This window comes from Thiofractor thiocamini (assembly GCF_055384375.1).
Genome location: NZ_AP042389.1, coordinates 865,072 through 1,787,817 on the forward strand (window position 1 = coordinate 865,072; position 922,746 = coordinate 1,787,817).

Consider the following 922,746-nt stretch of genomic DNA (forward strand, 5'->3'; position numbering starts at 1 on the left):
ATAAAAAAGAGCATCAGCACTGCTCCTCCAGCCATCGTGACACCCTCAAATATCTGCTCCTTGACTCCCGTAAAACCTCCAAGAACTTTATGAAACATTATCGCACCAAGTATACTTCCTATCACACCAAAAAGTATACCTCTGTTGACGTACTTGATATAGTGTGTATTGTTACTCTTTTTAAGGTATCCGTATATAATACCGACTACAAGTGACGCTTCTAAAAAGTCCCTAAAAGTTATGATAAACTCTTGCATACTAAACTCCCGTAAATTTTGTTAAATTATCATTATATGATAATGATAATGAGTATCATAACTAAAACAAGCTTTAAGTTATATTATCCATCCGGTTAAAAGATAAAGCAAATGATAGTGTTAAGAAGTATGCATTATAAATATACTTTGTGAGTCTTTATACTCGTAAGTTAGCTTCATATTGTGATTTAAAAGAATACTGTGAACTATATACAAACCAAGACCAAAGCTTTGTTTGTTTGTGTCGCCGGTTTTAAAAAACGGCTCAAAGTATTTCTCCAAAGGGTATTTTAACTTTTGGGAGTTGTTGATAAAAGATATCTTATCTTTTTCTATGATGACAGTCGCTTTTTTATCTTTTGAATATTTCAAGGCGTTATCCAAAAGATTTTTTACGGCAATGCTAAAAAGTTTGAAATTGACAAAAAGTTTTGTATTTTCATCTTTTTCTATGATAGTTATATGTTCTTCATCTTCAAAAAGTATATCAAGTGCATTATCTATGATGTCTATGGCAAAGTATTCACTCTTTTGTACCTTGCCTTGCCTTGAGATCAATTCTTCTATAGTTGCAAATTCACTTATAAGAGTTTCGAGCCTCAAAAAAAGCTTTTCCATTTTTTTACGATTTTCTTCGGTTTGAGGAAGTTTTGTCAAAAACCTTCCTTTGGTTATAGGAGTTTTAAGTTCATGCATGATATTTCGCAAAAATATATCCCTTGACTCTCGTAAAACTTTTAAGTTGTCTATGGATTTGTCAAACTCTTTTGCCAAATTGGCTATCTCATCATTTCCCTTGATATTTATATCTATATCTTCAAGTTTACCTTTGCCAAGGCTTTGTATCTTTTTTTGAAGTATTTTAAGAGGATAAAGTTTTTTAATGATGGATATATAAGATATGAACAGTACCAAAGTGATGATAACAAGAGCTATAAGTATATATCTGGTATTTAACATATTTGGGTTGTTATCTCTTAGAACCATTTCAAACATAGGATTTTTAAAAAATATATAGTACTTCTTATCTTTTTTAAAAATCCTCATCTTGTACATAGGAGTATAAATGTTACAAACATGATCCATGTCATCATGGATATTCTCTTTTATCTCTTTGGCACTTAGTATCTCTATATTTAAATTTGCCAGTTTTTCTGATAGCCTTTTGGATATCGTTCCGTGATTGTTATGAAGTTGGAACAAGACAGTGTTTACTATGGTAGAGTATTTTCTTTTTAAAAAATTATTGTGTCTTTTTTCACTGTTTTTTATGACTATAAAAAATGTGATACCGATAAAAAATATGGATATCAAAAAAACGGTAGTAATGTTGAAAAATATAGAATTTTTATTGATCTTCACTTACGGACTTCTCCTAACACCTATGAAAAGTCCAATTTATACCCCATCCCTCTTATCGTTTGAAGATATTTGGGATTTTTCGGATCTTCTTCTATTTTTTTTCTTATGCGATTTATGATAACCGCTAAGGAGCTGTCGAAATTGTACTCTTCATTTTCAAAACTTCCTTGAGAAAGAAGCTCTTCTCTTGGGATGATGTATCCTCGCTTTTTGATGAAAAAAGCGAGGATCATATACTCAGCGGCAGTTAGCTTGAGTACTTCACCGTTTTTCTTGATCTCTTTTTTTTCAGGATCAAGTTCAAACATATGTTTTTTATCATACTCTTTGTTTGTGTGTGTATGTTTTTCATATCTTCTAAGTATGGCTTTTATCCTTACTTCAAGCTCTCTTGGATCATAAGGCTTAGGCAGATAGTCATCAGCTCCTAGTTTAAGAGCCGTAACTTTATCTACTATGCTACTTCTTGCGGATGAAATGATGATGGGTATATTTGCATTTTCCACCACTTCCTTACAGACATCAAGTCCATCCATTCCGGGAAGCGTAAGATCAAGTATAAGCAAATCGTACTCTTTTAAAGAGAGTGCTCCAAGGCCGATATATGGATCTTCAAAATTTTCAACCTCTATACCGAAATCCTTTAAGTACTCTATCAGCACTCCGGCTAATTCCGCATCATCTTCTATCATCGCAATTTTTATCAACTTCTTTACCTCATTGTTATATGTTTAGCTCTTATGAGTGCAACAAAATCCTCTCTTTGTTTTTTATCAAGGATTTTAAATATACCATCAAGCATATTTGCTCTTGATTTTATCATATTCTCTCTTTTGGATTTCATAATCTGTATAAATTTATCTTTATCAAAACTGTCTTTGCCAAATGCATCAAGGATTTTATCCATATTTGCCATATTTTTCTTTTGAAGTGCTTGTATCTCTTTTTTTTGGGTATCGCTGAGATTTAGTTTATTTAGCATATTCATCATCATTTTGGTATGCATTTTTCTCATATTTCTCATCATTTGCATGGGATTTTGCATCATGCCACCTCTCATACCCATAGCTCCTCTTTGATGTTTGTTCATCATGTACTTTGGCCCCATCTGCCCTCCTCTTTGCATCATCATTTGAGAGCCCATCATACCTTGTTGCATTCCCTGCCCCATCATAGTGTCATTGTCTCCGTCACCACCGTGCGCCATCAGCACTGTCGCCAAACCCAAAGAAGCTACCGCTGTAACCAAAATCCTCTTTTTCATTTCATCTCCTTTAATTTTTATCACTTCCGTGATTTATTTGTGATGAAATTGTAACACCCTCCCTTAAACTAGGTTTGAACGACATATTAACACTATATTAACCGATATAATTGAGCATATCCAAAATATGCTGCGATATATGATACTTCTTGCCTGCAACATCTTTTATATCAAGTTCGACGAATTTTCCCTCTTTATACCCTATCACTATATTTGACTTGTCACTTCTAAGAAGTACGTCTACAGCTTTGACTACAAACTCAAATGCCATCAACCTTTCAAATACCGTCGGATTCCCACCTCTTTGTATATAGCCAAGCACACTCTTTCTCGTTTCAAGTCCCAGATTTTTCTCTATCCATTCAACCATACAGTCTGTCTTTCCAACTCCTTCGGCTATAAAGCATAGAACATAGTTTCTTCCATTTTCTATCTCTTTTAAAAGTAGCTCTTTAGCAAGGTTAAGGTCAAGATCTACTTCAGGTATCAAACACAATTCAGCCCCACAGGCTATAGCGGATGTAGCACAAAGATATCCACACTCCCTGCCCATGGTCTCTATGACAAAACCTCTTTTAAAAGTTGAAGCGGTATCTCGTATCTTGTCACTTGCATCCCTTATGACATTTAAAGCCGTATCGACCCCTATGCAATACTCAGTCCCTGCTATATCATTATCTATGGTAGCGGGAATCCCTACAAATCTTATATCAAACTCTTTACAAAACAGATCCATCGCCCTAAAGCTTCCGTCACCTCCAAGCACTATCAAAGAATCTATACCTTTTTTTTCAAGATTTTCAAATGCGATTTGTCTGTACTTTTTTTCGTACCATCTTTTTGATCTTGAAGTTCCTATGATAGATCCGCCTCTATGCAGTATTCCACTTACATCATGGTGAGTGGCTTTTTTGATATTATCATCTATGAGCCCCTCAAGTCCGTTATATATAAAATATGGGGTTTTGCCATTGAATCCGGCATAATCCACAAATCTTTTAAGAGCCGGATTCATCCCGGGTGCATCACCACCTGAACACATTATAGCTATAGACATTTCATTCTCCTGTTTAAAATTATCATAATTATACCACCATTAAGCAAACAAACGGTTAATTTGTTTCATTTTTACACATATATAAAATTTTTAGTGACATCTTTATAACATTTAGAGTAATGCTACGATTTTGCTATGATAACTTTTTATAATATAACGTTCAAAAAATTAAAAAGGAGAAGCTTATGACTGAAGAGAATGCAAAAGCTTACTGGAAAGAGAATATCTCTACCATACTGAAGCTTTTATTTATTTGGTTTATAGTCTCATACGGTGCTGGGATACTTTTCATCAACCAGCTTAACGCCATCGAAATAAGCGGGGTAAAACTCGGTTTTTGGTTTGCGCAACAAGGCTCTATTTATGTCTTTGTTATTTTGATTTTTGTATATGCAAAATGGATGAATAGCATAGATGAAAAATACGATGTACACGAGTAAGGAGAAATCATGGATTTACAAACTTTAATTTATCTTTTTGTCGGACTCTCTTTCGCTCTATATATCGGTATAGCCATTTGGAGTAAAGCAGGAAGTACAAAAGAGTTTTATGTTGCGGGAGGCGGGGTTCACCCTATAGCAAACGGTATGGCTACAGCTGCGGATTGGATGAGTGCGGCATCATTTATATCACTAGCCGGTATTATCGCTTTCAAAGGAAGTGACGGCGGAGCGTATCTTATGGGCTGGACAGGAGGCTATGTTCTTTTGGCACTGCTTTTAGCTCCTTATCTTAGAAAATTCGGAAAATTCACAGTTCCTGATTTTATCGGGGATAGATACTACTCGGACTTGGCCAGGACCGTTGCCGTTATAGCGGTTATCTTCATCTCCTTTACATATGTCGCCGGACAAATGAGAGGTGTCGGTATAGTTTTTTCAAGATTTTTACAGGTTGATGTCAATACCGGTGTTATCATAGGTATGGCCATAGTCTTTATATATGCCGTACTTGGTGGAATGAAAGGTATAACCTATACTCAAGTTGCCCAATACACAGTTATGATATTTGCCTATACCATTCCTGCCATATTCCTTTCTATTCAGGTAACAGGCAATGCAATACCTCAATTAGGTATTTTTGGTCAAACCACATTTGCATTTCATGATGGAGTTAAAACCATACCGTCTGGTACATTTTTGATGCATGCACTTGACCAATCCATACAGGATTTAGGCTTTAGTGCATACACACAGCCTGGAAGTCTTTGGAATATGTTCATGCTAACAGTTGCTTTGATGGTCGGAACTGCCGGTCTTCCTCACGTTATCGTAAGATTTTTTACCGTACCTAGAGTAAGAGATGCCAGGATAAGTGCAGGGTGGGCATTGCTTTTTATAGCCATTTTATATACCACTGTTTCTTCCGTAGCGGCTTTTTCAAGAGTGAATCTTATCAAAAATGTACAAAATGTACCATACAAAGAGTTTGTTGAAGGAAAAGTCAAACATCTCAATGGCACTCCAAATGACGGTCACTGGTTTAAAACATGGGAAGACGGAGGTCTTTTGGCATGGAATGACAGAAACAAAGACGGTAAGATACAGTATGCTCACGGTAAAGCTTTTATCGGTAAAAAAGGCAAACCTCATTTTGACGGCAAAACAGCGCCCGATGGTCACAGGCTTACCTCAAATCCAGCCGGACCACCAACAGAAGCAGAATTGAAAAAAAATCATGGTATAGCCAATGAGATATATGTTGACAGGGATATCATGGTTTTAGCCAACCCTGAAATAGCGAACTTACCTAACTGGGTCATAGCATTTATCGCAGCGGGTGGTTTGGCGGCTGCTTTGTCAACTGCCGCAGGACTTTTGCTGGTCATTTCCTCTTCTATTTCACACGATTTGATGGGACAGGTACTTTTCAAAGACCCGACTACCGGTCTTTCAAAACTTAGTGAAAAAGCTGAGCTTATGTGGGCAAGGATCGCAGCAGTCGTAGCGATACTGGTGGCAGGGTATCTGGGCATCAATCCTCCGGGGTTCGTTGCGCAGGTCGTTGCATTTGCATTTGGTTTGGCTGCAGCTAGTTTCTTCCCTGCGATTATCATGGGAATATTCTATAAAAGAATGAACAAGCAAGGTGCGATAGCCGGTATACTAACCGGTCTTATCTTTACCTTTGGATATATAGTTTACTTTGTATTTATGGGTGGCGATCCAAAAGATTATCTTTTTGGAGTAGCACCTACAGGCATTGGAACGATAGGTATGGTACTTCACTTCATTGTAGCTATCATCGTATCGAACATGACTCCGCCGCCTCCAAAAGAGATACAGGAAATTGTTGAAAACATAAGAGTTCCTAGAGGAGCCGGTGCGGCAGTAGCACACTAAAACACAGAGGGGGAAACCCCTCTGTATATCTAAAGAGGTGATATGAGTTTACATGACCAAAAAGAGTTTTTAAAAAGTATTCATCCGTTTGATATGCTTAGCGATAAGGAGCTTGATATAGCCATCAAAGAGACAACCATAGCGTATTATCCAAAAGAGAGCATACTTATATCTGAAACGATGATACCCCAAAAACTATTTTTTATCATCAAAGGAGTCGTTAACGAATACAGCAAGAAAGAACTCATAAGAGAATACAGAGAGAAAGATTTTTTTGATGAAGATACCCTGCTGTACGATAAAAGTGAGCATATATTTATAACGGCGGAGGATTTGATATGTTACGAATTGAGCAAAAAAGGTTTTTTAACTCTTTTTAATTCCAACAAAGAGTTTAAAAACTTTTTTCTACTGGATATAACCGGCAAATTACAAGCCCTTAGCAAAAGATCGAACAAAAGCGAAGATATAAGTGATTTTATGACTTCAAAAGTCAGTGAGGCATATCTTCATAAACCTTGTATAGTGGATGAAAATTCTACTTTGGAAGATGCCGTTAAATTTTCCATAAAAGAAAACAGCTCATCCATCATCATACAAACAAAAAACGGATATGGCATCATAACCGACAGTGATCTTAAAAAGTACCTGCTTTTCGGTCTGAAATACCTCAAAACCAAAGTCAAAAATGCGGCAAATTATCCTCTTGTCTGTATAGAATGGGATGATTTTTTATATAACGCTCTTTTTGTTTTTACCAAATACTCCATAAAAAGAGTAGGCGTTTTGAAAGATGGTATTTTAGTAGGTGTTTTAGAACAGATAGACCTACTTAGTTTCTTTGCCAATCAAACACATTTGGCCATAGTAAAAACCCAAAAAGCAACCAATATAGAAGAGCTGAAAGAGGCAAGCAAAGACTACATCAACATAGTAAAAGCTCTGCATGCAAAAAATGTACAATTTAGATATATTTCAAAACTCATCTCAGAGATAAACAGTAAAATCTTTCAAAAGCTTTTCGAATTTACAATCCCTGTTGAACTAAGAGACAAATGCTCTTTTATAGTCATGGGAAGTGAAGGAAGAGAGGAGCAGGTCATAAGAACCGATCAAGATAATGCACTTATCATAAAAGACGGCATAGACAAAGAGAAATTTTACCCTTATGCCAAAAAGATAAATGAAGCACTTTTAAGTTTCGGTTATCCCAAGTGTGACGGTGACATCATGCTTTCTAACAACTACTGGTGCAAAAACGAAAACGAATATAAAAAAGAGTTGGATAAATGGATATTTTCTCCTGATGAGGAGAGTTTTATGTACTTTTCCATATTTTTTGATGCAAGAAGCGTAGCGGGAGATGAGAAAATACTTGAAAGTCTTAAGGATTATATGTTTGAACAATTTGATGGTAAAAATGATATTTACATGGCACATTTTGCAAAATTATCACTTCTTTTTGAAACACCTGTAGGATTTTTGTCGGCAATTTTAGGAAAAAACAGACAGATAGATATCAAAAAAGCAGGTATTTTTCCTATCGTTCAGGGAGTAAGAGCATTTTCTTTAAAATACAAGATAAAAGAGTTTTCCTCATTCCAAAGAATAGAATCACTAAACAAAAAACATATCATAAGTGACTCGCTTAAAGATGAACTTTTAGAAGCATTTGAAATCCTCTCGTCACTAAGAGTGGAAACCGGACTTAAAAAAATAGAAGAGGCAAAAAAGCCTGACAATATCATCGATCCGCATGATTTGACCAAGATCAAACAGGATTTGCTCAAAGATAGTTTACAAATTGTAAACAATTTCAAGAAATTCATATCACATCACTTCTCTTTAGAGAAAGTTTTATGATAAATAGAATAAAATATAACTTAAACAAAAGAAGACTCAAAGATCAAAAATATGAGTACCTTTTCAACAACAAGGAGTATAATGAGTTAGTTTCGATAGATCTTGAGACGACGGGACTAAATCCCAAAAAAGACGAGATACTATCCATAGGTGCGGTAAAGATAAGAAACAATGAAATTCTTACCAATGAAAGTTTGGAGCTTTTTGTAAAACCAAAATATAAGATAAGCGAAAAAAGCATACAAATTCATCACATAAGACCATGTGATTTAAAAAATGCAATCGAAGCTGATGATGCTATAAAAAAAGTACTGGAGTTCATAGAAGGTAGAACCCTTGTGGGATATTATATAAAATTTGACTATGAAATGCTAAGTAAATATACCACAAAGTTGATAGGCTGTAAACTACCCAACAAAACCATAGAACTCTCATCGATGTATTACAAAAGAAGGAAGAGATCCTCGGCTTATGAGTTTGTTGATTTGAAATTCGATACTATTTTAAAGGAGCTTGATTTGCCAAGACTTTATAAGCACGATGCTTTGAACGATGCCATCATGTCGGCCATGATGTATTTGAAGTTAAAAAACATACCTGAGTACAAGGGTGCTTACAGTTGATTGTTTTTTTGTGTATTTGAGGCAAATATACAAACAAACAATTTAAAGGAGGCTAAATGAGCGAAATATTTTATCCCAACAGGGAATTTAGCAAACAAGCTAGAGTGAAAAATATGTGTGAGTACAAAGAGATTTGTGCTGAAGTCGATGATGATTATGAAGCATACTGGGACAAGATGGCAAAAGAGAAGATCGAGTGGTATAAGCCTTATGATAAAGTCTTAGATGAGAGCGATGCACCGTTTTACAAATGGTTCACAGGCGGAAAACTAAATGTCACTCACCAATGTATAGGAAGACACTTAGATACCAGGAAAAACAAAGCTGCCATTATATGGGAGGGGGAAGATGGATCAAGAAGAATCATCACTTATCTTTTGCTTTACTACAGGGTAAATAGATTTGCAAACCTCATGAAAAATAGATTTGGTATAAAAAAAGGTGATAGAGTAGTTATCTATATGCCTATGATCCCTGAAGCTGCATTTGCAATGTTGGCATGCGCAAAGATAGGCGCTATTCACTCTGTTGTTTTTGGAGGATTTAGCGCTGAAGCTTTAAGAGACAGGATCATAGATGCCGGAGCGAAACTTGTCATCACTGCTGATGGAGCTTACAGAAGAGGAAATCCGTACCTTTTAAAACCAATAGTGGATAAAGCTTTGGAAGAGGGATGCGAATGCGTTGAAAATGTACTTATAGTGCAAAGAAACTTTGAAGAAGTTGATATGGTAGAAGGAAGAGACCATATCTACAATGATCTTATAGGTCAGGAGAGTGAATTTTGTGAAGCGGAAGTGATGGACAGTGAAGATCCTCTCTTTTTGCTTTACACTTCTGGAAGTACCGGAAAACCAAAAGGTGTTCAGCACTCTCAAGCTGGCTACATACTTTGGGCTCAATACACTATGGAAAATGTCTTTGACGTAAAAGAAAACGATACTTTTTGGTGTACAGCTGATGTAGGCTGGATCACAGGGCACACATATATAGTGTATGGGCCTCTTGCCATAGGCGCGACTACAGTAATGTACGAGGGTGTTCCACTTTATCCAAATGCCGGCAGATGGTGGAAAATGATAGAAGAGTTGAGAGTCAACCAGTTTTATACTGCACCTACAGCTATAAGACTTTTGCATAAAGTAGGAGCCGATGAACCGGCTAAGTATGACTTAAGCAGCTTAAAAGTTCTTGGAACAGTCGGCGAGCCTATCAACCCTGATGCATGGATGTGGTACTATGATGTTATAGGCGGAGGAAGGTGTCCTATAGTCGATACTTGGTGGCAAACCGAAACAGGCGGTCATATGATAAGCCCACTTCCAGGAGCTACTCCTATAAAACCGGGTTCTGCTACATTCCCGCTTCCTGGCATCAAAGCTGAGATCATAGATGAAGAGGGTAATAAAATGCCAACAGGAGAAAAAGGACTTCTTTGCATCACAAAACCATGGCCTAGTATGATAAGAACTATCTGGGGAGATCCTGAAAGGTTTAAAAAATCATATTTTGGGGATTGTAAAAAAGATGGAAAACCTGTTTACTTTTCAGGCGATGCAGCTATATATGACGAAGACGGATACATTTTTATAACCGGAAGAACAGATGATGTTATCAATGTCTCAGGTCATAGACTAGGAACTGCAGAGATAGAAGGCGTTATAGGTCATGAAGAACATGTAGCGGAAGTTGCGGTTGTAGGAAAACCTGATGAGATAAAAGGTGAGGATGTATTTGCTTATATCGTTACCAAAAAAGATGTAGATGAAGCGACTCTTTTAAAAAGTATCAATGCACTTATAACCAAAGAGATAGGACCTATCGCAAAAGTCGGATCCATTTTGATAGTTCCAGGCTTACCTAAGACAAGAAGTGGTAAAATTATGCGAAGGATTTTAAGATCCATCGCCAAAGGTGAAGAGATAACCCAGGATATCTCTACCATAGAGGATCCTTCCATAGTCGGAACCATAGAAAAACTTTTCAAAGAAAAAAATTAGGAGCAAAGTATGAAAAACCATAAAGTCATAGATATAAAGATCACTTATGATCCTGAATTGATAGATGATGAGGAGAGACTAGATCAAAAGATCAAAGATTTTCTTGAAGATTTGAAAGCAAAGAAAGGCGTGACAATAAGAGCCAAAAGACATAAAGTAGAGCTTGATTATATGCCTGATGAGTATGGTCTGGTTTGATTCAAAGGGGAAAATTCCCCTTTGAATTTAAATCCTTACCTCTTTTATAGCTTGAACCAACAACTCAAAAGATTCCTCACTGTAGTGTTCAACCTGTTCTATATCCGCAAGAACCTTATCCATATCATTTTTCTCAAAGTACTCATCCAAAGCCTTCTTGAGAAGTTGATGTACATTTCTATGTTCTTGGTCTATTTTTTGCAAAACTTGCTGGTTTTTACTTAAAAGTTTTCTAACTTCACTTCCGAACCATTTGCCAAACCTGCAACTGTTTTCATCGACAAGATTGACTTTTTTCTTATCTATCATAGCTTTATATGCTTGAAGTTTCAATTTTATATGGTCAATCTTGCCGTTACTTACATGCATCTCTCTTGTGATATTTGTAGTTAGATTTTGTATCTCTTTAGAATTGTCTCTGGCTTTATCGGCGGCTTCTTTAAATTCTCCAAGTATCGAAGTTCCTTTATCTGCCTCTTCCCTGAAAGTCTCAGTTGCTGCAAGTATGGTAGAAGTGCTTTGTTTTAGAGTGCTTATGTTTATCTCTACTTCTTGCGTAGCTTTTTGGGTTCTCTCAGCCAGTTTCCTGACTTCATCGGCAACCACTGCAAAGCCTCTGCCGTGCTCACCGGCACGTGCTGCTTCTATAGCGGCATTTAGTGCCAAAAGGTTTGTCTGATCACTTATATCTTTTATCAGATTTATGATATCGGCAATGGAATTTACATGATCATTTAATGCATTCGAGTCATCTTGGAGTCCGACTGTCATCTCTTCTATCTTTTGCATAGACTCCACCACACTGTCTGTATTGGTTTCTATCTTATCCATCTCTGATGCATTTTCGCCGTTTAGCTTATCTGCAGCTTCTAGCATAGTTAGATTTTCTTCTATAGTATCTTGCAAAAATCTGACTCCGCTGTCATAACTTTTCAAGATAACATCAAGAAGTTTTATCTTGGCTTCATCATCACTCGTACAACTCTTTTTATCTTCATTGAAACTGTAGGATGATTTTTCTTTTTGACACTCATCCAACTCATTTTTAAGTCTTTCATTCTCAGCTTTTAGATTTTTTATCTCTTCCTCAAGCTCTCTTATCCTTCCTCCTGAAAACATTGCTCCTCCTTCTATAAAACAATTTTGTGATTTATTTTATCTTATTAAAAATTATGTTAATATTAATCAGCTATAATATACCTATGAAAATCAAAACCACCCCCTCAGTCGTCATCAGAATACTTCTTTGGATATTCATACTCATTGGTGGCATATACTTTGGCTTTTACTTTGATGGTATCTACTTTAAAGAGTGGGTAAAAAATCCTATCTTTCACATCTTTTCATTTATCATAGGATTTTTTTTGATGAAACTCTCTTTTCACGCGGCGAAAGTAGGAGGAAGAGAACTTAAAAAACATGGCAGAGAAGGAGATATCCCAAGACTCGAGACAAACAAGCTGGTTACTAGCGGGATATTTTCATGTTTTAGGCATCCTATGCTCTTTGGACTCTCTTTCATACCACTTGCTTTGGCTCTCATGGTAGGCTCAGTTACTTTCATACTTTTTATAGCTCCACTTGAGATGGTATTTATCCTCATAATGGTACTGATTTTTGAAGAGATGGAGTGTTATAAAAAATTTGGCAAAGATTATGAAGTTTACAAGAGAAAAACTCCAATCTTTTCAAAAGATTGGAGTTGCTATAAAAAACTTTTTTGGGATTAGAGATATATCTCGCTTCCTTTTTCCCTAAAGTGTTCAGCCTGCTCTTTCAAACCCTCTTTTAAAGCCTCTTCTTCATCTTTTATCTCTTTTTCTTTTGCATACTCTCTAACATCTTCAGTTATCTTCATAGAGCAAAATTTCGGTCCGCACATTGAGCAAAAATGAGCTACTTTCGCACTCTCTCTTGGAAGGGTGCTATCGTGAAACTCTCTAGCTCGATCAGGGTCAAAGCCGATATTGAACTGATCATACCATCTAAATTCGAACCTTGCTTTACTCATGGCATTATCTCTTATCTGAGCTCCCGGGTAACCTTTGGCCAAATCTGCCGCATGAGCTGCTATCTTGTAAGTTACTATACCCTCTCTTACATCCTCTTTTGTCGGAAGTCCAAGATGCTCTTTTGGAGTAACATAACATAGCATCGCCGTTCCATACCATCCTATCTGCGCTGCACCTATGGCTGAAGTTATATGATCATATCCCGGAGCCACATCAGTTACCAATGGTCCCAAAGTGTAAAACGGTGCTTCATAGCACTCTTTTAACTCTTTTGTCATATTCTCTTTTATCATATGCATCGGCACATGCCCTGGCCCCTCTATCATGACCTGTACATCATGCTTCCATGCTATCTTGGTAAGCTCTCCCAAAGTCTCAAGTTCGGCAAACTGGGCTTCATCGTTCGCATCATAAATCGAGCCCGGTCTTAAACCGTCCCCCAATGAAAAAGCCACATCATAAGCTTTCATGATTTCACAAATATCCTCAAAATGCTCATATAAAAAGCTCTCTTTATGGTGAAAAAGACACCATTTTGCCATGATGGAGCCTCCTCTTGAGACGATACCGGTCAGTCTTTTGGCAGTCATAGGAACATACTTCAGTCTAACTCCGGCGTGTATGGTAAAGTAGTCCACTCCCTGTTCGGCTTGTTCTATAAGGGTATCTCTAAAGATTTCCCATGTTAGATTTTCCGCAATTCCATTTACCTTTTCAAGTGCTTGGTATATAGGAACGGTACCTATAGGAACAGGTGAATTTCTTACTATCCACTCTCTTGTTTCATGTATATTGGCTCCGGTTGAGAGATCCATAACGGTATCGCCACCCCATCTAATAGACCATATCATTTTTTCTACTTCTTCGGCTATCGAAGAAGTGGTAGCTGAGTTTCCTATGTTTGCATTGATCTTTACCATAAAGTTTCTACCTATGATCATAGGCTCACACTCAGGATGGTTTATATTGGCAGGAAGTACAGCTCTACCGGCTGCTATCTCATCTCTTACAAATTCCGGAGTATAAACTTCGGGCAAATTCGCTCCAAAACTTTCGCCTTTGTGTTGGGCGGCTAAAAGCCCGTTTTCTTTTGCATATTCGAGTTTTTGGTTTTCTCTTATAGCTACAAACTCCATCTCAGGGGTTATGATACCTTGTTTGGCTAAGTGCATCTGGGTAACATTTTTACCTTTTTTGGCTCTTTTAGGTTTTCTTACATTTGGAAATCTAACTCCGCTTAAACTATCATCTTCATTTCTTTTATGAAAATACTTTGAAGTAAAGTCACCAAGATCTTCTATCTCAACTCTTTCTTTTATCCAAGGCTCTCTTATGGGGTTTATGCCCTTTGTCAAGTCTATCTTAACTTCAGGATCGGTATATGCCCCCATGGTATCGTAAACATACAAAGGTGGATTTTTTTCGATCGTTCCATCACTTTTTCTCGTGTCTTCAAGTATGATCTTTCTAAAAGGAACTCTTATATCTTCTCTTGAACCCGTTTCATAAACTTTTTGAGAACTTGGAAAATTCTCTAAAAGTGTTGGATCAACTTCTCTAAGTGTCTGTAGTAAATCTGATTTCATATTTTCTCCTTCCTACGCCGGCATTATCCGGATCAGGTTCAAACCCAAATTTGGGTTAGGGGTATATTCTCAGCCTTGCTTTTGCAAAGCACCCCCGGTAACAATGGCAGTAGTTTAAATTTTACAAAATTATACACAATCATTCAAAAATATAACTTAAGATATATATTTTAGAGGTATAATTAAGTGATATTTTGGTAAAATGCACAAAATTTTTTATAAAGAGTTACGGTTATGAGCGATAAAAAAAGTACAGTTTACAATCCAAAAGTAATAGAAGACAAATTTTATAAAATTTGGGAAGAGAGAGGCTACTTCGAGATAGAGGGCAACAAAGAGATACAAGAAAAAGATAAAACATTTTGTATCATGATGCCTCCGCCCAACGTCACAGGCAGCCTGCACATAGGCCATGCACTTACTTTTACACTCCAGGATATACTTACAAGATACAAAAGAATGGACGGTTTTAAAACTCTTTGGCAGCCGGGAACCGATCATGCCGGAATCGCAACACAAAATGTCGTAGAAAAACAGATCCTAGCTGAAGGCAAAACCAAAGAAGAACTTGGAAGAGAAGAGTTTTTAAAAAGAGTTTGGGAGTGGAAAAAGTTTAGCGGTGGAACGATAGTACATCAAATGAGAAAACTTGGTATCTCCCCTGCTTGGAGTAGAGAGAGATTTACTATGGATGAGGGGCTTAAAAAGGCAGTAAAAAAAGCTTTTGTTCAGCTTTACAATGAAGGTTTGATAGTTAGAGGAAATTATATGGTTAACTGGTGTACGCATGATGGTGCACTAAGTGACATAGAGGTCGAATACGAAGAAAATCATCAAAAACTATACTATATCAAATACCCTATAAAAGATAGTGATAATTATATAGTAGTTGCCACAACAAGACCTGAAACATACTTCGGTGATACTGCCGTGATGGTAAATCCAAATGATGAAAGATATAAAGAGTTGGTAGGAAAAACGGTTGTGCTTCCATTGGTAGATAGAGAGATACCTATCATCGCCGATGAGCATGTCGATATGGAGTTTGGAACGGGTGCTGTTAAAGTAACTCCGGCTCATGACGTAAACGACTATGAAGTTGGGAAAAGACATAACCTTGAGTTTATCACCGTATTTGATGAAAAAGGTATCTTAAATGAGTATGCAGGTGAATTTGAAGGCTTGGAAAGACTTGAATCAAGGGATAAAATCGTAGAGAAACTTGAAGAGGAAGGATTTGTAGAGAAACTTGAAGATTATACCAATCAGGTGGGACACTGCTACAGGTGTAAAAATGTAGTTGAGCCTTATATATCAAAACAGTGGTTCGTTAAAAAAGAGATAGCTAAGGGTGCAATCAAAAAGACAAACGAAGGTGAAGCTACTTTTTATCCCTCACACTGGATAAACTCATATAATGCATGGATGAAAGACCTAAGGGATTGGTGTATATCAAGACAACTTTGGTGGGGACACAGGATACCTGTATTTTACTGCGATGACTGCGGTAATGAGTGGGCAAGTGAAGAGGATGAGCCGAAAGCTTGTCCGAAGTGCGGTTCTAAAAACTTCCATCAAGACCCAGATGTACTTGATACTTGGTTTAGTAGTGGACTTTGGCCTTTTTCAACTCTTGGATGGGGAAACGGTGAAGAGCTAAAGGGTATTAAATGGTTTGAGAATGACTTGAAAGAGTTTTATCCAAACTCCATACTTATAACCGGATTTGACATACTCTTTTTCTGGGTAGCCAGGATGATGTTCAGCGGAGAGCATTTCCTTGGAGAACTTCCGTTTAAAGATATATATCTTCATGCACTTGTAAAAGATGAACATGGTCAAAAGATGAGTAAATCCAAAGGAAATGTGGTAGATCCACTTGATATGATAAATGAGTACAGTGCCGATACTTTGAGATTTACCCTGGCAGTTTTGGCTGTTCAAGGAAGAGATATAAAGCTTTCAAAAGAAAAAACCGAGCAAATTAGAAACTTTACCAATAAACTATACAATGCTTCAAGATACTTTTTAATGTATCAAGATAGTTTTAAAGATATGAATGAAGTGGATTTTAAAACCGACCTTGGAAAGTATATGAAAAGCAGGTTTGCACTTGCGGTTAAAGAGACAAGAGAGTTTTTGGATGTTTACAGGTTTAATGACGCAGCTACTACGCTTTACAGATTTTTATGGGGAGAGTTTTGTGACTGGGGTATAGAGTTTTCAAAAGCTTCAAAAGAGAGTATAGGCGAGCTTGGATCGATTTACAAAGAAGCTATGAAACTGCTTCATCCATTTATGCCTTTCATCAGCGAATATATCTATCAAAGTATGTCCGATACTACCTTGGAAGATAATACCTCCATAATGGTTTTAAGATATCCAAAAGAGAGCAAAAGAGATGAAGATACCGAAGAGTTGTTCTCTTTGGCCAGGGAAGCGGTCATATCCATAAGAAGAGCAAAAGCAAACATCGAACTTGCCAATAAAAAGATAGAAAATGCTATCATAAAAACTGAAGATATAGATAAGCTAAAAAGAGTCAAAAATTTTATCGAACTTCTTGCAAAAGTAAACGAAGTGGAATTTAGTGATAAAACCGTTGAAAATGCCATAAGTGACGTAAGTGAAAATCTTGAAGTTTTTATACCTCTTGAGGGTGTTGATCTTGAGCCTATCATATCAAGACTTCAAAATCAAAAAACAAAACTTGAAAAAGAGATAGCCAAATTAAACGGTATGTTAAAAAATGAAAAATTTATTAAAAATGCGCCAAAAGAGGTGGTAGAACAAAATAAAACGGCTCTTGAAAAAGCGGAAGAAAATTTACAAAAAGTTGATGAGAGATTAAAAAGTTTTTAGAAAGTTTTTAAAAAGTTTACTTTTTTGGTATAATAAACCTTTTAAATTTTACTAAAGGTATCTGTGTGAAGTTTTTTTTATCTATTTTGGTTTTCGTTTCGGTGATATTTGCTGCTTCAAATGTACAAGATGATATAGCTGATAGTTTTGACAGCGAATATACCCAGGAAGTAAAACAGGACTTTGATCCATTAAGTGGATACAACAACTTTATGACAAATGTAAATGATAAATTTTATACTCATATTCTTTTTCCGGTAGCAAAGGGATATAAAAAAATCGTTCCAAAAGGTGCAAGAACATCAGTATCGAACTTTTTTCACAATCTTTTTTTTCCGGTTAGATTTGTAAACAATCTTTTGCAGTTGAAGTTTAAAAACTCTTTTGAAGAGCTTGAGAGATTTGTTATCAATTCAACAGTCGGGGTTGCCGGTCTTTTTGATGTAGCAGGCAGCAAAATGAAGATATACCCACACAATGAAGACCTTGGACAAACACTCGGTTTTTACGGACTTGGAGGAGGATTTCACATAGTGCTGCCCATACTTGGACCATCAAATCTAAGAGATACGGTAGGCTTGGTCGGCGATTGGTACCTTGATCCTAAAATATATGTGGAAGATAGAGGATACAACTTGACAGACAATGATACTGAGTCTTTTGGAGTCAGTAGTTTCAATGTCATAAACAGAGCTTCGTTCGATTATAAAAAATATGAAGCGATAAAAAAAGGAAATGTCGTACTTTATCCTGTCTTAAAAGACCTTTATGAAAAACACAGAGATAAACTTATAAAAGAATAGAGGAAAATAAAATGAAAAAGATCATAATTGTTTTGTTGTTGATTTTCAGCACTTCTCTTTTTGCCATGCAAAGTGATGATGTCAAGAGTTCCATGGATACAAAAATCCATAAAGCTTTACAAATCTTAAAAAACAAACAAGAAACTACCGAAGAAAAAGCGCAAAAGATTTTTAAAATATTTGATGAAATGTTTGACTACAACCTTATGGCAAGACTCTCTTTGGGTAAAAGAGAGTGGATGAATATCGACAATGACCAAAGAAAAAAATATGTAGATAATTTTATAAAACTCTTAAAAGAGTCATTCATAGAAAAACTAAAACTTTACAATGACCAAAAGATAAAGATAGAAGACTTTTTGAAAACAAGGTCCTCTAGAGCCATCTTGAAAACCTCCATCGTAGATAAAAAAGATAAAACCGAGGTTGATTACAAATTTTACCGCTCCAAAAAAAGAGGCTGGATCATATATGATGTGATAGTTGCGGGAGTTAGCATCATACAGAGTTACAGAAAACAGTTTGCGGATCTTTTGCAAAACAATGATTTTGAAGAGTTTTTAAAGAGGATGAAATACTCATCTGCTGACAATAATGCTTGAATCTTTTTTTAAAAATTTCATACTAAAGTATCCAAAAACCATACTGATACTTTTGGTACCGGTCTTTGTCTATTTTGGCTTTGTTTCAACTCATCTTAGAATAGATACAAGTTCAAAAAGCCTCCTGATGGATAATGACCCGGATCTTGCTTTTTTACACAAAATCGATAAAGACTTTTATAACCCTGACATACTTGTCGTAACTTTTACCCCGAACAGTTCACTTTTTTCAAAAGAGAGCCTAAACACCATAAAAGAGTTAAGCAAAAAGTTAAAAAATATCCCAAATATCAACTCCATAACTTCCATACTAAATGTTCCGTTACTTCAAAACAAAGATTTGCCGATATCCGACCTGCTTGACAAAGTCCCGACCCTACAGGATAAAAATGTAAGTTTTCCGCTTGCAAAAAAAGAATTTCTAACAAGTCCCTTATATAAAAACAACCTTGTAAGTAGCGATCTTAAAACGACAGCTATCGTGCTCAATCTAAAAACAGATAAAGATGCCACTTTACTTCCTAGACATATCTTCTTACAAAAGATAAGAGATGTACTCTCGCTTTACTCCAAAAAAGGGAAACTTTTCCTAGGCGGGGTTGATATGATAAGTGATGATATGATAGGTTTTGTAAAAAATGATATATTCGTTTATGGAACGACCTTGACTCTTATACTTATCGTGATACTTTGGATAATATTTAAAGAATTCATATGGGTTTTTATGCCACTTTTGATATCCATACTCTCTATCATAACGACTTCGGCGCTTATCGTACTTTTTAACTGGAATGTAACCATAGTTTCATCGAACTTCGTCTCCTTGCAACTTATCATCACGCTTTCAATTATCTTGCACCTCATAGTAAGATACAGGGAGATTGCCTTGCTTGAGCCTAAATTTACAAAAGAGCAAGTTATATTGACAACCATTACATCGAAAGCCACACCATCTTTCTTCGCTATAGCCACTACAGTCGTAGGGTTTGCCTCTTTGATCTTTTCCGGTATCAAGCCGGTACTTTATCTAGGACTTATGATGAGTCTTGGCATATCTGTATCACTTGTTATATCCTTTGTGTTATTTGGCGCTATGATGATGTTGACTTCAAAAAAAATCCCTAAAATAAAAGAGCATGAAGATAAAAATTTCTCTTTTATGCACCATGTCATAGTTAGTGTAGAAAGAAGAAAGAAAATTATCACAGGCGTGACTTTTATCATTATAATCTTTTCTCTAAGTGGTGCTCCTAAACTTTTAGTTGAAAACAGTTTTATAAACTATTTTAAATCCACTACGGAGATATATAAAAGTTTAAAAACCATCGATCAAAAACTAGGAGGCACGACACCTCTTGATGTTGTTATAACATTTAAACAAGAAAAAGGACCCGCAAAAAGTGTCTCAAAACCTGATACTTTGGATACAGGAGATAGTTTTGACAGCTTCGAAGAGGAGTATGAAGGTGATGCAAACGATCCTAAGTACTGGTTTACACCTTCTAAAATGCAAACTGTTCAAAAAGTCCATGATTATCTTGAAGCAAATCCCTATATAGGAAGCGTTCAATCACTTGCAACACTTCTTAAGATAGGAAAGATCCTTAAAAAAGGTAAAGATTTTGACAGTTTCGATATGGCTCTTGTTTATAAAAAACTTCCTCAAAAATTCAAAAAGATACTTTTATCACCATATGTCAATATCTCAAAAAATGAACTAAGAGTTACTACAAGGATAATCGATTCTGATAAAAGCCTTAGAAGAAATGCTTTGATACATAAGATAAACAAAGACCTCTCAAAGATGATCAATCCCAAAATCGCTACTTTCAGACTAGGCAATCTCATGATACTATACAACAATGTACTACAATCACTGTACCATTCACAGATACTAACCATGGGTATAACTCTTATAGCACTTTTTATCATGTTTGTCATACTGTTCAATTCAGTTAAAATTGCACTCATAGCGATATTTAGCAATGTCATCCCCATAGGTGTTGTTTTTGGCATAATGGGATGGGGAGAGATACCTCTTGATATGATGACCATAACCATAGCATCTATAAGTATGGGTATAGGAGTAGATGATACCATTCACTATATACATCGCTTCAAAGAGGAATTCAAAAAAGATAAAAATTATATAAAATCTATGAGAAGATCACACGAAAGTATAGGATATGCCATGTTCTATACCACTTTAGCTATAGTTCTAGGATTTAGTATCCTTGTAACATCAAATTTCATTCCCACTATATACTTTGGTCTTTTAACCGTCATTGTTATGTTCATAGCCCTTCTTTGCGCTCTTCTTTTACTACCGATGCTTATCATAAAGTTTAAACCTTTGGCCAAATAACGGATATTTTACAATTATTTTTAAAAAAGCATTGATATTTGGTTTTTTTATGATATAATACTCTCAAGTATTACTTAATGGTTGATATATTCACTTTTGCTTCTTATTTAGAAATCAAATGTTTATGTTTTATTGTTAAGTGGTATAAATTTTCAAAGGAACAAGAACACATGCAGATTTATGTAGGTAACATGTCTTACGGGACAACAGAAGAAGGACTTAAGGATCTATTCGGCAGCTATGGCGAAGTAGAAGCAGTTAAAATTATAACTGACAGAGAAACAGGAAGAGCCAAAGGCTTTGGTTTTATCACTATGAATGACGAAAGTGCTGCAAAAAGTGCTATCGAAGATCTTGATGGTAAAGAATATGATGGCAGAACTTTAAGAGTTAACGAAGCTAAGCCTAGAGAAGAAAGACCTAGAAACTTCAACAGATACTAAAATATTTTCCATGTTGCCGCAAGGCAGCATGGATAAAAACTACACTCCCTATACTACAAATCCTTTAAGTTAAAAATTGTATAATTTCATATGAACAATATCATATATGAAAACAATATACTTTACATTGAAAAAGAACCCTCAACCATACCGTGGGTAAAAATTTTCCCAAAAACTACATGCAAAGAATTAAGCGATTGCGATAAGACTACAAGAGCAATTCTTTTAGACACTATGCTCAAAATCGAAAAACTAATGCTTGAATTTTACAAACCTAAAAAGATAAATATTGCTATGTTTGGAAATTATCTACCAAAACTACACATACACATCATGGCAAGATTTAAAAACGATACCCACTTTCCCGAGCCTATGTGGGGTAAAAAACAACGAGAAAACGAACTTGTTTTACCTGATTTCGATAAATTTAAAGATAAGCTGACGGAGGCTTTGCAATGATGAAAGAAAGAATACTCCTTGTCGAAGACAATAAAGCACTCTCAAAACTCATAAAGAGAAAAATGGAAGATAATCTGGATTTTGAAATCATCCAATCCTACAGCCTTGAAGAAACCGCCGCACTACTAGAAGATAATGATGATTACTTTATCGCACTTTTAGATCTAAATCTCCCTGATGCGCCTGATGGTGAAGTGGTAGATCTGGTTTTGTCATACAATATACCCTCTATCATACTTACAGGAACCATAGATGAGGATGTCAGAGACGAAATGCTCAAAAAAGAGAAAGTTATCGATTATGTTTTTAAAGGCAATATCGAAGATGTAAATTATATATTTTCTCTTATTGAAAGACTCTCTAAAAACAGAGATGTAAAACTTATGGTAGTAGATGACTCTCAAACAGTTAGAAAACATATAAAAAATATACTTCAAAAACATATGTTCAAAGTTTTGATAGCGGCACACGGTGAAGAAGCATTGAATTATCTTGAAACAAACAATGATGTAAAACTGATACTCACTGATTACAATATGCCGGTGATCAACGGCATAGAACTCACTAAACAAGTCAGAGAACGATTCTCAAAACAAGAAATGGCCATCATATCTTTGACAGGAAGTAGCGAGCATTTGATCTCTGCTAAATTTCTAAAGCTTGGGGCAAATGATTTTATAACAAAACCTTTTTCAAATGAAGAACTTATCTGCAGGATAAACAATACCTTGGAAGCTCAAGAAGCCATAGAAAAACTCTCACAAGTAGCAAATCTTGACTTTTTAACCAATCTTTACAACAGGAGATACTTCTTTGAACATATAAATGACTTTATAAATAAATATAAAAATTATGCCATAGCTATGCTCGATATTGATTATTTTAAAAAGATAAACGATAACTATGGTCATGATATAGGTGATATGGTATTGAAACATTTGGCAATAACCCTTAAAAACAATACTAAAGGCTCTGATATAGTTGCAAGATTTGGCGGAGAAGAGTTTTGTATAGCACTAGCCAATGTTGATGAAAAAAATGCCGTAAGCTTTTTTGTAAAACTGCAAAACCTCATCTCGAAAGAAAAGATAACTATAAAAAACCATGCCATAAAATACACAGTATCCATCGGGGTAACTATAAAAAATAAAAAAGAAGATATCCAAAAACTTCTCAAAGAGGCCGATGAAGCCCTATATGAAGCAAAAGAAAACGGAAGGAACAGAGTGGAGATATACTAGAGGAAAAATTCCTCCAGTATATTTAGTTTTGCTGCTCTTTTAAAGCGATTTTGGCATATTTTTCACCAAGTTCAAAAGCTGTTTTGTTAAGCTCTACGAATTTTGGAGGAACTTTTTCTATCATTGTGTTGTAAACAAAGTCCCTGTCCATTACCGGATCCATAGTGATGGTAATGCCCAAAGCGACAACTGACTGCGTTACAACATTTCCGACTTCTTCTTTGGCTATAGTGATAAGCGGTATTTCATATATCTTCCACTTTTTTCTATCTTCATCTGTAGGATGTACAAGATTTGGCTCAACAACTATGATACCGCCCTCTTTTACTCCGCCTTTGAAAGCATCATAACTAACTTGAGCGACTGAAAGCATAAACTCTATCTCTCCCTCATTGGCATATGGATAGAGTATCTCTTTATCATCAAGCAGGATATCAACTTTAGTCGGACCGCCTCTGACTTGAGAAGTATAAGTTGCGGCTTTTACGCCATATCCCCCCTCTCTTATCTTCGCAGCAGCCAAAATCTCTCCCGCAAGAAGAACACCTTGACCACCAACACCTGTAAATCTCAATTGATGTCTCATCTGTTCTCCTTATAATTGTACTTTTGTATTATGTTGGGCTGCTTCTATAACTTTGTCATACAAGTCACAATACTCTGCAGCTTCCTCATCTTTTTTCAAAACACCTACCGGGTATTTGCCTTTTCTCTCTTCTTCATCCATTGCATCAAATTTTCTCTTCGATACGGTTATGCTGTCTATCCAGTTTAGATTTTGTGCAGCTTCTCCCATCTTATTTTTTCTACCAAGATTTATATGGCAGTTTGAGAAGATATCAAAAAATGAGTAGCCTCTGTGAGAAAAACCATCTGCAAAGATCTTTTCAAGTTTTTTAGGATCCAAAACACTCTCTCTTGCTATGAAACTGGCTCCTGCTCCTTCTGCTAGTTTACAAGCATCAAAGTGAGGGTCCACATTGCCATACTGGGCTGTAACAGTCCACATACCCTGAGGTGTAGTAGGACTTGTTTGAGAGTTTGTCAAACCATATATAAAGTTATTGATAACTATATGGTTCAGGTCAACATTTCTTCTACAACCGTGAATCGTATGGTTTCCACCTATTGCCAAACCGTCACCGTCACCTGTTACGACTATGACATGCTTATCTGGATGAGCAAGTTTAATACCTGTTGCATAAGCTATAGTTCTTCCGTGTGTAGTATGAACGGTGTTACAGTTCACATAAGAGCTTAGTCTTCCACTACATCCGATACCTGAAACTATACAAACATCATCCATGTTCCATCCAAGCTTATCTATGGCTCTTATAAGAGCTTTTAGGATGACACCATCGCCACATCCCCAACACCAAAGTGTTGGCATTTTATCTGTTCTTAAATATTCGTCATAATTAAAAGCCATTAGAACATCTCCTTAACTTTTGCTACCATTTCACTTGGTGCGATAGGTCTACCGTTTGCTTTATGAAGAGTAGTAAAGTCATCTCTTTTCATCACTCTTTGTATCTCTTCAAGATATTGACCCATATTTAATTCAGTTACAAAAATTTTATCAAATTTTTCACCTATTTCTTTTAATTTTTTAGCAGGGCTTGGCCATATTGTAATTGGTCTAAAAAGTCCGGCTTTTATACCTTCGCTTCTAAGTTTTTCTACTGCCTCTTTTGCGCCTCTACTAATACTTCCGTAAGCTATCATGCAAACTTCGGCGTCATCAAGCTTATACTCTTCATAAGCTACAATATCTTCGGCATTGTTATTTATCTTACCCATAAGTCTCTCTATGTTATATTCGCTCTGCTTTGCATCTTCGGTTGGAAAACCTGTAGGTCCGTGATGAAGTCCTGTGATATGATATCTGTATCCTTTAAAGAAAGGATTTAGAACTGCGGGCTTATCCATCTCAGCCTCATAAGGAAGATAATCTTTAGGATCACCTGTGAATTCTTCTCTTTTTACTATCTCAAGCTCTTCAATATCTGGAATCACTGCTTTACCTTGCATGTGACCAAGTGTTTCATCAAGAAGTAAAAATACCGGGGTCATATACTTTTCAGCCAAATTAAACGCTCTAACTGTTTCAGTATAAGCTTCTTCCAAACTACCCGGACAAAGTGCTATACTTGCATAATCCCCATGAGTAGGATACTTAGCCTGTCCTATATCAGCTTGAGAAACTCTTGTTGGAAGCCCTGTGCTTGGTCCTCCTCTCATAACATTTACTATCACCAAAGGAATTTCAGCTATAAAACCATAGCCGATTTGTTCTGATTTTAAACTGATTCCGGGACCACTTGTAGCTGTCATAGATTTTACACCACTCATACTTGCGCCAAGCGCAACCGATATACCACCTATCTCATCTTCCATCTGTATGAATTTACCACCTACTTTAGGTAGAAGTACGCTACAATCATGGGCTACTTCACTTGAAGGAGTGATAGGATAGCCACCAAAAAATCTACATCCGCACTCAACAGCCGCTTTGGCTGCTAGTTTATTACCTGTTGAAATAACTTCTCTTGCCATCAATACTCCTTAAGCACTCAATTTCATATAATGATTTTTCTTTATAGCTTCTGCTCTTTGTTTAGCTTCAGAAGTAAGTTTTGCAAACTTATACTCTCCTCTTTCAGCTACATAAATAGCAAAATCCGGACAATGAAGTTCACAATCTCTACACCCTATACAACTCTCAGGATTTTCTACAGATATAGTAGCTCCCAAGATAGTTGTATCAGCCGGTACCATTGCCAAAACCCCTGCCGGACACATTTCTACACATATATCACAAGCTTTACACCTGCTTACATCTACCCATACCGGAGTATTTTCCGGTGCTTTCATAGTACTCATATTTTCTCCTAGTTATTATTTTTTCATAACTTCAGTTACTGCTTTGCCGATTTCTGCCGGACTTACTACGACCTTAACTCCAGCAGCCTCAAGTGCTTCCATCTTCTCTTTTGCTGTTCCACTTCCACCGCTGACAATCGCACCGGCGTGACCCATTCTCTTTCCTTTAGGTGCGGTTTGACCTGCTATAAACGCTACAACAGGCTTGGAGACATTATCTTTTATATATTTGGCTGCCTGGATCTCCAAATCACCGCCTATCTCACCTATCATAACGATCGCTTTGGTATCAGGATCATTTTCAAACATAGGTAAAAGTTGAAGATAGCTAAGTCCTATGATAGGATCACCGCCGATACCGACAGCGGTTGTTATGCCATGACCTTCCTGGCACACTTGATTGGCTGCTTCATAAGTAAGCGTTCCGCTTTTGGATATAAGTCCGACATCTCCTTTTTTAAATACCATGCCTGGCATAATTCCTATCTTGCACTCTTCAGCCGTAATGATACCGGGACAGTTAGGTCCTATGGTTTTCATACCGTTTTTAACGGCATACGCTTTTGCTTTCATCATATCCTGTACAGGAGCACCTTCGGTAATGATTACTGCAAGTTCCACTCCGGCATCAGCTGCTTCCATAACCGCATCAGCTACAAATGCAGGCGGAACAAATATCATACTAACTGTTGCACCTGTATTTTTTACAGCCTCTTTTACCGTATTGAAAACAGGTTTTCCAAGATGTTCCTGACCGCCTTTACCAGGGGTTACACCCCCAACGATCTTGGTACCATAGTCCAAGCACTGCTCAGCATGAAAAGTACCCTCTTTACCTGTAAACCCCTGAACTATTACTTTTGTATCTTTATCTACCAAAATACTCATTTTAACTCTCCTTTAGCTGCTGCAACCGCTTTTTTCGCTCCGTCAAGCAAATCAGTTGCTGAAATTATATTGCTGATATTTGAATTTTTCAAAATCTCTGCAGCTTCTGGTGCGTTTGTGCCGTCAAGTCTAACTATAACAGGTACATGAACATCCACTTTTTTAGTCGCTTCTATGATACCGTTTGCTATCCTGTCACATCTTACGATACCGCCAAAGATATTGACAAATATAGACTTGACATTTGGGTCACTTAAAATGATCTCAAATCCTTTTGCAACCGTTTCAGGATTTGCTCCACCACCCACATCAAGGAAGTTTGCGGGAGTTCCGCCGACATAGTTTATCGTATCCATAGTACCCATAGCAAGTCCGGCTCCATTTACCATACATCCTACATCACCGTCTAATTTTATATAACTCAAACCATACTTTTTAGCTTCTGTTTCAGTAGGGACTTCTTCACTCAAGTCTCTCATCTCTTCGATATCAGGATGTCTGTAAAGCGCATTATCATCAAATCCTATCTTCGCATCAAGAGCCAAAAAATCGCCGCTTCCGGTTCTTACCAAAGGATTTATCTCTATAAGTTCAACATCTTTATCCATATATACTTTATATAAAGTTGAAGCAAACTTGATAAATTTACCTATTTGTTCTTTTGGAAGTCCAAGACCGAACGCAAGCTCTCTTCCGTGAAATCCCTGAAAACCGATACTTGGATCAATTGCTACTTTTATAATCTTTTCAGGTGTTTCAGCCGCAACTTTTTCTATCTCCATACCCCCTTCGGTACTTGCCATCATAACAGGCATTTCCTTAGCGCGGTCCAAAACCATACCAAGATAAAATTCACTCTCTATATCCGCGCCCTCTTCTATGTAAACTTTTTGTACGAGTTTACCCTCAGACCCTGTCTGATGAGTTACTAAAGTCATTCCGAGTATCTCGTCCGCCAATTCCCTGACTTCATCTAGGCTTTTAGCGAGCTTTACTCCTCCGCCAAGCCCTCTACCGCCGGCATGTATCTGAGCTTTTACGACCCAAATATTGCCTCCGAGTTCTCTAGCATTTTTTACAGCTTCATCTACCGTGAAGGCAACCTTACCCCTTGGCGTCGGAACACCGTACTGTCTAAATATCTCTTTAGCTTGATATTCATGTATATTCAACCTACTCTCCTTTTTCGTATTTTAGTCACTTCCCCCTCCTTAAATCCATTTTATCAATCTTTTACTTCGAACTGGGCTCTACCCATATCGTACAAATCATTTCCGTAAGTATCATTTATAACAGTTACAGGAAAATCCTCGACTTCAAGCTTTCTTATGGCTTCAGGTCCAAGTTCGGGATAAGCAATGATTTCGGCACTTTTTATCGTTTTTCCTATCAATGCACCGGCACCTCCGGTCGCACCAAAGTAAACAGCTTTATACTTTTTGCAAGCGTCTTTTACCTCTTGGTTTCTTTTTCCCTTTCCTATCATACCTTTTTGCCCGTGAGCTATAAGTATAGGCGAATACGCATCCATCCTGTAGCTTGTTGTAGGTCCTGCACTTCCTATGGGATCACCCGGTTTTGGAGGAGTAGGTCCTACAAAATATATAACTGAACCTTTCAAGTCAAAAGGTAACTCTTTTCCTTCTTCTATCAAATCAACGATTCTTTTGTGCGCCGCATCTCTTGCGGTGTACATTGTTCCTGTTAGATATACGATATCTCCCGCTTTTAACTGTGTTACATCTTCGTCACTAAGTGGCATTGTTAAATAATATGTTTGGCTCATGATATATCCTTATATAGTGATATGTGAGTGTCTTGAACTGTGGCACTGTACATTTACGCTAACCGGTAAAGAAGCTATATGGCATGGGTTTCTTTCTATGTGAACGGCAAGTACTGTTTTTGTTCCGCCCATTCCCATCGCACCGATACCAAGCTTGTTCAATTCTTCAAGTATCTCTTGCTCAAAAGCATCAAGCTCAGGATTGTCATTTCTTGTTCCGGCTTCCCTGAAAAGTGCATGCTTGCTTGAAATTGCAGCTTTTTCAAAAGTTCCGCCGATTCCTACTCCGACTATGATAGGAGGACAAGGATTTGGTCCGGCATTGGAAACTACTTCTTTTACAAAATTTAAAATTCCGGGTTTTCCCTGAGCGGGAGCAAGCACTGTTGCACGGCTTACATTTTCACTTCCACCGCCTTTTGCCGCATATTCAATCTCGAGTTTATCGCCTTCAACTATATCAAAATGTATGATTGCCGGCAAATTGTATCCTACGGTATCTCTTAAATTTGCCCTAGTAAAGCAATCGCAAGTAGAAGCCCTAAGATATCCCTCTTTGTATCCAAGTTCCGTTCCTTTGTTTATGGCATCTTTTAGTGTACCGTCTTTTACCTTGAAACCTTCTCCCACTTTTACGAAAAATACTGCCAAACCGGTATCTTGACACAAAGGTCTATCCTCATTTTTAGCGATTTGTGCATTTTCTAAGATCTGCCTTAAAACTTCTCTACAAACCGGGCTTTTTTCTTCATCCATGGCTTTTTTAAGAGCGTTTAACGCATCTTCGGGCAAATTATATGCCGTATGGATTATCAAGTTTTTTATACTATTGACGATATCGTCAAATTCAACCTCTCTCATTTGAAAATCTCCTTTTCAATGAATATTGTTCAACAACCTGAAAGATTTATAAAAAATCTTTCTCCTTTAGTGTATCGATCAGCACCTGAACAGAATCAATGCTCTTTCTAAATTGCTCCCTTTCACAATGATTCAAACTGATCTCTATCACATCTTCAGCCCCATTTTTCCCTAAAGTTACAGGAACTCCATTTACTATATCACTATACCCGTACTCTCCTTCAAGATACACCGCGCAAGGATAAATCTGTTTAGAGTCGTTCAATATGGCATTTATCATAAGTGCGGTTGATTTTGCGGGAGCATAATAAGCAGAACCGGTTTTTAAGTATCCTACTATCTCCGCTCCACCGTGTTTTGTTCTCTCAACTATCTCTTTTATCTCATCAGCTTTTAGTAAATCCGTCAAAGGAATACCGGCAACCGTTGAGTACCTCTGAAGTGGCACCATATAATCACCATGTCCACCCATAGTGGTAGCTCTTATCTGACCCGCACCAAATCCAAGCTTTTCATAGATAAAATGTGCCATTCTTGCGCTGTCAAGAATTCCCGCCATTCCTATAACTTGGTTTCTTGGATAATTTCCTACCTTCAAAGCGACATAGGTCATCGTATCAAGGGGATTGGAGACCATGATAACTATGGCATTTGGTGCATACTCTTTTACTTTTAAGATAACCTCTTTTGTGATCTGAGCATTTATCATCAAAAGATCATCTCTTGTCATACCAGGCAGTCTGGGGCTTCCGGCAGTAATAACAACCACTTCGCTATTTTCTATATCTTTATAGCTCTGGGCAGCTTTTACAATGGTATGACTTCTTGCCGCAGCCGCAGCCTGGCTCATATCGAGTGCTTTTCCTTTTGCTCTGTCCTCATCTCTATCGACCAAGACAAGTCTGTGACAAGTTCCATGCATCGCCAAAGAATACCCTACTGTCGCGCCGACATTTCCAGCGCCTATAATAGTTACCTTGCTTTGTCTCTCCACTGTTTTCCTTTACTTGATTTAGTGTCTGTTTTAGAGATTTGCGGAATTGTACCACAAATCTCATATAATGCAAATTATTTTAATGAATCAACAATCTCATTTAGCGTTTCACTAGGTCTCATATCGTGTTCAGCCTTGTCATCATCGGGATGATAATAACCTCCAATATCTTGAGGTTTACCCTCAACACTTAAAAGTTCCTTCATTATCTTCTCTTCATTTTCTTTCAAATCTTTTGCAACAGGAGCGAAAACATCAGCCAACTCTTTATCTTCATTTTGATTTGCCAAATATTCACTTAGATACATTGCGAAGTAGTAATGACTGGCTTTATTATCAGGTTGCCCTGCTTTCCTGCCTGGAGACTTGTCGTTTTCAAGGTACGCTTCATTGGCGCTATCAAATGCTTTTACCATAACGCCTACTTTTTTATCTCCTGTTTTTTGCGATATCATTCTAAGAGATTCGCCAAGAGCCAAAAATTCTCCAAGACTATCCCATCTTAAATGCCCCTCTTTTAAAAATTGCTCTACATGTTTTGGAGCACTTCCGCCGGCACCTGTTTCAAAAAGACCTCCACCTGCAAGTAATGGAACTATACTCATCATTTTTGCACTGGTACCTAGTTCAAGTATAGGAAACAGATCGGTTAGATAATCTCTTAGGATATTTCCGGTAACTGATATAGTATCAAGCCCAGCTCTTGTTCTTTTTAGAGTATATTTCATAGCCAGGCTTGGAGCCATTATGTGATACTCCATATCTTTTTCTTCCAAGTATGCAGGCAGATACTCTACTACTTTTTGTATCATATTGCTGTCATGTGCTCTGTTGCTATCAAGCCAAAACACTATAGGAAGTCCAGTTAAGCTACCTCTTTCATGGGCTAATCTTATCCAATCTTTTATAGCGATATCTTTTGCTTTATAAAGTCTCCAAATATCACCTTTTTCAACATTGTGACTCATCAAAGTATTTCCGTCACTGTCTTTTACTTCCATCACTCCATCTTCGGCACATGTAAATGTATATGGATGAGAGCCATACTCTTCTGCTTTCATAGCCATCAAGCCCACATTGCTGACATGTCCCATAGTAGTTACATCAAATTGACCGTTAACTCTACAATCCTCCATGATAGTGCTGTAAGTCGTAGCATAGCTTCTGTCCGGGATAACCGCTACACACTCTTGAAGTTCCCCATCTTTGTTCCACATTTTACCACCCTCTCTGATGACCGGAGGCATGGAAGCATCTATGATGATATCATTTGAAGCATGAAGATTTGTGACAAGATTGTCACTGTCAACCATAGCGATATTTGGATGTCCATCAAGTATGACAGCTTTGATATCCGCTTCGATTTGATCTTTTTTATCACTCTTTTCTATCTTTTTTAACAGATCTCCGATACCAAGATCCGGATTTACTCCAAGTTTTTCAAATTCATCTTTGTATTTATCAAATACATCCTTGAAAAATACACTAACAGCATGTCCAAATATAACTGGATCACTCACTTTCATCATGGTAGCTTTTAAATGTATTGACCACAAAAGACCTTTTGCATCGGCATCTTTTATAGTCCCGGCTAAAAACTCTCTTAGTTTTTCAGCTGACATAAAACTTGAGGATACCACCTCTTTTGCATCAACATCCAAAGTAGTAAGAGTTTTACCGTTTAGCTCGATTGAAAGTGTAGTGGCTTTTTCGGTTATGACAGATTTTTCATTGCCATAAAAATCACCCTCTTTCATATGAGCTACATAAGCTTTACAATCTTTTGAGTAAGATTTTAGTCTGTGAGGATGTTTTTGTGCGTATCTCTTTACCGCAGGAGCTGCTCTTCTATCGCTGTTTCCTTGTCTAAGTACCGGATTTACTGCGCTTCCAAGACATGTGGCATATCTTGCTCTTATGGCTTTTTCTTCTTCGCTTTGAGGGTTCTCCGGAAAATCCGGCACCTTGTACCCTTGGTTCTGTAGCTCGACTATACAAGCTTTAAGTTGAGGTATCGAAGCAGAAATATTTGGTAGTTTTATGATATTTGCTTCTGGCTTGTTAACCAACTCACCAAGGTAAGCCAATTCATCAGGATGTCTTTGATCTTCAGGCAGCATATCACTGAAAGTCGCCAACACCCTGCCTGAGAGTGATATATCTCTCTCTTCTATATCCACTCCGGCTTCAGGAAGTACTTTTTGAAGTATCGGGAACAATGAATAAGTCGCTAATGCAGGAGCCTCGTCTATCTTTGTATATACTATATTTTTTGCCATGTATATCCTTTACAGTTTAAAATTATTATATAAGTATATAATAGTAAACATAAAATAATTTTAATATACATACTATCGAAGGAAAAAATAAATAAATGTTACATTTTTACACAATATATATTTTATAGGTATCATATATGTTACATTTAGTTACATAATTATCTGTTGCTTCTTTTTATATTTTGAAGATGCCTTTTGTAATTGTTGCTGAATATATGGGTTTTATTTTTTCCTTTCACAAAGTACAAATACTCTTTTTTTGCAGGGAATATCGCGGCTTTCAGGGCATCTAGGCTGATCGAACATACCGGATTTGAGGGTACTCCTTTTATCTTGTAGGTATTGTATGGGCTGTTATCGTTTCGTATCCTCGAGGGTGTGATTTTTTTATGCGAATATATACCGTACTTTAAACTGCCGTCCATTTGAAGCTTCATACCTTTTTTTATACGATTGTGAATGACGGCTGAGACAAGAGGCATCTCTTTTTTATTTGCCGCCTCTTTTTGTATGATAGAGGCTATACTTACATACCAGAACCATTTTTTCTTGTCATATACACCAAAAATCTTTTGTGAGAGTTTTCTGTGTTTGTAAAGCGAGTTATATACCAGATAACTTACCAAATGCCTCTCGCTCATATCCATAGGAATTTCATATGTATCCGCAAAGATCACACCATCTTTTATGGGAGTTATTTTGCTATACTCTTTCAATAATTTTTTATAATCCAAATGCATATTTTTTGCCAACTCTGAAAAAAATATCTCTTTTGTTTCCCCCGGTATCAGAGTTATCTTCATAAGAGCAGCTTTTGAGTGAGTCAACTTATATAAAAAATCCCCTCTGCTGAGTCTTATTTTTCCTATATCTATCCAGCCAGATTGAGGAGTACCGAAAAATCTTATCAAATATGCATCTATTTTTGAAACTTCAAAATTTCTATCCTCAAGATATGATATAATTCGATTTATAGAACCGGATGGAATATATACGACTTTGGATGATTTTATATCTTGGGCTAGATAGAACAACAGGGATAATATAATGATAAGAATTATGTCAAATACTATAGCTAAAATATCATATTTGGTTATTTTCATTATCTCTCTTGCTCTTATTGTATATTTTCTTCTTTTACACGGCATCAAGATAGATAGCCTCATCCTTCCTTATGCCAATATCAAAAAATTATACATTAAATTAGATAAAAAACTCATTGTAAAAGCAGACTACTTAAAAATAAAAAAGAGTTACAAAAAAACTGATACCAAAAGTCAGCTTTTATCCATAAAGGATTATCTAAAATATTTTCATCAATTCTTTAAAGAATTAGATATAAAAAAGCTCGAATACAAAAATCAAACCATAAGATTGAAGTATATATACAATAAATTCTTTTTAGATACGAATGAGTTGTATTTTTTAGCTTCCATTTCAATATCAAACAAATCAAGTGTGCATGCAAATATACAAAATCTCTATCTTAAAAATTATTTTACATACTTAAAAGGGAATCTGAACATAAACCTGGATGAAAACAGGATAGATTTTGACGGTTCATTCAAAACTCATGGATTAAATGGCTTTGCCAAACTCACTTTAAAAGATGATATGTTGGATTATTATCTTTATGATGTTTCCGCCAAAGAGATCGCTACTTTTATGGATTATTTGAATTCCAAAATAAATATAAATGAAGAGATTTCAAACTGGATATACAGATACATCATAGCAAAACAGTATGACTTACACTATATAACCGGCAAGTTTAACATAAGAACGGGTGTTTTTTTCCCAAAACTTATAAAAGCAGAAGCTACGGCGAAAAACGTAAAGATAAAATTTCACAAAAAATTAAAAAGTGCATTTGCTAAGAAGATAGATATAACACTTAAAAACGATACGCTCTATTTTAAACTTTTCAAACCTTCTTATCAAGAGATTGACTTAAACGGATCCAAAGTAACGATAACGCATTTACTAAGCAAAGGCGCAGCCATAGAAGTGATACTCAAAGCAAAACATCCACTCGATAAAAAAGTTAAGCGTATACTAAAAGTTTACGATGTCGATATACCGCTTTATCAAAAAACATCTTCTACAGATACAATCCTTAGGCTTTATATACCGTTTGTTCCATACAGTTTTCATATAAAAGGATATTTTTACACACAAAATTCCGATATCTACTTCAAGAAAATAAAGTTTCATACAAAACAGGCAACAATATCTCTTAAAGATAACATTGTAGATCTAAACAATACAAACATATCTTATAAAAAACTTTTCGATATCAATACCACAGGAGCTTTCAAAACAGATAAAAACCGCTATACAGGGAGGATAAATGTCAACAAGCTCTTCTTGCAATACAAAGATGAAGTATTGCTCGATACGAACAAGACTAAAAGTGCTATAGATATTGATTTCGACCGAAGCAAAATATCATTGAAAGATTTAAACACCTCTTTATCGTTTGACAAAACAAAAAAATTCACTTTTGACGACCTTGGAAAATTATATGGAATTTCTCCGTTTTTACGAAAATATGACATAAAATATGGTAAAACAAACCTCTATACTGCGGATTTTAAACTTTTTAAAATAAAAAGTCATATACATTATGATAACAATAAAATTTTGTTGTATAATGATAAACTTTTAAAAAATTTTGATATAAACGGTTCGATAGATATGAACAATATCAAACTGAATATCAACAAAAGCTTGATAACAGCCGACATATCAGACCAAATAATGATAAATACCAACAATATCTCATACGACTTAAGAAATTCTCTAAGTGAAGATAAAAATAAAAAGAGTTACTTCAAAAAGCCTATCACTCTAAATGCACTTGATGCGACTATTTATATCAGCAAGGCATTAACTCTTCCAACAACTACTTTTACGCTATTTCTAAACAGGGACAAAAAGATATTTTCAAGTGTTTATGGTAAAAATCATATCTTTTATTCCAAAGATGCTGGCATGGTTGACATACATACAAATTTTTTAAGTGCCGATTATATCGATATGATCATCCATCATGATTTGTTTAAAAACGGCTCTTTTCAATTGTTGATAAAAGAATCGAACGATCTTTTCTGGGGTAACTGTAAGATAGCGGATTCGACTATAAAAAGTCCTAAAAAAGGAGGAAGTGACTTCAAGATAGATACGGGAGAATTTAATTTTTACCTGAAAAATTCCATACTTACACTTAAAGATATAGTTTTAAGAAACAACTTTTCCACCCTGAAAGGAAGCGGCTATATTGACTTGAAAAACAAAAAGTTAAATCTTGATTTTAATGTCGATATATTGAAAGATTTGGGAAAAACCATAAAATCCATACCTTTGATAGGCTATATTCTTCTTGGAAAAGATGGTAAATTTAGCTCAAAAGTAACCATAACGGGAAGTTTTGACAACCCTCAGATTCAAACAGACTTTTCAAAAGATGTCATCAAATCACCTCTAAATATAATTTTTAGAGTTATAAAGCTGCCTTTTAAATTGTTACTACCAAAAAATGAAACTAATCTCTCAAAGTAGCCAAAACATCTATCTTGCTGATTTGTCTTGATGGGTAGTATGAAGAAAAAGCGACTATGAAAAAAGCTCCTGTAACTATGAAGATAAAATCCCTTAAAGATAAATCTATAGGCAATTTGCTCATGCCGTAAACATCGGCCGGAAGATTTATGATATCAAACGAACCGAGTATATACATCCCAAGTAGCCCTAAAATAACCCCTATAACTATCCCGCTACCACCTATGGCAAGTCCTAGATAAAAGAAAGTATCTTTTATCTCTTTTTTGCTTGCCCCCAAAGAGAGTAAAAGCGCTATCTCTTTTCTTCTGTTCATCACTATCATCAAAAGTGAACTTATGATATTTAGTGATGCTATGAGTATGATAAGCATCAAAACTATAAACAAAGATCTTTTTTCAAGTGCGAGTGCAGCGAAAAAGTTACCGTTTTGCTGCCACCATCCAACCACTCCCGCATTTGGCGGTAAAAACTTTTTTATCTTTTTTATATCAACCTGTGGAGTTTTGGAATAAACATGTATACCGCTAAACTCATTTTTTTTAAAATGTAAAACTTTCTGTAAGGATTCCAAAGTCGTATACATATACACTTTATCATATGCTATAAGACCGGAGTTGAAACTTCCCGCGACTTTAAACCTCTTCATGGTAGGTATCAAAGAAAAACCCGCAGGTGAGTTTTGGGTGAAGATCAGTGTCAACTTATCACCGACTTCTAAAAAAAACATATCCTTTATACCTTTACCCACAATCACTTCAAATCTTTTTATATGTTTATTTTTGACAGCTTTTTTCACTATAGGATTTATAAGCGACTCATCTTTAAAATTTACTCCAAAAAGCATACCGCCTTCAAGTTGATCGCCTTTTTTTATAATGGTTTGAGAATTGATATATGGACTGAATTTCATATCGGGAAAGCGGGATTTTAATTTTTGCAAAAGAGTGTTGTCTATATTTTGTAAAGTTTTTGGATAGATGCTAAGAGGATAATTCATCGTAAAAAGCTTATCCTCAAAATTTTTATCAAATCCGTTCATGATAGCCATAGCTATCAAAAGTACCATAACGCCTACACAAACTCCCACAAAAGCAAACAAAGCGCTTATAGTGATGAAAGGTTGGGATTTGTCAAACCTTAGATACTTTTTTATGAGATATTTAGATAGTGTTATGACAAATCTCCTATAAACTACTCTTCATTTTGCGCTAAAGCACCTTTTTTGGGACCGCTTTTTCCACAGCAATTTTTGTATTTTTTACCGCTTCCGCAAGGACAAGGAGCGTTTCTAGGTATCTTCTTGGCAGCAACAAAAGGCTTCTTCTCTTCAGGTGTAAGTGTACTTTCGTGCAAAAGTTCCATATCATCGTTTGAGAGCTGCATTTCATTTAGGATTTGCTGCATTCTCTCTCGTTCTCTCTCTTCTTCTTCATCTCTAAGTTGAACCAAATGAAGAGTTTTTAAGCTTTCAAATTTTATCCTGTCAACAAGCTCCAAAAACATATTGTAACTCTCTTTTTTATACTCTACAAGCGGGTCTTTTTGGTTGTATCCTCTAAGGCCGATACCTGTTTTTAAGATATCCATTTGATACAGATGCTCTCTCCATGCGTTATCAAGGATTTGAAGATATAGTATCCTCTCTATCTCTTTCTTTTGCTCACTATCTACCACACTCATTTTTTCTTCATACTTATCTTTTAAAAACTTGATGACTTTATCTTTGAGTGCTTGATAATCCAGCCCTTCAAGCTCTTTTATGTCTATCTCTTCATTTATCTCTTCTTTCAAAATAGCAGCCAATTTCTTAAGATCAAAATCCTCCTTGATTCCCGTTTCAAAAATTTCTGCTCTATACAAAAGTGACTCTACGAACTCTTCTCTTATCTCATCAAGTTTATGAGTTAAGTCATACTCAGGGTCTAAAAGGTTGTTTCTAAAGTTATAGATAGTCTTTCTCTGTTCATTTGCAACATCATCATATTCAAGTAAGTTCTTCCTTGATTCAAAGTGTAGGCTTTCTACTTTCTTTTGAGCATTTTCTACCGCTCTTGTTACCATTTTAGACTCTATATGTTCACCCTCTTCTATACCAAGTCTCTCCATGATGGTTTTTATCTTATCACTTCCAAAGATTCTTAAAAGATTATCTTCAAGACTTAGATAAAATTGACTAGCTCCAGGATCGCCTTGTCTTCCACTTCTTCCTCTAAGCTGGTTGTCTATCCTTCTACTTTCATGTCTTTCTGTACCTAAGATAAAAAGACCGCCAAGTTTTTTAACTTCATCATCAAGTTTTATATCCACACCACGACCTGCCATATTGGTAGCTATGGTTACCATACCTTTTTTGCCTGCATCTTTGATGATCTGAGCTTCTTTTTCATGCTGTTTTGCATTTAGTACGGAGTGGGGGATTTTTGCCTCTTTTAGATAGTGGTGGAGTATCTCACTCTTTTCTATAGATGCCGTTCCTACAAGGACGGGCTGCCCTTTTTTATGAAGTTTTTTGATGGTATCAACTGCTGCTTTAAATTTTTCCTGTTCAGTTTTATATATAAGATCATTCATATCTTTTCTGGTAACAGGAACATTTGTAGGGATTGATATAACATCGAGATTGTAAATTTGTGCAAATTCACTGGCTTCAGTTTGCGCTGTTCCTGTCATACCCGCTAACTTCTCATACATCCTAAAATAATTTTGAAAAGTTATATCAGCCAGTGTTTGAGACTCTTCTTGTATAGTAACGCCCTCTTTTGCTTCAAGTGCTTGGTGTAAACCTTCGCTAAATCTTCTTCCCTCACTTAGCCTTCCCGTAAATTCATCAACTATAACTATCTCACCCTCTTTCACCACATAATCCACATCTTTTTCAAAAAGATGATGAGCTTTTAAAGCTTGATCTAAGTGGTGTGAGAGTATGGCATTTTCAAGACTGTAAAGATTGTCAACTCCAAAAAGCTCTTCAGCTTTCTTGATACCGTTTTCAGTTAAAGTTATGGTTCTGTTTTTTTCATCTACTATAAAGTCTCCACTTTCAGGTTTTACTTCACCGTTTTCATCTTTTTCGGTAGCTCGGAGCAATTTCTTGGAAACTTCATTTGCTATCTTGTAATTATCAAGAGTTTTATTGGTAGGGCCGCTGATGATAAGAGGAGTTCTTGCTTCATCTATAAGTATTGAGTCAACCTCGTCCACTATGGCGAAGTAGTGGTCTCTTTGGACTTTCTCTTCCAAAGAGTACTTCATATTGTCTCTTAGATAATCAAACCCGTACTCGTTGTTCGTACCATAAGTGACATCGGCATCATACTGCTCTTTTCTTTTGGCATCATCTTCTATCTCCGAAGTCAAAGAGCCTACTTTTAACCCTAAAAAGTTATATATCGGACCCATATCATTTGCATCTCTTTTTGCAAGATAGTCATTGACTGTAACTATATGTATACCTTTACCGGTCATTGCATTTAGAACAACCGGCAGAGTTGCGACAAGTGTTTTACCCTCACCTGTTTTCATCTCGGCTATCTTTCCGTCGTTTAAAACAAAACCGCCTATCATCTGTACATCAAAATGTCTTAACCCTGTGGTTCTTTTTGAAACTTCTCTGGTTATGGCAAAAGAGTCATATATCACATCTTCAAGAGTTTTTTTACCCTCTTGTACATCTTTTTTCATAGCATTATAAGCATCTTTCAACTCATCGTCACTCAGTTTTTCATACTTCTCTTCCAAAGCATTTACTTTTTTTACTCTTTGGGCATATCTCTTTACTTCTCTGTCATTTTTTGTACCAAATACTTTTTTGAATAGTCCGGAAACCATAGCTTTTAAACCTTTATCTTAAAATTAGAGGAGATTTTATCATAATTTTAATATTTATTTGATAAATTGGATAGGTTATTTTTATTTTTTCTTATTAAGGGAAACAAATTGAAACTTTTTTTTATATTTTTTACAAGCGGTTTTCTCTTTTTGTATGCCTCTTTTGATATATCTTCCATCAAAGCTGACTTTATACAAACCATAACAAATGAACAAAACAGCACCATAAAATACAGCGGTAAATTTTATGCAAGAAGTGATGACAAAGCTCTTTGGATATATCAAAAACCTATCCTTAAAAAACTATACTTTTTAAATGGAAAAGTTATCATAATCGAGCCGGAACTTGAACAAGCCATATTTTCAAGAGCAAAAAAACTTCCCAAAATCCTAGATATACTAAAAACGGCTAAAAAAAACGGGGATCAACTTCTAGCAAAATGCTGTGATACAACTTACCATATAACTATAAAAAATGATAAAATCATCTCAGTTTCCTATAAAGACAAAGTTGGAAACAATGTAAGGATATTCTTTAAAAACGAAGATACCAATCTTATCATTGATGATGAAATCTTCAAGTATAATATACCTGAAGATTATGATATATTACAAAACTGATGTAAACAATATCAGTTAACTAAGGAAAGATAATGGCTACAAATAAAACCATAATTATTGGTGGTGGGATAGTTGGACTAAGTTGTGCGTATATGCTTATGAAAAGAGGGCATGAGGTTACCGTGATAGATAAAGGTGATATCAGTGACAATACCTCTTTTGGAAACGCCGGACTTGTTTCACCCTTTGAAGAGCCGCCTCTTTCAAGACCGGGCATCATAGCCAGCACAATCAAACTGATGCTAAAGAACCAAAGCCCCTTACTTATAAACGGAATCTCTCCTAAGATCATCAAATGGTTGTGGCTCTTTGCCAAAAATGCGAACGAACAGAGACTCAAAAGAACATTGATACTCTTTGAAAAATATGGCGAAATATCAATGTCTCACTACAAGGAAATGGCCGAAGAGTTTGAGTTTGATTTTCATCACACAGGTGTAGCTATGGTATATACTGATATGAAATCTTTCGAAAAAGATGCCAAAGAGTGTGAAAACAATCCCTACAAAGAAGCCTGGGACAATGAAAAAACAAAACAGATGGCACCATGTGTTAACGAAAAAGTGGTAGGTTCCATCTTTCTCAACAGAAATGCCCACTTAAATCCTGCCATGCTCATGAAAAATTTAACCGCATACCTAAAAGAAAAAGGTGTGAAATTTGTCTTGAATACCGAGATTATAAATTTTGAATTTCAAAATGACAAAGCCATAAAGGCTTTGAGTAAAGATGATGCCTTTGAAGCTGACAATTTCATAGTTTCAACCGGCAGCGATGTCTCACTCTCCAGGAAAACAGGGGTTGATTTGATGCTAACTCCCGCAAAAGGCTACAGTATGACTTTTAAAATGGATGAAGAGCTGAAACCAAAAACAGCGCTTTTGTTTAAAGACCAATTCATAGGTTTCATACCAAGAAGTGACAGCGTGAGGATAACAAGTAAACTTGAACTTGGCAACCATGACTACAGTTACAAAATGAGCAGATTTGAAAGCATACTAAATACATTAAAACCTTTTGTCGAAGATTTTGAGATGAAAGATCCAGAGTACTGGACAGGTTTTAGACCTTTAACACCAAATGATATCCCCCTTTTCGGGAGAGATGAGAGATATGACAATGTCATACATGCAAACGGCTTAGGATGGCTTGGCATCACTTTCGGTCCTGCCATAGGTGATTTGGTCAGTGAACTTATAGACAAAGAGATAGAAAACAAAAAAAGTGACGATGTACTTCTTTTTTCAGGGTTTTATCAGGGATGTTAATTTTAACTTATAAATCATAAAAGAATTTAGATATTTTCCTAAATTCTTTTATGTGAATCGGTAGAAAAAAGATAAAACTTTTTTGGATCAATATATATCGTTAATGTTTTTTTCGCTTTATCTATATGCTCATTCGTTTTAACAATAATCTTATGAGTATCTATTTGTGCGTAAATTAGACTATCGCTTCCCAATCTCTCTATCATTTGGATATCTATAACCACCTTAATGCTTCCGATAAAATATTTTAGCAAGATATCTTCGGCCCTAATACCTATAAATACATCTTTATCATATATTGTTTTTGAAAGCTCTATTTTTTCATCACAAAAAAATATATAATTATCCTCTACTCTGGTTTTAAAGATATTCATGGGAGGAATCCCCATAAATTTTGCAACAAAAAGTGTGCATGGGTTGTCATATATCTCATCCGGTGTTCCAACCTGCTCAATTTTTCCACTGTTAAGCACCACAATTCTATCAGCTAATGTCATAGCTTCAACTTGATCATGGGTAACGTATATGGAAGTAATTTTTAATTTATCATGTAGTTTTTTTATCTCGATACGCATTATATTTCTTAATTTTGCATCAAGATTGGAAAGAGGTTCATCAAATAAAAATACTTTTGGCTCCCTGATAATTGCTCTTCCCATGGCAACCCTCTGTTTTTGCCCACCGCTAAGCTGATTTGGTTTTCTTTTGAGCAATCCTTCTATTTGCAATAAAGTGGCTATATCTCTTACTTTAACAGATATTTTTTGTTTAGGTATTTTTCTATTTTTTAAACCATAAGAAAGATTTTGTTCTACATTCATATGAGGATATAGTGCATAATTTTGAAACACCATGGCAATATCTCTTTCGGCAGGAGGTATATTGTTTATAATTTTACCTTCAATTTTTATAAATCCGTCAGTGACATCTTCTAATCCGGCTATCATTCTAAGAAGTGTTGATTTTCCACATCCACTGGGCCCTACGACTACTAAAAATTCTCCTTTTTTTACATTAAGATTGATTTTTTTAATTATCGTCTCTTTTTTATCATAACTTTTTACAACATTTTCTATATCTAAATATCTCAATATTTTTTTCCTTATTTCTCAGAATCTACCAAGCCTTTAATAAACCATCTTTGAAAAAATACAACTATCAATACAGGTATTATTAAAGCTACTATAATCATTGCAAATGCTCTATTGAATTCCGGCAGATAACTCCCTTCAAAATTACTTTGATATATCTCTTTGATACCTAAAAGTATTGTGTTATATTCAGGTTTTGTTGTCATCATAACAGGCCATAGATATTGATTCCATCCAACTATAAACATAACTATAAATAGTGCGGCAATCATTGTTTTGGATATCGGCACTAAAATATCTATAAAAAATTGCCAGCTATTTGCACCATCAATCTTGGCTGCTTCTAGAAGCTCTTCCGGTACAGATTTATAAAATTGTCTAAAAAAGAATGTTCCTGTTGCAGATGCAATCAAGGGGATGATCAATCCTGTATAACTATTTAGCATATTTAATTTTGCCAAAACTTCAAATGACGGAACGATTCTTACCTCAACAGGTAACAGAAGTGTGAAAAAGATAATCCAAAAGAAGAAATTTGCCAATTTAAATCTAAAATACACTATCGCATAAGCAGCCATAGAGGAGATGATAACTTTACCTACCGCAAAACCAATCGCAAGTATCAAAGAGTTTAGCATCATTCTTGCAGTTGTTACATTTTTAGTATATCCAGTATGTTCAAAAAATATACTATGATAAGTTTTTAAAAAATTATTTCCGGGTAAAAACTGCAATCCATTGGACAAGATTGCTTCAGGTAAGTGGGTAGAGGATGCAAATATAACCCAAATAGGCACTAAAAAAATCAAAACTCCTGCAATCAAGATAATATGTGAAAAAATATTAACAAATGATATAGGTTTAATAATGAATCCTTTTTTCTATATACTTAAATTGAAATATTGTTATCAAAAGCACAAAAAGAAAAAGTACAACCGATTGTGCCGACGAACCACCGATGTCAGCACCCAAAAACCCATCTTGATAAATTTTGTAAGCAAGAGTTTTTGTCTGCCCCATAGGTGTACCTCTAGTGGTAGTATCTATAAGACCGAATGTATCAAAAAATGAGTATGTTATATTCGTAATTAATAAGAAAAATGTCGTTGGTGCCAATAATGGAAAAATTATAGTCCAAAATCTTTTTGCAGAACTTTTACAATCTATCAATGAGGCCTCTATGATTGATTTTGGTATTCCTTGCAGACCTGAAAGAAAAAAGATAAAATTAACACTTATCTGTTTCCATGTTGCCACAAATACCAACATAATTTGCGCATCAAAAGGATCACTTTTTGGATTAAATTTCCAACCTAAAGAGTTTAAAAAATTATACATATCACCATGGCTTTCATTAAAAAAGAAAGTTGCAATCAATCCCACAACTGCTGGAGCTATGGCATAAGGCCACATCAAAAGTGTTCTGTACAAACCTTTTGCTTTAATTACATTGTTTGCTTTATAAGCAAGCATAAGACCTATACTTAAAGAAAAAAGTGTTACAAGCAAAGCAAATATCAGTGTAAAAACAATACTCGAATAGTAGTCACTGTTAAAAATTGCATCTTTATAATTTTGAAACCAAACAAAATGTGAACTGATACCAAAAGCATCTTCCATTATAAAGGAGTAATAAAAAGCCATAATAGAAGGCCATATAAAAAAAATTAATATTATAATCATTTGAGGAAATACAAACAAATACTGTATATATTTACTTTTAAATTGAACTTTTTTCACAGTTTCTTTTTTCCTAATTTATCATCTGTTAGCAGCAATAATGCTGCTAACAGATAAATTTATCTATAAGTTTGGGCAAATCTTTTTAAAAGCTTGTCACCTTTGATATCTACATCTCTCAAAGCTTGTTCAGCATTTTTTTTACCGTTTAAAATATTTTCAAATTCTACTACCATTACTTCTCTAATTTGCACATAATTACCGAGTCTGTACCCTTTTGTCCACTTTTGAGTAGGAAGGCTTAACTGCTTAATTCCAATTTCAGCATCAGGAACTCTCTTGTAGTATCCATCTTTTTTTGCCAATTCGTATGCTGCATTTGTAATAGGCACATAACCTGTTGATTTATGCCAAAAATATTGATTTTGAGGGCTGGTTAAAAATTGTAAAAACTTGGCAACACCTTTGTATTTTTTATCGCTTTTTCCACTAAATACAAACAGTGCCGCACCTCCTATAAAAGTTTGTGCACCTTTTTTGATAAATTTTTTCCAAAATGGAAGATATGTAGTTCCAAAATTAAATTTTGCCCCTTTTTTCAAACCACCGAAAGATCCGCTTGAACCAATCCACATTGCAACCTTTTGGTCATAAAATGCTTGTTGATTATCAGCCCATCCTTTTCCATAGTAACCATAATAACCGGACTTCAACCAGCTTCTTAGCTTATCCCAATGATAAACCATAGCAGGATTATCATAATATAACTTTGTCGCAAAACCTGAAAAACCGTTATCTTTATCTGCTATCTGCAAGTTATGTCTCGAATGGAAATTCTCTGCAAATATCCATGGACTATGGCTTTGTGAAAAACCTATATATCCTGCTTTTTTAAGCTTTGGAGCAATTTTTTCAAAATCTTCCCAAGTTTTTGGAGGATTTTTGATACCTGCTTTTTGAAAAGCGTCTTTATTATAATACAAAACTGGAGTTGAACTGTTAAACGGACATCCAATCATTCTACCTTTTGAATCCGCGTAAAAATTTCTTACTCCACTTATATAGTCTTTTGCATTAAACTTTACACCATAATTGTCAAAAAGTTTAGCCACCGGATATACAACACCTTTTGCTCCTATAATAGTCGCCGCGCCTGCATCAAAAATTTGTATAATATCAGGTGATTTATGTGCCCTATAAGCAGCTATACCGGCTGTCATGGTATCCTCATAGCCACCTTTATATACAGGAATTACTTTATACTCATTTTGGGAAGCATTAAAGTTATTTGCCATTTCATTTACTACTTCACCCAATCTTCCGCCCATAGCATGCCACCAAGTTATATTGGTTCCAGCATTTAAACTTACCGTTACCATAAAAATAGCTATAAATAACACTATTTTACTCTTCATCTTACGCTCCTATAATTTTTACTAAAATTATCTAAAATTTTAGCTACAAAGCGTATTGTAACAACAAATGATAACAAAATGATTACACTATAATTGTAAAAAAGTAAGATTTTTAAAAAATAAGTTTATAAAAAAGATACTGTTAAGAAATATTATAAAAATACTTACTTACAGCATCCTTCTTTTTTTAAAGCTTTTACTATGTCATCAACAGATAGTGAAGAAGATTTGTCAACAGATTCGAAATTTGTGATATAAACATCATCTATGTCAACATCATGTTTTTTGGCACTGTACTCTTTTAATAGTTTTTTAAAACTCTCTTTACCTTGTGAAGTTGCAAGATTTTCCACATAAAAGCTTCCTATGACGACATTGAGTGCATCGATGACCTTATAACTTTCATCTTCGACATATCTTCCTTCTATGATCAAGCTCATCTCTATCTTTTTTAAACTTTTTGAGCTTGACGAAAATATATCGGTGGTAAAATGATCTATATGTAAAGTCTGGGCCTGCAACATCAGTACTGATAAAAACAAGATTATTAATTTTTTCATATGTTTCTCCTCTTTGAAATATCAAGCAAATATAGTGCCATTGTAACACTATGTAACATCTTAGAACTATTTTTCAACACAAATAATCTATTTACAAGATATATTAATATTTCTTTTTGTAATATTGTTGTAAATATTTTTAGGATAAACAGTATGAATCTTCCAAAAGCAGTTACTATAGTTGAAGTAGGACCAAGAGATGGTTTTCAAAGCATAAAAGAGTGGATACCAACCGATTTGAAGCTTCAAATCATAGAAAAACTTATAGAAGCAAATTTTAAAAAGATAGAGATCACCTCTTTTGTCAGTCCAAAAGCCATACCGCAAATGAAAGATGCAAAAGAGATAGTCTCATATCTTTTAAACAAGTATGAAGATAAAAAAGATATCTTCCATGCACTTGTACCAAATCTCTACGGAGCAAAAGCGGCTTACGAGTCAGGTTTGAGGGAGATAACTTATGTCATATCGACCAGTATTTCCCACAACAAAGCAAATGTCAGACGTACACGAGAAGAATCTTTTGATGAGTTAAGGGAAATAAAGACAATCTTTCCAGATATGAAAGTCAAGTTTGCCGTTGCCACGGTATTTGGCTGTCCTTATGAAGGTGATATAAAGATAGAAGAAGTCAAATGGATGGTGCAAAACGGACTTGACATAGGAGTGGATGAGTTTTGTCTTGCTGATACCATAGGAGTTGCCAACCCTTTGCAAGTTGAAGAGGTTTTGAGTGAACTTACTTCAACTTTTAAAAATATAGACTTTTCACTTCACTTGCATGACACCAGAGGAATGGGCTTGGCAAATGTCATAGCCGCACTAAATAATGGAGTGACAAAGTTTGAATCAGCCATAGGAGGTCTTGGAGGATGTCCATTTGCTCCCGGAGCCGCAGGCAATATAGCAAGTGAAGATTTGGTAAATATGCTTGAAAAAATGGGAGTAAAAACAGATGTAAAACTGGATGTTTTACTATCAATCATACCGACTATAAAAGAGAAAATCAAGCCTGTACTAACAAGTCATTTGGCTTATGCAGATATAGAGTGTAGGATTTAGAATGTAGTCGAAATATTGACTCATCTGCCTCCCAATCAAAGATTGGTGGCAAACAAGCTATGACACATATTTTAGGAGAAAAACAATGGAAAAAAATGAAATGCCGCTTGAAGGGGTAAAAGTACTTGAGCTCGGTAGCCTTATAGCAGGTCCGTTTGCAGGGAGAATCTTTGCCGAATTTGGTGCTGAAGTTATCAAGGTAGAGCCTCCAAAACTCGGTGATCCTTTAAGAAAATGGAGGCTTATGAAAGATGATACCTCTTTATGGTGGTATGTCCAATCAAGAAATAAAAAGTGCATAACCCTGAACCTAAGAGAAAAAGAGGGGCAGGAAATCATCAAAAAATTAGCCAAAGAAGTTGATATCATCATAGAAAACTTCAAGCCAGGTACTCTTGAAAAGTGGGGCATAGGTTATGAGGATTTAAAAGCTATCAATCCCAAGATCATCATGATAAGGATATCAGGATACGGACAAGATGGACCATACAGTCAAAAGCCGGGATTTGGCAGTATCGGCGAAGCCATAGGAGGCATCAGATACCTTACAGGCTATCCTGATCTTCCTCCTGTTAGAACCGGTATCAGTATAGGAGACTCCATAGCTGCCATATATGCGGTGATGAGTGGTATGATGGCACTTTATCATAGAGATATAAAAGGCGGCGAAGGTCAGTATATAGATGTAGCTCTATATGAGGCTATATTTAGTCTTATGGAGAGCATGGTGCCTGAGTATGATCAATTTAAATATATAAGGGAAAGAAGCGGAAACACACTTCCAGGTATCGCACCATCTAATATATATCTTTGTAAAGATGGCAAATACATAGCTATCGGGGCAAACGGGGATAGCATATTTAAAAGATTGACAAAAGCTATGGGTAGAAGTGATCTTGACAATGAAGAGTTTGCGCACAATGACGGTAGAGCAAAAAAGATGAAGTATCTTGATGAACAGATAGAAGCCTGGACGAAGAGTATGCCTATGAAAGAAGTTTTAAAGATACTTGATGAGTATCAGATACCGTCAGGTCCGATTTACAACATAGAAGATATATTTAATGACATCCACTACAAAGCAAGAGATATGATAAAAGATGTAGATGTTAAAAACCTTGGAAAGCTTAAAATGCCCGGCATCATACCAAAATTCAGTAAAACCCCCGGTCAGATAAAATGGGCGGGAGCAAAACTTGGTGAACACAATGAAGAGATTTATATAAAAGAGTTAGGGTTGAGCAAAAAAGAGTTGGAAGATCTAAGCAAGAAGGGTATCATTTAGAACTATTTTGTTACATTTCTCTACATATTTTTAATTTTACAGCAGTAAAACTAAAAATGTAGTGTTAATTTAATATTTTATCTGATATTATGCACCATATATAGTTTTAGATGTTTTTTGCAACATTTCATTACAAGGCAGAAAGTTGAAAAGCTACTTCCTGTAACTTGAAACTTTCTAACGCCGTAAGGGAGTGTTGCAAAAAGCACCCAAAGGGCAAGACAATAAGGCATTATCTGCTGTGTTAGATTTTCTCACCTTAACTACGGTTAGGCTTTCAAAAATCTGCCTTGCATATAACGCCTTCTTGTCTTGTCTAAAATTATATATGGTGCGTAACATCAGATTTCATATAGTAGTATGATAAAAATTTAAAAAAAGGACAAAAAAGATGAAGTTAAAAAATATTGCTCTTAGCATACTTTTGGCGTCAGGTTTAAGTATGGCTGCACAGGCCGCAACCACTATCAGAGTGACACTGCAGTTGCCTATAACCCACTCTTTGGGACAGAACTGGCTGGAGTTTAAGAAAATCGTTGAGGAAAAGTCAAACGGTGATTTGAAAGTCGTTATCTTTCCTTCTGCTCAATTGTATAAAGATAAGCAAGTCCCGGGAGCCGTAGGAAGCGGTGCTATAGAGGCAGGTTCAGCATTTCTTGGCAGATTTACCGGTTCAGTTCCGGCTGTTGACATAGTAAGTCTTCCATTTTTCTTTAAAAATGACAAACTTTTAAGTGCGGTTGTATCAAACGGTTCAAAAACAAGAGCGATTTTAGATAAAGCTATACTAAAAGAGACTGGAGATAAAATCCTTTGGTGGCAGGCATTTGGTCACAATGTTTACTTGACAAACGGTAAGCCTATAAGATTGCCAAGTGATTTAAAAGGCAAAAAAGTAAGGACTTACGGAAAGATACTAAGCTGGACGGTTGAAGCACTTGGCGGCAATCCGGTCATCATGTCAGGCTCAAAGCAGTTTTTAGCTTATCAACAAGGTGCGGTTGACGTAGGTATGACAGGACTTTCAGCGGTAAAAAGTAGAAAACTTTATGAAGTTATGCACGATATGACGCTATCATTTGATAACGTTATAGAGTTCGTTGCTATAATGAACAATAAATTCTTCAACTCCCTAAGTAAGAAAAATCAAAAGATTATCATGGATGCAGCCGGCATAGTGGAGAAACATTTAAGAGAGCAAGTTTACTCAAGTGAAGACAAGATAGCAAAATATCTCGAATCAAAAATGAATGTCGTAAGACTGACTCCGGCAGAAAGAGCGAAATGGGTAGAAGCTACAAAACCGGTTATAGAAAGATACAAAAAATCAGTCGGACCTATGGCTGATGAGGTACTTGAAGCAGCCAAAGAAGATATGGCCAAAGTACAGTAACAAAGTCAAACAAGGGGATGGATATCCCCTTGAACTCATACAAAAAGATAATAATGATAAAACTCATAGATAATATTTCAGAATTTTTCGGCAAATTTTCAGCTTGGCTCTTTTTCTTTATAGGATTGATCGTAACTTATGAAGTGATAGCAAGATATGTTTTCAATGCTCCAACCATATGGGTTGATGAAGTTTCAACCGTTTCGCAGATATGGGCCGCTTATATAGGTATAGCATATGCACTAAAACATAAAGATATGATAGTTATAGATATAGCCTTTAAAAATCATGACAGCTTATCTAGAAAAATTGTCGAAACATTCTCTTTGGTCGTTATCATTGCATTTAGCGCTATAACTGTCAAATACGGTTTTGATATATGGCTTGATTCCACCCTAAAAGGGCATCATACCGACACATTACTTGGACTTCCAAAGTGGTTTACTCAAGCCTCCATCTGGATAGGTTTTCTTATACTTTTTTTACAAGGTATCGTTGAGATATTTAAAATCTGGACTAAAGGGATAGATCCAAATGAAGAACTTGAAATGATCAAAGAGAGTGTTTAAATGAGTGCTTTTATCATACTTTTCATACTTATAATTTTACTTGTCATAAGAGTTCCGGTTGGATTTGCACTCGGTGGACTAGGAGCTGCACTTTTAGCTTACTTTCCGCTTCCTTTAAATGCAATCCCCCAAAGACTTTACGGCACTATGGATAGTTTTGAGCTTTTGGCTGTTCCTATGTTTTTACTTATGTCAAATGTTTTACTCAAAGGAAAAGTAGGAAAAGACCTCTTTGCCGCGGTTCAAAGCTGGATAGGACACTGGCCGGGAGGCTTGGGAGTAGCCACTATACTATCTTGCGGTATATTTTCAGCGGTTTCGGGCTCATCTGTGGCAACTGCGGCTACCATAGGAACAGTAGCGATACCTGAAATGACAAAAAGAGGTTATCCAAAACATTTTGTTTATGGACTTTTAGCAGCAGGCGGAACACTTGGCATCATGATACCTCCATCCATCCCTCTTATCATATATGGTGTAGTTTCAGAAAGTTCCATACCGAAACTCTTTTTAGCAGGTATCGGACCAGGACTGTTTTTGATAGTTTTATTTATCTCATATGGTATGCTATATTCTAGGATAAGCAAGCAGTATCATGCCATACCCAAAGCCACTTGGAAAGAAAGAATGGAAGCTACTAAAATGGCACTTCCTACCATCTTTATCGCTGCATCGGTCATAGGGTCTATCTATCTAGGTGTAGCAACTCCTTCAGAGAGTGCGGGTGTGGGATTTGTTTTGTCAATGGTAGTTACTTTTTTGATGGGCAGATTAAATTGGCAAAACTTAAAAGAAGCAGTTTATGACTCGGCAAAAACCACCATCATGATATTTATCATCATAGCAGGAGCCAAAGTCTTCTCCTATGCTATAACTTTATATATGATCCCACAAAATATATCCGAACTTTTAGTGCAAAATATATCAAATCCAACGATTTTCATATTTGCTATAGGCTTGGTACTTTTGTTTGTAGGATTTTTTTTAGAGTCATTATCTATGCTTCTTATCATGGTACCGGTACTATTTCCGGCCATAATGGATAAGATGATAGATCCCATATGGTTTGGTTTATTTTTTGTGATACTCATAGAAACTGCTCTCATCACACCACCGGTAGGGATGAATCTCTTTATCATCCAAGCTATATCAAATGCAAAATTAACCGAGATAGTAAAAGGTGTTTGGCCTTTTGTTCTTATCATGCTCTTTACTGCAACTCTCATGTGGTTTTGGCAAGGTTTGGCTCTTTATATACCATATCATTTTTAGTATTTATTCTTAGTATATATTTTTAAATACTTTTGGTATAGAGATATTGGTATTTAAAAAACATACCAAATTATATACCTAAGAAACTATAGGTGAAAAAGCTTTTGAACTGATGCGAACTTTTTGACCTATTTTCAAATCCTTCGCTTCGCCCTTACTTAAGACAACTTCAGCTATTTGTTGTCCTATGGAAACGATAGCTATATAGACGACATCTACTTTTACTAAATCAAGCAATTCTCCCTCAAAAGAGAGTTTTTGAGAGCCACTTGTTTTTAAAAATATCTCTTTAGGGGTTCCGTCTTTTATGACTTTGCCGTTTTCAAGCATGATAACTCTACTTGCCATCTTGTATATCTCACTTGGATCGTGGCTTACAAAAAGAGTTGTAGTTTCAAATCTTTTATGAAATGCCATGATCTCTTCTTGCAGTTTTGCTCTCATATTGGGATCCAACGCACTTAAAGGCTCATCCATCAGTAAAAGTTTAGGTCTGTTCATCATAGCCCTGCAAAGTGCTACTCTTTGTTTTTGTCCACCACTTAAAGTAGAAGGATATCTGTTTTGAAGTTCACTTATCTCACATATCTCAAGCAACTCTCTTACCAACTTTTTATCATCATTGATATATAAAAGATTTTCTTTTACGTTCATATTTGAAAAAAGTGCATAATCTTGAAAAACAAACCCAATCCCTCTTTTTTGAGGCGGAAGAGAAATTTTCTTATCAAGCCAAGCAATATTGTCAACTTTTATATAACCTTCCGCATCTTCCAACCCTGCTAAAACTCTAAGAAATGTTGTTTTGCCGCTTCCACTTTTACCACTTACGGCTAAAAATTGATTGTTATCTATCTTGAGATTTATTTGTAGAACCATTTTGCTTTCAAAACCACTCAGAGTTTTTTTTATATCTATCTCTATCATAAAAACCTGCTTTTTGCTTTTTTGTTAAATATGTAAACTACAAATAACACCGTAAAACTGATAAGTACCATGATAGCACTATATATGTGAGCGGTAGTATAATCCATCTCTTCAACCATCTCATATATGGCAACGCTTGCCACTTTTGTTTTTCCGGGTATACTTCCACCCACCATCAAAACCACTCCAAATTCACCGACCGTATGGGCAAATGTTATCACGCAGGCACTTAAAAGTGATGGTTTTATATTTGGCATAGCAACTTTAATGATAGTTTGAAGTTTGCTTTTTCCGCCTAGATATGATGCTTCAAGCATATTTTTTGATAACCCTTCAAAACCGTTCTGTATGGGCTGGAGCATAAAAGGGAAAGAGTAAAGACAACTTGCCACCACAAGTCCCGGGAAATTAAAAACCAATTTCACTCCAAGATACTCATCTAAAAATCTTCCCAGAGGAGAATTGTATGAGAGTGCATAAAGTATATAAAATCCCAAAACTGAAGGTGGCAATACTATCGGCAAAGCCGTCAAGGCTTCTAAAAAAGGCTTCAATCTTGACTTTGTTTGAGATAGATACCAAGCATAAGGCAAAGAGATAAAAAAGAGTATCAAAGTGGTTATGGCTGCAAGTTTAAAAGAAATAACAAAGGGAGTAAAATTTATCTCACTCATTTGATCACTTTTTTAATAAATAAATCACTTGATTTGATAAGCATAAAAACTTCATCATTCTCTTTTAAATTTAATTTTTTTGATGCTTCGGTTGTTATGATGCTCTCAAAAAAACTATCCTCAAATTTTAATGTAATAGAGCTTAAAACTTCTCCGTTTTTTACCTCTTTTATGGTTGATTTTAGGATATTGCTTATGCTTGTTTGCTCTGGATACTTTTTCGCCAAGGATATATGAGTCGGTTTAACTGACAGCACTACTTCATCACCTGTTGTGATATCAGGCAATTCAAGCCCCATCATATAAAGTGTTTCGCTGACGATTTGAAACTCTACTACATGCAAAAAACCCCTCTCTTGTATGGCTTTTACCTTGGCTTTTATCTCATTCATTTTATATTATATCCGAAGTTTTTTAGTATTTTTTTTGATGTTTTGCTAAAGACAAAGTTATAAAATTCTTTTGCTTCTTTTTTATCGTTTAATAAAACAATACCTTGTTTTATAGGAGTATAAAGGGTCGGTTTTACCTCTATCCAATTTACATCTTTTTTATATCTTTTCATATGCTTACTAAAAAGAGTGGATTTTGCGACAAATCCTATATCGGCAGCTATAATGGAGTAAGTGGTAGCCTGGGCTACACTCTGGGCAAATACAAACTTATCTTTTACATTATCGTAAATACCGGAGCTTTTCATGGCTTCTGACGCAGCTTTACCATATGGAGCGGTTTTTGGATTGGCAAGGGCTATTTTTTTGATATTTTTATCTTCTAAAAGCTTTATGCCTTTTGAAAAATCTTTTTTTTGACTACTAAGAAGTGCCAAACTTCCGGTAGCATACACTTTTGGTTTGGTTATGCAGAGTTTTTCTTTATATAAAGCATCAGGGTATTTCATATTTGCCGATAAAAAAAGATCAAAAGGTGCTCCGTTTTTGATCTGAGCAAAAAGCTTACCGCTACTACCAAGAAGCATCTCTACTTTTGTACCAGGATATTTTTCATGAAAAACATTGATGATTTCAGGCATAGCATAACTCATATTTGCCGCGACCGCCACCTTTATAGTCCCACCAAAAAGTGAAAAACAAAACAAAACCAAAAAAAGTATACTTCTAATCATATAATTCCCTTCAACTTTTCATTTCTAATTTTTAATTTATAATTCATTTTCCTATGATGATATTTTTTGGTCTAATAAAAATAAAAACCTTCTTACCTTTTTTTAACCTCAACTCTTTTGTCAAATCATTTTTACAAGTTACCCAAAATTTATCAAGATTGTCTATATGCAGTTTTATATTAGTAGTGATTTTTCCGATTTCCAACTCTTCAATAATTCCCTCAAAAAGGTTGGCAGCTTTTTTGAACTCATTTTTATCGGATATCATCACAGAAGTTGCCTTTATGATACCTACTATCTCATCTCCTATATCAAGCTCAAGTTCATCGGCAGCTTCTTTTGTTATAGATGATTTTAAAATTACTCCACTTTTAAGCTCAAAACTAACCTCTGCGCTTGCTTTGTCTTTTTTTATCTCTGTAACTTTTCCAAAAAGTTGATTTCTTGCACTCAACCTTAGGGTTAATTTTTTTATGGTTTTTATATCGGATACATTTGAAATGGAAGAGATAAATTTGTCATACTCTTTTTTTATAAGATGATAATCTTTTACAAGTTTCTCACCATAGGAAGTAAGTTTTGTCCCCCCTCCTCCGCTTCCACCTATAGCTTTTATAACAACCGGCTCTTTTGCAAGGTTATTGATACTATCTATGATTTCCCAGGCAGACTTATAACTAACAGGTAAAGCTTTTGCCGCTTTTGAGATAGAACCATACTCATTTATAGCTTCAAGAAGCGCTATCTCTTTTTCAAGTAAATTTGGAGTAGAAAAGTCAAATAATACCGTTTTTTCCAATATAAAGCCTTATATACTAAAATACATAACGGTATTATAATAACTTTTTTTTAAACTATGCTTATATCTTTATTATCATTAGGAGATGATTCAAAAATCTCTTAATGATTCCTGTATACCTTTGTGCATTTCATACCAAAAACTCATAGCTGCTTCATATTTGTCCTTATTGAAATAATTTAGCCATTTTATAAGTTCAGTATCATTATTGTTGTCTATACTATGTTTTCTTTGTAAAAATGTGTACACGATATCCACATTTCTTTCCGACTCCCAAAATACTGATGAATTACGCCCGTTAATCCGACTGGCAGTTATAGCTCCATTTTCCAAATACTGTTTTTTCAGCCCGTATAAGGATTCCATAACATCGGGCATCATTTCTTCAGCCCATTGTCTGTGAAAACGGCAAAATCCCATATTATCCAGTATCAATTCACCTTTGAGTCTCGCAGCCCCTGACCTTCCAAGCTCCCTAGGAGGAACAAAATCAGGACCATAATACATATAATATTTTCCCATTATCGACATTGGCGAAAGAACTCCGGGTGTCCAGTATTGATTTGGAACCATCCACCCTTTTCTCGCATAAGCGGTATAAACAAAAGCATCAAGTATCTTTTTATTGTTTTTACTTTTTGCCAATTTACGCGCATATGTTCTAGCACCATCACTTAAATCGATTTTTCCGTTTTTATCAATGATATTATCAAGAATATCAATTCCAATATCCGCGTTATGCATAGATGAAGAAACTACATCAAAGCCTTCCAAGGAAAATTTCGGCACATCTTTCACCCCTAACTCTTCAGGTGACAAATATCCTTCAGACAAACACTCCATAAGCCAGGAGATAGTTCCTCCTATGGATATAGCATCAAAGCCATACATGTCAGCATGATGATTTAGTTTTTCAGCTGCTCTTTGATCAAAAATACCGGATAACGGCCCCATAGTTTGATATGGCTCATAATCCTTCTTATACTCATCTTTCATCTTTTTACAAAGTGCCGCACACGGTTCTCCACAATTTTTTTCATTTTTTACAGATATTGTTTCTTCGTTAAATTGCTTTAGATAGTGTTCTAAAACAAATTTTTTGTGAATTTCGATTCTTTCTTCCTCTTTCATATAAATACTTTTATAGTTAAAAGAGAACATGCTTCCACCCAAGCTTGCATAATTTACACCTAGTGTTCCTCCTGTCTCAAAATGAGGATCAAAACGATATTTAGTAGTAGACTCCAAATCTTTTGTAGATAATTTCATGTTATACTTATCTTTAAACCACTGATCAGCAACTTTACGATCTCTGAAATCATCTTCTATAAATGTACCGCCGTATATAATAGCTGCTATACCATGACTTTGGAGCATTTTCGAACCAAAACCCCCTCTTCCAGCCCATGTGTCCACAAAAGTTAATTTGCCTTTTTTAACTGGGGCCGAACAAATAGACCCAAAATCAGTAGATGCGGATGCAGGACCGGTTGCTAAAACTCTCGGATCTGCACCATATTCATTTCCAAAAACATCAAGTGCATATTGCATCAAAGAGTAGACCCCACCACGCCCTTCTCTCCATATCTCTTTTATATCAACAGGGTGTAATCTAGATTGGATCTCTCCTCCTTGTTTTCGATTTAGATATAAGATTGAAGGCGTTGGTGCTTTTCCGACTATAGATAGCATATTTATCCCAAGATTATCAAAAACCAATCCTGCACCACCCATAGATGATATATAAAATCCTCCCCATGCAGGAGAAAAACCATTGAATATCAATCGATTTGATCCAGGAAAGATAGACCCTGCCAAAACCCCTGTTCCTATATTTAAACTGTTATGTTTTCCGGCAAGTTGTAAACCCAAATCGATCGGGCCAAAAAATTCTCCTAGTTTATAACGATTTACACGGTAAAATGATGTTGACGCATCAACAAACAGTACTTTTTGACTTGTTTTCATTATTTTTCCTTACTATATACTTTTGATACTCATTGTGTCAAATAATATTTAATTGAAACATTATACTATAAATTGTTATATAATTATATACTATATAGTATATAATTTAAGCATAATTTTACATTATAAATAATCAAATACATTGTTCGACATATTAGCAGAAAGTACATTTTTGATAAAGCCTATAATACTGCTTGACTTCATCATTTACTTTGATGATATTTCTTAGATATCTTTTTATATCACCTCTTGAGTATTGTATATATAGCTTTTTAGGATTTACGGCTCTTCCGATGGCTACATAAAATTGACTTGGGGTAAAGATATTGTCTATGTTGCATACAAGATTTTCTATGCTCATTCCTTGGGATTTGTGTATGGTTATAGCATAGGCAAGTTTTATGGGATATTGACTCATAGTAGCTAAAACTTCTTCTTTAAGTTCATCATTTTTATCTTTTTTATACTCTATAAGATCAAACTCCTGCTTTTGCACTTTTATAAGCCTGCCGTTTTTCTCTATCATGAGTGAGTCTTCAAGTATCTCTTTTATCACTCCTCTTTCGCCGTTATAGAACTTACCCCATTTGTTCGATGTAAAAAGTAGGGGAACTCCCTCTTTAAGTATCAATTCTTCATTTACCGGCAAAGAGTTCATCCAGCTTTCAAGCCTCTTGTTTGAGACTCTTTTGTCATGCAATGTTATATCTGCTTGTAAAATCACCTCTTTTTTAGGATGTTCTTGAAGTTTTTTAGCATTTACCAAAGTTACTTCTTTATTTCTGCCATATAAAAATGTAGGCTCATTTTTTAAAACTTCTATATTGTTCGATAAATTTACAAGATAGTCATCCACCTCTTCATCTATGATTCCAACTCTTATCTTGCCAAGTATTTGAAAAAATTTTTTATCTTTTGTCCTTTTCATCTCTTCAAGCTCTATCACAACAGGATCGAAAAAATCCCATGAACTACTTTCAAAAGCATAAACTCCGCCAAAAAGGTTACTGCCAAGTCCACTCTTTATGATAGGAGGCAGCTGAAAAAAGTCCCCGACAAATAAAAATGTACCCTCATATCCGGCATTTTCAACCCTGTATCTTATCATATCCAGCATCGCACTGCTTACCATGCTTATCTCATCTACGATGATAAGATCACAACTTTTTAAAAGTTCATTTATCTCTTTTACTCTTTTTCTATTTTTTTTATCTTGTAGCACAAGTTCTTCAAGATTTGAGCAAATGCCAAAAGCAAAAAAGCTATGTATCGTTTGACCACCGATATTGACAGCACTTATACCGGTACTTCCAAGCACGACCGCATGTTTTAAACTCTTTTTATACTCAAGGATTATCTCTTTGGTTAGGTAACTTTTTCCGACTCCGGCACCACCGGTTAAAAAAACATTTTTGGTTTTTAAAAGTTTTACTATCTTATCTTTCATAATTATATTATACCAAGTTAAGTATAATACTTGTTCCAAAAAGGAGCTTATTTGAAGAAATATATCCCATATCTTGTCATGTTGCTTCCTCCTCTTTTTTGGGCGGGCAATTTCATAGTAGGTAAGGCTGTTAGTTATCAGCATATCCCCATAGGTTTATCTTTTTGGAGATGGTTTTTGGCAACCTTGATATTTACTCCGTTTGTTATCAAGTCAATTTTTAGACAAAAAGAGATTATCAAAAAAAATTTACCAAATATCATCATACTCTCTTTCCTTAGCATCAGTTCTTTCAATACTTTGGCTTACATTTCACTACTTTATACAACAGCTACAAATGCGACTATACTGAATTCATTGATACCTATTTTTATACTCATCATAGCTTCACTGTTTTTCAAAGAAAGAATTTCAAAGTTTCAAATCACAGGTATATTTATATCACTTATAGGCGTCATGATCATATTGACCAAGCTAAATATAAATATACTTATACATATCTCTTTCAACAAAGGTGATATTTGGATGCTCTTTGCCGCACTTGATTGGGCTATGTACTCTTTACTTTTAAAATACTTAAGACCAAAAGAGTTGGAAGCTATGACATTTCTTGGAGTAATGATGATCATAGGTACCATACTGCTCTTTCCACTGTATCTTTACAATCCTTTCAACGAGCATTTGATCACACTGAACAAAGATGTCATATATGCACTTTTATATATAGCTATCTTTCCCTCTATCATCTCATATCTGGCCTGGAATTATGGTCTTCACAAAATTGGAGCCGCAACTGGAGGACAATACATACACTTGATGCCGATTTTCGGTGCTTTGATGGCTGTGGTATTTCTTGGAGAAAAAATACATCTATATCATATACTTGGTGGTTTTTGTATAGGATTGGGATTGTGGCTTAGTATAAAAAAGGCTAAAAGATAACTTCCAGCCTTTTTTATTTTTAAGAGAACATTTCCTTTGCTTCCTCTTTGGAAAGTTTGCTAAAGTCAAGATATTTATATATCTTATCCCTCATATCAGGAGTAATTTTTTTAGGAACTATACTTAGGTACTCCTCTTTTGTGGGGAGTCTTCCAAGAAGCGCAGTAACTGCGGCAAGTTCAGATGATCCAAGGTAAACTTTAGCTCCTTTTCCCATCCTGTTGTCAAAGTTTCTTGTACTTGTGGAGTAAACTATAGCATTATCGGCAACTCTTGCTTGGTTACCCATACAAAGTGAACATCCGGGTATCTCTGTCCTAGCTCCTGCTGCACCAAAGATAGAATAGTAACCCTCTTCAGTAAGAGTTTTTTGATCCATTTTAGTCGGCGGTGCTATCCAAAGCCTTACAGGTACGGGACCTTCTCCTTTTAAAACTTCTCCCAAAGCTCTAAAAAGGCCTATATTTGTCATACAACTTCCAACAAATACTTCATCTATCTTTCCGTTTGGTCTGTTTGGATCAGCTAAAATCTCACTAAGAGTCGCTACATCGTCAGGATCGTTTGGACAAGCCAATATCGGCTCAGTGATTTCATTCATATCTATCTCTATAACATTTGAGTACTTGGCATCCTTATCTGCTTCGAGAAGTTCGGGATTTGCTATCCATTCTCTCATCTTATTGGCTCTTCTTTCAAGCGTTCTTTTGCTCTCATATCCGTTTTCTATCATCGCTTCTATCATCGCTATATTTGACTTGAGATACTCGATAATCGGCTCTTTATTTAGTTTTACCGTACAAGCAGCGGCACTTCTTTCAGCTGAAGCATCACTTAGCTCAAATGCTTGTTCTACTTTTAGATCTTCAAGTCCCTCTATCTCAAGTATTTTTCCAGCAAATGCGTTAATCTTACCCTCTTTTGGAACAGTTAAAAGCCCTTGTTTGATAGCATAGTAAGGTATAGCATTTACCATATCTCTTAGAGTGATTCCAGGCTGCATTTCACCTTTAAATCTTACCAAGATTGACTCAGGTACATTTAGAGGCATACTTCCTGCAACTGCGGCGAATGCTACAAGTCCGCTACCTGCCGGAAAACTAATCCCTATAGGAAATCTAGTGTGCGAATCCCCACCGGTTCCCAAAGTGTCAGGCAAACAAAAACGGTTAAGCCAAGAGTGTATAACGCCATCTCCGGGTCGTAAAGATACTCCGCCTCTGTTGATAAAAAACTCAGGCAATGTATGCTGAAGTTTTATATCGGCCGGCTTTGGATAAGCTGCAGTATGACAAAAACTTTGCAATACAAAATCAGCTCCAAAACTTAGAGCTGCCAACTCTTTTATCTCGTCTCTTGTCATAGCTCCTGTAGTATCTTGACTTCCGACGGTTGTTGCTACAGGCTCACAATACATCCCCGGCTTTACACCATCCATACCGCAAGCTTTACCTATCATCTTTTGGGCTAGAGTATATCCGCTTCCATCATCTTTGGGTTGTTCAGGTCTTTCAAATATCTCATCCGTTCCAAGTTTTAATGCTTCTCTTGCTTTTGTAGTTAAGTTTCTTCCTATGATAAGCGGTATCCTTCCGCCTGCTTGTATCTCATCCGGAAGTGTATTTGGCTTGATCTCAAACTCACTTACCACTTCACCGTTTTTATAGATTTTTCCCTCATAAGGTTTTATAACTACCTCATCACCCATTTCAAGCTTATCAACATTAGCTTCTATAGGGAATGCACCACTATCTTCGGCGGTATTGAAAAAGATAGGAGCTATTATGCTGCCTATGATGACTCCGCCTGTTTTTTTGTTTGGAACTCCGGGTATCTCTTCTCCTATATGCCACTGAACAGAGTTGATAGCTGACTTTCTTGAGCTTCCTGTTCCTACAACATCTCCTACAAATGCTACGGGATTGCCTTTTTTCTTAAGTTCATTTATAGTTTCTATAGGATTATCCATCTTTGCTGCAAGCATAGAGTTGGCATGCAAAGGTATATCACTTCTTGTAAAAGCTTCACTAGCGGGACTAAGATCGTCTGTATTGGTTTCGCCCGGAACTCTAAAAACGGTAACTTTCAACTCTTCTGGAAGTTTTTTTCTTTTTGTAAACCACTCGGCATTTGCCCAAGATTCTATAAGCTCTTTTGCATATGCATTTCCTTCATCCATCAAATCTTTGACATCATTGAATGAGTCATATACCAAGAGAGTTTTTTTGAGTTGATCACAAGCTTCTTGTGCGACAGCTACATCGTCATGTTTTAAAGCTTCTATCAAAGGAGAGACATTATAGCCTCCTAACATCATTCCAAGCAGCTTTACAGCATCCACTTTGTCTATAGCTTTTGAGTGCGCATCTCCTGTGATAATGGCATTTAAAAATCCGGCTTTTACATATGCCGCTTCATCAACTCCCGGACTTACATGGTTTTTCAACAATTCTAGAAGATACTTCTCTTCTGGAATTTCATCAAGTTTTAGCAATTCAACTAACTCTGCAGTTTGTTTGGCAGTCAACGGAAGCGGCGGTACGCCTAAAGCTTCCCTCTCTTTAGTGTGAGCTTTATACTCTTCTATAATACTCATAAAAACTCCTTATGTAATAATTGACAAAATTGTACCAAAATATTTTTAATAAAGAGGTTTTAAAAAGAGGAATTTTGATATTTTATAAGAAGTGTTACTTTTTTAAACAAATGGCAAATTTTATAACTAAAAAGTGTTACAGAATTTCACGTTGACCTTTGGAATTTGGTGAAGAAAGCACTCCCATATTTTCAAGTTGCTCCACTATCCTTGCGGCTCTGTTGTAACCTATCTGAAGTCTTCTTTGTATATAGCTTATAGAGCTTTTTCTTTCATTTAAGACTATATTTTTGGCATCTTCATACAATTCATCCAGTTCATCACTATTGTCACTTTTTTCACTTGAAGTACCACTTCCAGTCGACTCTTTTAAAAATTTCTCATCATATTCCACTTCTCTTTGAGCCTTTAGAAATTCTACGATTTTTTCTATATTTTCCTCTTTTGTAAAAGGTGCATGAAGTCTGATAAGTCCCGAAGTTCCCGGAGGCGTAAAAAGCATATCACCTCTTCCCAAAAGCGACTCCGCTCCCATGGCATCAAGTATGATCTTGCTATCTATCTTTTGACCGACTTTAAAGCTTATCCTTGAGGGAAGATTGGCTTTGATAAGTCCTGTTACTACATCAACCGAAGGTCTTTGTGTGGCAACTATGAGATGGATACCGCTTGCCCTTGCCATTTGAGCTAGCCTTGCTATGTAAAACTCCACCTCTTTTCCGCTTGTCATCATAAGATCAGCCAACTCATCTATAATAACTACGAGATATGGAAAAGTCTCAAGACCCTCTTTTTTTGCTTTTTCATTATATCCTTCGATATTTTTTGTTTTAGTTTGGCTCATTATCTTATACCGTCTTTCCATTTCGGCCACAGTGTTAGCCAAAGCGATGATGGCTTTTTTCGGTTCGGTTATAACCGGTGTTATCAAATGAGGTATATCATTGTACATAGAAAATTCAAGCATTTTAGGATCTATCATGACAAGTTTCAAGGTATCAGGAGAATTTTTGTATAAAAGTGAAAGTATCATGGCGTTTATCCCCACACTCTTTCCACTTCCCGTAGTTCCCGCTATCAAAAGATGAGGAAGTTTTTTAAGATCAGTCAAGAAAGGATTGCCAACTATATCTTTGCCCAGGGCTATAGTCAATGGTGAAGTTGACTTTTGAAAAATCTTATCCTCGAGTATATCTTTTAGATAAATTATCTCTATGTGTTTGTTCGGTATCTCTATGCCGACTACATCTTTTCCAGGTATCGGGGCTTGTATCCTTATGGTTTTGGCTTTTAGTGCCATAGCCAGATCATCTTGAAGTGTCAAAATCTTTGAAACTTTTATATGAGGAGCCGGCTTGAACTCAAATGTAGTTACAACAGGACCTGTATAAGTCCTTACTACATCACCCTCTATCTTAAACTTTGCGAGCTTACTTAGAAGATCTTTTATCTTTTTATCTATCTCATTTTCATTTATATGGATAGATTTTTTAGGGGCGGATTCCAAGAAAGATGTTGGAGGCAGTTTGAAGCCTTTTGGTTTTTGGCTGTCTCCCATATCTATCATTTGTAAAAGTTTTTTATTTTCTTCTACTTCGCTTAGAATTTCAACTGATTTGTCAGAAGATGATTTTTTATCCTCTATTGTCTCTTTAACTTCTTCTTTGTTTTTTTCTGTTTTTGTCGGCTTCTCATCTTTTATAGATATGCTTTTTGACTTGATTTTTTGTTTTGCCGGTTTTGTTTTGTTTTTGCTTTTTAAATTTGAAAGAGAAAACCACCCCATAATCTCTTCAAAAGATATATTAAAGAGTATAACGATACTCAAGGTAAAACACATACCTATAAATATCCAAAGTCCTCCTATGCCTATAAATTTTGATATGACACTGTTTATGGCATTACCGATATAACCGCTGTACTTTCCATCCACTACGGCACTTTGGAGCATCACTGCAACAAAAAAAAGTAAAACTACAGAGAGTATTATCTCTGTTTTTCTATTGTCAAGTTTTGGATATTTGTATAGTAAAAATGAAGGAATGATAAATAAAAAAGGATATACAAAAGATATATAACCAAAGTATTCTCTGTTGTAAATACCGAACATATGACCTATCTTGCCTACCACCGAAGCATCTACTAAGATGGTGGAAAGCCCGCAAAAAAGCAATATGCCTAAAACAAATATAAATAAAATCTCTCTTAATATAATATATCCTTTGGTTGATATATCCAATTATATCATAAATAATTTAACAAAGAGATTGAATTGACTTTCGATATGGTTGATAAAAGGGCTTGAAAACTGACGCTTATCTGGTTATATTTAGCCAAGGTTTCTCCTATATCCGCATCAGCAATATCTGACTGGAGAGTAGTTACTTGAACATGGAGCATATCACTCCTTTGATATGCACCGTCAAGCGCATTTGAAAGAGAGCCTATCTTTGTATGCATTTTTGCCACATGGTCTCTTATGTGATCGATTCGCCTGATAGCATTTTCTATGCCGGGATTTCTTTTGTCCGTCAAAGAAGATGCATCCATGGAGAATTTTCCTTCTCTAACTGCATGGATCATTTTATCTATATCCTTAAACATATCGACACTTGGTTCATCTATAGATACAGAATTATTTGACATAAATGATATCGCATTACCGGAAGCAGAGCTAAAATCATCACTACTGCTGTCATACATAGAAAATTTCATGGAAGTCGAACTGTTAAGCTTGTCTTCGATATTAAGCCTACCTCTATAATCAAGCGAAACATCCACGCTGCCTTTTGCATTTGAAACGGCAGTATCATATCCGGTTTTATCATTGGTAGCCGGTAAGTTATTTGAGACTATCATCGATATGACATCATTTAACTGTTGATATGTCATCTTGTCGGCATCTGCTACATTTCCGTCGGCATCATATATATTGTAATTAGTGACTCCACCGTCAAGCGAAAAAGTCGAGCCGGCATTGTGAAAATCTATCTGAACATTGTTTTGAGTTGTCCCGTCGATCTGAGAAAGTCTTAGATAGAGTCTTTTGCCATCAAGCGAAGATACTCCGGATGTATCAACAAGCTTTGTCTTGGCGGTTGCAAATTCATTTGTAGTTTTATCAATTTGTGATACATTACCGCTAAGCTTATTGCCCTCTACCGTAAAATAGTTTCTATCAAACGATACTTCTTCACTGCTTGCATCCACTGAGTGTGTAAAGCCACTTTTTATGAAAGAGACGATGTTTACATTGCTTCCGCTTGTCAAATTATCTATATCGTTTACATTTGCATCGTTACCACCATCTTTGTCAACTGCTCCAACTATGCTAAAATCCAAAGATTTTTGCCCATTAGTTTTATCTGTTATCTCTATCTGACCGTAATCGTTCAAAACTACATTTATACCGTCACTTGGAGTGAAGCTGTTTTTTATACTACCCAAAAGAGTATCTACTGTATCATTTACATTGACTGTGAGCTTATTTTTAAATGATGAGCCATCACTGTTTTTTGCCTGCATATAAAAGTAGGCATTGGTTTGTGTTCCGATACTACCTGTATTGTCTCCATTGTTTTCTATCATATCCTTTATGGTATCACTGCCTTTGAGGATTGTTTTGTCATTTGCATTGCTGTACATTTTGACATTTGTTGAGAGCATTTTGTTATAGTCACTGTCACTTCCTAAAAAAAGTGAGCTTCCGTCTATATTGTATGCCAATGCCGCGTCAGTACCGGTTGTCGCTTTTACTTCGTTCGCATTACCTTTATAATTTCCCTCACTGTCTATCGGTTTTACCGCAAAAGCCGTACCTGAAAAAAGAAACTTTCCATCGATCGATGTATTAGCCAAATCCACAAGATTTTCTTTTATCGCTTGCAGGTCGTCAGCTATGGCATTTAAGCTAGTTTCATCATGAGAAGCATTTGCCGCCTGGATAAGCTTCGTTTTAAACTGAACAAGTCTGTCATTGAACTCATTTAAAACCGTATCACTGTTGTTGGCAAAAGTTTGAGCACTTTTTGAACTCTCTTTTATCTGAGAAAGTGATGTTTTTTCATACTCAAGTCTTGAAGAGTCTATATAAATGGAACTGTCATCAAAACTGTTTTGTATCTTGTGTCCTGATGATATTTGTGAAGTTAGTTTGTTTAGCAGTAAAGTATCTCTTTTATAATCTCTGCTAAAATTACTGTATAAAAGTTGATTGGTAATCCTCATATTTATCCTTTTTTATATAGACATATATCAAATAAGCAATTTTAATTCCGTAATTGTGCGATATTTTTTACGATCATATATCCCGGAAAATGCCTATTTTGGTTACATTTATACGAAAATATCGGTTTTTTTCAATTTTTTTTTAATTTTTTTGAAAATATTATTGTCTTTTTTGAAAAAAAACTGTACAATTTAGGCAAACATAATTTCTTAAAGGATTGCTAATGAAAAAAGCTGATTTTATTCAAGTAGTTGCCGAGAAGGCAGGATTGTCAAAAAAAGATACAAATGCTGCACTAGATGCTATGCTAGAAACTGTAACAGAAGCACTAGCAGGTGGTAAAAGTGTAAGTTTTATAGGTTTTGGTACTTTTTCAACTGCTCCAAGAGCCGCTAGAAAAGCAAGAGTACCCGGAACTGATAAAGTTGTAGATGTTCCTGCAACAACTGCTGTTAAGTTTAAAGTAGGTAAAAAATTAAAAGAGGCAGTAGCCAAGTAATTTCTCTCATTTTTGCTTAAAAGCTTGTTTTTTAACAAGTTTTTAAGCAATAAAATCCTAATATTTCATTCTAATTTTACGTGCCTGGGTGGTGAAACTGGTAGACACGCTAGACTCAAAATCTGGTGGTAGCGATACCGTGCCGGTTCGAGTCCGGCCCCAGGTACCATTAACCTCTTTTTTGAATTAATCCTGATTATTTATCTTGTTAAATACAAGTATTATATTTTGATGTGTATTTGTAGTAATAAAGAAAAAAGATATTTTCTATAAGTTTGTACCTTTTATACTTTCTTTAAAAATTTTGAAAGAAGCACTATCTTTGTACCGTTTACCCTTCCTTCTATCTGTTCAGGGTTGTCAGTTAGAGTTATATTTTTTACGACCGTGCCTCTTTTAGCCGTAAAACCTGCACCTTTTACTTCCAAATCTTTTATAATGGTTACACTGTCTCCACTGTTTAGTACCGTGCCATTGCTATCTTTTGTAGGAATTGTATCGTCTGACTCTTCAAAAACAGACTCTGCCCACTCTTTTGTTTCATCATCAAGATACAACATATCCAAAAGATCCTGTGGCCATCCCTCGCCTGCCATCTGTTTTAACAGCCTGTATGCCGTAACCTGAACTGCGGGTATCTCGCTCCACATGGATTCATTTAGACATCTAAAATGATTTGTATCTATGGTATCGGGATTTTCCATCTGATTTTTGCAAGTTTCGCAAACTATGATATATTCGTCTTTTGGTTCAACTTTGTAAGTATCTAGATCTTCTTTTGCTCCACACAGTTCACAACTATGAGAACTTCTTTGTAGTAATTCTTCTTTGGTATTCATTATAATTTGTCCTTAATGTAGTGGTGCGACCGGCGAGACTTGAACTCGCACGAGCTAGGCTCACTACCCCCTCAAGATAGCGTGTCTACCAATTCCACCACGGTCGCAAAAGAGAAGCTCAAAGCTAAAAGCGAAAGCTCATAGCTTTGAGTAATTTTTGTCAATTATCCTAAGAAAGGGTTTGCATAAAGTGCTATCAATGCGATAACAAGCGCATAGATAACCTGTGCTTCGATCATCGCAAGGGCGATGAACATAGTTGTCATCAATTTTCCGCCAAGGCCTGGATTTCTTGCTGTTCCGGCGATTGTAGCGGCTGCTGTATTACCCATACCTATAGCACCGCCAAGTGCTGCAAGTCCAAGACCTATACCGGCTGCAACTACTGAAAAAGATGCCAAACCTGAAGCATTCTCGGCAACCTTTAAAACTTTAACTCCATCCTCACCGGCAAATGCAACACCGGCTATAGCCAATAAAAGTAAAAATACTTTTTTCATAAAAACTCCTTAGATTTTACAAAGTCCGTTCGGCTTGCGTATCCCTACTTATCACTTTGTTCGGCGTATTTTACCCTTTTTTTTGTTAAAAAAGACTTATTTTTTAAGATCCAATTCTACCTTGTGGCCTTTTTGTGATAAAACTACCACATCTATCATATCACCTTCATGCAAGATATCCTGCATTTTTGTATGTTTGTCTTTTGCAACCTTTGATATATGAAGAAGACCATCGACTCCATCTTTCAGTTCAACAAATGCGCCAAATTCGACTATCTTTTTCACTTTTCCGTGAAACTCTTCACCTTTTTTAAACTCGATAGTCTTTCTTTCTCGCCTGTGATCCCTGCCACCGCTTCTGCTTGTTATCTCTTTTATATGATCACATGCTGCTTTAACTTTGGCTTTATCGGTTCCGCCGACTTTTACTTCACCTTTTTCCCTGTCAAGGTCTATGGAAACATTGAATTTTTCAATGATCTCTCTAATGGTAGAACCTGCTTTTCCTATGATATCGACTATCTTTGAAGGATGTACGCCAAATACTTCGGTAGTAGGTAAAAGATCTTCATTTACCACTATCTTTTTATCCGCTTCTTCCATAATGCCAAGTATATGATCTCTTCCCTCTTTTGCCTGCTCCAATGCTTCTTTTAGTATATGAGGCTCTATGCCTCCTAGTTTTATATCCATTTGAAGAGCTGTTATACCGTCTCTAGTACCCGCAACTTTAAAATCCATATCCCCGTCGTGATCTTCCAAGCCCATTATATCAGTTAGTATGGCATATTTATCATCTTCAAAAACCAATCCCATAGCAATTCCCGCAACCAATTTTTTAGTAGGAACTCCTGCTGCCCTTAAAGCCAAAGAGCCACCGCAAACAGTTGCCATGGAAGATGAACCGTTGGACTCCAATATCTCAGAAACCACTCTTATAACTTGAGGATAATTCATATCATTTAAAGGTGCCAAAGCTCTTTTTGCCAAGTTGCCATGTCCCAACTCTCTTCTTCCCGGAGCTCTCATAGGGCTTGCTTCTCCTACAGAAAATCCAGGGAAGTTATAATTGACCATAAATTTGTCGTAGTTAGGTCCGTCACTTGTCAAAAGATCGAACATTTGTGCATCACTGTCACTTCCTATAGTAACAGTAACCAAAGCCTGGGTTTGCCCCCTTGTAAAAAGACAGCTTCCGTGAACTCTTGGGAGGATATTTGTCTCTATTGTGATAGGTCTAACTTCAGTCAAACTTCTACCGTCAGCTCTTTTTTTGTCATTGACTATCATTTTTCTAACGACTTCTCTTTTAAAAGCTGATAAAACCTTAGATACCACATCCCTGTCCCACTCCTCTTTTTGAGCTGTTTCATCATTCATTATATTTTCTACTATTTTTTCAAGTTCACCCGCTCTCTCACTTTTTGCCATATTGGAAAGGGCGTTGTAAACATCATCTTTATAGAACTCTTCAATATATGTATAAATAGACTCATCGATTTTCTCATCTTTAAGCTCAAGTACGGCGTCCTCTTTTTTAAGCTCGACAAATACTTTTTCATATGCTTCAGTAGCCTCTTTTATCGCTTTTGAAGCAACCTCTATAACTTCCATCGTCTCATCATTGCTAAGCTCGTTTGGCAACTGTTCTGTTATCATCTCTTCGGCAAGTGTGGGATCTACCATAGGATCTATAGCAGCTATAGGAGCTACATCCGTTTTTAGTGTTGGTATAGCTCTCATCTCTATCATCAAAAGCTCATCTTTTGAACCACTCACATAAAGATCCAAAGAGCTGTTTTCCATTTGCGAAGTTTTTGGGTTTAGTACTATTTCTCCGTCAACCTTGCCGACTCTTACTCCGTAGACTAGTTTGTTTACAGGTATATCAGAAAGATAAAGCGCAACTGAAGCGGCATTTAAAGCCATAGTCTGTAAGTCGGTTTCTCCGTCACTGCTTACAACAAGTATGGTTATCTGTGTAGGATAAGCATAACCTTTTGGAAAAAGAGGTCTTAAACTTCTATCAACCACTCTTGAAGTCAATGTCTCAAAATCCCCGGGTTTTGTCTCTCTTTTTATATAACCGCCCGGAATCTTTCCTATGGCATATGATTTTTCTATATATTGGACTGTCAGGGGTGTAAAATCACCATCAACCGGTTTTTCATCTCTTGCAACAGCGGCTATCATAACAGTACCGCCTATCTTCATCATCACTGAACCTGCTGCTTGTTTTGCTACATATCCTATCTCAAACTCTTCTTTTTTATTGTTTACCTCTACTTCAACATGACATCTCACTGTTTTTCTCCTTTAATATTTTCTTTGTTCACTACAAAATTTTCACTGTTTTTTAAAATTTCCACAACCTCATCATCGTTTAATTCTCTTAACTTTTCTATATAGTAATGCTGATTATCTATATAATTACCGGCACTATACAGATAAAAGATATGATCAATATTTTTTTCAAGCAATATCTCCATCTCTTTTGGTATAACCGCACACATATAAGAAATATTTTTCGCCTGCCTTTTCAAAGCTGACTTAATGCCTACCAATGCTCTTAAAGAATTGGCTTCATCATCTATAAAAAGCAGGTTTTTATCTTTGAATGATATCAATTTTCTACCGTTTCTAAATCTATCTATCTTCTTTAACGTTTCCTCCTCATATAATCTTTGAGACTGAGCATATACATAATCCAAGCTTATATCAAAACTCTTTATCAACTCTTCGTGTATTACAAGTTCACTGTTTTCGTCTATTATAGCTATTTCACACTCCTTGTTTTGTGGAGCATACAAAATATCACTAAACAATATATCATAACTTATATCAAATCTTTTTGAAAGTATGTTCGTCAAAGGTACGGCATTTGAAGAAAGCGCGCAAAAAATCCAGTTTTCTTTGTTTTTGGTAAATTTATCCGAAAGGGATTCTATGAACTTTATAGCACTATCAGCTCTGTTTTGCAGTTTAAAATCTAAATCTATCTGCATGGTAATTTTCCGGGTATTGTTTGTGTATCTCATTTTCATCAAAAGAGTATCTAAAATTCTCAATGTACTCTTTTAATAATTCATATGCACTGTTTATCTCTGTCATTTTATCTTTATCTTCGCAGATATCGGGATGATATTTTTTGGATAATTCGATATACTTTGCTTTTATCTCTTTATATGATACAAATTGTGGTAATTCCAAAACTTTCAAAGCATTATGCAATAATTCTACTTTATCTTTTTTATTCACTGTTGTCCTGACTTGTATCTTTTTCAAATTTATAATTTATACCGCCGATAGGGGTAAAGTTTATAGTTAAGTATATACCTCTTCTTATATAAGAGTTCGAGCCGCTGCTTGTAAGTATCGGGGTGGTGTGTTCTTTGTAGCTTATCCTGTAGTCCCAGCACTTTTTCTTCATAATCACTCCGACTTCCCAGTTTTGTGTATAGCCATTTTTTATATCATAGTCTATGTTGGCGAAGTAATTGTACTTGCTGAAGTATGTTGTTGAGATATTTGCAGTTATGAGATTGGAGTCACCTACTTGTTTCCCATGTTTATAAGTGTGAAGCAAAGACAAGGTGTATAGAGGATCATTGTATGTGATCCCGGTTTGAAGTTCTGATACTTCTTTGTTTTTATGTGAATATGTCAAATCGTTTGTCAAACTAAGTCTGTCGGAAAATTTATAAATCAACTCATTTAGCAAATTACCGTACTTATAATCATACTCATCAAAAAAGTAAGACTGGCTCATTCTGTGTGTTAAAAAAAGTTCTCCGTTTGTATAATAAAAAAACTCTTCAAGTTGAAAGTTTATACTTTTTCTCTCTTTGTTCAATGTGATAAAATCGGCAAAATAACCTTTTTTATCATCATAGCTAGGAACTATATAATCCACACTCAAACCTATAGTATGTATAAAACTGTCATACTTCTTTGTCAAATCACTGCTGAGTGAAAATTTATGATAATTACTTATGAACTGACCGCTGTTACGTTCAACGGTATCGTTCTTATAGCTGATATATGTCATATACACATTTTCAGATACCGAAAAATCAAGATAATCATTAAGCAAAGGGAATGTAAGAGTTACCGGAAGTAAAACTTCATTTTGTTTTGCGTTGATACCGATCTTTCTATAATAATTATTGAATTTATAATCTACAGAATACAAAAGATTGTCAAGCAGCACAGGTTCGGTAAATCTATGATATTGAAGTTTTGGCAATGTTTGCAAAGTATCGTCATTGGAAACTTTGCTCGTATCGGTAAAGTACTTGAAATAAAGTCCTGCATAATCCTGGTCTCTTCTTAGGAAATAGTTAAGTTTGGAAGTTATAAGGCTTGAGCTGATATAACTTTTTTCTTTTTGAAGATTTAGATAGTCAACATCGTTCAAATACTTATAATCTATCAAAAGGCCATCTTGCGTCTCACCGCCAAAATAATCACTAAAAAGCTTGCTTCTGTTGTAATTTATCTCATATCCATAGTGTTTGTCATTTTTAAGCTGATATTTCGTTACATAATCACCATTTTCTTTAAATTCACCGGCGGTAATACTTCCTGTAGAGTATGGCGAATCGGCAAATCTTAAAGTGCTATAAACCCCTTCACCTCTTTTGGTTCTAACTTGAGGATCAAGCTCAAAATCCCAGCTTTTAAAAGGTGCGAAGTAAACCGGCTGCCTATAGTATATACCATCATCACTGCTATATCCGAAACTTGGTCTTAAAAGTCCGCTTCTTCTTGTCTTGTCGGTTGAAAATCTAAAATATGGAGTATATAAAACAGGTATATTTTTTATATAAAAAAGAGCATTGTACAAAGTTACATATTTTGTATTGTTACTATAATCACCACTGGTGTAAGTTATCTTCCAGTCAGGGTCGTACACATTGCAACTGGAAACTATAGCATGCTTGGTATAGTAAACATTGCCTTCGACATTAGCTTTATCACATCTTATCCATATACCGCTATCAGAATCATCCAAAAAAAGCGGATCAAAAACCGAAGAGTCATCATCTAAGTTTATAACGGCATACTTGCTTTTTGCAAAAAGCTTTGAATCTCTTATGACATTTATATTGCCGTACAGTTTTACTACTTTTGTTTTTTTATTGTACCTTGCTTTATCCGAAGTAATGACATATCTATCGGAGTATATGACAACATCACCGGTAGCAACGAGAGTGTTGCCCTCTCCTTTTATATTTTTTGCCAATATTTTAACATTATCTGTCTGACCAAATAAAAAAATAGAAAAAGAGATGATAAAAAATAGTATTTTAAACATTAACTACCACGGTCTTTGCGGCTTTATCATGCCAGGCTTGTCTTGCTTTATCAAAAAATGCCCACAAAAAGCCCAAATAGAGTAAAAATTCACTTATGATTCTTACAACAGCCCTGATAAACGAATTCATAAGATTTGGGTTGTCAAGCTCATCTATAGAGACAACTTTTATCTTCAAAAGTATCTTGCCTACAGTCGCCCCATACATCCATACAAAAAAAGTATGATATATGATCTTTAGTAAAATCACTTGAAAAAACAGCATATTGGTAAGTTCTATAACACTCTCCAAAGAGGTGGCTTTTGCAAAACTGCCTGCGTATATGATATAAAAAAGTACCGATATGATCATTTCATCTATAAAAAAAGCTATACCTCTTCTATTTATCGTAGCAAGAGTCAATCTTTCATATTGTAGTTTTTTTAAAATCTCTTCAACCAAGCTCAAACCTTTAAAGCTTGATAAGCTATATCTTTTCTAAACTGTTTACCCGCAAAATGCACCTGACCGCAAAGCCCGTAAGCTCTATCTCTTGCTTCTTTGATACTATCTCCCAATCCTATACAAAGAAGTACTCTGCCCCCGGTTGCAAACAGCTTTCCGTCTATCTTTGAAACACCGGCATAAGATATATGGGTATTGTTTTTTATCTCATCATCTACTATGTCATCCACTATGATTTCAGCAGGGGTTGAACTCTTGTAAGGATAATTTTCACTTGCCATTACTACGCCTACACAGTATTTGTCATAAAACTCTATATTGAGTTTATCAAGCTCTTTTGTAGCGGCTTTGTAAAAAAGTTCACTTGCCGGAGTTTTTAAAAGAGGCATCAAAACTTCACATTCAGGATCACCAAATCTTACATTGTACTCAAGTACTATCGGTTCACCGTCCACCACCATAAGACCTATGAACAAAACTCCCTTGTAAGGAGTTCCAAGATCATTCATGCCTTTTAAAGTAGGTTTTACGACTCTCTCTTCTATCTTTTTATAAAGCTCGTCATTTATAAGGGGCGTGGGCGCATAAGCCCCCATTCCTCCGGTATTTGGTCCTTTATCACCATCAAGCAGCCTTTTATGATCCTGGGCTGCCGGTAAAATTTTATAATTCTCTCCGTCGCATACAACAAAAACTGAAAGCTCGTAACCGTCAAGATACTCTTCAACGACTATCTTCTTTCCCGCATCCGCAAAACTCTCTCCGCTTAGCATTCTTTTTGCTTCAAACTTCGCTTCTTCTTTATCTTTTGATATGATCACGCCTTTTCCGGCACACAGTCCGTCGGCTTTTACCACAGGAGCACTTTTTAAACTATCTATGAATTTACATGCTTTACCATAATCGGAAGTTTCTATATACTTTGCGGTAGGGATGGAATTTTTAAAAAGAAAGTTTTTCATAAAGGCTTTTGAACCCTCTAATTTTGCAGCTTCTTTTGATGGTCCAAAGATAGCAAGTCCCTCTTTTTCAAATATATCGACTATACCTTCGGTCAATGGTGCTTCAGGACCGACTATAGTAAGATCGATCTCATTTTTTTTTGCAAATCCGGCTAATTTATCCAAATCTTTTATATTGATATTTTCGCCAAGACCACTGCTCTTGCCGTTTCCGGGAGCAAAATATAGTTTACTTACATTTTTATCTTTTTGAAGAGCCAAGCCGATGGAGTATTCTCTTCCGCCACTTCCAACAATGAGAATCGTCATTTATTTTCCTTAGATTGAAGAGTAATTACCCGAATGACCGGTCTGCTCGTAAGTGGCCCGAAAAAGCCAAAAAACTTGGAAGCGATGCAAACTTTAGGCTGCAGCTTCTCGTCTTCAAAAAGAAGACTCAAACGAAGTCACAGTCACACCGCCTGCATACAGCTTCCAAACAGTGAAATCTGTTGGACCCTCATTGGTGAGCAGGTATCGAATCATTCAGAATAATTACTAAGAGTATTTTACAAAAAAATTACTTAAATGTGCAATAAATCTAAAGGCTCTTGGCAATTTCGATACAAGCAGGTATCGTTTGTTTGGCTGAAAGTACGTATTTTATATCTTTGGGCATAAAAGATGCCGTCTTTTCTCCTATCACAACAGCTTTGTAGCTTATATCCCAGGAAAATATCTTGAAAAAGCACTCTATGGTCGAAGGTGAAGAAAAGATGATGGCGCTATCCTTTTCCGGCTTGTTGAGATTTGACTCATTGCAGATAGTTTCATAAACAATCACCTCATCAAGATCAACCCCCAAATCTTTTAGAATCTCGTTCAATTTTGATGTTACGGTTTTTGCCCTTGGGAAAAGTACTTTTTTATCTTTGAGTAAACCGCCTATCTCTTTGGCAAAATCATCTCCATAAGAACTTTTTGCGGTATAAGCTACCTGTACACCTTTTTCTTTTATAGCTTTTGTAGTACCGCTTCCTATAGAGTATATCTCTTTATCCATCCAGTCAGATCCTACTCTATCAAGAGCTTCTACACCGTTTTTAGAGGTAAATATTAAAGCATCATAGTTTGACAAGTCAATCTTCTTGTCTAAAAATTTTATCTTGATAACCGGTAAGTTTTTAGCACCCTCAAATTTTTTTTCACTTAGGATGTAGATACTACTCATTTAAAACCTTTTTGACAATTATAACAAAAGGCTCTTCCTTTAAATCTTTCTTTATTATTCCAACAAAATTTTGCTTCTTTAAAAGATATGTTTGCTTTGCATTTTGCACAAAAATATCTTTTTGTTTTTTTGTCTGCGATTTGACTTTCTGTTATACCAAATTTCTTTTTCCAATCAATATGTGGCTGTTTATGAAACCTAACTAATCTTTTACCAAATTCTTTAATACTCTCAAATGAAGAAACTTTACTTATACTTGCAAAAGCCTCTAAAGCATTTATGTTATCTGCACTCTTTTCTATAACCGTTGTCAAATTATCAGCTTTTATTATATCAGAGAAAACGGTTTTTTTACTTTTTGGTCTTTTGATGATAGAGCTTGGTGAAAGCAAAATAAAATTATGAAATGTAGGAATGATCTGCATAGACAGTCTGCTGGGTGTTAATTCATATTTTTTTATAAGACTTTTTAAAACTTCAATATGCCGTTTGTTTTGTTCTGTGGGGGATGGTATACCAAAATAACGGTTCTTATAATAAACTTCAAATTCTTCGTTTTCTGAAACTCGTATACCATATTTATAATTTTTTGTTTCTAATATATATACATCAAATAATCTATTTATCAAAATATGATCTATTTGGGCAACTCTACCTTCAAGTTCGATTCTTAGATCATGTATAACTATCCAGCGCTTAGAATTTCCATAATAAAAATCTATATAATATGCAGAATCATCCTCTCCAAATTTACCTATCTTGATAGCATTTATCTCCCGTTCAATAAGAAATCTTTGTTTTTCCGATAGCTCATATGTCAACAATGCTTGCAATTCTTTCAAATCTTTATCTCTTGAATCACGCTTTTTTAAAATCATAAAAAACTCACTTTTACCTATAATATTTGGCAAGTTTTATTTTATCTAAAATTTTTAGTATATCTTTTCTTGTGACAGGATACAAAGGTTTTTCTATAAAAGTTTCATTGCTACTGTTTACAAAAAAGAGCGTAGGAAAATTATTTGCATAGTACATTTCCATAGGATAACTGTATTTGTTGTCTATGTTTACTATAACAGGCACGATGAGTCTGTTTATCTTATCCACATAAGTTCTGTCGGTAAATATATCTCTCACCGCATCTTTACATTTTAAACAATTATTTTTTATCAATAAAACCATCAAAACTTTATGCTCTTTAATAGCCTGTTTTAGTGCTTTGTCATAATCGCCATACCATTTTACATGATTTGCATATAAAAAAGATATACTTATAAAAATTGCCAAAAGTATCTTCATTTTTTCCATAATTCTTTCATAAGTTTTATCGTAAGTATATCTTTTTTATCACCTCTTGATTCTAGCTGCTCTATTATCATATCAAACCTCTCCTTGGTTAAATGCTGTCCAAATTTAAACTTTGCTCTTGTTTCATTTGGTATCAGCTTATAAACCGTTGTTGCATCTATCGCTTTTTTATATATCTCTTCATCAAGAGGCCGATATCCGCCTTCTTTTTGCAGTTTTTTCATAAAAGTGGACAATGCCTGCACTTTTTCATCATAATTTTCGACAAATTTGACTTGACCATCTATGATAACCGACTTGAAAAATTGCGTAGCCGGGCAGGCAAGCCCCTCTTTTGAGCTAAAATATGAAGGAATGAGTGAGTATGATTCTACAACCGAGAATGAAGCGAGTTGGTTTCTCTTTAAGATATCTATCTTTCTGCCTTTTTTTGATCCGTGAAAATATATCTCACCATCTAACTCGACAAAATTGACAGGCAAGCTATAAGGCTTATTTTCATCGCAAATGGCTAATGTTCCAAATTCTGCATTTTCTAAAACTTCTTTTATGATTTTTTTATCTTTTATTTCAAATATCTGTTTCAAATTGTGTTTCCTTGGCAAAAATATCTCTAATCATATACAACATAAAGCAATATCTATTATCTTTTTATCATCGTAGTGGCTTCTACTAAGTACTACTTCCATCATATCGTAATATTTTTTAGGCTTTTGTTAAGATTAAGAAAATATTTATGATTTAGCACTGAAAGATTAAAGGCAAAATTATGACTTTCTACTCCTTTAAGAGTAGAAAATTAGATGATAACAATAGCATAACCTTGTTACCATTATATCCCAAAACCATATAAAAAATACATATTTATATAAAGAATAATAAAGAATAATAAAGAATAATATAGTCTATGTACTATAAAATGGAAAAATTACAACCACAAGCCCAGTTAAAGCTATTAGTATTCTTAATATAATTTTCTTAGAATCATTAACCAAGCCATAAGATAAAAATATCAAGCCAATAGAAATTTTTATAAAAGAAACTATAGATAAAATAAAATTTTTGTCAGGAAATATTAAATATTTATTTGCTATGAAAGCTATAGGAATAATATATAAGCCAATACCTAAGCGCATAGCTTTGGAAGCAACTTTAAGCCAATTTGTTTGAGCTATTCCTGAAGCTATAAAAACTGTTCCGCAAACAGGTGGGGTAATTGTCGATAACAGAGCAAACCAAAAGATAAACAAATGAGTTTGCAAAGGAGAGAGACCAAAATCCTCTAAAATTGGCCCTGCTACAGCAACACAGATTATATATGCAGCGGTAGTAGGAACTTCCATACCTAGTATTAGACAGGCACCTGCTGTCAATATAAGAGCTAACCATAGTTGTCCCCCTGATAAAAATAGTATTTGAGATGTTATTTTTACACCGACTCCAGTAATATTTAATACACCTATTATAATACCTGCGCAAATAATAACAGATGCTATTACAGAAATTTGCCTTGAAGCTTCTATACAAGATTTTAAAAACTTTAAAAACCACTCTTTGGCAGAAAAATTCCAATTCCTGTCTATAGCTAAAAGAAAAAAACTTATAAATATTGCAATTGCAGCTGAATATTGTGGAGTTTTTCCTAGTATTAATAGTTCAATCAACAAAACAGAGAAAGGCAAAAGAAAAAATGGTGATAGTTTAAATACAGTTTTTAAAGAAGGTATCTCTTCATCACTCATAGCTTCAAGTTTATATTTTTTTGCAAAAATATCTACACCAATCCATACTGTAAAGAAAAACAGTATAGCAGGAAATATTGCCGCTCCCATAATAATTGAATATTTAACTCCTAAAAGTTCAGCCATAATAAATGCACCGGCACCCATCAGCGGAGGCATAATTTGTCCACCGGTGCTTGCAACTGCTTCCACTGCGGCAGCCAAACTTACAGGATATCCGAGTCTTTTCATAGTTGGTATAGTAAAAGCACCTGTTGATGCAACATTTGCAGAAGCTGAACCTGAAATTGAACCAAAAAAAGCGGAAGCCAATATGGATACTTTTGCCGCTCCTCCTCTTAGTTTTCCAGCTATTTTTGTTGAAATAGCCATAAAACCATTGCCACCTTCTCCGATACCGACAAATGCTCCCAATATAACAAAAACTGCTATTACAGAAACAGATATTCCTGTTAAACTTCCATATATCCCACCTTCTGCTATTACAAGTGTTCCTAGAAAACTATCTAGTGGAATCTTCTGGTGCCCAAAAGTACCCGGTATGTAATGTCCAAAAAGACCATACAATAAAGCTATCAAAGCAGTTAGAGGGAGAGCTAATTTTACAGCTCTTCTAGCTGACTCTAGAACTGTAAGCAAAAGTGTAATCGCAACAAAATATTGAATTCCACCTTCAAGTGAACCATACTGATCTTCGAGTGCAAAATGATTGAAAACAATATAAAAAGAAGAAAATAGACCAAAAACCAACAGTATATAGCCAATATATCTTGTTGTTTTCGAAATATTATTGTTGTTTGAAAATAAAAAGATCCAAGGTAAAATCAAAGCCAGATGTAAAGGTCTACTAACTAAGTTAGACACCAATCCTGTAAAAACAAGGTATATATGAAAGCCTACTGTAATAAAGGCTAAAAAGGCTACAAGTAAATTTTTGCTTAAATGCAGCCTTGTTTTGGGAATATTCATAAACTATTATTTTATTTTAGAAGGAATATTTGCATTTATCTCTTTATAATATTTAAGTGCACCTTTGTGTAATTTGACATTAAATATGTTAAGATTTTTGATTGTTATTGCTTTCCACCATACGCTCTGTCTTTCAAGATTCTTCTTTGATTTCCAAAATGCTTTAGTAAACTCATAAGCGGTCTCTTCACTCATATTAGTAGTAGTATAAACACCCACAGGAAGTGTAGTTGTGACAACATCCTTATCTATACCCGGATATGTTCCTGCCGGGATAATTAATTTATTTCTTTTGGTTTTTTTGATTTGCTCATCACTCATGCTTAAAATTTTTATTTTAGTGCTAGCTGCAGCTTCAATGACATTTGGCGCAGGATATGAACCTGCAGTTGCAAATCCATCTATTTGTCCATTTTTAAGTGCTGCTACGGCACCTGAAAGCTCTGCATTTATCAGCTTCACCTTTCCCTGTAAACCAAAAAGTTTCATATATTTTTTTGCTTCTTTTGCTCCAAAACTTCCTTTTCCAATCAAAATAGTTTTACCTGCCAAATCTGAAAAATTGTTTATACCGGCATCAGCTCTAACAACTATATGCATGGTTAAAAAAGGAATAGGAAATAGACTTCTTATCTTTTTATAAGCATTTGTATTGTCATTTTTAAACATAGCCTTTTTTGCAAGTGCAAGCTTAACAAGTACAGGAGGTGTTGTAAAAACATAATTTCCTGTTCTTTTTTTTACCTCTTTAACATTTTGAACAGACCCTTGGCTCTCTTCAATAGTTATACTTAGTTTTCCATTTGTTTCTTTGTTTATATTTTCACCAATTTGTACCGCCATTTGATAATATGATGATGTGGACTTGGCAGCCTTAAGTGTAACTCTCGTGCTTGATGCATACAAATTTAGTCCTAGTGTAACTACTACAAAAAGTATTATAACCTTAAATATTTTCATCTACATTCCTTTAGCAAAAATTTTTAAATTATAGCAATTCAAAATTAATGGTTTCTTAAGTGTAGGATCGGTAAATATAAAGATAGGCAAATCTAATACTGTTTTTTAAGTTTTACTCTCAGATTTATAGCTGATATTATTTTAATTCAAATTGCTAATGAAAAAATATACAAAAAAACCGAAAATATAAACATAATAAACGATTGTCATTTTTTAACGGGTATATTTTACTTTGTTTAACTTCGTTAAACTAACCGTAAATCTACCTCGTTTCACTCGCCACGATTTACTTCAAGGTACTCAGTAGCTTTTAGGTTTCACCACGAAAACTCTTAGTTTTCGGGCTCAACACAAAAAGCTACAGTAAAACCTAAAAAACGACAAGCAGTTGTCATTTTTCCTTACGGTTTTACTCCCATTCTATAGTCGCAGGGGGCTTAGAGCTTATGTCGTAGACTACTCTGTTTATGCCGTCTACTTCGTTTATGATTCTTGTGCTCATTCGTTCTAAGAGGTCGTGGGGGAGGTGGGCGAAGGTGGCTGTCATGCCGTCTACGCTTTCTACTACTCTTACGCATACTGTATTGTCATAGGTTCTGTTATCTCCCATGACTCCTACGCTGCTTACATTTAGAAGTACTGTGAAGGCTTGCCAAGTTTTTGTGTAGTAGCCGCTGGCTTTTAACTCTTCGAGCATTATGACATCGGCACGCCTAAGAAGGTCTAAGCTCTCTTGTTTTACTTCTCCCATAATTCTTATGGCAAGTCCGGGTCCGGGAAAAGGGTGTCGCTGAACCATCTCTTTTGGTATGCCAAGCTCCACTCCAAGCTCTCTTACTTCATCTTTGAAAAGTTCTCTTAGTGGCTCAACCAACTCAAACTTCATCCAATCAGGCAAGCCTCCTACATTGTGGTGAGATTTGATGGTTTTACTTGGTCCTTTTACTGAAACAGACTCTATAACATCGGGATATAGTGTGCCTTGAGCTAAGTACTTTATATCATCATGTTTTTTTGCTTCTTTTTCAAACAGTTCTATAAAAGTGTGTCCTATGATCTTTCTTTTCTCTTCAGGGTCGATTATGCCTTTTAATCTCTCAAGATATATATCAGTTGCATCTATGGTGATAAGTGGGATTTTTAGCTTTGCTTTAAACATATTTTCGACTGATTCTCTCTCGTTTGCTCTTAGAAGTCCCGTATCTATGAAAACCGCTACTAGTTTATCTCCTATAGCTTCATTTAAAAGTGCGGCAACTACAGAGCTATCCACTCCTCCGCTTACTGCGCATAGTACTTTGCCGTCACCTATCTCTTTTTTTAATTTTTCGATTTGCTCTTTTGCGAAACTTCCCATATTCCAAGTGCTTTCACATCCACAGATATATTTGGCAAAGTTTTTGAGCATTTTTGAGCCATATTCGCTGTGATGAACTTCCGGGTGAAACTGAAAAGCATACACTTTTCTTCTCTCATCCGCTATCGCTGCGTAAGGCGAGTTATCACTATGAGCTATCTTTTTAAAACCTTCTGGCAACTTTTCAACTCTATCACCATGACTCATCCATACTATCTGCTCTTTTGGAGTATCTGTAAACAAAGGGTGTTCTTCGCAAACAAGGGTGGCTTTTCCATACTCATGTGAATTTGCCGGTACCACTTCTCCTCCAAAATGCTGGACGATAAGCTGCATTCCGTAACAAATCCCAAGTATCGGTAATCCAAGATCGTAAATCTTACTATCTGGATGATAAGCATCTTTTGCATATACTGAAGCAGGACCGCCTGAGAGTATGATGCCTTTTGGATTTTTTTTCTTAATGTTTTTTATATCTTCATTATAGGGTACTATTTCAGAGTAAACTCCGTTTTCTCTAAGTTTTCTTGCGATTAGCTGGGTATATTGCGAACCAAAATCCAAAACTATTATCGGCACATTTTTCATCTATGTATTTCCTTATTTTTTTAGTAAATTCCAAGTATCTCAAATTGTACATACCATATAGCGATACTTACTATATATCCCGCTAAGACTGTCCAGCCGTATTTCATGTGGGCTCCAAAAGTATATATGCCTCTTATCTTACCCATGACTCCGACACCTGCGGCACTTCCAAAGCTTATAAGACTTCCTCCGATACCGGCTGTCATGGTTACAAGCATCCATTGGGCATCATCCATAGGCGGATTTGCTTTTAGGATCGCACTCATAACAGGAACATTGTCTATGATAGCTGAAACAAAACCAACCCCCACGTTTCCTGCTATATCCCCTATGATATCATAAAGCTTCACAACATACTCAAGGTAACCTAAAAAGTGTAATGCTCCAACAGCGGATAAAATACCGAAGAAAAAGAAGAGAGTGTCATGCTCAACTTTTTCCATATTGATATAAACATTATATGGATCATCGCACTTCTTTTTGATCCTATAAGAGTGGAGTTTCAAAAGAGACAGGCCAAACATCATACCCCATGCAGGTGTAAAATGAAAGAAAGTATGAGTAAAAACAGCTGTAAGTATAGTGGCTACACCAAGGTATATGACAGTTTTTGCTCCGGGTTTAAGCTCAAGTTTTTCAGTAGTATGTATATCAAAATGAGGCTGACCTTCAGGAACAACTCTGCTTAGTAAAAATGCGGTAAGCCACCATCCGACAATTGCCGCCGGGAAAAGTGCCAAAAAGTCTATAACGGTTCCTTTTTCGGCAGTCCAAGCCATAAGTGTAGTTATATCACCAAACGGTGACCAAGCACCACCGGCATTGGCAGCTACAACTATGTTTATAGCACCGGGTACCAAAAACTCTTTATGAGTTCTATCTATGGTAACCAAAACAGTTGATAGTATCAAAGCAGTAGTTAAGTTATCTGCAACAGGAGAGATGAAAAATGCCAAAAGTCCTGTTATCCAATAAATTTTCTTGTATGTATATCCTCTTGAGATGAGCTTATACTTTAAAACTTCAAATACATTTCGCTCTATCATCGTCTCAATATAAGTCATAGCAACAAACAAGAAGAAGAAAATCTCTGAAATCTCAAGTATTAACCTGCCAAGTTCTTCGTGAAGATAGTCTTTGTTCATTCCGTTTATAGCATAGTAAAAACCTATAAGCATAAACATAAAAGTACCGATAAACAGAGCTGCTTTTGCCTTGTTTATATGATACTTCTCTTCCATAGCTATAGTATAGTATCCAAGTACGAATATAGCCAAACAGACTATACCTACCCAGCTGCCGGTCAGATCAACCGCACCTGATGCCGCTTTGGCACCTTCACTTGCAAAAAGAGTACCGACCAATCCCAACAATACCCATAACGCTTTCATACTACTCCTTTATATAGTGTGCTCCAAGAGACTTCTCTCTTTTTAAAGCACTTTTTATGATCTCTTTTGAAGTTATAAGTCTAAGTTTTAAAAGTTTACCGATATTTTGACAAAGCATATCTTCAACCCTACTTAAAGCTTTATTTAACTCTTTTTTTTCTCTGATTATGCCGACTTTCTCCCACATCAGCTCTCTTAGTTCATTTTTTAAGGCTTTATCACCATCACCAAATAAAATTTCATCTTTTTCCTCAAATTTAATCGGCATAAAATCATCTTTGTTATCAACTATATTTTTTACTGCTCTTATAGAAAAAACAAGACCCTCCAACAGTGAATTGCTTGCTAGTCTGTTAGCGCCGTGCACCCTAGTATTGGCTGCTTCCCCTGCAACATAAAGGTTTTTAAAATTTTCCACTTTTGCATCTATATCACACTTTATACCACCCATAGAGTAGTGAAATGCGGGAGAGATAGGTACCCTGTCTTCAGGTAGATGAAATCCCAAGCCTTTTAGATTGTAGTAAATAGTAGGAAATCTCTGTTTGAAAAACTCTTTTTCAAAATTTTCAAAAGAGAGATAGACTATATCACCTTTGTGCTTTTGCTTGTAGTCATATATGGCTCTGCTTACTATATCTCTGGGGCTTAGCTCTCCTCTTTTATCATAATCAAACAAAAACCTTTCACCTTTTTCATTGACCACATACGCACCCTCTCCTCTTAGCGATTCGCTTAGAAGTTGTTTTCTCGCTTTTTCCATGCTAACAAAAACAGTCGGATGAAACTGGGTCATTTCCATATCCCTAAGCTCACAGCCACACTCCAGCGCCAAGCCCTGCAAATCTGCACTTATCGTTCTTGCATTTGTATGATACTCGTAAAGAGAGCCTATGCCGCCGCTTGCTATGATAAGGTTTTTAGTGTATATATTTTTAAATTTTCCCTGATGATAAACTCTTACCCCATGAACTTGGTCATCTTTTTTCAATATATCAACTACGGTGGTTTTATACATCAAAGGATGTGGATTGTTTTGCATGAGAAACAGATGCACTTCTCTACCTGTGGCGTCTCCACCTGCATGAACTATCCTGTTGCGAGAATGTGCGGCTTCTTTAGTGTAGAGAAGATTTCCTTTTTCGTCAGTATCAAACCTAAATCCTCTTTTTATCAAAGATTCTACGGCACTTCTTCCTTCGCTGCACATCACTTCCACAGCTTTTTTATCACAAAGTCCGGCACCGGCATTTAAAGTATCTTGTATATGGGCTTGGACATCATCTTCATCTACTGCCACACTTATACCGCCTTGAGCGTAAAAAGTGTTGCAATCCCATGAATTTTCTTTGCAAAGTATCAATACTTTTTTATCTTGAGGTAAATTAACGGCTGCATTCAAGCCGGCGATACCGGCACCTACAATTAAAACATCATATATTTGCAATATTTCTTACCTTGATCGTAGTATGATTTTTTGAGAGATACTGCTTACTTTTATCACCATTTTGATAAACAGGTGCACTTTTGTATCCGCATCCACTAAAAAACAGCAGTAAATTTGCTATAATAATCACATGAAAAAATCTTCTAATATAATAAATCATTTAAAAAACCAACCTTTATATGCCAAATTAAAAACCGTCAAATGCTTTGAAAAGATCAAGTCTCTTCTGCCTCCTAGACTTCAAAATGCCGTTTTGTTTATGTATATAAAAAACAACATTTTGTTTTTTGTTCTAAATCATCCAGGTTATAAAATGGAATTTAATTATAATGTTAATTTAATAAAGGGAGCATTAAAAGAGTTAAAAAAGAGAGAGTTGGCGTGTAAAGATTTGGAATTTAAGGATATAAGAAGCTTTGTCAGCAATAAAATGGAAGATGAAAATGTCAATCTCAAAGAAGAAAAACTCATCTACAAAGAGAGAGCGAAGGGCAAATTTGAAATCCAAACTGATAATGAAAAATTAAAAAAGATATTTGAAGATATAAAAAAAATTATTCAAACTGCTTAGCATCAGTTTCGTAAAACTCACTATCTTGTCTATCGGTTACAAACATATGCCCAGGAGTATGAGTGATGGCAAACTCTATCTTCATATCTCTTAAAACATTTTGCGGAGTAACCCCACAAGGCCAAAAAACAGGCTCTTCGCCATCTTTTATCTCAACTTTGTCTCCATAATCGGGCAAATCTATATCTTTTATGCCTATCTCTCCTGGATCGCCGTGATGCAAAGGACTTCCATGCATCTTTGGATAGTGTGAAGTCACTTCATAACAAAGCGGTATCAACTCTTTTTTTATCGGCCTCATGCTAACGACCATCTTCCCTTTAAAATCACCTACGCTTTTTAAGGTTATATCAGTATTGTACATAGATACATTTTGACAATTTTCCACATGTCTTAAAGGTATACCGGCATCTATCAAAGAGTTTTCAAAAGTAAAACTACAACCAATAAGAAAAAATACCATATCACTATCGTAAAACTCTTTTATATCCTTAACGATTTTTATAACTTCTCCGTTTTTTATGATATTGTACTTTGGAAGTTCGTCCAAAAGATTGGCGTTATCGGCTAAAAATGAAGTATGAAAGCCATCTTCAACCACTTCCAAAAGCGGTATGGCTTTGCTGTTTAATTTACAAAATTTTTCAAAATCTTCCTTATATCTTTTATGGAGTACGACCATATTTGTCTGAACGTAACCGGGGCATACTCCGGCGGTCGCTCTTGCAAATTTACCGCTGCTTATAGCTTTTCTTAACTCTTTTGGATTCATTTTCAACCTTTTTGGATATAATATTATACCATTCCCAACTAAAGAGTATATATTTTAAACAAACATATTGTATTATAGTGCGAGGCACATTTTCGAAGTACTAGCCATAGCTAATTCAAGGAAATGTAACGAAGCAATATGATACAATATGTTTGCCTTTGGTAAAAGATAAGCCATCATCTGACTGCGTTAAAAGTTTTTGAATTACCTACAAGTAGTCCTGCAAACTTTTGCCTTGCATCTGACAGCTTATCTTTTATTTAAAATATATACTCTTTAGTTGGGAATGGTATTATTATGAAAAACATATATGACATTATACTACAATATTCTACCAGAGGTATAGAAAAAATAAAAGAAAAATATCCGCAAAACGAGTATGAAAAAGCTTCTGCCCTTGTAAAAAAAAGTAAAAGAGGGGTAGTTTTTTTGTATACCGGTTTTTATGTTGACGGGAGTGCTGAAACTGACGGTCCTATAGGTACATACTTTTTGGCAAAAGCTTTTGCGAAGCTTGATTTTTTCCCTATAATTATAACTGACATTTACTGTAAAGATTTTTTTGTAGATATTGAAACTTTATACATACCCATAAACAAGAACAATAAAAATCTATATACGGATCTACTGCAATCATACAATCCTGTACTTCATATATCATGTGAAAGATGCGGACAAAACAGAGAAAAAGAGTATATAAACCATAAGTTAGATCCTATTACAGCTTACACAGCCGATATTGATGAGCTTTTTATGCTTGGGTCTTCAACTGCTCCTACTGTCGCCATAGGTGATGGAGGCAATGAGATAGGTATGGGAAACTTTAAAGAGCATTTTAAAGATACAAAATTTCACTCCATAGTAACATGCGATATACCTTTGATAGCTTCTGTATCAAACTGGGGAGCTTATGCACTTATATCTTTGTTGGATAAAAAACTTTTACCGACCTTTGAAGAGGTCGATAACTATATGGAGCATATTTTAAAAAAAGGTGCGATAGACGGCATAACAAAAAAGTCCGAAAAATCAGTCGATGCAAAAGATTGGGAAATAGAAAAAGAGATATTAAACAGTTTAAAGGGCATCTCTAAGCAAGGAGTCTAAAAAGTGAAAAAGATAACTATGAGCACAACAGTCGCCGAACTGTTAAACGACTATGAAAATATGAAAGATATACTTATAAAGATAAATCCAAAATTTAAAAAACTAAACAATCCTGTCCTAAAAAGAACTTTAGCAAAAGTAGCTACCGTTAAACAAGCTGCCATAGTCGGGGGCATGAAACCTGAAAATTTACTAAATCAACTAAGGATTGCGGTGGGACAAGAGCCTATAGATACCGATAATAATACAACCAATAATACTCCACTAGATACACAGAATTGGATAAAAGAAATAGCACCAAAAGAGAGTATAAATGCAAATGAACTTTTAAATGAAGATAAAAACCCTTTGGCTATCTCATCCAAAATACTCAAAAAGTTTGAAAAAGGGGAGGTTTTAAAGATAGTATCAGACTTTAAACCTGAACCTTTGATAGAAGAGTATGAGAAAAAGGGTTATGAAGTTTTTTGCAGGCAAAAGAGCAATAAAGAGTTTGAAACTTTTGTAAAAAAATGTTAAAAAAGATACAAAACCTTCCAAATGAGCCCGGAGTTTATCAATTTTTTGATAAAAATGGTAAATTACTATATGTTGGAAAAGCAAAAAGCTTGAAAAACAGGGTTAAAAGCTACTTCAGTTTTACCCCAGAACTCTTACCATCTCCAAGACTGTCCGCTCGCATACACAATATGATAACTCAAGCCACATCTCTTGAGTATATCGTGGTTAAAAGCGAACATGACGCTCTCATCCTAGAAAACTCTCTCATAAAACAGTTGAAACCGAAGTACAATATACTCCTAAGAGATGATAAGACTTATCCGTATATCTACATAGATTTAAATGAGGATTTTCCAAGATTTGAGATAACAAGACATGTTCAAAAAGGATCGCACATCAAATATTTCGGTCCTTTCACTACCGCAGCAAGAGATATACTAAGTGCAATTTACGAGTTAAATCCGCTTGTTCAAAAAAAAGGATGTTTAAAAGGAAAAAAAGCTTGTCTTTTTTATCAGATAGAACGATGTCTAGCACCTTGTGAAGGTAAAATCAGCAAAGATGAGTATAAAAAGATAGTGCAAAATTCTCTTATACTTTTGAAAAATAAAAACCTTATAGTAGAAAAATTAAAAAAGAAGATGGATTTTTATGCCGAAAGTGAACTTTTTGAAGAAGCGGCAAAAGCTAGAGATGCACTCCAAAGGATAAAAAACAGTACTATTTTTTCTCAGATAGATATGAAAAATTCTGATCATTTGGATCTTTTTTATGTTTTTACAAAAGAGACGAAGGCTGTCCTTGTTAAAATTTTTGTAAGAGACGGCAAAATCGTATCCATCGTTTCAAATAGACTAAAAAACGATAACGGTTTTAGTAAAGATGAGATATACAAAAGTGCAATTTTAGAGTTTTACAAAGATGATAAGCCTATCATCGCAAACAGTATCATAGTCGGAGAAGATTTTAACGAATTAAAACTTTTGGAAGATTTTATCAACAAAAAAAGTTCAAAAAAGATACATATCATCACACCAAAAAGAGGAGCAAAAAAGGAACTTTTAAACATAGCACACCAAAACGCTATAGAATCACTCAAAGAGAAAAAAGAGGATATATCGTTTAAAAAATTTTTAAAAGAAAAACTAAAATTATCCAAAACTCCTTACACCATAGAAGCTTATGACAACTCTCACTTACAAGGTTCATCACCGGTAGGTTCTATGATCTTTTATGAAAACAGCTTTATAAAGTCAAAATACAGACACTACAACTTATCAAGCAAAGATGAATACGCACAGATGAGAGAGCTTTTAAGTAAAAGATGTGAAAGTTTTGAGAAAAATCCTCCTCCTGATCTTTGGGTGATAGATGGTGGTATGACTTTACTAAACCTTGCAAAAGATATATGTGAAAGTTTTGGGGTAGATATAGATCTTATAGCCATATCGAAAGAGAAAAGCGGCAAGAGAACTGTAAGAAGCAAAGGTAAAGCAAAAGACAAGATATATGGAGTTGGCGGAGAAATCACTTTAAAAGATGAGGATGAGTGTAAACTTTTCATCCAAAAACTAAGGGATGAAGCCCACAGGTTTGCTATAAAATTTCATAGAAGCCAAAAACTTAAAAATGATAAAAAAATCTCCCTCTTGGAGAAAAAAGGTATAGGCAAAGCTAAAGTAGCAAAACTTTTAAACTACTTCGGAACCTTTGAAGCCATAGAAAAAGCATCAAAAGAGGAGATAGAAAAAGTTATAGGGAAAATAACTTCGAAGTTAAATAAACTTTGAGATTTTATCATACAAGCTTAATATTTCACTCTTTTTGGATATAAAACTGTTTTTATTGGCTATCAAGTGAGCTGATGAGTCCATGATGGTTTCTACTACTTTCAAACCATTTTGTTTCATGGTTGTTCCTGTTTCAACTATATCGACTATGGCATCACACATCCCCACAAGCGGAGCAAGTTCGATAGATCCGTAAAGTTTTATGATCTCTGCCGCCATAGCTTTTGAAGAGAAGTGTTTTCTTGCTATATTTTCCATCTTTGTCGCAACTTTTATGCTTGGCTTGTTGATATCCAAACTATCCTCATTTTTCATACCCACGCAAACTTTGCATTTTCCTATCTTCAAATCCAACAAATCAACCAAATCAAGCTCTTTTTCAGTAAGTACATCAAGTCCTACTACACCTACATCTGCCGCTTGATGCAAAACATATGTCGGAACATCTTGGTTTCTTACAAGCAAAAATGTAAAATCTTGTTCTTCTAAGATAAGTTTTCTATCTTCAAAGATAAACTTTTTATCAAATATTTTTTCAAATATATCTAAAGTCTCTTCAGCAATTCTTCCTTTTGGTAAAGCTACGGTTATCATACTATTCCTTTTTCCTTTATAGTCTTTAACATGCCTTTAAAAACAAGGCTGCTGTCATATATGGCATTGTCAAAAAATTTTGCAAAAAATTTCCCGTCACCGCCGGTAAAATATAATCTTTTGTCTTTTTGACTCTCCTTGAGCATAAGTATGATCGGTTTTATCGCTCCGTAACTTATAGCTTCGAGAGAATTTTGCGGAAGCAGATCAAGTGGTGTGTTTGGATTGATAGTCATATCCAATCTCGGTGAAATAGATGCAAAGCTTTTTTGCAAAGCAAAAAGCCCCGGCATAATATATCCACCAAGGTGTAATCCTCCCGCCATGATATCAACAGTAATAGCGCTTCCCGCATCAACTATAACTCCATCATCAATCGCCTTGCAAGCTGCTGCTCTATCTATGCCAAGACCTTTATATGCCGTATCGATTTTTATATACGGCTTCAAATCCATACCGTTTTCCAAACCTTCAAGTTTTGGTTTCAAGCTTTCATTGACATTTATATAGTAAAACTTCTCTTTTATTTGTAAAATATTTTTAACATTTGCTTTTTCACTCCAACTGGCACCTTTTTTGTAAAAGTGTATGTTTGTATTGCCTATTTCACACAATAACATCTTATATCAATTCTCCATTCTCAATTTTCAATTCTCAATTTTATAAATCTTCCATTTTAAATCTTCAAGATAAGCCTTTGCTTTCGAGCACAAAGGTGAACTTATGATAAGTATCTTTTTTTTGTAATTATGATTTTGTAATTTTATCAGTTTTTGGAGCAAAGATGATATATCTTCACCATTTTTTACCAAAAATCTGCTCTTTGCATCCACCTTAAATACAGCGGTATAATTTGACTTTGTGTCAACTCCTTCATAAATATCGATCTTTTTTCTACTTCCAAGAAGTTTTATATCAATTTTATGAAGTTTTTTAAAAATCAAATTTTTTTTAGATAAAAATTCTACTATCTCTTTCAAATATGATCCTTTGACAAGGGATGGAAATCTCTCACGGTCTGCTCAAGATTTTTTTGTTGGATATGGGTATATATCTGGGTTGTAAGTATGCTTGAATGACCAAGAAGTTCCTGCACGACTCTCAAATCCGCTCCACCTAAGACCAAAGACGTGGCAAATGAGTGTCTAAGAACATGGGGAGAGACTCCGAGATATTTTTTGGTTATATTAAAGGCGGTAATCCTACTCATCTTCTTTCCCTGATAATTTATCCAGATATATTCACTCTTTTTTTCTCTTTTGTTTAGATACTCATCCAGCGCCTTTAAAGCGATTTTTGCTATAGGGACGATTCTTTGTTTGTCCCCTTTTGCATTTCTTATCTTTAACCATCCGTCATTAATGTCATCTTTTTTTATATCGATCGATTCACTTACCCTGGCTCCCGTAGCATATAGAAAAATGATATAGGCATAATCCCTGTAATTTATCCAACTATCTTTTTTTATAAGTTTCAAACCTTTCAATATATCATCGTACTCAAGCAATGAAGGCAGTTTTTTACTGCTTTTTAATTGCTTTAAAACCGGTCTGTTCTCTATGTAGTCTTCTTTTTCACAAAATTTGAAAAAAGCGTTTATGGATGAAAGTTTTCTATTTATAGTGTTACGATTTGTATAAGTTCCCAAAAAATCAAGTATATCATCCATATCGGCATAAATGATATCCTTTTTTAAAAATGTTTCAAATTCATTCAAGTCACTGCCGTAAGCTTCTATACTTTTTTTTGAAAGCCCTTTTACTACCGTTATGTACTCCATAAAAGCTTCAAGGGTGTCTGACATAAAAGCCTTACTTTATTTTATTGAGCTTAAAGTACTTGTCATCGTAATAAAGGGTGTCACTTGTAGTAAACATAAGATTGTCTATGGCATTTGGAAGCTTGTATACATTTGTCGTTATCAAATCTTTATCTGTCGCTATCAAATATCCGTTTTTTTCTATGACATATATGAATTGTCCGTAAATAGCGGTTGAAAAGTTTGCAAATTTGAATTTTCTCTCTTTTAGTCTTTTCAAGTTAGAATTTGCCAGTATGATTTTCCCGTCTTTTGTAAATATAAATACTCTCTCTCCAAGAAAAATAATATCTTTTACACCTACATTCATAAATGAGACCGACTTGGGATCTATGGATATGACCCTGTTTGCAGTAGCTGCAACGAGTCTGTTATCTAGCACATCCATGAAAATCACATTGTTAAAATATGGTTTCGAGCTTACCACTATGTCTCTTATAACCCTAAAGTGTGACGAATCGACTATAACCAATCTTCCATCAAGCGTCGGATACACTATCAGTTTTCCCAAAAAATAAGGAGCTACTATCCTTGCATCAAGAGCATATACATCATCAAGTTTTTTAGAAAACTTCATCTCATTTTTATCTATATCATAAGCTCCCAAACTATTGTCTGCAAACACCAAGGCCAATATATTTTTTTTCAAAGAGGCACTTGCTATCATTTTTGAAAAATCATGGCTGAAAATCACACGGTTGTTTTTATCTTTTATAGTCAGTTTTCCCATGGGAGTCGTATATATGACTAGCTCGTTTTGAACGTTTAAAAACCTGTCTTTTTTAGGTATGAAAATATCCGTAAGACCTGTTTTTTTCGATATTATCTGCCCATTTGCCAAGGTAGCCCCACTTCTTGTTACATCTACTATGGGGGCTGGCAGACTTCCATCATAACTGACACTTCCTGCAGTTTTTTGCGGTTCGTACAAAGACTTTGATGAGCAACCTGCAATCAATAAAACAAATATTGATACGCTTATAAGACTAAATATTTTTTTCATATTTTTAAAACCTTAATATTTTATAAAATGTTCTAAGTTTTTGGCTATATTCTTAAGAGGTGAGTCCAGCTCTATAGATGAGAGCTTGATCTTGGCTTGATCATTCTTTTTCTCTTTTAACAAAAGATATGCATCTTCCAATAAAGCGAAGTTTTTAAGAAGTCCGGCTTTTGAACTGTCTACATATCCGCTTAGAGCAGTCGGCTTTTTACTGAGTGATGCTAACTGATAATCAGCCAAATCGGATATGTATATATCTTTTGCACCGTTTTTCACTTCCTGTAAAGCTTTTACATCACCGTTTTTAGAAGAAACTTGCAATTTATAAGCATAGTATAAGTTGATATTTTTATCTTTTAGAGTTTTTGCGGCTTCACTGTCATTTGGATTTTTGATAAGTTTAAGGTAAGCTATATTGGCAGCTTTCAAGTTGGCTTCATCCATATATGACTTGATTGAAAACCCTATAAATGCGATCACACAAACAGCAGCCAATGCGATGATGGGTTTTTTATATTTTTTATAAAATCTCTCAGCCCTAATAAGCCCTTCTAAAAACTGTTCTTCAGTATTTAACTCTTCTTTAACTGCTTTCAAATCTTCTTTTAAACTCAAAATAAATTCCTTAAAAAAATTTTTAGCATACTAACATAACTAAAATTAAACTCGCATTATATCACATCTTTCAGCGGCGAAGGATATAAGACTTGGTATATTTTTTGCTTTTAACTTGTATATAAGTATTGCCTATATTTGCAATATTACAAAGCATAGTTTCAAATTTGTTTTGATATAATAGCGAAATTTTATATAAATGGATATGTATATGCAAGGAGATAGTTCAGGTGAAAGTAGATCAAAAAATATTGAAAAAACTAGAAATTTTATCAAATATTGAAATCAAGCCGGAAAAAAAAGAAGAAACCATAGATAACCTAAGTGAGATTGTCAATTTTGTGGAAAATTTGAATGAACTTGACCTGGACGACAAAGATGCATCATTTGCGACCCTAGAGGGCGGGACACCTTTTAGAGAAGATGAACCTTCGCAAAACAAAGAAGTTATAGAAATCATACTGCAAAATGCACCCGAACAGGAAGATGGCTTTTTTGTGGTACCAAAAATCATAGAGTAAGGATACAAATGGCAGGCATAGATATAAGAGCTCTTTTAAAAACCATATCCGAGTATAAAGCTTCGGATCTGCACTTGGTGAGCAGAAGCGAACCTCAGATAAGAATCGACGGTAAACTAACACCTTTGGATCTGCCTAAACTTACCGGACAAACCACAGAAGCCATGTGCTATTCACTCATAACAGACAAGCAAAAAAAGGAACTTGAAGAAAACAAAGAGCTAGATTTTGCCATAGAACTACCAGGCATAGGAAGGTTCAGGGCAAATTACTACTATACTATGAACGGTGATATTGCGGCAGCTTTTAGAACTATTCCTATGCATATACCTTCTATCGATGAATTAAAACTACCGGAAATCTTTAAAGATATAGTAAAAAAAGAAAAAGGTCTCATACTTGTAACAGGACCTACCGGTAGCGGTAAGTCGACAACACTTGCAGCGATGCTCAATGAAATCAACTTAACGGAAGAAAAACATATCATAACCATCGAAGATCCGGTGGAATTTATACATCAAAATAAAAAATCTCTTTTTTCACACAGAAATGTAGGGGTGGATACATACAGTTTTGCAAACGGTTTGAAATTTTCTTTGAGAGAGGATCCTGATATCATACTTGTCGGTGAGATGAGAGACAGGGAAACCATCTCTACAGCTATAACGGCAGCTGAAACCGGTCACCTCGTTTTTGCCACTTTGCACACAAACTCGGCAGTCCAAACGGTAAACAGGATAGTTGATAGTTTTGAAGGAGGAGAACAGATACAAGTAAGAAATATGCTCTCAACTTCACTAACCGCTATCATTTCGCAGAGTCTTCTTCCAAAAATGGGAGGAGGCAGGGTTGCAATACTTGAAATACTGCTGACAAATTCAGCTATTTCAAACTTGATAAGAGAAAACAAAATCCATCAGATATATTCACAAATGCAGTTAAACCAAATGAAATCCGGAATGAGAACGCAAACACAGTCTATGGTAGAAGCCATAAAACAAAATTTGATAGACAAAAATACGGCGATAAGATTTTCAACACAGCCTCAAGAGTTGGCAAACCTCATAGGTATAACTTATCAGTAAAATGTTCTGTCAAAACAAGGAAAAAAAGTGAAAAACGAAGAACTTAACGACTATATCAATCATATAGGTGATGATGCTTTCAAACGATTAAAAGATTTGAACATACCTCCGTATCCAAAATATTATCAAGACTCTTTCAAAGAGTTCTTGAAGGATAGAAAAAACAAAGAGATAGATGCCTTGATGAAGAAAAACTCTTATCTCATCGAGCCCATCATAGATAACCAAGATTCAAAAATGGTCGATAGCTGTTATCATATAGCAAAAGAGTCGATAAAAGAGTTCAGCAAAACCAATGAGCATATCAAAAAAAGTTCGATTGATTTAAGTAAAATCACAAAAGACCTTGAAGACCTTGACAATACCAAACTTTTAGAGAGCTTTAACGATTTTCATAAAAATTTACTCAAAACCCTGAAAGAAGCCGACAGCACGATCGTAAAACTTCAAGAAGAGATCCTTCAGCTTGAAAAAGAGTCAAACATAGATCCACTTACCAAACTATACAACAAGAGAGCCTTGCTGAAAGATTTGGAAACGATTCTTGATTTTGGAAAGGATAAAGACCTTGATCTCTCTTTGATCATATTTGACCTTGATGATTTTAAAAAGATCAATGACACATTCGGTCACATTGCCGGAGACAAAACACTTATATATGTAGCCAAAGTCTTAAAAAACAGCCTTAGAAGTGAAGTTAAAACCTACAGATTCGGAGGGGAAGAGTTTGTGGTAGTCTTGAACAGGATAGATGTAAAAGAGGCTGAAAAAATAGCTAACAGAATTTTAAAAACCATAGGCGACAGTAAACTGATATATAAAAACAGTACCATAAAGATCACTATGAGTGGCGGCATAACAAAGCACAAAGCGAAAGACAGCATTGACAGCATCATCGAAAGAGCGGATGAGGCTTTATACAAAGCAAAAGATAACGGTAAAAACAGAGTGGAGATCATATGATGGAAAATATCTCATTTTTTGATCTATCTGTTGGCATACTTCTTTTGATATTCGGTATCAAAGGATTGTTTAGCGGATTGATAAAAGAGGTATTTGGCTTAGTGGGTATAGTGGGAGGTATTTTTGTAGCTTCCAGATATGCACAAAGCGTGGGAGATATGATAGATAACTCCATTTATCATATCAACAACAAATCTTCAGTATATTTTATAGGTTTTTTGGTTACTCTTCTTCTTTTCTGGCTTGCATCGGTCCTGGTAGGCTTTTTGTTTACAAAGCTTGTAAGCTTGAGTGGTCTTGGACTGCTAAACAGGGTTTTGGGTTTTTTGGTAGGTTCGTTGAAAATCTTCCTGCTCTTTTCCATACTTATTTTCGCTTTAAGAAGCATGGATATCTTCAAAGACAATATAGACAATAAGCTAAAAAATTCATACATATATCCGTATCTTATCAAAAGTGGAAACTATATAGTCAAGTTTAAATTTGATGATACCAAAAAAGCCATGCAGAGTATCGGACAGACTTTGACAACCGAACAAAACAGTTCGCAAAGCAACAAATAGAAAAAACAGGGATATAGCTATATGCTTAACTATACGTATGAAGAATTGATAACTCACTTTAAAGATATTTTGAAAAACAACAATCTCAAATATACGACCCAAAGAGAAGTTATCCTTGAAATTCTATACAAATACAATAAACATTTCACTCCTGAGGATTTGTATATGCATATAAAAAAAGAGTATCCAAAGCTCAATATAGGCATAGCTACCATCTACAGGACTTTGAATCTTTTAGAAGTTAATAAAATGATAACTTCCATATCTTTTGGACAATCAGGCAAAAAGTACGAGATAGCCATAAAGCCTCATCATGATCATTTGATATGTGATATATGCGGAACTATCATAGAGTTTGAGGATGAGCAGATAGAAAAACGACAAATCGAAATAGCGGACAAATATCATTTTTTGATAAAAAGTCACTCTTTGCAGCTTCATGGTATATGCAAAGAGTGTAGAAAAAAACTAAAATATAAGGATATATAGTTGGATTTAAACGAGTATGAACTACAAAGAGTTCAAAAAGCAAATGAATTAAAACAAAAAGGGATAAACCCATATCCCCACTACATAACAAAAGAGTTATCAACTAAAGAATTTTTGGATAAATTCTCTTATGTATTAAACAGCGAAGAGAAAAGAGATGAAAATTCTCTTGGATGTGTCAGTGGTAGGATAAAATTTTTAAGACTTATGGGAAAAGCCGCTTTTTTAAAGATAGAAGATGGCGAAGGTTTGCTTCAAGTTTATATCAGCAGAGATGCTCTTGGAGTCGAATGGTTTAAAGATATAAAAAAGTATATTGAAGTCGGTGATATCATAAAAGTTTGCGGATTTGCATTCGTTACGAAAACAGGTGAATTGACTTTGCATGCCAAAAGTTTGGAGCTTGTTACAAAGTCCATCACACCGCTTCCTGAAAAATTTCACGGACTTAGCGATAAAGAGCTTAGATACAGGCAAAGATATCTTGATATGATCATGAACAGTGATGTCAAAAAAGTCTTTAAAACAAGAAGTATAGTAGTAAGCACTATAAGATCTTTTTTTGAGAGTAAAAACTTTTTGGAAGTAGAAACTCCTATGATGCACCCGATCGCAGGCGGGGCAAATGCAAAACCTTTTGTAACATACCACAATGCTCTTGGAGTTGAGAGATATCTTAGAATCGCACCTGAACTATATCTAAAAAGACTTGTTGTTGGTGGATTTGAAGCGGTTTTCGAGATAAATAGAAACTTTAGAAACGAAGGGATGGATTTAACCCACAATCCTGAGTTTACCATGATAGAGTTTTATTGGGCATATCATACATACAAAGACTTGATGGCACTGACTGAAGAGCTTTTTGCAACAATTTTGGAAAAACTTAACTTACCCAAAACTTTAAAATACGGTGATTTAGAGATAGACTTCTCTGCTCCGTTTAAAAAAGTAACTTACGATGACTCTTTGGTCCAAATAGGCAATATACCAAGCGATATCATAAACGATAAAGAAAAGATTATCAATTTTCTAAAAGAAAATGATATAAAAGTAAATGAAAAAAGTGATTTGGGACATTTAAAAGCGGAGTTGTTTGATAATTTCGTAGAGGAAAAACTTATAAATCCTACTTTTGTCATCGACTTCCCTATCGAGATAAGTCCGCTTTCAAGAAGAAGTGATGAAAATCCTAATATCGCAGAGAGGTTTGAACTTTTTTGCGCGGGAAAAGAGATAGCGAACGGATTTAACGAATTGAACGATCCATTGGATCAGTATGAGAGATTCAAGGGGCAGATTGATGCAAAAAATGCGGGAGATGATGAAGCTCATGAGATGGATGAAGACTATGTAAAAGCTTTATGTTATGCAATGCCTCCGACCGCCGGTGAAGGATTGGGGATAGACAGACTTGTAATGCTTTTGACAAATCAGCACTCCATAAGAGACGTTATACTGTTTCCAGCTATGAAACCATTGGAAAATAAACAAAAAGAAGAAAAGGAAGATAAATGAGTTTTTTAAAAGAAAACGACCCCGATATCTATGCACTTTGCGAAGAAGAGTTAAAAAGACAAAGTGATCATCTTGAGATGATAGCAAGTGAAAATTTCACTTATCCGGCTGTTATGGAAGCTATGGGAAGTGTATTTACCAACAAGTACGCTGAAGGATATCCAAACAAAAGATACTATGGCGGATGTGAATATGCCGATAAAGTTGAACAATTGGCGATAGATAGAGCTTGTAAACTTTTTAACTGCAAATTTGCAAATGTTCAACCAAACTCAGGCTCTCAGGCAAATCAAGGAGTTTATCAGGCACTTTTAAAACCGTATGATAAGATACTCGGTATGGACCTAAGCCAGGGCGGACACTTGACTCACGGCTCAAAAGTAAGCAGCTCTGGTAAAACTTACTCAAGCTTTTTTTATGGAGTAAACGATGAGGGTAGGATCGATTATGACGAAGTTAGAAAAATCGCAAAAATCGTTCAACCGAAAGTGATAGTTTGTGGAGCTAGCGCATATCCAAGAGAGATAGACTTTGCAAAATTTCGTGAAATAGCCGATGAAGTAGGAGCTTATCTTTTTGCCGATGTTGCCCATATAGCTGGGCTTGTAGTAGCAGGTGAGCATCCTCATCCGTTTCCTCACTGTCATGTTGTAACCACAACTACCCATAAAACTCTAAGAGGACCAAGAGGCGGACTGATACTTACAAATGACGAAGATATAGCCAAAAAGATCAACAGTGCGATTTTTCCGGGTATCCAGGGAGGTCCTTTGGTACATGTTATCGCTGCAAAAGCGGTAGGTTTTGGGTACAATTTAAAGCCAAGTTGGAAAGAATATGCAAAACAGGTAAAAGCAAATGCAAAAGTTTTAGCCGAAGTTTTACTAAAAAGAGGGTATAATATAGTAAGCGGCGGAACAGACAATCACTTGATACTCGTTTCATTCCTTGACAAGGATTTTAGTGGTAAAGATGCTGATATAGCTCTTGGAAACGCAGGTATCACTGTCAATAAAAATACAGTCCCGGGCGAAACAAGAAGCCCTTTTGTAACAAGCGGTATCAGAGTAGGCTCACCTGCTCTTACAAGTAGAGGCATGAAAGAAAAAGAGTTTGAGTTAATCGCAAATAAGATAGCTGATGTTTTGGATGATATAAATAACCACGAACTTCAGGCAAAGATAAAAGAGGAACTGACAAAAATGGCAGGGAACTTTATCATATATGATAGACCGACTTACTAAGGATATAATGTGTACAATGTAGATATAACCCTTATCAAAATGATAACGAAATTTTACTACATAAAAAGAGATAAAATTGTCAACAAGATAAACTATAAAGGCAAACTTTTTTTCGATAAATTTGAACGGGTTGATTCTACATTGACAAGACAAGTCATGAACGAGCATGGTGATAGAAAGATAACGGTTGCTCACTCTTTGATCTCAGATAGAGATATAGTGGAAAATATTGTATTTGATTATAACGGAAGAGATCCTGAGAGATTTTGGCACAGAGCCCAGCTTATGCTTAGAGAAGAAGGATACATCAATTTCACCGCATACAAAAGCAAAACCGAAGGGCATCTTCATCTATATGTTCACAAAGGTCACACAACGTTGCATGAAGGCTACCAGCTTGCCAAACTGCTTTCGGCCAAACTACAACAAAAAATGCCAAGACAGTGGAAAGTTTTCCCTGATCCAAATATTCCAAGAGAATTCAATATACTGGTACTTCCTTATGAAGTTTATAAAAAAGAGAGGGGTTCATCTTGGTCAAAACATATGTAACAGGAGTATAGCATGGAAGAAAAAAACGAATTGAGCGATATCATACTGGATAATAAAAAAAATAGTTCCGGCAAAACCAAAAAGATTCTTTTTTTGGCAATTATCCTTGTTTTGATATTTATATTTGCTATTGTCGGGATGAAACTTTTCAATAAACCGGAAGTCAAAAAAAACCACTTCAATATAGTATTGCCTCCGGAGCCTTCAGCAAAAGTCGAACCTAAAAAAGAGGAACTTTTCAAGCAGGTCCCGATAGTCGAGGAAAAAAATACAACCCAAAAAGACAACTTCAATGCTATGGTTGAAAAACTCAAAAACAAAGAGCAGCAAAAAGAAAAAACAGTTAAAACCACAGTCAAAAAAGCTGAAAAAACTCCAGCAAAAGATGTAAAAACTGTTTTAAACAATGTTAAAAAACAGACCAAATCCGTAAAAAAACCTGCAGTTGCCGGCAATACATATATACAAGTCGGGGTCACCTTCAAAACAAAGCCGGATAAAAAATATCTTCAAAAGATTTCAAAAGCAGGATACTCATATAAACTTTACAGTATAAAAATATCAGGTAAAAATGCCACAAAGATTTTGGTCGGACCTTACAAAGATAGAAAAACCGCCAAATCAAATTTATCAAAAGTCAAAAAAGATATCAATAAAGCCGCATTCATATATGTTATAAAGTGACCGCATGGTAGAGTTTAAAACCATACTTTTTGACCAATTGGCGCCCATAGCGATATATAAGAAGATAAAAGAGATCTATCCTGATGAGATTACACTACTGTTTGAAAGTGCCATCAACACAAGTGAGGGAAACTTCTCTTTTATCATTATAGGTGCTAGAGAAAAAGTCATAAGAGAAAACGGACAAAGTTTTCACATAGACGAAAGCGGCAACAAAATAGAGATAGACGAAAACCCGCTTGACTTTTTAAAAAAATATTATCAAAATATAGATACTAAAAAATATAAAAAATTGGCAAAAGAGGCAAACGTCGGTTTCGTTGACGGTTTCATAGGATATATCGGATACGATATGGGCAAAGTTTTCGAGCCAAAACTCAAAAAAAGTATGTCACATTTAAAAGATGATCTACATATGCCAGATCTTGAACTCATAAGACCGAAGATCACCATAGCTTTTTCACACAAAACCAACAAATTGACTATCATCAGTGAAGTGCAAGATAGATCTAAACATTTTGACAAGATCATAAAAACACTTTTTAAGCCGTATAAACCGTTTGATATAAAGAAAACAAAGATAGAGAAAGATAGAGGCAAATTCGAATTTTCCAAAGATAAGTTTTTCAATATGGTTGAAAATTCCAAAGAGATGATAAGAAGTGGCGATATCTTTCAGATAGTTTTATCAAACAGATACACCCAATATGCAAATATAGACAAACTCAGCTTTTATAGAATCTTAAGAAGTAAAAACCCTTCACCATATATGTATCTGCTTGATTACAAGGCATTTTCCATAGTAGGAAGCTCACCGGAAGTGATGGTGGCTTTAAAAGATGGTCACATACTCTTAAGACCGATAGCAGGAACCAGGAAAAGAGGCGGCAGTATCGATAAAGACTTGAAACTTGAACTTGATATGCTAAGTGATGAAAAAGAGAAAGCCGAACATCTTATGCTCATAGACCTTGGAAGAAATGATGTCGGAAAAGTCGCAAAACCGGGAAGCGTAAAAGTAAAAGATATGATGAGGGTGGAAAAATACTCACATGTTATGCATATGGTAAGTGATGTCGAGGGTATACTAGATGATGAATATGATATGTTCGATCTTTTTCGTGCCACTTTTACCGCCGGAACGATGACCGGAACTCCAAAGATAAGGGCTATGGAGCTTATAGCGGAATTTGAGAAACTAAAAAGAGGCTTTTACAGCGGTGTTATAGGATACTTTGGATTTGACGGCAATATGGACAGTTGCATAGTCATAAGAACTTCGTATCTTGATGATGAAAAGATAGTGTTTCAAGCTGGAGCCGGTATAGTAGCGGATAGCAAAAAAGAGCTCGAATACCTTGAAGTCCAAAACAAACTTCAAGCTTTGATGAGTTCACTGGATGATTTGAGTGAGTAAACTTTTTACGATTTTTGGCAATCCCGTTTCCCACTCCATATCTCCTCTCATACATAATTACGCTATCAAATCACTCGGTATCGATGCCTGCTACACAAGAACTATCCTTCAAAATCCAAAAGAGTTTAGAGATACTTTCATAAGATCCAAATTTGATGCAGCAAATATAACTGTACCTTTTAAAGAAGTAGCATATAAAAGTTGTGATGAAGTAAAAGGCATAGCGAACGATATAAAAGCTGTCAATACGATAGTACAAAAAAACGGTAAACTAACAGGATACAATACTGATGCTCCTGGATTTTACGAGAGCATAAAAGAGTTTAAAGATATAGAAAATGCCCTTATTCTCGGGGCAGGAGGTACCGCAAAAGCGATAGCAAATATCTTAAAAGCAAAAGACATAAAACCTACTATCTTAAACAGAAGTAAAAAAAGAGTTGAGTACTTTTTAAGCAATGGTTTTGAAGCTTATAGCTGGGATAATTTTGAAGAAAAAAAGTATGACATCATCATCAATACAACCTCGGCAGGTTTAAAAGATGAATCCTTTCCACTTGATGAGATACTGCTTACAACTCTCATAAAGCAAAGCAATTACTGTGTAGATGTCATATACGGTAAACTTACCCCGTTTTTAAAACTATCAATCAAACAAAACAAACCTTACAAAGACGGCTCAGATATGCTTCTTTATCAAGCTGTTTTAGCTTTTGAGATATTTTTTGACTATCGATACAAAAAAGATGAGATTAAAAAACATATGAGATATGTTTTTGATAATCTTTTATAAAACTCTATCACACCTTAACTCTAAGCTCTAAAGCCTTTGATAGTGAGAGAGTATCCACATTTTCCAGATTTATACCTGTGGGTACTCCTTGAGCTATCTTTGTGAAATTCAAATCATACTCTTTTAATTTATCCTCCAAAAATATAATGATTGCATCATTTGATATGGATGGAGTCAGTGCAAAGATGATCTCTTTGACATCTTCTTTTACGATATCTTCTAACTTTTCTATATCCAAATCCTCCAAAGATTTCAGCACAAAGTACTTACCGTCAAAGTCCGTACTCTCTTCTATGATAAATATATCTTTTGCATTTTCGACTATGCAAAGTTTTGTTTCATCTCTTGTCTCATCCAGACAGATACCACATACTTCATCTTCACTAAGTGCACCACACCTTTGGCACTCTTTTATGGATGAAACGGCTTCTTGTATCGCATTTGCTATCTTTAAAGCCGAAAACGAATCTTTTAAAACCATATGATATGCATATCTCATAGCAGACTTTTTACCGACAGTAGGCAGCATTCCAAGAGCATCTACCAAATTGTCAAATTTTTCCAAACCGTATCTTTTCAATAAAATGCCTTATAAAAAATTTTGCATATTGTATCTAAAATTTATAAACAATTTCATAAGTATTGTATGATTTTAATAGACTTTAAAAGAACTTTAAAGTATAATTCGGCTTTTAATATACTATTTAACTGATATTATATAAAATTTGTGAGCATTGCTAATTTAAACGGAAAATTAGCGTTAAAAAAACTGCACTCAACCCGAAGGGCACTCCTGTGTTTGCAGTTTTTAGCTAATTTGTAGTGTCCCGCAGGGTAAATTAGCACCGTGAACAAATTTTATGTAATATCAGTTATTAAAATGGAGTAAAAAGTTGGAAATAGATTATTATGAAGTCTTGGAAGTCTCAAGAGACGCTGACGCAAGTGAGATAAAAAAGGCTTACAGAAAACTTGCTCTAAAATACCATCCTGACAGAAACCAGGGAGACAAAGAGGCTGAAGAAAAGTTTAAACTAGTCAATGAAGCATATCAAGCCCTAAGTGACCCTAAAAAAAGATCTATTTATGACAGATACGGCAAATCAGGACTTGATTCACAGGGATTTAGCAGCTACTCAAATATGAACAGTGAAGATATCATGGATGATCTAAGCTCTATATTTGAGTCAGTTTTTGGCCAGGGTTTTGGTGGTTTTGGAGGATTTGGTAGAAGCTCTTCAAGATCACAATCAAAATATCCTCTTGATATCGAAACAAAGATATCACTCGATTTTCATGAAGCGGTATTTGGCGTCAAAAAAGATATCAAATTCAAATATAAAAAACCGTGTGATGTCTGCGAAGGAACCGGCTCGGAAGATAAAGCTACCGAAACTTGCAGTAACTGTGGCGGTAGAGGTCAAGTTTACTATAGACAAGGTTTTATGACATTTTCACAAACTTGCGAAGTGTGTCACGGAAGTGGGCAAATCGTAAAAAACAAGTGTAAAAACTGCAATGGTCACGGATACGAAGAAGTTGAAGAAAATGTAACAGTTGAAATCCCCGAAGGTATAGATGACGGTAATCAGATAAGAGTTACCGGCAAAGGAAATATAAATGAATATGGCGACAGGGGTGATTTGTATGTCAGAGTAAGCGTTAAAGAAGATGAGCATTTTATAAGACATAATGATGATGTATACCTTGAAGTCCCGGTATTTTTCACTCAGGCGGCACTTGGAGAAACTATCAAGATACCGACCATTAGAGGAGAAACGGAGCTCAAACTACCTATCGGTGCAAAAGATAAGCAACAGTTTATCTTCAGAGGCGAAGGTATCAAAAATGTTCACACAAAAAGGATGGGCAACCTTATAGCACAGATCAGTATAACCTATCCCAAGAAGCTGAACAATGAACAAAAAGAGCTCTTAAAACAGTTACAAGATTCATTTGGATATGAAAGCAGTCCGCATGAAGATAAGTTTGAAGGTGTTTTTGATAAGATAAAAAAATGGTTTAAAAAATAGGAGAAAAATAGATGAAAAAATTAATCGTTAGTATCATTGTAGCTTTATCAGTTGCAGTAAGTTCATTAACCGCGACGAATCACAAAGAAGATTTTACCTTTAAATTCAAAGATTTAAACGGAAATCCCATAGTACTCAATACTTTTTTAGAGGGCATACACTTCAGTAATGCAAAAGGGAAAGTGGTACTTCTTGCATTTTGGGGTAACCAATGTCCACCGTGCCTTATGGAGATGCCCGAACTTATTGATTTGCAAGAAAAATACAAAGATAATTTTCTTATAGAAGGCTTTCAAGTTCAAACCAGGATAAGTGATGATGATTTGAGAGCTTTTGTCAAAGAAAAAGGCATAAACTACCCCGTTATCAACGACAGTGACCCTGAAGTTTTTAAGTTTGCCGATTATATAACTGCCAAAACTTCATGGAAAGGACTCATACCTTTTTCCATACTGTTTGATAGAAAGGGAAATGCCAGCAAAATTTATCTCGGTCTTAAAAGTGAAAAAGAGTTCAAGCAAGATATTGAGGAATTGATCAATAAAAAATAAGAGGGGAGCTACTTTCGCCCTCTTCAATTCTCTCTTAGTTTAAAAGCCTCTTAAAAGGAATTTATCACATTTTATATTAGTTTCTTTTTCATTTAAGGATATGTTTTTTTGTTTCATCTTTTTCAAGTGCTTTATCTATATACTGACTAAGACTGCCTCTTTGTTCGATTTTATAATAAACATAAGTAAAACCACTAACAACCAAAATAACTATGCCGCTACTTACAAGAGAAAAATTATCAATAGCATCTATCGCTACTGCAAGTATGACAACATAACTAATTAGCATAAGATTGTTGACAGTGCAGAAAAAATTCCTCCTCTAACCATACCGCCTACGCCTATACTAAATCCTGACTTCCGCACTTGGACACACAAATCCATTATTCAAATATTTTTAGGATTTGCTGCTGAACTTCAGAAGGTCTGATAGGAATTGTTTTATCTCCTATTTTTATCACAAAGAAGTGTTCAATTATCTTGCGTAAAAGCTTCTGCGAGAATTTAAACTTGATATTTTTAAGCTTGAGCCTTCTCTCGAACTCCATATAGATAGCATAAGCTACAAAGGATATAAGGATATGTGCTTTTATCCTATTTTGTAGTCTATGATAAATTGGTCTAATCCTTAAATCAGTTTTTGAAATTCTAAAAGCTCTCTCAACTGCATATTGGTTTTGATAATGAGCTATAACATCATTAGCTTCTAGTGTAAAATCATTTGTTGCAAATCCTTTAATACCATCAAGTTTTGCATCCATTTCCACTTTATTTGGATTGAGCTTGTGCTTAACAGTACACTTATCATCTATATCAAGATATTTTGCATAGTAGGATAGTTTTAAATCTGATTTGGTAATGCTTTTCTCATTAAGAGCAGTATTTATCTTTTGGAGTGCTTTCTCTCTTGTTCTTTTATCCTTTTTTGCTCTTTTTTTAGAGTATGACAGAATGAGTTTTTGTTTAATTGGAAGCTTTTGATTATCTCCTTTATCATCTTTATAGTGTATCTCTTTTTCAACTTCAAGTGCATGAATAACACCATCATCTAAAAAGGTAAGGTTAGCGATTTTTTCTTTAAGCTCTCTATCTATATTTTTGATTTTATAGGCTAAGATATATTTGTAGCCATTTTTCTCCAAATAAGCAATATTAGCACTATTAAACATCCCTTTATCAGCTACTACTATCGGCTTGTTTTTTATTTGAAATCTTGTTTGAAACTTTTGAAGCACATCAGTAAGTGTATGACCTTCAAATCTGTTTCCCTCATATACTTCGTAAGAGAGCGGATAACCTTGAAGTGTAGTAAATAATCCTAATTGAATCTGAGGACGATTTAGTTTTCCCTCTTTGGAAAAACCGATACGCCTAAGATCATCCTCACTTTCACTTTCGAAGTGAAGAGTTGTTACATCATAGAAAGTAACGGTGATAGTATCATCCATTATACTTTTTGTATGGTTGAAGATACACGCTTCTATCTCACTCTTTATCTCTTCTTGGTAGAGGGTGTCTAAAAATCTATATATTGTATCTACTTGAATACTCCTTTTTTTAAAATGTTCCAAATAATCAACAAGATATAATTTACTACCTGGATAGAGTACCCTCGATATCACCAGCGCTCTAAACAGAGACTGTTTTTCTTCTCTTTTTTTAAGAGTAGAAGTTTGAAACATAGTACTGCAGCCAAGTTCATCAAAAAGTCTTCCATAGATCAATTCATCACCTATTGGAATGATATCGTCATTTGTTATTGAAGAGAAAAACTTTTGGAAATACTCTTCACTTCTGTTTTTTCTAGCAAGATGTAGCAGATTATTTTCCAGTTCATCAATTCTTTGTAGAGCTTTCTTGTAAAAAGCTTCAATCTCTTCTTTGTCTTTAGTGCATCCAATTGTTTCAATGACTTTATAACCTCTATTTTTTCTATCAATGATTTGAATACTTATACTTCCGCTACTATTTTTCTTTTTTCTAATGCGATAACCCATATGAAATTATAGCTATTTTTAGCACCGGACACACAAAATGTGCTTTTTTATCCTATAAAATGCCCTATTTTAGGGAAGTTATGATTTGTTGCTTTGAAAATGCGGAAGTCGGGAGAAAAATTATCAATAGCATCTATCGCTACTGCAAGTATGACAACATAACTAATTAGCATAAGATTGTTGACAGTGCAGAAAAAATTCCTCCTCTAACCATACCGCCTACGCCTATACTAAATGTCTCTTTAAACCTATCTTTTTTTCGGCCATTTTTTTATCCTTTTAGATTTGAATTCCAAGATAATGGTGCACACCATAACCTATAGCAAATGAGACAAGTGCCACACCAAATGTTATCAAAAGCATTTGTACTGTTCTGTGCGAAAAAGATTGATCTTTGGCTACAGATATATAAAAATTATATAGAACTATAGCTATAAACGCTGCTATAAACATGCTTACAAGAGATATGTTAATCGAAGTGAAAATAAAAAAAGGTAAAACAAGAAAAAAAGTTGTAGCGATATAGGAGATTCCTGTATAAGAAGCATACACAACAGGAGCTATCTCTTCATCAGGATTTTCTTTTGCCTCAAGGTAAGAAGAGCCCGCCATAGACATTGAAGCGGCTATTCCCATAATAGCTCCGGTTATTCCAACAACAATACTTTTATCAAATGCCAGTGCAATACCGCTAAGTGTTCCGGTAAGTTCCACCAATGCATCATTCATTCCAAGTACAATCGCTCCTGCATAAAGTAACTTTTTGTCATGCAACATATCTATAAGTTTATTTTCGTGCTCCATCTCTTGAGTGTATATTTTTTTAGCATCAGGATATGTTTCAAAAAGTGATTTATAAAAATTTTCTGCATCGCTTTCTCGTTTTTCTGCAAGTTTTAGCACAAAAGATGTGCCAAAGAGTATAATAAGCAAAATATACCACTTTATAAGAAGATGATTCGGCTTAACTGTTTTTCCAGTAATTTTTTCCCAAAACAGATAGTGCCCTTTTTCTTCCAACGCTATCGATTCGTAAACACTTTTATTGTGTGGGTCATTTTCTCTGTGTGATAGTACACTGTAAAGTGCGAAATCATTGATCTCATTTTGCTGTTGTATAAGTGCTTTTTTCATATCCATATAAAATCCTTAAAGTATAACCATGCTAACAAGCAATAACCCACCGATTGTTGCAACAAAAATAGAAAGTGCAAGATAAATTTTTTTATCTGTATCAATAACGCCTTCTTCTAAATGTTTAATCCATCGAGTATAATAACGATATGTATAAAGGGCAAGAACAATTCCAGCCAAGACAATAAATATACCAAGATAGTTATAATACACTGCATTAGAGAGCTCCGGTACAGATGAAGTATCTTTACCTTTAAGCTCAATGCTGATAAGATGCAAAAACAGTTCAAACTTTTCTACTACAAACCCCAAAATTATCAAAGAGATCGCCGTACCTATGAGTGCAGTTGTTGCGCGCTCTACTGCCATTAAGTTTCTGGGGTCTATGCCTTTTTTAGAATCATCATTCATATCATTTTAGTCAATACATCCGTCATTTTCGTAGCCCACTCCGGAGGCATATTGCCACGATTAAAATAAAGATAATTATCAAAACTCCACTTCATTGCTCTTGCAATAGGTGAATAAAAACCTACATCAACTTTTCCGCCATATAAAACATTTGATTCTATAAGTGTTGCTTCGTGTCCACCCATATTCATAATACAAAATACTTCAAGGTTGTGAGGTGGAATCTCTACATCTTCACCTAGTTCTTTTATCAAACTTGCAGCTGCAATTCCAGCTTGAATGATAGAAATATGACCCAATTTTGGTTGAGCTAAAGCTGCTATATCACCTGCTGAAAAAATATTTTCAAAATCAAGATGACGCATTGTCTTATCTGTCGGTATAAAACCTTTTTCATCACCTATGTTTGAATCTTTTAAAACTTTAGGAGCTGAGTATGGCGGTATAATAATCGCTAAATTGCACTCCATTTTTGTACCGTCTTCAAAAGCTATAAAATCTTTTCCTATCTCGGTAAGCACTTTATTGTTATGAAGTGCGATTTGACGCTCTTGCATATGTTTGCCCACAGCATTACGAGGCACATCTCCAACATCTTCAAAGAAAATCTCACCTGGTGTAAAAACATCAATTTTATAATCTTCTCCTCTTTTTTTATGCTTATCTTCATGCAAATAATAATCCATCATAAACATAATCTCACCGATAGGTCCTTCGCAAGGAGCACTAAGTGGCGGAGCATCTACACGCGTTCCCCAATTACTTTTTGCAGCACCGGTTACAACTTTGCCCCCTTCAAAAGTTTTCACTCTTTCAAAAAGTTTTTGAACTTGCTCATCATCGCAAACAGAGTAACCATGTTCCCTAAATCCTTTTATAGAATCATAATCTTTAACTGCGCCAAGTGTTATCATCAAATAATCATATTCAATATTTTCACCACCTTTAAGCGATAAAGAACTGTTTTTTGCATCGATATTTACAGCCTCATCCTGAATAAATTCAGCTCCACGACTCTCAATAGTATGTTTTAATTCTACAAGAGAGTGTGACATTGATTTACCTTCAAAGGCAACTTCAGGCAATGATGGCTTTAAAAGCGAATGAGAACGCGAATCAATAACTGTTACATCTATTTTTTCACCTATAAGATGGCGAATTTTATAAAAGATATGCAATCCTGCAAATCCAGCACCTAAAATAACAACTTTTTTCATACAAACTCCTTTATATCTATATTGGAAACAATATTAACCTAATCAATCATGTACTGAAAAATTACTTCAACTCTCCCCAGTTATCTCCTGTGTTTACACTGCATTTCAGAGGTACATTAAGTGGATATACTTGCTCCATTGTATCTTTTGCGATTTTACTAAATTTTTCAACTTCATCATTTTTAACTTCAAATATCAACTCATCATGGATTTGTAAAAGCATGGCATTTTGACTGTTTTGTAGTATTTTATACATTTCATTCATAGCAAGCTTGATAAGATCTGCCGCGCTTCCTTGAAAAACCGTATTGACCGATTCTCTCTCATATGACGCTTTTAAAAATGCATTGGCATTCTCATAATCAAAATACCTTTTCCTCCCAAGCAGTGTTTTTACATACCCATGCTCTTTGGAATACTCGACTATGCTTTCAAGGTAAGTCTTAACTGTGGGAAAACTCTCGAAATAACTCTTTATATACTCTTTTGCCTGAGCTTGAGTGCTGCCTATCTCATTGGCGAGTTTTCTACTTCCCATCCCGTACAGTAGTCCGAAATTGATACTTTTTGCTATATTTCTCTTTTCATGGGCTTCAACTTTACCAAAAAGTTTTATAGCGGTTTCAAGATGTATATCTTTATCTTCTTTGAAAGCTTCGACCAATGCGGCATCTTTGCTAAAATGTGCCAAAAGTCTCAACTCTATCTGCGAATAATCAAGACTTATGAGTTTATATCCATTTTTAGCTACAAATGCTTCTCTTATCTCTCTTCCAAGTTCACTTCTAACCGGTATATTTTGAAGGTTTGGATTTTTACTGCTGAGTCTTCCCGTTGCGGTTCCGGTTTGCAAAAAAGAGGTGTAAATCCTACTATTCTTATCCATTTTGGAAAGTTTTAAAAGAGGCTCTATGTAAGTACTTCTTAACTTGAAACTCTCTCTGTATTCTAAAATTTTACCTATGATAGGATGTTCATCTTTCAAAGATAGCAAAACTTTCTCATCGGTACTGTAGCCCGTTTTGGTCTTTTTTCCTTTTTTTAGCTTCAATTTTTCAAAAAGTATTTCACCTAACTGTTTTGTAGAGTTTATATTAAATTCGCTTCCTGCCAATTCATATATCTCTTTTGTTAAAAATTCGATCGTACTGTTCGCTTTTTGCAACAGTTTTTGCAAAAATTCCTGATCTACACCTATACCTTCGTTTTCCATGGACAAGAGAGTAAGTATGAAAGGATACTCTACATCCTTAGCTTCTTTTTGCAGATCGCTTTCAAGTTCATTTTGAAAAAAACGGTAAAGTTTCAGCGTCATCCATGCATCTTCACTTGCATACACGGTAGCTTCGTTTAAATCGACCGAGCTAAAATCATCTCCCTTTTTAACCACATCTTTAAACTTAACCATATCATATGCAAAATACCTTTTTGCCAAATTGTCCATACCTACACTACTTGAGGGGTCTTTAAGCCATGCTTCTATCATCGTATCGGCCTCCGGTACATCAGCTTGGAAACCAAAATTTTGCAAAAGGATATTGTAGTCATATTTTAAATTTTGTCCAACGATTTTAAATGCAAAAAGCTTTCTTATCGCTTCTTTGGCGATATCTTGTTCCACTTGATCACCGACTCCTAGATAATAGTGATTGATGGGTACATAATAAGCCTCTTTTTCATCATAACAAAATGAAAACCCTACTATCTTTGCTGTCCTGGAGGAGGTTGAGGTAGTTTCAGTGTCAAATGCCACTATGGAATCTTTTGGGATATTGTCAATAACCTTGAAAAGCTTCTCTTTTGTATCAAGCAAAACAGGATCAAAGCTTTTTTTCACCTCTTTTATCTTCTCTTCTTCCTTGTCATATGCTTCACTTGCTCTTTTTAGGATCGTTTTCATATCGTAACGTTTTAATTCGTCTTCGATTTTAAGTATCGGGTTAGAATTTGGAAAAACAAACTCGTTATAGTCTACATCTTTTACAATTCCATAATGCAAAGATGCCAATTTGTAACTCAAAAATGCACTATCTTTTGACTCAATAAGCAGTTTTTTTGTTCTTGGGTTTGCGATTTTGTCTAAATTCTTATATATATTTTCAAGTGAGCCGAACTCTTTTAGAAGCGTTCTTGCCCCTTTTGGACCTACCCCTTTGACTCCGGGTATATTATCACTGCTATCACCTACAAGTGCAAGATAGTCAACTATCTGCGATGGCTTTACACCAAATTTTTTGACGCACACTTCTTCGTTGATTTTTACTTTTTTCATAGGATCATAAACCAAAACCTTATCATCATCGATAAGTTGATACAAATCTTTATCTGATGAAACTATCTGGACTTTAATCCCTCTCTTTTTTGCATCTTCGGCGATATCAGCTATGATATCATCAGCCTCATATCCCGGAACTTCCAGTGACTTGAAACCCATCTTTTTTATCCACTCTATAGCAACAGGAAGTTGTTTTTGAAGATCCTCAGGAGGTGTGGGTCTGTTTGCCTTGTACTCAGGGTACATTTCGCTTCTAATCGTTTTTTCTTTGGAATCGAGTGCAAAAAGAAGATAATCAGTCCCATGCTCTTTGTTTATGGAAGCTATAAAGTTTATAAACCCAGTCAAAAGACCTGTTGGAAACCCATCTTTACTTTTTAGATACGGCAATGCATAGTAATTTCTAAAAAAAAATCCAAATGTATCGATGATGGTCAATGTCTTCACAATTCACCCTTATAATCTTCTTTTAAAGTCTCTATGGCTTCAAGTAGTCTGACATCGTCTAAGCCTGCTTTTTTGGCATGATTCAAACCTATGTTGATATTTCTCTCACTAAGTGGAGCATTGATAGCAAGTATGGTTTTTACTATATTTAGATACCATGCATATTCTTGATATTCATCATCGGCATTTTGCGGTGCATCACTGTATCTTATGATGTCGACAAGAAATTCATCGAATCCCCAGTGCTCAAATATCCTTGCCGTTACTTCACTTGAAGTCGTATCAACATACATCTTTTCTATCTGAGCTATATTTATAGCGGTCTGTACGTCTGATTTGAATTGAAAAACTTCATCATTTCTTACGATTTCATCTGCTATGATGATCTTGCCTGTTTCTTGCAAAAGTGCCGGCATAAAAAGTGTCTCGGCTTTTCCTCTATCGATCCTACCTACCCATTTTTTGACAAGTGCGCCTTGCATATTTGAAATGAGAGCAAACTTTTCAGGAGCTATTCCGTATGGTTCCATATCTACTTTTAAAAGTTTTTTAACCGATATTGTGGCACTTAGTGAACTTATCTCTTTCATACCAAGTAAGCTTACCGCTTGTGCCACGCTTTTTACTTCCGATCTTAGCCCATATAAAGGAGAGTTTACAATTTTAAGTATATTTGCCACAAGCATAGGATCTTTCTCTACAACCTTGGAAAGCTCAGCTATAGTACCATCAGGACTATCGCAAATAGCATCGATCTGTATGAAAGTTTCCGGTAACGGTGGAATGGATCTTATCCTGTCTATCAATCCTTCAGTCATTATCAATCTCCTTTTTAAGATACTTTGCAGTATAACTTTTTGTTTTTTTCATATTTTTTATCATCTCTTCGACACTTCCTACGGCTATGACTTCTCCGCCTTTATCGCCGCCTTCATAACCCATATCAATGATATAGTCACTGTTTTTTATGATATCCATATTGTGCTCGATCACTATAACGCTGTTACCAAGATCAACCAAATGATGCAAAACTCTGTTAAGCCTGTCGATATCCGCAAAATGAAGTCCCGTTGTAGGCTCATCAAGGATATACAAAGTATTGCCGGTCGCATTTTTGCCAAGTTCTTTTGAAAGCTTTATCCTTTGAGCTTCCCCGCCACTTAAAGTCGTGGCATTTTGACCAAGTTTTATATACCCAAGACCGACATCCTGCAAAGTTCTCAATTTTTGGTAAATCTTCGGAATGGCTTTGAAAAACTCCGTTGCTTCATCTACGCTCATATTTAAAACATCACTGATATTTTTCCCTTTGTATTTGATCTCCAGGGTTTGAGCGTTATATCTTGTACCGTTACAACTATCACATTTTACCATAATATCAGGTAAAAAATGCATCTCTATCTTTATCTCTCCCTCACCTTTACATTTTTCACATCTTCCGCCTTTTACATTGAAAGAGAATCTGCCTACTTTATAACCTCTTATCTTTGCTTCTTTGGTCTGAGAAAAAAGTACTCTTATCTCATCCATCACTCCGGTGTAAGTTGCGGGATTGCTTCTTGGGGTTCTTCCTATGGGGCTTTGATCAAGATATATGACTTTATCCAACTGTTCAAGTCCTTCACAGTATGCTCCACTTACTTTTTTTATCTTTTTGGCTCTGTTTAAATCCTCTTTGGCTATAGGCAAAAGTGTCTGCAATACGAGTGAACTCTTTCCACTCCCACTGACTCCTGTCACACAAACCATATTTTTAAGAGGAATTTTGACCGAGAGATTTTTTATGTTGTTTATGTTGACATTTTTTAACTCTATAAAAATCTCTTGTTTTCTCTTTTTATTATGTTCGATTTTTTTCTTGCCTGTTAAATACTTCGCTGTTAAAGTATCACTTTTCAAAAGCTCTTTATATGTTCCGCTAAATACTACCTCCCCTCCTCTTTCACCTGCTCCGGGACCGATATCCACTATAAAATCGGCTGCTTTTATAGTCTCTTTGTCATGTTCAACCACTATGACCGAGTTACCTTTTTTTTGAAGATTTCTCAGAGTTTTTATGAGTTTTAAAGTATCTCTTTCATGCAGTCCGATACTAGGCTCATCAAGCACATACATTACACCACTTAGTCCGCTTCCTATCTGAGAAGCTATCCTTATCCTTTGAGCTTCTCCACCGCTTATACTTCTAGCGTCTCTGCCAAGAGTTATATAACCTAGTCCTACATCTTGTAGGAAAAAAAGTCTCTCTCTTATCTCTTTTAGTATCGGGGTACTTATCTCTTTTTGTAGAGGTGTCAAATACTCGAAATTTTTCTCATCATTGAAAAAAGCATAAGCATCTTGTATGGGCATATCAAGGATATCAGCTATATTGCATCCGGCTACTTTCACCGCCATACTCTCTTTTTTCAGCCTGTAGCCTTTACAGTTCGAACACACTTTTTCGCTCATAAATTCATTGATATCTTTTTCACCTTTTAGCATATCATAGGCAAGTTTTATCGCACCTTCCCATTTTCTTTTAAGCTTATGCCTTTTCCAGGTAAACTCCGCTATCTCCACTCCACCATGTAAAATAGCCTTTTTTTGATGCTCTTCAAGTTTGTCAAAAGGTATACCTGTATCAATTCCGGCAGCTTCACAGTAAGCTTTTAAAAATTTGAAATAATACCCCTTGTTATACCCGTAAAGCACCTTAATTGCGCCCTCTTCAATACTAAGATTTCCATCTATGATCTTGCTCATATCAAGTGAATACTTTATACCAAGACCATCACAAACCCTACATGCTCCTTTTGGAGAATTGAAAGAAAAAGACAAAGGTTCTAAAGGCTCATAACTTATCTTGCACTCAAAACAGGCATTGTGTTCACTATAGTGTATATGGCTATCAAGCCTATCAAATTCGTCAGCATTTAAGACATCTACTTCAACTTCACCGTAACTCTCTCCCAGGGCTTTTTCGACATCCTGTGCAATCCTCTCATATGATCCCTCTTTTTTGATGACCCTGTCGATGACGACTTTTATGGTATGTTTTTTTGTCTTGCTTAACTCTATCTCCTCATCAAGTCTAACCATCACTCCGTCAACTACGGCTCTTATATATCCCGAATGCCTTAAACTCTCAAGCATATCGGCAAATGTTCCCTTTTTCTCTTTTACCAATGGTGCAAGTATCACAAGTTTTGCGCCATCGGGTAGAGAAAGTACTTGTTCAATTATATCACTAGCGGACATTTTAGATATCTTGTTACCGCAACTGTAACAGTATTGCTCTCCTACTCTTGCATATAAAAGCCTTAGATAGTCATATATCTCCGTGATCGTACCTACTGTTGATCGTGGGTTTTTACTGGTGGTTTTTTGATCTATGGCAATCGCCGGAGTCAATCCCTCTATCCGTTCAACATCAGGCTTTCCGATACGATCCAAAAACTGTCTGGCATAAGACGAGAGTGACTCGATATATCTTCTTTGTCCTTCGGCATAGAGTGTATCAAAAGCCAAAGTACTCTTACCGCTTCCGCTTATACCGGTAACCACTACAAGTGAATTTTTAGGAATTTGGAGTTTTGTTATATTTAAATTGTTCTCTTTTGCATTATAAATTTTTATCATTTGTATCCTCATTAAAAGGATATATTTTATCGAATTTTATCTATAATATAGCTTTTTTAGTATCAAAAGCATTATGACCACATAAAAGATCAGGAGTAGTTTTTTGTGCCTTTTATGCTCTGTTTTGTGAGAAAGTTTGATGCCAAAATATACTCCTATCAAAGAAAAGATACCTACTAAAAAGCCCTCTTTATAGTGAACAAATCCATGATAAGCAAGACTTGCAAACCCTGAAACCGAAGAAAATATAACAAAAAAGAGAGCTGAAGAGAGTGCTTTTTTAAGTGGAAAATGCAAAAAACCTACAAGTATGGGAGTTATCAGCAAAGCTCCTCCTATACCTACACTTATAGACATAGTTCCTACTAGATACCCTATAAAAAAAAGAAGTGTGTTGTTGTTTATCTCCTCTTTATCGCTTTGGTGAGGGGATTTGAAAAATTTGTAAATCGCTAAAATAACGAAGGATAAAAATATCAGTGTCAAAGTATGGGATGAAAGATGACTTACTATATACCCACTGTTTGCCGCTCCGAAAAATCCTCCAATGCCTACTGAGATGGAGTTTTGAAGGTTGAGTGTTCCTTTTTTATAATTTAAATATGAACCATAAAGTGAACTAAAAACCATCTGGGTAACTGAAATACCTATGGCATACTTGATGTCATATCCCAACATCAAAAGAGCAGGCACTAGCATAGTACCACCGCCTATAGCAAAAAAACCGGATAAAAACCCTATAAAAACACCAAGAACAGATAAAATTATCATGAAATTCTCCTCGCTGAATGATACTATTTTTTCTTTAAACAATTATTTAATTTTTATAGTGTATACTATGATAAATAATTAATAATCAATAAAAGGGTTGGCTTTGGTCTTTAAGTTTTTAAAAAATGCCAGTGATAACTTTTTTTGCAATATATTGGGACTTGAAACAGACAAATGTAAAACGAAAAAATTTCATGATTTTTACTGTTCAAAGATTGCCATATATCAAAATGACATAGAATACGATGCCGTGTTTTTATTTAAAAAAGATACGATAAAAGCTATAGGGCAAAATCTTCTTTTTGAAGATAACTTGGATGAAGAAGCAACGATAGACCTTTTAAAAGAAACGGCAAACCTCATAGGAGGAACGGCAAAAACAATGATAGAAGAATTTGATCCAGACTCCTCATATGAACTCTCAACACCTGAATATCTAGGATATATAAAGGACTTGAAAGAAGTGAATTTATCATATTACAGTGCAAGTAAGATAAACAACAGATGTTTTGTAATGGGGATAGAGGAAGTTTGATTTGGATAATTTAGTACAAAAATTCGATAAATCACAATATGAAAAACTAGATGACATAAGTGTTGTTTTTACTGCGGAACTCGGCTCGACTACATTGGCCATAGATGAGATACTCAAACTATCAAAAGGCTCTGTAATAGATCTTCAAAAACCGGCAGGCGAAAGTGTAGAACTTTTCATAAACGGCAAAATCATCGGAAAAGGTGAAGTGATGGTTTATGAAAAAAACCTAGCAGTTAGGATCAATGAAATCCTTGACTCAAAATCCGTTATACAGTATTTTAGCAAGGAACTCTCATGACATATCCTAAGATTCTCAAATACTTTTTTATCATATTCCTGCTACATTTAAATATTTTCGCAACAACACTGCTTACTTACAACACATACGATAGAGACGATAGAGTGGATCTCATGCTCTCTTTTGATACACCATATAATGGAAAAGTATTTTTAAAAAAAGATGGGCATAATTTCACAATAACACTCAAAAATATCCTTTTCAATAAAAAAATCACTAAAAATATCAATTCGCCCATTATATCAAGTATAGAGATAATCCCTCAAAAAACAGATATCAACATCATACTAAAGAGTAAAAAAGAGATAAACATAATAGCATCTAAAACAACTGACGGTTTTGGCTTGAGACTAAGAGCTATGATATCCGGTGCCACACTTAAAAAAACTTCTTTTCAAAAAAAGAGTATGAAAAATGACAACACAAAAGCTTTTGGTTCACTTCCTCTTGATAAAACCGGTTATGCGGACAGTAAATATTATATGGTTATTCTTGTTCTGTTTTTGTTGCTTATCGTCTTATGGATTGTTAAAAAGAGGATTACAAAACCCACAAATGAGAAAAACTGGCTGTTTAAAAACAGTGTCAATGAAAATGAAGTAAAGATACTTTATAGAAAAACCATAGATGCGAAAAACAGTGTTTTGGTCTTATCATATATGGATAAAAGATATCTGGTACTTACAGGCTCATCCAACCAGCTGTTGGATAAATTCTCAAGTAATAATGCTCCTATAAATGATGATGACAAAGAGTTTGAGGAAATGTTTGCCAAAAACAGGCAAAAACTTGATGAATTTTTAAAAGTAGGAAATGACAAACTTTCAAGCTATGCTGATAAGGCAAGTCTTGATTTGACAACAGCGGATTAACTAAAAAATTCCTCTATATACTCTTTTATAATTATTGGATTCTCCACTCTGTTGACTTTATCTCTAAAGTTCGTTGAATTTGGGAAATTTTTAGAGTATGAGTGTATATGCTTTCTAAATATTCCGACCGCTCTTATGCCATAAAAGTCCAACATACTTTCAAAATGCTCTAAAACTATCTCTTTGATTTTCTCTTTTTTGACAAATTCCAAGTCATTTTTTATCTGATAAAATATCCATGGATTTCCTACGGCTGCTCGTCCTATCATCACAGCATCCGCGCCGGTTATATCTTTAACTTCCCTGTACTTTGTAAGCGTTGTTATATCACCGTTTGCTACCAAGGGGATATTTATGGCGCTCTTCGCTTTTGCGATAGAGTCATAATCTATCCTCTCTTTTTTGTAAGCATCACTCCTGGTTCTTGCATGAAAAGTCACAAAATCAGCTCCACTGTTTTCACATACTTTAGCTATTGTTTCAGGTTTTTTATCACTAAAGCCGAGCCTGCTTTTTACCGAAGTATATCTTTTGTTTGAATATTTTTTGATAGTCTCTATGATTTTTCCCATTTTTGGCAAATCATTCAAAAGCGCACTGCCGCTTCCTTGTTTTACAACTTTAGGTACAGGACATCCACAATTCAAGTCTATACCGTCGATATCTTCCATATCATTCAAGATAAAAACAGCTTCTTTTATGACATTTATATCACTACCTGCAATTTGTACGATGTAAGGTGTTTCATTATCAGCTTTTTCAAGCATTTTGTATGTTTTTTTCGAGTTGTAAACAAGTGCGTTGGAGCTTATCATTTCACTGACGGTTACATCAACACCGAATTTTTTTACAACTTGTCTAAAAGGAAGATCTGTAAAACCGGCAAGAGGTGCTAAAAAAAGAAGATCTTTTTTAGAAAAATCAATCATAACACCTCTCGCTTAATGAAGATTATATATCAAAAAATATATCTATATCGAAATTTTTGCCGCAATCTTTCAACTCAAGTATATATCTGAACTTTTCACACTCATTTTCACGAAGGCTCAAAAGTACTTCTCTGGCTTTATCTATCATTTGAAATTCAAACAGAAGATACAAGTAAGCCTGCAAAGCCTCCTCTTTCTCATTTGAAATTGTTTCAAAAATCGATAAAACCGCTTCAGGATTTAAAAGCTTTTTCAATCTTTTTGCATAAGATAAATACTCTTTTTTATCCAAATCATAGCCGTTTAACTGCTCTTTGATATCTTCTACATTTAGCTTGAATTCATCATTACTGTCTTCAAATCTTTTTAGAAGTTTATCGAAAAGTTCCCTTTCTATCTTAAAACCCTGCTTTTTGATATCACCAAAACTTGCATACTCACAATATTTCTCAAAAGCCTTTTTACATATCTCGTCACTCTTGTCTTCACAGTTTTTCAAGATATTCTCAGATTCTTTTTTATCGCTTGAGAGTTTATTCAGAAGATTTTTTTTCACAAAATAGTTGTCTTTTGGCAATTTAAACTTTTTCAAGCTTACAAACTCACCTGATTCTATCTTTCTTAGACTTTCTATGACTTCTTTCAACTCTTCATTGTTGATATCACTTGCATCTTTAGAAGCATCGAATTTAAAATGCTTTAAAACTCTTGAGGGCAAATCATACCATTTTGTGGTAAAGTTCATATCTATATCATTACCAAGCATATGTTGTTTTGCATACTGTAGATAAGTTTTATAATCTTTTTGTAAATTTCTTTGGGTCAGATAATTTTTAAAACTGTAAAACAGCATATGTAGTGCCGAAGCAATCACTAAAACAGCTGCCGGCAATACTACCCATATAGCGATCTTCAAAGATACGGGAACTCCAAAAAATGTCAATGTATAAGTATCGCCGTTAAAACTGTAAACATAAGCCCCAACTGCTACGATAAAAATTATCGCAAACAAAATATATTTTTTCAATCCCATAATAAACCCTTTAATTTTGTTTTTCTACAATCTCCCTGCACACTATACAATACCTTGCGTGTGGTTTTACTTTAAGTCTTTGAACCGAAATCTTCTCTTCGCACATTTCACAAATCCCGTACCTGCCCTCTTTTATCTTGCTTTTTGCATATTCTATTTCTCTTAGTTCCTCGGCTTGTTGTTTGTTGATTGCATGTTTAGTTAGCCTATCAGAACTTATAGAAGCATGATCAGCTTCATCTGATACATCTGTTTTTTGTAATTCTTGCATATCTTTCAATGCATGATTTATATTATTTTGGATTTGCTCCTTTCTAAGATCTAGCAAATTCTCAAAAAACCTCAAATCACTCTCTTTCACATATTCTCCTTTTAGTATAGTCAGTAACTTTGCATAATGGCTATTGGCCGCTATAAAAAACTACTTGTGATAAGGATGATTATTTATTATAGATAAAGCTCTATATATTTGCTCAAACAAAACTATCTTTGCGATTTTGTGCGAAAATGTCAACTTGGACAGTGATATCACTTCATCGCACTGTTTTAAAAAATCATCTTCAAAACCGTATGCACCGCCTATAAAAAAAATTATCTCATCCTCTTTTTTAAAAATTTCGCTAAATTTCATGCTATCACAAACTTTTCCACTCTCATCCAAGCATATACTATATCTTTTTATCTTATCTTTATATGTTTGAGTATAGCTTTTTTTAGCTAACTCTTTGCCTGCTTTTTGAGCTTGGATTATTTTTTTATTAAAACATACCATATGCTCAAATTTTGCATATCTTGAAATCATTTTTTCATAATTTTTAGATATTTGCTCAAATTCGTCTTTTATCTCCTTTTCTATACTAAAAACTTTTATCTTATGCAACTTCTTTGCTTTCTTCTTGCTCTTTCTCAAAAAATGTTAAAAAATCACTTATGGTCTTTTTCATTTCACCTCTTTGAACTATCATGTCTATAAGCCCGTGTTCAAGTAAAAATTCCGATCTTTGAAAACCTTCAGGCAAATCAGTACCGATCGTCTGTTTGATGACTCTTTGACCCGCAAATCCTATCAATGCTTTTGGTTCAGCCATTATAATATCACCAAGCCAGGCAAACGAAGCACTTACTCCACCCATCGTAGGATCTGTTAAAACAGAGATATACGGTAGCTTTTCATCGTCCAACTTTGCCAAAGCCGCAGCTGTTTTTGACATTTGCAAAAGTGAAAATGTACTCTCTTGCATCCTAGCGCCTCCACTTGCACTGACTATGATAACAGGTGTTCTTTTTTCTATGGCTCTATCTATGGCTCTTACAATCTTTTTTCCCTCTACTGAACCTAAACTTCCTCCCATAAAAGCAAAATCAAACACGATCAATTGTACCGGTTTTGTATCTATTTTACACTCTCCGCTTATGGCTGATGATTTTCTACCGGTTTTTTCATATCCTTCGGTTATTCTTTTCTTGTAAGACTTTTTATCAACGAAATGCAACGGATCATTTGGCTCCAAGTCAGTATCGAACTCAACAAACGTACCCTCGTCAGATAGCATATCTATACGCCTTTTTGCGGATATTCTCATGTGAAAGTTGCACTTTGGGCAAACATTTAAAAGATTTTCTACCTCTTTATAATACATCAAAGAGTTACATGACGGGCACTTCACCCAATGGCTCGGGGCCTCCTCTTTTGTAGGTTGTTGCCTTCTCATTTTGCTAAATATATTACCGAAATTCATTTTATACCTCGTGCTATAATTATCAATTTGTCAAATATTGCCTTATCCTTTGAAACAATCAATATATCATTTTCAAAAGATATGTTCATGTCACTGCACATATGCAAACCTGCCGCTACATCATACTCTCTCATATTACCTTCAAAAATCACAAAAGCAAAACTGTGTGCATTTGCCAAAGAGAGTGCCAATGCTCCGGGACTTCTATATTTTAAACCTGCTTTATTCACTTCATAAACAAGTTTTGAAGAAGCATAAACCCTTTCATAGATGCCAATTGTAGCATAATTATTGCTTGTAACTTCTGAAAAATTCTCTTTATATATATTTGCTTTTTTAAAATCTTCATTTTGTTTTACAAACAAATCCCCTGTTGCAAAATTAACTACAACTGACTCAAAAACTTTTCCATCTCTTTTTCTCGCAACCGAACTTCCAAAATATGGCAGACCGGATATAAAATTTTCACTTCCGTCGACAGGATCGATGATGATCTTGTCTTTTCCGTCACCTATGATTCCTGATTCTTCGGATATGATTTGTCCAAATTTTGCAAGATGCTCTATAAAAATTTTTTCAGCTTCCATATCGACTACTCTGCTGATATCTCCGCCTGCACCTTTTTGTAATTCCTCTTTTAAATCCAGCTTGCTGCTATCTAAAAATTCCAATACTTTTTTATTGGCTTGTATAGCACTGTCTATAAAATCCATATTTACTTTAACTTTTTAATTATCTGGTGTGCTGCTTCTTTACCGTCATTTGCAGCTCTAACCACCAAATCAGCTCCTCTAAAACAATCTCCTCCGGCAAATATGCCTTTCTTACTGGTTTCATAATTTTTATCTATAACGATACCACCCCATTTGTTTACTTCTATCCCATTTTCAGCCAAAAATGATGGTACTTCAGGTGTAAAACCAAGTGAAAATATAATAACATCCGCATCCACCCTAAAGTCACTGCCTTTTACCACTTCTACTCTTTGTCTGCCTGAGCTATCCTTTTCTCCAAGCATTGTCTTTTGCATCTCTATGGCTATGACTTTTCCTTCACTATTGACAACAACTTCTTTAGGACTTGCGTTAAAAATGAACTCAACCCCCTCATCATAAGCATTTTTTATCTCTTTTTTACTTCCGGGCATATTCGCTCTATCGCGCCTGTAAAGGCACTTGACACTCTTTGCACCCTCTCTTATGGAAGTTCTAACACAATCCATCGCAGTATCACCGCCACCTATAACTACTACATTTTTATCTTTTACTTTATATTTTTCATCTATATTTTCGCCAAAAAGCTCTTTTTGGATATTGACCAAAAAATCAAGTGCTTTTAAAGTGCCGTCAGCATTTTCATTTTTTATATTTGCAACTCTTGGTTTTTGTGCTCCCATACCTATGAAAATACCGTCACATTTTTGATAAATCTCAGAAAATGAGATATCTTTTCCAACTTCACAATTTAAATGCAAATTCAACCCCGCCTCTTCAAGCCACTCAAATCTTCTTTGAACTATCTTTTTATCAAGCTTGAAGTTTGGTATCCCAAAAGTCAAAAGTCCACCCGGACGGGAACTTTTCTCATACATATCTACCCCGATGCCCGCTCTTAAAAGATATGTTGTCACTGCCATACCGGCTGGTCCTGATCCTATAACGGCTATCCTTTTATCACTTGTTACACCGGGAAATGCCGGTTTTAAGCCATGTTTAAACCCGTTTTCTGATATAAAAGTCTCGATAGCTCCTATGGTAATAGCTCCAAATCCATCCTGGTTTAGTGTACAATCCCCCTCACAAAGCCTATCATGGGGACATATTCTTCCTGTTATCTCAGGATATGGATTGGTCTCATTTGATAACTTAAAAGCCAACTCTTTATCTATGTTTGCAGTAGCCTTTAGCCAAAAAGGTATATAGTTGTGCAAAGGGCATTTGTTATGGCAGTAGGGATCACCACATTGGATGCACCTTTCTGCTTGAGATGCCGCATCTGGTGTTTTAAAAACTTCATATATCTCTTTAAAATCTTTTATTCTCTCGTTCGATCCTCTTCTAAAAGGATCTATTCTCTCAACTTCAGTAAAATTTTGCATCTTAGTCCCCCTCGTCCGGATTTAAAGGAATTTTAGTCAAATCTTTCGGTCTTACCATCCAAAACTCTCTTACTTCATGTCTGTAATTGTCTAAAATGTATTTGGCTCTGTCACTACCTGTTTGATTTATATAATCCCTGAGTAATTTTTTCAAGAAATGTTTAGCTTCGTCCGTTTCATCACTATCAATCCTTCTTGCAACTACAAGTTCCTGGTTAAGCCTGTCTATAAAGCCTCTGTCTTTATCATATACAAAAGCTACACCCCCTGTCATACCTGCTGCAAAATTAGCTCCGGTTTGGCCAAGTATGATAGCAACTCCGCCTGTCATATACTCACAAGCATGATCTCCGGTACCCTCGACTATAGCCGTAGCACCACTATTTCTAACGCAAAACCTCTCACCTACACTACCGACTGCATAAAACTTTCCACCTGTTGCACCGTATAGACAAGCATTTCCAGCACTCGAGAAATTGTCTCCTTGGTATTTTGGCATGATGATGATCTTTCCGCCATTCATACCTTTTCCAACATAATCATTACCAAGTCCATCAAGCTTTAAAGTCATACCATTTACCAAAAATGCTCCAAAACTTTGTCCTGGAGTCCCTTTTAGTTTAAATATCAAACTATCTTCAGGCAACCCTATGTTTCCATAATATTTGGCAATTTCCCCACTTATCAAAACACCAAAGCTTCTGTTTATATTTTTGATCTCTTTTTTGATAACCATCTTTTGTTCAGGATTTTGAATGACAGGATATATCTCTTTTAATATCTCTTTTTCAAACAGATTTTTATCTATGGGTTCATTTCTCTCTTTTTGACAAGTATCTATGCCCTCAACTCTTTCAAGTATCCTACTAAAGTTAAATTTTTTGGCAAATTCATCATCAGCCACTTTTAAAAGGTCACTTCTACCTACTATCTCATCAATTGATGTGTAACCTAAAGAGGCAAGAATCTCTCTTATATCCTCAGCCAAAAGAGTGAAGTAGTTTATCAGTTTTTCTACAGTTCCTGTAAAATGCTCTCTTAAAACTTCATTTTGTGTAGCGATTCCGGTGCTGCATTTATTTAGATGGCAAATCCTAAGAACCTTACAACCAAGTATCGCTAAAGCTCCTGTTCCAAACGCATAACTTTCCGCACCTAGCATTGCCGCTTTTACTATATCCAAACCGGTTCTTAGTCCACCATCCGTCTCAAGTCTTACAAGTTCTCTTAAATTGTTGGCTTTTAAAGTGTTATGAGTTTCACTAAGACCTATCTCCCAAGGATCTCCTGCAAATTTGATAGATGTCAAAGGTGCCGCTCCTGTTCCTCCGTCGCCTCCTGAGATGATAATCTTATCTGCATAACACTTTGCAACTCCCGCTGCAATCGTTCCGACATGCGAAGATGAAACAAGTTTGACTGATATCATAGCATCCGGATTTATCTGTTTGAGATCAAATATCAACTGAGCCAAATCCTCAATGGAGTAAATATCATGATGAGGAGGAGGAGATATCAAGGTAACTCCCGGCATAGTATATCTCAGACTTGCTATGAGCGGACTTACCTTGTGTCCTGGAAGCTGTCCGCCTTCACCGGGTTTTGCACCTTGGGCTAATTTTATCTGTATCTCTTCTGCACTTCTTAGATACTCTGGTGTTACACCAAATCTACCTGAAGCTATCTGTTTTATCTTGGATCTTTGAGGACTTTTCAATCTTTCTGGCTTTTCTCCACCCTCACCTGAATTTGATTTACCGCCTATTGTATTCATCGCTTCCGCTAAAGCTTCATGAGCTTCAGGTGAGATAGAGCCAAGACTCATTGCCGCAGTTGAAAATCTTTTAAAGATATTTTCTTTTGGCTCAACTTCATCTAATGATACAGGTTCTTTATCGCTTTTTAACTCAAAAAAATCTCTTATTCGTTTGAATTTTGCTCCATCAGAAAGTTTCTTCAAATTTTTAAAGTCTTCTCTTTTACCGGTTTTTGCGGCTTGATGTATGGCGAAGATAACATTAGGAGAAAATCCATGAAATTCTTCACCTTGAAGATATTTGTAAAAACCTCCTATCTTGATAGGAAATACTCTATTTCTCTCGTTTTGTGCATATACTTCATCGTAAACCCTGTTTAGTCTCTCTTCTATATCTTCATAACTTAAACCTGGTATGATACAAGCTGATCCTCTAAAACAGTCTTCTACGATTTCATTTGAAAGACCTACAACATCCATTAAAGCAGAATTTCTATACGATGCGATCGTTGAGATACCCATCTTTGATAAAATTTTTAAAAGACCCAGATTTAGGGCATTTAAAACATTTTTAAATCTTATCTTTCTCTCATATGATGAAAGTTTTTGTTTTTCGCACTCCTCAAAAACTGTCGCAAAAAGAAGATATGGATATATCGCACTTGCTCCGTAAGTTATCAAGGCTGCCATCGAATGAGAATCATACGGCTCGGCACTTTCAACTACTATAGATACCAAGTGTCTAACTCCCTCTTCAAGAAGTACTTGATTGACCCTTCCAACTGCCATAGCCATAGGTATGGGTTTTTTGTTTTTTCCTATGCATCTGTCACTTAGTATGACAACTCTAATCTTCTCCTGTTTGACCGCATCTACGACATCATATGCCAAATCATTCAAACTTCCTCTAAGATTTTCTTCAAAAAGAGTTGAGAAAGTTTTATTTTTATAGTATTTATCGTATCTTGGCTTGCTTGGGTCGCCAAAAGATCTTAAAACTTCCATTTTTTCATGCATCAATACCGGGGTTATGACTTTCAATCTTTTTGCATGATACACATCTTCTTCAAGAATATTTCTAATCTCTCCAAAGCCGGTATTGAGGCTCATTACTATTCGCTCTCTTATAGGATCTATAGGAGGATTTGTAACTTGGGCAAATTTTTGCTTGAAAAAGTCCGTAAAACATCTTTGTTTATTGCTAAATGCAGCCAAAGGTGTATCATCACCCATGGAACCGGTATTTTCTTTTCCCTCTTTCATCATAGGTATGATAACCATATCTTTGGCTTCATATGTTATATTGGCAACTCTTTGCTTCTCTTCTATCTTATCTAATTTATAATCGCTTATATCTGAAAACGGCATATCTATGAACTCTTGAAGATAAACCATGTTTTTGTTGAGCCATTTGCCATAAGGGTTTAAATCTTTTAGATAATTATCTATATCGCAGTTTTTAAGAACTTTTCCATACTTTAAATCCACCCCTATCATTTCACCGCTTTTTAGCTTACCTCGCTCTATCACATTACTCTCTTCCATATCGAGTATGCCGTATTCACTTGAAATGATAATTCTTTTATCTTTGGTAATGATGTATTTGGCAGGTCTCAAACCGTTTCTATCCAAGATACATCCTATATGTCTTCCATCAGTCAAACTAACAGCCGCCGGACCGTCCCATGCTTCAAAACAGGTACTCATATACTCATAAAAGGCTCTCATATCAGAGTCCATGTGAGGAGCGTTTTGCCAGGCTGCAGGTATCAAAACCCTTGCAGCTTTGAAAAAATCCATCCCGTTTTGGAGTAAAAATTCAAACATATGATCCAAACTGGCACTGTCACTTACTTCATTGCTTGTTATAGGTAAAAGTTTTTTAAGTTCTTTATCAGTAAAAACAGAGCTTTTCATATACTCGCTTTTTGCCAAAAGATTAAATCTGTTGGCAGATATGGAATTTATCTCACCATTATGTGCTATACTTCTAAAAGGCTGGGCAAGTTTCCATTGCGGTAGAGTGTTGGTTGAAAATCTCTGATGAAAAAGAGCAAAAGATGTTTTAAAGTCATTATCACTCAAATCAGGGTAAAATTCTCTGATATGAGTAGGCATAACCAAACCTTTGTATGATATGGTTTTATCAGAAAAAGAACATATGTAAAATTCATCATAATTTTTTAGTTTTCTCTCTATCTCTCTTCTTGCAAGATACAAAGCCGTACCAAATCTCTTGGTTGCCGAAAGAGAGTTGGGGGCGACAAATATCTGGACGATTTGTGGAAGACTTTTAAGGGCAAATTCTCCAAGGGCATTTGTATCTATCGGAACATCCCTGTAAAAAAGAACTTTCAAATCATTTTTTTGCAAAACTTCTTCAATGATATCTTTTTGTTTATTTTCTTGCATAAAAACCATAGCAACAGCAAACTGTTTTGGCAGATCCAAGTCATGCTCGTTGGCCACTTTTTTCATAAAGCCTTTTGGCATTCCAAAAAGAAGTCCGCTTCCATCACCACTTTTTCCGTCAGCAGCTACCGCACCTCTGTGCATCATCCTCTCCAATGCATTTACTGCATCTTCAACATTTTTATGGGTAGCTTTGTTGTCGATATTTGCCAACAGCCCAAAGCCGCAATTATCTTTAAAGTTTGTATATTTTCTCATAGCAACCTTTCTAACTCTATCATTATGTAAATTCAGAGATTATATCCAAAGTATGGTAAAAATTTGATAAAACTGTCTTTTTATGATAATATACGCCTTATGCAGGGATATATCATAAATGTTTCAAAGGTAAAGGACGAAGACCTTTTGGTCACTATCTTGAACCCAAAAAAAGTAAAAACTCTATATAGATTTTATGGGGCAAGACACTCCCATATTCATCTAGGATATAAGATAGACTATGAAGCCCATCCAACAAAAAGGGAAAATCTTTTTCAACTTAGGAATGTTTCTTCCTTGCCAAAAAAATGGATGCTTCAAAGAGAAAAGTTTTATGTCTGGCAGCAGTTTTTACAACTTTTATATAAACATTTAAGAGATATAAATGAGATAGATGATGACTACTTCAATCTCTTGGAAGAGATGTCTTTATATCTTGAAAAAGAAAATCCTTACAGAGTAGCCATAGAATCATATGTAAAAATTTTGGAATTTGAAGGAAGGATTCATAAAGATTTTAACTGTTTTATCTGCAACAGAACCATAAAAAACAGTATCGTTTTAGCAAGAGGTTTTTTGCCGGCTTGTAAAGAGTGTATACCGAAAAATGGATTTGATACTTCAAAAATAGATCACTTTTTTACAGAAAAAAACTCAATTCTTTTAAACGACAGTGAAGTTTTGCAATTGTTCAATATCGTATTAGAGGGATTTTAACTCAACATAAGATATTTAACCGGTGTTACACACAACACCGGTTATCTAACATTTGTTTTTATAAAACCTTTACCGTCGCTTGCCCAGTTTCTAAGCAAATCTACCTCATTTTTGGTCAATTTTGCATTTTTATGTACCCATGTATATTGTGGCAAAGGCATGGGACCTGCAACAGTCCTATAGATATCAGATTTTAGTTTCTTTATCTTTTTTATCGGATATTTTTTCCATATGCTGAAGTTCAAAGCTTTTCTTCCACCGGTTACATCATCACTTATACTCCATGAAGCCGGTGCTATATAACTCCACCATGGCCATTTTGTCTTGTTTGAGTGACAATCATAACATGACTTTTCAAGTATGGACTTTACATTTTTGGGAGCCGTTATCTCAAGGGCTTTATCGGTTTTTGGGTTGGTTTTTTCTTTCCCGTACGGAATGAATTGGAAAATGATAAAAACTAAAACTATAATACCCAAAACTCTTGCAAAAACACCCATTTTACTCTCCTAATTTTATTATCTTATCACTGCACCACTTCGCAAGATCACTATCGTGAGTTATCAAAACTATACCGACATCATTTAGAAATTTTAAAAGAAGTTTCATGGTGTCAAGCTGGACTATATTATCCAGTGCCGAAGTTGGTTCGTCTGCCAGAATTATATCACTTTTCATTAAAAGTACTCTTAAAATGCTACATCTTTGTAACTGTCCGCCACTTAACTCGTGTGGAAATTTTTGCAAAAGTTCTTTTTTTAAATCTAGCTCCAAAAGATAATCATCCATCATAGATATATCAGCTACATCTTTGATTTGATTGATAATACTATAAGAGGGATGAAATGAGGAGTATGGATCTTGAAATATTTGAGAAACTTTTTTTGCTTTTATATATCCTTTTTGAGGTTTTACCTCTCCTGTTATCAAGGAAAAAAGGGTACTTTTTCCAACCCCGCTTTTTCCGACTATGGAAACAACCTCACCTCTTTTTAATGTAAGATTGAAGTCTTTAAAGAGAGGTCTTTTGGGATCATATCCGAAAGTAACCTCTTTGATCTCCAGTAAAATTTCATTATCTTTAATTCTCAATTCTCAATTCTCAATTCTCAATTTCTCACCTGCCCGTTTCCATAAATCTTATACTTATAAGTAGTCAAGTCATTTATCCCCATAGGGCCCCTGGAGTGAAGCTTGCTTGTGCTGATACCAACTTCAGCCCCAAATCCAAACTCAGCCCCATCAGTAAATCTTGTACTTGCATTGACATACACACAAGATGAATCAACTCTGTTCATAAACTCTTCTGCGACACTGTAATCTTCCGTTATGATAGCTTCAGAATGAAACGAACTGTGTCTTTGGATATGTTCTATCGCTTCTTCTAAATCGTTTACAACTTTTATACTCAATATATTTTCCAGATACTCCATATCCCAGTCTTCATCGGTAGCTTTATCAACTTTTACAATCTTTAGTGTATCTTCACACCCTTTTAAAAGTGTACCATGCTTATCAAACTCATCTTTTAGAAGCGGAAGAACTTTTCCTGCTATCTCTTTATCGACCAAAAGTGTTTCAAGAGCATTACAAACCCCAGGTCTTTGAACTTTTGCATTTATCGCTATCTCTACAGCCTTTTTTATATCAGCTTTAGAGTGGATGTAAGTATGACATAGACCTTTATCGTGTTTTATAACCGGAACTATGGAATTTTGAGAAATATATCTTATAAGTTTCTCTCCACCTCTTGGAATGATAAGATCAACATATCTATCCATTTTTATAAGCTTGCTTACTCCTTCTCTTGAGTAGTCTGGAAGCAGTGTTATAGCCTCTTTTGGTATATCGTTTTCTTCTAAAACCTGAGATAAAAGGTTAGCTATGGCAACATTACTCTCCTTTGCTTCTTTTCCACCTTTTAAAATGCAGCCGTTACCGCTTTTAAAACAAAGTGCCGCTGTATCGCTTGTCACATTTGGACGGCTTTCGTAAATGATACCTATAACACCTATGGGAACACTTACTTTTTCTATGCGAAGATCATCTTTATTTACCCATCCTTCAAGCACTCTTCCGACCGGCTCTTTTAAAACAGCTATCTCTCTTAGGCTTTTTGCCATGGAAAAAACTCTCTCTTTGTCCAAAAATAGTCTGTCTAAAAGTGCCGAAGAGAGATCGAGTTTTCTTCCAAGCACCATATCATTTTTATTTGCCAAAAGTATATCTTTATAATGTTTTTCAAGTTTGTCTGCCATCTGCTCTAATATATCTGTTTTTTTCTTCGGTGAAAGTGTCGCTACGACTCTGCTTGCTTCTTTTGTTTTTTGTAAAAATTTTTCCACTATGACTCCTTTTGTATCTCTTCTATGCTGCCATACAATTCTCTTTTATGATAAAGACTTGATTCATCGTTTATCATCTCTTTGTGATTTGGATCGAACAGTATCAACCCTCTATCATATCCCTTTTTTATAGTTTGTATCTTACTTTCAAAAAGCAATTTTGCTGGATTTATACAAAGCATCCTAACTAACTCTTCAAAAGATATGATCCCCTCTTTAACCAGATATGTATAGCCTAGTTTCAGTGTCAAATCCAAAGCATCAACTCCATCTTTTGCATCTTCAAAAGCTACATCTTTGTATATGTATGACTTTGGGGAATGACTGGAGCTGATGATGTCTATAACGCCCTCTTGCAAAAACTTTATCAATTTTTCTCTTTCACTCTCTTCTTGCAAAGGTGATATAAGCTTTGCTTTTGTATTAAATCCGTCGCACTCTTTATCGTTTAGCATCAAGTTGTGTATAGGAACTTCGATATGAACTTTTTTATTGGTTTTTTTAACCGCTTTTAAAATTTGCAGTGATTTTGAAGTAAACAATCCTTGAAAAAGTATCTTTATATCAAAATACGTTGCAAATTCGACTATTTTGGAAACTTCACTTATCTGAGTTATTTTGGAAATTCCCGGAAGTCCAAGCTTAAATGAAACTTCTCCCTCATTTATGACACCACAATTTTTTATATCCTTATCTTCCGCAAAACAAAAAACAGGTACATTTTTCATACCGGCATATTGCATGACTCTTGTCAGTGTATTGCCGTTTATATCCGATCTTGTATATATGACTTTTGCGCCGTTTTTTAGGAATGTGGCGATATTATTAAGTCTCTCTTCTTTGTTTTGTGAATTTACACTCAAGACAACATTAACGCTTTGGTTTGTATCCACTTTTGTTTTTAAAAGCTCAAAATGTGTGGCATTTTCAACTTTTGGGGCAAAATCATCTATCAAAACAAAGCTTCCTACCCCACCATCTTTTGCTTTTTGGTATAAAGTATCAAGATTTTTTTTACTGAGAGTATCATCCAAAACCCTTACATTGGTATCTATGAGTTTTGGGAGAAGGTATTTACCGTTGGCATTTATGATGTCTTCATCTTTTTTTGGTTGAAGAGTTGTTGATATATCTTTTATGATATGATTTTCAACTCTTACATCACCTCTATATATACCGCCATCTTTAACAATATTAGCATTTTTTATCAGCATAAAAATTCCTGTTTAATTTATGCCATTATATCTAATTTATTGCAAAATTTTATTTAAATGTTTTATGAAATCATCAGCATTTATATATCCGACTAGTTTTTTATCATTCAAAAGTTTGTGATTTTTGTCAAAAAAGACCATTACCGGAGGCCCGAAAACCCTGTATTTCTTCATCATTCTTTTTTGTTCATCACTATTTTCGGTAACGTCCGCTCTTATGAGTGTAAAATGCTGAAAAAGAGCCATTACCCTTGGATCTTTAAAAGTTTTTTCTTCAAGCTCCTTACAACTAACGCACCATTTTGCGGAAAAATCCACCATCACAGGTTTAGTAGAGCTATCGATGGCGTTATCTAACTCTTTTTGATTTTTTACCACTATGAAATTATTTTTAAAAGGTATAGCTTGAGTGTTTTGGGTCACAGTTGCAAAAGCCGGTTTTCTGGTATTTTCAAGAGGATCCAATGGGTTGGTATTGCCCATGAAAGCTCCTACAAAAAGCATGATACCGTATATCAAAAATAGTATCCCTATGACTTTTGACATTTTAACTATGCCGCTTACTCCCTCTTTTATAGGCTCTAGTGCTCCAAGATATATAGCTGAGCCTATAAATAAAAATGCCCATAGTATCATGGTATACATATCAGGGATAATTCTTGATATAAGATATATGGCAACCGCAAGCATAACAACACCGAATATCTTAGAAACATTTTGCATCCAACCACCCGGTTTTGGCATAAATTTACCCGCCCCTATACCTACAAGAAGCAAAGGAACACCCATACCTATGCTCATAACAAACAGTGCTGCTCCGCCTAAAAACGCATCTCCGGTTTGACCTATATATATCAATGCCCCGGCAAGCGGAGGAGCGACGCAAGGTCCCACTATCAAAGCGGATAAAAATCCCATTATGATTACACTTGCAAATCCTCTACCCTGGGCTTTATCAGTAGTCCTGTTTATCCTGCTTTGCAAAGATGCTGGCAGTTGCAACTCATAGTAGCCAAACATGGAAAAAGCAAGAGCTACAAAGATAGCGGCAAATACAAATATAACCCAAGGGTTTTGAAGCATTACTTGTATATTTGCTCCAAAGAGTCCGGCTAAAACTCCCGCTATCGTATATGCTATAGACATTGAGAGTACATAAACCAAAGAGAGTATAAAACCTCTTTTAGCATTCATATTTTCTTTGGATTGAGAAACTATGATAGAAGAGAGTATCGGTATCATTGGAAATACACAAGGAGTCAATGAAAGCAAAAGTCCAAAACCAAAAAATGTCAAAAGAACTACCAAAAAACTGCTGTGAGCCAAAGTATCGGCGATAGAGCCCTCCTGGGAAAGGTGCGTCTTGGCTTTGGTTTTACTTTTTGAGACTGTTTGAGTTTTAGGAGCGGTTTTTTCTACTTTAGGTTCTTTTTTAATCGAGTTTGAAGCGATACTCCACTTTGATATTTTTTTATTGCTGTTACTTGATACTGAAGCGGTAGCTGGAGAGAGGGTTTTTTTGATATTTTTCAAATCAAATGTAAACTCTTTTTTCATTGGAGAGTAGCAAAGCCCAAGCTTTGAACATCCTTGAAAATTTACCCTCAGGGTTATCTTGTCTGTATTTTTCCCAAGCTTTTTTTCTATGAGTGAGAGAGGGATACTTTGTTTGACTTCATCAAAATATACTATAAACTCATGATATTTTACAGGTTTTGGAAGTTTCAAATCTTTATCGAGAGAGATATTTTTTGGTGAAATTATAGAAAAATGGAGCTTATCTTTATAAGCATATATCTTATCACCGAGTTTTATATCAACATTTATCTTACCGTCTTTCAAAACCGCACTTGGTTTAAAAGCCTGATCAGGCATCAAAACTTCATCTTCAATTCCTACACCAAAAAGTGTTGTAAACGTCAAACCGAAAAACAAAACAGCCAAAAGAATTTTTCTCACAATTATAACCTTTTAGAGATGCCCTCTATTATTTTTGGTAATTTTTGCATATTTTGACTATATTTTTGGTTAAATTGGATATTTGTAAGATTTTTTAAGGATAAGAAAGTGTGCCAATCCGAAGATTACTTCGGATTGGCATATTTTGTGTGTTGATTTAAAAACCGGATTATTCTACTTCCGCATCTATGACATCGTCATCTTCAGGTTTTTTACCTCCTGCTTGAGCGCCTGCTTGCCCTCCGCCGGCATTTGCACCGGCTTCATCTTTTTTATACATAGCTTCAGCAAGCTTATGGCTTACTTCAGTCAATGCTTTAACTTTTTCATCTATCTGCTCTTTGGTTACATTTTCATTTTTCAATGTCTCTTTCAATGCATCAAGAGCGGCTTGAACTTTATCTTTTTCAGCTTGATCTATCTTGTCACCCGCTTCACTTAGAGTTTTTTCTGTTTGATGGGCTAAAGCATCAGCTTGATTTTTAGCATCGATCAACTCTTTTCTTTTTTTATCTTCCTCTTTGTGAAGTTCGGCATCTTTTACCATTTTTTCTATCTCAGCCTCATCAAGTCCGCTTGAACCGGTGATCTTGATCTCTTGAGCTTTTCCTGTGGCTTTGTCTTTAGCGCTAACAGTTAAGATACCGTTTGCATCTATATCAAATGTAACTTCTATCTGAGGCACACCTCTAGGAGCAGGTGGGATTCCCTCAAGATTAAACTGTCCCAAAGATTTGTTATCTTTTGCAAACTCTCTTTCACCTTGTAATACATGTATAGTAACCGCACTTTGGTTATCCTCAGCAGTTGAGAATATCTGAGACTTTTTAACAGGTATGGTTGTACCTTTTTCTATGATCTTTGTTGTAACCCCACCAAGAGTTTCGATACCAAGACTTAAAGGTGTGATATCAAGAAGCAATACATCTTTTACATCACCTTTTATAACGGCACCTTGTATCGCAGCACCTATAGCTACGACCTCATCAGGATTCATAGACTTGTTAAGCTCTTTGCCGAAGTACGCTTTTACTTTTTCTTGAACAAGTGGAACTCTTGTACTTCCACCTACCATTACAATCTCTTTAACCTCATCTTTGCTTAAATCAGCCTCTTTTACAACTTGATCTATTTTTGTGATAGTCTCTTCAACCAAATCTTCAATCAAACTTTCGAACTTCGCTCTTGTAATTTTTTTTACAAAGTGCTTTGGACCGGTTGCGTCAGCTGTGATAAACGGTAAGTTTATCTCAGTCTCAGTTGCTGTTGAAAGCTCTTTTTTAGCATTTTCTGCCGCTTCTTTAAGTCTTTGAAGGGCCATCACATCTTGTTTAAGATCAATGCCGCTTTCATTTTTAAACTCATTGCAAGCCCAGTCGATAATCCTGTTGTCAAAGTCATCACCGCCTAAAAACGCATTACCGCCGGTGGCTAAAACTTCTACAACATTATCACCGGTTTCAAGTACGGTAACGTCAAATGTACCGCCGCCAAGGTCATAAACTACAATCTTCTCGGCATTTTTCTTGTCAAGTCCGTAAGCTAAAGCCGCTGAAGTTGGTTCATTTATGATCCTTAGTACATTTAGCCCGGCAATTGTTCCTGCCTCTTTTGTAGCTTTTCTTTGAGAGTCATTAAAGTATGCTGGCACTGTTATAACGGCATCTGTTACTTTATCTCCCAAGAAAGCTTCGGCATCTTCTTTTAGTTTCATAAGTATTTTGGCACTTATCTCCTGAGGAGTATAAACTTTCCCATCCACATCTATAGCGCAGGCTCCGTTTCTATCGATAACTTCATAAGGAAGTCTTTTTTTAGCTTCTTTAGCTTTATCTTCATTGCACATTAACCCCATGATTCTTTTTATAGAATATATAGTTTTTTTAGGGTTTGTAACTGCTTGTCTTTTAGCAGGATCTCCCACTAAAACTTCACCTTTATCTGTAAAAGCTACAACTGATGGAGTTGTATTTTTACCTTCTTTGTTTGCTATAACTTTACTTTCTCCTCTTTCATAAACCGCAACACAAGAGTTTGTTGTTCCAAGGTCTATTCCTATTACTTTACTCATTTTTCATCCTTTTTATTTAATTTTTTTTATTTGGCTATGGAAACCATAGCGGGTCTTAAAACCCTGTCTTTTATCTTGTAACCTTTTTGAAGAAGTTGAACTATCTCTCCTTCTTTATGATCTTCACTTTCAACCTGCATAACCGCATCATGAAAGTGAGGGTTGAAACCACTGTCTATATCTATAAGTTCGATACCATGCTTTTGCATGACCTTTTTAAACTGCTCAATTGTTAGAGCAATTCCATCTTCTATCTTTTTGACATATTCGTCATTTTCACTGTTTTGTTCTATCTTTTCAGCCGATTCGGCCGCAAAATCCATCGAATCGATAACAGGCAGCAAATCTCGTGCAAACTCTTCGTTTGCATAACTTACCGCTTGCATCTTTTCTCGCTCAAGCCTTTTTTTGATATTTTCGAAATCAGCCACTGCTCTTAGATATTTCTCTTCGAGTTCTTTGTTTTTCTCTTCAAGCTCTTCTATCTTCTCTTCCAAAGATTCCGGGCTCTCCTCTTTTACCTCTTCTAACTCTTCGTTTTGTTTGTTTTCTTTCTTTTTACTCATATGCACCTCCTTAAGCTATAGCCCTTATAAACTCTTTATAATCCTTGTTTACTCTACCTAGACAAAAAAGATTTGCCTCTTTTTCATCAATTTGGGTATCATACTTTATAGCCATATACCCTTGCGGGACCAACTCTTCAAAGTAAACACCGTTTTCAAGAGCATCAAACAAAGATGAATCCATAAAGCTTTTAATATTTTTATAATATCCTGAACTTTTCATCATATCATACAAAACTTCTTCTTTCTCTTTTAGGATTATATTATCTGCTAACAACTGTTCTATCTTTTTTTTAAGATCATATAAACCTACATTTAAAGAGATTTCTTTTACTTTTGCTATATCATATCCGATCAAACCGTTTAAAAATTTTTCAACTTTTTCATTATATTTCAAAACTACGCTTTTATCTTCAAATACTATAAGCAAAAATCTATCGTCTATATTGATGATTTCACTGAGCTTTATATCATCTTTCAGTCTTAACATACAGTATAGACCAAACTCTCTAACCCAGTTTTTTAACTCTTCTACACTACTTATCTTAATCTCTTCAACTTCATCAAACTGCTCTTTCCAGTAATTTTTCAAAGCTATCCAAGTCGGAACTCTTCCGCTACTTGTATGAAGCTGCATCAAAATCCCCTCATAGGAGAGCTTTTTAAAATATACTCTTATAGTTGAGGGAGATATATCAAGTTCTATCTTCTCTTTTAGCTGAGATGAGCCTACGGGAGCATTGCATCTTAGATACTCTTCTATAACGCTGTTTAAGATGATATCTTTTTTGCTCATCTTCTGCTCTCCTTTATGCTTTAGCACTCACTTCTTTTAATTGCTGATGAAATTATACAACATTGAGTGTATGTTTGTCAAGTATTTTACATAAAAAATTTATATAAATTTACTTTAGTCTATATAACTCAAGGTTAATACTGACCGAATAAAACTTTTACACTCATTCTCAAAATTGCATCCTGCAATTTCTCCGAGGCTAAAATTTGGATTTTCATCCTTGCAAATCCTTTTAAATTTTAGAACCGTTAGAAAGTTTTATTCGGTCAGTATCTCAAGGTTTAAATGTTAAGCTTTTTTTAGTTATAATTCGCTTTTTTTAAAAGGATGGATGTGGACAATAAAAACACTCTTATCGATAAAACTTCAAACCATATAAAAAATATTTGCCACGGTTTTTTTCTAGGAATCGGAACTGCTATAGCCGAACCTTCCACTATACTTCCGCTTATCGTTCATCATTTTAGCTCAAGCTCTGTAATTGTTGGACTTTTTGTTTCGCTTCTTAGAGGTGGAGCGATACTGGTACAAATGTTTGCGGCGTTTTATGCGCAAAGCTTTTTTTATGTACTTCCTTTTTTAAAAAGAGTTTTTTTAGTCAGGTTTATCTCATGGTTTAGTATAGGTTTTGCCATCATTTCCATAGGTGACAAACATAAAAGTCTCACACTTTTTTTTATAGGCCTCGGGCTTTTCTTCTTTAGTTTTTCAGCCGGTTTTGGAGCTATATACTTTAGAGAACTCATGGGTAAAATGTTTTCTCACAAATATCGCGGTTATACTATGGCTTACAGACAGTTTTTTACCGGACTTGGCTCTATCTTAAGCGGAGCAGCCGCCGGATGGGTGTTAAACCATTTTCAGGCACCTAAAAGTTACGGCTACCTTTTTATCATAAGTGCGGCTTTTATGGGTATAGGCTTTTTTATATTTAGTAAAGTGGAAGAACCTAAAAAGGAAAAGATTTCAAAAAAAGAGTCAAATTTTAAAGAATTTTTAAAAAATTCTTTAAAATTATTGAAAAGCAATCAACACTTACAAACTCAGATAAAATCCTATCTTTTTTCATATTCGTATATGTTGGCACTTCCATTTATCATACTTCAGGCAAAAAAATATATCTCTTTAAACGGTACTGATATAGGAGTATTCATATCTGTTCAAATGATAGGAGCGATGTTAAGCAATTTCATATGGGGCAAACTATCTTCAAGTGGAAAAAACAGGATCATAGTCAATATCTCGACTTTTTTCCTGATATTCATCATAACACTTGCGGCTTTTAGCACAAATTACATATATGCCTATTATGTGATATTTTTCTTTTTCGGAGTTGCAACTGACGGATTGAGGTTGGCTTTTGGCAATCTCATACTTATCCTGGCACCTGAAGACAAAAGACCCGTATATGTTGCAATTCAAACCAATATAGTTTCGCTAGGACTCTTTTTTTCAATTCCGGGAGGATTTATAGTGGAGTATCTGGGATATCATTTGTTATATGCATTCACTCTTGTGCTACTTTGCTACTCATTTTTACTCTCATTCAAACTGAAAGATATAAATTAGTTATTTCTTAGATACTAAAACTCCACCTGCTATAACCAACACTATCCCGAAAAATCCTACTGTATCAGGAAACGGATCGCCAAGCACAACCCCTATAAAAATGGAAAATATGATAACTGCATAACTACTGGCACCGACTATACCTGCTTTTGTTGTTCCGTATGCTTTTGTCATAAAGATTTGAGCCAGTGCCGCAAAACCTCCAAGCCCTACTATATACAACCATAAAATCCCCTCAGGTAAAACAAATCTCGCACTTATAAAATCAAGAGTTTGAAATTGATAATATTTTGAAATCCACATAAAAACTGCAGGGAAAAACGACCCCATCCCCATAAACACCAAAACAATGACTCTCGTATCATAATACTTTCTCAATTCTCTAACACTTGTATAAGCCAAACCTGCCAAAACCCCGCTTAATACTCCCATGATATCAGTTTTTAACGAAGTATAACCGTCTGGCTTCATGATCAATACAACTCCGAAAAAACCTATAAAAATAGCTATCCATCCTTTTTTGTTTATCTTTTCATTTAGAAATATATATGCAAAAATAGCTGTCCATATAGGAGAAGTCCTCGAAAATGTCATAGCATCGGCTAAAGTGATATGTGCAATATTATAATAAAATGCCAATACCCCCAAAAGCCCCATAGTTCCTCGAAATATCAGTAGCCATAACTTACCGCCATTTTGCTTTATGGGATATTTATATATGGTTGATATCACAAAAATAAAACTTATGATATTTCTAAAAAATACTACCTCAACTGATGGTATTTGGCGAGATAATATCTTGGCAAATGCACCGACTATGGCAAAAAACAAAGATGCCACAAGCATATACATAACGCCTTTGTCTATATTTTCAATAACTCTTTTCATCAATTCTCCAAAAAATGGATTTATATCACTATGACGAACCTCGCTCCTTTTGACTTAAAATTTTCTGCATATATCTTGCCTTCCATCTTGTTTTCTATGATGATTTTAGACATATACAGCCCTATGCCCGTTCCATAATCATATTTTGTCGTAAAATATGGCTCAAATATTTTTTCCGCATTCTCCTCTTCTATCCCGCCACAGTTATCCTCTATAAAAAGCATGGTCTTGTTTTTTTGTCTCTTTACATATATTTTTATATTTGGTTTTTTTACTTCTCTTATAAGCGCTATCTCTTTTGCATTTGAGAGGATATTTAGCAATACTTGGGAAAATTCATTGGAATATCCGTATAAGACTATATCCTTATCTACATCCACATGAACTTTTATATTGTGATATTTAAAAGAGGAGTGGATGATAGAAAGAGCTTTTTTGATACTCTTTAATAGATAAAAATTTTCTCTTTTGGAATTTGGGTTGTAAAATTCTTTAAAATCATCTATAGTTTTTGATAGATACTCCAGTAAGTCGTTTGCTTCATCTGTTCGCTTTGATAGATACTTTTTATCCAATTCCCCATAATCATAAGCTGATTCTATATCGAAAAACAGGCCTGAAAGTTCAGAGATAGGTTGTCTCCACTGATGAGCGATATTGCCTATCATTTCACCCATCGAAGCCATTTTTGACTTTTGAATCAAAAGTTTTTCCTGTCTGTTTTTTTCTATTTTGAGGTTAATTCTTTCACTTATATCCCTAAGTGACGCAAAAAGAAGTATCTCCTCATCATGCCTGTAAACGACACAACTTAATTCTATGGTTTTTTTACTACCGTCTTTTGCTATCAAGATAGCTTTCCCCAATGATTCTGTATGTTTGAGCAGGGATTTTGTATCAAACTCTTCCAGAAGATCAAAGAAATTTTTACCCAATATATTCATCCCGTAACCACTGATCTTTTTCGCTATCATATTCGTACTGATGATGATAGCTTTTTTGCTATCAGTTATCTTTGATATGATAAAACCGTCATTACTATGGTTAAACAGTAGTTGATATTTTCTTTCATTGTTTATAACTTTTTGACGATAATCTTTGAAGATTGTCTCGATTTTTGTTGAAATAAAATATGAAAATATGAAAAATATAAGCGTTATGGCTGATATGCTCAAAACCAAAGATATGATTTTTTCCTGTAAGTTTTCATTTGACAGTTTGGTTTCGGCATTTATGATTTCATTTAAGCGTTTTAAATCCATGCCGTAGGCTAAAAATATCCTAAGTGAGCGAAAAAAAACTCCATACATAAGTTTATCTTTTGTTTCAAAAAATATATCTCCACCATAGTTGCTTGAGAGTAGAATTTTTTGAACTAAATTTAGTGTATTTTTGGATACTTTTATATTACGTGCCAATATCAACTTGGAGTATCTTTTTATATCGCTTAAACTTCCGATTTTATACATCAGTATAAAATCATCATCACTTAACTTTCTTTTTTTCAACTTGTTTGTTATGTATCTTTCGCTAAATTCATTTGTTCCTATATATCTTCCTGAACTTATAACTATATCCAAATCTTTTATATATTTCGCATATACTATTTTTCTCTCCGCTTTACTACTGTCTGGCTTGTACCACAAAAAATCGACAAATGAATTTTTTGTTTTTGATTTTTCTATGATTTCTTTAACAAACTCTTTATCATTTAAATCTTTAAAGTCTAGAAAATTTTCTCCTTCATATTTTTTGTATTTTGTATTCAACAAAAAAGTACCGCTGCCGTCAAATATAAAATAATTCACACCCTCTTTTTTTATGGAAATATTTTGTATGGCTTTTTTAATTTTTTGAATTATCTCTTTTTTTGGTAATTTTTTATTTTCAAGATAAATCAGTCTTGCCAATTTGACAGCTATCTTCGTTTGGTTTTCAATGCTTTGTTTTATCCTTGCTTTGTTGGCTTTTTTTTCATAAGCTATATCTTCTTTCAAATTTTCTATATTTGACTTTATGGTGAATTTTTCTCTTTGGATAAGAGTATTTTTAAAAGTATCAAGATGGGTTTTAAACTCTTTTAACTGAAGTTTTATAAGCATGTAAGCTATAGTAAATGAAACGAGTGTAATGATAACTGTGGAGCTTAAGAGGATTATTTTCCTTATATTTTTTTCTTCATTGGTTTTGTTTTGGATGTCCAATTTACTGTACCAGCTTATATCCAAGATTTGATATATTTTTTATGATATTTTTAGGTAGTTTTTTTCTCAAAAATCCTATAGTTGTTCTAAGTGAGTTTTTGCTCATATACTCATCTTCCCAGACTTCCTGTTCTATCATATTGTATGAAACGATACTATTGATATTTTTTACCAACAATCTTAAAAAACACAACTCTTTTTTTGTCATTTCTATCTCTTTATCATTGTGATAAAAGAGTCGATTTTCATAATCGTAGTAAAAATTTTTATCAAAATAGAGTCTTTTTTGTTTTTTTATGCCTGATACGGCTTTTTTCAGTGCCGGTATAAGGTTTCGTTTTGTTATGGGCTTGACTATATAGCGTTCAAGTCCAAGTTCGACTGCATCGATAAGGTATTTTTCATCACTGAATGCCGTTGTGATGATGATTTTTGTTTTGTCATCGGTTTTTCTTATCTTTTTTACAAGCTCTATACCGTTCATATTTGGCATTTTGATATCACTTATAATGATATCAGGCTTTTTTTCAAGATATGACCTATATCCTGCCTCCCCGTCATCAGCTTCAAAAACTTCTTTGAACATTCTTTTTAAAATTCTGATATTTACCTCTCTTACTCCTTTATTGTCTTCTATATAAAGTATAGTAAAATCACTGAAATCTTCCATCCTTTTGCCTCATCTGTTTTCACCTTCCTCCATCTTACCCTTTATAAACGGAGTTATCAATGGCCAGGCAAGTAGTATAACTGTGATGACCAGTATAGTAGCCGTTATAGGTCTTTCCCACAGAAAACTTAGCGAACCGTCGCTTATGGTTAAAGCTCTGCGAAGATTGTTTTCCATCATACCTCCAAGTATAAAACCCAGTATCATAGGAGCCATAGGATAGTCCATAATCCTTAAAAAAACCGCAACTATGGCAAATATTACCATTAAATATATATCAAAAGTATTAAACGAAACAAGATAGACCCCTATAAGTGAAAAAAACATTACCAAAGGTAAAAGTATCTGTTTTGGCGTTGCCAAAAGCTTGGCGATATAGGGAATAAGAGGCAGATTTAAAATCAAAAGTATAACATTTCCTATATACATGGATATGATAACCGACCAAAAAAGAGCCGGATGCTCAGTATACAAAGTTGGTCCTGGCTGTATACCATAGGATATCAAAGCACCAAGTATCACTGCCGTTGTTCCACTTCCAGGTATTCCAAGAGTTAAAAGCGGTACAAAAGAGCCTGAACTTGCGGCATTGTTTGCACTCTCCGGCGCTGCCAAGCCTCTAAGACTGCCTTTACCAAATTTTAATTTTTCCTTGGCACTTGCTATACTTCTTTCCATACCATAAGCCAAAAATGAAGCTATAGTAGCTCCGGCTCCCGGTAAAACCCCTATAAAAAAACCAAGTATCGAAGACCTGCCTATAACAGGGGCAATGGTTTTAAACTCTTTTTTGGTTAGCTTTAAACTTCCTATCTCCTTTTTTAAAGCTTCTTTCTCCTCTTTTGTCAATTTGTTATTTTCTATAACATTCATCAAAGCTTCCGAAAGGGCAAAAGATGCCATGGCTAAAAGTAAAAAACTTATGCCGTCTATTAGATTCATATTACCAAATGTATATCTTGACACGCCACTATCCGCATCTGTACCTACAGTTGCCAGTATCAAGCCAAATATCGTCATCATAGCAGCTTTTAAAAATTTGCCTTTCCCTGCAAATGCCGCCACTGCCGTAAGTCCTAAAACCATCAATGCAAAATAATCAGATGATTGAAAACTAAGCGATACTTTTGCAAGTGCCGGAGCTGCAAAAAGTAAAAATATAGCAGCTATCGTTCCTCCGGAAAAAGAAGCGTAAGCAGCTATAGCCAAAGCCTTTCCTGCATGACCCTGCTTTGCCATCGGATATCCGTCAAATGAGGTTGCCACAGTTCCTGCAACACCCGGAGCATTGATAAGTATGGAAGATGTTGAACCTCCAAATATAGCGCCGTAATATACTCCCGCAATCAATATCAAAGCCGAAGACGGATCCATGCCGTAAGTGACAGGGATCATCAAAGCTATAGCCGAAATGGGTCCAAGACCGGGCAACATACCGATAAATGTTCCTGCAAATGCACCTATGGCGACCATGAAAATATTGTACCCGGAAAAAGCCGTCGTAACGCCAAGCCAAATACCGTGCATCATGACTGTGCTCCTAAAAAATATCTAAAAATCATACCGTTTTCAACATATATACCCAAAAGCTGCGTTAAAAGAAGCCAAAAGATGATACTTACACCAAAAGATGTCAAGATTATGACTTTCCAGTTTTTTTCTTCAAGCACCTTAAAACCGATGATCAAAAAGATGATAGTGGATATGACAAATCCGAGACTTCTTATCGTATATCCGTAAAACAGCATCGCTAAAACCAGATAAATACCCTTTTTAAAATCATATGTTCTTAATTTTTCCAAATCAAGCAGATCGTTTTTATCTATTTTGATAAATGAAAAAATTAAAATTAATGCGGAAATTACCATCCCCATAATACCAAGATAATATGGAAATGTCCTGGCTGTCATAACATCTGAGAGTGTACTTCTTAACAAATGTATTTCAAAGGATTTATAAAAATAAAACGCTGAAAATATGAAAAAAAACAGCGCCCCTATACGACTTTTTACCATTGTATCCTCCTTCGTTTGTAAACAGGTAGGAGGGCTGTTTCACCCTCCTTTTAAGCTATTATAAAAATCCCATCTCTTTCATCAAAGAACCGATAGTTTTTTCTTGATTTTCCAAAAAAACTCTAAACTTTTCTCCGGGTTGATAAAGATTTGTCCAACCGTTTCTTTTTCTCACCACTTCCCACTCAGGAGTAGAGTACATCTCTTTCAAAACTTCTTGTAAAGCGGCTACTCTTTTTTTACTTAAATTCGGTGCCCCAAAGAATCCTCTCCAATTTGCAAAATAAGCATTTGTACCCATACTGATAAAGGAAGGTATCCCTTCAAAAGGTTTTTTTGATGTTACACCTATTATCCTGACTTGTCCTTTTTTATGTTTATCCAAAACTTCACCAAGACCTGTTGAAAGCACATCAACTTCACCGGTTAAAAGCCCTGCCAATGCTTTACCACCTGCGTCATAAGGAACATACCTGACAGCCTTGGGGTCTCCTCCTGCAGCTTTAAATATCTCAGCTGCTACAAGATGGTCCATGCTTCCTCTTGAACTTCCACCGGCGATTTTTAATTTTTTCGGATTTGCTTTAAAGGCTTTTAAGACATCTACCCAAGACTTGTACTTAGAATCTGGCCTGACAACCAAGACTTGATAATCCGCTATAACTGAAGCGATAAGGGTCAAATCACGAAAAGATTGAGGAAAAACTCCCTGAAGTGATCTTATAACGATAGGAGTAGAGTTTACCATCATGGTATCTTTTTGTCTTGGTGCGGTTTTTATAAGATAAGCTATGGCTTTTCCGCCTCCGCCTCCTGACATGTTTTCGTATGAAACCTTTTTGACAAGACCTGATTTTGTCAAAGCTTCACCGACACCCCTGGCTGTTCCGTCCCAGCCTCCTCCGGCTCCACCTGGAATCAAAAAATGTATATAATTTACACTACTTGCGACAGAACTTACTGCCATTCCCGATACAAACAAAAATGTTAAAATAACATTTCTATAAACTTTACCGATTTGGTTTCTCATTTTTTCTCCTTTACAATAAAATTACCGTAATGATATTAAAAAAAAATGTAAGAAAAATCAAATGATAGAAAAATTTTTATATTTGTAGTGTTTTATGGTTGCAAGATAGGAAGGATAGGATAAAATTTATATCTTTTTTATTCTATTCTTTTTAGCTTTTAACATATAAGCTAGTAAAATTCCTATGTAGTTAGTGATTTTATAAAATAAACTCTTTTTTTGTCCTATGGAGATAAAGACATCATTTAAAGCCTGTTTTTCCTGTTCGCTTAGTGTTACTGCCATAAAATCATCCTATCTCTTTTTTTACTCTTTTTACCACTCTTAAAACTTCATCATCATCAAGTTCGCTAAGTAGTTTGAAAACCGCCATCACCGCTTGGGGTTTGGAGTTGCCAAGCCTCCAATCCTGATATGTTCTCATGGAAACTCCAAGTTTTTTTGCCATCTCTTTTTGGGAAATTTTTTTACCAAAATTTTGAGCTTCTATAGCGTTATGCAAAAGATTGAATATATCATTTATTTCCATTAAGCACCATATTTTTTAAAATAAGGGCATCTCTAAAAACCCTATGCGGTCATAGCATTAAGAGGTGGGTTATAGACAAGGCAAATGTTTGCAGGACTAGCCGTAGCTAATTCAAAAACATTTAACGCCGTATATAATCCACCTCTTAATGCCCGAAGGGAAGCTTAATTTGGGGCGATCTTCAAATAATAAAATTTTCGAATTAGCTATGGCTAGTACTTCAAATTTTATTATTCAAATCTCACCCCAACTTAAGCTTCTATGATCCGTATAGGGTTTTTAGAGATGCCCATAAAAGTATATAACGGTAGATATTTGTTTAAATATATCTATGATATAAGAAAAACAGCATCCTTTTTCTGTTGTTATATACGATATAGCGTATATTATAGAAAAAATAATATATATTTAAACTTAAATATTAGATTTTTTGGTTAATTTTCTGTTTTATTGTGTAAATTTGGGTATTTTAGATACGATAATGGGTGTATAGTATGAAGAAATATCGGGAGAGTTTATCTCTCCCTTGTATTATTTGTCTCTTATTGAAAGAGCGGTGATAACTTTTGTGTAAGTATCAAAATCTTTTTTCTTAAGATATCTTAAGAGTCTTTTTCTTTGTCCGACAAGTTTTAAAAGACCGAGTCTTGAACTGTGATCTTTCTTGTTGACTTTTAAATGCTCTGTTAAATACTTGATTCTCTCGCTTAAAAGTGCGATTTGAACTTCAGTAGAACCTGTATCTCCATCTTTTCTGGCAAATTCTTTGATGATTTCCATCTTTTTCGCCGAATCCAAAGCCATAATGACCTCCTGATTGGTATATTTTAAACCTGAAACTATCAGTTTCAAATTTAATTGGAATGGAATTATACAAAAAAAAACATAAATCCGTCCTTTTATGTTGAAAATTTACAAATAAGATAGAAATTAGATATAAAAGGATGGATAAATTAATATAAAGATTAGATAATATTTAGTACAATATTAGTCCTATTTACATCAAAGGAACATTATGCTACTCACAAAAGCCAGTGAATATGCCCTGCTTTCACTTATAGTAATATCCAAAGAAGATGATGCCGTTGATGTTGAAACATTATCAAAAAAGCTGGATATCTCAAAAAGTTTTTTAGCCAAGATACTGCAAAGCTTGGCAAAAAATGGCATACTTGTCTCTTACAAGGGTGCAAAAGGCGGCTTCAAACTTTCAAAAAAACCTGAAGATATATCTGTTTTGGAAGTGATAGAGTTTGCAGAGAAAAAATCTCCTACGGTTTTTGAATGCTCTTCTTCCCAAAGCGAATGCAAAAGCAATAAAGCCGATATTTGTTTGATATGGCCTTTTTTAAACAGACTTCAGATGAAGATAGATCTTTTTTTATCGGAAATTTCACTTAAAGATATCATGTAAAATGTCCTCAAGAAAGAGAAAATTTTTAGGATTTTTATCACCATATGTTGATTTTATAGTCAGATCGAAAGATTTGACCATAGTCGCTCTTATCATAGCGATACTTGCCATCATCATAGTACCGTTGCCAAGCTATATGCTTGACTTTTTTCTTACCATTTCCATTTCGGTATCGGTTTTGATCCTTCTTATATCACTTTATGTTCCAAAACCGACAGACCTTACAACTTTTCCGACACTGATACTCATAGTAACCCTCTATAGACTTTCGCTGAATATCGCTACTACAAGGATGATTTTAAGCAAAGGTTATGAGGGTCCCTCAGCAGTAAGTAGCATTATAGATAGTTTCGGGCAGTTTGTAGTGGGAGGTAATTATGTCATTGGCATCATCGTTTTTACCATACTTGTACTGATAAACTTTATAGTCATCACAAAAGGTTCGACCAGGGTTGCCGAAGTAGCGGCAAGATTTACCCTTGATGCAATGCCCGGAAAACAGATGGCGATAGATGCAGATCTCAATGCCGGACTGATTGATGAAAAAACAGCAAGACAAAGAAGAGAAGCCATCATAAGTGAAGCGAATTTTTACGGAGCGATGGATGGTTCGAGTAAGTTTGTAAAAGGTGATGCGATTGCGGGGATCATCATAACCATTATCAACATCATAGGCGGTTTTTTGATAGGTATGTTTCAGTACGACATGGACTTGGCAAACAGTGCCAAAACTTTTACCATTTTAACCATAGGTGACGGATTGGTTTCACAAATTCCGGCACTTATAGTTTCAACCGCAACCGGTATCATCATAACCCGTTCAAGCGGATCGACTGAAAACTTCGCAGAAGGTATCATAAATCAACTCGTAAATGAACAAAAAACACTTTTTATAGTCGGGTTTATACTTGTTATGTTTGCATTGGTTCCTGGGCTTCCAACTATATCTCTACTTTTTGTAGGAGCTTTGTTTTTAGCGCTTGGATATCTTATAAAAATGAGCAAAGAGGGGCATTTAGGCAAAGAGTTCGCCCAAACAGAGGGTGAGGAAGAAGCTGCGAGTGAACCTGTTTTGACACCTGAAGAAGAGAAGAAACTTGAAGAACAAAATCTTGAGGATATCTTAAAACAGGAAATTTTGGAGTTGGATTTGGGATATCAGCTAGTCAAGCTTGCCGATCCCGCTCAAGGCGGTGATATACTAAGCCGTATAAAAAGCATGAGAAAGAAGATAGCTACAGATTATGGATTTTTGATACCTCAAGTTAGGATAAGAGACAACCTACACTTGCAGCCTAACGAATATGAAATCCTCTTAAAAGGTGTATCGATCGGCAAAGCTGAGATATATGCCGATAAATTTTTGGCTATGGACAGTGGGCTTGCAACAGATGATATAAAAGGTATACCGACAAAAGAGCCCGCTTTCGGACTCGAAGCCATATGGATAGATGCCGATATAAAAGATGAAGCCATTATGAAAGGCTACACCGTCATTGATCCGGCTACGGTGATCTCGACTCATATGAGTGAACTTATCAAGAAGTATGCTGAAGAGTTACTATCTCGCCAGGAAGTAAACAAGCTCATAGAAAATGTCAAGAAAGATTATCCTATAGTCGTAGAGGACTGTTTGAAAGTAGCCAACATAGGACTCATCCAAAAAGTCTTGAAAGCACTACTTCATGAAAAGATACCTATAAAAGATATGATAACCATACTTGAAAGCATAAGTGATGTCGCCGAGATAACGAAGAATGTAGATATCATAGTAGAGCAAGTAAGAGCCAAACTCTCAAGAGTTATCACAAATCTCTACAAAGATGACAAAGGTGTTTTGAAACTTCTTACACTAAATACCCAAACCGAACAAAAACTTCTTGATAAACTAAGCGAAAAAAACGGTGTTAGAGACTTGCTTTTAAACATAGGGCAGATTAACGCCCTAGTCGATACTATGAGCAATGAAGCCGCGGAGGTCTTACAAAAAGGAGTAGCACCTGTGATACTCATAGTAGACCCGCTTCTTAGAAAATCAATCAAGGATATATTTGAAAAATTTGGACTTGATATAGTGGTGCTAAGTCATGCCGAGATAGATCCAAATGTAACTTTTGAAGTGCTAAAAAGCGTGGATATACCAAATTTATAACTGAAAAAAGGAAAAAAATGAAACTTTACCATCTCTCACATATAGACTTGGACGGTTACGGCTGCCAACTGATAACTAAAGAGTACTATAAAGATATAAACTTTTACAATTCAAACTATGGCAATGAAATAACACAAAAAATAGAGCAAATATTTAATGATATTGAAAAAGATAACAAGGATAAATCTTTTATACTCATAACCGATCTCAACTTAACAATGCAGCAGGCAAATGACTTGGATAAAAAAGTAAAAAAGAGCGAAAAAGATATAGAGCTTTTGCTTTTGGACCATCACAAAACAGGACTTGAGTGTGCGCAAAAATTTGACTGGTACAACTTAGATGAAAAAAGATGTGCTACGAAGATAACATATGATCATTTCTCAAAAGAGTTTCATCCAAACGACAAACTTAAAAAATTTGCCGATGTCACAAATGCCATAGATATTTGGCTTACAAACGACAAATACTTTGAACTGGGAAAAGTTTGCCTGAAACTTGTCAGCGATGCCAAAGAGGTAAACAGAGTAATATTCCCAAGAGAAAACAATCAATACATTTTCAGTATGCTTGAAAATTCCTATGAATACTACGACAAATCAGCATCCAATATAGCACTTGACAATGCACTGCACAAGCTCAAAAAGAAGTTTTTTAAAGGATTTAGCAAAGATGACACGCTTGACAATCTCGTATCAAAATATGTCGTTGAACTTTTAACAAAGAAAAAAGATGAAATGAGTATAAATTATAAGGGAGCAAAAGGTATACTTACATATGCCATTACAAATGTTTCGGTCATCGGCAATGACTTTTTGGTAAAAAATCCTGATTTTGACTTCTTTTTAAATATAAATGCCAGAAGAAACATTTCACTAAGAGGGAATGGCAAAGTTGATGTCAGCGTTATGGCAAAAGAGTTGTTCGAAGGTGGAGGGCATGCAAATGCAAGCGGCGGGATACTTAAAAGCTATAAAGACAGTTTTTTATATGAAAATATAAAAAAACAGGTAGAAGATGCGATATATAAAGCAGAAAATCAATAATACAAAAGGAACGATATGCAGGATAAACTAAACGAAGCGGAAAAAGAGATAGAAGAGCTTTCAACACAACTTGTTGATATGCTTGAGGTTGCATTTTATTTTGCCGGGCTTAAAAAAGAGCATTTCAAAAATGCCATAGAGATATACCTAAACGGTATAGATGAATTTTACGCAAACAATGATGATGGTGAAATGGGAGTGGAGGAGATCATAGAAGTTATAAAGCATATAAGAAAAACAAAGCCGGAACTTTTTACTTCTTAGCAAGGAAGCAGGCAAAATTAGCCCACTTGAAGATAGTATCAACTTTTTTAAAACCGACTGATTTTGCCAAAGATATATTTTCCTCCTCAGTGTATGGGATAAGAACGTTTTCCAAAGCTTCTCTTTTTTTAGCTATCTCGTACTCGCTGTAGCCCTTCTCTTTTTTAAAGTCATAATATATATCTATCATCTGTTTATTGAGCTTTTTATCTTCATATATAATCTTTTCATTGAAGATAAATATACCCTCATCCTCAAGTGAGTCATATATCTTTTTTACAACATCCTCTCTTTTGGCAGGTCTTACAAACTGCAAAGTATAATTTGCAAGAATGATTTTAGAAGGTGGTATACTATCAGAGATAAAATTACCCTCTTTTATCTCTATATCAGCTCCAAAAGCCGCAACTTTTCTTTTGGCTCTTTTTATCATGGCACTTGAATTGTCTATGCCTGTAAGATTGAGTCTCTTATTGCTTTTAGCATATATCTCAAGAAGCGTAGAAGCTGTAGAACAGCCAAGATCACAAACAGTGTCATTCTCTTTTGTATTTTTATCCACCAAAGTAGAGATCAAGGATAAAACTTCTTTGTAAAAAGGTACTGATCTTACGAGCATATCATCAAATACAGTAGCAACCTCTTCATCAAACTCAAACTGCTTATCTATCTCTTTGGCAAAAACTTTATCTATCTCTTTCATTTTTTATTTTTCACTTTTGATTTTTTATTTTGTAAAAGCATGATATCACCTATTTCCCTTTTTAAGCTATCTGCTACGACATTACACTTTATCTTAAATAAAAAGTAGATATTTTTATCCGTAACGCCGTATAGTGTTTCGTAATTTCCCATACCTTTGGCTATAATCATATCACTTGTTTCAAAAAGCTTTTTAAATTTTTCATTGGCTCTATCAAGAACAAGACCGGGTGTATCAACTCCACTGCTTACAACTTTACAAATCTTATCTATCTTCGCCCTTTTTGCCTCTTTTATCGTTACATCATTGATGATGGGCTTTCCTCTTGTAACATATACAAACTTTTTTTTGGGATATTGTTCAGTTAGAACTTGAAGCAATATCTTATCATATATATGCTCTCCTGTATTGTCAGCGATATAAAGTATAAGTTTTGCTTTTTTCAAATCTTTCTTAAACTTTTCATAGTCACATACCCCAAACTCTTTTTCAAATATTTCCTCTACCGCCTCTTTAAGGTCAAACTCTTTTTGAGCGCCAAAGTCTATGACATTACCGGCTATTGCAGCTCTTATGGCAGCAAGTAGTTTATCACTACTACTTTGTATCTTATTTTCTATAAAAGACTCTAACTTTTTAGCCTCTTTTGTACTTTTTTCTTTTATCTTTTCAAGTGGGTCTTTTTTACCTACTCTTTTTGATATTTTTTTATAGACATCTTTAGCTATAAAAGGAGGTGTTACATCAAGATCATATTTTAAAAGTATCTTTGCGGTATCATCCATAATCTTTTTTGTCAATTTATCATCACAATGCAAATTTTTAGCGGTTTTTAAAGCTTGATTGTATATACAAACAAGACAATCATTTTTTATATTCACCCAATAGCCCCTTTGCTGTTTTTATATCTTTTTGTATCTGCTGTTTTAACTTATCCAAAGAGTCAAATTTTTTATTGTCTCGTATCTTTTCATAAAAAAATAGTTCCACATCATTTGAGATATGCTTGATATCCTCATTGATTACATAAGTTTCAACACTGAAGCATCCATCTGTTGTTTCCCTGATGCCTATAAACGTCACTGAATTTTTCAACTTGTCGTTTATCAAGATCTTTGAAGCATATACTCCGTTTTTGGGGAGCAGAAAATCACATACCGATAGATTGATAGTGGGTACTAACTCTTTTTTGCCTATACCCTGCCCTTTTATGAGTGTTCCTTTTATACTGTAAGCTCTTCCAAGAAGTGTATTTGCTTTTTTTATCTCACCCTTTTTTAAAAATTCTCTTATGACTCCTGAATGAACCGATATACCATCAACCTTTATCTCACCCACGACCTCTACGGCAAAAAACTCTCTTAAGTCATCAATCCCGCATAATCTTTTATATCCGAACCTAAAGTCATACCCCACTATGATTTTTTCCAAGTTTTTAAATTCATTTTTTAAAAACTCTGCAAATCCAACACAACTTAGTTTTTTTATCTTATTAAGATCATAAAAAAAACAGGGCTTTTTTACAAATTTACACCTATATTCACCCGGGGTCAAATTTGAATCATACTTGGATACTATCATCAAAGCCTGGGCTTTTTTTATAAGTTCCTGATGGGCTAAATGAATCCCGTCAAATCCCCCTATAGCTATGCTTTTTATCTTATCTTTGGATATAGTAGAAGTACTCGACATTGCCCTCTTTACCTTTTATCTTGGATATCTCTTTGGTGATTAGCTTCAAGTTTTGCGACACAAGAGATGATTCAAACTTTTGCATGACTCTTTTGATAGCTGCTTGATCTTTTACAACTCCTCTTTTATCTCTTTTTACATCTTTTCCTACTTCAAACTGAGGCTTAAAAAGGATAATGATCTTATCTCTTGCAAACTCTTTTATCTTTGGAAATATATGGCTAATCCCAACAAAAGATACATCACAAGTTACCATATCAAACTTTTTATCACTTTCAAACTCTCTTATATCACACTCTTCATATGACTTGATCCTTAGGTCATTTTTCAAGCGTGAATGCAGCTGATCTTTTCCTACATCAACCGCATATACTTCTTTTGCACCATATTCGAGCAACACTTCACAAAAACCTCCGGTACTGCTTCCTATATCAAGACAAGCGCTATCTTTTAGATTTAGGGAATGTTGTTTTAAAAACTCTTTTAGCTTATATCCGGCTCTACTGACATAACTTTTTTCCTCAAGGATTTCTAAAGTACTCTCATCATCCACTAAAAACGAAGGCTTAGAGATGATCTTGCCATCTACCTTAACATTTGATTTTTTTATGGCTTCACTTGCCTTGTTTCTACTATCAAAAAAACCTTTTTCTACTAAAAATAGATCTAATCTTTTCATATCTACTTTATCTTAATACTTTTTAAGATCGTTGTCAAAACTTAGTTTTTTATACCCTTGAAGCTTACTTTTTGCACATATAAGAGCATCTACAAAATCGATATTTTTATTTTCTATAAGTGAAAGAGTTTCAAACAGGATAGTTTTATCGGTATTGACTACACCATTTAAAGATAGGATAGTTTTAAGATCGTTTATCACGCTCTTTTTAGGAAGTTTATAAAACTTTGTCAATACAAAAAATACTTCCATCAAAACCCCGTCAAGTATCTCTACTTGCATTTTTACCTGTTCGATATCTTTAAAGATTTTGATACTTTTTTCCAAATACCCTTGATGGTCTCCAACTAAAAATCTTATAATGATATTGGCATCAATTAGATAAACCATACTTCTCTTCCATAGCTTTTTGCATAGCTAATTTTTTAATTTTATTTAAATCCATATTACTATCTTTTATACTATTTTTATATTTACCGGCTAACTTATCTATGACACTATTTGTCTTAACCGGATAAACCATAGCAAGAACTCTTTTTTTTCGCTTATCTACTATCTGTATAGTTTCGGAAATATTAGAAAATATACCACTGTTTTTTTGGATTTCACCCACACCCATACTAAGCATTTTGTATCCTTTTTATATATACTAAATATATTATATATAAATATGGTAACATTGTCAATATTTTAAATTCACGACTCACCTGCCTCCCAATCAAAGATTGGTAGCAGGCAAGCTACTCACGATTTCTCTCATCTCTTCTTCACTCATTATGCCAACTCCAAGCTTTTTTGCTTTTTCAAGCTTACTGCCGGGGTCTTCACCATATATGACAAAGTCTGTTTTTTTACTGACAGAACTTGTCACTTTTGCTCCAAGCTCTTCAAGCTCTTCTTTTATACTATCTCTTGGTTCACTCATAGCTCCTGTTAATACTACGGTCTTTCCTGTAAAAAATGACTCTTTTACCTCTTCTTTTACGGGCTCTTTAGGCTCTATGATGTGAAGAAGTTTTTCAACCAAATCTTTGTTAACTCTTAAAAATTCCAAAAATGACTCCGCCATTTCTTCACCAAAACCGTCTATAGCAAGTAGTTGCTCTTTTGTAACATTTAAAAATCCAAGTCCAAAAGTTTGGCATATTTTTTTGCTTGCCACTTCCCCTATATGCTCAATCCCCAAAGCATTGACAAATCTCCAGCACTCGCTTCCTTTTACGTCAGCTATAGAGTTTAAAAGATTATTTACCTTTTTCTCTTTAAATCCTTCGAGCTTCAAAAGTTCCTCTTTTTTGATCTCAAAAAGATCCAAAACACTTTTTACAACTCCTTTTTCATATAAAAGTTTGACGATTTTATCGCCAAGTCCATCGATATTTAGACACTGTTTACTTGCAAAATATATGATGGAATTTACCACTCTTGCTTCACACAAAAGGTTTTGACATTTGAGCAAAATCCCCTCATCCAAAAGTTCACTTCCACAAACCGGACAATGAGTAGGTCTTATGACAACTTTTTCACTTCCGTTTCTAAACTCTTTTTGTACCTTTATGATCTTTGGTATAACATCACCGCTTCTTATGATGATAACGGTATCGCCTATCCTGATATCTTTTCTTTTAATCTCATCGAAGTTATGAAGAGTAGCTCTTTCAACTACAACTCCTTCTATATTGACCGGCTCTACAACTGCCACAGGAGTTACCACACCGGTTCTTCCCACTTGAAAGATCACATCTTTTATCTTTGTCATTTTTTCAATCGCCGGAAACTTGTATGCACACATCCATCTTGGATATTTGACCGTATATCCTAGTTTTTCCTGTAAAGATATATCGTTTACTTTTACCACAACTCCATCAAGCATCACATCCAAACTATCTCTGATATGGACGAATTCTTTATATATCTCTTCGATCTCTTTTGAATTTTCACAAACTTTTCTTTTTGGAGGTGCTCTAAAACCAAGAGAGTAAACAAAACTCATCATATCGGAAAGTTTTTTATAAGGTAGAGAGTTTACCCCTACTCCCCATGTTTGAAAAACCAGTTTTCTTTTTGCAGTTATGGAACTATCAAGTTGCCTCATGCTTCCTGCTGCGGCATTTCTTGGATTGGCAAAGAGGGGTTCACCTTTTTTTGACCTCTCTTCATTTAACCTCTCAAACTCATCTTTTGGCATCAAAACTTCCCCTCTTATCTCTATAAGAGGATCGTATTTGATCATTTTTGGGATAGAGTTTATAACTTTTGCATTATGCGTGACATCTTCTCCGACTACTCCATCGCCTCTTGTGATGGCTTGTTTAAGATTACCGTTTTCATATATGAGATTTAAACTTGCACCATCAAACTTGGGCTCGCAGTAAAATTCGCAAATACCTACATTTTTATAAACCCTGTCTATCCACTCTTCAAGCTCTTTATCATCAAAAACATCCTCCATAGACCACATTCTGCTCAAGTGCTTCGCTTTTTCAAACTCTTCCAAAATTTCTCCCCCCACTTTTTGCGTAGGAGAAGTCGGATCTATAAGTTCTGGGTGCTTTTGCTCAAACTTTTCAACTTCTTTATAAAGCTTGTCATACACTTCATCGGTTACTATGGGGTTGTCTTCAGTGTAGTAAGCTTCAGCCCATTTCTTCAAAAGTTCTACGTTTTTTTTGTACTCTTCTTTGGTCATGATGTCTCTTTATGATAAAATTATCTCAAATTTTAGCACAAAAAGGCTGTATTATGTTTTATACCATATACAAGAATAGTTTGGTAGGTGATATTTTACTTTATGGGGACAATGGCTATCTTGAAGGTTTGGAGTTTTACAAAGATCAAAATATCGATAAAAATTGGAAAAACAACAAAGAGGCATTTGCAAATGTTATAAGTCAGCTTGAAAGATACTTTAAAAAAGAGTTGAAAGTCTTTGATATCCCATTAAAGATAAAAGCTACCCCTTTTCAAGAAAGAGTTTACAACGAACTCATAAAGATTCCTTATGGCTCAACCATATCCTATCAGCAACTAGCCAAAAGAGCCGGCAATATCAAAGCTTCAAGAGCTGCAGGCAACGCAAACGGTAAAAACCCCATAGCTATCATAGTGCCTTGCCATAGAGTCATAGCAAAAGACGGGACCATAGGGGGATATAGCGGAGGCTTGGATACAAAAAGAAAACTTTTAAAACTCGAGGGTTTAAATTTTTAGCATATACCCCGAACCAAATCTTGTCTTTATAGGCAAGTGGGGTATCTTTTTTCTCAAGTTGCTTATAGTATCTCTTATGGTTGTATCGGCGATATCTCTTTTGATCCAAACAAACTCTCTTAGCATTTGACAAGTTATATTTATGTTTAAATTTTGCATGAAAAAATCCACTACTTTTGTTTCCGTGTTACTAAGTAAAATTTCATCATTTTCATAAAAAAGTTTTTTTTGATTTTTATCATAATGCAATTTATCGCTCAGGTATACAATTTGACTGTTTTTATCACATTGTGTTTCGATTTTTCTGCACAGCCTGTTACAAGCGACTCCTAGTGAAATCTTTATATCGTTTTCACTTATGGGTTTTACAAGATAGTTGTAAGGATGACTTTCTAGTGCTTCATTTATGATGTATGGGTCATTGTATGCACTTATATAAAAAACTACCGTATTGTCACTGTTTATATGGTTTTTTATGATAGTTATGCCATCTTGGGGACCACTTATGTTGATATCCATGAAGATGATATCCGGTTTTTTATCTTTTATGATTTTTACCGCACTTTGTGAGTCATGCGATATGGTTATATCTGTATACCCCTCCTGCATTACTATATCTTGTATAAAAAGGGTGATCATCGGTTCATCATCAACTATCAAGACTTTTATATCTTCTTTCGTCATTTCAATCCTTTAAATCTTATGACACATGTAAGCCCATCACTGTTTTTTAACTCTATGGAGCTATCTTTTAACTTATAGGCGAATGCCTTTATGATTTTATACCCTGATCTCTCTTTTTTTTGTATGTCATTTTCAGATATACCACAACCGTTATCTTTGTAGTATAGGACATTATAATCCTCTTCCTGGTAAAATTTTATAATTATAAAAGGTTTTTCAGTATCTAAGAAAGCATGCTTGTAACTGTTGGTTATAAGTTCGTTCAAGATCATACCAAGTGTCATAATATCATCTGTAGAAACTTCAATACTTGATATCTTGATATCCTTTTTTATCTCTTTTTTATCCCTGAAAAGTAGCTCTATAAAATTTTCTATATACATCTTGAAAGAAAATGATTTTTTTGGCTCGTTGTGCAATAGTTCATGTATATAAGATATAGCCATAACTCTTTTTGAAGCTACATCAAATGCTCTTGTAACATTTTGATCATTAAATGATCTTTTCTGGATATGCAAAAAGGATAAAATCGATTGAAAATTATTTTTCACTCTATGATTCAATTCTGACAAAAGGAGTTTTATATCTTTTGTCTGACTTTCGACTTTTAGTGCAAGGAGTCTGTTTTGGTTTGTTTTGATATTTAAAAGTTTTTCATTTGCTTTTATCATATCGTTTTTCAAATTATAAATCTTACTGGCTAAAACCAAAGATAAAAATATCATTTCAAGCATCGAACCTACCAATGGAATGTTTCTTGTGATTATATTGTAAGGCATAAACCCGAACATCAGTATAACAACATTGAAAACCAACATACCGATTATAAAAAAACCTATAGCCATCATATAAAGTTTGGCAGTGATAGTGTTGTATTTTACCGATATTATACCTATGATAAAGAGTACAAAAAGCTGAGTGGTGGCAATAAGGTTTGAAACGAAAAAACCCGTATCTATATCTAAAAATACCCATACCATCGATATGATCAAACATATATTTATCACATCGACGATCCTGTCATATAGAGGCAAATGTCTTTTTACTTTCAAAACCCTCTTTGTAAATATAGCGAGGATAAAAAATGTCGCGGGATATGCCACTTGGATCTTATTGTAATATATCGGATCGATAAAATAAAATATAAAACCGCTGTAGAGCAGAACAAGTATGAAGAAAGTATTGATATATGTGACATATATAAGGTAGTTTGCGTCTTTCAAGTATAAATATAGAAAAAAATTGTATATAAATACCGTCAAAAATACTCCAAAATATACAAAGTAAAAATAGTTTTGATGATTTCTTTCAACCATAAAAGTTTCAGGATTCAAGATCTTCAAACTACCGACTATACTGTAGACGGAATTTAGCTTTGCAAAAATGATCTTTTTTTCATAGGGTTTAAAAGATACCCTAAATGCGATAGGTATATCTTTTGTCTTTCCTCTTTCAAGCAAACCAAATCTTTTTATATTTATCAATTTACCTGAAGCATTTAGTACATAAAAGTCAAATACATTGTAAAAAATTTCACTAAAATATATCACTTTTGAGATTTCTTTAGAAAGAGTGTTTATAGCAGAAAATTTAAGCCAGATATTACCTTTTTCATACCCAAAAGAGAAACTGTTGTTTATCTTTTTTAAATTTCTTATTTTTTTCACATCTTTTATATCGAGTTTACCTGTCCTGTCATGAAAGTATCCCAACTCAAAGTTTACAATATCTTTTTTATCATCAAGTTTGAGGGTACTTGCAAATATGATATTTGCCATACATAAAAATATAAAAATCCATACTACATTTTTTGGTTTCATAACAAAATTATATCATATAGTTTTCCGACACTTTTCCGACAACTTTATGATAAAGTTTTAAAAAGTAACAAAAAAGTTACTTGAAAGGATAGTTATGCCAAATAAATCATTTAAAACGATCATAAAAATCTTCGTGATAACTTTAATGATCTTAGCATTATCTTTGGAAGCGGCCGTTTCAACTGTTTTCATAAAAAAGATACTTATTGACGGAAATTTGACAAAAGATGAAAAAACTTCCTTGCAAAAGATAGTAAAGCCATACTTCAACAAAAATATAACTCTTCAGGACATCCAAAAGATAAAAAGTCGTATAACATCCTTTTATCATGACAAAGGCCATCTTTTTGTAAAAGTCATACTTCCGGCTCAAGATCTAGGCGGAGGGATACTAAGATACAAAGTCATAAAAGCAAAAACCGGGGACGTAAAAGTAACGGGCAATAAATATTTTACAAAAAAATTCATACTAAAACATACGGGTTTGAAAAAGGACTCTTTCTTCAACTATAACAAACTCATAAAATCACTTATGCTGTTAAACGAATACAATGACCTTCAAGTAAAATCATATCTAAAAAAAGGCAAAAACTTCGCTCAAACAAATGTAAATCTGCTTATAAAAGATACAAAACCTTTCCACGGATACTTGTCATTTGACAATCTTGGTTCAAAAGATACTTCAAGATACAGAGCTTCGGCAGATGTATCATACGGCAATTTTCTGTCTCAAGGAGATGAGAGTGATATACTTGCTACCATAGGGTTAAACAGTGCAAACACCAAGTTGTTTAGAGTAAATTACAAAACGACTCCGTTAAATAGTTACTTTACAAGATTGACTCTGGGGTATATGTATGCAAATTATATAGCTTCGGGTGATTTTGCCGTGCTCGAGCTAAAAGGTGATACCAACATTTACTCTTTTGGTGTTTTACAGCCTCTAGTTCGCACACCATCAAACAAACTTGACTTATCACTGACTTACAATAAAAAAGATACAAAAAGCTATCTTTTAGGATCGCTCTCTTCTAAAAACAATATAAATACAGTTGAATTGTCAGCCAATTGGCAGCATACAAGGGTTTTTGATGCTACAAGTTTGAATTTTTTGATCACAAAAGGTTTTAGCGGAGATGTATCTTTTGGAAGCAGGCTCAATGAAGTCGCTACTTTTACAAGATACAACTTAAATATAGAATACAACAGATACATAAATACAAAAAACAATATAAAATTGAACCTCAACTCTCAATATAGTTCTGACAGACTTCCTCTTTCGGAAATGTTCACTATCGGCGGACTAAGCAGTGTAAGAGGATATGACAGTGCGGTAAAACTGGGAGATTACGGATATGGAGCATCTTTGGAGTGGTTTTATAAACCCTATTTCAAAAATGCCTATCTAAAAGACGGGGTCACTCTCGGTCTTTTTACGGACTATGCAAAAGCATACGCAAATGACCCGGTACCGGGAGAAGAAAAATCTGTCTCACTTTTAGGCTCAGGCGTTGAAATGATGCTAAACATAAAGAAAAAATATTTTGCAAGACTAAGCGTAGGTTTTCCTTTGCATTCATCAAGCTCAAATATTGATAACAATGCAAAAGTATACCTGTGGCTCAGTGCAAAACTGTGGTAAATCAAGGAGAATCAAAATGAAATACTATATAAACAACTTTATAAATCTAAGTTTCAAAAAGCATATATCTTTAGTGATAAGTATTGCCATAGTGATGCTTCCTATAGATGTACAGGCACTTCCGTCTGGGCAAAAAGTAGTAGCAGGAACCGCAAAATTTACCAAAATACTACAAAAGTTAAATATAACCACATCCAATAAAGCTATCATTAATTACAATAGCTTCAATATAGGCAAAAATGAAGCAGTCAGATTTATCCAGCCTTCAAGCTCATCAGTTGTACTAAACAGAGTAACAAATGTAAACAATCCATCTTCCATACTTGGCTCCTTAAACGCAAACGGAAGACTTTTCTTGGTAAATCCGGCGGGTATATATTTTGGAGCTAATTCACAGGTAAATGCCAACAGTTTTCTTGCTACTACTCTAGATATAAGCAATGAAAACTTTTTAAAAGGCAATTATCAATTTAACCAGGTAAAAAATTTACCAAGCAGTTATATCATACAAAAAGGCTCTATCACTGTATCTCCGGAGGGTTTTGTCATACTTGCATCTCCTTTTGTATCAAGTGAAGGGACCATCCTTGCAAAAGCGGGACGAGTGAGCATAGGTGCAACGGATAACTTTTATATACAGTTTGATTCAAACGGTTTGGTCAAGTATGACTACAAAAATACCGGTGATAACGCAGATGCTCCCATAGCCATACCAAAAGAGTACGCAGGAGAGATCATAGACAATGTCATCAATACCGACTCGCTAAATGATGCCGTAAAACTTGAAAACGTAAATGGGAAGATTATGCTAACCGGAGCAAAAGGAAATGCTTTGGTATCCTCAAAGATAGACACATCAGCCGTAGATGGTAAAAAAGCCGGAAAGATAGAAGTAAAGGCACAATACAACGCTTTTATATTAAATAAAGCAAATCTCGTTTCAAATGCAAACAAACAAGGAAACGGCGGATATATAAGCGTATTTTCTAATAACTTGACTTACTCTGATAAAGGAGCATCATATACCGCAAAAGGCGGCAGTATATCAGGCGATGGAGGTTTTGCGGAAGTCAGTGCAAAAGATAAAGTCATATTTGACGGGAGTAAGGTAGATTTATTTGGAAATGGTAAAAAAGGTACTTTTTTAATAGATCCAAATATATTAGATATTACAAGTGATGTAACACTCTCAAATACAAATTATACTGCTTTAGCTGATAGCTCTATCACTTTAAAAAATGGTGTGAGTATCACTACAAATGGAGGAGATATTGATTTTAGCGCACCTTCCATATTTCTTTTGGATAACTCAAGACTTGATGCAGGCAGTGGAGATATAACACTTAATGCTACAACGATAAAAAATGATATATTTACATCCGCAATCTCAAATATTGTTATACATAAAGCTATTTTAACAGGTAACAAGATAGATATAACTTCTACTGCTACTTCAACAAATCATTTTGATAATTTAAATGGAACTTCAACTGCAACTGATCAAGCTTTAACATTTTTGGCAAACAGTCCAATATCTCCTGCGGGAGTTAGTATAACCAACGCTGATGCTTCAGTAGATATACAAAACGGGGCTTCCATTACAGGAAACAGTGTAAATATTAACTCAGTAGCAACTACAGACGGTAATGTATTAACTGTGTTTGCAGGAGCTGCGGTAGGATACGGTAAATCAACAGCAAGTGCTGTAACAACGATAGAAAACGGAGCTTCCATTATGGCAAATACTGGAAATATTGATATCAAGTCTCATGCAACAACTGACAATAAGGTTAAAGCTTATACGATAAATCTAGGCGGTTCAAGAGGAACAAAAGTAAATGTTACGCTATCTTATGCCAAAAATACAACCACATCCAAAAGTGAAGTTCAAAACGGGGCTTCCGTTACAGCAAACAGTGGGGGCGTCAACATAGAAGCAACTTCAGATAAAACCATCCAATCAAGTGCACTTGCCGGTGCCTATGCGGATGGAACATTGGGGGCAGCTGTTTCAATATCAGAATCAACCACTTCAACTTATGCAATAGCGGGAGGAGTGATAAGTGCAAATAATTTAAATGTAAAAGCAACCACAAACAATAACCTGGTCAAATCATCTGCTTCTGCCGCAGTAGGAAATGGCTTGATTACGAAAGCTGCAGTAAAAGTAGCAAATCATGTTTTAGATAAACTTAGCAAATATACAAATTTGATTCCATCAGCTCAATCAGGAAGCAGTACAGCCCCTTATGCTATATCTGCAGCTTTTGCATACGGAGATCATAGCACAAATACTAATGCTTATATAGCAGATGGTGCAAAAGTGACTACTTCAAATCAGCTAAACATAGAAGCCGTAACCGCTTATCCTATAGATTTAGAGCATGGTTCAAAAGGCATAAAATCCAGCGCTATTGCAACAGTTGATAGTTCTAACACAGATACAAAAAACAACTCAGCTGCTGGCGCACTTCTTTATACAAACATAAACAATAATACAAATGCATATATAGGCAAAAATACTATTGTTAATAGTGATGGCGATATATATCTGCATTCAAAAACATATCTTCCTTATGAAATACTATGGCATCAAATTACCGGTGTATCTGACATAACAGATAAATTTAATTCAAACTTAGGAATTCAAAGTGGCTTTTTTACAACTTGGACACAAAGTAATTCATCTGGAGAAAAAGTAGCTATTGCCGGTTCAGTCAATATATTCCACATGAAAAACAATACAAATTCATATATAGATAGCAATGCAAAAATCAATCAAACTACACAAAACTTTGCAAATCTTACACTTCTATCTGAGACAGATCTGCAGAGTTTAAATCTCTCCGGAGTATTTGGATTGAAAGGCATAGGTGCAGGAGGAGGAAAAGGTAGCATAGGAGGCTCGTATCTTGATGTTTTGTATGATGATACTACAACATCGTCCATAAAATCAGGAGCAAAAACAAAATCCAAGACGCTATCTTTAAAAGCTGATAGCGTGACAAAAAATATCTCCATAGCAGAAGCAGGAGGGAGTGCCGGAAAATTTGGAGTATCAGGCTCGGCATCATATCTAAGAATCAACAATGAAACACATACGAGCATAGACGGCTCTACTATAGTCCTTGATGATCCGACAAATAGCAGTTATCATGACATATTAAAACTTAAATCTACAGATGATGCTACTATTTACAATATCACAGGTGGTGTAACAAAAGCATCAAATGTAGGAGTTGGAGTTTCAGTGTCAATAAATAATATAAGCAGAGATACTTATGCAAGGATTACAGGCTCAACTATAAATTCTTATGTAACATCAGGTGATAATTATCTAAAAGCTTATAACACAGGTCTTATAGGCGCTTATTCATTGGCTGGAGCAATTAATGCACCTCCGGTAGAAGAAGCACCAACAGGAAGTAGTGGCAGTGCGCCTGATGGTGGCGGTGGTTTTGGTGTGGGGATATCCGGTGATGTATCTTTAAATAATATCTCGGACAATGCAGAAGCTTCCATAAAAGACTCTGTATTTAATGCAAATACAAATGCAAATGATCTTACTTTAAGAGCAAACAACAACAATAAAATAGACAGTTTTACAGGCTCAGTTACCATAGGTACTTCATCTGTTGGATTATCAGGTTCATACAGTCAAAATAATTTGGCTAGCAGTGCAAAATCTTTTATAGACAATTCAACACTAAATATAAATAAACTAACAATGGATGCAACAAATACAGGAAGTATCAATTCCATAAGTGCCAGTGGAAGCTTTGCGTGGAGTTCAAAATTGGCACTTGCAGGTTCAGTTTCCATAAATGATATCCAAAACGATACACTCTCATATATAACAAACAGTTCAGATGTGACTACAAACTCAGATATTTCGTTAAGTTCAGATGACACACCGTCTATAAAATCAATAGCAGGTGCGGCAGTACTTGGAGGCTCAGCCGGAGTTGGGGCGTCATTTGCCAAAAACAGTATCAAAGATGATACAGAGTCTTACTTTTTAAACAGCGATGTCACATCAAGTGGAAGTATATCGTTGTTATCAAGCATGACAAGTGATATAAAAATTTATGCCGCAGCCGCCGCTGGAGCTTTGGATGGTATGGCAGGAGCTATAAGTGTTGTTTTAAATGATATAGAAAGTTCTATTGATGCATATATATCTGGCAAAAAAAGTAACGGGATACAAAGTGGCGGTGATTTGAATGTAAAAGCACTTGATAATTCAGATATTGAAGCAAACAGCGGAAGCGGTGCTTTTGCAAGTTCTACCGGACTTGGAGCTTCGGTTCTTATAAATACCATTAAAAACACTCTTTTGGCATATTTAGAAAATACTGTTGCCTCAAGTAATGCAAACAGTAAAATAATTGCAAATAGCGACAAAAGTATAAAGACGCTCTCAGTTGGAGGAAGTGGCGCTGGAACAGCGGCACTTGCCGGAAGTGTTGTTGTTAACACCGTAGGCGATACTCTTAACTCTTATATTTTAAACAGTGTATTTAATGTAGAAAAAACACTATCCATGAAAGCACTTGAAGCCAATGACTTGACTACTTGGGGTGGAGCCGGTGCGATAGCAGGTACTTTTGGACTTGGAGGCACTGCAGTAGCAAATAATTTGGCAAACAATATAAAAACTTATATTTCAAACTCTACCGTAAACGCAAAAGGCAACGGCAATACTTTATCTGTCTTAAAAAGTGATTCAAGTGGAAATAATGAAGTGGTAAATGGCTTGGATATGCTCTCTTTGGCAAAAGAAAATATCCAGATAAGAACCGCAACACTTGGTGGGGGAGGAAGTACGGCTATAGTAGGCAGTGCAGCGGTAAATTTGATAAAAGACGATCTTTCTTCTTATATCGAAAACAGCTCAACCATAAATGGCTCCAACAATGGTGCCTCAAGTTTACAAGATGTCAGAGTGCGTTCTTTGCTGCTTGATGATATAGATAGCGCTATAGGAGGGCTTGCTATAGGTGGGGATGCTTCTTTTGGCGGCTCTGTTGTGGTAACAACTCTAAAAAATCAAAACAGATCTTACATAGATAGCTCAACTTTATATGCAAATAGCAAAATTCAAACAAGAAGTGATGATTATAAATGGATCAACAATGTAGTCGTAGGCGGTTCTTTTAGTGGAGTAGCCTCTCTTCAAGGCTCAGTTTCAGTTGTAAATGTTGATGATATGGTTGAATCTTATTTTAACAATGCACAAACATACAGTAATGGTATCATAGATATATTGGCTAATGATACTACAAATTTGGGTACTAAAAAAGACGGTACAAGAATCGGGATTATTACAGGCGGTCTTTCAGGGGGAGCAGTAGCCGGCATAGGCGGTTCGGTAACAGTAAACAAAATCAACCAAAGTGTAAAAGCTCATGCGGATAACAGCATACTAAATGCTAAAAAATCAACTAATATCCTAACAAATGCAAATGCGGATATACTCAACTATTCAGGAACGGTTTCTCTTGGAGGAGCTGCAGGTATCGCGGGGTCGGTGGTTATTAACAATATTGATGCAACTTCACAAGCCTATACTTTAAAAAGTGGAAGTAATACTATGTCTATTAATCAAGATGATAGTTACAAAACAGCCGAACAAGATGTAAATATCATTGCTAACAGTGATTCCAAAACAGACAGCACACTTGGGAGTTTGGGAGCAGGCTTTGCCGGAGTCAGCGGTTCGATAGAAGTAACAACTATAAAAAATACACTTCTTGCACAAGTTGGAAGCGGCACCTCTTTAAATGCAGGAAGAGACTTAAGCGTCAAAGCCCAATCTTTAAAAACAGGAAACAGTGAAGTGGCAGCTTTTGGAGGCGGAGGCATAGCGGTATCCGGAGCGGTTTCAGTAATGAATATAAATAATGCGATTGACAGTAAATCGCTCTCAGCTTCAGAAAATACAAATTCTTATACAGATGGAAAAACAAATAGCAATATCGTAGAGGGAAGGTTGGGAGATACAGATGGGTCGGCATTTGATGAGACAAAAACAAATGTGGATGACTCATTTGCCACAACTCAGCCTACAAGTACGATATATGCTGATATACAAGGAGATTCGGAGATAAAAGTAGGCGGGACATCAAATATAAACTCAATCGATCATATATCCTTAGATACCGCAGCGGGAGCAGCTTCTTTAGGAACAATTGCTATAGGCGGGGGCGTGGCTATCGCCAATATAAATTCCGGTACAAGAGCTTTTGTAGGGCCTTCAAATACTATAAATACACAAAACCTCAATATATCCAGTGAATTTAAAACAACAACAGCAAAAGTTAGAAGTTATGCCAGTAGTGCCGGGGCTGTAGGCTTGGGTGCAGCTGTATCGATACTGAATCTAAAAGGTTACGAGAATTATTCTTTTATAGACAATAACACTCATGTTAGTGCAACAGGAGATATAAATCTACAAGCAACAACAGACCTTCCCTCTTCATCCAAAGCCTATGGTGCATCCATAGCAGAAGCAGCTGCCGGTACTGTAGAATCAACAACACTACAGTACGGACAAACAAAAGCATACGGTAGAAACAATTTGGATTTACAGGCAGACAATATTAATGTCGGTGCAATTTACAATACCGATATAGATACATATTCGCAAGCTTCCTCAGGCGGAATAGCTTCCGGCAGTGGCTCTGAAAGTACAGCAAAAGCAAGCCCAACCGTGGTAACAGCTTTTGGAGACAGTTCATTGATAAATGCTACAAACAATATCAATATCAAATCTTTCACAAACGGCAATGTTAAGAGTCAGGCTGACGGAAACAGTTATGGTGGTATAAGTGTAGGAGTGTCTGATGCAAAAAGTTATTGGACCCCATATATAAGTGCCGATATAGGAAACTTCACACAATTATATAGTAACAATGCTAATATCAATGCTTACGAAAACCATGACTTTTACGGCAATGCTATAACATCAAATAGTGTAAAAGCGGCGGCCTTTACGGCAACCGGTTCACTCATAGGAGGCTCAGGCTCAACCTCTTTAGCTGATTCAAATGTCAAAGTAAAAGTAAATTTTGGAAGCTCAAGTATATTAAATACTCAAAATGATATATATATCAAATCAAAAGCATACTCCAAAACAGTCTCCTCAAGCAACGGGCATAACTATGGTGCAGCCGCAGGTGGTTCGACACATGCTACTTCCAACAGTAATGCCGATGTATCGGTTGATCTTGGTAACAATAACGCAATCGAATCACAAAATGCAAATATCGATATATTGGCTTACTCAAGGATAGATTCAAGCTCAACAACCGTAGGAGGAGCCGGAGGATTGATATCGGGTGCAGGAACACTCTCTGAAAGCGATATAGACAACAATGTTAAAATTACCGTTGGAGACGGAACTAAAGTATATGCCAAAAAGGGTGACATTTATGCAAATGCCATAGGATATATAGATGCTTCAAGTGATACTGGCATATCAACAGGTGGGATTGAAACCATAAATGAAAATGAAGCAAATATAAACGTCAATCAAAATATCGATATCATACTGAACTCTTCAAGCGAACTAGAAGCTAACAACATATATCTAAATGCAAAAGTTGATCATCTTCATGCTACTATAAATTCAAACTCAAAAACTATAGCTGCCGATTCAACTTCAAAGGCTTATGCAAATTTGGATGTGACTTCAAATGTAAATGTAGATATAAAACCTGGAGCAAAACTGACCGGTTACAACAGTGTCAATATAAATGCATTACAAAATTATGTCTACCTTGATGCTTATGCAAAAGCCGAGATCAAAGCAGGACTTACAGGCACGACTTATGCAAAAGTAACAAACAATGCCCATATAAACTCAAATGTAAATGTACAAAGCGGATCAACGATATATACAAGAAATTTAAACATCAAGTCAAGTTCTCCCGATAAGAGTGAAAGTATATACAAACTAAATGCGGAAGCAAAATCAAATACGATAGTGCAATGGGTGCTTACGACTGTTGACAAACTTATCAAAAAAGTCTCAAAGATCCCTATCATAGGATGGTTTGTAAAATGGGTTTGGAAAAAAGTAAAAGAGTGGGTTAAACACATACTCCATTCCGATGCTTCAAGTGATATAGTAGGAGAATACACTTCAAAAGGCGATATAACACTAAATGGTGATGTTTACCAACTATCATCATCTCCTCAAAAACTTACCGTTGCACCGGATGGAACTATAAGTACACTTGGCTCAATTACAGCAAATTTAGGAGCAAACGATATAACGGTAAATGATCTCATCAATCAAGATATAGGGAAGATAACTCTCGATGCAAGCGGTAAGCTAAGCGGTAATGCAAATATATATCTTAGCAACTCCTATCCTTCGGTTGATATTACTAACCATAGTGATAAAAATCTTCTTGTCAATAAGATCAACACTATAAGCGACAATGCAGGCGAACCCAATATAGAGATATTTACAAACGACGGAGAAGATTTCTCAAATTTCAATGTCGTTGCCAAAACACTCTCTCATACCATTGATATAAAAAACCTTACCAATTCGAACATAGTTTTCAAAGGAGATATCAACAATTACGGCGGACAAATGAGCGTTTTCAATCAAGGCGGCAATATACTATCAACTGGTAATCCTGTCATAAAAACCGAAACTTTAAGCTTACAAGCCCCAAGAGGATATATAGGCACATCGGCTAACAGGATAAATGTCGAATTACAACAAAGCTCAAACACGAACTTCCCGTCAATGACTTCCGCTTCACTTGGTAAAACATATCTTGGTATCAGAATGTCAACTCTATCAAATACAGAGCCCTCACCGAGTGATGTACTATATAGCTCTTTGCTAAACAATATAATCGCAAATGATGATATAGATCTGACACTGTATCAGGGATATGCTTACTGGAACAGTACAAATACCGTAACTGATGCCAACGGCAACACTCATGATGAAGTCATAGCACATACCTCAAATATTGGTAGCAATTATGACCTACATAACATCATATCAAAAGGAAACATTTACATAACCGGAGAAAACGGAGTCTCTTTGGTAAATTATGAAGCTATAAACAGCGGCAACAAAGATATAGCCTTAAACATAAACGATACAACAGATCCTACTTTAAACGAACATATCCAAAATATAGGTACGAATGATATATATCTAAACCCTATAGCTCCGACAGGAGGATTGGTAAGTATAGCTTTGGCAAACGGTACTTTCAATGAGGCATCATCCGGCTATGTTACTATACTTGACGGATATATGCACCTAAATATACAAAACAATACCCCTAAAAATTTACACACAGACTCTTTGCAAATGGGCGTAAAAACCATTGGCAGTTTTACTCTAAACGGTGTAGAACAATCCTTTACTCCAACAGGCTATGATAGCGGTAAAATCGATATAGCAAGCTTACAAGGCGGCAATATCAATGCATCTGATACTACAACACCTATAGAATTGACAGGTGAATTATCTCTTCACTCAAACGGCAATGTATTTGTAAATGCGCTAAATGATTTGACTTTGAGCCAAATAGCAGCAAATGATGTCTGGCTTCAAACAGGAGGAAGCATCATAGACTTAGCACAGAACAATCCTACCGTAACAGCCGATGATCTACAGCTAAATGCCGCTAATGATATAGGTGATGCTCTGCATCCTCTAACCGTTAATGCAAATCTTTTAAATGCAAACAGTCAAAGCGGAGATATTTATATAAGTTCAAATAACAATATCTTTATAGACCTGATCCAAACTCCAAAAAGATTGACACTTTTTAGCAACGGAGGGATTTATCAAAACGGTGATGACAGCTTGGATATCATAGCGAATGAAATGCTACTCAAATCAAGAAACGGTGTGGGAGATAACGCTATAGTAAAAAATGCTTTGGACACTTCAGTCAATGTCATTGATATATACAATTCTACGGCAAATGATATAGCGATAGTCAACGATAAAACTCTTCATGCAAACGACCTTGACGGCGATGGATATGCACTATATAACGGAGGTGGAAGTATAGATATAAAAACGAAAGGAGACTTTGTACAATCTCCTGCATCTTCGATATTTGCAAACAAGGATGTTTTGGTTGACGCACAAAATGATATCTATATATCGAAAATCCAATCAGGCAGAGATACAATGCTTCGCTCAAGGGAGAGCAACATCTACGGCAACAAATCAACAAAACCAAATATCACCGCAGGTAGAAATATCATCCTTCTTGCGTTAAACGGTTTTGTTGGAACTCCTCAAAAGCCTATATATGTTGCATCTTCCACTACTGACTTGTCGGTAAAAGCGAAAAAATCAGACAATTTTATCTCAGCTTATATATACGGTATCGCATCGAAGCAAAACAAACACTCCGATAATGATCTTTCCATTTTTGACAACAGACCGGTAAGCGGAACTCTCATAGATATTTACAACAGCATGTTAAGAAATATATTCGATACCGAATCACTCCATAGAAATAATGTACTTTTCATAGGTTCAAACGCTTTCAGCCCTCAAAGAAACAATACCTATATCATCAATCAATAAGAGGCTCTATCAAGAGCCTCCCACACTTTTAGTACTTGATAATGCTCTTTTACATCATGGCATCTGATGATGTCAGCTCCATTTTCTACCGCTTGTAAATGCAAAGCCAAAGTTCCGGGCAGTCTGTCTTTTACTTCGCAGGGAGTTATCATATCTATCATCGACTTTCTGCTTGCTCCTATAAGCAGTGGATACCCCAAAGATAAAAAATACTCCAAATTCTTTAAAAGCAAAAGATTGTGTTCAAGTTTTTTTCCAAATCCTATGCCGACATCCAAAACTATATCTTGTATGCCAAAGCTAAGAGCTTTTTCTATCCTTTGTTCAAAAAAATCATAAACTTCCAAAAGAATATCATCATAAGTTGGATTTTTTTGCATATCTTTTGGCGTTCCTTTCATGTGCATCAAAACTACTTTTGCCTTATACTTCGAAGCTACTTTTGCTGCCTCATCGTTTGAAAGTGCCGTTATGTCATTTACTATCTTAAAACCTTTATCAAGTGCGTATCCAAGGCACTTTGGGGAGTAGCTATCAAGCGAAAACATAGCTTTCTCATACAGTTTTGAGTTATAAATCTCATCTATAATGGGCTTTACTCTTTTTAGCTCCTCTTCTTCGCTCACGGCTTCACTGCCCGGTCTTGAAGATACTCCGCCTATATCTATGATATCGGCACCATCACCAATCATTACTTCTATCTGTTTTACAGCACTGCTTCCTTCAAATCTACTGCCTTCAAAAAAACTGTCATCGTTTGCATTGATAACACCCATGATTTGAGTATCACTGTTTTTGGATTTGCCGATATATTTTGTTATCTCTTTGGCAAACTCTTTAAGCCCGAAAGGTTGGCTTAACTCTTTTTTCGATAACTTTTTTAGCTGCGCATTCGTAGCTATAAGCAAAGCATCTGATTTGTCATTTTTACAAAGTATGGTATCGCGATGCACTACCAAATCAGCTCCGATAGAGAGTGCATCCTGTTTTAGTATCAAAGCTGCCGGATTTTTTATATCTTTTAGATAGATATAGTTTAACACCATTTTATCTTTCAAGATAGCATTTCCCTCTTTTGTAGAGCCTATTTTAGCAAATATCTTCTCTTTATCCGTCTTATTTGATAGTTTAATGATTTTCACAAAAACTCCAATTTTTCATTTTTAATTTTTAATTCTTCCCTATCTATTATGGTTGTAAGTACCAAATTCAAAAGAAAAGCTGCCCTCGTATTGAGATCTGCAAGTTTTATGGCGTTTTCAAAGACTTCCAACTCCTTTTCGTTGAATTTCATGGAGTATTTGTGGACAGCTTCATAAAAAATATCCTGCAGTAACTCTTTTAACTCATTTTTTGAAACCCTTTGGTTTTCTTTTACAAAATCAAATATATCTTTTAAGCTCATTTTTGAAAGATTTATCTCTATCTCTCTCTCTTTTTTTGATTGTTTCAAGTTTACAACCGGAAGCCTTGATCTAATTGTCGGTAAAAAGTTTGACTTGGAGTTTGAAATGATAACAAATATCGTATTTGCAGGAGATTCTTCAAGTATTTTTAAAAGTGAGTTTTGGGCATAAGTATTGAAACTTTTTGCTATGATTAAGATGTATTTGTCTTTTTCTTCTTTTATATATGCCTCTTTTGTAACATCTTTGGCATCTTCAAGCAAAAAATCATCTTTTTCAAAAATTTTTATGAGTTTCGAGTTTATACCATTTAGCATCTTCTCCTTAGCACTTGACAAATCATCACTAATAACTATAATATTTGACGATATATCCAACCCGCTACTCACCCATTCACCCATTCACCATCAACTACTTATCCCAGATCTTCCATAGTTATCTCACCAAACAAAACAGCATTTATACTCTTGTCAAACAGTCTTGCAAGCTGTATAAGCTTGATATCCAAAAGCTCATCGACGGAATTTAGATAAAAACTGTTTTGTAACTGCTCATCCATGACCCATAAAAAACTTCTTTCGCTGTGTTTTACTATCTTGGCTCTAGGTGAATTGCTCTCACCTATATAAAAAAATGTATAACCGTTTGGAAAAGAAACACTAAGCATATCCTCTATCATAGATAACTTCTCTTTTGAATTTGCCTCATCTATGTTTATACAAAGCTCTTCAAGTGTGACCATCGGGAGCAGAGGCCTGTTCTTCTCAAAACCGTTAAGGCTTTGGGATAAGTACTTGCCAAACCACTCCCTCTTTTTATCGGTCAAAATGATAAATGTATGACCCACAAGGATACTCTTAAGAGCTGAAGAGACCAAAGGCACCCATTCGAACCTCTTCTCCTCCATCCAGCTCATCAAAGAGTCATCTTCTCTTATGGTCTCAAGTGTCCACTGAAGAAATCTTTGCATTATTTATCCAGATTGTATGCTTGGTGCAAAGCTCTTACGGCTAATTCGCCGTACTTTTCATCAACCACCATGGAAACTTTTATCTCACTGGTACTAATCATTTGTATATTGATATTTTCCTTTGCCAAAGTATCAAAAGCTTTGCTTGCTACACCGCTGTGAGACTGCATACCTACACCAACTACGGAAACTTTTACGATATTTGGATCGAACTCCAAAAGTTCTGAAGCATTAAGCTCGTTCATGACTCTTTTGGCTTCACTTAGTTCATTTTCCGGAACCGTAAAACCAAGATTGGTCACTCCGTCAAGTCCTACATTTTGTATGATCATATCGACATTTATATTTTCACTAGCCAGTCTGTTAAATATCCTAGCAGCTATGCCCGGTTCATCTTTTACACCTCTTAATGTCACCCTAGCTTGATTTCTATCAAGTGCGACTCCGCTTACAAGTGGTTTTTCCATAATATTCTCTTCCTTTGTTATGAGTGTTCCTTCATTGTCGTTAAAACTACTTCTTGTTACCAATGTCACATCAAGTTTCTTTGCAAGTTCAACTGATCTGTTTTGCAAAACTTTAGCTCCAAGACTGGCAAGTTCAAGCATTTCATCATAACTTATGATATCAAGTTTTTTAGCCTTTGGCTCGATCCTGGGATCAGTGGTATAAACACCGTCAACATCTGTATATATTTCACAAAGATCAGCCCTTAAAGCTCCCGCTATCGCTACGGCACTAAGATCACTTCCTCCGCGACCAAGAGTTGAAACTTCGCCACTGCTTGTAATACCTTGAAAACCTGCGACGACAACTATCTCATTATTGTCCAAATGCTCTCTTATCTTTGATGAATCTATAGAGTCTATCCTGGCGGTTGTGTGCAAATCATCCGTGTAAATACCGGCTTGCCTTCCTGTAAGCGCTATGGAGTTATACCCCATCGCATCAAGCGCGATACTTAAAAGCGAACTTGTAACCCTTTCACCGGAACTTAAAAGCAGATCCATCTCACGCCTAGGCGGATTGTCACTAAAATACTTGGCATACTCTATAAGCTTGTTGGTTTCACCGCTCATTGCCGATACAACAACAACTACATCATTTCCCTCATCTTTCGCTCTTGCTACTCTTTTGGCGACGTTTTCTATCCTCTCGAGATTTCCGACACTCGTCCCGCCATACTTTTGAACTATCAACATTATTTACCTTAATTTCTCATTTTTAATTTTTCATTATTCATTTTTATAAGTATCCCTCTTTTTTAAAATATTTAAGAACCTCTTTATATATTGGTCTTTTAAAATATGTGACAAATTTGAATATATCTTGATATTTGACAAATTTATAGTCATCGAACTCGGGATGTTTCGTTTTTAAATCTATCTTTGCTTTAGTTTTCAATCTTACCAAAAAATACTTTTGTATTTGACCATCATACGGATACATTTTTTTTGCGATAATATTTGGAAAATCATAACTTACCCATTTTGGATACTCGGCAACTATCTCGAATTTGTCAGTTCCAATCTCTTCTTTTAATTCCCTAAAAAGTGCTTCTTTTGGGGTTTCTCCCTCATCTATGCCACCTTGCGGGAATTGCCAACTGTCCTTGACATCATTTCTTTTAGCGACAAATATCTCACTTTTAAAAGGATATTTCGGCGATAGTATAACCGCAGCGACATTGGGCCTGTATCTTTTTTCTTTTTTTTCCATAACTATTTTACTTATTTTTTGATAGAATTCTATCAAAATTACTATTAAGGTTTTATTTGTTACTCTATCTTCATATACCTTTTTGTGACAGCAAATGTTTTTACTGCTCTTTCAACTCTTATGTGGACAAGTTTAACTTACGCAGTTCATACATGAAAGCCATCATAAAACAAGTAGATTTTGAGATAAAAAGATTTGGCTTGAAAAAAAAAGAGATATCATCAGTTTTTATAGGAGGCGGAACTCCTTCAACCGTTTCGCCAAAGCTTTATGAAGATTTTTTCAAAAAGATATCCCCATACTTGAGTGATAATGTTGAAATCACTACTGAAGCCAACCCAAACAGTGCATCTTTGGAGTGGATAAAAGGCATGAAAAGTCTTGGTGTGAACAGGATGAGTTTTGGAGTGCAAAGTTTTGATGATGAAAAACTGATATATCTTGGAAGAAACCATACATCAAATAGTGCCTTGCAAGCCATAGAAAACGCTTTTCTAGCAGATATAAAAAATATATCTTTAGATTTGATACATGATACTCTTTTGGATGATGAAAAACTTCTTCAAAACGATATAGATACCGCATCGAAGCTTCCTATCAATCACATAAGCTCATACTCGCTGACTATTGAAAAGGATACAAAGTTTTTTAAGATACAAGAGCGTTCAAAAGAGGATATAGATACTCAAAAGTGGTTTTACGAAATGATAGAAAATGCAGGTTTCCCTAGATATGAAGTATCAAATTTTGGACGATATATCTGCAGACACAATGTTGGCTACTGGAAGCATTATGACTATATCGGCATTGGTGCGGGAGCAGTAGGATACAACCAAGATGCAAGATATTATCCCCAAAAAGATATACAAAAATATATCCAAGATCCATTGTTACACAAAAAAGAGATTCTTAATATTTCTCAAATCAAAGAGGAAAAAGTTTTTTTGGGACTTAGATCATGTGTGGGATTTTATAAAGATATACTAACAGATAGTGAAAAAAATAGAGTTGACATACTTGAAAAAGAGCATAAAGTGATGCAAAAAGAGGGTAAGATTTTCAATGCGGATTATTTGTTAAGTGATGAGATTGCACTATTTATCTTAGACTAATTATACTTTGGATAAAATAACTTTTCAAAATTCTTTATAAAGCAGGTAATCGATATATGTTTGGAATGGGTTTTTCCGAGATAATGATCATCTTGGTGATCGGTATCATTTTTTTAGGTCCTGAAAAGCTTCCAGAAGCCATGGTTAAAATCGCAAAATTTTTCAATACCTTCAAAAAGACTATTAACGAAGCAAAAGAGAGTATCGATCAAGAACTCAAAATCGAGGAGCTCAAAAAAGAAGCTCTTGAATATAAGAAAAAACTGCACGAAACGACAAATAGTGTCAAGCACTCGGTTTACATGGATGAGTTTGAAGAGATAAAAAATTCCGCAACAGATATAAATAAAACTTTCAAAGAGAGTGTTGAAGAAGCCGCTACTGCTACAAAAGATGATATAGGCACTGAAAAAATAGAAAAAAAAGTAAAGAAAAAGAAAAAAAGCACCCCTAAAAAGATAGAAGATACAGCCAAAAAAGAGGATACGTCTCAAGCTGAGGATATAGATAATGTTTGAAGAGTTAAAACCGCATATTGCCGAGCTTAGACTGAGACTTGGCATCTCCCTGGCTACAATTATAGTTATGTTCTTTGTATGCTTCAACTTTTGGGAACCGCTTCTATCGTGGATGATACATCCACTTAAAGAAGTACTTCCTTCAACTAGTAGCATTATATTCACCAAAGTTCAAGAACCTCTTTTTACGGCACTTAAAGTTTCATTTTTTGCAGGTTTCATACTCTCTTTGCCTGTCGTATTTTGGCAATTATGGCTTTTTATATCCCCGGGGCTTTATGAAAATGAAAAAAAGATGATACTACCGTTTGTCTTTTTTGCAACCATTATGTTTTTAATGGGTGCGGCATTTTGTTACTTTGTGGTCATACCTTTTGGATTTGCTTTTTTGGTGAATTTTGGAGGCAAACTATTTACTGCTCTTCCAAGTATAGGTGAGTATGTAGGATTTTTCACGAAGCTTCTGTTTGGATTTGGTATAGCTTTTGAATTGCCTGTTATAACATTTTTCTTAGCCAAGATAGGCATGGTAACTGATAAAACTTTGATAGGTTTTTTTAGATATGCTATAGTTATCATATTTGCTGTTTCTGCACTTTTGACCCCTCCTGATGTTTTAACCCAGTTTCTTATGGCCGGTCCTCTTATACTGCTTTACGGTTTTTCGGTTCTCATAGCTAGATATGTCAATCCTGAAAAAAATGAAGAAGAGAGCGAAGAAGAGGATATAGGCGAAGATGACACAGAAGAAAACAAAGAAGATATAAACAAAGACAAATAAACTTGAATCCGCTAAACATAGAGAGTTACAGCTATGAGTTGCCTTCGCATCTCATAGCATCATCTCCCGCAAACCCAAAAGATCACTGCAAACTTTTGGTGTATGATAGAAAAAAAGATAAAATAATACATGACAAATTTTACAATATCCTAAAATATTTACCAAAAGATTGTGCCGTACTTCTAAACGATACAAAAGTGATAAAAGCCAGGATATACGGTCAAAAAGAGAGCGGAGGCAAAGTTGAGCTGCTACTTAATTCTCCTTTGGAAAATGATAGTTTCCTGGTATATATAAGAGGAAAAGTAAAAGTTGATACCAAACTCGTTTTTGATATGGGCTTAACGGCACTTTTAAAAAAGTTAAATGATGACGGAACAAGAGTAGTAAAATTTTTCATAGATGAAAAAACAGTAAATTTTGAAAAATTAAATAACATCCTTGAAAAGATAGGTCATGTTCCTTTACCTCCTTATATAAAAAGAGAAGATACAAAAGATGATGAAAAAAATTATCAAACTCTTTTTGCCAAAAATATAGGAGCAGTTGCAGCCCCTACAGCTTCACTTCATTTCAGTGATAAACTTTTAAAGGATTTGAAACAAAAGCATGAAGTCGGATTTTTGACTTTACATGTGGGTGCCGGGACATTTAAACCTGTTGAAGTTCAAAATATACTCGAGCATAAAATGCACTCCGAATTTTACTCCATACCAAAAAAAACCTGTGAAATTATAAATTCGAAAAAAGATATACTTGCCGTAGGCACAACTGTAGCTAGAACGATAGAGTACTACATAAGAGAAAAAAACAGCATCTCAAATGCCGATATTTTTATCCATCCAAAAAACCCGCCACTTAGAGTAAATCATCTTTTAACCAATTTTCATTTACCAAGATCAACCCTTTTGATGTTGGTTGCAAGTTTTATAGGCATAGAAAAAACATTGGAGATTTACAATATCGCCATAAAAAATGAGTATCGTTTCTTCTCTTACGGAGATGCGATGCTTATATTGTAAAATCTAACAACAAGGAGCAAAAGCATGAGCAATGTAAAAGTTTACGGCATAAAAACATGTGGTAGTGTTAAAAAAGCTATCAAATTTTTAAACGACAATCACATAGAGTTTGATTTTATAGATTTTAAAAAAGAACATATCCATAGAGACAAGATAGAAGAGTGGCTTAAAAAAACTTCCATAGATAAACTTTTCAACAACCGCGGTACCAAATACAGAGTGTTGAAACTAAAAGAACTTGAGTTGGATGATGAAGGTAAGATAGAATGGCTTGCAAAAGAAAATATGCTTATAAAAAGACCTGTTGTAGAGTATAACGATCAAGTCATAGTAGGATTTGACGAAGAATTATACAGACAAATTTTTGGCTTATAACCGGGAATCATTCCCGGTTATGATTTTATTTATCTTGGTGTATGTCGAGCTGTGGATATGGAATGGATATACCTTTCTCATCAAAAACAAGTTTTACTTTTTCCAAAGTATCGAAGTAAACTCCCCAGTAATCGCCACTTTTGACCCATGCTCTTACCACAAAATTAACACTACTGTCAGCCAACTCACTCACTGCGACAAAAGGTGTCGGATCATCTAAGACCCTTTCATCTGATTTTACGATCTCTTCCAAAGTACTTTTTGCCAACTTTAAGTCATCATCATACCCTATGCCAAATGTAAAATCCACTCTTCTGGTATCTTTAGCAGAAAAGTTTGTAATGTTTCCGCCGATGATAGCTGAGTTTGGTATGATGATCTGTTTATTGTCACCTGTTTTTAAAAGTACGCTAAAAAGGTTGATCTCTTCAACCATTCCGCTTTCACCTGCTGCTTGTATAAAATCGCCCACGCTAAAGGGTCTGAAAAATATCAAAAGTACCCCGGCTCCGACATTGGAAAGTGTACCTTGGAAAGCCAGACCAACTGCCAAACCTGCTGCACCCAAAACTGCTATAAATGATGTGGTGTTAACTCCAAGGTTACTTAAAGCTGCCAGTATAATAAAGAGTAACAAACCTCCGTATATAACATTACCTAAAAATTTTACAATGGTTTCATCCATTTTAGCTTTTTGCATGGCTTTTTTTGTAAAATTAGTTAGCCATGAAGCTACTTTTTTCCCGATATAAAATATAAGTATAGAGCCTATGACTTTTAAGCCGTAAACACTTATATATCCCATAACGGCATCAAGATTGATATCCATCTTCTACTCCTTTTTTATTTTATGGCATACCTGGAAAAAATTATACCACAGATATTGTGAACATTGTGAATTATATGGGCAAGTTCAGCCATCTTTTGAGTATCAAGGATGCAGATAAACTGTCTATTCTCCCGTCTCTTTTTATCTTCACTTCACCTTTTAAAAGTTCTTTTGCCTCGCTGCTTGTGCCGTATTCATCTTGAAACTCTATATCGCCTTCAAAATCAACTAAATTTACAAAATGCTCTATGCGTCTTTGCATCTCGTCTTCACTGCTGCCTCCTCTTGGAAGACCTACTACCAATGTATCGGCTTCTTTTTGTTTTAAAAGATTTGCAAGCTCTTCCGCTGCTTGGTTGCGATTTTTTCTTAAGATCGCTTTTTGGGGTAAAACAGTTTTTTTATCATAAGTAACGGCTATACCTATCCTTTTAAGTCCTATATCTACCGCTACTATGCTCATGTCAGCCTCACTCTACCGTTTTCTATCAGTATCTTTCCGTCAAGTTCAGCCTCGAACACCCTATCTCCATATATCTTCAAGGCATCTTCATATCTTGGAAAATTTTTGCAAAACTCATAAAATTCATCCTTTTTAAGTTCCGTCTCTTCAGTAGCACCAAAAGTTTTGACAAATTCGTCTATATCATATATGGGAGTGGCCAGTGCGTCTTTTAAGAGCTGATTTGTTCCTTTGCTTTCATCTATTCTGTGAGGAAGAACATATATGGGTTTATTGTGTTTCATTGCAAACTCGGCACTTCTAAGCGAACCGCTTTTCAAATCAGCCTGAGTTATGATGACAGCTTCACTTAAAGCTACGATTATCTCGTTTCTTATGACAAAACTCCATGGAGTTGCTTTAAAATCAGGCTCAAACCGGCTTATAACCAATCCATTTTTTTCTATCTCTTCTATGATATTTTTATTGACCTTGGGATATCTGTGGTTTAAGCCGCTTCCTGTTACCGCTATGGTATTGCTGCTGCCCGCTCCTTGATGAGCCAAAGCATCAACTCCCATAGCAGCACCGCTTAGTATGCACACTCTAACATTTGCCAATTTTTTTGCCAACTCATAAGTAAATACCTTGGTGTAGTTTATGGGTCTTCTACTTCCTACTATGGCGATTTTTCTTTTTTTTAAAAGTTCGATATTTCCTTTATAATACAGCTTTTCTACCGGAACTTTTAAATCTTGCAGCTCACTTGGGATTTGTTTTAAGATTTGCATAAATTGTACCTACATAAACAAGCTTTACATCTTTTAGTAAAGCTGCTGACATTTTAAGAGCCTGAAGAGTTTTTGGATGTGGATGTCCTATAGCTATGGCAAAACCTTTTTGTTTTGCTTTTGCAACCGCTTTTTTTAATTGATTTTGTATATAGGATATATCGGCGACATTATCTATAAACACATCTCTGCTCAAAAGTTTTTTGTGAAAATTTTTAGCAACTTTTGATGCAACGGTATCGGCGCTCGTTCTACTGTCTATAAAAATCAAATTATACCTACCTAAAACAGTGTAAAGTTTCATCATCGAGTCATAATCGGATGTAAACTTGCTGCCTGTATGGTTGTTTAAAAACTTATCTCTTGGAAACCACTTTTTTATATTTTTTATGCGGTTGTTTATCGTATCCAAACTATCAGTGGTCAAAAGTGTTTTTGGCTCAGGATGAGGGTAATGAAGTGCTTCAAGAGGTAAATGTACCATATAAAAATCAAACTCACTCGCAAGCTTTGGAGTATCGGGATGTCTTTTAGTAGGAGGGAAAAATGAAGGCGTGACTTTAAAAGGAAGAGCTTTTATCTTGCTGACTTCCGAAGCAAAAGCAACATCATCTATGATGATAGCAAGAAGTGGTTTTTTGGACTGTACAAAAAGTGTCGTTTTTGTTTGCTTGGGTTTGATATTGTCATACTTTTCCAAGCTTTTTTTATAATCAACAGCTTCGGATGAAAGTACTTTTTTTGGCTTTTTTGGAGTTTTTAAAGATTGCTTTTGACTTTTTTTGGCCTTAATCAACTCTTTTTTTAAAATATCGACTTTCTCTTTTTCCTCTTTTAGCATTTTATTCATTTTTTCCAAAAGCTCTTTGCTTGGATACGCTTTTTTTTCGGTATTTTTTTTGGACACAAAAAGTGTTTTAACAGTGTCAAAACTTCCGTATATCAAAAAGGATGCTAAAATTATGAACAGTATGATAGAAAATGATTTTTTATATTTTTGCCAAAAACCTACTTTTTTTTTCGATCTTTTTTTTATTTTTCTTTTTTTTATCATAAATTTATCGATTATGGATCTACAGGGCAAAATGCCCTGTAGGTTTGATTAGTTTTTGTCTTCGTCAACTAGTTTGTTTGATTTGATCCAAGGCATCATGGCTCTTAGTTTGACACCTGTTTTTTCTATAGGATGAGCTTTAAGCATATTTCTCTCAGCTGTCATTCTTGGATATCCACTTTCACCCTCAAGTATAAAATCTTTAGCAAACTTACCATTTTGGATCTCAGCAAGTATAGCTTTCATAGCCTTTTTGGATTCTTCGTTTATAACCCTTGGACCACTTACCATATCACCATATTCAGCAGTATTGCTTATAGAGTATCTCATTTCAGCCAAACCACCCTCAAAAACCAAGTCAACTATAAGTTTCATTTCATGCAAACATTCAAAGTATGCCATCTCAGGAGGATAACCGGCTTCTGTTAGTGTCTCAAAACCAGCTTTTATAAGCGAAGTCAAACCTCCACAAAGTACTGCTTGCTCACCAAAAAGATCAGTCTCGGTCTCATCTTTGAAAGTTGTCTCTATGATAGCTGTTCTACCTCCACCTATGCCTGAAGCATAAGAGAGTGCCAACTCTTTTGTATTACCGCTTGGATCTTGGAAAACCGCTATAAGATCAGGAACCCCACCGCCTCTTACAAACTCGCTTCTTACAGTGTGTCCGGGAGCTTTAGGTGCAACCATCATGACATTGATATCGCTTGCCGGTCTTATCCTTCCGTAGTGGATATTGAACCCGTGAGCAAATGCTATGGTTGCTCCACTTTTTAAGTTTGGTGCTATTTCGTTGTCATAAACAGACTTTTGAGTCTCATCAGGTAAAAGTATCATAACCACATCAGCACCTTTGACTGCTTCACTTACTTCAAAAACATCAAAGCCTTTTGCTTCTGCTTTTTTCCATGAATTTCCACCCTTTTTCAAGCCGACTACAACATCAACCCCATTATCTCTCAAGTTTTCAGCATGCGCATGGCCTTGGCTTCCAAAACCTATCATAGCAACTTTTTTACTCTTTATCAAAGAGATATCACAATCTTTGTCATAATAAACATTCAATGACATTTTTCATCCTTCTAAATAATTTTCGATATTTTACAAAAACTTTACTTAAAAGCAAAATATAAACTATTAAAAGATAAAATAATGCCAGAAATTGCAAAAAAGTTTAAATTTGGGGAAAAACATGGATGAATCACTTATAAAAAGGGTAAAAAACTTTCCGCCGCTTGATGAAACGGTGATGAAAGTACAAGAGATAACGTCAAGGAAAAACAGTTCTTTAAGAGAATTGACAAGTGTGGTTGAAAAAGACCCTATGCTAACAGCCAATATACTAAAAGCGACAAACTCTCCTTTGTACGGATTTAGCAGAGAGATAAAAAGTATCAATCAAGCCATATCGCTTTTTGGTATGGCAACCATAAGAGGTTTTGCTTTGGCTTCGATGATGCAAACAAGCATCAAGATAGATATGTCACCATATGGCTTATCCAAAGAGCAGTTTTTAAATACAAGTCTATCGCAAAACGCTCTTATGTTTTCATGGTACTCGAAAATAAATAGAGAAATGATGGATGTACTTATGCCGGCATCTTTTTTACTTGAAACAGGCAGGATCATTCTAGCTGACGAACTAAAAGAAGACAATAAAGCAGATGAATTCAAAGCGGAACTTCAAAACAGAAAAACGGCATCTGAAGTATCGACTCTCGAAGAAGACTATCTAAATATAAGTGGAGAAGAGATAACAGCTGCCATACTGGAACACTGGAATCTTGAGCCAAAGATAGTGAATGCCATCAGATATGCTCTCAATATAGAAAAAGCGGACGAAGAGAGTAAGGATTACGCCATAGCTTTGAATGTCGTATTAAACAGTATCAATACTGCAGGAAAGTTTAAGCCCGAAGGCTTGAAAGAAGCTTATGAAACCATTGACGAGTATGATTTGGATAGAGAGAAATTTGTAAGAGCTCTGGAGAGTGTCAACGGGTGAGAGAATTTTTATACAAACTTACAAAAGGTATCCAAAAGAAAGATATACCTAAAAACCTAAGTTATCTTATAAACGATCTTTCAAAATACAAGGCTATAAAACAGCACAAAAATGTATATAAACTGCATCCGGATTATAGATTTGGTACGCTGGATATCAGCAGGTCAAATACAGGATTTTTGGAAGTAATTTCTCCAAAAAAAGTCAAAGATCTGCTTATCGAGTCGAAAGATTTACTAAACTCTTCAAAGGGCGATCTTGTCCTTGCAAAAAGAGTTTACTCAAATTACGGAAGACCCAAAGCCAAAGTAGTTTACATAGTAAAGAAAAAAGATAATTATCAAGTAGTTTACACAAAAGATATCAACGGTAAGATTCTAGGCATCAATATAAAAACCGGGCTTCAAAACTTTATAACCGCTTCACAAAAATCACTTAAAAAACTACCTACTAAAACTGTTTTGAAGATAGATAGCAAAACCGGATCTATTGAAGAAGTTTTAGGTGTTTTGGATGATCCTAAAGTTGATGAGAAGATTTCTCTGGCACTATATGAAAAAAAAGAGGAGTTTGATAAAAAAAGTGAACTAGAAGCAAAAAGTTTCGGCAATTTCGTAGATAAAAGCATGTACCCAAACAGGGTAGATTTAACTCATCTGCCGTTTTGTACCATAGATCCTGTTACCGCGAAAGACTTCGACGATGCTATATATTTTGATACGAAAAATTATACTCTTTATGTTGCTATAGCTGATGTCAGTGAGTATGTGTTTTTCAAAGGAAGTATTGACAAAGAAGCTAAAGAACGGGGTTTTTCCATATACTTCCCCCACAAATCCATCCCCATGCTTCCAAGAACTCTTAGTGAAAACATTTGTTCACTCAAACCTTATGAAGACAGGCTTACTTTTACTTATAAGATGACAATAGATCCAAAAACCCTTGAAGTAAAAAAAGAGGAGCTTTTAGAAACCATTATAAACTCCAAAAGAAGATTCAACTATGAAGAAGTGGATAAAATCCTTCAAACAAAAAAATGTGAAAACGAAGAAGATGAAGAGATGGTCTCTTTTTTACTGCCACTTAACGAATTAGCCAAAAAGATAAGAAAAAAAAGATTGCAAAAAGGTTTTGATTTTCATACAAGCGATATAAGAATGGAGCTTGATGATGAACAAAACTTGATAAAAACTTATAAAGAAGTTGAAACGCCCTCCCACTCTTTGGTGGAAGAGTGTATGCTTTTAGCCAACAAAGCTGCTGCTAAAATGATAGATTATGGGATTTTCAGGGTACATGAGCCTCCCTCTTATGATGACATAGCAAAACTTCTCGAACAAGTTGCACAGTTAGGTATTTTTGTAAAATTCAAAACCGATATCCACTCTCTTATAACAGAGATCCAAAAAAAAGCAAAAGAGATGGGTTTGCAGGAGATGGTGGATATGCTTATCATAAGAGCTCAAAAACAAGCTCGTTACAGTGCAACAAATAGCGGACACTTCGGTCTTGGATTTGACAGGTATACACATTTTACTTCACCTATTAGACGATACAGTGACTTGACTCTTCATAGACTCTTAAAAAGTATCATAAGAAAAGATAAAAAATTAAAAGAGTTTTTACTAAAAGATATCGAGCCTCTCTGCGAAAGACTAAGTGAACTTGAAAGAGAGAGCGATAAAGTGGCATATGACTTTATGGATAGAAAATATGCCAGATGGGCAAAAGAAAATCTTGATGAAATTTTTGAAGCAGTCATCACAAGTACTCACTCTATGCCTATAGCCGTCATAGAAGGTGATATAGAAGGAGCCAGGGTTCATCTTATGGAAAATGATGTGGAATTTTTGGAAAAAGTCAATATCAGGCTTTTGGGTTCTGATATAGCTACCACCAAAATCATAGGGGATATAACCGAAGTGGAAAGAGAAGGGGTCGAGTAGTGTACAAACAAGTTTTAGATACTCTCATCCAAAAAAACTCTCTGCCAAAATCACTCATGCTCTACGGGCAATGCCCATACTACCGAAGCAGTTATCTTAAAAAAATCGCTTCCATATATGGTACAAAGAACGAGCAGTTAAGATACTATTTTGACGAGTATGATTTTAAAAGTGCAAAAACCTTTGTATCACAATCATCACTTTTCGGTGATAAAAACATACTCATCATAAAAACGGAAAAAACCATACCAAAAAAAGAGCTTGAAGTGATTTTACAAAATTGTAAAACAAATGAAAACAGTTTTTTTCTTTTCGAGTATTTTGGAGATGACAAAAAGGCCAAAGATATAGCAAAAGTTTTCAATAAAAAACTAAATGCAGATTTTGTAAGATTCTTTAAACCAAACAGTTACGAAGCTATAAATATTCTTGTAAATTTTGCAAAAGAGATAAAACTAGATATAAACAGATACGCCATAGAGCATCTTTACAAGATAGAAAACGAAGATATATCTTTATGCTTTGAAGAGTTGAAAAAATTAAAAAATCTCGACAAAAACATATCTGTAAACGATATAGACAGATATTCGTTTGCTCTTGGTGTTTCGGATATGGATGACTTGATGGAAAGATTTTTTACTAAACAGGATATAAAAGAATTGATGAGTGAATTTCTTGAAGTATCCGGTGCAAATGAGATATTTATCATAAATTCACTGCAAAATTACCTGACCACTCTTTTTATGTTTTACAGTTACATTCTTGCATACGGCACTTTTGATGCAAAAGCTATACTGGGATACCCGCTTCCTCCACAGATAGCAAAAAAAAAGGCAGACTTGTCCATCAAGATAAAATTACCCGTTTACAAAACTCTTTTTATGGAGCTTTCCGAGATAGAACTCAAACTAAAAACAGATACACATATGGATAAAACATCATATTTCATATCTTCTTTAATAAAACTTCAAACTTTTTTATAGTATAATCCTCGTTCCTTTGCAAAAAGCAAAGAGATAAAAAAGGTCCTTACTTTTGAAAAGCCAAATTCAAAAGTTAGAAAGCCATAAGGAGAAAAAATGAGGCACTACGAACTGTTGGTTATATTAAAACCGACTCTTACGGATGAAGAGAAGTCTTCACAAGTTGATTTCTTGAAAGATTTGTTTGCAAAAAACGAAGCTGTTATCGAAGTTATCGAGGACAAGGGCACAAGAAATCTTGCATATGAGATCCAAAAGCATAAGCGCGGTCACTACTACGTGATCTACTTCAAAGCACCTTCAAGCTCTATAACTGAGATAGAGAGAATGATAAGATTCAATGAAGAGATCATAAAGTTCATGACAGTCAAATACGAAAATAAAAAAGAGATAGCTTTTTGGGAAACTCTTAGCAATAATGTTAAAAAGACCCTTAAAAAAGCAGAAGAAAAAACCGAAACTTCAGAAGCTCCGACTCCAAAAAAAGAGGAAGAAAAGAGCGAAGAAGCTTAAAAGATAAAAAGGTAACACCATGTACAACAGAGTCATACTTGTAGGCAGACTAACAAGAGATCCCGAACTTAGATACTTACCAAACGGTACTGCGGTAGCGACATTTGGTTTGGCAACCAGCAGAAGCTGGACAGATAGAAACACCAATGAAAAAAAAGAGGAAGTAATGTTCATAGATGTTACTTCATTTGCAAGAAGTGCCGAGATAGTGAACCAGTATCTAAAAAAAGGTAACAAAGTCTTGGTTGAAGGTAGACTCGTACTTGACAGGTGGACTGACCAAAATGGTCAAAACAGAAGCAAGCATACAGTAAGAGCTGATAGTGTACAATTTATGGAGACAAGAGCGGAGGCACAAAATAGCCAAAATTCCTACAATGCTCCAAGTCAGGGAGAATATGCTCCAAAAAACGAGTACAATCAGCCAAACAAACCGACACCTTCTTCATCACAGGAAAACAACATTCCAGAAATTGACATAGATGACGAAGAGATACCGTTTTAAGACATAAAAAATATAAAAGGAAATAAAGTGGCAGAAAGAAGAAAATATTCAAAAAAATATTGTAAATATTGTGAAGCAAAAGTTGAAATGATAGATTATAAAGACTTGGGTCTTTTAAAACAAACTCTATCCGAAAGATATAAAATCATGCCTAAAAGACTTACAGGCAACTGCAAAAGACATCAGGAGATGGCTGAAAAAGCTATCAAAAGAGCAAGACAAGCTGCATTTATCCCATACATTGTAGATAGAAAAAATGTAGCCGTTACTCCGTTTGAACTTTTAAAATAACCATTTAGGGTGTTTTTAAAACACCCTAAATCTTCTAAACCAAGGCTTCTTTTAAAACTTCTTCTATATTTGTAACCGATACGATTTTTATATTTGCTTTTACCTCATCCGGAATATCATCGAGATCTTTTTCATAATTTTTCTTACAGATTATCACTTTTTTTATCTTTGCTTTATATGCAGCTATCATCTTCTCTTTAAGTCCGCCTATCGGTAAAACCTTACCTGTTAGAGTAAGCTCTCCGGTCATCGCCACATCGGCTCTTACTTTTTTCTCTGAAAGTATGGAAGCTATGGCAGTAGCCATGGTTATACCGGCACTTGGACCATCCTTTGGAGTCGCACCTTCTGGAACATGAAGATGAAGATCATATCTTCTGTACACTTCACTACTTGGAAGTTTTTTCTTCTCATCTTTCTCTTTTTCACTTTTTGGTATGATATTTTGTGATATTTTTATCTTGTCATTATCTATGAGGACTTTTACGACACTAAAGGCTATCTTGGCTGATTCTTTCATAACATCGCCCAAAGATCCTGTAAGCTGCAATGCACCTTTGCCTTTTATCTTAATAGCTTCGATCTTGAGCACATCACCGCCGACTGCCGTCCATGCAAGTCCGTTTACTACTCCTACCACATCTTTTTTATCTGTTTCTTCTATCTCGAAAACCTCTTTTTCAAGATACTCTTTTAAGTTTTTAACAGTTATGGAAATTTTTTTGATACTTGGATCCAAAAGCAGTTTTTTAGCTACTTTTCTAAGTATCTGGGCTATCTTTCTTCTTAGATTTCTAACCCCCGCTTCTCTTGTAAAATTCTCTATAACCTTTTCAAGTGCCGCTTTGGTAAAACTTACTTCATAAGCATTCAATCCGTGTTTTTTTAGTTCTTGTGGGATTAGATACTTTTTAGCTATCTGAAACTTTTCCTGTGGAGTATATGAGCTAAGTCTTATAAACTCCATCCTGTCTCTAAGCGGTGCGGGAATGTAGCCTACATCATTTGCAGTCGCTATGAAAACGACTTTGCTCAAATCTATGTTGAAGTTGGTATAATAATCTCTAAATTTATTGTTTTGTTCGGGATCGAGTACTTCGAGCAGAACACTTGTAGGATCGCCTCTGTGACTTCTTGCAACTTTATCTATCTCATCAAGCACCACAACCGGATCCATCTGCTTCGCTTCTATGAGACCTTGCACGATTCGCCCGGGCATTGCGCCTATGTAAGTTCTTCTATGTCCTCTTAATTCATTTACATCTTCCAAACCCCCGAGAGCGATACGCACAAGATGTCTTTTTAGCGCCGTTGCTATAGAGTTTGCCAAAGATGTTTTACCGACTCCGGGAGGTCCGACAAAACAGATGATAGCACCTTTGTTTTCCTGGTTTTTAGCTCCTCTAAGCTCCAAAAGTTCTTTTACGGCAAAGTACTCCTCTATCCTGTCTTTTGGCTTTTCAAGTGAAAAGTGATCTTTATCAAGTTGTTCTCTTACTTTTACGATATCAAGCTTCTCTTTTGAGTAAACTCCATACGGAATTTCCAAAACCCAGTCAAGATATCCCTGCAAAACATTGGCATCAGCTGAGTCTGGATGCATTCTTGAGAGCCTGTCTATCTGCTTTTTTATCTCTTTGTAAGCATCTTCACCCATATAAGCTTTTTTAAGTTCGAGTTTCTTTCTATACTCTTCGATCTCTTCATCTCTTTGAGTATCGGCTCCGAGTTCTTTTTGTATCTGTTTTAATTGCTCTTTTAAAAAATACTCTTTATTTACTTTATCTATACGCGAGTGGGCTTTGCTTTTTATCTCTCTTTGAAGTTTGCTAGCTTCTATCTCTTCGACCAAAAAGTCTATAAGCTGCATGAGCCTTTTTTCCACATCCTGCTCTACAAAAAGTTTGTAAGCCTGCTCTTTCTTTAGCCGTATAGTGCTAGAGACAAGATCTGCGACCCTGTCTATGTCACTGTTTTCCTCTATAGTCCTCAAAAAATCAGGAGGAAGGTAAGGATTGACAGACGAGAGGACTTTGAGTTTTTCCATAAGTACGGAAAGCAAAGCCTCTTTTTTTATATCTTCTATATTTGTAGGCTCCATAACGGCAACTGTCGCTACCAAAGGATTTTTAGATACCTCTTTTATGATCTTGCCTTTTGCCATGCCCTGAAAGAGTATCTTCACTCTACCGTCCGGCAGCATGACTTTTCTCATAATAGAGCCGATAACCCCCACATCATAAACACTTTCAAAACTTCTCTCACCCTCATGAGCGAGCTTGGTCGATGCCACAAGTATCAACGAGTTATCTTCTAAAGCTTTGTTTACGGCATTGATATTTTCCTGATCACTTAAAAAGATAGGAGATATCATAAAAGGGTATAAAAACTGTTCATCCTCTATAACAACAGGTAAATCAGTCGGAAAGTTATTGTAATCGCTTAATTGCATTTTGACCCCCTATATATAAAATTATTCAAATATTTCTCTATACCATGCGGTATCAGGTTTTATCATCTTCACATCTTTGTACCATGCTTTTTTAAGTCTTGCCTCATATATCTTGGCAGCTTTTGGCTTGCCTATCCTCTTGTATAAGGATATGATCTGCAGATCCATACTTTTTTGTGCCAAAGATAGCTTTGTAAGCATCGTTTGAACCAAAGGCACATACCTTGAGTTCGGGTACTTCTTGATATAGTCATACGATTTTTTTATGGTATCGTTTAGTAGAACCTGATCTCTTTTAGGGTAGGCAAAAGCGTAAAAATTTGTCTTGATCTTCAAAAATTTCGCATATTTTATCGAGCTGCTATCGCCAAATCTTTTTATAAACTCATCGAGATAAAAATTTGCAAGTATATACTCCTCCTCTTTTGAATGGGCCTGAGCCAAGATAAGCATACTTTCCTTCAAAAGCGGTGATTCGATATGCTCTGATGAAAGTGACGTATAGTAGTCGTCAGCCTTGTCAAGGTCACCTGTTTTTATATATTTCATAATACCCTGATACCAAAATATCGCAGGTTTGTTGTAAACTTCCTCTTTTTTTGTCGAACACCCGCTCAACAGTAGTAAAAAAACGGCAATGAAAAATGTCATGATATATCTCATATTTTCTCCAGCATATAAAATTAATATTATTTTACCCTTTTATTTGTTATCAAAAGATTAAAACGGTCGATATAGTAAAAAAATATATAAAGGTTTTTTATAATGACATATGAAGTTAAAAGTCCTCTTTTGGGATTTGACGATATAAAAAAGATGAAACTCACAAAGATTGATGATATTTTTATGAAACTTGAAGATTGCGAAGAAAGCGGCATTTCATTTACCCTTATAGATCCCTATGCCTTAAGATCATACTCTTTTGACATACCTGTGGACTTTCAAAAAGCACTTGATATAAAAACAGACTCCAAACTCCTTGTTTACAACACCATGATCATCCAAGAACCCATAGAGAAATCCGCTATCAATTTTTTAGCACCGATCATATTTAACAATGAAAACAAAACCATGGGACAACTCATACTTGACAATATCAAATATCCAAATTTCCATATAGTAGAAACATTATCAAACTATTTAAGTAAAGATTAATACTAATAATTATAAAATGTAAAGTTAGCTACAAAAAGGTGGGTGGTTGGGTAGCAAATATTTTTTATCTCCACTACTCTTTTCCTTTGTACCGTTGGCAAGGAGATAGCGATGCAGCATCATAAAAAACAAAAACCTAAGAAGTTATATAATATTCTAAATATTTTTCAAATGATTATCATACTCCCTTTGTTTATGATAACTATACTTAAAGCCGATACCGTTCTCATAGACTTAAGTTCCAACTTAAGCATAGTACCGGCTACGGTTGAAGTTTCGCAAGACTTTAACAGTACCATCACCATAACAAATGAAACTACCGGCAGTACCACTCTCGACGGTAACGGTGCTACCATAAAATACCATATCCCCAGCGGTTCGTCATACTCAGGAAATTACAGCGGAGCCGGATGGAATTGTAACGGAAGTGCAGATGCCGATAACAATATCTCATGTCAATACAATCAGACATTAAACAACGGGGATACATCAAATCCATTAAACATAATACTCACAGCTCCTAGCACAACAGGAAGCTCCAATCCCACTTTAACGGTCATAGCGACCACGACCGATGCCAATACAACAAACAACGACTCCACGGCTCCTGTGGAATTTGGCAAATCAAACTTAAATGCAGACAAAACAGTTTCATCTCCTAATATAGGACTAAATCAGAATTTTACTTATACCATTTCCGTATCAAACCCGTACAACGGGAGTAACCCGACAGTAAAGGCAAGAAACGTTACTATAACCGACAATTTACCAGGCGGCGTTAGTTTTGTTTCGGTAAGCGATACTTCATGGTGTAGTGAAAGTGGTGGGGTTGTCAGCTGTAGCGGGGCAGATTTGGACCCGGGCAGTAGTAGGTCGGTTACCATAACCGTACAGGCTGTAAGCGGAGGTATAAAAACCAATACAGCCTCTATAGATACCGATTCGTCCGATTACAACACTTTACCATTAACTCCAAGCGTAAATGTTACGGTACAACCTGCCGACATAGCTTTGAGCAAAACTCTTTTGGGCGGAATCGATGCCAACAATGCCGAAGTAAACTCTACGGTGACATACAACATATCTGTCACGAACAATGGACAAACTTCTGCCGAAGATGTAAATTTTACAGATACTCTGCCCGCGGGTGTATCATATGTAGGTATATCTCAGGGCAGTTGGAACTGTTCAGGCTCTTCAACTATAACTTGTTCTTTACCGTCACCTTTAGCCTACAATCAAACTAAGGATGTGAATATAACAGTCAAAATGCCCCCATCCCATCAGCAAGTTGACAATACCGCAACAGCGGTAACTTCAACAGATGAGGGTGGACAAACATCCGATGACAGTGACACACTGACTACCTACGTAAGAGGAGTTGATCTCAGGATCACAAAAACAGGCAATAATGCTACAGCCAAAGTGGGTTCAAACTATACCTACACTATCACTGTCGCAAACAATGGTCCTGTCGATGCCCAAAATGTGGTGGTCACAGATATTTTAGACTCCAGAATGACTTATGTAAGTGATACAGGAGGATGTACGGGTGTCGCCACAGGTGATACAGGTACCATGACTTGTGCTCATGGAGCATTGAACAGCGGTGCTTCATACAGTTTTGATGTAACCGTAAAAATGCCTACTGACAGCTTAAATGATGTAACGAACAGTGCATCTGTCACAAATGACATAGATGAGGAAAACTCCTTAGACAATAATGTTTCTTCTACGACACATCTTATGGGACCAGATTTAGACATCACAAAAGATGCCAATGTAAGTGCGGTAGGACTGGGCAAATCATTTACATATACATTAAATATAACAAGCAATAACGATATAAATGCCACAGATGTAAATATAACCGATACTCTACCTGCAGGTGTTGAGATAACCGGTATAAACAGCGGCACTTTTAACTGCCCCTCAACACCGATAACAGGTACTTTTTCTTGTACCAAATCAAACTTTCAAGGAAACGCAACCGATACCATAGTCCTTACTGCAAAAGCTCCTGCAAATGTTACAGGGGATATAACAAACAACGTCGTCATATCCCAATCGTTAAATCAAAACGACGGAAGTGCCAGCAAAACAGTAACTGTCACAGGTGTAACTCTAGGCATCTCTAAAAGTGCAAGTGCCACGGCAACCGTAGGCGGTTTGATAGACTACAATGTAACCGTAACCAATGCATCCCACTCCGATGCACAAAATGTAACGATCACTGATAATCTGGCTACTTATTTGGGTGCGGGATATACGGTAAATTCCATCATAGATGCCACGGACTGGAGTTGTAGCGGAGTCGATACATCACAGCTTTCTTGTACAAAAGACAGTGATCTTTTAGCCGAAGGCGACTCTTCAACCATACATTTTGATGTAAATGTACCTCTAAATGCGGCTCTTGGCACGGTTACAAATACAGCCGAAGCAAACACTTCAACTCTTCCAAAACCGACTGTCAGTGCGACCGCTTCGACAGTTATAAAAGGTTCTCATCTTATCGTGACTAAAACCGGAGATATTATAGGAACCGCTAATGAACCTATATATTTTGCGATTGAAGTTCAAAACGACGGTAGTGCAGATGCTAATGATGTTAATCTAACTATCAATCTAAACACCAATAACGCTGCTGATTTTACCAATATTGAAACTGATTGTGGAAGTGGAACTTACAGTTCGGTTACAGAACCGTTTACTTGTTCTTTAGGAAATATACCAGGTAACAATGGCAATAAGACTATACACATAAGAGCTGTATCACCAAACTTTGACAGCACTTATGCATCTAAAAATATATCAAACAGCGCTATAGCTACGACTTCTACACCAGAAGAAAATACAAATAACGACCATACATCCTGGTCTGTACCTATAAATGGTGCAGATTTGATAGTTAATAAAGCACCAAGTAGCCAGGATGTAGCAGTCGGACAAACAGTAACCTACACCATAACACTGAAAAATCAAGGTGATGCGAATGCAACCAATATATCTTTGGATGACATAGTACATACCAGCACTACTCCACTTGTATTGTCAAATCTAAACGCTGGGGCAGGATGGAATTGTACTACTTCATTCCCATCTAGCTTTCACTGTACATATAACTCTTCTTTGGCAAAAAATGAATCTGCATCAAATATCACAATAGATGCAACTGTACCGACAAATGCACCAATCAATACACAATTAAATAACGATGTCAATGTATCAAATAATACAGCTGAGGTAGATTATATCAATACAAATCAAAGAACTTCACCTGTTACCGTTAGAGGAGCAGATGTTAATATTACGAAAACAGTTAACAAGAGTACAGTTTCACTTGGTGAACAAGTTGTGTTTACCATAACGGTTACCAATAATGACTTGGCTGATGCACAGGATGTAAATGTTACAGATAGTTTACCTGCCGGATTTAGCTCGATTTCAACCGATTGTGCCAACCAAAGTATTTCTGGTCAAAATGTTACTTGTCAACTTGGTACCTTAGCACATAATGGAGGAACATCATCTTTTACCATCACGGCAAACGCTCCTACAACCAATGGTATCTTTAATAATATTGCAACAGTGTCAACTTCTACACCTGAATCTGATTATACAAACAATGATGACAATGCAACAGTAAATGTACAGGGAGCTGATTTAGCGATAAACAAAATTGACTCAGCTGATCCGGTAGCGGTCAATTCATTATATAACTATACAATCAATGTTACAAATATAGGTAGATCGTCGGCTTTTGGGGCTGATATCAATGATACTCTGCCTTCAAGCCTAACATTTGATCATGTCATATCTACAGATGCAAATTGGACTTGCGACACTTCTGCAATACCAAAGATACATTGCTATACAAATGATCCTAATATGGAATTACCGGGTACAGCCTCAGGCAATGCGTATAATCACAATATTATCACATTTCAGGTACGGGCACCTTCATCTGAGGGTACAGTTTCAAACACAGCTTATGTTGATACAAATACCTCGGAATCCAACAAAAACAACAATCATGATACGGAAACTACCAGAGTTATAAATATCAATCTCCAGGCCAGAAAAGATGTCAATGGTATAAATCCATGGAATACCAATCCCACATATATAGGTATAGGTGGTGATCTCACTTATAAATTATATGTAAGAAACCAAGTAATCAGCAATGTCGATGGCACTACGACTGTCAATATACCCATAACTGACATCAATATATCTGACAAATTACCAACAAATATCACCAATATATCTGTTACGCCAAGCAGTTCAAGGTTTACATGTGATTCGAATGCACCATCACCTGGAGATACATTGAACTGTCAATTGTCCGGCTCAGCTCTTCAAACATCTGAGCAGTGGATTCTTGTTGCCACGATAACAGCCAAAGCAACTACAAATTTTTATGATATTGATGCAAATACTATAGATGCTGCACACAATTGGATAATCAACCAATACCATGCTGTAACATCTTTGGGCGATAGTATACCGGCTGATAATGCACCTGGTGGAAATGGATATCTTGAGACTGACACCCTTATAAGAGGTGCAAACATGTCTATAACAAAAACGGTATCTACAGACCCTATAGGTGCAAATCAACCGTTTAGCTATACTATTTCAACCAAAAACTATCCAAGAACAGGAAATGCTGCACATGATATACCAAGTACAACAGCTACAAATATAGTGGTAAAAGATGTATTGCCTAATGATGTAAACTATACAAGTGCAAGTGGTACGAACTGGAGTTGTAGTGAAGCAAGCCATATCATAACATGTAATTACTCAGGAACTCTTGCTCCAAATGCTTCAGCTCCAAATATCACAGTAGATGTTTCGGCTCCCAATGCCATTGAAACCGTAATAAATGAAGCAAATGTTACGACTGATACACCAGAACTTACATCTTTACTGAATGACAACAATGATAGTGTGTCAACAAATATCATAGGTACTAAATTAAGTGTCATAAAAAGCGGTACAGCAGTAGCCGGTATGGGTGATGAACTTACATATGATATAAATGTTACAAATGTTTCAAATGTACCCGCAAAGTCCATATTGGTATATGACCAACTTCATAGCGGTGTATCTTTGAGCAGTGGATGGAATCGTGATATAAATACAGCTGATTGGAATTGTATCGACAATTCGGCATCATCTGCTCATAATGTTGTTTGTAGCTATAAAGGTGGAGATTTAGCTTCTGGAGCCACAATAGGATTTAGGATTTATACTAAAGCACCTAATTATACAGGTACTATAGTCAACAGAGCCATAGCAACCTCGAGCACAGTTGGAGACAACAATGTAACTGCTGATTTTCCTACACTTATAAAAGGAGCTGATATCGATTTTGCAAACAATCCATTTGTTCAGTCTCCTTCACCTGTCGGTGCTTATCATGCTATAGACTATAATGTAACTATCGAAAACAAAGGATATTCACAAGCACAAGATATTAATTTTACCATGAAGTTCCCAACCGGATTTTCACAAGAGTTCAATGTCACATCCACAAACAGTTCAGATCCATGGAGTTGTAATTTCGACGATACAAATATAAAACTTACATGTACATTGCCAACACTTGCACCATCAAATACAACTTCTATGATACATATCCATGCACTTGCACCAAATGCCAATCAGATAGTATCATACAACCTGTCTGTAACAGCCAAAGACAGCGAGGGCAATACAACCTCTTCTACATTAACGCCAAATCCTACTACAAATGTCAAAGGCTCAGACTTGAAGATAACCAAGTATGCAAGAGACCCTGACCCTCACAGTGACGGACTTTATCATGATAACAACATAACCGTTGGCGTAGGAAAAGAGATAGATTTTAAACTAAGCGTAACAAATCAAAACTTAGGTTTGGCAAAAGATATAAATATCACGGACACTCTGCCTGCCGGCTTTAGCGATATAAATATAACAAATCCGGGAGATTGGAACTGTTCGATAGCTTCAAGCACTATTGTCTGCTCTAGAACTTCGCTCGATGCAGATACGAATGCATCCGATATCTTATACTCGGCTACAACGCCCGGTTACATAGGCAATGCGACAAATACCGCTCATATAAATACTTCAACTGCTGAAGTAGATACGACTAACAATAGTAGCAGTATTGACATAAAATTGGAAGGTGCGACACTTAATGCCTCATTTAACGCTTCCAAAACAGAAGTGGCTATGGGTGAAATCTTCTCATATATACTTGACATAAACAACTCTGGAAGAAATCCGGCTGTTGATGTCAACACTTCCGATATATTTCCATCAGACTTTACATATATGGACAGTAACGGTAGTGACAGTGGATGGACATGCTCTAACGCAGGAAATCATGCTACGTGCAATCAGCCGAATATCCCGGCATACGGTGGCACTACAAAACTTATACTAAATGTTCAGGCACCTGCCAACACCATTGGCACATATCCAAATGATATAAATATAAGTTCAAACTCCATAGAGAACTCCATACTCTCCGTCGCGCCAAATGTCAGAGTCATAGGAGCGGATATAGCAGCAGATATAAACGCTACTCCAAATGATGTACTCGAAGATAGAAATGTCACTTACAACATAAATGTAAAAGATATCAATATCTCTACCGCAAAAAATGTAACGTTGAAGCAAACATTTGACAAATCGGTAAATGCTCTGTACATTATAAACGGTTCAAGCGATTGCAACCTTACTGATGCCAACCAGTCGGTTACTTGCTCCTTTGGGGATCTTGCATACAATGCAGATAAAAATATAACTATCATAGCTACTATGCCTTTTGCAGGAAACAACGATACCGTATCTTTAACAAGTACGGTTGAAACAAACACAACCTCTACTCAGGAGAATACTGCAAACGATACCAAACAAGCAACAGTCACTGTGCACAAGATAAAACCTGTAGCTGATTATAGGTTTGATGAGTGTAAATGGAACGGTACAAACGGAGTAGTTATAGACAGTATAAATGGATTGAACGGCACTGCCAAAAATGGAGCCAAAACACTAAATTATATATTGACACAAGATGACAATAACTTTTCAACCATTTGGAGAGTAGGAAAATTTGATGGAAACAATGACTATATAAGTATAACAAACAACGCACAACTTCAAATTGTAAAAGATCAAACATACTGCGCATGGGTAAAACCGACAAGTTTTCATAATAGAAGAAACATAATCGAAAAAGCATATGGTGGTGAAGGAACCATAACACAAGAAGCAGATGGTACTTTAAGTTACTATTATGGTACCAATGGTGGAAATGGTTCACCATATCAAGGTTTTGAATCAAACCGCTCATTAAGAAAAAATTATTGGAATCATATTTGTGTTGTGAGAGATTTAAATAATATGAAATTATATTGGTATATTGACGGCAATCTAACCAATAGTACAAATGCAAATTTTTCTCAAGCAGTAGCTAGTACAAAAAATATTCATATCGGAAAAGGATATGCAGGATATTTCAAGGGAAACATCGATGAAGTAGAGATATACAACATCGCTCTTGATGACAGAGCCGTAAAAGATATCTACAACAATGAAAAAGCACATAAAAACTATGATGGCACTTCGAGAAATGAACCTCTTTGTGGAGTAGATCTAAGGGTCACAAAAGTACCAAGTATGTCTCCTGTGGGGGCTGAAACTGCTTTTACTTACACCATAACAGTTAAAAACAGATCATCAGAACCTCTTACTACAGGTTTTACTTTGTATGATACAATGCCTGCAGGACTGACTCTGGATACAAACGGTACTACATACTCAGATCCAGGATTTACCTGTGTGGGAACTCATGACTTTAATTGTACAATTTTAACAGATGATATCTTATACCATAATGATACAAGATCAGTTACGATCACTGCTATAGCTCCAAACAGTACAGGTGAACATTTAACAAACTCAGCAACCGTTCAAACTGGAGTAGCCGGAACTACAGGACAACCGGATACTAACAACGGCAACAACAGTGACTCTGCCACAGTAATGACACTCGGAACCGATCTAGGTGTAACAAAAACAGCCACTTTGGATACAAATGGCTCAAACCTCATACACTACACGATGACAGTCACCAATCATAGTAGCTTAACTCCTGCTACAGGGATTACGATAATAGATACTTATGATAGCAGATTGTCACTTATAACCCCTCCTGATAGCATAAGCTGTACCATACCTGCAAGTGAACACTATTTTACTTGTACATTACCTAATATCGCTCCAGGGGATTCGTTAAGTTTTACTTCCACCATGCAAGCTCAAAGCGGAACGGACATCGTAAATGATATAAATGTAACAAGTCACACCGTAGATACGGATCTTAGCAATAATCACACTCAAGTATCATTGGATATAAATGTATCAGGTTCAAATGCTCCCGTAAAACTAAAAGACGGTTTTAGAAAACATGTCAGCACCAACAACTACGGCAATATGGTAGTTATAGGAAATACCATACTACAAGCAAATAATCAAGATGGAAACACATCTCTGACTGATGTCAACACTTCCTATGTAAACGTTGCCTCACAGCCATTGAATTCTTCAAGTGCTACACTCAACATACCTGAAAACAATGTGACCATTGAGTATGCAGGGCTTTACTGGGGAGGTCACATAAAAGGTCAGGACAACAATGATACTTTAACCGGCACTTTCAATACCATAAAACTTACCACGCCATCGGGTGACACTTTTACTATCGTCGGCGGCGATCAGGAAAACGGCAGTATCATAAGTGATGACAATGCAACAGGATTTTACAGATTTAAAAGGTTTGCCAGCTCAACCGGAAGACTATACTACTCTTCCGAAGCGAATGTTACTTCTATCATAAGAAACGAATACGCTACAAACGGAAATATAAACGGTATATTTATAGTATCTGATCTAAATGTATCTTATGGGCTTGATAACAGTGCAAGCTTCATCCCTGATGATACTTCACCAAGCCATTGGTCATTTTTCAACTCCGGATTTTTTGGAGGCTGGGAGCTTGTCGTGATATACTCAGTAGATCACAGACAGTACAGAAGTGTAAGATATAAAAACAGCACTATATTTGACGGATTTAAAGTTCTTATGCCAAGATCTCCGGGGCAATCTGTTTCACTAGATCTAAATGTAAGCGGCTTTATCACTCCTCATGAAGGCGATATCGAATCAACTCTCTTTTCCATGGTTTTTGCAGGTGATATGACACTTCCATATGAAAGCATGTCGGTTACTGATATCTCCAATACACCTCATCTCGTGAAAGAGGGCGCGAGCAATACAGACAATATCTTCAATGATACCATTTCATTGCAAAATATCGATACGACACCGATAGTAAAAAATCTCAATCTCAATTACAATCCTGGTATTGATTTGGATGAATTTGATTTGACAAGCCAGTATGACAGCAGTGGAAACTGCATAAGTTCACCTTGCTACCTAAGTAATGCCCAAACATCTACCAAGATCAATCTTCAAGTAAGCGAAAGTGATACCCCTATACCGGGTACTACACAGTACCCTGCGCAGTACGCATTTGTCAATATGCTGGGATTTAATACTCAGATATTTACCCCTGACTTCATAGACTCGTACAAAGAGTGCTTCAAGAAAAAAGAGCCTGGAAGCTTGAGTAATGATGACTGGGTACCGTGTAGCGATCCGATGCCTCCTATACACAGAGGAAGCATGCTCAAGTACAGGATAACCATCATAAACAGCGGAACCGATGATGCCATTGATGTACATGTAACGGATCCTCTGCCAAGAGAGGTTGATTTTAATGGAAGCTGTGCATCTCCAAACAGTGATATAACAGCTACGAACATATATGATCTCCCTGATGGTATTATTGGCGGTGCCTCAGATCTTGATTTCGACTATAACAGTACGCTAAGATCCATAAGCGGCGAATGTAAAAGTACTCTTTATGATTACAATCAAAGTGTAAGAGATGAATGTGTAGCAGACATAAAAGCCGTACTCATAGATGGCAATGAAACTACACCTCTTGGCACCATGCCTGATGGTAATGGGGAAACTATGAATCTTATAGATCCATCATACAACGGTACAACTTGCTCATCAGATGCAAACGGCACTACTTTAGTGTTCAACTATCCTGCTTTCCCTAAAAAAAGTGTAACATGGATAGAATTTTATACCAAGATAAATGGATATGCCACCCTTGGGCAAAGCTTCCAAAATGCCGTTTCTATAAACTTTACCAACCAAACCCTCTCTGATGCCGGTATAAACAATCTCCAAACTCAGCAAAGTGAACCTGTGGATTCCGGTACTGTAACATTTAACTGGGAACATATAGTGACTCTGTTCAAAGACCCCGGCAGAAACTCAGTAGGAACCAAGATAGTAAACAAACCGTTTGACTTAAATATCTCATTGAGCGGTATAAGTTCACTCGATGTAGATACAGGCGGCAATACCACCATGAGCATATCGAACCTACAGCTTGTAGACGCATACAACGGGCTGACAAGTGATATAACGACCTCTTTGGTTTCGCCTTCTGTACCGGTAGACAGTACAGACTTGGGATGGAGTACTCACAATACAAATTATGATAAAGCTTCAAAAGAGATAGGATTTCAATTTGATTTGACATTGAGCTACAACAATGACTACAACGAAACAAAGCATTACCCAAGTGATTTTAACTCAAGTGCACCTTATGCCGGAGATGTATTTACAACAAGACCTAAAGGTTACAGCCTGTCTGTCGTAGGCGCGACCAATGCAGGCGGGTATACGGTAGCCAAAGCCGCACAGGGTGAAACTTTGGATGTAAATGCGACTGACGAGACAGGAACCAATGCCCTTAAATACAATGCGGTATTGTCCAAAACCAACGGTATAAATATCTCACTTGACAGTAACTTTTCGACAAATCCAGCCTGTATAGACATAAATGCTTTAAATATCAATAACCTTACCTTTGCAAACGGCAATGCCCAGGCGGCAAATACCAAATATACCGAGGTAGGTGTCATCAAATTTGATCTTACCGATTCAAACTGGACCGCAAAAGACCAGACAAACGGTGACTGTGTCGCAGGATCAGGAACAAATACCGCAGTTGGCGGAATTATAGGATGTAATGTAGAAGGAAACTCATCCTCCATAGTCTTTACACCGGATCATTTTGACTTTAACGCTACAACCGTAAGTGATTTTGGAAACGGATTTACCTACATGGTAACAGACCCTTTGACAGACCAAGTATACGGAAAACTGACCACCAATGTCATATCTAAAAACGTGGATAATAATACTACGAGATTTTTCTCCGCTACATGTTTTGCCGATAATGTACAGGTCAACCTTGGATACAATGTAGATAGTGTAAGCCTTAATGATCTAAATCTCAGCGTAGCGAACGAGTCAAACTTGACCAATATAGAAAGCAACGCTTCACTTGCGGCCAACAACAATATCATAGACACATCCGAACAAAACAACTCATTTGCAAGCGGTATGGCAACACTCAACTTGAGAGCTTATGTGGATAAAAATAAAACAACTCCTCTAGAACCGGCTATAGTTGATTTCCAGGATATTAACGGCTCACTCAATGACTATCTTGGAATCACTGGAGTAAATGTCGCACCGACCGATGTGGATATATCTCCTACTAATGATATCCACTTCATATATGGAAGGATTCATGCTCCAAACTACAGCAGTGACAATGATGTGATAAATGCCAAGATATATTATGAAGGATATTGCAAAGATTGTAACAAGAGCAAATTTCCGTCACTTGGAGGAGAAGATGCAGACTCCATATACTGGTATGTCAATACCGGACAAAACAGCTTGGCTGACGGTAACATATCCGGTTTTATCCAACCGGCTACCACCAAGATAACAATCACTCCGGCCAACTCGACAGCCATAAACGGGGGTGATGAAACCCATACCATCACATATAACGGTGCTACATATCCGTATAGGGAGAGAGTGGATATGAATGCTTCATCATGGCTTATCTTCGATCCCTATGACGCCAATGCCACAACCAGTAGCTTCTTTGTTGATTTTTCAAAATACAATGACTGGGCAGGGGTCGGACAAACCGGAAAAACGGTTGATCTTAACATAAGCTCCAAAGGCTCCAAAAGGATAGAATGGTGAGAAAAGGTTTTACTTTCATAGAGCTTGTCGTTGCTATAGTGGTTATAGGGATCGCTCTGATGAGCGTTCCTCTGTTACTATCCCAGGCAAGTAAATCCGATGAGTTCAGTTTGAACCAGGAAGCTATCTTAGCCGGTGCGACAAAGATAGGCAATATCCTTACATTTCCATGGGATGACAAGCTTGTAAGCTCTTTAAGCGTCAAACACATACTTGATGTTACAAACGGCGACAGCGAGCTAGATAGATACCCGGACAATAACTCATCAAGAAGAATAGGAAACTTCAAAGCGAATTTTAGAAGGAAATTCGATGCAAATATCACTTACGCTTCAGCAACGCTTGGAAATTCAACCGACACCAACACTACGGCATATAACGATATAGATGACTTCAACAATGTAACCCAGAGTATTTCAAGCGGAGGAGTGGGGGATTACATAAAAGATTTCAACCTCACCACCATAGTCAAATATATAGATGACAATGCAACCTATTCATCCTCTCCTACTTTGAACCTAGGAGACATCAGCACAGCAAGTGCGACACCAAGCACCAACTTGAAAATGGTGGAGGTAACGGTAAAAGACACTACAAACAATGAAGTCATAACAACTCTTAGAGCATTTTCCGCAAATATAGGAAGCTATGAACTTCTTTACAGGACTTTCCCTTGAATAACTTAAAAAAACGATATGCTTTCACGATGATAGAGATGATTTTTGTCATAGTAGTACTTGGCGTAGTTGCAGCCATAGGTAGTGGAATAATAGCCAAAATATATGAGTCATACATCTACTCAAAAAGTATCAACACCCTACAGACAAAAACTGAGCTTGCCTTGACTCAGATAGCCAGGTTTTTAACATACAGAGTAAAAGACAGCGTAATCGCCAGAAAACTTCCTCCAAACGATACAAATATCGTTTCTTTACCTATGGGTGACGGAACTTACAAAATACTTGAATGGGTAGGATATGACAATGAAGGCTTTGAGGGAAATGCTTCAGGTCCGGGATGGAGCGGGTTTGTTGATCTATCCAGCATAAATACCGACAAAACTCAGATAGATACACCGGGTAGTCATCTTGATTATGAAAAAGATATACTATCTACTTTGTCAAACGGCGATGTGAACCTAACGGATGTAAACAGCTCAGCTGCCATCGTCTTTACCGGTCTTCCAAATCAATTCGACATAGTAAAGTATGGCTGGAACGACTATAATGGAACCATTGACCATGATTATGTATTGAGAGTCAGAGAATTGCCCGGAACGAATATCTTGAAATTCGTTGAAAACAACAGTTCTACAGTATATGAACATTATCAGCTCGTATGGAGTGCATATGCCGTAGTCCCAGAAGGTGCATCGGGTGATCAAAATCTCTCTTTTTACTACAATTACAGACCTTGGATGGGTGATAAATACTCCGATGGTAACAAATCAACTTTGATGGAGCATGTCTCGACTTTTAAATTTAGACAGATAGGAACGGCAATAAGGCTTAAACTTTGTGTCTTCAACCCTATAGGAATGGATTTCAATATGACATTTTGTAAAGAAAAGGTGGTATTTTAATGTCAAATCATAGAAAAGGTTTTTCACTTTTGCTCGCTATCATAGTGATGATAACCATCGCTACTTTGATGGCTTTAATGATATCTCTTACTTCGACCACCTCGAAGCAAACAGGTGATATCTATGTAAGCGAACAGACAAAACTGTTGGCGAAGAGTGCCACCGAACTTGCACTGCTGGCTATATCAGGTCACAACAACAATGCAAACTGTATAGAAAATATAAATTTCACTTATCAAACAAATTATGATGTCAATATGAGTTTATACTATATAGGCAATTCACTTCCATGCAACCCCTCACATCTGCTTGCGAACAATATAGCAACTCCCGAATCAAATGGAACTGTCATCATAGACACCTATGTAACCTTCAAAGGCTCAAGCGAACCGATAAGATATCACAGAAGAACTATACAAAAGCCATAATTTATCCGTCCTTTTGTTTTTTAAAAGATATTTTTTCTGATAAAAAACAGAGTGCAAAAGGACGGATTTATACTTTTTTAGATAAAATTTCACAGGGGAAAATACACACTCTTAGTGTGAGTGTTATAAGGTTCTCTAAATATTTGATTTAAAGGAGATAACATGAATGTCAGCATAGTTGGAAAGCAGTTTGATTTGACTGATGCCATAAAAGATCATATCACATCAGCTTTTGCATCACTTGAAAAGTACAACCTTGACATCATTTCAGCAAGAGCTGTCGTAACTGCAGATGAAAGAAACGGTAAAAAGGGTTTTAGTGTCGAGTTTATCATAACTCTGCCTAACAAAAACAGTGTTGTTATAAAACAAAAAGATAAAGATGTATATGCTGCCGTTGATCTTGCGATCGACAGAGCGAAAAAAGTCTTAAGAAGACACAGTGACAAAACAAAAACAAGAAAAGCCGAATCTCTTGAAGAGATACAAGCTCAAAAAATCATAGAAGAAGAGAAAAAAGCCTATGAAGAACTCGCCGATGAGATCATTCCGGTGGAATTGGATCTTTACAAGCCGACCGAACTTGAAGAAGCTCTTGAAAAATTAAAAGAGAGTGACAAACAGTTTTTGGTGTTTAACGACATGGACAACCACATGAGAGTCCTTTTCAAAAAAGGCGACGGTAAATTTGGTCTTTACTAAGATTAAGCTCTCTTAGGAGAGCTTAATCACTTTCACATACTGCCAACTTGACAACTTGTCATATTATCCGATATAATGTTTATCCATCTTACAAAAAAGGCTTAATTATGCAATCCATTCAAGTAGGTCAATTTAAAGCTGAATTATCTTCCATACTGGAAAAAGTCCAAAATTCCAAAGAAACTTTTGTCATAGAGTTTGGTAAAAAACATAAAAAGATAGCTATGTTGGTGCCTTATGAAGAAGATAAGAAAGTCCGTAAATTTGGGCAACTTGAGGGGAAGATAACCATCCCTGATGATTTTGACGATGAAAATGCAGATATAAATGAAATGTTTTATGGAAAACAGAAGTGAATATCATCATAGATACTCATATATTTTTATGGTTGGCTACCGATACCAAAAAGATAAGTATCGATCATATGAACTACTTAAAAGATTTGAACAACAACATTTATCTAAGCTCTATAAGCATAGCTGAGATAGCGATAAAAAAATCTATCGGTCATTTAAAGTTTGATGCGGATATCATGAAACTTTTAGAAGAAATGGATATAAATGTTTTAAACTTCGATACAAAAAGTGCTTTGATGCTTGAAGATTTACCTTTTTATCACAAAGATCCGTTTGACAGAATGATCATATCTCAAGCCATCATCCACAAGTACAAGATCATAACCGTAGATAACAAATTTAAATCATATGCTTGCAGTTTGCTGTGAGATTAATCTATCCTTGGCTTTTTTTATGATGTATTCATCACTAGACAAGTCAATCCACTCAAACATTTTTCCGCTTTGAAGTTTTCCATCTACCACATCACCGCTTTTTCTAAACTTAAGATCCAACTCCGCTATATCAAAGCCGCTTTTTGTTTTTGCAAACTCTTTTAATCTTTTTGAGTTTTTATCGTTTGTATATAAAAAACAGTATCCATCCAACCCTACTCTACTTACCCTACCTCGTATCTGATGAAGTGTGGCAAGTCCAAGTCTTTCAGCTCCTACTATGACTACAGTAGTAAGTCTTGGAAGTGAAATGCCGACTTCTATGACAGTCGTGGATATGAGTATGCTTCCATTTTTTTGAAAATTTTCAAGTACTTCGTCTTTTTCTTTATCTTTTCCATAAGTTACGAAAACATTCTCATATCTCTTTTGCCAATACTCCTTGGCTTCATCTATGGATTGGTAATCTATACTCTCACTCTCTTCTACAAGCGGGTATATGATGGCGATTTGATGATCTTTTTTTATCTCGTTTTCAATATGTCTTATAAGGGATTTAAATTCGCTCCTGCCGATTATCTTTGTTGTTATATGTTTTTCAAAAGGGATCTCCTTGATAAATGAGTAATCCACCAGCGAAGAGTTTATCATAGCAAGAGTTCTTGGTATAGGTGTCGCACTAAATTGCAAAAAATGAGCTCTTGAAGTCTTATCTCTTGAAACAAGATTTTTTATCATTTCTCTTTGATTGACACCAAACCTGTGCTGCTCATCTACCATCACAAGATCACATTTTGGCAAATCTTTATACAAAAGTGCATGAGTTCCCACTAAAAAGTCATATTTGTCCAAATCAGATATCTTCTCTTTGGATGTCACAAGAGCGATTTTTAGATATGAGGGTAAAAACTTTTTAGCTTCAGCATATATCTGATTTGCAAGGATAGAAGTCGGTGCCATCAAAACCGCTTTTTTAGGATAGGCAAGCATAACAGCAGATAGTATCACCATAGTTTTACCGCACCCCACATCCCCAACCACAACTCTTTTGGAAGCAAGCCCACTATGAAAATCTTTTTTTATGTCATTTATGGCTCTTAACTGATCGCTTGTGAGTTTAAAAGGAAGTTTCGATGTAAGATCGCTTATGTCACCTTCGAGAATGGTACTTGCTTTGTAAGCGGTTTTTTTGGAGCTTAATTTTTTTAAATGATTGTAAATCTCTACAAATTTCAGTATATCTACTATCTCTTTGCTTTCTTTTTTTCGTAAAAATTCATGTGTCGGAAAATGAAAAGTAAGAAGAGTTTTTGCCTCTTTTTCGCTCAATCCCTCTTTTATAAGAGAATCTTTGTTAAGATAAGTCAATACGAGTCTTTTTAGAGTTTGATTTTTAAGAGGTGTTTTATACTTTACATCTATCTTGTTAACCTCAGATATCACTTTAGGTTGGATGATGGATAGTTTTCCAAAATTATCATCAACTTTTCCTTTGATAAATACCCTACACCCGACACAAAAAAGCTTTTCATGAAAAGGTTTTGGATGAAAAACGATACCCTCCAACTCTTTTTCAAACTTCAAGGAGAAAAATCTGACTTTTAAAAATTTTGGAACCCTTTGACGACTTAGAACTTCTACTTCTAAAACATTCTCTTCTTTTAAGACAAGAGAATCGCAAAGAAAATTGTCTTCATACTTTGAAGGGAGTATCAAAGCCAAGTCAAGCAGTGGCCTGACCCTTAGTCTCTTGAGATACTCTTTGTCACTGCTTGCGAACACTGTTTTACTTTGTAACTATACAAAAAGATAACTTTTCTATCTCCTTATGAGCTTTTATAAAGTCATTTAACTCTTTCAGGGTTAATTTTTCTATCTTTTTTAACTCTTCCAAAGAGTAGCCGAGTTTCAAGCCCCTATAATACTCAAAAAATGCTCTGTTCAATCTTTGGGAAAGTGTCTCAACCCTCAAAGGCTCACTTCCGCTTAAAAATTCTTTAGCAGCTTTCAACTCCTCTTGGGTAGCACCTTTTGCGATAAAATCATCTATAACTTCTTTGACCGATTTGACCGCTTCATCCTTGCTCTGCACTTTTGTCTGCAAGTATCCACTAAAATCACTGTATGATTTGTTGAGATTGACTCTTGCATATGCCGAATAAGCCAACCCTTTTTTAACCCTTATCTCCTCCATCATTCTGCTACCAAATCCACTCGACCCCAAGATAAAAGCAGCAACTTTGGCTTTATATGCATCTTCGTCGTTTACTTTTAGATAAAACGGTGCTCCAAAGTATACATAAGCCTGTTTTGTATCTTTTTTTATGATTTTATGCTGCTCTTTATCGCTTGCATTGTAAAACCCTACTTTTTCATAACTTCCGATATTTAAAACTTCAAGTATCTCTTTAGCCTTTTTAAGAGCCTCATCTTCACTTATATCACCACCTATAACCACGATAGCTCTGCTGGATACTATATGTTTTTTTACAAAACTCTTTACATCATCGAGTTTTAACTTTTCTATACTCTCTTTGGTTCCAAGCGAACTGTGTCCCAAAGGAGTTCCCTCAAAAAGCAGCTTTTTTAGTCCCACAGAAGCCGTATAGTCAAAATCATTCTCTTTGGATGAAATGGCTCCCAATGTCATGGTTTTTACTTTTTGAAAACTACTCTCACTTAAGTTTGGATCCCTTAAAAGCTTTGAGAGCATCTTACAAAGCATACCAAACTTCTCTTTTAACGAGCTTGCTTCAAAAACAAATGTCTCATTACCATTGTTTACATTTAGATGCAAAGCATTCTCATCGAGGATTTCCGCAAATTTTGTACTTCCTATCTCTTTTGTTCCTTCACCGTACATTTTGGAAGTAAAACTCGCCAAACCTTCATGTTTGCCATCTTCCAAAGAGCCTGAATTTCTAAATATAACCTCCAAAGAAACCAAAGGCAAGGAGCTATCTTTTTCATATATGACAGGTACTTTTACACCTGAAATCTCGACCTCTTTTACAACTGCACTCATCAACCATCCTTGTATCAAAAATATCATTATCAAAATCTGTTTCACTTCATTTCTCCATTTGCCGTTATCTGTAAACTTCCAAAATATTATAAGCTGTATCCCTTTTGGCGGGGATTGCGCCAATGTCCCTTATGAGTTTTATCATCTCTTTTTGATTCATTTTATTTGCCACGCCTGCAGCTGATACGACATTTTCTTCCATCATAGTACTGCCTAAGTCATTTGCCCCGAACATTAGTGCTAACTGCCCTATATAACTTCCCTGTGTCACCCATGAACTTTGGATATTTTTAAAATTATCTAGGTAGAGTCTACTTACAGCCAAAAGTCTTAGGTAGCGATTGGATGATGCACGATAGTTTACAATGCCTTCTTTTTGAAGTTTTGTATGATTTGGCTGAAAACTCCACATGATAAATGCCCTAAATCCGCCCGTTTCATCTTGAAGTTCTCTTATCCTTCTAAAATGCTCTACTATATCCTCTTCATTATCCACCGAGCCAAACATCATGGTAGCTGTTGTTTTCATACCCACTTCATGAGCAGCTCTGTGTATAGCTATCCATTCATCCGAAGAGAGCTTCTTAGGAGCTATGACATCTCTTACTCTATCACTCAAGACTTCAGCTCCGGCTCCAGGCATAGAAAAAAGCCCTTTATCATGTAATCTTTGCAAAACTTCTTTATAACTTATCTTTGAAATCTTCGCTATATAATCTATCTCAACCGCTGAAAACCCGTGTATGGTAATAGTTGGATAATGCGTACTTATCCACTCGACCAAATCTTCATACCACTCTATCTTTAGTTTTGGATGAACTCCGCCTTGAAAAAGTATCTGGGTTCCGCCGATATCCAAAAGTTCTTCTATCTTTTTACCTATCTCTTCAAAACTAAGCACATATGCATCGTCATCTTTTGCATGCCTGTAAAATGCACAAAATCCACAATCCACCCAACATACATTGGTATAGTTTATGTTTCTATCCACGATAAAAGAGACGATATTGTCCGGATGCAACTCCTCTTTTTTTATCGTAGCCAATCTTCCAAGCTCTTTCAAATCGGCATTTTTTATCAGTTCTATCGCTTCTTTGTCGGTTAATCTGTCATTTAGCATATTGATTGTATCATTCCCTCTCATAATTAACAATCGATGTTATGCACGATTTATGAGCATTGCAAATTTAAACGGAAAATTAGCGTTAAAAAAATCACACCAAACCCGAAGGGCGCTCCGCGTTTGTGATTTTTAGTTAATTTGGAGTGTCCGTAAGGTAAATTAGCACCGTGAATAAATCTTGCATAACATCAATTTATAATATATTATACTTGATATTTAGTTAAGGGACACTAAATGAAGCAAACTGTTTTGGTAGTTTTATTTTTAATGGTAGGGGTAGTGCTTTTTGAAGTAGTCTTGGAAAAGTTATTTGGATGAAATCACAAAAAAACCTGGGTTATCTTTATGCGATAGGTGCTTTTACATTTTGGGGATTGGTACCTATCTACTTTAAAGCAGTCTCTTTTGTTCCCGCTCTTGAAGTTTTGGCAAACAGAGTGGTTTGGTCGGTTCTATTTTTAGCTTTTTTACTCATCGTTACCAAGCAGTACAAATACTTGAAAAATATCTTAAAAAATCCAAAACAACTCAAGATGCTTCTTCTCTCATCCGCACTTGTTACTACAAATTGGCTGGTTTTCATCATAGCCATCAACACAAACCAACTAGTAGAAGCAAGTTTTGGATACTTCATAAATCCACTTGTTAGTATCTTGCTTGCTTTTATATTTTTAAAAGAGAGATTGGATAAAGTTCAAAGTTTTGCGGTCTTTTTAGCTTTTTTAGCGGTTTTGTATCAAATTTTTACTCTCAAATCATTCCCTTTTATAGCTTTGGCATTGGCATTTTCTTTCGCATTTTACGGACTTGTTAGAAAAAAAGTAGATCTTGTAGCAATGCCGGGGCTTTTCATAGAAACACTTTTGATGTCACCTGTAGCGATCTTATATATGATATATCTTAACTACACAGGCTATTCGCATTTGCACTTAAGCTTAGATCATTCTACTTTGTTGTTGATACTTGCAGGTTTTGTTACAGTCGTTCCCCTTGCATGGTTTAACGCCGCAGCCACGAAGATACCCTACTCTACTTTAGGTTTTATACAGTACATAGGTCCCACTTTGTCATTTTTACTTGCTTTGTTTTTGTATCATGAGCCTTTTGATACAGATAAGTTTATATCATTTTTCTTCATCTGGGTGGCACTTTTGATATTTAGCATCAACTCTTTTTACAAAACAAAGCAACAAAAACATAATCTTTAGATTTTTTATGTTATAATTATTTTAGAGACGCCCTTAAGTAGTTTATGTTTTAAAGAAGGTATCAAATGGAAAAAAACTTTGTCACAGATAATGTTTATATAGGAAGACAGCCTGTTCTTGACAAAGATAGCAATATAGTTGCATACGAGATACTTTACAGACAAAACAAAGTCTTCAATTTCTGTGACAGCGAACTTGACAACTTCGAATTAACAGCAAAAGTTTTATCCGTTGCTCTTAACAACATAGGTGTAAACAAGCTTATAAATAATAAAAGAGGACTTATAAACGTAAACGAAGAACTCCTAAACCATAGCATCATAGAAAATATACCCAAAGAAAAATTTTATCTTGAACTGTTAGAGTCAACGAAGATAACCGATACGCTCATAACCAAAATGGATGAACTGGTCAAGGAGGGGTATATATTTGTATTAGATGATTTTACATTCAGCAAAGATAATTTTGAAAAATACAAAGTACTATTTCCCAGGATCAGATACATAAAAGCTGACTTGCAAACAAACTCCATGTCAAACATGGAACAAATCGTCAAACATTTAAGCAAGTTTGATATAAGATTTTTGGCTGAAAAGGTTGAAACAAAAGAGGAGTTTGAGCAGTTAAAAGATATGGGCTATGAGCTTTTTCAGGGGTATTATTTTTCCAAGCCGGATATACTTGCAACCAAAAAGCTCGACCCTTCAAAAGTGGAGATCATAAATATACTCGGCATGATATATAACGGCAGTGATCTACCTATGATCATAAAGCGATTTGAAAAGCACCCTATCATAAGCATCAATCTACTCAAATTTTTAAATTCGGCATATTTTAGTTTCAAAAATGGCATTCACTCCATCAGACAAGCCATCACTCTTCTTGGCGTAAACAAACTGAAAAACTGGCTTATACTACTGCTGTATATCAATGATGGCAACAATCCGTATGAAAATCCTCTATTTGTAATGATAAAAAACAGATCGGATTTTATGCTCGAGATCTTAAGATATACAAAATTCGACACCGAACAAAACAGAGAAGAGATATATCTTACAGGTCTACTTTCAAAGATAGACTTGATCCTAAACAGTGACATTGAAAGTGCATTAAATGAGATGCATATAGATAAAAAGATACAAAAAGCTATCATGGATAAAAAAGGATTGGCGGGAGACATACTCTCTCTTGCCGAGGCAAATGAAAACAATGATATAGAACAGCTAGATAAACTTCTGGAAAAATTATCACTCTCACTGAAAGATTTAACAAACGCAAATTTAAAAAGTTATGAGATAAATTCGATCAAATAAGTGGTAGCAGAGGGGGAACTCGAATCCCCGACCTCCGGCTTATGAGACCAGCGCTCTAACCAGCTGAGCTACCCTGCCACAAAAAAGAGATAGAATTATATTTAATATTTGCTTAATTTGTGCTTACCTACCGAAAAGATTCAATATCTGCTTCAATGGCTCTTGGAACTTTTTGGGAACTTTTTTATCTATCACTTTTTCCAGCTTGTTTTTGATATATGATGATGTATTTATCTTTACTTTTGGGTGATGAATATCTCCTTTTATCTCTCCTTGGATATCTTTATCTTTTATCTTGAGTATGAAGGGTGCGTTTATAATCTGCTGCTTTGTATCGACCGTGGCAGAATAAATCTTAAAAAGAGTATTTGTAGAGTTCATATCATAAACGAATTTTATCATATCACCGTTTATAGTACCTTGCAGTAAACTGTTTTTGTACAACTCTTTGGTCATATCAAAGCCTGATAGCATAAAAACGGTATCGCTCAATTCATTTTTTATGATCCTGCCATCATCCAATACCACTTTAAAATTTCCCCTTTTATACTTTGGATTGTAAAACAGATCCGCTTTGCCGTCCGCATCGAAAAACCGTGGATACCCAAAGGTATCGGAGAGTTTGACTACACTGATACCCAAAGCATTTACCTTTATATCTCCGTTTTTATACTCATAAGTTGTATTGGTATCAAATACGTCCGTTTTTCCATCTGTTACAAATATACCGTCATACAGGTTAAAATCACCGTTAAATGTCGCATTTCCTTCCAATTGTCGTTTCGTTAAAAAGTAAAGCTTAGAAAGTTCCGGGATATTGGCGGTATATTTACCTTTTGTATTCAAACTTTTTATATCCGTATGTGCATCGGTTACATGCAAGGTTGCTGCCGAACTGTTTATATCGGTTTGAAAATCCATACCGTTATCTTTTATGTTGGCTTTATATGAAACTTTATATGAAAAATCTTTAGGTAACGAAATATTGAAATCTTTTTGAAAGAGGGTTTTATTTAAAATACCCTTGGTAACTGTTGCATTTATATCTCCGTTCATATCTTTTGAGCCTAAATGATCAAAATATGAATGAAGTTCTATATCGGCATAAGAGTATTTTGGAAGAGTTAGTATATAAAGTATCTTATCAAGTCTCAAATCCTGCGCGTTTACTTCTATCTTATCATTATATCCGACAGCTTTTAAGTTTCCTCCTAGTGAAAAAGTTGAAACCAGGTAACTTATGTCATCGCCCTCTTTTTTTACTCTTCCCTCAGCTTTGAAGCTTCCTAGAAGATCTTGTTTTATCACACTTTTTAAAAGTTTCAAGCTTGGAATGATCAATGAGTAATCACTGTCAAATGTTTGATTTTTTATATTGTATACGGTTTTTGTACTACTTAATTTAAAAATATTGCTTTTAAAATCTATAGTTGAAAGTGTTTCTTTCCCTCTAAGTGTAGTTTTATCTTTTGCATTAAATATAAAACCTCTTGGTAAAGTTATATTGAAATCTTTTTTAACCAGTATCGTATTGACACTTCCATATGGGATATTTATGTTCGCATTTCCTTGTAAATTATCAGGATTTAAATCGTCAAAATTTATATCTATATCTGCAATTCCTGAGATATAGGGAGGTTTGTTTAAAAGTGTAAGAAGTTGTGCTATCCTTGCTTTTTTCATATACAAGTGAAGGTTTTTCGCTTTGTAATCATCTATGGCGGTATCAAACTTCACTGATGAATTGAGCACCTTTCCCTCTCCTTTAACTTTGATATGCTTTATATCACCTGTTAACTTGCCTTTTATATCTGCATTTGTGCCTGTTTTTATGTATTTGGTTTTTACATTTTTAGCATTGATGATAAAGTCAAGATTGAAATTTTCTTTCCATATATCTATATCGCCGTTCAAGACAACTCTTATGTTTTTATACAGATATGCTTCCACATCCAAAAAATTAGGTCTCAAAGTAAAAGAGGCAAGTTTCAAGTCCACATCATAGTTTTTGGCTATATAACTGTTTATATATGGCCTTAAAAAACTGTTACCGGTATTGGTAAAAAGAAGTAGAAAGACTGATCCTATGAGCAACACAACAAATAGTAAAAATGCACTCAATGCTTTGTACATAAACTTTCCTTTTTATTTATCTTGAGTGTATATGACTAAAGATAAATGAATTTTATCATTAAAATCCTTGACTTTTTTCCAATATTTTAGTAAAATTTCAGCACTCAAATAAAACGAGTGCTAAAAATCACTAAAAAACATAGGAGGCTGATATGAATTTTCAACCATTAGGTCAAAGAGTCTTAGTTGAGAGGCTTGAAGAGCCTACCACAACTGCAACAGGTATAATTATACCCGATAATGCAAAAGAAAAACCTTTAACTGCGATAGTAAAAGCTATAAGCAAAGAAGTAGAAGAGGAAGGAAATATTGCAGTAGAAGATAAGATAGTATTTGCAAAATACTCAGGAACCGATATAACACTCGAAGGCAAAGAGTATTTGGTATTAAATACCGATGATATTCTTGGCGTATTAAAATAACAGGGAGGAATGAAAATGGCAAAAGAGATAAGATACAGCGATGAAGCAAGAAATGAACTTTATGCAGGCGTAAAAAAACTAAATGATGCAGTAAAAGTTACAATGGGACCAAGAGGAAGAAATGTCCTTATCCAAAAAAGTTTCGGAGCGCCGGCTATCACAAAAGACGGTGTTTCAGTGGCAAAAGAGATAGAGTTAGTTAATACCATAGAAAATATGGGCGCCCAACTTGTAAAAGAGGTGGCAAGTAAGACTGCTGATGAAGCAGGTGATGGAACTACAACAGCTACAGTTTTAGCTCATGCAATCTTTAGAGAAGGCTTGAAAAATATCACTGCAGGTGCAAATCCGGTAGAAGTAAAAAGAGGAATGGATAAAGAGGTTGAAGCTATCATAGCTGAGCTTAAAGCCATAGCAAAAGAGGTAAAAGATAAAAAAGAGATAGCCCAAGTTGCAACTATCTCAGCAAACTCTGATGAAAAGATAGGAAATCTTATAGCTGAGGCTATGGAAAAAGTCGGAAAAGATGGCGTTATCACAGTTGAGGAAGCAAAAGGTATCCAAGATGAACTTGAAGTTGTTGAGGGTATGCAGTTTGATAGAGGTTATCTAAGCCCTTACTTTGTAACAAATTCTGAGAAAATGATATGCGAGATAGACAATCCTTATATACTTTTGTTTGATAAAAAAATCACAAGTTTGAAAGACTTATTACCTGTTTTAGAGCAAATCCAAAAGACAGGAAAACCTCTTCTTATCATAGCTGAAGACATAGAGGGTGAAGCTTTGGCGACATTGGTTGTAAATAAACTAAGAGGCGTTTTAAATATATCTGCAGTTAAAGCTCCAGGATTTGGCGATAGAAGAAAAGCTATGCTTGAAGATATAGCTATCCTAACAGGCGGTCAAGTAATCAGCGAAGAGCTTGGAAGAACTCTTGAGAGTGCTACACTTGATGATCTTGGAAGTGCCGGAAGTGTTATCATAGATAAAGACAATACAACCATCGTAAACGGTGCCGGTGATAAAAGTGCCATAGAAGATAGAGTAAAAGTTATAAAAGCTCAAATCGAAGAGACTACAAGTGATTATGATAGAGAAAAACTTCAAGAGAGACTTGCAAAACTAAGTGGCGGTGTTGCTGTCATCAAAGTCGGAGCGGCAACCGAGACTGAAATGAAAGAGAAAAAAGATAGAGTTGATGATGCCTTAAGTGCTACTAAAGCCGCCGTTGAAGAAGGTGTTGTCATAGGCGGTGGTGCTGCTATCATCAAAGCCGGAAACAAAGTGGATCTTGGACTTGAAGGTGATGAAGCTATAGGTGCAGCCATAGTTCAAAGAGCATTGAAAGCTCCACTAAAACAGATAGCAGATAATGCCGGATTTGATGCCGGAGTTGTTGCAAATGAAGTAGAGAAAAACAGTGATGCAAACTATGGCTTTAACGCTGCAAGCGGAGAGTATGTAGATATGTTTGAAGCAGGTATCATCGATCCTGTTAAAGTTGAAAGAGTAGCTTTGCAAAATGCGGTATCCGTTGCTAGCTTACTTCTTACAACAGAAGCTACAGTAAGTGATATCAAAGAAGACAAACCAGCAGCCCCTGCAATGCCTGATATGGGCGGAATGGGAGGCATGGGCGGAATGATGTAATCATTCCTATTATCCTTTTTTTTCACACAAAGCCCCTTGTAAAAGGGGCTTTTATTCTTCATAACTGATGTGGTTTTCATTTTCATTTCATATTTCTTATATATAATTTCATCAAATTTTTAAGGAATGCAAGGTGAAAACCATCAATCAAGATATTTTCTTATCTTTAAACTCTTATGCCGGTAAAAATCATATACTCGATACTGTGATGATTTTAGCAGCACAAATGATGCCTTATCTTTTTATAGCTTTACTTTTTTATCTATGGTTTAGCAAAAGGAAAAAGGAAGCTTTATATGCAGGTTATGCTACAACTCTTGGAGTTGGGATAAACCTACTCATAGGCTTATTTTACTTTCATCCTCGCCCTTTTATGGATCATTTGGGAGTTACTCTTTTATCTCATAAAGCAGAGACATCTTTTCCATCAGACCATACAACTTTTACTCTATCCATCGCTCTTATGCTTTTAACATTCAAATCAACAAGACTTATCGGGGTTGTAGCAACTATGCTTGCTTTATGGTGTGGTATCGCCAGGGTTTATGCGGGTGTTCACTATCCGTTTGATATAGCCGGCTCTATCGTAGTTGCATTTGTAGCTGTTTTGGTTATAAGTGTATTTAAAAGCAGACTGGTAACTTTAAACAAGCTTATCATATCTATCTGGGATAAAATTTTTAAAGGAAAAAAATGAAAAAAATATTTAATAAACACAATATCATAGCACTATCTATGATAGCTATCGGACTTGGTGTCTTTTTGTATCCATGGCTTTTTAAAATGCCAAAGGTAATGGATCTTAACTATAAGAGTTTGCAAAAGATTAGAAAAACAGACTCAAACAGTAGTAAGTTTTCTTTTGTGGTTTTTGGAGACAATAAAAACTCTGTTTTTGCTTTTCCTAAGCTTATAAAAATGGTAAATAAAGAAAAGATTGCCTTTAGTGCAGAAACCGGTGATTTGATAGACAATATGATAGATGGAAACTCTGAATATAAAATATACTTAAAACAAATCAGCAAATTAAAACAACCTCTTTTTGTAGTTCCCGGCAATCACGAAACAGAAGGTATGAGTTCGGCTTATTATTATATTTTTGGCAGGGCTTATTATGATTTTAGTTACAGAGGTTCATATTTTTTGATGCTTGACGGGAGTCATGAAACAGGTATGGGAGATGCGGAGTTTGCATGGTTAAAGCAAAAACTTCAAAATGCAAAAAACTATAAACATATTTTTGTATTTATGCATATACCTCTTCATGATCCGGTAAAAGACTCTATCGTGAAAAGTCAATTTGATGAACCGTTTGCTTCAAAACTACAAAATTTATTTGACAGATATAAGATAGATATGATTTTTACAGCCCATCAGCATGGATACTTTACAGGCAAATGGGGAAAAACTCCATATACTGTTACAGGCGGAGCTGGAGCTGAGCTTGGCGGAGAAGATAAAAAACACTTTTTTCATCACTATGTTTTAGTAAAAGTAGATAATGACAAAGTAACATATCAAGTTAAACAAGTTACCAAACCTACAGGCTCTTTGATAGATGAATTTATACATAACTTAAAAGAGTTTGTCAGTATGTATGCACTTGCACATTGGGATTTGTTCCTTGCTATACTTGGTTTGTTGTATCTATTTGTGTATAATTGTTTTATAGCAAAAAGGAAGTTATAGTTAATGCTGCACGAAATAGTAAATTTTTTAGTGGAAACTATAGGGAGCTGGGGATATATAGGGATATTTCTTTTAATGTTTTTAGAGAGTTCATTTTTTCCTTTTCCAAGTGAAGTTGTGATGATACCTGCCGGTTATCTTAGCTTTAAAGGAGATATGAGTCTTAGTTTGGTTTTAATTATAGGAGTGCTTGGTAGTTTGGCTGGAGCCTGGTTTAACTATCTTTTAGCTTCAAAATTTGGACGAAAGTTTTTAAGCAGGATTTTAAGTCATGATAAAGTAGTAAAACTTGAAGATTTTTTTGAAAACCATGGCCATATATCTACTTTTACCGGTAGATTAATCCCAGGCATCAGACAATACATCTCTTTTCCTGCCGGCCTTGCAAAGATGAATGCTTTAAAGTTTAGCGTTTATACAGTTTTAGGTGCTGGGATATGGGTAAGTATTTTGACTTTGCTTGGATATTTTCTTGGGGCAAATCAAGAGTTGATACATAAGTACTTAAAAGAGATAACTGCTGTTACTTTAGTTTTAGTTGTGATTATGATAGCTGTATATATAAAAGTAAAAAAGAGAAAAATAAAATGAAACTACTCATTATAGAAGATGACAAAGATATCCTCTCATTTTTAAAAAATGGTTTTAGTGATCTTGGTTATAGTGTAGAGGGTGCAACAGATGGAGAAGAAGGAGAGTATCTTGCAACTCTCAATCTTTATGATGTTATAGTGCTTGATTGGATGCTACCTCTTAAAAATGGTTTGGAAGTTCTTAAGGCACTAAGAAAAAAAGGGATAAAAACCCCGGTTATCATGCTAACAGCAAAAGGTGATATAGACGATAAAGTAAAAGGGCTTGAAAAAGGAGCTGATGATTATCTTCCCAAACCTTTTAGTTTTAAAGAGTTAAATGCAAGGATACAGGCACTTTATAGAAGAAGTGTATCTTCAGGTGTAAATAGCATAAAGCTTAAAGATTTTGGTGTGCTTGATATCGAGGCAAAAGTTTTCATAAAAGGTGATAAAGAGATAGCACTATCAAAAAAAGAGTATGAACTTTTAGCTTTTCTTATCAAACACAAAAACAGTATCGTCTCAAATGCAATGATAGAAGATGGGCTTTGGAGTGGAGAAAGTTATATAAATAGCAATGTCATACAAGTTACAATCTATAATCTTAGAAAAAAGATAGATAAAGATTTGATAAAAAGTTTTAGAGGGCTTGGATATAAAATTGAGATTTAACAGTTTAAAAGTAAGGGTTTTGGCCTGGTTTTCCCTATCTGTTGTTGGGATACTTTTTGTATTTACTATTTTTTTATATCACTCCATTAACAGCAGTATAAACCTGAAGATAAAACACAACCTCTCTATCATAGCACTTTTGATAGAAGATGAAATAACAAAGACAAAAGATATATCTTCTATACTAAAACAAAATAGATTTTCTCCTTATGATATAGCAATCTATAAAGATAAAAAACTTATGGCTAAAAAAGGTACAACAAACTTTCAAAAACTTTTACAAAAAACAGGAGATGTAGAGTTTACAACCATAGAAAACGGTGAATTTATAAATGCACTTTATACCTTAAAATTTGCAAACAACAGTGAAAAAATCATCATATATAAAAAAGACATAGATGATAAAATCGAAGATATCATATCTACCATGTTTATTTCAGAGTCTATACTTCTTTTATTTCTTATACTTTTGGGCAACAGTCTCATAGATAAGATACTTTTTACACTAAAAAGCATCACAAAAACAGCAAACAATATCTCCATATCCAACTTTTCTTCTACTATACCTCTGCCAAAATATGATGATGAAACAAAAGATTTGGTTATCTCTTTTAATGAAATGATACAAAGGATAAAAGAGGGAGCACAAAAGATAGAGAGATTTAACTCTGATGTATCACATGAATTAAAAACTCCTTTAACTGTTATAAGAGGAGAGATAGAAGTAGCAACTCTTAAAAAAAGAGATACTAAGTATTATGAAAATATTTTAAAAACCATTGATACTCAAGCCTATCAAATAGAACAAATCATTGCAAATCTTTTACTTTTAACAAAATATACAAAAGAAAATATAAAACAAACTTATAAACTTTGCTACTTAGACTCTTTAATTTTGCAAATCATAGAAAAACATGATACAGCTTTAAAAGAAAAAAGTATCAACTTAGACATAATCAAATTGGAAAATATCAAACTAAGTACAAATGAAATACTTATAAACAGCATCTTTTCAAACCTCATAGACAATGCCATCAAATACACTCCAAATGGCAAAAATATCTATATCTCACTTTTTACAAAAGATGATAAAATCCACTTCATAATTCAAGATGAAGGCATAGGAATCCCGCAAGATAAAATTGACAAAATAACAGATAGATTCTATAGAGTTGATGAAAGCAGAAACAAAAGTATAAAAGGCTTTGGTCTTGGTTTGTCTATCGTCAAAAACTCTATAGAACTTTTAGAAGGAACCTTGCAAGTAGAATCGAAAGTTGGAGTTGGTACTACTATAGAGGTTTCTATTTAATCTTTTAACCTTTTTTACTCTATAAGAAAAAATCTTTATTTTCTGAGCAAGATAAAATACAAAGGTTTTTCTGCTTAAACCCCATACACAAATCTGCTAAAGGGCATCTCTAAAGATGATTACAACAATGAAAGAGTTGTAAGTTATAAGTTACAAATAGCTATCTTAAATCATATTACTTATTGATTTTCAAAAAAGAAGATAGTTTTTCATTTTTATTTTATCTATGCTTGTCATAATTCGTCAAAATTAAAACAAGGAGTCAAATTATGACAAAAGAGAATCAAACTCTACTCAATAGAGTTGCTGGTTTAACGATATTTTTCTGGATAGTTAAAATACTATCTACAACAGTTGGAGAGACTGCTGCTGATTTTGTTAATGTGGATTTAGGTATTGGATTGGTAGGAACTACTATTTTAATGGGTGTTATTACAATAGGTGCTGTTATTTGGGATTTGAAATTAAAAAAATATTATGCACCCGCATACTGGTTTTTGATAGTTATGATGAGTATTGAAGGTACTTTGATAACAGATTTACTTGTTGATAAATTAGGTGTTAGTTTAATTACACTGGATGTGGTATTTACTATTGCTATGTTGGCAGGATTTTATTTGTGGTACAAAGAAGAAGGTACTCTTTCTATCCATAAAATTACAAATGACAGAAGAGAAATCTTTTACTGGCTTATAGTTCTTATAACTTTTGCACTTGGAACCGGTGTGGGAGATACTGTATCTGAACATTTAAACTTTGGTTACTTAAATTCGTTGATGTTATTTGGTGGTATTTTTGCAGTAGCCGGTGGATTGTTTTATGCAAAAAAATTAGATGGTGTTACAGCATTTTGGATAGCATTTATTGTTACAAGACCGATAGGAGCTTCATTGGGTGATTTATTCATACAAGCACCGGCAGATGGTGGTATGGGTATTGGTGCAGGTACAATAAATATTGCATTTTTTACAATTATCATAGCCATAGTAGCTTATTTAACTGTTAGTAAAGTTGATGTTATACCGGCCAAGGATTAAAATATAAAAGGAAATATTATGGATGCAATCAATATTAGAAACTTATATAAATCTTACGGAAGCAGCGAAGTGATAAAAGATTTAAATATGAGTCTCAAGCAGGGCGAAATTTATGGCCTTCTTGGACCAAATGGAGCAGGTAAAAGTACACTCATTCGAGTAATTCTTGGCTTGCTTCCATATGAAAAAGGAGAGGTGTCTCTTTATGGAGAAACATTAGAAAAAAATATACATAAATTAAGTAAAGAGATTAATGCATTGCCTGAGTTTTTTGAAGCATATGGTTGGATGAAAAATGTAGAATATCTTCAGTTTTTTGCAGAGTTATATGGTGTTGATACAACCACTCAAAAAATAAAGAGCTTACTCGAAAGTGTCGGTCTTGATCCTGAAGATAATAAAATTGTTGGTGAATATTCTCAAGGAATGCGTAAAAGACTGGGACTTGCCAGGGCTTTAGTAAACAATCCTAAACTTCTTATTCTTGATGAACCAACCAATGGACTTGACCCAAAAGGCCGCAGAGAAATTCATAATCTACTTTTAAAGATTAATCGTAACAACAAGACTACTATTATACTTTCAACACATATATTGGATGATGTTGAGCGTTTATGTAATCGTATAGGAATTTTGGCTAATGGTGTTTTACAATATGAGGGTGCTTTACATGAGCGCACACAGCAGCAACACTATAGATTTCGTTATGAAATATCAGATACAGATTTTAACCCCAAAGAGTGTGAAAGTGAAAATATTCATTTTATAAATAAAAAAGAGTCATGGATAGAATGTGAAATTAACAATATTACTCCTGATATTGCTTTAAAAAATTTATTAAGTAAAGGTATAAAAATCAATCAAGCAATTGCTTTGGAAGGTTCTTTGGAGTATCTTTATTTTAAAGTAACAGGAGGTGTAAAATGATGTCTTTTTCAAAAACTTTAATTAAAAAAGAGTTTGGGGAACTAGTTTTTTCAGTAAAGGGTCTTTTTTATTTCTTAGCAGTATCTGTTATATTGTCACTTTTTTCTATACTTTTGGTTACCAATACGGAATTGAGTCTTTTAGACAATGCACAGGCATTATATATGATAAGCGGAATTGTACTGGCTTTAATGATGCTTATATCTTCCGTTTACGGCAGTGATGCTATTGCAGGTGAAAGAGAGCGAAGAACACTTGAAACGTTACTAATAACCCCTACTGGTGCTAAACAGATTATTCTTTCTAAGCTTGCTTTTTCATCATTTCTTTATTTTTTACTGTTTTTTATAGGATTACCATATTTTGTAGCTGTTGGAAGTAGCGGGCAAAATGTTGTGATTGGACTTGTATATCTTTTTTTTATTGGTTGGATGCTTAGTATTATTTATACATCTGTTGCTATTTTAATATCTCAATATGTAAACAGTATGAAAAACAGTTTGATGATTATGCTTGCTATAGTTCTTATTTCATCTACTCCGTTACTTATTTCCCCGGTAATGAGAAAAACAGGGCTTGGTAAAATTATGGATTATGTAAATCCGTTTGGTGATGCGATAAATACATTAGATTCTGTAATTATTGATAGTGAACCATTTTCTGTTCAGGCAATCCGAATGGGAATTATTCTAATATATGCAATTGTATCTATTGTTATTGTCGTTAAAACTACTAAAAAGGAGAGATTATTATGAAAAAAATTATTTTATTTCTTTTAATTATGTCATTTTCCCTGTATGCTCAAAGTGTTTCTATTGATTTTAAAGCAGAAAATTTGTCTAAAACATTACAAATGGGGGATAAACCAATATTTTATTCCACTATTACAAATAACTCAAAAAGTGAGCTAAAAGGTGTAGTTCTTTATTTGTCGTTGGTAAATTTAGATAAAGGGAAAGAACATCCTGTAGATTTGGAAGATTGGGCTGCACAAAAGGCTGTTCATATCTCCAGTTTATCTATTAAAGGGGTATATCAAACTAACTGGACTATTCGTTTGATTAATTCAGGTCATTACGGACTTTTTGTTACAGCTGTATTGCCTGGTAGCAACAAACCATTAACCAGTAGTATTGTGCATTTTTATGTAGCACCTAAAAAAACAGTTGTTCCATCAAGAATATTGCCTGTAGCTATAGGTGTTCCTTTTATTATTATTTTTGTTATGATAATATTGTGGTGGCGCAGACGCAAAATCAAATAACTGCATTAAGAACATTTTCAAAAATTGTTTCTCTTTGATGAATAAATCATTCTCAAAGAGAAACGAAATAAATATTATTTAAATTTTTTAATCAGCTTAATATTATCTTTTACTTTCAATGAAGAATCTATCACAATTACATATTTACCTTTTTTACCATCAATAATACCGCTTTTATTTAATATTTTGTCCAAATCAGAACTAATTCTAATACATCCCCTTGAAGCTTTGTGACCCAATAATTTAGTATCTATAGGATTTGTAGAATGTATTGCCAAATGCACTTCTCTAAAAATATTTGAATTATCATCTATAGATATATTGTGTTTTCCCAAATAAAAAATTCTATTATTTTTTGCTCCATATTCTTGAAAATTTGTTTTATCTGCCCTCCAATCACCTCTGACATATTTTTGTCTATTGATAATCATAAGGGGTGTTTGAAAATATCTATCATTTCTACTGTTTAATCTCGGGTTTCCTGTTGATACTTTTGAAGAACCTATATAGCTAATATTATTATATTTTTTGTTATAATTAAAAATAAAGGCTTTTTGAGTTCCTCTATCTACCAAAAATATAAACTCTTTGTTTTTTAGATATATTAATCTATTATTGATTAATTTTATAATTATTTTTCTATAAAAAAGGAAATTTTTATAAAATATAGAATGATGTAAAAATTTAGAATGAAGCAAATAATTTTTTAATTTTTTGGTTGTAAAATATCTTAAATCAGGAACATTGTCATTTTTTTTTATAGAATTAATTTTTGATATCAAGTATATTATTCTGGGTTTTAGAATTAATGGTTTATTATCTGATGTATTTATATAAGAATGAAATCTATTATTCCAATTATATAGTCCTAAATTATGAAAGTTTTCTTTTACAAAAATAGTGTGAATATGTAAATAAGGAGCTTTTTTTGTATAATATGTTCTTATTTTTAGAATACTTTTATCCATTAAAACAGGCGATAAAAATTTTCTATTACATAATCTTTGACTTTATAATGTTTTGACATTGTTTGTGAGTAATTAAATGCATGCAAGTTATTAAACATAAAAGCCGGTATAAAGAGCGTTTTGACTATATTGCGAATGATTAAATTATTTTTATAGATAGCTTTCAAACAAATCTCCTTGTTACTTGAATTTCAACATTATGGTATGTTTTGATGAAACAAAAATGAATGAAAATATATGATTTTTCACAGTAGATTTATGATTTTCATTTATGTTTCATCTATAATTTTTATAATTTCACCATCAATCAAGCAAATGGTTGAAATTTATTTTACAAGGAGTTACATTATGAAAAAAAGTTCATATTTTGTAAAAGGTTTAGTAGTTTTAAGTTTAGTTGGCACTATGGCGATGGCTGATGGAGATAGAGAATCTAATGACAACAATCAAAAAGAGATTCAAGTTAAAAGCTCTATCCAGCTTAAAGACAATGTTAGCGAGTTAAATGAAAAAAAAGCTGCAAAATTAGGAGTTAGCGAAGTAATAAATACCGTAAAGACTCAATTTAGCGGCAAAGTGTTAGATGTGCAACTTGAGAATCTAAATGGAAATTTGGTTTATCAAGCAGATATTTTAGATAAAAATCAAGTAACAAATGTATTTATTGATGCGGGAAATGGTAAAATACTATCTTCGAGGATCGATCAAAAAGATAAAGGATCAGAAAACGATGAAAATGACGGTGAAGAAAATAACGATGGTTAATCTCTTTGATACCAATTATGGAAAAAAGAAATGAAGATTTTAATTGTAGAGGATGATTTAAACATCCTCTCTCTTTTAAAAGAAAATTTTCTTGAAGAAAAATTTATCGTCGATACAGCAGAAAACGGAGAAGATGGAGAGTATTTAGCACTATTGAACAGTTATGATATTATAGTACTTGATTGGATGCTGCCTAAAAAGAGTGGAATACAGGTTTTACAATCTTTAAGAAAAAAAAATATAACAACACCGGCTATCATGCTCACGGCAAAAGGTGATATTGAAAACAGAGTATTAGGTTTAAAAACAGGAGCAGATGACTATCTGCCTAAACCTTTTAGCCTTGAAGAATTACAGGCAAGAATTGAGGCATTGTACAGAAGAGTGGCAACAGATGGTAAAAATCTAATTACCGTAAAAGATGTTGTTATAGATATCAATAAAAAAATTGTTATGAAAAACTCAAATATTATTGATATTACGGCAAAAGAGTATGAATTGTTAATGTTTCTTATCAAAAGAAAAAATTCCTATGTAACAAAATACATGGTAGAGGAACAACTGTGGACAAATGAGGAGTATAAGCAAAGCAATGTTGTACAGGTTGTTGTATATCATTTAAGACAAAAACTTGGTAAGGATTTTATTAAAAGTTTTAAAGGATTAGGGTATAAAATTGAAACATAATAAAAGCATAAAAACAAAAATACTAGTATATTTTGGATTTATTTCTATACTAATATTCACTGTATTTACTGTCTCTTTTTATTATCTTTTTAAGCAAAATCATATATCAAACACTAAGGATAAATTACGAACACAGGCGCTTAAGATACAAAAAAGTAAAAAGTTTAAAAAAATCAAATCTAATTTTCCTTTTACCATTATAAAAAATGGTAAAATCATTTATCAATCAGGAAAGTTTGAAGTAAAAAAACTCTCATCATACATAAACAATAAAAAATCTTTTTTTCTGATCAATTTAAAAGAACATACAGACGCACTTTATGTATTAGGTGCAGGTAAAACTTCTATTTTGGTTTTAAAAAAAGAGTTTGATGACAAAATGGAAGATATTGTCAATATATTGATTTTACTTGAGATATTGCTATTTGTACTCTTTATCTTTTTGGCAAATAGTATTTTAAATAAAATTCTAAATCCCATCAAACATATAAATAAAATTGCCAAAGAGATATCTGTAGATGATTTTAAATCCTATATTGAGATATCAAACAAAGATGATGAGATATCTGAACTTACAAATACTTTCAATGAAATGATAGATAGATTGAAAAACGGTGTTGAGAAACTGGATAGATTTAACAGTGATATATCTCATGAGCTTAAAACTCCATTGACAGTCATCGATATGCAAATTGAATTGGCACTTAAAAAACAAAGGGAAGAAAAGTATTATAAAAATAGCTTACAGACCATACGGTATGAAATTGGCAAAATTCAAAAGATAGTCGAAGAATTGTTACTCATAACTAAATACTCAAAACAAAATATACAAGAAACTTTTACAATATGTGATTTCAGTACTACATTAATCAATGTGATAGACAAATACACTCCGCAGGCACAAGATAAAAATATAAATATTGAAATATTGAAATTTGGAAAAGCTATAAAAAAGTCAAATTGCTCCTTAATAACTATAATCTTTTCAAACCTCATAGACAATGCCATCAAATACACTCCAAATGGCAAAAATATCCATATCTCACTTTTTACAAAAGATGATAAAATCCACTTCATAGTTCAAGATGAAGGCATAGGAATCCCGCAGGATAAGATTGATAAAATAACCGATAGATTCTATAGAGTTGATGAAAGCAGAAACAAAAGCATAAAAGGCTTTGGTCTTGGTTTGTCTATCGTCAAAAACTCTATAGAACTTTTAGAAGGAACCTTACAAGTAGAATCGAAAGTTGGAGTTGGTACTACTGTAGAGATTAGTTTATAGCCTCTTTTTCATTTCATTTATTTTTCATTTTCATCTCATATAATTACACAAATTATATGAGGATGTTGTAAATGAAATTCATATTTACTAAATTTAAAACTCTCATCAAATATATTTTATTTATCATATATTTTATTTTTGAAGAATTTGTCATAAAAATGGCAAAACGACTACTCATATTTATCAGAAAATTTAATATATATGATAAGTTTATAGACATAATAAATCACAGTAATGACTTCGTACTGCTTGGTTCGTTTTTGATTATAGCCGGTATCGCTGAAGCTAGTGCAACATTTGCAGTTTTTTTAAGTGTAAGAGGCTTTGTGAAACTCGGTATATTTTTTTATATCCTGAAAATTATCATATATATTCCAACTGTTGATATATTTAAACACAACAAAAAACGACTATTAAGATATAGTATTATCAGAACTATTTATTACTGGTATCTGATTATAATAGGCAGTCAAATTTATAGAAACCTAAAAAAATTATTCAAAAAATTTAAAGAGCGCATCAAAGCGTTTTTCTTACCGGTTAAAAAGAGATTTCTAAATTTTATAGCCTCTAGGAATTAACAGTGCATGAAGTTTTAGAGAGTATATTTAACTATCTTGCACAATTTCCTCATGAGACCCTTACTGCTGTAGCTATTTCAATACTATTTTTTGGTTCGATATTAGAAGCACTTCCTGTTGGTGTTTTTATACCTATGGAGACAAGTGCAGTGTTATTGGGAGTCTTCTCATACAGAGGACTTTTAGATATTAAAATTCTAATTATTTCTGTTTTTGTTGGAATGGTTACAGGTGATACTTTAGAGTATTTGTTTGGTAAAAGAGTCGGAGAGGAGTATATAAAAAAACACTTCAAAAAGATTAAAGTAGATGAGAGAAGATTTAGAAAAATTAAAATTATGATCAAAAAAAATATATTTAAAGCACTCTTTTTAGGAAGAAGCAGTAGTTGGACTCGGTGGATGGTGCCTTTTATAAGCGGTGCTCACAAGATAAATGTAAAAAAATTTTTTGTCTATGATATTATAAGTGCATCTATATGGGCACCTGTTTATCTGCTTGGTGGCTACTACATTGGACTTGCATTTGAACAATTTGAAGAGTATTTAGGGGTTGTGATAGTTCTGCTTTTATTGATACTCTTTACAAGATATGCAATAGCCAAAAGGAGAGCCGATGTTAAATATTGAAAATTTAATAAATGAAAAATATAAAAGCGTAGCAAAATTACCTAATTTTATAAAAAAACTTATATATTCACTCTTGAAAAAACTTTTATATGAAAAAGAGATAAATGAGTTTCTTATTGAGCACCCAGACTCAGAAGCTTTTGATTTTATAGAGGATATATTGGATTATTTTAACTTTTCCTATAATGTCGCATTGAACAAACTTGATAATATTCCATCTACCGGAAGGGTGATTATTATTGCAAATCATCCATTGGGTATGCTAGATGCACTCTCTCTTATACATGCCATCAAACAGGTAAGGGAAGATGTTAAAATAGTAGCTAATGATGTTTTATCTTATATAGAACCTCTAAAGTCTCTATTTTTAACGGTAGATGTATTTGGAGGAAAAATTTCAAAAGATTCCATTAATAAAATTTATAAAAGTTTAGATAACGAAGAGGCAATTATCATATTTCCTTCGGGTGAAGTATCAAGATTTACACCATTTGGAATACAAGATACAAAATGGCAAAAAGGTTTTCTAAATTTTGCACTTAAAAAAAATACACCGATACTGCCGGTTTATATCAAAGCAAAAAATTCATTGCTATTTTACGCCGTATCTTCTATCAATAAGCCATTATCAACTTTTTTACTGCCACATGAGTTATTTAATAAAAAGGGAAAGTCAATAGATATAAAAATAGGAAAGCTTATCCCATATGAGAGCTTTCAAGACAAAGATATAAACAGTAAAGAGAAGATTATGCTTTTTAGAAGACATCTATATAATATTGCTAAAAATAGAGAAGAGATTTTTACAACTGTTAATGGTATTTCTCTGCCGGAAAAAAGAGCATATTTAAAAAAAGAGTTTGAAAATGCAGAAATTTTGGGCAAAACCAACGATGGTAAGGTGATATATCTTTTTAATTATATTCCAAATTCCCATATCATAAAAGAGATTGGAAGGCTAAGAGAGCTATCTTTTAGAAAAGTAGGAGAAGGCACCGGGGATAAAAGAGATATTGATATATATGACAAATATTATAAACATCTGGTATTGTGGGATGAGGAGAGTTTAGAGATTATTGGTTCATACAGAATTGGCGAGAGTGATTTTATCTATAATAAGTTTGGTATTAAAGGTTTTTATTCCAACTCTTTGTTTTGTTTCCAAAATGGATTTGATAAATATTTAAACAACTCTATAGAGCTTGGTAGAAGTTTTGTGCAACCGAAATATTGGGGGAGCAGAGCACTTGATTATTTATGGCAAGGAATTGGCGCATATCTTAAAAAAAATCCACAAATCAGATATATGTTTGGACCGGTCAGCTTAAGCGCCTCTCTCTCAAAAGATGCGCAAAATCTTATTATATACTACTACGATAAATATTATGGCGGTAAAAAAGAGTTACTAAAACCTATGAAAGCATTTGTTTTTACAGATAAAGAGAGAGTAGAAATGCAAAATATATTTGACGGAAGAGATAAAAAAGAGGATTTTTTAACGCTAAAGAGAGGCTTAGAGGCTATCTCCGCATCAATACCAACACTTTACAAACAATATACTGAGTTATGCGAGGATGGTGGAGTCTGTTTTATGGGATTTAATGTAGATGAAAAATTCAATAACTGTGTTGATAGTTTTATTCTTGTTGACATAGATAAGATAAAAGATAAAAAGCGAACAAGGTATATTGTTTGACTGGTTCTGTAAAACTAACTCAGTATAAATACTTTTTTGAAGTACTTTACATATAAGCTCATATGTAGGTATCGGCAGTATTGTAGAAGTTGTTTTATAATTTCTATATATTTTCATTTTTATTTCATTTAAACTTCTTATGATTTTAAAAAAATATTGGAGATGAAATGAAAGCAATTGAGATAAAGAATAAGAACAAAAGCAAAGTTGAAGAAATTTTAAAGTATGCATATTTGATCATGTTGAAATCATATAAAATATTTGACAAATATCAAACTAAACAGTACTTAAAAAACAATCTTGAAAGTTCATGGAAGTTTTTTAACCAATTTAGAAAGGATGCATTTAATACCGGAGCTATAGTACCTTCTTCAAAAAGTTTGGCAAACTATATAACAAATATTATCAATTTATCTGAAAAAAAATCCGTAGTTGAGCTGGGCTCAGGAACAGGAGTTTTTACAAAAGAGATAGCAAGAAAACTGTCAAAAACATCAACTTTTTTCGCCTTAGAACTTAGTGAATACTTTGCAAATCAAACAAGGCAAAACTGTCCTGATGCTACTGTTTATCAAGATGATGCAATAAATATTCAAAAATATTTAAACAAAAACAACAAGGAGAATTGTGATTGTATCATATCTGGATTACCTTGGTCTTGCTTTAGTGAAATCAAACAACAAGAGTTGATAAACAGTATCTATAACTCGCTTGAAGAGGGTGGGGAATTTCTTACCTTTGCCTATATTCAAAGCTCGTTTTTACCCCAAGGTATAAAATTTAAGAAAATTTTAGAGAAAAAATTTAAAATAACAATTCAAACAAAAATAGTATGGACAAATCTTCCCCCTGCTTTTGTCTACAAATGTATAAAATAAAAAATTGCTTATTTTTATTTTCATTTTCATTTCATTTTGACTCAATACAATACACACAAATAAATTTTGCAGGTTTGGATATGTTTAAATTCATCATTAGCGGTGGAAGTGCTACTGTAGCCCACTTGTCTGTTATGGCATTTTTAGTGTGGATAGGAGTAAATCCTTTGATATCAACATCTACCGGGGTGATAGTCGGTGCTATAGTCAATTATATATTGCAGTATTATTATACTTTTGATGCAAATATAAAACATAAAAAATCTGTTCGTAACTACATCATAACAGTATCTTTATCTTTTATAAGCAACTTTATCATTTTTTGGATATTCCATAACTTGATAGGTGTAGAAGTGCTTATAGCACAGTTGCTTACTTCGGGTATAGTAGCTATACAAAATTATGTAGTATATAAAAATTTTGTATTTTTAAGAGAAGGAGGGATATATGAAGCATAAAAAATCGGTGAGTATCGTTATCTCCCTTTACAATGAGGAAGAAAATATAGTAAAACTTTTTGAAGAGTTGCATAAGGTTGAATTGGAATTATCAAAAAAAGTTGACATTGAGTATATTTGTGTCAATGACGGTAGCAGTGATCATACACTCTCTCTTTTGATGCAGCAAATGAACAAATATAAAAATATAAAAATCTTTAGTTTTTACAGGAACTTTGGTCATGAGATAGCTATGACAGCAGGCATGGAGCACTCTACGGGAGATGCGGTTATATTTATGGACGGGGATTTGCAACATCCTCCAAAATATATAAAGCAAATGGTTGAGTATTGGCTTGAGGGTTACAGTGTGGTTTTAACAAAAAAGATAACAAAAGACAATGACAAATCATTTTTATACAAAATGTTATCTGCAAGTTATTATTGGATCATTAACCAATTGTCTGATTTTGAGATACCGAAAGATTTTCCTGATTTTAGACTTCTTGATAGAAGTGAAATGGAAGTACTTAAAAAGATAGATGAACATGACAGAATGTTTAGAGGAATGCTAAACTTCATAGGGTATAAAAATTTTAAAGTCATTGAGTTTGAGGTACCGAAAAGATATGCAGGAAAAACAAAATATAATTTTAAAAAATCTCTTGGGCTTGCAGTTGACAGTATATTGCAATTTTCGACAAAGCCTTTAAAGTTTGCAACTTATTTGGGAGTTATATCTATCATTATAGCAGCTGCTTTAGGAGTAGATACGCTTATAGAGTATCTCTTTTATAATGATCACAGAACAGGTTATGCAACAACTTTGATAGTTATACTTTTTATGAGTTCTATGCAATTTATCATCTTGGGAATTATAGGAGAATATATAGGTAAAATCCACATAGAAGTAAAAAAAAGACCGCTATATTTTGGAGAATTGATTGAAAATCATAATTAATGCAGATGATTTTGCCAACTCACTAAATATGAGTGATATTATCATAAAATGTATAAAAGATGGTGCACTAAATTCAACAAGCATTATGATAAATTCACCTTTTGCGGATGAGGCTATACCAAAACTAAAAGATATACAAGTTAGAACTTCATTGCATTTAAATATAGTTGAGGGCAAGCCTATAACTCATGCCAATCAATTGAGTTATCTTGTAAAAAACGGTGAATTTTGTAAAAGTTTTGAAAAAGTGGTATTTGAGTATTATTTTGGAAATAAAAAAAAGAAAGAGATGATAAAAAACGATATAAAAACGGAGTTTAAAAACCAAATCCTCTTATATGCCAAAAAACTACATACTCAGGATATCAATCTTGATTCTCACCAGCATTTTCACACTATCCCTTTTATAGTTGATATTTTAGTAGATTTAAACAATGAATTAGACTTAAATATATCCTATATCAGAGTTCCCCAAGAGCCTTTTTTTATAGATTTAAGTTCATTTAAAAATATCAAAAATTATCTTGGTTTAAATATTATCAAACATTTACTTCTTAACTTTTTTTCTAAAAGTTTGATGAAAAAATTAACAAGAAACGACATACATCATAATGATGCTTTTATAGGTGTTTTATTTACAGGAAATGTAACTTTTAATTCAGTAAAAAAAGCTTTGAAAAAGATACACAACAAAGAGACCATAGAGATACTTTTTCATCCCGGATTTCTCTCTCAAAAAGAAGCTTTAGAAAAAAAAGATGATAAATTTAAAGAGTTTTATACAAATGTGGGCAGAAAAAATGAAATGAGGGTTTTACTCTCAAAAGCATTTAAGGATTATATTTTAAAGGAAGAAAATGCAAAAAGTGATTAAGCAGTTTACTGCTTTATTTTGGATAATTGTTTTAGTAAGAGTTATCTCTATCTTTTTAATGCCTCTTACAGATACTACAGAGGCAAGATATGCAAATACCGCACTGATGATGTCAAATCTAAACGATTGGATAACACCGTTTTTTAAATATCATGTTCCCTTTTTAGGAAAACCTCCTTTTGCATTTTGGTTTGAAGCGCTCTCTTTTAAAATATTTGGAATTGCCGATTTTGTGCCGAGACTGCCTTCTCTTTTTTTTACACTTGCAACTGTTTGGCTGATATACAAACTTGTTATAACTCTACACGATAAACTTAGTGCCGTTTTAGCCTCACTTATCTATATAAGCAGTGCGGTCGTTTTTGTGCTTAGCGGTGTTGTGATGACTGATCCGTTTTTAGTTTTTGGTACTACTTTGTCTTTAGTGTCATTTTTATTGGTTATAAATGGATATAAAGAGTACTGGAGATATCTCTTTTTTGTCGGTATCGGCATAGGTGTATTGACAAAAGGTCCATTGGCGGGAGTAGTAGTGGGTGGAGTTATAACCTTATGGATACTACTATCTTATAAAGAAAGGATTGTTTATCTAAAATTTTTTCCTTGGGTTAAAGGTATCTTGCTGATGTGTGTTATCTTTGTGCCTTGGTATATAGCACAAGAGATAAAAAATCCCGGATTTTTATACTACTTTATAGTGGGTGAAAACTTAGGCAGATTTATAGATACAGGATGGCACGGAGACAGATACGGCTATGTACATAAAGAACCTCATGGGATGATATGGCTGTTTTGGATCGTAGCGAGTTTACCATGGAGTATTGTAGCTATATCATTTATAATAAAATATATAAAAACTCTCAAACAATCCAAGATACTCAATGTTGTAAAAGATGACAATATCTCCTTTTATCTTGTATGGTCGCTTTTTATCATGCTATTTTTTACTTTTGGCGGCAATACCCTGTGGTATTATACCCTGCCTTCCATAGGTGGATTTTCTATACTTTTAGCTCTATTTTTTGCCAAAAGCAGTAAAAACTATATAAAGCTTATAACTTACACTTCACTGTTTATACCTTTTGTAAGTTTGTTGGCACTCGGGCTTATAATGATAAAACCAACCATCATAAAAACTGACAAATATCTTATCCAAGCATACAAGAGCAAAGCTCATAGAAAAGAGCCTATATATTTTGTAGGTAAAACCTCTTTTTCGATGCGATACTATATGAATACAAAACACAATCTAAAATCCATAACTCCAAAAGAGTATAAAACAGTAGCAAATAACAGTAAAAAAAGTTTTTTTGTTGTTATCAGTAAAGGTAATGCTAAACAGATAGATAAAACTAATTTAAATAAAATTTATGCTTCAAAAACATATATATTGTTTGAAAAAATGGAAAAATAGTGCTAACAAAAGATAGATATATAAGAAATCTTTTCATTTTATTTTGGGGGATTGCTCTTTCTCGGATTTTACTTATGATTTACTTTCCTCTTATGGATACAACAGAGGCTAGGTATGCCAATATAGCTCTCATCATGTCTAAAACAAAAGATTGGATAACTCCATATTTTGATTATGGAGTTCCATACTGGGGAAAACCGCCTCTTGCCTTTTGGTTTCAGGCACTTTCGTATGATATCTTTGGCATACATGACTTTACTCCAAGAATACCCTCTTTTTTGATCACTCTTTTAACGGCATGGATAGTATATAGAGCAATGATCACATTAAAAGATCAAAAAACCGCATTGTGGGCTATCATCATATATTTTAGTTCTCTTTTGGTTTATACGCTTAGCGGGGTTGTACTTTTAGATCAGTATCTTACCTTTGCGGTAACTCTCTCTTATGTATCTTTTATCATGCTTATAAATGGTTATAGAGGTTACTGGGGTTATCTCTTTTTTATCGGTTTAGGCATAGGTTTACTAGCAAAAGGTCCTTTAGCTTTGGTACTTGTCGGTGGTGTTATATTTTTATGGATTATATTTTCTTTTAAACAAAGGATTAAAACTCTATCACTTTTACCATGGATCAAAGGAACTATTTTAATGCTTCTTATAGCACTTCCATGGTATGTATTGGCTGAACATAAAACTCCGGGTTTTTTACACTATTTTATCATAGGAGAACATTTTGATAGATTTTTAGATCCGGGTTGGAAAGGAGACCTCTACGGACATGCTCATCTCAAACCAAGAGGTACTGTTTGGCTTATGTGGTTGTACTGCTCTTTACCATGGGGATTGATAGGCATAGTGCTTGTTATAAAAAACCTTCTTAGCAAAATAAAAAGAAAAGTTATACTTAAACAATTAAAAACTGATGAAATCTCTTTTTATCTGTTGTGGATGCTTTTTCCTATGATATTTTTTACATTTTCTGCCAATATAACACAGACTTATATATTATATGGCTTTCCCGCACTTGGCATACTCTTATCACTTTACTATAACTCTTTGGATAAAGATAGTACAAAAAAACAGTTGAAGTTATTTGTTATAAGCTCTTTATTGTCGCCTACTATAGGAGTATTTGGAACATTTTATGTTATACATTCTGGAGAAAAAACATTAAAAACAGAAAAATTTCTTATCCAAAGGTACCATAATCTTGCCAAACACAACGAGCCTATATACTTTTTAAATCACAAAGAATTTTCTGAAACTTACTATATGGATAGAAAAATAAACCCTATAGCTATCAAACAATTAATACAAATTATAAAACAAAATCCAAAAGAGAAGTTTTTTGTAGTAGGCAAACGAAATGATAATTTCATAAAAAACAGTTACTATTTTTACAATTTTAAAATTGTTTATAAAAGCAGCAGGCATATTTTGTATGAAAATTAACTTCCAAGGAATATAGGAGTGAATGAAGTAAAGCATGTAGCTATTATCATGGACGGAAACGGAAGATGGGCTACAAAACAAAATAAAAAAAGAGTAAAAGGTCATGAAGAGGGAGCCAAAGTTGTAAGAAAACTAACTATACATGCTTCCAATATCAATCTTTCTTATCTGACTTTATATGCTTTTAGTACAGAAAATTGGAAAAGACCCAAACATGAAGTTGAGTTTCTTATGAATCTTTTGGATAATTATCTAAAAAAAGAGTTACCTACTTATCTTGGACATAATGTAAAATTTAATGTGATTGGAGATATAAGCAAATTTTCAAAAAAACTTCAAGAGAGGATAGAAAAAACAAAAGAAGCCACGCAACACTGCACAGGTTTAACTCAAACCTTAGCTATCAACTACGGCTCTCAAGATGAGATAGCAAGAGCTGTCAATAAACTATGCCAAGAGAAAAAGAGTAATGTAACCATAGAAGATATACAGTCCCACCTTGATACAAAAGATATGCCCGAAGTGGATATCATGATACGAACAGGGGGGCAAAAAAGACTCTCAAACTTCTTGCTTTGGCAAAATGCTTATAGTGAACTTTTTTTTACAGATACTCTATGGCCTGATTTTACGATAGATGAGTATGATATAATTATAAATGATTTTAAAAAGATTCATAGAAGATTTGGAGCCTTATAAAAAGCAGGACAAATGAAGATTGTTAACAAATATATTTTAAGAAAATTTATCGAGACATTCAATCCTATATTTTTTACACTTTTTTTTATGATTTCTATCGTTTATATGATAAAATTTGCAGAGTTAACTGCCATCATACAGGTAACTTTTTTAGAACTTGGAAAATTATATATTTATATGATGCCAAGGATCATCATATACATTTTGCCTATTATATTTTTTATAGCCATAGCCATAACTATGACTAAAATGTCAAAAGATAATGAAATGAGTGTCATATTTTCTTTTGGAGTATCACCAAAAAAAGTAACGAAACTCTTTTTTGTATTATCTTTGAGTGTAAGTGTTTTTCTTGTATTTAATACTATATTTTTAGTTCCTATTTCTGTTCAACTATTTAAAAATTTTGTTGACATAAAAAAAACAAAAGCCCAATTCAATATCAAGCCATCTGAGTTTGGACAAAAGTTTTCAAACTGGTTTGTATTTATAAACAAATCTGACAATAAGAAAAATTTTCAAAATATTGTTATGTACTCCAATAAAAACGGAAAAGAGCAATTTGTCATAGCAAAAAATGCAAATATAAATAATGATAAAGGTTTATTGAATTTAAACTTGCACAATGGAAAAGCTTACACAATCAAAAAAGAGAATATTATGCAAACTGACTATAAAGCTTTAAAGATATACAATAAACAAAATATAAACATTATTGGCAACAACGGTATCTTCTCATATTGGCTTCAAGGATTAAAGGATAAAGGAAGAGCCAAAGATTTTGCACTTTTTATGCTTTTATCTTTATTTCCTTTATTTGCATATCTGTTGTCCTTTAGCATTGGAATTTTCAATCCAAGATATGAAAAAAGTAATGTTTATCTTTATATATTTCTAACTATTTTATCATATTATATCATTATGAAATATACCCTTGCCATAAATCCCATTTTAAGTTTAATAGCAGATCCGCTTGCCATACTGATAGCTTCTATGATATTTTTCAAAAGAAGAATTTTAAGAAGATATTAATCCTTCTCCTAAAGCTTTTATTTCATCTATTTTATTGAAACTAAAAGTTTTAAACCGATAAGTTTTAGGCTCCAATAGATAAAGTTCTTTTTTGCATTGAGATATGGCTAACTTTGTTTGATTGTATATTAGGAGTCTTATAGATCGTTCAAGCATTTCCATAATATTGCCTGTTTTAAAAAAATTATTTGGCAACTTGTGACTAAAAGAGTTTTTGCCCATAACATCTACTGCTAAGATCACATCTTTAGTTGCTTCCAATACCCCAAGGTTTTCACACAAAAAACCATCTCCAAGCATAAGCTTTTCAATATATTGCTCTTTAAAAATACCGGGAATTGCCATAGTAGCCAAGAGGGCATCAACTATGCGTATATTTTTATCAGTACTAAAAAGATATTTTTCTCCAAAAAGCAGATCAGTAGCTATAAGCTTAAGAGGTATCTTGGTTTCATGCATATATCTATCACCAAATATATATTCAAATATTGCTTTAATTTTATTATCATTTATGATGGATTTTCCACTTAACGAAAAATCCATCCAATGACTAATGCCTGCAAATTTTTTCAATTCAGTCATAATCTCTTTTTCTTTCATACCAATAGCTACACAAGCACCGATAATCCCGCCCATGCTCGTTCCTATAATTTCACTTGGCATAAGTCCAAATCTCTCCAAGTCTCCAATAACCCCTACATGTGCCATTCCAAGTGCCCCGCCACCGGATAAGACAAGGGAAAAAGGAGTATTTCTAAGTACTTCTACAATATCCACAATAAAATTCCTTATTTTTTATTCTGCTCTGTAATCAATACTATTTTTCCATCATCAAAATACTCTTCACCGCTAAGATATCTTCGTATTGCTGATGGAGAAAGGGAAACAATACTTGTTTTGCTATGGGAAAGTGTTTGAGCAACACTCTTAGCAATATTACTGCGAACCTCTGAAAGATTGGATAAATACATGGGTATTATACCCCACTTCCTGCCAATTAAAGCATTTGTTGTAGCAAGATAAATATCTTTTTTATGATAAAGCAAATTTGGCTTCCAGATATCAAGCAGATAAAAACGATTGCCACTTTCTTGAGCAAGTTTACAAAATGGTTCTTGGGCATGCCAAAAAAGTGGTGATTCAACCATTTTTGTTTTAGATATCTTATCCCATCCTTTCTCAATCAATTCTGTACAGGGATTTTTATTTCCAATAATCAATATACTGATCGGCAGGCTTTTAATCCCCAATAAATTACGACAAAAACGATTATTTTGTTGCATAAAATAGTGTTTTAATACTTTAATCTCAATCGGCGATACTTGCTTGTGGATAGCAAGACGATAAGGGTGGGTATAAAGATATAATGACATTACTACTGACATCATAACAATCAAAAGAGAAGAAAAGATTAGACTGTGTGAATGTGGTGTTTTATCATGAAAAACAGATCGATACTTCATCCATTTAAATACTGCCACCCCTAATATAGCCCAAAGTGTTCCAAGTAAAAATCCTGCATAAACATCACTAAGGTAATGCTCTCCTAAATAAATCCTACTAAACCCAATCCCGATAATTAATACAGTAGTTAGAAAAAAAATATTTAGTTTTGCGCGTATTGTAGAAGCATTACGCATCAAGAGATAGCCTATAAATCCATATAACGAAACTGCAATAGTTGCATGACCGCTAGGAAAAGAAAATGTCGGTTCAAAATAAAGTGCCATCTCCGGTCTGGGTCGATGAAAAGCCAATTTTCCTAGCCAAAGAAAAAAAATAGAACCTGCCAATGAGGTGTAAAAAGAGATCAGGCTATCATATAGCCGGTAAAGTACAAAAATTACTGAAATCGTTAAAACAACCGCTACAACTACCGGTTCTCTCCCCAAATATGTGACCCATGTAAAGAAATGTATCAATCCCGGCGTGCGCCACTGTGCCATCAAATTGGCAACTATATGATCAAGATAAATGATAGGATCTTTAGTAAGAAAATCTTCAACAATTCCCCCGAATAAGATCAAAACATACACAAAAGCAAACACCAATACCGTCAATGGAAAGCCGGTAAAATGGTTGTGATCAAATCTTTTTTTGATAAAGGAGACAGTTTCAGGATATCTGTTTATCAAATTTCGTACCGGGCGGCTTTGCATCAAACCATCACGCATACCGGCAAATATTAAAAGTATCATAGGGATATTAGCCTGCAAAAAACGCTTAAGTATCCATAGAATTAAAATAAACCCTACCAATATGGAGATAACTACTACACTTCGTTCCATTAAAGCTTGTGCTAAAGAGATAGATGAAGAAAAAAGATACCCTATCCCTATAAATTCAATACTCCATCCGATAGCTCCAAGAAAATTCCATACTACAAATTTCTTGCGATCCATTTGTGCCGAGCCGGCTAAAAAAGGTATTGTTTCTTTAAGCCCCGGAATAAAACGAGAAAAAAACACTGATTTGGCTCCATAGGAGTTAAGAAAATCATGCGCTTTCTTGATATTTGATTCTGGTATGTGAAGTTGTGGCTTATGAAGCAAAACTGTTCCATATCGTTTACCAAGATAGTAGTTAGTGCTATCCCCAAGCCAAGCTCCAAGAATCCCAAAACTCATAACAACAGTTATATCCATATATCCTTGACCGGCTAAAACTCCCATCACCAACAAGATTGTCGAACCGGGCAACAGCCATCCAAGACCGATTAATGTTTCCCCAAAAGCTGACATGAATGCGATCAAAGCATCATAACTACTAAACTTTTCTATAAAAGGTAGGATAACATGTTGGATATCATGCATGATCAAACTCCTTGATTGTTAAGTCACTACTGAGCAAAATTTGCATCTCTTTTTTTCTATTTTTACTGATATACCATCTTTTAAATTGATTATTTTCAAACTGCTCTTCCTCCTCTTTGGATATATATCCCGGGTGTAACAGAACCTCGATGATCTTTGCATCCTTTGATTTATCCAATCCTTTTTTTATCGCTTTTAATGTCATATTTCCACAAAAAAGAGTGCTGATAAATGCATCATTGTATGCAATATTATTTGCATTGAATTTTGCTATCATTTTATCAGACAGGCGGTTTAAAAAAAGAAATATAAAAAACTTGATCCCAAAATAGTTAAACAAATCTCCAAATGATTCTATAGCCCAAAAAAATCTTCCTTTTGGTACTCTAACTTGCATGATATTTATATCCATTTGATTATTTAATTCTATCAAAATATCAGTTATAAACGGCATGACATGAAAATGTTGATGCGAATCTATACAAATATCTTTGGTATGTAATTTTTCACAATACAGTTTGATTTGGCTTGCAAACTCTTCTTTTATCTCTTTTTTGATAATTTCTTGTTTCTTTGGACTTGAAAAAAGGTAATACTCAAGAAAAAGTCTTTGCCAACTTTTAAAAAAACAACCGTTTTTATCTGTTAAATATATAAATTTTTCTCTAGAGAGTGCTTTTCCTTCTGTGATGTTTAAATGCAAAACTTTTCTAATATTGCTATTTTTTATCAATTTTAAAGAATCATTTAATGCCTGGGTATTGACTATAATACTTATGGAATTAACTGAGCCCTTATCGATACATTTAAAAATTGTCTTACTTATATGAAGTGTATCCCCAAAGTCATCTGCATGTATAAAAATTTTTTGCAATTTCATCTCCTTTGGACTTTACACTCTAAAATCTTTCCATCACTGAAGTATCGTTGTTCTTCACTTGGTTCGTTATCACCTTTTACCTCTTTTATCTTGCATTTTGTTTGGTTATAATGGCATTTGACTTTTAAATCTTTTCTGCTTAAAAGATAATTGTAGAAAAAATCTCTGCTTTTATCTATATCTTTATCGATTTTATGGATAGGCGTTATAAAATAGTTATAAAAACTAAACTCATAACCGTCATCATAAGATATAGAGGCATAATACACTTTTGTTTTTTTATCCTTTTCTTTAAACTCCCAAAACCTTATATGCTCTCTTTTTGAGATAGAATCTGTTTTATACTGATATGCAAAATTTTGAGGCAGATTCATAAAATAGAGCGAACTTACAGGTGGGATTTTTTCTTTTAAAAAATGGATATATTCTAAAAATGATATATGATTTTGTTTAAATATATCATTTTTTACCCATTTGCCGTCAACTATATCTTTTACATCAAGAGGAGTTTTTATGATGATATTGATAGGTTGAATTGTAATTTTTTTATCATCCTTATAGTACAAACCAAGTTTTTTACAATCTTTTATATTGGATATAATATACATATCATACGGTTTTAAATAGTCTGTTTTTTCTTTAGGATTATCGATAAAAAACAGCACAAATAAAAACAATAGATAAAGGACTAAAGCACCAAAAAGATAAACAAAAGAGTGTTTAAATATATGCGTAATAGCTTTTTTCCTATCCTCTTTTATCATCGCTCTGAAGTTTTTTAATATATTTTTTTTCTTTAGATAATAGTATAAGCCATAAAGTAAAATTATAAAAAACAGTAAGACAAACATATAAGTTTCCAAAATGTTTAAGACAGCATCAAAGTGTTTACCAAAGAAGTATCCTACGATGATAAATTCACTGATCCCTACAAGAGCACCTGCAACTTCATATGGTAAAAATTTTTTATACTCAAGCTTATATACACCCGCTACAAAAGGAGTTACCCAGGAAATCGGACCAAGCAATCTTCCAAAAAATACACACAAAGCACCATATTTGCGAAAAAACTTTATGCCTTTTGTAAAGTTGTGTTTATTGATAAACTTTTTCAATAATTTGATTTTTTTTAATTTCGAATAAAATGCAAAACCATACTTTCTGCCTAAAAGATAACTGATATTATCCCCTGTAACCCCACCTCCATAAAGTATAGCCATAACTATCCAAATATCAAGGATACCCATGCCCGCAAGAATACTCCCGCTTAAAAAAAATATCTCACCATATACAAAAAAGGAAAAACCTATGATAGTTTCAAACATAGACCCTGCAAAAAGTATGACATAAGCCAACTCTTTATGATGCAGTAAAAAAATGATAAATTGGTCTATGGCATGATAAAGCATTTATCTAACCGACTTATAAGGTTTGTACTTTTTATATTTTTCAGGAGTAAATGCCTGGATATTCCAGTAAAACAGTGTTTTAAAGTAGCCATCTTTGGCAAATCTTCTTGTTGAAGTTGCAACTTCGTCTGTATTTAAAAAGAAAAAATTACCAAAGACAAGCATTGTTTTTATAAACTTCAAATCCTCTGAGAAGTTTAAAGCTTCATCAAACTTCACTTCTTTTGCAATGCTTGTTTTTGCTATTTGAATCGAATATGAAGTTTTAGTGAGCTTATGAGCTATATCAAAAAACTTGAACCAACATTTATCATACAAAGAGTAACTATCGGAAGGTTTTATAGCTGTGGTTCCTATAACAAAATTGCTATTGCTGTTTTTATTGAGATAATTATTTAATTCATTTAAAAAATCTTTCTCCAAAATAGTATCTGCATCTAAAAAGATAGTAAAATCAGACCTTTTATCTGTATATTTCAATCCGGTATTTTTAGCTTTTGAAACACCCTTTTCACTTTTATATACTTTAAGATTTTTTATACTCTCTTCGTAAGTTTTCAATATTTCATAACTTTTATCACTTGAGCCGTTTTCAACTACGATAATTTCAAAAAAGTCTTGATTATAATCGATCTTTGAGAGTTTATCAAGGGTTCTTTTTATATATTTTTCCTCATTATGAACCGGAATGACAATAGAAAAGAAATTTTTACGATATGAGTGTGTTATCTCATCTCTTATCATAGATAGTGCTTCTTTTGTTTTGCCTTGAGGTTTCATTGGTGCGGTTTGTTTTGTTTTTTGTATCAATTGATTAAGATCAAAGTTATCTTCATCCTCACATATTACAAAATAATCTTTATACTTATGATAAGAAGCAAGATACTCCTGTTCGGTAGAGTTTGGAGTTGGAAACAGTATAGCTTTTTTATCAAGCTCAACAAGATCCATGATGGTTGTGTAACCTGTTCTTGAGATGATCATCTTAGCTCTGCAAAAAAGTTCATTTCTAAGTTCTTTAGTAGCTGAGGGATAGATGGTGATATTGCTTTCTTCTATAGTTGCCACCTCATGTTCTCCGGCATTTCCAAGTATAAAAACTTTTTTACCTTCTATCTTTTTGGCTTGATGTAAAAGTTTTGATATAAAGCTCTCTTTTTTATCTTCAAGGTATCCGCTTATGATAAAAAGATAGTCTATATCTTCTTCTATCTCAAGTTTTTCGTATGAAGAGATGATGCCTACATATTTATGAGGAAAAAAATGTGTTAGAGAATTATGCGAAAGATTGCCCGCTAAACTTTTGGAGTACTCTTTATAGTCAGGGATAAAAACTTTACTGAAATTTTTAAAATAAAAAAAGTTGGAAAAATCAGTAACAAATTTAAAAAAACCAAGCCATTTGGGCGGGATAAATGAAATCTGATGAGAAAGCAGAAAAGATGGTACTTTTTTTGAGTAAATTCCATACCTACCATCAGAAAAGATAAAATCATACTCTTTTTCAATATTTAAAATCCTCTTATGTTCATCTTTTATAACAAAATTTGTTTTAATTAGATCAATTAAAAGATAATAGTAAAACCAAAGCCCTTCTCCTCTTTCAAGTTTGGGATAATCTTCAAACTCTAAAAAAGTAACATTTTCATTTGATAACTCTTCTTTTAAAAATGTCAAAGCATTTCCATATGATATAACAGTTATATCATACTCTTTTAGAAAATATTTGATAACAGCCAAGCTTCTTGTAGCATGACCCAAACCAAGCGAACTAACTGCAAAAAGTGCTTTTTTCATCTTGTATCCTTGTATTGTTTTGTGAAATTATATGATACTAAAATGAAATGAAAATGAAGTTGGGAATGGTGTAAATTTCATTATGAGTTTACTTGTTCGCTATGGATCAGTCGCTTTTTCGACTTATTTACTGATAAAAGAAAGACTACAATATCACAATTGATAAAATAATAAATAATGGTGTTAAGTACTTTTTATAGTAATGATTAGATAGCTTTGATAATTTATTTATCGTAGTGATACTTGCAACTGGCGATTATAATGATTAGTATAAAGGGGACTGTCCCCTTTATTTATACTTTATTTATATTCAAAGCCCTCTTCATATTCTAAATAGTAATTTTCAAATGCTTCTATTTTTTGCCATTAAAAAGTTAATACTTTATCAGATTCAACTACCCAACTAGCCAAATCATCCATAGTTCCTTTTATCTCATCATTGAAATATGGTTGATTCTTATTTAATCCGCATCTTGCTTGACAAGTTCCACATACTTTTAATTTTACACCATTTTCATACAATTCTTTTAATATTTGAACTAAATTAAATTCATAAAATTCAGGTTTAGCAGTTGCATCTCTTGCTAAATCAACTGCATCATTCATTAAAAAGATTTTTACCTCTTCACCTTTTTTGTATAAAGTTTTTGCTAATCTTAAACCATTCCAGGTTACATCACCACCATCATAAGGTTGATGATTAAATATTATTAGTGTACTCATCTTAGTTTACTCCTTTTTATTTGTTGCCACAAAAACTATTTTCCATTTTCAGTTCTTGAAAATGGATATAAGTCTTGTAACTCTTCTTTTGTAAATCAAAATTTAAAGTTATCAATATAAGCCTTTAAAATTTCATATGCTTTGTTTATTTCTTAAAATTTTTATTAATATTTACATTTTTCTTTTTTAATCCATTGGTTCACCAGTTTCCATTGGCATATTAGTTCTTGAATATTCTACCATACTACCGTCAAATACTTTTACATCTTTCATTCCAACTAAAAATTTTGATACAAACCATAGCCCTCTTGCTTTGTGCCCTGTATTGCAGTATATGATTAAAGGTTTATCAAGCTCAACAACATAGCCACTATTATATAATGTTTTTTTTGCTTCTTGAGGAGAAACCAATTTAAAATATTTACCAGTATCTTTGGTATATCTAATCATTGGTGTTAATTTAGCAGTAGGAATTCTACCATGTCTTGCTAAATCTTTTCTATTATCTTCCCCTTTATAGAACTTATTTACTCTTGCATCTGTAATTTGTATATCATCATTATATATGGCTTCCGTAATATCATAAATAGAAGCAACGATAGATTTATCAAAACTTTCTAACTCAATATCGCTTTTTGTTATTTTTGGCAGTTCGGTTGTAGTTGGTTTTTTCTCACTTTTCCATTTTGCAAAGCCATCATCTAAAAGTGCTGTATTTTTAACATTATAAAGCCATAAGTTCCAAATACCGCTTGCCGCATCTGCAAAATCCTTGTTTTTCTTTCCTACACTATAAAATACTATTGCACTATCTTCTATTACTCCAGCATTTTGAAGCATCTTTTGCACTTGTTCAATTGTATTTGGTAGTTTTGGGATATTTCCAAGTTTACCACCAAACCAAGTTTTTTTTGGATAATTTACAGCACCTTTTATATGTCCTTTTTTATAAGCCTCTGCTTTTATTGTATCAATTATAACTAAATTTTTATCATTAATATTTTTTTGTAGCCATTGTGTTGAAACTATATGATTGTTTGGAACCTCTAAAGCAAACATCACTGATGTTGTTGCTATAACTAAACTTGCTTTTTTGATTATTTTTTTCATTTTTTATCTTTTTTATAATTTAGCTAATTTGCTAAATTAATTTTAAAATTATATAAAATTAAACTTAAAATTATATTAATTAGCTAAATTGCTAAATACCAGTTTTTTATACTATAATTTTAAAACCCAATTTAGGATGTTATAGATTATGTTAGATATAGAATAAAAAATAAAGATTTTTAAAGCACTTGGAAATGAAACAAGGTTTTTAATATTTAAAAATGTATTTACAGGTGGTTATACTTGTAGTATTGATGATAAAAAACCAAAAGATGATATTATCGCTCAAGCAACTTTTGTAACAACAATAGCTGAACATTTCAATTTTTCACTTCCTACGATTTCAAAGCATTTAAAAGAATTAAAAGATGCAAATATTATAAAAATGACAAAAAAATCAAATAAACGGCATTGGGGGAGGTTATAGTAATAGTTATAGTAATAGTTGTATCCTTGTCTTGTTTTGTGAAATTATATGATAGTAAAATGAAATGAAAATGAAGTAGTAAATTTCATTTTATTTTCATTTTCACCCGATACAATACTATAAAAATCTGAGGAAATGGATATGAAAAAATTAGTGCTTCTTCTTTGTTTCACTCTTTTTGCTTTTGCATCTTCGTACAATCAAAAGATGCTAAATCTTATAAAAAAGAGTGATTATAAGCAACAAAGTTTCTCTTTTGCTGTTATGGGGGATAACCGTGACGGAGATAATGTTTTACAAAAGATTATCAAAAAGATAAATCAGGATAAAGATATCTCTTTTGCTCTCAATAATGGTGACTTGGTGCCTGATGGTTATAAAAAAGAGTTTAAAAATTATCTTGATATCATAAAAACTTCAAACAAGCCTCTACTTTCCATCATAGGAAATCATGAAATACCTTGGTATGACGGTGAAACAAATTATGAAAAAGTTTTTGGTAAAACTCATTTTGCTTTTAGCTATGCAAATAGTTACTTTATCATCCTTGATACATCAAATAAAACCATAAAGAAAAAACAGTTTAAATGGTTAAAAAAAGAGCTTAAAAAGTCTCAAAATTTTACAAATAGATTTGTCTTTACCCATGTGCCTTTATATGATCCAAGATATGGAGAGTATGGAAAAGGTCATAGTTTTAAAAGCTTAAAAAAAGCAAAAAAGTTAAATGATCTGTTTGATAAATACAAAGTTACTATGCTTTTTTGCTCTCATATACACTTTTATCACAAAGGAGTATGGCAAAAAACTCCCTATATCATCACAGGAGGCGCGGGAGCTCCTTTGAAAAAGTATAAAAATGATGGATTTTACAATTATATAAAAGTGACAGTAAATGGATCAAAAGTAAAGTATAAGGTGATAAAGATAAACGCTAAAGCACCAGGTTTTATCAAGCAGACTATCCAGTCAGCTAAAGATGTGCTTGATTTGAATTAGGAGGAGAATATGGTAGATATAATTTTAAAAGCATTTAAAGATTTATTTGATAAAAAAATACTTTTTACTTCCTTGATACCTATCATCATAGCGGCACTTTTTTGGGGAATTGTCTTTTTTATCTTTCATACTGATTTAAGCCGTTTTGTTTCATGGCTTGTTTCTCATATTCCTTTTATAGGAGATAAAAGTTGGGTACACTCTTTGGTAGAAAGCATCGGTGGTGTAGTGATATATTATGAACTGCTTATAACAACTTCTATAATGATAGTAGGAGTGATAGCTGATAGCATAGTAGATAAAATCAATGACAAATATTATCATCTTCAAAAAAGAGGTTTTGGAAGTTTGGTTGAGAGTATATATATCTCTTTAAAACAAAATATCATCTTCTTTATACTTTTTATCATATTGATACCGGCTATGTTTGTACCTGTTTTAAATATCTTTGTACATCTTCTTTTATGGTCAATTTTGATAAAAAAGCCTACTTTTTATGATTCGATTTCCATGTATGCTACAAAAGATGAATTTAATACTTTAAAAAACACAAACAAAGCTACACTTTTGATCATCACTCTCTTATCAGCCTCTTTATTTTTGATACCGGTTTTTGGTATCTTTGTTTATATAGTACAACTTTTGATGTTCACTCACTTCAATCTCACAAGGTTAAAACAGTTACGATGAGTGTAGATTATCTATTAAAGCATTTTTATGGGTGGATTTTATCCTATCCACACAGTTTAGTTTTATGGGTTATAATTTCTATCATATTTGTAGCTTCTGTTTTAGAATCCCTTCCTCTTCTTGGTATGATGTTTCCGAGTGAAAGTTTGACTATATTTTTTGGGATTTTAGCTTATAAGGGCATAGTTGATATTTGGATATTGATAATTGCTACATATATCGGTATATTGGCTGGAGATATAGCTGGGTATCTTTTGGGTAAAAGAGTAGGAGAGGATTTTTTAAGAAAGCATGCTAAAAGACTTAAGATAAACAGTAAAAAGTATGAAAAAGTAAAGTCAATGCTCGATCAAAATCTCATAAAAGCACTTTTTATAGGAAGAACAAACGGTTTTACAAGATGGATAGCTCCTTTTTTATCCGGAGCAAACGGCATAAGCTTAAAAAAGTTTATCTTTGCCAATATGCTAACAGCAGCTTTTTGGGCACCTGCATTTTTACTTGGTGGTTATTTTCTTGGCAATGCTTTTGAAGTTTATGGCAAATACTTTGGTCTTGGCATCATAGTAGCAACTATCATAGCTATAGCTGGATACAAGATGTATAATCACTTCAAAGAAAAAGGTTGGCTTGAAAGAGAAGATTTTAAACTTTTTATTATCAATATCTTTGGACTTTATCTCGTATCAAAAATGATAGAAGATATACTTGACCTTGAGCTTGTAACAAAACTTGATATGTGGATAAGCTCTCATATATCTGAGATTTATACACCTCTTTTTACAACTATTATGAAAATCACAACAGCCATAGACAATCCTTTTGAGATAAGTATCATTATATCTATCTTTGCAATATATCTGATATATAAAAAATGGTATATGGATTTACTGCTCTTTCTCTCATCTTTGTTTGGCTCATCAGCAGTCATGTTTATACTAAAAGATATCATCCAAAGACCAAGACCCACGCCGCGACTTATAGAGGTAACCGGTTACTCTTTTCCCTCTGGGCACGCTACAGTTAGTACAACTCTTGGTTTATCTCTCTATCTGATACTAAAAGATAAAGTCAAACATAAAAAGATTTTGCTTACTTTGTGTATAATATACCCCGTAGTTATCTCTTTTAGCAGAGTTTATCTAAATGTTCACTACTTCAGCGATGTAGTTGGTGGCATAGGAGTTGGACTCTTTGTAACAAGTTTGATGGCTATGGTGGTGGAGATGCAAAGAAACAAGAGGGAAACAGGTGAAACCAAATTATAGTCTCAAAAAGAACTTTTTATATGCTTGTGATGGAGCAAAAGAGCTTTTTAAAGAGAGTGCTTTTAAGATAGAGTTGGTTGCTTTTATTTTAGCAACTGCTGTACTTTTTTTCTTATCTTATCCACTGTGGGCAAGGCTTTTTATGTTTTCATCTTTGTTTATACCTCTCATAACTGAAGCTTTCAATACCGCTATAGAAAAAGTAGTGGATATGACTATGGATGATTATAATATTTTGGCAAAACATGCAAAAGATATAGCCGCTTTTGGTGTATTTTTGAGTATATTTGTCCCTATTTTTGTGTGGGGCGGTTTTATTATGTATTTTTGGAGATAATATGAGTATAAATAAAAACATTATAGCTCTTGGATGGGTGAGCTTTTTTACTGATATGGCATCATCTATGGTTACTTCAGTGTTACCTCTTTTTGTAGTTTATGTGTTGCATGAAGGAGTTGATAAGCTTGGATTTATCGTAGGTATTGCTACTTTTATATCTTATGGATTTAGATTTGTTTTTGGATATCTTAGCGATAGATACAAGATAGTCAAACCTTTTGTGGTTGCCGGATATGCCATATCGGCTGTTACCAAGCCGCTTTTATATTTTAGTAGCGGATGGATAAGTGTAGCTGCTTTAAGAGGGGTTGAGAGAGTTGGAAAAGCGATAAGAAGTGCTTCAAAAGATACTCTCATATCAGCTTATTCTAAAAAAGGTAAAAGTGGCAAGAGTTTCGGTTTTCACAAAACTATGGATATAGCCGGAGAGCTTAGTGGAAGTGTCATAGCTTTTTTAACTCTTTACTACCTTGGGAAAAATGAAGTGATATTTCGTGAACTTTTTGCCTGGACTTTGGTGCCCGGTATCTTTGCGGTGATTGTAGTTTTATTTTTTGTTAAAGATATGCCATACAAGTCCAAAGCAAAAGCATCCAAACTGGTTTTAAAAGATGATATATCTTTACTTCCTGTTTTACTTTTATATTTCGCATTTGTATTTTTTATGTTCAATGACTCTTTTTATCTTATCAAAGCCAAAGAAGCCGGATACTCTTTGGCATATATCCCTCTTTTAGTCATCGTTTTAAACTTGACTCAAACTTTTTTTAGTTACTTTTTTGGGCTAAAGGTAGATAAATTTGGAGCAAAGAGAGTACTTTTTGCCTCTTTTGTCTTTGGGATCATATCTATGCTGTCACTCTATCTTGATTTTATCATTGTTGGCTTTATATTTCTCGGACTTTTTACCGTTTCAAGCTTAAATGCTATCAGAGCTTATATATCAAGTGAAGCAAAAAACAAAGGAAGTGTATATGGTTTCTTCTATGGCGGAGTTGCCGTAAGTGGAGCTTTGGGAGCTTCTTTTGTAGGACTTATATGGAAATATTTGGGAGAAAACAGAGCCATAGAGATATCTCTTTTGGCTCTTGTTTTAATAGGTACTCTTTTTTTATTTACTCAGTTTAGCAAATTACAACGGACTTAATCTCTGTAAACTCTTCAAGAGCATATTTTGGACCTTCTCTTCCGACACCGCTTAGTTTTACTCCGCCATAAGGCTGTATGTCAAATCTCAGTGTCGGAATGTCATTTATCACAACTCCGCCACACTCAAACTCATCTATAGCTCTTTTGGTTAGATTTAAATCATTTGTAAAGATAGAGTACTGAAGTCCGTAAGGAGAGTTGTTTATCTTTGACAATGCTTCATCAAAATCTTTAACTTTTACAAGTGAAACGATAGGAGCAAAAACTTCTTCACAGATGATTTTCATATCATCTCTTACATCACCTAAAATAGTAGGATAAAATATCCTATCTTCATTTTTGTTACCACAAAGTAGTTTTGCGCCTTCTTTTACGGCACTCTCTACCCAGCTTTTAGCTCTTATAACGGCATCTTGAGAGATAAGTGGACCTATGAAAGTATCTTTGTCATACGGATCTCCTATGGTTAGTTTCTTGGTTTCACTAACAAGCTCTTTTGCAAACTCATCATATGCTTTATCTTGCACATAAATCCTTTGAAGAGATATACAAACTTGACCCGAGTTATAAAATGATGCAACCGCACACTTTTTAGCTGCACTTTTTATATCCGCACTCTTTTCTATAAAAGTAGCCGCATTTCCGCCAAGCTCCAAACACACTTTTTTAATCCCTGCAGTCTTAGTGATGATTTTTCCGACAGGCACGCTCCCTGTGAAACTTATAATCCTTGGTATATCGCTTCCTACCAATGCGCTTCCCACTTCCGCATCTCCGTAAACTACGCTTAAAGCATCTTTTATGGCGTATTTACTTTTATAAAAAAGTTTAGCAAATTTATAAGCACTAAGTGGAGCTTCCGGAGTTGGTTTTAAAACTACACTGTTTCCCGCGGCAAGTGCGGGGACTATCTTGTGAGCTACGAGATTTAGAGGGAAATTAAATGGGGTTATAGCTACCACCACACCTGCCGGAACTCTTTTGAAAAAACTTACACTCTCTTTTCCGCTTGGCATGGCATCGGAACTGAAAGTCTCACCATGAAGTTCTATAGCGGCAGAAATAGTCAGCTTTATCGTCTCTATACATCTATCGACTTCTATAAGGGAAAATTTAAACGGTTTTCCAACTTCATTGGTTATGGTTTTGGCGAATTCCTCTCTTCTTTCTTGTAATTTATCCGCCACATCTTCAAGCCATTTGATCCTCTCAGATAGTTTTGATCTTTTCGTATCTTTGAAAGCCTCTTTTGCTATGAGTAAAGCTTTTTTTGCATCATTTTCATCGCACTGCGGATATATCGAAACGATACTGTTCGTATAAGGATTTTTAACTTCCACCCAATCACTCTTTATAGCTTCATCACTTCCAAAAAGTATCTTTGCCTGCATCTTTTTATCCTTTGTTTTTATCTGTATATTTTATCACATTTTAGCTATAATGCTATATGCACACTAAAATTCTAAAAGAAAAATTCGGTTTTGATAATTTCAAGCCCATACAAGAAAAAGCGATTAAAAAAATCCTTAAAAATGAGGATTTACTCGTAGTCTTACCTACCGGTAGCGGCAAATCTCTCATATACCAACTTCCTTCACTTATCATGAGCGGTGTTACCATAGTTATCTCGCCTCTTATAGCCCTAATGCAAGACCAGGTTGCCTCACTCAATTTAAACGGTATAAGCGCCAAGATGCTAAGTTCATCCAATACTTCAGAGGAAAATTCTCAAACCATAAAAGAGTTGATTGAAGGCAAACTAAAGCTTCTTTATGTAGCGCCTGAGAGATTTGTCAATGAAAGCTTTTTGCAAATTTTAAAAAAAGTTGATATAAACTTTTTTGTTATAGACGAAGCTCACTGTGTCAGCGAATGGGGACATGAGTTCAGGGATGATTATAGAAAATTAAGCTTGATAAAAGAGAGATTTAAAGATACACCTATCACCGCTTTTACTGCAACCGCCACTAAAGAAGCTGAAGCAGATATACTCAAAACTCTACAAATTCAAAATGTTTTAAGAGCAAACACAAAAAGAGACAATCTCATCATAAGATGTCAAAAAAGGATGGGCAACGGTCACTCTCAAATCATATCTTTTTTAAATACCCACAAAGATGAGTGCGGTATCATCTACTGTTTTACAAGAAAAGAGACTGAAAAGCTTTCAAGTTTTTTAAACCAAAAAGGTTTTTCAACTCTTGCTTATCATGCAGGTTTGCCAAGTGAAAAAAGAGATGAAATCTTTAAAAAATTCAAAAACGAAGAGGTTAAGATCATAGTAGCAACCATAGCTTTTGGAATGGGTATAGACAAAGACAATATCAGATTTGTCCTGCATACTTCCATGCCAAAAACTTTGGAAAACTACTTTCAAGAAATCGGCAGAGCCGGAAGAGACTCCCTAAAAAGTGATACACTTTTACTCTTTTCAAAAGCCGATGAGATAAGCAAAAGAGTTTTTCTTGAAGAGCTACCGGAATCAAACTACAAAAGAAACATATATGAAAAACTAAACACAATGTATCGCTACTGTGTAACTTCCAAATGTCGTCACCGCTTTATAGCGGAGTATTTCGGAGATGAAGTGGATAAATGTGAAACTAACTGTGATAATTGCCTTGAAAAGGATATAGAGTTTGTAGATGTCAGCATTGGTGCACAAAAGTTTTTATCAGCCATGATAAGAAGCGGTGAAAAGTTTGGTGCAAATTATATCATCGATATACTAAAAGGCTCCAAGTCCAAAAGAGTACTTGAAAACGGGCATGACAAACTCTCCGTTTATGGTATAGGTGATGAGTTTAAAAAAGAGCAGTGGGGAAGCCTGCAAGATAAACTTCTTGATATGGAAGCGATTTTCCAAGAGAGTGAGTATAAAACTCTAAAAGTTACAAATATAGGGAAAAAGATACTTAAAGGTGAGCTGAAAGTAGAGATAAAAAAGAGGGATTTGGAAGTCAAGAAAGATTTTAAAGAGTATAAAAAAGAGATAGAAAAAGATGAAATTTTTGAAAAACTAAGAGAACTTAGAAGCGAGTTTGCCAAAAAAGAGAAAGTGCCGGCTTATATCGTATTTAGCGATAAAACACTTTATGAAATGTCCAAAAAACTACCCCAAAACGAGGATGAATTTTTAGAGATTTCGGGGGTTGGCAAAACAAAGCTTGAAAGATATGGTAAGAAGTTTATAGAACTTTGCAATACTTTAAAAAGCAAATCACCAAAACAGCTACATAAAACTTATCAAGAAACATTAAAACTCATAAATGAAGGTAAAAACTTCGAAGAGATTTGTAAAGCAAGAGAATTGAAGCCCGTTACTATCCTTACCCACATAAACACTCTTTTTGAAAATGGATATATCGATGAAGATTTGTATCAAATCTATATAAAACCGCTAAAGAAGAGTTTCCCCAAAGAAGTAAAAGAGTGGATAAAAAAGGGACTTGAACTTGAAAACTTTGATAAACTAAGAGAGCTTTTTAGCCTTTACGGCGCGCTTTACACTCCCAAATAAGCCTCTTTTACTTTTTTATCGTTTATGAGTTCGTTTGATTTGCCGCTCATGACTATCTGCCCGTTTTCAAGAACGTAGGCTCTATCACTGAAACTAAGAGCCAAGTGTGCATTTTGCTCTACTAAAAATATGGTAGTTCCTTTTTCTTTTAGATTTTGAAGCACTTCAAATATATCATCTACTATGATGGGAGCTAATCCCATACTAGGCTCATCCAAAAGCAAAAGTTTTGGTCTGCTCATGAGAGCTCTTCCAAGTGAGAGCATTTGTTGTTGACCGCCTGAGAGAGTTCCCGCGTAATGCTCTTTTTTTTCTCTTAAAACCGGAAAAAGTTCATATATCCACTCTATATCCTCTTTTATCTCATTATCATCTCTTGTATATGCGCCCATCAAAAGATTGTCCTCTACGCTTAGGATATTGAAAAGCCCTCTGCCTTCTGGTACTTGTGCGATGCCAAGCTTTACTCTCTCTTTTGACTCAGTAGCGCTTATGTCTTTACCGTTAAAAAATATTTTACCGTTTTGTTCTTTTTCCAAGGCACTTATAACTCTTAAAAGTGTAGTTTTACCGGCTCCGTTTGCCCCTATAAGTGAAACCATTTCATTCTTTTTTACCTCAATATTTATATCGTTCAAGGCTCTTATCTTGCCATAACTAAAGTCAAGATTTTCAATTTTTAACATAATTCGATCCCAAATATGCTTTTATAACATCTTCATTGTCCGCTATCTCTTCAGGTTTTCCATAGGCCAATTTTTTACCGAAATTCATAACCGTTATCTCATCTGAAATATTCATGACCATTTTCATATCATGTTCGACTAGAAGTACACTAAGACCCTCTTTTGCAACCTCTTTTATAATACTGGATATCTCATCCGTTTCTTTGGGATTGAGTCCCGCGACAGGCTCGTCAAAAAGTATAAGTTTTGGATTTGTCGCCAAGGCTCTTATGATCTCAAGTTTTTTCAAAACTCCATAAGGAAGTGAATCGGCCTGCTTGTATGCGATATTTTCAAGTTCGAACATTTTCAAGTACTTGATGGCTTCGTTTTCAAACTTTTCCTCATCCTCTTTTATCCTTTTGGATCTTAAACAGGTATGGATGATATTTTTACTCATAAATTTATCAAATCCCAGCATGATATTTTCAAGTGCACTCATACTGCCACAAATCTCAAGATGCTGAAAAGTTCTGCATATCCCTTTATGTACGAGCTTATGCATGGGTAGATTTGTGATATTTTCTCTATGGCCGTGTATCATCTCTTTGATGTCATCAACTTCGCCGATGCATTTGATACCATCATCTTTTCTTAGGTATATCTCTCCTGAAGTCACTTTATAGATACCTGTTATCATGTTGATAAGAGTCGTTTTACCGGCACCGTTTGGTCCTATGATGGAGTGAATCGTGCCTTTTTTTACATTGAAGTTAAGATCATCAACTGCTTTCAATCCACCAAAACTTTTGCTAAGTTCCCTAACTATGAGCATCTTTTTTCCCTATCTTGTCAAACAAAGATATGATACCCTTTGGCATGAACATCATAACAAAAATGATGATTACACCGTATATCAAAGTTTGATAATCTTCAAAAGATGTCAATATTTGAGGCAGTATAGTTAAAAAAACAGCTCCCAAAAGTGCGCCGTAAACCCTGCCGATTCCACCAAAAACCACTATGACCACAAGTTCTATGGATCTACTGAAACTTGCTTCTGCCGGACTTATGAAGCCTGAGAAAAAAGCATACATACTTCCTGCAAGCGCAGCTATGACAACAGATATGACAAACACATAACTTTTATATCTTGCCACATCCACCCCTACACTACCGACTGCCGGGGTTGAGTCATGTATCCCTCTTAAAATCCTACCATATGGTGAATTGATGATATTTTTAAAAGCCAGGATAACCAAAACAAGCAAAACGGAGCTTAAAACATACCACTTGATATTGGTATCAAATGCAAATCCAAACAGTTTAAAAACATCCACGCCCATACCATCAGGTCCGCCTGTAATATCTGACTGGGCATTTAAAGCTATATAGATGATGATACCAACTCCTAATGTCGCCATAGCTAGATAGTGTCCCTCAAGTTTTAATATCGGCTTTGATATGATAAAAGCAAAAAGAGCCATAAAGATCAAACTTACTGTCAAGCTTAACATCGGCGAAACACCGTAAGTAGTGCTTAGGATAACGGCCATATAAGCACCAAGCGCAGCAAATCCCCCATGCCCCAAACTTATCTGTCCGGCATATCCTATAAGAAGATTTAGTCCTATACATATAATCGCATTTAACAAAGAGAGTATAGCTATCTCATAGTAAAAGTCATTTTTAAAGAAAAACGGTATGACTATAAGAAGAAGGGTTAAAAAGAGGATATCTTTGGATAGTGAGTGATGTTTCATACTTTAAACTCTCTTTGCTTTTAAGTTACTAAAGATGCCGCCAGGCATAAAAAACAGTATCCCAAGTAGTGCTATAAAGGCTACTGCATCTTTGTATTCACTAGATATATAGCCTGCAACCAAAGACTCTAAAACTCCAAGCAACAATCCACCCACTACCGCTCCAAACGGCTTGGAAAGACCCCCGATAACTGCTGCACTAAAACCTTTAAGACCCAGCATGATACCTATCTCATAATTCGTTGAAGTTATAGGAGCCAAAAGAAGCCCTCCCACTCCTGCGATTACTGCTGAAATGATAAAGTTTAGCATTAGTATCTTTTTTATATCTATGCCCATCAGTTTTGCACTCTCTTTGTTATCCGATAGTGCTACCATCGCTTTTCCGGTTTTTGTTTTGTTGAAAAACAGATATAAAGAGATAACTATAATGATTGATACAATCATAACAAGCAAAGCTTGATAAGTTAAAGTTGCCCCATAAATGTTTAATGCTCCATCACCTACAAAAGACGGTAAAGTGTGGAGTTCTTTATCAAAAACCACCTCAGCCAAGCCTCTTAAGGCTATACTGTATCCAAGAGTTAAAATGATCATGGATATAACGGTGTGCTCTTTTGAGAGATCTATAAGTTTATACAAAAGTACCCCAAGAAGCGCGGTTATAATGATAGCAAGTAAAAATGCCGCCCAAAAAGGAACTCCCCATTTGAGTAAAAATACGGCACTCATTCCGCCTGCCATCACAAATTCACCTTGAGAAAAGTTTATGATACCGCTTGAATTGTAGATAACAGTAAAGCCCATACCCACCAAAGCATAGATAAAGCCTACCGTAACCCCTGAAAGTAAAAGTTGAAAAAATTCATTCACTTTTTAAAGCCTACTCTTCAATGACACTCCAATCACCGTTTTTAACTTTTAAAAGAACAAGACCTGTTTTTGTATCAAGTCCTAAGTGATCTTTTGGACTCATATTTACTACACCGTCAATACCTACAAAGTTTTTAAGGCTCTCCAATCCATCTCTTATCTTACTTGGATCGGTTGAGTGTTCTCTTTTTATGGCATCAACTATAGCATAAAGTGAGTCATAGGCATGTCCGCCAAAACTTGCTATATCGGTATGATATGCATCTTTATACGCTTTTGTATAAGCCATACATACTTTTTTTATGGGATTACTGTCACTTAATTTATCCGCAACTACAACCGGAGGTGCCACTACTATGACTCCTTCAGCCGCTTTTCCGGCTATCTCTATATATTTTTTAGAAGCAACTCCATGAGATTCATACAAAGGATAAGGGATATTTAACTGTCTGTAATTTTTTGTAACTATCGCGGGGCCCTGCCCGAAACCAGGATTTAGTACGGCTTGGATACCTTTTGTATTTTTTATCTTGATAAGCTGGCTTGTCATATCGGCATCTTTTTTACCGTATGTTTCATCTGCAAGGATTTTGATACCATAACTTGGCGCAACATCTTTACACTGTTTTCTCATGGATTTTCCAAATCCGCCGCTTCCTGAAATCATACCGATCTTACTTATGCCCTCTTTTTTCATATGAGCCATGATCTTTTTACAAGCCATTCTATCAGTTGCTACTATCTTAAATACCCATTTTTTCACAGGTTTTATGATAGGTATGCCTCCCCCCATGGATATAAGTGGGATTTTTGCTCTTTGAACAAAAGGGATGATAGCCATGGTTTCACCGGTAGTTGAAGGTCCAATGATAGCTACGACATTATCTTGAGAGATAAGTCTTTTTACAAAAGATACCGCTTTTCTTGGATTTGCTCCGGTATCGTAAGCTATAAGTTTTATCTTATCTCCATTTACTCCACCGTTTTCATTTATCTTTTTTACATATAGTTTTAAAGTCTTAAGCTCTGGATCCCCGATAAAAGAAGCAGGGCCCGTTGAAGCTACGATAGCACCTATCTTTATAACTCCGGCACTTAAGGTCAAACCTAAAAATGTCAATATACTTAGTCCTAAAATCGTAATTTTTCTCATCATATTTGCTCTCCTTTGATTTTAACTGGTGTTGCAATTTAATTATTATATCTATCATAACTTAAAAAAAATCATTTTATAAATTTTTTTATATATATTTTAAAAGATTGTGAAATTTTTACACACTTTTTTATTCCAATCCTACTTCATAAAAAATTTTGTAACGGTTTTACATATATTTAAATCTTTTACAAGTATAATCGATGATTATGAGTTCTTATATGGACATAAGGAGAAAATTATATGAAACAAACACTTATGGGCAATGAAGCTATCGCCTGGGGAATAGTTCATGCAAACATACAAATGGTATCGGGGTATCCTGGAACTCCTTCAAGTGAGATACTAAAAACGGTACAAAAAATTCAGCAGGATTTGGAATTTGATATGTATGTTCAGTGGGCTACAAATGAAAAAGTCGGATTTGAAGTAGCTTATGGCGGAGCTATTAGCGGACAAAGAGCATGTGCGACTATGAAACAGGTCGGTTTGAATGTGGCAAGTGATGCTTTGATGAGTGCGAGTTATATAGGCAATACAGGAGCTATGCTTTTGGTGTGCGCTGATGATCCTGGATTTCATTCGTCTCAAACAGAGCAGGACAGTAGAGTGTTTGCCAAATTTGCAAGGATTCCAGTCCTTGATCCTTCAACTCCACAAGATGCTTATGACTTTGTAAAACTAGGTGTTGAGATAAGTGAACTCTTTGAAACGACTGTTATGTTAAGACCTGTTATGAGAGTTTCACACGCAAGAGAAATCATAGAGATGGATGATGAAACAAACTTTACAAAAACCAATAATCGCTTCAAAAGAGATATAGGAAGGTGGGCGGCTGTTCCAAGAGCGGGAAGGCTGGCTCAAGGATACGAGCAACTTGAAAGAGTTGAAAAAATAGCAGAATACAACTGGGGGAAATTTTTAAAACCACAGTTTGACAAGTTAAAAGGCGGAAAACTTCTGGTACTAACAAGCGGAACGGGTGACGGTTTCGTCAGAGAAACATTGAGTGATTTGAGTCTTGAAGCAGATATTGTTAAAGTTATCATGCCTTATCCTTTGCCGGCAGATAAGATAAAAAAAGCTTTTGAAAATTATGACAAAGTTGTAGTGTTTGAAGAGCCTTATCCCTGTATAGAAGAGCAAATCGCCTGTGAAAAGGTTTATGGAAAAAATACCGGCACCGTTCACAAGATAGATGAAATGAGTAAAGAAAATGTTTTAAAAGCACTGCAAAAAGTAGGTTTTTACGATGGAGAAAATATATATGAAGCTCCCGAAATCGACTTTGGTTTTGAAGTACCTGCCAGGCCACCGGCACTTTGTCCGGGATGTCCTCACAGGGATATCTACTATGCCATAACAAAAGTTTTCAAAAAGAACAAATCAATTTATCCATCCGATATAGGATGTTACACCCTTGCTTTAGCTCAAGGTGCCATAGATACGGTACTTTGCATGGGCGGAAGTGTATCTATGGCAAGTGGGCTTAGCATAGCAAATCCGGATAAAACAGTAGTTGCTACCATAGGAGACGGTACATTTTTTCACTCAGGCATTCCGCCACTTTTAAATGCCGTTTATCAAGGTCATAAATTTATCCTGGTCGTTTTGGATAACTCCACTATAGCCATGACAGGACGCCAGGCAACACCTGAGAGATTTAACCAGGGGATCAATATAAAAAAGATAGTTGACGGGATGGGCATAGAGTGCTTAGAGTATAAGTATTCGCATGAAATGCATGAAAATATAGACTTTTTTAAAAGTGTAAAAGAGAAATTTAAAGATTCTTCCTCACCTTTGGTTGTCGTTGTCAAACAGTTTTGCATACTTGACAATCCAAGAGCAAAAGATTGGGTTCCTGGAATCTTTGCCGAGGTCGATGAAGATAAATGTGTAGCCTGCGATCAGTGTACCACAGTTTATAAATGTCCTCCTATGCACTATAATGAAAAAGGAAAGATCGAAATCGATCCTTTTCTTTGTGCCGGATGCGGAGGCTGTTTAGAAGTAATATGTCCTACTGATGCATTTGAAGAAAGGAAGGATTGATCATGAAGTATCAAATCGTAATAGCAGGTTTTGGAGGTCAAGGGGTTGTATTTTTGGTAAAAGTTTTAGCCATTTGCGCCGGAGAGAAAAACATACCATTTTTAGGAACTGAAAATCACGGCATGAGCCAAAGAGGGGGTGCTGTAAGCTGTGATATCAAGATAGGGGACTTTCAAAATCCCGTAATCGATAAAAATCAAGCCGATATGATCATAGGATTGGATAAAAACGAGAGTTTAAGAAACATATCTTATCTGAAAAAAGACGGTATCATGGTCGTCAATGCCGATGAGAATTATCCGGATATTCCATTTAGAGTCGTCAGAGTCGATGCGAACAAGTTGGCACTTGAAAAAAAGATACCGATACAGGGGCTAAATGTCTTTATGCTTGGAGTGGCACTAAAAAGTGAACCAAACTTTCCTTTTAGTGTAGATGATGTGAAAGAAGCGATCAAAAAGATAAATTCAAAAATGGCTGAACAAAATTTTAAAATACTTGAAATGGGTTTAAAAGGAGGAAAATAAATGGTTTGGAACAAGATAGAGTGTGCCAAAAGAGAAGATATACAAGCGCTGCAATACAAAAGACTCAAAGAGACACTAGATAGAGTCTATGCACTTACACCTTTTTACAAGAAAAAGTTTGACGAACTTGGCTTATCACCAAACGATATCAAATCACTTGACGATATAAAAAATCTGCCTTTTACCAGAAAGCAGGACTTAAGAGATCATTATCCGTTCGGTCTTTTCACTGTTCCTTTGAGTCAAGTAGTTAGAGTTCACAGCTCAAGCGGAACTACCGGTAAGCCAACAGTCGTTGGATACACTCAAGCTGATATGGATGTATGGAATGAAGTAATGGCCAGGGTTTACACGATGGCAGGTGTTACCGCCGGGGATATAGTTCATAACGGTTACGGATACGGTCTTTTTACCGGAGGTTTGGGATTTCATGAAGCTGCTCAAAAGATAGGGGCTACCGTGATACCTGCTAGTGGAGGATTTACCGACAGACAGCTTATGCTTATGAGAGACTTTGGAGCTACAGTTTTGGCTGCTACCCCATCTTTTGCTTTGCACTTGGCTGAAGTTGCCAAAAAAAGCGGGCCTGACTACAGGGATGAGTACAAACTAAGATGCGGTCTTTTTGGAGCGGAACCGGTCAGTGAAGGACTTAAAGATGAGGTATCGAAGGCCTGGGGTATAGACTATCATGAAACTTACGGGCTTAGTGAGATAATAGGTCCTGGTGTTTCATCAAGCTGTAAACACTCAAAACTTCTTCATATAAACGAAGATCATTTTTATCCTGAGATAATCGATCCAAAAACAGGTGAAGTACTGCCTGAGGGAGAAAGAGGAGAACTTGTTATAACAACTCTTACGAAACAAGCCCTTCCTATCATAAGATATAGAACAGGAGATATAACATCACTGACTTATAAGCCTTGCAAATGTGGCAGGACTACTGTAAGAATGGAAAGTATCGTAGGAAGAGCGGATGATATGCTTATAGTAAACGGGGTAAATGTCTATCCGTCTCAAGTAGAACATGTCATAGCAAATACCGAAGGAGTTACACTCAATTATCAAATTGTAGCTGATAAAAAAGGATTTTTGGATAAACTTGAGATACTTGTTGAGATAAGTGATGAAGTGATGAGTGACAATATAAAAGAGCTTGAAAATATCAAAAAAGAGTTACAACACTCACTTTTAAACAACCTTTATATAAACGCCAATGTAAAACTGGTTGAGCCAAGAACCATAGAAAGAAGTATGGGCAAAGCTGTAAGAGTAGTTGACAAAAGGAGAGAAGGATGAAATACTCATTATTTTTAGTAAAATCTCAAATAAAAATCTTGAGGGTTTCATCTCTTGCTCGAATGAGCAAAGCTTCAGTGAGGGGAATTTTCATTGAAGCTTGCTTTAATGAAAAGGAGAATTTAAAATGAATAACCACATAAAACAGTTAAGTGTATTTGTAGAAGATAAAATGGGAGAATTGACAGATATAACCACCATACTTTCCGATAACGGTATATCACTAAAATCTATAAATCTTGTCGATTCTAGTGATTTTGGACTTTTGAGGATCATAGTGGATGATACCAAAAAAGCAGCTTTTGTGCTGGAGAAGGATGGCTTTAGTTTGACTATCACAAATGTACTAGCCGTCAAGATAAAAAACAGGATCGGAAGTTTTAACAAAGTAGTGACTGCTCTAAGCAAAAATGATATCAATATTGAGTATATCTACACAGTCGATAGCGACACCCAGGGTGTGTTTATATTTAAAGTGAGCCCCAAAGATTTTGAAAAAGCGGTGAAAGTCTTGAAAGATAATGATATAGAAACTTTAGAAGCCATATAAGATGAATCTTGAAGAGTTGCAAAAAAGCGAGATAGGTTTTCTTTCTCATATCGGGGGTGAACTCATCGACTTTAGCGAAGGATACGCTGAACTTGCTTTTGAGATAGATGATTATCACAAGCAGCATCTTGGAGTGGTTCACGGCGGAGCCATAGCGACTTTAGCTGATCATGCCGGATGGTATGCAGCTGTTTCGCAAATAGAGCCTGGACAGACTTGTGTAACGATCGAGCTAAAGATAAATTATCTAAAACCTGCCTTCAATGAACTCTTAAAAGCTCAGGCAAGAGTTATAAACAGAACCAGAAAAACAGTTTTTGTGGTGATTGAACTTTTTGACAAAGACAAGATCGTAGCCTACTCCACAGCAACTTATTCGGTCATAACGGACAAAAGGAATACCAAATGCTAAATGCCTTTTTAGAAGGATTTATGTTAGGCTTGGGTGCGGCAGTACCGGTAGGTCCCATAAACATACTTATCATGACAAATGCCATAAAAAACTACAAAAATGCTGTCAGCATAGGTTTTGGTGCGATGAGTGCGGATATAACATACTTGGCACTTATACTTCTTGGACTTTTTGCTTTTGTCAAGAATGAAACTTTTCAAACTATTTTAGGGGTTTTTGGATCACTTTTTTTAACTTACATAGCTTATCTCATCTTTAAAAACAGAAATGAAAAAATAGAACTTGACCCGACAAAGATAAAAGACGGACACACAAAGATAGTGGCAAATTATATAAAAGGGTATTCGCTTACACTGCTAAACCCTTACACCATAGGATTTTGGATAAGTGTCTCAGCTTATATTTCAACCAAAAACCTATCTTTTGGCTTTACGCTGCTTGGACTTTTCAGCGGTATATTTTTATGGATAACCCTTATGCCTTATGCAGTACATAAAACAAAACATTTGCTATCAAACAATATGACAAAAAATATTTCCATTATCGCAAGTGGCATCATACTCTTTTTTGCGATAGGAATGATAATCAATATAATAAAAGGATAAAATATGCAGAAATCTTATCTTTCGTCAAACCCTGATGAGAAAGGATATTTTGGAAAATTCGGTGGAGCTTTTATACCTCCTCAGCTTGAAAAACCTTTTGCCGAGATAAATGAAGCTTATGACAAACTCTCAAAAAGTTACGACTTTTTAAATGAGTTAAGAGATATAAGAAAGCACTATCAAGGTCGCCCTACTCCCATATCATATGCAAAAAGACTGAGTGAATTGGTAGGTGGCGGTAGAATCTATCTAAAAAGAGAAGATTTAAACCACACAGGAGCTCACAAACTAAACCACTGCATGGCTGAAGCTTTGGTAGCAAAATACCTTGGTAAAAAAAAGATCATGGCTGAAACAGGTGCCGGTCAGCATGGCGTAGCACTTGCAACTGCGGCAGCTTACTTTGGGCTTGAGTGTGAGATACATATGGGTGAAGTCGATATAGAAAAAGAGAAGCCAAATGTCATAAGGATGAAAATCCTTGGAGCAAAAGTAGTTCCCGTTACTCACGGCTTAAAAACCCTAAAAGAAGCGGTTGATAGCTGCTTTGAAGCTTATGTGGCACAAGCCGATACTGCTTTTTATGCCATAGGGTCAGTTGTAGGACCTCATCCTTTCCCAAAAATGGTAAGAGACTTTCAGATGGTAGTGGGGCTTGAAGCAAAAGAGCAGTTTTATGAAATGACAAACCAGCTGCCTGATAGCGTAGTGGCGTGTGTTGGCGGCGGAAGTAATGCCATGGGTATCTTTAGTGGCTTTATAGATGATCCTGTTAAGTTATATGGGGTTGAGCCTTTGGGAGTCAGCACAAGACTCGGTGAACATGCGGCCAGCTTAACTTATGGCAGTGAAGGCATAATGCATGGGTTTAACTCCATAATGCTAAAAGATGAAAACGGGGAGCCGGCTCCGGTTTATTCGGTTGCCAGCGGACTTGATTATCCTTCGGTTGGACCTGAACAAGCTCATCTTAAAACCATAGGCAGGACCATAGTCGCAACCGCTACAGATAAAGAAACGATAGATGCATTTTATAAATTATCGAGATATGAGGGTATCATACCTGCACTTGAAAGCTCTCATGCTGTTGCATTTGCCATGAAACTTGCAAAAGAGAGACCAAAAGAGTCCATACTTGTCAACCTAAGTGGCAGGGGTGATAAGGATATAGATTTTGTCGTGGAAAATTATCCTATACCGGAATAAAAAATTAAAAAACAGGGGAGATCAATCCCCCCTGTTTACATATCTCTCTACTTTGTAGCCTACACCTTTTACACTTTTTATAAAATCCTCTTTCAGTACTTTTCTAAGGCGGCTTATCTCTGCTCTTATGGTTGCATTGTCCACTGGCTCATCATCCCAAACATAACTTCTTAACTTCTCGAAAGAAACGATATTGTCGATATTTAAAGTCAATACCTGAATGATCCTAAACTGTTTTTTTGTCAATTCCTGAACAGTATCGTTATATAAAAGCACCTCTCTCTTTTGAAAAAGAGTAATTTTCACTTAAAAGTATATGTCTTCTTTTTTTATCTTCTATGATATTTGCGACTTTGTTTATCCTCAAAGCCAGTTCTTTTAAATGAAAAGGTTTTTTTATATAATCAGCTGCACCGAGTTCATATGCTTTGGTGATATCTTCTATATCAACCAAAGCACTTATGTATATGATAGGTGTATTGATACCCTCTTCCTGTAAAATCTCCAAAATTTCAAAGCCGTTTATCTTGGGCAAATTTATATCAAATATAAAAAGATCGAACTGCTCTTTTAAGAGTATATCTTTTGCTTTTATACTGTTTGAAAAAGAGACGATATAGTGATTTAAAGATGATAGGTATTCTTCGATGGAACTTCTTAGCATCATTTCATCTTCAAGCAGTGCTATCTTCATCCAACTTCCTTTCAAATACATATACAAATCTATTTATGTGATTTTTTGAATATATCTTTATATCAACACCCGTTTTTTCGCAAATCTCTTTAACTATGTTTAAACCCAATCCAAAACCGCCTCTTGCATCATCTTCTCTGTAAAATCTATCAAAAAGCTTTTTATAATCTTTTATATTTTCACCGTTGTTTTCAATACTAAAAAATACTTTTTCATTTTTTTGGTATAACTTTATCGTAATTTTACTGTTTTCAAAAGAGTATTTAATGGCATTTGATATGTTGTTATCACATATCCTTTGAAGTTGTGTTTCATTGAAAGATATATAAATATCCTCATCTATATCCGTTTCGAAAAAAAGTGAATTTCCAACTGCGACATCAGTAAAAAAATCCACTCTCTCTTTTAAAAAGTTTGTAAAGTTGATCTGCACAGGTGTGTATGTTACCCTGTCTTTTTTAACCAAATAGCTCAAATCATTGTAAATATTGTGTATGATTTTGATACCTGCTTCTATCTTTGTAAGATACCTGTTTTTTTTATATTTTAAATTGTACAGCTCTATATTTGCCAATATTATGCTAAGTGGTGTATTTATCTCATGGATTGCATTTTTTATAAATTTATCCTGGGCTTTCAGAAGAGTTTCAGCTCTGTTTTTTGCGAACTCCAGCATTACCGTTTTTTGTTCTACCCTTTTTTCTAAAGTTTCGTTCAACTCTTTTAAAGCTTTACTTTTTTCTTTTGTTTCTATGATCATTTTATTGGCATAAAGAGAGATCTCTTTGAATTCCTTAAAAATTATCTTATCCATGTCTATAGTATCATAGTCATAAAATACCGATTCAAACTTTTTTTGCATATAGCCTATATCTTTGGTTATGAGATAAGTTACATACCTGTAAACCAGCATACTACCCATAAAAAGTATCACGGCAAAAAGTAAAATCTGCAAAAAATAGTGCAACATTTTCTCATTATATGCTTTTTGTTTCTTAAGCAAGACTTTTTGTATCTCATCAAGATAAACCCCACTGCCGACCATCCACCTCCATGGCTTATAAGCTTTTGCATAAGATATCTTTGGAGCGAGAGTATTTACGATGGGTTTATTCCAGACATATTTTACATAACCTCCATCTTTTTGCTTTGAAACTTTTATAAGTTCGTATATAACTCTTTTACCGTTTGGATCTCTAAAGTTCAAGAGATTTTTCCCTGCATTTTGCTTTAAGATGGGATCTGCTATATTGACCCCGTCAAAAGTATAGATAAATATATACCCGGTTCCGTCTCTTTCGTTTCGCATATTTTCTATAGCATCAACTATCTCTTTTTGCAACTCTTTTTTACTTTTTCCGTTTGAGTGCATCTGCTTGTATCTGATATATCTTAACGCTCTGTTAGTTTCTTGCTTTATGATCTCTTTTTGTTTTAAAAGATAATCTTTTTTTATCTTTGCAACTTCTTGCTTGTACTCTTTATAATTATTGTATGCCATCAAAAAGATAAGTATCACGGCAAAAGTTGCAGAAAAAACTATACTTACGATATTTGCCTGATTGATACTTCTGTTTTTAAAAAATCTTTCCATATTTTCTCTCTTTAAAGAAAATTATTATACCATAACAAAAAAAAGAGAGGTGTTTTTTTGAAACGATTACCTGCAGAGTGGGAAGAACAACAGTGCATAATGGTGACTTTTCCACACAAAAATAGTGACTGGAAATGCTGTTTGGATGAGATAGAGAAAACTTATATCGGTATGATCGAAAGCATATCAAAATATGAAAAAGTTTTGGTTATCTGCGATGATAAAAAACGTGTAAAAAGCAAACTTCCAAAACATCCAAATATAAAACTTGTAGAACTTCAAACAAATGATACATGGATAAGGGACTATGGGGCTATAGATATATATGTTGAAGATGAAATCATATCTTACGATTTCACTTTCAACGGATGGGGAGGAAAATATGACTCTAAACTCGACAATGAGATAAATGACAAGCTATATTTGCAAGGAGTGTTTGACAATACACTTAAAAAAGAGGAATTTGTTTTAGAAGGTGGCAGCATAGAGACAAACGGCAAAAGAGTTTTGATAACTACCAAAAAATGCCTTTTAAACAACAATAGAAATCGAAACTTTTCCCAATATGAAATAGAAAATAAATTATCTGGATATTTTGGGCTCAAAAAAATCGTATGGCTTGAAAACGGTGGACTTATCGGTGATGATACAGACTCACACATAGATACCCTGGTAAGATTTCTAAATCAAGACACGATTTGTTATGTCAAATGTTATGATAAAAACGATGAACATTTCGATGAGTTGAACAAAATGGAAAAAGAGTTAAAACAAACCGGATTTAAACTTATCCCTCTACCTCTTCCTGATCTGATATTTTATAAAAATGAAAGGCTTCCCGCAACATATGCTAATTTTTTATTTATAAACGGTGCAGTGATCTTACCTGTTTACAATCAAAAAAAAGATGAAAAAGTTATAGAGATTTTTAGAAACTTTTATCCAAATAAAGATATAATTCCACTTGATGCAACCATTCTCATACGAGAACACGGAAGCATTCATTGTGCTACGATGCAAAGATATGTAAAACCAAAGGATACAAATGACTCTTGAAAAAAAGGCTACCATTGTTTCAAGTTCCGTTGCTACCATACTTATATTTATCAAGTTAGCGATAGGTATCTTAAGTGGTTCGGTTTCTGTTCTTGCAAGCGCTATTGACTCAGTGTTGGATCTTATAGTATCAGCTTTCAACCTTTTTGCCATAACAAAGTCTGAAAAACCCGCTGATGAAGAGTTTAACTACGGAAGAGGCAAGATAGAGGCTTTAGCAGCTGTGATAGAAGGTACAGTTATAACCATGAGTGGTCTTTTCATACTTTATGAAGCCATCAAAAAAGCTATAAATAAAGAAACAACCGAACTTCTTGGTACTTCTATACTAGTGATGGGGATTTCTATAGTTTTGACTATAGGTTTGGTTCTATTTTTAAACTACGTTGCCAAAAAAACGAACAACCTTGTTATCCGATCTGATGCACTCCACTATAAAACTGATATCTACAGTAACGGAGCCATTCTTTTGGCACTTGTGCTTATCAAATTTACAGGCATTCAGATCATAGACTCCATCTTCGGTGGAGCAATCGCCATATATATCATATACTCTGCTTATGCGATTATAAAAGAGGGTGTTTTGATGCTACTTGACGTGGCACTTGATAAAGAGATAGTAGAAGGTATCAAAGATATCATCATTAGCACAAACGGTGTAACAGATTATCACTTTTTAAAGACAAGAAGATCCGGAAAAACAAACTTTGTAGATGTTCATGTCGTTATGACACCGGACATATCACTTTTGGAAGCTCATAGGATTGCTGACACCATTGAAGATAAGATAAAACAACTTGATAAAGAGAGTAAGTGGAGCATCACCATACATCTTGATCCTTATGATGACTCTGAGATAAATGAAAAAGAGAGTTCTCTTTAACTCTCTTCTTGACAACAAGTTTCGCAATTATCTAAAAACTTTCTTTTTTTACCCCATCTGTGTTGATGTCCTTTCTTTAGCAACTCAACTTCAATGTGCTCAGCTTCATTTCTACTTATAATTATACAAGAGTCACATCCTGTCTTTATATAAAAACTACCTTTTAAAAATCCTACTCTGCATACATAAATTATTTCATCTTTGTTTATACCCATCGATTGAAGACGTTGTTTTAAATCATTTGATAAGTTTATATCTTTTATAATTGCTCTTTGACCCTTATCGAGTTCGCTTAATTTCACCTAACTATCTCCATCTAATATCCTGCAAATTTTAAGATATTATACACCATATATGCTAAAAGCCAGGCTAAAACATTTGGATAGATAGTATAAAATGTCCTCCACATCCACTGAGGCACTTCAGCATAAAAAGTACTCATAGCCGCAAGGCAGGGAGAGTATATCATGATGATGATAACGAGTGCGACAGCTGCTTTAAAGTCAACATTCTCTTTCATTTTTTGAATAAGTCCGTTATTTTCCAAACCACCGCCTACTGCGTAAAGTGTTCCCATAGTAGAAACAACTACCTCTTTTGCTGAAAGTCCGGCTATTACTGATACAGTCATCCTCCAGTCAAATCCAAGAGGCTTAAAGATAGGATTTATCGTTTTACCGATAGTTCCAAGATAACTACTTTCCAAAAGTTTTGCATTCATTTCATTTTGCAATTTTACTTTGGTTTTAGCATCAGTAGATAGTTCTATCTTTTTCTCAAAACTCTGCTCAATTTGCGGATGATGAGGATATGTGCTTAAAAACCATATCACCATCGCTGCAACTGCTATGAAAGTTCCAGCTTTTTTCAAAAACATTTTTGTTTTTATCCAAAGATCCATAAATAAAGATTTCATCGAGGGAAATCTGTATGGGGGTATCTCCATCACAAAAGGTTCAGGCTCTCCCTTAAAAAGTACAATTCTTAAAATTTTTGCTACTATTAATCCCAAAATTGCTCCACCTATATATATGGCAAATAGTACATTTCCAGGATTGTGTTTGGCAAAAAAAGCTGCAATTATCAAAACATATATAGGAAGCCTTGCCCCACAACTCATAAATCCGAGCACAAGCATGGTAATAATCCTGTCTTTTGGATTTTTAAGGGTTCTAGCAGCCATATAGGCCGGAACCGTACATCCAAAACCACTCACCAATGGCACAAAAGCTTTTCCCTGAAGACCAAACTTCTTTAAAAATCCATCCATAAGATATGCCGCTCTTGCCATATATCCTGTCTGTTCAAGCAGGTTGATACCCAAAAAAAGTATCAAGATATTTGGTAAAAACATAACAACCGCACCAACTGCCGGAATGATGCCGTCAGTTAACAAAGAATTAAATTCCCCTTTTGGCAAGATTTCAGATATATAGTTTGCACTATTGCTGAAAAACCAGTCTATCCAATTCATAGGTATATTGCCAAGCTCGAATGTCAGTTGAAACAAGCCCCACATAAAAAAGAGAAATATAGGTAGTCCTAATACCGGATGAATTAAAAGATTATCTATCTTTTCACTGAGACTCTCCTTTATCTCGGGTATTTTTAAAGCTTCCATTTGAAGATTGTGAGCAAGTGCCGTTCTTTCGTTTGAAAGTATATCACTTGTACTGTCTTCATCAAATTCTGCTTCAAGTTTTTTATACATTTTTTCCAAAAGCTCGTGGATTTCTATCCATATAGGAAGATCATGGATGATTTTATATATATTTTCATCCCTGTCTAGCAGCCTTATAGCCACAAATCTAGCAAAATCAGGATCTTTGAAATGAGGTGATTTTTTTAGTATCGAGATAAGTTTTTCTATCCTGAGTTCAACTCTTTCACTGTAGTAAATCTTATTTTTGTGCTTTGGTTTACTGTAAACTTCTATAATCTTTTGTGTAATTTCATCTATACCTTTATGCTCTTTTGCCGAAGCTAAAACGACAGGGATACCAAGAAGAGTTTCAAGCTTTTGCTTATCGATGCTTCCGCCTTTTGCCTCGATCTCATCTACCATATTCAAAACGAGTATCATCTTCTTGTGCATATCAAGAAGTTGTAGAGTAAATATGAGATTTCTAGATAGTGTATTGGCATCCACTATATTGACTATGATGTCATAATCTTCCCTGATAAGATAGTTTTTACTTACCTGTTCTTCGGGAGTATAGGCATTGAGTGAGTAAATGCCGGGCAAATCAACCATGCTTATATCATAGCCATCCTTTTTTATCTCTACCACTTTCGTATCAACTGTAACTCCGGAAAAATTCCCTGTATGAAGCCTGGCATCTCCTATAGCATTTAAGATAGAGGATTTGCCTACATTTGGCTGCCCTGCTACTACTACTTTGATCTTGCCGTTTTTTGCGGGTATTTTGTCACTTTTTTTTACTGCACCATTATCACAGCAACTACTCATTTTGCATCCCCGACAAGGATATTTTCTGCCTCTTCTTCTCTAAGTCCCACTTTTGTACTATCTGCCATAATGTCCCATGTCTGTTTGGCAAGAGTATGTTTTAGTACCTTTATCTTAGCTCCTTTAACTATCCCCATAGCTGTAAGTCGTCCTTTTATAGGCTCTTTTGCCGTAATTTTTTTAACGATCGCACTATCGCCTATATGCAGTTCAGATACTTTTTTCATTGATAATTTAACCTTTAATACTTATAATAAATATTTTATTTGCGAAATAGTACCAAAAAAGAGTTTAATAAATACTTAAAGTGATAATCATTATCAATATAAACAGCAAATAATGATATCATTATTTGAAATTATATATGGGACGTCTCTAAAAATCATGGATTGATTTTATGGTCTGGTCTGCTTATCAAAAAAGCAAAAAAAAGAATCTGCAGTAAATATCTGATTTTATACCACTCCCAACTAAAGAGTATATATTTTAGCTGGGAGTGGTATTTATTACTGACCAGCTTTTGTAGTTATAGCATCAAGAGCTTTTTTCATTTTAGGTATCACTACGCAGTCATGTAGTTTAAATCTTTTTTCTAAAACATCGGGGTTTAGATACTCGATCTTTACTTTATCGTTATAATCTTTATAAACAAGGATCCTAATAGGCAAGTCGATGGCAGCGTGCATATCTCTTAGCATTATCCTGGTTCCTAGTTTTGGATTGCCGAAGATAATAACTTTGGCTTCGAGCATATCATATCCCACTTTTTCAGCATTGGCCTTATGATCAATGATACCAAATACATTCATGCCTTTTGATTTGACTATCTTTTCTATATTTTTGACAGTCTTGTCAACTGAGTTCTTACTGTTTTTTATGATATATTCGCCGGCATTTAGCACCGCTACACTCAATATCCCGATTAAAAACAACTTCAATTTCATAATTTTCTCCTTTTTGATAATTGATGTAGCATACAAACCATCATTTTAACATATAAAAGTGCCTTATCTGTGCTAAAGGCACTTTGTTTTATCACCCGTTATAGCACCCTGCTCTTTTACATGTTTACAATCTCTCTTCTTTAAAATCGACCCTTTGAAACTACTTTTCCAAAGTATCGTATCAGTTAGATTCGAATTTCTCAGATCCAACCCGTCCAAAATACAAATAGCGATCGCAGCATGCTTAAAATTTGTATTCTTTATAACTGTTCTTCCAAGATCCAAATTCCAAAGCCTGGCATCACTAAAGTCAGCATTTACTATCTTGGCATGAGACAAAATAGACCCTTTAAAAACCAGACCCGAACTGTTTGTATCACTTAGATCAGCTCTTTTAAAGTTGGAAAACCTTGCATTTGTATTGACAAGTTTTGCTCCTTTAAGATTTGCTTCGTACAGATTGGCTCTTACTAGATTTGCACCACTTAAGTCAGCTCCACTGAAGTCTGACTCGCTTAAGTCCGCACCATGCAAGTCAATCCCCACAAGATTTGCCCCACTTAGATCACATGCAACACAATCTTTCTCTTTTTTTAAAGTCTGCAAGTCATCTTTATCAAACGAAAAGAGCAAACCGGCAAATAGAAATAAAATCAACAGATATCTCATTTGCCTAACTTCTCCTTTAATTTTTTTATAAATCTATCGGCACTGGCACCGCCTAACATCATGCCAAGTTTTTTACCTTTCTCGCTTATGATATAAAAAGTAGGCACACCTATATATCCAAAGCCTTTAGGTAGCGCATCATCCTCGATATCCAAAACAACCGGCACGAAATGACTTGACAAAAAAGTAGCAACTTTTTTTTGTGGGAAAACAACCTGTTTCATATAGTTACACTCTGGTCAAGTTTTAGCTGAATACATCAGCAGTATCGGTTTATGTATCTGTTTTGCTTTTGCCATTGCTTTGTCATAGTCATGCATCCACACCGAACCTGACGCATAAGCATAAAAGGCAAAGAAAAGCAAAAGAAAAGCAAACCTTTTCACCTTTTCTCCTTTTTGTAGTTTTGAATATTATATTATAACTATTATTAATAATAAGAAATTTTAAATTATAATATTTTTATATAATAAAATTTTAAACAACATAATAGTTTCCTTTTTTATAGTATAATTTGATATGAACTTTTTTAGCATACTTTTTCATAAAAAGGTAAACTTAAAACCGCTAAAGGCAAACCTAGACTTTTATAGTGATTTAAACCTCGATACTGTCATAGATAGCATCATATCCTATAAAAAAGAGTATGATATAAAACGATTTTTTTATATGCCGCTTGATGATATAGATACCGTTATATACAGACAAGAGATACTAAAAGATTTACAAAACGGTGAGTTTTACAAGGAAGTCGATGAGTTTTGTAAAAATATACAAAAGATAAAAAGAGACAAAGATTTTATAGAAAAAAATGATACAGAAGTTTACAAAAAAAGTCTTTTTTATCAAATGATGCTTGACTTTCATAAATTTATCACAGAATTTTCTAACAAGTTAAATGATTTTGAGATACACTCAAGAGGATTGATACTTTTTAGAAAATATATAGAAAATTATCTTCAAAGCGATACTTTTATAACTATGCAAAAAAAGCTTTTTGACTTAAAAAAAGAGTTGGAAGAAATTACTTATGATATAACGCTTGACGGTTTAACAATCAGGGTTAAAAGATATGAAGATGAGGAGGATTATACCTCTATTATAAAAGAGATATTTAAAAAGTTTGAGCAAAATGAAGTTGACAAGGCAGAGTGTCATTATGAAAAAAACAGAGGCTTAAACCATATAAATGCCAAAATACTTGAATTTGTAAGCAAACTTTACCCTGAAACTTTCAAAAAACTTGATGATTTTTTTTACAATTATCAAGATATCATTAATGAAACTTTTTTTACATTCGCCAATGAAGCGGAATTTTATATCTCTTATATAGAGTATGCAAATGATATAAAAAACTCATATCTCTCTTTTTGTTACCCCGTTTTTAGCACTGATCAAAAAAGTATAACCATAAAAGATGGATATGATATGGCATTAGCATATACTTTATCCAAAAAAGAAGCACAAGTGGTATCAAATGATTATATCTTTGAAGAAGATAAGAGGATTTTAGTGGTATCAGGAGCAAATCAAGGGGGAAAATCAACTTATGCCAGAGCTTTCGGGCAGATAAATTATTTGGCAAAACTTGGACTTTTTGTTTGTGCAAAAGAGGCAAAAATTTACTTTTATGATAAGATATTTACCCATTTTGAAAAAGAGGAGCAGTTGGATAACCTCCACAGTAAACTCCAGGAAGACTTGCTTAGAGCTCACTCTATCACTTCAAATGCAACTTCAAAAAGTATAGTCATACTAAATGAGATATTTTCTTCAACTTCTTTAAAAGATGCTCTTTTTTTAAGTAGTGAAATCATGAAGACGATAGATAAAAAAGATCTCTTTTGCATATGGGTAACATTCATAGAAGAGTTAAATGATATGAGTAAAAAAACAAAAAGTATGGTAACTTTGATAGATGAAAATAATATAGATAAAAGATCATACAAGATAGTTCACAAAAAACCGGATGGTAAAGCGTATGCAATGTCACTATCAAAAAAATATCACTTGAGTTATGAGCAGATACTTCAAAGGATAGGATAATGCAAGTTTTATTGATGTATCAAGATAAAGACTTCGATGAAACCAAAGATTTTCCTTTTGAGAGCGATGCTCTTATAAGTGATTTGGAACTCGAGCCGATTTTTCAAGCTATGTCAAATGAGGATGAATTTATCTATAATATATCTAAAAAAGCTCTTTTGGATAGTTTAAAAACAAAAGATGAGATCATATACCGTCAGGATATTTTAAAAGATTGTCTTAAAAACAGACAAACCGTTCATGATATATATAATCTAACCATAAAATCCATAGAAAAAAAGCATGAAAATTTACTTGGGATTTTTGGAAGATTCCCGGGATCTCTTTTAAGCAGTAGCGTATCTTTGCTTGAAATGTATTTTGAATTGTTAAAAAAGTTAAGAGAGATAGCGAACTTGCATCTTAAAGATTTCACCTCAAGCGGATTTCAAAGATTTTTCAAAATGATACAAGATGAGCTTGATGATGAGTATCTAAAGATAGTCAAAAAGCATTTAAAAGAGTTGCGATTTAAAAAAGGTGTTTTGATAAGTGCACAGCTTGGCAGGGCAAATGAGGGTATTAACTATACTTTAAGAAGAGATAAAAGAGCTTTAAAGGGATGGATAGGTAAAGTTTTTACCAAAAAAAGCAAAGAGTACGCTTACACTCTACATCCAAGAGATGATGCGGGTGCTACAATACTAAGAAATATAAGAGATGAAGGGCTCAATGATGTTGCCTTGTCTTTAAGCGCATCGGCAAAACATGTAGATAATTTTTTTAAAAACTTAAGAAAAGAGTTGGCATTTTATATAGGGTGTATGAGCTTGGAGAGAAAATTAAAAAATCTAAGATGTGCAATAACTTTTCCCAAAATCGATACTTCAGATAATTTTTCTCTTTTAGAAAAAGATTTATACGATGTTTCTTTATCTCTTTTGTTTGAAGACAAACCGATCGGAAATGATATAAATGCAAATGGTAAAAAACTCATCATGATAACCGGAGCTAACCAAGGAGGCAAATCGACCTTTTTAAGAAGTATAGGTCTTGCTTTTTTGATGATGCAATGCGGTATGTTTGTAGGAGCATTATCTTTTTCATCTTCACTTTGTAGTGGAATTTTTACGCATTTTAAAAAAGAGGAGGACAAAAGCTTAAAAAGTGGAAAATTTGATGAAGAGCTTTTAAGAATGAGCCAAATCATAGAACACATATCAAAAAATGCCCTTGTACTCTTCAATGAATCCTTCGCTTCCACGAACGAAGCCGAAGGCTCACAAATAGCAAAGCAAATCATAAAAGCACTACTTGAAAAAGATATAAGAGTATTTTTCGTAACCCATATGTTTGAATTATCAAATCATTTTTACAATGAAGATAAAAAAGAGTATCTCTTTTTAAGAGCAAACAGAGATGAAACCGGAAAAAGAGACTTCAAAATCATAAAAGCCCCACCTTTAAAAACAAGTTATGCAAAAGACATATATGAAAAGATTTTTAGTTAAAGATATAACTCAATTTTTAAAAATATGATAAAATACTTATAAAATTTTCTAAGGCTTGCAAATTGAAGATACCCGTTGCTCTAATACAACAAAAATTCCACAAAACAAAAGAAAAAACCATACAAAAAACTCTTGAACTTATAAAAGAAGCAAAAGATAAAGATGCCAAGCTTGTCATCTTGCAAGAACTTCATCAAGACAGATACTTTTGCATAAGTGAAGATACTAAAAATTTTAAAAAAGCTGAGAGTTTTAAAGATGATGTACTTTTTTGGTCAAATGTCGCTAAAGAACACGGTATCGTTTTGGTTACATCTTTGTTCGAGCAGAGAACTTACGGTCTATATCATAATACTGCCGTAGTTTTTGACAGTGACGGAAGAGTTGCAGGAAAGTATAGAAAGATGCATATTCCTGATGATCCGGGATTTTATGAAAAGTTTTATTTTACTCCCGGGGATTTGGGATTTGAGCCAATTGACACAAGTTTGGGGCGATTTGGGGTATTGGTTTGCTGGGATCAGTGGTATCCTGAAGCAGCAAGGATCATGGGTTTAAAAGGAGCTGAGATACTTATATATCCAACCGCCATAGGTTGGTTTGATACAGATGACGATATAGAAAAAAAGAGACAGCTTGATAGCTGGATAACCATACAAAGATCACATGCCATAGCAAACGGCTTGCCGGTGATAGCAGTAAATCGAGTGAGCTTTGAAAAAGATGAGAGCGGTTGTTTGGAGGGTATAAGATTTTGGGGTAACTCTTTTGCTTGTGGGGCAGGTGGAGAGATGCTTTGTAGGCTCGATGAAAAAAGCGAGCAATGCAAAATCATAGAGATAGATAAAAAACTATCTAAAAAGAGACGGGATATCTGGCCTTTTTTAAGAGACAGGAGGATAGATTCTTACGATACACTACTTAAAAGGTATGATGATTAATTTTTTATGATAGATTGCTTGATTTATAGTTATGTGCATAAGTATCCAATAAATTTCTTATTATTTTTTGATACCCAGTATTATGCTTCTTTGCTTGTGTTTTAAAAAACTCAATACTCTCTTTTGTCAAAGAAATTGTAACTTTTATATTTTCCTCTTTCGGTACCAATTGTTGCGGTGGTGGCAAAAAATCTTCCATGATTTTTATTTCACCGATGGGTCCATCTTTATATTCAATTGTTTTTTTCATAAATCTTTTTTCCTTTTCTCCAATAACCTGCACCAAATATTCTAATTTTTCCGCTTCTATAGATAAATCTTACAGTTACAACCTTGTCATCTATCTTTCCAAAACAAAAATATCTTTTTTCATCTTGACTATGATCTAAATCTTGAGCTATGATTCTCTTTTCATCAAAAAAGGCATATTGTGCTTCTTCAAAAGACATATGATGTTTTTCTTTATTTAACCTATTTTTATTTTCATCCCATTCAAAACTTGGTTGTTTCATTAAAAAAGTCTATCATAAATTTTATAAAATAGCAATATTTTTATACATATAAATATCAGTTATCAATTTTTACCCTCATCTCTTTTAACATTCATATAAAAAGCAAATCTCTCCTCTCTTTTTGGTACTATTTGCTTTTCAAGGGCTATTTTTATCTGCTTATTGTATTTTTTTACATAGGTTAAAAACTCTCTCTTCCTCCTTCCTCTTAATATATTTTTAGCAACTGTTATGGTATTTGCAGGATTTATCGCACGGTTGTTGTGATAAAGTCCAAAGTGTAGATGCGGACCTGTGCTAAGACCGGTTGAGCCGACATATCCTATCGTCTTTCCTTTTTTTACATACCTTCCTCGTCTAATACCTCTTGCAAATTTTCTTAAATGTCCATATAAAGTTTTATATCCGTTTGTATGTCTTACAACTATACAATTTCCATATCCGCCTTTTCTACCGGCAAAGATCACTCTTCCATCACCTGCGGCATGTACCGGTGTGCCTACAGGAGCGGCAAAATCGATACCAAGATGGGCTCTATATCTATGAAGTATAGGATGCCATCTTCTGTATGTAAATCTATCTGAAATTCTTGTATATCTGCAGGGTTGAGAAAGAAAAAATCCTTCCAACTCTTTACCTTTTTCATTGTAGTATCTTCCCTTATACCTGTAGATATAATGTTTTTTTCCTCTTGTTTCTATCATAGAAGCTTCTATGATCGGATTGCCAAATTGTCTTCCAAGCCTTACTTTTTGAGTATATATGATAACAAGTTTATCACCTTTTCTCAAATCTCTTTTAAAATTTATACTTTTTTTGTATGATTGGATAAATTCATTTGCCAAAAGATAGTTGTTGGTAAGCTTGATTATATCATTATACGGAGAAGTTTCTATGGAAGTTTCAAGAACTTTTTGCTTGGTTTCATAAATGATAGGCAGCAAATCTACAAAATATTTGCCATTATCTTTTCCAATATGTATCTGAAGTTCTTCACCGACCGGTATCAAAACTTGCTCTACACTACCGTTGTCATCTTGAAGTAGTTGATATCTAGTCCCGGCTATGATCTCCGAGGTCAACTCTTTATCGCCTGTATCAAGGTTATAGTAAAGTTTCAAAGGCATTTTGTGGTCTTCAAGGAAATTTAAAAATGTTTTTCCTTTTTCCCATTTTTGTTCAACCAGTTTAGTTGCTCCAAACAGATATCCATACACAACCATCAATAAAATAAAAACAAATCTCAACACATAACCTCATTAATTTTTTGGAATTATATCCTTTGCAAGCTTTAAAAGCAATTTTTAATCCACTTTTAGTACAATCCCAAACTTTACATTATAACTTACCAAATCTACACCAATCATTGCAGCACAGTAGCTTTCTTAAAATTCTTGAATTACATTACAAGTAGTACTGCAAATTTTAAGAAAACTCCTCCACTACAAGCATTGGTATATCTTCAGCAACTCCTAATGCAAAATTTGGGATAATATCATCTACTAATTATGAAGGATTTTTATGAAGAGATGGTTATTTGCGATTTTTATTTTATCCGCAACTATACTTAATGCAAAATTTGTAGAATATAAAAGCAAGATTTTATCGATTGACGGACATACCGCAACCGTAAAAAGTTCTCCGGAAGTTACGATAGGCTCAAGTGGAGTGGTCATACATCGCTACTCCAAAAATCACTCAACCATAGTAGCCAAAGTCATAGTTATAGATAAAAACAATGACTATATAAAACTAAGATTTAGAAAGTTCGATGATTTGAAGCAGGATGTTTTACCAGTTCCCATGATACTGCCAAGTACGGAAGATACAGTCATATTGAACTATCTTTACAATCATTCGTTCGCAGTGACTCCAAACTATAAAACCTACAAAGAAATCACCGCAAAGCATAAAGAAATATCTTGGCTTCATCCTGATCTTTTTGCAGGTGAGCTCTTTGCTGACGGTAACCCTTCTCCAAATAGAAAAGATTTTCAAAAATTTTGCAAAGAGTACTCTTTCGCACTTTTATATTTTGCCATAAAAAACAAAGGATACTTTGTGGATTGCAACAGTTTTAAAGTCCTCAAACAAGAAAAGATAACCTCAAAAGAAAACCCTGTAACGGTTCCTTTCTACTCGAGAGTAAAAGATATAGATGCTTCATGGCTAAGTTTTGGAAAGTCTAAGATCACAAATTATGACAATTACTACAATATGCTCTTGAGGCGGTAAAATGAAAGCAAAAGATATAGAATTTTTTAAAAACCTCGTAGGTAGTGAAAATGTATATGATGACAAAGCCCATCTATTGGCTTACTCCTATGATGCAACAAAAAACAGATATGAACCTGATGCTGTCGTATTTCCAAGAAATGAAGAAGATGTAAGCGATATACTAAAATACTGCAATGAACACAAGATCGTCATAACCCCAAGAGGAGCAGGAAGCGGTTTTACCGGTGGTGCATTACCGGCGAACGGTGGTATAATGCTTGGATTTGAAAAGCATATGAACAAAATAGTTGAAATTGATATGCAAAATATGGTAGCTCGTGTTCAACCCGGAGTCATAAACAGAGACTTGCAAAATGCGGTTGAAGAAGTGGGGCTTTTTTATCCGCCTGATCCAGCAAGTCAGGATTACTCTACTCTTGGAGGAAATGTCAGTGAAAATGCAGGGGGCATGAGAGCTGCAAAATACGGTATAACAAAAGACTTCGTCATGGCTCTAAGGGCAGTCCTTCCAAACGGTGAAATCATAAGAGCCGGAAAGAAAACCATCAAAGATGTAGCCGGATACAATATAGCGGGCATACTTATAGCAAGCGAAGGCACTTTGGCTGTTATCACAGAAATTACACTAAAACTTCTTGCAAAACCGGCTAAAACAAAAACAGCTATGGGGGTTTTTGGAAGTGTCGAAGATGCCATGAATGCTGTATTTAAAACGATGGCAAGTGGCATAACACCTGTAGCTATGGAATTTTTGGACAATCTGAGCATAAGAGCGGTAGAAGAGAAGTTTCACAAAGGCTTACCTGTTGATGCCGGAGCCATACTAATATGCGATGTGGATGGTGATCTTGATATTGAACTGGATATGCAACTTCAAAAAGTACAAAAGGGTTTTAAAGAAAACGGTTGTGTGGATTTTGTTGTCGCCAAAGATAAAAATGAAGCAAATGACTTATGGTTTGCAAGAAGAAATGCAAGCCAAAGCATCACCATATACGGAAGTAAAAAACTAAACGAGGATATCACAGTCCCTAGATCAAAACTGCCTGAACTTTTAGAAGGCATAGGTGACATAGCAAAAAAATATGGTGTAAAGATACCATGTTTTGGGCACACGGGCGATGGCAATGTACATGTCAATGTCATGGTTGACGGCTCTAAAGAGGATGAACTTAAAAAAGGACATGAAGCCATAGTAGAAGTTTTCAAACTTGCAGTTAAACTTGAGGGAACTCTAAGCGGGGAACATGGCATAGGTCTTAGTAAAGCTCCTTTTATGAATATAGCTTTTAGTGAAGCAGAAATGGAACTTTTCAGAAGCATAAAAAAAGCTTTTGATCCAAACAATATACTAAATCCCGGGAAAATGGGACTTTAAAAGCCATGAGTCGTGAGTCGAATCATCGTTTCACAACTCACTGCATAAAGGGAGATTTCAAGTGAAGACAAAACTTGAAAAGATAAAATTTTATATCAAAGAGTTTAGAGATAAAGATCTTCTACACTATGCCTCAAGTCTTAGTTTTCATACCATTTTAGCTCTTATTCCCATACTTCTTATATCACTTTCAATTTTTACAAAATTACCGAGTTTTAAAAAGTATTATGAAATGATAAAAAACTTTATCTTTTCATCTTTGATGCCCAGCCAACAAGAAACTATATCCAGATATATAGATAAATTTTTGGACAATACGTTAAATATGGGAATTATTGGTTTTATATTTGTTATATATGTTTCAGTTATGTTTTTTATGGATTATGAGTATATAGTAAGTAAAATTTTCAAAACAAAACCAAAAACTTTTTGGCAAAGTATCTCTACATACTGGACACTTGTTACCCTTCTTCCCATGGGCATAGGAGTATCTTTTTTCGTTTCAAGCAAAATCCAGTATATACTAAACTCTTATCAATATACCAGTTGGATAAACATACTTGTCATACTTCCGTTTCTAATCTTTTGGATGCTTTTTTTTATCATGTATATGATATCCATAAATGTCAAAGTCGATACCAAGATAGTTCTTTTTTCATCTTTTTTAGCTTCTACTATCTGGTATATCTCAAAGACAATTTTCATTTACTATGTAAGTTACAATAAAACATACACCAGCATATACGGATCATTCAGCACTATCATGTTCTTCTTTATATGGATATATTTTTCCTGGGTCATTTACATTTACGGCTTAAAGATTTGCTACCTTTTAAACAGAGCGAAACAGCTAGAAACCGAGTAGTTTTTTTCTTATTTTTGGATTTGTAAGATTTTCTCCTCTTAACATTTTAAGCTTCATCTCATTAAAAGATATCAATCTCTTTGTAGTCGTATTTTTTTCATATGCTCCAAAGCCGTAGTGCATAGGAGTACTGTCTGTCATGGTATAATTGGCTTTTTTGGCATTTATCCATTTGTGGGTATCATCGCTGTATGTCCAAAGTTTGACATCTTTTGGATCATACTTATTTTTATGTAGCCAAAGTATCATGCACCCCGGATCATCGAACACAAAAGCTCTCCCGTCTTTTAGTATCACTTCACTTGCATGATCCATTTTTTCCACTTCCATGCCGCACTGAGGATCCATGGTGACTCCAAGTTTTACAGGTACGGGTTTTCCATCCTTGCTCATTGCAGTTGCTACTTCACGTTTTTCACAGCCTGAGAACAATATCAAGGCAACAGTTGCAAATATAATGACATTTTTCACAGCCATACTCCATTTTTTAGATAAAATATTATAGGATAAGATGATACTATGATAACATAAACAGTATCAAATATCAAAGAAATTTTTCCAAAATTTGTTTTTTTGCTACCTGTTAGAAGTATGATATATCTCGCAATTGCACTAAATGTCCCTATAAAAAGAGCCGTATATAAAACATAGCCTATATAGTGATAATCACTTTGCAACATACAAAACGGACAGTGATGAGTAGGAAGTTCATATATATATGTTCCAAAAAACGATATAAGAGATATGATAGAAGTTATAACAAATAAAATATTCATCAAAGCATAATAAATAGAGTTTTTAAGTTGATAAGTTATAAGCACCAATATAAAATTTGCGTAAAAGAGTGAAACCAAAAGAGTATTTGGCAAAGAAAGTATGGATGATATAGCTGATTTACCCGCAGCTGAAAATACAGTTCCACAGCAACTTACGATCTTTGCGGGATTGAGGGAAAAAAATTCCATGACTTCCAGTGCTATCTCGCTCATTAAAAATAGATAAATAATGATAAAAAATATAAATTTTATCCTAGTATAAGGCATCTTTTCATTTTCAAGATCCACTTTGTTTAAAACAAGCCAGGAGCTAAAAAGATATAGATTTGCAATCTTGACTATCATAGCGTAAAAGCCATATGTTGTAGAGTTCACAACTCCCACCGCACACATGGCGCCCGGTATATAAACCGAGAGTTTATCCTGCACATAGATGAAATATAAAAAAAGAGGTAATTTTAAAAAAAGGATATACTTTATAATCGTTGCAACAAGGTAGCTTTGTTTTTCAAGCTTATACTGCTTTGTAGTCGTTTTTGTAATATCCCAGTTAAAAACTATCTTTATACTTAAAAAAAATGCAATTGTACCGAAAAAGGCAAAAATCCCGTCAAGTATCAATATAACAAGAACATCGGGAGTCAAGAGATTCATTTCATTATACCTTTTACGATCTCTATCTCTTTATCGGTTATGTCAAGATCAAAAAATATGGGATCATGAGTTGCTATCACTATAGTTTTCTCATCATTTTTCAACTCTTTCAAAAATGTTAAAAAATCTTGCGAAAGCTTGGCATCCAGGTTGGCGGTGGGCTCATCAGCAAGTATGATCTTCGGATTGTTTACCAAAGCTCTAGCGATTGCCACTCTTTGCTGCTCACCACCTGAGAGATTTTTAGCCAAATCATCTTTTTTGTGGTGTATTGAAAACTTTTGCATACTAAGCTTTGCTTTTTTATCTATTTCCTCTTTTGAAAATCTTGAGGGTATAAGAGGAAGTATAACATTTTCATAAACACTAAGAGTCGGTATAAGATTGAACTTTTGAAAAATAAAGCCTATATTTTCTCTTCTATATATAGAGGCAAAATTATCAGGAAGTTTTGCGATTTTTTTACCGTCAACCTCCACATCACCGCTTGTAGGTTTCAAAAGTGCTGCCAAGATAGATAAAAGCGTACTTTTACCGCTTCCACTCGGACCTTTTAAAAGAGCCAGCTCTTTATCTTTTATATGAAACGTTATATCTTTTAAAGCCACGGTCTCATTTGGCTTACCCTGATTGAAAATCTTACAGACTTTATCTACCTTTATCATTCAAACTTTCCTTTTCGTCTCATCTGCCCATCCACTCATACACCCATCTACCTAATAACCTCATCTGCTTCCAAAGTAGCGGCAAACCATGACGGTATGATAGTAGCTGCTATATAAAGAGGAACAGTCGCAAAAAATATAAGGGTAACCGTTCCAAAATCAAAACTAAAAGGTAACTCAAAAGGAGGTTTAAGCACAGAATACCCTGTAAATATATCTCTTAAAAGAGGAGCATTTAAAAAGTACACATAAAACATACTGAAAGTCACCGCACTAAAAAATGCGACAAAAGAGATGATAAAAGCTTCATAGAATTTTTGCAAAAGTATATCTCCTATCTTCCATCCGACAGCTTTTTGGACTCCTATCTCTCTTTTTTCATCACTGCTGAGTCCACTTGTTTTATCATATATGATGATAAAAAATGTAAACAGTGCAACTATAAAAAGAGCTAAAAAAATCCCACTTTTATAATCAAATATATTATTATATGAAATTCTCAAATCATTTTTAGTAATCACTCTAAAGTTTGGAAACATCAGTCTTATCTTTGATGCTATCTCATTTATCTCTTTTGGATTTGGCACTCTTAGTGTTATATCGGTTGCCTTATCATCACTCATCCCAAAAATCTCTCTTGCGTTATCATTGCTCAATAAAATGATATCGTTTGATTCCAAAAGGGTACCGCCTTTAAAAATCCCTGCCAAATAAATCTTTTTAAAGTCACCGTTTGGCTTGATAAAATTGAAGTATTTATCATAATAATTCTCTTCAAGTATCTTTTTCACGCCCTCTCCAACTATCATAGTATTTGGCTTGTCAAAGATAGTTTTATCATATTTGTCAACAACTTTTTGAATACTTTTTTTATAATTTGCATCAAACCTACTTACTCCAACCACCGCAAAATTTGCACCCGCATTTTTAAAGTAGTAATATCCCCAAACTCTAGGACTTACTTGCGATACACCTTCTATATTGGATAACTTATCCACAACATCCAAATTTATATCTTGCTGTCGTCCGGCTTGAAGCCTTTGTATGGTTATATCCGGAAGAGAATCAACCGTATAAGATAACTCTTTTTTCAAGGAATTTGCTATAAAAAATACCGAGGAGAGCAAAAATATAAGTATAAAAAATATGATAAGTATAAAGATATTTTTGCTACCTCTTCTTTTTATAGCACTTAAAGCATACTCGAAAAGCAATAAATTAAACAGTTTCATTTTCCGTAAACCTTTGAGGGAGTATTGTATAAAACGGTTGAAGGTGCGTAAGTGAAAGTCGTTACAAAGTAGCTAACCCCTTCGGGATCTTCACTAAATATGGAAAATATATCGCTCAAGCTTCTGTGTCTTATATACTTTGCTTCGGTTGAGATACTAAGATCAGGAAGCCCTATCTTTTTTACAAAAAGCTCTTTTTGTGATAAATTATTCTCTTTCAAAACAAGATAAGTAGTTTCAAATATAAAAAAAACGGCAACCAAACCCATAAAAAAAGAAAATATCTTTAAAGTTTTACTCATTTTTCATGCTCATCAAGCGACCACACAAGATCATCATTTAATTCGTCAAATCTTTTTATAAATTTGCCGAAATGATCTTTTTTAAAGTTCTGAGCTTCTTTAAGAGTTCTAAAAGGTATCAGTTCATTACCCATAGGTCCTAAAACATTACTCCAAAAGACATAGTAAGCTTTAGTAGCATCTATACCTTTTTGAGTATAATAGTCGGTTACTATCATTTTGGTGATACTTTTTCTAAACTTTTTTATATCATATTTTCCATAGTCATCGGGATTGAAGTAAAATTTCATCATATCCTTTACTCCGTCATAACTAAAATGATGAATTTTCCCATTCTTTTTAAAATATATCTGAGCTGCCCATCTTGGATATTTGTAGACAAGCATCCCGCAAACCGGACACTTTTCGCCCTTATGAACTATAACTTCACCAAACTCTTTTGGCTTACCAACTCTTTTTATATCCCAAAGATACAAAGATACCGCGAGAAGAGCTTTTTTAGAGAGTCTCTTGCAAAGTTTTTTCTCTTTTATATCTTTTTGGAGTGATTTTATATCTTTATAGTTTTGTAGATCGATCTTTTTACAAACTTTTTGATATATCTTTTTGCCCATAGGATAGTATATGATTTTTTTTTGGGCATCTGTTATAGCAAAAAGCGAACTAACAACAATCAACAATATAAGAATTTTTTTCATACTTTTCCCCTCAATTAGCAATACTGAAAGTATATCAATCAAGTGTTAAACATTTGTTAATTTTAAATCAAAACTTGAGTTTACGGCATATCAAGCCATTTTATCAAACCTTTTGTGATCTTATCAAAAGGCAAGACTTTTGTTCCGCCATACCTTTTTTCAAAAAGTTTTACAGTAGTTCTATCAACAAAAGGTATCAAGTCATCCCCTTTTGGTCCTATAAGCCTGCTACCAAAAATATAAAGCGCTTTTTTTGCATCTATGGCTTTGCCTGTTATATAGTCTTGAACAATCATTTTTTTGATATCTTTAGCAGTTTTTGCACCATACTCAGTATAAAACCAAGGTCTATAGTAAAAGTCCATCATACTTTTTACAGAACTAAAATAAACCTTTTTACCATTTTTAAGCTCTATCATACATGCCAAATTTCCGTACTTGTTGACATTCCAATGAAAAAGCGGATCCATGGCATCTTTAGGAACTTTCAAATCCCCCGCATTTAAAAATGAAGCAGACAAAACCAAACCAAATACAAACAATATAACTTTTTTCATAAAACCCTCCAATTATTCATTTTTAATTTTTAATTATTCATTACTAAAGTATATCTTTTCTCTTAAATGAAACAAATCCGAAAATCGCAAACAATATACCGATAATAACCGGATATATCACGGCATAACTTACAAAAAGCGTATGTCCGAAATTATCAAGAAGATAATATGCTACAGGACCTATGACGGTAAGCTCGGGATCAAAAAGACTAATTGCACCCACTCTAAAAACTTCCATAGGGTTTAAAAGTGAGATGGATATGATAAGATTGTCCGAGACTCTATCTTGAAGCATAAGTCCTATGAGTGCTACATCTATAAAAGCCAGCATCACTATCCACACTACAAATGAAGCTCCTATGGCTACGTCATGAGACTTAACAATCGAAGAGATAAAAAATGCAATTCCAAGGAATGAAAACGAAAGTCCAAAAAGAAGCGCTGAGTAAAGTATCAACATATTATAAGGCAGCGCACCACCCTTGGCAACTCCCCATGCAACTCCCAAAAATAAAGCGATAATTACAGGTAAAAATACCGTCAAAAATCTTCCAAGCATTTTACCCCAGTAGTAATCTTTTAAAGATATGGGAAATGAAAGCATATACTCCAAAATATTGCTCTCCTTATCTCCGGCTATGGACTTTACGGTAGTTGTCAGTATAAAGATAGGAAGTATTATGATAGTTACTTGCATATATATAAGAAGTATCCTACTAAGGCCGCTAAATCCCATAACAACAGCATTTGTGATACCTGTTATAAAAAACAGAGCCATCAAACCGCCAAAAACTATACTGTATATAAAAAACCATTTTGACTTTATAGACTCTTTTATGTCAAGTTTTGCCACTAAAAATAAATTTTTCACTATTTGTTTTCCTTTTTCAATTTTTCCTGATTGAATTTTTCAATTTTGTATATTAACTTTATAGCCTGTTGTAAAGTTATAGGCTTTTCTCCCTTAGGTAGAGTTTTTTTTGTAAAAGCTGCTATGCCATAAGCCATGGGAGTTATCATATCATCAGTATATAAAGCCTTTCTTGCATCTATCCATTTGCCGGTTTTTGCATCGGTTATCCAAATGATAGCTTTATCTTTCCATGGGATTTTGTTTTCATCCATCCAAAGTATGGCACACCCTATATCATCAAACAGATGATGCTTTCCTGTTTTTGGATCGATGACTTGTACAGCATATTTTCTCTCGCTGATAGCCATATCACATCTCTCACACATATCCCTGTCCCAATGTATTTTGATAGGTTTTGTATTGTCTTTTTTTTCACATCCCATAAAATTTAAAACAAACAAAATTGACAATAAAGAAAACAGTATCTTTTTCAACAACAATTCTCCATTCTCAATTCTCAATTATTTTATCTTCAGTAACTTTTCCGATATCAAGATAGATAAGTCTGTTTGTAAGTCCCTTCAAATCTTCCAAGCGATGAGTTACATATATAACTGAACTTTTTTTATCTAATTTTTCTAAAAGTTTTGCAAAATTCTCCCTACCTTTTGGATCAAGATTTGCTGTCGGCTCATCAAATATATAAAGTTCACTTTGTCTTGCCAATGCTATGGCTATAAGAAGTTTTTGTTTCATACCGCCTGAAAGCTTGAAAAAAGGTTTTTTCAAATTTGCCATTATATCAAGCTCCATATCGATGGCTTCTTGCACAATTTTCTCTTTTGCAACCCCTGAAGTTGTACATATATAGCCTATGAGATCTTCTACACTTATCTTTATAGGAGGCGGGAGTTGAGGAATGAAACTTATCTTTTTGAGTATCTCCACTCTATCTTTTATAGGATCTTTTCCATCAACTCTGATACTTCCACTGTTTAACTTATAGTATCCAAGAATTGCCCTTATGAGAGTGGTTTTACCCGCACCGTTTGGTCCGAGCATCGCTATCTTGTCACCTTCTTTTATAGTAAGCGTTATATTGTCAAGGACATTTACTTCTCCGAAATTTTTGATAACATTTTTTATATCTATAATCATACAAGATTCTTTAGTCTAAATTGAAAATTATAAGCATCTGTATGACATACATCAAAACACCTACCGCACATTATACAATCACCATTAACAACCATCTGTTTTGTTATGCCTTTTTCTCTTCTTTCTCTATCATGTTTTGGCTTTGTAAACTCAAGCACATGCTCTTCGGGACACACTTGCAGACATGCCCCACAGTGATCACATTTGTCATTGTCCCACTGAACTCTTGTGGCACTAACCCATCCTACAAGATTGTAGGTTGTTCCTACAGGGCATATATACTTACACCAGGCTCTTCTTGAAACAAATATCTCAAAAAGAAGAATCACTACCACCCATACGATTGCAAGACTCCAGCCATATACGATAAATCTACTTAGTATGCCTATGGGATTTATAACCTCAAATACAAGATATCCGTCAACTGCAGCAGCTATAAGAAAAACAGCCCAAAAGAAAAATCTAACTCTTGAATCAAATTTTCTTTCTTTGATTATTTTTTTCCTTACCAATATCAAATGAATATGTTCACCAATTTCACTTAAAAATCCATAAGGACATACCCATCCACAATATGCTTTTCCACCCACAAGTAGATAAAAAACTAAAAGTGTACTTGTTCCTATAATAACATTTGTATGTATATGATGCTCAGCAGCAAATATCTCAAGTCCGGTAAAAAGATCTATAAGATGAAAACCAAGTAGTCTTGAACCGTTTAGAGTTCCTTCAAGAACCTGTACATCAGCATTAAACGATAGAAAAAAGAAAAGATTTATAACAATGATACTTATCCATCTCCAAGCTCTCCAAGTAAGTCTTGTTTTACCATTTTTATTTTTTTCTACCAATGTCGAAAGCAAGGAAGCTCTTACAAGCTCCCTTCCACTATCATGATATCTATCCATAGATTTTGCCTTTATTGATTGTTATATTTATCCCATTTTTCTTTGAAAGTTGATATTTCAGTAGCCAACTTATCCAATGTTGCTTCATCCATTTTTTGCAAAAGTCCGTACATTACATAATTTTTTCTTTTTCCGGATTTAAAATCATGTAACTGTTTTAGGATAAACTCTTTAGACTTTCCTACAAGGTTTGGTCCTATGATACCTCTACCGTTCACTCCATGACAAGATGAACAGTTTTGCTTATAAAGTGGGCTTACCTTAAATGCTGCTATATTGCCTGCTTTATTTTTTAGAGCTTCAAGTTTTTTATCCAACTCTTTATTTTTATTATCAAGTTGTTTTTTGGCTGCTGCTGTATTATCTGTACTACTTTGCATATCCTCTTTAACAATTGTAGGTTTTTTAAGTTGTACTTTTATCTCTGAAGACTTGATAATCTCATGAATTGTTTGAAGCTTATGCACTTGCTTATCCAATGAATACATATAGTACATACTCCATAAAGCCAATATTGTTGCAATCGCCGCTATGATATGTTTTATCATTTTTCATTCCTTAATTTTAATAATTTTTTATTGAAATCAGCTATCTCATTAGCTATAGCTTTTAATTTTGCATCATCCATTTGTGATACAAGGCCTTTCATAAGTACATTTTTTCTTTTACCGGATTTAAAATCCATCAATCTACCATATATAAAATCCCCATCTTTACCAAGCAAAGAAGGACCTATAATGCCATTACCATAGTCATCATGACAGGCTGAACAGTGAACCATAAAATCATGACTTAGTTTATTGATCATAAGGTTTATCTTTATCCTTTCGTAAGGTGATTTTATATGAAGATATGCATCCATGGTAGTTCTTTGATTTTTGGTGTCTTCTTCATACTTGTCAATAGATTTTGCTTCTTTTGACTTATCCTCCTTATTGTAAGAATAATAAAACTGCCCATTATTTTCTTTAGATGCAACTTTTTTTTCTTTTTTAACTGCATTTTGCGTAACTTTGATGCTACTTGCAGTGGCTACAGGTTCATTTTTAACACTTTGTTCTTCTTTCTTTTTTTCCCCGCAACCGCTCAAAGCAATGATACCTATCAATGATAAGCTGATAATTCCAATTTTACGCATTTTTATTCTCCCCATATATTTGTTTATATGTAGCTCTAGGTATTACCTCAAGTACATTTGCCGGGCAAAGCTCCACACAAGCTCCACATCCTACACAAGCTTCTCTTATCTCCGGTAATTTACCGGTTTTATGATCAACCATACCGATAGCTAAAGTTGGATCCGGTATAAAGGGGCACATGTCAGCACATATCGTACACTCTTTGCCCTCAAATTTATCTAACTTCTCAAGTAATTTCTTTTGGAGTACATACTTTTCCGGATCATCAGGGCTTATGATAAGCTCTTTTTTCTCTCTTTCGGTTTTTGATAGAATTTTTGTATGATCATATATCCTATCTATAGCACTTTTAGGAACTTTTTCATTTTTCTGCGCCAAGCAGGCATTTGGCCTTTTGACTATGGCAACACCCATGTGAACTTTATCTATACTATCACTCTCATGATCCAATGCTCCTGTAGGACATGCTAATATACAAGGAAAAGCTTTACAAAGATAGCAACCTCTCTCTCTTGGCACTATATAAGCTGTACCAAAACCTGCCATGCCTTCAACGCCTTCAAGCTTTATACAGTCGTATGGACAAACCTGCAAGCACTGACCACATTTTATACAAAGTGACAGATAGTTTTTTTCAGGGACTGCCCCTGGAGGCCTAAGTCTATTTTCCTTTGGTTTGAAGTCCGGTGCTATTGCGATTCCACCGGCTGCAACAACTCCTAGTATGCCAAGACCTGTAGCCCTCTTGATAAAATCTCTTCTTTTCTTTTCTTCTGGTGTCATAATATCTCACTCTCTTCCATAATGGGGTGTTTATCTTCTAACAATTTAACCGGCTCGGATATAGGAGCCAACTTTGCTATGAAGTTTAGTATGGATATAACAGGTGATCCATAAAAAAACCTTATATTTGGGTTTAAAAGCCAAACTTTGTCTGCATATTGATAGTATATATAAGGATTATCCCCTATACCATCACCATTTTTATCAAAACCTTCATAATCATCCCAATAGTTTCCACTCCATATATTTTGGGTAACCTTTCTATTGAACGAATCATTGACGACATTATCCATGTTGCCTTTAAATATATTTTTTTTAAATATATTGGCAATGCTTAGTGAATGAAATTTTATACCTATACTGTTATATAGTATTTTATTGTTCTCCACATAATCATGAGTTCCCGGTTCAAAAGGTGACCTATCAAAGAAAAATCCTCTTGAGCAATATATGATAGTATTACCTTTTATGGTAAAGTTCGAACTATCTTTCAAGCCTATACCTACTCCTGTTGTGCCCATAGAATTTTCTATTAAGTTACCATAAGCTTCACTGTCTTTGGAATACATAAAATATATACCAACCGAGTTATGCTTATAAATATTGTCTTTTACAATATTTTTTCCCGCATACATAAAATGCAGAGAATATCTTCCATATTCACCTATGTTTTTCTCTATCAAATTACCATGGCTGTACCAAACGACAAAATCTCTTGACTTGTACAGATGATTGCCTTTTAAAACATTGTCATTGCTATACCAGAGTCTAACACCGTCGCCTCTTAGTCCTAGAGGAAACTTTTTTGAAGTTATATAATTGTTTATAACTTTCGAATTGCTAACCATCTGCAAATCAATCCCAAAAAGACAGTCAACTATACGATTATTTTTTATCATAACATTTCTTATGAGACTGTCGTTTGAACCGTGAGCATTTTTGATTGAAATTCCGGCATCCACTCTTTCATGCTCTTTTCCACTATGCCTAATGGTTAGATTCTTTACTGTTACATTTGAACTTTTTATAGATATAACAGTACCTTTTCCATTGCCTTCTACCACTGCTTTTTGGTTTTGACCATCGATGATAAGAGGCTTGTTTATGACTATATTACCCTTATAGACTCCAGCAGGCAAAGTTAGCTTAGAGCCTGGTTTTGCACTATCTATAGCTTCTTGCAATACATTTTTTGCCCATAAATTAAGTGACAATAATATAATTGCAAAAACTATATTTTTCAAATTACGCCTCTTGCTTTTCAGCTTTGATTCTTGAAACTATAGCTAGCAATGAGAACAAACTTATAGCTATAAGCACCCAAAATCCCCATGTAGGATAAGAGTGAGTAGTAAACTGTGCAACTTTACCATCACCAAATACCGTTGGAGTAAACGGTTTTATCTTAAATGCTCCCCAAGCATGCATATGATGTCCAAACCAATAGAGCCAGTAAGCATAAAATCCTAAAAATATAGCCGGAAGTGCAACAGGTATAAACATCAAAAGATTGAGTATCTTGCTATCATATAGTATAAAATAGACCAAAAGAAGTGCTAAAAATACCAAAGCGTAAGGTGCTAGCATCCTAAGATAAGGCGCTCCTCTTTTCATAGGATCCATACCTATAAAGTGGTTTATAGTATTCATCTCATGAACATCTCCGCTAAATCCATCAAAATGATAATAAACAGGAATACCCTCAGGGAATGCCTCTTTTGGATAATTTGGAGCTTCAAGCGCAACATACCATATAGGGGCTGTTACCACATTTAGTTCCGCATCATTTTTGATCATGTTCATCAGATGAACTTCTCCAGTTTTTTTAAGATCCTCTTTAACCGCATCAGGGGCATTGGGACTTACATATCTTCCTTTTTGGTAAAAATTCCAAGTCTTTTCCATCAAAGGAGTTATCTTGTTAACTTGGTCAGTTTCAACCAAATCCTGGATATTGTGGGTAAGAACTGCCGGTATTACAAACCAGTACAGCAACATACCAAGAGCAATAAGCGCAAAAATCCTTGATTTAAGAAGGGATTTATTCATCTTAGTTTCCTTTTTAAAATTTAGAAAGTATTATATCGTAATAATATTGATTTTGTATTGATTTTCATCAAGTCACAAAAGTGTATTTTTAAGTTAATTATAAGATTACACCCTGCTTTAACAGCAGGGTGTAATTTATCTTAGAATAGATTTGCGTTTTTATCTATCCACTTGAAGTATTCGATCATATCTTTAACTTGTTTCTCAGTCATACCTTGGTTAGGCATTCTAAGGTTAAAGTAATGGATCATTGATTTTACATAAGGATTGTCATACATTTTTTCAGGATGTAGTATCCACTCAGTTACCCATTTCTCACCATTTGGATGTCTTTGAAGAACACCTGTCAAGTCTGGGCCTGAGCTAACTTTTCCTATAACGTGACAACCGCCGCATCCGCCTTCGTCAAATGCTATCTTACCTCTTTTAGCAGCAGGACTCATAGGAGTAGCAAGTTTGCTTACAAGAAGGTCTCTAGCTCTGATACCGACATCTGCAGTTTTAACCATATATTGCCAAATCATATTTTCAAAAAGTATCGCTTTTTCAATATCGCCGGCTTTCAAAGCTTTATTGGAAAGTTCTTTTTGTTTTTTGATTTTGCCGTATTGATCAAGTGCATCAGCAACTAAATTTTTAACTACAGGGTATTTCTCATAGTGATTTTCTTTTAAGAATTTAACAACACTTTGGATAACTTTATCTGTAGCTTCATTTACCGCAACTGTTTTTTTGTACTCTTTCATTAGCTGAGCTTTACTCATATGAACTCTAGCTATTTTTTTAGCACTTACATATTTTTTGTTAGGATCTTTAACTAGCAAGTATCCCATCATCTCCAAGTGAAGTGCAGAACAGAACTCTGTACAATAGTAAGGGAATACACCCTCTCTATCAGCTTTGAAAGTAAGTGCAACTGTTTTACCAGGCTCAAGTGAAGCATGTACATTGTACTGATCAACAGTGAAACCGTGTGTCTCATCTTCGGCTCTTTCAAGGTTGGTTAGGTAGAATGTTACAGTATCTCCAAGATTTACATTTACATGCTCAGGGTTGATATGGCTTCTTACCAATGTTCCATAAACATATACATGCTTTCCTTTTCTAACTATTTTTTCTTGACCTGCAAGAGTTTTACCTCTATGAGGTTTGTCTGTAAAAGGATTGTATCCCATTTTATATCTAACATAAGGTTTAATCTTACTTGTTCTTATAGCAACTGCCTGGTGAGGCTCACCCAAACCTATAGGTAAATCATAAAGCATTTGCATCTTTTTGCCTCTTATGTCGATAAGCTGATGGTTTTGTGGGTGCAAAGGTCCAATTCTGTCAAATCTATCTATAGATAGTTTGTTTAGAGCGATGATATAATCACCTTGTGGATCCTCTGATTTTCCTTCCATACCGCAAAGGTGACCGATGTTGTAGTTAACATTGATCCTGTCAGATACTTTACAAGTTAAATAACTCCACCTTACAACCTGGCTGTCAACATATAGTGAAGTATATATTTCACCTGTTTTCTTCCAATGTTTACCCATTTGGTTGTGCAATGGTCCAAGTCCCAACTCTGCTTGACAATGTAAAGCTTTTTTCATATCCAAAATCGGGATACCAAAAGGATCATGTCCTGCAAACTCTTTGTTTTTAAAGAGTTTCATCATCTTTTTAAAGTCATATACAGAAGCGTGGGTATCTAGTTTACCGCAAACTACTACATACTTTCCATCAGGAGTTACATCAACACCGTGTGGTGATTTTGGCTCTGGAACCAAAAATAGACAATTGTTTTTAACTGCAACATCTATAGGTATAACTTTATGTCCATTTATAACTTTTACATTTTTTGGATCTTTAGCAAGTTCAGCCAATTTTTTCCAGTTATATACTTGTAAAAAGTCAGTATCATTTCTTGAACATCCTGCCTCAAAAGGAGGAAGACCTTTTTCAATACCACCTGTGTACATCTCTGAGTTAAAGCTGTTTGTAAAGCCCCAACCATAACTTACCTCTTTACCTGCATCGCTCAAATCTTGCATATATGGAGGCAACTCTATAGTAAATGATTTTTTAGGATTGATTTTTCCTGTTTTGTGGTTAAATTTCCATACTGTAACGCCGCCTCTGTAACTATCAACATACTCACTCATAGGGTGCCAATTGTTATCAAGTGGAGCCGCATACTGACAAGCTTCCAAGATATACTCACTGTTTGGAGTAAAGAAAGCTCCACCGTGGTCACTTTTGAAAACAGGGTTTACAACTATCTGCTTTGTAACAAAGTCTTTCAAGTCTATAACGGCAAGTCTCGGGTTTGCTTTATCGTTGATAACAAGCCACTTACCGTCATATCTTCCGTTTGTCTCGGAAAGTCCCGGGTGGTGAGTATCACCCCATGTGATTTTCTTACCTCTTATATTTCCTTCTGCTAGGACTTTTTTGGTGTCATCATCATAACCCCATCCTTGCCAAGGCTCCGGAGTAAATACGCCGATATACTTTAGTATCTTCATAGAAGGTACACCATATACCAATATTTGTCCCGCCTGTCCTGTTGAACTGAAAACGAGATACTTGTCTCTTCCACCACTTGGCAGATATGTCTTAGCTGCGGCTAAAAGATCTTGTTGAGATAAGTGTCTTTCTTTCATCACTTTCTCAAGTTCACTTTGAGCCGAAAGCAAGGTCATACCAACCATTGTACCTAGTGCAACGGTAGCTACTTTTCTAACCATTTGCTTCATAGATCCTCCTTAAAAAATTTTGAATTTCTGTTTTTACACACCAAACATAATTCTATGGTGGAATTATAGTTAAATTTATGTTAAATATCATTGATATTCATCAAGTCATAAATGTGTCATTTTAAGTTTTAACTTTATATTATTTTAAGTTTATATCCTAAGATGCCTGCATTATGGGCTTATCTAAGTATATTATCATTTTTGATGATATTTAAAATAACTATAAAAAAATTGTAAATTTTTTATGATTATGTTAAAATACGCCACGATTTTGACAAACTATCAAGGAAGTGACCATGCGAACAGATGACAAAGAGTTAAAAGAGGCTGCAAAAAAAGAGTTGGACAAGCTCACAGAAGCAAGAACCGAGTTTTACGAATATCTTGACACTCACATACCAAAAGCGGGTGAGCAGTTTGATTTTAGCGGCGATCCGTGCCTTAATGCAAAAGATATCTATACTCTTTTTTACAAGCTTGACTACCAATCAAGAAAACTAAGACCATATCTTGTAAAAGCTTACAATCTTAAATCAGAATAAGGCTTAAGTTGTCTTACATAATTATAAACAAGTCAAATTTTTTTCATAATTTAACTCTAATTTCCAAGCAAATCGGTGGCATAGAAAAGCTTTTTGTCGTACTAAAAGACAATGCATACGGTCACGGTTTGGAAGAAATGGCAAAACTATCTTGTGAGTATGGAGCCAAAAGATGTGCGGTAAAAACCTGCAAAGAGGCTCTAAGAATTCGAGATTATTTTGAGTATACTTTAGTCTTAAGTGATATCCCTGACACAAAGATGGAGAATGTCGGAGTTACCATAAACTATATAGATAGTATAAAAAAGATACCAAGGGGCTCTTTGGTTGAATTGAAAGTAGATACAGGGATGCATAGAAACGGTATAAAATCGGAAGAACTCGAGAGTGCTTTAAAGCTCATAAAGCAAAATCATCTCATTTTACAAGGAGTTTTTACCCATTTTAGAAGTGCCGATGTGCTAAGTAGCGAATATTTTTGGCAAAGGGAAAATTTCAAAGAGGTTAAAAAAAGAGTTAGAGAACTTTGCAGTCAGTTTGAAATTCCTCAACCATACTTTCACTCCCATAATTCAGCCGCAATTTTTAGAAACTCAGACTTTGATGAAGATTATGCAAGAAGCGGCATAAGCATATATGGCTACCACTACTTAAATCCTCCTTTGCAAAATCCTCCTTTGCAACCTGTTTTATCTCTATGGGCAAACAAAATGAGTCAAAGGGTGCTTAAAAAAGGAGAAAGAGTAGGATATGGCGGGGTTTTTGAAGCCAAAAGAGATATGATTATCTCTACTTATGATACGGGGTATGGAGATGGACTTTTTAGATATGACGGACTTGGCGATTTAAAAATCGCAAACGGTAAACCGATCCTTGGAAGAGTATCTATGGATAGCTTTTCCTTAGAAGGAGATGATGAAAAAGTATGTGTATTTAACGATGCTACGGATTTTGCCAACTATTTTAACACCATAACTTATGAAATCATCACCAATCTATCACCAAATATAAAGAGGATTATTGTCTAACTACTTATAAATATCCTTACGATGACTTATTTTGATAATTTCAACTGTTACTATATCCTCAAAAATCTCATATATGATACGATAATCTCCAACTCTAAATCTAAAAAAGTTTGATAAATCTCCAACTAATTTTTTACCACTATATGGATTTTCTACCAAAGCCGTTTTTATCTTTGCAAGTATCCTTTGTTGCCAAACTTTATCTATCTTTTTAAATCTTTGATAACTTTATCATCTATGCGCATCTTGTAATGCACTCTCTAACTCTTCCAATGATATTAAATGTCTATCTTTACTATTTTTTCTACTCAATACCTCATAATAATCTTCCAAATCTTGAAGATAATTTTTAAGTGCTTCTTTGATAAAGAAACTTTTTGGTCTTTGTGTACTCTTAGAAAGTTTATTTATACAATTTTCCATCTCTTTAGGAAGTCTTACACTTAGCATATTTTCTCCTTGTATCACATGTATGACAATTATAGCATAATAACTTATAGTTGTATAGTATTAATTTTTGAAAAAATCCTCTATCGTTTTTGCATGCTCCTCTTTTTGGGAAATATTTCCGTATATTTCATGTTTTAACTCTTCAAGTCTTTTTACTCTATCTTCAGTACTCGGATGGGTAGAAAAAAGTGAAGCGAAAGATAAATTTTTTCCCGCAAAAGGATTGACGATGAACATATGGGATGTCTCTTCCGTAGCACCGTGTATGATGCCTTGCTTGTTATAATTTTCAAGTTTGATGAGTGCACTTTGAAGCCACTCAGGATGACCTGTCAGCTTTGCCGCTCCCGCATCCGCTTCATATTCCCTACTTCTACTGATAGCCATCTGTATGATGGATGCCGCTATAGGTAGAAGTATGGCGAGCATGATCATGACAAATGGATTTGAACCCCTGTCATCATCTCTTCCGCCACCAAATATCGCGCCCCACTGCATGATATTGGCTATCCATGCAATTGCTCCTGCAATTGTTGCGGCAATCGTACCTGTCAATATATCATAATGCCTTACATGGCTTAACTCATGAGCCAAAACTCCTTCTATCTCCTCTTCGTTTAGAAGATCAAGTATCCCCTCTGTTACCGCCACTGCAGCATGAGAAGGATTTCTTCCCGTTGCAAAAGCATTTGGGATGCGATCCGGGATGATATAAACTTTTGGCATAGGAAGCCCTGCTTTTTTAGCAAGTCTTTCAACTATAGCATAAAGCCCTGGTGCACTTTGCTTGTCAACTTCTACAGCATTATAGTGGGCCAATACCATCTTGTCAGAGTAAAAATAACTCACAAAGTTCATAAGTCCTACAACAACAAGCGCAAAAAGCATACCGCTTTGCCCACCAAACATAGCCCCTAACCACATAAAAAGCAAAGTCAAACAAAACATAAGCAAAAAAGTCTTAAACTTTTCCATTTAACCCCCACTCTCAATTCTCAATTAACCACCACACTCCATCTATCCCGTTCATTGCCGCCCATTCAAGCTCTTCAACGTTTGTTACGGGCAATATTATCTTCATATCGAACATATATTCATTTGCTATATCTTGAGCGGTTTTAGAAAACTCTTTATCAACCAAAGCAAAAGCACACTCCAAAGCATTTGCATAAACAAGCTCTTTTATGGTTTCTACTCTCATAGCGTAAGATATGGAGTTGTCTTTGCAATACTTTGCCAACTTTTCATCATAATCAAATAAAACGGTTGAATTTGATGGGGTATTTTTTAAATCTTCAGCGGAAATTATCTCATAAAAAGGTAAACCATCATTAAATATATCACCAAAAATTAACATCAATCCTCCCTTCACCATTCACCATTTACCATTCACCCTTCACCATTCATACACTCTTTTGAGCAGTAGAATTTTCCATTTTTTATAAAAGCTTCTTTTGATGATATAAAGGTACCGCATTCGCAACACTCCACCATCTCTTCACTGTCACCGTCATCTTTTTTGGAGGTTTTTTCATCTTTTGATGTTACGCTTTTATTTTTAAAAAATAGCACATAAACCGCATATATGATCGCTCCTAAAATCAGCCACTTAAGTATCATTGTACACCTTTTATATAGATATATCTTCTATTATTGTTTTGAATCATATCATATTTTATATTATCCAACTCTTTTGAGGCATTACTGCCTTTGTATAGAAGAAATTTTGTTTTATCATTTATAAATTTTTTCGATAGTTCAAGTAAAAGTTTTGTATCGGTTACCGCTCTTGAAACTATCAAATCCACAAAAAACGGTTCACACTCTTCTACTCTTTTACTTAATATATCCATATTTTTCAACTCCAACTTACTTTTTGCCAAATGCAAAAAAGCACTCTTTTTCTTTATAGGCTCTAGCAAAGTTACCTTTTTTTCAGGATAAAAAAGAGCTATGACAAGCCCGGGGAACCCTGCCCCACTTCCAATATCTAGAATATTTTTATGACTTTCTAAAAATTTCTTAGGATAAATACTATCTTCAACATATCGTAAAATATCCTCTTTGGTTTTTACACCGCTTACATTATGGATCTTATTGTAAGAAAGTAACAAATTACAAAATATATCTATCTTCCTGTCAAATTCATTCTCAATTATCAATTTTCCATTTTCCATTTTATATCAAGTGTCCCATTTTTTCCTTTTTGGTCTTTAAGTAATTTTCATTATATTTGTTGGATTCCATGATGATAGGCACTCTTTGGGCTATGGTGATATCTTTTAAACTCTCTATCTTTTTTGGATTATTGGTAAGCAGTTTTATCTTGTCTATACCAAAATATTTCAGTATAAATTCTACCATTTCGTAACTTCTCTCATCATCGCTAAAACCCAACTGATGGTTAGCTTCAACAGTATCATACCCCTTATCCTGTAAAGCATATGCGTTTACTTTGTTTAGCAAGCCTATGTTTCTTCCTTCCTGCCTTAGGTATATGACAAGCCCACCCTCTTTGGCTATCTCTTTCAAAGAGTACTCAAGCTGATCTCTGCAGTCACACTTCAAACTCCCTATGGCATCACCTGTTAGGCATTCACTGTGCACTCTAACAAGAGGAGTATCACCCAAAGGCTCTTTTATGATAGCAAGATGCTCTTTTTCACCTTGCTTGAAGGCTATGATCTCAAACTCACCAAATCTTGTAGGCAGGTTCGCTTTTTGCGAAATTTTTATATCATCCATTTAACTTTTGTCTCTTTTTATCTAAATTTTGGTAAAATTCTTAAGTTTTAGTTTCACTTCGGTTTTTACCGGTTCTGAAGGCGTCCATTTGTGCACGATGCACAAATAGCCTGAAGCCTTAGGAATTATTGCAGGATGCAATTTCGAGAATAAGGTAAAAGCTGAAGTGAAACTTAAACTTAATTGGCTAATGTTGCGCTAAAACAAATATTGCTTATAATTTTATCTAAAATAAGGAAAAAAGATGTTTAAGAGATTTAGAAGATTAAGAATTAATGAAAATTTAAGAAATTTGGTAGTTGAAACCAAACTTAGCAGTGATGATTTTATATATCCACTTTTTATAAAACCGGGTAATGATATAAAAAAAGAGATAGACTCAATGCCCGGAGTTTATCAAATGAGTATAGATAACATTTTAAAAGAGTGTGAAGAGTTGAAAACTTTGGGACTAAAATCCATCATACTCTTTGGAATCCCTGAAGTAAAAGACTCCATAGGAAGTGATGCCTTGTGTGATCATGGCATCATAGCAACTGCTATAAAAGAGATAAAAAAAGCCCATCCTGATATATTTGTCATAACTGATCTTTGCTTTTGTGAGTACACCGATCACGGACACTGCGGCATACTCGATATAGAGCATGAAACAGTTGATAATGATAAAACTCTAAAAATACTTGGCGAACAAGCGATCATACACGCAAAAGCCGGAGCGGATATGATAGCACCAAGCGGTATGATGGATGGCATGATAACCGCTATAAGAGAGGCACTTGATAATGCAGGTTTTATCAATCTTCCGATTATGAGTTACTCTACCAAATTTGCAAGCTCATACTATGGACCATTTCGTGATGTAGCAGAATCTGCTCCAAGTTTTGGAGATAGAAGAAGTTACCAAATGAATCCCGCAAACAGAAGAGAAGCTATAAATGAATCACTTGAAGATGAAAAAGAGGGAGCCGATATACTGATGGTAAAACCGGCTCTTGCTTATATGGATATCATAAGGGATATAAGAGAGAGAACACTTTTACCTTTAGCAGTTTACAATGTCAGTGGCGAATACTCTATGCTTAAAATGGCAGGGAAAATGGGACTAATTGACTATGAAAAAGTAATGATGGAAACTTTGACAGGCCTTAAAAGAGCTGGAGCTGATATCATCATAACTTACCATGCAAAAGAGGCTGCAAAACTTTTAAAATAACTACGCATACATTTCAAACTTGTCAAAATCGTTAAAAATCTTATCAAAAAGTTTTTTTGTATTTTGGACAAGTTTGTCATTTTGTTTAAAAAGAGAAAGAATATTATCCATATTTTTAACTGTTTCATCTTTTAGCATATTTTTCATATCATCATTTTTTGGTTTTGGCATGAGTGATTTGAACTTATTTGAAAGATGAAGTATATCTTTATCGTTGATGATTTTATCACTTTTTTTGATATTTTCTAAAAATTTATGAAACATAGGTCTTATAAGTTTCATAGCCTTTTCTATCTCTTTTTTATCATTTTCATCTATACCGTTTCCACTGTATGAAAAGTCGTATCCATATTCATGTCTTAAACTCATAGATAACTTTTTTGAAGAGTCATCTTTTATAAAATCACTCTCAAGCTCTTTATTGTCATACATAGATAGGGATATTTTATCACCGCTGCTTGTTTGAAGGTTGAAGGAAAAACTGTTTTGTGAAATATCGAGTTGATTAAGACGCATCATAACAATTCCTTTTTGGTGTATTGTTATGATGTAGATCGTCTAAATTTTAGTAAAGTTTATAAAATTCATCAAGAAGTGTATCTATGGTCAAATCATGCTCATTTAAAAGATTTAGCAGATATTTTTCAGATGCTTCCATACCATCTTTTTTCTCTATCTCTACAAGCTCTTTATAGATAGGCAAAAGTGTATCGGTCAATTTTTTTGAAATCGTTTTTCTATAAGCGGTGTAACCTGTGATCTCTCCCGTATTTATATCTTTTTTAAAGTCAAAGTGTGTAAAAACCCAGTAGTATCTTCCGTCTTTTGCAAGATTTTTAACCGCAAGATTTATGTTCTGTCCGGCTTTTAGTCTATCCCACAGGATTTTAAAAGCTACTTTTGGCATATCAGGATGCCTTACTATGCTGTGCGGCTGACCTATCAACTCATCTTTGGAATACCTTGAAATCTCGGCAAAATAGTCATTACAGTCTGTTATGATACCTTTTAAATCGGTACTGCTTTCTATATATTTGGTATTGTCAAGTATAATCTCTTCATCTATCGGTTCAGGTCTTTTCATACATCTTCCTAAAAATTTTTTTGCATTATATCAAAAAAGACTTATAAAAATGATTATTTTTATCTTTAACTTTTATTATCAACTTTTTTTTATATAATTTTAGGTAGTATATTATCTTTTTTAAAAGGATATGACAATGAGACACTTTTTGACACTTGACGATTTTACAAAAGAAGAACTAGATGAGATAATCGACATTGCCTTAGAGATAAAAAATGAGTTAAAAAACGGTAAAGTTATCCACAGAATGAAAGATAAAAGCTTGGCTATGATATTTGAAAAGTCAAGCACCAGAACAAGAGTCAGTTTTGAAGTAGGCATGACTCAATTAGGCGGTCATGCACTTTTTTTAAGTTCTCGTGATACTCAGCTTGGAAGAGGTGAGCCTATCAAAGATACCGCAAGGGTTATAAGTCGTATGGTCGATATGGTTATGATAAGAACTTTCAAACAAAGCGATATAGAGGAGTTTGCCAGATATTCAAAAGTTCCTGTCATAAATGGTTTAACCGATGAGTTTCACCCTGTTCAGCTGATGGCGGACTGGATGAGTATGGTTGAGCTTGGCAAAGACAAAGATCCAAAAGTTGCTTATATAGGCGACGGGAACAACATGGCTCACTCATGGCTTATGCTTGCTTCAAAGATGGGATTTGAGCTTAGAATCGCTACTCCGAAAGGTTATGAAGTAGATGAAGATATCCTAAACAGAGCTTTAGAAAATGCAAAAAAAAGCGGAGCAAAGATAACTATAGGAAATGATCCGGTTGAAGCGGTGTCTGGGGTCGATGTAGTTACAACCGATACTTGGGCATCCATGGGTCAAGAAGATGAAAAGAAACAGAGAGAAGTTGCTTTTCAAGGATACAAAGTAGATACAAACTTGATGAAAAAAGCGAAAAATGATGCTATATTTTTACATTGTCTTCCTGCATACAGAGAGCAGGAAGTGAGCGAAGAAGTTCTTGAAGGAAAACAGAGTGTCATTTTTCAAGAAGCTGAAAACAGGCTTCATGCACAAAAAGGTATAATGGTTTGGTTGGATAACCATAGAGGGGGAGAGTAAAATGAATGAAAATGAAAAAGTGCAAAATGCACTTGATAAGATAAAGATACTCTCAAAAAAGATAGGTATCGATGAAAATCATGAAAAAACCATACTAAACCTTGAAGATACCGATAATCCTGAGAAAAAACTGCTTACTCTTCAAAGCGGAAACTGGGAAAATGAGGAGCCGTGGTTTGTCATAGACAAAAATGGCAAGATTCACACCATGCTCTCTTTGGATACACTTTTACATATAGTAAAATCCCTTAAAGTCGCTCAAGAGGAAAATTTCAATTTAAAACTCGAAAAAAGTATTTGGCAAAATGTACCCATAGATTTTCAAGATGTATGGGTAGTGGCAATGGATGAGATAAAAAAAGAGTTGGCAAAATCAAAAGATAAAAAATCATTTGGTATAGATATAGACAAAGTAGTCAAAGATATAAAAAAGAAATATCCAAATCTGTTTCTAAATCTTGACAAGTATTTGTCCGGGACAAATCAAGAGGATATGATATGAACAAAGAAAGCAAAAGCGAGATAAATTTCGATAAATTTTCCAAGTATTCAAAACCGGGACCTAGATATACCAGTTATCCTACCGCTCCGGAGTTCCATGAAAACTTTGATGAAAAGGCATATATAAATGAACTGAAAAATCAGGATAAAAACAGGTCGTTATCTCTTTACTTCCATCTTCCTTTTTGCAGATCGGCTTGTTACTTTTGTGGATGCAATGTGGTTTATACTTCCAAAGAAGATAAAAAAGAGAGATATATATCATATCTTAAAAAAGAGTTGGAGATACTTAGTAGGTATCTTGATATGGACAGAAATGTCATACAACTTCATTTTGGCGGTGGAACACCTACATTTTTCAACGATAAGCAGTTGGATGAAATCATAAAACTCATAAGAAAATATTTTAAAAACTTCAGTGAAGATGCTGAAATAAGCTGTGAAATAGATCCTAGATACCTAACTCAAAAACAGCTTGATGTTCTCATAGAAGGTGGTTTTAACCGTATAAGCTTTGGTGTTCAAGACTTTGATGCAAAAGTTCAAGAAGCCATACATAGAATACAACCTTATGAAGTAACTGAAAAAACAGTACAAATGGCAAGAAAAGCTGATATAACATCTGTAAATATGGACTTGATATACGGTTTACCGTATCAAACTCTTGAAACCTTTAAGGCGACACTCGAAAAAGCTATCAGTTTAAATCCAGACAGATTTGCCATTTTCAACTATGCTCATGTGCCCTGGATGAAAAAAACTATGAGAAAGATAGATGAAACCACGCTACCAACCCCATCAACAAAACTTGAGATACTAAAATATACCATTGATTATCTAACATCAAACGGTTACAAGATGATTGGCATGGATCACTTTGCAAAACCAAGCGATGAACTTTTTAAAGCTATAGAAAAAGGTGAACTTCATAGAAATTTCCAAGGGTATACCACAAAGGGCGGAGCTGATCTTGTTGGTATTGGACTTACAAGCATCGGCGAGGGAGTATCACACTATGTACAAAATTACAAAGATATGAAAAGCTATGAAAATGCTCTTGATGATGGCAAACTTCCAGTTCACAGAGGCATCAAACTAACTCAGGATGATATCTTGCGAAAAGCGGTCATTATGGAGCTTATGGCAAACTTCAAACTGGACATCAAAAGAGTGGAGAGTGAGTTTGATATAGATTTCAAAGAGTATTTTAGTGATGCTCTGGATGATTTAAAAGAGTTTGAGAGGGAGGAACTTGTGGACATAGACGACGATCATATAAAAGTAAGTCCAACCGGAACGATGCTTATAAGAAATATATCCATGCCTTTTGACGCATATCTAAAAAAGATACCGGAAAGCAAAAGAAGATTTAGCAAAACGGTTTAGTACTAAAGGATTTGATTGAAAACCACAAAAGATATATTTAGCAAAGTAGGCGATCAGTGCATAAAATGCGGTAAATGTATCCCCACTTGCACCATTCACAATGTAAATGCAGATGAGGTAACATCACCAAGGGGGTTTTTGGACCTTTTGAGTGCTTATCAAAAAGATGATCTTGAACTTGATAAAAATGCAAAAGATATATTTGAGAGTTGTTTTTTATGTACAGCTTGTACTGAAATCTGTCCAAATGACTTGCCTGTGGATATGGTTATCGAACAAGTCAGAGATGATATAAGACAAAAGTATGGACTTGCATGGTATAAAAAACTATTTTTTTATCTCTTAAGGCACAGAAAAGTGATGGATCTACTGGCAAAATTCGGTTATGTATTTCAAACATGCGGGTTTAAAATACATGAAAAACAAAGTGCCATGGAGCCTAGATTTTCATTGCCTATCATAAAAAAGGATAGATTTTTACCAAGTGCCAAGTCAAAAACTTTTCTTAACTCATATCCCGAAGTGATAAAAAACGGCGGGAAACAAAAAGTTGCCATTTTTATAGGGTGTCTTGCAAATTATACTTATACGGATATTGGAAAAGCTCTTTTAAAAATTTTAAAAACTCTGGAAGTTGATACCTATCTTATCAAAAACCAGTTATGCTGTGGAGCACCTGCATACTTTACCGGTGATTTCGATACTGTTGATTACTTGGCAAAACACAATATAGAATACTTTGAAAGCTTTATAGATGATGTAGATGCCATCATAGTTCCTGAGGCTACCTGTTCAGCTATGCTTAAACAAGACTACTTACACTTTTTTCACGATAAACCTGAGTGGAAAGAAAGAGTGGAAAAATTAAACAAAAAAATCTATATGGCAACCCAATGGCTTGAACAAAAAACGAATCTTTCTGAAATTTTGGAAAAAAACGGTAAAAAAATGAGTGAAATCATCACTTACCATGATCCATGCCATGCCAAAAAAATGCAAGGGATCTTTAAAGAGCCAAGAGAGCTTATAGGTAAGAACTATACCATAAAAGAGATGAGTGATCCAAACAGATGCTGTGGATTTGGCGGAGTTACCATGCAGAGTGAGAAATTTCATCTTGCAAAAGCAGCAGGCCTTCCAAAAGCCGCCATGATAGATAACAGTGGTGCTGATATAGTCAGTGCGGAGTGTAGTGCATGCAGAATGCAGATAACAAACTCACTTCACTACAATGATTCAAAGGTGATTTTTAAAAATCCGATAGAATTAATCGCTGAAGCGATTGATGGGTAAAGAAAATGCAATACTGGAATCATATATATCAAAATTTCTCACCTATAGCATTTAACATAGGAGGTATAGCAGTACATTGGTACGGTATAATGTATGTTTTAGCCCTTTTATCTGCTCTTTATGTCGCAAAACTTATCGTAAGATACGACAAATTACCTATCAAACAGTCCGAACTTGACAATTATTTCATATGGGTTGAGATAGGGGTTATACTTGGCGCAAGGCTTGGATATATACTGTTTTATGACCCTCATACTATGTATTATATGACTCATCCTTGGCAGATATTCAATCCTTTTATGGATGGCAAGTTCGTAGGTATCAGTGGTATGAGTTACCATGGTGCAGTCATAGGCTTCTTGCTTGGAAGCTATCTTTATGTTAAAAAATACAAAACGAATTTTTGGCTTTTGATGGATATCGTAGCCATTGCCGTACCTTTTGGATATATATTTGGAAGGATTGGCAACTTTTTAAACCAAAGACTTATAGGAAGAGTAACCGATGAGCCTTGGGGGATATATGTCGATGGTGTTTTAAGACATCCTTCACAACTTTATGAAGCATTCCTTGAGGGATTTTTGGTATTTATACTTCTCTTTTTATACAGAAAACATAAGAAATTTGATGGAGAACTTATCATATTATACGGTATATTGTATGGGATAGCCAGATTTATTGCAGAATTCTACAGGCAACCGGATATCCAGCTTGGTTTTATATGCTGTGGATGGATGACAATGGGACAACTTCTTTCTCTTCTAATGATAGCGGTCTCCGTGCTATTTTATGCTTACAAAAAACAAAAAACATCTTCAAATGTTTAAACAATGTAAAAAAAATCTAATAACTAATCACCTGACCCCTAAAATATTAATTTTATCAAAAAAAGCCTTGAACTTAAAACAAAATTTATATTTTAAAGAGTAAAATACTCTTAAGTTATGTCCTTTGGCTCCCTATATTTCAACAATGTATAGGTTGTGTAAGGACAAAATCAATATAAAGGATCTGCTTTGGAAAAGGCTGACATTATAGAAAGCTTAACAGGTGTAAGCGAAGAGAGGAAAAAGAGTAGAATTCCTGCTAAACTTGATTTTTATCAAAGTGCGACAGGATTGTTCTTAGGACTTTTTATGTGGGCACATATGATCTTTGTATCGTCTATACTTTTAGGCAACAATGCCATGTATGACATCACAAAGATGTTTGAAGGTAAGTTTATATTTGGTGAAGGCAAACCTATCTTAGTTAGCATTTCCGTATTTGTGGTTTTTATGATCTTTATCATTCACGCAGGACTTGCTATGAGAAAGTTTCCTATAAACTATAGACAATATAAAACTTTTAAGACTAGCATGAATCTAATGGGTCATGATGATACCAAGATGTGGTTTATCCAGGCTTATACAGGATTTGCGATGTTTTTCTTGGGCTCGGTCCATTTATATACCATTATGACAAAAGCCGATAAAATCGGGCCTTATGCATCAAGTGACAGAGTTGTCAGTGACTGGTTTTGGCCACTTTACATACTCCTTCTTTTGGCGGTTGAATTTCACGGTGCCATAGGACTTTACAGACTTTGTGTAAAATGGGGCTGGTTTGACGGTGACAATCCAAAACAAACAAGAGCAAATCTAAAAAAAGCTAAAAAAGTGGTTACGGTCATATTTTTAACCTTAGGTGTGCTTTCACTGGCTGCTTACATCAAGATAGGTATCGCACACAAACATCAATATGGACAAAGATATGTCCCTACTTCATCAATATCCATACAATACAATAAAAACGGAAAGGTAGCATAATGAAAGTTGTTTATCATGATGCTTTGATCATCGGAGGAGGACTGGCAGGTCTTAGAGCTGCGGTCGTTGCCCAAAAAAGAGGTTTGAATGCGGTGGTACTATCACTTGTTCCTGTAAAGAGATCTCACTCTGCAGCAGCCCAGGGGGGTATGCAAGCAAGCTTGGCAAACTCCAAAATGGGACAGGGTGACAATGAAGATGTCCACTTTGCAGATACTGTAAAAGGAAGCGACTGGGGATGCGATCAGGAAGTTGCAAGAATGTTCGTTACTACCGCTCCTAAAGCCATAAGAGAGTTGGCAGCTTGGGGAGTTCCATGGACAAGGATAAAAAAAGGCCCCAGGAATGTTGTCATAAATGCTCAAAGAACGACTATAGTAGAAGATGAAAAAGCTCACGGACTTATCCAATCACGTGACTTTGGCGGTACCAAAAAATGGAGAACATGTTTTACATCAGATGCTACCGGTCATACCATGCTTTACGGTGTTGCCAACGAAGCTATAAAAGATGGTGTAAATATAGAAGATAGAAAAGAAGCCATATCTATCATCAACAAAGACGGCAAATGTTACGGAGCGGTCGTAAGAGACTTGGTAACCGGTGAACTTTCAGCCTATGTGGCAAGAGCGACTTTGATAGCGACCGGCGGATACGGAAGAATTTATCAAAATACCACAAATGCGGTCATATGCGAAGGTATAGGTCAAGCTATAGCACTTGAAGCAGGCGGATATCTTGGCAATATGGAAGCAGTCCAATTTCACCCTACCCCGATAGTTCCTTCAGGCATTCTTTTAACAGAAGGATGTAGAGGTGACGGAGGTATCCTAAGAGATGTTGACGGACACAGGTTTATGCCTGATTATGAGCCTGAGAAAAAAGAGCTTGCAAGTAGAGATGTCGTAAGTAGAAGAATGATGGAGCATATAAGAAAAGGTAAAGGTGTACCTTCTCCATATGGTCCTCACTTGTGGCTTGACATATCAATACTAGGAAGAGAACACATAGAGAAAAACTTGCGTGACGTTCAAGATATAGCCAAAACTTTCAATGGTATCGATCCGGCTGATGAAGGCAAAAAAGGATGGTTACCTGTACGCCCTATGCAACACTACTCAATGGGTGGCATAAGAGTCAAACCAACAGGAGCTGCTTACAACATGGAAGGTTTGTTTGCCTGCGGTGAAGCGGCATGCTGGGATCTTCACGGTTTCAACAGACTTGGTGGCAACTCAGTATCTGAAACTGTTGTATCAGGCATGATAGTTGGAAATTACATGGCTGACCACTGTGAAAAAGTCGATATAGATTTTGATACGGACTTCATCAAACAACAGATCAAAGTACAACAGGATTATATCGACGGCATCATCCACAATGACGGTGGTGAAAACCTTTATGATATAAGAAGAAGAATGAGAGAGATAATGGATGAAAAAGTCGGTATCTTTAGAACTGGAAGTGAGCTTGAGGAAGCCGTTGAAGAGTTGAGAGAACTCTATATCAAAAGTAAAAAAATATCCATTAAAAATAAAAATACAGACTTCAACCCTGAACTTGTAAATGCTTATAGATTGCCTAAAATGTTAAAGATAGCACTTTGCGTGGCAAAAGGAGCAAGAGACAGAACTGAAAGCAGAGGTGCTCACTACAGGGAAGATTTCCTAAAAAGAGACGATGCGAACTGGCTAAAAAGAACTCTGGCCTCCTGGGGATTTGAAGATGACAATGAGCCTATACTTACTTATGAACCTCTTGATATAATGAAGATGGAAATGCCTCCTGCCTTTAGAGGCTATGGTAGAAAAGGTATGATCATAGAAAATCCTTTGAGTGCAAAAAGACAGGAAGAAGTTGATGCCATCAGAGAAAAAATGGAAACAGAGGGAAAAGATAGATGGGAGATACAGGATGCTTTGATGCATTTTGAATTACAACCTGAATATAAAAGAAAAAATGAAAGATTAAATGAGCCTTTAGGAGATGACGATGAGTAATGAAGGAAGAGAATTAACCATAACCGCGTTAAAGTACGATCCCCAGGTAAAGGCTTCAAAGCCGCATTTTGTAGAGTATAAACTAAAAGAGACTCCAGGTATGACTCTTTTTGTCGCATTAAATTATATAAGAGAGCATCTTGACTCGGATTTGTCATTTGACTTTGTGTGTAGAGCCGGTATCTGCGGTAGTTGCGGCATGATGATAAACGGTAAGCCTAGACTTGCATGTAAAACTTTGACAAGTGATTTTGAAGATGGCAAGATACAGCTACTTCCGATGCCTGCTTTCAGGCTCTTAAAAGACTTGTCGGTCAATACAGGAGAATGGATGCACGGAATGTGTGAAAGGGTTGAAAGCTGGATACACTCTTCTAAAAAAGTTGATATCGCAAGACTTGAAGAGAGGGTCGAGCCAGAAAGTGCGCAAGAAACTTTTGAACTTGACAGATGCATAGAGTGCGGTATATGTGTAGCAGCTTGCGGCACAAAGATAATGAGACCCGATTTTGTAGGCGCAGTAGGTCTAAACAGAGTTGCTAGGTTTGAAGTCGATGTTCACGATGAAAGAACTACGGAGGATTTTTACGAGTTGGTCGGTGATGACAATGGAATCTTTGGATGTATGACACTTCTAGGATGTGAAGATAACTGTCCTAAAAATCTGCCTCTACAGACTAAAATTGCCTACATGAGAAGAAAACTAGTAGAACTTAGATAGCATAAATGCCGCACTGCAAAGTGCGGCAACTTAGGGGAGAATTATTGGACTTCTCCTAATACCTATAACCCTAAACAGCTTTTTATATCTGTTTATAGGCAAGGCAGAACTGCGAAGCAATAGTCATTCTATTTCAAGTAGTTCTAACGCGGCATATAGACAGATATAAAAAGCCCGAAGGGAAGCCAAATAGAGCGCACCTTGGCACAAAACCTACTTTCAACTTAGAATAACTAAGCTCTCAAGTATGTTTTGCACCAATGTACACTCTCTTTGGCTTCTGTTTATGGTTATAGGTATTAGGAGAAGTCCATTGAATCTAGTTGAAGATTATTTTCTACTTTACCATGGCATAAGATATCATCAAAAACACTGCTTTTTAAATCTAAAACTTAAGATTGAAAATGATTTTTTAGAAATTGCGGCTATATTTTTAGCGGTAAATAGGAAAAATTATAACAATTTTCTATCTACTCCTATTTTTCAAAAGTTTATCGATGATTATTTTAAAAGCCATACTACCAACTTGGATGACATATACGAATACCAATACAATATCTTTGAATTTTTTATATCAAAACTTTCCAAAAAAGAGCTCGGGCTCCTTTTGGAATATTTTATTTTTTTGAAAAACAGTGGCATCATAACCACAGAAGAATATAACAAGCTTGCCAATATAGTTCAAATCATCATAAAGAAAAAAAGTTCTCATTCGATACATTTGGTACCAAAAGATGATCAACCGAGAGAAAAAAAACAGGATTTTTTGCATACTCAAAAAAATATGATCCTAAAACTCGTAAAAGAGTATGAAGAGATATCAAATGAACACTTGGATGATCTTAGAGATATATTTGACAGACAGAGATTTTCTATCGGAGTTACCGGTATCATAAACGCCGGCAAATCGACACTTTTAAATGCACTTATGAAAGAAAGTCTACTTGGCACTTCCGTAGTGCCTGAAACAGCAAGTCTGACTATCATCAAATATGCAAAAAATAAAGAAGCTATCGTTAGGTTTTGGAATGAAAAAGAGTGGGATAAAATTGAACAGCAAGCAAAGCATCTGAAATCCATCTTGGATTTCGTCAAAGAAACCAAAAATTTTTTCGGCAATGATTTAAAAAAATATATACAACCCAAAAACAGAACTATCAAGATAAACACCGGTGAACTTTCACGTTATACTTCAGCAAATGATGCCTCAAAATTTTGTAACTTGGTAAGAGACATAGAGCTTTATAGTGATGTGGAATTTTTAAAAGAGGGTATAGAGATAGTCGATACTCCGGGACTTGATGATCCGGTTATCCAAAGAGAAGAGATCACAAGATCATATCTTGGCAAATGCGATACTCTTATGCACCTGATGAATGTCAACCAGGCAGCCACCATGAGTGACATAAATTTTATAATCGATACTGTGCTTTATCACAATATTTCCAAGCTTATCATAATTCTAACCAAAGCCGATACCGTAAACAAAGAAGAGCTGGATGAAGTTTTAGAATATACAAAAAAGAGTATCAAAAAAGTTTTGCGAAATATCAACAAGGGTGAAAAATATGATTTTTTAATCTCGAAACTGGAATTTATTCCAGTTAGTGCAAAGATGGCACTCTTGGATCAAGCAGATAAGCAAAGATATGAAAGAAGTGGTATTTTGAAAGTCGAAAATCTTCTTAAAACCCTGATCTTTGGAAAAGAGAACCAAAAAAATCAAATCCTCATAAACTCGGTAAAACTTAAACTATTGGATATCATATCAAGCAAGATTGAAGCGATCACTCTTGAACTGGAGCTCTTAACAAAATCGGATGAAGAAATCAAAGAGTTAGTTAAAATCTTAAAAGCCCAAAAAGAGAAAAATAAAAAACTGTTTGAAGATATTGAAAATGAAATAAAAATAGAAAATTTCTACATAAAAGAACAGTTACAAATATCAAAAAAGATAGTTTTTGACAAAATATCTTCTCTTGGAGAGCTGTTAACGCAAAGAATTGTCGATGACATCAGATATGAGCTAAAAAACAACAAATCACTCCCCAAACTTGAAAGGATAACCTATATATTTGAAAGCGGGAAAAAAGACGGACTTTTTGATATAATTAGAGATTATAACTATGCTCTTTTCAAACAGATATCATCCTCCAAAGAAAAGCTCTCAAGCAGGTTTGAAGATATCTCTTTGGATATCGATACCGAATATGACTGGAAACTTGATAATGAATTTGTAGATAAAATCATACTGAGCAACAATACCCTTGTAACCCAAAAGATTTCTACCTTGCTTAAAAGTGCAAAACTAAAAAATATGGATAAATTCCAGCAGGAATTATCAAGTCTTATAAGAAAACACTTGGATGATTTAAAAGATTCTTTGGATGAAATGCTGAAATCTCTGGATAAAAAAAGAGTTAACGAGTATACTAAAGAGGTGGACAAACCTTTAAAAAAATTGCAAAAATCAATAACTCAAAAAGAGTCAATACTTAAACAAAGAGTAAAAGAGACAACTCTTTCGCAAAAAGAAAAAAATGAAAAAACCGGTAAGCTTTATGAAAAATTAACAGGTCTTAGAAAACTAAACGAGAAATTGACAAAGGTTACATCTTGAAAATACTGAAAATTTTTGTCAAAGAGTTCAATGACATAAACCGCAAAGAGATAGAATGCGGTGACAATATAATAGATAAAATAAAATATGTAAAAAATGAGCTTACAAAAAATGAATTTTATCCTTCACTTACTTTGATAAACGTCCTCAACAAGCTCTCCATTAGAGCAAACGAGCCCATGAAAGTAGCTATAACAGGACAATTTTCAAGTGGCAAATCCACTTTTTTAAACGCTTTGATATCCAAAGAGATACTACCCACAGGCATAACTCCGGTAACTTCAAAAGTAAATTTCATAAAATACGGCAATGAGTACAAGCTTGAGATACATTACAATGACGGTCGCATAGAGTTTCATCCCGTAGGGGCGTTAAAAAATTTTACGGACCAGAGAGAAAACACCAAAGATATCAAATACTTGACACTTTACGTTCCATATGATACTTTAAAAGATATAACTTTCGTAGATACTCCTGGGTTAAATTCCCAATCCGTCGATGATACAAAAACGACGATGAATGTTTTAAAAGATGTTGACGGAATTATTTGGCTCACTCTCATAGACAACGCGGGAAAACTAAGCGAGCAAAAAGCCTTGAATGTACTCTTGAAAAATTCAAATATCAAGTCACTTTGCGTCTTAAACCAAAAAGATAGGTTTTCCAACCTAGAGTTAGAAAAAACGATAGCCTATATAAAAGAAAAATTCTCAGATTTTTTTGATGAAGTTATCCCTATCTCGGCAAAATTGGCTTTGAAAGCCAGAAAAAATGACAAACATCAAATCATACAGGAAAACATAGATAAACTCTCAAAAGTTTTCAAAAAAGAGTTGGAAGAGAGGATACAAAACGATATATCATTTTTCGCAAAGGAGTATGAGGATTTTAAACAGAATATTGATGAGATACTGGATGCTGATTTTAGCCAAAATTTGAAACTTTTGGAAGATTCAAATATAAATAGCGTCATAGATTTTATAGAAAACGAGATAAGACCTTATGCCAACAAGGCTAAAGAGACATCTATAAAAAATGATATACTTGGAATTTGTGATATACTTATAGAGCAGTACAAGATCATTGTAACCGTTTTTGACAAACTATCGCGTATTTTACAAAAATATCATAAAAATTTGGATGAATTTTTCAAAACTCCAAAAATTAGATATACCAAAGAGCTAAATATGGCTTATAGTGAACTTGAAAAGATCATGCTACTCATAAGCAACGAAATATACTCAAACTTAAACAGTTCTACCAAATACAGATATCATGAAACAAAAGGCTCTCTTTTATCTAAACATCACATAGAAAAAATCCCTTACGAGATGCCGTGGTTCGATAGTGAAAATATATATAAAAATCTTTTTTATGATGATGAAAAAATCGAAAAACTTTTGAAAAAAGTTATAAGAGATTTGAAAAAGAGTGAACAAAATGCAAAGAATGATATCGTTTCTTTATATGAAAAGTTGGAAAATGATATAAAATCTTGGCAAAATCTTTACGAGCATACTTCCAAAAATAGAGAAATATCAAGTGACAAAGAGTTTGCAAATTTAAGAAGATTTGTCGGGGGAGTTTACGAAAAGATTTTAAAAGATTTTAGCGATACAAATATGCAAAGTATAGCCAAACTAGAGTATGACTTTGGCTATATACAAGGTGCTTTGGAATTTAACTATCAAAATGCGACAAAAACAACTGTAGCATTTTTTAAAAGAAGGATTTACGAATCGATCGCTTTTTTTGAAGAAGATCCGCTAAATTTCAAGATATATAAACCCTCTGACAAAGAGATAACAGAACAGATAAAGATACATTTTTCATTCAACAAGCTTGAGAGCTTCATAAAATCAAAAAGGAATTTTCTGTATAAAAACATAGAGGAATTACAGAAAAATTTTACAGCTCTCCTGGTAGAAAAGGAAAAATTCATCCAAAGCAAAAAAGATATGTACTCTAAAAAAATAGACAAAATCGAAAATATCCTCAGAAAAATAAAATAATATTTGCTATATAATCACACAGCAAGGAGATGTGATGAATACGTTTGTAAAATCTTTTAAAAATTTTCTATCCATTTCACCTATGATATTGGGCATTATAGGATTGGTCGGGATTTTTAAGGCATTTATCACTCCTTCAATGCTCTCATCACTTTTTGCTAAAAACTCTTTTTATGATACTTTTATAGGGTTGATAGCGGGTGCGGTTGCCGTAGGTCAAGCTATCATAAGCTATATACTTGGAGGCGAACTCTTAAAAGACGGAGTATCTCTTTACGGTGTCAGTGCATTCATACTTGCATGGGTAACTCTTGGTATCGTACAATTGCCGCTTGAAGCATCCGTACTTGGCATGAGATTTACGGTGCTTAGAAATATTTTGGCATTTGTGTTTACTTTTATCATATCCGTTTTAACCGTATGGACTTTGAGGATTATAGGATGAAAGGAACAAGGTTTTTAAAGATAATCATTTTTATATATGGAGTTTTACTGATCTTTTTTCCTTTTAAAGCCGAACTTGCATTTAAAAGTTCCATGCTGCTACTTTTAAAAATTTCACCTATCTTGCTTTTGGTCATTTTGCTTACCGCGCTTATCAATTACTTTGTCAACCCTAAAGAGTTATCAAGACATTTATCACGTGAAAGCGGTATAAAAGCATGGATCGTCGCACTAAGTGCCGGGGTATTGAGCCATGGACCTATGTATGCGTGGTATCCACTTATAGAGGATTTGAAGAAAAAGGGACTAAGAGACTCACTTATAGGCATGTTCTTTTATGCAAGGGCTGTAAAGTTGCCCCTTTTGCCCATCATGATAGGATACTTTGGGTTGGGATATACTATAATTTTAAATACGTACATCATTTTAGGTTCTATATTACAGGGTATTATTATCGAAAAAGTAGAAAAATTACGAGTTTAATCTTCTATCTTTTTATAGACACTAAGCACTGATATAAAAAGAGTGGTTATCGCCGGTCCCAAAACCATACCCCAAAAACCAAAAGTAGAAAGCCCCGCAAGAATGGATAAAAATACCAAAAGCTCGTTTATCATGGTTTTTGTTTTAAAAAATCTCTCATTGATGTATTTTATGATCATAGGTTTTAAAAAAGTATCTGCTATGATAGATATGACTATGATGGAATATGCCGCAAAAAAGATAGCCTCTTTCGTGTGACCTACGGCTAACTCATACAAAGATATCGGAAGCCACATTATAATCCCTCCTACAACAGGGATCAAAGAAGAAAATCCGTACAATATACCAAGCAACAATCCGTCATACCCGTAGACTTTACCTATGATACCAAACAAAAATCCTTCAAGTATCGCCGTTGTCAATATGGAGTAGAAAACGACATTCATAACGTCTGTAATTTGTGAAAATATTTCATCAACTTCTTCTTTTTGCATTGGAAGAACCGTTTTAAAATATCTTACAAGCTCTTTAGCATAAAGGTTTATAAAAAAGAAAAATATGACTATCAAGAACATATCTTTTAAAAAGCCGGCACTCATCTTACCGAATTGAGTGGCATAGGGAAGTATAAAGCCACTTATGTTTTCAACATTTATTTTGGAGATAAAATCATCAAAGTATCCTTGAAAACTACTCAGTGTCGCAGGAAGCTTGTAATGAAGATTGGTCAGGTATGATGATATTTTCTCTATATAGCTCACATCGAAGTGATTTATGTATTGCACAAGTGTATTGACCGAGTAGATAATGGGCAGGAAAAATAGTATAGACATTATAAAAGTTGATATCAGTGTTCCGGCTACTTTGCTTCTTGTGATCATGACAAATTTTTTTGTAGCACTGTAAGTTGCAATGCTAAGCAAGACTGCGATAATGATAGTCATCAAAAACGGCTTGTATAAGTACACGACCAGTACTGCCATCAACAGTGTCATAAGGGTTAGAAAATTTTTATCTTTTTGATGCAATTACATTCCTTTAAAAAAGCGTATTTTTGCTGTTTAATTTAAACAGGTCATAAGTCTTGGGTGTTGCAACCCTGCCTCTTGCCGTTCTTTCGATATACCCGTTTGCAAGCAAATAAGGCTCTATGACATCTTCTATGGTTACCTCATCTTCGCTTAGGGCTGCGGCTATGGTATTTAACCCCAAAGGCTTTCCTCTTGATTCAAGCAAGATTTTTAAAAACCCTACATCAAGCTCATCAAACCCCATGTCATTTACACCCAGTTCATCAAGTGCATATCTTGCCGTATCCAGTGTGATGCTCTCATCTCCCGCAACTTCCGCAAAGTCTCTTACTCTTTTTAAAAGTCTAAGAGCGATCCTGGGTGTACCCCTACTTCTTTTTGCGATTTCCAAAGCCGCATCATCTTTGCATCCTATATGTAACTTTTTCGAAGCCAATCTCACGATAGTTGCAAGTTCTGCATCATTATAAAACTGAAGCCTAAAATGCATCCCGAATCTGTCTCTTAAAGGTGAGCTTATCATGCCCGCCCTGGTTGTCGCTCCTATAAGAGTGAATTTCGGGATATCTATCTTTATCGTTTGAGCTGCCGGTCCGCTTCCTATGATGATATCGAGCCTAAAATCCTCCATCGCCGAATAGAGTATCTCCTCGACCGCAGGTGAGAGTCTGTGTATCTCATCTATAAAAAGGATATCCTGCTCCTCGAGATTTGTCAAAATTGCTGCCAAATCACCGGCTTTTTCTATCATGGGAGCGGTAGTTACTTTGATATTTGCTTCCATTTTGTTTGATATGATATATGCCAAAGTCGTTTTTCCAAGTCCGGGAGGTCCGAAAAAAAGAGTATGATCAAGTGCTTCTTCTCTTTTTTTGGCGGCCTCTATGAAAACTTTAAGATTTTTCTTTATCCTCTCTTGCCCTACATACTCTTCCCAGCTTGATGGTCTTAAAGTAACTTCATACTGGCTCTCATTTTCAAACTTTTCTATCTCAACAACTCTATCCATTATCAGTACCAATACTCCCGGGAAGGAAAATCACCGTTTTGAATATCCTTTACATACTCTTTTACGGCATTTTTAACCAAATCGGCTCCATTTAGATATCTTTTTACGAACTTGGGTTTAAATTCATCAAAAAATCCCAGCATATCACTCCAAACGAGTACTTGACCATCTGTATCTTTGCCTGAGCCGATGCCTATGGTTGGGATATTTACCGACTCGGTTATCATTTTTGCCGCTTTGGCTTTTACCCCCTCGAGTACGATACAAAACACTCCTGCTTCTTCTAAGGCTTTTGCATCTTCTATGAGTTTTTCTATCTCTTTATCGTTTTTTCCTTTGACTTTGTAACCGCCCTCGGCCCTTACAAATTGTGGCATAAGCCCTATATGCCCCATTACTGCTATAGAATTTTTCGTCAACTCTTTTATGATATCAGCCCTCTCTTTTCCGCCTTCAAGTTTGATGGCATCCGCCTTGGTGTGCTTATAGACTTTAACGGCATTTTTCAATGCTTCTTTTTTATCTGTATATGAGCCAAATGGCATATCACATACCACTAATGCTCTCTTTACTCCTCTACAGACTGATCTGGTATGATATATCATCTCATCCATACCTATCTCAAGGGTATCATCAGCTCCCCCAAAACTCATACTCAAACTGTCACCTACCAAAATTATATCCACTATATCATCGAACAGTTTCGCCATCAAAGCATCATATGCAGTTATCATCGCCATCTTTTTTTTTGACTTAAAAGACTTGATGCTGTTTATATTTATCTCTTTCACTATTTCCCTTTTTCATTTTTGGGTTTTTTAGATTATTGATTTTATCTAAAAAATGATATAATATCAATCAATATTGAAATGAAGGTGTTATTGTGGGCATAAGAGAAGAACTGTTTGACAACTATGACTATGATATAGTTGATGACTTTATACTGCACTACAGCGTCATGACTTATCAGATGGAAAATCTCATCATCTACTCGGCAAAAAAAGAGCAGTATAGAGAAAACATAGAGGAACTTTTCAGAATTGCTCACAATATAAAATCTGCCGCGGCATTTTTAAAAGTGGAACCGGTCTTGAAACTCGCTACTCTTTTTGAAGAAGTCCTGGAGGAAGCGAGAGAACTCGAGGGTCCTGCAAATGATAATTTTATAGATTGGATGCTATCGGTTAAAGATCAGTTTGAAAGATACAAAGAAGATTTTGAAAATGATGCCGAAGAATTCAGTGAACTCGATCCAAATATCATAAAAATACCTACAGAATTAGAAAAAAAGTAAACAAAGAGAGAGATATGAAAAAATTAGTTGCCTATATAACCTGTGCATATCCCGATAAGAACTTCACTGAAGATTTGATACTCTCCCTAAAAGAGAGTGGAGTTGATTTCGTTGAACTTGGAGTTCCATTTTCAGACCCGGTTGCAGATGGTCCGGTCATAGAAGAAGCAAATCTAAAAGCGCTTCAAAGCGGCTTTAAGATGAAAGATCTTTTTGAAGTTTCCAAAAAAATCGCAAAAAAGATAGACACATTGTGGATGGGATATTTTAATCCCTTTTATAAAAATGGAGTGGATTTTCACATAAAAAAAGCGAAAGAGTATGGCATAAAAGGATTTATCATACCTGACCTGCCTTACGAAGAAGCAAAAGATTATAAAAAAGATTTTAATGATAACGATATTTCACTTATAGACTTTGTAGCACCGACCGACTCAAAAACAAGGATAAAAGAGATAGCACAAGATGCTAAAACTTTCATATATCTCGTAGCATATGCGGGTATTACGGGTGCTGGAAAAAGTGAAGATTTAACCTCCGTGATAAACCACATAAGAGAAGTAAGTGATACGGATATATTTTTGGGTTTTGGCGTAAATGAAAAAACTGCAAAAGAAAAGTCAAAAAATGTTGACGGGGTTATAGTGGGAAGTGCCTTTGTAAAGGTACTTTTGGATGAAAACTTGACAAATATCCAGAAAATTGATAGTATATCTAAACTTGCATCTTGCATAAAAAATGAGATCAATTAATCGACGCTGAGCAAATGGGACTTTCTAACGGTTCTAAAATCAAAGAGTATATACAAGGATGTATATATTGATTTTAGCCTCGGAAAAATTGCAGGATGCAATTTTGAGAATGAGTGTAAAAGTTCTATTTGCTCAGCGCCTAAGGGAGTGACTTGGCTTCGACAGGAGCAGACAAGCTTGAGGTTCATGCCGGTTTGAACAATACCGTAAAAATGTTCCGTTAAAAATAAACGCAAACAATACAAATTACAGACCTGCGCTCGCTGTAGCGTAGTAGCCTAACGGCTCGGTCAGTCATTTAGGTTTCTTGCTATCGGAAGCCTATCTGGCTTAACACTTTAGATAGCTCGAGATAAAAGCCGTCTTTCTTTTATCTGACATTTTGGACTTAGAGTTTCTGCTTAGCAAATGGGCAGGAAACTTGAAGCTTTTTCATTTGCACCAAGCATGTAAAAAAACCTCTTGTGAGTCTGCTTTTGGACAGGGGTTCGACCCCCCTCACTTCCACCAAAACGGAGTATATTTTGCATCTTAAAATTTTATTTTTTATATCATTTATGATCATTTTAAGCGGATGTCAAACTTCTGAGCCTACTTTACCCATGCCAAAAAATTACCAAAAACAAAGTATCAAACCACAACCTAAAAACAATAGTGAGAAATATACCGTAAACGCCTCAAATGTTTTTTACGCACCAAAAACAAAACCTGCTATGACAAAAACCACAGGTAGAGATTTGAAATTTAAAGGAAACGGGTACATAAAAGGTGTGGTAAAGAGTGTTTACTATGACAAAAAAAGGCACTATTGGATGTACCATATAAAGGGGATGGACTTGTCAAACGGCAAACTAAACAGTGCCGAAGTTTATGGCACAAAAAGATTGGCTCATGCAAATGATTTTGTATATGCTATCATAAAAGATGGTTTTATAAAATCCGTATACATTTACAAATCTTCCAAAAATTACACGATAAAGAAAAAAAAGATAATTGTCAAGAAAAGTAAACATAAGAAAATTATCCGAAAAATCAGCAATAAAGTACCTAAAACAAGGCAACGAAAGCAAGTTATCAGTGCTCCGGAAGCTCAAACCGTTACCTTTTGATTTACTTTTTGTTAACTTTTAAAAGCTACAATTACTCATTAGCTTAGAGAAAGAAAGTATCTAAACAAACTATCGGCTCTCTTGTGTGTTGTTTTCATGAAATCGGGTGACTTTTGTCACCCTTTTTTATTTCTATCCAATTTTATACAAAAAACTGCCCCATCTTCATCGTTAAAAGCCCTTAGATTTCCTTTCATATTTTTTTCTATGATAAGTTTTGACATATACAAACCTATTCCTGTTCCGGATGATGTATCTTTGGTAGTAAAATATGGCTCAAATATCTTCTCTATAGGTTTTGTTTTTATACCTCTCCCATTATCTTTTATATATAGTTTTATCACTCCGTCATTCTCCGCTTCGAGTGATATGGTGATTTCAGGATTTTTAATATCGTTTTTCATAAGAGCGTATTTTGCGTTGGAGAGGATATTTAGTATCACTTGTTCAAATTCACTTCTATATCCATATATCTTGACATCTTTGTCTATTTTGAGATTTATTTTGATATTTTTATCTTTCAATGATGACTCCATGATGGAAAGCACCCTCATCACTGCCTCTTTTATACTAAAAAGTTTCATTTTTTTATCAGGAATGAAAAAGTTTCTAAAATCATCTATCGTTTGAGACATAAACTCCAAAAGCCTGTCTATATCTTCTCCTTTTTTTTGCATATACTCACTATCAAGCAAACCTTTTCTGTATCTCATTTTTATATTCATCATAACTGATGAGAGTTCATTTAAAGGTTGTCTCCACTGATGAGCTATATTGCTTATCATTTCACCTAGAGCGATAAACTTGGATTTTTGCACAAGAAACTGATCTTTTTCCCTGTTTTTTTCAACCTCTTCTCTTACTCTTACTTCCAGGTTTTTATTGAGATTTTCGAGCTCAAGTGTTTTATGGCTTACTTCATCTCTGTAGTTTTGGAAAAACCTGTCTATCCTGTTACCTAGAAACATAGCGAACAAAAAAGCTATCACATAAAATATAAGATAAACTATTACTGTCAAAACTATCTCTTTTTTTACACTTTTTAAAAGCTCACTCCTCTTTTTTTCTATAGACTTTTCTATATCGTCAAGATATACTCCTGCCGCTATAACCCAGTTGTATTTTTTATACAGTTTAAAGTATGAAAGTTTCAGTGTTTTCTTATCCGTTCGTGGCTTTTTATATCTATATATAACAAAAGATTCGCCACTTTTTTTTATATCTTGCAAAAATTGCTCTCTAAACATTTTTCCATCTGCGTCTTGGTATCTTGAAGATATATATCTTCCTACAAGGTCGGGTCTGTTTGGATTGATGAACATTTTCGCAAACTTTTCCCCTCCTTTAAAGTCATTTATCTTATATACAAATATATAATTTAGCCTGTTTTCTCCAAATCTTATCGAATTTATATAATCTTTTATCAATTGCAAGGAAGTTTTATTGTCAATATTTTCATTTTTATCCATAAAATCTATAAAATGAACCACAGAGTCAACCTCTCTTTTCAAAAACATTTTCTGATTGTCTATCCTCTCTTTTTTAAGATTGTTCAACTCTTTTTCAAACTCCACATACTGCCTGTCGGTAGAGAAATATATGGTAAATGCCATAAGTGCAAAAAGTATGATGGTAAAAGAGATGATTATGACTTTTGCTATATTGTTTTCTTTTATAATTTTCATTTTCTCCCTTTTATATGAAAATTTTATTGATTTTATTGGAAAATTATTATATCATACATTGCTATAACATTTTATGTAAAAGGATATAGAAAATGGAGAATAATTTGGAACATTTAAAAAACTATACTGTTTTATACGCGGAAGATGAACCTGGTACTAGAGAAAATATATCGGAACTTTTGAAAATGATGTTTAAAAAGGTATATGTAGCCGACAACGGTGACGATGCGTATGAACTCTATCTTAGACATATGCCCGATCTTGTCGTAACAGACATCAAAATGCCAGGACTCGACGGTATAGAGCTTGCAAAAGAGATAAGAAAGATAAGCTCTTCTACACAGATCATCATCATTTCAGCTTATACCGACGTTGACTATATGCTAAGTGCGGTTGAACTTTCTCTTGTAAGATATATAGTAAAACCTTTAACAGAGACTAAACTGAACAAAGCACTGGAACTTTTTCTAAAAAATAAAGAAAAAAGAAAAATCCATGAGCTTGAGGACGGGTGGAGATATGACGAAGACAAACATATCACTATCGATCCGGAAGGAAATGAGTACAAACTCACCAAAAAAGAAGACAGACTCTTAAAGCTGCTCTCTGAAAAAGACAGAACCGTAACCTACAAAGAGATAGAAACATACGTTTGGGGATATGACAATGCCATGAGCCAAAATGCCCTTAGGCTGTTGGCTAAAAACCTAAGAAAAAAACTTCCCGAAGGACTTGTAAAAAATATCCACGCCACAGGATACAGACTATAAAAGAGCGACGCGGCTCTTTTATAGTTTTTTCAAAACTTTTTATCTAATACTTAAAACCTTAACTCTGTTTTTTCTTGCTTTTGTTTCAAAATTAAATACTTTATTAAAAAATTTTTCAATTTTTTTACAATTTACATACAATTTACACACAATAATATTACAATGGATACAAAATTTTACAAGGAGTTATTATGAGAAGAACACTTAAGGCTATAATGATAGCAAGTTTATTGGCTTCAAGCACATTTGCGGCTGATTATGTACTAAAGTTTTCACATGTTGTGAGTCCAAATACACCAAAAGGTAAAGCGGCAGACTTTTTTGCCAAAAGATTGGAAGAGTTAAGCGGCGGGAAGATAGACGTCCAAGTTTATCCAAACTCTCAACTATATAAAGATAAAGCGGTTTTAAAAGCCCTTAAACTAAACTCTGTACAAATGGCATGTCCAAGTTTTTCAAAATTTGGAAGATTTGTTCCTCAGCTTGCCCTCTTCGACCTTCCTTTCTTATTTAAAGATATGGATCATGTTCACAGAGTTCAAGATAGTGATGTAGGAGCCAAACTTAAAAATATGGTAACTAAAAAAGGTTATGTGGCACTTGATTTTTGGGATAACGGTTTTAAAGAGTTGACTTCTTCAAAAAGACCGATTTTATGGCCAAAAGATGCAGCAGGTCAAAAGTTTAGGATCATGAGTTCAAAAGTTCTTGAAGCTCAGTTTAAAGCTGTTGGAGCAAATCCTCAAATGATGCCGTTTAGTGAAGTTTACTCAGCACTTCAGCAGGGTGTTATAGACGGTCAGGAAAATACTATATCAAATATATATACAAAAAAATTCTATGAAGTTCAAAAGTATATGACTATGAGTAACCACGGATATCTTGGATATCTTGTAGTTATGAGTAAGAAATTTTGGAACTCATTGCCGGCTGATCTTAAAAAAGATGTAAAACAAGCCATGAAAGAAGCTACAGCAAAAGAGAGACAGTATGCTATAGAGCTTAACAATTCTCAATTTGCCAAGATAAAAGCATATGCTGATAAAACAGGAAAGTTAAAGATCTACAACCTAACTCCTGAGCAAAGAGCCGCATGGGAAAAAGCTGAGAGTAAGATTTATCCTCAGTTCTACAGCCCTAAAAAGATAGGTAAAGACCTTATCCAAGCAGCACTAAAATTGAAATAGTGCAACATCATGTTTAGCCTGATCGATAAGATTCTTGGCAGCATAAACAGATCCATTGCAGCCTTCGGCATCGCCGCCGGGGTTGCACTGGCATTTATCAATGTTGTTGCAAGATACGGTTTTAACGGTTCTATTACATGGGCTAGTGAATTGACAAACTACTTTTTCATATGGAGTGCCTTTTTTGGAGCAGCATACTGCTTTAAAAAAGACTCTCATATCTCTGTTACCATACTTATGGAAAGACTTCCGGCACCCCTTATGAAAGCTCTCATGATACTCTCACATATGCTCGTGATAGCATATCTATCAGCTGTTGCCTACTATGGATACAAGTATGTCCTTTTGGAAATCGACATGGAAGAAGTATCAGTTGATCTTGTAGTGCCACAGATATCCTGGCTTGGTATGAGTGATGAGTGGGCTGTTCCTATGTGGATGCCATACTCCGTCATACCTTTGGCTTTTGCATCGGCTGCCATCAGGGTACTAGAAAAATTGATCGAGATCATAAAAACTCCTGCCGAACTAGCTAGACGTGAAAGTGAAGCTGAGATGATACTCGCCAAAATGCAAGAGAGTGAAGATGAAGAGAAACTCGAAAAGATCGAAAAGATTGTTGAGACAAATGAAGAGATAGACAAGATCGAGAGAATAGAGGAAAAACTGGAGGCACTTGAAAGCGAGATGGAAAAGATCATAGAAAATGAGGTCGACTCTCTGGATGTGGATGAAAAAAGAGAAAGACTTAAAAAAATCGAGAGAAAACTAGAGACTTGCCAACAAAAACTCTCTCAAAAATTATCAAATCTAAGAAAGGAGAGTTAAAATGCACGTATATATACTCTTTGGACTCTTCTTTTTCTTGATGATCATAGGTACTCCTATAGCGGTAGCTCTTGGAGGAAGTACCTTTTTAACTCTTATTATGTTTACAGGCCTCTCACCTGAAGAGATCTCGTCGATGCTTTTTGAAAAGATAGACTCTTACTCACTTATGGCCATACCTATGTTTATCCTTGCAGGAAACCTGCTGAGCAAAGGTAGTGCATCAAAAAGGATCATAGATTTTGCCAAAAGTGCAGTCGGGCACTTACCGGGCGGCCTTCCTATAAGTGCTATATTTGCAAGTATCATATTTGCTGCAGTCAGTGGAAGTTCACCTGCAACCGTCGTTGCCATAGGCTCTATCATGTTTGCAGCCATCCAGGAAGCCGGATATCCAAAAAGATATGCCATAGGAACCATAGCGACTTCCGGAAGTTTGGGCATACTCATACCGCCTTCCATCGTTATGATCGTTTACGGTGTAACTGCCGAACAATCCATAGGTAAACTTTTTATGGCTGGTGTGATTCCCGGATTTTTACTTGGCGGTATGCTTATAGGTGTAACCTACATAGGAGCTAAAAAACTGGGTTTTAAAAAAACTGAACCCGCACCATTTAAAGAAAGAATGGAAAAATTAAAAGATGCTTCATGGGCACTTATGACCATAGTCATCGTCATCGGAGGTATCTACGGAGGTATCTTTACCCCGACTGAAGCTGCTGCGGTTGCTGCAGTGTGGGCATTTTTTGTATCCTGGATAATATATAAGGATGTCAGTTTAAAAGATTTCTATCCTATCATCCTCGAGTCAGCAAAAACTGCCGCTATGATTATGTTTGTTATAGCGAATGCTATGCTTTTTGCACACTTTTTGACCTTGGAAAATGTTCCACAACAGATAACCGAAGCCTTGGTAAACGCTCATGTAGGTAAGATAGTCTTCTTGTTACTTATCAATATCCTGCTTATCATCGCCGGTAGTTTCATGGAACCAAGTGCGATCATCATGATACTTGTACCTTTACTTTTACCGGTCGCTACGGCTCTTGGAGTAAACCCCATACATCTTGGTATCATTATCACGGTCAATATGGAGATAGGTATGGTATCACCTCCGGTGGGACTGAACCTCTTTGTTACAAGCGGTATCACCGGATTTAACATCAAGGATGTCATCATTTATACCCTACCTTGGACACTGACCCTGCTTGTCGGCTTGGCACTGATAACATATGTACCTATCATATCCCTATGGCTGCCAAATATGATGTTTGGATGATATAGATTTTATTTATTTTAAGCAAAGCTGGAATGAATTTTCCAGCTTTGCCTCCTTTCTGCATAAGTTCAGAAACATATGGCACTCTTTAAAAAGAAGTAGACCTTATCATTCTTAACGAGATAAAAAATTACTATCTTTTAGAAGATATTTTAAATGGTATTATCCTAAAAGACTCTAAAGACAACAGTAGGGCCCTGTTTGAACTAAAAGCCGAGCATGACATAAAAGACTACAAGGTTTTTCAAAGAATGTCAAATGTTGCATAGCATAGAAAAAAAGATAGACAATATTTATCAAACCATAGACACACTTGAAGAGTTAAAAGAAGACTACAAAGAGATATGTAAAAAAACTCTTGAAAAACTAGATGATATAAAACTATATCTAATATATTCGACATTTCGTAAATAGTGAGACGACATTTATATTCTCCCATCCACCCATCCACCCATCAACCCATCATCTCATCAACCCATTCTCCATTCTAAATTCTAAATTTTTTAACCATCTTTTAAACTATCTCCAAGTATAATACATATAAAACTATACATACAAATAGGAGGTGTATTATGAAAACACTTACTGTCAGAAAAAATTTCAATTTTAAAAAAGAATTGATCGATAAAACAAGCAAAATAGTAAACCAAAAAAATAAAAACTTTACACAAATCATAACAAGCTATTTTCAAGCTATTGCAAAAAACCCCGATATCATAGACTTCGTTGAACAGCAAGCAAAAAAAAGAACAGGCAATTTTATAGGCATGCTTGATGGAAAGATAGGTAATGATGACTATCACAAGTTAAGAGGCAAATACCATGAAGATATTTCTTGATGCTAACATATGTCTTGATTTGCTTGATAGCAAAAGAACCACTTCACAACATGCAATAGCATGGTATAACCGCTACAAAGATGATCAAAGCAAAGAGTTTTACTTTTCAGGAGACTTTATCACAACTATCTACTATATACTTACACAAAAAAGAAAGATAAACTCAAAACTTGTTCTAAATGCCATAGATAAACTATGTGATGATATTACGCCGCTTTTTATACAATATGATGATTTTATAGGTGCAAAAAATGATTTTTTGAATTCTACCTTTGAAGACTTTGAAGATTTAATCATCCTAAATAGCGCTGAAAGAATAATGTGTAAGCAATTCATAACAAACGATAAAAAACTTCTAAAACTAAAAAATTATCAAAACATAAAAATAACATCCATATTAAGTGACATTTCGTGAGTCGTGAGACGACATCCTCCCATCCTCCCATCCTCAATTCTCCATTCTCAATTATAATGGTTTACTTTTCATTTACTATTTTTATTTATAATGAAATAAAGGGCATCTCTAAAAACCCTATGCGGTCATAGCATTAAGAGGTGGGTTATAGACAAGGCAAATGTTTGCAGGACTAGCCGTAGCTAATTCAAAAACATTTAACGCAGTATATAATCCACCTCTTAATGCCCGAAGGGAAGCTTAATTTGGGGCGATCTTCAAATAATAAAATTTTCGAATTAGCTACGGCTAGTACTTCAAATTTTATTATTCAAATCTCACCCCAACTTAAGCTTCTATGATCCGTATAGGGTTTTTAGAGATGCCCTAAAGAGAAAATTTACACATAAAATTGCAATTTTTCACAAAAACCTCCAAAATTCCATATTTTTAAGCTAAATTTAATTGTAAATTACAAAACTTTTTTGTATAATACTCAGGAAAACAATTTTACAAGGAGATATATATGAAATTAGCTAAGCTAAGTTTAGCTGCGATTGCAGCTGTAAGTTTAAGCACAGGCGTTTTTGCTGCAGACTCACTAACAGCAGCATTAACAGGTGGAAAAGTAAGTGGACAATTGCAGGCTATTTATTTTAATAAAGATAACGGAACAACTAGTAATGATATATTAGACTTGGGTCTAGATTTATCATATAAGACAGGTTCATTCAATGGCTTCAGTGCTGGAATGACATTTCAATCAACTCATTCACCATGGGCTAACGATCAAGATAAAGCAGCTTTTTCTGGTGATATGTATGGTACAGGAAGTGTTCTTTCTGAAGCATATCTTCAGTATGCAAACAGTGGTTTCTTCTTAAAAGCAGGTAGACAGTACATAAGTACTCCTTTGGTTGCAGGAAGTGGTTCTAGAACAACAAAAGAATCTTTTGAAGGCTATGTAGCGGGCTATACTGGTTTGGCAAATACAGTTATTGCTGGTGGATATGTAACAAAATTTCAAGGAAGAACTGACGGCAATGGTCATATTGGACAGTTTGAAGATGTAGCTGACGGTGCATGGACTATATTTGCAACAAACAAGTCAATAAAAGGTTTAAAATTAACTGGAGCTTATGCAAAAGGTAAAAATCCTGGTGTAAATCCAAGAGTATGGTTTGCTGAAGCAGTATATCATACAATGGTTAGTGACGTAGATCTTGGTTTGGCAGCACAATACTATGATAGTTCATCTGATTTAGCTGATGGTGTCGGACCAAATGGAGACACACTAAGCTTAAAAGTGTCTGCTGCATACAATGGTCTATATGGACATGTAGCTTATAGTACAAACGATAATAAATCTGCTACACTTCCTGGTTTGGGAAATGGTGCTGATAATGCATATGCAGGTGGTCTAATCTATGGAAATAACTATGGTGCAGATGTAGATACTGTAGGTGTAAAAGTAGCTTATGATTTTTCAAAAGTTGGTGTAGCTGGCCTAAAAGCAGGTGCATTGTACTCAAACTATGATACAGGTGCAGCAAATAATGACTACAACACACTTGGTGGTTATGTTTCTTACGCATTTGCAGGTGGCCTAAAAGGATTGAGTGCTACATTCAAATATGATACTAAAAATGTAGATCATGGAAACGATCAAGACTATACAAGAGTTTATGTAACATATAAATTCTAAAAAATTATATAACAGAGGGGGTCTTTCTCCTCTGTTTATGTAATATTTTCTCATATAATCCTATACAAATAAGCTTTTTTCTTCTATATAATATAAACAGTTATATTTCCAGTTACTTTTATAGATATCTGAAACCGACTCTATTTTGCATACATCAATGTGTCAGGCAGGCACTAAAAGTTGAGCTACACTCTACAACAGCTTAAGGGGTCACTTAAGTCACTTAGAGGGTCAGTCGCTACCTTAAAATCCAATAAACCTATTCATAAACTACTTAAGGGGTCAGTCGCTACCTTAAAATCCAATAAACCTATTCATAAAACTCCTTTTGTACACCCACCTGATACAAACAACACTAAAAAATGACTATAAATCCCTATAGAACTCTTCACTCTTATAAAGAGAGAGTGCGATAATAAGCAGCTTAGAACTTAAGGGGTCAGTCGATAGTAATAAGGTGATAGTAATAGTATTTCTTTTTATAATTCCATTAATTGTTGGCTGAGAAAGATTTAAAACCTTTGCTATTTGATGTTGGGAATATCCTTACTTATAGTCTTTGATTATATGTTTGTTTCTCTCTTTTTTATTAGTGTACTTTAAAAGCATTTTTTTTAATTTTTGTTCATTTAGTTCATTTGTTTTTATGTTTGATGCTTCTATCAGCATTGATGCCTTATTGAGCTCTATCAACACATCACTATCAGGTTTCATAATATTCTTAAGGGGTCAGTCGCTACCTTAAAATCCAATAAACCTATTCATAAAACTCCTTTTGTACACCCACCTGATACAAACAACACTAAAAAATGACTATAAATCCCTATAGAACTCTTCACTCTTATAAAGAGAGAGTGCGATAATAAGCAGCTTACGGACACACTTAAGGGGTCAGGTGATAGTAATAGTATTTCTTTTTATAATTCCATTAATCGTTGGCTGAGAAAGTTTTAAAACCTTTGCTATTTGATGTTGGGAATATCCTTGCTTATAGGCTTTGATTATATGTTTGTTTCTCTCTTTTTTATTAGTGTACTTTAAAAGCATTTTTTTTAATTTTTGTTCATTTAGTTCATTTGTTTTTATGTTTGATGCTTCTATCAGCATTGATGCCTTATTGAGCTCTATCAACACATCACTATCAGGTTTCATATATAAAAAATCTTTTATTTCATCCTTGTTATTGAAATTCTTATTTAGCTTCACCAATTTTATGGTATAATACTTTATGGCAAAGATAGATGAGATAAAAGAGATATTAAATACATTGAGAATATGGTTAAGCTTAACTATTGGATTGGTAGTTGTTATTGTAAGTGGACTTATAAAGCGTTATGATTCAAATAAAATAGATTGGATCTTTTATTCGGGTTCATTCCTATTTTTTGTATTGTTGTTTGTACTTTTGTTGATTATTATTAAAATATCTAATAAAACCAAAGAGATAAAGGATTTATAATGGATGCAAGTATTGTTTTTATTGTTGGAGCGATTTTAACTTCTTTTATATTTGTTTTTGGTACATATAAATTATCTTCTGAATAATAAATTAGGAGGCTTAAAGTGTTATCAAGCGCAACCCGAAAATGTACCAATACGCGAAGGGCTTAAGCAGGCTTAAGGGGTCAGTCGCTACCTTAAAATCCAATAAACCTATTCATAAAACTCCTTTTGTACACCCACCTGATACAAACAACACTAAAAAATGACTATAAATCCCTATAGAACTCTTCACTCTTATAAAGAGAGAGTGCGATAATAAGCAGCTTACGCATTACAGCCACTTGCGCAGCTGTTGTATGCTTTCCATTTGCCTTAAGTCTTTCATAATACTTCTTGAAGTGTCCATTGTATCGAACGGCAACCATTGCAGGCATAAAGAGTGCCGATCTGTATATTTTGTCTCCCGCTTTGGATATCTTGACTCTACCTCTTATCGAAGTGCCAGATTCCCTAATAACAGGATCGAGCCCTGCTAAAGAGACGATCTGTCGTTGATTGGCATTTGGATAGCGCAATGTAGAACTTAAGGGGTCAGTCGCTACCTTAAAATCCAATAAACCTATTCATAAAACTCCTTTTGTACACCCACCTGATACAAACAACACTAAAAAATGACTATAAATCCCTATAGAACTCTTCACTCTTATAAAGAGAGAGTGCGATAATAAGCAGCTTACGCATTACAGCCACTTGCGCAGCTGTTGTATGCTTTCCATTTGCCTTAAGTCTTTCATAATACTTCTTGAAGTGTCCATTGTATCGAACGGCAACCATTGCAGGCATAAAGAGTGCCGATCTGTATATTTTGTCTCCCGCTTTGGATATCTTGACTCTACCTCTTATCGAAGTGCCAGATTCCCTAATAACAGGATCGAGCCCTGCTAAAGAGACGATCTGTCGTTGATTGGCATTTGGATAGCGCAATGTAGAACTTAAGGGGTCAGGTGATAGTAATAAGGTGATAGTAATAGTATTTCTTTTTATAATTCCATTAATTGTTGGCTGAGAAAGATTTAAAACCTTTGCTATTTGATGTTGGGAATATCCTTACTTATAGTCTTTGATTATATGTTTGTTTCTCTCTTTTTTATTAGTGTACTTTAAAAGCATTTTTTTTAATTTTTGTTCATTTAGTTCATTTGTTTTTATGTTTGATGCTTCTATCAGCATTGATGCCTTATTGAGCTCTATCAACACATCACTATCAGGTTTCATATATAAAAAATCTTTTATTTCATCTTTACTATTGAAATTCTTATTTAGTTAACTAATTTTATGATATAATACCTCATGGCAAAGATAGATGAAGTGAAAGAATGGCTGAACTTTTTAAATAGATTATTTTCGATAGGATTAATTACATTGCTTGGTATTGTTGGTTGGTTATTTTTAAATTATAAGACAGCATCTATTGTTTTAATTATATCCTCATTGATAGGCATATCTACACTATTAGTTCTATTGATATTACTTTCAAGGAAAATTATTGCCAATATAAAAATGTTAAAGGACTTAAAAAATGATTGAATATATTGTAGCAATTAGTTTTTTAGCTGTTATAGGAGTATTTACATATATAGCAGTTAAAGCATTAAATATTTCACTATAAAATCGGCACCGTAAACCAAACTGTGTAAACCACCTTCACCCCCATATCCTTACTTCTCATATTTTACCATAATATCTTGGGCTTAAGGGGTCAGTCGCTACCTTAAAATCCAATAAACCTATTCATAAAACTCCTTTTGTACACCCACCTGATACAAACAACACTAAAAAATGACTATAAATCCCTATAGAACTCTTCACTCTTATAAAGAGAGAGTGCGATAATAAGCAGCTTACGCATTACAGCCACTTGCGCAGCTGTTGTATGCTTTCCATTTGCCTTAAGTCTTTCATAATACTTCTTGAAGTGTCCATTGTATCGAACGGCAACCATTGCAGGCATAAAGAGTGCCGATCTGTATATTTTGTCTCCCGCTTTGGATATCTTGACTCTACCTCTTATCGAAGTGCCAGATTCCCTAATAACAGGATCGAGCCCTGCTAAAGAGACGATCTGTCGTTGATTGGCATTTGGATAGCGCAAAAAAAGATGCAATAATACAAGAGCGGTCAATTCACCCACTCCTTTGATAGAGAGGATCACTTCGAATTTTTTGGAGAGTATTGCATCTTGTTTAATTGTCTTAAGCATCGATTGCAGTAGAGATGCCTGCTGTGTTTTTATAGAGTGAAGCTGCTTTTGGAGAGCTTTAATCAAAATCTTTGCGCTATCTTTGGCTCGTAGAGACTCCAGATGGTTTTTGAGCTGACTCTGCTGTTTGGCAAGCAGTCTGTAATAGCCTATCATCTCTTTGAACTCTTCGACGAGCGGATCGACAGAGGGAACTTTGATCTCACTCTCTTTGGCGATGAGAATGCTTTGTGCAAGTACTCTTGCATCGATTCTGTCGCTCTTGTTGCGCTGTGCTATCGCTTTGGCAAACCCTCTTGCCTGTTTGGGATTTGGCATAAAGACTTTGATCCCTTTTTGGGCACAGAAGCGATAGATACGTGCAGAGTAGCTTCCTGTCGACTCGAACACCCATACGACTCTCTCTACCTCTTTTTTGTAGAGTTTCTTGAGTTTGGAAAAGAGTGCTTTGAGTGCTTGTGTTGTATTCTCTATTTCGAGATCCAAATTACTCTTTGGAATATGTACCGCTATACTTGACTTTCCTATATCCAATCCGATAGAATACATTTATAGAGCCTTTATAATGATTTAAAGAGCTCGTTAGCATCATCTCTTGTGACGGTGTGACAACACGCAACGGGTTGCACAGAGCCTTACCTCGTAAATACGATATGATACTTCGTATCGATCTTGTCGCTACCAAGGCTTTGGTGCAACCATCTCACTGACCCTCAAGCTATCCATACTCATTTATGAACACTTCGGTGACATTCTGATCTGTTGCACGCCAACAAAGCTCTCTTTTGATTGTAGCATTTTTGCTTCAATCTTTCAAAGATTGTGAATATCTTTGTTGGTGTTTGTATTATACGAGGTGATAGTAATAAGGTGATAGTAATAGTATTTCTTTTTATAATTCCATTAATTGTTGGCTGAGAAAGATTTAAAACCTTTGCTATTTGATGTTGGGAATATCCTTACTTATAGTCTTTGATTATATGTTTGTTTCTCTCTTTTTTATTAGTGTACTTTAAAAGCATTTTTTTTAATTTTTGTTCATTTAGTTCATTTGTTTTTATGTTTGATGCTTCTATCAGCATTGATGCCTTATTGAGCTCTATCAACACATCACTATCAGGTTTCATAATATTCTTAAGGGGTCAGTCGCTACCTTAAAATCCAATAAACCTATTCATAAAACTCCTTTTGTACACCCACCTGATACAAACAACACTAAAAAATGACTATAAATCCCTATAGAACTCTTCACTCTTATAAAGAGAGAGTGCGATAATAAGCAGCTTACGGACACACTTAAGGGGTCAGGTGATAGTAATAGTATTTCTTTTTATAATTCCATTAATCGTTGGCTGAGAAAGTTTTAAAACCTTTGCTATTTGATGTTGGGAATATCCTTGCTTATAGGCTTTGATTATATGTTTGTTTCTCTCTTTTTTATTAGTGTACTTTAAAAGCATTTTTTTTAATTTTTGTTCATTTAGTTCATTTGTTTTTATGTTTGATGCTTCTATCAGCATTGATGCCTTATTGAGCTCTATCAACACATCACTATCAGGTTTCATATATAAAAAATCTTTTATTTCATCCTTGTTATTGAAATTCTTATTTAGCTTCACCAATTTTATGGTATAATACTTTATGGCAAAGATAGATGAGATAAAAGAGATATTAAATACATTGAGAATATGGTTAAGCTTAACTATTGGATTGGTAGTTGTTATTGTAAGTGGACTTATAAAGCGTTATGATTCAAATAAAATAGATTGGATCTTTTATTCGGGTTCATTCCTATTTTTTGTATTGTTGTTTGTACTTTTGTTGATTATTATTAAAATATCTAATAAAACCAAAGAGATAAAGGATTTATAATGGATGCAAGTATTGTTTTTATTGTTGGAGCGATTTTAACTTCTTTTATATTTGTTTTTGGTACATATAAATTATCTTCTGAATAATAAATTAGGAGGCTTAAAGTGTTATCAAGCGCAACCCGAAAATGTACCAATACGCGAAGGGCTTAAGCAGGCTTAAGGGGTCAGTCGCTACCTTAAAATCCAATAAACCTATTCATAAAACTCCTTTTGTACACCCACCTGATACAAACAACACTAAAAAATGACTATAAATCCCTATAGAACTCTTCACTCTTATAAAGAGAGAGTGCGATAATAAGCAGCTTACGCATTACAGCCACTTGCGCAGCTGTTGTATGCTTTCCATTTGCCTTAAGTCTTTCATAATACTTCTTGAAGTGTCCATTGTATCGAACGGCAACCATTGCAGGCATAAAGAGTGCCGATCTGTATATTTTGTCTCCCGCTTTGGATATCTTGACTCTACCTCTTATCGAAGTGCCAGATTCCCTAATAACAGGATCGAGCCCTGCTAAAGAGACGATCTGTCGTTGATTGGCATTTGGATAGCGCAAAAAAAGATGCAATAATACAAGAGCGGTCAATTCACCCACTCCTTTGATAGAGAGGATCACTTCGAATTTTTTGGAGAGTATTGCATCTTGTTTAATTGTCTTAAGCATCGATTGCAGTAGAGATGCCTGCTGTGTTTTTATAGAGTGAAGCTGCTTTTGGAGAGCTTTAATCAAAATCTTTGCGCTATCTTTGGCTCGTAGAGACTCCAGATGGTTTTTGAGCTGACTCTGCTGTTTGGCAAGCAGTCTGTAATAGCCTATCATCTCTTTGAACTCTTCGACGAGCGGATCGACAGAGGGAACTTTGATCTCACTCTCTTTGGCGATGAGAATGCTTTGTGCAAGTACTCTTGCATCGATTCTGTCGCTCTTGTTGCGCTGTGCTATCGCTTTGGCAAACCCTCTTGCCTGTTTGGGATTTGGCATAAAGACTTTGATCCCTTTTTGGGCACAGAAGCGATAGATACGTGCAGAGTAGCTTCCTGTCGACTCGAACACCCATACGACTCTCTCTACCTCTTTTTTGTAGAGTTTCTTGAGTTTGGAAAAGAGTGCTTTGAGTGCTTGTGTTGTATTCTCTATTTCGAGATCCAAATTACTCTTTGGAATATGTACCGCTATACTTGACTTTCCTATATCCAATCCGATAGAATACATTTATAGAGCCTTTATAATGATTTAAAGAGCTCGTTAGCATCATCTCTTGTGACGGTGTGACAACACGCAACGGGTTGCACAGAGCCTTACCTCGTAAATACGATATGATACTTCGTATCGATCTTGTCGCTACCAAGGCTTTGGTGCAACCATCTCACTGACCCTCAAGCTATCCATACTCATTTATGAACACTTCGGTGACATTCTGATCTGTTGCACGCCAACAAAGCTCTCTTTTGATTGTAGCATTTTTGCTTCAATCTTTCAAAGATTGTGAATATCTTTGTTGGTGTTTGTATTATACGAGGTGATAGTAATAGTATTTCTTTTTATTATTCCATTAATCGTTGGCTGAGAAAGATTTAAAACCTTTGCTATTTGATGTTGGGAATATCCTTGCTTATAGGCTTTGATTATATGTTTGTTTCTCTCTTTTTTATTAGTGTACTTTAAAAGCATTTTTTTTAATTTTTGTTCATTTAGTTCATTTGTTTTTATGTTTGATGCTTCTATCAGCATTGATGCCTTATTGAGCTCTATCAACACATCACTATCAGGTTTCATATATAAAAAATCTTTTATTTCATCCTTGTTATTGAAATTCTTATTTAGCCAGGAATCTTTTAAATATAATGGTATTTTGTTATTCAATATATAATAAGCACTTTGATAAGGATACTCTTCTATCTTATCGGTTATCTTTGCCTTTATGGGATTTTGCTCTATGTATTGTATAAGTGTATATAGATATGCCTCATTAGCAACATACCATGACTTAAATCTCCCTTGCCAAAGGTGACCTACTCTTTTATATTTTTTATTAAAATATATAGCATAATTCATATTGATCTGTCTCATAAATTTTGAAAGATTATTATCTTGTGCTTCCAGCAGAAGATGATAATGATTATCCATCAAGCAAAAACTATGTAAAATTATATTGAAACTTTTTAAATTGTCGCATAATAATTGTTCAAATTCTTTAAAGTCCTCATCATCAAAAAATACAACTCTTTGTTCTACCCCACGATTTATGACATGATAATAACCTGCTATATTAATCCTTGGTTTTCTTGGCATGAACTTTTTCCTTTACAGATATATGCAATATTATATATATTTTTTTCTTAAAAAATTATTACTATCACCTGACCCCTTTATTTACAAATATTTTTGATATAATATTATATGCAAAAAAATATAGGAAAGTGTCCATTTTGTGAAAATGGTAATATAATTCATAAAAAAATGAATGTAAAAGGTAGGCAGACCAATGTATTTACCTGTTCAAACGCCTCTTGGTACAGTGAAGATGGGGAATTGTTCGAGTTAAGCAAAGATTCTACCTGTTCATTTCGCATATGGGGCAACTCTTTACGAAGATGGGGAAAGAAACAAATAACTCCTAAAGAAGTCAAAATGCTACTTCAAGGAAAAGATGTAATAGTAAAGCTGTACAGTTTCTCAGCAAAAAAAGAGTACTTCAAATATATCACTTTGGATAAAGAATATGGCATATCGGTAATATGGGATATAAATATTGAAAGATAAAAATAGATACAATCTTATCATATATGGTAGCCTACTACATCCTGACGAACTGAGAAAACATCACATAGATATAAAAAAAGTAAAAACCGTCAAGGTAAAAGGATATAAAAGAGTCTTCAACCAACTCCCCTCCTGGAGAAAATCAAAAGGTATAAAAAAAGCGGTTATGAATATCATGGAAGATGAAAATAGTTGGTTCAATGCTTTAGTTATTATGGGTTTAAGCGAGGATTACATACAAGATTTGGATAAAAGAGAGATAGGCTACAACAGAGTAAATATAATCGACGGCAATGTCAGGGGATACAATGGAAAAGTTATAAAAAACTGTATAGTATACAAAGGTAAAACAGACAAACAAAGTGATGAGATATTGCCAAATCCGGATTATTATGACATTTGTAAAGACGGGGCTTTGTATCATGGAGATAAGTTTTTCAATGATTATCTAAAAACAACATATAAAAATGATTTAAAGGGAAATATAGTATTGATTTAAGAAGCATTCTAACTCAAACCGGCAGCGACCTACATTCCCAACCCCAGTAAGGGGCAGTATTATCGGCGATGAGAGTCTTAGCTTCCTGGTTCGAAATGGAACAGGGCGTTTCCCTCTCTCTATAGCCACCGGAATTGAGTTAAAGAAATGTTTGTTTAAAGCACTTCTTTAACTCAATTGGAGTTATATTTTTGAGTTATTTATATTGTCAATAGTCTTTTTCTTACTAATCATTTTATCTTTCTTTTCCTTGAAGCAAGCTACAATGAAAATTCATCTCACTAAAGCTTTGCCACTTGGCAAGAAATCATTTAAAGCTATACAGTTGCTTGTTAATTTACTTAACAAGAGAGTTGCGTCTTATTATTAGATAAGTCGAACGATCTATTAGTACTAGTCAGCTAAACGCATTACTGCGCTTACACACCTAGCCTATCAACCATGTAGTCTTCATGGGATCTTCAGGGAAGAGTAATCTTGGAGTTGGCTTCCCGCTTAGATGCTTTCAGCGGTTATCACATCCGAACATAGCTACCCAGCGGTGCCCTTGGCAGGACAACTGGTACACCAGTGGTTCGTTCACCCCGGTCCTCTCGTACTAGGGGTAACTCTCCTCACTCTTCCTGCGCCCACGGCAGATAGGGACCGAACTGTCTCACGACGTTCTGAACCCAGCTCGCGTACCGCTTTAAATGGCGAACAGCCATACCCTTGGGACCTGCTCCAGCCCCAGGATGCGATGAGCCGACATCGAGGTGCCAAACCTCCCCGTCGATGTGAGCTCTTGGGGGAGATCAGCCTGTTATCCCCGGGGTACCTTTTATCCTTTGAGCGATGGCCCTTCCACACAGAACCACCGGATCACTAAGACCGACTTTCGTCTCTGCTCGACGTGTATGTCTCACAGTCAGGCTGGCTTATGCCTTTATACTCTACTACCGATTTCCAACCGGTATGAGCCAACCTTTGCAAGCCTCCGTTACTTTTTAGGAGGCGACCGCCCCAGTCAAACTACCCACCAGACATTGTCCTCGTATAGGATAACTATACGGAGTTAGCTATCAGAATAAAGAAGAGTGGTATCTCAAGGACGGCTCACACGCAACTGGCGTCACGTGATCAAAGCCTCCCACCTATCCTGCACATCTTTATCCCGACAGCAGTGTCAAGCTGTAGTAAAGGTCCACGGGGTCTTTCCGTCTTGCCGCGGGTAGGAGGAATTTTCACCTCCACTACAATTTCACTGGATCTCTGGTCGAGACAGCTCCCATCTCGTTACGCCATTCATGCAGGTCGGTATTTAACCGACAAGGAATTTCGCTACCTTAGGACCGTTATAGTTACGGCCGCCGTTTACCGGGGCTTCAATCAAGAGCTTCGCCTTGCGGCTAACCCCATCATTTAACCTTCCGGCACCGGGCAGGCGTCACACCCTATACATCCTCTTACGAGTTAGCAGAGTGCTGTGTTTTTGGTAAACAGTCGGGAGGGACTCTTTGTTGTAACCTCATAAGGCTCGGGAGGCAAGCTCCTTCACCCGTAAGGCACACCTTATACCGAAGATACGGTGCTATTTTGCAGAGTTCCTTAACCAGAGTTCTTCCACGCGCCTTAGAATACTCATCTCACCCACCTGTGTTGGTTTACGGTACGGGCGACATATGATAAACTTAGAAGTTTTTCTTGGCTCGACGGCATCAACGATTCACCTTCAACTCCGAAGAGCGTCGGGTGCCTGTCGGGTCTCGGACTTGTGATACACGGATTTGCCTGTGTATCATCCTACACCCTTCGACCAACTATTCCATCAGTTGGCTCGTTTAGCCCTAAGCGTCACTCCATCGCGCTCATATGTCGGTATCGGAATATTAACCGATTTTCCATCGCCTACCCCTTTCGGACTCGGCTTAGGACCCGACTAACCCTACGATGACGAGCATAGCGTAGGAAACCTTGGGTTTTCGGCGAAGGGGATTCTCACCCCTTTTATCGCTACTCATGCCTGCATGCTCACTTCTATCCGCTCCAGCGCTCCTTACGGTACACCTTCAACGCTGAATAGAACGCTCTCCTACCGCTTGATATAAATATCAAACCTATAGCTTCGGTGCTTACTTTAGCCCCGTTATATTTTCCGTGCAAGATCGCTAGACCAGTGAGCTATTACGCTTTCTTTAAAGGATGGCTGCTTCTAAGCCAACCTCCTGGTTGTCTAAGCAATCTCACCTCGTTTTCCACTTAAGTAAGACTTTGGGACCTTAGCTGATAGTCTGGGCTGTTTCCCTTTCGACGACGCATTTTATCACCCGCCGCCTGACTGCCAAGATTACACATAGGGTATTCGGAGTTTGACAGGGTTTGGTACATTGGTGTATGCCCTAGCCCAATCAGTGCTCTACCCCCCTATGCTACGACTTGACGCTATACCTAAATATATTTCGGAGAGAACCAGCTATCACGAAGTTTGATTGGCCTTTCACCCCTATCCACAGCTCATCCGGTGAGTTTTCAACCTCAATCGGTTCGGTCCTCCACCGGTTCTTACACCGGCTTCAACCTGGCCATGGATAGATCACTTCGCTTCGGGTCTGCAGCATCTGACTTAACGCCCTATTAAGGCTCGCTTTCACTACGGCTTCGGGTTTCCTTAACCTCGCCAGATACCACAACTCGCAGGCTCATTATGCAAAAGGCAGTCCGTCACCCTGATAAATCATAGGGCTCCGAATGATTGTAAGCAAATGGTTTCAGGTTCTATTTCACTCCGCTCACTGCGGTTCTTTTCACCTTTCCCTCACGGTACTTGTTCGCTATCGATCTGTAAGTAGTATTTAGGGTTGGAAGGTGGTCCTCCCATGTTCAGTCAGAATATCACGTGTTCCGACCTACTCGTTCGTTAGCTTAGTTCCACACAAAAGTTTTCGTATACGGGACTATCACCCTCTATGGCCAACCTTTCCAGATTGTTCTACTAACCAATGTGCTAAAACTAACTGCCCTAATCCCATTTCGCTCGCCGCTACTTTGGGAATCTCAATTGATTTCTTTTCCTCCGGCTACTGAGATGTTTCACTTCACCGGGTTCGCTCCCTAAAAGGGTGACATGACTCGCGCCATGCCGGGTTGCCCCATTCGGAAATCTCCGTATCAAAGCCTCTTGGCGGCTCCACGAAGCTTATCGCAGCCTAGTACGTCCTTCATCGCCTCTTACAGTCAAGGCATCCACCATTTGCTCTTAGTAACTTACCTTCTAAGACGCAACTCTCTTGCTAAATAAATAACAAGAAAATTATTGGTTGTTTTTGCTTTAATTGTAGTATTTATTAAAAACGGAATTGTTTCAATAAAATACCTTTTGATAATTAGTTCTTTATAATAAAATAAAAAACTAAATTAGCAAGTTTTTAGACTATTAACAATATTAAATTAAATAACTTTAGACTAAAAAGTCTAATTTAAATACTTAGATAAAAGTACTTAAATCAGACTTCAGTGATGCACTGGTGGAGAATAGCGGGATCGAACCGCTGACCTCCTGCGTGCAAGGCAGGCGCTCTCCCAGCTGAGCTAATTCCCCAGATAATAAAGCTAAAAGCTCAAAGTAAAAAGTTTTTATTTGACTTTATGCTTTCAGCTGTTAGCTTGGTGCTATTTTCGGTTAGATTGTGCAAAGGTTTAAAATTTAGTGATTGAGCTTACATATTAGTAAGTGATTGAACTAAATTTTCAAGCTTTGTGCAATATCACCGAAAAGTGGTGGGCGTACCAGGACTTGAACCTGGGACCTCACCCTTATCAGGGGTGCACTCTAACCAGCTGAGCTATACGCCCCTCTTTATAAATGTCGACCTTTGAGAACCAATCAAGCGAACTTAGACTTCTTAGGTTTTCCGCCGAGTCAAGTGAATGACTCGGCCTATACTCTAGAAAGGAGGTGATCCAACCGCAGGTTCTCCTACGGTTACCTTGTTACGACTTCACCCCAGTTGCTAAACCCACCGTGGAGGGTAGCCGGTTTGGCTTCCCCGCTTCGGGTGAATTCAACTCCCATGGTGTGACGGGCGGTGAGTACAAGACCCGGGAACGTATTCACCGTGACATGGCTGATTCACGATTACTAGCGATTCCAGCTTCATGGAGTCGGGTTGCAGACTCCAATCCGAACTGAGAGAAGGTTTAAAGATTTGCTCCACCTCGCGGTATTGCGTCTTTTTGTCCTCCCCATTGTAGCACGTGTGTCGCCCTGGGCATAAGGGCCATGATGACTTGACGTCGTCCTCACCTTCCTCCCCCTTGCGAGGGCAGTCTCCTTAGAGTCCTCGGCCGAACCGTTAGTAACTAAGGACGAGGGTTGCGCTCGTTGCGGGACTTAACCCAACATCTCACGACACGAGCTGACGACAGCCGTGCAGCACCTGTCACCGAGTTCTAGTAAACTAGCACTCTCTTGTTTCCAAGAGATTCTCGGGATGTCAAGCCCAGGTAAGGTTCTTCGCGTATCTTCGAATTAAACCACATGCTCCACCGCTTGTGCGGGTCCCCGTCTATTCCTTTGAGTTTTAATCTTGCGACCGTACTCCCCAGGCGGTACACTTAATGCGTTAGCTGCATTACTGCCATGACTAGCATGGCAACAACTAGTGTACATCGTTTAGGGCGTGGACTACCAGGGTATCTAATCCTGTTTGCTCCCCACGCTTTCACGCCTCAGCGTCAGTAATGTCCCAGCAGATCGCCTTCGCAATCGGTATTCCTAGTGATCTCTACGGATTTTACCCCTACACCACTAATTCCATCTGCCTCTTCCATACTCTAGGTAAGCAGTTTCAAGAGCAGTTCTACAGTTAAGCTGTAGGCTTTCACCCCTGACTTGCAAACCAGCCTACGCGTCCTTTACGCCCAGTAATTCCGAGTAACGCTTGCACCCTCCGTATTACCGCGGCTGCTGGCACGGAGTTAGCCGGTGCTTATTCATCAGGTACCGTCAAAATTCTTCCCTGATAAAAGGAGTTTACACACCGAAATGCGTCATCCTCCACGCGGCGTTGCTGCATCAGGGTTTCCCCCATTGTGCAATATTCCCCACTGCTGCCTCCCGTAGGAGTCTGGACCGTGTCTCAGTTCCAGTGTGGCTGATCATCCTCTTAGACCAGCTACCCGTCATAGCCTTGGTGAGCCGTTACCTCACCAACAAGCTGATAGGATACAGCCCCATCCCGAAGCGAAAAACTTTCCCTCGCATACTTATGTATTAGAGGCATATGGGGTATTAGCAGTCGTTTCCAACTGTTGTCCCCCACTTCGGGGCAGGTTAGCTATACATTACTCACCCGTGCGCCACTCGTCAGCAGGAGCAAGCTCCTCTGTTACCGTTCGACTTGCATGTGTTAAGCACGCCGCCAGCGTTCACTCTGAGCCAGGATCAAACTCTCCATAAAAATGTTGAGTTTTAAATGATAGATAAATCTATCATTAAATATTTAAAATTAATTAAATGTTTTTTGGCTCAAGAATAAAAACTTACGTTTTTTGTCTTGACTTTATATATAAATATAATGAAGCCTAAGACGCTTGATTGATTCTCAAAGATCGACAATAATATGTTTTTAAATAACATGAAAAGATGACAAAAAAGCCTCTTTTTCAACACTCGTTCTCTCAAACAAGGACGAAATTATATAGCAAAGATGCTTAAAATACGCTTAATGTATGATAGAAAAATGATTGAATTTATAAAATATGAATATAGCCTGTCTGAGGCTCTATAGCTATAGTGATATTGTTGTCATCACAAGGGTTGTTTTTACACAATGCAATCTTGCATTGTGTTTTTAGGATTCTATCACTTTGGTATGGTTTTGTGCTGGTAGATAGATCTCCTACTATCGGCCTTCCAAGATAGTCAAATGCTATCCTTTTTGCCGTACTGCCACAATTGGAAAACTTTACATCTTCTATGCCATATGTTTCCCCAAGAGCCATAGTCTTATCTCTCCTTGCATCGTTTAAATGTAAAATACTGCCAAAGCCTCCGGAGAGATACATGTTTGGATTGGTTGGATTTATAGCAATATCATCGGCTATATTTGGGTGACCGTCATGGTTGAGAGTATCTGCAAAAATTGTATATGACCAAATTCCTGAAACTCCATCTACGGTATTTGCGAACAATAACTGCCATCTTTCCTTATACCAAAGTGCATTGTTATTGTCAAATTTATCATCGACCATGGCAAGATGTTTTGTGTATCTTAGTTGGGAAATTAATTTATCAGAAGCTTCCTGGAGTGAATCCCTACTAAACCTTGGAGCCATAGTAGCAGCCAAAATACCGACTACCACTATGACAAATACCAATTCCAGCATTGTAAAGGCATACTTGGCGGATTTGCAGCTATTATTCTTTTTGTAAAAAAATAAAAATCCGCCTTTTTGCACTTTTTTTCCTTATAGCAATATAGTAGTGAAGAAAACTTCACTACTATATTATATCATAAATTTTTCATATCTCTTCAGCGGTCTGCACATCATACAGTATATCATCCATAGGATGTCTATACATAGGCATAGCAAGTCTTTTTTCATCAAGGATATGACCGATGAAACCTATACTTCTACCCACAATGAAAAAGGCATTTAGCGTACCGCTTTCTATAAACTCATCTATCTCTTCTTCACTGTATCCCAAAGCTCTCCACATATCTACCATCAATATACCTATAGTTCCATCGACATTCAAGATAAGATTATCTTTCTTACTGGTTGTAAGCTGTTCAACCTCAAGGGCATAATTTAGGAGTGAAGTTGCGGGAAAATACTCTTTTGCAAACTTTTTAAGTCCCTCTACCCTTTTATCTGGATTTCTTAAAGATTTGATCCTGTGACCTATACCTGGGATTGGAATACCCTCTTTTTTCATATAATTCAAAAACTCTGCAGGAGTCATATTGTTATCGTTTGCGTATTTAAAGTATTTGGCAGCTCCGTCTATCGCTCCGCCAAATCTTGGACCGATTGTCAAAAGACCGGTAACCAATGCTTCAACTACAGACTTGCCTGCTCTGGCCGTTACTTTGGCATTGTGAGCACCACTGACAGCAGGACCGTGGTCTGCAACGGTTTTAAGAACTGTTTCTATAAAGTCACTGGCCCATCTTGGATACTGTTTTTTAAACCATAGAAGTGCTATGACATCTCCGACTGTCTTACCGGTATCAGGAGTGGCAACTGAACTGATGGGAAATCCCGCGTAAGTAGCTTCTTCGCCTCTGTCGTCACTGATAGTACAGATAAAATTCTTAGGTCTTCTATTGCTTGAGAAAGTTTTAACAACCGGCTCATCAATCTCGGATATAACTCCCTCATCTTTTAGTTTGTTATATACTGCATTGATGGTTTTTGGCAAATCATTGAAACTTTCAGGCACATAAAAACCGGCTTCTCTCATAGCGGCATTTTTTGCAACTGCTGTTTCTCTGTCAGCATTTGCACTCGCACCTGCATGGCCGAATTGAACTCCACTGCTGAAATGCTGTGCTATAGTTCCTATACACCAAGCTATGATAGGCTTTGTAATCTTTCCTGATTTGACTGCCTCTATGACTTTGTACTCTTCAGTACCACCAACTTCACCAAGAAGTATCATATACTTAACTTGGGGATTGCTTTCCATCCTTAAAAGATTGTCTATGAAGGTCGAACCGACAAATCTGTCGCCACCTATGGCAACGCCTTCCGCGATACCGTCTGCGTTGATAGATATGATATTGGACATTTCATTGAAAAGACCGCCGCTTCTTGTTACCAAACCGCAGCTTCCCGCTCTGTGAAGTTTGGAATTGATGATATTTTCTATGGTTCCACCGATATTTGCTATCTTGAAAGCTCCCGGTGCTATAGCCCCGACTGTTGCTGGTCCTATAACTGTTATACCGGCTTTTCTAGCGGCATTGTTCATAAATCTTGCCATTCTCTCAGGAATTCCCTCAGCCGTAACCATGATGGTTTTGAACTGACCTTCCAAACCTATGGCTTCCATAGTCACGTTGTAAGCTGTTCTAAAAGAACCGAAGTTTAGCAAAACATCAGCATTTGGAAAAGCTTTTGCGGCCTCCGGAGTTGATTTGAAAACCGGGACCATTATCTCATCATTACCGTAGAAGAATTTTTCAAACTTGTTATTGCTTGTAGGAGCTACTATGGCTGCAACCGATGGCTTTTCTCTATCTATTGTATAGTCATAATCAAGCATTCTTTGGATAGCGGTTTTATTGTTATTCCAAAATATCGCCTGTGTATCTTTTGTAAATAATGCACCCATTTTATTTCTCCTCCAATGCTATACGAACTATCTCTGTTACATGCGTTTCCGGACCGTAAACTTCTATATAAAGCCCCAGTCTGTCTGCTGCTTCTTTTATATCTTTTAAACCTTTTTTATAGTTTGGACCACCTCTTCTTACATATATCCTTGTTCCAACCTCTTTTAGCTTGTCTGCATATTTCTCGAGTGCCTGGATGATACCTGTAAAAGTTTTTGCAACATCTGTAAAGTTTGCTATGGCGCCGCCTATAATGAGTATCTTGTCTCTACCTTTTGGGTCTTTGTGTCTTGTCATGAGATCAAAAACCGTCTCGGCATAAAATCTTGTTTCATCAGTAGTAGGACCTCCGCTGTACTCTCCATAATTTGCCAAATCGCTTACATCGGTAAGATCGGCTATAGTATCGGCATATACCACACTGGCTCCGCCACCTGCTACCATAGTCCATACTCTACCCATAGGATTTAATATGGTAAGTTTCAAGCTAGCCCCACTTTTTGCATCAGCTTCAGCTATGGCTTCCTCTTCAGGGGATTTTTTATCCATACCAAAGGGTGTAGGAAATTCTATATTACCCCATTTTTCTTTCATCATGAATCCCGCGGTATCATCAAGTCTTGCAACAAGATCTAGGATATGCATATTGTTCTCTATCATAACAAGTGGATTGATCTCTAAGTATGCAAAATTCAAATCCCTGTAAAATTTATAAAACTGCTTTGCAAAAGTTATAAATACCTCTTTTTTATCTGCCGGGATATCCTGAGGAACATTTGCCCTTATAAGATGTTTTATATCCGTATCACTCAAATCTATGGGTATAACAGCTTCGGTTACTTTCTCTCCCCATCCTTCTTCAACTTCCATGCCCCCTTCGGCAGACATGTAAAGCACATCATTTTCACCTACGGTTGTAGCAGCTATATAATACTCTTGATCCTGAGAGTGAGGGGTAAAAGGCTCAACTATGAAGTGGGTTAAAAATCCCTCCTGTCCTGAAATCAAAAGAGTTTCATGGCTTCTTTTTTCATCTATCCATTTGGCTGCATCTTCAAGTGTAACATCACCCGGTTTATCGACTTTAAACAAAACCAGTCCGTTTTTACCTCTTTTGCCAAACAGCATATCAGGTTTTGCTACCAAAGGCTTTTGGTTTAGCCATTCAAATCCATGTTCTTTTGCCTTTTGGCGCAACTCATCACCACTACTTACAAGTACTGACTGAAAGCCGTATTCAAAACCGCTGAAGTAATCATTCCAGTGTTTTGAAAACAGTGCTTTGCCGTCATATTCGCGTATTGCTCTTTGAGCCATAACTGCTCCTTAATTTTAGTATATATTATATTGTGCGATTATACAATAATTAATAATAATTATTCAAATTTTCAATGAATTTTTGTAAAATTTTGACTTAATTGTGTAATTTTGAAACAAATACTTTAAATACAGGTTTTTTATAGTAACTTATCGTAACACTTTTGCTATTTTTTTCTTTTTTGTGGCTCAAGATATAATTGCCGCCACTCTTGATACCGTAAAACTTCAATCTAAGTGCTAAGTCATCATCGTAAGAGTTGATTTTATATATCCCTATGCTTTTCAACTTGAAAGAGAGCTCTTTTGCAAAATCATATCTATAGGTAAAATGTTTTTTTGGATTTGAAATCAACAAATAAAGAGGCTTGTTAAAATATATAAGTACAAAGTTAATTATCAGTGATATAAAAACTATACTAAAAATCAATTTGTGCCAATATCTAAGCTCCGGTATCCTCACTCTGTAACTTGATAAAAACGTTCTTACCATCAAAGGGGTTGCTATGATGGCAAATGGTGCAAAATCCTCCAGCCTTATCTTTTGCCTAAAAGAGAGAAGCAGTGAAAAGATAAATGCGACAAACGATATGAACCAAAGAATGTTTTTATCCTCTTTTATCAAAATCCTGTACTCAGTATAAAAAAAGTATAAAAAAACCAGCGGAGAGAAAATAGCACTGTAAACCGCCAAAGTCTCTACAAAATAATTTTTTGGCTTTCCACCGGTATCGAAACCCCATACATACATACTGATTCCAAAAAGTATAAGAGAAAAATACAGGAGAGTATTATCTTTTTTATAAAGCGAATAAAATATCAATGATAGATAAAATATAGAAAAAGAGTTATCCACCAAAAAAGAGAGTGATAAAACAAGATATGCGATAATATATTTTTCAATTTCATACAAATATATAAAAAGCAATGATAAAAATATCACTATCTCGGCACTGTTGACCAGGAGTGCCGCACTGTTGGTACCAGGAAGCAAGAGATAAACTATAACGCTAAAAACTCTGTCACTTTTTCTTTTTAGGTATTTTTTACTGACTTTATATAAAAGCGTGGTACTTAGTATATGAAACGCAACAAAAGGGATCCTCAAACCAAAGTCATTCTGCCCGAAAAGCGAAGTGGAAAATCTTACAAGATAGTGGGTAAATGAGGTGGATTTAAAGTATATAAGAGCCTCACCGTAACTTATACTTAAGGTTTTGATCCCATAAAGCAAAAACAATAAATGGATAAATAAAACAAAGCCTACTAAAAAAGCTTCGTTTTTGTAAATCCCATTTATCGACTCACGATTCACGACTTACAACTCACGATTTAATTTTCAAAAAATTGTCCAGTATCTTGTATCCGTGTTCACTCATGATGGATTCTGGATGGAACTGAACTCCGTAGATTTCCCTCCCTTCAACTTCCAAAGACATTATCTCATCATCATCTTTACTAAATGAGGTTACTTTTATGATATCTGGAACACTATTTTTTTCAACAACCAAAGAGTGATATCTTGTTGCCGTAAACTCTTTTGGCATGTCATTGTAAAGTTTTGTGCCATTTTCATTCATTATGATCGTAGAAGTTTTTCCATGCATCATATATTTTGCCCTTACTATCTTTGCACCAAAACTTTGAGCTATAGCTTGATGTCCAAGGCAGATACCCAGAATGGGAAGTTTATCTTTGAAGTAGGATACACACTCAAGTGAAACTCCAGCTTCATTTGGCGTTGCAGGTCCCGGAGATATAATAATCTTTTCAGGGTTTAATTTTTCTATCTCATTGACGCTCATTTCATCATTTCGTATAACTTTAAGATCCGCTCCAAGCTCCAGGCAATATTGTACTATATTGTAAGTGAAACTGTCATAATTATCTATCATCAAAATCATCAATAAACCTTTAATTCATTATACAAACTATCCCTTTCAACCGGTATAAATCCACTGTCTTTTATAAGATGTATAAATTCTCCCATTTGCATACCGTTAGCACTTTTTGCTCCTGCGGCTGAGTTTATGGACTCTTTCTCTATGGTTCCGTCAAGATCGTCTGCTCCAAATTCCTGAGCTATCAAAGCCAGATTTACCGTGGAAGTTACCCAGTAAGCTTTGATATGGGGTACATTGTCCAAAACAAGTCTTGAAATGGCATATGTTTTTAAAATCTCCTGGGAAGTCGGGAAATTTTCAACTTTAAGATAATTGTTTTCTCGTTGATACACCAAAGGTATAAAGGCATTGAACCCGCCTGTGACATCTTGGAGTTCTCTTATCCTCATCATATGATCTATCCTGTGGACTCTCTCTTCGATATGTCCAAAAAGCATAGTCACATTACTTTTTCTACCTCTTTCATGCCAAAGCCTGTGTATCTCAAACCAGTTATCTGAGCTTACTTTGCCTTTGCATATCTTTTCTCTTATCTCTTCGTCAAATATCTCCGCTCCGCCTCCTGGCATCGAGTCAACTCCGTTTTCTATCATAAGTTCTATCATCTCTTCATAACTAAGCCCATTTGATTCGCTTAAAAAATTTACCTCAGCTGCAGTCAAGGCTTTTATGTGAAGATCGGGATACAAATCTTTTATCTTTTTAAAAATACCTAGATACCACTCCATCCCAACCTTGTCGTTATGAGCTGATACGATATGCACCTCTTTTGCATTGTGACTTACGGCTTTATTTACAATATCAAGTATCTCTTCATGGCTCATGGTGTATGGGTTTGGGTTTTTCCTGTTGGCGGAAAATGCACAAAATTTGCATATATCTTTACACTCGTTTGTAGGATTTATATGCCTGTTCACATTGAAAAAACTTTTTTTACCATATAATGCTTCTCTTTTTTGACTTGCCAATTTTCCAAGCGCAAAAAGGTCCATATCATACAAAGCCAAAGCTTCATCAAAATCCAATCTTTCACCGTTTTTTATCTTGTCAGTAATTTTGTCCATCAATTCTCTTTAGATTTTTTCTTGGATTATACCAAAATTTAAAATATATATAGATATAATTCCTAATTATCTTACAAAAAGGACAAAAAATGCTTAGTAGATTTCATCTGCAAGAAAGAGGTACAGATGTCAAAACGGAGGCAAGAGCCGGTTTTACAACATTTTTAACAATGATGTATATAGTTCCGGTCAATGCTATTATCATGGGAAAAACCGGGATGGATATGGGTGCTATCATGACCGCAACTGCGCTTATAACTATCATAGCTACCGTACTAAATGGAATTTGGGCAAATACACCGATTGCCATGAGTGTCGGCATGGGGCTTAACGCATACTTTACTTTTGGACTTGTGCTTGGCATGAAGCTTCCATGGCAGACAGCTCTTGGTATAGTGTTTATCTCAGGAGCTTTGTTTATCATACTCTCTTTTACGAAGTTCAGGGTCTGGGTCATGCAAAGCGTTCCGACTGATCTAAGGAGAGCTATCAGTGCCGGTATCGGGGCTTTCATAGCTTTTATAGGCCTTAAACAGATGGGGATCATAGTTGCAAACAAGGCAACTCTCGTATCTCTTGGCAATCTTTCAGATCCAAATGTATTGCTTGGGATATTTGGACTTTTTGTAGCATTTGCATTTTTCAGTTGGAGGATAAAAGGAGCTTTTATACTTGCTATTTTAGCAACCTCCATTGTCGGATGGGCTTTTGGGATGGGAGAACTTCCAAAATCAGTTTTTTCAATGCCGGCTTCCATCTCTCCGATATTTTTAAAACTTGATATCATGGGCGCTCTTTCGCTTTCACTTTTGCCTGTGATCATTACATTTTTGATAACAGATATGTTCGATTCACTTGGAACATTGGCAGGTGTCGGATACAGAGCAGGACTTTTTAAAGATGACTCGAAAGAGCTTCAAAAAACTCTTGAAGTTGATGCGGTTGCCACAAGTGTGGGTGCGCTTCTTGGAGTTTCAACCACTACAAGTTTTATAGAGAGTGCAAGTGGTGTTGAAGAAGGCGGACGAACAGGACTGACTGCTGTTTTTACAGGTCTGTTTTTCATACTGACTCTTTTCATACTTCCTGTATTTCAGGCAATACCAGAAAATGCCATCTATCCTATACTTGTTATGGTAGGAGCCTTGATGTTTACTGAGTTGGAGCATATTAACTTCAAAGATATACCGACTTCCATAGCCGCTTTTATAACAACACTGATGATGCCTTTGACTTACTCCATAACAAACGGTTTGTCTCTTGGTTTTATAGCTTATCTTTTCTTACTTGTTATAAGAGGAGAGTTTGAGAGGATAAATATAGGAGTTATCTCTTTGGCGGTTATCGGCTCACTTGTCTTTATATTTCATTAGGAAATTTTATGATATTTTACGGTTATGACGAGTTTAGCAAAGATGTAGAGGTTATGGCAAAAGAGTTAAAAGAGTATGGCTGCGATGCGATCGTGGCCATAGCCAGAGGGGGAATGACTCTGGGTCATTTTTTGGCTGAGCATATGAGCATAAGAAACCTCTACTCGCTAAACTCCATCCACTATGACAATCAACAAAAACTTGAATACATAAAAGTTTACAATATACCAGATCTCTCAAAAGCAAAAAAAGTCGTCATAGTGGATGATATCATAGACAGTGGTGAAACCATGCACGAGATAACAAAACTTTTACAGGAGAGGTTTCCTTCGGTTGAATTTAAGAATGCAGCTATATTTTACAAACCTACTTCTATCATAAAGCCTGATTTTGCCGTCAAAGAGGCTAAAGGATGGATAGAATTCTTTTGGTCAAAAGCGGAGAATTGATAATTTGCAGGACAAATTAAGATATAAAATCGAGGATTTGATCTCAAAAAATGCCGATGACTTTGAGATTTCAAAAGAGATAAAAAACAGTATCAAAGAGTACCTTGAGAGTGTAGGAGAGATTTTTAAAGAGTCTCAAGGCAAGGATTTTCTTGTTAAACATACTAAAAAAATCGATGAATTCATAGAAATTGCCTACAAATATATCTTAAGAAAATATTTTGGTGATTATCTTCCTTTTCAAAGTCAAATCCCCATAGCCATAACCGCTCTTGGAAGTTACGGAAGAGAACAGCTTTGTATCTACTCCGATATCGATATCATGATCATATATGATGAAACAAAAGGATACAATCTTGATGAAATCATATCCTCTTTACTTCATATATTTTGGGATGCGGGCTTGAAACTGGGTCATAGAACGCACAAAGTAGAAGATATATTTGAAGCTTCCAAACAAGATATAACCATAAAAACAGCCATGATAGAAGCCAGGTTTTTATGTGGTTCAAAAATAACATGGATGAAAGCTTCAAGTGAGCTTGATAAAATACGAAAATATAAACAAAAAGAGTTTATACTCGAACTTAGAGAATTCAACAGACAAAGATACAAAAAATATCAACTCAATATGGAGCCCAATATAAAAGACGGAGTGGGAGGACTAAGGGACGCCAACTCTCTTTTTTGGATAGCAAATGTCCTTCACAATGTAAAAAATACAAAAGAGTTGATACCAAGATATATAAGCGATAGTGAGCATAAAGAGTTTCGAATGGCACTGGAGTTTTTATACAGAGTGCGTTCAGCCTTGCATATAAGCTCAAAAAGAAAAAATGATACGCTTAACCTGCAAAATATCCCTGAAGTTGCAAAACTTTTGGGTTTTAAAGACAACAGGTTCAAATCGGCACAAAATCAACTTATTTTTCATACATTACACTCCTTGTGGACTATAAAAACGACTTCCAAACTCCTTATCAAAAAGTTGACAAAATCCATACTGTTTGATAAAAACAATATAAAAAAATTGAAAAACTCATACTTCGCCGACCATATATACATGTGTGATAAAACGGTATATACGACACTAAAAAGAAAAGGTGATACTTATATCGATATCCTGAAACTCAGCCTGAGTCTCATGGATGATAATCTTGATTTTGATATCAGTTATATAAACTATCTTAAAAAAACGAAGCTTGTCGATAAAACTTCAAAAAAGGCATACAGACTGAAAAAAGAGATTTTCTACAAAAAGTATCTGTATGCTACTTTTTATGCACTTTATCAGGCAAATATGCTTCAAGAGATATTTACCCCTTTTAAAAAGGTCATCAACCTTCCACAGTTTGACGGGTATCATAAATATCCCGTTGACATCCACTCTATCTATGCGCTCTATCACTTGGAAAACATAGAAGATAAATTAATAAAAGAGTTGTTCGTGAGCCTGGGTACAGATGAACAGGCACTTTTGAGACTTGTGATATTTTTCCATGATGTGGGCAAAGGAAGGAAAAAAGATCACAGGATCATCGGTGTTACCATACTAAAGCATCAGGCAAAAAAACTTAACTTTCCGGATAAACTTATAGAGATGGGTGCAACTCTTGTAAGGTATCATACAGATATGAGCAATACCGCAAGCAGAGAAGATATATACAGTGAAAAAGTCATACTCTCTTTTGTATCAAAGCTAAAAGATAAAAAAATCCTCAAAATGCTGTACATACTTACATACTGCGATATGAAAGCGGTAAATCCAAAGATTTACTCACCTTTTTTTGCCTCACTTTTAAAAGAGTTGTACTTCATATCTCTCGATGCTTTCGAAAAAGAGGAACTGATAGATGAAACATCAAGAAGACTAAGAAAAGAAAATAGCCTTAAAAAAAGAGACGACTTTACAAGCCTGCCAAAAACTTTACAAAAAGAGATACTCTCGATTAATTCAAATATATTTTTTATAAAACACAACTCTTCACAAATCATACAGATATCCAAGTGGGCCAAAGAGCTACATGATAAAGAGTATGACTACAAGATAGATACAACTTCTCATCTAAGCATCTCAATCATCCGAAAAAATGAGTTGAATCTGGGCTATATGCTCGGTAAATTAAGCTCACTCAATGTTGCAAGCATGGATATATTTAAACTTTTTGACGAGATAAAGTATTTTAAGATAGATTTCCTGGAAAATATCGATAAAGATGAGATATTTTACATAAAAGAAATCATTAAAAACTCTTTTGATATGAATAAGCATATCTCATACAAAATGCCTGTTATCTTTGAAAAGGAACTGCTCTTTGATTGCAATCACTCAAAAACTTATGCTAAAATGGCACTTCACACAAAAGATCAAAAAGCTATCATAGCTCATATAGTTTCCATATTTGACAGTTTTGGAGTCGATATAGCAACAGCAAAGATACAAACCATCAAACATAGAACACACAATCTTTTTTTGATAGAGAAAAACGGAAAATTTTGTGATAATTTAGATAAAATAAGAGATAAAATCATAGGAATAGACAAATGTGCGGAATAGTCGGATACATAGGAGAAAAAGAAAAAAAGCAAATCATACTCGAAGGTCTTAAAGAGCTTGAGTACAGAGGATATGACAGTGCGGGCTTAGCTGTGCTAAGCGGTGATGATATAGTTCATTTTAAAGCTGTAGGCAAACTGAAAAACCTGGAAGTTAAGACAAAAGATTTTAAAAGTGAAGGCTTTGGGCTTGCCATAGGTCATACAAGATGGGCAACACATGGCAAACCAAATGAGATAAACGCCCATCCCCACTATGGCAAATACTCTTATGTCATACATAACGGCATCATAGAAAATCATCAGGAGTTAAAAAAAGAGCTTCAAGAAAAAGGATATGATTTTTTATCCCAAACGGATAGTGAAGTCATAGTTCATCTTTTTGAAATGTATATAGATGAAGGAAACGAGCCCTTTATAGCGTTTGAAAAAACCATACAAAAACTAAAAGGTGCTTACGCTACACTCCTTATAAGCAAGGCAGATAAAGAGAAGATATTTTTTGCCAAAAACTTGGTACCTCTCATAGTAGGCAAAAATGATAAAGATGAGATATTTTTCAGCTCAAGCGACGCTCCTTTGATAGGAAATGCAACTGAAGTCATCTATCTACATGATAAATCCTACGGGGAAGCCAAAAAAGGTATGATAACTTTATATAAAGATGGCATAAAGCAAAAATTGGAATTTAAAAAACTCTCCATTTCAAAACTTTCCGCCCAAAAAGAGGGATACAGGTTTTTTATGGAAAAGGAGATATACGAACAAAGTGCGGTTGCAAGCGAAACTTTGATGAGCAGAGTCCAAAAAGATGAAATAATACTTGATGAGATAGAAGATAATTTTTTTGATGACATAAATGAGATAAAGATATGCGCATGTGGTACAAGTTACCATGCCGCACTTGCATCTTCATATCTTTTCGAGAGAGTTTCAAAGATAAAGTGCAGTGTCGAGATAGCAAGTGAGTTTAGATACAAAGAGCCACTTTTGCAAAAAGATACACTTTTTATAGTCATTTCTCAAAGTGGAGAGACAGCGGATACTCTTCAGGCTCTAAAAATGGCAAAAAACGCGGGGCTCAAAACTTTAGCGGTTTGCAATGTAGATAACTCTTCGATAGTAAGGATAAGTGATAAAACTCTTCTTACAAGAGCCGGTATAGAAAAAGGGGTGGCAAGCACCAAAGCATTTACCACTCAACTTATAGTCCTTTGGATGCTCTCCTTGAAACTAGTACTTTTAAAGGGCAACTTAATAGAAGAGATGGTACAAAGTGAGATAGAAACTCTACTAAAAGTTCCATCAGTCTTAAAAGTTGATGATAAAATCCATGAAAAGATAAGACGGCTTTCAAAAAGATACCTTCATGGACACGGCTTTTTCTTTATAGGAAGAGATCTTTTCTTTCCTCTTGCACTTGAGGGGGCTTTAAAACTAAAAGAGATAAGTTATCTGCATGCTGAGGGATATCCGGCTGGCGAGATGAAACATGGTCCTATCGCTTTGGCTGACAGTGAACTTTTTACGGTTGCACTGATGCCTAAGACTTTGCTTTACGATAAAGTAAAAAGCAATGTTGAAGAGTTAAGTGCCAGAGATGCCACGATACTTGCCTTAAGCCCGCTTGAGTTCGATATAGCCGATGACTTTATAAAAACCAAAGGATATGACCATCCTATGCTGGAATTTTTCGAAATGAGTGTTATAGTTCAACTTTTGGCACTTGAGATATCTGTAAGGCTTGGAAACGATGTAGATATGCCAAGGAATTTGGCTAAGAGCGTAACTGTTGAATGAAAAATTAAAAATTAAAAATTAAAAGTATTGTGAAAAATAGCGCTGCTTGTACAAGAAGTAGATATAAAAATAATTTTTTATATATAGACAACAAACTTGTTGTGATATACATACTTAAAAACCACAAAGGAGTTTTGAGTATAATTATATGGGCTTTAAACTCAAGTAATTTTAACACCATTCCATCCAACAAACTTCCAAGTCCAAACAAGTGCAAGATAAGCTCCAACGGATAAAACAGAACAAATATCATAGACAAAAAAGGTGAAAGAAGTTGAGATAAAGCAAATGTGGGAAATACATAGTGTACAACCGGCTGCATCAGCAAATAGACCCAAAAGTTGAGTGCTACAAATATCTGCCATGCTTTAAGATACTCAAAATATCGCAAAAATAAAAATATATAAAACACTCCGCTTACCGAAAACCAAAAGGCTATGCTAAAAAGGAGTTCAGGAAAGAATGCCAAAAGTATCAAAATCGTCAAAAAAAGAGTTTGAAAAGATAAAACATTGATATATCTTATATAAAAAATGTATCCTACAACCATCATCACATAAGCTCTTAGAAGTGAGGGGACAAAACCAAGAAGATAGAGATAGAAAAATAGTAGTATCGATGAAATTATAATAAGATCCAACATTCTGTTTCTGTATGGGAAAAATCTGTCCTGGAAAAATTTATATATCGGAGTCAGGATCAAAAATATCAAAAAAGACAATATGCCAAGATGAAATCCGCTGATAGCTATAAGATGGGATATGCCAAGCAGTGCTACTTGTTTACGCAAATCCTTATCTATCTTTTTTCCCAAAAACAAAGCCGTAAAAATTTCTTTTGTAACTTTGTTGTCGTGCTGTGATGAGATAAAATTTTCTAACTTCTTTTTTACATCGTTACTTTTATTTGATAAAACCTTTATATGATAAACGGGTAGAAAAGCTCCTTTTAAATATTTGTAAAAAGTAAGTTTTTTGGTATAAATTTTACAAGTTATCAATTTATCCCGTAGATTTGGAAGATTTTTTTGCCAGGTAACTCCAAAAAAGTCAATGCCGTTTTTCATTTTTAAATGTAGTAACTTATAAACTTTTCCTGATTTGCTCCTTTTTTGGTAAATTGCCGTAACTTTCAGGGTTGTTTGATAATATTTGGATGAAGTCAGTTTTTTAAAACTTTGATAGTATGAAAAAAGATTGATAAAAAATAAAAAAACTAAAAGCAGAGCAATGATAAAAAAATGTTTTTTATCAAGCTCAAGTTTCTCCAAGTCATATTCCCGAAGGTATCTCTATCTTTGCCTCTTTTACATCCTCATAAACTACCTCAAGAGGCATTGTACTCTTATCAACAAACCTCGTACAACTCTTTTGAAAAACAAGATCCGCTACCCCAACAGGACCGTTTCTGTTTTTTCCTATGATGATCTCGGCATCTTCTTCGGGTTTGGCAAAAAAGTTACTTTTATACTCTTTTCCTTCATTTCTCGCTTTCATCTCTTTTTCTTTTTCTTCTCTTACCCTATACACATCGTCACGGTAAACAAAAAGTATAAGATCGGCATCCTGCTCTATCGCTCCACTCTCTCTTAAGTCGCTTAACATCGGTCTTTTATCGCTTCTGCTCTCAAGACTTCTGTTAAGCTGAGAAAGCGCGATAATAGGCATATTCAGCTCTCTTGCAAGCAGTTTCAAACCTCTACTTATCTCTGAAACTTCCAAGTGTCTATCTTTGCTGCCACTTGAACTCATAAGTTGAAGGTAGTCTATTATGGCCAAAGATATCTCTGGGTGATTGGTTTTTAATTTTCTAAGTTTACTTCTTACATGGTGTATATCGACTAGGCCGTTATCATCGACAAAGAGTTTGGATTTGCTCATCTCATCCATAGCACTTGAAAGTCTTGAAAATTCATCATCGCTCAAATCCCCTATCTTTAACTTTTGTAGCGATATGGAAGTGATGGAGCTTAACATCCTGAGCATCAACTGCTCTGAAGGCATCTCGAGTGAAAATATAGCTACTCCAAGCTTGTCTTTGAGAGCTTTTTCTGCCAAATTCAGAGCAAAACTGGTCTTTCCCATGGCAGGTCTTGCAGCTATGATGATAAGATCGCCCTCTCCAAAACCTGCGGTTAATTCATTTAACTTTCTAAAACCGGTATCGACTCCAACCACTCCCTGGTTTCCTCTTTTTTTCATCTCTTCTATATGCTTAAGAGTTGATTCGACAATTTCAGGTGAATCTCTAAAGTCGCTACTGTTTGCTTCTTCTGTTATCTTGTAGAGTTTTTGCTGTATCAAATCCACCACATCGTTTGAGGGCATATCTTTTTCTACGGCAACCTCTTTTATATCACTTGTTAAAGATAAAAGTTCTCTTTTTATGGCTTTGTCTTTTATCTCTTCGATGTAGGCTGAAGTATTGGAAAGCGGGTTTGATGAAAGGATTTCAAGAAACGCTTCTTCATCGAAACTGTTTTTTTGATGAAGTTTTTTCTTTAAAAACTCTTCATCTATGGGTTTTTCCTCTCTTTCACACTCAAGCATAGCTTCAAAAAGATATCTGTGAAAAGGAAGATAAAAATCTTTTGGACTTAGTCTTTCAGCGACACTCTCAAAAGTATTGGGATCAAATATAATGGAACTTAAAACCGCTTTTTCAAGGTTTACACTGTTTAGCGTATCAACCATCATCCATCTCCTTTGCGGCAAGTTCAACCTCTTTTACAAATCTTTCAACCAAATCTTTTTCACTTAGTTTTGCTACTATTTCGCCTTTTTTTATGATAAGACCGCTTCCTTTTCCGTAAGCTATGGCGACATCGGCACTTTTTGCCTCACCTAGTGCATTGACCGCACATCCCATAACAGAAACATTCAATGGAGTTTTGATATGTCCTAGCCTCTCTTCAACTTCTGCTACGGCCTTTACGAGATTTGCTTCAATCCTACCGCAAGTAGGGCATGAGATGATATTTAGTCCCTCTTTGGCTACGCCGCTGTCTTTTAAAATGGCTCTTGCAACTTCAACTTCTTTTTCAAGCTCGCCCGTGATAGATACTCTCATGGTATCACCTATACCCTCAAGCAAAAGAGTACCAAGAGCTATGGAAGACTTTATGGTAGAGTGAAAAAGAGTACCGGCTTCAGTAACTCCTAAATGAAACGGACAGTCAGTCAAGGGTCTTAACGCCCTGTATGCTTCAACTGTCCTTTCGACATCGCTGGCTTTTAGTGAAACTTTAAAGTTGGTAAATCCCAAATCCTCGAGATATTTTATATTGTAAAGAGCGGATTCGACCATGCCTTTTGCACTTTGACCATACCTGTTTTCAAACTGCTCCTCAAGACTTCCGGAGTTCACCCCTATCCTTATGGGGATATTTCTATCTTTACAAGCTTTTACAACTTCACTGACTCTTTTTTTATCCCCTATATTTCCCGGGTTTATCCTGATGGCATCTACCCATTTGGCTGCAATCAAAGCAAATCTGTAGTTAAAGTGTATATCAGCTACTACCGGGAGTGAACTTCTTTTTGTTATCTCCTCCAAAGCATAAGCATCCTCATAGTCAGGAACCGCAACTCTTACTATATCGCACCCCGCAAAATGAAGCCTTTTTATCTGCTCCAAAGTAGCCTCTACATCAGCAGTCTTGGAAAATGTCATAGACTGAACTGACACGGGAGCATCCCCACCTATGGCAACATCACCTATAAAAATCTGACTTGTTTTATATCTTTTTATCATTTATAACTTTTCTTTCTATGTAAAATTCTACCTATAAAGATAGTATCATCTTTGACATCAAAAAGCACTCTATAGTCCCCTACTCTCAATCTATAAGCAGGCTCAAAATTTGTCAATTTTTTTATATTACTTACATTTGGAAAATCTTTTAAAGATAGAATTTTATTTTCTATACTTGTCCTCAATTTCTTATCCATTGATCTTAAGTCTTTAATAGCACTTTTTCTAATACTAATTTTCATTTTTTAAATAATCTTCAAAAGATATACATTCATCATTCCTGGTTTTTTTTAATAATTTCAAATCTTCCAAATCCTCTTTAGAAACTATCTCTACACCATCATGCTTAAAATGCTCTATCAACCACTTAATTTTTTCAAATATAGTGTCATTTTTGACATTTATGACGATTGATTTCATATCTTACCTCACTTTTATATTTCTATAATACTCTCAACTATAGCTAAAACTTCCTCAAGAGTTTCTTTTTTGACTTTTTCTACAAATTTTATATTTCTCGAGTTGTAATCTATAGATTTTAATTGCTCTACCATGATATAGCCGGTTAATTTTTTACTATCCAATTTCACATGAAAAGGAAAGTCTCTTTTTGTATTTGTGATAGGACAGGCATAAGATAAACCCAAATGACGGTTAAATACTTTATTACTGACTATAAGAGCAGGTCTTCGACCTTTTTGTTCATGACCACTTTGAGGATCAAAACTCAAGATGACAATATCGCCGATTTGCGGAATGTATCTTTCTACCACTCTTCATTCCCGCTTTTAGAGCCAAATTCCTCATAAGGACGGTAATCATTTGGTATATTTTTTACCAATTCATTTATATCATACTTTTTTCTTTTTCGAGTTAAGGGTTTAATGATAACTCTATCCTTTTGTGTTGTTATCTCAACTTTATCTCCTATGGATAACTCTAACTCTTCTATGATATTTTTTGGAAATCTAAGTCCTTGCGAATTTCCCCATTTAGAGATAGTAGCTATCATAAAAACTCCTTTATATGTATATCCAAAGTATATCAAATTTTATAATTAGTGTCAAGAAAAAGACAGAGGGTCCATATCCACTTCACAATGGTTTTGTTTGCATCGTAAAATGGTTTGCAAAAGTGCTTTTGAAGATGTGGATCTTAGAAGTATGTGGTATCTGTATTTTGAAGCGATTTTTTGTATATTCGCTTCGCCACTTCCTACTATCTCTACATCTTTTTGAAGATTTATCTTGAGACAATCAAGTACAACCTCCAAGGTCTCTTTTGCCTTTTTTTTATCTTTGTGGGAGATCAGTATCCTCGATAACTTTTTAAAAGGCGGATACAACCCTTTTCTGTATCTTAACTCGTCTTTTAAAAATGATTCGTAATCATCCATATATCTTTTAAAAAATTCTTCATTTGAAGTTTGCAAGATAACTTTTCCCACACCTGCTCTTCCGCTTCTTCCTGCTATTTGTACAGCAAGTGAGAGGGCATTTTCTCTGGCTTTAAAGTCATTTTGCGCTAGCAGTGTATCGATACCAAGTATCACGGAAAGTCCTATGCCTTCATAATCATGACCTTTGCTTAGCATCTGCGTTCCTACAAGTATATCGAGTTTTTTATCGTTGAACTCTTTTAACACTCTATTTAATTCTCTTGTACTTTTTATGGCATCTCTGTCAAATTTGGCTATATTTGCTTCTGGAAAGATAGTGCTTAACTTTTCTCTAACTTCCTCGGTTCCCATTCTAAATGATCCTAGATGAGTACTTTTACAACTTGGGCACTCTTTTACAATCCTTTGGACATAACCGCAGTAATGACAAACAAGAGCGTTTTTATCTTTATGTAGACTAAGTCCGACTGAACAAAAGGGACAAGATACAAACTCACCACAATCAAAACAGCTTATATACTTAAAATTCGCTCTTGTAGGCAAAAACACAACGGCTTGTTTTTTCTCTTTTATCGCTCTATTTAACTCATCAATGATCTTTGGTGATATTTCATCACTGTTTTTTTCGTAAATATACTCTTTTTTTTCTCCGGCATAGCTTCCTTTTAGTCTGAAGTGGGGATACTTGTTGTAGCTTGTAAGCGATGGGGTAGCCGAGCCTAAAACAACTTTACATTTTAAAACTTTTCCAAAGTAAACAGCCAAGTCTCTTGCGTTGTATCTTGGGCGGGAGTTTGACTTGTAACTGTTATCATGTTCTTCGTCAACTACTATAAGTCCAAGGCTCTCAACAGGCAAAAAAAGAGCCGATCTTGCACCGGCTATGATGCGGATACTGCCCTCTTTCAAGCCTTTTATGATCTCTTCTTTTCTTTTTTTTGTTACTTTTGAGTGCCATAGAGCGACTCTTTTATCAAATACATTCTCAAGTCTTTTTTGCATTTGAGTAGTCAAGGAAATCTCCGGCATCAAAAAGATGATATTTTTCCCTTTTTTTAGCGTCTTTGCCATAAGATGGGTATAAACTTCGGTTTTTCCGCTTCCTGTATCTCCAAAGAGCAGAGATATGTCATTGTTCTCCACAAATTTCAAAGCTTCTTTTTGTTTGGCGGATAACTCTTTTAAAACAAATTTATCCTCATTCACTTTAAAAGAGTTTTTTTCACTTCTTTTTTCAAAAGGAGTAAAAAGAGAAAAAGCTTCACCAAGTGAACACACATAATACTCACTGATGAATTTTACGATATTTTGATAATTTGGAGGGAAAAAATGCTCGGTAGCTTTACTTATCTCTTTGGTGGCAAAAGCCGGTTTTTTTACTTCTTTTAATATGACGGCTTTTTTAAGAGTATTTCGAAACGGAACTTCTACTAACATTCCCGGCAAAAGGGGGTGATTACTTTTGTAAGTTAAAGGCTCAAGAGGAGAATTTAAAAGGGCTGCTTCGTAGTAAGATATCACTTGTCCTATTGGGTAAGTTGTTTGCAGTTGTTGTTTGTATGGTCGCAGTCAAAGCTTCCTGTGGTACTGTTGTAGTCAAAACTTACATTTGTATCTCTTGTAACATAGTAAGCGTAAGTACTAGCTGCAGTTTTGACCCAGTGTCCGTCGGCATTTTTCTTTGAGTAGATGGGATACTCCAAAATGTTGGAACTGTTTCCGTCGTTAAAATAAAAAAGTTTTTGGTCATTTACATTGTATGTATTTACATTATCCAATTTATCGGGATATGGGGTGGAGTCACCTTTTAGCATATTTCTTGACTTTTGAAGAGATATACCGTTTCTTATAGCTGAAACCTGACTTTTGCCTTTGACGATAACCGCATCGTTTCTCGTAACCATCAGCTTAGGCACTGCGATAGCCGCAAGTATACCTATGACCACAATAACAAAAACAAGCTCAAGAAGAGTAAATGCGGATTTTTGACTTTTCAAAACGGATAACCTTTTATGAGAGAAAGAAGCAAGAGATATCTTGCTTCTTTATGATTTTTAGAATGTTACGCTGCTTCCACCTATGGTATAGCTAGCATCTTTTATCCTTGCTTTTACACCGGCACATATATCACCGGTAGATCCATTGTTATCAAAAACTTTTAATGTAGTTGAATTTACTTCCATACCAATACAGTCTTCCATATCACCGGCATTATCTTGCGCACCTACGATAGCATAACTTGTCATGTTTGCATCAAATAGACCTTGCATAGCATTACCAAAACCACTCGCAGTAGCATTAGAGGTAGTAATTACTGCCTTTCCTTGATCTTTCATTGTTTTAAGCACCTGAGACATTGTATCTAATTGATCAACTTTGCCTTGTGAAGTAACATATGCGGGAACTTCACCTATCGCACTTTGCACCTGTTGTGTAACTGCTGCGATTTTCGCGTCTGTTCTTGTGGCCATTAGTTTTGGTATGGCAACTGCTGCTAATATACCGAGGATTACGATCACGAAGATCAACTCAATCATTGTAAAACCACTTCTTCTCATCTGAGACTCCTTAAAAAATATCTAAAGATGATACACTTATCATCTCCGAACCATAATCTTACCTTAAATCAAATTAAAAAAATCTTAAATTTTTTAATTTTTAATTTTTAATTTTTCATTTATCATGTCTATCTCTTTTTCAAGCAAAAACTTTTCATAACTTTTTTTTACATAAGCGCTAAGGAGAGTTTTTATATCGTTGTTACCTTTGGTAAAAGTCTCTTCTATCTCTTTTTCAAAAGTCGAAGCAAACTCTTCACTGACAGATATATCATATCTTTTAGCCGCTATAGAGATAGTTAACTTTTTCACTTATAATATTCCTTTGGAATTTTTGGGTAAATGGGTAAATGGGAGGATGGGAGGATGGGAGGATGGGTATATAGTAGATGTGGGGAAATATCTTTTATATTTATCATTCACCCATTCACCCATTCACCCATTCACTCATTCACTCATCTACCTACTAAGCACTTCCTCAATTTTACTTAGTATATCCTCGCTCTCTACATCACTTACGCTTACTCTCTCTTCGAGTCTTTTTATATGTATATCTTTTGCTTCATTGCTGGCTTTCAAAGTCGCTACTTCGTTTTTAAGTCTTTCGTTTTCATCTTTTAACTCTTTATAATTTCTTAAAAGCTCATCTATCTTTTGACTTAGTATCTTTGTTTTACTTGTATCTTCAAATAACATACGTACCCTCTTTAATATATAAAATTTATGCCTAATGATACCAAAACTTTACTGAAAGTTAAAAGACCAGCACAGTGCCACTTATAGTGTAGTTTGCATCCTCTATGATATTTTTCACACCTTGGCAAATCGTACCTGTAGAGTTTGGATTGTGTTTTACGGAAAAGTTCGTACTGTTCACTTCAAGCAAAAAACAATCCTCCATATCCGCTGAGTTATCTTTTGAACCTATGGTTATGCTTGCTATCCTGTTTGAGTTGATGATATGCGCATTGAAAGCATGATGCCATCCGCTAAAAGAAGCGTTTGTATCTTTTGCTTTATGCTGGTGCACCATCTCATCCAATGTTTGTGACATTTCCCTCAAGCTTTTGGCTCCCCCCTGGGTAATGGGATAAGCTGTAACTTCACCCATAGCAGTTTGTATCTGCTGAGCCAAAGATGCTATCTTTGCATCCGTTCTTGTAGCCATAAGCTTTGGTATGGCAACTGCGGCCAATATACCAAGTATCACTATAACAAAGATAAGCTCTATCATAGTAAAACCTTCTCTTCTCATAAAAACTCCTAAAACAATTCATGCTTAAAAACCGATACATTTATCAATTTTGAGTATAATATCAAAAAAATATAAAAATGGAAACAATGATGAAAAAAAGATTTGAATTATCCAGCGGTTTTGCTCCAAAAGGAGATCAGCCTCAAGCCATAGAAAAGCTCTCCATGAGCATAAAAAGAGGTAACAAGTATCAAACACTTGTGGGGGTTACAGGAAGCGGTAAGACTTTTACTATGGCTAAGATCATAGAAGAGACAAACCTGCCCACACTCATCATGACTCACAACAAAACTCTTGCAGCCCAGCTATACAGTGAATTCAAAGGTTTTTTCCCAAAAAATCATGTAGAGTACTTCATAAGTTATTATGACTACTATCAACCTGAAGCCTACATACCAAGAAGTGATCTTTTCATAGAAAAAGACAGCTCCATCAACGCTGAACTTGAAAGACTAAGGCTAAGTGCCACAGCTTCACTTTTGAGTTATGATGATGTCATATGCGTAGCTTCCGTTTCAGCAAACTATGGTCTTGGAAATCCAAATGAATATAAAAAGATGGTTCAAAGCATAGAGGTTTCGCAAGAACTTAACCAAAAAGAGCTGCTTTTAAGGCTCGTTGATATGGGATACAAAAGAAATGACAACTTTTTTGACAGGGGGGATTTTAGAGTAAACGGGGATGTTCTTGATATATTTCCTGCATACAAAGAGGATGAAGCGGTAAGAGTGGAATTTTTTGGAGATGAAGTTGAAAGCATATACTACTTTGATGTACTAACCGGCAAAAAGATAGGAAAAGAGTTAAAAAAGATAGTCATCTATGCAGCAAATCAGTTCATAGTCGGACAAGATAGGCTTAAAGAGGCTATCAAAGAGATAGAAAAAGAGCTTGAAGAGAGGCTGAACTTTTTTAAGAGTGAAGGAAAACTCGTAGAGTATCAAAGGCTAAAACAAAGAGTGGAGTTCGATCTTGAGATGATGGAGAGTACGGGAGCTTGCAAGGGGATAGAGAACTATGCAAGGTATTTAACAGGTAAAAAAGCAGGTGAAACTCCATACTCTTTGTTCGACTACTATGAGGCTATGGGAGAGGATTATCTTTTGATAGTTGATGAGTCACATGTGAGTCTTCCTCAATTTCGAGGGATGTACGCGGGTGACAGGAGTAGAAAAGAGGTACTTGTAGAGTATGGTTTCAGGCTTCCTTCAGCACTTGATAACAGACCTTTGAAATTTGATGAATTTATCTCGAAGGCTCATCAGTTTTTATTTGTAAGTGCCACACCGAACGAGTATGAGTTGAAACTATCCGAAAAAAATGTAGCCGAACAGATCATAAGACCGACGGGTCTTTTGGATCCCGAGGTTGAAGTGGTTGACAGTGAGTATCAAGTAGAAAAACTATATGATGAGATCAAAAAAAGAGTTGAAAAAGATGAGAAAGTTTTAGTCACAACCCTTACAAAAAAGATGGCTGAAGAGTTGACGAAGTACTACATAGAACTTGGACTTAAAGTAAAATATATGCACAGCGATATAGACGCGATCGAGAGAAATCAGATCATAAGAGGCTTGAGGCTTGGCGAATTTGATGTGTTAGTCGGTATCAATCTTTTAAGAGAAGGATTGGATCTTCCTGAAGTTTCACTTATAGGTATACTTGATGCTGATAAAGAGGGGTTTTTAAGAAGTGAAACCGCACTCATACAAACCATGGGAAGAGCCGCAAGAAATGTAAACGGTAAAGTTATAATGTTTGCGAAAAAGATAACCAAGTCCATGCAAAAAGCGATAGATATAACCAAAAAAAGAAGAGCTTTACAAGAGAAGTATAATAAAACTCACGGTATCACTCCAAAAAGTACAGTTAGAAAACTCGATGAAAACTTAAAACTTGAAGACTATACCAAAACCAAACCGGATCTGGAAAAAATCCCGACAGTTGAAAAAAGAAAAATCGTAAACGAGCTTAAAAAGTTGATGCATGAAGCCGCTAAAAATCTGGAGTTTGAAGAAGCGGCAAGACTTAGAGATGAGATAAGAAGGATGAATGGGTGAATTGAGAATTGAGAATGGAGAATGGAGAATTGAGAATTGAGAGTGGAGAATGGAGAGTGGATGGGTGGTTTTTTGGGTGTAATTAATATGTAAATAACTATATGATATAATGATAACAAATGCAGAGAGTCAAAAAAGGGAGAATATGGTCAATCTTAACAATCCGGAATACTACATCAACAGAGAATTATCCTGGCTGAAATTTAACAGTAGAGTCTTAGCGCAATCAACTTTGAAAAATTTGCCTTTACTTGAAAGGTTGAAGTTCTTAGCCATTTATGCAACAAATCTTGATGAATTTTACATGATAAGAGTTGCGGGTCTAAAGCAGCTTTTTTCAGCAAGGGTTGTAGATACTGGTCCTGACAAACTGACTCCCTTACAGCAACTAAGAGAGATAAGAGCATACCTCAATAAAGAAAAAGATGAGTTGGTTTCAAGCTATAAAGAGATAACCTCATCTCTTCAAAAAGAGGGGCTTTTCATAACAGAGTATGACAAACTCGATGCAAATCTTCAAAAAATTGCCGATGAATACTTCTTCGAGCATCTTTTTCCTATCGTCATCCCTATAGCCGTTGACTCCACACATCCTTTCCCACATCTTAACAATCTAAGTTTCGCTCTTGCGGTAAAGCTGACAGACAAAGATAATCAAACAGAAACAAAGTTTGGTATGGTTAGAATCTCAAGAATGCTTCCAAGGTTTATCCAAGTCGATGACTCTCACTATATACCTATAGAATCACTTGTGGAAAAACATATAGAAAATCTCTTTCCCGGATTCATAGCAAGGAGCGTATCAGCTTTTAGGGTAACGAGAAATGCCGACATAGTCATAGAGGAAGAGGAAGCTGATGACTTCATGGAGATACTCGAACAAGGACTTAAGCTTAGAAAAAAAGGTGCTTTTGTAAGACTTGAGATACAAAGCGGAACTGATGAGGATATACTCGAATTTTTAAATGCACATTTGAAAATATTTCCAAGAGATATATATGAGTATGATATACCGCTAAATCTTGGAACTCTTTGGCAAATAGTCGGGAATCAACACTTTGCGCACTTGACACTCGAGTCTAACAAACCCAAAATCCTGCCGCCTTTTGATGAAAACAGATCTATCTTCGATACCATAGAAAACGGCGAAGCTTTGCTTGTTCATCCTTATGAGAGTTTTGAGCCTGTTACAAGACTTATCCAAAGCGCGGCAAAAGATCCAAAGACTTTATCAATCCGCATGACACTCTACAGGGTTGAGAAAAATTCACCCATAGTCGCGGCTTTGATAGATGCGGCAAACAATGGCGTACAGGTAACTGTTATGGTTGAGCTAAAAGCCAGGTTTGATGAAGAAAACAACCTTGTATGGGCAAAATCGCTTGAAAAAGCGGGTGCTCATGTAGTATATGGCATAAGTGGATTTAAAGTACATGCAAAAATCACTCAAATCATACGAAAAGTTGACAATAAACTAAAATTTTACATCCATTTGGCAACCGGAAACTACAATGGAGCAACCGCGAAGATATACAGTGATATAAGTTTCTTTACTTCAAGAGAAAAAATCGTAACAGACAGCACCACTTTTTTCCATATCCTGACCGGTTTTGCAAAAAAACAGAGGCTAAAATATCTAAGTATGTCTCCGACTCAGATAAAACCAAAACTGCTTGGTATGATAAACAATGAAATCCAACACAAAGAAGACGGCCATATCATACTAAAAGCAAACTCTTTGGTTGATCAAGACATCATAAAAGCTCTTTATAAAGCATCTATAGCTAGAGTTAAGATCGATCTTATCATCAGAGGCATATGCTGCTTGAAACCCGGTATCAAAGGAGTAAGTGAAAATATCAATGTCATTTCGATAGTTGGAAAATATCTTGAGCATGCAAGGATATACTACTTTAAGCACTCTTTCCCATATATTTATATCTCAAGTGCAGACTTGATGCCAAGAAATCTTGAGAGAAGATTGGAGCTTATGTCGCCTATCGAGGATGAGAGGCTTTCTCATACGCTAAAAGAGATACTTGACCTTCAATTGGCTGACAACGAGCTTAGCTGGAAACTCCAGCAAAATGGAACATATATCAAAAAAATAAGAAAACAAGATGAAAAGCCGATAAACTGCCATGAAATACTTGAAAGTTTTATAAACAAACTTTACAAATCACTCTATAAAGACAGAACAAAAAAAGGCAGGAATTTGGCAAGAAAATTTAGTAAGGATAACTAATGATATATACTCACGATAAGATAACTCCAAAAATAGGGAAAAACGTTTTTATAGCAAACAGCGCCGACATCATAGGTGAAGTTTCCATAGGAGATGACAGCTCGGTTTGGTTTGGATGCGTTATAAGAGGTGATGTGAACTATATAAGTATAGGAGATAGGGTTAACATACAAGATATGAGCATGATACATGTAACTCATGCATCACTTGAAAATCCTGAAGGAAATCCTACCATTATAGAAGATGATGTTACCATAGGACACAAAGTAATGCTTCATGGCTGTACCGTAAAAAAAGGATCTCTTATAGGAATGAGTGCTACTATACTTGATGGTGCCGTCATAGGTGAAGAGTCCATAGTGGGAGCAAATTCGCTTGTAACAAAGGAGAAAAAATTCCCTCCCAGAAGCCTTATAGTCGGCTCTCCGGCAAAAGTCATAAGAGAATTAAGCGATGAAGAAGTAAAGGAGCTTTATAGCTCGGCAAAAAGGTATGTTGACTACAAAAATAGTTACTTATAACTTTTTTTTATAATAAATATCAAAAATCATATAACATCAAATAATAATATTTTAATAATTAAATGTTATAATACACATACACAAAACAATAATAAACTAGGGTTTAATTTTAAAGTAACCTTTTGAAGTTTAAAATAAGGAGATCATATGGCGAGAGTAGTTGTACTTGGCGGTGGTGTTTCAGGACATACGGCCGCAACATTTTTAGCAAAATGGCTGGGCAGGAAACATGAAGTAGTAGTTGTAACACCAAATGCAAAATGGAATTGGATACCGTCTAATATATGGGTAGGCGTAGGTCAAATGAGTGTTGAAGAAGTTGTTTTTGAGCTTGCACCGGTTTATAAAAAAGCAGGTATTGACTACAGGCAGGCAAAAGCACTCTCAATTCACCCTGAAGGTGGTGAAGAAGAGGCAAAGCCTTACGTTACCGTAGAATATACCGATCCAAATAAAGCAGGTGAGCTAGAAAAAGTTACATATGATTATCTCATCAATGCAACAGGTCCTAAACTGAACTTCGATGCGACTCCAGGGCTTGGAAACGGCGAGGGTCATCCTGGAGAATATACAGTATCAGTTTGTAGTGCTTCACACGCAGCGCATGCGGCAAATGAACTCGAGCTTGTTATCGAGCAGATGAAAAAAGGTGAACATAAAAAATTTCTTATAGGTACGGGTCACGGAATGTGTACCTGTCAAGGTGCCGCATTTGAATACACTTTCAATGTAGATCACAAACTAAGAGACGAAGGCGTTAGAGATAAAGCAACCATAACATACATATCAAACGAATATGAACTTGGCGACTTCGGTGTCGGCGGTATGCATATAAAAAGAGGCGGATATATAACAAGCGGTAAAGTATTTGCCGAATCCCTCTATACCGAAAGAGCAGTAAAATGGATAACTAGAGCACATGTCAACAAGGTAGAAAAAGGTGTTGTCCACTATGAACAGTTAGATGGAACTATGCATGAAGAGACATTTGATTTTGCTATGCTTATACCTCCGTTTGCCGGAGCAGGTATGAAAGCTTATGATAAAGCAGGAGAAGATATAACTTCAAAAGTATTTAATCCGGCAGGTTTCATGAAAGTTGATGCAGACTATACAAGCGGACCTAAGGGTTTTGAGAATTGGTCACCTAATGACTGGCCAAAAACTCTTCAAAATCCAGACTATGCCAATATGTTTGCAGTAGGTATCGCTTTTGCTCCTCCTCATTTTATAAGTAAGCCGATGAGTTCACCAAACGGAACACCTATCAATCCAACTCCTCCAAGAACAGGTATGCCAAGCGCTATGATGGGTAAAGCAGTGGCCCAGAGCATAAGAGACATGGTAGAAGGAAAAGCGGACAAACCAACTCACACTGCTTGTATGGCGGAAATGGGTGCGGCTTGTGTAGCAAGTGCGGGCAAGGGCCTGTTTAACGGAACCGCTGCAGCGATGACAATGTATCCTATCATTCCGGATTATGAAAAGTATGAATACGGGAGAGACTTGAATGGAACATTCGGCACTATAGGATTGGCTGGTCACTGGGTAAAACACTTGCTTCATTATGCATTTATCTGGAAGGCAAAACTTAAGCCATTTTGGACAATAATACCTGAATAAATAAAAGGAGAAATATATGAGAAAAATTGAACAATATACACAAAACGACTATACACCGGTTCCGTCAAAATTTACTATTTTCATGAGAACTTGTGTCATCTGGCAACTTATCCAGTTTTTATGGATAAATTTAAAAATGACAGTTTTGATCTTGAAATCACACCACTAAAAACATAATCAAGCCAAAAGCTTATGCGCTCTTGGCTTGTTTTTTTCTTTTCCTTTTAGGAGGATTGGAAAACTCTATCAAATCTTCAGTAGTATTTATCTCATTTGGAATGTTTTTTAATGATATCTCAAATATCCTGAGTGCACTAAGTGCATCGGCGTAGGCTCTGTGATGATTGTCTATGTCTATATGAAGATGCTCTTTTAAAAAAGATAAGCCATATCTCTCTGATTCGATGGTTTTTTTTGCCAGATTTATAGTGCAAAGTCTTCTGTTTAACAACTCTTCAAACCCAAATTTTTGAAAAGATTGTGATATGAAATTGTAATCAAATCTTACATTGTGAGCGATAAATACTGAATTTCCTAAAAAATTTTTAAATTCTTTCAATATATCTTTTAGCTTTGGAGCACCGATAAGATCATTTTGTGAAATATTTGTTATCCTCTTGATATAATCAGGTACAAAATCACTATACACAAAACTCTCAAATCTGTCTATTATCCTGCCATTTTGATACTTGATGGCTCCAAGTTCTATAATTTGGTCATTTTGCGGAGAATTTCCATTGGTTTCTATGTCTACTATGCAAAAAATTTCATCTTTATATGGTCTAAATCTGGTTTTTGAAAATATTTTATCATCTTTTTCTATGGTATCTATACCGGCATTATTGATATAATCTATCGCCAAATCTATCTCATCTTCATTTACTATCAATGAATTTTCTTTACACTCTTTTACAAATTCATTTTTTGTTATGCCTTTAGGGGAAGACATTTTTTCTACTATATTACTTAGGCTAGTTATCATATTTTACGGCTTTTATAAAATTTTTTATCTTTTTATGGTCTTTTATGCCTTTTGATCTCTCTACTCCACTGCTGACATCAAATCCGTAAAAACCATAATCCATCATCTCTTTTACATTTTTTTCATTTAGTCCGCCGGCAAGTATGAACTTGGAACAATCAACACCGTCAAACCAATCTTTGTGTATCCTCTTGCCTTCTCCGCCATAACTCTCAACATATGCGTCAACCAAAACATATCCATCGCTTTTTCTACTCAAAATATCCTCTTTTGATTTGACTCTTTTGACCTCTATGTACTCACACTCAAGATTTTTTAAAAAATCCTTCGATACTTCAAAATGAAGTTGCGCCATATCCATACAAGTTTTATTCATTGTTTCATTTATAAATTCAGGTGTTTCATTGACAAAAAGCGCTATTTTTTTTACAAATGGCGGTAGTTTCAAGGATATCTCTTTTGCAATCTCCGGCTTTATATACCTGGGAGATTTTTCATAAAAAACAAATCCAAGTGCATCAGCTCCCGCCTCGCAGGCAAAAAGAGCGTCTTCAAGGTTTGTAATGCCACATATTTTCACTTTTTTCATTTTTAATTTTTAATTTTTAATTTTTAATTTTTCAATCGCTTTTTTATAATCATTCCTGAACACATAGCTTCCCGCAACCACTACATCCACGCCCGCATTTTTAAGGTCATGTATATTTTTGTCATTTACTCCGCCGTCAACCTCTATAAGAGCATTCGAGCCTTTTCTAAGAAGCAAGTCTTTCAATCTTTTGGCTTTTTCCAATACCGAAGGTATGAATCTCTGTCCTCCAAAACCGGGATTGACACTCATAAGAAGTATCATGTCCAAATTGTCAAGTAAAAATTCGACACTCTCAGGTGGCGTAGAAGGGTTTAGAACGATTCCCGGTTTTACACCAAGATCTCTAATGTGTTGCAAAAGCCTATGGGGATGTTTCTCTTCTTCTATATGAAAAGAGATATATTTTGGCTTCAAAGGAGCGAACATATTGACAAAAAAAGTATTGTTCTTTACCATCAGGTGGATATCTAAGGGTTTTGTTGAAGTTTTTGCTATATGCTCCACCACCACCGGTCCAAAAGTCATATTGGGCACAAAGTGACCATCCATCACATCTATATGAAGCTTGTCGGCCCCTGCATCACAGATCGCTTTTACTTCATCCTCAAGTTTTCCAAAGTTACATGATAACATACTTGGTGCTACTAACATTTTCTTCCTTTCCTATCTACTTAAAAACAGTTCTAAAATTTCACCTTCAAAATCAAGCTCTATGCAAACACCTTTTCTACTATCATAAAATTCCATAGCTTGATCAATATCTTGAAAAACCCTAGGAAGCGTTATCTCTACATCGATTTTATGAAGTTTGAAGTCTGACTTGATCTTGGAAGAGACTATATTGGCATATTCGCTTAGTGCATCATACAGCTCCTCTTTTTTTGAAGCATCATCTATAAATATTTTACAGGTTCTAACAAGCAACTCTTTTGAAAATATCATGGAAAATGTAGCATTTATCTCTTTATAGACCCCAAATAAAACGATAAAATGATCCCTCTCTTTGTCGGGGTCTAAAGTATCTATCTTCACACTTTTTTTCTTTCCTTTTTTTTGTGAAAGCATTTGGGTAATGTGTATGGTTGTATCGACAAATGTATTTAAATGTGCTATGATATTTTTTGTCAGTTTTTTGCTCTTTGCAGGAACTTTTCCGCCACTGATGGACTCTTTTTTTATCTCTTCATCACTCAAAAACTCTTCCATATCTTTATAAAGAATGATGCCTGAATCCTCAAGATCGTTTTTTAACTGTTGGCTCAGTTTTTTACCATTTACTCCCACCATACAAAATGTCGTACCGTATTCCGCTCCGGCAGTGGAGAGTTTTGCCAAAAAGTTGACTCCGTGTATATTCATCGATGAAACATTGGTGATATCAAACACAAATACTTTAAACCCTACTCTTAGAAGATTGTTATGATAAACTGTATCGAATTTTTTTACTATATCAGAATCAATGAAATCATTTAAAACATAAAAGATCATATTGTTTTTTATATGAACATTTATCCTGTGTTCGGCATTTGCAATATATGAGTAGTGAACGACTATGCCGTACTTGATGTACTCATCCTCTTTTTCTTTAAAATCGCTGAAATCTTTGGCGACATAGGGTTTATACCCCATCTCATACAATTCTATAGCCAACTGATTTTTTTGATCCGCATCATCATTGTAGATAAGTATCTTTTTTTCGCCGTCGCTGTTTTCATCAAAAAACAAAGACATTACTTTTAAATTTTCAAAAAGAGAAAATTCCAAATCCCCGTCAAACATAGAAAGTATAGTTTTGTATTTTTTATCATCATATTCACAAAAACCTATGGCACAATGCAGCTTGTCCTGTATCAGCTTCAATGAATCAACAAGTATGGAAAGTCCTTTTTTATTAAAAAAAACTATCTTCTTCAAAGAAACAAATACCGCTTTTGGTCTTTTGGAGATAACAAAACCGTTATCTGAAGGCTCGATGATAACTGAAGCGTTCAATCCATCCAAAAATCCCTGAGGATAGAATATGGCACTATTTTTCTTTATAACAGGTCTCATTCGCTCTCAACTATCTGCATAAAATCTTCATAAATATCACTGACAAACTCTACATCGAACTCTATAAAGTCATTTAGTCCGGCTTCTATGTATTTTGGTCGTGAGAGTTCATAAAACATTAAAAGATGTATATATTTTGCAAGTTTTGAAAAGCTGGAATTGTCTTCAATTTTTTTGGAAATATACTCTACAAAATTTATGGATGTTTCACTTAGTTCCCATTTTCTGCAAATTATCATAAAGATATCGAAAATCTTATAACCGCTCATCTTATAGAGTATCTCATCATAACTCATATATTTTTGTAATTTTAAAAGCTTGACTTCTTCTATATTTTCTTCAAAAATCTCTTCACATATGATCAAAGAAGCAGGCAGCAATGATATGATGGAAGCCAATGGCATACTGTTTTGATTTTCATGATTTAGTATCTTGTTCCAGTTACGGATCAAAGAAGCCTGCAGCATTTGAAAGTCACTGTTTGTGATGCCGAAAACTTTCCAGGACTTAGGCAGTATCAGCTTGGCATAGTATGCATTTACCACTTGGGATGCTTTTTCGATACCCAATATCCCAAAAATCTGTTCTATATCTTTCACTTCATGTCTTAGCCCAAATATAGGCTTATTTACCAAAATGATGAGATAATGAGAAAATGCCGGATCCCTAAGAGCACTTTTTGCAGCTTTGTTCAAGTCACCCTCTTCCAAAAATTTGGCACATACCTGTACATTTTTGGGAATAGCCGGGATATTTTCAATGAATTTTTCAATTTTGCTTTTTAACATAGGTGATATTTTATCTTTTATTTTATAAAACAGAGGTAAATTAAGCAAAAATTTTGTTATTTTTCTATATAATTATCCACCAATTTTACTACAAGAGGAAATATTATGGCAAGAAGATGTGCAGTTAGCGGAAAAGGACCTGCTGTTGGAAACAATGTAAGTCACGCTCACAATAAAACAAAAAGAAGATTTTTACCAAATCTAAGAACTATAAGAGTTACCCTGGAAGACGGTACTAGAAAGAAGATCAAAGTAGCAGCTTCAACTCTTAGGACAATGAAGAAAAATTCATAAACTAACTAAAAAAATCAAAGGAGGTCTTATTGAGTCTTATCTCAAAAATCAAGCACCTCCTAAACTGGAAAGAATCCCAAAAACCATATATCGATTTAAACACAGAACTATACCTTCAACTTAAACCCTTAAGACTGCCGCTAATCCTTACCGTGCTTCTTATCATGCTTGGAAGCCTAGGATACATGGCAATAGACAATTTTTCACTTATGGATGCCATATATCAAACAGGTATCACTTTTACAACGGTCGGGTACGGTGAAATTGCTCCTATTTCCTATATGGGCAGGATTTTTACGATAACACTGATCATTGTAGGATTTGGAGTATTTTCATTTTCTATAGGAATACTCATAGAAGTTATCAACAAAGGGGATCTTTTAAGGATACTAAAGGAGAGAAATATGCTATATAAAGTAGCGAGGCTTACAAATCATTTTGTAATTTTTTACCAAAACAGTTATACTATAGAACTTTCAAAACAATTTCGAGAAAATCATATACCTTTTGTAGTGGTCGATGATCTGGAGAATTTGGAACAAATTGCCCATACACACTCTTATCCTTACTATCTTCAAACAAATCCCCAAACAAGTGAAGCTCTGCTCAAGTCACATCTTTCAAGTGCCAAAGGGGCTATCTCACTCTCATCAAATATCGCAGAAAATATAGCTCTTATATCCACCATAAGGCTCTATGAAAAAGAGATAAAACGAAAAAAACCGTTTCAAATCATGACATATGCTAGTAGTAGCAATGATATAGAAAAGTTAAAAAAACTAGGAGCTAACAGTGTCGTATCTCCTGCAAAATTGCTGGCTCAAAGAGTAAGTGCGGTAAGTGTCAGACCTGATATGCAAAACATACTTGAAGAGTTTTTATACAAAAAAGATACTCCCTTGGATTTCGAAGAGATAAAAGTACCGGAATACTCCTGGATAAGACTTAAAAAGATAAAAGAAGCAAAATTTAGAAATAGATTAAATGTCAGCATAGTAGGCATAAGGGATAGACACGGAAAATTTACCGCCATACCAAACGGTGATACACTTATAACAAGCGGAGCGACTCTTTTGGTGGTAGGCTCTAGCAAAAATATATCACTCACCAAACAGTATATAAACAGAAAACAAAAACCTGCACAATTAAAGGAAACAAATGTTTGAAATCATATCTTTGAAAAACGGGCTTGATAATGTGGAAGGATTTTACAGTGACGGTATCAATGCGGGGCTTAAGAACAAAGAAAAAGATTTGGCTTTCATAAGAAGTGATGAACTTTGTGATATTTCGGCCGTTTTTACTACCAACAGATTTCAAGCGGCTCCCATAAAGCATTTTAAAAAATATCCCAAAGATTTTAAAACGAACTTTATACTGATAAATTCCAAAAACGCAAATGCCATGACTTCAAAAAAAGGCATAGAAGATATAAATGACATACTTAATTCACTTAAAGAAATATATCCAAATATTACAAATCCCATTATGAGTTCAACCGGCGTCATAGGATATAGACTTCCAAAAGATAAAATCACAAATGGATTTAAAAAGTTTGATTTCAATGCAAGAAACTCCAACGCTGCCGCACAGGCTATCATGACGACAGATACTTTTCAAAAGGATATATGTTTAAAAGTCACTCTGCAAAATGGTTCACATTTTCATATAGCAGCCATTTGCAAAGGTGCCGGCATGATAAATCCCGCCATGGCGACTATGCTCTGTTTCATAGCCACAGATGCCGATATACCGAAAAACGATATGGATGAATTGCTCAAAAGTGCGGTTGATAGCTCCTTTAACAAGATAAGTGTGGATGGAGATACTTCGACAAACGATACGGTAATGCTTCTATCCAATAAAAAAAGTGGTGCTTATGATAAAAAGGCTTTTAAAATCGCACTTGAAACCATAACCAAAGAATTGGCACTTATGATCTTAAAAGACGGGGAAGGCTCAAATAAAGTCGTAGCCTTTGAAGTTAAAAATGCCGCCTCAAAAGAGGATGCAAAAAAATCTGCTACGATGCTTAGCAATTCATTGCTGGTAAAAACCGCACTTTTCGGAGAAGATCCAAACTGGGGAAGAGTGGGCTCTACTATAGGAGCAAGCGGTATAGAGTGTGACGAAGATAAGCTAACCATCAGCTATGATGATGTGGTAGTGTATGAAAAAGGTACCAATAAAATGAATGAAGAGGTTGAAAAAAAAGCGGCAAAAATACTATCTCAAGAAAGCTTCAAAATCACTTGTGATATCGGTATGGGAGAGTTTTCATATACTACATACGGGTGTGATTTAAGCTATGAATATGTAAAGATAAACGCTGATTATAGAACATGATACATAATATGATATTAATCATAAAAAAGATATAATTACAAAAATCATAAATAGGAGAAACAATGCTACACGAATATAGAGATATAGTTAGCAAGTTAAAGTCAGAAAATGCACATTTTGCAAAAATCTTTGAAAGACACAATGAGCTTGATAAGCAAATAACAGAGGTGGAAGAAGGCAGAGAACATATGAGTGAATTTGATCTTGATAAATTAAAAAAAGAAAAATTGGCTCTTAAAGATGAAGCCTATGCCATGATATTGGCGTACAAAAAAGAACACAATCTATAAAAAAACACTTTAGAGGGTTAAAGCCCTCTAAAAGATAGCACACCCTACTGAACCCTTTAATACCGATTTAATTTTTATCAATTATTTACACCCATATTATAGCTTAACGATGAGTTAATATTATATTGATATACTACCTTATAAAAAAATCCCAAAGGAGAAATAAATGAGAAAGTTCGAAAGTTATAAATGCAAAGTATGTGGCAATGTAGTTGAAGTGCAAGAAGTAGGCGGTGGTGAACTTCACTGCTGTGGAAAACCTATGGAGTGTATAACGGTTGATTTGACGCTAGTCAATTTATTAAAAGCTTTTGCAGGTGAATCACAAGCAAGAAATCGCTATGAATATTATGCAAAAGTGGCACAAAAAGAGGGGTATAGAGATATTGCCGCGCACTTTCAAAGAGCTGCTAACAATGAGAAGGAGCACGCCAAACTTGAACTTGCTCTACATAATCGAATGCAAAATGCCAGTGACAACTCATGGGGTGACACTATAGCAAACCTCAAAGATGCCATAGCCGGAGAAAGCTATGAAAATCTTACAATGTATCCGGAGTTTGCCGCAATAGCCAAGGAAGAGGGGTACAATGAAGCAGCCAGGCTTTTTAAAAATATCGGCAAAGTAGAAGTTGAACATGAAAAAATGTACAAAGAACTTCTTGATAGACTAAGCGAAGGACATGAGTTTGAAAGTGAAGATGAAGAAGTTTGGATATGTGAAGTATGCGGACATGTTCATTATGGTAAAAAAGCGCCTGAAAAATGCCCTGTTTGCGGTCATCCAAAAGAGTATTTCTCAAGAAAAGTTGAAACCAAATAGCATAATCATATCAAATATCACAAAGCAGTGCGGTTAATATATAATACCGCCTGCTGTACAGATATAATCAAAAAGGCTCTACGCTGTAAACCCTGCCACCTTTCTTTACTATCCTTACTCTTTGCCCGACATGAAACCTTTCTCCTTTTGCTATGACCACTACGCTTCTTCCGTCATCTAAAACCACACTTAGCTCCTGAGCGTTTGCTTTTGCCACTTCTTTCCCGACATAAGCTCCTCCAAGCCCCCCGCCAAGAGCAGCTAGAGTGCTTCCTCTTCCATGTCCTATCATAGAGCCAAGTATCGCCCCCGTGATAGCTCCTACGAAACTTCCTGTACCGTTATCTTTTATGGCTACGAGCCTTATATGTTCAACCGTTCCTGTTTGGTAATTTAACTCATAGTTAACCGAATTTGCATCGATCTCCTGAGTTCCCTCGGTAGCGCAACCAACAAAAAGAAAACTACCTAACAAACCCACCAACCCCATGTATATATATCTTTTCATTATTTTTTCCTTATTTCTTTTGCGTATTCTACAATTTTTCCGTGAAATCTTGCAAATATCTCATTTACCGGTTTTTCTTCACCGTAAATTTGATATATTTTATCCAAATTTTCAAAGACTCCGCTTTCGCACCACTCTCTTAACTCATCATACTCTTCAAAATTATATCCAAAACTGTTTAAAACTTTCGCAGTATAATTATCTACAGGCATGATATCTTTTGAACATGCGTAACAAAGGATACTGTCACTACTCTCTTTGCCGAGTCCTTTTTGCAAAAGAAGCCATTCTCTGTCAACTTTATCTTGAAAAGCATCAAAGCTCCCAAAATCCCTTAAAATATTGTTAGCCAAAAGCTTGAGCCGTTTTGCCTTGGTGTTGTAAAATCCGCTTGGTTTTATAAGAGTCGATAAAAGTTTGGTATCACACTCCGCCAAAGAGTTCAAATCCAAAAGATCATTCTTTTTCAAATTCTCTAGTGCTTTCTCCACCTTTTCCCATTTTGTCTGTTGAGTTAAAATCGCTCCCGCAACTACTTCAAAATTACCACTCTTTGGCCACCAAAGAGGATCTCTCAGCTCCTTTAAATATCCCAAATCCTTCAAATACTTAAACAATCCAAAACTATCACTTATCTCGATTTCCAATTCTCAACTCTCCATTATCAATTATCAATTCTCTAAGAACGCTTCTGATATATCCATCTTTTCTCTATCATCATATATCTTTATCTTCTTTGCACTTATACATTTTCCCTCATCTATTTCTAAAACGATCATTTGAAAAATCTTTTTACAATTTTTCGGTATGTCAAAAGATGATGAAAGACCGGTTGTAAATCTTTTTATAGGTGTTTTTTCATCCATACCTATGACACCATCCCTGCATCCGCTAAGCCCAACATCACTGACATAAAAAGTTCCCTCATCTATCACCATATCATCTGTACCTATGTGAGTATGAGTTCCTAATATCGCACTTACTTTGCTTCTTAACATACACATCAAAGCTCTTTTTTCACTTGTCGCTTCCGCATGAAAATCTATAAGGATATTTTTGATATTTTTTGTCTCAAGATCATTTATCAATCTTTCTATGAGTATAAATGGATTGTTAGTCATCGGCATGGTAAAATATCCCATCAGGTTTATCACCGCCAATTTATCATCTTTTATATCAAATACTTTCACTCCACTTCCTGCAACCTCATCTGGATAATTTACTGGTCTTACGATAGGCAAATCATCCAAAAAAGGTATGATATCCTTTTTATCCCATATATGATTACCCCCGGTTATGATATCTACACCATACCCAAAAAGCTCATCGGCATTTTTTTTGCTTATGCCAAAACCGTGACTTGCATTTTCACCGTTTGCTATAACCACATCAAGAGAAAAATCATCTTTCAAGTTTTTTAAATTGTCTCTGATCATCAAGCGACCGGGCTTACCCACTATATCACCAATAAATCCTATCTTCATCACAAATCCTCAATTCAAACTTTTTAGTGTCGCTTCAATGATATCGTCATCATCTTTACTGTTTGCTTTTATATCTTTTTTACTGCCGTTTTCATAAACAAGAGTGATGTTTTGCTGATAGTTTGATATCTGAACGACTCCCGATTTAACAGCTTTTATCTTGATGGCGATGATATCCAAAAATTGCTTTGTTATATTATCTATCTCTCCAAATCTGTCATACAATTCCTCTTCTATATCATAAACTTCGCTCAACTCTTCACAAAGCCCAAGCCTTCTGTATATATCAAGCCTTAGCCTGTCTTCGGGGATATACTCTTCGTTTATATATGCACTTACATTTAGTTTTAAATTCACCTCTTTTTTCTTGATCGTTTTTTTGTTTAAAAGTTCATTGATACTCTCTTCTAAGAGTTTTAGATACTGGGTGTAGCCTATATTTTTTATATGACCGCTTTGGGCTTTTCCTATCAAGTTTCCGCCTCCTCGTATCTGCAAGTCATGATAAGCCAAAACCGAACCACTTCCCAAAAATGAGTTGCTTTCAAGTGCGATAAGCCTTTTTTTGGATATTTCACTTAGCGTCTCTTTGTTTTGCACTAAAAGATAGCAGTATCCTTCATGTCTTCCTCGCCCTACTCTTCCTCTTAGCTGATGCAAGTCAGCTATACCGAACCTGTCGGCGTTTTCTATGATCATAGTATTTACTCTTGGCATATGAAGACCTGATTCGACTATAGAGGTGCTTAAAAGCAGATCATACTCACCATTTTCAAAGTTAAGCATCTCTTTTTCCGTCTGAGATGAATTGATCTCAGAGTGAAGAGTCAATATCTTTAGATTTGGTAAAATTTCTTTTAAATACTTCTTTCTTTCACTTATGGTTGCGATTCTGTTATGAACGAAAAAGATTTGACCGCCACGTCTGAGCTCTCTTAGGATCACCTCTTTTATGATTGGTTTGCCAAACTCTTTTACAAAAGTTCTAACACCCTTTTTTTCAAGTGGAGGAGTTAGTATCTGAGAGTATTGTTTTATAGAACTTAGTGCCATATTTAAACTTCTTGGTATCGGGGTGGCACTCATAGATAGGATATGTACATCTTTTTTTAAGTTTTTTAGTTTTTCTTTCTGTTTGACACCAAATTTATGCTCTTCATCGATCACTAAAAGTGCCAAATTTTTAAACTTTGCGTTAAAAAGTGCATGCGTTCCCACACAAACCGATACCCTGCCATCTTCAAGACCTTTTAAAGTATCTTTTTTATCTTTTTGGCTAACAAATCTATCGAGCCTGTAAACATTTATACCAAATTTTTCAAATCTCTCTTTTAGTGTATTGTAGTGCTGGTTTGCAAGAAGTGTGGTAGGAGCTACAAAAGCAGCCTGAAAACCGTTTTTGACTACAGAAAATATCGCATTCATGGCTATTTCTGTTTTACCAAAGCCGACATCTCCACTTAAGAGTCTGTCCATGATCCTACCTGAACTTAAATCATTGAAAATCTCACTGATCGATTTTTCCTGATCTTCTGTGTAGACAAATCCGGCACTCTTTTGAAATATCTTTATCTCTGGTAAAGTCGTATCTACCTTTACACCCTTTTCAAGTTCTCTTAGTGCGGCTAATTCAACCAACTCTTTTGCTATCTCAAAAAGTTTCTCTTTTACTTTTGATTTTAATTTTGCAAAGCTCCCTTTGCCAAGTTTATCAAGCAGTGCCAAAGTACCGCTGTCACTTATATATCTGTCAATTTTATCGATATTTTCTACAGGAAGAAGCAGCTTGTCATCATTTTGATACATGATGGATATAAAATCTCTTTTAGCTCCTAGCACCGTAATATTTTCAAGCCCTACAAACCTGCCTATACCGTACTCGTCATGCACTACATAATCACCGCTTTTCAACTCGTCTAGAACTATCTTGCTTACTTTTCTTCGCTTAGTTGCCACTCTTTTATTGAGAGATATCATTATCTCATCGTTACTTAGAATATTTAATATATATTCATTTTTTACGATAAAATTTTTATATCTTTCTTCAAGTAAAGAGTTTTTTACTATGGCGTCGTTTTTAGCAAGTATTTTGATTTTTTTATTTTTATGAAATTCAAGAAGAGAATTTACATCTATGACTTCTATATCTTTATATCTTTTTGGCTCATCTATAAAAGTGCAATCTTTTTTTATATCATAAATATCTAGATTGAAACTTTTAAACTCCTCAAACTCTTCATCTATATCTTCACAAAGATAACTCTTTACTTTTTTGGTGAAATGTTCAGCCAAGTCACCCAAAACCCAAAACCCCAGGGATTTCATATCTCTTTCAAAACTGTCGCTCTTTAGATTTTGGATTTTATCCTCTATTTTTTCATACTGCTCTTTTGTAAGAGCAAAATTCGCTGCGGGAATGCGGATGGATTCGAGTTCTTCTTTTATGCTTTTTTGTGTTTCACTTTCAAAATATCTTATACTTTCTACTTCATCGTCAAAAAGACTGATCCTTGCAGGCTTTTTTGAAGTTACGGGAAATATATCCACTATATCCCCTCTAAAGGAGACTTCACCTTTTTCCTGAACTATATCTGCAAAATCATAACCCCAATAGTAAAGTTTTTCTTTGAGTGACTTTATCTCAAGCGTAGATGCAAACTCTATAATTACCTCATCAAATAACTCTTTTTTTGGCAATGGGTGTAAAATTGTCGCAAAAGGAGAGATTATGATCTTTTTTGATTTTTTGCTTTTATAATATCTGTTCAATTCCGAAAAAAGTTCATCAAACTCATTTTTATACGCTCTTAAATCTTCCCCAAAACCTACTCTGATATTTGGAAACAAAAAAGTCTCGTAGCCAAGATATTTACAAACATCGGATATATCTGCTCTGCTTTTGGTATCTCTTGTTATAAAAAGTCTGTTTTTTACTTCATCTTTTGAAGAAGTTAAAAATTCATATATTTTAGCTTGCACTGTCTTTTTTGGTAAGCTCCATTTTTATATTTTCTTTTTTCAATTGGCTTTCACCTTCAAAGACGGAGTTTGACTCTATCATCAAATCTTTTGAGACGATTTTTCCGAGGATCTTCCCTCCTTTTAAAAGCTCTATGCTTTCACACTCCGCACTGCCTTCAAATACTCCACTGACTATAAGCTTGCTTGCTTTAAGCTCACCCGTGAATATCCCGCCGCCTCCGATGGAGACGATGTTGGCAGAGTTTATCTTGCCACCCACTTCGCCATCTATATGCAACTTGCAATCAAGATGGAATTCTCCGTCTATTTTTGTGCCTGCTGCGATAAGAGTTGTATTTGATTCTGTATTGCCTTTATCAAAGATTGCCATTTTACTCTCCTCTCTTTTTTGAAGATATATTCAAAGTTTTTATTGTTCCATTTAACAAAATAGTATGGATTTAAGAACTTTTGTAAATACATAATACCATAATGCAGATGATGACCGGTGGACAATCCGGTATTACCCACAAGCCCTATAACCTGCCCTTTTTTTACAAACTGATTGTTTTTAACCAAAACTTTTTTCAAGTGACCATACAGTGTTTTAAAACCAAAATTATGATCAAGTATGATAAGATTACCGTAGCCGCTTCTTTTGTGAAAGCCTGCAAATTCTACAAGTCCGTCTGCAGGTGCTCTGACCTTTTCTCCCATCTTGGCTCTCATATCAAGTCCCGGATGATACTCTTTTCTTTTTAATATCGGATGTATTCTCCATCCAAATTTTGCAGTAATACCTAGATAAGGTACCGGTGAGCCGTTTGGAATATCGCTGAAAAAAAGTTTTCTTTGCATTGAAGTTACTTTCAAAGAGTCTATTCTGTTATCCAAAGTCTCATTTTCATCACTTCTTATGCCCATGGTGTCTTCTAGATCAGCTATCTTGTCATTGATATTTTCCAACTCTTCTTTTTTTTGTTTTATATCTTTGCTTAAATTTTGTACTTTCAAAAAAAGTTTTTTGTTTTGTTTTAAAAGTTCCTTGCTTTGCTGTTCATATACAACTTTTCTTTTGTTGATATCTTCAACTTCATTTAGTAAAAATTTTATGTATAGACCGCCTGCTACAAACAGTAAAACTATGACAAGAACTACATATAAGATTATCTTTTTTATGATTTGGCTTACGGTATAGTGTTTTGATCCGTTAACATCAGAGATGATGACTGTAAGCTTGTCTCTCAAACATATCCTTTATATTTCATAAACTCTTCAACCACACTGAACGATCCAAATACAAGATACTCGCTATCTTTGGAAATTTTATCAAAAGATGATACTTCGATACCAAGATCTGATATGTTCTTTTTTAGCATATCTTCCTCTTCAATCCTTTCATTGTTCACTTTTAGGATTTCAACTCTTTTTATGATCGGCTTTAATTTTTGTAAAATGACCCTATAGTCTTTATCTTTATAGCTATTATATATCAATATAACTTTTTTACCCATAAAACACTCTTTTATCGCTTCTGCGGCTAAAACATTGTGCCCGACATCAATGGTAATGTTTTTTGCTATTTTTTGGCATCGCCCGAAAATTTTCATATCTTTTAACGTATCATTTTCGATATCATACCCAAGATATCTATAAGCGCTTACAGCCAAAGAAAGATTTTCTTTTAAAAATTTCGGCAAAGACTCTTTTTTTGCATATTCTTCTATCAGTTTCCTTGTTTTTTCATCCACAAAATCTGTATACCTATAAAACTTGAAATCTCTTTTTTTAGAGAGTTCTTTGGCAATTTCATAAACTATGTCATATTTTTGCCTACCGATGATAGCATATTTTTGTATACTTTTAAGTTTGGTAGAAGCGATTTTTTCTATGGTGTCACCCAAAAACTCTTGATGATCAAAATCGATAGGAGTGATTATACTCATATCATTTCCAAAAACACTGGTGGCATCATACTCCCCACCCATTCCGGCTTCAAGCAAAGCATAGTCACATTCCTGAAAAAGAAAGAGTGCTATCAGTGTCGTATACTCGAAATATGAAAGGGATTTTATATCTTCATCATCTAAAATATTTTGTAAAAACAGATGGGCATCTTCAATATGTTTGTCATCCACATTATGTTCGTTTTTCCATATTCTTTCGTTAAATTCCAGTATGTGTGGAGATGTGTAGTGTCCAACACCAAGTCCTCTTTGGTGTAACATATAGGCCAAAAATCTTCCGGTAGTTCCTTTGCCGTTTGTACCTATGATATGTATGATTTTAGGGAGTTTGAAATGCTGTTTTATCTTCTCCCAAATGCGAGGCATCCTTGAGTAGTCGATCTTTTCATAAAAAAGAGGTTTTTTTTTCAAAAATTCTTTATAATTCATGCTTTGTCGGGGCAAACCCTGTTTCTTCCCTCTTTTTTAGCTTTATAGAGCATTTCATCTGCAGCTTTTAGTGTATCTTGCAAAGATTTGTTGATCTTTCTCTCACTTACTCCTACACTGACCTTTACATCTATCCTCTCATTTTTGTACATAAATTTAAAGTTTGCTATGATATCCTTGATTTTTTTGGCAAACTCTATGGCGCTCACAAGGGTTGTACTCGGTAAAATGATAAGAAACTCTTCTCCACCGTATCTTCCAACAAAGTCAACATCCCTCGTAAATCTTTTTAGTATTTTTCCAAGTGCCGAGAGTACGATGTCTCCGGCATCGTGACCGTAAGTGTCATTTATCGTTTTGAAATGATCTATGTCAACAAAACAGATCGAATAATCTATCTTGTATCTCTTGTATGCCTCTTCTACCTTTTTAAGCTCATCATCAAGCGCTCTTCTTGAAGCCAACTTCGTTAAAAAGTCCTCTTTGCTCTCTTGTTTGGCAACTTGCAGGGCATGTTCGAGTTTTTCGTTTCTAAGTTTAAGCTTTTTGATCATTTCTTGATTTTCGATCATTTTATCATTAAGCGTTCTTGTTTCATATTCCAACGAATCTGCAATTTTTATCAATTTTGTTTGAATGACTTCAAAAGTATCGGCTTTAAAATCTATATCTCTTAACTCATCTCTCACTTTTATGACATTTTTGTTGCTTGTACTACTCGTATCTATCAAAGACAAAAGTCTTTTTTCGATCTCCACAAGGATTTTATCAACTTCGCTGAATTTCTTTTTAAGTTCACTTTTATCAAGTTCTATTCTTTTTCTGATCATCTTTTTTATATCATCCTGAATAGAATCGGTCGCTAGTATCTCTGGGGAATTCCTAAGTTCATAACTTATTGCGGCAAGCTCGTCATCTACATTTGAAGCGATTGAAGGAGCAAGTGTGGCTATGACCAGGGGAGCCAATTTTTTATATATCTCTTTATCGTTATTGCTGCTAAGACATTTGATGATACTATTGACAAATTTTTCAAGGTCACTTTTATCGGCTGTGCAAAAACCATCCACTTTATTTAAAAAAGAGTCATCATAACTAGTTAAAAAATCAAACCATTTATCCTTTAGGACATTTATCTCTTTTATGTCATTTTTGGTTTTTAATTTTTCTATGGAGTAATCAGCTAAATCTTTGGCTTTTTTATTGTGCAGTATAGAGACAGCCTGCAAAACTCTTTTTGTAAGCAGGTACAAAGCGTCCAGAACTTCACTGCTGTCGGATTTTAGACTTCTTTGAAGTCTTGAGGATAAAAAGACAAAAAGTTCATCGATATTTTTTACTTTGAAATTCTTGATCTCCTGTTTTAGTTTTTTATCAAGCTTTTCTATATACTTTTCAAGTTGCATACAATCTTCAAGTATCAAACCTTTCTCTTTGGCGACTTTACAAAATATTTCCTGATAATTAGAGGGAGTAAATGCAACCTTTTGCTCTTGCATTCTTTTTATACTATCTTTTATGATATCATTGATTTTTGTTGCCATTTTGCATCCTTGTTATTCTAAGTAGCTGCCTGTAAAAGTCTCATTGTCATTGCTTGAACCGCTTGAATTTACACCTTTTACGGAAAGTTTTGATATAAATTCAGAAATTGCCTTATAAGAAGCAAATTTTATCGCTTCAAATCTTTTTGAATCTGAAATTACACTGTTTGCCTCTATAGGGAAGTCATATGTTCCGCTTACATCGAAACTATCTTTTTTACCGGCTTTATCCACATATGTTATCTCCAATGAAACCTTTGCTTTATAAGCTACAACGTAACCGTCATTGTCGTATGCGATAGGCGTAAAACTTTTGCTCTTGAACTTCACATAAAACAGAGTATTCGCTTCATCTATCTTATCGACGATTTTACTCCTAAATCTTGAAACCACGGCTTCATTTATGGCATCTTTAATCAGTACCGAGTTTTCAGGGTCATTGATATCTATGTAAACTTCAGTATATATTTTATCGCCGAGTATTTTTTTGGTGTAATATGAAGATGGTCTATATCCGCAACCCGTGAACATAAGCGTAACTGCAAGGACGATAAATAAACCCTCTATCTTTTTTAACACTCTTTAACCCTTAACCACTATATTTACAAGTCTGTTTGGGACATATATCTCTTTAATGATCTCTTTGCCTTCTATCCATTTTTCTATATTTTTCTTTGCCAAAGATATTATCTCATCTTTACCCAACTCTTTAGGAACTTCCAAGTCCCCTCTTTTTTTACCGTTTACCGTTATGGCCAGTGTTATCATGTCCTCTTCGAAAACTTCATCTATCAGGTCTATCTTTCTAAAATTTTTAAGACCAAAGAATTTTTCACTAAGTTCCCAGCTTACGTGCGGGATGATAGGCTCTAAGATATTTAAAAGTATATAGTAGGCTTCACTCCATACTTCTTGATTTTCTTGTGCATTTAAAGCATTCATGGCTTCCATGCAAGATGCTATCAATGTATTGAAACTGTACTCGCCTTTATATGTCTGATATGATTTTTTAAGAGCTTCATATACTTTTTTTCTTGCAAACTTCTCTTCTTTGTTCAAAGAACTGTGATCGATATTTGGTAACTCTTTTAAAGCTTTTACATTCTCACTTCTATCATACAATCTTTTTATAAACCTAAAAGCACCCTCGACCGCACTGTCATTCCACTCTAACTCTTTATGAGGAGGCGCGGCAAAAAGTATGAAAAGTCTGGCTGTATCTGCTCCATATTTTTTGATGATTTCATCAGGATCAACTGTATTGCCTTTTGATTTACTCATTTTAGCACCGTCTTTTAGCACCATACCTTGAGTCAAAAGTCTTTCAAAAGGCTCATCAACTTCGATATATCCCATATCTCTCAAAGCTTTCGTAAAAAATCTTGCATACAAAAGATGCAATATGGCATGCTCGATTCCGCCGATATATTGATCTACATTCATCCAGTATGCTACATCATCTTTATCGATCCCTACTTCATTCCATTTTTTTGGATTTGTCGCATATCTTAAAAAGTACCAGCTTGATTGCACAAAAGTATCCAAAGTATCGGTTTCTCTTGTGGCATCGCCACCGCATTTTGGACATTTGCAATACTTCCAGGTCAGATGACTTTCAAGCGGATTTCCTTCTCCTGTTATCTCAACATCCTCAGGGAGAGTTACAGGAAGGTTTTCTATCTTTTCAGGCACAAGCCCACACTTTGGGCAATGCACGAAAGGTATGGGAGCACCCCAATATCTTTGTCTGCTAACTCCCCAATCTCTAAGCTTATAATTTATCTCTTTTTTGCCCAAATGGTTATCTTCAAAAAATCGGATGATTTTTTCTCTGGCACTCTTACTCTCAAGTGAAGTGAATTCTCCGCTATCAACCAAGATACCGTCATCAGTAAAGGCTCCCTCAAACTCCACTTCTTGCTTTGGTTTTACAACCTGTTTTATAGGCAAATTATATTTAGTTGCAAACTCGTAGTCTCTTTCATCATGAGCAGGAACCGCCATAACCGCACCGCCTCCGTAACTGATGAGCACGAAGTTAGCTGCCCAAACGGGAACTTTCTCTTTTGTTAGAGGGTGTATCACATCAATTCCTAGCGCAACACCCTCTTTTTCCTGCATCGATCTCTCTTTTTCGCTTAGATTTTGCATTTTTTTGATGGCTTCTATGCTGTTTTGATCAAGCAACGCATGATCAACTAAGTATTTGACTATCGGATGCTCCGGAGCCAAAGCAGAGTAACTTACTCCATAGATGGTATCCGGTCTTGTTGTGAAAACTTCATATCCCTCAAAACAATTCCCAAGTTTCTCTTTTGATTCTTGACTCAATTCAAATCTAAAGCTTAAACCTTCGCTTCTTCCTATCCAGTTTTCTTGCATTTTAAGGACTTGGTTTGGCCAATTACCCTCAAGAGTTTTCAAATCATCCAAAAGTTCCTGCGCATACTTGGTGATAGCTATGTAGTATCCTGGCATCTCTTTTTGTACTACTTCATTGCCGCATCTCCAGCAACACCCCTCTTCTACCTGTTCGTTTGCCAAAACAGTATGACAACTCTCACACCAGTTTACACTGTTTTCTTTCCTGTACATCAAACCTGAATTGTACATGTTGATGATATACTCTTGTTCAAACTTGGTATATATCTCATCGCTTGTTGCAAACTCTCTTTTTTTACTAAATGAAAGCCCTAGAGAGTTAAGCTCGTTCCTCATGTAGGCTATATTTTCATAAGTCCACTTTTTTGGATGAAGTTTATGCTTTATAGCGGCATTTTCAGCAGGCATTCCAAAACTGTCCCAACCTATAGGATGAAGTACGTTATGCCCCTCTTTTCTCGCGTTTCTTGCTATCGCATCACCTATACTGTAGTTTCTAACATGCCCCATATGAATCCTGCCACTGGGATAAGGAAACATGCTTAAGATATATCGTTTCTCTTTAACTTTGCTCTCCTCAGGCTCGAAGGAGTCATTTTCACTCCAATACTTTTGCCATTTTTTTTCAATCTCACTTGGATTGTAACCCATCAAATAATCTCCTAAAATTCTTCTCTTGTTTTCGCGGCTTCCACTATGACAAGTGCCATTGAAAAGATATTTGCGACGACCGCACCGATTGCAAGGCTCATAGCAGCGGTTCTGTCATGATAAATTTCAAAAAATATAAAAGCCGGTACCAAATGCAAATCAGCTACAAGTGAACTTGCAAACATTTCAGCTGAGAGGATATTTTTCACTCCGATTTTAAGCAGAGTCGAAACGATATTGATGCTAGCTGCCACAAATAAAGAAGTTGCATTGTCTTCATACAAAAATCCGGCAGTCGTGGTAAGGGACATCAATGCAAAAAATATATAACTAACTTTACCCCAATTCAATGAAAATCTCCTTTCAGTCGACTCGATAAACAGCAAAAGAAGCCAAAAGCTTATTTTGCCACGTTATCAGATCGTACCTCTTTCGTACATCGCTCTCATCTTCTCTTTTTCAGCCTTCGCTTTCTCTTTTTCAGCCAATCTTCTTTTAAACTCTTCTATGTTAAATCCGAGCCACTTCAAAAGTGGAGATGCCACAAATATAGAACTGTAAGTTCCTACTATGATACCGACAAGCAGGGTAAAACTAAATCCCACTATGATCTCTCCGCCAAAAAGATAAAGAGTCAATACAACAAAAAATGTTGTAAGAGAAGTCAGTGTCGTTCTTGAAAGAGTTTTTGATATAGAATCGTTTATAACATCAAAAAGATTGTACTTTTTAGTCTCATGTATACCTTCTCTAATCCTGTCAAAAACTATGATCGTATCATTCAGCGAATAACCCATGATGGTCAAAATGGCCGCCAATGTATCGAGATTGACATCTATCTGAAAAAGTGCAACCGCACCAAGGGAGATCGATACATCGTGTACCAAAGCCAAAACCGAAGCAACGGCAAATCTCCACTCAAACCTAAAGGCAACATATATCAAAATCGCAAGTATCGAAAGTACTGCTGCCATCACACCTTTTTCTCTTAGCTCTCCTCCTACTTTTGGTCCTACTATATCAACCCTTCTTATCTCATAATTTCCGGTACCTTTTAAAAGTTTTCTTACCTTATCACCCATATCTTCTTTTACAGAAGATGAACTTGTTGTAAATCTTATAACAACTTCATTTGGTGACCCAAAGTATGTGATAGTCGCATTTTTAAAAAGTTTGTCCGAAGTTATGACTTCCCTTATCTTTTTAAGCGGAGCTTTTTTATCATACTTGACTTGAACAAGTGTTCCACCCTTGAAATCTAGTCCGTAATTCAACCCTTTGGTTGCCAAAAGTGCATAAGAGATCAATATAAAAACAATGGATATAGAGATAAAAATCTTACTCTTTCCCATAAAATCAAAAGTTTTATTACCACCGAATATTTCCATTATTTAACCTTTATTCCAAACCAGATTTTTAGTTTATTGGCTCTTTCTATATTTGGCATCAAGGATTGATAAATACCGTGAGTACCAAGGATCGCTGTTAGCATCGAAGCTAAGATACCTATGCTCATCGTGACCGCAAAACCTTTTATAGGTCCGGTACCGTAGGCATACAGCACAACTGCCGCTATAAGAGTGGTTATATTGGCATCTAGTATCGCACTCATCGCATTTGCATATCCTTTTTCTATGGAAATTGCCACACTTTTACCTTCTCTTAAAAGTTCTCTAATACGCTCATTGATGATAACATTGGCATCAACCGCCATACCGACCGTAAGCACGATACCGGCCATTCCCGGAAGCGTTAAAGTCGCACCAAAAAGTGCCATTACAGCAACTATGATAAAAAGGTTGACTATAAGGGCGATATCAGCTATGACACCGGCATATCCGTAGTAAATTATCATAAATAAAACGACAAGTACAAATCCGCTTACAAGAGCTATCATACTCTCTCTTATACTATCTGCACCAAGAGATGGTCCTATGCTTCTTTTCTCAAGTAGTTTAACAGGTGCCAATAAAGCCCCGCTTCTAAGAGCTATGGCTACATCGTGAGCTTCTTGTACTGTAAAACCACCGCTTATCTGTCCGCTTCCTCCACCGATTCTCTCTCTTATGACCGGAGCCGAGTAAACTTTGTTATCAAGAACGATTGCAAGATGTTTTCCAACCGATTTAGCCGTAAAATCACCAAATATCTTTGCACCTTCACTGTTTAAAGAAAAATTGATAACCGGTTGATTCATCTGATCGAATCCAACCTTAGCATCAGTTAGCATGCTACCGTCTAGTATAGGCACCTCTTTGACAAGATATTTTTGTTTTTCATCTCGTGCACTTTTGAGTATGACATCCCCATAGCTGGCAGCTTCATCTTTGCTTAAATTATAAACCTGATCGGCTCTTTTTTCATCTACCGCCATTAGCTGAAGATGTGCGGCCTTTGCTATAAGCTCTCTTGCTCTTTGCTCTTCAGCCTGGGTTTTGATACCGGGAAGTTCAACCAGGATTTTTTCTTTACCCTGTCTGGCAACCGTCGGCTCGGAAAGACCAAACTGATCAAGCCTGTTTCTTATCGTATCGACCGCTTGTTTTATAGCATACTCTTTTGTGGCTTCTATCTCTTTTTTGGTCAATGTCACTTTATACACCACACTGTCTTTGTCTCTTTTTTTGTTGATGATGACACCAGGTATTTTTTTGATCATTTCATCAAGTTTTTTCTCTTCTGTGTTATCGAGCAAAACAAAAGTCACTCCGTTGGCTTTTGCCCTTAAAGAGTCTATGACGATATCATTGTCATCACTAAAATACTTTATGCTTGAAGCAATTGACTTGTACTTGGACTTTATGGCCTCTTTCGTATCAACTCCAAGAAGCATATGGAGACCGCCTTGCAAATCCAAACCGAGTTGGATCTTCGGACCCTTCATAGATGGTATGAAGCTGGGAAGTGAAAGCACTATCCCAACTATCATAGTAAATATGAAGATGATTACCCTGTAATTCCATCTACTTTTATGCATCTACTTTCTTTTCTACTTTCTTTGCTATGAATTCTCTGCTAACCTTAACGACTGTTTCATCATTAAGCTTAACTTTGATAAAATCTTCTTCAGGTTTTACAACCTCACAGATAAGTCCGCCGTTAGTGACGATCTTGTCACCCTTTTTGAGTGAAGCTAGCATCTCTTTATGAGCTTTTGCCTGCTTTTGTTGAGGTCTGATTACCAAAAAGTAAAAAATACCAAACAAAACAATAAGTGGCAACAATGAAGTTAAAACATTACCTCCGCCTTGCATGTACATCCTTTATAAAATTTTTAAAGGCTTATTTTACCACTTTTAACATAATAAATGGCTTGAAGGTATCATTTTTTTTATCTTTTTTTATATATGAAGCATATTTTCATATATCGTATCCTTTGATAGATACTCTTTTTGGACTTTTCGGATTGTATCTTTTTTTAAAAGAAAAAAAAGAGGTAAATTTTTGGAGCGGTTTTTTTGTAGGGATTTTTTGGTTTTACTGGATAGTTCTTAGCTTTAGATATTATGATTTGACATACTTGATTCCTTTGATCATTTTCTTGGTAGCGTTGGTTTATGGCATACTTTTTCTTTTTATGAGTTATGCTTCAAGCCCGTTTATAAGATCCGTGCTTCTACTGTTGGCTTCATATGTTCATCCCTTTGGTTTTAGTTGGTTCAAACCCGAACTTATCTTTATAGAGAGTTATCTTGGAGTCCAAAAATGGCAATTTGGTATAGTCTTGTTTTCTTTATCTGCTTACCTGTTTCTATCCCGAAGAAAAAACAACAAGTTTGCGATACCTGTTTTATTGCTTATTTTATTTGCCATCGTTATCTACCCGCAAAAATATAAAAAATTCGATATGAGTTTTACGCTCTATGATCAAAGACTGCCTCAGCAGATCAAGTGGGATCCTAGATACAAAGAACAGATCATACAAAATGATCTCAAAACCATAAAAAAAGCCATAAAAGATAAAAAAGAGATGATTGTACTGCCTGAAAGCGCATTTCCCATATATCTCAACGAAGATAAACCTTTGATGCAAAAGCTAAAAAAATTATCTCGCAGCATCATTATAGTTACCGGTGCTTTAAAATACACCGATAAAGGCTTTTACAATTCCACCTACTACTTCATAAACCAAAAAGTAAGTATTGCCGACAAAGTCGTTTTGGTTCCCTTTGGCGAAGAGATACCTCTTCCTAAATTCTTAAAAGATATCATCAACCGCATATTTTTTGATGGTGCTGAAGACTTCAAGACTGCCAAAAAACCGACAACCATAACCATAAAAGGGAAAAAGTTCACCAATGCCATATGTTATGAAGCGACAGAGGATATCATTTATAAAAATCATCCTAATTACATCATAGCCATCAGCAACAATGCCTGGTTTACTCCTTCAATAGAGCCTACTTTGCAAAATCTACTATTGCGGTATTATGCAAAAATATATGATACAACTATCTTACATGCCGCGAATATGGGTATAAGCGGGGTCATTTCTCCATCATATCATACACAGACTCAGAAACTTCCAAAGGATAACTAAGCGAATTCCACCTCCTTATGCCCTCGTCATGTAGCCTTAGATTTTGATATCCGTTGGCATAAAACATAAAATAGTCTATTGCGGCTCCCGTTCCTCCAAAACATGTTATAAGAAGCGGCTGCTCTTTTGTAAATATTTTTGCTTTTAAAATAGGTACTTTTTTGGATATGTCTATATAAAGCAATCCATCCTTATCCGTTATGAGATAATCACCCCACGGCTGGCTTATGCTGCCTCTTATGTGACCATATCTTGTATTGCTTGGGAATTTTCCCAAACCCAAAAAGTATTCATGTGGCCTTGCATCTATGACATTGTAGGAATTGTGTACGGCATACAATTCGCTGGTCGAGATTTCCAGTGATTTTAAAGGTCTTGCTTTAAAGTTTCCTTTTATGATTTTTGTTTCATTTTCGGAAACCTTCCCATTTGATTTTAACCATCCATGCCAACCCTGATCTAGCATACCTACATTAGTATGCCCTAGATAGTGAAAGAGCCAAAAAAGATAATGTGAACCGAGAATTTCATTTAAATTACTACCTTTATAGTAAATGACCACCGCATCATTGTCATTGATACCCAGTTCTTGTATCTTTTTTTCCAGTATCTTACTTTCAAAATGTACAAGAGTGCCGTCATAAGCCTGATATCTCCAGTTTGATTTGTTTGTATAAACAGATCTTGGGATATGGCCGTTAAATGCATACGAAGAGCTATCGGACATTTCTATGATCTTAAGCCCGGGATCATTCAAATACTTTTTAAGCCATTTGACGGATACGCTGGCGTTTACGCTTAGAGCAAAAAGAGAAGAAGTTATGAAAAAACAGCAAAACAGCAATAGAAACTTTTTCATTACATACCTTTTTTATCGGTATTGTAACAAGTTTTCAAAAGATTTTTAATTATAATTATAAATTATAATTGATACATAAGCTTTTACTCTCTTACCTTAAGCACACAAGCTCCTCTTCTTGGATCCGCTCCTCCTTGCATATCGCCACTTACTGCCTGCACTCCGCCAAAAAAGAGATTTAACTCTTTGAACTCTTTTAAATCATAAGTTTCAGACATATTCTTAAGATCCAGTTTCAAAGGAGGTTCTGTAAAAATAGTATCGTTTTCATAGTGGATTCTTGGCTCATTGATAGAGTCTTGAACTGTGAGGTTAAAATGCACATAATTCAGTATGGTCTGCAAAAGCGCACTTCTTATACGGTTGCTTCCGGCACTTCCAAGTATGAGTTTAAGCTTTTCATCTTTTAAAACGGCAGTAGGAGCCATCATGGAAGGAAGTCTTATACCGCTTTGCCATCCAAAAAAACCGTGAGGATTGAGATCTTCTTCACCGAGCATATTGTTTAGCATTATACCGGTACCCGGCAGTATATGTCCGCAACCTTCTCCATTTGTTGTAGTGGTTGACGTCGCGTTGCCTTCCCCATCAATGATGCTTATATGAGTTGTATTTCCCCACATGTTAACTCTTCGTTTGAATTTTTCTCTAAAATTGTCCAAAAGATTGTCATCTTTTAAAACATCTCTTAAATTATTCGTATGTAAAAACTCATCTATATACTCTTTCCTAAATTCTCTTGTTACTTTTTGTACCTCAACCAACTCCTGCAGGTATTCCTGACTTCTTAAGGGCGACAACTCTTCATTTTCGAGCAGCAAAAGAGAAAAAGCTGTCAAAATACCGCCGCTTGATGGAGGAGGATTGGTATATATATCATACTCTTTGTATTTAAATTTCAATGGAGCTTTTTTGATAACTTTATACTCTTTTAAAATATCCTTATTCAATAGACCCTCATGCTCTTTGCAAAGATTTTCCAAATTTTGCGCTACTTCCCCTTCATAAAAAAGATCAGCACCTTTTTTGGCAAACTCTTTTAAGAAAGCTGCATACTCTTTGTTTTTAAAAAGATGTTTCTCATCTATAAGATGACCGTCTTTTATATACAACGCTCTTGAACTTTTTGTAGAAGTGAATATAGGAGTTAAAAGCTTTATAAAATCAGCTTGGATTTTTGATAAATATAACCCTTCGCTTGCATACTTAAAAGCCGGTTTTATCAACTCTTCCATAGGGAGAGAACACAAATCCTCATAAATTTGCCAAATACCTTTGACAACACCAGGAACCGCGATAGCGCCACACCCTATATGAAACTCTTGAACGGTAGTTCCAAAATCAACGTCTATGGGGAAAAATTCCGGTTTTTCTATATCTTTTGGAGGAACATCTACAAAAAAATCATACAACAAAGGCTCGCTTCCCGCTCTTGAAGCAAGCATAAAACCGCCTCCGCCTAGACTAGTCAGTATCGGTTCACAAAGAGGAGCAGCAAGCAAACACGCAACCATCGCATCATAAGCGTTACCACCGATTTTGAGCATCTCTTCACCGGCTTTAGCCGTATTTATATCCCCCGCACCAATAACACCCAACAAATCTTTTTTACTCAATCAATCTCCCTCATTCCAACAATTTTTAATTTTTAATTTTTAATTTTTTTATAGTATCCCCAATTTTTCAACTTCTTTAAAATCATGTGTTTTTTCATATATTTTTATCTGCTTTTTTGCCAACTCTTCGCTGCAGGCCAGATTTTTAAGATTTTCTATATCATCCTCGCTTTTCAACTGCGTAAATATACCGTTTTTTTCCATACGGTTTACTAAATCCAAAAAATGTTCTCTAACAGTAGTTACCGTTTCATTGTTTTGAAAAACCCCCTCAAGTCCATGGCGCAAAGCGTTCCATCTGTTTTGAAGAAGGATTTGATGCGGTATTCTTTTTAGTTCCTGGTTTTGTGCAAAAAGACAGAGTGCTTGAAAAAGCACTACCAAAAGTCTAAGTCTCTCAAAGTCATTGCTCGCGTCACATATCCTTATCTCCAATGTTCCAAACTTGGGACTTATCCTCAAATCCCACCATATATCTTTTGCGGTTTTTATGGTACCGGCTTTATGCATTTTTTCATACAAATCCTGCATCTTGGTAAAATTTTCAAAGTAACTTGACTGTCCGGCTCTTGGTAATTGTTCAAATATCTTTGCTCTGTAAGAAAGTAGTCTCGCATCCTCACCGTTGAAAAACGGAGAGTTCGAGCTTAAAGCCAAAAACAGAGGCAGAAATTCTAAAGAAAAATTATATGCCCTCATAGCTTCTACACTTGTTGGAAGCGCAACATGTATATGAAATCCGCATATGTGAAATCTTGACAGAAGTATGCCGTACTCTTTTGCAAAATCGTCATATCTTTTTTCATTCACATGCTCTAGAGTATCGATTTTATAAGAGTGTGAGCCGGAAGTAGCGACAGTCAAATTGTCATCTTTTATAACGGTTTTTAGATACTCTATCTGCTCTTTTAATTCATTGACCACACCAAATGATGTCTGACATACCGGAGTTACGAACTCGACCATGCATTCAAGGAACTCTTGATGTATTTTTTCTTTGTATTCAGGTTTAAATCTTTTCCTTATTACTGAAGAGTAATTTTTCAGTTCAAGCGTCTCTTTGTCTTGCAACCTTGCTTCCAACTCCGCTCCTACAGTATAACCCTTATGGTCTCTCCACTGCTTAAAATACATCAACAACTCCTTCCATTTTTTTACTGTTACATAATTATAGCATAAGCTCTAAAAATGACTATTTATGCTATAATCCACAAAAAATTTGGACTGAAGAACGATATGATAAAAATCGGTATAAATGGCTTTGGAAGGATCGGACGAATCCTCGCTAGAGAAATATTGCAAAATCCGCACTTGGAGCTTGTCAAAGTAAACGATATATATGACAGACAAATGATGGAGTACCTTTTTGAACACGACAGTGTATACGGTGATACAAAGAGTGAAAATAACTTCATTAAAACATCTCAAAAAGATATACGAAAACTTAACTGGAACGGCATAGACATAGTATATGAATGCAGCGGTATGTTTCATACAAAAGAAGAGTTGTCATGGCATATAAAAAACGGTTCTAAAAAAGTGATTCTTTCATCATATTCCAAGGGTTTGCCTACTTATATATATGGACTTAACGAAAATGATTATAACAACGAAGATATCATTTCGGCTTCGAGTTGTACCGGAAACTGTGTAGTGCCGATATTTAGCATTATAGATAAATATATAGGCATCAAAAGTGCCGCTATAACGACTATACACAGCTATACAACCGATCAAAACCTGCTAGACAACAAAAACAAAGATTTAAGAAGAGCAAGATCGGCAACACAAAACATCATTCCACTATCAAGCAACGTTGCAAACGCAACCGTTCAGTTTCTACCGCACTTGAAAAACAGGGTTGTCGCAAGTAGTGTTAGAGTACCTGTTGTAAATGGGGTACTGATAGACACCAACATATCTCTAAAGCAAAATATTTCTACTGATGAGATAAAAGATACTCTACATCGACATAGTAATAAAAATATAACATATATATCCAAAGATTCTTTCGTTTCAAGTGATATAAAAGGCATGAAGTTTTCAAGCATTATAAATGAGGATATGATATACATTGCTCAAGATAACTTTTTGAAGCTTATGTTGTGGCAGGATAATGAGTACGGATATGTCAGAAGACTGGTTGATTTGGGTGAATGGGTAATGGGTAGATGGGTGAATGGGTAATGGGTGAAGGGGATTGTTTGGTATTTTTTGTAACGGCTACAGGTACAAATGTCGGGAAAACTTTCATTACTTTGATGCTGATGGAGCATTTTGCAAAAAAAGGTTATAAAGTAGGGGCTTTCAAGCCCATAGAAACCGGTGTAAAGAGTATTCCGCTCGACGGAGAAAAGCTTTTGGAAAAATCGAAAGAGTTGAATGCCGACTTTTACGATATCAACATGGATGATACAGTACCCGTAACTTTCAAACTTCCCGCCGCTCCTTTTGTAGCAAAAAAAGACAAAACTATAGATTTTAAAAAGATAGATGCTTCGTTTAAAAAAATAAAAAGTAAATGTGATATACTTTTCATAGAGGGTGCCGGGGGACTCTTGGTGCCTGTTGAAAAAAACTTTTTTATGATGGATTTTATCAAGTATTTTGATGCCAAAGCACTCTTGGTGACCCACGGAAGGCTTGGTTGTATAAATGAAACTCTACTATCTTTAAAATTACTAAATGATAAAAAGCTTCCTCATAAATGGTGCATAAATCTAAAAGAGAGTGAAAAAAACGACTTTTTGGAAACTACTTTACCCTATTATAAATCTGCTTTTAAAAACCTTGTCATTTTGCCTGGAGATTTGGAAACACTAGAAGCTCAAATGATTCATTTTATCTGAGGCACTGACCAAATAAAACTTTCTAACGGTTCTAAAATTTAAAAGGATTTGCAAGGATGCAAATCCAAATTTTAGCCCGGGAGTTATTGGAGGATGCAATTTTGAGAATGAGTGTAAAAGTTTTATTTGGTCAGTGCCTTATCTGATATTAATCATATTTTTAGCAAAAATTTCCTATAATCTTGTAACCGTCTTTTTTGTAAAAACTATATTTTTTACAGAAGATAAACTTTAAAGGAAGGAAGAAAATGGCTATAGAAAAAAGCAGAAGAGATTTTCTCGGACTTGCATTTGGTAGTGTAGCAGCTGTCGGCGGCGTATTGGCACTTGGTGCTATGAAAGCCACTTGGGATCCATTGCCAAGTGTTTTAGCAGCCGGTTTTACCACAGTAGACCTATCTACTATAAAACCGGGTGAGTTTAAAACATTCGTATGGAGAGGTAAGCCTATATTTGTATTTAGGAAAGATGGAACTGATTTTAAAAAGTGTGACAACAGAGACACAAAACTTGGAAGCAAAGACTTTTTGGTTGTCATAGGTCTTTGTACACACTTGGGATGTATACCTGACTGGTTTCCTGATAAGAAAAAATTCATCTGTGCCTGTCATGGTGGCGAATATAATGCGTGTGGGGTAAATACTTTCGGACCACCTCCAAGACCATTTGATATACCTCCTTATAAGATAACCGGTACAAAAATGGTCTTAGGCGAGCAAGGACCTCAAAATAAGGCTCTTATAGCCAAAAACCCAACTAACAAAGCATAAGGGGGCAAGTGATGGCAGAGATTAGAAAAGCCGAGAGTCTATATGATTGGTTTGATCAAAGACTGGCAATTGGTAAATTAAATAAAGTATTGGCTACCGAGTATTGGGTGCCAAAAAATATAAACTTTTTATGGGCAATGGGTGTCATTTTAATGACAATGTTCGGAATCCTTTTTATATCAGGTCTTTTTTTACTTATGTATTATAAGCCTGATACACATATGGCATTTGACAGCGTAAACTATACCATTATGCAAGAAGTTGCTTACGGATGGCTTTGGAGACATATGCATGCAGTTGCGGCATCAGTAGTTTTTTTGGTTATTTATATACATATGTTTGTTGCGATTTATTACGGCTCTTACAAAAGAGGTAGAGAAATGATATGGATAAGCGGGATGCTTCTTTTCATGCTCTTTTCTGCAGCCGGATTTAGCGGATATATGCTTCCTTGGGGACAGATGAGCTACTGGGCGGCACAAGTTATCACCAATATATTCGGTGCTATTCCTTTTATAGGTCCTGATTTGGTTGTGTGGATAAGAGGTAACTTCTTTGTTTCCGATCCTACACTAACTAGATTTTTCATGCTTCATGTCCTACTTTTGCCATTAGTGATCATGGCAACCATAGGATTGCACTTCTATTCACTTAGAATTCCTCATGTCAACAATGAAGAGGGTGAACATTTCGATTTTGAAGAGGAAGCTAAAAAATATAAAGAAGGAAAGAAAAAAGAGTCAAAAGTCATTCCTTTCTGGCCTGTATTTATAAGTAAAGACTTGTTCGTTGTAGGAATTTTTCTAATTTTCTATTTTTATCTAGTAGGCTTCAAATATGAATTTGCGATGGATCCTATAAACTTCAATCCGGCAAACTATATGAAAACTCCTACGCATATATACCCTGAGTGGTATTTCTTGTGGAGTTATGAGATATTAAGAGGATTTTTCTTCCCGATTGCCGGTATCAAACCTTTTACATTAGGACTTATCGGCTTTGCCATAGCAAATGGTGTATTTTTGATACTTCCTTGGCTCGATAGAAGCCCGGTTGTTGCTCCTGCACATAAAAGAGGTGCCTACAAGATATGGTTTTGGTTGATGCTCATAGATATGGTTTGGTTGACAATATCCGGTAAAGTTCCACCTAACGGTGTTTACTTCATAGGCGATAAAGATATCACACCTTGGTTTGGTTTCATACCTACCATAGGCTTTTTCATACTGCTGTTTGTAGTATTGCCTTGGATTACAATGAAAGAGAGAAAAAGAGCAGGAGGTGCTAAATGAGAGAGTTAAAGATACTGGGAGTATTGGTATTTTTTACACTGATACTTTACTGGGGTGTTGAACCATATGCTCACTCCAAAATGGAACATGAAGTCGCACCTGCTGATTTTAAATTTAGTGATTTAAAAGCCATAGACAAAAAAGGTGATGCAGTTAAAGGAAAACAACTTATAGTAAATGCGGGATGTACGGGATGCCACGGTATAAAATCAGCCAAGATGCCGGCTCCTATGCCAAAAGATGCGGCAGCCGCCTCTTTTGGAGTTGCACCACCGGATCTTAGTGATGCCGGTTTGATTTATGATGAAAAGTATCTTAAAAACTTCATCCTAAATCCTGCTCACACCATGCTTACCGCTATGAAATACAATGCAAAAAAACCTTTTCCTATGCCACAGTTTTTTGGTACAGGAGGAGATAAAAATCAGGAAGTTTCAGATATAGTTGCATTTTTAAAGTCAATTGCACCTAAAGAGCTTAGCAACAAAGAGACATTTGAAGCAGCTTGTGGCAGATGCCACAGTGTCAAGTATGACAAATGGAGTCAGCTTGGAGATGAGCCTAAGTTTAAAAGCGAAACCGATAAATTGGCTTACAAGTTGAAAGTTTCACAATATCTTGATCACGTTAAAAAATATATGGGTGCTACTCCACCTGATCTCTCCATCATCATAAGAGCAAAAAGCAAAGAGTATCTTGAGACTTTCATAGACAACCCTCAAAAAGAACTCAAAAATACTTCTATGCCAAGAGTAGGTCTTACTAAAGAGAGTACCGAAAAAGTTATCAGTTATCTTGAAAGTGTAGGAGACAGTAAAAAAGCTGAAAGAGAATCACTTATACCTAAGATCATAGGTTACTTTATAATCTTTACACTTTTTGCTTACCTTTGGAAATCAAAACTCTGGAGAGAAGTACACTAAACATTAAAGAGCCGAATCATTCGGCTCTTTTTCTTACTCTTTTATCCGGAAACTCGGAAATAATCACCCCCGTAAGTATAATCCCGGAAGCAAGCAACTGCATAAAACTCATCTTTTCATCTAATATCAAAAAAGCCAAAAGTATAGTAAATACAGGTATAAGATTGATATAGACCGATGCCTTGTAAGCTTGCATCCTCGAAAGTGCAAAATTAAAAAGCCCGTATCCTCCCAAAGTTACCGCAACTCCAAGATATATAACCCAAAGTATCGCTTTTGTATCCCATATGGTTGTATAATGCCCAAATTCCCACAAAAAGAAAGGAAGAAAGAAAACAGCTCCGGCGAAAGACTGGAAAGCTGTCAAAAAAAGAGGTGTGAATTTTTTGGTTAAGTGCCTTATGGATACCGAGTATCCTGCTCCACATACCATAGCTAAAAATTCAAGAAAATTACCCAAAAGCGGATCTGTGGAAGTTTGCGAAACTTGCGAACTCATACTAAGCCAAATAGCTCCAAATATTGCCAAAAATGCCCCAAGCATCACTCTTTTAGTAATCACTTCACCTAAAAATATACCGGCTATCAAAGCAACCATTAAAGGCATAAGCGATGTTATCATGCCTGCGTTTGATGCTGATGTAAACTGCAACGCTTTAGCTTCAAAAAGAAAATACAAACATGGCTCTAAAAAAACCATGATAAGCAGATATTTCACATCATCTTTGCAAATTTTTTGTTTTATAAATTTATTTATAAAAAATACAAAGCATAAACTTGCTATTGCCATTCTGCCAAATATCACACTCATCGGACCAAGTGGTCCTATGGCTGATTTGAGTGCGATAAATGAACTAGCCCATACCATCATGGCTGCACAAAGTGCCAGTATCGAAAGCCAATCTATCGACATATCTTTAGAGTTCACAAAACTCCTTTAATCCTGGGGTTTAAAGAGAGGAATTATATCATAATATCTATAGAGTTCTTTTTGCTGTTGTTGTCATCAGAAGTTTGATCTTTGTAGGAATTTTTTAACTCGTTTAATTTTTCCTGATTTATCTCTTGTATAGCTTTTGCTTCCATCATGCTTGCACTTGCGGCGACTTTTAAGTCTTGAGGACTTGGGTCAGCCGGAGCTAAAGCTGCTGCTCTTAATTGCCTGGCAATTGCCAAAGTCTCTTTTGGATTACTTCCTTTTGCAACATGTATAGGAACTTCACCGCCTATGGCATACATTTTGCCATCAGGTCCTTTTTGGTATGTATAACTTGCTCCTCCGCTTACAACAGATCCGCCTGCAGCTAAGTGAGCTGCTTCGTGGGCTCTTACATGGGTATCTCTTTGTTTAAGTTTGATGACTTGTTCTTTTTGAGCAGTAGTTAAATGGTTTGGATCTTTTTTGTTGTCTTTAGAATCATTGTCACTTTTTTGGACACTACTGTCTTTGTTGGAATTATCTGATTGAAAAATCTTAGTATAGTTTGAAATCGTATTGATACTATCAATTTTCATAGAAAAATTATACCATATTTTATAAAAAAATGATAAAATAGTTCCAATTAGAACAAATAGAAGGAATTTGTATGGCCAAGTACACAAAAGAAGAAGTTATAAAGCTGATTAACCACAGAGATATAAAAGAGATAAAAGTTGCTGCTACGGATATAGATGGAGTACTTAGAGGCAAGTACATAAGTAAAACAAAGTTTTTGTCCGCACTTGAAAACGGTATCGGTTTTTGTGATGTTATCTTTGGATGGGACAGTAGTGATGAACTTTACGATGATTCCAAAGTAACAGGGTGGCATACCGCATACCCGGATGCTTTGGCAACTATAGATATAGATACACTAAGAGAATTGCCTCTTGAAAAAAATACTCTGCTTTTTTTGATGGATTTTGAAAAAAATCCTCCACATAAAGATGTCTGTCCAAGATCGCTTTTGAAAAGAGTCATAGAGTATGGAAGAACTTTGGACATATCATTTAATGCCGCCGCGGAGTTTGAATTTTTTCTTTTCGATGAAGATACCAACTCTTTACGAGAAAAAAAATATCAAGACTTAAAACCTTTTACTCCCGATATGTTCGGGTATTCACTACTTAGAAACAGTGTACACAGTGAATTTTACCAGGAGCTTCTTCAGCTTTGTAGAGATATGGATATGGAACTTGAGGGCATACACACTGAAACCGGACCGGGAGTTATAGAAAGTGCGATAACTTACGATGAACTGCTAAGTGCTGCGGACAAAGCCGTACTTTTTAAAACTTTTACAAAGATATTTGCCCAAAAAAAAGGTCTTATGGCGACTTTTATGGCAAAATGGTCAAACAATTATCCGGGACAATCAGGACACTTGCATATATCTGCATACGATAAAAACGGTAATGCACTTTTTTACGATACCAATAAAGAGTACAACATGAGTGATAAGATGAGATGGTTTATAGGTGGACAGCAACTTCTAATGGGCGAGCTTTTAAGCATGATAGCTCCCACTTGCAACTCATACACCAGACTAATACCGGGTTTTTGGGCTCCAACTCAAGCTACATGGGGTATCGACAATAGAACCTGCGCCATCAGAGCTATCCCGGGTAGTAAAAAATCACAAAGAGTCGAATACAGAGTAACCGCAGCCGATATTAACCCATATATAGCTCTTAGTGCGGCGGTTGGAAGCGGACTTTGGGGAATAGAGCATAAGATAGAACCCACAAAACCCATAAACGGCAATGCTTATGAGATAAATCTACCTAAAAAATTCCATTTTCCAAGAACACTTTTTGATGCAGCCCAAAATCTTAAAAGATCCAAAGCTGCAAAGGAGATATTTGGAGATACTTTTGTAGAGCATTATGCCATGAGCAGGGAATGGGAAGAAAATGAACAAAAAAAAGCCATAACAGACTGGCAACTTAAAAGATATTTTGAAATTATATAGGAGAGTATATGTCAACATTTAAAACTATAACACCAGTAGATAACAGCGTGTATCTTGAGATGAATTACCATAATTTGGATGATGTGGATAAAACCTTGCTGGAGGCAAAAAAAGCCCAAAAGGTATGGAAAGATGTTCCTTTGGATAAAAAAGAGAAGATCATGTTTGATTTTATCGAAGCTTTGAGCGGTAAAAGCGAAGAAATAGCCAAAGAATTGGCTTTTCAAATGGGGCGACCTGTAGCTTATGGAGCTTTGGAGATGAGAGGGTTCAAAGAAAGAGCAAGTTACATGATCAATATCGCAAAAGAGGCGTTAAAATCTTATCACCCCGAACCCAAAAAAGGCTTTGAAAGATCGATCGTAAAAGAACCTCTTGGTGTCGTTGCGGTTTTAAGTCCCTGGAATTATCCTTTTTTAACTTCGGTCAATGTGATAGTACCGGCACTGATGGCTGGAAATGCCGTTATATTGAGACACTCTACCCAGACTCCTTTGGTGGCAAAAAGATACCGGGAGGCCTTTGATGAAGTAGGACTTCCAAAAGGACTTTTTTCTCACCTGTACCTGACCCACAGTGACGCTTCCAAGTTTTTAGCCGATAAAAGAGTTGATGGAGTTTACTTTACGGGTTCGGTAAAAGGTGGGCTTGAAGTTCAAAAGGCTATCACAGACAAATTTATCCCCTGCGGACTCGAACTTGGAGGCAAGGATCCGGCTTATGTCACCGAAAGTGCAGATATAAAGTACAGCGCTGAAAACCTGGTTGACGGCTCATTTTTCAATTCAGGTCAGTCATGTTGTGGAATCGAGAGGATATATGTGCATGAGAAAGTTTATGATGATTTTATAAAAGAGTTTGTAAATATCACAAAAGAGTACAAGCTTGGCAATCCGCTTGATAAAAGTACAACCATAGGACCTATGGTAAAAACTTCAGCGGCTTCATATGTTAGAGATCAGATAAAAGAGGCTATCTCAAAAGGAGCTACGGCTTTGGTTGAAGAGAGTATGTTTGAAAATTCAAGAGAAAATTCCCCATATCTAGGACCTACTGTTTTAGTTGATGTGAACCACTCCATGAGCGTAATGAAAGAGGAGAGTTTTGGCCCGGTTGTGGGTATCATGAAAGTAAAAGATGATGATGAAGCGATACGACTTATGAATGATAGTGACTATGGGCTTACTGCATCTATCTGGAGTAAAGATAAAGAAAAAGCATATAAACTAGCACCTCTTTTGCAAACCGGGACGGTGTATCTAAACAGATGTGATTATCTAGACCCTGCACTTGCATGGACAGGGGTCAAGGATACAGGCAGAGGAGTTACACTCTCAAGATACGGATATGACCATGTAACAAGAGTCAAATCACTTCATTTTAAGGAGATATAAAATGTTGCCAAATACAAATTGGAATTATCCTACAACCGTTTGGTTCGGACATAATAGAGTAAATGATATAGTTCAAGCTTGTAAACAACTAGATATCACAACTCCTCTCATAGTTACGGATGAATCTTTAGTAAAACTTCCTATCATGCAAGATCTTCTTTCACCTCTTGAAAAAGAGAATGTCAAATATACCGTTTTTAGCGATGTGCAGCCAAATCCTACAAAAGAAAATGTAGATATGGGAGTAGAAGTCTTTAAAAAATATGGCTGTGACGGAGTGATAGCATTTGGTGGCGGCTCGGCTTTGGATGCCGGAAAAACCATAGCTTTTATGTCAAATCAAATTCTTGATATTTGGGAATTTGAAGATATAGGGGACAATTACACCAAAGCCGACACTTCAAATATAGCAAAATCCATAGCCATTCCTACAACAGCCGGTACAGGCTCTGAAGTAGGAAGAGCTACAGTTATAACCGATAGCAAAACACATGCAAAAAAGATCATATTCCATCCTCAGATGCTGCCTTCCATAGTTATATTAGATCCTAATTTGACATATAATTTACCAAAACATATAACAGCATGGACAGGCATAGATGCATTGGTACACTCGCTTGAAGCTTACTTTTCACCTCTTTTTCATCCTATGGCTGAAGGCATAGCTATAGAGAGCATACGTTTGATAAAGAAATATTTAAAAACCGCTTTCAATGAACCGCACAACGAAGATGCAAGAGCTTATATGCTAGTTGCTGCCATGATGGGAGCTACCGCTTTTCAAAAAGGATTGGGATCCGTTCACTCACTAGCTCATACCCTTGGAGGACTTTACAATATGCCTCACGGATTGGCAAATTCCATCATACTTCCTTATGCGATGTATCAAAATAGAACCGCCATAGAAGATAAAGCTAAAAAAATATGTAGATACTGCGATATACAAAATCCTTCCATTGACAGTCTCATAGAGTATATAATGCTCTTAAGAAAAGATTTGGAAATTCCAAACACTCTAAAAGAAGCAAAAATCCCTTTTGAAAATGAAGATATGATAGGTGAATTAGCCTATAAAGATCCTTCAACAGGAACAAACGCTAAAAAATTGGATAAAAATGACTTTGTAAAACTTTTTAAAGCTGCATATTTTGGAGATTTTAATATATTGGATTAAGTCTGAGTAAAAAACAGTAGTTTTTTCTACTGTTTTTTTTCATTATATGAACCGACTTTGGTCAGTTTTTCATACCTTTGTTTCATTCTTTCATCATCACTTAGAGATTTTAACTCTTTTATTTTATCCAGGAAGTAGTTTCCCAAAGCTTCGGCTGCAGATGATTTGTCTCTATGGGCTCCCATGATAGGTTCATCTATGATATCATCTATAAGTCCGAGTTTTTTTAAATCCTCGGCAGTTATTTTCATAGCTTTGGTAGCTTGTTCCTGCTTTGAAGGATCATTCCACAATATCGCCGCACACCCCTCCGGGGATATGACTGAAAATACAGAGTATCTCATCATGGCAAGTTTGTCACCAACTCCAACGGCCAAAGCTCCTCCGCTTCCGCCTTCTCCTATGACAACTGATATGGTTGGAGTATTTAGCCTGCTAAGCTCTAAAAGATTTCTTGCTATTGCCTCACTCTGTCCTCTCTCTTCGGCTCCGATACCGGGAAATGCACCGGGGGTATCAACCAAAAAAAGTATGGGGAGTTTAAACTTTTCAGCCATTTTGGCTACTCTTAACGCTTTTCTATACCCTTCAGGGTTTGGCATACCAAAATTTCTTTTTAATTTATACCTAGTGCCTCTACCTTTTTGTTCGCCTATAACAACTACTTTTTCATTTCCTATAAACCCGACAAAACATACTATGGCCGGATCATCTCTAAAAGCTCTATCCCCATGGATCTCATAGTAGTCTTTTAAAAGTGCTCTAACATAGTCAAGCGCATAAGGGCGATCAGGATGTCTGGCAAGTTGAAGTTTTTGATAGTCACTTAGATTTTTGTATGTTTTTGCAACTTCTTTATCTAACTCTTTTTGCAAAATTTTTACAGCTTCAGTATCATTTTTTATCTTTGCACTTGTTATATCATCATCAAGTTGCTTTATCTTATTTTCAAAATCTAAGTATGTCGCCACTTCTTACTCTTCGTAATTTTTAAATATCAAAACACCGTTCGTTCCACCAAACCCGAATGAATTGCTCATCACGACATCAAGATCTACTTTTCTCGCCTCGTTTGGTACATAGTCAAGATCACAGTCAGGATCAGGAGTGTCGTAGTTTATGGTAGGAGGTACGATACCGTCTCTTAATGCCATAACCGATATAACGGCTTCGGTTGATCCCGCAGCTCCAAGGCAGTGACCTATTTGGCCTTTGGTTGAGCTGACAAGTGGAATATTTTCTTTAAAAACACTCTTTATCGCCATTGTTTCGTACCAGTCATTATATTTAGTGCTTGTTCCGTGAGCATTTATATAGTCGACTTTTGGATCACCTGCCATTTTCAAAGCCGCCTTCATAGCTCTTGCAGCTCCTTCACCTTCAGGTGCAGGAGTAGTGATGTGATTTGCATCCCCACTCTCTCCAAAGCCTATAAGCTCTGCATATATCTTAGCCCCTCTTTGTTTGGCCGCTTCAAGTGATTCGAGTACAAGCGCGCCGGAACCTTCACCTATAACAAAACCGTCTCTATCTTTGTCAAAAGGACGTGAAGCTTTTTTAGGTTCATCATTTCTAGTTGAAAGTGCCTTCATAGCGGCAAATCCGCCGACACCTATCTCACATATCGCAGCTTCGGCTCCGACAACTAGCATCCTGTCCGCTCCGCCAAGCATGATAGTTTTGGCTGCTTCACTTACCGCATGGGTCCCCGCAGCACAAGCTGTAACAGAAGAAAGGTTCGGTCCTTTTAATTTATGTTCGATAGAAACAAAACCGCCTAGCATATTTACTAAAGCCGAAGGGATGAAAAACGGTGAAATTCTCCTTGGACCTCTTTCATGCTCGACAACCGCATTTTTTTGTATATTTGTAAGGCCGCCGATACCAGAAGCTGCGCTGATACCAAATCTATCACTATCATACTCGCTAAATCCGGCATCTTCCATAGCTTCTCTTGCGGCTTTAAGCCCAAGCTGGATAAATCTGTCGGCTTTTTTCACATCTTTGGGGTTTAAAACGGTAGTAGGATCAAAATCGCTTATCTCTCCTGCAATTTTTACAGAGTGTTTTTCAGTGTCAAACAAACTAATTCTTTTAATGCCACATTCACCCTCTACTATAGCCTTAAAAGAACTCTCTTTATCCATTCCTACCGAATTGATCATCCCAAGTCCGGTTACTACAATCCTTTTCAAAATTACCCCTTGATTTGATTTGAAGCATATCGGCAAAGTCATGCCGATATACCAAAATAATTTTTAATTATTTATTGTTTTCTATATATTTTATAGCATCGCCGACTGTCACTATAGACTCGGCATCACTATCAGGTATCTCTATATCAAACTTCTCTTCAAGTGCCATAACAAGCTCAACAACGTCCAATGAATCTGCGCCCAAATCTTCTACAAACTTAGAATCTTCTTTTACTTCATCAGGGTTTACATTTAGCTGTTCTACAACAACTTCCTTAACCTCATCAATTAACGCCATTATATTCTCCTTCAAAAAATTTGTAACATTCTATCAAAAAAAAGATTAAATTACAATTTTTAAAAATTGACATTACATCAACATACCACCGTTTACTCTGAGTGTTTCCCCGGTAATATACGAAGAGCTGTCACTAAGTAAAAATGCGACTGCTTCGGCAACATCTTTAGGATCACCGAATTTTCTAAGAGGAATTTTATCTATATAATTCTGCTTTATCTCATCACTTAACTTATCAGTCATATCTGTTGCTATGAAACCGGGTGTAACGGCGTTAAACCTGATACCCCTGCTAGCTCCCTCAAGTGCAAAACTTTTAGTCATAGCTATCATGCCGCCTTTACTTGCGCTGTAGTTTACCTGTCCGGCATTACCACTCTCTCCCACAATGGAAGATATGTTGACAACCGCACCAAATCTCTTTTTGCTCATAAGTTTTAATGACTCTCTACAGGCTATGAAAGCAGATGTAAGGTTGGCTTCAATGACTTTGGCAAACTCTTCGGTTTTCATTCTGATTGATAACTTGTCAAGCGTAATACCGGCATTGTTTACAAGATAAGAAAGTTCACCATCACTCTCAATGATAACCTTCAACCCCTCTTTCAAAGCCTCTTCGTCAGTTACATCAAACTTTACAACAGCGGCTTTTCCTCCGTTTGAAACTATATCATTCATCAACTCGTCGGCCAAATTAGGATTGCTTCTATAATTTATCCAAACCTTAAGTCCATAACCTGCTAAAACTTTAGCTATATCTCTACCTATACCTCTGCTTGCACCTGTTACAAGTACATTTTTCCCGCTAAATTTCATAATTCTCCTTTTTATTCGTGAATCGTGAATCGTGAGACGACATTTCGAATCTCACTCACCATTCTCAATTCTCAATTCTCAATTTTAAAATAGTGCTTCGTCCATCTCTTTTGGTTTTGGAAGTCCCATCAGTTTTAAAACCGTCGGGGCTATATTGCTCAAACCTCCGTTTTTTATCTTTTTTACATCTTTGTCGACTACAAAACAAAAAACATCCAAAGTCGTATGATTTGTCAGTGTATTACCATTTTCATCTTTCATCATTTCCACATTTCCATGATCACTTGTCAAAACTATGGAGTAATCTTTCTCTTGTGATTTTTTTAAAATCCTTCCTATCTCATTATCTACCGCTTCTACTGCTTTTATACCGGCTTCATAAACTCCGGTGTGTCCTACCATGTCACCATTTGCAAAATTTACCACGACAAAATCATACTCTTCATCCATAGCTTTTAGTACCGCATTCCCCACTTTGTGTGCACTCATCCTGGGCTCCATATCATAAGTAGGGACTTTCGGACTTGGTATCAGCACTCTTGTTTCATTTATCATAGGCTCTTCTACACCACCGTTAAAAAAGAATGTCACATGTGCATACTTTTCAGTTTCGGCAGTATGAAATTGGCTCAAACCCTCTTTTGAAATGATTTCTGCGAGTATGTTTTTAGGTTTTTCACTTTTAAAAAGTATCGGAAAAGGGTACTCTTTGTCATATTCGGTCATAGTAGCCACATTTACCTTTATATATTTTTCTCTATCAAATTCATCAAAGTTTTCAAACCCTATCGCCTTGGATATTTCTCTTGCTCTGTCATTTCTAAAATTGGTAAATATCACACCGTCATTCTCTTGAAAACCGTTGTACCCCTTAAATGCCACAGGCTCTATAAACTCATCGGTTATATCTTTTTGATATGACTCTTTTATATACTCTTCAGGCGATAGGTCAGTTTTCGGTTTTGCCAAAACTATGGCATCGTACCCTTTTTTAACTCTATCCCATCTGTTATCTCTATCCATAGTGTAGTATCTTCCGGACATAGTAGCGATTTTTATATCCTCATCACAAATTTGCTCCAACTCTTTTAGGTAGTTTACACCTGATCTTGGATCCACATCCCTGCCGTCTGTTATCATATGGATATATACTTTTTTGCCTCTTTCTTTGGCGATTTTAGCCAGTGCCAAAGTATGTTTTATATGGGAGTGAACCCCGCCGTCACTTATGAGTCCTACAAGATGGATATCCCCGCTTTTTTGCAATATCTCATTTAAAACAGGATTTTTTTCTATACTTTTATCCTCTATGGATTTGCTGATTTTTACAAGATTTTGATACAAAATCCTGCCGCTTCCTATGGTCATATGGCCTACTTCACTGTTGCCCATTTGACCTTCCGGGAGTCCTACCGCAAGCCCTGAAGTTTTAACCAAAGAGTATGGTACATTTTCAAAAAGATAATTGTATGTCGGCTTTATGGCTTCACAAAAAGCATTATGTTTGCAGGAATTGTTAAAACCTATGCCGTCAGTTATGATAAGTACTACTTTTTTACTCATAATATTTCCCTAAGTAATTTTATAGGGATATTTTACTATAATGTCCCTTTTATTTTAGTTAGGATACATTAATGCTTTATTTTATTTATGAAACATTTCATATCAATCTTTTCCAATACATTACATTAAGAGCCGGTGTGGCATTTTTCATTGGATTTGTTTTAACTTTATATCTTATGCCAAAATTCATCAAATGGGCTACAAAACAACATTTAAATCAGCCTATTTTTGACCTAGCACCCGGCACTCATCAAAAAAAGGGCGGAACGCCTACCATGGGAGGTATAGTCTTTACCGCTTCAACACTAATAGCAACTCTTTTAACTGTAAAATTGACCAATACATATGCCCTCACAGGCATACTTACCATACTCTTCTTTTCATTGATAGGTGCAAAAGATGATATATCCAAAATAACAGGCAAAAAGAATGATTCGGGCTTGAAACCAAGAACGAAGATGCTGCTACAGATAGTTTTTGCATTTATCGTATCTGCCGTTCTGTATTATTTCAGCGGGATCGATCACAACTTGTATATACCTTTTTACAAACATCCGCTTATAAATCTTGCATGGTTTGTCATACCATTTTGGATATTGGTTATGGTCTCTACCAGTAATGCGGTTAACCTGACCGATGGACTTGACGGTCTTGCTACGGTGCCTTCTGTTTTTAGTTTTTTAAGTTTGGGAGTATTCGTATATATAAGCGGCAATGCGATCTTAAGTGCTCACTTTTTGCTTCCAAAAGTAAGTGGTGTGGGTGAAGTATCTATCATAGCGGCGGCATTTGTAGGATCGTTAATAGGATTTTTATGGTACAACTGCCATCCTGCCGAAGTCTTCATGGGTGATAGCGGGAGTCTTAGCATCGGTGCTTTTATGGGATATATGGCTATCGTTTCTAAAAATGAGATACTTCTTATCATCATAGGATTTATATTTGTTCTTGAAACGCTTTCAGTGATACTTCAAGTCGGCAGCTTTAAAGCAAGAAAAAAGAGGATATTTCACATGGCACCTCTACATCATCACTTCGAGATACACGGTTGGGCAGAGAGCAAGATCATAGTCAGGTTTTGGATCATAGCTTTGATAGCCAATATCATAGCTCTTATAACTATAAAGATAAGATGAGCATATGAGTAGATGAGTAGATGGGAGTATGAGTAGATGAGTAGATGGGAGTATGAGATGATGGGTATAATCCACTCGTTCACCCATTCACCCATCCACCCATCCTCAATCGACCGAAGGGAGATTTTAATGAGTATATCACTTTTTGGATATGGAAAGACTACAAAAGCTATAGCCGACAGAGTAAATGGATGTAAGTTCTTTGATGATAACGTAAAAGAGATAACCGAAAAAGATAATCATACCGTTTACCCCTCTTTTATGTTCAATCCCGATGAAAGCTTACTCGAGATACCAAGCCCGGGTATTCCTCCCTGCAATGACATGATAAAAAGAGCAAAAAATCTTGTAAGTGATTATGACTTTTTCTATCAAAAGAACAAACAAAGACCGTTTAACATATGGGTAAGCGGAACGAATGGCAAAACAACAGTAACAAAAATGTTAGGACATTTACTAAAAGACAAAGGAGGAGTGATCGGTGGCAATGTAGGAACGCCTTTGGCAAAGCTTCCAAATACAGCTATACATATACTTGAAACAAGCTCTTTTACACTTCACTATACCAATATAGCAAAACCGGACATTTACATACTTTTACCGGTAAGCGAGGATCACATAAGTTGGCATGGAAGCTTTGAAGAGTACAAAAAAGCAAAAGCAAAACCACTGGAATTTTTAAAAGAAGGTGAAGCGATCATCCTGCCAAAAGAGTTTGAAGACACTGCTACAAACGGTTTTAAAATAACATACGAGAGCACGGATAAACTAGCAGAGTATTTTGACATAGACATAAAAAAGATAAACTTTCTTGAGCCTTTTTTGTTTGATGCCGTTATAGCACTTGGGGTTACGAAGATACTTTTTGACGACATCGACTATGATCTGATAAATTCCTTTCATATCGACCCGCACAGACTCGAAGAGTTTAAAGACAAAAAAGGCAGACTTTGGGTAAATGATTCAAAAGGAACAAATCTGCATGCGACCCTCAATGCCATAAAAAGATACCAAAATTTCACTATACATCTGATACTGGGAGGTGATGACAAGGGGGCTGATTTAACTCCTTTGTTTGATATCCTAAAAGATATGAATGTTTACATATACGCAGTCGGCAGTAACAAAGATAAAATTGTCAATTTATCACAAGATATAGACAAAAAAGCAACTAAATGCAATACATTGGAAGATGCGGTACAAAAGATAGATAAAATTCATGATAAAACCTCAGTCGCTCTCCTCTCTCCTGCTGCTTCAAGCCTGGATGAATACCCATCATATAAAGACAGAGGCAATCTATTTAAAGAACTTGTAACGGGTTTAAGTTAGTTTTTAAAAGTTTTAGTTATAATTTCATTCTAAATTTTTTGGCCAGATAGCTCAGTCGGTAGAGCAGGTGACTGAAAATCACCGTGTCGGCGGTTCGATTCCGTCTCTGGCCACCACCTTTCTTCTGATATTTTTCTTAATCTCTGCCAAAATATCCCCGATAAAACTTTGTTTAAACCAAAAGAGAGTAAAATTTTACAAAATTTTGTAACATAAGAAGTATTTATGGTTAGAAACAGAATCACAGAAGAAACCGCTCTTTTTGCCAGTGTCGCCAAGTGGCTGTTTTTGTCAACTATCATAGGATTGGTTGTAGGAGCGGGTGTCTCACTCTTTTTAAAAATAATAGAATATTTTATACACAAACAAGGGGTTTTACCCTTTCATTACTATTTTTTACTTCCATTGGCGCTTATAACTTCAGTATATCTTGTCAAAAAATTCGCTCCCGATGCGGAAGGACATGGAACAGAAAAAGTCATACAGGCGATCCATGAAAAAAACGGACTTATCGATGTTGCGGTAATCCCGGTAAAAGTTTTAGCTACTATCATCACTATAGCTGCGGGCGGTTCAGTGGGTAAAGAGGGGCCAAGTGCACAGATAGGCGCTGGAGTAGCCTCAGTATTTGCTACATTTTTAAAATTTAGTGACGAGGATAGAAAAGCTATCGTTATATGTGGTATCAGTGCCGGTTTTGCGGCGGTTTTTGGCACACCTATCGCCGGTGCGGTTTTTGGGGTGGAAGTTTTGATAGTGGGCTCCATACTCTATAGTGTACTTTTACCCTCTTTTATAGCCGGATTTGCCGCATACTTGGTATCTCAAACCATGGGAACACCCTATATATCGTTTGATTTTGACTTTTACCCCAAATACGGACTGAATGAAATACTTTTTTTAAAAGTAGTTGTTGCGGGCATACTGTTTGGTTTGATTTCAGATCTTACCATAACCATAGTTCATGCCATAGGCAATTGGGCAAAAAAAGAACTAGTCATGGGGTATGTTAAAAAAGCCTTTATAGGCGGTATGTTCCTGATAGGTTTGGCTCTGCTTTTTGGTGATCAATATCTTGGTCTTGGAATGCAGCAGATAGGAAACAGTATAAACAACCCTACAGGCGGCGGTGTACACTGGTATGACTTTTTTTTAAAGATCATATTTACAGGTCTTAGTCTTGGCTTTGGAGGAAGCGGTGGAGTTATAACACCTCTTTTTTTCATAGGCTCTACAAGCGGAAATGCCATAGGCCATCTCTTAAACGGCAATATACAGTTTTTTGCCGCCATAGGTCTTGTAAGCGTTATAGCCGGTGCTGCAAACACCCCTATAGCAGCTGCCATAATGGCACTGGAGCTTTTTGGTATCCAATCAGCTCACTATGCGGCGATTTCAGGCATCATAGCATATCTTATAACAGGTCATAGAAGTATTTACCCTTCCCAAATACTTGCTTTTAAAAAGTCTCAGTATCTTGAAGTACCTACCGGACACGATATGGAGCATACTAGAGTCGAAGGTACCAAGTCTGTTACACTAAACAGGCTAAGAGAGAGATGGCAGCAAAAAAAGGGATTGAAAAAGCCGGATAACGACATTAAAGAGTGATACTTTTTCTTATCTCTTTATAATCTGGAAAGATTTTTGACACTTCATTCCAAAAATCTTTGGAGTGATTTTTATGTTTGATATGAGATAATTCATGGACGATAACATAATCTATCTGCTCATATGGTAATTTTGCTAAAAGAGTATTAAAGGTCAGCACATCATCACCCGAGCAACTACCAAGTCTTCTTTTCATTTTTCTATACTTTATATCTTTTGGATAAAGTGAGAGTTTTCGTGAAAAATAGCTTATACGAAGAGATATGAATTTACTGATTTCAGTTTTATAAAATTTCTCTACCCAGTTTTTGGGGTCTTTTAAAATTTTATAGCGATAATATATATTGTCCCCGTCAAAACTTATATCTTCTTGACTACTTTTTTGATAAACAAACGGATAGCTTCGTCCAAAAAGGTATATCCTTCCGTTATCTTTATAAATATTATCTTTTTTTTGACGGGCAAGACTTTTGTCAATGGCGCGTTTTATCCACTCTCTTTTTTTCTCCATTAGAGCAAGGGCTTCTTTTTTTCTGTAAGCCGAGCTAGTCAAAGTAACTTCACCGTTTTTATCTACTTTGATATATATATTTTTGATTTTAGGTTTTATAATGTGTTTAAATTTCATGTTTTCTCTAATTTTTTGTATAATTATCCCGAATTTTGCATTAGAAGTTGTTAAAGATATGCCAATGCTTATAGTAGAGGAGGTTTCTTAAAATTTGCAGGACTACCTGGATGGTAATTTAAGAATTTTAAGAAAACTCCTATGCTATAATGATTGGTATATATTTGATGATTTCTGATGCAAAATTCGGGATCTCACCAAAGGAGTTGCCATGGGAAATGAAAAAAATAAAAATAAAGTTCAAATTTGGGTGAAAAAGGAGACTTTGGAGTATGAGGAAGAGCTTCGAAAACTGCAAATCGAACTTTTAAAATGGCAAAATCATGTAAAAGAAAAGGGGTTGAAATACCTTATCATTTTCGAAGGAAGGGATGCCGCGGGAAAAGGCGGGACTATCAAAAGGATAACCGAACATTTGAACCCCAGGGGTGCCAGAGTCGTAGCACTTGAAAAACCAAGCGATGTGGAGAAAACCCAGTGGTATTTTCAAAGATATGCCAAACACTTGCCAAGTGCGGGTGAGATAGTACTGTTTGATAGAAGTTGGTACAATAGAGCCATGGTGGAACCTGTTATGGGGTTTTGTACCGAAAGAGAACATCACAAATTTTTAAAAGATGCACCGGATTTTGAAAGAATGATAGTAGAAAGCGGTACCAAACTTTTCAAGTTTTACTTTTCCGTCTCTAAAGAGGAGCAAGCAAGAAGATTTAAAGCGAGAGAAACCGATCCTTTAAAGCAGTATAAGCTGTCCCCAGTTGATAAGTTGTCTCAAAAGTATTGGGATGAGTATACTTTGGCTAAATTTATGATGTTAAGTTCCACCCATACCGAACATGCACCATGGACCATCATAAAAAGTAACAACAAAAAGAAAGCAAGATTAAATACCATAAAGCACTTACTAAACTTTGTTGATTATCCTGATAAAATCGATCCTAAAGAGATAGAGGTGGATAGAGATATAGTAGTTTACGGAAGAGATGAGGCCATAAGAATGGAGAAAAATTTTAAATTTAAAATCGTCGATAAAAATATAGGAGGATAAGATGAGCAATAAGATAAAAATCGTATGTCCAAACTGTCACAAGACCAATGCCATTCCTGCAGATAAAGAGGTGCATAAGGCAAACTGCGGTGCTTGTGGACATTCACTTTTGGATACTCATCCGGTATCTTTGGATGAAAGCAGTTTTGAAAAACATATACTAAACAGTGATATTCCAGTTATTGTTGACTTTTGGGCTGAGTGGTGCGGGCCTTGTAAAATGATGGCTCCAAACTTTGAAGCTGCGGCGGCTCATTTTCCGCTTAAAGCACAATTTGCCAAGGTAAATACAGAACACTACCCTGCTCTCTCCCAGAGATTTGGCATAAGAGGGATACCGACTATCATCATCTTCAAAAACGGTACTGAAGTTCACAGGGTTTCAGGTGCATTAGATCAAAATTCCATCATAAACCTAGTAAATCAATTTGTATAAAGTTCTGTTTTCATTTATCATCTTACTCTTTTATTCGGGGTGTACCACAAAAAATACTCCCCTAATAAATCAAGCTCAAATAGACATAAAAACACTTATAAAAGAAAACAATATACCATCAATTTCCATTGACATTAAAAGCTTTTGGCAAAAGTATCTGCATCCATGGTCACTAAAAAAATTTGATATCTCATCACTGCAGGCTTCATGGGCAAACAGAGCGTTTGGAAAAGAAAAATTCTTTGCCGAAAACAAACTTCCTTGGAGTATAAAAAACATAGGTAATATCATAAAACAGACAAATTTTGATAATTTCAACCAAGCTCCATCCTATGCAATCACTACCAAAAATACACAAGTCAGAAATCTACCCACCAACAAACCTTTTATGCTAAATCCAAAACTTGACGGAGAGGGATTTGCTTTTGATTATCTGCAAAATACAAGACTTCATGTAAATACACCTCTTCTCATATCTCATACCAATCTTGACGGCTCTTGGGTATTTGCAAAGAACCCTTCATCTTATGGATGGATAAAAGTAAGTGACATATACAAAATATCCAAAGAGGAGATAAACAAGTGGAAAAATTACCCCAAATTGGTCATCACAAAAGATAATACTCCCATATATGATATCAAGCAAAACTTTCTATTTTACTCGAAAATGGGAGATATATACCCCTTGATAAATGATGAAAAAGATAATGATCTTTACAAAAGCTTTATCTACAACAGATATAAAGGTAAATTATATATAAAAATCCCAAAAGAGTATGCTTCAAAATTCCCTCTGCATTTTGATAAACAAAATATCTCAAAAACCACCGGGGAACTCTTAAGAGAAAATTACGGCTGGGGCAGTTTTATGGGCAATCGTGACTGTTCAGCTCTAACTCAAGACTATTTTAGGGTTTTTGGAATATGGCTACCAAGAAACTCATCTTTTCAAAGCAAATATGGCACAACTATAACATTAAAAGGCAAAAGCGATAAGGAAAAAGAGCAACTGATTCAAAAAAATGCACTTGCTTTTTTATCTCTTTTGCATTTAAAAGGGCATATCATGCTTTATGTGGGAACTTACAAAGATAAGTCTTATGTTTTGCATAACCTGTGGGGCATACATACAAAGGATAATACCAGATATATCATAGGAAAAGCTCTCATATCAGATCTTTATCTTGGAAAAAACTTGCCAAATCTAACCAAAGAATCTCTTTTGATCGAGAGGATCGATACACTCACAGTTTATCCAAAAGATATCATACTGCAAAAATGATTATCTGCTTTTTGCATATCTCAAGATAAGATAGCCGACAATACCTGATAAAAAAGAGCTTAATAATATGGCCAATTTATCGGCATAATGAAAAATCTCCGTATCATTATATGCCAGCGAATCGACAAAAAGACTCATAGTAAAACCAATACCTGTCAGTACTGCCAGTCCGTACAGTTGCATCCAACTGCTATCTTTGGGAAGGCTTGCTAAACCTAGCTTTATAGCTATAAAACTAAATCCGAAAACTCCCACTTGCTTTCCTATGAAAAGTCCCAGCATTATGCCAGCTGGAACCGTACTGAACATATCGCCTACCGAGATGCCGTTCAAACTTACTCCGGCATTTACAAATGCAAAAAGAGGTAGTATCAAAAATGCCACCCAGTAGTGTAAATCATGCTCCAACTCTTTCGCCATTGAAAATCTTTCTCCATCTTTTGTGGTTGAATTAAGAGGTATGAAAAATGCCAAAGCCACACCTGCTAAAGTCGCATGTACGCCGGACTTTAAAACACTGACCCAAAGTACGATACCCACCAGGATGTATGCAGCTTTTTTTACAACCCCCATTTTGTTCATTATAAAAAGCACTACCAGACTCAAAGAAGATACAATCATGGAGACAACGGATAAATCCGAAGTATAAAAAAGAGCTATGATGATGATAGCACCCAAGTCATCTATGATGGCAAGCGCCATCAAAAAAAGCTTCAAAGATACCGGGACTCTTTTCCCAAGTAGTGATAAAATCCCCAACGCAAACGCTATATCGGTAGCGGTAGGTATGGCCCATCCTTTAAGAGCAAAAGCGTCTGCTCTGTTTATAAAAGCAAATATCAAAGCAGGAATTATCATACCTCCCAAAGCGGCGATACCAGGTAGTGCTACTTGTTTTAGAGATGAAAGCTGTCCTTCTAAAACTTCCCTTTTTACTTCCAAGCCTATCAAAAAGAAAAAGATAGCCATCAATCCGTCGTTAACCCAAAGAAGTAACGGTTTTGCTATCTGCAGACTTCCAAAACGAATCTCGACATGAGTATGCAAAAAACTGTTGTACAACCCATGCAAAGAACTGTTTTCAAGTATCAAAGCCACTATGGTTACAAATATAAGCAGTATACCCGCGCTTGACTCTTTTTTTATAAAATTTTCTATCATATTCATCGGTAATTTTTTCCTTGTTTTTAAAAATAGCTATAATTTTATCATAAAGCAGATATATGTCAAGACAAAAATCTCTTTAGATATTTAGCGACATCTAAAGCAATCTTTGTAATAATGTTTAAAAACATTCGGGATATTTATGGCAAATCAAAAATTATCTTATATATATGCCTTAAGTGCCGTGCTTCTTTGGTCTACGGTTGCTACTGCTTTCAAAGTGGCTCTTAGGTCTTTAAGTCCAGTAGAACTGCTTTTGTACTCTTCTTTGAGTGCTCTTCTTTTTTTAACGCTGTTGATAATCCTGCAAAAAAAGGTAGCTAAAACCATCGATTATATCAAAAAGTATTTTTTCATCACCATCTTACTTGGGGTGATCAACCCTTTTGTATACTATCTTGTACTTTTTAAAGCCTATGATATGCTACCGGCACAGGAAGCTCAGGCTATAAACTATACCTGGGCATTGATGCTATCGTATCTGAGTGTTGTTTTTTTAAGGCACAGACTTTCGATCTATGATATCATTGCCGGTTTTATGGCATATTTTGGAGTACTTGTTATAGCTACAAAGGGTGATGTAACATCTTTACACTTCTCAAACGATATAGGTGTTTTATTGGCACTGCTTAGTACCGTCTTATGGTCATTTTACTGGATATTCAATACGAAGATAAAAGCCGATCCGATTATATCTCTTTTTTGCAATTTTCTAGTAGGCTTTACTTTGATCCTTATATATTTTGTAACTTATGAAAAATTTAGAAGCATCGGTTTTGAAAGTGTTGTCTCGAGTGTATATGTAGGGCTTTTTGAAATGGGGATCACTTTCATACTGTGGCTAAAAGCGTTAAAACAGAGTGAAAACACGAGTAAAACAGCAAATTTGATATTTTTGTCCCCGGTATTGTCTTTAGTTTTTATACATTATATCGCGGGAGAAAAGATAGAAAATTCTACGATAGTAGCGCTTATTTTTATACTCATAGGATTATCAATCCAAAATAAAACAAAGGAAAAATATGCAAAAAATATTTGATTGTATCGACGGATACTTAAAGGATTTGGAAGATGAGATACTGCGAATCGTTTCGGACCAATCCATCCCCCTAACCAAAAAAAACCAACTTATGGAACCCATAGCGGATCAAAAAAAAATTTTGACATATACCAAAGAAGCGCTTTTGAAGATAAAAGATAAAAAATATGAAGCCAAATGCGGTATGAGCAGCCTCTAATTAAAATTATGCTATAATCATTTCTTATTTTGGATCAAGGAAGTGCAGTATGAAATTAACTGAAAAACAAATGCTTGTAACAATGTTTGAAATGCAGCAGAGATTGAATGATGAAACAAATGGAGAAGGCTGGGAAAGCGGATACAACAAATACGGCAAGATCATAAATTGGAAAAGATGTATATACATGGAGTGTGCCGAACTCATAGACAGTTTTCCATGGAAACACTGGAAAAACATCAAAGCGGATCCAAACTGGCAAAATATCCATATAGAAGTCATAGATATTTGGCACTTTGTAATGAGCTTGGCGCTTGAACAATACTACAATCAAAAACTAGGAAAAATCGAAGATATAGTTTCATTTATCTTGGATAATAAAAGTTTCAAAATGTTTTGCAAGGAACCTGAGGATATCAAAAACGCAGAACCGATGGAGATCATCAATCAGATAGAAAGGATCATTCACATAACTTCAGGCTCTTACAGCAATACTTTTGAAAAGATCATAAGTGAATACTTCACGGTAGCACATAACTGTGGGTTGAATATAGACTCTCTTTATAAAGTTTATGTCGGTAAAAATGTTTTAAACGGCTTTAGGCAGGATAACGGATACAAAGAGGGCACATACAAAAAACTTTGGGGTGAAGTTGAAGATAATGTAGTGATGAATAAAATCATGCAGGAAAACAGTACCATAACACCTGAAGAACTTTACATTTCACTTGAGGCAGAGTATAAAAAAATATCATGAAATTATTGTTTAGAAGTGTAAAAGATTTTTTAACCTTAAGGTTTTTACTTCTTTCGACGCTTCCGTTTTTAGTCTCTTTTTTGATATTTGGGGCACTGTTTTTATACAGCGGCAGTGAGTTTATAGATTTTTTAAACAATACTGCAAACGGTACCAATTTTACCGACATCGACCCTCAAGCACATCCAGTGATAAATTATATATTGACTTTGGCTTTCGTCAAATGGGCACTTGTGACATTTTTCTATCTTTTTGGTACATTTTTAATGCTACTTGTCTCTGTTATCATAGCCGTTATAGTGGTAGGTTTTTTTACTCCATATATCGTTAAAAATATCCAACAAAAGTATTATCCGAACTTTCAAAGAGATGAGATAAGTTTTTTGAAAGTTTTAGTGATGTATGTCAAAGTGTTTTTTATATTTGTATTTTTAAGTTTTGTGGCTATACCTCTTCTTATAGTACCGGGGGTAAACCTTTTTATCTTCAACATTCCGTTTTACTATCTGTTTCACAACCTCCTGGTCATAGATGTGGGCTCAAATATAGAAAATTTGCCAAGATTTAACGACATAACCCAAAAGTACAAAAAAGAGTTTCTAAGTGCGACATTTATCTCATATGCACTCTCCCTCATCCCCATAATAGGCCTCTTTTTGCAGCCTCTTTTTGTGATATACCTAACTCATCTATTTTTTGAAAAAAGTATGCCTGCACATTAATTGTACAATTTTCCTATTCTGCCAAATCGTTTGCAAAGTAAACTTTTGTGTTTGGGGATTGGTTGTAGTAGCCCATGTTATTTGTTTAACCTTTCACTAAAGACACTCTGTTTTATCATGTTTTGTAGTTTTGGTTTTTTTAGGTAGGTTTTGAAGGGGTGATTTAATATAATTCCGGTTGCACCGACACCTGCACCGACACCTGCGCTACCGACACCTATCAGGAATTGACCGAGTGCCGTTTTTGTCAATATTTTAGCAGTAGGTATGACTACCGGCATATATCTTGCTCCAAAGCATGCTCCCACTAGTCCAAGTCCTATCACTCCTGCTCCTACCGTCTTTGAGTGGGTTACGGGGTCTTTCCAGTCATTTACCTGTCCTATAAGGGTTGCTTTTACGCTTGAGAGAGTGTTATGTAGTTTTGATTTGGATAGGGGTGAGCCTACTGATATGATATTTAGGTTTGGATATGTGTATCCTTGTTTGTATCCTAAGGATAAAGCTTTGTTTATATCTTCGTTTCCGGCACTATGTGTTATGATAAGTACTTTTCCTTTTGCTTGGTTGTTTATCTTTCTGTATGTGTATTCATTTAGTATATCTTTTTTTGTGTAACGGTTATTTAAGTATTCTGGTATATCTCCTACTCCTTTGTTATCTCCAAATAGTCCGTGTGTATCATTTAGTATGATACCTACCGGTTGTTTTACAATCTCTTCAAGATTTGCCGCACTCTTTTTGGCATCTTTTAGTGTATTGTCCATACCGTTTGCAAAGTAAACTTTTGTGTTTGGGGATTGGTTGTAGTAGCCCATGTTATTTGTTGTTTTCCTTATTGGTGTTTTCTTTTGATTTTATTTTTCTTATGGATTTGTCTAAGTGGTTTATGAAGGGCTTTACTATTGTAAAAAGTATTATATTTGACAATAAGAAGAATAAACCTGCAAATAAAATTTTTGCTTCTATAGAGCTTTTATCTATTGATAAAAATTTAAGAAGACTTGTTGTGCTAAACAAACTACCTCCAAAACTATAGCCGATTGATAAATCTAGAACGACAAATATAAACATTGAAAAAGATAGTAAAAAAATATCAAATATTAGTAATTTTATAAATATTGAAAAATATAGTATTTTCTCTTTTATTATTATAATTATTATCAATACAAATAAAGATAATGGGTGAAATATTATTGCTATAAATATATTTGATAAACCAAATATATTTATACATACATTAAAAATAGTAAAAAAATATAAGACCATCAGTATTTTTTTTAATTTATTGTCCATTATTTTTTTAACCTCTTCGATGTTTTAATAGTATTTTGTAATATTATCTCTTTTTTAACTTTGGGGTAGTAGCTTTCAAAAGGATGATTTTTTTTAAGATTATTGTAAATCGGTATTTTAAATTTCTCTAAATCTTTAAGCCCATATTTCACCTCATAATCCCCATCCCCGTTAACCCATCCGTTTGCTATGGGGTCATGTGGATTGTTTATCTGTACTATGTTCTTTACTCCCACTTTTGCTCCTTCTTTTTTTAAGTCTGTTAATGACCTTGGGCTTCCTACTGAGATTTGACTTATGTCTTTTAGTTTAACATTTTCAAGCTGTAAAACTTTGTATCCTTTATAACTATCTTCATTTCCGGCACTGTGAGTTATAAGAATTGTTCCTTTTGGAAGTTGTCTTAGCATATATCCGTTTAGTACATCTTGTATGGTTAGATAGTTTGGTTTCCATTCTAAAAAGTCTCCTAAGAGATTATGTGTTTTATTGCTAAAAAGTCCTATATTGGAAAAATCTTTGCTTATTAGAGCTTGACTCTGTTTTGCATCCTCTCTTGTGTTGTTCATACCGTTCCAAAAGACTATCTTTGTGTTTTTGTTTATATCGTAATATTTCATATCTGTTTTAGCTCTAAGAGTTTCAAACTCTTTCTTGTTATCCAAATTAAATACACTTTTAAACTTTGTTGTATCTTGTTTTGGTATATCTTCTATTTTACCGTTTAGATATGCTTCTACAAGAGGTGTATTTATTACTCTTTTTTTATGAGTAGCATCAAGCTTTTGACTTAGTTTTGCTAACTCTTTAGATGATAATTTAACTATCTTTTTATTGTCTATCTTATCCGTTGCCACGACTCTGTTTTTATACAGATACAAAGTATTGTTATCAACCGCACTCTTTGAGCTATCATATGCACTTTGCATATCATGTCCGCTTAGTCCTGATATGATTGTAGCTGCTAAGTTTGCATACAATCTTGTATATATCTTATCGCTTGGTGAAAAGTATCCGTCTTTGCTTAGAGTATCTTTTATATCTTCTCCTATAACTTCTCCGCTTAGGGCTCCTATGACTCCTGCTGTTATATCTCTTTTGGCTATGGCTGAAGATGTGGCTCCCAAAAGTGCATGAGAGAGTTTATGTTCAAAGTAATTTATATCTCCGCTTTGATAGTTTTTAGCTATGGTATGAGAGAAATCAGCTTGAAACTCACCTGCTGCCGCTTCTCTTAGGTTGTTTATATATTTACCTCCATATACGGCTTCTTTTAATCCGCTCTTTAAAGTAGTATTAGCCAATCCTTTTGTAATCTTTTGATTTAGGGTTAGGTTTTTGTATTTTATACCTTTTATGCCAAGCTTTGCGTTTAGGGTTGGGGTTAGGTTTGCCAAAGAAATTGTTACAAGCAAGGATATATTTAATATTATTATTGATAATCTTTTTGGCAAAGATTGCTCCTTTTATGATTGTTTGACGGTTTTATTCATATTAAACACAATCTGTTTTATTGTGTTTTTTAGTTTTGCTTTTCACAACTTTTTACTGTATCAGTACTGTTTCTTCTCTTTCTTTACAATATTTTTTTCCTGAGATAATTTTCCAACTAACTATTTTCATTTCTGGATCATTTTTTTTGACTATATAACCAAATATACAGTTTTTAGGATACTCTAAAATATAAATATAATGGTTTTTATCATATGTTTTTTTATCTTTATTTCTTAATCCTGGATATAATTTATCTCCTATACTCATATCTAAGTTTTTTTGAAATATTTCATAAGTAGCGGGACCAGTAGCACACCCACTTAAGCCAAACAATATAACTATTACAGTTAAAATATTATTGATTCTCATTTTTCATTTCCTTTTGTTGTTGATTGTATAAATCCATAAATGTCTTTATTTTTTTGTCTTTTGCTTTATCGATATTGTAGTGTTTGTTTATGACAATGTTGTCTATCAGTTCTATGTTATTCTCTATAGCCGTAGAAGCCGCAAGAGGAGCTGCGGGGAAAAGAAGAAGCCCACTGCTTGCATTTATCATAAAGTTATCATATTTTAGATATGTTTTTCCATCTATATTTTCATAATTCCAACTTGATAAAAAGTCATGAGGTCCGGCAAAGTGTTCTAATGCGCTGTCTATTATGCCGCCTTTGGAGTATTCATGTTTAAATAAAAGTCTTTTGCCTGTTTGGGAGCCTCCGAAAGGGGCAATAACTGTTGTCTTGCCAACTAATTCTCTATTTTTAATTACTTTCCTAAAATGACTCCCTGCAATCTTAGCCCCATCACCGTTTATCCCGGCACTTTGATATTTGGGCTTTACTTTTTTACCATCCTTTCCACTATAGTCAAAGTTTTCTTTTACATATTTTCTCATTTGAAGAGAAGTATCGTTTAGTATCGAGAGTGTTGCTCCTGCTTTAAAGCCGTTTTGAAAGCTTCCTCCTGTTAACTTTGATACTACACCTTGTTCTGTTCCTCTTAATGCCGCATTTTTTACATATTTTGTTATGTTCATATTTTTTCTTAAAGCATCTGTAAAGTTTGGTTTTATAATTGAACTGTTTACATAGCTTAACACTCCCGCGGTTACTGCTGATTGCATAAGAGATTTGGTATCAAGTTTAAAACTCTCTTTTGTTATGGCTGAAGTGGCTAATTGGGTTGTTATACCCGTTACCACAGCTTGGGTGGCTGCTGCTGTTACGGATTGGGTTAGGGTAAATGATGCTGCTTTTGTTGCGGTTAAAGATGATATGAGTGATGATCCTGCTCCTGAAGTGATAGCTGAAGATATCGCACTTACTATGATAGCTCCTAAGGTTGAGAGAGTTGTATGCTTTTCATTCCATTCTTTATTGTTTAGTGTTGCTTTTATCTGGTTTATCTCTTTTTGGTTTAAGCTGTATTCACTTGATAGTATCTTTATGATGTTCTCTTTGGAGAGGTTTTGTTTTATGATTTTTGTTAGGGTTTTATCTGCTTTTATATTTTTTAGTTTATCTATTATATCTTTATTGTTTAGTATAAGACTGTTTGTTTGGATGGAAGCCTCTTTTACTTTTTCTTTATTGTATCCTTTGGATTGAACGGTATTTGTTAAAAATCCGCTTTTACTTTTAAAGTGGTTTTCATAGGAGGTATCTTTTTTACTTATTAGGTTTAGTATCTTTGTGGTTACTTTTGTGCTTAGAGCTTTTATATCACTTGCTATGAGGTTTGTTTGGTTTGAGTTTATATTTATGCCTTTTGCTTTTAGGAGGGATTTTATCTGAGTGGTTGTACTTATGGTATCTCTTTGTTTGCTTCCTCCACCAAAGAGTCCTCCTTTAACTTCGTGTTTAAAGTCACTGTAGTATGAATTTGTAGCATTTTTTATAGCAAGGGAGTCTTTTGCATTTATGTTTATGTTGTTGTTTGCATTTAGGGATGAAGCTTTTATGTTTAGGGTATTTGAGTTTGTTGATATATCTTTTGCCCTTAGAGATGAAGTTAACTGCTTTGTAGAGCTTCCTTTGTTGTAACCTCCGTTAAGGTTGAAGTTATAGTCATGCTTTTTCTCTTGTGAGCTTATAGTTATATCTTTTGCTTTTAGAGTTAAAGCATTGTTTGCTTTTATATCTGTATTGTATATGTTTATACTCTTTTTTGCATTTAGGTTTATGTTTTTGTTTGATGATATCTTGGATGTATCTGATTTGGATGTGGTGTGTTCGTCTCCTTGGTTATAAGAGTATGAATTTGTTTTTAAAAGAGTGAGGGAGTTTATGTTTGAAGCGTTTAGGTTTATATCTTTTAAGCTTTGTACGGTTGAGCTTAGGTTGTTTATGTTTTCTTTGGCGTTTAGGTTTATAGTCCCTTTTGCACTTAGGAGGGCATTAGAGTTTGTGAGGTTGTTTGATTTTATATTTATATCACTGTTTGCCGTTATGCTTCCACTATTTATGAGGTTGTTTTTTAAGTTTAGGTTTATGTTGTTTGCTTCTATTTTAGAGCCGTATAAGTTGATGTCATCTGAGCTTAGATATAGATGAGGAATTAGTACCTCTTCTCCTTTTACTACTCCTTTTTCCATCCATACTATATCTTCATCAAGTCTTTTTATCTGCTCTTTGGTTAGTGTTACTCCAAATCTAAGATGAAGATCATCTTTTACCCTCAGGGCATTGTCCATGAGGTATTTGTACTGGGCTTTATCCGAGGTGAAGCCTTTTAGGTATCTCTCTCCTTTTAGGCGTATGATAGAGTCTCTTATGAAGTTTGTCTCATACATACCGTCACCGAGTCTTTTTATGATACTATTTGGATCTAATTTTAGTTTTTTTAGCATATAGTCACTGCTTATAAAAGTAGAGTAATCCGTATAAAGAGGGTTTGCCTCTATGAGATAGGGTGAAGCAGGAGAGTAGTTTGTTAAAAAGAGGGAGTATTTGCCTTTTGGGAGGGTTATGGAGTTTATGTTTACGGTGTTGTCTATGTTTGTATTTACAGGTTGTGAAGCTTGGAGTGAGTGGATAGTATTTATGCGATACAATCCTTCGTCTTTAGATATGAGTTTGTATGTTATATCCTTTTTTATATCTATGGCTTTATCTATCTCTTCTCTCAAGCTTGAATCTTCGCTTTGTAAAGAGGAGATGATATTTGTTATCTTGGCATCTGTAGAAGTATCGTTTAGCATTTGTGCTTTTAAGTCAAATTTGTCTTTTATACTTTTTGATAAGTTTTTTAGTTTCTCTTTGTTTTTGTTAAAATCATTTAGTGTGGTTATGGAGTTATTTAGGGTATCTAAGCTTTGTATATCGACTTGAGTGTTTAAAAGTGTATTTTTAAGCTCAGTTAGTTTTTGAGTAAGAGCGGTTATATCCGTAGGATTGGATATAGAACTTTGAGACTCTATGGAGGATTTTAGAGCATCTACCGATATCTTATCTTCTTGAAGATGTTTTATAAGGGTATCTTTTAGGGTATTGAGGTTGTTTTTAAAGTTATTTAAATCATCCTTGCTAACTACTTGGTCTATAGAGTTCTTTGTATTTGATAAAAGATTTAACTCATCTTCGCTGCTTGCTTTTAAAAGAGAGTGATTTGTCTGGATATTTGAAGAGTCTGTTTCTATGGCTTTTATGAGTTGGAGTTTTTGCAGGATTTGGGTATCGTTTAAAGAGCCTGCTTGTTGGCTTAGGTTGTTTAGGGTAACTACATCTCCTTTCAAAGAGCCTCCGGCTTGTATGCCGTAGTTTACAAGAGGAAGTCTTGTGGTCTCTACGGTCGTAAATGTTCCTCTGTATGCGGCTCTGTGTTTATGGTTGAAGCATACTCCGGACGGTCCGCTTGAAGAGCAGTATCTTTCGTCTCTGTATTGCTTGGTTACGGTTTTTGTTACCTTCAGTATGATTTTACCCAGATTATTTGCATGGTTTGCATTTAGGGTTATATCACCGTTGGCGGCTATAAGGGAGTAGTTGTTATTTAGAGTGTTTACATCTATGTTTATATTTTTATCGCTTAGTATCAAAGCCGGATTTGAAGAGAGGTTTACTACCTGGGTTTTTATATTTGTAGTAACTATATCATAATCGTTTGAACCCCCTCTTGAGACGACTTTGGTGGAAGTAGTTGCGGAGTCTTTTATCAAAGGAGAGGATGCTTGGTTGTTTAGAGTGTTTGCATATATATTTATATCTCCTCCTGCTTGCATAACTCCTTCGTTTGTTATAGTGTTTATCTTATCTCTGTTCTCATTTGCCTGGATGTTCAAAGAACCATCAGAGTATATCATACCCTCTTTGGAGTTATGAAGAGTGTTTTTTATCAGTAGATTTATATCTTTGTTACTTCTTATCATCACATCGTTGGATAGATCGTTTGCGTTAATGAAAAGATTGTTTTTTGAGTAGAAGGCTCCTTGGTTTGTTATATCGTTTGCTTGCATGCGAAGATCATATCCTGCTATCAAGCCTTGGTTGTTTAGAGTGTTTGATGTTTGCACGCTACTTGTATCATATCCTTCAAGTGCGCTTATCTCTCCTTGGTTATTTAAGTTTAAAGAGGATAATTGATAATTTTTAAAAGCATTTAGGATACCGTTTGTTTTTATGTTTATATCTTTGTCCGCTTTTAGGTTTATAGTGTTTGCGTATATCTTATCTAAAGAGGCTATGTTTGAAGAGGATGATATATCTATATGTTTGGATGCTACTATCTTTTTTAAGCTTATATCTCCGTTTGCGTTTAAGCTTAAACTATCCTGAGTCAAGACTTCATCGGGAAGATTTACTCCTACTCCTTTGTCACTGCTTGTTAAAGTTATAGTATTTGCATATACTCCTCCAAGAAGTGAAGAGTCTATGCTTACTCCGCTTCCGCTATTAGGTGTTGAAGTTATCTTTGCTTGATTGTTTATGAGGTTTGAGCCTGTTTTTATATCCAAGTTGTTTGCATAGAGTTTTGCGTTGATATGAAGAGCTTTTGAAAAAAGAGCTACAGAGTCTATGTTGTTTGCGTTAAAGCCTTCTCCTTCTATGCTTATATCTCCTCTTTTTACATCAAAGCCTTTAAAGGTATCGTTTTTAAACAGAGGAGTTCCGGTAGTAAGAGTGACTTTAGGGGTGTTTATAAATCCTCCGCCGTTTATCATTATACCGTTTGGATTTGCTATGATAAGATTTGCTTGTTTACCGGCTATTTCGCTAAAACCTTTCAAAAGAGATTTGGAAGTTCCCGTTACTTCGTTTAGTATGGTTGTAGCACTGTTTGATTTTAAGTTGGGATTGTATGATATATAACCCGCTAACTTGGTTTTTACCACTTTGTTTGAATTATTTAGTATAACTCCTTGTTTTTCTACGCTGTAAGAGGTAAATTTATTGTGCGATAGACCACTTGAGTTTGGTTTTACTATGTTTATGACGGGGATACCGTTTGGAGCTTTTGTGAGGGTTGCTCTGTTTGAAGCGGGAGCTTTGGTATCTACTTTTATACCTGAGGCCTGGATGGTTTGAGAGAGGAGTAGGAGGGTGATGTAAAGGATGGTTGGGATGGGGGTTGATTTCATAGTTTCTCCTTTAAAGCTTTTTTAGTGCAGGTTTTTATGATATCACTTACTTCGTCATGACAATTATGCTTAAACGCATCAAAATATTCCCCTCCTCTTGGAATAATTCTTTTGTAAACACATTTAGCAAATCTTTTTTTATCTATATTTTTGGGCAATTTTATCTTTTTGCAGTATTTGTTATTGAAATATATAGAATTGTCAAGCATATACCCTTTTGCGTTAAAATAGCTCATATACTCTGCGGCATACAATCCTCCGCATCTATTTTCGGAGCATATAAAAGAGTGATAAAATGTATCCAAAGTCGCTTTGCATATGTAAACATCATCTTTTTTCAAACTATTTAACTTTTTTAGATTTTTGATGATATCTCTTTTTTTGACCTTGGATATCCATTTGGATATAAGCGGATCATAAACTCCGTCATCGAAAAAGAGAAGTTTTGCGTCTTTATCCCAAATACCGCCGGCATAAGAAAAGTCAACCTTTATATAAGGATTTGTATCTTTTACAATATCTCCTTTTTTATCGTAGTACAATACTTTTACGATATCGCCGTATGTATCTCTTAGAACTCTAAGTGATCTCATTGTGTTATATAAAAAAATGTACCTTTTGCCGTTTTCAATCATACCGTAGGGCAGTTTGTCAAACTCTCCTTTATACAAATACTCTCTTAAAATATCCCCTTTTTTATCCGTAACGCTCTTTAACCTCCCTTCCCCGATCCAGTAGTATTTTTCAGTAAGTTTGCCGTTTATGTATTTTTTTGCCCTATAGCCGTTTTTATCTATAGCATAAGATATGACAATTCCTTTTTTGACTACTTTGCAAAGTCTGTTTTCTTTGCAAAAGTAATATCGAGATTTTGACTTTTTGTCATACTTTTGCATCACATAAAACTTGTTTCTATCTTGGCTAAGATGTATGGCGATATATCCCGCAAATACCAAGACAAGAAATAAAACCGCTTTTTTTATCAAAATTTATACTCCAAAGTAAAACCTACAAAACTTTTAACTGAACTTACAACATCTTTATATATGGGTTTTGCATAGTACATCATGCAGTCAAATCCGCCGTATGAAAACCTCCCTCCTATGGTATAACTTAGTAAATTTCCTCCGTTTGAATCACTCTCTTTTTTTATATGCCCGCCGTCAAGTGCTGCAAAGTAACTTTGATGAAGAAAGCCAAAAAGTTTGCTATGAAGAGGTTTTTCAAATTCGTTTCTAAAGTAGTAGCCGTTATCACCGCTAAGTCCCTCATCTTCATATCCTCTTACACTGTAGGCTCCGCCTATGCTGATGCGAAAATTGCTAAAAAGCTTATCTTTTGTATGCTGATAGTGGGTTTGCAAAGAGTAGTTTAACAATGAAAAGTTTTTTCTAAATACAAGATCAACGGTATAAAGAGAAAATCTCGGATTTAATTCGGTAGGATTGTATGTACCGAACCATTTGGTGCCTTTTTCATAATCAAATAAAATATAAGCATAAATATCACGACCGTTATGTAAAAAGTTTACATTGAAACCGGTATTTGAAAGGGAGTATGAGGAGGTTTGGATAAGAGTATTTTCTATATAGTTTTTATTTTTCGAGTGAGAGACACTGATTCCCGCTTTGATACTGTTTGTTTGATCATGGTAGAGTTTATATGAGAGATCATATCTAAATGTTTGCGTATCGCCGTTTATCTTGTAGTTTGTTATATTTGCTTTCTCATACTGTTTGTAGCTTGTTTTAGAGTAGCTAAAATCACTTGATACCCTGCCTACAGGAAAAGAGAAAGAAAATGAGTTGCCTTTGGAGTTTTCATCTTCAAACTCTTTTTGTGTACCGTTTAACACTATGCTTACTCTGTCATTTATACCCAACATATCATCTATGTTTAGAGTCAAACTTCCCTGCACTCTTCCTGTTTTTTCACTTCCGTAGTTATCCGCTTCAAATAAACCGCCGACTCTTTTGGAAGTTTTGTTTTTTATAATGATATCACTGTAGCCTGTTTTTTTAGACGGTGTTATATCCAAAGTAGCATGGTTTGAAGAGAGGCGATTTATAAGCTCTATCGCATCTTCAACTTTTCTAAGATCAAGCACATCACCTCTTTGTCCTAAAAAAACATCTTTTATATACAACTTATCGGGTTTTATCTTATCAATCCTACCCTCGATGCAAAAGAGTCGTAAAACTCCTTTGGAGAGATTTTGTGGCTTTATGAAAACTCTTGAAGTAATATATCCTTTATCCATATAAAGAGTATTTAGCTTGTTTATGATATCCTTGATATCTTGCAATGTATCACAGCGGTTTATGTAGGGCTTAAGTACTTTGTTTTGCTCTTGTTCGCTTAAAAGAGTTACACCTTTTATCTTTATCTTTTTTATATAAAAGCATTTTTTATCTTTGTTCATAAAAGAAGTTTGGGGTTTATTTGTATTGTAGAAAGGTATCTTTTGATTTTTTAAATGTTGTAGTTTTTTATATACTTTTTTTTTGATTTTCAAAGTTGATTCTATCATTTACGGCTTTGACGGCATTTGCATATATAAAGCCGTTTAACAAAATTAAAAACAGAAAAATATACCTCATCAAAAAACCTTAAAGTAAACAATTGATACATAATACTATATTTTTTATTTAAAAGTTATTAAAAGTTTACATATTTATTTTTGTGTATGAGGTATTTTTACATCTATATCTTGCCCTCGGTTATGCCTTCAAAAATCTTTCTGTTTAACTCTATCCTCTCTTTGAAGCTCTTTTTTAGGGCTCTCTCTTTCTTGGTGTGATCTCCGTCGCCAAAAGGACCAAAACCGTCAAGCACTGTCGTTCCGGCTGAAGCTACTACATTTGCATCACTTACTCCGCCTCTTTTTTCCGTTTTGAGTTGTATATCACAATATTTTTCTATATTGTTTAAAAATTCTGTCTGCTTCTTACTTGGTTCCATAACATCTCTTTGGATACCGCCACTTAAAACTGACTTGCTTCCTTTTACATAGGATATTTGCACGATGTTATCTATCTCTTTTAAAACCCTGTCTCTCTCTTTTGTTGAAGTGTATCTTGCTTCAAAAGTCAGTTTTGCAAAAGGAGAGATGGTGTTTGCCCCTACTCCGCCTTCGATTTTTCCAACATTTACCGTTGTTCCTTTTTCAAGGTCAGTCAATCCTTTGAGTTTTTGGAGTTTATAACTTGCTTCCAAGTTGGCATCGATCCCAAGAGCGTAATTGTTGCCTGCATGGGCAGGTTTCCCCTCTATTTCAAGAAAAAAAGTTCCCGCACCTTTTCTTGCTATTACCACTTCCATCTCTTTTCCTGCTGCTTCATATACAAGAGCATAATCATAATCTTTTGCCAATTTTTCAGTAACGAATTTAGAGTCATCACTTCCCCCTTCTTCATCACTGACAAGCAAAAAGTCTATATTTTCAATCTTGCCATATTTGAAAAAATGCTCCCTTAATGCTTCTATAGCTACTATGTTGCCGCCTTTCATATCACAAACACCAGGGCCGTACACCCACTCTTCATCTTCACTAAAACCCTCGAAACTACCTTCTGGAAATACAGTATCCATATGACCTAAAAGTAGAAGTTTCTTGCCCTCTTTTTTGGGTGATTTGAAAAGTATATGATCTCCGATATGGTCTCTTTTAAATATCTCATACTCAAAACCAAGCGGTATCATCTTCGTTATATAAATTTCTCCGTTTTTATCCACTCCGGCTTTATTTCCGGTATATGAGTTTATCTCTACAAGTTGTTTTAACTCTTTTAAAAATTTCATTTTTGCCGCCTTTATCTGCTTTCTAAGCCGATATTATAGTATTTTTTAGTAAAATATATCATTAATTCTCAAGGAAAAGCCATGAAAAAAACCGTTGGTATCTGGATGTATCAAAACGGCGGTGGTGACAAGATAGAAGAAAAGCTTGTATCCAAACTTAAAGAGAGAGGTATTGACGCAAAAACGGGACTAAACCTGAGAAATGCTGTAGTAAAAGACACGAATGTCATCATAGATGATCTTATTTTAAATGATTTGGATCTTTTTTTCACATACAATGCAGGTGAACAGACCCAGTATCAAGTCTATCTGTACAAGACTTTAAACAGGGTCATGCCTTTTATAAACTCTTATGAAGCATTTGAGCTTACCGAAGATAAGTTTCAGACGACTTTCACCCTGAAACTAAACGGTATCCCTACGACTGATTTCAGGCTTTGTCACAGAGATGACGAAAAGTATCTTAGAGAATTTATCAAAGAGTGGAAAAAGATGGTTTACAAACCGGTTGATGGCTGGGGCGGAGTCGGACTTACAAGGATAGAAAACGAAGCTACACTTGATGTGTTGATGCCATTTTTGAACCAGGCTGATTTGAGGTTTTTATATCTTGAAAAATTCGTCGATTATGACGGGACTGACTTTAGAGTGGATATAGTTGACGGTGAATTTATCTCATGTTACGGTAGAAGAGCAAGAAAAGGTGACTGGAGAACAAATGTTACTAGCGGTGGGTCTGTATTTTTAAGAGAAGCGGATGATAAGCTTATCGAACTCGCAAAAAAAGCGGCAAAGGTAACAGGGCTTGATATAGCGGGAGTAGATATCATATATGACAGAGAAAAAGAAGAGTATATAGTTCTTGAAGTAAATGGCATACCCGCATTTGCAACACCTGAACAGGAGAAAATGGGACTAAATTTCAATGATAGAAAGATAGATAAGATTGCGGATTTGATAGAAAAAAAATTAAAGGGAAAATGATGGCAAAGAAAAAGTTACCGAAAATCGGACTGTTGTATTTGGATTATGTTTTGAGGTTTTTTGACCGCTCAAACTTCAAAGGGTGGCCTGACAGGATAGAAACTGTAACATATCATTGGAAAAACGATAAAGATAGATTTATCAAAGAGGTTAAAAAGAAAAAGATAGATGTTCTTATAGGCAATATCCCTGCAACCGCTTATGAGACTTTTAGAGAAATCGCAAGAGAACTTCCTCATGTGAGATTTATCCCCTCTTTGGATACTCAGTTTTCAAACAAGTCAAAAGAGAATGTTACAAGATTTGCATGGAAATATAATCTACCCGTGCCAAAGACATATATCTTTTATGATAGAAAAAAGGGTTATGAATTTTTAAAAAGAACAAAATATCCAAAAATTGTAAAAAGAAGTTATGGACCATCAAACTATGGCGGATACTTTGTGCATAAGGTTGATAGTAAAAAAGAGGCTATAAAGCTTTTTGATGAAAAAAAGTATCATCCTATGTATCTACAGGATTTCGTACCGATGGAAGCTGATATAAGAGTTATGCTTATAGGTCATAAGCCTGTGTGTGCTTTTTGGAGAAGACCGCCAAAGGGTGAGTGGCTAACCAATACAAGCCAGGGCGGAAGTATGGATTATCAAGATGTTCCAAAGTCTGTTTTGGACTTAGCTGTTAAAGTCAGCAAAGCTGCCAATGCAGAGTACTGGGCTTGTGATGTAGCATACGGAAAAGACGGTAAAGTAAGGATACTCGAATGTGCTACGGCTTTTGCTGCTTTTCCATATATCAGAGACTGGATAGGGCAGTATCTAATGTGGAGTTTAAGCGATGGTAAGTTTAGAAAGCCTCATATACCTATGTTTAACTGGGAAGAGCTTGGCAAGATAGACAGTTCACTTCTTAGAACCATGAGACATATCACTTTTGGAGCATATAGAAAAAGTTTTGACGGGGCATATTTTGGTAAAAAGAAAAAAGTTTTTGGTAAAGAGAAAGTTTATATCCATAGGCTTGATGAAAAGTACCCCATGTTTGATGTAAAACCTAAAAATTTTGAAGAGTGGCCAAGTGAAGTGTGGAATTTTCAAGACAGGTTTGCTCTAAAAAGTGTAAAGTCTATGAAAGTTAAAAATTTAAAAGATAGCAACCCACCCGCAGTCAGCGGAGATGAGGCATCCAAAAAGATAAAACTAAATGAAAAAGATATACTGAAATTCTTAAAAAGTGTTGAAGGTATAGGGCATAAAAAAGCTAAAAAAATTCTTGATGAGATAAAACCTTCAAAGATAGTAAAGACATTGAATTTTGATCCTGATAAACTTCTTGAGATAAAAGGGATATCTAAAAAAATAGTAGATAAATTACTAAAAAAATGGAATGAATTTCTTATAGAGAGGAAGTAAATATAGGTGAAAAATCAGTATCTTTCATATAATGACGGGATTACTTTACTTGAAGAACTTTCAAGCAAATATCCCGATATACTAAGCATCAAAAGTATCGGAAAAACTCATGAGGATAGAGAAATCATCTTGGCTAGCCTCTCCCTTGATATACAAAATGCAGACAATAAACCGGCACTTTTGTTTACCGGAACTATCCATGCGAGAGAGTGGATAGGGCATGAACTTGCTCTTAAGTTTATAGAGTATGTTTTAAAAAATTATGATACAAACCCTAAGATAGAGGAGTATCTAAAAAGATCTACTTTTTATCTGGTTCCTTGTCTAAATCCTGATGGATTTGAATACTCAAGAAAACACTTCTCTTTTTGGAGAAAAAATAGAAGAAAAAACCCTGATGGCTCATACGGAGTGGATTTAAATCGTAACTTTTCCATAGGATTTAAAAAAACAAGACCTATGAGTTCAAATGTTTACGGAGGAGAAGAGCCTTTTAGTGAGCCTGAAACAAGAGCTATAAAAGAGTTCGTCGATACTCATCCAAACATAACCATAGCACTTGACTATCACTCTCAAGGCAATGTCTTTTTTCCTGCTCACAAGTTTAGACACGAAGAAGAGATAGATGGAACTGATCTCAATACACTTTGTGCGAACATGAATGAACAAATCCACAAAGTTACAGGTAGAAGATATGGGATACACAGAGGAAAACCGCCTGCTAAACTTATAAGTGGAAGCGGCAGAGAGTACTACTACTCAAAAGGCATCATAGCAAGTGTCGTTGAAGTAGGTACTAAAAATATACCTGATTATATGAAAGTGATGAGTAGCTCAATACACGAAAACATCCCTGCCCTTTTAAGAGCTTTTGAAGAAGTTGTAAACTATGCACCGATCGCTCCAAGAAGGGTAGATAACTTCACTATTACAAATGTAGATGAAAATGAAGTGGGATTTTCATGGGATTATGAACTAAGAGATGATATATACTTTGAGATATATAGAAATACAAAAGATAAAGCATCTTGTGAAAGTCACAATATAGTCGGCATCACAAAAGAGCATAACTTTTGCGATATAGAGTTAGAGTCTTCCACACTTTACTACTACACTATAAGAGCAGTCAATAAAAAAACCAAACTCAAGTCTCCTTTCGCTCCTGTCGTAAAAGTAAAAACAAACCTTAAAAAAGAAGAATTTTCCAAAATGCTTTTTGCACTGAAGAGCGAAACCGGTTATGTGGGTGAAAAAATGCAAGAGAACAACCGTTCACACTTTGGAAATAACTCTCTTTTTGTCGGAATTGATACAAAAAGGGGAATTTGTGATGGTGTAGTATCTTTTGATATAAGCTCTATCCCAACTGATGCTATCATAAAACAGGCAAAATTTCATCTATATCCCATGAATAGGGTTGCTGCAAAGATAGAGAGATATGGTGAATGGAATCTCTCACTTATAGATAGTGAAGAGATAAATGATGTGGCTGATTTCAATCAGGTAGAAAATGCCACTTCCAAGCAAGTTATAGGAGATCCTATAAAGTCCCAGTCTCTTACTCAGGGTATTTGGAACTATTGGGACTTTTCAGCTTATCAATGCTCTTTGCTCCAGCAGGAACTCCAAAGAAAAAAGGTCATCTTCAGGCTTGACGGACCAAAAAGCCTGCCTTACGGTGAAGACTCTCAAATGATGCAGTTTGATATAGGCTATGGAAAGTTTGGAGGAGGATTGCACTATAGACCGATGCTTGAGATAAAGTATACTATCCCATCGCAAAAGATAGAAATAACACCAAAAATTTTGCAATCCATTGGAATAAATGCAAAAAAAGATTCTTTAGAGAGCGGATTTGATAAAAATGGGCAAAAGATATATGGGCATTTGGAGTATGATTTATCAACTTTACCTGATCATGAAAATACAGTTATAACAAAAGCATATATAGAGTTAAACAACCAAACTGTGTATCTAAAACCAAAAGGCATCAGCTTTTATCTTGAGCTTCTAGAAAACAGTGAGATATTGAGTTATCAGGATATAAAAAACAGAGAACGCATCGAGTATATAGGGTATGAACTAAGGGATGCAGACTTGGACAAAAAAAGAAAACATTACTTTATATTTGATACTCTCTCAAAACTGTCACTTGAAAATGCACATACGCATGGTAAAAACCTTGAGATCATCATCAATCCCATCTCAACAGATGATAATACAAAAAACAGAATCGTAAAATGGAGCACAAAACCAAAGCTCATCATAGAGTATATCAACAGGCGTAAAAAAGCTCTTCCAAAAGTTACCAACTTGAAATACATCATAGAAAAAGGCAAGATCAAACTTTTATGGAATAACCCTCAAGAGAGTGATTTTGTAGGAGCTTATGTAGTCAGAAACTCTTTTCATCCACCAAAAAACTTTATGGACGGAGTAAAGATATACGGTGGAAAAGACGGATATACTTACGATACATTTGGATCGCTTGATAAAGAGAAGTATTATAGTGTTTTTACTTACGATAATGTTCCAAACTATTCCGAACCGGCAGTTTTACACTTTATACCTTAAACTTTCATCCACCCATGCATCTTTTGGGCTGAGATAACTTTTGTATCTTTGTAGGTGTCAATGACATTAACTGATACGAAGTTTGTCTCTTCCAAAAGAGATATAAGGGAATTTACATCTTCATCTTTGGAAAATAGATACAGATATCCCGCATTTTTTATAACTCTGTAAAATTTTTTAAGCACTTCAGGCAGTATATCATCATCTACATCACAGCAAAGATATGTAAAATCATATAAAACAGAGTGTAAATTGTATCTTTTATCATTAAAGTCAAACTTTTCCACTTTGATAAAATCATTATCCAAATTGTTATCAAGATTGTCGTTGAGATTTTTTAGATACAAAGTTGCTTCATTTTCTTTACAATACTCGATAAATGACTCTTTTACGCCAAATTCATCTACAAGACATATATTCATCCCCGGATAATTTGGTATAACACTAAACAACTCTTTTATATCATTTATCATCAACTACCCAATTCATACAATTCTCTAAACATAAAAGCTTCTATGACATCATCCACTTCCTCTTGAAACGGAGCGATAAGCACACCTATATCTTCGTCTAAAAAATCATCTATGTCTTCATTTTTATCTTTAATGACAACATAATCAAGCATCTCATCAATATCGCTTTTACTTTTATAAATTTTTTCATCTATCTTACTACCATTTTCAAGAGAAACAAATGCCCAACCCACCTTATCGCTTATAGATGATATTTTATGATTTTTATCGACCGGTACAAGAAGATTCATGTCTTTAATCTTCCGTGTAATATGAAGATGAGTGTATGGTTACCTCTTTTTCATCTTCACTGCTTCCGTTTTTTCTATCTTCATAATTTTGTACCGCAGCTATATAGGCATTCATCACGAGTCTGGGTTTCTCCTTGTCCGGAGTCAAGTCAGCTTCTAACTCTTTGAGCAAATCTTTACTCAATTCAACTCCATCATACACAGAGTGCCCTTTAACAGTCTCGGTAAAAAGCGAACCCGTTAGCAGTGTACTCTTACACCCTTTTATCAAAAATTTTATATCCTGTATGATATCATTTTCATCCACTTTTAAAAATATAGTAGTTTTAGCCTTTTTTTCGGGATTTACACATACTCCTTTTGCATCATACTCCAACATCTTGCCAAAATTTTTTGGATTGTTAAAATGCTCTCTTAATTCCGACTCTTGCTCTTTTGTAAAAGCTATCATATAAACATCCCTTTTAACATAAAAAATATCATAGCTGAAAGCAGTGCGGCGACAGGAACGGTCACTATCCACGCGGCAACTATCTTTTTAAGAGCATCTCTTTTGACGTATTTTTCTTTTTTGATACTCTTTATGGCTTTTTTCTCTTTTTTTATCTTCTTCTCTTCATCTCTTATCTCTTTTATAAGTTCAACTATCTTTTCATAATCTTCCAAACTCTTATCTTCTTGGCTTTGAAGTTCTTTGAAGCTACTTTTCAACTCTTCCAAATGAGCTTTTTCATCTTCAAGGTTTATCCTCTCTATCTGGGCTTTATCTTCAAGATTTTTAACCCTATCTAACCATTCTCTTAAAAATCCGACTCCAAATACTCCACCTAAGGCTATATGAGTTGAACTAACGGGAAGTCCCAATTGGCTAGCCAAGATAACTGTTATGGCTGCTGCGATAGCGATAGAAAAAGCTCTTATCTTGTCAAGTTCTGTTATCTCACTTCCTACAGTTCGTATAAGCTTTGGTCCGTAAAGCGCTAAACCTGTCGATATGCCAAAACCTCCTACTGCCATTACCCAAAATGGGATACCGGCTTTTGGTGATATGGCATTGTTGATAACCGCATCACTTATAGCCGCAAGAGGTCCTACGGCATTTGCTACATCATTTGCGCCATGAGCGAAACTCAAAAGTGCAGCTGCAAAGATAAGCGGGATAGTAAAATATGCACTTATACTTTTTCTACTGTCATTTTCTATATCAGTATTTTGCAATTTTTTCTTTGTATAAAAATAAACTATGACAGCCACTATAAGACCTATGACATTAGCCGTTAAAAATGTAGGCTTTTTAGTTTCAGGTAGTATGGAAACCATGGAGTTTATAAAACTTACAATATCAGGCCAGACATGTTTAAAACCTTTCAGTGTTATATATGTGGCAAATGCCCAGCCCATTACACCCACATAAAAAGGTATCCATTTTTTTGCGCTATTTATCCTGTCATCTTTAAAAATGATAGTTTTCTTTATGCCGTATAAAAAGATAGCAGCTATCACTCCGCCAATAGCCGGTGATATGATCCAAGAAGCAACTATAGCACCCATAGTCCCCCAAGAAACCACACCAAATCCAAAAGCCGCTATACCCGCTCCCATGACACCACCTACTATGGAGTGAGTGGTTGAAACAGGAGCCTTGAAGTATGTAGCAAAGTTTAGCCACAAAGCAGCCGCCAAAAGTGCAGCCATCATAGCCCATATGAAAGAGTGGATGTCAAATCCGAAAGAGTGGATGTCAATGATGCCTTTTTTGATGGTTTGCACCACATCCCCACCGGCTATCAAGGCTCCACTTGCTTCAAATATCGCAGCTATTGCTATAGCTCCGCCCATAGTAAGAGCTTTGGAGCCGACTGCAGGTCCGATATTGTTCGCTACATCGTTCGCTCCGATATTCATAGCCATATATGCACCGAACAATGAAGCTATGATTAAAAATGTATTGTTTTCAACTCCGCCTTCATTTATATAAACATATAAAAAAACGGCAAATATGAAAAACAGGGCAAAACCTAACCTCACCAAACTCATTCTGCTGGATTTGATAGCTTTCTTTTCTATCTTTTTTATAGCATTGATTTCCAAAGTTATCCTTTTATTGTACTGTTATCTGTTTTTTTAAATTTTTTATGATTTCATCCTGAATGGATTTGACATAATTTGAAATTTTCATTTTTATAAAACTGTTTGGCTTTATCAAAAAGACCATATCATCACCTGACACACTAAAAACGGTTGCTCTTAGAGATATATTGTCTATGGCTATACTGTTTTTTGCAAAAAGTCTGAATTTTAGTATAAATTCGCTGTTTTTTAGCATAAGTATCTTTTTTAGTCTGCTTTTATCGACTTTCACCACAAGAGAATCCGTAGATATGGACTTGATCATACCATCACAAACGATGCTGTTTTGATACTCTATCATAACTCTTATATTTTTTGGAGGTGTAATTCTTATACTTGATCTATCCACTACGGATATATCTTGAAATTCAAGATTTTTGATACATACTGTTTCATTGTTGAAATCATACTTGTATATATAGCCTTTAATGATATATGGAAAGTCTTTATGTTGTATATATAAAAACTCTTCATTTTGTTTTAGATACAACAGCTCTTCATATGAAGTTTGAAGGCACATTCTGCTACCGTCAAACTCTACTATAGAAGCTTCTTCTTTTATGGGAATCCCCTTGTAGAGGTTGTATAGCATTACATCCGCACTGTTTTCTATGATACTTTTTAGAGTATCTTCCCTTTTTTTATCATTATAAAAATCAAACGAACTTGTTCCGTATATGATCTTGCCTATAGGTAATCTTTTGGAAATCACAAGATATCTGCCAACTCTTTTAAGAAGAGTTTCGAGTGTATCATCTTTGGACATTTCGGTGATACCGACTCTATCAATCCTCAAGTCATATTCACTTAAAAGTCTGTGCTGGATTTTTTTAAATATCGTTATGCTTTCATGAAGCTTTTTATTTTGTAAAACTACCAAAAAACTATCTTTGTCATTATAAAAGATACTTGCATATGAAAACAGTGCATAAATCTCACTCATTAGAGACTTGAAGAAAAAAGCGTTGTCAAGATCAACATTGTATTTGAACAGCACAACACTCAAAGGCTTATCTTCATCTTTTGCTTTTTGCAAGTTAGACTCTACAACAGCTGCATTGAGATAAGTATTGATAGCTTTGTATCTTTCCATAGAAAACCTGTCAAATAATTTTTAAAAGATATATTATAGTATAATTCGCTTTAAACTTTAATGGAGAGAGAAAAGATATGACAAAATTCAAAGAACTTTTTTCAAAAGACTTGGAAAAAATATACCTGCTGTTACAGGAAAATCAAAATGAACTAAACGGTTTTTATAAAATACTCGAAGATGATACAATGGACAAAAGAGAGATCGTGGATAATTTCTTAAAAGATATCAATCTCCCAATCAATAAAGAGACAAGACTAAGTGCTATAAACAGACTAGTATCCTTAAGGGATGAGTCTTTAATCCAAGAGTTACAAAAAACGGGTATCAGCCAAGAAGAAATGGATGTCGCAAAGGAAAAAGCTTATCTATGGGCAAGTGATTTTCACCTGAAACTTCATGAAAAACTTTTGTATAAAATAGACTCTTTAAAGCTTTTGACTCCATTTTACAGGACGATTCTACGCGGAGTCCATGAAGCCGGTATCGCTTTTACCAAATGGCAGTCTTTGTGGACTTCTCATATCATCACCGGTGTAAACAGAGAACTTTACAGGCTCTTTGAAGGTGATGAAGAAAAAATTTTTCAAATGTTAAATGAAAAAGATCTATTTGATAAAGATGAAGACGGTAAAGTAGCAGATAGGTCTTACTCTGTTTTAGTCAAAAAAGACGGTATTTTCCAATCTGTAAGCTATAAAGAAGCTTTTCCAAAAGAGGTTGAAAATGTTACCAATACTCTAAAAACACTTGTCTTGAAACTATCGATCCTCGAAGATGAAATCTACGGACTGAAAGATGAACATATCAACTACTTCAACGCCATTATAGAAGCTTTAAATGAAACTGATACATCAAAACTCATAAAAAGATGGGCTGATGTGGATAGAGCTTGGATGCAGATAACTTCACCTCTTCAAGTAGGTCATCCTCTTGAATACTATGAAGATCACTACAGAAAAGCTGTAGCTTTAGAGTGGGATGTAAGGATAGCAAATCCAAAAGAGACCAAAGAAAGCGATACAAAAGAAAAAGTTAAAGATACTTTTTTAAAACTTTTTGATACTTTCGGTTCATCAAATCAAATATATATAAAAACCTCCACACTGAAAAATCTGGATAAAGTCCAACTTTATATAGGAAAACCCATGCTTTACTATGGAGCTGAATTTTGCGGTCTGTTTTCGGCTCAAGTCGTCCCAAACGATGAAAAAGTAAGTTCCGAGTACGGTAAGAAAATCTTTGCTTTTAGCGACAGCATACTTGAAGCCCAAAAGGCAAAACCCGTTTTGAAGATAACTCAGATCGTTTTTGGGGATGATTTTATAAAAGAGCAAAAAGATCTGCTTTTTAACAAACCAGACATTTGGCACAGGATTTATGATATAACGACCATAGGGCATGAATTTGGTCACATACTTTGGATGGATGATACAAGTGAAACACTTATGAACAAAACAGGTAATTTTAAAAATATCGAAGAGTTTAAAGCAACTACCGGTGGGCTTGTAAGCTTTTTTTACAATGAAAAAGAGGAGTTAAAAAGTTATATTTTAAAAGATGTTACAAAAAGAGCCATATCTCTTATAGCTTGGATGCAAACGGGAGAAGTTGAGCCGTACTATTGTGAAGGATTGATACATCTTGATATACTATTTAGAAGCGGGGTTTTAGACTTCAATGGTAAAGTATATATGGATTTTAGTGACAAAGCATACGAAAACAGTGTTTTACTCTACAAAGAGACATATAATGACTTGGCGAAGCATTATCTTGCCAAGAAAGATGCTACAGAGTTTTTACAAAGATTTGCAAAAAAAGAGGACGGGTATTTTTTACCTGTGGATGAAAAAGTGAAATCTTTTGTGAAGTATTATTGGAATATGTATAAAAAAATCGGAAGAGAGGTGGCATAACCACCTCTTTAAGTATTTACTTTATTAAGCTCTCATCAAGCTTCAACTCTTCATTACTCATAACACCTATACCTTTTTCAAGTACTCCATTTGCTATCTCTTTGGCATCATCAAGTGAGTGCATAAAAGAGCTACCGCATTGATATATGTTTAACTCCGGGATATCATCCTGGCTTTTGACGTTTAGTACATCTTTCATGGATTCTTCCCATGCTTTGGCTACTCTTTGCTCATCAGGGCTTCCTATGACGCTCATATAAAAACCTGTTCTGCATCCCATGGGTGATACATCTATGATCTCCACATCGTCACTGTTTAAGTGATCCCTTATAAAACCTGCAAAAAGATGCTCAAGAGTATGAGTTCCCTCAGGCGACATTATCTCTTTATTTGGTCTGCAAAATCTAAGGTCAAAAACCGTTATGGTATCACCACAAGGTGTTTTCATATGTTTTGCCACTCTCACCGCGGGGGCCGGCATCTTTGTATGGTCAACCATAAAACTATCTAACATCGGCATAAAACTACCCTCCATTATTTTTTATCAACATTATAGTATAATATCTATAAAATTTGAGTTTAATGAAGGATTTAAATGAAATTGTTACTGATAGGTGCAGGCAATATGGGTGGAGCTATGCTTGGAGGATTGAAAGAGTATGACATAACCGTCGTAGAGAGTTATCAGCCAAGAGTTGAAGAATTGAAAAAACTATATCCAAACTTGAAAATTATAAATTCCATACCTGATATCGATGGATATATCGTCATACTTGCCGTAAAACCACAAGCACTGAACAAGCTTGAAACCAAAGGAAAAGCAAGAGGGGTCATATCCATACTTGCTGGAACTCCTCTAAAAAAATTGAAAGAGAAAATCTTGGCAACAAGCTACGTAAGAGCCATGCCAAATATCGCAGCACTCAAACAAAAAGCGGTTATATCGGTATGTGGCGATGAAGAGTTGAAAGATATATCTTTACAAATCCTAAGCAGTATCGGCAAATGCTTTTGGCTAAAAAGTGAAAAAGAGCTTGATATAGCTACCGGTATCGGAGGCTCCGCTCCGGCTTGGATAGCATTGGTAGCGGAAGCTTTAAGTGACGGTGCCGTAAAACTTGGTTTGTCAAGAGATATAAGCTACAAATATGCCGCATATATGCTTGAAGGTACGGCTGAACTCTTAAAAGAGGAACACCCTGCTTTGCTAAAAGACAAAGTAACTTCACCGGGAGGCACCACAGCTGCCGGAGCGGCAAAGCTTGAAGAGGGAAAAGTAAGAGATGCCTTTATAAAAGCTATGCAAGCATGCTATGATAAAACCCAAAATTTAAATTAAGCTTTTTTTGATATAATTTTTTCTTATTTTTACAAAAAAGGAGAGGATTATGGAAAAAGTAATATGTCATGTGTGCTTGAGCGAATCAAATGAAAATGATAACAGAGTTTATCTAAAATCAGTATGTAGAGGTGAGGATGTTTATGTGTGCACTTCTTGCATACCACAAGTGATTCACGGTAGCGGGGAAGTTGTAAAAACAAAAGAGGAAGTTGAAAAACTAACAGGCAAATAAACCGGTACTTTACCGGTTTATTTTAAAAAGAGATTTTTCATCAATTCCTGATTTGATGATATCTCCTTTTTTATCCCTTAGTAAAAACATAGGTGGGGTTCTCCATCTAAGGGCTTTTAGAAGCAATTCGTAAAATTCTTTGTTGAATTTTAAAATTTTTATATTTGACCTGCATCTTTTATAATCACTTATCTTTTCATCATAATTTATCACAACAAGATACTCTATATCTTTTTTTATCATAGTACATAATTTATCATAAATTTTTTTATCGGTATATAAAAAAAGTATCTTTTTACTATCAAGCACCTTATCTTTTACATGAAATCCTTTTTTTGCAAGATTTATAAACAATGCTTTGCCTTTACTATCTAAAAAAGCAAATTTACCTCTTTTATCGGCATATACTTTCTGCACTATTTCTTCATCACCGCTTGCTATGGCATAGTCAAATGCACTCTTGCCACTTTTGTCCCTTGCTCCTCTTTTGGCAAATCTTTCACTAAGTGCTCTTACCATTTCAGCATTTGCATTTTTTGCCGCTATCATCAAAGGAGTTTTTCTATCTTTTTTTGAAGGCTTGTTTATATCCGCTCCTTCGCTTATAAGAAATTTTGAAAAGTATATATCCTTATCTTTTCTCAAAGATGATATCAAGGGTGTATCTCCCACTTTGTTTGGCAAGTCTATGATATTTGAGCTATCTATGATGATTTTTGCCAAGTCTTGATTGTAGTAGCAATTTGGTAAATTTTTAGCTATTTTTGTTAGAGGTGTATCTCCGTCTTTATCATATATATCAAGTTTGGGCTTGGTTTTTAGTATAACTTTTAACGCATTGAAATTTGACTTTTTGCAACTGTCAAGGTAACTAAATATATGCTTATTTGAAGCAAAAACCATGCTCAACATCATCAAACTTACCAAAATAATCCTCATCATGAAACCTCCTATTACAGCATTAAAAAGATACTTCTTAGAGCATCCGCTCCTAGATTTTTCGGCTCTACCCCTACAGTCTTCAAAGCATTTTCATACACAAAAAGCATTCTACCAAAAAGTGTCTCAAAAGAGAGATTGGATGGGGAGAGTAAACTCTCTTTTTTATTTTTGATATATGTTAAGTTTTTTAAAAGTCTTAAAGATAGTTTGTTGCCGCCTCTTAGTTTTTTATCGAGTTCTACCTGCCAATTATTTTGCCATGTAAGATAGAGATAATCCCCCTTTTTATCTCTTGCGACTTTTATCTTCCATTTCACCGCTTGTAAAATTTCATAGGCAAGTTGCAGTTTTTTTCCGTCATACTGTAAAGCACTTAACTTGTGATAACTATCTCCATCAAAGCTCCAGTAAAACATTTTATAAAGTCCAACAAGCAGATAATCACCTCTGTTTTTTATCTTTTTAGGAGAAAATGCCACCTTTATATACTCTTTGAATTCTTTGGTTTCTTTATGCTCTATAAGAGGTAGATTGATTGTATCGGAGTGATTTTTGATATCGTTTTTTATATAAAAGAGTATATCTTTGCTAAAAATTTCTCTATTTCTTTTTACGAGTTTTATACCCAGCTTTATCAAAAAATTATCAAGTTCTTTTTCATACTCTCTCATATGTGTAGCACCGCTCGTTTGAAAAACAGTACTTACAAAATTATCACTTTTGGATACGCATCCTGTCAAAAAAAGAGTCAATAAAATTATAAACAGATATCTCATCAATTGTTTAATTCATATGTTATATCAAAATCATAACTTTCATGAGCTTTTAACTTCATCTCATACAAACCATATCCACTTTTAGTTTTTTTCTCATGACAAATACCGTCACAACCACTTTTTACAGAGTAATTGCCGTACGGATTGTAAAACAGTTTTATCTTTATAATTCTTGGTTTTGTATCCTCATTTGATACTTTTAGATTTACTTTAGAGTATATATATCTTCTATCTTTTGTCGTTTTAAAAGATAATTGTCTTATCTTGGCTTTTATATCGAAAAATTTTCCGATATTAAGATATATATCACTTTTGGTAGGTGTATGAGATATTGTGCTCTCTCCTGTAAAGTGATCTTGCAAACCCTTGTCTTTTTTAAAAACACGTATTTTCCCTTTTGGAAGAGGGATGCCAAGATTTGAAGATTTAGAGTTTTTCATATGTATGATATGAGAGAAGCTATATTTTTGTACTCTCCTTAAGGGGTATAACGGCATGTTAAAATCCAAACTAGCATACTCGTCATACTTTACATTTTGTTTTGATATAAAACGTATCTGTTTTGAGCCTTGTTCTATATCTTCTTTGAATGGTATCTTATAAAGATGATAACCCCCGAAAGATTCATTGGTCACGGCCATTTTATCACTCACTACCGGCATGGAACTTTTCAGCATCATTGTAGGACGGCCTCTTCTAGTCATATGTACGCTTCCGGCTATAACATATATCTTTACCTTTTTATATGAAATACCGCTATGGTTGTTTATGGTTATCCATCCGTCAAGATTGGCTTTTTTATCAAGACTCAGGGTATAATTTGCACTCCAGTTTATACCTCTTGCAAGATATGAGAGTTTGATATCTTGTCTTCCCTTGACACCTTTCACCCTCCATTTAAGACTGGGTTTTGTAAGAGATAATTCCTTTGGAAGAGTTGGAAATATGATATCTTTATATGTTATGGGATATATCTTGTCATCAATACCTTTAACAGTGATAAAACCGGCTGTATTTGAGAGAAGATAGCCTTTTGACAAGACTCTACGGTCTACTTTGTCTGTAGGCTTGAAAAATTCAACGGACATATCATTTTTTTTATAATAAGATATCAACTTTTGCATATCGACTCTGTTTTCCTCAAAAGTTTGAGAAAAGAGAAAAGTCTTTTTTTGTGAAAAATCAGGAACAATGCTATCTTTTATGATGGAGTTTGGCACACCCTCATAAACTATATAGTTTTCACCGCTTTTTACAAGTGAAAATTCCTTCTTTTCCTGCACAAACGCTATATCGTTGTTGTATATCGTGATACTTCTTTGCTTTGCCTCCCCGGTGAAAGTGACATTTGCAAACAGTTCAAATGTTAAGAGTATTGTAGATATAAAGATTTTCATATTTTTCCTTCGTATCAAGATTGTTTGGCGCTGACCGAATAAGACTTTCTAACGGTTCTAAAATTTAAAAGGATTTGCAAGGATGCAAATCCAAATTTTAGCCTCGGAGAAATTGCAGGATGCAATTTTGAGAATGAGTGTAAAAGTCTTATTCGGTCAGCACCAATTATTTATGATACAATATTTTTTAAAAAATTAGGATAAAATAGATGTTTAAATTGATAAGTATTGTTGTAGTAGCTATAGTAGTAGTTACTTTTTTTATTATATCTCTAACAAAATCTCCAAAAAAGTGATCAATACAAAAATCCAAACAACCAAAGCGGGATTTTGTTACCAAAGCCTATCTCTGTATCGTCAGACACCACAAAGCTGTTTTCTATATCTTTGATCTGCTTGAAACTTTTATTTTTACCGCCATGTAGCGAAGCGGAATTCCGCAATGAAGTGAGGACAATTGAGAAGATATACTTTTCATCTACCAAAAAATCACCTCTATTTTGATAGTAAATACTATGTTTAAAACTAATCATAGAGGCAAAAAAGCTCTCTCTTATACTGTCTGCCTTTGGCTCTATACATAAACTATTGAAAATGGTTGGATTAGATAGGTATAATTTATCTGGTTTTTGCAAATTTTTAAATCTTTTTGCTTCATAAACTACATGTCTTAACAACTCTGCCTTATGTAAATACTCAATGTATTTATAAAGTGTAACTTTTGAGATACCAACTTTTTTAGATAATTTTTCGATACTTAGCTCAAAAGGCTCCGATACACAAATACTAACCAATAACTTTTTCAATGCCACTATCTTTTCACCCGAGAGATTGTAAATAGAACTTAAATCTTTATACAAGATAGTATCTATCGTATCAAGTAGCATTTGAGCAAATCTCTCTTTGTTTTCAAAATAAAACGGATAAGCTCCGACTTTTAAGTAAATACTAAAATATTTTAAAATCCTTTCATTTTTCAAACTCGTGATAATTTCATTTGCTATATTTGTATGATTTGTCAATATCTCTTTCAAATCATAACTTTTAAGCTCAATACCCAAATATAACTCTAAAAATTCCCTAAAAGAGAGTATAGACAAATGAAACATAGAGTATCTTCTAACAAAAGAGGCATTAGTCAGCTTTATCGCACTTGAGCCGGAAAAAAGCACTCTTATATCAAAAAAATCATAGATACTTTTTAACTCTTGTTCAAAATTTTTAGCTTCATGTACTTCATCGATCAAGATACACTTTCCGCCATATTTATAAAACTCTTGAACTATTTCAAAGATTGACACAGTTGATAGCAAAGGATGATCACAAGATATATAAAGCAATTCATCACTCTTAAAATTTAAACTTTTAGCGATTTGCAACATCAAAGTAGTTTTACCAACTCCGCGAGAGCCGTAAATCCCACTAAATTTGGAATTACTATTTACTATATCTTTTATCAAAAACCTTTGATAATCATACTTTATACTATTTAACTTATAATTAGAAATCTCAAAAAGAACATTCAGTAAACTTTTCAATACTTTATCCTAATAGTTTAATATACTAAACGATTATATTATGTTTTAGTTTAATTATTTATAAATTATAAGATGGATATAGTATAACCCAAATTGCTAGTTAAAAGCCAACTTCTGTTTACTTTCATCCAACTTTAAAAACATATCTATACTATAAGCAGTAATAAATAGTTTTAACTTAACTAAAAAGCCACCAATAGAAGTAGCTTTCATAACCTTTCCAAATTTAGAAGTTATAACAGAAAAGGCAGTTTCAACCCCTTTTCTGATTTTTCTTTTTATAAAATAATCATTATCATATTTCATATTTTGTCTATATATCGGAGATAAGTTTACACCAATAGTTGATAAAAACTTTTCTAATTTACTTGATACATATCCCTTATCCCCTATTGCCGTTGCTTTATCCGGTAGGGAAGATAATATACTATATGAAGCTGTTGTATCATGCATTGAACCCTCTGAAATATATAAAGATACAGGCTCTTTATGATTGCTTACTACCATATGAACTTTAAATCCATAAAAATATCTTTTCTTTGAAGCATTATAACCTTTAAATTTTATATCACTCCATAGTCTTGCTCTTTTTTCTCTTGTTATATTGCATAACTCTACAGGAAAAGAGTCTATGGAGTAAATATTTAAAGAGTTTAATTTTATAAAAAGTTTACCTAAAAATACAAACAATCTCTCTACCTCTTTTTCTAACTTTTTAACTCTTCTTATAAATCTTGAATACTCTATCTTTTTTACCAATTTCATATCCATAATATATTGATGAGCTTTATAGTAATTTCCATTAAAGTCACTTACTGCTAAGTAACCTATTAGTAACACTTCACTACTTGAAATATAAGCCCTTTTATCATCTTTATATCCGATTTCTTTTAAAAATTCATCAATTAAGCAAAATATTGCTATAATTCTATGCTCCATAAAATACCTCCCGAGGGTTTTTATGGAGTTTTTAAGCAAAAATTAATCCAAATTGGGGACTAGCAATTTGGGTTAGTATAATATGATATTAATTTTAAAACTCTATATTATCTATCAATTCATTCATATTGAAATTTATCAAAAAAGAAGTATATTGATGTTTGAAGATACTTTGTAGATATTCATTGATATCCAATTCTTCTTTATCTTCTCCTTTTAAAATACGATATTTACTATTTTTATTAATAGAATATAAAAATAATGTATGAAAATAGACTTTGGCTATATATTCTTTTTCTGCTTTTTCCTTAAGCTCACTACTATTCAGTTTAGATTTATGATTCTTTAAAACTGTACTATCAAGATTAATATAAATTTTCTCTAATTTTTCCCCTTCTACAAGAATATACATTATATTCTCATAATCCATATCAGTAACTTCACTTAGTTTTTCCCATGAAACTATATTATTTTCAGTCGGATTTTGAGCTACTAATACCAATTCTGGTAATCCTATCTTTTCAGGTTCTTCTTGTTTCTCTTTTTGAGATTGATCTTTTTGTGGTCGATCAATTTCGATGAGTAAAATTTCCTCAAAATTACCACTATGAGAAGTAAGGTCAATTTTGATTTGTACCTCATCTCCAATATCCAATTTATCTGTCGGTTGAAGAGTTACTTTGATTTTACCATCTTCCGGGCTTGTTTTTGATACATCAAATACTTCACTAATATCTTTGGGTGTACCTTTTTGTGTTCCCCCTTCTGTTTCATTGTCTCCCACATCCACCAATGAGATTTTTAATTCACCCGGCTCTTCATCTCTGTCAAAATAGTGATTTTCAACATCAGTCTCAAACTCAAGAGTTTTACTTTTCCCTTTTTGAATGCTAACTGCATTAGCTCCTTTTTTAGTATGTTTATATTTAAAAAAAGATGGAAATCTTTGAGGTTCAAACTTTTCCTCTTCTTTTGCTCTATCATCTTTTTTACGATATTCTTTTTTCTTTTTCTTTTTTTCCTCTTCTCGTTCAATATCAAAAGTATTATTGAGAAGCTTTAGAAGATCATTATTAAGAGGAAGATTTTTAGTAAAAGACCGAATAAGATCATTCGTATCTGCACTATCAACCGATATAGAATCTTTTCTTGCCTTATGTATAGTTTCTAATTTACTACTTTTCAACTCTTTTGTTAATAAATCTCTAAGATATCGATACTCTTCGCCTTCTTTTAATCTATCTCTACTTGCCATAAAAAGTTGACTTCTAAAGTCATATTCCATATTAGTGCAATCAACATGTATGAGAAGATGATCTTTTAGTAATGGAAATTTCAGAGATCTAGTAATAAATTCAGAGGTCAAATGTCCTTGAACTTGCCCGTTCATTGTAAACACCACATACATTTTACTTCTAAAAAACTCGTTTCGTATGGTAGTTCTTGACTCTTTGATATTTTTATCGCCAACTTTTGTTTTAAATACATAGGAAGTGACTTTCATATCTCCAACTTTAGAGCTATTATGCTCTAATGTGAAGTAGTCTTCAATATATTTACTCTCTTCTTTCTCTAGTCTTCGCTTGAGTCCAAAAGAGACTCTTTGAAGATTACGATCATCGGGGTATCTCTCTTTCTTATCTACCATTAAAATAGGTAGTGCCGGCTCAAATAGATATTCATCTACTCTATCCTTTAAATCCTTTGAGATAACAGATCTAGCACCCTCTGGAAGATCATAGGAGTATAGCTTAATTATTGATCCTGTTTCAAACTCTTTTTCATGTAACCCTAAATATAAAGTATCAATATCAAATGATGGTATTTTTCCATCTATTTTTAGATATTCATACCAAGTGTTTTTCTTAGTTCTTTTATCCTCTTCGCTAAAAGGGTGTTTTCTGATAAGTGTAAATCCAAACTTACCACTTCCATCATATCGTTTTGAAGCAATAAGTTGATAACGGTTTTTACCACAAAAGACTATAGCACCCGTTCCACCCATATTATATTTTCCCTGAACAAATAAAATATCATTTTTATTTCCTTTGCCGATAGATAAAAAAGTATCTTCAAAATTTTCAGGATGTTGCCCCTCTCCATCATCATAAATAGTTAGAGAGGTATCATAAGGAATTTTACCACCCCGTGCTCTCATTCCTTCTTTTCTAGTGGTGCCATCTGCAATAACTTGAATATTAAGTGCTTGCTCTTTGATAAAATTACTTGATAGCCATTGGTATTTCTCTCCATAAAATTTTTCTATGGCTTCTTGCATAGTCTTAGGTGCATCAGGCGATCGTGGATCAATTCCTTGTTCATAACATTTTTTCATCAATGTTGCATCGATAGAGTTCGTGAACTTTTCTATCAAAGCTCCGATGGCAGAAGCTTGTTGGTTTTCAATAGTTGCAAAGTTGTTTTCATTGCCTCCAAGAGGATACCAATTTGATTGGTCTTGGAAAAGAGGATTTGAGTCTATTACCGTTTGTAGTTCTGTTTCATTTTGAGCTTGGTAGAGTTTTAAAAATAGGTCTTCATGTTTCACAGTCTTCTCCATATAGTAGTAGGTGATTTTTTGGATAATCTATTATTGAACCATTTTTGAATATTAAATAATAGATAATATTCTCGAGTGTAGGTAAAAGAAAATCTTCAAAAAATTTTACTAAATCATTAAAGCTATTTAGTGTCGTATGTGTGATATGAAACTCTGTTTCTTTATTGTGTATAATAGAATTTCTAAATATATAAATTAATTTGGATGCATTATTATAATTTATTCCCTCAATATGTGGTAATCCCATAGATGTAAAAATATTATTTATATTAGTTGTACTAGTTAATGATTCTTTGCATTCTTGCAAATTATTTGCAAAATAATCTTCAATTGAAGTAGTATTTATAATGTGCTCATGTCTGATTTTTTTGAGTAATTCTTTCAATGTTTGTTCTTCTGAATCATTAACTTTTTTATACAAATTTTTAAAATCTCTTATTGTTAGCTGCGAGTTTGCCATTTCGGCAATTGGTCTTCTATACATAAAATTTTCAATAATGTGATATAAAAGTAGATATTTTAATAAAATATCTTTTGTATAATTATATTCACTGAGAATATATGCACTTTCCTGATATTGGTTGAAGTTTTTTGTACAATCTAAAATAGATTTAATAGAAGTGTCAATAAACTGATTTTCACTAGTCTCTATGGGTTGATGAAATGTATATCCATTTGTCAATAATATGAATTGAAAAAAATCCTTTAAATTGTCTTCTTGAATTACACAGTCAGGTATAAAAAACCAAAAATCATCACCATCATTAATTTCATCCCATTTTTGATTTAATGCAATCATGAGGTGTGTTAAGAAAATATTTTCTTCATCTTCAAAAGCTAAAATGTTAAATAAATTTTTATTGATGAAAAAGAAAGGTTTATTTTTGTAGAATATTTTTGAGTTTGTATCAACTTGTAAATCACAGTTTGGTTTTGATAAGTATTTATATTCACAGTCCTCGTCATCTATCTCTAGTTCTTTGTCTAGTAATTTTTTGGCAAAATATACTTTGGCTTCTATTTGGTATTTTATTGTCTCAATATTATCAAAAGCATTTTGAATATCTTCATCTTGAGTATCTAAATAAGTATCAATTTTAGTCTGAAGTTCTTCAATTACACTCATTTTTAATCTCACTTTTTGTTTTTTGTGTAAAAATAATTTTCCATTCTAAATTAGTATTCTCATGAATAAACATTTGGCAGAAGTAATAATAAGTTGAATACTTAAATAAATCACCAATATTTACTTTCGCAATATTTACACTAGTTTTTGCACTATTAAAAGCTTCTATATTAAGTCTATCTATTTTCTCTTCAAATATATTTTCAATTGTGTTTAAGCATTCTTCTAATTTTTGTATATCATTATCATAATTTTTTTCAAAGTACTTACCAATAGCAGCAAAAAGACCAATAAGAACAGATTCTCTGCCAATCCATTCGAGTCCAGTTTTTCCATATTTATTATCAATCAGCTCATCTATATTTTTCAAAAAATCAATAAATAAGTTTAAGTTGTTTTCCATAAAATATTTCTTCACTTCTTCTAATTCAATATCTGGATTTTCATGGATTTCTTGTAAATATTGTTGGTTTACTAAAATTGGTGCAGCTTTATCAAATGCAATTAATGCAGAAATAAAATGTGTTAAATGCAAATCACCTTTTTTTTTCTTTTTGTAAAAATATGCAGAACTAATATCTTTTGAGCGTATAAATTCTCCTAAATATCGTTCAGGAACAACATTTAAAAATAATAACTCTAATTGATGTTTCAAATCCATAGATTTATGACCTGCATTGAGTACAAGCATTTTATTTATCTGTTCATTTTTATTTAATCCAACCCAAACTTCAAACCATTGAATAAATTCATTAAATATGGTTCTGTTTATATTATTATTTCTGTAGAACTCTATAATTGACCATAGGAAAGATAAATCGGTATTATAGTTATCAATTTCCTCTTTGAAATTCCGTGAAATTTTATATTTTGTTAAGCCTTCTATATAGTCTTTCTTTTCATCATCTATAATTTTAATATATAAAGCATGTGCTTGATATATTTGTTTGATTCTATAGCTTCTTTGTAGCCCATCTAAAATTTTATAAGATTGATTTCTTATTGTAATTTCATTATTCTCTATAGTCATGTCATTATCCGAATTTGCAACTAGCACAATTGACGGAATAAATTTATCTTCTAAAATAGTTTTTGTGAGCTTATCTAAATAGACATTATTTTTTATTATTCCTCTTTGGATATCATATTCTTTATATCTATCTGGAATGGATTTAACATAATCTTCCAATGTTCCCTCGCATATATAACAAGTATTTGTATTTCCATTGTTGATTTCTTCACGTTTAGATAATATTTTTAACTTTAAATCAGACATAAGTTTCCTTTTAGAGTGTACACATCGTACAAAGTTTATCTTTCTCAATATTTGCTATCATTTGATCATGCTCTGAGATAAAATCCATCTCTTCAAGCATTGTTCCATTTTTGATAGGTCTTTTTTTCTTTAACTCTTCTTGTCTTTTATATGATTTTTTAATTTTATCTATATTTTCAGGTTTTATAAGTTCCGAAAGGGGCATATCTTTAATCCAAGTGTAGCCTGATTTTTCAAACTCCATAGCTTTTTTGAATTGTTCAGGATGTTTCTCATAGAGCCATACCCATTCTATTTGACGCATAAAAAAGCAGAAGTAGCACCCTGAACGGCTTCTAAAATACTCAATATCATACTTTTCATCTTTGACCACATCATAGTAAGCAGGTAGCCCTATACCAGAGTCGTGTAAGATTCTTTTGACATCGTTTAATGTAATACCATCTTCTTTAAAAGGCATAACTGTTGTGATATTATCTTCGGTTGGAACTAATCCATCTCTATTTTCATCAGCTCGGATACCTACATAATTATAAATTTTATAATCTTTATACTCCTTCATTGTGTCTAAAAAAGTTTTTATTTTCATCTCTCTTGTGCACCATCGCTCAGTTGGTGATGGTAAATATCCGTTACTAGCTAAAAGTAATTCTTGAAAAGATTTTTTTGGTTTTTTATATTCTATATTAATGTTTAAAATTGATTGTATTTTATTGAGATAGTCATAAGTATCTTTTAACTCTTCTTCTGTATCAAAAAAAAGATATTTAAACTCTCTATTTGGATATTTTTCTTTTAGATATACAGCTAAGGCTGCACTATCTTTTCCACCTGAAATAGATAAAACATGCAACTCTTTACTCATCGTTTAACTCTTCATTCAATAATTGTGTAATCAAATATAACCTTTCCTCTTTTGTAAAAACATTAGATATTACTTTTTGAACCTTTTTTATCTCATCATCAATTATACCTAATTTTCGTTTATCAACAGACACTATTCTATCTAAACTCTTTTCAAAAGAAGATAATGAAACCTTTCGAACATCTTGTGTATCTGTAGCAATATCTGCAAGTTCTAACTTAGCTAAAATTTTATTGGCTACTATTTTAAGTTTATCTTTTAAAATATTAATATCATTATCATAGCAATCTTCTATTTTTTTATTTATTAAAATTACTGATATATTATCAATAAGCGATATAAAATCATTTGCATAGTTAAAGCTTCTTATTATCGCTTTTATCTCGATATCTAAGCCTTCAATAGAAGATATTTTTTTTGAAAGCTTGACAAGATTGTCCCCAAAAGGAAAAAACATATGATTAAAATGAAAAATCTTTGCAAAATATTGCTCTAACTCTATTATCTCTTTTTTATAAGATAGAGCTATTTCATTAAATGCCATTTTAAATTTTTTTATAAATTCATCATTAGAAATATTTTCAATATTTTTATAGCCTAAAGCTTGGGGGAATTGCTTAAAAAATGCTTCTTTTGGATCTTTCATTGAGACAAGAGCACTTCTAAGAGCTTTTGCTTCCTTAGAAATTTTTTGTGTATTTTTAGCATAGTGAGGCAAGAGAGTAAACTTACTGTATAATGTTTTAACAATAGAAGCTACCTTATTTGTGCTGTAGGAATATTCTGTCAAATCTGTAGTAATTTGAACATAAGCTTTAAATAAATTTTCTTCATTTTTGTTTAGCATAATATGTTGTAACTGATATTTCTCTGTTGCTTTCCACATATGCATTAAAAGATCAAGTGTTAAAGTGTATTTGTATGTATTATCGCTAATAATATGCATTTCTTCTCTATGAACTAATATATACAGAGAGATAACAAACATAGCAGAGACTTCATTAAGTCCAAAAGGCTCTTTTTGCAATATTGTTACCAATGTAGTCAAATGAATTTTCTTTGATAGTTTCTTTTTTATCTTTTTCCATATTGGGACAAAATTTAACTTATCTGGATCTGATAAACTCCAACTACCATCTTTTTTTTCTTTATGCATACCGGCAGGTCTAATTACAGATAAATAGAGTGCCTTTTGTGCTGGAAACTTTTCTATACCAAAATAAGCTTTATCTTCATGTTCTAACATAGCTTCAAACAATTTTTTTATAATTGTAGTATTGATACCTTTATTTGCAATCGTATGATTTAAAGTGTAGTTATTGATTTTTGGTGCATCAGGAAATGTATCTTTTGCAATAATACTTATAAGTTCTTGCAATGCTTTGGAACTATATTCATATATTTTTCCAACATAATATATTTTACTATTTTTGTGACTATCATTAAATAGTTTTTCTAATGATATTGTGGCATCACTAATCATAGTTTGAAGGATCTCTTTTGTATGTAAGCTTAGAAGCATACTAAATTCGGATTTAATGTCATGAAAGGCTTCTATCTTCTTTATCAAATACTCTAATCTCTCTATGTTTTCTAAAAAAATAAAGAGAGAATGTTTATTCTCCTGACTCAACTTAATAAGTTTAGATTCGTTAATATTTGAAAAAAATATTTTATATGGAATTTTAAATTGCTTTTTGTCTTGTCCTACATATATTTTTTCAAATTGTTTTTTACTTCCATATTCACTAAAGTATCGTTTTGCAATAATATATTTATCTTGAATAAATAGGTTAATCTTTTCTTCAATATTAATATTACTATTCTTTTCCATCCTATTTTTTAGTTCTTTATTGATGTTAATATTTGAATTTTCTATAAGAGAATAAGCCTGAGATTGCTCTTGGAAAATGAGGATATTATCACTAATCAATTCATGAATGGCTCTCTCTATTTTCGCTTTATCATATTGATCCACCAAAGAAAGTATGAGGGTGTTTCTATCGGTTTTTAGTGTGCTTGTAAGCTTAAAACTATGAATAAGAGCAATAGTCTTTATTAATGCTCTTTTAATCTCATTTTGTAATGTAGGATCTTTTAGTTTATGTTCAGCGATATACCACACTTCTTGATCTGGCAAAAGTATAGTATAGACTTTGAGGAGATATGATATATAATCAAAAAGTTCATTAAGTGAATAGAGACTATAAGTTTCTCTTTCGGTATTTATAAAATTTTGAAAAGCATAAGGCTCAACTGAAAATAGAAAAGAGAAAACTGAACGTTGATTTTGAAAATGTTTTGTAAATATCTCTGAAATAGTAATAGCTGCAAAAGGATGAATAGGAGCTATTTTTAAGAATAGATTTAAATTGCTACTATTTTCATTTAAAATAGATGTATCACAAATATGATGTATAATCTTTTGAGCTTCTTTTATTGGCGTTGTATTTTGCTGGGCTATAGTTTCCTTAAAAATATTAAGCATTTCGTAATAGTCATCCTTAAAGAGGATATTTTCAAATCTACCTTGTATCTTGTCCCAATCCGTATAAGTTATTTGTGAGTTTCCATATTCTCCAAATGCTTTATGCAATGAAATAATTAGCTTGTAGTTATCTCTCTTATTTGCATGTTCTGCTAATGTTTGAAGATCAAAGATATCATTCTCTTTTGTATCTTGCAGCCCAAACTCAATAAACTTACCAAATTCATCTATAGAAAATAGTATATCTGTATAAGAACTTTTTTCAAGATCTGCATCGATTAGATCAAGAGCTTTACTGATATGGAAAGTATTGTCTTCTTTAAGATATTTGATTGTCTTTTTAAAAGCAGGTTCTTTTGTAATTGCTTCTTTAAATTTTTCTTTGAATGAACTATGTTCACCTACTATCTTAATTTTTAGAAAATTCTTTCCTCTTATAAAAATTTTATATTTTTCATAAAGTTCAAAATCATTTTCTTTTAGAATTCCTATACACTTTTTGTTATTTTCGTTATCTGAAAGTAAGGTATTTAAATAAAGCATAAGTGAAGATTTTCCACTTCCAAAAGGACCTATAAGCGCAAGAGAGTTATGATAATTGATTGTAAAAAATGTATTTAATGTATTTTTAGTCGATTGTGTAAGAATGTAGTGCTCACAATCTTCTTGATCCAATATGATATTGGTTGATTTATTAAACTTATTATTTAAAGTAATTTCGTTTTTGTATAAAAACACCTCTATATCCTTTATTTATAGATTCTATGTATTAGATCAGTTTTATTCAGTAAATTATTCATATAAATTTGTCGCATTCCGGAAGCTTCAGAATACGAAAGCTTACCATCTGTTAATTGTTCTAATCTGTGTATTTTATTATAAAGGGTGCTTTCCCCTATACACAGACTCTTTTGTAAGCTTAATTTGCCTCTTTGTATGTCATCCATAGAGATAGATTCCGATGAAAAATTATTATTGGTATCAATATAATCTGTTAGGATATAAACAAAAGCATTATCCGAAATATCCGTTGCGGTATTAATATTAAGTGTATAAATACCGGGGGTTTGTTCTGTAATTAATTTCAACTCCGAAAATAGATTTAAATTTATATCTTTAGAATCATTACTTTTATACATCCTTATAAAGACATCAATATCTGATTTAATCGTTGTTTGAGATAATTTTACACAATTATTCTCTAACCATACAATAATCTGATTACATATATTTTCTCTTGTAAATTTATGGGGATAAATAGTATTAAAAAAAAGATTATATAAAGTAGCTTTTTCTTGACTTTTTACTATATTCCAATGTAGCATCCAAAGAGTATCACTATTTTCAAGATAAGGATCCTTTTCTAAAATAATTTTACCTAACTCTGTCAAATTAGACTTATCTATCAACCCTAGAATCTTCATCCAATGATTTAAAGATTTAATCATATTAATACCAAGTCCCAAAGTTTCAATACTTTCTTCAACATTAGATTGATTAAATAAAGATTTATTTTTTGAAAAAGCATTTAACCCTTTTGTAATCCAATCTATTTTACATTCAAATTTATCATGACCCGAAAATGATACTGTAATTTTCTTCATTTATATATTCCTTTGTTATAAAAATACTTAATTATTTCAAGCTTAATACTGATGTTACACAAGATTTGTGAGCATTGCTAATTTAAACGGAAAATTAGCGTTAAAAAAATCACACTCAACCCTGAAAGGGCGCTTGCGTTTGTGATTTTAACTAATTTGTAGTGTCCTGGAAGGGAAATTAGCACCGTGAACAAATTTTGCGTAACATCAGCTTATTAGTTATAATTACCCATAATATTTTTATAATTTTCAATACAAAAATCCAAACAACCAAAGCGGGATTCTGTTACCAAAGCCTATCTCTGTATCGTCAGCTACAACAAAAGAGTTTTCTATATCTTTTATCTGGCTATATCCTTTATTTTTACCGCCGATTTCGAAGATATACTTTTCATCTACTAAAAAATCTCCGGTTTTAGGATAATGCAATTTATGCTTAAATCTTAATTGAGAGTTAAAAAAAGTCTCTCTAATAGTGCCTATTTCTTTTTTTTCACATAAAACCTCAAAAAGATTTGTATTGTTAAGATAAAGCTTATCAGGTTTTTTTATATATGAGTTTCCTCTAACTGTTCCGCCTATAGAGCTTATGAGATTTGCTTTGTTAAGATAAGCAATATATTGCTTTAGAGTATTTTTTGAGATACCGGCTATCTTGGAAATAGCTTCATAATTTATCTCATAAGGGTGTGAACGGCATATGATCTCCAATAGCCTTTTTAAAGCATCTATATTTGCAAGCGGTACTTTATAGATAGTAGCTATATCAAAAGCAAGAGTTTCATTGATAATTTCTACCAATCTTTGAAAGTAACTTGATACTCCTTCTAAAAAAAACGGATATGCGCCATATTTGATATACTCATTATAGTATTTTAGCGGTTTGATTTTTGAAATTATATCTGCTGAGATATTAAGATGATTAGACAACAAATCATTCAAATCATAGCTATCAAAATGAGTATCTAACTTTAGCTCTAAAAATTCTCTAAAACTTAAGATAGGTAAACGATATACTAAAGCTCTCCTACTTAAATCACTTTGACACTCTTCTAAAGATATTGCCGAAGATCCCGTAAATACCACTTGCAAATCAAAAAAATCATATATATTTTTTAAATCTATACAAAAATTATCTTTTTTATGTATCTCATCTATGACTAAAACTTTACCGCCATATTTATAGAACTCCTCTGCTATCTCAAAAAGTGTTTTAGAGGCGATAAGGGGATGGTCGCAACTGATATATAGATATTCATCCGCATTTAAACTTAACTCTTTTAAATATTGTAAAACCAAAGTGGTTTTACCCGCTCCTCTTGCTCCTATAAGCCCGATAAGTTTTGCACCAAAATCAATCTTTTCAAATAAAAATCTTTTATAAGAAGGTAACTTCTGAGATAATTTTATGGCTGAATATTTGACAAGTTGATTTATCATTTCATCTCCAATCAATGCATTGATTGTATTTTATCATAAAATGATTAATAAGATGATTAAATAGTGATATTTACTCCATCTCTAAGCTCATGAGGTACATATCCTCTCCGTCTATGACTTGAAGGTTTTGGCTTTTGCAATTTGGGCAGATGTATTCATACTTTTCTAAAATGTTCTCTTTCTCACAGTCAAGACACTTCACTATAATAGGCTGTAAATTGGCTATAAATTGAGCATGATCGCAAACGGTTCCCTCTTTGAAAGTTTCAAAGGCACTTTTTAAAAGATCCGTTTCAACCCCGCTTAGGATACCTATCTTGACGGTAACTTTTGTTATCTTTTTTGCATTGTTTACTTTTGCCTGTTCTTCGCACTGCCCTAAAAGTGCTTGGACTATACTGTACTCATGCATTTAAAAATTCCTTGTAAATTTTTAACTTTTCATCATAGCTCACTCTTGCATTTGCGGGTGAAGTTGAAGTCAGATATACTATATCAATTTTCAAATCTTTAAAGTTTTTTATCAACAGATCATAACTTTTTCTACCGTTACAGCCGATTTTTTTGATATTTGGATGTTTGTTTAAAAATTCCGCTATATCGTTTAACTCTATATCTTTAAGCCTACTATCAAGTGAACTATCTCTTTTGCAACTTTTTACCATATCCCACAAGGCTATATGATTTTTTAGCATCAAGTCTGTCTTATCTTTTTTGGTTCTTAACTCAGTTTTAAAAATATCTCCCATGATTTTCCAAAATTGATTATGCTTATTTGCATAGTAAAAACTTTTTTCAAACGAATCAAATGACGGAAAACTACCAAGGATGAGAAATCTTGAATTTTCATCAGCTATAGGCTCAAACGGATGAGCATAATGCCTCATCAACAAATCCTTGGCAACAATTCGCCCGTAGGGCTCTCAAGGAATCTTTTTGTTCCCCAAGATGAATGTAAAACTACTTTTTTATCATACTTGTCGGTTACTTCAGCGATATAAGCGGCATTGGAATTGAATTTTTTTAAGATTTCCAAAGCTTTTTTTGCTTCGTTTTTTGGAAGCGCTATCAAAAATGTTCCCTCATTTGCCAGCATAGACGGCTCAAATCCAAGCATTTCACATATGCCGTTTACCTCATCGCTTACCGGTATCTTTTCTTCTTCAACTTCTATACAGACTTTAGACTGCTTTGCCCACTCATTTAGTACCGCTGCTACTCCGCCTCTTGTCGCGTCCCTAAGGGCTGTTATCTTGACATCTGCTTTTATCAACTCTTTTACTACGGGGTATAAAGAAGTACAGTCGCTTTTTAACTCACTTTCAAGTTCTATGCCCTCCCTTGCGGCAAATATAGTAGCCCCATGACATCCTATGTCCCTACTTACCAGTATGACATCATCTGTTGTGATAGAGTTTGAGCTTATACCGTCCGCTAAAACTTCACCTATACCTGTTGTATTGATAAGTATCTTATCTATCGTATCTTTTGGCATCACCTTTGTATCACCGCTTACGACAACAGCACCGTTTACTTCAAGCTCTTTTTTCATAGATCGTACGATTTTTTTCAAATCATCCATCAAAAAACCCTCTTCTATGATCATCCCGAGCGTCAAATACTTAGGCTTTGCACCCATCATAGAAAGATCATTGCAAGTCCCACAGATGCTAAGTTTTCCTATATCAGATCCCGGAAAAAAAAGAGGTGAAACGGTAAAACTATCCGTGCTCATAGCAACATTCATTGCCAATTTTTCATTTTTCATTTTCAATTGCAAAATTGCCGCATCTTCACTCTTGTCAAGTATTTCATTGCCAAAAGCATCATAAAAAATATCCCTTATGAGCTTATTGTTCTCTTCCCCGCCGTTTCCCATAGCCAATGTTACTTTATCTTGCATAAAATCCCTCAACTTTTAATTTTTAATTTTTAATTGTTAATTGTTAATTATAAAAGGTTCCCATACTTATAGTATGCCGCACATGCTCCTTCGCTGCTTACCATACAACTTCCAAGAGGAGAGTTGGGCTTGCAGGCTTTTCCAAAGACTTTACAATCCATGGGTTTTGCCTTGCCTTTTAAAATCTCTCCGCACAAGCAAAGTTTGTGGTCATCTATCTTTTTATCCGGCAGCACATCAGCGTAAATCTTTTCAGCATCATATCTTTCGTATTTATCTTTTAGTTTCAATGCACTTTTTTCTATATCCCCTATGCCTCTCCATCTAAAATGATCTCTTTTTGTAAAATACTTATCGACAAGTTTCTGAGCGGTTAAATTTCCCTCTTTTGAAACTGCTCTGCCATACTCATTTTCAACTTCACATCTGTTTTCATTGAATTGTTTGACTATCATCAAAATTCCCTGCATCACATCGACAGGCTCAAACCCGCTTACAACTACAGGTGTACCATATTCTCTTGGAAATTCATCATAGATTTTACTTCCGGTTATCACGCTCACATGACTTGGTCCTATAAAAGCATTTATCCTGCACTCTTTATCATCAAGTAAAACTTTCATAGGCTCAGGAACTACGACGTGGTTTATATGAAAAAAAAGATTTTTTATATCCTGCTTTATAACCGTATCAAGCAGAGCCGCACTCATAGGAGTAGTTGTCTCAAATCCTATGGCATAAAATATAACTTTTTTATCAGGATTTTCTTTGGCGATTTTCACAGCATCCAAAGGAGAGTAAACAAATCTAACATCAGCCCCGTTTGCTCTTGCATCTTGCAAACTCCCGTGACTTCCCGGTACCTTTATCATATCACCCAAAGTTACGAGTATCACATCCTCTTGCTGACTTAAGATATAAGCATGATCTATCCTCTCTTTTGGCATCACGCACACAGGACATCCCGGACCATGTATGAAGTCTATATTTTTTGGCAAAAGTTGAAGCAGCCCATACTTCATGATAGTATGCGTATGACCGCCACAAACTTCCATGATATTGATATCTTTATCGATTTTCTTTGCCTCTTTTTCTATCTCTTTTGCCAAAGATTTGATAGTTTTGGCATTTCTAAAATCATCATATAGATTTTTAAGCTCAAGTTTGCTCATTTGCCCTATCCTCTTCTTCCAACTTTTGAACTATCTCTTTATAAAGCTCGAGACTGTCAAGTGCTCTTTCTTTGTCTATCTTGTTCATGGCAAATCCCACATGGATAAGAACAAAATCACCAACTTCGACAGGTTCATCTATCAAGTCAAGACTGACCTTTCTTTTAACTCCCATTGTATCAACGGTAGCGACATTGTCTTTGTCTATATGCTCAATTTTACTCGGAATTGAAAGGCACATTATCTCATCTCCATTTTAAATTTTATCCAATTTGCCACTCTTTTTAGTGATTCCATATCTTTGGTGCTGACTTCAAGTATATCAACATTTGGTTTTAATTTTCTTGCCGCTTCTTTCTCTTTTTCCATGTCATATTCAAAATATGGCAGTAAGTCTGTTTTCGTAAAAAGCACAAGGTCTGCTTTTCTAAACATCACGGGATATTTTTCTACTTTGCTCTCACCCTCGGGGATGGAAACCAAGACTATATTTAAGTGTGTTCCTACATCATAGCTTGCGGGGCAGACAAGATTGCCTACATTTTCCACAAAACAAACATCAAGCTCTTTTAACGGCAAATGGTGAAGTCCCTTATGTACCATAAAAGCATCAAGATGACAAGCTGATCCGGTTTGTATCTGCTCAGAGGGTACCCCCTTTGCTTTTAGCCTATCAGCATCCCTGTTTGTCTCCAAATCCCCCTCAACCACGCCAAATTTAAAATCAGCCACTTCGCTTAAGTATTCAAGCAAAGTAGTCTTGCCGCTGCCCGGACTACTCATCAAGTTTATAGCAAGAACTCCGTTCTTATCAAAATGAGCCCTGTTGTGATCGGCTTCATGATCGTTTTTATCCAGTATCTTTTTGATAACCTCAACGGTTTTTGTATCATTTAGCTGTGGATTTGAAAGTATCTCATCATGGGAATGCTCATGATGATGTTCATGCTCATGCTCGGTTATACTACATCCGCAATCTGCACACATATAAACTCCTTTTCGATTAAAAATGTTTGTGATAATGGGAATGACTGAAATCTTTATGCTTATGTTTATGCTTATGTATGAGATTTGCTTTTTGCAAAGTCTCCAAATCGCCATAAAGTTTTTCTATATCCCCATCATATATCTTTTTGTGCTCTTCATCTATCACTATCGCCCTATCGCTTATCTCATAAGCCAAAGAGAGATCATGAGTAGCTATAAGCACACATTTGTCTATATCTAAAATCATATCTATAAACCAGCCACTTGTTTTTGGATCCATTGAGGCTGTAGGCTCATCCAAAAAAAGAACTTCAGGCTCATATACCAATATAGAAGCCAGCATAACCTTTTGCTTCTCACCGCCACTTAAAAAAAGCGGATTTTTATCAAGCAGTTTTTCTATACCGAACTTTTTTGCTATGCTTTTTACCCTGTCATCTACCCTATCCATGTCAAACTCTTTCAAAGAAAAAGATATCTCATCATATACTGTAGGATTAAATATCATACTTTCAGGATTTTGAAACAAAATGCCAACTTTTTTCCTAAAACTTTTATCTATCTCTTTTTTTGTTATCTTTTTATCTTCAAATCCATACTCCCCGATATCAGCAAAGTAAAGCCCAGAAAGAATTCTCAGAAGTGTTGATTTCCCGCTACCGTTACACCCGAGAAGTGCAACTTTTTCATCTGCTTTCAACTCAAGACTGACTTTATCAAGAACTTTTCTATCTTCATAAAAAAACTCAATATCTTCTAATCGTATCAAAAAGCTCCCCTTGCTTTCATGGCCAATGTTCTCTCTTTCGCATCACTCATGGCTTTTTCAAAGAAAAACCCAAAAACGGTTGTGATAAAATTCTTTTCTCTTTGTTTCAATTTTTTTATAACTCTCGCTCTAAAAGCGTACTTAAAATCCTCAAAAGTTTTTTTATAAGATATGATTTGAGAAAGGGAAATGCTTAGTAAAAAACTCAAACTTTTTGAAAAAGAAAAAAAGCGTACCATATCTACTTTATGAAAAAACAGTGTAACAAAATAACTCAAAGCATAAACTTTAAGATTGATGTAAAGCAAATATTCCCATACATTTATGCCTTTTACATATCCCATCACAACATACCCCAAAGATATACCAAGGTTAAATAAAACGATAGATTTTAAAACTTTTTTATTGAGTTTGATCATCTCTTTGTATGAAACTATCCATAAAAAAGGGATAACAAAGAGTAAAACTTTTATGCTTTTTATCAAAAGTAAGGCAAATAAAAAAGTTAAAAAAAGTATCCTAGTGAGATTTTGCATCTTTTTTCACCTTGGTTATGATATAAAATATCCCAAAAATCAATACCGCTCCTACTATAGCGGATATATAGTACCCTGCTATATCACTTAGACCCTTTACACTGTAATCACTTATAAAAGCATTTATGGATTTTGCATTTTTTATGCCCTCAGGGATAAAGCCGAGTATCTTTTGATAATATGCATTATCCCACTCTCCCCATGCCGAAGCATCGGTGAGTAGCCCCAAAGGAACCAGTGATACCATCAATAAAAATATATAAAACAACCCTTTTTTATCTTTCACAGCTAACCCCTTTTATCTCTTTTTTTTGTTTCATATAAGAGTAAACAAGCATAGTGAAGATACCCTCTGCAACACCGAAAAAAAGCATATGTGAACCGACAAGTGCCACAAAAGTAGTTTTCAAATCAAACGGGAAATAAAGCGGATGACCGTTTTCACTCCAAAATAGAGGCTGAACACCTAAAAATATAGATGTCAAAACAGATGAACAAACTATACCGCTCCACCCCGCTACAAACGGAGCAAATTTGAATTTTTTCAATAAATTAAAGATATAATAACCCACAAATGCTCCTACAAATGCCATAGATAACGCATTTGCCGCATAAGTCGTTATGCCGCCGTCGCCAAAGATAACCGCCTGTATCAACAAAACCAAAGAAACCGATACAAAAGCTATCCAAGGATCAAAAAGTATCGCTATGATAACAGCACCTACCGCATGCCCACTCGTGGCTCCGGGGATCGGGATATTGAACATCATTATAATAAAACTCATAGCAGACAATACTCCTATCAATGGCAATGTCTCTTCGTTGAGTGTTTTTTTAAGTTTTTTAAATCCATAAATCCACAAAGGCACAGCTATGGCATATGTAGCTATAACAGTCTCAGGTGAAAGATAGCCGTCAGGTATATGCATCTTCACTCCTTAAAATGAATTTTCATTCATATTTTACATATTTTAAATAATTTTGTTATTAAATCTATCGTTTCTTATATATTTTTGGAACCAAATATGATAGAATAAAAAAATGAAATGTATATATTGTTCTTCGGCAAATCTATATGAGTTACAAAACGGGTATTTTAAGTGTGCAAAATGCAAAAGGAAGTTTTCTCCTTTTAAAGTTGAAAGAGAGAAAAACATAATCACACTGTTTTGCAAAGGATTAAGCGCATTACAGGCATCTAAAGAATCCGGTTTTACTTATACAACCGTACAAAAAAAATTTATGCTTTACAGGCACAAGATAATCTCTTATGAAGATAAAAAATTTGAAAACAAAACATCAGTAAATGAGTATGATGAGTATATTTATCTTGAAAGAAGAAAAAGAAGAGACAAAAGATATATCTTTGATGCAAAAAATTTTTTGACATTTGATTATGATAACGGCAAGATTTACAATATGCTTTTACCTGAACTTTCAAGATTTAAAGAGAGTTTTTTAGAAGACAATCTTGATGATACATACTATAAGGAATTTTCCAAATATTTAAAATGGCACAGGGTATCAAATTTAAAAAACCGACAAAACAATATAACCAAGTTTTGGGATTTCTTCGAGAATCAAATCATAAAATTCAAAGGCATAAAAAGCAGAAATTTCTTTTTTTATTTAAAAGAGATAGAGTTTAGATACAACTACAGTATGATTGATTGCGGTAAAATACTTTATAAATTATGTATGCCCCACCATGCCTGACCCAGTGATATACCTCCGTCATTGATAAGGGTATCTTGTTGAAAATAGACTTTTTTATTTAATTTTTCCAACATATTTACGGTTTTACTTAAAAGTGTTCTGTTTTGAAAAACACCTCCCCCAAGAACAACAGGCAAATTGTATCTTTTTGATATGTCAACTATGATATTTGATAAAGTATTTATAAGCATTGAGGAGATTTGAGTTTTTTTGATGTTTGCATTTACATTTTCTTTTGATATTTTTAAAATTTCTTCCAAGGAGGGCGATAAATCTATCAGAGCGTCTTGTAGGTGGTACTTAAAACCAGTTTTTATGTTTGTATCATAAAAAGACTCTATCTTCAGACCACTCTCTCCCTCATACCCACTTATTTGAAGTATGTCGCCAAGACTTGCAAACATATCAAAAATCCTTCCGACAGAGCCGGTTTTCAGTGTAGTATTTTGCCAAATTTTATAAAAATTCTTTATCTCTCTTTGAGTGAAGTTTTTTACAGCAGGTAACTTCAATTTCAAAACTTCATCCAAAGAAAAATGATCAAAAAGATAACTAAGCGCTACTCTTTTTGGCTCTTTTACGGCTTTATCCCCGCCTATAAGCTTAAAAGGCTCAAATGAAAAAACCCTTTCATAACTTTTTTCATCACAAACAAACACTTCTCCGCCCCAGATAGTCCCGTCATCTCCATATCCTGTCCCATCCCAAGCAAAGCCAAGAACTTTCTCTTTCAAATCAAACTCAGCCATAGCTGAAAGTATATGAGCATAATGATGTTGCACTTCACAAATTTTTAATTTTTCATTTTTCATTTTTAATTGTTTAGTCCATTTGGTTGTCTCATATCCCGGATGTTTGTCACACACTATGACATTTGGTTCAAAATCATAGAATCTTTTAAAAGTTTCGATGGTTCTTTTAAAGTACTCCATAGCTTCTATACTGTTCAAATCCCCTATATGTGGAGATGTTACAAGTATATCCTCATATGCCAAAGTTATAGTATCTTTTTGATTAGCACCGACACAGAGTATCTTTTTATCAAGCTTGAAGTCAAGTTTTTGATACCTTGGTGCATAGCCTCTTGCAAGCCTTAGAGTCTCTTTTTTATCTTCTATGGCTTGAACCACGCTGTCATCACAGGCATTTACAATGTCTCTGTCAAAATCAAGAACAAAATCAACCACATTTCCAAGCTTTTCACAAAGCTCATCTTTATCTCTTATGATAGGTTCATCACTCAAGTTTGCGCTTGTCGCTACCAAAGGACATTCAAGATACTCGAAGAGTAAATGATGTAAAGGAGTATAAGGTAGGAAAACCCCTATCCTGTCGATCCCGGGAGCTACAAAGGAAGTTATGGGAAGCTCTCTCTTTCTTAATTTATGAGGTTCTTTCTTTTTTACTATGACTATGGGTTTTTCTTTACTTAGGATCAGCTCTTCCTCTTTTTTTGTAAGATGAGCAGCTTTTTTTACCTCATTTATATCTTTGAACATCACCGCAAAAGGCTTGGATGGTCTTCTTTTTCTTTTTCTTAGCAGTTTTACGCTTTTTGGAGAAGTTGCACTACAGACTATATGAAATCCTCCCATTCCTTTTACTGCTACAATATTGCCTCTTTTTATACTTTTTGCACATAGTTTGATAGCGTCCATATCGCATTTTAAAAGCTCTTTTGTGTATGTTTTATAAAATTTTGCCCTTGGTCCGCAACTGTGGCAGGAGATAGGCTGAGCATGGTATCTTCTATCAAGTGGATTTTTATACTCGCTCTCACACTCGGCACACATTTTAAAATTATCCATAGAAGTATTTACCCTGTCATATGGTACTTTCTTTATGATAGTATATCTAGGTCCACAGTTTGTACAGTTTGTCAAAAAGTAGTCATGCCTTCTGTCTTTAGGATTTTTCAACTCTTGCAAACACTCTTCACATATCGCAATATCAGGGGAAATAGAAGCAAATTTGACATTTGTATTTTCACTCTCAACAATTTCAAAACCCGTATCGTTTTTAAGGGGTATCTCCTTTTTTACTGTTTTATCTATCTTTGCCAAAGGAGGCAGGGTATCAAAAAACTCCTTTATGAAATCATCCGCAACACTCTTTGTCGCCTCGATCTCAAGATACACTCCTTCGCTTGAGTTATTTACAAAGCCGTTTATACCGTACTTTAGTGCAAGTTTATAAACAAAAGGTCTAAAACCTACACCTTGCACTATGCCTTCAAACTTATATCTATATCTCTTTTGTAAGCCCACTTATGATCCCGTATCCTAAGTTTATATCATCTAGAGTAAATTCAAGATTACTATAAACGGTATAGTTTTTATTTGTTATGGTGTAAAATTTATTGGCAAAATTCTCCATCGAAAAGAGTGAACCGGTCATACAAATTCCATCCATCTCATAATCACCGTTTATCTCATCCATAAGGTTTGAAACAAATTCCGCGCAACTCTCCATTACTCCAAAACACAAAGTTGGAGCATCTAATCCGGCAAGCTTGAAACTCATAGAGGTTTTTAAAGCCTTTAGCGTATCAAGTCTAACTTTCTCACCATCCCTTATAAGTTTATAATCAATTCTCGGACCCTTTTGCCCTTTGAAGGAATAAGCAAAATCATACAATCTCTTTGCTGAAGATTTGATATCTTTACCCTCATAAAATCCTAAAATTATCCCGATAATTCCCCAAAGTGTATAGATATCTCCCATCTTATCAAACTCAAACTCTCTTCCATCTACTTCAGGAAATTTTACTCTATAGTTAGTAACAAGTTTTTTTGAAGTTTCATCTTCTTCGCTTATCAAATCCAAAAGCTCTTTCACACTTTTGGGATAGTCATAACCAAACCCAAGATAATCAACAAGTCCGAATTTTTTGGAGTATATCATAACTTTATCGCTGTTTTCTTTACTGAGATAAACACCGCTTACAACTTTATCAAACAATCCATTTTCAGCAATATTTGAGTAAAAAGCACCATGTGCGGCTTCATATGTTTTACTACTTGATTGCTCATCTTGGAGATAAAAAGTATTTACCAATTGTGGAAGTTTTTTGGACTTATTGTAAGTTACGATGTATTTATCGGTATTGATGCTTACATAATTTCTTGAATATGCTTTTATAGGAAGTGGTGAAAAATTTTGATTGACTTTCGGTAAAAGTGTTCTATCTCCTTCACTAAGCAGTATATTGCCATCATCAAGTACGATAACTTTCAAATCGTTCTTTATGTTAACTTCTCCCTCAAAATCTAGCGATATATTGAATTTATCACTCTCATCCACTTTACCGATGAGGATAGATTTTACTCCTGTTTTTTTCAAATAATGCATTATCAATTCCAAAAGGAGATCATCACTGAGCTTTACATCTATGTGGTTATTTTTATCAAAAAAAGGATATTTGACAAGTAGTTCTTTGGTGATAGATAGATTAAGATATGGCTTTTCAAAACTACCCAACGCTAAAACTTCGCCCTTTTTTAGAGGAAAAAGTTCATTGGCACTTTGTAAATCAGAAAAAATAAGTTTAAAATTACTTGCAAAATTTTTCATATTTCTTTCATTCGGTAATGCGATTTTTCTATATCCGTTAAATGTCTTAATCTTTACAACAGCTCCGTTTTTGATCGCATTTGCAAGATTTTCAAAGATTACTCCGTTGTTACCTTTTATCTCTTTTGCAAAATTTTTATAAATTATCTCACTTTTTTGCACATCATAACCGCAAACTTCACACTTTACAAAGGGGTCATTCTCTCTTAAGGCTTCTTTATGACATTTAGGACAAAACGGCAATTCTCTCTTAGGATAATCAGGCAAGACATAATCACTTGAAGGCATATTTTCTACAACTTCAACACTATTGTCTTTTAAAAATAAAGAGTGTGGCAATTCTTCACTTAATTGCTTGGCAAAATTTTCAAGTTCTTTTTCATTTCCCGCAACATACAAAAAGACAGATGAACCATTTTTCTCTAGTTTGCCTTGAAGTTTAGATTCTTTCAATGTTCTTAAAAGTATCTTTTCATAAACCAATGAAGTAGAAACATATTTAAATCCAAATCTAAGTATCATTTAACACCTTCTAAAAAACTTCTTTTTGCTATCTCTTCTATGGAGATACTATTTTTCTTTATAGGTTTTATACCATGTTTTTGCAATTCTTCAAGTATGATTTTCGTCATCAACCCACTTGCTTTTATAACTTCATCAGTCATGTTAAATGTAGAATCCTCACCAATGACATAGGGGATTACACCTACAATTTTTGTTGTAGGCAAATCCCCGTACATCTCTATCATTTGTAAAGTTTGCAACATTTCGACTTCATGTGCACTTCCCTGCCAAGTTATATAGGAAGGAATACGGCTATAGTCAAAAAAGTACACATCTCCTATGTTGCCACCTTTTACATTGACACAGTCCATGACAATAACCAAGTCATACTCCACTATAACAGGTATGAGCCTTTGAGCCAAAGTACCGCCATCGACTATATCAACTGTGTGTTTATCGCTAACAAATTCATAATTGTTTTCCAGGTAGTGAGCCATATGCGCCCCTACGCCCTCATCTCCAAAAAGCACATTGCCTATACCTAAGATCAATATCTTCATTCTAAAGCCCCTATGGAAAATTTAAAAATTTTGGATTTATTACAAAAAAGCGGGTTTCCCCGCTTTTTTAGTGTTTACTGTGCCATTTAAGTCCGCTAAATATCGCGTCCATAGAACCCTCTTTACCATAGATGGCATTGAAGATCGCCATATAAACATGAACCGTAACAAAAAGTATGATACCCCATGTCAATATATGATGGATTTGTCTCACGACTGCAAGTCCTCCGACCAATGCGGTCAATTTCATCATCGGTGCATATAAAAATCCAGCCAATCCTTCATGATAAACTTGCACATAAAGCATAAGTCCTGTCAAAATGATACCAAATATCATAAGATAAAATCCTATATAAGCTGCGAACTGTACCGGGTTGTATGTGCCTTTTAGTTTGGGGTGTTTTGAGATAAACAGGTAGTATCCTATCTGTTTTGCCCAAACTGCCGGATTTACAAGATCAAGAAGTGATTTTCTCTCACCACTGTTATCTTTGACAAATAAAAAAAGATAGCTTTTGAAAAGCACAACAGCTATAAGCAAAAATCCGAAAAACAGATGAAAAGCTCTTATATAATCCTGCAAAAAACCTGTCGGTGTCGGATGTGGCGTAGGAGCAAGATACGGAACCGCTATATAAAATCCAGTAGCAATCAAAATCACTATAGATATAGCTCTTAGCCAATGTTGCCATCTATAAGAGGAGGTAAATTCTACCTCTCTCTCCAAACATTGTGTGTTATTAGTTTCAGACATGTTATCTCCTTTTATACACTACATCCGCCATATAACGGATCAACTTTATAAGCACCAAGTTCATTTCCTTTGGTATCCATCACATGCACCGCACATGCGATACAAGGATCAAATGAGTGGATGATTCTTATGATTTCAAGAGGTTTGGTTAAATCCTGGATTTTTAAGCCTATGAGATTTGCCTCATAAGGTCCGTGCTGACCTTTTGCATCCATAGGACTTGCATTCCAAGTACTAGGAACGACGGCTTGATAATTTTCAATAACACCATTTTTTATCCTAACCCAGTGACTTAGCATACCTCTTGGCACGTCACCGATACCTAGACCTTTATACTCTTTGTTTTTGTCTATCTGATATGGAGTACAAGTTTCCTGGTCAACTTTTAAATTTTCTACCAAATTATGAAAAGCAGTTAGCGCATTGTCAGCGACTATCTTTGTTTGAAGCATTCTAGCCGCGGTTCTTCCGAGTGTTGTAAACAATGCGGCGGCAGGTAAGCCTGTTTTCTTCAAAAACTCATTGACAACGGGAACCACTCTTTTGTTTCCTCTTGCATAGTTGACAAGCATACATGCCAAAGGTCCTACCTCCATAGGTTTTCCGTCATATCTTGGTGCTTTTATCCAACTGTATTTCTCTTTTTCATTAAAGAGTTTACTATCTACAGGATTTCCGTCACTTCCTACACTTTTACCTTCAACAAGCCCTGTATAGTTGGGGTTTGTTTTTCCATTGTAAGGTTGCAAAGGTTCATCATCTTTATACCATGCGTGAGTTGCCTCTTCAGTTATTAGCTCCTCTTTCATATCATAAACTTTACTCAAGTCATAATCAGTTATAAACCCGCTGCTAAATATATAATCACCTCTACCGACTTTAAAATCCCTATAAGCCATAAAATCACCGATTCCGGCTTTTTGGGTAACTGACGGCTCTTTTGCATAAGCTTCCGCTGCCATCAACAAGTCAGCATAGTAAGCATTGTTTACAAAATTTGCCATTTCCTGGAATTTGACCATATACTCACCTAGTCTTGCGGGGTTTAAAAGATCCATAACACAAGTTACACCACCGACGGTCAAGCTCTGAGGATGTGGTTGTTTTCCACCGAAAATCGCCAGCATTTGAGCTGCTATTCTTTGCATTTCAAGTGTTTTTAGATAATGTGAAAGTGCTATAAGGTTTTGTTCTGGTGTAAAATGATAAGTTTTATGTCCCCAGTAAGCATTTGCAAACGGTCCTAAACCTGACGGAGACTTGGCAAATTTTGCCACTCTTTCTTGAACTGCTTTTAAGTCATTTTCACCTGTTGCTATCGGATTGTCACTGTATTTAAAAGCAAGTTCACTTGCTTTTTTGGGATCAGCACTTAAAGCTGAAACTATATCAACCCAATCAACTCCATGAAGTTGGTAGAAATGAACAGGGTGATCATGCAAAAACAAAGCCGCATTCATGAGTGTTCTAGTAAGTTCAGCATTTAAAGGAGGCTTGATACCAAGTGCATCTTCAACCGCCATCGTACTTTTTAGATAGTGTGAATATGTACAAACACCACAAATCCTTTGCATCATGAAAGGTACATCTCTAGGATCCCTACCTTTTGCTATAACCTCAAGTCCTCTCCATAAAGTAGAACCTACATAAGCCTCTTTTACTACATTATTATCATCCACTACCACTTCGGCTCTTAAGTGTCCTTCTATCCTTGTTATCGGGTCAACTACTACTCTTTTTGTTGCCATTTCTTCTCCTTGATTATTCTTTTGGTTTTTTAACTGTTGAGATTGCGGCATGCGCTGCTATGCCTATGGCTGTAACAGTCAAAAGTCCAGCTCCAATCTTATCTGCGGTCGCATCTGCTCCAAGTCCGCCAAATACACTTTCGTACAAATGATCAGCCACGGGCTCTTCATAAGGTCCCATTGTATCCCAAAAATCAGGCTCACTGCACCCTATGCAACCGTGTCCTGCCTGAATAGGCCAGGAAGTATGCTGATTGAATCTTTGGGTTCCGCAATTGTTGAATGTATAGGGACCTTTACAGCCTACTTTATAAAGACAGTAACCGTTTTTCGCATTTTCATCGCCGAATTGTTCGACAAATTCTCCTGCATCAAAATGACCTCTTCTATAGCAAAGATCATGTATCCTATGACCGTATGCCCATTTTGGACGATTGAAAGCATCAAGTGCGGGGAGAGTTCCAAAAAGTATGAAATGAAGCAGAGTTCCCACTATATTTTTTGCACTCGGAGGACATCCGGGAACATTTATAACCGGTTTGTTTATCACTTTGCTAAGAGGCATGGCACTTGTAGGATTTGGATTGGCTGCTTGGATACCTCCAAAGCTTGAACATGTTCCTATAGCAAATATAGCTGCTGCGCCTTCGGCTGTATCTCTTACTATATCCTCTCCTGTTTTTCCGTGTCCGCCGATGGTCAAAAAGTTACCGCCGTTACCGGTTGGAATACCACCTTCAGTCATCATGATATACCTTCCCTTATATTTCTTGATCGAATTTTCAAGGTTTTCTTCTGCCTGCCATCCGGCAGCTGCCATAATGGTTTCATGATAATCAAGAGATATATAATCAAATATCAAACTATCTATCGTCGGTGTAGCTGTTCTTATCAAACTCTCACTGCATCCTGTACATTCTGCCATATGAAGCCAAATAACCGGCAATCTATCCGCAAGTTTTGCAGCTTTTGCAACAGTAGGGGTGAAAGTAGAAGAGAGTCCTAAAAATGCTGTCATAGCACCTGCCCACTTCATAAAATCCCTTCTGCTTATACCCTCTTCATCCAAAATTGATGAAATTGATTTATTTTCATCAATTTGTGGCAACTCTTCAAGCTTTTTAAGCCTTTGGCTAAAAATTTTTTTTAGCGACTCATCTCTTTTATGCATGCCTGCCTCCTTATTGAATATTCATTTATAGAATGATAGTTCATTCATACTTATATTTTGTTTAAAATTGTATATTTAATTAAAAAAATTTATCATTCTTTTATGCAAAATAAATTTGTTACTTTTTTATCACGAATTTTGTTATTTTCAATGCAAAATTTGGATTTAAGAGATAGGTATTTGATTTGTCACTATATATTTGTCAGTAGACAACAGTCTAATGTGTAGTACAAACGGAGCATTCATCAAAACTTCTAAAAATCAGGCTGATCTCATTTTCATTTTTAAGACCCTTTAATGCCTGCGAGATCGTGGATAGTTCATCTTCTTTGGTAGCATTCCCTAAATTCCACTGAGTAGGAGTTATGATATTGTAAAATTCTATCTTTCCTTCTTTCACCTTTATACTATGGTAAAGAGAACCTCTTGCAGCTTCGGTAAAACCGTCTCCCTCGCTCTCTAGAGTCTCTATTTTTACCTTTGGCTTGATAAACGACTTTTCACTTATATCGATACTTTGCAATGTTTCTCTTACCTGATATGCCAGATATGCTATCTCCATTACTTTTAAAATTATCCTGTTTAGTACAGAATCTTTGTAAGCCCTATGAAGACTTTTGGCTAGCGGATTTGAAGCTATCATAGCTCTTGCAAGTGGTCCGACTTCATAAAACTTACCATTGTAAGTAACATTTTTAGCATATGTAAAATCCAAACTCTCTTCTTTGATATATCTTTGATGCACACCTTTTGCAACGGTTTTTATAGCTTTGCCTCTTTCAAATATAGAATTTTCACCAAAAGCTATAAATCTATCATGTGATTTTCCAAGGTGAGAAAGGTCGTTACTTTGCATGATTTCGATACTTTCTTTTAAAAATCCGTCATTTTGAAGCAAATCTTTCATATTTTTCATGTGTATGATACTTTCAATATCACTTTTTACAATCTCTTCTTCAAAAAATGATATAACTTCATCTATATAGCTTTTTGCCTGGTAAACTTCTACATAAGTAGGATCACACACAACACCGCCCGGGATCATATATGAGTTATGAGGCCACTGTCCCGCAAAAGTAGCTATGATCTTGTTGGCTTTGACCGCCGCATTCAAAGCTTTAAAAGTTTTATCTTTTGGAAAAATTTTCCCTTCAAATCTATATAAAATAGGAAGGATTATAAAAAAATACCACTTCAAATGATTTTGTATGATTTCGCAATCCAAAGTCAAATCTCTTAATGCTTTAGCTTTCTGGCTTAGTTCGAGTTTTATGCCACAGTTTCGATAAACATCTTCCAAAGCATGAACCGTCGCCATCAGTTGTGCATGACCGCATATACCACAAACTCTAGGGGTTAAAACAAGCGCATCAAGCGGATGTCTGCCTTGTATGATCTCTTCCATTCCTCTGTAACTGAAAAATTTTACTTTACTATTCTTGACTTTTCCGTTTTGCCATTCAAGTTCAAGCTGTGCTTCACCTTCAATCTTTTCAATAATCTCTTTAGTAACACTCAAACTCATATCAATTTCTCTTTCAATCTTTTTATATGAAAAGTTTTAGCTATTCCCGTAACTGTCAGATATGCTCTTTTGGAAACTCCTGTCGGCAAATCGGCGGGAATAGACATAAAGGTTTTGGTTTCAAACATTTTATTTCTTGGAAAAGAACTTTCGGTACATCCGAAACAGGGACTGCCTGATCTGGTTTTTGAGCTTACTTCATTCCATAGGATTTTATTGCAACTTCCGTGTGTTACAGGTGCTCTGCATCCTTGAATGTAAAAAAGACAACCCTCTTTTTCACCAAAATTCTTGGCATCCACTTTCCATTCAAAGTATTCATTTCTAGTGCATCCGTGATGAGTTAGATAACCGTATATCTCTTTTGGTCTACTAAATTCATCTACTATGAGCTTATGTTGATTTGCAAGAGTTTCTATGGTATAGGCTAACCATTCCGGATGAGCCGGGCAGCCGGGCAGATTGAAAACTTTCTTTTTAAATTCATTTAAAAAACCATTGGTTTCTTCTTTGTCATATACGACCCCGGTTATATTTTTGGGATCTTTTTCTTTAAAAATACCTCCGTAAGTTGCGCAAGTTCCGACAGCGATAATGTACTTTGCATTTTTGCATAAAGTTTTTACTTTTTTATAAAACGGCTCTCCCGCTCTAATAAAATCTTTTGAAATTGCTCCCTCGATTATCAAAAAATCTATCTTTTTCGTATAATTCAAAGCTTCATTTACATCAAGGGTACTTTTAAGATATGGATGATACAAGAATTCATACTCTTTTACAAATATCTCGAGCCTGGGATAGTTTAAAAATGACTGTGTATTGCCGTTACAGGTAATCCCCTGGATCCAAAGGATAGTTTTTTTATGCACGCTATGCCTTTAAAGCAAGATATATATTTTTACTTATATCCTCTATATACTCTTCCAAAGGTTTTTCCAAAACATTTTCACCTTTTAAAAATACCATTCCGCCAAGATATCCCATAAAAAGACCAAATGCACTGAAAAAATCCTGATCTCTAAGCTCCCCGCTTCTAACACCCTCTTCAAAAAATATCATGATCTCCGTTACAAACGCACTCACACATATCATCCCCTCACACCCTTCTTTGAAAACATCCCTGTTTGAAAGATAAACCCTCAGAAAATACTCTATCATTTCAGGTCTTTTGTTAGCGATATCAAAATACATAGTAGTTATGAGCTTTATCTTTTCATAAACGCTTACATCTTTTTGATTGATCTCTTTTATCTTTTCACCTAATATATCGGAAGTGTACTGCATGATAGCCATGGCCAGGGCTTCTTTTGATTTGAAGTAGTTATACATATTGCCCACACTCATACCTAGGGATTTTGCAATATCCGGTATCGTGGTATTGTAAAAACCTTTGGAAGAAAAAAGTTTTAAAGAAGCTTCCATAATGCCTATCTTTTTTTCCTCTTTTTTCAAAAAAGCCACTACGAATCCTTTTAATATAATTTACAAAATTATATTAAAAAAATAATATTATTATTATTAAGATAGTAAATATTCATTCATTTTATGAGAATTTTATGGCAAATTCCGAACCTGCATCTTTTGTACTTTGTATTTCAAGCTTGAAGTTGTGAAGATTAGTGATATTTGAAACTATGGAAAGTCCAAGACCAAGAGAATTGTTCCAGTGATTTTTGGAAACTCTGTAAAACTTTTTGGTTATATTTTTTATCTCTTTTTCATCTATGCCTACACCACTGTCTTTTACGGTAATGCTATCTTTTTTAACTATGACTTCAACTTTATCTTCAGAGTATTTAAGAGCATTTTCAACCAGGTTTGTTATAGCAACACCAAGTAAGACTTTATCTGCTTCAACTTCCACTTCTTTATCACCGTTTAACACTATATCTCTATCTTTATAAAACTGTTTTAAAGATTCTATGGCTTCTTGGGCTATCTCATAAACATTGCACTTTTCAAAGGTTAATTTTATACTATCATTATCAAGCTTCAAAGCTAGTCTTAGCGTATTTATAAGATCTGATAGTCTTTTACCGTTTGAGTGGATTTTTTGTAAGAATCTCTCTCTTATAGCTTCATTTATATCTTTATCTTCCAAAAGTGTTTGAGAGTATCCGTTGATAACCGTTATAGGATTTTTGAATTCATGACTGATTGCTGATAGGATTTCATCTTTTTGCCTGTTTGCTTCTTTTAATTTTCGTGTATATTTTGCTTTTTGTTTATCTCTTTTTGCAAGTACGAGTGAAACTTTGGTCAAAAGAGCTGTTATGTCATGAAATTCTTTGGAAAAATCTGAGTTTATATAGGTTGTTTTTTTCTTTTTGGATAAATTTACCAAAAATCTTGTGATTTTATCCACCTCTTTTGCAACCTGTTTGCTAAGTTTGTAAGTGCTATAAAATATCATGATAAAAAAGAGTGCTAAAACAGCCCCTACTTTCAAACCAAGATAAAATATATGTCTATATATCTTTTTAACCTCTTTTGCAACTCTTATATAGATAGTTTTTCCGCCTAAATCATATCTCTTTGCCACATAAAGCAAATCTTTATCAACTGTATGAGAATGCCTTATGCTACTTCCATATCCGGTTTTTCTCGCTTCTACAACTTCCGGTCTAAGCCTGTGGTTATCCATCGTCTTTTTATCTTTATCGGACTCTCCAGGCACCAAACCGTCATCTCTGATAAAAGTTACTCTTATATGATCTACTTTTTTTATCTTTTTGGCATAATTATCTAAGTTTTTCTCTTTTTTTAGATTTAGTGAAATGATATTGATATCTGAAAGTAACCCATCTTTTATCTGAGTGATATATATATCTTTGATAGAATAGTAAACAACTCCACCGACAACAAGCATGAGTATCACAAAAGGGATAAGCAGTTTTTTGATATATATCTGATGGAGTTTCAGCAAAGTATGTAGCCCTCTCCCCTTATAGCTCTTATATAATTTTTATCTTGTTCCGGATCGATTTTCTCTTTTAATCTTTTTATAGCAACATTTACGGTTTTTACCTGTTTGCCTGAGTTATCTGCCCAAACACTTTCAAGCAACTCCTCTCTACTTAAGATCCTGTCTTGATTTTTTAAAAATTCGAGCAAAAGTCTTTTTTCAAGTTTGCTGAGTTGGATCTCATTATCATTTATCTCTATCCTGTTTGACTGAACATCATAAACGATATCTCTAAACTTTAAAATTTCACTCTCTTTTCTTACTCTTTTTATAACAGCTTTTACTCTAGCTATCAACTCTTTAGGGTTAAAAGGTTTAGTTATGTAGTCATCTCCACCTCTGTCAAATCCATCTATGATATCATCGCTACTGTCTTTGGCACTTACATAGATAACAGGATTGTTATACCCCTCTTTTCTTATCTCTTTAACAAAAACAGAACCTTCTTGACTTGGAAGATTTCTATCCATAAGCACAAGATCTATATTTTCTTCGTCAAGTAGATCTTTTACTCTTTGTGTATCTTTTAAGCCTATGACATCATAGCCAACTTGCTGCAAAGTATATTCTATAAGCTCAAGTATATCCTCTTCATCTTCAACGATAAGTATGGTTTGCATGATTATACCCTTTTTAGTGCTCCGCCTTCTTGGATGTATAAAAGCAGATTTGCTATAGATATGGTCCTATCGGCAATTTTTTCACTTCTTCTGAAGGCTCTTAGCATATTGTGTATTCTTTCAAAATCATCCACATCTTTTAATCCGTCAAGTATCTTTTGTTCCAAAAGTGCGTACAAGTCATCTGTTTTATCCTCTTCTACTATAATCGAATGATATATATCTCTAAGCTCATCCAAATCATCTAGGCCTATCATTTCCAAAGTTCCTTCGATTGCTCTTATGGCTGATGTTTGCAAAGGTATCACATACTCGTTTATGATGTTGCTGTCCAAAGAACTGCAATTTTCCTTAAATCCTCTAATAAGACTTCTTGTATTTGATGATGCTCTTAAAAGTTCATTATCTATCTTAAAGTATGCCACGACTTCTCTTAAATCTTTTGCTTCGGGAGTATAAAGAGCCAATACTTTTATAATCTCATTATCTATGGATTCGATTTTTGAGCTTATGTTTTTCAAGTATAACTTTGCTTCATCAAATTTCACCGCATCACACTCATTTTCCGCAGCATTTAAAAATGTCTTGTTTGCCTCTAAGATATTTCTTAAAACATTTTTTATGGATTCTTTTATACTCTCTATCTCTTCTACATAATTTTCTAACATTATCCAAACCTCCCTGTTATATAATCTTCTGTCTGTTTCTCGGACGGATTTAAGAAAATTGTCTCAGTTTTATCAAACTCGACCAAATCCCCAAGATACATAAAAGCGGTATAGTCACTTATCCTGCTTGCCTGTTGCATATTGTGTGTGACTATGACTATACTTATATCTTTTTTCAGCTCGACTACCAATTCTTCAATTGCAGCCGTGCTTATAGGATCAAGCGCACTTGTCGGCTCGTCAAAAAGCATGATAGAAGGTTTTACCGCTATGGCTCTTGCGATACAGAGTCTTTGCTGCTGTCCGCCTGATAGTGCACTTGCTTCATCTTTTAGCCTATCTTTAACCTCTCCCCAAAGAGCTGCACCTCTTAGCGAAGCTTCAACTCTGTCTTGAAGTTCAGTTTTGTTTTTCAAGCCTTGAAGTTTAAGTCCGTATGCGACATTATCAAAGATACTCATAGGAAAAGCGGTCGGTTTTTGAAATATCATACCGACTTTTACTCTCAAATCTATCAATTCATTCTCTTTTTTAAAATCAAGTATGTTCTTTGGATTTTTCCCATCTTTATCATAGAGTAGAACTTCACCTTGATATCTATTACCCGGGTACAAGTCATGTATTCTGTTTAACGATCTTAAAAGTGTTGATTTTCCACAACCACTTGGTCCTATAAGGGCTGTAACTTTGTTTTTTTCAACAGGCAAGTTTATATTTTTAAGTGACGGATTATCGGCACCGTTATAAGTAAAATAAAACTTTTTTATATCCATTGCCTTTATCATCTATCTTTTCCTCTCTCTTGTTATGTATCTACCTATTAAGTTTATCAAAAGAACTATAACAGTTAGTATAAATGATGCCGCCCAAGCCAAATCTCTTGCCTTATCTGTTGGAAAATTTGCCAAATTGTATATGCTGACAGTAAGTGACGGAAAAGCATTGTTTAGATTTGTTGTCCAAAAGTTATTTGTCCCACTTGTAAAAAGTAGTGGTGCGGTTTCTCCTATAATCCTTGCAAATGCAAGCAGTATGCCGGTCATGAGCCCCACTTTTGCAGCCCTTAAAATGATATCAAGTATGACTCTGTACTTGCCACCTCCCAGTGCTATGCCGGCTTCTCTTAACTCTTTTGGAACTAAAGAGAGCATATTGTCTGTGGTGCTGACCACTATAGGTATAAGCATGATTGCAAGTGCAACAGCTCCCGCCCATCCGTTTATACCGCCCATAGGAACGACTAAAACGGCAAATACAAATGCACCTATGACTATGGAAGGTGCGCTCATCATAATATCACTCAAGTCTCTTATAACATTGGCGTACTTACCGTTACCATACTCTCTTAAATAAATCCCCGCCATCATGCCAAGAGGCACGCCTATAAGAGTGGCAAGTCCCGCCATAACAAATTGACCAAGGATCAAATTTCTAAGTCCCCCGTCAACCAAATCTTTAAAAAAAAGCGAAAGACTTAGAGAAGTCACTCCTTTTAAAAAAAGTGTGATAAGTATCCAAAACAAAAACATCAAAGCAGCAATAGCTGAGGATACAGACAATCCAAGAACTATCTTATTTATCAAAAGTCTCTTATCTCTCATAAAACCCTCATTGTTAATTTTTCATTTTTCATTTTTAATTGTATCACTTATCTCTTTCCTCTTAAAAAATAAAACTTAGCCACACCGATCACTATAAAACTAAATACAAAAAGTATAAATGCAAGATAGTACAAAGCGCTCAGCATTTCATCATTTGCTTCACCAAAGTTATTTGCCAAAACAACCGGTATCGATACGGTAGGATCAGTTAAATGAAGAGGTAACTTAAACACACTTCCAATTAAAAATGCTACTGCCATCGTTTCACCAAGAGCCCTCCCAAGAGATAGGATGATAGATCCTATGACACCGACTTTGGCATAAGGAAAAATGACATCTTTGACTACTTCAAACTTTGTAGCTCCCAAAGCATAGGCTGACTCTTTTAAAACATCAGGAGTTGTATTTAAACTGTCTCTTGTGATTGCCGCCATAAAAGGAAGTATCATGATGCCAAGCACCAAACCGGCACTAAGAAGTGATATTTGAGAGCCTCCAAAAATCTTTTGTACTATCGGTGCAAAGTAAAAAAGTCCCCACATACCATATATGATACTTGGTATTGCCGCAAGTAGTTCTATGGATATGCCCACAGGTTTTATAAGACTTTTTGGAGCTATCTCGGATAAAAATATAGCTATACCCATAGCAAGAGGCATAGCAAAAACCATAGCTATCAAAGATGATAAAATCGTACCTACTATCGGTATAAATCCTCCAAAAATCGTATCAGTACGAGAGGATGATTCATCCCCTGATCCTTCATCCGTATCATCTCCGGGAAGTACACCGGAGTCATCAGCAAAAAGAGTTGCGTCATTTAGATCATCTTCAGTTGCTTGTGATGGTTTTTTTTGGATATCTTTTTTGATGGCAGGAGGATTTTTATCTTTTATAGTTATAGTTTTATTCCAACTCTTTTCTACAAGAAAATGTGCACCAAATTTATCTATAGCAGGTTTTGCCTCTATAAAAAGCATCGCAAATATACCTACTAGTAAAAACAGTATAAGGGTTGCACTTAAAAGTGCAGCCCTTTTAAAGAAAAACTCTTTGTTTAACACTTAGTAAACTCCGTTATCTTTCCAGTATTTTTTGATTTTGTCAGTTAAACTTTTTGGTAGTGGAACATATTTTAAATCTGCAGCTATCTTTGCACCGTTATCAAATGCCCAAGCATAAAATGCAGTGATTTTTTTATCAGCATCAACTTTCTCTTTTGGCATAATGATAAATGTACTTGCAACCAACGGATAAGAATTTTTTCCTTTTGGATAACCTATAACCGCATAAAAACCTTTTTTAGGATCAAAACTAGCTCCTGCTGCAGCAGCTTGGAAAGTTTTCATACTCGGTTTTACAAAGTATCCGTCTCTGTTTTCAACAGTTGCAACTTTTGCATGTGATTCTATCGCATATGCATACTCGATGTAACCTATAGAGTATGGAGTTTGTTTTATGATAGAGCTAACTCCGGGGTTTCCTTTACCGCCCAAGTTGTTTCCTGGCCAGTTTACAGTTTTCTTAACTCCGTAATGTTTTCTCCAATCTTTGCTAACACTTGATAAGAAAAATGTGAAGTTCCAAGTAGTACCTGATGCATCACTTCTTCTTGCAAATGTGATTTTTTTATGAGGAAGGTTTAGATTTGAGTTGATTGCTGTAAGCATAGGATCATCCCAATACTTTACTTTTCCTTCAGCTATAGCAACTATAGCTTTATCAGTAAGTTTCAAATCACCACTTTTAACACCCGGTATATTATATGCCATTACTGTTGCGCCTACAATTGCGGGAAATTGAAGCATATTGTGTTTTTTCTGAGCTCTTGGAGTAAGTGGAGCATCAGTTCCTCCAAAATCAACAAGTCTTGCCGTAGCATCTTTTATACCTTTTCCGCTACCGCCGCCGTTGTACTGTACTTGCTTTCCTGTAGCTTTATAATAAGCTTTTGCCCAAGCCTGGTTGATAGGCAAAACAAAGCTTGACCCGTCACCTTTTACCAAATCACCCGCTACCATAGAAGTAGCTACAAATGCACCTGCAATAACTAATGAAGTTATCTTTTTCATAAATTCTCCTTTACAATTTTAATGTGCGAAATTGTAACTAATCTTGATTACATTTTGGTAACAATATGTAATCAAGATTATAACATAATGATTATTTATAGAAAATTTCACTGGTCTTTTTATAGCCTAATTCAAAAAGTTCATCCATGTTTTTCAATCTAAAAAGAGGATAGCAAGATAGCCTCTCATCTGTTATATAAAAATCACATTTATCGATTTGATGCATCATGGAAGCTCTCCAAGAAAGAAACATAACTCTTTTTACAATTCCCATATAACTCTTTTTATAACCCTTTTGCATAGGGTGTAAGTCAACTGCGATAGTGGGTAGCTTAGAGTCTTCAAAAACAGATACAGGGAGATTGTCCATAATGCCGCCGTCAACCAAACTCATACCGTTATACTCTACAGGTTTAAATATAGGAGCGATAGAGCCTGAAGCAACAGCCAGTTTTACAGCATCCCCTTTGCTAAATCTTTTAATCTTTCCACTTTTTAAATCTATCGTTGTGACAGTAGTGGGGATATGCAACTCTTTTAAATCTTTTATAGGCACAAGTTTTTTTATAAAATCATTTTTCTTATCTATCTTTATAAGTCCATCTTTTATGCCGTGAAATTTAAAAATCTTCTTAAACTCTTTGGATTTATATATCTTTAACTGCTCTTTTGGACTGATACCGGAAGCGAAACTGACTCCTATGATAGCTCCTATGCTGCTTCCGGAAATGGCTGCTATCTCATAACCTTTTTCTAAAAGTGCCTCAATCACTCCCAGATGAAATGCGCCCCTTGCGGCTCCGCCTGAAAGTACCAGATTAACCTTCATCATCCAACCACTCTATGATCTTCCACTCTCCCTCATATGTCTCTACAATCGCCGTACAGGACTCTACCCAATCTCCACAGTTGAAGTACTCAACTCCATTTATCTCTCTTATCTCAGCTTTATGGATATGACCGCATATGATACCGTCATAATTATGTTGTTTAGCATAAGAGGATAAGATATCTTCAAAATCTGTTATAAAACTAACAGATGATTTTACATTGTCTTTGACATACTTTGAAAGAGACCAGTATTTGTTGATACCCATTTTTTGTCGTATATAATTCAATACGGGATTTAAGTGCAAAAGCATATCGTACCCTATATCCCCTAGCAAAGCTACCCACTTTTTAGTCATAGTAACCGAATCAAAAAAATCCCCATGTGTGATATAGTACTTTTTTCCATTGAGAGATATATAGCTTGTCTCGTTTTTGATAATCAAATTATCCCCTAAAGAGATAGGCAAAAAAGGACGCAAAAATTCATCATGATTTCCGGTTATATATGTAACTTTTGTACCTTTTCTTGCTTTTCTAAGTGTCTTTTGTATGACATCTGAATGCTTTTGCTTCCATCTAAACTTTCTTTTTAACATCCACCCATCTATGATATCGCCGATAAAGTATAAATTTTCCGACTCGTTTTCTCTTAAAAAATCCAAAAGCTTATCAGCCTGAGCAAATTTTGTCCCTAGATGAATATCCGATATAAATATAGACCTATAGTTCATAAGGCACTTTCTATCCTTTAGTTTTTTTGATATGATACAATATATGGGTAACAAAACAGTTACAGAGTATCTCTAAAGTATATAGTTGTATCTTAATTTTATATTATTTGATTTTATATAATCCAATGTATAATGACTACAATGGATAAAGTATGACTTTTTGGCTTTAATTTTATCAAGCAACAATGAAGCTTCTTCATAGTTCAAATGATTACCGTTATTAAAATTTGGAGCAAGACATGCATCCATATAACATTCATCCGGTTTTAATGTCATCAAAAACTCCAAAGATTCCTGCTTGATACCCGCACAATCCGTAAGATAAGCTATAGTTTTATTTTTTGATATTATGACATATCCTGTGGTGTTTTTAGAGTGTTTCAAAGGTATCGGTATAAAAGTCAAATCATTTATCTTTATAGATTCAAACGGTTTATTTTTTTTAAATACTATGGATTTTGAATGTTTATACAAATCAGCAAAACCCTCTTCATCTTTTGGATGATAACAATCGATTTTATCACTACTATATCTAAGTCTTAAAAGTCCAAGCACATGGTCAGCGTGAAAATGAGTCAAAAAGACCGCTTTTATCTTTTTTCCGTCAAAAATCGTCGATATGCTTTCAATCCCGGCATCAAGCAAGATAATCTCACCGTTATCACACTCTATATATGCACAAGTTGCCAAATTTATCTTTTTTTTATCTCTATACTCTTTGCATATTTGACATTCGCAATTGTGCGATGGTATGCCACCGCTATCGGCTGTTCCTAAAAATACCAAATTCATAAAAGTCCTTTTAAAACTTTTATAAAATCTTTTGTTGAACTTTCAATATCTTTATCGTTGCTAAAAACTGTCAAATTTTTCGCTTCTATCTTATCATAACTTCTTTCAAGTCGCTTATATATCTCTTTATCATTTTCTCTTGCCCTTTTTTTCAGTCTTTCATATAACATATCTTTTGGTAAAGTTATCTCTACGGTAAAAACTTTCTCATATATCTTTTCAAAATCCTTAATAGAGCCTCTTGATATAGAAATGATATTTAATCCGTTTTTGATTTGATTTTTTGGGATACCATAGCTGTTTCCATGTGCTTCCCAAGTGGAAACAAAAAAATTTGCTCTTTTTAAAACGGCAAACGCATCATTATCGACAAAATAATTATCTTCATCTTTTGAAGGCACTCTTGTTATATATCTTTTGACAAAATTTACATCGATTTTACCTTTTATGCTTCTTAAAATCGTATCCTTCCCCACACCGCTTGGACCGACAATTAAAACAATCTTTTTCACTTAATATCAGCCTTCATTAATGTCCGTATTTTTTTAAAAAAATTTCTATAGAGTTAAAATCATTTATTCTCTTTTTTATAGTTTCATGATCCCAATCCCACCAAGCAATTTTTTGAAGTTCGTTTATAACTTCATAATCAAACCTGAATTTTATAACTTTAGCCGGATTTCCGACAGCTATGGCATAAGCAGGTATATCTTTTGTAACAATTGCCCCACTTCCTATAACCGCACCGTCTCCTACATATACTCCGCCCATGATAGTCACATTATGCCCTATCCAAGTATCATTACCGATATAAACATTTTTTTCTCTTCTGCTGTTAAAAAAATCACTATCATCCTGACCAAATCCAAACATTTCTCTTCTATAAAGCATATGGTGCAAAGATGCTCTATGCATTGGATGCTGACCGGGATTGATTCTTACATAAGAGGCTATATTTGCAAATTTTTTTATATGTGCATAAATGATTTGACAATATTCTCCTGTGTAACTATAGCTATCTATTTTACTCTCTTGTATATTGTTATGCTCGCCTATTTCTACATATTCGCCAAGATAAGAATCAACAACAACACTATCTTTTGTAATTGTAGGCTCTTTTTTAAGTATCTTTTTCTTTGGCTTGTTAAACTCTTTTATATATTGCATATTTGTACCTATCCTATAGTAAAGCCTTTAATGCCGTTATATATAACATCACCTTTTTTAAATGTCATGACAACTTTTGGAAAAGTACTCTCATCTATAACCGCAATGTCTGCTATATAACCCTCACATATCTTACCCCTATCGTCCAACCCTGCCAATCTTGCCGGTGTTGATGAAATCATGGCAAACCCATCTTCAAGTGATAAACCCGTATCTTCTTGAAGTCTATAGGGACTAATCAGCATTGAAGGCGGATGATAATCACTGCACAAGTAGTCACATACACCCTCTTTGACAAGTTCTTTAGCCGCTATATTTCCGCTTTGGCTTCCGCCTCTAACTACATTTGGAGCACCCATACCTGTACTTATGCGAAACTCTTTTGCTTTCCTTGCGACCTCCAAACTAAGTGGAAATTCCGAAAAAGTTATACCGAGTGCTTTTAAAGTTATCAACTTTTCTTCACAATCATCATCATGGCTTAAAACAGAAAGATTGTGTGACAAACCAAATGACACAATATCTTCTACAATCCCTACAGTATCTTTGCTTCTCTTTTTTTCAATGTAAGATTGAACTTCATCTTCTTCTATATCATATGCAGACAAATGGAATTTTTTCCAGGATTCAAGAGTTTTAAATTGTCCTTGTCCCGGGCTATGATCCATAACAGATAACATATCTATCTTTTTTTCTTTGATAAGTTCTTTTATAACAGGCAGTGAAGACTCGCTCGTTATCTCAAATCTCGCATGCACAAAATTGTCATTTTTTAAATGCTCTTTGTTTGCCTTATAAATCTCTTCTATAACATTTTTTGTATGTCCCGTATCTCTGGATTTTGTCAACTCATTGTCATTGAAACTAACGGCATGATACATAGTCGTGATACCTGCCATCGCTAATTTTTTATCCAACTCGATTACAGCCATATTTATCGGGAACATAGCACCGGGTCTAGGTTCGATCTCTTTTTCTATAGCATCACTATGAAGATCCACAAACCCGGGGACTACTCTTCTGCTACCTAAATCTATAGCTATATCACAACTTCTATAATCCGATACTCCGACTATATTTTCACCTTTTATAACTATATCAGCTGGCTTAAATAGACCGTCAACCAAAACATTTTTACTTCTTATGATTGTTTTCACTTAAATTCCTCTATACTCTTCTTTTTCAAGTCATAAATATAATCACTGATCTCTTTTACCATATCTAAATCATGGAAAATGCCTATCATGGTAACACCTTGTTTTTTTATATCTTTTAATTTATCTATAACTTTTTTTGTATTTATTTTATCAAGGGATGCGGTGGGCTCATCTAAAAAAAGAACGGGTTTGGGTGCTATGATACCTTTTGCGATATTGACTCTTTGCTGCTCTCCTCCGCTAAAAGTAAGGGGTGAAATATCAAACAATTCCTCTTTTATACAAAAATAATCAAGCATCTCTCTTGCTTTCTTTTTTGCTACTTCGCTCCATTCTCCTTTATCTATAAGAGGTTTGGCAACGATATCTTCTGCACTAATTCTAGGCAATACCTGCAAAAATTGAGATACATAACCTATCTCATTTTTTCTCAAATTTAACATTTCACTCTCGCTGCAAGTTGCTATATTTATAATCTCCTCGTTTTCCTTTTTAAAAAATATATCACCTGAGGTTATCTTGTAAGTACGGTAAAGAGTTTTTAAAATTGATGACTTCCCTATACCGCTTGGTCCGTAAAGTGATAAAAACTCCCCTTTTGAAACTTCAAAGTTTATATTGTCAAATCCCGTTATTTTGATACCGCCTCTTGTATAAAGAGTAAACTCTTTTGATAAATTTTTGACTTTTATTTTAAACACTGAAATCTCCTACAATATACTTGAAACTAAGATTTGAGTATAAGGATGTTGAGGATCTTCAAGTATTTGATCAGTCAATCCGTACTCTACAATTTCACCGTTTTTCATAACAACCGATATATCCGTTAAATGTTTTATAACTCCCAAATCATGGGAAACTATAATCATCGCAAAACCTATCTCGTTTTGAAGCTCTTTTATAAGATCCAAGATTTTAGCCTGAACGGAAAGGTCAAGTCCAGTAGTGGGCTCATCAAGAAGTAAGATTTTGGGATTGGATGAGAGTGCCTTTGAAATTTGAATTCTTTGTTGCTGTCCCCCGCTAAAACGATCGGGATAATCATCTACTCTTTCAACAGGAATTTCAGTTTTTTTTAAAAAATATAAAACTCTATCTCTTATCTCTTCATATCTTTTAGTACCGCTTGCAATGATTTTTTCAGCTATATTTCCACCGGCACTAAATTGAAAATTTAGTCCAAGCCTTGGATTTTGATATATTATGGACATGAGTTTATCTCTTAAATATCCCAATTCATTTGTATCTGCACTTAAAATATTTTTACAAACCCCCTCTTCATCCCTAAAAGCATCAAGATAAATAGCTCCGTCACTTGTTTTTTGATCCTGATAGATAAGTTGTAAAAGTGTTGATTTTCCACTTCCGCTTTCTCCCACAATCCCTAAAACTTCACCTTTTTTCAAATGAAGATTTACACTATTTATAGCAACCACGCTACCGCATTTCGGACAAACAGAAGTATCAGTTTGAGATCCTGTTTCTTTCAAACAAAAGGGGCATGACTCTCCATAAATCTTACTGACATTTTTTAACTCCAATATCACTTTTTACTTTCCTTTTTTTCAAGTTGCTCATCGCAGTAAGATGTATCATTGCAATAGTATCTTATCTCCCCGCTATCGGTATATACTTCATCCATAAATATACCGCTTGATCCGCATCTTTTGCATATTTTTTCTTTAAAAGTCTCGACTTTAAACTCTTTGTCTTCAAATTTTAAAGGTTCTACTTTCGTATAAGGCGGAATTGCATATATCTTTTTCTCTCTTCCCGCACCAAGTAATATCAAGCCTTTATTGTTATTTAATTTAACGGTATCATATTTTGGTATCGGAGAGGGATCCATAGCATATCTGTCATGCACCGTTACCGGATATCTACTTCCTATACGACTATCTCCATACAAAGATGTATCTTCGTAAAGTAGAACCCATAATTTAGAATAGTCACTGTTTGCATGCATTATTTTTTGTTTTTGCGCATTGGCTTCCACATTACTCAAAACTTCCGGTTCGGGTACTTGCAAAACCAAAATCTGTCCCTCTTGCAAATCAATTTCAGGAATCCTGTGCCTACTTTGTATGATATTTGCATCTTGGGTCTTAAAAGTGGTAGGATTGTTTGTAACAGATACTATAAAATTTCTTATGTTGACCGCATTTACACTACCGTCACAACCTTGGTCTATAACTTTTAATATATCTTTTTCTTTTATAATGGATAAAGTAACTTGCAATCCGCCCGTCCCCCATCCTCTGGCGATTGGCATCTCTCTTGAAGCAAAAGCTACTTGAAAACCGGGAATTGCTATGGCTTTTAATATAGCTCTTCTTATCTCTTTTTTTGCATCTTCATCTAAAAAAGCATATCTCATAAAATTTCCTTACAAGAGTTTTCTTTTGCATTTTGAAACACTTGCAAATCAGCTTGGAAAGTGACATAGTGAGGAAGCTTGAAGTGATTTGTAAATCCCTGCGATTCGATACCGTCTATATGGTGGATAATCATATCAAAATCACTAACTATACTCCCTTCTCCTATCGTATAAGAACTGTTATATAAAGATGCGTCAAGTATAGACATACTTATCGCTTTTGTTTCGTTAAATCCGAAACAAAAACCAAAACCCGTTGTAAGTTTTGTACTGCCGTCTTTTTGTTTTTCAAAGGATGTTATGCTTTCACATGAACTAACATCAATCTCTCCTATCTTTACCTCATTGTTTGTAAAAGGATGCGTAAATTTTACTTCACAAGTTCCTATCCTAAGATCTCCTATGGTAGGATGCACATCACCGTATCCTCTCATGGAAGTATAAGCAAAAGCAAGCATACTACCGCTCTCTCCTCTTGAAAGGACTTGCATAACCGCACTTCTTGGATATGGTGCACTTGGAAATACTCTTGTAATATCTGAAATATTTTCATCCTTAGGGATGGTTTTTATCAGTCCTTCATCTCTTAGAGGCTTAACCGCAGACTCACAAAAGATATCTTTATCGTCATACTTATCCCACAATATATCATTTTTTACATCATTTAGTATTAACTTAACCTGATAATCATTGGACGCTCCTAAAATCTGACCGCCTTTTATATCTTTAAAAGCTGATGAAATTCTTCTTTTCAACCTCATATTGTCACTATATATGGTTTTTGCTATACCTATCCTTGAACAGGAACTTCTATGAGCTCTTAAAAAAAATGCCGCATTAAAAAGATCTCCTCCGCTTTTTGCTATGGCTGCCGAGGCTAATTTTTTACTATAAAGACTGCCTTCGCTTATGATCTTATCAACAGCGTACGGAAAAGATTTTTTTATATCCTTTAAACTGATTTTTTGATTTGAGCTTATCTCTTCTTCATAAAACGATATTGAATTTTTTATGGCTTCTTCGCCGCCTTTTACTGCTACATATCCCATCAAATAGCCTTTATCTTAGTAGTTCTACTAAGAGCTAAAACTTGATCATTGTCATTTAGAAAAAAAAGATCAACTCCCAAGGGAAAATCACTGTTCTTTTTCATCAAAATATTTATAAACTCTTTATCGCAAGGAAGGCTTATATGCCTTGATATATCTATGCCTGGTCCTGTTATCTCAACCTCAGTCTTATCGAAATCCTGACATTTAAATATAAGAGTAGCAGAAAAATCTGGATTTTTATGATCTCCTTTTTTTGCCTCTTTGACAAAAGAGCCATTTATGCTGTCACTAAAAATATAGTCTGCTTCCATATATGAAGTCTCTTTTGCATTCGTTATAGCTTTTACCATACTTATATCCTCTTTACCCTGATAAAAAAAAGTAACTTCATTATAAAGAAGTACATTTGCAATAGCCAAAAGAGAAGAATCCAATACCGGTTGCACGGTAGATATCTTACCCGGCATAGAAAAAGCGTCAACCAATGATTTAAAATTTTCTCTATTTAATTTTTCCATATCCATATATAGCCTTTTGTTATCTCTACATTAAATCAAAGTTAACCCTAGTGGAATTAACTTTTTGATTTATAATTTTTTGAGCTTTTTGCATGTTTATTATAGTTTCGTTACACAACTCCGTTATCTCTTTTTTAAAAATCCCCGCCTCAAAACAAGCATCGCATACCGCAATATACAAAGATAACTCTTCATCATCATCTTGAACCATCGCCCATCCTTTATGGTTTTCAACCGTAACTATAGTAGTAGTTACAAGCATCTCTCCTGCATAAAATTCACCTCCGCTTATGGGGTCATGTACGGGTATCAACAGCGTTTGCTGCGTAGGAGCCTGTAAAATCCTTATATCACATCTCTCTTTCAGGCTGTGATATAAGGATTTCAATCTATTCCTTTGTGCATTTTGAAAGATAAAATTCAAATCCTCTCTTTTTATATCACTCATTTATATAAATCTCTTTCTAATGGCGGCACTAAGATTGTCAAGTAGCCAAACCGTTACTATGATAAATATCAAAATTGTACAGACTTCTGAGTTTTGAAAACTTCTTAAATTATCAAAAAGATAAAAACCTATCCCTCCGGCTCCGACAAAACCCAAGATGGAAGCACTTCTAACATCGCTTTCAAATCTATATAAAGTCATAGATATAAAATGAGGCATTGTTTGAGGGATAACGGCATATATCAAAACTTTTATAAAGCCTGCACCGCTATTTGTCAAAGCTTCTACGGGACCCGGGTCAATAGCTTCATTACCCTCGCTTAACAATTTACTTAAAACTCCTGTTGTGTGAATACCCAATGCCAATATACCTGCCATCGGTCCAAGCCCTACAGCACTTACAAAGATAAGCGCCCAAACCAATTCATTGACTGATCTAAATATATTTGCTATGAGTGTACCAAACATATAAAATGCTCTTCTTATCGCTTCATGATAGAGTTTATTGCCTGGTACTAATATCTTTAAAATATTCCTTGAAGTTATATATGAAAGAGGAACCGCTATGATAACAGACAGTGCCAAAGCAACAATAGCCATTTCAACAGTTTGTAACATTGCCCAAAAGTAAGTGATCAAGTTTGACTTGTAAAGACTTGGCGGAAAGTAACTGCTTCCTTCGATTTTAGGATCGCCTACTATATAGGAGACCATATCCCCCCACCCTTGAGCAAGTTCGCTAAAGCTCATACCCGTAGATATCCAGCTTTGCACAACTAAATAAAGTATGATACCTATAATTGCAAAGTTATACAATTTAAAAGGTGTTGATTGTACTCTTAATTTTTCTACCGTCATAATAACTCCGAAATTGGATTTGAAAAGATGTCAGCCGATTGTGAGCTGACATCTGTATTTTTACTGTTGTTTCTTTTTCAAAGACTCTTTAAATTTGATCATTTTTCTAACTCCGTCAAACATATCATCTGTTGCCGGCGCATATCCCAAAATTTTCATTTTTTTCAAATTATCTTTATCGTTATAAGATATAAAGGCTCCTTTTATAGCCATTTTTAAAGATTCAGGAAGATCTTTTCTTACAGCCATAGGAGAACCCGGTATCAATTTTGATTTCCAAATGATATTAAAATCATTTTTGCTCCACATTTTTCCCAATCCTCTGTTAAAGTCCAAGTTATTTGTTGAAGCTGCGTCAACTTTACCGTTTTTAACAGCAATAATGGAAGCTTCATGACTACCTGAATATATGACTCTTGAGAAATATTTTTGAGGATCTATGCCGTGATTTGCAAAGAATACAGTTGGCACTAGAGTACCGCTTGTTGAGTTAGGATCTGTAAAAGCCCATTTTTTTCCTTTTATATCAGCTATAGTTTTAAGTCCGCTTCCTCTTTTTGTGATAATATACCCGTAATATCCCGGTATTCCGGCTTGTGCATCTATCTCAACAGCAACAGCTTCAGCATTTGATCTTTTTGCCGCTTCGCAATATGATTTTGGCCCGAAATATGCCACATCTATATGTTTATGTGCCATGCCTACTATAACACCGGCATAATCACTCGGAGTTACCAATTTAACTTTTATACCTAAAACTTTTTGTAAATATTTTGCAACTTTACCGAAAGTATCTTGCAAACGCTCTGCTCCCGCAACAGGTATAACACCGTATGTTATCTCATCCGGCCATTGTATATCTTTTGCGTTTAGAGCCGATCCTCCCAAAGTTAAAGCCAATGTGGCAACCATAGTTTTCTTTAAAAAATCTCTTCTCATCTGTTCTCCTTTAAGATTTAGTATTGCTACTTTTCAAATCTGTAGTGTTGTAAATTTTCTCAACTATCTTAGATGATAGTTCACCGCTTTTACCGTCAAAGACTATCTCGCCGTTATTTACGCCGATGATTCTCTCACAGTACTCTTTTGCAACTTCCAAATGATGTAGGTTGGTTACTATCGTAACACCGTAAGTCTCATTGACCTTCTTTAGTATATCCATCACTTTTTTAGCACTGTTTGGATCAAGTGCGGATATGGGTTCATCTGCAAGGATGATTTTGGGCTCACCTGCCAAGGCCCTAGCAATTGCTACTCTTTGTCTTTGCCCCCCGCTTAGCTCATCACATCTTTTATGGGAATGTTTTAAAATGTCAACTATCTGCATATACTCTTTGACTTTTTTCAACTCTTTTTCTTTATAATATTTGATAACGGCTCTAGGTAGCGGTATATCCTTAAGCATTCCGCTTACAACATTATCCAACACGGATAATCTGTCAACTAAATTGTAACCTTGAAACACTATACCTATCTGTTCTCTTAATTTGTAAAGGTGCTTTTTTTTGATATGGCGCATATCAAATCCAAGCACATTAAAATATCCGTCAAATACCTTAATTCCTCCTACGATAGAGATCAAAAGAGTTGATTTTCCAGCCCCGCTAGGTCCGATGATACCTACAAATTCACCTTTTTTTACTTTTAAATTCACATCTTTTAGTATTTTCTCTTTTTTATAACCTAAAGTTAAATTTTTCATTTTGATCATCGAAAGCCTTTGCTAATCAAATTTTTTAGAATTGTAGCAACACTTGATTACAAAACGGACACAAATCAGTATATTTTTCGTCACCGTTTTGTAATTTATTTTTTATACAATTTTAAAAAATATCCGGAGTATTTAAAATGAAATTTATACATATAAGTGATACTCATTTGGTTAGCAAAAGAGGTGGACACTATGCCTCAGATCCGTATTTAAAATTAAAAAGAGCAATTCAAAGTATAAACAAGTATCAAAGTGATGCTGATTTTATGGTGATAACAGGAGATTTGACTGATAGTGGAAATTTGGATGCTTATAAAGATTTAAAAGAAGTGCTTAAAGAGTTAAACATACCTTATTATATGATTATCGGCAACCATGACAACAGAGAAAATTTTTTAAAAATTTTTGGCGATATGTATGACTATCAAAAACCATTTGCTCAATTTAGTCTCATTAAAGACAGTAAGTTATTGCTTTTCTTGGATACAAAATTTGGAGATTGGCATGATGGAGGTTGTTGTGAAGAGAGGTTTGAATGGCTTGAAAATCAATTGAATGTAAACTCTAATCTTCCTACTTACATATTTATGCATCATCCCCCGTTTTTTATAAATCATAAACAGATGGATGATATTGGGTTTAGACAAAAAGAGAAGTTTTGGGAGATTTTGTCAAAATTTCAAAATGTCAAACATATATTTTTCGGTCATGTCCATCTTCTGATAAGCGGTTCTTATAAAGGTGTAAGTTACTCAAGCATGAGAAGCACAAATCATCAAGTAGCTCTTATTTCACAAGACAAAGATCTTTACTTTAATTCAAACGAACAGCCGACTTATGCGATCGTAAATATCGATAAAAATCAGATAAACTCTATCGCACATGAATACCTAAATGAAGAGTTGATATATCCAAGTTTTATCCCGATTCAAAATATATAATAATTGAAACACCTACAAAACAGGCATATTAGGTGCCATTAATACAGGTGTAAAAGTAGCTTGGGTAAAAACAGGAATCAAATTTTCAGTTGTAATCATAATGTTACTATGACTTGTTATACTTTCAATAAATTTAAAATTTCTAAGGAGAAAAAAATGAAAAATTTATCAAAAGCTATTTTTTTAGCGATGATTTTAGTTTTAGAAGTAAATGCTAAGGTTTTTTATCCTTCATTTACAGTTGCAATTATGCCAAATGAACCGATAGACAAAGGTGTCACAAAAAAAGATACAATTAAGTCTATCAATGCCCATCATGTAGCTTTTAACATATTTACAGGAGATACAAAAGATGGACATAGTAAGTGTACTGATAATGTTATAGGTAGGGATTTGATTGATTACTTTAACAAATTAAATGCACCTACACTTTATAGCGTAGGAGATAATGAATGGACAGATTGTCATAGAACAAGCAATGGAAGCTATGATCCGATTGAGAGACTTTCTTATATAAGAAAAGTGTTTTTTTCTAAACCTTACACACAAGGAAAAAATCCTATAAAAGTTCAAAGAGAAGGAGTTTTAGGAAAAAAATTTAGTGAAAACAGTAGATTTATTATGAACAATGTTATGTTTGTAGCTTTAGATGTAGTGGGTAGTAACAACAATTTGGTATCTACAAAAAAACTTTGCACAAAACATTCAAAAAGAACTCAAGCAGATTGCCAAAAAGCTACACAAGAGTATCAAGAGAGAACAAAAGCAAATATGAAATGGTTAAAAGAGTCATTTCAAATAGCAAGAGAAAAAAATTTAAGTGGTATTGCAATCGCAATACAAGCTGATCCATATTTTCCGTTTGAACTTAGTGATCATGGTTGGTTTGAAGACTATTTACCTAACCTAAATACCAATAAAAATGGTTTTAGAAATTTTATGAATACACTTATAAAAGAGACTCACAATTTCAAAGGTCAAGTTCTTTTAATTCATGGAGATTCTCATTATCTAAAAATTGACAAAGCTATGTTTGATAAAAATGGCGGTATTACTCCAAATTTCACAAGGCTTGAAACTTTTGGAAGTATTGAACAAAGTTGGGTGGAAATGGATGTAAATCCAAATAGTAAAAATGTTTTTACTTTCAAACCGGTAATATTAAAAAACCTAAAAGAATTGAAATAAAAAAAACTTTAAATACTGAAAAACCCCTATCTCTAAAAAACTTTTTTTAAAGATAGGGGATAAATCCATAGTTTATACCAAGAATTGCAAAATATAAATCGTCATCGCTATTTTCATACTTGCGTTGGTTGCTGAACAGATAATAAATATCACGAATCAGAACAAAATATATAGGAACTATTTTATGAGAAAATATATCAATTGCAATATATTGACAGAAAATGGCTGGCTTGAGAATGAAACATTTTGCATTGAAGATGGAAAATTTAACAATATCGGAAAAGATATTGATTGTAATGAAGTGATAGTTTTGAAAGATCAATATGTTTTACCCGGAATTATAGATATACATGGTGACTCTTTTGAAAGATGTATAACACCGAGACCGGGAGTACATTTCCCACTTAAAAGTGCAATAGTTGAAAACGACAATTATCTACTCACTGCCGGGATAACAACATTTTTTTACTCTATAACGGACTCTTTTGAGGGTGGATTAAGAAGTAGAGAAAACGCAAAAGAAATGATAGAGTTTATCACTACAAACAAATTGCGATGCAATAGCCTCATTCACATAAGACATGAAGTTGCAAATACAAAAGATTTTGAAGAGCTACTGCAGTGGATAGAAGATGGAAAAATAGATTTGCTCTCTATAAATGATCATTTACCTAGATTAGAAGATAAAAAAAGGCTTCAAAGGTATAAAAACGGTATAAAAAGGCGAATGGTTATGAGCGAAGAGGAGATTGAAAAATTTATCTCTTCACTGCAGGATGAGAGAATTGTCGGAGAAAAACAGATTGATAAACTAGTCTCCTATGCAAAAAAATACAACATACCGCTTGCAAGTCATGATGATGATAGTGAGGAAAAAGTAAATACCGCTATCCAAAGAGGTGTAAAAATAGCAGAGTTTCCCATGGATGAAGCGTGCACAAAAACCCACAAACAACACCGTATATTTACACTCTTTGGAGCACCAAATTTAATCAGAGGCGGCTCACATGTAGGAGCACTGGGTGCATATGAAGCTACTAAAGCGGGTCTTTTGGATATCTTATGTTCTGATTATCACTACCCGTCACTATTTCTATCACCGTTTAAAATAGAGTCTTTAGGTTTAGAAAGCCTGGAAGAGGCTTGGAAAAGAGTATCGCTATATCCCGCCAAAGCTGTAAATATACATAATAAGACCGGTTCAATCAAAGATGGAAAAAATGCGGATTTTATTGTTTTAAATTCGCTAAAAGGTGAATTAAACAGCATTCAAAGAGTAGTTATCAGTGGAGAAGAAAAGTTGAAGTTTTAAAAATGTATGATATATCTTGCAAATGATATAAAATGATTAATATTTAAACTCTCCCGTTTTTATATTTTTTCAGATTGTGGTAAAATCATGTAACTGTTTAGAAATCAAAAAAAGGGTTTACAATATGGCAAAGAAAGTTTTTGTGCTTGATACAAATATCATCTTAAATGACATCCACAACATCATCAGACTCTCAGAAAATGGAGAAAATATCATAGTTATACCGGAAACTGTCCTTATAGAGTTAGAAGATAAGAAAAAAATGTTGGGCGACATCGGATATCAAGCCAGGGAATTTTCAAGACTTTTAGCAAGAGCAAAGATAAAAGAGGCTGATCACAATGACGGGTATAAAGTAGCTAAACTTTTTATAGATGACACTATCATACATATCATATCAAAGGACCATTATGAAACCGGTATGGACAATACCCACATAAGTGAAAGCAACGATAAAAGGATCATAGAAGTAGCAAGCATAGCTCAAAAATACTACAAAGGACTAAAAACTGTCTTTATATCTTTGGATGTTTACGCTAGGACTTTTGCGATTTTGAAAAATATCAAAACAGAAACACTCCATGATGACAAAGAAGAGGTACCGGAGTTTGAGTTTGTCAAAGAGATACACATAGATAAAATGCATGTTAAATATATAGACCATGCGGATATAGAGAAATTTGATAAAAATTATCAGCCAAACAATTTCTCATATATCTTTAAAATGGATGGGGGACACATATACCAAGGAATCATCCAAAATAGAAAAATCGAACTATTAAACGAAAATGATTTTAGAGGTCTTAGAGTAAAACCGGTCAATACAGAACAAAAATTTTACATGAAAGCGATACTTAGCAACTTTTATGACATAGTTGTCGTTGATGCAAAAGCAGGAAGCGGTAAGACACTCTTGGCATTTGCTTGTGCTATGAAGCTTATAGAGAAAAAACATTATGATAAAATCATCTATGTAAGAAACTCTATAGAGAGTCTTGACAAAGGTGCGGATGTAGGCTATCTTGCCGGAAATGATGAAAAATTTAGAGTTTACAATATGGCATTAAATGATACTTTGGAATTTATAGCTAAAAAAATGCTAAAAAAAAGTGAATCCAAAGAAAATGTCAATGCGGTAGAAAACAAAATCATGGAGCTTATAGGCAAATACCGCATAGAAAAACTTTGGCCTGGAGAAGCAAGGGGAAGGACTCTAAGTGATGCCATAGTCATACTTGATGAGTGGCAAAACAGTTCAGAAAAAACAACCCAGCTTATCCTATCAAGACTTGATAACTCCTGCACGGCCATAGTCATAGGCTCAAACAGACAAATCGATAACTTTTACCTCAACAAATATAACAACGGCTTAACAAGTCTTTTAAAAGAGACAAAAACAACCCATGATGATATAAATATGTTTGCCATAGAGTTAAAAAAAGCAGTTCGCGGCAAATATGCCGAATTTAGTGAGAAGGTGTTTGGGTAGAAACATCTTCTTCTTTAGTATATTTTTTAGACTTTTTTGCAAAACCGGCTCCCTTTTTTTTCTTCGCTTCAAGCCCGAGTGATTCTACCATTTGGCGATAGTCTATACCGTTTAAGTGCAATCTGGCAAAAGAGGCTGCTATAACGGCTATAGTATTTGGCACCTCACCTTTTTTTTTATAAGACTGGATATTTTTTTCACTTACTTTTATGAGTTTGCTAAATTTTGGAAGTGTTATCTCTGCATCAAGAAGTAATTTTTTAAACTCTATAAAAGTCATTTTAAACCTTTGCCCAATCAATTTTTGTAATTATACCAAAAAATTTCAGTTATAATAAAGTATAAAATATATATAATACCTATAATTTATGACTATTAGTGATAAAAAATATATAAAGGAGTCAAAAAATGGCTAAGAAGTTAAAGAAAAAGGTATTGAAAGGTGTTGCAAAAAAAGCAGTCAAAAAAGCGGTTTCAAATAAAGCTTTAAAAAAGAAAAATGCTAAAAAAACACTAAAACTTGTAACAAAAAAAGTGTTAAAGAAGAAAACTTCCACAAAAAAAGCTGCGAAAAAAGTAGCGAAAAAAGCGATAAAAAAAGCAGCTTAAAAAATAAGGGCATCTCTAAATACTATATGATATCATAGCCACTATGGTATCATATATAGAGTTTTTGATTATCAACCTTTGGGACGGTTTATAAGTCTATTTAAATCATTTAATGAATTCAAAGAGACAAACTGATCTTTTGCAATGCCTTTGGGAAGTGCGTTTCCGGTATTTACCCATGCGGCTTTTATGCCGGCATTGATCGCACCTAATATATCGGTATCGTAGGTATCTCCTACCATTAAAACATTTTCTTTTTGCAATTTATACTTTTTCAAGATAAAATCAAACGCATATTCACTTGGTTTTCCTACGACATAGGGCATTTTACCGGTAACATTATAAATGATATCTATGATGATGCCGCACTCCAAGCCAAAGCCGTCACTTTTAGGTATAAGCTTATCTGGATTTGCCGCTATGATTTCACTATCGTCACTGACCAAACTTAAGGCTTTTGATATATCTTCCAAAGTTATCTTATCATGCATTCCTACAACTAATGCATCAGGCTTTGCATCATTGTATTTGAAATGGCCATATAAAGCATTTTGTAAATGGGGGCTGCCTAAAACATATATATCTTCATAATCTCTCTTTTTTATATATGATGTAAGCAAAGAGGTAGTATTGATAATTTTTTCAGTACTCACATCAATACCGCAAACTTTTAATTTATCCTGATATTTTTGTAGAGGATAACAGGAATTGTTCGTTAAAAAACAGTATCCTATATGGCATTTTTCCAAAAACTCTATGATCTCTTTACCTCCTTGTATCACAGTATCATCTCTATAGAATACCCCGTCTAAATCAAAGATCATAAATTCGATATTGTTTAAAGTAAGATTTGTCATTTTATCCCCGAATATAAAAATGATTTGACAAACTGTTTTTGAAACAGTAAAAAAGCCAAAAGGAGCGGTGATACCGATATCAAAGTCGCCGCTGATAAAATAGGCCATGAGACACCTGACTCAGGTGCGGCAAAGATAGCAAGCCCTACCGTCAACGGTCTAACTGATTGTGAACTTGCGACAACTAACGGCCATAAGAAATTGTTCCAGTGATAACTTATGGAAACCAAAGCATATGCTATGTAAGTCGGCTTGGAAAGAGGTATATATATCTTCCACAATATACACATCTTTGAGCACCCTTCTATCATAGCCGCCTCATCCAACTCTTTTGGAATAGTTTTAAATGTCTGTCTTAGTAAAAATATACCAAAAGCTGAAGCCATATACGGCAACCCTATACCCAAAATCGTATCGGTTAAATTTATCTGTGCCAATGTTTGGTAATTTTTCATAATAAGAACTTCAGGTACTATCATAAGTTGCAACAATACCATAAAAAAAGCTATATTTTTACCGTAAAAGTCATATCTTGCAAATGCATATGCCGCCAATGTGCAAAGTACCAACTGCACACACAATATCATAGTTACCATTATAACCGTATTTATCATATACCTTATAAAAGGGGCTTGATTTAGTGCCGTTTTAAAATTTTGTAAAGTCAAAGTTGCACTTATATCAAAATGAGTGGCACTACTTTCAAGATGAAAAGCCGCCCAAAACGCATATAAAAGAGGCAATGACCACAATATCGCCAAAACCCAGGTAGCAACTGTTTGTAAATATTTCATAAAGTCATCCTCATCTATAATGTATGCGTTTTTCGATAATAAAAAATTGAATCAAAGATAAACAGACCAATATAAAAAGCAATACCATCGTAAGTGTAGCGGCATAAGAGTAGTCAAAAAATGAAAAAGCCGTTTCATATATGTAGTATAAAAGCAAGTTTGAAGCATTGTCCGGACCGCCTTTTGTAAGTATAAAAAGCTGATCTACCGTTTTAAAAGCATTTAGTAACGCATTGACCATTACAAAAAAAGTCGTCGGCATAAGCAAAGGAAATGTAATCCTCCAAAAAGATACCCAAGCAGATGCACCTTCTATCTTTGCCGCCTCATGCAACTCTCTTGGCAAAGACTGAAGTGCCGCTATATAAAATATCATAAAAAAGCCCGCCTCTTTCCATATAGTCATAACTATCAATGCTTTTAAAACAGTATGTTGATTTCCCAACCAGTTTACCGGGTTGTAACCGATATATGAAAGTAATTTATTGATAAGACCTATATCGGGTGCATAGAAAAATAGCCAAATATTTGCCACGGCTACCATAGGTAAAATCGTAGGTGTAAAATATGCCAATCTTATGATACCTTTTCCACGAATATTTCGGTTTATAAAAAGTGCCATGATAAGAGCCAAAGCTATAGAGACAGGTACGGTTCCCAAGGCATAGTAAAAGGTATTTTTCAATGTTCTTAAAAAAACTTCATCTTGCAACATAAACAAGTAGTTATCAAGCCCCACAAATTTTTGAGGCCTGATAACGGTTTTATTGGAAAAAAATGAATCTATAAAAGTAGCGACTGTAGGATAATATGTGAACATGCTCAACAAAACAAGAGCAGGTAACAGCAATAACCATCCTTGTAAACGCTTCATAGAAATCAACTTATTGGTAATCTCTTAAAAGTCTTGTTGCTCCTCTTTGAGCATCCATAAGTGCTTTTTTAGGACTTTTTGCATTTGTCAATGCCGCTTGTATAGCATCATTGAGCAGTTTTCTTACTCTTCCGGTCTGATATGTTGAAAGTTCCGCCGTTGCATACTTTAACTGATCTCTTGCAACCTTTGCAGGAGGAAAATTTTTAACATAAGCTTTAAGTTCAGGAGTATTGTAAGCTGCTTTTGATATACCTATATAACCTGTTGCTATAGACCATTTGGCTGAAATCTCCGGACTTGTCATAAATTTGATAAATTTCAAAGCCGCTTTTCTCTCTTTGGGGGTAGTCTTTTTAAAAATATAAAAATCACCGCCTCCGGTAGGGGTTCCTCTCATTACATTTTTAGGCAGCATTGCTACACCGAATTTGAAAGTAGCATTTTTCTTAACTGCCGTCAAGTTACCTGTTGAGTGCCACATTATAGCTGTTTTTTCCTCCAAGAAATTTTTTCTAAGAGTTCCCCACTCAACCGTACCTTTTGGCATAACATGGTATTTTGTTGATAAATTTTTCCAAAACTCCAAAGCTTCTATAACTTTTTTATCATCAAAAAATGTTTTTTTGCCGTCTTTACCCATAAGAACTTTACCGTTTTCTTTTGCTAACGCACCAAACATCCAGTAGGGATAACCGGTAGAAGGTATCATAACTCCCCAATGATCCTTTGTAGTTAATTTTTTAGACATACTGACCATCTCATCCCAAGTTTGAGGAGGTCTATTTGGATCGAGACCGGCTTTTTTAAACATATCTTTGTTGTAATACATAATTATAGTAGATCTTTGAAAAGGAACACTCCAAACCTTGCCAAGTGTAGTAGCATTCTCCATCAAGGCAGGATAAAATGAGTTTAACCACTTTTTATCCTCTTTGCTCTTAGCTAAATCCGAGAAAGAAACTATCGCATCTTGTTCAATAAGATCATAAATATCTATAGCAAACATTACCGCTAGTTGAACATGCTCTCCCGCTTTTATGGCTGCTAAAGATTTGATTCTAGCATCATTATAATTGCCTGCATATATCGCATTGACTTCGATATTTGGATTTTTTTTCTCAAACTGCGAAACCAATCCGTCCATAACTTTTGTCAATGGACCACCTACTGCTATAGGATAGTACATAGTCAATTTTGTTTTTGCTTCAGCTTGCATAGAAAAAGCACCTATTACAAATAAACTTATCAGCAATATTTTAATTTTTTGCATCATTTTTCACTCCTTGTTAAATTTTATATCTCTACTCTTTTAGCATTAGAGTCAAAGATATTTATCTTTTTATCATTCCAGGTAATATATACCTCTTCACCTACAAAAAAACTCTCTTGTGTTTTTACTCTCGCCAAAAACGGCTCATCAGTAGAATTACTATCTATCTTTACACCTAAAATCAAATCAGATCCCAAATAATCTTGAAATAAAACACTACCTTTGAGTCCTTCGTCTTTTTTACTTATATTGACATCCTCAGGACGAACACCAAGAAAATATTCTCCTTCATCCAGCTGATTTGATACATCTATGTTAATTATATGATCATTTATATAGAGCACCTCCTTTTTTTTAGTAAGTTTTATGATATTCATAGGAGGATTTCCTATGAATTTTCCCACAAATGTAGTTGCCGACTTTTGATACAAATCTTTTGGTGAGCCTTCCTGCTCTATTTTACCGTTGTTAAGTAAAATGATATGATCTGCCATGCTCATAGCTTCAGTTTGGTCATGAGTAACATAAAGAACTGTCATACCAAGTCTCTTTTGTAAACTTCTGATTTCGATTCTCATTTCATTTCTTAATTTAGCATCAAGATTTGAAAGCGGTTCATCCATAAGACAAAGTGAATGGTTTGCGACAAAAGCCCTAGCAAGCGCTACTCTTTGTTTCTGACCACCGGATAATTGTCCCGGTTTTTTATCTAAAACTTCACTCAAACCTACCAATTTTGCTACTTGTTTTAATTTTTCATCTCGTATTTGTTTTTTTATTTTTCTGATTTTCAATCCAAATATTATATTTTCCCTTACACTCAAATGGGGAAACAGAGCATAAGATTGAAAAACCATAGAGAGTGATCTTTGAGAAGGACTTTTGTTTGTGACATCTTTGCCGTCTATGATGATTTTACCGCTACTTGAGTCTTCAAGACCGGCTATCATACGCAATATCGTAGTTTTGCCACACCCCGAAGGACCCAGCAAAACCGTAAAACTTCCTTTCTTTATGGAAAAGCTGATATCGGATATAACCTGTTTTGTATCATAATATTTTGAAAGAGAGATAATATTTATATGTGAACTCTTATGCGCCAAGATAGGACCCTTGTATTTTATATCAAAATTATACAAAACCAGGGTGACAAATCGATTACAAACATACTATGGTTGATAAATGAGCATTATCCTTTGATATATCTTTGCCTTTTTTTCTCTTTTATTTTATCTACATCAACTACTATAAGTCCGTCAATGCAGTCATTGAACTCTCTATCCACATTAAATCCCAAAAATTTTACTCCGCCATCTTCGCAAAGTTCGGTATATTGTTTATAAAGCGTAGGTATAGTTGTGTTGTAATTTCTTAGATACTCTTTTAGAGTCATAAAATCCTCTGTTTGAGAGGAGCTAGAAAATATCTCTTTTAACTCTTCAAGCTCTTTTGTGGTAAACACAAACGGCGTCACAGGATCAACCAATCCATCTTTTAAGTAGTATTTACTATAGTAGTAAACTATCATATTGAGTGCATCTTTGGGAATGGATGAACTTAGACTAACAGGTCCAAACATATACTTTATATCTTTATGTTTATAAAGATATGCACCTATACCCTGCCATAGATAATCAAGTGCTTTACTGCCCCAGTAAGCCGGCTGGACAAAACTTCTACCAAGCTCTATAGAGTTTTCAAGATAGCATTTGAACTCTTTTTTAAATTTAAAAAGTGAATCACTGTAAAATCCCTCGACTCCCAACATTTCAAGTATATGTTTACTATTTCCTATCCTGTATGAGCCGACGATCTCCAACCTCTCTTCATCCCATAAAACTATATGCTCATAATACTCGTCATATTCATCTGTATCTCTTTTTTTTCCGGTTCCCTCTTCTACTTTTCTAAATGTAAGTTCTCTTAATCTTCCTATCTCTTTCATAACTGCGGATTCGGTACGATAATCAAAAAGATATATCATCTTTTTATCACTTGTTTCTCCAAGCAAAAAAGCTGACTTTAACTCATCTTTTATCTCTTGTCTATTTTCAGGATGAGCGATACATCTTTGAGTGGCAAATATGGCATTTTTCTTTTTTGCGATTCTGTATAAATGTTTTTTGAAAAGCTTTGATTTTGCTTTAAGATTCAAATTGTGGTCTTTAAAGCTTCTGTGCGGAATTAGTTCACCTATGACAAACTCAATTGATTTATTTTTTTTATTGAACATTTCATAAGGTAAAAACCCTATGGATAACTTTTTATTTATTGCCGATACCGCATAAAATAGTGATGAATTTTTTCCTTTTATATACACAGGAAGTATAGGAGCACTTTTCTTTAAGGCAAATTTTAAAAATCCGCTATGCCACTTGGTATCAGTGATACCTGTCGGTCTAGCCCTGGAGACTTCTCCTGAGGGAAATATAATAACCGCTTCTTCTTTATCAAGTGAACTGTATATCTCATTTATAGCTGTTTTTGAAGTTGTGTATCCAAAAACATCAACTCCCAAAAGTATAGGTTTTAACTGATTTACTTGCATAAGCATATCATTTGCTACTATTTTGACATCTTTTCTTACTTGTTTTATCAAGTGTATCAAAGAGAGTGCATCAAGTGCACCGAGTGGGTGATTTGCTATGATGACAACTCTGCCTGAAGAAGGGATATTTTCTATCTGATTGCTTGGATATTTGTACGAAAAGTTAAAATACTCCAATATAGCATCTATAAGTTCAAATGCGCCTAACTTTTCATTTTCTTTTAAAAAACTGTTTATCTCATTTTCATATACAAGCTTTTTTATGATAGCAAAAATAGAATTTTTTACAGGCATGGGAAAATTGGAAATTTGAGGAAATTTTACACTTATGGCTTGTTTCGTATCTATCATGTTCTCTCCTTTATGTGCATTTATGTGTAATTAATACTTAAAAATAGTTTACCAAAAGGTGTTTACAAAACGGTTACAAGAGGAGCAGTATTAAGGTTGTAAGATCAGTGTTTTAGATATAATTCTCTTTTAAAAAAATCAAAGGTGTATATATGACTCTCATAGATAGCACAATTTTAGGAATTGTCGAAGGAATTACCGAGTTTTTACCTATATCTTCTACTGCACATATGATCATAGCTTCACAAATTTTGGGGCTCAAACAGAGTGATTCAAACGTAGCTTTTGAAGTTATCATACAGCTTGGTGCCACTTTGGCTATCATACTTTTGTATCTTGGTAAATTGAACCTCAAAGAGATAAGCTTATGGAAAAAAGTTATACTTGCTTTTTTACCTTTGGCTGGGATTGGATTTTTACTAAGGCATCAAATCAAAGAGCTTTTTACGATTGCCACTTCCGCATGGATGTTCATCATTGGCGGGGTGGTATTTTTCATAGTTGAATACTTTTATGCCAAATCAAATAAAGATAAACTTGTCAACGATGTGGAAAATGTCAGCTTCAAGCAAGCTCTTATGGTGGGCTTTTTTCAAGTTTTTGCTTTAATCCCGGGAACTAGCAGAAGTGGGGCTACCATAGTTGGAGGGATGCTTGGAGGACTTAGTAGAAAAACTGCGGCTGACTTTAGTTTTTTACTTGCCATCCCTACTATGCTGGCTGCTAGCGGGTACTCATTTGTAAAAAATATTCATGCGTTTTCAGGACAAAGCGGCATAGTTTTGGCTGTTGGTTTTATAGTCAGTTTTATCATGGCATATATAGCAGTAAAACTATTTTTAAAATTCGTAGAACACTACACACTAAACTGGTTTGGTCTGTACAGGATTGTATTTGGCATAATATTGTTAGAATTTATTGCATGAGCATATTACAAAAAGCAAAATTTTATCTTCAAAGTGATAAAATATGTCATATTTATTTGTAGCAGGGGAAAATGCACTTAAAAAATAAAAATATCTTGAGGTATTCTTTTATCATCCTTTTTGTCATATATACTTTCATACTAAGCATAGTTTATATGCAGTTCAAATCTTATGCCGTTTCTCAAAATCAGGAAAAGCTGCAAGATATCCTAATGCATGATAAAGCACTTCAAAAATATATAGAAAACAAGATAAAACCGGTGATTTATGATTTTCAAAATAAAGGTATCCTTTCAAAATCATACTTCAACCCGACCATTCTTTCATTTACTTACATCTCAAGACATGTTATGGCAAACTATAATGAACTAAGAAAAGAGCATGGCCTTGAACCTGTCATATACAAAATAGCCTCCGACAATCCAAGGAACAGTATCAATAAAGCTTCAAAAGAGGAGTTGAAGATACTAAATGGATTTAACAAGCAAATCATACCGACTTATAAAAAATTTTTTACAGTAGAAGGAAGTCCGTATGCTTACTATGCCATCCCTGTCACAAAAACCAAAAAATCGTGTCTAAGATGTCACAGTGACCCAAAAATAGCTCCCAAAGACTTGGTTAAACAATACGGAGACAAAGCGGGTTTTCATGAAAGATTGGGTCATATAAGAGCTATATTGTCTATAAAAATGCCACTTAAGCGTGAATTTGCAAATGCAAATCATCTTTTTATGATCTTTGCGGTGGTTCTAAGCGTCATTTTTATACTTGTGTATCTCTTGATATATTATTTTGTCAAAAAAATTGATTTGAAAGATGAGAAACTGATAGATCAGATGAACCATGATCCGCTAACTGGTGTATACAACAGATATAAGTTCAGTGAAGATATGAAAAACTATCTCCATTCAAAGAGAGAAGAGTCAGTATATATGATAATGTTCGATATAGACCATTTCAAAGATATAAACGATACATTTGGTCATCCTGTGGGAGATAAGGTACTAAAAGAGTTATCTAGCTTAATAGAGAAGAGTATCAGGCCAGGAGACAAATTCTATAGAGTCGGTGGTGAAGAATTTGTCATCATATCCACAAATCTTACATCCAAACAGGCATTTTTATTTGCCGAAAAGATAAGAAAAATTACAGAAGAACATAAATTTACCAATGACATACATATCACTATCAGCATAGGCTTAACCGAGCTTAAAAAAGGTGAAGAGCAGGAAGTATTTTACAAAAGAGTGGATGACGCTCTTTACAAAGCGAAGCAAATGGGAAGAAACAGAAGTATCAAGTATTGAAACTTACATCTTCAGTGCGTTATATATGGAGTTGCTTATCTCTTTTGAGTACTGTATGGGTTTTTTATCCAAAACATTTTCTCCGTTTAAAAAAGTCATACCTCCCAAAGTACCGATAAAAACACTAAAAGATACAAAAAAGTTTTGCTTTCTTAATTCTCTTTTTCTTATACCTTCATCCATGAGCTTTTCAACTTCGTCTATGAAGTCTTTTGCAAGCTCAAAACCACCGTCACTCTCACTTTGAAAAAGTGATCTGTTTGAAAGATACACTCTTAGAAAATACTCTATGATCTCAGGGGATATTTCTATGATATTGTAGTAAGATTCAACAAAGTGTTCTATCTTTTCTTTTGTGCTTAGATCTTTTTCATTTATCTTTCTAAGTGTAGAGGCCAGGATGGATGATGCAAACTTTATGGCACATTTTGCAAGATTGTTTTTTGAAGGAAAGTAGTTATATATATTGCCAACACTCATCCTCATCTCTTTGGCGATAAGAGGAATAGTTGTATCATGAAATCCATTTCTCGAAAACAATCTTAAAGAAGTCATGAGTATGGATTCTTTTTTTCTTTCTTTCACCAAAAGCCTTTATGTCATAGGATATGATTATATATTATTATACATAAAAAAGAAAAAAAGTCAAATACAAAACCGGACTCAAGCCCGGTTTTGTATGGCAAATGCCTAAATATGTGTAATTTTAGCTGAGTATTTCGTCGATAGTTATATAATCGCCAACTCTACCTGTCATTTTCTCTACATCTGTATTGACCGGAAGGGTTTTCTTGCCTGGTCTCCAGCCTGCAGGGCAAACTTCGCCTGTTTTGGTCGCATGCTGCCAAGCTTTTACTTGTCTTAAAAACTCATTTACATTTCTTCCGACTGATGGTGCTTGAACTTCTTGAGCCACTACTACACCATCAGGGTTTATCAAAAATCTACCTCTTAGAGCTATGCCTTCTTCTTCTATCATAACACCAAAAGCTCTACTTACAGTTCCGGTCGGATCAGCTCCTATAGTTAACTTCAAACCTTTTAAAAGCGGTTCAGTTTCTACAAATCTCTTGTGAGAAAATTTTGTATCTGTTGAAACCGCAAGTATATCAACTCCAAGCTCTTGGAATTCATCATATTTTGCATTCATAGCCGCTATCTCTGTAGGACATACAAAAGTAAAATCAGCCGGATAAAAGCATACTACATGCCATTTTCCTTTATAATCCTCACTTTGAACTACTGTGTAGTGTCCTGTTTTTGCATCATATGCATCCATCTTAAACTCAGGTGCTTTTTGAAGTACCAATGAACTACTCATCTTTTTCTCCTTTTTTTCTTCATTTTTTTCTACAAATTCTTCAGAAGCTTCTTCTCTTGCTTCAACTGGTGAATCACACGCCATCTTTAACTCCTTTGTTAAAATATAGTGAAATTATATCATAATGATAATTATTTGTCAAGGATAATTTTTATCTTTTAGAATAAATATTGATAAATTATGGTGCCCCATACAACTATCGCCTGGATAACGAGCAAAAACACAACCGTACTGCCGGCATCTTTCGCTTTCCCAGCCATTTCGTGATGCTCGAGCGTAACAAGATCGACTACTCTTTCTATCGCACTGTTTGCCGCTTCGCCGATAAGCACAAGAAAGTAGGAAAGAAATAAAAAAAGCTTATCTGTCAGAGTGATATCAACAAAATATACAATCAGCAAAACAGGTATAAGCAAAAACAACTCTATCTTAAATGATGTTTCACTCTTTATGATGTCCAATAAACCTTTCAAAGCATAAGAGCTGTTTTTGAACAAGCTGTATTTAGGCTGGTTTCTCATCTTTTTCCATCATGAAACACATCAAGCTTTGGATTGTAAACTTTTGTTTTTACATCCATTATGCCTAAAATCGAGTCAAAAAGGTTGTCTTGTGAAAATCTTTCACTTTTTCTCTCAACCAAAGCATCTCTGTACTTTTTAAAGTCGTCGCTTAGCCACATCATCGCTCCTATATGCTTTTGAAAATCAGGAGCTATAAAATAAGGCATAGAGTGAAGATATATACCGTTTTCCCCTAAAGATTCTCCATGGTCAGCCATATAGAGCATAGCGGTTGCATGAGTTAAAGAGTTTTGTTTTAAAAATTTTATCACTTGAGACAAAAAGTAGTCGGTATAAAGTATGGTATTGTCATAAGAGTTTTTTATCTCCTCTTTTGTACATTTTTCAAGCTGGTTTGATTTACACTCAGGTTGAAATTTTGCAAAAGATCTAGGGTATCGTTTATAGTATGCAGGTCCATGGCTTCCTTTTTGGTGAAGAACTATAAAAGTATCTCCCTTGTGGGCATCTACGAACTTTTGTAAACCTTTAAGCATGATCATATCGTAACATTCACCATTTTCACAATATTTTGGATCTTTGAAACCTTTGACATCTATATAATTTTTTATCCTTGTTGCCACACCTTTTGAGTCGGAGTTGTTATCTTTCCACAAAAGATTGACTTTGGCATGATCGAGTATATCTATAACCGTATCCATAGCTTTGGCTTTCGCATCTTTGTAGTCACTTCTTGAAAGCCTTGAGAACATACAGGGAACACTTACGGCTGTTTCAGTACCGCAGGAGTAGACATTGCCGAAATTTATCAAATCTTTCAATTTTATAAGATTTGGATTGGTATCTCTTTTATATCCGTTTAGCTCAAAGTCAGCTGCTCTTGCCGCTTCACCTACGACCATAATGACAAGTTTTGGTTTTTTTGTAGTACTTTCAACTTTTGCATCAAGCCCCAAATGCTTGTATGGTATGGGCTTTACAAGATATTTTCTATGTACGAATTTACCTATGGAATAGATAAAATAAGTTGGATTGGTATAGTATCTAAGAGGTTTATGTTCTCTAAAAAAAGATGTATAAAATTTGCTAAAAGCCAGTATGGTTATAACTATAATGAGTAGGGAGGCGATAAAAATTTTTATCCTTGAAACTAGCTCTTCTTTAAAGCTCTTGTACTCTACTTTTGTTAGCAATACAAACAATGACGGCAATATACCAAGAACTACAAGATATATGATAGCTTTGGTAGTTACAAGGTCACCTGCTTCTCCCGTATCTGTTTCCATGATATTTTGTATCATTATATCATTTATAACAACTTGAAATGTATCCATGGTATATGCTGCAAGTGATGCTGCTACAAATAAAAAAACAAGTATCGGCTTTAAAATATATTTAATATTGACCAAATTCAAAAGAAAAACTATCAATGAGTATAAAACAATTGCCAAAGAGAATACATAAAGTATATTCATCCCGCTAAAAGGGTAAACTTTCAAAACCTCTTTAAAAAAAGTAAAGTTATAAAACAATACAAACAGCAAAGCACTCAGATATACAAGTATATTACTTTTCAATTTGAACATATCAAACCTTGTGAAAAATTTGGAGTTATGCACTATAGCGACATATGGGGCGAATTATACCCAATAATAGTTAACAAACAGTAACAGTACAAAAAACTAATGAAATTTTTCATAAACTCCGAGTATCTTTACCTTATCGGCAAAAAATGCCAACTCTTCAAGAGCCAATTTCATCCTCTTTTCATCTATATGGCCATATATATCTATGTGAAACTGACTTACCGCCATACCTCCCGGAGAGTAACTCTCAAGCTTTTTTAAGTTCACTCCATTTGTAGCAAAGCCACCAAGTGCCTTATAAAGGGCTGCAGAAATATCTCTTACTTCAAATATCAAAGATGTTATATATGTTTTTTTAGCCTCGAACTCGGGAATGATTTTCTCTTTTGAAAGTATAAAAAATCTTGTTGCATTTCCTCTTATATCCTCGAAGTTATCTTCCAAAATTTCAAGACCGTATATCTCAGCCGCCAAAGATGAAGCGATAGCTACATAACTACAATCATTTTTCTCTTTTATCTCTTTAGCGCTTCCTGCGGTATCGAGCTTCGCTATGGCTTTAAGTCCTAGTTCATTGATATGTTCCTGACACTGGGCTAGTGCTTGAGGATGAGAGAGCACATACTTTGCATCTTGTTTATCACAATGAGGCAATCCAAGAAGGCAATGCTTTACAGGCTCAAAATGCTCCCCTATCACGTACAATGACATTTTAGGAATGAGTCTGTATATCTCTTCAACTCTTCCGGCAGTTGAATTTTCAAGAGGTATCATAGCAAGCCTTGCTTTATCCTCTTCCACCATCATCATAGCATCCAAAAAACTTTCACAGGCAACAGCATTCATATCCGGATATGCATTTTTACAAGCCAAGTGAGAGTAGGCACCCTGATAGCCCTGATAAGCGATAGTATTTTGCAAGATTATTCCTTATTTTTTCGCGTATTATATCACAAATAGAAGTTGTAATTTGCTTAAGGAGATGCCCTTAAATTAATTGAAATTATTTTCACCTTCAGTAAAATAACTGAAAATTTTAAAAAACTTTTGAGTGACTGCCAACTCTTACCAATGCTAACTCTAAAATAGCATTGTTAATTCTATAGATCAATAATAAATCCGGTTTGATATGACACTCTCTACAACCAAAATAGTTTCCTATCAGCTTATGGTCTTGATATTTCTCTTCTAACTTTTCACCGTTTGCAAGTTTTGTAACAATCTCCTTGAGTATACTTTTTTCACTATTGTTTAATTTCTTATAATCTTTTTTAAAAGTATTTGTTCTAAAAATTTCATACATTAAGAATCCAAATCATTAAAAAGTTCATCGACATTTTTAAAACTTTTGCCATCTCTTTTTTCCAACTCATAAAATGCTTGCATAGTATCTTGATTTGGAAGTTTCAACTCAAACGGCAACCCTTTGTTTAAAACAATCATATTGTTAAAAACACTTATAGCTTGAGAATAATTAAGTCCTATCTTACTTAATATTTTTTTAGCTTCAATATAATTTTTCTCATCAACCCTTATCGTTGTTTGTGTTTTACCCATATCAATACTCCAAAAATTTTCCATATTATATCCCAAATAGAATATAAAATCAATCTTTGTTTATTTTTATATAGAATAAAAGGAAATAGACTATTTTTATTTGTCCCGATTCTAATATTTGATTGGTAATTTTTCTTAAAAGTAGCGACTGTCCCACATCCTATATTTTACAATGCTTTTTGGATTTCATCACTAAAACTCTTAGTTTTAGGACTCAATCACTAAAAAGCATAGAAAATCCTAAAAAGGCAAAGCAGTTTGCCTTTTTAGGATTTTCACTAAAAACGACAAGCAGTTGTCGTTTTTTTACGCTTTTGATTTTATTACATTTACTTTGTAAATGATTCACCTTCGGTGAAAGAACCGTAAACTTACCTCGTTTCACTCGCCACAGTTTACTTCAATGTCCCGATTCACTTTCGTGTTCGCCACCAAAACTCTTAGTTTTGGGGCTTACACATGAAAGTTCATAGTATAAAGCAAAAAACGACAAGCAGTTGTCGTTTTTTTACGCTTTATACACCTGCTTCTTCTCTTCTTTGGAGCATTTCCCATTTTTTATCTACTGCTTTTTGCATTTCATCTATGAGATACTCGTTTTCTTTTTTGAAGAGGTGTTTAAATCTTCCCTGGGCTCCGAGATAATCTCTTACAGGTATGACTTTTTTCGGTCTGTAAGTTATATGAAGCTCATGACCGTCTATGATCTCATAAAGAGGAAATACCAATGAATCAGTCGCCAAGTCACTTATGTCTATGGTTTCGTGTGAAGGGAATTTCCACTCTGTCGTACATGCACTCATGGCATTTATGTATACCGGACCCTCTGTTGCCAAAGCTTTTTGGTACTTTTTAACCATATCTTTCCATTTGTTTGGAGCAACTTGAGCTACATAAGGAGCCCCGTTGGCCGCCATGATAGCGATCATATCTTTTTTCATCTTTTTCTTACCGTAACTCACTCTTCCAGCAGGTGTAGTGGAAGTACTTGCTCCAATAGGAGTAGAACTACTTCTTTGACCTCCTGTATTGGCGTAGACTTCATTGTCAAGGCAGATATAGGTAAAGTCATGACCTCTTTCAACCGCACCACTTAAAAATTGAAATCCTATATCATATGTCGCACCATCACCACCGAATGCCACAAACTTTACAGGTTTATCAGGATCTTTTAATCTTCCCTTTCTTTTTAAAGCTTTATACATAGCCTCTGCTCCACTGGCCGCAGTTGCCGCATTTTCAAAACCTATATGTATCCATGACGCATCCCACGAAGTATGTGGATAAACTGCGGTACAAACTTCAAGACAACCTGTTGCATTAGCTATGACAAGATTATCGTCAGTACAGTTTAAAAGCTCTCTTACGATGATAGAGTGTGCACATCCCGGACACAAAAGGTGTGCCCCTTCAAATCTATCATTTGATGTGGAAAATTGTTTTAAATTTCTTATTTCTTTACTCATTTATTTGCTCCTGTCTTAAAAAAAAGAGAGTTTAGGACCTCTAAGTCCACTAAACTGTTGTAATGGTGTTGTAAGTTTACCTTCATCGGCATTTCTTTTGATATCTCTAAAGATATCTTTCAAGTCCGCCTGAGTCATATCTCTTCCACCTAGACCGTATATATAGTTGTTTATAACAGGTCTATTATCGCTTTGATACATTGCCGCACTTATCTCATTGAAAAGCATACCAAGTGTTCCGCCTGGAGCTGATCTGTCAAGTGTAGCTACGGCTTTTACATTTTTAAGTGCTTCTTGAACTTCATTCAAAGGAAACGGTCTTATAACTCTTGTTGATACGACACCCGCTTTTATATCTTCATTTTCTCTTAAGTCATTTGCAGCTTGAACTGCACTTTCAACAGTACTTCCAAGAGCGACTATGGCAACATCGGCATCATCCATAAGATAACTCTCTACAAGATTGTATTTTCTTCCTGTCAACTCCTCGAACTCTTTGAAGACTCTTTTGATGACTTTTGGAGAATCCATCAAGGCTTTGTGTTGTCTTGCTTTAAACTCAAAGTGCCAGTCTTCTTCGGTTTGAGCTCCATAAGTTACAGGTTTACAAAAGTCAAGCATAGGATTTACTTCTTTATAATCGCCTATAAAATTATAAGCTTCATCATCTTGTAAAGGTCTAACATTTTGAGCGGTATGAGAAGTGATAAAACCGTCTTGATTTACCATAACAGGAAGTCTGACATCAAGATCTTCAGCTATCTTAAATCCCATAAGCATGAGATCGTAAGCCTCTTGAGCATTAAATGCATCTACCATGATCCATCCGGCATCTCTACCAAGATACATATCGGAGTGATCTCCGTTTACATTCAAAGGAGAAGCTAAAGCTCTGTTTACCACTGCAAGTACGATAGGCAGCCTCATACCGCTTGCTTGATACAAAACTTCAACCATCAGTGCAAAACCCTGTGAACTTGTAGCAGTCGCAACTCTTCCGCCGGCTGCCGCAGCACCTACACATCCACTCATAGCAGCATGCTCACTTTCAACCAAAACAAACTCACCATCTATATAACCGTTTGCTAAAAATGTACCGTAATTTTGTACAGTCGGAGTTGATGGTGTTATAGGATAAGCTGCTACAACATCTATCTGAGCTTGTCTCATGGCTTGTGAAAAAGCCATATTCCCATCCCAAACTTCAACTTCTTGCAATTCTAATTTCTCTGCCATTACTTTTCCTTCTTCTTTTTTTCTGGCCACCCAGATAATGCAACTTCATTGTCCATTGTCTCTTCAAACATTATAAGTGATTTTGGATTGGTCGGACAAACTTCCGCACAAACCCCACACCCTTTACAATGCTCATAATCTATACCTATCATCTTTTTATCTCTGCTTATGATAGCAGTATCAGGACAAAAGACCCAACAATTCTGACAATCAATACATACATCCCTGTTATAAACAGGTTTAAAAACTCTCCAGTCTGCTACGCTTGCAGTATATGAGTTTGTTTTAGCATATTTTCTCTCTTCCTGTTTTAATTCTGCTATATTACATTCTACTTCTTCAAACGAAGGCAAAACCGCACCGGCTTCTACCTGATCCCATCCTAGATATTCCATATTTTGCCTCCCTTATTTTACTTCATTGTATGCCCGCTCAATTGCAGCCATATTTGCATCTATAATCTTTTGAGGAAATTTACTCAAAACTTTAAGCATTGCATTTTTAAAATACTCAAGTTCAAACATACCTGACACTTTCATCAATGCTCCAAGCATAGGTGTGTTTGGTATAGCTCTTCCTATCGTATCCATGGATATCTTCATACAGTCAACCGTATGGACATCTTTGTCTTGCAGTTTTGGTACTTTTTCAACCAATTCATCTTTATTTAAATGAGTTGTTATAATGTATTTTGTATTTTCTTTATCATTGGCTGTTATATCAGCAGAATAAACAAGTGCCGGGTCGATTACAAGTACATAATCCGGTCTCATAAATTTTTCATGATTTATGATAGGCTTATCATCTATCCTGTTATATGCGGTCATTGCCGCTCCCCTCTTTGCCGAACCGTAAAAAGCAAAGGCTTGCACCTCTTTTCCGGTATTGGCAACAACGTCACCCAAGCCCTTGGCTCCGGTTACCGCCCCCTGTCCGGCACGGCTATGCCATCTTATCTCTAACATTAATTCTCCTTTGAATTGCGATAAAAATTATCTTATTTTATGAAAACATCACTTAAGATGTGCTTTAAATGTAAAATAATATTTATAATGATTGTAAAAGTGTTACCGCAGAGAAAGTATCTTCTTTGATAAATGAAGTATATGCTTTCAATTCTTCTTCTTTAGCATATCCGCTCAAAACCCCTATGGAGTTTACATTTGCATTTTTTGCAGAGAGTAGATCAAACCTGGTATCTCCTATCATCCATACGTTTTCTTTTGAAGATCCCATCAGATCAAGGGCTTTTTCTATGGGTTCACCATGGGGCTTTGGATGCACTACGTCTTCTCTTCCTATGAGAACTTGAAAGTATTGCATAACCTCCAGATGTTCAAGTATCTCTTTGGAGTATCTGCCGGTTTTTGTCGTAACGATGCCGATGTCGGCAAACGATGAAGCTTCGATGATGGCTTCTTTGGCTTTTGGCAAAAGAGTGGTCATATTTAAGGCTCTTTGCCTGTAAAATCTTTTATACTCCATGACACACTCATCTGTATATTTTGTATCTACATTTAGATTTATGAACATATCTTCCAAAGTATGGCCTATATGTTTTTTGATATCATCCTGGGAAGGCTTTTTAAAATCAAACTTTTCAAAAACATCCAAAAAACTTGAGATGATGGCATCGGTGGAATCTATAAGGGTCCCGTCCAAATCAAACAGTATCGTTTTCTTGTTCAAGAATGTTCTTTTTATTTTTAAGTTTTTTAAGTATCAAATCTATATGAAGTTGAAGATTATAATACTCCCCCATGTATGAAAGAGGTATGTTGGTCTGCTCTTTTATCTCTTTTTGAAGTTCTTTTATCTTGTCTATACTGTTTTGAACTTTTACCAAATTCATAAATTCGATATTTTTATCTATCTCATTTAGTTTTCCGTACCATTTATATATCTTGTATCTTATCCTCCATCTGTATATAGGTAAGATTCCTTTGAAAAAAGGAAGTAAAAGAGTTATAAGAGGTATCAAAAAGATAATAAGTCTGTTTATGGTAACAGCTACCCTGAAAGGAAAGATTTTCTCTAAAAAAGAGTCACCTTTTATAAGATATATTTTTGCATCTTCGTTCATTGGTATCTGGGTAAATTTTGAATTTGGGAAAAATCCCTCATCCGCAAACAGTGTTTTTTTGGAGTGAACTTTTTTGGCAATTTTTAAGAGAAGCTTCATAAGCTCAGGGTTGAAATTGTTGTTTTGCACCAGAGTACAGGTAGTAGCAAGCAAAATCTTGTCTGATGAAGGGATGTTTTGCTTTAAGTCTATGATACCCTCACCAAGAGTCAAATCAGTTAAAAAAAGAAACTTTTGCTTGTAAGCCAACGCTCTTTTAAAACTAAAAAGCTTGATATTTTCATCACTTAAAAGTTTTTTTATATTTGGAGATGAAGGTGAGACTACCATAAAAAGAGCATCTATCTTTCCCTCTTTGAGCTGCTTTATAGAATCATGTGAGCTTAGATATTTGATATGCGTATTTTTAGGAGTTATATCATTTTCTTTTAAAAGCAGTTCACTCAAAGCTTTCGTGCCACTGCCGTTTTCTCCTATGGATATGGTTTTGCCTTTTAAATCATACAGATAATCTATGCTTTTTAGTTTCCTGCTGTAAAAAACCCATAAAGGCTCATAAAAGATACTTGCAAGTGATGAAAGTCTATCATCTTTAACATATTTTCCAGCAGTTCCGCCTTGCACGAAAGCGACATCGACTTTTCCCTCATCAAGAAGCTTCAAGGCTTCAACACTTCCCGCAGTCGTTACTATGTTTAGAGTGATTTTCTCTTTCTTCAGTAATTTTTGATAAATCTTTGCAAAGTGGTAGTACGCACCGTCACTTCTACCGGTTGCTATGGTAAAAGATTTCGGAGGAGCGGGTTTGATAAATTTGGCGGTTGCAAAAAACGCAAGTATGGCTACTGCCACAAACAGCAGCCATACAAAATATTTGCTTTTGAACACTAAAACCCTTTTAGTTTCTCTCGAGTTCTATTACGACTCTTCTATTTTCAAATCGTCCTTCTTTTGTATCATTAGAAGCTACAGGATTCTCTTCACCATAGCCTTCAGCTCTTATCTTTTCAGGGTTTACACCAAGTTGTATAAGTTTTGTTCTCACCGCAAATGCTCTCATTTTTGACAACTTCTTATTGTAATCGGCACTTCCTCTAGAATCAGTATACCCTTTTACAACGATATCATAATAGTTTTGAACTTTTTTAAGATATGTGGCATACTCTTTTAATTTGCTGAAATATTCAGGTTTTATAACAGCTTTATCTGTATCGAAATTTAGATGCAATGTAAGAGCTACAGGACATCCCATATCATTCACTTTAACTCCCATTGGGGTATTCGGGCATTTGTCGTTTGCATCTATGACGCCGTCATGGTCACTATCCAAAGGACATCCGTTTCTGTCTACCATTACACCCTCAGGAGTTCCAGGACACTTGTCATGACTATCCAACACACCATCGTTGTCACTATCGACTTCACAGCCGTATTTGTCTACTTTTACTCCCGGTTTTGAGTGAGGGCATCTATCGTCTTTATCATATACTCCATCACCGTCACTATCTTTTGGTGCTTCCATTTTTTTAGCCGGTATGACAACAGGTTTTGCTTTTGGAGCTTCTTTTTGGGCAACTTTTCCAAAAGGTATACCTATGCCGGCTGTGAAAATGACATTGTTATCGCTGTGAGAAAATTTGATGAGATGTCTAACATCGAACTTTGCAAAAAGGTTTTGAGCAACTTTGTATTTAAAACCAAGGCCGTAATTGAAAAATCCGCTGTCTTTATTGTCGAACTGCTCATTGCTCAACTCTTCATATCCTATACCGACAAGCGAATAAAGAGATGCTTTGTCATTTAACTTGTAATCTTTTATCAAGTTTACGAAAAATCTGTTAAAATCCGTGTCGAGATTTGAATTATCATAGTCGACATTGCTGCTTCTTAGATAACCAAGTTCAACTTGATCGAACATCAAGCTACTGTCAAGATTTATGCCAAGGCTTCCGCCATAAGTCAAATGGTCTTCAAGATCAAGGTTACCTTCGGGAACCACCTCGCCTATCATAGGCGTAAACTCATACTTATACATACTGTTGTCGGCAAAAAGCAAGCTTGCGCCGAGTGCCAATGCGGCTATGGTTATCTTCTTCATTATTTCTCCTTAAGTTGTCATAATTGGGTAATTATATCACAAATATTGTGAATATTGTGAATTTATGGCTTTATCCAATCCACTTCATTATGCATTACCCCTATGATAGAGGGGGTAACGTTTTTTATCTTTTTATTCACTACGGTTATGGAGTTTGGAATATATAAAAAAAGATATGGTTTATCCTCTACGATAAGTTTGAAAATTCTTTTATAGATTCTTGACAACTCTTTTTTATCTATCGATTTTTCAGCTTTTGTTATCAGTTTATCTACTTCTTTGTTGTGGTAGTGCACAAAATTAAAACCACCCGGTTTATCCGAGTCACCATGCCATATACTGTAGGCATCGGGCATAAGTCCAAGTCCCCAGCCAAGAAGTATGGCTTCATAACGCCTTGGGGCTATGACGGTATTTAAAAAAGCTTGCCACTCCAATATCCTTATCTTCATCTTGACTCCGATTTTTCCAAACTGGTACTGAAGTATCTGAGCTGCATAAACTCTTGTTGAATTGTTGGAGTTGGTAGTCAACGTGAAAGAAAGCGGGTGGGATTTGTCATATCCCGCTTTTTTCAAAAGCTCTCTTGCCTTTTTTAAGTTTACTTTGGTGATTTTTACTTTTTCGTTATATGCAAAAGTTCCCGGCATAAAAGGACCTCTGCAAGGTTTGGCATGGCCAAAAAAAAGTATATCGGACAACTCTTTTCTATCAATCGCCAAAGAGAGAGCCTCTCTTACTCTTATATCTTTGAATTTTTCATTTTGAAGGTTAAACCCCATATATGTATAGCCGTGTGAGGGCATCTCGTAAATATTGTAGTAGTCCTTAAAACTTTTATCTATCTGTCTTTCATACTGCAAGGGCGTAATGGAGCCGACATCTAGTTTATGGGATTTTAGCATTAGAAACTGAGTTGAGGGATCGGGCATGAAGGAGTAAATTATCTTGTTTATATGGGGCTTGTGCAAAAAGTAGTTTTTGTTTGCAAAAAGATTGATATTTTTATTTACTTCAAATTTATGCAAAATATATGGACCCGTTCCAATCGGATGAGAGTTTAACTCTGAAGTCATCGGATTTTTTTCATTTTCCCATAAGTGAGCCGGGAGCAATCCCATCATCCATATCTCAACCGCTTTGAAGTAAGGCTGCTTGTACTTTACTTCTACGGTATAGTTATCCAAAGATTTTATACTTTTTACATACTTGAAATCATCCGCATAAGGTGTGAAAACCTTAGGTGAAGTTATCAGATTGTATGTAAATACCACATCTTTTGCACTAAACGCTCTACCATCACTCCACTTTACATCTTTTCTAAGGTTAAAAATAAGAGTTTTATTATCAACAAAATGATAATTTTTAGCAAGTTCCGGTACAACTTTGCCATCCTTGTCATACTTGACCAAGGCATTAAATATCCAGGAGCTTATCTCACCGCTTGCACTATCGGTTGCCAAGATAGGATTTATCCTGCTTGGATTGGATGAAATACTCAAGTGCAAAGTTGAAGAGAAAGCAAAAATTGTTACCATATATAAAGATATAAGAAATTTCATAAATACATTATCCCAAATTTTGCATTATAAATTGCTTTGGTATTATACTATTCAATAATCATATCAATAATCATATGCGACCTTGTAGTTTGGATCATCCTCTTCATACGTGCAGAATCTGCCTGCATTTTTCATGATGGATTTGCACTCTTTGCTTAAGTGCCTTATCTTTATATTTTTTCCATATTCCTGGTATTTTTTACCTATGGCATCTATAGCTTCTACGCCGCTTATATCCATGACTCTGGCATTTTTAAAATCCAATACTACATTTTTAGGATCGTGTTCCACATCGAACTGTTCATTGAAACTGGCAACTGAACCGAAAAACAAAGGTCCGTCAAAATCATATACTTTCGTACCGTCCTTTTCTATATGTGTTTTTGCATACACTCTTGCATGCTTCCATGCAAATGCCAAAGCAGATATGATAACACCGCTTATAACCGCTATGGCTAGATCGTACTTTATGGTTATAAGAGTAACACTCACCAGCACAAAAGCATCAACTTTTGGCATTTTGGTTATCCTTGCAAAACTACTCCACTCAAAAGTACCGACTGAGACCATAAACATGATGCCTACTAGTATAGCGATAGGAATGATATTTAAAATATCGGTAAGAGTTGCAACGAGCACTATAAGCCCTATCGAAGCCGTAACACCCGATAGTCTGCCAAGACCTCCAGAGGTATAGTTTATGATGGATTGTCCTATCATCGCACATCCCGGCATTGCACCGAAAAATCCACAGGCTACATTCCCAACACCCTGGGCTATACACTCCTGATTACCACTTCCTCTTGGACCATCACCTATCTCATCCAAAACAGAAAGTGTAAGCAAAGATTCTATTATACCTACAAGAGCTACTATAACAGCATAAGGCAAAACCATTTGCCATGCATTCAAATCCGTGATAACCGAAGGGATTCCAAAGGTCGGTAGCTTACCCTTAAAGGCCGATAGATCAGCCAAGTCACCTACAAGTTTGGTATCCAAATGAAAAATATATACAACCAATGTCAAGACAACGATAGCCACCAATCCAGCCGGAACCGCATCTGTAAATTTTGGCATAAGATACATGATAAGCATCGTTACAACGATAATCACATACATCACATATGAACTGTTTTGCAAAAATTTAAACTGACTTGTTGCTATAACTATGGCTAAACCGTTTACAAAACCATGAAGTGCAGGTTGAGGAACAAGCCTTATGAATTTCCCAAGCCTCAACGCTCCTATGGATATCTGTATAAAACCGGCCATTATAGCTGCCATGGTTATAAACTGCACTATGCCATATGACAGATCGTCCGAGTTCAATCCTTTGGAAAGGAGGTAAGTTTTGGCACTGATTGTCAAGCCGACCAAAACTACCGCAACAGAACCTGTTGCCCCACTTATCATCCCGGGTTTTCCGCCTATCAAAGAAGTTATAAGCCCAAGCATGAAAGCCGTGTAAAGTCCAACTATAGGACTGACTCCGGCTATAAATGAAAACGCTATGGCTTCAGGAACCAATGCAACGGAAACTACAAGCCCTGAGAGTATATCTTTTTTTGGAGATATACCGATGAAGGTTTCTTTAAATTTTAACAAATATCGTCCTAGTATGTGTGATTTGGTTTGTGGTGAAGTGGATAGATAAACAATCCGACGATTTGTCGGATTGTTCTTTGAAAATTATCTTTTACTAAATTGTGGGCTTCTTCTTGCTTTTCTTTTACCGTATTTCTTTCTTTCAACTACTCTTGAGTCTCTTGTAAGAAGTCCATATGGTTTTAATGTATTTCTAAAGTCATTGTCATAAAGACACAAAGCTTTTGATATACCATGTCTTAAAGCATCTGCTTGAGCAGAGTATCCACCGCCTAAAGTTACGGCTATGACATCTATGCTTCCTAATTGTTTAGTCAAGAACAAAGGTTGCAAAACTCTCTTTTTTATAGCTTCGTGACCACCTAGCCACTCATCAAGGCTTGCACCGTTGATACTCATCTTTCCGCTTCCGGGTTTTATCCAAACTTTAGCAATTGAGCTTTTTCTTTTACCTGTTGCATAAATCTTTGCCATAACTATTTATCCTCTTTCTTTTTATTTACTTGAGCAGAATGCGGATGCTCACTTCCTGCATAAACTTTTAGTTTTTTAAGCATCTCTTTTCCAAGATTTGTTTTTGGTAGCATACCTCTTGTAGCTAGTCTATAAAGTTTTGTAGGGTTGTTTTCAAGCAATTTACCCAATTTCTCACTCTTTACACCACCAAAGTAGCCAGTGTGTCTATGATATAGTTTATCATTTAATTTTGCGCCGCTAAAGTCCGCTTTACTGGCATTGATAACCACTACATAATCACCACAATCAACATGTGGAGTAAAGTAAGGTTTATGTTTTCCCCTTAGAAGCGTAGCAACTTCAGTTATAATCCTACCAAATCTTTTACCGGTCGCATCGATAACTACCCAGTCTCTTTGAACCTCGTTTGGCTTTACCATTTTTGTAAATTTCATCTTTTTACCTTTCGCCTTTTAAATAGAAGTGGTATTGTAGTGGAATAAATCTTACAAATAGCTGAATTTAAGTAGTATATAAGTTTATATGTAAAACTATTTTTTAAATTTTACCCCTGTTCGGTGGTCAGGGCAATATCCGAAGATATTTTTCATAAGGTAATTTTGGTGAAACTCTTCAGCTCTATAAAATTTTTTCAGCGGTCGAATCTCGGTGGTAATTTTACCGTATCCAGCTTTCGTAAGTAGTTTCTGATACTCCTCTTTCGTTCTCAAAGCTATCTTTTTTTGTTCATTTGTAGTATAAAATATAGCACTCCTGTAGTTGTTACCTATATCATTTCCCTGCTTGTCGGCTTGAGTCGGATCGTGCAACTCCCAAAAACTCTTGATCAGTTTTTCCGTTGAAATCTTTGCATCATCATATGTGACCTCAACTGATTCTGTATAATTGACTATGCCTTTTGGGGCATGTTTTCCATACTTTAAAACCTTCTCATATGTCGGATTTGGATAGTTTCCTCCGGCATATCCGCTTATAGCATCCAAAGCACCCTTCATGCCTTCATAATACCTTTCCACTCCCCAAAAACACCCGGCTGCAAATACGATCTTTTGCTCTTTTGCAAAAGATGCGACTAAAATGACTAACAATATCAACACAGCTTTTTTCATTATTTTTCTCCGATTTTTATATATACAATGCTATTACAATAGTATCATATTTTTACAAATATTCTATAAATATTGGGATATAATTATCGTACTAAAGGATATACATGAAAAAGTTTTTAAAAGAACTATATGGAGCGGGAATGCTCTTTTTTTATTTTATAAAATGGCCTTATTTGCTTGTGTTTGGATACCTGTATCTCTTTAAAGATTTTAAAGACAACTATATTTTAAATATTTTGTGGATTTATTGCTTGTTTTTGATCATAAAAGATTTGGTATATTTTCTTAAATATAGCAGTAAATGCTCTAATAGCAAAAAATGTAATAAATAAGTCTTATCTTGACATTTTATCTTTAATGTGATATATTTAAGATAGTTTAGTCATATAGACTAAAGGAGGTTATATCATGAAGTATTATGAAACATTGAAAAACGGGAAGATAAAATGTCTTTTATGCAGGCACTACTGCCAGCTAAAAGAGGGGCAGGTAGGTATCTGCGGGGTAAACAAAAATGAAAACGGTAAACTAAAAAATCTGGTTTATTCTCACCCAAGTGCATTAAATGTGGACCCGGTTGAAAAAAAACCTTTATATCATTTTTTGCCGGGCACTTTGGCTCTTAGTTTAGGAACTGTAGGGTGTAATTTTGCATGTCCTTTCTGTCAGAACTGGGGGATTTCCCAGTCAAAAAATATAGACAAAAGTGTCAGTATAGAGCCGCCCGATATGGTAGAACTTGCCAAAAAATACAAATGCGATTCCATAGCTTATACATATAACGAACCGACTATATTTTATCCTTATGCAAAAGATATAGGAGTTTTGGCAAAAGAACAGGGGATAAAAAGTATCTTCGTCAGCAATGGTTTTGAATCACCCGAAGTGCTAAAAGATATGCCTTCGTGGCTGGACGGTGCAAATATAGATCTAAAAAGCTGGGATGAAAAATACTACAAAAGAGTTCTAAAAGGCGGGCTTGAAGCTGTCAAAGATACTCTTAGAAAAATGGTAAAAGAGGGTATTTGGGTAGAAGTAACGACACTTTTGATCGAGGGAGAAAACGACTCCAAGAAGGATTTGGAAGAGATGGCGACTTTTATAGCCGATGAGCTGGGTCATCATGTACCATGGCACCTGAGTGCCTTTCATCCGGATTATAAAATGAAAGACCATAGCTATACCGGTTTGGAAACTTTGAAAAAAGCTTACGATATTGCTAAAAAAGCAGGTCTTTACTATGTATATCTTGGAAATGTACCCGTTCATGGTGATACATACTGCCCGCAATGCGGTGAACTTTTGATAGATAGAACAGGTTATAACGTAACTATAAACAACCTGGTTGACGGACACTGTCCAAAATGTAAAAGAGAGATAGAGGGTATATGGAAATAAGGAGGTTAAAATGAATATAAGAAAAATGGCGGTCGGCGGAGCTTTTTATCCGGCTGATCCGAATGAGATAAAAAAAATGTATGAGTACTACAACGAGATTCTTGATAAACATTTAAAAGATGATGATATTCTAAAAGCTCACCCAAAAGCTGTGATAGTCCCACATGCGGGGTATATTTACTCAGCTTTCACTGCAAATATAGCTTTTAGAACACTTAAAAATTCCAACCCAAAAAGAGTGATCGTTATAGGCCCTAGCCATAAAGTGTATATTGAGGGGGCTAGTATATCTTTACAGGATGAGTTTGAAACTCCTTTTGGAAATTTGGATATAGACAACTCCTTGGCAAATGAACTCAAAGATAAATTTGGACTTTCATTCGTGCCTGATGCCCACAAAGAGCACAGTACGGAAGTACAGATGCCTTTTATAAAGTACTATATGCCGCAGACAAAAGTCATAGAGATAGTTTACGGCAGAATTTCCCCGGGTGAGCTTGAAAAAATCATAGAGTATGTACTCCAAGATGAAGATAATGCAGTTGTCATAAGCAGTGATCTTAGCCACTACTATGACATAAAAAAAGCAAATACTATAGATTCCGTTTGTTTGGAAGCCGTATCCAAGCTCGATACATCTATGTTGCACCAGGGTTGTGAAGCCTGTGGCATACTGGGTATCGAAGCTATCATGCTGTATGCAAAGAAAAGCGCTCTGAAACCTATACTTTTAGACTATAAAACAAGTGCTGATGCAAGTGGGGATGAAAGTGCCGTTGTCGGCTATATGAGTGCGGCATTTGTTAAGGAATAAGCATGAACAACGAAGAATTGGTAAATCATCTTGTGATCTCAGGGGTGCTTAAAACCCCCGAGATCATCGAAGCATTTTTAAATGTTGACAGAAGATACTTCGTTCCAAACGAGTTGAAAGACAAAGCATATATAGACGCTTCTTTGCCCATAGGCAATGATCAAACCATTTCGCAGCCTTCAACCGTAGCCTTCATGCTTGAACTTTTAGAGCCAGAAAGAGGAGATGATATACTTGATATCGGTTCAGGATCGGCTTGGACAACATCTTTGCTATGCTATATAGCAGGGAAAAACGGCAAAGTGACCGGGCTTGAAAGAGTGGAAAAGCTTATAGAGCAAGGACGAAAAAATCTTGATAAATTTAATCTTTACGGTAATTGTCAAATAGAAAAAGCTAAAGATGAGATAGGGTTGCCGGGTATGGAATTTGACAGGATACTTGTTTCGGCAAGTGCGAGAGAATTCCCTCAGACATTACTTCATCAACTGAAAAAAGGGGGAACGATGGTGATCCCTGTTAAAAATTCGATCATCAAGATTGAAAGATCACATGACGATAAAATCCTACAAAGTGAGTATCCGGGTTTTGTTTTTGTTCCGCTTATTTTGTAATTTAGCTATTCTTTGGCTATAATTATCATTATGAAAACAGATAATCTCAAAATATCTATATCCAAAAATCTTTTTTTACCCATACTGGCTGTTATTGTTTTCATATCCACTCCCTTATATGACAATATATCCAAAAAATACATAGATAATTCACTCAAAGGTGCGATTGTAACATATGCACTTTTAAGAACATTAAATGCTGGAGTATCCGTAATACAAAAAAGCAGTATCACACTTGGAGTCGGCATAGAAGGCACTATCGCTATAGGAGAAGTGCTCGATCCCATCAATGACGCGGTAGAGAGATTTTCCGATATGATCACTCTTTCCATTTGGACACTCGGCAGTGAAAAAGCTCTTTATGAAATTTCAAAAACGAAGCTTGTTATAGTTTTTGTCATTTTGCTTGCGCTTGTGTCACTTTTTTATAAAAACAGGGTTTTGGACAAATTTTTGATAGTTTTGATAATTGTTAGACTTTTTATACCCTTTAGTGCCTTGGTTTCGCACTACTTCAACGGCGAGATTTTCGATCCCCAGATCCAAAAAAGCCTCAATGCCCTGAAATTTGCCAAAGCTAACACCGCTCTAAAAGTCCGCATACAAAAAAACGGTACTTTTTGGGATGATCTTCAAAACGGCATATCAGGTACCGCCAAATCATATGAAGAGTTTAAAAAGTCTATGAATTTTTATATAAACAATGCTTCACACATCATAAATGAACTGGTAAATCTCTCTATCTTCTACTTTGGAAAATATCTTCTAAATCTTCTTCTTTTACCTCTTCTGCTTGCATATATCATTCAAAACTCCATAAAGGACAAATTATGATCACCATCACTTTCAATGCTTTCTCATTTTTAAGGGAAAAATTAAAGAAAAAAGGTATAACCGAGTATGTCAATGCCAAAACACCCATACCTGATGACTGTAGCCTTAATCAGTTGATTGAAGAGGTGATGCACCTACAAAAAAATGATGTGGAAGCCACTTTCCTAAACGGTAAAGTTGTCCCTAAAGAAAGCATCATACACGATGGTGATAGAGTAGCTCTTGTGCCTCCTGGAACTCCAGGCTCATACAGACTGCAGTTGGGCATGAAAAATAGGGGCTGATTACCTTTTCATATACAAACTAAGCAAACCAAAATACTCATGTAATGCTATATAGCTTTTATCAAACGAGTACATATTTGGCAAAAGCTTAAAAAAATTGAAACTTGAACTATTTATCAAAAAATCAGTAGCTGAAGGTATAACCGTAAAACCCAATTTTCTATATATATTTAGAGCTCTTTTCATATGATATGCCGAAGTTACAAGCACTATCACAGGCTTTTTTATGCCTATTTTTGTCAGCAACTCTTTTGTATATTTTGCATTTTCGATAGTATTTAAACTTTTACCCTCAACAAATAACTTTTTTGTATCGTATTTTACACCAAGATATTTTGAAATCTCCTTCAAAGTCTCTTTAAAAGCGTCTGCCTCACTATAGCTCTTATCCACACCTCCGCCGGTAAATATCAAAGGAAGGTTTTCTTTTTTTGCCATCATTAAACCCCATATCGCCCTTTTAAAGGCGCTTTGCGACAATGGAAGATTGGAAGATCCCTTTATCCTCCCTCCGCCGAGTACGACAACGACATTTGCTTTTTTAAAACCATTCATATGTTTATTGTACGGACTTTCCAAAGGAGATAACAGCATATCGGATACATAAGAATTACTCAAGAGATAAAACACCACGGCACTGCTGAAAAAAAACCGTTTAAACCTCTTTATATACAAAGATGCAAAGAACAGTATAACTATAAAAATCCCCGGTGGAAGCACAAGATATGTAAAAAGCTTTGAAGCCATATAATATATACTCATCAAAAACTCTTTGTTTCTTTATTGTACTTGTAAACCTCCAAAGGATTTTCTCCAAGCTGTACTACCATCTTGAATTCATCGAAGTTTCCGCCTTTTTTCAGAGCTTTTTTAAATGTATCTTCCAAAAATGCCCTGGTATTGAAAAGTGGTGTTGAGCTGACTCCTTTGTATGCATACTCTTCGCCTTCTATCTCTATAAGCCCCTCTTTTTTCAAGTATTTATCAAAGGCTTTTTTATCTTCAAGGTTTTTTACCTCAACCACTACCAAAACATCGTACTCTTTACTCATTGTTTACCTCAACTATTTTTATGTTTTCTTTTTGCAGATAGCAAAGATATCCGCTTACTTTTTTTTCTTTTATCTCTCTTATAATATCCATATATTCTTTGACCTGCTTTATATGCGCATTTTGAACAAATTTTGAAGTTTTGTAATCTATGACTTTTATATCATCATGATTTTCCACCAACAAATCTATCTGTTTTAGTTTCCCTTCAAAAACTACAGGCAACTCCTTATAAAGCTTGGATGAATCATCTCTTATCTTCATGAATTCACTGTTTGTTAAAAGATTTTCTACCCTTTGTCTGATATCTTCTGTTTTTTGGATATCCAACAAGTCCTGATATCTGTTTTTCATAGCTTGATACGCACCATCTAACGACTCCTTGTCAAAGCCGTCAAGCATTTCAAGCATATAGTGGGTCGCAAGCCCAAAGTTTATAGCTTCAAAATCACTCTCTTTGTCATTGTCACTCTCTTCCTCAAAAGTCATAACATCTTTTTGTTTACCCACACTTGGCTCTTCATAATCAAAAGAAGGCTTTAAAATCGTCATTTTTTCACCGGTTGATTTTGGAAATTCTCCAAAAGATTCTTCTTTCAAATTTAAAACTGAAAATGCGGAATTTTTCTCTTTTTCTATGATAAACAGTGACTCTTTAGCTCTGGTAAAAGCGACATATATGGCATTTAGCTCATCCTCGAGCTGCAGTTTCTTCTCTTTTTCCAAAGCAGTTTTGTACTCCTTATCAACACACTCTCTGTTTTTTGCTTTCAAAAATAACTCTTTAGGTTTCAAATCTTCATATGACAAAACCCATGACTTTCTATCACTGTTTTTTCTCTTTAGTCTGTCACAAACTATCAAATGCTTAAACTCCAACCCTTTGGACTTATGAATTGTAAGTATCTTCAAGCCTTGTATATCCTTTTGGGAAGCTTGGACTTTAAAATCATCCAAACCAAAAAGCAAGCTCTCCATGTCATCATAACTTCTTAACTCATTTAAGAAGTCCAATACCGCCAAACTGTTCAATCCAAATTTTTTGATACATTCACAGGTAAAATCCAAAGGACTCATCTCCTTTGAAAACCCTTTTAGCTCTATTGCATCATTCTCGTCTTTACCTAAAAGTACCAAAAGATTGTAAAGATAAAATTTCTCTTCAAAATAGATATATTTCATACATTCCAGGATTATCTTCACTTCATGATTTGATATAAGCAAAGAGGTAGTTTGAGTTGCCACTTTTATGTCTTGTATCTCTTTTTTTATCTCCTCTTCCAAAGTAAAAGTATCATCATTTGTATATGTCAGAATCGCTATGTCATCCTCATTGATACCATTATCCAAAAGTTGTACAATTATGTCCAAAGAACTCTTTAACAATTCGTCGCTTTTTATGACTTTTGCATATCCTCCGCCTTTTTTATCATTTGGGATTTGAGGAAAATATCCCTCCATTTTACCCATAAAAGTTTGATTTACAAACTCAACTATCTCTTGTTTGCTTCTATAGTTGACATTTAGTCTCTTTACATCCAACGCATACCGTCTTGCCACTTCATAAAAAAGTTCTTTGTTGCCACCCCTAAATCTATATATCGACTGCTTTATATCCCCAACATAAAATATACTCCTATCCCCGCTTGCTCCGATACCTGATACTATCTCGTCAAACAAAGGTTTTAGTATCTCAAACTGCAATACACTGGTGTCTTGAAATTCATCAAGCAAAAGATGATCGAACTTCGCATCCAGCCTAAAGTAAAAAAAATCACGCTCAACTTCCCTATTTAGTATCTCATAAGTAAAGTTTGTGATATCCAAAAACTTCAAATCATTCAACTCTTTTTTAACATTGTAGTTGACCTCTTTAAAAATTTTGAAAAATTTTAAAAGATTGTTGATGTATTTTGACTCTCTATATAAAAAGTAACTTCTTATCTTGCTTTTTAACTTTTCAAATTCATCATCCCAAGAAGGTTGGTAACATTTTTTAAAGTAGTGATACTCTTCAAGAGATTCTTTGCAAAACCAACCGGCTTTATATATCTCTTCAATATTTTGCAATGATATAGCTTTTTTTCCGCTTGGTGATAGTTTATCGCACTCTAAAATCATCTTTTTTAAATCATTAAAAGTTTTAAGTACGACTTGTTCGCTAAACTCTGTTTCTCTCTTGCTCTCGGGTAATACAAAAAACTTTTCATAAAAGAAGTAAAGTATGTCAAAAACGGCATTTAACTTTTTATCTTCAAAAACACTAAATTTTATAAACTCACCATAAAGCCCGTATTTCTGCAGTGATTTTACAAAATGCAAAATGACAAGAGCCAAACTATCTTTTTGCTCTATGGTAAAATCAGGCATCAAACCTATATAAAAAGCGAATTTTCTTAAAATCAAGCTACAAAATTTATCGATAGTCAGTATATAATTGTCCTGTTTTAAAAAATTTTCATAGATACGATCCTTATCTTTCAAGATATCTTTTTCACTTCTTTTTAGTATCTTTGAAAGCTCTGAAAGTTCCGTCTTGTACTCATCGCTTTCTAAATTTTTCAGTGTATTTTGTATCCTTGTTTTCATCTCATTCGAGGCTTTGTTGGTAAAAGTCAGGGCTAGGATCTTGCTTGGTTGATTTCCTAAAAAAAGTAAAGATATATATCTCAAAGTCAAAGCGAAAGTTTTGCCGCTTCCCGCACTTGCCTCGTAAGCTACAAATCTATCGATATCTCTCATATCTCATCCCTTCCACAAAGTATAACATACGGGCAGTATCTGCAGTTTTTTATATCTTCACTCATTGAGAAATTATACTCTTTATGGTTTAACCCTTTAAACTTTTCCTTGAGCAGCAAAGTTTTTTCTTCAAGCAAATCTTCTTTTACGATCTCACCCTTGTTCAAATCATAAAAACCTGCCTCTTCTATCTTGTCATATCCGTTTTGCTTTGCTAACAAAAAGTAAAATTCCATTTGAAAATTGGTACTTTTTTCTATATTTTTCAAAGTTGTTTTATCTATTTTTCCAGTTTTATAATCAAGCAAGACAAATGCTTCATCCCTTTTGTCTATCCTGTCAATCGCTCCCCTTATCCTCACTCCTTCTACAATACCGTCCAAGCTTATCTCGGCATCATAAAAACCATATCCCTCTTCAAATCTCTTGATTTCATTTTTTGTAAATTTCTTTAACTTCTCTTTCCAAATATCAAGCATAAAACCAAGCACCGGCTCATTTTTGTCATTTAGCAGTAAACATAATTTATCCCACAACTCTTTTTCACTTTTAAAAACTCTGTTTTGTTTATAGAGTATTTTTAAAGCAAGATGGATTTTTTCTCCTATGATTCTTTCATTTACCTCATTTGAGGGGATTATAGCTTCGCTGATTTTTTTTATATATTGATAGTAAAATCTCCTTTTACACTCTAAAAATATTTTAAATGAAGTTGCGGAAAAAATAAAATTTTTAAAATCATATTCCATATACAAGTCAGATTCGAACTTGCGCATAAACTCTTTTTTGCTTTTTAGTAGTATATCTTTTAAATAATTCTCATCAAAGTTCTCTTTTTTTAACTCTTTTACAGGAATTTCTTCTAAAAATCTTGACGGTTTTTTATCTTCGTTGGATACTGCGCCGATAGCTACTTTTTTGGCATTTAAAAAGAGTTTATGATAGTAGTTTTTTTGTAGATTTTCCCTATCAGTCGATGTAGGTAAAGAGGCATGCTTTCTTACACTTGTGTTTAAAAACATATCTTTTGAGCTTTTTTTGGGAACTATCTCTTCATTGAAGTCAACCGCTATAACTCCCTCATATCGCATAAGTCTGCTCTCAAGCACTCCCATGACGGTTATCTTGCCTCCGCTCTTGTCATCAAGCCTGTTCTCTTTCAGTCTTGATAAAAAAAGATATAAAGCCTCTTTGAAAGTTACATTTTTTAATTCACCTTCTACTCTTTTAAATTTAAAAAGCTCATTTTTATATATAAGCACTTCCTCATTTTTATCACTTTCAAAGACAAAATCTTTCATCACCTCATCAAAATCAACTTCGCTGAATTTTTTAAAGAGATACTTGTCAAACTCTTTATAATTTTCAAAGTATCTTTTTATCCTGTAGATATTTTCATAACTTCTCTCTTCAAGATATAGATAAAATGCTTTTAATCTCTTATAAATACCGGATTTCTCAAACGAATACCCTGCGGCAAAATTAAAGATATTTTCACTGTCGAACTTTTCAATCTCTTTTACAAATTCTTCATCGGGGGTGATAACGACTATCTTTTCGGGTTTGATACCGGCTTTTATAAAATCATATATCTTTTTTTTGATATATGCAATTTGTAAAAGTTTATTGGAAGATTCGTAAAATTCGATCTCTTTTACAAAAGATGGCATATCTTTGGACTCTATGATTTTCTTATTTGAAACATCCAAACGATATAGCTTGTCATATTCCAAATCAAATCCCAACTTTTCAAATCTTTGCATCATCTTTTTTGTAAATATATTTGTTTGATATACTATCTCTAGATTTAGAACTTTGGAGATTTTACTTAAAAGCTCCATTTCATAACTGTTTAGATAACCATCTGCATATATCATGATACTTGAAAATCTTTTTAAGTATTCATAATTTATCTCATAAAGTTCAGGTAGTGTAATCTTGTCATAAAATCCCTCATTTCCTAAAAGTTTTTTATAATTTTCAAGCAGTATTTTTAAAATCTCAAGATGATTTTCATACTCGGCATAAGTATCAACCATGCTTATATCATCTATATCGACAAATTCCAAAGCAAGTTCTTCAAAAAAACCAAATAAAAACTTGCTTGATTTCAAAAATGAAAGGTACTCTTGTGGGATTTTCAACTCTTCAAATCTACTAAATGATGCAGCCTTGTTTAAAAACAACACTCTTTTATCATCATCAGCTAAAGTCTTATCTTTTACAACAACAACTCTTTTTTCAAATTCATCCATAGTGATAGACTTTGGCAAATACCCATCGCCATACCCATCGTAAAATTTCCTTATACACCTACTTGTAGGAAAAACATTTAACATCATTTGTTTACATTCCATTTTTAATTTTTAACTGTTAATTTTTAATTAAATTATACCCTATTGACATTTAAGAAATATAATAATATCATTACAAATGACAAAAATGTGATATTGTTATAAAAATTATAAGTTAAAATTATAACAATATTAATAAAAGGATATATTATGGGCAAGGGTAATTTCAAAAAACATATATATAGATACAAAAGGTACTATTTCTATATATTGGCAACCATAGTATCACTTGTACTACCTTGGATACGCATCAATGGCAATCACTTCTTTTTGCTGAATTTTGATCATATGAAAGTACATCTATTCTTCGTGAAATTCGATATGCAAGAGTTGTACCTGATGCCATTTTTACTCATCTTGCTCTTTTTGGGCATTTTCTTTATGACAACACTTGGTGGAAGGGTCTGGTGTGGATGGACTTGTCCTCAAACGATTTTTAGAGTTATATACAGGGACTTGATAAAAACGAAACTTCTTCATATAAGAAAAAGTATACAAAACAAGCAAGCTCCGGATAAACCGGGAACAAAAGGCAAAAAAGTTATCGCTATTTTGATATGGTCTGTTTTAGCTATCGTAGCAGGAGCTGATTTTATGTGGTATTTTGTACCGCCTGAGGATTTTTTCAAATATATCCAAGATCCCGGTTCTCATATGGTGATGCTTGGCTTTGTTTTTGGAATTGCGGCATTTTTGATATATGATATAACAAGATTGAAAGAGGACTTTTGTATATATGTTTGCCCATATGCTAGAGTTCAGTCCGTTATGTACGATGAAGAAACCATACAAGCTGTTTATGATGAAGACAGGGGTGGTATCATATATGAAGTTGACCCGCAAAGTGGTGCTCACTTGGATCACAAACTTGTAAAAAATAAAAAAGAGTTGCTTGCACTTGAACCTGATGCAGAGTGTACTTACTGTGAAGCATGTGTTAGAGTTTGTCCTACTCATATAGATATAAGGCAAGGAACTCAGCTTGAGTGTATTAACTGTCTTGAATGTGCCGATGCTTGTACAAAAGTCATGGGAGCTCTTGGAAAACCTTCACTTATAGAATGGAACTCCATATCAGCGGTCAAAGAGCATAGAAGACCTAAATTTTTAAGATTTAGAACTATAGCCTACGGTGTTGCTTTGACTATAGCACTTATAGCACTCTTTTTAATGAGTACGACCAAAGAGTATATGCTTTTAAACATCAACAGAACCGCAGAGTTGTATAGCATAGAAAATCATGGAAAAACAGTTGAAAATGCTTATGTAATGCTATTTCAAAATACACAAAACAAAAAACACAGTTACTACTTTGAAGTGCTTAAAAAAGATAAGACACCTTTTAAAGGTATATACATAGAAAGACCTAAAAAGCCTTTTCCTTTAAATGCGGGTAAAAAAGTCAAAAAGATAGTCGTTCTAGCAACTGATAAAATACTGGCAAAAGATACAACAAAAGATGTAACTATACCAATCATCATAAAAGCTTACGCAGTCGATGATCCTAAAAAGATAGTGGTTTACAGAAAAACCATCTTCGCCTTTCCAAGATATGACTATCTTGAAAAAGAGAGAAACAAATAATACTTAAAACTCCCGACCTCAAAGGTCGGGAGTTCCATTCAATTTCAACAAACTTTTAACAATGAGGTAGTAAAATGTTATACCCAACTCAAGGAGAATAACATGAACAATCTCAAAGGAAAATATGCTCTTGTAACAGGAGCAACTTCCGGGATAGGTGAAGCGGTAGCAAAAATGCTAGCCCAGATGGGTGTACATGTTTTGCTGCATGGAAGAGACAACGAAAAACTTCAAACATTAAAAACAAAACTTCAACGAGACTACAACAGTATAGATACCGTAACTTTCGACATAAGAAACAAAAAAGAGACTATCCAAAAAGTAAGTGAACTTACTCAAAAATATGACATAGACATACTTATAAACAGTGCCGGACTTGCCGCAGGGCTAGATAACTTTGACGAAGCCGACATAAACGACTTCGAAGAGATGATAGATACCAACATAAAAGGTCTGCTCTACGTTACAAGGACTATAGCTCCCTCTATGAGAAAAAGAAATAAAGGCCATATCATAAATCTTGGAAGTATTGCCGGCATTATGGGATATCCCAAAGGAAATGTCTACTGCGCCACCAAAGCAGCCGTAGGCATGCTAACAGATACACTCAACATAGACTTTGCGGGAACAAATATAAGAGTTTCCTGTGTAGAGCCGGGAGCGGTAGAAACAAACTTTTCCAATGTAAGATTTAAAGGGGATGAGCAAAAAGCAAAAAAAGTATATGAAGGGTATAAACCTTTGAGTGCCGAGGATATAGCTTATCTTATCATCTATATACTAAATGTACCGGAACATGTCAATATACAACATGCCCTCATCATGCCTACAGCTCAGAGAAATCCCTATGTTTTAAGCAAGGATGCACAGTGAAAAAATTATTGCCCCTGCTTATTTTTATAACCGTTTTTGCTTATGCTGACTGGACAAGCCTGCTTCAAGGTTTTACAGGTTCTAAGACTTCCTCAACCTCATCGACATCCATAACTTCATATGACAGGATTTCAGCCATCAAAGAAGCTTTAAAAACCGGAACGAAATATGCCGTATCAAATCTCTCAAAACAAAATGGATTTTTATCCAATCCAAAAGTAAAGATACCATTGCCTTCATCTTTGCAAAAAGCAGCAAGCATAGTCAAAAAATATGGCGGAAAAGAGTATGTGGATGATTTTGAAGCAGCTATGAACCATGCAGCAGAAAAAGCCGTACCTCAAACCTATGAAATTTTTCAAAACAGTATAAAAAACTTAAGTATAGAAGATGCGAAAAAACTCTTAAAAGGTGGGGATGGAAGCATAACGAACTTTTTCAAAGAAAAAGACAGTAAGCTTTTATATGAAAAGATATATCCTATAGTGAAAGACAGCATAAGAAATATAAACGTCATGCGTTATTATGACTCTTTCAAAGGGTATTATGAGAAGTATATGCCAAAGGTAAACCTTGGCGAAAGCACAAACTCCATACTTGGAACTGTTATGAATATAGCCAAGCAAACCGAAGCAAAAAAATATATGATAAACTTAAGTGAAAAAAGTCTTGATGATTATGTCACCAAAAAAAGTATAGACGGGCTTTTTCATATGATAGCAAGAGAAGAAAGCAAGATCAGAAAAAATCCACTTGCCTACTCGACCGGCATAGTTAAAAAAGTTTTTTCGGCATATATGAAGAAGTAGAGGATCACCCTCTACTTCTTGTTTATTTGACTGCTATCTCTTTTACCTCTTTAGCTTCTTGTTTTACTTTTGGTATAGTGATATTTAAAACACCGTTTTCATTTTTAGCGTCAATTTTATCTACATCAACATTCTCAGGTAATGAAAAAGTTCTCATAAATTTTCCATAGCTTGACTCTATCTTATAGTAATCCTCTTTTTTAACTTCATCTTTGAACTTTCTCTCTCCTGAGATGGTTAGAGTCCTGTTTTCAGGGTCTATGTTAACCTTGATATCTTTTTTATCGATTCCCGGAAGATCGACTTCGACTATATAAGCCTTGTCATCTTCTCTTGTGTTAACAGTCGGAACAAAAGCATTGACACCTTCTTTGTCACTTTTAACGGCAGGAACATCAACTGCTCCCAAAAGTCTTCTTTCAAGATCTCTAATTTCGGCAAAAGGGTCAAATTTAGTTAGTAACATTTTACACCTCCTACAAAAATTTTTATGTAATTATACCAAGTTGATAGTATATTTGTCAAGTATATTATATAAATTTTTGTAAGATAGTTTATCTATTGCTCATCATATAGTCCACTGCTTAGATATCTCTCACCGGTATCACAAAGGATAGTCACTATGACTTTACCTTTGTTTTCCTCTCTTTTTGCTACTTGAGAAGCTGCATATATATTGGCTCCTGATGATATACCTACAAGAAGCCCCTCTTTTTTTGCTATCTCTCTTGCAGTTTGTATGGCTATATCATCTTCAACCTCTATGACTTCATCAAATATATGAGTATTTAAAACCTTCGGTATAAAGCCTGCTCCGATACCCTGTATCTTGTGAGGACCGGGTTTGCCTCCGGCTAAAACCGGTGATGCCTTGGGCTCTACCGCGATAACTTTTATATGCTCGTTGTAGCCTTTCAAAACTTCCCCGCAACCGGTAAGTGTCCCTCCGGTGCCTACTGCGGCAACAAGTATATCTATATTGCCTGCCGTATCTTTCCATATCTCTTGAGCTGTGGTTTTTCTGTGAATTTCCGGATTTGCCTCGTTTTCAAACTGACTGGGGATAAAACTGTTATCGATATTTTTTGAGAGTTCAAGAGCTTTGTCTATAGCACCCTTCATTCCAAGCTCCGGTTTTGTCAGAACCAACTCAGCCCCCAAGCCTTTTAAAAGCTTTCGTCTTTCAAGACTCATAGAACTTGGCATAGTAAGTATCAGTTTTATCCCTAAACTGGCACAAACTGAAGCCAAAGCTATCCCTGTATTGCCACTGGTGGATTCTATAACCGTTGAATCCTCTGTAAGGATCCCTTTTTTAAGTGCAGTCCTTATCATATTTGCACCGATCCTATCTTTGACCGAATGGGTTGGATTTAAAAATTCACATTTTCCCAAAACTGTTGTACTAGTTTGATCGCTTATCCCCTGTAACTGTACTAACGGGGTGCCACCTATCAACTCTGTAACATTCTTTGCATATTTCATCTTGTATCCTTTTGCGTATCTCTTAAATTATATAATGCAGATTTTCATTATATTTTATCTGATACTTTTTCAGATCATATAAACTACACTCAAAAAGTGCGGTAACCTTATCTTGCAAATCTTCAAAAAAGAGGTTGACAACGGGATTGTCGATAGTGGTATCTATCAGCTTCATATCACCCTCCAATACTTCTATGATATCTTTTATCTTTATCTCTTTTGGACTTTTTGCCAACAGATAACCTCCACGACTGCCTCTTATGCTTTTAACAAAACCTGCTTTTTTGAGCTTATTTAGTATCTGTTCAAGATAATTTTGAGAGATACCCTGCTCTTTTGCTATATCTTTTATCTGCAAAGGCTTTTCCTCTTCTTCGATCGAGAGTCTTTGCATCGCGGCAACCGCATACGCTCCTTTTGATGAGATAAACGCCATCTTAACTAAGTGCCTGCTTCAAATCTTCTATCAAATCTTTTGGATCTTCTAGTCCGATGCTAAGCCTAATGGTAGTAGGATTTACTCCGGCTTCTTTCAACTCTTCTTCGCTTAGCTGAGAGTGTGTGGTAGATGCCGGGTGAACTATCAAGGATTTGCTATCGCCTATATTGACCACTATACTAAAAAGCTTGGCTTTATCTATGACACTTTTTGCCTCTTCAAAACTTCCTACTTCAAATGACAACAGCCCTGAAGCTTTCCCGTCTTTAAAGTATTTTTTTGCTTTTTCGTAATATTTGTTATTTTTTAACCCGGGGTAATTGACTGATTTGACCTTGGGATGATCTTGTAAAAACTCGGCTATTTTCAAAGCGGTATCGGAGTGTTTTTGAACTCTGATATCAAGTGTTTCCAAACCTTGAAGCAAAAGCCATGAATTAAACGGCGACTGAGCCGCGCCTATATCTCTTAAAAGCGCAAGCCTGGCTCTTAGGCAAAAATTTGGCAACGGAACATCTGTATAAACCAAGCCGTGGTAACTAGGATCGGGCTCATTGAAGTGTTTATACCTCTTTGACTCTTTGAAAAACTCGTTCAAGCCGTCTCTTTCTATGATGATACCGCCTATAGCCGTTCCCTGACCGTTTGTGTACTTGCTGGTACTGTGCACAACTATATCTACTCCCCATTTTATAGGATTGAAAAGCTCTGCGGTAGCTACAGTGTTATCGCAGATGGTTAGAACTTTATGCTTTTTGGCTATATTTACTATCTTTTCTACATCAGCTATGGCTATCTGCGGATTTGAGAGAGACTCAAAAAAGATAGCTTTTGTATTATCATCTATCAACTCTTCCAAGTCACTTGCATCTTCACTATGAAAAATTTTCGCCTCGATACCAAATCTTTTTACAGTATGAGTAAGCAACGTAACCGCTCCACCGTAAAGTTTATCCGATATGATAACATTATCCCCGTTTTGAGCGACATTTGCAATAGCGTAAAATATAGCAGCCTGCCCCGAAGAAACACATAGTGCTGCAGCCCCGCCTTCAAGTGCGGCATATCTTTGCTCCAACACATCTGTGGTTGGATTGTTGAGCCTTGTATATATGGAACCAAGCTCCTTTAAAGCAAACAAATTTGCCGCATGCTCCGCACTCTTAAAAGCATAAGCCGTAGTTTGAACTATAGGAACACTCATAGAAGCATAATTTTCTTTATTGTCATATCCTGCATGTAAAGTAATGGTATCTTTTTGCATTTTTTTCCTTTAAATTTATAATTATGAAGGAAGTATAACAAAGAAAAAATTTAATGTCAAGTTATTTAATCAAGTTTAAAAGGATATATTTTAAATTTATCAAGTATATATTGATGGCATTTATATTATTTGTCTATTATATTTAGTACTTATATTAAAATTTGAAATGGTATTTATCTGTGGAGAATTTAAGTATAATTTTTTGTAATTCTTAATATATCTTTTTTTAAGGGTACTATCTTCTCTTTGACTATATCCCATATTTCATCTGCATCTATACCAAAATAATCATGCGCAACTATATTTCTAAAATCTTTTATCTTTTGCCAAGGTATATGTTTTTGGCTCTTTTTAAAATCTTCATCCATTCTTGATATAATTTCACCGATAAGTATAAATTGCATCATTGTTGCATCAAAACTTTTACTGTCATGATAAAACTCATCAGCATTGTTAAATTCACTAGAGTATTGTTCAATTTTATCAATGGATTCGATAAGAGCTTCTAAATGCAAAAGAACTTTAGACATAGATTACATCTTTTAAGATATATTTTTTGGCATAGGGCTTTATATATTTTTCTCTTGCTATATCAACATTTCTGTTTAATGCATTTGAGAGATACTCTTTTAGAGCAAGCTTTAAATCATGTATATGTTTTGTATCATTTTTTATATCTATTAAAATATCAACATCACTGTTTTCGTTTTGTTCTTCTCTTGCAAATGAACCAAAAAGACCAATTTTAGTTACATGATAAGTATCATATAAAAATTTACGATTGCTCTTTAGAAAATCTAAAATCTCTTTTTTTTGATTCATAATTGTATATCCTTCCAATTTATACCAAATTATTATATAGCAACAACGATAAAAAATCAACCTTTTTTCTCATATCTTACTCATCGTCATTACAACAATACTAACAAAATCCCTTTGTTTAACTCAGTTTAGCACAAATCTGTTGCTATTTAATTGTAGGCAATCAAAACACAAAATATGCAATTTAAGTGTTTCATCATATCCTAAGGCTTCTTCAAGGCTTGTTTGAAAATTACCTGATCTTGGATAGATTAAGTATATATCTTTTGACTTGTATTTTTTACCGTAAGTATACATTTGGTACAAATCAGCCTGAGATAAAGCATAATGAGTACTGTCTGTGTCAAGCAGTTTCCATTTTGCATCAAGGACGATATCATCATCTATAACTATATCAGGTTTCAACTGAAATATTTGGTGTGATTCTACAAGTTTATGTTTTTTGTGTTGTGCTTTTACCTTCCTCTTTTTATAGTACTTTTTGAAAAAATGCGTTACATAAGATTCAAAAAGTAAGTTCATATCAAACAAAAGAGCAAATGCTATATTGTTACCACTATATGGTGTAAAGGTTTGATTTTGCAAAAAGATTTTACACCATTGCAATATATTCTCATAATGTTTCATAGAGCGGTTTATACTGCACTTTTCAAAATCTTTATCTACATTTAAAGATGGCTTTATATCATCAAATATAAACAAAAGTTCTCTTAGTTTTTGTTGATTTTTTTGTGATTTGGACACTTTGTACAGTTTATGAAGTGTAGATTTTATTAGCCTATTTTCTGCTCTATTTTTAGAATACTCGTCAAATTCCACATAAAACCTCTCTTTATGAAAAAGATTTTGTTTTAGATGAGTATCAAGCTTAATCTTTCCTTTTAAAAAATGTAAATTTGTTTCTGTTTGTATATAATCAGACTTAATGCCTTTTTTTACCAACACTAATAACTCATCTGTAAACATCAATATAAATATCTCAAAGATACTCATATCTTTAGTATTTAAAGCTGCTTCATTTATATGTTTAAAAGGTGAATTTTTCAATGTTTTTAGCATTTTTATAAGCACTTGTTTTGTTTGAGTATCATCTTTACTACCGTATATCTTTGGTAATATCTCTATGGTAGTACCATCTTTTGTGGTGATTGTTCCTACATAGTTCTTTATCTTTAAAGCTTTACCGCCACGAGTAACATCAAGATATCTGTAATTTTTCTCATAAGAGGCAAATTTAACCAAATCATCAAAAGCTTTATCGGGTATCTCACCTCTTTTTATAAGATCATGCTCTTTACAAATCATTGATATATTTTTATATAGTTATCTTTATTTTCCAGTGCATCTTTATCAAGCTGGTATATTATTTTCTCATCATCAAATTCTTCTAAATTGCAGTTTGAAAACAATTCTTTTTGATTGTAAGATTTATTTTTGATAAAACCATTGTTGTTTAACACAAGATTTATCTTTTCCCAATCATCATAAAAATACTCTTGAAGTAGAGGAATGATTTTATTTTTGAAAATATTTGATAGTGTTGGTAAATTATTTTTGTCATCCTCTTTTAGTTCTATAAAATAAGCATGCCCAATAGTATGATCTCTATCATATAGGTATTCTATTCGTTTGTTTATTGCTTCAAGTAATGCGTATATATCTACCCCTTCAACTTCAATATCTTTTAGAGTTTCCAAGTCTGGCATCATCTCTACAAACTCAAATCTTCTCCTAAGTGCCGTATCAAGAAGAGCTATACTTCTATCTGCTGTATTCATAGTACCAAGCAAATAAAGATTCTGAGGTATACCAAATAAATCATTGGTATATGGCAAGCTTACTTTTAACTCATCTTTTGCACTGATTCTTTTACTATCTTCTAAAAGTGTTATAAGTTCACCAAAGATTTTAGAGATATTTCCACGATTAATTTCATCTATAATTAAAATATAGTTTTTAATATGATCTTTTTGTTTTCGTTCTGATTGATGTGTTTTAAGATAGTTTTCTATAAGCTCTTTTTGCTCTATTTCAGTCATATTTTCAATATCAATATCTTGATATTCATCTTCTATATTATTTGTATGAATATAATTTAAAACTGCCCAATATGCCGATGTATTGCATCCACCTATCACTTTTCGAAACTCTTCATTTATATTTGATATTGAGTCAAATTTTTCTTTGACATTGAAATACTCAAAAAGTTTTTTCAATCTCGCTTTAGAAACCAAATACTTTTTGTTTCCATCTTTATGTTTGAAATTTATATTGCCGTTTTTTGTAATACCAGAAACTACAATATCATTGGCGGTTTTAGAAGACAATGATCCAATTTCACCATTAATTATCTTTTCCAACAATCCGTCATAAACTTCATCAAAGCCTATAGTTTTAACACTCTCTCTTGTAATTTGAATAGTGGATATAATTGCTTCTAAAGTAAATTTTTTAAAAATTCCATCTTCTTTTGTATAAATTATTTCATCATTGTTATTTATATCAGCCTTTATCCCTTCTATAAACTCTTCATATCCATAACTTTGATGAAATGTTATAAACTCTATTTGTCCAGCTTTTTTGTACTCATCAAATCTATTTTTTAATCTTTCTCTATTTTCTAATTCTTCAGTTGTAAGTTTTCTATCTTCTATAATTTCAATGGCTTTATTTATGGTGTTGTAGGTTTTTCCTGTGCCTGGAGGTCCATATAGAATTTGATTTTTGGACTGATTTTGATTTGGTATATAAATATTTTGGTTATTATTTTTATTTTTTCTATCTTCGTTATTTACAATATTTTCAAAAGCATCTATAACTTCATTAATAGTAGTTATAACTTTATCAATATCATCAACAAATATATTCTTCGATTGATAATTGTCTATTGCATCAAGAATGATTTGTGTCACATCAGGTTCATTATCTCTTGAAATACCTAACCCTATTTCAAAATAGCCATCTCTATAGTGATATGCTATAAAAGGGTAGATTCCCTTATTAGTTTTAAAATCATCTTTTAAGAAATTTATATATGGAAATTTATCAGGATTAGATATTCTAGCACCAATACCAAATGAAATATTTATTTTCAATCCCCTATAACTTTTAGATAATCCATTTATATATTCTTGCTTCCATAGTTCGTTTGTTGTATCCCATTTTTTACGAAATATTTTAATTATTTTTTTTAATTTACTTTCTTCTATAATTTTTTTATAATATTCTTTGTGAAGTTGCAATGATCTTTGTGCATTTTTGTAAATATTTTCTCCAAAATCTTTATGTAACATATGAATAAAATATTGTTCTGCAAAACTATTAACTGTTCTTGCAAAGACTTGCCCTTTTATCATATATATTATAGTGTTTATATAATCAGAAAGACTTGTTTCGTTCCAATTAAAGTTGGCTTCATCCAAAATTATTGTTTTAACCTTATTTACAATATGAGATTGTGTTTTATTTTGAAATACTTGTAGATCTTTATTTGAATATTTCATTAATTTATTATATACATCTTTTATCTGTTCTTCTGTAATCTTAGACATTACTTCTCCTTCATTGAAAAACTTAGGTTTCATATTTTTTATAACTTTTTGAATTTGTTTTACATTCAAATGCATAAATACCGCTACAGATATAATAATATCAAATTTTTCATACACTAATTATATCCAAATCATATATATATTTAAAACCTTTTAAATCATAAGTAAAATTTGTTTTATATCAATGCAAACCATTTTTCTTTTTAAGTTTTTTACAGGCATGTAAATTACCAAGTTTACACGCTTTTTTATATAATATTTTAGCTTTTTTTCTATTTATAAACATTCCATATCCGTCATACATAAGACCAAGATTATAGCATCCATAAGAGTATCCATTATCACAAGTTTTTTCATAAAGTTTTAAAGCTTTTTTTTGATCTTTTTTAACTCCGTCTCCGACATCATATAAAACTCCAAGTTCAAAACATCCAACAGTACTCCCTCTATCACAAGCTTTTTTATAGAAAGATAGAGCTTTTTGAGGATCTTTTTTGATTTCTACCCCGTCAGAATAAATATTTCCCAAATTAATACAGGCAAGTATATTGTTATTGCTACATAAATTTTTTAAAAAATCAATATCTACTCTGATATCTCTATCGCTTGTCCAAAACATTGGAGCAAAACATCCTCTTTTATAACCATATTGACAAGATAATCTAAAAAAATCTTTTGCACTCATCAAATCTTTATCTTTAAATAATTTCATATTACCCAGGTGATAACAAGCTTCACCATATCCGCTATCACAAGCTTTTTGATAAAGTAAAACGGCTTTTTTTCTATCAACTTTTACCCCGTACCCATCATTGTAAATATTTGCAAGATTATAACATGCTTTTGCAAACTTTCCATTGCATGATTTGTTAAAAAAATTAAAAGCTTTTTCTTTATCTTGTTTTGCATTATATCCATAATAATACATAATACCAAGATCATAACAATATTTGATTTGATTGTTATCACATTTTTTTTCATACTTTTCTATGCTATATTTTTTAACTTTTTTAGGTTTTAAATTATCAATATTTGCTGAAGTATAATGAATACTACTTTTCTCATGTTTTATAATTTTGTAGCTATAGTAACTACTAAAATCTTTTGAAGTCTTAGAATTTGTATTAAGATAATCTATAATCTTTTGCAAACTATCTTCATCAAAAAGATAACTTATTGAAATTGATTTAAAATAATCAAGAGGTATTTTAGCAAGAATATCTTCAGTGTCGGCACTATATTTTCTTATATGCAAGATTATTAGTTTTTTATTCACATCAATATCTATCTGTCGTATATTATATGGTGAACTACATGGATTTGTATATAAATCTTTTAAAATTTGTATATTATCTATTTTTAAACTTATGATTAATGATACATTTGCACTACAATAGCCTCTACTCCTATATCCTCCGCCATCTATTTTCAAATCAATATGGTGATTTTTAACTATAAACACTTCATGCTTCGGTTTAACTTTATTAGCTATAATTCCCTCTTCATCAAGAAAACTTTTTATATTATCCGGTAAATTTTTTGGTAAGTCAAAATGCTCCTCATTGTCAAATGGCCAAAATACATTTATGTTTTTTATAGGATTCAATACTTTAATGATATTGTGATTTGGCGGTAAATTTTTACATAGTTTGTCAGGTATATTTGATAAGTTTTCATAGTTTTTTAAAACCTTATCTGACAAATAACAATAACTTCCATCATGTTTTAATATAGCATTTGAGTCATCAATAAAAGATATACTACCATTTTTATCTTTTGCTATAAAAAGATATGATACTCCAGTTCCAAATTGTACAAGATTTTGTTTTACCGAAGAAAACAGTAAAACTGATAAACAAAACAGCAGTACAATTTTTTTCATCTGTCGCTCCTCGTTTAATTTTAAAATTATCTCACATCTAATTAACTAAGTTTGGTAAATCAATAATTTTCTGCTAAACTTATGATATGAAAAACAGCAGGATAAAAAGACTTTCATATCTTATAGATTTACTTTCAAAAGGCTTGTGCATTAAAACTCCTTTGATGGCAAAAGAGTTAAAAGTCAGCGAGAAAGTTATAAGAACGGATTTTAATGACTATATATTGCCCTGTTTTGCTTCTGTTTCATACAGTTATATAGACAAATGCTATAAAAGTTCTCACTCTTTGGTTGCTTCATCTTTGTTTAGCAAAGAAGAGTTAGCGGTGATGTGTATATTGAAATATAAAAGTAGGGACAAATACAGTGATACTAAGTTATCAGTTTTTACAGAAAATCTTTTTGACAAGTTTGAACATGCGCTCTCTCATGAGATATACACTTCAACAACACTTGAAAAGATAGATGACTTCAAAGATGAAATCATCATGATAAAGTATGCCATAAAACACAAAGTAAAGATATATTGTACTTACAGAAACAAAATAAGAAAACTAAATCCCTTAAAAATAGTAAATTATGATGACTTTTGGTATCTTGTAAACTTTGACAATCACTACAAAGACATAAGGAAATATCACTTAAACTCCATCAAAGATATAGAGTTAACTCAAACTCATTTTGAAGTTGACAAAGATAAACTTGACAAATTTGACAATGCCATAAATGCTTGGTTTAAACCGGAAATTGAGCCATACAGAGTAGTACTCTTTTTAGAGAAAAATATCTCAAAATACTTCAAAAGAAAACCCCTATCCAAAACCCAAAGGATTATCACCACTTACAAGGATGGTTCAGCGGATATGGAGATATATATCACTGATGATATGGAGATCATCCCTATTATCCAAAGGTTTTTGCCATATATAAAAGTCATAGAGCCAAAAAGGATAGAGGATAAAATCCTGCAACATATAGCAACTTTTAAAAGCCTATAAGGTATCTAGAGCGGCTTTTATCTTTTTCAACCCCTCTAATCCTCCAAAAGGCAAACCTATATCCCCGCCGTTGTAAACATCAAACTCTCTTGGATTGATCCTGATAAGGGTATAGTTATCGTAACCGGTATATCTATCACCGAAATTCCTGATAGTAGGGATAGCCGTACCGGCACCTATATCTATGATAGCCGTATTTTTATCTTGATTGCTTATAAGCCAACTTCTAAATCTTTCATTTTGCTTTTCTGATCTTTTGTCGATAAACTGACCATCACCGAACATCAGTATGTTTGGTCTTGCCAATTCATCACAGTTTTTGCATTTGGGTAGAGATTTTGCTTCCAATTTATCCATATCTATCTCTATATCATCAAGATCATTTTCCCATATTTCTATAGTACAAGGCTTGGTGCATTGGAGGTAGTGGATACTTCCGTGGACTTCACATATCCTATCTTCGTCAAATCCTGCTTTTTGAAATTGCCCGTCAACATTTGAAGTGTAAATGAAGTAATTGTTATCTTTTGTGGCAACCAAATCCAAAAGTATCCTAAACCCTTCATGCGGTTTTGTTTTGCGATATAAGTTCAGTCTATGACCGTAAAACCCCCAGGCGAGTTTAGGGCTATATCTAAAAAGTGTGGGATTTGCCATCTGTATAAAATCATACCCCAACTTGGCTATAGGAGGATACGCTTTCCAAAAACCCTCCACTCCTCTAAAATCAGGCAGTCCACTATCTACTCCCATCCCTGCCCCTGCGGTGATGATCACTGCATCTGCTTTAGCTATAGCATCAGCGGCTTTTTTGATCATTTTATCAAGCTTCTCTTTTTCTCTTTGCATTCCGCACTCCTTCCTATCCAAACTCCATCTCTATATGACCAGTCATAATCTGTCCTAAAATTATCCGGATGAGCATCACCCAGTACAAATACAACCTCAGCAGGCTTAAGAAAATATTCGCTCGGATACATTTTCCATTCTAAAGGGATATCGAGTATCAAAACTTGATGCCTGGTTATCCCCTCTATCACAACCGGAATATCTTCAGCCCATTTGGGAACATTTAGCTCTATGGCTGTTCCATCCAGTATATACATACCGTCATCCGTCATGCCGTCACACCAAAAAGCAGTAATTCTGTTGGTCCTATCAAACCAGTCATCAAGCTTGATTTTGTACTTATCTTTTAACGCGATTGTCAAGTCTTTGTCTGCATAACCCATATAAAGCACACAGTCATATGGTAAAGAGCTTAACTCATTTAAAATTATATTGATTTCTTTTTTGCTGACTTTATACTCTTTTTTTTGTTTGTAAAATTGGTGCGGCATTTTGCTTTCTCCTATTTATTGTTCTGTTTAGTAATCTTGTATAGTTGCTGTTTTGTCATGATTTTTTTTATACCGTTTTTATTGTAGTATACACCTTCTACCGCTTGGTCGTTATCCCATACAACTTCCATAGCAATCTTCCCGCACATATAATACCCTTTGGCCAATCCGTGCATAACACCGTTTTTATATGAAATATCACATTTTACATTGCCGTTTTTATAGTAATATATGATTTTATCATCTATGGTTTTATCATTTATGCAATTTGTTTGAAAGACTAGTTGACCATTGTCATAGTATGACTTTAAAACATATTTTTTACTATCTGTTGGGCATAGCTCTATCTTTACAGAACCGTTATCATGGTAGCGCTTAAAAGATAAAACTCTACGGCCGCTCGGCTTAGACTTATCTGGAAGCCATTCGATAATTGCTTCTAATTGAAACTGATTGTTTTGATCTTCATTCATGACATAACTCCATATTTTTATAATGAAATTATGTCATTTGTGATTGACCAAATCAGGTCAATCAAAGTTTTTATATGGGATTATTACAATAGAGAATTGACTACCTCTATATCGCTAAAGGGTATCTTTTTGCCTTTTATCTCTTGATACTCTTCGTCGCCTTTTCCAAGTATCATCAAGACTTCACTTTTTTCAAGGTTTTGAAGTGCTATTTTGATAGCTTTTTTTCTATCAGGGATGATGAGAGTGTTTGGGTTACTGATGCCTTGCACTATATCTTTGATGATGTCAAGCGGATCTTCGCTTCTTGGATTATCACTTGTTACATAAATCTTTTTGGCATATTTTGAAGCCACTCTTCCCATTTTGGCTCTTTTGTCTTTATCCCTATCACCACCTGCTCCAAATACTACCGATATATCTTTATCATGCATACTTTCAAGTACTTTTTGCATGCCGTCCGGTGTGTGGGCAAAGTCCACTATCACTAGAGGCTCGTTTGAAACCACCTGCATCCTACCGCTTACTCCGGCAAAATTATCTACGACTTTGGTTATCTCTTCAAGTGAATTGTCACTTATCATATCTACTGAAGCTATGGCGGCAGTTATATTGTAAAGATTAAAAAGACCCACTAAAGGTGAAGAAAACTGGAAAAATTTATCAAAATGTTTTAAAACAGCTTGTAGTCCCTCTTGCATAGAGTATGCTTCTATCTTGTAAGTTGCAGGATACTCCAAAGAGTAACTTCTGGCATTTTTTATATTGAAGTCTATCTTTCCACCATCTTTGTTTATGAGTTTTGGGCTATCGTCGCTAAAAAATGAAGATTTGATACTTTTATACTCTTGCATGGTTTTATGATAGTCAAGATGATCTTGAGATATATTTGTAAAAACTTTCAAAGCAAAATCAAGCCCTTCTATCCTATCTTGGGCTATGGCATGGGAGCTAACTTCCATGATGAAGTATCGACACTTTTTATCTTTTGCTTCTTTTAGATGAGTAATCGTTTGAAATATGGAAGGAGTAGTAAGAGTTTTGTTTTCATATCTCTCTTCATTTACAAAAAAGCCTCTAGTACCTTGCATTGCCACATTGTATCCTAGATCAAGAAGTATGGAGTATATGGCACCTGCGGTCGTGGTCTTACCATTTGTTCCCGTAATACCTATAATCTTCATATCATCGATACCTAGCTCTTTTATCAACTCTCTAGGAGTGATAAAACCTTTTATGTTATCAAGGGAAATACTGCTTATATATTTTTGATTTTGTTTCGTTTTTAAAAAAAGAGTCTCTTTAGTGCACTCATTAGTATCATCCGTGATATATGTTTCGCCAAATAACCGTTTCAACTTAGAGTGTCTTTTTTTCTTTTATTTTATGGAAGATGTGTTGTAATTTCGTATCTTTTGGAAAAAGTGTGATAGCTGCTTCACCGTATGAAAAGGCAGTTTCAACATAGTTGTTATCTATAAGCCTGTCTAAAAAATCTATAAAATCATCTTTTGAATTGATAAGTACTTTCGTACTGAACATTATATCCTCATATGCCCTTTTAAAACTTCCTCTATCATTTACCAACTGTATAAAATCATCATAATTGATACTGTTATCATCTTGGTATTCACTTGCAAGATAACCGCCATCTAAGACTTTGTTGAGTATATCCACATCAAAATCCATACTCTCTATGAGATCCCCTATGATCTCTTCGGCATTATCTTCTTCTATCTCTTTGGTGATTTGATAATATTCAAATATCGCCTGTGCTTTTTCTTCGTTTTCATTTGCCATATCAGTTAAAACCGCACATATCTGCAACTCTTTATCATCGGGGGCTTGCATAAGAGCCAAAGAAAAATTGTGCAATGCTTTTTCATACTCACCTTTGTAAAAGTAATCTTCCGCTTTTGCTTTTAATTTTTCTTTTGTCATCTTTGTCACTATTTTTTATCCTTTTGCCAATTCTTCTATCATATCTTCCATTCCGGGAGCTATATTTATGACTTCTATCTCAGGGTGTATATCCATCCTTAGCTGTCTTTCTATGCCATACTTGACTGTTTGATTACTCGCACTACAACCTACGCAAGCTCCCTGAAGTTGGACGAAAACTTTTCCGTTTTTTACATCCAAAAGCTTCATCCCTCCACCATCAAGTGCTAGCATGGGCGCTACTTTCTCCAAAGATTTTTCTACAACCGGTTTCAATTCTTCATCACTAAAAGGTATCATTTTGTATCCTTATATTATTTATATGCTATTATAGCGATATTTAACAATATATTCGTTTAAAAATTGATTAAATTTTATCTATACAGAGGAAAGCACAGGGAGAAAGAAGTCTCCCTGCTATATATGTGAAGTACTAAACTAGTTCTATAAAAGCCATAGGCGCGGCATCGCCTCTTCTCATTCTTGTTTTTATGATTCTTGTATATCCGCCGTTTCTCTCAGCATATTTTGGTGCTATTTCATTGACAAGTTTTTTTGTTGACTCTTTATCTTGCAAAGAAGCAAAAACTGCTCTATGAGCATTTGAATCACCTTTTTTGGCAGTTGTCAACAATTTTTCAAAATATCTTCTAAGCTCTTTAGCTTTTTCTACGGTAGTTTCAATTTTACCGCTATTTATAAGTGCAATACTGAGATTTTTAAGTAATGCGGCTCTATGAGAACTTGTTCTTCCTAGTTTTCTATATCCGTGCTTATGCCTCATTTTTTATTCCTCTTCTTCTTTTGATTTTAACTCTTCTATTTTTTTACTGAGTAATTGTAAGGTATCTTCATCAAGCTCCATACCTACCGGAAAATCTATCTCTTTCATTTTCTCTATGATTTCTTCAAGAGATTTTTTACCAAGATTTTTTATGGCTTTAAGTTCACCTTCGCTCATTATAGCTAGCTCTCCGATATACTTCAAGCCGGCTCTTTCAAGACAGTTTGAACTTCTTACACTTAGTTTCAATGTATCGATACTTTGCAATAGTTTTGATATCTCCGAACTGTTTTCTACAGTACTGGCTCCTGTTTGAAAGTCACTATCCATGATCTTGTTAAAAACACTAAGCTGCTCATTCATAGCCATTATAGAGTTTTTGAAAGCATCTACCGGATCTATCTGTCCGTCAGTCTCGATAGTAAAAACGATTTTCTCATAATTCGGGTTGTCCTCAACCAAAACTTTCTCTATATCGTATACAGCTCTTCTAACCGGAGTAAAAAATGCATCGAGTGCAATATATCCGGGATCCAACTCATCTCTTACATCTTCACTTGCTACGTAACCTATACCCTTTTCAATAATGATAGAAAAGTTAAGCTCTGCATCTTCGTTTAGAGTTGCAAGATAACTGTCCTGGTTTACAACACTTATATCACTATTTTGCAGATCACTTCCTTTTAACTCTTTTGGTCCTGTAAAAGTATAGTTCACTACTACTCTGTTCGTATCCTCATCGTTGATCTTAAATCTGATATTTTTTAGATTTATGATAAAAAATGCTACATCTTCTAGCATTCCTCTTATACTGTCAAACTCATGTGTAACCCCTTCGATCTTAAGACCTATGGGAGCATACCCTACACTGCTTGAAAACAAAAGTCGTCTAAGAGGATGAGCTAATGTTATGGCATATCCGTTCTCAAAAGGATATGCCTGAACTTCCGCTACATTCTCATCAATTTTCTTTACTTCCAATTCAGTTGGCATATATGGTGTTACTTTTATTTTATTCATATCAAGCCTCTTTATTATTTGGAGTACAATTCGACTATATATCTCTCTTCTACAGGGATAACAACCTCTTCTCTTTCTGGAATTCTGGTAAATATACCAAAAACTTTATCTTTATCTACATCAACCCATGGAACTATGCCGGTTTGTGCTGTAAGCTCTATAGCTCTTACGATTTGTGGATTATTTCTTGATTTTTCTCTGACTTCCACTTTTTGTCCGGGTTTTACTCTATAAGATGGTATATCCACTTTTTTACCGTCAACTAGTATATGTCCGTGAGTAACAAGTTGTCTTGCAAATCTTCTCGTACTTGCAAATCCCATTCTATATACTACATTATCAAGTCTTCTCTCAAGAAGTTGTATAAGATTTTCACCGGTATTACCCTGGGCTCTGTTTGCATCTGAAAAAAGTCTTCTGAACTGTTTTTCATTTACTCCGTACATAAATTTTGCTTTTTGTTTTTCTCTTAGTTGTAAGCCGTATTCGCTAACCTTTGATCTTCTTTGTCCGTGTTGACCGGGAGCATAAGGTCTTTTATCGATAGCACTTTTACCGGCAAGTCTTCTCTCGCCTTTAAGTGCCAAACTAGCTCCTAGTCTTCTTTCTAATTTTTCAACTGGTCCTCTATATCTTGCCATTTTAAATTCTCCTACAATAGCCTTGTATGTAAGCTAAAAGCTTAGGGGCTTAAAGCTTTTAGTATTTTTGTTTTTTAACTTTGTGTCTATTTCAACTTATATTGAAGTTGAGCTTTTTTTCAACTTCGCTATAAAGCTTTTTTCAAGTTTGTTGAAATAACCGAAAATCTACCTCGTTTCACTCGATATGATTTTCTTCAATGTTACAGTTCACTTTCGTGTTCGCCACTAAAATCCTTAATTTTAGGGCTTACACATGAAAGCTCACAGTAAAACCTAAAAAACGACAAGCAGATGTCGTTTTTCTTTACGGTTTTACACTCGTCTTCTTTTTGGTGGTCTGCAGCCGTTGTGTGGTAAAGGCGTTATATCTTTAAAGAAAGTTACTCTTACGCCTTCATGAGCACCTACGCTTTTTACTGCAGTTTCTCTACCGCTTCCTGGTCCTTGCACTTTTATGCCTACTTCTTTTATACCATGCTCTTGGGCTTTGTTTAGAGCATCTTCTACTGCTTGTTGTGCAGCATAAGGGGTTGATTTTTTGCTTCCTTTAAAACCAAGACTTCCCGCACTGCTCCAGGCTATGACATTTCCCATCTCGTCTGTTACTGTAATAACGGTATTGTTGAATGTTGCAGAGATATAAACTATACCTTTTGCTATATTTTTCTTTACAACTTTTTTTCTAGTTACTTTTCTTTTTGCCATTTTTCTACCTCATTACTTAGCAGCTGAACCGACAGTCTTTTTTCTGCCTTTTCTGGTTCTTGCGTTTGTTTTAGTTTTCTGGCCACGAACAGGCAAACCTCTTCTGTGTCTTAAACCTCTGTAATTTCCCAAATCCATCAATGCTTTTATATCCATAGCTACTTGTTTTCTAAGATCACCCTCAACTGTATAGTTTTTTTGGATCTCTTGTCTTATAGCTGCAGCTTCATCTTCACTTAATTCATTGACTCTTTTGTCATATGAAATACCTGTGGCATTTAAGATATCTCTTGATGTTTTAAGTCCTATTCCATAGATATATGTCAATGCATACTCTACTCTTTTTTTCATTGGTAAATCTACACCAGCAATTCTTGCCATCGCAATTATCCTTGTCTCTGTTTATGTTTAGGGTTAACGCAGATCACTCTGACCGCCCCTCTTCTTTTGATGATTTTGCATTTTGCGCACATCTTTTTAACACTTGGTCTAACTTTCACCTTAAGCTCCTTGTTTTAATTCCACTAACAATGAACTGTTTTAGGTTTATGGAATTTACATAAACCAATAACTAAAAAAATAGTGGTGCTTTTTTAGTTATTCTTCATACAGTTTCAAAAAGGGATGAATTATACCTTAATTTTGATAAAAAGTTACTTATATCTATAAGTTATACGACCTTTATCAAGACTGTAAGGTGTCAATTCAACCTTGACTTTATCTCCCGGCATTATTTTTATATAATGCATTCTCATCTTACCGGCAATGTGACAAAGCACTTGGTGCCCATTGTCAAGCTCCACTTGAAAAGTAGCGTTCGGCAGTGCTTCTACGACTTTACCGTCGATTTCTATAACATCATCTTTAGCCATCAAACCTCCTTTTTATTTTGATATCCTGCTTGCGAACAAGTCCGCAAACAGCTCTTCGGCAGAGTGCCCTCGCGACGCTTGTCGCTCTTTGTGATATCCTGCTTGCGAACAAGTCCGCAAACAGCTCTTCGGCAGAGTGCCCTCGCGACGCTTGTCGCTCTTTGTGATATCCTGCTTGCGAACAAGTCCGCAAACAGCTCTTCGGCAGAGTGCCCTTGGCACAAACTTGTCACTCTGGATTCTAAAATCCTCAAACCTTACTCAGTATCTCTGCTTTATTGTTTATGATTCCCACGCAATGCTCATAATGCGAACCGTAAAGCCCATCTTCACTTACTACTGACCATTTGTCACTCAAAATTTTCGGATTTGGACTTTTTTGGCAAATCATCGGCTCAAGACAGAAAACCATTCCATTTTTTATCTTCGGTCCGGCTTTTGGATTACTACCTTCAAGATAGTTTGGTATCTCAGGCTCTTCATGAGGTTTTTTACCTATGCCGTGGCCACAAAAACCTCTTAAAGGAACATATCCACGTGAAATGATAAAATCCTCTATCTTGCTACTTAATTCTTTAAATCTCATGCCGGATTTTATGATATCGATAGCATACATCAATGTATCATATGAGCATTTTATCAAATCTTGATTACTTTTTGATATCTCACCCACACCCATCGTGATAGCGGCATCGCCAAAATACCCTTCAAGCTCCACGCCGATATCCAAACCCAAAATGTCACCTTCTTTTATGACTGTGCCATCAGGAATCCCATGTATGATGACTTCATTTAGCGAAGTGCAAACTCCCGCGGGAAATCCGTAAAGTCCTTTAAAAGCAGGTTTCGCACCTTGAAAATTGTAGATATATTCTTCACCGAGTTTGTTTATCTCAAGGAGTGTCATTCCGGGTTTCACTAAGCCCTGTAAGTAATTAAGTGTACGAGCGACTATTTGATTAGCCGCTCTCATTTTTTCAATCTCTTCAGGTTTTTTTAACGGTATGGCCATTAAAGTCCTACCGCACTGAGTGTTTCGTATTTGTTCATGTATATCTGAGCTTCTATCTTTCTCATAGTATCAAGTGCAACTTGAACAACGATCAATACCGCAGTTCCTCCAAAATAAAACGGAACTCCCATAAATTTTACAAGCATCCAAGGTAGTGTTGATATGAGTGCCAAATACAACGCTCCCCAAAACGTCAATCTGCTTGCTACTTCGTTCAAAAACATCGCAGTTGAATTTCCTGGTCTTACTCCGGGTATGAAACCACCCTGTCTTTTCAAGTTTTCTGATATATCTTTTGAGTTAAATGCGATCGATGCATAAAAATATGCAAAGAACACAACAAATAGGAACATCAATGTATTGAAAAAGAAGCTGTTAGGACTTAAAAAGTCTTTTACCATTATGATATATTTGTTTGTACTTGCCTGCAAAAGAGTTGAAGGAAACATTAGAATCGCAGAAGCAAAGATAGGTGGTATAACACCACTTAGGTTTAGCTTGATAGGGATATAATTCATTACTCTTTTGTTTTGATTTTCCATCATAATTTTTCTAGAATATGATACAGGAACTCTTCTCTCGCCAAGTTCGACATATATGATAAATCCAACTGTTACGATTATGATAGCAAGTATAGCTATAACAACCAAAAAGTTAAGTTCACCGGTATTTACTAGGTTTATAGTACCGCCTATGGCAGTTGGAATTCCAGATACAATCCCTGCAAAAATGATAAGACTGATACCGTTACCCACGCCTCTTTGTGTAATTTGCTCACCTATCCACATCAAAAGCATAGTACCGGTTAGCATCGAAATAGCCGCAATCGGTATAAAAGTACCCATATCTATCATGATGGCACTCTCTCCACCACGTCCGGTTAAACTTTGAAGTCCTATGGAAACTCCTACAGCCTGTATAAGGGTTATGGCGACGGTTGCATATCTGATGATTTGCATATACTTTTCCATTCCGTCTCTCTCTTTTTTCATTTTTCCAAGAGCCGGAAAAGTGGCTGCCAAAAGTTCAAATATGATAGATGCGGTAATATACGGCATAATTCCAAGTGATATGATACTCAGTCTTTGAGCTGCTTTTCCACTGAACATATTGAACATTCCAAGAGCATTGTTGCTGTTGGTATTGAAAAATTCTTTTACTATGTCTATATTTACTCCAGGTACCGGAACGTAAGCCAAAATTCTATATGCAAATAAAAATCCCAAAGTTATCAAGATTTTATTTGTCAATTCCTTACTCATTTATTCTCCTTGATGAGTGAATGGGTGAATGAGTGAATGGGTGAATGAGTAAAAAGAACTTTCGAGTAAAGCTTGAAAACATTTACCACTAACCACTCACCACTCACTATTTAACCGTTTCTTCTACTTGTTATAACCCTGTCATCTTTTATCTTTGAAGCCAGTTCACTTGCACCTTCGCCTATGAGTTTAACTTTTGTTACACTGTTTTGAATCTTATGTATCTTCTTTATGTTTTCAAGAGTGATCTCATCCAACTCGGCGATTTTAGTCAATTTCTTTATATTGATAACATAAGGCTTGACAATCTTGGTTGTAAAACCGACTTTTGGAAGTCTTCTTTGAAGTGGCTGTTGTCCACCCTCGAAACCTCTTTTTCTACTGTATCCGGTTCTACTTTTTTGACCGTTTGCACCTCTTGAAGCAGTCTTACCCATGCCGCTTCCTTGACCTCTACCTACTCTTTTCTTTTTAAAAGTAGAATTATCAGCTTTTTCTAAATTATGTAATGCCATAGTGTTATCCTTTATTTTAGCATGCTAAGAGCTTTGATGGTCGCTCTTACAACATTTCCAGCATTATTTGATCCAAGTGATTTAGTAAGTATATCTTTTATGCCTGCAAGTTCCACAACGGGTCTTGTCGCGCCACCGGCTATGATACCCGTACCTTCACTAGCAGGTTTTAAAAGCATTCTACTTGAATTAAACTTCACTTCGATATCGTGAGATATAGTTGAGCCTTTGATCTTAACGTTTATGATATTTTTAAAAGCATCATCAACGGCTTTTTTTATAGCATCGGGAACTTCCTTCGCTTTTCCAAAACCATATCCGACATGACCTTTTTTATCTCCGATAACGACCAAAGCGGTAAATCTGAATCTTCTACCACCTTTGACAACCTTGGCAACTCTACCTATGTTAACAATTACTTCTTCAAACTCTTCTCTATTATATTTTTCCATTAGTTCCTCTTTTTTACAACTTAATGCCGTTATCTCTAAGGGCATCTGCAAATGCGACTATAACACCATTGTACTGATAACCGTTTCTATCGAATACGGCTGTCTCTATTTTACTTTCTTTCAAAGTTTCGGCAAAAGCTTTTCCTATCTCTTTGGCACTTTGGCTATTTGCTTTTAGTCCTAGTTTTTTACCGTCTACCGCACATAGTGTTACACCGTTTACATCATCGATTGCCTGAGCATAAAGATGTCTGTTTGATTTAAAAATTGAAATTCTAGGCTTTGCTGAAGTACCGCTGATCTTGCCTCTGATTCTTCTTTTTCTTTTAATTCTTAAGGCATTTTTTTGTTTTAATAATTTTTCTCTCATTTTTCTACCTTTTATTATTTACCGGTTTTTCCGGCTTTTCTAATAATAGTTTCATCAACATATTTAACACCTTTGCCTTTATATGGCTCTGGTGGTCTGAAACTTCTTATATCAGCTGCTACTTGACCTACTAGTTGTTTATCGTCACCTTTTATAGTAACAAGATTTTTTTCTACACTAACTGTTATATCTTTTGGGATATCGTAATTTATCGGATGAGAAAAACCAAGCAACAATTCTAAAGTGTTACCTTTTACCGCTGCTCTATAACCAACGCCGTTGATTTCAAGTTTTTTCTCAAAGCCGGTTGTTATACCGGTAATGATATTAGAAGATATTGATCTGTATGTTCCCCAAAAAGCTTTGCTTTGTCTGTCTTCACCCTTAGGTGAAAAAACGATTTGGTTATTTTCGATTTTTACTATAACATTATCTTTAGTATCCAACTCTTTTTGAACACTACCTTTTTTAAAAATGATCTTGCTTCCATCCATGCTTACTTCTACGCCGGCTGGAATATCTACAGGTAATTTACCTATTCTTGACATATCTTTCCTTTTTTTATTTGTCTACAAGCCTATAAGACTTGAATGCCATAAACAAAGGTTACCAAATGCTGCAAAGCACTTCGCCACCAACTCCAATTTTATACGCTTCATCGTTGCTTAACACACCTTTTGATGTACTTACAACAGTTGTTCCATATCCGTTTTTGAATTTCTTGATCTCGTTTGAAGGTTTATAAACTCTTCTTCCCGGTTTTGAGATTTTCTTTACTTCAGTTATCACACTTTTTCCGTTTTCATCATACTTTAGTGTAACATTTATGAATTTTTTAACATTCTCTTCTTTAACGCTATAATCTTCTATATAGCCTTTATCCTTAAAGATTCTAAGTACTGCTTCAACCAAATTTGAATGAAGCAAAGTTGTACTCTCTAAACCTCTCATAGAAGCATTTCTTATCCTGGTCAATGCATCAGATACCATATCATTTATCATTTATAATCCTTACCAACTAGCTTTTTTAAGTCCGGGTATCAACCCTTCGTTAGCCATTTTTCTAAGACAAACTCTGCAAATACCAAAATCTTTGTAAACCGAATGAGGTCTTCCGCAGATTTGACATCTTGTATAAGCTCTTACGCTAAATTTTGGTTTTCTTGCATTTTTTGCTATCATTGATTTCTTAGCCATTATTTTCTTCCTTTTGCAAATGGAATTCCTATGAGTTCCAATAGTTTAAAAGCACTTTTATCTTCAGTCGCGGTTGTTACTATAGTTATATTCATACCATGAGTTCTAAGTATGAAATCATACTCGATCTCAGGGAATATCAACTGTTCATCAAGTCCGAAGTTATAGTTTCCTCTACCGTCAAATCCGCTTACGCTAAGACCTCTAAAGTCTTTAACTCTTGGAAGTGCTATAGAGATAAGCTTATCAAGAAAGGTGTACATTCTATCTTTTCTAAGAGTGACTTTTACTCCTACTGGATAACCCTCTCTTACTTTAAATCCGGCAACTGATTTTTTAGCGACTGTGACAACCGCATGTTGACCGGCTATCAAAGAGATGGTGTCTTGGATATTTTGCAAGATTTTAGCATCTTTTGCAAATTCACCCGCACCCACACTGATGATAACTTTTTCAACAGCAGGTATTAGCATAGGATTTTTTATATCCAACTCTTTTGCAAGAGCCGGTTTTATCTCTTCGTTGTATCTTTTTTTCAATCTATCCATCTACTAATCCTCAACTTTTTGTACATTTGATATATGTATAGGCTTTTCAACACTGACAAAACCGCCGTTTTGATTTTTTTCACTTGGTTTTACAGCCTTTTTAACTACCTTACATCCGGATACTATAACTTGTGAAGTCTTTGGTAAAACCTGTAAAACTTCAGCAACTTTACCTTTGTCATCCCCGGCGATAACTTTTACCTTGTCGCCTTTTTTGATTTTAAATTTTACAGCCATTACAGTACCTCCGGTGCAAGTGAAACTATCTTCATGAAGTTTGCATATCTTATCTCTCTGCCAACCGGACCAAATATCCTTGTACCGATAGGCTCTTTTTTCGTATCTAGTATAACAGCTGCATTTTCGTCAAATCTTATCAAAGATCCATTTTCTCTTTGAACCTCTTTTTTGGTTCTTACTATGACAGCTTTTACAACTTGACCTTTTTTAACCTTGCCGTTTGGTATGGCTTTTTTAACTGATGCAACTATAACATCACCCAAAGTCGCATATCTTCTTTTGCTACCGCCAAGAACTTTTATGCACATTATCTCTTTTGCTCCGCTGTTGTCAGCGATCTTCAATCTAGTAAAGCTCTGGATCATATCTACTCTCCTACAACTTCAGTATCTACTTTTTTGATGTTCATATCAACACCTTCGATACTTTTTAGTCTATAAGCTTTTTTCTTGCTTATCGGTCTGCACTCTATCGCGCTTACTATATCGCCGACAGTTGCTTGATTGTTCTCATCATGCACCAAGTATTTTTTAAATCTCTTGACAAACTTTCTATATCTTGGATGCATAACTCTTCTTTCAACCATAACAGTAGCTGTTTTGTCTCCAGCTTTACTTACTACTACACCTTGTATTACTCTTTTTAAAGAAGCCATTTTCCGAACCTTACTTATTGTTATTTTGAAGAGCTGTGATCGCAGTATTTATTCTTGCGATATCACGCTTTGCTTCTTTTATCTCATTTGGATTTGTTAGCTGCATAGTTTTAAGCTTTGCTTTAAGCTTAAAAATCAGCACCTTTTTCTCTTTTAACATATCATTCAATTCTTTTAGACTTTTATCTTTCAAATCAGAATATTTCATTTTCGCCATCCCTAGTAACTATTTTTGTTTTAAACGGTAATTTATGCATTGCCAGGGTTAAAGCGGCTCTTGCCAAATCTTCATTTACTCCGGCCATTTCAAATATGATTCTGCCTGGTTTTATGTTCATAACCCATTGATCAACTGCACCTTTACCTTTACCCATTCTTACTTCAAGAGGCTTGCTTGTTATAGGCTTATCTGGGAAAACTCTGATCCAGCTTTTAGCCATTCTGTTTACTTTTCTTGTCATCGCTATCCTGGCAGCTTCGATCTGTCTGGAGTTGATCCTTCCGGCTTCTACCGCTTTTAGAGCGATTTCACCGAATGCTATGGAACTTCCTCTGTACGACTTTCCTCTGTTTCTACCTTTTTGTTGTTTTCTGTATTTTGTTCTTTTTGGCATTAACATGGCTAGTTACCTCTTCTTTTTCTTCGATTGTCTCTTCTTGGTTTCTCTTTTGGCTCAGGAGCGATTCCTTTTGTAAGAACTTCACCTTTAAATATCCAGACTTTTACGCCTATGATACCGTATGCAGTTTGAGCTTCGGCAAAACCGTATTCGATCTTGGCTCTTAAAGTATGCAAAGGAACTCTTCCTTCAAGATACCATTCGGTTCTTGCCATTTCAGCTCCGCCAAGTCTTCCGGCAACTTGAACCTTGATACCTTTTGCGCCTGATTTTAAAGCATTTTGCATGACTTTTTTCATAGCTCTTCTAAATGCAACCCTTCTTTCTAGCTGCATTGCTACATTTTCAGCCGCAAGTTGAGCATCGCTTGCGCTTCTTCTGACTTCCTGGATGTTTACGTTTACATCTTTACCGATAAGTTTAACCAGTTTGTTTTTGAGTTTTTCTATATCAGCACCTTTTTTACCGATGATGATACCGGGTCTTGCTGCTACTACTGTAACTCTTAGTTTTTTAGCGGTTCTTTCTATAATGATTTGAGATATACCTGCATAGTACAACTCTTTTTTAAGAAATTTTCTTATCTTGTAATCTTCACCTATATTGTTAGAAAGATTACTTCCCGGAAACCATCTTGAATCCCAATTTCTATTGATCCCTAATCTTAGTCCGATAGGATTTACTTTTTGTCCCATACTACTTATCCTTCTTATTTGCTTGTGCTACTTCTACAAATACATGAGAAGTGGGTTTTCTTATTGGAGTTGCTCTACCTCTTGCTCTTGGTCTAAATCTCTTAAGAACCGGGCCTCTGTCAACCCTGCAAGATTTTATGATAACTTCCTCAGGCTCAAAGCCACCGTTAGCAACTGCACTTGCAACAACTTTAGATATGACTCTTGCAGCTTTGTTTGGCATAAACTCCAAACTTGCAAGAGCAAGTTCGGCATTCATTCCTTGAATCTCTCTAGCTATCAATCTAGCCTTCGTAGGTGATAATCTTATAAATTTTAATGTTGATTTTCCCATCATTTACACCTTACTTCCCGATCTTTTTCTGAACTGAGCCTTTGTGGCCTTTAAAAGTTCTAGTTGGAGCAAACTCACCAAGTTTATAGCCGATATGATTTTCAGTGATATACACAGGCACGAAGTTTCTGCCATTGTGTACATTTATGGTTAAACCCATCATATCAGGGGTAATCGTACTTCTTCTTGACCATGTTTTTATAGGTTTAGTATCTTTTGTTTCTTTTGATTTTAGTACTTTTTTCATCAAATGATCATCGACAAAAGGACCTTTTTTTAGACTTCTTGCCATCTATTTTCCTTTTCTTCTAGAAATTATGAGCTTATCGCTGGCTTTTTTCTTCCTTGTTTTGAAACCTTTTGTTGGTTTACCCCAAGGAGTAACAGGGTGACGACCGGAGTTTGTTTTACCTTCACCACCACCATGAGGGTGATCGATAGGGTTCATAGCACTACCTCTTGTTTGAGGTCTTATGCCTCTATGTCTGTTCCTTCCGGCTTTTCCAATAACGACATTTGCCCAATCTTCATTACCGACAACACCCACTGTTGCCATACATTCACTAAGAACTTGTCTCATTTCGCCACTGGGAAGTCTTAGGATAACATACTTGTCTTCCTTACCCATAAGCTGAGCATATCCTCCGGCACTTCTTGCTATCTGGCCACCTTTACCGATTTTAAGTTCGATATTGTGTATGATAGTACCGACTGGGATATTTTTTAGTTTCATTGCATTTCCGGGCTTGATATCCAAACCGCTTTCAGCTGCTTGAACTTCATCACCGACTTTTAAGCCTGAAGGCTGAAGAATATATCTTTTATCGCCGTCTTTATAGTTTATAAGTGCAATTCTACAGTTTCTGTACGGGTCATACTCTATAGAAGCTACGGTTCCGGGAATTCCAAATTTTCTTCTTTTGAAATCTATAATTCTATATAGTTTTTTAACACCTGCTTCTTTATGTCTGGAAGTTATCCTTCCGTTATTGTTTCTACCGGTACCCGGCTTCAATCTCTTTAGTAGCTTTGGAACACTTGGCTTTGAAGTTATATCGCTACTGTCTAGTCCTGTCATATATCTACGACTTGGAGTATATGGATTGTAAGTTTTAATCGCCATCTTATACCTCCATACTTTCTATGGCAGCACCTTCAGGTAGCTTTACATAGAATTTTTTATAATCTGCTCTTTTTCCTTCAAGACCTCTAAATCTTTTCACTTTACCGTTAACTCTCATAGAATTTACTTTCAAAGGAACAAATCCAAAGTAATTTTTCAAAACTTCTTTCAGTGAATTTTTTGTCATTTTAGGACTTGTTTGTATAACAACAACTCCGTCTTCTTGAAGGCCCAAACTTTTTTCAGTATATAGTATCGCTTTTATATCTGTTATATCTGCCATCGATTAGCCCTCTTTTATCAAATTTTCTAAAACAGCTTTTTCTATCACTAGAGAATGAAACGCTGTTACGATATAAGCATTCAACTCATTTGGCTCAACCAAATAAGCATTGCTTAAATTTCTAAATGCATAAAAACTTTTTTCATCGATCAACTCTTTTACTACAAGAGCATCTCTAACATTTAAAGTTTTAAGTATATTTGCCGCATCTTTAGTTTTGCCTGATTCAACACTAACTGACTCAACTACAAAAAGTGCTCCGTTTTGAGCTTTTTCTTCCAAAGCATACTCCAAAGCAAGTCTTTTTTGTTTTTTATTGACTTTTTGAAAGTAGTTTCTATTGTTTTTAGGACCGTGTGCTACACCACCGCCTACCCATATAGGACTTCTGTTTGATCCGGCTCTGGCACCACCTCTTCCTTTTTGGCTCCAAGGTTTCTTTCCACCGCCTCTTACTTCACCTTTTCCTTTGGTAACAGCGGTATTTGCCCTTAGGCTTGCCAAATAAGACTTAACATAAAGGTACAGATTGTTCGAGCTGACTTCCGCAAAACTTTTCGGTAGTTCAAGCTCATCTGCTCTTTCCAATTTATCATTTAACACAATGGCTTTACTCATTTAATTATCCTTATCTTACCAACTCTTCCGTTTGATCCGCTTATAGCACCTTTTAAAACAAGGATACCGTTCTCTTCGTCAAACTCTATAACTTCGTTCTTTACAGTAACTTGAGTATTTCCATACTGTCCAGGCATTTTTCTGCCTTTTTGAACACGACCTGGCCACTCACAGTTTCCTATAGAACCAGGGGCTCTGTGAAATCTTGAACCATGACCACCGGGACCGCCTGCAAAATTCCATCTTTTCATAACACCGGTAAACCCTCTACCTTTTGTTTTAAAAGTAGTTTTTACTCTTTTTGCTTCTTTTAATGGAGCGAGATCTATATCTCCGGCTTCACTGTTTGAAACTTTAAGGGTAACAAATCTATTGAACTCTTTTGATAGATTGTATTTCTTTTGTTGCCCTTGTATCGCTTTGTTTATCTTTTTTCCATCACTGTATGCTACTATAGCTTTGTTATCATCTTTAACTTCGCATACTTTGGCTTCCACTACTTTGCAAAGTGTTACTGGAACACTAGGAACACCAATAGTTCTGCTCATTCCTATCTTTTGTATGATATATTCCATTATTTACCCCTTTGCACCCATTGCTCTTACTTCCACATTAACTTCAGGAGCAAGATCCAATTTCATCAACGAATCAATAGTATCAGGAGTTGCTGATACGATATCGATAAGTCTTGAATGAATTCTCATCTCAAACTGCTCTCTTGAATCTTTATTTACGTGTGGAGATCTAAGAACTGTATATCTTTTTATCTTAGTAGGCATAGGCATAGGACCGATGATTTCGGCACCTGTTCTTTTGACAGCTTCTACGATTGCTGCGACTGATCTGTCCAATACTCTGTGATCATAAGCCTTAAGCTTAAGTCGTATTTTTTCCATTGTGGCTAACCTTATAAAAGAACTTGTCGCAACTTATGCGACTATTTTGGAAGTGTGATTATACTTTAATGCCTTTAAATAGTCAATATTTTCTATGGTATTGCTATATATTTTTATATTTTATTTCCTTTTTATAAGGAAAAGTATGCTATTATTTTCTGGATTTTAAATTTGGGGTTTTCGATGGGCTTATCACAACTTGATATTTTATATGATTTTGAACCGAAAAAAATAGACTATATAGACAGGAAGTTTAAAATCACATCCAAAAAGACAATCATACATTATGCACCTAAAAGCGGTATGACATATCTTATATATTCACATTTGCTAAATTACAACAGCAAAGATTATATCTATATAGATTTTAACGACTTGAGAGTAGATAAGATACAATTAAAAGAAAATCTAAACAGATACATTTATGAAAATAGTATAAAATTGCTTATTTTGGAAAATTTTGATTTTTCTTTTGAAATACCTAAATGCGAAGAGATAATCATCACCACATGCGAACATCATAATATTGATGGATATAAACATATGGACTTTTACCCTCTTGATTTTGAAGAGTTTATCGCTTTTGAAAGAAGTCATACCAAGATTGAAAATATTTTCAACTCTTATGCCAACAGTGGTACATTTCCAAAAATAGCTCATTTAGCTGAGACTGACAAGATATATTATCTACAAAATATCGCTCAAATGATAACCAAAGATGAAAAGCAGCTTTATATCCTAAAACTTATGAGTACTCTTCAAGCCCAATGTGTATCTCTATACAATATATTCAATACCGTTAAAAAAAATATCAAAATTTCCAAAGATATTTTTTACAGCCACATAGAGGATCTAAAAAGAAGAAAAGTCATACTCTTTTTAGATAAATACAATCACCCAAAAGCTACTAAAAAGATATATCTTATGGATTTCACCTTAAAAAATGCTCTTAGCTTCGAAAAAGATTTTATAAAACGGTTTGAAAACATCATCTTCCTCGAAATTTATAAAAGAGGAAAAAATGTATACTATACCGACGAGATTGATTTTTATCTGCCTGATGAAAATATTGCAATTCTCGGTATACCATTTTTACCGCCGACTCTTCTTAAAAACAAGATTATAAAAAGAAGAAAAGCTTTCAAGAAACTTGGGATCAAAAAAGTTTACATCATAAGCCTTGGAAATGAAGACCGTTTTTATGATAAAAATATAGAGTATGAAATCATGCCGTTTTGGAACTGGGCATTGGGGGAGATTGAAAATTGAGAATTTTGTAGTATAATGCCACTATGAAACATATATCACCAAAAATAAAAATACTTTTATACATCAGAATAGTTACGGTTGTACTTGGCATTTCGTTGCTTTGGATGGGCATAGATATTTATCTTATAACGCGTGATCCATTAGCTCAAATAGAGAGCCAAAATACAATTGCAATGGCTATCGTAGTAATACTTTTATTTGTATCACTGCTTAGCGGCTTAATATTATCGATAATGCTTGAAATAAGACGATATATAAGATATTTTTCTATATATATTGGATTACTTCTTATTATGCTTGTATCAATTAGAAGTTTATTTGGTTAAACTTTGCAACAAGTCTAATACACGTCTATCTCTTTTTTATAATATCCGCTTACTTTCCCATTAGAGATGTCAACCAATACTATCCATCGTCCTTTTTTGTTTATCTTGAATGTTGGAAAAATATATCTGTCTCCATTTTCTTTTGAAGTCAATTTTATATCGTATCTGTCATCGTCCGGTCTTGTTATCTTTACACTTATCAAAAGATTTTCCGCATGTCTGCCGGTATAGTTGTCAAGTACACTTATATCGAGATTGTTCTTGCCTATTGTAAATGTATCGTTTGATATTTTGACAGCATACTGTTTTTTGAAGAGTTCTTCTGATTTTTTTATCTCATTTATGTGCGAATCGACTTTTTGATATTTTTTCATATATGCTTCATCCATTTGTACCGGATGCTTTAATGCTATCATGATAGTACCGGCACCCATTACCACAACAGCTAAGATAGCTATCGTAATCCCGTACGGCCAAAATGTTTTTTTCTTTTTTTCCATAGCTCGCCCCTAGAAATTTTTGGTATTATACTGATTGTGATATAAAAAGCATATTGTAAAGATACTATTGTTTCTTTTTTTTAGCTAGTATTTTTTTTCTGGTGTACATTATTACAAAATACAAAAAAGAACCATACACTATGATTCTCAATATGTTTATCAAGATTCTGTTGGTATTGCCTACACTACTGCTTAACTTGACACCAATTTTATCCGCAACCCTGTCAGCGATATCGGCATATCCGTTAAGCATTGCCGCAGAATATTTGTCTTCACCTTTTCTTTCAGTAAGTATTGGTATGATGGTTCCGCTAAAAGGACTCAATATATCATCTACATCAATTAGGTCTTTGGTTTGAGGTGAAGTCATTATATCGACTTTTTGCTCGTTTGCCGCCATTGCAAGCAGTATGAAAGGTTTATTGAGTTTTTTAGACAGCTTTTTTTCAAAGATTTTTATCTTTTGGTTATCGATACTTTTTTTGGCACATAGATATATAGATATGCCTGTTTTATTTTTTACTTCGTTGCCTATCTTTTCTATTTCCCCTACTGCCCTGTCGTTTACCAAGCCGTCATTGCATATGACAAGTGAAGTATTTGCCTCTAATTTTGCAAAGATGGATATGAGGATGAAGGTGGCTAAAAGCCACCTTCTGCTAAATTTTCTTATCAACTCTTAACCTAAAAACAGGTGATGTGGAGTCAAAACTGCCCAAAGTGATATAATTGCCGTAACAACCAAGCCCCATCCTGATAATTTATATAATAAATCTCCCATTTCAACTCCTCCTTACTTTACAATCTCATAATGCTTTGCATTATCATCACTTTTAAACTTGATGCTTTGAGGATCTTTTATCTTATAAAAAGTTTCAGCATTTGTCTGTTGTGCCTTTATACCCCAAATAGTCAAACCAACCAATATTGCTAAAAGTAAGACTGTTGCAATCAAGCCACCCATTAAGCCATTTAGGTTAAAACATAATCTTCTTGTAGGATTTTCTTCATTCAATCTCATTTCATACTCCTATTGTCTTAATGTGTCTACATAGACAGCTACAGCTTTCATTTGGATAGGTGTCAGCAATCCTTTGATAGCAGGCATTTCACCAAGTATTCCTTTTTTACCATGAGTTATAACATTTTTTACCAATGTTTCATCATAAGCTTTCAAATTCGGCGCGGTACCACCGTTACCTGTCCCATCTTGTCCGTGACACCCTGCACATGTTGCAAATCCTGCCGGAGCTTTACCTTTTAATCCGCCTGCTACATAAGCTGCTATAGCTTTTGCACTATCTCCACTTGCCATACCTGCCGGCATTTCACCAAGTGGATATCCAAGTTGACCTTTGCCATCTCCAATCTTTTTATCACCAAGTGCGGCAGAACCTCTTTTGATAACATCAAGAACTTGAGCTTCGCTAAATCTGTGAGCAAAGTTTTGAGCTTTTCCGCCAAGTCCGTCACCGGTAATTCCGTGGCATGGTGCACAATCATTGATAAATACACCTTCACCCATATTTTTCAATGTCTCTTTGTCTGCATTCGCCCATTTTTTCTCAAAAGCTTTATTGTAAGCTTGAGTTTCTTCATTCCACTGACCTATCTGAGAAAATGACCATAGCGGATATCCAGCCAATGCATACCATATCCACCATATGATTGTTCCGACAAACGCCATTCCCCAACCTGTTGGGATAGGATTGTTATATTCGCCTACTCCATCCCACTCTTCACCTGTCAATTCACCCGTACTCTTATCGGTTTTCATCTGTCTTATATATTTACCTGCTACAAAAACAGTCAATATGATGATAGCAGCAGCACCGATCAGAGCAAGTATATTTACATTATCACTAAACCATTTCATTAATTTGCTCCTTCCTCATTTTTTTCATTTTTAGTATGTTCTTCAACCGGAGTAGAATCTATCTCATCATGCAAAGCAAGGTTTGAATACTTCTCATAGTCTCTTTTGCCCTCTTTTTGAGTTTTATACAAATGATGTATATATGCATAAAGCCCTATGGTAAGTAATACTATCATCAAAAGATAGCCGTATGCCTGCAATTCTCTTATGTTTTCTATCTCCAATTGTTACCCTTTATTTTAAACTGTTCAAATACGCTATAAGTGCAACTATCTCAGGAACTTTGCCCTGTGCTACCAAATTTTTAACACTTTGGTTTTTCATATCAGCCGCTACTTTTTTAGCATCCGCTAAAGCTTGTGCTTCAGCACTTTGCAAGCTACCAAGTTTTGGCATACCCGGTTTATCGTAAGGTACTCCAAAAACTTTTTTGACTGTATAAGCTTCGGCATAAGCGGTATCTAAATCAGCAACTTTTCTAAAAAGATGAGGATATGCCGGCATGATACTATCCGGGACTACGCTTTTTGGATCAAGCATATGGTTTTCATGCCAGTCAGTCGTTCTGTAGTTACCGACTCTGTGAAGATCCGGTCCTGTTCTTTTTGAACCCCAAAGAAATGGTCTGTCATAAGCATACTCACCGCTTAAGCTATACATACCGTATCTATCAGTCTCACTTTTAAACGGTCTTATAAGCTGTGAATGACAGGCATTGCAATCTTCTTTTATATACACTTGTCTTCCGGCAAGCTGTAGCAGTGTATAAGGTTTTGTACCTACTACCGGTCTTGATTCTTTAGCAAAATCAGGAAGTATTGTAACTAGTCCCGCATAAGCTATGACAACAAAAACACCTACTGCAAAAAAGAATGGATTTTTTTCTAACCAATGAAACATATCAACCTCCTTTTATGATGCCATAGGCGATTTATAAGCAGGCTCTTTTTCCAAAGCTCTGCCGGCCGCAAATGTTTTGTAGATATTATATGCCCACATAAACACACCTATTAGATAGAATAGTCCACCTATACCTCTTAGCGTATAGTATGGATGTAAAACTTTAACGGTATCTATAAAAGAGTAAGTCAAGTTTCCATACATATCTGTTGCTCTCCACATCATACCTTGAGTGATACCGGCTATCCACATACTTGTAAAGTATAGAACGATACCTGTTGTTTGTATCCAAAACTGTGCATCAACAAGTTTTTTACTGTATATCTCTCTTTTAAACATTCTTGGTGTCATGTGGTAAATCGCAGCTATGATCATAAATCCAACCCATCCTAGAGTTCCATCATGAACGTGTCCAGGGATCCAGTCGGTAAAGTGAGCCAAAGCATTTACTGATTTTATAGCTTGGATAGGACCTTCCAAAGTTGAGAACATATAGAAAGTCGAAGCAAGTATCATAAACTTGATAAGTGGATTTTCCTGAAGCTGTCCCCACTCGCCCTTCATGGTAAGAAGCATGTTTATAGCACTTCCCCAAGATGGAAGGATAAGAACAACTGAGAAGATCGAACCCATAGTTTGAACCCAGTCAGGCACTGTAGAATAAAGAAGGTGGTGACCACCTGCCCAAAGATAAACAAACATCAATCCCCAAAATGAAAGAAGTGAAAGTTTGTAAGAAAAAATAGGTTGACCTGATTCTTTTGGTAAAAAGTAATATATCATTGCAATGATAGGTACTGTAAAGACAAATGCAACAGCGTTGTGTCCATACCACCACTGAACCATGGCATCATTACTTCCGGCATACATAGATACTGAGTGAAACCAGTTACCCACACCGGCTACGAAATATGTAGGAACTTCCATATTGTTAAATAGATAAAGCATAGCGACACCCAAGAAAGTAGCTATATAATACCATAATGATATATAAAGAACTCTCTCTCTTCTTAGTCCAATAAGACCGAATATCTCTATACCCCATATAACCCAGATGACAACTATAGCTATATCTATAGGCCATTCAAATTCGGCATACTCTTTAGAAGTTGTATATCCTAAAAGTAAAGATACTACAACTGCCGCTACAGTCAGTACATATAAAAGCACTTGAAGTTTTGCCAAATTCAATAAAAATTTTGACTCAGCAAGTGAAACTTTTAAAACTCTTTGACCGACATAGTACCAAGTAGCAAAAATACCGCTTACGGTAAACCCAAATGCTACCGAGTCAGTATGTAGTGGTCTTAGCCTACTGAAAGTCAAATACTCTCCACCTAGGTAGTTTAAATCTGGAAAAGCTAACTGAAATGCTATAAGCACTCCTATAGTCATTCCGACAATACCCAAAACGATAGCTAAAATCGTATAAGCTTTAGCGATCGAATAATCGTATGCTATTGCATTACTGTCTTGCATACAATACCTCCTTATAATTTTGTCATATAAATGTCACATTCGTTGCAATTGTACTATAAGTTTTATACAAATAAACTTAAATTTGTTAAATATTTGTTAATTTTTTTTGATAAGTCAATCTTAAGTTTAAAGAAGTTTTTCAGGAATTGAGTTTGTATCCCAATCCTGAGATATTCTCTATAAACTCCTTGTCAGTCTTCGTTCTTATCCTTTTTATAAAGGTTCTAACAGCCGCATCATTGACTTTTGAGTTGTTCCAGACATTCTTTTTCAAATCGTCATGGGAAACAAAAGAGCCTAGATTGTCAACTAGCAGGGATATGAAACTTAATTCTTTTTTAGTAAGTTTTACAGGGGTTTCATTTTTATATAGTATATGTTTGGTTTTATTGAAACTATATATATCATTCAATTTTATGATATTGTCAACTGATAACTTTTTGCTGACTATATTTTCAATGGTAGAAAGAAGCTCATCTATATCCACAGGCTTGATAAGATATTTGTCAATCCCTATGTCTATGGCACTTAAAAGCTTCTCTTTCTCGCTAAATGCACTAAAGAGTATAATTGGTACATCTTTCGAGATAGCTCTTATATTTTCTGACATTTCCAAACCGTTACATATGGGCATCAGTATATCACTGACTACGATATCAGGTTGATATTTTTTATATTTTTTAAACCCTTCATCACCATTGCCGGCGGTAATTACTGCCTTAAACTTATCCTCTATAGCGCTTTTTAAAAGATTTCTTATCTTATCCTCATCCTCGACATACAGCAAGGTTAAATTTTTACAAATATCTTTTTTACTCATTATCTCATCCTAACCAAGGGGAAGTTTTATGATAAAACATGCACCCTCTTTTGTATTTATAACATTTATGGCTCCGCCATTTTCCTCTATGATTTTCTTACTCATATAAAGTCCTATTCCTGTACCTTGTTTACTGTGTTTTGTTGTAAAATATGGATCAAAGATTTTATCTATTATATCTTCTTTTATGCCACCGCCGTTATCACATACGGTAACTTGCACCCACTTACTTGTTTTGGAAATCTTTATATCAATTTTTTTGACTTTTTGCTCTTTTGAAATCAAAACATCTTTAGCATTATTGATAATATTTAACATAACCTGTAAAATTTCATTTGAGTGGCTATTTAATATTATACTGTGTTTATTATTAAAGTTTATTTTAATATTATGACTTTTTAGTGTCTCTTTTATGATAAATATCGCCTCTTCGATAGTATCTTCTATAAAAAATTCACTTTTTTCTCTTGAAGGCTTGAAAAAATCCCTAAAATCATCTATAGTTTTAGACATTGCATTTATAACCGCTTTGCAATCACTGTAATCTTTATCAAATTCTTTAGAATTATGGTTTAAAAAAGCATTTTTTATCTTAAAAAGCAGTATTCCAAGTTCACTCAAAGGCTGTCTCCATTGATGAGCTATATTTGCTATCATTTCACCCATTGCGGCAAACCTGGCCTGTTGAAACATGATCCTGTCTTTTTCTCTGTTTTTTTTAACCTCTTTTTGAACTCTGATTTCCAGATTTTTGTTGAGTTCCTCAAGTTTTAACGTCTGTTTCTTAATCCTTTCTTCAAGGGTTGCATTTAATCCTTCAAGTTCTTTCTCTTTTTTTTCCAACTCTTTTGCGGTCATAACGGCTTCTGTTACGTCATACCTGATAGCTACAAATTCTATAATGTTGTCATTTTCATCAAGTATTGGTATAACTGTCGTATTGACATAAAAGGTACTTCCGTCTTTTGCCATATTTTTAACGGTAGCTTTATAGGTTTTTTTTGCAAGTATCGTATCCCACAGCTTTTTAAACGCTTCGGAAGGAACATCGGGGTGTCTTACTATATTATGATTTTTGCCAATGAGTTCATCTTTGGAGTATTTGGAAATTTTACAAAACTCTTCGTTTGCAAAAGTAATGATACCGTTTATATCGGTTTTTGAGACTATATTGTTCTTTTCTATTGCTTCGATATATTGTTTTAACAAAATTCTCCTTTACATTTTAGCTTTGCAGCAGTCATGAAAAGTAGCGTTTGGGTCAGTCATGAACCAGTATCCTTTGTATATCATATATATGCCAAAGCCGATGATAACAAAAGATGCTATCTGTATCATCGTTTGTCTAAAGCTGCTACTTTTTAAAGATCCGACTATAAAACCAAGTCCCAAAAGTACAGGTACGGTTGAAAGCCCAAATATCAACATAACAACCCCGCCCCAAAACGGTGAACCCGTAGATGCCGCCGATGCGGCAAAAAAGTATACAAGCCCGCAGGGTAAAAAACCGTTTAGCATACCTAAAAAGAAAAAGCTAGGAAGTGATTTTGAGTGAATAAGAAGAGAAAACAGTTTTTTAACCAGGGAACTGTTCGCCAAAGAAGACTCTATAGAAGTTAAAAACCTTATTTTGCCCATCAAAGAAAATCCCATGACCACCATAAAGATACCTATGACAAGGTTCAAAAGCCCCATGGATATATGGTTGAAAACAAATATGCTTCCTAAAAGACCAAATATCACACCTATAATAACATAGGAAAAAACTCTTCCGAGGTTGTATAAAAAATGGCACAAAAACTGATAAGGTTTACTTCTGTTCGCATCTATCTTGGCTGCGGTATAAGCAACTATAAAACCACCGCACATACCCACACAGTGACCCAAGCTCCCGAGAAACGCGACACTGATGATGACATAAAAATTTACTATATCCACTTATAGACCTTTTGTTTTGGTGGATAAATTATAACTTTTTAGTGTTAAATTAATGTTAGACAAATTTCATGAACTCTTCAAATATATATTTGCTGTCATGTGGTCCAGGACTAGCCTCAGGATGATGCTGAACTGAAAAAATAGGAGAATTTTTATAACTTAGGCCTTCTATCGTTTCATCAAAAAGATTTATATGGGTTATGGTCGCAATTTCACATATATTATCAGGTACGTTGTAGTTATGGTTTTGAGCAGTTATTTCTATAACTCTATTGTTTTGATTTTGCACAGGGTGATTTCCGCCGTGTTGACCGAATTTGAGTTTATATGTCGGATAACCGTGTGCTATACTTAAAAGCTGATGTCCTAAGCATATGGCAAACATGGGAACTTTGGCTTTGATCAATTTTTTAATTTCATCGGCTTCTTTTTGTAGTATCAGAGGATCACCCGGACCGTTAGAGAGAAATACAGCCTTTATCTCACCGGTTTTGTATCTCTGAATGAGTTCTTCGGCATTAAAGTCGTGAGGTATCACTTCCACTTCAAAACCTACTTCGCTAAGTTCATTCAAGATATTTCTTTTAACACCAAAGTCTATGGCAACTATCTTTTTAGATTTTTTTATATCTTTGTTATACTCCATTTTTAAGTGATTCCAAGCTCCACTATCATGGATATAACTCTTTTTCGTACTTACCTGCTCTATATAGTTTATCTCTTCGATTCTTGGGCTGCTTTCAAGTAGTTTTTTAAGTTCATCTTTGTCTGAAATCTCAGTGGAAGCTATCATCATCAAAGAGCCGTTGTCTCTAACGGTTTTAGTGAGCATTCTTGTATCTATATCACATATACCTATAGCGTTATTGGCTTTTAAAAGATCGGCAAAGGACTCTTCTGCTCTGAAGTTGGAATATCTTTCTTGATAGTTTCTGACTATTATCCCACTCGCATGGATCTTGTTACTTTCCATATCTTGCTTATTGCAGCCTACATTTCCTATTTCGGGCATGGTAAAAACTATAAACTGCCCCGCATAACTGGGATCGGTTGCAATCTCTTGATATCCGCTCATGGAAGTATTGAAAACTATCTCTCCTGTCTTGGTACCAATGCTGCCAAAACTCTTTGCTTCCAAAAAAAGTCCGTTTTCTACATATATCCAAATCTTTGTCATTTACATCATTCCTATCTTCTTCAACTCTTCTTGGTACAGTTTCTCAAAAACTATGTCATACTCTTCACTACCGGGTATCAACTTTCTTTTATAATTTTTTATCTTCTCTATCACTCTGTCTTCAATGTCTTCAAATCTTTCTATATAACTTTCTATCGAATTGAATATGACATTTTTGACCATATTTTCCGAAACTTGAAACTCTATCAAGTCATTTTGGATCAGCTCATCTAAAATCTTATGCGAAAGATCACTGTATCTGTCTTCATAAGATAGTATGACGCCATATTCGCCTGCAAGTCTTTTTTTGATAAGCCAAAACATATTTCTCTTATCAACTTGCATAAACTCCATCTCATCTTCATTTTCTTCCATGATCTCATAAACCCTCTCTTCAAGGGCAGCTTCTTGTTGGATATCATCTTCGATCAGTTTTTTGGCCGCTTCAGCAACAGGTTCGACTCCCTGGTTCATTTTTATGAAAGAGCTGTTAAGTAAGTCTATTGATATTTTATTTGCGATGTATGGGGCATGTGGTTTTCCTATCTTCATGCTCAAAGCCTTAATGTTAATTTTGTTACAAGGTATATTTTATCTAATTTTTAATAATGAACTCATTAAACTGATGTTTGGTACTGACCAAATAAAACTTTTACACTCATTCTCAAAATTGCATCCTGCAATAATTCCTGGGCTAAAATTTGGATTTGCATCCTTGCAAATCCTTTTAAATTTTAGAACCGTTAGAAAGTTTTATTTGGTCAGTACCTGATGTTTTAGCCAATTTTTCCTACATATGCTTTGACATGGTTGGGGATGCCTCCGGGTGGCACAAGGGCGACTCTGTCACCATCTTTTAAAACAGTATCTAAAGGTACTATTTTGTGGTTGACAAAAACTCCCTCTATATCGTTTTCACTAAAACCGAGACTCTTTATAAACGATAGAATGTTCATATCATCTTCGATTTGCATTTTTTTATTTGGACACTCTATATTTTTCTCTTTGCATCTGTTTTTTAAAAAAGAAAATGCATTGAAGTTTATAGTTATCATTTTTTCATCCCTTTTTTCTCAAACGGAGGTCCCGCTAGCAGTATTTGAGTGATGTTCGAGGCTTTGCTTGGTGGCATTTTTGCCATAATTTTAGAAATCTTTTTTGGCTTTAAGTTAAAAAGTATCTTGGCGGCTTCTTCATCTTTCATGGATGCAAGTATTTGAGCCGCGGCTGAATCTTTCATCTTCGAGTAGGTCAAACTTATCTTGTCATCTTTTGCCTCTTTTATGGCTTGTAAGAGTTCTTTATTTTTAGCCAAAAGCTCTTTTATATTTTTTTCTTTGGTCTTTATCTTTTGCAAAGATGCATTGATATCCTCTTCCCTTTGTGCAAGCATCTTTTTTTTCTTATCCAAAAGGGCATTGGTAGCAGCCCTTAGAGCTTCGAGAGCTTCTCTGGCCTCGTCTATCTTTTCTATTTTCGTAGTAAGCTCAGCTTTTCTTTGTTCAAATATCTGATTACACTCATAAACGTTATCTTTGGCGATCATTGTTGAAAGCAAAAAGAATACACAAAACAGTACCTTCAAACAGTTCTCCTCTTATAAGTTAAAACAGACATTTCATCCAAAAGTTTCTGCTCATCTTTTTTAATTTTATCAAGTTTTTTCTCAATCTCCAAATCCTCAAGATATTTTATCTTTTCATACTCCATCAGCGCTTTTTTATATTCTTCTCGTTTTTGCTCCAATTCAATCTCGATATGTTGCAAATAGAACTCTTTTTCTTTTTTTAGAGCAAACAAAGTATCAAAAGAGTAACTCACAGATAAAAAAATATCAAATTTTCCCTCTTGGGGCTTGTTTAAAGAGCTTATCTCTTCTTTTAAGTTTTCTATATCTTTTTCAATACTCTTTCTCTTTGAATTTAAAAGGGCGATTTCATTTTCAATACTGTCAACTTTTTGTTTTTTAACTTTTAAAAGCTGAGAGTATTTCGTCTTCATCAAAAATATCCTTTTATTCGATTGCTAAAAAGAAGCAAAAGGCTTCTTTGCCACTTACTACCAACTACTCACTTCTGACTATCTTATAATCGTATCTTTTCTATCGGGGCTAGTTGAAATGATACCTACTTTAGTGCCAACCAACTCTTCAATGGCTTTTACATAATTTTTTGCATTTTTAGGAAGTTTTTCATATTCGCTTATACCTTCTACTTTATCCCACCCGTCAAACTCTTTGTATATAGGTTTTACATCATCAAGATTTGAAGGAAAATCTTCAATGACTTCTCCGTCAACCTCGTAAGCAACACATACTTTTATCTTTTCAAATCCATCCAACACATCAAGTTTCATCAGTGCCAATTCATCGCATCCGTTTATCCTGCTTGCATACTTACATGCAACCGCATCAAACCATCCACATCTTCTTGGCCTTCCTGTAGTCGTTCCAAATTCATGTCCTTTTTCTCCCAAAAGTTTTCCATCATCTCCCTCATCTTCAGTAGGAAAAGGTCCGTTTCCGACTCTTGTACAGTATGCCTTTACGATACCTGTGATTTTACCTATATCTTTGGGATTTAGTCCAAGTCCCGTACAAGCTCCTGCGCTTATGGTGTTAGAACTTGTTACAAAGGGATAAGTACCATGGTCTATATCAAGAAGTGTACCTTGAGCACCTTCAAGCAAAACCTTTTTTCCTTTATCAAGTTCACTCCATACAAGATGGGTCGTATCACATAAAAAAGGCTTGAGAAACTCCGCATACTCTTCTAACTCTTTTTTTAATTCATTCTTGTTCGGCACACTGATTTCAAGTGCTTTAAAATATATACTGTTATTGTCAAAATATCTCATCAAAGATGAAACAAGTTTTTCAACATCTCTAAGCTCTCCAAGTCTATGCCCGTTTCTCTCAATCTTCAAAGCATAAGCGGGACCTATACCTTTTCCCGTAGTTCCTATGGCTTTGGAACCTCTTAATCTCTCTCTGGCCTTGTCTATCTCTTGGTGAAAGTTTAAAATCATATGGGCCTTATCGCTTATAAAAAGCCTCCCTTCTAAATCATCAAAACCGTTCTTTTCAACTTCTTTCATCAATGCTTTTGGTGATACTACCACACCGTTGCCTATAATATTTATGGCATCTTTGTTTAAAACTCCGGAAGGTATCAAGTGCAAAGCCAACTTTTTATCCCCTACTACGATAGTATGTCCCGCATTGTGTCCGCCTTGGTATCTTGCAACCGTTTCATACTTTTGAGCAAGCATATCTACGATCTTGCCTTTTCCCTCATCACCCCACTGGATTCCCACTATCATATCCGCTTTTGTTCTCAAATCTTTTCCTTTAATTCTATGATCTCGTCCAAATATCCTGCAAAACCTACCGCTTTTAGGTTCTCCCAAGTATAACTTCCACCCATCCCAACTGTTTTATTGCCTACAAAAAATCTAAAGTAAAGATCATCATAATATCTCATTTTAGCATAATACAGTGGTGCAATAATAATACCTTTATATTTTATATCCTCGCAAAGCTTTTTTATCTTGTTTAACTCCACTTTTAAATTATCAGGTACGATTTTAACTACTTCGTCAATATCTTCTTTGGTTTGCAAATATGCCAATTTGTTAAGCCATTTTATATCAAGATCCAGTATCTTTTCAAGATTGCCTTTTTCAAAAAAACTTATAGGGATGTCAAGCTCTTTTGATATGATTTGAGGTATTTTTATGTTTGATATTTGCAAGGTTGGCTTTAAGCCAATCTTGTCAAAAAATTTACCGGATATCTCTATGGGCTCTGCCATATCGTTTGAACCGATATGTTCAGCTCCTACTTGATATATTTCACTGCTTGGGTATCTAAAAACCGGCTGAAGATAAAACCACTTTTCATGTTCGATGCTTCTTCCCAATCTTTTTGTAATAAGCCTAACCACATCAAGTGTACTATCAGCTCTTAAAGAAAGGAGTCTGTTTTTTTCATCCCCGATTCTTATAAGTTCTTTTGAAGAGATGCTTTTTGTTTGATGATAAGAAAAAAGCGGAGTTACTATCTCTTCATATCCAAACTCTTGCAAAACTTGGGCAGCTATGTTTTCTATCTCTCTTTTTAGTTTTGCACTCTCTCCAAAATAAAGCTTGCTTCCTTTTGGTATTTCGTGGTCATATATCATTGTATGCCTAAAGTAAAGATTTTGTTGGCACTCCCGTCATACTCTCTTATGCCCATTTGATCCAGTATCAATTCGAGTGCATTTAAAGTCCATGCCGTTTCATATGGCTTTATAAGACCCATATGGTTTATCCTGAAAAGTTTTCCTTTTAAATGATCCTGTCCGCCTGCTATGTTAACATGATACTTGTTTTTTAGGATTTTTCTTATCTCATCGGCTTTCTCATTGTAAACCGCACTCATGGCAATCGCAGGAGTCTTTGGATATATCTCAAACCCTATAGCTTTCAAAGCTTCGTTTGCAGCCAAACTTCTTTTTTTGGTATCTTCATAAAATTTTTCAAGCCCGATGCCTAGTATCTCATCAAGCATGGCATTTAAGCCTATGATTAGAGTAGTAGGTGCCGTCCAAGCGGTTGTATTTGTTCTTTGTTTTTTAAGCTCGGTATTTAGGTTAAAGTAGTAACCCTTTCCGCCTTGCTCAACCAACTTTATAGCTTTATTGCTTAACCCCACCATGGAAAGTCCGGGTGGCAGCATGAAAGCTTTTTGACTGCCGCTTATAAGCACATCTATATCGCTTGTATCTATATCTTCGACCCCTACTGCCGTAATACCGTCAGCTATGATAGTTATATCAGGATTTATCTCTTTTGCTACTTTTGCTATCTCTTCAACCGGATGTCTCAAACCTCCAGCACTTTCACATATCTGGATACAGATGCTATCTATATCTTCATCGGCTTTTAGAGCCTCTTTTACATCTTCAACATTTGCCGGCGTATTCCACTCATACTTTAACTCCACAAGTTCAAGCCCCAAAGCTTTTATGATCTTACCGAATCTCTCTCCAAACTTCCCAGCATTAACGCTTAGTGCTTTTTTTTGACAAAGATTTAAAACACTAGCTTCCATAGCTCCCGTACCACTTGAAGCCAACATCAAAACTTCCGGTATTTTAAATATCTTTTGCAATTTTTCTCTGGTCTGCCCAAAAATCTCAGAAAATTCAGGAGTTCTATGGTGGATAGTAGGTTCACTCATCTTCATCCTGATATTCTCGGGAACCGCCGTAGGTCCCGGTGTCAAAAGCAACATATCATTTTTCCTTTCATTCTCAATTTTCAATTATACCTTCATTCCTTTTGCTTCAGTTTCTACATACTCTTTATCAAACATATCCAAAGCTCGTTTTTTTACACCCTTTATGGTAAATCCGAATTTTTTGAACAAGTCTCCGGCTTTTCCCGAAGCTCCAAAACTCTCCATGCACATTACCTCATCGGCATACCTGTACCATTCTATCCCACTTGCGGCTTCAACTGCCAAGACTTTCGTATTTGGTTCTATGACTTTATCTTTATACTCTTTTGACTGTCGGTTGAAGATTTCAAGACACGGAACGCTTACGACATTTGCATTAACTCCGGCAAGCTCAAGATGACAAGCTGCCTGCAAAGATGTCATCACTTCACTTCCACTTGCAACTATGGTTAAAACGGCATTTTCTCTTTTTGCTACTAAGTAGCCTCCGTTTTCTACAGTACCATACTCTGTAAAAGGCTTTAGTGTCTTTAATTTTTGCCTGCTCAAAACAAATCCACAAGGCGCATCAAGCTTGAGCGCCATTTTCCAACAAGCTACATTTTCACTTGCATCAGCCGGTCTAAATAGATAAAATCCCGGCAATGCTCTAAATTGGCTCATTTGTTCTATTGGCTGATGGGTAGGACCATCCTCTCCTACTCCTATGCTATCATGAGTCCAAACAAAGTATCTTTTCAAACCCATAAGCGCAGCAAGTCTAACTGCAGGCTTCATATAATCACTAAATACAAAAAAAGTAGCATCATAAGGCAAAAACAGACCATACAAACTCATAGCATTTGTTATGGCAGCCATAGCATGTTCTCTGATGCCAAAATGTATGTTTCTGCCATTAGGAAATTCGCCCATATTTGCCAGATGGGTTTTATTGGAAGGTGCAAGATCCGCACTTCCTCCTAAAAATCCGGGGATTGCTTTTGCTATGGCATTTAGTATCTTATGGTTGCTCTCTCTTGTTGCAACTTCACTTCCGGCTTCAAACTCAGGCCACTGAATTTTACTAAAATCCGGATTCAAAAGGGCTTTTAGAGTTTCATTTTGCTCCAAAAGAGGGGCTTCATTTATAAGTTTTTTCCACTCTCTCTCAGCCAAATCTCCTTTTTCAACGGCACATCTAAATCTACTTAGTACATCTTCCGGTACTTGAAACTTCACTTTAGGATCAAATCCTACTTTTTCTTTTGAACACTCTATATCATCTTCACCCAAAGGTGCCCCATGAGAACTAGCTTTGCCTTCAAAGCTACAACTACCTTTCGCTATAACGGTATTTGCTATGATAAGTGTCGGTTTATCTTGAGTTTTTACTTTTTGCAGAGCATTTTCTATCTCTTCATAGTCATTACCGTTTATCTCAAGAACATTCCACTGCTGTGCTTCAAATCTCTTCTTGACATCTTCATTCCATGCCAAAGATGTAGCGCCTTCTATGGTTATCTTGTTTGAATCATATATCAAAACCAGGTTGTCAAGCTCATTTTTACCCGCTAACGCACAGGCCTCGTAACTTATACCCTCTTCCAGATCTCCATCACCGCAAAGACAGTAAACTTTATGATCTATGATCTTTGCCGTTTCACTGTTTAGCAGTTTTTTTGCATATTTTGAGGCAAAAGCGAAGCCTACGGCATTTGCCACTCCCTGCCCTAATGGTCCTGTTGTTATCTCAACTCCGGGAACTTCATCGTATTCCGGGTGTCCGGGTGTTTTGCTTCCAAGCTGTCTGAAGTTTTCAAGATCATCAAGACTCATATCATATCCGCTTAGATATAAAAACGAATATATCATGGCACTTGCATGACCGCCGCTAAAAACAAGTCTGTCTCTGTTTAGCCATTTTGGATTTTTAGGGTTATGTTTTAAATGATTACTTAAAACCGTTACTACATCTGCCATACCAAGACAAACTCCGGGATGTCCGCTGTTTGCTTTTTGAATCATATCCAAACTTAAAAATCTTATCGTATCCGCCATCTTTTTTAGCATTACTGTATCCATCTATTTTTCCTTAAATTTATCTAATATTTTTATCAATGAATTTGAAAGTTCATCATCAAATTCTTTTGTATCACTTTTTAACTTTTCAACCAGGTTATCACGATACTCTTTTGCTTTTTCAAGTCCCATCAAATTGACAAAGGAGTTTTTATCGCCGTCATTACCGGTTGTTTTACCCGCCTCTTTCTCATCCATGGTTGCATCTATGATATCATCTTGCACTTGAAACAAAAGCCCCAGGTGTTCGCCGAATTCGTAAAGTTTTTCCTGTTTGACTTTTGAAATCCCGGCTATAATACCGCCCATTTTCAGTGAAGCCGCTATAAGTTTTGCAGTTTTATGGGTATGCAAAAACTTTAATTCATCGAGGTCTAATTTTTTATTCTCATAGTAGCAATCTATCGCCTGGCCTAAAACCATACCGCCTATACCTCCGTTATAAGACAACTCTTCAATCAGTTTTATCTTTATATCATCTCTTAGAGGTGCGGTTGAAATCATATAAAACGCATGGGTATTCAAGGCATCTCCAGCCAGTATGGCCGACACCTCATCATACTCGGTGTGTATGGTCTTTTCTCCTCTTCTAAGTTCGGCATTGTCCATAGAGGGCAAATCATCATGTATCAAAGAGTAAGTATGCAAAAGCTCCACTCCGAGTGCTACGGGGTATGCATTTTTTATTAGTAATGGCTCATATACATTTACCACGCTGAGCATTAGCTCGGGTCTGAACCTTTTTCCCCCGGCAAGAAGCATTTTTTTAAGCGTATCGTTAAAAAAAGGGTGAAAACTTTTAACTTCAGGCAAATTATCTCTTAGATACTCTTCAAAATCTTTCATTATATCATTCAAGTCTATCTCCCAAAATGTACAAAAAACTGAAAATCGTCTCTGCTAAGAAGCAGGTAAATCTTTCTGTCTGCGATTTTTAAGAGGGCTTTTTTAATATCGGGGTAAGATTTGATGAAATGCTTGTTAATTTTTATAAGTTTATCACCTTTTTTAATACCCAGTTTAAAAGCTCGTGAATTTTTCGCGACATAAGCCACCCTTAGCTTGTAGTTTATCCAAAGTCCGATGCTTTCAAGATAGGTTTGCGATATCAAACCACCTGTGATTTTTCTTTTTAATTTTATCTTTTGATGGTGAATTTTTCTACCATATTTATATGTTATATTGATAACTTTTCCTATTTTTGAAAAGAGTATATATTTGCTTAAACTACTGACATTTTCATACCTCTTGCCGTCAACTTTTACGACTTGGCTTCCAACAGGTATGTACAAACCCTTGAAAAAAGGATTTTTCTCTTTTATATATATATTTGATTTTTTTTGTTCAAACTTCAATCCGCTATCAGCATAAGTGACTCTTCTTTTTTCAAGAAATCTAAGTATAAAATCACTATCTATAAAACCCATACCGCCTCTGCTTAGTCCAAATGGCCTACAGCATACACAATCTATAAGTCTGTTGGGTTTTACTTTTTTATTTAATTTTGCCGGAATATCCAGACCGTTTGAAAATGAGGTTATTTCCGCTATATCAAAATCACTATTTCCAATAACCCCGACATTTTTTCTAACTTTGGAAAAATCTATGAATTTTACAGGTTGCAACTTTTTTGCCCGCTTAAAAAGATACAATCCTAAAAAAGGATCTCTTTTTGCATACCCTCTCATATATCTTTTTGAAAAAAGTAGTACTTTATGCTTTGATACCGCCACACCGGTTTTGCTTCCGATTTTTACAAAAGAGTGGTAATGTTTGTTGAAACATGCTTTAAAATCACTCTTGATGGGCTCTACTCCGGCATAAAGATAAGCTACAAAGAGTACAAAAACAACAACTTTTTTCAATTAAAACCTTTCAAGTCCATTGACCCATCTATACATTTGCCCTTTTATTGTCCAAGCCCGCCAAGTGAGCCAAGCATCTTCGATGCGGCAAGTTTTTTATCATCCTCGACCATTTTCAATACATCATTAACAGCACTTATAAGAAGTATCTGTAATGACTCCTTGTCTTCAAGCAGACTCTCGTCGATATCCATATCTATGATCTCACCCGTTCCGTTTGCGGTTACTTTTACAAGACCGCCTCCGCTTTTGGCGGTAAATTCTTTATTTTTACTCTCTTCTTGCATTTTTTGGGCTTCGCTTTGAGCTTTTTGCAGCATTTCACCCATTTTACTAAAATCCATATTTTCAAACATGATCTTTTATCCTGGTTATTTTATTTTTATCATCTACGAATACAACTGCGGGTTTAAACTTTTTTAACTCTTTTTCATGAAATAGAGCATAAGCTATAATGATAATTTTATCACCAACTTCCGCTTTTCTCGCCGCAGCTCCGTTTAGACAGATGGTACCGCTGTTCTTTTTGCCTTCTATGACATAGGTACTAAATCTCTCGCCGTTATTTATATTGACGATTTCAACCTTTTGTCCGACTCTAAGCTTGGCTTTTTTCATCAATTTTTTATCTACGGTTATAGAGCCTATATAGTTAAGATTTGCTTCGGTTACGCAGGCTCTATGGATTTTGCTGTAGAGCATTTCTATTTGCATTGCAAATATTCCTTCATTATAGTTTGGCACTGACCGAATAAAACTTTCTAACGGTTCTAAAATTTAAAAGGATTTGCAAGGATGCAAATCCAAATTTTAGCCTCGGAAAAATTGCAGGATGCAATTTTGAGAATGAGTGTAAAAGTTTTATTTGGTCAGTGCCTATAGTTTTCATAAATATTATATCAAAGAAAACTTGATATAATAGTAAAATCTATTTTTAAAAGGATAAAATAGCATGAAAAAGATCATTTTTATCTCATCGGTTTTGGCTGTTATATTTGCAGGATGTACCCAGGAGACTCAAAACAAAATCGGAAGAAGTATCCAGAACTGGACAGGAACAAATGGAGTTTTGGATGTTTATGCAGGAAATAAGCTGGTAAAAAGATTTATAGGTATCGATAAACTCTCAACTGCATACGGTACCGATGATAAAAGACCAAGATCATACAGATACGGGTATGGCTATATAGATAAAAATCTTAACTACAAGATAGACAACGATGAAAAAAAGGTTTATTTTGAATTTAGTGACTACTCAACAAGTTATATATTTTATGAAAATCCGTATTGATTTGAAGGACATCTCTAAAAAACCCTTTTTAAAAAGTTGATGAATTTTGAAAATGCAGAAACTTTTTTCACTCTCAAATCCTTCATGTCACTCTCTTTTATATTTTTGATCCTCTCATATAGCCAGTCAATGTGTCTTTTTGCATCCTGAAGATAAACCGGCTCGAAACTGTTACTGTTTTTCATCTAGAATCTTCTCTATCTCTTTCATGGCATCGCGATTTTTAAGAGTGAACTTTATCTCTATCCTTCTTGATTTTTCTTTATCTTCAAGACCGTTTTTATCAAGGATCGGATCGAGATATGACCTTCCGCTTGCTATCATGATCTTTTTAAGGTTATGTTTTTTTACAAAATCAAGAGTCAAAAGATAATTCATCACTTCATAAGCTCTTTTTTGCGAAAGTTGAAGATTGTATAAAAATCCACCGTCACTGTCTGTATGACCCTCGATGATGATCTTGTCAAGATGCTCTTTGATATCAGGATTATTCAAAAGTGCTTTAACATACTTCAAAAATACTTTTTTCAACTCTTCTTTGGCCCCTGGCTTTAGTTTGGCCTTGGCTTTATCAAAAAGTATGGAAGCTGAAAATCTCATACTTCCGGTTTTGGGATCTATCTCTATCTTGTTGCCAAGAGCTTTTTTAAGTTCAGCTATCACTTTTATACGAATTCCCGTTAAACTTTTTATCCTCTTTTTCGTTTTTCTAAGATCCGCTACAAGTCTGTCATACCTTGTCTCTTTTTCACCTAATTCGTTTAAAAGTTTCACTATCTGTTCATCTCTGAGAGCTACTTTGCTTTTAGTGTCGGTCAGCTCGTTGGAAAGTACCAAAACCTTACCTTCATAATCTTTCAATTCTCTCTCTTTTTCAAGAAGGGATGCATTTACATCATTTATTACATTTTGCAATATGATAACTTTTTTGCTAAAAGAAGCTAGTTGGGTATTTTTTTCCAAAAGAAGTTTTTTTAGTCTTTTTATCTCGTCATTTTTAAGTTCGAGTGCGGTTTTGTTTTTTTTAAGTCTTGATTTGTTTGAGAGAAGGTCGCTTTTTAGTAAAATCGACTTGGTCACTATCGCTCCTATAAGCAGTATAAAGACAAACAGGAGTCCTGCCATCAAGTCGGCATAAGATATCCAAAAATTGGTATTTTCATTATCTTTTTTAAATAATTTCAATCGAAAAATCCCCTAGTTTTGTATTTGCCGCCAATCAATACTTTAACACTCATAATTTGACATTTTTCCACAAATGATAAATGCTTCATTATCTTTTTAACTGTTTTAACACTTCTTTGTGATACTGCTCGATCACCAAAAATACTTTCTCTATCTGCTCATCAAGCAAAAATCCAAAATCTGCCAATTTAACAACGATATCCGCTATCTCTTTGTCAACTTTTTCAAAATTTTTCTCTACCGAAGAAGAAAGACCTTTGTCTATACTTTGTATACTGTTTTGAAGCTTATCTATGGACTCGGTAAAGTTTTTAAGGGTTTCATCTATCTTGATGGTCGCTTTTAGTGCATTTTCACTGTGATACATCTCTTTTAGCGAGTTTTCAAAATTGGCTGTAGCATTTTGCATATCCGAAGCAATTTTTTCAAAATTATTGGAAGTTTTGTCAACGATGATTTGAAAATCTTCTATATATCTTTGGTTAAGACTTTTTATCATATCGGTATTGAATACATCTTTTAAAGTTTGAACTATATTGACATTGCTTTCCTGCTCCAAAAGAAGCCTGTATCTCTCAAGTTCATCTTTCGTCCATATATTTTTCCTGTAAACTCTTTTGATATACTCTACAAGAGCATTTATCTTACTGATGCCTCTCTTTTCAAAAAATATCCACCAAAGTGATAAAAATATACCATATATAGAAGCATAAAAAGCAGTACCTACACCGCTTAGTAAAATCGATATCTCCTTATCCAAAGCTTCGGTACTTTGCACACTGAAGTTTGGCATTGAGATCGCTATGGCTATAAAAGTACCCAGGATTCCAAGCATTGGGAAAATTGTCGAAGCAACACTTGAGAAATTATCATTTCTCATTTTGGTAATTTCATTTTCCAAAAATTCATCTATATTTGCCAGTGATTTTACTTTACCGTTTATCTCAAGCTCGCTGCTGTTTAAAAATATCTTTAATTTCTCCTCTGTTTCGTAAAAAGAATTTTTAAATTTACAGGCGGTAAAATTGGCATTGTGTTTTATAAAAAAGATAAATATAAAAAAGATAAATCCCAAAATCAATAGAGTATGAAGTTCTACTTTTAACGAAAGATAGCCAAAGTAACTTGCCACTAAGGCTAAAAAAAGTAAAAAAGGAACTGACAATATTACTATAAAATTACCTGCACATCCCTTGCGCTCTTCATTTGGAAGCATATAAACTCCTATTTATCTTAGCTAAAAAAAAGTCTCTACGACTTTATCTATCTTTTCGTTAAGTACATGCTCTCTGACAGGTTTTAGTATAAAATCATAGGCACCTTTTTCGTATGCCTCTTGTTTTTTCGTTTCATCTGTTGTCAGTATGATAACGGGTATCTCTTTCCACTCATCATTTGCAAACAGATTGTCTAAAAATTTTGACCCGTCCATTATGGGCATAACCATGTCCAGCAGTACCAAATTTATATCTTTGTTTTCTTTTAGTTTTTCCAACGCCTCCAACCCGTTTGAAGCTTCTATAACGTTATTTACATGATCATTTCTTTTCAATATGGAACTTACTAGTTTAAGATTTATAAAATCATCGTCAACTGAAAGTATATTTATCTTGCTCATCTCTTACCTTATATATTTTTCTAAGATTTCTCTTATTCCTTTTTTATTGATGACGTTGTCCATAATTTCATCGACCAAAGGCTTATCTTCGTCTTTGTTGGAATCCTGTACACTTACAAGTTCAACGATAACGGTTTTTTCACCCCGATCTTGATCGGTTTTTTTGATCTTTTCAATTATGTCTTCTCTATCAACAAACTCCATCTCTTTATCAAACAGTACAACTTTGTACTGTTTGTTCTCCATCTGCATCAAAAATTCATCAAAATTAAATACTCTATCAACACTGTGGTTCATTTTTTCTATCATATTTGATAAAATTTTCGCTTCTATTTGATTGTTTTTATACACTAGTACATCTTTTTCAGTGATATCCTGCTCTTTTCTTCTTTCTTCCGTATGTACAAATTCCTCCTCGTTTGCTTCATCTTCAGCTTCTATATTATCTATAAAATTATCATAAACATCCTCTTTTTTAAGCTCTTGTTTAGGTGCATTGTCTTCATCGGTCTTATAGTTTAAAAATATCTTCAATACTTTGACAATATCCTCTTTTTTCAGTGGCTTCGAGATATACTCATCCAGCCCCTCTGACAAGAAAGCTTCTCTGTCTCCAGGCAATGCATTTGCCGTAAGCGCAACTACCGGTGTGTGTTCGAGATTATTCTCTTTTTCATAAGCTAAAATTTCATGTGTAGCCTCTATGCCGTCCATAACAGGCATGGATATATCCATAAAAACTATATCATATTTTTTCTTTTTGAACATTTCCAAGGCTTCTTCACCATTGCTGGATATCTCGACGTTCAAACCTAGGCTTGCCAAAGTTTTTTCTATCAGTTTTTGGTTTATGACATTATCTTCTGCGATCAATACATCTATCTCACCCGGCTTTTTCTCTTTTGTCGGTTCTGTTTTTTCTTCATACTCTTTCATCTCGGGCTCTTTTTTGCTTTCCTCAAGATGTGGTATGAACTCCTCTTCTTCGCTTGTTTTCTCTTTGCCTGCTTTCTCTTCACCCAATTCTTCTTCAACGGTTTCTTCAGCAGGGGTTTGTACTGGTTTTATACTTATCTCTTCATCAAAAAAAGTGGGCTCAGATTTTTCTTCATCCGTATCCTTGGAAAACTCATCTTCTTTGTTAAGCGGCGGAAGTTCCTCATCCCATAAAGGCTCTTTTGATGCTTCCATCTCTTCGGGTTCGCTGCTTTCTTCTTCCTCTTCCTCAAGTCCGCTGTAAAATTCGGTATCCCCGTCAAAATGAACTTTTAGTTTTCGGCTGGCTTCTTCTTCATTTTTACTGAAAGTATCACCTATATCGTAGGCTTGTTCTCCGGACTCTTCGATGTTTTCTTTTGATCTGCTCTCTTCTTCTGTTTTTTCGGCAGATCCATTATTTTCTGCTGCTGGATGATACTTGTCGCTTAGGAACATTTGTAGTATCGCTTCGATGCTTGTACTTTTTATGGGCTTCGTAACATATTCATCAAACCCTTCATTTAAAAATCTCTCCCTATCTCCCTTCAACGCATTTGCTGTCAATGCTACTATCGGAGTATGTTTTATCCCGGTATTTAGCTCATAGTTAAGTATCGCATGTAAAGCTTCAACGCCATCCATGACCGGCATAGCTATATCCATGAAGATCAAGTCGAACTTTCTGCTTTTTACTTCGTTCAATGCTTCTTCACCATTGTTTGCCAAGGTGACCTCTACATTGTAATTCTCCAGGGTTCTTTTTATAAGTTTTCGATTGATATCGTTATCTTCGGCAACAAGGATCTTTACCTTGCCGTCATCAATATGCTCTTCTTCTTTGGTATCAAAATCATGTGCTTTTGTAGAAATTTCTCCCGAAGCCTCCTCTTCCTCTTCTGCATTGGTACCGCCTTCTTTTACTTTAGGTAGAAACTCTTTTTGTTTTTCCAGTACATTAGCAAGCTTAGTGACATTAACCGGCTCATAAAGTGCTTTTATGTAGTCGTTTGTGTATTTATTAGCGACTGCTTGCATGGAGGATTTGAGTATGACTATCCCGGGGATTGAAATCTTTTTATAATCTTCAAGCTCATCTTCATCGATATAATCAACATCCAGTATAACAAAATTGATATTTTCTCTATACATCAATCCTTTTATCTCTTTGTAATTATAGAAAAAGACAACATCACAGCCAAAATATTTTAGGTAGTCATATACATACTGTGTGTGATATTTCCTATCTTTTTCACTTGCAAGCAATGCACACTTGTACTCTGTAAATTCATCTCTAAAATTAAACTCACTAGAAGGAGATTCGTCAAATTCCAAAGTAAAGAAAAATTTAGTGCCTTCACCGACTTTACTCTCGACTTCAAGTTTTCCACCCATCATGGAGATAAATTTGGATGATATGGTTAGTCCCAGACCTGTTCCTCCGTATTTTCTTGTAATTGTCGAATCGGCCTGAGAGAATGCATCAAATATGGTTTTCAACTTGTCTTCTGATATACCTATACCGTTGTCTCTGACTGAGAATTGCACTTTTGTTCTTCCAAATGCATCAACATTGCCCAGTCTTTTTATCTCTACATCTATCTCACCGTCGATAGGTGTAAATTTGACTGCATTACTCAAAAGATTGATAAGCACCTCTTTTATCTTGGTCGGATCACCATTGAGGTAATTACTAAGACTTGGATCCATATAAAATGAAAGTCTTATATTTTTTTCGGCTGCTTTTGCGGCAAAAACTTCTACCGCATTTTCAAATTCCGTTATAGGAGAGAAAAGTATCTCTTCAACTTCTATCTTGTCACTCTCTATCTTGGAGAGATCCAAGATATTATTGATGATTTCCAAAAGATTTTCGGAGCTTTTTTCTATGATATCGACAAAATCCCTCTCTTCTCCGCTTATGTTCGTATTTTTAAGAAGTTCGGTAAAACCTATGATACCGTTAAGTGGAGTTCTTATCTCATGAGACATATTTGCCAGGAATATACTCTTGGCCTTACTGGCTTCAAGTGCTATTTGTTTATCCTGCTGAATTTGATCGATGGCTATCTCAATGATACGATACCCTTTTTCGATACCCTCTGTTGTTTGAAAATCTATCTCCTCATCTATGTCAGCTAATTGGCCGACTTTACTAAAGAGTTTTTCAAGCTCCCTGATACTTCTTTTTATATATCTGTCTATAAAAAATCCGACTATAAGCAAGAATATAGTCAATATAAGCACACCCGCGGCCAAAGTAAGTTTCGGTCTTACTTCATTTTCAAACCAGTCACTGACTTTCGTACTTACTCTAAGACTGACCAAGCCGTCCGCCCTGTCAAGTATATTGATTTTTTGAGTCATAAGCCCAAACCAGGTTGCAGGGTCTATTTGATAGTAACCTATATCACTTCCTTCGATTATATTGATCTTCGCTCTTACTAGAGTGTTATAAAGTCTTTTGGCATTAATACTATGAAAAAGAACGAATAGTTTGTTCTTAAGGTCTATATCTGATATATTGATATTGAATGTAGTTAAATCCGCTTGGGAAAATATCCTTAGCCAGTTTGAAAACTCTTTAGTTGTAAAAGGTCTCTCTTTTGATATGATATATGACACAAATCCTCTCTCCTGACCACTTTTTTCCATCTCCTGGAGCATATCAGTCTCCAGTGAGACTTCAGAAGTTATCTCAGGTGTCATTTGGATATTTAGTATCTTCTTGTATTCGTCGAACAGCAAAGCATTTACTTTTGAATAGTATCCAAAAAACATTTTATTGAAAGTGGTACTCCTTTTGTTTACTGCAACTCTTATGTTGGTAATTTGGGTTAGAGCTCTAAAAACCCTTGTAAGTTCAGTATCGATAGGCTTGTTTTTAAAGTAACCGTTAAACTCCCTTATGGCATTGTTTGTCATTTTTCTCTGTTTTTTAAGCGCATCTTTAGCCAATTTTCCCTTACTACCAAGATATGTGGCACTAAGTCCTCTCTCTTTTGCCAAATTGACAGAAAGATTTTTAAGTATTTTGTTTGATTCTAGTTTGACTTGGAATCTTTGAGTGTCTTGATACTGCTGGTATGAAAGATACATAAAATATGATGATAGCACAAGCAGCAATACCAACGGGAAAAAACTGATCAATTTTAAACTTGAGTTTGTATTTAATTTCATAAATATCCTTTTATATTTGTCTTATGTTTTGGGACAAAACGTTTAATTCTTTTTTATAAACATCAAGAAATTTATCTATGTTGTCATAACTTTTATTTCTTACATTTCGTTCTATACTGCTTAGTATAGGCAGAAACACACTTATCTTAAGGTTCATACAGATACTTTTTAACTTGTCGGTTATTTTAAGAAGTGATTCATAATTGCTGTTTGCGATATATGCATTCATCAGATCAAGATCGTTTTTACTCTCAAGAATGAAATCGTTAAGCAGTTCATGGTACATATTTTCATCCACATCCAACTCTTTTGCCATATCTTTATAATCCAGCTCTATCTTTTCTTCGAGTATATCTTGTTCCAGAATTTCAGGCGATATATCTTCATCCTCTTTCTCTTTTGCAATATCGTCAATTTTCGGCTCTTCTTCAATATCGACCGTATGCTTATTTGCAAAATCTATCATATAGGTGATATTTGAGCCGTTTATTTCTATGATATTGTATATCTCTTTTACGATTACTTTTGCGTCAATGGCAGTGCTATCGCTTTGTTTTATCAAAACTTTATCGATTTTCTCTTCGGAGTAATTGAGGTAGTCTATCCAATTGTAGTGGTCAAATTTATGTATATATCCTTCTTTATTTATAAAAAAGTCTGAAATATCACTTACTTTCTCTTTGAATTCAGCTATATCGTTGCATCCAAAAAGTTCTATACTCTCTAAATCAGCCCCCAAAAGCTGCCCAAATTCATCATATAATATCAAAAGTTACTCCTAGTTGACAATTAGGATATCAGCATACAAACTAAATTGTAACTTATTTAATATTAAAATAATATTATTTTTAATCTATTATGTAAAAAATATTTTATAACTATTTTTTATGAAAATATATATGCCATACTCCGTTATCATTTTTGGCATAGTGTTCAAAGCCCTGTTTGCCAAGTACCGAGTACAGAGGTGTAGTCTCAAAACTATTGATAATGTGCAGCACTCTTCCTTTTAAAGTGGCGACTGTTTGCATAATGAGTCCGAAAGGATCCACTCCTTTGGCCAGAGAGGGTCTGACATCAAGCTCGACCATATCGTTTTTATCTAACCAGTCAGGCTCTTGTGCAACACCTTTTATATTCATTTCAGGATAGGTTTGATGAAACTCTTTCTCAGTACCGTTTTTTTTATTTAGGATCAAAAGAAGATCCATCGGATCGACGCCCAGTTTTTTAGAGATACTGTCCATGGTATCGCTATCTTGCAGATCAAGGTCGATTTTTTTTACTTTCATGATCTCTTCAATGGCAGAAATGATTTGGGAATTGTCTTTTATATCCAAAAAAATGGTATCTTTATCTATAATCTTTTTATCCATTATATCTCTCCAAGGTTAATTTTTTATATATAGTAACAAAAATATCACTATTTATCATTGATTTATATCAAAGGGCATCTCTAAAAACCTTAGGTTAATTTTACGTTAAACTCAAAGCTATACAATTATTATAAATCTTTATAAAAAGGAGTCAAAATGCAAAGAACATTTAAAGTTGACAATGTCACATGCGGCGGTTGTGCAAACACTATAAAAGTATCACTTGAAGATGAATTCGGCAACATAGAAGTCAATCTGGATGCAACTCCCAAAGAGGTGAGTCTAGAACTAAAAGATGATACTTCACTGGAACTGTTTTATAAAGAGATGGATGAACTTGGATACCCTGTCATAGGAGAAGTTTATCGCAAAGAGTGATGCTCTTTTTACAAAGGATAAAATCATGGCTGAAACAAAACTTGAACTCAATATCGCAGGAATGACATGCGTAAACTGCTCTAACGCCATAGAGAAAGTCACAAAAAAGATAGATGGCGTCAGAGAAGCGAAGGTTAGCTTCGCTTCATCAAAGGCTGAGTTTAAAATCGATCCGAAAAAAGTATCCAAAGAGGATATAGAAAACAAGATCCAGAAACTTGGATACAGTGTAGTCGAAGATGTAAAAGCTTTGGAAGTGCAAAAAGCAAAAGAGTTGAAAAAACTGAAAATGCTTTTTATTATGGCTGCCATAGGATCGGTTGGTATACTCTATCTCATGTTTTTTCCTATATCAAATGAAAAAATAAATCTTTACCTGATGATGGCTATAGCAACTGTTGTACAGTTTTATCCGGGAGGTATATTTTACTCACATGCCTTCAAAGCTGTAGCAAACAAGAACTATGATATGAATGTTTTAGTGGCACTTGGTACAAGTGCCGCTTACTTTTACTCTGTTTTTACGGTTTTATTTCCTTCGCTCTTTCCTGAGCATTTAAGATATGTCTATTTTGACGGAGCAAGTATCATTATCACTTTTATACTGCTGGGAAAAGTACTCGAAGAAAACTCAAAAGCGAAAGCTACCGATTTTTTAAAAAATCTTATAGATTTAGCACCAAAAAACGCTATAGTCATAAAGCCTGACGGAGAAGAAGTATCGGTAAAAGTAGAGGATTTGAAAGTCGGTGACACAGTTGTCATAAAAGCAGGAGAGCGTATAAGTACAGACGGAATCATCACCGAAGGCTCAGCCGAGATAGACACATCCATGATCACAGGTGAGCCGATGCCGGTATATAAAACCATCGGCGATGAAGTAATAGCGGGAACTATCAACACAAACGGTTTTTTAAAAGTCGAGGTACAAAAGAAGGCAAACGATACTTTGCTTTCTCATATAGTCGGACTTTTATCCGAAGCACAAAACCAAAAACTACCCATCGGAAGGATCGCTGACAAAGTAGCTAATATCTTCGTACCAACTGTTATCATCATATCCATAATCACATTTTTTATATGGTATATAGTAGCAAACGATCCCCTGGGAGCCGTGTTAGCTTCCATATCTGTTTTGATCATATCCTGCCCATGTGCTTTGGGACTTGCCGCACCTATAGCCATAGTAAGTTCTGTGGGCAAAGGTGCGGCAAACGGGATACTCATAAAATCACCTGAAGTTTTGGAAATCATAAAAGATATAAAGTATGCGGTTTTTGATAAAACCGGAACTATCACGGAAGGTAAAGTAAGTGTAAATGACCTTATCTTAAAAGATAACGATCCCCAAATCCTAAGCATACTCTCACTTGCGGAGTCCAAAAGCGAACACCCTATATCAAAAGCTATAGTTAAATATGCAAAAAAGAAGGGCTTAAACAGTACTAAGAGAGTAAAAGATATGCAGATAATCCCGGGAAAAGGTATCAAATGTCTTATAGATGATAAAAAAGTCATACTCGGTACTATTTTCTTTTTGGCAAGTGAGCATATCCCTAAAGATAAAAAATACACCGATTTTTTGCAAAAAGAGCAAGAAGATGGCAAGGGTGCCATTTTAGCGGCAATCGACGGAAAAATGGTAGCGGCTTTCTCTTTCAAAGATGAGATAAAAGAGGGTGCGAAAGATATGATAGGGGGTTTAAAAAACAAGCATATCATACCCGTTCTTCTAACCGGAGACAACAAGCTTACCGCACAAAATGTAGCAAATACTCTCGGCATAAAAAAAGTTTACTCCGAAGTTTTGCCAAATCAAAAATATGAAGTCATAAAAGAGCTTCAAAAAGAGGGAAAGGTCATGTTCATCGGTGATGGTATAAACGATGCTCCCTCTTTAAAACAAGCTGACATAGGCATGGCTCTTGGAAGCGGGGCGGATATAGCAAAAGATGCCGGAGATATCATCATCATAAACAACCATTTAAGCAGCATCATAAAAAGTATAAACCTTTCCATTTATACGATTGCGACCATAAAACAAAATCTTTTCTGGGCATTCATCTACAATATCATAGGTATTCCCATAGCAGCAGGTGCGCTCTATCCTATATTTGGTATCATGCTAACACCTGTTTACGCAGGAATTGCCATGAGCTTTAGCTCCGTTACGGTAGTATTAAATTCACTTAGACTTAAATTGAAAAAATTGACATAAAAAGGATACGAATATGAACAAAACAGTTTTAATTTCATCTGTAGCACTGGTTTCACTGCTTATAGCAGGATGCAGTAACAGCAAATCAAAAACGGCAGAATCCGAAAAAGTTAAAGATAGATGGTATACAAAAACCGAACTTGCCCAGGGTGAAAAAGTTTTTAAAAACAATTGTGCGGTATGTCATGGAGCAAAAGCAGAGTCTACTTCTAATTGGAGAAAGAAACTGTCTGACGGCTCATACCCGCCCCCGCCTCTTAATGGAACCGCACATGCTTGGCATCATCCTATGAAAGCTCTTGTTTACACTATCAAAAACGGCGGGAAAGCTTTTGGCGGAAAAATGCCGGGGTTTGAAAAAGTTTTAAGTGAAGAAGAGATAAAAGATGCTATAGCTTATTTTCAAAACTTTTGGAACGATGAGATCTACAACGATTGGGCAAAAAGAAGCAATATCAATTAATTTATCATATTTACTATTGGTTAAGAATATGTAGATATAATATCTTCTTAAATTACAATAACATGGAGGGAAAAATGGCTCTATATGATAGAGAATATGTAAAAAATCAAACTGCCAAAGAGAGTACGCAAAAACAAAGCACTGCTGCGAAAAGTAACCTGGCGGTTTTTATCAAAAAAACTTACCAGCTTTTTGCAAGCTCTTTGCTTTCTGCAAGTGCGGGAGCGTATGTAGGAACTGCATATCTTGCAAATTCACTGGTTAAAGTCAACGCTGATGGCAGAATGGGAGTAGCAGGATGGTTTTGGGGTCTTGTGATCCTTGAATTTGTTCTTCTTTTTGGACTTATGGCGGCAAAGAAAAAAGAGGGATTGAACCTTGTTTTACTCTTTGCCTTTACTTTTGTGACAGGCTTGACTCTTGCCCCTATGTTGTCCGCCTTATTGGCAACGCCTTCAGGAGCTAGCATCATCACTGAGGCTTTTGTGCTTACAACCGTAGCTTTTGGTGGACTTTCCATATTTGCTATGAATACTACAAGAGATTTTTCCGCTATGGGGAAAATGCTTTTTATAACTCTTATAGTCGTTATCGTTGCAAGTCTTATCAATATATTTACCGCAAGCCCGTTGTTTCAGCTTGTTATTGCAAGTGTGAGTGCTATACTTTTTAGTGCTTTTATACTTTATGATACTCAAAATATCATAAGAGGCAATGTAGAAACTCCGGTTGAAGCGGCAGTTATGCTTTACCTTGATTTTCTAAATCTTTTTATATCACTGTTACAGATACTTGGAATTTTCTCTAACAGAGACTAACCATGGGGGCTTTTTAGCCCCCTTTAGAGATACCCTTTATATATAAAACTTCAAACTCCAGATAATCAAGAGGATAATTTTCTATAAGATTTTTAGTTTCTTTGTAGCTTAATTGTCTTTTGCCGCCACTGACGCCACTTCTTTTTATGTATCTAAATTTTGAGATATTGTCAGGAAAATTGAGCTTATAGTTTTCTACTTCATACTCTAAGTTAAAATATTTTTTAAAGATATTTATCACTTCTTGATAATTGGGTAAAAAATTCTTTAAGCTTGTCATATCATATATGGTTTTAAATGTTCCCCGGCAAAATATAGAGATAGAACAATTTGTTGATATCGATGATATACTTTTTACAACTTTTTCAAGATCACTGCACCATTGCATAGATGATGATGATATGACCATATCAAATTTTTTATTTTTCAGTACTTTTTTATACAAACTGTCATCTTCATAATCAGCATTAACAACTTGTACTGTTTTTCCTTTTGGATGGATATTGCACATTTTTTTAGATATATCCACGGCTGTAAACAAATCTATATCCCAATTTATAAGTTTATATAGCTCTCCTGAACCACATCCAAGATCAAGTATCTTTTTAGGCTTACTGTCTATCTTATTTATAAGTTTTTTGGCTACTTTTTTTTGGATAATATTATATTTATCATAGCTTTGTGCATATTTTGAAAACTCTTTTTCAAAAAGCTTTTCTTTTATCATTGTATTTTTTCCCAATATTAAACTTCTATTCAATAATATTTTGATATAATTTGCGGCTAATCAAATTATACTCTATTTTTCATAAAAAGGATATTGACTATGACAACCATCGTTTTGGTTTTACAATTTGTTCTTGCCGTGATACTGACTATCGCCATACTTTTACAAAAAAGTTCTTCCATAGGTCTTGGTGCTTACAGTGGAAGTAACGAGTCGCTCTTTGGGGCTAAAGGACCTGCTGGATTTTTGGCAAAATTCACTTTCGTAGTCGGATTTTTATTTATCGTAAATACTTTGGCTCTTGGATATGTGTATAACAAATCAAAAAAAGCTTCACTGGCTGAAGATATAAAAGTGGAAAAACCTATCAAAAAAGCTCCGGTCGTACCAAGTGTACCTACCGCTACAAACGATAATGCAGCCCCAAAAGCTCCGACAACCAAGTAAAGAACATATCATAACCAAAGGGATAAAAAGATCTATTTTATCCCTTTTTTTTCTTTCCGTTTTTTTATACGGTGATGCACATATATTTGTTTATCACAGATTTGGTGATAGCAGATACCCCTCAACCAACACGACTATCAAAGAGTTAAAAAGAGAATTCGATTATTTTAAAGATAACGGATATAAGGTTATCAAGCTTGATACTTTGGTAAATGCTCTTAAAAAGCATCAAAAGATAGATGACAAATGGGTTGTACTTACGATAGATGACAACTTCAAAAGCTTTTATCAAAACGGTTTAAAGCTCTTTAAAGAGTATAACTATCCTTTTTCCATCTTTGTATATGTGAAAGCTACCGAAAAGAGATACCCTGATTATACTTCATGGAATGAACTAAAAGAGATATCAAAATACGGCTCCATAGAATTTCACTCATATTCTCATCCTCATATGACTTACAAAAGTGATAAATTTTTAAGAAATGATTTCAAAAAAGGTTTGATGCTTTTAAAAAAAAGATTGAACATCACTCCCAAATACTTTGCCTATCCGTATGGAGAGTATGACAAAAGAGTGAAAGGTATAGCACAAGAGTTTGGTTTCAGTGCTATCATCAACCAAAACATAGGAGCTGTAAGCTCTTACAGTGATATCTTTGACCTTGATAGAAATGCACTTGTGGGAAAAAGTAATTTAAAAAGAGATTTAGGTTATAAAGAGCTTCACATAGATATAATTGAACCCAAAGTTTACCCGAAAAATGGAATTTTAAAGAAGATTGTGGCAAAATTATATGATAAAAAACAAAAAACAGCCGGTTTTTATCTAAGCGGCTACGGGTGGGAAAAACTGGATGTTCAAAACGACTTTATAGATAAAGAAGTGGATAAGAAACTAATAAGACCAAGAAACCGCTTGGTTATAGGCATAGAAAACAAGATAAAGACAAAATTACTGATAAAGGATAGATATGGCACTAAATGAGATAAAAGATAAAGCAAAAGATGGTATGCAAAAAAGCATAGAAGCCCTTAAAAAAGACTTCACAACGCTTAGAAGCGGTAAAGTAAGCGTCAATATACTCGATAATGTAAAAGTGGATTACTACGGGACGCCGACTGCACTAAATCAGGTGGCTACGGTCTTGGCTACGGATGCAACCACTATCACCATAACTCCATGGGAGAAAAATATCCTAAAAGATATAGAGCACGCCATCCAAGGAGCCAACATAGGAGTAAATCCAAACAATGACGGAGAAAATATAAAGCTTTTCTTTCCTCCTATGACGGTTGAACAAAGACAAGAGAGTGCAAAAAAAGCAAAAGCTATGGGAGAAAAAGCAAAAATTGCCATTAGAAACATTAGAAAAGATGCCAACAACAAGATAAAGCATCTTGAAAAAGAGAAAGAGATAACCGAGGATGAAAGCAAAAGAGCTCATGATGATATACAAAAACTAACCGATGATTTTACCTCCGAAGTTGACAAGCTTGTCAAAGCAAAAGAGTCTGAACTTATGAAAGTTTGATCTTATGGACTTAAAAGAAGTTTACAAAGATGCAAATGCCCTGCTTGAAGGGCATTTTTTACTAAGTAGCGGTAATCACTCCAAATACTACCTTCAAAGTGCAAAGGTTTTGGAAAACCCAAAAACTGCAGAACTTTTGGCAACAAATTTAGCCAAAATGATAATAAAAGCAGGTATAGAAGTTGAGACTGTTTGTTCTCCTGCTCTTGGAGGTATATTGGCCGGGTATGAGCTAGCTAGAGCACTTGGTGCAAGATTTATATTTACCGAAAGAGTCGATAAAGTGATGACGTTAAGAAGGGGCTTTGAAGTAAAAAAAGATGAAAAAGTTCTTATCTGCGAAGATATCATCACTACAGGAGGTTCGGCTCTTGAAGCGGCACATGTCATAGAAAAGCAAGGTGGCAAGGTCGTAGGATTTGCCGCTTTGGCAAACAGAGGATTTTGCAAGATATATGGCGAAGAAAAAGAGCCTAAAAGTGAGTGTAAACTGCCTTCTGATTTACCGTTTTTTGCTCTTGGAAATTTTGAATTTAAGATATATACTCCAGATAACTGCCCCATGTGTAAAGAAGGAACAAAAGCCATAAAACCCGGAAGCAGAGGAAACTAATGAGATGGAGGGATGTCAAGCAGGGCAAAAAGCCTGAAGTTAAAGAGAAGAAAGATGACATCCCTTATGCCTCTATCCCTGCAAAGATAAAAGCATTTTTAACTGATATGTTCATGATAATGATGCCTTTGGCTTACATAGTCACTTACCTTATCATGAACGGCAAAGAGGATATGCAAGACTCTTTGATAGCCAGAAACTCCCTGTGGATAGTTTACGGTATCATCATGATACTTTTTTGGAGTATCAAAGGGCAAACCCCGGGATACAAAGCATACAACCTTAAAGTAATAGATGCCAAAACGAAACAAAAACCCACACTTTTAAAATCACTCCTTAGATATATCTGCTTTATCATATCTTCTACGATTATCGTCGGTGAACTTATGGCATTTTTTAGAAAAGATAAAAAAACACTCCACGACCTCTTAAGCGGTACATATGTGATACAAATTCCCAAAAAAAACTAATTTTTTTACATATGCCTCTTTTTTGCCTCTTTTTTTTGTTAAAGTTCTTGCAAAAGATCACAAGAAAGGATATATCATGAGTATTTCAAGAAGAGGCTTTTTAAAAGGAAGTGCCGCTGCTACCGCGGTTTTGGGTGCAAGTAGTGTAGGTGCCACACAACTGTTTTCACCTATAAAGAAGATACCTACTGCCAGCCATTTTGGTGCATTTTATGCCTATGTGCAAGATGGTAAAATCATAGACATAGAAGCCCAGGGAAAAGATAGAAGACCTGCGATGCTAAAAGCTTGGATAGATAGGAACTATTCCAACACCCGCATAAGATATCCGTATGTAAGAAAATCTTTTCTTGAGGAAAAACCAAACAATAAACTACTAAGAGGCAAGGAGGAGTTTGTAAGAGTTAACTGGGATAAAGCCATAAAATTGGTTGCAAAAAAGATAAAAGAAACACCAAGAGAAAGCATATATAACGGCACAACCGACGGTTGGGCACACCCCGGCTTGGTAAATTATTGTCCAACATTAGCCGGTAGATTTTTCAATACCGTAAAAGGCGGTTGCGTAAATATCGATGGCGACTTCAGTGTTGGAGCAGCACTTAGAACCAATCCTGATATAGTGGGAGATATAGAAGTTTACTCTCTTCAAACCGCACATGAACAGATATTGCCAAATACAGAAGTTTATGTTATGTGGGGAGCGGACTTGTTCAAAACAAATAAAATTGATTTTGCTGTCGCAAATAGAAAAAATGATGAATACTTTTTTAAGTATAAAAAATCCGGTATGAGATTTATCTGTATAGATCCCATAAAAACTGAAACAGCAAAAATGTTTAATGCAGAGTGTATACACATAAGACCAAATACAGATGTCGCCCTCATGCTTGGAATGATGAATTATCTATATAATAGTGGCAAATATGATAAAGATTTTATAGCAAAATATACAGACGGTTTTGACAAATTTGTTCCTTACTTGACCGGCAAAAGTGATGGTATTCCAAAAACTCCCGAATGGGCAGCCAAGATCACAGAGATACCGGCTTCGAAGATAAAAGAGTTGGCTGATCTGTTTGTTTCCCACAGAACTTTACTTGCCGGAAACTGGTCAATGCAAAGAGCTCATCATGGAGAACAAGTTCAGTGGGGTATCATAACACTGGCATCCATGATAGGACAAGTCGGACTACCCGGTGGAGGATTTGCTTTTTCTATGCATTATGGTGGAGGCGGACAGGCTAATGCGGGCAAAGACGGACCCGGCGGTTTTTCTCAGGGAAGAAACAGAGTAAAAGAAATCATACCTGCTTCAAGGATAAATGAAACACTTCTTTATCCCGGTAAAGTCATAAATTTTATGGGTGAAAAGTTAAAACTTCCACATATAAAACTAATGTATGTAGCAGGTGCAAATACCGTCGGACATCAGCAAAATATAAACGAATTGATAAAAGGGTTGAGAAAACTTGATACTTTGATCGTTCAAGATCCTTGGTGGACACCAACAGCCAAAATGGCAGATATTGTCTTGCCTGCTACTACCATCTTGGAAAGGAACGACATAAGTCTGTTGAGTGGAAGTTACTCAGGTGATAAAATATATGCTATGAGAAAAGTAGTAGACAACCCTTATGAGGCAAAAGATGACTATGAGATATATTCTCTTTTAGCAAAAGAGTTCGGCAAAAGAAAATATCACAAATTTACCGAAGGCAAAAGTGCTATGGAGCACATAAAAGCTTTTTATGCAACTTCGGATGCTGCCAAAACAGTAAGTTTTGAAGAATTTTGGAAAAAAGGATCCATTACATACAAAATACCGAAAGAAGCATATAATTTCGTAAGACAAGGGGATTTTAGAAAAGATCCGGTAAAAAACCCTTTAAAAACAAAAAGTGGCAAGATACAAATCTTTTGTCAAAAATTTGCTGATTTTGGATATAAAGATTTTAAAGGCCATGTTACATGGTTTGAACCCGCCGAATGGCTTGGTAGCAAACTTACCAAAAAGTATCCGTTGCATCTTCTCTCTCCTCATGCAACATACAGAAAACATTCGCAACTCGATAATGTTTGGATAGCAAACCTTTATAAAATCAAGGGTAGAGAGCCTGTAAGAATCAATCCGAAAGATGCAAAAAAATACGGCATATCACATGGTGATTTAGTAGAAGTTTACAATGACAGAGGAAGATTGCTTGTGGGTGCGGTAGTCACTAATGATATAAGAGAGGGAGTTGTTGCCATAGAAGAGGGAACTTGGTACAGTCCTGAAGATCCTATGCAAGATGGCAGCAGAGGAAATAGTGGTCAGCCTAATGTTCTAACATCATCAAGACCAACCTCTCAGGCATCCCAGTCTTGTACGGCCAATACAGTCTTGGTAGCCATAAAAAAGGTAACGGATGAAGTATATCCCAACAAGGCCCATTTGATGCCGAAAACGATATAGCAAAATGGGGATAAAATGAAAAAGGTTATATTGTCCATATTGATTTGCCTGTGGGGAATTTCCCTGCAGGCGGCATCTTATATATATGTGAAAAACGGGATAAAACTCTCTCTTGAAAAACAAGGCATTGTGCTTTATGCCGGTGATCCTATCAAGATAGTATCACATAAAGATAACGATAAAGTCATAGCAAAAATATACGGATATGTCAATCCGAAAAATATGCACTATCTGTATGCTACAAAAAACTATGAACTGGTTTTGGCAAAAGTCAAAAATCCAAAAATTATCAAGGCAGAAGGCTCCAAAGCCGTCTTGAAAGTAACAATACCCAAAGAAGCTATAACAGACGATATAGATGAAGCTTGGGCTTACGGGTCGGATCTATTTTATGATAAATGCACCAAATGTCATCATGCAAAGATAGTTGAACACCATACGATGCTTACATGGGATGCACTATTTGATAGCATGAAGCTAAAAGCAAAAACAACCAAAAAGCAAAATAAGAAAATCCTCAGGTTTTTAAGAGCATTTGCAAAAGATGGGATTTTAAAGGAGAGCGAGTAAAACACAATAGTGATATTATATAAAAAATTGTATAATTATCCGATTGAGAAAATTTCAGAAAGATGCCAATGATAGAAAAGTTAAAATCACTTACTATTCTTTATGCGGAAGATGAAGAGGGAATCAGAAGCAAAATATCTGATTCCCTTAGATATTATGTAAAAGATGTAGTAGAGGCAGAAGACGGAGAAGTTGCCTTTAAATTGTTTAAAAACAAAAAACCCAATATTGTATTTACCGATATACTCATGCCTAAGCGTGACGGAATAGAACTGGTAAGAAATATAAGAAAAATTGATAAAGATATCCCCATAGTTATGATAACAGCTCATACCGAAAAAGAGTATCTTCTGAAGCTTGTTGACTTGCATTTGGATCATTATCTTATAAAACCCATAAATTTGGGTGAATTGAAAAAGGCTTTGATTAAATGTCTGGATATCCTCACAAAACAAAATAATTTAAAACGAAAATTATACGAAGAATGGGAATACAGTTTTAGTGAAAAAACAATTTCTTGTGATAAACAGACATATGCTCTTAATAAAAAAGAGATAGCTTTACTTGAGTTACTGTTGCATAACGAACAAAGAGTTGTTACATATAGTGAAATAGAACAAATAGTCTGGGAAGATGATATAATGAGTATGGAGGCTTTGAAATCCCTTATAAGAAATATCAGGAAAAAACTTCCGAAAAATTATATAAAAAATTACTCGGGAATCGGCTATAAAATTAATGATTATCAAATACCTCAAAATTAGATATAAATTTTTACTTATGGCACTGCTTGGGATCAGTGCAATTATACTTATGTCTTTTTTAGCTCAAAATATACTTGAAAACGGTTTAAACAGAGTAAAGGATGTTTTCAAAGATTCTCAAAAAGTTCAAAATATACAACAGGATTTCGTAATACCTCTTTTTAAATTAAGGGAAACAACATTGTCTATCGTAGTAGCACCGGAAGGTGAATATAAAAGAAAAATTGCAAGCACTTTGACACCTATGGTAGAAGCTCTGGATTACTCTTTTGGCTCCCTAGATCCAAATATAAGAGATATTTGGGAAAACTACAAAAAACTTATTTTTATCAAAAATGGATATAAAAACTACAAGAGATTTATATATGTAAGTGATGGATATATAAAAGAAAATTACAGAACAGGAGCTTTTTTACATACAAAAAGTGTTGAAAGACAACAATTTTACATATTGATCTCCAAATTAAAGCAACTGCAGGAAGCCCAGCTTAAAAACTCATACAAAACTTTTCAAAATGCAAAAAAGAGCTTTCTTAAAAAACAAAGAATCATACAAACCGTTGCCACCATTGTAATTGTTTTAACTCTTCTTTTTGGTTATTTGATAGCAAGAAATATTGTTTTTTCATTAGATAAGGTACAGCAGGGTTTAAACAGGTTTTTTGACCTTCTTGGAAGAAAAATAGATAAAGATAAAAAAATAAAAATAAAACTTGACAGCAAAGATGAATTTGGGAAAATGGCAAAAATCATCAACGAAAATGTTGAAGTCTTGAGAGATAAATTAAAAAAAGACATATCACTGATAGAAGATGCAACAAATGTTATGAGTAATTTAAAAAAAGGGAAACTGGATACAAGATTGGTAAAAAGCGCAAGTTCCAGTGAGCTCAATAAACTCAAAGAAGTAACAAATAAAATGCTTGAAAGCCTAAAGAGCCGAATACTAGAAGAAATAAAACAAAGGACAAAACAAGAACAGTTGTTAATACAACAAAGCAAACTAGCCGCCATGGGCAATATGATAGGAAACATAGCACACCAGTGGAGACAACCGCTTAGCGAAATAAATGCCATACTTATGAATATGCAGGTGAAAAAAGAATATGGCGATTTAAGTGATAAAGAATTTGATAAAGATATACAGGAGTGTGATATAATACTTTCACATATGTCTAAAACCATAAGCGATTTTCAAAACTTCTTCAAGCCATCAAAGGAAAAATCAGTTTTCTCTCTTCAGAGTGAATGCAACAAAGCAACTTTTATCATTGAATCTTCTTTAAAATATAATAATATAGCTCTATATCTAGATACTATGGAAGATTGCCAGATTTTTGGATATCCGAGAGAATTTTCACAGGCTGTACTAAATATTTTATCAAATGCGAAAGATATTCTTGTTGAGAGAAAGATAAAAAATCCCTATATAAAGATGACTTTAAAACAGGGGCAAAAATATGCTATCATAAAAATCGAAGATAATGCGGGAGGCGTTAAAGAAGATATTATGGATAGAATTTTTGAGCCATACTTTACTACCAAACATGCTACAAAGGGCACAGGAATAGGTTTATACATGAGCAAGATTATTATTGAAGACAACATGCATGGTTTTATAAATGCAAAAAATGGAAAACATGGTGCTGTTTTTACCATAAAACTCAAAAAATATACAAACATAGATAAAAAATAATGTTTCTTCTTAGTTCATTTTTCTTTTTTTATTTTGCGGGGGTTGGTGTATATATCATCTTTTTACCAAAGATTTTAAACTCCATAGGTTACACCCCTATGCAAATCGGTATACTCTTTTCTGCCGTTCCTTTGATGCGGTTTTTAACTCCTTTTTTATTTTTAAAGATTTTCACTCTAACTAAAAAAGTTTATCAGTACTCTTTGGTGGTAAGTTTTTTGGGAGTTATCGCACTCTTTTTTACCATACATGATTTTTATCTTCTACTTTTAAATATCTCGATATTTGGCATAGCAAATGGTCTTAGTATGCCTTATGTCGATACTTTGGCACTTGAAAAACTACAAAAGCATTATGGCAAAAGCAGACTTTGGGGATCGCTTGGTTTTATGATAGCCGGACTTTTGCTTGCCAGGTATCTAAACGGTTATGAAACAGGGCTTTATTTTTATCTTGGTATCGGTTTTTTTGTCTTTTTAAGCGGTATTTTTATCTCTTTGGACACAAAAGAGTTTAGTTTTAAAAAAGAGAAAGCAATAAGCGGTAGTTTTTCTTTGAAAAAGCATTGGAGATTTTGGCTGAGTATTTTTCTTTTGCAAGTATCTTTTGGATTTTTCTATAACTTTTTTACGATATATGAAAACGACCATGGAATTTCACTAAAAACGGTCAGTTACCTTTGGAGCATATCTATCATTTGTGAAATCATCATGTTCGCCCTCCAGGATAAAATCATGCATTTAAACATCATGAAACTGATCAAATTTTCCATAGCTGTTACTATATGGAGATGGTTTTTGCTTTATCTTTTTCCCTCATCCATTTTCATATCTTTTTTAACACAGAGTTTTCATGCGGTAAGCTTCGCACTTTTTCACAGTGCTGCTATAACATATCTGTATAGGACTTATACCCAAAAGAAACTATCCATGCAGTTTTATCACGGTATATCCTATGGACTTGGAGGTTTTGCAGGCTCTTTGCTTTCAGGATATTTTTATGGAGAGTATCTGTTTTTGGTTGCTTCTTTTATAGCACTGCTCTCTTTACTCTTTACTCCAAATTCTTCTGTTTAGTTTCAAATCATCAACCAATCCCACCACCAAAGCAAAACTTTCATAATACTCTTTTATAGTATTAAAATCATTCAAAGGCTTAAAAGGGTTAGGCTCAAGCATATCTTTTGAAGATATCGCCACAAATATCTTTGAATTTCTAAAAGAGAGGTAGATATCTTTTTTGCTCTTTTTTTTAAAGTCCAGGATTCTTTGCATCATGGAGTGGGTTAATATATATCTTGAACTTATATCATCATTTGCATAAACCACAAACTCTTTTTCAAATTCAGGATTGTCAAGTTTTATAAGTTTGTCTCTGTTTGGATTGTGGTGTTGTAAGAAGGTACCGATACCTCCCAAAAGTTTTTCGGCACTATCAGGCAGCACCACCATCCTGCCGTTAAACTCTTTGTTTAAATCAGCCATGAAAAACTGTCCGGCAAATATAGTATGCCATGTCGTTTTGTTTTCTGAAGTGGTTTTATACTCGGCTTTGATATCGGAGAACTTTATATTTGTTTCTCCTATTTTTCCCTCCACCAAATCGTTTCCACTGTATCTGTCTATCTTTTGCAAAAAGAGATTGCTCCATATAAACTCCTCTTTATACATAAAACCGTTTTTACTGTACTTTAAAGAGGGCTCTAAAAATGATACGATTTTTTGTATGACCTCATCTTTAAAATCATCCTTGTAATCACTCATAGCCGTTTTATACAAAAAACCATACAACGCCAAAGGTATACCAACAGCCCAGTACAAAGGATCAAGGCTTTTTTGTAATAAGCCTGCATAGTAACTAAATCCAGCTATTGATACGCCTATGACTACACAAATGACAAGATAGAGTTTGATTTTGTGAAGGACTTTTTTTCTGTCATCTTCAAGAGTCTTGACTTTGGGGTATACTTCATCGTAGTAAGAGTTCATCAACTCCGATAATTTTTTCAATTTTTACACCTATCGGTTGAACAAGTCTTTTACATCCGGATTTATTTTTTCATTGTCAGGTATGCTAAAAAGTGCTTTTCTTTTGTAGTGCATAAAAGATGCCATGAAATTTGTCGGAAACATTTCGATAGCATTGTTGTAGTCCGTAACAGCTTGATTGTAAGCTCTTCTTGCAGCGGAAATCTGCTCTTCTATCTCACTTAAAGCTCTTTGAAGATGCATAAAATTTTCACTTGCTTTAAGATCCGGATAATTTTCAACGGCTATCATGATACCTTTTAACGCGGAAGTTATCTCTTTGTCGATTTCCACTTTCTCTTCATCACTCACAGAAGGATTAAGAGCACGTGAGCGTAATTTGGTAATCTTTTCCAAAAGACTCTTTTCATGCTTTGCATACTCCTGGACCGTGGAAACGAGATTTGGTATAAGATTGTATCTTTTTTTCAAAAGAGTATCAACGGAGGCAAATATATTGTCAACCTGATTCTTTTTTGCAACCAAAGAGTTGTACATCAGTATCAATATACCGACAACAAATACAATAGCTAAAATCAAACCCATATTACACCTCCTTTTTGCTGTACTTTAGGCTTCCTTCTTTCTTGCCATTCTTTTTCTAACAGTAGGATCCAAGTATCTTTTTCTTAGTCTTATGTTTTTAGGCGTTACTTCAACAAGTTCATCATCCTCTATCCACTCCAAAGCAGCTTCGAGTGTCATATCTCTTGGCGGAACCAGTTTGATAGCTTCGTCTGCTCCACTGCTTCTTACATTGGTTAGATTTTTCCCTTTTATAGGGTTGACATCAAGATCATTCGCTCTTGCGTTTTCTCCTATGATCATACCTATATACACTTTATCCTGAGGTTTGACAAACAGTGTTCCCCTGTCTTGCAAGTTAAACAAAGAGTATCCAAGAGCCTGTCCGTTTTCCATAGAAACCAAAGCTCCATTCATTCTATGTTCGACACTGCCGCTAAGTGGTCGAAATTCCAAAAATGAGTGATTTAAAACACCTTCACCCTTGGTATCGGTTAAAAACTGACTTCTAAAGCCTATAAGACCACGGGCCGGTATCTCAAACTCTATACGGGTCTGACCGTCACCTGTAGGGGTCATGGATGTCATTTCAGCTTTTCTTTTTCCAAGCTTTTCTATGACAACTCCGGTAAAATCATCCGGAACATCCACTACCAAAAGCTCATACGGCTCCATTTTGACACCATTTTCCTCTTTTACTATGACCTCCGGTCTTCCAAGAGAAAACTCATACCCCTCTCTTCTTAGATTTTCAGCCAAGATAGTTATCTGCAGTTCGCCCCTGCCTGAAACTTTAAAACTTCCTTCTCCTATAGCTTCATATCTCATGGCAATATTGGTTTTCATCTCATTTTCAAGCCTTTCTTGAAGCTTGTTTGAAGTTACGTATTTGCCTTCAGTTCCAGCTAACGGAGAATCATTTACACTAAATATAACAGAAAGTGTCGGCTCTTCAATATGCATAGGATCCAAAGGCATCGGATTGGTCGGATCCACTAGGCTGTCACCTATATCCAATGCTTCAAATCCGGCAACTGCCACTATGTCACCGCTTTGTGCTTCATCTATATCGATCCTCTCAAGCCCCAAAAATCCTATAAGTTTGCTTACTCTGCCGTTTATCTGCTCACCGTTACTTTTGGCTAGTAGAATGTTTTGATTTTTCTTTATACTTCCGTTAAATATCCTGGCGATTCCAATCTTCCCTACGAAATTATCATAATCAAGAGTAAAGACCTGTATCTGAGTAGGGTTATCTATGCTTCCTTTAGGAGCCGGAACTTCCTTGATAATAGTTTCAAAAAGAGGCTCCAAATCCTTGTTTTCATCTTCCATATCATATTTGGCATACCCGTCTCTAGCCGCTGCGTAAACTACCGGGAACTCAAGCTGTTCATCGTTGGCATCCATAGCCACGAACAGATCAAATATCTCATCCACCACCCTATCAGGATCAGCTGCGGGCTTATCTATCTTGTTTATGACCACTATAGGCTTAAGTCCCAAAGAGAGTGCTTTTTTGACAACAAATTTTGTTTGTGGCATTACACCTTCTTGGGCATCAACCAAAAGAAGTACCCCGTCAACCATCTTCAAAACCCTCTCAACTTCACCGCCAAAATCGGCATGGCCCGGGGTATCTATGATATTTATCTTATAATTCTTGTGAATGATAGCCGTATTTTTTGATAGTATGGTTATACCTCTTTCTCTTTCAAGATCGTTGCTATCCATGACTCTCTCGTCAACTTTTTGATTTTCTCTAAAAGTGTGTGACTGCTTTAAAAGTTCATCCACCAATGTTGTTTTTCCATGATCAACATGGGCAATAACTGCTATATTTCTTATCTCTTGCACCAAATATATCCTTATATTTTCAAAATAGGTATGCATATACCATCCCCAACTAAGGAGTATACATTTTAAACAAACTTATTGTGTTATAGTGCGAGGCACATTTTCGAAGTACTAGCCATAGCTAATTCGAGAAAATGTAACGAAGCAATATGATACAATATGTTTGCCTTTGGTAAAAGATAAGCTATCATCTGACTGCGTTAAAAGTTTTTGAATTAGCTACGGCTAGTCCTGCAAACTTTTGCCTTGCATATGACAGCTTCTCTTTTATTTAAAGTGTATACTCCTTAGTTGGGGATGGTATTATACCTAAATAAACTAAAAACTAAGTGATACGGTTTTTGGAATGGATTTTGCTTTTACTATGTATAGAAAAAGTTCCAAAGGTAAAACATGAATCCTCTATTGTCTTTAAATACCGATAAATTAGTGACCGAGATAGCAAAAGATATAAAATCTTTAGATGCAAATACAAAAGATAAACAGATAGATTTCAAAAATTTTTTATCGAATCTGCTTTTAAAATTAGATGGTAAAGATGTGGTTGATACAAAAGAAAATAAAACCGAGATGGAAAAAAAAGATATTTCACAGCCAACAAAAGAAATAAAAAGCAAAGATGCCAAAAACGGATATGTAAGTCTGGATGAATTGTTAAATCTCGTTATATTTCTAAAGAGCAACTCTCTAAAAGGAACTTTTCCCACTGATTCAAAAAAATTGACACAAATCCTAAACAACAAACAAACCCTAAAAGAGTTTAGAGATATAAAAAGCTTTAAAGGTTTGCTAAAAATTGCCGAAAAATACGACATAAAGATAAAAACATTTGAATTTACAAAGATAGAAGATCATAAAAAGCAAATAGAAACAAAAATCAACAAAATTTTGACAAAAATAGATACAGATGCAAAAAATATCTCTAAAAAAGAGGTTGTATTAAGCGAAAAGATTTTACAAAACATCAAGAACAAAAAAAGTTCAGCCACACATTCGATCCAAAAAAGCCAATCAAAAGAAAACACTCCTTTAAATATGATTTTAAAAAATAGCGACATAACAGATAAAAACATCAAAAAAATAAAACCGAATAAAAGTTCGATGAATATCGCACAAGATATAAATCCTCATGAACACGAAGCTAAAAACAAAACTGATCTACCGGGCAACAAAAAAAGTGAAAATATCGTAAAACAGGAAATTTTCAAAGAAAAAAATGTCGCTGTGGCTGCCATAGATGAAAACAATTTAAAAGATGAAAAGCGAAAAACAAAAGGTAAAAAAACCATCTTGGAAGAGACAAAAGAGTCCTCTTTATTTCAAAAAAGTAAATCATTTAGTAAGGTCGTAGATGAAGTCAAAAAAGATACTCATGCCAAAAACATACAAAAACATACAAAAGATATCACAAAAGAAACACAAGTAACTAGCGAGCAAAAAAATAGTTCTCATATATTAAAACAGCATGATGATTCATCCATAAAACAGGAAAATATTTCACACAGCAGCATCCACTCTTTAAACAACCAAAAACCAAATACAAAACCGCCACAGGTACAGCAGAGCTTAAACACCTTTGCAAATGATTTAAAAGAACAAATGGAAAATTTCAAACCGCCGCTTATGAGAGTGAAGATGACTTTGAGTCCGAAAGATCTGGATGAAGTAAATGTCAGTCTGATAAGCAGAGGCAACAATTTGCAAGTCACTATAAATTCCAATGTCAATACCATGGCACTTTTCACACAAAATCAAGCCGAATTTAAAAATGCTCTTGTAAATATGGGTTTTACAAACCTCAATATGAATTTTAGCTCCAACCAAAGCGGTCAAAACAGAGGACAAAACCATTCAAAAGAGCAAAATGACGAGTCATTTCAAAATTTCAGTGAACAAGAAGCAGAGGCTATAGATACTATAAATATAACCGTACCACGATATGTATAAAGGATAAAAAATGATAAACCCAACTACACAAGCAACAAAAAAAGACAATACCCAAGCATTCAATCCACAAAGCATCCTAAAAAAAGATGACTTTATGAAACTGCTTTTAACCGAACTTCAATATCAAGACCCCACAAGCCCCATGGACAGTGAAAAAATCCTATCCCAAACTTCACAGCTTGCCACCTTGGAATCAGCCAACAATACAAACAAAACCATGGAAGCGTTGATGAATCAGTTAAAATCAACCTCGGACTTCAATGCGGTATCATCCATAGGGAAAATGGGCAGCTTGGGTACGGATAAGATCATTTTATCAAAAGATGCTTCGACAAATTTTGAGATATATTTTGGACACGATATAAAAACCGGTCAGGTTGATATAAAGGACTCTAACGGAAATGTAATAAAAACTTTCAATCTCCAACCCCAAAAAGGAGGAGTTTTAAGTTTCGAATGGGACGGTACGGATAACGGAGGGCAAAAAATGCCTGAAGGAAGCTATAACGTAAGTGCAAATTACAGCGATGGCTCTACGGGGAGTTACAATACAGCTTATGGTGTATATCCTATCGAATCAGTAAGGTTCGATGAGGGAAAAGCCCTTTTGAAACTCGGAAGTAATTATTATCCTATCTCCCAAGTCAAAGAGATATATCAGTAAGGGACTAAGAAAAATGACTAGATCTTTTTACAATGGAATTGCGGGCATAAAAACTCATCAATTCGGTATAGATACGTGGGCGGACAATATAGCAAACCAAAATATGTTCGGCTTCAAAGAGAATTTACCCGAATTTGAGACACAATTTTCCCAAGCCTTAAGCAGTGCAAGCATAGGAAATGACATAGGACTAGGAAGCAGTGTACAACGAACTTCGCTTGATCTGTCACAGGGAGAACTCATAAACAGTGATAGAAATTTCGATACGGCGATTGCCGGCAACGGATGGTACGGATTTAAGAACAAAGATACAATACACTATACAAAACTCGGTGCTTTTTATAAAGATGTAAACGGCGATCTTGTAAATGCAAACGGAGAGTATTTGCTAGGATCATTGAACAATACGATAAAACCGGCAAGCTTGTCACAGGAGCAATTGGACTCTTTTGGGAAACTATACTCACCTGATGGTACAGGCAATGTAAATATTTTTACCATAAATCCTTCGGGAGACACCCCTTTGGCCGATGTAAACGCCCAGGATAAGATAAATCTGCCAGATATTTTATATATTCCCCCTGCTCCTACAACCGCTTTGAAATTCGGTGCAAATTTAAATATAGGAGTTACTTCGCAGATAGACTCTCAAACAGGCCAGGAAGTAGCAAAAAGTTCAGATCATTTCACTACTGCCCTTTTCAATCCTGACGGTACGCAAAATATCTTAGATATGACTTTTACCAAACAATTCCCGGAACTTCAGGAAGGAAGTATCTTCAACATAGACTTTAAAGTACTTAAAAATGCCGGTCAACAACAAAGCGGCATAAGTTACGACCCTGCCCAGTACTTGACTTATCCCAACGACAATACCTTGTATCAAATCGTAGATTCCGAAGCAGGAACATTGAGATTCAACGGGTCAGGAGCCCTAGTGCAGGCAGTTTTACCGACACTCTCGAACGAAGGTACATCAGTTACGCTAAATCTTGGAACTCCGCTTGACAACAACATTCCAAACAGCGGATATGACGGCATGACCGCGGTAAAAGGTCTTGGAAGAGAGACAAAATTTGTAGATAACAATGGAAAACCCGAGGGTATCTTAGAAGATTACACCATACAAGAAGACGGCAATATAGTAGCAAGTTTTACAAACGGTGACAGTGCATCAGTAGCTAAAATCGCTATTTTTCATTTTCCAAACGATGGCGGTCTTCAAAAAGTAGACAGCAATATGTATATCCAAAGCAATAACAGCGGAAAAGCATTTTTTTATCAGGAAAACGGTCAAAACGTAAATGGCAACAGGATACTTACTAGTAAACTTGAAGCCAGCAATGTACAGATAAGCACGGCATTGACAGAGCTTATCATCATGCAAAAAGCTTTTGATGCAAATGCAAAAAGCATAACGACAAGTGACCAAATGATACAAAAAGCCATCAATATGAAGAGATGATATGGTTAATGGCGAGTGGTGAAGGATGGAATGAAAATTGGAATGAAAATTGCTTTTACAAGATATACAAAAACTAATAATTTATAAAAGGATCTGAAGATGATGAGATCACTATGGGCTGGAGTATCCGGTCTAAATGCACACCAAATTGCAATGGATGTCGAAGGAAACAATATAGCCAATGTAAATACAGCCGGCTTTAAGTACAGTAGAGTTAACTTTTCTGACCTTTTAAATCAAACCTCAAAGATAGCCACTGCCCCACAAGGGGAACTTGGTGGTAAAAACCCTATGCAAGTAGGTCTTGGAACTCAGGTGAGTTCCATAACCAAGATATTCAAACAAGGCTCCATTCAAACTACAGATAAAAATACCGACTTAGCTATCCAAGGAGACGGATTTTTCGTAGTTAGTCCTGATGGCGGGAAAACATATAAATTTTCAAGAAACGGAGACTTTGTCTTCGATGCAAACGGTAACTTTGTTGACAGCAACGGTTATATTGTACAAGGCTGGATGAGAGACCAGGCAACAGGGGAGATAGACTCAACAGCCCCCATAAGAAATATCACCATTCCACCCGGACTTACAACACCGGCAAATGCTTCAACCTATATCAATCTAAAAGCGAATCTAAACTCTGGAAATTCGATAGTGAACAAATCTCCCATCTACTCTTTGGATTATTTGGCAAATGCGGTTGATTTAAACAATAACGGCGTTGCGGATGCGGGTGAAACACACAATGAAAACGACTGGGGAAGTGATATATTCAATACAGATAAAAAACTTTATGAAAGAAGTGAGGATTTTGGAGTTCTTTTTAATTCCGTAGGGGAAGCTTTCAACCTGCAGGAAAACCAGGGTATATGGGTAAGTTATGCAAACGCGAAACATACCGAAACGATCACAGCTACAGGTGCTCAAACAGTAGATTTGACCTTAAACGGCACAAGCATTACCGGTAGCACCAATGGAGCGACTACAGCAGAAACAGCCCAGCAAATTGCAACCCTCATCAACCAAAAAACATCTTTGACAGGCGTTGTCGCCACAGTTAACGGAGCCGATATAACTTTTTCAAACAACAACGGCGGAACAACCGAAAATATGAAAAATATAGATTTAAATGTAAATGCGGCTGATTCTACAAGTTTGACCAGCAAAGAGGTATATACAGCTTACAAGTATCAGTATGTAAAAAGCGGTGCCGCTCCTATACAAGGCACTCCAGCAGCAAATACCGCAGCTACTTCAAGAACATTTACAACTACCGAGGATCTAAGAGAAGCCATGCAAAACGATGCAAGAAGCAATGTTGACTTTGACAGTAGTAACGACGGTGGCGAGGCAAGTGGCTCGGACAGCAACGACGGAGTTTTGGTAACGGTAACAGACGGAGGAAAATATGAGATAAAAAATCCCGGCAGTGGTTCAAATGACTGGGATATGAATCTTAAATTGACAGCTTTGACCGATGCCACAAACGGAGTAAGCGCAAATGAAAAATTTACCACGACCATGAGTGCACTTCAAGGAAACCTGCCTATAGGAAACAATACAAGAATTTCTCAGACCATAAATGCCGCAACACATGCTTCAAGTATAGATGTATTTGATTCACTGGGAACAAAACATACTGTTAGGTTCGAATTTAGGAAAATCGGCTATACCGCTGATGGCGGTACCCAATGGAGCATTGTTATATCCGTTCCCGAACCTGGTGATATAAACGGAGGAGTTAACCCTAAAAACATAGTAACAGGAAATATAAGCTTCAATTCCGACGGTTCACTAAGCTCATACACTCCTACAAACTTGACTTATACTGCAAATAACGGTTCAGCCCCAAATCAAAACATCAACCTGCAATTTGGTACGGCAAGTCAGTTTGACGGTATGACAAGTTTTGATGCCCATTCAAATACTTCCGGTATTTCACAAGACGGTTACCCGGGAGGTGATTTAAACGGTATCAGGGTGGATGAAACCGGAACCTTGATAGGAAGTTTTACAAATGGTAGAAGTTTCGGGCTTGCTCAGGTTTCCATGGCAAGTTTTACAAACAACGTAGGTCTTGAAAGTGACGGGGGTGGAGTATATATACAGACTTCAAACTCGGGAGATCCCATCATCGGTCAGGCAGCTACAGGAAAAAGAGGGTTTATACAGGCAAGTTCACTCGAGATGAGTAATGTCGATCTAAGCAGAAGTTTAACTCAGCTTATCATCGTCCAAAGAGGCTTCCAGGCAAATTCAAAAACCATAACGACCTCAGATCAAATGCTAAATACCCTTCTTCAGTTAAAACAATAAATCATTTAATATAATTTTGCTATAATAAGTCCTAAAAAATAGGACTTATTATGCAAGTAACTCTACTAAATCACACTCCACTGATAGTTTGTGCAAATGCCATAAGAACTTGTTGGCAAAGTTTCGATAAAAGCGATAACGGTGGAGAAAAAGATAAAGAACTCATAGACAGAGTGGGTAACAAATTTAAACATGCTTCGACGCTTGAACACCTTCACTATAACTTTTATATAAAAGGTATCAGCAGAGCCCTGCTTCAAGAATTAGCCAGGCATAGGATGGCAAGTTTGAGTGTCAAATCCACAAGATATACACTAAAAGAGTTAAAAAAGGAACCGGAATTTACCCCTGCCGATGTGGAAAGGGCGAAAAAATACCTTGTTTTTACAGATGTCGCCATAGTTGATGAAATGAGTATAAAAGCTTTGGAAAATTTGAGGAAAGTACTGCTTGAGGGGATTAGCAATGATAAAGCAAAATACTGCCTTCCGGAGAGTTATAAGACTGAGTTGACATGGAGTGTCAATGCTAGAAGTCTGCAAAATTTCCTAAGCCTAAGAACCTCTAAATCCGCCCTGTGGGAGATAAGAGAACTAGCTTACAAAATCTACAAAGTTTTACCCGAAGACCACAAATATCTCTTTGAGCATTGTGTTGCAAAAAGCCGGGAGTAAGCACCCGGCTTTTTGCATATTTTTAAACAGAACCTTGGTCTATCATAGAATCAGCTACTTTTTTAAAGCCTGCTATATTTGCTCCTGCCAACAAATCATCTTTACATCCGTACTCTTCGGCAGTACCATAAGATATATCAAAAATATTTTTCATTATTTGATGAAGTTTTGCATCAACCTCGGCAAAAGACCAGTTTGACATACTTGCATTTTGACTCATTTCTAGCTGGCTTGTAGCAACACCACCTGCGTTTGCCGCTTTTGCCGGTCCAAATATCACTTTGTGCTCTTTTAAATATTTTACCGCATCCGGGGTTGTAGGCATATTTGCACCCTCATTTACAAGTTTGCATCCGTTTTTAACCAACGCTTTTGCATCGACAAGAGTCAATTCGTTTTGTGTTGCACTAGGAAATGCGCAGTCACACTTTACATGCCAGCAAGCATGTCCGCCTTCAGGATATTTGGAAGCCGGGATGTACTCTGCATCCGGTCTTAACTTGATATATTCGCTAAGTCTTTTTCTGCCTATCTCCTTGATACCTTTTAAAAGTTCAAGATCGATACCTTCTTTATGATAAATAGTTCCACCACTGTCACTACAAGTTACCGGTAGTGCATCCATGTCATATAGTTTTTGTATAGTATAAATTGCAACGTTACCTGAACCTGAAACGGCACATGTTTTACCTTTTAGAGTGTCTCCATATTTATTTAGAGCATGTTCTGCAAAATAAACTGACCCGAAACCGGTTGCCTCAGTTCTTCCAAGTGATCCGCCCCAATTGACTCCTTTTCCAGTCAATATACCTTCAAATTTTCCAGTCAATTTTTTGTATTGGCCAAACATATAGCCAAGTTCTCTACCGCCTACACCGATATCGCCCGCAGGAACATCTCTGTTTGCTCCTATATGTCGTGAGAGCTCTATCATGAATGCCTGGCAGAATCTCATGACTTCGTTTTCACTTTTACCTTTTGGATCAAAGTTACTACCGCCTTTGCCGCCACCTATATTTAGCCCTGTCAATGAATTTTTAAATATCTGCTCGAAGCCTAAGAATTTTATAATACCCAAATTTACACTAGGGTGAAACCTAAGCCCGCCTTTATATGGTCCAATAGCTGAGTTGAATTGCACTCTGTATCCTGTATTTGTTTGGATTTCTCCACTGTCATCTACCCAATTTACTCTAAACATGATAATCCTCTCAGGAACCACTATCCTTTCAAGAATATTGTACTTATCATACCTGTTATCTCTTTCCAAAAGTGGTTTTAAAGAGTGCAAAACCTCTTCGGTTGCTTGATAAAACTCTTTTTGACCCGGACTGTTTTTAGCGGTCTGGTTCAACACCTTTTCAATGTATTCTGTAACAGACATTTTAGTCTCCTTATAAAAAAATATTAGCATAACTATAGCACTATAAACTGATAAATCTCTTAAAAAAATGAATGAATTATAAAAGTAAATAAGGAAAATTTAAGTTTGTGATAAGTATCGGGAGTGGGGCGAATTACCGCCCCGCTGTATCTAGCCTAAAAATTTCTTTTCAAGCTCTTTTTTGTAAGCATCTAGATCAAAGTCTTTAACGGTAGCAACACCGTCTTCTATCGCAGCTTTTGCGACTGCGTAGGATTCGAAAACCGCTATCCTTTTATCAAAAGGAGACGGGATGATATAGTTTTTCCCATATTCCATATCTTTTCTATCTGGATATGCCGCTTTTACATAGTCCGGTACCGGCTCTTTTGCCAAATCAGCCAAAGCTTTGGCTGCTGCTACTTTCATATTTTCGGTGATTTTTGTAGCCCTTACATCAAGTGCGCCTCTAAAGATAAAAGGGAAGCCAAGAACATTGTTTATCTGATTTGGATAGTCACTTCTTCCTGTACCCATATACACATCATCTCTTACTGCCAAAACCTCTTCCGGTGTGATTTCGGGAGTAGGATTCGCACATGCGTATACTATAGGATGGTCTGCCATACTTTTTATCATATCTTGGGTGATGATTCCAGGTCCTGAAAGACCAAGCACCATATCAGCACCTTTCATAGCATCTTCAAGTGTCCTATCATCTGTTTCTATGGCAAGTTCAGCTTTTATAGGATTGTTCGCCAAGTCTTCTCTGCCTTTATAGATGACACCTTTTCTATCTATCATCGTGATATGTTTTACACCAAGATTTCTGTACATTTTTGAACAAGCCGTGCCGGCCGCACCGGCTCCGACAACAACTATCTTTATATCATCAGCTTTTTTTCCGCTAAGATCTAAAACATTTATAAGCCCGGCTGTTGATATGATAGCGGTTCCGTGTTGATCATCATGAAAAACAGGAACATTGCATATCTCTTTTAGTCTGTCTTCTATCTCAAAACATTTCGGAGCCTTGATGTCTTCTAGGTTAATGCCTCCGAAACTATCCGCTATAGCGGCAACGGTTTTAATGATCTCTTCGGTATCTTTTATATTTAACTCTATATCAACCGCATCGACATCGGCAAATTTTTTAAAGAGTACTCCTTTACCTTCCATGACAGGTTTTCCCGCCAAACAACCTATATCTCCAAGACCCAGAACTGCCGTACTATCTGTGACAACGGCTACGAGATTTCCCTTGTTTGTGTACTTGTAAGCCAAGGATACATCTTTTTCTATCTCTTTACAAGGTATGGCGACTCCTGGAGTGTAAGCCATAGAAAGCTCTTCGGCAGTGTTACATGGTTTTTTAAGCAGAGTTCCTGTTTTACCGCCTATATGATATTCCAAACATTTTTGTTCCCATTCAGTTTTGTTCATCTCTTTTCTCCATAAAAAGTATTAAATTATTTAATCTAACCTCAAGCTCATCTCTACCTATGATACACATGATATCATGTATCGACGGGCTTACCGCGCTACCGACAACGGCTATACGGATTATTTGGGCTATATCCTTCAATTTCAAGTTATATTTGTCCAAAAATCCAACCAAGAGTTTTTCATAGTCTGTCGGAAGATTCAAATCCCCTTCATAACCAATCAAATATTCCACAAACTCTTTAGCCACCTCCTTTGCATTAGCTTTTAAAAATTTTTTTACCGCTTTTTCTTCATACTCTGACGGTCTATTTAAAATCAAACTAGCTTTTTCAGAAAACTCTTTTAGGGTTTTAACCCGTTCTCTTAAAGCATCTATCAAAACCTCTTTCTTTTTAACATCTTTTAAATTTAAACCAAAATATTCCAACTCGTCAACAAATCTATCATAATTCATCTTTTTTATAAATTCACCGTTAAGCCACAAAAGTTTTTCTGCATTATAAGCTGAAGCTGATTTGTTTATATCTTTCGGGTCAAAAAGTCTAAGCATTTCTTCCATGGTAAATATCTCTTGGTCGCCATGACTCCAACCAAGTCTAACCAAAAAGTTAAGCAGTGCTTCCGGTAGATAGCCCTCTTTTTTATATTCCATGACATCCATGGCGCCATCTCTTTTTGAGAGTTTTTTACCCTGAGGATTGAGTATCATGGGAACATGATAAAACTTTGGTATATCCCATCCAAATGCCCGGTATACAACTATCTGTTTTGGGGTGTTACTGAGATGATCATCTCCTCTTATGACATCGGTCACTCCCATATAGTGATCATCAACTGCAACTACAAAGTTATAAGTAGGGCTTCCGTCACTTCTTGCTATGATAAAATCATCCATAACATCATCGGTATTGACTGAAATCTCCCCTTTTATACCGTCTTTGAACGTTATCGTTTCATTGATGGGGCTTTTTATACGAACTACAGGCTCTATATCCTCAGGAGGTATTCCTTTGAAATCTCTGTATCTCCCGTCATATCTTGGTCTTTGTTTTGCCTTCATCTGTTCACTTCTTAAGGCATCGAGTTCCTCTTTGCTCATATAACAGTAGTAAGCTTTTCCTTCATCGAGCAGTTTTTGTATATGCTCTTTGTAAATATCCATTCTTTTTGACTGATAGTATATATCACCGTCTTGTTTGAGTCCAACCCATTTAAAAGCCTCTTCTATAGCTTTTGTAGCTTCTATAGAATTTCTTTTAAGATCGGTATCTTCTATACGAAGTAAAAATTTTCCACTGTTTTTCTTAGCCCAAAGATAACTGTATAGTGCGGTTCTAAGTCCACCTATATGCAGATACCCCGTAGGACTCGGAGCAAATCTTGTTATAACCATTTTATCCAATCCTTTTGTTGATCCAGGAGAATTTTAGCAGACTTTAGCAAAATTTATGATAAAATCTTTTTCAATTTTTAGATGAGGATTGATTGTGATAAAAAAATGTGTAAAAAGTTTGTTTTTGGTGTTACTGTTTAAGTTGAGTTTGGTTGCGGGGTTGGTTGACGGAGTTTCCATAGTGGTAAACAATACCCCCATAACACTTTATGAGATAAAAAAATACTCCGTAAACTTCAAAGTTCCTATAAAAAAAGCTGTTGAAGCACTCATAAGGGAAAAGCTTGAAGATAACCTCATCAAAAAGTATGATTTGAGTGTAAGCGATACAGAGATAACAGATGAGATGGAAAAGATAAGCTCGAGAGCAAATATGTCCATAGTTGATTTTGAAAATTATCTTGAAAAAAAAGGTGTGGATATAGATACATACAAGAAAGATTTGAAAAAAAGAATCTTAAAAAGAAAACTTTATAAAAAAATAGTTTCAGGTAAAATCAAAAGAGCCGATGAACAGGAGTTGAAAGAGTACTATCAAAAGCATATCAATATCTACTCCATCCCTCAAATGATACAAGTTACAGAATATGACTCAAAAGATAAAGAACTTTTGAAAAAACTGATACAAAACCCCATGTTAAATATCAGCGGCATAACAAGAAAAGAGAAAGTCTTAAAATCCAAAAATTTAAACCCCAAACTGCTTTATATACTCCAGCAGGCAAAAGAAGGAAGCTTTACACCTGTTTTAACTCTAAAAGACGGTTTTATATCATTTTATGTCAAAAGAAAGATAAATGTCAAACCCATACCTTTTGAAAAAGTAAAAAATGCCATATTTGCAGAAATTATGAATAAAAGAGAAAAAGATATCATAAAGTCATATTTTGACAAATTGGTATCCGAAGCAAATATAAAAGTTTTAAGAGAACCAAGATAAATCAGTTGCTAACTGATGTTACGCAAGGTTTGAGAGCATTGCTAATTTAAACGGAAAATTAGCGTTAAAAAAATCACACTTAACCCTGAAAGGGCGCTTGCGTTTGTGATTTTTAGCTAATTTGTAGTGTCCTGAAAGGGAAATTAGCACCGTGAACAAATCTTGTGTAACATCAGTTACTAAAAAATTCATCATCACTTTGATTTATATCAAAGTATGTATTTACACTCTCATTTGAGTCTTTTTTGGTTACTTTCACTTCCCAGTGCCCGGGGACTCTGCCCGGGACAAACCTGTAGTCATAGGCTGAGCCGTAATATGGAGGTATAACTATCTCTCTTACCCTGTCATCAAGAGGAGATTTTGGTGAAATCCAGTGAAATTTGAGTATTATATCATCAGGACTGTCAGATCTATCGGAAAAATAAGTACAAATTATCCTGTTTTCTTTTTTTTCACACTTAAGCGAGTTAGCATTTACCAAAGAGGACAGCACGATCAAAGATATGATGATTTTTTTCATGCTGAGCATCTTTTTGTTTATCCTAAATAGTTAGTATCATACCTGTTTTCTATAAAATCAGGATTGCCCATCATTTTATAATGAAAAGGTATGATTGTTTTTATGCCGCCTACTTCAAACTCTTCTAGAGCCGTTTTCATTTTTGCTATGGCTCTGTTTCTATCTTCCGCCCAAACTATGAGTTTGCCTATCATTGAGTCATAATGAGGTGATACGGTGTAGTTACAGTAAACATGAGAGTCTATCCTTATATTTCTTCCTCCAGGTGCTATCCATTTGGTTATCTTGCCGGGACTCGGGATGAATTTTTCAGGATCTTCAGCAGTTATCCTGCACTCTATGGAGTGACCTTTTAGAGTTACTTCATCTTGAGAAAAAAGTTTTTTACCTTCTGCGATTTTTATCATCCACTCGATGATATCTATACCACTTACCATTTCACTTACGGTATGCTCTACCTGTAGTCTTGTATTCATCTCCATAAAGTAAAAGTTCAACTCATCATCAACTAAAAATTCAAAAGTACCCGCATTTTCATACCCTATGGCTTTAGTGGCCTTTACCGCGGTTTTTAAAAGTTTTTCTCTTGTTTTGTCATCAAGTATGACTGCCGGGGACTCTTCAATGAGTTTTTGATGCCTTCTTTGCATAGAGCAGTCTCTCTCGCCCAAATGCACCGCATTGCCATGAGAATCGGCTAAAACCTGTACTTCTATATGTCTTGGATTTCTTATGAATTTTTCCATATATAGCGTTCCATCTCCAAAAGCGTTCAAGGCTTCGTTTCCAGCAGCTAAAACCGCATTTTCCAAAGCTTCTTCGTTTTCTACTATCCTCATGCCTCTTCCACCGCCTCCGGCACTCGCTTTTACGATAACGGGATATCCGATCCTTTTAGCTGTTTTTTTTGCATCTTCAAGATCTCTTATGGCGCCTTCACTTCCCGGTACTACAGGAACTCCCGCCTTTTTCATCACTTCTTTTGCTTTTGATTTGTCACTCATCGTCACCATAAGCTCAACTGAAGGTCCTATGAATGTAATGCCATGATACTTGCAGATCTCTACAAAATTTTGATTTTCACTTAAGAAACCGTATCCCGGAAAAACGGCATCACAGGCGCTTATATCGGCTGCAGCCATAATGGAAGGGATGTTGAGGTAACTTTCGTTTGACTTTACTCCGCCTATACATATAGCAAGATCAGCAAATTTCAAATACTCGGCATCTTTATCAGCTGTAGAGTAAACCGCAACGGCTTCCTTACCCATCTCTTTTATAGTCCTGATGGCCCTAAGAGCGATCTCTCCCCTGTTTGCCACAAGAATTCTTTTTATATCTTTCACCTCAAGGTCTCCAAAGAATTACAGTTTTTCAACACGAAAAAGCGGTTGATCAAACTCAACCGGTTCACCGTCGCTAACCAAAACTTCAAGAATTTTACAATCAAATTCAGCCTCAATCTCATTCATGATCTTCATAGCCTCTATGATAGCGACCGTTGATCCTTGTTTTACCATATCGCCTTCCTTGACAAACGGAGTCGCTCCCGGACTTGGAGCCTGATAGAAAGTACCGACCATAGGTGATTTTATATAATCGCCCTCTTGTTTGGCAGGCTCATTGCTTGTAGTTACTTGGGTTGTTGTATCTTGTATCTGCAAAGGGGGTGTACTCTGTGCTGTTGTTGTAGGCATGGAAACTATCTGTTGGTTTTGGTCTCCTCCTTTTTGAAAGAGTATCTCAAATTCCCCATCTTTTAGTTTTAGTTTACTAAGTCCGCTTTTGTCAAAAGCTCTCATCAAATCTTTTAATTCTTTTTGATCCATTTTTAAATCCTTATTGCATATAATTTGTTATAATACCATATTTTATTTTGTAAAACATTAAAAGGAATAATGAAAATGGGTTTAAAATCTGACAATTGGATAAGAGAAAAATCACTCAAAGATAAAATGATAGAGCCGTTTTGTGAAGAGCAAGTCGGTAAAAATGTCGTAAGCTACGGAGTAAGCAGCTACGGATATGATATAAGAGTCGGCAAAGAGTTCAAAATTTTCACAAATGTCAGCTCGACTGTAGTGGACCCGAAAAATTTTGATGACAAGAATGTGGTTGATTTTGTCGGAGATGTATGTATAGTACCTCCAAACTCTTTTGCATTAGCTAGAACTGTAGAGTACTTTAGGATACCTGATAATGTTTTAGCTATTTGTCTTGGTAAAAGTACTTATGCAAGATGCGGCATCATTGTAAATGTTACACCTTTCGAGCCCGCATTTGAAGGTCATATCACTATAGAGATAAGCAACACCACTCCGCTTCCTGCAAAGATATATGCCAATGAAGGTATAGCTCAGGTACTTTTTCTCGAAGGAGACGAACCTTGCAAAACAACTTATAAAGATAAAAACGGCAAATACCAAAAACAAACAGGCATCACTCTACCAAGGATCTTAAAGTAGCACCAAATTCTTTGATAAAATTTTTATCTTCTAAGATATCTGCATGAGTAGTGTTGTCAAACTCTTTTACTTCAACACTACTTTTTATATGCTTTATCAGGTTTTTAGTTCTTTCGTTTGAAACTACGTTATCGTTTTTTACCATAAAGATAAACAGATCCGCTTTGACATCATTTATATATCTCAAAGAGTCAAATTTATATCTTATAAGCCAATGTATCGGGAAAAACGGATATCTCTCTTTTGCAACATTTTCTATGGAATCATAAGGAGTTATCAAAAAAAGTTTCTTTACATCTCTTTGTGAAGATAGATATATAGCAACTCCGCTTCCTAGGCTTCTTCCGACAACAAAAACTTCTTTTTTATTTGCAAAAGTATCATATATCCTTAGAGCATCATTAAAAAGAGCTTTTTCACTCGGCGTACCGCTACTCAAGGCGTTGCCTCTATAGTTGAAGGCGACTATATCAAAATTTTTTAAGTTTTTAAAAATAGATATAAAATCGGTAGCATCATCGGCATTGCCTCCAAAGTAGATGATAAGTTTTGAAGAGTTATTTTCAAGATAAACACCATCAAGCAAACCATCCTCAACTTTTAACTTCACCTCTTTGCAGTTTTTACACTCCTTTAAAACTTTAGGTCTTTTTTTCTCTACTATTGAGAAGTTAAATATCTTTTGATCTTGAGTAATATACAGATATATCAATGCCGCAATGTACAAAAATAGCAGCAAAAATAAGAGGATCTTAAAACTGCTCAAATCCTTATAACCCTTGCTATATCACCTTTTTTCAAGCTTCCCTCTTTTTCATCTATCCAAAGAAGTGCCGCATTATCAAGCATATTTGTAAGTATCGCACTTGTACCGCTTTTTTTACCTTTTAAATCGACTCTGTATCCGTCTTTGTCATATCTTAGGTTGACTGCGGTAAATTCACTCTTTTTACTTCTTTTTTTATACTCTTCATCCATCTTTGCATAAACTACATCATAGCTATCGTCAACCCCTAACATTCTTTTTATAAGAGGCACGACATACAGATGGGTAGTAACAGCCGAACTGTAAGGAAATCCAGGAAGTGCAAATATATACTTTTTGCCGACTTTTACAACTCTTATATGCATTCCCGGTTTTATAACAACGCCACTTATGAGAGTTTTAGCTTCTATAGAATCAACTGCATCTTTTACAAAGTCATAATCCCCCACACTAACTCCGCCGGTAGTTATGACTATATCACTAAATTCTAATGCTTGAAGTATGGTTTTTTTGATATTTTCCAAGTCATCTCCAACTACTCCCATATTGAAAGTTTTAGCTCCTGCTTTTTTTGCGATAGCTTCGATGGTATAGTGGTTGGTGCTTCTTATCTGGGCACTGTTTGTTTGAGGCGCCCCAAGCTCAAGTATCTCGCTGCCGGTTGCCAAAACCGAAACAACAGGCTCTCTTTTTACTGGGATTTTTACCATATTAAGTCCGGCCATAACACCTATCTGTGCATACTCGATCAAAGTTCCTTTTTTTATAAGTACTTCACCTTTTTTGTAATTTTCCCCGACTTCTCTTACACTAAAACCTTTTGGGACTTCCTCTTTTATGATGATAAGATCGCCTTTAACTTCAACATTTTCTATGGGTATTAAGGTATCTGCACCCTTGCTGATAAGCGATCCGGTAAAAGTTTTTATACATTCACCGTTTTTTATCACGATTTTATTTTCACTACCCGCGGGCAAATCTCCAAGTATCTTTATAGACCCAAGCTTTTGATCTTCATGCTTTATGGCATACCCGTCCATCCCCGAAGTCTCATACTCAGGAGAATTACTATCAGCTATAACATCCTCACTTAAAACTCTCCCGAATGCTTCACTCAAGAACAGTTGTTCACTACCAATCTCTTCATAAAAAGCCTCTCTCAACACTTCCAATGACTCATCAAAACTCATAAATCTCTTCACATTTCCCATTTTCAATTCTCCATTTTCAATTCTCAATTATGCAAGTATCCCCGCTCCATTGATAGGTGTACTTCTATCGAGTGCATACTCTCTTTTTCCGTTTTTTATATCATATTTCCATATCGGAGCATTTGCTTTGAAATCCTCCACAAACTCTTGTATCAACTTCAAAGATACTTTTCTTTTCGGAGATAAAACCGCAGATATATATGAAGTTTTATGATTTGGCACATCCCCACGCGAATGAGCCATAAGAAGATATGCATTCATCTCGTTTGCTCTTTTTTGCCAATCCTCGAACCAACTTTTCAATATAGGCTCATATATATCAAAACTTAGCCCCTCTATACCGTCTTCATCTCTCACAATCCCTACAAAATTGATAAAAGCACCATAATTTTTATCTTTATAAGCATTATACCAGCGAGAGAGTATCTCTTCTACATTCAAAGGTCCGTCATATAGTTCAAGCATGTTTTTCCTTACTTTTACAGTAGGAGATATTTTAACACATAGATTTAAAATTTTTGCTTATCTTTTGATGGTATTAAGTAAAAATTAAATGAATATGTACTATTATATGTACATATATATGAGGAGGTTTATTTATGAGAACTATAAATTTTTCCCAAACAAGAAGAAATTTAGCTTCTACATTTGATTTGGTAATTGATGACTGCACACCTGTTGTAGTAACAAGACAAAACAAAGAGCCTGTAGTTATCATTTCCATGAAAGATTACAAATCTTTAGAAGAAACTGCATATCTTATGCAAAGTGAAGCAAACGCCAAAAGATTAAATCGCTCAATCAGACAGCTTGAAGCCGGTCTTGGCAAACAAAAAGAATTGATAGAAGAATGAAAATAATCTTCAGCGATGATGCTTGGGATGATTATATCTATTGGCAACAACAAGACAAAAAGATTTTAAAAAAGATCAACAAACTCATCAATGAAATCCAAAGAGAACCATACAAAGGCACAGGAAATCCTGAGCCTCTTAAGTATAATTGGTCGGGGTATTGGTCAAGAAGAATCACGATAGAACATAGGCTGGTTTACAAGATCAAAGAAGATGAACTCATGATAGCTCAATGTAGATATCATTATGGATAAAGCGTCGAACGACAAGCAGTTGTCGTTCTTATTCATAAGTTTATTATTTTTATTGTGTTTACTTTGTAAACTTAAACTACTTTCACCTCCGGTGAAATAACCAGAAATCTACCTCGTTTCACTCGCCACGATTTCTTTCAATGTCCCGATTCACTTTTATGTTCGTCACTAAAATCCTTGATTTTAGGACTCACATATAAAAGTTCATAGGATAAAGCTAAAAACGACAAGCAGTTGTCGTTTTTTTAACGCTTTATCCTCCACAGACCGGTGGGAGTAGGGAGACTTTGTCTTCTTTTTTTAGGGGGGTGTCTTCGGAGCAGATTATCTTGTCGTTTACTGATACGGCGCAGATTTTTAGCCATGGTTTTAGATCTTTATCATCTTTGAAATGCTCTTTTAGCTCTTTTAAAGATTTGACATCTACTTCTATACTTGGTCTTTTTATAGGTCCTAAAAATTCTATCTTTGCCATTTTTATTCCTTTTATATATTTTTTATGTTTGATTTAGAGATGCCCTTTATTTAAAAATATCTTAAGAGACTTTTTCTCTTGGTTTCCTACATGGTAGGATATCTTACTCAGGTACAATTCTACCAATTCCAAAGGAAGATCAAGCTTAAGAGCTTCTCTTTTTTTTATGTAGTATGGTATCTTTGTTTTTTGTTTTAAAAATCGTTTGATGATCTTTTTGTAGTATTTTTCATTTGAGTTTATACAAAATGTCGCAAAGACAAATGGGAGCCCGGTCTGTTTTTTCCACTCATATGCCAAATCTTTGCAATTATCTTTATCTTTATAGTATCTTTGCAAGGCTTTGTTGCCTATAGTTACTTTGCCTTTTAGTTTTAGTATCTTTTTTAGCATATTTGAGCTTTTTGACTCGCTGTCATCTTCATTTTCACCTTCGCACACAAAGACGCTCATCACTTCCCCGTCAGCTACTATACCGGCATTTAGGCATTTTTCACCTCTGCTTTTTATACTTGAGATAAATGCGGCATTTACCTTTTTTTTCAAAAACAGTTCCGTTATATCTGCCGGGTGTGATTTGGTAACGACTCTTTTGATATATGAGTATCTTGAGCTTTTTATAAAAAAATCAAACGGCAAAAGATTGAGATAGTCTATCTTTCCAAATTTTCCTCTCACTTTATGTTATCCTTTTTACAGTACTTTTAGAGCCAGTTGTGCCATCACTATGGCCAAAACAAGAGCCAAAGGATAAACAGCAGCATACGATATGGACGGGTAGTCACTTTTGGTCAAATTGTTTGCCATCGTCAAAGAGGGCGTCGAAGTCATCGAACCACTTAAAAGTCCAAGTATCTTTAAAAAATTCATCTTTAAAACATATCTACATATAAGCGTCATCAATAGTAGCGAAAACACAAGTCCAAAAAGCCCTATATAAACCGGGGTGAAACCATTGGCTTTTATGGATTCTACCAGGTATTTGCCTGCATTCGTTCCTATCGCAGCCATAAATATCAATTGCCCCAACGTCTTCATAAGAGTAGTTGAACTTGGAGACATTTGCCAAACGACAGGACCTACTCTGCCGAGTCTTCCAAGCACAAGTGCGGTTATGAGTATGCCTCCTACAAAACTAAGTTTTATAGTACCTACTACAGGAAAAGAAAACGGTATGCTTCCAAGCAGTATACCAAATACAATACCTAAAGAGATCGGCAAAAAGTCTGCAGCCGGGTATTTTTGCAAATTGTTTCCTATGAGGGATGTTATCTCATCGGCATATTTTTTTGGAGCCACGACATAAAGTTTATCTCCTAACATCAAAGTCATATTGGGATACGGCGATATATCTATACCACTTCTTCTTACTTTGGTTATAACCGCCCTGTAAGACTCCAATTCTTTGATCTGTGAAATTTTTTTGCCTATAATACGCTTTGAAGTGACCAAAAGTCTGTATACTTTCATATCGTCATGAAATGAAAAATCACTCTTTACCTCTTCTCCTACCATTATGCCTACATGTTCTAAGTTTTCTTTCGTTCCGGAAACCCTTATCACGTCACCGTAGTGAAGTATCTTGTCATCTAAAAGTTTTTGATTTTTATCTTTTGATTCTATGCGGTGAATGATGGTATCGGTCATTTTCTCCAATTTTGACTTTTTTATACCATCTTTTTTAAAATTTTCATTTGTGATTTTAAAATTTTTTACCAAAACTTCAGGATATTTACTTTTTTGCATCTGTTCATAATCTTTTATCTCTTTTTCTATATTCACTCTGAATATTATGGGCACAAACCTTATAAATAAAACGGTAGCTACTATGCCAAAAGGATAAACCATACCAAAAAGTACTGACATACTGGGGTCATTCTTTATCTCCAAAGCAGCCGCCAGAGATGGAACACTTGAAAGCGAACCGGTAAATATACCATCTATCACGGTAGGCTTGAAACCCATATATAAACTGATGCCGGCAATGGAGCCAAATATCATAACAAGAAGAAGTGTTGCCAATATATTTAGCTTCAACCCTTCTGTTTTTATAGTTTCGAAAAATCCCGGACCTGATTGAAGACCTACGGCATATATAAATATGGCAAGTCCGAAAAATTTAAACTCTTCAGATACGACCATACCGTAATGACCTGCGATAAGAGCCACTATAAGCATAGCTGAAACATCAAGGGAAAAACCTTTGACTTTAAAGTTTCCCAAAATGTATCCAAGAGATATGATCAAGAAAAGATAAAATATATCACTGTGTATCATAAAAAACCGCTTTCGTTTTTAAAAAAAATTAAGATATAATTATACAACAATTCAGTTACAAACACAACGATAAAAAGGATAGTTTGATGACCCCCTCAAGAGAAGATGCACTTAATTTACTCAAAAAGTACAACGACAATGAATCACTAGTAAAGCATGGGTTAGCGGTAGAAAGCGCAATGCGCCATTTTGCAAGAAAATTTGGAGAAGATGAGGAAAAGTGGGGCATAGTGGGACTTTTACATGATCTTGACTATGGAATGTACCCTGAAGAACACTGTTATAAAGCCAAAGAAATCATGGAAGAAAACGGATATCCAGATGAGTACATAAGAGCCATGATGAGCCATGCGTACGGAATATGCACCGATGTAGAACCGATCTCTTTGATGGAAAAAACTCTCTATGCGGTAGATGAGCTGACGGGACTTGTAACAGCCTGTGTGTATGTAAGACCGAGTAAAAGCATCCTGGATCTTACTCCAAAATCGGTAAAGAAAAAATGGAAACAAAAGTCATTTGCCGCCGGGGTTGACAGACAAACCATAGAAAAAGGTGCCGATATGATCAATATTGAATTAGGCGAACTTATATCGGAAGTCATAGAAGGCATGAAAAAAGATGCTGAAAGCTTAGGACTCAAAGGAAGTTTGTAAAATTGGTGGAGCATAGCGGGCTCGAACCGCTGACCCCGACGCTGCCAGCGTCGTGCTCTCCCAGCTGAGCTAATGCCCCACACATTTACGGCGAGATTATATCATAGTTTTTATAAATAATATTTTAAAATCTCATCTCTACTTTCAAACGGGGTTTCTTTTATCACTTCATCTTCAAATGTCACTTCATAAAGCTCATCTTTTTTCGCTTTTGTAAAAGTCAGGATAATTTTAGCTGCAAGTTGTTTGTCCTCATTGGTTGCAACTTTGGTGATCTTTGAAAAAGGTGAAGGCAGATCCGGCACATCAACTGAAATCATTTTGGAATTTTCTAGCTCTTTTATGCGTTCATTCTCCCCTTCATTTCTTCCCACTATCAGTTTTATACCCTCTCTTAGCCTCAAGTGTCTGCCTACTTTTAAAAGCTCTATATCTTCTACTTCAAGTTTATCATACTTTATAAAGTCTCTAAGTTTGTTTGAAAACCTCTCATCGGTCAAAAGACAACCGCCTCCAGGGGTTTCATAATCTTCAAAACCGTACTCTTTGGCCAGTCTTAGCTGAGTTTCCCTGTTTCTTCCGCTTAAGCCCAAAAGCTTTTCTCTATCAACCCATCCTTCAAGTTCCGGCTTGGTAGGCTCTAAGAGTTTTGCCGAAAGAGGTCTTAAGAGGAGATTCTCCTCTATATCGTTTGCCAGTTTTTTCACCTGCAAGAGTGCATCTTTTCTTTGACTCATAGGTCTTTGGGCTAAAACTTCTCCTGTTATGATAAAACTTGCATCAAATCTTGGCATCAGAGCTTTTGCAACTCTTATCATATTTGCATGGCAATCTATGCAGGGGTTAAAATTTTTCCCATATCCATACTTCGGTGAAAAAAGTATATCTTTTATGAAGTTATCCCTGACATTTACTATCTCGAAATCAGCCCCTACGATATCGGCTCTTTTTTTTAAAATTTCTTTGTTATCTTTTGTCGAACCAAAGCCGGTATCTATAAAAAGTGCGGTTACATCTATCCCCTGATCTTTCATAAGTCTAACGGAAATCATACTGTCAAGTCCGCCGCTAAAAAGCGAAATGCACCTCATCTTAGATCTCTTCATACTCTACTATTTCCCCTCTTTTGAGTCTATATATCTTATCCTGGATTTTTCTTATGTAAAAACTTTTTTTATCAAAAGGTAAATTCAAAGTTTTTATATTATCAAGTTTTATCTTATAATATCCTAGCAAAAGCAGCCTCAACTGTTTTTTAAGTTCCTCTTCATCAAGCTCATTGATATCTTCCCTTACAAGCAATCCCTCAAATCCTTTCCCGTCATCTCCTCCTACAAGCTTTACAAACAGATCCCTATGTACCCTAAAAACTTCTTCTCCGATACTATCAAGCACCATATCCAAAAACTCCGGCTTTAAAAGAAGTGTTTTTATGATGACAAGTTCGGCTAGATCCTCCTTTTGACCACTTGAGGGCTGCACCTGCCTTCTTTTGTTTCTATTTTGAAAGCGGATAACTCTTTTATCCACATTTAAAACAGTTGAGAGATAATTTTTGTAACTATCTTGTAAAACAGGTGAGAGTGTTTTTAAAAATTCCACTCCTTCATTCAAAGCTTTCTCTTTTTCTATGGGATTGTGTAAATTATACTTTGAAGCTATATGCTCTACAGCGAAGTTTGCAAAAGGTTTTGGATCATTAAACAAACTCTTCAATGCTCCTATATCGCCCTCTTTTACCATATCGGCAGGATCCTTTCCACCCTCAAATATAACGACTCCTCCATCTATCGAAGAGGATGAGAGCATTTTTGCAGCTTTAAAAGCCGCTTCGATACCTGCTTTGTCGCCGTCGTATGAGAGGATTACTTTGGGCTCACCTCTTCTTAAGAGTGGCAAATGATCACTTGTTAGAGCAGTTCCAAGTGTTGCGACACACTCGCTAAAGCCCGCCTGGTGCAACATGATAACATCAAGATAACCCTCTGTTATGATAATCCTTCCTTTTTTATTGATACTCTCTCTTGCCAAATGATAACCGTATAAAAGCTTTGATTTGTTAAAGAGATAAGTTTGCGGGGAGTTTATATACTTTGCGGGGTGATTTGATATGGTTCTTCCTCCAAAACCTACTATCTTACCGTTTGGTGCATATATAGGGAAAGTTATCCTCTCAATCAGTCTTGCATATATGTTGCCTCTTTCATCTTTGCCAAGAATTCCTGTTTTTAAGGCATCTTCCAATGGTAGTAGACTTTCTTTTAAAAACTTTATGCTCTCATGAGAGGTTGGTGCATATCCAAGCTCGAACTTTTCTACGGACGATGTATATATCCCTCTTTGTTCGATGTAATCTTTTGCTTTTTGGTTTGAAAAAAGATTTTTTTTGTAAAATTGATTTATCTGCTCTAGTACTCTTCTATCATCTTTTTTCTCAAGACTGCCTTTTGTATAGTTTAGAGGTACGTTAAAATCGTTTGCAAGTTTTTCTATGGCTTCTGGATAACTAAGTTTGTCATAATCCATCACAAAACTTATGGCATCTCCCCCTGCCCCACACCCGAAACAGTGATATATCTGCCTTGAGGGACTTACTACAAAACTTGGAGTGTCTTCTGAGTGAAAAGGGCATCTTGCCTTATAGTTCGCGCCGCTTTTTTTAAGTTCTATATACGAACCTACGACTTCAACGATATCGAGTCTGCTCTTGAGATTTTCTATGGAATTTTGCTCTATCATAAAAACATTATATAATATTTGATATAATAAAAAGCATAAATAATTAACGTAGGTTGCAATGGATAATTTTTACATAGGATACAGAGATCCTCTTTTTGGTATCATTATCTTTTTTCTGCTTATTTTTATAGTCTCTTTTGTAAATTACTGGTGGAGCGTATATAAAAATAAAAACGAAGAGAGCAATATCCAAAAATTCATAGACAAGTTTCAGATAGATGACTCAAAAAACGAGTACAGGATCATCTTTGAAGATAAAAATCTCACACTTGACAGCATCATACTTTTGGCTAAAAGTTATAAAAAGATAGGAGAGTATGAAAAAAGCATAGGCATATATCTATATGCTCTTAAAAAATATACAAAAAGAGCCCAAAAACAACAAATCCTTTTTTTGCTCGGCAAAGTGTATCTAAAAGCCGGCTTTATAGAAAGAGCAAGAGAAGTCTTCATAGAGTCATTGAAAATTTCTCCAAGACATGAAGAGTCTTTGAAGTATTTGACAATCACTTATGATATTTTGAAACGATACGATAAAGCCCTGGAAGTTTTGGATGCACTTGAAGAGCTTGGAAGTGATACGAAAAAAGAGAAGATTTATCTAAAAGCTCTTTATATCTCCTCGAAGCAGATGAAATATAAAGAAAAAGAGCAGTTGCTCTATGATCTTGCATCCTTGAAATCAACCCAGAGACTATATGTGGAATTTTTACTAAAACACAATAAGCCTCTGAATTTTCAAAAGATAAAAGATTTTGACTTTTTAAATCTTTTTGATATATGGTGGAGAATGGATGAGAGTTTGTTCGATATGGATTTTGCTAAAAATCACCCGTTCTTAAGCGATATACTCAGTGCAAGAGGATTTTCTTATAAAGAAAGAGAGAGTGATGTGTTTGAGCTTGATGTACTTAAAACATTGGTACACTGCGGTTACGAAAAAGCAGATCTCAGTTTTGAGTATTTTTGCTCAAACTGCAAAAACACATATCCTTTCTACTTTTCAAGATGCCCTAACTGCCACCATATAGACAGTGTACAAATATTGCCCAAGCTTACAAAAAAGGTAACTCAGAGTGAAATCAGTACATATATTTAGCGACGGTTCAAGTCTTGGCAATCCCGGTAACGGAGGATACTGTGCCATACTCAAATACAAAGACAGTAAAAAGATCGTAAAAGGAGCCGTACCAAATGCCACCAATAACCAAATGGAGCTTTTAGCCGTCATAGAAGCGCTTGAAAAATTGAAAGAGCCTTGCAAGGTTGAACTTGTAAGTGACTCGAACTATGTGGTCAAAGGCATAAACGAATGGCTTGAAAACTGGATAAAGAAAGATTTTAAAGGTGTCAAAAATCCAGACCTTTGGAAACGATATATAAAAGCTGCAAAACCTCACAAGGTAAATGCCATGTGGGTTAGAGGTCATAACGGACATAAAGAAAATGAAGAGTGTGATAAAATCGCAAGAGAAGAAGCAGGCAAGTTAAAATAAAGGAGTTAAACTTGGATAAATTAGATGAATTACAAAAGTGCTTGGGGTATCGTTTTAAGGATAAAGCTTTGATACTCGAGGCACTTACACACAAAAGCTATAAAAAAGCAAAAAACAATGAAAGACTGGAGTTTTTAGGGGATGCCGTACTCGACCTGGTAGTAGGAGAGTATCTTTACCGCAAATTCCCAAACATTGACGAAGGAAAACTCTCGAAGATGAGAGCATCACTGGTAAATGAAGAGGGTTTCAAAAAACTCTCACAAAAATTAAATCTTGGCAAATATCTCTATTTGTCTGCTGCTGAAGAGCATAACAAAGGAAGAGAAAAACCTTCACTTCTTTCAAATGCTTATGAAGCATTGATGGGTGCTTTGTATCTTGAAACCGGACTTGACAAAGTAAAAGAGATAACATACAAACTCCTTGAGGAAGTTTACCCCAAGATTGACCTTGATAGCATATTTAAAGATTATAAAACAACTTTGCAAGAGTTCACGCAGGAGCATTTTGGAGTGATTCCGGAGTATAAGATGATAAGCTCCAAAGGACCGGACCATAAAAAAGAGTTCGAAATGGCGGTTTTCATAGGAGATAAAGAGATAGCAAGAGCAACCGGCAAGAGTAAAAAATCCGCTCATCAAAAAGTCGCACAAATGGCATTGGAAAGATTTAAGAAGGATAAGACATTATGAGTTTTAACAGTTTTGGTGATATTTTTAGTTTTTCTACTTTCGGTGAGTCGCATGGAAAGGCGGTTGGATGTATAGTTGACGGGGTGCCAGCCGGCTTAAAGATAGATGAAGAGTTTATCCAAAGTGAACTAGATAGAAGAAAACCCGGACAAAACATATATCAAACCCAAAGAAAAGAGGGTGATAAAGTAAAAATCTTAAGCGGAGTTTTTGAAAGTGTCAGTACCGGTACCCCGATAGCTTTGATGATAGAAAACACAAACCAAAAGAGCAAAGACTATTCAAACATCAAAGATCTTTTCAGGCCCGGTCATGCGGATATGACTTACTTTTACAAATATGGCATAAGAGACTACAAAGGAGGAGGCAGGAGCAGTGCTCGTGAAACGGCTGCCAGGGTTGCGGCCGGGGCGGTGGCGAAACTTCTTTTAAAAGAGCTTGGCATAGAAGTTAAAGGCGGTATTTATGCTATCGGGGATATTGAAGCAAAAAACCTTGACTTTGATTTTGCAAAAAAGAATATCATTTATTCACTTGATAAAAACGAAGAAGAACGACAAAAAAAGCTTATAGAAAAGGTTAGAGGTGAACATGACTCTATAGGCGGAACGGCTTTGGTGAAGATAGAAAATGCTCCCATCGGACTTGGTGAGCCGATATATCAAAAGTTTGACGGGCTTTTGGCAAGTGCCATGATGAGTATAAACGGTGTAAAAGCCGTAGAGATAGGTGATGGGGTAGAAGCAAGTAAAAAAAGAGGTTCAAGCAATAATGACGAGATAACAAAAGATGGTTTTCTCTCAAATCACAGTGGAGGGATACTAGGTGGCATCTCAAACGGAGATGATATCATCATAAAAGTTCACTTCAAGCCGACCCCTTCCATATTTCAATCACAAAAAACCATAGATATAAACGGTGAAGAAAAAATTTGTGAGCTTAAAGGAAGACATGATCCGTGTATCGCCATAAGAGGCTCGGTTGTAGCTGAAGCTATGGCTGCTTTGGTGTGTGCTGATCTTTTACTGCTCAATATGGGGCGGAAGATGGACAATGTTAAAAGTGTATATGAGAGAATGGGTGGATGAGTTGATGGGTAAATACAAAGGAAATAATAAATGAAAGTACTAATAACCGGAACGGCGGGATTTATAGGAAGTCATTTGGCTTTGAAGTTGCTTCAAAGAGGTGATGAAGTCGTAGGAATTGACAATATAAATGATTACTATGACCAAAAAGTAAAATATGGAAGACTTCAAAGAGCGGGTATTGTAAAAACTCTTGAAGATGGAGAAGATATACCCTACAACAAACCGATAACAAGCAACAAATACCCAGGTTATAAATTTGTCAAACTCAATCTTGAAGATAGAGAAAATATAGATAAACTCTTTAAAGAAGAGAAATTTGATAGAGTCATAAATCTTGCAGCCCAAGCGGGAGTTAGATACTCTCTTGTCAACCCTTATGCTTATGTAGAAAGTAACATAGTTGGATTTGTCAATCTTTTGGAAGCTTGCAGGCACAATGATATAGAACACTTGACTTATGCAAGTAGTTCAAGTGTTTACGGACTCAATGAAGTACAGCCTTTTTCTACTCATGACAATGTTGACCATCCTATAAGTCTGTATGCCGCAAGTAAAAAATCAAATGAACTGATGGCTCATACATATAGTCATCTTTACGGGCTTCCAACTACGGGGCTAAGGTTTTTTACAGTCTATGGACCATGGGGAAGGCCCGATATGGCTTTGTATCTTTTTACAAAAGCCATTCTTGAAGATAAACCTATAGATGTTTTTAACTACGGAGAGATGCAAAGAGATTTTACTTATATAGATGATATAGTCGAAGGTATCATAAGAGTAAATGACAATCCTCCCAAAGGAAATCCTTCCTGGAGTGGAAAAAACCCGGATCCTTCAAGTTCAAAAGCTCCCTATAAGATATACAATATCGGCAACAACAATCCCGTAAAATTGATGGATTTCATAGAAGCCATAGAAAAAAAACTTGGAAAAACCGCCAAAAAAAATATGCTTCCCATCCAACCGGGTGATGTACCAAGCACTTACGCCGATGTAGGCGATCTTGTAAAAGAGTTGGGCTACAAACCACAAACCTCCATACAAGAAGGTATCAATAACTTCATAGATTGGTATCTTGAATTTTTCAATATAAATTTAAGGAAATCATAAATGCAACAAAACAAAGAACTACAACCATGCTACGAAGAAGATGAGATAGACTTGAAAGAATTGCTAAAAACGATTTTGAAATATAAAAAATTTATACTCTTTTTTACACTTATTATAACTCTTATAGCAGGAATATATGCTTTTACAAAAAAACCCATATATGAAGCAAAGTCAAATGTAAGGATAGGTTTCATAGGAAACAAACTCATAGAAGAGCCAGAAATCATATCTAAAACTTTAAAAGTGTTTTTTAATGTTGATGGCAAACAAAAGACAGAAGAAAATGCTACAGCTGTTGTAAAAAATATTACTTTAAACAAAAAAGTAACAAATTTCTTGACAATCGAAACTAATGGAATTTCAAATAAATTTGCAATAAACAAAAACATAGAAGTTGTTAATTATCTTAAAAATATTTATCAAAGGAAAATTGACCAATATAAAATAAATACTCAAAATAAAATTGAAAATCTTAAACAAAAGATAAAAGATATAAAGAAGTTTAAAACTCAAAATATAAAAAATCAAATAAATGTACTAAAAAAACAAAAAATCAAGCTGATAGATAATAAGATTAAAATATTGAAAACACAAGATATTGTAAAATTACAAAAGCAAATTGATTTAATGAAAAATATAGATATAAAAAATATAGATAATAAGATTAAAATATTAAGAACACAAGATATTGTAAAGTTGCAAAAGCAAATTGATTTAATGAAAAATATAGATATAAAAAATATAGATAATAAGATTAAATTTTTACAAACAATACAAAAAACAAATTTGCTTGATAAAATAAAATATTATACATCTAATTTAAAAAAATATAACCAGGCTATATCTAACTTATACAGAAATATAAATCATGGTAAAAATCCAACCATAGATACAATTTCATCCATACAAATGGTAAATTATCAAAACCTTATAATTAATGCACAAAATCATATTGAGGACCTTAAATTAGAATTACAAAAGATAAAAGAACAGACCATACCATCACTGTTTGACAAAAAACAGAAAATAATAGAAATAGACTTACAGCACAATATAAATATGATAGATAATATTAAAAATATCACGATTCCTGATCTTGTAAAACAAAAACAGAAAATTATTGATGTATCTATAAAAAACCTTCAAACTAAGATAGATAATATTAAAAATATCACTATCGTTGGTTTGCAAAAAGAAAAGCTCAATATAGAGTTAGATCAAATTAGAGCCTTAGAACATACATTAAACACTACTATACCTCAAAATATTTTAGACATAAAACATCAAATTAAACAATTGGAGTTTAATATATGTGACCAAAATTTAAGAAATTCGTATATAGTGGGTAATATAATAACTCACAATTATCCCATAAAACCCAAAAAGAAACTTATCATCACGGTTGCTTTTGTTACGGGTTTGATTTTATCCATATTTTTGGTATTTTTTATGGAATTTGTAAAATCTATAAAAGAAGAGGATTTGGAAGATAAAAAGGCTACTTTATAGTTAGTTTATATCCTATTCCTTTGATATTTTCTATCATATTTTTTTCTACCAGTTTTTTAAGTTTGGCTATATAAACTCTTATGGCACCTTCACTGTATTCGCTCGAGGTGCTCCACAGTCTGTTTATGATCTGTTCTTTTGTTACTATTTGACCTTCGTTTTCTATAAAAAGTTCCAGTAGTTTTATAGTTTTTAAAGGAAGTTTGACAGGTCTGTTTTCTTGCACTACAATCCTGTTTTTAAAATCATAGTAACAGTTTTTCGTTAAAGCGACAGTAGTTTTTACATTCCTTCTTTTTTTAAGAAGCACATGTATGCGATAGAGAAGCTCTTCAAGATCTATGGGCTTTTTCATATAGTCATCACATCCACTCTCATATCCGTTTTTAAGAGTTTCGATGTCCTGATGTGAAGTTATAAATATGGTCGGTCTCTCATCCCCGCTTCTTCTTATCATTTTTAAAAAATCAACCCCACTCACATAGGGAACATTGATATCAAGTAGATATATATCATAGTTATTGTAATAACTTTTTTGTACCGCTTCTTCTCCGTCACTTGCTATATCCACTTCAAAACCATTTTCTTCCAAAAAATCCGTTAAAGTTTCTGCAAACAGAGTATTGTCTTCCAAAAGCAAAGTTTTCCATTGTTTTTTCATACTGTTAGCATAACATCCGTATGTTAAATATTTGTTAACGATCAATACTTGTTGTATCCGCCAAGTGCAAATTTGCTAAAATAAACACCTACCCTAAAAACTGCTCTCATTCTTGGTTTGAAGTTATCGCTGTCTCTAAATATCACTCCCGGGCTTAACGAATAAAAAGCAAAATTGTGATAAAAAAACCTTTTATATGAAACTTCGGCAAGATAGTAGTGTAGCTTGAAGTCGTTTTGATCATCTCCTGAACTGTAGAGCGAAAAGGAACCGCTTACTCCCTCTTTTGGGTTGATATACTTATCCAGGATCAAAGCATTGACAGTCTCATTTAGTTGATTATTGTCTTCAGCATAGTGATATTCGTTCAAGAAAGTGAATTTGTAATTTTCATTTATAATTTTATATATCAAAAGCTGCATAGTATTGTCAAAATGTTTTCTTGCAAAATATTTGGCATTGTTGTTTATCCCGAGTTCCCAATTATACTTTTTGTAAAAAGTTTTGGAAAGATACAACGAAATGTATGCATCAGGTGTGATACCGCTAAAATGCACGCCTGAACCATATTTTACATTTATAAACTTGGTATCTATCTTATCTAGCTCCACGCCTAGGATGTAACTGTTGTCCCCGACTGTGTTTCCGACATTTGAACTTGTTTGCTGATCGGCTGAAATAGTATCTTTGAAATCCTCGAACACGAGATGAAGTCTTTTTTGGGTCTTTGGGAGTCTTATCCTAAGTTTGGCGTTAAATCTATAGGCAGAGTTTGTATGCTCTTCACTGTATGTATCAAATGATAGATTGAGATATGATTTGTTTTTCGTATGAAATTCTATATCTTTTCTGCCAAAAAAAGTATCTATTTTATTTGAAGTATCATATATCCACTCACTTAACAATTGATGGGTTTTATCTATATACCCCGACTGTTCACCGGCATTTGAACATATCGGGACATATAGCATCATCACTAAAAATAGAATTCTTTTTTTCATGCTCACCTCTTTGAGCATATTATACCACTATTTCTCAAAAGAAATATTTTAAACCGGAAGTACCCTTATGCTTTCATCGAGTTTCTCTTTTAGTATCGCCTCTATGGCATATAAAGTTCCGGTCGCACTACTGGCACATCCGCTGCAAGCTCCAAGATATCTTATATAGATATCGGTGTAGTCTTCATTCTCTTTTATATCAAGGATTTCAAGGTTACCACCGTCCATTACAAGCATAGGCCTTATATGTTCATCTATGATCTCTTCAACGGCTTTTAACTTTTGTATGACAGTCATCTTTTTAAAAGGTACCTCTTCTCCGGTTTTTTCACTCTCTTGCAATCTCTCAGCCTCCATTTCAGCTCTTGTTTGAGCCAGTATATCAACAAGATAATACTCTCTTTCTTCATGACCGCCAGGTTTTATACAGCTTTTGCAAAATGCTCCGGCTTTTGTATAGTCCGTTATCTCTTCTACGGTTTTCAAGTCATTTATCTTTATAACTTCTTTAATAGTTCCAAGAGAGACTCTGGCACATTCACAAACTATGATCTCATCTTCAAAACTTCCCTCATCTACACCTTTATACTGTGCAGCTGCTCTTTTTATGACATCATAGGCCATAACCGAACAGTGCATTTTTTGAGGTGGAACGGCAGGGGTTTCAGGGGTATCTCTCATAGCTTTTTCAACATCTATGTTAGTTATCTTTACAGCTTCATCGACTCTCTTTCCCTTGCAAAGCTCCACCATGGTATCACTGCTTGCTATAGCCGTTCCACAACCGAAACTTTTAAACTTTGCATCTATGATCTTATCCGTTTTAGGATCAACCACCCAGTAGAGCCTCACTGCATCCCCGCAACTCTCAGCCCCAAAATCAGCCACTACAAGCTCGCCACCTAAAGCCTTAGCCTCTTCTTCTGTTATTTCACCCATATTTTTAGGATTGTTCATCCTATCCTGTACTGTTTGGGAGTACTCTTCCCATATACTTCCGCTTATTAAGTCATTTTTTGCCATTTATTTTCCTTTTATAGTCCACTTTTATGATTTTTAGGTGCATAAGAGTAAGTGCTTGAAATCGCTCTTAGTCTCTTAACTGCCTGTTTTATATGCTCTATCGCATAATCTATCTCATCTTCGGTAGTAAATCTGCTAAGACTAAGTCTCAATGCCGTATGAGCAAGATCCGCCTCGGCTCCTATGGCTTCCATGACGGGATTTGACTCAAGGTCTTCACTAGCGCATGCGCTTCCTGTGCTTGCTGCAATGCCATATCTATTTAAATCCCAAAGCATACCTTCACCCTCAACACCTTTTATGCTGACAAGTATGGTGTTTGGAACTCTATGCTCTTTTTTGCCTACCACAAAAACATCCGGTATCTCTAAAATCGCATCTTCAAGCTTGTCTCTTAATCTTCTAACTTCTTTATACTCATAGTCCATGTATTTATCGGCTAATTCCATAGCCTTTCCCATTCCGACAATCCCTGCGACATTTAACGTTCCGCTTCTTCTTCCACCCATATGTTCTCCACCATGAAGTAAAGGGGTGAGTTGTTCACTATTTTTTATATAAAGCCCTCCGACCCCTTTTGGTCCGTGAAATTTATGAGCTGAAAAACTCAAAAAGTCAACTCCTACTTCCTGCACATCGACTTTTATCTTTCCGATTGCCTGAACACCGTCACTATGAAACAAAACTCCGTTTTCTTTGCAGATATCAGCTATCTCTTTTACCGGAAAGATCATACCTGTTTCATTGTTTGCCCACATGATAGAGACAAGTGCCGTTTTATCGTTGATAGCCTTTTTAAGATCTTCAACTTCTACAACACCTTCACTATTCACAGGAAGATAAGTAACTCTAACTCCCTGGCTTTCCAAAAATTTACAAGCCGCTATGATAGAGGGATGCTCAACTGAGCTTGTTATGATATGATCTTTTTCACCGTTTTTTATCATATCAAAATATATACCTTTTAAAACCCAGTTATTGCTCTCTGTGGCACAAGAAGTTACGATGACATCATCACTGTCACTTGCATTTATACCTGCATACAGCTGATCCATGGCAATTCTTAGTGCCGGATGGGTTTCGCTACCAAATTGATGAAGCGAGTTTGGATTGCCGTACATTTGGCAAAAAAACGGATCCATCAACTCTTTTACCATAGGATCTACTATGGTAGTTGCATTATTGTCAAGATAGACTCTCATTTTGTTCTTCCTATTTTTTTATATATTTTTTAAATTAAGATAAAATTTGTCCTAATTAACTTGAGAATATTACGATACTTCATATTAAATATCGCTTAATCCCTCTCACTGCTTCTTCTTTCAACGATACTTCCAAGCAGCCCTATCATTTGCTCAAAATCAATATGTTCACTTGGGGACTGTTTTAAGAACTCTTCCATACTTCTTTTTTTATCGATAGCAAAGTCAAGCTCCTTATCCGTTCCTTTTTGATACGCTCCTATCCTTATCAAAACTTCATTCTCTTTTAAAAGAGAATATAGCTTCTTAAACGTGATAGCAGCAAACTTGTGCCTCTCATCCACTATATCACCCATCACCCTAGAAGCACTTTTTAGTATATCTATAGGAGGATATATGCCAAAATCCGTCATTTCTCTACTTAGTACTATATGCCCGTCAAGAATACTCCTACTTTGATCTGCTATAGGATCACTAAGATCATCACCCTCGACTAAAACGGTAAAAAATGCCGTAATCGATCCTTTACCCTCCTCTTTTCCCGCTCTTTCCATAAGTTGGGGCAAAAGCGAAAGAACGGAAGGAGGATATCCTTTTGAAGTTGGAGGCTCGCCTAAAGCTAAGCCTATCTCTCTTTGAGCCATTGCAAATCTTGTAACTGAATCCATCATAAAAAGTACATCTCTGCCTGTATCTTTAAAATATTCTGCCACACTCATAGCAGCAAAAGCCCCATATTTTCTCATCAAAGATGAATCATCACTTGTAGCAACTATGATAACGGTATCGCTTAAATCATTTCCTAAATTTTTTTGTATAAATTCAGGAACTTCCCTACCTCTTTCCCCTATAAGGGCTATAATTTTTATGGGTGCCTGGCTGCCTTTTACTATCATCCCCATAAGTGTAGACTTTCCTACACCGCTACCGGCGAAGATACCCATCTTTTGGCCTTTTCCGCAAGTTAAAAGTCCGTCTATGCTCTTTACTCCCACAGGGAAAATCTTGTCTATCATACCCCTTTTCATAGCTTCAATGGGAGGTTTCATGATAGGAGTGAATTTTTGGGCTTTTATCTCCCCTTTCCCGTCTTTTGGTCTCATAAAAGGATCTACTACTCTTCCAAGAAGCTTTTCTCCGACGGGGATGCTAAGTCCACTTTCATTGATAAAAACTTTGTCACCTATCTTGAAACCCTCTATAAAACCAAAAGGTGATACGAAAAACTTTTCCCCTCTTATTTCAGTCACCATTCCAAGTTCACTGCTTCCGTCATCTCTTTTTACAAGCTTTACTATATCTCCTATGCTAGGGCTCAATCCCTGAACTTCGATGATAGTGGAGCTTACTTTTGTTATAAGTCCAAAAAGAGGTGACAAATCATTTGCTTTTAATTTGGAAACAATGCTTTTCACTTAACAATCCCTTATTTCATAAATCAGGAAACATAAAGTGAAATTCTCAATTCTCAATTCTCAATTCTCCATTTAAAATCTGTTTGTCTGAGGTGCGTTTATGATATCAAAAAACTCTTTTCTTGTTTTATCTTTTAAAAATATCCCTCTAAGTGCCGAAGTAGTTGTCGAACTGTATGCCTTTTGGACACCTCTCATCTCCATACACATATGACGCGCCTGTAAAACGACTCCTACTCCTTTTGGCTCTATGACATCACTTATGGCTTCTGCGATTTGTTCTGTCAGTTGTTCTTGTATCTGAAGTCTTCTTGCATAAACTTCAACAAGTCTCGGAATCTTTGAAAGTCCTACTACTTTTCCGTTTGGGATATATGCCACATGGGCTCTTCCGATAATAGGCAGAAGATGATGTTCACACAATGAGTAAAACTCTATATCCCTTACTATGACCATCTCATTGTTGGAACTTTCAAAAAGCGCCTGATTTAAAACCTCTTTCGGATCTTGGGTGTATCCTTTGGTCATATACTCGAAGGCTTTATAGACTCTCTGGGGTGTTTTTTTAAGTCCTTCTCTACCTGGATCTTCCCCTATGATCTCAAGCATGGTCTTGACCAATTTTTCAAACTTTATTTGATTATCCATAAGTACAATTCCTAAAAAAATTAATTTAAGCATAGCTCATTTTTGCTTTTTAAATGATAAAAAAGCAAAATTTTGGTATATTATCAGATACTATTTACAACAAAAAGGAATTAGATGGAAATTAATGCACAAAAAGTTGACCAGGCAAACGCGAAAGTTGAAGCCAAGGTTTCAAAAGAAAAAGTGGAAACTCAAGAGAACAAGATAGCAAAAAAAATTGCTAAAGATGTAAAAATCGACGGTTTTAGAAAAGGTAAAGCTCCCGCAACGGTAGTGAAAAAGCTATATAAAGACAATATTGAGCAAGATAGCATTGCACAGATATTTCAAGAGTTGCTAAAAAATGCGGTCAAAGAGTTAGGTGAAGATCAAAGCAATCTTATGGGTGAGCCCAAAGTCACCAAATATGAAAAAAATGATGACGGCAGCATTGAGTTGGAGTTTGAGATCTCTTTTAGACCGAAGGTAGATACTGCAAAAGTTGAAGAGTGTATTCCCGAGATAAAAACCCCAAGGGTCACAAAAAAAGAGATAGAACAAAGAATAAACGAACTTTTAAAAGCAGCTTCCAAGATAAAAGACGTAGAAGATAACAGAGAGTTGAAAGAGGGAGATATAGCTGTCATAGACTTCGAAGGCTTTGTTGATGGCACAGCTTTTGAAGGCGGGAAGGCAGAGGATTATGCTTTGGAGATCGGAAGCGGAAGTTTTATACCGGGTTTTGAAGATGCGCTTGTTGGTATGAAAAAAGGTGAAACCAAAGAGATAAACGTCACTTTTCCAAAAGAGTACGGATCAGCAGATCTTGCGGGAAAAGATGCGATGTTCAAAGTAACTCTTAAAAAGATCCAAGAAAGAGTACTTCCAAACATAACCGATGAGGAGCTTTTAAAGAGATTTTTACCTGATATCGAGCATCCTACACAAGAGGATTTGGAAAAAAGTATCAAAAAACAGATAAAAAGAGAAAAGCTTAACAAGCTCTATCTTGACGAACTTAAACCGAAGTTTACGGAAGCTCTCATAGAAAAGATCGATTTTGATCTTCCAAAAACCGTAGTTGACCAGGAGATCGATATAAGCTTCAGAAACTCTTTGCAAAACAAAAGCGAAGATGAGATAAAAGAGCTTCAGGAAAATCCTGATAAAGTCGAAAGCCTAAGAAAAGAGTTCGAAGATGAGGCAAAAGAGAGCGTAAAACTGACTTTCATAGTCGATGAACTAGCCAAAGAAAAAGATATAAAAGTTGATGACAATGAAGTAGTCCAAGCCATCTACTATGAAGCGATGCAACAAGGTCAGGATCCTAAAAAATATCTTGAATACTATCAAAAACAAGGACTACTACCGGCAATCAAAATGGCAATGGTAGAAGACAAACTCTTTTCAAATCTTTTAAAATTAGATGAGCAAGAGAAATAGATGAGTTACATACCTTATGTTGTAGAAAAAACAGGCAGGGGTGAGAGAAGCTATGATATCTACTCCAGACTATTAAAAGACAGGATTATCATGCTAAGCGGCGAGATCAACGATCAAGTCGCTTCTTCCATAGTAGCCCAGCTTCTTTTTTTAGAAGCCGAAGATCCTGAAAAAGATATATATCTATATATAAATTCTCCGGGGGGAGTTATAACCAGTGGTTTTAGCATATATGACACTATGAATTATATAAAACCTGATATTTGTACCATCTGTATAGGTCAGGCTGCATCCATGGGGGCATTTTTGCTAAGCTGTGGTGAAAAAGGCAAAAGATTTGCCCTCCCAAATGCAAGGATCATGATACATCAGCCTTTAGGCGGTGCTCAGGGTCAAGCAACCGATATAGAGATCCAAGCCAAAGAGATACTAAGACTAAAAGGCATACTCAATAAAATCCTTTCAAGCAATACGGGACAAACTCTAAAAAAGATAGAAAAAGATACTGAAAGAGACTTTTTTATGAGTTCAAGCGAAGCAAAAGAGTATGGACTTATAGATAAAGTTTTGGATAAAAACATAAAATAAACTGAAAAAAGGAGGAGTTAGTGGCTCTACTAAGCAAAAGGGTGGTAAAACAAACAAAAGATATAGAACCTAAAAAAGTAGAGTCAAGAGCTCACTCCAAAGTTTCGATCAAGTTCGATATCAGTTCATCGGCGAACGAAGTAGAACGATTTGCCATACTGGTTCTTAAAAAACTTATCGAAGACTCCATACCTCCGACTCCGGATAATTACAGGATATACTTTGAAAAACTTTTAGACGAAAAAAGTATAGATTTTCAAAAGAAGATACAAGAACTTTTAGAATTTGAAGAAAACAATTACAGTGAAAACAGGGTAGAGATAGAAAAAGATGTAAAAGAGATATTTATAGGTATAAACAGCATCATCAAAGTAGTTAACGCGATTTATAAAAATATAAAACTCATAAAACAGATAAGCCTGGAAGCCCAAAAAGAACTTGAAGCCAACGAAAACCCTCTCATCATAAAAAACAGTGCGGCAAACTTCAATACCAAGATAAATCAGTTCGTATCCAGCATGGACAAACAGCTTGAAATTCTTCAAGAAAAGTATCAAAAGGCGGGAGAAACTTTCAAAAGCATAGAAAACAGTACGATTTTTGATACGAGATTTGGAGTTTACAACAAAAGGTATTTTATAGAGCAGGCAAAAAAAGAGAGGCAGAAGATAAAGAAATTCAATTATGAAAGCACTATCGTTACCATTCAGATAAAAGATAGCGTTCTTAAAAAACTCCCTTACGCAAAAGACAAGATCTTTCTTCTTAGGATCATAGCCAAGATGCTTTTGAAGACTTCAAGAAGAAACGATATCATATCCTACTTCGGCGAAAACAGTTTTATCATGCTTTTAAGACATACCGATATAAAGAGTACAAAAAAGGCATGTGAAAGAATGTTTGAAATGTTAACCAATGCAAATATCATACTAAATGACATGGAGATAGACATAGATGTGGGCATAGGCGTTGCCCCTATCAACAAAGATACAGAAATTGAAGAAAGCATCAACTGCGCTTTGGAAGCAATGCAAAAAAGCGGCAAAGATAAAGATATATATAAAATTTGTAAAAAACTATAAAACATACAGAGGTTAAGATGACTAGAGAGATTATAACATATCCTGATAAAAGACTGAAGATGGCATCCAAAGATATAGAAGAATTTGATGAAAACCTCCATTCTCTGCTTGATGACATGTATGAGACCATGATGGCAAAAAACGGCATAGGACTGGCTGCCATACAGGTTGCTGTACCTCTTAATGCCCTTTTGATACTTTTACCCGATGAAAATGATGAACAAAGCAAAGAAAATCTCATAGAAGTTATAAACCCCAAAATCATAAACAAAAAAGGCTCTATCGTTTACCAGGAAGGCTGCTTGAGTGTACCCGAATACTACGATGAAGTTGAAAGAGCCGAGTGGATAGAAGTCGAATACTTCGATAGACACGGCAATAAGATCACAAGGGAATGTGACGGACTTTTGGCGGTTGCTTTTCAACATGAGATGGATCACTTAAAAGGTCATCTTTTCATAGAAAAACTCTCATACTTAAAAAGAAAAAAATTTGAAAAAGAGTGGAAGAAAAGAAAAAGAGCTAAAAAACTGTGAAACTTATCAAATGCGCCACTTTGGATATAAGCGAGGCAAGAGTAGTCGAAGTAGAAAGTAGTTTCGTTAGAGCACTTCCCGGTTTTAGCATAGTAGGTCTTGCAAATACTTCCATCCAGGAATCCAGAGACAGAGTAAAATCGGCACTCTTAGCCCTAAAATACAAATTCCCTCCCCAAAAGATAACCATAAATCTTTCACCTTCAGACTTGAAAAAGGAGGGTAGCCATTTTGATCTTAGTTTTGCGCTTTCTATTGCTTTGCAAAATGAGAGTGTGGAGTTTGGGGATATTTTTGTATTTGGCGAATTGGGACTAAACGGCAAGATAAAAGATACTACTTTGCTTTTTCCTGTCATCTTGTCTTTAGCCAAACAGAAAAAAATCAAAAAAGTGTTGATACCAAAAGAGAGTTTTGAAAAAATTTCCAAGATACCTGGTATAGAGATAGCAACTTGTGACAATCTTGAAGAAGCTATCGATTTTTTCAAGTCCAAAGAAAAAAGTTTTTCAAAACCAAAAGATATAGAGTTTGATTTTTTTGAGATAAAGGGTAAAAAGTACTATTTTTTAGATGAGTTTCCACTTGATTTCAAAGATGTAAAAGGTCAAAGAGTTGCCAAAAGAGCTTCGCTTATCGCAGCCTGCGGTATGCACAACATACTCTTTGAAGGAAGCCCGGGGTGTGGCAAAAGTATGTGTGCTAAAAGACTTAGATACATACTTCCCCCGATGAGCCTGGAAGAAGTCCTTGAAAATGCAAGACTTAGCTCCATAAATGAAGAGGATATAACTTTCAAACCGATTCGCAATATGCGCTCTCCCCACCATACATCAAGTCGTCCTAGTATATTTGGAGGAGGAAGTGCAAAGGCTATGATGGGAGAAGTTGCACTTGCTAACAATGGAATTTTGTTTTTCGATGAATTTCCCCATTTTCAAAAGAGTGTTCTTGAGAGTTTAAGAGAACCGCTTGAAGATCATAAAGTACTCATCTCAAGAGTAAATTCAAAAGTAGAGTATCATACGAAGTTTTTATTTGTAGCGGCTCAAAATCCCTGTCCATGCGGCAATCTTTTAAGCTCCAAAAAAGAGTGCAGATGCACGGAACTTGAAATCCAAAGATATAAAAACAGACTCTCCGAACCCCTGCTTGACAGGATAGATATCTATGTTCAAATGGATGAAGTTACAAGCGAAGATAAGTCCGATATAACTTCCAAAGAGATGTTTCAAATAGTTAAAAAAGCTTTTAGGTTTCAGCTTGCAAGAGGACAAAAAGAGTTAAACGGTAAAATGGATGAAAAAGATATAGAAAAGTTTTGTATACTTGATAGTGATGCAAAACCGGTTTTAAACAGTGCCATTGCAAGATTTGCCCTGACTCAAAGAGGCATCAACAAAGTCTTAAAAATCGCAAGAACCATTGCGGATATGGAAGAATCCGACCTTATAAAAAAATCTCATCTTCTTGAAGCTTTAAGTTATAGAAAAAGATAACCTTTTCAATACTTTGCTATATGAGTATCACTGACAAGCATCAGTCCGGAATTATTTTTAAAAAAAGGCTCCAAACCTTCAGCCAATGAATTTGCTTTTTCCTGATCTACCACCGTCATAAACATAACAAGCGCATCATCTTCATTGAACAAAAGCTGCCCCTCATGATAACCGTGATCTCCCCGACCCTCTAAATTGTGATATATGGTATAACCTTTTATATCCACCTTTTCCATCAATCTTTTTATATGCGGCAAGTGCTCACCGTTTGTTATGATCTCTATCTTTTTCATTTGTACCAATTTCATCTATACATTCTCCTTTTTTTGCATTTTCAAACGAAACCTCTTTCCATGCACCTTTTTTATAACAGTAATAGTAAAAAGATCTTTCCCTTTCGTCGACAAATACCATTCTGATCCAACCGTTATAAACTAGTTGTGAAACTTTATGTATCTTATCTATCACTTTTTTATACTGTTTAAAAGGGGCTTCAAGAAATGTTATAAGTCTTACGGGTTCATGATATGGTTTGCCTTCAAGATATACGCTTTGTGCAGCCAATCCGGTTCTAAGGTCACTTAAATTGCCGCTTATAACCCCGAATTTGCCCACGACATTGTGATATACTTTGCTTTCACTTCCAAATGCCGAGTTATCTATGCTTGAAAAAAAATGCTCCATATTGATCCATTCCGCAACTACCAGAGCACCGGAAAGTATGATTTCCAAAAAGCTGCCTGTGGGGTCTTTTTTATAGTCATACGAGTGTAAAAACGCTCTATTGTACAACATGATATTTTTAGACAATTCCCTTTTGCCTATAAAAAACGAGTTATTATTTGAAAGTCCCCATTCCGGTCTTGGCTGTGACCAGTCATTTTTGTTTTGCTTTATCTGTTTTAGTGCATTTTCTTTGGAAAGTTCATTTAAAAAAGGGAGTTTTTTACTTCTTTCATATGCAGAGATCTTTTCGGCTCTTTTCAAGTCGTTCTCCATAGACATCAAATCATCCATATATTTTTCTTCTACATTTTCTTTATCCAAGGTTATTTCATCAGTTACGGTATTATGAACACCGCTTAGAAAAAAAGTCTCCTTGGGGATATTGACACCTTCGTTTCTTAAAGCCTCTTTTATCTCTTTTTTGTTTAGTATATACGCAAGCACTTTTGCATTTACATCACTGCTTTTACCTCCACATGCCCCACAGTCAAGTGCTGATTCATAAGGATTGTTTTGTGATTCGCTTTTGTGTCCCAAAAATATGACGAATTTTGCATAATCATCATCCAAACCTACGATTTTGAGTGCATTCTTTGCATAAAAAAGCTGCTCTTTGAAAGTGAAACCCACCTGATTCATTTTCTCTATCTGCAAATGCATATCACTGCTTGAAATGCGGTATTTATCTTTTAAAAGATCTATAAGTTCCATCTCCTCAAAGTGCATAAGTCCAAAACTCTTGCCAAAGCCGGTTTGAGGTTCGTTATTGCCCGCTTCGTAAGCACAGGAAAAGTTTTTTGCTATGGCATTTTGTCTTATCTCTTCAATCTCCAGATCAAAATTTTGCGAATTTATTTTATATTTTTCTTTCAAGACTTCTTTTATTATGTTTATCTGCAATGCTTTGATCTGATCTAGGATAAATGACTTTGGATATTTGTCTATGACCCACTTTTCTTTATACGCTTTATTTATAACCTTTTTTCTAAAAGGCATATAGCTTCGGGGCCATATGGTTTTTCCAAAAAAATCAAATCCAAAGAGTATACCTATGGTTTCAACCGCTATATAAGGAGACAATACTCCGCTTTTTAAGCCATGGTATATATGCTTTAGAATTCTCATCAACTCTTTTGAATTGCTCTTGTCATTTTCTTCAAATTTATACACTATATTTTTAGGTTTTATGATAGCGGGGCAAAGGTTGGATTCTGTTTTATTTTTGATATCCATAAATTTCAGAGGAACTCCAAAAAACCCGGCTATCCCGTAGGTTTCATACTCTCCTGTAGTCTCTATGGCTCTTCTTATACTCTCTGATCTTACATCTATGCAAAAAAAGAGTTGTGCTTTTTTGGATATCTCTTTCTTATGCTCAAACCCCATAGAACTTTTATACATCAACTCTGCGATGTATCTTTTTTCCATAGCTCCAAGCCATAAAAATCCCTCGTTTTCCTCGTATTGTTTTATGATTTTAAGAAGTTTATCATGAGAGTAGTTTGCAAAAAAATCTTTTTTATTTTTTGGTTCATCTTCAAGTAGTTTGTAGATAAATTCTGCTTCACATTTGCTTTCATGCCTCATTTCATCTTTTACATATCTCTCATAAAGCTTTAAAACTTCATCTTTGCTGCCGTTTCTTAGCCACTCTTGGAATGGCATGACGTATTGTTTTAGCATCTTCTTTGAGTAGTACAAAACTCTCATCACACCTTCTGGCTGGTGTAAAAATGAATTGAGTGTTTCATAGTCGACAGTAAAATCGTACTTCTTTTGTATAGGCTTTAAAAGCATATATGTATAGTATAGCTTGATAGCCAAAAGATCCTCCAGATACGCAGGGGCAATTTTTTGAAATTTATATCCACTGTTTTTGGATCTCCACCTTAGAAAACCCGTCCAACCGTGCTGCTTGGAAAATTCAAGCGTAAAGTATGATTCCCATGCACTTTTTGGGATACGAAGTTTGTTTACCACGGTATATATGATATCTTCTGCCATGCTGCTTTTTTCAAGCAGTCTACAAAGAGGTTCATCTTTTTCGAAGAAAAGTTGATCTAGCATTACAGAGTGCTTCCAAGCATAGAACATACCTTTTTCTTTATAAGGAAGCTGCAAAGATGCCTGCCCTTCATCCAAAAAACGCATAAGGATCTTGCTTGTTTTTTCGTTGAGTATTTCACTGAGGTTTGTCCCAAACAGTGCATCTACACCATCACATATTGTCCAACTTTTTAAAAGTTTTTCTGATTTTCTATATATATTTTTTTCGCTCTTATGTGATAAAATATCTTGATATATTGCAGCAAGCTCTTCATTGTCATTCGATATATTTGCTTCATCGTATATATACAACTTATTCGTCTCGGTACTTAATTTAAGAAGTAACTCTACTATATTTTCATGGTAAAAATCATTATCTTTGCAAAAGCACTCTATCTCATCTTTTAAATCTTCTTTATATATCTTTCCCTCTTGCAAATAGTTTTGATATTTTTGTCTTGAGAAAAACCTTCTTGAATGAAAGATATCTTCAGCCTCTTTCACAGCCTGTTCAAACGGCAGATGCTCAAATCCATGCAGTGGATTGTGATGAATGAAACCTGTCATTGGCCAAAAATTGTGAAATTTATCTACAGCATTTTCTATGATAGATCCTATATAGAGTATATCTTTATCAGGCAAGATCATACAGCATTCCTCCCTAAAAAATATATCGTATAAACTATCTCAAAAACTAAAACCATGCTTGCCAAAACAACTTGTACAAAAGATATATCCTTATATCTGAACCTTCTTACAGGTTTTAAAAAGATGATTTGTTCGATAAGCCTTACCCCAGCCCAATTAACAAATATCCATATAACCGCCAATACAATGATCACAATATACCATGTCCCTGCTACTTGCTTTTTGAACAGTTCCATGATTATCATCACAGGGATATTTTGTATAAGAAAAAGTGCCGATACAAAAAGTAAAGAGAACTTTGGCATCACAGACCCAAGTCCTGATATGATCTTGTCATGAACGACACCAAAGCGATTTACCAAAAACCATACCATAGCCATAAAAACGATAAAAGCCGGCATAAAAAGGAACAAATATATTGTCATACCAAGACCTATACTTTTGCAAAGCCAGGCAAATGACGAAAGTATGACATAAAGAAAAAGAAGATATCTTGATACACTCTCGACACTAAGTAGTCTAAAAGTATAAAAAGCTGCACTTAAAAGTGATACTAATACCACTAAATGATTATCTTTGATATGTGGGATTTTTTCAAGCAAAAATATACCAGATGCAAAAAACAAGAAGACAAGAATGATCTGTTTTTTGGCTTCCAATTTAAAGATAAATTTATTTACCAAGATAGAAATCGGGAAAAGAGGAAGGATAAAAAGTGTTAAAACCGATATTAAAATTTCCAAAATATTTTCCTAATATTTTAATTTTTTATTGATCGCCAAAGAGAGATCAACCGTTTTTTTAGAATATTTTGTCGCGAAATCCAGTATATACAAATCTCTTACCAAGATTCTATAGAAAAAATTATATACTTTGATAAAATACTTCATATCTGTACAGTTTTTACCTATCTTACAATATGTAAAAATCCAACTTATCATATATACCGAAAGAATGATTCCACCCATCGTGTAAAAAACGGCGTTTGGTATTTGAGCTTTCATGTATAATTCTTTTAAAAGTCCGGTATTTGTAAAAAGTAAAATATTGAAAAAATGCTCTGCCAAAAGATACCATATCAAAGCCGTGATATACAAAATCGTTGTAAAAAAAAGAAATCTCTTGAAGTTTTTAGAGTTATGATATAGAGCATAAACCGCCTGCACACCTGAAGCCCACGCGAAGAAGAAGAACAGTGTCCCACTTTGATAGTTAAAAGCATTGAAGATATAAAAAATGCTATAAGCCAAAGTCGCCGGTGCCACAAGAACGATCATAAAAAATGATATCTTAGAAGGCAGATGCTCTTTGGGGTCTTTAAAATAAAAATCAAATATACTCTTGTTGCTGATATTGTTACTTTCCCTGGCTTCACCTATAACACCGCCCGAGCCTAAAAAGAGTGATGCTTTAAAAATACCATGTACCATCATATGATATATCGCCAAAGCAAATGCGCCACTTCCTATCTCAAGCATCATGTAACCCATTTGTCCAACCGTCGAATATGCCAAAGCTTTTTTGATATCATTTTGTACAAGCATTAGCAACGATCCCAAAACAGCGGTTATAAATCCTGCTATAAGAGCAAGATGCAAAGCACTTTCACCAAAAACGAACAAAGGCGCGAACCTGTTGGCCAAAAAAGCACCGGCATTTACTATGCCCGCATGCATAAGAGCTGAAACGGGATTTGGTCCTTCCAGGGTAAAAGGCAACCATATATGAAACGGGAATTGTGCAGATTTTATGATAGCACTTAGCATTATCAAAAATGCTATCACGGAAGAAATGGTGATATCAAAGAACAATACATGAACGGTTATCCTGTTTGATACGATCGATAAAAATGTATCCAGATTCGTTGTATCATAGTACGCGTATATCAAGTAAGCGGCAAAAAGAAAAGGTATATCCGAGAGCATATGGGTAAAAAGGGTATAGTATCCGTACTTACATGTCTGTCTTCTTTTGTAGTTATGCACAAGAAGAAAATATAGCACAACACCCATCATATGCCAAAAACCAAGCATAAAGATGATGTTTCCGCTTATCACCAAACCAAATATAACCCATATCATCAAATCCAGCAAAACAAAATACCTTATATACCCTTCATCATCAAACATATACTTTATCGAATACAAATGTATAACCAGGGAAACCAGAGAAACAAAAAGTAAAACTATGATACTAAGCGATGTTATACTCATATAAAATATAGAATTTTCAAATACTCTAAAATGTCTGATATTTGAGATAAAAAATATAACCGTCAGTACAAATGAGCTAAAAAGAGTCAAATATGCAAAAAATATGGAAATTTTATAACTTTTTTTCTTTATCACAAAAGAGTAGAATAAAGTTAAAAAAGAGGAAAACAGAGGTATTAAAAAAGTTACAACAGATATAAATTGCAAAATTCTTTCCATATATATTACCTAAAATTTTATTTTTTATATTATACCATTCTCAATATTATTTTAACTCAACTTTTGCAAAAAATGGTATAATTTTGCAACTTGTCACATTAAGGATATTCAATGCAAAAAGTTTTTGATGAAGTTTACTCTTTGGATCAAAGATGTTATGATGAATTTGGATTGAATGAGGATATCCTTATGGAAAATGCCGCCCAGGCATTAAGTAGGGAAATTCATAAAAGATTTAAAAAAGAAAGTTTGATTTTTATAGTTTCAGGTCCCGGCAACAACGGTGCGGATGGCGTCACTCTCGCAAGGATACTTCAGGGTGATTTTAAAGTTTTTTTGTATCTTCCTCTTCGCGCAAACTCCAAGATGTGTAAAATCCAGCTTGAAAGAGCAAAAAAAGTAGGAGTTTCAACGGTAGATGAGATAAAAGAAGCAGATGTGATAGTGGACGCTCTTTTTGGATCAGGACTGAACAAACCGTTAAGCAGTGAAGTGATACAAATTATAAAAGAGATAAATCAACTAAAATCCTACAAAATTGCTTGCGACATACCAACCGGTATAGATACAAAAGGCAATCCCAATCCAGTAGCTTTCATAGCTGATTTGACAGTAAGCATGGGAGCATACAAAACCCCTTTATTTAACGACAACGCAAAAGATTTTGTAGGCAAGATAAAAGTAGCCGACCTTGGAGTAAGTAGGTATACCTATGAAAATAACCACTCACTACTCACTACTCACTACTCACTAAATTCTACTTATCTTCTTGAAAAAAAGGATATGAAACTTCCTTATAGAAACAAAAAAAGTACCAACAAGGGCGATTTTGGACACTCTTTGATGATACTTGGAGAAAAAAAGGGAGCCTGCATGATAGCAGCTAAAGCTTCTTTTGCTTTTGGAAGCGGCTTATGCAGTGTTTACTCCAAAAAAGCCGTCAAACTACCCGATGAAATCATGCTTGCAAAACAGATACCTCAAAATACAACTTCCATAGCTCTTGGAATGGGACTTGGAGAAAAATTTACACAAGAATTGATAGAAGATATTTTGCAAAAAGATGATATACCCCTTGTGCTTGATGCAGATATACTAAAAAGTAAAATTATCCTATCTTTTTTAGAAAAACGCTCAAACATAGTCCTAACCCCACACCCAAAAGAGTTTTCCATACTTTTAAGAATCTGTGGGCTTGGGAATATAACTGCCAAAGAGATCCAGCAGGATCGATTTGCACTTGTTAGAAAATTTACCAAAAGATATAAAGATATAGTACTACTCTTAAAAGGCAGCAATACTCTCATAGCACAAAACGGAGAAGTTTATATCAATACTTTTGGTACAAATTCACTTTCAAAGGGCGGTAGCGGAGATGTATTGACAGGGATGATAGCCTCTCTTTTAGCCCAAGGATATACTCCTTTGGACGCCGCCGTAAGTGCATCTTTAGCCCACTCTTTTGCGGCAAAAAGATACAAAAAAGCAAACTACTCTCTAACTCCAAACGACCTTATCGAAGGTATAAAATGTCTCTAAAAAAGATAACGGTTCTTTTTAGCGGAGAGGGAACAAATCTAAAAAATATCATAGACACGCTACATAAAAAAGAGATAAATGGAACTTTATACAAAGTTTCAGGAGCCATTTGCAATAAAAAAGAAGCCAACGGTATCAAAATATGCAAGGATTATGATATACCTCTAACCCTCATAGAACACAAAGATTTCAACTCCCGCGAAGAGTTCGATAAAGAGTTGGTAAAAGCCATACAATCATACGATCCTGACTTGACGGTTTTGGCGGGATTTATGAGGATACTGACCCCTCTTTTTACCGATAACATAAAATCCATAAATCTCCATCCCTCGTTGCTGCCTCTTTTTAAAGGGACAAATGCCATAGAGAAAAGTTTTTATTCGGATATGAAGGTCGGTGGAGTCAGCGTACACTATGTAAGCAGTGAACTTGACGGCGGAAAGATAGTTTTACAGGAGTGTTGTAAAAAAGAGGATAATGAAACACTTGAAAGTTTTACAAAAAAGATAAAAGATATAGAGCATCAAATTTTGCCAAAGGCAATTATTAAGTGTCTAACCATAGATAAGACACTTTAAATATTAGGAGTTTAAAATGGAAGAGAAAGATACAAAAGTTATCATAAGCGGTATAAATATACCTTTTTGGGATATGGTTGTTTTTATAGTCAAATTTGCACTTGCATCCATACCGGCACTTTTTATCATATGGTTTGTATTTATGCTTTTTGGTTTGGTTTTTGGAGGAACATTTGGAATGTTCATGCACCCGGGAGGCGGCTTTTAGCTTGAATCCCGGCTGATTTGTCATCCCATAGGATAGAGTATCTTTTGATGTACCTCATCACACTCTTTTAGTATATCTTTGCTTAAAACCAGATCCATGGCAGCAAGACTTTCGTCCAACTGTTCAAGTTTTCTGGCTCCTATGATGGTTGAAGCCACAAAATCAAACTGTTTACTCCAGGCTATCGCCAAAGTCACGGGTGAGAGTTGGTATTTTTTAGCTATTTCAAGATAGAGTTTGGTTGATTCGAGTGATTTGTCGTTGACGAACCTTTTAACCTGTGAAACAAGTCTTGGATTGCCCTCGTTCATATACCATGCAAATCTTGCGCCTGGGTCAATGTACTCCTGATTGTATTTGCCGCTTAGCACACCTCCTGCCAAAGGCGAGTAAGGCAAAAGTGAGATTTGCTCTTTTTTGCAAACTTCCGCAATAGAGTCTAAAAATCTCCTGTTTAAAAGTGAGAAATTGTTTTGAATCGATTCAAATCTTTTGTAACCTTTACACTTTGCTACCTCATTTGCTTTTGTAAGTCCGTAAGCGGTATCGTTTGATGTACCTATATACCTTATCTTTCCCTCCTTGATAAGTTCATCGAAAACTTCCAAAGCCTCTTCTATGGGTACAAGTTGGTCAGGCCAATGAACTTGATACAAGTCTATATAGTCGGTTTTTAACCTTTTCAGACTCCCCTCGACCGCTCTTTTTATGTGAAACCTATCTATTGCAGTCAATCCATGTCTTATAGGTGGTACGAACCATCCATTTGCCGCTCCAGCTACTTTTGAAGCTATGATCACCGAGTCTCTTTGTTTGGTCTTTAGCCAATCCCCTACTATCTCTTCGGTATCTCCCGACCAGGACTCTTTTGGAGGCACGGGATAAAGTTCGGCGGTATCAAAAAAGTTTATACCTTCTGCGTAAGCTTTGTCCATTATCCTAAAAGACTCTTTTTTATCCGCACTTGACCCAAAAGTCATAGTTCCCAAACAGATAGGAGATACTCTAAGACCTGTTTTTCCTATATATCTATATTCCATTTCTTCTCCTTACCACTTATCATACGCTAGCTTCAATATAGTTGCCGCCACAACAAAAAGAAAGACATACCTTACAAATTTTATCTCTTTCTTTGCTACCATAGTAGAGCCGCTGTAAGCTCCTATGATTTGCCCCATTCCCATAATGATACCGACTTTAAGCAGAACAAAACCTGAAATAGTAAAAATGGTTAAAGAAACTATATTGCTTGTAAAGTTAAAGATTTTTGTTTGCGCAGTTGCAGCTTTCAAGTCTAGCCCAAGAAGAATTACAAGTGCTATCGTCCAAAACGAACCGGTACCGGGACCGAAAAATCCGTCATAAAATCCTATAATAAGCCCAAATATCATATAAAAAAGAAAAGGTTTTAGCCTGTGTGCTTTGGCTTCAAATCCCAAGTTTTTGTTAAACAGTGTAAAAAAGAAAAGTACGATCAGCATAAAAATGATAAAATTGACCAAAAAATCCGCCGAAAAGAACCGCACCACATAAGAACCCAAAGCCGCACCCACAAAAGTAAAAAATACTCCCTCCAAAACTTTTTTAGGCTCATACAAACCTCTTTTTGCATAATTTACAGTAGCGGTAAAGCTTCCAAAACTGCTTTGAAGTTTATTGGTACCCAAAGCCATATGAGGCGGTATCCCGGCAGCCAAAAGAGCAGGAAGTGTGATGATCCCTCCACCTCCGGCGATAGAGTCGATAAAGCCGGCGCCAAAACCGGCTAAAAAAAGTAAAAAGAGAGTTAGTATTTCAAATTCCACAATTCAAACTCAAGCAAAGATATTTTTTTATTTGATTGAAACTCTCATCTTTTAAAGAGGCGATAAATCTTGAATTTTTTATCAAATTTTTATCCACGGCGGTAAGTTTTGGTATAACAACTACAGAATCCTTTTTTAAACTACCATCATCTATATCGTCATTTGTTATAACGATTCCTTCTCTTTTAAGGTTGCTTGTAATAGGTAAAACGAGTACATCATTTTTATCGATTGCATGAAACACCAAAACCGGTCTTCCTTTTGCATTGGTAAAGTCAGAATATGGCATAAGGATATAATAAATATGACCTACCATTTGCTGTAATCCTCATCTTCATCATCAAAATCATTTTTGCTAAGACCTACGGCAATTTTTCCAAAATTATCCAACTCTTCATCTCGCCAATAGCTCCATTTGTCTTCACTATTTTGCAAATTGGTATATTTTTTATAGTCAATAACCACAACAAAAGGCTTATCTCTTTTTGTTATAAGCAAATCATCTCTAAGCGCATCTTGAAGCTTTGAACTGTTTTGTTTTAATTCGCTTGCAGATATAGAGTGCATTCATACTCCTTTGTCTATTTTGTCTATTATAGCTATTTTGTCTATCTAAGTCAACAATGAATAAGCCATTTTGAAAGCAAGGATATATAAAAGCACGGCTATGATCTTTTTGATATGTTTAGCTTCGAGTTTAAAATGCATCACGGCATTGCCGATATATCCTCCCAAGATTGCGGCAACTGCCGTAATGGCAAGTAAAATCCAGTCAATCTTTACAAAAGACATATATGACAAAAATGCGCTAAAAGTTGAAAAAGGTATCATAAAACTGACCGCTATCGCCATCTTTTTGGCATCATAGCCAAGAAGTATCATAAGAGGCAACACCAACGCTCCTCCACCTATACCAAGAAGTCCTGATATATACCCTACTACAGCTCCTACAACATAAAGTATCCATTTTTTTTCATATTTGAACTTTGCCTCTTTTTTGGCAAACATCATCATGGTAGCACTAAAAACCAAAAATGATAAAAATCCCCACTTTACATAATGTACATTGATATACTTTGAACTGTAAGCTCCAACCGGTGATAAAAGCATGGAGGAAATCACCAAAGGAAACACAAACTTCACATCAAGCACTTTTCTTTTTATATTCATGATACTAGCTGTTATGGTTGTAGAAGTATTGATAAAAAGTGCTATGGTTTTAGCCAAATTAAAACTAAGCCCCAGCATATCGAAGATAGGCACAAGTGCCACAGCACTCCCTACTCCACCAAGAGCAAAAAAAGAGGACACCGTTAGAGTTATAAAAAAATACTCCATATATTCAACTAAATTCATTTCTTCTCCAATATTTTTTTAAAGGGCATCTCTAAAAACCCTATGCGGTCATAGCATTAAGAGGTGGGTTATAGACAAGGCAAATGTTTGCAGGACTAGCCATAGCTAATTCAAAAACATTTAACGCAGTATATAACCCACCTCTTAATGCCCGAAGGGAAGCTTAATTTGGGGCGATCTTCAAATAATAAAATTTTCGAATTAGCTATGGCTAGTACTTCAAATTTTATTATTCAAATCTCACCCCAACTTAAGCTTCTATGATCCGTATAGGGTTTTTAGAGATGCCCTAAATATATTTTCTATCTCTTCTGCTTGAATGAGTCCCTCAAAAAGAAGTTTGTCATTTAAAAATACACTAGGGTCAGAGCCCGCACCTTTTTCTACAGCTTTTAATGTATCATGGCTATAAGAAATCTTTACCCTAACAGGAAAATGTTTTATAGTGCAAACTATCCTTTTTGAAATCTTAAGAGTTTCATTTTTACTACCATATATAACTAGCTCAAAAAGAGGCCACTTGGAATGACTTTCGTTTAAAATCTCTCCCTCTTTTAAAGGATAGCAATATTCTAACATAAGATACCTCTTTTACGCATCATCGACTCTAAGGATAAAAAATGTCAGTTTGATGATTTCACAAAGAAGATCAAGTGCTTCGGTTATATATATCTTGTTTGATACGGTTTTTACTTTCACGCAAAGATAGTAAATATCTTCATCTATATAAAAATGTTTTACAACATCATAATCTTTATCTTTCTTTTCCTCTTTTTCAAATTTTAAACTCTCAACCGCCCAGCCGAAGCTATCTAAGATAATTGTAAAGATATTGTTTCTGATTTGTTCTGCGCTTAAGTCATGTTTTTTTGTGATTGCGGCTTTTTTATAAACTATATCCGTGATATTTTTTACAACATGCAGCGAACTATCCAAACTCAAAAATGAAGTAGTCTCAAGATCATTTAGAGATGATTTTATATGCTCTTTTAAACTTTTAGCGGTTTTTGCTCTTTGTTCATCATCTTTGGCATTTGATATCATAGTGCAATATCTTTTTATAAGAGATATATCAAGCCCTATATCCAAAAGTATATCTCTATATTTTGATGCTGCATCAAGCTTTTCTTCAAATCTCTCTTTTTTTTTCTCCTTGATAGAGTTTAACTTCCCGTTTATGATAGCATCTATATTTTTAGAGCACTGCAAGTATGCACTGTTTACTTCTCTTATGGCTGCAGATAAATCATTGGCTTTGTATGGGGAATTTTCTATATTTTTTTGCTCAAAATACTCTTCATCCATGATAGCTTCCGCTACTTTAAGATATTTTATAACGATTTTTAAATGAGGTAATAAAGCGGGATTTTTCTTCAACTGTTCAAGTATCAAAGTTGAGAGTAAATGATACCCGTAAGAAAGATGAAGAGGATCAAGCTTTATGTGGTAGTGGGTTATGCCGACTTTGGCTATCTTGTTATATAATTTTTCATCAAACGGTTCGCTAAACAAAGAACTCACAAAAGCTATCTGAACTTTTTTCATAGCATCAATTTTATCCATAGGTATAAAAACTGCAAAATCACTTTTTGAAAGCAACACTTCATAAAACTTATCCATAACCTCATCGGCAAATTTTTCTATCTCTTTAAGTACCTCTTTTCTTTCGTTTAAGTCATCATCTTTTATATCATATATCTCTTTTATAAGTTCTATCTTTTTATCTATCATTACAGTACCTCCTCCAAGGTTTTGTACATTTGCATAAGCCTCTCATCACCTATCCTTAAAAAACTGCTTAACATTTCACAACTTTTTTTTAGGATTTTTACCCCTGCTTTGGGATTGTTACTACAAAAATTAAAAAAATCACCTCTTTTTACCTCTGCGATTTTACACTCTTTGGCGCATATCAAAGTAGTCAAACTTTTTTTTGCATCAATCAATGAAGTAAAAGAGAAAAAAATATCCTGTGTGTCATTTATGGATGTTACTTTTGTTTCGTTACCGGAAGATTTTTTATATACGCCTATCTCTCCCTCAAGCAGATAAAAAGCAGTTGCATACTTTTTGCCCTCTTCTCTTAGCGTTGTACTTTCTTGCAATGCTTTTTCTTCAAATATTTTAGCAAATTCCTGCTTTTCATCATCATTTAAATCAGCAAATATCCCTTTATCATCCAATTTCATACCACATCTCCCTTCCAAAAACAGTTCATCACTCACCTCTTCATCAAAATTATGGAAGTAAACTCAGCTATGATATAATCATCATCCGGGTTAATGATAACATTTTTCTCCATTTCGTTATTTTTTATCTTATTTAACATATCTTTGTATTTTGTGGCATCTCTTCCAAAGTGCATACTGTCAAGTATATGTTTTTTAACTTCACTTTGAGATACATCATTTTCTACAACTCCAAGCAGTATGTTGTTTGAGAGTAAACTTTTTTCAAAAGCATCTTTATATTTTTGTTTAAAGTAAGGATGTTTTTTTTGTATATGAAAATTTTCCGTTCTTAAAAGTTTCCTTATGACTTTTGACATGCCCGGTTCTGATATAGACTTTGAGAGTAAAAATCGATTATACTCTTCACTCATGATAATCTCATCACATTTACTCTTTACGAGATAATTTTCATATTTTAAGTTATCTATTTCGGCTATGATATATACATTTTTATTTAGAGATCGGATGATGATAACCGTTTCAAGCACTTTTGCATCAGAAAATTCATCATGAGAATTTAGTATCATAACCCTATCAGCTTTTTCAATATGTGCTTTTTTTAAAACTTCCTCTTCGTTATAATTCCCCTGAACAAACTTTAAAGAATGCTCTTTTAAAACAGTTTCAAGTTCCAAAGGAAGCTCATGATAAACTACAACTATCTGATCACCGTATTTTTCTTTGAACTCTTTTAGTATCTCTTTTCTAGGGGTTTTAAATCCGCATATGACCAAGTGATTTTTTAAGTTATCCGTCATTAGATACTCCTTTTTCTCAAATAGCTTCTTTGTTATAAGTTTCGTTGCTATTTGAGCCGTAAGCAAAGAAACGGCTATAACTCCACCTATGATAGCAAGCATGGAAAGAGCCTTGCCGACTTCGCTATGAGGCACCATATCACCGTATCCTACAGTTGAAACGGTAACTACGACCCACCACAAAGCATCAAAAAAGTTTTTAAACTCCTTTGGCTCTATATAAACCATAACGAAAGACAAAATAAGCAAAAAGAGTGAATATACCATAAGATATAAATTTGCAAGCGAAAATTCAAACCTTTTTTGCTTCATCTATGATATCTCCCTTTGGTCGATATTTCATGAGTGGCGAGATAACAATCTCACCACTCATAACTTATGCTTCACGCCTTTATATCTTTTGCTTTTCCGCCTTTTAGCCTCTCCATGAGTTTTAGCAAGCCTCCATTTAAGGTTTTGGCGTCAAATCCTTTGTACCTTAGATACTCTTTTGCCATACTTGCCCTGTACTCCATAGGGCATGCACAAACTATAGCCTTATCCTTTGGTAACTCATCAAGTCTATCAGGAAGTTCATTGTAAGGTATCTCCACGGCAAATTTAACTCCCCATACTTTTGTTTCAAAAGGATACCTTATATCAAGAAGTATCGCCTTGTCCTCATTTAAAAGCTCTATAAGTTTCTCCACATCCACCTTCATCGGTGGCACATCTTTCATCATAGTATTTCTTACCATCTCATCCATAATTTTCTCCTTTTTAAACTATTTTTTCTATCTCTTCTTCTGCGATATTTATAGGGTTACTCTTTTTGTTACCCTTGTCAAATATATACGCATACATAGGAACATATATCAAAGTTAGTAAAGTTCCCACCAAAAGTCCGCCTATCGCAACATCTGCAAGAGGACTAAGTCTTTCAAGTCCTATCGCCTGCTCTAGTGCTATAGGCACCATTCCAGCTATCGTTCCAAACGCTGTCATCATAACAGGTCTGAATCTAACGGTTACACTCTTTAATGCACTCTCAAATGGAGGATTTTCCTTCCTGTACTCTTGATAAAAGTCTATAAGAAGTACCGCATTTTTAATGATGATACCAAATAGCAGGAGTATTCCCAAAAGGCTGGGCATACAACTTGGCTTATTAAAAAGCATCATGCCCCATGCTGCACCTATAAGTGAAAGAGGCAAAACAAGTATCATGATAAATGCCATCCTGACCGATTTATAGATGGCTATCAAACTCATGGTAAGTATGATAACACCTATACCGATAGCTTTTAACATCCTTTTAAAACTATCATTTATCTGAGCTATATCTCCGGTTTGTTCTATCTTGAAATTATCTGATTTGACTTTTTGTAAAGCTTTCAGGGTATCATCAGTCAAGTGAGTAACCGGCCTCTTTGCCCTGTAACCGTTTACATCTATGCTATAGAGCATATTATCTCGTTCGATTTTTGCATAAGTGATATTTTTCTTTATGGTTGCGATTTGGCTAAGAGGGATTTCTCCAAATCTTGTTGAAATCGGAAAAAGCTTCAATGTTTCAAGATTTTTTGTAAATTTATCTTTTAGATAAAGCCTCACAAATTGGGTATTCATAGATTCCAAGTTAGCATTTAATGAAACTACCTGTCCTTTTATAGGAAGTTGCATAGCGATTTGAAATGGAGTGATGCCGTATCTTAAAGCTTTGTTTCTATCAACATCTATGATGTACTCTGTAAAATCTTTATCCCAACTTTGAGAAACAGATGTTAAACCTTTTACATTTAGCATAGCTTTTTTTACTTTTTGGGCATATTTGCTCATTCCCTCAAGATTTGATCCTGTAATCCTTGAATCAACTGTAGCTTTTATAGAAGATAGAGCTGTTGCACCAAAGTCAAAAACATCATCTCTTTTTATGCCCTCCAAGGTTGCCAATTTGCCTCTTATGATATTTTCAAGTTGCCAAAGATTTTGTTTTCTTTCAAACCTGTTTACCGCATCTATGGTTATAGTAGCTTCAGTAGGCAAGTTGCCGCTTCCAAGGCTTAAGACTCCAGGCTCACTACCAAATGATATGGAACTTCTTATAACCCAAGGCTGTTTATTTAGCCACTGTAAAAACGGTTTTAACTTAGCTTCTTCACTATCAACTGTTTCATTTGCACTAAAAGATATATGTGCTTCAATGATACCCGTATCCATAGGAGGCATAGCATCTTTACCGATAGTAGGCATAACATTTTTCATACTAAAAATTAAAAATGCTATAACGCCTACAGTTAGCATCATTCTTCTTAGATACTTAAAGATGCCGCCGCTGTTTGAAAACTTTATGATACTTTCATATGGTTCGACCAATTCACCGATAGTGTGCTGATACAACCACTCAAAACCTTTTTCTATCTTTGTTTTACCTGTTCCGTTTTTATATAGCCATGCTGATAAAAGCGGTATAAAAGTGATAGACAAAAAGTAACTAACCAAAAGTGCTATGATAAGAGTTTCGATGAGCGGTTTAAAGATCTTTTGTGGAAATCCTCCTACGAACATAAGTGGAAAAAGTATAGCGATAGTTGCAAAAGTACCTGCAAAAACCGGAGCCAAAACTTCTTTTGTTCCATTTTTGATAGCTTCTTGAAGATTCTCTTTGGTTTCATTCAAGTGTCTTTCTATATTTTCAAGCACAACTACCGCATCATCGGTTAGCATACCAAGAGCTAAGATGATAGCTGTATAGATAACTATATTTAATTCTCCGCCTGTCATCCAAATGATAGCAATCGTAGCAAAGAAAACCATAGGTATAGAAAGTCCCGCCGCAACAATAGCTCTAAAATTACCAAGAAATATCATAATAACCAAAAGAGTATAAATAACAGCATCTCTTAGGGCTTCAAGCATATTTGTATTGGCTTGTTCGATGAGGTCTCTTTGAGTATCACTTATCTCAAATTTTATATTTTTATACTTTTTTTCAAGTTTCTTCATCTCCGCACGAGCTGCTTTGCTTACATCAAGCACACTTCCACCGGGTGCCCTTTGTACTGAAAGAGCAATCGCATCTTTTCCGTTTCCTATATATCCACTTGTTCTTTTTTGGTATCCCCACTTAACATCGGCTACATCTTTTAGTCTTACATTTGGTTTTATAAGTAGATTTTTCAGTCTTAAAACATTATCTTTTTCACCATATATGGTTACCGTAAAAAAGCTGTTTTTACCCTTTATAAAACCAACGGGTATATCTTTGTTTTGAGCCATTATCACTTTTACTATGGTATCAAAATCCACTCCATACTTTTTGGCTTTAAATGGATCTATCTCAATATTGATAGAACTTTGATAACCACCGAAAACCTCTACATTTCCTATGTTTTTATTGCTTAAAAGGCGTGGCTTTATAAAGCTATCAGCGATTTTTCTAATTTCAGCCAAAGTTATGGAGCTGTTTTTAGGACTTAAAGCTATAACATCAACCGGAAGCGTAAAGTCTCCCGCTGCATAGATAGCCGGATTCAAGCCTGCTGGGATTTTGGCTTTTGCTATGTTTAGTGCATTTGCAACATCAACAGCAGCTGCATTTAAACCTTTTTTATATCCAAATTCAGCACTAACTATAGACATATTGGCAACATTTACACTGCTTATATCAGTTACTAACCCCAACCTTGAGAGCTCTTGCTCTATAGGTTTTGATACCGTGGAAGCGACAACTTTGGCTGTAGCTCCGGGAACTTTTGTGATAACAACTATCTTTGGCGGGTTAGCATCCGGAAAAAGATTTTTGGGCAGAGTTTTAAGCCCTATGATTCCCATGATGAAAAAACCCGCGATCAAACTGTATAACAGATACGGTCTTTTATAAAAATATTCAAATATCATGGCAAATCCTTTAGTTGATTGCTCTTACTTTTATACCACCAAGCAGTTTCAAAAGTATATCTTGTTTTTCAACGACTATATTTTCATTTGGATTTACTCCATCAACTACTACGCCTTGTTCACCATTTGCTACGATTTTGACCTTTTTTGCTTTTGCATGGTTGTTTGCAAGTATTACGACACTACTTTGCCCATCTCTATCAAGTATGCTGTCATGAGGCATAAAGTAACCGTCTCCATCGTAGATAACTACATCTATATTGACTGTTTGATTGCTTGCAAGATTGGCATTTATATTTGCTACATACTCCAAAAGTCCGTTGTAAGTTGATCCAAGAGGAGTTATAGGATACTTTTTACCTTGATAAATTATCTCTTTTGATGTTACATTTGCAGGAAGTCTAACAAGCAAGTATCCATTTGTTCTAGCATTTATACTAACAAGCGGTTTTCCCATAAGAGCTATATCCCCCACATTTGAAAGCCTCATTGCTATACCGTTTATAGGAGCTTTGATAACTGCATAAGAGAGTGTATTTTCTACCGCCTCTTTATTTGCTTCAACTTCTTTGATTTTTAACTCCAAAGTTTTTATACCCGCTTTTGTAGCACTTATAAGAGTTTGCTCTTTTTCAAACTGCTCTTTTGATGCACCTTTTACTTTCAAAAGCTCTTTGGTTCTTTCATGAGTTCTTAAAAGATTTTTTAGTGCTATCTCTTTTGATTTGATTTGAGATTTTAGTGAATCTATGGAAAAGTTAAGCGAATCAAGCTTTGTTTTCAAATCTTTATCATCTATCCTTACAATTACTTCACCTTTTTTTACCATTTTACCGTTTTGAACGATATACAAAATTCTTCCACTCATTCTTGAGCTGATCTTTACATCATCATTGCTTTTTGTAAGTGCAAGATAAGGAAGAGTTAAAACTTTATGAGAAACCTTTGGCTTCATAGTTTTTACTCTCATATCATAAACCACCGGCTTTGGCAATTTTGCCTCAGCTTCTCTTTTTTTCTTTACTAGCATCAGCCCGCCCCTAACAGCAGCAGCGATAACCAGTATAACTACTAAAAATATCAAAATACCTTTTAACTTTTTCATCTTACTACTCCTTCTAAATCATTTCCATATATCACGGCAAGTTTTGCTATGGTTTGCCATTTTTGAGATACTGCTTCATAGTAGTTTGATTTGCTACTTATGAGTGCATCTTCATATCTTAAGTAATCCTCTTCAGTCATCCTTCCCTCCTTATAGGCGACTTTTGCATATCTAACCAAATTTTCCTCTTTTTTTATAGTGTCTTTTTTTAGTTTTTCTGAATTTGTTAAAAGCTTCAACTGCTTTTCAAGCGCACCGACCTCAGCAGCTAATTCCTCTTTTGTTTTTTCAAGTTTCATTTTGTTTTTCATGATAGTTATCTTTTTTATCTGCATATCACTATCAAGCGTTTTATCAAACAGTGGGACAGTTACTCCAAGGCTATAGTATCCGTAGCCTCTATGTACATCTTTATCAAGTTTTACATCATGCTGAGCATAATTTTCACTCCATAAAAGTGAAAGAGCAACTTTTGGATAGTATCTTTTCTCTTTTGAAGCTTTATAATCACTCATTGCTGCTTTTACAGACTCTTCAAGTGGCTTTAAAGCAAAAAATGAACTCTTTGTCACATCTTTTACAAAAGTCATAGAAACCGGCTTTTCAAGCTCTATGCCTGTAAGCCTTCTAATGGAAGATAAAAGTGAAGCTCTTTTTATCTGTACATTGTTGATAGTTATATCTATCTGGTTGATTTTTTCATCTATCTTATCAAGTGCGATTGCCGGAGATCTTCCACTCTCAACTGATATCTTAAGATCACTCCTTGTTTTAAGCAGTGACTCCCTTGTTGCTTTTAAAGCCTGAAGCAAACTATCAAGATACTGCAGTGAAGAGTTGGAAGCTACTATAACAGCTTCATTTTGAAAAAAGTTAAGCCTTTTTTTGAGCTTGGCGCTTTTTGCCAAATGCTTGGCTTTTTCGCTCAAAGATGCAAGCTCTTTTATAAAAACCGGCACAGTCGCTTTGATACCTATCTTTTGTATGGTTTGCGCAAAAGGCAAAGGATCACCGTTTGCACTCAGCCTTGCTGTTGCCAACGGATCAAGCGGTCTTAGATTGGTTGGAGAATTATAATGTGTGTAATTTCCAAAAACATTGACTACCGGATAATACGCGGCATTTACTTTTTGCCGGGCGGCTTTGGCTATCTTTGCTACCTCCTCATCGACTTTGCTTACAGGCTGTTTTCTTAGTGCCGTAAACAAATCTTTCATGGATGTAGCATTTAGATCCATAGCGGCGATAGCTAACACCACTATCAAACTGAGTACTCTTAACATCACTTCTCCTTTTTTAACATTTTAACTATCTTCTCATAAAGGTACATTGAAAACTCTTCTATATCACACTCGTTGCAAACATCATGCCCAAATTCATCTGCCACTCTTTGCCTTAGCTCTCTTGTGGAAACAAAAAGATTGATGGTGCCTGTTATCATAAAGTGTATGATGATAGGTTTTACATCACTGAAACACCCTTTTTTTTCACCTCTTTGAAGTATATCACCAAGAAGGGCAAATATCTTTTTAAGACCTACGAACATATCATCCGGTAGGTTTTTAGCGCCGTTACCAAGCTCTGCTAACATCAAAGCAGGAAGATAAGGATTTTCCCATGCAAACTTGGAAAAAGTGTATATAAATACTTTAAGCTCGTCTTTTGGTCGCTTCTCATCTTTTATATCGTTTTCCACTTTTTCATATATCTCGTCCAAAACAACAGTTATCACTTTTTCATACAGTTTTGCTTTATTTTTGAAGTAGTAGTAGATCATGGCTTTGTTGATCCCGGCTTCTTTGGCTATAAGATCAACACTCACTCCGTCAAATCCGTTTTTTGCAAAAAATATCATAGCTGTATCGATGATCTTTTTTTGCGTTCTTTTACTGTCCCTTACGCTTCCCATGATATATCCTTAACTAACTGTTTAGTTAATTTTAACAGATTAATTATAAATATATTCTTAAAATGGTAAAATTTTTGTATATTTTATATTGTTTCTAGGATATTTTTATGTTGAGATACATCGTTTTGTTTTTTTTGCTTGCCATTGAACTGTTTTCATTTGACATAACACCCAAAACCACCGATGTTGCTCTTTTGCCTCATGCGAAGATCCATATCACAAAAAAAGATATATCATATGATTCTGCAAAAAACAAAAGTTTTAAACAAATCGAAAAACATCATATCAATTTTGGATTTAGTCCTGATAAGTATATCTGGTTAAAGATAACTTTAAACAACAAAACAAATAAAACCATTTCAAAAGTTCTACTACTTGACAATCCTTTGCTGGAAAAAGTCATATTTTACAGCGATAAAAAAGGATATATAGCAACCAAAGGGCTACTTGGAACACATAGTGCGCAAGTTATAATGCCTTCTGTAACAATAACCCTAAAATCACATGAAAAATCAACTTTTTACATAAACATCATAAACAAAACGACCACCTTGGAGTTTGGCCTGTATATGAAGTCAAAAAGACTTTTTTTTAAGCAGGACAAATTCGAACAAAGCTTTATACTTTTTTTCTTAGGTCTTTTGTGTGCTTTTATCATTTATTCACTTTTTTTGTTCATATATACAAAAAACAGAAGTTATGCACTATACTCATTTTATCTCTTCACTCTCATATTTCAGCAAATGACTTACATAGGGTTTTTACCCATATATGCTCCTGCATGGTTTACGCGCCTTGATGATCTTATAGTGGTTCCTAAGATCGCTCTTATGATCATAGCTGCGGCTCTTTTTGCAAAAAGCTTTTTAAAAACCCATATGTTCAAAACCATCGATACCGTATACAATATTTTCATATATATACTTATCTTTTTGACACCCATAGTTGGTGCACCCTACTTTTACAAACCTGTACCTGTTATCATCATAGGATTTTTGTTTGTCATATTCAATACATTTAGCGGTATATACATATATCAACATGGGAATAAACAGGCAAGATTTTTTATAGTCGGCTGGATTTTTTTGATCATTGGATATATACTCATGATATTTGACTCTTTGGGTCTTTTTTCCGTTATGTATAAATTCCCTGAACTTATAATGGCTTTAACGTTTTTGGAAGCTTTGTTTTTGCTTTTGGCTTTTGTTGATGAGATCAATATACTTACAAATCAAAAAAATATACTAACAAGAAAACTAATTGATGAGATGCTAAAACGACATGACCTGGTGGAAAAAGAGGTAAAAACAAAAACAAAAGAGTTGAAAAGTGCCTTTGAGGACAAAGTTATACTCTTAAGGGAAGTAAACCATCGAGTCAAAAACAATCTACAAATGATACTGTCGATCCTTAGACTCCAAAAGAATGACATCGATGACAAAAACAGCCTGATGCAGTTGACAAAACTGGAAAACAGGATAAACGCTATCTCAAAAACACATCAGATACTCTGTCAAAACAGTGAATTCAGTAGTATAGATATGCAAGATTATATCTCCAATCTCGCTCAGGATATCAAAAAAAGCTACGGCATGGAAAATGTGGATATAGATATATCGGCAAATGTCTCTATGTCGTTAAAAAAAGCCGTTTATGTAGGACTGGTCATAAATGAACTTGTATCCAACTCATTGAAACATGCTTTTAAACAAAAAAATGGCAAAATTATGTTAGAATTAAGTGAAAAAGATAATTCTTTTTTCTTAGAAATTCATGATAACGGAACAAAAGAAGAGAGTGATACATCAAAAGATTCTTTGGGTTTGAGTCTCGTTCAGGCTTTAGTCGAAAAACAACTTGAAGGTAAAATAGAACTTAAAACAGATGATACATTTTGGTATATCATAAACTTTCCAAAGGAGAGAAAAAGTGAAAAAGATCCTTATAGTCGAGGATGAAAGTCTTGTCGTTATGGATCTTACTTCAAGCCTTGTCAGGCTTGGCTATGAAGTTGTAGGGTCTGCTTCAAATCATGAGGATGCCATCTCTCTTACAAAAGAGAAAAAACCCGATCTCATCCTTATGGATATATGCTTAGATGGTGAAAAAGACGGTATCTTGACAGCAAAAGAGATAAGCATATACTATGATATCCCTATCATTTATCTAACTGCGCTTGATGATACTGAAGTGCTCGAAAGAGCTTTGAAGACAAATCCGTGTGCATATCTGGCAAAACCTTTTAGCACGCAGTCTTTAAAGGCTTCCATAGAGATATCGTTAAGAAAAAAAGAAAGCAAAAAAGATACCGGGGATATCATTTTCGATGAAGAATTCAGCTACAATTCAAACACCAAAGAGTTGGTATGCAATGATAAAAACATTTCTCTTACAAAGAGAGAAAGGGAGCTTTTAGCACTACTTGTTGCAAACAAAGACCAAGTCGTAACTTTTAATGAAATGGAAAGTGTGATTTGGCCGGACAAACTGCCAAATGACAATACAAGAAGAGCACTTGTCAGTAGACTTAGAGCAAAACTGAAGTACAAATTCATAAAAACCATCCCTTCACTTGGCTACAAAATCGTCATTTCGCGCTGAAAACTATCTTGTGCAACGCTTTTGCAATATAATTATGTTATAATAATTTGCAACCCGCCAAAAAGGATATATCATGATTAAAAATATACTTCTTACCATACTTTTACTTTTTAGCTCAACTTCATATGCCATGAGCAGCAAAAAGAACAATATCTCTCAAAACGCCAATCAAAAGATAGAAATGACTTTCAAAAAACTTATGAAATACTATCAGGAAGAAAATGAAGAGGGTTTTTTCTCTTTGGTAGGTAAAGATAATTTTTTAGAAGATTATATGCTTTTTAGACAGGCGATCGAAAAAGACTTCAGGACTTATGATATTCTTGATTTTGACTACTGGATAGATAAGATAACAAGTGACGGCAACAAAAGATATCTCTATGTCAAATGGAAAAAACTCATCCAAAACAGCACAAACCCAAATGCTTTTACCCAAAAAGGATACTCAAGACTGCTTTTTGACAAAGTAGACGGCAAGTACAAGCTTTTGGAATTGGGTGGGGATGCCATCTGGGGAGAAAGTCTAAGAGAGTGGACGACAAGACTTCCCAAAATCTCCGAATAAGTCCAATATCATCCCTTATAGCTTCATATCTTAACGGATAACATTACCATAATTAACTACAAATATTTATCATAACATATTAATCTTTTTTCTTAATTTTGCAACGCTTTTGCAATATAATTGTGTTATAATTATTTTAGGGCATCTCTAAAAACCCTATACGGTCATAGCATTAAGAGGTGGGTTATAGACAAGGCAAATGTTTGCAGGACTAGCCATAGCTAATTCAAGAACATTTAACGCAGTATATAATCCACCTCTTAATGCCCGAAGGGAAGCTTAATTTGGGGCGATCTTCAAATAATAAAATTTTCGAATTAGCTACGGCTAGTACTTCAAATTTTATTATTCAAATCTCACCCCAAATTAAGCTTCTATGATCCGTATAGGGTTTTTAGAGATGCCCTTTAGTTGACAAAAAAGGAGTCCGGATGCTTAAAAATATACTTTTAGTTTTTATACTAATCTTTGCAACATTCTCTTATGCGGCAAACGAGTTTGATAAAAATATCATCATTCACAACCAAACAAGGGATGACAAAGTAAAGTCTGTTTTCAAAGAATTGATGCAAAACTATGAAGAAGAGAACGAAGAAGGCTTTTTTTCACTTGTCAGCGAAGATAGGTTCTTACAGGACTTTATGCTCTTTGAACAAGCCATAGAAAAAGATTTCAGGACTTATGAAATACTTGATTTTGACTATTGGATAGATAAGATAACAAGTGACGGTGTAAAAAGATATCTATATGTAAAATGGGAAAAAAGATATGAACTCATAAACGGTTCGGACGAACTAACCCAGCGAGGATACTCAAGGTTCTTGTTCGATGAGATAAACGGTAAATACAAACTCATCGAATTGGCCGGTAACAATCTATGGGGGAATTCTCTTGCGGAATGGAAAAAGGAAGTACCGCATATAGCTGGGGAAGAGAAAGAAAAAACCGGATTGCCGGATTTGACTGTAGAAGAACATTGTAGTGACAATCCCAATCATCCATACTTTATAATCAAAAATATAGGCTCAACCGGAACAAGTAGAGGAGAGATAGAGTATTCACTTATGGCTATCGATTCTCACGGAGTAGGAACTCCCATAGGCACAAACCCACATGTGTACTCTTCAGATATAGAGGCAGGAGACAGCAGCGACCCTATACCATGCATCAGTGGTATTTCTCCTATAGGGGGTGATGAAATGATATATGGAGGTTCTCCTTCAGATATATTGATCACAGTCGATCCAAACAACTTAATAGATGAATCAAGTGAACAAAATAATGCAGTTATCGCTCATAGCTCACCTCAGTGATTAGAGATTGCGACCTGTTAAGTTTATTGTATTTATAATTAACTATTTATAATTATTTTTATATTTTAGTTCTTTTTCTTAATTTTGCAACGCTTTTGCAATATAATTGTGTTATAATTATTTAAAGTTGACAAAAAAGGAGTCCGGATGCTTAAAAATATACTTTTAGTTTTTATACTAATCTTTGCAACATTCTCTTATGCGGCAAACGAGTTTGATAAAAATATCATCATTCACAACCAAACAAGGGATGACAAAGTAAAGTCTGTTTTCAAAGAATTGATGCAAAACTATGAAGAAGAGAACGAAGAAGGCTTTTTTTCACTTGTCAGCGAAGATAGGTTCTTACAGGACTTTATGCTCTTTGAACAAGCCATAGAAAAAGATTTCAGGACTTATGAAATACTTGATTTTGACTATTGGATAGATAAGATAACAAGTGACGGTGTAAAAAGATATCTATATGTAAAATGGGAAAAAAGATATGAACTCATAAACGGTTCGGACGAACTAACCCAGCGAGGATACTCAAGGTTCTTGTTCGATGAGATAAACGGTAAATACAAACTCATCGAATTGGCCGGTAACAATCTATGGGGGAATTCTCTTGCGGAATGGAAAAAGGAAGTACCTCATATTGCGGGGGAGGAAACGCCTCAAACCGGTGGAGAATCCAGCGCAAAGCCTGACTTGATTATAGAAGAGCAGTGTATAAACAGTGGCGTTTTTTCTATAAAAAATATAGGAAATGCACCTACAACCAACGGTGCAATTCAATATAAGCTTACATCTGGTGGCAATGGGGCAGCCGGTCCTACAGAGAACGAATACTCAGGAGATTTGGCTCCGGGAGAATCAACAGGAGAAATCAGCTGTGGAAGTGTAGGCATATATGGCGGAACGATTGAAGTTGATCCAAACAACTTAATAGACGAATCAAATGAAGACAACAACAAAGCTACAGTAAACGTAAATAGCAGACTTTTAGCAATGCTCATCAATTACAAACAAGGATATACAAAATGAAAAAGATATTGCTTTTTGTACTTATTCTTTCGACTTTACTTTCAGCTCAGGATAAGAAAAAGGAAAGCTGGACATATAGTGGTCGGTTAAACGGATACTTCCAAGCCGTTGATGTTGACGGCCCAAATGGACAAGGAGCCGACAAAGAGGGGTATACTCACAACCAGGATTTGAGCTTGAGATTTTTAGGACCGGTTAAAAACGGTAGTGCCGGTATCGAGATACGAGGTAGACTTACCAATGATAACGCTATAGAAAAAGACGGTGCTACTCTTTTGTATTTTCACTCTTTTTTCAAAAATAAAAAATGGTATCTTGAAGCTGGTGATGTTTCAGCTTCTTTAAATCCTTATGTATTTGGCGGAAGTGTGAAAGGTTTTAAAGCCACTTACAAATCGCCAAAGAAGGATAAAGCCTGGGATTATATGTTTATAGCCGGTCTTAAAAAAGCGACATGGAAAGAGACCGTGGAAAATGTCGACAATGAACAACCTGATGCCTACAGCGGAGCTTTTGAAGCAAAGTATAGATACAAAAGAGCTCAGGAGATATCTTTCAGTGTTGCGGGATACAAAGATGACCTATCCACAGGCGATACCAACAGTACCGTTTTAGGAAAAAAAGGTGTAAGTTTTGGAGTTGACGGCAAATGGAGATTTAACAGATATGTTACTTTAAAAGGCAGGTTTGGCTTAACCAATGGAACCGATGACTTAAAAAATGACAAACCCACTTCATCACATACCGCACTCCAGCTAAAACTGATGACCAGACCTTCTCTTAGAAAATTAAGGAGCAACTTTACCTACACAAGAATTTCACCAAAATACGTATCACTTGCAGGAAGTGCCAACAAAGACTTGGAGCAGTTTGAAAACTCAAACACTTGGAAGATAAGTCACAGACTGACCTCCAGGTTTGGAGTCAGATTTAAAAGAGACAATTTAGATAACGATTTAAACGGAACTCAAAGAACTTCATATGAGCATATATCTTTCAACTACAGACCAAAATCGATCAAAAGATCGGATGTGAATGTACGGTTTTCAAATATGGACATAAAAGGAAGAGGAACGGACTCCAACACCAAAACCGCAGGTCTGACTTTTAACCTAAGACAAAAAAGCGGCTGGAGATATGCCTTGGGTCTTGACTACAGCGATGCCAATGACAACAATACAAGCTCAAATATATCCAAATCGGCAAGATTTACTATAGGATACAAAAAAAGACTCTCCAAAACGAGAAGATACCGTGTAAACGTCACCGTTAACCAACAAAGAGTTTCAACCGCCGGCAATACTGATACGAACTACGGTTTAAAACTTGATCTTGGATACACTCACAATTCAAGACTATCTTTTGATTTAAATTACCTCTCAAGATACGCTTTCAAAGAAGCGAGTGAAGATAGCAAATACTCATCCTATCAAGCGAGAGCCAACTATAAACTTGACAGCAAAGGAAAAAAATCCATCAGATTTTTAATCGAAAAGAAACATAATGATATAGAAAATACTCCAAATAGTAGTTACAACGAATATAAAGCGAAGGTGTCCTATGTGATAAATTTTTAACCCTTTTTAGAGGGCTTCTTTAACAAGCAGTTGTTTTAGCCAAAGGAGCAAGTTATGAGAATTTTATGGCTAGTTCTGTTCTATGCAGTATATATGTATGCTTCAGTCGGTACGGTAGTTGACGTTGTCGGCAATGCTACACTTACAAGAGCGAACAAACATATCAAGATAACCAAAAAACTTTCCATCGATGAGCATGATGTCATAAAGACTTCCACAAACGCGAAAGTAAAGATTTTCTTCAAAGATGCTACAGCGGTCTCGCTCGGACAAAATACGACTTTTAGTGTCGATACCTATGTTTTTACAGGGAAAAAAGATTCGAAGATAAAATTTAAGATACTAAAAGGTTTCTTTAAAACAGTAACCGGAAAGATAGGCAAAATCGCTCCAAAGAGATTTAAACTTCAAACCAAAAATGCCACTATCGGTATAAGAGGGACGGTATTTGCCGGGGAAGTTACAGATAACAGCGAAGTAGTCATCTGTACCGACGGGAAAATCATCCTCTTCACTCCGGGTGGCGACGTGGTAGTCAACGCCGGAAGCAAAAGCTATCTAAGAGGCAGTAAAATTTCAGTCAAAAAATACAGCCAAAGTGAAAAAGCTCTTCTTATAAGAAAATCCGGATGGCACGGCAGTATGAGTACGGCTGAACTTATAGAGTATATAAAAACACACTTTAAAGAGCCTCTTAGAAGCCAACTTCTCTCAACTATCTACAATATTCTTCACAAAGACAGCGATGAAAAAAGAGATTTTGGCAAGAAAACGGTAAATGCGGATGATATAGGCTTTATAGATGATATAACCATAAACGGAAGAGAGTTCGATACTCTTGATAACCGCGATATAGAATTTTACAGAGATGACCTTGAAAATGGCAAAGTCGTCGTACAGGGACTTTTGGAAAGTGACGATAAAAACACTCCTGTGAATAAACTCTTTGTAGAGATTTCAACCGACGGAGGAGATACCTGGAGTAAAGCCGAGGGTCATAGCGAATGGGAATGGAGTTTTGCGCCCGAACTTGGAAGAAGTTATCATTTTAACATAAGAGTGGTCAAAGAAGTTCCCGCAACCGGTGAATCGGTTTACTTTGCCGGTAACGAAGAAGGAAGCGGAACTCAAGAGGGAAATCAATCAGAAAGCAATACCACCCAAAGCACTCCTAACGGTTTACCTCACACTTTAACCATAGCAGGCTTTACCCTTACTCTTGGAAACAATGTAACCTTAAGTGGTGGCAAACTCTCCGGTCTTGGAACGATTACTATACCTTACATAGGTCAAATCTCATCTCTTTCTACAAACGATATACCTGTATCCTTTTCAAACTTGAGCTATGCAAACGGCGAAGTTACAGTAGGAGAGATAACTTATAACCAACCTTTTACCATATCTTCACCTCTGCTTGATCTTCATATAAACAGTATAACATTTTCACCCATACCGGCGAACAACAAACTAAACGGTACCATTTCTTTTAACTCTTCGATATTTCAAACACTAAACGATGAAAATATACCTTTAAACAGCAGACTGTTCCCCGATCATTTCTCACTTGATATACCTTTTAACGGAAGAAGTATAAATATATGGGAAGAAAAAAGCGTTTCTCTTGATATAACTAACGGCAATATCAACCTCTCTTACACTATAGGAGACACTCTTCCTAAAGTCTCTTTCAACTTACCAAATGCCAAGCTTGATTTTGGGGAATTGCTAAAAGATGTAAACGGTGTATCTTTTAAAACAGCTATAAATGATCTTAAAAATATAAACATAACCTTGCCTCAGGATCTAAACCTATTTGATACGGGATTGAAACTGCCTTCAGGCTTTCATATAGGAGGTGATTTTTCCGACATATCAAATCCTGTATTGAATCTATCGGGCAATGTTGACCTCTCAGGTTACGCAAATGACATACTAAACGGTATAAACAGCGCGACATTGAGTGCAACTGTACAAAAAACCGGTTTTGACGGCTCTATTACATTAAACGGCGCATTAAACCCCATAACCATCATAGACAGAGGAACTCCTCAAAAAAGCGTAAGGCTTGTATTTGAAGGAACCAATCCAAATATCACGGTAAGTTATCACAACGGTGATATGCACCCAAATATTTCATACACCAGTATCACTCCAAAGATATATTTTGGGGATTTGCTAAAAGATGCAAATACGCAGGCTTCAAATCTTTTTGCAACTATAGGGGACTTGAAGCATCCTTCCATAAATATTTCAAACGCTTTATCGCTTCTTGGAAGCAAGATAAAGTTACCAAGCGGACTTAGTGCCTCAGTCGATCTTAGCGATATGCACTCCCCTGTCATAACATTTGATGTAGGAGTTGATTTTTCACAGTATGATAACATCATAGCCAAAAAACTAAACAATGCCCACATATCAGGAACCATATCTAAAAACGGACTGATAGCCGATATCACGGCAGACAAACCTTCGCCTATAGATATATATCCCGAAAAAAATGTAAAAATTGTCTTTGACGGAACAAGCGGTCCTACACTTCATGTAGAAGTAAAGGCTGCCGCTACCTTGCCAAAACTTCAGATATCCAATATCAATGCCAAGCTCGATTTTGGCGATTTGTTAAAAGATGTAAACAATGCATCAAATGTCATGGCAGACATTGCAGCTTTGGCAAATGAGTCAGGCTCACTACAGGTCAATCTTCCCGCAACCGTGAGGCTTTTAAATTCAAAAGTAAAACTTTCAAGCTCCATAGTCACTTTAAATTTACAAGACAAATCCATCTCCCTTGGAAGTTCACTTGATCTAAGCGAATACAGTGGCAACCCTGTCATATCAGCCATAAACGGTGCAACTATAAACGCTACTATCAACTCAAGCGGATTTGAAGGCAGCGTCAGTGCGGTTGGAGGGATCTCTCCTATAGATATATGGGCTGAACATCAGGTAAAACTTACCGTAAACGGCAATCCTTCCATCACTCTAAGAGTGGGAAGCGGAGGAGTTGACTTTGACTTTGGGGCACTTAATGCATCCATTGATTTTGGGGATTTGTTAAAAACCGCTCAAAATGCCGGACACTATATAGCTTCACTCCAAAATGCGGTTAACAATTCCGGCACTTACACTGTCAATTTTAGCAACAAACTCTATCTGCTCGATAGCAAATTTGCCATACAAAACGGATCCATATCTATAAACCCGGCTAAAAAATCAGTCTCTTTGAATGCAACCGCAAAACTTGATGAGTATGACAATCCTGTTATAAAAGCATTTGACAATGCAACATTCGGAGCATCATTTTCAAATGAAGGCTTCGAAGGAAACATAACGAAAAACGGAGGATTTTCTCCTATAGTTCTACTTGACAGAGGAGGCAGCGGCAAAGATATATCCTTGCAATTCACCTCATCACCAACCATATCTTTTTCTATACTAAGTAGCGGTATTCACTTCAATATAGACGGCGGCGGAGCAAATATCAACTTCGGAGAATTTCTTGGAGGCGCAACCGCTTCACTTGCAAGCATACAAAAAGGTATATACTCATGGGGGATCTCCGGCAAAAACAAACTTTTCGCTTCGGCAAAAGCATATGTTGAAAATATCACGAACGCAAAACTCGATATCAGTGATATAAAAGATCCAAAGATAAGTTTCAGCGGTAAAGTGGATCTAAGTCAGTACGGAGGATTTTTCTCGACGATGACGGCTGTTTCGCTTGAGGATGTCCAAATCTCCAAATCAGGCTTTCAAGCCACTATAACACCTGAGCTTAGCGATCTTGATATTTGGAAAGAAAAACATGTCACTTTGCACTTCACCCAAAATCCAAGCATTTCTTTGAAACTGCAAGGAAGTGACTTCAAGATGGGATTTAAATCCGCCAAAGCCGACTTACACTTTGGAGATCTTTTGAACAATGCCGTAGCAAACATAGACAACCTTGTTCAACAAGGCGGTCAAGCCGTAGAAGATACCTACTCATGGAGTATAAGCCAGGCAGATATCCCTCTTATGAACAGCGGTATCAACTTAAATGCATTAAGTGGCACATTAAATCTTCAGGATTTGACAGATCCGATTATAACTTTAAATGCAACTGCGGATCTTTCGCACTATAGTGATGTTTTCAAGTTTGTAAACAGTGCGACTTTGGAAGATGTGACCATATCCAGGCATGAATTTAGCGGTAGTTTGAACCTGACCATGCAGGATATCGATATATGGAAAGATAAAAATGTAAAACTTCACTTTACCCAAAACCCGTCATTTTATCTAAGGATCAATTCAAGCGGCTTGAAAGTGGGAGCAAGCAGTGTTCAGGCAAATGTAAACTTTGGTGATCTTTTGAATAATTCGGTAGCTGATATACACTCTTTGGGTAATGACACATACTCTTTTTCAGTATCGGGCGAAAATACACTTGCCGGCTCACCTGTCAATATATCCAATCTAAACGGGCAGGTTGACTTGAGTGATTTGAAAGATCCTGTTATCACTCTTAATGCAACTGCGAGCATACCATCGATGGGATCAAAATTTCAAGGTCTTGCACTTCATAATGCGAGGATTTCAAAAGAGGGGTTTGACGGGGATATAAATGTACTTTTAAACAATATCAACCTATACACCCAAGACAACAAAAAAGTCGATCTCGAGTTTGACAACAATTCACCGGCGACTTTGCATCTAACTCTAACAAGAGAAAAATTCGACATAGGAGTAAGTGACTTAAATGCCACTCTTGCTTTTACAAACCTTCTAAACAACCAAAGAATCCCTTTGGTTCCACTTTTGAAAAACGGAGTCAGGGTTCCAAGGACATTTTCATGGGATATAGCGGGTCCTATAAATTTTGTAAATGACTCCAAGGGTGTTATCCCGGTTACCAACTTAAAAGGAAGTTTGGATCTTTCAAGCTGGAGCGATCCGGCTGTTAGTTTCGCTACGACTGCGGACTTTACCAACTACAACTTTAGCAGCTCTGTCAATCTCGGAATTGTAGAAGTAACGAACGCAACCATTACAAAACACAAGATAAACTGGAATGTGCAAGTTACGAATGCTTCAGCCAACTTTACCATCTTAGATCTTGGACCAAATGACAGTGATGATGTAAGAGTGGAACTTAAAAATATCAGCGGCAACATGGGAACAGGAGGCAACTCTTTGAATTCGGCTGATGGTACTTTATTTTTTGGAAAACTCTTCGATGGAAATAAACAAGCTTCGCTATCTTATCAAACCGGAGAAAATGGTCTTAAAACATATACATTCTCTCTCGATGATGAATTGATATATAGAAAAGATGACAATAACTTCATAAGATTCAACGGCATAAGCGGTCAACTCATAGAAACCAGCAAAGACCACTACAAAGTCAAATTCAGCTCACAAGCCATCGTCAAATCCTCAATCTTGCAAGCTATAAATATAAATCAGATAAGTGCCGAAAATCTTGACATATCAAGCAGTGGCTTCAAAGGTGACATAACAGCATCCTGGACAAACAATACCATTTCAGTACTGCAGGACAAAGTAGCCCTTGAGATAAGTGATCTTGGTGTGCATATAGACTCCTCAAAAAGTATGCCTATCTCTTTAAATAATTTTGGCGGCAAACTCAATATCAAACACTTGTTCGACCAATCAAATGCAAAAGCTACGATATCTTTTGTGCAGTCAACCAAGCAAATAAACTGGGGATTCCCTCAAAATGAAACCCTAACCATAAATAACAAGTTTCAATTCAAGGGTTTAAGCGGAAGTTTGAATGTCGATTCTATTCATAATTTGGCTGTAAGTTTTTCAGGAAGTTTCGGATACAGTGGAATAAATGGAGAGATAAACCTTCAGGATTTCTCCATAAATTCAACAGGTATCCATGGAACTGCAAGCTTGACATCGCCTATAACCATCTATAACAAACTAAAACTTACAAAATTCTCGGTAGCTTTTGCAGGAAGTGATACTTCGGGAACTGCGGAAGTATCTTATGCGGATTCGTCATTTTTAGGCAGTGGCAAACCGATGAATGTAACACTTGGAGCGACGGTTGACAGGACAGGTATAAAAGACTTTAGCATAAAAGGAAACATACAAGCTATCAATATACCTCAGTTTGCAAGCATCAATTTCACAAGTCTTTCAACTTCACCGTCATTTAGCAACTTCTGGGTGAAAATGAGCGGAAATATAAAACCTCAAAATCCGATGTTCAGTGCCGCTTCATCTCTTGAATTTCAAAATCTAAAAATTTCCCATAGCGGTATCAGCGTAGATAGCGCCGGGGTGATGTTCGATACTTCTGGCTCGAGCGCCAGTCTTGGAGGCTTGACTCTAAGCATTGATAAACTCGGCATTGGTTTTGAAAACAATCTTTTCTATCTAAAAGCCCAGGGCGGAATCTCTTTGGAAGTTGTAAGCGCAAAAGGCGGTGTAGCGCTCTACAGTGACAAACATATACATGTCGACAATATAAGCGTAGATATACAACAAAGTGGGATTATAGCCAAAGGAAGCCTTATATGGTACGATCACGACGCTACATACGGCAACGGTTTTGGAGCCTCTTTAAATATGAACATAGCCCAGCTTATAACCGCTCAGGGCAAATTCAAAATAGGTCATAAAGATAGTATCTTTTACTGGATGGCAAGCCTAAGCGGAGGTATATCCGGCGGCATACCTCTTAGCCCCATACCTCTTAGCATTTATGAAGTGGGTGGTGGTGTAGCATACCATATGATATACAATGAAAGCAAAAAAGACTTTGTTCCTAACGGCTCCGGTTTTGCCTTGATGTTAAGTACATATATGGGTACAAGCAGTGACAATGGATATATGTGGAACGGTCAGATAAGCATAACGGCAAGTTTCACGGGTCATAACTTGAACAATCTTGTCTTACAGGGTGATAGTTGGATCATGGCAAATCTCCACAGTGCACCGGCTGATAGAAAGATCTCAGCTATGATGGTTTTTTCAACCAGTCCAAAATCCTTCCATGTAACGGCTACGGCAAATGTCAAATATCATGGAGTTACTGTCAAAGGAAGCCTCGATGCTATGCTTTCAAGTAGTGACAAGCACATCTTCATAGGAACGGATGAAGACTACGCTTTTGCATTTCACATAGATAAACAACTTGGATATGTAAGTGTGGGAATACTCGGATATGAAGGGGTTGGATTTTTCATGGCGGATACTCACGCTTTGGCCGTAGGAGACGGTATCAAGTTTGAAAAAACATGGAAGAAAGATTGGTGGGGTCCTGATCCAAAACTTGAGATCAAGTTCAATGCCATGATAAAAGCACTCGTTATCTACAGACCGATGTTTCAACTATACGCAGATGCTTATGCCGGGTTAGATCTTAAAGCCTGTTATGGATACTGCCTAAGTGTGGGAGCGGATGTACAGGCAAAACTTGCTACTCCAAATCCAAACTATCTTTGGGCTAAAGCGACATTTCACGCATTTAGCAAAAGTTTTTCATTTAGCGGGTATATTTATGGCTCGGGTGATCTTCATGAAGCTGAAGCTTATACACCAAAGATACTTGATAGAATCGAGCCTACTAATACAACCATAGGCATACTTCCGGTTTTTAAAGTCTATACTACATTTTCAAAAGAGCAACCCGTTACCATAGCATTTTCAAACATACATTTAAGAAAATACACAGGTACTTCATACATAAATGTAGCCTTCACAACAAAAGACCTTGAAGGTGATATCGTAGGAAAAGCCATCATACCGACAGGTGTTCTTGCAAAAAATACAAATTACGCCATACTTGGAACTATGACACTAAGCTATACCGACCCTTCAAGTGGCAAGACTGAAACAAAGTCAGAAGACTTCAATATGGCTTACAGGACCAGAAATAGCAATAAGATAGACTTCGATACGATGGTAAGTTATGTCAAACCTTCAAACCACCAGGAAAATGTCAGCGAAGATACTCAGGTTGAGATAAAATATGATAAAGATGTCATTACGAGACTAGGAGGTTTCAACAACCAATTCCTTGACAAATACCGAGTTGTCCTTTTTGACTCCGATGACAATTTGATACTTGGTCACTTTACGACACCAAGCCAATCAACCTACAAAGCCGTCTTTGTGCCGTCAAAAGAACTAAGGGTTTACAGGTACTGCGTCAACCAGGAAGGCGAGATAAGAGAAACTTTCATGATAGACAACCAATTTGCAAATCCATTCAACAATTACAAAGTAGATAACGGGGTTGACAATATACCTGATAATTTGCAGAAAAACAGTGCACAGGCTCCTTCAAATGCCGCAGCGGGCAATATAGGAGTAGTACCTCCTATCAACCAAACACAGCAAAACGGAGGATCAAACACAGGAAGTCAAGGTGTAGCTGCCATACAAGCCGCAGCTGCCTCATCTCCAACCGTATCACCTGTTTCTATCCAAGTTCCAACATACATAAGAAAAGGACCTATCACTTTAAAAACTCCCGAAGCTCTTGGTGATTTTGTATTGACCGGCTATAATGACGGCAAAAGGTACAAGTATTACAGGGCAAATCAGTACAAGATAGTCGTTAGATACTATCCGGGAGGCAATCAGCCCTATCAGGATGTAAAAACCTCTACTTTTAAAGTAAGATTCAACAATGCCATAAAAGAGGCTAAAAGAAAAATGGATAAAGCAAAACAAAACCTTCATCCAAAATTGACTACCATGCTTGATATAAGAAGGACGGGCAATCCAAATCCTCCTCCTATAGCACCTCCGGGATGTCATACGGTGTTTGGAACTTTAGTAAGCGTAAAAATCGATGATGACTTGTTAAGTATAGGTATCACAACCGGCATCAAAACGAAGGTGATGACACACTGGACATATGTAGACCAACTCCACCATGTACGGCATATGAATAAAGTAGTAGAATCCTGGGATAGATTTGCAATACCGGGTGAAATCATCAACTATAGTGCCGATATAACGTACTATGGGGAAGATAATCCGAACCTATCTCTTTATCACACTGATATGGAACTCGTATCGGGAGATACCTTTGACAGTTGTCAAGGTACTATGAGTGCACACGAACAAGAATTCAATCAAGATATGGCACACTCACAAATGGCACCGGGTAGTGGCATGGGCCCAGGAGGCGGATTTGGTCCTGGGGGTATACCAGGAGGCGGAGTCTTTGACGGAAACGGAGCCTTTAACGGAGGCGCTATGAACTTTGGAGCGGGGATATAACTATGAAATGCCTATATAAGGATTTCATTCTTGTCCAAATGGGCAAAGCTTTAATGAGAGGAAATTTCATCGAAGCTCGCTTTAATAAAAAGGAGACAAACAGGTGAAAAAATTCATACTAATACTCATATCTTTGACACTGTTTTTATGCGGTAAAACACAAAACAGGATCTACCTTTTTGCAAACTCTTCAAGCAATCAGATAGAGTTGAAATGGTTTTTAAAAAACTATGAAAGCGGATATGTCTATAAGATTTACCGTGCAAAAAAAGGTGAAAAACCAAGAGTTATAGCAACTATCAAACCGGCTTCCGTGGGCCAACTAAAAAGAGGGGGGTATGATAACGACTATATCTTTATGATATATCCTTTCAAAGATGTAAAAAACATAGACCAACAAATCTCCATCTTAAAAATAGAGCCGAAGATCTCAGTTTTCAGGACACTTAGAGCCATCCAAAAAAACAGTTTCGCAAAAAATCTCGGTCACTACTTTATAGATAAGATGGTTGATAAAAACTCTTTGTATCTTTACAAAATCGTAGCTTACAAAAACGGCAAAAAAGCGATGGTTAGGATGATCATAGCCACAACAAAGAAATTTCCAAAAGAGAGTGATATCATGTGGGCTATGGCAAAACCGACAGCTCAAGGAGTCGGACTATCATGGGATACAAAAGATGACTTTGCTTTTTACAGTATACACAGAAAACTAAAAGGTGAAAAAAGCTTCAAAAAGATAAACAAACTACCTGTTTATATAAGCAAATCCTTTGCAAAAAAGGCAAGATACCTTTATGTGGATAAGGAGATAAAAGAGTCACAGTTCGCTTCTTATTACATCAAAAAACTTGATATGTTCGGTAAAGAAGGTAAACCTTCTCAAACTATCAGTGTGAAATATACTCTCAAACACCCTGTTCCAAAAGTAAAGCAGTTTTTTACAACTACAACCAAAAAGGGAGTTATCTTAAGATGGAGAAAAGTTAAAAATGCACTTGGCTACAATGTATATAAAAGCCCGACATATACCGGCAAATACTATAAGATAAATAAAAAACCTATAAAAAAAGATTTTTTCCTTGACAAATTCTACAAGCCGGGAAAGTCATCATACTATTTTGTAACGGCTTTAAATCTACACGGCGAGTCTGATCCATCCATGATCATGATGGCATTTTCCAAAGATATAACACCACCCAAACAGCCTACAGGCTTGAAAGCCAAAACAACAGCAGGAAAGGTCAAACTTAACTGGAAACAAAACAAAGAGAAAGATTTGGCGGGATACAGGGTCTATGTCTCGATGGATATGGATAAAAAAGAGTGGAGTCTGGTAAACAAAAAACTCATACGAACAAATCACTTTATCCACAAAAAACCAAAGACTCTAAGTAGATTTCCCTACTACTACAGGATAAGTGCGGTCGATACCACACTAAACGAATCACTGCCTTCTAAAATCATAAAAGTAAAACTTCCCGATGTAACTCCACCAAAACAGCCTGTTTTAAAAGATTATAAAGCCTATGCCAAAAAGATAGTACTTCAATGGGCACAGGTGATAGTGTATGACTTTGATCACTATAATGTCTATAAAAAAGTTGGCAAAAAATGGAAGAGACTAAACAAAAAACCTTTAAAAAAGAGTTACTTTGAAGACAAAAGTGCCAAAATAGGTAAAAATACCTATGCGATAACCGCTGTAGATACCAGCATAAACGAATCAAAGATAAAAAAAGTATACAGCGTGGTCATGACAGACAAGATACCGCCTGAAATTGAAAATTTTACCGTCAAAAAAGTAAAAAACGGGATACTTGTATCATTTAAATGCAAAGACAAAGACTATAACGGTTTTGAAGTTTATAGAAGCAGCGGTGATATCCTACACTATTTCAATGCATCCAATTTCATAAAAAGTAAAAAAAGCTTTCTCGATAAAAATATAGCAAAAAAAGCTCACTATTTTTACAGGGTTGTAGCCTATGACAAAAGCGGGAACGCTTCAAGAAGCAAAGTCATAGATATAAGACTCGGTAAGAAGAAATGATCATATTCAGCAAGAGGAAAAACCTCTTGCTGAAATATTAGTTGGCTTTTTTCTCTCTTATGAGTTGATCTAAAACATCAAAAAGCTTAGCGGAGTTGTTTTCCCAGTCTTGGGCAAGCTTTAGTATCTCTTCGGCTTTGTCGCTGATATGACCTTTTGAGATGATCTCAAGAGTTTCTTTTATGATTTGATGCACTCTTTTGTGAGGCTCTGCTATGGCAGGGAATGATGGAAGTTTTGCAAACTCTTTTTTTGCTTTGTCACTTAGATACCATTTTCCAAGTCTACAGCTTTGTTCATCATCAAAATGAGCATTGCCATCTTCTTGATAGATAGCTTTATATCCTTTTGCTTTAAATATCATATGATCAATTTTAACCAAAGTTATATAAAGTTCATTGCTTATGTCTTCATTTTTCTTTTTGGTTACTCTTGAACTATCTATCAAGTGATCCAAAGTATCTGTAAATGTTGTCAACTTCTCGGTTGACTCGGTTGTGATATGCTCGGTTTTTTCATTACTCTCAAGCATTTCATTTGAGTTTTGTTTTAGGATATTGATATTGGCTTCTATCTCACCTGTTGCTTTTTGGGTTCTTTCAGCTAGTTTTCTAACCTCATCGGCAACCACGGCAAAACCTCTTCCGTGTTCTCCTGCACGCGCTGCTTCTATGGCGGCATTAAGGGCTAAAAGATTGGTTTGGTCAGATATATCTTTTATAAGAGATACGACATTGCTTATCTCTTCGACATTTTCATTTACCTGTTCTGAACTCTGTTTTGCGCCATGCATCATCTCTGCTATGGAGTTTATATTGTCAACAAGTTCTGTAACTCCTTTTTGCACATCAGATACTATAGACTCGGCCTCTTCATTGATATGATTTATCTCCTCTATACTTTCCATGTTGTTTGTAAGAGATGTTTGAACATCAGTAGAGTCATGGATACTTCCGTCTATAAGATCATCAGCCAAAGATGTAAATAGCTTACTTTTTTTAAGATTTTCCTGTGCTACTTTCTCAGCCTGCTGAGCAATTTTTGCTTCTTCTTCGGCTTCTTTTGCCAGTTTTTCAACTTTTTCTATAAATTTGTTGAAACTGTTGATGGCATCTCCTATCTCATCATTGGAGTCGGACTGAATCCTCTTTGAAAGATCCGCATCGCCTTCAGCCAACTCCTTAGCTGTAGCATCGAGATCTTTTATAGGTTTTATGATGGCCCTGTTTAGAATGAAGATGATGAGAAGTACGATAAATATATCTATGAGGGTCATAATTATAACTTGCATAATAACCATATCCTGGGCACTTTTGGCAGCAGCTTTAACTAGATCGCTTTTTATACCCATGAGTGCATATCCCACGGTTTCGTTTTGAAAATTTTTAAGAGGAAAAGCTTTTGTGAAGTATTTATCATCTATGAGGTATTTGGTCATGATAGCTTTTTGAAGGCTAAAGTCTGGCGACATTACATAATTTAAAAAATCCTTATCTATATGCTTTGAACTAGAGAGCGGATATCCTTCTTTTGCCTTTTTTGCCTTTTTAAAGAGTGAGGCATACTTTTTATCCAAAAAGTATAAAAAGTCTATGTGACTCTTTTTAAGTGCTCCTCCAAAATTGTTTATACCGCCATCAAAAGAGAGAATACCTATAAAATCATTGTGGTAAAACATAGGAAAAACACTCTTTAGTCTTAGACCTCTTTTTGACTCTTCAAAAGTTATGAGTGGTTTTTTTGTCTTTAAAACTTCCTGAAAAGCTTTTGAGCTGACATAGCTGTCACCGTATTCATTTGGCTTCCAGGACTTGAATATGGTTTTTAAGGAGGGATTTACTATGAGAACACTTACTTTTTTAAAAGGGGTGTTTTCTCTGTATAGTTTACCGATACCGGCGATTATCCTTCTAAGCGCTACCTTATCATTTGATACAACTGCATCCACGATGGCTCTGTTTCTTGCAAGCTGCATGGCATTTGTAAGCCAAACATTGTTTTTAGACTGGATTTGATTATCAAGATCCACTTTGAACATTTTGGCTTCTTTTTCATAAGTGGAAGTTTCAAGATTTTTAATCGAAACCAAACTCGTACCCACCACTATCAAGATGCCAAGCACTACTGATGCGATAAGTGGTATATGCACCTTTTTTGATATACTTAGATTTTTAAACATAGCTTCCCTTTTTTTACATATTGCCAATAGAAAATTTTATCATCTTTTGCAGATAAAGTAAAGACTTGCTTAAATATTTTATTTACATTGATAAATTATACTTATAAAGCAAAAAGAAAAAATATAATGTTGAGTTATGTTAAGTTTTCGGATACCGTTTTTAAGTGATATCCGAATATTTTCAACCTTGGTCTAGCTGATTGTAGTAGTCTTCGATATTGTGCAGATTTAACTGCTTGTAAAAAGGTATATTTTTCTTTTTATAATTATTATCGGGAAAGTTTTTGGCTATATCACTTGGATCTGCTACATCGTCATACCCTTTTTGAACTACTTTTTTCAAAAGTTTTAGGTATTCCAGTGAATCTTTATAAGAGTTGGCACTAAAGTCATCTCCGTGACCGGCTACTATATGTTTTGCTTTTAGTTTGGATAATTTTTCAAGTGCTTTTATCCATCCGTCAACATTTGAATGCTTTGTGTAGTTCAACATTCTCCCGTTAAAGACCATATTTCCAACAAATAAAAAGCTATCTTTTGGAGAGTATATGGCTATATCGCTTCTCTCTTCACTGACTTTGCTTGGTTTTAAGAGGATAAGAGTTTTTTTACTTCCTTTTATCTTGTATCCGTCATCTACCAAAGTATCTGCCAAGATAACTTTTGTACCTTTTAAAAGCTCAGGTGAGAGTATATGCTTCATCCTCTCAAACTTTTGGGGATTGTTTTTTATATCACTATTTATGGTTTTATGCCCTATGATATTTGCTCCTTTTTCTTTAAAAAAAGAAGCTCCCTGTATCCTGTCATCATGATAGTTTGATAAAACTACTGCTTTTACTTTTTTGTTTGGATACTCTTTTTTTATGAGTGCATAAAACTCTTTGGCAAACTCGTAAGTAGGTCCGGCATCCAAAACAACTATACTATCTCCCATATCGACATAGCACATGTTAGATACAAAGCCTTTGTTTTTCTTATTTGGAGGCGCAAAATCCCCCACAACACAACTTATATCTTTTGTGATTTTTACGGGTTTCAAGTTATATACACCCGCAAAAAGACTGCCCGCAGCTAAAACTGCTATCATAATTTTCTTAAGCATTATTTTCCTTTAGGATATTTACTATCTCATCAACGGTTAAAAGTTTACCGGCACTTATAACTTTGCCATCTACCACAAATCCCGGAGTACTCATCACTCCATACTCCATAATTTTTGCAATATCTTCAACCTTTTCAAGCTGATGAAAACCGCCCACTTGCTTTAGAGCCTCTTTTGTTCGATTTTCAAGCTCTTTACACTTTGCACATCCTGTTCCTAATATCTCTATCTTCATGTTTTTTCTCCTACAATATAAAATTAAACAAATAACCAACTCCAACTATACCAAGACCTACTATACCAAAAAACAGAGCTATAAGCTTTATATGAAGTATCTTTTTTAGGATCATGGCTTCCGGCAAGCTTAAAGCGGTTATAGCCATCATAAAGCTTAGTGCCGTTCCAAGTGCCATGCCTTTGGCTGTTAGTACTTGAACTAGAGGCATGACTCCTGCGGCATTGCTATACATCGGGATACCGGCTAGTACCGCAACCAAAACCGCAAAAGGGTTATCTTTACCTGCCCATTTGGCTATCAAGTCTGAAGGAACATAGCCGTGTATAAAAGCTCCTATGCCAACGCCTATAAGCACATAAAGCCAAATCTTTTTGAATATATCCCAAGTATACTCCCATGCTTCTTTCACTCTCTTTTTAAATGTCATCTCTATCTTAACATCCTCAAGCTCACCTTCAAGCGGTTTTACGGGGATGAGGATATATTTTTCCATATTTAATTTACCTATGAAATATCCTCCAAAAATCGCTACAAAAAGACCAAATCCTATATAAATAGCCGTTATCTTCCATCCAAAAAGTCCAAACAGAAGAGCTATGGCGATTTCATTGTTCATAGGTGAACTGATAAGAAAACTAAAAGTAACTCCAAGAGGGATTCGTGCTTGAACAAATCCCAAAAAGAGAGGAATCGCCGAACAACTGCAAAATGGTGTTACTATCCCAAAAAGTGCCGCTAAGACATTGCCGTAAAATTCACTCTTTCCATGCAAATGAGCTCTTACATACTCGGTGTTAAAGTGTGTTCTAAGATATGATACTACAAATATGATAACTATAAGTAAAAACCATATCTTAATCGTATCATATATGAAAAAATTTACCGTATCGTTTACCTTACCACTTAGCCCCATCAAATTGAGTGTCAAGTAGTCAACTGTCTCTTTCCACACTTTTTATACCTCTTTTAAAGCTTCTTGCACTTTTGGCAATAACTCTTTTTTTATCTTCTCATAAGTTTTCTCAAACTCACTATACTCTTTTCCATCAGGATCTTCAAAACCTACATGTATCTTTTTAACAGGCTTTGGGAACATAGGACAACTCTCTTTTGCATGATCGCAAACTGTAACTACAAGATCAAAGTCTATATCCGATACCTCATCTAAATGCTTTGAGTGATAACTCTTATCCCAACAGCCATGCTCCTCTAAGACTCTTTTTGCATTTGGATTGACTTTGCCGGTTGGTTTTACTCCAGCACTAAAGGCTTTAACATTATCGAGGTATTTATTTATTAACGCTTCACCTATGATACTTCTGCAACTGTTGCCTGTACACATCACCAAAACTTTTTTCATTTTTTCTTTTCCTTTTATAAACTTAGTAAAACGATTAATAAAACTGGTGGAGTAACAATAAGTCCAAACTTACTGTACTGCCAAAATGTTATCTTTACCCCTTTTTTGCTTAGGACATGTAGCCAAAGGAGTGTGGCAAGTGAGCCAAAAGGGGTCATCTTTGGTCCTAAGTTACATCCTATGATATTGGCATAAGCCAAGGCTTGATTTGGTACATGCTGCAAGGCTATATCCATGATCATCACTGTAGGCATATTGTTCATCACAGCACTTAATATGGCACTTATAAAACCTGTACCTACTACCGCTATGGTATCTCCTTGGCTTGAGAGTTGATGCAAGATGGCAGCAAGATAATCTGTAAGACCGGCATTTTTTAAACCATAAACTACTATATACAAACCTATACTAAACCAAACAACTTGCCAAGGAGCTGTTTTAATGGTAAGCCAAACTTTTGCATTTTTGGTATATCCGGCGATGAGCAAAAAGATTAGACCTCCACCAAGAGCAAATACACTTACCGGTACATGATAAATATCTCCTATGAAGTACCCCGCAAGTAAAATCACCAAAAAAAACCAGGAGAACTTAAAAAGCATTTTTGACTTTAAAACATCATCCGGATTTTTTAGCAAATGGATATCAACTTGTTTTGGTATATCTTTTCTTAAAAGTAGCCATAAAAAAGCTATGGAGACAAAAGTGCTGACTATATAAGGTATAAACATATTTTTTATATACTCGATAAATCCTATATGAAAGTAATCAACCGTTACAATGTTGGTTAGATTTGAAAAAACAAAAGGCAAAGATGCACTATCACTTATAAATCCACCTGCAAGTACAAAAGCTATGATAGTTTTTGCATCTAATTTTAAGATTCTCATCTTTGCTAAAAGTATGGGTGTTAGTATCAAAGCTGCTCCGTCATTGGCAAAAAGCGCCGCAACAAATGAGCCTAGCAGCAAAGAGTAAACAAACATCAAGTTACCGTTACCTTTAGAGAGTCTTGCCATTTTGATAGCACACCACTCAAAAAAGCCTATCTCATCAAGCACCATAGATAAAAGTATGATACCGACAAACGCCAAAGTAGCATCCCAAACTATACTAACAACTGTTAGAATGTCATCAAAACTTACAATTCCCAAAAGATATGTCAAAACCGCACCTATAACGGCAGTCGTTCCTATCTGTAACCCTTTTGGCTGCCATATAACAAACAAAAGTGTTATAAGAAACAAAGATATGGCAAGTATCATTTTTTATCCTCATCCAATACACAAGTTTTTTTAAAAGTCGGAACTTCTATATCAAGAAAACTTATCTCTTTTATAGCACTTTGCCTAAACTCATCCAAAGGCTCTCTTATACTGTAGTATGCCCACCTGCCTATCCTCTCCACTCTTAAAAATCCGCCCTCTTTTAAAATCTTCAAGTGTCTTGAAACTCTTGATTGAATCATATCGAAAGAGTTTTCTATATCACATACACACACTTTTTTGTATATGTGTATGAATTTAAGGATTTTGACCCTTGTTTCGTCATTTAAAGAACCGATGGTTTTTAAAAAAGTTTCCATTTTTTAAATCCTTTTTATAAATAGGACATTGTAGCATAAATATATCCAGATATCAATATAATTTGATATGAAGTAAAGCAGTTTATAGTCGATAGATGAAAAAAATAGTATTTAATTTTAAAAGCTTGAATTCTTTTGCAAGCTACTTTTTTATCTTTTTACTCTACCGTCCACTCTTTTTGGATGATGATTTCATCTTTATACAAAATTTGACCTAAGAACTTATCGCCTTTTTTATACTTTCCTACTCCTTTTGGAGTACCACTCATCACTATGTCGCCATCTTGAAGAGTCATGAAACTCTCTATCTCTTGAAGTATGGCTTGAGGTTTATATATCATCAAGCTTACTCCACCGTTTTGAACTAAGTTGTTATTTATATAGAGTTTTACCGCTAGTTCATTTATATCCCCTTCAAATGGAAAAAATTCACTAAAAACTGCCGCACCGTCAAAGCTTTTTGCCCTCTCCCAAGGTAAACCTTTGGACTTTAGATAACTTTGAAGCTCTCTTTTGGTCAAATCCAGTCCAAAACCTACTCCTGCGATTTTTTTATCCATTATCAAAAAACTTATCTCACCTTCATAGTGATTGTCTTCACTAATATATCCAAGTTCATTGCTTATGGCAGAGTTTGGCTTACAAAAAAGCACCATATTGTCAGGCATTTCATTGCCAAGTTCTTGTATGTGTTCTACATAGTTCCTTCCCACACAAACTACTTTGGGTGGGTATATTTTTTGTTGTTTAAAGAAGACGTGGTTCATTTTCTATCCTTTGCGCATATTGTATCAATTGATTTCTTAAAAATTAAGATGAAACTGTGCGTTTTTTGATATAATGGTTGGAATAGTTATTTGTGTAATAAAAATGTGTCATTTTAAGGATAAATTGTGGACAGGTTCATATCGAAAAATATCTTATACCTTATCATTGTTATATTTTTAGCTGCCATGCTTGTTCAAATCTTTACCACTTTGTGGCAGAACAAACAAGAGCAGTATAAAATGACGCTAGAACACAACAGAGTACTCTCCGACTATGCCATGGCAAACAGAATATACTATCAAAATCTCTATCTAAAAGGCATCATACCACTTACAAAAGAGACACTAAAAGGGCTTCCTGCTTATAGCTCACCCATAATATCCAAAAAATTTTCAGATATAAACAAAGAACATATAGAAGTCAAAACGGTTTCTGATATTCCACGAAATCCCAAAAATATGGCTGATCGCTTTGAACTGTCAGCTATAAAAACTTTCAAGACCGACCCTGCTAAAAAAGAGTATTTTAAAGAGTATGAAAACTTTTATCAGTATGCAATTGCTTTGAAGATAAGACCATCTTGCCTGAAATGTCACGGAAAGATAGAGAATGCTCCAAAATTTATCCAAAAAAACTACAAAAATGCATACAATTACAAAGTTGGTGATATTAGAGGTGTACTTAGCATAAAAATCCCAAAATTTCATATGCAAAAATACTTTACCAAACTTACATTGTTTGAAATCACAAAAAATGTCATACTATTTTCCGTACTGATGGTATTGGTACTTTATATATCCAGAAAAAACCGCAGATTTAGTAAAATCCTTGAAAAAATGGTTGAAGAAAAAACAAAAGAGTTGCAAAACCAAGAAGAACAGATACGATATATCAGCCAGCATGACGAATTGACAGGACTTCCAAACAGAATATGCCTTAAAGAGGATTTGAAATCCTGCGATATAGGCAAGATGGCTTATATAAACATAGATGACTTTAAAAATATAAATGACTTCTACGGTATAAAAACAGGAGATATCGTTCTTAAAGAGTATGCTTCGTATCTAAAAAATCTTGCAAAAGTATATGATATAAGTGTCTATAAACTCCCATCAGATGAATTTGCACTGTTTTGCCATAAAAATGTTGAAAACAAACTATTCTTAAGCAATATCAAAAAAATCGTACGGAAATTAAACAGTAAAGTTTTTTTGGTAAATTCTCAAGAGATCACACTCTCTTCGGCAGTCGGCATCAGTTTCGAGAAAGAGCAGATAATGAGCAAAACCGATATAGCACTCAAAAAAGCGAAAAAAGAAAATAAAGAATTGGTAATTTACAATAAAGATGACAATATTGAGCTTAAGATAGAACATAACTTCAAGATGATAAAAAAGATAAAAGATGCCCTGAAAAACGACAGGATAGTGCCGTATTTTCAACCTATATACGATATCAAAACACAAACTGTCACCAAGTTTGAATCCCTCGCAAGACTTATAGATGATGACGGCTCGATAGTCTCTCCGTATAACTTCCTGAATATCGCCAAAAAAGCGAGGCTTTATCCAAATATTACCGAAATCATCATCAAAAAAACTTTTGATACCGCTTTGAGATACCCAGATGTCTCTTTTTCGATAAATCTCTCCTCTATGGATATGAACAATGAAAAGACTATACAATTCATAAAAGCATCTTTTAAGAGGTTGAAAAGTCCGGAGAAGATAGTGTTTGAGATATTAGAAAGTGAAAGTATAGAAAACTATGAAAGCATAAATCGCTTTATAAGTGATTTTAAAAATACTGGATATAAATTTGCCATAGATGATTTTGGTAGCGGATACTCGAACTTTGCACACTTGATAGAGTTAAATATCGATTTTATTAAGATTGATGCTTCGCTTATAAAAAATATCCATACAGATAAAAAATCATATGAAACAGTCAAAACCATTGTAGCTTTTGCAAAAACCATCAATGTTAAAACCATAGCCGAATATGTCGAGTCAAAAGAGATACTTGACAAGATAACCCATCTGAATATAGATTTTGCCCAGGGCTACTATATAGGAAAACCGGATCCAAAGATAGGCTGACAATGCAACATGTCCTTCAAGTCATCCTTCTAGTCATCCTGGTATCTACACTACTAAATATCATACTAAAAAAGATAGCTTTACCTACTATCATAGGATATATCTTCACAGGCATTTTTATAGTCAATTTTTATAAAGTCGGCTTTCATAACAAGGAGATACTTGATGGAGTATCCGAATTTGGCATAGTTTTTCTGATGTTCACCATAGGGCTTGAATTTTCCATAACCATCCTGACTTCCATGAAAAAAGAGGTTTTTTTATATGGTATCTTACAGATGGGCACTGTTTCACTTGTGATAACTTTTCTACTAAACTACTTTTTTGGCATAGAATTTAAAAGCGCTCTTATCATAGGAAGTGCTCTATCTTTGTCATCAACTGCCATAGTCATAAAAATACTCAATGAAAAAAAAGATTTACAAAGGCAATATGGTAGAAAATCTTTGGGAATTTTGCTTTTTCAAGATATTGCCGTAATCCCACTTTTTATCATGATAAGCATATTTGCAAACAATTCAAGCAGCATATCAAGCTTACTATGGCAGACACTTTATGGGGCTGTTGTAGTTGTAGTGGTGATTTATATCATAGGAAGATATCTTTTAAACTATATACTAAGTTATATAACTTCACTCAAAACTTATGAGATTTTTATAGCGACTCTCTTTTTTATCATAGTAGGCAGTTCATATATGGCTCATTACTATGGTTTTTCATACTCACTGGGGGCATTTTTGGCTGGCATCATGATATCCGAAACAAAGTTCAAATACCAGGTTGAAGCAGATATGGTGCCTTTTAGAGATATCCTGCTTGGAGTTTTTTTCATAACTGTCGGTATGCAGATAGATATAACGGTTTTGAAAGATTATTTTTTCATTATCATAGGCATAACACTATCTGTGATGATTTTAAAATTTATTATTTTATACTTTGTACTACATTTTTTTACACAAAAAAGAACGGCTTTCAAAACTGCACTTGCCCTTTCTCAAGTCGGTGAATTTGCCATCGTTGTATTTGAACTCGCATCATCTTCAAGCCTTATTGATAAAACTTTTACACAACTCTTGATAATTTCGGTTGTTTCTTCCATGATCATTTCACCTTTTGTAATAAATCATATAAGATACCTAAGCGACATCATTTTAAAAGAGGATGAAAAAGAGTTACTTCACATAGATTCGACAAAATTGAAAAAACATATCATTGTATGCGGATACGGAAGGCTTGGGAGGATCATCGCAAAAAAACTTCAAAAAAGAGATATAGATTTTATCATCATCGAACATGACATTCAACTTGTAAAAGATGCTATCAAAGAAGGAATGCTTGCCATATTCGGCAATGCGGCACTGCCAAGCATACTAAAAGCAGTCAATGCAAAAGAAGCCATCTCTGCCATAGTTGCCATAGATAATGAAGAAAAACTCTACATAGTTTGCCAATCCCTAAGAGAACACTCAAAAGAGATAAACATCATAGCCAATGTCAAAGATAAACAAACCAAAGAGCTGATCGCCAAAAGCGCTGATCACATCTTGTACGAACCTGACAATACAGCTGATTTGCTTGTCAAAGAAGCTTTAAGCTGTAAAAATTAACTTTTCATATCTCTTAGTTTTTTCATTTCCACTCTTAATTCATCCAAAAGAGTATATAGCTCATAACTGGCTTTTTCCATCTCTTTAAAGTTTTCAACAATGATATCTTCATTTTCGATGCGTTTATCCTCTTTTTTGAAAAATTTCAAGTTTTGCAAGACTTTATTGTGGACTATCTTGTGCGGAGCGTCTATCTTAGCATATGACGGAGCTTTTCCAAATATTCTCTTACCTTCGTTATGATACCAAATGCCAAGCCTACAGTGGTCACTATCGCTGAACTTTGCATTTTTATCTGCATTTACTACCGCATTATAAGCATTTGCCTTGTATATTATATGATCTATCTTCACCATTATAAGAAATACTTGATTTTTCATATCTTCAGTAAGCATGGAAGCTTCTTTGGAATTTTTCTCAAGTTCTTGCATAGTATCTTTGTACTCTTCTACGATCTTGGCAACACCGTCCGATACCTTCATCATATTTTGGGATTTGGCAACTATATCACTGGTTTCTTGCTTCATGCTGTTTATGGATACGTTTATCTCACTTGTCGCTTTTTGTGTTCTCTCCGCAAGCTTTCTAACCTCATCGGCAACTACCGCAAAACCTCTTCCATGCTCTCCGGCGCGCGCCGCTTCTATGGCTGCATTTAAAGAAAGAAGATTTGTCTGTTCGGCTATATCTTTGATGAGATCGACTATGGAAGTGATACTGTTGCTCATTTCATCAAGTTCGTTGATCGTTACGTTAGAATCATTGATCTGTTCGGAAAGGATTTGCATATTTTCCAAAATCTGCTCCAGCACACTCAAGCTCTTTGTTGACTGGCTGCTTGTATTTTCTGAACTGTTCAACACTGTATCAAGGTCTTTGATGAGATTTTCAGTTTCATTTTGTATCAAAGCCAAACCTTTTCCTACATCCCCTACCGATCTTACTTTTGCACTAAAAGCTATGGCCTTTTGTCTATCACTGGCATCTTTCATAGCTTCTATACCGTTTTGCACCATATGGATTGCTGTAGCGAACTCTCCTTTCAATCCGCCATCTACCAGTTTTTCAGAAAAGTCACCTTTGGCCGCTTTGTCAACCGAGCTGTTTATCCTGCCTATAACATCTTTGATGGTGCAAACCAATATATGAAGCTCTCTTGTTATGATATCCATCTCATTTCTAACTTTTTTTCTTCTATCAACCACCACGGAGAAGTCACCTCTGTTGACGATAGCGATAACTCTTTTGAACCTGTCTATGGATATGAGTATAGAATTTATAACATTTTTTGATATAAAAGCTATAAGCAAAAGTATAAACAATGAAACCAAAGAGATGACGATCATCTCCGTCATGACTTTTCTTGCAATTTCATTGGAGGTTTTTACAAGTATATCATCCAGGTAATTTTCCATCTTTTTTAACAGGTTTATCTTTTTAGTGATGGTTCTAAACCAGTAGGTGGCATCTACACTAAAGTTACTACTTTTCGATAAAGCTATGTTTCTCATCCTGTCAACTTCTTGGAATGATTTTTTACTGCTTAAGTTCTTGTAAAAGTGTAATACATCCTTGCTTGAAGTAGTTTCAAAAAGATGTAAAAGTACCTTTTGTTGAGAAACGACGGATATGAATTTGTTTTGCAAAAACGGAGTAAACGAATCTCTTGCAAAAACACCTGAAAGAACCGCTCTTTCTATACCGGCTCTCTCTTTAGCAGTGATAAAAAGTATCATAGAATTCATCTCGTTTCTTACTTTTGGAAGCTTTGGTAAAGTGGAAAATCTTGCTATGGTATCCAAGATGGTTTTGTTTAAATTTGTGTAGTAACCTACTTCATCTTTTGTGGTAATCGATAGTGATATGACTTTTTGTCTTATCTCTTTTAGTCTGGAAAAATCTATGGATTTTTTAGCCGCTTGTATATAAGAATTGTCATTGGAGTGTATAAAACTTTTTAAAATGGCAAGTTTTTTATCTGTACTTTTTTTCTGCTTTTCAAGTATAGTGCCAAATTTTTTTCCTTTGGAGTTCAAAAAACCTGCACTAGCACCTCTCTCTTTTTGAAGCTCATGCACAACGTCGCTTAGTTTTACCGACAATTCAACCACTTTTATGGTTTCTTTTGAATTTTTAAATATGTTGTACTGAGATATAAAAACAGATACGGCATACACAAAGATCGTAACTATCGATAGGACACTAAGTACGATCAGTCTCTTTTTAATCGTCATATTTTTAAACATACACAAACTCCTTGACAGTTATAATGGTTATTTTAGATTATTATAATAGCATAAAAATGTTAAAAGAGTGTACCTTGTCGTAAACTTTTTATATAAAAACTTCTTCTGTGGAGTGAGCAGTAACCCATTTTTTTTATCATATCGATATGTTCTTTGGTACCGTAACCTTTGTGTTTCTCAAAGCCGAACCCGGGAAATTCTTTTGAGATTTTTATCATATATCTGTCTCTGCTTACTTTTGCAAGGATACTAGCTGCACTCACCTCAGCTACTTTTGCATCGGCTTTTATCATCCACTTCACCCCTTCTACCCCAAAGTTCGTATTGCCGTCCATTAAAACAGTGTGATTTTTAAAATATTCTTTTATCTCTTTTATGGAATTGTAAAGGGCTTTTGATAAACCTATCTTGTCTATGGTGTGGTTATCGGTAAAAATTATCTTGTAGTATGAGTTTTGTTTTATGATTTCAAAGAGTTCTTCTCTTTTTTTAGCAGTTAATTTTTTGGAGTCATCAAGCCCTTTTATATCGGTTTTCAACACGACTCCGGCTACGACAAGAGGTCCGGCAAGGCAACCCCTGCCGGCTTCATCTATGCCACAAAGATTATCTTCTTCGGCTTCTGCTTCGACTGTTTCTGTTTCGGCTTCTACCATCTCTTCTGCCTCTTTGGTTCTTGTTTCTTTTGTCATTATCTTTAAATTTTTCCAAAAGTCTTTTTGCCTCTTTTTCGCTGAAACCTATATGCTCAGGTCCTTTTGAAGAGTGTTTCGAAAGTAGTAAAGATATGGCTTTTAGGGCAATCTCGCTGATATCGCCCTCTTGTTGCAAGCTAGAGAGTATGATACTTGCTTCATCTTTTATATCGGCTTTTACTATCTCGCTTGTCAAGTCATTTAACTCTTTTTCTTGCAAGTCAAAAGATGAAGGTATAGTTTTTAGCTTTATAGGAGCGCCCATACTTTTTTGGATCCTAAGCAATTCTTTAAACTCCATAGGTGCTATAAGAGTTATGGCTTCACCTTTTACTCCCGCTCTTCCTGTTCTTCCGACTCTATGCACATAACTTTCAGGATCAAAAGGTATATGGTAGTTAAAAACATGGCTTACGCCCTTTACATCAAGTCCTCTTGCCGCTACATCGGTAGCTACTAAGATATTGACTTTGGAGTTTCTAAAATTCTTGATAACTTCGTCTCTTGCTCTTTGGTCCATATCCCCATGAAGTCCCTTGGCATCATAACCTCTGGATATAAGAGTATCTGCAAGCCTGTCAACTTCTATCTTCATTCTGCAAAATATGATGGCTTTATCGGGATCGCTGTGATCTATAAGTCTTATAAGGGCATCGGTTCTCTCTTTCTCCTCTATCACATAGTAGCTCTGCTCTATATCTTTGTTCGTTGCATTATCTTTGTCGACTATGCTTACGGTTGCCGGATTGTCAAGTATCTTTTCAGCCAAAAGCTTTATGGGTTTTGGCATGGTAGCTGAGCAGAGTATGGTTTGTCTGTTTTGAGGAAGATAGGAAAATATATCTTTTATATCTTCTAAAAATCCCATATCGAGCATCTCATCCGCTTCGTCAAGGACTACTATCTCAGGATTGAAATCCCTCAATCTTTTGCTGCTAAGCAGGTCTTTAAGTCTTCCCGGAGTCGCTACGACTATGTTCGCACCTCTTTTTATAAGATCAAGCTGCCTTGAGTAAGAACTTCCCCCGTAAACCGTTACTGTTTTTATACCTGCATACTTTCCAAGGTTATACAGCTCATCTGCTACTTGGGTAGCAAGTTCTCTTGTAGGGGTTATGACTAAAAGTCCCACGCCTTTATAACCTGATATCTTATCCATGGCAGGAAGCCCGAAAGCTGCAGTTTTACCTGTTCCGGTATTTGCCTGAGCTACCAAGTCTCTTCCCTCTTTTATAATAGGTATAGCTTTTGCCTGAATGGGACTAGGAACTTTAAAACCGGCATTAAGTATGCCTTTGTTTATCTCGTCTTTAAAACCAAATTCTAAAAATTGGCTTTGTATGGTTGAATCTTGTTGCATTGATTCTCTTTATGTTAAATTTTAATCCAAACCGTCATTCTCAAAGTCGGGATCAAAATGTTCTGAAAAAAACAAAGAGTGCATCGATAAAGAAGTTGTAGCTTGAATTAAGTGGTCGCATTATACCTTAAAGTTTTAAATAAGTCAAAATTTAGGTATAATTCCGATATGGTAAATATGATATCAAGATAAAAGGAAGTATTATGATAGAGTTATCGATACAAGAACCAAAGATAGAGCAATTTTTTAATAATTCAAAAGATGAGATTCTTAAAGCTCTAAGGTTTATCGTAGATAATAATATTAAAGATTTTAAAATAAATCAAAAAACATTAGAGCTGTCAAACGAACAAAAAAAAGAGTTAAATTCAAGAATTTCATCATTTCACGACAATCCGTCAGTAGGTCATTCTTGGGATGAGATTAAAAATAATCTATAAAGATAACTTATGGATATAAAACTACATCCAAAAGCTGAAAAGGATTTGCAAGAAGCATTAAATTACTATCATAGAATAGATACAAATTTGAAAGAAAAGTTTATATATTGTTTAGATTTAACTTTCAATAAAATATTAAATTTTCCAAATTTATATCCATATGAAACAAAAACATCACAAAAAGTATTAATGGACAAATTTCCCTATATCATTATATATGAACAATACAAGAATATTATCATGATATTGGCGATATTTCATACGAGCAGAAATCCAACCAATTTAAAAGATAGAGCATAGTCCCACTATGGTAAATACATTTGATATAAAAGATTTTTTAGATGGTATTGATGAAGATGCACTTCTTATAGATGCAAGAAGCCCTGCTGAATTTGAAGAATCACATATAAAAAATGCTATAAACTTATATGCTTTAGATAATAAAGAGAGAAAAGAGGTAGGCACACTTTATAAAAAGTCTCCATTTGATGCTAAAATGCTTGGAGCAAGTTATATAAGTAAAAATATAAGCAAACATTTACAAAATGAGTTAAAAAATTATACTCCAAAAACCAAGATATTTGTTTACTGTTCAAGAGGTGGACAACGAAGTGGAAGTATCGCAACTATACTTGATAGTATCGGCTTTAGAGTTTATAAACTTAAAGGCGGCTACAAGAGTTATAGAAATCATGTGCTAAATTACCTTGATAGTTTTGAGTATAATAACTTTATAGTGCTTGACGGATTGACCGGGAGCGGCAAAAGTCTCATCATAAAAGAGTTTGAAAACTCTATAGACCTTGAAGGATTGGCAAATCACTACGGATCGAGTTTTGGAGCTATAAACGGAGAGCAACCTTCGCAAAAACAGTTTCAAAACTCTTTGTTTCATGAACTCCAAGGAGTAAACAAGTATGACTTTACACTACTCGAGGGAGAAAGCAAAAAGATAGGAAAACTTCATATACCAAACTTTTTATATAAAAAGATGCTAAAAGCTCCTCGTGTCTGGATAGAATCCCCCATAGAAGACAGAGTTGAAAGGATACTAAACGACTACAAAAATGTTGATAAAATTTTTTTTGAAAATGCTATGCAAAAAATTGCACCATATATAGAAAAAAAACATGCCAAGGAGATCAAGGAAGCTTTTTATAATGATGATCTGTATAATTGTGCAAAAATACTACTTGAAAAATACTATGATAAAGTTTACAAGCATCGTGGAAACTATGATATCACTATCGACTTTAAAGATATCAATCAAGTAGTCAAAGATATAAAACTTTTCGCCGACAATGTATTTGGGTGATACATCACCCAAATATCAATGCGCGGAACAAGTCCCTTGCCCGTTACTTTTTTCAAGCTTACCTGCTAAAAACATATCAATAGAGTCTTTTACCGTAGGTGAAACTCTGTCAAAATATAGATCAAGCCCTGCTTTTGCAAAACCTTGAGCGGGAGCACCTCCGATACCACCGACTATCAAAGCATCCGGCTTTAGACTTAGTATATTCGTTACCGCATTGCCACATGCTCCTCCACTGTGACCCGGATTTTCATATACTTCCACATCTTCTAACTCTCCATTTTGCAAAGTAACGACCGTATAAAACTTCGCTTTACCAAAATGTGCTCCTCTTTTACTTAAGTAGCCCATATTTTCATCCGTTGGAAATACCAATCTCATTTTTTCTCCTAAAATTGCAGTTGTAGTCTGCCATCCTTAAAGGCTTTGTAAGCATCTTTCAATGCAACATCTCCGGCTCCTACATATACTTTTATGTTCGATTTTTCAAGTATTTCAAGAGCTTTTTCTCCCGCACCGTTTCCTGTGATGATAGCCTGCGCTCCTGATTCGAGAGCTTTTTTGGCACTTTGAAGCCCCACGCCGTGAGCTTTTTGTTTGGCTTCATCATTGGTTATGGTTGTTAATGTGTCACTATCTTCGTCATAAACAACAAACATTTCAGCCCTTCCAAATCTGGGATCAACCAGGTCATCCCAGCTACTACCTTTTGCGGTAAATAGTATCTTCATCATTATACTCCTAAACTATTTTTAATTTCATTCCAGCTTTTTATCAACAGTTGTGATATATTGGAGTTGCCATCATACTCTATCATAGTTTTTGCCCTACTTAAAGCTTTTGTAAAAGTTTCGTCATAAGGCAATTTTGCAATGATTGGTATATTTTTCTCTTTTAAAAACTCTTCCAATTCTTTACTCATTGGTCTGTTTAAGTCATGCTTGTTGATAATGCAGACACTTTTCAAAGAGAATGACTCACAAAGCTTTAGCACTCTTTTTAAGTCATGCAATCCTGAAACTGTAGCTTCAGTTACAAGAACTACCAAATGAGCTCCACTAAGGCTTGATATAACAGGACATCCGATCCCGGGACTTCCGTCAACTATCATATACTTTTTCTCTTCTTGTTTTGCCAATTCTCTCGCAGTAGTTTTTACTTTTGCCACAAGCTTTCCTGAGTTTTCAGCCCCAAATCCAAGCTTTGCATGCACCATTTTGGTTCCGGTTTTTATATGAGAGATAAAAAGTTCACCCGCTTTTTGCTCTTTCATCTCTATAGCTCCGGTAGGACATACTCTACTGCAGTACCAACAACCTTCACAAGATATGGGATCAACTCTGTGTTGATTTTGGATAACATTTATAGCATCAAATCTGCATACTTCTTTGCATTTGCCGCAGTTCACACAACTCTCTTCATCTATAAAAGCTATCTCACCGCTATAAAAATCCTCTTTTTTATCAAAATCAGCTTTTAAAAGCAAGTGCATATTTGCTGCATCCACATCACAGTCAGCTATGATCGCATCCTCTTTTGCCAAATATGCAAGAGATGAACTTATAGAAGTTTTACCTGTACCTCCTTTGCCTGAGATGACAACTATCTCTCTCATATTTCAACTCCGACTTTATCTTTTAAATAATTTATTAAACTCAAAAGAGACTCTTTGAAGTGATCAATTTTTTTGTATACCAATTCACCTTTGGCATACTGCTTTGCCACCTCTTTGTCATTTAAAAATTTAGCAGCTATATCGATACCCTCTTTTTTGCAGTATTCCTCTACTTGATCATCCCCTATGCCATATCTGTTTATCACCACCGCAAATCCCTTTTTGATAACTCTCATAGTTTCAACCGCAAGAGTTAAATCATTTAGTCCAAATGGCGTGGGCTCTGTAACAAGCAGTACAAAATCACTCTCTTTGGTAGCTTCTATAACCGGGCAACTGGTACCTGGAGGCGCATCATAAATCCTTATAGAGTGTGGAAAATTCTCTTTTGTGAACTTTATGGTTTGAGATATAAGCGGTACTGCCATCTCTTGACCTATATCCAACCTACCTTCTACAAAATCAAAATTGCCGGTTTTATACTGTTTTATAGTTCCTATCTTTTCTCGCACCATAGGTAAAGAATTTGTAGGACACAGCTCACTGCAAGCATAACAACTATGGCAAAGCTCCTTGCAAACCAAGATCTCTGACGGTAAGGCAACTATAGCGTTAAAGTTACAGTTTGTCGCGCACTCCCCACAAAGAGTACAATCTTCACTCTGCCATTTTGGAACCATTTTATATGATATATTTTCTTCTTTTGGCACCAAATCCAAAAACAGTGAAGAGTTTGGCTCTTCGACATCCAAATCACTAAGAGCTATTTGTTTTCCGTTTTCACCCAAATAGCTTGAAAGGTTGACTGAAAGGGTGGTTTTTCCTGTTCCACCCTTTCCGCTTGCTATGGCTATATCCATCATCTAATCTTTGCTGATCGCTCTATCTGCTCGGTTGTAACCGAGTCCTCTACCATTTCCTCTTCCAAATCCTTCCCCATTTCCCTGACAAGGAGCATTATGGGCATTTCTACCGCCTCTTCCCTGTCCGATGCCGCTGCCATCTTTTAAATCTCTGCTGATATTTCCTTCCAGAGCAAACCTGCCTCCAAAGCCTCTATGGTTGTCTACATTAAAAAAGCCTCTTCCTTGTCTCATTCCGAAGCCTCTGCCTCTTCCTTGTCCTCTGCCAAAACCTTGTCTATTTCCCCTCATAACATACTCCTTATTTTTATTTTTGTATAAATTTTTTACACCCTTTTTCAGGTGTTCCGCCGTTTGTTGTGTACTCTTTTGCACCTTTTAAAAAAAGCTCATACCTTTTACACTCCGTTCTTTTTATACATTTGTCATTATTGCAAGCAACGATTTTTTCTTCTGCCATTGTTTCTCCTTTCATACTTAATACCTCTATAATTTTTTTATTTAAAAGGGCATCTGCCACCTTTTTCCTTGCACTTGAAATAACCCTTGAAAAAGTTGTTCTTGATATGTTCATATTTTGTGCACACTCTTCTTGGTACAATCCTTCAAAATCAGCAAGCCTCAAAGCTTCCATCTCATCTTCAAGTAAAACCACCTTCTCTAGATCGGATGCTTTTATACCGCATGGCTTAAAGCACAAGCTAGTATGGTCCATATCTATACATCTCTCTTTTCTTCTTCTTCCCAATCCTCTCATTTAAAAACCTTTATGAACATATGTGCGAATTATACTGCACATATGTTCATTTGTCAAGAGTTTTATAAAAAATATTTTTTACTTTTTTAATCTGACATTTAGTATTACGGATGTATAATAAAAAATATAATAAATAATTTTATGAATAAACATTCATATATTTAATTAACTATTTATGTGTTGTTTGTGATAATTGCACTCAAAGATTGTATAAATCATTGATTTTACAGTCAAACAACACGCAAGGAGAGCTATAATGAAAAGATTAGTTTCGCCGGCTTTGGTCGGACTTTTTTTGTTAAGCGGTTATGCCAATGCCGAAGATATGAATCTAAAGCAGGAAGTAGAACAACTTAAGAAACAGATGGCAGAGTTAAAAAAGGCACAAGAGAAGATAAACATCTCTGCACTTAAAAGAGAGATATCAGAAGTTAAAGCACACGACGGTCATGATAACATCAAATGGAATGTTGACTTTAGAACAGCTTTTGACTATATATCATACAAGCACGAGAGTGGTAAAAAAGATTCGAACAGCATCTTCACAAACAGGCTCTATTTAAATATGGCTTATGCTCCAAATGACAACTTGGCATTTTTTGGCACATTGGCATATTATAAAACTTACGGGCAACAGCTTGGAGCAGCCCAAGGATTCAACTATTTTGACTGGGTTGTTAACGAAAGTGCCAATCCTTCAGATGAACTTAGAGTCAAAGAAGCTTATTGGCTCTATAGAAATGATACTTTTTTAGGTGTAAAAACTCCTTTTACAGCTAGTTTTGGTAGAAGACCGGCAACTGACGGGCTTCTTGCAAACTATAGAGAAGATCAAAAAGCGAAATCACCTATCGGACACATCATTAATACAGAGTTTGACGGTGCAAGCTTTGGATGGCAGCTTGAAAATATTACCGGAATCTCAGGAATGTATTTCAAAATCTGCCTTGGAAGAGGTATGAGCAATGTTCATTCAAGATATTATGGTATCACCTCCAATACCACTGGTACAGGCGGGCAATATTTCGTAAATCCTGGCGCACTTGACTATACAAAAGTTGATGGAGGAAGTACAACTGACCTTGGCGGTTTTATATTTAAACCTTATGATGATGGACAATACTCAGTACATACCACTTTGTTTAAAGCATTCAATCTTCCAGGTATGGTATTTGCAGGTATGTCAGGATCAAATCCTACTTACAATTTTGCCCAAACAGGTGATTTAGCCGGAGGTGCCATAAGCTTTATAGCTGACGGTATTGGTGATGGCATAAGTGACTTCTTGGACGACACGACTATATTTGCATCATTTGCATTTAGTAAAACTTATCCAAAAAATGGACTAAGTATGCTTGGCTCACCTGACTCTCAAACAGGATCTTCTATATATCTTGGTACCAACTTTGATGCTCCGTTTGTAGATGGGGGAAGAATAGGAGTCGAATATAATCACGGAAGTAAATACTGGAGAAGCTTTACATATGGTGAAGATACTTTGGCAGGCAGCAAACTTGCTACTAGAGGTGATGCTTATGAGTTCTGGTTCAACAAAGAGTTGATAGGCAAAAAACTTACCGCTCAACTTAGATACACATATATGGATTACAAATACACCGGAAGCAATGCTTTCTTCGGTGATGGTGGAACTCCTATGACAATGAGTGAAGCTAAAAATGCCGGAATGGATCCAGTTAATAGTGCTCAAGACATAAGACTTTATATAAGATATAGATACTAAGATTTTTATGAGTAGAAAATTGCACAGGAGAAGCAAAAGATCAGTTTTGCTTCTCCTTTTTTTATCAAGTATCTACTCATACATTTTTGCGATATCACCCGTAAATGTTCCGGGTAATTTAAAAGATATCAATGCAACTTCAAAAGCATGGCTAAGTTCCAAAGAGTATCCTGTAACATTTTACAGTAAAGATACTAATCTCTCTCTTTTTTTTAAATCTTCACTTAAACTTTTGAAAAATAACCGGGATATCGCTTTACTGCTGAAGTTTGAAAAATCGGACTTTTTCGATCCAAGGCTTTCAATAAATGACTTGAATAACTCTTTCACTTTTGGAGTGGAATTTTCAGACAACAACTTGAGTGATATAAACAACTTCCCGATATCTCATATAAATTACAAAAAAGAACATACTATAACAAAAGATGAAAAGATAAACTACATAGATAACAATATATCGATTGTACAAGAAAAGAGCAGTATCATTTCCAATAAAACTAGCAAATATGCTTATACAACAATAAATTCCCTCAAATCTCCTATGTTAACAGATGAAAACAAAACTACAAACATAGGCCAAGATGAAAACAGTATCTATGTCATCAAAACTCTGAATGATAACTCTACCTTTGTAAATATAGCTTTTCAAGCTCTCTTCAAAGATGGTAACGACACTGTAAAATACAGGACAAAATGGCTTAAAGTACAGCTTGTTCCGAATGATACAGGCTTTTTAACGCCGGAAAGCTTACCTGTATATGATATAAACAATGGGAAAAGCATCTTTACCCAAAACTGTGTAGCATGCCACAGATACAATGATGACAAAACCGCTCCGGAAGGTATCGCTCCAATACTTACAAATGTAGGTGGCTGGGCAAATAAAGAGTATCTAAAAGGTATACTACTACATCCTGATAAATATCAAACCAAAAAGTATAAAGAACTTATAAATTCAGGTAAAATCATGCCAATGCCCTCATATGACTGGCTTGAAGAGAAAGAACTTGGAGATTTGCTCTACTTTTTACAAAGTTTAAAAGCAAGCGATAAAAATAAAAGTAACGTTACTGATGTCAATTCATCTGTAACCATAAATGATATGACAAACTTGGACAACAATATAACTTTTAATGACACAAACCTCTCAAACTAAGATATAGGCACCTCTAAATCTTCTTTAGAAATTCCAAAAAACCTTTGATGATATCTTTTGGTTCAGGTGGACAACCTGGTATGTGATGTACTACAGGTATATGATTTTGAATATCACCTTTTATGGCAAAAGTTTTTTCAAAGCTCGATAAGTTAGCCGGACAATCACCTAAAGTTATCACCCATTTTGGAGATGGAAGCTGTTCATAGGCATTTAGCAAATGATGATGCATATTGAAAGTACACACTCCGCTTACCAACAGCACGTCTGCATGTCTCGGACTCGCTACAAAGTAGATACCAAGTCGTTCCAAATCATAGTATGGATTAGATAGTGCATTACACTCCGCTTCACAGGCATTGCAACTGCCGCTATCTACCATCCTTATAGCCAAACTTCCGGCAAATCTCTTTTTGATAGTATCTTTTATCTCTTTTTTTATCTGTTCTAGCTCATTGTCTATATCAACATTTTCCGTTTTTATACTATCTTCAAATCTCTTTTTCCAAAATCTAATCACTACAATTCTCCGTTCTCAATTATCCATTACTACAAGTCATTCCCGGCATAACTGAGATCACAGCTCTTATTGATAAGCGGAAAATCCGCTATGATATTGCCATTCATCATCAGATGAAGCACCTGCCAGTTTATGAAACTTGGATCTCTTGCATAAAATCTCTCTATAATCCCATCTTTGATCTTAACAAATAAGAACAGTTCACCTAAAGAGCTTTCTACAAAACTATAGTATTCACCATCTTTAAAATTTTCAAACTTCATTTCTTCTTCTTTAAAGTCCAAAAAGTTTTTTATCATTTCGATGGAATTAAAAACTTCATCAAGCCTTACTTTAAATCTTGCAGCAACATCGCCTGTTTTTTCCCTTTGAAGCTCAAAGCCGTTATCTATATAAAATTTATCGCTACTTCTTGCATCATTTTTTAGACCGCTTGCTCTTGCAACCACTCCAAGTGCTGAATACTTTATGGCATTTTTGGTTGAAAGAATACCTGTAGTATCAAATCTATCAAGCAAAGAGGGGATATCCAATATCCAGTCTTTAAACCATTGCATGTCATTTTCAAGCTTTTCTAAAAACTTTTTCAGTATATTTGTATCGAATTTCTTGCTCTCCCCCCTAATGGCTCCAAAACCAAATCTATGACCGGCAATATCTTTTAAAATTCTTCTTAACTCTTCACTCTTTTGGGAGCAAAATGCCAAAGCCGAACCAAAGCCCGCATCATTTGGGATAAATCCAAGATCGGTTAAATGATGTATTAGCCTTTCAAGCTCAAGCAGTAGAGCATTGTATCTTCTTATCTCAGGCGCTATCTCCTGACTTGAAGCTTGAGATAGTATCTTAAGATATGCTTTTTGGTAAGCTATACTTTCATTGCCACTTATCTTTTCAACTATATCAAATATCTCAAAAGGTTTTTTACCTTCAACCATCTTTTCTATGGCTCTATACTTGTAAAAATGCCTTACTTCAAGATGGAGCATATTTTCACCCTCTTGTGAAAACTGAAAATGTCCAGGCTCAATGATGCCGGCATGAATGGGTCCAACTCCCACCTCAAAGACACCGTCACCATTTATCACTTCATAATCATATGGTTTAAAATCATCAAATTCAAGCTCTTTTTGATTAAAACTTTTTAGCATAGGGGAAATATCAGGAAATCTTTCATGGTGAATCAGTGTTCTTTTATCAAAACTCCCCTTGAACTCTATGCCAAAATCATCACTTATCTTTCTTTCAAACCATATGGCAGCAGGATATTTGTCAGTTATACTTTTATGATTTTCTTTTTCACTTTGTATATATAAACTGCCATCTTTTTTTTCATAAAATGTTTTAATTTCTATTGCCTCGCCCAAATCAATGCCAAACCTTGCTATAAATCTCATCTGTTTATCCTATACTTCTTAAAAATGTAAAAACTTGGGGTAAAAGCAAAAGCAATGCTGAAAGTGCGAGTATGACTATAGCGATGGTTTCAGAAAGATAAACCTTTTTTTTAACCTCTATACCTTCATACTTCATGGATTGGTAAACTTCGATAAATTTATAAAATATGATAGATAGAAAAAGAAGTAAAAGCGCAACCGCTCCAATCATCAAAAGCAGATGATGAGAAGTTTTAGCAAGCTCTATCATGCCTCCAAAGCCATATAGCTCACTGAAGAACATGGGGCTTGGAGGAAGTGAAACGATAGAGAGCATCATAGCACCAACCGTAAAAGCAAAAATTCTTCCTTTTGATGTTACATACCCTCTCAATGCTCCTGCTATATGGTACTTTCCGCCACTTTCCAAAACTCCTGTGGAGATAAAAAGAGCAGGTTTTAAAAATGCATGGGCCCCAAAATGCAAAAGTGCCGCAAAATGAGCTCCACTTACCCAAAATATCGCTATAATCGCCATATGCTCAATCCCGCTCAAACTAAAAAGTCTCATAAAGTCTTTAACCCTGTAAAGTAAAAATGAAACTACAAAAAGAGTAAGCAAGGAGTATAAAAGTGAAAATCCTATCAAGTGCGAATAATTTATCTCTTTTGCAATAAGGGAAAATCTAAAAAATCCTATCATAATAGCGCTCTCTAATATCCCGCTAAAAAGTGCAGCCACCGGATAAAAAGAGGCTCTTTCAATATTGGCTAACCATAAATTCATAGGGAAAAATCCCATCTTAACGAACATTCCAACTGCTACAAAAGCAAATCCAAGTTCAAAAAGATAACCATGCTTTATCATATCTACATTTGCAAGAAGGGAAGAAAATTTGATGGCATCCTCTCCAAGATAAGGTTTTGCACTGGCATATATAAGAATGATACCAAAAAGTATAAGTGAGATCGCGATAGCTCCAACTATCATATAGTTCCAAGCTTCCTTGTGAGCAAAAGCGGTCGAGTTAGTCTTTATCATATAAACAGTGCTAAGTGTCGCTGTCTCAAGACCTATCCAGTAAATTCCCATAGAGTTTGAAAGGATAGAAATAGTTAAACCTATCCAAAATGTAGCAAAAAAGCGGTAAAAGTTTTTGTATGCTTTTTCACTGATCTTTACATGTTTATCCAAACTCATCATAGCCAAAGTTATAGCAACTCCAACCACAACTGAAGTAAAAAGTATATATCTTGCCAAATTATCAAGTATAAACAAATCTCCATAGTAACTTATATCCCCTTTTCCAAAAGAGAGATAAAGAGGTATCGACATAAAAAGTGCTAAAATCGGCATGATAAATTTTACTCTTTTTATATCAAAAAAAGAGGCAACAAATATCAAAAGAGGCGCAGACAAGAAACTAAACATTTTGCATTTCCTCTTTTTTAAATAAAAGATTTATGACGACTATCGCCATCAAAAGATCGAAAAATATACCAAGTTCCACCAACATCGGCATACCGCCTGTGGCACTGATACCAAGTAAAAACAGTGCATTCTCCATAGATAAAAAACCTATGATCTTAGGGGCTATGTTTTTATGCTCAAGCATGAGGATCAAAGATAGAAACATTGCGGCAATTGATATGGCAACATAGTTTTGGTGCGAGCTTATACCTCCAAGGATCGGTTCACTTAGGTAAAAAGTAAAAACTATAACCGCAGGTACCAGGATAATGGTATAGGATATCTTGATATTGGGTGCTATTTGCCTTTTTAAATCAAATTTTCTACTAAGGCATTTCAAAACATAAGGAAGCACAAAGCCTTTTAGCACAATCGTTACCACACCCGTCAATATCATAGGATTGTCGTGTAGATTTTGCCCTACAAGCAGTGCTGCAATACCTAATGAAAGGGAGTTTAGCGCATACCAAAGTATAAGCATATGAAGTCTCGTGGTAAAAAGTGATACTATCAAATTTGCCAAAAAAAGCCCTATAAAAAAATCGATCATTTCTAACTTCCCAATATATAAAAACTTATAAGTGATAAAAATGCAAAAACTATGGAGATACCAAGCAAGTTCGGCACTTTAAAGAGTCTCAGTTTGGCCATATTCGTTTCAACTACTACTACTGCCAGCACAACCAAAAGAATTTTAAATAAAAATATAAAAAAAGAAAAAACAGGATTTGCATCAAGTCCAAAAGGCATAAAAAGCGAAGCAAAGATTGTAGCAAAGATGATAAACTTCAAACTACCGGCTATCTCAACAAGTGCCAGATAACCACCGCTGATATCCAGTATCATAGCTTCATGCACCATAGTAAGCTCCAGATGGGTTTCGGGATTGTCCACCGGGATCCTGCCGGTTTCAGCGATGAGAAGTATGAAAAAGCTGATAAATGCAAATGTAAAACTCGCCATATGTTGAACAGGAAAATGCTCGTTTAGGTTGATTGCTGCCTTTGCAATGCCTAGGTTGTTACCCATCAAAGAGATGCTAAAAACAGTCAGTATCATAGCAGGCTCGACCAAAGCCGATATAAAAGCTTCTCTGCTTGAGCCTATACCTCCAAAGCTGTTGCCCGCATCCAGTCCCAAAAGCATAAGAAAAAAGGTCGAAAGCGCCAAAAGTCCGGTTATGGTAAAAGCATCCACAAACCCTATGTAAAAACTTTTACCAAATATCGGAGGCAAAAAGAATAGCACCAAGACAAGAGGCGCAAGCACCAAAAAAGGTGACATATAAGTTATGGAACTTGCCTCTTTTGAAGTGATACTCTCTTTTTTAAATAGCTTCATCAAATTCATATAAGGTTGCAAAACAGAAGCAGGTTTCTTATAAAAAAGCCACATTTTAAGTGATTTGATAATACCAAGTGCCAACGGAGATATAGAGGCTATAAATATTATAGAAAAAAGATAGTAGATATAATTCATCTCTTATCCCCTATCAATAAAATCTTTACAGAGATAACAAGTAGTATCGCTTCAAGTATCAAATTTGCCCAGCTAAAATCACCTGAGACTATCCTGTATCCAAACAAAACCGAGAGCATAAGGTTGAAGATGATAGCAGCATATCTGCTTTGTTCAAAGTGGGCGACCTTATAAACAAAATAACTGATAAAATTTACCGATTTTTTTGTACCGGCATACAGTGACTTCTCAAAAAGTGGTTTCACATGTACTTCATAAAGTGCGGTTTTAAACTTGCTCTCATGTCCGTGAAAAGTTACTTTTTCATAATGCTCTTCAGGTCTGTACAGCCATGAGAAAAATCTCCTGATAGGTCCTGCAAATCCTGTAGCGGAGTACTCACTCCTTGGGTTTGTTTGGTATCCGCAAGCCCAGGAGCTTACTTTTCTTGCAGGCAGTTTCAATGTTTTATAAAACAGGCTTATCATCCATGTGATAACCAAAAGTGCTACAAGCAAAATAACAGGAGATACCACTCCCCCATTATCCGCAACGGAATGCATACTCAAGTAACCATCTTTGAAAATCATATCATAAACAGAGATTTTATGTAGCATTGTAGTTGCTTTGTCAAAAAGTTTTATATATATGGGAGTTATGAGCATCAAGGATATCACAACCAAACTCATCAAAACCATACCTGTTTTCATCAAAAAGTTTGACTCTTTTGCATGTCTGGCATTTTTGCTTCTTGCAAGTCCTAAAAAAGTAATACCATAAGCTTTTACAAAACAGGCTATCGCAAGTCCTCCGGTAAGTGCTAAAGCAAAAACCGCAAAAGGTATGGATATCTTTAGTGAAATTTGTGAAATGGAACTTGAAGAGAGCATTGACTGAAATATCATCCATTCGCTTAAAAAACCGTTTGTAGGAGGAAGAGCTGATATGGATATGGATGCAAGCAAAAATGTAAAAGCGGTAACTGGCATACTTTTTATAAGAGAGCCGTACTTTTCCATATTTTTGGTATGTGTTTGATGCAACACACTTCCGGCCCCCATAAAAAGAAGGGACTTGAAACTCATATGGTTAAATGTATGAAAAAGTGCCGCGATAAAAGCAAATGCACTTAAACTGTAAAGATGTAAACTGTCAAATATCATCCCCATACCAAAGCCTATCAAAATGATCCCTATATTTTCTATGGAGTGATTCGCAAGCAATGCTTTTATATCATGTTCACTTAGCGCATAAAGAACTCCCACAAGAGAAGAAAGAGCCCCGAGTATCAGTACCACTATCCCCCATTCCAACTGCCAGGGATACAATACATCAAACAAAAATCTAAAAAAAGCATATATGGCAACTTTCAGCATAACTCCGCTCATCAAGGCGCTGACCGCACTTGGGGCTTCAGGATGTGCATAGGGAAGCCATACATGAAAAGGGACAACTCCCGCTTTACTTAAAAATCCAAAAATCATCAGGAAAAAAAGAAGTGTGGGATAAGCAAAACCGTGAGCTATACCGCCAGCCTCTTTAAAAGTAAGCAAAAGATCGCCGTTTGATATGATAAGAAAAAAAAGTAGTATGAAAACAAACCCGAAGTGGGTCATAAAAAAGTAAAATCTTGCTGCGTCTCTTGTACTCTTTTCTTTTGGGTTATTAAGGATAAGCTGCCAGCTTGTAAGGCTCATAAGCTCCCAAAAAAAGAGAAACAACAAAAGATTGTTCGATATAACCACGCCTATCATAGAAAGTATAAAAGCAAAGTAGTGTATATGGTAGTGAGCTTTTGCTTTTATGGCACCCATGTACCCGAAAGAGTAAAAAAGATTTGGCACAACGCCAAGCAAAATCAGTACTAAAAATATGATAGATAAAATATCAAAAGAAAACATTGTTTTTATAATCCCGGAAAAATAGTTATACTCAACTCAACCCTAAGTTCCCTGTTTTAGTGAGTAAAAAGTTGAGTATATAACCAAGATAGCTACTGTGAGTTATCCGACAAGAAGTTCAAGTCAATTGTGGCGGATTATATCTAAAAAGTGCTTATATATAGTTAAAAAACTGCAAAAATGTTTGCAGTTTTTTAACTTGGAGAGTATATATGTTTTACATTGAGCCTATAAGGGTGGCTTTCGGGCTGATATTTTTATCCTGGATAAATAAAAAGTCTCCGCCGGAAGCTGCCGAGTGGCAAGCTATACATCCTTTTGGCATACCTTTTGCTACTTTTCCCGCAAGCTTCATACCTTTTGGATTTGACAAAATTTTCCCGTCAGGGGCATATTTCACCCAAAACCAATCAGCATCGGCCGGATCATACCCCGGTCTTTTGGCCATTACGGTGATAGATGCCAAATACTTGGATCTGTCGGCTGCGACTTTATCTATGGTCATATCTTTACCCCGATAATTTCTCTTGACAACCACAAGATTTCCATCTATCTTGCCTTCTAAAACTTCTCTTACTTTTCCGTGAGGCGGCCCTCCCATATACAGCTTGGATGCCGTAGAATTAAAGCCCATACTTTGAAGCTTGTTCCATAGAGCGTGGGCATAAGCTACATCGCTTTTGTTGCCAAAGGGCATCATCATAGGCTTTGCCATAGACTTGTTTTGCATTGAATCCGAGCTATCGCTAGCCACCGCACATCCTGATATAAAAAGAACCGTTGCACTAAGTGCCAAAGCAGTGTGTTTTATATTCATAATTGCCTCCTTGAGTAATTTTATAAAAGAATTGTACTTATCAAATGTGTAGTATATGTTTAGAAAGAATTATGATTTGCAGTTTTTGTAAATATCTTCAACCCACTCTTTGAGTTCCTCATCTTTGTTTTTCTTAGATGATTCAAAAGTGGATTTGATCTTTTTCAACTCTTTGGTATCCAAAAGATTTAAGACATTAAGGCTTAGTGGTTTGGCATTTGGTGTTGATTCTATAAGAGTTGCTATCTCTAAAATAAGGTTGTCTTTATCTCTGTTTTTACTCATAGAGTAATTGTATGATATATGAGTAAAAAAGTCAAATGCAGCATGTTTTGGTATAATAACCGGATGGATATACTTGAAATTGCCGATATGATTGGTATCGCTGCTTTTGGGCTTAGTGGTTTTTTGATAGCTGTTCGAAAAGAACTTGATCTGCTTGGGGTTATACTTTTTGCATTTTTGACCGCTTTGGGCGGCGGTATCATCAGGGATATCATCATAAATCAAACTCCCGTATCTTTGAAAGATCCTTTGCCTTCTTTGATAGTCATAACGGTTATAGTATTGGCAAAATTCTCTAAAATGGCTAAAAAAACCAAACCTGAGAGATTTAAAGTTTTTATATTAAGTGATGCCATGGGACTTGTATCTTTTAGCATAACCGGAGCGCTCATAGGAATAGGAAATGAGTTGAATTTTTTCGGTGTCGTCATACTCTCACTCAGTACCGCCATAGGGGGCGGTGTTTTAAGAGACATTCTTATCAATGAAGTCCCTCTTATACTTACGAGTGGATTTTATGCTACGGTTTCGGTTATCATTTCCACTCTTTTGTATATGGCTGATTATTTGGGGTATGTAAACGATATAACGATCACCTTCGTATTTGTATTTGGTCTTTTTTTAAGACTTTTTGCATACTACAAAAACTGGAATTTGCCTACTGCGTAGATCCAAACCCGTCGTACTTGATACTGTCTTTGGATATTTTGACTTTTTCGGCACTACAGCCGGTTTTATAAAAAGAGGAATTTTTTCCAAACGGATGAATATCGGCAAACTTGGTATAAAGATAAAAAAGTATAAAAGCCCAAATGACATAAAACAGAATTTGCTTAACTTTTACTTTCATACCCATCCACACATTTACTTATTCACTCTTTCATTTTGTAAGCCTGTTTTTCCATTCATGATCAAGCAATACCTCTTCAAGTGAGATAATATATCTTTTTAGATCGGTTTTATCTGCTTTTTCAAATATATCACCGTTGTATTTTTTCAGATTGCTTTTTATGATGAAACTTTTATCTTTGGGATTTATCAAGATAAAAATGAATTTTTCAGCATATTTGTTAGGATTTAATTTTCTTGGGTGTTTTTCCATCCTCTTAAGCTCACTGTCTGCAAAATTCAATCTATCTTTTATCCCGTTTATGATCAACGCTCTAAAATCTATACCATAATCATATAAAAGTTTTTTATTTAACACCTTATAATGAAGAAATGTATCGCTCTGTTTTGTTATAACCCCGCTGTTATCCTCCAATATTTTTACACCACCTTTTTTAAGATAACTATAAACCCCCATATAAGCCGCTAAAATTATCAAAACGATTATAATGATATATAAAACTCTCTTCATTTAACAATCTCCTTAAAATAACCCAATCCCGCTTGAAGTATGATTTTGTATCTTTGGAAGAATATTTTAGCTTTATATTGCTCTACTTTTGCTTTTGCTTGAGATAATTTAGCTATAGAGCGACTTAGCTCATCAGCGGAACTGAGTGCATTTTCAAATCTTCCTTTTATAAGTTTATAATATTCCTGCTGACTTTTCAACTGCTCTTTTGCCGCTTTTAGCTTTGCTTTTAAAGACTCTAACAGAAAGAAAGAGTTTTGGATAGCGGTTTTGACGACTCTTTTATAATCATTTATATATAGCGCAACAGCCTCTTTTTTCAGTCTTGCCGCCTCTTTTGCTCTTGTTTTGGCAAATCCGTCAAAAAGATTCCACTCCAAACTTAGCCCTATGTAGCTTTTATCGGCATTATCAAAACCGTTACCATTTAGCCTTAGAGTATCCCCCTCTTTTTTTATACCCCCCACTACCGCGATAGTAGGATAGAATTTACTCTCAGCCAATTTTATATCACTCTTGGATATATCCAGCTCTTTTTCGGCAACCTTTATATCTTCCCTGTTTTGCAAAGCTTCTTTGATAATGTTTTGCCTATTTGCAAGCTTGATATCGCTATCAAGTTGTATATTTTTATCTGCTTTAACTCCGCTTAGATAAAAAAGAGTGTTGCTTAGAGAATTTTTTTGAGCTATTAATGTTTGAAGTGAAGCGATTACATCATATTTTTTTGCTTTTATATTATAAACTTCCGAAAGATTAACAAGTCCGTTTTTATACATCTTATCCGCTTTTTCCAAAGATATATCAAGTGCCTTAACCGCCTGTTTTGTAGCTTTTATGGCTTGATTTACAGCATATATGTCGCTATAGAGTTTGATGGATTTTAGATAAAGCTCTCTTTTTAAATTTTTTGTTTTAAGTTTGGATTTGATTGTTTCAAGCTTTGCTTTTTTTATAAGATTTTCAGTGGCATATCCCGTAAAAAGAGGGTATGCAAAACTTATCTCTCCTGTTATATTATTTCTTGTACCAACCGCTGCAGTAATCGGAGGCAAAGGAGCTATATCAAAAGTAGCTTCAGGAGTGTCTTTTAACCGTATGGCATTGAAGTTCAAGTCAATTTTCGGATAATTCTTCCCCTCGTAAAATCCTACCATTTTTTCCAGCGCTTTTGTTTTTTTCTCACTTGATTTGACAAGCAGACTATCGTTCACGCCTTTTAGGACATCTTTTATGCCAATTCCAAAAAGAAACAAAGGCGGCAGTAGCAGTGTAAAGATTTTTTTCATGATAATTTTCCTTTTCTAAACAATTTGGTCACAAATAGCATCACAACAAATATAGAGCCTATCGCACCCCAGTGTGCTGCATGCATAAACACATCCCCGAATCCGTAATTATAACTCATCAATGTTTCGTAACCGTTAAAAAATGCTTTTACCTGGTCAAGCGAAACTCCAAGAAACTCCTTTACATTCATAAGATAATCATTTATAAAAGCCGGGTTTTGCAACTCCTCAAAATGTTGAAAGTTGAGATTTTTAAAATACTCCATATTGTTTGTAGCAAGAGCTGTCCCAAAACTTCCGCCTACAAACCTTACATAATCCATCAAAACTATAGCAAGTTCACCTTTTTCTTGAGGAGCATTTTGCAAAAGCAGCACCGTAGCCGGTGCAAAGAAAAGTCCCATCGCTATACCAAAAGGTATGGTCAAAAGTTCAGCCTGCATGAGCGGGGTATAATAGTTTAAAGTTGGAAGCAAAAGGTATGAAGTGGATAGATAAATGATACTAGAACCTAGAAGAACATTCTTTGCTCCAAATTTATCACTCAATGCCCCCGCAAGAGGAGCGAAAAACCCTATAAAAACCGCAAAAGAAAATACAGCTATCCCCGCATCCAAAGTTGGAAGCATTTTGATATGTTCATAATATACAGGCAAAAGATAAAAGTACTGGTACATACTAAACCCCATGATGAACGTATATAAAAATATCCCGTTTGTAAAATCAAAGTTTTTAAAAAGGGTAAAGTCTATAAGCGAATCTTTTGAGACTATCTCGACAAACGCATATATCAAGTAGCCTATAATGGATGCAAAAAATAAAAATACTATCATTTCATCATTGAACCACCCTCTTTGTTGGCCTTTTGAGAGCATTATAAGAAGCGATATAGTAGCAAACGAGATAAAAAAAAGACTTAAAAAATTAAAATTGAGCTTTTTAAACTTCAAATCTTTTGGCAAATACAAAAGCCCGGCAGTTACAAGCAATATGCCGACGGGCACATTGATGAAAAATACCATTCTCCAGCCGTAATACTCGGTCAGATATCCCCCAAGAGTAGGCCCAATTGCCGGTGCGAAGCTAACTCCAAGACCAAATATACCCATAGCAAGCCCTTGCTGCTTTGGAGGAAAATATGAAAATATCATGATATGACTTGTCACCATGATAAGAGCTTCGCCGACTCCCTGGATAACTCTGAAGATGATGATAGAGCCTAAAGTATCACTCATACCGCAAAAAAATGAAGCAACTGTAAAAAGAAAAACCCCTATCAAAAAAATCTTTTTAGCTCCATAACCTTTTATCAAATACTCCGTAATCAAAAGAGCGATCGCGGCAGCTATCATGTAACTTGTGATGATCCACTGCACACCGTACATATCACTTGCAAGTGGACCTGTAAGCTTAGGCACGATGACATCGACAACAGTAGTGTCAAGTATCGCCATGAATGCTCCGGTCATAACGATAATGCTAAAAAGTGCTCTTTGGGATTTGGTTACATCCCAACTATTCACTCTTCACCCTTTTTATCGCTACATTCAAACTCATTCCAACTCTCAAACCTTTTTTCTCTTTCAACTTGATTCTAACCACAAACCTTTGATCAAGTTTAGTAAACTCTCCACTTGCTATGTCTCTAGGAACCAGCGAGAAGGTTGAAGCAGAAGCCGGCAATATGGACTCCACCACTCCGTCATATTTTTTATCTTTTATGGCGTCCGCTTCTATGGTTACAGGATTGCCGACTTTTACACCATGAAGTTTCTTTTCCGAAAGCAGTACTTCGGCATGTATATCATTTGGATCGACCAAAGCATACACGGGGTACCCTTTTGCTATGACTTTATTGTCATTTACAAATCTTTTAGCTATAACTCCGCTAAAAGGAGCATAAAGATCACAGTATTTTATCTTCAGCTTCAATTCTTCAAGTGAGTTTTTCAAAGCTTTTTTTTGAAACTCCAAAGCTTTTATGCTTTTTGCTATCTCTTTTACATTCAATCTGCTGTTTTTTATAAGATTTAGTTTCTCTTTTATATTTTTTAGTTTAAATTTTGCACCGTTTAATTCCTCTTTGGCTGATGCTATCTGCTCTTTTAGTGACTTTAGTGCGGTTTTAGACTGCTCAAACTTATCTTTTGCTACAAGCTTTTTAGAAGATAATCTTTTCAATCTTTTCGTATCTTTTTGAAGTTGTTTTAATTTTGTCAAATTTGATGCTATAGAGAGTTTTAGCGATGAAATTTTACTCTTAAAAGCATTTATGTCATTTAAAGCTATAGTTTTTGAAATATTTATATCTTTTGAAATTTTATCTTTTTTATATACGAGAGATTCTATCTTATTTTGTAACGATGTGATAGAGTTCTCTGCTTTTTTTGCGGCAACTTGAAAATCACTCTTATCAAAGCTTGAAAGTAGCACACCTTTTTTAACACTATCGCCTTCTTTGTACAAAAGCTTGTCGATCTTACCTCCGACTTTGAAGTTCAAGATACTCAAACTATCACTTTTTACAAACCCCGCATCACTGACGGCATTTTTACTTCTAAATTCAAGATAGTCATATCCTTTGTAGCCAAAAAACAGTATCAATAATAAGATAATAGCCAAGCCTAATTTTTTCAAAGCAAAACTCCTAAGATTTGATAGTGAATTATATTCATTTTTTTATAAATTTATTCTGAATTAAGAATTTTATTTATATAATTACAAATAACTGATGCTATACACCGGGAGAGTTTATGAGAAAGAGAATCAAAGAGGAAGTGAATGCCTTAAAAAAGAAGATGATACTTGAAGCCGCTCAAGATTATATAGAAAAAAACGGATATCAAAATTTTAAGATAAATGACTTATCAAAAATTTGCGAAGTTTCCGTGGGAGCTTTATATCAACTTTTTGAATCAAAAGAAAATCTCTTTTATGAATATGTGCTTTTTCAAATGGAAAAATTTCACAGCAAACTTTTGGATCTATGTTCCGATGCCACTTCGCCTAAAGAGAAGATACTCATATATACAAAGCTGAAACTGCAAACTTTCAAAGAAAAAGGGAAAGTTATCCAGGAGCATATCAATTATGATCCTCTTTTTATCCTAAAACTGGGCAATCAAGACAAAGCCGTAAATCTGATAGAACACTTCCTGGCTGATGAGTTTGAAAATCTCTCCAAAAAAACACCTCTTAAAACAGATAACTATATAAGACTTTCATATGCATTTTGCGCTTACATACTTGGCTTCATAAAGTATCATTTCATAGATGACTCTAAAAAAGAGTATGACATAGATAAACTTTCCAATGAAATAGTCGAAAACTTTTTATATGGATATGTTAAAACTTCTTCCAGAAATTTTTAGAGAAAAGAAGTGCCACAGTATAAAACTCCAGTCTTCCTATGATCATGAAAATCGCCAAGATGATCTTGTCATACCATGAAAAAAATGCATAATTATCCACAGGCCCAACATGCCCGAAACCGGGACCTATATTGCCCACGCAGGCGATGGCGGCACTGACTGATGTAAGTGCATCATATCCTCTGGCATAAAGGTAGAGTGTCAAAACTGCGTTAGATATGACAAAAAGCATGAAAAACCCCGCGGTTGCGCTTAAAACGTTGTCTTTTACTTTGTTTCCGTTTAGAAATATGCTAAGCATTGCATTTGGATGAAGTATCTTTTTTATCTCAAGTGCGAGAGACTTTAGTAAAACTATATATCTTACCACTTTCATACCTCCTGCGGTTGAACCGGTATTGCCACCTATAAGCATCGCCAAAAAGACTACGACTACGGCAAAATGCCCCCAGTTTTCGTAATTTAGAGTTACAAATCCAGTAGTCGTAAGAATGGAAGAGATGGTAAAAAACCCATGTGTCATAGAAAAATATAGTGAATCTGTGGAAGTTTCATAATGTATCAAAGATAGAGCAAAACCAAGAAGTATAAATATCTTTATATACCATATGTTTTCTTCACTCTCATAGCCGCTCATGTCATTGTAGAAAAATCTCAAATGTGCCAAAAAGTTCATGCCTGAAATGATCATAAAAACCGTTGTGGTCCAGATAATGATAGAGTTATCATTATAGTAACCTAAAGATGCATTTTTTGTCGAAAATCCACCGGTTGAAATAGTGGCAAACGCATGGTTTATCGCATCGAATATACTCATGCCTTCCATATGCAAAGCCGTAGCATCCAGTAAAGTTATAAGTGCATATACACCCCAAAGTCTCAAAGCGGTATCTTTTATCTTTGGGGTCAGTTTTTCAGTTTTTATACCGGTAGATTCTGCTTTAAAAAGTGCCAAAGAACCACTTGGATTGATGATGGAAAAGAGTCCGACGCCCAAAACGATGATACCCATACCTCCTAACCAATGTGTTAAAGAGCGTAACATCAAAACCATCTTTGGCAAAGATTCGATGTCCGTATAAACAGTAGCCCCCGTTGTCGTAAAACCGCTTATAGCCTCAAAAAAACCTGAGCTTAAAGGTATATTGGTATATAAAAAAAGAGGGAAGGCGCCCATAAACCCTAAAAGTATCCACACAAGATTTACCGCCAGGATACCCTCTTTGACATTTAATTCAACCTTGTGATGTCTCAGTGCAAAATATATCAAGCTACTGAAGATAAAAGATAAAATCACAAATATCAAAAAGTTATTTGCATTTTCCTTGTAGATATAACCGGTTACTACAGGTATCATAAAAAAGATACTTAACGCCATTTGGGTAATGGAGATAAATTTTAAGATATTTTTTACAGAGAGTTTATCCATTTTTCTATCGTTTCGGCATCTTTGTCTGTTCCAAATGCCAAAACAACGTCTCCTTCTTCAACTTCGCTTTTCTTTTCGAAGTCTATGATTTTATCCTTTTTTACGATATATGAACAACTGTTAGGTATGTCCAAAGGTCTTATGAGCGTATCCAAAAGAAGTGAACTTTTGCCTATCTTTCTACTCATCAAGACACCTTTCCCTCCACAATACTTTCTTTGGCTTATGATAGAGCTAGAACTTATCTTTTCCAAGATGGAGTAGTAAGCATTCGTTTTAGGGCCTCTTACTGCAACGATACCAAGCTTGTGCATAAGATAGTAGTGCTCCAAATCATTATTTATGGCTACAACTTTTTTGATATTGTACTCTTTTGCTTCAAGGCATTTTATGATATTTTCCTCATCATTTTTGGAGGTTGCCACAAGCATGTCGGCATTTTCAAGATTTTCTTCTTTAAAAAGGTGGTGTTCACCATATTTGGAATTTATAACAGTTACATTTTCCCGTAATACATCTGAAGCTTTTTTACATTTTTGTATATCTTTTTCTATGATTTTTATATTGACATCATAATTGGAAAGAAGAGACGCTATCTCAATTCCGAGCATATCAGCTCCAAAAATAACTATATTTTTTATATCCACCGGCATTTTAGGATCAAGAGAAGAACATAGATCTTTTATCTTTTTAATTTCTCCAAATATATATATAAGGTCATCTTTTTGTGTTGTCTCATAAGCACTTGGTATAAAAAACTCTCCGTCTCTTTCTATGCCGACCACTTTTACGCTATTTGAAATGATTTCTTCTAAGGGCATAGAACTTGTTGCTCTAACCGAGATAAGTTTTTGTTCAAACTCATTAAATGTTTTTACATTGTTTGCTTTAGGAAAATCAAGCAGAGATTTTACAGAATTGGCTGATAGATAAAACGGAAAGACTGAAACGGTTATACCCAACTTCTCCCCTATACTTGACTTCGCAAAAAATTCATTTCTAAGTCTTATTATCTTATCTTTGACCTTTATGGTTTCATCTGCTATGAGAGTCGATATGATATTGGTCTCATCCATATCTGTTACCGCTATAAAAAGATCCGATTCTCTATCAACCAATGAGTCATATGTCTTTGGATTTTCTATATTGCCTACGATAGCAAGTATATCTATGCTTTCTTGGAGTCTGTTTAGCGCATCTTCGTTTTGATCTATAACTGTCACATTGTGTTTAGTACAAAGTGTCTTCGCCAGCCTAAAACCTACTCTTCCCGCACCGGCTATAATGATATCCATATATACCTCGAATTTTTTATAATATTATACAACTTTTTTAACTAAATTCTTCTTTTATAATCTTCATAACCAAAACTTTTAACTACTTCAAAGTTTCCGTTTTTTCTAAGTATTCCCAGACTTGGGAGCCTGACACCGTTAAAAGTGGTATTTTTAACGATTGTATAATGCATTTGATCTTCAAAAATGACCTTATCGCCTATCTCAAGAGGTTTGTCAAAACTGTAGTTACCCATAAAATCCCCTGCCAAACAGGTGTTGCCTCCTAATTTTATGGTATATTTTTTTTCACCCTCTTTCCCTGCATTTCTTACTTCTGCACGGTATGGCATGATAATGGTATCTGGCATATGAGCTTCAGCCGAAGTATCGAGTACGGCTATATCTATACCGTTATGAACTTTATCGACCACACTTGCAACAAGCACTCCGCTTTGCCATCCTACAGCTTCACCCGGCTCAAGATATACTTCGATACCGTCATATCTCTTTTTAAAATCCCTGATGATATCTATAAGTTTATCTACATCATAGTCATCTCTTGTGATATGGTGTCCTCCTCCAAAATTTACCCATTTCATTTTGGGTATATATTTACCGAATTTCTCTTCAAAACTACCAAGAACCGCCTCCAATGCGCCGGCATTTTGCTCACAAAGTGCATGAAAATGAAGTCCCTCTATACCGTCAAGAAGTTCCGGCTTGAACTCAACTATGGTTACTCCAAGCCTCGAGTTCATCGCACAGGGATTGTAGATAGTAGCTTCGGAAAAAGAGAGTTGAGGGTTCACTCTGATACCGGGACTGACTTTTCCTCTTAGCTTATCCTTATGTCTTGTGTACTGTGAAAATGAGTTGAAGGTTATATGATGGGAAAGCTCGATGATCTCATCTATAACGTCATCCTTAAAAGCAGGAGAGTAAGTATGTATCTCCTTTTTAAACTCTTCATTTGCCAATCTCGCCTCATAAAGCCCACTACAGCAACATCCGTCAAGATACTCTCTTGCCATATCAAAACTTTTATAAAATGAGTATCCTTTAAGCGCCAAAAGTATCTTGGCTCCGCTTTGCTCTTTTACATACTTTAAAAGCTTCAGGTTTTGCTCTAAAAGCTCCTCTTCCAAAACATAACAGGGGGTCGGTATCTTATCTAAAACCAATTCGACTTTACTGACTCTTTTTATCTTCATTTTAAATCCTATATATTACACCATCCAACAAAGAAGTGGGCAACACTCTTTTTAGTATCCAAAAAAGTTTTGTTGGAATTGTCACTTGGTATCTCGCTTTTGGATTCTTGGCTTTTAGAATTTTCTTTAACGCCAAATATACCGCTTCACTATCAAGAGTAAAAGGGTCATCCTCGCTACTTTCAAATCTTTTGATACTTTGTAGATAATTTTCCTTGTGATAACTGTTTTGAATGTCTATATATTTTTTAAATTTCTCGTAAGCGTTTTTTCTAAAATTTGATCTTATGGGACCCGGTTCGATAAGAGATACGCTAACTCCACTGCCTTTTAATTCCAGCCTTAAAGCATCGCTGATACCTTCAAGCGCAAATTTACTTGCATTGTAAGCACCTCTGTATTTAAAGGATACAAACCCCAAAACCGAACTGTTTTGTATGATTTTCCCTTCGTTTTGTTCCCTGAAAACTTTTATGGCAAGATTGCTTAACTCCACTACACCAAAAAGATTTGTTTCAAACTGCTCTTTTAAAGCGACTCTGCTTAAGTCCTCCACAGCTCCAGGTTGGCCAAAGCCTGCATTGTTAAAAAGCGCATACAGTTTGCCTTTACTTTTTTGTAGCACCTCATTAAACCCTTGTTTGATAGAACTGCTATCATCCATATCCATTTTGACCGCATCAAAGCCTTCACTTATAAGCTTTTCGACATCTTTCTCTTTTCTTGCACTTGCTATGACATGGTATCTATCTTCTTCTTTCAACCTTTTGACACAGTGACAACCTATACCACTGCTGCAACCGGTGATGAAAACGACTTTTTTATCTATTGACAATTTTTATATTATCCTCAAGATTTGGCACCAAACATAAAAATTCATAATCCTCATCCCCTATAACTTCATAAGAGTGAGCTGCACCCGCAGGTAAAAACAATACATCATCTTTTTTGGCTATATGCTCTTTACCGTCGATTATGACCTTTGCGCTTCCTTTTAACACATACTGTTCATGCTCTACACTGTTTGTATGATAGGGCATAAAACCACCTTTTGTGATGCGAAATTTTCTCATGGCAAAATGTGGAGCATCATCGGAAGATATAAGTACTTTTATGCTTACACCCTCCCCCGCTTCAACAACTTCTTCTTTTATCTCTTTTTCACTTTTTATCATGCAATAACTCCTGTTTGTGTCTTGGTATCTTACTCTCTTTGTCTATCTTATCAACTATATATATGGGTGCGATTATGATAAAAGCGATAGTCCCAAAGAAAAATATCAAAAAAATTATATTTGTCCAGTTTGATTTTTTTTCACTCTCTTTTTTATCCATCAAAGCTCCTTGATGCGCCATGGAAGTCCTTGCCTGTTCAATTCATCCATAAACGGATCAGGATCCATCTCTTCGACATTGAAAACTCCCTTGCCCTTATACACTCCCTCTACCATCAGTTTTGCGCCTATCATGGCAGGTACCCCCGTAGTATAGCTTACGGCTTGTGCTTTTGTCTCTTTGTAAGCCTCTTGGTGGTCGCAGACATTGTAGATGTAAACTTTTCTCTTTTTACCTTCTTTCACACCTTCGGCTACTATGCCTATATTGGTTTTACCGACTGTTCTTGGACCTAAACTTGCAGGATCCGGAAGTAAAGCTTTTAAAACATGCAAAGGCACCACTTTGCATCCGTCAACTTCGATCTCATCGATTCTTAGCATTCCTACATTTTCCAGACATCTCATGTGAGTTAGATAACTCTCTCCAAAAGTCATAAAAAATCGTATCCTTTTAAGCCCTTTTATATGTTTTACCAAAGATTCCATCTCTTCATGATACATCAGATAGCTATCTTTTGGACCGATTTCGGGGTAATCCCACACTTGTTTTATCTCAAGCGGCTCAGTTTCTATCCATTTGCCCTCTTCCCAGTATCTACCTTTGGCACTTACTTCTCTTAGGTTTATCTCGGGGTTAAAGTTGGTAGCAAAAGGATACCCGTGATCTCCCGCGTTACAATCAAGTATATCTATATAGTGTATCTCATCAAAGTAGTGTTTCATGGCATACGCACAAAAGACATTTGTAACTCCAGGATCAAAACCGCTTCCCAAAAGCCCCATGATACCTTTTTGCTTATACTTTTCATCATAAGCCCACTGAAGCTTATACTCAAATTTGGCAGTATCAGGATGCTCGTAGTTTGCGGTATCAAGATAGTGAACACCTGTTCTAAGACAGGCCTCCATGATAGTTAGATCCTGATAGGGAAGAGCGATATTTAAAACCATAAAAGGCTGCACTCTTTCTATCAAAGCTACAAGTTCGTCGATGCTATCGGCATCAACCTGAGCTATGTCTATCTTACCACCAACCTCTTTTTTTAACTGTTCGCACTTACTAAGAGTTCTACTTGCCAAAGTTATCTTTTTAAAAGTATCAAGATTTTGCACAGCTTTATGCACCACGACTCTTCCGACCCCACCTGCCCCTATGATCAGTATGCCTTTGTTCATGTCTCTTCCTTGATTGCTTGTTTTAGTTTACTGATGTTACGCAAAATTTATTCACGGTGCTAATTTCCCTTTCAGGACACTCCAAATTAGCTAAAAATCACAAACGCAAGCGCCCTTTCAGGGTTAAGTGTGATTTTTTTAACGCTAATTTTCCGTTTAAATTAGCAATACTCACAAATCTTGCGTAACATCAGTTAGTTTATCTTTATGGAACTATTTTTTATCTCTTCATACAGCACTTCATCTTTTTTATTGTAATGTACTATATCTACTTTTTGCTCAAAACCATTTTTTAAAAGATTGGATAAAAATTTTATCTTTTTTCCCTAAAATCTTCTTCACTTATATCACATTTTATAGCTATGTCTATATCTCCTCCTTTTTTATTATCATCTACCCTACTTCCGAAAAGATATACTTTAACACTGCCAAAACTATCTTTTATAGCTCTATTTATTATCTCTATAGTTCTTTTAGAGATTCTCATTTTATATACTTTTGTGCAAAAATGATACTATTTTTATAGTAACTTTCAAGTTTTTCAAAATTTTCTATGCAATATTTTAAATTTTGAAGTGCCTCTTTCATCTCATCAGGATAGTCATGCTCAAGATCATTGCTTATCTCTCTAAGTTTTATCCAACTTTCAAAACTATCTATAATCTCCTCTTTTTCAACCATATATAAAACTTCGCTCATCTTTGAAGTCCCTATACCCGCACACTCAAGCATCAAAGGAAACAGTTTTGCCCCAAGATAATCCTGCAAAGAAGCAAATCTTTTTAGATAAGCTTCAAGTATAGCTCTTTTTTCATAAGGAAGAGTATTAAAAGTCCATAAGTCATATATATTCATAGTTTCTATCAAATTATCTATAAGTTTTTTATATTCACTCAAAGCTTTATAATGTTTTGTAGCTTTGTCAATTCTCTTTTTTAAAATTTTTGTTTTAGACATCTTAACTCCTAAATAGTTCGCTATGAGAACCTATATCTACCAAAATTATTGTGCTATCCTTAACCATATATATAAGCAGTAGATCAGGTTTTATATGACACTCTCTACATTCTGATAAATTACCTGAAAGTTGATGGTCTTTATATTTTTGAGGTAAAATTTTACCGATGAGCAGATGATAAACTACCTCTATGTATGCCATCTCTTCATCATTAGATAACCTAAGTTTTTTAAAACTTCTTTTAAAACTTTTAGTTCTCTCAAGAGAATATTTCATGAGTGAAAGTCTTCCATCATTTCATCTATACTACTATATTTTACCGTTTGGTTTGATTTTGCCTCTTTGATGGAATTTTCCAGTCTCTTAGTAGGCAACTTTAACTCAAAAGGTATCCCTCTTTCTCTTATGACTTTTTTAAAAAATATATTAATAGCCTGAGAAGTAGTAATACCTATATCATCAAAAATCTCCTCAGCATTTTTTTTCACCTCTTCATCTATCCTTGCCCTAACAACACTATTTAAAGCCATTTTAAATCCTTTCTGTTTGACTTTTTATAGATTGTAGCACATATATGCTACAAAGTCAACAGCATTTCAGCCCTATGCAAAGCTTTGCTTCTATGAGACAGCTCCTTTTTCACGCTCTCGTCAAGTTCTCCAAGAGTTTTGTCAAATCCCTCCGGGATAAACATAGGATCATAACCAAATCCTTTCTCTCCTCTTGCCTCAACTATCACTTCGCCGTACATCCAACCGTGAACGCTAAATATACCTTTGCTCGTTGCCAAAGCTATGCAAGCCGTATAAAATGCCGGGGTTTTTTTGATATCTCTTTTTTTTAATTCATTTATGAGTTTGTAAAGATTATCTTTAGATGTTGCATTGTCTCCTGCGTATCTGGCACTTTTTATCCCCGGTTCATTTCCAAGCACAGGTACGGTTATACCACTGTCGTCACTTAAAACCACCGCATCTTTATCATTGACAGCTTCATATACCGCTTTAGCTTTTATGATGGCATTTTCTTGGAAAGTTTTACCATCTTCTATAATGTCAAACGGCTCTATCACTTCACTGAAAGGAATGACTTCAAATTTGGAAAAACTATTTTGTATCTCTTTAACCTTACCTCTATTTGAAGTAGCCAATATAATTTTCATAACTATCCTTGATATTTTTTCTATATTGTATAATTTTATCGGCAATCAAAGCGGAAATTGGAATTATGACAAAACATTTGCAGAGGAAGGGTCAAAATCTTTGATTTTGGAGTACCCGCCTTGAAACCGTTTTGTCATAGTTTCAATTGGAGCTTCTGCTAATATTTGACAAAAAATTATATCATAAATTTATAGGAGTTGCATATGCGCACATTGGCAAAAAAGATAATGCCGCTTAGTTTGATCATCGCTTTGAGATTTTTCGGTCTTTTCATAGTTCTTTCAGTTCTTAGTCAGTATGCTTTGGGGCTTAAGTACTCAAACGCTACCTTAGCCGGTATAGCAGTGGGTGGGTACGCGGTAACGCAGGCATTTTTACAAACTCCATTCGGGCTTTTAAGTGATAAGATAGGAAGAAAAAAGACCATACTCATAGGGCTTTTCATCTTTATCTTAGGTTCTATCATTTGTGCCATAAGTACCGACATATACACTCTTTTGCTTGGTAGATTTTTGCAGGGTGCAGGCGCCATAGGCTCAGTTATAACAGCTATGATAGCAGACCTTTCAAAAGAGGAAGAGAGAGCTCATGCTATGGCGATAATGGGCATGGTCATAGCCATGACTTTTGCAGTAGCCATGATAGCAGGTCCTTTGATGGCGGGGTATCTTGGAGTGCCATCTCTTTTTTGGCTGACTGCCGCACTTGCTGCAACCGCTCTTTTGATACTATTTACAAAAGTTCCGGAACCTCCAAAGATAGTTCATACTTATGAAGAAGAAACAGTTAAGATCAAGCATGTATTTCATGATAAAGACTTAGTTAGAATGTATATAACATTTCTTTTTCACAGCTCCACCATGACTATGGCATTTTTCATCATCCCCATACTTTTAAAGCATAAATTCGGAGTTGAGCCTACAGGATTTTGGAAAGTTTACTTACCTGCAGTTATATTTGGTGTTTTAGCAATGGGTCCGGCAGCGGTATTTGGTGAAAAGTACTCAAAAGGCAAAGAGATATTTGTCTTATCGGTTCTTTTTATCATAGCTTCTTTCGCTTTGATGGGCTTTACTAACTCATTTTTACTTTTTGGGGTAGGAGCGACTTTCTTTTTTATAGGTTTTAATATGTTTGAACCGCTTCTTCAAAGCTTTGTAGCCAAATTTGCCAAAGTCCACCAAAAAGGAACAGCCCTTGGAGTTGCCAATACTTTTGCATACATAGGTATATTTTTAGGCGGTGCTTTTGGCGGTTATGTTTACGGTCATTTTCACGAGCAGGGTTTGGCTATATTTGTATTTGTCATTTCAGCCTTTTGGATATGGTGGATAGTAGGCATGAGAAACCCGGGGCTTAGACAAACAGTCTATATAGAATTAAATGACAACGCAAGAGCTAAACTACATGACATCAAAAAAGTAGAAGGCATAACAGATCAGTATATCAACGAAACAGAAAATATCATAGTCATCAAGTACGATGCTCACCATATAGATGAAGAAAAAATAAAAGATTTTTTTAAATCCATGTAAAACTTTTTAAAAACCATCCGATATTGTTTATAACTGACAAGGATGTCAGAATACACTTTAAAAGGATTTAACATGGGATTTAGAATTAACACAAACGTTGCAGCGTTAAACGCTCACAGAAACGGTGTTATGAACAATCAGGCGTTAAACCAAAACTTAACAAGACTAAGTTCAGGTTTAAGAATCAACAAAGCAGCAGATGATGCTTCAGGTCTTGCTATCGCAGATAGCTTGAACTCTCAAGCAACAGGCTTGGGACAAGCTATCAGAAATGCAAATGACGGTATCAATGTTGCTCAAACAGCAGATGGTGCTTTGCAAGAATATACAAACATCATCAATACTGTAAGAACCAAAGCTATCCAAGCTGCATCAGACGGTCAAAATGCTGACTCAAGAGCAGCAATCCAAAGGGATATTGACAAGCTCCTAGAAGAAGCTAACAATATTGCAAAAACAACTTCTTTCAATGGACAGAACCTTCTTGACGGAACTTTTACAAATAAAAAGTTTCATATAGGCGCCTATGCGAACGAAACAGTAAGTATATCTATAGATAATGCCAAGATTACAAGCATCGGAGACTATGCTCACACTACAGGCGGTGCTACAACATCCGCTTTGGCTTCAGGTGATTTGCTTGTAAACTCTGTAGATGTTGGTGCGGCTACCATTGAAGCAAAAGATCAGGCAAGAGCTATCAATGCAGTAAGCGCCACAACAGGTGTTACAGCAACAGCATTAACAGAGTATACCGGTGCGGCAGTAGCCGGAGGAACACTTGCTGACGGTGACCTTAAGATAAACGGCGTATCCGTAGGAGCGCTTACGGTTCAGGCAAATGATGCCGATGGAAAACTAGTAAATGCCATAAATGACATTTCTGACCAAACAGGCGTAACTGCGTCAATAGCTGCTGGAAAAATAACACTAACAGCAGATGACGGTAGAGATATAACTATTGCGGTTGCCAACAGCGGTGATACTGTTTCAGGACTTTCTGCTGGAACTACTCACGGAAAGCTTACTCTCGAGTCCGATAATGCTATAGTTATAGGTGGAAATCATGCGGCATATGCCGGATTGACTGCTGGAACTGTTAATACAACAGGTAGCTTAAGTAGCGTTAGTGTAAAAACAAGAAGTGATGCGGAAGATGCCATCAAAACTTCCGATGCAGCTTTAAGGCAAATAGATAAAATCAGATCTAACATCGGTTCAGTTCAGAACCAACTTGAATCAACTGTTAGAAATATCTCTGTTACTCAAGTTAATGTTGTTGCGGCCAAATCTACCATCATGGATGTAGACTTTGCTGCAGAAAGTGCAAGTTTTGCAAAACACAACATATTGGCTCAGTCAGGCTCATACGCACTAAGCCAGGCAAATGCTGTTCAGCAAAATGTTCTTAGACTTTTACAGTAAGTAAAAGTTAAATAAGCTACAAAGTAGCGCAGAATGTTTCTGTGAAAATGTATTGAGATTATTGCAATAAGCAATAATCGGTAAAGTTGCGTAGCAGCGATATACATTATCTGTGAAAATGTTCTTTGGCTTTTACAATAATTTTGGCAAAAGCTCTATTGGGCCATTGAAGTTATAGCCAACTTCAATGGCTTATATGATTTTCTTCGCTATAATAAATCTTCATAAAAAATCAAAGGTGTTTTGTGAGAAAAGAGGAAGTTTATTTTGACAGAGCAATAAAGCTTTTCAACAAAGGGCTCTTTCATGAAGCTAAACAGCTTGTAACCGGACTGCTTGCGACAAATAACAATGATACAGACCTGCTAAACCTGCTTGCAGGCATAGAGGTGGAGTTGGGCAATACAAAAAATGCAAAAGAAATATACTCAAAAGCTATCAACATAGACAATACTAAAAGTAAACTCTATGGCAACTTAGCGCTTATTTATATAAAAGAACATAATTATAAAAAAGCAATAGACATACTTTTAAAAGCAATAAAAACAAATCCCAAAGATGCTGATGCATACATGAGCTTAGGCGTATGCCTTCAAGAAGAAAAACTATATAACAAAGCCGAAGAATCATATAAAAATTCTATAGCCTTGGGGAATAAATCTACAAGTGTTTATTTTGATTTGGCAAAACTATATATGCAAACCGATAGTTTTACCAAAGCAAAAGAGATGTTTGAAAAAGCACTGGAACAATCTCCGAACAATTCTGATATTCTGTTTGAGTATTCAATTCTGTTTTTAAAGCTTAAACAATACAAACGTGGGTTTGACTTGTATAGAAACAGATATGCCATAGATAAATCAGACAAACAAACGCATATATTATCTAGAGACAAATTACTACAAAAGGGATATCATATAAGAGGCAAAAAGATACTCATGACCGACGAACAAGGTTTCGGTGATATTATACAATTTGCACGATATCTGCCTATTTTTGCCAAAATGGAAGTGACTGTGTCCATGTATATAAGGCCTCTTTTAGAAGAACTTTTAAAAGATAATTTTCCGTTTGTAAATTTTATCACTTCAAATAAAAGGGTTGAGTACAATTACCATTTGCCCTTGATGGACTCGGCATATTATTTTGATACTGAATATGAAACCATACCAAGCCAATACGGTTATCTTGGCGTCAATCAACAAAACTCCAGAAAAATCGAAAAAAAATATTTCTTTGACCAAGAAACCAAAAAGCGTATAGGAATCATATGGAGAACAAATTCTCCCAAAGGAGAATCTCTAAAAAAACAACAAGAAAGATTAAGCCGCAACGTAGATCTTAATCTATTTTTAAAATACTTTCAGCATGAGAATATGCAACTTTACTCTTTACAGGTAAATATAAGCAAAGAAGAAAGAACATTGCTTAAAAAATACAATATACCTTCCCTGGGTGACAATCTTGTCTCTTTTTATGATAATGCTCTAATAATAGACAACCTGGATTTGATTGTAGCCATAGATACGGTTTCAACCATTATAGCCGGCGCAATGGGGAAAAAAGCAAAGATACTGCTCTCAGAAAATGCTGACTGGAGATGGACGCCCAAAGATAATGTGTCAAATTGGTTTAAAAGTATTGATATTTATAGAAAAAGCAATATAAAATCATGGGATGATATTTTTAAAGAAATAATTCAAGAGAAAGATATATTTTCTGCCGTAAGCAATATCGAGAGGTTATTAAACAAGGCTAATACATACCTTGATCTGGGCAGACTTCAAGATGCTCTTGAAATATGCAATGAAGTCTTGACGGCGGATCAAAACAATTATACAGCACTTCGCCTCATAGGGTTGGTTATGTATGAAGCGGGCGATATCAAAAAATCCATAGAATTTCTATCCTTAGCTTCTAAAATCAATCCGGGAGACAAAGAACTTAGGGATGATCTTGCGCGCATTGTAAGTGAATTAAAGCTTACTCAGTTTGAAAAAGAATATCTGTACTTTAAGCCATACAATTTTGATATAGCCAGGTTTAATCTCAAAGATAAAAAGTTTATATTGAGCAACAAAGCAAAAAAGCTACTTCAAAAATTAAAAAAAGAGGTTAACAATATCAGGCATGATACTCTTCTTTATGATATACTAAATCTTTATATATCTATTTTAGAGAAAGATTTTTTTGCGGGTATTAAAAGATTTTTATCCTATAACACAGAAACAAACCCTGAAATTTTTTTAGAAAAACTAAATATTTTATATATTTTAGAAAATGATTTATCCGGTTTTAATTTTAGTAAAAATGAAATGGATATAATCATAAGCAGTTTCGTCAATATTTTTACAGACAGTAATACAACTACTGTTTTCAAGCTTCTTTTTATGAAATTGTGCTATGATTTTTACCTTGTAAAAAGATACTCTTCATTCAAAACACTACTTCCGTATTTTGAAAATATACTAAAACAGGCACTAAGAGATAAAACGGAACTGAATCATCTGCTTTTTTTGTATGAGTGCATCACTTTTATGTATTGGGGTACCGGATACAATGAGAAATCAGCAATAAATTGTGATAAAAATATCATCAAACCATTTTCCAAATATATATTAAAATACTTTCAAAAAAGTGGGATTAGACCTATAACAAAACCATACAAACACACACAAAAAAGAATATGCTTTATTGCAAGCAAACTAGTATTTGGGTCATACTCCGTAGGCAAAATACTATATTCATTAATATTTGCTCTCGCGCAAGAAAATTTGCAAGACTACAAAATATACTGTTATATTTTGGATGATTACGATAAAACATGCACTGAAAAACTACAACAACAAGGTATCCAGGTAGCAACTTTCAAAGACGATACAAAAACTTCCGCGGAAAAAGCAAAACAAATAAGAGAAAAGGCGATAAAAGACGAGATAGATATAGCGATATTTGATATGCCTTGGAGCATACAAACTTACCTTATAGAAAGCAGAATCGCCCCAAAACAGTACTATTGGTCACATGGCTGGAGTAAATACAGTCTTAAAAATATAGATAAAAAGATTTGCCACTACCAAATAGAAAAAAACGGATGGAAAGTTTTTAGTGTACCTCTATTAAAAGAATTCTTAATAGGGTCACAGGAAGAAAAACTCCTGGCTAAAGAATTAAAAAGAAAAATTCTTGAACAATATGGCAAAAACACGGTTGCACTAGGAACCATCGGAAGACTTATAAAAATAGAATCGGAAGAATATATAAAAACGCTATCTAAAATCTTGAAACAAAATCCAAATACTATTTATATAGCATGTGGCAACGGAGATAAAAAAAATATCAAAAAACTTATGACTAAATACAATATAGACCTACAAAAAGTTATTTTTGCCGGAGAAGTCAATCCACATGTTTACGGGTGGGTGATTGATGTGTGGTTAGATAGCTTTCCGCTTGGTCACGGTCAAAGCAAAGATGAATATATAGCAAAAAAACGACCTGTAATTTTTCATACAAAAAGACAAATGAAAAAAAATGATATCAATAGCCTGTTTGTAGCAAAGGACGACAAAGAGTATGTTTACCTTGTTAACAATATTCTAAACAATCCCGTAATGCAAAAAGAAATTGCAGATACAGAATTTAATCTGTGGTTTAATCATAAAAAAAATAATTTTTTAAAGACTGTGCCATGAAAGCCATTTTACTTGCCGGCGGCAAAGGCAGCAGACTGTATCCTGTTACAAAAAGCATCAACAAACATCTATTGCCCGTATATGACAAGCCTATGATATACTACCCTTTGAGCGTATTAATGCTAGCAAAGATAAAAGATATACTTATAATATCTTCTCCTGAAGAAATTGAAAGATATAAAAAACTTTTTAAAAACGGAAAAGACTTGGGCATAAAAATAGATTATTTAATACAAAAAAAACCAAGAGGTATTGCGGAAGCTTTGATTTTAGGAGAAGAATTTATAAAAAATGATAATATTTGCCTAATTCTTGGTGATAACTTAATATACGGAAGTGGAATTCAAAGTTTATTAAAAAATATTAATACCGACAAAGCAACTATTTTTGGCTACCGTGTAGACAACCCTGCTGAACAATACGGTATAGTGGAGGTAAAAAACAACAAAATTATCTCATTGGAAGAAAAGCCAAAAAACCCAAAAAGCAATATTGCTGTGACAGGACTTTATTTTTATCCCAATGAGGCTATTACAAAAGCCAAAAAGCTACTGCCAAGCAAAAGAGGAGAACTGGAAATATCGGATATCAATAAATTATTTTTACAAGAAAAAAATTTAGAACTCGTACTACTTGGAAGAGGGTACACCTGGCTTGACATGGGAGGTTTTGACAATTTACTGGAAGCAAACAATTTTATTTCTATTATCCAAAAAAGACAAGGTCTCAAAATTGCATGTTTGGAGGAAATTGCATACAACAATGGCTGGATAGACAAAAGTATGCTATCAAAAACAGCAAAAAAATGTCCAAATGAATATGGAAAATATTTATTAAGGATATTGGATTGAATTTACTGGTAACGGGTGGTGCGGGATTTATCGGAAGTAATTTCATTGAATATATTTCTCAAAAATATAATTATAAGATTATCGTTTTGGATAAATTAACTTATGCCGGAAATTTTTCCAACCTCAAAGGTATCAATTATCATAAATTTATAAAAGGCGATATATGTAATTACACTTTAATAAAAAAAATATGCAAAGATGAAAAAATAGAACTGATTGTAAATTTTGCAGCTGAAACACATGTAGATAACTCCATAAAAAATCCGAATAATTTTGTTGAAAGTAACATTTATGGCACTTTTACCCTTTTAGAAATTGTTAAAAAATTAAATATTAAGTTTTTACATATATCAACTGATGAAGTATATGGAAGCATAAAAAGTGGCAAAGCCGATGAAAAATATCCCTACAAGCCAAACTCCCCATATAGCGCAAGTAAGGCAAGTTCCGACTTGCTTGTCAGAAGCTACATAAAAACATATAATATACAGGCAATCACAACAAACTGTTCAAACAATTTCGGCAAAAAACAGCACCAAGAAAAACTAATTCCCACAATTATAAACAATGCTTTATCCAAAAAAGCAATCCCTATCTACGGAGACGGTGAAAATATCAGGGATTGGATTCATGTAAAAGACCACTGTAGAGCATTAGATGTAATTATTCATTCAGCAAATTGGCAGAAAAAATATAATATTGGAGCAGATAATTTAAAAACCAATACAGAAATCACAAATATCATTTGTGATATTTTAAATGATTTAGTGCCGTCACACATAAACTACAAAAACCTTATCATCTTTACACAAGATAGACCGGGTCATGACTACAGGTATGCAATTAGCTCAAACAAATTAAAACAATTGGGATGGACTATAGAGGATAGCTTTAAAGAACAAATTACAGAAACTATAAAATGGTATATCCAAAGGAAGAATGATTGATATTGCATATAGCCGCAGATAGCTCAAGCCATATAATATATCCTTTTATAAAACTTGTAAATCAACATTTTGATAAAAATGAACACTTTTTTATTTTATGTAGTGCCGATAAGAATATCCACAAATTTGATAATGCTGTTACAAAGGATGTTTTTACCCAGAAAGATTTTTTTTTAAAACAAATAGAGAAGGCAAAAATAATCATACTTCATGGACTTTGGTATAATGAAATTATTAAAATTTACAGAAAAAACCCCTTATTGTTTGAAAAAACCATATGGAGACCATGGGGAGGGGAATATTATTTTTCACAAGATAAAAACAAAAAATGGTTTATAAGCAATGTCAAGTACATTGCTCACACGATGAGAGAAGAATACTCATATATAAAAAAAAGGTTTGCAACTACTGCCAAATATTTTGAACTTGTGATATATGACTTACACTCTTCTATAAATAAATCAACACACCGCACAAAAAAAACAAAAAAAACTCTACAAGTGGGAAACTCTTCCGATCCTTCAAACAACCACTCTTCTATATTCTTAAAATTAAAAAAGCTTAAGAATGTTGATATTTTCTGCCCATTGGTCTATGGTAATAAAAAATACAAAAAAAAGATTATCATTATGGGCAAAAGACTGTTTAAGAGTAATTTTGGGATCTTATCAAATCCCGTATCCTTACAAGAATATCAAGCTTTACTGAACGATACAGATATAGCTTTTTTTAATCACAGAAGACAGCAGGCTCTAGGTAATACAATCAGCTTATTGATTTTAGGTAAAAAAATCTACTTAAACCACAGGGTGACAAGTTATAAATTTTTTCGCAGAATCGGTCTTAAGGTATTTAATATTAATAAAAAACCCAATTTGATTCCTTTAAATGACTATATAATAAACAAAAATAGAAATATACTTGTAAACTTTTTTTCAAAAAAGAGAATATTAAATGATTTGAAAAAACTTTTTGGATTATTAAATGATTAATGTTACAAAAACTTACTTGCCAAGTATGGAAAAATATAAAAAATACTTAGAAAAAATTTATACAAATGGTCAGATAACCAATAATGGGATATTGGTACAAGAACTTGAAGCCAAATTAAAAGAATACTTGAAGGTCAAAAACATTATATTGGTTGCAAATGGCACAATGGCTCTGGAAATAGCATATAAAGCATTGGGTGTAAATAACTTTGCAGTAACTACTCCTTTTAGTTTTGTTGCAACAACGAGCTCTATGGTTTTCAGTCAAATAAATCCTGTTTTTGCAGACATAAACCCATCGACTCTGAATATAGACCACAAAACAATAGGTAATAAAATTATAAAAGGTACTTCTGCAATTGTTCCTGTTCATATCTTTGGCAATGCATGCGAAATTGAGAATATAGAAAAAATTGCCAAAAAGAATAACTTAAAACTAATATTTGACGGTTCACACTGTTTTGGGATCAAATATAAAAATAAAAATATTTTAAGCTATGGAGACATTACGACAATTAGCTTTCATGCTACAAAAATTTTTCATACCATTGAAGGTGGAGCAATAGTTACCAATAATTCGAAATTGGATAAAAAAATAAGAGAAATGGTAAACTTTGGGCTTAACGAATACTATGAGATAAAAAATATAGGAATAAATGCCAAAATGAATGAGTTTGAAGCCGCAATGGGATTATGCATGCTTGAGGAAATTGATAATATTATAAAAAAAAGATCTGAAATTTGGTATAGATATGAAAAAGAGTTAAAAAATTTTGTAGTTTTTCAAAAAAGAAATCCAAACTCAACCAATAACTACAGTTATTTTCCTATAATTTTACAAAACGAACAACAACTCCTGAAAACAATAAAAACATTAAACAAGGAAAAAATATATCCTAGAAGATATTTTTACCCATCTCTGGATACTCTAAACTATATAAAATACAAACAATATTGTCCTGTTTCCAGAGAAATAAGTAAAAAAATTTTATGCCTTCCTTTGTATTCTGAATTAAAAGCAGATCGCCAACAAAAAATAATTAGTATTATACAAGATATTACAAACCAAAAAACAGGTAAACCATAAACATGGTCAACGACAGAAACAAGTATAATAATGTTTTTAAAATAGCAATTATGCAGCCATACCTTTTCCCCCACATAGGCTACTGGCAGCTAATAGATGCAGTAGATACATTCATAATATATGATGATGTAAATTTTATCAGCAGAGGATATATAAACAGAAACTATATTTTAGTTAACAATCAGCCACAAAGATTTACGCTTGAGCTTATCAAAGCAAGTCAAAATAAACTTATAAATGAAATTAATATAGGCAATAATCGCCACAAAATTTTAAAAACATTAGAAATGGCATATAAAAAAGCTTATAATTTTTATGCAATATTTCCAATAATATATGATATATTAAACAAAAAAGAGAGAAATTTAGCAAAATTGATAGCTTTTTCCATAAGAAAATTATCTGCATATTTAGATTTGGATACAAGCTTTATTTGTTCTAGCAACATCGAAAAAAATATAAGTTTAAAAGGACAGGATAAAATTATCAATATTTGCAAAAAGTTTAATGCAAAAGTATATATAAATCCTGCGGGAGGCACAACACTGTATGATAAAAGAAAATTTGCAAAAGAGAACATCAGACTGGAATTTTTACAACCAAAAACGGTACAATACAAACAGTTTAACAATAAATTTGTACCGAATCTTTCTATTGTGGATGTACTCATGTTTAACACCAAAGAAGATGTTAAGAAAATATTAAAAAGGTATGAAACTGTATGAAAAAGTTTGCTTTTTATGTTTCAAATAATGGCACAAGAGTTATAAAATTTCTTAATCAGCACAAGAATGGCAATACAAATATTATTCATCAAATCAAGTTCGTCTTGATAGACAATGTTGCAAACATAGAACTACAGAGTGTGTGCGGCTCTCTGGGTATAATATTGTATGAGGTTGATTTGGATGGCCAAGAAGATAAAAACAACTTTATTTCAAATATGTTTTTTAAATATTTAAACAAACATAAAATCAACTATGCATTTGTATTTGCCAATAAAAAATTAACCGGAAAAGTCCTGACAAATTATAAAAATAAAATCATTAACTTCCATCCATCTATACTGCCATGCTGCAAAGGACTAAACGCCATAGACAAATCTTTGAAATCTGATGCTTTTTTGTTAGGCAACACTGCACATTTCATCACAAATGAAATAGACCGGGGCAGCATTATAATGCAAAATATATTTCCTAGAATTAATTTTGAAAATTATGATGATATACTTGACAAGCAACTAATTATGCTTTGGCAAATTATAGTTTGGATAAATAATGACAGATTAATTATTGATAAAAATAATAGTGTTCATATTAAGAATGCAAATTATAAAGTAAAAGACTTCATACCTAATGTCGAACTCAAGGAATCAAGATGAATTCGGTATATAAAATAGCAATAATTGGATGTGGAAGGATTGCAAAAAAACATTTAGAAGTAGTTCATACAAACAAAAATCTGGATTTGATATCAGTCTGTGATATTAATGAGGAAAAAGCAAAAAAAACAGCTAAAAGCATGAATGTAAAGTATTATACAAATTACATCAAGATGCTACAAAATGAAAAAATTGATATAGTTTCCATTCTAACCCCAAGTGGACTGCATGCTAAACATACAATAGATGCCGCAAATTACAAAAAACATGTTATTGTTGAAAAACCTATGGCCCTAACACTTGACGATGCTGACAAAATGATTGAAGCTTGTGACATAAACGGAGTAAAACTTTTCGTGGTTAAACAAAACAGATACAATAAACCGGTACAAAAATTAAGAGCGGCGATAGTAAACAACAGATTTGGCAAGATAGTTTTGGCAACCGTTAGAGTCCGATGGTGCAGAACACAAAAATATTATGACATGGATGACTGGAGAGGAACATGGAAATATGACGGAGGGGTTTTGGCTAATCAGGCAAGTCACCATATAGATCTGCTTGAATGGATGGTAGGTGAAGTTGAGAGTGTATTTGCAAAAAGCAATACGTCTCTTGTTGAGATAGAAACAGAAGATACAGCCGTAGCTACACTAAAGTTTCGCAACGGAGCTTTGGGCATTATAGAAGCTACTACTGCCGCAAGACCAAAAGACTTAGAAGGCAGTTTATCTATTTTAGGAGAAAAAGGCAGTGTAGAGATAGGCGGTTTTGCTGTTAACAGCGTGAAGCATTGGCAATTCAGCGATAGCACAAAAGAAGATATTGAAAGTTTTAATCAAAACCCCCCGGATATTTACGGATTTGGTCATAAAAAATATTATGAAAATGTTATCGCATCTTTGCAAAATAATACCAAGGCATTAGTAGATGGATTGGAAGGGAGAAAAAGTCTGGAGCTCATCACTGCTATTTACGAGAGTATAGAAACTGGCAAAGAGGTATTTTTACAATTTAAGCCATTAAAATGTAGGCTTGGGCTATGATTTGGATTGATATTGCCACCCCCAAATATGCACTATTTTTTGCAAAGTTAATCCCATACTTCAACAAAAAAGTACTGATAACTACACGATATTCCACGCAATACAATGAAGCAAAAGAAATTTTAGATATTCAAAAAATCAAATACAGAATTATCGGCTCCTACGGAGGAAATACCAAAAAAGAAAAATTTTTAGCAAGAAACAAAAGAGCGAAAGAGTTTATAAAACTGTTTGAAAAAATCGGATATCCAAAACTATTTATTAGTGGAAGTGTAGCAGACAGCACACAAGTTGCTTACGGACTAGGTATTCCTATTATAAATTTTAACGATACCCCCATCGCACTTACACCAAACTATAAAAACATACATATGAACCTGACACCGGTATCGCGATTAACTATTCCTTTTAGTGATATTGTTTTTTATCCATTTATTTTGCCGTCAGAGTTATTTCAGTGTGCAAACAAAGCTCTTAGATATAATTTTATTGATGTATGCTTATGGATGCAAAAAATAAAAAAAGTGACAAAAAACGATTTTAGAAAAAAATACGATATCCCTATTGATAGACCTACCATTTTAATTCGCGAAGAAGAATATAAAGCACATTACACACAAGGCAAAAAACCGTTTGTTTATGAATTAATCAACAAGCTTAAAAACAAGAATTTCAATATAGTAATTATTCCGCGATATGAAAGCATTTATCTTAAAAAAGAATTCCCCTTTACATATATCATAGATGAAAAGCTGGAACCAAAAGAGATATACCCCTTCATAGACTTTTTTGTAGGTGGTGGCGGAACTATGACTCTAGAAGCAATTTATTACGGAATACCCACCATCTCTCTCAGGTCTATTTGGCTAATTCATGATAAATATTTAATTGATAATAATATGATGTTTTGGACAAACAATACAGATGATGCCTATATATTTTTAAAACAAAATATTGGTAAAAAGTTTGACAACAAAAGATTTTTTTGTAAAGATAAGTGCACCCCGGAGAAGATTGCAGCACAGATAAAGGAGTTTTATGAAACCAAAAATTTATAAAACAAAAGTGAGAGATGTCACATTTGGAACAAATTGCATTGTAATAAAACCTAGCAATATTTACGAATGTGAATTAAAAGATAATGTTTTTATCGGTCCTTTTTGCGAAGTCCAAAAAGGAGTAACCATAGGAAAAAATACAAGAATCCAATCACATAGTTTTATTTGTGAATTAGTAACTATTGGCGATGATTGCTTTATTGGGCATGGTGTAATGTTTGTCAATGATTTGTTTCGAGACGGAAAACCATCTCCAGATAAAAATGACTGGAAAAAAACAGAAATAGGGAACAATGTATCTATTGGTAGCAATGCTACAATTTTACCTGTAAAAATATGCGATAATGTTGTCATAGGTGCAGGAAGCATAGTAACGAAAAATATAAATGAAAGTGGCGTATATGCCGGTAGTCCTGCAAAAAAACTTCGAGGCATACAGCAAAACAAAGGTATTGGCAATGACTAAAAAAAAGGTGGTTTTTTTAGGTTCTAAGAAAATTGGACTAGAATGCTTAAAAATATTAGATAACAATTCACAAAAATTTAATTATGAAATAATCGGAATACTAACAAATGACAGAGGAGATGATATTAAAAAATATAGTACAAGAAGAGGATTGAAGCTATTGGGCTCGCTTAATGAATTCTTATCTTTGGACAAGGTCAATATAGCAATATCTGTTCAATATCACAAAATCCTAAAAAAAGAGCATATAAAAAAAGCTGAAGATTTAATAGTTAATTTACATATGGCTCCTTTGCCGGAATACAGAGGATGCAATCAATTTACATATGCTATTATTAATAATGATAAAAAATTTGGGACAACTATCCATATTGTTGATGATAGAATTGACAGTGGTGATATATTGTTTGAAAAAAGATTCCCCATTCCTGAAAACTGCTGGGTGGATGAATTGTATCAACTTACTTTTAAAAAATCCATTGAACTGTTCAAAGGCTCGTTAAAAAATATTATTGAATTAAATATCAATCCAAAAAAACAATCATTACTAAAACAAACTCGCGGCTGCAATATTCATTATAGAAATGAAATACAAAAACTAAAACAGATTGATTTGAATTGGCCAGAAGACAAAATAAAAAGACATATAAGGGCAACATATATGCCAAATTTCGAACCGCCATATTGTATTATAAATAAAACAAAGATATATTTTTCCAAGGATTACAGAAATTGAAAGTAGCACTTATTGGCTATGGATATTGGGGGATCAACATAGCAAAAACTATTACTCGCCTGAATGCTATTGAGCTGTTTTCTGTTTATGACTTAGGAAAAGATAGAATTAAAGAAGCCAAGAAACTATATGAATTTGTTGAATTTGAAAAGTTTAATAAAATTCTTCAAAGTGATATTGAAGCAGTTTTTATAGCAACACCTCCGGCCACTCATTACCAATTGGCAAAACAAGCGCTATTGGCAGGTAAGCATATATTTGTAGAAAAACCTTTTACTTTAAAACTTGAAGATGCTTATGAATTAATAGAACTTGCAGAAAAAAATAACTTAAAATATATGGTTGATCATATTTTTGTCTATTCTGAGCCTGTAAAATACCTAAAAAATAATATAGAAAAATTTGGCGATATTGTCTATATAAATTCAAGAAGAATAAATTTAGGACTTTTTCAATACTCAACTGATGTAATTTGGGATTTAGCTGTTCATGACTTAAGTATAATTGATTATTTGGTTGGGCTTGATATAAAAAATGTAAGCGTATTTAAAAGAAAATATAAGAATTTTCCAAATGAAGCTATTGCAAGGATTGATTTAGAGCTTGAAAACGGAATAATTTTAGGAGTTGATGTATCATGGCTTAGTCCTGTTAAAGTGCGAGAAATGATAATCGGCGGAACCAAAATGAGTGCAGTTTATGATGATACCATCAAAGATAAAATAAAACTTTATGACAGGGGTATAATTTTAGAAGAAAATCTAACTAAAAATGAACTTTATAATCAATTAGTGCAGTACAAATATGGAGATATTGTGATACCCAAACTTCCCGATAATTTATCTTTAAATAATTCAATTGAGCATTTTAGAGATTCTATAAGGCAAGATAAAAAACCTCTAACAAGCAAACAATCAATAATCAATGTTATAAAAGCGTTGGAGATAATTTCAAAAGTATAAACAAGGGTAAAACATGATTAAGTTTTTAGATTTAAAAAAACAATATGAAACAATTAAGGATGAGATTGACAAAGCCATTTTTAGTGTAATAAATGACAGTGCTTTTGTAGGCGGCAAGTATGTTAAAGAATTTGAAAATAATTTTGCAAAATATTTAAAAATAAAAAATGTAATCGGTACGGGAAATGGAACAGATGCACTTGAAATTGCTTTATGGGCTTTGGATTTACCAAAAGGTAGCGAAGTTATTGTTCCAGCCAATACTTTTGTAGCTACAAGCGAAGCAGTAAGCAGAAGCGGATTAAAAGTCAGATTTGTTGATTCAAACAAATATTATCAAATAAATACAAAAAGCATTGAGCAAAATATAAATCAAAATACCTCGGCAATAATTGCCGTACATTTATATGGACATCCTGCCAATATGAAAAAAATAAACAAGATTGCAAAAAAATATAATCTAAAAGTGATTGAAGACTCAGCTCAAGCTCATGGTGCTAAAATCAATGGAGTTAAAACAGGAAGCTTTAGTGATATCGCAACTTTTAGTTTTTATCCAGGTAAAAATTTAGGTGCTTTTGGGGATGGTGGCGCAATTGTTACAAACAGGGATGAATTAGCAAATAGAATTAGAATGTATTCAAATCATGGAAGAAGCAATAAATATTTTCATGAATTCGAAGGAAGAAACTCAAGACTTGACGGAATTCAATCTGCAATTTTAAATGTAAAACTTAAATATTTAGATAATTGGATAGAAAAAAGAAACTATGTCGCAAATAGATATTTAAATGAGATAAAAAATCCAAAAATAAGGCTGCCAAAAGTTGCGGATAATGTCTTGTCAGCCTGGCATCTTTTTGTAATACAAGTAGAAAACAGGGATAATTTTAGAAACTATTTAAACAAATACGGTATTCAAAGCGGTATTCACTATGCAATAGCTCTGCCAAAGCTAAAAGCTTACAAAGAACAAAATTATAATTTTAAAGCCTGCAAGGAGGATAAGTATTTGATATCTATCCCGATTGGAGAACATTTAAATGACAGTGAAATAAGCAATATTATACAAATCATAAATAGGTACAAGGACTAAAAAAATACAAGACTACTCTTTTTAATATTACTCACAGGGTAGCTCCTTGTCATAGAAATACCCAATACTATAACAAGTATTATTTAAACGGCAAAAGCAGTGAGTCGTATGATATCTGAGCCAGATTTATCAAGAAGTCAACTCCGGGGATAAAGAGCACATGGGAGTTTCCCAATCCGCCCCATAGTATCAAAAGAGCTACCAAACCAATTATCTTTGGACTCAACCCTTGTAATTTGGGAGCATTTTTCATTTGAGGTCTTTCATAAAAATACATCACAGCTATAAGTTTGAAGTAGTAGTATATAGATATGAAAGTTGCCAAAATACCTATGATAGAAAGTACGTAGTTGTGGGCCTCTATAGCCGAAGTAAATATATAGAATTTGCCTATAAAACCCATAGTGCCGGGTATACCTGCAAGTGAAAACATAAAAACTGTCATCATTGCCGCCATATAAGGATGGTCTTTGGCAAAACCTTTAAAATCATCATAAGTGATCCTAAGCCTCTCATCAGAAGTAATATATGACAAAAGACCAAACGATCCAATGGCTGACAAAAAGTAAGCCACAAGATAAAATATGATAGATGTTGTCGCCTTTACACCGACTTCCTGAATGGAAGAGATCGCTATAAGCATATATCCGGTGTGAACTATACTTGAGCTAGCTAGCATCCGCTTTATACTTCTTTGTATGGTCGCCAAAAAACTTCCATACGCTATGGTAAGTATGGTCAACCAATAAAAAAGTTGATGCCACGTATATGAAATAGTATCAAAATCAACCACCATAAGCCTTAGTAAAAACCCAAATATAGCTATCTTGAAAGTTGCTGCCATAAACCCGGTAACAGGCAGTGGTGCTCCTTCATACACATCGAGCGTCCAAGATTGAAAAGGAAAAGCCGAAATTTTAAAAAATATAAGCATTATAATCGCCGCTCCGCCAAGTTGTGCCAACGAGAGATCCGAAGTCTGATGAGAGGACAGGTAGATACCGATACTGCCCAATATCGTAGTTTTTGTTTTCAAGTACACCAAAAGAGAGCCCAGGAGATAAAAAGAGCCTGCGAATGCGCCCAGGGTCATGTACTTGAAAGCAGCTTCGATTCTTCTGTTGTTGGCTCTATTGAATCCCGTCATAACATATATACTCAAGGATGCTATTTCCAATGATATGAAAGCTGTTATAAGCTCATTGGAGTGTACCAGCATACTCATACCAAATATACTAAAAAGTAGCAGTGCAAAAAACTCTCCTCTAAAGTAATCCCTTCTTTCAAAATAGTGCTTGCTTACAAGCATGGTAAAGATACCACCGCTTACAAGCATCAAAGTAAAATATGAAGAGAGGGAATCCGCTATATACATTCCGTGAAAAACCGAAGGAAACGGTTTTTGAGAGTATAGTTTACCAAGATTCAACAAGCCCGTAATAACTGCGACAGCCAAAAATCCCATCGTAGTCAGTGCAAATGTCTGTATCTTTATATGTTTAAAACCACTCATTATCATCAAAACGATCCCGCCGGTACTCAAGGCGATTACAGGTAAAAAATAAAGAAGGTGTGACAAACTATCCATCTTACATCCCTATCTTTAAAATATCATGCAAATAATAATAAATGGTCGGTTCGATTTTCAATGTGAAAAGATCCGGATATACACCCATGACGATGATGACCGCTGCGATAGGAAGAAGTCCCAAAACTTCATAATATGTCAAATCTTTCATCTTTGAAGTATCGTTCGAGGTATCTTGAAGTACAGCTCTTTGAAACATCCAAAACATAAATGAAGCAGCCACTATGACCGTGGTAGCCGAAACTATACCCACCGAAAGAGATCTTTTAAATGAGCCCAATATGATCATAAACTCCGCAACGAACCCGTTTGTTCCGGGAAGTCCCACTATACTAAAAAGAAATATCGCAAAGAAAACGGTAAAAAGAGGAGCTATTTTGGCAATTCCTCCCATTTTTGAGATGTTGAAAGTTCTAAGATAAAAGTGAATTTTGCCAACAAGCAAAAAAAGACCTCCTGTTGCCATTGCATGGGCTATGACCAAAAACAAAGCTCCTAGCATACCGTACTCGTTTAGAGTAAATATACCTACAACGATAAAACCGAGGTGAGACGCAGAGGAATATGCAAACATCTTTTTGATATTATCCTGCATGAGAGCTGCTATACCGAAGTATATAAGTCCAAAAAGCCCAAGCCATACAAAAAATGACGAATACTCTTTAAAAAGATCCGGAAAAAGCGGCATAACAAAACGAATGACACCGTAAACACCAAGCTTTGCCATAAATGAAGAAAGCAGGAAAACTCCTCCTGTAGGAGCATTTTTATAAGTCTCCAAAAGCCAGCCGTGAAAAGGGAACAATGGTATTTTGACCATAAATGCTATCATAAATGCCCAAAAAAGCCAGAATTTTTCCGTAGGGGATAGTATCGTTATCTTGGCTAAGTCGATAAGTTGAAAACTCCAAAGATCAAACTCATTGTGAAAAGCTATACCTAGATACAAAATAGCCAAAAACATAAATAAAGAGCCGCTTATGGTATAAATGGTAAATTTCAAAGTAGAGTAAACCTTTTCCTCATGTCCGAACATTCCTATGATCAAAAACACAGGCAAGACCATGGTTTCCCAAAAAAAGTAAAAAAGTATCAAATCCAAAGAGAGCAAAGCTCCAAGCATACCGCTCTCGATGAGCAGCATACTTATCCAGTACCCTTTGGTTCTCCCTTCCCATAGCAAAAGATATCCTGAGGGAACAAGCACAGCTATGAGTATAAGTATTACAAGGGAAAATCCGTCAATTCCGACATAGTAACTAATACCATAGCTCTCTATCCATGGATGATATTCTATAAATTGCATATAAGAAACGGGTTCAAAGTCCAAGAAAACTTTAAACGAAAGCAAAAGTATCACTATACCGGTTAAAAAAGCAAAGTTTCTTGTCGTTTTGGCATCAGCTTTTGAAATCATAAGTATAAAAGCCATCGCCATTGGCGTAAATATGATATAACTCAGTATTCCTACATCCATCTTTTTATCCCATCACATATATCAAATAAGTAAAAAATGCACTGGCTCCCAGAAGCATGGAGAATGCATAAAACCTTACATTGCCGTTTTGCAATACTGAGATAAGTTCACCCATATTGTAAAATGATTTGGCAAACATCATAACGGTTCCGTCTATAAGTCTTCTGTCAAAAAACTTACCTATAAAGTCGCTGAGCTTTTGTAAATTTTTTACAAAGAGAGCATCGTATATCTCATCTATATAAAATTTGTGATAAACAATACCAGAAAGTCTTACTTCTTTACTTAAGTCGATAAACGCAAACTTTTTATAAGCCACGTAGATTCCCGCAAGCACGACAACAGTGTTTATGCCCATCAAATAAAATTCTACCGCATGGGAAGTTTCTATATCTTTGTCTCCAAGCATTGAAAGCCAATGGGCTACCATATTGCTACCTCCGAGGATCTTTGGCACCCCTATAAACCCGGCCAACAAAGAGCCTATGGCAAGAGCTATGAGAGGATATGTAACTAGCATAGAAAGCGGTAGAGGCTTTGCTCTTTTGTTACTTTTTGGAGCAATAAAAACCGTAAAAAACAGTCTAAACATATAATAAGCCGTCAAGCCTGCAGTAAAAAGCTCGACAAACCATATAATATAATGCTCTGAAGCGAATGCGCCAAATAAAATCTCATCTTTGCTGAAAAATCCGGCGAACGGAAATATACCGCAAATCGCCAAAGTAGCCACTAAAAATGTATAATATGTTATCTTGGAAGCCTCTTTCATCCTACCCATATGAAATATATCTTGTTCATGGTGAAGTTGAAGTATCACTGCACCTGCACCCATAAACAAGAGTGCTTTAAAAAAAGCATGGGTAAATACATGAAACAGTCCCGAACTGTAAAAGCCAAGGCCGACAGCTACGAACATATATCCAAGTTGTGATATGGTTGAATATGCCAAAATCTTTTTGATGTCTCTTTGTTTCATGGCTATAAGTGCTGCAAACAAAGATGATGCGGCACCTATGATGGCTATGAGCTCTCCGATACTTGGAGTTAGAGTATATAAAAAGTGAAATCTTGACACCATATAAACACCGGCTGTTACCATGGTAGCCGCATGTATAAGAGCAGAAACCGGAGTAGGTCCAGCCATTGCATCGGGAAGCCATACATAAAGCGGGATTTGGGCTGATTTACCCATGGCGCCCACAAAAAGAAAAAATGCTATAAAAGAAAGAACGGGCTTGGGGATAGATGTGATATGCTGCTCTAAAGACGCATAGTCAAATCCGTTCATTCCTATATATACAAAAAGAGTGGAAAGACCGATAATAAACCCGAAATCACCTATCCTGTTTACTATAAAAGCTTTATTTCCGGCTATGACATTTTGAGCGTCTTTATAGTAAAAGCTTATCAACAGGTATGAGCAAAGTCCGACACCTTCCCATCCGAAAAACATTACTATCGGATTATCACCAAGCACCAACAGGAGCATCATTCCCAGAAAAAGGTTGAAGTATGAGAAAAATTTTCCGTATCCCTCGTCACCTTTCATATATCCTGCCGCATATATATGTATGAGCCATCCTATGAAGGTGACAAACAGCGCCATGAAGATAGACAAATGGTCAGCCAAAAATGCGATACTTATATCAAAGTGTGCAACTTTGAGCCACTTGAAAGCAACATACCTCATATCGCTTGAACCATTGTCCAACTTTAAAAAAATCATCCAGGTATATATAAAACTAACCAAAGGTGTGATAAGTGCGATCGCTGCAAAAAAAGTATCTTTTATCTTTTTTATCTTTATGCTGTAAAGATACATTATACCCAGCACGAAAGAACCAAGTAGCGGCGATAAAACAATCCACAAAAGATATATATTCATGATTTGTCCCTGTGTTGGGATAGTTTATTGAATATATCGGCATCAAGAGAGCCTTTTCTTTTATATAAAAGCACAACCAGCGATAAGAATAAAGCCGCTTCTGCGGCACTTATGGCTATGATCATCATGGATATCACCTGAGCATCCTGTGAGTGAAAATATCTTGAGGAGGATATAAACATAAGATTGATGGCATTTAGCATAAGCTCCAAAGACATATAGATAACAAAGATATTTCTCCTTGAGATAACACCTACTACTCCTATGGAAAATAGTATCATACTAACAAATATGGCTCCAAAAAGACTCATCATATCTTCCTTTTTGCAAATACGATAGCACCGATTAAAGATACTATCAAAAGTATGGATATAAGCTCAAACGGAAGCAGCCAATCTTTATATAAAATCATTCCCAGGGCTTTCACACCGCCAAAACCATCAGCCAAAGTGGACATATCCCTTTTTGGCAACGTCATAACAGCTTTTAGTATTGCTACATCTATAGGTATGATAAAAAATGCCGATATGAGCATATTTCTTAGTTTGTTAGGCTCTTTTGGCAGATTTTCTTCTTTGATATTTAAAAACATTATGATCAAAAGCATCAAAGTTATGATAGCACCCGCATAAACTATGATCTGAACCAAAAACAAAAATGAAGCACTAAACAGTGCAAAAAGTCCGGCAAGTGCAAGAAGAGTTACTATAAAACTAAGAGCACTCGTCATCGGCTCTTTTGCATATACCATGCTTAAGGCGCTTGCTATGGCAAAAAATGACAAGATTACAAATATAGCTTCCATTATTTCTTTTCCTTGAACTCTTTATTTGCCAAAAGTTTCTCTTTTGTAAGGACAAAATCCTCTCTCTTTTTACCTATAAACGAAAAAATGCCGGTATCCATCCTAATGGCATCACACGGGCATGCCTCCACGCATTCCCCGCAAAACACGCACTCAAGCAGATCTATATCGAACTTTTTGGGCTCTTTTTCATCTATGCCGTCAACTCTTTCTTTTGCTTCTATAAATATACACTCAGCCGGACATGCCGTAGCGCACATAAAGCAAGCTACGCATCTTACACTCCCGTCATCTCTGTGGGTTAGCCTGTGTACACCTCTGTATCTACTTGTTATATCTTTTGGTTGTTCTTCAGGATACCACACAACCCTTAAGTTATCCGTATCTTTTAAATTTTTTACGAAATGTGAAAAAGTAACTTTCATACCTCCCAATATAGCAGGTAGATAAAGTTTTTCTTTTAGAGTATCGCCGTTTCTTGGTATTTTTTTGATTTTTATACTCATAGCCCCAGCCCCACAACTACCAAAGATGTTATAAAAAGATTGGCTATGGATATAGGAAGCAGATACTTCCAACACAAAGTTTGAAGTTGATCATATCTAAATCTTGGAAGCGTCCACCTAACCCAGATATAAACCAAATTCATAGCAAAAAGTTTTATTACAAATGTCGCAAACTGTAAAAGCGCAGTTAAAACCGCAACTACATTTGGAGTTTTAGCCGCAAGATTTAGGTACAAAAGCAGTGCTATCAGTATCACATTTAGCCCTATGATAACTTTTGCAAGCACCGCACTCTCTTTGTTTCTTTTATCATCGGCTTTTTTCCATCTGTTGTTTTTGTACATCCATTTTATAAATACATAGCTTAGTATCGGCAAAAGCAAAATAATCACATATGAAACTATACTTATATGCTCTTTGAGAGCTTGTGTAGATAGCCATGGTATATTATATCCCCCAAAAAACATACTCACTATAACACCGCTTGAAGCGCTCATGGCAACATACTCTCCCACAAAAAAGAGTCCGAACTTCATCGCTCCATACTCTGTATGAAACCCTCCTACTATCTCACTCTCTCCTTCGGCCAAGTCAAACGGCGTCCTGTTGGCCTCGGCAAAAGCCGCAACTATGAAAGTTATCGCCGCAATCGGTTGAAGCAAGATGCCCCACTCCGGTATAAAACCAAAAAGAAGATGGCTCTGTTTTATCGCCATTTCATTTAATGATATAGTTCCATATATCACTATCATGGTAACTACCGAAAGTGCCATGATAGGCTCATAGCTTATAGTGCTGGCACTTGCTCTCAAGCCTCCTAAAAGACTGTATTTGTTGTCACTGCTCCAACCTGCAAGTATGATGCCATATACACTAAGTCCTGCGAAAGCCAAAAACCACACTATACCCATATCGGTCGGGAGAGCTTGAAGCATATATGTTTTGCCGTTTATCACCAGGTTATCTGCAAACGGAATGACACTGAAAGTCAAAATAGCACAAAAAAGAACGATGGTAGGTGCCAAAGAAAATAAAAATTTCTTTTTTATGTGAGCGGGGATAATATCCTCTTTAAAAACAAGCTTGAGCATATCGGCAAAAGATTGTATAAGCCCACCGAGTCTAAAGCCTCCTATGTTGCACCTGTTGGGTCCTGATCTATCCTGTATAAAACCGGCGACCCTTCTTTCAAGCCAAACCAACACCGGCACACCACCAAGAGACAAAACAACGGCTATGAGTATATTTATGATAACTATGCTAACTCCAAGTGCGCCCATCACTCTATCACCAGCTGATGCCCGTCACTTTTTAAAAGTGCTAAGTTAATGTTTTTAAAAATTTCACTCTTATTTAGGTACTCTTTCCAAACTCTGTTTTCATCCATATATTTATCTTCCACTATGCTAAGTATCTCTATGATAGTAGGGGGCTGAAGCTCTTTATGTACTATCTTATCACTCTTTTGCAAAATCCAATCACAATTTATATAAGAGCCCACTTTTTCATAAGTTGAAGCTATCGGTATATTCAATGCAAATTTTTCAGTTTCTGCTTTATGGGTAGTCAGATATATAACTTTTTTATTCTCATATATATCTTGCTTAGCGATTTTATGTGAAATTATTATGATATTGTCATACTCTTTTACGGTTTTTTCCAAGTTATCATCTATACTTATATCAAGTAATTTTATACTGTTTATATTGGATGCTTTCTCTTTTGTTTTTAAAATATCATCTTCAAAACTTTCATCAATATACTCTTTTATAGAAGTTGCAAGTTTAAGCTCTCTTTTTTTAGCCCAAACTTTTATATATGCAAGCTCCTCAAGGGAGAGTGAAGGCGAGACGATAACCAATGAATTTTTTTCAATAGCATTGGAAAATTTATCGATACTCTCTTGTAATTCTATCTCTTTAGAGTTATAAAGTGGGACAAAAAGTCTATCATCATTCTCTTTTTTATAAGAGTATCTGCCATAATCACATATAAAAAATCCATTTACCTTATCATTTCTTCTGGGTTTAAATCTATAAACTATATCATCTTGGTATTTTGCTTTGTCATGGCCGACTCTCAGGTTGCATCCACGTGAACACTCCATACATATACCGTTACCATGAGATAAAAACCATACTCTTTTTTTAAATCTAAAGTCTCTATCTGTGAGTGCACCTACAGGGCAAATATCCACTACATTTCCGGCATAGGGATTTTCAAACTTCTCTCCCGGAAATGTGGTGATGACAGACTTATCACTTCTTTTTTCCACTATCAAATCATCTGTTTTTGTATAAATCTGGGTAAATCTTACACATCTTTTGCAAAGTACGCATCTCTCTTGATCGAGCATCACTTCACTACCGAGATGGACATGTTTTTTTGCTTTTACTTTCGGGGTATCAAGCCTGCTTTCATATAAACCAACTTCCATATAGTATTCTTGAAGTTTACACTCGCCGGCTTGATCACAAATAGGGCAGTCTATGGGGTGATTGATAAGCTCGAGTTCTAAAATACCTCGCTTGACTTTTTCTATCTTTTCACCCTTGGTTCTTACTGTCATACCGTCTTTGACTATGGTATCGCAGGCTATCTGGGGTCTTTTTTGTCCTTCGATTTCAACCATGCACATTCTGCAGTTTCCATCAGGGCCCAAAGCTTCGTGGTAGCAAAAATGAGGTACGGATATACCGTTTTTGAGCATTACATCTATCAGCAACGCTCCTTCATTGACTTCAATATCTTTGTTGTCAACATTTATAGTAAGCATAATTCCTACTTTTTACTAGCGCAACCACTAGTGTTTTTATCGTATAATTCTACACTCAAAAAACTTTAACAAAGCTGTAATATTTTTTAAATATATATTAAAATATAATCTTTTAATATTAATAACTGATGTTACGCACCATATATAATTTTAGACAAGACAAGAAGGCGTTATATGCAAGGCAGATTTTCGAAAGCCTAACCGTAGTTAAGGTGAGAAATTCTAACGCAGCAGATAATGCCTTATTGTCTTGCCCTTTGGGTGCTTTTGCAACACTCCCTTACGGCGTTAGAAAGTTTCAAGTTACAGGAAGTAGCTTTTCAACTTTCTGCCTTGTAATGAAATGTTGCAAAAAACATCTAAAACTATATATGGTGTCTAACATCAGTTATAAAAATAATCTATACATAATTTTTTGCATTTATTAAAAATAAATATAAAAAATTGTAAAATATCACAAATTATTATTTTCAGGAGAAACAGTATGAAAAAAATCGAAGCAATCATAAAGCCTTTTAAACTTGAAGATGTCAAAGATGCTTTGGGCGAAGTAGAAGTAAGTGGTATGACTGTCAGTGAAGTAAAAGGTTACGGAAGACAACAAGGTCATAGTGAACTATACAGAGGTGCGGAGTATGTAGTTGATTTTTTACCGAAGATCAAGATAGAGATTATAGTAAAAGAGGATGATGTTGACAAAGCCGTCGACGCCATCATCAGATCAGCCAGAACCGGCAAGATCGGTGATGGAAAGATATTTGTAAGTCCGGTTGAAAGAGTCATAAGAATCAGAACCAACGAAGAAAATGAAGAAGCCATATAAATAAAAACATTTTAGAGCCGATTTATTTAGCAAACTCAAACCAATCAAACCAAAGGAGTCTGATGTCAAAGCTTATAGTATCATTTATATTGTTGAGCGTATCAATTTTTGCAGCCAATATTGCGATAGTTAAAAAAACCAGCGGTGAAGCTTTTGTAAAAAGAGATACAAATATGATCGTTCTAAAACCGGGAGTGAAGCTTTTTGAAGGTGATATCCTGGTCACAAAAAAAGATGGTAAAGTAGGGATCATATTTGATGATGGGACATTGCTTTCTCTTGGAGAAAACAGCATCTTGGATATAAACAAATATATCTTTAAACCTGCAACCAATGATTTTGATATAGACCTTGATATGAAAAAAGGTGTTGCCGCTTTTCAGTCGGGTAAAATAGGGAAACTTTCACCCAAATCCGTAAAATTTAGAATTCCCGAAGGCACTATCGGCATAAGAGGTACCAAATTTTTGGTACAGGTTAACTAGGATCTGCATATGGAAGCTGTAGTTATATTAACCTGGATAGGTATGTTCTTAGCATCGATCACCCACCATTCACCTGCTTCAACGATAGTTCTTTTAGACAACAACAAAACCCATAATGCCATAGTCGTCAAAACGGATGCAGGAAGCACTGTCATAGACAAACCCGGAGAGTATGTCACCCTTGTATCCAAAAAAGAACCTCCAAGCCAGAAAAAAATGATGAATGAGACGATTATCGAAAAAAAGTTCAAAGGTGTTTTGACAGCCTTGCCTCCAAAGCCGATTCATGTACTTTTATACTTCAAGAACAATTCAAACAAACTAACCGAGGCATCTCTAAACAAACTACCTCAAATTCTACAATACATAAAAGAGAGATCTCCTTGTGACGTAAATATCATAGGACATACAGATACAAAAGGGTCACAAAAATACAATGTCAAACTTGCCATGAAAAGAGCACAGATGATTAAAAAATGGATTGTTTCTCAAGGTGTAAAAACAAACAATATAAAAGTACAATCCTACGGTGAAGCAGATCCACTTGTTGATACAGGCGATAATGTATCCGAGCCTCTAAACAGAAGAGTGGAGCTTCTTATAAAATAAAAGTGAAGAAAAAATATTTTGCATTAGGGCTCGTTATACTGTTTTTGGTATATACGGGCCTTTACTTCAGTAATTCTTTGAAATATTTTGACTACAAGATATATGATATAGCATCAAACTTCATCCAAAAAGATAAAAATTACGGCAAATCTTATGTGACTATCGTAGATATAGATGAAAAAAGCCTGAAAACACTCGGTCAATGGCCATGGTCAAGACTGATACTGGCACAACTCATCAAATCCATATCAAGACACTATCCTGCCAGCATAAGTTTCGATATCATATTTCCTGAAGAAGACAAGACATCACCCAAAATGATCAAGGAGTTTTATAAAAAATTCCTCTCAAAAAATATATCCATAAAAGGCCTGGACAAGATACTGATGGACAATGACAAGATATTTGGCTATCAAATATCAAAAACAAAAACGATTTTGCCCATATACGCAAGCAGCTCTTCAAAATTTGATAAAAAGTGTTTTCTTCCTGAAAAAAATAGAAGTATCGCTTTCAAATCTTTCTACCCGCCAAAAGCGAACTCAATATTGTGCAATATCCCGATTTTGCAAAAAAATGCCTATATGGTCGGTTTTATGAATATCAAAACAGATGAGGACGGAAGACTGAGAAGAGTCCCCACATTCGTAGATTACAAAGGGTATGCCATCCCATCTTTGGCTTTGGCATCTTTACTGGCAAATTCAACCATTACGCATAAAGACGGAATGTTTTCCATATTGGGTCATAGTTTTAAAACAGATGAAGCATCAAATATACTCCTTAATTTCAAAAATAAAAAAAATTATAAAACTGTTTCAGCTGTAGATATACTACAAAACAATGTAAGCCCGAAACAGATAATGGGGAAAAATATCATCATAGGGACAACAGCTGTAGGTCTTCACGATAATATAATGGTTACTACCGGCGAAATATACCCCGGAGTTTTCATACATGCTGCCATCATTGACAATATTTTGCAGGATTTAAGCATCTGTCAACCATCTTACCAAAAATATATCGCGTTGAGCCTGTCAGTGCTGTTGTCAATCATTTTTACTTTTTTACTCTACAGAAAAAAATATATAAAACTGCTCCTGCTCTTTTTCATATCCATTCTTATATATATCTTTGCAACATGGTATATGTTAAAACTTGGAGTATATATCTCATCAGGATATTTTTTCGGCACCCTTGTAACCTTTTTCATCCTTATAAATTTATTTTTCATAGTTTTATACTACAACAATAAAAGAGAATTTCGAAAAGAGTTGTACAATGCCCAGTATTCGACTATCGAAAGTATGGCTTTGGTAGTTGAGACAAGAGATACCGAAACAGGCGAACACATAAAAAGAACAAAAATCTATATGAAGATCATAGGTGAGTATCTTTTCGAAAAGAGAATATTTCCCGATATTTTAACAAAAGAGTTTATCGAGTTACTCTACAGAGCTACACCTTTACATGACATCGGCAAAGTAGGGATTCCTGACTACATCTTGAAAAAAGAAGGAAAACTCACAAAAGAAGAGTATATCATCATGCAGCAGCATCCGACTATCGGAAATGATATCATAGAAAATGCCATCAAAGAGAACCAAAACAACAAGTTTTTAAAAGTTGCGAGAAACATAGCGTACTATCATCATGAGAAATGGGACGGAAGCGGATATCCAACTGGTATCAGCAAGGATCAAATTCCACTTGAAGCCAGAATGATGGCGCTGGTGGATATTTATGATGCACTTATAAGCAGAAGGTGCTACAAGGATGCTTTAGGCTTTGAAGAATCAGAGCAGATCATCATATCAGGAAGCGGCAAGCACTTCGATCCGGTTATAGTGGAAGCCTTTATAAAACTAAAAGACAAGTTCAAAAAAATAGCACTTGAAATTACCGATAAACCTTCTTGCTGATTATCATAATATTTTTCAGTTATATTTAATTTGATTTTTAGTATAATCTGTGCCTAAATTTTTTAACAAAGGAAACTTTTATGGCAAATCACAAGTCTGCTGAGAAAAGAATCAGACAAACCAAAAAAAGAACTGAGAGAAACAGATTTTACAGAACCAGGATAAAAAATATAACAAAAGCTGTTGAAGCTGCAGTAGCTGAGGGCAATGCGGAAGCTGCCGCAGAAGCTTTCAAAAAAGCCAATAAAAACCTGCACAAGTATGTAAGCAAGGGCGTTTTAAAGAAAAATACAGCTGCTAGAAAAGTAAGCAGACTTCATAATCTTGTTAACAACCTGACAACTGCCGCATAATTACCTAAACTGCAATGTTAAGAGAGAAACTATCTCCTTTTTTAGATAGATACAATGAAATAACCAAACTACTTAGCTCTCCTGACATTGCAAACGATATAGAAAAGATGACTGCTCTATCAAAAGAGCAGTCAGAACTTGAACCCATTAAAAATAAAACCGAAGAATACATAACTGTTTGTGAAGGTATCGAAGAAAACAAAGAACTCCTTGAAGATAGTGAACTTGGCGAGCTGGCAAAAGAGGAACTCAAAGAGCTTGAGCCTAGAAAAACAGAACTTGAAGATGAGATAAGACTACTTCTGCTTCCAAAAGATCCAAACGATGATAGAAATGTTTACCTAGAACTAAGAGCCGGAACAGGTGGCGATGAAGCTGCTTTGTTCGTAGAAGATCTTTTTAAAGCATATCTTAGATATGTTGATCTTAAAGATTGGAAAAGCGAGATCATTTCAAGCAGCGAAGGAAGTGCCGGCGGTTTTAAAGAGATCATAGTCCTTATAAAAGGAAAAGGAGCTTATAGCAGGCTCAAATATGAAGGCGGCACTCACAGGGTTCAAAGAGTACCTCAAACAGAATCGCAAGGAAGAGTACACACTTCAGCCATCACGGTAGCAATTATGCCTGAAGTTGATGATGTAGAGATAGATATCAACCCAAATGACTTGAAGATAGATGTCATGAGAGCTAGTGGATGTGGCGGACAGTGTGTCAATACCACTGATAGTGCAGTTAGAATCACTCACATACCAACAGGCATAGTAGTAACCAACCAGGATCAAAAATCCCAACACAAAAACAAAGACAAAGCCATGAAAGTCTTAAAAGCAAGACTTTATGAGCTTGAAATGCAAGAAAAAGCCAAAGAAAACGCAGATATCAGAAAAACTCAAGTAGGAACAGGCGATAGAAGCGGAAGGATAAGAACTTACAACTATCCTCAAAATAGAATTACCGACCACAGGATCAACCTCACACTCTACAGACTTGATGCCATCATGCAAGGTGGTCTTTTTGACGAGATCATAGACCCTCTCATAACCCACTACCAAACAGAAGCCATCAAAGAAGCTGGTATTTAAAACTTTACATGCAATTTTTATTCTAGTTAACCATTTGAATATTATTTTATAAATTAATATCAAATTATCTTTTTAAATCAAACATAAACTAAAATGCAACGCTTTTACAATGATAATGTGATACAATATTTTTTCCGAATCAGGAATCATAAAAGGAGCGAATGTGAAAAAACTTATATTGGGAATTATGTTCATAAATATTTTATTGTTTGGATCGGGTTTTCAGGCTTCAGGTTCAAAAGTACAACCAACAGCCCCTTCATCCAAAGATAAAACAAAACCGGCTCTTCCGGGACCAAAAGGCGCAACCACGACTTTCAACAAAGCGCAGCCTCCGCAGTTAACACTAAGAATACCTGTCGATTTGGATGAAGTACCAAAAGGATTGAAAACTGTAGGCGGACTTACCACCGGTGAACAGTATCTTTTTTGTTCATTACGTCGAAATACCGGACATGGTGATAGCTGGGATTATAATCAAAAAATACCTCTTCATAGCGGAAAATATACCGTTATCGTAAAGTTCAATGGTATCCCTACCGATAAATTGGCACAAATCAATGCATACAACTGCACAGTTGTGTACAAAACAGACGGTGATGACGTTTCTCTTAGGAATATGCCCTTATCGTTCTTTGAAGATTTTGAAGATTTTTATGTAGGCGGTCCATTAAAATTTTAATAATTACGCTTATCCGTTTAAAAGAATTTGACACAAAATATACTAAATAAAGGTTGAATTTGCGTTTACTTTTTGTTTTTTTACTAACTTTTTCGGTTCTTTTGGCAAACGTAGCTACAGTTGTAGACAGCGTAGGCGACTCTTATGTAATAAGGAACAACAATAGTAAAAAAGTGGCAAAGAAGCTAAAACTGCAAGAACACGATATCATAAAAACAGGAAAAAATGCAAAAGTAAAGATCTTTTTTTTAGACAATACCGCGGTATCTTTGGGAGAGAATACAACTTTCAAAATCGATACTTATGTATTTAACGGAAAGAAAGATTCCGATATAAAATTTAAAGTTCTAAAAGGTTTTTTTAAAACAGTAACGGGGCAGATAGGAAAGATAGCTCCCAAACATTTTAAATTTCAAACAAAAAATGCCACTATCGGGATAAGGGGTACTGTCTTCACAGCAAAAATATCAGAAAAAACCGATCTGATCATGTGCACGAACGGAACTATAGTTTTATTTACACCAAACGGAGACATAGAAGTAAAAGCAGGAACATACGGTAAAGCTAAAGACAATGCCAAACCGACAGTAAAAAAATATTCCAAAGAAGAGAAAGAAAATCTTGTGAAAAAATCCGGATGGTATGGAAGTATGAGCACAAAAGAGCTTATAGCATATATAAAAGAAAATTTTAAAGAACCGCTAAAAAGTCAGTTGCTGATGACACTTCAAAACATACTGAACAAAGATACGGATGAAAGAGCTTTATACAAAAACTCGACCGATTTTCAAAGTGCAGACGACAAAGGCTTTGTCGATGATATCACTGTAAACAGTAGAGAGTTTGAGGAGCTTCCAAAAGATATAGAATTTTATCAGGAAGATTTAAAAGATGGAAAAGTTGTAGTCGAGGGTATACTTGAGAGTGATGATAAAAATATTCCTGTGAACTCTTTGTATGTTGAAATTTCAACAGATGGAGGACAAAGCTGGAGTAGAGCGAGCGGGCACGACGAGTGGGAATGGGGCTTTGTTCCCGAACTTGAAAAAACTTATCAATTCTCTTTGAGAATAATCACGTTAAAAAAATCGGATAATACTCCCATAATTATAGAAGGCGCAAAATTGCAGCCTATAGAATTTAAAAAACCAAACCCCAAAATATCCACTTCTTATAAACAATTAAATTTGCAAGCCAAAAGCATAAAGACAAAACCCATAGTTTTAAAGTTTAAAAAACAAAAACATATATCTATCATAACCAAGCCGATTGTACTGAAATTTAAAAAATATAAATCCAAAAGTATAGTGACAAAACCAATTGTTTTGAAGTTCAAGAAGTTTGAAGCCAAATCTGTAAAAACCAAACCGATTGTACTGAAATTTAAAAAATTTGGAGCCCAATCTATCAAAACAAAATCCATAGTACTAAAATTCAAAAAACTTCATCCTAAAACAGTGACGGCCAAGCCAATTGTATTGAAATTTAAAAACTTTGCACCCAAGATTATCACAACAAAACCTATAGTACTAAAACACAAAAAAGTATCAACATCCGGCGAAACTGTATTTGAAACCACTACACCGGTGATAAAATTCATATTGAAACGCCCCGATGTTTATGCGACATTGACACCGCCCATAAAGTTTAAACTGAAACAACCATCCCGATATATTACTACAACACCAACGATACTATTTAAATTGAAACAGTCGACACTTTACAAAACAACTACACCAAGCATAATGTTCAAACTGCATCGTCCATCAGCATATACGACAACAACACCTCAAATAAAATTTAAATTAAGATAGGAGAAAATCATGAAAAAAATACTACTTTTATTTATCGGGATATTTTGGGCATCCGTAAGCATTAATGCCGATAAAATCACGGTAAAAATCCCTCTGGATATAGATGCCCTGCCAAATTCAGGCTATATTATTGATCCTAGAGGAGCAGGTGTTCATTTGCGTCATGTGCAATTATCACTTGAGATGGTTGGATGCAATGACGAAAGAAAATTTAAGAAATTTATACCATTAACAGACAGAGGAATTCATCAGACAATAACTATTGAAAAAACTTTTGTTACTGAGTGTGGACATCCTAGACCTCAGATAACAGTTCATTTGTATTTTACTAACCAATCAATAGATACCGTGTATTCCGCAGCATATTTGGGTACCGGCAAAAGTTCACTTAAGCCGCTTATCACAACAAATACAAATGCCGTTAGAGGATATTGTAGCAAAGTAGAATAAGACTTAGGATATCTTAACTATATCTCGGGCAATCACTAAAACTGCCCGAGGTTAGTCAATAATTCACTTATTTATATTTTCTTCGAAATGTTCCAGGTTCATCTTCGCAAATTTATATGATACATATATCAAAACCGGCCATGCGGCAAACCAAATCAAGCCGCTTGTATAGCTTATAGTTTCCATTTATCCCTCCTGTTAGTAACTGTGAGTATCTGATTTGATCTCATCAACTGTAATTTTTTTGCTATCCATGGACTTCCATGCCCATATGATATATCCCAGTACAAACGGTACCATCAAAGATACATAACTCATGACAGTAAGCGTATAACGACTTCCTGAACTATTTTCTATACTCAATGAACTTTGTAAATCACTAAGTGAGGGATATATGGCAGTGTTGTTAAAACCCAGTAGGCAAAAAAGAGACAAAACAACAAGTACGGTACCGATACCGCTAAACCATATGCCTTTTGTGCTATTTTTAAACAAAGAGATATAAATGGCATATAAAACCATCAGTGTTCCTGCTAAAAAAAGTATCAATAAAATCGGATTTGCGAGTAAATTCATCAAAAATTTATGTTTCACCACTACGAAACTACCGCCTTCATACCCTACACCGCTTATACTGAGCAAAGAGATGACGAACAATACAAAAAAACCCACGAAGAGCAAAGAGTCACTTTTTAGTTGTGCTCTTGTCCTTTTTAGAATATTTTCATTTGCGATATTGTTTAAAAAATACATACTTGCCTGTACCCTTGCCAAAAAGAAAACCAAAAAACCCAAAATCACGTTAAACGGATTTAAAATAGCTTCCAATCCTCTAGTTGGTAGTGTCCAATGTGCCACATTCATATCGTTTCTTACAAAATGACCTCCGGTAAAAAGTGTACCCACCGCGATACCTATAAGAATGATACCAAGACTTCCATTTATATATAAAAATGTTTCATAAGTTTTTTGTCCCAAAAAGTTATCCGGTTTTTTCCTGTATTCATATGATACAGCCTGTACGATAAAACAAAAAAGGATTGCCATCCATACAAAATACGCTCCTCCGAAACTTACTGCATAAAAGAGAGGAAATGCCGCAAAAAGCGCTCCTCCGAACATGACCAAAGCAGTAAAGGTAAGTTCCCATTTTCTTCCCAAAGATGATATAACAACGCTCTTTTCATCTTCATTTTTCGCAACTTTACCTATAAGAGTCTGTCCTCCTTGTACAAAAGTCATAAATACAAACAGAGCTCCTATCAAGGATACTAAAAACCACCAATACTCCTGAAGTGACAGATAAGATAAATTTTCAAACATTTAAGCCCCCTTGTAGCCGATTTTTATCTGAGAGAGCATTATCTTTATCTCGGCAATCAATAAAGATGTAAAAAGCACCGCAAACAAACCTATGGTAATCATGACCGAACTACTGTCTAACTGTGAAGTAGCTACACCTGTTGGCAGCATTCCCTGTATAGCCCAAGGCTGCCTTCCGACCTCGGCAACGATCCACCCGACTTCTCCGGCTAAATACCCAAGAGGTATAGTAAAAAGTCCTGCCCACAAAACAACTCTTTTTTTCTCTATCTTTCCGGTAGATGTAAAATACAAAAGAAGAACAAATAAAAGCAAGAACCAAGTTCCTAATCCTACCATGATATGAAAACTGTAAAATGTTATAGCTATCGGAGGGATAATTGATTTTGGATCTTTTAGATATCCATACCCAAGATATTTTTCATATTTTCTAAAAATTTTCAGTGAAGCTTCGGCTTTTTCCATATCATGAGATTTTTTTGCATTTTTATAATTTCTCAAAGCATTAAGGGCTATTTTTCCTTTGGCGAGTTTTTCGCTTGCCGGTTCTATGCCTATCTTTTTATTACCATAAACCAAATCATCTACTCCCGGCACAAAAGCATTTATATCTCTATATCCAAGAAAAGATAGAGCGTAAGGTATCTTGATAGACCAGAGAAATTCATCTTGCTTATCCCCTATCTTCTTTTTGGTATTTAACTGTCCTATGGCAACTATGCCTTCTCTCCTTGCACCATCATACAAACCTTCCATGGCAGCTAATTTGGTAGGTTGTTTTAAAGCGATCTGGTGTGCGGCTTCATCGCCTGTAAATATCAAAAAAAGTGATGTTAACAATCCAAAGGAAGCTGCAACCACTATACTTCTTTTTGCAAATAACACATCTCTTTTCTTTAGCAGATACCAACTACTTATACCGACCACGAACAAAGACCCCATGACATATCCACTTGATATCGTATGCAAAAATTTTGAAACCGCAATCGGGTTGAATACAACATCAAGAAAGTTTTTCATTTCAAATCTTGCGGTATCCACATTGAACTCCATACCAACCGGATTTTGCATCCATCCGTTAGCTACGAGTATCCATAAAGCTGAAAGATTTGAACCTATAGCTACTAGCCAGGTTGATATGAGATGGGCTTTTTTGGATACTTTATTCCATCCAAAAAACATAATGGCAAAAAATGTTGACTCCATAAAAAATGCCATTAAACCCTCAATTGCAAGAGGAGCACCAAAGATATCCCCTACTATCCAAGAGTAATTTGACCAGTTTGTCCCAAACTCAAACTCCATAATAATCCCGGTAGCAACGCCTATAGCAAAATTGATACCAAAAAGCGTCATCCAAAAACGAGTTATCTTTTTCCACTCTTCATTTCCCGTCTTTACATATATCGTTTCCATTATTGCAACGATAAAAGAAAGCCCCAGTGTCAATGGGACAAACAGCCAGTGATAAAGAGCGGTCAGCGCAAACTGAGCTCTTGATAGATCAACCAAAAGAGTGTTGTCCATATTTTTTCCTTATTTAGTAATATTTTCCATAACAAAGTTAGCTCTGTCTTTGTCATTGGAAAATTTTGTTTGCAAAATGTCAGGGAAGAAGAAAAGCTTCAAAATAAAAAAGAATATAAACAGTTTTATGGCCATGATAAACCAAAGCTTTTTACCTACTTTCATATTTCTAAAGCCGTCAATATAAAAATCAAGAATTTTTTTATATATTCCCACTTCTATCTTCCTTTTTTGAGAACCATTATCAAGCGGATTATACTCTTTAAATTCTTACATTATATTAAATTATTTTTATAATATTATTTTTTTATCATAGTGAAATTGATTGCCTGTTTTTGAGGTATCAAAGACAGGCAATCAGGAGATCTTAGAAATTATAAGTTAAATAAAGCCTGTAGTTTTTAACCGCTCCGCTGTCAAAATCTACATTTTCATAGTGTCCCTTGATAACAAGACCTTTTAATGCTCCTTTGAAAGCATATCTTGCTATAAGGTCATAGGCATTTAGGTCTTTTCCGCCGTTTAGTGTCGCATTCGAGCCGTCATTATATCTTGTATATCTACCAAATACCATAAAGTTTTTCATTCCGAACTTTTTAAAATTATACTTTAGGTTTAATGACAAGGCATCCACATCTTTTTGATAACTCTCAAGACCTATGATATCCCCCGCATAAGCCCAGTTTGATGATATACCGACACCTGAGAGCATACCTTTTTTATTGTCTGCGATGGTGTATCCCAAGCTTGCCATCAAACCTTGGTATTTTGTACCGATTTTAAAGCCCACAAGATCTCCGCTTTTGCTGTCATCTTTATCGACATTACTTGAGCCGTATTGGATACCCGCAAGCAATCCCATACCGTTTAGCTTGAACTTATACTCTGCTTGCATCAAGCCAACAGTGATATCTCCCTGAGGAGCTCCGGTTGCATTGATGGTTGCATTTTTTATCTTAAGATACTGCCCGGTTAAGTTCAATCCTTTTATACTTTTATTTTGCACCAATGCAGTCCATATGCCATCCCCTAAACCATACTTATACTTTGCACCATACATAAAAATCTTTTTATTGAACCCGCCTATACTACCGCCGTTTGCACCTTTGAAGTTTGTTCTTGTCAAGTATCTATCAACATAACCTACAAATATCTTTGTTTTTGGCAACTCTTTTGTAGTAGCGGTATAACCCATAAAAGATCCATGAACTATCCTTGAGCCGTTACCTGCAAGAAGTGGAGTATTTATATACTGTCTTCCTGCTTTAAGTGATGTTTTTTTGTACTGATACTTCAAGTAGGCCTCTTCCAAAACGGCACCGGGACCGTAAAGGTCCGCTTTGTAAAAGTTTTTCTCCTTTGTGCTAGCCCATGGTGAGTTACTGCCTTTTACTCTAAAGCCGGCACTAAATCCATAAAAGTTGCCTGTTACATAATTTAACATAACACCAAGACTCAAGATACTCTCTTCGCCACCTGCAGCTTTATCCACATCATAATACACAGCTTTCAACTGTCCTTTAAAAGTTCCGTTTTTGAATGCATCGCTAAGAGAATTCCCTGCATTTGCACTCATAGCCAATGTTGCCAAAACAGCTAAACTTAAACTTATATTTTTCATTGTTTATATCCTTTGTGCTTTTTCTATTTTTACCGGAATTGCATGTCTGACATTTGAACCGCATACAAAATCAGTTACAAGAGCTATTTTTCTGCTCGGATCTTTCAGTCCTATTTTGTTGTAAAATACTCCTGTTCTCCTTGAAATCTTACCCTTTATGATCTTGCCGTTGATCTCTATGTCAACAGCACCTTCAGCCATTCTTCCGTCTCCTTGCTCTACACCTATAGTATCTGGATGTACGCCATGTCTGTATCTTAGATAACCTTCCGTCTCCCCGTCATGTGAAGTTACTTTTACATAATCACCATGCTTTAGCCCGAATTTCTCAGCGGTTTTTGGGTTGATATCAACATAAGTGGTATATCTGATCTCTTTCATAAGAGTACTGGATGTATTTGGTGTTGCCAAAACATTTGACTTGTATGCAAAAGCAGTTAAAGGAAACTTATCTTTTGGATACAATTTTTCAAAAGTTTCACCCCCTACAACTCTTTGTTTGTAGTATTTGATAGTTCCGCTTCTTCTTTTTCCTGTGATTGAGTTTCTTGAGTGAGCAACAGTTTCATTATAGATTTGTATCGGTTTTTTATATCTTCTAGATACAAACTCACCATTGTAACTATGCTCTATATCTTGATACCTTCCGCCTCTTGCCATAACATATGCGGTTTTTCTCCAATTTTGCCCGCATATTCTCTTTAGCGAAGGAACATACTCCTCTATACCGCTTAGCTTTATATCCTCATCCGTCGCATCAGGAACAGGTTTGCCGTCCATCGCGATATTTTCAAATGCTCTTAGATAAAAATCTTCCGCTTTATTAAAAGGATACCACTTACCGTCTTGTCCTTTGAGTGCCTTATCTCCAAATCCTGGCAATCCTAACTTTTTACCAAGCGCTATGATAAAACTTATCATCTCTATAGGTTCACCGTTTTTAAACTTTGCCTGTCTTGGCTTGGTTACCGGAAATCTTAGAGTGTTTATTTTTGTCTGATATGCTGCCCACGCATGAACGACTCCCCAAGTCTCGTAAAGAACTGAGTCAGGTATAATATAATCAGCATATTTTGATGACTCATTGACAAAAGGGTCAACGGCTATGAAAAGAGGTATTGCCTTTTTGGGATCACTTATAAGTTCTTTTATGTTATTCTCGGCGCCACTTGTACCATACATAAAGTTTGAGTTAAATGACAACAAAACATCAAGCTTATAAGGATATCCTTTTGCACTATTTGTTATAACTTCACTTTCAAGCGCATTGGTAAAGGGATACCAAGTATCTTTTGCCGGATAAGGATTGACACCTTTTGCTTTTTTCTCTTTGTATTCATTGGTTTTTTCATAAGCCATTCGTGTTTTATCGATCCTGGTACGCTTTACTTTGCTTTTTCCCTTATATCCAAAAAGGTTGTATTTTTTACCTACAAAATCCTTATATGCTCCGCCTCCTGCACTCATACCACCTTTGTAGTTGAGATTACCGACCATGGCTCCAAGCATCATTACGGCATAAGTTGTATAAAAACCTGTTGTATGCATAGTACCGCCATGACAATCCACGCTTGCTTTTCTACCGTGACTTGTATACTTTTTGGCTACTTCTTTCATTTTTTCAACGCTTACCCCGCACTCTTTTGAGTACTCTTCAAGGGTTAGTTCGTTGACATTTTGTGAAAGTTCATGAAAAGCTGTTTGAACATTGTAAGTTTTACCTTTATATTCCACACTTCCTTTAAAATCCAAAACGGCTTGAGTAACATCGTCACAAGACTTGAGCACATTATCGTTCTCATCTAAAACCAAAGGTATTTTACCATCTCTTAGTATCTTTCCAAAACCCTCTTTGTCCTGTATGATAAGATGGGCTGAATTTGTCCAAGAAGCATCTTTTAAAGCTTTCATGGCTTTGGCTGAAGGTATTTTCAAATATTTTTCATTGTAAAGTTTATCATTTATGATAACTTGCAAAACTCCCATGACAAATGCCAAATCAGTTCCCGGGATTATAGGTATCCAGTGGCTTTTTTCACCGACTGATATAGTATCACTGTTGCCTTGCATAGGTGAGACTATAGTGTATTCTATATTTTTCTCACTTCTTGCTCTAGCTAAAAGCTTTCCTTGTCTTTTAAAAGGATTGCCCGCTTGTCCGGGAGGTGTTCCTATACTTAAAAGATACTCTGTATTTTCAAAATCGGGCTTTAAGTGAGGATATTTTTTAAAGTTACCAAGATATGCGGCTTCACCCGCCCTCATGGATAGACCGCATATGGAAGTATGCCCCATAAAGTTCGATGTCCCAAACGATTTTAAAAATCTATGTATTACAGTTTTAAATCTACCCTCATGAGTCGTTCCTATGAGACACAAGCCGTTTGACTTTGGTCCAAAAATCGGCTCTTTTGGATTGATTGGAGTTTTTGTATCCCTGACATCTTTAAGTCCTTTTACATTCCCTTCTCCAAAAAGATTACCGCCGTTTACTATCTCATCTATAAGCTCTTCTATATCTATCTCTTTCCATTTGTTTTCACCTCTTTTGCCGACTCTTTTTAGCGGTTTAAGCACTCTGTCTTTTGCATCTATTTTATCAAAGATTACATTGCCTCTGGCACAGACATTTGATCTGTATGTTTCAAAGTTGCCTTTTTGAGACAAAATTTCATAACTTTTTTTTATCGGAGTATTATATGGCAGCCAAGGATCTGTTGATAAAAGATTGTAGGGATTTCCCAAAACTCTTATGACTTGATCTGTTTTTTTATCTATTTTAACTCTTACTCCACATTGTGTGGTACACCCTATGCATGTTGTCGCACAGACTTTATAGTCATCATTTGGTGTAAACTTATCATTTTTCAGTTCATACTCCGGTTCAGGAGAATTAAAATATATGCTATCCGCTGCTTTTTCACCTTTATTGGAAAAAGTCGCCACAGTACCTAATGTCTCTTTATAGCCTGCTACAGAAGCTGCCGCTACAACAGCACCCGAACCCAATAAAAACTTTCTTCTGCTATTTTGCATTTTCTACTCCTTCATAACAATCTTCCATCTCTTCATCCCAGGGAAATATCAACAATACTATACAAATCAAAACAAAAAGTATCCCCCAGTTTGAAAGCACGGAAATTATACTGTCTTGTCCGAAAGTCGGTGGTGCATATCTCAAATAACCAGGGGTTGTTCGCGGTATGGTTTCTCCTCCTATGACGGTATTCCACCTAAAAAGCCAAACACCTATAGCAGTGACAATACCTCCAAAATATACAACAACAGGTATATTTCTAAGTTTTGTAAAACCTATGACAAGGGGCACAAATAAACATAACACATAATCAATCCAGAGAGTATCTTGAAAATGTAGGTTGAAGTAACTGTAAAGTGCATATTTTTCACCATCTCCGAAAGTTAAAGAAAAAGTCAGCCACAAAAACCTCGTAGTCAAATCAATGACAATAAACCAGGATAAGAGCTTGGCAAGAGTTGCCACCATATCGGTATCGACTTTTTTTCTTTCTGACAAAAATCTTTGAAACAAAGGTATGAGCAAGATAAGCAGTCCTGTTCCTGAAACCATAGCGGATGCTAAAAATATAATAGGCATCAATGGAGTGTGATACATTACATTTGCATGAACCGCACCCAAGATATAACCGGTATATCCATGCACCGCCAAAGCCAAAGGGATACCTATGGCTCCAAGTATATATCCTTTTTTATGATCTTTTTCCAATGCTTCTTTACTTAAGTCCATATTGCCGAATGTAAAGAGTTTGGAAAAGAAGCTCCCTCTTTGTGCCTGCTTTACAAAATACGGTCTGTAAAGTGCCTGGGCTTCAAAAAATATCAGTATGGGGTATGCCATAAGAAGCAAAACTCCCCATTTCATAGGAGAAGTCGGGAAATTTTCCCAGCCATATAGGAAAAAGTTCAAAATTCTTCCAGGTTGTCTTAAGTCATCTATCAAGTTCAAAGGGGCGGCTACCAAAAGAACAAATGCCATTAGCAACGCTATCCCGGCGATTGGTTTATACTTTTTCCATCCAAAAACATGAGCAAAACTTGATATGATAAAAGCCGCGGCAGAACTACCTGTAAACCAGAAATAGTTCGGTATATCTATACCCCAAGGTTTTGCTATGGTAATTGATGAGATAAGTGTATTTATACTATCCATTGTGTACTCCTTCTCTTGTTTTCATCCATTCTCTCTCAAATCCCTCTTCAGCTTTGACAATATCATCTAAACTTTGGGTAGTACTAAAGAGTTCTTCTACCTTTGAATCCAAACTTATATAAAAAACTTGTGGTTTTGTTCCCTGAGCCTCTTTTAGAACAGTTGTAGAAAAATTACTAAGAAGTTTGTAAACATCTGAGTTCTTGTCATTTATATCTCCAAAAACCCTGGCACCTCCTATACAAGTCTCAACACAAGCCGGCAAAAGTCCCTTGTCGACTCTTTGGGCGCAAAAATTGCACTTATCGGCTGTTTTTGTTCTTTTATTGAAGTATCTTTTATCATACGGACAGGCATTTATACAGTAGCCGCATCCCCAACAAACCGTATTGTCAACTACCACTATGCCGTCTTCTCTTTTAAAAGTAGCTCCGGTAGGGCAAACGGGAACGCAAGCGGGATTTTCACAATGATTACAAAGCTGAGGTAGAAAAGCTTTTCTAACATCGGGAAATTCACCTATCTCGGTTTCGGTAACAAAAGTTCTAAACTGATCACTTGGTACTTCATTTTCCACTTTACAAACCGAAGTACAAGCTTGACAGCCTATACACTTTCTAAGATCCAAAACCATAACAAAATGCTTTCCTTTTTGGCCTATGTACTTAGGATCATTTGCATCTCGTCCGGGATTTTGCATAGAAAAGGCATCTGCCTGCGATGAGGCAAGCATCGCAAAAGCAGTTGTCGATAAGCCTTTTTTTAGAAAATCTCTTCTGGAGTTTTTCTTTTCCATATTTTCTCCTTTTGAAAATTTTCCAAAATCATAACAATAAAAAGGGGGAAAGTTGGGGGATGGTAGTGGGAATGGGCAGACTGTAGTAATCAGTCAAGTATGTCAAAAACTATTTTAAAAACAGCTCCTTTGTCACTATTATTTACAAATATTTTAGCGGCATTGTTTTTTTCTACTATTATCTTGGTCATATAAAGACCTATGCCTGTTCCACTTGTAGCATGCTTGGTACTAAAGTACGGCTCAAATATCTTTTCAACCGGTTCTACTTTTATACCTCCTGCATTATCTTTTACTTCTAAAATATTTGAAAAATTGGAAGTGTATGTTGATATCTCTATCTTTGCATTTTTTATTTTTCTCTCTATCAATATATCTTTGGCATTACTTACTAGATTTAAAAGAGCTTGTGTCATCTCGTTGGGATATGCAAATATATGAAAACTGTCTTTCATTCGTATATCGAGTTCTATATCATTGTTTTTCAAAGATACACTCATCAATTTTTTGACTTTTAAAATAGGTATGGATATATCAAGCATCTCTTTTTGTTTGCCTGATGAGAAAAAATTTCTAAAATCATCGATGGTTTTGGACATAAAATTTATCTGCATATTTGCATCTTTTATCTTTTCATTGAGTTTATGCTTTGTTAATTTTCCTTTTTCAAAAAACAGTTCCATATTTATAAGTATGGAAGACAATTCCGTTAAAGGCTGTCTCCATTGATGTGCTATATTGCCTATCATTTCGCCCATGCTTGCAAGTTTGCTTTGGTGGACGAGTATCCTCTCTTTCTCGTTTGCTTCTCTCTCTTTTTTTAGCTTCTCCTTTATCTCTTTTTCCACTCTGATCTGTAGATTTTTATTTAACTCTTGTAACTCTTCTTGACTATTTACAAGTTTTGTATTTACTTCATCGAGTTGCCTTAAGATGATATCAAAACCATAGTTTATAACTACGACAGTGACTATAAGAAGCAGTATCATTACTATGATACTTTGTAAAATTGCTTTATTTACTATCCCTTTCCAGTGAGAGATATCTTGTAAAAAAATGATCTTAAAATCATTTTTTTTATCTATGCCTCTTCCTTTAATGATATAAGTCAGATAATCCCTTTTTTCAAACTTGATCTCTTTAAAATTGGATAATTTCTTATCTTTTATCAATTTTTTAACAGTATCATTGCCATTTAATGAAAAGATTAGATTTTGCCCGTAGCCGTCATAATATATATAAGCATCTATATCCATGATTTTTCTAATTTGGGATAGAAAATATCTTGGATCTATCACAAAAACCACATATCCGGTTACTTTTGAGTTTTTATCTCTTGCTTCAGAAACCGTATGGTAAAAAAACTTTCCCTCCCCATACCAAAAGCCGTCATATGGAAATTTTTTACTCTTGGTATAAGGAAGTCGCAGCTCAGCTTTTTTACCAAAATATGTCAAAAGTTTTCCATCTTTATCATAAAAAGCAAATGTCGTTAAGTATCTGTTTTCCTTTGTTATGACTCTCCATCTTGGGAGACTTAAATCATGCAACGCTTTTATATCTTTTTTTTCAAATGCTTTTTTTATCCCGTAAGAATTTATGTTGGCATATCCTCTTGTCGTATAAAACTTTCTTACTCTTTTTAATGTTTCATTATAAACGACCGTTACTCTTTTAAGCTCCATTTGTTGGTTTGCTTTGGCAAAATTCTTTATATCTATATATCGTATGGAAAAAAATATGATGGACAGGGTAATGATAACGAACAGGACAAGTATAATGGTTTTTGTTTTTACCGATACGGAGTTGGATAAGTTTTTAAATTTCAAGCATATATCCTATGCCATATATATTTTTTATGTTTTGGGAGCCTATCTTTTTTCTAAGCTCTTTCACAAGAGACTTTATGGCTTCTTTACTGGGTGCTTCCAACCCCCACATGTATTCATCTATATCACTAAAAGCAACAGTTTGATTGGCTCTTTTTATAAAGTATTCAAGCAGACGACTCTCTTTTTGGGTCAATTGCATATCATTGCCGTCACAAGATACTATTTTTTTATCAGGTTTATAAATCGAACCGTTTTTAAGTTTGATTTGAAGATTGTGATCAGTTAGTTCAAGAGCGACTGCTTTTAAAGCTTGTATGAGATTCTCTTTATCATACGGTTTTACAAGGTATTTTGTGATCTTAAGCTCTACCGCTTTCCAAAGATACTCTTCTTCGGTGTGGGCTGAGAGTATGACAACGGGTATTTTCTTATCTTTTTCTCTTATCTTTTTTAGTGCTTCAAGTCCGTCAAGATGAGGCATACAGATATCAAACATCAAAACATCATAATTGCCCGCATCCATCTCGTAAGTTGCTTCAAGTCCATCTTGCACTGCAACCACTTCATCAAAAAAAAGCTCCAAAACTTCGGAAATATGTTTTCTAATACCCTCTTCATCTTCGGCATATAAAACTTTTTTATCCGATAATATATCTAAAAGATTGTCATTTGACAAAAGCTCTCCTTTTTTGGCATGACCAGTATAATTATACCAAAAAAGGAGCTCAGGTTAAAAATTTGTATTGAGCGCAAACATGAGAGGGGTTTTGTTTTGATTGCTGTTTTTATCTATGGTATCATACTTTAAAAAGCGGTTTTTTTGCATAAATTTTCTTATCATCCTAACATATTTGTCTTTTAGCTCGGAATATTCTCTTAAAGTTTTAGCTGCATCCAAACCACTGTACATTTCATTTAAAAGTCTTGCTTGATATCTTTGAAATCTAAACTTCTTATATGCTCTGTTTCTATTTAGGTTGGCTATGTAAGCATTGACCGAGGCTTGTAATGACGGGAAGATTTTTATCTTGTGGGTTTTTCCTTCCGCTCTGTGCTCAGGCACCAGACCTTTTGTCTTATATGTCCATTGACCAAATATATTGTTGGCATACTTTGCAAATCTGCTTTTCCCCCAGGCGCTCTCTATAGCAGCTTGAGTTAAAGCTAAAGATTCGGGGACTTTATCTATCTTCAAAAGATACTCAAATTTGTCGAATAAGTGTTTTACCTTATACTTTTTAGACAATCTTGCCAGTTTCTTGAGCTCATCTTTTTTTATGGATTTAAAACCTTTTTTTTCAAGTTTGTCAAAAAAATTTTCTACAAACCTTCTCTCTTGTAAAGTCTTTTGGTTTGCTTTTTTTATAAGCGGTAGCATAATCTCCACAAACTTTTGCTTTTGGGTAGAGACGTTTTTTATCTTGTAGTACCAAGATGGCAAGCCTCCTGCAAAAATAAGTGTCGAAAATAGCAAAAATATCGCTAAAATTCTCTTCAATTGTCTCTCCGTAAATTAGTATATATACTCTATTATATCAAAAACTTTCACAACTTTTCCTTTAAAATATATCTTATTATTTTTATAAGTTAGGATTAATCTTTCCCCACTTTTAGGGTAAACTTCTATACTGTTTGGTATGAGATTTTTCCTCAAAGCCCCGAAAAAACAAGCTGCCATACCGGTGCCACATGCCAAAGTCTCATTCTCCACACCTCTTTCATAAGTCCTGACATACATTTTACCATTTTCAAGTTTTGCGTAGTTTACATTGGCATTATATTTTTCTCTCATGCTCTTAGAAAATTCTTTGTTATACATATCCAAATCATCCACAAATGTTACAAGATGAGGGACTCCCGTATCATAAAAAGACCATGTAAAGCCGCTATCTTCAAACTCCTCTTTTAATATCTTTGTTTCACTTAGAGCCGATTCTACTATATCACCCTCAACTTCAGCCTCTATGATACCCGCTTTTGTCAAAAACTTCGTTTTACTTTTGCATAAACCGTTTATAAAGGCATAGTGGGATACTGCTCTGCTTGCATTGCCGCACATCGCAGCTTCACTTCCGTCACTGTTGTAAAACTGCCACTTAAAATCATACTCATCTTTTTTATCACTTGGAAGTAGCACCACAAGACCATCCGCACCTATGCCAAATTGCCTATGACAAAGTTTTTTTGCAAGTTCACTTCTATCGACTTCTAAAAATGTATGAAATATCACAAAATCATTCCCGCTTGCACTATATTTGGAAAATTGCATTCTTTACCTCATCTTTTAACTGTTTTATATCGTTTGTATTATCTATGACTATATCAGCCATATCTCTCTTTTTTTCTATATCCATTTGGCTTTCTATGCGTTTTAATGCTTCCTCTTTTGTAAGCTTATCTCTTTGCATAACTCTTTTTAATTGCACATCTTTTGGAGCATAAACCAATATAACTTTATCGGCTTTATACTCACCGCTTTCAAAATATAAAGGAATGTCAACTATATACTTTTTACCATCTTTTTGCAAAGTTTGGATACTTTTTTCTATGGTTTTTCTAATCTTTGGATGAAGTATCTCTTCAAGCTTTTTTTTGCTGCCACTATCGCCAAAAACGATACTTCCAAGCTTTTTTCTATCTATCTTTTTATCTTTCAAAACACTCTTTCCAAAAACTTTTACTATCTCATCTTTAGAGTTTTCAAGCTCTTTGTGTGCTATCTTATCGGCATCCACTACTATATATCCGAACTCTTCAAATATTTTTGAAACCGTACTTTTTCCTGTAGCAATACCGCCGGTTATAACTATCATATATCAATATCCAGCACTATCTTTATTTGCAAATCTATCTCATATAACTCTTTTTGTGATAAAGTAGCTATCTTCTCTTTTATAATTCTATGGTTATCTATAGTTCTTATCTGGTCGCATAAAATATCACTATCTTTTTCTAATTTTTCTCTTTTTTTAACTCTATACCTCAATGGGTAAGCATCCTTTATCAATTTTGTTGACAAGGGCAAAACAGTAGTTGTTGGATGATTTACTTCGTTTAAAAAATTTGTTTGATATATCATTATCGGTCTTAATTTACCTACTTCATTTCCCCTTTTTGGATTTAAATTTGCCAGATAAATTTCACCCTTTTTAAACATTTTCCAAGCCGTCATCTAATGAGTCTTCAAACTCTTTTAAACTTTCGATAGAATTTTCTCTAACTCTCATAGAAGCTATTTTTATCTCTTTTTTTAGCTTCTCTTTTTCTATCATATCTTTATAATTTATAACAGCTTTTCTGATAATTTCACTTTTTGAAGTATGAAATAGCTTTGCGATATGATCAAGTAATTTATAAAAATTATCATCGGATTTAAATGTTATGGTTCTCAAAATATTCACCTTTTAAAGTTTGAGACAATAATACCTTAGTATTACTTATGTATTACTGAAATTTCATTTGGTTTTTATAACATTTTAGATAAAATAACTAATCTTTACATAGGAGGTGAATATGTGCTATCAAAGATTGCAAAGGATATTGACCGCAATTGTTCTTGGTATAACTCTGCTTCTTTTCGCACTTGGGGTAAACGGCAACCAAACAATGTTTCAAATCGCAGTAGTTCTTCAAACATTTGTTATCATTATGCTGCTTATCTGGGCATTTACCAACTTTTGTCCTTCACTTTGGTTTTTCAAAAAGATATTTCCTCCTTGCGACTGGAAAGAATAATTAATACAAAGAGTTATTATGAATGATAAATTAAGTTACAAAGATTCGGGTGTTGACATAGATGAGGGCGCAAGGTTCGTCGAAGAGATAAAGCCTTATGTAAAAAAGACTTTTGATGCCAATGTGCTTGGCGGCATAGGCTCTTTTGCGGGAGCTTACGAACTTCCGAGCGGATATAAAAAACCGGTAATTCTCGGTGCAACTGACGGAGTGGGAACAAAACTTAAACTTGCTATCGAAGCTAAAAAGTTTGATACAGTCGGCATTGATCTGGTTGCCATGTGTGTAAACGACCTCATATGCAACTTCGCAACTCCCATGTTTTTTCTTGATTATTACGCTACTTCAAAACTGATAGTAAAAGAGTCAACGGCTATAGTAAAAGGTATAAGTGAAGGGTGCTTGCAGAGTGAATGTGCTTTGATAGGCGGAGAGACTGCCGAGATGCCCGGAATGTATAGACAAGATGACTTTGACTTGGCCGGTTTTGCCGTGGGAATCGCCGAAAAAGATGAACTTGATAGAGTCAGCAAAGTCAAAGAGGGTGATATTTTGATCGCACTTCCAAGTTCAGGTATCCACTCAAACGGTTTTTCTCTTGTTAGAAAGCTTCTTTTCGAAAAAATGGAACATAAATTTGATGACAAATTTGAAGATAAAAAGCTTATAGATGTACTACTTGAGCCGACAAGGATATATGTAAAAACCTTTAAGGCATTAAAGCCTTATATCAATGCATTGGCTCATATCACAGGTGGCGGTATCACAGAAAATCTTCCAAGAGCACTGCCTGAGCATTTGATGGCGGTTGTAAAAAAAGATGATATAAAAATTCTTCCTATATTTGAGTATATGGGAGATTTTATAGATGAAGAAGAGATGTTTAGAACTTTCAATATGGGCGTAGGTATGGTACTCATAGTTGATAAAAATCATATACAGACGGTTTTGGACAACTCTGACGGTTATATCATAGGAGAAATACAAAAAGGCGAAAAAAAAGTAAAAATGATCTAAGGAGTAAAAGTGGAGAGGAAAAGGATATATAACCCAAACTCAAAAGAGGGGGTAAGCGATAGAAAGATTTTCGGAGGAGATCCGACCGGAATTTTTGAACTTAACAGGATAAAGTATCAGTGGGCATACAATCTTTGGGATATGATGCTAAACAATACCTGGTTTCCAAAAGAGGTCGATATGACCCAGGATGTAAGGGACTATAAGCTTTTAACAGAACAGGAAAAGATATCTTATGACAAAGCCCTTTCGCAGCTTATATTTATGGATTCTTTGCAAACAAACAATCTTATAGACAATGTAAACCCTTTTATAACAACTCCTGAGATTAACCTTATACTCGTAAGACAAGCCTACGAAGAGGCTTTGCACTCTCAAAGCTATGCGGTTATGGTTGACAGTATTTCAAGCAATACAGACGAGATATATGAAATGTGGAGAAGTGACAAACAGCTCAAAGGAAAAAATGACTACATAGCAAGTGTCTATGAAAACTTGGCAGAAAATCCAACAGAAGAAAATATAGTAAAAGCCATGTTCGCCAACCAAATTTTAGAAGGATTGTACTTTTACAGTGGCTTTACTTTCTTTTATACACTCGCAAGAAGTGGAAAGATGCTGGGGTCTGCTCAAATGATAAGATTTATCCAACGAGATGAAGTAACCCATCTTCTTCTTTTTCAAAACATGATAAATGCCACAAAAAGAGAAAGACCGGACTTATTTACAAAGGAGCTTATAGATGAAGTTTATCATATGTTCGAAGAGGCGGTCAAACTTGAAATAGCATGGGGCAAGTACATAACTAACGGTCAGATACTAGGACTTACCGATGATATCATAGATGAGTATATCAAATACCTTGCAAATGACAGACTAAAAGCAGTGGGGCTGAAACCTCTATATGATGCACAGCATCCTATCAAATGGGTGGATAGCTTCAGTAAATTCAACGACCAAAAAACAAACTTTTTTGAAGGAAACGTTACCAATTATTCCAAAGGCAGTTTGACTTTTGATGACTTTTAAAGAGTTAGTCGCACTTCAATTTAGCTATGAAGATTTTGCCTTTGAAGAGAATTTTAAAAAGTTCTCTTCACTGGTGAAAAAAACTCCAAAAAACTCTATCATCGTAGCACCGGAGCTTTGTATTAGCAACTTTTGTTATGATGATATGAAACGGGCTGCTACTTTTTCCAAAGAGATCGAAAGTGAGATAAAAAAACTCTCTTGCGATAAAACCCTGTGTCTTACCATGCTGGAAAAGGACGGAAAGGATTTTGTCAATCGTGCAAAAGTTTATCATAACGGCAAGAGTGTTTTTGAAAGAGACAAGTATCAACTTTTTAAATTTGGCAATGAACACAGACACTTCAAAGCAGGCAAGAAAGAGGATATAAAAATCTTTGAGATAGAGGGTATAAAGTATGCTATTATCATCTGTTTTGAGCTAAGATTTGTTGATATTTGGCAAAAAATCCAAGGAGCTGACATCATCCTCATTCCCTCCTTGTGGGGAAAGCTTAGAAAAAAACACCTTGAGATACTTGGAAACGCTCTATCTTTAGCAAACCAATGTTTTGTGGCTATCGCCAACAGTGCCAACGAAGATATGGCAAAAAGCTCACTCATATCCACTCCTTTTGGAGAAATGTATAAAGATGATAGAAAAGATATAGTACAAAAAAAGATAAATTTAAAAGAGATAAAAAAGATGAGAAGATACCTTGATGTAGGGATAAAAAGTTGAATAGCAAATTACAACTACAAAAATGTAGAAAGATGGCTGATGAGATAGATAAAGTTTTTACTTTGCGAGAAAAAACCAAAATTGCCTTTGCATGTATAGATCGCCAAATGTTCGTTCCGATTGGTTTTAAACACTTTGCATACAAACTTGACGCTTTACCGCTGTCTTCAAGCCAGTGGATCAGTTCTCCTTTGACAGTTGCTAAAATGACAGAGTATCTTATGATAGACAAGGATGTCGATTCAGTGTTGGAGATAGGTTGCGGTAGCGGTTATCAAGCTGCGATCTTAAGCAAAATCGTTAGAAGAGTTTTTACCATAGAGAGGGTTCAAAAACTTGGCTTGGAGGCTAAAGAAAGATTTAAAAAATTAAATTTAACCAATATAAATGTAAGATGTGATGACGGTCAAAACGGATGGAGCAGTTATGCTCCCTATGACAGGATACTTTTTTCGGCAACTGCCAAAGAAATTCCAAAAAAGATATTTGAACAGTTAAAAAACGGGGGTATACTCATAGCTCCCATAGAAAAAGATAACAAACATATCATCACAAAATTTATCAAAGAAGATGACGACATCAAAGAAATCGAGATTGAAAGTTGTAAATTTGTTCCAATTTTAGATGGAGTTGAAAAATAATCTGATATAATAAGAGCAACTAATTTACCTGTCAGGTAAAAATCAAGGAGATCATTATGTCCGAAGTAGCAACCTTAAAAATTGGCGACAAAACATATGAGTATCCCATACTTGAAGGAACCAGAGGTCCTAAAGTTTTAGATATAAGAACATTTTACAAAGATACCGGGATGTTTACCTATGATCCCGGTTTTACTTCGACGGCGAGCTGTAAGTCAGACATCACTTTCATCAACGGTGAAAAGGGTGAACTTAGATACAGGGGTTATCCTATAGAGGATTTGGCAACTAAGCATAATTATATAGAAGTCTGTTATCTTCTTTTAAACGGAAAACTTCCTTCAAAAGAGGAGGCCTTGGAATTTGACAATGAGTTAAGGCATAGAGCTTTTATAGATGAGGGTTTAAGAAAACTATTTGACTCCTTTCCAAGAACAGCCCATCCTATGGCGATGCTCTCTTCGGCAGTCAGTGCACTCTCTGCTTTTTATTTTGATCATTTAGACGTAAAGGATGAAAAAGATTTTGAAGAGATGTCCGCCAGGATCATAGCCAAGATGCCTACGTTAACGGCTTTTGCATATAGAAGAGTGCTTGGTATACCTATCATTCAACCGGATATCGATAGATACTTTACTGAAAATTTTCTTTACATGATGAGAGCATATCCGGGCGGAAAAATGCATAGAGACGTTGGAGAAAAAGCACCGACTACTATAAGTGATATAGAGATCAAAGCACTCGATACTATTTTTACTCTGCATGCGGACCACGAACAAAATGCTTCAACTACAACAGTTAGAGCCGTAGCATCTACCGGAGCCCATCCTTATGCTGCCATATCAGCCGGCATAAACGCTCTATGGGGTAGAGCCCACGGTGGAGCAAACGAATCAGTCATAGCTCAACTCGAACTAATAGGCGATGTTGGCAATGTCGATAAATATATCAAAAAAGCAAAAGATCCTGATGATCCTTTTAGACTCATGGGATTTGGTCACAGGGTTTACAAAAACTTTGATCCAAGAGCCAAAATACTTAAAAAACTCCAAGATCAGTTAAAAGATGAGTTAAATCTTGACTCAAAACTACTTGATATAGCTCATAAGATAGAGGATATAGCACTAAATGACGAATACTTCATAAAAAGAAACCTATATCCAAATATAGACTTTTATTCAGGAGTTATCCTGACAGCCCTTGGAATTCCAAGAAATCTTTTTACCGCCATCTTTGTCATAGGAAGAACGGTCGGATGGATAAGCCAATGGATGGAGCTCAAAAAAGATACAAAAGCAAAAATTGCAAGACCGAGACAATTATATGTCGGACCTTAGTGTAGAAGATTTTTCTTCTACACTATAAAAACCATATGCTCCATTGCTCCATGGGCTCCGATGACCAAAGACTGCTCTATATCCGCTGTTTTTGAAGGGCCGCTTATGAAAACTCCAAAGTTTGATGAGTTTATATCCATACTTTCATAAGCTTCTTGCATATTGCTTACTATATTTTTTCTATCTATTATAATGATAAGAGTTTTAGTTATGAAAAAAACCGCTCTAAAATCCATATCTTTATCACTACACCAAACGGCTCCATTTTCTGCTACTGCTAAATCCCCTTTAACTATGGATATATCTATATCTTTTAAATCCTGTGGTTTTTTTATATCGCTTTTTTTCACGGTACCGACTTTTATATCATCGATGCAAGAGATGATCTTTTTATCACTTCCAAAAATTTCTGCCAATTTTTCCGGGATTTCATCTTTTTTAAGCTCAAGTGCTTCGCCACCTGCTTTTTTGAGTGATTCTTTAAAAGCTTCTATCTTATGCTCATATTCAGTTAAATCCATACTGTTTTCATCAAGCTTTATCTCATTTAGATTTGCTTTTTTTATAGCTTTTAGTATCTCTTCTTTTGATGTCATTTTTTACTCTCTTTGTAGATATCTTTAAAGCTTTTTTTAGCAAGCTTCGGAAGCTCTCTACCATCTCCCCAGAGATTTAAACTCTTTGGAAGCAAGGGAAGTATGACTCTTGAAGTTTTAAATGCAACCCTGGTTAAAAAGGGATAAGAAAATACAAATGTAGCCAATTTTAAAGCTTTTGTTTTTACAGGGCTTAGATATCCTTTGTTAACGTACTCTTTTCTATAGGAAAGCAGTTGATGGGTGATATCTATCTTAACCGGGCAGACATTGTTGCAACTTCCGCAAAGCGTGGATGCAAAGGCGGTATCACCGTTATGTTTCAAGTCTCTGTTTGAGCCAAGAAGTGAGCCTATGGGCCCAGGTATGATATAGGGATAGCTATGTCCTCCGCTTCTTCTGTAAACCGGGCAAGTGTTCATACAAGCTCCACACCTTATACATTGCAAAGAGTTTGCAAACTCTTTTTGGGAGAGTATTTTAGATCTTCCGTTATCCACTATGACTATATGTATCTTTGTATCATTTGCCGGTTTTGTATAGTGTGAAGTATAAGTCGTGATAGCTTGACCGGTCGCACTTCTTGCTAAAAGTCTTACAAAAATGCCCAAGTCTTTTACTCTTGGCACTATCTTTTCTATACCCATGCAGGCTATATGAAGCTTAGTAAGACTTGTCCCCATATCTGCATTGCCTTCATTGGTGCAAACTACGAAACTTCCGCTTTCACTTATAGCGAAATTTACTCCGGTGATCGCGGCATCCGCATTTAAAAATTTCTCTCTTAAATGCTCTCTTGCTGCTCTTGTAAGATATGTTGGGTCATTATCACCCTCTTTTGTTTTTAAAAACTTCCTAAAAGTATCTCCGACTTGCTCTTTTTTTAAATGAATTGCCGGAAGTACAATGTGACTTGGCTTTTCATGTCTAAGTTGTATGATTCGCTCACCTAAATCGGTATCAACCACCTCTATACCTTTATGCTCTAAAAAAGGATTTAAATGACACTCTTCGGTTAGCATCGACTTACTTTTAACGACCTTTTTAACACTGTTTTCTTTTAGGATTTTATAAACTATTTTATTGTGTTCAAGTGCATCTTTTGCCCAGTGAACTATCATGCCGTTTTTGATAGCATTTTTCTCAAACTCTTGCAAGTAGTGATCGAGTCTGCTTAATGTGTGAGCTTTTATGTTGGAAGCTTTTTTTCTTAAATCCTCCCACTCTTTTACCTCTTTTGATGCCGCATCTCTTTTTTGTCTTACAAACCAAAGAGCGTCATCCTGCCAGGAGGCAAACTTCTCATCTTTTAAAAACTCTTTTGCTTTATCTCTATGACTCATTTTCTAAGCCTGCAAGGATTTGAGCTATGTGTATGATTTTGATATCATAATCATTTGCTTTTATGATACCTTCCATATGCATAAGACAAGAACTATCATAGCCGACTATATACTTTGCACCTGCACTCAAATGATCCAAGACTCTGTCTTTTCCCATTGTTATAGATATTTCAGGCTCATTTATACTAAATGTTCCACCAAAACCGCAACACTCATCAGGTCTCTTTAAATCAACAATTTCTATATCTTTTATCATTTTTAAAAGCTTAAGAGGTTTTGAATGGTATGGTTCATTTAATTCCGAAGGGGTTGCCAAATGAAGTTCTCTTAAGCCGTGGCAACTTTGATGAAAACCGACTTTATGAGGAAAACTTACATCAAGTTCTTTTACATCAACGATATCGGTTAAAAATTCACATATTTCATATATGGAGCTTTGTACTTTTTTATATCTCTCATCTATTTCTATAAAGTCGGAATAATGGTTTTTAACCATGGAAACACAGCTGGCACTTGGAGCTACTATATAATCATACTTGTAAAAAATATCTACAAATCTAAGAGCCAGTTTTTTTGTATCGTTTGCACAACCTGTATTTGCCATAGGTTGCCCGCAGCAAGTCTGCTCCAAAGGATACTCTACTTTGTAATCATATTTTTCAAGCAGCCTCAGAGTTGCCAAGGCTGCTTTTGGGTAAATCTCATCTATATAACAGGGGATAAACAATCCGACTGTTTTTTGAGTCATGAATGCATTCCAAAAAATCCCGGATATATGATAACAATACCCAATATAAACATTTGTATAATGATAAATGGTACTATACCTCTATATATATCCATTGTTTTCACCGAAGGCGGTGCAACACCTTTTAGATAAAAGAGACTAAAGCCAAACGGTGGTGTCAGGAATGAACTTTGGAGGTTCATAGCTATAAGTATCGCATACCACATAGGATTTATCCCTATAGTATCGGCAATCGGTACAAGTATAGGGACAATTATATATGAAATCTCTATAAAATCTATAAAAAATCCGAGTATAAAGATAATGATCATGGAAAGTATGACAAATCCCCACTTTTGTCCCGGTAAATTGGTCATAAAGTTTTCTATGAGTATATCACCGCCGGTATAGGTAAATACCATCGAAAAAGCTGTTGCACCTATAAGGATTCCAAAAACCATAGCGGTTGTTTTTGAACTCTCTAATGCAGCTTCTTCAAGTATCTTCCATGAAAATTGCTTATACATTATAGCCAGGATGATAGCACCGACACTTCCAACGGCTGATGACTCGGTCGGGGTTGCAATACCTGCAAAGATAGACCCCAAAACCACTATGATAAGTGTCAAAGGAGGAAGTATGGCTTTTAAAGCACCCCATATTTGTTGCATTTTCGTTCCGGTATTTCCTTCGAGTTTTATAGGGGGCGCTACATCTTTTTTCATAAAGGAAATTACAAGTATATATATCACATAAGCTGCAACTAGCAAAAATCCGGGGCCAAATGCCTGCCTAAAAAGATCTCCTACGGGGATTTGAAATACATCTCCCAAGATAATAAGTACTATAGAGGGGGGGATTATCTGTCCCAAAGTTCCCGCAGCACATATGGTACCGCAAGCCAAAGGCTTGGAGTAATTATACTTTAACATTACAGGAAGCGATATAACACCCATCGCTATGACACTAGCTCCCACAACACCTGTCGAAGCAGCTAGCAATGCGCCGACCAAAACCGTACTGATAGCTACTCCGCCTCTTACCTCTCCAAACAAAAATCCCATAGACTCAAGAAGTCTCTCGGCAAGTTTACTTTTTTGAAGTACGATACCCATAAATATAAAAAGCGGTATTGCCATCAATATCGTATTTGTCATGATTGACCATATACGATGAGGCATCATGGCGAACATATTGACACCTTCATCCCATGCTTCCATCATAGTCCCGCCATCAGGCAGCACTGTCAAGAATCCTGCGGCCATACCGAAAAAGACTGAGACGGCTCCAAATGTAAAAGCAACCGGAAATCCTATAAGAAGCATAACCAAAGCTGTAAAAAACATGGTAATTCCGATCATTACTCTATACCTCCCTCTTCAATAGCTTCTTTTATCTCATCCTCTCTTGTCTTGACCCTGCTGTATCCTCTGTAAACATTTATATTTTTTATGATGAAACCTATACTTGCAAAGATAAGAAGTATAAATGAAAAAGGTATGAATGCTTTAATGATCCATCTATGGGTAAGTCCACCAGGATCACCGCTAATCTCATGCATTTGATATGACTCTTTAACAAAATCTATGGAGCCGTACGCTATAAGTAGTGACAATGGCCACAAAAAAAGTATAACCCCTACTATGTTTACTATAGCCTGAGTTTTTGGACTCCATCTGTCATATAGCACATCAACCCTTACATGCCCGTCTTCTTTGAGAGTGTAAGAAACTCCAAGAAGTATGATTACCGAAAAAATATGCCACTCAAGTTCCTGCATTGCGATTGAGCCTTCTCTGAAAATATATCTCATAATAACATCATAAAATACATTTAACATCATCAAAAGCATCAAATATGCACACAGTTTGCCTATTTTATCGATAATCTTGTCAAAAATTATCTCTGCTTTTACTAATTTATCCATTTTATTTTTCCTAATAGTTTGTAGTGACTCTCCCCTAAAAAGGGGAGAGAAAAAGAGTTTACTCTTGATTATACATATTTGCTTTTAGGTATAGGAAGTCAGACATTTTTGTCCACTCTCTAACCATTTTCAAATAATTTCTTTGATCCTGCAAAATCTCTTTAAATAGTGGATCTTTTGCGGCATATTTGGCCAAAACTTCATCGGTGGCTTTTTTCATAGCTTTTAAAACCTCTTTAGGGAAAGTTTTGACCTTGATTTGCGGGTACTCTTCTTTCATTTTTTTCCAAGCTCTTGCACTCATATCATAGTTTTGAACATACATATCAAAAGCGTTTGCTTTCATAGCATCTTTTAAAATCGTCTTTAAATTATCTGGAAGTTTGTCCCATTTTCTTTTATTTACAAAATATGTAAGAGATGTAGCAGGCTCATGCCATCCGGTATAGTAGTACTTGGCAATTTCATGAAATCCCATTCTTATATCCATTCCAGGTCCAACCCACTCTAACGCGTCGATATTGCCTCTTTCAAGTGAAGTATAAAGTTCACCCGGAGCTATATTGGTAACGGTAACTCCAAGTTTTGCCATAACTTCTCCGGCAAGTCCTGGAATCCTCATCTTCAAACCTTTTAAATCAGCCAAAGAGTTTATAGGTTTTCTAAACCATCCACCCATCTGGTTTCCTGTAGCACCTCCCGGGAATGCCATGATATTGTACTTGTTATATACTTTTTCCATATATTTCAAGCCATTACCATAGTAAAACCATGCCCACTGCTCGGCAGCTATCATGCCAAATGGAATTGTTGTGAAGAACATTGTATTTGGATCTTTACCTTTATAGTAGTAAGATGCGGTATGTCCCATCTCATACTGACCGGCTCTTACCATATCGAAGATACCAAACGGAGATTTGTGTTTATTTTTGGAGTCAACTCTTATAATAAGTTGACCGTTACTCATCTTTTTGACATCATCGGCAAATTTATATACCGTGTCACTAAACGGAGGTAAATTTGTCGGCCATGTCATCGCAAGTTTCCAGTGATAAACTCTGGCACTTGCGGCACTGATACTCATACTGACTGCCAAAGCCGCAACTGCTGCAGTCTTAATAGTCGTTGAAAAAAACTTCATATATGCTCCTTTTAAAAATTTTACAACAATTCTAGCATATATATATGACATTTACATGACAAAAAATCTATATCCTTCATTTATTTCTGTTTTTATACAATTTGGAGGAAGTTTTTTTCTAACTCTTTTAACCAGTGCCCTTATGGAGTCTATGGTTGTAAGCTGTCCCTCCCATACAAAACTTTGTATCCTCTCATAAGTTACAAGTTTCCCCTGGTAATTTATAAACAATTCGAGCAAAAGTTTCTCTTTTTTGGATAATTCTACTATTTCACTATTTTTGTAAAGACAATTCTCTTTGGCATCAAAAGTATAATCTTTGTATATATTTATGATGTTTTTTTCGATATTGCATAATTTCTTTATTTTTATGATCAATTCATCTATATAAAAAGGTTTTTTTATATAATCATCACATCCTCTTTTATATGCATCTTTTATTATATCTAGTTCGATGGTTGAACTTATGATGATGATAGGAACATTTGAAAAATAATCCCTTATATGTTTTACTATCTCCACTCCGTTGACATTTGGTACATTTATATCCAAAACATAACAGTTGTACCCACTCCCGATAGATTGCAAGGCATCCGCACCGTCAGTAAAAGAATCGACTTCAAAGCCTTCTATCTTCAATCTTTTGCCAATTGTATTGTTTAATCTTTTATTATCCTCCAAAAGCAGTATCTTCATATTTATTTCTCCTTCATTTGGAAACAAGTTTCCAAATCAATTCCTCTTACTAAAGCTTTGCCTTCGGTAAGAATGAAACTAAGTTTCATATTTATTTCTCCTTGTGGACAGGGATGATAATAATAAATTCAACTATATCCTCATCCTTATTTTCTACATTTATTTTTCCATCCATTTTATCTTCTATGATAAGTCTTGCCACATACAGACCCAATCCCGTACCATTTTTCTTTGTTGTAAAATATGGATCGAATATAGACTCTATGATATCATTTTTTATATGTCCGGCATTGTCTCTTATCTTTATAAAAGCCGTCTCTTCTTTTAAAAAAGCTTCTATTTCTATAGTGTATTTTTTATCTTTATCATTTAGTTCGATTATCTTGGATTTGGCGTTGTTTATAAGATTTAAAAGTACTTGTTTGAAGTCATTTTCATACCCATATATACTTATATCCTCTTTTGTTTTTTCTATAGTAAATATAAGATCTATATTTGCGTAAAATATCTGTTTTCCTATAATCTCATAAATTTCACTAAATACTTTTTTTAGGGAAAACTTTCTTTTTTCAACCGAAGGCTTTAAAAAGCTCCTGAAATCTTTTATCGTATTTGACATATATTGTATCTGTATCATAGAATCTTTAACAAACTCTTTTATATCTTCCTTGTCTATGTTTCCTTCTAAAAAATTTATCTGCAAATCCTGAACGATTGCGGATAATTCCACCAAAGGTTCATTCCACTGATGTGCAATGGCTGCTATCATATCACCCATTTCAGCTAATTTTGCCTGCTGGTTTAGAAGTTGCTTTTGCTGTGTCACTTCCGTAATATCATCTATGACACACACGATCCCACCGACACTGTTGTCGCTTAAATAAAACGGTGCTTTGCTTATGATGACCTGTTTGGCAAATTTTCCGTCTTTCGAATACAGTGTCGTTTCGTATATATCATTTTTTAAAGAATTCAAAAGTTCCTGATCTCTTTTTGTATTTTCACTAGCTACAAATTTTTTAAAGAATGCATAACTGGTCTTACCTATTATATCTTTTTTTTGTGCACCGATAAAATCAGCATAAGCTTTATTGCATCCTAGATATTTACCGTCTTTATCTTTGTAAAATATAGGATTTGGCATGGTTTCAATAAGAACTTCCAAAAACTTCAGCTGCTCTTGAAGCTTTTTTTCAGCTCTGTTTTTTTTAGTTATATTGATAAGCAAAATCATACTGATTATCAATAAAAAAAGTAAAATAGATCCAAATATCCACACAATCTTTTTATGTTGTTCATAAAAAGATTTTGGTTTATTTAAGATAATTGCCTCTTTTTTTATATCTTTTGGTATTTTTAAATGATATTTTTTAAGTAAATTATAGTCGAAGATATATTTTGAAGTACTTTTTTTAAGAATCGGTATATCTTTGGGTTCAATTCCGTTTAGTATCAATGCTACCATCTTTGCCGCTTCATCACCTTGAGAATATCCGTTTAGGAGTGCGCCTCCGACTACTCCATAGCCCATATCAAAATCCCATAGGCCAAATATGGGAACTTTACTAACTGACGATACCTCTTTTAGCGAATCTTTATACGTAAAATATTTTCCCGATTTGTCTCTTTGATGAAATACATACAAAATAGCATCATGATTCCCTAGTGATTTCACTATCTTTTTTATACCTTTCAAATCGAACATATCGAGATATTCATAATTTAGATAAAAGTAATTTTTCATAATTTTAAAGATATCTTTCTTGATATCCAAACCACTTTTTGATTCATCGCTTATGATAAGGATCTTGTTTAGATACGGTACCATTTTGGTTATCAAGTCTATATTTTTTTTAATATCCACATTTTCCACTACCCCGGTAACCCTGTATCTAAAGTTTGGATAATTTATCATTTTTTCACTGAAGTTGTTAATACCGCAAAAAACTATATAACTGTTTTGAAAAATTTTATCCCTGAATTTGGTTAAAAACTCCAAAGCATTGTTGTCAACTGCTATGATGACATCAAATGCGGTGTATTTGAACTCTTCTTTATAAAGTTCTAAAAGTTTGTTGTAGTATGAGTCATTTTCTATCCTTTTTGCATCCATATAAAGTGTGGTGATGTTGACATTTGGATCGTTTTTGAAGTTATTATCTATAGCTTTTGATATGTCATCACTCCATTTGTAACCTTTATGATAAGAGTGAAGGACAAGTATGTTGTATCTCTCATATGAATATAGTAGCGTATGGATAATAAATAAAATAAAAAATATTTTACTTATTGTTTTCATTATTTAACAAACCTTTGTATTCCAACTCCCTTTTAAAATATTCAATGATTCTGAGTCTTAAAAGTTTTTCATCTGTTGTAGCTTTACATTTTAAAAACCGGTTTAATTTTTCTATATCGATTTTTTTATAGAATTTAGGGTACTTTTTTAAACTTTTATCAATATCAAGTATCAAATCGTCAACATACAAGTCATTCATTTCCTGAACTTTTTTCACATATTCCAAAGTTGTATTTATAAGTATCTCGGCTCTGTTTTCATCATCTTTATATATCTCATTGGCGATACTTTCCAAAGTCTCTTTTTCACATTCATCTATGCTATCTTTTATGCTTATCATAGACGCGAGAAGCTTCGCTCTAAATTCCAAAGAACTGTGATGAAAAACCAAAAATTCCCTGAAAAAAGAGTAGATATAATTTTTTATCTTTTTTAATATCATATTAACCTCATTTTAGATATAATATCACTATCATTGAGGATATCAAGGTATCTTCAATGCTTCTCTTCAGACCTGTGCAATAGGCTTGCAGGACAACGCTTCAGGGCGGGAACGCAGCAGAGCACCCTGTGAGTTTATGTGCCGCAGCCACCTGAAGGGAAGTGCTTTTATATACTTATCACTCTTTAAAATACTCTTCTATATTTTTTGCCAAATTATAAAAATTTACAGCGTTTATATCAGGATTTTCTTTTAGTCTGTTCAGTATCTCTTTTTTTCCACTTACAAGTTCTTTTGATTTGACCCCATAAGATATAGACAATGTCGCTTCTATGAAAGCTGCGATCCTATCACAGGCTTTTAGAGCTTTTCCGTCAATCGTATGATACTTGTCTTCATTGTACTCTTTTGTATCTTTTACCTCTTTTATAGCACCTTCACATTTGATCTTGTTGGCAAACTCATCTTTTTTTCCGTCGAACATACCAAGAATATAGCGAAACTCTTTTGCAAATCTGTTTGGTACCAAAGGAAGTATTTCATCTTCGATTTTTCTTATCTCATATTCGCTTATGATATCATCCAAGCCGCTTACGGAGTACTTTACCGGTGAAATAATATCCCTTGTAAGAGCTTCGGGAAGATCATGAAAAAGTGCACAAAAAAAGTTATTTTCCACCCTTTTATCACAAGTATTTATCTTTAAAGAGTAAAAATAACCTAAAAATGCTACTATAAGCATATGGCCTAGTACCGAAGTATTTGGAATACGTGGAGTCTGTGCCCACCTCTTTTGAAATCTCAGCCTTCCACTTATATCTATAAGATGAGCCAATTTTTTACCAAGTGCGATTTTCCTGACACCTATAAGCTCATAATAATCCTCTATCTCCTCTTCAACGGCAACTTTGGTTTTATCTATATCACTTAAAAATGAACTTGTTTGATAAACGATGGAAAATTCCCATTTGGTTGCAAGATATGAAGCTGCTTTTAGGATAAATCTCTCTTTTTTATACAATTTATCATTTACAAGATACTCTTTGAATCTCTCCAAAAATTTACCATCATCTATATCTTTTATAGAGTCTTCAAGATTTTCTATCACCCAAGAGTTTATCTCATCTTTTTTTTGCATCAAAGCCTTATGAAATACATCAGGCCTTATATCAGTTACCACTACTCTTCGTAAAAATTCAAATATACCACCCTCTATAAGTACTCTATAATCAACATCATCTTCAAGCTTCGCTATAAAGTAAGCTATGATAAATTTGTGAGCCTGTTTGTCAAGCTCGACCAAATCTATCATCCTTGGGTAATCATTCCATCTTTGTATGGAAGCAGCGGTAAAAAAATACTCAATCAGTTTTGCATCTAACATCTTCAACTCTTTCTATAACTGTATGAACATTTCCCCTTGGATTGAAATCCCCTGTTATCTTCATATATCTTGGTTTCATTGCCTCATATAAAGTATCAAATATTTCATTTATACTATCTTCATGACTTATATATCTATCCATAAAAGAGTTTATATAAAGTTTTATGGCTTTTAGTTCCACTACTTTTTCATTTGGTATATACTCCAGATATATAGTGGCAAAGTCAGGATATCCGCTTCTTGGGCATCTACACATAAACTCCGGCAGTGTTATCTTGATGGTATAATCCTTCTCATGATTATTCGGCCAAAAGTTCTCTTCTTTTTTTATGTCAAACTCTTTTATCTCTTTTTCACCATATCTCATTTTAACTCCTTTACAGGTTTACCTACTATAAAACCCTGTATATAATCAATGCCTATATTTTTAAAAAATTCATAACTCTCTTTGTCTTCTATAAATTTTATAACCGTTTTTATCTTCAAATCTTTAAATATCTCTATAAAAGCCTTTAAAATTTCTTGATGTTTTATCTCGTTATAATGTTTTGTATAATCCATATCAAATTTCACTACATCGAAATTTATATTTTTTATATATTTAAAAGAAGTGTTATCAGCGCCAAAACTGTCAATGGCAACCAAAACACCTAGACTTTTTAAGATAGTTATGTTTTCATTTAGTCTTACTATATCGTTTAGGGTATTGTTTGCACTTATCTCAAAGATAATACTACCCTTTTTTATATCATAAGTTTTAAGCAATTTTTTTACTCTGTTTAAAAAATTACTGTTTCTAATCGAATATGAAGATATATTTATCGATAAAATAATATCATCATAACCGGTAGCTATTTTAAAAATCTCTTCAACCAGTATCATATCAAAAGTCAATTCGTACCCAATTCTATTGACTACGGATATAAACTGATTTTGAGAAATTTTTCCATACTCCTTGGAATTTAGTCTTACAAGTAATTCATAAACTTTTTTCTCTTTTGTCTTCACATTTTCTATAGGCTGAAATCTAAAATCAAAATCCCTGTTTTCGATGCAATTTATTATCAATTTTTCAAATTCACTTACTTTTATATTCAATCTTCTGTTTTTTCTTCTATCGTTACTGTCAAATTTTATCTTTTCAAAAAGTAAAACAAGCAATTCCTCGGCACTGTTTTCACTGCTACTTGAGGCAAGTGAGTATAAAATCTTTAAAAAGATATTATCGATCTGTCCGTTTTCTATCTTTTTTATGAACTGTTTTATGAAATGATTAGCTTTTTTTTCATCTGTGTTTAAAATGATCAAAAAACTTCCGCCTATAATATGCCCGATTTTATTGTTTTTAAAACCTTTTTCTTTTAAAAATTCATCAAGCTTATATGCAAATGCCAAAAGAATTTTATCTGTTTTTTTGATACCGTATCTGTCATTGATATCTTCGATATTGTTTATCTTTACAAGCAATACCGTAAAATCTTCTTTTTCCTTTTCTTGATCAATTATTTTTAAAATATAATCCCTTGAAAATGTTTTTGTTACATCATCTATGATAGAAGTTTTAAAAGCCATATAAATTTGATATAAAATATAGTAAATATATAAGAAAGTGATAGCCAAAAAAGCTATGATATTGTTTTCCAAAAGTGATCTTATATCAAGATCTGTAATAACGATTAAGATAGCAAAAGCGATGATAAATAAAAAAGGCAGCGCAATTTTCAAGGAGAGTATAAAACGGTTTTCTCTCTCCTTGACTTCACTGTAAAGCATCATACATCCAAATGTTTTACATCTTTTGCATGCTCTTGTATGTAGTTTCTTCTTGGCTCTACCTCATCACCCATAAATAGAGAAAAAGTTTCACTGGCAACTTCAAAATCATCCACATTTACTTTTAAAAGTCTTCTGTTTTGAGGATTCATTGTTGTTTCCCAAAGCTGCTCTGGATTCATTTCACCAAGACCTTTATATCTTTGTATATAGGCACCTTTTTTGGCATTTTTTTCTATCTCTTTTAGGATCTCTATAAGATCTTTATCACCAAAGATGCCGTTATCTCTCTCTTTTATTTTGGAGTGTATATAAAGAGCTTCTTCATACAGAGGATTTGTGAAAAGATTGTCATCGATTATTAGCTCTTCAAGACCGTCTTTTGTCTGGATAAACAGATGGATCTCTTCCTCATTGATTGATTTATTGAGTATATTATAACCTAGATCATTTACAAATTTTTCTATGATTTTATATAATTTTTGATTATCGTTTTTTATGATATCAGGATTTTCTATCATATATCTTATAACTTCTATCATGGAAAATCTCTTCTCTAACTCTTTTAGGATATTATCATAAGCTGCAACGATCTTGAAAAATTCGATGGCATCTTTAAGTCCTATACCTTCAAACTCCATACTTGTTATGCCGGTTTCTATAAGAAATTCACTCATTGCTTTGTTATCTTTAAGGTATATCTCTTTTTTACCCTTTTTATATCTATAAAGCGGTGGTTGAGCTATATATACAAAACCCTCTTCAACCAAAGGCCTTAGATATCTAAAAAGAAATGTTAAAAGAAGAGTTTGTATATGACTTCCATCCACATCGGCATCGGTCATGATGATAATCTTGTGATATCTTAGTTTATCCGAGTTGAATTCTTCTCCTATACCGCATCCCAAAGCTGTTATCATATTTTTTATCTCATCTGATTTTAAGATTTTATCGATCCTGCTTTTTTCTACATTTAGTATCTTACCTTTGAGTGGAAGTATAGCTTGAAATACCCTGTCTCTTCCTTGTTTCGCACTACCTCCGGCACTGTCTCCCTCCACAAGGTAAAGTTCACAGATACTTGCATCCTTACTTTGACAATCAGCCAATTTTCCTGGAAGCGTACCCACACTCATAGCATCTTTTCTTCTAGTTAAATCCCTTGCTTTTTTAGCTGCTTCCCTGCCTCTTGCTGCTGAGATAGCTTTATCCATTATAATTTTAGCTTCTATCGGGTTCTCTTCAAAATATTTTTGTAAAGTTTCGTAAGTGCTTTTTTGAACGAGAGGTTTTACGTAAGAACTTCCTAATTTTCCTTTTGTCTGGCCTTCAAACTGAGGCTCGGGAACTTTTACGCTTACTATGGCGACAAGTCCTTCTCTTACATCATCTCCGCTTATCTTTATATCTTTTTCTCTTTGGTTTGCATTGTTATTTTTATAATTCGATATGGCTCTAGTAAGTCCTGCTCTAAAGCCACTCTCATGAGTTCCGCCTTCTATGGTTTTTATATTGTTTACAAAAGAAAAAAGTGTCTCATTGTATCCGGTATTGTACAAAAGTGCGATATCTATCTCTATATCATCCACTTTTTTATCAAAATGAACCACTTTGGTAATCGCATCTTTTTTATTTAAATCTTTTACAAATTGACTGATACCGCCTTCAAAATGATATACCTCTTTTTTTCCGTCTCTTTCGTCTATAAGCGTTATGGTAATAGTCGGATTTAAGTATGCAAGCTCTTTAAATCTTTTTGAAAGGATGTTAAAATCAAATTCAACCGTTTCAAATATATCAGCATCAGGCCAAAATTCTATAGTGGTACCTTTTTTTCTGGTATTACCTATGATTTCAAGGTCATTTACAGGTATCCCTCTTTCAAATTCTTGAGTATATATTTGTTTGTTTTTAAATATGGTCATTTTAAGTTTGCTTGAAAGTGCGTTGACTACCGATACACCCACACCATGAAGTCCGCCACTTACTTTATATGTATCTTTATCAAACTTACCGCCGGCATGAAGTACCGTCAAAACTACTGTTGCCGCAGGTATCTTTTCAGTTGGATGAAGATCAACCGGGATTCCTCTACCGTTATCAGTAACTCTTGCACTTCCCTCTTTTGTAAGTACTATCTCTATGGAGTTACAGTATCCCGCCATTGCCTCATCTATAGAATTGTCAACCACTTCGTAAACCAAATGGTGAAGTCCGTTTATATTGGTATCACCTATGTACATTCCAGGTCTTTTTCTAACTGCTTCAAGACCCTTTAAAACTTTTATATTCGATGCGTTGTATTTTCTTTCCATTTATCTAAATCCCTCTTTTTTATTTATATCATTATCGGCATTATAATAGTCAAAAAGTTTTCACTCTCAAGCGTAAAAGGCATACTCGAGTCATTATAACCAAGAGTAAAACTGTTTTTTTCTATATTTGTCAAAAAGTCTATGACATGTTTAGAATTGATTGCAAGAAATATCTCTTCATCAAGTCCGGTATCGAATTCTATCTCCGTTTTAGCTTCTATATTGCTATCATTTAAACTTTCAAAAACTATCATATCGGGCTTGAAAGTAACTTTTATATCCTGGGAAACTACCCATATCTGTTTTATGGCGTCTATGATCTTATCTCTGTTTAAAAGAAGTCTTTTATCCATCTCTTTTGGTATGATTCTTTCATAATCAGGATATTTTCCATTTATAAGCTTGGTGAAAAATTTAAAATTGGGAGAAATTGCTATAAAACTGTTTTCATCATAATATATCTCTATTTCATCGAAAAATATCTTTTGTATCTCACTTATGGCTTTTTTAGGGATTATAAGAGAGATATCTTTTTCACTGCTGTTTTCAATGCAAACAAGAGCCAGTCTTTTTGTATCGGTTGCCACTATATTTATATGATCATGTTTTATATCTATCAAAGCCCCGTTTAATTCAAATTTTGGATTGTTTGTATCGATTGCAGGTGCTATTTTTTTGATGGATCTAACTAATGCTGAAGAATTTATCTCAAATTTAGGTTTATCATCGATCTTAGGAAACTCAGGAAACTCGGAAGGATTGAACATAGGAAGTTTAAATTTTGAGTGTTTTTGTTTTATATAAAGATAATCATTTATGGTTTCAAGTGTAACTTCACTGTCTTTTAGTATTTTTACGATATCAAAAAGTTTTTTACCGTTTGCAGTTGCGGTTCCAGGTTCAACTATATGAACATTTTTGCTAAAAATTTCTATACCTATTTCAAAATCGGTACTTTTTATATCCAAAGTATCTTCATAGGCATTTATAAGAATGTGTGAAGTTATCTGGCTTAAATCTTTCTTTTCCAAATATGGAAGTGTATTTATAAGCATATTTTCCAAAACACTCTTGTTGATAGAAATCTTCATCTTTACTCCTTTGTTTCCCTTTTTTTATTTAAATAAAATAGTAATAGTAGTATATTACCTTGAATTTGTGAAAAAGTAGTTTAAATCTCGTAAATTTTCATATTTCAAAGATTCAAAACAACTATTTTTTATTCACATTGTTTCACATTTATTTTGTCAATATCATATTTTTTAGCTCATCGACTCTTACTTTAAAGTTTTCATCACTTTGTATGATTTCATTTATCTTTTTCATATTGTGTGAAACTGCCGTATGATCTTTCATGCCAAAAAAGTTTGCTAGTGACGGCATAGAGTTTGGAGTAAGAGTTCTGGCTAGATATATACCTATCCTTCTTGCTTCCACTATATTTTTATTTCTTCTTTTTGATTTTATTTCACTTGGTTTTATATTTAATTCTCTGGAAATTACATTGATGATATCTTCCAATGATATACTGTTGTTTCTCTCTTTTATCTGCTCTTTCATGACATTTTTGGCGAACTCGAAAGTTATCTTTTGACCCATTAGGGATGCATAAGCGTTTAGGTTGATGATAGCACTCTCTATCTCTCTTATATTATCTCCCATATTGGTCGCGATATAATTTATGATTTCATCATTTAAGCTTATACCGTCAATTTCACATTTTTTCTTTATAATTGCAATCTTCGTTTCAAGTTCAGGTAGAGTGATATCAGCTTTTATACCCCACTCAAATCTACTCTTTAGTCTCTCTTCAAGACCTGCTATCATCTTTGGAGGTTTATCCGAAGTTAAAACTATCTGTTTTCCGTTATTGTGAAGTTCATTGAAAGTATGAAAGAACTCTTCTTGAGTTTGGATTTTATTACTTAAAAATTGTACATCATCAATGAGAAGTATATCGCAGTTTCTATACTTTTCTCTAAATCTGTCCATGGTTTGTTGTCTTAGATTGTATGTAAAATCATTCATAAACTGCTCAATGGTAGCATAAATGATGATTTTACCTTTTTGTGAAGCGTAGTTTCCTATAGCATGAACCAAGTGAGTTTTTCCAAGACCTGTAGGACCGTATATAAAAACTGGATTGTAAACGACTCCCGGTTTTTCCGCGACTGATTTTGCCACCGTAAAAGCGAACTGGTTTGAACTACCGACTACAAAACTGCTGAAAGTGAAAGATGGATTTAGTATAGTTTTCTTTTGCGAATTTTGAATCTCTTTTTGAATCTCTTTTTTTATGCTGTTTTTACCATTTTTGCCATTTTTTACTCTTATGACAACTTGAGGTTTTTTGCCGGTTTTTACTTCGTAAAGGTGTGATATTTTAGAACTGTATTTTGTTTTTATCCAGTTTGCTATCAATATATTGGGTACTTCAAAAACCAAAAGGTCTGATTTTGATTCTTTTTCATTAAAAGTAAGCTGTTTTATGTATCTGTTATACTCTTGCAGAGTTATCTCTTTTTTTAAAAGTTCTATAACATCATCTATCAGCAAATTTTTTCCTTAATATAAAAATCAACTTTTCACATGTTGAAAACTATGTGAAAAAATACAAAATATATATAATTTTAGCTAAAATACCTTGAATATTTAGTTAAAATCTTTTAACGAAGAGTCGTTAACAGATATTCACATAGTGAAAAGAGTGTGAAAAAGTGAGGTTGGCCATGAATATTATGGGAATAGATCCAGGCAGTAGAAATTGTGGATATGCTATCATAAAAAAAGAAAAAAACAGAGTTTCACTTGTAGAAGCGGGACTTATAAAGATAAAAGAGACAAAACTTCAAGATCAAATCGTAGAGCTTGTTGAAGGTTTGGATTTGATTATAAAAAACAATACAATTGATGAGGTGGCGATAGAAGATATATTTTATGCCCACAATCCAAAAACCGTTTTAAAACTTGCTCAATTCAGAGGTGCACTTTCACTCAAGATTCTAATGGAACTTGGCAATTTTTACGAATATACCCCTTTACAGGTTAAAAAAGCGGTAACCGGCAAAGCCAAGGCAGCTAAAGAGCAGGTGGCTTTTATGGTAAAAAGGATACTGGGTATAAAAAAAGATATCAAACCTCTTGATATAACCGATGCCATAGCCATAGCTTTGACTCATGCCCAAAGGATTAAGGTGTAAATTATGCTTCTACCCCAAATGTAAATCCGTTTTCAACTCTTTTGATAAGCTCCGGTACTATCTCTTCATATTCGCCTACTATCCCAAAATCACAATGATCAAATATACTCTCATTTTGATTTTTGTTTATGGCTATGATAGTCTCGGATTCTTTCATGCCTGCTATATGCTGTATCGCACCTGAAATTCCAACGGCTATATATACTTTTGGTCTTACCGTTTTTCCTGTTTGTCCTACCTGCCTTGCATATTCACAAATTCCCATATCCACCATAGGGCGGCTTGAAGCGTACTGGGCTTTTATACCTTTGGATTTTAAAACTTGAGAGAGTTTTTTTATAAGATCCATTTCATCACTTAGCGTTCCTCTGCCTCCTGATACTATGATATCCGCATCGAAAAGATCGATTTTGTTTTTATCTCCTCTTATGGTTTTTATGATTTTTGTAGCAAAATCTTTCTCATTTAAAGATATATCCATTTGGATGATCTTTCCTCTTCTGTTTTCATCTTTTTTTGGTATTTGAAAAGTACCTGCTCTTGCGGTGGATATTTGGGGGCAGTTAAAACCAAGTATCGTAGCAAGTTTTGATTCACCATATGTTGGTCTTTTTGACTCTAAAATGGGATAAAACACTCTCTTTTGTTTTTTATCCACATATTCTCCGATTTCCAAAGCGGTACAATCAGCGGTTACCCCGCTTTGGGTTTTAACCGCAACTCTTGGAGCCAACTCTCTGCCTGAAGTGGTAGCACTGAAAAGTACGATTTCAGGATCTGTTTTTTTGATGATTTCATAAAAGATAGATGAAAAAGGAAGTATCAGATACTCTATAAGTTTTTCATCTTCAACGACTATAACTTCATCGCTTCCATGCTGTATGAGTTTATCGGCTAAATGTTTTACATCGCAACCTATCAAAAGAGTGGTTACTTTTGTATTTTCACCCAATGAATCGGCAAGTTTTCTTGCAGGATTTAAAAGCTCTAAAGATGATCTTGTTATATCATTGTTAGCTACTTCCGCCCAAGTCAATATACCTCTGGATTTTCCTCTAAAATCCACTCGTTCAAAATCTTCCGGGACGGGTTTTGCATTTTTTACTTTTTTTTCTTCGGTTTTTAGTATATTTTTACCAGCTTTTAACTTATGTACCAAATCCTCTACTTTTGAAGAAGCATTTTCTCCTTCGCAAAGTTTCATGGGAGCTCTGTCGCTTTTGATACTTACAACTTTTGCTACGATTGTAGGAGAACCGCTCAATCCCACTTTTTCATTACTTAAACCGATATCATCTATATTTAAAATATTTATCTTTGTTTGGTTTGCTTTTATAGCTCCTTTCAAACTTGCTCTTCTTGGAGGTATTCCGGTTGGTGTCATGGAGATAAGACAAGGTTTTGGAAGTTTTAAGAGTTGATAACCTCCCTCTATGATCCTTTTGGCTTCGATAAACCCATCTTTAAAAGTGGCTTCTTCTATGAATGTCGCTTGTGGAATATCCAGATTTTGGGCAACTTGTGAAGGAACATGAGCTGTATCTCCGTCACTTGTCTGTCTGCCGGCTATGATGATAAAATCCTTATTTTTTCTTTTTTGAAAGCCCAAATGTTTTATCAGTGAGGCAAGTGCAAGTCCGGTCGCAAATGTATCGCTTCCCCCAAGTCTTCTATCCGAAAGCAGATAAGCTTCATCATATCCTAAAGAGATAGCTTGTTTTAGGGATTTTTCAAAAGATGGAGGTCCCATGGAACAAACTATCATCCTTGCAACTTTCAGTTGTGATTTTAACTGTAAGCCCGCTTCAAGTGCGTATGAACAGTCTATATTTATCATAGATTTTGCTTTTGTTCTATCCATTAAACCATCTTCACCCATTCTCATTTGGGAAGGAATGGGAACTTGTTTTAAAAGATTTATTATAGTGGTCATTTCAAACCTTTACATATTTTGGTATTTGGGACCGTCACCACCGTAAGGCGTATCCCAGGTAATGACATCGTTTGGTGTTTTTATATCACAACTTTTGCAATGTACGCAGTTTTCGGCATGTATCTTTAAAGCTCTGTTTTTATCTTTGTCGATATACTCTTCGTATACTCCTGCCGGACAAAAGTATTGGGAGGGCATACCATACTCTTTTATATTGCTCTTTTTAAACAGTTTTATATCTTTTACTATAAGATGGCAGGGTTGATTTTCATCATGTGAAGTACCTGAGTAGTATATACTGCTATCTTTGTCAAAAGTAATGATTTTATCGAAGTGAAGTTTGTCTTCAAATCTCTCATGAAAAGGAGTATCTTTAAAATCCGTTAGTTTTTTTGTACATAGACTATCTTTTTTCAACTTCGGTGTAAGCATACAAAAACCTTTTGTCAAAAGTTGTACTCCAAATTTCATACTGCCTATCAACAACCCTTCACTCATGACGGCTCTGAAATTTCTAAGAGGATAAAGCTCTTTTTTTATTTGGCTTTTATCTATATAAGATTTGTATGAAGACAATGAAGCTTCACTAAAGTCACTATTTTTGATGGCTTCATGGGCGGTTTTGGCAGCGCACATACCGGAAACGACACTTAAATGAACCCCTTTTAAAGATGGCATCGCTACAAATCCGGCACTATCACCTGTGATAAGCAAATGATCTATATATAGTTTACTTATACTGTTCCATCCACCCTCAGGGATAGTTTTCGCCCCATACTCTTCTATCTTTCCGCCTTGTAAAATACCCTTGATAAAAGGGTGCTGCTTCCAAATCTGCATAAGCCCGTGAGGATCAAGTGTAGGGTCTTCGTAATCCAAACCCACAACAAATCCAATGGCTACTTTGGAATCACTTAAACCATATATAAAACCCCCTCCAAATTCACTTCCCTTTAAAGGATAACCGAAAGTATGATACACTTCTCCTTTTTTGACACTCCCTTTTTTGACATTCCATATCTCTTTTATGCCTAGTGAGTAAACTTGCGGGTTTGAATCCTCTCTTAAATGAAATTTATCTTTTACTTTTTTCGCAAGAGTACCTCTTGTACCTTCGCCAAGTATAACAAGATCAGCTTTTACACTTGTACCTTCTTGAAAATTTTTAAGTTTTTTACCGTTTTTATCAATCCCTGTATCTTTACATTTCACACCGGCTACTTTGTCGTTTTCATATATGATTTCATTGACGGCAAATCCGGGATAAATCTCTATACCCCTTTTTTGTGCAACTTTTGCAAGATATCTGCAAATTTGTGAAAGTGATACAAGTTTATTGCCTTCATTTTTCATATAAGGCAAATGAAAAGGTATGGCAAAATATTTATCAGGTAACAATCTTATAACTTTATCACTTGAAATCTCAGAGATAATCGGTAGATTTTCAAACTCTTCATCGTTTAGAAGATTTTTAAAAACCTCATCTTTTATGATAGCTCCTGATAGTATATGTTCTCCTACTTCAGCTGACTTTTCTATGATCATTATCCGCTTTTTTTCACCGCTTTTTTTAAGTAGGTTATCAAGTTCTATAGCCGTACTAAGTCCCGTAACTCCTGCACCGACTATAACAATATCCGTAAAAACAGCATTATCTTCATCGTTTTTCATTTTCAATACCTTATTCTAAAATCTACAAATCCCTCTTCATTGCACTTTTGGATAGCGATATCATCAACCCGCGAATAATCAGAGCCTTCTTTCAGGATATTTATAAAATGATCCAGTTTATCATCATCTAGTAGAACAACCGCTTCCACGTCACCGCCGGTTAAGTTTTTTACATATCCTTTGTAGCCATTTTCTTGAGCTTTTTTTTGGATACTTTTTCTATAAAATACTCCTTGTACTTTACCTTTTATGATAAATTTGTAGCATTTCATATTTTCTCCTCAAACTTGAAACAATATTATACATCAAGTTATTTTTACTTATATTAAAACCTATAAAATACATTTTAATAACACTTTAAGCAACATTTCATTATCATTCCATTATCAAAAAAACTTATAATAATAAATAGAATGAATATTAGATAATCTTATATTCATATTTTATTTTACAAAAAAGGAGCAATTAAAATGAAAAAAATATTTTTACTATTTTTTATAGTTCTTGGCATAGGTTTGTCAGCCAATGACATAAGTCCATATCTATACGGTGATCTTCAAACCCCCGATACAGTTAAAAAAACATTGGCTAGTAATGGTTTGGAAACCATAGGTGAGTACAATGCCATGGGTGATCCAAATTATCATGTTATTGTATATACTTCAAAAGAGATGAAAGATATGGCATCTAAAAAAGGTAGAGGTTTTGCCGGAGTTCAGAAAGTTTTGATAGATAAAAAAGATAACAGACTCATTTTTACAAATCCGAACTATTTCATAAGAGCTTTTATGCAAAAAGACCTTGACGGATTGATGCTGGCCATAACAAAGAACAGGCTAAGTAATATATACAAAGATTTGAAAAAATCACCTCAAAGAGTCCATAAAGACAAATTGGCAAGTTATCACTTTATGTTCGGTATGCCCTATTATGAAGATATGATAACAGTAGCTGAAGGTCAAGATTTGGATAAAACTTTGGAAAAAAATGCAAAAGGAAAGATTGTATTTAAACTACCTTTGAAAAATTCTATACTTTATGGAGTTTACATGGATACAAAAGATGGCGAAAAAACTTATGTATCAAAAATTAACCAGCAAAAAAACTGTGCTTTTTTACCATATATGGTTCTCATAGAAGATAACAAAGCAAAGATACTAAATGCAAAATACTATCTGGCTATCTCACTTCCCGATCTATCTTTGGGTCAATTTATGACCATCTCCAGTACGCCGGGAAACATAGAAGACTTTTTTAAAAGCTTATTCAAATAATCAAAAATTCCTAAAATAGACAGGTATCAAATCTTTTATGATTTTATTACTGTCTATAGGTTTTTTCTGCTCTTTTAAATTACCTAAAATCTTGTCTTGATGTATATAGTTTTGTATGTAGTAATTGCCCTTAAACCCAAGGGAATATAACTCTTTTATGATAAGATTTATATCTTCAGTGTCCAAAATATCGATATGAACAGTTGTTCTTACTTCAAAACTTTGCTCTTTTTCTATAAGATATCTAAGAGTTCCATAAAATTTGTCAAAGTCACTGTTTTTTGTGACTTTTTCATACTTCTCTTTAGGGGCTTTAAAATCAAGCGAGATAAAATCAACAAGGTTGTTTTCAACCATCTCTTTTATAACTTGAGGTTTTGTTCCGTTTGTGTCGATTTTGATCTTAAATCCAAGCTCTTTTATCTCCTTTGCCAAAGAGGGCAAATCTTTATACAAGGTACACTCTCCACCACTGAAAACTACAGCTTCAAGCTTGCCTACCCTGCTTTTTAAAAAAGCAAAAAGCTCACCTTTTGTTATATGGTTTTTCCCGTAAACTATATCGGAGTTGTGGCAGTAGGGGCATCTCATATCACATCCGGCAAACCACAAAACCGCACTTAAGTGATCTTCATAGTCAAGTGCGGTAAATTTCGTGATATCGTATAGTATCTTGGACACTGTTATGCACAGTTTTGAAGTTTAGAAGAAGGATTTTCCTTGAAATGTTTCCTCTCTTTATGCTCGCCTTTTTTTCCTATATTGAAACTTTCAACCGGGCGATGGTAACCCATTACTCGAGTATACACTGTGCACTTTGTTCTTCTGTCCTCTAATTTCTTAAGTATTTCTTCTTTATTCATTTTTTCCTCTTTTCTAATAGTATATTTTCATCAAATTTATTTATATTAGTATAATATACTAATTGTAAAGTACCTATCTATGGTGACTTGAGATATATTAGTATATTTTAGGTACATATTTGTAACCCATAACTCTGGTATACACCGTACACTTTGTTCTTTTACTTTCAAGTTTTTTTAGTATCTCTTCTTTTGTCATGATGCCTCCTTTTCATATTTTTCTATCAACTCTTCGTCACAATATGGACAGTACTCATGCTCACCGTTGATGTATCCATGTTTTTCACAAACGGAAAATACAGGTGTTACAGTAATATATGGCAATCTGTAGTTGCTTATGACATTTTTTACAAGTTTTCTACAAGCCTCGGGAGAGCTTATCTTTTCACTCATATATAGATGCAAAACGGTACCGCCTGTGTATTTGCACTGAAGTTCGTCTTGCATATCAAGTGCTTCAAAAGGATCATCGGTATAATTTACCGGCAGTTGAGAAGAGTTTGTATAGTATATATTTTTGCCAAATCCGGCTTGAATGATATCCGGATACCTCTTTTTATCCTCTTTTGCAAATCTGTAAGTAGTTCCTTCAGCAGGTGTGGCTTCCAAGTTGTACAAATTGCCCGTCTCCTCTTGATATGATTTTAATTTTTCTCTCATATATTCAAGTAATTCGGTAGCAAATTTCATTCCAAATTCTGTTGTTATATCATCTTTGTCATTACTGAAATTTCGTATCATTTCATTGATGCCGTTTACTCCAATGGTGGAGAAATGGTTGTTAAATCCGGGAAGGTATCTTTTGGTATATGGATAAAGACCTCTATCATACATCTCTTGTATAAACACTCTTTTTTTCTCTAAAGTTGACTTTGCAAGATCCATAAGCCTGTCAAGTTCATCATATAAAGCATCTTTGTCATTTTTGTACAGATATCCAAGTCTTGCCGCATTTATGGTGACTACTCCTATGCTTCCTGTCATTTCGGCACTTCCAAAAAGTCCTCCTCCTCTTTTTAAAAGTTCTCTAAGATCAAGTTGGAGTCTGCAACACATACTTCTAACCGCACCCGGTTTATAAGCTTCAGGATTTTCGACCAAATTGCCTTTTTCATCTCTTATATACTGGCTACCTATGAAATTTTGAAAGTAGCTTGAGCCGATTTTTGCAGTATTTTCAAAAAGAAGATCGGTGTTTTCACCATACCAGTCAAAATCTTCCGTGATATTTACCGTAGGAATCGGGAATGTAAAAGGTTGACCGGTTTTATCTCCTTCGGTCATCACTTCATAGTAAGCTTTGTTTATGAGATTCATCTCTTTTTGAAAATATTTGTATGTCAAATCGGTAAGTTTATCCGCGCCTCTTTTTTTAGCCTCTTTTAAAAGCTCCTCATCATTTAAATCCTTAAAAAGATGATACTGGTTTTTTGTAGGGATTTGATCTTTTAAATCACTTGGGACAGTCCAGTCTATGGTTATATTGGTAAAAGGACTTTGTCCCCACCTTGCCGGAACATTCAAGTTGTAAACGAAACTTCTTATGGCTTTTTTTATCTCTTTGAAAGAGAGTTTATCTTTAAAAACATAAGGAGCAAGATATGTATCAAAACTGCTAAATGCCTGAGCGCCCGCCCATTCGCTTTGCAAAATACCAAGGAAGTTTGCCATTTGTCCCAAAGCTTCTCTGAAATGGCTTGGGGCTCTACTTTCAACTCTTCCTCGAACTCCGTTAAATCCCTCGTCCAGTAAGACCCTCAAGCTCCACCCGGCACAATACCCTGTCAAACAGTCAAGATCATGTATATGATAATCCCCGTTTCTATGAGCATATCCCTCTTCTTTGGAGTAAATCTTATCAAGCCAGTAATTTGCTATGATCTTTCCTGCGGAGTTATTAACAAGTCCGGCATTTGAGTAGCCGGTATTGGAGTTGGCATTTATCCTCCAGTCAAGTTTATCTATATACTCTTCTATGGTTTGGGTACAGTTTATATATGTGGTATCCTCGTTGAGCCCTAGTACATGTTCTCTTTGCATTTTATGTATGAGTCTATACTGCATGAAAGACTTCATCACATCAAAGTATCTTGCCTTGTAGAGTTCATGCTCTATCAAGTCTTGTATATCTTCGACCGCAGCCACTCTTTTGTGGCTTATCTTGGATAGAACATTTAAGAAAACTTGTCTGTCATAAGTGGTATTTTCACTTTTAAAGGCTTTTTTAATGGCATCTTCGATCTTGTATGCTTGAAACTCCTGGGTTGAGCCGTCTCTTTTTAAAACTTCCTTGAGCATTGGATACCTTTAATGGGAGTAATTTTAAGGAGATTATATCTTAAAAAAATCCAATTATAAATGATAATTATCAAGGCTAAAAAATGACTATTTAAGACTCCTTTCTTACAGGAAGAAAAAAGATGATAAAAAGAGATAAAAATGTAAAGACTGTACAAACTTCATATACTCTCTCAAGCCCATAAATATCTGCAAAAAATCCCACCAAAAATACAACCAAAGAGCTGATACCGAAGTTTATACCCATATAGATACTGTTTACAAAGGTAGGTTTTGGCGTATCGGTATCTTGAACTGCCGCCATCATCACGGGATTAGGAGTAAAAAGAAAAAATCCCAAAACCGCCAGTATAGGAAAAAGTGCTACGGCATTGAAATACAAAAAAAGTATCATGGATAAAGTAGTACCTAGTGCTGAGATAAGAAGCATATTTTTTCTGCCTATCTTATCTGAAAATCGACCTGAAAAAAATGTACCCGCAATCCCAAAAAACTGTAAAACCGAAAGCGAAATACCCGCTTCATATATGGAAAATCCATGTCTTGTAAGATAAACCGGCAGGTAAAGAGTTAGGGCTGATTTTGTTCCGGCATTAAAAAGCATATAACTGCCAAGTATGGCAAAAAAGGAAGATAAACTTTTTAATATCTCTTTCGTACCTCCTTTTTCTATCTTTTTTGCGCTGAAGTCATCTACCTGGAAATCTTTTAACTTATACCATAAAAAAAGTGAAGCTAGCAATCCTATGGGGATAAGCCTGTAAATCCCCTCAAAACCCCAAAGAGATATAGCTCCGGTCACTATAAGGGGTCCTATGGTTCTGGCACTCTCACCACCGACCATAAAAAAGCTCATCCCTTTTCCGGTTTGATTCCCTGCGGCGATTTTTATCATGGTAGGTGATGGTATGTGAAAAAGTGTTGCACTGATGCCGGCTATAAAAAGCAGTACCAATGCTATAACATATGAAGAAGTAAGCCCTAAAAGACACATAGATATAGCAGTAATGGCCGGAGTCAGTATGACAAAATACTTTACATCTCTTCTTTCAGCCATGAGTCCTAAGAATGGATTGAAAAGGGAGGGAATTTTTCTGGCAATATCTAAAAAAGAGGCATATGACAAAGAGATACTAAGCCTATCTATAAGCAAAGGCAAAATGGGTGCCAAAAAAGATGAGAAAATATCATGAAAAAGGTGAGCAAATGATATGGTGTAAACTTCGGCTTTTTTAAATTGTTTCACAGGCTATCCTTAAAGATCGGTTCATTGTCTTGCAATAGTATCTCAGGTTCAGTAAACGGAGCTATTTCACACAAAAAGTCCACTACAGCCATAACGGTACTACCATAGAAAAATTTTATCTTGTTATTGTAACTATAAAGTTTGTCAAAATATCTTTTTATGATATATGGAGTATCTCCTATATTGTCATGGTTTCTGTCAAATCCCTTGTATTGTCCCCAGTAATTGTGGCTGACTTTGTTGTTTATATTTTTATATCCTGTTATATCTTTTACTATATCATAAAGGTTGTCATGGATTTTATTGTAGGTTATGATATTGTTAGCGATAATCGCATGAAAATGTATAGCTTGAAGGTTGAAACTTATCTCATTGTTTGTTATCTTTCTTTTAAACTTTTTTAGCTTGGATGGTTTCGCATCTATATAAAGTCCTTCTCTATTGTATTTTACGATATTGTTTTCAAAAAGTATACCTTCTCCACCTCTAAACAGTGCTCCCACTGCAGCCATTCCATTAGAATTTAGTATCTTATTTTTTACAATTTTTATATTTTTTGCCATTTCAAGTAAGATGCCGGTAGAATTGTATCTGTAGAAATTTTGCTCTATCGTGATATTTTTACTATACTCTATATGAGTTGCAAATCTGCTATGTAAAAATCGGTTATCTTTTAAGATGATATTATCACACCTGTCAAAGTGATTGTCTCTAACTTTTGAAAAATTGTTATCTATTATTTTTGCATTTTTGACATACCAAAACTTTATGCCGTCTCCTCTTAAAGGTTTCTTTTCATCTTTTGAAGAGATAGTGTTTGATATGATTTTTATATTGTTTGCCAATGAGATATTGATACCGTAAAGTGAGTCAAGAATAATACAGTTTTTTATGATTATATTGTTTATCCCTTTTCCTTTTATGGCGCTGTCAACCATCTCTTTTCTATGACCGGTTCCTCTTATAGTGAGGTTTTGCAATGTTATGTTTAAACTTTTTAAAAGGATTATGCTGCCTTTTTTGCCTCCGTCTATGATGACTTTTTTACCTCTTCCGATTATCTTTAAAGGTTTTGTTATGACTATATTGCCTTGATAGATTCCATTTCCAAGCTCTATGGTGGAGTATGGTTTGGCTTTGTCTATCGCATCTTGCAAAGGATTTGCAAAAAGAGATAAAACAAAAGATATGAAGATTATAAATATTTTCACTTTTATATCCCTACAACCTCTTTTGCACACTTTTTGGAGTTGCTGACACAATCATTCAAGCCTATGCCTCTGTAGGCATTTGAATTTAGATAAAGTCCATCGATCTCTTTAACCATATCAAAGATAGTATTTACTCTTTTTATATGACCGACAGCATAGTTTGGTATCCCTTTTTCATGCTTTTTTACATAGAGCATATAAGGTTTTGCATCTATGCCCATAGTATCTTTTATCCCTTTTAAAGCTAACTCTTTTAGCTCTTCTTCACTTTTTAAAGCTAAATCAGTACTTCTTTGTCCTCCTATCATAGCTCTTAAGAGTTTTTGATCTTTTTTTGCTCTATCATTGAATATAGAACTATCCCAAAGAACTCCCAAAACACTCTTTTTTGCTCTTGTAGTTGAGAGCAGTCCAAAACCTTTTAAATCATGTAAAAGATTTTTATAACCCGCGGCGACTATGGATATAGGAGAGTACTCAATGCTATCAAGCTCTTTTGATAATTGGGGTGACAACTCTTTTAGTATCTCTGCCGCACTGTAAGCCGGAGTTGAAAGAATCACTTTGTCAAAATGCATTTTGAGATTGTCCGATATGATGATAAACTCTTTATCATTTTTTTGCAGAGTTTTTATATCAGCATCTTTTATGATATCTATGTCAAGGTTTTTTGAGAGTTTTTCTATGAAAGTACTGACCCCTCCTTTAAAACTCATCAAAACCCCGCCCGGACCTGCTTCTTTTTTCTTCTTGGCAATCATACCCTTAAAGAGCGAACCATACTTTTTTTCAAGATTAACTACGAGCGGAAAAGCCGCGGGAGCGGAAATTTTTGCGGGCGTTGAAGCATAAATACCTGCAACCATGGCATCCAAAAATACATCCGTCATCTCTTTGCCGACTCTTCTGTACCCAAATGATTGTAAACTCTCATCACTGTCATCTTTTTTAGCTTTGGCAAACGGCTCCCATAAAACCCTTAACTTTCCACCGATACTAAGCAAAGGAGTAGTTAAAAATGCTTTTGGTGATTCGGGCAGAACTTCAAGCTTTTTATCATAAATAAATCTTTTCCTTGCATTATCACTGCTTTTTAAAAGTATATCCTCACATTGACTTAATTTGACAAGCTCCAAAGTATCGGGTTTATTCGATAAAAAACCGTTGCTGCCCTCCTCTATGAAAAACCCCTCTTTTTCTACCGTGTGCATTTTTCCACCTAGATAATTCTCTTTTTCAAAAAGAGTTATCTTAGTTTCAGGTTTGAAATGCTTGATGTAAAATGCCGTGGCAAGTCCGCTGATACCACCACCGATGATTGCTACATTCAAATCAGTCTTCTCCGTTTTTTATCTTTTTTAGCCACTCGTTTAGAGTTTTTTCAAACCCTATCTCACTGCTTTTGTAAAATTTTACACTATCTTTCATATACTCTTGCTTTATATAACCGCCAAAATCATGCGGATAGAGGTAACCTGCACAACTTTGTTTCAAATGGTTCGGTACCGGTTTGATCTCATTTTCTCTTATATATTTTTGAGCCTCGTTTATAGCTTTATAGCTACTGTTTGATTTTGGTGAAGAGGCAAGATATATAACACATTGGGAGAGTATGATCCTGGCTTCAGGGTAACCTATATGGCTTACTGCCGTTAGTGTATTGGTTGCCAGATTCAAGGCGTTTGGATTGGCATTTCCTATGTCTTCACTCGAGAGGATCACAAGTCTTCTTGCTATAAAGTCTGCTCTTTCGCCTGCTTCTATCATTCTTGCAAGATAGTATAAGCTCGCATCTACATCACTTCCTCTTATGCTTTTGATAAACGCACTTATAAGGTCATAGTGTGTATCTTTTGAGTTGACACCCTCTTTTGAAGGTATGTTCCTCAAAGACTTTAGAGTTTTTAGTGTGATATTTTTTTCAACCGCCAGTGCAAACTCCAAAAGATTAAGCATACTTCTTGCGTCATTACCGCTTGAATGTAGAAGATACTCTTTGGCATCATTTTCTATAGTAAAATCAAACTTGTCCATAGCGAGCTTTAGTATCTTTTCCAACTCTTTTTTGCTCAAAGGCTTGAATTCAAAAAGCATCATCCTCGATCTTATACCAGAAGTTAAAGTATAGTAGGGATTTTCAGTACTTGCACCTATGATAATGCACTCTTTTCTCTCCATCGGTAAAAGCAGAACTTCTTGTTGATTTTTTGAGAGCCTATGTATCTCATCTATAAATATAAGAGGTTTTAGAAGGGACTGCTTAGAGAGTATCTTTCTTATCTCTTCAACTTTAAGGCTTGTAGCATCAAGATAGTGAAATGAACTTCGCATTTTTGTGGCACAGATTTTGGCAAGTGTGGTTTTGCCACACCCCGGAGGTCCAAAAAATATCATGTGAGGAAGTTCACCCATTTGTATAAGTTTATAAAGGGGCTTATCTTTTGAGAGTATCTGAGCTTGTCCTATAAACTCTTCGATGCTCTTTGGTTGAAGTAGTGTGGTTAGATTCAGGCTCATTTTCTATGTAAAAAGTCATGAAGACTTTGATACTCGCTTTTTGTAAGATATCTCGTTTTACCCTCTTTTAGCATACCTAGATCAATGCCTCCAAAACTCACTCTTTTCAAGTCCACTACATTTGAGTCAAAGTAGGCAAAAAACCTTCTAAGTTCTCTATTTTTTCCCTCATTTATGGCAACTTTCAGTTTTGAAAAAGTCGGAGAATTTTTTATGATTTTATATCCTAAAAAAGGAGCTATTTGCATGGATTCGATTTTGCTGTCTTTATGACCTCCTACTTTGGAGTCTATAAAAACACCGTTTTTCATACCCTCTTCCATGGCTTCGCTAACTTCACCTTCTATTTTAAGATAGTAAATCCTCTCCAAGTTACTTTGCATCAGTTTTGTTGCCACATTTGGAGAGTCCGTCAAAAGTAAAAGCCCCTCGCTGCCAAAGTCAAGCCTACCTACGGGCAGATAGTGGGAGAATTTTTTGGGCAGATTGTCATATATGGTTTTTCTGCCTCTGTCATCTTTTTTGGTTACCAGCTCACCCTTTTTTTTGTGGTAAACGATAACTGAAAAATGATCTTTTCTATATAGTCTTCTACCTTTTATATGTATCTTGTCACCAAAATCAACTTTGGTTGAAAGGTCTGTTACAACTCTTCCATCGAGTGTTACTTCCCCGTTTTTTATAAGTTCATCAGCTTCTCTTCTTGAATATCTTGTGTTGTGAGATATCATCTTGTTGAGTCGTATTTTTTCCAAAATTTTCCTTTATTTTATACCGGCTTCGACTAGATGATGTATATGCAAAGCGCCTTTTATATGGTTTTTATCATCGGTTACCGCCAGGATTTGGATCTTGTGTTTTTCTATCTCTCTCAATGCATCGCTTGCAAGCATACTTTCATTGTCTATGGTTTTTGGATTTTTACTTGCGTAAAAAAAGGCAGGTTTTTCTATATCAAAACCACTATCTTGCAAAGCTCGTCTGACATCACCGTCACTAAGGATGGCTACAAGCTTACCTTCACTATCGGTTAAAAATGCATTACCCAGTCTTCCTTCGCTCATAACGACAACCGCTTCTTTCATAGGGGTATCTTTGGGGCAAACAGGCAAAGACTCTTTTTGCATGATATCACTGACTTTTACAAAAAGTTTTTTCCCAAGACTGCCTCCTGGATGAAAAGAGGCAAAATCCTCTTTTTTAAATCCTCTTTTTTCCATCAAACAAACTGCCAGCGCATCCCCAAGAGCCAGGGTCAATGTAGTTGAGCTGGTAGGAGCGGTATTTAAAGGGCATGCTTCTTTTTTGATATCGATGGATAAAAAAACATCCGCATATCGTCCAAGAGTGGTATTTTTATCTTTTGCCATAGCTATAAGCGGTATATCAAACCTTTTTATATGAGGAAGTAACCGTATAAGCTCTTCACTCTCTCCGCTGTAGCTTATAGCCAAAACACTATCATCCTTTCCGATCATACCCAGATCACCATGCATGGCTTCAGTGGGGTGTATAAAAAAACTGCTTGTTCCGGTACTTGCTAAAGTTGCTGCTATCTTTGCTCCGATTAGTCCGGACTTTCCAACGCCTGTAACTATCAGTTTTCCTTTGGTGTTGTACGCAATTTCAACAGCTTTTTCTATCTCGCCATTAAGCTCATTTGCCGCTCTTAAAAGCTCATCCGCTTCAGTTCTTAAAACCTCTTTGGCAATATTTACAAAATCCATCATTCCTCCATTACTCATTCACAGCATAAATATCGTCGGAACGACAGTAGGATACTTTTTCATTTTTCTAAAGACATGTTTTCTCACCGCTTGTCTAAGAGCATTTTCTACCGCCTTTGGGTTGCCAAGCATCTCTTTTTTGGCATTTATGAGAAGTTGATCTAGTATATCTTCAACCTCTTTGGCAAATTTTTGCATATCTTTATCAGCTACCAAACCGTAACTTAAAACTTTTGGCTTACCTATAAGCTTGTTGGTGCTTTTATCTATCTGGGCTATGACGGAAACGATACCGGCTTCGGCAAGTTTTTGTCTGTCTATAACCACATCATTTTCTATCTGCTTGTTTATCTGGTTGTCTATATAAACTTTTCCGGTTTTAACAGAGCCTACTTTTTTTAGGTATCTTTGAGTGATTTCTACCTGTTCACCGTCACTCATAAGATATATGTTTTTTTCCGGTATTCCACACTTCATAGCGGTTTCTTTGTGCCTGTGGATATGGTTGTATTCACCGTGAACCGGTAGGAAAAATTTGGGCTTGACAAGTCTTAGCATAAGTTTTTGCTCTTCTTGCGCTGCGTGACCGCTGACATGGATTTCACTGAAATCCTTATATGCTACATCAGCACCCGATTTGTAAAGATAGTTTAAAACTTTTGAAACACTTGCTTCATTTCCGGGGATCGCCTTAGCCGATATAATTATCTGATCGGTCGGTTTTATCTTTATGTGTCTATGTTCATTTGTAGCCATCCTGAAAAGCGCACTCATGGCTTCGCCCTGGCTTCCGGTTGTTACGATGAGAACTTCTTTGTCATTGTATCTGTTTACTTCATGAGCATCTATGAAGATATTGTTATCCAATTTTATATATCCAAGCTCCATGGCGGTATTTAGGTTTTTCTCCATGCTTCTTCCTATAACCGCTACTTTCCTGCCATATTTTATACCATGCGAGATGGCTTGATAAACTCTGTGTATGTTTGAAGAAAAAGTTGACATGATAACTCTTCCTTTTGCTTTTGAAAATATAGCATCAAATGTTGGACCTACTGAACTTTCGCTTCTTGTAAAACCCGGATTGTATGAGTTTGTACTGTCGCTTAAAAGGCATAAAACCCCTTTGTCCCCATAATATGCAAATCTGTGAAGATCAGCAGGAAGCCCGTCAATCGGGGTATGATCTATCTTGAAGTCTCCTGTATGGATGATAGTTCCGGCCTTTGTGGTTATAGCAAGTGATGAAGCATCTATGATGGAGTGGGTTATATGCATCCATTCTATGTCAAAATCACCGATTTTGTATATCTTTCTCTTTTCGACAGGTCTGAAAAACTTTTTTGAGATTTTATGTTCGTCAAACTTGTTGGCTATCATACCAAGCGGTAAAGGTGTGGCGTATATGGGAAATTGCAAATCCTGGTTTTTGAAAAGATAGGGCAAAGCCCCTATGTGATCTTCGTGAGCATGGGTTATGATGATACCTTTTATCTTGTTTTTGATACTCCTTAAGTATGAAAAATCAGGTACTAGTATATCAACACCATGCATTTCATCATCAGGGAAACTCATGCCGACATCTATGACAATGGCGCTTGTATTGGTTTCCATTACCATCATATTCCCGCCAATCTCACCAAGACCGCCAAGAGGAGTTATTTTTATCCTGTCGTTTGAATTTGGAGCTTTGAGGTTCATTGGATAAACTCTTTGCTCCTGTATCTTTTTATTTGCTTCTATGCTTTTTTCAAGATCTTTATACCAAGATTCATTTTTTTGTGCAGTTGATCTTTGTTTACCTATAGTATTGGCTTTGTTTCTGTTTTTTTGCCTGTTTTGCCTGTTGGCATTACTGTTTTGCTGCTTTTTAGCAGGAGGATTTGTCCTCTTTCTCTCTTTCTTCTCTTCCATTTATATCCTTTAGTTCATAAAAAAATTCAAGATATTTGATCGAAGATAGTTGATGAGGTCTGATCTTTGCATCTATGTCCAATTTGGAAAAGATATGACTTACTTTCTCTTTTCCATAATCGGATAAATTTTTTGATAGAGTTTTTCTTGGTGCCTTAAAGGCATTTTTTAAAAACTGCTCGAACTGTTTTAACTCTTTTTCACCACAAAACAGCTCTTTGCTTTGTAAATCTCTTCTTTTTTCTATCTTTAAAACAGAAGAAGAGACCTTTGGTGGCGGAACAAAACTTTTGGATCCAACATCGCATACGATGGATCTGTTTCCTATCAAATCGGCAATGACAGCCAAATAGGAAAAATTTTTATCTCCTTCTTTGGCGCAAAATTTATAGGCTACTTCACTTTGAAGCATAACTATGATATTTTTGCAATTATCATCTTTTAGTGCATTTATCACTATTTTTGTCGCAACATAATAAGGCAGGTTCGCCACCAGATCATACTTTTCATCTGAAAGATTTTTATCTTTCCAATGCTGCAACACATCCGTGCAATTTAGTTTAAGTTTTTTCTCATCTATAAAAGAGGAAAAATCTTTTTTTAGTATATCACACAGCTCATCATCTATCTCAAAAGCCACAACATTTCTATGTTGTAGAAGCTTTTTTGTCAAATCACCTAATCCAGGTCCAATTTCTACAACTTTTAAGTCATCATTGGGCATCGATTGGATGATTTTATCTAAAACAGCCGTGTCTTTTAAAAAATTTTGTCCGAATTTTTTCTTGGCTTTTATCAAAACTTTACCTTTTAAGAAAGGACATTGTACCATAAATTTGTTATAATAACAATAAATTATTAGAATAGGGTGAAATATGGTATCAAGAGAGATTCAGGATTTTAATCAGATCAGAGTAAATGCTAGAGCTTTTTTATGCTTTTTGCTAACAAGAAACATACCCAACTCTTTGCCCAACATATCCCAAGATGACATAATACAGGCACTTAAAAAGATAAAAAAAGAGAATACCGAGATAGACGCTTTGTATATACTTGATAAACAAGGTATCCAGATCATTGATGCCATTTCCAACAATGCAGATTATCGTAAAGGTAAAAACTCCAACAAAAGCCTAAGGGCATCATACTACAGGGCGGTAAAAGAGAAGAAATGCATCATGACGGACCCATATCCTTCCTCCAAGACAAAAGAGATCGTCGTAACCGCCTCATATCCTGTTTATGATGACAAAGGAAAGCTAAAATATGTAGTATGCCTCGATATAACTTTGAAAAATCTACTTAAAGTCGTTCATCCTACTTCCATAGATTCGCTTTTTGGAAGATTCAATAAAATAGCCTATTCACTCTTCTGTTTTGCTTTGTTCTTGGTAGCTTTTTTATTGTTTTTTAAAGGCTTAAGCAGTATCGCCACTTATGGATTCAGTATAGAAAAACTAGACATCAAGGAGATATTCGAATCCACGATCCTCATAACCCTTTCATTGGCTATATTTGATCTTATAAAAACAATATTTGAAGAAGAAGTCCTGGGGAAAAATGCAAAAACACATATAGATGATATTCATAAAACCATGATACGATTTCTTGGCTCCATCATCATAGCACTATCTATAGAAGCATTGATGCTTGTTTTCAAGTTTGCCATCATAGGACCCGAGAAGATTCTTTATGCTGTATTTTTACTCATGGGGGTCACTTTCTTGCTTTTTGGACTGGCATATTATCTAAAGAGTATAAAAAGAGATGGATAGATTTTTTATAATTTTAGGTATCATCTTTATAGTGATAGGAGTATTTTTATATATCTTCAAAGGCTTTCCGCTTTTTAAACTCCCGGGCGATATAGTCATCCAAAAAGAAAACTTCAAATTTTATTTTCCTATAACTTCATCCATATTGCTCAGCATTGTGCTTACTCTGCTTTTTGCTTTTATATCAAAATTTTTTAAGTAAAGAGTATTTCTAAATTATTTCACAAGAGAGTAAAATTCATCCGGAAATTTTTTGATATGGCTTATAAGTACCGCTGAAACCGCAGGCGCAAATACGCATATGGTTTTTCCATTCATCAAATCAGCCACATCCAAAATGGTATCTATATCTTTTTTCGTGCCGTTTCCTGAGAGTATCTTTTGAAGCAGCCTGTCACTCCATCCTACTCCTTCACGGCATGGCGTGCATTGTCCGCAGGATTCATGGTGATAAAATTCAAGTAGATTTTTCGTGATTTCCGGGACAAAAACATCCTCGTTCATTACTATCATCCCGCCTGTACCCAGGCTTGAGCCATGTTCTCTGAGCGATTCGTAATCAAGCGTAACGTCATCTATCTCGTCACCTCGCAAAATGGAACAGGATGAACCTCCGGGTATGACGGCTTTTAATTTTTTACCGTTTAAAATCCCGCCGCCAACTTTTTCTATATATTCTTTCATGCTTATCCCGTAAGGCGTTTCATAGATGCCGGGGTTGTTGACGTGTCCGCTCATGCCAAAAAGCATAGTGCCAGGACTCTTTTGGGTACCGTAGGCTCTATAAGCTTCATAGCCTTCATTGACTATAAAAGGAACGGAAGATATGGTTTCGACATTGTTTACAAGAGTAGGCTCTCCAAAAAACCACTCAGGCTCTTTTTGGTGTGGTTTAAGCCTTGGGTGTCCTCTTTTTCCTTCAAGCGATTCCAAAAGTGCCGATTTTTCCCCGCAAATATAAGCTCCCGCACCTCTGTGAACAGTTATGTCAAGCGAAAAGCCGCTACCTTTTATATTGTCTCCGAGAACACCTTTCTCATATGCTTCATCTATCGCTTCATTTAGCCTGTTATACCAAAAAAAGTATTCTCCCCTTATATAAATGTATGCTTTTGTTGCTTTTATGGCATAGCAAGTATCTATCATCCCCTCTATCAAAAGATGAGGATCATACTCCATGATCTGTCTGTCCTTGAAGGTTCCAGGCTCACTCTCGTCGGCATTTACAACCAGATATTTTTGTCTGCCCTCATATCCTTGCATAAGTTTCCATTTTCCACCTGCAGGTGCTCCACCCCCGCCTTTTCCTCTTAGTCCGCTTTTATCCACTTCATCTACGATGTCATTAGGATTCAAGTCAAAGATTTTATCAAGAGATCTGTATCTGTCATGGGCAAGAGCGACATCGATCTTGTGAGAGTTTTCTATATCGAAGTTTTTACTTTCTATTTTTACAAGCATTACTCTAATCCATCCAAGATATTTTCTATCTCATTTGTCGTTAAATTCTCATAATATATATCATTCAGGCTCATTGCGGGCGCATTTCCGCAAGCACCGAGACACTCTACCTCTTCAAGTGAAAATTTACCGTCTTTTGTGGTTTCTCCGGGTTTGATGCCAAGTTTATCCTCTATCTTTTTCAGTATCGTTTCACTTCCTCTTAGTTTGCAACTTGCTGTTTTGCATAAGCATATATGATATTTTCCTTTTGGTTCGAGCTTGAACATCGTATAAAAAGTCGCTACCGAGTAAACGTCCGCTTCACTTAAACCGAGTTTATCGGCGAGATATTTCATGGCTTCCAGGCTTATCCACCCTTCTTGTTCTTGTATGAGCCAAAGTCCAGGAAGTGTCAATGATTTGATATCGGGATATCTTTTTTTTAAGTTCTCAAATTTTTCAATGTTCTTTTCATTAAAACAAAATCCACTCATCTATCCAGCTCCCCGGCAATGATATTTAAACTACTCAGTGTTATAACGGCATCCGCTACCAAATGATCTTCGATGATTTGTGGAAGTGCGCTCATGGAGTAAAAACAAGGAGGTCTTACTTTTACCTTGTATGGTATCCCGCTACCATCACTCACTATATAAAAACCCAGTTCCCCGTTTGTAGCTTCAATGGCGGAGTAACTCTCTTTTTTTGGAACTTTTACACCTTCGAAGATCAATTTGAATTGATTCATCAATCCTTCAATATTATGATAAACATCATCTTTTTTGGGCAAAAACACTCTCTTGTCATTAACACAGATATCACCACTTGGCAATCTTTTCATAGCCTGTTTTATGATGGATATACTTTGGTATATCTCTTCAAACCTTACCATGAGTCTGTCATAAACATCACCTACACTTCCAACCGGTATCTCGAAGTCAAAACTGTCATAGTAGTAGTAAGGTTTTGCCACCCTTAAGTCATATGCGACTCCGCTAGCTCTTAGGTTTGGACCGCTTATGCCAAAACTCAAAGCATCCTCTTTGTTGATGATACCTACATTTTGGGATCTATCCAAAAATATTTTATTGTGCGCAACTAGTTTCAAAGAGTCATCCACGCCTTTTAGTATATCTTTCAAGCAAATATTCAAGTCATCCTCAAAACCGTCATACAGGTCCCACTTCACACCACCTACTCTCATATAGGCATTCGTTAGTCTGGCTCCTGTAAGTTTGGAGAGAAGATCATATACAGTTTCTCTTGGATTGTAAAGATACCAATAGTTTGTTAGTGCTCCCATATCCACAAGTGCAGCTGCCAAGCATACTAGATGGTCTATGATACGGGAAAGTTCGCCAATGATGACTCTGATAAATTTTGCACGATCAGGTATCTCGATATCCAGCATTTTTTCAACCGAATCCGCAAAGGCAATGTTATTTAGTATGGCAGAACAGTAGTTGAGCCTGTCGGTATATGGGATGATTTGGTTGTATTTGTGATTTTCGCATGATTTCTCAAAACCTCTGTGAAGGTAACCTATCTCACTGACCGCACTTACGATCTTTTCATCTTTTAGTGCGACAAATGTTCTGATGGTTCCGTGACTTGCAGGATGAGCTGGACCTAGATTTAGAAAAGTCAAATCTTCACTGTCACTGTATCCTCTAAGTCTTAGTTTTTTTGTCATTTCATCTATCAAATCATCCGTTTCAATGCATAGCTGCCCTTTTGTTATGGGATAATCTTTTCTTAATGGGTGCCCTATGAAGTTTTTATGATTTAGTATCCTTTTTAAGTTATGATGTCCTGCAAAAGTGATGCCGTACTGATCATACGCTTCTCTCTCAGCCCAGTTTGCACCGTCATAGATCGAACTGATGCTTTCAACCTCAAGATTATCTTCAAGATAACTTTTAAGAATGATCGTATCTTTGAAATCCTCACTCCTGAATATATAAACAACGGCAAATCTGCTTTTTTTCTTTTCAATGTAGTTCAAGTAGTCAACTACGGTCAAATCTACGAAAAAGCTATAGTTCAATTCGTATTTTATATATGCTACGGTATCTTTCAAATCAACCGGCAAAACGATATATTTTTCGCCTTCTTTTTCCAACTTGTCAAGCATCCAGCAAGCCTTTGAAATTTTTTACCCTGTCTTTCAGTATCGATTCGTCCTGACTCATTTTTTGGATTTGCATAATGCCGTCAAGTATGGCTTCGGGTCTTGGAGGGCAACCGGCAAGATATACATCCACAGGGATTATCTGATCGATTCCCTGCATAGTGGTATAATTGTCATAAAAACCGCCGCTGCATGCACATGCTCCCATGCTTATGACCCACTTTGGCTCACAAATCTGATCATATATCATCTTCAAAATCGGGGCTTGTTTGTAGCTTATGGTTCCGGCGACTATCATGAGATCTGCCTGTTTGGGAACAAATCTTACAACTTCAGCGCCAAATCTCGATATATCATACTTGGAAGATGCTACACTCATAAACTCTATGGCGCAACACGCGGTACCGAATATATACGGCCATAAAGAAGACTCTCTAGCCCAGTTTACGGCACTGTCAAGTTTTGTAGTGATAACACTGTCGCCAAATATCGCCTCAGCTCCTACTGCCATTTCAATGCCTTTTTCATATAAACATAAACAAGTCCCGCTACAAGGAGAAAAACAAATAGAAATATCTCTACAAGACCTAAAGCCCCCAATTCCCTGACATTTACAGCCCATGGAAATAAAAATATGATCTCGACATCAAAAATGATAAATAAAATCGCAACAAGATAAAATCTAACATTGTGTCTTGAGCCTATATCTCCAACAGGTGTTGATACACCGCTTTCATATGTTAAGTTTTTATTTTTTATATTTGGATTTTTAGGACCAAGGTTTTTTGTGGCAAGGAATATAATAGGGATCGCAACCGCCAAGATAAAGATGATAACCCCGGAAAGTATCAATTCTTGTGACATTATGCACCACCAAGTTTCAAGTCCTTTTTCAGACTAAAATTTTATAGCAGGTATGATAACACATTTTTTGTAAAAGAGTAGTTATTTTTTTAAATTTATCCGAAAAATTTCTTTAAATTTTCCAATATTTTTGTCGGCTCAGCCCTTTTTGTATAATCCGCATCGATAAAATGGTATAAAATTTTTGAATTTTGGTCTATGATATAGGTTGCCGGCATAGGGACAAGATAACTGTTATTTCCGTTTTGCCCCGGTATGTCTATACCGAAACTTTCATATATTTCCTTTAGACTATCAGGCAATTCAAAAGCCAGACCGAGTGCTTTTGCCAATACGTTATCTTTATCGAACAGGATATCAAAAAGAAGTCCGTTCTTTTCTTTGGTTGAAAGTGAATTGTCCGGAGTTTCTGGAGATATACCGACCAAATCGGCTCCCAAAGACCTTATCAAAGGCAAAGATGCCTGCAGAGCGTTTAATTCGAGATTACAGTAGGGGCACCACCCTCCCCTGTAAAAACTTAGTACCACCGGTGTTTTTTTCCAGATAATCATAAAATTCTCTTTCTTGCTGTAAATGATTTTTAAGAGTAAAATTTGGCATAATATCACCACTTTTAAGAGCATTTTTCTCTATATTTTCTATCTTCATGGCCATAGTTGCCTTTTGCATGGTATCCAAGATCTCTTTTGGTACTTTTTGTGCCTTTTGAGCATCATACTGTGCTATTTGTTCCTCGAGCGATATCATGTCATTCTCCTTTGGATTTTTAGACCCAACCAAAAGTATGCCGGTTTTGGTCGGGCAGTGAAATTGTACTTTTTAAATGTTTAACTTTTGTGTAGAATTAATATGATAAAATAAACAGATTAAAGGAGATTTACAAGTGAAACGAGCGGAATTGGTAAAAATAATCGAGTATATAAAAAACTTTAAAAAACTTGAGAGTATCTACAGAGTCGATGATACGGTTTTAAAGTTGATATTTGATAAAAAAGAGACCCTGTTTTTCGATATGACCAAAGGAAACTCCTATATCTTTAAAAAAGATGACTACAAAAGTTCAAAAATATACTCAGCTCCCTTTGATATAGTTTTGAAAAAGAGGTGTTTCAACTCTTTTATCGAAGAAGTTGAAGTACTCAAAGGCAATAAGATAGTACGTTTCAAACTCATGCAAAAAAAGAGTTATAAGGCTACCGTAACCTATCTCCAATTTGAATTTACGGGAAGACATACCAATGTTATCATCTGCGATGAAGAGTTTATCATACTTGAAGCCCTAAGACATATCGATAAAAGCGTTTCTTACAGAGAGATAAAAAACGGCATAAAGCTACCTAAACTTCCGGGGATTGAATTTGGGGAAAAAGATATGGTTATAGAAGATATCAAAAAGTATCTATATGATAAATACAAAGAAAAAATGCAAAAAAAACTCAATAATACGATAAACCAAAAACTTATAGCTATCCACAGAAAACTTGAAAAATTAAAAAAGATAAAAGGAAAATTACCGCTTGAGAGTGAGCTTATAAAAAGATCCAAAAATTACCAAAAAGAGGCGGAACTGTTGCTTGCAAATCTGTCCGATATAAAAAATTACCAAAAAGAGGCGGTAGTTAAAGATTATGACGGAAATGATGTATGTATAAAATTCCCAAAAGAAGCAAAAACTCCTTCACAAGCGGCAAACATACTGTATGATTTATCTAAAAAGTCAAAACAAAAAGCAAAAAATATCCACCTTGAAGTTGAAAATCTGGATTCTAAGATCAGATATTTAAAAAGTCTTGAGCAGATCATAAAAGAGGTAGAAAGTCCGGATGAATTAAAGCTTTACTTTCCGAAAGCAAAAAAAATCGGTAAAAAAGAAAAAAGTTATGACGGGGTGGAAAATTTCTATTTTGAAGGATACAAGCTCTCTTTGGGCAAAAATGAAAAAGCCAATGCCTATCTTTTAAAAAATGCAAAAATGAGTGATATTTGGCTTCATTTGAAAGATTTACCCTCAACTCATGTTATAATAAGCTCAAATAAAAAAGAAGTTCCAAAAGAGGTGTTGGAGTTTGGGGCTCATTTGTGTGTAAAGTTCAGCACGACTCAAAAAAGCTCCTATTTGGTCGATTATACAACAAGAAGGAATGTAAAAGTCATTTCAGGTGCAAAAGTAAATTATGTCAATTATAAAACCTTAGGGGTTAAAGTTTAAGGATTTATCATGGGTATCTCTCCACTCGGCGGTGTTATATATGCAAATCAAAATATGCAAGTACCTGCTGCCAAACAGATAGATTTTCAAAGCAAACTCGATCTTCAAAATGTCATGGCAGCCGAACTTTTAAATGAAAAAGAAAAAGAAGTTGAAGAGGTAAGACCGACAGAAGAGAGTTATAAAATAGATCCAGAGAATGAGCATGAAAGAGAAAAAAAGGATGAAGAAAGCGGAGAAAAAGAGAATGAAGAAAAACTCATGAACAAAGTGGAAAAAAAGATAAAAGATAAAAAGCAAAGCACACATCTTCTTGATATCAAAGTCTAAGTTAATTTCAGTATAATTGCAAAAATATACAATTAGGTAAATAATTATGAACATAAAAGAAAAATTCTCAAAAGACAAACAAAGATATATGACTGCGATCGTGCTGGTTGTGGTCGTAGGTATAGTAGGTCTGATAGATAACTATTTTTTAACATGGCTGTTTTTGGGAGTGGCATATATATTTTCGATGCATGAGAGCATCAATCTTTTTAAGATAAAAAGCAATATACTCTACTCTTTGGCTCTTATCATATGGCTTGTGGCACTTTTCTATCCAAATCCCGATGATTTGTCGTTTTTAGTGCTTGTGATCGCCATATCTATAATGCTTTATGAAAAGAAGGTGGACTTCAAACTACTTTATCCTTTCTTGTACCCCATGACCCCGTTTTTGTTTGTCTTGGCGCTTTATCATGATTTTGGGATGGGAATCTTGATATGGCTTGTTTTTATAGTTGTATTTACTGATAGCGGAGCATACTTTACAGGCAAAAGCATAGGCAAAAGAAAGTTCTCCTCCATTTCACCCAATAAAACCGTTGAAGGAGTTATAGGCGGCGTAGTCATAGCTTCGATAATCGGAACTTTTTACGGCTTGAACTATGTGGGTTTTTGGCTAAGCCTGTTTGTATCCGTACTAACATCTTTGGCAAGTGTTTACGGTGATTTGTTCGAGAGCTATCTAAAAAGAGAAGCCGGAGTAAAAGACAGTGGGTCGGTTTTACCGGGACATGGAGGTGTGCTTGACAGGGTTGATGGATATCTCTTCGCGGGAGTTGTCATGGTGATACTCTTAAGAGGCTTGGCGTAATTGATACTTCTTGGCTGTACCGGTTCTATCGGGGTAAATGTCTTAAATATCGCAAGAGAGTTCAATCTTGAAGTAGAAACACTGGTTGCCGGAAACAATGTAGAACTCTTAAATACTCAGATAGAGGAGTTTCATCCCAAATTTGTAGTAGTCGCAAAAAAGGAGTTGGTTTCTCTTGTAAAACATGATAAAGTTTTTTACGGCGAGGAAGGGATACTCGAAACTATAAATATCTCCAAAAGCAAGCTTGTGGTAAACGCACTTGTCGGGTTTTTGGGACTAAAACCCACTATTGAAGCATTGAGACTTGATAAAAAACTCGCTCTTGCAAACAAAGAGAGTCTTGTAGTTGCAGGAGCTTTTGTGGACAATTCGAAAATAATCCCCATAGACAGCGAACACTTTGCGGTATGGTATCTTTTAAATGATAGAGATATAGATAGGGTCATCTTGACTGCCAGCGGTGGACCTTTTAGAGATATGGATATATCCAAGATAAGGGATCAAAAAGCAAGTGATGCATTAAATCACCCAAACTGGAAAATGGGTAAAAAGATAAGCATAGACAGTGCGACTATGACAAACAAACTTTTTGAACTTCTTGAGGCAAAATGGCTTTTTGATACGGACAGTGTTGATGCAGTTATAGAGAAAAACTCTATAATACACGCTCTTTTAGAGTTTAAAGACGGAAGCACGACCGCGCACTTTGCGGGAGCTGACATGAGACTTCCCATATCTTATGCTATCTTAGGAAAAGAGCCGTCTCACAAGATAATCCCAAACATAAATCTACTAGATATAAAAGAGATAAGTTTTAAAAAGATTGATCCTAAAAGATACCCCATATGGCGGATAAAAGATGATATTTTAAAAAATCCCCACTTAGGAGTGGTAATCAACGCAGTTAACGAAATAGGGGTAGAAGCCTTTTTAAAAGGAGATATATCGTTCTTTGATATATCCAAAATCGCTCTATTGTCATATGAAAAATTTCAAGATATAAAATTATCAAGTTTTGATGATATATTTGAAATCGATAAAGAAGTAAGAGCTTATGCAAAAGAGTTAATATGATACTTAGCATCGAAAGTAGTTGTGATGACAGTTCCATAGCCATAACAGAGATAGATACGAAAAAACTTATATATCATAAAAAGATTTCTCAAGATAGTGAACATTCAGCTTATGGCGGAGTGGTACCTGAGCTTGCCGCAAGGCTTCATACTGAAGCACTTCCAAGGATGCTTGAAGAGTGTAAAATATATCTCGATGCCATAAAAGCCGTAGCGGTTACAAATGAACCCGGACTTTCAGTTACTCTTATCGAGGGTGTGACTATGGCAAAAGCTTTGAGTATAGCTTTAGACATCCCACTTATCGCAGTCAATCATTTAAAAGGGCATATAGCATCACTGTTTATCGAAGAAAAAGGCATTTTCCCTATGATAACCCTCTTGGTTTCAGGTGGTCATACGATGGTTTTGAAAGTGAAGGGTTTTTTTGAATTTCAAGTACTTGCCTCAACCATGGATGACAGCTTCGGTGAGAGTTTTGATAAAGTAGCCAAAATGCTCTCTTTAGGATATCCGGGAGGTCCAAAGGTAGAAGAGTATGCCAAAAAAGGAGACCCTAAAAGATTTCATTTTACAGTACCTTTGTACAACTCAAACCGCCTTGCTTTTAGCTACTCAGGACTGAAAAATCAAGTAAGACTTGCCATAGAGTCATTGGGTGAATTAAATGGACAGGACAGGTGCGATATTTGCGCCTCTTTCCAAGAAACAGCCATAGCCCACCTACTTCATAAAACAAAAAATATACTCAAAAAAAATGCAAATGATATAAAAATTTTTAGCATAGTAGGAGGAGCAAGCGCAAATCTTAGCTTGAGAGAAAATATCTTCGGGCTCTGTAAAGAGTTTGGCATGGATCTAAAACTTGCAAAATTAAAGTACTGCTCGGACAATGCCGCCATGATAGGAAGATATGCCATAGAAGCATATAGCCGTAACTACTTCACCGACATAGAAGATATCAGGATAAATCCAAAAATTATCTCAAAAAGATAATAAGGGGCTCTCCTTTTTTGCCTTCTGTTAAATTTCTAATCACTGGCTTGCTTGCAGATCAAATTACAACAGTAAAAATACGGTATAATATGTGCAAAAATCAAAAAGACTATTTTTTTAAACATAAGGAGTAAAAAAAGAAGAGTGTTAAATTTACTTAAAAAATATTTCAAAAAGCCTCTATTTCTTCTAATAATAGTTAGTATTTTTATCGCATTAGAAATAGTAGCATTAATACTCAATTATTGGATTTATGACCAAAAAGTACAAACTGTTTTAATAAAACAAAAACAGACATTTTCGCAACAAATAACACTTGTTCATAAAAATCTTCATAATATGGCTGATCTTTTTGAACGCTTTAAAATCGAAGAGACATCTAATGTGAAAAAATTCATCTATCAAGCACTCAAAGATCCGCAAAAGATTGAAAAAATGCACTATAAACTCTACAATTTACTGAAAAATGATTATGATTATATGCAATCTTTTGGTCTAAGACAACTCCATTTTCATCTTCCAGGTCCTGTTAGCTTTCTAAGATTTCATCGACCACAAAAATTTGGTGACTCACTTGTAAATATAAGAGAAGATCTGATGTATGTCAATAAAACTAAAAAGCCATTGAGTGTTTTCAGTGAAGGACGTATCTTTAATGGCTTTCGCAATGACTATCCTCTTTTTAAAGGCGATCTTTTTCTTGGAACGGTTGAGATCTCTTACTCGTTCAAGGCTATGCAACAACGGCTTGTTCAGGTCGATCCGGATAGTGCCTATGCTTTTTTACTTAAAAAAGATGTTGTTGGCAAGAAAGTTTTTAAAGATGAGAAAAACAATTATCGCTCCAGTGTTTTAGAAGGATGGCTTTATGATAAAGGTCCTTTACAAGAGAAAATGATTTTAAAATTTTCTCAAATGGAATCAGTAGATGCAAAATTAAAAGATAGTATTTTACCTGCTATGCACAGTGGTAAAAACGACTCTTTTTTAATTTATGTCAATAAACATTTTTATATTATAACAATTTTGCCGGTTAAAAACATCCAAAAGAGGGTTGTAGCGTACATTTTACAGTACAAATTGTCTCCTCTTATTGATGAAATGTATCTTAATATGCGATATACTGCCATTTTCTTGACACTTTTCACTTTTATGTTGACATTTATTACAGCAATTTTTGTTGCAAATTTTATGCAGGCAAAGGAAGCTTCAGTCTATGACCTACTAACTGGAATTTACAACCGAAGACAGTTCGATATCTTTTTTGAACAATATATATCTCAACATCACCGCCACAATGACATTATGAGTCTCATCTTTTTCGATATCGACCATTTTAAAAGAGTTAATGACGCATATGGGCATGATGTTGGTGATGATGTACTCAAAGAACTAGCAAAAGTCATAAAATATAATATACGCCAAAGTGATATTTTTTCCAGATGGGGAGGAGAGGAGTTTATGATTTTGCTCCCAAATACTTCTTTAAAAGAAGCTGCTATACTTGCGGAAAAACTGAGACAAATAATTGCAAAACATAAATTTCCTCTTCCTCAACAAATAACATGTAGTTTTGGTGTTATCGAGATTCAAAATGACGATGACATGCACAGTGCACTTAAGCGTGTTGATAGCCTTCTCTATCAAGCTAAAGAGAGTGGAAGAAATAGGGTTTGTGTTAAAAATTAAGCTAAACTTTCTTTAATTGCAAGTATAATTTGAGTAACACATTTTGTTGGCTTCTCTGATTTGTTATAACTCTGTCTTTAAAGTTTATCATTTTCATATGGTTCATTATTTGGGAATTGACTTAAAACAAATAAAAAATCTTCTTTAGATGCTTTTTCTACTTTTTTCTCAATAATATCAACAGTTTGTAAATCTGATACAAAGCATTTATGATAAATTGATTTAATGAAATTTTTTCACTTTGATACATATTATTAACTGATGTTACGCACCATATATAGTTTTAAATGTTTTTTGCAACATTTCATTACAAGGCAGAAAGTTGAAGAGCTACCCGTAGGTAACTTGAAACTTTCTAACGCCGTAAGGGAGTGTTGCAAAAAGCACCCAAAGGGCAAGACAATAAGGTATTATCTGACAACGCTCGTATTTTCTCACCTTAACTACGGTTAGGCTTTCAAAAATCTGCCTTGCATATAACGCCTTCTTGTCTTGTCTAAAATTATATATGGTGCGTAACATCAGTTATTAACATCAGTTTTTAAATCTTTAAAGAAATATTGCCCTCCACATAGTTGTTTACCAAAGCTTGAATGAGATTTTGATAACCTATGCCTTTGCTTTTTGCTTTAGCTTTTATCTTTGCCAAATCTTTAACGCTAAATCTTATCGTTACAGGTTTTTTTCTTGGAGAGATTTGGTGTATTTTGCACTATTTTTGTACATAATGATATCGTCATTTTCCAGTTTTTTATCTACCCACTCACCATTTTCTATCTCACTAAGTAACTTTTCTTCATATTCATCTAATGTTATACTACTTTTCATTTTTAAATTCCTTTTTTAGTTTTTCTGTTTGGTATGATGGTTTTTAAAAAAATCTCACTCTCATTTTCAACAAAAGGAACATAGCAGATGTATGAATCCAATTTTAAGATAAAGATATACTGATTTGGATATTTATCTTTGTTATAATGCTCCCTTCTTGATAAGATTTCACCTTTTTCTAAACAATCAACAACCATTTCAAAACTAAGCCCTCTTTGAAGTTGTAAAATTTGGTTTTTTTCTTCATCCCATTTGATAATCTTTTGCATAATATGATTATATTGTATTGTAAATATCTTGTCAATACAAATAAGACTCAAAATCATCTCAAAAGATAACTATAATCTATTAATTGGTATAATGCAAAATATTATAAAATTTTTACAAGGAGTCAAGATGAAGAAGGTGCTAGCATTTGTCGCATTTTTGTTGCCGTTTAGTTTATTTGGAAGTAGTTATACTATAGATTTGGGTATTGTTACTACACCAAACTCATTTCACTATAAGGCCGCAAAGAAGTTCAAGGATATAGTTGAAGCAAAAAGTAATGGTGACATACAAGTAAACATTCACCACTCTCACTCAGTAGGAAGTGAGACAAGTATACTTCAGCAAATGCAGTTAAATGCTCTTCAAATGGGAGTCATCACGGCAGGTCCTATTGATAAAATGGTGCCTTCCATAAAAGCTATAGAATTTCCTTTTATATTTGATAGTTTTAAAAAGGCTGATGAGATACTCGACGGGAAGATCGGACAAAGTATCTTAAAAGATTTTACAAAGGCTAATTTGGTAGGTTATCACTTTTTGGAAAACGGTTTTAGAAATATAACAAATTCCAAAAAGCCGATTCACAGTGCAAAAGATGTACAGGGCTTGAAGATAAGAGTTATGAACTCTCAGTTTCAGATAGAGATATGGAAAGCTATAGGTGCAAATCCTACTCCAATGCCTTGGCCGATTTACACTCAACTGTCTCAACATGTCATAGACGGTCAAGAAAATCCTTTGGCTGTTATAGACCAGTTCAAGCTTTATGAAGTTCAAAAGTATCTATCTCTAACAAGACATGTTTACTCAGCTTTGGTTTTTGTGGGAAGTAAGACTTTTTATGATTCGCTTCCTAAAAAGTATCAAAAACTTCTTTTTGAAGCTACAAAAGAGGCATCTTTGTATGAGAGAAAGCTAAACAGAGATAAAGCCAACTTTTTCTTAAAAGACCTTAAAAAGCACGGTATGGTTATAGACGAGCATCCTGATCTATCCTCTTTTAAAGCAAAAGTAAAACCTTTAAAGGCAGAGTTTAAAGGTGTGGCTAAAAAATATCTCGATGAGATTCTAACCAAGTAGTAAATGATAAAAAAGATAGCTTCTTTTATCTCAATCATAAGCAATATGACAAACAAGTTTATAACTTTTTTTGTTGTATTGCTACTTTTTTTACTCTCTCTTCTTTTAGGAGTGGCGGTATTTTACAGGTATGTTTTAAATGATTCAATCTATTGGTCAAACGAAGTTGCAAGGTACCTTTTGGCTTATATAGTATTTCTCGGCTCAACCATAGCCCATAAAAACGGTGTACATATAAGAGTGGACACGATCTTTTCATATATATCACAAAAAAAGAGATGGATTGTCGAGTTTTTTATAACTTTGTCATTTATCTTTTTTTGGATAGTTGTACTGGTAGGCAGCATAAAGCTTATGCCTCTTTTTTTGATGCAGACTACCGCAACTCTTCAGATACCCTTTGCTTATGTATTTTTTGTAGTACCGCTTGCAAGTATTATATGGATAGTTTATCTTGTCGATGATCTTTTGAGAGAGATTGTAAAATGATAAGTTTGATTATACTTCTTCTTTTTCTCATACTTATCGGTTTTCCTATATTTTTATCTATCGGTTTATCTACAACAGTAGCATTTTTTAGTGCAAAACTTCCTTTTTTTATGATAGCCCAAAAGATGTTTGACGGTATCAATTCCTATGTTCTTTTGGCAGTTCCTCTTTTTATGTTAGCAGGTAGCATTATGGATCAAGGCGGTATCTCAAAAAGACTTGTAGAGTTTTCTGAAGCTCTTGTAGGGCATTTTAGAGGCGGACTTGCTATCACTTCCATACTTTCAAGTATGCTATTTGCCGGTGTTTCCGGCTCAGCCGCAGCTGACACTGCGGCAGTAGGATCGGTTTTGATACCTTCTATGAAAGATAAAGGCTATGATAAAAACTTTGCTGCTTCTATCATCGCAACAGGCGGTTCTATAGGGGTTATCATACCTCCTAGTATCCCCATGATTATCTTTGCTTTTATAGCCAATATATCAGTCGGTAAACTTTTTTTGGCGGGGGTATTTCCGGGCATATTGATAGGTATCTCTTTGATAGCGTTGGTTGTTTTTAAGACCAGAGATTTTAAAGTGGAAGAGAGCTATAGTAAGTTTGACGGAAAAAGGGCATTTGTAGCTTTTAAAAGGGCGATTCTATCTTTGGGTATTCCTGTTATTGTCGTGGGAGGGATTTTGGGTGGTCTTTTTACAGCTACCGAGTCAGCGGCAGTAGCGGTTTTGTATGCTTTACTCATAAGTGGAGCGGTTTATAAAGAATTGACACTAAAAAAACTTTACAAAGCAGCGCTTTACGCAGTAAACACAAGCTCTATCATTTTGATCATTATCTCCATAGCAACTGTATTTTCCTGGTTTTTATCTATGCATAATGTTCAGCAGATACTCTCACATGCTTTTTTGGCGATAGGAAACAACAAGTATATTTTACTTTTGACTATCAACCTCTTTTTGCTTGTTATGGGGACATTTGTGGAAACTACCGCTTCTTTGATACTTTTTGTGCCGGTACTTACTCCACTGCTAAACACTCTTGGCATAGACCCGCTTACTTACGGAGTCATGATAGTGACCAATCTTGCCATAGGTATGCTTACCCCGCCTCTCGGTATTTGTCTTATAGTATCAGGCTCCATAGCAAAAAGTAGCATGCTTGATATATCCAAGGCGGTTTTACCGTTTCTTGGCATAATGCTCTTGGATCTTTTTTTGATTACCGTGATACCTTTTTTTACAACTTTCCTACCAAATCTTCAATAGCTGATGTTTCATCAGTTAATAATCCCAAATTTTGCATTAACCGTCGGTTAAAACGGCATTAAAGACCCGGGTATATAATTTTCACATATTTAATTAAGGAGGCCAAGATGATGGCAGGCGGATATTATGGAATGGGAGGTGGTTTTATGTGGTTGTTTCCTTTGATAGGTTTTGGAATATTTTTATATGTTATTTATATGATATTCAATAAAACAAATATCAACAACAATTCTACAAATAGCGAGTCGGCACTTGAAGTGCTCAAAAAAAGATACGCTAGAGGCGAGATCAGTAAAAGTGAATTTGAAGAGATGAAAAAAGATTTAGCTTAATTTCTGTTTCTATAGTATGAGCCGATTTCAGCTATGAGCATGGCTGCTATCATGATGGCTCCCCCTGTTATCTGGGTATAGTTCAGCACTTCATGCGCGTAAAAGTAGCTAAATACAGCCGCACTTGCCGGCTCCATAGTAAAGATGATAGCGGTTTTAGCCGGAGTGGTAAACTGTTGCATGTAAGTTTGCATAAAAAGTGCATAAACCGTAGCAAACAAAACAGTTGTTACAAGAGCCAGTATAATAGGGTATGTAAATGTTTTTGGAAATGTAAAAGGATCCACTGACAGTGAGGCTATAAGTGAAAGCATAGCAACACTTAAGAGCTCAATGCTAACAAGTAAAAAGATGTTGTACTCTCTTGAGAGTTTGGCTGTAAAGACTATATGCACGGCAAAAAACGCTGCACACAAAAAAGAGTAAAATTCACCCTTCCCAAATGAGTTAAGACCCCCGGCGCCGGTTAACAGCCAAAGACCAAAAGCCGCTATAATAGCTCCTATGATAGAAAATATATATACTTTTTGCCTAAAAAATATATAAACTACAATTGGAACGATGATAACATTCAAACCCGTTATAAAAGCTACTATCGAAGATTTCGTATAAACAAGACCGTATGTTTGGGTAGCATAACCCAAAAAGAAGAGACTACCCAAGAAAACCCCTGCTTTTAAAAGCTGTTTGTCAAATTGCTTGATATATTTTAAGGACAAAGCGAACATCAGTAAAAAACTAAGAAAAAATCTTAAAAATAAAAATGCAAAAACAGGGATATCCTTGATGGCATCTTGTACGATGACAAAGGTCGCTCCCCAGGAGAGGGCGACACTAAAAAGCACTATATCCGCACCAAATTCTCTTAGCTTGTCGGCAATTAATTTTTTCATTTTGGGATTATACTCAAAATGTAACTGTTTTGCAATAAACAACATTTAAGAAAATTTAAGTAAAATGTTAAATCAGAAAATTTTTAAGGAGAAAATATGAAAAAGATTTTAGTTGCTATCTTAGCATTTCTAAGCCTAAATGTGATGGCGTCAGATCTAAATCTGTGGAAAAAGTCCACTTTGAACCAGATACTTCAAAGAGGTGAGTTAAGAGTCGGTATGGAGCCTGGATATATGCCTTTTGAAATGAAGGATAAAAAAGGTAAGATCATAGGTTTTGACGTGGATGTTGCCAGAAAAATGGCAAAGGATATGGGAGTGAAACTAAAACTTGTTCCAACAGCTTGGGATGGTATCATAGCCGGACTACTTGCAGGCAAGTATGATATGATCATTTCAGGTATGACAATCACTCAAAAAAGAAACCTAAAGATCAACTTTGCAAACCCTTATATAAGTATAGGACAAACTATGCTTGTAAAAGCATCAGTAGCAAAAGGTAAAAAATCATGGAAAGACCTTGATAAACCTCAGTACACTATAGTTACAAAACTTGGAGTAACAGGTGAAATTGCTACAAGAAGAATGTTCAAGCATGCAAAGATCAGAACTTTTGATACTGAAGCAGATGCTGTACAAGAGCTTTTAAACGGCAAGGCTGACGCTTTTGTTTATGACAAACCTTACAATGCTATGTTTATGGCAAAAAGAGGTGGAAAAGGTATAGTTTTCTGGGATAAAGATCTTACATTTGAACCACTCGGATGGGCTGTTAGAAAAGGTGATCCTGATTTTCTTAACTGGCTTGATAATTTCCTAAACCAAATCAAGCATGACGGAACATATGCTAAAATTTACAACAAATGGTTCAATGACATCTCTTGGCTAAAAAGAGTCCAGTAACAAATGGCACGAAAAAAAGAGTCAATTTTAAAAAACAAAATCTTCGGTCACTTTTTGGCCGGAGGTTTTTACTTTATACTTCTTTTTGCTTTATATGTAGCTGCTACTCATATGAACTATGTTTGGAAGTGGAATAGTGTTCCAAAATACTTCGCATATGAGAAAAAAGTAGAGTTAACCGCACCGTTTGACGGAACGGTTAAGATAAATGGCGATAAGATCACGATAATCGGCGAAGAAGGCAATAAAAAAACACTATCGGCCGATGGATATAAAAACCTGGATGTAAAAGACGGGGATGAAGTCTACGAGGGTGATGCGCTGGCATATTATACCACCTGGACATCAGGACCTTTGCTGAAAGGTTTGTATGTAACACTTGAGATATCGGCATATGCAGCGTTACTGGCTTTTGTCATCGGATGGATACTTACATTTATGAGGATAAGCGGATATCAATTTCTTGATGATATAGCTACGGTTTATATCACTATCATCAGAGGTACTCCTCTTTTGGTGCAGATTTTTATCTTTTATTTTATCATAGCTACAATATTCAACCTTGAGAGATTTGTTGCCGGTGCGGCATCTTTGGGACTTTTCTATGGAGCCTATATAGCCGAGATATTAAGAGGGGCCATACAGTCAGTTGACAAGGGTCAGACTGAAGCTTCCAAATCTTTGGGAATGAATTACATCCAAACCATGGGTCATATCATTATGCCCCAGGCTTTAAAAAGGGCTTTGCCGGCACTTGTAGGTGAGGTTATAGCTTTGGTGAAAGACTCATCTTTGGTATCGGTCATATCTATAACAGACTTGACAAAAGTAGGACGAGAGATAGTTGCCAACACCTTTTCTCCGTTTGAAACATGGCTTGTTGTCGCTGCGATGTATTTTTCCATAACATTCACTTTAGCCGTTATCGGACACAAATATGAAAAGAAACTTAAAGCCAAAGGCGGCTTTTAAATAATTAAGACAATATTTATCCTATTTAGCTATAATGTCATATAAAATTTATAAAAGGAAATGAAGTATGGCTAAAACAAAGCTAAAAGGCAATGATGTAAATCTAAGCGGAAATGATGTACAAGTTGGAGATAAAGCTCCGGAAGTTAAAGTAGTCGGAAAAGATCTTTCTGAGATTACAGTAGGCGGAGCTAAAGATAAAGTTCAACTTATAGTTGCGGTTCCGTCTTTGGATACTCCGGTATGTGCTGCAGAAACAAGAAAGTTCAATGAAGAAGCTACTAGTGTTGACGGAGTTGAAGTAACTGTCGTTTCTATGGATTTACCTTTTGCTATGGGTAGATTTTGTACGACTGAAGGCATAGAAAACCTAAGTGTAGGAAGTGACTTTAGAAATAAAGATTTTGCAAATGCTTATGGTGTTCTTATAGCTGACGGTCCTCTTGCGGGAGTTAGTGCGAGAGCTATATTTGTTGTAGATAAAAATGGGGAAATTACTTACAAACAAATTGTTCCAGAAATTACCGAAGAGCCAAACTACGAAGAAGCTTTAGAAGCTGCCAAAGCTGCTGTATAGGGAAAAATTAAGCGGGAGTTTTTCCCGCTTATAAGATAATTATCTCCAATTCCAAATCTATACCAAATTTCTCATAAACTCTTTTTTTTGCCAGATTTATCAAGGAAGTCGCATCTTCAAATGTACCGTTTCCATAATTTACTAGAAAGTTTGCATGTTTATCGCTAAATCCCACATTTCCTATCTTGTAGCCTTTCAACCCGCACTCTTCCAAAACTCTACCGGCGTAGTCGCCTTTAGGATTTTTAAAACAACTTCCTGCACTAGGAAGTGAAGGTTGATTGAGTCTTAGTTTTTCAAACCATTCGAACAAATCATTGTCAAAGCCTTCTTCCATCTTGAAAGTAGCTTCATATATGATGTCTTTTATATCGGTTTTTCTATAACCATATACTATGTCATCTTTGTTCAAATACCCTCCTTTTGTTTTTATGCAAACCAGGTTGTTAAATATCTCATACTCTTTTAGACCCGCATTCATCTTGACTATACCACCGATGAGCCCCGGCAGTTTTTGCAGCAATTCAAAGCCTTTTATATTGTTTTTTCTACAGTAGCTCAAAACTTTTCCGCCCGGTGTCGCACCACCGATATGTAAAAGCCCGTTTTTCTCCAAGATATAATCAAAATTTTTTGATAGTTTGGCTAGTTTTGGAGGATTATTGGAAACTAAAAGGTTGTTGGCGCCACCTATGACGGTCAAGTCATCACTCTCTTCTTTTGGGTCGTTTATGATAGTTATCTTACAAAGTGGACCTATCTTTATACTGCTGTATTTGGAAAAATCTACTATCTTTGTCATCAAGAGATAAAGGAGGGTATCATGTTCAGTATTTTGGTTGTAAATTCTATCATCATGTTCATCATCCACGGCATTGTGAATATGATGACGACTACGACAAGTATGATTTTGGGAACAAAGCTTAAAGTCATCTCATTTATCTGGGTCGTAGCTTGAAAGATACTTATAGCAAGACCCGCTATAAGCCCCGAGAGTAGCATGGGTAGTGAAAGATACAAGGCAATTTTAAATGTTTCAACTCCAAGTCCTATAAGTTTAGCTTCCATTACAAATTCCTTAACTCTTTGTATTCAATAGGTATAAAAAAGTCTTCACATTCGATACTTTCATCAAAAAAACCGGCATCGAATCCTATCTTGAAAAGTTTATCTATCGCTTTTTTTTGTATGTTGCTTAGTGTTATGGAATTTTCATTTGCATATAGGTTTAGATAATGTTTTAGTTTTTCTTCATCAACTCTTATAAGATTTCTCTCCAACAGCATTCTTGAAGCAAGTTTTGCATTGTCTCTTGCGACTTTTACTGCTTGTGTCAGTATCTCTTCGCTTTCTATGGCTATGTTTAGGGGTATGGATCTTCTTATGGCCATTCCGCCCAAAGGTAGAGGCAGCTCCTCTTTTGCCAAATCCTGCCATATATCCCAAAGCTCCCTCTCTGTTTCCAAACTGTCATCAAAGTCAAGTATGCTTTCATGTATCAAAACGCCGGCATCGACCTCGCCAGATAGTACGGCTTTTTCAATATCTAAAAAATTTTTATATATAATCCTGGCTTCAGGGTAAGCTATGCGAAACAACAATGCGTTTGTAGTATTTTCTCCACTTAGTGCGACTTTGAAGTTTCTTTTTAGTTTTTTATCTCTTTTTTTTATCAGTTTGGGGCCGTATCCTTCTCCGAAACTAACCGCTGTTCTTAAAAGTGCATACTCCTCTTTTATCTTTGGATACATTCCAAAGCTGATAGCGGTTATATCATAAGTGCCAACCAGTGCTTCTTTGTTCAGTGTTTCTATGTCGAGCGCTAGATTGGAAAAATCGACTAGATTTGAGTTGACCCAGCCAAATTTTATGGCATAGTACATAAATACATCATCGGCATCAGGTGAGTGGGCAACTGTGAGTTTTCTTGCGGTCTGCATAAATTTCCTTGTGAAAGGGTTGTATATTTCAAGCTGAAAGATTTTATCATCTTTTCATTAAATTAATGATAAAATAAACCAATTTAACATATAGGGATAGATATGGCTGTAGATGAAAGTAAAAAAAAGGCGTTAGACCTTACCATAAAACAACTCGATAAAACTTTTGGTAAAGGTACGCTTGTAAGACTCGGAGAAAAAGTTATAGAGCCCATAGAAGCTATAAGCACCGGCTCTATCGGGCTTGATATAGCTTTGGGAATCGGCGGAGTTCCAAGAGGAAGGATCATAGAGATATATGGACCTGAGAGTTCGGGTAAGACCACTTTGGCGCTTCAGATAACCGCTGAAGCACAGAAAAAGGGAGGCATTTGCGCATTTGTGGATGCCGAGCATGCACTGGATGTCAAATATGCCCAAAATCTTGGAGTAGATACGGACAACCTTTTGGTTTCGCAGCCTGATTACGGTGAGCAGGCTTTGGATATAGTAGAAAGTATTGCAAGAAGCGGAGCAGTGGACTTGATAGTAGTTGACTCAGTTGCCGCACTTACTCCAAAAAGTGAGATAGACGGAGATATGGGTGATACACATGTAGGTCTTCAAGCAAGACTTATGAGTCAGGCTCTTAGAAAATTGACCGGTATTTTGCATAAAATGAATACAACCGTTATATTTATCAACCAGATAAGGATGAAGATAGGTATGATGGGCTATGGAAGTCCGGAAACCACAACCGGTGGAAATGCTTTGAAATTTTATGCAAGCGTAAGACTTGATGTAAGAAGGATAGCAACACTTAAGCAGGCAGATGAGAGCATAGGAAACAGAGTTAAAGCAAAAGTCGTAAAAAACAAAGTAGCACCACCTTTTAAAACCGCAGAATTTGACGTGATGTTCGGGGAAGGTATCAGTAAAGAGGGTGAATTGGTAGATTATGGCGTGAAGCTTGATATCATAGATAAAAGCGGAGCATGGTTTAGCTACAAAGATAAAAAACTAGGACAGGGAAGAGAAAAAGTAAAAGCTCTTTTAAAAGAAGACAAAGAGTTGGCAAATGAGATAGAAAATGAACTTAAAAAAGCGATGGGTTTTTCTGAGGGCGCAGAAACACAAGGAGATGAAGAATGATATATATAGAGGATATTTTTTCTGAGGAAGTTCTTGACAGCAGGGGTAATCCTACCGTCAAAGCCACAGTCGTGCTAAGTGACGGTACTAAAGAGAGTGCTATAGTGCCAAGTGGAGCTAGCACTGGAAGCAAAGAGGCATTGGAGCTTAGAGACGGCGATCAAAAGAGGTACTTTGGAAAAGGTGTTTTGAAAGCTTGTGAAAATGTAGATACAATTATAGCGGATGCACTTGTGGGTATATCCCCGTTTAATCAGGCGGAGATAGATGCCGTTATAAAAGAGTGTGACGGAACAGAAAACTACAGTGAGCTTGGAGCAAATGCGGCTTTGGGAGTTTCCATGGCGGTTGCAAGGGCTGCGGCTTCAAGTCTTGGTGTTCCTTTATATAAATACTTAGGCGGTGCAAATGCTTCCGTGATACCCGCACCTATGCTAAATATCATCAATGGCGGAAGCCATGCAGATAACAGCGTGGATTTTCAAGAGTATATGATCATGCCTTTGGGATTTGAGAGTTTTGAAAGAGCTATGCAAGCTGCTAGTGAAGTCTATCATGTTTTAAAAAAACTCATAGCAAAAGACGGTCACTCAACAGGTCTAGGTGATGAGGGCGGTTTTGCACCTAATTTTAAAAACAATGTAGAACCTTTGGAGTACATCGTAAACGCTATAAAAGAAGCCGGATACAAACCGGGAGATGAGATAGCCATAGCCATGGATCCGGCAAGCAGTGAATTTTACAAAGACGGCAAGTATGAGCTAAAAGGTGAAGGCAAATCACTAAGTAGCAAAGAGATGGTGGAGTACTATGAAAAACTTGTTGAAAAATTCCCCATAGTCTCCATAGAGGATGCACTTGAAGAGAATGATTGGGAAGGATGGAAGATACTTACCGATAGTTTAGGAGACAAGATACAGCTTGTGGGAGATGATCTTTTTGTAACCAATTCCAAGTATCTTCAAGAGGGTATAGATAAAGGCGTAGCAAACTCGATCCTTATAAAACTAAATCAAATCGGAACGGTAAGTGAAACTATGCAGACCATGAGACTTGCTTATCGACATGGATATACATGTGTTGTAAGCCATAGAAGCGGTGAGAGTGAAGATGCTTTTATAGCTGATTTTGCAGTGGCGATGAATGCGGGACAGATAAAAACAGGAGCGCCTGCTAGAAGCGAAAGAATGGCAAAATACAATAGGCTCCTTTCAATCGAGAGAGAGATGGGTTTTGGTGAATACCTTGGATTGAACCTATTTAGTTAGATATGAGCAAACACCAAGTCCTAGAAGAGTTCAAAACTTCAAAAAAAAGAAATTTTTATCTTTTTTTAAAAGCTTCTTTTTTGGTTTTGATAGTGATAGGACTTGGCATATACGTAGGCAATCTTTTATACGGCAAAAACTCTCTTGAAGTTCTTTTGAACCTGCAAGAGAAAAAAGAGATGTTTAAAAATGAGATAGAAAAATACAAAAAAGAGAATGCAAAACTACAAAAAGAGTATTTTGAACTTTTGCAATTAGAGCCTGAGCAGGATAATTGAAGGAGATTTGAAGTGAAAAAAACCATTATATTGCTGATCGCATTAAGCCTGGCTTTGATTGCAAGGGACAATCCTTTCAAGCCCGTAGTATCCAACACCTCGATGGGAAAAGCGACAAATATCGATAATTCATACAACTCTTTGAAGATAGAAAAATTCAAACTGCCAAGCTCTTCACGAGTCATAAAAAAGGTAAAATTTGAGATTTTGAATGTTGATGGAAGTATCAGTGAAAGCAGTTTCGCAGTAGATAAAAAAGTAGATTGGCACCGGGATATCATTCTTTCAAATATGCCGATAGTTACCGATAACAAGCCAAAAAAGATTGAGCCTAAGCTTTTAAAACCTTTTAAATTTTTATCTATCCTGATCGATAAAAACAAGCTCTTACTAAAAACGAAAGACTCCATGATAAGAGAGCTCTTCTTTGCAAAACCTTATAAGATAGCAGTTGATTTAAAAAGGAATGTTTCATTTTACACTAAAATCATAGCATTGAAAAACCTGCCTTTTAAAAAGATAGTTATAGGAAATCATGGAAAATTTTACAGAGTTGTTATGCAGCTTGACGGCAAATACCGCTATAAGATCAAGAAAAACAGTAATGGCTACTTGGTCGAGCTTTTTTGAAACCGCACCAAAGATAAAGTTTTTATAGCTATCATTGAAAATATAACTTCAAATATACTTGCAAGTATAAAAGCATAGTATGTATCTTTATCTATTGTTTTAAGATCGTATGCTATAGTGGCAACTGCAACCAAAAGTGTCAAAGGCATAGAGTGGGAGAGTCCAAATAGCACCCTTTCTTTGGGCGTCAATTCGAAAAAGACAATAGATGAAGAGATAACCCTCATGCCTATCATCAAAATCGTGACAAGAAGGGCTTTGCCCAAAAGTTCCAAATTTTTCAAAGATTCCAGATCCAGCGTAGTACCGACATAGATAAAAAACAGCGGTACCAAAAATCCAAATCCAAACGATGATAGTTTATGAGTCAACTCTTCTTTGTGCTTGAAGAATGTCGATATGAAGATACCCGCTATAAATGCCCCAAATGCAATCTCAAGATGAAGATATAAAGATATGGCTATAAGGATAAAAAATATGGATATGGAAATTCTTATATCTTTTTCGTCGTTGTCCTTGAAAGGCATAAGATAAGTCTTTATGCCAGGGTACCACCAAAAAAGTACTTCCAGGGACTTAAATATGATAACGATCGCCAGCAAAAAGCCAAAAAGTATGGAAATGGTTTTGTAAAACTCATACCCAATGCCAAAAGTCAGCATAGCGCTTGAAAATGTTACAAGTGTTATACTGACGATTTCGCCCAGTACTCCCACGGTCATGGCAAGCCCCAGCCACTTTTTGTCTTTGCCGTACTCATTGAAGAGCGATATGATGAGTCCTACGGATATAAGAGGCATTGTTATTATAAAAATATTGCCAAGTTTTAGGTAATAAGATGATAAAAAAGAGAACAGGTAAAGCAAAGATATATAAATGATACTCTTTTTTAAAAGTTTTATATCCATATTTTTAAATACTCTAAGATCCACTTCGGTTCCGGCTAAAAACATAAGATACAAAAAGCCTACTTCAGAGATTAGTTTGAAAATTTCATTATGATGGATAAAACCAAAATACCCTGCAAGACTTCCAAGTATGATTTCAACAGGAGTTAGAGGTAGTCTTATGATTCTTGAGAAGTAAGGGGTAGAGATAATGATAACCGAAATGGTTATGATCATCATTATGTTTTCATTTAGCATCGCAATTTTCTGCTATTTTGTATCCGAGGCTTTCTATGGTTTTTATATCCTCTTTTGCTTGATTCCCTTTTGTTGTGAGGTAATTGCCTATGACTATGGAGTTTGCTCCTGCTTTAAAGATTTCTGGCCATCTTTCTTGGAAAGTTATCTCTCTTCCGCCTGCAACCATGATCCTTTTGCCAGGAAGAGCATTTGAGACTTTTTCTATCCAATAAAGTGCTTTATCTATATCAAATATCTTCTCTTCAAGCGGAAGAGCAGGATTTGGATGAAAAAAGTTAAGAGGTATGGAGTCTGGTGAAAGATCCATAAGTGAGTTCAAAAATGACTCCCTGTCTTCCTCGCTCTCGCCAAGTCCAAAGATACCTCCTGTACATAGTTTGAGCCCAGCTTCTTTTACGTTTTGACAAGTTTCGTATCTCTCTTTCCAGCTGTGGGTTTTGCATATCTTTTCATAATACTCTTTGCTCGTTTCAAGATTGTGATTGTAACTTTTGATGCCGGCTTTTTTGAGTTCTTGCAATTGCTCTTTGGTCGCCGTTCCATTGCATGCTATGAGGTTTAAGTCTATATTTTCTTTTAAGATTGCATATGCAGCTTTGCAGACAAATTCAAGTTTTTTTTCATTCAAACCTTTTCCTGCCGTTACAAGACAAAAGCCTATGGCTCTGTTTGCTCGCGCCTGTTTTGCCTCTTTTATGATGACATTTATATCTTTTTCTTTATATTTTTCGATATCAGCATTATTGTGTGCACTTTGTGTGCAAAAAGAGCAGTCTTCGCTACAGTTTCCGCTTGAGATATTGCTTATAGCGCAAAGATATATCTTTTTCATAGTATAATTTCCTCTATTTTGTACCCCAAATCCTCTTTTAGCATATCTTTTTCATAGTGCCAAACTTTCCAGCTATTACTCTTGTTTTCGATAAGGGCAAATTCACTTATGGGTTTTTTCCTGGCGCAAATTTCACCCGGGTTTATATATAAAGTATCGTTTTTCAATTCGCACTCAAAGTAGTGTGTATGCCCAAAGACTATCAAGTCTGTATCATTGTTTAGATAATATGGATAATGCATCAGTTTGACTGATATATTGTCAATCTTAAAGTAGTGAGGCTCGTTTGCTATGTTGTAGTTTTTAGCTAAACCTAAAAGCTGCATGTCATTGTTGCCAAAGACCGCCTGATATGGTAAGCCGCAATTCTCAAGCAACTCAAGAGACTCTTCTAGTACTATATCTCCCGCATGTATGATAAACTTCGCTCCGTCTTTTTTGAACTTATCTATCGCACTTTTTAGCAGATCGATTTTTTTGTGACTATCAGAGACTACTCCTATCTTCACCTACAGATCCTCTCTGTGTTTGCATTTGATGCACTCAAGTATCTCTTTTTTTCTATATGTTCTTTGAGTCATCATTCCACCACATTCGCTGCATTTCTTGTCAGTAGGCATATAGTTTGAAACAAATTTGCACTTTGGATAGTTGGAGCATCCGTAAAACTTTCCTCTTCTTGAGCTTCTCTCAACGATATCTCCTCCACATTCGGGACATTTTATCCCTGTCTTGGTGCTCTCTTTTTTCTTTGGAGTAGATATGTTTTTGGTATATTTGCATTTTGGAAAAGCACTGCAAGAGATGAATTCTCCAAATCTTCCTTTTCTTATAACAAGTTCACTGCCGCACTCAGGACACTTTTCACCTGTCGGGATGACAACTTTCTGGCTTTTTATATCTTTTTTGCCCTTTTCTATCTCTTTCATAAAGGGTTCGTAAAAATTCCAAAGAACCTTTTGCCAATCCTCTTTTCCCTCGGCTATCTCATCAAGTTTCTCTTCCATTTCAGCTGTGAAGGAACTATCGACTATATCTTTAAAATGCTCTTCTAACAGTGTTATGACCTTAAATGCTATTTCGGTCGGGATTAGTTGTTTTTTTTCAATTTCTATATATTTTCTAGCTACTAGGATGGATATGGTAGGAGCATAGGTCGATGGTCTTCCGATACCTAAAGATTCCAGTTTTTTTATAAGGCTTGCTTCGGAGTATCTTGAGGGAGGCTCAGTAAAATGCTGCAAAGCCTCAAGTTTTGTTTTTTCTACATTTTCCCCGATATTCAGTTTTGGCAAAAGCTTATCTTTCTCTTTGTATCCGGTTGCTTTGTAAAATCCTTCAAATTTCAAAATCCTGCCGGTTGCTTTAAATTTGGAAGATTTGCTTTCAAAGATGATATTTTGTGTTTGAAACAGGGCATCTTTCATCTGGGTAGCTAAAAATCTGTTATAAATGAGTGTGTAAAGTTTTAATTCATCACTTTTTAAGTACTGTTTTGCGATTTGCGGGTCAAACTCAAGGTTTGTAGGTCTTATGGCTTCATGTGCCTCTTGAGCACCTTTTGATTTAGTCGTATAGTACTTCTCTTTTTCGCTTAGATAACTATCTCCAAATTTGTTTTTTATAGTTTTTCTGGCTTCTTTGATGGCTTCTTTGGCTATATTTAGCGAGTCAGTCCTCATATATGTTATAACACCCATATTTCCTTTGTGAGTCATAACTCCCTCATAAAGAGTTTGAGCTATCATCATGGTTTTCTTAGGCGAAAAGCCAAGCTGATTCGATGCGGCTTGCTGCAAAGATGAAGTCATAAAAGGAGGAGGAGTTGCGGTTTTTCTCTCTTTTGTTTGTATATCAGATACTTTAAAATCTTCATTTTTTAGTGTCTCTTCTATATACTTAGCCCTGTCACCGTTTTTTATGGTCATTTTAGAGATTTTTTCTTTTTCAAATTCAACCAAAAGAGCATCTATAGTACTGTTAAAAAGTGCTTCTATGCTCCAGTACTCTTGTGGCTTGAAAGCTTTTATCTCTCTTTCTCTATCAACCACTATCTTTAAAGCCGCACTTTGCACCCTTCCTGCACTCAATCCCTTTTGAATCTTGGATGAGAGCAAAGGGGATAGTTTGTATCCCACTATCCTATCCAGTAGTCTTCTTGCCTGTTGGGCATTGAAGTTGTTTGTATCTATGGTTCTTGGATTTTGCAGAGCTTTTTGGATGGCACTTTTTGTGATCTCATGAAATACGATCCTAGGAAGAGAGCTTGGTTCTTTTCCGATGGCTTTTGCTATATGATATCCTATGGCCTCCCCTTCCCTATCCTCATCCGTTGCGATATATACGGTATCGCTTTTTTTTGCCAAATCTTTTATCTCTTTGACTGTTTTTGAATGGTCTCTGCTTACTCTGTACTCTGGTTTGAATGCACCATCTTCTATCTTAATGCCAAATGAGCTTTTGGGCAAATCCCTAATATGCCCTTTGCTGGCTATTACAGTATAATCTTTTCCTAAAAAGTTTTTTATAGTTCTTGCTTTTGCAGGAGACTCGACAATAATAAGGTTTTTCAAAATCTCTCCTATATTTTACAACTCGCTTGGAGTTTTTATTGTGAAATTGTACCCAATGAGGGATTTAAATGCAAATGATATCCGGCTTGTTATCTTGAAGCAGTTTTTTTATAGTATTTGAAACGGTTGCCTGGGAAATATTTAGAAATTCGGCGATTTGGGTTTGGGTATATCCGTCAAGGTACGCTTCATATATCTTAAGGTTGCGCTCTTTTTTACCTAAAACCGTATCGAAATGTTCCTCTAGCCTTTTGTGCATTTTGTTGTTTCTGCTTTTTTTGTAACTTACGACTTTTTGTAACTCTTCGATGATATCTTTTAACTTTTTATTCACCACAGGTACGTTAAAAAAATTTTTTACTTCTTGAATGTCCGGATATTTTTTAAACATGAAAGATTGCTGTAAGCAAGCAGGAGGCTTGTCGAGGTTTACAAACGATCTGTAGCTTGAGTACTTAAAGTCTTCAAGTTTGTCGCAAAGATGATATTTTAGCGGATGTTGTTCTATATGAAGGATTAGGGTATCGAGGTATGATTTGTTTAGGATATACCAGGATTGATACCTTCCTTGCCATAAGTGCCCTACCCTGTTATACTTTTTGTTGAAGTATATAGCATAATTTGAATTGATGTACCTGATGGCCAAAGAGATATTTTCCTCTTTCGTTTCGACAAGTAGATGATAATGATCATACAAAAGACAATACGAATGTACGGTAAAGTCATAAAGCTTTGCACTTGTGCAGACGACTTCTAAAAATTTTTTGTAGTCCTCGTCTTCGTAAAATATCTTTCTGCCGGCCACTCCTCTGTTTATGACCAAATGATAACCGGCGACATCTACTCTTGGCTTTCTTGGCATATTTTCCCTTGTAGTTTATCTATCTATTCTACAATATTTTAAATAAAATTCAAATTATCGTTTTATCGTTTTTTATAATTTAAGTACAAGATGATAATAACCGCCAAATCTATCATAACATCGGCAAAATTAAATATGGCAAATTTAAAACCGCAATGCCAGTACATGTAGTCTACAACCCCGCCATGGACAAATCTGTCGTATATATTGCTGCATCCTGCTCCAAAAAGTATCCCAAGAGGCAAAGAGTATCTGACAAATATATCTTTTTTTATTATAACATATAACCCAACCGCCAAAAGTATGGCACTTTGTATGTATTTTAAATTGTTTCCCAAAAATGAGAACATGGAAAATGCAACACCTTTGTTGTAAGTGAGTATAAAAGATATACATTCACCATAGTAACTGTATCCATCTATAAAAAGAGCTTTTATATTTTGATCGATTACAAATATACCTACCGCCGAAAGGGCAAATATCCACAGAGATTTGATCATCTTAACTATCTAAGGGCATTTGTTAAAAACTCTTTTAGGATTTCCATCTCTTTTAGTATCTCTTTTTCATCTTTTCCTTCAAGGAGAATTCTTAGAAGATTTTCGGTTCCGGAGTATCTTATGAGATGTCTAATGCCGTTGGATTCCAGTTTTTTGACAAGTTTTTCATATCCTTTGATTTTTTCAAGAGGTATTTTTTTGTTTACAGGTATATTTTCAAGTATCTGAGGATAGAGATCAAATATATCAAAAGCTTTTGAAGTTGTTTTACCGCTTTTTAGTACAAAGGCCAAAACCTGCAAAGCACTCGCAAGAGCATCACCTGTTTTTGCATAGTCACTCAGGATGATATGGCCGCTTTGCTCTCCTCCGAAGTTGAGCCCTTCTTTTTGCAAAACTTCCAGGACATTTTTATCTCCTACATCACACCTGTAAAGCGATATATCTTTTTTTAGTAAAAAGTCTTCAAGTGCTTGATTGCTCATGACTGTTGCGGAGATGGCATTGCCCAAGAGTTTATCCTCCTCTTTGAGGTAAAAAGCCAAGGCACCGAGCAGCTTGTCCCCGTCGATGACTTTGCCGTATTCATCCACTACTACAAGTCTGTCTGCATCGCCGTCAAGTCCAAAACCTATATCGGCCCTTACTCTTTTTACCTCTTCGCTGAGAGCCTCGGGGTGAAGTGCGCCACATGACTGATTTATATTGCTTCCGTTTGGTTCATTGTTGATGACGAAGACTTCAGCACCCAGTTCAGTCAGTATGGTCGGTGCTACTTTGTATGCCGCGCCGTTTGCCGTATCGACTACAACTCTTATGCCATTTAGTGTCATATTTTTTGGAAAAGAGTTTTTTATATGCACTATATATCTTCCTATGACATCGTCGATTCTCTTTGATGAGCCTATTTGCATTTCTGTTTTTTGGTTTGATTTGATGACTTCATCGTCAAAATATATCTTTTCTATCTCTTTTTCTATATTTTGGTTCAGTTTGTTGCCATTCTTGTCGAAAAACTTTACACCATTGTCATAAAAAGGGTTGTGAGAAGCGCTTATCATGATACCTGCATCACATCTCATGTTCTCAGTCAAAAAAGCGATCGCGGGAGTAGGCATGGGTCCTATTTGTATGACATTGTAGCCAACTGCCGTAAGGCCTGATACTATGGCATTTTCTATCATGTATCCACTTCGTCTTGTATCTTTGCCTACTATGATCTTGTTGTTTATGGATTCTTTTCTAAAATATATGCCGGCAGCCATGGCAAGTCTCATGGCTGTCATGGCATCGAGTTTTACTCCGGCTTTTCCTCTTACACCGTCCGTTCCAAATAGTTTCATCGATTTTCCTGATAGTTATATTTACCTTTATAGATGCCCTTATTTTAACATATTAAAAATTCAAAGCAAATTTAACTATATAAAATCCTCCAAAAATAAGCCATAAAAATAGTATGAAAGCTAAGTATATAGGCTTTAATCCCACATTTTTAAATTTACCTATGTTTGTTTCCATACCCATCGCGGTCATAGCCATAGTCAAAGCGAAAGTATCGATTTTGTTGATATCGTTTACTAGCGGATGAGGTAAAAGATCTAGAGAGTTAAAACCTGCAACCGCTATGAAAAATACAGCAAACCAGGGTATGGTTATCTTGTTTTTTTGCCCGGTAGTACCTGTATCTCTCTTTTTTGCAAGCCAGTAGCCCAAAACCAACAAGAAAGGTGCTATCATCATGACTCTTATCATTTTAACGATTACTGCATATTTGGCGGTTTCATCTCCTATGGCATTACCTGCTGTTACGACATGAGCCACTTCGTGTATGGTTCCTCCTATGTAAATGCCCACATCTTTAGCATCTAGTGGGATAAACCCCGCTTTGTAAAGATAAGGGTATAAAAACATTGCCGTGGTTCCAAATATAACGACCGTTCCTACAGCTACCGCACTTTTATATGGTTCACCTTTTACCACAGGTTCAGTTGCAAGTACGGCAGCCGCACCACATATAGAACTTCCCGCACTTACAAGCATAGTAGTATCCTCATCAAGTTTAAGCACTTTCGTACCCACTATATATCCGATGATAAAAGTAAGCGTTACTACCGAGGCGCTTGTGATGATACCCGGGATCCCTACTTGTTCTATGTTTTGAAAAGTAACCCTGAAGCCATAAAATATGATGGCAGCCCTCAGTATGATCTTCATGGAAAACAAGATACCGGGTACCCACTCTGCAGGCAGCTTGTTTCTTAGGGTATTCGCATAGAGCATACCAAGCAAAATGCCGACTATCAATGGGCTTATGCCAAGATTCTTTAAAAATGAAAAACTAGCTATATAAGTAGCTGAAGTTGAAAAGAGTACCACAAAAAGTATACCACTTAATGTACTTGCTCTGTTTTCTTTTGAAAATGCCATATTTTCTCCTGTTTGTTAATTTGCGAATTGTATAATATTTTTGTTTATTTGTAAAATTAATTAAATATGATATAATAATTAGTAAAATCTATTAATTGCTGATGTTATGTAAAATTTATTCACGGTGCTAATTTACCCTGTGGGACACTACAAATTAGCTAAAAACTGCAAACGCAGGAGCGCCCTTCGGGTTTGGTGCAGTTTTCTTAACACTACTTTTCCGTTTAAATTAGCAATGCTCACAAATTCTACATAACATCAGTTAATCAGAAAGAAAATGTATGACATTTAGAGAATTGGAGATATTTTTTGCATTATCGGAGCTAAATCATACCGCTCTGGTCGCTTCAAGGTTAAAATTAAGTCAGTCAGCCGTCTCGCTTGCCGTGAAGTCACTGGAAAAAAAGATAGGCGAAGAGCTCTTTGACAGGATAGGTAAGAGCATCATCCTCAATGAAAGAGGAAAGTATTTTAAAAATTTGACAAAACCGCATTATGATGCTTTGCTTGAAGCTAGTACGGCTTTTAAAAAAGAGACATTTTTTGGGGAACTTAGTATCGCTGCAAGTCGTACTATCGGGGACTATATAATACCTCAGGCATTGTTTGACTTTAAGAGTGCATACCCTACTGTAGATATCATCAATACCACCAACAACTCCAAAGAGATAGTAGGTATGATTTTAAACGGAAGTATAAATATAGGCTTTATCGAATCAAAGATAGAAAATAAACAGATATCCATGCAAAAACTGTGCAACGATGAACTTGTAGTCGTTACAAAAGATAAAAGACTAAAAGGTAAGGATGTATATATAGATAATTTAACCGATTATATCTGGCTTTTAAGAGAGGAGGGCTCAGGGACAAGAGAGATATTTTTAAAAGAGATAGATAAAAACAAAAAAGAGTTGAAAAAACAGTTGGTATTTTCCAGTTTTGAAAGCATTAAAAGAGTTCTAAAACAAAACAAAGATGCGATAACCTGTATATCGAGACTTTGTGTAGAGGAGGATATAAAAAATGGTATTTTACATGAGATTAAACTAAAAAACTTCAGCTTCAAAAGAGATTTTTATCTGATATACCATAAAAATAAGTATAAAAACAGACTTTTCCGGGAATTTTGTACATTTTGTCAAGATTATTTTATGGATACTTAAGCTCAATTTTTATATAATTTCGCTCTTAAATGCGAAAAGAGAGCTCGGGGTGTAGCGCAGTCTGGTTAGCGCACCTGGTTTGGGACCAGGGGGCCGGAGGTTCGAATCCTCTCACCCCGACCATCCATGGTGGGTGTAGCTCAGTTGGTTAGAGCATCGGATTGTGGTTCCGAGGGCCGTGGGTTCGAGTCCCATCTCCCACCCCAGTATTGAGCGCTCGTAGCTCAATTGGATAGAGCAACGGACTTCGGATCCGTAGGTTGAAGGTTCGACTCCTTTCGAGCGTACCATTAACTTTTTGCTTTAAACAGGCGCTCGTAGCTCAGCTGGATAGAGCAACGGCCTTCTAAGCCGTAGGTCTCAGGTTCGAATCCTGACGGGCGTACCATTTTATTGTTGTGCGGATGTGGTGAAATTGGCAGACACGCCAGACTTAGGATCTGGTGCCGCAAGGCGTGGAGGTTCAAGTCCTCTCATCCGCACCATCTATCTTCTTTTACAACTTATCAGATGCGGCAAGATATCTACTTTTTTCATTATCTCTTTTTTAAAACATTCAAGCAGATAGTTTTTATCTTCATTCACGGAGTAGACACACCATTTTCCTTCTTGTTTTGAAGAAAGTAGTCTGGCTTTTTTCATCTGTTTTAAGTATCTTGAAACTAAAGGCTGCGAGAGCTTTAGAGTATCACATATCTCACATACGCATACTTCTTTGTATCTTAAGATAAGTGCAACTATCATCACTCTGTTTTTATCGCTGAAAACTTTAGCGATTTGTACTAAATCGTCCATATAACCTCTTTGTAAGTAAAAATATATAACAATATTGTTATATGATTATAGCACAAAAAGGATAAATAGTGGAATATATAGTAGAATTTTTAAATGCATTGATAGATTTAAGTAATGCCATGGCTCCTTACATTTTGTTGGGACTGATCATAGCCGGCATACTTCATGAGGTTGTGCCGGACAGTATAGTCAAAAATCATTTGGGGAAAGACTCTTTTTGGTCTGTGATAAAGGCAACTCTCTTTGGTATACCTTTGCCGGTTTGTTCATGTGGAGTGATACCGCTTGCAAGAAGCATCCAAAAGAGTGGGGCAAGCAAAGGTGCGACTCTTTCGTTTTTGATATCAACCCCTATCACCGGAGTTGATTCCATACTTGCTACCTATGGTATATTTGGATGGATATTTACGCTCTATAGGGTTGTAACATCTCTTATCATATCCATGATAGCAGGCATACTTTCAAACTTTTATGCAGTAGATGATGACGCTGAAAAAAAACCGGCCGCATTTGCATCAAAGCCGTCAGCTTTTTCACCTGCAGCTGCACAAAAACCGATATTAACAAGTGTTAACTTTGCTAACCAAAAGCCTATAAAGAAAAAATTCAGTTTGAAAAAGATGATTTCATACTCTTTTGGAACACTGCTAAAAGATATAGCTTCACCGCTTTTGCTGGGACTGGTTCTTGGTGCATTGATAACTACGGCTGTTCCAAAGAATTTGAGTGAGATACTTATCGATTATTCTTGGATATCATATATCATAGCTATCGCTATCGCGGTTCCTATGTATGTGTGTGCTACCGCATCATTGCCCATAGCTGCCGGCTTGAGGCTTGCAGGCGTCAGTCCTGGAGCGGCATTTGTATTTTTATCGGCTGGACCGGCAACTAATACAGTCACCATAGGAGTCGTTAAAAAAAGCTTGGGAAACACAGCTCTTTATATATATCTTGGCAGTATCATCATAGGCTCCATCATATTTGGGATAGGACTCGATTATATATTTGAAGGCATAGATGTAAAAGATTTTGTAAATATATCTGATGGTTCAAGCCTTTTGGCTATAGTTTCCAGTATCATTTTGTGGGTATTTGTGTTATACTATATCATCAAATCAAAAATTACAAAAAATGTAAAAACTTGTAGTGTATAGGAAAAACAATTTTTAAAAACAGAGTAGTACTTTTATATATCTTAGCAGCCATCTCTCCTCTTTCTTTTGGGGTTTGGATGGCACTGCTAAATAACTTCTCGGTTGAAGTAGTTCACTTTAACGGTGAGAACATGGGCTTTTTACAAAGCATAAGAGAGATACCAGGACTACTCTCTTTTACCATAGTTTTTTGGCTTATGTTTATAAGGCAGCAAAGTGCTCTTTATATCTTTTTGATACTTTTAGGTCTTGGTGTGGCGCTTGCCGGGATATTTCCAAGTGTGGTAGGTTTGTATACTACAACGCTCATCATGTCTTTTGGTTTTCATTATGCAGAAGTATTGCATAGCTCACTCTCTCTTCAATGGCTGAAAAAAAGCAGCACCCCCTCTATACTTGGTAAACAGATATCCCTTAGAGCTTTTGTATCCATTGTCTCCATGGTGATTTTATACATACTTTTAAAGCTTTTTGATGTTGATTATAAAAATATTTATATCATATTCGGTGGGATGGCTGTACTTATAGTAGTTTTGGCATGGATATTTTTTGATAAATTCGATGACTTTGTTATACAGGAAAACAAGCTTTTTTTGAGAAAAAGATACTGGCTTTACTATCTGCTTACATTTTTAGCAGGTGCAAGAAGGCAGATATTTGTAGTGTTTGCCGCATTTTTACTTGTACAAAAATTTCACTTTAGTGTAGAAGAGATAGTCTTGCTTTTTTTGGTAAACAAGATCATAAGCATGACCACTGCCCCGGCTATAGGAAGAGTGGTTTCCAAAATAGGAGAGAAGCTCTCACTGCAGATAGAGTATATCTTGTTAATTGCCATTTTTCTATTATATGGTTTCGTTACAAATCATTATGTCGTTGTTTTGCTTTTTATACTTGATCATATTCTTTTTTCGATGGCCATAGCTTTAAAAACATACTTTCAAAAGATTGCCGATCCAAAAGATATAGCGGCAACAGGAGGAGTGAGTTTTGCTATCAATCATATAGCTGCAGTCTTTTTGCCCGCACTACTTGGTATGATTTGGGACAAGTCATATGATCTTGTATTTTTCACCGGAGCTGCTATAGCTGTTATATCATTATCCTTGACCTTTTTCATAAAAGTCCCCAAGGTTGCCGCATAAGCGCCTTGAAAGCTTTTTTTTTGTATAAATAAGATAAAAAATATTATTGGTGACTTATGGAGTATTTTGCAAAACGAATCATACCTTGTTTGGATGTTAAAGACGGAAGAGTAGTGAAGGGCGTAAACTTTGTAGGTCTTCAAGATGCCGGTGATCCGGTCGAGGTTGCAAAAAGATATGACAAGGAAGGTGCGGATGAGATAACCTTTTTGGATATCACAGCAACTTACGAAAAAAGAGACACTATAGTCGATATAGTAAAAGAGGTTGCAAAAGAAGTTTTTATACCTCTGACAGTAGGTGGAGGCATAAGAAAATTAGAAGACATATATGCACTTTTAAATGTAGGATGTGATAAAGTCAGCATAAATTCAAGTGCAGTAAAAAATCCAAATTTTATCGATGAAAGCTCAAAAAGATTTGGCTCTCAATGTATAGTTGTTGCCATAGATGTCAAAAGACACGGCGATAGATGGCATGTTTATATAGCCGGCGGAAGAGAAGATACCGGACTTGATGCGGTAGAATGGGCAAATGAAGTAGTTAGTCGAGGGGCGGGCGAGATACTCTTGACTTCCATGGATGCTGACGGTACTAAAAACGGATATGACAATGAGATCACTTCCTTGCTCAGTAGCACTCTAAATGTTCCTATTATTGCAAGCGGGGGAGCTGGTACGATGGAGCATATAAGAGATACTTTTTTAAGCGGTGCTGATGCGGCTTTGGCTGCTTCGATATTTCATTATAAAGAGATAGATATCATGGATCTAAAAAGATACTTAAAAGGCGAGGGCATTCCGGTAAGATTATGATAGTTTGTGCAGGAAGAAGTGAGCTTTTAAAAGGTGCCTTACCAGTTGGTGTTGGTCTTTGTGAAGTTGTCAAAAACCTGACTCAGATCATCATGGAAAAATCACCAAAAAAGTTACACTTCGTAGGTAGCGCCGGAAGTTACGGAAAGTATGCCCCTTTTGATGTAGTAGAATCATGCAGGGCGGCACAGGTAGATGTGTCTTATCTGCTTGATTATACTTATACGCCTCTAACCAAGATGATACAAAACAATGTTTCATGTGAAACAAATATCATAGTAAACAGTAGCAACTATATAACAAAAGACAAAGATATGGCTACACAATTTTTGAAAATGGGATATGATTTGGAAAATATGGAATTTTACGCTGTTATATACCTTGCAAACGAATTTTCCATAGAAGCTATGGGAACATTTGTTGTGACCAATTATTGTGATGAAAATGCCCATGAGGATTATATGAGACATCATAAAAAAGCCAATAAAATAATGGAGAGAATTATTGAAGAAAAAATCCATACTTGATTTTACAAAAGATGAACTAGCTCACAACATAAAGCCGTCATTTAGAGCGAAGCAGATATATGGTTGGATTTACCAAAAATATGTCGATAGTTTTGATGAGATGAAAAACCTGCCTAAAAGCATGAGAGAAGAGTTAGATAAAGAGTATGATATAACACCTTTGAAGATAATCGCAAAAGAGCAAAGTCAAGATGGAAGTATCAAATACCTTTTTTCTCTAAAAAATTCTTTAAGCATGGAAGCTGTTCTATTGCCAATGAAAGAAGAGATAAAAGATGACGAAGGCAATATTATCCAAAGTTCAAAGTATACTATATGTATCTCTTCCCAGGTAGGGTGCAAGATAGGATGTGCATTTTGTCTAACAGCCAAGGAGGGGTTCAAACAAAATTTAACTCCCGGAGAGATCGTATCTCAGGTGCTTTTGATAAAAAAAGATAACAAACTACCGGCTAACAAAAGAGTAAATATAGTCTTTATGGGTATGGGTGAACCGCTTGACAATCTTGAAAATGTTACTAAAGCTATCAAGATATTTAGTGACCCAGATGGACTTGCTATATCTCCAAGAAGGCAAACCGTTTCTACAAGTGGACTTTCTCATCAGATAAAAAAACTTGGGAATATGGATCTAGGTGTTTTATTGGCGATTTCCTTGCATGCAGTTGATGATGAAATGAGAGAAAAACTCATGCCTATCAATAAAGCATACAATATAGCTTCTATCTTAGATGCGGTCAGAAACTTTCCGATAGATACGAGAAAAAGAGTTATGTTTGAGTATCTTGTCATAAAAGAGTTGAATGATGATATAAAAAGTGCAAAAAAGTTGGTGAAGCTTTTACATGGCATCAAAGCAAAGGTCAATCTCATATACTTTAACCCCTATCCAAACTCACCTTTTAAAAGACCGAGTGAAGAAGATATGAAAAGGTTTCAGGCATATCTTAGAGAACACGGTATAACTTGTACCATTAGAGAGTCTAAAGGACTGGATATATCTGCAGCGTGTGGACAACTATATGAAAAACAAAATAAGGAAAAAAATGAGCGGATTTAGTGTGGTGGATTGGGCAGAGGTTATACTTATAAGTATAGTTGTAGTCATTGGAGTCGGTGGTATCATAAAAGTAATAACTCAAAAAGATGAAGAGTAAAAGCTGCTCTTTGAGTATAACTTATACCTTATATCGTTATAGTAAAAATCTATCCAGTTTGCATGAAGCATAAGTCTTTTGGCTCCTGTTAATTTTACCCTGAATTCTTCGTCAAGTATCCCATCAAGATAGTCTGATGCTGTTTGATAATCCGTGCCATATATAGGGTCTCCAAGTATTGGATGTTTCACATGAAACAAATGCACTCTTATCTGATGTTGTCGCCCTGTAAGGGGTAGGGCTTTAACAAGTGTTGTATCACTTTTGGAGTTATATTTGATAGGCTTTATGATGGTTTTTGCTTCTTTTCCGGTCTTATCTATGAAAACTTTTATCTTTATCTTAGAGTAGTCTCTATTTATCTTGATAGGCTCATCTATAAAAAGTTCTTTATCTATTTTTCCTTTGACAATGGCGAGATATCCCTTTTTTATATCTTTTGTTTGAAAGGAGTTTTTGAAGTATATCTCAGCTTTTCTATGTTTAGCAGCTAACACTAACCCACTTGTTTCTTTATCGATTCTATGAACTATATTGGCATTTGTGCCGAAGTTGTGTTTGACTTCATCTGTTAGAGAGTAGGGTGTATTTCTGTTTTTAGGGTGAACTAACAAGCCACTTGGTTTGTCAAAAAGTGCAAAATCAGGTGTAGAAAATATCGGTTTTAAGCCTTTTGTATTTGGTTTAAATATAACAAGTGAAATATTGCCTGTTATGAGATCAGACTTCCCTTTGACTATCTTATCCTCACAAAAAAGCCTTTGTTTGTCTATATATCTTTGAGCCTCTCTCATAGGACAAGATAACACATCCATAACAAACCGAAAAGCTCTCACCTCATTTTCTATAAAAAAATCAACCTTTTCAAAAGCCATTAAAAATCCAAAGGAGACTTGACATCTTGTCTGTTCATCTCTTTAACTATATGAGTATAGATCATAGTAGTCTCAACTGACTTGTGACCAAGTAGTTCTTGTATGGTTCGTATATCTACACCATTTTGAAGCAGGTGAGTGGCATAAGAGTGTCTGAAAGTATGAGAAGTAACTCTTTTATTGATATTTGCTTTTTTGGTAGCTGAAGTTATATTGCGACTGAGTGTTTTTGGCAAAATGTGATGTCTTCTCATTTCTCCTGTTCTTGGATCCCTGGAGATGCTTTTCATGGGAAAGATATATTGCCATTTTGTTTCGTATTTTGCATTTGAAAACTTTTTCTCAAATGCAAACGGCATATAAACACTACCATATCCATCTTCTATATCTTTGTTGTGTAATTCAGTTACTGTTTCTATCTGCGCTTGTAGTTGTATCTTTAGTTTTTTAGGTAGCGGAAGAGTCCTATCCTTTAAAGATTTGCTATCCCATATGTAAACCTTATCAAAACCAAAGTCTATATCCTTAACCCTTAGACTCAATGCTTCATTCATTCTAAGTCCACATCCATACATTAGACTAACTATCAGCTTATAGACACCGTTTAGATTGCCAAGCACTGACATAACTTCTTGTTTTGTTAAAACTACCGGTATATGCTTTCTTTCCTTAGCCCTAAGAGACTGGATATTCCACTTGCTTGTATCGATACCTAAAACATCTCTGTATAAAAACAAAAGAGCGCTAAAAGCTTGATTTTGTGTGGTGGAAGATACTTTCTTTTTTGTAGCAAGATTAGTTAGAAAATTTTCTATATCTTTTTTCTCTAATTCTATAGGATGCTTTTTGTTGTGAAAGATTATATACTGTTTTATCCATGAGATATAGTTTCTCTCTGTCGATAAACTATAATGCTTAAATCTGATTTTATCACGAACCATATCAAGCAATTTTTTCTTTTTCATTATCTCTCCTATTGTCTCAAAAATTTTTTAGTATATAAAAATATATAAAATAATTTATAGCAGACATTATATCCATTAATACAGATAATAGATATATTAGCAGACAAAATATCATTTTTACATTGCAAATTATACAAGCATTATGATAAAAAAACAAGGATAAATATCAATATATCTATAAAAAGCAATCAAAATGACATATAAAAATGTAGTAAAAAAATCTTGAGATGATATAAAAATATGATATAATGACTACTAATAAATAGTTATTTCGTCCCCGCTCCGCGGGAACGAAATAACGCTGAGTTCAGCACTGCGTGCCTGCTCCGTTATGTCATTCTACGCTCCGCTACGAATAACAAAACGCAGCAGTCACCATTTAAGCTAATCTCCAGAAAACACCTAACGGTGTATTCTGAAACTTAACTTAAATGGTGCTGAACTCAGCGTTGTCTCGGACGCTTCGCTTACCGAGACAACGGTCGCGCGGGTTGAACACCCGCTAGTCGTCCGGCGCTGTGCGCCAGACAACAAGCGGGAGGAGCGGACAACCCCATCAAAAAATTAAAATTTTTTGCTGAGGTCGCCGCTCACCCGCGCGACCGTTATACATAGAAGGATTAAAATGGATAATTCAAGTCAAAGATTAAATGATGTATTTTTTTATGGATTATATATGGATGAAGAAATACTAAAAAATAAAAATGTAAAGCCAAGAAACCAACGAATAGGGATAGCTCATGGTTATGAGCTAAGAATTGGAAAAATGGCTACATTAGTTAGAAAAGATGGGGCGAAGGCTTTTGGTTTGGTATATTCATTAACACATGATGAGATTGATAGATTATATACAAAATCTGGATTGACTGATTATGTTGCTGAAGCTATTATGGTTGAACTATCTGATAAGTTATCAATTCCAACATTGTGTTGTAATTTGTTAAATCCACCGGAAGATGATGAAAACAATGATGAATATTATCAAAAACTAAAAAAATGTATGAAAAGGCATGAACTTCCATTACCAAATAGTGTATAACAAATTATTGGAGAGAAATATTTGACCCTGTGGCTCAAATATTTCTCAATTCAAACGTTAAACTACAAAAGGAATATAATTGAGCAACATAAACCAATGGAATGCAGACAAGTATAAAAAACATGCTGATTTTGTATCAAATTTAGCTTTTCCAGTCGTAGAACTTCTAAATCCACAAGAAGATGAAAAGATTTTAGATTTAGGTTGTGGAGATGGAACTTTAGCAGTTGAAATAGAAAATTTTAATGCTAAAGTTATTGCAGTAGATTTAAGTGAAAGCATGGTGCAAAAAACAAAAGAAAAAGGCATCGAAGCTTTTGTGATGAGTGCTACTGATTTAACTTTTGAAAATGAATTTGATGCAATATTTTCAAATGCAGTTTTACATTGGGTAAAAGAAGACGAAAAAGCAATAAAGAAAATTTCAAAATCTCTAAAAGAAAATGGACGATTTATTGCTGAATTTGGAGGATATGGAAATATAAAATTTTTGACCGACGCGATGGAAGAAGTTTTTAATAAACATCAAGAGTTTGGAAGTTTTAATAACCCATGGAACTTTCCAAAAGATAGTGATTATAAACAACTGTTAGAAAATAATGGTTTTAAAGTAGAATATATTGAGCTAATTTCAAGACCAACTAAAATTGATGATATTTCAAATTGGTTAGATATATTTGCAAATGGGATTATCTCCCATTTAACGAATGAGCAGCAAGTTCAATTCAAACAAGAAGTAAGAGAAATTTTAAAACCAAAAATTTACTCTGAAAAAGATGGTTGGGTAGCTGATTATGTAAGATTGAGATTAAAGGCTTACAAAATAGTTTAACAAGACATAGTAGAACGGAGTATTTATGACTGAACAAGAAATATCTCAAATTGCTTCTCAAGTAGTCAGCGATAGTAAGTTTTGGATTGCACTTATCGGTGTGATTGGTGCGATAATAGGTTCTCTTCTAACAATAGTGGGTAACTTTGCGCTTGAGTGGCTCAAATCCAGAGGAAAAAAGAAACTTGATAAATCTCGCCAAAAGATACTAAAAGATATGCTTGAAGACAAATCATTTGAATGGCGAAATCTCTCTACTTTAGCTGCTGTAGTTGGTTGTGATGAAGAAACAACAAAGCACCATCTTATTGCAATAAAAGCAAGAGGATCAGAAGAAAATGATGGAAAATGGGGATTGATATCAAAACATCCACTGAAGGACATCAAGCGTGAAAGAACATAACAAATCAGTGGAGCCAATAAATTTCCTTGTGGAAAATTTATTGGCTCAATTTAAACGTTATTTCGTCCCCGCTCCGCGGGAACGAAATAACGCTGAGTTCAGCACTGCGTGCCTGCTCCGTTATGTCATTCTACGCTCCGCTACGAATAACAAAACGCAGCAGTCACCATTTAAGCTAATCTCCAGAAAACACCTAACGGTGTATTCTGAAACTTAACTTAAATGGTGCTGAACTCAGCGTTGTCTATAATGGAATAAGGAATAAAAGTGCAAATAAGAATTAAAAATTTTAGAAGTTTTAAAGACACAGGATTTATAGATATAAAACCAATTACTATACTGATAGGTAAAAATAGTGCAGGAAAAAGTTCTTTTATTAGAACTTTACCTATGTTAAAACAAAGCGTTGAAGAGAAAACAAGATCACCAATTTTGCTTTATGGTAATTATGTTGATTTCGGTTCATATAAAGATATAAAACCCCACTTTAATAATAATGAATTATATGAATTGAATTTTATATTAGATAAAGAAATTTTTAATGAAATTAATAGAAATAGAAGATTTAAAAATTATACTTTTGGATATATTAGACCATATAATAGAGAATCATTTTTTCAAATTCAATTTAATATTAAATTTGAAGAAGATAAAAAAAATGTACTACATGTTAAAAATATTTCTTTAATATTGCTTGATAATGAGATTCAAATTTCATTAAATTATTTAAAAAAACAACTTGAAGAGATAACTATTAATGAACAAGTAATAATAAACGAAGATACAAATATTAAATTTACAGATAGAGGTGATTTTGTTTTTGATTTTTATCAAGCTGATGCTAAACATGAAGATAGAATGAGCAGAAGGTTTTCATTAGAGTCATTACTGCATAATTTAATATTAGATGAAATTTCTAAATATGTTCATGGCAGAACAGAGGATGAAACTAAATGGAAAATAATTGAAGGAATACAAATTTCAGATGATACTTCAATGTTGGAACAAATGACTAAAAAATCTCCAAGTACTTGGTATGCAAATGTATCTAAATGGACTAAAGAATGTAATCAATTTAAAACAATGAAAAATTTAATTATTGTGCATGAAGTAATAAATAGTTACTTGAATGCAATTAATAATTATATGAAATATTTATTTTTAAATATTAACTACATTGCCCCATTGAGAGCAACAGCTGAAAGATATTATCGGATACAACATTTAGCAGTAAATGAAGTAGATCCAAATGGAAAAAATTTACCTTTTTTCCTTGATAGTTTAACTGATACACAAAATGAAGATTTTAAAAATTGGACAAGTGAAAATTTTAATTTTAAAGTAGATATTTCGAAAACTGAAGGACACTATTCCATTAAAATAATTCATGAAGATAAGTATGAAACTAACTTATCTGATATGGGTTTTGGATATTCCCAAATTTTACCTATATTAACACAACTTTGGTTTTCATCATCAAAATATAGTAGATTAAATAACAGACTTCCATATCATAGATATATTGAGAAAATTATAGTTATTGAACAACCTGAATTACATTTACATCCTGAATTTCAAGCTAAATTTACAGATGTAATAACTAAAATAATAAAAAATGCAGAACGAAATAGAATTAAACTAAAACTTTTAATAGAAACTCATAGCGATGTTATCATTAACAGATTAGGTGATTTAATCTTGGATAATGAAATTAATGCAGAGGATATTAATATAGTGATTTTTAATAAAGAAACCGAAAACACACCAACAAATATAGAATTTGCAAATTATGACAGTGATGGCAACTTACTAAATTGGCCTCTTGGTTTTTTTCAACCTTCAACAAGAAAGTAATTTATGGTTATTTATTTAACTAATGATTTAATTACCAAAAGAAAATCCATAAATGATTTTTATCATTTTTTATTTATTACAATGCTTGCTTATAAAGAAGGTAAGCATTTTATTAGCATCTCTCCTAAAAATGTAAAAATTTTATTAGATGATGAAGAGCTTAAGAAAAGACCAGAACTATATAAAATATTACAAAGTTATAATATTCATTGTAAATCTTATAATTTAAAAAATTTTGAAAAATATTTTAATATTATAATTAGCATTATTCCAGATGGAGAAGAATATAATGAAAAAAATGGAGCTGATATTGAATATAGATATATAAAATATAATAAATTTTTAGATAGTGTTACAATTCAAAAAACTGTTCTATTAGGTGAGAATCCAAGTGATGCAGAAATTTATAAAGTTATTTCAGATTATTATCAAGAACAAAAGAAAATTAATTATCGTTGTTTATATGAAGCAAGAGGTGGTGGTGGAAATACTGTCGTAAAAGAGTATGAACCTATTCATGTTCAAGAAGAACGATTTTGTTTATGTATTTTAGATAGTGATATAAGATATAAAGAACAAACTGCTTATGGTGACACAGCGAAATTTGTAATAGAATATGTGAAGAGAAATACTAAAAACTACAAAACAACGATAAAAATTATTGAAGTTTTAGAATTAGAAAACTTATTACCATTAAATTTCTATAAAGATACTTATCCTCATAAAATCAATATTGTTTATGATATTGAAAAAATATTATTAGTGGATTCAAATTTTAAAAAATATTTTGATTTTAAAAAGGGGATTTATTGTAAATATGATAGTAAAAAATCGACTTGTAAAGTCTATTTAAAAGATTACTTATGTCCATTAATTGAAACAGCAAAAATCACAACAGAGAATGAAAAATTATTAAATGGTTTTCAAGGTAAAAATACAGATATTTTACAAGATTTCATCAAAAAAGACTTGACTTATATATTTGAAAGTATAAATAATGATTCTTTTGTTAAACCTTATTGGGATGAATTAGGAAAATTAATTGCTTCACATATACTAGCACCTAATAAGCAAAGAGCAATATAGACAACAAAACCTTGCACCGAACAGGTAAACCTGTCGGTAAAGTCAGTCGTTATTTCGTCCCCGCTCCGCGGGAACGAAATAACGCTGAGTTCAGCACTGCGTGCCTGCTCCGTTATGTCATTCTACGCTCCGCTACGAATAACAAAACGCAGCAGTCACCATTTAAGCTAATCTCCAGAAAACACCTAACGGTGTATTCTGAAACTTAACTTAAATGGTGCTGAACTCAGCGTTATCTTAAGGAAAAGAATATTATGAAAACCATAGGGTTACTTGGTGGTATGAGTTGGGAATCAACTTTATCATACTATCAAATTATAAATCAATACACAAATAAACTGTTAGGGAACCAAAATAATGCAGTATCGATTATATATACTGTCAATTTTGAACAAATCGAACAACTGCAACATCAAAATAGATGGGATGAAGCGAGTGATATTTTAGAACAAGCCTGCAAGTCATTGCAAAATGCCGGAGCTGATTTTATCATTATATGCACTAATACTATGCATAAACTATTGCCAAAAATTAGTAAAAATATTGATATTCCATTTTTACATATTGCAAAAGCTACTTCAAATGAAATACAAAAAGCAAATATTAAAAAAGTAGGTTTATTGGGAACAAAATTTACCATGCAAGAAGATTTTTATAAACAAATTTTAATTGATGATGGTATTGAAGTTATTATTCCAAATAAAAAAGATATGGATTTAATTCATAAAATTATTTATAATGAATTATGCTTAGGTAAAATCAAAGAAAGTTCTAAACAAATTTTTATTGATATTATAAATAAAATGGAAAATATAGAGGGAGTTATTCTAGGGTGTACAGAAATTGGACTTTTGATTAATCAAAATGATTTTAAAGAAATAAAAGTATTTGATACCACAAAAATACATGCTATTCAAGCTGTTGAGTTTGCATTGGATAAAAATTAATGACAAAACAAGAACAATTAGATATCTTATATCCTATATTAAATGATATATCTGTAATACCAAAAGATATTTGGCAAGATGCAAGTAAATATTTTCAAACTAAAACCTTACAGCAAGGGGAACATCTGTTTTGTGCAGGTGATAAAGTTAAAGATTTTTATTTTTTAATTGATGGATTAGCAAGATATTATTATCTTACTGAAGACGGAAAAGAGTTTAACAAATCATTTGCTCAAGAGCAAGGACATCTTCTAAGCAGTATATCAGCTGTTTCAAAAGATGAAAGTTCCCCTTTTTTTGTAGAAACATTAACAAGATTTACAGTTTTATATATCTCATATAAAGATTTTGTATTTTTAGCAGAAAAATATTTAGAATGGAATAGATTACTTTTAAAAATCTATGAAAAATTAATTATCAAAAAAGAAAGACGTGAAGAAAACTTTTTATGCTTAAACGCAACACAAAGATATGAAATATTTTTACAAGAGTATTCAAAAATTGTTGATATAGTTCCAAACTATCATATCGCTTCATATTTAGGCATCACAGATGTTGCTTTATCTCGTATTAGAAAACAGATGAGCTTAACAAATGTTAATTGGGAATTAAAGGGGACAGGCTACTTTTAAGTAATATTACAATATAATTTCCTAACAAAGTACCTAAAAAAGGACTAATATGCCAAGAATTGCCAGAGGTTTAGCCGGTGGTGAGATATATCATATCATCAACAGAGGAAATAGAAGAGCAGAAGTATTTCATAATACTAAAGATTATGAAAAATTTATAGAACTTATGAAAGCAGCTAAAAAAATAGCAAATATAAAAATATATAGCTTTGCACTGATGCCAAATCATTTTCACTTCATCATAGAACTAAATGAAGCAGAAGATTTAAGCAAATATATGCAATGGCTACTTACAAGCTATGTGAGGTATTACAATAAAACATATAAAACCTCAGGTCATCTTTGGCAAGGAAGATATAAAAGCTTTATCGTTCAAAGAGACAATTATCTTTTAACACTACTAAACTATGTAGAGCAAAACCCACAAAGAGCAAAACTAAAACAGTGGAAATTTATTTCATCAAACAGTGAAATAAATGATTTTATAGACGAATTACCGATAGAACTTCCTAAAAATTGGGAAGAATTAAAAAAAGAAGTTTTAAACAAACAAGAAAAAGAAAAAATAGATAATTCAATCCAAAGACAAAGCCCTTATGGTGATGATGATTGGATCGTTAAAACAGCACAAAAATATGATATAATATCTACTATAAACCCAAGAGGAAGACCTAAAAGAGTAACAGGGGATGAATAAAAGTAGCCTGTCCCCTTTAATTTTACAATCCAAAGACAAAGCCCTTATGGTGATGATGATTGGATCGTTAAAACAGCACAAAAATATGATATAATATCTACTATAAACCCAAGAGGAAGACCTAAAAGAGTAACAGGGGATGAATAAAAGTAGCCTGTCCCCTTTAATTTTATACTGCCCCCTTTAACTTTATAACTCTTTAACTTTATAACTCTTTAACTTTATAACTCTTTAACTTTATAACTCTTTAACTTTATAACTCTTTAACTTTATAACTCTTTAACTTTACTGGTCACCAATATCTAAAGGAAAATAATGCCATCAATAGCAAATACACCTAAGCCACCATATTATGCCGTCATATTTACTTCTATTAAGTTGGCCGAAGATATGGGGTATGATAAAATGTCAGAAAAAATGATAGAAGCAGTATCAAAGCGGGACGGTTTTTTGGGATTTGAATCCGCAAGAGATGATATAGGTATTACGGTTTCATACTGGAAGGATTTGGAATCAATTAAAAACTGGAAAGCAGATATGGAGCATAAAAAAGCTCAAAAATCAGGTAAGGAGATCTGGTACAAGCAGTACAAGATAAGAGTTGCAAAAGTTGAAAGGGATTATGGATTTTAGATATTTATTGCTGCTTATAGATTTGTAACCATTTGTTAACTTTTTACTTAATTTGTTCTATTTTTATCATAAAAAGTAAAATTTATATCATTAAAAGCAAACATTTTGTAAAATGATTTATTATATAAACTTCAGAAGGAAACATCAAAAATGGTAGATAGATATGCTAGAGAGCAGATGAAAAGCAAATGGAGTATGCAGGCAAAGTATGATGCTTGGCTTAAAGTGGAAAAAGCTGTGGTAAGGGGCTGGAACAAGCTAGGTCTTGTACCCGATGAGGACTGTGAAAAGATACTGAAAAATGCAAAGTTTGATATAAAAAGAATTGATGAAATTGAACAAACAACCAAACACGATGTCATAGCATTTCTAACAAGTGTCGCTGAAAGCCTTGGGGATGAAAGCAGATGGGTACATTACGGAATGACAAGCAGTGACTGCATAGATACGGCTGTTGCTTTGCAGATGAAAGATTCGCTCGAGCTTATCATAGAAGATGTACAAAAACTTTTGGAAGCTATAAAAAAGAGAGCTTATGAGCATAAGATGACTTTGATGGTCGGAAGAAGCCATGGGATACATGGTGAGCCTATCACATTCGGTTTGGTTCTTGCGGTTTGGTATGATGAGATAAAAAGAAATCTTACCAACCTAAAACAAGCTTTGGAGTTTATCTCAGTCGGACAGATAAGTGGTGCCATGGGCAATATAGCACATGCTCCCATAGAGCTTGAAGAGTATGTATGTAAAGAACTGGGACTTAAACCAGCTCCCGTATCAAATCAAGTCATCCAAAGAGACAGATATGCAAACCTCATGAATGCTTTGGCGCTTCTTGCATCATCTTGCGAAAAAATCGCGGTTGCCGTTAGACACTACCAAAGAACCGAAGTTTATGAAGCCGAAGAGTTTTTCAGCAAAGGGCAAAAAGGAAGTTCCGCGATGCCTCACAAAAGAAATCCCGTTTTAAGCGAAAATGTAACCGGACTTTGCAGAATGATAAGAAGTTACGCTATGCCTGCAATGGAAAATGTAGCTTTGTGGCATGAAAGAGATATATCTCACAGCTCAGTTGAGAGATTTATCCTGCCTGATGGATTTGTGACAACTGACTTTATGCTAACTAGACTAACCGGCATCATAGAAAAACTTGTAGTTTATCCTGAAAACATGATGAAAAATCTAAATCTAACAGGCGGACTTGTGTTTTCTCAAAGAGTTCTTCTTGAGCTTCCAAAAAAAGGAGTCAGTAGAGAAGATGCATATAAAATAGTCCAGAGAAATGCTATGAAAGTATGGGAAGAAATACAAAAGGGTAAATCACCACTCAATGAAAAAGGTGAAAGTTTGTTCCTTGAAAATCTTTTAAATGATAAAGAGCTTAGAGATAAACTGAGTCCTGAAGAGATAAGAGAGTGTTTTGACTATTCATACTATACTAAAAATATAGATAAAATTTTTGAGAGGGTTTTTAAAGATGACTAAAATATTGACTGTTACAAAAAGAAATGGAAGAATTGAACCGCTTGATATAACCAAGATCCAAAAATACACTTCAGCAGCAGTCGCCGACCTTGAAAATGTCTCTCAAAGCGAACTTGAGCTTGATGCAAGGATACAGTTTCGTGACGGTATCTCAACTGAAGAGATCCAGCAGACTCTTATAAAAACCGCAGTTGATAAGATAGATGTTGACAAGCCGGACTGGACTTTTGTCGCTGCAAGACTTTTTTTGTATGATTTGTATCATAAAGTAGGGCGTAATATAGGAGGAGAAAAAGGCAATCCTTACCATTCATTTAGAAAATATTTTGAAACAGGCGAAAAAGAGGGAAGGATTATAGAGGGGCTAAGAGATAAGTATGATCTTGACGAGTTGGATAGTTATATAAAGCCCGAGAGAGATCTGCAGTTTACTTACCTTGGAGTCAAGACACTAAATGATAGATATCTTTTAAAAAACAGACAGGGAAGTCCGATAGAGCTTCCTCAGTATATGTTTATGGCAATTGCCATGTTTTTGGCTCAAAATGAGTTTGACAAAATGAGCTGGGCAAAGAGATTTTATGATCTTATAAGCAAATTCGAAGTGATGCTTGCTACTCCTACGCTTTCAAATGCCAGAACCCCAAGACATCAGCTAAGCTCTTGCTATATAGGAAGTACCCCTGATAATATAGAAGGAATTTTTGACGGATTTAAAGAGATGGCATTACTTTCCAAGTTTGGTGGAGGTATAGGCTGGGACTGGTGCAAAGTAAGAGGTATAGGAAGCAGTATAGATGGACACAAAAATGCTGCCGGCGGTATCATACCGTTTTTAAAGATAGCAAACGACGTAGCGATTGCGGTGGATCAGCTAGGTACTAGAAAAGGTGCGATAGCCGTATATGTAGAGCCTTGGCACATAGATATAGCTGACTTTTTGGATCTTAGAAAAAACTCGGGCGAAGAAAGACGAAGAGCACATGATCTTTTTCCTGCTCTTTGGATAAACGATCTTTTTATGAAAAGGGTTATGAATGATGAGAGATGGACTCTTTTTGACCCCTTGGATGTTCCTGATCTAACCGATGTATGGGGAGAAGAGTTTGAGAAAAGATATATCGCCTATGAAAATGATGACCATATCATAAAAGAAAGCATAAATGCAAAAGAGTTGTGGAAAAAAGTACTGCTTAGTTACTTTGAGACGGGATTGCCGTTTTTGTGTTTTAAAGACAATGCGAACAGAGTCAATCCAAACCAACACTCAGGCATTATAAGAAGTTCAAATCTTTGTACTGAGATATTTCAAAATACCGCTCCAAACCACTATAAAATAAAAGTAAAATTTGATGATGGCTCGATCAAAACTTACGAAGAAGAGGATGATGTAAAAGTAGATGGCGGTGTAATAAAAAAAGCAAAGAAGATAACGGCACTAGATACGATAGATGATAAAAAAGTCTTTATCGTCGAAAAAGAGAAAAATGACGGCAAAACCGCAGTTTGTAATCTTGCAAGTATCAATCTTTCCAAAATCCACACAAAAGATGATATAGAAAGGATTATGCCCATAGCTATAAGGATGCTCGATAATGTCATAGAGCTTAACTTTTATCCTTTGGAAAAAGTAAAACAGACAAATCTAAAAAGCAGATCCATCGGTCTTGGCGTTATGGGCGAAGCGCAAATGTTAGCTCAAAACCAGATAGAGTGGGGAAGCGATGATCATTTTGAAAAGATAGACCAAATTATGGAAATGGTTAGTTACAATGCCATAAAAGCTTCATCAAATCTGGCTATCGAAAAAGGGAAATACCCCGAATTCGAGGGCTCTAACTGGAGCAAAGGTATATTCCCTATAGATTTGGCAAATGAAGAAGCAAAAAAACTAACACCTAACAGAGGTGGTTTGTTTGGATATATATATGACTGGGAAAAACTTAGGGAAAAAGTTAAAAAAGACGGAATGAGAAACGGATATCTTATGGCTATAGCACCGACTAGCTCCATATCCATACTTGTTGGAACCACTCAAACGATTGAGCCTATATATAAAAAGAAATGGTTTGAGGAAAACCTGAGTGGACTGATCCCCGTATGTGCTCCAAATCTCAATATAGACACATGGAGATACTACACCCCGGCGTATGATCTGGATCAGAAACTTATAGTTAAAGCCGGAGCCGTTAGACAAAAATGGATAGATCAAGGACAAAGTCTCAATATCTTCATGAAGCTTGAAAAAGCCTCCGGAAAATATCTGCATGAAATTTACTCTCTAGCATGGAAGCTTGGAGTAAAATCCACATATTATCTAAGAAGCCAGTCGCCAGAGAGTGAGCAAGATATTGCAGATAGAACGGGAGAGTGTTTAAGTTGCCAGTAAAATATGTGTAAAATTGTAATATTTTTATAATTTTTTCAAAAAGAATTATAATAAAAACTTTTATAAGTTTAATAAAAGTTTCAACTTGGTATTATAATTTTACATTAATTAAAAAAATTTTAAGGAGTATTAATGAAAAAAGTTTTGAGTGTAGCTGCAGCGGCAGTATTGGTTAGTAGTGCTTTAGTGGCAAAAGAGGTTAAGATAGGTGTTGTTCTTCCTTTAACAGGACCTATTGCGGCATTTGGTCAAACAAGTAAAGGTGGGCTTGATATAGCTTACGCACAAAATCACAAGTTAAAAAACGGTGATGATGTAAAACTTATAGTTTTAGATGATAGAGGAGATAAAGTCGAGGCTGCTACTGCGGTTAAAAGACTTATCAACAAAAACAATGTAACCGTTATCTTAGGTGAAGTTGCAAGTTCAAACTCTATGGCAATGGCACCGGTAGCAGAAAATGCAAAAACTCCTATGATAACTCATGCTTCAACAAACCCAAGAGTTACAAAAGGTAAAAAGTTCGTTACAAGAGCTTGTTTTATAGATCCTTTCCAAGGAGCAGTTGCTGCAAACTATGCACTTAGCAAAGGTTTGAAAACAGCCGTTATAGTTACTGATACAAAGCAAGACTATTCTGTCGGTCTTTCAAAAGCATTTAGAAAAGCTTACACAAAAGGCGGCGGTAAAGTTTTAAAAACTGTTTATATCAACTCAGGAGACAAGGATTTTAACGCTCAGGTTTCTACCATAAAGTCACTTCATCCAGATATCATTGACTTTACAGGATATTATCCAGAGGGCGCACTCCTTGCTAGACAAGCTAGGGCTGTTGGAGTTAAAGCTCCATTCATAGGCGGCGACGGTTCAGGATTTCCTGAGCTTGTAAAGATAGGTGGAAAAGCTGTTGAAGGCTTTATGTATACTGACCACTTCAACGAAGCGGCAGCAAAAAGTCCTGAGGCAAAAGCTTATGTTGAGGCTTTCCATGCGAAAAATCACAAAGCAGCTGACTCAATGGGAGCACTTGCAGCCGATGCTTACGGTATGATACTAGCAGCTATGAATAAATGTATAGATGAGGGCAAAGCACCTACTGATAAAGTTTGTGTAAACAATAACTTAAGACATACTAAAAACTATCATGGTGTTACAGGTGTCATAAATATAGATAAAAATGGAAATGCTGTAAAATCAGCAGTCGTTAATGTTGTTAAAAATGGTAAGTTTGCTTACCTAACAACTGTTAACCCATAATATTTCTTCGCTCCGGGGACTTTCCCGGAGCAATAACACATGCTTCCTACACAACTTAAAAAAATTATAAGAAAACTGTCGAATTTAAAAAATAATTATGTAATGTTAAGATATCATAACGATTACATTTCAAAATAGGGTGAAATATGGACTTTTCAACTTTTATGCAGCAAATGGTTAACGGCGTTAGTCTTGGCAGCATGTATGCTCTCATCGCCATAGGCTATACGATGGTTTACGGAGTGCTTAGACTTATAAACTTCGCGCATGGTGACATTATGATGGTAGGTGCTTTTATAGCTTATGTTGCCCATACTTCAGGGGTGCCTTTTGAGCTTTCTGTTCTTATAGCGATTATCGGTGCTTCGATAGTGGGTATATTAACTGATAAGATAGCTTATAAACCACTTCGTGAAGCTCCCAAGATTTCTCTACTTATAACTGCTATCGGTATAAGTTTTTTCCTTGAGAACTTGTTTAATGTAATGTTCGGAGGAGTGCCAAGAGCATTTTCGGCACCGGATTATTTAACGGGAACTATACATTTAGGCGATGTTGTTATGCCTGTTATGGTTTTTGTAGTGCCAGCAGTTACTTTGATTCTTTTGGCAATAATACTTTGGATACTTTATAGAACAAAATACGGAATGGCTATCAGGGCTCTGGCTTTTGATATACCAACGGTAAAACTTATGGGTATAAATGCGGATTTTATCATATCTATAGTTTTTGCTCTTGGATCGGCTCTTGCCGCAGTTGGCGGTGTATTTTATGCTGTAAGTTATCCTTCTATCGATCCGCTTATGGGTATCATAGTAGGTCTTAAAGCTTTCGCAGCGGCAGTCTTGGGTGGCATAGGAAGTGTTGCCGGGGCAGTTGTGGGAGGATTTATACTTGGGTTTACCGAGATAGTCGTTGTTGCATTTATGCCAGATCTGGGAGGATACAAAGATGCTTTTGCTTTTATCTTCTTGATACTTGTATTGTTGTTTAAACCTACTGGTATCATGGGTCAAGACTTAGATAGAAGCAGATTCTAAGGAGTTATGATGTTGATAGAAAAAAAACACTTTTTACAACTATTTTTTTTAGTTGCGACGATTTGGTTCATATGGTATGCACAAAATCATATGGATCCGTATACGGTCAGTATTTTAAATAATATCGCGATATTTGCCATATTGGCACTTAGTTACAATCTTATAAATGGAATTGCCGGGCAATTTTCACTGGAGCCAAACGGTTTTGTGGCGATTGGAGCTTATGTAACGGCTCTATTTTTGATTCCTGGAAGCGACAAGCTTGATATGTTCGCACTTGAAGATCCGGCTCCTATAGTCATGGCAATGCACTCTTCTTTTTTGCCGGCACTTATCATGAGTGGTATCGTAGCGGCAGCTATAGCATTCATCCTTTCCATTCCGGTTTTTAGAGTTAGAGGTGATTATCTGGCTATCGTAACGCTTGGTTTTGGTTTTATCATTAGGATATATGCCATAAACAATCCAAAATATACAAACGGTGCCATGGGGCTTAACGATATACCTTCAGTAGCAAATCTGTATTGGTGCGGTTTTATAGCAGTTATAACCTTTATCGTGATGATCAATATAATCTACTCAAAATTCGGACGGGCCATGAAAGCAGTAAGAGATGACGAGGATGCGGCAACCGCTATGGGAGTAAATACTTTTTGGATGAAAACTTACGCTTTTATGACAAGCGCGTTTTTTGAAGGTATCGGGGGAGGTTTGATGGCTTCTCTTCTTACAACCATATCTCCTGACCAGTTTACATTTTTACTTACATTCCAACTTCTTATCATCATAGTTCTTGGAGGACTTGGAAGTATGAGCGGGGCGATTTTGGGTACCATTCTTGTAATGGGTGGAAGCGAATGGCTTAGATTTTTGGATCAAAACATGGATATATTCGGCTACAACACCGGAGCTCATCCGGGTCTTAGGATGGTTGTATTTTCCATACTTCTTATCGTGATGATGCTTTTTGCGAGAAAAGGATTGTTCGGCAACAAAGAGTTGACTGAAATCTTTAAAAGGACTAAAAAATGATCCTTGAGGTAAAAAACGTTACAATGAGATTTGGCGGTGTTACCGCTATAGACAACCTAAGCTTTGGAGTGAAGTCAGGTGAGATATTTGGTCTTATCGGGCCAAATGGGGCTGGAAAAACAACGATATTCAATATCATCACAGGAAATTACCAACAAACTGAGGGTGAAGTTTTTTTTCTACATGAGTCGATATCAGGTATAAAACCTAATGTGATAGTTCAAAAAGGTATAGCCAGAACTTTTCAAAATATAAGGCTTTTTAAAAGTATGTCAGTTTTGGATAATGTTCTTATAGGGTTTCACAACGAAGCCAATTATACTTTTTTCGAGTCTATTTTGAGGCTTCCAAGATATTTTTCAAATGAAAGAAGACTCAAAGCTGCAGCTATGGATATACTAGAGAGATTTGGTATAGCACAGTATGCTGATTATAATGCTACGGCTTTAAGCTACGGAAACCAAAGAAAAGTTGAAATCGCAAGAGCTTTGGCAACTGAGCCGAAACTTCTTTTGCTTGATGAGCCGGCAGCCGGAATGAACCCGATTGAAACGGAAGATTTGTCAAATATCATAAGAAATATCAAAGAAGAGTACGGTTTGACTGTGCTTTTAATCGAGCATGATATGAAGTTTGTCAACAATATGTGCGATAAAGTTTTGGTTCTTGACTACGGTGAAGAGATATTTGAAGGAAAACCGGCTGATGCTATCGTCGATGAAAATGTTATAGCAGCTTATTTGGGAGATTTTACACATGCTTAAAGTTAAAAATTTAGAAGTTTATTATGGTGTTATAGCTGCCGTAAGAGGTATAAATTTTGAGGTAAAAGAGGGTAATATAGTAACACTTATAGGATCAAACGGTGCCGGCAAGACTTCAACACTAAATGCTGTTGTTAACAGTATAAAGAAAAAAGGTATAGTGGATTATTTTGGTGTCGATATAGCAAAACTTAAAACCCATGAAATTATAAAAAGAGGCATATCTTTGGTTCCCGAGGGAAGAAGAGTATTTATCAATCTAACAGTTGATGAAAATCTCAGAATGGGTGCGTTCAATAATGATGAGAATTTTGAAACACTAAGAAATGAAATGTATGAAATCTTTCCAAGACTTGCAAGTAGAAAAGACCAACTTGCCGGAACGATGAGCGGTGGTGAACAACAAATGCTGGCAATCGCAAGAGCATTGATGAGCGAGCCTAAGCTTTTGATGCTAGATGAACCAAGTCTGGGACTAGCACCAAAAATCGTAGGCGAGCTTTTTGAAGTCATCCAAAGACTCAAGGAAAGCATTACTATACTTTTAGTTGAGCAAAATGCCTTTGCGGCTTTGAAAATTGCCGATTATGCATATGTTTTGGAAAATGGAGAAGTAGCACTTGAAGATGATGCAAAAGTGCTTTTAGGTAATGATGAGGTTAGAAAAAAATATCTAGGAGGATAAAAGAGAGGCTTAAGCCTTCTCTTTTGTCTGGCATGAAGGACAAACTCCTTCAAAAGTTACAAGAGTATCCGTTATATCATATCCACTCTCTTTTGCAGTATTGTTGGTAGGCCAACTATCATCTATCTCTATATCCTCGAGTTTCCCACAAACTTTACAAAAAAGATGGGCATGACCCTCTTTTGACAACTCATATCTTGCTTTATGTTTTGGAATTTTAACTTCAGTAAGAAAGCCGTTGTCAATCATGGAGTTTATATTTTTATAAACTGTTGCGAGGGAAATATATGGAAATATATTTTTCAAAGCTTCATATAAATTGTCTATATCTATATGACCTTTTTTTTCGATTTCATCTATCATATACATTCTTTGCGGTGTTGCTTTCAAATTGTAAGTTTTAAGCATTTCTCTATAATCTTTCATACTGTTTCTCCTTTTTTATCAAAAGTGAAGTTTAGCTTCACATATATAAGCCATACCGTTATTTAGCCCGAATTGTACAAAAGTTACAAAGAAATGTCAATTAAAGAAAAAATTATATACTCAAAATTATATGCACTTAATAATAATTTTCTTTTAAGAATTGTATGATATAATTGTTAAAGGAAAAAAATTTTCCTTTAAATTTTTACACAGGAGATACAATGAGACAATATGAAACATACAAATGTTCGGTTTGTGGTAATGAAGTAGAGGTGCAAAATGTAGGTGGAGGTACTCTTAGCTGCTGTGGTAAAGAGATGGAGTGTATAACACAAAATTTAACAGCTATCAATCTTATGAAGGCATTTGCAGGAGAATCACAGGCAAGAAACAAGTATGAATTTTTTGCTGAGATTGCAAAAGAGGAAGGGCTTCACAGGATTGCAAGATTTTTTCAAGAGGCAGCAGATAATGAAAAATACCATGCCCAGGCAGAATTTAAAGCATATAACAAGCTTGTTAACGGTGTAGAATTGGATTCGACTGTAAAAAATCTTCAGTATGCCGCTGATGGCGAAAGATATGAGCATACTACGATGTATCCAAATTTTGCAGAAATTGCGAAAGAGGAGAATTTAAAAGATATTGCAAGATTATTGAGCGCTATAGGTAAAGTTGAAGTTGAACATGAAGCTGAGTATTTGGCTTTAAAACAGGCATTGATAGATGAAGGATTTTTTAACAGCGAACAAGATGAGTACTATGTGTGTGAAGTTTGCGGTCATGTCCACAGAGGAAAAAAACCTCCAAAAGCCTGCCCTTTATGTAAAGCACCAAGTGAATACTTTAAGAAAAGATGTGATGATGTAACTGTAGGATAAAGAGTAGTTTTCTACTCTTTATCCTCATCTTTCTTTTCGCTCTTGTTGATATTGTCTTTGGTGGATTTTATAGCGTTATCTATAGCGTTTTTTGCTACTTCCCAGGCTCTTAGTCCTAACTTTTTAGACTCCTTGGCAACATTCTCTATATCCTCTTTTTTTATATTTTTTATCTTTTTGTCTATCTGCAGTTCGGAAAGTTTGTTTGCCAAAGTTTTTCTAAGCTCGTTTACTTTTGGGCTTTCTTTGAGTTTTTCGACTTTTCTAAGAATATTTTCTTTGGTATCGGTAGTTATCTTCATAAGTCTTGTCATCGAGTTATCAAGTTCTGAGACGATTTCTTCCAAAATCTGCTTAGAAATACCGTCAGATTGCCTTGATGCGGTTTTTATCAAGTCTATGAAATCACTATTTAAGTCTATGATGTTCAAACCTTCAAAAAGTATCTTTTCCTCTCTTTGGTCTCGGATCTCATCTGGTAAAAATTCTAAATTGTTGTTGAAATCATTTATGGCATTGGCGATACCGTTCTTTATGCCTTTTGTGGTGCCTCTTAGGATCTCTTTTGCAAATGCCTGATACTCGTCAGCTATGCTAACTGCTACATTTAGTACCGTTTTTGCCGCCTCCAAGGTTTTTTCTTTGCTGAAGTCATCTCCTCCTATGGTTTGAAATATGACGTTTTGTATGATAGCTTCGGTAACTTCTTCTATATTTTTTCTATTTTCTATAGTCGTTATGATAGCCTCTTCTGTGGTTTCTTTCAAGATGCCAAGAAGCAGCACCTCCTTGAGCTTGGTGTCTTTGACGGCCATCTCCAGGTAGCCTGAGGTTTTCTCATCAAAGTTATCGGAAAATTTCTCTATATTTTCATAAATATCCTGCAGTGTATTTTTCAATTCCTCTTTTTCAGCCTCTATCTCTTTTTTCAATCTTGTAACCATGGAAATCTTTTTGTAAATGTCCAGTTCCTTTTCTCTTGATAAAGCCTCCATGGCACCCTCTATCACGGAAGAAATGGTACTTATGTTTTCTATGCCTTCATTTTCCAGGACTTTTATGTAACTTTTTATGAGCTCGACCACTCTTTGTTTTTTGCTTTCATCGTTTTTCAGTCTGCTTATCTTTTGTTTCGTAATCGAATAACAGGCATTTTTTATATTTTGTTCTATTTTATTTACTTCTTTTTCTTTGCCCATTTCTTTTAAAAATTCACTTTTTAAACTTTGCATTTTTTATCCTTATATTATGATCTTTATATTTTTATCTTTTTTGAGTGATTCATATATACTTTTTCTATCTTCATCGCTGTGAACTACCAATGAAAGAATATAGCTGTCATATTTACCGTTTTTACTCTTTTTTGAAAAGGTAAGTTTGTAGTTTCTGTTGCCTAGCAGTTCTTTTATAGAGCTTTTTAAATCATCCGACGAGTCGGTAATGAGCTTATACTCCCAGTTGCACGGATAGTCTAAACCAAGTTCTTTATCAAGATTCTCGTTTAAAGTGCCCACTTTTACCTCCCTCTTTTTCTTCAAGCATTATATCTTTGATGATCATGGATTTGTCGATCGCCTTAGCCATATCATAAATGGTCAACAAACCTATGCTAACTCCCGTTAGTGCCTCCATCTCCACGCCTGTTTTTCCTTTGAGCTTTGCTGTTAGTGTTAGCTTGAAGCCGGGAAGTTCTGGCAGTTCTTCCACGTCGCAATTTATGGAAGTCAGCATCAAAGGATGACACATGGGTATAAGAGAGCTTGTTTGTTTTGCCCCCATTATGGAAGCGATAACAGCTGTTTGTAAAACAGGACCTTTTTTTGTTTTGTTTTGTGTTATCATTTCGTATGCATCTTTGTTCATTTGTATGATACCGCTTGCCTTTGCGATTCGTATAGTATCATCTTTTGGAGAAACATCCACCATCTTTGGTCTATCTTTTTCATCTAAATGAGTTAATTTCATAAAATGTCCTAAAATATTTTTTTAATTTTACCATATTTGGTATAATATAATATGAAATTTCTAAAAATAGAAGAAAAAAACGATCATTGTGTTTTACATTGCTTACAGAAGTGGGATATGTATCATGCAAAAGAGATACAAAAAGAGACTGCTCTTGCACTTAAAAAAAGTAAAGACTTCGATAATGTCATCATAGATCTATCAGACCTGAAAGATATAGATACTGCCGGTTCCATCATTATTTATGAATTAATTGAAGAGTTGAGAAAGAGTAAAAAAGTCGATCTTCTAAAAGCAAGCGAGGAAGAAGAGAGATTTATTGATTTCATATATGCATCCATTGCCAAAGAAAAAGGCACTCCTATAGTTATCAAGCCACTAAATTTTTTGGAAAGAACGGGCAAATATTTTATAGATTTTTTAAATGATATGCGGCTGTTCTTAGTTTTTATAGGAGAGTCGACCGCATCATTTTTCATATATCTTACCATACCAAGAAGGATTAGATTCAAGTCCATTGTGAAAGGGATAGAAAATGCCGGAGTGAATGCACTTCCTATCATTGCACTTACTTCATTCTTAGTTGGGGTGGTGGTTGCATATCAAAGTGCCGTACAGCTTCAAAAATTCGGCGCAAATATTTTTATAGTGGATATGATAGGCATATCCGTAACAAGGGAATTGGCACCTCTTATAACAGCTATAGTGGTTGCAGGAAGAAGTGGGTCATCATATACCGCTCAGATAGGAGCTATGAAGATAACAAGGGAATTGGATGCAATGAAAACCATGGGTTTCAATCTTTTTGAATTCATTGTACTTCCTCGTATCATAGCTTTGATGATAGCTATGCCTTTGATGATATTTTTTGCGGATTTGATGGGGATTCTAGGCGGCATGGTCGTTTCTAACTTTCAGATAGATATATCATATACCGAATTTTTAAAAAGGCTTCAAAATGTTTTAGAATTGAAGCATTTTTATATCGGACTATCAAAAGGACCGGTATTTGCCTTGTTGATAGCAAGTATAGGGTGCTTCAGGGGGCTTCAGGTAAAGCAAAATACTGAAAGTATAGGAAGATACACTACTATAAGTGTCGTAAATGCCATATTTTTGGTCATCGCCTGTGATGCACTTTTTTCGGTTATATTTACAAAGCTTGGAGTTTAGCCAAATGAGCCAAAAAGTTGTAGAAGTAAAAAATGTAACAACAAAATTTGGCAAAAAGATAGTTCATGACAATGTAAGTCTGCATGTGAACGAAGGTGAGATATATGGACTTTTAGGTGGTAGCGGAAGCGGAAAGTCAACACTTTTAAATGAAATGATAATGCTTTTAAAACCCACAAGCGGGGAGATAAAAGTTCTTGGAAAAGATGTCATCGATATTTCCAATGAAGATGCGATATATCTCAAACATAATTGGGGAGTGCTGTTTCAAAGCGGTGCACTTTTTTCTTCGCTAAACGTAAGAGAAAACATAGATGCACTTTTAAAAGAGTATACTGATTTGAGTCAAAGAACAAGAGATGATATAATAAAGCTCAAAATCGAACTGGTAGGGCTGAAGATGGATGTATTGGGACTTTATCCAAGCCAGCTAAGTGGTGGCATGATCAAAAGAGTGGCATTGGCCAGAGCACTTGTCATGGATCCCAAGATCCTATTTTTGGATGAGCCTACAAGTGGGCTTGATCCTGTAGGAGCTCAAGAGTTTGATGATATGCTTTATAGCTTAAGAAATATGCTTGGATTTAGTGTAGTTATGGTTACACATGATCTTGATACGGTATGGAATATAGTAGACAGGCTTGCATTGCTGGGAAATTCCAAAGTAGTTGCACAAGGATCTTTACAAGAAGTGTTAAAAGTCGATAATCCTATTGTAAATAGTTTTTTTAAAGGCAAAAGAGGAATGCTAAGAAGGAAAGCGGATGGAAAGTAGAACCAATTATGCAATAGTGGGGATTTTTGTTTTATTGTTCAGTGCGGGAGTGCTGTTTTTTGCATTTTGGCTTGGAAAATATGGTTTTAACGATGAGTATGACTTGTATAAAGTTTATACAACCGAATCCGTCTCAGGACTTAGTGTGGATGCATCCGTAAAATACAGGGGAGTCGATGTGGGATCAGTCGGTAATATCAGCATAAATCCTAAAAATACAAAAGAGATAGTAATACTGCTAAAAGTAAAAAAGGGAACACCGGTTACCAAAGGTATGAAAGCTGAACTAAAATACTTTGGATTGACCGGTTTGGCTTATATAGAGTTAACGGGCGGAAAAGCCGGAGCACCACTGTTAACTAACAAGAACGGGCATATCCCTGTTTTAAAGACCAAGCCCTCACTCTACAGTAGGCTTGATACGACTTTGACGGATGTTACTGCTAAGATATCCGTTACTTTAGATAAGATCGATAAACTTTTAAATGATCAAAATATACAAAATATCAGCAAAACCATAGAAAATACCAAAGAAGTAACCGGAGCGCTAAAGGAGTCGAAAGAAGATATAAAAGAGGCTATAGCTAACTTTTTGAAGATAGAACAAAACATAAATGCTTTAAGTGATTCTCTCAAGGAGACTTCGAAAAAGATATCTTCTTCATCTGATGCCTTCAAAGATATGTCTCTTTCTATAAAAAACAGTGCAAAAGAGAAACTTGATCAACTACTTTTGTCCATAAACAGCGTATCCAAACAGGCAAATACTCTTATAAAAGATGTTGTGAACAGTTTAAACAACGGAGACTATAATATAAAGCAAATATCCTCTTCGACTATCACACAGATAAACCAAGCTATAAGAGAATTGAAGATACTGCTTAAAGAGGGCGAAGAAACAGTAGAAGAGTTAAAAAACTCACCTAGTGATCTAATTTATAAAAAACAAACCCCAACATTGGGACCGGGAGAAAAAATACCATGAGACATATAAAGTATTTCTTGTTTTTGACGGCAATTATCTTGTTTGCTGGATGTGCTACAAAAAGTTTGCCACCGATTGAAAAATATACCATTGATGAGAGCTTTGATGTCGGTGTATCAACCGCATATGTCACAAATTGTAAAAGCATCAAGATCGATTTTCCCCAAAGCAGCAATGAGATCTTCAGTAAAAATATAATATACCAAAAAGGATTACAAAAAAACGGGTATTATTTTAGTAAATGGTTTGAAACTCCAAATGTTATGCTTTATAAATTGATACTTTCTAGTTTGCAAAAAAGAAAAGTATGCAAAATGATACTTCCCGAAGAGATTGATATTTCTGCACAGTATAGCTTAGGTAGCACTATATTGGATTTTTCTCAAAATTTTACCAAAAACGGAAGTTATGCCAGAGCAAAGGTGCTATTTTACATAAAAGATAACAAAGGGGACATAAAAGCCCAAAGATTGTTCAATAAGGTTGTAAAATGTAAAAGCAATGATGCCAAAGGTGCAGTCGATGCACTGAATACTGCATCAAAAAACATGGCTTTGGCTTTGGTTGAATGGCTTGAAAGTACTATAAATCGTTAAAGGGCATCTCTAAAACTCAAAATCAACCACTTTGGTTTTTATGCCCATTGATTTGAGTATGGATATGACTTTTAAATGTTCAGGGTGTTTAGCATAGTTTGCAAGGTCTTCTTTCGTTTCAAAATCACCTACAAGAGCTAAGTCATATGCTCTTTCCTCATCGGCAAAATTTATACCGACTTGATATGATCTTATAGTGTCGATTGTATCTTTTAACGGGAGTATTATATCTTTTACTCTCTTTTTGTTTTGCGGTGAATTGTCCTGTAGTTTAAAAAATACTATATGTCTTATCATATTTTTAAAGCCTTTTTGTATGTTTCTTTATCGTTGAGGTTTAAAAACGGTTGCTCATCTTCAAAGTCGATATATTCCGTATTTAGAATTTTTTCTAAAATCCTTAGCTTGTGAACGTCTTGCTCTATCATTTTCAATAACTCATCCTGACAACTCTTTTTATATATGGAACAAAGAGGATGGATGCCTTCTTTCGTTCTGGATATGATCATATCCAGCGCATTGTTATCTGCATCATAAAGTTTTTTAAAATGTTCGATATCGAAAAACGGGGTATCGACACTTATCGCAAAGATTTTATTGAAACCGTATTTTTTAAAAACACTATACATAGCAACTGCCGGCGAGTATATCGGCTGAGAGGGATTGTCTTTCTCGAAAAATTCGATATCCTCTATAAAATCTGCGTCAAAGTCAAATTTATCTTTGAATTTGGTACTTATATATATGTTTTCAAAATAAGGTTTAAATTTTTTATACTGATACTCCGTTAGAGTTTTTTCACCGCCAAAGGGAAGAAGTGCTTTATCCTCCCCCATTCGTCTGCTTTTTCCTCCCGCAAAGATTATGCAGGCTATATCTTTGTATTTCGAGTCTTCGTCCATAAATTTTTACAGCTCCCTCGGGTCTATTATCTTACCCGCAACGGCACTTGCCGCTGCCACAGCAGAATTTGCAAGGTATATTTCACTAGTTCTATCCCCCATTCTACCTACAAAATTCCTATTTGTCGTAGATACGCATTTTTCACCCTGTCCCAATATACCCATATATCCGCCAAGACAAGCTCCACAAGTCGGATTGCTAAACACGGCTCCTGCTTCACTGAATATATCGGTCAATCCCTCTTTTTGTGCCTGTAAAGCTATCTTGTTAGTAGCCGGGGTTATGATCATCCTTGTTCTTTTTGCCACTTTTTTACCCTTTAGTATCTTTGCGGCAATTCTCAAATCCTCAAGTCTACCGTTTGTACAGCTTCCTATAAACACTTGATCGATTTCTATATCGTCATTAACTGCTCTTTCGATACTTTTGCCGTTGGACGGAAGATGAGGATAAGCGATAACCGGACTTAATGCGGCAACATCTATCTTGATGACTTTTACATAAGATGCATCTTCGTCGCTGTAGAAATACTCCGGTTCATCTCTTAAATCTTTATCTTTTAAAAATCCTTTTGTTATCTCATCGGCTGCAATGATGCCATTTTTAGCTCCTGCTTCTATAGCCATATTGCAAAGTGAAAATCTATCATCCATTCCAAGATATTCCAAGGCATCGCCGGTAAATTCCAGAGTTTTATAAAGTGCCCCGTCAACTCCTAGTATTCTGATGACTTCCAAAATAATATCTTTTCCATATATATGTTTTCCAGGTTTTCCTGATAATTCTACTTTTATAGCTTCAGGTACTTTGAACCAGTTTTTACCCGTTACCATAGCATATGCCAAATCGGTTGAGCCCATACCTGTGGAAAATGCCCCAAGAGCACCATGCGTACAAGTATGTGAATCAGCTCCTATGATGACATCTCCAGGAAGCACTAGCCCTTTTTCAGGAAGAAGTGCATGTTCTATACCCATATCTTTTTCATCAAAAAAGAGTTTTAAGTCATGTTTGTATGCAAAATCTCTGCTGATTTTTGCTTGATTTGCACTTGCTATATCTTTAGCCGGTATAAAATGATCCATTACTATGGAAAAATTATCCGGTTTTGCCAGTTTTTTCGCTCCAGACTCTTCAAAAGCTCTTATGGATATAGGAGTTGTTATGTCGTTGCCGATTATCATATCTATATCGCAGTCTATGATATCACCGGCTTTTACCTCTTTGCCTACATGGGTACTGAAAATCTTTTCCGTAATCGTTTGTTTCATAATCCCTCTTTTTAGAAAATGGACTTTATTTTATCCAAAAAAGATTTAACAGTAAATAAATTAGTGTCGCTAATCGTATACATATATATAGTGTTTGATGGCATTAAAACTTTTCTCTAATTTGCTTTTTTATTTAACCTCTCTTTAAGCATCTTTGCTATATAATTTCGTCCTTGTTTGAGAGAACGAGTGTTGAAAAAGAGGCTTTTTTGTCATCTTTTCATGTTATTTAAAAACATATTATTGTCGATCTTTGAGAATCAATCAAGCGTCTTAGGCTTCATTATATTTATATATAAAGTCAAGACAAAAAACGTAAGTTTTTATTCTTGAGCCAAAAAACATTTAATTAATTTTAAATATTTAATGATAGATTTATCTATCATTTAAAACTCAACATTTTTATGGAGAGTTTGATCCTGGCTCAGAGTGAACGCTGGCGGCGTGCTTAACACATGCAAGTCGAACGGTAACAGAGGAGCTTGCTCCTGCTGACGAGTGGCGCACGGGTGAGTAATGTATAGCTAACCTGCCCCGAAGTGGGGGACAACAGTTGGAAACGACTGCTAATACCCCATATGCCTCTAATACATAAGTATGCGAGGGAAAGTTTTTCGCTTCGGGATGGGGCTGTATCCTATCAGCTTGTTGGTGAGGTAACGGCTCACCAAGGCTATGACGGGTAGCTGGTCTAAGAGGATGATCAGCCACACTGGAACTGAGACACGGTCCAGACTCCTACGGGAGGCAGCAGTGGGGAATATTGCACAATGGGGGAAACCCTGATGCAGCAACGCCGCGTGGAGGATGACGCATTTCGGTGTGTAAACTCCTTTTATCAGGGAAGAATTTTGACGGTACCTGATGAATAAGCACCGGCTAACTCCGTGCCAGCAGCCGCGGTAATACGGAGGGTGCAAGCGTTACTCGGAATTACTGGGCGTAAAGGACGCGTAGGCTGGTTTGCAAGTCAGGGGTGAAAGCCTACAGCTTAACTGTAGAACTGCTCTTGAAACTGCTTACCTAGAGTATGGAAGAGGCAGATGGAATTAGTGGTGTAGGGGTAAAATCCGTAGAGATCACTAGGAATACCGATTGCGAAGGCGATCTGCTGGGACATTACTGACGCTGAGGCGTGAAAGCGTGGGGAGCAAACAGGATTAGATACCCTGGTAGTCCACGCCCTAAACGATGTACACTAGTTGTTGCCATGCTAGTCATGGCAGTAATGCAGCTAACGCATTAAGTGTACC

Annotated in this window: 920 protein-coding genes, 12 tRNA genes, 4 rRNA genes, 2 other RNA genes and 1 pseudogene (2 of these 939 cut by a window edge); 354 read left to right on the top strand and 585 right to left on the bottom strand. The window is 35.1% G+C overall.

Translation table 11 applies throughout. From position 1 onward, the window contains the following. The 5 genes from ACZ47B_RS04405 to ACZ47B_RS04425 all read right to left on the bottom strand — a co-directional run. On the bottom strand, positions 1-257 hold the beginning of the coding sequence (locus tag ACZ47B_RS04405) for an FTR1 family iron permease (RefSeq protein ID WP_464895471.1). The gene continues 553 nt to the left of window position 1, outside the view; the window shows 257 of its 810 coding nt (coding positions 1-257); the start codon lies at positions 255-257; its stop codon lies beyond the left edge, outside the window. Between the two features lie 120 nt (positions 258-377). After that, entirely contained in the window at positions 378-1,619 is a 1,242-nt protein-coding gene (locus ACZ47B_RS04410) for an ArsS family sensor histidine kinase (RefSeq protein ID WP_464895472.1), read from the bottom strand. A 20-nt stretch (positions 1,620-1,639) separates the two neighbouring features. After that, the gene (locus ACZ47B_RS04415; protein WP_464895473.1) at positions 1,640-2,326 is read right to left on the bottom strand and encodes a response regulator transcription factor; all 687 of its coding nucleotides are present in this window, start codon (positions 2,324-2,326) and stop codon (positions 1,640-1,642) included. A gap of 5 nt (positions 2,327-2,331) precedes the next feature. Continuing rightward, a complete protein-coding gene (locus ACZ47B_RS04420; RefSeq protein WP_464895474.1) occupies positions 2,332-2,883 on the bottom strand; it encodes a hypothetical protein in 552 nt (183 codons plus the stop codon). Between the two features lie 97 nt (positions 2,884-2,980). After that, complete coding sequence (locus ACZ47B_RS04425; protein ID WP_464895475.1) at positions 2,981-3,940, bottom strand: 6-phosphofructokinase; 960 nt, start codon at positions 3,938-3,940, stop codon at positions 2,981-2,983. Positions 3,941-4,125: 185 nt separating this feature from the next. Between ACZ47B_RS04425 and ACZ47B_RS04430 the strand changes: the two genes are divergently transcribed. Genes ACZ47B_RS04430 through ACZ47B_RS04455 form a run of 6 tightly spaced genes read left to right on the top strand, consistent with a single transcriptional unit; the run spans position 4,126 to position 10,966 of the window. Further along, positions 4,126-4,380 carry a DUF4212 domain-containing protein gene (locus ACZ47B_RS04430; protein ID WP_464895476.1) on the top strand — a complete coding sequence of 85 codons (255 nt, stop codon included), beginning with the start codon at positions 4,126-4,128 and terminating at the stop codon, positions 4,378-4,380. 9 nt (positions 4,381-4,389) lie between these two features. Beyond that, on the top strand, positions 4,390-6,282 hold the full coding sequence (locus ACZ47B_RS04435) for a sodium:solute symporter family protein (RefSeq protein ID WP_464895477.1): 1,893 nt from the start codon (positions 4,390-4,392) through the stop codon (positions 6,280-6,282). Positions 6,283-6,324: 42 nt separating this feature from the next. Next, positions 6,325-8,145, top strand: a complete 1,821-nt coding sequence (locus ACZ47B_RS04440; RefSeq protein WP_464895478.1) for a DUF294 nucleotidyltransferase-like domain-containing protein — start codon at positions 6,325-6,327, stop codon at positions 8,143-8,145. After that, positions 8,142-8,768, top strand: coding sequence for a 3'-5' exonuclease (locus ACZ47B_RS04445; protein WP_464895479.1), 627 nt, complete (start codon positions 8,142-8,144; stop codon positions 8,766-8,768). The genes ACZ47B_RS04440 and ACZ47B_RS04445 overlap by 4 nt, the downstream gene beginning before the upstream one ends. 56 nt (positions 8,769-8,824) lie before the next feature. Then, complete coding sequence (gene acs / locus ACZ47B_RS04450) at positions 8,825-10,768, top strand: acetate--CoA ligase (RefSeq protein WP_464895480.1); 1,944 nt, start codon at positions 8,825-8,827, stop codon at positions 10,766-10,768. Positions 10,769-10,777: 9 nt separating this feature from the next. Next, on the top strand, positions 10,778-10,966 hold the full coding sequence (locus ACZ47B_RS04455; RefSeq protein ID WP_464895481.1) for a hypothetical protein: 189 nt from the start codon (positions 10,778-10,780) through the stop codon (positions 10,964-10,966). Positions 10,967-10,993: 27 nt separating this feature from the next. Here the strand turns inward: ACZ47B_RS04455 and ACZ47B_RS04460 are convergent, their stop codons facing one another. Together ACZ47B_RS04460 and ACZ47B_RS04465 are read right to left on the bottom strand one after the other, a co-directional pair. Continuing rightward, positions 10,994-11,335, bottom strand: coding sequence for a CZB domain-containing protein (locus tag ACZ47B_RS04460; RefSeq protein ID WP_464895700.1), 342 nt, complete (start codon positions 11,333-11,335; stop codon positions 10,994-10,996). A 27-nt stretch (positions 11,336-11,362) separates the two neighbouring features. Continuing rightward, positions 11,363-12,085: pseudogene (locus tag ACZ47B_RS04465) on the bottom strand (methyl-accepting chemotaxis protein); the annotation flags it as partial. 83 nt (positions 12,086-12,168) lie between these two features. Between ACZ47B_RS04465 and ACZ47B_RS04470 the strand changes: the two are divergent. Further along, the gene (locus ACZ47B_RS04470) at positions 12,169-12,696 is read left to right on the top strand and encodes a methyltransferase family protein (protein ID WP_464895482.1); all 528 of its coding nucleotides are present in this window, start codon (positions 12,169-12,171) and stop codon (positions 12,694-12,696) included. On the opposite strand, the gene thiC is transcribed toward ACZ47B_RS04470, so the two are convergent. Next, positions 12,693-14,564 carry a phosphomethylpyrimidine synthase ThiC gene (gene thiC / locus ACZ47B_RS04475; RefSeq protein ID WP_464895483.1) on the bottom strand — a complete coding sequence of 624 codons (1,872 nt, stop codon included), beginning with the start codon at positions 14,562-14,564 and terminating at the stop codon, positions 12,693-12,695. The two genes, ACZ47B_RS04470 and thiC, sit on opposite strands and share 4 nt — an antisense overlap. A gap of 234 nt (positions 14,565-14,798) precedes the next feature. Here thiC and ACZ47B_RS04480 point away from each other — a divergent pair, with 234 nt between their 5' ends. From ACZ47B_RS04480 to ACZ47B_RS04510, 7 genes are all read left to right on the top strand, one after another. Continuing rightward, on the top strand, positions 14,799-17,426 hold the full coding sequence (locus ACZ47B_RS04480; RefSeq protein WP_464895484.1) for a valine--tRNA ligase: 2,628 nt from the start codon (positions 14,799-14,801) through the stop codon (positions 17,424-17,426). A 65-nt stretch (positions 17,427-17,491) separates the two neighbouring features. After that, positions 17,492-18,229, top strand: a complete 738-nt coding sequence (locus ACZ47B_RS04485) for an MlaA family lipoprotein (protein WP_464895485.1) — start codon at positions 17,492-17,494, stop codon at positions 18,227-18,229. Between the two features lie 11 nt (positions 18,230-18,240). Further along, positions 18,241-18,831, top strand: a complete 591-nt coding sequence (locus ACZ47B_RS04490; protein ID WP_464895486.1) for a Tgt2/MlaC family protein — start codon at positions 18,241-18,243, stop codon at positions 18,829-18,831. Further along, complete coding sequence (locus tag ACZ47B_RS04495; protein WP_464895487.1) at positions 18,824-21,196, top strand: efflux RND transporter permease subunit; 2,373 nt, start codon at positions 18,824-18,826, stop codon at positions 21,194-21,196. The genes ACZ47B_RS04490 and ACZ47B_RS04495 overlap by 8 nt, the downstream gene beginning before the upstream one ends. A 170-nt stretch (positions 21,197-21,366) precedes the next feature. Beyond that, the gene (locus tag ACZ47B_RS04500; RefSeq protein ID WP_464895701.1) at positions 21,367-21,639 is read left to right on the top strand and encodes an RNA recognition motif domain-containing protein; all 273 of its coding nucleotides are present in this window, start codon (positions 21,367-21,369) and stop codon (positions 21,637-21,639) included. Between the two features lie 99 nt (positions 21,640-21,738). Then, positions 21,739-22,098 carry an HIT family protein gene (locus ACZ47B_RS04505; protein WP_464895702.1) on the top strand — a complete coding sequence of 120 codons (360 nt, stop codon included), beginning with the start codon at positions 21,739-21,741 and terminating at the stop codon, positions 22,096-22,098. Then, on the top strand, positions 22,095-23,339 hold the full coding sequence (locus ACZ47B_RS04510; RefSeq protein ID WP_464895488.1) for a GGDEF domain-containing response regulator: 1,245 nt from the start codon (positions 22,095-22,097) through the stop codon (positions 23,337-23,339). The genes ACZ47B_RS04505 and ACZ47B_RS04510 overlap by 4 nt, the downstream gene beginning before the upstream one ends. Before the next feature lie 22 nt (positions 23,340-23,361). On the opposite strand, the gene ACZ47B_RS04515 is transcribed toward ACZ47B_RS04510, so the two are convergent. The 11 genes from ACZ47B_RS04515 to mltG all read right to left on the bottom strand — a co-directional run bounded on the left by ACZ47B_RS04515 (position 23,362) and on the right by mltG (position 34,133). Continuing rightward, positions 23,362-23,925 (bottom strand): 2-oxoacid:acceptor oxidoreductase family protein, encoded by a 564-nt coding sequence (locus ACZ47B_RS04515; RefSeq protein WP_464895489.1) that lies wholly within the window; start codon positions 23,923-23,925, stop codon positions 23,362-23,364. 9 nt (positions 23,926-23,934) lie between these two features. Next, a complete protein-coding gene (locus ACZ47B_RS04520; protein ID WP_464895490.1) occupies positions 23,935-24,768 on the bottom strand; it encodes a 2-oxoglutarate ferredoxin oxidoreductase subunit beta in 834 nt (277 codons plus the stop codon). Further along, entirely contained in the window at positions 24,768-25,895 is a 1,128-nt protein-coding gene (locus ACZ47B_RS04525; protein ID WP_464895491.1) for a 2-oxoglutarate synthase subunit alpha, read from the bottom strand. The genes ACZ47B_RS04520 and ACZ47B_RS04525 overlap by 1 nt, the downstream gene beginning before the upstream one ends. 9 nt (positions 25,896-25,904) lie before the next feature. Further along, a complete protein-coding gene (locus tag ACZ47B_RS04530; RefSeq protein WP_464895492.1) occupies positions 25,905-26,222 on the bottom strand; it encodes a 4Fe-4S dicluster domain-containing protein in 318 nt (105 codons plus the stop codon). Positions 26,223-26,237: 15 nt separating this feature from the next. Beyond that, entirely contained in the window at positions 26,238-27,110 is an 873-nt protein-coding gene (gene sucD / locus ACZ47B_RS04535; RefSeq protein WP_464895493.1) for a succinate--CoA ligase subunit alpha, read from the bottom strand. Then, positions 27,107-28,282 carry an ADP-forming succinate--CoA ligase subunit beta gene (gene sucC, locus ACZ47B_RS04540; RefSeq protein ID WP_464895494.1) on the bottom strand — a complete coding sequence of 392 codons (1,176 nt, stop codon included), beginning with the start codon at positions 28,280-28,282 and terminating at the stop codon, positions 27,107-27,109. The genes sucD and sucC overlap by 4 nt, the downstream gene beginning before the upstream one ends. Before the next feature lie 53 nt (positions 28,283-28,335). Beyond that, positions 28,336-28,896: a Fe-S-containing hydro-lyase gene (locus tag ACZ47B_RS04545; RefSeq protein WP_464895495.1), complete on the bottom strand. Its 561-nt coding sequence runs from the start codon at positions 28,894-28,896 to the stop codon at positions 28,336-28,338. Positions 28,897-28,905: 9 nt separating this feature from the next. Then, the gene (locus ACZ47B_RS04550; RefSeq protein WP_464895496.1) at positions 28,906-29,757 is read right to left on the bottom strand and encodes a fumarate hydratase; all 852 of its coding nucleotides are present in this window, start codon (positions 29,755-29,757) and stop codon (positions 28,906-28,908) included. 46 nt (positions 29,758-29,803) lie between these two features. Continuing rightward, positions 29,804-30,751, bottom strand: coding sequence for a malate dehydrogenase (mdh, locus tag ACZ47B_RS04555; RefSeq protein WP_464895497.1), 948 nt, complete (start codon positions 30,749-30,751; stop codon positions 29,804-29,806). 74 nt (positions 30,752-30,825) lie between these two features. Then, positions 30,826-33,030 (bottom strand): NADP-dependent isocitrate dehydrogenase, encoded by a 2,205-nt coding sequence (locus ACZ47B_RS04560; protein ID WP_464895498.1) that lies wholly within the window; start codon positions 33,028-33,030, stop codon positions 30,826-30,828. 158 nt (positions 33,031-33,188) lie between these two features. After that, the gene (mltG, locus tag ACZ47B_RS04565; protein ID WP_464895499.1) at positions 33,189-34,133 is read right to left on the bottom strand and encodes an endolytic transglycosylase MltG; all 945 of its coding nucleotides are present in this window, start codon (positions 34,131-34,133) and stop codon (positions 33,189-33,191) included. Here mltG and ACZ47B_RS04570 point away from each other — a divergent pair. Then, entirely contained in the window at positions 34,078-36,591 is a 2,514-nt protein-coding gene (locus ACZ47B_RS04570; protein ID WP_464895500.1) for a YhdP family protein, read from the top strand. The two genes, mltG and ACZ47B_RS04570, sit on opposite strands and share 56 nt — an antisense overlap. Here ACZ47B_RS04570 and ACZ47B_RS04575 read toward each other — a convergent pair. Continuing rightward, positions 36,575-37,660 carry an ABC transporter permease gene (locus tag ACZ47B_RS04575; RefSeq protein ID WP_464895501.1) on the bottom strand — a complete coding sequence of 362 codons (1,086 nt, stop codon included), beginning with the start codon at positions 37,658-37,660 and terminating at the stop codon, positions 36,575-36,577. The two genes, ACZ47B_RS04570 and ACZ47B_RS04575, sit on opposite strands and share 17 nt — an antisense overlap. A gap of 125 nt (positions 37,661-37,785) precedes the next feature. Then, positions 37,786-40,422 (bottom strand): preprotein translocase subunit SecA, encoded by a 2,637-nt coding sequence (gene secA, locus ACZ47B_RS04580; RefSeq protein ID WP_464895502.1) that lies wholly within the window; start codon positions 40,420-40,422, stop codon positions 37,786-37,788. A 108-nt stretch (positions 40,423-40,530) separates the two neighbouring features. Between secA and lolA the strand changes: the two genes are divergently transcribed. Together lolA and ACZ47B_RS04590 are read left to right on the top strand one after the other, a co-directional pair. Continuing rightward, on the top strand, positions 40,531-41,043 hold the full coding sequence (gene lolA, locus ACZ47B_RS04585) for a LolA-like outer membrane lipoprotein chaperone (RefSeq protein ID WP_464895503.1): 513 nt from the start codon (positions 40,531-40,533) through the stop codon (positions 41,041-41,043). Positions 41,044-41,075: 32 nt separating this feature from the next. After that, complete coding sequence (locus tag ACZ47B_RS04590; RefSeq protein ID WP_464895504.1) at positions 41,076-42,311, top strand: NAD(P)/FAD-dependent oxidoreductase; 1,236 nt, start codon at positions 41,076-41,078, stop codon at positions 42,309-42,311. A 38-nt stretch (positions 42,312-42,349) separates the two neighbouring features. Here ACZ47B_RS04590 and ACZ47B_RS04595 read toward each other — a convergent pair whose 3' ends face one another. From ACZ47B_RS04595 to ACZ47B_RS04615, 5 genes are all read right to left on the bottom strand, one after another. Continuing rightward, on the bottom strand, positions 42,350-43,402 hold the full coding sequence (locus ACZ47B_RS04595) for an ABC transporter ATP-binding protein (protein WP_464895505.1): 1,053 nt from the start codon (positions 43,400-43,402) through the stop codon (positions 42,350-42,352). An 11-nt stretch (positions 43,403-43,413) separates the two neighbouring features. Further along, positions 43,414-44,199 (bottom strand): ABC transporter permease subunit, encoded by a 786-nt coding sequence (locus ACZ47B_RS04600; RefSeq protein ID WP_464895506.1) that lies wholly within the window; start codon positions 44,197-44,199, stop codon positions 43,414-43,416. A 64-nt stretch (positions 44,200-44,263) separates the two neighbouring features. Beyond that, positions 44,264-45,046 (bottom strand): ABC transporter permease subunit, encoded by a 783-nt coding sequence (locus ACZ47B_RS04605; RefSeq protein ID WP_464895507.1) that lies wholly within the window; start codon positions 45,044-45,046, stop codon positions 44,264-44,266. Positions 45,047-45,201: 155 nt separating this feature from the next. Beyond that, positions 45,202-46,497, bottom strand: coding sequence for a sn-glycerol-3-phosphate ABC transporter substrate-binding protein UgpB (ugpB, locus tag ACZ47B_RS04610; RefSeq protein ID WP_464895508.1), 1,296 nt, complete (start codon positions 46,495-46,497; stop codon positions 45,202-45,204). A gap of 164 nt (positions 46,498-46,661) precedes the next feature. After that, the gene (locus ACZ47B_RS04615; RefSeq protein ID WP_464895509.1) at positions 46,662-47,057 is read right to left on the bottom strand and encodes a flagellar basal body-associated FliL family protein; all 396 of its coding nucleotides are present in this window, start codon (positions 47,055-47,057) and stop codon (positions 46,662-46,664) included. 153 nt (positions 47,058-47,210) lie between these two features. Here ACZ47B_RS04615 and ACZ47B_RS04620 point away from each other — a divergent pair, with 153 nt between their 5' ends. From ACZ47B_RS04620 to ACZ47B_RS04640, 5 genes are all read left to right on the top strand, one after another. Continuing rightward, a complete protein-coding gene (locus ACZ47B_RS04620; protein ID WP_464895510.1) occupies positions 47,211-48,119 on the top strand; it encodes a hydroxymethylglutaryl-CoA lyase in 909 nt (302 codons plus the stop codon). A gap of 85 nt (positions 48,120-48,204) precedes the next feature. Then, the gene (locus tag ACZ47B_RS04625; protein WP_464895511.1) at positions 48,205-49,404 is read left to right on the top strand and encodes a CaiB/BaiF CoA transferase family protein; all 1,200 of its coding nucleotides are present in this window, start codon (positions 48,205-48,207) and stop codon (positions 49,402-49,404) included. Between the two features lie 391 nt (positions 49,405-49,795). Further along, positions 49,796-50,797: a TRAP transporter substrate-binding protein DctP gene (gene dctP, locus ACZ47B_RS04630; protein ID WP_464895512.1), complete on the top strand. Its 1,002-nt coding sequence runs from the start codon at positions 49,796-49,798 to the stop codon at positions 50,795-50,797. 29 nt (positions 50,798-50,826) lie between these two features. Beyond that, positions 50,827-51,366 carry a TRAP transporter small permease gene (locus ACZ47B_RS04635; RefSeq protein ID WP_464895513.1) on the top strand — a complete coding sequence of 180 codons (540 nt, stop codon included), beginning with the start codon at positions 50,827-50,829 and terminating at the stop codon, positions 51,364-51,366. Next, the gene (locus tag ACZ47B_RS04640; RefSeq protein WP_464895514.1) at positions 51,367-52,638 is read left to right on the top strand and encodes a TRAP transporter large permease; all 1,272 of its coding nucleotides are present in this window, start codon (positions 51,367-51,369) and stop codon (positions 52,636-52,638) included. It abuts the gene before it with no gap. A gap of 78 nt (positions 52,639-52,716) precedes the next feature. On the opposite strand, the gene ACZ47B_RS04645 is transcribed toward ACZ47B_RS04640, so the two are convergent. The 7 genes from ACZ47B_RS04645 to ACZ47B_RS04675 all read right to left on the bottom strand — a co-directional run bounded on the left by ACZ47B_RS04645 (position 52,717) and on the right by ACZ47B_RS04675 (position 59,579). Continuing rightward, positions 52,717-53,565 carry an ABC transporter ATP-binding protein gene (locus ACZ47B_RS04645; RefSeq protein ID WP_464895515.1) on the bottom strand — a complete coding sequence of 283 codons (849 nt, stop codon included), beginning with the start codon at positions 53,563-53,565 and terminating at the stop codon, positions 52,717-52,719. Next, positions 53,562-54,239, bottom strand: coding sequence for a molybdate ABC transporter permease subunit (gene modB, locus ACZ47B_RS04650; protein ID WP_464895516.1), 678 nt, complete (start codon positions 54,237-54,239; stop codon positions 53,562-53,564). Before modB ends, ACZ47B_RS04645 begins: the two co-directional genes overlap by 4 nt. After that, complete coding sequence (locus ACZ47B_RS04655; RefSeq protein ID WP_464895517.1) at positions 54,236-54,631, bottom strand: TOBE domain-containing protein; 396 nt, start codon at positions 54,629-54,631, stop codon at positions 54,236-54,238. The genes modB and ACZ47B_RS04655 overlap by 4 nt, the downstream gene beginning before the upstream one ends. Next, on the bottom strand, positions 54,628-55,365 hold the full coding sequence (modA, locus tag ACZ47B_RS04660; protein ID WP_464895518.1) for a molybdate ABC transporter substrate-binding protein: 738 nt from the start codon (positions 55,363-55,365) through the stop codon (positions 54,628-54,630). The genes ACZ47B_RS04655 and modA overlap by 4 nt, the downstream gene beginning before the upstream one ends. 43 nt (positions 55,366-55,408) lie before the next feature. Then, positions 55,409-56,164 carry a TOBE domain-containing protein gene (locus tag ACZ47B_RS04665; RefSeq protein WP_464895519.1) on the bottom strand — a complete coding sequence of 252 codons (756 nt, stop codon included), beginning with the start codon at positions 56,162-56,164 and terminating at the stop codon, positions 55,409-55,411. A 90-nt stretch (positions 56,165-56,254) separates the two neighbouring features. Continuing rightward, positions 56,255-58,132: an aldehyde ferredoxin oxidoreductase C-terminal domain-containing protein gene (locus ACZ47B_RS04670; protein ID WP_464895520.1), complete on the bottom strand. Its 1,878-nt coding sequence runs from the start codon at positions 58,130-58,132 to the stop codon at positions 56,255-56,257. A 154-nt stretch (positions 58,133-58,286) separates the two neighbouring features. Next, complete coding sequence (locus ACZ47B_RS04675) at positions 58,287-59,579, bottom strand: ATP-dependent DNA helicase (protein ID WP_464895521.1); 1,293 nt, start codon at positions 59,577-59,579, stop codon at positions 58,287-58,289. 51 nt (positions 59,580-59,630) lie between these two features. On the opposite strand from ACZ47B_RS04675, the gene ACZ47B_RS04680 reads away from it, so the two are divergent. Further along, positions 59,631-60,521 (top strand): DMT family transporter, encoded by an 891-nt coding sequence (locus ACZ47B_RS04680; RefSeq protein WP_464895522.1) that lies wholly within the window; start codon positions 59,631-59,633, stop codon positions 60,519-60,521. A gap of 19 nt (positions 60,522-60,540) precedes the next feature. Here the strand turns inward: ACZ47B_RS04680 and ACZ47B_RS04685 are convergent, their stop codons facing one another. From ACZ47B_RS04685 to ACZ47B_RS04695, 3 genes are all read right to left on the bottom strand, one after another. After that, positions 60,541-63,117 (bottom strand): bifunctional aconitate hydratase 2/2-methylisocitrate dehydratase, encoded by a 2,577-nt coding sequence (locus tag ACZ47B_RS04685; RefSeq protein WP_464895523.1) that lies wholly within the window; start codon positions 63,115-63,117, stop codon positions 60,541-60,543. 136 nt (positions 63,118-63,253) lie between these two features. Then, positions 63,254-65,227, bottom strand: a complete 1,974-nt coding sequence (locus tag ACZ47B_RS04690) for an FtsK/SpoIIIE family DNA translocase (protein WP_464895703.1) — start codon at positions 65,225-65,227, stop codon at positions 63,254-63,256. A gap of 134 nt (positions 65,228-65,361) precedes the next feature. Next, the gene (locus ACZ47B_RS04695; RefSeq protein WP_464895524.1) at positions 65,362-67,344 is read right to left on the bottom strand and encodes a flagellin N-terminal helical domain-containing protein; all 1,983 of its coding nucleotides are present in this window, start codon (positions 67,342-67,344) and stop codon (positions 65,362-65,364) included. A 224-nt stretch (positions 67,345-67,568) separates the two neighbouring features. Here ACZ47B_RS04695 and ACZ47B_RS04700 point away from each other — a divergent pair, with 224 nt between their 5' ends. Beyond that, complete coding sequence (locus tag ACZ47B_RS04700; RefSeq protein ID WP_464895525.1) at positions 67,569-67,844, top strand: HU family DNA-binding protein; 276 nt, start codon at positions 67,569-67,571, stop codon at positions 67,842-67,844. A gap of 82 nt (positions 67,845-67,926) precedes the next feature. After that, a tRNA-Leu gene (locus ACZ47B_RS04705) sits at positions 67,927-68,013 on the top strand. A 115-nt stretch (positions 68,014-68,128) separates the two neighbouring features. On the opposite strand, the gene ACZ47B_RS04710 is transcribed toward ACZ47B_RS04705, so the two are convergent. The 19 genes from ACZ47B_RS04710 to ACZ47B_RS04800 all read right to left on the bottom strand — a co-directional run bounded on the left by ACZ47B_RS04710 (position 68,129) and on the right by ACZ47B_RS04800 (position 87,039). Beyond that, on the bottom strand, positions 68,129-68,683 hold the full coding sequence (locus tag ACZ47B_RS04710; RefSeq protein WP_464895526.1) for a PhnA domain-containing protein: 555 nt from the start codon (positions 68,681-68,683) through the stop codon (positions 68,129-68,131). Positions 68,684-68,704: 21 nt separating this feature from the next. Beyond that, positions 68,705-68,790 (bottom strand) — tRNA-Leu (locus ACZ47B_RS04715). A gap of 57 nt (positions 68,791-68,847) precedes the next feature. Then, positions 68,848-69,183 carry a F0F1 ATP synthase subunit C gene (locus tag ACZ47B_RS04720; RefSeq protein WP_464895527.1) on the bottom strand — a complete coding sequence of 112 codons (336 nt, stop codon included), beginning with the start codon at positions 69,181-69,183 and terminating at the stop codon, positions 68,848-68,850. 96 nt (positions 69,184-69,279) lie between these two features. Further along, the gene (locus tag ACZ47B_RS04725) at positions 69,280-71,487 is read right to left on the bottom strand and encodes a polyribonucleotide nucleotidyltransferase (RefSeq protein ID WP_464895528.1); all 2,208 of its coding nucleotides are present in this window, start codon (positions 71,485-71,487) and stop codon (positions 69,280-69,282) included. Beyond that, positions 71,484-72,188, bottom strand: a complete 705-nt coding sequence (locus ACZ47B_RS04730; RefSeq protein WP_464895529.1) for a hypothetical protein — start codon at positions 72,186-72,188, stop codon at positions 71,484-71,486. The genes ACZ47B_RS04725 and ACZ47B_RS04730 overlap by 4 nt, the downstream gene beginning before the upstream one ends. Next, a complete protein-coding gene (locus ACZ47B_RS04735; protein WP_464895530.1) occupies positions 72,166-72,441 on the bottom strand; it encodes a DnaJ domain-containing protein in 276 nt (91 codons plus the stop codon). The genes ACZ47B_RS04730 and ACZ47B_RS04735 overlap by 23 nt, the downstream gene beginning before the upstream one ends. Next, positions 72,434-74,500 (bottom strand): LPS-assembly protein LptD, encoded by a 2,067-nt coding sequence (locus ACZ47B_RS04740; protein ID WP_464895531.1) that lies wholly within the window; start codon positions 74,498-74,500, stop codon positions 72,434-72,436. Before ACZ47B_RS04740 ends, ACZ47B_RS04735 begins: the two co-directional genes overlap by 8 nt. After that, the gene (locus tag ACZ47B_RS04745) at positions 74,493-74,942 is read right to left on the bottom strand and encodes an RDD family protein (protein WP_464895532.1); all 450 of its coding nucleotides are present in this window, start codon (positions 74,940-74,942) and stop codon (positions 74,493-74,495) included. The genes ACZ47B_RS04740 and ACZ47B_RS04745 overlap by 8 nt, the downstream gene beginning before the upstream one ends. A gap of 2 nt (positions 74,943-74,944) precedes the next feature. Beyond that, a complete protein-coding gene (gene purD, locus ACZ47B_RS04750; RefSeq protein WP_464895533.1) occupies positions 74,945-76,216 on the bottom strand; it encodes a phosphoribosylamine--glycine ligase in 1,272 nt (423 codons plus the stop codon). A gap of 271 nt (positions 76,217-76,487) precedes the next feature. Next, a complete protein-coding gene (locus ACZ47B_RS04755) occupies positions 76,488-77,117 on the bottom strand; it encodes a uroporphyrinogen-III synthase (RefSeq protein WP_464895534.1) in 630 nt (209 codons plus the stop codon). Continuing rightward, positions 77,114-77,995: a nuclease-related domain-containing protein gene (locus ACZ47B_RS04760; RefSeq protein WP_464895535.1), complete on the bottom strand. Its 882-nt coding sequence runs from the start codon at positions 77,993-77,995 to the stop codon at positions 77,114-77,116. Before ACZ47B_RS04760 ends, ACZ47B_RS04755 begins: the two co-directional genes overlap by 4 nt. A gap of 13 nt (positions 77,996-78,008) precedes the next feature. Then, positions 78,009-78,416 carry a thioredoxin family protein gene (locus ACZ47B_RS04765; protein WP_464895536.1) on the bottom strand — a complete coding sequence of 136 codons (408 nt, stop codon included), beginning with the start codon at positions 78,414-78,416 and terminating at the stop codon, positions 78,009-78,011. Beyond that, entirely contained in the window at positions 78,413-79,012 is a 600-nt protein-coding gene (locus ACZ47B_RS04770) for a pyridoxamine 5'-phosphate oxidase family protein (protein ID WP_464895537.1), read from the bottom strand. Before ACZ47B_RS04770 ends, ACZ47B_RS04765 begins: the two co-directional genes overlap by 4 nt. A gap of 318 nt (positions 79,013-79,330) precedes the next feature. Beyond that, on the bottom strand, positions 79,331-81,136 hold the full coding sequence (locus tag ACZ47B_RS04775; protein WP_464895538.1) for a TRAP transporter permease: 1,806 nt from the start codon (positions 81,134-81,136) through the stop codon (positions 79,331-79,333). A gap of 6 nt (positions 81,137-81,142) precedes the next feature. Next, positions 81,143-82,096 (bottom strand): TAXI family TRAP transporter solute-binding subunit, encoded by a 954-nt coding sequence (locus ACZ47B_RS04780; RefSeq protein ID WP_464895539.1) that lies wholly within the window; start codon positions 82,094-82,096, stop codon positions 81,143-81,145. A gap of 409 nt (positions 82,097-82,505) precedes the next feature. Then, on the bottom strand, positions 82,506-84,041 hold the full coding sequence (gene guaA / locus ACZ47B_RS04785; protein WP_464895540.1) for a glutamine-hydrolyzing GMP synthase: 1,536 nt from the start codon (positions 84,039-84,041) through the stop codon (positions 82,506-82,508). Positions 84,042-84,061: 20 nt separating this feature from the next. After that, the gene (nhaD, locus tag ACZ47B_RS04790) at positions 84,062-85,432 is read right to left on the bottom strand and encodes a sodium:proton antiporter NhaD (protein ID WP_464895541.1); all 1,371 of its coding nucleotides are present in this window, start codon (positions 85,430-85,432) and stop codon (positions 84,062-84,064) included. Position 85,433: 1 nt separating this feature from the next. Beyond that, a complete protein-coding gene (gene nadB, locus ACZ47B_RS04795) occupies positions 85,434-86,879 on the bottom strand; it encodes an L-aspartate oxidase (RefSeq protein WP_464895542.1) in 1,446 nt (481 codons plus the stop codon). Beyond that, positions 86,866-87,039: a hypothetical protein gene (locus ACZ47B_RS04800; RefSeq protein WP_464895543.1), complete on the bottom strand. Its 174-nt coding sequence runs from the start codon at positions 87,037-87,039 to the stop codon at positions 86,866-86,868. The genes nadB and ACZ47B_RS04800 overlap by 14 nt, the downstream gene beginning before the upstream one ends. 153 nt (positions 87,040-87,192) lie before the next feature. On the opposite strand from ACZ47B_RS04800, the gene ACZ47B_RS04805 reads away from it, so the two are divergent. Then, positions 87,193-87,450, top strand: coding sequence for a hypothetical protein (locus ACZ47B_RS04805; RefSeq protein ID WP_464895544.1), 258 nt, complete (start codon positions 87,193-87,195; stop codon positions 87,448-87,450). Here ACZ47B_RS04805 and ACZ47B_RS04810 read toward each other — a convergent pair. After that, positions 87,434-88,222 carry a putative hydro-lyase gene (locus tag ACZ47B_RS04810; protein WP_464895545.1) on the bottom strand — a complete coding sequence of 263 codons (789 nt, stop codon included), beginning with the start codon at positions 88,220-88,222 and terminating at the stop codon, positions 87,434-87,436. The two genes, ACZ47B_RS04805 and ACZ47B_RS04810, sit on opposite strands and share 17 nt — an antisense overlap. A gap of 297 nt (positions 88,223-88,519) precedes the next feature. Here ACZ47B_RS04810 and ACZ47B_RS04815 point away from each other — a divergent pair, with 297 nt between their 5' ends. The 3 genes from ACZ47B_RS04815 to uvrC are packed head-to-tail and all read left to right on the top strand — an operon-like array spanning position 88,520 to position 91,620. Then, positions 88,520-89,329, top strand: a complete 810-nt coding sequence (locus ACZ47B_RS04815) for a glutamate cyclase domain-containing protein (protein ID WP_464895546.1) — start codon at positions 88,520-88,522, stop codon at positions 89,327-89,329. 3 nt (positions 89,330-89,332) lie between these two features. Then, positions 89,333-89,848, top strand: coding sequence for a DUF1858 domain-containing protein (locus ACZ47B_RS04820; protein ID WP_464895547.1), 516 nt, complete (start codon positions 89,333-89,335; stop codon positions 89,846-89,848). Then, positions 89,842-91,620, top strand: a complete 1,779-nt coding sequence (gene uvrC, locus ACZ47B_RS04825; protein WP_464895548.1) for an excinuclease ABC subunit UvrC — start codon at positions 89,842-89,844, stop codon at positions 91,618-91,620. The genes ACZ47B_RS04820 and uvrC overlap by 7 nt, the downstream gene beginning before the upstream one ends. Here the strand turns inward: uvrC and hisG are convergent. From hisG to ACZ47B_RS04855, 6 genes are read right to left on the bottom strand one after another with little or no spacing between them, the layout of a single operon-like run. Next, positions 91,606-92,214, bottom strand: a complete 609-nt coding sequence (gene hisG / locus ACZ47B_RS04830) for an ATP phosphoribosyltransferase (protein WP_464895549.1) — start codon at positions 92,212-92,214, stop codon at positions 91,606-91,608. The two genes, uvrC and hisG, sit on opposite strands and share 15 nt — an antisense overlap. Further along, complete coding sequence (locus ACZ47B_RS04835; protein ID WP_464895550.1) at positions 92,211-92,834, bottom strand: type III pantothenate kinase; 624 nt, start codon at positions 92,832-92,834, stop codon at positions 92,211-92,213. Before ACZ47B_RS04835 ends, hisG begins: the two co-directional genes overlap by 4 nt. Before the next feature lie 27 nt (positions 92,835-92,861). Next, positions 92,862-93,194 carry a hypothetical protein gene (locus tag ACZ47B_RS04840; protein WP_464895551.1) on the bottom strand — a complete coding sequence of 111 codons (333 nt, stop codon included), beginning with the start codon at positions 93,192-93,194 and terminating at the stop codon, positions 92,862-92,864. After that, positions 93,191-94,018, bottom strand: a complete 828-nt coding sequence (locus tag ACZ47B_RS04845; RefSeq protein ID WP_464895552.1) for a tyrosine-type recombinase/integrase — start codon at positions 94,016-94,018, stop codon at positions 93,191-93,193. Before ACZ47B_RS04845 ends, ACZ47B_RS04840 begins: the two co-directional genes overlap by 4 nt. Before the next feature lie 7 nt (positions 94,019-94,025). Further along, positions 94,026-95,036: a hypothetical protein gene (locus ACZ47B_RS04850; RefSeq protein WP_464895553.1), complete on the bottom strand. Its 1,011-nt coding sequence runs from the start codon at positions 95,034-95,036 to the stop codon at positions 94,026-94,028. A gap of 12 nt (positions 95,037-95,048) precedes the next feature. Beyond that, on the bottom strand, positions 95,049-95,651 hold the full coding sequence (locus ACZ47B_RS04855; RefSeq protein ID WP_464895554.1) for a hypothetical protein: 603 nt from the start codon (positions 95,649-95,651) through the stop codon (positions 95,049-95,051). Positions 95,652-95,881: 230 nt separating this feature from the next. Between ACZ47B_RS04855 and gatC the strand changes: the two genes are divergently transcribed. Genes gatC through ACZ47B_RS04910 form a run of 11 tightly spaced genes read left to right on the top strand, consistent with a single transcriptional unit; the run spans position 95,882 to position 105,477 of the window. Further along, positions 95,882-96,172 (top strand): Asp-tRNA(Asn)/Glu-tRNA(Gln) amidotransferase subunit GatC, encoded by a 291-nt coding sequence (gatC, locus tag ACZ47B_RS04860; RefSeq protein WP_464895555.1) that lies wholly within the window; start codon positions 95,882-95,884, stop codon positions 96,170-96,172. 8 nt (positions 96,173-96,180) lie between these two features. Further along, positions 96,181-97,257 (top strand): type IV pilus twitching motility protein PilT, encoded by a 1,077-nt coding sequence (locus ACZ47B_RS04865; RefSeq protein ID WP_464895556.1) that lies wholly within the window; start codon positions 96,181-96,183, stop codon positions 97,255-97,257. A 27-nt stretch (positions 97,258-97,284) separates the two neighbouring features. Next, positions 97,285-98,220, top strand: coding sequence for a GGDEF domain-containing protein (locus ACZ47B_RS04870; protein ID WP_464895557.1), 936 nt, complete (start codon positions 97,285-97,287; stop codon positions 98,218-98,220). After that, the gene (locus tag ACZ47B_RS04875; protein ID WP_464895558.1) at positions 98,217-98,783 is read left to right on the top strand and encodes a CvpA family protein; all 567 of its coding nucleotides are present in this window, start codon (positions 98,217-98,219) and stop codon (positions 98,781-98,783) included. Before ACZ47B_RS04870 ends, ACZ47B_RS04875 begins: the two co-directional genes overlap by 4 nt. Before the next feature lie 21 nt (positions 98,784-98,804). Then, positions 98,805-99,272: a Fur family transcriptional regulator gene (locus tag ACZ47B_RS04880; RefSeq protein WP_464895559.1), complete on the top strand. Its 468-nt coding sequence runs from the start codon at positions 98,805-98,807 to the stop codon at positions 99,270-99,272. Beyond that, on the top strand, positions 99,273-100,787 hold the full coding sequence (lysS, locus tag ACZ47B_RS04885) for a lysine--tRNA ligase (protein ID WP_464895560.1): 1,515 nt from the start codon (positions 99,273-99,275) through the stop codon (positions 100,785-100,787). It abuts the gene before it with no gap. Next, a complete protein-coding gene (locus ACZ47B_RS04890) occupies positions 100,784-102,031 on the top strand; it encodes a serine hydroxymethyltransferase (protein ID WP_464895561.1) in 1,248 nt (415 codons plus the stop codon). Before lysS ends, ACZ47B_RS04890 begins: the two co-directional genes overlap by 4 nt. 39 nt (positions 102,032-102,070) lie before the next feature. Then, positions 102,071-102,583 (top strand): DUF1882 domain-containing protein, encoded by a 513-nt coding sequence (locus ACZ47B_RS04895; RefSeq protein WP_464895704.1) that lies wholly within the window; start codon positions 102,071-102,073, stop codon positions 102,581-102,583. 12 nt (positions 102,584-102,595) lie between these two features. After that, entirely contained in the window at positions 102,596-103,267 is a 672-nt protein-coding gene (locus tag ACZ47B_RS04900; RefSeq protein WP_464895562.1) for an SPOR domain-containing protein, read from the top strand. Between the two features lie 4 nt (positions 103,268-103,271). Then, positions 103,272-104,684, top strand: coding sequence for an anthranilate synthase component I family protein (locus ACZ47B_RS04905; protein WP_464895563.1), 1,413 nt, complete (start codon positions 103,272-103,274; stop codon positions 104,682-104,684). Continuing rightward, positions 104,677-105,477: a shikimate dehydrogenase gene (locus ACZ47B_RS04910; RefSeq protein WP_464895564.1), complete on the top strand. Its 801-nt coding sequence runs from the start codon at positions 104,677-104,679 to the stop codon at positions 105,475-105,477. The genes ACZ47B_RS04905 and ACZ47B_RS04910 overlap by 8 nt, the downstream gene beginning before the upstream one ends. A 7-nt stretch (positions 105,478-105,484) precedes the next feature. On the opposite strand, the gene recR is transcribed toward ACZ47B_RS04910, so the two are convergent. After that, entirely contained in the window at positions 105,485-106,006 is a 522-nt protein-coding gene (gene recR / locus ACZ47B_RS04915; protein WP_464895705.1) for a recombination mediator RecR, read from the bottom strand. Positions 106,007-106,370: 364 nt separating this feature from the next. Here recR and dnaJ point away from each other — a divergent pair, with 364 nt between their 5' ends. Next, complete coding sequence (gene dnaJ, locus ACZ47B_RS04920) at positions 106,371-107,510, top strand: molecular chaperone DnaJ (protein ID WP_464895565.1); 1,140 nt, start codon at positions 106,371-106,373, stop codon at positions 107,508-107,510. An 11-nt stretch (positions 107,511-107,521) separates the two neighbouring features. Further along, on the top strand, positions 107,522-108,061 hold the full coding sequence (locus tag ACZ47B_RS04925) for a TlpA disulfide reductase family protein (protein WP_464895566.1): 540 nt from the start codon (positions 107,522-107,524) through the stop codon (positions 108,059-108,061). A gap of 88 nt (positions 108,062-108,149) precedes the next feature. Here ACZ47B_RS04925 and ACZ47B_RS04930 read toward each other — a convergent pair whose 3' ends face one another. From ACZ47B_RS04930 to ACZ47B_RS04970, 9 genes are all read right to left on the bottom strand, one after another. Next, a complete protein-coding gene (locus ACZ47B_RS04930; protein WP_464895567.1) occupies positions 108,150-108,350 on the bottom strand; it encodes a hypothetical protein in 201 nt (66 codons plus the stop codon). A 94-nt stretch (positions 108,351-108,444) separates the two neighbouring features. Then, positions 108,445-110,058 (bottom strand): IS1634 family transposase, encoded by a 1,614-nt coding sequence (locus ACZ47B_RS04935; RefSeq protein ID WP_464895568.1) that lies wholly within the window; start codon positions 110,056-110,058, stop codon positions 108,445-108,447. Between the two features lie 279 nt (positions 110,059-110,337). Beyond that, complete coding sequence (locus tag ACZ47B_RS04940; protein WP_464895569.1) at positions 110,338-111,198, bottom strand: VIT1/CCC1 transporter family protein; 861 nt, start codon at positions 111,196-111,198, stop codon at positions 110,338-110,340. A gap of 9 nt (positions 111,199-111,207) precedes the next feature. Then, positions 111,208-111,603, bottom strand: coding sequence for a YidH family protein (locus tag ACZ47B_RS04945; protein ID WP_464895570.1), 396 nt, complete (start codon positions 111,601-111,603; stop codon positions 111,208-111,210). Next, positions 111,600-112,820 carry an NAD(P)/FAD-dependent oxidoreductase gene (locus ACZ47B_RS04950; RefSeq protein WP_464895571.1) on the bottom strand — a complete coding sequence of 407 codons (1,221 nt, stop codon included), beginning with the start codon at positions 112,818-112,820 and terminating at the stop codon, positions 111,600-111,602. The genes ACZ47B_RS04945 and ACZ47B_RS04950 overlap by 4 nt, the downstream gene beginning before the upstream one ends. Before the next feature lie 61 nt (positions 112,821-112,881). Next, positions 112,882-115,545, bottom strand: coding sequence for a DNA polymerase I (gene polA / locus ACZ47B_RS04955; RefSeq protein WP_464895706.1), 2,664 nt, complete (start codon positions 115,543-115,545; stop codon positions 112,882-112,884). Continuing rightward, positions 115,539-116,360, bottom strand: a complete 822-nt coding sequence (locus ACZ47B_RS04960) for an HDOD domain-containing protein (RefSeq protein ID WP_464895572.1) — start codon at positions 116,358-116,360, stop codon at positions 115,539-115,541. The genes polA and ACZ47B_RS04960 overlap by 7 nt, the downstream gene beginning before the upstream one ends. Continuing rightward, a complete protein-coding gene (gene uvrA, locus ACZ47B_RS04965; protein ID WP_464895573.1) occupies positions 116,353-119,163 on the bottom strand; it encodes an excinuclease ABC subunit UvrA in 2,811 nt (936 codons plus the stop codon). Before uvrA ends, ACZ47B_RS04960 begins: the two co-directional genes overlap by 8 nt. Positions 119,164-119,199: 36 nt before the next feature. After that, entirely contained in the window at positions 119,200-119,934 is a 735-nt protein-coding gene (locus tag ACZ47B_RS04970) for a sulfite exporter TauE/SafE family protein (protein ID WP_464895574.1), read from the bottom strand. 103 nt (positions 119,935-120,037) lie between these two features. Here ACZ47B_RS04970 and ACZ47B_RS04975 point away from each other — a divergent pair, with 103 nt between their 5' ends. The 3 genes from ACZ47B_RS04975 to ACZ47B_RS04985 are packed head-to-tail and all read left to right on the top strand — an operon-like array spanning position 120,038 to position 121,642. Further along, positions 120,038-120,469 (top strand): chemotaxis protein CheX, encoded by a 432-nt coding sequence (locus ACZ47B_RS04975; protein ID WP_464895575.1) that lies wholly within the window; start codon positions 120,038-120,040, stop codon positions 120,467-120,469. A 1-nt stretch (position 120,470) separates the two neighbouring features. Then, positions 120,471-120,770: a flagellar motor switch protein FliN gene (fliN, locus tag ACZ47B_RS04980; RefSeq protein WP_464895576.1), complete on the top strand. Its 300-nt coding sequence runs from the start codon at positions 120,471-120,473 to the stop codon at positions 120,768-120,770. Beyond that, on the top strand, positions 120,767-121,642 hold the full coding sequence (locus ACZ47B_RS04985; protein WP_464895577.1) for a hypothetical protein: 876 nt from the start codon (positions 120,767-120,769) through the stop codon (positions 121,640-121,642). The genes fliN and ACZ47B_RS04985 overlap by 4 nt, the downstream gene beginning before the upstream one ends. Here the strand turns inward: ACZ47B_RS04985 and ACZ47B_RS04990 are convergent. The 8 genes from ACZ47B_RS04990 to gltB are packed head-to-tail and all read right to left on the bottom strand — an operon-like array spanning position 121,639 to position 131,867. Further along, positions 121,639-122,571 (bottom strand): tRNA dihydrouridine synthase, encoded by a 933-nt coding sequence (locus ACZ47B_RS04990; RefSeq protein ID WP_464895578.1) that lies wholly within the window; start codon positions 122,569-122,571, stop codon positions 121,639-121,641. The two genes, ACZ47B_RS04985 and ACZ47B_RS04990, sit on opposite strands and share 4 nt — an antisense overlap. A gap of 22 nt (positions 122,572-122,593) precedes the next feature. Next, the gene (locus ACZ47B_RS04995) at positions 122,594-123,604 is read right to left on the bottom strand and encodes a hypothetical protein (protein ID WP_464895579.1); all 1,011 of its coding nucleotides are present in this window, start codon (positions 123,602-123,604) and stop codon (positions 122,594-122,596) included. A 10-nt stretch (positions 123,605-123,614) separates the two neighbouring features. Continuing rightward, entirely contained in the window at positions 123,615-123,965 is a 351-nt protein-coding gene (gene dksA, locus ACZ47B_RS05000; protein ID WP_464895580.1) for an RNA polymerase-binding protein DksA, read from the bottom strand. Between the two features lie 60 nt (positions 123,966-124,025). After that, on the bottom strand, positions 124,026-124,484 hold the full coding sequence (locus tag ACZ47B_RS05005) for a 23S rRNA (pseudouridine(1915)-N(3))-methyltransferase RlmH (RefSeq protein ID WP_464895581.1): 459 nt from the start codon (positions 124,482-124,484) through the stop codon (positions 124,026-124,028). Next, positions 124,477-125,343, bottom strand: a complete 867-nt coding sequence (accD, locus tag ACZ47B_RS05010; RefSeq protein ID WP_464895582.1) for an acetyl-CoA carboxylase, carboxyltransferase subunit beta — start codon at positions 125,341-125,343, stop codon at positions 124,477-124,479. The genes ACZ47B_RS05005 and accD overlap by 8 nt, the downstream gene beginning before the upstream one ends. Continuing rightward, on the bottom strand, positions 125,340-126,056 hold the full coding sequence (locus ACZ47B_RS05015) for an inositol monophosphatase family protein (RefSeq protein WP_464895583.1): 717 nt from the start codon (positions 126,054-126,056) through the stop codon (positions 125,340-125,342). Before ACZ47B_RS05015 ends, accD begins: the two co-directional genes overlap by 4 nt. Positions 126,057-126,058: 2 nt before the next feature. Next, positions 126,059-127,441, bottom strand: coding sequence for a glutamate synthase subunit beta (locus ACZ47B_RS05020; protein ID WP_464895584.1), 1,383 nt, complete (start codon positions 127,439-127,441; stop codon positions 126,059-126,061). Between the two features lies 1 nt (position 127,442). Next, positions 127,443-131,867, bottom strand: a complete 4,425-nt coding sequence (gene gltB / locus ACZ47B_RS05025) for a glutamate synthase large subunit (protein ID WP_464895585.1) — start codon at positions 131,865-131,867, stop codon at positions 127,443-127,445. Between the two features lie 63 nt (positions 131,868-131,930). Here gltB and recO point away from each other — a divergent pair, with 63 nt between their 5' ends. Next, positions 131,931-132,584, top strand: coding sequence for a recombination protein RecO (gene recO / locus ACZ47B_RS05030; RefSeq protein ID WP_464895586.1), 654 nt, complete (start codon positions 131,931-131,933; stop codon positions 132,582-132,584). A gap of 41 nt (positions 132,585-132,625) precedes the next feature. Here the strand turns inward: recO and ACZ47B_RS05035 are convergent, their stop codons facing one another. The 8 genes from ACZ47B_RS05035 to ACZ47B_RS05070 form a co-directional block, all read right to left on the bottom strand. Continuing rightward, positions 132,626-133,084, bottom strand: coding sequence for a heme-binding domain-containing protein (locus ACZ47B_RS05035; protein WP_464895587.1), 459 nt, complete (start codon positions 133,082-133,084; stop codon positions 132,626-132,628). A 1-nt stretch (position 133,085) separates the two neighbouring features. Beyond that, entirely contained in the window at positions 133,086-133,670 is a 585-nt protein-coding gene (locus ACZ47B_RS05040; RefSeq protein WP_464895707.1) for an ATP-binding cassette domain-containing protein, read from the bottom strand. A 23-nt stretch (positions 133,671-133,693) separates the two neighbouring features. Next, entirely contained in the window at positions 133,694-134,929 is a 1,236-nt protein-coding gene (locus ACZ47B_RS05045) for a glutamate-5-semialdehyde dehydrogenase (protein WP_464895588.1), read from the bottom strand. Then, positions 134,929-136,143 carry an amidohydrolase family protein gene (locus ACZ47B_RS05050; RefSeq protein ID WP_464895589.1) on the bottom strand — a complete coding sequence of 405 codons (1,215 nt, stop codon included), beginning with the start codon at positions 136,141-136,143 and terminating at the stop codon, positions 134,929-134,931. Before ACZ47B_RS05050 ends, ACZ47B_RS05045 begins: the two co-directional genes overlap by 1 nt. A 36-nt stretch (positions 136,144-136,179) precedes the next feature. Beyond that, positions 136,180-138,102 carry a protein-disulfide reductase DsbD gene (dsbD, locus tag ACZ47B_RS05055; RefSeq protein ID WP_464895590.1) on the bottom strand — a complete coding sequence of 641 codons (1,923 nt, stop codon included), beginning with the start codon at positions 138,100-138,102 and terminating at the stop codon, positions 136,180-136,182. Between the two features lie 169 nt (positions 138,103-138,271). Then, positions 138,272-140,173, bottom strand: coding sequence for a molecular chaperone DnaK (dnaK, locus tag ACZ47B_RS05060; protein ID WP_464895591.1), 1,902 nt, complete (start codon positions 140,171-140,173; stop codon positions 138,272-138,274). Positions 140,174-140,199: 26 nt separating this feature from the next. Beyond that, the gene (gene grpE / locus ACZ47B_RS05065) at positions 140,200-140,739 is read right to left on the bottom strand and encodes a nucleotide exchange factor GrpE (protein WP_464895592.1); all 540 of its coding nucleotides are present in this window, start codon (positions 140,737-140,739) and stop codon (positions 140,200-140,202) included. 10 nt (positions 140,740-140,749) lie between these two features. Beyond that, positions 140,750-141,535 carry an HrcA family transcriptional regulator gene (locus ACZ47B_RS05070; protein WP_464895593.1) on the bottom strand — a complete coding sequence of 262 codons (786 nt, stop codon included), beginning with the start codon at positions 141,533-141,535 and terminating at the stop codon, positions 140,750-140,752. A 333-nt stretch (positions 141,536-141,868) separates the two neighbouring features. Here ACZ47B_RS05070 and ACZ47B_RS05075 point away from each other — a divergent pair, with 333 nt between their 5' ends. Next, positions 141,869-143,104 carry an MFS transporter gene (locus ACZ47B_RS05075; RefSeq protein ID WP_464895594.1) on the top strand — a complete coding sequence of 412 codons (1,236 nt, stop codon included), beginning with the start codon at positions 141,869-141,871 and terminating at the stop codon, positions 143,102-143,104. On the opposite strand, the gene ACZ47B_RS05080 is transcribed toward ACZ47B_RS05075, so the two are convergent. The 9 genes from ACZ47B_RS05080 to rpsO all read right to left on the bottom strand — a co-directional run bounded on the left by ACZ47B_RS05080 (position 143,105) and on the right by rpsO (position 151,244). Next, complete coding sequence (locus tag ACZ47B_RS05080; protein WP_464895595.1) at positions 143,105-143,992, bottom strand: DMT family transporter; 888 nt, start codon at positions 143,990-143,992, stop codon at positions 143,105-143,107. Between the two features lie 20 nt (positions 143,993-144,012). Then, on the bottom strand, positions 144,013-146,220 hold the full coding sequence (locus ACZ47B_RS05085) for a sensor histidine kinase (protein ID WP_464895596.1): 2,208 nt from the start codon (positions 146,218-146,220) through the stop codon (positions 144,013-144,015). After that, positions 146,198-146,866, bottom strand: coding sequence for a response regulator transcription factor (locus ACZ47B_RS05090; RefSeq protein WP_464895597.1), 669 nt, complete (start codon positions 146,864-146,866; stop codon positions 146,198-146,200). Before ACZ47B_RS05090 ends, ACZ47B_RS05085 begins: the two co-directional genes overlap by 23 nt. A 9-nt stretch (positions 146,867-146,875) precedes the next feature. After that, positions 146,876-148,396 carry a tripartite tricarboxylate transporter permease gene (locus ACZ47B_RS05095; protein WP_464895598.1) on the bottom strand — a complete coding sequence of 507 codons (1,521 nt, stop codon included), beginning with the start codon at positions 148,394-148,396 and terminating at the stop codon, positions 146,876-146,878. Next, on the bottom strand, positions 148,393-148,881 hold the full coding sequence (locus tag ACZ47B_RS05100) for a tripartite tricarboxylate transporter TctB family protein (RefSeq protein WP_464895599.1): 489 nt from the start codon (positions 148,879-148,881) through the stop codon (positions 148,393-148,395). The genes ACZ47B_RS05095 and ACZ47B_RS05100 overlap by 4 nt, the downstream gene beginning before the upstream one ends. 58 nt (positions 148,882-148,939) lie before the next feature. Then, positions 148,940-149,911 (bottom strand): tripartite tricarboxylate transporter substrate binding protein, encoded by a 972-nt coding sequence (locus ACZ47B_RS05105; RefSeq protein ID WP_464895600.1) that lies wholly within the window; start codon positions 149,909-149,911, stop codon positions 148,940-148,942. A gap of 126 nt (positions 149,912-150,037) precedes the next feature. Next, a complete protein-coding gene (locus ACZ47B_RS05110; protein WP_464895601.1) occupies positions 150,038-150,196 on the bottom strand; it encodes a hypothetical protein in 159 nt (52 codons plus the stop codon). Between the two features lie 4 nt (positions 150,197-150,200). Beyond that, on the bottom strand, positions 150,201-150,440 hold the full coding sequence (locus ACZ47B_RS05115) for a helix-turn-helix domain-containing protein (protein ID WP_464895602.1): 240 nt from the start codon (positions 150,438-150,440) through the stop codon (positions 150,201-150,203). 531 nt (positions 150,441-150,971) lie between these two features. After that, complete coding sequence (rpsO, locus tag ACZ47B_RS05120) at positions 150,972-151,244, bottom strand: 30S ribosomal protein S15 (protein ID WP_464895603.1); 273 nt, start codon at positions 151,242-151,244, stop codon at positions 150,972-150,974. Positions 151,245-151,455: 211 nt separating this feature from the next. Between rpsO and ACZ47B_RS05125 the strand changes: the two genes are divergently transcribed. The 4 genes from ACZ47B_RS05125 to ACZ47B_RS05140 are packed head-to-tail and all read left to right on the top strand — an operon-like array spanning position 151,456 to position 155,316. After that, positions 151,456-151,854 (top strand): Rrf2 family transcriptional regulator, encoded by a 399-nt coding sequence (locus tag ACZ47B_RS05125; protein WP_464895604.1) that lies wholly within the window; start codon positions 151,456-151,458, stop codon positions 151,852-151,854. Between the two features lies 1 nt (position 151,855). Beyond that, complete coding sequence (gene flhA / locus ACZ47B_RS05130; protein WP_464895605.1) at positions 151,856-154,006, top strand: flagellar biosynthesis protein FlhA; 2,151 nt, start codon at positions 151,856-151,858, stop codon at positions 154,004-154,006. Between the two features lie 17 nt (positions 154,007-154,023). Then, positions 154,024-155,052 (top strand): DHH family phosphoesterase, encoded by a 1,029-nt coding sequence (locus ACZ47B_RS05135; protein ID WP_464895606.1) that lies wholly within the window; start codon positions 154,024-154,026, stop codon positions 155,050-155,052. Between the two features lie 15 nt (positions 155,053-155,067). Further along, positions 155,068-155,316, top strand: a complete 249-nt coding sequence (locus tag ACZ47B_RS05140; protein ID WP_464895607.1) for a hypothetical protein — start codon at positions 155,068-155,070, stop codon at positions 155,314-155,316. Here the strand turns inward: ACZ47B_RS05140 and cmoA are convergent. The 7 genes from cmoA to ligA form a co-directional block, all read right to left on the bottom strand. After that, positions 155,306-156,019 carry a carboxy-S-adenosyl-L-methionine synthase CmoA gene (gene cmoA / locus ACZ47B_RS05145; protein WP_464895608.1) on the bottom strand — a complete coding sequence of 238 codons (714 nt, stop codon included), beginning with the start codon at positions 156,017-156,019 and terminating at the stop codon, positions 155,306-155,308. The genes ACZ47B_RS05140 and cmoA overlap by 11 nt on opposite strands. Then, positions 156,016-156,900: a damage-control phosphatase ARMT1 family protein gene (locus tag ACZ47B_RS05150; protein ID WP_464895609.1), complete on the bottom strand. Its 885-nt coding sequence runs from the start codon at positions 156,898-156,900 to the stop codon at positions 156,016-156,018. The genes cmoA and ACZ47B_RS05150 overlap by 4 nt, the downstream gene beginning before the upstream one ends. Then, the gene (locus tag ACZ47B_RS05155; RefSeq protein ID WP_464895610.1) at positions 156,884-157,711 is read right to left on the bottom strand and encodes a bifunctional riboflavin kinase/FAD synthetase; all 828 of its coding nucleotides are present in this window, start codon (positions 157,709-157,711) and stop codon (positions 156,884-156,886) included. Before ACZ47B_RS05155 ends, ACZ47B_RS05150 begins: the two co-directional genes overlap by 17 nt. Further along, on the bottom strand, positions 157,680-158,390 hold the full coding sequence (gene tlyA, locus ACZ47B_RS05160) for a 23S rRNA (cytidine-2'-O)-methyltransferase TlyA (RefSeq protein WP_464895611.1): 711 nt from the start codon (positions 158,388-158,390) through the stop codon (positions 157,680-157,682). The genes ACZ47B_RS05155 and tlyA overlap by 32 nt, the downstream gene beginning before the upstream one ends. A gap of 12 nt (positions 158,391-158,402) precedes the next feature. After that, positions 158,403-158,780, bottom strand: a complete 378-nt coding sequence (locus ACZ47B_RS05165) for a PIN domain-containing protein (RefSeq protein WP_464895612.1) — start codon at positions 158,778-158,780, stop codon at positions 158,403-158,405. Continuing rightward, entirely contained in the window at positions 158,764-159,018 is a 255-nt protein-coding gene (locus ACZ47B_RS05170; protein ID WP_464895613.1) for a hypothetical protein, read from the bottom strand. Before ACZ47B_RS05170 ends, ACZ47B_RS05165 begins: the two co-directional genes overlap by 17 nt. A 90-nt stretch (positions 159,019-159,108) precedes the next feature. Further along, the gene (ligA, locus tag ACZ47B_RS05175; protein ID WP_464895614.1) at positions 159,109-161,079 is read right to left on the bottom strand and encodes an NAD-dependent DNA ligase LigA; all 1,971 of its coding nucleotides are present in this window, start codon (positions 161,077-161,079) and stop codon (positions 159,109-159,111) included. A gap of 53 nt (positions 161,080-161,132) precedes the next feature. Between ligA and ACZ47B_RS05180 the strand changes: the two genes are divergently transcribed. After that, positions 161,133-161,600, top strand: coding sequence for a methylated-DNA--[protein]-cysteine S-methyltransferase (locus tag ACZ47B_RS05180; protein WP_464895615.1), 468 nt, complete (start codon positions 161,133-161,135; stop codon positions 161,598-161,600). On the opposite strand, the gene ACZ47B_RS05185 is transcribed toward ACZ47B_RS05180, so the two are convergent. Beyond that, entirely contained in the window at positions 161,589-162,284 is a 696-nt protein-coding gene (locus ACZ47B_RS05185; RefSeq protein WP_464895616.1) for a response regulator transcription factor, read from the bottom strand. The two genes, ACZ47B_RS05180 and ACZ47B_RS05185, sit on opposite strands and share 12 nt — an antisense overlap. Further along, on the bottom strand, positions 162,281-164,104 hold the full coding sequence (locus tag ACZ47B_RS05190; RefSeq protein ID WP_464895617.1) for a 7TM diverse intracellular signaling domain-containing protein: 1,824 nt from the start codon (positions 164,102-164,104) through the stop codon (positions 162,281-162,283). Before ACZ47B_RS05190 ends, ACZ47B_RS05185 begins: the two co-directional genes overlap by 4 nt. A 94-nt stretch (positions 164,105-164,198) precedes the next feature. Here ACZ47B_RS05190 and ACZ47B_RS05195 point away from each other — a divergent pair, with 94 nt between their 5' ends. Beyond that, positions 164,199-165,746 (top strand): ShlB/FhaC/HecB family hemolysin secretion/activation protein, encoded by a 1,548-nt coding sequence (locus ACZ47B_RS05195; RefSeq protein WP_464895618.1) that lies wholly within the window; start codon positions 164,199-164,201, stop codon positions 165,744-165,746. A 16-nt stretch (positions 165,747-165,762) separates the two neighbouring features. After that, complete coding sequence (locus tag ACZ47B_RS05200; protein WP_464895619.1) at positions 165,763-176,331, top strand: filamentous hemagglutinin N-terminal domain-containing protein; 10,569 nt, start codon at positions 165,763-165,765, stop codon at positions 176,329-176,331. Here ACZ47B_RS05200 and folP read toward each other — a convergent pair. Genes folP through ACZ47B_RS05225 form a run of 5 tightly spaced genes read right to left on the bottom strand, consistent with a single transcriptional unit; the run spans position 176,325 to position 180,426 of the window. Next, complete coding sequence (folP, locus tag ACZ47B_RS05205; RefSeq protein ID WP_464895620.1) at positions 176,325-177,473, bottom strand: dihydropteroate synthase; 1,149 nt, start codon at positions 177,471-177,473, stop codon at positions 176,325-176,327. The two genes, ACZ47B_RS05200 and folP, sit on opposite strands and share 7 nt — an antisense overlap. Further along, positions 177,470-178,138, bottom strand: a complete 669-nt coding sequence (locus tag ACZ47B_RS05210) for a DNA polymerase III subunit delta' (protein ID WP_464895621.1) — start codon at positions 178,136-178,138, stop codon at positions 177,470-177,472. Before ACZ47B_RS05210 ends, folP begins: the two co-directional genes overlap by 4 nt. 14 nt (positions 178,139-178,152) lie before the next feature. Continuing rightward, positions 178,153-178,707, bottom strand: coding sequence for a HobA family DNA replication regulator (locus ACZ47B_RS05215; RefSeq protein ID WP_464895622.1), 555 nt, complete (start codon positions 178,705-178,707; stop codon positions 178,153-178,155). Next, positions 178,707-179,909 (bottom strand): aspartate kinase, encoded by a 1,203-nt coding sequence (locus tag ACZ47B_RS05220; RefSeq protein WP_464895623.1) that lies wholly within the window; start codon positions 179,907-179,909, stop codon positions 178,707-178,709. Before ACZ47B_RS05220 ends, ACZ47B_RS05215 begins: the two co-directional genes overlap by 1 nt. Positions 179,910-179,952: 43 nt before the next feature. Continuing rightward, positions 179,953-180,426, bottom strand: coding sequence for an RNA pyrophosphohydrolase (locus tag ACZ47B_RS05225; protein ID WP_464895624.1), 474 nt, complete (start codon positions 180,424-180,426; stop codon positions 179,953-179,955). Positions 180,427-180,482: 56 nt separating this feature from the next. On the opposite strand from ACZ47B_RS05225, the gene hemW reads away from it, so the two are divergent. Genes hemW through ACZ47B_RS05250 form a run of 5 tightly spaced genes read left to right on the top strand, consistent with a single transcriptional unit; the run spans position 180,483 to position 184,234 of the window. Further along, the gene (gene hemW, locus ACZ47B_RS05230) at positions 180,483-181,538 is read left to right on the top strand and encodes a radical SAM family heme chaperone HemW (protein WP_464895625.1); all 1,056 of its coding nucleotides are present in this window, start codon (positions 180,483-180,485) and stop codon (positions 181,536-181,538) included. Positions 181,539-181,594: 56 nt separating this feature from the next. Next, a complete protein-coding gene (gene tatB / locus ACZ47B_RS05235; protein ID WP_464895626.1) occupies positions 181,595-182,056 on the top strand; it encodes a Sec-independent protein translocase protein TatB in 462 nt (153 codons plus the stop codon). Next, a complete protein-coding gene (gene tatC, locus ACZ47B_RS05240; RefSeq protein WP_464895627.1) occupies positions 182,049-182,837 on the top strand; it encodes a twin-arginine translocase subunit TatC in 789 nt (262 codons plus the stop codon). Before tatB ends, tatC begins: the two co-directional genes overlap by 8 nt. 2 nt (positions 182,838-182,839) lie before the next feature. Further along, positions 182,840-183,859 carry a tRNA preQ1(34) S-adenosylmethionine ribosyltransferase-isomerase QueA gene (queA, locus tag ACZ47B_RS05245; RefSeq protein WP_464895628.1) on the top strand — a complete coding sequence of 340 codons (1,020 nt, stop codon included), beginning with the start codon at positions 182,840-182,842 and terminating at the stop codon, positions 183,857-183,859. A gap of 24 nt (positions 183,860-183,883) precedes the next feature. Further along, positions 183,884-184,234 (top strand): arsenate reductase family protein, encoded by a 351-nt coding sequence (locus ACZ47B_RS05250; protein ID WP_464895629.1) that lies wholly within the window; start codon positions 183,884-183,886, stop codon positions 184,232-184,234. A 25-nt stretch (positions 184,235-184,259) separates the two neighbouring features. On the opposite strand, the gene ACZ47B_RS05255 is transcribed toward ACZ47B_RS05250, so the two are convergent. The 5 genes from ACZ47B_RS05255 to ilvC all read right to left on the bottom strand — a co-directional run bounded on the left by ACZ47B_RS05255 (position 184,260) and on the right by ilvC (position 188,421). Then, positions 184,260-185,063: a mechanosensitive ion channel family protein gene (locus tag ACZ47B_RS05255; RefSeq protein WP_464895630.1), complete on the bottom strand. Its 804-nt coding sequence runs from the start codon at positions 185,061-185,063 to the stop codon at positions 184,260-184,262. A gap of 70 nt (positions 185,064-185,133) precedes the next feature. Beyond that, a complete protein-coding gene (ruvX, locus tag ACZ47B_RS05260) occupies positions 185,134-185,526 on the bottom strand; it encodes a Holliday junction resolvase RuvX (protein ID WP_464895631.1) in 393 nt (130 codons plus the stop codon). Next, positions 185,523-186,296, bottom strand: a complete 774-nt coding sequence (locus ACZ47B_RS05265; RefSeq protein ID WP_464895632.1) for a DNA-processing protein DprA — start codon at positions 186,294-186,296, stop codon at positions 185,523-185,525. Before ACZ47B_RS05265 ends, ruvX begins: the two co-directional genes overlap by 4 nt. Continuing rightward, entirely contained in the window at positions 186,268-187,350 is a 1,083-nt protein-coding gene (locus ACZ47B_RS05270; RefSeq protein WP_464895633.1) for a divergent polysaccharide deacetylase family protein, read from the bottom strand. Before ACZ47B_RS05270 ends, ACZ47B_RS05265 begins: the two co-directional genes overlap by 29 nt. 48 nt (positions 187,351-187,398) lie before the next feature. Further along, a complete protein-coding gene (gene ilvC, locus ACZ47B_RS05275) occupies positions 187,399-188,421 on the bottom strand; it encodes a ketol-acid reductoisomerase (RefSeq protein ID WP_464895634.1) in 1,023 nt (340 codons plus the stop codon). 121 nt (positions 188,422-188,542) lie between these two features. Between ilvC and ACZ47B_RS05280 the strand changes: the two genes are divergently transcribed. From ACZ47B_RS05280 to rpsR, 6 genes are all read left to right on the top strand, one after another. Beyond that, on the top strand, positions 188,543-189,355 hold the full coding sequence (locus tag ACZ47B_RS05280) for an HDOD domain-containing protein (RefSeq protein ID WP_464895635.1): 813 nt from the start codon (positions 188,543-188,545) through the stop codon (positions 189,353-189,355). Continuing rightward, on the top strand, positions 189,352-191,301 hold the full coding sequence (locus ACZ47B_RS05285; protein ID WP_464895636.1) for a ribonuclease R family protein: 1,950 nt from the start codon (positions 189,352-189,354) through the stop codon (positions 191,299-191,301). The genes ACZ47B_RS05280 and ACZ47B_RS05285 overlap by 4 nt, the downstream gene beginning before the upstream one ends. Continuing rightward, complete coding sequence (holA, locus tag ACZ47B_RS05290; protein ID WP_464895637.1) at positions 191,301-192,284, top strand: DNA polymerase III subunit delta; 984 nt, start codon at positions 191,301-191,303, stop codon at positions 192,282-192,284. Before ACZ47B_RS05285 ends, holA begins: the two co-directional genes overlap by 1 nt. A 96-nt stretch (positions 192,285-192,380) precedes the next feature. Further along, positions 192,381-192,797: a 30S ribosomal protein S6 gene (gene rpsF, locus ACZ47B_RS05295; RefSeq protein WP_464895638.1), complete on the top strand. Its 417-nt coding sequence runs from the start codon at positions 192,381-192,383 to the stop codon at positions 192,795-192,797. Between the two features lie 19 nt (positions 192,798-192,816). Beyond that, the gene (ssb, locus tag ACZ47B_RS05300) at positions 192,817-193,302 is read left to right on the top strand and encodes a single-stranded DNA-binding protein (RefSeq protein ID WP_464895639.1); all 486 of its coding nucleotides are present in this window, start codon (positions 192,817-192,819) and stop codon (positions 193,300-193,302) included. Between the two features lie 27 nt (positions 193,303-193,329). Beyond that, a complete protein-coding gene (gene rpsR / locus ACZ47B_RS05305; protein ID WP_464895640.1) occupies positions 193,330-193,593 on the top strand; it encodes a 30S ribosomal protein S18 in 264 nt (87 codons plus the stop codon). Positions 193,594-193,627: 34 nt separating this feature from the next. Here the strand turns inward: rpsR and lon are convergent, their stop codons facing one another. Together lon and ACZ47B_RS05315 are read right to left on the bottom strand one after the other, a co-directional pair. Beyond that, positions 193,628-196,045 (bottom strand): endopeptidase La, encoded by a 2,418-nt coding sequence (lon, locus tag ACZ47B_RS05310; protein ID WP_464895641.1) that lies wholly within the window; start codon positions 196,043-196,045, stop codon positions 193,628-193,630. Between the two features lie 21 nt (positions 196,046-196,066). Beyond that, complete coding sequence (locus ACZ47B_RS05315) at positions 196,067-196,708, bottom strand: outer membrane protein assembly factor BamD (RefSeq protein WP_464895642.1); 642 nt, start codon at positions 196,706-196,708, stop codon at positions 196,067-196,069. A 102-nt stretch (positions 196,709-196,810) separates the two neighbouring features. Here ACZ47B_RS05315 and fliW point away from each other — a divergent pair, with 102 nt between their 5' ends. From fliW to ACZ47B_RS05355, 8 genes are all read left to right on the top strand, one after another. Next, the gene (gene fliW, locus ACZ47B_RS05320) at positions 196,811-197,200 is read left to right on the top strand and encodes a flagellar assembly protein FliW (protein ID WP_464895643.1); all 390 of its coding nucleotides are present in this window, start codon (positions 196,811-196,813) and stop codon (positions 197,198-197,200) included. 111 nt (positions 197,201-197,311) lie between these two features. After that, complete coding sequence (locus tag ACZ47B_RS05325; RefSeq protein ID WP_464895644.1) at positions 197,312-209,413, top strand: LamG-like jellyroll fold domain-containing protein; 12,102 nt, start codon at positions 197,312-197,314, stop codon at positions 209,411-209,413. After that, a complete protein-coding gene (locus ACZ47B_RS05330) occupies positions 209,410-210,090 on the top strand; it encodes a type II secretion system protein (RefSeq protein WP_464895645.1) in 681 nt (226 codons plus the stop codon). Before ACZ47B_RS05325 ends, ACZ47B_RS05330 begins: the two co-directional genes overlap by 4 nt. Next, positions 210,087-210,995 carry a type II secretion system protein gene (locus ACZ47B_RS05335; protein ID WP_464895646.1) on the top strand — a complete coding sequence of 303 codons (909 nt, stop codon included), beginning with the start codon at positions 210,087-210,089 and terminating at the stop codon, positions 210,993-210,995. Before ACZ47B_RS05330 ends, ACZ47B_RS05335 begins: the two co-directional genes overlap by 4 nt. Then, positions 210,995-211,423 (top strand): type II secretion system protein, encoded by a 429-nt coding sequence (locus ACZ47B_RS05340; RefSeq protein ID WP_464895647.1) that lies wholly within the window; start codon positions 210,995-210,997, stop codon positions 211,421-211,423. Before ACZ47B_RS05335 ends, ACZ47B_RS05340 begins: the two co-directional genes overlap by 1 nt. Before the next feature lie 162 nt (positions 211,424-211,585). After that, positions 211,586-212,125, top strand: coding sequence for a ribosome hibernation-promoting factor, HPF/YfiA family (hpf, locus tag ACZ47B_RS05345; protein ID WP_464895648.1), 540 nt, complete (start codon positions 211,586-211,588; stop codon positions 212,123-212,125). Positions 212,126-212,232: 107 nt separating this feature from the next. Continuing rightward, the gene (locus tag ACZ47B_RS05350) at positions 212,233-212,481 is read left to right on the top strand and encodes a type II toxin-antitoxin system Phd/YefM family antitoxin (protein WP_464895649.1); all 249 of its coding nucleotides are present in this window, start codon (positions 212,233-212,235) and stop codon (positions 212,479-212,481) included. Then, positions 212,478-212,849 carry a type II toxin-antitoxin system VapC family toxin gene (locus ACZ47B_RS05355; protein ID WP_464895650.1) on the top strand — a complete coding sequence of 124 codons (372 nt, stop codon included), beginning with the start codon at positions 212,478-212,480 and terminating at the stop codon, positions 212,847-212,849. Before ACZ47B_RS05350 ends, ACZ47B_RS05355 begins: the two co-directional genes overlap by 4 nt. On the opposite strand, the gene recG is transcribed toward ACZ47B_RS05355, so the two are convergent. From recG to ACZ47B_RS05370, 3 genes are read right to left on the bottom strand one after another with little or no spacing between them, the layout of a single operon-like run. Continuing rightward, on the bottom strand, positions 212,826-214,637 hold the full coding sequence (gene recG, locus ACZ47B_RS05360; RefSeq protein ID WP_464895651.1) for an ATP-dependent DNA helicase RecG: 1,812 nt from the start codon (positions 214,635-214,637) through the stop codon (positions 212,826-212,828). The two genes, ACZ47B_RS05355 and recG, sit on opposite strands and share 24 nt — an antisense overlap. A 4-nt stretch (positions 214,638-214,641) precedes the next feature. Next, a complete protein-coding gene (locus tag ACZ47B_RS05365; protein ID WP_464895652.1) occupies positions 214,642-215,925 on the bottom strand; it encodes a M16 family metallopeptidase in 1,284 nt (427 codons plus the stop codon). Between the two features lie 19 nt (positions 215,926-215,944). Then, entirely contained in the window at positions 215,945-217,000 is a 1,056-nt protein-coding gene (locus ACZ47B_RS05370; protein WP_464895653.1) for a dehypoxanthine futalosine cyclase, read from the bottom strand. A 317-nt stretch (positions 217,001-217,317) separates the two neighbouring features. On the opposite strand from ACZ47B_RS05370, the gene rarD reads away from it, so the two are divergent. Together rarD and ACZ47B_RS05380 are read left to right on the top strand one after the other, a co-directional pair. Beyond that, positions 217,318-218,211: an EamA family transporter RarD gene (gene rarD / locus ACZ47B_RS05375; RefSeq protein ID WP_464895654.1), complete on the top strand. Its 894-nt coding sequence runs from the start codon at positions 217,318-217,320 to the stop codon at positions 218,209-218,211. A 65-nt stretch (positions 218,212-218,276) separates the two neighbouring features. After that, the gene (locus tag ACZ47B_RS05380; protein ID WP_464895655.1) at positions 218,277-219,524 is read left to right on the top strand and encodes an EAL and HDOD domain-containing protein; all 1,248 of its coding nucleotides are present in this window, start codon (positions 218,277-218,279) and stop codon (positions 219,522-219,524) included. A 1-nt stretch (position 219,525) separates the two neighbouring features. On the opposite strand, the gene ACZ47B_RS05385 is transcribed toward ACZ47B_RS05380, so the two are convergent. Beyond that, positions 219,526-219,602 (bottom strand) — tRNA-Met (locus ACZ47B_RS05385). Between the two features lie 45 nt (positions 219,603-219,647). Continuing rightward, positions 219,648-221,657 (bottom strand): hypothetical protein, encoded by a 2,010-nt coding sequence (locus tag ACZ47B_RS05390; RefSeq protein ID WP_464895656.1) that lies wholly within the window; start codon positions 221,655-221,657, stop codon positions 219,648-219,650. Between the two features lie 152 nt (positions 221,658-221,809). On the opposite strand from ACZ47B_RS05390, the gene groES reads away from it, so the two are divergent. From groES to ACZ47B_RS05445, 11 genes are all read left to right on the top strand, one after another. Next, positions 221,810-222,079 carry a co-chaperone GroES gene (gene groES, locus ACZ47B_RS05395; protein WP_464895657.1) on the top strand — a complete coding sequence of 90 codons (270 nt, stop codon included), beginning with the start codon at positions 221,810-221,812 and terminating at the stop codon, positions 222,077-222,079. Between the two features lie 15 nt (positions 222,080-222,094). Beyond that, on the top strand, positions 222,095-223,732 hold the full coding sequence (gene groL, locus ACZ47B_RS05400; protein ID WP_464895658.1) for a chaperonin GroEL: 1,638 nt from the start codon (positions 222,095-222,097) through the stop codon (positions 223,730-223,732). Positions 223,733-223,865: 133 nt separating this feature from the next. Continuing rightward, entirely contained in the window at positions 223,866-224,429 is a 564-nt protein-coding gene (locus ACZ47B_RS05405) for an undecaprenyl-diphosphatase (RefSeq protein ID WP_464895659.1), read from the top strand. Continuing rightward, the gene (locus tag ACZ47B_RS05410; RefSeq protein ID WP_464895660.1) at positions 224,426-225,421 is read left to right on the top strand and encodes a metallophosphoesterase family protein; all 996 of its coding nucleotides are present in this window, start codon (positions 224,426-224,428) and stop codon (positions 225,419-225,421) included. The genes ACZ47B_RS05405 and ACZ47B_RS05410 overlap by 4 nt, the downstream gene beginning before the upstream one ends. A gap of 3 nt (positions 225,422-225,424) precedes the next feature. Beyond that, positions 225,425-226,012 (top strand): DedA family protein, encoded by a 588-nt coding sequence (locus ACZ47B_RS05415; RefSeq protein ID WP_464895661.1) that lies wholly within the window; start codon positions 225,425-225,427, stop codon positions 226,010-226,012. Continuing rightward, the gene (locus ACZ47B_RS05420; RefSeq protein WP_464895662.1) at positions 226,009-226,668 is read left to right on the top strand and encodes a response regulator transcription factor; all 660 of its coding nucleotides are present in this window, start codon (positions 226,009-226,011) and stop codon (positions 226,666-226,668) included. The genes ACZ47B_RS05415 and ACZ47B_RS05420 overlap by 4 nt, the downstream gene beginning before the upstream one ends. Continuing rightward, complete coding sequence (locus ACZ47B_RS05425; protein WP_464895663.1) at positions 226,658-227,980, top strand: sensor histidine kinase; 1,323 nt, start codon at positions 226,658-226,660, stop codon at positions 227,978-227,980. The genes ACZ47B_RS05420 and ACZ47B_RS05425 overlap by 11 nt, the downstream gene beginning before the upstream one ends. A 269-nt stretch (positions 227,981-228,249) precedes the next feature. Beyond that, positions 228,250-229,017 carry a COG4705 family protein gene (locus ACZ47B_RS05430; protein WP_464895664.1) on the top strand — a complete coding sequence of 256 codons (768 nt, stop codon included), beginning with the start codon at positions 228,250-228,252 and terminating at the stop codon, positions 229,015-229,017. An 18-nt stretch (positions 229,018-229,035) separates the two neighbouring features. Beyond that, positions 229,036-229,944 carry an ABC transporter ATP-binding protein gene (locus tag ACZ47B_RS05435; protein ID WP_464895665.1) on the top strand — a complete coding sequence of 303 codons (909 nt, stop codon included), beginning with the start codon at positions 229,036-229,038 and terminating at the stop codon, positions 229,942-229,944. Beyond that, the gene (locus ACZ47B_RS05440; protein WP_464895666.1) at positions 229,944-230,699 is read left to right on the top strand and encodes an ABC transporter permease; all 756 of its coding nucleotides are present in this window, start codon (positions 229,944-229,946) and stop codon (positions 230,697-230,699) included. Before ACZ47B_RS05435 ends, ACZ47B_RS05440 begins: the two co-directional genes overlap by 1 nt. Continuing rightward, positions 230,696-231,208 carry a hypothetical protein gene (locus tag ACZ47B_RS05445; RefSeq protein WP_464895667.1) on the top strand — a complete coding sequence of 171 codons (513 nt, stop codon included), beginning with the start codon at positions 230,696-230,698 and terminating at the stop codon, positions 231,206-231,208. Before ACZ47B_RS05440 ends, ACZ47B_RS05445 begins: the two co-directional genes overlap by 4 nt. A gap of 74 nt (positions 231,209-231,282) precedes the next feature. Here ACZ47B_RS05445 and ACZ47B_RS05450 read toward each other — a convergent pair whose 3' ends face one another. Then, a complete protein-coding gene (locus ACZ47B_RS05450; protein WP_464895668.1) occupies positions 231,283-232,176 on the bottom strand; it encodes a L,D-transpeptidase in 894 nt (297 codons plus the stop codon). A 348-nt stretch (positions 232,177-232,524) separates the two neighbouring features. Between ACZ47B_RS05450 and ACZ47B_RS05455 the strand changes: the two genes are divergently transcribed. The 14 genes from ACZ47B_RS05455 to ACZ47B_RS05520 all read left to right on the top strand — a co-directional run bounded on the left by ACZ47B_RS05455 (position 232,525) and on the right by ACZ47B_RS05520 (position 245,568). Then, positions 232,525-232,941, top strand: a complete 417-nt coding sequence (locus ACZ47B_RS05455; protein WP_464895669.1) for a PepSY domain-containing protein — start codon at positions 232,525-232,527, stop codon at positions 232,939-232,941. Between the two features lie 30 nt (positions 232,942-232,971). Beyond that, positions 232,972-233,628, top strand: coding sequence for a response regulator transcription factor (locus ACZ47B_RS05460; protein WP_464895670.1), 657 nt, complete (start codon positions 232,972-232,974; stop codon positions 233,626-233,628). Beyond that, positions 233,618-234,913, top strand: a complete 1,296-nt coding sequence (locus tag ACZ47B_RS05465; protein WP_464895671.1) for a HAMP domain-containing sensor histidine kinase — start codon at positions 233,618-233,620, stop codon at positions 234,911-234,913. Before ACZ47B_RS05460 ends, ACZ47B_RS05465 begins: the two co-directional genes overlap by 11 nt. 71 nt (positions 234,914-234,984) lie before the next feature. Further along, complete coding sequence (locus ACZ47B_RS05470) at positions 234,985-235,494, top strand: hypothetical protein (protein WP_464895672.1); 510 nt, start codon at positions 234,985-234,987, stop codon at positions 235,492-235,494. A 2-nt stretch (positions 235,495-235,496) separates the two neighbouring features. Further along, complete coding sequence (locus ACZ47B_RS05475; protein WP_464895673.1) at positions 235,497-236,123, top strand: DedA family protein; 627 nt, start codon at positions 235,497-235,499, stop codon at positions 236,121-236,123. Further along, positions 236,110-237,819 carry a bifunctional ornithine lipid synthase OlsF gene (olsF, locus tag ACZ47B_RS05480; RefSeq protein WP_464895674.1) on the top strand — a complete coding sequence of 570 codons (1,710 nt, stop codon included), beginning with the start codon at positions 236,110-236,112 and terminating at the stop codon, positions 237,817-237,819. Before ACZ47B_RS05475 ends, olsF (ACZ47B_RS05480) begins: the two co-directional genes overlap by 14 nt. Positions 237,820-237,986: 167 nt before the next feature. Continuing rightward, positions 237,987-238,697 carry a class I SAM-dependent methyltransferase gene (locus ACZ47B_RS05485; RefSeq protein ID WP_464895675.1) on the top strand — a complete coding sequence of 237 codons (711 nt, stop codon included), beginning with the start codon at positions 237,987-237,989 and terminating at the stop codon, positions 238,695-238,697. An 80-nt stretch (positions 238,698-238,777) separates the two neighbouring features. After that, positions 238,778-239,155, top strand: a complete 378-nt coding sequence (locus ACZ47B_RS05490; protein ID WP_464895676.1) for a GtrA family protein — start codon at positions 238,778-238,780, stop codon at positions 239,153-239,155. After that, a complete protein-coding gene (locus tag ACZ47B_RS05495) occupies positions 239,145-240,095 on the top strand; it encodes a glycosyltransferase family 2 protein (protein ID WP_464895677.1) in 951 nt (316 codons plus the stop codon). Before ACZ47B_RS05490 ends, ACZ47B_RS05495 begins: the two co-directional genes overlap by 11 nt. After that, complete coding sequence (locus ACZ47B_RS05500; RefSeq protein ID WP_464895678.1) at positions 240,079-240,969, top strand: carbohydrate deacetylase; 891 nt, start codon at positions 240,079-240,081, stop codon at positions 240,967-240,969. Before ACZ47B_RS05495 ends, ACZ47B_RS05500 begins: the two co-directional genes overlap by 17 nt. Further along, positions 240,953-242,383 carry a phospholipid carrier-dependent glycosyltransferase gene (locus tag ACZ47B_RS05505; RefSeq protein ID WP_464895679.1) on the top strand — a complete coding sequence of 477 codons (1,431 nt, stop codon included), beginning with the start codon at positions 240,953-240,955 and terminating at the stop codon, positions 242,381-242,383. The genes ACZ47B_RS05500 and ACZ47B_RS05505 overlap by 17 nt, the downstream gene beginning before the upstream one ends. 74 nt (positions 242,384-242,457) lie before the next feature. After that, positions 242,458-243,837: an ArnT family glycosyltransferase gene (locus tag ACZ47B_RS05510; RefSeq protein ID WP_464895680.1), complete on the top strand. Its 1,380-nt coding sequence runs from the start codon at positions 242,458-242,460 to the stop codon at positions 243,835-243,837. Positions 243,838-243,855: 18 nt separating this feature from the next. Further along, positions 243,856-244,536: a di-trans,poly-cis-decaprenylcistransferase gene (locus ACZ47B_RS05515; protein WP_464895681.1), complete on the top strand. Its 681-nt coding sequence runs from the start codon at positions 243,856-243,858 to the stop codon at positions 244,534-244,536. A 12-nt stretch (positions 244,537-244,548) separates the two neighbouring features. Beyond that, positions 244,549-245,568, top strand: a complete 1,020-nt coding sequence (locus tag ACZ47B_RS05520) for an LptF/LptG family permease (protein WP_464895682.1) — start codon at positions 244,549-244,551, stop codon at positions 245,566-245,568. Here ACZ47B_RS05520 and ACZ47B_RS05525 read toward each other — a convergent pair. From ACZ47B_RS05525 to ACZ47B_RS05555, 7 genes are all read right to left on the bottom strand, one after another. Further along, positions 245,554-246,345 carry a patatin-like phospholipase family protein gene (locus ACZ47B_RS05525; protein ID WP_464895683.1) on the bottom strand — a complete coding sequence of 264 codons (792 nt, stop codon included), beginning with the start codon at positions 246,343-246,345 and terminating at the stop codon, positions 245,554-245,556. The genes ACZ47B_RS05520 and ACZ47B_RS05525 overlap by 15 nt on opposite strands. An 11-nt stretch (positions 246,346-246,356) precedes the next feature. Continuing rightward, positions 246,357-248,381, bottom strand: coding sequence for a bifunctional DedA family/phosphatase PAP2 family protein (locus ACZ47B_RS05530; RefSeq protein WP_464895684.1), 2,025 nt, complete (start codon positions 248,379-248,381; stop codon positions 246,357-246,359). After that, complete coding sequence (locus ACZ47B_RS05535; RefSeq protein ID WP_464895685.1) at positions 248,374-249,255, bottom strand: ChbG/HpnK family deacetylase; 882 nt, start codon at positions 249,253-249,255, stop codon at positions 248,374-248,376. The genes ACZ47B_RS05530 and ACZ47B_RS05535 overlap by 8 nt, the downstream gene beginning before the upstream one ends. A 2-nt stretch (positions 249,256-249,257) precedes the next feature. Further along, a complete protein-coding gene (locus tag ACZ47B_RS05540) occupies positions 249,258-250,670 on the bottom strand; it encodes an LssY C-terminal domain-containing protein (protein ID WP_464895686.1) in 1,413 nt (470 codons plus the stop codon). After that, on the bottom strand, positions 250,671-252,467 hold the full coding sequence (locus tag ACZ47B_RS05545) for a glycosyltransferase family 2 protein (RefSeq protein ID WP_464895687.1): 1,797 nt from the start codon (positions 252,465-252,467) through the stop codon (positions 250,671-250,673). It lies immediately after the preceding gene. Between the two features lie 366 nt (positions 252,468-252,833). After that, positions 252,834-253,190 (bottom strand): DsrE/DsrF/TusD sulfur relay family protein, encoded by a 357-nt coding sequence (locus ACZ47B_RS05550; RefSeq protein WP_464895688.1) that lies wholly within the window; start codon positions 253,188-253,190, stop codon positions 252,834-252,836. Between the two features lie 186 nt (positions 253,191-253,376). Continuing rightward, positions 253,377-254,300, bottom strand: coding sequence for a sulfurtransferase (locus ACZ47B_RS05555; protein WP_464895689.1), 924 nt, complete (start codon positions 254,298-254,300; stop codon positions 253,377-253,379). Positions 254,301-254,607: 307 nt separating this feature from the next. On the opposite strand from ACZ47B_RS05555, the gene ACZ47B_RS05560 reads away from it, so the two are divergent. The 6 genes from ACZ47B_RS05560 (at position 254,608) to ACZ47B_RS05585 (ending at position 259,171) form a co-directional block, all read left to right on the top strand. Next, positions 254,608-254,727 (top strand): ArsR family transcriptional regulator, encoded by a 120-nt coding sequence (locus tag ACZ47B_RS05560; RefSeq protein WP_464895708.1) that lies wholly within the window; start codon positions 254,608-254,610, stop codon positions 254,725-254,727. A 141-nt stretch (positions 254,728-254,868) separates the two neighbouring features. Next, positions 254,869-255,726 (top strand): metallophosphoesterase family protein, encoded by an 858-nt coding sequence (locus ACZ47B_RS05565; RefSeq protein WP_464895690.1) that lies wholly within the window; start codon positions 254,869-254,871, stop codon positions 255,724-255,726. Between the two features lie 9 nt (positions 255,727-255,735). Then, on the top strand, positions 255,736-256,416 hold the full coding sequence (locus ACZ47B_RS05570; RefSeq protein ID WP_464893555.1) for an EI24 domain-containing protein: 681 nt from the start codon (positions 255,736-255,738) through the stop codon (positions 256,414-256,416). Beyond that, positions 256,413-257,684: a bifunctional DedA family/phosphatase PAP2 family protein gene (locus tag ACZ47B_RS05575; protein WP_464893556.1), complete on the top strand. Its 1,272-nt coding sequence runs from the start codon at positions 256,413-256,415 to the stop codon at positions 257,682-257,684. Before ACZ47B_RS05570 ends, ACZ47B_RS05575 begins: the two co-directional genes overlap by 4 nt. Then, positions 257,668-258,021 carry a diacylglycerol kinase gene (locus ACZ47B_RS05580; RefSeq protein WP_464893557.1) on the top strand — a complete coding sequence of 118 codons (354 nt, stop codon included), beginning with the start codon at positions 257,668-257,670 and terminating at the stop codon, positions 258,019-258,021. Before ACZ47B_RS05575 ends, ACZ47B_RS05580 begins: the two co-directional genes overlap by 17 nt. A gap of 1 nt (position 258,022) precedes the next feature. Next, on the top strand, positions 258,023-259,171 hold the full coding sequence (locus ACZ47B_RS05585; RefSeq protein WP_464893558.1) for an MFS transporter: 1,149 nt from the start codon (positions 258,023-258,025) through the stop codon (positions 259,169-259,171). On the opposite strand, the gene ACZ47B_RS05590 is transcribed toward ACZ47B_RS05585, so the two are convergent. Further along, positions 259,149-260,564, bottom strand: a complete 1,416-nt coding sequence (locus ACZ47B_RS05590; RefSeq protein WP_464893559.1) for an aldehyde dehydrogenase family protein — start codon at positions 260,562-260,564, stop codon at positions 259,149-259,151. The two genes, ACZ47B_RS05585 and ACZ47B_RS05590, sit on opposite strands and share 23 nt — an antisense overlap. A gap of 56 nt (positions 260,565-260,620) precedes the next feature. On the opposite strand from ACZ47B_RS05590, the gene recQ reads away from it, so the two are divergent. Then, positions 260,621-262,693, top strand: coding sequence for a DNA helicase RecQ (gene recQ, locus ACZ47B_RS05595; RefSeq protein ID WP_464893560.1), 2,073 nt, complete (start codon positions 260,621-260,623; stop codon positions 262,691-262,693). Here the strand turns inward: recQ and ACZ47B_RS05600 are convergent. The 5 genes from ACZ47B_RS05600 to ACZ47B_RS05620 are packed head-to-tail and all read right to left on the bottom strand — an operon-like array spanning position 262,678 to position 267,150. Then, complete coding sequence (locus ACZ47B_RS05600; protein WP_464893561.1) at positions 262,678-263,379, bottom strand: ABC transporter ATP-binding protein; 702 nt, start codon at positions 263,377-263,379, stop codon at positions 262,678-262,680. The genes recQ and ACZ47B_RS05600 overlap by 16 nt on opposite strands. Then, positions 263,366-264,193 (bottom strand): ABC transporter ATP-binding protein, encoded by an 828-nt coding sequence (locus ACZ47B_RS05605; RefSeq protein ID WP_464893562.1) that lies wholly within the window; start codon positions 264,191-264,193, stop codon positions 263,366-263,368. Before ACZ47B_RS05605 ends, ACZ47B_RS05600 begins: the two co-directional genes overlap by 14 nt. Next, positions 264,180-265,121 (bottom strand): branched-chain amino acid ABC transporter permease, encoded by a 942-nt coding sequence (locus ACZ47B_RS05610; RefSeq protein ID WP_464893563.1) that lies wholly within the window; start codon positions 265,119-265,121, stop codon positions 264,180-264,182. The genes ACZ47B_RS05605 and ACZ47B_RS05610 overlap by 14 nt, the downstream gene beginning before the upstream one ends. A 3-nt stretch (positions 265,122-265,124) precedes the next feature. After that, positions 265,125-265,994: a branched-chain amino acid ABC transporter permease gene (locus ACZ47B_RS05615; protein WP_464893564.1), complete on the bottom strand. Its 870-nt coding sequence runs from the start codon at positions 265,992-265,994 to the stop codon at positions 265,125-265,127. A gap of 10 nt (positions 265,995-266,004) precedes the next feature. Next, positions 266,005-267,150 carry an ABC transporter substrate-binding protein gene (locus ACZ47B_RS05620; protein WP_464893565.1) on the bottom strand — a complete coding sequence of 382 codons (1,146 nt, stop codon included), beginning with the start codon at positions 267,148-267,150 and terminating at the stop codon, positions 266,005-266,007. A 240-nt stretch (positions 267,151-267,390) separates the two neighbouring features. Between ACZ47B_RS05620 and ACZ47B_RS05625 the strand changes: the two genes are divergently transcribed. Genes ACZ47B_RS05625 through trpB form a run of 8 tightly spaced genes read left to right on the top strand, consistent with a single transcriptional unit; the run spans position 267,391 to position 273,804 of the window. Then, positions 267,391-269,202 carry a thiamine pyrophosphate-dependent enzyme gene (locus tag ACZ47B_RS05625; protein ID WP_464893566.1) on the top strand — a complete coding sequence of 604 codons (1,812 nt, stop codon included), beginning with the start codon at positions 267,391-267,393 and terminating at the stop codon, positions 269,200-269,202. Positions 269,203-269,204: 2 nt separating this feature from the next. Beyond that, positions 269,205-269,729 (top strand): 2-oxoacid:acceptor oxidoreductase family protein, encoded by a 525-nt coding sequence (locus ACZ47B_RS05630; RefSeq protein ID WP_464893567.1) that lies wholly within the window; start codon positions 269,205-269,207, stop codon positions 269,727-269,729. Beyond that, on the top strand, positions 269,730-271,031 hold the full coding sequence (locus tag ACZ47B_RS05635; protein ID WP_464893568.1) for a phenylacetate--CoA ligase family protein: 1,302 nt from the start codon (positions 269,730-269,732) through the stop codon (positions 271,029-271,031). After that, positions 271,028-271,162, top strand: coding sequence for a hypothetical protein (locus tag ACZ47B_RS05640; RefSeq protein WP_464893569.1), 135 nt, complete (start codon positions 271,028-271,030; stop codon positions 271,160-271,162). Before ACZ47B_RS05635 ends, ACZ47B_RS05640 begins: the two co-directional genes overlap by 4 nt. Beyond that, complete coding sequence (locus tag ACZ47B_RS05645; protein ID WP_464893570.1) at positions 271,159-271,581, top strand: ACT domain-containing protein; 423 nt, start codon at positions 271,159-271,161, stop codon at positions 271,579-271,581. Before ACZ47B_RS05640 ends, ACZ47B_RS05645 begins: the two co-directional genes overlap by 4 nt. A gap of 1 nt (position 271,582) precedes the next feature. Further along, a complete protein-coding gene (locus tag ACZ47B_RS05650) occupies positions 271,583-271,993 on the top strand; it encodes a PaaI family thioesterase (protein ID WP_464893571.1) in 411 nt (136 codons plus the stop codon). After that, positions 271,987-272,598: a LysE family translocator gene (locus tag ACZ47B_RS05655; RefSeq protein ID WP_464893572.1), complete on the top strand. Its 612-nt coding sequence runs from the start codon at positions 271,987-271,989 to the stop codon at positions 272,596-272,598. Before ACZ47B_RS05650 ends, ACZ47B_RS05655 begins: the two co-directional genes overlap by 7 nt. A gap of 3 nt (positions 272,599-272,601) precedes the next feature. After that, positions 272,602-273,804, top strand: a complete 1,203-nt coding sequence (gene trpB / locus ACZ47B_RS05660) for a tryptophan synthase subunit beta (RefSeq protein WP_464893573.1) — start codon at positions 272,602-272,604, stop codon at positions 273,802-273,804. A gap of 21 nt (positions 273,805-273,825) precedes the next feature. On the opposite strand, the gene ACZ47B_RS05665 is transcribed toward trpB, so the two are convergent. Genes ACZ47B_RS05665 through ACZ47B_RS05675 form a run of 3 tightly spaced genes read right to left on the bottom strand, consistent with a single transcriptional unit; the run spans position 273,826 to position 276,092 of the window. After that, on the bottom strand, positions 273,826-274,080 hold the full coding sequence (locus ACZ47B_RS05665; protein WP_464893574.1) for a winged helix-turn-helix domain-containing protein: 255 nt from the start codon (positions 274,078-274,080) through the stop codon (positions 273,826-273,828). Continuing rightward, a complete protein-coding gene (locus ACZ47B_RS05670; protein ID WP_464893575.1) occupies positions 274,067-274,498 on the bottom strand; it encodes a response regulator transcription factor in 432 nt (143 codons plus the stop codon). Before ACZ47B_RS05670 ends, ACZ47B_RS05665 begins: the two co-directional genes overlap by 14 nt. After that, on the bottom strand, positions 274,479-276,092 hold the full coding sequence (locus ACZ47B_RS05675; RefSeq protein ID WP_464893576.1) for a sensor histidine kinase: 1,614 nt from the start codon (positions 276,090-276,092) through the stop codon (positions 274,479-274,481). Before ACZ47B_RS05675 ends, ACZ47B_RS05670 begins: the two co-directional genes overlap by 20 nt. A 57-nt stretch (positions 276,093-276,149) precedes the next feature. On the opposite strand from ACZ47B_RS05675, the gene ACZ47B_RS05680 reads away from it, so the two are divergent. Both ACZ47B_RS05680 and ACZ47B_RS05685 read left to right on the top strand, forming a co-directional pair. Beyond that, positions 276,150-277,148, top strand: a complete 999-nt coding sequence (locus ACZ47B_RS05680) for an agmatine deiminase family protein (protein WP_464893577.1) — start codon at positions 276,150-276,152, stop codon at positions 277,146-277,148. Continuing rightward, complete coding sequence (locus tag ACZ47B_RS05685; protein ID WP_464893578.1) at positions 277,138-278,031, top strand: cation diffusion facilitator family transporter; 894 nt, start codon at positions 277,138-277,140, stop codon at positions 278,029-278,031. The genes ACZ47B_RS05680 and ACZ47B_RS05685 overlap by 11 nt, the downstream gene beginning before the upstream one ends. Here ACZ47B_RS05685 and ACZ47B_RS05690 read toward each other — a convergent pair. The 7 genes from ACZ47B_RS05690 to ACZ47B_RS05720 form a co-directional block, all read right to left on the bottom strand. Continuing rightward, entirely contained in the window at positions 278,028-278,333 is a 306-nt protein-coding gene (locus ACZ47B_RS05690; protein ID WP_464893579.1) for a FeoA family protein, read from the bottom strand. The genes ACZ47B_RS05685 and ACZ47B_RS05690 overlap by 4 nt on opposite strands. A 14-nt stretch (positions 278,334-278,347) precedes the next feature. Further along, complete coding sequence (feoB, locus tag ACZ47B_RS05695) at positions 278,348-280,501, bottom strand: ferrous iron transport protein B (protein ID WP_464893580.1); 2,154 nt, start codon at positions 280,499-280,501, stop codon at positions 278,348-278,350. Next, entirely contained in the window at positions 280,498-280,728 is a 231-nt protein-coding gene (locus tag ACZ47B_RS05700) for a FeoA family protein (protein WP_464893581.1), read from the bottom strand. The genes feoB and ACZ47B_RS05700 overlap by 4 nt, the downstream gene beginning before the upstream one ends. Before the next feature lie 279 nt (positions 280,729-281,007). Next, positions 281,008-281,445 (bottom strand): DUF302 domain-containing protein, encoded by a 438-nt coding sequence (locus ACZ47B_RS05705; RefSeq protein WP_464893582.1) that lies wholly within the window; start codon positions 281,443-281,445, stop codon positions 281,008-281,010. A gap of 72 nt (positions 281,446-281,517) precedes the next feature. Next, positions 281,518-282,114 carry a pentapeptide repeat-containing protein gene (locus ACZ47B_RS05710; RefSeq protein WP_464893583.1) on the bottom strand — a complete coding sequence of 199 codons (597 nt, stop codon included), beginning with the start codon at positions 282,112-282,114 and terminating at the stop codon, positions 281,518-281,520. Next, positions 282,111-282,338, bottom strand: a complete 228-nt coding sequence (locus ACZ47B_RS05715; RefSeq protein ID WP_464893584.1) for a hypothetical protein — start codon at positions 282,336-282,338, stop codon at positions 282,111-282,113. Before ACZ47B_RS05715 ends, ACZ47B_RS05710 begins: the two co-directional genes overlap by 4 nt. Before the next feature lie 15 nt (positions 282,339-282,353). Then, positions 282,354-282,500 (bottom strand): hypothetical protein, encoded by a 147-nt coding sequence (locus ACZ47B_RS05720; protein WP_464893585.1) that lies wholly within the window; start codon positions 282,498-282,500, stop codon positions 282,354-282,356. Positions 282,501-282,633: 133 nt separating this feature from the next. Here ACZ47B_RS05720 and ACZ47B_RS05725 point away from each other — a divergent pair, with 133 nt between their 5' ends. The 3 genes from ACZ47B_RS05725 to ACZ47B_RS05735 all read left to right on the top strand — a co-directional run bounded on the left by ACZ47B_RS05725 (position 282,634) and on the right by ACZ47B_RS05735 (position 286,591). Beyond that, positions 282,634-284,160: a MutS-related protein gene (locus ACZ47B_RS05725; protein ID WP_464893586.1), complete on the top strand. Its 1,527-nt coding sequence runs from the start codon at positions 282,634-282,636 to the stop codon at positions 284,158-284,160. Next, positions 284,160-285,650: a MutS-related protein gene (locus ACZ47B_RS05730; RefSeq protein ID WP_464893587.1), complete on the top strand. Its 1,491-nt coding sequence runs from the start codon at positions 284,160-284,162 to the stop codon at positions 285,648-285,650. Before ACZ47B_RS05725 ends, ACZ47B_RS05730 begins: the two co-directional genes overlap by 1 nt. Positions 285,651-285,718: 68 nt before the next feature. Continuing rightward, on the top strand, positions 285,719-286,591 hold the full coding sequence (locus ACZ47B_RS05735; protein ID WP_464895709.1) for a carbon-nitrogen hydrolase: 873 nt from the start codon (positions 285,719-285,721) through the stop codon (positions 286,589-286,591). A 4-nt stretch (positions 286,592-286,595) separates the two neighbouring features. Here ACZ47B_RS05735 and ACZ47B_RS05740 read toward each other — a convergent pair whose 3' ends face one another. The 3 genes from ACZ47B_RS05740 to ACZ47B_RS05750 all read right to left on the bottom strand — a co-directional run bounded on the left by ACZ47B_RS05740 (position 286,596) and on the right by ACZ47B_RS05750 (position 288,353). Further along, positions 286,596-286,841: a ribbon-helix-helix domain-containing protein gene (locus ACZ47B_RS05740; RefSeq protein ID WP_464893588.1), complete on the bottom strand. Its 246-nt coding sequence runs from the start codon at positions 286,839-286,841 to the stop codon at positions 286,596-286,598. After that, complete coding sequence (locus ACZ47B_RS05745) at positions 286,825-287,103, bottom strand: BrnT family toxin (RefSeq protein WP_464893589.1); 279 nt, start codon at positions 287,101-287,103, stop codon at positions 286,825-286,827. Before ACZ47B_RS05745 ends, ACZ47B_RS05740 begins: the two co-directional genes overlap by 17 nt. A 62-nt stretch (positions 287,104-287,165) precedes the next feature. Beyond that, a complete protein-coding gene (locus tag ACZ47B_RS05750) occupies positions 287,166-288,353 on the bottom strand; it encodes a peptidoglycan DD-metalloendopeptidase family protein (protein ID WP_464893590.1) in 1,188 nt (395 codons plus the stop codon). Positions 288,354-288,624: 271 nt separating this feature from the next. Between ACZ47B_RS05750 and ACZ47B_RS05755 the strand changes: the two genes are divergently transcribed. The 3 genes from ACZ47B_RS05755 to ACZ47B_RS05765 all read left to right on the top strand — a co-directional run bounded on the left by ACZ47B_RS05755 (position 288,625) and on the right by ACZ47B_RS05765 (position 291,584). Next, positions 288,625-289,338 carry a plasminogen-binding N-terminal domain-containing protein gene (locus tag ACZ47B_RS05755; RefSeq protein ID WP_464893591.1) on the top strand — a complete coding sequence of 238 codons (714 nt, stop codon included), beginning with the start codon at positions 288,625-288,627 and terminating at the stop codon, positions 289,336-289,338. Between the two features lies 1 nt (position 289,339). Continuing rightward, the gene (gene glcD / locus ACZ47B_RS05760) at positions 289,340-290,719 is read left to right on the top strand and encodes a glycolate oxidase subunit GlcD (RefSeq protein ID WP_464893592.1); all 1,380 of its coding nucleotides are present in this window, start codon (positions 289,340-289,342) and stop codon (positions 290,717-290,719) included. A 61-nt stretch (positions 290,720-290,780) separates the two neighbouring features. After that, positions 290,781-291,584 (top strand): YihY family inner membrane protein, encoded by an 804-nt coding sequence (locus ACZ47B_RS05765; protein WP_464893593.1) that lies wholly within the window; start codon positions 290,781-290,783, stop codon positions 291,582-291,584. On the opposite strand, the gene ACZ47B_RS05770 is transcribed toward ACZ47B_RS05765, so the two are convergent. From ACZ47B_RS05770 to nosZ, 17 genes are all read right to left on the bottom strand, one after another. Continuing rightward, the gene (locus ACZ47B_RS05770) at positions 291,570-292,055 is read right to left on the bottom strand and encodes a hypothetical protein (protein ID WP_464893594.1); all 486 of its coding nucleotides are present in this window, start codon (positions 292,053-292,055) and stop codon (positions 291,570-291,572) included. The genes ACZ47B_RS05765 and ACZ47B_RS05770 overlap by 15 nt on opposite strands. After that, positions 292,052-293,014 carry a hypothetical protein gene (locus ACZ47B_RS05775; protein ID WP_464893595.1) on the bottom strand — a complete coding sequence of 321 codons (963 nt, stop codon included), beginning with the start codon at positions 293,012-293,014 and terminating at the stop codon, positions 292,052-292,054. The genes ACZ47B_RS05770 and ACZ47B_RS05775 overlap by 4 nt, the downstream gene beginning before the upstream one ends. Beyond that, positions 293,011-293,679, bottom strand: a complete 669-nt coding sequence (locus tag ACZ47B_RS05780; RefSeq protein WP_464893596.1) for an ABC transporter ATP-binding protein — start codon at positions 293,677-293,679, stop codon at positions 293,011-293,013. The genes ACZ47B_RS05775 and ACZ47B_RS05780 overlap by 4 nt, the downstream gene beginning before the upstream one ends. Before the next feature lie 47 nt (positions 293,680-293,726). Then, complete coding sequence (locus ACZ47B_RS05785; protein ID WP_464893597.1) at positions 293,727-294,911, bottom strand: ABC transporter permease; 1,185 nt, start codon at positions 294,909-294,911, stop codon at positions 293,727-293,729. After that, the gene (locus ACZ47B_RS05790; RefSeq protein ID WP_464893598.1) at positions 294,908-295,213 is read right to left on the bottom strand and encodes a hypothetical protein; all 306 of its coding nucleotides are present in this window, start codon (positions 295,211-295,213) and stop codon (positions 294,908-294,910) included. The genes ACZ47B_RS05785 and ACZ47B_RS05790 overlap by 4 nt, the downstream gene beginning before the upstream one ends. Continuing rightward, a complete protein-coding gene (locus ACZ47B_RS05795; RefSeq protein WP_464893599.1) occupies positions 295,210-295,911 on the bottom strand; it encodes a nitrous oxide reductase accessory protein NosL in 702 nt (233 codons plus the stop codon). The genes ACZ47B_RS05790 and ACZ47B_RS05795 overlap by 4 nt, the downstream gene beginning before the upstream one ends. 80 nt (positions 295,912-295,991) lie before the next feature. After that, positions 295,992-296,468, bottom strand: a complete 477-nt coding sequence (locus ACZ47B_RS05800) for a nitrous oxide reductase accessory protein NosL (RefSeq protein ID WP_464893600.1) — start codon at positions 296,466-296,468, stop codon at positions 295,992-295,994. Positions 296,469-296,511: 43 nt separating this feature from the next. Further along, a complete protein-coding gene (locus ACZ47B_RS05805) occupies positions 296,512-297,339 on the bottom strand; it encodes an ABC transporter permease (RefSeq protein WP_464893601.1) in 828 nt (275 codons plus the stop codon). Next, on the bottom strand, positions 297,339-297,815 hold the full coding sequence (locus ACZ47B_RS05810) for a hypothetical protein (RefSeq protein ID WP_464893602.1): 477 nt from the start codon (positions 297,813-297,815) through the stop codon (positions 297,339-297,341). The genes ACZ47B_RS05805 and ACZ47B_RS05810 overlap by 1 nt, the downstream gene beginning before the upstream one ends. 16 nt (positions 297,816-297,831) lie before the next feature. Next, the gene (locus ACZ47B_RS05815; RefSeq protein WP_464893603.1) at positions 297,832-298,479 is read right to left on the bottom strand and encodes an ABC transporter ATP-binding protein; all 648 of its coding nucleotides are present in this window, start codon (positions 298,477-298,479) and stop codon (positions 297,832-297,834) included. Next, the gene (locus ACZ47B_RS05820; RefSeq protein WP_464893604.1) at positions 298,476-299,387 is read right to left on the bottom strand and encodes a NapH/MauN family ferredoxin-type protein; all 912 of its coding nucleotides are present in this window, start codon (positions 299,385-299,387) and stop codon (positions 298,476-298,478) included. Before ACZ47B_RS05820 ends, ACZ47B_RS05815 begins: the two co-directional genes overlap by 4 nt. 11 nt (positions 299,388-299,398) lie before the next feature. Further along, positions 299,399-299,935 carry a c-type cytochrome gene (locus ACZ47B_RS05825; RefSeq protein WP_464893605.1) on the bottom strand — a complete coding sequence of 179 codons (537 nt, stop codon included), beginning with the start codon at positions 299,933-299,935 and terminating at the stop codon, positions 299,399-299,401. Continuing rightward, on the bottom strand, positions 299,932-300,525 hold the full coding sequence (locus ACZ47B_RS05830) for a c-type cytochrome (RefSeq protein ID WP_464893606.1): 594 nt from the start codon (positions 300,523-300,525) through the stop codon (positions 299,932-299,934). Before ACZ47B_RS05830 ends, ACZ47B_RS05825 begins: the two co-directional genes overlap by 4 nt. Beyond that, positions 300,518-301,309, bottom strand: a complete 792-nt coding sequence (locus tag ACZ47B_RS05835; RefSeq protein ID WP_464893607.1) for a 4Fe-4S dicluster domain-containing protein — start codon at positions 301,307-301,309, stop codon at positions 300,518-300,520. Before ACZ47B_RS05835 ends, ACZ47B_RS05830 begins: the two co-directional genes overlap by 8 nt. Continuing rightward, positions 301,306-302,553, bottom strand: coding sequence for a nitrous oxide reductase family maturation protein NosD (locus ACZ47B_RS05840; RefSeq protein ID WP_464893608.1), 1,248 nt, complete (start codon positions 302,551-302,553; stop codon positions 301,306-301,308). The genes ACZ47B_RS05835 and ACZ47B_RS05840 overlap by 4 nt, the downstream gene beginning before the upstream one ends. A gap of 1 nt (position 302,554) precedes the next feature. Further along, entirely contained in the window at positions 302,555-303,358 is an 804-nt protein-coding gene (locus tag ACZ47B_RS05845; RefSeq protein WP_464893609.1) for a cytochrome C, read from the bottom strand. 140 nt (positions 303,359-303,498) lie between these two features. Then, positions 303,499-306,102: a Sec-dependent nitrous-oxide reductase gene (nosZ, locus tag ACZ47B_RS05850; RefSeq protein WP_464893610.1), complete on the bottom strand. Its 2,604-nt coding sequence runs from the start codon at positions 306,100-306,102 to the stop codon at positions 303,499-303,501. Positions 306,103-306,398: 296 nt separating this feature from the next. On the opposite strand from nosZ, the gene ACZ47B_RS05855 reads away from it, so the two are divergent. Together ACZ47B_RS05855 and ACZ47B_RS05860 are read left to right on the top strand one after the other, a co-directional pair. Beyond that, the gene (locus ACZ47B_RS05855; RefSeq protein ID WP_464893611.1) at positions 306,399-306,644 is read left to right on the top strand and encodes a hypothetical protein; all 246 of its coding nucleotides are present in this window, start codon (positions 306,399-306,401) and stop codon (positions 306,642-306,644) included. Positions 306,645-306,652: 8 nt separating this feature from the next. Beyond that, the gene (locus ACZ47B_RS05860) at positions 306,653-307,672 is read left to right on the top strand and encodes an alanine racemase (RefSeq protein ID WP_464893612.1); all 1,020 of its coding nucleotides are present in this window, start codon (positions 306,653-306,655) and stop codon (positions 307,670-307,672) included. Here the strand turns inward: ACZ47B_RS05860 and ACZ47B_RS05865 are convergent, their stop codons facing one another. The 7 genes from ACZ47B_RS05865 to ribA all read right to left on the bottom strand — a co-directional run bounded on the left by ACZ47B_RS05865 (position 307,673) and on the right by ribA (position 310,867). Then, positions 307,673-307,831, bottom strand: coding sequence for a type II toxin-antitoxin system RelE family toxin (locus ACZ47B_RS05865; RefSeq protein ID WP_464893613.1), 159 nt, complete (start codon positions 307,829-307,831; stop codon positions 307,673-307,675). 72 nt (positions 307,832-307,903) lie between these two features. Beyond that, a complete protein-coding gene (relB, locus tag ACZ47B_RS05870; RefSeq protein ID WP_464893614.1) occupies positions 307,904-308,122 on the bottom strand; it encodes a type II toxin-antitoxin system RelB family antitoxin in 219 nt (72 codons plus the stop codon). Positions 308,123-308,182: 60 nt separating this feature from the next. Then, the gene (htpX, locus tag ACZ47B_RS05875; RefSeq protein ID WP_464893615.1) at positions 308,183-309,097 is read right to left on the bottom strand and encodes a zinc metalloprotease HtpX; all 915 of its coding nucleotides are present in this window, start codon (positions 309,095-309,097) and stop codon (positions 308,183-308,185) included. A 13-nt stretch (positions 309,098-309,110) separates the two neighbouring features. After that, positions 309,111-309,479, bottom strand: coding sequence for a hypothetical protein (locus ACZ47B_RS05880; protein WP_464893616.1), 369 nt, complete (start codon positions 309,477-309,479; stop codon positions 309,111-309,113). Between the two features lie 32 nt (positions 309,480-309,511). Next, on the bottom strand, positions 309,512-309,742 hold the full coding sequence (locus tag ACZ47B_RS05885; protein ID WP_464893617.1) for a PP0621 family protein: 231 nt from the start codon (positions 309,740-309,742) through the stop codon (positions 309,512-309,514). Next, positions 309,739-310,284, bottom strand: a complete 546-nt coding sequence (gene rsmG, locus ACZ47B_RS05890) for a 16S rRNA (guanine(527)-N(7))-methyltransferase RsmG (RefSeq protein WP_464893618.1) — start codon at positions 310,282-310,284, stop codon at positions 309,739-309,741. The genes ACZ47B_RS05885 and rsmG overlap by 4 nt, the downstream gene beginning before the upstream one ends. A 16-nt stretch (positions 310,285-310,300) precedes the next feature. Further along, positions 310,301-310,867, bottom strand: coding sequence for a GTP cyclohydrolase II (gene ribA, locus ACZ47B_RS05895; RefSeq protein WP_464893619.1), 567 nt, complete (start codon positions 310,865-310,867; stop codon positions 310,301-310,303). Between the two features lie 244 nt (positions 310,868-311,111). Between ribA and hemB the strand changes: the two genes are divergently transcribed. Then, a complete protein-coding gene (gene hemB / locus ACZ47B_RS05900; protein ID WP_464893620.1) occupies positions 311,112-312,080 on the top strand; it encodes a porphobilinogen synthase in 969 nt (322 codons plus the stop codon). On the opposite strand, the gene ACZ47B_RS05905 is transcribed toward hemB, so the two are convergent. Together ACZ47B_RS05905 and ACZ47B_RS05910 are read right to left on the bottom strand one after the other, a co-directional pair. Then, entirely contained in the window at positions 312,081-312,599 is a 519-nt protein-coding gene (locus ACZ47B_RS05905; protein WP_464893621.1) for an ATP/GTP-binding protein, read from the bottom strand. Positions 312,600-312,645: 46 nt separating this feature from the next. Beyond that, positions 312,646-313,164 (bottom strand): PAS domain-containing protein, encoded by a 519-nt coding sequence (locus tag ACZ47B_RS05910; RefSeq protein WP_464893622.1) that lies wholly within the window; start codon positions 313,162-313,164, stop codon positions 312,646-312,648. A gap of 136 nt (positions 313,165-313,300) precedes the next feature. Here ACZ47B_RS05910 and argF point away from each other — a divergent pair, with 136 nt between their 5' ends. The 12 genes from argF (at position 313,301) to ACZ47B_RS05970 (ending at position 327,498) form a co-directional block, all read left to right on the top strand. After that, positions 313,301-314,230 carry an ornithine carbamoyltransferase gene (argF, locus tag ACZ47B_RS05915; protein WP_464893623.1) on the top strand — a complete coding sequence of 310 codons (930 nt, stop codon included), beginning with the start codon at positions 313,301-313,303 and terminating at the stop codon, positions 314,228-314,230. 1 nt (position 314,231) lies between these two features. After that, positions 314,232-314,732 carry a DUF2603 domain-containing protein gene (locus ACZ47B_RS05920; protein WP_464893624.1) on the top strand — a complete coding sequence of 167 codons (501 nt, stop codon included), beginning with the start codon at positions 314,232-314,234 and terminating at the stop codon, positions 314,730-314,732. Continuing rightward, the gene (gene hemN, locus ACZ47B_RS05925; protein WP_464893625.1) at positions 314,729-316,117 is read left to right on the top strand and encodes an oxygen-independent coproporphyrinogen III oxidase; all 1,389 of its coding nucleotides are present in this window, start codon (positions 314,729-314,731) and stop codon (positions 316,115-316,117) included. The genes ACZ47B_RS05920 and hemN overlap by 4 nt, the downstream gene beginning before the upstream one ends. Before the next feature lie 15 nt (positions 316,118-316,132). Continuing rightward, positions 316,133-317,410 carry a (Fe-S)-binding protein gene (locus ACZ47B_RS05930; protein ID WP_464893626.1) on the top strand — a complete coding sequence of 426 codons (1,278 nt, stop codon included), beginning with the start codon at positions 316,133-316,135 and terminating at the stop codon, positions 317,408-317,410. Between the two features lie 5 nt (positions 317,411-317,415). Beyond that, positions 317,416-318,237, top strand: coding sequence for a prolipoprotein diacylglyceryl transferase (gene lgt, locus ACZ47B_RS05935; RefSeq protein WP_464893627.1), 822 nt, complete (start codon positions 317,416-317,418; stop codon positions 318,235-318,237). Positions 318,238-318,426: 189 nt separating this feature from the next. Continuing rightward, positions 318,427-319,218, top strand: coding sequence for a fumarate reductase cytochrome b subunit (locus ACZ47B_RS05940; RefSeq protein ID WP_464893628.1), 792 nt, complete (start codon positions 318,427-318,429; stop codon positions 319,216-319,218). Further along, the gene (locus ACZ47B_RS05945; protein ID WP_464893629.1) at positions 319,218-321,218 is read left to right on the top strand and encodes a fumarate reductase flavoprotein subunit; all 2,001 of its coding nucleotides are present in this window, start codon (positions 319,218-319,220) and stop codon (positions 321,216-321,218) included. Before ACZ47B_RS05940 ends, ACZ47B_RS05945 begins: the two co-directional genes overlap by 1 nt. Further along, entirely contained in the window at positions 321,211-321,939 is a 729-nt protein-coding gene (locus ACZ47B_RS05950) for a fumarate reductase iron-sulfur subunit (RefSeq protein ID WP_464893630.1), read from the top strand. Before ACZ47B_RS05945 ends, ACZ47B_RS05950 begins: the two co-directional genes overlap by 8 nt. Positions 321,940-322,252: 313 nt before the next feature. Continuing rightward, positions 322,253-324,559, top strand: coding sequence for a dynamin family protein (locus ACZ47B_RS05955; RefSeq protein ID WP_464893631.1), 2,307 nt, complete (start codon positions 322,253-322,255; stop codon positions 324,557-324,559). After that, positions 324,556-326,571 carry a dynamin family protein gene (locus ACZ47B_RS05960; protein WP_464893632.1) on the top strand — a complete coding sequence of 672 codons (2,016 nt, stop codon included), beginning with the start codon at positions 324,556-324,558 and terminating at the stop codon, positions 326,569-326,571. Before ACZ47B_RS05955 ends, ACZ47B_RS05960 begins: the two co-directional genes overlap by 4 nt. 34 nt (positions 326,572-326,605) lie before the next feature. Further along, positions 326,606-327,016 carry a permease gene (locus ACZ47B_RS05965; RefSeq protein WP_464893633.1) on the top strand — a complete coding sequence of 137 codons (411 nt, stop codon included), beginning with the start codon at positions 326,606-326,608 and terminating at the stop codon, positions 327,014-327,016. Continuing rightward, a complete protein-coding gene (locus ACZ47B_RS05970) occupies positions 327,013-327,498 on the top strand; it encodes a permease (RefSeq protein ID WP_464893634.1) in 486 nt (161 codons plus the stop codon). The genes ACZ47B_RS05965 and ACZ47B_RS05970 overlap by 4 nt, the downstream gene beginning before the upstream one ends. On the opposite strand, the gene ACZ47B_RS05975 is transcribed toward ACZ47B_RS05970, so the two are convergent. Genes ACZ47B_RS05975 through panB form a run of 3 tightly spaced genes read right to left on the bottom strand, consistent with a single transcriptional unit; the run spans position 327,495 to position 330,278 of the window. After that, the gene (locus tag ACZ47B_RS05975; RefSeq protein WP_464893635.1) at positions 327,495-328,526 is read right to left on the bottom strand and encodes an AI-2E family transporter; all 1,032 of its coding nucleotides are present in this window, start codon (positions 328,524-328,526) and stop codon (positions 327,495-327,497) included. The two genes, ACZ47B_RS05970 and ACZ47B_RS05975, sit on opposite strands and share 4 nt — an antisense overlap. Positions 328,527-328,536: 10 nt before the next feature. Further along, complete coding sequence (gene ruvB, locus ACZ47B_RS05980; protein WP_464893636.1) at positions 328,537-329,538, bottom strand: Holliday junction branch migration DNA helicase RuvB; 1,002 nt, start codon at positions 329,536-329,538, stop codon at positions 328,537-328,539. 2 nt (positions 329,539-329,540) lie between these two features. After that, positions 329,541-330,278, bottom strand: coding sequence for a 3-methyl-2-oxobutanoate hydroxymethyltransferase (gene panB / locus ACZ47B_RS05985; RefSeq protein ID WP_464895710.1), 738 nt, complete (start codon positions 330,276-330,278; stop codon positions 329,541-329,543). A 143-nt stretch (positions 330,279-330,421) separates the two neighbouring features. On the opposite strand from panB, the gene ACZ47B_RS05990 reads away from it, so the two are divergent. The 4 genes from ACZ47B_RS05990 (at position 330,422) to ACZ47B_RS06005 (ending at position 332,693) form a co-directional block, all read left to right on the top strand. Beyond that, entirely contained in the window at positions 330,422-330,832 is a 411-nt protein-coding gene (locus tag ACZ47B_RS05990; protein ID WP_464893637.1) for an Hpt domain-containing protein, read from the top strand. Between the two features lie 14 nt (positions 330,833-330,846). After that, positions 330,847-331,584 (top strand): tryptophan synthase subunit alpha, encoded by a 738-nt coding sequence (trpA, locus tag ACZ47B_RS05995; RefSeq protein WP_464893638.1) that lies wholly within the window; start codon positions 330,847-330,849, stop codon positions 331,582-331,584. Positions 331,585-331,727: 143 nt separating this feature from the next. After that, positions 331,728-332,094: a transfer-messenger RNA gene (gene ssrA / locus ACZ47B_RS06000) on the top strand. Between the two features lie 14 nt (positions 332,095-332,108). Further along, a complete protein-coding gene (locus ACZ47B_RS06005; RefSeq protein ID WP_464893639.1) occupies positions 332,109-332,693 on the top strand; it encodes a hypothetical protein in 585 nt (194 codons plus the stop codon). Positions 332,694-332,809: 116 nt separating this feature from the next. Here ACZ47B_RS06005 and ACZ47B_RS06010 read toward each other — a convergent pair whose 3' ends face one another. Further along, a complete protein-coding gene (locus ACZ47B_RS06010) occupies positions 332,810-334,378 on the bottom strand; it encodes a cache domain-containing protein (RefSeq protein WP_464893640.1) in 1,569 nt (522 codons plus the stop codon). Between the two features lie 92 nt (positions 334,379-334,470). On the opposite strand from ACZ47B_RS06010, the gene ACZ47B_RS06015 reads away from it, so the two are divergent. The 8 genes from ACZ47B_RS06015 to ACZ47B_RS06050 all read left to right on the top strand — a co-directional run bounded on the left by ACZ47B_RS06015 (position 334,471) and on the right by ACZ47B_RS06050 (position 341,383). Then, on the top strand, positions 334,471-335,148 hold the full coding sequence (locus tag ACZ47B_RS06015; protein WP_464893641.1) for a response regulator transcription factor: 678 nt from the start codon (positions 334,471-334,473) through the stop codon (positions 335,146-335,148). 191 nt (positions 335,149-335,339) lie between these two features. Next, complete coding sequence (locus ACZ47B_RS06020) at positions 335,340-336,335, top strand: TRAP transporter substrate-binding protein (protein WP_464893642.1); 996 nt, start codon at positions 335,340-335,342, stop codon at positions 336,333-336,335. A 9-nt stretch (positions 336,336-336,344) separates the two neighbouring features. Further along, positions 336,345-337,163, top strand: a complete 819-nt coding sequence (locus ACZ47B_RS06025) for a TRAP transporter small permease (protein WP_464893643.1) — start codon at positions 336,345-336,347, stop codon at positions 337,161-337,163. A gap of 1 nt (position 337,164) precedes the next feature. After that, entirely contained in the window at positions 337,165-338,445 is a 1,281-nt protein-coding gene (locus ACZ47B_RS06030) for a TRAP transporter large permease (RefSeq protein WP_464893644.1), read from the top strand. Between the two features lie 258 nt (positions 338,446-338,703). Further along, positions 338,704-338,859 (top strand): hypothetical protein, encoded by a 156-nt coding sequence (locus ACZ47B_RS06035; RefSeq protein WP_464893645.1) that lies wholly within the window; start codon positions 338,704-338,706, stop codon positions 338,857-338,859. Positions 338,860-339,017: 158 nt separating this feature from the next. Continuing rightward, positions 339,018-339,284 carry a hypothetical protein gene (locus ACZ47B_RS06040; RefSeq protein WP_464893646.1) on the top strand — a complete coding sequence of 89 codons (267 nt, stop codon included), beginning with the start codon at positions 339,018-339,020 and terminating at the stop codon, positions 339,282-339,284. Then, a complete protein-coding gene (locus tag ACZ47B_RS06045) occupies positions 339,268-339,699 on the top strand; it encodes a type II toxin-antitoxin system VapC family toxin (RefSeq protein ID WP_464893647.1) in 432 nt (143 codons plus the stop codon). The genes ACZ47B_RS06040 and ACZ47B_RS06045 overlap by 17 nt, the downstream gene beginning before the upstream one ends. Positions 339,700-340,204: 505 nt before the next feature. Continuing rightward, positions 340,205-341,383 (top strand): OprD family outer membrane porin, encoded by a 1,179-nt coding sequence (locus ACZ47B_RS06050; RefSeq protein WP_464893648.1) that lies wholly within the window; start codon positions 340,205-340,207, stop codon positions 341,381-341,383. A 546-nt stretch (positions 341,384-341,929) separates the two neighbouring features. Here ACZ47B_RS06050 and ACZ47B_RS06055 read toward each other — a convergent pair. Both ACZ47B_RS06055 and ACZ47B_RS06060 read right to left on the bottom strand, forming a co-directional pair. Beyond that, positions 341,930-342,097: a hypothetical protein gene (locus ACZ47B_RS06055; RefSeq protein ID WP_464893649.1), complete on the bottom strand. Its 168-nt coding sequence runs from the start codon at positions 342,095-342,097 to the stop codon at positions 341,930-341,932. Between the two features lie 177 nt (positions 342,098-342,274). Continuing rightward, entirely contained in the window at positions 342,275-342,535 is a 261-nt protein-coding gene (locus ACZ47B_RS06060; protein WP_464893650.1) for a helix-turn-helix domain-containing protein, read from the bottom strand. 76 nt (positions 342,536-342,611) lie between these two features. Between ACZ47B_RS06060 and ACZ47B_RS06065 the strand changes: the two genes are divergently transcribed. Beyond that, positions 342,612-342,842 carry a hypothetical protein gene (locus tag ACZ47B_RS06065; RefSeq protein WP_464893651.1) on the top strand — a complete coding sequence of 77 codons (231 nt, stop codon included), beginning with the start codon at positions 342,612-342,614 and terminating at the stop codon, positions 342,840-342,842. A gap of 250 nt (positions 342,843-343,092) precedes the next feature. Here the strand turns inward: ACZ47B_RS06065 and ACZ47B_RS06070 are convergent, their stop codons facing one another. The 3 genes from ACZ47B_RS06070 to ACZ47B_RS06080 form a co-directional block, all read right to left on the bottom strand. Further along, complete coding sequence (locus ACZ47B_RS06070; protein ID WP_464893652.1) at positions 343,093-343,440, bottom strand: transposase; 348 nt, start codon at positions 343,438-343,440, stop codon at positions 343,093-343,095. 61 nt (positions 343,441-343,501) lie between these two features. Then, positions 343,502-343,810, bottom strand: a complete 309-nt coding sequence (locus tag ACZ47B_RS06075; protein ID WP_464893653.1) for a transposase — start codon at positions 343,808-343,810, stop codon at positions 343,502-343,504. A 123-nt stretch (positions 343,811-343,933) separates the two neighbouring features. After that, positions 343,934-344,101, bottom strand: coding sequence for a hypothetical protein (locus ACZ47B_RS06080; RefSeq protein WP_464893649.1), 168 nt, complete (start codon positions 344,099-344,101; stop codon positions 343,934-343,936). 75 nt (positions 344,102-344,176) lie between these two features. Between ACZ47B_RS06080 and ACZ47B_RS06085 the strand changes: the two genes are divergently transcribed. After that, positions 344,177-344,413, top strand: coding sequence for a hypothetical protein (locus ACZ47B_RS06085; protein WP_464893654.1), 237 nt, complete (start codon positions 344,177-344,179; stop codon positions 344,411-344,413). A 256-nt stretch (positions 344,414-344,669) separates the two neighbouring features. On the opposite strand, the gene ACZ47B_RS06090 is transcribed toward ACZ47B_RS06085, so the two are convergent. The 3 genes from ACZ47B_RS06090 to ACZ47B_RS06100 form a co-directional block, all read right to left on the bottom strand. Continuing rightward, positions 344,670-345,635 (bottom strand): IS110 family RNA-guided transposase, encoded by a 966-nt coding sequence (locus ACZ47B_RS06090; RefSeq protein ID WP_464893655.1) that lies wholly within the window; start codon positions 345,633-345,635, stop codon positions 344,670-344,672. A gap of 410 nt (positions 345,636-346,045) precedes the next feature. Continuing rightward, complete coding sequence (locus ACZ47B_RS06095) at positions 346,046-346,213, bottom strand: hypothetical protein (RefSeq protein ID WP_464893649.1); 168 nt, start codon at positions 346,211-346,213, stop codon at positions 346,046-346,048. Positions 346,214-346,390: 177 nt separating this feature from the next. Then, positions 346,391-346,651 (bottom strand): helix-turn-helix domain-containing protein, encoded by a 261-nt coding sequence (locus ACZ47B_RS06100; RefSeq protein WP_464893650.1) that lies wholly within the window; start codon positions 346,649-346,651, stop codon positions 346,391-346,393. A gap of 76 nt (positions 346,652-346,727) precedes the next feature. On the opposite strand from ACZ47B_RS06100, the gene ACZ47B_RS06105 reads away from it, so the two are divergent. Further along, positions 346,728-346,958, top strand: coding sequence for a hypothetical protein (locus tag ACZ47B_RS06105; RefSeq protein WP_464893651.1), 231 nt, complete (start codon positions 346,728-346,730; stop codon positions 346,956-346,958). A gap of 250 nt (positions 346,959-347,208) precedes the next feature. Here the strand turns inward: ACZ47B_RS06105 and ACZ47B_RS06110 are convergent, their stop codons facing one another. Both ACZ47B_RS06110 and ACZ47B_RS06115 read right to left on the bottom strand, forming a co-directional pair. Further along, positions 347,209-348,174: an IS110 family RNA-guided transposase gene (locus ACZ47B_RS06110; protein ID WP_464893655.1), complete on the bottom strand. Its 966-nt coding sequence runs from the start codon at positions 348,172-348,174 to the stop codon at positions 347,209-347,211. A 264-nt stretch (positions 348,175-348,438) separates the two neighbouring features. Further along, a complete protein-coding gene (locus tag ACZ47B_RS06115) occupies positions 348,439-349,254 on the bottom strand; it encodes a transposase (RefSeq protein ID WP_464893656.1) in 816 nt (271 codons plus the stop codon). A 108-nt stretch (positions 349,255-349,362) separates the two neighbouring features. Here ACZ47B_RS06115 and ACZ47B_RS06120 point away from each other — a divergent pair, with 108 nt between their 5' ends. Then, positions 349,363-349,725, top strand: coding sequence for a hypothetical protein (locus ACZ47B_RS06120; protein ID WP_464893657.1), 363 nt, complete (start codon positions 349,363-349,365; stop codon positions 349,723-349,725). Next, positions 349,715-350,224: a hypothetical protein gene (locus tag ACZ47B_RS06125; RefSeq protein ID WP_464893658.1), complete on the top strand. Its 510-nt coding sequence runs from the start codon at positions 349,715-349,717 to the stop codon at positions 350,222-350,224. The genes ACZ47B_RS06120 and ACZ47B_RS06125 overlap by 11 nt, the downstream gene beginning before the upstream one ends. Before the next feature lie 16 nt (positions 350,225-350,240). Here the strand turns inward: ACZ47B_RS06125 and rrf are convergent. The 11 genes from rrf to mqnE form a co-directional block, all read right to left on the bottom strand. After that, positions 350,241-350,357: ribosomal RNA gene (gene rrf / locus ACZ47B_RS06130) — 5S ribosomal RNA — on the bottom strand. Positions 350,358-350,590: 233 nt separating this feature from the next. Further along, positions 350,591-353,473: ribosomal RNA gene (locus ACZ47B_RS06135) — 23S ribosomal RNA — on the bottom strand. Between the two features lie 252 nt (positions 353,474-353,725). After that, positions 353,726-353,801, bottom strand: a tRNA-Ala gene (locus ACZ47B_RS06140). A 177-nt stretch (positions 353,802-353,978) separates the two neighbouring features. Beyond that, positions 353,979-354,055 (bottom strand) — tRNA-Ile (locus ACZ47B_RS06145). Positions 354,056-354,151: 96 nt separating this feature from the next. Continuing rightward, a 16S ribosomal RNA gene (locus ACZ47B_RS06150) occupies positions 354,152-355,662 on the bottom strand. Positions 355,663-355,954: 292 nt separating this feature from the next. Further along, positions 355,955-356,662 (bottom strand): pilus assembly FimT family protein, encoded by a 708-nt coding sequence (locus tag ACZ47B_RS06155; protein WP_464893659.1) that lies wholly within the window; start codon positions 356,660-356,662, stop codon positions 355,955-355,957. Between the two features lie 64 nt (positions 356,663-356,726). Beyond that, positions 356,727-358,544: a citrate/2-methylcitrate synthase gene (locus ACZ47B_RS06160; RefSeq protein ID WP_464893660.1), complete on the bottom strand. Its 1,818-nt coding sequence runs from the start codon at positions 358,542-358,544 to the stop codon at positions 356,727-356,729. Position 358,545: 1 nt separating this feature from the next. Continuing rightward, positions 358,546-359,862 carry an ATP citrate lyase citrate-binding domain-containing protein gene (locus ACZ47B_RS06165; protein ID WP_464893661.1) on the bottom strand — a complete coding sequence of 439 codons (1,317 nt, stop codon included), beginning with the start codon at positions 359,860-359,862 and terminating at the stop codon, positions 358,546-358,548. Between the two features lie 97 nt (positions 359,863-359,959). Beyond that, a complete protein-coding gene (locus ACZ47B_RS06170; protein ID WP_464893662.1) occupies positions 359,960-361,177 on the bottom strand; it encodes a glycosyltransferase family 39 protein in 1,218 nt (405 codons plus the stop codon). Between the two features lie 10 nt (positions 361,178-361,187). Next, complete coding sequence (locus ACZ47B_RS06175; protein WP_464893663.1) at positions 361,188-361,766, bottom strand: anthranilate synthase component II; 579 nt, start codon at positions 361,764-361,766, stop codon at positions 361,188-361,190. After that, positions 361,766-362,830, bottom strand: a complete 1,065-nt coding sequence (mqnE, locus tag ACZ47B_RS06180; RefSeq protein ID WP_464893664.1) for an aminofutalosine synthase MqnE — start codon at positions 362,828-362,830, stop codon at positions 361,766-361,768. The genes ACZ47B_RS06175 and mqnE overlap by 1 nt, the downstream gene beginning before the upstream one ends. An 89-nt stretch (positions 362,831-362,919) precedes the next feature. Here mqnE and ACZ47B_RS06185 point away from each other — a divergent pair, with 89 nt between their 5' ends. The 4 genes from ACZ47B_RS06185 to glmS are packed head-to-tail and all read left to right on the top strand — an operon-like array spanning position 362,920 to position 369,008. Further along, positions 362,920-364,203: an NCS2 family permease gene (locus ACZ47B_RS06185; RefSeq protein ID WP_464893665.1), complete on the top strand. Its 1,284-nt coding sequence runs from the start codon at positions 362,920-362,922 to the stop codon at positions 364,201-364,203. Positions 364,204-364,211: 8 nt separating this feature from the next. After that, complete coding sequence (locus tag ACZ47B_RS06190; RefSeq protein WP_464893666.1) at positions 364,212-364,652, top strand: phosphoribosyltransferase; 441 nt, start codon at positions 364,212-364,214, stop codon at positions 364,650-364,652. 4 nt (positions 364,653-364,656) lie between these two features. After that, positions 364,657-367,209 carry a [protein-PII] uridylyltransferase family protein gene (locus tag ACZ47B_RS06195; protein WP_464893667.1) on the top strand — a complete coding sequence of 851 codons (2,553 nt, stop codon included), beginning with the start codon at positions 364,657-364,659 and terminating at the stop codon, positions 367,207-367,209. Next, positions 367,197-369,008, top strand: coding sequence for a glutamine--fructose-6-phosphate transaminase (isomerizing) (gene glmS / locus ACZ47B_RS06200; protein ID WP_464893668.1), 1,812 nt, complete (start codon positions 367,197-367,199; stop codon positions 369,006-369,008). Before ACZ47B_RS06195 ends, glmS begins: the two co-directional genes overlap by 13 nt. Positions 369,009-369,012: 4 nt before the next feature. On the opposite strand, the gene ACZ47B_RS06205 is transcribed toward glmS, so the two are convergent. The 13 genes from ACZ47B_RS06205 to ACZ47B_RS06265 all read right to left on the bottom strand — a co-directional run bounded on the left by ACZ47B_RS06205 (position 369,013) and on the right by ACZ47B_RS06265 (position 377,973). Beyond that, positions 369,013-370,278, bottom strand: a complete 1,266-nt coding sequence (locus tag ACZ47B_RS06205) for a ComEC/Rec2 family competence protein (protein ID WP_464893669.1) — start codon at positions 370,276-370,278, stop codon at positions 369,013-369,015. Position 370,279: 1 nt separating this feature from the next. Continuing rightward, complete coding sequence (locus tag ACZ47B_RS06210) at positions 370,280-371,701, bottom strand: replicative DNA helicase (RefSeq protein ID WP_464895711.1); 1,422 nt, start codon at positions 371,699-371,701, stop codon at positions 370,280-370,282. Further along, positions 371,694-372,761, bottom strand: coding sequence for a flavodoxin-dependent (E)-4-hydroxy-3-methylbut-2-enyl-diphosphate synthase (gene ispG / locus ACZ47B_RS06215; RefSeq protein WP_464893670.1), 1,068 nt, complete (start codon positions 372,759-372,761; stop codon positions 371,694-371,696). The genes ACZ47B_RS06210 and ispG overlap by 8 nt, the downstream gene beginning before the upstream one ends. Beyond that, entirely contained in the window at positions 372,758-372,958 is a 201-nt protein-coding gene (locus ACZ47B_RS06220) for a type II toxin-antitoxin system RelE family toxin (protein WP_464893671.1), read from the bottom strand. The genes ispG and ACZ47B_RS06220 overlap by 4 nt, the downstream gene beginning before the upstream one ends. Positions 372,959-372,992: 34 nt before the next feature. Further along, positions 372,993-373,181: a hypothetical protein gene (locus ACZ47B_RS06225; protein WP_464893672.1), complete on the bottom strand. Its 189-nt coding sequence runs from the start codon at positions 373,179-373,181 to the stop codon at positions 372,993-372,995. A 14-nt stretch (positions 373,182-373,195) separates the two neighbouring features. Then, on the bottom strand, positions 373,196-373,534 hold the full coding sequence (locus ACZ47B_RS06230) for a type II toxin-antitoxin system PemK/MazF family toxin (protein WP_464893673.1): 339 nt from the start codon (positions 373,532-373,534) through the stop codon (positions 373,196-373,198). Continuing rightward, complete coding sequence (locus tag ACZ47B_RS06235) at positions 373,528-373,773, bottom strand: AbrB/MazE/SpoVT family DNA-binding domain-containing protein (protein WP_464893674.1); 246 nt, start codon at positions 373,771-373,773, stop codon at positions 373,528-373,530. Before ACZ47B_RS06235 ends, ACZ47B_RS06230 begins: the two co-directional genes overlap by 7 nt. 51 nt (positions 373,774-373,824) lie before the next feature. After that, entirely contained in the window at positions 373,825-375,681 is a 1,857-nt protein-coding gene (locus ACZ47B_RS06240; RefSeq protein ID WP_464893675.1) for a primosomal protein N', read from the bottom strand. Positions 375,682-375,686: 5 nt separating this feature from the next. Further along, the gene (locus ACZ47B_RS06245) at positions 375,687-376,157 is read right to left on the bottom strand and encodes a type II secretion system protein (protein WP_464893676.1); all 471 of its coding nucleotides are present in this window, start codon (positions 376,155-376,157) and stop codon (positions 375,687-375,689) included. Between the two features lie 57 nt (positions 376,158-376,214). After that, entirely contained in the window at positions 376,215-376,718 is a 504-nt protein-coding gene (locus ACZ47B_RS06250) for a type II secretion system protein (RefSeq protein ID WP_464893677.1), read from the bottom strand. Between the two features lie 93 nt (positions 376,719-376,811). After that, the gene (locus tag ACZ47B_RS06255; protein WP_464893678.1) at positions 376,812-377,030 is read right to left on the bottom strand and encodes a hypothetical protein; all 219 of its coding nucleotides are present in this window, start codon (positions 377,028-377,030) and stop codon (positions 376,812-376,814) included. Positions 377,031-377,177: 147 nt separating this feature from the next. Next, positions 377,178-377,414, bottom strand: a complete 237-nt coding sequence (locus ACZ47B_RS06260; protein ID WP_464893679.1) for a hypothetical protein — start codon at positions 377,412-377,414, stop codon at positions 377,178-377,180. 58 nt (positions 377,415-377,472) lie between these two features. Next, entirely contained in the window at positions 377,473-377,973 is a 501-nt protein-coding gene (locus ACZ47B_RS06265) for a type II secretion system protein (RefSeq protein ID WP_464893680.1), read from the bottom strand. A gap of 89 nt (positions 377,974-378,062) precedes the next feature. Here ACZ47B_RS06265 and uvrB point away from each other — a divergent pair, with 89 nt between their 5' ends. From uvrB to ACZ47B_RS06290, 5 genes are all read left to right on the top strand, one after another. After that, on the top strand, positions 378,063-380,033 hold the full coding sequence (gene uvrB, locus ACZ47B_RS06270) for an excinuclease ABC subunit UvrB (protein ID WP_464893681.1): 1,971 nt from the start codon (positions 378,063-378,065) through the stop codon (positions 380,031-380,033). A 145-nt stretch (positions 380,034-380,178) separates the two neighbouring features. Further along, entirely contained in the window at positions 380,179-382,278 is a 2,100-nt protein-coding gene (locus ACZ47B_RS06275) for an RNA degradosome polyphosphate kinase (RefSeq protein ID WP_464893682.1), read from the top strand. Next, positions 382,278-382,799: a gamma carbonic anhydrase family protein gene (locus tag ACZ47B_RS06280; RefSeq protein WP_464893683.1), complete on the top strand. Its 522-nt coding sequence runs from the start codon at positions 382,278-382,280 to the stop codon at positions 382,797-382,799. The genes ACZ47B_RS06275 and ACZ47B_RS06280 overlap by 1 nt, the downstream gene beginning before the upstream one ends. A 147-nt stretch (positions 382,800-382,946) precedes the next feature. After that, positions 382,947-384,422 (top strand): NAD(P)/FAD-dependent oxidoreductase, encoded by a 1,476-nt coding sequence (locus tag ACZ47B_RS06285; RefSeq protein WP_464893684.1) that lies wholly within the window; start codon positions 382,947-382,949, stop codon positions 384,420-384,422. A 16-nt stretch (positions 384,423-384,438) separates the two neighbouring features. Beyond that, the gene (locus tag ACZ47B_RS06290) at positions 384,439-384,591 is read left to right on the top strand and encodes a hypothetical protein (protein ID WP_464893685.1); all 153 of its coding nucleotides are present in this window, start codon (positions 384,439-384,441) and stop codon (positions 384,589-384,591) included. 21 nt (positions 384,592-384,612) lie between these two features. Here the strand turns inward: ACZ47B_RS06290 and ACZ47B_RS06295 are convergent, their stop codons facing one another. The 5 genes from ACZ47B_RS06295 to ACZ47B_RS06315 are packed head-to-tail and all read right to left on the bottom strand — an operon-like array spanning position 384,613 to position 388,836. Beyond that, positions 384,613-385,371, bottom strand: coding sequence for a 3'-5' exonuclease (locus tag ACZ47B_RS06295; RefSeq protein WP_464893686.1), 759 nt, complete (start codon positions 385,369-385,371; stop codon positions 384,613-384,615). A 22-nt stretch (positions 385,372-385,393) separates the two neighbouring features. Next, a complete protein-coding gene (locus ACZ47B_RS06300; protein ID WP_464893687.1) occupies positions 385,394-385,993 on the bottom strand; it encodes a phosphoribosylanthranilate isomerase in 600 nt (199 codons plus the stop codon). A 9-nt stretch (positions 385,994-386,002) separates the two neighbouring features. After that, the gene (rpe, locus tag ACZ47B_RS06305) at positions 386,003-386,647 is read right to left on the bottom strand and encodes a ribulose-phosphate 3-epimerase (protein WP_464893688.1); all 645 of its coding nucleotides are present in this window, start codon (positions 386,645-386,647) and stop codon (positions 386,003-386,005) included. Positions 386,648-386,659: 12 nt separating this feature from the next. Beyond that, positions 386,660-388,048 (bottom strand): chemotaxis protein CheX, encoded by a 1,389-nt coding sequence (locus ACZ47B_RS06310; RefSeq protein WP_464893689.1) that lies wholly within the window; start codon positions 388,046-388,048, stop codon positions 386,660-386,662. Beyond that, positions 388,045-388,836 (bottom strand): HDOD domain-containing protein, encoded by a 792-nt coding sequence (locus ACZ47B_RS06315; protein WP_464893690.1) that lies wholly within the window; start codon positions 388,834-388,836, stop codon positions 388,045-388,047. The genes ACZ47B_RS06310 and ACZ47B_RS06315 overlap by 4 nt, the downstream gene beginning before the upstream one ends. A gap of 105 nt (positions 388,837-388,941) precedes the next feature. On the opposite strand from ACZ47B_RS06315, the gene rpmB reads away from it, so the two are divergent. The 5 genes from rpmB (at position 388,942) to ACZ47B_RS06340 (ending at position 392,589) form a co-directional block, all read left to right on the top strand. After that, on the top strand, positions 388,942-389,130 hold the full coding sequence (gene rpmB, locus ACZ47B_RS06320) for a 50S ribosomal protein L28 (RefSeq protein ID WP_464893691.1): 189 nt from the start codon (positions 388,942-388,944) through the stop codon (positions 389,128-389,130). A 29-nt stretch (positions 389,131-389,159) separates the two neighbouring features. Further along, positions 389,160-390,296 (top strand): potassium channel family protein, encoded by a 1,137-nt coding sequence (locus ACZ47B_RS06325; RefSeq protein WP_464893692.1) that lies wholly within the window; start codon positions 389,160-389,162, stop codon positions 390,294-390,296. Beyond that, positions 390,289-391,476 (top strand): bifunctional glutamate N-acetyltransferase/amino-acid acetyltransferase ArgJ, encoded by a 1,188-nt coding sequence (gene argJ / locus ACZ47B_RS06330; RefSeq protein WP_464893693.1) that lies wholly within the window; start codon positions 390,289-390,291, stop codon positions 391,474-391,476. Before ACZ47B_RS06325 ends, argJ begins: the two co-directional genes overlap by 8 nt. 62 nt (positions 391,477-391,538) lie before the next feature. Further along, entirely contained in the window at positions 391,539-391,766 is a 228-nt protein-coding gene (locus ACZ47B_RS06335; RefSeq protein ID WP_464893694.1) for a YdcH family protein, read from the top strand. Between the two features lie 166 nt (positions 391,767-391,932). Continuing rightward, positions 391,933-392,589: a ferritin family protein gene (locus tag ACZ47B_RS06340; protein ID WP_464893695.1), complete on the top strand. Its 657-nt coding sequence runs from the start codon at positions 391,933-391,935 to the stop codon at positions 392,587-392,589. Between the two features lie 67 nt (positions 392,590-392,656). Here ACZ47B_RS06340 and ACZ47B_RS06345 read toward each other — a convergent pair whose 3' ends face one another. From ACZ47B_RS06345 to yajC, 14 genes are all read right to left on the bottom strand, one after another. Then, positions 392,657-393,097 (bottom strand): outer membrane lipoprotein, encoded by a 441-nt coding sequence (locus tag ACZ47B_RS06345; protein WP_464893696.1) that lies wholly within the window; start codon positions 393,095-393,097, stop codon positions 392,657-392,659. After that, positions 393,097-393,744 carry a 3-methyladenine DNA glycosylase gene (locus ACZ47B_RS06350; protein WP_464893697.1) on the bottom strand — a complete coding sequence of 216 codons (648 nt, stop codon included), beginning with the start codon at positions 393,742-393,744 and terminating at the stop codon, positions 393,097-393,099. The genes ACZ47B_RS06345 and ACZ47B_RS06350 overlap by 1 nt, the downstream gene beginning before the upstream one ends. Positions 393,745-393,768: 24 nt before the next feature. Continuing rightward, on the bottom strand, positions 393,769-394,581 hold the full coding sequence (locus tag ACZ47B_RS06355; RefSeq protein ID WP_464893698.1) for a TIGR00282 family metallophosphoesterase: 813 nt from the start codon (positions 394,579-394,581) through the stop codon (positions 393,769-393,771). 9 nt (positions 394,582-394,590) lie between these two features. Then, positions 394,591-397,560 (bottom strand): transcription-repair coupling factor, encoded by a 2,970-nt coding sequence (mfd, locus tag ACZ47B_RS06360; protein ID WP_464893699.1) that lies wholly within the window; start codon positions 397,558-397,560, stop codon positions 394,591-394,593. Then, a complete protein-coding gene (locus ACZ47B_RS06365) occupies positions 397,550-397,933 on the bottom strand; it encodes a bactofilin family protein (protein WP_464893700.1) in 384 nt (127 codons plus the stop codon). Before ACZ47B_RS06365 ends, mfd begins: the two co-directional genes overlap by 11 nt. After that, positions 397,867-398,790, bottom strand: coding sequence for a M23 family metallopeptidase (locus ACZ47B_RS06370; RefSeq protein WP_464893701.1), 924 nt, complete (start codon positions 398,788-398,790; stop codon positions 397,867-397,869). The genes ACZ47B_RS06365 and ACZ47B_RS06370 overlap by 67 nt, the downstream gene beginning before the upstream one ends. Further along, a complete protein-coding gene (locus ACZ47B_RS06375) occupies positions 398,787-399,938 on the bottom strand; it encodes a Mur ligase family protein (RefSeq protein WP_464893702.1) in 1,152 nt (383 codons plus the stop codon). Before ACZ47B_RS06375 ends, ACZ47B_RS06370 begins: the two co-directional genes overlap by 4 nt. Next, positions 399,935-401,482, bottom strand: coding sequence for a GGDEF domain-containing protein (locus ACZ47B_RS06380; protein ID WP_464893703.1), 1,548 nt, complete (start codon positions 401,480-401,482; stop codon positions 399,935-399,937). The genes ACZ47B_RS06375 and ACZ47B_RS06380 overlap by 4 nt, the downstream gene beginning before the upstream one ends. Before the next feature lie 12 nt (positions 401,483-401,494). Continuing rightward, positions 401,495-402,061 (bottom strand): LPS assembly lipoprotein LptE, encoded by a 567-nt coding sequence (gene lptE, locus ACZ47B_RS06385; RefSeq protein ID WP_464893704.1) that lies wholly within the window; start codon positions 402,059-402,061, stop codon positions 401,495-401,497. Between the two features lie 3 nt (positions 402,062-402,064). After that, positions 402,065-404,515: a leucine--tRNA ligase gene (gene leuS / locus ACZ47B_RS06390; RefSeq protein WP_464893705.1), complete on the bottom strand. Its 2,451-nt coding sequence runs from the start codon at positions 404,513-404,515 to the stop codon at positions 402,065-402,067. Between the two features lie 11 nt (positions 404,516-404,526). Further along, on the bottom strand, positions 404,527-404,865 hold the full coding sequence (locus ACZ47B_RS06395; protein ID WP_464893706.1) for a DUF6394 family protein: 339 nt from the start codon (positions 404,863-404,865) through the stop codon (positions 404,527-404,529). Between the two features lie 66 nt (positions 404,866-404,931). Further along, positions 404,932-405,903, bottom strand: a complete 972-nt coding sequence (secF, locus tag ACZ47B_RS06400; protein WP_464893707.1) for a protein translocase subunit SecF — start codon at positions 405,901-405,903, stop codon at positions 404,932-404,934. Then, on the bottom strand, positions 405,903-407,492 hold the full coding sequence (secD, locus tag ACZ47B_RS06405) for a protein translocase subunit SecD (protein WP_464893708.1): 1,590 nt from the start codon (positions 407,490-407,492) through the stop codon (positions 405,903-405,905). The genes secF and secD overlap by 1 nt, the downstream gene beginning before the upstream one ends. Beyond that, the gene (gene yajC, locus ACZ47B_RS06410; protein WP_464893709.1) at positions 407,485-407,769 is read right to left on the bottom strand and encodes a preprotein translocase subunit YajC; all 285 of its coding nucleotides are present in this window, start codon (positions 407,767-407,769) and stop codon (positions 407,485-407,487) included. The genes secD and yajC overlap by 8 nt, the downstream gene beginning before the upstream one ends. Positions 407,770-407,828: 59 nt before the next feature. Here yajC and ACZ47B_RS06415 point away from each other — a divergent pair, with 59 nt between their 5' ends. Next, entirely contained in the window at positions 407,829-409,055 is a 1,227-nt protein-coding gene (locus ACZ47B_RS06415) for an apolipoprotein N-acyltransferase (RefSeq protein WP_464893710.1), read from the top strand. On the opposite strand, the gene ACZ47B_RS06420 is transcribed toward ACZ47B_RS06415, so the two are convergent. From ACZ47B_RS06420 to ACZ47B_RS06430, 3 genes are all read right to left on the bottom strand, one after another. Beyond that, the gene (locus ACZ47B_RS06420) at positions 409,003-409,914 is read right to left on the bottom strand and encodes a sulfurtransferase (RefSeq protein ID WP_464893711.1); all 912 of its coding nucleotides are present in this window, start codon (positions 409,912-409,914) and stop codon (positions 409,003-409,005) included. The two genes, ACZ47B_RS06415 and ACZ47B_RS06420, sit on opposite strands and share 53 nt — an antisense overlap. 83 nt (positions 409,915-409,997) lie before the next feature. Further along, the gene (gene ggt, locus ACZ47B_RS06425; RefSeq protein WP_464893712.1) at positions 409,998-411,530 is read right to left on the bottom strand and encodes a gamma-glutamyltransferase; all 1,533 of its coding nucleotides are present in this window, start codon (positions 411,528-411,530) and stop codon (positions 409,998-410,000) included. 48 nt (positions 411,531-411,578) lie between these two features. Further along, positions 411,579-412,664, bottom strand: coding sequence for a carboxylate-amine ligase (locus ACZ47B_RS06430; RefSeq protein WP_464893713.1), 1,086 nt, complete (start codon positions 412,662-412,664; stop codon positions 411,579-411,581). 102 nt (positions 412,665-412,766) lie between these two features. Between ACZ47B_RS06430 and ACZ47B_RS06435 the strand changes: the two genes are divergently transcribed. The 5 genes from ACZ47B_RS06435 (at position 412,767) to ACZ47B_RS06455 (ending at position 417,364) form a co-directional block, all read left to right on the top strand. Continuing rightward, positions 412,767-413,717 carry a type I glyceraldehyde-3-phosphate dehydrogenase gene (locus ACZ47B_RS06435; protein ID WP_464893714.1) on the top strand — a complete coding sequence of 317 codons (951 nt, stop codon included), beginning with the start codon at positions 412,767-412,769 and terminating at the stop codon, positions 413,715-413,717. Then, entirely contained in the window at positions 413,702-414,379 is a 678-nt protein-coding gene (bioD, locus tag ACZ47B_RS06440) for a dethiobiotin synthase (RefSeq protein WP_464893715.1), read from the top strand. The genes ACZ47B_RS06435 and bioD overlap by 16 nt, the downstream gene beginning before the upstream one ends. Before the next feature lie 248 nt (positions 414,380-414,627). Continuing rightward, positions 414,628-415,149 carry a ubiquinol-cytochrome c reductase iron-sulfur subunit gene (gene petA / locus ACZ47B_RS06445; RefSeq protein WP_464893716.1) on the top strand — a complete coding sequence of 174 codons (522 nt, stop codon included), beginning with the start codon at positions 414,628-414,630 and terminating at the stop codon, positions 415,147-415,149. A gap of 11 nt (positions 415,150-415,160) precedes the next feature. Next, positions 415,161-416,441 carry a cytochrome b gene (locus tag ACZ47B_RS06450; protein ID WP_464893717.1) on the top strand — a complete coding sequence of 427 codons (1,281 nt, stop codon included), beginning with the start codon at positions 415,161-415,163 and terminating at the stop codon, positions 416,439-416,441. Beyond that, entirely contained in the window at positions 416,438-417,364 is a 927-nt protein-coding gene (locus tag ACZ47B_RS06455) for a c-type cytochrome (RefSeq protein WP_464893718.1), read from the top strand. Before ACZ47B_RS06450 ends, ACZ47B_RS06455 begins: the two co-directional genes overlap by 4 nt. A 16-nt stretch (positions 417,365-417,380) precedes the next feature. On the opposite strand, the gene ACZ47B_RS06460 is transcribed toward ACZ47B_RS06455, so the two are convergent. Together ACZ47B_RS06460 and ACZ47B_RS06465 are read right to left on the bottom strand one after the other, a co-directional pair. Further along, positions 417,381-418,292: a DMT family transporter gene (locus tag ACZ47B_RS06460; RefSeq protein WP_464893719.1), complete on the bottom strand. Its 912-nt coding sequence runs from the start codon at positions 418,290-418,292 to the stop codon at positions 417,381-417,383. A 35-nt stretch (positions 418,293-418,327) separates the two neighbouring features. Next, positions 418,328-418,879 (bottom strand): putative metalloprotease CJM1_0395 family protein, encoded by a 552-nt coding sequence (locus ACZ47B_RS06465; protein ID WP_464893720.1) that lies wholly within the window; start codon positions 418,877-418,879, stop codon positions 418,328-418,330. Positions 418,880-418,950: 71 nt separating this feature from the next. Between ACZ47B_RS06465 and ACZ47B_RS06470 the strand changes: the two genes are divergently transcribed. Genes ACZ47B_RS06470 through ACZ47B_RS06480 form a run of 3 tightly spaced genes read left to right on the top strand, consistent with a single transcriptional unit; the run spans position 418,951 to position 422,883 of the window. Then, entirely contained in the window at positions 418,951-420,315 is a 1,365-nt protein-coding gene (locus ACZ47B_RS06470) for a glutamine synthetase family protein (protein WP_464893721.1), read from the top strand. Positions 420,316-420,323: 8 nt separating this feature from the next. Beyond that, a complete protein-coding gene (locus ACZ47B_RS06475; protein ID WP_464893722.1) occupies positions 420,324-421,709 on the top strand; it encodes an aldehyde dehydrogenase family protein in 1,386 nt (461 codons plus the stop codon). Between the two features lies 1 nt (position 421,710). After that, positions 421,711-422,883 (top strand): iron-containing alcohol dehydrogenase, encoded by a 1,173-nt coding sequence (locus ACZ47B_RS06480; protein ID WP_464893723.1) that lies wholly within the window; start codon positions 421,711-421,713, stop codon positions 422,881-422,883. 26 nt (positions 422,884-422,909) lie between these two features. On the opposite strand, the gene accA is transcribed toward ACZ47B_RS06480, so the two are convergent. From accA to gpmI, 5 genes are all read right to left on the bottom strand, one after another. Next, positions 422,910-423,854 carry an acetyl-CoA carboxylase carboxyl transferase subunit alpha gene (gene accA / locus ACZ47B_RS06485; protein WP_464893724.1) on the bottom strand — a complete coding sequence of 315 codons (945 nt, stop codon included), beginning with the start codon at positions 423,852-423,854 and terminating at the stop codon, positions 422,910-422,912. 3 nt (positions 423,855-423,857) lie between these two features. Then, positions 423,858-425,078 carry a beta-ketoacyl-ACP synthase II gene (locus tag ACZ47B_RS06490; protein ID WP_464893725.1) on the bottom strand — a complete coding sequence of 407 codons (1,221 nt, stop codon included), beginning with the start codon at positions 425,076-425,078 and terminating at the stop codon, positions 423,858-423,860. A gap of 67 nt (positions 425,079-425,145) precedes the next feature. Beyond that, on the bottom strand, positions 425,146-425,376 hold the full coding sequence (gene acpP / locus ACZ47B_RS06495; protein WP_464893726.1) for an acyl carrier protein: 231 nt from the start codon (positions 425,374-425,376) through the stop codon (positions 425,146-425,148). 72 nt (positions 425,377-425,448) lie between these two features. After that, a complete protein-coding gene (gene fabG, locus ACZ47B_RS06500; RefSeq protein ID WP_464893727.1) occupies positions 425,449-426,192 on the bottom strand; it encodes a 3-oxoacyl-ACP reductase FabG in 744 nt (247 codons plus the stop codon). Positions 426,193-426,276: 84 nt separating this feature from the next. Then, the gene (gpmI, locus tag ACZ47B_RS06505; RefSeq protein WP_464893728.1) at positions 426,277-427,755 is read right to left on the bottom strand and encodes a 2,3-bisphosphoglycerate-independent phosphoglycerate mutase; all 1,479 of its coding nucleotides are present in this window, start codon (positions 427,753-427,755) and stop codon (positions 426,277-426,279) included. A 71-nt stretch (positions 427,756-427,826) separates the two neighbouring features. Between gpmI and mraY the strand changes: the two genes are divergently transcribed. From mraY to ACZ47B_RS06525, 4 genes are all read left to right on the top strand, one after another. Beyond that, entirely contained in the window at positions 427,827-428,891 is a 1,065-nt protein-coding gene (gene mraY / locus ACZ47B_RS06510; RefSeq protein ID WP_464893729.1) for a phospho-N-acetylmuramoyl-pentapeptide-transferase, read from the top strand. Positions 428,892-429,020: 129 nt separating this feature from the next. Beyond that, the gene (gene murD / locus ACZ47B_RS06515; RefSeq protein WP_464893730.1) at positions 429,021-430,223 is read left to right on the top strand and encodes a UDP-N-acetylmuramoyl-L-alanine--D-glutamate ligase; all 1,203 of its coding nucleotides are present in this window, start codon (positions 429,021-429,023) and stop codon (positions 430,221-430,223) included. A 40-nt stretch (positions 430,224-430,263) separates the two neighbouring features. Beyond that, a tRNA-Phe gene (locus ACZ47B_RS06520) sits at positions 430,264-430,339 on the top strand. A 109-nt stretch (positions 430,340-430,448) separates the two neighbouring features. Next, positions 430,449-431,834: a chloride channel protein gene (locus tag ACZ47B_RS06525; protein WP_464893731.1), complete on the top strand. Its 1,386-nt coding sequence runs from the start codon at positions 430,449-430,451 to the stop codon at positions 431,832-431,834. Here ACZ47B_RS06525 and ACZ47B_RS06530 read toward each other — a convergent pair. Beyond that, positions 431,824-432,462 (bottom strand): M48 family metallopeptidase, encoded by a 639-nt coding sequence (locus ACZ47B_RS06530; RefSeq protein ID WP_464893732.1) that lies wholly within the window; start codon positions 432,460-432,462, stop codon positions 431,824-431,826. The genes ACZ47B_RS06525 and ACZ47B_RS06530 overlap by 11 nt on opposite strands. A gap of 211 nt (positions 432,463-432,673) precedes the next feature. On the opposite strand from ACZ47B_RS06530, the gene ppk2 reads away from it, so the two are divergent. The 3 genes from ppk2 to ACZ47B_RS06545 are packed head-to-tail and all read left to right on the top strand — an operon-like array spanning position 432,674 to position 435,228. Next, positions 432,674-433,510, top strand: coding sequence for a polyphosphate kinase 2 (gene ppk2, locus ACZ47B_RS06535; protein ID WP_464893733.1), 837 nt, complete (start codon positions 432,674-432,676; stop codon positions 433,508-433,510). A 1-nt stretch (position 433,511) separates the two neighbouring features. Further along, positions 433,512-433,946: a thioredoxin TrxC gene (trxC, locus tag ACZ47B_RS06540; RefSeq protein ID WP_464893734.1), complete on the top strand. Its 435-nt coding sequence runs from the start codon at positions 433,512-433,514 to the stop codon at positions 433,944-433,946. Beyond that, complete coding sequence (locus ACZ47B_RS06545) at positions 433,939-435,228, top strand: SH3 domain-containing C40 family peptidase (protein ID WP_464893735.1); 1,290 nt, start codon at positions 433,939-433,941, stop codon at positions 435,226-435,228. Before trxC ends, ACZ47B_RS06545 begins: the two co-directional genes overlap by 8 nt. On the opposite strand, the gene nhaA is transcribed toward ACZ47B_RS06545, so the two are convergent. Continuing rightward, complete coding sequence (nhaA, locus tag ACZ47B_RS06550) at positions 435,229-436,395, bottom strand: Na+/H+ antiporter NhaA (protein ID WP_464893736.1); 1,167 nt, start codon at positions 436,393-436,395, stop codon at positions 435,229-435,231. Between the two features lie 139 nt (positions 436,396-436,534). Between nhaA and ACZ47B_RS06555 the strand changes: the two genes are divergently transcribed. From ACZ47B_RS06555 to ACZ47B_RS06570, 4 genes are read left to right on the top strand one after another with little or no spacing between them, the layout of a single operon-like run. Then, positions 436,535-437,431 carry a DMT family transporter gene (locus ACZ47B_RS06555; RefSeq protein ID WP_464893737.1) on the top strand — a complete coding sequence of 299 codons (897 nt, stop codon included), beginning with the start codon at positions 436,535-436,537 and terminating at the stop codon, positions 437,429-437,431. Further along, a complete protein-coding gene (locus ACZ47B_RS06560; protein ID WP_464893738.1) occupies positions 437,415-437,630 on the top strand; it encodes a hypothetical protein in 216 nt (71 codons plus the stop codon). Before ACZ47B_RS06555 ends, ACZ47B_RS06560 begins: the two co-directional genes overlap by 17 nt. Positions 437,631-437,679: 49 nt before the next feature. Further along, a complete protein-coding gene (gene dut, locus ACZ47B_RS06565) occupies positions 437,680-438,387 on the top strand; it encodes a dUTPase (RefSeq protein ID WP_464893739.1) in 708 nt (235 codons plus the stop codon). Beyond that, the gene (locus ACZ47B_RS06570) at positions 438,384-439,109 is read left to right on the top strand and encodes an EI24 domain-containing protein (protein WP_464893740.1); all 726 of its coding nucleotides are present in this window, start codon (positions 438,384-438,386) and stop codon (positions 439,107-439,109) included. Before dut ends, ACZ47B_RS06570 begins: the two co-directional genes overlap by 4 nt. A 77-nt stretch (positions 439,110-439,186) precedes the next feature. On the opposite strand, the gene ACZ47B_RS06575 is transcribed toward ACZ47B_RS06570, so the two are convergent. The 8 genes from ACZ47B_RS06575 to ACZ47B_RS06610 form a co-directional block, all read right to left on the bottom strand. Next, the gene (locus tag ACZ47B_RS06575) at positions 439,187-439,927 is read right to left on the bottom strand and encodes a hypothetical protein (protein WP_464893741.1); all 741 of its coding nucleotides are present in this window, start codon (positions 439,925-439,927) and stop codon (positions 439,187-439,189) included. 1 nt (position 439,928) lies between these two features. Beyond that, positions 439,929-440,405 carry a hypothetical protein gene (locus tag ACZ47B_RS06580; protein WP_464893742.1) on the bottom strand — a complete coding sequence of 159 codons (477 nt, stop codon included), beginning with the start codon at positions 440,403-440,405 and terminating at the stop codon, positions 439,929-439,931. Beyond that, on the bottom strand, positions 440,405-441,859 hold the full coding sequence (locus ACZ47B_RS06585) for a DUF637 domain-containing protein (RefSeq protein ID WP_464893743.1): 1,455 nt from the start codon (positions 441,857-441,859) through the stop codon (positions 440,405-440,407). The genes ACZ47B_RS06580 and ACZ47B_RS06585 overlap by 1 nt, the downstream gene beginning before the upstream one ends. Positions 441,860-441,950: 91 nt before the next feature. Beyond that, positions 441,951-442,268, bottom strand: a complete 318-nt coding sequence (locus ACZ47B_RS06590; protein ID WP_464893744.1) for a hypothetical protein — start codon at positions 442,266-442,268, stop codon at positions 441,951-441,953. Next, positions 442,255-447,477, bottom strand: a complete 5,223-nt coding sequence (locus ACZ47B_RS06595) for a two-partner secretion domain-containing protein (RefSeq protein ID WP_464893745.1) — start codon at positions 447,475-447,477, stop codon at positions 442,255-442,257. Before ACZ47B_RS06595 ends, ACZ47B_RS06590 begins: the two co-directional genes overlap by 14 nt. After that, entirely contained in the window at positions 447,474-448,463 is a 990-nt protein-coding gene (locus ACZ47B_RS06600) for a hypothetical protein (protein WP_464893746.1), read from the bottom strand. Before ACZ47B_RS06600 ends, ACZ47B_RS06595 begins: the two co-directional genes overlap by 4 nt. Beyond that, positions 448,460-450,007, bottom strand: coding sequence for a ShlB/FhaC/HecB family hemolysin secretion/activation protein (locus tag ACZ47B_RS06605; RefSeq protein ID WP_464893747.1), 1,548 nt, complete (start codon positions 450,005-450,007; stop codon positions 448,460-448,462). The genes ACZ47B_RS06600 and ACZ47B_RS06605 overlap by 4 nt, the downstream gene beginning before the upstream one ends. Positions 450,008-450,180: 173 nt before the next feature. Continuing rightward, positions 450,181-451,278 carry a M20 family metallopeptidase gene (locus tag ACZ47B_RS06610; protein ID WP_464893748.1) on the bottom strand — a complete coding sequence of 366 codons (1,098 nt, stop codon included), beginning with the start codon at positions 451,276-451,278 and terminating at the stop codon, positions 450,181-450,183. A gap of 81 nt (positions 451,279-451,359) precedes the next feature. Here ACZ47B_RS06610 and ACZ47B_RS06615 point away from each other — a divergent pair, with 81 nt between their 5' ends. Genes ACZ47B_RS06615 through ACZ47B_RS06625 form a run of 3 tightly spaced genes read left to right on the top strand, consistent with a single transcriptional unit; the run spans position 451,360 to position 456,248 of the window. Next, on the top strand, positions 451,360-452,262 hold the full coding sequence (locus ACZ47B_RS06615; protein ID WP_464893749.1) for an ATP-grasp domain-containing protein: 903 nt from the start codon (positions 451,360-451,362) through the stop codon (positions 452,260-452,262). After that, the gene (locus tag ACZ47B_RS06620; RefSeq protein WP_464893750.1) at positions 452,262-453,674 is read left to right on the top strand and encodes a helix-hairpin-helix domain-containing protein; all 1,413 of its coding nucleotides are present in this window, start codon (positions 452,262-452,264) and stop codon (positions 453,672-453,674) included. The genes ACZ47B_RS06615 and ACZ47B_RS06620 overlap by 1 nt, the downstream gene beginning before the upstream one ends. A gap of 6 nt (positions 453,675-453,680) precedes the next feature. Continuing rightward, positions 453,681-456,248, top strand: a complete 2,568-nt coding sequence (locus tag ACZ47B_RS06625; protein ID WP_464893751.1) for a M14 family metallopeptidase — start codon at positions 453,681-453,683, stop codon at positions 456,246-456,248. Here the strand turns inward: ACZ47B_RS06625 and ACZ47B_RS06630 are convergent. The 5 genes from ACZ47B_RS06630 to ACZ47B_RS06650 are packed head-to-tail and all read right to left on the bottom strand — an operon-like array spanning position 456,245 to position 460,234. Next, positions 456,245-456,721 (bottom strand): hypothetical protein, encoded by a 477-nt coding sequence (locus ACZ47B_RS06630; protein ID WP_464893752.1) that lies wholly within the window; start codon positions 456,719-456,721, stop codon positions 456,245-456,247. The genes ACZ47B_RS06625 and ACZ47B_RS06630 overlap by 4 nt on opposite strands. Beyond that, positions 456,721-457,011, bottom strand: coding sequence for a hypothetical protein (locus tag ACZ47B_RS06635; protein WP_464893753.1), 291 nt, complete (start codon positions 457,009-457,011; stop codon positions 456,721-456,723). The genes ACZ47B_RS06630 and ACZ47B_RS06635 overlap by 1 nt, the downstream gene beginning before the upstream one ends. A 4-nt stretch (positions 457,012-457,015) precedes the next feature. Beyond that, positions 457,016-457,462, bottom strand: coding sequence for an iron-sulfur cluster assembly scaffold protein (locus ACZ47B_RS06640; protein ID WP_464893754.1), 447 nt, complete (start codon positions 457,460-457,462; stop codon positions 457,016-457,018). Then, positions 457,459-459,102: an inorganic phosphate transporter gene (locus tag ACZ47B_RS06645; RefSeq protein ID WP_464893755.1), complete on the bottom strand. Its 1,644-nt coding sequence runs from the start codon at positions 459,100-459,102 to the stop codon at positions 457,459-457,461. The genes ACZ47B_RS06640 and ACZ47B_RS06645 overlap by 4 nt, the downstream gene beginning before the upstream one ends. A gap of 10 nt (positions 459,103-459,112) precedes the next feature. Then, positions 459,113-460,234, bottom strand: coding sequence for a hypothetical protein (locus ACZ47B_RS06650; protein WP_464893756.1), 1,122 nt, complete (start codon positions 460,232-460,234; stop codon positions 459,113-459,115). Positions 460,235-460,311: 77 nt separating this feature from the next. Between ACZ47B_RS06650 and ciaB the strand changes: the two genes are divergently transcribed. Then, a complete protein-coding gene (gene ciaB / locus ACZ47B_RS06655; RefSeq protein WP_464893757.1) occupies positions 460,312-462,150 on the top strand; it encodes an invasion protein CiaB in 1,839 nt (612 codons plus the stop codon). A 16-nt stretch (positions 462,151-462,166) separates the two neighbouring features. Here ciaB and luxS read toward each other — a convergent pair whose 3' ends face one another. Next, complete coding sequence (gene luxS, locus ACZ47B_RS06660; protein WP_464893758.1) at positions 462,167-462,670, bottom strand: S-ribosylhomocysteine lyase; 504 nt, start codon at positions 462,668-462,670, stop codon at positions 462,167-462,169. A 75-nt stretch (positions 462,671-462,745) separates the two neighbouring features. Between luxS and proC the strand changes: the two genes are divergently transcribed. Further along, entirely contained in the window at positions 462,746-463,489 is a 744-nt protein-coding gene (gene proC, locus ACZ47B_RS06665) for a pyrroline-5-carboxylate reductase (RefSeq protein WP_464893759.1), read from the top strand. Between the two features lie 49 nt (positions 463,490-463,538). Next, the gene (locus ACZ47B_RS06670; protein WP_464893760.1) at positions 463,539-463,724 is read left to right on the top strand and encodes a hypothetical protein; all 186 of its coding nucleotides are present in this window, start codon (positions 463,539-463,541) and stop codon (positions 463,722-463,724) included. 9 nt (positions 463,725-463,733) lie between these two features. On the opposite strand, the gene ACZ47B_RS06675 is transcribed toward ACZ47B_RS06670, so the two are convergent. From ACZ47B_RS06675 to cbiM, 22 genes are all read right to left on the bottom strand, one after another. Continuing rightward, positions 463,734-464,666, bottom strand: coding sequence for an ankyrin repeat domain-containing protein (locus ACZ47B_RS06675; protein WP_464893761.1), 933 nt, complete (start codon positions 464,664-464,666; stop codon positions 463,734-463,736). An 11-nt stretch (positions 464,667-464,677) separates the two neighbouring features. Next, the gene (locus tag ACZ47B_RS06680; protein WP_464893762.1) at positions 464,678-465,442 is read right to left on the bottom strand and encodes a hypothetical protein; all 765 of its coding nucleotides are present in this window, start codon (positions 465,440-465,442) and stop codon (positions 464,678-464,680) included. Then, on the bottom strand, positions 465,442-466,839 hold the full coding sequence (locus ACZ47B_RS06685; RefSeq protein ID WP_464893763.1) for a DUF4139 domain-containing protein: 1,398 nt from the start codon (positions 466,837-466,839) through the stop codon (positions 465,442-465,444). The genes ACZ47B_RS06680 and ACZ47B_RS06685 overlap by 1 nt, the downstream gene beginning before the upstream one ends. A gap of 296 nt (positions 466,840-467,135) precedes the next feature. Continuing rightward, positions 467,136-468,377, bottom strand: a complete 1,242-nt coding sequence (locus ACZ47B_RS06690) for an ATP-binding protein (RefSeq protein ID WP_464893764.1) — start codon at positions 468,375-468,377, stop codon at positions 467,136-467,138. A gap of 96 nt (positions 468,378-468,473) precedes the next feature. Beyond that, positions 468,474-469,316, bottom strand: coding sequence for an IS982 family transposase (locus tag ACZ47B_RS06695; RefSeq protein ID WP_464893765.1), 843 nt, complete (start codon positions 469,314-469,316; stop codon positions 468,474-468,476). Positions 469,317-469,410: 94 nt separating this feature from the next. Continuing rightward, positions 469,411-471,864 (bottom strand): hypothetical protein, encoded by a 2,454-nt coding sequence (locus tag ACZ47B_RS06700; protein WP_464893766.1) that lies wholly within the window; start codon positions 471,862-471,864, stop codon positions 469,411-469,413. Beyond that, positions 471,854-473,002: a hypothetical protein gene (locus tag ACZ47B_RS06705; protein ID WP_464893767.1), complete on the bottom strand. Its 1,149-nt coding sequence runs from the start codon at positions 473,000-473,002 to the stop codon at positions 471,854-471,856. The genes ACZ47B_RS06700 and ACZ47B_RS06705 overlap by 11 nt, the downstream gene beginning before the upstream one ends. Next, positions 472,989-474,278, bottom strand: a complete 1,290-nt coding sequence (locus ACZ47B_RS06710; RefSeq protein ID WP_464893768.1) for a hypothetical protein — start codon at positions 474,276-474,278, stop codon at positions 472,989-472,991. The genes ACZ47B_RS06705 and ACZ47B_RS06710 overlap by 14 nt, the downstream gene beginning before the upstream one ends. A 10-nt stretch (positions 474,279-474,288) precedes the next feature. Beyond that, positions 474,289-475,143 (bottom strand): phosphoadenosine phosphosulfate reductase domain-containing protein, encoded by an 855-nt coding sequence (locus ACZ47B_RS06715; RefSeq protein ID WP_464893769.1) that lies wholly within the window; start codon positions 475,141-475,143, stop codon positions 474,289-474,291. Beyond that, positions 475,136-478,369, bottom strand: a complete 3,234-nt coding sequence (locus ACZ47B_RS06720; RefSeq protein WP_464893770.1) for a hypothetical protein — start codon at positions 478,367-478,369, stop codon at positions 475,136-475,138. Before ACZ47B_RS06720 ends, ACZ47B_RS06715 begins: the two co-directional genes overlap by 8 nt. 11 nt (positions 478,370-478,380) lie before the next feature. Continuing rightward, a complete protein-coding gene (locus tag ACZ47B_RS06725) occupies positions 478,381-479,235 on the bottom strand; it encodes a DUF4007 family protein (protein WP_464893771.1) in 855 nt (284 codons plus the stop codon). Positions 479,236-479,484: 249 nt separating this feature from the next. Next, a complete protein-coding gene (locus tag ACZ47B_RS06730; protein WP_464893772.1) occupies positions 479,485-480,675 on the bottom strand; it encodes an ATP-binding protein in 1,191 nt (396 codons plus the stop codon). Between the two features lie 70 nt (positions 480,676-480,745). Continuing rightward, a complete protein-coding gene (gene hypA / locus ACZ47B_RS06735) occupies positions 480,746-481,087 on the bottom strand; it encodes a hydrogenase maturation nickel metallochaperone HypA (protein ID WP_464893773.1) in 342 nt (113 codons plus the stop codon). Continuing rightward, positions 481,080-481,562 carry a DNA-deoxyinosine glycosylase gene (locus tag ACZ47B_RS06740; RefSeq protein WP_464893774.1) on the bottom strand — a complete coding sequence of 161 codons (483 nt, stop codon included), beginning with the start codon at positions 481,560-481,562 and terminating at the stop codon, positions 481,080-481,082. Before ACZ47B_RS06740 ends, hypA begins: the two co-directional genes overlap by 8 nt. Then, the gene (gene hypE / locus ACZ47B_RS06745) at positions 481,562-482,578 is read right to left on the bottom strand and encodes a hydrogenase expression/formation protein HypE (RefSeq protein ID WP_464893775.1); all 1,017 of its coding nucleotides are present in this window, start codon (positions 482,576-482,578) and stop codon (positions 481,562-481,564) included. The genes ACZ47B_RS06740 and hypE overlap by 1 nt, the downstream gene beginning before the upstream one ends. A 47-nt stretch (positions 482,579-482,625) precedes the next feature. Next, positions 482,626-483,750: a hydrogenase formation protein HypD gene (hypD, locus tag ACZ47B_RS06750; protein WP_464893776.1), complete on the bottom strand. Its 1,125-nt coding sequence runs from the start codon at positions 483,748-483,750 to the stop codon at positions 482,626-482,628. Beyond that, positions 483,737-483,991, bottom strand: a complete 255-nt coding sequence (locus ACZ47B_RS06755) for a HypC/HybG/HupF family hydrogenase formation chaperone (RefSeq protein ID WP_464893777.1) — start codon at positions 483,989-483,991, stop codon at positions 483,737-483,739. The genes hypD and ACZ47B_RS06755 overlap by 14 nt, the downstream gene beginning before the upstream one ends. Beyond that, on the bottom strand, positions 483,991-484,737 hold the full coding sequence (gene hypB / locus ACZ47B_RS06760; RefSeq protein ID WP_464893778.1) for a hydrogenase nickel incorporation protein HypB: 747 nt from the start codon (positions 484,735-484,737) through the stop codon (positions 483,991-483,993). The genes ACZ47B_RS06755 and hypB overlap by 1 nt, the downstream gene beginning before the upstream one ends. A 16-nt stretch (positions 484,738-484,753) precedes the next feature. Beyond that, on the bottom strand, positions 484,754-485,506 hold the full coding sequence (locus ACZ47B_RS06765) for an energy-coupling factor ABC transporter ATP-binding protein (RefSeq protein WP_464893779.1): 753 nt from the start codon (positions 485,504-485,506) through the stop codon (positions 484,754-484,756). Next, the gene (locus tag ACZ47B_RS06770; RefSeq protein ID WP_464893780.1) at positions 485,503-486,042 is read right to left on the bottom strand and encodes a hypothetical protein; all 540 of its coding nucleotides are present in this window, start codon (positions 486,040-486,042) and stop codon (positions 485,503-485,505) included. Before ACZ47B_RS06770 ends, ACZ47B_RS06765 begins: the two co-directional genes overlap by 4 nt. Then, on the bottom strand, positions 486,026-486,328 hold the full coding sequence (locus ACZ47B_RS06775) for a PDGLE domain-containing protein (protein ID WP_464893781.1): 303 nt from the start codon (positions 486,326-486,328) through the stop codon (positions 486,026-486,028). Before ACZ47B_RS06775 ends, ACZ47B_RS06770 begins: the two co-directional genes overlap by 17 nt. Continuing rightward, a complete protein-coding gene (cbiM, locus tag ACZ47B_RS06780) occupies positions 486,318-486,971 on the bottom strand; it encodes a cobalt transporter CbiM (RefSeq protein WP_464893782.1) in 654 nt (217 codons plus the stop codon). Before cbiM ends, ACZ47B_RS06775 begins: the two co-directional genes overlap by 11 nt. 112 nt (positions 486,972-487,083) lie before the next feature. Here cbiM and ACZ47B_RS06785 point away from each other — a divergent pair, with 112 nt between their 5' ends. Beyond that, positions 487,084-487,758 carry a transposase gene (locus ACZ47B_RS06785; RefSeq protein ID WP_464893783.1) on the top strand — a complete coding sequence of 225 codons (675 nt, stop codon included), beginning with the start codon at positions 487,084-487,086 and terminating at the stop codon, positions 487,756-487,758. On the opposite strand, the gene hypF is transcribed toward ACZ47B_RS06785, so the two are convergent. From hypF to phnC, 31 genes are all read right to left on the bottom strand, one after another. Beyond that, a complete protein-coding gene (gene hypF, locus ACZ47B_RS06790; RefSeq protein WP_464893784.1) occupies positions 487,728-490,025 on the bottom strand; it encodes a carbamoyltransferase HypF in 2,298 nt (765 codons plus the stop codon). The genes ACZ47B_RS06785 and hypF overlap by 31 nt on opposite strands. Continuing rightward, the gene (locus ACZ47B_RS06795) at positions 490,003-491,853 is read right to left on the bottom strand and encodes a hypothetical protein (protein WP_464893785.1); all 1,851 of its coding nucleotides are present in this window, start codon (positions 491,851-491,853) and stop codon (positions 490,003-490,005) included. Before ACZ47B_RS06795 ends, hypF begins: the two co-directional genes overlap by 23 nt. Further along, positions 491,850-492,395: a HyaD/HybD family hydrogenase maturation endopeptidase gene (locus tag ACZ47B_RS06800; protein WP_464893786.1), complete on the bottom strand. Its 546-nt coding sequence runs from the start codon at positions 492,393-492,395 to the stop codon at positions 491,850-491,852. The genes ACZ47B_RS06795 and ACZ47B_RS06800 overlap by 4 nt, the downstream gene beginning before the upstream one ends. A 67-nt stretch (positions 492,396-492,462) precedes the next feature. Further along, entirely contained in the window at positions 492,463-493,149 is a 687-nt protein-coding gene (gene cybH / locus ACZ47B_RS06805) for a Ni/Fe-hydrogenase, b-type cytochrome subunit (RefSeq protein WP_464893787.1), read from the bottom strand. Positions 493,150-493,160: 11 nt separating this feature from the next. Next, positions 493,161-494,897 carry a nickel-dependent hydrogenase large subunit gene (locus tag ACZ47B_RS06810; RefSeq protein ID WP_464893788.1) on the bottom strand — a complete coding sequence of 579 codons (1,737 nt, stop codon included), beginning with the start codon at positions 494,895-494,897 and terminating at the stop codon, positions 493,161-493,163. 13 nt (positions 494,898-494,910) lie between these two features. Beyond that, positions 494,911-496,068, bottom strand: coding sequence for a hydrogenase small subunit (locus tag ACZ47B_RS06815; protein WP_464893789.1), 1,158 nt, complete (start codon positions 496,066-496,068; stop codon positions 494,911-494,913). A 217-nt stretch (positions 496,069-496,285) separates the two neighbouring features. After that, positions 496,286-497,593, bottom strand: coding sequence for a nickel-dependent hydrogenase large subunit (locus tag ACZ47B_RS06820; protein ID WP_464893790.1), 1,308 nt, complete (start codon positions 497,591-497,593; stop codon positions 496,286-496,288). Next, positions 497,590-498,462: an NADH-quinone oxidoreductase subunit B family protein gene (locus ACZ47B_RS06825; RefSeq protein ID WP_464893791.1), complete on the bottom strand. Its 873-nt coding sequence runs from the start codon at positions 498,460-498,462 to the stop codon at positions 497,590-497,592. Before ACZ47B_RS06825 ends, ACZ47B_RS06820 begins: the two co-directional genes overlap by 4 nt. 1 nt (position 498,463) lies before the next feature. Further along, complete coding sequence (locus ACZ47B_RS06830; RefSeq protein WP_464893792.1) at positions 498,464-499,054, bottom strand: TetR/AcrR family transcriptional regulator; 591 nt, start codon at positions 499,052-499,054, stop codon at positions 498,464-498,466. Positions 499,055-499,136: 82 nt separating this feature from the next. After that, on the bottom strand, positions 499,137-500,519 hold the full coding sequence (locus tag ACZ47B_RS06835) for a HAMP domain-containing sensor histidine kinase (RefSeq protein WP_464893793.1): 1,383 nt from the start codon (positions 500,517-500,519) through the stop codon (positions 499,137-499,139). Then, positions 500,513-501,178: a response regulator transcription factor gene (locus ACZ47B_RS06840; protein WP_464893794.1), complete on the bottom strand. Its 666-nt coding sequence runs from the start codon at positions 501,176-501,178 to the stop codon at positions 500,513-500,515. The genes ACZ47B_RS06835 and ACZ47B_RS06840 overlap by 7 nt, the downstream gene beginning before the upstream one ends. A 2-nt stretch (positions 501,179-501,180) precedes the next feature. Next, positions 501,181-501,846, bottom strand: a complete 666-nt coding sequence (locus tag ACZ47B_RS06845) for a phosphate signaling complex PhoU family protein (protein ID WP_464893795.1) — start codon at positions 501,844-501,846, stop codon at positions 501,181-501,183. Next, on the bottom strand, positions 501,846-502,631 hold the full coding sequence (gene pstB, locus ACZ47B_RS06850) for a phosphate ABC transporter ATP-binding protein PstB (RefSeq protein ID WP_464893796.1): 786 nt from the start codon (positions 502,629-502,631) through the stop codon (positions 501,846-501,848). Before pstB ends, ACZ47B_RS06845 begins: the two co-directional genes overlap by 1 nt. After that, entirely contained in the window at positions 502,632-503,447 is an 816-nt protein-coding gene (pstA, locus tag ACZ47B_RS06855; RefSeq protein WP_464893797.1) for a phosphate ABC transporter permease PstA, read from the bottom strand. A 47-nt stretch (positions 503,448-503,494) separates the two neighbouring features. Then, complete coding sequence (gene pstC, locus ACZ47B_RS06860) at positions 503,495-504,511, bottom strand: phosphate ABC transporter permease subunit PstC (RefSeq protein WP_464893798.1); 1,017 nt, start codon at positions 504,509-504,511, stop codon at positions 503,495-503,497. Next, positions 504,512-505,519, bottom strand: a complete 1,008-nt coding sequence (gene pstS / locus ACZ47B_RS06865; protein ID WP_464893799.1) for a phosphate ABC transporter substrate-binding protein PstS — start codon at positions 505,517-505,519, stop codon at positions 504,512-504,514. Between the two features lie 91 nt (positions 505,520-505,610). Then, positions 505,611-506,351 carry a patatin-like phospholipase family protein gene (locus ACZ47B_RS06870; RefSeq protein WP_464893800.1) on the bottom strand — a complete coding sequence of 247 codons (741 nt, stop codon included), beginning with the start codon at positions 506,349-506,351 and terminating at the stop codon, positions 505,611-505,613. Beyond that, positions 506,338-507,081 carry a UDP-2,3-diacylglucosamine diphosphatase gene (locus ACZ47B_RS06875; protein WP_464893801.1) on the bottom strand — a complete coding sequence of 248 codons (744 nt, stop codon included), beginning with the start codon at positions 507,079-507,081 and terminating at the stop codon, positions 506,338-506,340. The genes ACZ47B_RS06870 and ACZ47B_RS06875 overlap by 14 nt, the downstream gene beginning before the upstream one ends. Positions 507,082-507,153: 72 nt before the next feature. Further along, positions 507,154-507,873, bottom strand: a complete 720-nt coding sequence (locus tag ACZ47B_RS06880; protein ID WP_464893802.1) for an MBL fold metallo-hydrolase — start codon at positions 507,871-507,873, stop codon at positions 507,154-507,156. Next, positions 507,870-508,385, bottom strand: a complete 516-nt coding sequence (locus tag ACZ47B_RS06885) for a hypothetical protein (protein ID WP_464893803.1) — start codon at positions 508,383-508,385, stop codon at positions 507,870-507,872. The genes ACZ47B_RS06880 and ACZ47B_RS06885 overlap by 4 nt, the downstream gene beginning before the upstream one ends. Before the next feature lie 16 nt (positions 508,386-508,401). After that, positions 508,402-509,040, bottom strand: coding sequence for a DapH/DapD/GlmU-related protein (locus ACZ47B_RS06890; RefSeq protein ID WP_464893804.1), 639 nt, complete (start codon positions 509,038-509,040; stop codon positions 508,402-508,404). A gap of 8 nt (positions 509,041-509,048) precedes the next feature. After that, positions 509,049-510,197 carry an alpha-D-ribose 1-methylphosphonate 5-triphosphate diphosphatase gene (locus tag ACZ47B_RS06895; RefSeq protein ID WP_464893805.1) on the bottom strand — a complete coding sequence of 383 codons (1,149 nt, stop codon included), beginning with the start codon at positions 510,195-510,197 and terminating at the stop codon, positions 509,049-509,051. Further along, on the bottom strand, positions 510,194-510,898 hold the full coding sequence (gene phnL / locus ACZ47B_RS06900; protein ID WP_464893806.1) for a phosphonate C-P lyase system protein PhnL: 705 nt from the start codon (positions 510,896-510,898) through the stop codon (positions 510,194-510,196). Before phnL ends, ACZ47B_RS06895 begins: the two co-directional genes overlap by 4 nt. A gap of 9 nt (positions 510,899-510,907) precedes the next feature. Next, complete coding sequence (locus tag ACZ47B_RS06905; RefSeq protein WP_464893807.1) at positions 510,908-511,744, bottom strand: ATP-binding cassette domain-containing protein; 837 nt, start codon at positions 511,742-511,744, stop codon at positions 510,908-510,910. Then, positions 511,741-512,574 (bottom strand): alpha-D-ribose 1-methylphosphonate 5-phosphate C-P-lyase PhnJ, encoded by an 834-nt coding sequence (locus ACZ47B_RS06910; RefSeq protein WP_464893808.1) that lies wholly within the window; start codon positions 512,572-512,574, stop codon positions 511,741-511,743. The genes ACZ47B_RS06905 and ACZ47B_RS06910 overlap by 4 nt, the downstream gene beginning before the upstream one ends. Continuing rightward, positions 512,571-513,623, bottom strand: a complete 1,053-nt coding sequence (locus ACZ47B_RS06915) for a carbon-phosphorus lyase complex subunit PhnI (RefSeq protein ID WP_464893809.1) — start codon at positions 513,621-513,623, stop codon at positions 512,571-512,573. The genes ACZ47B_RS06910 and ACZ47B_RS06915 overlap by 4 nt, the downstream gene beginning before the upstream one ends. Next, complete coding sequence (gene phnH / locus ACZ47B_RS06920) at positions 513,623-514,144, bottom strand: phosphonate C-P lyase system protein PhnH (protein WP_464893810.1); 522 nt, start codon at positions 514,142-514,144, stop codon at positions 513,623-513,625. The genes ACZ47B_RS06915 and phnH overlap by 1 nt, the downstream gene beginning before the upstream one ends. Before the next feature lie 25 nt (positions 514,145-514,169). Next, complete coding sequence (locus tag ACZ47B_RS06925; protein WP_464893811.1) at positions 514,170-514,592, bottom strand: phosphonate C-P lyase system protein PhnG; 423 nt, start codon at positions 514,590-514,592, stop codon at positions 514,170-514,172. Continuing rightward, complete coding sequence (phnE, locus tag ACZ47B_RS06930) at positions 514,593-515,450, bottom strand: phosphonate ABC transporter, permease protein PhnE (protein ID WP_464893812.1); 858 nt, start codon at positions 515,448-515,450, stop codon at positions 514,593-514,595. Between the two features lie 60 nt (positions 515,451-515,510). Further along, entirely contained in the window at positions 515,511-516,389 is an 879-nt protein-coding gene (phnD, locus tag ACZ47B_RS06935; RefSeq protein WP_464893813.1) for a phosphonate ABC transporter substrate-binding protein, read from the bottom strand. 10 nt (positions 516,390-516,399) lie between these two features. After that, positions 516,400-517,161, bottom strand: a complete 762-nt coding sequence (gene phnC / locus ACZ47B_RS06940) for a phosphonate ABC transporter ATP-binding protein (RefSeq protein WP_464893814.1) — start codon at positions 517,159-517,161, stop codon at positions 516,400-516,402. A gap of 137 nt (positions 517,162-517,298) precedes the next feature. On the opposite strand from phnC, the gene ACZ47B_RS06945 reads away from it, so the two are divergent. From ACZ47B_RS06945 to ACZ47B_RS06960, 4 genes are all read left to right on the top strand, one after another. Continuing rightward, complete coding sequence (locus ACZ47B_RS06945) at positions 517,299-518,102, top strand: phosphodiesterase (protein ID WP_464893815.1); 804 nt, start codon at positions 517,299-517,301, stop codon at positions 518,100-518,102. A gap of 156 nt (positions 518,103-518,258) precedes the next feature. After that, entirely contained in the window at positions 518,259-519,290 is a 1,032-nt protein-coding gene (locus ACZ47B_RS06950) for a hypothetical protein (protein ID WP_464893816.1), read from the top strand. Between the two features lie 184 nt (positions 519,291-519,474). Then, a complete protein-coding gene (locus ACZ47B_RS06955; RefSeq protein WP_464893817.1) occupies positions 519,475-520,602 on the top strand; it encodes an alpha-D-ribose 1-methylphosphonate 5-triphosphate diphosphatase in 1,128 nt (375 codons plus the stop codon). 124 nt (positions 520,603-520,726) lie between these two features. After that, positions 520,727-522,091 carry a PhoH family protein gene (locus ACZ47B_RS06960; protein ID WP_464893818.1) on the top strand — a complete coding sequence of 455 codons (1,365 nt, stop codon included), beginning with the start codon at positions 520,727-520,729 and terminating at the stop codon, positions 522,089-522,091. Here the strand turns inward: ACZ47B_RS06960 and ACZ47B_RS06965 are convergent. Further along, the gene (locus tag ACZ47B_RS06965; RefSeq protein ID WP_464893819.1) at positions 522,069-522,371 is read right to left on the bottom strand and encodes a hypothetical protein; all 303 of its coding nucleotides are present in this window, start codon (positions 522,369-522,371) and stop codon (positions 522,069-522,071) included. The genes ACZ47B_RS06960 and ACZ47B_RS06965 overlap by 23 nt on opposite strands. 128 nt (positions 522,372-522,499) lie before the next feature. Between ACZ47B_RS06965 and ACZ47B_RS06970 the strand changes: the two genes are divergently transcribed. Continuing rightward, positions 522,500-522,700 (top strand): hypothetical protein, encoded by a 201-nt coding sequence (locus ACZ47B_RS06970; protein ID WP_464893820.1) that lies wholly within the window; start codon positions 522,500-522,502, stop codon positions 522,698-522,700. Positions 522,701-522,771: 71 nt separating this feature from the next. On the opposite strand, the gene ACZ47B_RS06975 is transcribed toward ACZ47B_RS06970, so the two are convergent. From ACZ47B_RS06975 to olsF (ACZ47B_RS07000), 6 genes are all read right to left on the bottom strand, one after another. Further along, entirely contained in the window at positions 522,772-523,665 is an 894-nt protein-coding gene (locus ACZ47B_RS06975; protein ID WP_464893821.1) for an HAD-IIA family hydrolase, read from the bottom strand. Continuing rightward, positions 523,554-524,351 carry a carbohydrate ABC transporter permease gene (locus ACZ47B_RS06980; RefSeq protein WP_464893822.1) on the bottom strand — a complete coding sequence of 266 codons (798 nt, stop codon included), beginning with the start codon at positions 524,349-524,351 and terminating at the stop codon, positions 523,554-523,556. Before ACZ47B_RS06980 ends, ACZ47B_RS06975 begins: the two co-directional genes overlap by 112 nt. Before the next feature lie 10 nt (positions 524,352-524,361). Beyond that, on the bottom strand, positions 524,362-525,225 hold the full coding sequence (locus ACZ47B_RS06985) for a carbohydrate ABC transporter permease (RefSeq protein WP_464893823.1): 864 nt from the start codon (positions 525,223-525,225) through the stop codon (positions 524,362-524,364). 10 nt (positions 525,226-525,235) lie between these two features. Further along, positions 525,236-526,501, bottom strand: a complete 1,266-nt coding sequence (locus ACZ47B_RS06990; protein ID WP_464893824.1) for an ABC transporter substrate-binding protein — start codon at positions 526,499-526,501, stop codon at positions 525,236-525,238. Positions 526,502-526,521: 20 nt separating this feature from the next. Next, the gene (locus tag ACZ47B_RS06995) at positions 526,522-527,601 is read right to left on the bottom strand and encodes an ABC transporter ATP-binding protein (RefSeq protein ID WP_464893825.1); all 1,080 of its coding nucleotides are present in this window, start codon (positions 527,599-527,601) and stop codon (positions 526,522-526,524) included. Positions 527,602-527,687: 86 nt separating this feature from the next. Then, a complete protein-coding gene (gene olsF, locus ACZ47B_RS07000; protein ID WP_464893826.1) occupies positions 527,688-529,397 on the bottom strand; it encodes a bifunctional ornithine lipid synthase OlsF in 1,710 nt (569 codons plus the stop codon). A 152-nt stretch (positions 529,398-529,549) separates the two neighbouring features. Between olsF (ACZ47B_RS07000) and ACZ47B_RS07005 the strand changes: the two genes are divergently transcribed. Both ACZ47B_RS07005 and ACZ47B_RS07010 read left to right on the top strand, forming a co-directional pair. Next, a complete protein-coding gene (locus tag ACZ47B_RS07005; protein WP_464893827.1) occupies positions 529,550-530,323 on the top strand; it encodes an undecaprenyl-diphosphate phosphatase in 774 nt (257 codons plus the stop codon). 71 nt (positions 530,324-530,394) lie between these two features. After that, positions 530,395-531,633 (top strand): diguanylate cyclase, encoded by a 1,239-nt coding sequence (locus ACZ47B_RS07010; RefSeq protein WP_464893828.1) that lies wholly within the window; start codon positions 530,395-530,397, stop codon positions 531,631-531,633. Between the two features lie 3 nt (positions 531,634-531,636). Here the strand turns inward: ACZ47B_RS07010 and ACZ47B_RS07015 are convergent, their stop codons facing one another. The 19 genes from ACZ47B_RS07015 to msrA form a co-directional block, all read right to left on the bottom strand. Further along, positions 531,637-532,218, bottom strand: coding sequence for a TetR/AcrR family transcriptional regulator (locus ACZ47B_RS07015; protein WP_464893829.1), 582 nt, complete (start codon positions 532,216-532,218; stop codon positions 531,637-531,639). A 121-nt stretch (positions 532,219-532,339) separates the two neighbouring features. After that, a complete protein-coding gene (locus ACZ47B_RS07020; protein WP_464893830.1) occupies positions 532,340-533,038 on the bottom strand; it encodes a peroxiredoxin in 699 nt (232 codons plus the stop codon). Positions 533,039-533,112: 74 nt separating this feature from the next. Continuing rightward, positions 533,113-533,475 carry a diacylglycerol kinase gene (locus ACZ47B_RS07025; protein ID WP_464893831.1) on the bottom strand — a complete coding sequence of 121 codons (363 nt, stop codon included), beginning with the start codon at positions 533,473-533,475 and terminating at the stop codon, positions 533,113-533,115. Then, a complete protein-coding gene (locus ACZ47B_RS07030; RefSeq protein WP_464893832.1) occupies positions 533,472-535,064 on the bottom strand; it encodes a phosphoethanolamine transferase in 1,593 nt (530 codons plus the stop codon). Before ACZ47B_RS07030 ends, ACZ47B_RS07025 begins: the two co-directional genes overlap by 4 nt. Before the next feature lie 96 nt (positions 535,065-535,160). Beyond that, on the bottom strand, positions 535,161-535,985 hold the full coding sequence (locus ACZ47B_RS07035) for a prephenate dehydratase (protein ID WP_464893833.1): 825 nt from the start codon (positions 535,983-535,985) through the stop codon (positions 535,161-535,163). Positions 535,986-536,100: 115 nt separating this feature from the next. Next, positions 536,101-536,367 (bottom strand): type II toxin-antitoxin system YafQ family toxin, encoded by a 267-nt coding sequence (locus ACZ47B_RS07040; RefSeq protein ID WP_464893834.1) that lies wholly within the window; start codon positions 536,365-536,367, stop codon positions 536,101-536,103. Beyond that, the gene (locus ACZ47B_RS07045; RefSeq protein WP_464893835.1) at positions 536,367-536,645 is read right to left on the bottom strand and encodes a type II toxin-antitoxin system RelB/DinJ family antitoxin; all 279 of its coding nucleotides are present in this window, start codon (positions 536,643-536,645) and stop codon (positions 536,367-536,369) included. Before ACZ47B_RS07045 ends, ACZ47B_RS07040 begins: the two co-directional genes overlap by 1 nt. Before the next feature lie 491 nt (positions 536,646-537,136). Further along, on the bottom strand, positions 537,137-538,087 hold the full coding sequence (locus tag ACZ47B_RS07050; protein ID WP_464893836.1) for a thiamine pyrophosphate-dependent enzyme: 951 nt from the start codon (positions 538,085-538,087) through the stop codon (positions 537,137-537,139). A gap of 15 nt (positions 538,088-538,102) precedes the next feature. Beyond that, entirely contained in the window at positions 538,103-539,323 is a 1,221-nt protein-coding gene (locus ACZ47B_RS07055; RefSeq protein ID WP_464893837.1) for a 2-oxoacid:ferredoxin oxidoreductase subunit alpha, read from the bottom strand. Further along, entirely contained in the window at positions 539,323-539,718 is a 396-nt protein-coding gene (locus ACZ47B_RS07060) for a 4Fe-4S dicluster-binding protein (RefSeq protein ID WP_464893838.1), read from the bottom strand. Before ACZ47B_RS07060 ends, ACZ47B_RS07055 begins: the two co-directional genes overlap by 1 nt. 12 nt (positions 539,719-539,730) lie before the next feature. After that, positions 539,731-540,288, bottom strand: a complete 558-nt coding sequence (locus tag ACZ47B_RS07065; protein WP_464893839.1) for a pyruvate flavodoxin oxidoreductase subunit gamma — start codon at positions 540,286-540,288, stop codon at positions 539,731-539,733. A gap of 82 nt (positions 540,289-540,370) precedes the next feature. Next, positions 540,371-541,012: an HAD family hydrolase gene (locus ACZ47B_RS07070; protein WP_464893840.1), complete on the bottom strand. Its 642-nt coding sequence runs from the start codon at positions 541,010-541,012 to the stop codon at positions 540,371-540,373. After that, complete coding sequence (locus ACZ47B_RS07075; protein WP_464893841.1) at positions 540,987-542,294, bottom strand: TAXI family TRAP transporter solute-binding subunit; 1,308 nt, start codon at positions 542,292-542,294, stop codon at positions 540,987-540,989. The genes ACZ47B_RS07070 and ACZ47B_RS07075 overlap by 26 nt, the downstream gene beginning before the upstream one ends. A gap of 10 nt (positions 542,295-542,304) precedes the next feature. Further along, positions 542,305-543,504 (bottom strand): OmpA family protein, encoded by a 1,200-nt coding sequence (locus ACZ47B_RS07080; protein WP_464893842.1) that lies wholly within the window; start codon positions 543,502-543,504, stop codon positions 542,305-542,307. A 62-nt stretch (positions 543,505-543,566) separates the two neighbouring features. Then, positions 543,567-545,066 (bottom strand): peptide-binding protein, encoded by a 1,500-nt coding sequence (locus ACZ47B_RS07085; RefSeq protein WP_464893843.1) that lies wholly within the window; start codon positions 545,064-545,066, stop codon positions 543,567-543,569. Positions 545,067-545,129: 63 nt separating this feature from the next. After that, entirely contained in the window at positions 545,130-546,674 is a 1,545-nt protein-coding gene (locus tag ACZ47B_RS07090) for a SulP family inorganic anion transporter (protein ID WP_464893844.1), read from the bottom strand. 84 nt (positions 546,675-546,758) lie between these two features. Beyond that, a complete protein-coding gene (gene rpsI / locus ACZ47B_RS07095) occupies positions 546,759-547,148 on the bottom strand; it encodes a 30S ribosomal protein S9 (RefSeq protein WP_464893845.1) in 390 nt (129 codons plus the stop codon). A 2-nt stretch (positions 547,149-547,150) separates the two neighbouring features. Continuing rightward, entirely contained in the window at positions 547,151-547,585 is a 435-nt protein-coding gene (gene rplM, locus ACZ47B_RS07100; protein ID WP_464893846.1) for a 50S ribosomal protein L13, read from the bottom strand. A gap of 96 nt (positions 547,586-547,681) precedes the next feature. After that, positions 547,682-548,260, bottom strand: a complete 579-nt coding sequence (gene msrA / locus ACZ47B_RS07105; RefSeq protein WP_464893847.1) for a peptide-methionine (S)-S-oxide reductase MsrA — start codon at positions 548,258-548,260, stop codon at positions 547,682-547,684. 408 nt (positions 548,261-548,668) lie between these two features. Here msrA and amrS point away from each other — a divergent pair, with 408 nt between their 5' ends. From amrS to ACZ47B_RS07130, 5 genes are read left to right on the top strand one after another with little or no spacing between them, the layout of a single operon-like run. Further along, positions 548,669-549,658, top strand: a complete 990-nt coding sequence (gene amrS, locus ACZ47B_RS07110; protein ID WP_464893848.1) for an AmmeMemoRadiSam system radical SAM enzyme — start codon at positions 548,669-548,671, stop codon at positions 549,656-549,658. Between the two features lie 10 nt (positions 549,659-549,668). Next, positions 549,669-550,472, top strand: a complete 804-nt coding sequence (gene amrB / locus ACZ47B_RS07115; protein WP_464893849.1) for an AmmeMemoRadiSam system protein B — start codon at positions 549,669-549,671, stop codon at positions 550,470-550,472. A 2-nt stretch (positions 550,473-550,474) separates the two neighbouring features. Continuing rightward, a complete protein-coding gene (gene pcm, locus ACZ47B_RS07120) occupies positions 550,475-551,086 on the top strand; it encodes a protein-L-isoaspartate O-methyltransferase (protein ID WP_464893850.1) in 612 nt (203 codons plus the stop codon). Between the two features lie 30 nt (positions 551,087-551,116). Further along, positions 551,117-551,920, top strand: coding sequence for a hypothetical protein (locus tag ACZ47B_RS07125; protein WP_464893851.1), 804 nt, complete (start codon positions 551,117-551,119; stop codon positions 551,918-551,920). Continuing rightward, on the top strand, positions 551,917-552,204 hold the full coding sequence (locus tag ACZ47B_RS07130) for a MoaD/ThiS family protein (protein WP_464893852.1): 288 nt from the start codon (positions 551,917-551,919) through the stop codon (positions 552,202-552,204). Before ACZ47B_RS07125 ends, ACZ47B_RS07130 begins: the two co-directional genes overlap by 4 nt. Here ACZ47B_RS07130 and ACZ47B_RS07135 read toward each other — a convergent pair whose 3' ends face one another. The 4 genes from ACZ47B_RS07135 to ACZ47B_RS07150 are packed head-to-tail and all read right to left on the bottom strand — an operon-like array spanning position 552,205 to position 558,338. Further along, a complete protein-coding gene (locus ACZ47B_RS07135) occupies positions 552,205-552,966 on the bottom strand; it encodes a YdcF family protein (protein WP_464893853.1) in 762 nt (253 codons plus the stop codon). Next, entirely contained in the window at positions 552,966-553,256 is a 291-nt protein-coding gene (locus tag ACZ47B_RS07140; protein WP_464893854.1) for a hypothetical protein, read from the bottom strand. The genes ACZ47B_RS07135 and ACZ47B_RS07140 overlap by 1 nt, the downstream gene beginning before the upstream one ends. Then, the gene (locus ACZ47B_RS07145; protein ID WP_464893855.1) at positions 553,249-555,996 is read right to left on the bottom strand and encodes a RecB-like helicase; all 2,748 of its coding nucleotides are present in this window, start codon (positions 555,994-555,996) and stop codon (positions 553,249-553,251) included. The genes ACZ47B_RS07140 and ACZ47B_RS07145 overlap by 8 nt, the downstream gene beginning before the upstream one ends. Next, positions 555,993-558,338, bottom strand: a complete 2,346-nt coding sequence (locus ACZ47B_RS07150) for a PD-(D/E)XK nuclease family protein (protein WP_464893856.1) — start codon at positions 558,336-558,338, stop codon at positions 555,993-555,995. Before ACZ47B_RS07150 ends, ACZ47B_RS07145 begins: the two co-directional genes overlap by 4 nt. A 162-nt stretch (positions 558,339-558,500) precedes the next feature. Between ACZ47B_RS07150 and ccoG the strand changes: the two genes are divergently transcribed. From ccoG to ACZ47B_RS07165, 3 genes are all read left to right on the top strand, one after another. Further along, entirely contained in the window at positions 558,501-559,934 is a 1,434-nt protein-coding gene (gene ccoG, locus ACZ47B_RS07155; protein WP_464893857.1) for a cytochrome c oxidase accessory protein CcoG, read from the top strand. Between the two features lie 102 nt (positions 559,935-560,036). Beyond that, positions 560,037-560,807: an SDR family NAD(P)-dependent oxidoreductase gene (locus ACZ47B_RS07160; RefSeq protein ID WP_464893858.1), complete on the top strand. Its 771-nt coding sequence runs from the start codon at positions 560,037-560,039 to the stop codon at positions 560,805-560,807. Then, entirely contained in the window at positions 560,804-561,616 is an 813-nt protein-coding gene (locus tag ACZ47B_RS07165) for a DUF4197 domain-containing protein (RefSeq protein WP_464893859.1), read from the top strand. Before ACZ47B_RS07160 ends, ACZ47B_RS07165 begins: the two co-directional genes overlap by 4 nt. A 22-nt stretch (positions 561,617-561,638) precedes the next feature. On the opposite strand, the gene ACZ47B_RS07170 is transcribed toward ACZ47B_RS07165, so the two are convergent. The 9 genes from ACZ47B_RS07170 to ACZ47B_RS07210 form a co-directional block, all read right to left on the bottom strand. Further along, positions 561,639-562,082, bottom strand: coding sequence for an Hsp20/alpha crystallin family protein (locus ACZ47B_RS07170; RefSeq protein ID WP_464893860.1), 444 nt, complete (start codon positions 562,080-562,082; stop codon positions 561,639-561,641). A 92-nt stretch (positions 562,083-562,174) separates the two neighbouring features. Then, positions 562,175-563,101, bottom strand: a complete 927-nt coding sequence (cysK, locus tag ACZ47B_RS07175) for a cysteine synthase A (RefSeq protein WP_464893861.1) — start codon at positions 563,099-563,101, stop codon at positions 562,175-562,177. Positions 563,102-563,123: 22 nt separating this feature from the next. Continuing rightward, positions 563,124-563,537: an RrF2 family transcriptional regulator gene (locus tag ACZ47B_RS07180; protein WP_464893862.1), complete on the bottom strand. Its 414-nt coding sequence runs from the start codon at positions 563,535-563,537 to the stop codon at positions 563,124-563,126. A gap of 1 nt (position 563,538) precedes the next feature. Then, the gene (locus ACZ47B_RS07185; protein ID WP_464893863.1) at positions 563,539-564,804 is read right to left on the bottom strand and encodes an O-acetylhomoserine aminocarboxypropyltransferase/cysteine synthase family protein; all 1,266 of its coding nucleotides are present in this window, start codon (positions 564,802-564,804) and stop codon (positions 563,539-563,541) included. A gap of 188 nt (positions 564,805-564,992) precedes the next feature. Next, entirely contained in the window at positions 564,993-565,334 is a 342-nt protein-coding gene (locus tag ACZ47B_RS07190; protein WP_464893864.1) for a HepT-like ribonuclease domain-containing protein, read from the bottom strand. Beyond that, entirely contained in the window at positions 565,327-565,626 is a 300-nt protein-coding gene (locus tag ACZ47B_RS07195) for a nucleotidyltransferase family protein (protein WP_464893865.1), read from the bottom strand. The genes ACZ47B_RS07190 and ACZ47B_RS07195 overlap by 8 nt, the downstream gene beginning before the upstream one ends. Positions 565,627-565,749: 123 nt before the next feature. Further along, positions 565,750-566,931, bottom strand: coding sequence for an McrC family protein (locus ACZ47B_RS07200; RefSeq protein WP_464893866.1), 1,182 nt, complete (start codon positions 566,929-566,931; stop codon positions 565,750-565,752). Then, positions 566,928-569,294: an AAA family ATPase gene (locus ACZ47B_RS07205; protein ID WP_464893867.1), complete on the bottom strand. Its 2,367-nt coding sequence runs from the start codon at positions 569,292-569,294 to the stop codon at positions 566,928-566,930. The genes ACZ47B_RS07200 and ACZ47B_RS07205 overlap by 4 nt, the downstream gene beginning before the upstream one ends. Before the next feature lie 64 nt (positions 569,295-569,358). Beyond that, on the bottom strand, positions 569,359-571,059 hold the full coding sequence (locus tag ACZ47B_RS07210) for an SEL1-like repeat protein (protein WP_464893868.1): 1,701 nt from the start codon (positions 571,057-571,059) through the stop codon (positions 569,359-569,361). Positions 571,060-571,145: 86 nt separating this feature from the next. On the opposite strand from ACZ47B_RS07210, the gene ACZ47B_RS07215 reads away from it, so the two are divergent. Next, on the top strand, positions 571,146-572,057 hold the full coding sequence (locus ACZ47B_RS07215; RefSeq protein WP_464893869.1) for a helix-turn-helix transcriptional regulator: 912 nt from the start codon (positions 571,146-571,148) through the stop codon (positions 572,055-572,057). On the opposite strand, the gene ACZ47B_RS07220 is transcribed toward ACZ47B_RS07215, so the two are convergent. From ACZ47B_RS07220 to rpsJ, 35 genes are all read right to left on the bottom strand, one after another. Next, entirely contained in the window at positions 572,052-572,906 is an 855-nt protein-coding gene (locus tag ACZ47B_RS07220) for an SIR2 family NAD-dependent protein deacylase (RefSeq protein ID WP_464893870.1), read from the bottom strand. The genes ACZ47B_RS07215 and ACZ47B_RS07220 overlap by 6 nt on opposite strands. Next, complete coding sequence (locus ACZ47B_RS07225) at positions 572,873-573,397, bottom strand: hypothetical protein (protein WP_464893871.1); 525 nt, start codon at positions 573,395-573,397, stop codon at positions 572,873-572,875. Before ACZ47B_RS07225 ends, ACZ47B_RS07220 begins: the two co-directional genes overlap by 34 nt. An 11-nt stretch (positions 573,398-573,408) precedes the next feature. Beyond that, complete coding sequence (locus ACZ47B_RS07230; RefSeq protein WP_464893872.1) at positions 573,409-573,870, bottom strand: toxin-antitoxin system YwqK family antitoxin; 462 nt, start codon at positions 573,868-573,870, stop codon at positions 573,409-573,411. Between the two features lie 83 nt (positions 573,871-573,953). Next, positions 573,954-575,228 (bottom strand): UDP-N-acetylmuramoyl-L-alanyl-D-glutamate--2,6-diaminopimelate ligase, encoded by a 1,275-nt coding sequence (locus ACZ47B_RS07235; RefSeq protein WP_464893873.1) that lies wholly within the window; start codon positions 575,226-575,228, stop codon positions 573,954-573,956. A gap of 1 nt (position 575,229) precedes the next feature. Continuing rightward, positions 575,230-575,820 (bottom strand): tetratricopeptide repeat protein, encoded by a 591-nt coding sequence (locus ACZ47B_RS07240; RefSeq protein ID WP_464893874.1) that lies wholly within the window; start codon positions 575,818-575,820, stop codon positions 575,230-575,232. 6 nt (positions 575,821-575,826) lie between these two features. Further along, the gene (locus tag ACZ47B_RS07245) at positions 575,827-576,111 is read right to left on the bottom strand and encodes a NifU family protein (RefSeq protein ID WP_464893875.1); all 285 of its coding nucleotides are present in this window, start codon (positions 576,109-576,111) and stop codon (positions 575,827-575,829) included. 133 nt (positions 576,112-576,244) lie between these two features. Continuing rightward, a complete protein-coding gene (rplQ, locus tag ACZ47B_RS07250) occupies positions 576,245-576,595 on the bottom strand; it encodes a 50S ribosomal protein L17 (RefSeq protein ID WP_464893876.1) in 351 nt (116 codons plus the stop codon). Positions 576,596-576,598: 3 nt separating this feature from the next. Further along, on the bottom strand, positions 576,599-577,615 hold the full coding sequence (locus ACZ47B_RS07255) for a DNA-directed RNA polymerase subunit alpha (protein ID WP_464893877.1): 1,017 nt from the start codon (positions 577,613-577,615) through the stop codon (positions 576,599-576,601). A gap of 14 nt (positions 577,616-577,629) precedes the next feature. Beyond that, the gene (rpsD, locus tag ACZ47B_RS07260) at positions 577,630-578,256 is read right to left on the bottom strand and encodes a 30S ribosomal protein S4 (protein ID WP_464893878.1); all 627 of its coding nucleotides are present in this window, start codon (positions 578,254-578,256) and stop codon (positions 577,630-577,632) included. Positions 578,257-578,571: 315 nt separating this feature from the next. Then, positions 578,572-578,964, bottom strand: coding sequence for a 30S ribosomal protein S11 (gene rpsK / locus ACZ47B_RS07265; RefSeq protein WP_464893879.1), 393 nt, complete (start codon positions 578,962-578,964; stop codon positions 578,572-578,574). Positions 578,965-578,976: 12 nt separating this feature from the next. Next, a complete protein-coding gene (gene rpsM / locus ACZ47B_RS07270; RefSeq protein ID WP_464893880.1) occupies positions 578,977-579,345 on the bottom strand; it encodes a 30S ribosomal protein S13 in 369 nt (122 codons plus the stop codon). Between the two features lie 5 nt (positions 579,346-579,350). After that, positions 579,351-579,464, bottom strand: coding sequence for a 50S ribosomal protein L36 (gene rpmJ, locus ACZ47B_RS07275; RefSeq protein ID WP_464893881.1), 114 nt, complete (start codon positions 579,462-579,464; stop codon positions 579,351-579,353). A gap of 153 nt (positions 579,465-579,617) precedes the next feature. After that, a complete protein-coding gene (infA, locus tag ACZ47B_RS07280) occupies positions 579,618-579,836 on the bottom strand; it encodes a translation initiation factor IF-1 (protein WP_464893882.1) in 219 nt (72 codons plus the stop codon). Between the two features lie 250 nt (positions 579,837-580,086). Beyond that, a complete protein-coding gene (map, locus tag ACZ47B_RS07285) occupies positions 580,087-580,848 on the bottom strand; it encodes a type I methionyl aminopeptidase (RefSeq protein ID WP_464893883.1) in 762 nt (253 codons plus the stop codon). Beyond that, positions 580,848-582,110, bottom strand: coding sequence for a preprotein translocase subunit SecY (gene secY / locus ACZ47B_RS07290; protein WP_464893884.1), 1,263 nt, complete (start codon positions 582,108-582,110; stop codon positions 580,848-580,850). Before secY ends, map begins: the two co-directional genes overlap by 1 nt. A 110-nt stretch (positions 582,111-582,220) precedes the next feature. Further along, positions 582,221-582,625 (bottom strand): 50S ribosomal protein L15, encoded by a 405-nt coding sequence (gene rplO, locus ACZ47B_RS07295; RefSeq protein ID WP_464893885.1) that lies wholly within the window; start codon positions 582,623-582,625, stop codon positions 582,221-582,223. Positions 582,626-582,636: 11 nt separating this feature from the next. After that, positions 582,637-583,077 carry a 30S ribosomal protein S5 gene (rpsE, locus tag ACZ47B_RS07300; protein ID WP_464893886.1) on the bottom strand — a complete coding sequence of 147 codons (441 nt, stop codon included), beginning with the start codon at positions 583,075-583,077 and terminating at the stop codon, positions 582,637-582,639. Positions 583,078-583,090: 13 nt separating this feature from the next. Beyond that, positions 583,091-583,447, bottom strand: a complete 357-nt coding sequence (gene rplR / locus ACZ47B_RS07305) for a 50S ribosomal protein L18 (protein WP_464893887.1) — start codon at positions 583,445-583,447, stop codon at positions 583,091-583,093. A 14-nt stretch (positions 583,448-583,461) separates the two neighbouring features. Then, positions 583,462-583,995 (bottom strand): 50S ribosomal protein L6, encoded by a 534-nt coding sequence (gene rplF / locus ACZ47B_RS07310; RefSeq protein WP_464893888.1) that lies wholly within the window; start codon positions 583,993-583,995, stop codon positions 583,462-583,464. Positions 583,996-584,053: 58 nt separating this feature from the next. After that, positions 584,054-584,449, bottom strand: a complete 396-nt coding sequence (rpsH, locus tag ACZ47B_RS07315) for a 30S ribosomal protein S8 (protein WP_464893889.1) — start codon at positions 584,447-584,449, stop codon at positions 584,054-584,056. Positions 584,450-584,458: 9 nt separating this feature from the next. Further along, positions 584,459-584,644 carry a type Z 30S ribosomal protein S14 gene (locus ACZ47B_RS07320; RefSeq protein ID WP_464893890.1) on the bottom strand — a complete coding sequence of 62 codons (186 nt, stop codon included), beginning with the start codon at positions 584,642-584,644 and terminating at the stop codon, positions 584,459-584,461. Further along, positions 584,644-585,192, bottom strand: a complete 549-nt coding sequence (gene rplE / locus ACZ47B_RS07325) for a 50S ribosomal protein L5 (RefSeq protein ID WP_464893891.1) — start codon at positions 585,190-585,192, stop codon at positions 584,644-584,646. Before rplE ends, ACZ47B_RS07320 begins: the two co-directional genes overlap by 1 nt. Before the next feature lie 3 nt (positions 585,193-585,195). Then, positions 585,196-585,429 carry a 50S ribosomal protein L24 gene (rplX, locus tag ACZ47B_RS07330; protein ID WP_464893892.1) on the bottom strand — a complete coding sequence of 78 codons (234 nt, stop codon included), beginning with the start codon at positions 585,427-585,429 and terminating at the stop codon, positions 585,196-585,198. Then, positions 585,429-585,797, bottom strand: a complete 369-nt coding sequence (gene rplN, locus ACZ47B_RS07335; RefSeq protein ID WP_464893893.1) for a 50S ribosomal protein L14 — start codon at positions 585,795-585,797, stop codon at positions 585,429-585,431. The genes rplX and rplN overlap by 1 nt, the downstream gene beginning before the upstream one ends. Before the next feature lie 2 nt (positions 585,798-585,799). After that, entirely contained in the window at positions 585,800-586,087 is a 288-nt protein-coding gene (rpsQ, locus tag ACZ47B_RS07340; RefSeq protein WP_464893894.1) for a 30S ribosomal protein S17, read from the bottom strand. Between the two features lie 10 nt (positions 586,088-586,097). Continuing rightward, positions 586,098-586,295 carry a 50S ribosomal protein L29 gene (gene rpmC, locus ACZ47B_RS07345; RefSeq protein WP_464893895.1) on the bottom strand — a complete coding sequence of 66 codons (198 nt, stop codon included), beginning with the start codon at positions 586,293-586,295 and terminating at the stop codon, positions 586,098-586,100. Next, the gene (gene rplP / locus ACZ47B_RS07350; RefSeq protein ID WP_464893896.1) at positions 586,282-586,707 is read right to left on the bottom strand and encodes a 50S ribosomal protein L16; all 426 of its coding nucleotides are present in this window, start codon (positions 586,705-586,707) and stop codon (positions 586,282-586,284) included. The genes rpmC and rplP overlap by 14 nt, the downstream gene beginning before the upstream one ends. Positions 586,708-586,709: 2 nt before the next feature. Continuing rightward, positions 586,710-587,402 carry a 30S ribosomal protein S3 gene (gene rpsC / locus ACZ47B_RS07355; RefSeq protein ID WP_464893897.1) on the bottom strand — a complete coding sequence of 231 codons (693 nt, stop codon included), beginning with the start codon at positions 587,400-587,402 and terminating at the stop codon, positions 586,710-586,712. Position 587,403: 1 nt separating this feature from the next. Then, the gene (gene rplV / locus ACZ47B_RS07360) at positions 587,404-587,736 is read right to left on the bottom strand and encodes a 50S ribosomal protein L22 (protein ID WP_464893898.1); all 333 of its coding nucleotides are present in this window, start codon (positions 587,734-587,736) and stop codon (positions 587,404-587,406) included. A gap of 10 nt (positions 587,737-587,746) precedes the next feature. Continuing rightward, positions 587,747-588,028 (bottom strand): 30S ribosomal protein S19, encoded by a 282-nt coding sequence (gene rpsS, locus ACZ47B_RS07365; RefSeq protein WP_464893899.1) that lies wholly within the window; start codon positions 588,026-588,028, stop codon positions 587,747-587,749. After that, positions 588,029-588,859, bottom strand: a complete 831-nt coding sequence (gene rplB / locus ACZ47B_RS07370) for a 50S ribosomal protein L2 (RefSeq protein ID WP_464893900.1) — start codon at positions 588,857-588,859, stop codon at positions 588,029-588,031. Position 588,860: 1 nt separating this feature from the next. After that, positions 588,861-589,142 (bottom strand): 50S ribosomal protein L23, encoded by a 282-nt coding sequence (locus tag ACZ47B_RS07375; protein ID WP_464893901.1) that lies wholly within the window; start codon positions 589,140-589,142, stop codon positions 588,861-588,863. Between the two features lie 3 nt (positions 589,143-589,145). Beyond that, positions 589,146-589,760 carry a 50S ribosomal protein L4 gene (gene rplD, locus ACZ47B_RS07380; RefSeq protein ID WP_464893902.1) on the bottom strand — a complete coding sequence of 205 codons (615 nt, stop codon included), beginning with the start codon at positions 589,758-589,760 and terminating at the stop codon, positions 589,146-589,148. After that, positions 589,757-590,335: a 50S ribosomal protein L3 gene (gene rplC, locus ACZ47B_RS07385; protein WP_464893903.1), complete on the bottom strand. Its 579-nt coding sequence runs from the start codon at positions 590,333-590,335 to the stop codon at positions 589,757-589,759. Before rplC ends, rplD begins: the two co-directional genes overlap by 4 nt. Before the next feature lie 3 nt (positions 590,336-590,338). Continuing rightward, positions 590,339-590,656 carry a 30S ribosomal protein S10 gene (gene rpsJ, locus ACZ47B_RS07390; protein WP_464893904.1) on the bottom strand — a complete coding sequence of 106 codons (318 nt, stop codon included), beginning with the start codon at positions 590,654-590,656 and terminating at the stop codon, positions 590,339-590,341. A gap of 183 nt (positions 590,657-590,839) precedes the next feature. Here rpsJ and ACZ47B_RS07395 point away from each other — a divergent pair, with 183 nt between their 5' ends. Further along, on the top strand, positions 590,840-591,925 hold the full coding sequence (locus tag ACZ47B_RS07395; protein ID WP_464893905.1) for an ATP-binding protein: 1,086 nt from the start codon (positions 590,840-590,842) through the stop codon (positions 591,923-591,925). Between the two features lie 340 nt (positions 591,926-592,265). Here the strand turns inward: ACZ47B_RS07395 and ACZ47B_RS07400 are convergent, their stop codons facing one another. From ACZ47B_RS07400 to panD, 23 genes are all read right to left on the bottom strand, one after another. Beyond that, positions 592,266-592,751 (bottom strand): FixH family protein, encoded by a 486-nt coding sequence (locus ACZ47B_RS07400; RefSeq protein WP_464893906.1) that lies wholly within the window; start codon positions 592,749-592,751, stop codon positions 592,266-592,268. A gap of 64 nt (positions 592,752-592,815) precedes the next feature. Further along, positions 592,816-593,427, bottom strand: a complete 612-nt coding sequence (locus tag ACZ47B_RS07405) for a hypothetical protein (RefSeq protein ID WP_464893907.1) — start codon at positions 593,425-593,427, stop codon at positions 592,816-592,818. A gap of 117 nt (positions 593,428-593,544) precedes the next feature. Beyond that, entirely contained in the window at positions 593,545-593,772 is a 228-nt protein-coding gene (locus ACZ47B_RS07410) for a DUF4006 family protein (RefSeq protein WP_464893908.1), read from the bottom strand. A gap of 9 nt (positions 593,773-593,781) precedes the next feature. Next, positions 593,782-594,627, bottom strand: a complete 846-nt coding sequence (locus ACZ47B_RS07415) for a cbb3-type cytochrome c oxidase N-terminal domain-containing protein (RefSeq protein ID WP_464893909.1) — start codon at positions 594,625-594,627, stop codon at positions 593,782-593,784. Next, on the bottom strand, positions 594,627-594,851 hold the full coding sequence (locus ACZ47B_RS07420; RefSeq protein WP_464893910.1) for a cytochrome c oxidase, cbb3-type, CcoQ subunit: 225 nt from the start codon (positions 594,849-594,851) through the stop codon (positions 594,627-594,629). Before ACZ47B_RS07420 ends, ACZ47B_RS07415 begins: the two co-directional genes overlap by 1 nt. Positions 594,852-594,861: 10 nt before the next feature. Beyond that, positions 594,862-595,527: a cytochrome-c oxidase, cbb3-type subunit II gene (gene ccoO / locus ACZ47B_RS07425; RefSeq protein ID WP_464893911.1), complete on the bottom strand. Its 666-nt coding sequence runs from the start codon at positions 595,525-595,527 to the stop codon at positions 594,862-594,864. A 12-nt stretch (positions 595,528-595,539) separates the two neighbouring features. Beyond that, positions 595,540-597,006 carry a cytochrome-c oxidase, cbb3-type subunit I gene (gene ccoN / locus ACZ47B_RS07430; RefSeq protein WP_464893912.1) on the bottom strand — a complete coding sequence of 489 codons (1,467 nt, stop codon included), beginning with the start codon at positions 597,004-597,006 and terminating at the stop codon, positions 595,540-595,542. Between the two features lie 139 nt (positions 597,007-597,145). Next, positions 597,146-597,826, bottom strand: a complete 681-nt coding sequence (locus ACZ47B_RS07435; RefSeq protein WP_464893913.1) for a response regulator transcription factor — start codon at positions 597,824-597,826, stop codon at positions 597,146-597,148. Between the two features lie 9 nt (positions 597,827-597,835). Further along, positions 597,836-599,035, bottom strand: coding sequence for a PAS domain-containing sensor histidine kinase (locus ACZ47B_RS07440; RefSeq protein ID WP_464893914.1), 1,200 nt, complete (start codon positions 599,033-599,035; stop codon positions 597,836-597,838). A gap of 9 nt (positions 599,036-599,044) precedes the next feature. Beyond that, positions 599,045-599,764: a sulfite exporter TauE/SafE family protein gene (locus ACZ47B_RS07445; protein ID WP_464893915.1), complete on the bottom strand. Its 720-nt coding sequence runs from the start codon at positions 599,762-599,764 to the stop codon at positions 599,045-599,047. A gap of 55 nt (positions 599,765-599,819) precedes the next feature. Then, entirely contained in the window at positions 599,820-600,941 is a 1,122-nt protein-coding gene (gene carA / locus ACZ47B_RS07450; RefSeq protein WP_464893916.1) for a glutamine-hydrolyzing carbamoyl-phosphate synthase small subunit, read from the bottom strand. After that, positions 600,942-601,493, bottom strand: coding sequence for a DUF507 family protein (locus ACZ47B_RS07455; protein WP_464893917.1), 552 nt, complete (start codon positions 601,491-601,493; stop codon positions 600,942-600,944). It lies immediately after the preceding gene. Between the two features lie 224 nt (positions 601,494-601,717). Next, positions 601,718-601,996, bottom strand: a complete 279-nt coding sequence (locus ACZ47B_RS07460) for a MoaD/ThiS family protein (protein WP_464893918.1) — start codon at positions 601,994-601,996, stop codon at positions 601,718-601,720. Then, positions 601,993-602,526, bottom strand: a complete 534-nt coding sequence (locus tag ACZ47B_RS07465; RefSeq protein ID WP_464893919.1) for a MotE family protein — start codon at positions 602,524-602,526, stop codon at positions 601,993-601,995. Before ACZ47B_RS07465 ends, ACZ47B_RS07460 begins: the two co-directional genes overlap by 4 nt. Further along, on the bottom strand, positions 602,523-602,942 hold the full coding sequence (locus ACZ47B_RS07470; RefSeq protein WP_464893920.1) for a flagellar export protein FliJ: 420 nt from the start codon (positions 602,940-602,942) through the stop codon (positions 602,523-602,525). The genes ACZ47B_RS07465 and ACZ47B_RS07470 overlap by 4 nt, the downstream gene beginning before the upstream one ends. A gap of 78 nt (positions 602,943-603,020) precedes the next feature. Beyond that, entirely contained in the window at positions 603,021-604,262 is a 1,242-nt protein-coding gene (locus ACZ47B_RS07475; RefSeq protein ID WP_464895712.1) for an adenylosuccinate synthase, read from the bottom strand. Between the two features lie 14 nt (positions 604,263-604,276). Beyond that, positions 604,277-605,122: an ATP phosphoribosyltransferase regulatory subunit gene (locus ACZ47B_RS07480; RefSeq protein ID WP_464893921.1), complete on the bottom strand. Its 846-nt coding sequence runs from the start codon at positions 605,120-605,122 to the stop codon at positions 604,277-604,279. Beyond that, positions 605,119-606,219 carry a pyridoxal-phosphate-dependent aminotransferase family protein gene (locus ACZ47B_RS07485; protein ID WP_464893922.1) on the bottom strand — a complete coding sequence of 367 codons (1,101 nt, stop codon included), beginning with the start codon at positions 606,217-606,219 and terminating at the stop codon, positions 605,119-605,121. The genes ACZ47B_RS07480 and ACZ47B_RS07485 overlap by 4 nt, the downstream gene beginning before the upstream one ends. 30 nt (positions 606,220-606,249) lie before the next feature. Then, positions 606,250-608,226 carry a transketolase gene (gene tkt, locus ACZ47B_RS07490; protein WP_464893923.1) on the bottom strand — a complete coding sequence of 659 codons (1,977 nt, stop codon included), beginning with the start codon at positions 608,224-608,226 and terminating at the stop codon, positions 606,250-606,252. Beyond that, the gene (locus tag ACZ47B_RS07495) at positions 608,227-609,069 is read right to left on the bottom strand and encodes a polyprenyl synthetase family protein (RefSeq protein ID WP_464895713.1); all 843 of its coding nucleotides are present in this window, start codon (positions 609,067-609,069) and stop codon (positions 608,227-608,229) included. Between the two features lie 14 nt (positions 609,070-609,083). Next, the gene (locus ACZ47B_RS07500; protein WP_464893924.1) at positions 609,084-610,088 is read right to left on the bottom strand and encodes a DUF7488 domain-containing protein; all 1,005 of its coding nucleotides are present in this window, start codon (positions 610,086-610,088) and stop codon (positions 609,084-609,086) included. A 44-nt stretch (positions 610,089-610,132) separates the two neighbouring features. Beyond that, positions 610,133-610,444 (bottom strand): YbaB/EbfC family nucleoid-associated protein, encoded by a 312-nt coding sequence (locus tag ACZ47B_RS07505; protein WP_464893925.1) that lies wholly within the window; start codon positions 610,442-610,444, stop codon positions 610,133-610,135. Next, positions 610,437-610,802: an aspartate 1-decarboxylase gene (gene panD / locus ACZ47B_RS07510; protein ID WP_464893926.1), complete on the bottom strand. Its 366-nt coding sequence runs from the start codon at positions 610,800-610,802 to the stop codon at positions 610,437-610,439. Before panD ends, ACZ47B_RS07505 begins: the two co-directional genes overlap by 8 nt. A gap of 238 nt (positions 610,803-611,040) precedes the next feature. Between panD and ACZ47B_RS07515 the strand changes: the two genes are divergently transcribed. Further along, a complete protein-coding gene (locus tag ACZ47B_RS07515; RefSeq protein WP_464893927.1) occupies positions 611,041-611,379 on the top strand; it encodes a hypothetical protein in 339 nt (112 codons plus the stop codon). A gap of 14 nt (positions 611,380-611,393) precedes the next feature. On the opposite strand, the gene ACZ47B_RS07520 is transcribed toward ACZ47B_RS07515, so the two are convergent. The 7 genes from ACZ47B_RS07520 to ACZ47B_RS07550 all read right to left on the bottom strand — a co-directional run bounded on the left by ACZ47B_RS07520 (position 611,394) and on the right by ACZ47B_RS07550 (position 619,713). After that, complete coding sequence (locus ACZ47B_RS07520) at positions 611,394-611,564, bottom strand: hypothetical protein (RefSeq protein WP_464893928.1); 171 nt, start codon at positions 611,562-611,564, stop codon at positions 611,394-611,396. Then, positions 611,551-612,564, bottom strand: a complete 1,014-nt coding sequence (locus ACZ47B_RS07525; RefSeq protein WP_464893929.1) for an OmpA family protein — start codon at positions 612,562-612,564, stop codon at positions 611,551-611,553. Before ACZ47B_RS07525 ends, ACZ47B_RS07520 begins: the two co-directional genes overlap by 14 nt. Before the next feature lie 88 nt (positions 612,565-612,652). Beyond that, entirely contained in the window at positions 612,653-613,780 is a 1,128-nt protein-coding gene (locus ACZ47B_RS07530; protein WP_464893930.1) for a MotA/TolQ/ExbB proton channel family protein, read from the bottom strand. 21 nt (positions 613,781-613,801) lie between these two features. Further along, positions 613,802-614,182, bottom strand: coding sequence for a response regulator (locus tag ACZ47B_RS07535; RefSeq protein WP_464893931.1), 381 nt, complete (start codon positions 614,180-614,182; stop codon positions 613,802-613,804). A gap of 3 nt (positions 614,183-614,185) precedes the next feature. Beyond that, complete coding sequence (locus ACZ47B_RS07540) at positions 614,186-618,337, bottom strand: response regulator (RefSeq protein ID WP_464893932.1); 4,152 nt, start codon at positions 618,335-618,337, stop codon at positions 614,186-614,188. Between the two features lie 10 nt (positions 618,338-618,347). Continuing rightward, entirely contained in the window at positions 618,348-619,106 is a 759-nt protein-coding gene (locus tag ACZ47B_RS07545; protein ID WP_464893933.1) for a hypothetical protein, read from the bottom strand. 109 nt (positions 619,107-619,215) lie between these two features. Continuing rightward, a complete protein-coding gene (locus tag ACZ47B_RS07550) occupies positions 619,216-619,713 on the bottom strand; it encodes a DUF2249 domain-containing protein (protein WP_464893934.1) in 498 nt (165 codons plus the stop codon). A gap of 156 nt (positions 619,714-619,869) precedes the next feature. Here ACZ47B_RS07550 and ACZ47B_RS07555 point away from each other — a divergent pair, with 156 nt between their 5' ends. The 4 genes from ACZ47B_RS07555 to ACZ47B_RS07570 all read left to right on the top strand — a co-directional run bounded on the left by ACZ47B_RS07555 (position 619,870) and on the right by ACZ47B_RS07570 (position 623,590). Continuing rightward, the gene (locus ACZ47B_RS07555) at positions 619,870-620,091 is read left to right on the top strand and encodes a heavy-metal-associated domain-containing protein (protein WP_464893935.1); all 222 of its coding nucleotides are present in this window, start codon (positions 619,870-619,872) and stop codon (positions 620,089-620,091) included. Positions 620,092-620,116: 25 nt separating this feature from the next. Beyond that, a complete protein-coding gene (locus ACZ47B_RS07560) occupies positions 620,117-622,309 on the top strand; it encodes a heavy metal translocating P-type ATPase (protein WP_464893936.1) in 2,193 nt (730 codons plus the stop codon). A 13-nt stretch (positions 622,310-622,322) separates the two neighbouring features. Beyond that, positions 622,323-622,772 carry a c-type cytochrome gene (locus ACZ47B_RS07565; protein ID WP_464893937.1) on the top strand — a complete coding sequence of 150 codons (450 nt, stop codon included), beginning with the start codon at positions 622,323-622,325 and terminating at the stop codon, positions 622,770-622,772. Positions 622,773-622,846: 74 nt separating this feature from the next. Beyond that, positions 622,847-623,590: a Bax inhibitor-1/YccA family protein gene (locus ACZ47B_RS07570; RefSeq protein WP_464893938.1), complete on the top strand. Its 744-nt coding sequence runs from the start codon at positions 622,847-622,849 to the stop codon at positions 623,588-623,590. Between the two features lie 13 nt (positions 623,591-623,603). Here ACZ47B_RS07570 and ACZ47B_RS07575 read toward each other — a convergent pair whose 3' ends face one another. After that, the gene (locus tag ACZ47B_RS07575) at positions 623,604-624,317 is read right to left on the bottom strand and encodes a methyltransferase domain-containing protein (RefSeq protein ID WP_464893939.1); all 714 of its coding nucleotides are present in this window, start codon (positions 624,315-624,317) and stop codon (positions 623,604-623,606) included. Between the two features lie 99 nt (positions 624,318-624,416). Between ACZ47B_RS07575 and secG the strand changes: the two genes are divergently transcribed. From secG to ACZ47B_RS07625, 10 genes are all read left to right on the top strand, one after another. After that, a complete protein-coding gene (secG, locus tag ACZ47B_RS07580; RefSeq protein ID WP_464893940.1) occupies positions 624,417-624,764 on the top strand; it encodes a preprotein translocase subunit SecG in 348 nt (115 codons plus the stop codon). After that, positions 624,733-625,749 (top strand): polysaccharide deacetylase family protein, encoded by a 1,017-nt coding sequence (locus ACZ47B_RS07585; protein ID WP_464893941.1) that lies wholly within the window; start codon positions 624,733-624,735, stop codon positions 625,747-625,749. Before secG ends, ACZ47B_RS07585 begins: the two co-directional genes overlap by 32 nt. Further along, entirely contained in the window at positions 625,736-626,296 is a 561-nt protein-coding gene (frr, locus tag ACZ47B_RS07590) for a ribosome recycling factor (protein ID WP_464893942.1), read from the top strand. The genes ACZ47B_RS07585 and frr overlap by 14 nt, the downstream gene beginning before the upstream one ends. A 4-nt stretch (positions 626,297-626,300) precedes the next feature. Further along, complete coding sequence (pyrE, locus tag ACZ47B_RS07595) at positions 626,301-626,909, top strand: orotate phosphoribosyltransferase (RefSeq protein WP_464893943.1); 609 nt, start codon at positions 626,301-626,303, stop codon at positions 626,907-626,909. Then, positions 626,909-627,379: an RDD family protein gene (locus ACZ47B_RS07600; protein WP_464893944.1), complete on the top strand. Its 471-nt coding sequence runs from the start codon at positions 626,909-626,911 to the stop codon at positions 627,377-627,379. The genes pyrE and ACZ47B_RS07600 overlap by 1 nt, the downstream gene beginning before the upstream one ends. Before the next feature lie 76 nt (positions 627,380-627,455). Further along, the gene (locus tag ACZ47B_RS07605) at positions 627,456-629,837 is read left to right on the top strand and encodes a molybdopterin-dependent oxidoreductase (RefSeq protein WP_464893945.1); all 2,382 of its coding nucleotides are present in this window, start codon (positions 627,456-627,458) and stop codon (positions 629,835-629,837) included. Between the two features lie 15 nt (positions 629,838-629,852). Beyond that, on the top strand, positions 629,853-630,407 hold the full coding sequence (locus ACZ47B_RS07610) for a hypothetical protein (RefSeq protein ID WP_464893946.1): 555 nt from the start codon (positions 629,853-629,855) through the stop codon (positions 630,405-630,407). 68 nt (positions 630,408-630,475) lie between these two features. Next, on the top strand, positions 630,476-631,171 hold the full coding sequence (locus tag ACZ47B_RS07615) for a response regulator transcription factor (RefSeq protein WP_464893947.1): 696 nt from the start codon (positions 630,476-630,478) through the stop codon (positions 631,169-631,171). Then, the gene (locus tag ACZ47B_RS07620) at positions 631,146-632,867 is read left to right on the top strand and encodes a sensor histidine kinase (protein WP_464893948.1); all 1,722 of its coding nucleotides are present in this window, start codon (positions 631,146-631,148) and stop codon (positions 632,865-632,867) included. Before ACZ47B_RS07615 ends, ACZ47B_RS07620 begins: the two co-directional genes overlap by 26 nt. Next, positions 632,867-633,943, top strand: coding sequence for an MFS transporter (locus ACZ47B_RS07625; RefSeq protein WP_464893949.1), 1,077 nt, complete (start codon positions 632,867-632,869; stop codon positions 633,941-633,943). The genes ACZ47B_RS07620 and ACZ47B_RS07625 overlap by 1 nt, the downstream gene beginning before the upstream one ends. Here the strand turns inward: ACZ47B_RS07625 and ACZ47B_RS07630 are convergent. Genes ACZ47B_RS07630 through typA form a run of 3 tightly spaced genes read right to left on the bottom strand, consistent with a single transcriptional unit; the run spans position 633,914 to position 637,276 of the window. Continuing rightward, on the bottom strand, positions 633,914-634,876 hold the full coding sequence (locus ACZ47B_RS07630) for a DUF3137 domain-containing protein (RefSeq protein WP_464893950.1): 963 nt from the start codon (positions 634,874-634,876) through the stop codon (positions 633,914-633,916). The two genes, ACZ47B_RS07625 and ACZ47B_RS07630, sit on opposite strands and share 30 nt — an antisense overlap. A 9-nt stretch (positions 634,877-634,885) precedes the next feature. Continuing rightward, positions 634,886-635,440 carry a LemA family protein gene (locus ACZ47B_RS07635; RefSeq protein ID WP_464893951.1) on the bottom strand — a complete coding sequence of 185 codons (555 nt, stop codon included), beginning with the start codon at positions 635,438-635,440 and terminating at the stop codon, positions 634,886-634,888. A 24-nt stretch (positions 635,441-635,464) separates the two neighbouring features. Continuing rightward, positions 635,465-637,276: a translational GTPase TypA gene (typA, locus tag ACZ47B_RS07640; protein WP_464893952.1), complete on the bottom strand. Its 1,812-nt coding sequence runs from the start codon at positions 637,274-637,276 to the stop codon at positions 635,465-635,467. Between the two features lie 393 nt (positions 637,277-637,669). On the opposite strand from typA, the gene fliK reads away from it, so the two are divergent. From fliK to thyX, 5 genes are all read left to right on the top strand, one after another. After that, positions 637,670-639,223 carry a flagellar hook-length control protein FliK gene (gene fliK / locus ACZ47B_RS07645; protein ID WP_464893953.1) on the top strand — a complete coding sequence of 518 codons (1,554 nt, stop codon included), beginning with the start codon at positions 637,670-637,672 and terminating at the stop codon, positions 639,221-639,223. 10 nt (positions 639,224-639,233) lie between these two features. Continuing rightward, a complete protein-coding gene (locus ACZ47B_RS07650) occupies positions 639,234-639,887 on the top strand; it encodes a FlgD immunoglobulin-like domain containing protein (RefSeq protein ID WP_464893954.1) in 654 nt (217 codons plus the stop codon). Between the two features lie 13 nt (positions 639,888-639,900). After that, positions 639,901-641,352, top strand: a complete 1,452-nt coding sequence (locus ACZ47B_RS07655; RefSeq protein ID WP_464893955.1) for a flagellar hook-basal body complex protein — start codon at positions 639,901-639,903, stop codon at positions 641,350-641,352. 99 nt (positions 641,353-641,451) lie between these two features. Continuing rightward, positions 641,452-643,668: a flagellar hook protein FlgE gene (flgE, locus tag ACZ47B_RS07660; RefSeq protein WP_464893956.1), complete on the top strand. Its 2,217-nt coding sequence runs from the start codon at positions 641,452-641,454 to the stop codon at positions 643,666-643,668. 50 nt (positions 643,669-643,718) lie between these two features. Beyond that, a complete protein-coding gene (gene thyX / locus ACZ47B_RS07665; protein ID WP_464893957.1) occupies positions 643,719-644,342 on the top strand; it encodes an FAD-dependent thymidylate synthase in 624 nt (207 codons plus the stop codon). Positions 644,343-644,364: 22 nt separating this feature from the next. Here thyX and gdhA read toward each other — a convergent pair whose 3' ends face one another. The 3 genes from gdhA to gltX form a co-directional block, all read right to left on the bottom strand. Continuing rightward, complete coding sequence (gene gdhA / locus ACZ47B_RS07670; RefSeq protein ID WP_464893958.1) at positions 644,365-645,726, bottom strand: NADP-specific glutamate dehydrogenase; 1,362 nt, start codon at positions 645,724-645,726, stop codon at positions 644,365-644,367. Between the two features lie 150 nt (positions 645,727-645,876). After that, positions 645,877-647,148, bottom strand: a complete 1,272-nt coding sequence (locus tag ACZ47B_RS07675; protein ID WP_464893959.1) for a malic enzyme-like NAD(P)-binding protein — start codon at positions 647,146-647,148, stop codon at positions 645,877-645,879. Further along, the gene (gene gltX, locus ACZ47B_RS07680; protein ID WP_464893960.1) at positions 647,135-648,544 is read right to left on the bottom strand and encodes a glutamate--tRNA ligase; all 1,410 of its coding nucleotides are present in this window, start codon (positions 648,542-648,544) and stop codon (positions 647,135-647,137) included. The genes ACZ47B_RS07675 and gltX overlap by 14 nt, the downstream gene beginning before the upstream one ends. A 94-nt stretch (positions 648,545-648,638) precedes the next feature. Between gltX and ACZ47B_RS07685 the strand changes: the two genes are divergently transcribed. Then, positions 648,639-649,484: a peptidylprolyl isomerase gene (locus tag ACZ47B_RS07685; RefSeq protein WP_464893961.1), complete on the top strand. Its 846-nt coding sequence runs from the start codon at positions 648,639-648,641 to the stop codon at positions 649,482-649,484. A gap of 172 nt (positions 649,485-649,656) precedes the next feature. Here the strand turns inward: ACZ47B_RS07685 and ACZ47B_RS07690 are convergent, their stop codons facing one another. Genes ACZ47B_RS07690 through accB form a run of 3 tightly spaced genes read right to left on the bottom strand, consistent with a single transcriptional unit; the run spans position 649,657 to position 651,836 of the window. After that, positions 649,657-650,007 carry a hypothetical protein gene (locus ACZ47B_RS07690; RefSeq protein ID WP_464893962.1) on the bottom strand — a complete coding sequence of 117 codons (351 nt, stop codon included), beginning with the start codon at positions 650,005-650,007 and terminating at the stop codon, positions 649,657-649,659. A 17-nt stretch (positions 650,008-650,024) separates the two neighbouring features. Beyond that, positions 650,025-651,353 (bottom strand): acetyl-CoA carboxylase biotin carboxylase subunit, encoded by a 1,329-nt coding sequence (locus tag ACZ47B_RS07695; RefSeq protein ID WP_464893963.1) that lies wholly within the window; start codon positions 651,351-651,353, stop codon positions 650,025-650,027. Between the two features lie 18 nt (positions 651,354-651,371). Next, positions 651,372-651,836, bottom strand: coding sequence for an acetyl-CoA carboxylase biotin carboxyl carrier protein (gene accB / locus ACZ47B_RS07700; RefSeq protein WP_464893964.1), 465 nt, complete (start codon positions 651,834-651,836; stop codon positions 651,372-651,374). A 75-nt stretch (positions 651,837-651,911) separates the two neighbouring features. On the opposite strand from accB, the gene dcd reads away from it, so the two are divergent. Then, entirely contained in the window at positions 651,912-652,472 is a 561-nt protein-coding gene (gene dcd, locus ACZ47B_RS07705) for a dCTP deaminase (RefSeq protein WP_464893965.1), read from the top strand. Here dcd and ACZ47B_RS07710 read toward each other — a convergent pair. Genes ACZ47B_RS07710 through ACZ47B_RS07720 form a run of 3 tightly spaced genes read right to left on the bottom strand, consistent with a single transcriptional unit; the run spans position 652,447 to position 654,914 of the window. Beyond that, a complete protein-coding gene (locus ACZ47B_RS07710; RefSeq protein WP_464893966.1) occupies positions 652,447-653,238 on the bottom strand; it encodes an alpha/beta hydrolase in 792 nt (263 codons plus the stop codon). The two genes, dcd and ACZ47B_RS07710, sit on opposite strands and share 26 nt — an antisense overlap. Beyond that, positions 653,235-654,449: a molybdopterin molybdotransferase MoeA gene (locus ACZ47B_RS07715; RefSeq protein ID WP_464893967.1), complete on the bottom strand. Its 1,215-nt coding sequence runs from the start codon at positions 654,447-654,449 to the stop codon at positions 653,235-653,237. Before ACZ47B_RS07715 ends, ACZ47B_RS07710 begins: the two co-directional genes overlap by 4 nt. 27 nt (positions 654,450-654,476) lie before the next feature. Further along, positions 654,477-654,914 carry a molybdopterin synthase catalytic subunit gene (locus ACZ47B_RS07720; RefSeq protein WP_464893968.1) on the bottom strand — a complete coding sequence of 146 codons (438 nt, stop codon included), beginning with the start codon at positions 654,912-654,914 and terminating at the stop codon, positions 654,477-654,479. 134 nt (positions 654,915-655,048) lie between these two features. On the opposite strand from ACZ47B_RS07720, the gene ACZ47B_RS07725 reads away from it, so the two are divergent. Further along, a complete protein-coding gene (locus ACZ47B_RS07725; protein WP_464893969.1) occupies positions 655,049-655,303 on the top strand; it encodes a type II toxin-antitoxin system Phd/YefM family antitoxin in 255 nt (84 codons plus the stop codon). Next, on the top strand, positions 655,300-655,557 hold the full coding sequence (locus ACZ47B_RS07730) for a Txe/YoeB family addiction module toxin (RefSeq protein WP_464893970.1): 258 nt from the start codon (positions 655,300-655,302) through the stop codon (positions 655,555-655,557). Before ACZ47B_RS07725 ends, ACZ47B_RS07730 begins: the two co-directional genes overlap by 4 nt. A gap of 253 nt (positions 655,558-655,810) precedes the next feature. Here the strand turns inward: ACZ47B_RS07730 and ACZ47B_RS07735 are convergent, their stop codons facing one another. The 3 genes from ACZ47B_RS07735 to ACZ47B_RS07745 are packed head-to-tail and all read right to left on the bottom strand — an operon-like array spanning position 655,811 to position 658,309. Continuing rightward, complete coding sequence (locus ACZ47B_RS07735) at positions 655,811-656,032, bottom strand: MoaD/ThiS family protein (protein WP_464893971.1); 222 nt, start codon at positions 656,030-656,032, stop codon at positions 655,811-655,813. A gap of 33 nt (positions 656,033-656,065) precedes the next feature. After that, positions 656,066-656,710 carry an MqnA/MqnD/SBP family protein gene (locus ACZ47B_RS07740; protein WP_464893972.1) on the bottom strand — a complete coding sequence of 215 codons (645 nt, stop codon included), beginning with the start codon at positions 656,708-656,710 and terminating at the stop codon, positions 656,066-656,068. 15 nt (positions 656,711-656,725) lie between these two features. Beyond that, positions 656,726-658,309, bottom strand: coding sequence for an aspartate:alanine exchanger family transporter (locus tag ACZ47B_RS07745; protein WP_464893973.1), 1,584 nt, complete (start codon positions 658,307-658,309; stop codon positions 656,726-656,728). Positions 658,310-658,395: 86 nt separating this feature from the next. Here ACZ47B_RS07745 and ACZ47B_RS07750 point away from each other — a divergent pair, with 86 nt between their 5' ends. Continuing rightward, positions 658,396-658,965, top strand: coding sequence for an HDIG domain-containing metalloprotein (locus ACZ47B_RS07750; RefSeq protein WP_464893974.1), 570 nt, complete (start codon positions 658,396-658,398; stop codon positions 658,963-658,965). A 3-nt stretch (positions 658,966-658,968) separates the two neighbouring features. On the opposite strand, the gene ACZ47B_RS07755 is transcribed toward ACZ47B_RS07750, so the two are convergent. The 3 genes from ACZ47B_RS07755 to dnaG all read right to left on the bottom strand — a co-directional run bounded on the left by ACZ47B_RS07755 (position 658,969) and on the right by dnaG (position 661,704). Next, positions 658,969-659,044 (bottom strand) — tRNA-Ala (locus ACZ47B_RS07755). Between the two features lie 31 nt (positions 659,045-659,075). Continuing rightward, on the bottom strand, positions 659,076-660,056 hold the full coding sequence (locus ACZ47B_RS07760) for an argininosuccinate synthase domain-containing protein (RefSeq protein WP_464895714.1): 981 nt from the start codon (positions 660,054-660,056) through the stop codon (positions 659,076-659,078). A 1-nt stretch (position 660,057) separates the two neighbouring features. Further along, positions 660,058-661,704, bottom strand: a complete 1,647-nt coding sequence (gene dnaG / locus ACZ47B_RS07765; protein ID WP_464893975.1) for a DNA primase — start codon at positions 661,702-661,704, stop codon at positions 660,058-660,060. A 58-nt stretch (positions 661,705-661,762) separates the two neighbouring features. Here dnaG and ACZ47B_RS07770 point away from each other — a divergent pair, with 58 nt between their 5' ends. The 6 genes from ACZ47B_RS07770 to ACZ47B_RS07795 are packed head-to-tail and all read left to right on the top strand — an operon-like array spanning position 661,763 to position 667,605. Continuing rightward, positions 661,763-662,803 carry a tetratricopeptide repeat protein gene (locus tag ACZ47B_RS07770; RefSeq protein ID WP_464893976.1) on the top strand — a complete coding sequence of 347 codons (1,041 nt, stop codon included), beginning with the start codon at positions 661,763-661,765 and terminating at the stop codon, positions 662,801-662,803. Further along, the gene (rnhA, locus tag ACZ47B_RS07775; RefSeq protein ID WP_464893977.1) at positions 662,781-663,200 is read left to right on the top strand and encodes a ribonuclease HI; all 420 of its coding nucleotides are present in this window, start codon (positions 662,781-662,783) and stop codon (positions 663,198-663,200) included. Before ACZ47B_RS07770 ends, rnhA begins: the two co-directional genes overlap by 23 nt. Positions 663,201-663,211: 11 nt before the next feature. Next, positions 663,212-663,895: a ribonuclease III gene (rnc, locus tag ACZ47B_RS07780; RefSeq protein ID WP_464893978.1), complete on the top strand. Its 684-nt coding sequence runs from the start codon at positions 663,212-663,214 to the stop codon at positions 663,893-663,895. Beyond that, entirely contained in the window at positions 663,892-664,983 is a 1,092-nt protein-coding gene (gene aroC / locus ACZ47B_RS07785) for a chorismate synthase (protein WP_464893979.1), read from the top strand. Before rnc ends, aroC begins: the two co-directional genes overlap by 4 nt. Before the next feature lie 30 nt (positions 664,984-665,013). Further along, a complete protein-coding gene (locus ACZ47B_RS07790; protein ID WP_464893980.1) occupies positions 665,014-666,096 on the top strand; it encodes an NAD-dependent epimerase in 1,083 nt (360 codons plus the stop codon). Continuing rightward, a complete protein-coding gene (locus ACZ47B_RS07795; RefSeq protein ID WP_464893981.1) occupies positions 666,097-667,605 on the top strand; it encodes a Wzz/FepE/Etk N-terminal domain-containing protein in 1,509 nt (502 codons plus the stop codon). It abuts the gene before it with no gap. On the opposite strand, the gene ACZ47B_RS07800 is transcribed toward ACZ47B_RS07795, so the two are convergent. The 6 genes from ACZ47B_RS07800 to folE all read right to left on the bottom strand — a co-directional run bounded on the left by ACZ47B_RS07800 (position 667,595) and on the right by folE (position 673,555). Then, on the bottom strand, positions 667,595-668,266 hold the full coding sequence (locus ACZ47B_RS07800; RefSeq protein ID WP_464893982.1) for a response regulator transcription factor: 672 nt from the start codon (positions 668,264-668,266) through the stop codon (positions 667,595-667,597). The two genes, ACZ47B_RS07795 and ACZ47B_RS07800, sit on opposite strands and share 11 nt — an antisense overlap. Positions 668,267-668,307: 41 nt before the next feature. Next, positions 668,308-669,267 carry a hypothetical protein gene (locus ACZ47B_RS07805; RefSeq protein WP_464893983.1) on the bottom strand — a complete coding sequence of 320 codons (960 nt, stop codon included), beginning with the start codon at positions 669,265-669,267 and terminating at the stop codon, positions 668,308-668,310. Positions 669,268-669,315: 48 nt separating this feature from the next. Further along, a complete protein-coding gene (locus tag ACZ47B_RS07810) occupies positions 669,316-670,290 on the bottom strand; it encodes an iron-sulfur cluster assembly scaffold protein (protein ID WP_464893984.1) in 975 nt (324 codons plus the stop codon). Between the two features lie 11 nt (positions 670,291-670,301). Next, positions 670,302-671,492, bottom strand: coding sequence for a NifS family cysteine desulfurase (locus ACZ47B_RS07815; RefSeq protein ID WP_464893985.1), 1,191 nt, complete (start codon positions 671,490-671,492; stop codon positions 670,302-670,304). A gap of 95 nt (positions 671,493-671,587) precedes the next feature. After that, positions 671,588-672,907 (bottom strand): flagellar protein export ATPase FliI, encoded by a 1,320-nt coding sequence (gene fliI, locus ACZ47B_RS07820; protein WP_464893986.1) that lies wholly within the window; start codon positions 672,905-672,907, stop codon positions 671,588-671,590. 72 nt (positions 672,908-672,979) lie between these two features. Further along, the gene (gene folE / locus ACZ47B_RS07825; protein ID WP_464893987.1) at positions 672,980-673,555 is read right to left on the bottom strand and encodes a GTP cyclohydrolase I FolE; all 576 of its coding nucleotides are present in this window, start codon (positions 673,553-673,555) and stop codon (positions 672,980-672,982) included. 114 nt (positions 673,556-673,669) lie between these two features. Between folE and tig the strand changes: the two genes are divergently transcribed. Genes tig through ACZ47B_RS07850 form a run of 5 tightly spaced genes read left to right on the top strand, consistent with a single transcriptional unit; the run spans position 673,670 to position 678,682 of the window. Then, positions 673,670-674,977: a trigger factor gene (gene tig, locus ACZ47B_RS07830; protein WP_464893988.1), complete on the top strand. Its 1,308-nt coding sequence runs from the start codon at positions 673,670-673,672 to the stop codon at positions 674,975-674,977. After that, a complete protein-coding gene (gene clpP, locus ACZ47B_RS07835) occupies positions 674,978-675,565 on the top strand; it encodes an ATP-dependent Clp endopeptidase proteolytic subunit ClpP (RefSeq protein WP_464893989.1) in 588 nt (195 codons plus the stop codon). A gap of 20 nt (positions 675,566-675,585) precedes the next feature. Next, positions 675,586-676,647, top strand: a complete 1,062-nt coding sequence (locus ACZ47B_RS07840) for a GGDEF domain-containing protein (RefSeq protein WP_464893990.1) — start codon at positions 675,586-675,588, stop codon at positions 676,645-676,647. A gap of 17 nt (positions 676,648-676,664) precedes the next feature. Further along, positions 676,665-677,183: a peptide deformylase gene (gene def, locus ACZ47B_RS07845; RefSeq protein WP_464893991.1), complete on the top strand. Its 519-nt coding sequence runs from the start codon at positions 676,665-676,667 to the stop codon at positions 677,181-677,183. Continuing rightward, positions 677,180-678,682 carry a YifB family Mg chelatase-like AAA ATPase gene (locus ACZ47B_RS07850; RefSeq protein ID WP_464893992.1) on the top strand — a complete coding sequence of 501 codons (1,503 nt, stop codon included), beginning with the start codon at positions 677,180-677,182 and terminating at the stop codon, positions 678,680-678,682. Before def ends, ACZ47B_RS07850 begins: the two co-directional genes overlap by 4 nt. A gap of 5 nt (positions 678,683-678,687) precedes the next feature. Here ACZ47B_RS07850 and ACZ47B_RS07855 read toward each other — a convergent pair whose 3' ends face one another. Genes ACZ47B_RS07855 through ACZ47B_RS07870 form a run of 4 tightly spaced genes read right to left on the bottom strand, consistent with a single transcriptional unit; the run spans position 678,688 to position 684,534 of the window. Further along, positions 678,688-678,990 carry a P-II family nitrogen regulator gene (locus tag ACZ47B_RS07855; protein ID WP_464893993.1) on the bottom strand — a complete coding sequence of 101 codons (303 nt, stop codon included), beginning with the start codon at positions 678,988-678,990 and terminating at the stop codon, positions 678,688-678,690. After that, positions 678,944-682,102: a putative inorganic carbon transporter subunit DabA gene (locus ACZ47B_RS07860; RefSeq protein WP_464893994.1), complete on the bottom strand. Its 3,159-nt coding sequence runs from the start codon at positions 682,100-682,102 to the stop codon at positions 678,944-678,946. Before ACZ47B_RS07860 ends, ACZ47B_RS07855 begins: the two co-directional genes overlap by 47 nt. Next, entirely contained in the window at positions 682,099-682,845 is a 747-nt protein-coding gene (locus ACZ47B_RS07865; protein ID WP_464893995.1) for a hypothetical protein, read from the bottom strand. Before ACZ47B_RS07865 ends, ACZ47B_RS07860 begins: the two co-directional genes overlap by 4 nt. A 9-nt stretch (positions 682,846-682,854) precedes the next feature. Further along, positions 682,855-684,534 carry a proton-conducting transporter transmembrane domain-containing protein gene (locus ACZ47B_RS07870; protein ID WP_464893996.1) on the bottom strand — a complete coding sequence of 560 codons (1,680 nt, stop codon included), beginning with the start codon at positions 684,532-684,534 and terminating at the stop codon, positions 682,855-682,857. A gap of 111 nt (positions 684,535-684,645) precedes the next feature. Here ACZ47B_RS07870 and ACZ47B_RS07875 point away from each other — a divergent pair, with 111 nt between their 5' ends. Genes ACZ47B_RS07875 through ACZ47B_RS07885 form a run of 3 tightly spaced genes read left to right on the top strand, consistent with a single transcriptional unit; the run spans position 684,646 to position 686,859 of the window. Continuing rightward, complete coding sequence (locus tag ACZ47B_RS07875) at positions 684,646-686,073, top strand: NAD(P)H-hydrate dehydratase (protein WP_464893997.1); 1,428 nt, start codon at positions 684,646-684,648, stop codon at positions 686,071-686,073. Beyond that, positions 686,064-686,651 (top strand): phosphoribosylglycinamide formyltransferase, encoded by a 588-nt coding sequence (gene purN / locus ACZ47B_RS07880; RefSeq protein WP_464893998.1) that lies wholly within the window; start codon positions 686,064-686,066, stop codon positions 686,649-686,651. Before ACZ47B_RS07875 ends, purN begins: the two co-directional genes overlap by 10 nt. Positions 686,652-686,667: 16 nt before the next feature. Further along, positions 686,668-686,859, top strand: a complete 192-nt coding sequence (locus ACZ47B_RS07885; protein WP_464893999.1) for a hypothetical protein — start codon at positions 686,668-686,670, stop codon at positions 686,857-686,859. A 20-nt stretch (positions 686,860-686,879) separates the two neighbouring features. Here ACZ47B_RS07885 and ACZ47B_RS07890 read toward each other — a convergent pair whose 3' ends face one another. The 14 genes from ACZ47B_RS07890 to ACZ47B_RS07955 form a co-directional block, all read right to left on the bottom strand. Beyond that, on the bottom strand, positions 686,880-687,899 hold the full coding sequence (locus ACZ47B_RS07890) for an aldo/keto reductase (protein ID WP_464894000.1): 1,020 nt from the start codon (positions 687,897-687,899) through the stop codon (positions 686,880-686,882). Between the two features lie 9 nt (positions 687,900-687,908). Continuing rightward, positions 687,909-688,664 (bottom strand): TSUP family transporter, encoded by a 756-nt coding sequence (locus ACZ47B_RS07895; RefSeq protein ID WP_464894001.1) that lies wholly within the window; start codon positions 688,662-688,664, stop codon positions 687,909-687,911. Then, positions 688,654-688,980, bottom strand: coding sequence for a type II toxin-antitoxin system PemK/MazF family toxin (locus ACZ47B_RS07900; RefSeq protein WP_464894002.1), 327 nt, complete (start codon positions 688,978-688,980; stop codon positions 688,654-688,656). Before ACZ47B_RS07900 ends, ACZ47B_RS07895 begins: the two co-directional genes overlap by 11 nt. Continuing rightward, the gene (locus tag ACZ47B_RS07905) at positions 688,974-689,231 is read right to left on the bottom strand and encodes a type II toxin-antitoxin system Phd/YefM family antitoxin (RefSeq protein WP_464894003.1); all 258 of its coding nucleotides are present in this window, start codon (positions 689,229-689,231) and stop codon (positions 688,974-688,976) included. Before ACZ47B_RS07905 ends, ACZ47B_RS07900 begins: the two co-directional genes overlap by 7 nt. 45 nt (positions 689,232-689,276) lie before the next feature. Then, the gene (locus ACZ47B_RS07910; protein WP_464894004.1) at positions 689,277-690,020 is read right to left on the bottom strand and encodes a sulfite exporter TauE/SafE family protein; all 744 of its coding nucleotides are present in this window, start codon (positions 690,018-690,020) and stop codon (positions 689,277-689,279) included. 258 nt (positions 690,021-690,278) lie between these two features. Next, on the bottom strand, positions 690,279-690,599 hold the full coding sequence (locus tag ACZ47B_RS07915) for a hypothetical protein (RefSeq protein ID WP_464894005.1): 321 nt from the start codon (positions 690,597-690,599) through the stop codon (positions 690,279-690,281). A 12-nt stretch (positions 690,600-690,611) separates the two neighbouring features. After that, on the bottom strand, positions 690,612-691,751 hold the full coding sequence (locus tag ACZ47B_RS07920; RefSeq protein WP_464894006.1) for a protoglobin domain-containing protein: 1,140 nt from the start codon (positions 691,749-691,751) through the stop codon (positions 690,612-690,614). Beyond that, positions 691,751-692,209 carry a Crp/Fnr family transcriptional regulator gene (locus ACZ47B_RS07925; RefSeq protein ID WP_464894007.1) on the bottom strand — a complete coding sequence of 153 codons (459 nt, stop codon included), beginning with the start codon at positions 692,207-692,209 and terminating at the stop codon, positions 691,751-691,753. The genes ACZ47B_RS07920 and ACZ47B_RS07925 overlap by 1 nt, the downstream gene beginning before the upstream one ends. Before the next feature lie 32 nt (positions 692,210-692,241). Next, positions 692,242-693,321 (bottom strand): ion channel, encoded by a 1,080-nt coding sequence (locus ACZ47B_RS07930; protein WP_464894008.1) that lies wholly within the window; start codon positions 693,319-693,321, stop codon positions 692,242-692,244. A 71-nt stretch (positions 693,322-693,392) separates the two neighbouring features. Further along, a complete protein-coding gene (locus tag ACZ47B_RS07935) occupies positions 693,393-693,755 on the bottom strand; it encodes a rhodanese-like domain-containing protein (protein ID WP_464894009.1) in 363 nt (120 codons plus the stop codon). 13 nt (positions 693,756-693,768) lie between these two features. Beyond that, complete coding sequence (locus ACZ47B_RS07940) at positions 693,769-696,888, bottom strand: efflux RND transporter permease subunit (RefSeq protein ID WP_464894010.1); 3,120 nt, start codon at positions 696,886-696,888, stop codon at positions 693,769-693,771. A gap of 10 nt (positions 696,889-696,898) precedes the next feature. Beyond that, on the bottom strand, positions 696,899-697,993 hold the full coding sequence (locus ACZ47B_RS07945; RefSeq protein ID WP_464894011.1) for an efflux RND transporter periplasmic adaptor subunit: 1,095 nt from the start codon (positions 697,991-697,993) through the stop codon (positions 696,899-696,901). Beyond that, positions 697,990-699,276 (bottom strand): TolC family protein, encoded by a 1,287-nt coding sequence (locus ACZ47B_RS07950; protein ID WP_464894012.1) that lies wholly within the window; start codon positions 699,274-699,276, stop codon positions 697,990-697,992. The genes ACZ47B_RS07945 and ACZ47B_RS07950 overlap by 4 nt, the downstream gene beginning before the upstream one ends. Beyond that, positions 699,276-699,902 carry a TetR/AcrR family transcriptional regulator gene (locus tag ACZ47B_RS07955; RefSeq protein ID WP_464894013.1) on the bottom strand — a complete coding sequence of 209 codons (627 nt, stop codon included), beginning with the start codon at positions 699,900-699,902 and terminating at the stop codon, positions 699,276-699,278. The genes ACZ47B_RS07950 and ACZ47B_RS07955 overlap by 1 nt, the downstream gene beginning before the upstream one ends. A 107-nt stretch (positions 699,903-700,009) precedes the next feature. Between ACZ47B_RS07955 and ACZ47B_RS07960 the strand changes: the two genes are divergently transcribed. The 8 genes from ACZ47B_RS07960 (at position 700,010) to ACZ47B_RS07995 (ending at position 718,289) form a co-directional block, all read left to right on the top strand. After that, positions 700,010-701,863 carry a 7TM diverse intracellular signaling domain-containing protein gene (locus ACZ47B_RS07960; RefSeq protein WP_464894014.1) on the top strand — a complete coding sequence of 618 codons (1,854 nt, stop codon included), beginning with the start codon at positions 700,010-700,012 and terminating at the stop codon, positions 701,861-701,863. After that, positions 701,835-702,506 carry a response regulator gene (locus ACZ47B_RS07965; protein ID WP_464894015.1) on the top strand — a complete coding sequence of 224 codons (672 nt, stop codon included), beginning with the start codon at positions 701,835-701,837 and terminating at the stop codon, positions 702,504-702,506. The genes ACZ47B_RS07960 and ACZ47B_RS07965 overlap by 29 nt, the downstream gene beginning before the upstream one ends. Before the next feature lie 73 nt (positions 702,507-702,579). Next, positions 702,580-703,071, top strand: a complete 492-nt coding sequence (locus ACZ47B_RS07970) for a hypothetical protein (RefSeq protein ID WP_464894016.1) — start codon at positions 702,580-702,582, stop codon at positions 703,069-703,071. A 431-nt stretch (positions 703,072-703,502) separates the two neighbouring features. Next, positions 703,503-704,384 (top strand): hypothetical protein, encoded by an 882-nt coding sequence (locus ACZ47B_RS07975; RefSeq protein WP_464894017.1) that lies wholly within the window; start codon positions 703,503-703,505, stop codon positions 704,382-704,384. 147 nt (positions 704,385-704,531) lie between these two features. Next, positions 704,532-705,410: a hypothetical protein gene (locus ACZ47B_RS07980; RefSeq protein WP_464894018.1), complete on the top strand. Its 879-nt coding sequence runs from the start codon at positions 704,532-704,534 to the stop codon at positions 705,408-705,410. Then, positions 705,407-706,987, top strand: coding sequence for a hypothetical protein (locus tag ACZ47B_RS07985; protein WP_464894019.1), 1,581 nt, complete (start codon positions 705,407-705,409; stop codon positions 706,985-706,987). Before ACZ47B_RS07980 ends, ACZ47B_RS07985 begins: the two co-directional genes overlap by 4 nt. Positions 706,988-707,041: 54 nt before the next feature. Next, positions 707,042-716,236 carry a FecR domain-containing protein gene (locus ACZ47B_RS07990; RefSeq protein WP_464894020.1) on the top strand — a complete coding sequence of 3,065 codons (9,195 nt, stop codon included), beginning with the start codon at positions 707,042-707,044 and terminating at the stop codon, positions 716,234-716,236. Between the two features lie 103 nt (positions 716,237-716,339). Further along, a complete protein-coding gene (locus tag ACZ47B_RS07995) occupies positions 716,340-718,289 on the top strand; it encodes a fibronectin type III domain-containing protein (protein ID WP_464894021.1) in 1,950 nt (649 codons plus the stop codon). Positions 718,290-718,326: 37 nt separating this feature from the next. On the opposite strand, the gene ACZ47B_RS08000 is transcribed toward ACZ47B_RS07995, so the two are convergent. The 8 genes from ACZ47B_RS08000 to ACZ47B_RS08035 form a co-directional block, all read right to left on the bottom strand. Continuing rightward, the gene (locus tag ACZ47B_RS08000; protein WP_464894022.1) at positions 718,327-720,468 is read right to left on the bottom strand and encodes a methyl-accepting chemotaxis protein; all 2,142 of its coding nucleotides are present in this window, start codon (positions 720,466-720,468) and stop codon (positions 718,327-718,329) included. A 181-nt stretch (positions 720,469-720,649) separates the two neighbouring features. Further along, the gene (locus ACZ47B_RS08005) at positions 720,650-721,573 is read right to left on the bottom strand and encodes an MBL fold metallo-hydrolase (protein WP_464894023.1); all 924 of its coding nucleotides are present in this window, start codon (positions 721,571-721,573) and stop codon (positions 720,650-720,652) included. Next, positions 721,566-721,808 carry a thioredoxin family protein gene (locus ACZ47B_RS08010; protein WP_464894024.1) on the bottom strand — a complete coding sequence of 81 codons (243 nt, stop codon included), beginning with the start codon at positions 721,806-721,808 and terminating at the stop codon, positions 721,566-721,568. The genes ACZ47B_RS08005 and ACZ47B_RS08010 overlap by 8 nt, the downstream gene beginning before the upstream one ends. Positions 721,809-721,818: 10 nt before the next feature. Further along, positions 721,819-722,763, bottom strand: coding sequence for a permease (locus tag ACZ47B_RS08015; RefSeq protein WP_464894025.1), 945 nt, complete (start codon positions 722,761-722,763; stop codon positions 721,819-721,821). A gap of 3 nt (positions 722,764-722,766) precedes the next feature. Then, positions 722,767-723,171 (bottom strand): arsenate reductase ArsC, encoded by a 405-nt coding sequence (locus ACZ47B_RS08020; RefSeq protein ID WP_464894026.1) that lies wholly within the window; start codon positions 723,169-723,171, stop codon positions 722,767-722,769. A gap of 14 nt (positions 723,172-723,185) precedes the next feature. Beyond that, on the bottom strand, positions 723,186-724,436 hold the full coding sequence (locus ACZ47B_RS08025; protein ID WP_464894027.1) for an arsenic transporter: 1,251 nt from the start codon (positions 724,434-724,436) through the stop codon (positions 723,186-723,188). Further along, positions 724,433-724,756 carry an ArsR/SmtB family transcription factor gene (locus tag ACZ47B_RS08030; protein WP_464894028.1) on the bottom strand — a complete coding sequence of 108 codons (324 nt, stop codon included), beginning with the start codon at positions 724,754-724,756 and terminating at the stop codon, positions 724,433-724,435. The genes ACZ47B_RS08025 and ACZ47B_RS08030 overlap by 4 nt, the downstream gene beginning before the upstream one ends. A 158-nt stretch (positions 724,757-724,914) precedes the next feature. Further along, a complete protein-coding gene (locus ACZ47B_RS08035) occupies positions 724,915-725,469 on the bottom strand; it encodes a fumarylacetoacetate hydrolase family protein (RefSeq protein WP_464894029.1) in 555 nt (184 codons plus the stop codon). 180 nt (positions 725,470-725,649) lie between these two features. Between ACZ47B_RS08035 and ACZ47B_RS08040 the strand changes: the two genes are divergently transcribed. Both ACZ47B_RS08040 and ACZ47B_RS08045 read left to right on the top strand, forming a co-directional pair. After that, positions 725,650-727,623: an EAL domain-containing protein gene (locus ACZ47B_RS08040; protein WP_464894030.1), complete on the top strand. Its 1,974-nt coding sequence runs from the start codon at positions 725,650-725,652 to the stop codon at positions 727,621-727,623. A 2-nt stretch (positions 727,624-727,625) separates the two neighbouring features. Beyond that, entirely contained in the window at positions 727,626-729,230 is a 1,605-nt protein-coding gene (locus ACZ47B_RS08045; protein ID WP_464894031.1) for a cation:proton antiporter, read from the top strand. Here the strand turns inward: ACZ47B_RS08045 and ACZ47B_RS08050 are convergent. From ACZ47B_RS08050 to ACZ47B_RS08060, 3 genes are read right to left on the bottom strand one after another with little or no spacing between them, the layout of a single operon-like run. After that, positions 729,227-731,476, bottom strand: a complete 2,250-nt coding sequence (locus ACZ47B_RS08050) for a methyl-accepting chemotaxis protein (protein WP_464894032.1) — start codon at positions 731,474-731,476, stop codon at positions 729,227-729,229. The genes ACZ47B_RS08045 and ACZ47B_RS08050 overlap by 4 nt on opposite strands. A 59-nt stretch (positions 731,477-731,535) precedes the next feature. Continuing rightward, complete coding sequence (locus ACZ47B_RS08055; protein ID WP_464895715.1) at positions 731,536-732,132, bottom strand: ribonuclease HII; 597 nt, start codon at positions 732,130-732,132, stop codon at positions 731,536-731,538. Beyond that, the gene (locus ACZ47B_RS08060) at positions 732,083-733,531 is read right to left on the bottom strand and encodes a DEAD/DEAH box helicase (protein ID WP_464894033.1); all 1,449 of its coding nucleotides are present in this window, start codon (positions 733,529-733,531) and stop codon (positions 732,083-732,085) included. Before ACZ47B_RS08060 ends, ACZ47B_RS08055 begins: the two co-directional genes overlap by 50 nt. A 203-nt stretch (positions 733,532-733,734) precedes the next feature. Here ACZ47B_RS08060 and ACZ47B_RS08065 point away from each other — a divergent pair, with 203 nt between their 5' ends. Genes ACZ47B_RS08065 through mnmH form a run of 3 tightly spaced genes read left to right on the top strand, consistent with a single transcriptional unit; the run spans position 733,735 to position 735,286 of the window. After that, a complete protein-coding gene (locus tag ACZ47B_RS08065; protein ID WP_464894034.1) occupies positions 733,735-733,971 on the top strand; it encodes a hypothetical protein in 237 nt (78 codons plus the stop codon). A gap of 9 nt (positions 733,972-733,980) precedes the next feature. Then, positions 733,981-734,271 (top strand): type II toxin-antitoxin system RelE/ParE family toxin, encoded by a 291-nt coding sequence (locus ACZ47B_RS08070; protein WP_464894035.1) that lies wholly within the window; start codon positions 733,981-733,983, stop codon positions 734,269-734,271. Between the two features lie 7 nt (positions 734,272-734,278). Further along, positions 734,279-735,286 (top strand): tRNA 2-selenouridine(34) synthase MnmH, encoded by a 1,008-nt coding sequence (gene mnmH, locus ACZ47B_RS08075; protein ID WP_464894036.1) that lies wholly within the window; start codon positions 734,279-734,281, stop codon positions 735,284-735,286. 15 nt (positions 735,287-735,301) lie between these two features. On the opposite strand, the gene ACZ47B_RS08080 is transcribed toward mnmH, so the two are convergent. Genes ACZ47B_RS08080 through ACZ47B_RS08105 form a run of 6 tightly spaced genes read right to left on the bottom strand, consistent with a single transcriptional unit; the run spans position 735,302 to position 738,521 of the window. Continuing rightward, positions 735,302-735,667, bottom strand: coding sequence for a NifB/NifX family molybdenum-iron cluster-binding protein (locus ACZ47B_RS08080; protein ID WP_464894037.1), 366 nt, complete (start codon positions 735,665-735,667; stop codon positions 735,302-735,304). 8 nt (positions 735,668-735,675) lie between these two features. Beyond that, on the bottom strand, positions 735,676-736,020 hold the full coding sequence (locus ACZ47B_RS08085; RefSeq protein WP_464894038.1) for a NifB/NifX family molybdenum-iron cluster-binding protein: 345 nt from the start codon (positions 736,018-736,020) through the stop codon (positions 735,676-735,678). After that, entirely contained in the window at positions 736,020-736,901 is an 882-nt protein-coding gene (locus ACZ47B_RS08090; protein ID WP_464894039.1) for an ATP-binding protein, read from the bottom strand. Before ACZ47B_RS08090 ends, ACZ47B_RS08085 begins: the two co-directional genes overlap by 1 nt. Continuing rightward, positions 736,898-737,761, bottom strand: coding sequence for a nucleotide-binding protein (locus tag ACZ47B_RS08095; RefSeq protein ID WP_464894040.1), 864 nt, complete (start codon positions 737,759-737,761; stop codon positions 736,898-736,900). Before ACZ47B_RS08095 ends, ACZ47B_RS08090 begins: the two co-directional genes overlap by 4 nt. A gap of 3 nt (positions 737,762-737,764) precedes the next feature. Then, positions 737,765-738,055, bottom strand: coding sequence for a hypothetical protein (locus ACZ47B_RS08100; protein ID WP_464894041.1), 291 nt, complete (start codon positions 738,053-738,055; stop codon positions 737,765-737,767). A 16-nt stretch (positions 738,056-738,071) separates the two neighbouring features. After that, entirely contained in the window at positions 738,072-738,521 is a 450-nt protein-coding gene (locus tag ACZ47B_RS08105) for a DUF134 domain-containing protein (protein ID WP_464894042.1), read from the bottom strand. A gap of 256 nt (positions 738,522-738,777) precedes the next feature. On the opposite strand from ACZ47B_RS08105, the gene ACZ47B_RS08110 reads away from it, so the two are divergent. After that, positions 738,778-740,262 carry a DUF3373 family protein gene (locus ACZ47B_RS08110; protein WP_464894043.1) on the top strand — a complete coding sequence of 495 codons (1,485 nt, stop codon included), beginning with the start codon at positions 738,778-738,780 and terminating at the stop codon, positions 740,260-740,262. 7 nt (positions 740,263-740,269) lie between these two features. Then, on the top strand, positions 740,270-741,418 hold the full coding sequence (locus tag ACZ47B_RS08115) for a c-type cytochrome (RefSeq protein ID WP_464894044.1): 1,149 nt from the start codon (positions 740,270-740,272) through the stop codon (positions 741,416-741,418). 13 nt (positions 741,419-741,431) lie between these two features. On the opposite strand, the gene ACZ47B_RS08120 is transcribed toward ACZ47B_RS08115, so the two are convergent. The 8 genes from ACZ47B_RS08120 to ACZ47B_RS08155 all read right to left on the bottom strand — a co-directional run bounded on the left by ACZ47B_RS08120 (position 741,432) and on the right by ACZ47B_RS08155 (position 749,246). Continuing rightward, the gene (locus ACZ47B_RS08120; RefSeq protein ID WP_464894045.1) at positions 741,432-741,938 is read right to left on the bottom strand and encodes an NADH-quinone oxidoreductase subunit B family protein; all 507 of its coding nucleotides are present in this window, start codon (positions 741,936-741,938) and stop codon (positions 741,432-741,434) included. 29 nt (positions 741,939-741,967) lie between these two features. Then, positions 741,968-743,335, bottom strand: a complete 1,368-nt coding sequence (locus ACZ47B_RS08125) for a hydrogenase large subunit (protein WP_464894046.1) — start codon at positions 743,333-743,335, stop codon at positions 741,968-741,970. Between the two features lie 4 nt (positions 743,336-743,339). Then, a complete protein-coding gene (locus ACZ47B_RS08130; protein ID WP_464894047.1) occupies positions 743,340-744,746 on the bottom strand; it encodes a proton-conducting transporter transmembrane domain-containing protein in 1,407 nt (468 codons plus the stop codon). Next, complete coding sequence (locus ACZ47B_RS08135; RefSeq protein WP_464894048.1) at positions 744,739-745,335, bottom strand: hydrogenase; 597 nt, start codon at positions 745,333-745,335, stop codon at positions 744,739-744,741. The genes ACZ47B_RS08130 and ACZ47B_RS08135 overlap by 8 nt, the downstream gene beginning before the upstream one ends. Before the next feature lie 2 nt (positions 745,336-745,337). Then, the gene (locus ACZ47B_RS08140) at positions 745,338-746,264 is read right to left on the bottom strand and encodes a respiratory chain complex I subunit 1 family protein (protein WP_464894049.1); all 927 of its coding nucleotides are present in this window, start codon (positions 746,262-746,264) and stop codon (positions 745,338-745,340) included. Beyond that, positions 746,261-748,144, bottom strand: a complete 1,884-nt coding sequence (locus ACZ47B_RS08145; protein ID WP_464894050.1) for a proton-conducting transporter transmembrane domain-containing protein — start codon at positions 748,142-748,144, stop codon at positions 746,261-746,263. The genes ACZ47B_RS08140 and ACZ47B_RS08145 overlap by 4 nt, the downstream gene beginning before the upstream one ends. 217 nt (positions 748,145-748,361) lie before the next feature. Beyond that, entirely contained in the window at positions 748,362-748,961 is a 600-nt protein-coding gene (locus tag ACZ47B_RS08150; RefSeq protein ID WP_464894051.1) for a cytochrome P460 family protein, read from the bottom strand. A 69-nt stretch (positions 748,962-749,030) separates the two neighbouring features. Further along, positions 749,031-749,246, bottom strand: coding sequence for a hypothetical protein (locus ACZ47B_RS08155; RefSeq protein WP_464894052.1), 216 nt, complete (start codon positions 749,244-749,246; stop codon positions 749,031-749,033). A 63-nt stretch (positions 749,247-749,309) separates the two neighbouring features. On the opposite strand from ACZ47B_RS08155, the gene ACZ47B_RS08160 reads away from it, so the two are divergent. Then, positions 749,310-749,915, top strand: a complete 606-nt coding sequence (locus ACZ47B_RS08160) for a trimeric intracellular cation channel family protein (protein ID WP_464894053.1) — start codon at positions 749,310-749,312, stop codon at positions 749,913-749,915. Here the strand turns inward: ACZ47B_RS08160 and ACZ47B_RS08165 are convergent. The 5 genes from ACZ47B_RS08165 to ACZ47B_RS08185 are packed head-to-tail and all read right to left on the bottom strand — an operon-like array spanning position 749,905 to position 754,532. Beyond that, the gene (locus ACZ47B_RS08165; protein ID WP_464894054.1) at positions 749,905-750,096 is read right to left on the bottom strand and encodes a hypothetical protein; all 192 of its coding nucleotides are present in this window, start codon (positions 750,094-750,096) and stop codon (positions 749,905-749,907) included. The genes ACZ47B_RS08160 and ACZ47B_RS08165 overlap by 11 nt on opposite strands. A gap of 30 nt (positions 750,097-750,126) precedes the next feature. After that, a complete protein-coding gene (locus ACZ47B_RS08170; protein ID WP_464894055.1) occupies positions 750,127-750,606 on the bottom strand; it encodes a hypothetical protein in 480 nt (159 codons plus the stop codon). After that, positions 750,603-751,895, bottom strand: coding sequence for a TolC family protein (locus ACZ47B_RS08175; protein ID WP_464894056.1), 1,293 nt, complete (start codon positions 751,893-751,895; stop codon positions 750,603-750,605). Before ACZ47B_RS08175 ends, ACZ47B_RS08170 begins: the two co-directional genes overlap by 4 nt. Beyond that, positions 751,892-753,418 (bottom strand): DHA2 family efflux MFS transporter permease subunit, encoded by a 1,527-nt coding sequence (locus ACZ47B_RS08180; protein WP_464894057.1) that lies wholly within the window; start codon positions 753,416-753,418, stop codon positions 751,892-751,894. The genes ACZ47B_RS08175 and ACZ47B_RS08180 overlap by 4 nt, the downstream gene beginning before the upstream one ends. Beyond that, on the bottom strand, positions 753,411-754,532 hold the full coding sequence (locus ACZ47B_RS08185) for an HlyD family secretion protein (RefSeq protein ID WP_464894058.1): 1,122 nt from the start codon (positions 754,530-754,532) through the stop codon (positions 753,411-753,413). Before ACZ47B_RS08185 ends, ACZ47B_RS08180 begins: the two co-directional genes overlap by 8 nt. Before the next feature lie 116 nt (positions 754,533-754,648). Here ACZ47B_RS08185 and ACZ47B_RS08190 point away from each other — a divergent pair, with 116 nt between their 5' ends. After that, a complete protein-coding gene (locus ACZ47B_RS08190) occupies positions 754,649-755,266 on the top strand; it encodes a TetR/AcrR family transcriptional regulator (RefSeq protein WP_464894059.1) in 618 nt (205 codons plus the stop codon). Here the strand turns inward: ACZ47B_RS08190 and ACZ47B_RS08195 are convergent. The 12 genes from ACZ47B_RS08195 to rdgB all read right to left on the bottom strand — a co-directional run bounded on the left by ACZ47B_RS08195 (position 755,241) and on the right by rdgB (position 763,816). Next, positions 755,241-756,695 carry a TrkH family potassium uptake protein gene (locus ACZ47B_RS08195; protein ID WP_464894060.1) on the bottom strand — a complete coding sequence of 485 codons (1,455 nt, stop codon included), beginning with the start codon at positions 756,693-756,695 and terminating at the stop codon, positions 755,241-755,243. The genes ACZ47B_RS08190 and ACZ47B_RS08195 overlap by 26 nt on opposite strands. After that, on the bottom strand, positions 756,677-757,990 hold the full coding sequence (locus ACZ47B_RS08200) for an NAD-binding protein (RefSeq protein WP_464894061.1): 1,314 nt from the start codon (positions 757,988-757,990) through the stop codon (positions 756,677-756,679). The genes ACZ47B_RS08195 and ACZ47B_RS08200 overlap by 19 nt, the downstream gene beginning before the upstream one ends. A gap of 41 nt (positions 757,991-758,031) precedes the next feature. Further along, positions 758,032-759,183, bottom strand: a complete 1,152-nt coding sequence (gene nspC, locus ACZ47B_RS08205; RefSeq protein WP_464894062.1) for a carboxynorspermidine decarboxylase — start codon at positions 759,181-759,183, stop codon at positions 758,032-758,034. Between the two features lies 1 nt (position 759,184). Beyond that, positions 759,185-760,018 (bottom strand): SDR family NAD(P)-dependent oxidoreductase, encoded by an 834-nt coding sequence (locus ACZ47B_RS08210; RefSeq protein WP_464894063.1) that lies wholly within the window; start codon positions 760,016-760,018, stop codon positions 759,185-759,187. Beyond that, entirely contained in the window at positions 760,005-760,358 is a 354-nt protein-coding gene (locus ACZ47B_RS08215; RefSeq protein WP_464894064.1) for a cupin domain-containing protein, read from the bottom strand. The genes ACZ47B_RS08210 and ACZ47B_RS08215 overlap by 14 nt, the downstream gene beginning before the upstream one ends. Beyond that, positions 760,345-760,518 (bottom strand): hypothetical protein, encoded by a 174-nt coding sequence (locus tag ACZ47B_RS08220; protein ID WP_464894065.1) that lies wholly within the window; start codon positions 760,516-760,518, stop codon positions 760,345-760,347. The genes ACZ47B_RS08215 and ACZ47B_RS08220 overlap by 14 nt, the downstream gene beginning before the upstream one ends. Further along, positions 760,518-761,696 (bottom strand): saccharopine dehydrogenase family protein, encoded by a 1,179-nt coding sequence (locus ACZ47B_RS08225; RefSeq protein WP_464894066.1) that lies wholly within the window; start codon positions 761,694-761,696, stop codon positions 760,518-760,520. Before ACZ47B_RS08225 ends, ACZ47B_RS08220 begins: the two co-directional genes overlap by 1 nt. A gap of 313 nt (positions 761,697-762,009) precedes the next feature. Continuing rightward, entirely contained in the window at positions 762,010-762,183 is a 174-nt protein-coding gene (locus tag ACZ47B_RS08230) for a nucleotidyltransferase domain-containing protein (RefSeq protein WP_464894067.1), read from the bottom strand. Continuing rightward, positions 762,180-762,653: a hypothetical protein gene (locus ACZ47B_RS08235; RefSeq protein WP_464894068.1), complete on the bottom strand. Its 474-nt coding sequence runs from the start codon at positions 762,651-762,653 to the stop codon at positions 762,180-762,182. Before ACZ47B_RS08235 ends, ACZ47B_RS08230 begins: the two co-directional genes overlap by 4 nt. 1 nt (position 762,654) lies before the next feature. After that, positions 762,655-762,930: a type II toxin-antitoxin system RelE/ParE family toxin gene (locus ACZ47B_RS08240; RefSeq protein WP_464894069.1), complete on the bottom strand. Its 276-nt coding sequence runs from the start codon at positions 762,928-762,930 to the stop codon at positions 762,655-762,657. Continuing rightward, complete coding sequence (locus tag ACZ47B_RS08245; protein ID WP_464894070.1) at positions 762,927-763,184, bottom strand: type II toxin-antitoxin system RelB/DinJ family antitoxin; 258 nt, start codon at positions 763,182-763,184, stop codon at positions 762,927-762,929. Before ACZ47B_RS08245 ends, ACZ47B_RS08240 begins: the two co-directional genes overlap by 4 nt. A 47-nt stretch (positions 763,185-763,231) precedes the next feature. Continuing rightward, on the bottom strand, positions 763,232-763,816 hold the full coding sequence (gene rdgB, locus ACZ47B_RS08250; RefSeq protein WP_464894071.1) for an RdgB/HAM1 family non-canonical purine NTP pyrophosphatase: 585 nt from the start codon (positions 763,814-763,816) through the stop codon (positions 763,232-763,234). A gap of 204 nt (positions 763,817-764,020) precedes the next feature. Between rdgB and ACZ47B_RS08255 the strand changes: the two genes are divergently transcribed. From ACZ47B_RS08255 to ACZ47B_RS08325, 15 genes are all read left to right on the top strand, one after another. After that, positions 764,021-765,352, top strand: a complete 1,332-nt coding sequence (locus tag ACZ47B_RS08255; RefSeq protein ID WP_464894072.1) for an MFS transporter — start codon at positions 764,021-764,023, stop codon at positions 765,350-765,352. 72 nt (positions 765,353-765,424) lie between these two features. After that, positions 765,425-766,777, top strand: coding sequence for a flagellin N-terminal helical domain-containing protein (locus tag ACZ47B_RS08260; protein WP_464894073.1), 1,353 nt, complete (start codon positions 765,425-765,427; stop codon positions 766,775-766,777). Positions 766,778-767,022: 245 nt separating this feature from the next. Beyond that, positions 767,023-770,472 carry a tetratricopeptide repeat protein gene (locus tag ACZ47B_RS08265; protein WP_464894074.1) on the top strand — a complete coding sequence of 1,150 codons (3,450 nt, stop codon included), beginning with the start codon at positions 767,023-767,025 and terminating at the stop codon, positions 770,470-770,472. Beyond that, entirely contained in the window at positions 770,469-771,323 is an 855-nt protein-coding gene (rfbA, locus tag ACZ47B_RS08270) for a glucose-1-phosphate thymidylyltransferase RfbA (protein WP_464894075.1), read from the top strand. Before ACZ47B_RS08265 ends, rfbA begins: the two co-directional genes overlap by 4 nt. Beyond that, on the top strand, positions 771,320-772,270 hold the full coding sequence (gene rfbB / locus ACZ47B_RS08275; RefSeq protein ID WP_464894076.1) for a dTDP-glucose 4,6-dehydratase: 951 nt from the start codon (positions 771,320-771,322) through the stop codon (positions 772,268-772,270). The genes rfbA and rfbB overlap by 4 nt, the downstream gene beginning before the upstream one ends. Before the next feature lie 2 nt (positions 772,271-772,272). After that, a complete protein-coding gene (locus ACZ47B_RS08280; protein WP_464895716.1) occupies positions 772,273-773,262 on the top strand; it encodes a TDP-N-acetylfucosamine:lipid II N-acetylfucosaminyltransferase family protein in 990 nt (329 codons plus the stop codon). Continuing rightward, positions 773,255-774,349, top strand: a complete 1,095-nt coding sequence (locus tag ACZ47B_RS08285; protein WP_464894077.1) for a DegT/DnrJ/EryC1/StrS family aminotransferase — start codon at positions 773,255-773,257, stop codon at positions 774,347-774,349. Before ACZ47B_RS08280 ends, ACZ47B_RS08285 begins: the two co-directional genes overlap by 8 nt. 50 nt (positions 774,350-774,399) lie before the next feature. Continuing rightward, complete coding sequence (locus ACZ47B_RS08290) at positions 774,400-775,074, top strand: WbqC family protein (protein ID WP_464894078.1); 675 nt, start codon at positions 774,400-774,402, stop codon at positions 775,072-775,074. Beyond that, positions 775,071-775,730, top strand: a complete 660-nt coding sequence (locus tag ACZ47B_RS08295; protein WP_464894079.1) for a formyltransferase family protein — start codon at positions 775,071-775,073, stop codon at positions 775,728-775,730. Before ACZ47B_RS08290 ends, ACZ47B_RS08295 begins: the two co-directional genes overlap by 4 nt. Next, positions 775,727-776,776 (top strand): Gfo/Idh/MocA family protein, encoded by a 1,050-nt coding sequence (locus tag ACZ47B_RS08300; RefSeq protein WP_464894080.1) that lies wholly within the window; start codon positions 775,727-775,729, stop codon positions 776,774-776,776. The genes ACZ47B_RS08295 and ACZ47B_RS08300 overlap by 4 nt, the downstream gene beginning before the upstream one ends. Next, positions 776,773-777,834, top strand: a complete 1,062-nt coding sequence (locus ACZ47B_RS08305; protein WP_464894081.1) for a DUF354 domain-containing protein — start codon at positions 776,773-776,775, stop codon at positions 777,832-777,834. The genes ACZ47B_RS08300 and ACZ47B_RS08305 overlap by 4 nt, the downstream gene beginning before the upstream one ends. Continuing rightward, positions 777,815-778,300: an acyltransferase gene (locus ACZ47B_RS08310; protein WP_464894082.1), complete on the top strand. Its 486-nt coding sequence runs from the start codon at positions 777,815-777,817 to the stop codon at positions 778,298-778,300. Before ACZ47B_RS08305 ends, ACZ47B_RS08310 begins: the two co-directional genes overlap by 20 nt. Further along, positions 778,293-779,036, top strand: coding sequence for a formyltransferase family protein (locus tag ACZ47B_RS08315; protein WP_464894083.1), 744 nt, complete (start codon positions 778,293-778,295; stop codon positions 779,034-779,036). The genes ACZ47B_RS08310 and ACZ47B_RS08315 overlap by 8 nt, the downstream gene beginning before the upstream one ends. After that, entirely contained in the window at positions 779,033-779,998 is a 966-nt protein-coding gene (locus ACZ47B_RS08320; protein WP_464894084.1) for a Gfo/Idh/MocA family protein, read from the top strand. Before ACZ47B_RS08315 ends, ACZ47B_RS08320 begins: the two co-directional genes overlap by 4 nt. Positions 779,999-780,011: 13 nt before the next feature. Beyond that, on the top strand, positions 780,012-781,094 hold the full coding sequence (locus ACZ47B_RS08325; RefSeq protein ID WP_464894085.1) for a DegT/DnrJ/EryC1/StrS family aminotransferase: 1,083 nt from the start codon (positions 780,012-780,014) through the stop codon (positions 781,092-781,094). Positions 781,095-781,173: 79 nt separating this feature from the next. On the opposite strand, the gene ACZ47B_RS08330 is transcribed toward ACZ47B_RS08325, so the two are convergent. The 8 genes from ACZ47B_RS08330 to ACZ47B_RS08365 are packed head-to-tail and all read right to left on the bottom strand — an operon-like array spanning position 781,174 to position 790,134. After that, the gene (locus ACZ47B_RS08330; protein ID WP_464894086.1) at positions 781,174-782,682 is read right to left on the bottom strand and encodes an NADH-quinone oxidoreductase subunit N; all 1,509 of its coding nucleotides are present in this window, start codon (positions 782,680-782,682) and stop codon (positions 781,174-781,176) included. Position 782,683: 1 nt separating this feature from the next. Then, positions 782,684-784,159, bottom strand: a complete 1,476-nt coding sequence (locus ACZ47B_RS08335) for a complex I subunit 4 family protein (RefSeq protein WP_464894087.1) — start codon at positions 784,157-784,159, stop codon at positions 782,684-782,686. 4 nt (positions 784,160-784,163) lie between these two features. Beyond that, the gene (gene nuoL / locus ACZ47B_RS08340; protein WP_464894088.1) at positions 784,164-786,047 is read right to left on the bottom strand and encodes an NADH-quinone oxidoreductase subunit L; all 1,884 of its coding nucleotides are present in this window, start codon (positions 786,045-786,047) and stop codon (positions 784,164-784,166) included. Next, the gene (nuoK, locus tag ACZ47B_RS08345) at positions 786,044-786,361 is read right to left on the bottom strand and encodes an NADH-quinone oxidoreductase subunit NuoK (RefSeq protein WP_464894089.1); all 318 of its coding nucleotides are present in this window, start codon (positions 786,359-786,361) and stop codon (positions 786,044-786,046) included. Before nuoK ends, nuoL begins: the two co-directional genes overlap by 4 nt. Further along, entirely contained in the window at positions 786,358-786,852 is a 495-nt protein-coding gene (locus tag ACZ47B_RS08350) for an NADH-quinone oxidoreductase subunit J family protein (RefSeq protein ID WP_464894090.1), read from the bottom strand. The genes nuoK and ACZ47B_RS08350 overlap by 4 nt, the downstream gene beginning before the upstream one ends. Further along, the gene (locus tag ACZ47B_RS08355; RefSeq protein WP_464894091.1) at positions 786,852-787,358 is read right to left on the bottom strand and encodes a NuoI/complex I 23 kDa subunit family protein; all 507 of its coding nucleotides are present in this window, start codon (positions 787,356-787,358) and stop codon (positions 786,852-786,854) included. Before ACZ47B_RS08355 ends, ACZ47B_RS08350 begins: the two co-directional genes overlap by 1 nt. Next, complete coding sequence (locus ACZ47B_RS08360) at positions 787,355-788,638, bottom strand: complex I subunit 1/NuoH family protein (RefSeq protein WP_464895717.1); 1,284 nt, start codon at positions 788,636-788,638, stop codon at positions 787,355-787,357. Before ACZ47B_RS08360 ends, ACZ47B_RS08355 begins: the two co-directional genes overlap by 4 nt. Continuing rightward, complete coding sequence (locus ACZ47B_RS08365; protein WP_464894092.1) at positions 788,638-790,134, bottom strand: NADH-quinone oxidoreductase subunit G; 1,497 nt, start codon at positions 790,132-790,134, stop codon at positions 788,638-788,640. The genes ACZ47B_RS08360 and ACZ47B_RS08365 overlap by 1 nt, the downstream gene beginning before the upstream one ends. Before the next feature lie 484 nt (positions 790,135-790,618). Here ACZ47B_RS08365 and ACZ47B_RS08370 point away from each other — a divergent pair, with 484 nt between their 5' ends. The 9 genes from ACZ47B_RS08370 to ACZ47B_RS08410 all read left to right on the top strand — a co-directional run bounded on the left by ACZ47B_RS08370 (position 790,619) and on the right by ACZ47B_RS08410 (position 798,354). Continuing rightward, the gene (locus ACZ47B_RS08370; protein ID WP_464894093.1) at positions 790,619-790,957 is read left to right on the top strand and encodes a P-II family nitrogen regulator; all 339 of its coding nucleotides are present in this window, start codon (positions 790,619-790,621) and stop codon (positions 790,955-790,957) included. Between the two features lie 62 nt (positions 790,958-791,019). Next, positions 791,020-791,442, top strand: a complete 423-nt coding sequence (locus ACZ47B_RS08375) for a FecR family protein (protein ID WP_464894094.1) — start codon at positions 791,020-791,022, stop codon at positions 791,440-791,442. Positions 791,443-791,451: 9 nt separating this feature from the next. Beyond that, entirely contained in the window at positions 791,452-792,051 is a 600-nt protein-coding gene (locus tag ACZ47B_RS08380) for an OmpA family protein (RefSeq protein ID WP_464894095.1), read from the top strand. Between the two features lie 77 nt (positions 792,052-792,128). Continuing rightward, positions 792,129-793,973, top strand: coding sequence for a CHASE2 domain-containing protein (locus ACZ47B_RS08385; protein WP_464894096.1), 1,845 nt, complete (start codon positions 792,129-792,131; stop codon positions 793,971-793,973). Positions 793,974-794,053: 80 nt separating this feature from the next. After that, positions 794,054-794,326, top strand: coding sequence for a 30S ribosomal protein S20 (gene rpsT / locus ACZ47B_RS08390; RefSeq protein ID WP_464894097.1), 273 nt, complete (start codon positions 794,054-794,056; stop codon positions 794,324-794,326). A gap of 14 nt (positions 794,327-794,340) precedes the next feature. Next, entirely contained in the window at positions 794,341-795,408 is a 1,068-nt protein-coding gene (gene prfA, locus ACZ47B_RS08395) for a peptide chain release factor 1 (RefSeq protein ID WP_464894098.1), read from the top strand. Between the two features lie 163 nt (positions 795,409-795,571). Further along, positions 795,572-796,090: a hypothetical protein gene (locus ACZ47B_RS08400; RefSeq protein WP_464894099.1), complete on the top strand. Its 519-nt coding sequence runs from the start codon at positions 795,572-795,574 to the stop codon at positions 796,088-796,090. Between the two features lie 59 nt (positions 796,091-796,149). Continuing rightward, a complete protein-coding gene (locus tag ACZ47B_RS08405) occupies positions 796,150-797,904 on the top strand; it encodes a FecR family protein (RefSeq protein WP_464894100.1) in 1,755 nt (584 codons plus the stop codon). Positions 797,905-797,913: 9 nt separating this feature from the next. Further along, complete coding sequence (locus tag ACZ47B_RS08410) at positions 797,914-798,354, top strand: hypothetical protein (RefSeq protein ID WP_464894101.1); 441 nt, start codon at positions 797,914-797,916, stop codon at positions 798,352-798,354. 63 nt (positions 798,355-798,417) lie between these two features. Here the strand turns inward: ACZ47B_RS08410 and ACZ47B_RS08415 are convergent, their stop codons facing one another. The 15 genes from ACZ47B_RS08415 to ACZ47B_RS08485 all read right to left on the bottom strand — a co-directional run bounded on the left by ACZ47B_RS08415 (position 798,418) and on the right by ACZ47B_RS08485 (position 813,034). Then, on the bottom strand, positions 798,418-798,540 hold the full coding sequence (locus ACZ47B_RS08415; RefSeq protein WP_464894102.1) for a hypothetical protein: 123 nt from the start codon (positions 798,538-798,540) through the stop codon (positions 798,418-798,420). 12 nt (positions 798,541-798,552) lie between these two features. After that, the gene (cydB, locus tag ACZ47B_RS08420) at positions 798,553-799,677 is read right to left on the bottom strand and encodes a cytochrome d ubiquinol oxidase subunit II (protein ID WP_464894103.1); all 1,125 of its coding nucleotides are present in this window, start codon (positions 799,675-799,677) and stop codon (positions 798,553-798,555) included. Beyond that, positions 799,678-801,204, bottom strand: a complete 1,527-nt coding sequence (locus tag ACZ47B_RS08425) for a cytochrome ubiquinol oxidase subunit I (RefSeq protein WP_464894104.1) — start codon at positions 801,202-801,204, stop codon at positions 799,678-799,680. A gap of 9 nt (positions 801,205-801,213) precedes the next feature. Further along, on the bottom strand, positions 801,214-801,420 hold the full coding sequence (locus tag ACZ47B_RS08430) for a DUF4492 domain-containing protein (RefSeq protein WP_464894105.1): 207 nt from the start codon (positions 801,418-801,420) through the stop codon (positions 801,214-801,216). Between the two features lie 151 nt (positions 801,421-801,571). After that, positions 801,572-802,825: an OprD family outer membrane porin gene (locus ACZ47B_RS08435; protein WP_464894106.1), complete on the bottom strand. Its 1,254-nt coding sequence runs from the start codon at positions 802,823-802,825 to the stop codon at positions 801,572-801,574. Positions 802,826-802,828: 3 nt separating this feature from the next. After that, on the bottom strand, positions 802,829-805,861 hold the full coding sequence (locus tag ACZ47B_RS08440; protein WP_464894107.1) for a molybdopterin dinucleotide binding domain-containing protein: 3,033 nt from the start codon (positions 805,859-805,861) through the stop codon (positions 802,829-802,831). Further along, positions 805,851-807,014 (bottom strand): NrfD/PsrC family molybdoenzyme membrane anchor subunit, encoded by a 1,164-nt coding sequence (nrfD, locus tag ACZ47B_RS08445; RefSeq protein ID WP_464894108.1) that lies wholly within the window; start codon positions 807,012-807,014, stop codon positions 805,851-805,853. Before nrfD ends, ACZ47B_RS08440 begins: the two co-directional genes overlap by 11 nt. Further along, the gene (dsrO, locus tag ACZ47B_RS08450) at positions 807,007-807,810 is read right to left on the bottom strand and encodes a sulfate reduction electron transfer complex DsrMKJOP subunit DsrO (RefSeq protein WP_464894109.1); all 804 of its coding nucleotides are present in this window, start codon (positions 807,808-807,810) and stop codon (positions 807,007-807,009) included. The genes nrfD and dsrO overlap by 8 nt, the downstream gene beginning before the upstream one ends. A gap of 89 nt (positions 807,811-807,899) precedes the next feature. Further along, positions 807,900-809,639 (bottom strand): ATP-binding protein, encoded by a 1,740-nt coding sequence (locus ACZ47B_RS08455; RefSeq protein ID WP_464894110.1) that lies wholly within the window; start codon positions 809,637-809,639, stop codon positions 807,900-807,902. Beyond that, entirely contained in the window at positions 809,629-810,318 is a 690-nt protein-coding gene (locus ACZ47B_RS08460) for a response regulator transcription factor (protein WP_464894111.1), read from the bottom strand. The genes ACZ47B_RS08455 and ACZ47B_RS08460 overlap by 11 nt, the downstream gene beginning before the upstream one ends. A gap of 54 nt (positions 810,319-810,372) precedes the next feature. Further along, positions 810,373-811,140, bottom strand: coding sequence for a glucosaminidase domain-containing protein (locus ACZ47B_RS08465; RefSeq protein WP_464894112.1), 768 nt, complete (start codon positions 811,138-811,140; stop codon positions 810,373-810,375). A gap of 15 nt (positions 811,141-811,155) precedes the next feature. Then, the gene (gene dapF / locus ACZ47B_RS08470; protein WP_464894113.1) at positions 811,156-811,911 is read right to left on the bottom strand and encodes a diaminopimelate epimerase; all 756 of its coding nucleotides are present in this window, start codon (positions 811,909-811,911) and stop codon (positions 811,156-811,158) included. Continuing rightward, positions 811,892-812,455, bottom strand: coding sequence for a dephospho-CoA kinase (gene coaE / locus ACZ47B_RS08475; protein ID WP_464894114.1), 564 nt, complete (start codon positions 812,453-812,455; stop codon positions 811,892-811,894). The genes dapF and coaE overlap by 20 nt, the downstream gene beginning before the upstream one ends. Further along, a complete protein-coding gene (locus ACZ47B_RS08480) occupies positions 812,452-812,799 on the bottom strand; it encodes a type II toxin-antitoxin system PemK/MazF family toxin (RefSeq protein ID WP_464894115.1) in 348 nt (115 codons plus the stop codon). The genes coaE and ACZ47B_RS08480 overlap by 4 nt, the downstream gene beginning before the upstream one ends. Further along, the gene (locus ACZ47B_RS08485) at positions 812,792-813,034 is read right to left on the bottom strand and encodes a ribbon-helix-helix protein, CopG family (RefSeq protein ID WP_464894116.1); all 243 of its coding nucleotides are present in this window, start codon (positions 813,032-813,034) and stop codon (positions 812,792-812,794) included. Before ACZ47B_RS08485 ends, ACZ47B_RS08480 begins: the two co-directional genes overlap by 8 nt. Before the next feature lie 121 nt (positions 813,035-813,155). On the opposite strand from ACZ47B_RS08485, the gene ACZ47B_RS08490 reads away from it, so the two are divergent. Genes ACZ47B_RS08490 through ACZ47B_RS08515 form a run of 6 tightly spaced genes read left to right on the top strand, consistent with a single transcriptional unit; the run spans position 813,156 to position 818,122 of the window. Beyond that, a complete protein-coding gene (locus tag ACZ47B_RS08490; protein WP_464894117.1) occupies positions 813,156-813,377 on the top strand; it encodes a hypothetical protein in 222 nt (73 codons plus the stop codon). Positions 813,378-813,395: 18 nt separating this feature from the next. Beyond that, complete coding sequence (purM, locus tag ACZ47B_RS08495; protein ID WP_464894118.1) at positions 813,396-814,394, top strand: phosphoribosylformylglycinamidine cyclo-ligase; 999 nt, start codon at positions 813,396-813,398, stop codon at positions 814,392-814,394. A gap of 9 nt (positions 814,395-814,403) precedes the next feature. Continuing rightward, positions 814,404-815,423 carry a ribonucleotide-diphosphate reductase subunit beta gene (locus ACZ47B_RS08500; protein WP_464894119.1) on the top strand — a complete coding sequence of 340 codons (1,020 nt, stop codon included), beginning with the start codon at positions 814,404-814,406 and terminating at the stop codon, positions 815,421-815,423. Next, a complete protein-coding gene (locus tag ACZ47B_RS08505) occupies positions 815,413-816,144 on the top strand; it encodes a carbon-nitrogen hydrolase family protein (protein ID WP_464894120.1) in 732 nt (243 codons plus the stop codon). Before ACZ47B_RS08500 ends, ACZ47B_RS08505 begins: the two co-directional genes overlap by 11 nt. 32 nt (positions 816,145-816,176) lie before the next feature. After that, positions 816,177-816,785 carry a protein-L-isoaspartate(D-aspartate) O-methyltransferase gene (locus ACZ47B_RS08510; RefSeq protein WP_464895718.1) on the top strand — a complete coding sequence of 203 codons (609 nt, stop codon included), beginning with the start codon at positions 816,177-816,179 and terminating at the stop codon, positions 816,783-816,785. A 56-nt stretch (positions 816,786-816,841) separates the two neighbouring features. Next, entirely contained in the window at positions 816,842-818,122 is a 1,281-nt protein-coding gene (locus ACZ47B_RS08515; RefSeq protein ID WP_464894121.1) for a citrate synthase, read from the top strand. A 17-nt stretch (positions 818,123-818,139) separates the two neighbouring features. Here ACZ47B_RS08515 and ACZ47B_RS08520 read toward each other — a convergent pair whose 3' ends face one another. The 9 genes from ACZ47B_RS08520 to ACZ47B_RS08560 form a co-directional block, all read right to left on the bottom strand. Then, positions 818,140-818,718 carry a LutC/YkgG family protein gene (locus tag ACZ47B_RS08520; RefSeq protein WP_464894122.1) on the bottom strand — a complete coding sequence of 193 codons (579 nt, stop codon included), beginning with the start codon at positions 818,716-818,718 and terminating at the stop codon, positions 818,140-818,142. Beyond that, entirely contained in the window at positions 818,715-820,061 is a 1,347-nt protein-coding gene (locus ACZ47B_RS08525; protein ID WP_464894123.1) for a lactate utilization protein B, read from the bottom strand. Before ACZ47B_RS08525 ends, ACZ47B_RS08520 begins: the two co-directional genes overlap by 4 nt. Beyond that, positions 820,051-820,809 (bottom strand): (Fe-S)-binding protein, encoded by a 759-nt coding sequence (locus ACZ47B_RS08530; protein ID WP_464894124.1) that lies wholly within the window; start codon positions 820,807-820,809, stop codon positions 820,051-820,053. The genes ACZ47B_RS08525 and ACZ47B_RS08530 overlap by 11 nt, the downstream gene beginning before the upstream one ends. Next, on the bottom strand, positions 820,806-822,149 hold the full coding sequence (locus ACZ47B_RS08535; RefSeq protein WP_464894125.1) for a TRAP transporter large permease: 1,344 nt from the start codon (positions 822,147-822,149) through the stop codon (positions 820,806-820,808). The genes ACZ47B_RS08530 and ACZ47B_RS08535 overlap by 4 nt, the downstream gene beginning before the upstream one ends. Then, on the bottom strand, positions 822,149-822,715 hold the full coding sequence (locus tag ACZ47B_RS08540) for a TRAP transporter small permease subunit (RefSeq protein ID WP_464894126.1): 567 nt from the start codon (positions 822,713-822,715) through the stop codon (positions 822,149-822,151). Before ACZ47B_RS08540 ends, ACZ47B_RS08535 begins: the two co-directional genes overlap by 1 nt. A 58-nt stretch (positions 822,716-822,773) precedes the next feature. Then, positions 822,774-823,856 (bottom strand): TRAP transporter substrate-binding protein, encoded by a 1,083-nt coding sequence (locus ACZ47B_RS08545; protein ID WP_464894127.1) that lies wholly within the window; start codon positions 823,854-823,856, stop codon positions 822,774-822,776. 51 nt (positions 823,857-823,907) lie between these two features. Beyond that, on the bottom strand, positions 823,908-824,552 hold the full coding sequence (locus ACZ47B_RS08550) for a response regulator transcription factor (RefSeq protein ID WP_464894128.1): 645 nt from the start codon (positions 824,550-824,552) through the stop codon (positions 823,908-823,910). Positions 824,553-824,643: 91 nt separating this feature from the next. After that, positions 824,644-826,851, bottom strand: coding sequence for an ABC transporter substrate binding protein (locus ACZ47B_RS08555; protein ID WP_464894129.1), 2,208 nt, complete (start codon positions 826,849-826,851; stop codon positions 824,644-824,646). Beyond that, positions 826,835-827,293 carry a hypothetical protein gene (locus ACZ47B_RS08560; RefSeq protein ID WP_464894130.1) on the bottom strand — a complete coding sequence of 153 codons (459 nt, stop codon included), beginning with the start codon at positions 827,291-827,293 and terminating at the stop codon, positions 826,835-826,837. The genes ACZ47B_RS08555 and ACZ47B_RS08560 overlap by 17 nt, the downstream gene beginning before the upstream one ends. A gap of 63 nt (positions 827,294-827,356) precedes the next feature. Between ACZ47B_RS08560 and ffs the strand changes: the two genes are divergently transcribed. Further along, positions 827,357-827,454: signal recognition particle sRNA small type (gene ffs / locus ACZ47B_RS08565), an RNA gene on the top strand. A 17-nt stretch (positions 827,455-827,471) separates the two neighbouring features. On the opposite strand, the gene ACZ47B_RS08570 is transcribed toward ffs, so the two are convergent. The 6 genes from ACZ47B_RS08570 to dnaA form a co-directional block, all read right to left on the bottom strand. After that, entirely contained in the window at positions 827,472-828,677 is a 1,206-nt protein-coding gene (locus ACZ47B_RS08570; RefSeq protein ID WP_464894131.1) for an HD domain-containing protein, read from the bottom strand. Next, on the bottom strand, positions 828,655-829,044 hold the full coding sequence (queF, locus tag ACZ47B_RS08575) for a preQ(1) synthase (protein WP_464894132.1): 390 nt from the start codon (positions 829,042-829,044) through the stop codon (positions 828,655-828,657). The genes ACZ47B_RS08570 and queF overlap by 23 nt, the downstream gene beginning before the upstream one ends. Beyond that, on the bottom strand, positions 829,041-830,450 hold the full coding sequence (locus ACZ47B_RS08580; protein ID WP_464894133.1) for a bifunctional diguanylate cyclase/phosphodiesterase: 1,410 nt from the start codon (positions 830,448-830,450) through the stop codon (positions 829,041-829,043). The genes queF and ACZ47B_RS08580 overlap by 4 nt, the downstream gene beginning before the upstream one ends. Next, on the bottom strand, positions 830,450-832,765 hold the full coding sequence (gene gyrB, locus ACZ47B_RS08585) for a DNA topoisomerase (ATP-hydrolyzing) subunit B (RefSeq protein ID WP_464894134.1): 2,316 nt from the start codon (positions 832,763-832,765) through the stop codon (positions 830,450-830,452). The genes ACZ47B_RS08580 and gyrB overlap by 1 nt, the downstream gene beginning before the upstream one ends. A 23-nt stretch (positions 832,766-832,788) precedes the next feature. Further along, the gene (gene dnaN, locus ACZ47B_RS08590; protein WP_464894135.1) at positions 832,789-833,856 is read right to left on the bottom strand and encodes a DNA polymerase III subunit beta; all 1,068 of its coding nucleotides are present in this window, start codon (positions 833,854-833,856) and stop codon (positions 832,789-832,791) included. 148 nt (positions 833,857-834,004) lie between these two features. Beyond that, on the bottom strand, positions 834,005-835,321 hold the full coding sequence (gene dnaA, locus ACZ47B_RS08595) for a chromosomal replication initiator protein DnaA (protein ID WP_464894136.1): 1,317 nt from the start codon (positions 835,319-835,321) through the stop codon (positions 834,005-834,007). Between the two features lie 173 nt (positions 835,322-835,494). Between dnaA and ruvC the strand changes: the two genes are divergently transcribed. Continuing rightward, complete coding sequence (ruvC, locus tag ACZ47B_RS08600; protein WP_464894137.1) at positions 835,495-835,965, top strand: crossover junction endodeoxyribonuclease RuvC; 471 nt, start codon at positions 835,495-835,497, stop codon at positions 835,963-835,965. Between the two features lies 1 nt (position 835,966). On the opposite strand, the gene ACZ47B_RS08605 is transcribed toward ruvC, so the two are convergent. Genes ACZ47B_RS08605 through ACZ47B_RS08615 form a run of 3 tightly spaced genes read right to left on the bottom strand, consistent with a single transcriptional unit; the run spans position 835,967 to position 839,841 of the window. Continuing rightward, positions 835,967-837,898, bottom strand: coding sequence for an FAD-binding protein (locus ACZ47B_RS08605; RefSeq protein ID WP_464894138.1), 1,932 nt, complete (start codon positions 837,896-837,898; stop codon positions 835,967-835,969). Positions 837,899-837,907: 9 nt separating this feature from the next. Further along, positions 837,908-839,569 carry an electron transfer flavoprotein-ubiquinone oxidoreductase gene (locus ACZ47B_RS08610; RefSeq protein WP_464894139.1) on the bottom strand — a complete coding sequence of 554 codons (1,662 nt, stop codon included), beginning with the start codon at positions 839,567-839,569 and terminating at the stop codon, positions 837,908-837,910. A 2-nt stretch (positions 839,570-839,571) separates the two neighbouring features. Further along, entirely contained in the window at positions 839,572-839,841 is a 270-nt protein-coding gene (locus tag ACZ47B_RS08615) for an acylphosphatase (RefSeq protein WP_464894140.1), read from the bottom strand. A gap of 198 nt (positions 839,842-840,039) precedes the next feature. On the opposite strand from ACZ47B_RS08615, the gene ACZ47B_RS08620 reads away from it, so the two are divergent. Beyond that, positions 840,040-840,843 (top strand): hypothetical protein, encoded by an 804-nt coding sequence (locus ACZ47B_RS08620; RefSeq protein ID WP_464894141.1) that lies wholly within the window; start codon positions 840,040-840,042, stop codon positions 840,841-840,843. On the opposite strand, the gene ACZ47B_RS08625 is transcribed toward ACZ47B_RS08620, so the two are convergent. From ACZ47B_RS08625 to rsmA, 11 genes are all read right to left on the bottom strand, one after another. Beyond that, positions 840,844-841,524, bottom strand: a complete 681-nt coding sequence (locus ACZ47B_RS08625; protein WP_464894142.1) for an anaerobic ribonucleoside-triphosphate reductase activating protein — start codon at positions 841,522-841,524, stop codon at positions 840,844-840,846. A 2-nt stretch (positions 841,525-841,526) separates the two neighbouring features. After that, positions 841,527-841,706, bottom strand: a complete 180-nt coding sequence (gene nrdD, locus ACZ47B_RS08630; RefSeq protein WP_464894143.1) for an anaerobic ribonucleoside-triphosphate reductase — start codon at positions 841,704-841,706, stop codon at positions 841,527-841,529. A 195-nt stretch (positions 841,707-841,901) separates the two neighbouring features. Then, a complete protein-coding gene (locus tag ACZ47B_RS08635; RefSeq protein ID WP_464894144.1) occupies positions 841,902-844,004 on the bottom strand; it encodes a ribonucleoside triphosphate reductase in 2,103 nt (700 codons plus the stop codon). 91 nt (positions 844,005-844,095) lie between these two features. Continuing rightward, a complete protein-coding gene (locus tag ACZ47B_RS08640; protein WP_464894145.1) occupies positions 844,096-845,250 on the bottom strand; it encodes an MFS transporter in 1,155 nt (384 codons plus the stop codon). After that, positions 845,247-846,461: a right-handed parallel beta-helix repeat-containing protein gene (locus ACZ47B_RS08645; protein ID WP_464894146.1), complete on the bottom strand. Its 1,215-nt coding sequence runs from the start codon at positions 846,459-846,461 to the stop codon at positions 845,247-845,249. The genes ACZ47B_RS08640 and ACZ47B_RS08645 overlap by 4 nt, the downstream gene beginning before the upstream one ends. Positions 846,462-846,463: 2 nt before the next feature. After that, complete coding sequence (gene hemG, locus ACZ47B_RS08650; RefSeq protein WP_464894147.1) at positions 846,464-847,792, bottom strand: protoporphyrinogen oxidase; 1,329 nt, start codon at positions 847,790-847,792, stop codon at positions 846,464-846,466. Position 847,793: 1 nt separating this feature from the next. Continuing rightward, on the bottom strand, positions 847,794-848,978 hold the full coding sequence (locus ACZ47B_RS08655; protein WP_464894148.1) for a replication-associated recombination protein A: 1,185 nt from the start codon (positions 848,976-848,978) through the stop codon (positions 847,794-847,796). Next, positions 848,975-849,724 (bottom strand): pseudouridine synthase, encoded by a 750-nt coding sequence (locus ACZ47B_RS08660; RefSeq protein ID WP_464895719.1) that lies wholly within the window; start codon positions 849,722-849,724, stop codon positions 848,975-848,977. The genes ACZ47B_RS08655 and ACZ47B_RS08660 overlap by 4 nt, the downstream gene beginning before the upstream one ends. Before the next feature lie 18 nt (positions 849,725-849,742). Further along, positions 849,743-850,708 carry a KpsF/GutQ family sugar-phosphate isomerase gene (locus ACZ47B_RS08665; RefSeq protein ID WP_464894149.1) on the bottom strand — a complete coding sequence of 322 codons (966 nt, stop codon included), beginning with the start codon at positions 850,706-850,708 and terminating at the stop codon, positions 849,743-849,745. Between the two features lie 15 nt (positions 850,709-850,723). Further along, a complete protein-coding gene (locus ACZ47B_RS08670; protein ID WP_464894150.1) occupies positions 850,724-852,619 on the bottom strand; it encodes a ribonuclease J in 1,896 nt (631 codons plus the stop codon). Next, a complete protein-coding gene (rsmA, locus tag ACZ47B_RS08675) occupies positions 852,576-853,418 on the bottom strand; it encodes a 16S rRNA (adenine(1518)-N(6)/adenine(1519)-N(6))-dimethyltransferase RsmA (protein ID WP_464894151.1) in 843 nt (280 codons plus the stop codon). Before rsmA ends, ACZ47B_RS08670 begins: the two co-directional genes overlap by 44 nt. A gap of 76 nt (positions 853,419-853,494) precedes the next feature. Between rsmA and ACZ47B_RS08680 the strand changes: the two genes are divergently transcribed. Further along, positions 853,495-854,394 carry a PDC sensor domain-containing protein gene (locus tag ACZ47B_RS08680; RefSeq protein ID WP_464894152.1) on the top strand — a complete coding sequence of 300 codons (900 nt, stop codon included), beginning with the start codon at positions 853,495-853,497 and terminating at the stop codon, positions 854,392-854,394. Continuing rightward, on the top strand, positions 854,387-854,596 hold the full coding sequence (locus ACZ47B_RS08685; protein WP_464894153.1) for a DUF2905 domain-containing protein: 210 nt from the start codon (positions 854,387-854,389) through the stop codon (positions 854,594-854,596). The genes ACZ47B_RS08680 and ACZ47B_RS08685 overlap by 8 nt, the downstream gene beginning before the upstream one ends. 14 nt (positions 854,597-854,610) lie before the next feature. On the opposite strand, the gene nuoF is transcribed toward ACZ47B_RS08685, so the two are convergent. The 7 genes from nuoF to ACZ47B_RS08720 form a co-directional block, all read right to left on the bottom strand. Further along, positions 854,611-855,855 (bottom strand): NADH-quinone oxidoreductase subunit NuoF, encoded by a 1,245-nt coding sequence (gene nuoF / locus ACZ47B_RS08690; protein WP_464894154.1) that lies wholly within the window; start codon positions 855,853-855,855, stop codon positions 854,611-854,613. After that, positions 855,855-856,331 carry an NADH-quinone oxidoreductase subunit NuoE gene (gene nuoE, locus ACZ47B_RS08695; RefSeq protein ID WP_464894155.1) on the bottom strand — a complete coding sequence of 159 codons (477 nt, stop codon included), beginning with the start codon at positions 856,329-856,331 and terminating at the stop codon, positions 855,855-855,857. Before nuoE ends, nuoF begins: the two co-directional genes overlap by 1 nt. Continuing rightward, entirely contained in the window at positions 856,328-857,971 is a 1,644-nt protein-coding gene (locus ACZ47B_RS08700; RefSeq protein ID WP_464894156.1) for an NADH-quinone oxidoreductase subunit D, read from the bottom strand. The genes nuoE and ACZ47B_RS08700 overlap by 4 nt, the downstream gene beginning before the upstream one ends. Then, complete coding sequence (locus tag ACZ47B_RS08705; RefSeq protein ID WP_464894157.1) at positions 857,964-858,479, bottom strand: NADH-quinone oxidoreductase subunit B; 516 nt, start codon at positions 858,477-858,479, stop codon at positions 857,964-857,966. The genes ACZ47B_RS08700 and ACZ47B_RS08705 overlap by 8 nt, the downstream gene beginning before the upstream one ends. Next, a complete protein-coding gene (locus ACZ47B_RS08710) occupies positions 858,470-858,832 on the bottom strand; it encodes an NADH-quinone oxidoreductase subunit A (RefSeq protein WP_464894158.1) in 363 nt (120 codons plus the stop codon). Before ACZ47B_RS08710 ends, ACZ47B_RS08705 begins: the two co-directional genes overlap by 10 nt. A gap of 95 nt (positions 858,833-858,927) precedes the next feature. Then, positions 858,928-859,386: a peroxiredoxin-like family protein gene (locus ACZ47B_RS08715; protein WP_464894159.1), complete on the bottom strand. Its 459-nt coding sequence runs from the start codon at positions 859,384-859,386 to the stop codon at positions 858,928-858,930. Beyond that, complete coding sequence (locus tag ACZ47B_RS08720) at positions 859,319-859,582, bottom strand: hypothetical protein (RefSeq protein WP_464894160.1); 264 nt, start codon at positions 859,580-859,582, stop codon at positions 859,319-859,321. Before ACZ47B_RS08720 ends, ACZ47B_RS08715 begins: the two co-directional genes overlap by 68 nt. Positions 859,583-859,718: 136 nt before the next feature. On the opposite strand from ACZ47B_RS08720, the gene ACZ47B_RS08725 reads away from it, so the two are divergent. The 6 genes from ACZ47B_RS08725 (at position 859,719) to ACZ47B_RS08750 (ending at position 865,946) form a co-directional block, all read left to right on the top strand. Then, on the top strand, positions 859,719-861,044 hold the full coding sequence (locus ACZ47B_RS08725; protein ID WP_464894161.1) for an NFACT family protein: 1,326 nt from the start codon (positions 859,719-859,721) through the stop codon (positions 861,042-861,044). A gap of 9 nt (positions 861,045-861,053) precedes the next feature. Continuing rightward, positions 861,054-861,374, top strand: a complete 321-nt coding sequence (locus ACZ47B_RS08730; RefSeq protein WP_464894162.1) for a hypothetical protein — start codon at positions 861,054-861,056, stop codon at positions 861,372-861,374. Between the two features lie 46 nt (positions 861,375-861,420). Then, on the top strand, positions 861,421-862,185 hold the full coding sequence (locus ACZ47B_RS08735) for a phosphatidate cytidylyltransferase (RefSeq protein WP_464894163.1): 765 nt from the start codon (positions 861,421-861,423) through the stop codon (positions 862,183-862,185). Further along, the gene (gene dxr, locus ACZ47B_RS08740; RefSeq protein WP_464894164.1) at positions 862,186-863,262 is read left to right on the top strand and encodes a 1-deoxy-D-xylulose-5-phosphate reductoisomerase; all 1,077 of its coding nucleotides are present in this window, start codon (positions 862,186-862,188) and stop codon (positions 863,260-863,262) included. Continuing rightward, positions 863,259-864,257, top strand: coding sequence for a tRNA (adenosine(37)-N6)-threonylcarbamoyltransferase complex transferase subunit TsaD (gene tsaD / locus ACZ47B_RS08745; protein ID WP_464894165.1), 999 nt, complete (start codon positions 863,259-863,261; stop codon positions 864,255-864,257). Before dxr ends, tsaD begins: the two co-directional genes overlap by 4 nt. Before the next feature lie 144 nt (positions 864,258-864,401). Next, on the top strand, positions 864,402-865,946 hold the full coding sequence (locus tag ACZ47B_RS08750; RefSeq protein WP_464894166.1) for a GGDEF domain-containing protein: 1,545 nt from the start codon (positions 864,402-864,404) through the stop codon (positions 865,944-865,946). Positions 865,947-866,487: 541 nt separating this feature from the next. On the opposite strand, the gene ACZ47B_RS08755 is transcribed toward ACZ47B_RS08750, so the two are convergent. From ACZ47B_RS08755 to ACZ47B_RS08765, 3 genes are read right to left on the bottom strand one after another with little or no spacing between them, the layout of a single operon-like run. Continuing rightward, positions 866,488-866,595: a hypothetical protein gene (locus ACZ47B_RS08755; RefSeq protein WP_464894167.1), complete on the bottom strand. Its 108-nt coding sequence runs from the start codon at positions 866,593-866,595 to the stop codon at positions 866,488-866,490. Between the two features lie 23 nt (positions 866,596-866,618). Beyond that, the gene (locus ACZ47B_RS08760) at positions 866,619-866,774 is read right to left on the bottom strand and encodes a hypothetical protein (RefSeq protein ID WP_464894168.1); all 156 of its coding nucleotides are present in this window, start codon (positions 866,772-866,774) and stop codon (positions 866,619-866,621) included. 2 nt (positions 866,775-866,776) lie between these two features. Beyond that, positions 866,777-867,043 carry a DUF4258 domain-containing protein gene (locus ACZ47B_RS08765; RefSeq protein WP_464894169.1) on the bottom strand — a complete coding sequence of 89 codons (267 nt, stop codon included), beginning with the start codon at positions 867,041-867,043 and terminating at the stop codon, positions 866,777-866,779. A gap of 127 nt (positions 867,044-867,170) precedes the next feature. Between ACZ47B_RS08765 and ACZ47B_RS08770 the strand changes: the two genes are divergently transcribed. The 4 genes from ACZ47B_RS08770 to ACZ47B_RS08785 all read left to right on the top strand — a co-directional run bounded on the left by ACZ47B_RS08770 (position 867,171) and on the right by ACZ47B_RS08785 (position 870,210). Beyond that, positions 867,171-868,124, top strand: a complete 954-nt coding sequence (locus ACZ47B_RS08770) for a TRAP transporter substrate-binding protein (RefSeq protein WP_464894170.1) — start codon at positions 867,171-867,173, stop codon at positions 868,122-868,124. 3 nt (positions 868,125-868,127) lie between these two features. After that, on the top strand, positions 868,128-868,613 hold the full coding sequence (locus ACZ47B_RS08775; protein ID WP_464894171.1) for a TRAP transporter small permease: 486 nt from the start codon (positions 868,128-868,130) through the stop codon (positions 868,611-868,613). After that, positions 868,610-869,878 carry a TRAP transporter large permease gene (locus ACZ47B_RS08780; protein WP_464894172.1) on the top strand — a complete coding sequence of 423 codons (1,269 nt, stop codon included), beginning with the start codon at positions 868,610-868,612 and terminating at the stop codon, positions 869,876-869,878. Before ACZ47B_RS08775 ends, ACZ47B_RS08780 begins: the two co-directional genes overlap by 4 nt. Positions 869,879-869,985: 107 nt before the next feature. Then, on the top strand, positions 869,986-870,210 hold the full coding sequence (locus ACZ47B_RS08785) for an SHOCT domain-containing protein (protein WP_464894173.1): 225 nt from the start codon (positions 869,986-869,988) through the stop codon (positions 870,208-870,210). Here the strand turns inward: ACZ47B_RS08785 and ACZ47B_RS08790 are convergent. Beyond that, positions 870,207-871,103, bottom strand: coding sequence for a DMT family transporter (locus tag ACZ47B_RS08790; protein ID WP_464894174.1), 897 nt, complete (start codon positions 871,101-871,103; stop codon positions 870,207-870,209). The two genes, ACZ47B_RS08785 and ACZ47B_RS08790, sit on opposite strands and share 4 nt — an antisense overlap. 96 nt (positions 871,104-871,199) lie before the next feature. Between ACZ47B_RS08790 and ACZ47B_RS08795 the strand changes: the two genes are divergently transcribed. From ACZ47B_RS08795 to tpx, 3 genes are all read left to right on the top strand, one after another. Continuing rightward, positions 871,200-872,006 (top strand): transporter substrate-binding domain-containing protein, encoded by an 807-nt coding sequence (locus tag ACZ47B_RS08795; RefSeq protein WP_464894175.1) that lies wholly within the window; start codon positions 871,200-871,202, stop codon positions 872,004-872,006. A 3-nt stretch (positions 872,007-872,009) separates the two neighbouring features. After that, positions 872,010-872,978, top strand: coding sequence for an amino acid ABC transporter permease (locus tag ACZ47B_RS08800; protein WP_464894176.1), 969 nt, complete (start codon positions 872,010-872,012; stop codon positions 872,976-872,978). A gap of 67 nt (positions 872,979-873,045) precedes the next feature. Continuing rightward, positions 873,046-873,555, top strand: a complete 510-nt coding sequence (gene tpx / locus ACZ47B_RS08805) for a thiol peroxidase (RefSeq protein ID WP_464894177.1) — start codon at positions 873,046-873,048, stop codon at positions 873,553-873,555. A 28-nt stretch (positions 873,556-873,583) separates the two neighbouring features. Here the strand turns inward: tpx and ACZ47B_RS08810 are convergent, their stop codons facing one another. Genes ACZ47B_RS08810 through ACZ47B_RS08820 form a run of 3 tightly spaced genes read right to left on the bottom strand, consistent with a single transcriptional unit; the run spans position 873,584 to position 875,495 of the window. Then, positions 873,584-874,357 carry a UDP-N-acetylmuramate dehydrogenase gene (locus tag ACZ47B_RS08810; RefSeq protein WP_464894178.1) on the bottom strand — a complete coding sequence of 258 codons (774 nt, stop codon included), beginning with the start codon at positions 874,355-874,357 and terminating at the stop codon, positions 873,584-873,586. Next, a complete protein-coding gene (gene fliQ, locus ACZ47B_RS08815) occupies positions 874,357-874,623 on the bottom strand; it encodes a flagellar biosynthesis protein FliQ (RefSeq protein WP_464894179.1) in 267 nt (88 codons plus the stop codon). The genes ACZ47B_RS08810 and fliQ overlap by 1 nt, the downstream gene beginning before the upstream one ends. Further along, a complete protein-coding gene (locus ACZ47B_RS08820; RefSeq protein WP_464894180.1) occupies positions 874,623-875,495 on the bottom strand; it encodes a menaquinone biosynthesis family protein in 873 nt (290 codons plus the stop codon). Before ACZ47B_RS08820 ends, fliQ begins: the two co-directional genes overlap by 1 nt. 102 nt (positions 875,496-875,597) lie before the next feature. Here ACZ47B_RS08820 and recA point away from each other — a divergent pair, with 102 nt between their 5' ends. The 4 genes from recA to ACZ47B_RS08840 are packed head-to-tail and all read left to right on the top strand — an operon-like array spanning position 875,598 to position 878,802. After that, entirely contained in the window at positions 875,598-876,626 is a 1,029-nt protein-coding gene (gene recA / locus ACZ47B_RS08825; protein WP_464894181.1) for a recombinase RecA, read from the top strand. Beyond that, positions 876,623-877,894, top strand: a complete 1,272-nt coding sequence (eno, locus tag ACZ47B_RS08830; RefSeq protein WP_464894182.1) for a phosphopyruvate hydratase — start codon at positions 876,623-876,625, stop codon at positions 877,892-877,894. Before recA ends, eno begins: the two co-directional genes overlap by 4 nt. A gap of 2 nt (positions 877,895-877,896) precedes the next feature. Further along, a complete protein-coding gene (locus ACZ47B_RS08835) occupies positions 877,897-878,172 on the top strand; it encodes a septum formation initiator (RefSeq protein WP_464894183.1) in 276 nt (91 codons plus the stop codon). Between the two features lie 12 nt (positions 878,173-878,184). Then, complete coding sequence (locus ACZ47B_RS08840; RefSeq protein ID WP_464894184.1) at positions 878,185-878,802, top strand: AMIN domain-containing protein; 618 nt, start codon at positions 878,185-878,187, stop codon at positions 878,800-878,802. Here ACZ47B_RS08840 and ACZ47B_RS08845 read toward each other — a convergent pair. The 8 genes from ACZ47B_RS08845 to ACZ47B_RS08880 all read right to left on the bottom strand — a co-directional run bounded on the left by ACZ47B_RS08845 (position 878,781) and on the right by ACZ47B_RS08880 (position 887,144). Then, positions 878,781-879,947: a cation:proton antiporter gene (locus ACZ47B_RS08845; protein ID WP_464894185.1), complete on the bottom strand. Its 1,167-nt coding sequence runs from the start codon at positions 879,945-879,947 to the stop codon at positions 878,781-878,783. The genes ACZ47B_RS08840 and ACZ47B_RS08845 overlap by 22 nt on opposite strands. Further along, complete coding sequence (locus ACZ47B_RS08850; RefSeq protein ID WP_464894186.1) at positions 879,937-880,782, bottom strand: biotin synthase; 846 nt, start codon at positions 880,780-880,782, stop codon at positions 879,937-879,939. Before ACZ47B_RS08850 ends, ACZ47B_RS08845 begins: the two co-directional genes overlap by 11 nt. After that, entirely contained in the window at positions 880,779-881,291 is a 513-nt protein-coding gene (locus ACZ47B_RS08855) for a YfcE family phosphodiesterase (protein ID WP_464894187.1), read from the bottom strand. Before ACZ47B_RS08855 ends, ACZ47B_RS08850 begins: the two co-directional genes overlap by 4 nt. After that, positions 881,292-883,355 (bottom strand): type I DNA topoisomerase, encoded by a 2,064-nt coding sequence (topA, locus tag ACZ47B_RS08860; protein ID WP_464894188.1) that lies wholly within the window; start codon positions 883,353-883,355, stop codon positions 881,292-881,294. A gap of 64 nt (positions 883,356-883,419) precedes the next feature. Then, on the bottom strand, positions 883,420-884,217 hold the full coding sequence (locus ACZ47B_RS08865) for a transposase (RefSeq protein WP_464894189.1): 798 nt from the start codon (positions 884,215-884,217) through the stop codon (positions 883,420-883,422). Positions 884,218-884,279: 62 nt separating this feature from the next. Then, entirely contained in the window at positions 884,280-884,717 is a 438-nt protein-coding gene (gene lspA, locus ACZ47B_RS08870) for a signal peptidase II (RefSeq protein ID WP_464894190.1), read from the bottom strand. Between the two features lie 5 nt (positions 884,718-884,722). Beyond that, positions 884,723-886,060 (bottom strand): phosphoglucosamine mutase, encoded by a 1,338-nt coding sequence (glmM, locus tag ACZ47B_RS08875; RefSeq protein ID WP_464894191.1) that lies wholly within the window; start codon positions 886,058-886,060, stop codon positions 884,723-884,725. A 52-nt stretch (positions 886,061-886,112) separates the two neighbouring features. After that, on the bottom strand, positions 886,113-887,144 hold the full coding sequence (locus tag ACZ47B_RS08880) for a YeiH family protein (RefSeq protein ID WP_464894192.1): 1,032 nt from the start codon (positions 887,142-887,144) through the stop codon (positions 886,113-886,115). Between the two features lie 281 nt (positions 887,145-887,425). On the opposite strand from ACZ47B_RS08880, the gene ACZ47B_RS08885 reads away from it, so the two are divergent. The 6 genes from ACZ47B_RS08885 (at position 887,426) to ACZ47B_RS08910 (ending at position 888,792) form a co-directional block, all read left to right on the top strand. Next, the gene (locus tag ACZ47B_RS08885; protein ID WP_464894193.1) at positions 887,426-888,307 is read left to right on the top strand and encodes a LysR substrate-binding domain-containing protein; all 882 of its coding nucleotides are present in this window, start codon (positions 887,426-887,428) and stop codon (positions 888,305-888,307) included. A gap of 45 nt (positions 888,308-888,352) precedes the next feature. Then, a tRNA-Pro gene (locus ACZ47B_RS08890) sits at positions 888,353-888,430 on the top strand. A gap of 6 nt (positions 888,431-888,436) precedes the next feature. After that, a tRNA-His gene (locus ACZ47B_RS08895) sits at positions 888,437-888,513 on the top strand. A 7-nt stretch (positions 888,514-888,520) separates the two neighbouring features. Further along, a tRNA-Arg gene (locus ACZ47B_RS08900) sits at positions 888,521-888,597 on the top strand. Between the two features lie 21 nt (positions 888,598-888,618). After that, positions 888,619-888,695, top strand: a tRNA-Arg gene (locus tag ACZ47B_RS08905). A gap of 12 nt (positions 888,696-888,707) precedes the next feature. Then, a tRNA-Leu gene (locus ACZ47B_RS08910) sits at positions 888,708-888,792 on the top strand. Position 888,793: 1 nt separating this feature from the next. Here the strand turns inward: ACZ47B_RS08910 and ACZ47B_RS08915 are convergent. Next, positions 888,794-889,102 carry an ArsR/SmtB family transcription factor gene (locus tag ACZ47B_RS08915; RefSeq protein WP_464894194.1) on the bottom strand — a complete coding sequence of 103 codons (309 nt, stop codon included), beginning with the start codon at positions 889,100-889,102 and terminating at the stop codon, positions 888,794-888,796. Between the two features lie 68 nt (positions 889,103-889,170). Here ACZ47B_RS08915 and ACZ47B_RS08920 point away from each other — a divergent pair, with 68 nt between their 5' ends. From ACZ47B_RS08920 to rlmN, 5 genes are all read left to right on the top strand, one after another. Further along, positions 889,171-890,259 (top strand): SO_0444 family Cu/Zn efflux transporter, encoded by a 1,089-nt coding sequence (locus ACZ47B_RS08920; RefSeq protein ID WP_464894195.1) that lies wholly within the window; start codon positions 889,171-889,173, stop codon positions 890,257-890,259. Between the two features lie 77 nt (positions 890,260-890,336). Continuing rightward, positions 890,337-891,404: an MFS transporter gene (locus ACZ47B_RS08925; protein WP_464894196.1), complete on the top strand. Its 1,068-nt coding sequence runs from the start codon at positions 890,337-890,339 to the stop codon at positions 891,402-891,404. A 56-nt stretch (positions 891,405-891,460) separates the two neighbouring features. Then, positions 891,461-892,219: an imidazole glycerol phosphate synthase subunit HisF gene (hisF, locus tag ACZ47B_RS08930; RefSeq protein WP_464894197.1), complete on the top strand. Its 759-nt coding sequence runs from the start codon at positions 891,461-891,463 to the stop codon at positions 892,217-892,219. Beyond that, positions 892,216-892,746: a phosphorylase family protein gene (locus tag ACZ47B_RS08935; RefSeq protein ID WP_464894198.1), complete on the top strand. Its 531-nt coding sequence runs from the start codon at positions 892,216-892,218 to the stop codon at positions 892,744-892,746. Before hisF ends, ACZ47B_RS08935 begins: the two co-directional genes overlap by 4 nt. Then, entirely contained in the window at positions 892,724-893,806 is a 1,083-nt protein-coding gene (gene rlmN, locus ACZ47B_RS08940) for a dual-specificity RNA methyltransferase RlmN (RefSeq protein WP_464894199.1), read from the top strand. The genes ACZ47B_RS08935 and rlmN overlap by 23 nt, the downstream gene beginning before the upstream one ends. Before the next feature lie 78 nt (positions 893,807-893,884). Here rlmN and ACZ47B_RS08945 read toward each other — a convergent pair whose 3' ends face one another. Together ACZ47B_RS08945 and ACZ47B_RS08950 are read right to left on the bottom strand one after the other, a co-directional pair. After that, entirely contained in the window at positions 893,885-894,778 is an 894-nt protein-coding gene (locus ACZ47B_RS08945; protein ID WP_464894200.1) for an RluA family pseudouridine synthase, read from the bottom strand. Next, positions 894,778-895,743 (bottom strand): integron integrase, encoded by a 966-nt coding sequence (locus ACZ47B_RS08950; RefSeq protein ID WP_464894201.1) that lies wholly within the window; start codon positions 895,741-895,743, stop codon positions 894,778-894,780. The genes ACZ47B_RS08945 and ACZ47B_RS08950 overlap by 1 nt, the downstream gene beginning before the upstream one ends. Before the next feature lie 625 nt (positions 895,744-896,368). Here ACZ47B_RS08950 and ACZ47B_RS08955 point away from each other — a divergent pair. The 16 genes from ACZ47B_RS08955 (at position 896,369) to ACZ47B_RS09030 (ending at position 912,518) form a co-directional block, all read left to right on the top strand. Further along, positions 896,369-896,782: a gamma-glutamylcyclotransferase family protein gene (locus ACZ47B_RS08955; protein ID WP_464894202.1), complete on the top strand. Its 414-nt coding sequence runs from the start codon at positions 896,369-896,371 to the stop codon at positions 896,780-896,782. Positions 896,783-896,861: 79 nt separating this feature from the next. Next, positions 896,862-897,614: a class I SAM-dependent methyltransferase gene (locus ACZ47B_RS08960; protein WP_464894203.1), complete on the top strand. Its 753-nt coding sequence runs from the start codon at positions 896,862-896,864 to the stop codon at positions 897,612-897,614. A 25-nt stretch (positions 897,615-897,639) separates the two neighbouring features. Beyond that, entirely contained in the window at positions 897,640-898,017 is a 378-nt protein-coding gene (locus ACZ47B_RS08965; protein WP_464894204.1) for a hypothetical protein, read from the top strand. Between the two features lie 267 nt (positions 898,018-898,284). Beyond that, the gene (locus tag ACZ47B_RS08970; RefSeq protein ID WP_464894205.1) at positions 898,285-899,871 is read left to right on the top strand and encodes an AAA family ATPase; all 1,587 of its coding nucleotides are present in this window, start codon (positions 898,285-898,287) and stop codon (positions 899,869-899,871) included. Positions 899,872-899,874: 3 nt separating this feature from the next. Next, a complete protein-coding gene (locus ACZ47B_RS08975; RefSeq protein ID WP_464894206.1) occupies positions 899,875-900,957 on the top strand; it encodes a hypothetical protein in 1,083 nt (360 codons plus the stop codon). Between the two features lie 254 nt (positions 900,958-901,211). After that, complete coding sequence (locus tag ACZ47B_RS08980) at positions 901,212-901,904, top strand: aspartate/glutamate racemase family protein (RefSeq protein ID WP_464894207.1); 693 nt, start codon at positions 901,212-901,214, stop codon at positions 901,902-901,904. Continuing rightward, positions 901,904-902,536, top strand: coding sequence for a Crp/Fnr family transcriptional regulator (locus tag ACZ47B_RS08985; RefSeq protein ID WP_464894208.1), 633 nt, complete (start codon positions 901,904-901,906; stop codon positions 902,534-902,536). The genes ACZ47B_RS08980 and ACZ47B_RS08985 overlap by 1 nt, the downstream gene beginning before the upstream one ends. Before the next feature lie 49 nt (positions 902,537-902,585). Beyond that, complete coding sequence (locus ACZ47B_RS08990) at positions 902,586-903,233, top strand: transposase (protein WP_464894209.1); 648 nt, start codon at positions 902,586-902,588, stop codon at positions 903,231-903,233. Positions 903,234-903,548: 315 nt separating this feature from the next. Then, the gene (locus tag ACZ47B_RS08995; protein WP_464894210.1) at positions 903,549-903,866 is read left to right on the top strand and encodes an antibiotic biosynthesis monooxygenase family protein; all 318 of its coding nucleotides are present in this window, start codon (positions 903,549-903,551) and stop codon (positions 903,864-903,866) included. Positions 903,867-904,016: 150 nt separating this feature from the next. Beyond that, on the top strand, positions 904,017-905,351 hold the full coding sequence (purB, locus tag ACZ47B_RS09000; RefSeq protein WP_464894211.1) for an adenylosuccinate lyase: 1,335 nt from the start codon (positions 904,017-904,019) through the stop codon (positions 905,349-905,351). Between the two features lie 4 nt (positions 905,352-905,355). Further along, a complete protein-coding gene (locus ACZ47B_RS09005; RefSeq protein WP_464895720.1) occupies positions 905,356-907,740 on the top strand; it encodes a ribonucleoside-diphosphate reductase subunit alpha in 2,385 nt (794 codons plus the stop codon). Positions 907,741-907,872: 132 nt separating this feature from the next. Next, entirely contained in the window at positions 907,873-908,997 is a 1,125-nt protein-coding gene (locus tag ACZ47B_RS09010) for an ABC transporter substrate-binding protein (RefSeq protein WP_464894212.1), read from the top strand. 146 nt (positions 908,998-909,143) lie between these two features. Next, positions 909,144-910,037 (top strand): branched-chain amino acid ABC transporter permease, encoded by an 894-nt coding sequence (locus ACZ47B_RS09015; protein WP_464894213.1) that lies wholly within the window; start codon positions 909,144-909,146, stop codon positions 910,035-910,037. A gap of 9 nt (positions 910,038-910,046) precedes the next feature. After that, on the top strand, positions 910,047-911,069 hold the full coding sequence (locus ACZ47B_RS09020; RefSeq protein WP_464894214.1) for a branched-chain amino acid ABC transporter permease: 1,023 nt from the start codon (positions 910,047-910,049) through the stop codon (positions 911,067-911,069). Further along, a complete protein-coding gene (locus ACZ47B_RS09025; protein WP_464894215.1) occupies positions 911,066-911,833 on the top strand; it encodes an ABC transporter ATP-binding protein in 768 nt (255 codons plus the stop codon). Before ACZ47B_RS09020 ends, ACZ47B_RS09025 begins: the two co-directional genes overlap by 4 nt. Then, on the top strand, positions 911,826-912,518 hold the full coding sequence (locus tag ACZ47B_RS09030) for an ABC transporter ATP-binding protein (RefSeq protein WP_464894216.1): 693 nt from the start codon (positions 911,826-911,828) through the stop codon (positions 912,516-912,518). The genes ACZ47B_RS09025 and ACZ47B_RS09030 overlap by 8 nt, the downstream gene beginning before the upstream one ends. Positions 912,519-912,527: 9 nt before the next feature. Here ACZ47B_RS09030 and ACZ47B_RS09035 read toward each other — a convergent pair whose 3' ends face one another. After that, positions 912,528-912,944, bottom strand: coding sequence for a Fur family transcriptional regulator (locus ACZ47B_RS09035; protein WP_464894217.1), 417 nt, complete (start codon positions 912,942-912,944; stop codon positions 912,528-912,530). Positions 912,945-913,165: 221 nt separating this feature from the next. Between ACZ47B_RS09035 and ACZ47B_RS09040 the strand changes: the two genes are divergently transcribed. Then, positions 913,166-913,825, top strand: coding sequence for a ferritin family protein (locus ACZ47B_RS09040; RefSeq protein ID WP_464894218.1), 660 nt, complete (start codon positions 913,166-913,168; stop codon positions 913,823-913,825). Positions 913,826-913,836: 11 nt separating this feature from the next. On the opposite strand, the gene ACZ47B_RS09045 is transcribed toward ACZ47B_RS09040, so the two are convergent. Genes ACZ47B_RS09045 through moaC form a run of 3 tightly spaced genes read right to left on the bottom strand, consistent with a single transcriptional unit; the run spans position 913,837 to position 915,790 of the window. Continuing rightward, entirely contained in the window at positions 913,837-915,057 is a 1,221-nt protein-coding gene (locus tag ACZ47B_RS09045) for a hypothetical protein (protein WP_464894219.1), read from the bottom strand. A 9-nt stretch (positions 915,058-915,066) separates the two neighbouring features. Continuing rightward, positions 915,067-915,339 (bottom strand): HP0495 family protein, encoded by a 273-nt coding sequence (locus ACZ47B_RS09050; protein WP_464894220.1) that lies wholly within the window; start codon positions 915,337-915,339, stop codon positions 915,067-915,069. Next, positions 915,314-915,790: a cyclic pyranopterin monophosphate synthase MoaC gene (gene moaC / locus ACZ47B_RS09055; protein ID WP_464894221.1), complete on the bottom strand. Its 477-nt coding sequence runs from the start codon at positions 915,788-915,790 to the stop codon at positions 915,314-915,316. The genes ACZ47B_RS09050 and moaC overlap by 26 nt, the downstream gene beginning before the upstream one ends. 51 nt (positions 915,791-915,841) lie before the next feature. Between moaC and ACZ47B_RS09060 the strand changes: the two genes are divergently transcribed. The 4 genes from ACZ47B_RS09060 to ACZ47B_RS09075 are packed head-to-tail and all read left to right on the top strand — an operon-like array spanning position 915,842 to position 919,319. Beyond that, on the top strand, positions 915,842-916,963 hold the full coding sequence (locus ACZ47B_RS09060) for an ABC transporter permease (RefSeq protein WP_464894222.1): 1,122 nt from the start codon (positions 915,842-915,844) through the stop codon (positions 916,961-916,963). Between the two features lie 4 nt (positions 916,964-916,967). Then, positions 916,968-917,738: an ABC transporter ATP-binding protein gene (locus ACZ47B_RS09065; RefSeq protein WP_464894223.1), complete on the top strand. Its 771-nt coding sequence runs from the start codon at positions 916,968-916,970 to the stop codon at positions 917,736-917,738. Then, a complete protein-coding gene (locus tag ACZ47B_RS09070; protein ID WP_464894224.1) occupies positions 917,728-918,723 on the top strand; it encodes an MlaD family protein in 996 nt (331 codons plus the stop codon). The genes ACZ47B_RS09065 and ACZ47B_RS09070 overlap by 11 nt, the downstream gene beginning before the upstream one ends. Then, positions 918,720-919,319 (top strand): ABC-type transport auxiliary lipoprotein family protein, encoded by a 600-nt coding sequence (locus tag ACZ47B_RS09075; RefSeq protein ID WP_464894225.1) that lies wholly within the window; start codon positions 918,720-918,722, stop codon positions 919,317-919,319. Before ACZ47B_RS09070 ends, ACZ47B_RS09075 begins: the two co-directional genes overlap by 4 nt. 9 nt (positions 919,320-919,328) lie before the next feature. On the opposite strand, the gene ACZ47B_RS09080 is transcribed toward ACZ47B_RS09075, so the two are convergent. From ACZ47B_RS09080 to leuC, 3 genes are read right to left on the bottom strand one after another with little or no spacing between them, the layout of a single operon-like run. Next, complete coding sequence (locus ACZ47B_RS09080) at positions 919,329-919,616, bottom strand: Dabb family protein (protein ID WP_464894226.1); 288 nt, start codon at positions 919,614-919,616, stop codon at positions 919,329-919,331. Beyond that, entirely contained in the window at positions 919,613-920,221 is a 609-nt protein-coding gene (mobA, locus tag ACZ47B_RS09085; RefSeq protein WP_464894227.1) for a molybdenum cofactor guanylyltransferase MobA, read from the bottom strand. Before mobA ends, ACZ47B_RS09080 begins: the two co-directional genes overlap by 4 nt. A 6-nt stretch (positions 920,222-920,227) precedes the next feature. Continuing rightward, positions 920,228-921,493, bottom strand: a complete 1,266-nt coding sequence (gene leuC, locus ACZ47B_RS09090) for a 3-isopropylmalate dehydratase large subunit (protein ID WP_464894228.1) — start codon at positions 921,491-921,493, stop codon at positions 920,228-920,230. A 401-nt stretch (positions 921,494-921,894) separates the two neighbouring features. Between leuC and ACZ47B_RS09095 the strand changes: the two genes are divergently transcribed. Continuing rightward, positions 921,895-922,746: ribosomal RNA gene (locus ACZ47B_RS09095) — 16S ribosomal RNA — on the top strand; it runs 659 nt beyond the window's last position.

Coding starts and splice junctions, on each gene's coding strand:
- ACZ47B_RS04420 (WP_464895474.1), bottom strand. CDS start 2,883: ATGAAAAAGAGGATTTTGGTTACAGCGGTAGCTTCTTTGGGTTTGGCG.
- ACZ47B_RS04425 (WP_464895475.1), bottom strand. CDS start 3,940: ATGTCTATAGCTATAATGTGTTCAGGTGGTGATGCACCCGGGATGAAT.
- ACZ47B_RS04430 (WP_464895476.1), top strand. CDS start 4,126: ATGACTGAAGAGAATGCAAAAGCTTACTGGAAAGAGAATATCTCTACC.
- ACZ47B_RS04435 (WP_464895477.1), top strand. CDS start 4,390: ATGGATTTACAAACTTTAATTTATCTTTTTGTCGGACTCTCTTTCGCT.
- ACZ47B_RS04440 (WP_464895478.1), top strand. CDS start 6,325: ATGAGTTTACATGACCAAAAAGAGTTTTTAAAAAGTATTCATCCGTTT.
- ACZ47B_RS04445 (WP_464895479.1), top strand. CDS start 8,142: ATGATAAATAGAATAAAATATAACTTAAACAAAAGAAGACTCAAAGAT.
- acs (WP_464895480.1), top strand. CDS start 8,825: ATGAGCGAAATATTTTATCCCAACAGGGAATTTAGCAAACAAGCTAGA.
- ACZ47B_RS04455 (WP_464895481.1), top strand. CDS start 10,778: ATGAAAAACCATAAAGTCATAGATATAAAGATCACTTATGATCCTGAA.
- ACZ47B_RS04460 (WP_464895700.1), bottom strand. CDS start 11,335: ATGCATGTAAGTAACGGCAAGATTGACCATATAAAATTGAAACTTCAA.
- ACZ47B_RS04470 (WP_464895482.1), top strand. CDS start 12,169: ATGAAAATCAAAACCACCCCCTCAGTCGTCATCAGAATACTTCTTTGG.
- thiC (WP_464895483.1), bottom strand. CDS start 14,564: ATGAAATCAGATTTACTACAGACACTTAGAGAAGTTGATCCAACACTT.
- ACZ47B_RS04480 (WP_464895484.1), top strand. CDS start 14,799: ATGAGCGATAAAAAAAGTACAGTTTACAATCCAAAAGTAATAGAAGAC.
- ACZ47B_RS04490 (WP_464895486.1), top strand. CDS start 18,241: ATGAAAAAGATCATAATTGTTTTGTTGTTGATTTTCAGCACTTCTCTT.
- ACZ47B_RS04495 (WP_464895487.1), top strand. CDS start 18,824: ATGCTTGAATCTTTTTTTAAAAATTTCATACTAAAGTATCCAAAAACC.
- ACZ47B_RS04500 (WP_464895701.1), top strand. CDS start 21,367: ATGCAGATTTATGTAGGTAACATGTCTTACGGGACAACAGAAGAAGGA.
- ACZ47B_RS04510 (WP_464895488.1), top strand. CDS start 22,095: ATGATGAAAGAAAGAATACTCCTTGTCGAAGACAATAAAGCACTCTCA.
- ACZ47B_RS04515 (WP_464895489.1), bottom strand. CDS start 23,925: ATGAGACATCAATTGAGATTTACAGGTGTTGGTGGTCAAGGTGTTCTT.
- ACZ47B_RS04520 (WP_464895490.1), bottom strand. CDS start 24,768: ATGGCTTTTAATTATGACGAATATTTAAGAACAGATAAAATGCCAACA.
- ACZ47B_RS04525 (WP_464895491.1), bottom strand. CDS start 25,895: ATGGCAAGAGAAGTTATTTCAACAGGTAATAAACTAGCAGCCAAAGCG.
- ACZ47B_RS04530 (WP_464895492.1), bottom strand. CDS start 26,222: ATGAGTACTATGAAAGCACCGGAAAATACTCCGGTATGGGTAGATGTA.
- sucD (WP_464895493.1), bottom strand. CDS start 27,110: ATGAGTATTTTGGTAGATAAAGATACAAAAGTAATAGTTCAGGGGTTT.
- ACZ47B_RS04545 (WP_464895495.1), bottom strand. CDS start 28,896: ATGAGCCAAACATATTATTTAACAATGCCACTTAGTGACGAAGATGTA.
- ACZ47B_RS04550 (WP_464895496.1), bottom strand. CDS start 29,757: ATGAGAGAGGTTGAATTTGACGATATCGTCAATAGTATAAAAAACTTG.
- ACZ47B_RS04560 (WP_464895498.1), bottom strand. CDS start 33,030: ATGGCAAAAAATATAGTATATACAAAGATAGACGAGGCTCCTGCATTA.
- ACZ47B_RS04570 (WP_464895500.1), top strand. CDS start 34,078: ATGATAAGAATTATGTCAAATACTATAGCTAAAATATCATATTTGGTT.
- mltG (WP_464895499.1), bottom strand. CDS start 34,133: ATGAAAATAACCAAATATGATATTTTAGCTATAGTATTTGACATAATT.
- ACZ47B_RS04575 (WP_464895501.1), bottom strand. CDS start 37,660: ATGGTACTTTTGATAGCTATGGCTATCATGAACGGATTTGATAAAAAT.
- secA (WP_464895502.1), bottom strand. CDS start 40,422: ATGGTTTCCGGACTATTCAAAAAAGTATTTGGTACAAAAAATGACAGA.
- ACZ47B_RS04590 (WP_464895504.1), top strand. CDS start 41,076: ATGGCTACAAATAAAACCATAATTATTGGTGGTGGGATAGTTGGACTA.
- ACZ47B_RS04605 (WP_464895507.1), bottom strand. CDS start 45,046: ATGGCTTTTTATTACTCCTTTATAATGGAAGATGCTTTTGGTATCAGT.
- ugpB (WP_464895508.1), bottom strand. CDS start 46,497: ATGAAGAGTAAAATAGTGTTATTTATAGCTATTTTTATGGTAACGGTA.
- ACZ47B_RS04615 (WP_464895509.1), bottom strand. CDS start 47,057: ATGAAAAAATTAATAATCTTGTTTTTATCAGTACTGATGTTGCAGGCC.
- ACZ47B_RS04620 (WP_464895510.1), top strand. CDS start 47,211: ATGAATCTTCCAAAAGCAGTTACTATAGTTGAAGTAGGACCAAGAGAT.
- ACZ47B_RS04625 (WP_464895511.1), top strand. CDS start 48,205: ATGGAAAAAAATGAAATGCCGCTTGAAGGGGTAAAAGTACTTGAGCTC.
- dctP (WP_464895512.1), top strand. CDS start 49,796: ATGAAGTTAAAAAATATTGCTCTTAGCATACTTTTGGCGTCAGGTTTA.
- ACZ47B_RS04640 (WP_464895514.1), top strand. CDS start 51,367: ATGAGTGCTTTTATCATACTTTTCATACTTATAATTTTACTTGTCATA.
- ACZ47B_RS04645 (WP_464895515.1), bottom strand. CDS start 53,565: ATGATAGAGATAGATATAAAAAAAACTCTGAGTGGTTTTGAAAGCAAA.
- modB (WP_464895516.1), bottom strand. CDS start 54,239: ATGAGTGAGATAAATTTTACTCCCTTTGTTATTTCTTTTAAACTTGCA.
- ACZ47B_RS04655 (WP_464895517.1), bottom strand. CDS start 54,631: ATGAATGAGATAAAAGCCAAGGTAAAAGCCATACAAGAGAGGGGTTTT.
- modA (WP_464895518.1), bottom strand. CDS start 55,365: ATGATTAGAAGTATACTTTTTTTGGTTTTGTTTTGTTTTTCACTTTTT.
- ACZ47B_RS04670 (WP_464895520.1), bottom strand. CDS start 58,132: ATGAAAACAAGTCAAAAAGTACTGTTTGTTGATGCGTCAACATCATTT.
- ACZ47B_RS04675 (WP_464895521.1), bottom strand. CDS start 59,579: ATGAAAGATAAGATAGTAAAACTTTTAAAAACCAAAAATGTTTTTTTA.
- ACZ47B_RS04685 (WP_464895523.1), bottom strand. CDS start 63,117: ATGAGTATTATAGAAGAGTATAAAGCTCACACTAAAGAGAGGGAAGCT.
- ACZ47B_RS04690 (WP_464895703.1), bottom strand. CDS start 65,227: ATGTTCGGTATTTACAACAGAGAATACTTTGGTTATATATCTTTTGTA.
- ACZ47B_RS04695 (WP_464895524.1), bottom strand. CDS start 67,344: ATGAGGATTACCAATCAACTTTTATACAGTAATTTTAGCAGAGATTAT.
- ACZ47B_RS04700 (WP_464895525.1), top strand. CDS start 67,569: ATGAAAAAAGCTGATTTTATTCAAGTAGTTGCCGAGAAGGCAGGATTG.
- ACZ47B_RS04710 (WP_464895526.1), bottom strand. CDS start 68,683: ATGAATACCAAAGAAGAATTACTACAAAGAAGTTCTCATAGTTGTGAA.
- ACZ47B_RS04720 (WP_464895527.1), bottom strand. CDS start 69,183: ATGAAAAAAGTATTTTTACTTTTATTGGCTATAGCCGGTGTTGCATTT.
- ACZ47B_RS04730 (WP_464895529.1), bottom strand. CDS start 72,188: ATGCAGATAGATTTAGATTTTAAACTGCAAAACAGAGCTGATAGTGCT.
- ACZ47B_RS04740 (WP_464895531.1), bottom strand. CDS start 74,500: ATGTTTAAAATACTATTTTTTATCATCTCTTTTTCTATTTTTTTATTT.
- purD (WP_464895533.1), bottom strand. CDS start 76,216: ATGACGATTCTCATTGTTGGAAGTGGCGGAAGAGAATACTCCATCGGC.
- ACZ47B_RS04755 (WP_464895534.1), bottom strand. CDS start 77,117: ATGAGTAGTATCTACATCCTAAGTGAAAAAAAATTTGAGGGTGCTAAA.
- ACZ47B_RS04760 (WP_464895535.1), bottom strand. CDS start 77,995: ATGATTTTAAAAAAGCGTGATTCAAGAGATAAAGATTTGAAAGAATTG.
- ACZ47B_RS04765 (WP_464895536.1), bottom strand. CDS start 78,416: ATGAAGATACTTTTGGCAATTTTTATAAGTATATCTTTTTTATATGCA.
- ACZ47B_RS04775 (WP_464895538.1), bottom strand. CDS start 81,136: ATGAATATTCCCAAAACAAGGCTGCATTTAAGCAAAAATTTACTTGTA.
- ACZ47B_RS04780 (WP_464895539.1), bottom strand. CDS start 82,096: ATGAAAATATTTAAGGTTATAATACTTTTTGTAGTAGTTACACTAGGA.
- guaA (WP_464895540.1), bottom strand. CDS start 84,041: ATGAAAAATGTGCCGATAATAGTTTTGGATTTTGGTTCGCAATATACC.
- nhaD (WP_464895541.1), bottom strand. CDS start 85,432: ATGAAAGCGTTATGGGTATTGTTGGGATTGGTCGGTACTCTTTTTGCA.
- ACZ47B_RS04800 (WP_464895543.1), bottom strand. CDS start 87,039: ATGATTTATTATATTAGAAGATTTTTTCATGTGATTATTATAGCAAAT.
- ACZ47B_RS04805 (WP_464895544.1), top strand. CDS start 87,193: ATGGAATTTAATTATAATGTTAATTTAATAAAGGGAGCATTAAAAGAG.
- ACZ47B_RS04810 (WP_464895545.1), bottom strand. CDS start 88,222: ATGAATCCAAAAGAGTTAAGAAAAGCTATAAGCAGCGGTAAATTTGCA.
- ACZ47B_RS04815 (WP_464895546.1), top strand. CDS start 88,520: ATGAAAAACATATATGACATTATACTACAATATTCTACCAGAGGTATA.
- uvrC (WP_464895548.1), top strand. CDS start 89,842: ATGTTAAAAAAGATACAAAACCTTCCAAATGAGCCCGGAGTTTATCAA.
- hisG (WP_464895549.1), bottom strand. CDS start 92,214: ATGATAACCGTAGCTTTACCAAAAGGAAGAATTGCTGAAGAGACTTTA.
- ACZ47B_RS04835 (WP_464895550.1), bottom strand. CDS start 92,834: ATGTTATTGTGTGAAATAGGCAATACAAACATACACTTTTACAAAAAA.
- ACZ47B_RS04845 (WP_464895552.1), bottom strand. CDS start 94,018: ATGTCAGACACCCTTGAAGCTTTTATGGAGTACATAACGGTAGTAAAA.
- ACZ47B_RS04850 (WP_464895553.1), bottom strand. CDS start 95,036: ATGAAAAAAATATTTAGTCTTATAAGCGTATCAATATTTGTTTTATTG.
- ACZ47B_RS04865 (WP_464895556.1), top strand. CDS start 96,181: ATGGCAGGCATAGATATAAGAGCTCTTTTAAAAACCATATCCGAGTAT.
- ACZ47B_RS04875 (WP_464895558.1), top strand. CDS start 98,217: ATGATGGAAAATATCTCATTTTTTGATCTATCTGTTGGCATACTTCTT.
- ACZ47B_RS04880 (WP_464895559.1), top strand. CDS start 98,805: ATGCTTAACTATACGTATGAAGAATTGATAACTCACTTTAAAGATATT.
- ACZ47B_RS04890 (WP_464895561.1), top strand. CDS start 100,784: ATGAGTTTTTTAAAAGAAAACGACCCCGATATCTATGCACTTTGCGAA.
- ACZ47B_RS04895 (WP_464895704.1), top strand. CDS start 102,071: ATGATAACGAAATTTTACTACATAAAAAGAGATAAAATTGTCAACAAG.
- ACZ47B_RS04900 (WP_464895562.1), top strand. CDS start 102,596: ATGGAAGAAAAAAACGAATTGAGCGATATCATACTGGATAATAAAAAA.
- ACZ47B_RS04905 (WP_464895563.1), top strand. CDS start 103,272: ATGGTAGAGTTTAAAACCATACTTTTTGACCAATTGGCGCCCATAGCG.
- recR (WP_464895705.1), bottom strand. CDS start 106,006: ATGCTGCCTACTGTCGGTAAAAAGTCTGCTATGAGATATGCATATCAT.
- ACZ47B_RS04925 (WP_464895566.1), top strand. CDS start 107,522: ATGAAAAAATTAATCGTTAGTATCATTGTAGCTTTATCAGTTGCAGTA.
- ACZ47B_RS04930 (WP_464895567.1), bottom strand. CDS start 108,350: ATGCTAATTAGTTATGTTGTCATACTTGCAGTAGCGATAGATGCTATT.
- ACZ47B_RS04935 (WP_464895568.1), bottom strand. CDS start 110,058: ATGGGTTATCGCATTAGAAAAAAGAAAAATAGTAGCGGAAGTATAAGT.
- ACZ47B_RS04940 (WP_464895569.1), bottom strand. CDS start 111,198: ATGGATATGAAAAAAGCACTTATACAACAGCAAAATGAGATCAATGAT.
- ACZ47B_RS04945 (WP_464895570.1), bottom strand. CDS start 111,603: ATGAATGATGATTCTAAAAAAGGCATAGACCCCAGAAACTTAATGGCA.
- ACZ47B_RS04950 (WP_464895571.1), bottom strand. CDS start 112,820: ATGAAAAAAGTTGTTATTTTAGGTGCTGGATTTGCAGGATTGCATATC.
- ACZ47B_RS04960 (WP_464895572.1), bottom strand. CDS start 116,360: ATGACTGAAGGATTGATAGACAGGATAAGATCCATTCCACCGTTACCG.
- uvrA (WP_464895573.1), bottom strand. CDS start 119,163: ATGATAAAAATTTATAATGCAAAAGAGAACAATTTAAATATAACAAAA.
- ACZ47B_RS04970 (WP_464895574.1), bottom strand. CDS start 119,934: ATGATAATTTTATCTGTTCTTGGTGTTTTTATAGGGTTTTTATCCGGT.
- ACZ47B_RS04985 (WP_464895577.1), top strand. CDS start 120,767: ATGACATATCCTAAGATTCTCAAATACTTTTTTATCATATTCCTGCTA.
- ACZ47B_RS04990 (WP_464895578.1), bottom strand. CDS start 122,571: ATGATTGATTTTTCTAAAAAAGATCTTCTTTTTTTAGCACCTCTTGCC.
- ACZ47B_RS04995 (WP_464895579.1), bottom strand. CDS start 123,604: ATGGGATTGAAAAAATATATTTTGTTTGCGATAATTTTTATCGTAGCA.
- accD (WP_464895582.1), bottom strand. CDS start 125,343: ATGAATTTCGGTAATATATTTAGCAAAATGAGAAGGCAACAACCTACA.
- ACZ47B_RS05015 (WP_464895583.1), bottom strand. CDS start 126,056: ATGGATTTTATAGACAGTGCTATACAAGCCAATAAAAAAGTATTGGAA.
- ACZ47B_RS05020 (WP_464895584.1), bottom strand. CDS start 127,441: ATGCAAAATTTTACTGAAGTTGAGAGAATAGATCCTTTTAGAAGAGGA.
- gltB (WP_464895585.1), bottom strand. CDS start 131,867: ATGAGAAAATATACAAACTTTAAAGATAATTGCGGCTTTGGGCTGTTG.
- ACZ47B_RS05035 (WP_464895587.1), bottom strand. CDS start 133,084: ATGGGTGTTTTTGCAAGAGTTTTGGGTATTATAGTTTTAGTTTTTATC.
- ACZ47B_RS05050 (WP_464895589.1), bottom strand. CDS start 136,143: ATGCTGATAAAAAATGCTAATATTGTTAAAGATGGCGGTATATATAGA.
- dnaK (WP_464895591.1), bottom strand. CDS start 140,173: ATGAGTAAAGTAATAGGAATAGACCTTGGAACAACAAACTCTTGTGTT.
- grpE (WP_464895592.1), bottom strand. CDS start 140,739: ATGAGTAAAAAGAAAGAAAACAAACAAAACGAAGAGTTAGAAGAGGTA.
- ACZ47B_RS05070 (WP_464895593.1), bottom strand. CDS start 141,535: ATGAGCAAAAAAGATATCATCTTAAACAGCGTTATAGAAGAGTATCTA.
- ACZ47B_RS05080 (WP_464895595.1), bottom strand. CDS start 143,992: ATGAAAAGAGTTATTGAAAATATAGACAAAGGCGTTATGTATATGCTT.
- ACZ47B_RS05090 (WP_464895597.1), bottom strand. CDS start 146,866: ATGGAAGATTTCAGTGATTTTACTATACTTTATATAGAAGACAATAAA.
- ACZ47B_RS05095 (WP_464895598.1), bottom strand. CDS start 148,396: ATGATGCACGGTATTTGGCTTGGCGTTACGACGGCTTTTTCCGGGTAC.
- ACZ47B_RS05100 (WP_464895599.1), bottom strand. CDS start 148,881: ATGGTAAAAAGTCGTATAGGGGCGCTGTTTTTTTTCATATTTTCAGCG.
- ACZ47B_RS05105 (WP_464895600.1), bottom strand. CDS start 149,911: ATGAGAAACCAAATCGGTAAAGTTTATAGAAATGTTATTTTAACATTT.
- ACZ47B_RS05110 (WP_464895601.1), bottom strand. CDS start 150,196: ATGGCAGTAACACTAAGCGAACAGGAAAAACAGGCTTTAAATGATGTC.
- ACZ47B_RS05115 (WP_464895602.1), bottom strand. CDS start 150,440: ATGGAAATAAATGATATATTCAATCTTTTGCATAACGCTATAGAAGCT.
- rpsO (WP_464895603.1), bottom strand. CDS start 151,244: ATGGCTTTGGATTCGGCGAAAAAGATGGAAATCATCAAAGAATTTGCC.
- ACZ47B_RS05125 (WP_464895604.1), top strand. CDS start 151,456: ATGCTACTCACAAAAGCCAGTGAATATGCCCTGCTTTCACTTATAGTA.
- flhA (WP_464895605.1), top strand. CDS start 151,856: ATGTCCTCAAGAAAGAGAAAATTTTTAGGATTTTTATCACCATATGTT.
- ACZ47B_RS05135 (WP_464895606.1), top strand. CDS start 154,024: ATGAAACTTTACCATCTCTCACATATAGACTTGGACGGTTACGGCTGC.
- ACZ47B_RS05140 (WP_464895607.1), top strand. CDS start 155,068: ATGCAGGATAAACTAAACGAAGCGGAAAAAGAGATAGAAGAGCTTTCA.
- cmoA (WP_464895608.1), bottom strand. CDS start 156,019: ATGAAAGAGATAGATAAAGTTTTTGCCAAAGAGATAGATAAGCAGTTT.
- ACZ47B_RS05155 (WP_464895610.1), bottom strand. CDS start 157,711: ATGTCGAGTACTTCTACTATATCCAAAGATAAGATAAAAAGCATAGCT.
- tlyA (WP_464895611.1), bottom strand. CDS start 158,390: ATGAAAAGATTAGATCTATTTTTAGTAGAAAAAGGTTTTTTTGATAGT.
- ACZ47B_RS05165 (WP_464895612.1), bottom strand. CDS start 158,780: ATGGTTTATCTAATTGATGCCAATATCATTATAAGATTTTTAGTTGGA.
- ACZ47B_RS05170 (WP_464895613.1), bottom strand. CDS start 159,018: ATGCTTAGTATGGGTGTGGGTGAAATCCAAAAAAACAGTGGTATATTT.
- ligA (WP_464895614.1), bottom strand. CDS start 161,079: ATGACCAAAGAAGAGTACAAAAAAAACGTAGAACTTTTGAAGAAATGG.
- ACZ47B_RS05180 (WP_464895615.1), top strand. CDS start 161,133: ATGTTTTATACCATATACAAGAATAGTTTGGTAGGTGATATTTTACTT.
- ACZ47B_RS05185 (WP_464895616.1), bottom strand. CDS start 162,284: ATGACGAAAGAAGATATAAAAGTCTTGATAGTTGATGATGAACCGATG.
- ACZ47B_RS05190 (WP_464895617.1), bottom strand. CDS start 164,104: ATGAAACCAAAAAATGTAGTATGGATTTTTATATTTTTATGTATGGCA.
- ACZ47B_RS05195 (WP_464895618.1), top strand. CDS start 164,199: ATGCCAAATAAATCATTTAAAACGATCATAAAAATCTTCGTGATAACT.
- ACZ47B_RS05200 (WP_464895619.1), top strand. CDS start 165,763: ATGAAATACTATATAAACAACTTTATAAATCTAAGTTTCAAAAAGCAT.
- ACZ47B_RS05210 (WP_464895621.1), bottom strand. CDS start 178,138: ATGGGTGAATGGGTGAGTAGCGGGTTGGATATATCGTCAAATATTATA.
- ACZ47B_RS05215 (WP_464895622.1), bottom strand. CDS start 178,707: ATGCAAAGATTTCTTCAGTGGACACTTGAGACCATAAGAGAAGATGAC.
- ACZ47B_RS05220 (WP_464895623.1), bottom strand. CDS start 179,909: ATGTTGATAGTTCAAAAGTATGGCGGGACGAGTGTCGGAAATCTCGAG.
- ACZ47B_RS05225 (WP_464895624.1), bottom strand. CDS start 180,426: ATGGAAAAAAAAGAAAAAAGATACAGGCCCAATGTCGCTGCGGTTATA.
- tatB (WP_464895626.1), top strand. CDS start 181,595: ATGTTTGGAATGGGTTTTTCCGAGATAATGATCATCTTGGTGATCGGT.
- tatC (WP_464895627.1), top strand. CDS start 182,049: ATGTTTGAAGAGTTAAAACCGCATATTGCCGAGCTTAGACTGAGACTT.
- ACZ47B_RS05250 (WP_464895629.1), top strand. CDS start 183,884: ATGAGCAATGTAAAAGTTTACGGCATAAAAACATGTGGTAGTGTTAAA.
- ACZ47B_RS05255 (WP_464895630.1), bottom strand. CDS start 185,063: ATGGATATCAATCTTGATGCCGTTATGGGATATATAAGTGTTTACGGC.
- ruvX (WP_464895631.1), bottom strand. CDS start 185,526: ATGAGCATAGTAGCGGTAGATATAGGACTTAAAAGGATAGGTATAGCC.
- ACZ47B_RS05265 (WP_464895632.1), bottom strand. CDS start 186,296: ATGCAAATCTTAAAACAAATCCCAAGTGAGCTGCAAGATTTAAAAGTT.
- ACZ47B_RS05270 (WP_464895633.1), bottom strand. CDS start 187,350: ATGATAAAAAAAAGAAAAATAAAAAAAAGATCGAAAAAAAAAGTAGGT.
- ilvC (WP_464895634.1), bottom strand. CDS start 188,421: ATGTCATTGAATGTTTATTATGACAAAGATTGTGATATCTCTTTGATA.
- ACZ47B_RS05280 (WP_464895635.1), top strand. CDS start 188,543: ATGGATGAATCACTTATAAAAAGGGTAAAAAACTTTCCGCCGCTTGAT.
- rpsF (WP_464895638.1), top strand. CDS start 192,381: ATGAGGCACTACGAACTGTTGGTTATATTAAAACCGACTCTTACGGAT.
- ssb (WP_464895639.1), top strand. CDS start 192,817: ATGTACAACAGAGTCATACTTGTAGGCAGACTAACAAGAGATCCCGAA.
- lon (WP_464895641.1), bottom strand. CDS start 196,045: ATGCAATTAAGCGATTACAATAACTTTCCGACTGATTTACCTGTTGTT.
- ACZ47B_RS05315 (WP_464895642.1), bottom strand. CDS start 196,708: ATGAGATATATCATGACATTTTTCATTGCCGTTTTTTTACTACTGTTG.
- fliW (WP_464895643.1), top strand. CDS start 196,811: ATGACATATGAAGTTAAAAGTCCTCTTTTGGGATTTGACGATATAAAA.
- ACZ47B_RS05325 (WP_464895644.1), top strand. CDS start 197,312: ATGCAGCATCATAAAAAACAAAAACCTAAGAAGTTATATAATATTCTA.
- ACZ47B_RS05340 (WP_464895647.1), top strand. CDS start 210,995: ATGTCAAATCATAGAAAAGGTTTTTCACTTTTGCTCGCTATCATAGTG.
- hpf (WP_464895648.1), top strand. CDS start 211,586: ATGAATGTCAGCATAGTTGGAAAGCAGTTTGATTTGACTGATGCCATA.
- ACZ47B_RS05350 (WP_464895649.1), top strand. CDS start 212,233: ATGCAATCCATTCAAGTAGGTCAATTTAAAGCTGAATTATCTTCCATA.
- ACZ47B_RS05370 (WP_464895653.1), bottom strand. CDS start 217,000: ATGCTAAATGACAGATTAACCGACAAAGAAGCGATAGAACTGATAAAA.
- rarD (WP_464895654.1), top strand. CDS start 217,318: ATGAAATCACAAAAAAACCTGGGTTATCTTTATGCGATAGGTGCTTTT.
- ACZ47B_RS05380 (WP_464895655.1), top strand. CDS start 218,277: ATGGAAAAAAACTTTGTCACAGATAATGTTTATATAGGAAGACAGCCT.
- ACZ47B_RS05390 (WP_464895656.1), bottom strand. CDS start 221,657: ATGTACAAAGCATTGAGTGCATTTTTACTATTTGTTGTGTTGCTCATA.
- groES (WP_464895657.1), top strand. CDS start 221,810: ATGAATTTTCAACCATTAGGTCAAAGAGTCTTAGTTGAGAGGCTTGAA.
- groL (WP_464895658.1), top strand. CDS start 222,095: ATGGCAAAAGAGATAAGATACAGCGATGAAGCAAGAAATGAACTTTAT.
- ACZ47B_RS05410 (WP_464895660.1), top strand. CDS start 224,426: ATGAAAAAAATATTTAATAAACACAATATCATAGCACTATCTATGATA.
- ACZ47B_RS05415 (WP_464895661.1), top strand. CDS start 225,425: ATGCTGCACGAAATAGTAAATTTTTTAGTGGAAACTATAGGGAGCTGG.
- ACZ47B_RS05420 (WP_464895662.1), top strand. CDS start 226,009: ATGAAACTACTCATTATAGAAGATGACAAAGATATCCTCTCATTTTTA.
- ACZ47B_RS05430 (WP_464895664.1), top strand. CDS start 228,250: ATGACAAAAGAGAATCAAACTCTACTCAATAGAGTTGCTGGTTTAACG.
- ACZ47B_RS05435 (WP_464895665.1), top strand. CDS start 229,036: ATGGATGCAATCAATATTAGAAACTTATATAAATCTTACGGAAGCAGC.
- ACZ47B_RS05440 (WP_464895666.1), top strand. CDS start 229,944: ATGTCTTTTTCAAAAACTTTAATTAAAAAAGAGTTTGGGGAACTAGTT.
- ACZ47B_RS05445 (WP_464895667.1), top strand. CDS start 230,696: ATGAAAAAAATTATTTTATTTCTTTTAATTATGTCATTTTCCCTGTAT.
- ACZ47B_RS05450 (WP_464895668.1), bottom strand. CDS start 232,176: ATGGATAAAAGTATTCTAAAAATAAGAACATATTATACAAAAAAAGCT.
- ACZ47B_RS05455 (WP_464895669.1), top strand. CDS start 232,525: ATGAAAAAAAGTTCATATTTTGTAAAAGGTTTAGTAGTTTTAAGTTTA.
- ACZ47B_RS05460 (WP_464895670.1), top strand. CDS start 232,972: ATGAAGATTTTAATTGTAGAGGATGATTTAAACATCCTCTCTCTTTTA.
- ACZ47B_RS05470 (WP_464895672.1), top strand. CDS start 234,985: ATGAAATTCATATTTACTAAATTTAAAACTCTCATCAAATATATTTTA.
- olsF (WP_464895674.1), top strand. CDS start 236,110: ATGTTAAATATTGAAAATTTAATAAATGAAAAATATAAAAGCGTAGCA.
- ACZ47B_RS05485 (WP_464895675.1), top strand. CDS start 237,987: ATGAAAGCAATTGAGATAAAGAATAAGAACAAAAGCAAAGTTGAAGAA.
- ACZ47B_RS05490 (WP_464895676.1), top strand. CDS start 238,778: ATGTTTAAATTCATCATTAGCGGTGGAAGTGCTACTGTAGCCCACTTG.
- ACZ47B_RS05495 (WP_464895677.1), top strand. CDS start 239,145: ATGAAGCATAAAAAATCGGTGAGTATCGTTATCTCCCTTTACAATGAG.
- ACZ47B_RS05505 (WP_464895679.1), top strand. CDS start 240,953: ATGCAAAAAGTGATTAAGCAGTTTACTGCTTTATTTTGGATAATTGTT.
- ACZ47B_RS05510 (WP_464895680.1), top strand. CDS start 242,458: ATGATTTACTTTCCTCTTATGGATACAACAGAGGCTAGGTATGCCAAT.
- ACZ47B_RS05520 (WP_464895682.1), top strand. CDS start 244,549: ATGAAGATTGTTAACAAATATATTTTAAGAAAATTTATCGAGACATTC.
- ACZ47B_RS05530 (WP_464895684.1), bottom strand. CDS start 248,381: ATGCATGATATCCAACATGTTATCCTACCTTTTATAGAAAAGTTTAGT.
- ACZ47B_RS05540 (WP_464895686.1), bottom strand. CDS start 250,670: ATGCTTTATCATGCCATAGACCAATTTATCATTTTTTTACTGCATCAT.
- ACZ47B_RS05545 (WP_464895687.1), bottom strand. CDS start 252,467: ATGAAAAAAGCACTTTTTGCAGTTAGTTCGCTTGGTTTGGGTCATGCT.
- ACZ47B_RS05550 (WP_464895688.1), bottom strand. CDS start 253,190: ATGAGTACACTAATAATATTTAATCATCAACCTTATGATGGTGGTGAT.
- ACZ47B_RS05555 (WP_464895689.1), bottom strand. CDS start 254,300: ATGAAAAAAATAATCAAAAAAGCAAGTTTAGTTATAGCAACAACATCA.
- ACZ47B_RS05565 (WP_464895690.1), top strand. CDS start 254,869: ATGAAAAAATTAGTGCTTCTTCTTTGTTTCACTCTTTTTGCTTTTGCA.
- ACZ47B_RS05570 (WP_464893555.1), top strand. CDS start 255,736: ATGGTAGATATAATTTTAAAAGCATTTAAAGATTTATTTGATAAAAAA.
- ACZ47B_RS05575 (WP_464893556.1), top strand. CDS start 256,413: ATGAGTGTAGATTATCTATTAAAGCATTTTTATGGGTGGATTTTATCC.
- ACZ47B_RS05585 (WP_464893558.1), top strand. CDS start 258,023: ATGAGTATAAATAAAAACATTATAGCTCTTGGATGGGTGAGCTTTTTT.
- ACZ47B_RS05590 (WP_464893559.1), bottom strand. CDS start 260,564: ATGCAGGCAAAGATACTTTTTGGAAGTGATGAAGCTATAAAGAGTGAT.
- recQ (WP_464893560.1), top strand. CDS start 260,621: ATGCACACTAAAATTCTAAAAGAAAAATTCGGTTTTGATAATTTCAAG.
- ACZ47B_RS05600 (WP_464893561.1), bottom strand. CDS start 263,379: ATGTTAAAAATTGAAAATCTTGACTTTAGTTATGGCAAGATAAGAGCC.
- ACZ47B_RS05605 (WP_464893562.1), bottom strand. CDS start 264,193: ATGCTCATAGTTAGGGAACTTAGCAAAAGTTTTGGTGGATTGAAAGCA.
- ACZ47B_RS05610 (WP_464893563.1), bottom strand. CDS start 265,121: ATGAAACATCACTCACTATCCAAAGATATCCTCTTTTTAACCCTTCTT.
- ACZ47B_RS05620 (WP_464893565.1), bottom strand. CDS start 267,150: ATGATGAGAAAAATTACGATTTTAGGACTAAGTATATTGACATTTTTA.
- ACZ47B_RS05625 (WP_464893566.1), top strand. CDS start 267,391: ATGAAACAAACACTTATGGGCAATGAAGCTATCGCCTGGGGAATAGTT.
- ACZ47B_RS05630 (WP_464893567.1), top strand. CDS start 269,205: ATGAAGTATCAAATCGTAATAGCAGGTTTTGGAGGTCAAGGGGTTGTA.
- ACZ47B_RS05635 (WP_464893568.1), top strand. CDS start 269,730: ATGGTTTGGAACAAGATAGAGTGTGCCAAAAGAGAAGATATACAAGCG.
- ACZ47B_RS05640 (WP_464893569.1), top strand. CDS start 271,028: ATGAAATACTCATTATTTTTAGTAAAATCTCAAATAAAAATCTTGAGG.
- ACZ47B_RS05645 (WP_464893570.1), top strand. CDS start 271,159: ATGAATAACCACATAAAACAGTTAAGTGTATTTGTAGAAGATAAAATG.
- ACZ47B_RS05650 (WP_464893571.1), top strand. CDS start 271,583: ATGAATCTTGAAGAGTTGCAAAAAAGCGAGATAGGTTTTCTTTCTCAT.
- ACZ47B_RS05655 (WP_464893572.1), top strand. CDS start 271,987: ATGCTAAATGCCTTTTTAGAAGGATTTATGTTAGGCTTGGGTGCGGCA.
- trpB (WP_464893573.1), top strand. CDS start 272,602: ATGCAGAAATCTTATCTTTCGTCAAACCCTGATGAGAAAGGATATTTT.
- ACZ47B_RS05670 (WP_464893575.1), bottom strand. CDS start 274,498: ATGAAGATAGCACTGCTTGAAGATGAAATGATGCTAAGAAGTTCCATC.
- ACZ47B_RS05675 (WP_464893576.1), bottom strand. CDS start 276,092: ATGGAAAGATTTTTTAAAAACAGAAGTATCAATCAGGCAAATATCGTA.
- ACZ47B_RS05685 (WP_464893578.1), top strand. CDS start 277,138: ATGACTCTTGAAAAAAAGGCTACCATTGTTTCAAGTTCCGTTGCTACC.
- feoB (WP_464893580.1), bottom strand. CDS start 280,501: ATGAGTAGTTGCTGTGATAATGGTGCAGTAAAAAAAAGTGACAAAATA.
- ACZ47B_RS05700 (WP_464893581.1), bottom strand. CDS start 280,728: ATGAAAAAAGTATCTGAACTGCATATAGGCGATAGTGCGATCGTTAAA.
- ACZ47B_RS05705 (WP_464893582.1), bottom strand. CDS start 281,445: ATGAAATTGAAGTTGTTTTTAATCGGGATATTGAGTGTAGCGGTGCTA.
- ACZ47B_RS05710 (WP_464893583.1), bottom strand. CDS start 282,114: ATGAGATATCTGTTGATTTTATTTCTATTTGCCGGTTTGCTCTTTTCG.
- ACZ47B_RS05715 (WP_464893584.1), bottom strand. CDS start 282,338: ATGAAACAGGTTGTTTTCCCACAAAAAAAAGTTGCTACTTTTTTGTCA.
- ACZ47B_RS05725 (WP_464893586.1), top strand. CDS start 282,634: ATGAACTTTTTTAGCATACTTTTTCATAAAAAGGTAAACTTAAAACCG.
- ACZ47B_RS05730 (WP_464893587.1), top strand. CDS start 284,160: ATGCAAGTTTTATTGATGTATCAAGATAAAGACTTCGATGAAACCAAA.
- ACZ47B_RS05740 (WP_464893588.1), bottom strand. CDS start 286,841: ATGAAAAAAACAATTGAATATAAAGATGGACCCATCGGTGAAATAAAA.
- ACZ47B_RS05745 (WP_464893589.1), bottom strand. CDS start 287,103: ATGAAACAACCAAGTTTTGAATGGGATGAAAATAAAAATAGGTTAAAT.
- ACZ47B_RS05755 (WP_464893591.1), top strand. CDS start 288,625: ATGAAGAGATGGTTATTTGCGATTTTTATTTTATCCGCAACTATACTT.
- glcD (WP_464893592.1), top strand. CDS start 289,340: ATGAAAGCAAAAGATATAGAATTTTTTAAAAACCTCGTAGGTAGTGAA.
- ACZ47B_RS05775 (WP_464893595.1), bottom strand. CDS start 293,014: ATGAATCTCTTGACTCCCGATGTTCTTGTTATATTGATACTTGACGGG.
- ACZ47B_RS05780 (WP_464893596.1), bottom strand. CDS start 293,679: ATGATAAAGGTAGATAAAGTCTGTAAGATTTTCAATCAGGGTAAGCCA.
- ACZ47B_RS05785 (WP_464893597.1), bottom strand. CDS start 294,911: ATGAAACTGTTTAATTTATTGCTTTTCGAGTATGCTTTAAGTGCTATA.
- ACZ47B_RS05790 (WP_464893598.1), bottom strand. CDS start 295,213: ATGAGTAAAACTTTAAAGATATTTTCTTTTTTTATGGGTTTGGTTGCC.
- ACZ47B_RS05795 (WP_464893599.1), bottom strand. CDS start 295,911: ATGAAAAAAATTCTTATATTGTTGATTGTTGTTAGTTCGCTTTTTGCT.
- ACZ47B_RS05800 (WP_464893600.1), bottom strand. CDS start 296,468: ATGAAAAAAGTTATATTGTTTGTATTTGGTTTGGTTTTGTCTGCTTCA.
- ACZ47B_RS05815 (WP_464893603.1), bottom strand. CDS start 298,479: ATGATTATAGATATAAAAAATGTTATCAAAAATTTCGGAGAAGTAAAT.
- ACZ47B_RS05820 (WP_464893604.1), bottom strand. CDS start 299,387: ATGGATAGATATCATGATAGTGGAAGGGAGCTTGTAAGAGCTTCCTTG.
- ACZ47B_RS05825 (WP_464893605.1), bottom strand. CDS start 299,935: ATGATAAAACATATCATAGCGGCGATTGCAACAATATTGGCTTTATGG.
- ACZ47B_RS05830 (WP_464893606.1), bottom strand. CDS start 300,525: ATGCGTAAAATTGGAATTATCAGCTTATCATTGATAGGTATCATTGCT.
- ACZ47B_RS05835 (WP_464893607.1), bottom strand. CDS start 301,309: ATGACACCAGAAGAAAAGAAAAGAAGAGATTTTATCAAGAGGGCTACA.
- ACZ47B_RS05845 (WP_464893609.1), bottom strand. CDS start 303,358: ATGAATAAATCCCTTCTTAAATCAAGGATTTTTGCGCTTATTGCTCTT.
- nosZ (WP_464893610.1), bottom strand. CDS start 306,102: ATGAAGCAAATGGTTAGAAAAGTAGCTACCGTTGCACTAGGTACAATG.
- ACZ47B_RS05855 (WP_464893611.1), top strand. CDS start 306,399: ATGCGAACAGATGACAAAGAGTTAAAAGAGGCTGCAAAAAAAGAGTTG.
- relB (WP_464893614.1), bottom strand. CDS start 308,122: ATGCTAAGTGTAAGACTTCCTAAAGAGATGGAAAATTGTATAAATAAA.
- htpX (WP_464893615.1), bottom strand. CDS start 309,097: ATGGAAAAGTTTAAGACTTTTTTGCTTATGTTTTGTTTGACTTTGCTT.
- ACZ47B_RS05880 (WP_464893616.1), bottom strand. CDS start 309,479: ATGTTAATTTTTGGTGATATATTTAATGATGGTTTACCTTTTTATGAG.
- ACZ47B_RS05885 (WP_464893617.1), bottom strand. CDS start 309,742: ATGATACTTAAGTGGCTGATTTTAGGAGCGATCATATATGCGGTTTAT.
- ribA (WP_464893619.1), bottom strand. CDS start 310,867: ATGGATGATATAAAAATTTCGCAAAAAGCGAACCTGCCTACAAGATTT.
- hemB (WP_464893620.1), top strand. CDS start 311,112: ATGTTTAAGAGATTTAGAAGATTAAGAATTAATGAAAATTTAAGAAAT.
- ACZ47B_RS05905 (WP_464893621.1), bottom strand. CDS start 312,599: ATGATGCGTCTTAATCAACTCGATATTTCACAAAACAGTTTTTCCTTC.
- ACZ47B_RS05910 (WP_464893622.1), bottom strand. CDS start 313,164: ATGAAAAGACCTGAACCGATAGATGAAGAGATTATACTTGACAATACC.
- argF (WP_464893623.1), top strand. CDS start 313,301: ATGAGACACTTTTTGACACTTGACGATTTTACAAAAGAAGAACTAGAT.
- ACZ47B_RS05920 (WP_464893624.1), top strand. CDS start 314,232: ATGAATGAAAATGAAAAAGTGCAAAATGCACTTGATAAGATAAAGATA.
- hemN (WP_464893625.1), top strand. CDS start 314,729: ATGAACAAAGAAAGCAAAAGCGAGATAAATTTCGATAAATTTTCCAAG.
- lgt (WP_464893627.1), top strand. CDS start 317,416: ATGCAATACTGGAATCATATATATCAAAATTTCTCACCTATAGCATTT.
- ACZ47B_RS05945 (WP_464893629.1), top strand. CDS start 319,218: ATGAAAGTTGTTTATCATGATGCTTTGATCATCGGAGGAGGACTGGCA.
- ACZ47B_RS05950 (WP_464893630.1), top strand. CDS start 321,211: ATGAGTAATGAAGGAAGAGAATTAACCATAACCGCGTTAAAGTACGAT.
- ACZ47B_RS05965 (WP_464893633.1), top strand. CDS start 326,606: ATGAATACGTTTGTAAAATCTTTTAAAAATTTTCTATCCATTTCACCT.
- ACZ47B_RS05970 (WP_464893634.1), top strand. CDS start 327,013: ATGAAAGGAACAAGGTTTTTAAAGATAATCATTTTTATATATGGAGTT.
- ruvB (WP_464893636.1), bottom strand. CDS start 329,538: ATGGATAGAGTTGTTGAGATAGAAAAGTTTGAAAATGAGAGCCAGTAT.
- panB (WP_464895710.1), bottom strand. CDS start 330,278: ATGGCGATGATAACTGCATATGATGCTTTGATGGCGAAACTGTTCGAT.
- trpA (WP_464893638.1), top strand. CDS start 330,847: ATGAAAAAATTAGTTGCCTATATAACCTGTGCATATCCCGATAAGAAC.
- ACZ47B_RS06010 (WP_464893640.1), bottom strand. CDS start 334,378: ATGAAAATTATAAAAGAAAACAATATAGCAAAAGTCATAATCATCTCT.
- ACZ47B_RS06015 (WP_464893641.1), top strand. CDS start 334,471: ATGGAGAATAATTTGGAACATTTAAAAAACTATACTGTTTTATACGCG.
- ACZ47B_RS06020 (WP_464893642.1), top strand. CDS start 335,340: ATGAGAAGAACACTTAAGGCTATAATGATAGCAAGTTTATTGGCTTCA.
- ACZ47B_RS06025 (WP_464893643.1), top strand. CDS start 336,345: ATGTTTAGCCTGATCGATAAGATTCTTGGCAGCATAAACAGATCCATT.
- ACZ47B_RS06030 (WP_464893644.1), top strand. CDS start 337,165: ATGCACGTATATATACTCTTTGGACTCTTCTTTTTCTTGATGATCATA.
- ACZ47B_RS06035 (WP_464893645.1), top strand. CDS start 338,704: ATGTTGCATAGCATAGAAAAAAAGATAGACAATATTTATCAAACCATA.
- ACZ47B_RS06040 (WP_464893646.1), top strand. CDS start 339,018: ATGAAAACACTTACTGTCAGAAAAAATTTCAATTTTAAAAAAGAATTG.
- ACZ47B_RS06045 (WP_464893647.1), top strand. CDS start 339,268: ATGAAGATATTTCTTGATGCTAACATATGTCTTGATTTGCTTGATAGC.
- ACZ47B_RS06050 (WP_464893648.1), top strand. CDS start 340,205: ATGAAATTAGCTAAGCTAAGTTTAGCTGCGATTGCAGCTGTAAGTTTA.
- ACZ47B_RS06055 (WP_464893649.1), bottom strand. CDS start 342,097: ATGAAACCTGATAGTGATGTGTTGATAGAGCTCAATAAGGCATCAATG.
- ACZ47B_RS06060 (WP_464893650.1), bottom strand. CDS start 342,535: ATGAAACCTGATAGTGATGTGTTGATAGAGCTCAATAAGGCATCAATG.
- ACZ47B_RS06065 (WP_464893651.1), top strand. CDS start 342,612: ATGGCAAAGATAGATGAGATAAAAGAGATATTAAATACATTGAGAATA.
- ACZ47B_RS06080 (WP_464893649.1), bottom strand. CDS start 344,101: ATGAAACCTGATAGTGATGTGTTGATAGAGCTCAATAAGGCATCAATG.
- ACZ47B_RS06085 (WP_464893654.1), top strand. CDS start 344,177: ATGGCAAAGATAGATGAAGTGAAAGAATGGCTGAACTTTTTAAATAGA.
- ACZ47B_RS06090 (WP_464893655.1), bottom strand. CDS start 345,635: ATGTATTCTATCGGATTGGATATAGGAAAGTCAAGTATAGCGGTACAT.
- ACZ47B_RS06095 (WP_464893649.1), bottom strand. CDS start 346,213: ATGAAACCTGATAGTGATGTGTTGATAGAGCTCAATAAGGCATCAATG.
- ACZ47B_RS06100 (WP_464893650.1), bottom strand. CDS start 346,651: ATGAAACCTGATAGTGATGTGTTGATAGAGCTCAATAAGGCATCAATG.
- ACZ47B_RS06105 (WP_464893651.1), top strand. CDS start 346,728: ATGGCAAAGATAGATGAGATAAAAGAGATATTAAATACATTGAGAATA.
- ACZ47B_RS06110 (WP_464893655.1), bottom strand. CDS start 348,174: ATGTATTCTATCGGATTGGATATAGGAAAGTCAAGTATAGCGGTACAT.
- ACZ47B_RS06115 (WP_464893656.1), bottom strand. CDS start 349,254: ATGCCAAGAAAACCAAGGATTAATATAGCAGGTTATTATCATGTCATA.
- ACZ47B_RS06120 (WP_464893657.1), top strand. CDS start 349,363: ATGCAAAAAAATATAGGAAAGTGTCCATTTTGTGAAAATGGTAATATA.
- ACZ47B_RS06160 (WP_464893660.1), bottom strand. CDS start 358,544: ATGGGTGCATTATTTACAAAAGATACACAGGCGATATTTTGGAATAAC.
- ACZ47B_RS06165 (WP_464893661.1), bottom strand. CDS start 359,862: ATGGCTCAAAGAGCAATACGCGAATATGACGGCAAAGCACTGTTTTCA.
- ACZ47B_RS06175 (WP_464893663.1), bottom strand. CDS start 361,766: ATGATTTTGATGATAGATAATTATGACAGTTTCACTTACAATATAGTA.
- mqnE (WP_464893664.1), bottom strand. CDS start 362,830: ATGGACAAAATTACTGACAAGATAAAAAACGGTGAAAGATTGGATTTT.
- ACZ47B_RS06185 (WP_464893665.1), top strand. CDS start 362,920: ATGCTTAGTAGATTTCATCTGCAAGAAAGAGGTACAGATGTCAAAACG.
- ACZ47B_RS06190 (WP_464893666.1), top strand. CDS start 364,212: ATGATATTTTACGGTTATGACGAGTTTAGCAAAGATGTAGAGGTTATG.
- glmS (WP_464893668.1), top strand. CDS start 367,197: ATGTGCGGAATAGTCGGATACATAGGAGAAAAAGAAAAAAAGCAAATC.
- ACZ47B_RS06210 (WP_464895711.1), bottom strand. CDS start 371,701: ATGGTTGATACGCTAAACAGTGTAAACCTTGAAAAAGCGGTTTTAAGT.
- ispG (WP_464893670.1), bottom strand. CDS start 372,761: ATGATAAAAAGATATAAAACAAGTCAGATTTTTATAGGTGATGTTGCC.
- ACZ47B_RS06220 (WP_464893671.1), bottom strand. CDS start 372,958: ATGGATAAGAAATTGAGGACAAGTATAGAAAATAAAATTCTATCTTTA.
- ACZ47B_RS06225 (WP_464893672.1), bottom strand. CDS start 373,181: ATGAAATCAATCGTCATAAATGTCAAAAATGACACTATATTTGAAAAA.
- ACZ47B_RS06235 (WP_464893674.1), bottom strand. CDS start 373,773: ATGATAGCTACTATCTCTAAATGGGGAAATTCGCAAGGACTTAGATTT.
- ACZ47B_RS06250 (WP_464893677.1), bottom strand. CDS start 376,718: ATGAGAAGAAGTGGTTTTACAATGATTGAGTTGATCTTCGTGATCGTA.
- ACZ47B_RS06260 (WP_464893679.1), bottom strand. CDS start 377,414: ATGTTATTTGAAGATACAAGTAAAACAAAGATACTAAGTCAAAAGATA.
- ACZ47B_RS06265 (WP_464893680.1), bottom strand. CDS start 377,973: ATGAGAAGAGAAGGTTTTACTATGATAGAGCTTATCTTTGTTATAGTG.
- uvrB (WP_464893681.1), top strand. CDS start 378,063: ATGAAAAAAAGATTTGAATTATCCAGCGGTTTTGCTCCAAAAGGAGAT.
- ACZ47B_RS06275 (WP_464893682.1), top strand. CDS start 380,179: ATGGTCAATCTTAACAATCCGGAATACTACATCAACAGAGAATTATCC.
- ACZ47B_RS06280 (WP_464893683.1), top strand. CDS start 382,278: ATGATATATACTCACGATAAGATAACTCCAAAAATAGGGAAAAACGTT.
- ACZ47B_RS06285 (WP_464893684.1), top strand. CDS start 382,947: ATGGCGAGAGTAGTTGTACTTGGCGGTGGTGTTTCAGGACATACGGCC.
- ACZ47B_RS06290 (WP_464893685.1), top strand. CDS start 384,439: ATGAGAAAAATTGAACAATATACACAAAACGACTATACACCGGTTCCG.
- ACZ47B_RS06295 (WP_464893686.1), bottom strand. CDS start 385,371: ATGTCTTCCCCTAAAGGCATAACAAAAAATGAATTTGTAAAAGAGTGT.
- ACZ47B_RS06300 (WP_464893687.1), bottom strand. CDS start 385,993: ATGAAAAAAGTGAAAATATGTGGCATTACAAACCTTGAAGACGCTCTT.
- rpe (WP_464893688.1), bottom strand. CDS start 386,647: ATGTTAGTAGCACCAAGTATGTTATCATGTAACTTTGGAAAACTTGAG.
- ACZ47B_RS06310 (WP_464893689.1), bottom strand. CDS start 388,048: ATGAGACCTGTTATAAAGAAAAATAGTGCCATATTCTATCCTCAGGGA.
- ACZ47B_RS06315 (WP_464893690.1), bottom strand. CDS start 388,836: ATGTTAAAAAGCAAAATTGAAAAATTCATTGAAAATATCCCGGCTATT.
- rpmB (WP_464893691.1), top strand. CDS start 388,942: ATGGCAAGAAGATGTGCAGTTAGCGGAAAAGGACCTGCTGTTGGAAAC.
- argJ (WP_464893693.1), top strand. CDS start 390,289: ATGTTTGAAATCATATCTTTGAAAAACGGGCTTGATAATGTGGAAGGA.
- ACZ47B_RS06335 (WP_464893694.1), top strand. CDS start 391,539: ATGCTACACGAATATAGAGATATAGTTAGCAAGTTAAAGTCAGAAAAT.
- ACZ47B_RS06340 (WP_464893695.1), top strand. CDS start 391,933: ATGAGAAAGTTCGAAAGTTATAAATGCAAAGTATGTGGCAATGTAGTT.
- ACZ47B_RS06345 (WP_464893696.1), bottom strand. CDS start 393,097: ATGAAAAGATATATATACATGGGGTTGGTGGGTTTGTTAGGTAGTTTT.
- ACZ47B_RS06355 (WP_464893698.1), bottom strand. CDS start 394,581: ATGAAGATAGGATTTATTGGTGATATAGTGGGTAAGCCCGGTCGCTTG.
- ACZ47B_RS06365 (WP_464893700.1), bottom strand. CDS start 397,933: ATGGCAATCTTTGATAAAGGCAATACAGAATCAAATACAACTCTTATC.
- ACZ47B_RS06375 (WP_464893702.1), bottom strand. CDS start 399,938: ATGAATTATAAAGAATTTTTGAAAAAAAAACCTCTTTTTTATGAAAAG.
- ACZ47B_RS06380 (WP_464893703.1), bottom strand. CDS start 401,482: ATGGCAACAAAAATCAATGATATCATAAAAGATAGTATAAAAAGAATG.
- leuS (WP_464893705.1), bottom strand. CDS start 404,515: ATGGGTTACAATCCAAGTGAGATTGAAAAAAAATGGCAAAAGTATTGG.
- secF (WP_464893707.1), bottom strand. CDS start 405,903: ATGGAAATATTCGGTGGTAATAAAACTTTTGATTTTATGGGAAAGAGT.
- secD (WP_464893708.1), bottom strand. CDS start 407,492: ATGCATAAAAGTAGATGGAATTACAGGGTAATCATCTTCATATTTACT.
- yajC (WP_464893709.1), bottom strand. CDS start 407,769: ATGCAAGGCGGAGGTAATGTTTTAACTTCATTGTTGCCACTTATTGTT.
- ACZ47B_RS06420 (WP_464893711.1), bottom strand. CDS start 409,914: ATGAAAAAGTTTCTATTGCTGTTTTGCTGTTTTTTCATAACTTCTTCT.
- ACZ47B_RS06430 (WP_464893713.1), bottom strand. CDS start 412,664: ATGTATTTTAAGCAGTGGAGAGACCATAAGGGTTATACTGTAGGAGCG.
- ACZ47B_RS06435 (WP_464893714.1), top strand. CDS start 412,767: ATGATAAAAATCGGTATAAATGGCTTTGGAAGGATCGGACGAATCCTC.
- bioD (WP_464893715.1), top strand. CDS start 413,702: ATGGGTGAATGGGTAATGGGTGAAGGGGATTGTTTGGTATTTTTTGTA.
- petA (WP_464893716.1), top strand. CDS start 414,628: ATGGCTATAGAAAAAAGCAGAAGAGATTTTCTCGGACTTGCATTTGGT.
- ACZ47B_RS06450 (WP_464893717.1), top strand. CDS start 415,161: ATGGCAGAGATTAGAAAAGCCGAGAGTCTATATGATTGGTTTGATCAA.
- ACZ47B_RS06455 (WP_464893718.1), top strand. CDS start 416,438: ATGAGAGAGTTAAAGATACTGGGAGTATTGGTATTTTTTACACTGATA.
- ACZ47B_RS06465 (WP_464893720.1), bottom strand. CDS start 418,879: ATGAAAATTGATAGTATCAATACGATTTCAAACTATACTAAGATTTTT.
- ACZ47B_RS06470 (WP_464893721.1), top strand. CDS start 418,951: ATGGCCAAGTACACAAAAGAAGAAGTTATAAAGCTGATTAACCACAGA.
- ACZ47B_RS06475 (WP_464893722.1), top strand. CDS start 420,324: ATGTCAACATTTAAAACTATAACACCAGTAGATAACAGCGTGTATCTT.
- ACZ47B_RS06480 (WP_464893723.1), top strand. CDS start 421,711: ATGTTGCCAAATACAAATTGGAATTATCCTACAACCGTTTGGTTCGGA.
- acpP (WP_464893726.1), bottom strand. CDS start 425,376: ATGGCGTTAATTGATGAGGTTAAGGAAGTTGTTGTAGAACAGCTAAAT.
- fabG (WP_464893727.1), bottom strand. CDS start 426,192: ATGAAATTTAGCGGGAAAAATGTACTTGTAACAGGTGCAAGCAGAGGT.
- gpmI (WP_464893728.1), bottom strand. CDS start 427,755: ATGAGTAAAAAAGTAGTACTTATCATAACTGACGGCATAGGTTTTAAC.
- mraY (WP_464893729.1), top strand. CDS start 427,827: ATGCTTTATTTTATTTATGAAACATTTCATATCAATCTTTTCCAATAC.
- murD (WP_464893730.1), top strand. CDS start 429,021: ATGAGTATATCACTTTTTGGATATGGAAAGACTACAAAAGCTATAGCC.
- ACZ47B_RS06525 (WP_464893731.1), top strand. CDS start 430,449: ATGGTTAGAAACAGAATCACAGAAGAAACCGCTCTTTTTGCCAGTGTC.
- ACZ47B_RS06530 (WP_464893732.1), bottom strand. CDS start 432,462: ATGAAATTTAAACACATTATAAAACCTAAAATCAAAAATATATATATC.
- ppk2 (WP_464893733.1), top strand. CDS start 432,674: ATGGGAAATGAAAAAAATAAAAATAAAGTTCAAATTTGGGTGAAAAAG.
- trxC (WP_464893734.1), top strand. CDS start 433,512: ATGAGCAATAAGATAAAAATCGTATGTCCAAACTGTCACAAGACCAAT.
- nhaA (WP_464893736.1), bottom strand. CDS start 436,395: ATGAATATGATAGAAAATTTTATAAAAAAAGAGTCAAGCGCGGGTATA.
- ACZ47B_RS06555 (WP_464893737.1), top strand. CDS start 436,535: ATGGCAAATCAAAAATTATCTTATATATATGCCTTAAGTGCCGTGCTT.
- ACZ47B_RS06560 (WP_464893738.1), top strand. CDS start 437,415: ATGCAAAAAATATTTGATTGTATCGACGGATACTTAAAGGATTTGGAA.
- dut (WP_464893739.1), top strand. CDS start 437,680: ATGAAATTAACTGAAAAACAAATGCTTGTAACAATGTTTGAAATGCAG.
- ACZ47B_RS06570 (WP_464893740.1), top strand. CDS start 438,384: ATGAAATTATTGTTTAGAAGTGTAAAAGATTTTTTAACCTTAAGGTTT.
- ACZ47B_RS06575 (WP_464893741.1), bottom strand. CDS start 439,927: ATGGGCTACTACAACCAATCCCCAAACACAAAAGTTTACTTTGCAAAC.
- ACZ47B_RS06580 (WP_464893742.1), bottom strand. CDS start 440,405: ATGGACAATAAATTAAAAAAAATACTGATGGTCTTATATTTTTTTACT.
- ACZ47B_RS06590 (WP_464893744.1), bottom strand. CDS start 442,268: ATGAGAATCAATAATATTTTAACTGTAATAGTTATATTGTTTGGCTTA.
- ACZ47B_RS06595 (WP_464893745.1), bottom strand. CDS start 447,477: ATGAAATCAACCCCCATCCCAACCATCCTTTACATCACCCTCCTACTC.
- ACZ47B_RS06605 (WP_464893747.1), bottom strand. CDS start 450,007: ATGATAGAATCAACTTTGAAAATCAAAAAAAAAGTATATAAAAAACTA.
- ACZ47B_RS06610 (WP_464893748.1), bottom strand. CDS start 451,278: ATGAAATTTTTAAAAGAGTTAAAACAACTTGTAGAGATAAACTCATAT.
- ACZ47B_RS06615 (WP_464893749.1), top strand. CDS start 451,360: ATGAAAAAAACCGTTGGTATCTGGATGTATCAAAACGGCGGTGGTGAC.
- ACZ47B_RS06620 (WP_464893750.1), top strand. CDS start 452,262: ATGGCAAAGAAAAAGTTACCGAAAATCGGACTGTTGTATTTGGATTAT.
- ACZ47B_RS06630 (WP_464893752.1), bottom strand. CDS start 456,721: ATGATAAATGATATAAAAGAGTTGTTTAGTGTTATACCAAATTATCCG.
- ACZ47B_RS06635 (WP_464893753.1), bottom strand. CDS start 457,011: ATGAATCTTCTTGTACCGGTCGATAAAAATCATAAAATATCATCTATA.
- ACZ47B_RS06640 (WP_464893754.1), bottom strand. CDS start 457,462: ATGATAGCTTTTACAAAAGAGCAAGAGTCGGAATTAAGAGAGCATTTT.
- ACZ47B_RS06650 (WP_464893756.1), bottom strand. CDS start 460,234: ATGGAAAGATACAAAGCTATCAATACTTATCTCAATGCAGCTGTTGTA.
- ciaB (WP_464893757.1), top strand. CDS start 460,312: ATGACAAAATTCAAAGAACTTTTTTCAAAAGACTTGGAAAAAATATAC.
- luxS (WP_464893758.1), bottom strand. CDS start 462,670: ATGCCGATGTTAGATAGTTTTATGGTTGACCATACAAAGATGCCGGCC.
- proC (WP_464893759.1), top strand. CDS start 462,746: ATGAAATTGTTACTGATAGGTGCAGGCAATATGGGTGGAGCTATGCTT.
- ACZ47B_RS06670 (WP_464893760.1), top strand. CDS start 463,539: ATGGAAAAAGTAATATGTCATGTGTGCTTGAGCGAATCAAATGAAAAT.
- ACZ47B_RS06675 (WP_464893761.1), bottom strand. CDS start 464,666: ATGATGAGGATTATTTTGGTAAGTTTGATGATGTTGAGCATGGTTTTT.
- ACZ47B_RS06680 (WP_464893762.1), bottom strand. CDS start 465,442: ATGAGATATCTGTTTATAATTTTATTGACTCTTTTTTTGACAGGATGC.
- ACZ47B_RS06685 (WP_464893763.1), bottom strand. CDS start 466,839: ATGAAAATCTTTATATCTACAATACTCTTAACATTTGAACTGTTTGCA.
- ACZ47B_RS06695 (WP_464893765.1), bottom strand. CDS start 469,316: ATGGAGCATAGAATTATAGCAATATTTTGCTTAATTGATGAATTTTTA.
- ACZ47B_RS06705 (WP_464893767.1), bottom strand. CDS start 473,002: ATGAGTGTAATTGAAGAACTTCAGACTAAAATTGATACTTATTTAGAT.
- ACZ47B_RS06710 (WP_464893768.1), bottom strand. CDS start 474,278: ATGTCTGATTTAAAGTTAAAAATATTATCTAAACGTGAAGAAATCAAC.
- ACZ47B_RS06715 (WP_464893769.1), bottom strand. CDS start 475,143: ATGAGTAAAGAGTTGCATGTTTTATCTATTTCAGGTGGAAAAGATAGT.
- ACZ47B_RS06725 (WP_464893771.1), bottom strand. CDS start 479,235: ATGAAGAAAATTACAGTATCATTTTCGGGTCATGATAAATTTGAATGT.
- ACZ47B_RS06730 (WP_464893772.1), bottom strand. CDS start 480,675: ATGATAAATCAACTTGTCAAATATTCAGCCATAAAATTATCTCAGAAG.
- hypA (WP_464893773.1), bottom strand. CDS start 481,087: ATGCATGAGTACAGTATAGTCCAAGCACTTTTAGGGCAGTGCGAAGAA.
- ACZ47B_RS06740 (WP_464893774.1), bottom strand. CDS start 481,562: ATGAGGCATTATGCTCATCCGTTTGAGCCTATAGCTGATGAAAATTCA.
- hypE (WP_464893775.1), bottom strand. CDS start 482,578: ATGCAAGATAAAGTAACATTGGCTATGGGAAACGGCGGGGAAGAGAAC.
- hypD (WP_464893776.1), bottom strand. CDS start 483,750: ATGAGCAAACTTGAGCTTAAAAATCTATATGATGATTTTAGAAATGCC.
- ACZ47B_RS06755 (WP_464893777.1), bottom strand. CDS start 483,991: ATGTGCCTTTCAATTCCGAGTAAAATTGAGCATATAGACAAAGACAAT.
- hypB (WP_464893778.1), bottom strand. CDS start 484,737: ATGTGTGCAGATTGCGGATGTAGTATAACCGAGCATGAGCATGAACAT.
- ACZ47B_RS06770 (WP_464893780.1), bottom strand. CDS start 486,042: ATGCAAAATCTCACTAGGATACTTTTTTTAACTTTTTTATTTGCCTTA.
- cbiM (WP_464893782.1), bottom strand. CDS start 486,971: ATGCATATACCTGACGGCTATCTTTCACCTGAGACTGTTATAGCTACA.
- ACZ47B_RS06785 (WP_464893783.1), top strand. CDS start 487,084: ATGAAATGTATATATTGTTCTTCGGCAAATCTATATGAGTTACAAAAC.
- ACZ47B_RS06795 (WP_464893785.1), bottom strand. CDS start 491,853: ATGATACTTAGATTTGGATTTAAATATGTTTCTACTTCATTGGTTTAT.
- ACZ47B_RS06800 (WP_464893786.1), bottom strand. CDS start 492,395: ATGAAGATATTGATCTTAGGTATAGGCAATGTGCTTTTTGGAGATGAG.
- cybH (WP_464893787.1), bottom strand. CDS start 493,149: ATGTCTGAAACTAATAACACACAATGTTTGGAGAGAGAGGTAGAATTT.
- ACZ47B_RS06810 (WP_464893788.1), bottom strand. CDS start 494,897: ATGGCAACAAAAAGAGTAGTAGTTGACCCGATAACAAGGATAGAAGGA.
- ACZ47B_RS06815 (WP_464893789.1), bottom strand. CDS start 496,068: ATGCATAAAAGAGATGAGTCGCTAAAAAAAATTTTTAGCCAAAGGCTT.
- ACZ47B_RS06820 (WP_464893790.1), bottom strand. CDS start 497,593: ATGAGTTTGAGTGTTACTAAAGAGATTATTGAAAAGATTGAAGGTGAA.
- ACZ47B_RS06840 (WP_464893794.1), bottom strand. CDS start 501,178: ATGCAAACCATACTTATCGTTGAAGATGAAGAGGATATACTTGAGCTT.
- ACZ47B_RS06845 (WP_464893795.1), bottom strand. CDS start 501,846: ATGTTAGAAAATTATGTAGAAGAGATAGAGAGTATAAAAGAATCCATA.
- pstB (WP_464893796.1), bottom strand. CDS start 502,631: ATGATAAAGGCAATGGATATAAAAAAGTTTTATTTTACTTATAACGGT.
- pstA (WP_464893797.1), bottom strand. CDS start 503,447: ATGAGAGATAAGAGACTTTTGATAAATAAGATAGTTCTTGGATTGTCT.
- pstS (WP_464893799.1), bottom strand. CDS start 505,519: ATGAAAAAGATAACTTCATTAGTTATTGCAGGTGCATTTGTAGCTACT.
- ACZ47B_RS06870 (WP_464893800.1), bottom strand. CDS start 506,351: ATGATGAAGGTTAATCTGGTACTTTCAGGCGGAGCCGCAAGGGGCGCA.
- ACZ47B_RS06875 (WP_464893801.1), bottom strand. CDS start 507,081: ATGAACTATAGGTCTATATTTATATCGGATATTCATCTAGGGACAAAA.
- ACZ47B_RS06880 (WP_464893802.1), bottom strand. CDS start 507,873: ATGAATTTGGTATTTTTAGGAACAGCCGATAGCGGTGGCATACCATCG.
- ACZ47B_RS06890 (WP_464893804.1), bottom strand. CDS start 509,040: ATGCAATATATAAAAGAGTTTAACAAGCCAAAGAAAAAGATACTTAAA.
- ACZ47B_RS06910 (WP_464893808.1), bottom strand. CDS start 512,574: ATGAGATATGCTTTTTTAGATGAAGATGCAAAAAAAGAGATAAGAAGA.
- ACZ47B_RS06915 (WP_464893809.1), bottom strand. CDS start 513,623: ATGGGATATGTAGCAGTAAAAGGCGGCGAAGAAGCCATAAAAAATTCA.
- phnH (WP_464893810.1), bottom strand. CDS start 514,144: ATGGAAAAATTAAATAGAGAAAATTTTAAATCATTGGTTGACGCTTTT.
- ACZ47B_RS06925 (WP_464893811.1), bottom strand. CDS start 514,592: ATGAGTGATATAAAAAGAGAGGATTTGAATTTTATCTTTCAAAATGCA.
- phnE (WP_464893812.1), bottom strand. CDS start 515,450: ATGACGGTAGAAAAATTAAGAGTACAATCAACACCTTTTAAATTGTAT.
- phnD (WP_464893813.1), bottom strand. CDS start 516,389: ATGAGAAGAGATTTTTTAAAGAAAACTATGGTTGCCACATTGGCTTTA.
- phnC (WP_464893814.1), bottom strand. CDS start 517,161: ATGATCAAAATGAAAAATTTAACTTTAGGTTATAAAAAAGAGAAAATA.
- ACZ47B_RS06945 (WP_464893815.1), top strand. CDS start 517,299: ATGAAATTTATACATATAAGTGATACTCATTTGGTTAGCAAAAGAGGT.
- ACZ47B_RS06950 (WP_464893816.1), top strand. CDS start 518,259: ATGAAAAATTTATCAAAAGCTATTTTTTTAGCGATGATTTTAGTTTTA.
- ACZ47B_RS06955 (WP_464893817.1), top strand. CDS start 519,475: ATGAGAAAATATATCAATTGCAATATATTGACAGAAAATGGCTGGCTT.
- ACZ47B_RS06960 (WP_464893818.1), top strand. CDS start 520,727: ATGGCAAAGAAAGTTTTTGTGCTTGATACAAATATCATCTTAAATGAC.
- ACZ47B_RS06965 (WP_464893819.1), bottom strand. CDS start 522,371: ATGACTTTTATAGAGTTTAAAAAATTACTTCTTGATGCAGAGATAACA.
- ACZ47B_RS06970 (WP_464893820.1), top strand. CDS start 522,500: ATGGCTAAGAAGTTAAAGAAAAAGGTATTGAAAGGTGTTGCAAAAAAA.
- ACZ47B_RS06975 (WP_464893821.1), bottom strand. CDS start 523,665: ATGGCCTATTTTATCAGCGGCGACTTTGATATCGGTATCACCGCTCCT.
- ACZ47B_RS06980 (WP_464893822.1), bottom strand. CDS start 524,351: ATGAAATATTTACAAACAGTTGCTACCTGGGTTTTGGCGATATTGTGG.
- ACZ47B_RS06985 (WP_464893823.1), bottom strand. CDS start 525,225: ATGAAGCGTTTACAAGGATGGTTATTGCTGTTACCTGCTCTTGTTTTG.
- ACZ47B_RS06990 (WP_464893824.1), bottom strand. CDS start 526,501: ATGATGCAAAAAATTAAAATATTGCTGATAAGTTTATTTGTAATAGGT.
- olsF (WP_464893826.1), bottom strand. CDS start 529,397: ATGATAGATACGAAACAAGCCATAAGTGTAAAATTTCCTCAAATTTCC.
- ACZ47B_RS07005 (WP_464893827.1), top strand. CDS start 529,550: ATGACTCTCATAGATAGCACAATTTTAGGAATTGTCGAAGGAATTACC.
- ACZ47B_RS07010 (WP_464893828.1), top strand. CDS start 530,395: ATGCACTTAAAAAATAAAAATATCTTGAGGTATTCTTTTATCATCCTT.
- ACZ47B_RS07020 (WP_464893830.1), bottom strand. CDS start 533,038: ATGGCGTGTGATTCACCAGTTGAAGCAAGAGAAGAAGCTTCTGAAGAA.
- ACZ47B_RS07025 (WP_464893831.1), bottom strand. CDS start 533,475: ATGAGAAACCAGCCTAAATACAGCTTGTTCAAAAACAGCTCTTATGCT.
- ACZ47B_RS07030 (WP_464893832.1), bottom strand. CDS start 535,064: ATGTTCAAATTGAAAAGTAATATACTTGTATATCTGAGTGCTTTGCTG.
- ACZ47B_RS07040 (WP_464893834.1), bottom strand. CDS start 536,367: ATGTATGAAATTTTTAGAACAAATACTTTTAAAAAAGATTATAAGAAA.
- ACZ47B_RS07045 (WP_464893835.1), bottom strand. CDS start 536,645: ATGGAAAATTTTTGGAGTATTGATATGGGTAAAACACAAACAACGATA.
- ACZ47B_RS07050 (WP_464893836.1), bottom strand. CDS start 538,087: ATGAGTAAAGAAATAAGAAATTTAAAACAATTTTCCACATCAAATGAT.
- ACZ47B_RS07055 (WP_464893837.1), bottom strand. CDS start 539,323: ATGGCAGAGAAATTAGAATTGCAAGAAGTTGAAGTTTGGGATGGGAAT.
- ACZ47B_RS07060 (WP_464893838.1), bottom strand. CDS start 539,718: ATGGAATATCTAGGATGGGATCAGGTAGAAGCCGGTGCGGTTTTGCCT.
- ACZ47B_RS07065 (WP_464893839.1), bottom strand. CDS start 540,288: ATGTTAGAGATAAGATGGCATAGCCGTGCCGGACAGGGGGCGGTAACC.
- ACZ47B_RS07080 (WP_464893842.1), bottom strand. CDS start 543,504: ATGAAGAAGATAACCATAGCCGCATTGGCACTCGGCGCAAGCTTGCTT.
- ACZ47B_RS07085 (WP_464893843.1), bottom strand. CDS start 545,066: ATGAAATTTCTTATATCTTTATATATGGTAACAATTTTTGCTTTCTCT.
- rpsI (WP_464893845.1), bottom strand. CDS start 547,148: ATGGCAAAGATTTATGCAACAGGTAAAAGAAAAAGCTCAATTGCTAAA.
- rplM (WP_464893846.1), bottom strand. CDS start 547,585: ATGAAATTTACAAAAATGGTAAAGCCAAACGAGGTTCAAAGAGACTGG.
- msrA (WP_464893847.1), bottom strand. CDS start 548,260: ATGAAAAAAGCTGTGTTGATATTGTTAGTCATTTTAGTCGCATCTTTT.
- amrS (WP_464893848.1), top strand. CDS start 548,669: ATGAAGTATTATGAAACATTGAAAAACGGGAAGATAAAATGTCTTTTA.
- amrB (WP_464893849.1), top strand. CDS start 549,669: ATGAATATAAGAAAAATGGCGGTCGGCGGAGCTTTTTATCCGGCTGAT.
- pcm (WP_464893850.1), top strand. CDS start 550,475: ATGAACAACGAAGAATTGGTAAATCATCTTGTGATCTCAGGGGTGCTT.
- ACZ47B_RS07125 (WP_464893851.1), top strand. CDS start 551,117: ATGAAAACAGATAATCTCAAAATATCTATATCCAAAAATCTTTTTTTA.
- ACZ47B_RS07130 (WP_464893852.1), top strand. CDS start 551,917: ATGATCACCATCACTTTCAATGCTTTCTCATTTTTAAGGGAAAAATTA.
- ACZ47B_RS07135 (WP_464893853.1), bottom strand. CDS start 552,966: ATGAGTATATATTATATGGCTTCAAAGCTTTTTACATATCTTGTGCTT.
- ACZ47B_RS07140 (WP_464893854.1), bottom strand. CDS start 553,256: ATGAGTAAAGAGTACGATGTTTTGGTAGTGGTTGAGGTAAAAAACCTT.
- ACZ47B_RS07145 (WP_464893855.1), bottom strand. CDS start 555,996: ATGAGAGATATCGATAGATTTGTAGCTTACGAGGCAAGTGCGGGAAGC.
- ACZ47B_RS07150 (WP_464893856.1), bottom strand. CDS start 558,338: ATGATGTTAAATGTTTTTCCTACAAGTAGGTGTATAAGGAAATTTTAC.
- ccoG (WP_464893857.1), top strand. CDS start 558,501: ATGGGCAAGGGTAATTTCAAAAAACATATATATAGATACAAAAGGTAC.
- ACZ47B_RS07160 (WP_464893858.1), top strand. CDS start 560,037: ATGAACAATCTCAAAGGAAAATATGCTCTTGTAACAGGAGCAACTTCC.
- ACZ47B_RS07170 (WP_464893860.1), bottom strand. CDS start 562,082: ATGTTACTAACTAAATTTGACCCTTTTGCCGAAATTAGAGATCTTGAA.
- cysK (WP_464893861.1), bottom strand. CDS start 563,101: ATGAAATATGCAAAGAATGTTACAGAGTTGATAGGTGGCACCCCGTTA.
- ACZ47B_RS07180 (WP_464893862.1), bottom strand. CDS start 563,537: ATGGCGTTTATCTCATCAAAAGGAGCGTATGCGGTTGCCGCGATGCAA.
- ACZ47B_RS07185 (WP_464893863.1), bottom strand. CDS start 564,804: ATGCAAAAAGATACCATTACTTTACATGCAGGATATGACAATAAAGAA.
- ACZ47B_RS07190 (WP_464893864.1), bottom strand. CDS start 565,334: ATGTCTAAAGTTCTTTTGCATTTAGAAGCTCTTATCGAATCCATTGAT.
- ACZ47B_RS07195 (WP_464893865.1), bottom strand. CDS start 565,626: ATGAATCAAAAAAAAGAGATTTTAGATTTTCTAAAGAGCAATCGTAAA.
- ACZ47B_RS07200 (WP_464893866.1), bottom strand. CDS start 566,931: ATGATTTGTAAAGAGCATGATCTTATAAAAAGAGGTGAGATACCCGAT.
- ACZ47B_RS07210 (WP_464893868.1), bottom strand. CDS start 571,059: ATGAAAAAAATTGTACTGCTGTTTTGTTTATCAGTTTTACTGTTTTCT.
- ACZ47B_RS07215 (WP_464893869.1), top strand. CDS start 571,146: ATGAAAAACAGCAGGATAAAAAGACTTTCATATCTTATAGATTTACTT.
- ACZ47B_RS07220 (WP_464893870.1), bottom strand. CDS start 572,906: ATGCAAAGAGAAAAAGAGAAGCTTGATAAAATGATCAAAAAAGCCGCT.
- ACZ47B_RS07225 (WP_464893871.1), bottom strand. CDS start 573,397: ATGCCGCACCAATTTTACAAACAAAAAAAAGAGTATAAAGTCAGCAAA.
- ACZ47B_RS07230 (WP_464893872.1), bottom strand. CDS start 573,870: ATGAATGAAGATCAAAACAATCAGTTTCAATTAGAAGCAATTATCGAA.
- ACZ47B_RS07245 (WP_464893875.1), bottom strand. CDS start 576,111: ATGATACCTTTTAGTGATGAAGAATTGAAACCGGTTGTAGAAAAATCT.
- rplQ (WP_464893876.1), bottom strand. CDS start 576,595: ATGAGGCATAAGCACGGATATAGAAAACTAGGAAGAACAAGTTCTCAT.
- ACZ47B_RS07255 (WP_464893877.1), bottom strand. CDS start 577,615: ATGAATAAAATAAAAGTAACACCATATATGCCAACTGAATTGGAAGTA.
- rpsD (WP_464893878.1), bottom strand. CDS start 578,256: ATGGCAAGATATAGAGGACCAGTTGAAAAATTAGAAAGAAGACTAGGA.
- rpsK (WP_464893879.1), bottom strand. CDS start 578,964: ATGGCAAAAAGAAAAGTAACTAGAAAAAAAGTTGTAAAGAAAAATATA.
- rpsM (WP_464893880.1), bottom strand. CDS start 579,345: ATGGCAAGAATTGCTGGTGTAGATTTACCAATGAAAAAAAGAGTAGAG.
- infA (WP_464893882.1), bottom strand. CDS start 579,836: ATGGCTAAAGATGATGTTATAGAAATCGACGGTAAAGTCGTAGAAGCA.
- map (WP_464893883.1), bottom strand. CDS start 580,848: ATGGCCATACCGTTAAAAAAACCTGAAGAGATTGAAAAAATGAGAGCG.
- secY (WP_464893884.1), bottom strand. CDS start 582,110: ATGAGTAAGGAATTGACAAATAAAATCTTGATAACTTTGGGATTTTTA.
- rplO (WP_464893885.1), bottom strand. CDS start 582,625: ATGGCATTACATAATTTAGAAAAAGCTGATAATTCTACTTTTAAAAAG.
- rpsE (WP_464893886.1), bottom strand. CDS start 583,077: ATGGAAAAATATAATAGAGAAGAGTTTGAAGAAGTAATTGTTAACATA.
- rplR (WP_464893887.1), bottom strand. CDS start 583,447: ATGAGAGAAAAATTATTAAAACAAAAAAATGCCTTAAGAATTAAAAGA.
- rplF (WP_464893888.1), bottom strand. CDS start 583,995: ATGTCAAGAATAGGTAAATTACCTGTAGATATTCCAGCCGGCGTAGAA.
- rpsH (WP_464893889.1), bottom strand. CDS start 584,449: ATGATAAATGATATGGTATCTGATGCATTGACCAGGATAAGAAATGCT.
- ACZ47B_RS07320 (WP_464893890.1), bottom strand. CDS start 584,644: ATGGCTAAGAAATCAATGATAGCAAAAAATGCAAGAAAACCAAAATTT.
- rplE (WP_464893891.1), bottom strand. CDS start 585,192: ATGGATAGATTGAAAAAAAGATACAACGAAGAGATAAAACCGGCTCTT.
- rplX (WP_464893892.1), bottom strand. CDS start 585,429: ATGGCTGTAAAATTTAAAATCAAAAAAGGCGACAAGGTAAAAGTTATC.
- rplN (WP_464893893.1), bottom strand. CDS start 585,797: ATGATCCAGAGCTTTACTAGATTGAAGATCGCTGACAACAGCGGAGCA.
- rpsQ (WP_464893894.1), bottom strand. CDS start 586,087: ATGGCTTCTTTAAAAAGAGTAATACAAGGTGTAGTAGTAAGTAAAGCT.
- rpmC (WP_464893895.1), bottom strand. CDS start 586,295: ATGAAATATTCTGATTTGAAAGATAAAAGTCTAAAAGAATTGAATGAT.
- rplP (WP_464893896.1), bottom strand. CDS start 586,707: ATGTTAATGCCAAAAAGAACAAAATACAGAAAACAACAAAAAGGTAGA.
- rpsC (WP_464893897.1), bottom strand. CDS start 587,402: ATGGGACAAAAAGTAAATCCTATCGGACTAAGATTAGGGATCAATAGA.
- rplV (WP_464893898.1), bottom strand. CDS start 587,736: ATGGGAAAATCAACATTAAAATTTATAAGATTATCACCTACGAAGGCT.
- rpsS (WP_464893899.1), bottom strand. CDS start 588,028: ATGGCAAGAAGTCTAAAAAAAGGTCCTTTTGTCGATGATCATTTGATG.
- rplB (WP_464893900.1), bottom strand. CDS start 588,859: ATGGCGATTAAAACTTACAATCCATATACTCCAAGTCGTAGATATATG.
- ACZ47B_RS07375 (WP_464893901.1), bottom strand. CDS start 589,142: ATGGCAGATATAACAGATATAAAAGCGATACTATATACTGAAAAAAGT.
- rplD (WP_464893902.1), bottom strand. CDS start 589,760: ATGAGTAAAGCCATTGTGTTAAATGATAAATTGGAAAGAGCAGATGAG.
- rplC (WP_464893903.1), bottom strand. CDS start 590,335: ATGGAATATATCATACAAAAGATAGGAATGAGCAGAACTATTGGTGTT.
- rpsJ (WP_464893904.1), bottom strand. CDS start 590,656: ATGGAAAAAATACGACTTAAGCTTAAGGCTTATGATCACAGAGTATTG.
- ACZ47B_RS07395 (WP_464893905.1), top strand. CDS start 590,840: ATGGGCTTATCACAACTTGATATTTTATATGATTTTGAACCGAAAAAA.
- ACZ47B_RS07400 (WP_464893906.1), bottom strand. CDS start 592,751: ATGGAAAAAAAGAAAAAAACATTTTGGCCGTACGGGATTACGATAGCT.
- ACZ47B_RS07410 (WP_464893908.1), bottom strand. CDS start 593,772: ATGAGATTGAATGAAGAAAATCCTACAAGAAGATTATGTTTTAACCTA.
- ACZ47B_RS07415 (WP_464893909.1), bottom strand. CDS start 594,627: ATGAAATGGTTTAGTGATAATGTAAATATACTTGCTCTGATCGGTGCT.
- ccoO (WP_464893911.1), bottom strand. CDS start 595,527: ATGTTTCATTGGTTAGAAAAAAATCCATTCTTTTTTGCAGTAGGTGTT.
- ccoN (WP_464893912.1), bottom strand. CDS start 597,006: ATGCAAGACAGTAATGCAATAGCATACGATTATTCGATCGCTAAAGCT.
- ACZ47B_RS07435 (WP_464893913.1), bottom strand. CDS start 597,826: ATGAGTAAAAAAGATATTTGTAAAAATTTAACCTTGCTGTATGTCGAG.
- carA (WP_464893916.1), bottom strand. CDS start 600,941: ATGACAAAGATTTGGATATATGTAGAAAACGGACTTTTTTTGGAAGCA.
- ACZ47B_RS07455 (WP_464893917.1), bottom strand. CDS start 601,493: ATGAAGATAGGAAAACCACATGCCCCATACATCGCAAATAAAATATCA.
- ACZ47B_RS07460 (WP_464893918.1), bottom strand. CDS start 601,996: ATGATAACTATAAACTTCAATGCATTTTCTTTTTTAAAAAACAGATGC.
- ACZ47B_RS07470 (WP_464893920.1), bottom strand. CDS start 602,942: ATGAAGACGAAATACTCTCAGCTTTTAAAAGTTAAAAAACAAAAAGTT.
- ACZ47B_RS07475 (WP_464895712.1), bottom strand. CDS start 604,262: ATGATAGTGGGAATCCAGTGGGGTGATGAGGGAAAAGGCAAGATCGTA.
- ACZ47B_RS07480 (WP_464893921.1), bottom strand. CDS start 605,122: ATGATATATGACCACGAAATACCAAAAGGAAGCAAGCTTTATTTTGGA.
- ACZ47B_RS07485 (WP_464893922.1), bottom strand. CDS start 606,219: ATGTTGCTTTTGACACCGGGACCTACGGCGGTTCCCGAGAATATCAGG.
- tkt (WP_464893923.1), bottom strand. CDS start 608,226: ATGGATACAGTAATGCTAAAAAAGATGGCGGATACGATAAGATTTTTA.
- ACZ47B_RS07495 (WP_464895713.1), bottom strand. CDS start 609,069: ATGAAAGATTTTGAAGAGTATCTAAGAGATAATTTGCCTGAAGTTAAA.
- ACZ47B_RS07505 (WP_464893925.1), bottom strand. CDS start 610,444: ATGTTTGAAAATATGGATTTTAGTAAAATGGGTGAAATGCTGCAAAAA.
- panD (WP_464893926.1), bottom strand. CDS start 610,802: ATGCAAATAGAAATGCTCTACAGCAAAATCCATAGAGCCTGCGTAACC.
- ACZ47B_RS07515 (WP_464893927.1), top strand. CDS start 611,041: ATGAAAAAGATCATTTTTATCTCATCGGTTTTGGCTGTTATATTTGCA.
- ACZ47B_RS07520 (WP_464893928.1), bottom strand. CDS start 611,564: ATGAAAAACAGTAACAGTTTCGAGCCGGTTTATCTTCAGGATGCAAAA.
- ACZ47B_RS07530 (WP_464893930.1), bottom strand. CDS start 613,780: ATGCTTCCAAATGAAGAGCGCAAGGGATGTGCAGGTAATTTTATAGTA.
- ACZ47B_RS07535 (WP_464893931.1), bottom strand. CDS start 614,182: ATGAGCAAGATAAATATACTTTCAGTTGACGATGATTTTATAAATCTT.
- ACZ47B_RS07540 (WP_464893932.1), bottom strand. CDS start 618,337: ATGAAATTAAATACAAACTCAAGTTTAAAATTGATCAGTTTTTTCCCG.
- ACZ47B_RS07550 (WP_464893934.1), bottom strand. CDS start 619,713: ATGGATAAAAAGATTATAGATAAAGATACCATTTTTTTGGATATAAAA.
- ACZ47B_RS07555 (WP_464893935.1), top strand. CDS start 619,870: ATGCAAAGAACATTTAAAGTTGACAATGTCACATGCGGCGGTTGTGCA.
- ACZ47B_RS07560 (WP_464893936.1), top strand. CDS start 620,117: ATGGCTGAAACAAAACTTGAACTCAATATCGCAGGAATGACATGCGTA.
- ACZ47B_RS07565 (WP_464893937.1), top strand. CDS start 622,323: ATGAACAAAACAGTTTTAATTTCATCTGTAGCACTGGTTTCACTGCTT.
- ACZ47B_RS07570 (WP_464893938.1), top strand. CDS start 622,847: ATGGCTCTATATGATAGAGAATATGTAAAAAATCAAACTGCCAAAGAG.
- ACZ47B_RS07575 (WP_464893939.1), bottom strand. CDS start 624,317: ATGATAAAAGAAAAGCTTTTTGAAAAAGAGTTTTCAAAATATGCACAA.
- secG (WP_464893940.1), top strand. CDS start 624,417: ATGACAACCATCGTTTTGGTTTTACAATTTGTTCTTGCCGTGATACTG.
- ACZ47B_RS07585 (WP_464893941.1), top strand. CDS start 624,733: ATGCAGCCCCAAAAGCTCCGACAACCAAGTAAAGAACATATCATAACC.
- frr (WP_464893942.1), top strand. CDS start 625,736: ATGGCACTAAATGAGATAAAAGATAAAGCAAAAGATGGTATGCAAAAA.
- pyrE (WP_464893943.1), top strand. CDS start 626,301: ATGGACTTAAAAGAAGTTTACAAAGATGCAAATGCCCTGCTTGAAGGG.
- ACZ47B_RS07600 (WP_464893944.1), top strand. CDS start 626,909: ATGAGATGGAGGGATGTCAAGCAGGGCAAAAAGCCTGAAGTTAAAGAG.
- ACZ47B_RS07605 (WP_464893945.1), top strand. CDS start 627,456: ATGAGTATTTCAAGAAGAGGCTTTTTAAAAGGAAGTGCCGCTGCTACC.
- ACZ47B_RS07610 (WP_464893946.1), top strand. CDS start 629,853: ATGAAAAAGGTTATATTGTCCATATTGATTTGCCTGTGGGGAATTTCC.
- ACZ47B_RS07615 (WP_464893947.1), top strand. CDS start 630,476: ATGATAGAAAAGTTAAAATCACTTACTATTCTTTATGCGGAAGATGAA.
- ACZ47B_RS07620 (WP_464893948.1), top strand. CDS start 631,146: ATGATTATCAAATACCTCAAAATTAGATATAAATTTTTACTTATGGCA.
- ACZ47B_RS07625 (WP_464893949.1), top strand. CDS start 632,867: ATGTTTCTTCTTAGTTCATTTTTCTTTTTTTATTTTGCGGGGGTTGGT.
- ACZ47B_RS07635 (WP_464893951.1), bottom strand. CDS start 635,440: ATGGGTTTGATTTTAGCTATTGTATTTGTTGTCGGTATATTGATACTG.
- fliK (WP_464893953.1), top strand. CDS start 637,670: ATGAATCCTCTATTGTCTTTAAATACCGATAAATTAGTGACCGAGATA.
- ACZ47B_RS07650 (WP_464893954.1), top strand. CDS start 639,234: ATGATAAACCCAACTACACAAGCAACAAAAAAAGACAATACCCAAGCA.
- ACZ47B_RS07655 (WP_464893955.1), top strand. CDS start 639,901: ATGACTAGATCTTTTTACAATGGAATTGCGGGCATAAAAACTCATCAA.
- flgE (WP_464893956.1), top strand. CDS start 641,452: ATGATGAGATCACTATGGGCTGGAGTATCCGGTCTAAATGCACACCAA.
- thyX (WP_464893957.1), top strand. CDS start 643,719: ATGCAAGTAACTCTACTAAATCACACTCCACTGATAGTTTGTGCAAAT.
- gdhA (WP_464893958.1), bottom strand. CDS start 645,726: ATGTCTGTTACAGAATACATTGAAAAGGTGTTGAACCAGACCGCTAAA.
- ACZ47B_RS07675 (WP_464893959.1), bottom strand. CDS start 647,148: ATGAACAAAACTGAATGGGAACAAAAATGTTTGGAATATCATATAGGC.
- gltX (WP_464893960.1), bottom strand. CDS start 648,544: ATGGTTATAACAAGATTTGCTCCGAGTCCTACGGGGTATCTGCATATA.
- ACZ47B_RS07690 (WP_464893962.1), bottom strand. CDS start 650,007: ATGAAAAAAATCATCATATCTTTGATCGTGCTGTCCTCTTTGGTAAAT.
- accB (WP_464893964.1), bottom strand. CDS start 651,836: ATGGATCAAAAAGAATTAAAAGATTTGATGAGAGCTTTTGACAAAAGC.
- dcd (WP_464893965.1), top strand. CDS start 651,912: ATGGGTTTAAAATCTGACAATTGGATAAGAGAAAAATCACTCAAAGAT.
- ACZ47B_RS07715 (WP_464893967.1), bottom strand. CDS start 654,449: ATGGGAAATGTGAAGAGATTTATGAGTTTTGATGAGTCATTGGAAGTG.
- ACZ47B_RS07720 (WP_464893968.1), bottom strand. CDS start 654,914: ATGCTTGAACTATATGACGGACCTTTGAATGTAGAAGAGATACTCTCT.
- ACZ47B_RS07725 (WP_464893969.1), top strand. CDS start 655,049: ATGAGAACTATAAATTTTTCCCAAACAAGAAGAAATTTAGCTTCTACA.
- ACZ47B_RS07730 (WP_464893970.1), top strand. CDS start 655,300: ATGAAAATAATCTTCAGCGATGATGCTTGGGATGATTATATCTATTGG.
- ACZ47B_RS07735 (WP_464893971.1), bottom strand. CDS start 656,032: ATGGCAAAGATAGAATTTTTAGGACCTATAAAAAGACCAAGTATAGAA.
- ACZ47B_RS07745 (WP_464893973.1), bottom strand. CDS start 658,309: ATGATACACAGTGATATATTTTATCTTTTCTTGATCATATCTCTTGGA.
- ACZ47B_RS07750 (WP_464893974.1), top strand. CDS start 658,396: ATGACCCCCTCAAGAGAAGATGCACTTAATTTACTCAAAAAGTACAAC.
- ACZ47B_RS07760 (WP_464895714.1), bottom strand. CDS start 660,056: ATGAGGTGCATTTCGCTTTTTAGCGGCGGACTTGACAGTATGATTTCC.
- dnaG (WP_464893975.1), bottom strand. CDS start 661,704: ATGATAGAGCAAAATTCCATAGAAAATCTCAAGAGCAGACTCGATATC.
- ACZ47B_RS07770 (WP_464893976.1), top strand. CDS start 661,763: ATGGATAATTTTTACATAGGATACAGAGATCCTCTTTTTGGTATCATT.
- aroC (WP_464893979.1), top strand. CDS start 663,892: ATGAGTTTTAACAGTTTTGGTGATATTTTTAGTTTTTCTACTTTCGGT.
- ACZ47B_RS07790 (WP_464893980.1), top strand. CDS start 665,014: ATGAAAGTACTAATAACCGGAACGGCGGGATTTATAGGAAGTCATTTG.
- ACZ47B_RS07795 (WP_464893981.1), top strand. CDS start 666,097: ATGCAACAAAACAAAGAACTACAACCATGCTACGAAGAAGATGAGATA.
- ACZ47B_RS07800 (WP_464893982.1), bottom strand. CDS start 668,266: ATGAAAAAACAATGGAAAACTTTGCTTTTGGAAGACAATACTCTGTTT.
- ACZ47B_RS07805 (WP_464893983.1), bottom strand. CDS start 669,267: ATGAAAAAAAGAATTCTATTTTTAGTGATGATGCTATATGTCCCGATA.
- ACZ47B_RS07810 (WP_464893984.1), bottom strand. CDS start 670,290: ATGGCAAAAAATGACTTAATAAGCGGAAGTATATGGGAAGAGTACTCC.
- ACZ47B_RS07815 (WP_464893985.1), bottom strand. CDS start 671,492: ATGAGAGTCTATCTTGACAATAATGCAACTACCATAGTAGATCCTATG.
- folE (WP_464893987.1), bottom strand. CDS start 673,555: ATGGATAATCAAATAAAGTTTGAAAAATTGGTCAAGACCATGCTTGAG.
- tig (WP_464893988.1), top strand. CDS start 673,670: ATGGAAATTAATGCACAAAAAGTTGACCAGGCAAACGCGAAAGTTGAA.
- clpP (WP_464893989.1), top strand. CDS start 674,978: ATGAGTTACATACCTTATGTTGTAGAAAAAACAGGCAGGGGTGAGAGA.
- def (WP_464893991.1), top strand. CDS start 676,665: ATGACTAGAGAGATTATAACATATCCTGATAAAAGACTGAAGATGGCA.
- ACZ47B_RS07855 (WP_464893993.1), bottom strand. CDS start 678,990: ATGAAATTGGTACAAATGAAAAAGATAGAGATCATAACAAACGGTGAG.
- ACZ47B_RS07860 (WP_464893994.1), bottom strand. CDS start 682,102: ATGATCTTGCCTGATAAAGATATACTCTATATAGGATCTATCATAGAA.
- ACZ47B_RS07870 (WP_464893996.1), bottom strand. CDS start 684,534: ATGGAAAGAATTTTGCAATTTATATCTGTTGTAACTTTTTTAATACCT.
- ACZ47B_RS07875 (WP_464893997.1), top strand. CDS start 684,646: ATGCAAAAAGTTTTTGATGAAGTTTACTCTTTGGATCAAAGATGTTAT.
- purN (WP_464893998.1), top strand. CDS start 686,064: ATGTCTCTAAAAAAGATAACGGTTCTTTTTAGCGGAGAGGGAACAAAT.
- ACZ47B_RS07885 (WP_464893999.1), top strand. CDS start 686,668: ATGGAAGAGAAAGATACAAAAGTTATCATAAGCGGTATAAATATACCT.
- ACZ47B_RS07890 (WP_464894000.1), bottom strand. CDS start 687,899: ATGGAATATAGATATATAGGAAAAACAGGTCTTAGAGTATCTCCTATC.
- ACZ47B_RS07900 (WP_464894002.1), bottom strand. CDS start 688,980: ATGGTAGGTCATATTTATTATATCCTTATGCCATATTCTGACTTTACC.
- ACZ47B_RS07905 (WP_464894003.1), bottom strand. CDS start 689,231: ATGCACTCTATATCTGCAAGCGAATTAAAACAAAACAGTTCAAAGCTT.
- ACZ47B_RS07910 (WP_464894004.1), bottom strand. CDS start 690,020: ATGAATTTAGTTGAATATATGGAGTATTTTTTTATAACTCTAACGGTG.
- ACZ47B_RS07915 (WP_464894005.1), bottom strand. CDS start 690,599: ATGTTAGAATATTGCTATCCTTTAAAAGAGGGAGAGATTTTAAACGAA.
- ACZ47B_RS07920 (WP_464894006.1), bottom strand. CDS start 691,751: ATGATAGATAAAAAGATAGAACTTATAAAAGAGATATATGATATAAAA.
- ACZ47B_RS07925 (WP_464894007.1), bottom strand. CDS start 692,209: ATGAAATTGGATGATAAAGGGATATTTGCTGATTTAAATGATGATGAA.
- ACZ47B_RS07930 (WP_464894008.1), bottom strand. CDS start 693,321: ATGAAGCAAAAAAGGTTTGAATTTTCGCTTGCAAATTTATATCTTATG.
- ACZ47B_RS07935 (WP_464894009.1), bottom strand. CDS start 693,755: ATGGATGAGATGGTAAGAAATACTATGATGAAAGATGTGCCACCGATG.
- ACZ47B_RS07940 (WP_464894010.1), bottom strand. CDS start 696,888: ATGATATTTGAATATTTTTATAAAAGACCGTATCTGTTATACAGTTTG.
- ACZ47B_RS07945 (WP_464894011.1), bottom strand. CDS start 697,993: ATGAAAAAGTTAAAAGGTATTTTGATATTTTTAGTAGTTATACTGGTT.
- ACZ47B_RS07950 (WP_464894012.1), bottom strand. CDS start 699,276: ATGTTAAGAGTACTCAGTTTGATAGTGGTGTTAGCTATCGCCGCTATG.
- ACZ47B_RS07955 (WP_464894013.1), bottom strand. CDS start 699,902: ATGGGAAGCGTAAGGGACAGTAAAAGAACGCAAAAAAAGATCATCGAT.
- ACZ47B_RS07960 (WP_464894014.1), top strand. CDS start 700,010: ATGTTGAGATACATCGTTTTGTTTTTTTTGCTTGCCATTGAACTGTTT.
- ACZ47B_RS07970 (WP_464894016.1), top strand. CDS start 702,580: ATGATTAAAAATATACTTCTTACCATACTTTTACTTTTTAGCTCAACT.
- ACZ47B_RS07975 (WP_464894017.1), top strand. CDS start 703,503: ATGCTTAAAAATATACTTTTAGTTTTTATACTAATCTTTGCAACATTC.
- ACZ47B_RS07980 (WP_464894018.1), top strand. CDS start 704,532: ATGCTTAAAAATATACTTTTAGTTTTTATACTAATCTTTGCAACATTC.
- ACZ47B_RS07985 (WP_464894019.1), top strand. CDS start 705,407: ATGAAAAAGATATTGCTTTTTGTACTTATTCTTTCGACTTTACTTTCA.
- ACZ47B_RS07990 (WP_464894020.1), top strand. CDS start 707,042: ATGAGAATTTTATGGCTAGTTCTGTTCTATGCAGTATATATGTATGCT.
- ACZ47B_RS08000 (WP_464894022.1), bottom strand. CDS start 720,468: ATGTTTAAAAATCTAAGTATATCAAAAAAGGTGCATATACCACTTATC.
- ACZ47B_RS08005 (WP_464894023.1), bottom strand. CDS start 721,573: ATGCTTAAGAAAATTATGATAGCAGTTTTAGCTGCGGGCAGTCTTTTT.
- ACZ47B_RS08010 (WP_464894024.1), bottom strand. CDS start 721,808: ATGAAGATAGAGATATTAGGAACAGGATGTGCAAAGTGTAAAGAGCTT.
- ACZ47B_RS08020 (WP_464894026.1), bottom strand. CDS start 723,171: ATGAAAAAAGTTTTGGTGATGTGTACAGGCAACAGTTGCAGAAGTATC.
- ACZ47B_RS08025 (WP_464894027.1), bottom strand. CDS start 724,436: ATGATACTTGCCATATCTTTGTTTCTTATAACACTTTTGTTTGTTATA.
- ACZ47B_RS08030 (WP_464894028.1), bottom strand. CDS start 724,756: ATGGAAACTTTTTTAAAAACCATCGGTTCTTTAAATGACGAAACAAGG.
- ACZ47B_RS08045 (WP_464894031.1), top strand. CDS start 727,626: ATGCAACATGTCCTTCAAGTCATCCTTCTAGTCATCCTGGTATCTACA.
- ACZ47B_RS08050 (WP_464894032.1), bottom strand. CDS start 731,476: ATGTTTAAAAATATGACGATTAAAAAGAGACTGATCGTACTTAGTGTC.
- ACZ47B_RS08055 (WP_464895715.1), bottom strand. CDS start 732,132: ATGGTAGAAGCCGAAACAGAAACAGTCGAAGCAGAAGCCGAAGAAGAT.
- ACZ47B_RS08060 (WP_464894033.1), bottom strand. CDS start 733,531: ATGCAACAAGATTCAACCATACAAAGCCAATTTTTAGAATTTGGTTTT.
- ACZ47B_RS08065 (WP_464894034.1), top strand. CDS start 733,735: ATGATAGAGTTATCGATACAAGAACCAAAGATAGAGCAATTTTTTAAT.
- ACZ47B_RS08070 (WP_464894035.1), top strand. CDS start 733,981: ATGGATATAAAACTACATCCAAAAGCTGAAAAGGATTTGCAAGAAGCA.
- mnmH (WP_464894036.1), top strand. CDS start 734,279: ATGGTAAATACATTTGATATAAAAGATTTTTTAGATGGTATTGATGAA.
- ACZ47B_RS08080 (WP_464894037.1), bottom strand. CDS start 735,667: ATGAGATTGGTATTTCCAACGGATGAAAATATGGGCTACTTAAGTAAA.
- ACZ47B_RS08085 (WP_464894038.1), bottom strand. CDS start 736,020: ATGATGAAGATACTATTTACCGCAAAAGGTAGTAGCTGGGATGACCTG.
- ACZ47B_RS08090 (WP_464894039.1), bottom strand. CDS start 736,901: ATGAGAGAGATAGTTGTCATCTCAGGCAAAGGAGGTACAGGTAAAACT.
- ACZ47B_RS08095 (WP_464894040.1), bottom strand. CDS start 737,761: ATGGATATAGCCATAGCAAGCGGAAAGGGTGGAACAGGAAAAACCACC.
- ACZ47B_RS08100 (WP_464894041.1), bottom strand. CDS start 738,055: ATGAGGGGAAATAGACAAGGTTTTGGCAGAGGACAAGGAAGAGGCAGA.
- ACZ47B_RS08105 (WP_464894042.1), bottom strand. CDS start 738,521: ATGAGAGGATTGGGAAGAAGAAGAAAAGAGAGATGTATAGATATGGAC.
- ACZ47B_RS08110 (WP_464894043.1), top strand. CDS start 738,778: ATGAAAAGATTAGTTTCGCCGGCTTTGGTCGGACTTTTTTTGTTAAGC.
- ACZ47B_RS08115 (WP_464894044.1), top strand. CDS start 740,270: ATGAGTAGAAAATTGCACAGGAGAAGCAAAAGATCAGTTTTGCTTCTC.
- ACZ47B_RS08125 (WP_464894046.1), bottom strand. CDS start 743,335: ATGAGATTTATAGCAAGGTTTGGCATTGATTTGGGCGAGGCAATAGAA.
- ACZ47B_RS08130 (WP_464894047.1), bottom strand. CDS start 744,746: ATGTTTAGTTTCTTGTCTGCGCCTCTTTTGATATTTGTTGCCTCTTTT.
- ACZ47B_RS08135 (WP_464894048.1), bottom strand. CDS start 745,335: ATGATCGATTTTTTTATAGGGCTTTTTTTGGCAAATTTGATAGTATCA.
- ACZ47B_RS08140 (WP_464894049.1), bottom strand. CDS start 746,264: ATGAATTATATCTACTATCTTTTTTCTATAATATTTATAGCCTCTATA.
- ACZ47B_RS08145 (WP_464894050.1), bottom strand. CDS start 748,144: ATGTTTTCTTTTGATATTTTATCTATCATATTTTTAGTACTGATTTTG.
- ACZ47B_RS08150 (WP_464894051.1), bottom strand. CDS start 748,961: ATGAATATAAAACACACTGCTTTGGCACTTAGTGCAACGGTTCTTTTT.
- ACZ47B_RS08155 (WP_464894052.1), bottom strand. CDS start 749,246: ATGAGTAAAAACAGAGATAAAGACAACCTTATTTTAGAGATAGCAACT.
- ACZ47B_RS08160 (WP_464894053.1), top strand. CDS start 749,310: ATGGATATACTTGAAATTGCCGATATGATTGGTATCGCTGCTTTTGGG.
- ACZ47B_RS08165 (WP_464894054.1), bottom strand. CDS start 750,096: ATGAAAGTAAAAGTTAAGCAAATTCTGTTTTATGTCATTTGGGCTTTT.
- ACZ47B_RS08170 (WP_464894055.1), bottom strand. CDS start 750,606: ATGAAGAGAGTTTTATATATCATTATAATCGTTTTGATAATTTTAGCG.
- ACZ47B_RS08175 (WP_464894056.1), bottom strand. CDS start 751,895: ATGAAAAAAATCTTTACACTGCTACTGCCGCCTTTGTTTCTTTTTGGA.
- ACZ47B_RS08190 (WP_464894059.1), top strand. CDS start 754,649: ATGAGAAAGAGAATCAAAGAGGAAGTGAATGCCTTAAAAAAGAAGATG.
- ACZ47B_RS08195 (WP_464894060.1), bottom strand. CDS start 756,695: ATGGATAAACTCTCTGTAAAAAATATCTTAAAATTTATCTCCATTACC.
- ACZ47B_RS08200 (WP_464894061.1), bottom strand. CDS start 757,990: ATGGATATCATTATAGCCGGTGCGGGAAGAGTAGGTTTTAGGCTGGCG.
- nspC (WP_464894062.1), bottom strand. CDS start 759,183: ATGAAGATAAAAAGAGTCAGTAAAGTCGAATTGGTTTTAGATAAGATA.
- ACZ47B_RS08215 (WP_464894064.1), bottom strand. CDS start 760,358: ATGATAAAAAGTGAAAAAGAGATAAAAGAAGAAGTTGTTGAAGCGGGG.
- ACZ47B_RS08220 (WP_464894065.1), bottom strand. CDS start 760,518: ATGGATAAAAAAGAGAGTGAAAAAAAATCAAACTGGACAAATATAATT.
- ACZ47B_RS08225 (WP_464894066.1), bottom strand. CDS start 761,696: ATGAACAAAGGCATACTGATCATAGGGGCAGGTGGGGTCGGAAGAGTC.
- ACZ47B_RS08230 (WP_464894067.1), bottom strand. CDS start 762,183: ATGAGAATCTCTAAAAGAACTATAGAGATAATAAATAGAGCTATAAAA.
- ACZ47B_RS08235 (WP_464894068.1), bottom strand. CDS start 762,653: ATGTCTAAAACAAAAATTTTAAAAAAGAGAATTGACAAAGCTACAAAA.
- ACZ47B_RS08240 (WP_464894069.1), bottom strand. CDS start 762,930: ATGAAATATTCTCTTGAGAGAACTAAAAGTTTTAAAAGAAGTTTTAAA.
- ACZ47B_RS08245 (WP_464894070.1), bottom strand. CDS start 763,184: ATGGCTTTAAATAGTGTTGTTAGGGCAAGGATAGATGAAGAGGTGAAA.
- rdgB (WP_464894071.1), bottom strand. CDS start 763,816: ATGAAAATTATATTGGCTACTTCAAATAGAGGTAAGGTTAAAGAGATA.
- ACZ47B_RS08255 (WP_464894072.1), top strand. CDS start 764,021: ATGCGCACATTGGCAAAAAAGATAATGCCGCTTAGTTTGATCATCGCT.
- ACZ47B_RS08260 (WP_464894073.1), top strand. CDS start 765,425: ATGGGATTTAGAATTAACACAAACGTTGCAGCGTTAAACGCTCACAGA.
- rfbA (WP_464894075.1), top strand. CDS start 770,469: ATGAAAGCCATTTTACTTGCCGGCGGCAAAGGCAGCAGACTGTATCCT.
- ACZ47B_RS08285 (WP_464894077.1), top strand. CDS start 773,255: ATGATTAATGTTACAAAAACTTACTTGCCAAGTATGGAAAAATATAAA.
- ACZ47B_RS08290 (WP_464894078.1), top strand. CDS start 774,400: ATGCAGCCATACCTTTTCCCCCACATAGGCTACTGGCAGCTAATAGAT.
- ACZ47B_RS08295 (WP_464894079.1), top strand. CDS start 775,071: ATGAAAAAGTTTGCTTTTTATGTTTCAAATAATGGCACAAGAGTTATA.
- ACZ47B_RS08300 (WP_464894080.1), top strand. CDS start 775,727: ATGAATTCGGTATATAAAATAGCAATAATTGGATGTGGAAGGATTGCA.
- ACZ47B_RS08305 (WP_464894081.1), top strand. CDS start 776,773: ATGATTTGGATTGATATTGCCACCCCCAAATATGCACTATTTTTTGCA.
- ACZ47B_RS08310 (WP_464894082.1), top strand. CDS start 777,815: ATGAAACCAAAAATTTATAAAACAAAAGTGAGAGATGTCACATTTGGA.
- ACZ47B_RS08315 (WP_464894083.1), top strand. CDS start 778,293: ATGACTAAAAAAAAGGTGGTTTTTTTAGGTTCTAAGAAAATTGGACTA.
- ACZ47B_RS08325 (WP_464894085.1), top strand. CDS start 780,012: ATGATTAAGTTTTTAGATTTAAAAAAACAATATGAAACAATTAAGGAT.
- ACZ47B_RS08330 (WP_464894086.1), bottom strand. CDS start 782,682: ATGGATAGTTTGTCACACCTTCTTTATTTTTTACCTGTAATCGCCTTG.
- ACZ47B_RS08335 (WP_464894087.1), bottom strand. CDS start 784,159: ATGGATGTAGGAATACTGAGTTATATCATATTTACGCCAATGGCGATG.
- nuoL (WP_464894088.1), bottom strand. CDS start 786,047: ATGAATATATATCTTTTGTGGATTGTTTTATCGCCGCTACTTGGTTCT.
- nuoK (WP_464894089.1), bottom strand. CDS start 786,361: ATGATGAGTCTTTTTGGAGCCATATTTGTTAGTATGATACTATTTTCC.
- ACZ47B_RS08350 (WP_464894090.1), bottom strand. CDS start 786,852: ATGGAAGCTATATTTGTAATCTTGTCATTTTTTGCCATAGCAAGCGCC.
- ACZ47B_RS08355 (WP_464894091.1), bottom strand. CDS start 787,358: ATGAGTATAAAAATCAAAAAAATACCAAGAAACGGCGATACTCTAAAA.
- ACZ47B_RS08360 (WP_464895717.1), bottom strand. CDS start 788,638: ATGGGCGCACTTGGAGTTAGCATAGTTATCATAAATATACTCATAGCC.
- ACZ47B_RS08365 (WP_464894092.1), bottom strand. CDS start 790,134: ATGCTTACTATAAATGTTGACAACAAAGATATTGAAGTCAATGAAGGA.
- ACZ47B_RS08370 (WP_464894093.1), top strand. CDS start 790,619: ATGAAAAAAATCGAAGCAATCATAAAGCCTTTTAAACTTGAAGATGTC.
- ACZ47B_RS08375 (WP_464894094.1), top strand. CDS start 791,020: ATGTCAAAGCTTATAGTATCATTTATATTGTTGAGCGTATCAATTTTT.
- ACZ47B_RS08380 (WP_464894095.1), top strand. CDS start 791,452: ATGGAAGCTGTAGTTATATTAACCTGGATAGGTATGTTCTTAGCATCG.
- rpsT (WP_464894097.1), top strand. CDS start 794,054: ATGGCAAATCACAAGTCTGCTGAGAAAAGAATCAGACAAACCAAAAAA.
- prfA (WP_464894098.1), top strand. CDS start 794,341: ATGTTAAGAGAGAAACTATCTCCTTTTTTAGATAGATACAATGAAATA.
- ACZ47B_RS08410 (WP_464894101.1), top strand. CDS start 797,914: ATGAAAAAAATACTACTTTTATTTATCGGGATATTTTGGGCATCCGTA.
- ACZ47B_RS08415 (WP_464894102.1), bottom strand. CDS start 798,540: ATGGAAACTATAAGCTATACAAGCGGCTTGATTTGGTTTGCCGCATGG.
- cydB (WP_464894103.1), bottom strand. CDS start 799,677: ATGTTTGAAAATTTATCTTATCTGTCACTTCAGGAGTATTGGTGGTTT.
- ACZ47B_RS08425 (WP_464894104.1), bottom strand. CDS start 801,204: ATGGACAACACTCTTTTGGTTGATCTATCAAGAGCTCAGTTTGCGCTG.
- ACZ47B_RS08435 (WP_464894106.1), bottom strand. CDS start 802,825: ATGAAAAATATAAGTTTAAGTTTAGCTGTTTTGGCAACATTGGCTATG.
- ACZ47B_RS08440 (WP_464894107.1), bottom strand. CDS start 805,861: ATGCAAAATAGCAGAAGAAAGTTTTTATTGGGTTCGGGTGCTGTTGTA.
- nrfD (WP_464894108.1), bottom strand. CDS start 807,014: ATGGATAGTATAAATACACTTATCTCATCAATTACCATAGCAAAACCT.
- dsrO (WP_464894109.1), bottom strand. CDS start 807,810: ATGGAAAAGAAAAACTCCAGAAGAGATTTTCTAAAAAAAGGCTTATCG.
- dapF (WP_464894113.1), bottom strand. CDS start 811,911: ATGCAATTTTCCAAATATAGTGCAAGCGGGAATGATTTTGTGATATTT.
- coaE (WP_464894114.1), bottom strand. CDS start 812,455: ATGATAGTTATAACCGGCGGTATTGCTACAGGAAAAAGTACGGTTTCA.
- ACZ47B_RS08480 (WP_464894115.1), bottom strand. CDS start 812,799: ATGTTTAAAAAGGGTGAAATTTATCTGGCAAATTTAAATCCAAAAAGG.
- ACZ47B_RS08490 (WP_464894117.1), top strand. CDS start 813,156: ATGTGCTATCAAAGATTGCAAAGGATATTGACCGCAATTGTTCTTGGT.
- purM (WP_464894118.1), top strand. CDS start 813,396: ATGAATGATAAATTAAGTTACAAAGATTCGGGTGTTGACATAGATGAG.
- ACZ47B_RS08505 (WP_464894120.1), top strand. CDS start 815,413: ATGACTTTTAAAGAGTTAGTCGCACTTCAATTTAGCTATGAAGATTTT.
- ACZ47B_RS08510 (WP_464895718.1), top strand. CDS start 816,177: ATGGCTGATGAGATAGATAAAGTTTTTACTTTGCGAGAAAAAACCAAA.
- ACZ47B_RS08515 (WP_464894121.1), top strand. CDS start 816,842: ATGTCCGAAGTAGCAACCTTAAAAATTGGCGACAAAACATATGAGTAT.
- ACZ47B_RS08520 (WP_464894122.1), bottom strand. CDS start 818,718: ATGACATCAAAAGAAGAGATACTAAAAGCTATAAAAAAAGCAAATCTA.
- ACZ47B_RS08525 (WP_464894123.1), bottom strand. CDS start 820,061: ATGAGTCATAGAGATAAAGCAAAAGAGTTTTTAAAAGATGAGAAGTTT.
- ACZ47B_RS08530 (WP_464894124.1), bottom strand. CDS start 820,809: ATGACTCAAAAAACAGTCGGATTGTTTATCCCCTGTTATATAGATGAG.
- ACZ47B_RS08535 (WP_464894125.1), bottom strand. CDS start 822,149: ATGATCGGAATTACCATGTTTTTTACAGCTTTGGTTATGCTTCTTATA.
- ACZ47B_RS08540 (WP_464894126.1), bottom strand. CDS start 822,715: ATGGATAAATTAGTAAAAGCAGAGATAATTTTTGACAAGATTATCGAT.
- ACZ47B_RS08545 (WP_464894127.1), bottom strand. CDS start 823,856: ATGAAGTTTTTTTCAACGACTATTAAGACTGCAGCAGTTGCGGCTTTG.
- ACZ47B_RS08550 (WP_464894128.1), bottom strand. CDS start 824,552: ATGAAGATACTGCTTTTGGAGGATAATAAAAGATTAAACAATACAATT.
- ACZ47B_RS08555 (WP_464894129.1), bottom strand. CDS start 826,851: ATGAAAACAATAAGTAAAATATTTTTTATTTTATTTATTATCCATACG.
- ACZ47B_RS08560 (WP_464894130.1), bottom strand. CDS start 827,293: ATGATATTAAAAAAGATAAAAAATTATATCTACTCTTTTTTCAGGGAA.
- ACZ47B_RS08570 (WP_464894131.1), bottom strand. CDS start 828,677: ATGTTAGATGCAAAACTGATTGAGTATTTTTTTACCGCTGCTTCCATA.
- queF (WP_464894132.1), bottom strand. CDS start 829,044: ATGAGATATGGTGAAAAAGAGATAAAAGAGTTTGACATAAAAAAAGAA.
- ACZ47B_RS08580 (WP_464894133.1), bottom strand. CDS start 830,450: ATGCTTTACAGTGAAGTCAAGGAGAGAGAAAACCGTTTTATACTCTCC.
- gyrB (WP_464894134.1), bottom strand. CDS start 832,765: ATGGAAAGAAAATACAACGCATCGAATATAAAAGTTTTAAAGGGTCTT.
- dnaN (WP_464894135.1), bottom strand. CDS start 833,856: ATGAAGATTTCTATCAACAAGAGTGTTTTGGAAAATATGCTTATAAAT.
- ruvC (WP_464894137.1), top strand. CDS start 835,495: ATGAATATTATGGGAATAGATCCAGGCAGTAGAAATTGTGGATATGCT.
- ACZ47B_RS08605 (WP_464894138.1), bottom strand. CDS start 837,898: ATGACCACTATAATAAATCTTTTAAAACAAGTTCCCATTCCTTCCCAA.
- ACZ47B_RS08610 (WP_464894139.1), bottom strand. CDS start 839,569: ATGAAAAACGATGAAGATAATGCTGTTTTTACGGATATTGTTATAGTC.
- ACZ47B_RS08615 (WP_464894140.1), bottom strand. CDS start 839,841: ATGAAATGCTACAAATTTATCATAAAAGGTAAAGTACAAGGAGTATTT.
- ACZ47B_RS08620 (WP_464894141.1), top strand. CDS start 840,040: ATGAAAAAAATATTTTTACTATTTTTTATAGTTCTTGGCATAGGTTTG.
- nrdD (WP_464894143.1), bottom strand. CDS start 841,706: ATGAATAAAGAAGAAATACTTAAGAAATTAGAGGACAGAAGAACAAAG.
- ACZ47B_RS08635 (WP_464894144.1), bottom strand. CDS start 844,004: ATGCTCAAGGAAGTTTTAAAAAGAGACGGCTCAACCCAGGAGTTTCAA.
- ACZ47B_RS08655 (WP_464894148.1), bottom strand. CDS start 848,978: ATGAGCCTGAATCTAACCACACTACTTCAACCAAAGAGCATCGAAGAG.
- ACZ47B_RS08665 (WP_464894149.1), bottom strand. CDS start 850,708: ATGATGGATTTTGTAAATATTGCCAAAGAGGTTTTAAGAACTGAAGCG.
- ACZ47B_RS08670 (WP_464894150.1), bottom strand. CDS start 852,619: ATGGAAGAGAAGAAAGAGAGAAAGAGGACAAATCCTCCTGCTAAAAAG.
- ACZ47B_RS08680 (WP_464894152.1), top strand. CDS start 853,495: ATGGTATCAAGAGAGATTCAGGATTTTAATCAGATCAGAGTAAATGCT.
- ACZ47B_RS08685 (WP_464894153.1), top strand. CDS start 854,387: ATGGATAGATTTTTTATAATTTTAGGTATCATCTTTATAGTGATAGGA.
- nuoF (WP_464894154.1), bottom strand. CDS start 855,855: ATGCTTGTAAAAATAGAAAGTAAAAACTTCGATATAGAAAACTCTCAC.
- nuoE (WP_464894155.1), bottom strand. CDS start 856,331: ATGAGTGGATTTTGTTTTAATGAAAAGAACATTGAAAAATTTGAGAAC.
- ACZ47B_RS08700 (WP_464894156.1), bottom strand. CDS start 857,971: ATGCTTGACAAGTTGGAAAAAGAAGGCGAAAAATATATCGTTTTGCCG.
- ACZ47B_RS08705 (WP_464894157.1), bottom strand. CDS start 858,479: ATGGCAGTAGGAGCTGAGGCGATATTTGGCGACAGTGTTATCACTACA.
- ACZ47B_RS08710 (WP_464894158.1), bottom strand. CDS start 858,832: ATGTCACAAGAATTGATACTTTCCGGGGTTATCATCTTTATCTTGGCG.
- ACZ47B_RS08715 (WP_464894159.1), bottom strand. CDS start 859,386: ATGATTATCTGGAAAAAAACACCGGTGGTACTAAGTTTTTACAGGGGA.
- ACZ47B_RS08720 (WP_464894160.1), bottom strand. CDS start 859,582: ATGATATCGCTCGAGGAACAAATAGCACAGTATGATGCTCAAAAGGCA.
- ACZ47B_RS08730 (WP_464894162.1), top strand. CDS start 861,054: ATGGGTATCTCTCCACTCGGCGGTGTTATATATGCAAATCAAAATATG.
- ACZ47B_RS08735 (WP_464894163.1), top strand. CDS start 861,421: ATGAACATAAAAGAAAAATTCTCAAAAGACAAACAAAGATATATGACT.
- tsaD (WP_464894165.1), top strand. CDS start 863,259: ATGATACTTAGCATCGAAAGTAGTTGTGATGACAGTTCCATAGCCATA.
- ACZ47B_RS08760 (WP_464894168.1), bottom strand. CDS start 866,774: ATGAAAAGTAGTATAACATTAGATGAATATGAAGAAAAGTTACTTAGT.
- ACZ47B_RS08765 (WP_464894169.1), bottom strand. CDS start 867,043: ATGCAAAAGATTATCAAATGGGATGAAGAAAAAAACCAAATTTTACAA.
- ACZ47B_RS08770 (WP_464894170.1), top strand. CDS start 867,171: ATGAAGAAGGTGCTAGCATTTGTCGCATTTTTGTTGCCGTTTAGTTTA.
- ACZ47B_RS08775 (WP_464894171.1), top strand. CDS start 868,128: ATGATAAAAAAGATAGCTTCTTTTATCTCAATCATAAGCAATATGACA.
- ACZ47B_RS08780 (WP_464894172.1), top strand. CDS start 868,610: ATGATAAGTTTGATTATACTTCTTCTTTTTCTCATACTTATCGGTTTT.
- ACZ47B_RS08785 (WP_464894173.1), top strand. CDS start 869,986: ATGATGGCAGGCGGATATTATGGAATGGGAGGTGGTTTTATGTGGTTG.
- ACZ47B_RS08790 (WP_464894174.1), bottom strand. CDS start 871,103: ATGAAAAAATTAATTGCCGACAAGCTAAGAGAATTTGGTGCGGATATA.
- ACZ47B_RS08795 (WP_464894175.1), top strand. CDS start 871,200: ATGAAAAAGATTTTAGTTGCTATCTTAGCATTTCTAAGCCTAAATGTG.
- ACZ47B_RS08800 (WP_464894176.1), top strand. CDS start 872,010: ATGGCACGAAAAAAAGAGTCAATTTTAAAAAACAAAATCTTCGGTCAC.
- tpx (WP_464894177.1), top strand. CDS start 873,046: ATGGCTAAAACAAAGCTAAAAGGCAATGATGTAAATCTAAGCGGAAAT.
- ACZ47B_RS08810 (WP_464894178.1), bottom strand. CDS start 874,357: ATGACAAAGATAGTAGATTTTTCCAAATACAGCAGTATAAAGATAGGT.
- fliQ (WP_464894179.1), bottom strand. CDS start 874,623: ATGGAAGCTAAACTTATAGGACTTGGAGTTGAAACATTTAAAATTGCC.
- ACZ47B_RS08820 (WP_464894180.1), bottom strand. CDS start 875,495: ATGCAGACCGCAAGAAAACTCACAGTTGCCCACTCACCTGATGCCGAT.
- recA (WP_464894181.1), top strand. CDS start 875,598: ATGGCTGTAGATGAAAGTAAAAAAAAGGCGTTAGACCTTACCATAAAA.
- eno (WP_464894182.1), top strand. CDS start 876,623: ATGATATATATAGAGGATATTTTTTCTGAGGAAGTTCTTGACAGCAGG.
- ACZ47B_RS08835 (WP_464894183.1), top strand. CDS start 877,897: ATGAGCAAACACCAAGTCCTAGAAGAGTTCAAAACTTCAAAAAAAAGA.
- ACZ47B_RS08845 (WP_464894185.1), bottom strand. CDS start 879,947: ATGCTAAATGAAAACATAATGATGATCATAACCATTTCGGTTATCATT.
- ACZ47B_RS08850 (WP_464894186.1), bottom strand. CDS start 880,782: ATGAAAAAGATATATCTTTGCGCTATAAGCAATATCTCAAGCGGAAAC.
- ACZ47B_RS08865 (WP_464894189.1), bottom strand. CDS start 884,217: ATGCCAAGAAAGCCAAGAGTAGATGTCGCCGGTTATCATTTGGTCATA.
- lspA (WP_464894190.1), bottom strand. CDS start 884,717: ATGATCAAATCTCTGTGGATATTTGCCCTTTCGGCGGTAGGTATATTT.
- glmM (WP_464894191.1), bottom strand. CDS start 886,060: ATGAAACTATTTGGAACGGACGGTGTAAGAGGAAAAGCCGGAGTAAAA.
- ACZ47B_RS08880 (WP_464894192.1), bottom strand. CDS start 887,144: ATGGCATTTTCAAAAGAAAACAGAGCAAGTACATTAAGTGGTATACTT.
- ACZ47B_RS08885 (WP_464894193.1), top strand. CDS start 887,426: ATGACATTTAGAGAATTGGAGATATTTTTTGCATTATCGGAGCTAAAT.
- ACZ47B_RS08915 (WP_464894194.1), bottom strand. CDS start 889,102: ATGGACGATTTAGTACAAATCGCTAAAGTTTTCAGCGATAAAAACAGA.
- ACZ47B_RS08925 (WP_464894196.1), top strand. CDS start 890,337: ATGGCACTGCTAAATAACTTCTCGGTTGAAGTAGTTCACTTTAACGGT.
- hisF (WP_464894197.1), top strand. CDS start 891,461: ATGGAGTATTTTGCAAAACGAATCATACCTTGTTTGGATGTTAAAGAC.
- ACZ47B_RS08935 (WP_464894198.1), top strand. CDS start 892,216: ATGATAGTTTGTGCAGGAAGAAGTGAGCTTTTAAAAGGTGCCTTACCA.
- ACZ47B_RS08945 (WP_464894200.1), bottom strand. CDS start 894,778: ATGGCTTTTGAAAAGGTTGATTTTTTTATAGAAAATGAGGTGAGAGCT.
- ACZ47B_RS08950 (WP_464894201.1), bottom strand. CDS start 895,743: ATGAAAAAGAAAAAATTGCTTGATATGGTTCGTGATAAAATCAGATTT.
- ACZ47B_RS08955 (WP_464894202.1), top strand. CDS start 896,369: ATGGATAATTCAAGTCAAAGATTAAATGATGTATTTTTTTATGGATTA.
- ACZ47B_RS08965 (WP_464894204.1), top strand. CDS start 897,640: ATGACTGAACAAGAAATATCTCAAATTGCTTCTCAAGTAGTCAGCGAT.
- ACZ47B_RS08975 (WP_464894206.1), top strand. CDS start 899,875: ATGGTTATTTATTTAACTAATGATTTAATTACCAAAAGAAAATCCATA.
- ACZ47B_RS08980 (WP_464894207.1), top strand. CDS start 901,212: ATGAAAACCATAGGGTTACTTGGTGGTATGAGTTGGGAATCAACTTTA.
- ACZ47B_RS08985 (WP_464894208.1), top strand. CDS start 901,904: ATGACAAAACAAGAACAATTAGATATCTTATATCCTATATTAAATGAT.
- ACZ47B_RS08990 (WP_464894209.1), top strand. CDS start 902,586: ATGCCAAGAATTGCCAGAGGTTTAGCCGGTGGTGAGATATATCATATC.
- ACZ47B_RS08995 (WP_464894210.1), top strand. CDS start 903,549: ATGCCATCAATAGCAAATACACCTAAGCCACCATATTATGCCGTCATA.
- purB (WP_464894211.1), top strand. CDS start 904,017: ATGGTAGATAGATATGCTAGAGAGCAGATGAAAAGCAAATGGAGTATG.
- ACZ47B_RS09010 (WP_464894212.1), top strand. CDS start 907,873: ATGAAAAAAGTTTTGAGTGTAGCTGCAGCGGCAGTATTGGTTAGTAGT.
- ACZ47B_RS09015 (WP_464894213.1), top strand. CDS start 909,144: ATGGACTTTTCAACTTTTATGCAGCAAATGGTTAACGGCGTTAGTCTT.
- ACZ47B_RS09020 (WP_464894214.1), top strand. CDS start 910,047: ATGTTGATAGAAAAAAAACACTTTTTACAACTATTTTTTTTAGTTGCG.
- ACZ47B_RS09025 (WP_464894215.1), top strand. CDS start 911,066: ATGATCCTTGAGGTAAAAAACGTTACAATGAGATTTGGCGGTGTTACC.
- ACZ47B_RS09030 (WP_464894216.1), top strand. CDS start 911,826: ATGCTTAAAGTTAAAAATTTAGAAGTTTATTATGGTGTTATAGCTGCC.
- ACZ47B_RS09035 (WP_464894217.1), bottom strand. CDS start 912,944: ATGAAAGATTATAGAGAAATGCTTAAAACTTACAATTTGAAAGCAACA.
- ACZ47B_RS09040 (WP_464894218.1), top strand. CDS start 913,166: ATGAGACAATATGAAACATACAAATGTTCGGTTTGTGGTAATGAAGTA.
- ACZ47B_RS09045 (WP_464894219.1), bottom strand. CDS start 915,057: ATGCAAAGTTTAAAAAGTGAATTTTTAAAAGAAATGGGCAAAGAAAAA.
- moaC (WP_464894221.1), bottom strand. CDS start 915,790: ATGAAATTAACTCATTTAGATGAAAAAGATAGACCAAAGATGGTGGAT.
- ACZ47B_RS09060 (WP_464894222.1), top strand. CDS start 915,842: ATGAAATTTCTAAAAATAGAAGAAAAAAACGATCATTGTGTTTTACAT.
- ACZ47B_RS09065 (WP_464894223.1), top strand. CDS start 916,968: ATGAGCCAAAAAGTTGTAGAAGTAAAAAATGTAACAACAAAATTTGGC.
- ACZ47B_RS09070 (WP_464894224.1), top strand. CDS start 917,728: ATGGAAAGTAGAACCAATTATGCAATAGTGGGGATTTTTGTTTTATTG.
- ACZ47B_RS09075 (WP_464894225.1), top strand. CDS start 918,720: ATGAGACATATAAAGTATTTCTTGTTTTTGACGGCAATTATCTTGTTT.
- ACZ47B_RS09080 (WP_464894226.1), bottom strand. CDS start 919,616: ATGATAAGACATATAGTATTTTTTAAACTACAGGACAATTCACCGCAA.
- mobA (WP_464894227.1), bottom strand. CDS start 920,221: ATGGACGAAGACTCGAAATACAAAGATATAGCCTGCATAATCTTTGCG.
- leuC (WP_464894228.1), bottom strand. CDS start 921,493: ATGAAACAAACGATTACGGAAAAGATTTTCAGTACCCATGTAGGCAAA.